The following is a 913,564-nucleotide window of genomic DNA, read 5'->3' on the forward strand; positions in this document are numbered from 1 at the left end:
TCAATAAAAATTCTACTTACACTACCAATAAAAACAACTCTGTTTTATCCATCATTCCTTGGAGAAAAAGCTACTTCATCGTAGAAATTCTTCAAATTTCCCTCTAAATATGTCCCCTTTCTAATATACCGCAACATCCTAAATTCTCTCACAAGGTCGCTCATATTTCCTGAGTATTTCGTAAGACCGTTAATTGCTATAATTGATACTTCATACCAGTCAAATTGTCCTCTAATAAGATTTCCATATTCTATTTTTTCCTTTTCTGTTAGTATTTCATCATTTTTTATCTTGTTAAGCGTGTAGTTGATTAGACGAAAATAAGAGGAAACATTAGCTTCATGCTTTCTATGAAAATTAGTATTGTATAAAGAAATAAGCTTTGACTTTGGTAAAAACTGTTTTCCGTTTTCTTTTCTAAAATCAAGTATTTCTGAACCTATGTATCCAGAAAGTTTTTGAAATGCGTCATAATTAGAATAAGTTTTTTTGTCCCTAGGATCATAGAACTTAACTCTTTCTCTTGACTCTTTAATCAAATCAATAAGTTTGAATATAGATTCTTCAAAAATCTGCTTATGATTATCTTTTTTTTGGTTTTTGTTTGAAATAATTTGCAATGAAATTGTTGTTACGATTCCAACAAGACCAAAGCCAGCAAATAAAGTATTCAAAGATCCAAATGTATCTCCCCATGTGCCGGAATTGGAGTAGGATACATTCTCAGGTGTAGAGTTGCTAAGAAATTGAAATATAAATAATGCATGAGAAGCCCATAAATACCATGTTAATAAGACCAAAATACAAATAAATATGAAAACAATAATTACTAACATAGTTTAATATTTCTCCAATATGTTCATTGATGAATTTTTTATTGAGTGACTCTTTGTCCAAAGAGGCGTTGGAAGCCGACATCTATGCTCTTATATACACGCAAAACAACTAATTCTAGCCGGTTCGTTTTAACACTTCTGCAGACGAGGTTCTGCAGTTTATCGAGCCCGTTTTTCATCAAAAGCAGACAATGCGACGGTTTTCAGAAAATCGGTTACCAGATCGAAAACTTTGATCGTGTGCAGCATCGAAATGGGTAAGAACGTCGGCTTCTGAGTGAACCTGCCAGAGAGCAGACAGTCGCCTCCCCCCCCAATAGACGACGTTATGCAGGCTCTTTTGGCAATGTCTTTTATAGTTCGATTAATTCTGAATGTGATTTTCAGTCATCGGTAGCTCAATATGGACTATTATCCTGAGCGATCTGAATAGATCGGTCAGACTGCATCCTGCCGGCGGCAAGTTTTTTTATCCGCGTGCCCTATCGCGCAACTGACCTGTTGCGTTTGCATGGCCGTGTCTTTCTTTAATTGACCCCGTTACGTCACCGCCTCGCTTGCGAGGCCTGTCGCCGGGGTCTTCCATGTCCGTCATTTCTCCTCGTTCCGAAGCGGCTGCCCGTGGAGCGCGCATGCTGCGTACCGCACTGGGGGCCGCAATTGCCTGTCATCTCGACGATCCCGCCATCGCCGAGGTCATGCTCAACCCTGACGGACGGCTCTGGATCGACCGTCTGGCAGGCGGCATGGAGGATACGGGCACCCGGATCAATGCGGCCGATGCTGAACGCATCATGCGCCTGGTTGCCCATCATGTCGGGGCAGAAGTCCATCCTGCCTGTCCCCGCGTTTCCGCCGAACTACCCGGAACAGGGGAGCGGTTCGAGGGGCTGCTGCCACCTGTGGTCGCAGCACCCTGTTTTGCGATCCGGCGTCCCGCCGTAGCGGTGTTTTCACTGGCTGACTATGTCGCGTCCGCAATCATGACCGCCACGCAGGCTGACATCCTGCGTGAGGCTGTCCGCCAGCGCCGGAACATCCTTGTCGTCGGCGGCACCTCGACGGGCAAGACAACCCTGGTGAACGCCCTGCTGGCGGAGATCGCCACCAGTGGCGACCGCGTCGTGCTGATCGAGGACACCCGTGAACTGCAATGCGCGGCTCCCAACCTTGTCGCGCTGCGGACCAAGGACGGCATTGTCACGCTGTCCGACCTGGTCCGGTCGTCGCTACGCCTGCGCCCCGATCGCATTCCGATTGGCGAGGTGAGGGGAGCCGAAGCCCTCGACCTGCTCAAGGCCTGGGGGACCGGCCATCCCGGTGGCGTCGGAACCCTGCATGCCGGATCGGCCATCGCCGCGCTGAGGCGGCTGGAACAGTTGATCCAGGAAGCCGTCGTTACGGTGCCGCGCGCCCTGATCGCCGAAACCATCGACATGATCGCCGTGCTGGCCGGTCGCGGCAGTGCGCGTCGTCTTGTCGAAATCGCTTCCGTCACGGGTCTCGGCCCGAACGATGATTACATCCTCAAATCCGTCGGAGACGTGTCATGATGACCCCGTCCGTCCTGCGCCGTCGCGCGGCCGTAGCGCTTGCGCCCGTATCCACCCTGCTGCTTGCCGTCCCGGCCTACGCATCGGGGTCAAGCATGCCATGGGAAACCCCGCTCAACGAGATCCTGGAATCCGTGCAGGGACCGGTGGCCAAGATCATCTCGGTCATCATCATCACCGTGACCGGCCTGACCCTGGCTTTCGGGGAAACCTCGGGTGGTTTCCGCCGCCTGATCCAGATCGTGTTCGGACTGTCCATCGCCTTTGCCGCCAGTTCGTTCTTCCTGTCCTTCTTCTCGTTCTCGGGGGGAGCGCTGATCTGATGGAAGTATCTGAAAACGTCCCCGGCTATTTCGCTCCCGTGCATCGGTCGCTTGTCGAGCCAATCCTGCTCGGCGGCGCACCGCGCACGGTCGCCATCGTCAATGGCACGTTGGCGGCAGCCCTCGGGCTTGGCCTGCGGCTGTGGGTCGGCGGCGCTGTGCTCTGGCTGCTCGGTCATCTGGCTGCCGTCTGGGCTGCCAGGCGGGATCCGGCCTTCGTGGACGTGGTGCGCCGGCACCTGCGCTATCCCACCCATATGGTCCGGTGAGGGGGTCATGCTCAATCTTGCCGAATACCGCCATCGTTGCGACCGTCTGGCTGATTTCCTGCCGTGGGCAGCACTGGTCGCCAAAGGCGTGGTCCTGAACAAGGATGGTGCCTTCCAGCGCACCGCCCGCTTCCGGGGGCCGGACCTGGACTCCGCGACCGAAGCCGAACTCGTGGCCATCACGTCGCGCGTCAATAACGCGTTCCGGCGCTTTGGCTCCGGCTGGTCGCTGTCTGTCGAGGCCCAGCGCCGTCCCGCACGGGATTATCCGCTGTCGCAGTTTCCCGACCCGGCTTCAGCCCTGGTCGATGCCGAGCGCCGCGCACAGTTCGAGGAAGAAGGGGCGCATTTCGAAAGCCATTATTTCCTGACCCTTGTCTGGCTCCCGCCGGCCGATGATGCCGCACGGGCGGAATCCTGGCTTTACGAAAACCGGGCTGGCACGGGATCCGACTGGCGTGCAGTGATGGCCGGGTTTCTCGATCGCACCGACCGCGTACTGGCCCTGATCGAGGGCTTCATGCCCGAGGTTGCGTGGCTCGATGACGGCGAGACCCTGTCCTACCTTCATTCTTGTGTCTCGACCCGACTGCAACGCGTGCGGGTGCCGGAAATTCCGATGTATCTCGACGCCATTCTGGTCGATGAGGATCTGACTGGCGGCCTCGCGCCAAGACTGGGCGACGCGCATCTTCGCATCCTGACGGTCACCGGGTTTCCCACCCGGACCTGGCCCGGCCTGCTAGACGACCTCAACCGGCTGGCCTTTCCCTACCGCTGGTCCACGCGCGCGATCTGCATGGACCGGACGGATGCGACAAAAGCGCTGGGGAAGATCCGCCGCCAGTGGTTCGCCAAACGCAAATCCATCATGGCAATCCTCAAGGAGGTGATGACCAACGAGGCCTCGGTCCTGACGGATAGCGACGCCGCCAACAAGGCAGCCGATGCCGATGCGGCATTGCAGGAACTTGGCGCCGATCTGGTGGGGCAGGCTTATGTCACCGTAACGATTACCGTGTGGGACGAAGACGCGTCGGTGGCCGACGACCGGCTGCGTCAGGTCGAAAAAACCATTCAGGGGCGCGACTTCACCTGCATGCGCGAAGGGGTCAATGCGGTCGAGGCGTGGCTGGGCAGCCTGCCGGGGCATGTCTATGCCAATGTGCGCCAGCCCTGCCTCTCGACCCTGAACCTTGCGCATATGATCCCGTTTTCCGCCGTATGGGCAGGGCCGGAACGCGACGGCCATTTCCGCGCACCCCCGCTATTTTTTGCGAAGACCGAAGGGGCGACGCCATTCCGTTTCGCCCTTCATGTCGGTGATGTCGGGCACCTGCTGATCGTAGGACCGACGGGGTCTGGCAAATCGGTCCTGCTGGCCTTCATGGCGATGCAGTTTCGCCGCTACGGGAATGCCCAGATCTTTGCCTTCGATTTTGGTGGCTCCATCCGGGCGGCGGCCCTTGCGATGGGCGGGGATTGGCACGATCTGGGCGGCGGTCTCGCTGAAGACATTTTGGAACCGGTCGCCCTGCAACCCCTGCGCGATATTGACACGGCAGGCGAGCGGGCCTGGGCTGCGGAATGGGTCGCGGAACTGCTTGGTCGCGAAGGCGTCACCATCACCCCCGATATCCGCGATCATGTCTGGTCGGCCCTGACTTCGCTGGCATCAGCCCCCGTGCCAGAGCGTACGCTGACCGGCCTGTCGGCGCTCCTACAGTCCAACGCGCTCAAGCAGGCCCTCCAGCCCTTTACCGTCGGTGGCCCGTGGGGACGGCTGCTGGATGCCGAGCAGGAACATCTGGGCGAAGGGAACATCCTTGTTTTCGAGACGGAGGGGCTGATCGGCACGGCAGCGGCCCCTGCCGTGCTGTCCTATCTGTTTCACCGCATCGAGGGGCGGCTGGATGGCCGTCCGACCCTGCTGCTGATCGACGAGGGCTGGCTGGCACTGGATGATCGTGGCTTTGCCGGACAGTTGCGCGAATGGCTCAAGACGCTGCGCAAGAAGAATGCCTCGGTGGTGTTCGCGACCCAGTCGCTGGCCGATATTGACGGCAGCCCGATCGCACCCGCGATCATCGAAAGCTGCCCGACCCGAATCCTGCTGCCCAACGAGCGGGCGCTGGAACCGCAGATCACCGCCATCTACCGCCGGTTCGGCCTCAATGACCGCCAGATCGCCATTCTCGCCCAGGCTACGCCCAAGCGCGATTACTACTGCCAGTCCCGGCGCGGTAACCGGCTGTTCGATCTGGGCCTGTCCGAGGTGGCGTTGGCCTTTACCGCAGCCTCTTCACCCACGGACCAGGCCGCCATCACCCGTGTCCTCGCCGAAAGCGGGGCCGACGGCTTTGCCCGCGCCTGGCTGGCCCATCGGGGGGCTGACTGGGCGCTGGACATGCTTGGAAGGGCGGAACCGTCATGAAAACGTCCCGTATGAAGGCAGTTTTCATTCTCGGTACGGGCCTGTTGCTGCCCGTTCTGGCAGGTCGTCCAGCCCGCGCCCAATGGGCCGTCTATGACGGGGCAAATCATGTCGAGAACGTCCTGATTGCCGCCCGTGAACTGCAGCAGGTCAATCAGGAGGCCCAGAGCCTCCTCAACGAGGCCACGATGCTCGCCAACCAGGCGCGCAACCTTGCCAGTCTGCCGTATTCCACCCTTGTGCCGCTGGAGCAGTCCATCGCCCAGACCCAGCAGCTGCTCGGGCAGGCACAGGGCATGACTTACAGCACCACCAGCATCGACCAGGCCTTCAGCGGCACCTATCCCGCAGCGCTTGCCAGCCCCACATCCGCGAGCCAGATGCAGGGGGATGCGCAGACGCGCTGGCAGAACGCGCGGGTGGCCTATCAGGATTCCCTGCGAGTGCAGGCTGGGGTGGTGGGTAATCTCGATGGCACCCGCGATCAGGTCACGGGTCTGGTCTCCTCCAGTCAGTCTGCTGAAGGGGCGCTGCAGGCCCAGCAGTCCGGCAACCAGCTGGCGGCACTCCAGACCCGGCAGCTTGCCGATCTGACCGCGACCAGTGCCGCCATGGCCCGTGCCCAGGCCCTGGAAGGGGCGCGGCAGGTCGAGGCGGAGGAACAGGCCCGGGCACAGCTGACGAATTTCCTCAACTACGGCACCGGCTATCAGCCCGGTTCCGCGCAGATGTTTCACTGATGCGCTGGCCCCGGATCACGGCGCCAACCGGCGCGCGGATCATCGCCGTGGTCATGGTGGTGGCAATCCTCGCCGCAGCCGGGTGGCATGCGGGCCATAAAGTGGCCCCGACCCTGTCCGGCGTGTCTGTGGGGATCATGACCCCCGTTCCGTCCTCTGATCCGCTGGCCGCCGGGTTGGCGCGATGTGAGGCGCTCGGTCTGCGGGCTGATGGTGACGTAGGCTGTGCTGCCATCTGGGCCGAGAACCGGCGGCGGTTCCTCGGTGATGCGAAGGGCCACTGACCATGCAGGGCATCGGCGTCATCGACAATTTCCTCGGGGTCTTCACCACCTATATCGATTCCGGTTTTGGACTGGTGCAGGGGGACGTGCACGGGCTGGCCTCGATCCTGATCGGCATCGATCTGACCATTGCCGCCCTGTTCTGGACGCTGGCCCCTGACGAGGACATCATCGCGCGCCTGATCCGCAAGACGCTCTATATCGGCGTATTTGCCTACCTGATCGGCAACTTCAATTCCTTGGCGGGCATCATCTACAATTCCTTTGCCGGGCTGGGGATCGAAGCGGGTGGCGGCACGATGACGGCGGCGCAACTGCTGCAGCCGGGCCGTCTGGCGCAGGTGGGCATCGATGCAGGCCGGCCGATCCTGACCTCGATCTCCTCTTTGGTTGGGTTCGTCGCAATCTTCAACAATTTCATCCAGATCATCGTGCTGCTGCTGGCCTGGCTGATCGTGGTGATCAGCTTTTTCATCATGGCGATCCAGCTTTTCGTTGCGCTGATCGAGTTCAAGCTGACCACGCTGGCAGGTTTCGTTCTGGTGCCTTTCGGCCTGTTCGGGCGCACGGCGTTCCTGGCAGAAAAGGTGCTGGGCAATGTCGTGTCTTCCGGTGTGAAGTTACTCATGCTCGCCGTGATCGTGGGCATCGGCTCCACCATCTTTTCCCAGTTCACGACCGGGTTTAGCGATCCGCCGACCATCAACGATGCCCTGACCCTGATCCTTGCGGCCCTGTCCCTGCTGGGTCTGACCATTTTCGGCCCGGCGCTGGCCAACGGGCTGATTGCCGGTGGGCCGCAACTGGGGGCGGGGGCCGCGATCGGCACCGGTCTCGGTGTTGCGGGCGCTGGTGCTGCGGCCCTTGGTGTAGCTGCTGCCGGTGTTGCGGGGGCCGGGGCGGCAATGGGCATGGCGGCGGGGGCCGCTCGTGGTGCGGCCTTTGTGGCTGGCGGCGCACGAGCCGCCTATGGCGCGGGGGGCCTGTCCAACGTGGTTGGTACCGGCGCTTCGGCGGCGATGAGTCCGCTGCGCAAGGCGGCCGCCAGCATGAAATCCAGCTACGCCGCCGGCGCCTCCGCCGCGACAGGCGGGGCAAGGGGCGCGCAGGCCACAGGAGGCGCTGGTGCCACGGGCGGCAGTTCCGCCCCGCCAGCCTGGGCCAGCCGCATGCAGCGCAATCAGCGTATTCGGGGCGGGGTTTCCGCTGCCGAGCAGGCCATCCGGGGTGGTGACAGGCCGAGCGGCGGGTCCGGTGTCGATCTGTCGGAAGGAGAATGAGCATGTTCCGTCGCCCGACCATCCGCTATGGCAGCACGCCTGAGCCGGAAACCCCCTACCAAAAAGCCGGTCAGGTCTGGGACGAGCGTATCGGCTCTGCCCGCGTGCAGGCGAAAAACTGGCGTCTGGCCTTCTTTGGCAGCCTGGCGCTGGCCGGAAGCCTCGCCATGGGGCTGGTCTGGCAATCCGCGCGGGGCACCATCACGCCCTGGGTGGTCCAAGTCGACAAACTGGGACAGGCGCAGGCCGTCGGCCCCGCAACCGCCGCCTATCGCCCGACCGATCCGCAGATCGCCTGGTATCTGGCCCGTTTCATTACCGAAGTGCGGGGCATTCCCGCCGATCCGGTGGTGCTGCGCCAGAACTGGCTGGATGCCTATGATTACGTCACCGATCGCGGCGCGCTGGCGCTCAACGATTACGCGCGCAGCAACGATCCTTTCGCCCTGGTCGGACGGCAGCAGGTCTCGGTCGAGATCGCCAGCGTCATCCGCGCCTCGGATGACAGCTTCCGGGTCGAATGGGTCGAGCGTCGCTATGTCGACAGCGCCCTGTCCGCCACCGAACGCTGGAGCGCGATCCTGACGGTCGTGGTCCGGTCGCCCGATAATGCCGAGCGGCTGAGGAAAAACCCGCTGGGCATCTACATCCATGCCCTCAACTGGTCACGGGAGCTGAACTGATGCGTGTCCTCTCGCTTGTCCCATTGCTCCTTGCCACCGGCCCGCTTTGCGCCTGCGCCACCTGGAAGCCGCCAGCGGTGCCCTATGACAATACGCCCCGGCAGGCCGTGAGGCTGCCTGAGCCACCCAAACCGGTGCAGGTGGTGGCACTTCCCCAGCCGCTTCCCCTTCCGGGTCAGTTCAAACCGGTCCCGTGGGGCCGCTCGCATGCTGAAGCCGCCGATCCGCATGTGCGCGTCGAGGCGGCCAACAATGCTGCGCGGGTGCAGCCGACCCGCTCGGGCTACCTGAACGCCATTCAGGTCTATCCGTTCTCCGATGGAGCGCTCTACCAGCTTTATGCCGCGCCCGGCGAGATCACGGATATCGCCCTCCAGACCGGCGAGAAGCTGGTGGGCACGGGGCCGGTAGCAGCAGGTGATACGGTGCGCTGGATTATTGGCGACAGCACCAGCGGGACCGGGGCCGAACGCCGCGTGCATATCCTGCTCAAACCCACGCGGCCGGATCTGATGACCAATCTCGTGATCAATACCGACCGGCGGACCTATCATCTGGAACTGCGTTCCGACGAGCGGACTTACATGGCATCGGTGTCGTGGGATTATCCGCAGGACCAACTTCTGGCCCTGCGCCGGCAGGACGCAGATGCCGATGAACAGGCGGCTGTAGCCACAGGCGTCGATCTCAATGCCCTGAATTTCCGCTACCGGATTGAAGGAGCCAACGTGCCCTGGCGACCGCTCCGGGCCTATGATGACGGGCGACAGGTGTTCATCGACTTCCCGAACGGGATCGCGCAGGGTGAAATGCCGCCGCTCTGGGTGATCGGACCGCAAGGGGACGGGCAACTGGTCAATTACCGCGTGCGCGGCACCCATATGGTCGTGGATCGCCTGTTTGCCGCAGCCCAGCTCAAACTCGGGGCCGGGAAACAGCAGAGGGTACGGATCGTCCGTACGGATGGCGCGCGGCGGTCATGAGCGGGAACGACGACACGGCCAGCGGGGAACGGCCACCCGACACGCTCCGGCCGCCGTCCGAAATGCGTCTGCGATCGCCACGGCCGCCTGTCACAAAATTGTCGCGACGGGTCCTGCTATCTCTCGCCGCCCTCGGCGCGACAGGCGCGGGGGGCGCGCTCTATTACGCGCTCCGGCCGTCAGGCCCTGTGAAACCGCCTGAACTCTACAATACCGGCAACCGGAACACGCCCGATGGCCTGGCAGGGCTGCCTCGCGATTATTCGCAACTGCCCCATGCCACGCCGCATCTCGGGGCACCGCTGCCAGGTGATCTGGGTGGTCCCATGCTCAGGGCCGGGGTTGCCGGACCAGTTATGGCGACACCAACCCGTGAGCGTGATCCGCAGGCCCAGAAAATGGCGCAGGAACGCGATGCCGCCCGGCTCAGTCGGCTGTTTGCCCAGACCCAGACGGCGCATGAAGGACCGGCGACGACCGGCACGACGTCCACGCCACAGGATGTGGCAGATAAGCCGGTGCCTGCAGAAACTGATGGCAAAGAGCAGTTTCTGAACGGTCCCGCAGACCGCCAGACGGTCAGTACCGATCGGGTCGGGGCACCGGCAAGCCCCTTCACGTTGATGGCAGGGTCGATCATCCCGGCTGCCCTTGTCACCGGGATACGCTCGGAACTGCCGGGCGACATAACCGCCCGTGTCACGGAGAACGTCTATGACAGCCGTACCGGTCATATCCTGCTTATCCCGCAGGGAAGCATCCTGTTCGGGGTCTATAATTCACAGGTCGGGTTCGGCCAGACCCGGGTGCAGATGGTCTGGACCCGCCTTATCTTCCCCGATACCCGCGCCCTTACCCTGCAGCGTCTGCCCGGCATGAATGCCAGCGGCTATACTGGCCTGCACGACAGGGTGGATAACCACTGGGGACAGGTCTTCGAGGCGGCCATCCTCTCGACCATCCTCAGCATCGGCTCGGAAGCCGATATCAGCAGCGGGCAGGGGGGGATCGCCCAGGCACTGCGGATGGGGGCATCGCAAAGCTTCAATCAGGCCGGAGAGCAGATCGTGGCGCGCTCGCTCTCGATCAAGCCGACGGCGATCAACCGCCCCGGCCTGCCCATGCGTGTCATGGTCAAGACTGACCTTGTGCTCAGGCCCTATGAGGAGACAGGAGAATGACGAAGCTCAGGCTGGCGACGATCGAGGACGAAAAACCCGTACGGCTGACGGTAGACCTGCCCGCAGCCCTGTACCGGGATCTGGTGGCTTATGCCGGAATCATGGCCCGTCAGGACAATCTGTCCGAGCCTTATCCGCCTGCACGACTGGTTGCGCCCATGCTGGCTCGGTTCATGCAGGCGGATCGGGGTTTTCGGCGTCTGCGGAACGGGCAGACGAGAGAGGGAGGCCGGTCCGGGACACCGTCTGCATGAACCGGACAAACCGGCCCAGCAGGGCATCCTCGGCGTCTGCACGCCAGGCCAGGTGCATCTCGAACTCGGCCTGAATATCGTCAATGTTCCGAAAAGCGAGTCCAGGCGGGCGTAGATCGCGGATAGCCGTGTTGCACAATGCAAATCCGGCTCCGGCACGAACCTGCGAGAGCAGGGTAAGCGTACCGCCCCGGTGTATCGTAATATGTGCCTGAGGTCCGAGTAGCCCGAGCTGGAAACGGGCACAGCGGTCATCGGAAGACAAGAACGGAACTAGCATGCGCTCGGCTCGGAGTTCTGCAAGTCGTACAGATTGCTGCTCTGCAAGTTGATGGTTTTCCGGTAGTACAGCGACAATGTTCTCCCGGTATAGCGGGATCGAAGCAAGATTGGTCCTTAGCACATCTGGATGGAAAATGGCGACATCGACGTCCCGGTTTAAGAGAAGTTCTATCATGCTGTCTCCTTGCGGCGCATATAATCCGATCGGTATTCGGGAATGTGACTCGTTCCAGAGCCTGAGCCATTCCTCGACCTTTGGATGTAGCGGTGGACAAGCCAGACCAAGGCGGATTTCGCCTTCGTGGACGTTTGCTGTATTGGTCCCGAACGCAAGGAGATTGTGGGCTTCAGCGATTATGCGACGCGCATGATGTAAAACCTGACGGCCGGAATGGGTAACTAGCGTGCCGCTAACGCTACGTTCGAATAGTGTTATCCCCAATGCGTTCTCAATCTTGGTGAGACGTCGACTTAGGGCCGCAACCGAGGTTCCAAGTTCAATTGCGGTTCGGCCAAGGCTGCGCGTTGTGCCGAGTATAAGTAGGATTTGAAGGTCGCGTATACTGAGCGAATGGATATGTTTCATCGTAAGACTGTTCCATTTTACCATTCGCTTTTTGTGATATTGGCGACCTAATACCTGTAAATAATTTTATTTAAATATATATTTTATATTATTAATGAGAAATGTGGAATCCATCTATTTTAAATGATTTTGAATCAGAATTATCACCAGACGAAGACGCTAGCCAAATAGTGTAGTGGCCCGAAGCTACATTCCACCGTCCCTGTTTCGCATCAAAACGTGCAAGGATTCTGGGATCAAGCGGAACTGAAATTCCCTTACTTTCTCCAGGTGCCAACGTCACCGTATTCCATCCTGCCAGGCGTCGCCCACCACCGTCAGGTAAGCGCACATAAATCTGTGGCACGTCTATCCCAGCGCGTGCTCCGGTATTCCGGACAGTAAAGGTGGCAAGAATATTATGCCTACGTTGGACTAGATGTAATCCATCATTCTGAAACGTGGTGTAGGTGAGACCATAGCCAAATGGAAATAACGGTTGTGCATGATTTCTGTCGAACCACCGATACCCGACTTCGCTGCCTTCATCGTAGATGACTTCCTGATCGCTTCGAAATTGCATCTGGAAGACGGTATCCGCGCCATCTCCAGCAATATCCGGATGGGCAAGTTGAGCGGCGGCGGCAGGAAAAGTCATCGGAAGATGCCCTGATGGCGCAACGGTACCATACAGTAACCGGGCGATGGCATGTCCTCCGGCAGAGCCAGGATACCACGCTTCCAAGACAGCACCGACATCTGGAAGCCACGGCATCAAGATTGGGTCGCCTGTTTCCATTACCACAACCGTATGCGGATTGGCATGTGCCACGGCCGCGACCAGCGCATCCTGATTGCCATCCAGTCGCATCGAATTCGGCGCGTCCGAACCTTCAAAGGTATATTGCGTCACGAATACAACTGCCACGTCTGCTTTCTGTGCGGCTTCGATCGCTTGAGTGATATTCGTACCAGAATCGAAGGTTATATGCGCAGAGGGCGCTTCCTCCCGCATGAAGGCAAGAGGCGACGAAGGGAAATAGACCGGATCGCCGGGCCATTCTTTCTTGCCAGGCCCTTTCACAACGCCTTCTGGGGGCGCACCGATAGGGTCGACTTGGGTTGACCCTCCCCCAGACAATATGCCGACATCTGCATGTCCGCCAATCACAGCAATTCGCGCCTTACGATCAAGGGGAAGGAGATTGGACTGGTTTTTTAGCAGTACGGCCCCTTTTTCCTCAGTCTGTTGTGAGACCAGCATATCGTGTGCAACATCAAGAGGGGCTATCTCATGAGGATGGTCAACCAAACCTACGGCATACATTGAGCGGATGATACGTCGGGCCATGTCGTCTACGCGACTGATCGGTACACGCCCCTGCTGAACATCACGGGGAAGGATATCACGGAAATACTGACGGGCATCCGTACTGTCACCAGCAGATTCCTGATCCAGTCCGGCAAGGGCTGCCCGAAACGAGGAACGGGTGCCCCCCCAGTCCGACATGACAAAGCCTGGATATTTCCAATCATCTTTAAGAACTGTTGTTAGAAGATAAGGATTTTCACAGGCATAAATGTCGTTAACGCGATTATATGCACACATCACCGCACCCGGATGTCCGGTTTCTACGGCAATTTCAAATGCAAGCAGATCGCTTTCGCGCATGGCTGCATTATCAATATCTGCGCTTAGAGTCATTCGAGACGTTTCGAGGTCATTCATCGCATAATGCTTCAACGTGGAGATGACATTTTGCGATTGTATGCCGCTGATCGTTGCCCCAACAATTTTCCCCGTCAGCAGGGGGTCTTCGCCAGCGTACTCGAAATTGCGCCCTCCGCGCGGATCTCGTGTCAGGTTTGCGCCCCCTGCAAGAAGAACGTTGAATCCCTGATGCCATGCTTCGCCACCGATCATGGAGCCGCCCTGCCGCGCTGTATCGGTGCTCCAGGTGCTTGCGACTGCAAGACCTGAAGGCAGTTCGACCGCCTGCCCATCAGGGCGAATATGCGACGGATTTCGTAATCCCAGGCCCGCATCGGCGATCTGTAACGCTGGCAAGCCGGTCGGTGATTTCAGATAACCTGCGGACCCAAGTCCTCCCGGAGGGATTGGCGTTGCACCAACGGTCCCGCCTCCGTCGACAGTAAAGACCATGGAAAGCTTTTGTTGCAAAGTCAGATGGTCGAGCATCTGTTGTGCCCGAACATCAGCGCTGTCACCTTCTGCAGACGGCCGACGGGCATGTGAGGTCACCGGGTTTAAGAGCAGTCCGATAATTGCGGCCGTTGATGCACAGAATAATTTAGGGGATGTCATCTATATGTCCTCTCGAGAGGGAGCTACGGACGGCTCACCTCGATCGGGCCGAAAAACGCGTTTTTGGGAGGGGTCAGTGTCCACACGGGCAGTGGCGTAAGCCCTGATGCGGCCCTTATTGGCGAATGACTGCCTTAAGGAGGACTGCGTCGGACACAACTGTCGTAGCTTGCAGTCGTAGTAGTCACTTTCCGTGAAGATACTGGAGTTGGTCGCCGTTCTATCCAGGATTCTCGCAATTGAGATATCATCCCGTAACGTCACGCGGGTAATTGTGGGCGTCCCGATGTTCTCACGGCCCAAAATAGTCGGAAGCGATTGAAAACGCATGCCTACCCGTTCCTCCGAAGGCGAAACAGCTTCCTCGCTGAGGAGAAAATTTCTCCTCACTCTCTATTTAAGTTTTTGCGAGGCATTTGATTAGCCCTTTTTTTTCGCATTTGGTTTGCAATTCTGCTCATGAATGTTCCGGCGTATAGCGCATCTCCTCAGCGAACAGGGAGAACGGCATTGTGTTTTCATGATTATGCGGGAAACAGAGATGATAGCCTGACCAAAAGGGCAGCCAGTCCTGAAGGACGCTGATCAGACGCCCGTCAGCTATGTATTTCTTTGCTACCATCTCGGGCATGTGTCCGAGGCCAATACCATCCAGACACGCATCGCAGACCGCAAGACTGCCGTTAAGGACAAGTTGTCCGTCAACCCGTATTTTAAGTTCTTCTCCGTCCTTCTCAAATTCCCATGCATAGATTCCCCCGCGCGTCGGTAAACGCATTGTAATACAATTATGCTGGAGTAGATCGCTTGGATTTTGCGGTTTTTTTCGACCTTTGAAATACGAAGGTGAGCCGACAACAACAAAACGAACATCAGATGTAATTGGAATGGAGGCCATTTCTTTGTTTGTATGCTCGCCCATTCTCACGCCAGCATCAAAACGCTCTTTAATGAGGTCAACCATTTTGAGGCTTGCGTTCAATTCGACTTTTATTTCTGGATATTTCCTTAGAAACTCGGATAGTTTCGGTCGTATGATGCAGGCAATAGCATCATCTGCAGCGGTAATACGAATGGTTCCGCTTGGCCGATTTTGAAGTTGACCGATAGCGGATATCTGAGTTTCGATCTGGTCAAGATGAGGCCCTACATTCCGAACGAGGTAGTCTCCTGCATGGGTCGTCGACACGCTGCGGGTCGTACGTGTCAGGAGTGGAATTCCCAATCGTTGTTCCAACTGCCTTATAGTATGACTTAAAGCTGACTGCGAGACCCCTAGCTTCGCTGCTGCCCTTGTGAAACTTTTTTCTCTGGCGACGGCCAGGAACGCATTCAGATCATTCAGATATTCACGGGACATATATGAGCGTTCCTCATTAAAATTTCTCATATTATCGTATCCCGTTCATGTATTTCGGTCGAGACAAAGCGACAACAGTTCTTGATGGCTTCGTTCCGCGATATGTCTTGCTTTTTTGAAATGATGATATTTTTATGCTTCTGTTGAGCGGCACAACGAATAAAAACATTTTGCGAACTGAACTAATTTTGACGCAATACTTGCGCCTCTTGAAAAGTGAGTTTTTTAGTTCGTGCCATCAGTCACCTTACCACTGCTGCAACGTTAAGGGAGTGATTTCTCCACCTCGCATTTAAAAGGTTCGACTATGTCAGATTCAATCAATCTTCCACCGGAATTCCGCGGCCGCTCTTATGAGGCTTTTCTGTTTGATATGGATGGCACGATGCTAGATTCGTCTGCTGTGACGGAACGCGTCTGGCGCGCATGGGCCCTGCGTCATGGAATTGATGTTGAAGAAGTACTCTCGACCATACATGGCGTAAGGGCCATAGATACAGTCCGTCGATTTGCTCCGCCTGAAACTGATATAGACAGCGAAGCCAAAAGTATCCTCGAGGCAGAACTGAATGACGTGGACGGAATTGTACCAGTTGGCGGGATCAATGCATTTCTGGATCGTCTTGACCCAAATCATTGGGCCATAGTCACGTCTGCGCCGCGTGCGCTGGCTGAGGTCCGGCTTCGGGCAGTTCATTTACCAGTCCCGAGCGTGATGATCACGGCGGAAGACGTCCGGCAGGGAAAGCCTGCACCAGAAGGTTTCCTCAGGGCCGCTCAACGTCTCGGCGTTTTGATCACAAACTGCCTCGTGTTTGAAGATTCTCCGGCAGGGGTTGCGGCTGCCAAAGCGGCTGGAGCCGAAGTCGCCATCGTCGGAAATTTGGTTCCCTCTCGAAGCGGTAACCATGCAATTGCGGATTATCTCTGATCTTTTGCAGATCATATTATCGTTTGTCGGCCGGATAATTGGTCAACCTTATGTACGCATAGCCAGATATATGACCTGTCAACCGATCGTAACCGACATCCAAAGCGTATATTCAAACAGTATAGTCGTTCGCGAAACCCGTCTGCTGAAACCACGATCGGCCACGATGAAGCTTTATATCTTTTTATGGGATATATCTGGACTAATATCGGTAAGCATGAAACACACACGCAGACAGTCGTAATCGCCCGGCATTCTCCCCCGAATGCCTGGACCGATAGTGTCGTGAGCCCCGCCTTCATCACGCTCCCGGTAGCCAACGTGGCGATCGCGATGGTAACGTGGTGACCAGAACAGTGACCCCGGCGAGCGCAGCAACCTTAGTGGCAATAGCCGGGACGGCGACTGGGGTGAGCACCACGGTAGGTTGGGCAACGACTGAAACCAGAACAGCAACAGTTCAACTTATTCCGTCCCTCCAACCTTTTTGATGAAAAGATCAGGTCCACGCCATGCCATCCAGTCGTTCTGAACATAACCGGCAGAAAAGCACGCTGACAGGCAGGAACGTGCATGCAACCTGTCACCGGCCCTTTCCGTTGCACGTGGACTTGTCGGGAGTGGAACGTCATGTTCAGGATGCCGGTCAGACATAATCCGGATATTCCCGCGCCATCTGAACCGCCAACCACGGTGCCACCCCCCACACCCATTCCGGATCCCGGGCCTGACCCGGATAATGATCCGCTCGATGATCCCCGACCGAATATGCCGGACTGGAGCAGCGATGACGAACCGGTTGATCCGCCCACGGATGACCCGCCTGGTCCGTTTGCACCCGATGAGAAAGACAGGGAAACCGTCGAAGACTGGTAAGCTGCGGGTTTACATTTCGTGACGGGAACACAACCGTCTTGCGGATTAAGGTTGGGGTCCCAACAGGTGAGATGCCACTGCTGTCCATGTCCAATCATAATACAGGATGTGCCATCACGTTCTTCCTGCCTGTCCTTGTGGTAGCGATATCAGGCTGTCACCAACCGCCGGACCATACCGATAAATGCTGGCGCCCCCCATCGTCGCGCAACGGCAGCGTTCATGGCAGCATAACCACGGGCTTTGGCGTCGGCAGCGGGCGCGGCATGATGGGTGGTTTTCCCATGGGCGGCATGACAGGCGCAGGCGGTATGCCCGGCCCGATGCCGACGGGTATGGGATCTGGCATGGACCAGAGTAGTCCCTTCACGGAAAAACAGACCGCCAGGAACAGCCTGCCCAAAGACTGCATGCCGCCTGATTTCCCCACGCACGCACAAAGTTCGTCCCGCCAGACGACCACGCCGCCAACCCCGCCTGCGGCTCAGCAGGTTCCCGATACGGTAGACGTATCCGGCATCCGCATCGGTCCATGAACTGATCCATATCCGATTTCTGCCTCATGAGTCAGGCAGTCAGCCTGCGATCCGAAAACTCGGGACAGGACATCCGGCACAGCCGTTTTTTCAGACCGAAACCGGACAGGATTCCGAGGGAAGTCCCGTAGTCCACGCAGGCTGCCGCCTGCAAGTCTTTCTATCCGGTTCCCCTATCACCGGCCAGATCGGTTGCGGCCGCATAGCCTCGTGCCGTCTTAATCAGTTCCGTTCCGTAACCGCTTCACAGGCAGTCGGGCACACTCCGGAAAGACCCGGAAGCTGCCTGGACACTGCGGCCCCTCGCTGGGAGGCAGTGCTGGTATCAGGAACAGCAAAATGTTGATCCAAGTAGGCAAAACATGGAGGATCTGAACATGGACGCAACAGAATACAAGCCCGACAGCAGACTTCTACGTCTCCGGGAAGTTACTGAAAGAACCGGACTGAGCCGGGCGGCCATTTACCGGCATATCAGTAAAGGGACTTTCCCCAGACCACGCAAACTGTCCAGCGGCACAATCCGCTGGCATTCCGGCACTATCGAGGACTGGGTCAATACCGCCGGTACGCCAGGCAACTGACCGGTTTCTTGTTGCAATCAGTTCTCCGAGGCTGCCCTGGCCTGGCCACTCGGCTCCACCATGGTCACGAACCCGGTCAGGCCAGCATCAGCAGCGCATACCAACTACTGTAAAGCCGGACCCGTCTTCATAGGCTATCTGGTCGCATTTCATCTGTTTGTTTCTTCGGAATGCAATAAGTTCCCCAAGCATCCATCAGGACGCGCCGCTTTTCCAGAAGATTCCCACGTCGATAAGCAGCTTCGACCTTGCTTGCGATAGCATGAGCTAGCGCCATTTCGGCAATATCACCGTCGAATTCTGTTTCTTCAGCAACCCAGTCCCGAAAAGACGAACGAAATCCATGAGGAACCGCCGCGATACCGGCATCACGACAGATCTTCGTCAACGTCATATCAGAAAGAGGTTTGCCCCTTCGCAAACCCGGAAATACAAGGTTGCTACGTAATTCGCGATACTTATGGGCACGCATGAATATATCCAACGTCGGCCGGGATAGAGGAACAACATGTTCGCGTCCTGCTTTCATACGCGTCGCAGGTATCGTCCATAAAGCGTTATCCAGGTCAACTTCATCCCACGTCGCGCCCCTGATCTCGCCGGAGCGTGCAGCTGTCAGGATAAGTCCGACCAGTGCAAGGCGCCCTAGCGAATTACCGGAACGGAGATAGGCTACAAAAGCTGGAACCTCGACATAAGGTAGCGCCGCATGATGGACGGACTTACTTTTCACTTTTGGAAGAGACTTGTCCATCGCAGCCATGGGCAGAGGAAGATTACGGTAGCCTTTGCCGATCGACCAATCCACGACCGCGCTGATTCGTTGTCGAACGCGACGTGCAGTTTCCTGCTTTGGCAACCAGATGGGCGCAATTACCTCCCTGACGTGGTGACCATCAAGATCAGCTATGGAAATGTCTCCGATGACAGGAAAGGCGTAGCTTTCAAGGGTCGCCAGCCATTGCCCGCGATGCTTCCTGTTTTTCCATGTCGCTTCATTCTCTGCATACACTTTCAGGGCAGCTTCACGGAAGGTAGGAATGCCCGCTTCCTTACGACGTTCGACTATAGGATCAAGCCCGGCTTCAACCTGCATTCGGGCCTTGCCCGCCCGCTGACGTGCCAGAACCAAGGACACGGTCTTTGCACTGCCTAGACCAATGTCGCGTCGCCGACCATTTTTCTGAATGCGGCACACCCATGATTTGCCGCCTTTCGGACTAATGACGAGATAGAGCCCATCCCCATCGCCGTAGCGTCCGGGCTCTCTCGCGGCCTTTACGGCTGTCGCGGAAAGACGTCCCATTTTTATCCCACATTTTTTCCCACATCTGACGCGGGATAAAGTGCAATTCAATGGAACAACATGCAACACAAAATGGGCCAAAAACCTAGGTCTTCCGCCACTTGTGATGCTATTTTAGATTGTCTGGAAAAAGTGATTGGCGGAGGGGAAGAGATTCGAACTCTCGATACGACTTGACATCGTATAACGGTTTAGCAAACCGCCGCCTTCAGCCACTCGGCCACCCCTCCGCCGAAGAGCGCGCATTATAAGTAACACGGCGTTTGCAGGGCTGCTTTTAGCGTGTTGCCGCAACCCTGCAAAGCCCCAAAATGCGTTAAAGCCCGTTTTTACAAAACTTTTTTCAGGGCCTCATTCACAATGGCCGGATTGGCCTTGCCTGCCATGGCTTTCATCACCTGGCCCACGAAAAACCCGAACAGGCGATCCTTGCCACCCCGGTATTCCTCCACCTTGTCCGCATTGCGCGCCAGCACGTCGGCCACGGCGGCGTCAATCGCGCCGGTGTCGGTTACCTGCTTCAGGCCCTTGCGTTCCACGATGTCGGCGGCACTGTCGCCGGTTTCCAGCATGTCCTCAAAGACTTCCTTGGCAATCTTGCCATTGATTGTCTTGTCGGCCATCAGGTCCAGCATACCACCCAGCGCCTGCGCCGAGATGGGACTGTCCTGAATGCCGCGACCCGTGCGGTTCAACGCACCAAACAGGTCACCCGTGACCCAGTTGGCGGCCAGGCGGGCATCACGGCCCTTCGCCACTTCCTCGTAATAATCGGCAATGGCCTGCTCGGCCACCAGCACGCTGGCGTCGTAACGGGGGATACCATACTGCTTGATAAAACGGTCACGCTTGTCATCGGGCAGTTCAGGCAGGCCGCGCTCCAGTTCGTCCACCCATGCCTGCTCCACCACCAGCGGCAGCAGATCAGGGTCGGGGAAATAGCGGTAATCGTGCGCGTCTTCCTTGCTGCGCAGCGAACGGGTTTCATTGCGCGACGGATCGAACAGGCGGGTTTCCTGATCAACCTCGCCACCGTCTTCCCATACCTCGATCTGGCGCGTGGCCTCGACCTCGATCGCATGCATGACGTAGCGGATGGAGTTGACGTTCTTGATCTCGCAGCGCGTACGGAACGGCTCGCCTGCCTTGCGCACCGAAACATTCACGTCGGCACGCATGGACCCTTCTTCCATGTTGCCATCACATGTACCCAGATAGCGCAGGATCTGGCGCAGCTTGCGCAGGTAGGCGCCCGCTTCCTCCGGGCTGCGGATGTCGGGTTCGCTCACGATTTCCATCAGGGCGACACCGGCACGGTTCAGGTCGATGAAGGACCGCGTCGGGTCCTGGTCATGCATGGACTTGCCCGCATCCTGTTCCATATGCAGGCGCGTGATGCCGATATGGCGCACCGTGCCATCGCCCAGTTCGATCTCGACCGTGCCTTCACCTACGATGGGATGGGTAAACTGGCTGATCTGGTAGCCGGTCGGCAGGTCGGCATAGAAATAGTTCTTGCGGTCGAACCGGCTTTCCAGGTTGATGCGCGCGCGCAGCCCCAGCCCGGTGCGGATCGCCTGCGCCACGCATTCGTGGTTCAGGACCGGCAGCATGCCGGGAAAACCCGCGTCAACCAGGCTGACATGGGTGTTGGGTTCCCCACCGTAGGATGCGGAGGCACCGGAAAACAGCTTGGAATGGCTGATGACCTGCGCGTGGACTTCCAGCCCCACCACGATTTCCCACGTGCCGGTCTTGCCTTCGAGTGTGTAGCTCATTTCGCGCCCTCCGCACGGATGGCAGGCCGGTGGGTGAAGCCCGCCGCACTTTCCAGCGCGCTGCCTGCGGCCAGCAGGGTTTCCTCGTCAAACGGACGGCCGATCAGCTGCAGGCCAAGCGGCAGGCCGGTGGCCCCAAGCCCCACGGGCACGGACATGGCGGGCATGCCGGCCATGGACGCCGGCACGGTGAAAATATCATTCAGGTACATCTGGACCGGATCATCCGTCTTTTCCCCCTGCGCGAACGCGGGCGTCGGCGCGGTAGGGGTCAGCAACACGTCAACCTTCTGGAAGCTTTCGGTAAAGTCGCGGCGGATCAGGCTGCGGACCTTCTGTGCCTTCAGGTAATAGGCATCGTAGTAGCCTGCCGAAAGCACATACGTCCCCATCATGATACGGCGGCGCACTTCCGGGCCAAAGCCCGCGCGGCGGGTGGCTTCGTACATGGCGTCCAGCGTCGGGCCTTCCACCCGTTCGCCAAAGCGCAGGCCGTCATAACGGGCCAGGTTGGACGAACATTCGGCAGGGGCGACAATATAATAGGTCGCCAGGCCGTATTTGGTGTGGGGCAGGGAGACATCGACAATCTCGCAGCCCGCGGCCTTCAGCCACGCGATACCCTGCTGCCATGCCGCCTCGATCTCGGCGGACAGGCCCTCGGCGCGGTATTCGGCGGGGATGCCGACCTTCAGCCCCTTCAGGCTGCGGCCGATGGCTGCGGAATAATCCGGCACGTCACAGTTCACGCTGGTGCTGTCACGCGCATCAAAGCCCGCCATGGACTGCAGCATGATCGCGCAGTCACGCACGCTGCGCGCCATGGGACCGGCCTGATCCAGCGAGGATGCATAGGCAATGGTGCCAAACCGGCTGCACCGGCCATAGGTCGGCTTCAGCCCGACAATGCCACAATAGGCGGCGGGCTGGCGGATGGACCCGCCGGTATCGGTGCCCGTAGCCCCCATGGCAAGCCCCGCCGCTACGGCGGCGGCGGACCCGCCCGACGAGCCACCGGGCACGAGCGCCGCATCATCGCCATTGCGCTTCCACGGGTTTTCCACCGGGCCGAAGGCGGAAGTGATGTTGGCCGACCCCATGGCGAATTCGTCCAGGTTGGTCTTGCCCACAAACACCGCGCCATCACGCAGCAGGTTGGCCGTCACCGTGCTTTCGTACGGGGGAACGAAGTTTTTCAGGATGTTGCTGGCCGCCGTGGTCCGCACACCATTGGTGCAGAACAGGTCCTTGATCCCCAGCGGAATGCCGGTCAGGGGCCCTGCCTCGCCCTTCGCCAGCGTTTCATCCGCGTGGGCAGCAGCCGTCAGCGCCGCATCCGACGTGGTGGTGATGTAGGCGTTCAGGCGCGGGTTCAGCGCGGCGATGGCATCCGTATGCGCGCGCACCAGTTCCACGGCGCTGAATTTGCGCGCGCGCAGTCCTGCTGCCGCATCGGCAATCGTCAGTTCGGTCAGGCTCATCTTATTCAACAACCTTGGGCACGGTATAGAAGGGGCCAACGGCATCGGGCGCGTTGGACAGCACGGCGTCGCGGCAGTTGCCATCGGTCACCACGTCGTCACGCGTGCGCAGGGCGGCGTGGCCCGTGCCGACCATGGGGGTGACCCCTTCGACATCGACCTCGTTCAGCTGCTCGACCCAGCCGAGGATCCCGTTAAGCTCCCCTTGCAGGGCAGGAAGATCAGACTCGTCAATACCAATCCGTGCCAGTCTGGCAATGCGGCGGACGGTCGCGGGATCAAGCGACATGAAGCAATAACTTTCCATCGTAACAGGGGAAGAATATCCTGCGGCGCAGGACCAAGAAGGAACATACCCCCGACCATGCCCCTGTTCAACATATGCGATCTGCGCGCAGCCCTGCGCCCCGGCCAGCGCCTGCTTGGCCTTGACCCCGGAAAGAAGACGATTGGCGTCGCCCTGTCGGATGTGGGGCTGATGCTGGCATCCCCCCACACGGGACTGAAACGCGGAAAACTGTCGGTCGTGGCTGCTGAAATCAGCAGGATCGCACGCATGCAGGACGCAGGCGGTCTGGTGGTCGGCCTGCCGCTGTCGCTTGATGGCAGCTTTGGCCCGGCGGCGCAGGCGGCGCGGGACTGGACGCTCAACCTGTCGGACATGACCGGACTGCCGGCGGCGATGTGGGATGAACGGCTGTCGTCGTCTGCCGTGAACCGCTTCCTGATTTCGGAAGCCGACATGACCCGCCAGCGACGGGGGGAAGTAGTGGACCAGATCGCGGCGGCCTACATACTGCAGGCAGCCCTGGATGCCTCGATCCCGCAGACGCGGGCATAGGCCGATTTCGCATTCGTGATGGCATGACTGGATTGTGCCAAAACCGGACCCGCCCGGTGCGGGGGCTGCTATGGTTGCCCCGACCACCGGCGCGCACCGGGAGGTGATCCTTCCCCCCCAATGCCTTTTTCCGCCGGACCCATGTTGCATAAACAAGGATACCGGCCATGCGCCTGCCGCATCTGCATCTGCCCTACCTGCATGTCCATGTGCATGACCGCCCGCTGGCAGGCGACCCGCACCCGCACAATCCCTTCCACTGGAAGCTGTATTTCTGCGAGGCGATCGCCACCGCCATCCTCATGATCCTTGGCCTGAGCGCGGTCATCCTGCTTACGGCGCCCGGCAGCCCGTTTTCATCGCCGCTCATGCATCATCCCTACATCCAGACCGCGCTGTGCGGGCTGTGCTTTGGCCTGTCGGGCACGGCTGCGGCCATGACCCCGTTTGGCAAGGTCAGCGGGGCGCATATCAACCCGTCCGTGACCCTTGCGTTTTCACTGGCCAAGCGGATCGGGGGGGTGGATGCACTGAACTACATGATCGCACAGGTCGTCGGCGCCTTCCTGGGCACGGCTGTGGTGTATGAGGCGGGCAGGCTGATCGCCTGGTGGGGCAACATGGCGGTGGCCGTGCGGTATGGGGCGACGGTGCCATATGGGCAGATTTCGATCTGGTGGGCGATGTGGTCGGAAATGTTCGTGACCGCCGCCCTGATCGCCATGCTGTACTGGCTGGCGGCCCATCCGAAATGGAAGTTCATTACTCCATGGTCGGGCGGGCTGTTCTTCCTGATCATGAACCCGGTTACGGCATGGCTGTCGGGCAACAGCGTCAATTTCGCGCGTACGCTGGCGCCCGCACTGTTCGCGGGGCAGTGGACGGGGCTGTGGATCTATGTGGTGGGGCCGTTCGCAGGCGCGTCGCTTGCGGTCATGGCCATTCGCATGAACCTGCTGGGCAAGCTGCACCTGCTGGAGGCGCGACTGGTCAATTTCGGCCACCATGGCCGCGTGCCGGGACTGGATGATCCGCACCGCAAGCTTAACCACCCCGATGACCCCGACCACGTTCCCCCCGGCGCGGGTCCGGCCTGACGGACCGGCTGGCCCGCATCTGGCGCAACCCACGAATGACATATTCTGTTGTTTTGCTTGGGTGGCATTAACGGCCATAGTCGCCAGCCGCCATGCCCGACATGGCCCGTCGAGGGAGAGAGCATAATAATGAAGCGTTTTTTCAACACGCGCGACACCATCGTAACCGAAGCCCTGGACGGGTTCCTGCGTTCGGCGGCGGGCAGCCACCTGTGCCGGCTGGATGGTTATCCCGATACCTGTGTCATCATGCAGCGCGAACCGGATCGTGCGCAGGTTTCGGTCGTTTCCGGCGGCGGATCGGGGCATGAACCCGCCCATGCCGGTTTTGTCGGGCGCGGGATGCTAACGGCGGCGGTGTGTGGCGCGCTGTTCGCCTCCCCCTGTGTTGACGCGATCGTGGCCGCCATCCTGGCCACCACGGGGGATGCGGGCTGCCTGCTGGTGGTCAAGAACTATACCGGTGACCGGCTGAACTTCGGGCTTGCGGCCGAACGCGCGCGCGCGCTGGGCAGGCAGGTGGAAATGGTGATTGTGGGCGATGACATCGCCTTGCCTGAATCCGCCACGCCGCGCGGCGTGGCGGGGACGGTACTGGCACACAAGCTGGCGGGATATGGCGCAACGCAGGGCTGGCCGCTGTCACGGGTTGCGGAATTCGTGCGCGACGGCGCAAAACGCATGCGCACCATCGGCCTGGCGCTGGAGGACTGCAATCCGTATGAACCCGGTCGCGCCAGCCGCCTTGCCAACGATCAGGTCGAACTCGGCCTTGGCATTCATGGTGAACCAGGCGCCCAGCGCATTGCCATGGCAAGCGCCCACGACCTTGTACGCATTGCCGCCGATACGCTGGAGGCCAGCCTGCCCACGACGGTCCGCAACACCCGTTTCGCGCTGCTGCTGAACAATCTGGGCACGGTGCCGGAAGTGGAGATGGCGCTGCTGCTGGAAGCCTTCAGCCAGACGCCGCTGGCCCGCCGGGTATCGCACGTCATTGGTCCGGCGCCGCTTATGACCGCGCTGGACATGAACGGTTTTTCGTTCACGCTGATCGAACTGGATGAAGCCATCACCGCGGCGCTGCAGGCCCCGACGCAGCCGCGCGCCTGGCCCGGCATCGCCCCGCTGGGCAGCCCTGCCATAGCACCGATGCCCCACATGCCCGACGCCTTCCCGTATCCCGCCACACCCAATCCCGCGCTGCGGCATGTGCTCGAACGCGGGGCGGACATCCTGATCGCCAATGAAGCGGCGCTGAACGAACTGGATGGCCGGATCGGGGATGGGGATGCGGGTTCCACCTTCGCGGGGGCCGCGCGTGAAATCACGGCAGCGCTTGACCGCCTGCCACTGGCTGACCCGCATCACCTCATGACCACCATAAGCAACATCCTGACCCAGCATGCGGGCGGGTCGAGCGGCGTGCTGTTCGCCATCATGTTCTCGGCAGCCGGACGCAGCCCGGAACCCTGGCGGCAGGCATTGCGCGACGGGCTGGAACACATGATGGCGTGCGGTGGTGCGAAACCGGGCGACCGCACCATGATCGACGCGCTGTATCCGGCGCTGGAAGTGCTGGCGACCGGCGGCAGCCTGCCTGATGTGGCGCTGGCGGCACGGCAGGGCGCTCAATCCACCACCACGATGGACAGCGCCCGCGCCGGACGCGCCGCCTATGTACCCAGCGCGCAGGTGCGTAACGTGCCCGACCCGGGGGCCGAAGCCGTAGCCCGCCTTCTGGAAGGGCTGGCGGCAGGCTGAACAATGCGGGGCAGGGGACTGGCAACCGTCCGTCTGCCCCAAAAACAATGCAGGTTTCCCGGCGCCGTCTTTTTTGAAAAAGACGGCGCACCCTGAAGCTTCTTGAAAAAAAAAGCTTCACCAGAAACCCTTCAATCCGTTCAGGCTTTCTTCACGAATTCCGATTTCAGGTTGATCGCACCCACGCCGCTGATCTTGCAGGCGATGTTGTGCCCATCCGTCGCATCGACCAGTCGGATGCCGCGAACTTTCGTCCCGCCCTTGATGACCGAGGACGCGCCCTTGATCTTCAGGTCCTTGATAACGGTCACGCTGTCCCCATCGGCCAGCACATTGCCGTTGGCGTCACGTATTTCCGCCACGCCGTCCGTCGCGGGGGCAGCATCCTGCGGGTTCCATTCATATCCACATTCGGGGCAGTTCCACAGGCTGCCATCGGGGTAGACGTGTTCGCACCCGCACTGGGGGCATGTCATGTCAGCTTCCATCATCATCCTCACTATCTGGGACCGCGCTCATACAGCACAGCCCCATATGCGGAAAGGACATGGATCATGCAGCCACATGCTTTTGCGCCAGTCAGCGGCAATTCAGCCGACAGGCCGCGCGGGCAGACAGCCCGGCGCGGCCCAGATTGTGGCATTTACTGCTGCGGCGCGGTGCCACCATGGGTACTGACGCCGGGCCCACCGCCGTCATCCGACCCGCCACCGGCGGGCTTTGGTTTGTCGCACCCGGCAAGACAGCCAAGGACAGCCACCGCCATCATCATCCGCGCAAGGTTTCGCATTGGTTTTCTCCTCTCCAGCTGTTCTGGCCTTCAAGGGGGGATAACCGCCGTACCGCGCCACGGTTGCGTGCCAAAACAGGACAACGCCTGACAAGCAGCGCGACAGCTGTCATTTCACGCATGCGCATGCAGCAGCGATGGCGGTACTGGAAGGAAGGATATTCCATCCGGTGTAACCCGCGTTTCGGGGCCGTCCCTAGCGGACAGCCTGTTTTCGGAAAAAACGTTCGACAGCCAGCATGCCAAGCAACAACGCGACGCCAAAGCCCTCGCGCGCATGATCGATGAGGTAACGCATGACAGCCTCCTCTTCTGGCTTGTTAGGAAGATAGTGACGTATTCGCCCCGGAATCGGAAGCAAAAACGCGCATCGCATGCTTCACAATTACATTTCGCCCGCGCACGGACATGCGGGGTCAGGCCGTAACCCGGACCCCGCTGTTTCGTTCGGCATGCATCTCCTGACCAGAAGGGGATCCGTATGGAAAGACGATTTCCAGCAGATGGCGGCGGATCAGCCGAATTTACGCACCATCCAGTCAAAGAATGCAGCATGCCACAGGGTCGGCGCGCCAAGCTGGCAATGTTCCGCGCCGCCGGACAGGACATCGAACATGACCGTTTCCACCGACCGCGCATGGGTGCAGGCACGGGCGAAATCATCGGCCTGCGAAGCCGGAATGAAATGGTCCCGTTCACCTACCAGCGTCAGCACATCCGCCGTGATCTTTTCCGCGACACCCGCCAGCGTATAGGCTTTCAGCGCGTCCAGCACCTGTTCCAGCGTACTGACACCCAGCGTCCACAGCGCGTTGTCGAGCGCCCATGCGATATCGGGGTTTTTCATGGCGTCCGGATCCCGTGCCGCAGCGGCATAACGCTGCGCAACGCTGCCCATGTCGAAAAAGACATCATAGGCCACCACGCCATCAATCCGCCCGTCAAACGCCGCGACACGCGGGGCGAGGTACCCGCCCATGCTCATGCCCACCAGCACCGTGCGGCGGGGTGTAAACCAGTTGGCCTGAAAATGATCCAGCACCGCCGCCGTGGGCTTTTCCCATTGCGGCGTGAAGGGCAGGCCGTATTGACGCAAGGCCTCCCCCTGTCCCGGTCCTTCATAGGTCAGGACGCCATAACCTCGGTCATGCGCCGCCTTGACCAGAACGAAATACAGTTCCTCCAGTGTGGAATCATATCCACCGCCCAGCACGATCAGCGGCCGCGCCTGCCAGCCTGAAGGACCGGGATAGACAATGCCCCGCAACTGCCCGTTTTCGTACGGAACGGTAAAGCGTTCATACGTAATGGCCGAAAGGCGCATGCCATTGTCAAAGGCGGCCACCTGACGCGTCCATGCCGTCTGGCGGCGCGGATCGTGGGGGGAAAGCAGGAATTCCGCCGTGCGCCAGTAATTATGGGCACGCAGCCATGCATGGCCACGGCTTAACGGATCGGCGCAATGGGGAATGCGGTCCTCGGTCCGGGTGGCGAGGGCGGAAAACTGTGTGTACCAGCCATTGCTGTCACCATCTGCAATCTGGCTGATCGCCATCAGCACTTCGTTCAGGTCAGCGCCCCCGGCCGCAATGTGGTTCAGCGTACGCAGGGTCTGGAAATGGAAGGTCTGGTTACGGAAAAAACGCGACAGCCCATGATCGGGCAGGGGAGTGACGGGTTGTGGCATCGGATACCTCGGTTACAGGTCAGGAACCGGGACATGATATCGTTCGTCCGGGCGCATATTTGATATATTGCGCCAGTCATTTGATATTTCGCGCCATAACGGGGACTGACATGGTAACGACAGTCGAGGCGGTACTGGCAGCCGCACTTCAGGCCGGATACCTGAATATGAGCGAAGTCCGGCGCATGATGGCGCGGGCAGGGAGCATGCCGGATGATCCGACCCGACTGACACGCATGCGTGCAGCCATATGGCATGAACTGCTGGCCCGGCATGGTGCTGACCACGGGTTGGGGATCATGCTGGCGCTGAATGCCGGGACGCATGATTTTGGCGTGATGGGCGAACTGGTCAGCCATTGCGACAGCCTGCTGGACGCCTATCGGATCATCGGGCGTTACAGCCGCCTGCTGCATCCCGATATTGATATCCGGGCCACAAGGCAGGCGGGGCGCATCGAAATCCATTATACCCTGCTACGCGCGGACCAGCGCACCGCGTCAGGGGTACTGGCCGCGGGACAGTTATGGGCGCTGACCCTGCTGGCGCGACTGCCCCGCACGATTCTGGGGCTGGATATCGCACCGCTGCGCATGGACGTATCCTGTCCGCTACCCCAACCGGGACCATGGCAGATGGCCGAAGGCGTCCTTGGCTGCCCGATCCGTTTCGGACAGAAAAGCTACCGGCTGGTATTCGACCGTGCGGCGCTGGAACGCCGCCAGCGCCTTGAGACCCGGCCTGCGCGTTTTTTCCTGGAGGAACTGGCCCGCCGCATGCTGGCCGAAGTGCCCGCGCAATCCGACCTGTCGGCCCGGGTGGCCGAAAGCCTGCATGCGCGCCTGCCATCGGGGCAGGTATCGATTGGCGATGTGGCGGGAGATCTGGGCGTATCGCCCCGCACGCTGCAACGCAGGCTGGCGGAAGATAAAAACAGTTTCCGCGATATTCTGGACCGCGTCAGGCGGCACGAGGCCGAACGCCTGCTACGGACGGGAGAGCATACGAAAAACGAAATCTCGTTCCTGCTGGGCTATGCCGAACAGTCGGTATTCGCCCATGCGCGGCACCGATGGGCAAAGTCTGCCCCCACAGGTTAAGGACTACATCAAAAAATCAGAAGAAAGTTCTTGGTGAATATTTTTCGAAAATCTTTAGAAGAACGCCACCTTTTAAAAAAAAGCGGCACTCGAAAATTTTCACCAATGTCATCAAATCATTATTTCCAGAATACATGCCCATATGATCTGCTTCGGCTGGCCCGCTGTCGCCTTGCCAACAGGCGGCCAGCAGGCCTAGTACAGTCGTCATGTTATCCTACGTGCCTGACCCCGGTCACCATTTGCCTGCTCCTGCTTATGGGGGGCGCATACAGTGACCCGTATTTTCATTGATGCCGATGCCTGCCCCGTGCGGGACGAGACCTATCGCGTGGCGCTGCGCTACGGGTTACGGACCTATGTGGTATCAAACCGCATGATCGCGGTGCCTGACACGCCGCTGATTGAACGGGTGGTGGTGACACAGGGCATGGATGTGGCGGATGACTGGATTGCCGAACATGCGGCGGCCCATGACATTGTCATTTCCGCCGATATCCCGCTGGCCGCGCGTTGTGTTGCGAACGGGGCCTGCGTGCTGGAACCGCGCGGGCGGATACTGGATCAGGATGCGATTGGCATGGCGCTGGCCATGCGCAACCTGATGACGGACCTGCGCGATACCGGTACTATCATGCAGGGTAGTCGTGGCTTTACCCGGTCCGACCGTTCCACGTTCCTGTCCGCGCTGGACACGGCGGTGGTCAGGGCACGCAAACAGGCTGCGGGCCATGGACGCATGCCGCCGGTCATTCCCCCTTCGGCATAAGGGATTATTTCGTGTAATTGATTGATAGAGAATAAAAGTTTTTGGGTGCCGCCTTTTTTCAAAAAGCCGGCGTTCTTTAAAGCTTTTTGAAAAAAGCTTCACCAAAAACTTTCTTCTGATTTTTCAGCAATAATCCAAAAAATGCCGCCTGCCCATGACGGGCTGACGGCACCAGCCCATGTCCCGCTACTGGGACATGGAATCATATTACAGATCAGCCAGCGTTTTTCTGGGCAGCCTTGGCGAACAGGGCAGAAATCGCATCCTGTGCCTCGGTCTGGATGGCCTTGAGGTGCGCAGCACTCTTGAAGCTTTCGGCATAGATCTTATAGACGTTTTCCGTACCCGACGGACGGGCGGCAAACCAGCCGTCCTTTGCCGAAACCTTAAGCCCGCCAATGGCCGCTCCGTTGCCAGGCGCATTGGTCAGCGTGCTGAGGATCGGCTCACCCGCCAGTTCGGTCATGCCGATCTGCTCGGGCGAAAGGTTTTTCAGGATGGCCTTCTGTTCCGGGTCGGCCGGGGCGTCGATCCGCGCGTAGTACGGCGTGCCCAGGCGTCTGGTCATGTCCTCATACGCCGCACCGGGGGTGCGCTTGGTGCGGGCCGTGATCTCGGCTGCCAGCAGGCCAAGGATGATGCCGTCCTTGTCCGTGCTCCACACCGTGCCGGCACGGCGCAGGAAGGACGCGCCCGCGCTTTCTTCACCGCCAAAGCCCAGCGTGCCGTTGTACAGCCCGTCGACAAACCACTTGAACCCGACCGGCACTTCCACCAGCTTGCGGCCGATTTCCTTGGCCACGCGGTCGATCATGCTGCTGCTGACCACCGTCTTGCCCACGCCCGCGCTGGCATTCCAGTTTTCGCGATTGTTGAACAGGTATTCAATCGCGACAGCCAGATAGTGGTTGGGGTTCATAAGCCCGTACTTGCCCGATACGATGCCATGCCGGTCGGCATCGGTATCATTGGCGAACGCGATGTCGAATTTGTCCTTCATTCCGACAAGGCGCGCCATGGCGTAGGGGGAGGAACAGTCCATGCGGATCTGCCCGTCCCAGTCAGCGGTCATGAAGCGGAAGGTCGGGTCCACTTCCTTGCTGACGATCGTGGCGTTGATGCCGTATTTGTCGATGATCGGCTGCCAGTAATCCACCGCGGCCCCACCCAGCGGATCAATGCCGATGGACACGCCGGATTCACGGATCACGTCCATGTCCACCACGGCGGCCAGGTCATCCACATACGGCGTGATGTAGTCATGGCGCTTCGTGGTGGGGGCCTTCAGCGCGTCCTCGAAACTGACGCGCTTCACGCCTTCCATCTTTTTAGCCATGTAGTCGTTGGCCGCAGTTTCCACCACCTTGGTGATGTCGGTATCCGCCGGGCCGCCATGGGGGGGATTGTACTTGTAGCCGCCATCTTCCGGCGGGTTATGCGACGGGGTGATCACCACGCCATCGGCCAGGTCACTGCTGCGGTCACGGTTATAGGTCAGGATCGCGTGCGAGATGACCGGCGTGGGGGTATAGCCATCCTGCGCGTCGATACGGACTTCCACGCCATTGGCCGCGAACACTTCCAGCGCGGATTTCAGCGCCGGCCGCGACAGCGCATGGGTGTCAATGCCGATGAACAGCGGCCCGGTGATGCCTGCGCCCTTGCGGTAATCGGCAATCGCCTGGCTGATCGACAGGATGTGGTTTTCATTGAAGCTGGTGGTCAGCGAGGAACCACGATGCCCCGACGTGCCAAACGCCACGCGCTGCGTTGCAATGGCGGGGTCAGGCTTGCGGGTATAATAGGCGTCAAGCAGGGCGTCGATATTGACAAGACGGTCCGGATCGACCGGCTTGCCGGCAAATGGGCTTATGCTGGGCATTGACTGCTCCCGAAATGCGATATGAAAAAGTGCATATTCTACAAATTCCCTTACAGACCGATACCGGCAGCGTCCACCCGCAAACCGCCCCGACGGATGGGGCGCAGGCCGGCGGGATGATGGCGCGCGGGACGGAAAAGGGCATGCATCATGCCCGGACACTGGCGCGTGAAGTGTGCCGCCAGCATTGAACTATATCAAAATACGGACCTTTTCCGTTTCCCTGTCTGTCCATCACGTTCCCGCGCACGGGTTGTGGAACAGGGTAGGGAGTCCCATCATATGCTTATGAACAGCACCCTTCCGCCCAACGGCCCCGCGCCAGCAGAAATGGACCCGGAACATTTGCGCCGCCAGCGGCTGGAACGGCTACTGCGCCGTCTGCCCGCGCGGGGGGAACAGGCCATGCGCTGGCTTTTGCAGCCGGGACGGGCATGGCTGCGGGCCATTCTGGGCAGCGCGCTGATCGTGGGCGGGTTACTGAGCTTCCTGCCAGTACTGGGGCTGTGGATGTTGCCGCTGGGTCTTATCCTGCTGGCGGAGGACATGCCCCCGCTACGCAAACTGACCGCGCGCATGCTGGAATGGATCGAACGTCGCCACCCGAAATGGATGGCCCCCAAGCCCGCGCCATGACAGCCACGCGACGTGGTATCAGCCGCGACTACGCGGCTTTGCCTTCCTGCGGCCAACAACGGACAGGCGGGTGGTGACGAGATCGTAGCCCATCTGCCGCACGATTCCCTCCAGCAGGGAATCCAGTTCGGTATTCTCGAATTCAATGACCTTGCCGGTATCGGCGTCGATCAGATGATAATGATCGCCATGGTCGCCATCCGCCACTTCGTACCGTGCACGACCACCGCCAAAGTCACGGCGCTGCAGGATGCCGTTTTCTTCAAACAGGCGCACGGTGCGGTATACCGTCGCGATTGAAATGCGTGGGTCCACCTCCACCGCGCGGCGGTACAGTTCCTCCACATCCGGATGGTCGTCACTGTCGGACAGGACGAAGGCAATCGTCCGACGTTGGCCTGTCAGTTTCAGGCCACGCTGGCGGCACAGGTCCGCCAGGGGGGAATCGGGGGAATTCGGCTCTTTCATCGTTCTGTAACGTAATCCAGACAGACCGCCGCGGTCCAGTAGGGATAAGGCGTTACGCACGTCGATTTTAATTGCAAATGATAATCTTTCTCATTATCACGGTCTCACCGACATAACAGGGAGCGGGCTTTGCCAAGGCCCGAGCAGATGATGACCAACACGACAGTTTTCATGAATGATCTTTCGTGCAGCGAACGCCTGCTGGTCTGGTGCGTGCGCCGCCTCAGCGGTGCGGGCGAGGGGACGGGTCACATGCCCGGCCTGGCCCTGCCATGCTTCCGGACGGATTTCGCCGCCGTGGCCGATGCCTTCCGCATGGCGCTGGGACGGCTGCGCGCCTACCAGAACGGCACGGTGGACGTGGCGATCTGCAGCGCGACGCACCTGACGGGCACGGAAAACCGCTTCCTCGTCGCCGCTGCCGCCGCGCAGGAAGGGCGTGAGGCCGAAGTGCGCCGTACGCTGCGCCCTGTTTTCACCCACCATCATGTCCTGTCCCCCTTTGCCGCCGCTATAACCCAGCTTGGGGCCTGCATGGCGGGGGCGGGGTACTGGCTGCCGCGCCGGGGCCATCACGGCGGGGGCGGCAGTCCGCCCGTGCGCAGCCTGCGCTGGCCCGCGCAGCAGGCAGCCGACGGCACGGCAGTTCGCGCCACCGTGCCCCCTGCCGTCACGCCCGCCACGGCGGCAGCCCAACCCGTGGGCGCGGGCTGCCTTGCGGCCATGCGCTGGCACAGCGCCGACATGGGGACCGCGCATGTCATGTGGCCCAGCACCGTCGCCGCCATGCAGACAGGCGGCCTGTAGGAAATACCAAACGGGGGAGCGTGGGCGACCGGATCGCCCGCGCATCGCCGCATGACGACAGGATGATCCGCCATGCCATCACACCGGCTGTCCATGCGCCATGCCTGCGTGTTCATGGAAAACGCATTCCTTGAACTGCTCGATATCCTTGCATGGCAGGAAGGGGTGGCGCCACCGCCATCCGCCGGTCCCCATGGGCTGGCGGGGCCGTGTGGCGCCGGCCGGGGGATGGTCAGTCCTGATCGGGGGCGGGAGCCGAGTTGAGCTTGATGTACTGCTGGATCCCCACCTGACGGATCAGGTCGAACTGGCGGTCGAGGAAGTCTTCATGCTCTTCCTCGTTGACCAGGATCCTGAGCAGCAGGTCGCGGGAGACGAAGTCGCGTACGCTTTCGCAATAGGCGATGCCCTCGCGCAGGTCGCCGATGGCCTTTTCCTCAAGCTTCAGGTCGCATTTGAGGATTTCCTCCACGTCCTGTCCCACCAGGATCTGGTTGTAGCGCTGCACGTTGGGCAGGCCGCCCAGATACAGGATGCGCTCGATCAGCCAGTCGGCGTGCTTCATCTCCTCGATCGATTCTTCGTATTCCTTCTTGCCCAGCAGGGTGACGCCCCAGTGGCGCAGCGTGCGGGCGTGCAGGTAATACTGGTTGATGGCCGTCAGCTCGTTCGTCAGCTGCGTGTTCAGGTGTTCGATCACCTTCGGATCCTTGACGGGCATGTGCGCGTTCCTCTCCTGTCAATGTTTATTCATTCGGGTTACTGCGGTGTCCGCCTGTGCGCAATTACAAAAAAGCGTTGCATAACCGCCGACTGCGCGCGACCCTGCCACGCCCGTAACCCCCGCAGCACGCGGCGCATGGCATGAGGAGAGCCGCATGACCCAGATCCCCTACCACACGCTGGACGCGAACGGCATACGTGACCTGATCGCGGGCCTGCCGGATGTGGCGACGCGTCTTGGCGGCGCATCCGCGCAATGGCAGGTGCGTGAGGTCAGTGACGGCAACCTCAACAATGTCTTCCTTGTGGGCGGCCCGGTGGGGGAAGTCTGCCTGAAGCAGTCCCTGCCGCATGTGCGCGTGGACCCGTCATGGAAAATGCCACTGGACCGCACGTTTTTCGAGGCCGCATGGCTGCGCGCGGTGCTGCCGCTGGTGGGCGGGCTTACGACGGAATGCCTGTTTTTCGACCGAGACCTGTATGTCCTGATTGTCGAAAGCCTGTCGGGCCATACCGTGCTGCGCACGGCGCTTATGCAGGGGGCGGACTGGCCTGGGGTGGCGCCGCGCATCGGCACCTTCATCGCCCGTGCCGCGTTTGGCACGTCCCTGCTGGCCCGCCCGTTCGAGGAAGTGTTCACCACCCGCCGCACCTTTGCCGCCAATCTGGCCCTGACCCGCATCACGCTGGACCTTGTGCTGGACGACCCGTACCGCGACCATCCGCGCAATCACTGGCACGATCCCGTCCTGACCCCCATCGTGCTGGATATCCGTTCCAGCGCCGCGACGCTGCTGGCGGTTGAAAACCTGCGCCGGCGTTTCCTGTCGCAGCCGCAGGCGCTGCTGCATGGCGACCTGCATACCGGTTCGATCATGAGTACGCCGGACGATACCCGCGTGATTGACGGGGAATTCGCGGTATATGGCCCCATCGGGTTTGACTGCGGCATGTTCGTGGGCAACCTGGTGCTGCATTATTTCGCAATGCCAGACCATGCGGCGCGCAAGGCCACACTACGTGATATCGGCGCCTTCTGGAACAGCTTCCATGAACAGTTCATGGGATTGTGGAACGCGAACGAGGCCCCGCCGCCGGGCACGCTGCGCCCGCTGGCCTACGGGCCGGCCGCCCATGTGGCGCAGCAGACATTCATGGAGGAAATCCTGGGCGATACCATCGGTTTCGCGGCGATAGAGATCATCCGCCGCATCATCGGCTATGCCCACACGGCGGATTTCGACATCATAGCCGACCGGCAGCAACGCGCGGCCTGCCGGGCAGGGGCGCTGGCCTTTGCCTATCATGTGCTGGATCACCTGAATGAATTCCACACGATCAATGATTTCCTGTACTTCCTTGATGAACAGGGACAGGCAGGCCTGTAACCGCGCGCCCCGATGCGGGGAGGACATGTAGCGCCACCATCCACCCCGGTCATGCTGCACCCCGGACGCGGCGACGGACCATGATGCGATCAGGCAGCGGTGCCAGCAGATGCATCCTGATGATTCCCACGCCTGTTCGGACTGCAGGTCACAATGGATACTGTCTTGAAATGATCTGGTGATCTAGGAGACTGTTTGAAAAGTCAGGCCGGAAGACATTCAGCAATCATAAAGAAGTTTTTGGTGAAGCTTTTTTCAAAAAGCTTCGAAAAACGCCGCCTTTTTGGAAAAAAGGCAGCACCAAAAGACTTTATATTTTCATTATAAAACAGGCTATTTGAAAATATCTATTCCGGCTCCGCATCGTCCCCATCGGGCATGAGAGCCACAAGCCGCGCCATGGACTGGCGCAGCTCCGCCTCGATCTCCGCCAATGGGCGGGCAGGGACGTCATGGCTGAAATACCGCGCAAAGGAAATGGCGCAGCCAATACCGGTGCGGCCCGTGTCCAGCCGGGCCTCAGGGTCATACGGCTGGATCATCTGGCTGAACCATGCCTGCGGGTCATGCTCCATCCCCACGCGGAAAGCCGTGCGCACGGGTGCGCCATCACGGGCGGGGCGCATTACCGTCAGGCTGTGGTACAGGAATTCCCGTCCCGGCAGGATGCGTGAAAACGCGATGCGCCGCCCATCCATCACACCGTCCGGTGCCGGGGTATCGTGTGCCAGCACCTGCCATGATTCCGGCGTACCATCCGTCCCATCATACCGGATGATATCCATTGCCGTATCGACCATGCATGCCTGAACCACGGCGGCAATGTGGGCCTGCGTCATCTCCCGCCGCTTTTCACCACTGCCGGACGGGGCGCGTTGCCACAGGCCCGTCGCATCAACCAGACGGACCCTGTCCCGCCGTGCCGCGGGCCTGTTGTTGTCCAGTATCCACACATACGTCGCGATACCGGTATTGACGAACATATCCGTGGGCAGGGCAATGATCGTGTCAATCAGGCCCTGATCCACCAGATAACGCCGGATTGCGGATTCACCGGATTCCGGCCCACCGCCAGACAGCGCCGCCCCATGCGTCACCACGCCAATGCGCGCGCCACCAGCACGCCTGCCGCGCATGTGGGCGACCAGATGCAGCATGAACAGCATGGACCCGTCCGAAACGCGGGGCAGGCCGGGGGCAAAGCGCCCGGCGTTACCCCTGGCATGTTCAGCCTGTATCGTGTCCCGGATATGCCGCCAGTCCAGCCCAAAGGGCGGATTGGACAGCATGCGGGCAAAGCGGCGGCCCGCATGCCCATCATGGGCCAACGTGTCGCCACTGGCGATATGCCCCGGCGCATGCCCGCGCAGCAGCATGTCCGCCCGACACAGGGCACAGGCACGCGAGCCGATTTCCTGACCGAACAGGTCCACCGTCACCCCACGCGCCAGCAGGCGGTCCGCAGCCCGGCCCAGCAGCGCGCCCGTGCCCGCCGCGGGGTCATACAGGGCATGGTGCGTTCCGGGACCATCGGGGGCGAAGACAAGGTCCACCATAAGGTCCGTGACCTCCGGCGGGGTAAAATGCGCGCCCGTGCGCTGACTGGTGGAAAAATGGTGGACCAGTTCCTCAAACAGGCGGGCCATCGCCTCGCTGCCATACCGGTCGGGTGACAGGTCAAGGGCCGCGAAATGCGCCGCCATCGCCGCCAACCGGCCGGTACGCGCCAGACGCCGGGCAAGCGGCATGACCTCCAGATGGGAGAGGATATCGCGCACGCTGGCGGGCAGGCGTGCAATCAGGCGATCAAGGCGACCCACCGGGTCGGACGCGCACGCCACCGCATCCAGCCAGCATGCGGGACGGGCGCGTGACAGTTCCAGCCGCCGCAGCATGGTGAACGCCAGTATGACCGGCCCGTATTCCACCGGTTCCATGCCGCCGCGCAACAGGTCGGCCACACGCCAGATGGCGGCAGCCGACAGCAGCGGGCGGGCAGGGGCATCAGCCACCGTTCCGCCTTAACGCGCCTGTTCTTCCGCCGCTGCCGCGCGCCACAGCGACAGGGCGACCGCAATGACCGTCGGCCCCATGAACAGTCCCAGCAGGCCAAACATGTGCAGGCCACCCAGAATGGCCGTCAGCACCGCAAGGAACGGGATGCTGGTGCTGCCACTGATCAGCTTGGGCCGGACAAAATGGTCCCCTGCGCCATAGGCGATGGTGCCCAGTGCCGCCACGATGATCGCCTGTGTGACGCCATTGGCGGCAAAGGTCATGAGCGTGGTGGCGCAAAGCAGGATCGGCCCGCAGAAGGGAATGATGCTGACCACCGCCGTCAGCAGCGTCAGCAATGCGGGGTGGGGCGTGCCCGCGATGAAATAGCCAACCCCCACCAGCACGCCCTGGCCCAGACCCACCAGCACCAGTCCCGCGACCGTGCCGCGCACGGCCCCCACGGTATTGCGCATGACGCCGCCCGTCCGCTCACCCAGGAAACGGCGGCCCACGGCGCGGATATCGGTCACCAGCGCGTGCGACGCGGCCAGGTAGAAATAGACCGACAGCGTGGCGATGACGAAGGTTTCCGTCATTTCCATCAGCCGGTGCGGCAGTTCACGCCCGTCGCCTGTGGCGAACATGCGCGAGGCGACGCCGGTCCAGTGCCGCAGTTCATCGGGGTCGGACAGGTAACGCTGCCACAGGGCCGACAGGCGCGGCCCGATACGCGGGATTTCCCCCACCTGTGGCGAGACAGGAATGCCATCATGCAGCGCCCCGCGCCCCCATGCCATGAGCGAGGGCAGTTCCATGCCCGCCCGTACCGCCATGGCGATCATGGGCACCGCCAGCAGCGCGAAAATCCCCGCCGCGATCAGTCCTGCCGCAACCCGGTTGCCCATGCCACGCCCGACCAGCCGGTGATAAAGCGGATAGGTCGTGATGCTCAGGATACCGCCCCAGACAAAGGCGAACAGGAACGACTGTTCGATCCACGCGGAAAACAGCAGGACCGCGCATACAAATATGAAAGTCCCGATATACTGGGTCCGGCTCCGGTTTTCATCCATGTGGTGTGATCTATCCCTGCTGTTCCGATTATGCGGCGTAAATGCCAGGCAGCGTAACACACCCCGCATGGTGCGTGGCCGGGTGTTTTCCGTCCTGTAACATTTTCATGGTGGACACCACACGCTAGTGCGGCGGCCTTAACAACCGCTGAACATCTCAGCGTCCATCCGGGGCAGACAGCAGCCTGCGCATGAAATAACGCGGAAAGAACGGCGGTGGCCCATCAAGCTGACCGAAGACCTCGAATCCCAGCTTTTCATAAAAGGCACGCGCCTGGAACGCATAGGTATCAAGCCACATATGGGTGCAGCCGCGCTGGCGTGCAGCCCGTTCGGCCATTTCCACCAGCCTGCGTCCCATGCCGCGCCCACGCAGGTGGGGGGCGACGACCAGCATGTCGATATGCATCTCCCCCCAGCGTGACTGCGCCACCAGCCCGCCACAGATCATGCCCGCCGCCCGGTCACGAATCACGATGACTAGGTCGTGGTTGTCAATATAGCCCACCACACCGCGCGTGAAGTCACGCAGGATGGCCAGCACCGCGTCTTCATCCGCCCGGGTGGGGTGGGACAGGATGGTGATATCCACATCCGCCCCTGTGCCGGATGATCCCGGTACGCGGGTACTGCATTCATCTGTCGTATTCATTCCGTTCTTTCCCATCGCCGCCCCGCGCGATCATCCGCACTTACATTCCGTGGCCATTGACACAGGCCCGCCGCAGGACAGGGCGATATTCACGCAGCACGGCACGCATCCGGTCGCGGGCATGGGCCTGCCGTGCCTGTCGGTCCAGCATGTCCCACACCTTCGCCGCCACCGCACGCTGCTGGTGCAACGGCGGCAGGCACAGGTCAAGGGAGGCAAGGGTCACGGTATCCGCTTCGGGGAACACGCTGCCCCCCGCGCGGCGCCGCAACTCCGGCGCCGCCACACGCAGCAGCAGGGCGGCATGGCGCAGGTCCACATCCCGCCCGCGCGGCACAAGGGCCTTGCACCCCTGGCTTACGGCGACAGCCGCCGTCGTCATGCCAACACGCCCCACCGGCGCGCGGGTGGAGATGACCAGCGCGCCTGCCTCCACCCGCGTGGCCCGGCACGCCGCAAGTCCCGTGGCGGACAGGCCACGCGCGCCATGCCCCACCCACGCGGGCGGCCCGGCAGGCAGGTCGGCAGGGGTCAGCCACATCACATCATTTCCCCAGTGGGCCGCGTTGCCCGTATCGGGCGTGCCACCGCCGACAATGTCAAACACGCCGCCCACAGGCCGCATCACCCCATGGACCGGCACCGGCCCGGGCCATGGACCGCCCCGTGGCAGGACCGCGTGATGGATGGCCACACGCACGTATTCATCCGCCGCCGCCGCCTGTGCATCCAGTTCACGCAACTGCCGGTCAATACGGTCCATGTGATGGTCCAGCGTCCGGGCGATCATGCGCTGGCGGGGCAAGGGCGGGCAGGGCACGGGCAGGCTGTTCATGCACGCACGGGTCAGCTTGGGGCGGGTCGTCCCCTCCACATACGCGCCAAACGGCACGGTATTGAGCGCATGCGCCAGAAAACGGCCATCCACACCCGTCCGGGGCCGCAATACATGCACATGGTTGCCCGCCCATAGCGGGCCATCATGGAAAAACGCAACATCGCGCAACGGATCGAAAAAGGGAGCGCTATCCTCGCCCAGCAGGACCAGCAGGCCATCAAACAGCCCCCGGTCCACATATCCCGCAACACCACTGGCCCCGTGATAGGGCACGCACCCCGGCCGGCTGGCACGCTGCGCGCGGTTAAGCGGCACGCGCCGGGCATCAAGGCAGTCCACCAGCGCCCCAAGCGGGACCATGGGCCAGCGTGGCGCTGTCACGACCAGCCCCCCCTGAAATCAGCCATTCCATGCCATAGACCGCACCCCATGCGGTACGGGTGGCGGGAAAAGCACGACGTGTCAATCATGGCCGACATATGCTGGCGGCCTGTAGCGGAATGATATAAAAGCCCCCTTACCATACGGCAGACATGGCCATGCCCGACCATGGCTGACAGCAGGTTGCATGACGCGTCCAACACAAGCCTTCGGGGCGGAATTCCGCTCCATCCTTGCCATCGCGGGGCCGATGGGCCTGTCGCAGTTTGTCCAGATGCTGATGGGGGCGACCGATGACGTGCTTCTGGGCGGGCTAGGGGCTTCGGCGCTGGCGATCGGGGGGCTTGCGACCGGCACGTTCTTCACGCTCAACGCCATCCTTGCCGCCGTGATCGAGGCAGGCGGCATCCTGCTGGCACAGGCGCACGGGCGGCAGGACCATGCCAGCCTGGGCACCATCATGACCTCCATGCTGGCGGTGGCGCTGGCGCTGTGCGTGCCGGAACTGTTCTGCCTGTGGCATGTAGACCGGCTGCTGGTGTGGATGCACGAACCCGAAAGCCTGCGCGCGCCCGTCATTCATTTCGTGCATATGCTGATGTGGGCCGTGCCACCCGCGCTGCTGGGGCAGGGTATCCTGACCACGGCGCTGCCGGTCATGGGGGCGCAGGGTATCCTGATGCGTGTCATGCCCTGCATCACGGTGGTCAACGGGGTGCTGAACGCAACGCTCATTCACGGGTGGTTCGGCCTGCCCGCGCTGGGCCTGTATGGATCGGCCACAGCCACGGTCGTGACGTTATGGTGCATGCCGTTCATCATGCTGGCCTTTGTGGCGCGCAGGCCTGAACTGCGCGCGGCCCTGCGCCCGCGCGGGCATGAATGGGGCCATACCCTTGCGCTGCTGCGCACCGGCCTGCCCATGATGGCGGCCGCCATGGCGGAGGTCACGCTGTTCCAGGCCAACAGCCTGGAGGCCGCGCGGATGGGCAACAGCGCGCTGGCGGCGTTCCAGATCATGCTGGGCATGGGGGTGCAGTGCTTCGTGGTGTACATGGCGCTGGGACAGGCCTGCAACATCCGCGTGGGATACTGGACCGGGCGGGCCGACCCGGTGATGATGCGGCGCACGGCATGGGCGGGCATGGTGCTGGGTATTGCCGTTGCATGTGTCATGGCGCTGATACTGGCGCTGGGGCGGCATGCCATCATCAGCCTGTACCTGGATACCGCCCTGCCGGAAAATGCCCAGGCGGTCAGTCTGGCACTGGGGCTGCTGCTGGTCGGTGCGGCGTTCCAGATCCCCGATGCGGCGCAGGTCATCGCCACCGGCATCCTGCGCGGGCAGGGCGATACCGCGATCCCCATGGTGCTGGCGGTTATCGGCTACTGGGGCATCGGGTTTCCCGGTGGGGTCTACCTTGCCTTTCACCGCGGCATGGGACCGTCGGGGCTATGGTGTGGCAACGGGATCGGACTGGTGTCGGTGTTTGTGCTGCTGGCTGCGCGCATCGCGTGGCGCATGCGTCCGCAAACATTGTGCAGATCTTAAAGAAGTTTCTGGTGAAGCTGTTTCCAAACGCTGCGGGAAGCGCCGCTTTTTCCAAAAGGCGGCACCCAAAAACCTTTGCCATTCTGTAAATTGTTTATTTTTAAAACAGTTTCTACAGCCGCTTGTGCATTTCATCACGAATGGCATTGCATTTCTTGGTAAACACGCCCGCCTGTGACGCGGTCATGAAGTTGATGAGGAACGCGCCCAGCAGCGAGCAGAAGGACAGGATGATCAGCACCCGCCCCATCAGCGATATGATCCCGCCATAATGCTCGGCTGAATACCATAGCAGCCCGAGGCTGAGTACCGCACCGAATACACCCAGCACGCCGGTGGAGCGGATAAGGGATTCCTCCTCGCGGATGAAGGTGGAGGATTCCTGCCATAACAGGAACAGCTTGCGGTCCATTTCCTGCACTGCGGCGGTGTAGTCCTCCGCGTCATCAGGGTGCTGGTGGTCCGTGCCGCCGCGATGCAGTTCCAGTTCCTGACGGGCCTTGGCAAAGACACGCCTGCGTTCCTTGATGGCGGGCAGGCTGATATCGACAAAGCTGAGGATGGCGACATTCAGACCCGCTGACAGCTGGATCACCGCCTGGAAATCACCCCAGATCACAGGTTGTCCCCATTGGGGCACACATGACTGCGCACTGTAAAAACCCTGACAAGTTGGATACGGCCCGGCATGTTCATGCTGCATGCCTGTGGCCGGCGCGCGATACGATATGGCGGCACGCCTGCGTTTAGGGTTAGCATGAAGTGCGATGAATATCCATGTTCCCTCCACTTATGAGGTCTACCGTGGCTGGCAGTCCATACAGGGGACCGGACTGCAGATCGGCACGGCTGTCCTCCTCGCCCTTGTGCTGGGGGCGGCTTTCGGCATGGCGGTGTTCCTGCTGCCGACCTTCATAGCGTGCCGGCGCAAGGTCCATAACGCGGCGGTGGTGGCGGTGGTGAACTGCGCCACCGGCATGACCGGGGTGGGGTGGGTGATTGCGCTGCTCATGGCCTGCATGATGGAAACGGACACACAGCGCCATGCCCGGCTGCGCCGTAGCGAACCGGCAACTTTCCTGAGCGTACCCTGACACCCCAGGTGCCGCCTTATTTGCAAAAAGACAGTGTTTCCTGAAGCTTTTTGAAAAAAGCTACACCAAGAACTTCTTTGAGTTTGCACGATGCCCCAAAGCCCGGACAGCAGGGCATAAAAAAGGGGACACGCCCAATCGGCATGCCCCCGTTCCGTGGACCCGATGTCATCGGGCGCGCATTACTGCTGCTTGTACAGCAGGCGCGCGCGCAGGGTGCCCTTGAGCGCGCGCAGGCGGTCAAGGATGCGGTTGTCCTTTTCCACATCGCGGCCGGTATCGGCCTCGACCACCACGTAACCCAGTTCGCCCGCCGTCTGCAGGTACTGCGCGGTGACGTTGCAGGATTCCGAAGAAAAGATCTCGTTGATCTGCAGCATGATGCCCGGCACGTTGCGGTGCACGTGCATGAAGCGCGTGCCATGCGGGTTTTCCGGCAGTTGCACGGTGGGGAAGTTGACAGCCCCCAGGGTGGAGCCGACATCGGAATATTCCACCAGCTTGCGCGCCACTTCCACGCCGATGCGCTCCTGCGCTTCGGCCGTGGACCCGCCGATATGCGGCGTCAGGATCACGTTGTCCAGGCCACGCAGCGGGGTCTTGAATTCCTCGCCAGCCGCCTTCGGCTCCTTGGGGAACACGTCGATCGCGGCGCCCAGCAGGTGGCCGTCCTTCAGGGCGGCGGCCAGCGCGTCGAGGTCCACCACGTTGCCACGGGCGTTGTTGATCAGGAACGACCCCTTCTTCATCGCGCGGATCTGGGCCTCACCAATCATGCCCGCCGTTTCCGGGGTCTGGGGCACGTGCAGGCTGACCACGTCGCTCTGCTCCAGCAGGGTTTCCAGCGTGTCGACCGGCGTTGCGTTGCCATGCACCAGCTTGTCGATCACGTCGTAATAGAACACGCGCATGCCGAATGCTTCGGCCAGTACGGAAAGCTGCGACCCGATGGAGCCATAACCCACGATACCCAGCGTCTTGCCGCGCACTTCCCAGCTATTGGTGGCGGATTTCTTCCAGATCCCGGCGTTGCATTCCTCGGACTTGGGGAAGATGCGGCGCATCAGCATCACGATCTCGCCCATGACCAGTTCGGCAACGGAACGCGTGTTGCTGTAGGGCGCATTGAAAACCGGGATACCGCCTTCACGCGCGGCGTTCAGGTCAACCTGGTTGGTGCCGATACAGAAGCAGCCGATGGCGATCAGGCGATCGGCCTTCTCGATCACTTCGCGCGTCAGCTGCGTGCGCGAACGGATGCCGACGATATGCACGCCTTCCAGCGCCTTCTGCAGGGCTTCACCTTCCAGCGCCGTTTTCAGGCGGGTGACGTTTTCGTATCCGTTGTCCTTCAGCAGCTTTACGGCACTGTCATGGATGCCTTCAAGCAGGAGGATACGGATCTTGTCCTTGGGAAGGGAAAGATGTCCGTTGGATTGGCTGGTCATGTCGCGTGCTCCCGCTTCGTGTACGGTCAAGATGGGTCCGTCCCTATCCGATTGGCCGTGTCCCCGCTAGGGGGAAAGATCAATTACCGCCGTTACTTTATGGCAATGCCCGGGGTCAGCAGCCCCGCCACATGGGGCAGCAGGCCGCCATCCCCCACCGCCAGGACCGTGCCGTCGCCATCAGCACGCAGCGGCCGGCCCGCCCAGTCGGTCATGCGGCCGCCCGCCCCTTCCACCACGGGCACAAGGGCGGCCCAGTCCCATATCTTCATGGTACATTCGGCAATGATGTCGATCTGCCCCAGCGCCAGCAGGCCATAGGCGTAGCAGTCCCCACCCCAGCTTGTGCGCTTGGCGGCGGCGGCCAGCGCGTCAAAACCGGACCGGTGGGGGGCATCAATGATTTCGGGCGCGGTGCATGACAGTTCCGCCCGGCCCACGTCGGCGCAGGGGCGCGTGACGGGCGTGCCGGGCAGGGTGGAGACATACCGCGTGGCCTCGCCACGCAGGCCGATCCACCGCTCCCCCGTCACGGGCTGGTCAATCACGCCCAGCACCGGGACATTGTCATGCAGCAGGGCGACCAGCGTGCCAAAGGTCGGCCGCCCGGTCAGGAAGGCACGCGTGCCATCCACCGGGTCGATCACCCAGCGATACGGGCTGTCAGCACCTTCCAGCCCGAATTCCTCCCCCATCACGCCAAAACCGGGCAGGCGTTCGGACAGCACGGCCCGAATCGCGCGCTCGGCCGTGCGATCGGCTATGGTGACGGGACTGGCATCGGTCTTGTCGTCCGCGCGTACCCCCCGGCGGAAAAACGGCAGCACCACGCTGCGCGCGACATCGGCCGCGGCCCCCGCCGCCTCCAGCACCGCATCACGCGGGAAACCGGCGGGCAGGGCGGCCATCAATGCGCCTCCGGCTTGAGGGAGTTGAGGTAGGCGATCACGTCCGCCCGCTCGGTTTCCGATGCAATGCCGGGAAACGACATCTTGGTGCCCGATGCGTATTCGGCGGGGGATTTCAGCCATGCGGAAAGGGTGGTGTTGGTCCACGTCTCGTCCTTGTGCGCCTTCAGCGCGTCCGAGAATTCATAACCCGGAATGTCGCCCACATGCGTGCCGACCACGCCAAACAGGCCCGGCCCGATAATGGCCGGCCCCTGTGGCGCCATGCTGTGGCACATGGCGCACTGCCGGTCGGCTATGGCGTGGCCCTTTTCCACGCTGGCCCTGGCGACCAGATCATCAATGGACGCGCCCGCGGGGGCCACCGGGTGGGGAATGGCCACGCCGGGCTTTGCCGGGATCTGTTCCGGAACGGCAGTGTGGGCGATGCCCCAACTGGCCCCGACCGCGAGTGCTGCACAGAGGCAGGCGGCCCCGATCTGGTTAAGGCGTACACTGTCCATGAAATTCGGGCGTCCTTCCCATACGGTTGCATGAAAACCGCTCCTTACCTAGACTGCCGCGCGCCCTGTGTGAAGCATGCACGGCAGCGGACGGCCCCCGCCGCCGCCACAGATACGGATGGCCCAGACCCAGATCCCATGAATCCCATTGTCCTGATTCCGGCCCGGATGGCCTCGACCCGGCTGCCGGGCAAACCGCTTGCCGACATTGCCGGCCGTCCCATGATTATCCATGTGCTTGACCGCGCTGTTGCCGCGGGTGTCGGCCCCGTGGCTGTCGCCACGGCGGAGCGTGAAATTGCCGATGTCGTGGAACGCGCGGGCGGCACGGCGGTCCTGACCGATCCCGCGCTCCCATCCGGGTCCGACCGCATATGGCAGGCCCTGCGGCAGCTTGACCCGCAGGGGGTGCATGACACCGTCATCAACCTGCAGGGGGACCTGCCGGGGGTTGACCCCGAAAACCTGCATGACGTGCTGCGCCCGCTAGCTGATCCGGGTACCGATATCGCGACCCTTGTCGCGCCCGTCCGCGATCAGGCGGAAGCCATGGCATCATCCGTGGTCAAGGTCGCCTGCACCTTCGGGCCGGATGCGCAGGTGGCGCGGGCGCTGTATTTCTCCCGCCTGCCCATACCATGGGGGGATGGGCCGCTGTGGCATCATATCGGCATTTACGCCTATCGCCGCCCGGCGCTGGCCCGCTTTGTCGGCCTGCCTGAAAGCGGGCTGGAAAAGCGTGAGAAACTTGAGCAGCTTCGCGCGCTGGAAGCTGGCATGACCATGGGCTGCGCACGGATCGCCACCGCACCCTTCGGTGTCGACACGCCCGCCGATCTTGAACGCGCACGGGCCATGCTGGGGACCGCGGCATGAACGGGGAACGCATCATCGCCTTTCAGGGGCGGCCCGGCGCCTATTCGGACCTTGCATGCCGGCAGGCCCGGCCCGGCTGGACCACGCTGCCATGCCAGACATTCGCCCAGACCATTGCCGCCGTGCATGACGGGCGTGCCGAACTGGCCATGCTGGCCTGTGAAAACAGCCTGGCGGGCCGGGTGCCCGACATCCACGCACTGCTGCCCGAAGCGGGGCTGTTCATAGTGGGGGAACATTTCCAGCGCGTGGAACACTGCCTGCTGGGCATACCCGGCAGCACGCTGGCCGATGCGCGCCGCATCCATACCCATCCCGTCGCCATGGCGCAGGTGCGCGGCATCATTACCGAACTGGGACTGGACCCGGTGGTGGAATTCGACACCGCCGGCGCAGCCGAGATGGTACGCGAATGGGGGCGGAAGGAAGACGTGGCCGTGGCCTCGGCCCTTGCGGCCGAACTCAACGGGCTTGAAATCCTGCGCCGCAATGTGGAGGACGCCACGCATAACACCACGCGCTTTTACATCGCATCCCGCAGGCCCGCGACCCTGCCGCCGCCCGGGCCGGGCTTCATGACCACGCTGCTGTTCCGCGTCAACAACCAGCCCGGCGCGCTGTACAAGGCGCTGGGTGGCCTTGCCACGGCGGGGGTAAACATGACGCGGCTGGAAAGCTACATGCTGGAAGGGTCGTTTTCGGCCACGCAGTTCCTGATGGATGTGGAAGGCCACCCCGAAGCCCCGCCACTGGCGCGCGCGCTGGACGAACTTTCGTTCTTTTCGGAACAGCAGGAGATCCTGGGCGTCTATCCCGCATCGCCCTTCCGGCGCAAACCCTGACGGGAACAGGCATGGCGGGCATGTTTTGCCCCCCGTGCCATTGTCTATATAACGGTATTGTCCGTCCCATGCCCCGGGGCTGACCACAGGAAACAACGTGCCGGACCCACCGGCGCATGCACAGCCACGACACAGGATCCAGGTGGAAACAACCATGTTCAAGGGTTCCATTACCGCCCTTATTACCCCCATGAACGAGGACGGGTCGCTGGATCTGCCCTCCATGGGCCGATTCATCGACTGGCAGGTCCAGCAGGGCGCATCCGCCGTGGTGCCGGTCGGCACCACGGGCGAAAGCCCGACCCTGACGCATGAAGAACATGCCAAAGTGGTGGAATTCACCATAAAATCCGTGGCGGGGCGCGTGCCCGTCATTGCAGGCGCCGGGTCCAACAGCACGGCGGAAGCGGTGGCCATGGCGCAGCAGGCGCAGCAGGCAGGGGCGTCGGGCGTGCTGGTGGTGACGCCATATTACAACAAGCCGACGCAGGAAGGGGTGTACCGCCACTTCATGGCTGTTGCGGACGCCATCAGCATCCCGCTGATCCTGTATAACATTCCCGGCCGGTCGGTCATCGATATCTCGGTGGAGACAATGGCGCGCCTGGCACAGCATCCCAACATCATCGGGGTGAAGGATTCCACCGCCAACCTGCTGCGCCCGCTGCTGGTGCGCCGCGCGGTGAAAAAGCCGTTCAACCAGATCTCGGGCGAGGACGGCACCGCCGTGTCCTTCCTGGCCGCCGGTGGCGACGGGTGCATCAGCGTGACCGCCAACGTTGCTCCCGCCCTGTGCGCGCAGGTGCAGCAGAGCTGGAACGACGGTCACGTGATGGAAGCCATGGAACTGCAGGACCGGCTGCTGCCGCTGCATGACACGCTGTTTTGCGAAAGCAATCCCGTGCCGGTCAAGTTCGCGGCAAGCGTGCTGGGCCTGATGGGGGAAACCTGCCGCCTGCCGCTGGCCCCACTGAGCGACGCCAGCCGGGAAAAGGTCAAGGCCGCCCTGTCCGCCGTCGGGCTGCTGGACTGACCCATGGCACCCAAGAACAAGGGCAGCGGCATGATCTCGACCGGGATCGCAGCCCAGAACCGCAAGGGCCGTTTCAACTACACCATCGTGGACACGGTGGAGGCGGGCCTGGTGCTGAAGGGCCCGGAGGTCAAGAGCCTGCGCATGGGCCGCGCCACCATCAACGAAGCCTATGCCGGCGAACGCAATGGGGAAATATGGCTGATCAACAGCTATATCCCCGAATATCAGGGCGGCGTGCTGTCGCGTTTCGAACCGCGCGCGCCGCGCAAGCTGCTGCTGCACAAGAAACAGGTGGACAAGCTGCTGGGGGAAGTCGCGCGTGACGGCGTGACCCTTGTGCCACTGGACATCCACTTCAACAGCCGTGGCCTGGCCAAGCTGACGCTGGGCGTGGGTGAAGGGCGCAAGAAAGCCGACAAGCGGCAGGCCATTGCTGACCGCGACTGGCAGCGTGACAAGGCCCGCCTGATCCGCAACAAGGGTGGCGATTATTGACCCAACCCTTGCTTGGCGGGGATGTTTCCGGCTGGAAACCGGTTCGGCAGGCCCGCCCATGACTGCCGGCAAGATCAGGGCTGTGGGTGAAGCCGCAGGGCATTGCCATCTTTTTTAAAAAGGTGACGGCGGGTTACGCCGGAAACTGATCCGTGCAGGCCATGCAGAACGCGCAATAAAAAACAGGGCCGCCCCAACCGGGACGGCCCTGTTTCATTCTATCCGTTCACCCCGCCTACGCCGCCATGCTGGCGACGAAGGACAGGGCAGGGGGGATCAGTCCACCGACAGGGCAGCTGCCTCGGGGCCTTTCTGGCCTTCGACAACCTGCACGTTCGCCGTCTGGCCTTCCGTCAGGCCGGACAGGCCCGAACGTTCCAGCGCGGAAGCATGGACGAAAATGTCCTTGCCACCGTTTTCCGGCGTGATGAAGCCAAAGCCCTTCGTGGCGTTGTACCACTTGACCGTGCCGCGCATGTCCTGCGCATGCGACAGGTCAGGGGCGGGACGACCGGAGCGGGAGAACCCGCCACGCGCACCGGGTACCGCGCCGAAAGCCGCACGCGGGCGCTCGGGCTGGGCCGTGCTCTCGTCAACGGATACCACGTTCGCGACCTGGCGACCCTTGGGGCCCTGGCCAATCTGCACGACCAGCGTGGTTCCCGGTGCGACCGTCGCATGCCCGGTGGGGTTCAGGGCGTTGGCGTGCAGGAACACGTCACCCGAACCGTCCGACAGTTCGACAAAGCCGAAGCCCTTTTCGCTGTTGAACCACTTTACAGTGGCACTGATTTCCGGGCCGGATGCGACGATCTGGGGACCACCACCTCCGCCACCAAAGGAGCGGCGCGGCGGCGGGGCGCCGCGATCACCAAATGAAGGTGACGACATGAAATCATCGTCAAACCCGCCGCGGCGCGGGGAGCGGGAGCTGCGGTCGGTCCTGTTACTTCTCAACGGTCGTAATCCCGAGGTCTAGGTGGTGGCTGCCCCATGGGGACATCACCGAATGAAAGCACGTTTGCAGAATAGAGACTGCCTGTATGTCGTTGACCGTCGTTCAGGCGGCATGCGGCTGCAGGAAAACATCCTCTGTCCTACGGTGACCCTAGCATAAATCGCATCGGCATCAACAACACCAAAGCATATTCCGGCCTTTGGTTTCCACACGAATTTTCATCTGTGAACAGTTTGTGAGGGCAGGGGGCAAAAAAAATCGTGTAAAAAGGTGCAGATTAAATTCAGGAATATTCTTGATTTTTACTCGCATTCGCACATTATCAAAACCAACGCTTCAATTCACATGCCTCATACTGGTAAGAAAACGATCCATGCCCAATACACTTCCCCCACGCCGAGGGCGCGGCCGACCCCCCAAAATTGCCCGTGCGCCCGAAGGGACACGCGCCATGCTGGTACGTGCGGGCGTTGGCCTGCTGACGGAAAAGGGTTTTTCTTCCACCTGCGTCGATGATGTGCTGAACGCCACCGGCATTTCCAAAGGTTCGTTCTACTACTGCTTCAACAGCAAGGAAGATTTCGGGCAGGTCCTGATCGACAGCTACGCCACCTATTTCAATGCCAAGATGGACCTGTGGCTGACGGACAGGGCGACGCCGCCGCTGCAGCGCATGCTCAATTTCATGCAGGACGCACGGGCAGGCATGATGAGGCACCATTTCCGCCGGGGCTGCCTGATCGGCAACCTGGGACAGGAAATCGACATGCTGCCCGATTCGTTCAACGGATTGCTGCTGACGATTCTGGAAGGGTGGGAACGCCGCGTGACGGACTGCCTGCTGGCGGCATGCGGCCCGAACCCGACCGCAGCACAGCGGCGGCTGTGCTCACGGCTGTCACGTTATTTCTGGATCGGGTGGGAAGGCGCGGTCCTGCGCGCGCGCATGGAACATGACGCCGAACCGCTGGACCTGTTCGCAACCTTCTTCCTGGCGCAGGCAGCGGCCGAACTGGGGACCAAGGCGCCCGTCGTGACTACCCTGCCCGGATCGCCCGTACCGCCCGCGCCCGGGCAAACAGCTCAAGCAGCAAACTGACGGCAGGGATCCGCGCACGCAGCGCGGGCGGGGCGTCGGCGGGCGGCGTATCGACAATGCGCCGCGCGTCCTGCGCCGCCAGCCGCAGCAGCATGTCCACATGCAGCGGGCTGGCCAGCCGCAGGTCCGGCAGGCCGGACTGACGCCGTCCCGTCAGGTCGCCCCCGCCACGCAGGCGGAAATCCTCGTCGGCGATCAGGAACCCGTCCTCCGTCTCCCGCAGCAGGGCAAGCCTGCGCCGCGCGGTCTGGCCCAGCGCGGTATCGTGCAGCAGCAGGCAGTAGGATTCAGCCTGCCCCCGCCCCACGCGGCCACGCAGCTGGTGCAGCTGCGCCAGGCCAAAGCGTTCGGCATGCTCAATGACCATGACCGTGGCGTCGGGTATGTCCACGCCCACCTCGATCACCGTGGTCGCCACAAGGATACGGGTCTTTCCCGCCGCGAAATCGGCAATGGACTGTTCACGCACCGCAATATCCTGCCTGCCATGGGCCAGCCCGACGGCGCCTTCGCCAAAATGGGCGCACAGGGCGGCATGACGGGCTTCGGCAGCGGCGATGTCGCTCGTCTCACTCTCGCTGACCAGCGGGCAGACCCAGAATATGCGCGCGCCCCGCGCCAGCGCGCGTTCCATCCCCGCCAGCAGGTCTGCCATGGCCGACAGCGCATGCAACGACGTGCGTACCGGCTTGCGCCCCGCAGGCTTCACGTCCAGACGACTGACCAGCATGTCCCCCCACTGCGTCAGCAGCAGGCTGCGCGGGATGGGGGTGGCGGTCATGACCAGCACATCGGTCTGGGGACCCTTTTCCCCCAGCATCGCACGCTGCTCGACGCCAAAACGGTGCTGTTCATCAATGACCGCCAGCGCAAGGTCATGGAACACCACGCTGTCCTGAAACAGGGCATGGGTGCCGATCACCAGCCGCGCCGTACCATCGGCGATCATGGCCAGCGCCTCACGCCGGGCCTTGCCCTTCACGCTGCCGCTGAGGAACGCGACCGGCACGGGCGACAGTTTACGGAAGGTGGCAAGATGCTGGCGGGCCAGGATCTCGGTCGGCGCCATCAGGGCCGCCTGATGCCCCGCTTCCACCGCCGCCAGCATGGCCAGCAAAGCCACCAGCGTCTTGCCCGCGCCCACATCCCCCTGCAGCAGGCGCGTCATCTGGCGGGGGGCAGCAAGGTCGGCATCGATTTCCGCCAGCGTGCGGATCTGGGCCGTGGTGGGTTCATGGCCAAAGCGGGAAAGCGCAATGCGGCGCAGGCTGCCATCACCCGCCACCGCACGCCCCGGCCGCAGCCGGTTCTGCCGGCGTGCCTGCGCCATGGAAACCTGCTGCGCCAGCAGGTCATCACAGGCCAGCCGTGCGCGGGCGCGTTCGGACGCGGCCACCAGCGCGTCGCCTTCCAGCAGGTCGGGCATGTCACACGGACGGTGCAGCGTGCGCAGCGCGTCCTCGAACCCCGGCCATCTGCGCTGCTTCAGCACGCTGGCGTCCTGCCATTCGGGCAGGGGAGGAAAGACATCGAACGCCGCGCGGATGGCGGCGCGCACCTGACTGGGAAACAGCCCCGCCGTAAGCGGCCATACCGGGTCCAGCAGCGGAATGTCCGCCATGCGGGCGACGGGCACGAGATAGTCGGGATGGGCCATGTTCAGCCGGTCACCAAAACGTTCCAGCGTGCCCGATACGCATATGTCCTGTCCCGCTTCCAGCCTGCGGACCAGATGGGGGGAAAAGAACACCAGGTCCGCATCCGCCGTGCCATCGGTCACGACAACCCGCCACGGCCGCTTGCCCCGGCCACCACCGGGCGCGGGCGGTATGACGCGCGTCACCGTGACATGCAGGGTGCATACACGCCCCGTTTCCGCCTGCCGCAGGTTGGGCCGATACCGCCGGTCCACCACCGATTCCGGCAGGTGGAACAACAGGTCGATCACCCGTCCTCCACCCGCCACCCGCGCCAGCAGCCTTGCCGTGGCGGGCTTCACGCCCTTCAGGGTCTCCACCCCCGCAAGCAGCGGGGCAAGAAGGGAATTGACGGGCGGGGAGGCGGTATCGGACACGCGGCGGTTCATCCTGCGGGGTGGCATGCTTGTCATGCGGGCTGACAGATGCCCGCATGACGGCTATAGGACACCTGCGTTACGGAACAAAACACAACCATCATGGGTGGAACGCAATGGAAGCCAGAACGCCTGACCTCTCGCGCCTCGATACACGGCGGCGCAAGATATATTACCGCGCCACACATCGTGGCACACACGAAACCGACGTGCTGATCGGCGGCTTTGTCGCCCCCCGGCTGGAAGGCATGACCGAAGCCCAGCTTGACGCGCTGGAAGCGGTGATGGACCTGCCGGATGCCGACCTGGCCGACTGGCTGAGCGGCCGCCGCCCGGTGCCGGACGAACTCAACACCCCCATGATGAAGGAAATCATGGCCGACGCCACCGACCCCGCGCGGCTTGCGGCGATCCGGGGCGGAAAATGAACGATACGGCAGGTTTCTCACTCGCACCCGGCGCGCCGCTTCCTGTATGGGGCGTGCCGGATGGGTATGACGCTTTCCTGCTGGCACGCAGGGCGGGCGAACATGACGGGCCTGTCCTGCATGTCTGCCGCGACGATGCCTCCATGGCGCGCATCGCGGACCTGTTGGCCTTTGTCACGCCCAAGGCGGAAATCCTGCGTTTCCCGGGCTGGGACTGCCTGCCGTATGACCGCGTTTCCCCCAATCCCGCCATCGTGGCGGAACGGGTCGCGACACTGACCCGCCTGCTGGAAAAGGCCACGACACCCCGCATCGTGCTGACCACCGTGATGGGGATCGTGCAGCGCGTGCCGCCACGCGCGGCCTTTGCCGGACAGTCGATCACCATCAGGGCGGGTGAAAGCCTTGATGCGCCGTTCCTGATGGAACTGCTGATCGCCCATGGCTACAACCGCACCGACACGGTGATGGACCAGGGCGAGTTCGCGACCCGCGGTGGCATTTTCGATATTTTCCCCGCAGGCGATAGCGAGCCGGTGCGCCTCGACCTGTTTGGCGACGAGGTGGAGAACATCCGCCGCTTCGACCCCGGCACCCAGCGCTCGACCGCGAAGATCGACAGCCTGACCATGCGGCCGGTAGCGGATTTCAGCCTTGACCCGACCAGTATCTCGCGTTTCCGCACCGGCTGGCGCGATCTGTTCGGGCCTGCCGCCGCCAGTGACCCGCTGTACCAGCACATATCCGATGGCCGTCGCCATGCGGGCATGGAACACTGGCTGCCCCTGTTCCATGAACAGATGGAAACGCTGGTGGACTACCTGCCTGGCGTATCCATATCACTGGCCAACCAGGCGGAGGAGGTGCTGGTCACCCGCCTGGAAATGATTGCCGACCATTACGATGCCCGCAGACAGCCGACGCGCGAGGGCGAGGTGCCCTACCGCCCGCTGCCGCCGCACCTCATGTATCTCGACCGCAAGGGGTGGGATGCGATGATTGCGGGCCGGAAGGCCGTGGTGTTCATGCCCTTTGCCCAGCCTGACGGCGCGCCGGGCATGGATGCGGGCGGCAGGCCGGGCCAGATGTTCGCCAAAACCGTGACCGAGGGACGTGAAAACGTCTTTCCGATGCTGCATGCGAAGGTGGAGGAATGGTCCCAGACCGGCAGGCGCGCCTATGTCACGGCATGGAGCCGGGGATCGTGCGAACGCATTGGCGTGCTGCTACGTGAATACCGCCTGCCGGTACAGACCTGCGCCACGTGGAAGGAGGCGCAGAAACTGAAGCCCGGCACCGTCGGCCTGCTGACGCTGGGGCTGGATCGTGGCTTCGTGGCCGACAACGTGGCCTTCGTGTCCGAACAGGACCTGCTGGGCGAACGGATTTCCCGCCCGCCACGCCGCCGCAAGAAGGCGGACCAGTTCATATCCGAAGCATCGGAAATTGCCGAAGGCGACCTGATCGTTCATCAGGATTACGGCATTGGCCGCTATGACGGGCTGGAAACGATTGGCGTGGGCACGGCGCCACATGACTGCCTGCGCCTGATCTATGACGGCAATGAAAAGCTGTTCCTGCCGGTGGAAAACATCGAACTGCTCAGCCGCTTCGGTTCGGATCAGGCCCATGTGGCGCTGGACAAGCTGGGTGGCGTGTCATGGCAGTCGCGCAAGGCGAAGATGAAGCAGCGCATCCGCGACATGGCGGGTGAACTGATTCGCACGGCCGCCGCGCGTGCCCTGCGCGAAGCCCCGGCCATTACGCCGGAAGACGGGATGTGGGACGAATTCTGCGCCCGCTTCCCCTTTGTCGAGACCGAGGACCAGTCCCGCGCCATTGCCGACGTGCTGGACGACATGGCGTCGGGCAAGCCGATGGACCGTCTGGTCTGTGGCGACGTGGGCTTTGGCAAGACGGAGGTCGCACTACGTGCCGCCTTTGTTGCCGCCATGTCCGGCGCGCAGGTGGCCGTGGTGGTGCCGACCACGCTGCTGGCGCGCCAGCATTACCGCACGTTTTCCGCCCGCTTTGCCGGGCTGCCGGTCAATGTGGCGCAGCTTTCGCGCATGGTGACAGGCAAGGAAGCCACCGCCGTGCGCAAGGGGCTGGCCGATGGCACGGTCAATATCGTGATCGGCACGCATGCGCTGCTGGCCAAGACGGTCAGGTTTGCTGATCTTGGCCTGCTGATCGTCGATGAGGAACAGCATTTTGGCGTGGCCCACAAGGAAAAGCTCAAGGCGCTGCGTGAGGACGTGCATGTGCTCACCCTTTCCGCCACCCCGCTGCCGCGCACGCTGCAACTGGCGCTGACCGGCGTGCGGGAAATGAGCCTGATCGCCACCCCGCCCACCGACCGGCTGGCGGTACGCACCTTCATCATGCCGTTCGACAGCGTGGTGATCCGCGAGGCGATCCAGCGCGAACGCTTCCGTGGCGGGCAGGTGTTCTGTGTCGTACCACGTATCGAGGACCTGGACCGCATGGCCGCGCGCCTGCACGAAATCGTGCCGGACGCCCGGCTGGTACAGGCCCATGGCCGGCTGACGCCAACCGAGCTGGAACGGGTCATGACCGAGTTCAGTGATGGCAAATATGACATCCTGCTATCCACCAACATTGTGGAAAGCGGCCTGGACATGCCTGCGGTCAATACGCTGATCATCCATCGTGCCGACATGTTCGGGCTGGGTCAGCTGTACCAGCTGCGGGGGCGCGTGGGGCGCGGCAAGCAGCGTGGCTATGCCTACCTGACGTGGCCGCAGACGCATGTGCTGTCGGCGGCGGCGCAGAAGCGGCTGGAAGTCATGCAGACGCTGGATACGCTGGGCGCGGGCTTCACGCTGGCGTCCCACGATCTTGACCTCCGCGGGGCTGGCAACCTGCTGGGCGACGAGCAGTCGGGCCATATCCGTGAAGTGGGCATAGAACTGTACCAGCAGATGCTGGAAGACGCGGTGGCCGACCTGCGCACGGAAAAGGGACGGCGCAAGCTGCAGGACCGCGACTGGACGCCCAACATCATCCTTGGCCTGCCGGTGCTGATCCCTGACACCTATGTCACCGACCTGCCGGTGCGTCTGGGCCTGTACCGCCGTATCGCGGCACTGGCCAATGATGCAGAGGTCGAGGCAATGGAAGCCGAACTGGTGGACCGCTTCGGCACGCTACCTGACGAAGTGCGCAACCTGCTGGATGTCGTCACGCTGAAACGCATGTGCCGCGAGGCCGGGGTGGAGCGGCTGGAAGCTGGGCCAAAGGGCATGGTCATCCAGTTCCGTGGCAACACATTCGCCAACCCCGCGGGGCTGGTGGCGTGGATTGCGAAGCAGAAGGAAGCCAATGTCCGCCTGCGTCCCGACCACAAGCTTGCGATCATACGCGAAATGACCAACGCCCAGCGGATCACGCAGGCGCGCAAGGTCCTGACGGCACTGGTCAGGCTGGCACGGGAGGAGACAGGCGTTCCGGCCTGAACACGCCAGCCCGCCAGCGCAGGACGCAAAATACATCAATATCCTGCGCTGTAGGGTACCGGGTCAGGAAAACATAGTTTCAGGGGATGTCGTCTTTAAAAAAGACGACACCCGGAAACTCCTGTCGTTTTTCGTCAATATCAGATGCGGGCAGATTAACGGATGGGCAGGGGAATGTGGTTGACGGTCATCACGCCACCTTCCCAACTGACATCCCACGACGTGCCACCGGCTGCCGCCTTGTGACCGAACAGCTTGGCCAGGATCAGCGCAGCACTTGCCCGCGTCTGCCCCGCGTTGCGCAGGGTCTCGATCACGGCGTCAAGATTTTGCACCTGTATGTGGCCGGTGGCGGATGACGCATCGGTATTGCCGGTCAGGTTGGCGTCGCCATTACCCGTGATCTGCATGGTCCCGCGCTGTGCGTTCAGCGACGAGACATGCAGGGGCACGCGTACGTTTTCTGGCGGATGACCGGCAATGGCGGCAGCCAGCGGCACCAGCGAATCACTGGGGACCGACGCATCGGCCGTGGCCTGCTGCGGCAATGCACTGGCCAGCAGCGTATTGTGCGTGCCGGTTATGCCAATACCCTGTGTTTCCAGTGTCAGCGTGGCCGGGGCGCTATCACTTCTGGCACCGGCCAGATGCAGGTGCGCACGGCGGAAGGACAGTTTTGTCGGCCCGTTGGTCAGCAGACCACCCTGCCATGTCAGGTCATAGCTACGTCCCGCGCGCAGCCCATCCATGATGGGGGTGGCAGCAGAGACGAAATAATCCTGCGCGCACCCCTGCGAATGGTGACCGGTCAGCGTCGCCAGCATGACGAGGGAGGCCACGTCTTCCATATCCCGCAGCGCCTGCGGGCCAAGCCCGGTGCCGCTGGCCGAAATGTCAGTGGCATGGAATGTCTGGTCCGCGCCCCCCGCCAGCACCAGGTCATAGCCATGCCCGGCAAGGGCGCTGTCGCCACGGGGCTGGCTGCTGGCTACCTGCACATGACCGCATGTGCCGGGCAGGGCCGAAGCCCGGGCCGACCCGATGCAGGACAGGGCCGCCAGGGCGGTGGTAATGAGTAATTTCTTCATTTGCGGCACAAGTTGGCGTGATTACGCGCCTGATGCAATCGGGTATGATATCCCACCGCCATGATGAAACATTTGTACTCATTCGCCCATGCTGCGCCGGATTGATTCCTTCCTTGCCTGCCTGCTGGTCACCGTGGCGCTGGCAAGCGTGCTGCCCTGTCACGGGGTGGGGGTCAAGGTCTTCAATATCCTTGCCATAATCATGATCGCGAACATGTTCTTCCTGCAGGGCGCGCGCCTGTCGCGCCGCGCGGTGATGGAGGGGATGCTGGGGTGGCGAATCCATCTTGCCATCCTGTCATGCACATTCGTCATGTTTCCCCTGCTGGGCATGGCGCTGCATGCGGCCCTGCCGGGCATGCTGGATGCGTCCATGTGGACGGGCGTGCTGTTCCTGTGCTGCCTGCCGTCAACGGTGCAGTCGTCCATCGCGTTCACCTCCATCGCGCGTGGGAACGTGGCCGCCGCCATCTGTTCGGCCACGCTGTCCAACATACTGGGCATTTTCCTGACCCCGCTTCTGGTTGGCATCGTATTCGGGCGGCATGCCGGCAGCGGTGGCGGGGGGATCATGCCCATCGTGCTGCAGTTGCTGGTGCCCTTCATCGCGGGGCAGGTGGCCCAGCCATGGATCGGGGAATGGGCGCACCGGCACAGGAAACTGCTGTCCTTTTCCGACCGGGGATCGATCCTCGTCGTGGTTTATACCGCCTTCAGCGAAGCCGTGACACAGGGGCTGTGGCATCGCCTGCCACCATTGCAACTGGGGCGCGTGGGGGTGGTGGATGCAGGACTGCTGGCGATCGTGCTGGCGCTGACCCTGCTGGTGGGACAACTGGGCCGCTTTCCCCGTGGGGACCGGATCGCCATCGTGTTCTGCGGGTCCAAGAAATCACTGGCGTCGGGAGTGCCGATTGCCAGCGTGCTGTTTTCACCTGATGATGTCGGGCTGATTGTCCTGCCGCTGATGATCTACCATCAGGTCCAGCTTTTCGTATGCGCAACACTGGCCCGGCGCATGGGCGCGCGCGGGGATGGGGACTGATCGGGTCATTCCCCCCTCGCGCATGGCCGCACGGCCCGGTATGTAGGGCACGCCAGACGGGCCAGACGGGCCTGCAACCGCATGACATGGTGGAGAGAGATGACAGGACTGGATCCGGACAACTGGGATGGGCTGCGTGCCCTTGGCCACCAGATGGTGGATGACATGATCGACCGCCTGTCCACCCTGCGCGACCGCCCGGTCTGGCAGCCCATGCCCGACGCATTGCGCGCGCGGCTGCGGACCGGCCTGCCGCATGGTCCCACCCCGCCAGAGGAACTGTACGCCCGCTTCCGCGAACTGGTCGAACCCTATTCCACCGGCAATGTGCATCCTGGCTTCATGGGCTGGGTGCATGGTGGCGGCACGGCAGTCGGCATGCTGTCGGAACTGCTGGTGGGTGGGCTGAACGCGAATTGCGGCGGCAGGGACCATGCCCCGATCGAGGTCGAACGCGAAATCATCCGCTGGGCCGCCGAGATGTGCGGTTTTCCTGATACCACCACCGGGCTGCTGGTCACCGGGTCATCCATGGCGAACATGATCGCCGTCATTACCGCCAGTCGCGCAGTGCCCGACGGGCTGGACATGCGCGCAAAGGGCGTGGGCACGCGCAGGCTGGTGGGCTATGCCGCCGCTACCGCCCATGGCTGCATTTCACGGGCGTTCGACCTGACGGGACTGGGCACCGACGCCCTGCGCGTGATTCCGGTGGAGGCGGACAACCGCATGATCCTGCCTGAACTGGAACGCGCCATTGCCCAGGACCGCGCGGCGGGGCTGGAACCGTTCATGGTGATCGGCACGGCGGGCACGGTGGATACCGGGGCGATTGACGACCTGAACACGCTGGCCGATATCGCAGCGCGGGAAAACATCTGGTTCCACGTTGATGGCGCATTTGGCGCGCTGGCCATGCTGTCGGACGTGCTACGGCCCGGCCTGCGGGGGCTGGAACGCGCCGATAGCGTGGCCTTCGACTTCCACAAATGGGCACAGGTGCAGTACGACGCGGGCTGCATCCTGGTCCGTCGTCCCGGCGCACAGGCCGCGGCCTTCGCCCAGTCACGCGCCTACCTTGCGCGTGAGGACCGTGGCCTTGCCACCAACGCGCCATGGTACTGCGACCTTGGCCCCGACCTGTCGCGTGGTTTCCGCGCGCTGAAGGTGTGGATGACACTGGGCACCTATGGCGCGGATGGCATGGGCGACATGGTTGCCAACTGCTGCGCCATTGCCCGGCATCTTGCAGACCGGGTCGAGGCCAATCCACGCCTGGAACTGCTGGCCCCGGTTACACTGAACATCGTGTGTTTCCGCATCATCGCCCCGGTGGCCGATCTTGATCATTTCAACGGGGAAGTGGTGAAGGACCTGCATGAAAGCGGGATCGCAGCGCCCTCGACCACCGTCATCAACGGGCACAAGGCCATACGCGCGGCCATCGTCAACCACCGCACCACCAATGCGGATGTGGACCGCATGCTGGATGCGCTGCTGGAACTGGCGGACCGCAGGCTGACGGCGGGCTAAGACGCCGTTGATAAAAAATCAAGCGTTTTGTGGCGCCGCCTTTTTTAAAAAAGGCGGCATTCCCTGAAGCTTTCTGAACAAAGCCGCACCAAGAACGCCCTTAACAGAAAAGCCCCGTCCCACAACCGGAACGGGGCAGGGGCCTAACCGCCACGCCTGCGACCGCGCGTGGCTTCTTCTTCAAACAGTTCGGACAGTTTCTTCATCATCGTGCCGCCCAGTTCCTCCGGGTCGGTAATGGTCACGGCACGGCGGTAATACCGTGTCACGTCATGGCCAATGCCGATGGCCAGCAGTTCGGTGCTGGTGCGCGTCTCGATATGGGCGATGACTTCGCGCAGGTGGTTTTCCAGATATGACCCCGGATTGGCGGACAGCGTGCTGTCATCCACCGGCGCGCCATCGGAAATCACCATCAGGATGCGCCTGCCTTCAGGCCGCGCGGCCAGACGCCGCTGCGCCCAGAGCAGGGCCTCCCCATCGATGTTTTCCTTCAGCAGCCCCTCACGCAGCATCAGGCCAAGGTTGCGCCGTGCGCGCCGCCACGGCATGTCCGCGGCCTTGTAGATGATATGGCGCAGGTCATTCAGCCGACCGGGGTTTTCGGGCTTGCCTTCCTGTATCCACAGTTCCCGGCTGCGACCACCTTTCCACGCACGGGTGGTGAAGCCCAGCACCTCCACCTTGACCGCGCAGCGTTCCAGCGTACGGGCCAGGATGTCACCACACATGGCCGCCACCGAAATCGGCCGCCCGCGCATGGATCCGGAATTGTCGATCAGCAGGGTGACGACCGTATCGCGGAAATCAGTATCGCGTTCGCGCTTGTACGACAGGGACAGCATGGGATTGACCACGATGCGTGACAGGCGGCCCGCATCGAGCATCCCTTCCTCAAGATCGAATTCCCATGCACGGGTCTGCTGCGCCATGAGCTTGCGCTGCAGGCGGTTGGCCAGCTTGGATACCACGCCCTGCATGCTGACAAGCTGCTGGTCCAGCGTCTGGCGCAGGCGGAACAGTTCCTCCGCGTCACACAGGTCCTCGGCGGCTATTTCCTCGTCATACACGGTGGTAAAGGGGTGATAGGTGGGGGTGGCTTCTTCTTCCTCCGCCTCGTTCTCACCGGGGCCACCGGCCTCTTCGGACCCGCTGGCCGATCCGCCCTGTTCGCCATCATCAGGGTCTTCATCACCCGCGCCTGTGCCCTGTGACATCTGCATGGGCAGGGAATTGTCATCTTCCTCCGGCCCTTCGTCCTGGGGCTCGGGCGTGGTATCGTCGGTCTGTTCCTCGTTTTCGCTGCTTGCCGCCTCCGCTTCGGATGTGCCGTCATCGGCCACTTCGTCCGGCGTGGTTTCCTGCTGCATCAGGTCACAGGCCATAAGCAGCCTGCGCGCGGCCTGCGCGAAATCACGCTGGCTGTCCTGACGCGTCACCATTTCATCCAGCGCGCGCAGGGCGGCGGGCGGCAGGCTGTCGGACCATGCCTTCATAAGGCCGCGCATGGACGCGGGCACGGGACGGCCCGACATGCGCGCGCGCGCCAGCAGCCCAAGGGCAATCGGGGTTGGCAGTTTCGTATGGCTGGGCAGGCGGTCCAGCCCCATATCGGCGCATTCCTGCGCCAGGCGGGCGTCAAGGTTGGCCGCAACCCCTTCCATATGCCGCGCGCCAAGGCTTTCGACACGTGCCTGTTCCAGCACGTCATAGACTTCGCGCGCTTCACCCGGCGGTGGGCTGGCGCTGTCATGCAGCGCCACGTCATGATGGCGCAGGCGCAGGGCGGCGGCATCGGCCGCCCCACGCATGCGGGTCACGTCCGCATCCGTCATCCGCCGTGACGGGTGGGGCAGGCGGACATGGGTGCCGGTAACCGAAACCCCCGACGGCACCGGGCCATTGAGGAACGAGACCTCGGCCTGTGCCTGACCGCCCAGCGCACGCACGGCGCCAACCGTCGCGCGCTTGAATCCCTCGGCCTGACGGGCTTCCTGTTCGGCCTGTGGGGAAGCGGGTTTTTTCCGGTTTTCACGCATGCCTTGCCTGCCCTGTCATCAGCCCCTGGGCGCCAGCGGACTGGCGTTGAAGCAGCGCTGGTAATATTCCGCCACCGTCGGGCGTTCCGCCTCGTCACACTTGTTGAGGAAGGTAACGCGGAACGCAAAGGCAAGATCGTTGAAGATACGGAAGTTCTCGGCCCAGCTTATGACCGTGCGCGGTGACATGACGGTGGAAATATCCCCCGCAATGAAGCCCGAACGTGTCAGGTCCGCCAGTGCGACCATGCTTTCCACCCGCTTGCGCCCGGCTTCGTCCTTTTTGGGGTCAATGCCCATCTTGGCCAGAACGATCGCCGTTTCCTGCGCATGGGGCAGGTAGTTCAGCGTGGTCACGATGTTCCAGCGGTCCATCTGACCCTGGTTGATCTGCTGCGTGCCGTGGTACAGGCCCGTCGTATCGCCCAGGCCGACCGTGTTCGCGGTGGCGAACAGGCGGAAGAAGGGATGCGGGCGGATCACCCGGTTCTGGTCCAGCAGCGTCAGGTGTCCCTCGATTTCCAGTACGCGCTGGATCACGAACATCACGTCGGGGCGGCCCGCGTCGTATTCGTCAAACACCAGCGCGCACGGATGCTGCAGGCCCCACGGCAGCAGGCCCTCGCGGAATTCGGTGATCTGCTGGCCGTCCTTCAGTACGATCGCGTCCTTGCCGATCAGGTCGATGCGCGAGATGTGGCTGTCGAGGTTGATGCGCACGCTGGGCCAGTTCAGCCGCGCCGCCACCTGTTCGATATGTGAGGACTTACCAGTGCCATGATAGCCCTGGACCATGACACGGCGGTTGAACGCAAACCCCGCCAGGATGGCCAGCGTGGTGTCGTGGTCGAATTTGTAGGACGGGTCGATGTCGGGCACATGGTCGGTGCGGACCGAGAAGGCGGGAACCTTCATGTCGCTGTCGATACCGAACACGTCGCGCGCCGAAACCTGCAGGTCGGGAGCGGACACGGCCGAGATGTCGGGAAGCGGCGTACCGTTGGCGTCCGCTGCGGCGGTTATCAGGTCTGCGGGTTCGTTCATCTGTTTTTTCTCGTCCGTCGCTTCATGTGTTTTGGCCCGCCATGACAGCACAGGGCGGCATATCAGGCCGTCAGTATAGGTCTACCTGTAACGATCGACCAGTGCCGGGTTTCAGTCCGCATATGGCGCTACGCCCGGAAGCATGTGGCACGGCGCCATCATGCGCTGCGGGCCATGCCGTCGCGCCCGGCGGTGGTGACCAGGTGGGCGCGCACGGTGGCATAGGCGATGTTGATGCCCTTGAACCGTTCCTCGGCCTTGCGGTCGCCGCCATTGGCGTCGGGATGATGCTGGCGGGCGAGGTCCTTGTACCGGGCCTTGAGTTCCTCCATTGACACCGGCCAGCCAAGATCGAGCACACCCAGTGGGTATTTCAGCGCCTGTGGCGCCTCCGCCCGGCGGTCTTCCGCCTGCCGCTGTCGCGCACGGTTGCGCGCGCGGGCCTTTGCCGCCCCCTTCAGCAGGTCCAGCGGGTCAAGCACCTCTTCCTCGCTGAAGGCATGGGCGGCATTGCCCTGTCCCAGCTTCCATGACGGCCGGTTCCATGACGTGTCGGCGCGGATATGCGCCTCGATCTGGCCGGGGGACATGCCACGATAGAAATCCCAGTTCGCATTGTACTCGCGCACGTGCTGGAGGCAGAACCAGAAATAGCTGTTCAGCGCATCGCGCGAACGCGGGGCGCGGTAACCCGCGGGCTGGTCGCAGCCATGCATGTCACAGCAGCGGTCCGGCGCATCGGGTTCGGGGTCAAAGGCGCGGTGCCGGGTGTTCCTTCTCTTCATCATTGTCGTTATGTGCGCCTGTTCATGCTTCGTGCAAGAGCGAAGCTGTGCAATGAATGATCCCGCTATCATGGAGCCGCCAATGGAACAGCAAGCAACCGGCCGGGCCGGACGGATCGAACGCATCATACGCGAACATCTCGCCCCCGTGGAACTGCGCATACACGATGACAGCGCCCGCCACGCCCACCATGTCCATGTACGGGACAACGGCGTACAGGCCGGCGAAAGCCATTATAACGTGCTGATTGTCAGCCCCGCGTTCGAGGGAGTGGGCCGCGTGCAGCGTTCGCGCATGGTGCACGACCTGCTGGCGGGGGAATTCGCGGGGGGCATGCATGCCCTGTCGCTCGTGCTGCGCACGCCTGATGAGCAGGCGCGGATGGACGCGGCATGAAGCCCGCCTTTCCCTTCGCCACGCGGCGGCTGATGATGGGCGGCCTGCTGACACTGCTGGCCGCCTGCGCCGGTACTCCCGTGCAGCAGCAGCCCGACCAGCAGGCGGACATCGCCCGTGTCGAGGCCTATCTCAATACCTCGGACGGGTTGCAGGCCAATTTCGTGCAGACATGGCCCGATGGCGGGAAGGGCCAGGGCGTGATGCATTATGATCCGGGTCGCCTGCGGCTGGATTACGAAACACCGGGGTCGATGAAGCTGGTCGCGGAAAACGGGCACCTGCTGTTTGTGGACCACCGCCGCGAATCGGTCACCCGCATGTCACTGGGCCACCAGCCGCTTGGCCTGCTGCTGGACCAGCCCGTGCACCTGTCGGGACTGATTTCGGTCACGGCGGTGCAGCACGGCCAGAACAGCCTGCAGGTTTCGCTGGCGCGGCGGGACAGCGAATCACAGGGAATCCTGACCCTGGGCTTTTCCGATATCGCGGGAAAGCTGTCGCTGCTGGTGATCGAGATGACGGACGTGGAACGCCAGCATATCCGCCTTGATCTGACGGGCACCACCGTCAGTGGCCAGAAATGGCCTGACGCAATGTTTACCCTGTCGGCCGACAACTAGGCGTGTACCCGGCGCGTGGGCCTACCCCCGCGCACCGGGAATCGGGCCGAAGCATTCCGGCCATGTGGCCGCGAGGGCTGCGTCAATTTCATCCATGCTGACATCCTTGCCCAGCTTCTTCAGGCTGGTGACGCCGTATTCACTGATTCCACACGGCACGATCCCGCCAAAATCACTGAGATCCGGGGCAACGTTGATCGCGATCCCGTGCCAGCTGACCCAGCGTGAGACGCGCACGCCAATGGCCGCGACCTTTTCCTCGCGTCCCGTGGCGGGATCGACCACCCATACGCCAATGCGGTCCGCGCGGCGTTCCCCCTCGACACCAAAATGCCGCAGCGTGCGAATGATCCATTCTTCCAGCGTGTGAACATAGGCGCGCAGGTCGCGCGCGGGCGCCATGCCGTGGGGCCGGGCCAGGTCCAGCATGGCATAGGCAACCCGCTGCCCCGGCCCATGATAGGTCCACTGCCCGCCACGCCCGGCGGGGTAGGTGGGATAGCCACGCGGGTTGAACAGGTCCGAATCCCGTGCCGACGTCCCGGCGGTATAGGTGGGCGGATGTTCCAGCAGCCACACCCGTTCGGGCAGCGTGCCTGCGCGGATTCCACGTGCCTGGGCCTCCATTTCCGCCAGCGCGGCAGGGTAGGGGACCAGATTTGGCGCCCTGTGCCATAAAAACTCGTTTTCAGTCATTGCCCGCGCGCCTTCCATCGGTTATACGCCCCTTCATCGTCATGACGGTATCGCCCAGTCGATCATCGTTGTCACGTTGCGGCCATGGCGGAATGGTAGACGCGCAAGCTTGAGGTGCTTGTGGGGGCAACCCCGTGGAAGTTCGAGTCTTCTTGGCCGCACCAGTTTTCCTGAAAATTGATGAAAAAACGAATCCTGCCCCGCCAGGGCAGAATGGCACTCGCCATGTCCATGCAGTTTCGACATGGGCGAGCAATGCGATCCGATGCACGGATGTTCCATATGCATGCATGCCATGCATGGATGGCACGGAACAATGCGGGTCATGTCATAAAAAAGTCATAATATTTCCGCACAAAAAGCCGCTATCAGCCTCAGGAGATATGGACAGCGTTGTAACCGGATACCCCCCAACGGGTGGTTACAAAACGTGTCGTATCAGTGGCGTGTACTGCCGTGAGGACAGAATCGTGATTTAAGTCATGTTTGGTCCTGATAAAGCACGCTACATCATTGCCATCTGGCAACGCCCGCTTGCCTGTTTCCGTCATGTAAACAGTGGGCCGGTCGGTTTTGCCTGTTCCTGTCATGCATCTTGAGGTAAATATTAGTGATTAAGCCCCTTAAAAAAGCCGTATTGCCGGTTGCCGGCCTTGGAACACGCTTTCTGCCCGCCACCAAGTGCGTGCCCAAGGAAATGCTGACCGTCGTTGACCGTCCGCTGATCCAGTATGCGATTGACGAGGCACGCGAAGCCGGGATCGAGGAATTCTGCCTCGTTTCCAGCCGGGGCAAGGATTCCCTGATCGATTATTTCGACATTTCCTACGAACTCGAAGACACGCTGAAGGCCCGCAAGAAGACATCGGCACTGAAGGCCCTGGAAGCAACCCGCGTCATCCCGGGCACCATGCTGTCCGTCCGCCAGCAGGAACCGCTGGGCCTTGGCCACGCCATCTGGTGCGCGCGTGAGTTCATTGGCAACGACCCGTTCGCCATCCTGCTGCCCGATGACGTGGTGCAGAGCAAGAAGTCATGCATCGGCCAGCTGGTTGAAGTCTACAACAAGACCGGCGGCAACGTACTGGCCGTGACCGAAGTTCCGCGTGAGCAGACCGGCAGCTATGGCATCCTCGATGTTGGCAAGGACGACGGCAAGACCGTCGAGGTCAAGGGCCTGGTTGAAAAGCCCGACCCGAAGGACGCACCGTCCACCCTGTCCGTGATCGGTCGCTACGTGCTGACCGCCGACGTGCTGAAGCACCTGGCCAAGCTGGAAAAGGGCGCAGGCGGCGAAGTGCAGCTGACCGACGCCATGGCCAAGACCATTGGCCACGTGCCGTTCCACGGCTATCGCTACGAAGGCAAGCGCTTCGACTGCGGCAGCAAGATCGGCTTCCTGGAAGCCCAGATCGCCTTTGCGCTGGAGCGTGAGGAACTGGCTCCCGGCGTGCGTGAATTCCTGACGAAGTACAAGTGATCTTCCGGCACCGTTTTGATCCGACCAGCCTGCGGGAATATGATATCCGCGGGACGGTCGGCAAGACACTGGGGCCTGAAGACGCCTATGCCATCGGCCGCACGTTCGCAAGCGTCGTGGCCGGTGACGGCGGCAGGACTGTCGTCGTCGGATATGACGGACGCCTTTCGTCTCCCGCCCTCGAGCGTGCGCTGGTGGAGGGGGCCATGGCGTCCGGCATGGACGTGGTGCGCATCGGCTGCGGACCGACGCCCATGCTGTATTTCGCCTCCGCCGATCTGAATGCGGACGGGGCGGTCATGGTCACGGGCAGCCATAACCCGCCGGACCAGAACGGATTCAAGATCGTGCTGGCCAACAGGCCTTTCTTTGGCGCGCAGATCGCGATGCTGGGGCAGATGGCCGCCACGGGCAATGTCGTGTCGCAGGCATCCGGCACCACGCGGACGGTGGATGTCAGGGCCGCCTATATCGACCGGCTGCTCCGGGACCACGATCATGATGTCCGCGCGCTGAATGTCGTGTGGGATTGCGGCAACGGGGCCGCGGGTGATGTCCTGTCGCTTCTGGTCAAACGCCTGCCGGGACGCCACCGCGTGCTGAATGCCGCGATTGACGGCCGGTTTCCCGCCCATCATCCCGATCCCACCATACCTGCGAACCTGCAACAGCTGATAACGGCCGTCCGCCAGGACGGGGCCGACCTGGGCATTGCCTTTGATGGCGATGCGGACCGCCTTGGCGTGGTGGATGACACGGGCGCGATCGTGTGGGCGGACCAGCTTCTGCTCATCCTTGCCCGTGATATGCTGCGCGCCCGGCCGGGGGCAACCATCATTGCCGACATCAAGACCAGCCAGGTGGTGTTTGATGAAATCGACCGCGCGGGTGGGCGGGCGCTCATGTGGAAATCCGGCCATTCGCAGATGAAGGAGCGCATGGCCGAAACCGGCGCGGTGCTGGCGGGCGAGATGTCGGGGCACCTGTTCTTTGCCGACAGGTGGTATGGTTTTGACGACGCGCTTTATGCAGCACTCCGCCTGCTGGATGTGATCTCCCGCCTCGACGGTTCCCTGTCGGATGCGCGGCGCGCGCTGCCTGCTACCGTTTCCACCCCGGAACTGCGCTTCGCCTGTCCCGATACGCGCAAATTTGACGTGATTACGGAAGTCGCCACCCGGCTGGCGCAGGCGGGGGCGGATGTCTGTGATATCGATGGCGTGCGTGTCAGCACACCGGATGGCTGGTGGCTGCTGCGGGCTTCCAATACGCAGGCGGTCCTTGTCGCCCGGGCAGAGGGCGCGACACAGGCGGCGCTGGACCGGCTGAAGGCGGCCCTGTCTGCGCAACTGGCACAATCTGGCGTGACGCTGCCCGACCATGCGGATCCCGCCACGCCCCATTGATAAAAAAGCTTCACCAGAAACGTTCTCATGTTGCCCGAAACGGTGCATGGACAGGATAGATCTACGCGGGCGCAGGCGGTTTTTTTGTTGAATGCCGGGCCATGGGGTTTAATAAGACCCGTACCGGTCCGATATGCCGGTCATGATCCCCATGCAGGAACCGCGCGATATAATGGCCACTCCTCCCTTCCGTTCATTTCTTGTGCCGGGGCAACTCGTAAGCCACCCCGATCACCCGGAATGGGGCGAAGGGCAGGTACAGTCCGCCATCGGGCACCGGGTTACGGTCATGTTCCCCCATGCGGGCAAGGTGCTGGTCGATGCCACGGTCGTGCAGCTGACCGTGCTGTCGTAAGGGATCGCCCGCATGAACATCGCCCCGATGACTGCCCCATTGCCGGACTCCTATGGCCGCCTGCTGACCTACCTGCGCGTATCGGTGACGGACCGGTGCGACATGCGCTGCATCTACTGCATGTCCGAAGACATGACTTTCCTGCCCAAGGCGGAAATCCTGTCGCTGGATGAACTGGGCCGGCTGTGCGCCTCCTTCATCCGCCACGGCGTGCGCAGGCTACGCGTGACGGGGGGGGAGCCGCTGGTGCGGCGCGATGTCATGGATTTCTTCCGGGAAATGGGCGGGTGGCTGAACCGCCCGGACCAGCAGGCCGGACTGGATGAACTGACCCTGACCACCAATGCCAGCCGACTTGCGGAATTTGCCGATGGCCTGCGCGCCTGTGGCGTGCGGCGGGTCAATGTCAGCCTTGATTCACTCGATCCTGGCCGCTTCAGGCGCATTACCCGGCGTGGCAACCTTGCCCGCACGCTGGACGGCATCCGTGCCGCGCGGGAGGCGGGACTGGACATACGCATCAACACCGTGGCCATGGCGGGCGTGAACGCGGATGAATTCGATACCCTGATCGCATGGTGCGGCGAAATCGGCGCGGATCTGTGCCTGATCGAGACCATGCCCATGGGGGAAACCGGCGAGGACCGGACCGACCATTACCTGCCCCTGTCGGATGTACGCCGCGACCTGCAGCAGCGCTGGACGCTGGAACCGCTGACCTATCGCACTGGCGGTCCCGCGCGTTATGCCCGCATTGCCGAAACCGGGCGCAGGATCGGTTTCATAACCCCCATGACCCATAATTTCTGCGAAAGCTGCAACCGGGTCCGGCTGTCGTGTACCGGGCGGCTTTATACCTGCCTCGGGCATGAAGGCTCGACCGACCTGCGCGCGCCATTGCGTGCCGGGGCGGATGATGTGCAGATGATGGACCATGTCCGCGCCGCCATCCTGCGCAAGCCACGCGGGCATGACTTCCTGATCGGCCGCAATGCCGATGACCCCGCCCGGGTCACCCGCCACATGAGCGTTACCGGCGGCTGAAGGTCGCATGCATGTTACGGCGTCCCGCGCAGCGCATCCTCCAGACTTACGCTGAACTGTCCCGGTCGCAGGGGTTGCGGCTGGGTTGGGGCAGGGGACCAGCCTGTCATCATCGCCACATGCAGGTCCTGTTCCATACTGCCGTCCGCGCCCACGGGCAGGCGCCCCAGCGCATCAGCGATCAGTGCCGGATGGGTCAGTCCTCGCGCCCGCGCGCGCAGGGCATTTGTCTCCCCGGCGTTACGCAGATCGGTCAGCAGGCCCATGGGCGTGCGATAGGACAGGTGGATCACATCCGCATCCGCCACCGGCAGCGCAAACCCCGCGCGCTGCAGCAGGCCCGCGCAGTCCCGCAGCCCCGGAAAGGGGGAGATCCGTGGCGAAACCCCGCCACGCAGCATCGTTTCAGCCTCCATCAACGCATGGCGCAGGCCACCCAGCGTGGGCAGCACCGGCATGCAGGCCAGAAACAGCCCGTCGGGGGCCAGTATGCGGCGTATCTGCGCCAGCACGCCCGGCAGGTCATTGACCCAGTGCAGCGACAGGCAGGCCACCACAAGGTCGAAGCTGTGGGGCGCGAAGGGCAGCCATTCCGCATCCATGCACACTGCCGGTCCCGCATCCGCCGCGCACATGGATGGCGACAGGTCGGTCGTCACGGTTGCGATGCCACGGGCACGCAGCGCCTGCGCCACGACACCACGCCCGCCAATATCCAGGCCTGCGTGAAAGGGACGGGTGACATCATCCAGCCGGTCCAGCAGGCGGTCCGCCGCTTCCGCCAGCACCGGCCGGACATGGCCCACCGTGGCGGCCGCACGGTCGCGGTGCAGGCGCACGGCGTGGCGGTCAAATATCTGCGGCACATCCATGCTCATACCCCCGATGTGCCGCCTTGCCCCGCCGCTGCCAAGCCCACGATCACGTGAACGCATGAACCATCATGCACCCCCCTGGTGGCGACGGGCCGGTACCCGCATGCTGGATACGCTGTTTCCGCCACACTGCCTGGCCTGCGGGGCCGATGTCATGCAGGCGGGCCTGTTATGCGCGACATGCGTCAGCCAGTTGCACCTGATCACGTCACCCTACTGCCATCGCTGCGCCCTGCCATTTCCCTCCCGCGCGGCTGGCGGGGCCACGCTGACCTGCACCGCATGCGCCGAAAATCCACCACCATGGCGCGAGGGGCGGGCGGCGATGGTGTATGACGACCTGCCGCGTCAATTGATCCTGCCGCTGAAATATGCGGACCGGACGGAAAACGCGACGCTGCTGGCGCGTTACATGGCGGCAGCAGCCCGGGGACTGGTGGAAAAGGACAGCATTTTCATACCGGTTCCCCTGCATCGGGTGCGCCTGTTTACCCGGCGGTACAACCAGGCGGCACTGCTGGCATGCGCACTGGCACGGCAGACCGGGGCCAGCGTCCTGCCTGATGGGCTTGAACGCCTGCGGGCCACGCCCGCGCTGAAGGGACAGGGCAGGACACGCAGGCAGGCCATCATGCAGGGGGTGATCGGCGTGCGCGGCCACCGGCTGGGTGACATTGCGGGCCGGCATGTCATTGTGGTGGATGATGTCATGACCACGGGCGCCACACTTGCGGCCTGCGCCAGCAGCCTGTTGCGGGCAGGGGCCGCACGGGTTGACGTACTCGCCGCCGCGCGTGCCTGTGGCCAGCATGAACAACAATAGGATAAGCTGGAAATCCAGACCCGTTCCGCCAGCATGGCGGTGGATACATAACAAACCAAGTGAAGGTTCAATGCCGTCTATTGACATCTATACCCAGCCGGGCTGCCCATATTGCATCCACGCAGTCCGCCTGCTGGCGCACAAGGGCGTGCCCTTCAACGAAATCAATGCCCCGCATGGCACGCCCGAACGCGCGGAATCGATCCGCCGGTCGGGCGGACGCACCACCGTGCCCCAGATATTCATCGACAATACGCCCATTGGCGGCTGTGATGACCTGATGGCGCTGGAACGGGCGGGCAAACTCGATACCCTTCTGGGCAAGGGCTGACACGGCACACCACGGACGGAGAGGGCATGATCCGGTACCAGCTACGCTGTAGCGCAGGCCATGAATTTGAAGGATGGTTTCCCGGCAGCACTGCGTTCGAACAGCAGGCCACGCGCGGCCTGCTGTCCTGTCCGCAATGCGGGTCGGCGGATGTCACCCGTGCGCTGATGGCGCCAGCGGTTCATACCGCAGGCCCCCAGCAGGCCGGGGACGCAGCACCGCAACCCGCGGCCACGCCACCCGGCCATGCGTCTGGGGGAGTGCCCGACGCCATGATCGCTCTGTTACAGAAAATACGCCAGACGGTGGAGGAGCACTGCGACGACGTGGGGGACCGCTTTGCCAGGGAAGCCCTGGACATGCACCGGGGCAGGAGCGCGGCACGCGGCATCTATGGCAGCATGACGCCACAGGAGCAGGCCGAACTGGATGAAGAAGGGGTGGACGTGCACGCCATCCCGTGGGTCCGCCGGGCCGACAGCTAGAGGGAACACGCAAGCGCGCGGCACGCATACACCGCCGCGTCACGCGCCATGTGGGGGAACGATTGGAAATGCACGACAGCAACAGCCACAATGGTACGCGCCACGCCGGGCACCGGGCGGGCGGGCGCATCAGGCACAGGCTGGCGACGGCCGCCATGGCTGCCTTATGCGCGGTGGCGGTCGGGACCGGCAGCCTGCCATCCGCCCGCGCCGCGGAAGCGGAGCCGGACATCATCGGCCGGTGGATGACCAAGGACCATGATGGCGTGTTCGAGATTTCACACTGCGGGAACGAGATCTGCGGGAAACTGGCCGGGGTACGCTATACAACCGAAATGCCGCGCGACAAGCGGGGCGAACCCGAATGCAACCTGCCGATGCTGAACGGGTTCACACCCGACCCGAAGGAGACGGGACACTGGAACGGCCACGTGACCGATCCCGATACGGGTCATGTCTATCATGCCAAGCTGTGGGTCTCCCAGTCGGGGGACCTGAAGCTGCGCGGTTTCGTTGCCGTGCCTTTATTTGGTGAAACCGAAACGTGGAGCCGCTATACCGGCACGATCGGCCCGGCGTGCAAACTGCCCTGAAGGCCCCAGAAAACAAGTCTCAACCAATGGGGATGATCGTTATTCCATGAGCTGCAATATCTCCCGCCGTGCATTCGCCACCGCACTGGCTGCCGCAGGCGTGCCCGCCATATCCCGCCGCGCCGTGGCGCAGACGGCCGCCAAGCCCCGCACCATCTGCTATATTGGCGGCTATACCCAGCACGGACCACCGGGGGGCGCTGGCAACGGGCAGGGCATTTCGGTGTTTGAAATGAACCCCGACACCAGCAGCCTTTCGCCGCTCATGACCTATGTGGATATCGCAAGCCCGTCCTTCATGGCCATGTCTGCCGATTTCAAGCACCTGTATGCCCTGAGCGAAATCAACGACTTCAACGCCAATGGCGAAGGCTGCGTCACGGCGTTTTCCGTCAACCGTTCCAGCGGCGAACTGACCAAGCTCAACGTCGTGCGCTCTGGCGGGGCCGTGCCCGCGCATCTCAGCGTGCATGCATCGGGCAAATACGTGCTGGTGGCCAATTACATGGGCGGCACGGTCGGCGTCCTGCCCATTCACCCCGATGGCGGCCTGGGCGACCCGACCGACGTGGTGCATGACACCGGCCCGCGCATGCCCGACCGCGCGGCGGACAACCCGCCGGGCAATTTCGCCATAAGTGATCATTCCAGCGCGCATGTCCACATGGTGGCGTCCGACCCGTCCGGCCATTACGTGCTGGCCTGCGACGCCGGACTGGACCGGGTGTATGTGTGGACGCTGGACCTGCATACAGGCCGGCTGGTCCCCGCCAAGACACCGTTCATTTCCATGACGCCGGGATCAGCCCCGCGCCACTTCTCCTTCAACGAGAAGGGGACGATGATCTACATTCTGGGTGAACAGGATTCGAAAGTGGTTGCCGCCACTTTCAACCCCCAGACCGGCGAAATCGTGCCCCAGCAGACCGTCAGCACCGTCACCCCGCATTTCCGGGGCAGTACGCTTGCGGCGGGCATCCTGCTCTCGCCCAACGGCAAATACCTGTACGTGTCGAACCGGCTGGGTGATTCGCTGGCCAGCTTCCATGTGAATGATGACGGCACGCTGAACCTGGTCGAGGAAATCTGGATGCATGCCGACTATGGCCGCGCGATGATGTTCGATCCCAGCGGCACATATCTGTTCTGCGCCAACCAGCGCAGTGATTCCGTCACCTCGTTCAAGGTCAATGCCCAGACCGGCGTGCTGGACTTCACATGGAACTTCACCCCCGTGGGCAGCCCGACGACATTCGCGTTCATGAACACGATCTGACGCCGGGCCGTGGTGCGCGACAGGGCAGTCCTCAGTCGCGCACCATCGCCACGATATAATTTACCGCCGTGTCGCGGCTTTCACGCCAGCCGCCAAGGCCGGGCACCATGCCCGCGATATCGGTTATGCGCAGGCCCGCATGGGCCGCGTACCGTCCCATTTCGGCCGGGGTAATGAACTTGCGCCAGTCATGCGTGCCCACGGGCAGCAGGCGCAGGACGTATTCCGCCCCGATCTTGGCCATGGCCATGGACCGCCACGTGCGGTTCATGGTCGAAACCACCATCGCTCCCCCCGGCCGCAGCATGCCGCCCAGCATGCGCAGGAAGGCGGCCGGGTCGGTTACGTGCTCGATCACCTCCAGCGCTGAAATCGCGTCAAAGCGCGCGCCTTCGGCCACCAGTTCTTCCGCACTGCCGCACCGGTAGGACAGCGGGCCTGCGGACCGGGGCAGGGGATGGCGGCGCATGTGCAGCCTGGCCGCCGTAATCGCCGCCTGCGACGCATCCAGCCCGGTCACGTCGAATCCGGCGCGGGCGAAGGCTTCGCTGGCCAGTCCCGCGCCACAGCCAATGTCCAGCAGTGTGCGGCGCGCGCCATCATCCGCCTGTGGCGCGGGCAGGTGGCGCATGGCCCAGCCGGTGCGCAGGTCGTTCATGGCGTGCAGGGGGCGCATCGGGCCGGCCGGATCCCACCACCGGGTGGCCAAATCGCTGAAATGGGCGATCTCCTCGGGGGCGACGGAATCTGCCGACAGAACGGGCGAATCGTGATGCTGCATAGGTGCACCGCCTTTCATTTGGCTTTCTCCCGCTGGACGCGGAAGCTGGGGAGATGTATGTGACGCGGCTTGCGCATAACCGCAATGCCCCGGATTGGCCAACAGGCCCCCACTCCGGATATGCTGAAGCCCGAGCCATAATGGAGCCACTATTCCGATGTCCCCTACCGTACCGCGGATCGTGATGAAATTCGGCGGCACGTCCGTCGCCGATCTTGACCGGATTCGTGCCGTCGCGGAAAAAGTCCGGAAACAGGTCGAGGCCGGGTGCGAGGTTGCCGTTGTCGTCTCCGCCATGTCTGGCGTGACCAACCGCCTTGTCGGCTATTGCCGCGATCTCTCGCCCCAGCATGATGAACGTGAATACGACACCGTCGTTGCAACGGGTGAACAGGTCACCAGCGGCCTGCTGGCCATCGCGCTCCAGAACCTTGGGGTCAATGCCCGGTCCTGGCTGGGCTGGCAGATCCCGCTGCGCACGGATGACGCGCATGGCAAGGCGCGCATCGTGTCCATAGACGGCGCGAACCTGATCGACAGCATGCAGGCGGGACAGGTGCCGGTCGTGGCCGGCTTCCAGGGGGTCGGCCCGGACGGGCGCATCACCACGCTGGGACGCGGGGGGTCCGATACCTCGGCCGTGGCGCTGGCCGCGGCGCTGAAGGCCGACCGGTGCGATATCTATACCGACGTGGACGGAATCTATACAACGGACCCCCGTATTGTTACCAAGGCACGGAAGCTGGACAAGATTACCTATGAGGAAATGCTTGAACTGGCGTCCGTAGGGGCCAAGGTGCTGCAGACCCGCAGCGTGGAACTGGCGATGAAGGAGCGCGTGCGTGTGCAGGTGCTGTCCAGTTTCACCGATGGTCCGGCACCATCGGAAGGGCATCTGCCCGGTTCATTAGTCGTGGATGAGGACGAAATCGTGGAACAGGAACAGGTCGCCGGAATTGCCTACTCCCGGGACGAGGCAAAGATTTCCGTCCGCCAGCTTCCCGATCGCCCGGGCATCGCGGCGGCGGTGTTCGGCCCGCTGGCGGATGCCAACGTGAACGTGGACATGATTGTCCAGAGCACCGGCGACGACGGAACGACCAACATGACGTTCACGATCGGCAAGACCGATCTGGCGCGCGCCATTTCCGTGCTGGAAAGCCACCGCGACGCCACCCAGTACACGGAACTGCAGACCGATGACGACGTGGTGAAGATCAGCGTCGTGGGCGTGGGCATGCGTTCGCATGCCGGCGTCGCCAGCACGATGTTCCGCACGCTGGCCGAACGCAACATCAACGTGCAGGTCATTTCCACCAGCGAGATCAAGGTTTCGGTGCTGATCGCATCCGAATACACCGAACTGGCGGTGCGCGCCCTGCACACCGCCTACGGCCTTGACGCATCGTGAGCGCGGCCACGATGCCGGACACCGCCACACCCGCCGCCCCGTCCGCCCTGACGGACCCCGCGCGCCGGGCGGAAGCCCGCGCGCGCCTTGACCATCTGTGGGGACGCGGCACGCGCTTCCTGGGCAGCGAATACGCGCTGCTGGCGGGTGCGATGTCATGGGTCAGCGAACGGAACCTGGTTTCCGCCATTTCCAACGCCGGCGGCTTTGGCGTACTGGCCTGTGGCGCGATGGAACCCGCGCGCCTGGCCGAGGAAATCGCGGCGACACAGGCGCTGACCTCCCGCCCGTTCGGCGTCAACCTGATCACCATGCACCCGCAGCTTGATGAACTCGTGCGCGTATGTCTTGACGCGGGCATCACCCATGTCGTGCTGGCCGGTGGCATCCCTTCCGGCCCGGTGATCCGCGCCATCAAGGAAGGCGGGGCGAAGGTCATCGCCTTTGCACCGGCGCTGGTGCTGGCCAAGCGCCTCATGCGTCTTGGCGTGGACGCGCTGGTGATCGAGGGATCGGAAGCGGGCGGGCATGTCGGCCCGGTATCGCTGACCGTTCTGGCGCAGGAAATCCTGCCGCATGTCCATGACGTGCCGGTCTTTGTCGCGGGCGGCCTGGGACGGGGCGACGCCATCCTGTCCTACCTTGAACAGGGGGCGTCGGGCGCACAGCTTGGCACCCGCTTTGCCGCGTCGCGGGAAAGCATCGCGCATGAAAATTTCAAGAAGGCCTTCATCCGCGCCAATGCGCGCGACGCGGTAACGTCCGTCCAGCTTGATGAACGCTTCCCGGTCATTCCGGTACGCGGGCTGAACAACGCGGGCACGCGCCGTTTCGTGCAGCACCAGGCGGAAACGCTGCGCCGTTTCCAGTCTGGCGAACTGACCAAGGAAGCCGCCCAACTGGACATCGAACATTTCTGGGCTGGTGCATTGCGCCGTGCCGTGGTGGATGGTGATGTCGAAAACGGTTCCGTCATGGCGGGACAGTCGGTCGGCATGATCACGGGCGAGCAGCCGGTCGGTGAGATTATCAAGCAACTGGTCGATCAGGCCATTGATGCCCTGATCCGTCAGGATGAGAGGGCCCGCTACGGATGAGCGACGGCAAACGCAATTTCCGCCCCAGACCCGCACAGGGTACGACAGCCCCGGCACCCGGCACGACGCCCATCGCATCGGTAGGGGACATATTGCGTGCGCGGCGCGAGGAACTGGGGTGGAAGCTGCCCGATGTCGCAGCATGGCTGCGCATCCGCCTGCCATACCTTGAGGCGCTGGAGGCGGGCCACCCGGGCGAACTGCCCGGCGGGGCCTATGCCGTGGGCTTCCTGCGCACCTATGCCAAGGCGCTGGACCTGGAAGCCGAACAGCTGGTTGAACGCTTCAAGGTCGAAAGCCGTGGCGCGTTCACCCGTCGGTCCGAACTGTCCTTTCCCATGCCGCTGCCCGAACGCGGGCTGCCGACCGGGGTGCTGCTGCTGTGCGGCATCGTGATCCTGGTGGTGGCCTATATCGGCTGGTACAAGCTGACCGGCACGGATGGCCTGGGTCATGACATACCCGCCAAGCTGACGCTGCCAGGACTGTCCTCCTCCTCCACCGCATCGCCGCAGGTGGCGTCCGTCCTGCCCCCGGCCGAGGAACGGCCCGAACCGCCGCCGCAGCCGCTCCCCCAGCAGGAACGTGACGCCCTGACCGGCACGCCGTCATCCGTGCCCATGCCACAGGCCGCACCGGGCGAACCACCCGCGCCGGCCACCCCCATGCAGCCGCTGGAAAAAATGGGCGAGGACCGTAACGTGCTGGCCCAGCAGGCCGCGGCGGCCGCACAGCCCGCCACCCCGGCGGACAGCGTGACCCTGAACGCGACCGCCATGACGTGGGTGCAGGTGCGCAAGCCCGGTGGGCCCGTGCTGTATGACCATACGATGCAGCCCGGCGAGACATGGCAGACGCCGCAGGATCAGTCCGGCCTCGTGCTGACGGTCGGCAATGCGGGCGGCCTGACACTTGTGGCCGGTGGCGTCACGACGCCACCGCTGGGCCGTAACGGGGAAGTCCGGCACAACATCCCCCTCAGCCCCGCAGCAGTGGCGGACGGGTCGGTCATGCATGCCGCCCCCGCGCCCGCCATTCACCCACCGGCACCTTCGCCTATGACCGATTCATCGGCCGTTGGCGCAACACCCGTGACGGGAAGTGGCAATAATCTTTCTCCGCCCCTCCCGCAGCACATCAATCCGGAGTAGAATGGTCTCCACGGCATGGTCCCCTGATGGTCACCATGCCGGAAACCGGCATGTAACAGATCCCCGGGTCGTGCCGCCCCGCCACGGCGGGCCGGAGCACAAACCGCCGCCTTATCTGGAGGGCACATAATGAGCAGCTATCGTCCTTATCAGCACATCGAACGCCGCAAGTCGCGGCAGATCCATGTCGGCAGCGTGCCGGTCGGTGGTGATGCCCCGGTTTCGGTCCAGACCATGACCAATACCCTGACCACCGACGCCGAGGCCACGATCGCGCAGATCCGCCGCGCCGAACTGGCGGGCGTGGACATCGTGCGCGTCTCCTGCCCCGATGAGGACAGCACGAAGGCGCTGGCCGAAATCGTGCGTGAAGTGAATGTGCCGATCGTGGCTGACATCCATTTCCACTACAAGCGCGCCATCGAGGCCGCAAAGGCCGGTGCCGCATGCCTGCGCATCAACCCCGGCAACATCGGCAGCGCCGAACGCGTGCGTGAAGTCGTGAACGCGGCGAAGGACCACAACTGTTCCATCCGCATCGGCGTGAATGCCGGTTCGCTGGAAAAGCACCTGCTTGAAAAATACGGTGAACCCAACCCCGACGCGCTGGTGGAAAGTGCGCTGGAACATGCCAAGATCCTCGAAGATCATGATTTCCATGAATTCAAGATCAGTGTGAAGGCGTCCGACGTGTTCATGGCGGTCGCGGCCTACCAGCAGCTGGCCGATGTATGCGACCATCCGCTGCATATCGGCATTACCGAAGCGGGCAGCAAGCGCGCGGGCACGGTCAAGTCCTCCATCGGGCTGGGCAACCTGCTGTGGTCGGGCGTGGGTGACACCATGCGCGTCTCGCTCTCGGCCGAGCCGGAAGAAGAGGTGCTGGTTGGCTGGGATATCCTGAAGTCACTCGGCCTGCGCCACCGTGGCGTGAAGATCATTTCCTGCCCGTCCTGCGCGCGTCAGGGCTTCAACGTGATCGAGACTGTGCAGACGCTGGAAGACCGCCTGGCGCATATCAAGACGCCCATGACGCTGTCGATCATCGGCTGCGTGGTCAATGGCCCCGGTGAGGCGCTGATGACCGATATCGGCGTGACCGGCGGCGGATCGGGCCGTCACATGGTCTATTCCGCGGGCAAGCAGGACCACACCATGCCCGCAGGCGACATGATCGAGCATATTGTCGAACTGGTGGAAAAGAAGGTGGAGCAGCTTGCGGCCGCCGACGCCACCAACACCCCCGCCGAGGAAATGGCCCGCGAAGCCACCATGTCCACCGCGGACTGAAGACACGCGGCGCGCCACGGTCCGGCGCGCCGCCCAACCGGCCGGCCCCAGGGGCATGGACCGGGTTCAATGCAGGAATATCGCGTAGTGAGCAGCTTACAGCCCGTTCGTGGCACCCACGACCTGATCGGTGAAGACCGCAGGCGTTTTACCCATGTTGTCGAAACCGCCCGTCGCATTGTCGGCCTGTACGGGTTTGACGAATGGGCGACCCCGGTTTTTGAAGATACGCGGGTCTTTTCACGCTCGCTGGGCGATACGTCCGATGTCGTGTCCAAGGAAATGTACACGTTCGAGGACCGGGGCGGCGAATCCCTGACCCTGCGCCCCGAGGGGACAGCCGCGATCTGCCGCGCGCTGGTCACCAACGGGCTGACGCAGTCCCTGCCACAGAAGGTGTTCTATGCCGGGCCGATGTTCCGCTATGAACGCCCGCAGAAGGGGCGCTACCGCCAGTTCCACCAGATTGGCGCGGAACTGCTGGGCGCTGCCGAGCCGCTGGCCGATGCCGAAGTCATCGCCATGGGCCGTGACGTGCTGCAGGGACTGGGCATTGCGCATGACGTGGTGCTTGAACTCAATACTCTGGGTGACATGGCCAGCCGCAATGCGTGGCGGACCGCGCTGATCGCCTATTTCAGCGAACGCCGCGCCGAACTGTCCCCCGACAGCCAGACCCGGCTGGAACGCAATCCGCTGCGTATCCTGGACAGCAAGGCGGCGCAGGACCGCGCCCTTCTGGCCGATGCACCGATGATCGCCGATTTCCTGACGCCGGACGCCCGGACATTCTGGGACGACCTGCGCCGGACGCTGGATGTGATGGGCGTGAAATTCCGTGAAAATCCGCGCATCGTGCGCGGGCTGGATTATTACGGGCATACCGCCTTCGAATTCGTGACCGAACGGCTTGGCGCACAGGGCACCGTGCTGGCCGGTGGCCGCTATGACGGGCTTGTGGCGGAAATGGGTGGGCCTGCGACACCCGCCATTGGCTGGGCCGGCGGGATCGAACGCCTGTCCATGCTGCTGGAGGACATCCCGGCGGAGCCGCGCCCGGTTGCCGTCATTCCCATGGGGGCGGATGCACAGGCCGCGGCCATTACCGTATTGCAGGCCATGCGTGGGGCAGGGGTGCGGGCGGAAACGTCCTATCGCGGCAACATGAAGCGCCGGATGGAACGCGCCAACCGCATGAACGCAACCCATGCCATCGTCATCGGTAGTGACGAGATCGCGCGCGGCGTGGTGCAGGTCAAGGATCTGGATAGCGGGCAGCAGACCGAAGTGCCGATGGATGGCGTGGCCGCCTTCCTCCTGTCCGGAACCCCCAAGAAGGCCTGATCGTGGCAAAGTTTGACGACCGTCTGGACCGTATCGTCGCCCGGTGCGAGGAATTGCAGGCCCTCCTCGCGGAAGGGATGTCGGGGGCCGATTTCAGCCAGGCCTCACGCGAATATGCGGAACTGGAGCCGATTGTAACCCGTGTGAACGCCCTGCGCACGGCGGAACAGGCGGAACAGGACGCGACCCAGATGCTGGCCGACCCCGAACTGCGGGAACTGGCGCAGGCCGAACTTGATACCCTGCACACGCAGATCCCTGAACTCCGCCATGACATCCGCCTGGCCATGCTGCCCCGTGACGAAGCGGACGAACGCAGCGCCATCCTTGAAATCCGGCCCGCCGCCGGTGGGGATGAGGCAGGGCTGTTCGCAGCCGAACTGTTTGGTGCGTACCAGCGCTATGCCGACCAGCGCGGCTGGCGGTTCGAGGTGCTGGAATATGACCAGTCCGAACTTGGCGGCCTGCGCGAAGGGATCGCCAGCATTACCGGACGCGGCGTGTTTGCCCGGCTGAAATACGAATCCGGCGTGCATCGTGTGCAGCGCGTGCCCGCGACCGAAAGCCAGGGCCGCATCCATACTTCCACCGTAACCGTCGCTGTCCTGCCTGAAGCGGAAGAAGTGGATGTGGAGGTGAACGAGGGCGACCTGCGCATTGATGTCTACCGGGCATCAGGGGCAGGGGGGCAGCACGTCAACAAGACTGAAAGTGCGGTGCGCATCACCCATCTGCCCACCAATATCGTGGTGGCAATGCAGGAAGAAAAAAGCCAGCACAAGAACCGTGCCAAGGCGATGAAGATCCTGCGCGCGCGCCTGTATGAACGTAACCGTGCGGCAGCCCATGAAACGCGCGCCGCCGATCGCCGCGCGCAGGTTGGCACGGGCGACCGGTCGGAACGTATCCGGACCTACAACTTCCCGCAGGGGCGCGTGACCGACCACCGCATCGGGCTGACACTGTACAAGATCGATCGGGTCATGGCGGGGGAATTCGATGAGTTCGTCGATGCACTGACGCAGGAAGAACAGGCTGCCCTTCTGGCGGCGGATGATAACTGACGCCCTATGATGTCGGTGCCGCGCACAGGCTGCTGCGCCCGGGATGGCGTTCGACCACGTCCGGGTCATCCGGATCGGCAAGGTAGAATTCGGTGAAGTTGCGCGCGCCAAGGGCGACAAGATGGTGGCCATCGGGTTCATGCAGCACGCCTTCGCCACTGACCTGATGGATCTCGACCTTGCCTTCCGGCCGACGGATCGTGATTTCGCCACACAGGGCGTAACTGTGGTTCACGCGGCTGACTGCCGTTTCCACATGGGCGGTCTGACTGGGATGGTCATGGTCAAGGCGGAAGGTCGCGACAAGCCGCTCATCCACATACAGGCGCGAGGTCTCGGATATTTCACCATCACCATACCCGTCCTCAACATCAAACGACCCGGCCAGTGCTGGCGTTGCAAGGCCGGCACACAGCATGGTGACGATCAGGGTCCGTACGGGGCGTAATGAAAAAGCGGGCAGTTGCATGATGCCCCAGTATGCCGGAAATCAGCCGCGATGAAAGATGCCATGACACCGACGCCCGCAAATTTGCGCCATCTTCTGTCCGACGCCACCACCCGCCTGCGTGCCGCAGGCATCGAGGCACCCCAGCGCGAAGCCCGGCTGCTGGCCGCCCATGCTGCGGGCACCGATCTGGCGGGGCTGCTGCGTATTGATATCCTGCCGCCAGCAGACCACGCCACATTCATGCAGATCCTGCAGCGCCGCCTGCATCATGAACCGATGGCCCATATCACCGGTCATACAGGTTTCTGGTCGCTGGACGTGGTGGTTTCACCCGCAACCCTGATACCGCGCGCGGACACGGAAACACTGGTGGAAGCCGTGCTGGACCACCTGCCGGACCGGAACGCCCCGCTGCGCGTGCTGGATATCGGGACAGGCACGGGCTGCCTGCTGCTGGCGGTGCTGGCGGAATATCCGCAGGCCACGGGCATTGGCACCGACATCAATCCCGATGCAGCACGCCTTGCCACGCGCAATGCCGCACGCAACGGACTGGCGGCGCGGTGCGACATGCTGTGCTGCAACTGGGCCGATGGGATCACGGGACCATTCGACCTGGTCCTGAGCAATCCCCCCTACATTCCCCATGCCGACCTGAAGGGCCTCATGCCCGAAGTGGTGCGCCATGAACCTGCACGCGCGCTGGATGGCGGGGCGGACGGGCTGGTCGCGTATCGCGCGCTGGCTGCGATTTTGCCCGGACTGCTGGCACCGGGCGGGATCGCGGTGCTGGAACTGGGCATAGGACAGGACCACAGCGTGCCCGCCCTTATGCATGAAGGTGGCCTGCGGATACTGGAAATCCGCCCCGATCTGGGGAAAATCGGACGGGCGCTGGTCATGAAAAAATAATTTGGCAGACTGAAACAGGCGGGATATAGTGCGATGGCGCAGGAAACACGAACTGCAACCTGTTCTGCCGTTCCGTTTCCGCGTGGGTGATCCCGATTGCAAAACAGAAAAGCTGGCGTCATGAACCGGAATGGTTCCGCCATGCGCAGGGATCCGTGTCCGGCGTCATACCGGACAACCACTATGGCAACAGACGGGACGGACAGACCGCCCCACGGTCCAGGGCAGCGCCAGTGACCGGCAACAGGAAAGTGCTGCGACAGCTTATGAACATGAAACGCATGCGAGGCCGTCACAATCGTTCGGGCGGCAGCAATGGCGGAAGCGTACGCCATAACAATGGCCAGATCCCGTTGAACCGCAACCATGTCTTCGACAGCAACGGGCCTGACCTGCGTGTGCGCGGTACGGCGCAGCAGCTGTTCGAAAAATACCTGCAGCTGGGCCGCGACGCCAGCAGCACGGGCGACCGCGTAATGGCGGAAGCCTATTTCCAGCATGCCGAACATTACTTCCGCATTCTCAATGCCATGACGCAGGCGGCACAGCAGAGCCAGCAGGAACGCCAGGAACGCATGGCCGCCCGCCAGCAGCGCCCCGCTGACAACCGCCAGCCCACGGAAACCAGCGTCGAGGAGGGGGCCGAACAGCCCGCCATCCCGCAGGCGCCGGAACCTGCGGAAACCGCCCCGCAGCCCACCGTGGCCAGCGAACCCGCACCGCCCCCGGCACCGCGCGCACCCCGTGCCCCCCGCCGGAACAGCCGTACCAAGCCGCCGGTTGAAAAGAAGGAAGAACTGGAATCCACGCCGTCGTGAACCGGTATCGCCCCGTCCGGATTATCGGGCGGGGCTGATATACTGGTACTGCCGATAGGCCTACGGTTTCGAAATGCTACGCCTGATAAATGAATGGCTGGCCTCGGGCCGGACAATATGATCCTGCCATGCCGCGACGGCGTAACCACGCAGAAGCCGTGCGCCTGTATAAGCCGGATACCCTGTAAATACCGCCTTCAGGCGTGCGTATTGACCAGACGCCAGACCTTGCGCTTGCGTCCATCACTGGCACCCGGGGCATCTTCCACCGTAACCAGTCCCTGGTTACGCAGGGCCTGCAGCGCCAGACGGGCATGGTAGGTGCCCAGTTCGGGGAACAGGTCGCCGATTTCACGCACCGAACGGGCTTTTCCGTCCGACAGGATCTTCAGCACGATCTGTCGCTTGCTGTCATGATTTGTCATGCGCCAGGATCGATGCTGAAAAAAAGTCATGGGCTTTCTATACCAGATCCGTCCCCAATGGCCTAGCGCCGATGCATCCGCTGCTACACCGGTTGCGCCAGAACGGTGCGGATGGCAGCGGTCAGCTTGCCCAGTTCCGACGTGGTTATGTTAAAAGCTGGCGTCAGATAGACAATATTACGGAAGGGCCGCACCCAGACCCCCTGCGCGACCAGGGCGGTCTTCAGTGCATTCATGTCATGTATGCGGTCCAGTTCCACCACACCGATCGCCCCCATGACGCGCACATCCACCACATGGGGCAGGCTGCGGCACGGTTCCAGTTCCGTGCGCATCTGTCGGGCAATGCGCGCCACCCCGCCCAGGCAGTCTTCGCGTTCAAACAGGTCCAGCGAGGCATTGGCACAGGCGCATGCCATGGCGTTGGCCATGAAGGTCGGCCCGTGCATGAGCGCATGCAGCGGGTCGTCCGACAGAAATGCATCAAAGACATGCGCGCGCGCCACGGTGGCGGCCAGCGCCATCGTGCCCGCCGTCAGGGCCTTGGACAGCGTGATGATATCCGGCACGATCCCGGCCTGTTCACACGCGAACATGGTACCGGTGCGCCCGAACCCGGTGAATATTTCATCCAGTATCAGCAGGACGCCATGCCGGTCCGCAAGCATGCGCAGGTTCCGCAGCACATCGGGGGAATGGAACAGCATACCGCCCGCGCCCTGCACCAGTGGCTCGACAATAATTGCGGCAATGCTGTCCCCTGATTGCGCCAGCAATTCATCCAGCGCCCGCATGCTGTCTGCATCCACGGGCAGGTCGGCGATGAAATGTTCGGGCAGCGCGCCCTGATACAGGGAATGCATGCCTTCCTCGGGGTCGCAGACGGCCATGGTGGCCATCGTGTCGCCATGGTAGCCGCCACGGAAGGCCAGCAGCCTTGTCCGGCCCGTCCGGCCACGGTTCAGCCAGTACTGGATGGCCATTTTCATCGCGACCTCGACGGCGACGGAACCGGAATCAGTAAAGAAAACCCGTTCCAGATCCCCCGGCAGCATGGCCGCCAGACGGCTGGCCAGTGTCAGCGCGGGTTCATTGACCAGGCCGCCGAACATGACATGCGGCATGCATTCAAGCTGCGCGCTGACGGCGGCACGGATATGGGGATGATTGTAGCCGTGGCACGCCGTCCACCATGATGCGATGCCATCAGTCAGTTCTGACCCGTCCGCCAGTGTGATGGTGCGCCCCCGCGTGCTGATGGCGGGCAGGGGGGGCACGGTGGTCTGCATCTGGGTATAGGGTAGCCAGACATGCTTCATGCCACGTTCCAGCCAGCGGGGTCCCTGCATGTGACTACTCCATGATATTGCGTGGGCGGGATTGACCGGGGCTGCACGCTCCGGCAGGACAATGCGCTTCATGGCCCGTTTTGATCCAATTTTCCAGACCGCGCTCGACCATATGGCGGATACGCACACCCGCCGCGTGCTGCGGCCCGTACGGCATGTGGGAGCGGCCACCGTTATCCGTGACGGGCGTGAACTGGTCAATTTCTCATCCAATGATTATCTGGGCCTGTCCCACCATGCCGCGCTGCACGCCCGTGCCGCCGAATGGCTACGGCAGGACGGAACCGGGTCGGGCGCATCCCGCCTGGTAACCGGAACCAGCCCCCGCCACATGCAGGTCGAGGCACGACTGGCTGCATTCAAGGGATGCGAGGCGGCGGTGATTCTGGCCAGCGGGTGGCAGGCCAATGCTTCCGTCCTTGCCGCCCTGCTGCGGCTGGCAGCGGGGCAGGGCGTGCCACCGCTGGTTTTCACCGACCGGCTGAACCATGCCAGCCTGCATCATGGGTGCATGGCCGCCGGAGTGCGACAGATCCGCTTCCGCCATAATGACCTGGACCATCTGGACAGCCTGCTTGAACGCCATGCAGGCGACGCGCGCGCCATGCGGGTGATCGTGACCGAAAGCGTATTCAGCATGGATGGTGACCGCACCGACATCGCGCGGCTGAGCGCCCTTGCCCGGCGGCATGGCGCCTTTACCTATGTTGATGAAGCCCATGCCACCGGCGTGCTTGGCCCGCATGGACGCGGGCTGTGCGCAGGACATGAGATCGATCTGGTCATGGGGACGTTCAGCAAGGCGCTGGGTGGTTTCGGGGCCTATGTGGCCGGGTCACGGGCCCTGTGTGACTGGCTGATAAACGCCTGTTCGGGGTTCGTGTTCACCACCGCGCCGCCGCCTGCGGTGCTGGGGGCGATGGATGCGGCGCTGGAACTGGTGCCCACGCTGGACGAAGCCCGGGCACGGCTGGCCCGCAATGCCGACCATATCCGCGGCGTGATCCATGACTGCGGCCTGTCATCCGGCCCGTCCACCACCCAGATCATACCCATCATGATAGGGGAGGCCGCACACGCACTGGCGTTCGCGGCCCGTCTGGAGGCCCACGGCATCCTTGCTACCGCCATCCGTCCCCCCACAGTGCCCCCGAATGGCAGCCGCATACGGCTGGCGCTGAGTGCCGCCCACACCGACAGCATGGTTGACCAACTGGCCCGCGCCATCACCCTTGCCGCACGGGAGCATGCATGACCATGGGTACGGCAGCCTCCCTCCCGATCGCGCTGGTGCATGGCTGGGCCTTTGACCCGACATTCTGGGATGCAACCCGCGCCGCCCTTGGTCCGGCACATACGACATGCACCGATTTCGGCTTCTTCACCCGGCAACCCGCGCTGATGCTGCCACAGGTGCCCTATATCGGGGTCGGGCACTCGCTGGGCGCGCTGTGGCTGCTGCGTCACCATGGTCCCCTGTGCCGGGGGCTGGTGCTGATAAACGGTTTCAGCCGGTTCGGGACCGCAGCCGACTTTCCCCACGGCATTCCCCGGCGCGTGATTGAACGCATGCGCGCAGGCCTGATGCGGGAACCCGAAGGGCTGCTGCACAGCTTCCGCCTGCGTGCCGGCATTGACACGCCACTGCCGCCCCACATCGAACGCGGACGGCTGGAACAGGGGCTGGTGGCCCTGATGGACATGGATTGCAGGACCGACCTGAAACGGGTCACATGTCCGGTCCATGTCATTGCCGGAACAGATGACACCATTGCACCGCCCACGCTGACCCGTGCCTGCTTCCCCCCCGGCAGCAACATGGAAGCCAAGTGGGTTGAAGGTGGCCACCTGCTGCCCCTGACCCATACCGCAACCTGCGCCCACTCCATTATGGCCATGACCGGACGGATGACCGCACCATGACCCGCAAGGACCGCATCGCCGCCCGTTTTGGTGCGGCACAGGGATATGAACAGGCCGCCCGCGTCCAGCACGTTGTGGCGCGCGAACTGGCATGCCGCATCGCTGCCCGCCATGCCCCCGACGACATGCCTCCCGCACGTATTCTGGAAATTGGCTGTGGCACCGGCTTCCTGACCCGCGAACTGCGCAGGCTGTTCCCGACAGCCCATATTACCGCCACCGACATCGCCCCTGCCATGCTGGAGCGCGTGGCCCGGCGGATGGCGGATGATGACAGGCTGTCCCTGCACCGCATGGATGCCGAAGCCCCGGACGTGGAAGGTCCGTTTGACCTGATCTGTTCCAGCATGGCCATGCAGTGGTTTGCCCACCGGGCACGCACGCTGCGCATGCTGGGCAACCTGCTGGCACCGGGGGGACAGATAGCGCTTTCCACGCTGTGCCTGGGCAGCCTCCGGCAATGGCGGGATGCATATGCACGGGCCGGGGTCGTGTGTCCCATGCCGGATTATCCCACCATCGAACAGCTACAGGCCGAATGGCCCGCCTGCGGTGCGGGGATGTGGCATGATGCCGAGACTGTCGATACCCCGGCCACCCCACTGGCTTTCGTGCAGGAACTGCGCGCCATCGGGGCCACGCATACGGACCACGCCCCCGCCACGGGTGGCCAGTTGCGCCGCGTACTGGCGGCGGCGGGAACGGATGGACCGTTCACCGTGTCCTATCAGGTTGGTTACGGGCTGTTCCGCCGCGCGGCGTGGCCGGGTGTGTTCGTTACCGGCACGGATACGGATGTAGGCAAGACGGTGACATCCGCGACATTGGTCAGGGCATGGGACGCGGCTTACTGGAAACCGTTGCAGAGCGGCACGGATGACGCCCCATCCGACAGCATGGGCGTGCGGCAGCTAACGGGACTGGACCCGGCCCGCCTTTATCCACCGGCCGCCACGTTCGGGGCGTCGCTATCGCCCGAGGATGCGGCCCATGCGGCCCATACCCGGATCGATCCCGCCATGATCGCCCTGCCACGCCATGCAGCCAGTGACGGTCCGCTGGTGGTGGAAGGGGCAGGCGGCGTGTTCGTGCCGATTGCCGAAAATTACCTGATGATCGACCTCATGGCCCGGCTGGCGCTGCCGGTCGTGCTGGTGGCGCGCAGCCAGCTTGGCACGATCAACCATACGCTGCTCAGCCTTGCCGCACTCCGGGCGCGTGGACTGCAGGTTGCGGGCGTGATCCTGAACGGCCCGCCCGAACCTTATGGCCGCAGCGCCATCGAACGCCATGGACGGGTCCGCATACTGGCCGAATTTCCGACCATCACCCCCATGGGGCCGGATGCGGTGGCGCAACTGGCGGCCCGGCTGCCCACATGGGAACAGGTGGCGCGGGACGCGCCCTGAAGATTGTTTCAACAGGAGGGCGTTTCCCGAAGCCTTCTGAAAAAAGCTTTACCGGACACTTTTCATGGTCGCAGGGTGATTCACTGGCAGGTTGCTGAAAACGGTCTTTTCAGTAACGACGGATCAGGCCAGCCAGGGTGCCCTGCACATTGACCCGGGCCGCAGGCAGCACGCGGGTCTCATAATGCCGGTTGGCAGGGATCAGCGCAATATTGCTCCCCTCGTGGCGCAGACGCTTCAGCGTGACTTCCACCCCATCGATCAGGGCGACGACAATCTGCCCGTCCGTTGCCTGCATACCTTCACGAATGATGACCATGTCACCATCCAGAATCCCCGCGTCCTGCATCGAATCCCCCGTGACTTCCAGCGCGTAATGGCTGGCTTTGCCCAGCATGTCGGCCGGGACGGCAATACGGGTGGTTTCCGGTGTAATGGCTTCAATGGGATTGCCGGCGGCGATCCGCCCCACGAAGGGGACATCCACCACCAGCATTCCGCCGGGATCAGGCAGACCGGGGATCGGGGCAGGTGGGTCGGACGGGGCGGGCGCGGGCGGCACATCGATATCAGGCAGGCGCAGGATTTCCAGCGCACGGGCGCGATGATGCCTGCGGTGAAGGAAACCGCGTTCCTCCAACGCCGAGATCAGGCGGTGAATGCCGGATTTGGAACGCAGGCCCAGCGCATCCTTCATTTCATCAAAGGACGGGGAGAAACCCGTCCTGCGCAGGTGGCTGTCGATAAACAGCAAAAGTTCATGTTGTTTCTTCGTAAGCATGCCACATGTCCTTTTGCCGTTACCGGTGTCGCCCGGGCTGGAATATGATGGAACAAACCAAAAACCTGTTCACATGTTCTATATTGGTTCCCCACGCCGCGTCAACCGGCGTAACAGACCTATTCCAGAACGCGATCGATACGGATTATGTCGCACGGCTCCCCCGCCTTTGCCGGGGAGGCATGGGGCGCACGCAGGATCAGGGCGCCGCTTTGCGCCAGCACATGCAGCATGGCCGAATCCTGTACGGCGAAGGGGGTCGCCACCAGCCGTCCGTCCGCATCATGGCCGAGTCCCGCGCGCAGGTGATCCATGCGCCGGTCGTTTTCGGGCACGTCCGCCCCCAGTATCGCGTGTTCCGGCGGCACAACCGGCGTGGCCAGCCCCGCCATGCGGCGCAGGGCGGGCAGGATGAATACGACCGAACAGACAAACGCCGCCACCGGATTGCCCGGCAGGCCGATAAATGGCAGGCGGCCCAGATGCCCGTACATGAGCGGACGGCCCGGCCGCATGGCGATTTTCCAGAAATCGGTTTTCAACCCGACCTGTTCCAGCCCACGCCGCACAAGGTCATGGCTGCCGACACTCGCGCCGCCTGCGGTCACCAGCATGTCCACGCCATCAACCATGCGTTCCAGCGTGGCAAGGTCGGCCATGTCGTCACGCAGCACCGGCAGCATGACCGGGTCCGCGCCCGCCGCGCGCAACAGGGCGGCCAGCATGGGTGTATTGGAATTGGCGATCTGTCCCGCCCCGATCCCGCTTCCGGGCAGCAGCAGTTCATCACCCGTCGCGGCAATGGCCACGCGCGGGCGGCGCGTCACCCGCACCCATGCATGATTGGCTGCGGCGGCAAGGCCGATGTCGCGCGCCGACAGCCTGCGGCCCGTGGGAATGACTTCCTGGCCTTCGGCAAAATCCTGGCCCCTGCGCCGGATATAGGTGCCGGGGGGCAGGGTGGTGGTCGTGGTAACGGATGCGCCTTCCGCCTGTGCATTTTCCTGTATCAGGATGGCATCCGCGCCGGATGGCACGACCGCGCCGGTGAATATACGCACGCATTCACCGGCTCCCACCGCGCCGGCGAAGGGGTGACCCGCGGGGGCGGAACCGATGCAGGTCAGGCGCGCGCCCTGTACCGACAGGTCCGCGGCACGCACCGCGTAGCCATCCATGGACGATACATCGGCCGGGGGATTGGACAGCCGGGCGATGACGGGGGCCGCGCTGACGCGCCCACAGGCATCGGTCAGGGCCACGACCTCGGATGGCAGGGGAAACACCCCGTCAAGAATCCGTTCGCGCGCTTCCGAGACGCTCAACATCGTGCACTGCGCTCCTTTTTTACCCATTGTGTGCGAATTTAATCAGAAATATCGGCCAAGGCGCTTGACCTGCGCCTTGTGTATGCGCATTTTCCGCCCACTTGAACCACTGCTGTACCTGAATGTTCCAGCAGCGGCAAAGCAGTGCTGAGGATATCATGGCCAAGACCAACACCATCCAGATCAAACTCGTTTCCACGGCGGACACCGGCTACTTCTACGTGACCAAGAAGAACGCCCGTGCCCAGACCGGCAAGATGGAAATGCGCAAATACGACCCCGTCGCCCGCAAGCACGTGGCCTTCCGCGAAGCGAAGATCAAATAATCTTCCGCGCAAACGGATACAAAAAAACCCCGGTAGTTTTTCCGGGGTTTTTTTGTGCCTGTCGGTTGGGCGATCAGTACAGATGGTCGTGTTCGCCATAGGGCACGACGATTTCATCCTGCCGGGCCAGGTTCTGCATGGAGCGCGCGCGTTCATCCAGCAGGTCTGTATCCAGCGCCCCTTCCTTCAGGCCCCGCACGCGGCGCAGCCAGACTTCCTGTTCCGCTGCCGCGTCCTTTTGGGCGGATCGTGCCTCATCCAGCAGGTGAAGCTGTGCGGCATAGCTGTGCAGCCCATGTTCGCCCCGCATGACATTCCAGCCGAAATAGGCCGTAAGCCCGATAAACAGGGCAGGGGGGATGGTTGCCCCCATCACGCGCTTCATGATCTTGCCCAGCTGCATCGTAACCCTTTCCCCGCCATGTCCTGTTACCGGACGGGATACCCCGTCCGGCATGGGATGTCACCCGTTCTTCAGGATCGTGCGCCCGGCGTAGCGGGCAGCCGTGGCCAGTTCGTTCTCGATACGGATCAGCTGGTTGTATTTCGCCGTCCGGTCCGAACGTGAAAGCGATCCGGTCTTGATCTGCCCGCAATTGGTCGCCACCGCCAGGTCGGCGATGGTGCTGTCTTCCGTTTCGCCCGAACGGTGGCTCATCACCGCCGTGTAACCGGCATGCTGCGCCATCTGCACGGCTTCCAGCGTCTCGCTCAGCGTGCCGATCTGGTTGACCTTGACCAGCAGAGAATTGGCGACGCCTGCCTTGATGCCACGACGCAGGCGGTCGGGATTGGTCACGAACAGGTCATCCCCCACAAGCTGCAGCTTGTGCCCAAGGTTGGCAGTCAGTTCAGCCCAGCCTTCCCAGTCATCTTCCGCCAGACCGTCCTCGATGGAAATGATGGGATAGCGGGCGGAAAGATCGGCCAGATAGGCGATCATGCCAGCGGCATCGAGGCTCTTGTCCTCGCCCTTCAGTTCATAACGCCCGTTCCTGTAGAATTCGGTCGCGGCGCAATCGAGTGCGAAGGTCACGTCGTCACCGGGGCGGTATCCCGCCGCTTCGACCGCGCGCATCATGAAGCCCAGTGCCTCATCGGCCGATTTCAGCGCGGGCGCGAACCCGCCCTCGTCACCGACGTTGGTGTTGTAGCCAGCGCCCGACAGGCTTTTCTTCAGCTGGGCAAAGATTTCCGAACCCATGCGGATCGCATCCGTAACCGTGGGCGCGCCCACCGGCTGGATCATGAATTCCTGGATGTCGATGGGGTTGTCGGCATGTTCGCCACCGTTGATGATGTTCATCATCGGCACGGGCAGGGTGCGGGCATACACGCCGCCGACATAGCGGTACAGCGGGGTCTGCAGCTCCTCGGCCGAGGCCTTGGCAACTGCCAGCGACACGCCCAGAATCGCGTTCGCGCCCAGACGGGACTTGTTGGGTGTGCCATCGAGGTCGATCATCGCCTCGTCAATGGCAACCTGGTCGGTCGATTCCACGCCCTGCAGGGCTTCAAGGATTTCATGCTCGACATGGCCCGCGGCCTTGAGCACACCCTTGCCGCCATAGCGTTTCGGGTCGCCATCACGCAGTTCGACGGCCTCATGCGCGCCGGTGGACGCGCCCGAAGGGACCGCAGCCCGGCCTTTCGCGCCGGATGCCAGTTCGACGTCCACCTCGATGGTGGGATTGCCACGGCTGTCGAGTATTTCGCGGGCGATGATATCGATAATGGCGCTCATGGTATCTGTTTCCTCAGATTTGACATTATGGGGATACGGCATACGACCGCATGCATATCCTGCCCCACGATAACAGATGCCACGCATCATGCCAGAGTAGGGTATGCACAACATGACAAGATAGGAGAGACCCGCCGTGAAACGCCTGCCACTGCTTGCCATCGTCACCGCGCTGGCAAGCCTGCTGCCACTGGTTGGCTGCACATGCGCGATCCTGTTCCTGACCCCCGACCATACGCCACGCCTGCTGACGGCGGCCGTGGGGTATGGCGCGGTCATGCTGTCGTTTCTCGGCGCGGTCCACTGGGGACTGGCGCTGGAACAGCCCGATATCGTCCCGGCGGGCGGCACGCAGCGCCTGACCAGCCTGCGTCTTGCCATGGGGGGAGCGCCTGCCTGCATCGGCTGGGTGGGACTGTGTCTTGCTACGGTGCATGAACTGATCGGGCTGCTGATCCTGATCGCGGGATTTGCCGCCACTGCTGTCGTGGAACGCATGGCCTGGCAACGCGGGGCCATGCCGCGCGGTTACATGACATTGCAGTGGTTTGTCATATGCCTGGCGGAACTGTGCTTTCTGGCCATACTGGCCGCCTGCATGGGCATGCGGCCGCATTGATAATTCCGGTAAATCATAAAGGAATTTTCGGTGAAGCTTTTTCAGGAAGCTTCCCGTAATGCCGCCTTCCTGAAAAAAGGCGGCACCCAAAAACTTTTATTTTTATCCCAGACAATAAAAAACCCCGGCATGCACCGCATGCCGGGGTTTTCGTATTCAGGGTGTATGCGCCTAGCCGTTCTGCAGGCCGCGCAGCACATCCGCCGGACGGACCGGCATATGACGCAGGCGGACACCCACGGCATTGAATATGGCGTTGCCGATTGCAGGACCGACCACCGTCGTGCCCGGTTCACCCAGACCCATCGGCTTTTCGGTGCTGGGCAGGAACTCGATGTCCATTTCCGGCGTGTCGGCAATACGCAGCGGCGTATAGGTGTTCAGGTTACGGTCAACCGGCATGCCGTTGACGATTTCCGTGTTCTCGAACAGGACCATGCTCAGGCCCCACAGCGCAGCACCCTCGGTCTGGGCCTTCGCGCCATCGGGGTCAACCACGGTACCCGCATCGACCACGATGGTCAGCTTCTGGCATGTCACGACGCCCGTGCTACGGTCCACATGCACCTGCGCCACACAACCGATCCACGTCGGCATGCCGCGTTCCTGCCCCGCCGTGGTGGCAAGGCCCATCGCGGTGTCCTTGGGCAGGCTGGTCTTGCCCCAGTTCACCTTTTCCATAAGCCTGCGCACGACAGCGGCCTGACGCAGCGCGCCGCCGACGGAATCGGGCGCCTGCCCCTTGTTACGGCCCTGCGCGGTCAACAGTTCAAGACGGAACTGCGCAGGATCCTTCTTCTGGCGGTGCGCGACTTCATCAAGGAAGCACTCGACCCCCCAGCTGGTCCAGCCAGGGCTGACCGAACGCAGCCAGCCGGGACGGAATGTCTTTTCCGCCAGGTCATTACGCAGCGCACGCACCCGGAAGGCACCGACTTCGTACCAGTGGTCGCCACCAGCGATGGCGAACTGGTCATACGGCTTGCCATCCACGCCCTTTTCCATGAACGCTTCGGCCATCACGCCCGTGGGCCAGCCCGCAGCGGCCTGGTAATCCATGGCGGTGATCCTGTCGCTGGCGTCGAACGCCATGCGGACACGCTGGACCGAAGGCGAGCGGAAGGAATCGAACTGCATGTCATCCGACCGCGTCAGGATCAGCTTGACCGGCTTGCCACCCAGCGCCTTGGACGCAAGGGCTGCCGGGATCATGTAATCCCCGTTCAGCCGGCGGCCAAACCCGCCACCCAGCAGGTAGCTGCGCAGGATGACCTTGCTTTCAGGCACCTGCAGCGACTTGGCCAGCGTGGGCAGGATCAGGCTCTGCCACTGGTTACCCGCGTGGATTTCGTAAACACCGTCCTTTTCAAAGGCCAGCGCGTTGGTCGGTTCCAGCTGGTAATGCAGCACGGATGCACAGGTATATTCCTGATCCATGACCGTATGCGCACTGCCAAAGGCCTGGTCCACGCCATCATCATTGAAGATATAGACGCCACCTGCCTTGTTGTTGATCAGTTCGCGGCCACGGTCCTGAATGTCGCGTTCGGACGTGTGGATCGTCTCACCCGGCGTCCATTCAACCTTCAGCGCATCGGTCGCGCGGATGGCGGCGCTGTAGCTTTCCGCCAGCACCACGACCCAGCCCTGCACGACCTGCGACGGATCATCGATCAGCAGGTAGCGGACATAGCCCTTGATCTTCCTGGCATCGGTATCGTCAACCGAACGGACCTTGGAGCCATAGCGCGTCGGCGGCATCTTGGGGCGGCCATACAGCATGCCCTCCACCTTGGCGTCGATGCCATAGATGGCCGTGCCGTTGGTCTTGGCCGGAATGTCCAGCGCCTTGAGTTCGGCATTGCCGATCAGCCTGCGTTCGCTGGCGGGCTTGAGCGGCAGCTTGGCCATTTCCTCGGGCGTGAAGGAATGGGACGGATGCCCCTTGGCCACGATGTCGCCAAAGCTGATCTGCTTGCCACCGGCACTGACGATGCTGTTGGCGACCGTGCACTTGTCCGGCGTGGTGCCCAGCAGGCGGGCGCCTTCCTCGACCATGGCCGTGCGCGTCGCGGCGCCAGCCTGACGGAAGACATCCCATGTCATCCACACCGACCAGCTGCCACCGGTAACCATCAAGCCCCATTTGGGGTCGGTGTCCACGTAGTTGATGCGGACCTTGCTCCAGTCGGCTTCCATTTCATCCGCGATGATGCGGGCAAGGGCGGTGCCGATATGCTGGCCCATTTCCGCGCGGATGATGTTGACCGTGATTTCCCCATCGGGTGCGATCGAACACCAGATGGTGGGTTCGAACGCCCCGTCACCCGGCAGCGACCGGTCGAGCGGGAAAATCTGGTTGGCGGATGAAGGACGCGCGAAGCCAAACATGACGCCGGCGCCAAGGGAGGTGACAAGGAAGCCGCGACGTGACAGGGAAGCCTGTTCACGGCGTCCGTCCTTGCCAAGGCGGAAGCGGTTTAATCTACCCATTTGATGCATCTCCGCGTGCGGTGGCCGCGGCCTTCTTGATGGCCTCACGAATGCGAATATAGGTCATGCACCGGCACAGGCTGCCAGCCATGACGGCATCGATTTCCTCATCCGTGGGAGAGGGGTAATCCTTCAGCAGGCTCACGGCCTGCATGATCTGCCCGGACTGGCAGTAGCCGCACTGCGGCACCTGGATTTCACGCCAGGCCTGCTGGACAGGGTGGTTACCCTCGGGATCGATGCCTTCGATCGTGGTGATGTCAGCGCCTTCGGCGGCGCTGACGGGGGTCACGCAGGAACGGGTGGCCCGGCCACCGATATGGATGGTGCACGCACCACACATGCCGATGCCGCAACCGAATTTCGTTCCGGTCAGGCCAACTTCGTCACGGATGACCCACAGCAGGGGGGTATCACCCGGTACGTCAACGGTTACTTCCCGTCCATTGAGGCGAAAGGTCGTCATGTTCTAGCTCCGTCTTTCAGCTCAATGGGACGACGCGACAGGGGGAACGGGCAGGGTCTTGCGAACCTCGCCCGCCTTCTTCTCCAGATCGGTCCACGGCGGCAGGGTCGTGCGGGTCGCACGCAGGTAGGCCGCCAGGCGGGCCAGATCCGCATCCGAGAAGGAATGGTAGAAACTGGGCATGGAAACGGTGGATATACCTTCCGTCGTGCCAATGCCACGCAGGATGACCTGGAACAGGTTGGTCGGCTCATCCAGCCACAGCGCATTGTTCAGCGCCAGGTCGGGGCGGCCTTCAACCGGCTGCGGTCCGGCATTGGCGTGACACGCGGCGCAGGCGCCGGCATACAGCTTCGCGTTCGGGTTCACCTGCGGGCCGACCAGATCCTTCATGGATGCCTGCATGGCCCATGCAATCGCCTTGGGGTCCTGGCTGACGCGGGTTGCGGAATGGTCGATCTGGGCCAGGTAATGCGCAATGGCATGCACGTCGGATTCCGGCATCTCGCTCAGGCCACCATGGACCACGGGCGACATGGGACCGGCGGCGCTGCCATGCAGCGGGGCGGAACCGAAGCGCAGGTACTTGAAGTACTCGTCCTCGGTCCAGACAACCGGGGTCGGGTTGTGTTCATTGAGCGGCGGCGCGATCCAGTTATCCACCGGGGCGCCATCATACGGCGCGCTGGCCTTTTCCGCACCCATGAGATTACGCGGCGTATGGCATGCCGAACAGTGGCTCAGCCCTTCGGCCAGGTACGCGCCACGGTTCCACTCGGCATCCTGGCTGGGATCATTCTTGAGCGGGCCTTCATGCAGGAACAGAAGTTTCCAGCCCGCCTGTTCCAGACGGATGTTGAAGGGGAAGCCCACCGTGTTGTCACGCTTGACCGAGTGCACCGGCTCCCGCGTCATGAGGAAGGCATAGACATCATCGATGTCCTGATCCGTCATGTGCGTGAAGTGATCAAACGGGAAGGCCGGGAAAAGCTGCGTGCCGTCACGCGAAATGCCCTTGCGCATGGCGCGCTTGAAGGCGGCTTCCGACCAGCGGCCGATACCCGTTTCGGGATCAGGCGTGATGTTGGAGGAGAAGATGGCGCCAAACGGCGTGTCCATCTTGTAATCGCCCGCCAGTTCGACACCATGCTTGCCATCCGTGCGGGTATGGCATTCGGCGCAGTAGCCGCCGGCGGCCAGCACGCGCCCGCGCTCGACCTGCGCTGCGGAAAAGGAGGAAGGAGGAGGCGGTGCAACCGGCGCAATGGCCGGATACCACGCATAGGCAAGGAACCCGACGCCACCGGCGACACCGATTCCCACAATCGCTGCTGCAATACGTTTAATCACGATGTTCTCGCGGTTGTGAAAGTCATCATATCACCCCGTATCATCCGCCCGGTTCCAGTGCCGGTATGGCGCGAAACACAAGAAACAGCGCGTCGTTGCACTGTCCTGAAGGCACCGGAACTGCCGGATGTGCGGGAACATCGGCGCCACGGCGGAAACTTTGTATTACCGTTTCCTAATCAAGCCGTTTGGTGGCGCGTAAGATCAAAGCTGTAATAAGAGTTATTTATTTATAATATGAATATAGCAGGCCCCCCGCAAACCCCCGAATAAATGGGCCTGCAGTGTCCTGTCACAGCGATATCTATATACCAATGAATATAGATGGAACCGGCCATGTCAAGCCGGGGAAGGGAAAAATCCTTCCCCGGCCCTGCACGGTTCAGTTCTGGTCGGGCAGGCTGTAGGCGACGATGTAGTCACCCAGCTTGGTGCCAAACGACCCGTGGCCACCATCGGCGGTCACGATGTACTGCTTGCCATCCACCGCATAGGTCATGGGCGTGGACTGGCCGCCGGCAGGCAGGCGGTCCTGCCACAGGACGCGGCCATTGGTCACGTCATATGCACGGATGTAGTAATCCAGCGTGGAGGTCAGGAACGCGACCCCACCCGCGGTGGTCAGCGGGCCACCAAGGCTGGGCACGCCCATCTTGATGGGCAGGGGCAGCGGCGCGCTGTCACGGATCGTGCCGTTGCGGTGCTTCCACACGATCTTGTTGGTGCGCAGGTCGATACCGGACATGTAGCCCCATGCCGGCTGCTTGCACGGCAGGCCGAAGGGCGACAGGAACGGATGCAGGTCAACGCCATAGGGCACGCCAAACTGCGGCTGCACGCCACTTTCGCTGCCTGATGGCAGGGACTTGTCAGGTGTCGCCGGGTTGTTCGGGCCACGCGGGATCAGCCTGGACACGAACGGGATGGCGATGGGGTTGGCGATCGCGATCTGGCGCACGGGATCAACCGCAAGGCCACCCCATTCAAACATGCCCAGGTTGCCGGGGAACACCAGCGTACCCTGCAGCGAAGGCGGCGTGAACGTGCCATCGTAGCGCAGGCGGTGGAACATGATGCGGCAGACCAGCTGGTCATACATCGTACCGCCCCACATGTCCGCATCGGTCAGCAGCTTGCTGGGGCGGAAGGTCAGCTGGGAGAAAGGCTGCGTGGGCGACACGTGATCGCCAGGCGCCGCACCCTGCGGCACGGGGCGTTCGGGGGCCGGCACGACCAGATGGCCATTGCGACGGTCCAGCACGAAGATGTTGCCGGTCTTGGCCGGGGCATACAGCGTGGGAATGACCTCGCCCTGTTCGTTGCGGATATCGACCAGGCTGGGCTGGGCGGGAATGTCCATGTCCCACAGGTCATGATGGACGGTCTGGTAGCTCCATACCAGCTTGCCGGTGGACGCGTTCAGCGCCACGATCGAACTGGCATAGCGTTCGGCATCCGCGCCGCGGTTGCCGCCCCAGATATCGGGCGTCTGCACGCCCATCGGGATGTAGATCAGGTCCAGATTGGCGTCATAGGACGACGTGATCCACGAATTGGGGGAATTGGGCACGAAGGTATGGTGTTCGGACGGCATTTCGTTCGGGTCAGGATTGCCGGGGTCGAACGCCCATTTCAGCGCGCCGGTATGCACGTCGAACCCACGCGTCACACCAGAGGGTTCATGCGTGGAATAGTTGTCGGTCACCGCACCGGACACGATTACGGTGGTATCGGTCACGACCGGGGGCGATGTAGGTTCGTAAAAGCCCAGCGTCTTGACGGGCATGCCGTCCTGCAGGTTCACCACGCCATTATTGCCGAACGATGCGCAGCGGGCGCCGGTTTCGGCATCCAGCGCGAACAGCTGTCCGTCATTGGTGGGCAGGAAGATGCGGCGCGCGCATTCCACCGGTGTCGCATTCCCATCAGCAGACTGCGCCTCCGCCCTGTCCTCGTGATAGGACACGCCACGGCATGTCAGGTGCTGGAAGGTGGGGTTGTACGCCAGTTTTGGATCGAACTTCCACCGCTGCCTGCCCGTTTTGGCATCGAGCGCGAACAGGATCTGGTGGGGCGTGCACAGATACAGCGTATCACGGATCTTGATGGGCGTGACTTCATCGGTGATTTCACCGGGGTCATTGGGACCACGCAGGTCGCCTGTGCGGAATGTCCACGCGACTTTCAGCTTGCTGACATTATCGGCATTGATTTGCCTGAGCGGGGAAAAACGGTCCCCGAACTGCGTGCGGCCATAGGCCTGCCAGTCACCATCGGGCATCTGGTGGGCGTCACCGGGTTCGGGGGCGTCCTTCGCCACCGGGGGCAGGTTGCCCGCGATATCCTGCGGGTCCCCCATCAGGGCGAAGCCGACCACGACCACGGCCGCGCCAATCGCGCCCAGCAGCGGCATGCGCGCGCCCATGCCCGCAGGCTGTAGGTGTCGCGTCACCCATGGCAGCGCCAGCACGATCCCGATGGGGACAAGGATATCCCCACGTGGTGCAAGCGCCCAGAAGTCAAACCCGGCTTCATTGACGGCCCACGCCATCGTGCCAAGCAGCAGGACCGCGTAAACCGTAAGCGCGGATGCCTGTCGCCGGAACAGCAGGAACGCCGTCACCAGAAGCAGGACACCCGCGACAACATAGTAGAAAGACCCTCCGATAAGGCACAGCCACAGGCCGCCGCCCAACAGGTAAAGACCTGTCAGGCCACAGACGGCTATGGCTGCCGCCAGGAGGGGAGCCGAGCGTATAAGGCTATTCATAAGTTTTCCTGATTACCGTGATACAGTCCGAACATTCTCCCATGAGAAAACGTAGGACTTCACGCCGGGTCAAGCCAAACTTGATGAATAAATCGTGTGTCAGAATATTTCAGGGCGCATTTTCAGCACCCTGAACGTCTATTTCCCCTTGGATACAACCGTTGCCAGCGTCGCCCGCGTGCCATTGTCGCGGATGGACTGCCGCAGGGCCAGATAGACCTGTACGAATCCGGGGTTATCACCCAGTTCCCACCCTGCGAAGGCGCTCATGTCCAGTGCATCCTCCAGCCGTGGCGATGCGGCCTTCACCCGGTCATCATCGGTCAGGTGCGGTTCGACAATGGCATAGGCCTGCCCCTTGTCATCATGGCCACGCAGGTACTCGGCGTAACAGGCCACGACAAACGCGATGCGGTCCACCGGGCGCCGGTGCGCGATCACGCCCATGGCCGTGCTCTTGATGAACATGGGCAGCTTGGACGTGCTGTCGGACGCAATACGCAGAAGCTGGTCACTGATCGCGCGATTGCGGAAGCGGTGCAGCAGGCGCCTGCCATATTCGGTCAGCGCCATGCCCGGCGGGGCATGCAGCAGGGGTTCGGCGTCGAAGGCGAGGTACTGCTCGACCAGGGTGACCTCGTGCAGGTCTTCCATGATTTCACTGACCACGCGATACCCCGACAGCACGCCCGACAGGCCCAGAAGCGAGTGGGAGGCATTGAGCATATGCAGCTTCACCTCCTCATATGGCTGGACATTATCCGTGAACTGTACGCCGACGGCGTCAAGTTCGGGGCGACCGGCGCAGAATTTGTCTTCCACCACCCACTGGATGAAATCCTCGCAGAAGACGGGAATACGGTCATCAATACCGCTTTCCGCATCAAGCCGGCGGATATCATCGGGATGGACGGCCGGGGTAATGCGATCGACCATCGTGCAGGGGAAGGTGACGTTTTCCTCGATCCACTGTGCAAGCCCGGCATCACGCGCACGCGCCCAGCCCAGGAAGGCGGTGCGCGCGACATGGCCGTTCTGGGGCAGGTTGTCACACGACAGGATGGTAAACGGCCCCGCGCCGCTTTCACGCCGCCTGCGCAGCGCCTCGGTCAGCAGGCCGAACACGGTGTGCGGCACCGCGCGCTTCAGGTCCTCGGCGATCAGGGGATGGTCGACGGGGAATACGCCGTTTTCATCAACATAATAGCCGCCTTCGGTCACGGTCATGCTGACAATGCGGATTGCCGGATCGGCCAGCCGCGCAATGGTGGCCGCACGGTCGGCAGGGGCATACATGTATTCCGTGATGGAACCGATCACCCGCACCACATTGGGCGCATCGGGGGCACATTCGGTCAGGGAATACAGGCAGTCCTGCGCCGCCATGTCCTTTGCCTTCTCGGCCTCATGCGGGTTTTCCATCAACCCTATGCCCAGCAGGCCCCAGTCGGCCTGACCGGGACGGTCCAGCACGCGGTCCATGTAAACCGCCTGATGGGCACGATGGAAATTGCCCACGCTGATATGGGCAATACCGGGCGTCACCTTGCTACGGTCATAGGCAGGCACGAGGATATTACCCGGCAGATGGGGCAGGGTCGTATTATTGAGTACGGTCATGAACCATTTTCCACGGAAAGTATCCACGACGCGTAATAAGAAATGCATGATCATACAACCCGGCAATACCGCGTACCTGCGGTTGACACCGGTCAGGGCAGGGGAGACAGCCGGGTAATTTGCACGCCCGGTCCCCGCCTGCTGTTTTCTAATGGGGAAAACTGCCCTATTAAGCCTTTCCGCCGTTGCATATCCGGTGTTCCGGTTCCGAGAAATGACGGCAAGGACAGCCCTGGCCGGATCTGTTGTTGGTAATGAATGCGTATCCTCTATCTCATTAACAGCCTGAACGGCGGCGGGGCCGAACGGCCGCTGCCTGCCGTGATCGGGATGATGCGCGCCTGCGGGCACACGGTCCGGGTCGTGGCGCTGGCGCGCAAGGCTGGCAACGCCATTGCCTGGCTGGAGGCCGCCGGCATTGATTACCATATCGTGGATGACCGCGATCCCGTCCGGTTCGCGTCACTGGGGCAGGTGCTGCGTTATGTCCGCGCCAACCGGCCCGACCTGTTATGGACATCCCTGACACGCGCGACCCTGTACGGTCAGGCGATCGGCAGGATGCTGGGCATTCCCGTGGTCAGCTGGCAGCACAGCGCGTTTCTCAAGCCAGCCAACCGCTTCCTGCTGCGCCGCACCCGTCACCTGAGCGCATTCTGGGTGGCGGATTCCGAATACGTGGCCCGCGTCACATGCAGCCAGCTGCGCCTGCCACCCGACCGGATCTGCACATGGCCGCTGTTCATGGCCGATGCGGCCGTGCAACCGGCCACGCCATGGAACGGGCAGGACGGGGCGGTCTTCCATGTCGGATCACTGGGGCGGCTGGAACCGGAAAAGAACATGCAACTGCTGGTACGCGCGATGGGTGTCATCCGCGCGACCCGGCCGGATGCACGCATTCACCTGTCACTGTGCGGCAGCGGGTCGCAGATGATGGCGCTGCAGGCGCTGGCGGCCCGGATGGCGGCGGACGCCATCAGTTTCGAGGGGTTCCAGCCGGACCCGCTGGAATTCTGCCGCAAGCTGCATGTATATGTGCAGCCCTCCCATTTCGAGGGTCTGTGCATCGCGGTCCATGAGGCGATGCAGGTGGGGCTGCCGGTCATTGCAACCCCCGTGGGCGCCATTCCCGACATCATCCGTGATGGGGTCAACGGGTTCCTGCTGGCCGCCTCCACGCCGGAAACGCTCGCCGCGCAGATCCTCCACCTCCATGCACGCCCCGACCTGTGCATGCGGATTGGCAGGGCGGCCCGGCACGATATCCTGCAACGGTACGGGGCGGACACGGTCCACGGCATGGCCATCGCCGTCATCCGCCGCGCGGAACGGCTGGTACACGCATCCCGGGGCTGACGCGCCCGTCATGCACATCCGGCCACCCCATCATGCCCCTTCCGGTCGCATGGGGGGATCAGGTAGGATGGGGGGGTGAATACGATCCAGAATCCCCCCTCCGCAGAGTCCGGGCAAAAGGACTCGCTCCTTGGCGTCTCGCAGCGCCTGCCGCCTGCCAACATACAGGCGGAGCAGGCGCTGCTGGGCGCGCTGCTGACCAATAACCGCGCATATGACCGCGTTTCCGACTTCCTGACCGGCGCGCATTTTGCCGATGAAGTCAATGGCCGCATCTATGACGCCATTTCCCGCCGTATCGAAGGCGGCCAACTGGCGGACCCCGTCACGTTGCGGGCCGAATTCGAAAATACCGGCGTGCTGGATTCCGTGGGCGGCACGGCGTACCTGGCCAGGCTGCTGACGTCCATGGTCGGCATCATCAACGCCGCCGATTACGGACGCGTCATTCATGATGCATGGATACGCCGCCAGCTGATCGACATCGGGCAGGACGTGGTCAACAACGCCTTTGGCGCGCGTGCCGACCTTGACGGTCCCAGCCAGATCGCCGCCAGTGAAGAAGCGCTGTTCAAGCTGGCCACGGAAAAGGGACAGGATGGCGGCTTCCAGTCCTTTGACCGCGCACTGGCCGATGCGCTGGAAATCGCGCAGCAGGCCTTTGACCGCAGCGGCGACGTGGTGGGCCTGACCACCGGGCTGCGTGACCTGGACAAGAAAACCGGCGGCCTGCACCCATCCGACCTGCTGATCCTTGCGGGCCGTCCAGCCATGGGCAAGACGGCGCTGGCCACCAAGATCGCCTTTTCCGCCGCGCGCGCGATCATGGAGGAAATCCGCAACGCCCCGCCCGATGCCAGGCCCAAGGGGTCGGTGGCCATCTTCTCGCTTGAAATGTCGTCCGAACAGCTGGCCACCCGTATCCTGTCCGAACAGGCCAGCGTATCGGGGGAGAAGATCCGCCGTGGCGACCTGGGCCAGAAGGAATTCGACCGCTTCGTGCAGGTCAGCCGTGAACTGGCGCAACTGCCGCTGCATATTGACGATACGCCCGCCATCACGCTGTCGGCCATGCGCACGCGCTGCCGCAGGCTGGCGCGTACCAAGGGGCTGAGCCTGGTGGTGGTCGATTACCTGCAACTCATGCGGCCATCGGTGGGTGCGAAGGCGGAAAACCGCGTGCTGGAAATTTCCATGATCACGCAGGGTCTCAAGGCGCTGGCCAAGGAACTGTCGGTACCGGTCATCGCCCTGTCGCAGCTTTCGCGTCAGGTCGAGAGCAGGGAGGACAAGCGGCCCATGCTGTCGGACCTGCGTGAATCGGGATCGATCGAGCAGGACGCCGATGCGGTGATGTTCGTCTATCGTGACCAGTACTACCTGCAGCAGCGCCAGCCCAAGGAAACGTCCTATGACTCACAGGACAAGTACCATACCGCGATGGAGGAATGGCAGCGCAAGATGGACTTGGCGCATAACCGCGCGGAACTGATCCTGGAAAAACAGCGTCACGGGCCGACAGGGACGGTGCACCTGTTCTTCGAAGGGGAGTTCACACGCTTTGCCGATCTGGACATGGTCCACGACGCGTAGGATCAGCAGGATATCGCAACGGCAGGCGTTCCGGAGCATCCGTTAAAGACCGTACGTAAGTGACGCGCGATGTGGATGTCGCGCGTCACTGTAGCATATCCGCCACAATAGTCCGGAACACATGAATGGAATCCCGGATTGATCCAGTTGGGATCATGGTGTGCAGGAAAGCGCACAGGGGATTGGGACGGACAGGATGTGAGGCAGCCGGGCATGTCCCCTCCCGCCCGCATCTGTAAGTTTTATAAGAAATATTATGCCAACAAATAATGGCGTGAGGATGCATATCCGCCAGAATCTGGCCCGTCCGGCCATGTTCCATAATGGCCAAGCCGTCCGCAATCCGGCATCATCACGCCATGACTGATACGGCGCTTGCATCCATCTGTGGTTTTGCCTTTTCCGGCATCGAGGCCGTTCCTGTCAAAGTTGAGGTCCAGCTCTCCGTTGGCCTGCCATCATTCCTTGTGGTCGGACTGCCGGACAAGGCCGTCAATGAATCACGCGAACGCGTGCGCGCCGCCCTGTCCGCCATGGGCCTCGCGCTGCCGGCCAAGCGCATCGTGGTCAATCTGGTACCCGCCAGCCTGATGAAGGAAGGATCGCATTTCGACCTGCCCATCGCCCTTGCGCTGCTTGGGGTCATGGGCCTGCTGCCCGGTGACATGGCACAGCGTTACGCAGCACTGGGCGAACTGTCGCTGGATGGCGGCGTAAACCCCGTATGTGGCGTGCTGCCTGCCGCCATGACGGCGGCCGGCCTGTCGCTGGGTCTGATCTGCCCCGCCAGTCAGGGCGTGGAAGCCCGCTGGGCCAGCGAGGACATGGATATCCTCGCCATCCGTTCCCTGCCCGAACTGCTGAACCATTTCCGTGGGCAGCAGGTCATCGACCCGGTTGAACTGCCCGCCCGCATGGATGCGGGCCTGACCGCCCTGCCCGACCTTGCCGATATCCGCGGCATGGAAACCGCGCGGCGGGCACTGGAAATTGCCGCCGCCGGACGTCATTCACTGCTGATGGTGGGACCGCCGGGGGCTGGCAAATCCATGCTGGCGGCGCGCCTGCCGGGTATCATGCCCGACCTGACACCCACCGAGATGCTGGAAATCAGCCGGATCCACAGCATTGGCGGACTGCTGAAGGACGGGCAGCCAGTATCCCGGCCGCCCTTTCGCGACCCGCATCATTCCAGCAGTCCCACGGCATTGAGTGGCGGCGGCGCCCGCGCCCGTCCCGGTGAGGTCAGCCTGGCACATCGCGGCGTACTGTTTCTGGACGAACTGCCGGAATTCTCCCGTTCCGCGCTGGAAATCCTGCGCCAGCCCATGGAAACGGGGTCCATATCCATCGCCCGTGCCGCGGCCCATGTCACCTACCCTGCCCGCTTCCAGCTTATCGCAGCCATGAATCCGTGCAAATGCGGCTATCTGGGTGACGCGTCGCAGGAATGCCGCAAGGCTCCGCGCTGTGGCGAGGATTATCAGGCACGCCTGTCCGGCCCGCTGCTGGACCGTGTGGACATGGCGGTACATGTCGAACCGATGCCCCTGAACCGCATTGCCGAGACCACGGGCGGTGAAGCCAGCGCCACCGTCGCCGCGCGCGTCAGGGAAGCCGTGGCCCGCCAGCATGACCGCCAGGGCGAAGCCCGCAATGCCGAAGCCCCGATCGATGACTTCCGCATAACGGCGGCGGCACGGGATTTTGCGGTACAGGCATCTGAAAAAATGCGCCTTTCCGCCCGTGGCTTTACCCGCCTGCTGCGTGTGGCGCGGACGATTGCAGACCTGTCGGGCACCATCGATGTGGAACGTCCCCATGTTGCCGAAGCCCTAGCCTACCGTATCCGCCGTCCGGGCCGGAAATAGCGGCAGTCGCGTATTTTTCCCCCTTGCGCACCCCGGCTGACTGGATTAATAAGGCCCCACCGAAGCGGATGGGTGCGTAGCTCAGCGGTAGAGCATCGCCTTCACACGGCGGGGGTCACAGGTTCAATCCCTGTCGCACCCACCATCCGGCCTCCCCCTTATTAAAATTCATTGCTGGCCAGACCGAGCTATCAGATAGCTTGTCCCGTCAGCGGCTGTTTGAACAGTCAGCCCGGGGCATGTTGGTGAAACGGCCGCAGTACCTGGGGAGCATGAACTCGGCAGCCTTTCCGGTAGCACCCTGGCCCCTTCTGCCCTTACGGCGTCCGCCGGAATAGCTTTCATCGGCTTCGATCTTCCCTGCAAGCGATGCTTCGGGATCATTATGCCCGGCAATTATTTCTTGTAGGTTGCAGCAGGACAGGGTCGCTGTATTACGATTAACGCCAATGATTTCCGTAGCACTGCACGCCGGGATGCCCGCAGCGCTGCCGCCCATCATGACGGTACATTGTCCAGCGCATCACGGCATTTGACGTAGGACAGCTTGTCCTGAAACAGGAACAGCACATAGTAATCCAGCGTACGCCGTCGTTTGCGGGTAGGGTTGGTATAGAACGGAAATACGTCAAACGGCCCGTCATGATCCGCGGGTAGTGGATCATGTTCCGTTATGCACCGCACCTGAAACAGTGGCGCATAGACGGTAGCGTCCGCATCCGTGCGCCGGACATGAAAGAGGTTTTTCCGGAATTTGCGCAGCCGCTGCGGCAGCACAAATATCATGTTCTGTTCAAGGAAATTCTGCGGCGGATTACGGTCGCGCAGGTACTTCATGTCGGCAGGCATGTCGCAGAAAAAATTGGTGTCCTGTACGATCATGGTCCAGTCAGGTTCCCTTCCGGTCTGTCAGGCATGGCGGAGCGGATTCGCCCTGTCGGCCCGTTTCGCGCACACCGTGGCACATCCCGGCACCCGCCTGCATGGTCATATGGGAACGACCGGGACGTATGTCAGGGTCAGAACCCGAACATATGATCGACTGAAAAACGTCCTTCCCCCTCCGCCATGCGGCCATGATAGCCGAACAGGCGACAAGTGGTGTCACGGATGATGACATAGGCGCCTTCCCCCGCACGCGCCAGCACGGGCAGGCCAAAGACACGGTGAGGCCAGATTTCCCGTGATCCGGACATGGGAATGGCGATCTTTTCATGCGCCATCACCGTACCATCCGCCGCGTGCAGGTACAGTGAAGTATCCGAATGCGGCCGCCACGTGGCCGAGGCAGGATAGATCAGCCGGCAGAAACTGAACGGCTCACTTGCCGCCGCTGTCAGGAACAGCCGCGTACTCAGCCCCGGGGGCGGGCCGACATAGGACTGTGGTTCCCCCTTATAGGTCATGACCGTATTGAATATGTGCGACCCGAAACTGGTTTCGGATGCATGACCGGTCTGCCTGTCCTCATAACGGATCAGCGCATGCAGCCAGCCATCCGCCTGCCCGCCGTCACGGAAATCGTACAGCAGTTCCCCATGCCCCGAACCGGTTGCAAGCGCGCTGACATCCAGTACTGCCGCATGGTCACGCGGCAGGCACCCCATGAAACGTGACGGGCCAGCCGTCCCCTCCGTATCGAAACAGTCCACCCGTACCGGCAGGCTGGTCAGGCTTTCCGCCATGGGCGATGGCAGCAGCAGGGTGCGGTAGCGCGCGGGATCGGGCACCGGGAACGGCAGCAGGTAACCCCGCCCGAAAAAACGTGGATCGAGCCGGGCAATGCCCGGATCGGGCTGCAGGTCGGCACGCTGCACGTTCAGGTGCGCGATGCGCGCACGCCCATGCTGCGTAATTTCGTAACGGGAGCGCACGACATGGCCACCGGCGCGGAATTCGATCTGTTCCGGCCATGACAGGCCGGGCAGGATATCGCGCATATGCACGGCCATGGTCTGGTACGGGGCCAGTTCGGGCATGATGGGCACGTGTGCATCCTGTCCCATCCGGTTCAGCGTCATGCTGCCCGATGGAACAGGCAGGTCATGGCTGTTCTGGACCCACAGCACCACGTCCTCGCCCGCCGCCGGGGCGGGCAGGTTGGCGTAACGGTTGGCGGGCCAGGCATTGGCGTCATGGGTGACGGACAGGCTGGCATTGACGCCCTGCCCTCGTGTCTCCAGCGCGTATTTGACCACGTCATGGCCTGCTATGCCCTGCGCATGGATGAACAGTTGCCCGGTAAATTCCGGCAGGCCAAACCGGCTGCGGATCTCGGCACTGTCGATGATGATGGCCTGGCCATCGCCCGGCACGTCATAATCCCATGTCTGCAGCACGTGGCCATCCTGATCGAACAGGCGCAGCCACAGCCGCACGGCCCGCGCACCGTAGCGCGCCCAGTAATTGGCCGTGACCAGACGGGTGGACAGCGCGGCCGTATCCCGGAAAAAGGCAAGGTTGGTGGCGAAGTTCAGCCGGTGCAGATAGTCATGCGCGACCGAAAGCATGTGCCGGGGCAGCCGCACGGGTTCCAGCGTATGCAGCACCCCGTCCGCAGGCAGCAGGCCGGACAGGCGGCCCTGCATGACAGCATGGTTGAAATCCAGCGCCCACACGGTCCCTGCCCCGCCCTGCGCCAGATCCACCACCGGCTGCAGGACCATGCCCGCACGCATCTGCCCCACCTTCAGCGAATCATGGGTGTATATGCCCGCCAACGTAACGGGCGTGGGCAGCAGCGCCATGACGGTTTCCACCATGTCATGGGGATCATAGATCGCAATCGGTCCCGCATTGCGCAGGTCATCGGCAAGGCTGGCAAGCTGTTCGGCAGCCAGCGGGTGGGTCAGGGCCTTGTAGGCCATGTTGCCGCCTGAACGCGGATCAAAAGTCCTGATACCTAGCATGGGCCTGTTTTATTCCACTTCTGGCGCAAGCGGGAGGATTATTGTCATACTGCTGCCGCAAGACCCAGATAATGCCGCACGGCTTCCGCCGCCATGACGGTATCATCAAGCGGAGTCACAGGCCATGTTTCCAGCCGCCCGGCAAAGGGCCGGATACGTCCCGCCTGTGTCAGGTCACGCAGGAAATGCCCGATCCGCCGCGATCGGCCCGGCAGGCTGGCGACCATGACGGGGGCTGATGTCGCCACGGCTTCCGAAATCATGGAAACGCTGTCCACGGTGACAACGATCGCATCAGCACAGGCCAGCAGGCCCATATACGGATTGGGGCCGGTCTGGTCCCATATCCATGCATCCGGCCCGGCAAGGGCGCGCTGCAGTTCGCCACAGACCGCCGGGTCCGTCCGGCGCGATGGCGTCAGCGCGATGCCCACCCGGTCACGCCGCATCATGGCGGCCAGTTGCGTGGCAAGAGCATTCCCCTCCGCCCGGCCCAGACGGAAACGGCCATTCCCCCCACCAACCAGAACGGCAACCAGCGGGCGCGGCAGATGGGCCAGCAATGGCGTCCATTCCCGCCGCGCCTGATCCAGCAGCGCGGGCGTCACCCCATGCAGAGCCGTACGCGTCAGGACAACATTGGGACCGGAAATGCGGTCATGCCGGTTGGCGATGACCAGATCGAAGCGTGCGGGCGGCAGGCGCGGGTTCTGCACCTGTATCACGCGCGCGCCCTGCCTGCGCAGCGCGGCCCCCACCGCTCCCCCGCTGCCGCCAATGCTTATGACGGGATGATCACGGTAATCAGGGCCAAGGCCAAGCGGCATGACCGCACGCAGGGGCGCGGGCCACCACGCAGCGGGCACGTGCCGCCATATCCCGCGCGGCGCAAGCGCATGCAGGTGGGGATCAAGCCCCGCGCGCCGCGCCAGCCCGAAGGTCTGCGAACGCATGCCGGCAAGGTCCGCCGCGATCACGGCGGCGGTCGGTTCGTGTGATGCCATGCGCCCATGTGCCGGGACGGGAGCCGGGGCGTCAATGCCCCGCCCCTTTTGTCCATCGCCCAGCCGCGCTAAGTGGCTATGCATGAGTGAGACAGAACCGACATTTTCCGGCATGGGGCTGGATGGCCGCGTGGTGGCCGCCCTGACACGAATGGGACTGCATCAACCGTCCCTGATCCAGCGCGAAGTCATTCCCCCCGTCATGGCCGGACGGGACGTGGAGGCCCGTGCGGGCACCGGCAGCGGCAAGACGGTCGCCTTTGCCGCACCCGTCCTGTCCACCCTCATGCAGCCGGGTGATGCGGACAATGCCCGCGTGCGTTGCCTGATCCTGTCCCCCACGCGCGAACTGGCGGGACAGACGGCGGGCGTGCTGCGTGGCCTTGCCCGTGGCAGCGGCCTGCGCATCCTGCAGGCCACCGGGGGCACGGCACGGGTGGCGCAGGTCAGGACGCTGGGCGAAGGGGTCGCGATCGTGGTCGGGACGCCGGGCCGGGTGATCGACCTGGTGCATGGGGGGGAACTGGACCTGTCCACCGTCGGGCAGTTCGTGCTGGATGAAGCCGACCGCATGCTGGAACCGGGATTTGCGGAAGAAATGCTGGCCCTTGCCGCCGCCCTGCCCGCGCGGCACCAGACATTGCTGTTTTCCGCCACCATTCCCCCGGCCATGGCCGAACTGGCCGCCCGCCTGCTGCACCGGCCCGTACGGATCAGCATGGAGGTGGAAAACGCCCCCGCGCCGCGCATTGCGCAATACGCCATTTTCGTGCCCATGCGCCACAAGGCGGAGGCGACACTGGCCTGCCTGAAGCAGTATGGCATGCAGCGTGTGATGGTGTTCGTGCGCACCCGGCAGGAAGCCGACACCATTGCACGCAGCATAAGCACGCTGACGCCCGCCGTCGCGATCCATGGCGATCATTCGCAGGCACGGCGCGAGCGGATGCTGCGTGACTTCCGTCAGGGGCGCGTGGGCGTGCTGGTGGCAACCGATGTCATGGCGCGGGGAATCGACATTGATGACATCGCCCTTGTCATCAACCACGACATTCCCGCCCAGCCCGAAGCCTATGTCCACCGCATCGGGCGCACTGCGCGTGCGGGGCGGCGCGGCATGGCCGTTGCCCTGTGCGCACCCGAAGAACGTCAGGCGCTCAAGGACATCGAACGCCTGACGGGACAGCGCATCCGCATCGCCAGCCTGCCGGAATGACGGACCGGTTCATGCATTTGTCATGCGCCCTCCGCCCCCATGGTCTTGCCGTGGGGTGAAGGCTGGATAAACTGGATTTCATGATGAACACCGATGCCATGCAGTCACCTGTCCCGACGCATGACGGGACAGGTGCGGCCAACGACCGGACCCGCCTGACATGACACATGGGCCGGAAGATGCGCCACGCCTGCCTGTACGCGTGGCACGGCCCACCCCGTTCCTTGAACGCCTGCCCCCGCCGCCATCCAGCCTGCCACGATGGAAAATCGGCATCACACCGCCCGACCTGTCACCATGGCTGGCAGGTAACTGCGGCATTCCCGGCGTCATGCATTACGAAGGGCGCAGGCCCGGCCCGCATATCGTGTGTGTCAGCCTGATCCATGGCAATGAATTCGCGGGGGCGATCGTGCTTGACCGCCTGCTGCGACAGCGCATCCGCCCGCGCGCGGGCCGGCTGTCGCTGGTGTTCGCCAACCCCGGGGCCATGCGCCTGTTCGACCCACGCGACCCGGTGCGTGCGCGCTGCGTGGACGAGGACATGAACCGCGTCTGGCTGCCCGCCATGCTGGATGGTCGGAGGTCGTCACATGAACTCGACCGGGCGCGGGTCCTGCTGCCGGTCATCCTGACGGCGGACAGGCTGCTGGACCTGCATTCCATGCTGTGGCCGGGGGACCCGCTGGTGCTGTCGGGTCTGTCGCCCACGGGACAGGCCATGGCGCGGCGCATTCGTGGCGTGGATGTATGCGTGGCCGACCAGGGCCACCGCAGCGGGTGCCGACTGATCGATCACCCGCGCTTCAGTGATGGCAGCGCCGCCGCCTGCCTGCTGGAAGCGGGCCAGCACTGGCACGAAGCGACCGTCACGCGGTCCATGCAGGCGGTCTTATCCCTGATCGGGCCGTGCTGCGGCCTTCCCGCCAATGGCGGCACATTGCCGCAACGGGCAATGGTGGTAACGGATGTGATAACGGCACGGACAGCGCTGTTCCGTTTCGTCACACCCTTCCACAGCGGGCATGTCGTGGCCGATGCCGGCACGATGGTGGCGCAGGACGGCGATGACGAAATCCGCACGCCCTATGACCGGTGCATGCTGATCATGCCCAACCTGCGCCCCGCCCGCGGCCATACGGCCATACGGTTCGCCCGTGTGGATACGGGCACGCGGCCGCCCGCCCCGGTTCAGTAACCGGGACAGGTGGCCATCGTCATGCTCAGGCGTAGATGGGGAAGCGTGCACACAGCGCCTTGACGCGTTCATGCACGGCCTGCTCCGTCTTCGTGCAGCCTTCCTCCCCGGGGGTCTTGGCCAGCGCGGTCAGCACTTCGTCGATCATGCGGCCAACTTCACGGAATTCTTCCACGCCAAAGCCACGCGCCGTCGCCGCCGGGCTGCCCAGGCGGATGCCCGAGGTAATGGCAGGCTTTTCAGGGTCGAACGGAATGGCGTTCTTGTTGGCGGTAATGCCCGCGCGTTCCAGCGCACGTTCCGCCGCACGTCCCGTAACACCCTTGGGCCGCAGGTCCACCAGCAGCAGATGGCAGTCCGTGCCACCGGTCACGATGTCGAAGCCGCTCTGCACCAGTGTGTCCGCCAGAACGCGGGCATTGTTCGCGACCGCTTCCTGATAGGTGCGGAAATCGGGGCGCAGCGCCTCACCAAACGCCACGGCCTTGGCCGCGATCACATGCATGAGGGGACCGCCCTGCAGGCCGGGGAATACGGCGGAATTAATCTTTTTCGCCAGATCCGCGTCATTGGTCAGGATCAGCCCGCCACGCGGCCCGCGCAGGGTCTTGTGCGTGGTGGATGTGACGACATGCGCATGCGGCACGGGCGACGGGTACAGGCCAGCCGCGACCAGACCCGCGAAATGGGCCATGTCCACCATAAGGTACGCACCAACCTCATCCGCAATGGCGCGGAAGCGGGCGAAATCGATGACACGGGGATAGGCGGACCCACCGGCGACAATCAGCTTCGGCTTCTCGGCACGGGCAAGGCGTTCCATTTCCTCGTAATCCAGCAGGCCGTCTTCCCTGCGCACGCCATACTGGACCGCGTTGAACCACTTGCCGGAATAATTCGGGGCGGCACCATGGGTCAGGTGACCACCGGCGGCCAGGCTCATGCCCATGACGGTATCGCCGGGCTTCACCATCGCCATGAAGGCGGCCTGGTTGGCGTTGGCGCCCGAATGGGGCTGCACGTTGGCGAATTCCGCGCCGAACATCGTCTTGACGCGTTCAATGGCCAGGGTCTCGACCCTGTCCACTTCCACGCAGCCACCATAATAACGGCGACCGGGATAACCTTCGGCGTATTTGTTGGTCAGAACGCTGCCCTGTGCAGCCATGACGGCGGCGGAGACCATGTTCTCGCTGGCAATCAGTTCAATCCCGTCGCGCTGACGCACCAGTTCCGCATCGATAATCGCGGCGACATCGGGGTCGGCTTCGGTCAGTGGGGCACGGAAAAACTGCTTGAGGTCAGTCTGGCTGATGGGGTCCGGCACCGTTATGTCTCTCCATTCATTGGATCACCTGTCATTTCCGGGTAGGCAAACGGACATGACACGTATGGGAACAGGCCTGCTATGTGCGCCATATCGTGGCGTCAAGACAACGCCAAAATTATGGAGACCGGCTGATTTGACCCCTGTTGCATTCCCTTCCCCCATCCATACCACCCCGTGCGTTGCAATATGAACACAGGCATCATACGCGCATTGCTGCGCCGCCTGCCCGTTGGCGCGCCAGCGGATGACGCAGGACTGAAACGCGTGCTGGGCGCCGGCAGCCTGGTGGCCCTGGGTGTGGGGGTCACGATCGGGGCGGGCCTGTTTTCGCTGACCGGCGTGGCGGCTGGCAGCAATGCCGGGCCTGCCGTACTCATATCATTCGTGCTGGCGGCGGTGGCGTGCGCCTTTGCCGGGCTGTGCTACGGGGAACTGGCGGGCATGATCCCGGCGGCGGGCAGCGCGTATGTCTATGCCTATGCCGCCCTGGGCGAGCTTGCGGGCTGGATCATCGGCTGGGATCTCGTGCTGGAATATACGGTGGGGGCGTCCGCCGTATCGGTCAGCTGGGCGCGGTACATGCGCTCGCTTCTGGACGGATGGGGCATTCACCTTTCGCCACGGCTCACGGCATCCCCGTTCGAGGTCGTGGGCATGGCCGGCGGCCAGCCCGTCCATGGCATCGCCAACGTGCCTGCCGTCTTCATCATCGTGGTACTATCCGTGCTGCTCATGCGCGGGATTTCGGAATCGGCACGGCTGAACGCCATCGTCGTGGCGATCAAGCTTGCGGTCATCGCCGCCGTGATCGGGTTCGGGCTGCCATATATCAAGGTCGCGAACTATACCCCCTTCATTCCCCCCAATACCGGTGAATTCGGGCATTACGGCCTGTCGGGCATCCTGCGGGCGGCGGGGACGATCTTTTTCGCCTATCTGGGGTTTGACGCCGTCTCCACCGTGGCGCAGGAGACGCGCAATCCCGGGCGCGACATGCCCATTGGCCTGATGGGCAGCCTTGCGATCTGCACGTTCGTCTATATCGCCTTTTCCTTCGTACTGACGGGACTGGTGAATTACCGCGACATGATCGGGGATGCCGCCCCCGTGGCCACCGCCATTGACCACACGCCCTTTGGCTGGCTGCAGGCCGCAGTCAAGCTGGGCATCATATGCGGCTTCCTGTCGGTCATCCTTGTCCTGCTACTGGGACAGAGCCGGGTGTTCTTCGCCATGGCGCGTGACGGGCTGCTGCCACCCATGTTCGGGCGCACGCATGCCCGCCTTGGCACGCCGGTCGCGTGTCACCTGTTCTTCATGGGGGTGACGGGAACGCTGGCTGCCTTCCTGCCGATCGAACAGCTGGCGCACATGACATCCATCGGCACGCTGCTGGCCTTTGTCATCGTCTGCGTGGGGGTTATCGTGCTGCGCGTGCGCGAACCCGACCGCCCGCGTGTATTCCGTGTGCCCGGCGGCAACCTGATCCCGGTGGCGGGCATCATAAGCTGCGGGGTCATGATGCTCTCGCTGGACGGGCTGACGTGGCTGCGGCTGGTTGTCTGGCTGGCGATCGGGCTGGTTGTGTATGCGCTGTATGGCATACGCCACAGTCGGCTGGGGGCGGTCATACCTGCCATGCGCGGGAAATCCTGAACGCGCGGGGCGTATTACCGGATCATAATTTGGCATGGGGCGGCGACAGGATCATAGTTGCCCCTTCCCTGATGGAGTTGGATTGGATGAATATCGGTCAGTTTCCCCAAACAAGGCTGCGCCGTAACCGGCACGACCGGTTTACACGGCGGCTGGTGTCTGAAAACACGCTATCGACCGATAACCTGATCTGGCCGATCTTCGTGACCGAGGGCACGGGCGCGGTCACCGATGTTTCCTCCATGCCCGGCGTGCAGCGCGTCAGCCTCGACCGGCTGGCAGCCCATGTGGAACCCGCGGCGAAGCTGGATATTCCCGCACTGGCCCTGTTCCCCATCACGCCTGCCAGCCTGCGTGACGAAGCGGGCACGGAAGCGACCAACCCCGACAACCTCATGTGTCGGGCCGCACGTCTGCTGAAAAAGGAATTCCCTGAAATCGGCCTGATCGGCGACGTGGCGCTAGACCCCTATACCAGCCACGGCCATGACGGGCTGATCGAAGACGGCTACGTGGTCAACGACCCGTCGGTCGAAATCCTGGTGAAACAGGCCGTCAATCAGGCCGCCGCCGGGATCGACATCATTGCGCCGTCCGACATGATGGACGGGCGCATCGGTTCCATCCGCACGGCGCTGGATGTATCGGGACTGGTCAACACCCGCATCATGTCCTACGCCGCCAAGTATGCCAGCGCCTTCTACGGCCCGTTCCGTGACGCGCTGGGTTCGGGTGGCCTGCTGACGGGTGACAAGAAGACATACCAGATGGACCCCGCCAACACGGACGAGGCCCTGCGTGAAGTCGCCCTGGACCTGAGCGAAGGCGCCGACATGGTCATGGTCAAGCCGGGGATGCCATATCTGGATGTCATCGCGCGCGTGCGGCAGGAATTCGCGGTGCCGACCTTTGCCTACCAGGTATCGGGCGAATACGCGATGCTGATGGCCGCGATCCAGAATGGCTGGCTGGACCGTGACCGCGTGATCATGGAAAGCCTGATGGCCTTCCGCCGCGCGGGCGCCAATGGGGTGCTGACCTATTTCGCGCTGGACGCCGCGCGCCTGCTGCGCGCCTGAACACCACAAAACCACGCGTACGCAGCCGGATAGTTGATGCCTGCAACAGGAAGGATATGATAACCGTTCAGGACCACGGGCAGTCTGTTTTTCCTGTTTGCGGGGCTGCCGTTTCCTGTTTTCCGGCTGGTGAGAGCGCATGACCTATACATCGCCACGGCATCCACAGCTATTCTATACGACGGCGCCCATGCCCTGCCCCTATCTGGCGGGACGGATGGAACGCAAGGTCGTGACCGAAATTGGCGGACCGGACGCCGTGCCGTTCCATAACCGCCTGTCACGCGCCGGTTTCCGTCGCAGCCATACCATTGCCTATGCGCCGGTCTGCGCGGGCTGCACCGCATGCACGCCCATACGCGTGCCCGTGGCGCGCTTTACCCCCAGCCGCACGCAGCTGCGCGCCCTGCGCCGCAATGCCGGGCTGCGCGCGCAACGCATCCCGCCCGCCGCGACCCCGGAACAGTTCAACCTGTTCAGCGCATACCAGTCCACCCGCCATGAAGGCGGCGACATGGCGTCCATGACCTTTCCCGATTACCGGGCCATGGTCGAGGATACGCCGATCGAGACCTTCATGATCGAATTCCGCGATACCGAAGACAGGCTGGCCTGTGTCGCGCTGGTGGACCAGCTGGATGACGGGCTGTCCGCCGTCTATGATTTCTATGATCCCGCATTGCGGCAGCGTTCACTGGGCACGTTCGCGGTCATGCACCTGATCGAATATACCCGCACGCTTGGCCTGCCCCACCTGTATCTGGGCTACTGGATCAGCGAGAGCCGGAAAATGGCCTACAAGGCCCGTTTCCGCCCGGCCCAGATCATGACGCGCGGCGTATGGCACGATCTGGACCTGGCGCAGTACCAGGCCCATGAAAGCGCCTTCCTGCCCGACGGGCTGTTCCGCCCGGTGGAGTGACGCCAGCGGATCACGCGCGCGGCTTGCGCGTGGCCCAGGCGGGGGCCGTCCTGCCCATGTCTGACCGCTTGCCCAGGTAATCCTTCAGATCCGCAAAGGAACGCGTACGGGCGGGATCGGGCCATGCCACACCGGCATCCGCCGCGAAGACGACGGCGTCACGCAGGCCGCCATCTTTGTATTTCTGCAGGATTACGCCAAGGCCACGCGTCATTTCCGGCAACTGGTCCAGCGGGAAGACCAGCATGCGGCGGTTCTGCCCGATTACCAGTACATGGTCGCCAATGGCGGGCACGCAGACCTGCGCGCTTTCCCTGTCCTTCAGGTTCAGCACCTGCTTGCCGGTGCGCTTTTCCGCCGTCATGGCCGATTCCGCCACGATCATGCCGCGCCCGGTGCTGGAGGCCAGCAGGCGCTTGCGCGTATCCTCGACCGGGAACATCGTGATGATGTCCTCGTCATTGGACAGGTCGATAATCAACCGTAATGGCTGGCCATCACCACGTCCGCGCGGCAGGTCCCCCACCCGCAGCGTAAAGGCGCGCCCGTCGGTCGCGAAAACGCACAGCCGGTCGTTGCTGTAACATTCGACCGACAGGCCCAGCGCGTCGCCTTCCTTGAATTTCAGTGCTTCGGGATCCTGCCCGTGGCCGCGGACGGTACGGATCCACCCCTTCTGTGACAGGATGACCGTCAGCGGGTCACGTTCGACCGGCAGGGCGGCTTCCACGTCAATTTCGACCGGCGCATCCGCCAGCAGGCTGCGCCGCTTGCCCAGGGCGCCGCCGCCAAAGGTTTTCTGGATGTCTTTGATTTCGGCTGCGATGCGCTTCCACCGCAGCCCTTCGTGTTCCAGCAGGTCGTGAAGGGACTGTTTTTCCGCGCTCAGCTTCGCATGCTCGTCGCGGATTTCCATTTCCTCCAGACGCCGCAGGCTGCGCAGGCGCATGTTCAGCACCGATTCCGCCTGCAGTTCCGTAAGGTCGAAGGTCGCGATCAGGGCGGCCTTCGCATCATCCTCCTCACGGACAATGCGGATCACTTCATCAAGGTTGAGATAGACCGCAAGGAACCCGTCAAGGATTTCCAGACGCCGGTTGACCGCCGCCAGCCGGTTGGCGCTACGGCGCTGCAATACGTCATGACGATGGTCAAGCCACGCCTGCAGCACGTCCTTCAGGCTGCGTACGCCGGGTACCTGATCCGCACCCAGCACGTTCATGTTCAGGCCGAAGCGGCTTTCCAGTTGCGTTGCGCGGAACAGGGTTTCCATCAGCACCGCAGGTTCGATCCCGCGTGACTTGGGTTCCAGCACCAGCCGGATGTCGGTCGTGCTTTCATCGCGGATATCGGCCAGAAGGGGCAGCTTCTTCTGTTCCATAAGGTCCGCGACCTGTTCGATCAGGCGCGATTTCTGCACCTGATACGGAATTTCGGTCACCACGATCTGCCATGTGCCGAAACGCCCCTGCTCCACTTCCCATTTCGAGCGGATGCGGAAGGAACCACGCCCTGTCTCGTAAGCCCGGGCAATGGCGTCGGCATCTTCAACAATACTGCCGCCGGTCGGAAAATCCGGGCCGGGCATGTGTTTCAGCAGTTCGACCGTGGTCATGGCGGGCTTGCGGATCAGGGCAAGGGCGGCAGCACAGATCTCGCCCACGTTATGCGGCGGGATGGAGGTCGCCATGCCCACCGCGATCCCCGCCGCCCCGTTGGCCAGCAGGTTGGGGAACGCCGCGGGCAGGACAACAGGTTCCTGTTCCTCGCCATCATAGGTGGGGCGGAAGTCAACGCAGTCCTCGCCAATTCCTTCCAGCAGGGCCTTGGCCACTTCGGTCAGGCGGGATTCGGTGTACCGCATGGCGGCGGCGTTATCACCGTCGATCGAGCCGAAATTGCCCTGCCCTTCCACCAGCGGATAGCGGACGGCAAAATCCTGCGCCAGGCGAACCAGCGCCTCATAGACCGAGGCGTCGCCATGCGGATGGTATTTACCGATCACGTCGCCCACCACGCGGGCGCATTTCTTGAACCCGGCGGACGGGTCCAGCTTGAGCTGCTGCATCGCATAGATCATGCGGCGATGCACCGGCTTCAGCCCGTCACGCACATCGGGCAGCGAGCGCGACATGATCGTTGACATGGCATAGGCCAGGTACCGTTCGCTCAGCGCATCGGCCAGCTTGGTATCTTCAATATGACCGGCTGTTGTATCCACAGGCATGCAATCTTCCTCCCGCAGGTGAACAGATAGCGAAACTTTACGCTTTGTCCAATGGTAGTAATCAGTCGGTGGCGCCAGCGGCCCCTTCGGCCGACGCATCAGGCGGGGGAATGTCCGCTTCGCGCGCGATCATGTCCAGAAGCCTGCACCGGGCCTCGGGCACCGGACGGTGCCGCTGGCCAAAGGCGTCGCGTTGCAGGAAATGCCCCGTCAGGCGCAGCCCGTCATACCAGTCCACCGGGGTGCCGACCTGATCAGGGTGCAGCACGAAACCGGGCAGCGGCAGCAGGCGGCTGCGCCATTCGCCCGCGCGTTCGTCCGATACCGCCCGCCCGGTGCGCGGCGATACCCACCGCAGGTCGTCTGAACCGCCACCAAGGGCACAGTGCGTCAGGTCCAGCCCGAAGCCGAGTTCGGACAGCAAAAGCAGTTCCCACCGCACGATTTCAGGCATGGCCTCGGCCGCCGCCCATTGCGGGTCAAGGCTGATCCGCGCCAGCAGGCTGGCAAGCCCCTGAAATATGGCAGGATGGGGTTCGCGTTCCGGCAGGCAGCCATCAGCCAGCGCGCATAGTGACGCCAGCATGGCCAGCGGCAGCGGCGCGTCCAGTATGCGCGCTGCGGAGGCATGGACCGTTTCCGCCGTGATGTTGCCCAACTGTTCAGGCAGGCGGGCGGTCCAGCGCGCGCGGACAAGGTTGCCGGTCTGCCAGACCGCGCGGCCCCGGCTGGATGAACCCCCGCGGGCCAAGCCGTGATACAGGCCGTATTCGCCCGTCAGGACATGCGCGATCGCGCTGCCTTCCCCATACGGGACAGCGGAAAGCACAAGGGCGGGTGCCTCCCATTCCATCAGGAAGCACCCGCCCTTGCGAAAAGAAAACCGGAAACCGGCAACTTGATCAGTTGCCGGCAGCCTTTGCCACTTCGGCGGCAAAGTCGTTTTCTTCCTTCTCGATGCCTTCACCCAGCTGGAAGCGGTCGAAACCGGTCAGCTTGGCGCCTGCCTTTTCCACGATCTTGCGCACGCGGCTTTCGCCATCATGCACCCAGATCTGTTCCAGCAGCACGACTTCTTCATAGAACTTGCGGATACGGCCATCGACCATCTTTTCAATGATCGCATCGGGCTTGCCCGAAGCCTTGGCCTGCTCCACCAGCACCGCGCGCTCACGCTCAAGCGCCTGCGGGTCAACGCTGTCCACGTCCAGGGCTGCCGGACGGGTTGCGGCGACATGCATGCCGATGCGACGACCAAGGTCTTCCATCGCTTCGCTTGCGGTCGGCGCTTCAACAGCCGCCAGCACGCCGATCTTGCCCAGACCGGGGCTGACGGCGGAATGCACGTAGGTCGCGACCACGCCCGACGGCACGCTCAGCACGCGCGCGCGGCGGATGGACATGTTCTCGCCAATGGTGGCGATCAGGTGCGTCAGTTCATCAGCGACGGTGCGGCCGCTTTTCAGGACGGCAGCCTTCAGCTTTTCCAGATCATCGCCAACGCTCAGCGCCGCGTGGGCCACTTCGGAGACGAAGTTCTGGAAATGCTCGTTGCGGGCAACGAAGTCGGTCTCGGCATTGACTTCGACCATGGCGGCCTTGAGATCGGCCTGCGCCACGCCAACCAGACCTTCGGCCGTAACGCGACCGGACTTCTTGGCGGCGGCCGACAGGCCCTTCTTGCGCAGCCAGTCGATCGCGCCCTCGATGTCGCCTTCGGCTTCGTTAAGGGCCTTCTTGCAATCCATCATGCCCGCGCCGGTCTTCTCACGAAGTTCCTTGACGAGGGCTGCGGTAATCTGCGCCATTATCCTGATACTCCTCACGACAGGCGCACGCCCCGCATCGCTGCAGGGCGTGTCCTTGCTGTGTCAGTTACGCCGGGGGGCGTGTACGGCCCCTGCCAGCGTTCATTTTCATTCCGCGCTTGCGGCGGCTTCCGTCACGGCCGTTTCCACGGCGGGATCGACCGGCAGTTCCTCGGACGCACCGAAGTCTTCGCCCGACGCACCCAGCTCGGCGGAGATGCCATCGAGGACAGCGGACGAAACCAGTTCGCAATACAGGGCAATGGCGCGGATGGCGTCATCGTTGCCCGGAATCGGGTAGGTCACGCCACGCGGGTCGGAATTGCTGTCCAGCACGGCCACAACCGGGATACCCAGCTTGTTGGCTTCTTCAACCGCCAGCTTTTCCTTGTTCGTGTCGATCACGAACAGGATGTCCGGCAGGCCGCCCATTTCCTTGATGCCGCCGAGCGAACGCTCCAGCTTCTCACGGTCGCGGGTGATGTCCAGGACTTCCTTCTTGGTCAGGCCCTGGGTGCCGTTTTCCAGCATTTCGTCAATGCCACGCAGGCGCTTGATCGAACCGGTGATGGTCTTCCAGTTCGTCAGCATGCCGCCCAGCCAGCGGTGGTTGACGTAATACTGACCGCAACGCTTGGCCGCTTCGGCCACCTGGTCGGCTGCCGCGCGCTTGGTGCCGACGAACAGCACGCGGCCACCACCGGCCACGGTGTCACGGATCGCCTTGAGCGCACGGTCCAGCATGGGAACGGTCTGCTGCAGGTCAATGATGTGGACCTGGTTGCGCACGCCGAACAGGTACGGCGCCATGCGCGGGTTCCAGCGGCGGGTGTGGTGACCGAAGTGCACGCCGGCTTCAAGCAGCTGGCGCATTGTGAATTCAGGCATCGCCATGTCGGCTAAATCCTTGTGTCTGGTTTATCCTCCGTGAAGCACGCCCTGTTTTTCAAGGACACCAGAGGTATTGGCTTCACGTGCGAATTGGCCCCAACGTGGGACCGTGGCGGGATATGGCTGTTTTTGGCGCATATTGCAAGGGCACTGATGCCCCGGGACGCATCGTGATGCAACTTTTCGCAAGCGGGGTGGTTGCCCCGTGCGAAGGATGCCTATCATCCGGGACGGGTATCACGCCCGCATTGCAACATGAAAACAGGGGATCAAAGCGTAATGGCGATCACGAAATTCGCGACGGCACACTGGTCAGGCGGACTGAAGGACGGCAAGGGCGAAATCTCGACCCAGAGCGGCTCGCTCAGGAACCAGCCCTATGGCTTCAATACCCGTTTCGAGGACAAACCCGGCACCAACCCCGAAGAACTGCTGGGCGCAGCCCACGCCGCATGCTTCGCCATGGCGCTGTCGGGTATTCTGGGTGGCGCGGGCCTGACGCCCAAGTCACTTGATGCGAAATCCGAAATCGTGCTGGACAAGCAGGGAGAAGGCTTTGCCATCACCCATGCGAAGCTGACGCTGGAAGCCGAAATTCCCGGCGCCACCGAAGCACAGTTCAGGGAACTGGCGGAAAAGGCGAAAGCAGGCTGCCCTGTCTCGAAGCTGTTTGACGCGACAGTCACGCTGGATGCGAAGCTGAAAGGCTGATCCGGCAGGTGGCGCGGAACGTCTGTTCGTTCCGCGCCAGAATTTTTACAGGATCACCGGTTCCCGATTACCCACCTGGCCCCGGTGGCGCAGCAGATGATCGGCCAGGACGCAGGCCATCATCGCCTCGCCCACCGGCACGGCGCGGATGCCGACACAGGGGTCATGCCGCCCCCTGGTCATGACATCCACGTTCTCCCCTTCACGCGTGACGGAGGGCACGGGGGTCAGGATCGAACTGGTCGGCTTGACCGCGAAACGGGCCACGACCGGTTGGCCGGTGGAAATACCACCCAGCACGCCGCCGGCATGGTTGGACGCGAACCGGATCTGGCCATTTTCCATGCGCATCGGGTCCGCGTTTTCTTCCCCTGTCAGGCAGGCGGAGGCAAACCCTTCCCCGATCTCGACGCCCTTGACGGCGTTGATGCTCATCAGCGCCATGGCAAGGTCGGAATCCAGCTTGCCATAGATCGGCGCGCCCAGCCCGGGCGGCACGCCCTGGGCCATGACCTCGATCACCGCACCGATGGACGATCCCTTCTTGCGGATATCGGCCAGGTATTCTTCCCACACCGGCAGGATCGCCGGGTCCGGGCAGAACAGCGGATTGTCGTTCACCATTTCCCAGTCCATCCGCGCGCGGTCGACCGCATGCGGCCCGACCTGAACCAGCGCGCCACGGATGCTGATCATATCCCCCAGCACCTTGCGCGCCACGGCCCCCGCCGCAACCCGCATGGCCGTCTCCCGCGCGGAGGAACGCCCGCCCCCGCGATAGTCACGGATGCCGTATTTCATGTCATAGGCGACATCGGCATGACCGGGGCGGTAACGGGTTGCGATATCGCCATAATCACGCGACCGCTGGTCGGTATTGCGGATAACCAGCGAGATCGGGGTGCCGGTCGTCCTGCCTTCGAACACACCGGACAGGATCTCGACCTGGTCGGCTTCCTGCCGCTGGGTGGTGAATTTCGACTGTCCGGGCCTGCGGCGGTCCAGCCAGGGCTGGATATCCGCCACATCCAGCGGGACACGCGGCGGGCAGCCGTCAATCACGCAGCCAATGGCCGGGCCATGGCTTTCACCCCACGTGGTGACGCGGAACAGGTGGCCGAAGGTATTGTATGACATGGGGCGCGATCAGTTGCCCGCGACCGTGATGTCCGGCGCGGTAGGATTCTTCATGCCGACGATATGGTAGCCGGAATCGACATGGTGGATTTCACCGGTGACCCCACCCGACAGGTCGGACAGCATGTACAGGCCCGCGCCACCCACTTCTTCCAGCGACACGTTGCGTTCCAGCGGGGAATTGTACTGGTTCCATTTCAGGATATAGCGGAAATCGCCAATGCCGTTGGCCGCCAGCGTCATGACCGGCCCCGCGGAAATGCCATTGACGCGGATGCCGTCACCGCCAAGGTCAACCGCCATGTAGCGCACCGATGCCTCCAGCGCCGCCTTGGCCACGCCCATCACGTTGTAATGCGGCATGACGCGTTCGGCACCCAGATAGGTCAGGGTCAGCAGCGAACCGCCGGGGTTCATGATGGCGGCCGCCCGCCGGGCCACGGCGGTGAAGGAATAGCATGAAATGTCCATGGCCTTGAGAAAGGCGTCACGCGGGGTGTCAACGTACCGCCCGCGCAGGAACTGCTTGTCCGCCCAGCCAATGGCGTGAACGAGGAAGTCGATCTTGCCCCATTCCTTCTCGATCGCGGCGAATGTCGCGTCCATGGCCGCGTCATCGGTCACGTCGCACGGCAGGACCAGCGTCGATCCCACGGTTTCAGCCAGCGGACGCACGCGCTTGCCCAGCGCCTCGCCCTGATAGGTAAAGGCAAGTTCGCCCCCCTGCTCCGCCACGGCGCGCGCGATGCCCCATGCGATGGAGCGGTCATTCGCAACACCCATGACAAGGCCCCGCTTGCCTTTCATCAATGAACCCTTGATGGCGATTTTGGGCGCGCCGTCTGACATGCTGGTATCCTTAATGGTAAATGACGGATGAAATTTCGGCCTCGTGGTTGCACAAGCTGCCGTTTTGGACAAGATGCCGATTGCGCTAATTGTAGCCAATAATCGTCACATGGTAACTTACCTTATGTTTCCATATGTTTCGTATCCCTGCCCCGGCCAGACCCGGCGCAGGCCGGTACCAGGCATTCAGCGTTACGGAACCCCGACCCCATGACCCTTCCCCTGATCGACCTTGCCGCTGACCCGTTCGACCTGTTCGACGCGTGGATGCGTGACGCCACGGCGCACGAACCCAACGACCCGAACGCCATGGCGCTGGCTACGGCCACGGCTGACGGGCGACCTTCGGTGCGGATGATCCTGCTCAAGGGCGCGGACCGGCGGGGGTTCGTGTTCTACACCAACCTCGACAGCCGCAAGGCGGCCGAACTGAAAGCCAACCCGCACGCCGCCCTGCTGTTCCACTGGAAAAGCATCCGCCGCCAGATCCGTATCGAGGGCGCGGTGGAACCCGTGACCCCGGCCGAGGCCGACGCCTATTTCGCCAGCCGCAGCCGGATCTCCCGTCTGGGCGCCATTGCATCGAACCAGTCCCACCCCCTGCCCGACCGCGCCGTGTTCGAGAAGGCGGTGGCGGAACTTGAAGCCCGCTACCCCGATCCCGACGCCGTCATTCCCCGCCCCGCCAACTGGAGCGGCTTTCGCGTCGTGCCGCAGCATTTCGAATTCTGGCAGGACCGCCCCTACCGCCTGCATGACCGCGCCGTATGGGACCGGACGGCCGATGGCTGGGCGACGGAACGCCTTTATCCCTGAACTTAACGCCCCCTGATCCGTTTGCATCGTAAGGGGCGTGTCGCACCCGCCAGACGGACCGCACGCCCCATGAACGGATCAGGAGGCGACGCATGTGCATACGCAGGATACTGTTGCCACTGGCGGGGATGAGCCACGCGGAAAGCGCACTGGGTGTTGGCGGCGCGATTGCCCGCATGTTCGACGCCCATCTGGCCGTACTGCACGTGGGCACCGACATGCAGGAGGTCGGCCCCCTGGTGGGTGAAGGCCTGTCCGGCGCGATGGTGCAGGACATGATTGCATCCGCGCTGAAGGAAAGTGCCGCGCGCCTCAACGGCGTGCGCGGCCTGTTCGACGCATTCGTAACCCGTGAACAGATCCCGGTCGTGGCGGTGGACTCCCCCCTTTCGCCAGTGGGCATGCACGGCCTGTCCGCCAGCTTCATCGCCCATAGCGGCCATACCCGCAGTGTCGTGTCCTTTCAGGCGCGCCTGTCCGATATCGTGGTCCTGCGCCAGCCCAACCCGGAGGGGGATGTCTCCTCATCCGACACCCTGCACGCCATCCTGTTCGAAAGCGGGCGCGGGGTGGTGATCGTGCCGCCCGTGGCGCCACCGACCATTGGAAAACGCATCTGCATCGGCTGGAACGGCACGTCGGAAGCCGCATCCGCCATCCATCACGCCCTGCCGCTGCTGAAGCGGGCGGAAGCGGTGCATATCCTGCACAGCCCCGCCTATCAGCGCCCCGGCCCCGAAGCCCGGCATGTACGTTCATTCCTGTCATTGCATGGCATCATGGCCAATATTCACGAATTCGGTAGTGATTCCCGCCCGGTGGGTGAAGACATGCTGGACATGGCCCATACGCTGGGGGCGGACATGATGGTCATGGGGGCGTATTCCCATTCCCGCCTGCGTCAGATGATCCTGGGTGGCGTCACGCGTCACATGCTGGAAAACAGCGATATTATCGTTATCATGAGCCGCTGAGGAACGCATCCGTCACCCCATCTTGCAACATTCGCATCCCCGTTGCGGAATATGCGTATTATTATGTGTAAATGCCGGACCATGCCTTGATTTTACAAACCACGGGGATTAGGTGTGGCGGGAAAAGAACGCCATAGCCTAGTGTAAAATCCGGTCTGGGGGAGATTATGCGCATCAATGCGGACATTATGGCAGAACTGAAGCAGGCGGGGGAAAATGCCTCCGACGTGCTTCGTGTTGCCCTGACGCGGCTGCGCGGACGTATTGCGCTTGTTTCATCCTTCGGGGCCGAATCAGCCATCATGCTGGCGCTGGCGGCCGAGATCGATCCCGCCGTCCCGGTCATGTTCCTTGAAACGGGCCAGCATTTTCCCGAAACGCTGGCCTACCGACAGGAACTGGCCCGCGTGCTGGGCCTGCGCGACGTGCGTGACCTGCACCCCGCCCCCCGGCAGATCGAACGCCGCGACCCCGAGGGCCAGCTATGGGCTTTCGACCCCGATGCCTGCTGCGCGCTGCGCAAGGTCGAACCGCTGGATGAGGCCATGATCCCCTTTGATGCGTGGATCACGGGCCGCAAGCGCACGCAGGCCGCGACCCGTCAGGGCCTGCCGGTCGTGGAGGACGCGCCCGGCGGCAAGATCAAGCTCAACCCGCTGATCAGCTGGACCCCGCGTGAACTCGATGCCGAAATGACGCGCCGCAACCTGCCGCGCCATCCGCTGACGCTGCGGGGCTATCCCTCCATCGGGTGCGCGCCATGCACGCGGCCCGTGGCCGAAGGCGAGGATCCCCGCCAGGGCCGCTGGGCCGGACAGAGCAAGACGGAATGTGGTATCCATGTCCGCAAGGCGTCCTGAGGCGGGACGCCCCTTCACCGGCCGGGCTGAGGCCGCCAGTTTCCCCTGTTTTCTTTCCTGTTACGGAAGGTCTGTAATTCCATGGACGATCTCGACCAACTAGAGGCCCAGAGCATCTTCATCCTGCGCGAAGCCTACCGGAAGCTGAAGCCGCTGGCGATGCTGTGGTCGCTGGGCAAGGATTCCAACGTCATGCTGTGGCTGGCACGCAAGGCGTTCCTTGGCCGCGTGCCGTTCCCGGTCATGCATGTCGATACCGGCAAGAAATTCCCGGAAATGTACAGGTTCCGCGATGAATACACCAAGAAGTGGAACCTGGAACTGCTGCTGGGCGACTGCCCGCCGGTGGAAGACATCGACCCCACCCTGCCGCCTGCCGCGCGTTCCGCCGCGCGCAAGACCGCTGGCCTTGCCGCGATGATCGACAAGTACAAGCTGGCGGGCGTGATCGCGGGTATCCGCCGTGATGAACAGGCCACCCGTGCCAAGGAACGCGTGTTCAGCCCCCGTGGCGCTGGCCACAAGTGGGACGTGCGCAACCAGCCGCCCGAATTCTGGGACCAGTACGCCACCCCGCACGAACCCGGCATGCATGTGCGCGTCCACCCGCTGCTGTCATGGCGTGAAATCGACATCTGGCGTTATATCGAGCGCGAGGACATCCCGCTGGTTGACCTGTATTTCGCGAAAGACGGCAAGCGCTACCGCTCGCTGGGCGACCAGGACATCACCAGCCCGGTCGAAAGCAATGCGTCAACCGTGGCCGAAGTGATTGCGGAACTGGAAACGTCGCGCACATCCGAACGCGCGGGACGCGCCATGGATCATGAATCCGAGGACGCGTTCGAACGCCTGCGCGTGGCCGGCTACCTCTGATCGGACAGGACGGAGTTATATTACAATGAGTACAATCCCGACCCCTGCCCCGCAGGAAGCCGCCACCCCCATCGTGATCGTGGGTCATGTCGACCATGGCAAGTCCACCCTGATCGGTCGCCTGCTGTATGATACCGACAGCCTGCCCGACGGGCGTGTCGCGCAGATCATTGAATCCAGCAAGAAGCGCGGCCTGACGGTTGAATGGAGCTTCCTGCTCGACAGCCTGCAGATCGAACGTGACCAGGGTGTGACCGTGGATTCCACCCGCATCCCCTTCCGGCTGGGCACGCGCCAGTTCGTGATCGTGGATGCACCGGGCCACCGTCAGTTCCTGCGCAACATGATCACCGGCGCGGCCGATGCCGAAGCCGCCGTGCTGGTGGTTGACGCGAACGAAGGCGCGCAGGAACAGACCCGTCGCCACGCCATGCTGCTGCGCCTGATCGGCATCCGCCATGTCATCGTGCTGATGAACAAGGTCGATATCTTCAACTACGACCAGAAGAAGATCGAAGCGGCCGAGCGCGACATCACCGCCCTGCTGCACCAGCTTGAAATCGAACCGACCGTGTTCGTCCCCGCATCCGCGCGTGAAGGCGACAACATGGCGTCGCGTTCGGACAAGATGCCGTGGTACAAGGGACCGACCCTGACCGAGGCGCTGGCCGCCGTTCCCGCCCCGTCATCGCGCGCCGACCTGCCGCTGCGCCTGCCGGTGCAGGATGTCTACCGCTTCGATACCAAGCGTATTGTCGTCGGTCGCATCGAACGCGGCCGCATCCGCGTAGGCGACGAGGTGGTGGTTGGCGTTCACGGCGCGCGCGCACGCATCGCCACCATCGAAAGCTGGCACACGGCGCCGCAGGTGGCCGCCATTGCGGGCCAGTCCGTGGCCGTGACGCTGGAACCCGACGTCATTCCCGACCGGGGCGACTTCCTGTATCCCGCATCCGCGGCACCGCTGCGTGCCGCACGCATCCGCACGCGCCTGTTCTGGCTGCGTCAGGAACCGCTGCGCGTGGGCGAAAGCTTCAAGCTGCGCCTTGCCACGGCGGAACACCAGGTCACGGTGGCGGCCATTGATTCCGTGGTGCGCCTGGAAGACCTGACCGAGCACCCTGCCGAGGAAGTGCCGCCCGAAGGCTTTGCCGAAATCACGCTGGCGGTTTCCGAAACCATGCTGTTCGACGCGTTCGTACCGGGCACGTCGGACGGACGTGGCGTGCTGGTGGACCGTAACCAGCAGATCGTCGGTGGCGCACCCCTGATCGGCATTGCCGAAAGTGTCGCGGGCCGCAACGCCATCCACCCGACCGGCAGCGCCGTGTCGCCGTGGGATCGCGCGCAGGCCAAGGGCCATCGTGGTGGCGTGTTCTGGATGACCGGCCTGCCGGGCGCGGGCAAGAGCACGCTGGCGCGCGGGGCGGAAACGCGCCTGTTCGCACGCGGGGTCGATGTTTCGGTTCTGGATGGCGACACGCTGCGCGCGGGCCTGTGCTCGGACCTTGGCTTTTCCGAAGCGGACCGTCGTGAAAACGTGCGCCGCGCTGCCGCCGTGGCCCGCATCCTTGCGGAAAGCGGACAGGTGGTGATCGTCGCCCTGATCTCGCCCACCATTGCGGACCGTGAACTGGCACGCCAGATCGTGGGTGACGGTTTTCATGAAATCTTCATCGACACGCCGCAGGCCACGTGTGAGGAGCGCGACCCCAAAGGGCTGTATGCCGCCGCGCGCGCGGGCAAGATCGAAGGCTTCACCGGCATCGATGCGCCGTATGAAGCACCCGTGAAGCCCGACCTGCGGCTGGAAACGGCCAATGCGTCGAGCGATGAGACGGCAGCACGCCTTGCCGCCTTCATTGGCGAGGAAACCCGCCTTGACGGGGCGGCCCAGCGTCAGAAGTCCTGATGACAACGGGGTCGGGCAGGTCCTGTCTGACCCCATGCAGGACCGGGTTTAGGTTATGGGCGCCAGTTTACATGTCTGGCGCCTTTTTGTACCAGTCACGGCAGGTAGACCGCCTGTTGTCTGGAAAGGATCGGTTCACAAGTGGATGTCAGGAACAACCGCCGGGATACGACCGGTGCCAGCGTCATTACCGCCAACCGCCTGCTTGATGGCCGCATTGTCTGGCTGACACCGCGGGGATGGTCGGAACATATCGGGCATGCCCGTGTTTTCGACAATGCGGATATTGAAGACGCGATAAGGCAGGCCAAGGCCGCGCCGGATGCCCGCAGACTGGTGGGTATCTATGGCGTGCAGCTTGACCCGTCGGCTGCTGGCCTGTCCCCGCTTACGGTACGTGAACGCATCCGTGCGTTCGGGCCAAGCGTCCACCCCGATTTTGCCCCTGTGGAGACATCCAATGTCCACTGACACCGCAACCCTGCCGGTTGGCCGGTATGCCTATGACCAGGTGGACCGGACCTTTCTGTCCCAGCGCGTGGCGCAGTTCCGCGAGCAGGTGAACCGCCGCATTGCAGGCGACCTGAGCGAGGATGAATTCAAGCCGCTCCGCCTGATGAACGGCCTGTACCTGCAGTTGCATGCCTACATGCTGCGGGTTGCCGTGCCCTATGGCATGATGGGGTCGGACCAGATGCGCATGCTGGCCCATATCGCGCGTACGTATGACCGTGATTACGGGCATTTCACCACGCGCCAGAACATGCAGTTCAACTGGATCAGGCTGGAGGATACGCCCGACATCCTTCAGCGTCTGGCGGAGGTGGACATGCACGCCATCCAGACCAGCGGCAACTGCATCCGCAACGTGACGTGTGACGAGTTCGCGGGCGCCGCCGCCGATGAACTGCTGGACCCGCGCATTCATGCCGAAATCCTGCGGCAGTGGTCCACTCTGCACCCGGAATTCTCGTTCCTGCCGCGCAAGTTCAAGATCGCGATCAGCGGCAGCCCGCATGACCGCGTGGCAGCGCGCTTCCACGACATCGGGCTGGTCGCCCGCCCCGGCGCGCAGGGCCGGCCGGTATTTGACGTGTTCGTGGGTGGCGGACTTGGCCGCACGCCGGTCATTGGCGTGCAACTGCGCGACAACCTGCCTGAAGAAGACCTTGTCGCCTACCTTGAGGCCATCGTGCGCGTGTACAACGCCTATGGCCGCCGCGACAACATGTACAAGGCCCGGATCAAGATCCTTGTCCAGGCGCTGGGTGTCGAGGCGTTCCGTGAAAAGGTCGATGCGGAATTCGCGCTGATGGACCGCGCGGATTACCGTCTGGACCCTGCCATTGTTGACGGCATCCGCGCGCGGTTCGGCATCCCCGAACTGGCGGCCCCGGCTGATGCGGCGCAGAAGCTTGCCGCCGACCGCAAGGCTGATCCCGCCTTTGACCGCTGGGTGCGCACCAACACCCACCCGCACCGCAATGACGGTTTCATAAGCGCCGTCATTTCCATCAAGCCCGATGGCGGCATCCCCGGTGATGTCACGGCGGACCAGATGGACCTGATCGCCGAACTGGCCGATGGCTGGTCGTTTGGTGAAATCCGCGTCACGCACATGCAGAACGTGGTGCTGGGCCATGTGCGCAAGGACCGCCTGCGTGAACTGTGGACCAGGCTGGTCGCGGCCGGTCTGGGCACGCCCAATATCGGGCTGGTGGGCGATATCATCGCCTGCCCCGGGCTGGATTACTGCTCGCTGGCCAATGCGCGTTCCATTCCCATCGCACAGAAGCTCAGCGCCCGCTTTGCCGATCCGGAACTGCAGGAACGCATAGGCAGGCTGCATATCAACATCTCGGGCTGCATCAACGCCTGTGGTCACCACCATGCGGGTCATATCGGCATCCTCGGGGTGGACAAGCGCGGCGAGGAATTCTTCCAGCTGACCCTTGGTGGCTCGGCCGCCAACGACGTGGCCATCGGGCAGATCATCGGCCCGGCGCTGCCGGAAGATGAAACGGTCGATGCCATCGCCCGCCTGATTGATACCTATCTGGTGCTGCGTCAGGGTGACGAGCAGTTTATCGATACCTACCGGCGTCTTGGCGCCGCCAGCTTCAAGGACGCCGTCTATGCCCCTGCTTGAGAATGGCCACATCGTGGATGACACCTGGGTCACGGTAGCCGAAGACGCGCCCATTCCCGCAACGGGTGCCGTGATCGTGCCCTTTGCACGGCTGGAGGAAGGTCTGGCGCGCACGGGTGATGCGCCGCTGGGTGTCGCCATCGGGCCGGATGTGGATGTCGCCCTGCTGCGCCCTGCCCTGCCGCGCCTTGGTCTGGTGGCGGTCACGTTCACGACCTTCCGTGACGGACGTGCCTTCACACAGGCCCGCGCACTGCGTGAACACCTGTCATTTTCCGGGGAAATCCGGGCGACCGGCAAGCCGCTGCCGGACCAGTACGAATTCATGCTGCGTTGCGGCGTCACCACCGTGCAGACCGAACGCACGGAAGACCTGAGCGTATGGCAGCAGGCGCACGAAATCATTTCGGTCGCCTATCAGCCCTCCGTCCTGCATGAACGCAGGCAGGGACTGGGGCTGCGCCGCTTCCTGTCCTGACGACATGATGGGGAAGGCGCCTGCATCCTTTTCCCATCTGACAGGGCGTGTTACCGCAGGGGCATGCGCAACCACCATGCTTTCGGACTGATACGGACATGACGCGCCCGGACATGACGGGCGCGGGGCTGTGTGGCACTGTCCTTGCTGCGGGATGGTGGGGTGTTGCCAGCCTGCTGGCCCCTGTCCTGCGCCTGAACCTGTCGCGTCGGCTGGAACGCGGCAAGGAAATACCGGCCAGCCTGCCGCAACGCCGTGGCATTGCCGGCGTGGACCGCCCCCACGGCCCGCTGATCTGGCTGCATGCCGCAAGTGTTGGCGAAAGCATTTCGGTGCTGCCGGTTATCAGCCAGCTTCTGACCATCAGCCCGTCCCTTAATATCCTGGTCACGACTGGCACCATTACGGCGGCCGAGATCCTGCACGCGCGCCTGCCGGGCGCGAACGGGCATGAACGGGTCCTGCACCAGTTCGCGCCGCTGGATGTGCCGCGCTGGGTTGCGCGGTTTGTCGACTTCTGGCGTCCCGACGCGGCGGCACTGGTGGAAAGTGAACTGTGGCCCAACCTGATCGCGGCATGCAGACGGCGGCGCATCCCGCTGGCGCTGCTCAACGGACGCCTGTCGGACCGGTCACTGGCCGGGTGGGGCAAGGCGCGATGCCTGCTGGCCCGCATGCTGTCCGCCCTTGCATGGATCATGGCCCGGACGCCGGAAGATGCCCGCCGCCTGCAATATGGTGGCGCGCGGCGGATCGATATGATCGCTGACCTGAAAGATGCGGCAGCCCCCCTGCCGTGCAACCCGGCGGACCTTGCCGCAATCGAACGCGCCCTAGCCGGTCGTCCGGTCTGGGTGGCGGCTTCCACCCATCAGGGGGAGGAAGCCGAAATCCTTGCCGCCAGCACCATCATCCGTCAGGCCGTGCCAGATGCGCTGACCATCATCATTCCCCGCCATCCGGAACGTGGGGCGGACATTGCGGCACTGGCGGATCATGCCCCGCCCCGCCGCGCGGCAGGACAGTTTCCCACAGCGCGCGATACCATATGGATATGCGACACATTGGGGGAGACAGGGCTGTTCTATGCCCTCGGCACGCCGGTCCTCATGGGTAACAGCCTGCCCGGTTGCGCGGGTGGCGGCCATAATCCCGTTGAACCGGCACGGGCGGGATGCCCGATTGCCACCGGCCCGGAAACCGGCAATTTCCGTCAGGCCTATGCCCGGATGGGGCAACGCATCCATTACGTGCATACGGCACGGGACATCGCGCAGTGGGTGGTCATGCAACTGCGGCATCCCGACCGGGGCGGTAATCCATTCCCTGATCCCTCTCCCTCCGATCCTGACATTGCCCGGCAGGTCGCCCTTGCGATTCTGGCGCTGGGACAACGGTGATGCGTGCCCCGGCCTTCTGGTGGCGTGCGCCCACCCATCCGGGATGGGCCGCCCGCCTGCTGTCGCCGCTATCGCATCTGTACGCAGCGGCAACTGCCCGTCGGGTCAGACGCACCGGATGGCGCGCGCCGGTGCCCGTGCTGTGCTGCGGGAATATCGGGGTGGGAGGCACGGGCAAGACACCGCTGGGCCTTGACCTTGCCCAACGCGCTATTGCCCGCGGGCGTCACCCGGCTTTTCTTTCGCGCGGGTATGGTGGAAACCTGCCCGCAGGCACACGGGTTGACCCGGATCGCCATACGGCAGGTGAGGCAGGGGATGAACCGCTGCTGCTGGCCCGGATCGCGCCGTGTTATATCGGCGCGGACCGGGCGGTTTCAGCCCGGCAGGCCGTACTGGACGGGGCGGACTGCCTGCTGATGGATGACGGGTTCCAGAACCCTACGCTGCATCAGGATCTCGCACTGGTGGTTGTGGACGGCGCGGTCGGATTCGGCAATGGCCGTGTCCTGCCTGCGGGCCCATTGCGCGAACCGGTCCATGCCGGCATGGCGCGTGCGGGGGGCGTGGTGATGATCGGCGCTGACCGGCAGGGCGTTCTGGACAGCATTGAAAACGGACCGCCCCGTTTTGCCGCAACATTGCAACAGGATGTCGGCCACGTGCCGCGCGACAGGCCCCTTATCGCCTTTGCCGGGATCGGACGGCCCGCGAAGTTCTTTGACGGGCTTATTGGCATGGGGCTTTCCCCCCTGCGCTGCATGGCGTTTGCCGACCACCACCCCTATACCCGGACGGAATGCAGCGACCTGCTGGCACTGGCCGCGCAATGGAACGCATGCCTGGTGACAACGGAAAAGGACGCCATACGCCTGCCCCCCGCCATGCGGGCGCAGGTCACGACCGCCGGAGTACATCTGGCATGGGACACGCCCGCCATGCCCGAACACATTCTTGACCTATGGCTGGGCAGGACAGACGCATGACAGTTGCCCCCCCCACGCGCCCCATCACCCGGCAGATGCATCTGGAAGCGGCCTTCGTGCGCGGATTGCTGGCGATATTCCGCCGGATCGGCCCGGTACGGGCCTCCAACCTGGGTGGTTTCCTGTGCCGGATGGTGGGACCATGCCTACCGGTGTCCCGCATTGCCGATGCCAACCTGCGCATGGCGATGCCCGAACTGGACGCCACCATGCGCCGCCGCGTAATACGGGACATGTGGGATAACATTGGCCGCAATGCTGGCGAATTCCCCCATCTTGCCACCCTGCCCCGCAATCCGGACAGCGGCCCGGGCTGGGACGTGGTGGGCGAGGAATACCTGACCGCGCAGGCAGGGCGCGGCGGCCCGACCATTTTCGTATCCGGGCATATCGGCAACTGGGAAATGCTGCCGCCCGCCGTGGCGCGGTATGGCCTGCCATTTTCATCCTTCTACCGCGCACCGAACAACCCGCTGGTTGACCGGATCCTGTGTGACCTGCGGGATGCCGCCATGGGACAGCCTGTTCCCCTGTTTGCCAAGGGCGCCAAGGGGGCACGCAGCGCGCTGGGCCATATCCTGAAGGGAGGGCATCTGGGCATGCTGGTGGACCAGAAAATGAATGATGGCGTCGCCGCCCGGTTTTTCGGCCTGCCCGCCATGACGGCGGGGGCCATGGCGGCCATGGCGATCAAACTGCGCTGTCCCGTCATTCCCGGTTATGTCGAACGCCTGGGCCCGGCGCGGTTGCGGATTCACGTCCATCCCCCGCTTGACCTGCCCGATAGCGGCAACCGGGCACAGGACCAGGCGGACCTGACCCAGATGGTCAATGACTGGATTGAAGGCACCATCCGCCAGCATCCCGGCAGTTGGCTATGGCTTCACCGCCGATGGAATGTGCATTTGCCTAAAACAAAGCCTAAAAAATAACCATATTTGCAACATATTATTGCTTTTTTATCACAGCTTAAGGTTTCTGCCTGTTTCTGCGGCTTTCATTCCCAAATTCAATTTGGCAAAGCTGCCATGCAGGAATAGCGTTGTTTCTACATTGTCACACCACGACAGTCAGAGGGCCAACGGAATGCACATGATGGATCAGCAGGCATATGCCACCAATGTTGTTTCCCTGCGGCAGGGCTTGCTGCCCCGTCACCGCGAATACCTGATGCGCTGGCTGCAGGCGGGCGCCTGCATGGGCCTGTGTGATGCGGACATCACCGATCGCGACGAAAATGATGAAATCGATCTGGAACACGTTCTGGTCTGGGTACGTGAGAACGCAAACCCCGCCTACATGGTTCGCCCCGAAGGCAAAGGAATGGGCTGGGTGCTGATCGACCAGATTCACGAACGCCCGCTGGCAACCTATCGCAGCTTTGAAGCCGCACTGCATGCGATCCGTCCGGTACTGTCCTGCGGGGCCACTGTCGCGGCCTGAACGGCCGCGACAGATATCATCCCCTTTCGCGCCTAATTGGCGCTGCGGCGCAGCTTGCCCGCCGGGGGTATGACGATCCTGCTGCCACCGGACGGCAGGATCTGGAATACTGCAAGATCACGCCGCGTCTTGCCATTTTCAAGAAAACCAAAAGCGCCATCCACCCCGCCAAAGCCTTCCGGCCGGGTCAGCGCCTGCACGGAATAACCATTGGCGCTGCCTGCGGGGCGTGTCTGGTCCAGTGCCTTGACCAGCGCCGCCGAGTCATAGGTCAGGTCAGCCAATGGCGTGGGCATGTGGTGATAACGCGCCATGAACTGCTGCACGAACGCCTGGCGGCTGGCCGGATCGGGGGCTGCGTACCATGCCCCCTGCAAGGCCGCCAGCTTGGTGACAAAAGCGCCCCATAGCCCCGGTCCCATGATCTGCACATGCGCGGTGTCCACATGCGTCTCGGCCAGGGCGTTGATGACCATGCCCAGTTGCAGCCCCGTATCCCCCAGCAGCAGGGCATCAAACGGTGGCGCCGGGAAATCCGGGGTGGCGGCAGGCGTCGCGGGCTGGTCGGGTGCTGTTGCCGGGGGTGCGCCATCGGGGTTGGCAGGATCGACCGCAGTATCGGCCTGCGGGGCTTCGGGCTGCGCATCCGGCAGGGGCTGGGCTACGGCGGCGGCGCGGGTTTCATAGGCGGACAGGGTTTTCAGGCCCGTGATAACGGATGCCTGCGTACTCTCATGATACATGATCTGCGGGGATTGCAGCCCGTTTTCCGCGCATACCTGCTGAAGCGCCTGCCCCAGTGCATGGCCCAGACGGTTTTCAGGCAGGAAGGCGGCAAAATGCTGCCGTCCCTGCTGCCGGGCGGCCAGCACCATGCGGCGCACCTGCTGTTCGGGTGCTATACCCAGCGTCCAGACACCGGGCTGGGCTACGGACATATCACTGGTGAAGGCAAGCATGGGAACATGCGCCGCCGTGGCAACGGGGGCGGCAGCGGCCGTATCATCCGTGGTCAGCGGCCCGAGTATCAGCCCGTCCCCGGCCGAGACCGCGGCCTGCGCCGCAGTCGCGGCGGTGCTGCCGGGGGCTGCGGTGTCATGCACATCCAGCGGCGGAGCGGTCGGGGCATTCATGGCCATGCGGGTCGCGGTCAGCATTTCCTGCCCCAGATGGGCGTTCGTGCCGGTCAGGGGCAGCAGGACACCCACCCCGCGTCCGGCCTTCGGGGCATGATGGTGGCCACCGCCGCCGGCGCAGGCCGTAAGGGCCGACAGCGCAAGGCCGGCAAACAATAAGCGCTTGCATGCAAAGCGCGAAGAGGCAGAATCAACATCCTGTCCTTGCATCTGGGTTCCGAATGTCTGACGCCTCATCTTCCTCGCCTTCAAAATCTCAACATGCCGCGGAACATCCGACGGACATTCCCCCAGCAACGGTTCATAGCGGAGAAACGCCCCCCCGTCATGCAGGGAACGCGGATGAAGACATTCCGGTTGTGCATCGGCCGGGAGAACTTGTCCTTGTTTCCACACCCATTGGCAACCTGGGGGACATGAGCCACCGCGCGACCGCCACGCTGGAATCCGTTGACCTGATCCTGTGCGAGGATACCCGTACCAGCGCGCGGCTATTGCGGGAATACGGCATTCATACCCGTACCCGCCCGCTGCATGACCATAACGAGGACCGGCAGATCCCCGCCCTGCTGGATGCACTGGGCACGGGACAGCGCATTGCGGTGATATCGGACGCGGGCACGCCGCTCATGTCCGATCCCGGTTACCGCCTGGTGCGCGCGGTCGTGGCGGCGGGCGGGCATGTTACCGCCGTGCCCGGCCCCAATGCGGCGGTCATGGCGCTGACCCTGTCGGGCCTGCCCCCGCATCCATTCATGTTTTCAGGTTTCCTGCCCCCGCGTGAGGCCGCGCGGCGCGAGGTGCTGGCGCAGTTGCACGCGGCGGAATGCGCGGGCCTGTCCGCCACGCTGATCTGGCATGAAGCCCCGCACCGGCTGGCGGAAATGCTGGCGACACTGGCCGATGTCATGGGGGGCGACCGCCCGGCCGCCGTCGCGCGCGAACTGACCAAGCGGTTTGAGGAAGTGCGTCGGGGCACGGTGGCCGAACTGGCCGCCCATTACGCGGACAGCCCGGCCCGTGGCGAAATTACCGTGGTGCTTGGTCCACCCCTGCAGGGCGACAGCACGGCAACGGATCTGGACACGCAATTGCGTGAAGCGCTGCGCACCCTGTCGGTCAAGGATGCGGCCGCCCTGGTGGCGGGCATTACCAGCCTGCCCCGGCGGACCGTCTATGCCCGCGCGCTGGAACTGGCGCGCGGAACATAAGAAAAAGTTTTACCAGGAACTTCCTTAACTATACGGCCCTGACAGGTACGATCCGGCTCAGTGCTGTTCGGGCAAGTCGGTAATGAACAGCGAATCCGGCGGCATGGAACCGCCGGTCGAGGCATCAAGCAGGTCAACACGGGTGGTTTCCTGCTGCGCGTCCTGAATGATCCAGCCACGCAGCAGCAGCGGGCTGTCATGGAAAATCAGCGTCATGCTGCCATCACCGGGGGAATCGGTGCGCACGACCGTGATTTCCAGCACGTTACCCTCACGCGAGAGGCCGGTGACCGTCACGTCGCCCGACAGTTGCAGGTGCGGACGCAGCAGCAGCCCCAGCGGCGTCTTGTCCATTGGCATGGTGGTGGTCTGGTCCAACTGGCTGTCGTTGAACACAACCTGATCGTGATTGGCCACCAGCAGCAGCGGGCTGGGGGGATCATACTGGAACCGCATGCGGCGATTCGTCCGGTCGATCCATGCGGTCCCGGTGCTCTGCTTGCCATCGGGCGCGGTCTGGCGGAAACGGGCCTTGAGCAGGCTGATCGCATCCAGATGCCGCTCAACGCGCTCCAGCAGGGCATGGTCCTGATCCGATGCGCCAACGGCCATCTGTTCCTGCGCATGGACGGCGGGCACAAGGCCACCACCGGCGAGCAGGCAGGCCAGGCCACAGGCGGCGATGGTAGGGGAAAATCTCATGATACGGGACGATCCATACGGGAAGTACCCGCCTACTGGTGCCCCATCATCGGGGTAAGATCAAGGCAGGCGGATCAGGAACTGCCGATCAGCACACCGGCCACGAATACCAGCAGCCCGCCAATGACAATCTGCACGATGGCCGAACCGAACGGCGTTTCCTGATACCGCCAGCGGATCCATGAAATCACAAACAGTTCGATCACCACCACGATCACGGCGGCGATCATGGCGGTGGAAAAATTGTCGATCAGGAACGGCAGCGTGTGACCGATCCCCCCCGCCGTGGTCATGAGCCCGCATATCAACCCGCGCAGCAACGGCGCACCACGGCCCGACAGCTTGCCATCATCGGACAGGGCTTCGGCAAACCCCATGGAAATCCCTGCCCCCACCGATGCCGCCATGCCGACGAGGAAGGCATTCCACGGCTGGTGCGTGGCGAAAGCCGCGGCAAAGACAGGGGCCAGCGTGGAAACCGATCCGTCCATAAGACCGACAAGGCCGGGTTGGATGACCTGCAGCACGAAGCGGCGGCGCGCGTCCTCGTCCTCGCTTTCGCGTTTGCTGATGGGCAGGCGGTCCAGTTCTATCGCGTTGGCGGCCTGTTCGTGCCGGTCTTCGGCATGGGCCAGATCACCCAGCAGTTTGCGCGTGGCCGCATCGGTGGTGCGCAGCGCGGCCTGACGGTAGAAACGCGCGGCATCCATTTCCATCTGGCGGGCATGCTGGCGCACGGCCTCGATCCCCTGTGTCTGGATCTGCCATGCGGGTTTGCGCACGATGAAATCCGCGATGTCCTGACGGCGGATCAGCGGGATATGGGGTCCGAACCTGCTGGCGTACAGGTCGATCAGGTCGCGGCGGTGGCTGTCTTCTTCCACCGACATATCGGTAAATATCTTGGATGTATCGGGATATTTTTCCCGCAATGCGTAAGCAAAATCGGAATAGATGCGCCCGTCTTCCTCCTCATTGGAGATGGCCAGCGCGAGGATTTCCTGGTCAGTCAGGGACGAGAATTTACGCATCATCCAGTCTATGCATAAATTCTTGCGCCACCTCAAGAGTATTTGTAAAGTTAAAAATAATTATCAGTTGTATTTCCAAAGTAATAACAGAAAGTGATTATGCTTCTCGATCACATTTACTGAAAACACATCCGGTCCATCCCGGCCGTCAGACAGCGGCTTCGGCAAAGATATGGGTCACGTCCCCCTTCCACCGCCCGTGATAGGCCGCAAGCCACGCTTCCGCCTGCGTGGGGCCACCGGCCGCGATTTCGTGCAGGGGGGCAAGGTACCGGGTCTCGTCATGTCCCTGCGCGTCGCGGATATTGCGCGCCCGCAATCCGTCGGTCGCCAGTTCGATCATGCGCGCGGCAAGCGGGCGCAGCGTGCCCTGCCCCCATGGCGTGTCCAGGCCAGTGCGCGGCACCGCGCCACGAATGGCGATATAGTCATCCCACCCATGTTCCAGCACCAGCTTTTCGGCGGCATGCACGGTGGCGTCATCATACAGCAGGCCGGTCCACAGCGCGGACTGCGCCAGCATCATGGCGGGCGAACCGGCATCCGCGCCCCGCATTTCCAGGAACTGCTTCAGGCGCACGTCAGGAAACGCCGTGGTCATGTGGTCCTCGAAATCGCCTATGGTCGGGCGCGTGCCCTCCAGCCCCGGCGGGCAGCGTCCTGCCAGCCAGTCGCGGAACGAACAGCCCGCAACATCAATCAGCCGGTCATCGCGGGTGACGAAATACATCGGCACATCCAGCAGCCAGTCCACGTAAGTCGCAAAACTGAAACCATCTTCCATGAAACTGCGCGGCATGCCCGCGCGTGCATTATCGGTATCGGTCCACACACGCCCGCGATTGGACAGATAGCCGTTGGGATGGCCTTCATAGAATGGGGAACTGGCGAACAGCGCCGTCGCCACCGGCTGCAACGCCAGCGAGACCCGCATCTTGCGCGCCATGTCCGTTTCGGACCCGAAATCAAGATTGACCTGCACCGTGCAGGTCCGCAGCATCATGTCCAGTCCCAGCGTCCCCACCTTGGGCATGTAGTCGCGCATGATGGCGTAACGGCTTTTGGGCATCCACGGGATATCCGACCGCCGCGCGGTGGGGTGAAAGCCCAGCGGGGCGAAACCGATGCCCAGCCGGTCGCAGATCGGGCGGATGGCGGCGAAGTGGCGATCCATTTCGGACCTGGTATCATGCAGGGAAACCAGCGGCGCGCCGGACAGTTCGAACTGCCCCCCCGGTTCCAGCGAAATCGAACCGCCTTTCGCATCCGCCAGCCCCTTCAGGCCGATCAGCGCGCCGCGATCGATGATTTCTTCCCACCGTCTGCCGCCTGCTTCCGCCGCCAGTCCGCGCAGCAGCGCCTCGATCCCCTGCGGGGCATAGGGTGGCGATGACCAGGCCCTGCGTTGGGGCGTTGCGGCATCGGGACGCACAAAACCGAATTTTTCATGTTCCGTGCCGATCCGCCATTCGGACCGGGGTCGGGCACCTGCCGCCAGAATTGCGACCATCTGGTCAAATGATTCGATTACGGTTGAATTATGCGCGCCGGGATTCGACATGGCGGGGGCAACATCCTCAAATGACAGTCAGATTAACGCCGGCGACAGGCTGAACGCGCATGCCGGAGGGGGCAGGTGTTTATTGACCCATCCCTCATAAGGCCTTGAGGCCAGCCCCGACAAGAGCCAGCGCCGCCGCCGCCGCCGTATCCGCCCGCAGTACAAGATGCCCAAGCGACAGGGGCCGCACGAATGGCCGCGCGCGCAGCATGTCATGTTCACGCGGGGAAAAACCACCTTCGGGACCGATCAGCACACAGTCCCCTGCCCGCGCCACGACGGGAACGGCCGGGGTGGCACACCGTTCAAGGGCGGCAAAAAGGCTTGTGTCTTCCGGCCACCGGGACAGCACGACCGGCAGGTCCGCCAGCGGGTCGATCGTGGGTACGTCCAGTCGCTCGCACTGTTCGGCGGCTTCGACCGCGATACTTTCCAGACGGGCTGCATTGATGCGATGGGTGTTGGTGCGTTCGCTTACCACCGGGCGAAAATGCGTGACCCCCAGTTCGGTACCCATGCGGATGACCGTTTCGGTTGCATCACGCTTGAGCGGCGCAAACAGCAGGCCCAGCCCCCGTGTCGCCATGGGCGCGCGAGTCCGCGCCGCCAGCCGGATACGACAGCGATCCCGGCGCAGGTGATCGATGACACCCTGCCATTCCCCGTCGCGCGCGTTGAACAGTGCGACCGCTGCCCCCGCCTGCTGGCGCAGGACAGTACCAAGGTAATGGGCCTGTCCCGGTTCCAGGTCCAGCAGGGCGCCGGTCCCCATCGGGTCAGTTGTTTCGGGGGAAATGAACAGTCGGGGGCAGTCCCTCATGCCTGACGGTAACCTTTCGCACTTGCATAAAGCCGGGGCCGGTCTTGACCCGGCGGGGTCTTCCGGCCCATCTGTTTCGCCATTAGCAGCCGCGGGGCGATCCGTCATCGGCAAACCCTGTCCCGCTGGCGCTACCAAGCCCGAAGGAGTTGCATCGTGGACCAGCCTGTACCCCATACGGACATACGGGTGGATGGCTGGATCGGCCGCCTGCCCGTGCGCCTGCGCCCCTATGCGCTGCTGGCGCGGCTGGACCGGCCCATTGGCACGTGGCTGCTGTTCCTGCCGGGCATATGGGGCATCCTGCTGCCGGCAGGCGTGCCGGTATCGCAGCGTATTTTCCTGATCGTGCTGTTTGGCGTCGGCAGTGTCGTGATGCGCGGCGCGGGCTGCGTGGTCAATGACATGTGGGACCGCGACATCGACCGGCAGGTCGCACGCACGGCGGGCCGCCCGCTGGCGTCAGGCGCGCTGTCAATGCGGGAGGCGGCGCTGTTCCTGGCGGCGCTGCTGCTGATCGGGTTCAACATCCTCATGAACCTCAATACCCTGTCACAGGTGCTGGGGGCGTCCTCGCTCATCCTTGTGGGGCTTTACCCGCTGGCCAAGCGGGTGACGTGGTGGCCACAACTGGTCATGGGGTTCACGTTCGGCTTTGGCGCGCCGCTGGGCTTTACGGCGGCGGCGGACCGGATCGATCCCGCCCTGTTCGCGCTGTATGCCGCAACCATCGTCTGGCAGCTTGGCTTCGATACGATCTACGGTTTTCAGGACATGGAGGATGACGCCCGCATTGGCGTGCGGTCCACGTCGCGCCTCATGGCCGGGCATGCGCGGCTGTTCGTGGGCACATGCTACGCACTGACGGTTGCGGGACTGGCGGCGGCGGGGTGGCTTGCCCATACGGGTTACGGGTTCTGGCTGGCCTTGCCCCTGCCCGCCGTGCTGCTGGCATGGCAGGTCAGCCGACTGGATGAACGGGATCCAGCCGGGTGCCTGCGCCTGTTCCGCTTCAACCGCGAAACCGGCCTTGCCATTGCACTGGCCGTGCTGGCGGGCATGCTTACGCGCTGAGATGCATGGTCCGGCCCAGGAAGGTCCGGGCCATTTCCATGCATTGCAGAAACAGGGCGGAATCATACCGGTGCCCTTCATCACGCAGGAAGGCATGCTGGGCATTGAATTCATGCCATTCGTAACGGGTGCCCGCCTGTTCCAGCGCCTCGCGGATCATCTGCCGCCCGGCAAAGGGCACATGCGGGTCCTGCCGCCCCCAGACCAGGAACGCCTCTCCCTTCATCTCGCCAACCCGGGCCAGCGTGTCGTCGCATTTGCCGTGGCCAAGGCTGTGGGTATGGATATCGGTGGCATAGAAACACACCGTCGCGCGCACGCGTGGATCCAGGGCCGCGCGAAACGCCAGATGCCCGCCAAGGCACACGCCCATCGTGGCCAGCGCGCCGGTGCAGTGCGGGCAGGATACCAGCCAGTCCAGCGCCGCGCGCGCATCATGGTCATAGGCCGCAAGCGGTTTTTCGTATTTCAGGACATTGCCCCGGTCGGTGCCCGGTTTGTCATAGGCCAGGACGGTCCCGGCCGGTTCGTATTCATGATAGACCTCGGGCACGCAGACCACATGCCCCAACCCGGCCATCATGGCCGCGAGCCTGCGGATGGGGGCCGTCACCTGATAGATTTCCGAAAAAAGGACGATTCCGGGAAAACGCCCTGCAATGGCCGGACGGAAAACATGCATCCGCATCATGCCTGATGGCGTCGGGATGTCAGCGGTTTCGTCTGAAAGGATAATCATGGCAATATGTACGCTCCATAGGATCAAGGCGCCATGATAGCAGCATACGCATCCCCCACCGAGGGGTGGGACATCATGTTGCCTGCGTAATATCGCAGCAGAAAAATCAGGTATTTTTGTTCAAATATTGCGCAAAAATGGCTTCCAGCGTTGACATTCAATCTCATCCCCGGCCTGTATGGGGCATGAATTCGTTACAGAAAACATGATGTCATCCCTGTTTGCCCTCTCCCTCGCATCGCTGGCGATCGTCGCCGTCGTGGTTCTGATCGCGCGTTTCAAGATCAATCCCTTCATCGTGCTGTTCGCGGTTTCGCTGGCCCTGGCGCTGGGGGCGGGCATGCCGCCACAGAAGGCCATCGCGTCGTTTGAAGCCGGTGCGGGGCGCGTGCTGGGACATGTCGCCACCGTCATCGCGCTGGGCACCATGTTGGGCAAGATGCTGGCGGAATCGGGCGGGGCCGACCGGATCGCGGTCACGATCACCAGCCTTGCGGGCACGAAGCGTGTCAGCTGGGCCATGATGGTGATCGGCCTGCTGGTGGGACTGCCGGTGTTTTTCGAGGTCGGGTTCGTCCTGCTCATCCCGCTGGCCTTTACGCTGGCGCGGCGGACCAACACGCCGCTGCTGCTGCTGGCGCTGCCCATGGGGGCGGCCCTGTCGGTCACCCACGCCATGATCCCGCCCCATCCGGCAACATTGCTGGCGCTGTCGGCCTACCATGCGGATATCGGACGGACGATCCTGTGGGGGATCGTGATCGGCACGCCGGTGGCGGCCCTTGCCGGGCCGATTTACGCACGCTTCATCGCCACGCGGATCGGGCCGGTCCTGCCGTCAGCGCTGGAAGCACAGTTCGTCAACCATGACGCGCCCGAAAACATGCCCGGCTTCGGCATTACGGTCATGACCATCCTTTCCCCCGTCATCCTGATGCTGGTGGGGTCGATGGCGGACCTGATGACGACGGCGCACACACCGCTGAACAACGCGCTGCACTTCATCGGCAATACCGACATCGCGCTGGCGCTGGCGACGTTGCTGTCGTTTCAGGTCTTTGGCGCCGCGCGCGGGTTCAGCCGTGAAACCATCCTGAAATTCACCAATGACTGCCTGGCCCCTACCGCACTGATCATGCTGCTGGTTGGCGCGGGCGGTGGTTTCGGGCAGGAACTGGTTGACAGTGGCGTGTCATCGGCCATTACCGACCTTGCGGTGGGGGCGCATGTGCCACTGCTGGTGCTGGCGTGGCTGCTGGCGGTGGTGGTGCGTGTCGCAACCGGGTCCGCAACCGTGGCCATGAGCACGGCGGCCGGTATTGTCGGGCCGATCCTGCTGCGCACCCATGCGGCATCACCCGAACTGATGGTGATTGTGACCGGGGCCGGATCCGTGGCGCTGGGGCCGCTGAATGACGCGGGTTTCTGGCAGATCAAGGAATACCTTGGCCTGTCGGTCGGGCAGACCATAAAGACATGGTCGGTGATCGAAACGCTGATTGCCGTGCTGGGACTGGCATTCGCGATGATGATCTCGCTGGTGGTCGGGTAAGCTGACTTCCTGGGGGCCGCTTTTTTTCAGGCCTGGTTACAGGCCAGCACATCCGCCGCCTGCGCCTGATTGACCCCTTCCATACCCGGCGCGTCCAGTACTGCTGCAGGGGCCTGCCGCACGCCACGGCAGGCATCGGGCAGGACAAAGGTTGCAAACCCTGCCCGCACGGCGTCGCGTGCGGTGGCCGCCACGCAGTAATCCAGTGCGACGCCCACCACGAATACGCGGGTAATCCCCCTGACCTTCAGCAGGCCATCCAGTCCTGTGCGACTGGCGTGGTCATTGTCTTCAAATGCGGAATAGCTGTCGACATCGGGATGCAGTCCCTTGCGCAGCACCACCCCGACATGCGCCTGCGCCAGCGCGGGCGAAAGGCCAGCGCCCGGCGTACCCGCCACGCAATGCACCGGCCACGGGCCACCTCGCCCGACAAAGGATACATGTCCCGCCGGGTGCCAGTCCTGCGTTGCGACAATCGCGCCAAACGGCAGGTCGCATAGCGGATTGATGAGGGAGGGCAGCCGGTCCGCACCCGGCACGCCAAGGGGGCCACCGGGCATGAAATCGGCCTGCATGTCGATAATCAGCAGGGCATCCGTGGCGGTTATGCGCAGGGAGGACATGGCCTGTCCCTGCCCCATCATCCGTCGGGACATCATGACACGCGGCACCCGCCTGAAAACCACCGGAAACAGAAGACCCGGACGGAAAAACCGCCCGGATCATACTGCCTAGCTTCTGGCATAGGGATTGCTTGATGCCCGCAGCAGCAACCGGATCGGCGTGCCGGGCAGGTCGAAGGTCTCGCGCAGACCGTTGACCAGATAACGCTGGTAATCTTCGGGCAACTGATCCGTGCGGGTGCCAAACACGATGAACGTGGGCGGCCGGGCCTTGGCCTGCGTGATGTAGCGCAGCTTGAGCCTGCGGCCATCGACCAGCGGCGGCGGATGGCGTTCGATCATCATCTCGAACCACCGGTTCAGCGCACCGGTCGCAACACGGCGGTTCCAGATGTCATAGGCGCGACGCACGGTGGGCAGCAGCTTGTTGATCCCCGCCCCCGTCATGGCGGAAAACGCGACGACGGGTATGCCGCGCATCTGCGCCAGCGACGTCTCGATACGGTCCTTGATGGCCTGCCGGGTCGCGGCCCGGTCCTCCACCGCGTCCCATTTGTTCAGCGCCAGCACGCAGCACCGGCCTTCCCGTTCGATCAGGCGGGCGATCTGCAGGTCCTGTTCATGCACCCCCAGCGTCGCGTCGAGCACGAGGATGACGACCTCCGCCATCTTCAGCGCCTCGATCGAGGCGGAGACGGACATCTTCTCCAGCGTCTCATCAATCCGCGCCTTGCGGCGCAGACCGGCAGTGTCAACCAGCTGGATCGGCCCTTGGTCGTCATGCAGCATGACGGCTATGGAATCGCGGGTCAGCCCCGGTTCCGGCCCGGTAATCATCCGTTCCTCGCCCAGCAGGCGGTTCAGCAGCGTGGACTTGCCCGCATTGGGACGGCCGACAATGGCAAGGCGCAGCGGACCGGGGGGGCGGATGTCCTCCTCTTCCTCGCCTTCCGCCTGTTCGCGGCGGGTGCGGCGGTTGGCCTTCTGCACCGGCGGCAGGTCGGTTGGCGGCAGGCGGTCCGCGATTTCGGACATGAGGTCGGCCACACCTTCCCCATGCTCGGCGGAAATGGCCAGCGGCGCGCCAAGACCCAGCGAAAACGCCTCCATGGCCGCAGCGGCTCCCTGCCGGCCTTCCGCCTTGTTGGCGATCAGCAGCACGGGCCGGCCCTGACGGCGCAGCCAGTTGGCGAAATGCTCATCCGCCGGTGTCAGGCCACTGCGCGCATCAATGCAGAACAGCACAAGGTCCGCATCCGCCACCGCGGATTCGGAAGATGCACGCATGCGCCCGTACAGCGTATCGGGGGCCGCTTCTTCCAGCCCCGCCGTATCGATGATGCGAATGGCGCGGCCACGCACGACGGCCTGACCTTCCTTGCGGTCGCGGGTCACGCCGGGGGTGTCGGCCACAAGCGCCTGCCTGCGGCCGACCAGCCGGTTGAAAATGGTCGACTTGCCGACATTTGGCCTGCCCGCGATCACGACAACCGGCAGCGCATCCACTGGCGCGGATGGAAAAGATGAACTCACTGCGGCAACTTTCTTTTTAACTATAGGCGATAAGGTAGCCGTTATTGTCCAGCAGCAACAGCAGATTATCGACCACGATGGGCGCGGTCGTCACCTGACCGGGCAGTTTGTGCAGGGATTCGATATGCCCCTGCGCCGGATCGATGATGGCAACCCCGTTTTCGGGGAAGCTGGAAATGAACACCAGCTTGCCCCCCGCCAGCAGCGGGCCGTTCCATACAATGCCGCGCTTCTGCTTGTCGGAATTTTCATACTGGCGCAGCTGCGTGATCCAGCGGACATGGCCCGAAAGCCGGTCAAGGCAGGCCACCTGCTGGTCCATGGAGATGAGGAAGATCCAGTCCCCGATCACCAGCGGCGTATTCTGCCCCGAAATGCCGCGTTCCCACAGCCTGCGGCCCGACCGCATGTCAATGGCCACCAGCACCGCGCCGGTGCTTATGGCATAGGCCGTGCCATCGGCAATGACCGGCATGCCATGCACGCATGAAAAATCGATCAGCGCCTGCTGGCCGTTGGTGCTGCCCAGCGTGTCGGCCCACACCACTTCGCCACCTTCGGCACGCAACGCCACAAGGTCGCCCGAACCGAAACCGGCCAGCACGACGCCATCCGCCACGGCCGGGGCGGGCTGGCCATATATGATGGTATCGGCGGCGGTTGCCGCGTATGTCCACAGGACATTGCCGTTTTCGGCATCAAGGCAGTACAGGTGTTCATCAATGGTGCCAAGGAACAGGCGGCCATTGACCACGGTGGGCGCGGACCGGCCGGGGGTCTGGATGTTGACCCGCCATTTCAGCTTGCCCGTCGCGGCATCCAGCGCCAGCGCCTGGCCTATGCCGTCAACGACATACAGCGTATCGCCATCGACACTGATCCCGCCGCCCAGGTTGTCCGAACGCATCTTGCGCGGCTTGGGATTGTATTCCCACAGCTTGTGCATGGCGGGCCAGCGATAGGACCGGATCACGCCCTGTGCATCCATGACGAAAATACGGCCGTTCTGCACCACCGGCGGTGCCTGGATGATGCCGCGCCCGCTCGTGCCCAGGGCGACGTAGTACAGGGGTTCCGGTTCGGAAATGCCGGCCCCTATGTCATGCGTCCACTGATGCTGCATGGTCCCGCGCCAGGCGATGTCCATGCCCACGTGGTCGGGATTGACGCCCGATTGCGGCCACGCGTTCAGCGCCGTGGGGGCGGGCACGGTCACGGCCTGCGTTTCATCGGGGTCAACGGTCAGGCCGGCCTTGGTCTGCAGCACGTCGGAACGGTGGCCGATCAGCAGCGGCTTCTTTTTCTGCCCGCCGGAACAGGCGGCCAGGGCGGGCAGCAGCGCAGCCCCGGCACCAAGTAACGCGTGGCGGCGGCTCAGGGCTGGTTTCATGGTCTTCCTGTCTGTGGGCATGGGGGTGTCATGGGTCGGGCTAGCCACCTGCGTCCGCCCCCATGGTCTGCAGCATGGCTTCGGCGCGGTTGCGCACGCCATCGGTTACGGACATGTCCATGGTCAGGCGTTCCAGCCTGGCGCGGGCATCCGCTTCCCTGCCGGTGCGCAGGTCAAGCATGGCCTCGGCCTCGATGGCCTGGGCGCGCCATGGCTGGCCCGCGCCATCAAGCACCGCAAGGCGTGAACGCAGCGTGGCGGGATCGCCGCTGTCAATCTGGTGCTGGACCCACAGCAGGCTGGCGAGCGAGGCAATGACCGGGTCGGTGGCGTGTTCCTGCGCCACGCCATCCCACAATTTCAGGGCGGCGGGCAGGCTGCCGCTGCTGGCCAGCAGGGCCGCGCGTTCCATTCGCGCAAGGATGCGCAGCGGCGGGCGTGCCCGACCATCCAGCGCCTCGAGTTCCTGCAGCCCGGTCTTCTGGCGTGCGGTCAGCGGGCCATCGGTCCCCATGTTATCGGGCGCGCGGGCCGTATCCTGCATTGCGGTGAAATAGGCTGCCGAGACCGCCGCATCCGCCTTGTGCGCGCGGGAGACGGAATACTGCCACCCCCCGGCCCCGATGCATACCACCGCGACCACGGCCCCCGCGACAACCAGATAGCGGCGCGCCAGCGCCCGGATGCGTTCGGCACGGATTTCCTCATCGACTTCCGTGAAGATGTCGTCAGCCACGTTCCTGTCGTTCCCTGCTCGCTTGCGCGGCGCCATGCGCACGGCGCGTCGTGATTGTCGGTCCCACCATATCCGGCCTGAAACGGCACGGCAAACCACCATGTCGGGGCGGGTGCGCCATTATGGGCCATCCTGCCTGTCCGATCACATAGACCGACCCGTTTTCCACCGCCAGCCGTAAGCACGGTGGAAATGCAAAAAGTTCGGGTTTTTCACCGTTTCCGCCCCCATTTGTCACGCAGCAGCGCCCTGGCGGTGGTCACGACCTGCGCAACGGCCAGCCCTTCCATCGGAGCGTTGCCCACCGGGCCGGGGGCCATCGCCACGCGTGCCCACGGACCGGATGGCGCGTATTCCGACGCCCGGCTGCGCCCGAACAGGCCCAGCGTTGGAATTCCGCACGCCGCCGCCAGGTGCATGAGACCCGAATCATTGCCGATGAACAGCGTGCAGCGCCCCAGCAGCGCCGCCACCTGCGTCACCGACAGGTTGCCCCCCGTATCCAGCGCATCCGGCAACTGGTCCAGCACGGCCTGCGCGCGCGCGCGTTCGCCCTCGCCCGGTCCGTACAGGATTACCGGCCGCACGGACGGATCATCTTCCTGCAATGCCCTGAACACCGCGACAAACCGTTCGGCGGGCCAGATCTTGCCATCCCAGTTGGCGGTGGGGCCAAGGGCGATCCAGCGCGGCCCGCCGGGCAGCATTTCCGCAGCCCGTGCGCATTCGGCCGCACTGGTCCACACAACCGGCAGGGGCGCGGGGTCAAGGTCCAGCAGGTTGCCGATATGGGTAATGCGCCGCCCCCGCCTGCGCCCGCCACGCATGACATGGCGTTTGCCCACGCGCAGGAAATAGCTGACGACCGATCCGCGCAGGTCCACGCACAGATCCCATTTCGTCCCGCTGCACTGCCGCCACAGTTCCAGCCAGTGACGGTCCCATGGCTGCTTGACCATTTCGATGGTGCGTACGCGGCGTGGCATGTGCGCGAACAGCCCGGCCGCCACCGGCCCGCAGGCAATGGTGAAATCTGCCTGCGGATAACGCCGCAGCAGGGTGTCCAGCAGCCCGGTGGACAGGATGGCATCCCCCAGCCGGGTGGATGTGATGAACAGGATATGCATTTTCGTGGTGCTAGTCAGGTTTTGCCTATGTGCCAACCTCTCTTTACCCCTTGCCTGCGGGCGCGGGCATGGCCAGATTGCGCATATGGCCAGAATTGCTCATCTTCCCGATCGCGCCGTGCTCAGCATATCGGGTGCGGATCGCGTCTCCTTCCTGCAGGGGCTGGTGTCCAACGACATGACGGCGGTCGCACCCGGCCATGCCGTCTGGACCGCCTTCCTGTCGGCACAGGGCAAATGGCTGGCCGATTTCTTTGTCTTTGCCGACCCCGAGGGCGTGCGCCTGCTGGTCGATTGTGACGCGACACAGGCCGCCATGCTGCGCCAGCGCCTGTCGCGCTACCGCCTGCGCGCGGATGTGGAAATCAGCGAGACGGGATACGCCGTCCATGCCGCATGGGGGGAAGACTTCACTGCACCGGAGGGCTATCCCGCAGCCCCCGATCCGCGCCTGCCGCAGGCGGGATGGCGGTTTCTGCTGGGGCACCCCGTCGCCAGCCCTTCGGCGGATGATGTCGATTACGACCACCTGCGGCTGTCGCTCGGCCTGCCCGACGGCGTGCGGGACTGCGAAAGTGGCAAGACCCTGCTGCTGGAAGCCAATTTTGACCAGCTGAATGGCATTTCGTGGACCAAGGGCTGCTACATGGGTCAGGAACTGACCGCCCGCACCCGGTATCGTGGCCTGGTGCGCCGTCACCTGCTGCCCGTCACGTCGCACCATGAACTGCCCGCCCCCGGCACGCCCATCCTGTCCGGCACGACGGCAGTGGGGGAAATGCGTTCCTCCCGCGACAAGGTGGGCATGGCGATGATCCGCAACGAACACATCAACGATACGGAACTGAGCATAGGGGGCCACGCGCTGCACGTACATGTGCCCCAGTGGTTTGCCCTGCCCGCAAAAGCGGAATAGCCCTACGCCCACCCGGCTTTTTTTCAAGGTTAGAGACACATGCCCCATACCCCCCCGGACCAGGCCGTTCGCGCGGCCATGATCGACCGGGTCAAGTTCAATGAAGACGGCCTGATCACAGCCATTGCCCAGCAGCATGACAGTGGCGAGGTGCTGATGCTGGCATGGATGAACGCGGACGCGCTGGATGAGACGCTGCGCACCGGCCGCGTGTGCTATTATTCACGCAGCCGCCGTGGCCTGTGGCGCAAGGGGAAGACATCGGGACAGGTGCAGACCCTGGTTGACGCCCGTCTGGACTGTGACCGTGACGCCGTACTGCTGCTGGTGGACCAGAAGGGTGTCGCCTGCCACACGGGGCGGCGCAGCTGTTTCTACAACGCGCTGCGTCCCGAGGGGATCGTGGAAATAACCCAACCGGAAATAGCGGCGGAGACCCTCTATGGCAAAGCCTGACAGGACAGTGGTGGACGACGAGGAAAAGCGCGAGCAGATCAGCAAGCTCGTCTGGATCGGGATTACCGTGCTGGGCACGGTCATCATGGGCGTATTCATGCTGCGCGCGGAACTGCATGCCCTGATAACGGAAAACGAACCCCTGCCGCCCGGTGCCTCGGCCCCCGCCACGCCGGGTGCTACCCCGCCTGCCGTGCCCGCACCGGGACCGACCCCAGCAAATCCATGATCTCGGCCGCCGCCGCCTGCGCCGGGTCCGCACCGGGACCGCGCAGGGCGGCGCGGATCTGACCAAATCCCGCGCGCTGCAGGCTGCGGCTCCGCTGATCCGCCAGCAGGCGCTCAACGGTCTGGGCCAGCAGTTCGGGCGTGCAGCGTTCCTGCAGCAGTTCAGGCACCAGCCTGTGGCCTGACAGCAGATTGACCATGGCCACATATGGCACCCGGATCAGCCGCCGCGCCATGGCGGCAGTCAGCGGATTGACGCGGTAGGTCACCGCCATGGGCACATTGGCAATGGCCAGTTCCAGCGTGGATGTGCCCGATTTGGTCAGCGCCGCATCCGCCGCGGCGAATGCATCATGCTTGTCATCCACATCCGTCACGATAATGGGCCGCACCGGCCATTTCGCAACCCCCCTGCGCACGATATCCGCAATGACCGGGGCGACCGGCACCACGGGCACGATACCGGGCATCCGCGCCTGCACGATGGCCAGCATGCGCCCGAAAACCGGCAGCAGGCGCGGAGCTTCCGACCGGCGGCTGCCGGGCATCAGCACCAGCACGGGCGCATCCGCCGCAATGCCGTGCCGGGCGCGAAAGGCGGGGCCGGAGCCGTTATCCGCCCCGGACTGCAGCACGGGATGGCCGACAAAACGCGCCTCGATCCCGTGCCGGGCGAAGAATTCCGGCTCGAACGGCAGCAGGCACAGCATGCGTTCCCACAAACCGGGGAATTCGCGCACCCTATGTTCGCGCCATGCCCAGACCTGTGGCGCCACGTAATGCAGGCGGGGAATGGACAGCGGCGCGATCCGTCGCAGCAGCCGCAGGGTAAAGCCGGGACTGTCGATGGTAATGACCAGATCGGGACGCCGGCTGGTAATATCCGTCACCGCCTGATCCAGCCTGCGGGACAGGTGCCTGATTTTGGGCAGCACTTCCATCAGGCCCATGACGGCAAGGTCACGCAGCGGGAACAGCGTATGCAGCCCCTGTGCCTGCATGCGCTCCCCGCCAATCCCGGCGAACCGCACGTCCGGGCACAGCACGCGCAGCGCCGCCATGAGACGGCCGCCCAGCACATCGCCACTCGCCTCCCCCGCCATGATCCAGATGGTGGGACCGGAGGGAGCCGTCGCGGATGGCGGGAGCTGCGGGGAAGTGTCAGTCATGCCTGACCGGCTTATCGTGTCGGGTATGGTTTTCCGGATATTTCATCAGTGCGTTTTAAGCAGGTCGCGTATGGTCACGCGGATATCATCCGGCAACGGGACATAGCGCAGCGCAAGGGCCGCGTCATTGCCGTGCTGCATGCTCCAGTCAAAGAATGCACGCACCGCCCTGCCCTGTGGCGTCCCGGCCCGGTCGGTGGGAATCAGCACGTAGGTCGCGGCCATGATGGGCCATGCACCCGGACCGTCCCCATCCAGTACGTCAGCGGAATGGCTGTCATCGGCCGCCCAGTGCGCGGTCGTCACGGCCTGCGCGAAACTGTCCGGCCCGGCGGAGACCAGATCGCCATGGTGATTGCGCATTTCGGCAATCGCCATGTGATTGCCCGCCGCATAGGCATATTCCAGATAGCCGATGCTGCCTTCGGTATTGCGCACGGCGGCCGCAATGCCGTCATTACCACGCGCGCCCTCGCCCACCGGCCATTCGATGGATGTCCCGCTGCCCTGTTCCTTCGCCCATCGGGGGGAAACGCGGCCAAGGTAGGAGGTAAACACGAACGTCGTGCCCGACCCGTCCGCGCGCCGCACCGGGGCCACCGGGATGGCAGGCAGGGACAGATCCGGGTTTTCCGCGACAAGGCGGGGATCATTCCACATGGTGATGTCCCCTGCATATAGCCGCGCCAGCAGTTCCCCCGTCAGGCACAAGCGGCTGGTATCCACCCCGGGCAGGTTCACCACCGGCACGATCGCGCCCATGACCGTGGGGAACTGGATCAGGTGGAACTGCGCCAGCTGCGCCGCCGTCATGGGCGCGTCGGATGCGCCGAAATCCACCGTGCGGGCCTTGACCTGGTTCTGCCCCGCACCCGACCCGATGGTCTGGTAATTCAGGCGGATATCCGTCGCATGCGCGGCCCCTTCCCCCCACGCCCCGTAAATGGGCGCGCCGAAGCTGGAACCGGCCCCGATGATTTCGGTGGCATGCGCGGCCGTGGCGCCAGCCAGGCCCAGCATCACCGCCGCCCCCAGCCCGATGCCACGGCAGGTGCCGCGCACCCGGTAGCGTTCAGCCACGCAGGACGGCATTGCAGCTTTTCTGCGCGGCTGCGACCACCCGATCACAGACAGCTTCGATTTCCGCATCGGTCAGGGTCCTGTCCATTGGCTGAAGGGTTATCTCCACGCCCAGCGACCTGTGCCCCGCCGGGATCTTGTCGCCTTCATAAACGTCAAACAGGCTGACGGCCACAATCAGGTTGCGCTCGCCCCCCCTGACGGCCTTCAGCAGCTTTTCCGCCGGGATGTCGGCCGTCACCACAAAGGCGAAATCACGCTTGAGCGGCTGGAAGGTGGACAGCGCGGGCGGCGCCTTGTGCTTGCGCCTGGGTTCAGGCACCGCATCGGGATACAGCGTGAACGCACACACCGGCACGTCGATCCCGCGCGCGGCCAGCAGGGCGGGATGCAACTGCCCGAAATGCCCCAGCACCAGCTTCGGCCCCTGCCGGATCACGCCCGAACGCCCCGGATGGTAATAGGACGGGGCATCCGTGGTAATGCCCAGCCCCTCCATCGCGGCCCCCATGGCGGCCAGTCCCGCCAGCGCATCGGCCTTGACCTGCCACAGGTCAACCGGTTGCGCCGGATGGCCGGGCAGACGGGGGGAATGGCCGCTGCGGATCCCGGCGGCCACCAGTTTCTGCCCATCGGGGCCAAAACCGGGTCCGACCTCAAACAAGCCAAGATCGGGATAGCCGCGTGCCGCGTTGCCCTTTACCGCTGCCAGCAGGTTGACCAGCGGCGTGGGCCGCATCTGGTCCAGATCGGCCGCGATCGGGTTGAGCAGGTGCAGGTCCGTGGGCGTGTCACCAAATTCGGCCGCCTGTTCCAGCGCAACAAACGAAAAGCCCACCGTTTCCAGCAGTCCGCGCGCGGCAAGCTGGCGGCGCAGGCTGGCGACACGGCTCTGGCGCGGGGTGAAGGCCGGCACCGGCACCGCATTGTCCACCGGCAGGGACACCGCGGGCACGCTGTCCAGTCCGCGCAGGCGCAGCACTTCCTCGATCAGGTCCACTTCGGGGTCAATCGCCGCTGCCCCCTCGGCTGCGGCCTGCGCGCGGGCGGGTGGCAGGTCGGGCTGCTGGTCCAGCAGCATGGGGGTTGCGATGTCATTGCGCCATGAGGGCACATCCACCACCACATGCCGCGCATCGCATTCACGCACCTTAAAGCCAAGACCTTCAAGCAGGTGCACGGCGTGGTCGGGTTCCTCCACCAGTCCACCCAGCGTTTCCAGCCGGGCGAATTCCAGATGCGCCTGCCGCTGCCATGCCGGTTCAGCGCCAGCGGAGACCACGCTGCCCGCTTCCCCGCCACACAGGTCAATGATCATGCGCGTCGCGGCTTCCAGCGCGGCTGGCGGCAGGGCCTGATCGACCCCGCGCTCGAACCGCTGGCGGGCATCGGAATGCAGGTTGTGCCGCCGTCCCGACAGGGCGATGGTCACGGGATCGAACAGCGCGCATTCCACGAATACATCCGTGGTGCCGTCACTGACCCCGCTTTCGGTCCCGCCCATGATACCGGCCAGCGACTGCACGCCGCGCCCGTCGGCGATCACGCAGTCATCGGGCGTCATGACGTGTTCGCTGCCATCCAGCGCGGTAAAGGTCTCGCCCGCACCGCGGCAGATGGTCAGTTCATTGCCCATCAGCCTGTTCACGTCGAACACGTGCAGCGGACGGCCAAGGTCGAAGGCAAAGAAATTGGTGATGTCCACCAGTGCCGAAACCGGGCGCAGGCCAACGGATTCCAGCCGCCGCTTCAGCCATTCCGGGCTGGGACCGTTCTTCACGCCGCGAATGACACGCCCCAGAACCCACGGGCAGGCTTCGGGAAAAGTGATGCGCCAGCTGATGGGGGTTTCAAAGCGCCCTTCCACCGTTTCCGCAAGCCACGGCTTCAGTTTGCCAAGGCCCGCCGCCGCAAGGTCACGCGCCACGCCACGCACAGCCAGCGCGTCGCCACGGTTGGGGGTGATCGCGATATCGATGACCGGGTCATCCAGCTTCGCGAACAGGGGATAGGACTGGCCCGGCGCCGTGCCTTCGGGCAGTTCGGCAATGCCGTCGCTTTCCTCCCCCAGTCCCAGTTCACGCAGCGAGCACAGCATGCCGCCACTGGCCTCGCCCCGCAGCTTCCCGGCCTTGATGGTGATGCCGCTGGCGGGAATGAAGGTGCCGGGCGGGGCGAAAATCACATGCAGGCCCGCACGCGCGTTGGGTGCGCCACAGACGACCTGCACGCGTTCGAACCCCTCGCCCGCATCGACCTGACACACGCGCAGGCGGTCGGCATTGGGGTGCTGGGCCGCTTCGATGATGCGGGCGGTGCGGAAGGACGCAAGGGACGCGCCGGGGTCTTCAATGCCTTCGACTTCCAGCCCGATGGTGTTCAGCGTGGCGCAGATTTCTTCCACCGTCGCCGTGGTCTCAAGATGCGCGCGCAGCCATGACAGGGAAAACTTCATCGATCACAGACCTTCGTGCAGCAGGGCGGGAGACAGGGGACTGGTGCCGTAATGGCGCAGCCAGCGGACATCGCTTTCGTAAAACGACCGCAGGTCGGGAATACCGTGGCGCAGCATGGTCAGGCGCTCGATCCCCATGCCAAAGGCAAAGCCCTGCCATTCCCGCGCGTCCAGCCCGCAATTGGCCAGCACGCGGGGATGCACCATGCCGGCACCCAGCACTTCCAGCCAGTCATCGCCCGCGCCGATCTGCCCCGTCCTGCGCGACCAGCCGATATCGATTTCCATCGATGGCTCGGTAAAGGGGAAATAGGATGCGCGGAAGCGCACCGGCAGTTCAGGCATCTGGAAAAACGCGCGCAGGAAATCCGACAGGCAGCCCTTCAGGTGGCCCAGCGTGATCCCCTTTTCGATCACCAGCCCCTCGCACTGATGGAACATGGGCGAATGGGTGGCATCGTGGTCGGCGCGGTAGGTGCGGCCGGGGGCGATGATGCGGATGGGCGGTTCATGGCCCAGCATGGTGCGGATCTGCACGCCCGATGTCTGGGTGCGCAGCACGCGTTCGGGCTGGCCCTCGGCTTCGGACGGCAGGTAGAACGTGTCCTGGTCCGTGCGGGCGGGATGGTGCGCGGGCGTATTCAGGGCCGAGAAGTTGTGCCAGTCGCTCTCGATATCCGGGCCTTCGGCAATCTGGAAACCCATCGCGCCAAAAATGGCGGCCATTTCCTCGATCGTGCGGGTGATGGGGTGCAGGGCGCCGTCCGCTTCCGGCGCGCAGGGCAGTGTCACGTCCACGCGCTCGGCCGCCAGGCGGGCGTTCAGGGCCGCAGCCTCCAGCTCCTGCCCACGCGCCTCGACCATGCGGGACAGTTCATCACGCAGGCGGTTCAGGGCCGCACCCCGCGTGCGCCGTTCATCAGGCGTCATGCGACCAAGCTGCTTGAGAAGTGCGGTCAGCTTGCCCGACTTGCCCAGCGTGCCGACGCGCACCGCATCCCATTCACGCTGGTCGGTCGCGGCAGCGAGTGCCTGAACTGTCTGTTCCCTCAGGGTTTCGAGATCGTCACTCATAGCACCTCGCACAGGCTCACGTCGGGCGGGCTGGCAAAGGGGTATCTACCGGCGGGCCAGACCCGGCGCATGGAATTGTGCCCGCGACCGGCAATGGGTGCGGCACGGGCATTGCATTAAAAAACAAAACGGGCCGCCCGATGGGACGACCCGTTTCGTGGACCTGTCGCCACGCGGGCGTGGGACAGGGATCAGGCCAGAGCGGCCTGCGCCTTCTTCACGATTTCAGCGAAGGTCGCTGCATCGTCAAAAGCAATGGCGGCGAGAACCTTGCGGTCGATCTCGATGCCAGCCTTGTCCAGGCCGTTGATGAAACGGCTGTAGGTCAGGCCATGTTCACGCACGGCCGCATTGATGCGCTGGATCCACAGGGCGCGGAACTCACGCTTCTTGTTGCGGCGGTCGCGATAGGCGTACTGGAGTGACTTTTCCAGACGTTCCAGCGCAATGCGGTAATTGGTGGAGGAACGGCCCCGGAACCCCTTGGAGAGTTCAAGAACCTTCTTGTGGCGGGCGTGGGTGGTTACGCCGCGTTTCACACGTGCCATGTCTCAGGTGCTCCTTATGCCAGACCGTAGGGAGCCCACTGCTTCACAGTGCGGCCGTCCATTTCCGTCAGCACCTGCGAACCACGGTTCGTGCGCTTCATCTTCTGCGAGCGGTTGATCAGGCCGTGGCGCTTGTTGCCCGGCCCTGCCAGCACCTTGCCGGTGGCGGTGATCTTGAACCGCTTCTTGACCGATGACTTGGTCTTCATCTTGGGCATTTTCTTCTCCTGAATGTCTGGTGCCCGTGTTCCTGCCCACCGTTTCCGGCAGGCGCAAACACTCCATTGCGGCCGGGCATGCCCTACAGGCCCGGACGCGCGAACAGGCAGGCTATAGACAACCCGCACCCCGCGATCAAGTCCCTTCGCGCACATGCGTGCGCTTTCCCCCGCCCACGCGGTGCTGTAGGGAAAAAAGACAGGTTGGAAACAGGAGAAAATACAATGACACAACGCGTTGCCTACATTACCGGCGGCAGCCGCGGCATTGGCGCCGCCATTGCGAAATCACTGGCGAAGGATGGCCATGACATCGCCATTTCCTATGCCCGCAACGAACAGGCGGCGCAGAAGACGCTGGAAGACGTGCGCGCGCTGGGCCGCCGGGGCATGGCCATCCGCTGTGATGGCGAGGGCAATGGCAATCGCGCCGCCATCCAGCGCGTGGTGGCCGAGATGGGGCGGATCGACGCGCTGGTGTGCAATGCCGGCATCTACCCCTATGGCGACGTGGCCGAAATGACGGACGAACAGGTCGATGCGGTACTGGGCCTGAATGTCCGCGCCGTCATGATCGAAACCATCGAGGCCGCGCGCCACATGACGCAGGGCGGGCGGATCATCCTGATCGGATCGACCTTTGCCGACCGTTCCCCCTTCCCCGGCATTTCGCTGTATTCGGCATCCAAATCGGCGCTGAACGGTTTTGCCCGCGGTGCGGCGCGCGACCTTGGCCCGCGCGGGATCACCATCAACGTGGTCCAGCCCGGACCGATCGACACCGACATGAACCCTGCCACCGGCGCCGCCGCCGACATGCTGCGCAGCTTCATGTGCCACAAGGAATACGGCAAGGTCAGCGACATCGCATCCGTCGTCTCGTTCCTTGCCAGCCCCGCCGCCAGCTTCATCACCGGGTCCGCCCTGACAACGGATGGTGGCCTGGCCGCCTGACCGGGCAATGCGCGCGGATGGCATGCCCCGTCCCGCGCGCATCAGCCACGATGCCGTTTGTTGTGGAAAACGCCCGGCCGTCCATGATATGGTCAGGACATGAAAAAATTCCGGCTCCTCATACGACCGTGCACTCCAGTCAGATGGAACGTGAACGGAATAATGAGGACAGCAGATGCCAGAATCGGACGATTTTGATTTCCTGATCGCGCTGGAAAGCGGCGCTTACGACGAAGAGGAACCCCCTCCTCTTTCCGAAGCGAAACATTACCAGTCCGATCCCCACACCTATATCAGCGTCCTGCCGGAACATTACCAGTTCCCGGAACACAAGCGCAAAAGCCAGTCCGATCCGTATGAATCGGTCCGCAGGCTTGCGCACCCCCTCAAGCTGCACGAGCCGGAGAATATCCGCGCCCGCATTCAGGAAGTGGAGCAGGCCTGCCCCCACGCCCTGCCGGCCGTGCAGGCCATGGCGGAAACCGACCTGAAATGGCTGGAATGGGGCACATCCGGCATCGCGCGGCCCGTGCTGCTGGTCGGGCCGCCGGGATGCGGTAAGTCCACGGTGGCGCGGATGTATTACCACACGCTGGGTTACGAGGTCATGACCATGAATGTCGGCGCGATGGGGGATCCCCTGTCCCTGACCGGCACGCACCAGACGTTTGGCGACGCCAAGCCATCCACCATCGTGGAATACCTTGCCACGACCGGCATGGCCAACCCGTGCATCATCCTTGATGAAGTGGACAAGGCCCCGACCGATGGCCGGTTTGGCAGCGTGCAGAATGCCCTGCTGCAATTCCTTGACATGGGCGAGTGCAGGCAGTTCCGGGATGCCTTCCTGAACGTGCCGGTGGACGTCAGCCGCGTGCGGTGGGTCCTGACCGCCAACGACCTTTCCACCGTGTCGGAACCGCTGAAATCGCGTTGTCACATCATTCACATGGACAGCCCGGACGTCACGCACGCCCCTGCCCTGGCCATGAACATCATCCGCCAGATCGAGCAGGAACGGAACCTGTGTCCGGGCTGGTTCACGCTGGATGGTATGGAACGACGCGTGCTGGCGCAGAATTTTACCGGCGACATGCGCGCGCTCCGACGGATGGTGGAAATCATTGTGGACCAGCAGGTCAGGCAGTGGCCAAAATGCTGATCCGGTCGGGTCCATTCCATTGCACGACCGGATAATGGAACAGGCCCGGCACCCATCCCGCCCCGCTTCGGCATAAGCTTTTCCTGCCCGTCCATATCTGCATCCTGACCCTGTTGCCATTGCCCGCAACCATGCAGGCAAACGCAAAACACCCTGACGGGGAACCCGTCAGGGGCAGGCATTGTACGCTGCCATTTCAATTGAAACTGAATGATATCTGGTAAAAAACTGCCTCCGCACAGAAAAAATGGGGCGTTTACCAGAAAGAGAATGTCGGCCTTATAAAAATATTCATCTTTCAGGCGAAGCCTGTCCATTCCAGAACAGGATGGAAAACGGGTATATGATACCAATACCATGACGCCATCCCGGCGAGGGTCTTATATGGAAGGACATGAAATGATGAAAAAGGGTCTGCTGCTGGCTGGCATGATGACCGTGGCGCTGTCCGCGGGTGCCCATGCGGAAGATATTTCGTGGGCCGACAACCAGTATCCTTCAGCCATCATGAAAGGTCCGCACGCCGCTGAAATCACTGCGGGCATTCACAAGATCGCGGGAAAGGAAGCCAAGACCGTCATCAACCTCCTGTCAGTCGAAACCGGCCCCGCCCATGTCATAAACGGCATCGCCTATCTTGCGGGGTGCCAGCCGCACATGTGCATGAATTTTGCGACCATCGCCTTTGATGGCAACGGGAATTACTGGGGATACCTCAAGGATATGGATGCAAGCTACACCCATACATATGAAAAGACATTCGGCCACCCGTCCCCCGAAGTGCTTAAACTTCTGAAAAACGAAGGTATTCAGAAATAGTATTCATACCCACGCATACCGTCAGGACATGCGGACCTTCATGAACTGGCGAATATTTATTAAATATGAATTCAAAAAAAACGCTGCCTTTAAAAAAGGTAGCGCTCCAGGAATTTTACTTAAAAACTGTTTGGTGAAAAATCACTGATAACTAATAAAAGTTTCTACGCACTTCCTCTTTTTTACAAAGACGCATCCGGCCCTGAACGTAGTCAGACATCCAACAGTCGGACATGACTGCCATCCGGACGATTGGCCTGCGCGCATGCATAATCGGGCGCATTGCATACACGACCCCGACCGGGACATGTCAGATGCGCCAGAAAAATACGACATTTATGGGAAGAAATGGCTGGGGGACCTGGATTCGAACCAGGGCTGACCGGGTCAGAGCCGGTAGTTCTACCGCTAAACTATCCCCCAGCAAGGAGAAAGCGGCGCGGTGCGCTGCGGTGATCAGGCATATAGCCGCCAGCCGTTCGGGCTGCAACCCCCGTATTGTCTTTTTTGCAAATTTTCTCTTTTGGCTTGCGTTTCACGCAGAACACTCAACACAATAGGTAATACCTTGGCCGTCAACGGGTTTGGATGAACATGGTCCAGCAGACGCTCAGCGCAAAGATACGCCAGCACGGGAACATCCCTTCCCCTGCATCCGCGATGGATCGCCGCGTCATGCGCGCGCCACTTTATGCCGCCATTGACCTTGGCACGCATAACTGCCGCCTGCTGATCGCCCGCGCGGGCGAACAGGGCCTGCGTGTCATTGACAGTTTCAGCCGCGCCGTGCGCCTGGGCGAAGGGCTGCACCATTCCGGCCAACTGGCGGAAGCGGCGATGGAACGCACCATCAATGCCCTGCGCACCTGTGTGACACGCATGGGCCTGTATGACCTGCACAGCCACCGCGCCATCGCGACCGAGGCCTGCCGCCGCGCGGGCAACGGCATGGATTTCATTGCCCGTGTCCTGCACGAAACCGGGCTGGACATTTCGGTCATTTCCGCGCGTGAGGAAGCCGAACTGGCGCTTGCCGCCTGCAATTCCCTGCTGCAGTCACACCACCGCGCCACCGGGCGGGGCCTGCTGTTCGATATCGGCGGGGGATCGACCGAAATCGCATGGGCGCGAATCGACCGTGCCGCCGGGCGGCATGACCTGTCGGGCTATGTCAGCCTGCCAACCGGCATCATGACCGTGGGCGAACGCCACGGGGCGGACATCTTTACCGACCGGGGCTATCGCACCGTGGTCAGTGAGATCAGCGACATGCTGCGCGGGTTTGACGACGTGCACTGCATTACCCGTGAAATCGCCCGCGACAACGTCATGCTGCTGGGCACCAGCGGCACCGTCACCACGCTGGCCAGCCTGGCGCAGGGACAGGACCGCTACGAACGCGCCGGGATCGACGGCAGCACCCTGTCGGTTCCCCATGCGCTGGCCCTGGTGGACAGCCTGCGCCGGTCGGGCATGGACGGGCTTGCGCGCAATCCCCTGATCGGCGCGGAACGCGCGCGCTACATCATGCCCGGCTGCGCCATATTCGAAGCCATCGCCACCACATGGCCCATGGCCGAAGTCACGGTGGCCGACCGGGGATTGCGTGACGGACTGCTTTTACGCATGATTGGGGACCGCAGGCGCCGTGGCGGCCTTTCCGCCCCGCCGCCTTCCTTCCCCCTGCATAATCGTATGGAGCACCGGGTCAGTACCTGACCGCGTCCCGTCATGAAACAGCGTTCTTCTACCCGCATACCGGGCAAGGCCCGTACCAGCAGTCTGACACCCGGCACCGGTGACAGCAGCACGGACGGACGCGCCGCACAGGCCAACCGCACCAAGACCGTCACGGTCAAGAAGGCGCGCGGCCGCACCACCGCACAGCACCGCTGGCTGCAGCGCCAGCTTAACGACCCGTATGTACAGGCCGCCCAGAAACAGGGCTGGCGTTCACGCGCGGCCTTCAAGCTGATCGAACTGGATGACCGCTTCCACATGATCAGGCCCGGCGCGCGGGTGGTTGACCTTGGCGCCGCCCCTGGTGGCTGGACGCAGGTCGCGGTCAAGCGCGGGGCGGCCGAAGTGGTTGGCGTCGACCTGCTGCCGGTTGACCCGGTGCCGGGCGCCACCATCATCGAAGGGGATTTCAATGATCCCGACATGCCCGACCGCCTGACCGGCCTACTGGGCGGGCGCGCGGATGTCGTGATGTCGGACATGGCCCCCAACACCACCGGCCATGCGCCAACCGATCACCTGCGCATTATCGGGCTGGCGGAACTGGCGCTGGATTTCGCCACCCGTATCCTCGCCCCCGATGGCACGTTCGTGGCCAAGGTGTTCCAGGGCGGGTCTGAAAAACAGATGCTGGCGGACCTCAAGCGCATGTTCACGCAGGTCCGCCACGCCAAGCCCCCGGCCAGCCGCAAGGAATCGAGCGAACTTTACGTGGTGGCCACGGGCTTCCGCGGCCTGGACGGTAGCGAAGGCTGACCGCAGGCCGCGCCAGGCTGACCCGCGGGGTCAGTCAACGTGGTGGTCATCCCACAGCCACGCCGCCCCGCGCACGCCCGAACTGTCCCCATGCCGGTTACGCACGATCGGCGTGGTGCAGTTGGGGGTTATGACATAGCGGCGCATGAGGCGCGGCACGCGTTCGTAGATCGATTCAAGGTTGGACACCCCGCCACCCAGCACGATCACGTCCGGATCCATGAAGTTGATCGCCAAGGCGCAGGCACGCGCCATGCGGTCCATGTAACGGTCCAGCGCGCCGATGGCGGTCAGGTCGCCGGCCTCGGCTTCCTGTTCGATGTGCGCGGCGCTCCGGTGGCCGGGCCCCTTCCAGTCCTGCGCCAGCGCCGAACCGCTCAGGAAACGCTCCATGCACCCTTCGTTCCCGCAGAAGCACTTGGGCATGGGAAATTCCTCCAGCCGCGGCCACGGCAGCGGCACATGGCCCCATTCACCGGCAATGTGGTTGTGACCGATCAGCAGTTTCCTGTCGATCACGATCCCGGCCCCCATGCCAGTGCCGATGATCACGCCAAACACGCTGTGATGGTCCGCCCCCGCCCCGTCGATCGCTTCGGACAGCGCGAAACAGTTCGCGTCATTCTCGATCCGGACATCGCGACCCAGCGCCGCCGTCATGTCACGGATCAGCGGCTGGTTGTTCAGCCACGTCGCATTCGCATTCTTGATGACGCCCGTATCGGGGCTGATGGAACCGGGAATGCCGATTCCCACCGTGCCCGTGCCGCCCAGTTCCTTGTCCACCCCATGGATCAGTTCACACATGGCCTTGATGGCGGCGGGATAGTTGCCAGGATTGGAAATGCGCCGACGCACGCGTTCGGTTCCGTCCTTTCCCAGGGCTGCGATTTCGATCTTGGTGCCCCCAAAATCAATTCCAATACGATAGGTGGCCATCCAGAGTCTTTCTTTCATCATGTTTTATCAGTGGCGCATTTTCTTTTATGCTCGTACCTGCACGCAACAGCAAACCCTGATGCACAAGCATAGCTGCCCACCACCAAGGAGACATGGCCACCCATGAGTGAGATCCTGCTAGACGCGCGCGGCCTGACATGTCCCCTGCCCGTGCTCAAGGCCAACCGCATGCTGCGCGGCCTGCCACCGGGCGCCCGGCTGCGCGTGATTGCGACCGACCGGGCATCCGTTGCGGATTTTCAGGCCTTCTGCCGCGAAACGGGCCATGCCCTGATCGCATTTGGCGAGGAAGGCGGCACGCTGTCCTTCGTCATCCGCCGCAGGCCCGATCCCGACACCACGGCCGCTGGCGCCCCGCGCCCCGCATAGGTGCCAAAATAGCGTAAAACCAGTTGTCCCCTTGGCAGGATGCCCCCCAAGGATGTAATGCCTGCGCCAGCCAAGTTATTTTCAGGAAGCACCACCAGCAGATGACCGACGACCTGACCAACCTTTCCTTCGAGGACGCCCTGGCCGAACTTGAAGCCATCGTGCGGCAGCTCGAGGTCGGCCAGCCCAGGCTGGAGGACGCGATCACGTCCTATGAACGTGGTGCCGCCCTGCGACAGTACTGCCAGAAGAAACTGGACGAGGCCGAGGCCCGCGTTCAGGCGATTGTCCAGCGTGCGGATGGCACGCTGGATGCAAAACCGATGGATTGATGCACCAGATGAGCCAAACAACAGCAACCTCGTCCCAAACAGACAGTGCGGATCGCATGGTCCGTCTGCGTGCATCCATGTCCGCGCGCGCCCGGGCGATCGAGGGGATGATCGACCGCCTCCTCCCCCGCGTTGACGGGGGCGAGGCCCGCCTGATCGACGCCATGCGCTATGCAACGCTGGGTGGCGGCAAGCGCCTGCGCGGCTATCTGGTGGCCGAAGTGGCCAGCCTGTTCAGGGCCAGCACCGAAGGGGCCGACCGTGTCGCGGCGTCGGTCGAGATGCTGCATGCCTATTCGCTGGTGCATGACGACCTGCCCGCCATGGATGATGACGACCTGCGCCGTGGCCAGCCCTCCACCCACCGCAAGTTTGATGAAGCGACGGCCATCCTTGCCGGTGACGCGTTGCAGACCATGTCGTTCGACATCCTCGCCAACCCGCTGACGCATGACAGCGCGGACGTGCGCATCAACCTTGTCCGCGCGCTGGCCGATGCGTCCGGCGCGGCCGGCATGGTCGGCGGCCAGATGATCGACATGGAAGGCGAGGGCCGCGCGCTGTCGCTGGAGGAAGTCGCCCGCCTGCATGCGCTCAAGACCGGCTGCCTGATCCGGTATTCGGCCGAGGCCGGGGCCATCCTTGGCCAGGCCAGCGACGATGTGCGCAAGCGCATTTCCGCCTATGGCCGCGACCTTGGCGCCGCCTTCCAGATCGCCGATGACGTGCTGGACGCCACCGCCAGCGCCGAGGAACTGGGCAAGACCGCAGGCAAGGACGAAGCCGCCGGCAAGTCCACCTATGTCGCCCTGCTGGGCGTGGACGGCGCGGCAAAGGAAGCCCGCCGCGTGGCGGAACAGGCGGAATCCCATATCGACATCTTTGGCCCCGAGGCTGATCGCCTGCGCGATCTGGTCCACTACGTGGTCGAGCGCAGGAACTGATTGACATGACCGACAGCAAGACGCCAGCCGACATTCCGACCCTTGGGCGCTACCCCCAGCTTGACCGGGTGCGCGCGCCGCATGACATGCGCAACCTTTCGGTGGAGCAGCTGAAGCAGCTGGCGGAGGAACTGCGCTCCGAGACGATCGATGCCGTGTCCACCACCGGCGGCCATCTTGGCGCGTCGCTGGGCGTGGTGGAACTGACGGTGGCGCTGCATGCCGTGTTCGATACGCCTGATGACCGGGTGATCTGGGATGTCGGCCACCAGGCCTATCCGCACAAGATCCTGACCGGGCGGCGCGATCGCATCCGCACCCTGCGCCAGCCGGGCGGGCTGTCGGGCTTCACCCGGCGCAGCGAGAGCGAATACGACCCGTTCGGCGCGGCGCATTCCTCGACCTCCATTTCCGCCGGCCTCGGCATGGCCGTCGCCCATCACCTGCGCGCGGAGGAAGACCCCTCCTACCGCGAGCGCAACGTGATCGCGGTGATCGGCGATGGCTCGATCTCGGCGGGCATGGCGTACGAGGCCATGAACAACGCCTCGCATTGCGGCCCGGGCGCCGAACGCCTGATCGTGGTGCTGAACGACAACGAGATGTCGATCGCACCCCCGGTGGGCGCGATGTCGAACTACCTGTCGCGGCTCATGTCGTCGCGCAAGTTCCTCTCCTTACGCGAACTCGCCGCCAAGATGGCCAAGCGCCTGCCCGGCCGCCTGGAACGCACGGCGAAGAAGGCGGACGAATACGCGCGCGGCATCATGACCGGCGGCACGCTGTTCGAGGAACTGGGCTTCTATTATGTCGGCCCGGTTGACGGCCACGACATGAACCAGCTGGTCCACATCCTGCGCAACCTGCGCGACGCCGAGGATGTCGGCCCCGTCCTGGTCCATGTCATCACCGAGAAGGGCCATGGCTACACCCCGGCCGAATCGGCGGGCGACAAGTACCATGCGGTCTCCAAGTTCAACGTCGTGACCGGCGAGCAGAAGAAGGGCCCGTCCGGCCCGCCGAGCTACACCTCGGTCTTTGCGAAGGAACTGGTGCGCCAGGCCGCGACCGACGACAGGATCGTCACCATCACCGCCGCCATGCCGTCGGGCACGGGGCTGGACAAGTTCGCCAAGGCCTATCCCGACCGTTTCTTTGACGTCGGCATTGCCGAACAGCACGCCGTGACCTTCGCCGCCGGCATGGCGACCGAGGGGCTGCGTCCGTTCTGCGCCATCTATTCCACCTTCCTGCAGCGCGCCTATGACCAGGTCATGCATGACGTGGTGCTGCAGAAGCTGCCGGTGCGCTTCGCCATTGACCGCGCGGGTCTGGTCGGCGCCGATGGCGCGACCCATGCCGGCGCGTTCGACATCGCCTATCTCGGCTGCCTGCCGGGCATGACGCTGATGGCGCCCAGCAACGAGCTGGAACTGCTGCACATGACCGCGACCTCCATCGCGTTTGACGAAGGCCCGATCGGCCTGCGTTACCCGCGTGGCGCAGGACTTGGGCTGGAGCTGCCGGCCGCGGGCCAGATCCTCGAGATCGGGCGCGGGCGAATCGTGCGCGAAATGACCCGCCAGTCCGGCCCCGAACAGGGCGGCATCGCCATCCTGTCGCTTGGCCCGAGGCTGGAGGACGCGCTGAAGGCCGCCGACATGCTGGCAGCCCAGGGCCTGTCCCCCACCGTGGCCGACGCCCGCTTCGCCAAGCCGATCGACACCGCCCTGGTCGAGCAGCTGGCGCGCAACCACGCCGTGCTGATCACGATCGAGGAAGGATCGGTTGGCGGATTCGCAAGCCATGTCATGACCCATCTGGCCAGAACCGGCCTGCTGGACCGCGTGCGCTTCCGTCCCATGACCCTGCCCGACCGCTTCATCGACCACAACACGCAGGCCGCCCAGTATCATGAGGCCGGGCTGGATGCGCCTGCCATTGTCGCCACCGCGCTGTCCGCCCTGGGCGTGCCGCATTCGCGCCAGATGGCCTGAGCACGCAGGAAAACAGGCACCGCGCATGGCAAAACGTCGCGTCGATCAGATGCTGGTGGACCGGGGGCTGGTGGAAAGCCGCACCCGTGCGCAGGCGCTTATCATGGCCGGTCTGGTCCACACGCCCGACCGGCGCATTGACAAGGCCGGGGAACAGATCGCCGAGGATACGCCCCTGACCCTGAAGGGACAGGACCATCCATGGGTGTCGCGCGGCGGGATCAAGCTGGCCCATGGGCTGGAGCATTTCGGCCTGTCGCCCGCCGGCCTGACCTGCCTGGATGTTGGCGCGTCCACCGGTGGCTTTACCGACGTGCTGCTGCATGAAGGCGCGGCAAAGGTCTATGCCGTCGATGTCGGCCACGGGCAGCTAGCATGGAAACTGCGCAGCAACACCGAACAGGTGGTCGTGCTGGAAAAGTGCAATGCCCGCGCGCTGGACACCGCCATCATTCCCGATCCCATACAGGCACTGGTCTGTGACGCCAGCTTCATCGGCCTGCGCACTGTCCTGCCCGCCGGGCTGGAACTGTGCGTGCCGGGCGCGTGGGCCATTGCACTGATCAAGCCACAGTTCGAGGCCGGACGCGACGCGGTGGGGGCCAAGGGGGTCGTGCGCGACCCGGCGGTCCATGACGCCGTGTGCCAGATGATCCATGAATGGTGGTCGGGCCTGCCGGGCTGGACCGTGCTGGGCATCGACCCCAGCCCCATCACCGGGCCGGAAGGCAACCGGGAATTCCTGATCGCCGCGCGCAGGGACGGCTGATCGGCAGTCGCATCCCCTGCCCTGCCTGTGCTACACAGGCATGAAAGAGTGGCCAGCAACGCCCTTCCCCTTCTGAAATGACACGACGAACATAGGCAGCACCGGTATGTCCGCAGCCCCTGCAACCTCACCTTCCCGGTCACGCGACGGGACGGCGGCCTCGCTTCTGAATGACGAGGAACGCACGCGCATCCGTGCGAAATCCGCGCAGTTCGCGCCCCCTGCCGCCGCCCTGCCCGATGGCAGGCGCGACCTTGTAGGCCTGTCGCGCGAGGAACTGACGGACATCATGGTGGAAATTGGTGAAAAGCCGTTCCGCACCAAGCAGTTGTGGCACTGGATCTACCATCAGGGCGCCACCGATTTCTCGCGCATGAGTTCCATCGCCCGCCCGTTGCAGGAAAAGCTGGCCGAACGTTTTGTCGTTGGCCGCCCCGGCGTGGTGACCGAACAGACATCGCAGGATTCCACGCGCAAATTCCTGTTCCGCTTTCGTGATGGACAGGAAGCCGAGACCGTCTACATCCCCGACCGGCAGGAAGACCGGGGGGCCGTGTGCATTTCCTCACAGGTGGGCTGCACGCTGTCATGCACCTTCTGCCATACCGGCACGCAGGCGCTGGTGCGCAACCTGGGCGCTGCCGAAATCGTGGGCCAGTTCATGGCGGCCCGCGACAGCTATGGCGAATGGCCCAGCCCAAAGGGCGACACCCCGCGCCTGCTGTCCACCATCGTGCTGATGGGCATGGGGGAGCCGCTGTACAATTACGACAACGTGGCCAAGGCCATGCGCATCATCATGGATGGCGAGGGCATTGGCCTGTCGCGCCGGCGCATCACGCTGTCTACGTCGGGCGTGGTACCGATGATGGACCAGTGCGGGGCGGAACTGGGCATCAACCTCGCCGTGTCGCTACATGCCGTGCGCGACGACCTGCGTGACGAGATCGTGCCGCTGAACCGCAAATATCCGATCAAAGAAGTCATTGCCGCCTGCCGCCGCTATCCCGCCGCCAGCAATGCCCGGCGCATCACGTTCGAATACATCATGCTGCGTGGCGTCAATGACAGCGAGGCCGACGCCCGTGAACTGGTGCGCCTGATTTCGGGCATTCCGGCCAAGGTCAACCTGATCCCGTTCAACCCGTGGCCGGGCAGCAGCTACCGGCCATCGACGCGTGAGCAGCTGGACCGTTTCGCGAAAATCGTGATGGATGCGGGCTTCGCCTCCCCCATCCGCATGCCGCGCGGGCGCGACATCCTGGCCGCCTGCGGGCAACTGCGCACCGAAAGCCAGCGCCTGCGCCGCGCGGAGCGGACGGACGCCACGCCGGACCCTGCCGGGGCATAAAAATCCGGCCTTATCTTCTGGTCGCCCGCGCCGTGGGATGCTAGGAGGACATGCCGCCGGTTCACCCGGCAAAATGTTGTCCAAAGTTTTCTCGACAGGAGCGTTCTCCCATGGCCGCCAGGGATGTCAAAAAGGTCGTTCTCGCATATTCGGGCGGTCTTGATACTTCCGTGATTCTGCGCTGGTTGCAGACCACCTACAACTGCGAGGTCGTGACGTTCACGGCCGACCTTGGCCAGGGCGAGGAGCTGGAACCCGCCCGCCGCAAGGCCGAAATGTTCGGCGTGAAGGAAATCTTTGTCGAGGACCTGCGCGAAACCTTCGTCAAGGACTTCGTTTTCCCCATGTTCCGCGCCAACGCGCTGTATGAGGGACAGTACCTGCTGGGCACGTCCATCGCCCGCCCCCTGATCGCCCAGCGCCAGATCGAGATCGCCGAACAGGTCGGCGCCGACGCCGTGGCCCATGGCGCGACCGGCAAGGGCAACGACCAGGTCCGTTTCGAACTGGCCTATTATGCGCTCAAGCCCGATATCACGGTCATCGCCCCCTGGCGCGAATGGGACCTGACATCGCGCACCCGCCTGCTGGCCTTTGCCGAGGAACACCAGATCCCCATCGCGAAGGACAAGCGCGGGGAAGCGCCGTTCTCGGTTGATGCGAACCTGCTGCACTCCTCATCCGAAGGCAAGCTGCTGGAAGACCCGGCGGTCGGGCCCGAGGAAATCGTGTTCCAGCGCACCATCTCCCCCGAAGCCGCCCCCGACAGGGCGACCGAAATCACCATCGACTTCGTCTCCGGCGACCCGGTTGCGATCAATGGCGTGGCCATGTCGCCCGCGACCCTGCTGACGCGCCTGAACGAACTGGGCCGTGACAACGGCATCGGCCGCCTTGACCTGGTGGAAAACCGCTTCGTCGGCATGAAGTCGCGCGGCATTTACGAAACGCCGGGCGGCACGATCCTGCTGACCGCGCATCGCAGCATCGAAAGCATCACCCTTGACCGCGAGGCCATGCACCTCAAGGACAGCCTGATGCCGCGCTATGCCGAGATCATCTACAACGGGCTGTGGTTCTCCCCCGAGCGGCGGATGCTGCAGGCCCTGATCGACCAGAGCCAGCATTCCGTGACCGGCCGCGTGCGGCTGAAGCTGTACAAGGGCAACGTGATCTGCGTGGGCCGCGAAAGCCCTAACAGCCTGTATGACACCCGCGTCGTGACGTTCGAGGACGACGAGGGCGCTTACAACCAGGCCGATGCGCAGGGCTTCATCAACCTGAACGCGCTGCGCCTGCGGCTGGGGGCCAAGATCGGCCGCCGTGGCGGCGCGCTGTAATCTTCCACCCCGTCCTTCGTGTTCATTCCAACAACCTGCCGAGGTGTCATGAAACGCTTTTCCCGTGTCATTCCCCTTCTCCTTGCCACAGCGGTGGCGCTGCCGCTTGCGGCATGCGGGGGAAACAAGGAGGACCAGCCGGAACTGACCCCGGCACAGTTCATGGACAACGTGCGCAAGCAGCCCGGCGTCAAGACCCTGCCGGACGGACTGGCCTACAAGGTGCTGAAATCCGGGCCGAAGGACGGCGCGCAGCCCACCATCAATGACAGCGTGATGGTCATATACGAAGGCCGCCTGCCTGATGGCGGCATCTTCGACAGTTCCGACCAGCACGGGCATGGCGCGTATATGCAGATGCCGCTGGAAATGGTGATCAAGGGATGGCAGGAAGCTGTGCCCATGATGCATGTGGGCGATACATGGATGCTGTATGTGCCGCCCGAACTGGGTTACGGGCACAAGTCCATGGGCATCATCCAGCCTGACAGCCCGCTGATCTTCAAGATACAGCTTCTGGGCGTCTCCCCCGGCGGCCATTGAGGCATGCAGGGCCATTCACCCCCACCCGGGTGAATGGCCTTTTTTTCATGACATAACGGGACAGGAAACCGGACAACCGACATGGGTATTGGGACCGGGCGCATGGCGTCCGTACTGCGCGGGGGCTGCATGCTGGCCACCGTTGCGCTGCTGGCGGCGTGTACGCGCCACGGGCAGGAAGGGTACGCGCGTTACCGTACCAACTGCGGCATCTGCCACCATGGCGGCGAAGGGATGAAGGGCGAGATTCCACCCGTTTCCGGGCGCGTGGACAGGATCGCGGCAACGCCGGAAGGCAAGCAGTACCTCATGCATGTGCTGCTGAACGGGCTGAATGGTCCGCTACAGATTGATGGCGTGCGCTACAACTTCTCCATGCCGCCGTTCCGTGCCCATCTGTCGGATGCGGAAATTGCCTCCATCCTCAGCTATCTGGCGACCCGTGGCGATACCCGCCCCGTCCCGGTCTTCACGCCCGAGGAAGTGGCGGCCGAACGCGCCCACCCGCTGACCACCACCATGGTGGCGGAAGAACGCCGCCGCCTTGACGCCATCCATCCCCTGCCCTGACACCCCGGCACCTTGACCTGCACGGGCAAAAAAACGGAAAATACCTTCATGCAACGCCTATTTTCCGGCATCCAGCCGACCGGTATCCCGCAGCTTGGCAATTACCTTGGTGCAATACGCAACTGGGTTGCGCTGCAGCGTGATCATGAATGTATCTTCTGCCTGGTGGACATGCACGCCATCACCACGTGGCAGGACCCCGCCGTGCTGCGCCAGCAGACCCTGGCGCAGACGGCGGTCCTGCTGGCGTCGGGCATCGATGTGCAGAAACATATCCTGTTCAACCAGTCCGCCGTCAGCGCGCATGCGCGGCTGGGATGGATTTTCAACTGTGTCGCGCGCATTGGCTGGCTCAACCGCATGACGCAGTTCAAGGACAAGGCCGGCAAGGACCGTGAAAAGCATTCCGCCGGCCTGTATGTCTATCCCGACCTGATGGCTGCCGACATCATGGCGTACAAGGCCACGGTCGTGCCGGTGGGCGATGACCAGAAGCAGCACCTTGAACTGACCAACGACATCGCACAGAAATTCAACCACGATTACGGGACCGAATTCTTCCCGCAGGTCGAAGCGCTGATCCCGCCGCAGGGCGCGCGCGTCATGAGCCTGCGTGACGGCACCAAGAAAATGTCCAAGTCCGATCCCTCCGCCCAGAGCCGGATCGAGATGACGGATGACGCCGATACCATCGCCAGCAAGATCAAGCGCGCCAAGACCGATTCCGAGCCCCTGCCATCTGACGCTGCAGGCCTTGAAAACCGGCCCGAGGCCCGCAATCTGGTTACCATCTACGCAACACTGTCCGGTCGCACGGTGGCCGACGTGCTGGCGCAGTTTGGCGGCCAGGGTTTCGGACCGTTCAAGACGGCGCTGACCGACGTGGTGGTGGAAGCGATTGCCCCGATTGCGGAAGAAACCGGACGGCTGCTGAAAGAACCCGGTTTCCTGTGCGACACGCTGCGCGATGGCGCGAACCGGGCGCGCACCATTGCCGAACCCATTGTATCGGAAGCGGAATCCCTGATCGGCTTCCTGAAGTAATTACGAAAGGTGGCGCCATGCGGCAGGAACTGCACAGCCTGCAGGTTACGACCCGGGGCAAGGGGCTGGTCCCGATCGACCGGCCCGTGCTGGACTGGGTGGGGCAGAGCGGGATCGAAACCGGCCTGCTGACGCTGTGGTGCCGCCATACTTCCGCATCGCTGGTGGTGCAGGAAAATGCCGACCCTACGGTGCGCACGGATATCGAACGGTATTTCGAAACCCTCGTACCCGAACAGCCGGGGCGCTACATTCATGATGATGAAGGCCCGGACGACATGCCCGCCCACCTGCGCGCCATGCTGACCAACACGCAGCTTTCCATCCCCGTGGCGGATGGGCGGCCGGTGCTGGGCATGTGGCAGGGGCTGTACCTGTTTGAACACCGTGCCCGCCCCCACCGGCGCGAAATCGTGCTGCACCTGATTGGTGACTGACCGGATACCGGCGATCGCGATATGCCTCTGCGACCGTTCCTGAAGACTATTTGAAAATCGTAAAAATTTTTGGGTGCCGCCTTTTTTCAAGAAAAGCGGCGTTCTCCTGAAGCTTTTAAAAAACAGCTTCCCAAAAACGTCTGTTTTTATCAGTGGTGCTGCCCCGACAGACAGCACAGACAGGGCGGCCAGCGCATATCGCCATGCACCAGCACGCCAGATCTGCTTTCCCCAAGATCACGCCGCGTTAAGGATCCTGGCGTGATGGTCGATATGATCGGCAATGAACGACTGGATGAACCAGTAGGAATGGTCGTAGCGCGGGTGCTGGCGCAGGCGCAGGGCCTGCCCCGCCGCACCGGCCGCCGCCGCCAGCAGTTCGGGTTTCAGCTGGTCATGCAGGAACTGGTCGGCCTCCCCCTGATCCACCAGGATTTCAGTGGGATGGGTATGACCCGCTTCCAGCAGCAGCGTTGCATCATGCCGCGCCCATGTGGCGCGATCGGGGCCAAGATAGGCGTCAAATGCCTTTTCCCCCCACGGTACGACGGCGGGATGACAGATCGGGGCAAAGGCCGAAACCGATTTCCATGCATCCGGCGCGCGCAGGGCGTGGACCAGCGCGCCATGCCCGCCCATGGAATGACCCATGATGCCACGCCGCGCGCCATCAATGGCGAACACATCCTGCGTCAGTTCCGGCAGTTCATGGCTGACATAGGTGCCCATGCGGTAATGCGCGCGCCATGCGGGTGTCGTGGCGTCAAGGTAGAAACCCGCCCCCGTGCCAAGGTCGTAGGCATTATCCTCGCCCGCGACCCCCGCACCCCGTGGCGAGGTATCAGGGGCCACCAGCGCGATACCGTGACGGGCCGCGAACCGCACGGCATTGGACTTGATCAGGAAGGTTTCCTGCGTGCAGGTCAGACCAGCCAGCACGTGCACCACGGGCACGCGCTCCCCCGCCAGCGCGCGTTCGGGCAGGAACACGCCAAAGCGCGCCTCCAGCCCCAGGCTTTCGGACGGGTGGCTGTAAAAGCCGACCCGCCCGCCACAGACCGCATGTTCCTCAAGCGTCTTGATCCTGTCCATGGATCAGAACTCGACAACCGTGCGGATGCTCTCGCCTTTCGCCATCATGTCGAAGCCTTCATTGATGCGCTCCAGCGGCAGCCTGTGGGTAATCAGGCTGTCGATGTCGATGCGGTTTTCCATGAACCAGTCCACGATGCGCGGCACGTCCGTGCGGCCGCGCGCACCACCGAAGGCCGAGCCGATCCACCGCCGTCCGGTCACAAGCTGGAACGGCCGCGTGCTGATTTCCTGTCCCGCGCCCGCAACGCCGATAATGGTGGAAACCCCCCACCCGCGATGCGCGCATTCCAGCGCCTGCCGCATAAGGGTGGGATTGCCGACGCATTCAAAGGAATAGTCCACGCCGCCGCCGGTCAGTTCCACGATATGACCCACCAGGTCGCCGTTGGGACCAAGGTCCTTCGGGTTGATGAAATCGGTCATGCCGAATTTGCGGGCAATGGCCTCACGCTCGGGGTTGATGTCAACGCCGATGATCCGTTCGGCGCCCACCATTTTCGCACCCTGGATGACATTCAGCCCGATCCCGCCCAGACCGAACACGGCCACCGTACTGCCGGTCTCGACCTTGGCGGTGAACAGCACGGCCCCGATGCCGGTGGTCACGCCGCAGCCGATGTAGAACACCTTGTCAAACGGCGCGTCGGGCCGGATCTTGGCCAGCGCGATTTCAGGCAGCACCGTGTAGTTGGCGAAGGTGGAACAGCCCATGTAGTGATGGATCGGCTGCCCCCTGAATGAAAAGCGCGACGTGCCATCGGGCATCACGCCCCTGCCCTGCGTGGACCGGATGGCCGTGCACAGGTTGGTCTTGCGCGACAGGCAGGACTTACATTCCCGGCATTCGGGGGTATAGAGCGGGATGACATGGTCGCCGGGCTTCAGGTGCTTCACACCCGCGCCGACTTCCACCACCACACCGGCCCCTTCATGGCCAAGGATGGCTGGGAACAGCCCTTCCGGATCGGCACCGGACAGGGTGAACTTGTCGGTATGGCACAGGCCGGTGGCCTTGATCTCGACCAGCACCTCACCCGCGCGCGGGCCTTCAAGCTGCACGGTCTCGATTTCAAGTGGTTTACCTGCCTCGAAGGCAACGGCTGCCCTTACGTCCATGAACCCGGTCTTTCCTTTGATGCGTGGGGCGCCCCCATGGGCGCGCCCCCGTGTCGCAATGATCAGTCGCAACGATTAAGGGCATCATCGGCACCGGCGTCAATGTCACGCTGCCCATGCAGGCGGTGACGATATTTTCAGTGACAAAACATGCCCCCGACCCATGCACGGTCCCGCAACCGCCATGCAATGTGATAAGCCGCAGGAGGGGGCCGGAAACGGATACCTGTATTTCCACCAGACAGACCGGGATGCCCGCATGGTCGTTGATCGTAGAATTGGTTTGTGGATCCTGCTTCGCGAAAGCATGCTGTCACTGGTCTTCCTGTGCGCATGGGACGTGGTGGTGGTGGTAATGTTCCAGATCTTCCACCAGGAATGGATGGAACAGCCCACCCTGCCCATATCGCTGATCGGTTCCGCGCTGGTGCTGTTCATGAGCTTCCGCAACAACACCGCCTATAACCGCTGGTGGGAAGGGCGCACCCTGTGGGGGGCGGTCACCAACAACAGCCGCTCCTTCGCCCGGCAGGCGGGCACGATCCTGCGCGGGTGCCCCGACCTGGCCCGCGCCATGGCGGCGTATCCCTATGCCCTGCGCGGCGCGCTGGGGCGGCTGGATGCAACGGATGACATCATGCGCCTGCTGCCCGATTCCATGAAGGCGGGGATCGCGGGCAAGGTGAACGTCCCCGCCGCCATCCTGTTTGAAATCGGGCTGCGGGTGGACGCGGAATCACGCAGGCTGGGCATTGACGGCGCATTGCAGGGACAGATCGACCGCATCCTGTCGGACATGAGCAACGCGCAGGGCGGGCTGGAACGCATCCGCAACACGCCGCTGGCCATACAGTTTTCAGTCCTGCCGAAAGTGGTGGCGGTGGTGTTCTGCATCATCCTGCCGCTGTCGATGGTGCAGACACTGGGGTGGATCACGCCGCTCGGGTCATCGCTGGTGGGACTGCTGTTCGTGGCGCTGGACAAGATCGGGAACGACCTGCAGGATCCCTTCAGCGCGACGCCGCATGGCATGCCCATGCTGGCCATTTCGCGCACGATCGAAATCGACCTGATGCAGTCATGTGGCCTGCCCGCGCCGCCGCCGCTGACGCCCGTGCGCGGTATACAGGCATGACGCGCCGCGCCTGATGGCCCACCCTGCCCGATGCCGTATGAAGGAATCAAGACAGAAGGGCGGATTTATGCTATATGGGTGGCATGAGCATGTTCAGAACCACCCAGAAGGGCACTGTGACCGATGCAATGGCACGGACGGCCGCAGCTGCCACGGCAGCCGAAGCAAAGTCCAGCAAGGCCGTAAAAGACGAAGATCCTTTCCGCGAAGGCGACGCCATCGTCTATGCGGCGCATGGCGTTGGCCGCGTTGACCGGATCGGCGTTGACGAAATCGCCGGCACCAAGCTGGAAATGATCCAGATCTCCTTTCCCGGCAACCAGATGACGCTGCGCATCCCGCTGTCCAAGGCGCGCAAGTCGGGCCTGCGCAAGATCGTATCAAGGGAAATCGTGGACAAGGCGATGGCCATCATCAAGGGCAAGCCGCATGTCAGCCGTGGCATGTGGGCGCGCCGCGCGGTCGCCTATCAGGAAAAGATCAATTCCGGCGACCTGGTGCAGATTGCCGAAGTACTGCGCGACCTGCGCCGCAACGTGGACAGCCTTGATGGCAGCTTCAGCGAACGCAAGCTGTTCGAGGCGGCACAGGAACGCTTCGTGGCCGAGGTCGCCGTGCTGGAAGGCAAGGAACCCACCGAAGTCCTCGAAAAACTGACCGAGGTCATGAAGGCGGCCTGATTACCCCGCCTTTTCCCGTCAATATCCAGTCCCATGCCGCCGGCCCCTGTGCCGGCGGTTCTGATATGGGGCGGTTGGCAGACCCCGGCCCCACCCCGGTCACGGACCACGTCCGCCCCCCTTCATGCCCTGCGGTCGCGCCAGCATGACCACGCACCCCGCGACCGCCGCCAGCATGGCCATGGCAAAGGGGCTGCCCGGCCCCGCCACCCCGGACAGCAGGCCGGACAGCACCGCGCCGACACCTGCGGCAATATCAAAGAAGACATCAAACAGACCGATGGCCGACCCGGCCGCGGCGGGTGGCGCCTGCCGCAGCACCGGCAGCGCCAGCAGCGGATAGGTCAGCGAAAACCCCAGCCCAGTCAGGAAACTGCCCGCCACGGCCCATGCCGGTCCCGGCGCAAGCCAGATCAGGGCCAGGCCCAGTGCCTCGGCCAGCATGATGGCGGCCACCATCGGCCTGACATCATCACGGTCCACATGGCGGCTGCCGACCAGGCGGGCAATGACATGCCCCGCACCAAACGCCCCCAGCGCCCAGCCCCCGCCATGCCAGCCCTGTGCCGCATAGAAAATGACCAGAAAGGACGAAATCGCGGCAAACCCCACCGCCGACAGGCCCAGCGTCAGCCCCCATATCCATGTATGCCCGATCAGGTGTTTCCACCGTATGCCGCCTGCCGGTCCGCCTGTCTGGCCGCCCGCGCGCGGCGGCACGGATGCTGGCAATATCACGGTCAGCCCCATGCCCGCCACCGGCAGGGCAAGGGCGACAAGGCACAAGGGGCCAAAACCGGCATGGGCCTCGATCTCGTCACCCAGTGCGGTGCCAAGGCCCAGACCGGCAAAGATGGCCAGGCCGACCCATGACATCGCGGCCCCCGCACGCGCGCTGCCCACCTTGGTCACGGCCCATACGCCCCCACCAGTGACCATCAGCCCTTCGCCCAGTCCCATGGCCAGCCGTCCCGCCACGATCATCACCTGCTGCATGGCCGGTGGCAGGACAGGCACCAGCGCAAGGCTGTAGGCCAGCGCGGAACACGCCGTGCACAGCAGGCCGCACAGCAGCGTGTTGCGCCCGCCAAGCCGGTCGGCCATCCGCCCCGCCCGCGGCCGCGACAGCACGGTGGCGACGGACTGGATGCCCATGATCAGGCCGATCATGGTGGTTCCGCACGCGAATCGTGACTGGAGTTCCAGCGGCAGGGCCGACAGCGCCACCCCCATCGCCAGCATGCCGCTGCCAATGGCCAGCATGACGGGCAGCAGGCCGCCACGGGTCGTAACATGAGAATTCATACCGGGACCGTAATGCATTTACCCCGCACCGAACAGGCCGGCATGTATTCGCGGGTCATCTGAAAAAACAGCGGGCTGACAAATGGAAAAGAAAGTCTCCGGGTACCGTCTTTTTTCAAAAAGGCGGCGTTTTCTCATGCAGTCCGTCAGTACTTGAACTGGTACAGCAGCCCGATGCTGCTGCCCGGATCGTTTTCCGGCGTGGTGAAACCGGTCACGTTGCCGCCCGTGCCCACCGTGGTGTTCAGCTTCAGCCGCCTGGTCAGGTCAACCTGCACCTGCGCCTGCGTACCCGAACCCGATGTCGCCTGCTTGGCGCCCACATAGACGCGGCGCATGACGTATTTTCCCGCCTCGATCGATCCGGTATCGTTGCTGCCCGACCCGTTGGATGAACTGCTCATCTGCAGCCGGTCCAGATGCAGCGTCTTGCGCACCATGCCCAGCGGGTCAAAGGCGGAGCCACCACTCAGCGTCGCGACGGCCGCCGCGATCGACGCCATCTGCGTGGGCGAAAGCGACTGCGTATCCGACCCGAACAGCAGGATGGCCAGGATCTGGTCCTGTGACAGCGGCGGCGTGGAGGAGAACGAGATTTTCGGCGCGCTGGCATATCCGCCCACATTCAGCCGGGCCGTGCCGTCATTCGTGCTGCGTTCGGCCACGAAATCCAGCGTCGGGTCGATCGCATGGGTCACGCCCACGCCATTGAATCCCACCTGCCCCTTGCTGAAATCAAGCGATATCCCCCCCAGCGAGAACCCGCCCTTGACCAGCGAGAACCCACCCGTGACCACCGGTGCGACAGTGGTGCCGCCCGCATGGATGCTGCCATGCATTTCCGTGTTCAGCCCATGCCCGCGCACATAGAACTGCCCCGGCGAACGCACGTCCAGATTCAGCCCGATCACCAGCGGGGAAGCGTGGACCACCTTTTCCTGCGCCGCCGCGTCCTCGGGGCGGATGACATCCAGATGCGCCACCGATGTCGGCAGTGAATCCGGAATGTTGACATCCACGCGCCGGAGGGTGATGCCCCCTGTCGCATCGATCCGGCTGGCAAGCTGGCCCTTTACGTCCAGATCCCCGTCAAGGGTCGCGGTCACAAGGTCGCTGGCCAGCGGCCGGGCGTTGGCGGCATGGACATGCAGGTCGATCGGCTGTCCGGGTTCCAGCACCCCATAACTGCCGGTGACACCAATCGTGCCCTTGCCCGCCTGCGCGTTCAGGTCGGCTATGACCAGCCGGTCCCCCATGGCGTTGACCGTGCCGCGCATGGCCGACAGCTGTATGCCCTGCCCATAATCATGGAATACGCCGTTGGTCAGGTTCAGCGTGCCATTCAGGCGCGGCTGCTGTGGCGTACCGCGCACGCCCAGCGCGATCTGCAGCGCCCCCCCCGCCTGCATGCCCTGCGCGCCCAGATAGGCATTGGCCACCGCAAGGTCCACGTTGCCGTCGGCCTGCAGCGTGATCTGGCCCGCCTTGTTGACGGGGGCCGTGCCATGCAGTCCCAGATTGACCTGCGTGCCCGCGCGTATCTGCGCATCGACCCGCGCCATGCCCGCGGTCAGGTTGGCCGTGGCCTCCATCGATGCGGGCGCGAGGGAGGATGTATAATCGGTATGGTATTTCAGGTCCGTGCCCTGCATCGTCACCCGGCCGGAGGGATGATCGAGCGTCCCGGTCAGCCGTGCTTCGGCCGACAGCGTCCCCTGCGCATGCAGCGTCGGGATGAAGGGGACAAGCAGGTCGGGTGACAGGCGGCTGATCGCCGCATGCAGGTCCAGCGTGGGCTTTATCCTGCCGCTGACCTCCACGCTGCCCGACTGCCCCTGCGGCGGGGCAAGGCTGATCCGCAGGTGGTCGATCGCGGTTTCCCTGCCATAGGTCACGGTGGCCGGGGCGTCCAGCCGGATGACCTCGCGCCGGGCCTGCGCTTCCAGCCTGCGCACGTTCACGGAACTGGCGGGAATATTGGACACCACCGCCGCATCAATGGTGGCGGGCCCCGTCCACGGCGTATCCAGCCCCGACTGCGCCACCACGTTCAGCGCGGCGAACGGCCCTTTCGCGGTGATATGCGCATGCCCCCCCATGTCGCGGAAATGCGCGTTATCCACCACAAGGTCGAGGTCGGTCACCGGCGCGTCCCCCGTCGGGTCCTGCACCCTGCCCTTCAGCACCAGCCGGTCCACGCGCGCCATGGCGGCACTCAGCGCGCTGTCCACGTTCACGCTCAGGGCGGCGGGGCTATCCGCGGTCGCACTCGTGCTGTGCAGGCTGGCGGACAGGTGGCCGCTTATGTCCTGTCCCGTAAGGTCCCGCAGGTCCGCAAGCCGCGCCATGTGCAGGTCCAGCGTGCCCGACGGCACCACATGCCCCTCTGGCAGCGTCATGTCCGCAAGCCCCGTCAGGCTTTTCCAATTCAGGTGCGAAAGCTGGAGGTGACGGCTGTCATCGGCATTGCTGTCCAGACGGGCCGTGACCTGGACCGGCGCGCGGTCCACCGTGCCGGATACATCCAGCGCCCCTTCCCTGACCTGCGGCAGGTGCTGCATGGTCAGGCTGGCCTGAACATTGCCCGCCGCCGTGTTGCTGGCGGCCATGCTGGCCTGCGCCTTCAGGCTGGCCGCAAGGTCATTGACCGGGCCCGTGGCGTGCAGGTCGGCCTGCGCCTGTCCCTTCAGCGTGGGGGCCAGCACATGCAGGTCCGACAGGGCAAGATGCGCCGTGGCGTCGACCTGCATCGGGTTGCCTGTCACCAGCCGGGTGGGGGTTGCGTCAAGGTGAAGGGTCCGTCCTTCCGCCAGCAATGAGGTAAAGGTAACCGTATTGCCACCATCGGGCCCACTGGCGATGGTACCCGCGATATTCAGGTGCCCCGTGTCCCCGATCAGGCCAACCGCCATGGGCAGGCCGCCATCCAGCACGATATGGCTGTCCAGCGTGAACGGCCCCGGCTGCCGTGGGGCAGGCAGGGTGATGTTGCCATCCAGCCCGGCATGGCCGTGCAGCTGCGTGCCCCCTGCCGCCGCCAGCGGGGCAAGGTCGGGCAGGTCGGCATGGAAGGTCGCCGTCATGGGCCGGGCCGTCGTAACCTGCCCGGTCAGTTGCGCCAGCGGATGTGACAGCGACAGCGACACCGGCCCCCCTGCCGCATCAGGCCGCCACAGCACATCCAGCCGCAGCGGGTCGGATGCGAACAGCGTGGGCAGGCTGCCGGGAATGCGCAGCCCGGTCACGGTGGTATGGAGTGCGGCATGCTCCGCCTGCCCGCCCGCCTGCCCGCTCAGCCCGTCGGCCACCATGTGCAGGGAGGCGAAACCGGCGTCGTTATAGGTCAGGCGGTCGATATCCAGCGTGCCATTGCCGGTGGGCCGGTCCACCGTGCCCCCCACATGGGCGGCAAGGCTTATGCCCTGCCAGTTCGCGCCGCTGATCGTCACCGGGTCGCTTTTGCCCGATACATCCAGCGTCATGTGATGCGTGACCAGCCCGACCTGGCCGCCTGCCTGAAGGTGGATGGCCCCGGCCGTGGCGGCCAGGGCAAGGCGGGTGGCGTCGCGCGGACCATGCAGCCCCAGCGACAGGTCCATGGGGGCCAGGGCGGGCAGGCCACTCAGCGTGGTGGCGAACCCGCCCGCCTCCTCATGCGCACGCAGGTCCAGCGCCACATTGCCACGGTCCAGCCGCGTGGCCAGCGACAGCGCGCCAGGCTGGTCCAGCCGCTTCAGGTCCAGCGCGATATCGGCGGGCGGCAGGGTGGCGATGGAAAAATGGTCCAGCACCGGGGCGATGTCATCAAGGCTGGCATGGCCATTGAGGCTGAAGGACGCGGGCACGCGGGCAATGGGCGCGCCCACGTCAATCCGCGCCACATGCACCGCACGGATATCGACCCCCATGTGGATGCTGCCCGAACTGTCCTTTTCCGGCTTCGACGGGTGGGCGGGATCATCCTCGCTCAGCCGTGGAATGGACAGGCGCGCCATGGACAGGTTGCCAATCACCGCGCGCCGCGTCAGCAGCCGCAGCGGCGACCAGTCCAATTGCAGGTCATCGATCGACAGCCATGCCCCCCTGTAGTCATCCAGTTCCAGATGCCGGACATGCAGCGCATCGGGAAAACGCCCCCCAAGCCCCGACAGGTGGACGCTGCCACCGGTCAGGCCCGGCAGGCGCCGTTCGATTTCATGCTGGCCCGCGCCGGTATTGGCGGCCACCAGCACCATGGCGAGTGCCACCACCACCAGCCCCACGGGAATGCCCACGGCAAAGGCGGTCGCGCGCAGGACGCGGCGGCCCGTGCCGCGCGGCGGCGTGGGGGGGCTGGTCGTCTCAGACATCAGAACGTTTCCCCCAGCCCCACATACAGTTCCCACTTGTCGCCACGCGCGGGCCGGTTGAGCGGCACGGCCACGTCCAGCCGCACCGGGCCGATGGGCGTGTAATAGCGCGCCCCGGCACCTGCGCCCACGCGCACCGTGCCCTGGAACGGCGTCCGGTCCGCCGTGACCTGGCCCGCGTCGATAAAGCCCACCGCGCCGAATTTCTGCATGATACGCTGGCGATATTCAAACGATCCCGCATCCATGGACGTGCCGCCAATGGCGTAACGCGTATTGGCGAACTGTGGCCCCACCCCCTGATAGCGGAAGCCACGCACCGTGGCGGAGCCACCGGCATACAGCCGCTGGTCAGGCGGGATGGCGAAGGTCGACGCCCCTTCCACATTGCCAATGGTGCCGCGCCACGCCAGCACGCTGCGGCCCGGGCGCGACAGGCCCAGCGCCTTGAGATCGAAATAGGTCGAGACCGTGGCCTGCATGATCGCGAAGAACGACGTGCCATCCGTCAGCGACGCCGACGGCGTGATGCTGGCCCCCAGCCGCACCCCGTGGGTTGCGGGGGTGATGGGGTTGTCCACCCCCGTGCCGTCATAATTGGCCGAAAGCGGCAGGGATGCGATGAAATAGCTGTTGTTGGTGCGCATCTGCTGGATCTGTTCCTGCTCGATCTGCCCGCCAAAGGACACGTTCCAGCGGCGGTTGACGCGGCGGACGATGCCGATGCGCGCCAGCAGCGCGGTCTGCCGGTAGGAATAGAGTTCCTGCTTGATGCCTTCGAGGCGCGCGCTCATGTTCTGGTTGCGCGACCCGAAATCGGGCTTCAGCAGGTCGGCATAGAAGTCATAGCCCAGCCCCTGCTCGGCCGAGCCGCCAAGGCCCGTGATCAGCGCCGTCAGCCGCAGCCGCTCGGCATTGCCGAACAGGTTGTTGTGCGTCCATGTCACACCCGCGCGGCCACCAAGGTCGGTGGAATAGCCGCCTTCCGCCCCCACGCTGTGACGCTTGCCCTCGCGGAAGGAGAAATCGAGCGGCATGGAACCATCGGAAGCCAGCGTGTCGCCATGGTTGACCTGCACATCGGAAAACAGCCCGGTGGAGGCAATGTCCTGCCGGGCGCGTTCAATGCGGGATGGCTGGTACAGTTCCCCCGGCGCGATGGTCAGCCTGCGCGCGATATAGGCGGGGTGCGTGCGCTGCAGCCCCGCGAAGTCGAACGCGCCCAGGTTGACCACCGGCCCGCGATGGACGGTATAGGCGATGTCGAGGGTATGCGTGTCGGGCCGCAGCCATGCCTGTGGCTTGCTGACACTGGCCAGTGCGTATCCCTCCTCCGTCAGGGCGGTCTGGAGCGTGACACCGGCGGCCAGCACGCTTTCGGCCTGCGCGGGCATGCCGGGCTTCATGCCGAATGCCCTGATCTCATCCGCATTCAGGTGGACGGGGGGATCGCCCCTGTCGGGATTCAGCGTCACGACGCCAATGCGGAACGGCACGCCGGGCTGGGCGCTGATGGTGATCTGCGCCTTGTGCCCCGCGGGGATGGACTGCATCCATTCGGGCAGGTCGGGATCGCGCCCGTCATGGCTGCCTGCCGCGGGCGCGCCGGACTTGCCGCCGCCATCGGTCACGGTCACGGTGATGCCGCCCGCATAGAAGCCATAGCTTTCCAGCGCGCTGATCAGCCGGGAATAATCGTTATGGATGCGCCCCGTCAGCGCAAAGGGGCTGACGGCCTGCGTTTTCTGCAGCGACAGCAGGTCCGATGACGCCCGCAGCGCGTCATCCAGATCGGCGTTGCCGGTCGGGCGCAGGGTGGTGGTGTATTCCTGCGGGTCGGCCGCCATGGCTGCAGGAACCCATGGCCCGAGGGCTGTCATGGCTGCACACAGGCTTGCATAACCGGCACTGCGCCGGACACGCGCATGAAGGCGGCGTGCCAGACGGGAATGACGCAATCCTGTCAAACGGTGCCGCCCCTGTTCCTGTCCTGCGTGTGTTCAGTTTCCCACTGTGTGATAACTGCCATTCCCGGCATGCATGATCAAACCGATATTAACGTCGCCGCCTTAATAAGTTCCGAATATGTCATATAGGTGCCCAAAAGGCGCGGGTCATGTTGCAAACTGTCTCCACCCTTCCAATCCTTTCTTGACATACCCCCGATTCCGGCGGGCATGATCGACATGGGCAGGAAGGGGTTGCCGCGCCCGGCACCCCACCACGATGCAGACCGGGAGCGTTGATGGGCAGACCATTTGTTCCTTGGCTTATTATCAACGGCAAGGCACTTGACCGCGCGCGGCTGTACACCGATGTGTTGCGCCCGTTGTGCGGGCACCTGCCCGCGATGATGCCCGAGGATACCTGACCCGTGAACAGCCTGTCTCCCCCTTCCGGTGTGGCCCAGCCGCAATCCAGCACATCATCCGCGACAAGGGGGCTTCATGTCATAACATGGGGCTGCCAGATGAACGTGTATGACAGCGAGCGGATGTCGGACGTGCTGCGCCCGCTGGGCTACCGCGCCGTGGGCACGCCGGATGACGCGGACATGATCATCCTCAACACCTGTCATATCCGCGACCGGGCGGCGGAAAAGGTGTTTTCCGAACTCGGTCGCCTGCGCAAGGTCAAGGAAGCCCGCGCCGAACGCGGCGAAGGCACGGTTCTGGCCGTGGCGGGCTGTGTGGCGCAGGCGGAAGGCGGTGAGATCCTGGCCCGCGCGCCGTATGTCGATATCGTGCTGGGGCCACAGACCTATCACCGCCTGCCCGAAATGGTCGCCCGCGCGGCGCGCGCGGCGGGTGCGGTGATCGAGACGGACTTCCCCGTCGAGCAGAAATTCGACTTCCTCCCCGCCGACCGCGCGGCCCCGGCCGGGGGGGCTGCCTTCCTGACCATTCAGGAAGGGTGCGACAAGTTCTGTTCCTTCTGCGTCGTGCCCTATACGCGCGGGGCCGAAAGCAGCCGCCCGGCGCAGGCCGTGATCGCGGAAGCGCGGCGGCTGGCGGCGGCTGGCGTGCGCGAGATCACCCTGCTGGGCCAGAACGTCAACGCCTATCATGGCGATGGCCCCGACGGGCGCACATGGGGGCTGGCGCGGCTGGCGCGCGTGCTGGCCGACGAGGTGGGGATCGAGCGCATCCGCTACACCACGTCGCACCCGCGCGACATGGAGGACGACCTGATCGCCGCCCATCGCGACCTGCCGCAGCTCATGCCGTTCCTGCACCTGCCGGTGCAGTCCGGGTCCGACCGGGTGCTGGCGGCCATGAACCGGGGTCACACGGCGGATGAATACCGTGCGCTGGTGGGCCGCCTGCGCGACGCGCGGCCCGACCTTGCGCTGTCATCCGACTTCATCGTCGGCCACCCCGGCGAGACGGATGCCGACTTTGCCGATACGATGCGCCTGATCGGCGATATCGGCTTTGCGCAGGCCTATTCCTTCAAATACTCATCCCGCCCCGGCACGCCCGCGGCAGGCGCCGCCATGCACGTGGCCGAGGACGTGAAGGATGCGCGACTGCAGGAACTTCAGGCGGTGCTGCGCGTACAACAGGATGCATTCAACGATGCGACGGTGGGCGTGACCGCCCCCGTCCTGTTTACCGGGCGCGGGCGCAAGCCGGGACAGGTTTCGGGGAAAAGCCCGTGGCTGCAGGCCGTGAACGTGGAAGGGCCGGACAGCCTGATCGGGCGTATCGCCAACGTGGATATCCGCCACCGTTACACCAACTCGCTCGGCGGTGTCCTGACAGAGGAGACAGACAGGGCTTGAGAGAACAGACACAATCCACGCTCCACGCCCCCCGTCGCGGTGGCGGGCGGCGTCCTCCCCCCCATGGCGCGGCCGCGGCGAATGACCGCACCGTGACCCTGCAGTTTGAGGATAACGCGCTTCTGGCGCAGCTTGTGGGGGATCACGACCGTCATCTCCTGCATCTTGAACGTGGATTTGATGTCCGGCTGGCCTGCCGTGGCAACCGCATCGCCATTACGGGTGCTGCCGCGCGGGTGGGGCTGGCGCAGGGCACGCTGACCGAACTGTACCGCCGCGCCCGCGCGGGGCAGGCCGTGGATACCGCAACCGTGGATACCGCCATCCGCATCGCGGCCCATGCCCTGTCCGCCCCATCCGCCGCAACAACGGATATGCCCGCCATGACCAATGCCAGCACCCCCGTTGCCCCCGCCCGCCCCTCACTGGCGGACCTGCCCACCATCATGACCCGGCGTGGTCCCATTGCCCCGCGCTCCGTCGGACAGGGGCAGTACATGGACATGCTGGCGCGGCAGGAAATGGTGTTTGGCCTTGGCCCCGCCGGCACGGGCAAGACCTACCTTGCGGTGGCGCAGGCGGTGGCCATGCTGCAGGCGGGACAGGTGGACCGGATCGTCCTGTCGCGCCCGGCGGTCGAAGCGGGCGAACGGCTGGGCTTCCTGCCCGGTGACCTGAAGGAAAAGATCGATCCCTACCTGCGCCCGCTCTATGATGCGCTGCATGACATGATGCCGGGTGACCAGGTGATCCGGCGCATGGGCACGGGGGAGATCGAGGTGGCGCCGCTTGCGTTCATGCGCGGACGGACGCTGGCACACTGTTTTGTGATTCTGGACGAGGCGCAGAATACGACCCCCGCCCAGATGAAGATGTTCCTGACCCGCATGGGGGAAGGCACGCGCATGGTCATTACCGGCGACCTGAGCCAGGTTGACCTGCCGCGTGGCGTGACATCCGGCCTGAGGGAAGCTGTCGAGACGCTGGACGGCCTGCCCGGGATCGGCATGATGCGATTTGAATCGCGTGACGTGGTGCGCCACCCGCTGGTGGCGCGTATAGTGGAGGCATACGACCAGCGCGCCGGGGCACAGCACCGCCCCCACCGCGCCCGGTCGCAGCAGGAGAACGATGAAACCTCGAAGTAGCACAGGCCCCGCCCATTCCGGCGGGGTCGCGGATGCAGCGGGACGGGCTGGCATGCCCGTCCTTCCGGCCGGATTGGACGGCCCCGACATAACCGTGGCGGACCGGCGCTGGAACCGCGCCGTTCCCCGCCCCGCGCGGCTGGTGGCGCGCGCCGTGGATGCGGCGCTGCAGGCCACGGGATGCCATGGGCCGGTGACGGTCGTACTGGCGGATGACCGTACGGTGGCCCGGATGAACTGGCGCCATCGCGGTCGCAACAAGCCCACCAATGTCCTGACATTCGAATACGCCCCGGCCCATGCGGGCGGCGGCATATGGGGCGGTGACATCATCATCGCGTTCGAGACGGTGGCGCGCGAAGCCCATGCGGCGGGCCGGACCATGGCCGCCCACCTCGCCCACCTTGTCATCCATGGCGTCCTGCACCTGGCCGGGCATGACCACCATCATCCCGGCGAGGCGCGGGAGATGGAGATGCTGGAGGCCCGCACCCTGTCCGGGCTTGGCGTCGCCAATCCATGGAAACCCGGCCGCATGGCCACCACGCGGGGGACGCGGTCATGAGCCGTAATGGCAGCGATACGGGCGCGGAACCTCCGTCCGGGTCGCGCGGCAAGGGATTCCTGTCGCTGTTCAGCCGCAGGCGCGCTGAACAGGGACTGCGCCATTCCATTGCCGCGCTGGTCAAGGAAGCCGATGACGCGGCGGGGGATGAAGCCGATCCCCGGTCGTCCGAACTGGACCGGCAGGAACGCGCCCTGCTGGCCAACGTGCTGCGCCTGCGCGGGATCACGGCGGATGACGTGATGATCCCGCGCGCGGATATCGTGGCCATGCCCGTTGATATCAGTCTGGACGAGGCCCTGGCCATGATGCGGCGGGAAAACCATTCCCGCATGCCGGTCTATCGCGACCAGCTGGATGATATCGTGGGCATGATCCATGTGAAGGACCTGATCGCCTATGTCGGCACGTCCGAAGCCTTCCGCATGGAACCCCTGCTGCGCCAGCCGCTTATGGTCGCGCCCCAGCTGCCGGTGCTGGACCTGCTGCTGCAGATGCGCGTCCGCCATGTCCACCTGGCGCTGGTGATTGACGAATATGGCGGCATTGACGGCCTGGTCACCATCGAGGACCTGATCGAGACGATCGTGGGCGACATTTCGGACGAACATGACGAACCGGCGGCCAACATGATACGCGAAAGGCCGGATGGCACATTGGAGGTGGACGCCCGCACCCCCGTCGCGACGTTTGAGGAAAAGGTCGGCCCGATCCTGACGCGGGAGGAACGGGAGGCCGAGATCGAGACCGTGGGCGGACTGGTCTTTCGCCTGGCGGGCCACGTTCCAACCCGGGGTGAGGTCGTAACCCACGAAAGCGGCATGGTTTTCCGCATCCTTGACGCGGATGCCCGCCATATCCGCCATGTGCGCGTGCGCCTGCCGCCACGCGAAACGCCACCGGCCCCCTGACCATAACGGCACGCCCGCGGCATGCGGGCGTGCCTTCGGGTTGTGGAATGGATTTACGCGCGCCCGTCGCCTCTTTACACTCGCCGCGCCGGGGTTTTATCCCCCATCCAGTCCCACACCGGAGAGTGACCCGTGATGCCCATCAAACGCCGCACCCTGCTTGCCCTTGCCCCCGCGCTGATTACCGGCGGCGGCCTGCTGTCCGGCAGGGCCATGGCGCAGGACGCCGATCCGCGCCTGTCCATCCGCGCGGTGGGCAACCCGCAGGCCAAGGTGCATGTGGAGGAATGGTTCTCCCTGACCTGCACGCACTGCGCGCGCTTCGCGGCAGAAGTGTTCCCCGAAATCCGCACCAAGCTGGTCGATACGGGCCGGGTGTACTACATCTTCCGTGATTTCCCGCTGGACCAGGTGGCATTGACCGCGTCCATGGTCGCCCGCGCCCTGCCGCCCGAACGTTATGAACCCTTCGTGCTGGCCCTGCTGTCCAGCCAGGACCGCTGGGCCTTTGGCAAGGACGTGAACCCCGAGGAGCAGATCCAGAAGATGGCGGCGCTGGCCGGCATGTCGGCCGACACGTTCCAGCAGACCGTCCACGACGACAAGCTGCGCCACGCCATCATGGATGAAGAAGACCGCGCGCAGGCGCAGTACAAGATCGACGGCACCCCCACCTTCCGCTTCAACGACAAGGAGCAGGTGGCGCAGGAACTGAATTACGAGGAGTTCGCCAAGAAGGTCGAAGCGGCGGCGCAGTGACCGGGGCCACGCCATCATGACCGCCCGTTTCGTCCGGCTGCGCATCGCAGGGTTCAAAAGCTTCGCCGACCCGGTTTCCGTCGATATCCTGCCGGGGCTGACGGGCATTGTCGGGCCGAATGGCTGTGGCAAGTCCAACGTGGTCGAGGGCCTGCGCTGGGTCATGGGTGAAACCAACGCCCGTTCGCTGCGCGGCGGGGAAATGGATGACCTGATTTTCGCGGGCACCACCGCGCGCGCCGCACGCAACATGGCGGAGGTCACCCTGACGCTGGAAGGGACTGCCGAAGTCGCGCCAGCCCCCTTTCAGGGGCAGGACGAACTGCAGGTCTGCAGGCGTGCGGAGCGGGGCGCGGGCAGTGGCTACCGAATCAATGGCCGCACCACGCGCGGGCGCGACGTGCAGACGCTGTTCGCGGACCTGGCGTCGGGCGCGCGTTCGTCGGCCATGGTCAGCCAGGGCCGCGTATCCGCGCTGGTCAATGCCCGGCCCGAGGAACGCCGCACCATCCTTGAAGAAGCCGCCGGCATTACCGGCCTGCATGGCCGCCGGCACGAAGCCGAGCTGAAGCTGCGCGCGACGGAAGCCAACCTGGCCCGCGCCGAGGACCTGCGCATCCAGCTGGAAGCCCGGCTGGGTGACCTGCAGGAACAGTCCGAGCAGGCAGGCCATTACCGTGAACTGTCGCAGGGGCTGCGTGAAGCGGAAGTCGCGCTGCTCGCGCTGCTGCATGCCCGCGCGCACAAGGCCGTGGCCGATGGCGAAACCGCCCTGCATGCGGCACGACGCGACCTGAAGGCCGCAGAAGAAGTGGCCGAAAGCGCGGTAATCGCAGATTACGAAATCACCCAGACCCTGCCCGCGTTGCGCGACGCACTGGATACACGCCGCACCGAACTGGAACGTTTCAAGGTACGCGCCGAAACCATTGCCGATGAACTGGCCCGCGCCGAAGCCGCGCTGGAAGCCGCCCGCACGCGGCTGAACGAATGCGAGGGCGCGCAGGCCGCCGCCCTGGCCCGCCGCGATGACGCCACCGTCATGCGCGACCGGCTGGTGGCCGAACGCGCGCAGGTGGAAGAACGCCTGTCCGCCCTGCCCGCATTGTGCGAGACGGCGCAGGCCGAACGCGCCGCACTGGCGCAGGCCATGACGGACATGGCCGGACGCGTGGAACAGGCCACCACGACCCTGCGCGAAGCCCAGCTCCAGACCACGCAGGCGCGCGAAGTGCTGGATGGCGCCATCGCCGCGCATGGACGCCTGGCCGTCCAGCATACGCAACTGGCCACCGAAATCGCGGACCTTGAAGCCGCCATGCCGACCGAGGCCGCGATTGCCGGACATGACGCGCGGATCACCACAGCCGAACAGTCTGCGGCCGATGCACTGGCCACGCGTGAAGCCGCGACCCACACCCATTCGGAAGCCGTGCTGCAGGCGGGCCTCGCCCGCAATGCCGCGGCCGAAAGCCGCCGCGTGCATGAACAGGCGACGCATGACGCCAATGCGGTGCGCGACCGGCTGGATGCGCTGGAACGCAATATCGCCAGCGTGCGCACGCATGTGGAAAAGGCCCGCGCCAGCCTTGTGCCCGAAACCGAACGTCTCCGCCTCACACAGATGGTTGGTGAGGCGGAGGCCACACTGGGCGCCATCCGCGCGGAACTGAGCCGTGCGGAAGAAGCCCGCGCGCAGGCGACACAGGCCGAAATACAGGCCAACGCCCGCCTGAAGGAAGCCCGTTCCACCCGCCAGGCCACGCAGGAAGCCCTGCGGACGGCCCGGGCGGCACGGCAGCGCGCGCAGGGCGAGGTGGACACGCTGGCCGCCAGCATGGACCGCCTGCGCGCGCAGGCCGTGCCGGATGCGGACCTGCACGCCCTTGTCAGCAAGCGTGAAGCCGCCGAAGCCGCGCTGGAAGCCGCGCGCCAGCACATGGCGACCATCGAGACCGCCAGTGTCGCCGCCACGCGGGACGACGAAGCCTGCGCCAGCCGCCTGTCACAGGCGCGCGCCACCCTGTCGGGGCTGGAAGCGGAAGCCGACGGCCTTGCCCGCGCATTGCAAAGCGACAGCGATACGGAACATGCCCCCGAATCCGGGGCGACCCTGGCGGAAAGCCTGCATGTGCCAACCGGGCTGGAAACCGCGCTGGCCGTTGTCCTGTCGGACGGGCTGAACGCCACGCTGAAGGGCAGGGCCCCGCGTGAATGGCACGACCTGCCCGCGACCACGCCCGCCCCCTTCCCCGCAGCAGGCATCCGGCCGCTATCCACCCTGCTGGACGCGCCGCCTGCCCTGTCACGCGCCCTGGACGCTGCGGGCCTGCTGCCCGATGGCATGGATGGGGCGGCATTGCAGGCCAGCCTTGCGCCGGGGCAGTGCCTTGTCACGCGCGATGGCGCGCTGTGGCGGTGGGATGGCTATGCCCAGGCCCCCAACCTGCCCGGACGCGCGGCCCTGCGGCTGAAGCAGCTTGGCCGCCTGCGTGAACTGCGCGCCGAACTGGAACAGGTGCGAACCGAAATCCCGGCACGGGAACAGGCCGCCATTACTGCCGCCGAAGCCCGCGAACAGGCGGCGCGCGAACTGGAGGCCGCCCGCACGGCGCGCACCGGTGCCGAAAATACGCTGGGAACCTGCCGCACGCACGAAGCCGACCTGTCACGGCGGCATGCCACCATCACGGCCCAGATCGACACGCTGGCCGTGCAGCAGGAAACGGCCGCGGCCGCCCTGAAGGAAGCTGAAGCCGCCTGCATCCGCGCACAGGAACACGAAGCCGGCCTGCCGGATCTGGCCGAACTTGAGCAGGCCCACAAGGCCGCCAGCACGCAGGCGGCACAGGCGCAGGCCCATGAAAGCGGGCTGCGCGCCACCCGCCAGCAGGCCGAAGCGAAGCTGGAACAGGCCCGTCAGGCCATGCAGGCCACCATGTCCGGCCATAGCGGGGCCGAAACCCGCCTGCAGGCCATGCAGCCCGAACTGGCCCGGCTGGAAACCGACCGCGACGCGCTGGCGGCGGAACTGGCTACACGACGCGAACACCTGGCCGCCCTGCCCGACCCCGACATTGCCGAAGGGGCGGCACGGCAGGCCGCGACCGCCGCCACTGAGGCGGAACAGGCCCTGAAGCAGGCACGCGATGCGGTGGACGTCACGACCACGCAACTGGAACACGCCCGCGCTGCCCGTGCCGGGCTGGAACGGACAATGCGCGAAACCGGCGCACGGCTGGATGCCCGCCGCGCACGGATGGCTGACCTGTCCCTTGCCGTGACACAGGCGGATGAAGCGGTGGAAGCGGCACGGGCACGGCTGGCCGACCTACCTGATATTGCGGCACTGGAGCATGCGCTGGGTGAACTGCGCATGCAGGATGAAGCCCTGCGCGCGCAGGAACATGAACGCCGCGATACGGTCGCGCAACTGCAGGCGGAAGAAGCCAGCCTGCGCCAGCGTTTTGACGCGTCGGCGCAGGAACTGGCGCAATGGACCGCCCGTGTCGAAGCCGCCACGCTGGAGGCCGAAGCCGCCCAGGCCCGGCTGCATAATGCGCAGGCCGAACATGAACGCCTGGCCCCGGAACCCGTGGCGGTGCGTGCACGGCGGGATGCGATCGCGACCGAACTGGAACAGTATGCCGCCAGCCACGACGTGGCGGCAACGGCATTGCAGCAGGCGCAGGACCGTCAGGGCGAAATACAGGCCGGCCGCCGCACGGCGGAAGAAGTGCTGACCGCCGCGCGGGAGGAACTGGTCCGCGCCGAAGGCAGGCGGGAGCAGGCGCAGGTGCTGCTGGCGCAGTTGCAGGCGGAATCACAGCCGCCCGCCGGTGTGGTGCCGGCGGATCTGAGCGTGAACGCCGAAACCGCCCTGCGCCGCAAGGTCGCCCGCCTGACCCGCCAGCGTGACGAACTGGGCCCCGTCAACCTGCGTGCCGAAATCGAGGCACAGGACGCATCGGGCAGGATCGACACCATCCTGCATGAACGCGACGAACTGCAATCCGCCATCGCCCGCCTGCGCGGCATGATCGGCCAGCTGAACCGGGAAGGACGCGAGCGGCTGATGGCCGTGTTTTCCCAGATCGACCAGCATTTCCAGTCCCTGTTCGCGCGCATGTTCAATGGCGGGCGGGCGCATCTGGGCATGGTGGGCAATGATGATCCGCTGCAGGCCGGTCTGGAAATCTATGCCCAGCCGCCGGGCAAGAAGCTGGCGACGCTGTCCCTGCTGTCGGGCGGGGAACAGGCGCTGACGGCGCTGTCGCTGATTTTCGCGGTCTTCCGCTGCAACCCCGCCCCCATCTGCGTGCTGGATGAGGTGGACGCCCCGCTGGATGACGCCAATGTGGGCCGTTTCTGCGCGTTGCTGGGTGACATGGTGGCCGAAGCGGGCACGCGCTTCCTTGTCGTGACCCATCACCAGCTGACCATGGCGCATATGGACCGGCTGTATGGCGTGACGATGCAGGAACGCGGGGTCAGTCGCGTGCTGTCGGTCGATCTGGAACGCGCGACCGAAATGGTGGATACCCCGCAGGCTACGCCGCTTCTGTAAATGAATAAACGTTTCCGGGCGCCGCCTTTTTTCAAAAAGGCGGCGTTCTTCCGGAGCTTTTTGAAAAAACCTTCATCAGAACCTTCGGGGTTCTAGACTAACATCCGGTCCGCAATAAAAAGCGGCCTGTGGGAACCATTCTCCCACAGGCCGCTTTTACAATATGGCATCCCTGCGCAGGAAAGGGAGAACGGGTCCCCTTCCCGCAGGCATTGCGTTTCCATGCGGAAACGGCGCCTGTGATCAGGGCATCATGCTGCCGGTATCGATGAAGCGCTGGTGCCACGACAGGGCTTCGTTCAGCAGGTGCGGCGACTGCTGGCCGAACGAACCCGCACGGGCGCGCTTGTAGTAATCCTGCAGCATCGGGCGGTAGTCGGGATGGGCGCAGTTGGCGATGATCACTTCCGCGCGCTGCTTGGGCGACAGGCCACGCAGGTCGGCCAGGCCCTGTTCGGTCACCAGCACCTGCGAATCCTGCGTGATGTGGTCAACGTGCGACGCCATGGGCACGATGGCGGAAATCTTGCCACCCTTGGCGGTGGACGGCGTCATGAACACGGAAATATAGGCGTTGCGGGCGAAATCACCCGAACCGCCGATGCCGTTCTGGATTTTCGAACCCATGATCTGGGTCGAGTTCACGTTTCCGTAGATATCCGATTCGATCAGGCCGTTCATGGCGATACAGCCCAGGCGACGGATCAGGCCGGGATGGTTGCTGATGTCCTGCGGGCGCAGGATGATCTTCTTCTGGAATTCACGCATGCGGGCATTGAGCGATTCCGCGGCTTCCGGGCTGAGGGAGAACGCCGTGGCCGACGCAACCCGCATCTTGCCCGTTTCCAGCATGCCCAGCATGCCGTCCTGAATGACCTCCGTATAGGCGGTCAGGTCGTTGAACGGCCCTTCTTCCAGCCCGCCCATGACGGCGTTGGCCACGTTGCCCACACCGGACTGCAGCGGCAGCAGCGACGACGGCAGGCGGCCCATCTTCACTTCGTGGCGGAAGAATTCCATCAGGTGGCCCGCAATGCCGCGCGCGGTCTCGTCGGGCGGGGAGAACGGGGCGTTGCGGTCGGGCGCGTTGGTTTCGACAATCGCCACGATCTTGGCCGGGTCCACCTTGAGCGACGTGCCGCCAATGCGGTCATCGGGACGCAGCAGCGGAATGGGCTGGCGGTGCGGGGGAAGGGCCGCGCCGTACCAGATGTCGTGCATGCCCTCGAGCGCCGCGTCCTGCCAGCTATTGACCTCGATGATCACCTGCTTGGCGGTGTCGAGCCATGTCTTGGAGTTCCCGACGGAAGACGACGGGACAATGCTGCCGTCCTCGCGGATGGCCGTGGCCTCGATGATGGCGGTGTCGATCTCGCCAAAGAATCCTGCCCACGCCATGGGGGCGACATGGCTGAGATGCATGTCCAGGTATTCCGTCTCGCCCTTGTTGATGCGCGCGCGCAGGCCGGGATCGGAATTGTAGGGCATGCGGAAGGAGATGCCGTTGACCTTGGCCAGCGCGCCATCCAGTTCCGGCCCGGTGGACGCCCCGGTCAGCAGCCGGATGCGGTATTCGTTACCCTTGGCATGTTCGCGCTCCATCAGGGCGGCAAGCGCCTGCGGCACGGCCTTGGGGTAACCCGCGCCGGTAAAGCCGCTGGTGCCAACCGTGCTGCCCGGTCGGACAAGGGACGCCGCCTGCTCGGCGGTGGTGATCTTGGCCCGGAGCGCCGCATTCCGGATTCGGGTGTGGTCGATCATGAACTTTCCCTCAAACTCTTATCGTTATGTCCGGCCTGCGCCGGATATGTCGTATGCCTCAGCCACGGTCTGGCGGGGGCTTGCGTTGTCCCCATCCTGCTGGCACCTGTCCGATCTGCCCAGCCATTGCGTGCGGTGTGGGTATTCCCATTGCACCACATGCGCCGACACTGCGTTCCACTTCGGCATGACGCCATCATCTGTTCTCCCTCCGGCAGGCGACGTCACAACAAAAGAGTGTGACACCGCACCCGGACCCCGGTGATGGGTTTCACGTTTGCTCCATCACCGGACGGGATATGCGCAGGATGTATTTTTGGTATGTATTTTTGGCAATATACTCCGTCAGCCAGCTGGAATGTCGTTACCTGCATGCAACCGTTTTGTGTCATTAAAGATACATTCCTGGCCATCCCCTAGTGCAAAGACGGCCAATCTTGTGAATAATAGGCAACCAGACCCAATCAGGGGACCCCGGCACACGGCACCGCCATAAAGACAGGAGAGGATTTTCGTTTGAGACGTCGATTTCCCTCTCACAGGCCTGTCATGGCACGGGAAGGCACGTCCCCGCCCGCCCCGGCGAGGGATTACCCGTTACCCCCGGCCACGATGCCGGCGCACCCGCTGGCGGACCTGCTGGCCGGTCGTCCCCTGCGCGTGGTGGGGGACGTGCATGGCGACCTGCACGCCTTCCGCCACGCCGCCGCGACGGACCGTTTTGTCATACAGCTGGGTGACCTGGTGGATTACGGCCCCGACAGCGCCGGGGCCTTCCGCCTGATGCAGCGGCTGATCGATGAACGGCGCGGGCTGTTCATCCTGGGCAACCATGACCGCAAGCTGGCCCGTGCGCTGCAGGGCCGCAAGATGCGGCGCGACCCGCCACTGATGGAAACCCTGACCCAGTTCATGGCCGAGGAAAACAGCGACGTATTCCAGCGCGCGCTGGCGGACCTGTCGCGCGCGCCCGCCTGGATCGTGCTGGGGCAGTCGATATTCGTGCATGGCGGCTTCCATGTCCGCATGCTGGGCGAACTGCCGCCGCCGGGACTGGGCACCGTCACCCCCCTGCTGTCGCGCGCCCTGTTTGGCGAGACGACGGGCCGGATGCAGAAGGACGGCTATCCTGAACGGCGGCTGAACTGGGTCGATCACATTCCCGCGGGCTATACGGTGTATTGCGGGCATGACCGCCGCTCCACCGACGGGCGGCCATGGGTCAGGCATGGCCGGATGGGCGGGCGGGCCATCTTTACCGATACCGGCGCGGGCAAGGGTGGCCACCTGGCATGGATCGACCTGCCCCCCATCCTTTAGCAGACCATATGCATTCCCATACTTCAGGAGAGCCTTTCCCCATGAACACCACCCAGGCCACACAGGACGCCGCGCAGGCGAAGCTGGAAGAACTGCGCCGCAGCATCGACAACATCGATGCGGCCCTGATCTACATGCTGGCCGAGCGTTTCCGCCATACGCAGGCGGTGGGAAAGCTGAAGGCGACCAACCACATGCCCCCCGCCGACCCCGCGCGTGAGGCCCGTCAGGTCGCACGCCTGCGCCAGCTGGCCAGGTCCGCCCAGCTGGATCCGGATTTCGCCGAAAAATTCCTCGCCTTCATCATCCGCGAGGTCATCCGCCACCATGAAGCCATTGCCGCCAGCGAAGGGCGGTAATCCCCTGATGCCCGACATACAGGCAGGCCGCCCCACCCCGGTCCGGGAAATGGTGCTGATGCGCCATGCGCAGGCCGCCCCCGCCCCGTTCGGGGAAATGGGGATGCAGGCGGACCTTGCGCGTCCCCTGACCGCCCATGGCCGCCAGACCGCCGCCAGTTGCGGCGCGCTGCTGCGGGCGCGCCACTTCGCGCCGGACCTGGTCATGGTCAGCCCGGCGGTGCGGACACGCCAGACACTGGCCGCGATCGGATCATTTTATGGCGATCGGCAACCCGATATCCGATATGTGAACGCCCTGTATGACGCGGCACCGCAAACCATCCGTGACCTGCTGTATGAGGTGCCGGATAAAGCTAGCAATATCATGATACTAGCCCACAACCCCGGCCTGCAGGCGCTGGTTGCGCACTGGGCTGTGCGCCACTGTCCGCCAGGGCTGGAAAATGCCCTGCATCAGGGCTTTCCACCGGCCTCGATGGCCTGCTTTACCGCCATGCGGGCATGGAATCAGGCGGGTGACGGGGATATCCGCCTGACCGACCTGTCTTGCCAATAATGTCATTGCCGCAGGCGGGGGGGACGGATTGCCACGACGGGGCTTTCGTTCCTATCGTCAGACCCGAGGCCCGCTGACCGCCGCCCATGCGGCGCACGGGTAAATAAATTTGGGCACACTTACCAACTGTCGCACGAACGACAGGATGCCCGGAGGTTGGAGACATGTGCCGCCCTGCCCCAATGTGCGCAAGGTCGGCACCCAAGAGGAGTGTTGTAGATGAGCGAGTCCGGAAAAAGCGCCACAATCTCGCTGAATGGCAAGGATGTTGCCCTGCCGGTACTGTCAGGCACGCTGGGGCCGGATGTCGTCGACATCCGCAAGCTGCCGGCGCAGGCTGGGGTATTCACCTATGATCCCGGTTATGGCGAAACCGCTTCATGCTCCAGCAAGATCACGTTCATTGATGGTGAAAAGGGCATCCTGCTGCATCGGGGCTATCCCATCGCGCAGCTGGCCGAACAGGCGACGTTCATGGAAGTGGCCTATCTGCTGCTGAATGGCGAGCTGCCGGACAAGGCGCAGTACGACGGGTTTGTGAACTCGATCAAGCACCACACCCTGCTGCACGAACAGATCCGCAATTTCTTCAACGGTTTCCGTCGTGACGCCCATCCCATGGCCATCCTGTGTGGCACGGTGGGTGCGCTGTCCTCCTTCTATCATGAAGGGCTGGATGTCTCGAACGCGACCACGCGCTACCAGTCGGCCATGCGCATCATCGCCAAGATCCCGACCATTGCGGCATGGGCGTACAAATACACGCAGGGCGAGACCTTCATCTATCCGCGCAACGACCTGTCCTATGCGGAAAACTTCCTGTCCATGATGTTCGCCGTTCCCAGCGAACCGTACAAGATCAACCCCGTCCTGGCGCGCGCCATGGACCGTATCCTGATCCTGCACGCGGACCATGAACAGAATGCGTCCACATCCACCGTGCGTCTGGCTGGTTCCACCGGGGCCAACCCGTTTGCGTGCATTTCCGCCGGTATCGCGGCCCTGTGGGGGCCGGCCCATGGCGGCGCCAACGAAGCCGTGCTGAAAATGCTGGCTGAAATCGGGCACAAGGACAACATTCCCGAATTCATCGCCAAGGTGAAGGACAAGAACAGCGGCGTGCGCCTGATGGGCTTTGGCCACCGGGTGTACAAGAACTTCGACCCGCGCGCGAAGATCATGCAGGCGACCTGTCATGAAGTGCTGGGCGAACTGGGGATCAAGGACGATCCGCTGCTGGACCTTGCGATCGAACTGGAAAAGATCGCCATCCACGACGAATATTTCGTCAAGCGCAGCCTGTATCCGAATGTCGATTTCTATTCCGGCATCATCCTCAAGGCCATGGGCATCCCCACCAGCATGTTCACCGTGCTGTTCGCGGTCGCCCGCACCACCGGCTGGATCAGCCAGTGGAAGGAAATGATCGAGGAACCGGGCCAGCGCATCGGCCGTCCCCGCCAGCTTTACACCGGCTCGCCGGAACGCGACTTCGTGCCGTTTGCCAAGCGGGGCTGAGTAAAACCCCTGCCGGACGGATGCACCATCCGCCCGGCAGGGCAACAGGGAACGAATGGTGGCGGTTCGGCCTGCCATATCGCGTGTTCGTTATAAAAATAGGGCGGGCCATGCATTGGCCCGCCCTTTCCTTATATAATGTGTCCCGTGTTTCGTGCCCGATCAGTCACATTCGCAGCCATTCGTGGGGCCGGGGCGTTTCTGGATCACGTGATGGTCGATCCATTCCGACACCAGGCGCCGTGCCTCGTTCAACGAGGATTCGGGATGGTGGATACGGTACAGGGTGGTGCAGGCATGGAAAGCCGACACATCGCTGGTCCCTACGCCACGCAGTTCCTGATAGGCGGTGATTACGGCACGCTCGCACTTGCGAGAGATGCGACTGTTTTCAACAGACACGATGCGATGACCCATTGGTGAGAATGATTATCAGTATTGGGATATTAGATCGAATACCCCCATGGGGCAAGGTACGCATGGCCTCACACTCCGCTGATCGGGTCACGTTATGTTTCCGACAACGCCTTTTTTCGGCAATTATGCCCGCAGTTCACGCAGACAGATGGATTTTCACATCTGTTGCGGTTAATCGTCTGTGCTGTCATTGATGACACCACATATCATTTGGCCGGAGATAGGGTATGCACGACGCCACGGGGAACGGGGCTGGACTTTCAACAGGCTCCACGGCATGGGACCGCGACGCAGCACTTATGACGGCGCGCCTGCTGCTGGAAATCAAGGCTGTCAATTTCCGCCCCGATGAGCCTTATACCCTGACATCCGGCTGGAAATCCCCGGTTTACATCGACTGTCGCCGCATCATCTTCTTCCCCCGCGCGCGCCAGAAGATCATGGAACTGGCGGTGGAAAAGATCGGCCGCCATGTGGGTTACGAAAGCATTGACGCCGTGGTGGGTGGCGAGACGGCGGGCATTCCCTTCGCCGCATGGATTGCCGACCGCATGATGGCGCCCATGGCCTATGTGCGCAAGAAACCCAAGGGTTTTGGCCGCAATGCCCAGATCGAAGGTGACGTGCCCGAAGGCATGCGCACCCTGCTGGTGGAAGACCTGACGACCGATGGTTCGTCCAAGGTGCAGTTCGCCAACGCGCTGCGCAAGGCCGGCGCGATCGTTGACCATACCTTTGTCGTGTTCTTCTACGGTGTGTTCCCCGGCGCCTACCGCACGCTGGCCGACATGGATATCAGCCTGCATGCGCTGTGTACGTGGTGGGATGTGCTGGAAGCCTGCGCGGGCAAGCCCTATTTCTCTGAAAAGGATGCAGCCGAGGTCCGCCGCTTCCTCGAAGATCCCTGCGCATGGTCGGCCAGGCATGGCGGCGTGGGCAGCGCTGAAGAAGCACTGGCGCTGAAGGCCAGCCGCGACGCCGGGGCCTGAGTCAGCGGACGGGGCGATGGCGCGTATCCTCGCTTTTGATTCCGGCATTGGCGGATTGGGGATCGTGGGTCATATCCGTGATCTCCTGCCGGGGGTCGCGGTCGATTATCTGGCCGATACGGCAGTCTTTCCCTATGGCGAACAGCCCGACGCGCCCCTGCGGCACCGGATCGTCACCCTGCTGGGCCAGGCCATTGACCGCCTCAAGCCCGATGTGGTGGTGGTGGGGTGCAATACCGCCAGCACGCTGGCGCTGGACAGCCTGCGCACGGCGTATGACGTGCCCTTCGTAGGCTGCGTCCCCCCCATAAAATGGGCGGCGGATCATACCCGCACCGGCACGATCGGCCTGCTGGCCACGCGCGCCACGGTGCGCCGCCCCTATCTGCGTGATCTCAGCACGCGTTTTGCCCCTGACTGCACCCTGCTGGCCTATGGCGCGCGGGGACTGGCCGACATGGCGGAAGCCGCGTTCCGTGGCAGATCACCCGACCGCCAGCAACTGAAAACCGAACTGGATGGCCTGTTTGGCCAGACGGGTGGGGACCGGATTGACGTGGTCGGGATTGGCTGCACGCACTATACCTTCCTGCTGGACGCAATGCGTGAAACCGGTCCCGCGTATGTCACATGGCTGGACCCGGCCCCGGCCGTCGCCCGGCAGGCAGCACGCATTCTGGCCCGCTGCGGCACGACTGCCGCGTCCCGGTCGCCAGTGGCCGAACGGATCTGCTTTACCGCCATGCCGCCTGACCTGCCCGCCCTGATGCCCGGCCTGCGCAGGCTGGGTTATGCGGCAGATGCACCGTGCCTGTTCAGCGAAGGCGTGGCGGCCGATTCCTGAAAAAGTTTTTGGGTGCTGCCTTTTTTCAAAAAGGTGGCGTTCTTCGAAGCTTTTTGAAAAAAGCTTCACCAAAAACTTCCTTATGATTGCTGAATGTTTTCCGGGCTAACTTTTCAAACGGTCTCTGAGAAAGCGTCAAAAGAACGCCGCCTTTTTTTGAAAAAGGCGGCACCCAAAAACTTTTATCCGTGAATTACCCGCTTAACGCAGACGGTTGATGGTGTAGCTGGCCGTATCCTGCAGCAACTGGCGCAGGCGGCTGGGGGGGAAGATGGACAGGGCTTCACGCGCAGCCGTGGCGTATTCCGTCGCGCGATCGAGCGTGATGCGGATGGCCCCCGTCTGTTCGATCAGCCTGAGCGCATGGTCAAGGTCTTCGGGCTTCTGCTCGCTTTCTTCGATCACGCGATGCCAGAAGGCACGATCTTCTTCCGACCCGGCGGTATAGGCCGCCAGCACCGGCAGGGTGATCTTGCCTTCGCGGAAGTCATCGCCCACCGTCTTGCCCAGACGGGCCTGGTCGGCTGCGTAATCCAGTGCGTCATCCACCAGCTGGAACGCCATGCCCAGATTGGTGCCGTAGGATTCCAGGGCGTGTTCTTCCGCCCCTTCCCGATCGGCCACGACCGCGCCCACGCGACACGCTGCGGCGAACAGTGCCGCAGTTTTGCCATGAATGACTTCCAGATACTGGTCAATCCGTGTGGAAAGATCGTTCTGGGTGGACATCTGCAGCACTTCCCCTTCCGCGATCGTGGCGGAAGCGGATGAGAGGATATTCATGACCTTGAGCGAGCCATCATCCGTCATGAGCTGGAAGGAACGGGCGAACAGGAAGTCCCCCACCAGCACAGATGCCTTGTTGCCGAACACCGCATTCGCGCTGGCCATGCCACGCCGCAGGGAACTTTCATCCACCACGTCATCATGCAGCAGGGTTGCGGTGTGAATGAACTCCACGCACGCCGCCAGCGCCACATGCCGCTGGTGCGTGGCATCAGGCCGGTAGCCGCACAGCCGGGCCGACGCCAGCGTCAGCAGCGGGCGCAGCCGCTTGCCACCTGCGGCGACCAGATGGGCCGCAAGCTGGGGAATGAGCGCAACCGGGCTGTCCATCCGCTCGACAATGGCGCGGTTACACGCGGCCATGTCCTCTGCGAGATAGTCCGACAGGTCACGCAGGGCGACTTCTGATCCATCTGCCATCGGGCGGCGAGCCCTTTCGTCTTTCTGACTTGCCGTTTCGTCGGATTCCGGCAGACTAACTGCTAGGGCCAAAAGGTTACTCTCCCGGTTCCGAATGTATGAACATAGATATGAGTATATGGGCGGCGGTGGAATAACGGTCAAGCCAGACCACACACACACACGGCATGAGGCTGATGATACGCCCCCCCTTTTCCCCATGGGTCATGCCCCCGTCACAACGGGCACCCTGCTGGGTGGAAAGGTGGTCTATCGCCAGTTTCCCACCGGAAACAGGACCGGACTGGAACCGGTTCTGATGGCTGCTTTTGTCCCCGCGCGGGCCGGAGAGGTCGTGCTGGAAGGTGGGTGCGGCGCGGGCGCAGGGCTGCTGTGCCTGACGAATCGGGTGCCCCGCCTTGCGGGAGTCGGGCTGGAACGTGACCCCGCCACCGCCGCGCTGGCACGGCACAATTTCACCCTGAACGGGCGCCACGACCTGCGCGTGCGCGTGGCCGGCATTCCCGCCCTGCCCGATGACCCGCTGCTGACGGGACCGGGCATACGGCGCATCGACCATGCCTTTGCCAACCCGCCATGGCATGGGCATGATTCGTCGGCTTCCGCGCATATGCAGCGTGACCTGGCCCGCCGCCTGCCCGCGGGCGCGCTGGGGGGATGGGTGGACACGCTGGCGGCACAACTGCGCCACCATGGCACCCTCACGCTCGCCCTGCCCGCCAGCCTGCTGTCGGCCGGGATTGCCGCGATGGAGAACGCGCGGCTGGGCCGCATCAGGATCTGCCCCTTCTGGCCCCGCCACGGACATGCCGCGCGGATCGTGCTGGTGCAGGGACGCGCGAATTCCCGCGCGGGCAGCGAAATGCTGCCCGGCCTGACGCTGCATGAAGCCAGCGGCGAATTCACCCCCGCCGCCCGCGCGGTGCTGGAGGACGGCGCACCCCTGCCGTCCTGATGCCCATGCGCGAATCAGGCAAACGCTTCATCCCATGACCCGGTAGTCGAGGCCCGGCTATATTCCGTGGCGCGATTTTCAAAGAAATTGGTGTGTTCGACCGCGTTCACCATTTCATCCACCCATGGCAGCGGGTTGGTGGCGATATCATAAATCCCGTCCAGCCCAAGCTGGCCCAGACGGCGGTTGGCGACAAAGCGGATGTACTGCTTCACCTGCCCCGCATCCAGCCCCTCCACCGCGCCCATCTCGAACGCAAGGTCGATGAACGCGTCCTCGTGCTCGACAATATCACGGCAGATCTGGCGGATGTCATCACGCAGGGTATCGGTCCAGATTTCGGGGTTTTCGTGCACGAACACCCGGAACAGCCGCGCCATCGAATCACAGTGCAGCGATTCGTCGCGCACCGACCATGACACGATCTGCCCCATGCCCTTGAGCTTGTTATGCCGGGGGAAGTTCAGCAGGATGGCGAACGACGCGAACAGCTGCAACCCTTCGGTAAACGCGCCGAAGGCAGCCAGCGTGCGGGCGATCTGGTAGTTATCGCCAACCGAAAACTGCTGCATGTAGTCATATTTATCCTTCATTTCCTTATACTTAAGGAATGCGGAATACTCGGTCTCGGGCATGCCGATGGTATCGAGCAGATGGCTGTAGGCGGCAATGTGGATCGTCTCGATATTCGAAAACGCCGAAAGCATCATCAGCACTTCAGTCGGTTTGAACACCTGGCTGTAGTGCTTCATGTAACAGTTGTTCACCTCCACGTCCGACTGGGTGAAGAATCGGAATATCTGGGTGACCAGGTGCCGTTCGCTTTCCGTCAGCGTGCGGTGCCAGTCCTTCACATCATCCGCCAGTGGCACCTCTTCAGGTAGCCAGTGGACACGCTGCTGCGTCAGCCATGCGTCATAGGCCCATGGGTAACGAAATGGCTTGTAGACGGGATTGGCGGTCAGCAGGCTGGGTTCGGGCTGCGTCGGGGCATCTGCGCCGGTGGCTTTATCGGTCATGGCCATGCCTGTCCTGTTACGTGAATCCGGGCCGTCGGGCAGAATCCCGACAATCCGAACAATAAACAGCCAGTCAAGACAGTGTCCACACCAAATAACGATACGAAAAAGGACCGTTACCCATGGGGTAACAGCCCTGTTTTAGACCGCCATGATCATTCAGCAGCAGGAAATTTTATAAATAAAACCTGAACAATACATGAAAATGCCCCGCCCTTACTGGCAGGCAAGGCATTCCTCATAATCCGTGGTCGTGGCGGCTGGCGTCGCCGGGGCGTCGCCTTCCTTTTTCGTCATGTCGCGCTTTTCCTGCCCGTCGCTTACGGCGTCGGCGCGCTGGATGGACAGCGAACGGCAGTAATACAGCGATTTCACCCCCCGCTTCCACGCCATGTAGTGGATCTGGTGCAGGTCGCGCTTGTGCACGTTGGCAGGCAGGAAGATGTTGATCGACTGCGCCTGGCAGATGAAGGGCGCACGGTCGGCCGCGTGTTCGATCACCCAGCGCTGGTCCAGTTCGAACGCGGTCTTGAACACGTCCTTTTCCTGCTGGGTCAGGAAATCGAGGTGCTGCACGCTGCCCTTGTTCAGGGTGATGGAGGACCAGACCTCATTCGTGTTCTGCCCCTTTTCCGTCAGCAGGCGGTCAAGGTGGCGGTTGCGCACCGTAAACGACCCCGACAGCGTCTTCTGCAGGAACACGTTGGCGGCAATCGGCTCGATCCCCGGGCTGGCGTTGCCCGCGATGATGGAAATCGACGCGGTGGGCGCAATCGCCATCTTGTTGGAAAAACGCTCCATCACGCCATAATCGGCGGCGTCGGGGCACGGCCCGCGTTCTTCCGCCAGCTTGCGCGACGCGGCATCGGCCTGCGTGCGGATATGCTTGAATATGCGGCGGTTCCAGCTTTTGGCCACCACGCTTTCGAATGGCACGTTGCGGGCCTGCAGGAAGGAATGGAAGCCCATGACCCCCAGGCCCACCGAACGTTCGCGCATGGCGGCGTAACGCGCGCGTTCCATGTCGTCCGGCGCGCGGTCGATGAAATCCTGCAGCACGTTGTCAAGGAACAGCATCACGTCCTCGATGAACTGCGGATTGTCCTTCCACTCATCCCATGTCTCGAGGTTGAGCGAGGACAGGCAGCACACCGCCGTGCGCTCGCGCCCGTGCTGGTCCATGCCGGTGGGCAGGGTGATTTCCGCGCACAGGTTGGATGTCTTGACCTCCAGCCCCGCCAGCTTGTGGTGCTCGGGACGGGCGTTGTTCACATGGTCGGAGAAGATGATGTACGGCTCCCCCTGCTCCATCCGCGCGGTCAGGATGCGGATCCACAGCGAACGGGCCGAAATCTTGCGGATGACCGTATTGTCCTTGGGCGACAGCAGCGCCCATTCGTCATCATCCGCCACCGCGCGCATGAACGCGTCCGACACCAGCACGCCATGGTGCAGGTTCAGCGCCTTGCGGTTGGGGTCGCCACCGGTGGGGCGGCGCAGTTCGATGAATTCCTCGATCTCGGGGTGCCAGACCGGCAGATAGACCGCAGCCGACCCGCGCCGCAGCGACCCTTGGCTGATCGCCAGCGTCAGGCTGTCCATGACGCGGATGAACGGAATGACGCCCGATGTCTTGCCGTTGCGGCCGACATTTTCACCAATCGAACGCAGGTTGCCCCAGTACGACCCGATGCCGCCGCCCTTGGACGCAAGCCAGACATTTTCGTTCCACAGGTCCACGATTCCACGCAGGCTGTCATTGGCTTCGTTCAGGAAGCACGAAATCGGCAGGCCGCGCGTGGTGCCGCCATTGGACAGCACCGGCGTCGCCGGCATGAACCAGTGACGCGAGATATAGTCATACAGCCGCTGCGCATGCGCGGGATTCGCCCCGTAATAGGACGCGACCCGGCCAAACAGGTCTTGATAGCTTTCACCGGGCAGCAGGTAACGGTTGTCCAGCGTCGCCTTGCCAAATGCCGTCAGCAGCGCATCACGGGAATGGTCCACGCGCACGGGATGGTGGCCCGGCAGCTGCACCACGCTATCCAGCATGTCAGGCATATCAGACATCGTCGTACTGTCCTTTCCCCGGATGGTCCCGTCCTCGCTGGCCGAACGATCGGACATGCCTCCAGATACGTCATCCAGGACCATTTACATTCTCCGTAATCGGCTCACGCTGACGCGCAGGGCCTTTCGATCCTGTGCGGCGCGGTGAGGTTTTATGATTTTGCACCCTATATATGGAGTAAACGGTACCGGATTGCACTACATAATGTGTGGGGACAAATTGTGGACTGATCTTCCGAATCAGCGGACAAGCTTGGGTCAAGTACGGAATGGGCGAGAATATTTTTTAAATTTTCTCCCCTCCCCCTTCATGCCCCCAGCGTGCCCCACCGTGCCGTCGCCGCATCATCATGCGCGCGCGGCTGGACCCATTGGCTGCGTCCATTTGCGAATTCCTCGCGTTTCCAGAAGGGTGCGCTGGTCTTGAGCCAGTCCATCATGAAATCCGTCCCCTCCAACGCCGCCTTGCGGTGGGCCGCGGCACACAGCACCAGCACGATGGGCATGCCCACCGCCAGCCGGCCCACGCGGTGGATGACGGTGCAGCCGGTCAGGCCGAATCGCGCACAGGCCGATTCGGCGATCCGCCGCATCATGGACTCGGTCATGCCGGGGTAGTGTTCCAGTTCCAGCGCCACCAGCCCGTCCCCCCCGCGGACAATGCCGGTAAACGCGCCAACGCCCCCCACTTCGTCCTGTCCGCGCAGCAGCAGGGCGGTTTCGTGGGTGACATCGAATGTTTCCGCCTGAACACGGACCGTAACGCAGGGCATGATGGTGTCAGCCCCCCGTGACCGGCGGGAAGAAGGCAATTTCGTCATTGGCGGCAATAGGGGCGTCAATCGTGGCGAAACTCTGGTTCACGGCAACACGGATCAGTTCGGGTTTCGCGAATATCTCCCCATACGGCCCGCCGCGCGCGCGCAACTGGTCGATCAGGTCCTGCACGGAATGCACATCCGCCCCCATGGGCAGTGTCTCGCCAGGGCGGCCAAGCCGGTCCCGCAACCATGCGAAATAGAGAATGCGCAGCATTCCGGTGTCATCTCCCTGTGTGCCACGGCGTTGCCATGCGGCCTGTGCCCGTCATGGCGCCTGCTGTTCCTGAACCGTGCCGTCAGACGCGACCACGGTGTTTGTGCCATCGCCGTTCGGGACGACAATGGCTGAATCCGATACGCCCTTATGCGTCGCCGATGGCCCTGAAGACAATCCGGAAACGCGCGCCCCCGCTGCCGGGTCGCCATCGGAATCCGCATCGTTGCCGATCTGCATCTCACCCCCCGCGGGCAGGTCGACCTCGCGTTCCACCAGTTGCGAACGCGCACCGGCGGTGGGGACGCTGTCCGCCCCCATCGCGGCCAGCACCGACTGACCCGGGCGCACGACCGGCCATACATTGCGTTCCTGCGGCAGTATGGGCAGCACCTGTGGCGCCTGCCCCGCCACGCGGCGCATGTTCTCGACCTCGGGGCGTGGGGTGTTGGGCAGGCTGCCGGGCAGTTCCGTATTGTCGGACAGGATATGGCCAAAGCCGCCACACCCCGCAAGCCCTACCAGCAATGACAGTACCATTGCATTGCGCACCGTATCCTCTCCTCCCCCTGACCTGTCCGGCACAAGGCGGGCCAGACGACCCGCACAGGAGAGAGCAACCACGCCGCGCGTTAATTTTTCATGTAGGTCAGGAAGATAATTTCGTGGCCCCCGGCGTGCCGCGGCTGACATGGCGCAGGCCGGTGGACAGGTAATCCCACCCCGTAATCAGGGTCAGGATGGCGGCGATCCACATCATGACCGCGCCCATCGCATCAACCGGCAGCCAGCCGATATGCAGCAGGACGGCCGTGCTGTCGCCCGCCAGCAGGAAGCCGATGGCGGTCATCTGGAACCCGGTCTTCCATTTCGCCAGCCGCGTGACCGGCAGGCCGACACGGGTTGCCGCCAGGTATTCGCGCAGCCCGCTGACCAGGATTTCACGCGAAAGGATGATGATGGCCGGATACAGGCAGCCATATGGCAACCGCCCGAGCCCCGCCATGACCATGAGCGACGCCCCCACCAGCAGCTTGTCCGCAATGGGGTCGAGCATGCGGCCCAGGTCGGAATTCTGGTTCCATGCCCGCGCCAGCTTGCCATCAAGGTAATCGGTAATGCCCGCCAGTATGAACAGGACGCATGCCGCGCAGTCGGTCTGCGCCGTATGGATGACGACCAGCCCGACGACGATAGGGACCACGACGATGCGGGACAGGGTCAGGAGATTGGGCAGGTCGGTAAGCATGCTGGTACTGCTATAGCCAAGAATGTGAAAAAACCGAAATACTGATACTGCCTATCAGGCAGGCCATATGCTCACATCTGCATGACAGCCGATCACTCTCCTGTCCAGTCGGGATGAAAATATCCGTATATGGCGCGCGCCATGTCACGATTGATGCCCGGTGCATTTTCCAGTTCCCCCAGGCCAGCCTGCCGCACGCTGCGCGCCGAGCCGAAATGCTTGAGCAGCGCGCGTTTGCGTGCAGGTCCAACGCCGGGAATATCGTCCAGTTCCGAGCGCACCAGCGTTTTGGACCGCCCGGCCCGGTGGGTGGTGATGGCAAAGCGGTGCGCCTCGTCACGCAGGCGCTGCAGGTAATACAGCACCGGGTCGCGCGGCGGCAGCTGGAAGGGTGCACGGCCTTCGGTATGGAACCATTCGCGGCCCGCATCCCTGTCCGGCCCCTTGGCGATGCCCACCAGCGTCACCCCCGTCACCCCCAGTTCATCCAGCACGCCGCGCACGGCGGTGTACTGCCCCGCCCCGCCATCGATCAGCAGGATGTCGGGCCAGTCCTCCGGCCGGACGCCTTCCTCGCGGTCCTTCAGCGCGCGGCGGAAGCGGCGTTCCAGCACCTCGCGCATCATGGCGAAGTCATCGCCCGGCGTGACCGGCCCCTTGATGGAGAACTTGCGGTAGGCGCGCTTGTCGAACCCTTCCGGCCCGCCGACCACCATCACGCCATAGGCATTGGCCCCCTGGATGTGGCTGTTGTCATAGGTCTCGATCCGGCGCGGCGGCGCGTCCAGCCCGAACAGGTCGGCCACCCCCTGCAGCAGCCGCGCCTGGCCCGCACTTTCGGCCAGCCTGCGTTCCAGCGCCTCACGCGCGTTGATTTCGGCATGTTCGATCACGCCGCGCTTTTCCCCGCGCTGCGGGTGCGTGATCTCGACCTTGCGGCCCCGGCGCAGGGTCAGCGCGGATACCAGCACATCCAGTTCCGGCAGGTCCTGATTGACCAGCACATGGGCGGGTGGCGGCTTGTCATCATAAAACTGCCCGATAAAGGCGGCCAGCACGTCGGGCGCGTTCTCGTCGCGCGCATGGGCGGGGAAAAATGCGCGGTTGCCGTTGTTGCGCCCGGCACGGATGAAGAACACCTGAATGCACGACTGCCCCGCGATCTGCCAGATGGCGATGATGTCCGCATCCGTCACGGTGGAGGGATTGATGACGCTGGAATCCTGCTGCAATGCCGACAGGCCGCGTATGCGGTCGCGGATCGCCGCCGCGCGCTCGAACTCCAGCGCGCCGGCCGCTTCCTCCATCTCGCGTCCCAGCTGTTCGCGCATGTGCGGGTTCCGGCCCGCCAGGAAGTCACGCGCCTGACCCGCCAGTTCGGCATAGTCCTCGCGGCTGATGCGATCCGTGCACGGGGCGGAACAGCGGTGGATCTGGTGCAGCAGGCACGGGCGCGTGCGGCCCTGCATTTCACTGTCGGAGCACGAGCGCAGCAGGAAGGTGCGCTGCAGCAGGTTAAGCGTCTGGTTGACCGACCAGGCGGAGGCGAACGGCCCCCAGTATGACGCCCCCTTCACCGGCTTGCCGCGATGTTTGCTGATCTGGGGAAAATCATGCTTGTCCGTCAGCATGATCCATGGGTAACTTTTGTCATCGCGCAGCAGGATGTTGTACCGGGGCTGCATGCGCTTGATGTAGTTGGCCTCCAGCAGCAGGGCCTCGGCCTCGGTATGGGTGGTGACGATTTCCATGCTGCGGGTTTCGGACACCATGCGGCGCAGGCGTTCGGTCAGGCGGCTGACATGGGTATAGGACGTGACGCGCTTCTTCAGGTTCAGCGCCTTGCCCACATACAGCACGTCGCCCTTTGGCCCCAGCATGCGGTAAACGCCTGGCGACTGCGGCATGGTCTGCAGGGCGTGGTGTATCGCCTCCACCCCGACCGGCCGGGCGGGAGGCTGAACGGGGGCGGTCGAAACGGCGGTTGTCATGGATGGCAGCCGTTCATCCACCGATAATGTGGATAAGTCTGTGGAGCAGCAGCAGAAAAAAACGTGCGGATGGCGGTTTTCCTTTCCTGCACTTGGATTGCCCAAAAAAACATCACTAACGATAACCTATTGTTTTCAAAACACTATATCCGACCACCTGATGGCCGGAAAAAAAATCCTGCCCCACGTGAACCCAAATCCACCCTGTCAACCCCACAGGTGGACAAATTGTGGCATCTCCGTGGTGGAAAACCCGGTTTCCATTTTGCGCGGAATATCAGCCGCCTTTTGTAATTCGTTCCTGTTTTCGTCTCGCACGGTGCCACGGACGCACAAAAATATTCTTGTCAGCCCGCGCCCGATCGGCAATGCACCCGATATGCGTATTGTGACATGGAATATCAATTCCCTCCGCCTGCGGATGCCGCTGCTGGCCCGGCTGTGCCAGGACACATCCCCCGATATCGTCTGCCTGCAGGAAACCAAGGTGCCCGACAGCCTGTTCCCGCTTGATGCGGTGCGCGCGCTGGGCTTTGGCCACGTCGTGTTCCGCGGCATGAAGGGATATAACGGGGTCGCGATCCTGTCACGCCAGCCCGTAACCGTGCTGGAGGACGCGCCCGACTGGTGCCAGCGGGGTGACTGCCGCCACATTGCCGTACGCCATGGTACGGGCGCTGACGCGATTGACGTGCATGATTTCTACGTGCCGGCGGGCGGCGACATTCCCGACCCGGAGGAAAACCCGAAATTCGCGCACAAGCTGGCGTTTGTGGAAGAAGCGCGGGAATGGTTTTCCGGCCGCGACATGCGGCGCACCGTGCTGGTGGGCGACCTGAACATCGCCCCGCTGGAACAGGATGTCTGGAGCCACAGGCAACTGCTGAAGATCGTCAGCCACACGCCCGCCGAAACCGAACGCCTGCTGGCATGGCAGCAGACCGGCTTTGTTGACGCCATGCGCCACTTCGTTCCCGCGACGGAGAAGCTTTATACGTGGTGGTCCTACCGCAACCGCGACTGGAGCAGATCCAACCGTGGCCGCAGGCTGGACCATGTCTGGATCACGCCCGACCTGCAGCCCGCCCTGCGCGACATGCAGGTGCTGCGGGCGGCACGTGACTGGGACAAGCCATCGGACCACGTGCCGGTCATGATCGACCTAGACGCCTGAACGCCCCCCACAAACGCGACCGGGCCGCCCGAAACCGGGCGGCCCGTCAGATAACCTGCATATGCGGGCCATCACCCATCAGGCGATGGCGGTCTTGCCCCCTTCGGGATCAAGGCGGTAGCCGCCGCCTTCCGTCACCAGCAGGGTGGCGTTGGTGGGATCGGGCTCGATCTTCTGGCGCAGACGGTAGATATGCGTTTCCAGCGTATGCGTGGTCACGGCGGCGTTGTAGCCCCAGACCTCGTTCAGCAGCACCTGCCGTGGCACGGGGCGCGTGCCCGCGCGGTACAGGAACTTCAGGATTGCGGCTTCTTTTTCCGTCAGGCGGATCCGGCGGTTCTTGGCCGTTTCCTGCAACAGCTTGGCGGACGGGCGGAAGATGTACGGCCCGATCGCAAAGACCGCGTCCTCGCTGTTTTCAAAAATGCGCATCTGCGCGCGCAGCCGGGCCAGAAGCTCGGCAATGCGGAACGGCTTCGCGACGTAGTCGTTCGCACCGGCGTCAAGGCCGCGCACCACGTCCGTCTCGTCATCGGAACCGGTCAGGATGATGATGGGAATGCGCTTGCCCTTGCGCCGCAGGTCGGCGCAGAAATCGCGTCCGTCCCCATCGGGCAGGGACACATCGAGGATGATCGCATCGAAACGCGCCCCCGGTTTCTGCAGCTTTTCCCAGGCCTCGGCGACGGAGCCGGCCTCGATCGCTTCAAATTCACCATCAATCTGCAGCTGTTCAACGAGCATTTGACGTAAAGTCTGATCGTCGTCCGCTATCAGTATGGGACGTGCTCCTGCCATCGAACCCTCTTTATCACTTTAGTCCCGCCCCGTTAGCGGGGCGGTCTCTGTCTTTCATTTGCGGCCACACCACCGACAGGCCCGCGACCCGACGGCCGTCATGCCGTATGCTGCCAGATTAGGCCGGAGTTAACATAAATACGACCCGATCCAGAGGAATTCATGATACGCGCTATTTTACAAACGAATACAGGGCTGGATGCACAACTGCATTGCATGCGTGAAATTTTCCCCGCCATTATCGGCGCGGGCGGCGTAAAAAACCGCAAAATGGAGGGAGATCACGCAACACCCAGCGGTATTCTGCCCCTGCGACGCGTGTTCTATCGCGCCGACCGGGTCCCATCACCTGTTTGTCATCTGCCTGTCGAGCCGCTTTCCCCGCTTGATGGATGGTGTGACGATCCCGGTCATCCCGATTACAACCGGCATGTCAGCCTGCCCCACCCTGCCCGGCACGAACGGCTGTGGCGGGACGATCACGTTTACGACATTATCGTGGTTCTTGGTTATAACGACGACCCGGTTCATTCTGGCGCGGGGTCAGCCATCTTCCTTCACCTGCCACCCAAGGGCGGTCGCCCGACGGAAGGCTGCATCGCCCTGCCCGAACCCGCACTGCGCCGCCTGCTGGCCGCAGGCCTGGGTGAAATCGACGTCAGGCCGGCATAGGCCCCGCTGCGGGGGCCGCCGCGGCGGGCGCGGGCGGCAGCAGCATGACGATGATGTCGCCTGCCGCCGGTTCGGCCGGAATCGCGTCCTCGGCAGAGAAGATCCAGATCGCGCTGCCCTTGCGGATGATCATGAACAGCATGCCCGGGCCGGACAGCAGGTCGGCCTCCTCCACGTGTTCTTCCATGACGTGGCTGCCAAAGCGCCAGCCCTTGGCATACAGGGAATCGATATAGGAGAAATTCCACCCCGGTTCCCCCAGCACCTTGCCACGCGAATCCCGACTCAGCCCGTGATACAGGTCCAGCCGCGCGATGCCGGGACTGACCTGGAACACGCGCTGGCGGCCCAGGTCGGGCGCCATGCGCGCGCAGACAAGGCCGTTATAGATCGCATCCGGCGTCGCCGCGATCAGGTAGTCCGCCGGGCGCTCCTCCAGACTTTCCATCCCTTCCACCGACAGCAGTTCCGCGCGCAGGATGGGGATGCCAAATCCCGCCGCCTTGTTCAGCGCCGGGGCATAGGTATCGACCAGCAGCACCGGTATGCCCCGGTCATGTACCACGCGCGCCAGATTGGTGGACCACGCATTGGCCCCCATGATGGCCAGGGCCGGCTCATCCGACAGGGTCAGGCGCAGCGCGCGCGCCAGGGGCCGCAATGAAAAACCATGCAGGATCATGGTGGACGCGATCAGCGCGAACACGGCGGGCGTGATCAGGTCGCCACCGGGATATCCCGCTTCATGCAACTGCAGGCCGACAACCCCCGCCACCGCCGCCGCAACAATGCCACGCGGCGCGATCCAGCCCACGAACAGCCGTTCCTGCCATGACATGCTCGCCCCGATGGTGGACAGGAAAATGCCCAGCGGCCGGACCACGAACATGACGGTGAATGTCAGCGCCATGATGGGCAGCGACAGTTCCGTCAGCAGCGCGCGCGGCAGGTCGGCCGTCAGCAGCACGAACAGGCACGACACCACGATCACCCCAAGGGATTCCTTGATCCGCTGCAGTTCCGACATGCCGGTCACATGCAGGTTCGCCAGCGCCATGCCGAACACCGTGGCCGCCATCAGCCCCGCCCCCTGCATGATCAGGTTGCACAGCGCCGCCACCGTCATGACGAAGGCCAGAATCATGGGAATGCGCAGGATTTCGGGCAGCATGTCGCGCGCGGACAGGAACTTGATCAGGATCGCGGGAAAAATGCCGCACGCGATCGAAAACATGGTGGCGAACAGCAGGTGCGGCCCGATTTCCACCGTCGCCAGCGAAATGCCCCCGTCATGCGATGGCCGGATCAGCAGGCATTCCAGCACCAGCGTCGCCAGAATGGCGGCAATGGGGTCATTGACGATGGCTTCCCACCGCAGGAAGGCCGCGACCCGTGGCCGCAGCTTGGTATGGCGCAGCAGCGGCAGCACCACCGTCGGCCCCGTCACCACCACGATCGCGCCAAACAGCCACGACGTTCCCCATGGCAGGTGCCCGACATAATGCGCGGCAAGCGAGCCGAGTACCCAGTTGATGGGCAGGGCGGCAGCCGTAAGCCGCAGCACGCCTTCCCCCGATTCACGCCACTGCCGCAGGTCCAGCGCCAGCCCGCCCTCGAACACGATGAAGGCCACGGCCATGGACACAAGCGGGTGGAAATACGGCCCGATCGCCGCCCCGGGGTGCAGTATGCCCAGTCCCGGCCCGAAAATCAGGCCAAGGGAGAACAGCAGCACGATGGCTGGCAGCTTGAACCGCCACGCCACCCACTGGGCCGCGATTCCGCCACCCAGCACGCACAGAATTCCAATCGCAAGGTTTGTTGCCTGCATGCCCATGTCCCGCGTTGTTGCAAACGCAAACGCCCCCTGCCGCCGCCATATCTGTGTCATGGGCCCGGAATGCGGTTCTGGCGTGTGGTTTTTCTTGTTATCCAGAAGACTGTTTCAAAACCTGCCTATGAGACGCGCCGCAGATTATAAAGTGATTTCTGATAAAGCTTTTTTCAGGAATCATCGGGAAACGCCTGTCATTCCTGTCGGCCGGGTGTGTCAAAACGCCCTGCCGACAGGAATATCATATCAGGAATCGCGCTGCATGATGGCAGCAAAAAACCCGTCCGTATGGTGCTGGCGCGGCGTCAGGCGGACCTGGCCCGCCACTGCCAGCCCGGGCGGCAGGTCATCGTCCACCCCATCGGGCGTCACCAGCGAAAAGGCAGGATTGCGCGCAAGGAAGGCTGCGATCTGGTCGCCGTTCTCCTCCCGCAGGATGGAGCACGTGGCATACACCATCCGCCCGCCGGGACGGACAAGGCTGGCCGCGCGGTCAATGATGTCGGCCTGCTTGGCGGTCAGTTCCAGCAGGTCGCGTTCCCGCAGGCGCAGGCGGGCATCAGGGTTGCGCCGCCATGTGCCGGTGCCGGTACATGGCGCATCGACCAGCACGCGGTCGAAACTGCCGTTGCGCCGGCGCGCCCAGCGGTCGCCCGCCACCAGCAGGTGGCGCTCGGCATTGTGAACGCCCGCGCGGCGCAGGCGGCGCACCGCGCCGTCCAGCCGGGGCTCGGATACGTCGCACGCCACGATATGACCGCGATTTTCCATGGTCATGGCCATGCCCAGCGTCTTGCCCGCCGCACCGGCGCAGTAATCCAGCACGCGCATGCCCGGCCGCGCGCCCACGGCGGCAACGACCAGCTGGCTGCCTTCGTCCTGTATTTCCACCATGCCGCTGCGGAAGGCCGCGCATGATGTCACCGGCTGGCGGCCCGCAACCCGCAGGCCCCAGGGGGACAGGGTCGTGTCCTCCGCCCGGATACCATCCGTCTCCAGCGCCGCGCGCGCGGCGGGACGGTCGGATTTCAGCAGGTTGACGCGCAGGTCCAGCGTCGCCTCCCCTTCCATCGCGGCCAGTTCCGCCTCCAGCCCGTCGCCAAACGTCCGTTCCAGCCGGGGCAGCAGCCAGTCCGGCACCTCCAGCACGACCGCGCGCGGCATGTCGGGATGGGTCAGCGCCTGGTCCCGAAGCTGGTCAAACAGCCGCCGTTCCGGCCCGGTCAGGCCCAGCGGGGCATAACGTTCGCCCGTAAACAGGTCGTCGGGGTTTTCACGCCCCTGCGGGTCCACCACCATCATGGCCAGCGCCAGCAGGCGCGGCGTTGGCTGCATGCCGGTGCGTTCGATCCACCAGTGCAGCCTGCGCCAGTGCCGCAGGATACGCCACACGCGGGCCGAAATGGCCCGGCGGTCGCCGCCGCCGATATACCGCCGTTCACGGAAAAAGGCATTGGCCAGCTCATCGGCAGGCCGCTGCGGCGTCGCCTCCATTGCGGAAAGCAGGTCAATGGCGGCGGAAAGCCGTGCGCTGGGTGTCATGGATTATGGAACCGTCAAACCGTTACTGTCATGGACCCGGCAGGATCAGTCCTGCCGGTAATTAGGGGCTTCACGCGTGATCGACACGTCATGCACATGGCTTTCACGCAGGCCCGCGCCCGTAATGCGGCGGAAGCGCGCGCGCTGCTGCAGGTCGGCAACGGTGGCGGAACCGGTATAGCCCATGCCCGCGCGCAGCCCCCCCACCAACTGGTGAATGACCGCGCCCATCGCGCCCTTGTAGGCCACGCGCCCCTCGATCCCTTCAGGGACCATCTTGTGCGTGTCCTTGATGTCCTGCTGGAAATAGCGGTCCGCCGACCCGCGGGACATGGCGCCAAGGCTGCCCATGCCGCGATAGGATTTGTAGGTCCGGCCCTGGTACAGGAACACCTCGCCCGGGGCTTCTTCCGTCCCGGCAAGCAGCGAACCGATCATGACCACGTCAGCACCCGCGCCGATCGCCTTGACGATATCGCCCGATGTCCGCACCCCGCCATCGGCAATGGCGGGCACGTCAAGTTCATGGCACGCGGCAGAGGTTTCCATCACGGCGGAAAACTGCGGCACGCCCACGCCCGCGACGACGCGCGTGGTGCAGATTGACCCCGGCCCGATACCCACCTTCACGCAGTCGGCGCCCGATGAAATCAGCGCGCGCGCCGCTTCCGGCGTTGCGACGTTACCGGCAATGATCTGGATGTCGTTTTCAATGGCGCGGATGCGCTCGATGCTTTTCAGCACGCCCGATGAATGGCCATGCGCGGTGTCAATCACCACCACGTCCACCCCTGCCGCAATCAGTTCGCGCGCACGCGCCACGCCATCATCCCCCACGCCGGTCGCGGCAGCGCACAGCAGGCGGCCAAGGCTGTCCTTGTTGGCCTGCGGGTACTGCACGGCGCGGTCCATGTCCTTGACGGTAATCAGGCCGATACAGCGGTCTTCATCATCAATGACCAGCAGCTTTTCAATCCGGTGGCGGTGCAGCAGCTGCCGGGCTTCGTCGCGGTCCACGTTGTTGCGCACGGTCACCAGGTTTTCGCGCGTCATCAGTTCATACACGCGCTGCGCCGGATCGGTGGCGAAGCGGACATCGCGGTTGGTCAGGATGCCGACCAGGCGGTTGGTGTCGCGTTCGACCACCGGCAGGCCGCTGATACCGTGGCGGGACATGATGGCGTTCACTTCCGCCAGCGTCTGGTCGGGATAGACCGTGACGGGGTTGACCACCATGCCCGATTCGAAACGTTTGACACGACGGACCTGCTCGGCCTGCTGCTCGATCGTCAGGTTCTTGTGGATGACGCCAAGGCCGCCATTCTGCGCCATGGCGATGGCCATGCTGTCTTCGGTCACGGTATCCATGGCCGACGAGATCAGCGGGATGTTCAGGGTGATCTTGCGGGTCAGCCGGGTTTTCGTCGATGTCTGCGACGGCAGGACATTCGATTCGTCGGGAACAACCAGCACGTCATCAAAGGCGAGGGCTTCGCGGATGCGGTCCTCAAGCCGGGGGGCAGATGTGTTTTTGGGGATGGAAGACATGATGCAGGGGCCTCGTCAGCAGATGGCGGCTACCCCGCGCCTCGGGTCACCGACCGTTGGCGCACCCTCTTAGGGTGCTAATCGGGCGCTGGCAAGCATTACGCGCGGCTCCGGTGCGCTTTATTGCGCGAATGGCGGCCAGGCCGCTCCGGCGCGGCGCGAAATGTCCTGAAATCACAAGAACGTTTTTGGGTGGCGCTTTTTTCAGGAACCTTCAAGGAACGCCGCCTTTTTGCAAAAAGGCGGCGCCCGAAAGCTTTTATTTCCCGCTGGCATGCAGGCGCAGCCCGTCATACGCGGCTTCCACCCCATCGGGCAGGCTGGCCTGCATCCACGCCCAGTCCATGTCCGGTCCCATATGGGTCAGCACCGTGCGGCGCGGCTGGATGATGTCCCGCCATTCCAGCACCCGCGCCAGCCACCCGTGGGATGGATGGGCATCGCGCTGGAAACAGTCCACCACCCACGTATCGACACCGCGCAGCGTATCCAGCGCCGCATCATCCATTTCGGCCACGTCGGTGCAGTAGGCCATCGGCCCCACGCGCAGGCCCAGCGTTTCGACCTTGCCGTGGCACTGGCCAAAGACCTGGACCGCCATCCCCGCCATCATCACGGTGGACGGCAGGCTTACGTGATGGACATCCAGTATGGGACGGAAGATGTGCGGCGGCGTCCAGGGGCGGAAGGCGTAGTCGAAGCGGATGCTGATTTCATCCATCACCTGCCGCGTGCCGTAGACCGGCAGCGGGCCGCCAATGATGCGGTTGATGGTGCGCAGTTCATCCAGCCCGGCGATATGGTCGGCATGGGCGTGAGTGTACAGCACCGCATCCACCACGCCGATCCGCTGCGCGAGCAGCTGGTCGCGCAGGTCCGGCCCCGTATCGACCAGCAGCACCCGTCCCGGCCCGTCACTGATGATGACGGACGAACGCGTGCGGCGGTTACGCGGCTCGTTCGGGTCGCATTCGCCCCAGTCCCCTGCCCCGTCCGGGCCACCCAGCATGGGCACGCCAGCCGAGCCGGCGCAGCCAAGGACAATCATCTCCATCCGTCAGACCGCCCGGCTGAACAGGCGGCTGAAATTGCGCGTGGTCATTTCCGCGAACGCGGCGTCTTCCATCCCGCGCAGTTCCGCCAGCATCCGGGCGGTATAGGCCACGTATCCCGGCTCGTTGCGCTTGCCCCGGCGCGGCACCGGGGCAAGATAGGGCGAATCGGTTTCCACCAGAAGCCGGTCGTCCGGCACGTCTTTCGCCACGTCACGCACCGACTGCGCGCGGTTGAACGTCGCGATGCCCGAAAAGCTGATATACCCCCCCAGTTCCAGCGCCCCGCGCGCAAGGTCCGGCCCGGATGAAAAGCAGTGGATCAGGAACGGGAACGCGCCATTGCGCGCGGTCTCGTCACGCAGGATGCCCAGCGTGTCGTCATTGGCTTCGCGCGTGTGGATCACCAGCGGCAGGCCGGTGCGCCGGGCGGCGTCGATATGCACGCGGAAACTGTCGTGCTGCCTGGGCCGGATGTCGGGCTGGCCATGGAAATAGTCCAGCCCGCTTTCCCCGATGCCCACCACGCGCGGATCATCCGCCATCGCCACCAGTTCCGCCGCGTCGGGCAGCACTTCCTCATCCACGTGGTCGGGATGGGTGCCGATGGTGCACCACACCCGCAGGTCGGGCGTATCCAGCGTCGCCAGCTTTTTCTGCTGGTCGGCGCGGGACAGGCGGGTGCCGATGGTCACCAGGCCATCCACCCCGGCCTGCCGCGTGCGGGCCAGGATTTCGGGCATTTCCTCATCGGAAAAATGGTCGAGGTGACAGTGGGAGTCGGTCAGTCCCGTACGGGTCATGAAGCCTCCGGTTCGACGTGGCGGGGGAAGATGCCCTGCGGCGCGGGCAGCGCGCATCCCGCGGGCAGTGGCGTGTCAAGGGACGCGAAATCCCGCGCGCCATCCGGCACGCCAAGCTGGGTCAGCATCCTGTCCATGCTGCCGGGCATGTAGGGCTGCAGCACGGTGGCGATGATCCGCAACGCATCGGCCAGCACGCGCAGCACGTCGCCCATGCGGGCGGCATCGGTCTTCTTCAGCTTCCACGGCGCCTGGTGGTCGATATAGGCGTTGCAGGCGCGGATGACCTTCCACACTTCCTCCAGCGCGTCGGTCAGGGCCTGCCGGTCGATCTGTTCATGCATGATCTGCGGCAGCAGGCTGGCTGCGGCCAGAAGCTTCGTGTCCTCGGCCGTGTGCGTGCCCTGCGGCGGCAGCCTGCCATCGCAGTTGCGCGCGATCTGCGACAGCGTGCGCTGGGCCAAATTGCCAAGGTCATTGGCCAGTTCGACATTCATGCGCGAGATGATGGCGCGACGGCTGAGATCGCTGTCACCGCCAAAGGGCATTTCACGCATCAGGAAGAACCGGATCGGATCAAGGCCGAATTCCGCCACCAGGTCGCGCGGGTCCACCACGTTGCCCAGCGACTTGCTCATCTTCTGGCCTTCGATGGTCCACCACCCGTGCGAGAACACGCGATCCGGCAGGTCCAGCCCCGCCCCCATCAGCAGCGCGGGCCAGTAGATGGCGTGGAAGCGCAGGATGTCCTTGCCCACCAGATGCAGGTTGGCGGGCCAGAAATCCCAGCGCGGAGCCGTCTGGTCCGGGTAGCCCACGGCGGACAGGTAGTTGGCCAGCGCGTCCACCCACACATACATCACATGCTTCGGGTCGCCCGGCACGGGAATGCCCCAGTTGAAGCTGGTACGGCTTACGGACAGGTCGCGCAGGCCCTGCTTCACGAAACTCGCCACCTCGTTACGGCGGCTGGCGGGTTCGATGAAGCCGGGACGGGTTTCATACAGTTCCAGCAGCCTGTCACCGAATTTGGACAGGTTGAAGAAGTACGACGGCTCCTTCACCCATTCCACGGCGGCACCCGTGGGGGCGACCTTCTTCCCGTCCGGCCCGTCGATCAGTTCTTCCTCGCCATAGAAGCACTCATCACGCGTGGCGTACCAGCCTTCATACGCGCCAAGATAGATGTGGCCGTTTTCCTCCAGCTTCTTCCACAGCGCCTGCGCGCCCGCGGCATGGCGCGGTTCGGTGGTGCGGATGAAATCGTCGTACGAAATGGCCATTTTATCGTACATGTCACGGAAATCGGCGGCCACGCGGTCGGCAAAGGCGATGGGGGTCATGCCCGCCGCCTGCGCCGCCTGTTCCACCTTCTGCCCGTGTTCGTCCGTGCCGGTCAGGAAAAAGACGTCAAACCCCGCCAGACGCTTGAAACGCGCGATCACATCGGCCGCGACCGATGTATAGGCGTGGCCAATATGCGGCGCCCCGTTCACGTAATAGATTGGTGTTGTGACGTAGTAGCGCCGTGTCATATTCCACTCACCCGCGCAAGCGCCGTCAGGACCGCCTGCTGTTTATCCAGATTGAATTGTTCGGTTTCCGCGCGCAGCCGTACCATGTCCTGCCACAGCAGGGCCAGTCGGGCCGGGTGCGGATCCCCCGCGCGCCCCCGTTCCGCGCCGAGGGCCATGTTACGCGTCCTGTCTGATATGGCATCACACAGCAGATCGAAAAAGACGCTAAAGCCATTTTCGCGCCGGGTCACCTGTTCGGCAATGTCATACCCGCCATCCGCCCCCACCGTGCCATCCATCACACCCGCCACGAGTGCGGCCAGTTCCACGGCGTTCCCCGCCAGCAGGTCCCCCGCCCGCCCCGGCGCGCCGTGGGCCAGTGGCAGGATGCGCGCGATCTGGTCCGGCGCGGGGGCGGGGTCCATATCCGCCAGCACCGCGCGCATGGCCGCGTCATCCAGCGGGGACAGGGCCAGCACCCGGCAGCGGCTGCGAATGGTGGGCAGCAGCCGCCCGGGCACCGATGTGGTCAGGATCAGGATGGCGCGTTCGGGCGGTTCCTCCAGGATCTTGAGGATGGCGTTGGCCGCCGTGCGGTTCATGTATTCCGCGCCATCGACAATCACGACCCGCCAGCCCCCTTCCGCCGCCGTGCGGCGCAGGAAGGCGGATATGGGGCGTATGTCGTCCCCCACGATTTCACGGCGCGGGCGATGGCGTTTTTCATCCATCCCGCGCGCGATCACCAGCAGGTCAGCATGCGTGCCCGCGGTGACGCGACGGCCCACGGGGCTGTCATGGTCCTGCGCGCCCAGCAGGGTGCGCGCCATCATGAAGGCCATGGTGGCCTTGCCAATTCCCTCCGGCCCGGTCAGCAGCCAGGCATGGTGCAGCCGGCCGGTGCGGATGACCGACAGGAATTCCTGCCACGCCGCGTCATGCCCAAGCAGCCGGCGACAGGCGCGTGGATCAGGCATTGTCCGCCCGTTTCAGGTACGGGGCCACGACAGTACGGATGTCATCCTGCACCGCGTCCATCGTCGCGCTGGCGTCAATGCGGCGGCACCGCGTGGCGTCGCGCCGGGCAATCGCGTCAAACCCTGCCGCAACGCGGGCATGGAACGCGGTGTCCAGCGCTTCATACCGGTCGGTGCGGGCACTGGCCCGTTCAGCCATGCGGGCGGCGGCAATGGCGGGGGGCACCCGCAGCACAAGGGTCAGGTCGGGCACCGCGGGCACCAGCGCGCGCAGCCGCGCGATCATGTCCAGCAATGCGGGATCGCCATTGCCCAGCCCATGCCCCTGATAGGCTTCGGTCGAATCGGTAAAGCGGTCGCATATCACCACCTTTCCCGCCGCCAGCGCCGGGGCGATGCGCCGGTCGACATGGTCGGCGCGGGCGGCGAAATGGGCCATGACCTCGGCACGCGGGGACAGGTCGTGGCCGCCAAACAGCAGGAAGTCGCGCAGCGCCTCCGCCCCCTTCGTGCCACCTGGTTCCCGTGTCAGGTCCACATCCAGCCCGAGGCCGCGCAGGTGGTCGGCCAGCAGCCGGGCCTGCGTGGACTTGCCTGCCCCCTCCCCGCCTTCAAACGTGATGAACAGCCCGGACATGGCCTAGCCGTGTCCCAGCTTGCGACCCAGCACGGCCGAAGCCCGGCCCATAAGCCCCAGCCGTGGCACCGCCGCCCCCGCGACCAGCGGAATGCGGATTTCCGCAAGGCCGGTATTGGCAATGACCATTTCACCCAACTGCTGCCCCGCCGTGACCGGCGCGGGCACGGGGCTGCGGTAATCCACGCTGACATGCACCCTGTTCTGCCAGCCATGGGGCAGCGTGAGCGTCACGTCACGGGTAGCCACCAGCGGCACGGTGGGCGCCTGCCCCAGCCACACCGGGGCGTTGTCCACCACCGCGCCGTTACGGACCAGGGTCGCGTTTTCAAAATTGACGAATGACCATTCAAACAGCCGCTCGCCCTCATTGGCGCGCGCGTTGCTGCTGGGCAGGCCGTTGATGGCCATGACCACGCGGTTGCCGCCGCGTTCGGCGCTGGCGCACAGGCCGAAGCCACCGGCGTCGGTATGCCCGGTCTTCAGCCCATCGGCCACGCCACGGACCACCAGCGCGTTGCGGTTTTCCTGCGATATCCTGTTGAAGGTGAAGCTGCGTTCCGAAAAGAAATGATAATATTCGGGAAAGTCATGGATCAGGTGCATGGCGATGGTCGCGACATCGCGCGCGGACATGTAGTGCCCGTCCATCGGCCAGCCCGTGGCGTTCAGGAAATGGCTGTTGGTCATGCCCAGCTGCGCCGCCTGCGCGTTCATCATGCTGACGAACTGGTCTTCCGACCCCGCGATGCCTTCGGCCAGCACGATGCACGCGTCATTGCCCGACTGGATCACCATGCCCTGTATCAGGTCGGACACCGCGACGGAGCCGTTCAGGGGCACGAACATCTTCGACCCCTGCATGCGCCATGCCTTTTCACTGACCGGCAGCGCCTGTTCCAGCGTCAGCCTGCCGGCACGCAGCATGCCGAACACGACATAGGCCGTCATCATCTTGGTCAGCGACGACGGCGGCATGCGCTCGTCCGCCGCCTTTTCCATGATCACGGCGCCCGTGGTGTAGTCGACAATGCACGCCCACCGCGCAATGGTGTCGATCGGCCCGATCAGGCTGTTGGCCGGGGAGGACGGGATCGCGGGCTCGGCCGTGGCAGGCGCCGCCGCGGCGGGATGGCGGCGGCGGCCAGCGGCCCATGCCGGGCTGGATACAAGAAGGCTGGTGGCCCCAGCCAGAAGGAAACGTCGGGTGTGCATTGCATCCTTGGTCCGGTAGGTGCCAGCCGGGCGCGCGGCCAGGGCTGGCGTGACAGGGTCCGTCACGCGATTTCATTCCCCAGCAGGCCAACGGCCAGCGCATAGAAATCGGATGGATTATAGCGACGGATCGCGGCGAAATTACGATAGACCATGAAGGCCTCGCCCCCCGGCCCGTCGGGGCGCAGGACGGCGCCGGTATCGGTCGGGCGGTCAAAGGGCGCGCCGCCCATCTGCCGCACGCCCATCGCCATCCATTCCGACAGCGTGCGGGTCTGGGTGCGGCCCAGCGTGGACTGCGCCACGGTGTCGGGCACGATCACCTGCTGCCCCCAGCTTTCGCCCCCCACCCAGCCGGACCCGGCAAGGTAGTTGGCGATGGAGCCGAACACGTCCGGCACGGAATGCCAGATGTCGCGCCGCCCGTCGCCATCAATGTCAACGGCGTATTTCACGTAGGCCGAGGGCATGAACTGCGGCTGCCCCATGGCGCCTGCATAACTGCCGGTCATGAGTTCGGGCGTAATGTCGCCGGCATTGAGGATGGCCAGCGCGTGGAACAGTTCGTCATGGAAGAATTTCGCACGCCGCCCCTCGAACGCCAGGGTGCACAGCGCGTCCACCACCGCGAATTTGCCCGTCATCGCGCCATAGCCCGATTCCAGCCCCCATATGCCCATCACGGCGCCCGGGGCCACGTCGTAGCGGGTCAGGACCTGCTGTTCCAGAATCGCGCGCTGCTGCGCGAAGGCCGCGCGGCCATCCGCGATCTTGCGCGCCGTCAGCACGCGGTCGCGGTACTGCGCCCATGTCAGGTGAAATTCCGGCTGGTTGCGGTCGCGCTGTATGACCTGCATGTTCGGCGCCGACAGCGCCAGCGCCCGGGTCACGGCATCGGCCGTCAGTCCCTGGCGAATCGCATCGCGCCGCACGGTGGCCAGGAACGTGGCGTAATCGCCGCCGCCCGTGGCGGGCGCGGCCCTGCCCGGATGGTGCGCCGCGCACGCGGGCATGAGCCATGAGGCACCGGCCCCGGCAAGAGAGGCGGCGGCGACATGAAGAAGGCGGCGACGTACAAGCATTCCGAATGCTGTGCCACGGCCTTGCGCCCGTTTCAATGTCTGACTTGCGTCCGCACCGATGTCCGGCCTGCCCGCGCATGGCGCAGGCATGGCCATGTACACGCTGCGACACAATTTCGCGTTTGTGACGGCAGGCGAAGCATGTCACAAGAACGCCCGTCATCATTTCCCGTTGGCCTCTCATGGCCAATGTTTTCCACGCCCGCCTGCCGGGCCGACTGAAGGGCTTGTGCTTGCGTAGTCACGGTTTTCCCATCCCGCCCGGTCGGGACACGCTGGAACTGCGCGCATGCCCACGCTGACCGCCTACCTCATGGCGGCCGGGGCGTCGCCCGTCATGCAGGGGCTGGCGATCATCATCGGCACCTTCATACTGGAAGACGCCGCAACCATCATGACCGCCATGCAGGTGCGTACCGGACATGTCGATGTCACGGTGGCGCTGGTGGCGCTGTATATCGGCATTGTCGTGGGCGACATGGGGCTGTACGGCATGGGCAGGCTGGCGGCGCTGTGGCCACCGGCGCGGAAATGGATCACCCTGCCCGGCGGCGCACAGGAAGGACAGTGGTTCGACCGCAACGTATTCCGCATCGTGTTCATCAGCCGCTTCGTGCCCGGCGCGCGCTTGCCGCTTTACACCGCGTGTGGTTTCTTCCGCGCACGGTTCGGGCTGTTCTGTATCGCGGCGGTGCTGGCGACCCTGATATGGACATCCATGCTGTTCCTTGTCTCACTGCGGGTGGGGCAGTTCCTGATCGACCACCTGGGGACATGGAAATGGGCAGGCATGGCCGGTTTCGTCCTGACCATATTCCTGATCAGCCGCATGATCGCACGTTTGCAAAGTAATGAGACCCGATGACCGACGTAACCACAGCCATTGACAGCAGGCCAGGCAGGCAGGCCGGGGGCCCTACGGTTTCCTCGTTTGAATTCTGGCCGGGATGGATCTTCTACACCCCCATCGTGCTGTACTGGATCATACTGGGGCTGTGGCACCGTGATTTCAGCCTGCCCACCGCCGCCAACCCCCGGATCGAGACCGGTGGCCTGTGCGGGGAAAGCAAGAGTTCGATCCTGGACATGGCGGGCGATGTGGCACGCAAATGGATCGCCCCCTATGCCGTGCTGACCACGGGGCATGATGACCTGCCGCGCGCGCTGGCGGCGATGAAGGGGGCGGGCCTGTCCTTTCCCGTCGTGCTCAAGCCCGATATCGGGTGCAATGGCACCGGCGTGCGGATCATGCGCGACGAAGACAGCCTGCGCGCGGGTCTGGCCGCATTCGGCCGCGACGTGCCGGTCATGCTGCAGCACCTGATCCCCTACGGGCACGAGGTCGGGCTGTTCTACATCCGCCACCCCGATGAGGCGGAAGGCCGCATCACCTCCCTGACCTACAAGGAAGTGCCGTGCCTGACGGGCGACGGCACCTCCACGGTGGAGGAACTGGTCCACGCCGACCCGCGCACCCGCCTGGTCCCCCACATCTACCTGCCGCGACTGAAGGCGCGCCTGCATGAAATCCCGCCGGCGGGGCAGTCGCTGCCGCTGGTGTTCGCGGGCAATCACTGCAAGGGATCGATCTTCCATGACCGCGCGGTGGACATAACGCCCGAACTGCAGGCGCGGGTGAACACCATCATGCGCGACATTCCCGATTTCCATTTCGGCCGGATCGACGCCAAGGCCCTCAGCCTGGCCAGCCTGCGCAAGGGCGAGGATTTCCAGATCATCGAAATCAACGGCGTGGGGTCCGAGGCCACCCATATCTGGGATGCCCGCACCACCCTGCGCGATGCCTATGTGACGCAGTTCATGCATTACCGCGAGACCTTCCGCATCGGTGCGAAAAAGCGGCGCGAGGGATGGAAAAGCAGCGGGGCGATGGCCATGCTGCGCGCGTGGCTGCGCCAGCGCAGGCTGATGGCGTCCTACCCGATGAATGACTGAGTGGCGTGGCGTGGCCGATCAGTCACTGGGCAGGCCGCCATTGCCGAAGATGTAGTTGCTGACCTGCTGTTCCAGGCTGAGCGGTTCACGCGTATTTGTAATGACCGCGCCGGGCTTCAGCCTGTCCGCGGATTGCCCCGGCTGCACCAGCAGTGCCGTGTCCGCCGTAAGGGTCGGGCTGCCGATCGAAAGGGTTGTATCCGTCGGCAGTGACAATGTACGGTCCAGCGTAAAGCCGACATTGGCCATGTAGGTTGCCGGGTCCAGTGCAATGGAGGTCACGCGCCCCACGGGCACGCCGTCCATGTCCACATTGGCCCCGACCGCCAGCCCGTTTGCCGAAATGAAGCGCGCCATGACAGGGTAGCGATCCTGTGACCCGCCGCTTTGCGAAGCGCGGGCGTAGACACAGAACCCTCCCGCAACCAGAAGGACAAGCCCGCTGGATATGATCGCGCCACTTCTCTGCCTTGCCATGACGGCTCCCTGCCCGATGCGGCCACGCGCCATCCCGAAATCCGCCGCAATGCCGGGCGATGTGGGACCGGCGCTATGCCTTGCCTTATCTTTTCATCCTACTGCGTCATGGACGGGCGGACAATGACACTCATCCAAGCTATTATCATTGCAATCATTCAGGGTTCCACAGAACAGTTTCCCATAAGCAGTCTCGGGCACGCGGCCATCGTGCCTGCCCTCCTGCACTGGCCCGTTGACCTGCATGGGGAAATGTTCCTGCCCCTGCTGGTCATGCTGCATCTGGGCACGTGCGCGGCCCTGCTGGTTTTTTTCTGGCGCGACTGGGTGGCGCTGCTCACCGGGGCGGCCGGACGCCATGGCGTCAACATACAGATGGACAGCATCCGCATCCTTGCGCTGCTGGCAGTCGCCACCATTCCCGCCGTGGTGATTGGCGGCCTGTTTGAACACGCCATCCGCAGCCTGTTCGGCACGGCGCGGTATGCGGCGGTTTTCCTGACGCTCAACGGCGTCATGCTGCTGCTGGTGGACCGGATGCGCGCGGGCCTGCTGCCCGCCAGCAACCGATCGCTCGCGTCCCTGGGTTTTGGGGAGGCGCTGGTGATCGGCCTGTTTCAGTGCCTTGCCTTCTTCCCCGGCCTGTCGCGTTCGGGGGCGTGTATTGTCGGTGGCCTGCTGCGCGGGCTGTCGCATGAAAATTCGGCGCGGTTCGCCTTTCTCATGGCGCAGCCGGTCATCCTGGCCGCCACAGTGCTGGAGGCGCTGAAGCTGCGCCACGCCCCGCCGCAGCCCGAACAGATGCACATGGCGATCATCGCATCCATCGTGGCGGGCGTGGTGGCCCTGGTGTGCACCGGCATCCTGATGCGCTATTTCCGTGACCATGAGGACTGGGCGCTGCGCCCGTTTGGCTGGTACTGCATCGTGGCGGGCGGGGCGTCGTTCGTCTACCTGTCCTTCTGAAGGAACGGTGCAGGTTTCCGCGTGTGGTCAGCCGTGGCCCTGCCCGCCGTCGGTCATGCTCATGCCGCCGCCACTTGTACCGCTGCGCGGCCCCATGTAGGCACCGGGCGGCGGGCGCTTGACGGGCGGCGACAGCATGCCCGGATCCCCCATCACATCCAGCCCCGATGCCGACGCCACGTGCGATATGCGGTCACGCGGCAGGGCCTCGGGGCATTCATCACGCAGGAAGGCGAGGATCTGTTCACGGATCTCGCACCGCAGGTCCCAGCTCTGCATGGCTGAACGGGCACTTGCGATCACGCGGATCGTCATGACATGGGCGTTGCAATCGGCCACCTGCACCGCGAATTCCTTGCCATCCCATAACGGGGCGGAATGCACGATTTCGCGCAGGCGTTCACGGATGCGGTCCATGGGGGCGTTGAAATCCACATACACGAACACCACGCCGATCAGGGCCGCCGAATTATGCGTCCAGTTCTGGAACGTGTTTTCCAGGAAATACGAAATCGGCACGATATGCCGCCGCCAGTCCCATACCCGCAGCACGACGTAGGTGGAGGTGATTTCCTCCACCCACGCCCAGTCACCATTGATGATGATGAGGTCTTCCATGCGGATGGGCTGTGTCATGGCGATCTGCATGCCCGCGAACAGGTTGGTCAGCAGCGGGCGGGCCGCAAGACCGACCACCAGCGACGCCGCCCCGGCCGATGCGAACAGGCTGAGGCCATACTGCCGCACCGGTTCGAACGTCATCAGCGCGGCCCCCACGGTCAGCAGGCCGATCAGCAGGTCGGTCGTGCGCCGCAGCACGCGCACCTGCGTCATGTGGGTGCGCAGCAGGATGTCATCCTTGTCATCCTTGCCATTGATCCGCTTGAGATACGCATCGGACAGGATGCGCGTGGCCACCACCGCGGCGTAACCCAGCATCAGCACGAACAGCACCACCAGCGTATGCGTGGTGGCCTGCATGATGTCATAGGGCAGGCCCGATACCGGCAGCGCCGTGCCGACAAACACGATCACCAGCATGATGCGCACGGGGCGCTGCATGGCCATGGTGAACGACCGGACAAAGGCCCCGCGTTTCTGCCCCGGTATGCGCAGGATCAGTTTCGTGATGAACCGGCTGAACATCTCCGCCACCAGTCCCGCCACGCACAGCATGAGTATGGAGGACAGCAGTCCCGGCAACCACCCGAAGAGGTGCCGGATCTTGGTCAGGAGCGCCAGGAATTCTGTTTTCACGAAAGATGCGTAGCCTTTTCGGGTGGTTTACGGGTCATGGGCGAGATCGCCAGTAGTACCCCCTGTTGGGGGGATGTGACAAATCAATGGGGTTTTCCGATCTTTTCATCCCGTTTTCAAAACACGGGTTGACTTGCCCCGATAGCGCGGGTATTCCGCACTCATCCTAACGCGATGGCGGTGTAGCTCAGCGGTAGAGCAGGGGAATCATAATCCCTTGGTCGGCGGTTCAAATCCGTCCACCGCTACCATCTGCGTTAGGATTGATTTTCCTTACATTTTCAGACTTTTCCGGGGTCATCATCCGCCCCCGTCGCGAGTTGTTTTAGCAATCCGCAATTCCCTGTTTTAGCATTCTCCTGTTCTAAACGATAACGGGTGACCTTTGTTGCGGCGCTCTGTGCGCGACGTTTCTGGCTTGCTTCACGCATATAACGACTGACCATCATCTGCCCTGGTCAGGATCGTCCCGGCATTATGGCGGGACATGGTATCCAGCAGTTGCCTTTCCTGCTCATGCAGGGGGATTCAGACGCGTGTACTGGTCTTGAACCGGACAACATAAATCCCCTCCCCGTCGTAATCTGACCATTTCATCTTGATCAGATCGCGCAGCCAACGGATTTCGTGATCACGTATCTGGGCACCGGCAACACGATCGCCAACCGGACACTGATCGCCGAAGCCCTGACGGACATGTTTGTCCGCCTGTCCAGCCCCCATCGGGCCGGTCACGGGCACCATAAGCTGCGCGGCGTGATCCATGGCAGCGCCCAAATACGCGGTGGCGGATTTCCTGCGCGCGGACGAACCGGTCTACGACCCGTTCGGGCCCTGTCTGGCGCGTGAAGGCCGGAAGCGTCACGGTGAATTATTTCCCTGCTGATGTATCGTATGCCGATGATGCACTTGCCACAGTGCGCAACCCAGTCAGGTGCCGCACGTCAGACGCAGGGCGGCCAGACCCGCACCCTAACGACGACGCAAACCGAATTCGTCAGCGATCTTGGTGGAGATATCGCATGAAAAACATTTTTCTTCCTGCCGTGCTGTCCCTTCTGCCCGCATATGCGTTTGCGCAGTCGGTGCCGGACGGGCAGTCGTATCGGACTGCAGGGAACCCGAATAATACTGTCCGGTCTGCCGACACGGCTGACAGCGTTTCCACATGGATCGGGAAGAAGATGGACGTGCAGAACGGCACCGCCGTCTCTCCCACGCTGAAGGGAGGCGTCGAGATATCTGCCCCGTCGGACAGGCCAGGGGCAGCGGGCACCGCCATTCCCAACACATTCTGGGTTGATCGGTATTACAGCCCGAAAACATGGTTCATAACCACGAATACGACATGGACCGTATGCAGGTCGGGATGTGCCTATAAAAACCCCCTTGATGCGTGGAATGCGGCCCTGAACGCCAATTTCCTCAATGGCGCGATCCTGACGATCAGTATTGGCGATGGCATCTACAATCTCGACAATCAGTTTTTCACCAACGTCACGAAAACCGAGCATGTGCACATAGTTGGCGATACGGCCGCACCGGATAAGGTTGTCCTGAATTTCACCAAGACAAAGGGCAACAATCTGGGGGGATTTGCAGCCTATAATGGCGGGAAAATCGGCCTGATCAATGGCATGACAATCCAGGCACCCACTGACGGCACGGGTGCGCTGGCATCGACTGACAGATATGGTCGACACGTCTGGAACAGCCAGAGTTACGGTGCAGGAATCGCGGCCTACGGGGCTGGATCAAATATAGTCGTAGGGTCCCACGTCGTCATTCACGGCCTGTATTACAGTATGGTCGCGGATAATAATGGCGGGATCGATGCGCCACAGGGTGGTGTCGCCATGTCGCTCGCAGGGGACGTCAACGCCATGGCGCGCGGCGGCGGCGTAATCGTCTGCACGCCGTGTTCGGCAACCGACGCCAGCGATTATACCCATCCCGACAATACTCTTGGATCCAACTATGATGCCGAGCGTGGCGGTTCGCTCTACATCGACGGGTCCACCGGCTCAAAGTCCCTCATAACAGGTGTCGTGGGCCTGACCGGTGGCCATATCTGGGCGCATCATGTCACGCTCACCGGGTCGCTCATCCCGGCATCGGGACAGGGGGCGTGGATTACCGGAAATTCTTCGGCAGAGTTCACCGGTTGTAACATCTCGGGCTACAACATCGGCGTCAACGCCACGAACGGTGGTTATGCCAGCGTGGATACATGTAACATCCATAGGAATATCCAGGGCGGGATTGTGGCCGATGGCGGCCGCGTGACTGGCGCTTCCGCCATTATCACCGACAATACGACCTACGGCATACAGGCCCTGCATCAGGGGTCAGTCGTCATGTTCGGAACCTACGCCGGCATGCGGGCAAACGGCACGAACTTCTCCGCGCAGCCTGCAGGCGTCGAACATAGGTCAGGGTCCGCCTATACCGCTTCCAGCATTGATGTGCAGTAACGGCGCGCCGCTGGCGGCGACGTCCCTATCGCAGCCTGTTCTGGAAAAAGGCCACGTCGTGACCGGCACCAACATTCCCCGGTTGCCCGACATGTCCGTGCGCCTGCCAACCCACCGTCAGGCTGTTGCCGCCATCTTCCCGTCCATCAATGGCTTCTACACTCCACGCCGACGCCATTCATATCCGGGCGGCATCAGCGCCCTCGCCTTTCAGGCAGGCGTGGCATCATCACGGCCTGACCGGCATAAGACCATCACAGATCCACATGCATCCACCCGCCCGGAATGCATGCTGTCGCAGCAGGGTTGGCATGCCCCAATGTTCCGATTTGGCAATGGCCGTCCCCATGATCATCGGATATACGTGGCGCGCCGTCATCCCAGCGGAGCCGCCATGGATCGCCTTCACAGCCGCACTGTCGGCATTTTCCTTGTCGCACTGTCCGCCGTGCTGTGGAGTACGGCGGGCCTGTTCGTGCGGATGAGCCACCTGGACACATGGACCATCGTGGCGTGGCGTTCGTTCTTTTCCTTCGTGACGCTCGGCGGGGCGGCCGTGGTGCTGTACCGGGGCGAACTGGGGCGGGTCATCATGCGGCAGGGGTGGCCGGGGGTTTTTGCCGTGGCCGTGTCCGTGGTGTCGGCCATCTGTTATGTCATGGCCCTGCGGATGACGACGGTGGCCAATGTCATGATCATCTATGCCGCCCTGCCCTTCATCACCACGGGCATTGCCTTCATCTGGCTGTGCGAACGGGTCACGGTGCGTTTCCTTGTGGCGGGCAGCATCGCGATCGCGGGCATCGCCATCATGGGCCGGGCCGCGGCAAGCCCGCGCGACCTGCTGGGCCTTGGCGCCGCCGTGGTCATGACAACCGGTTTCGCGACGCAACTGGTGCAGGTGAAGCGGTATCCGTCGCTGGACATGACCATCATCATCACCCTGATGTCGGGGATCTGCATGCTGGTGGCCATTCCCTTCATGCAACCGGGTATTCCGCCGTTCCGGTCCATGCTGGCCTGCGCCCTGTTCGGCACCCTGACGATGGGGGTGGCGTATATGCTGCTGCTGAAGGGCGGGCGGCTGATTTCCTCGGGCGAGGCCGGGTTCATCTCGATGCTTGATGTTGCCCTGGCCCCGTTATGGGTCTGGTTCTTCTATGGCGAACGCCCGACCGGGGCGGTCATGGGTGGCGGGGCCATCGTGCTGGGGGCGGTTGCGTGGTACCTGCTGACCAGTCGCGCACCCCGCGCCGCCAGCCCTGTCGCCAGCCCGACATGGGCCGGGTCTGACAGCCGCGAAACAATGCATTGACAAATAAGGAACAGAAGTCTCCGGGCGCTGCCTTTTTGCCAGAAACTTCTTTTGCGCCGTGGGGCGTCCTACGGATCGGGCCTCACGTATCTTTATTGCCGTAAAAGAAAACACGCGGCCCGATCCGTTCCCGACATGATCAGTTGCCGCGATACGGGGCGGCGGCCCTGGGCAGGCCGTCCTCGATCGGCAGGGCCGGGTTACGGGACCATTCGTTCCACGATCCCATGTAGATCCGCAGCCGGCTGAAACCGGCGGATGCCAGCGCGACATAGGTATTGGCCGCCCGCGCGCCCTTGAAACAGTAGATGATGATGTCATCATCGGGCCGCAGGCCGCGACTGGCGGCAAGGGCGCGGATTTCGTCCACGCCGCGGAAGGCGGCATGGTTGTCGGTCACTTTCATGAAGTCATACCACTCGATCCAAACCGCGCCCGGTATGCGTCCCTTGCGCGGGGCGAAATCCACGCCGTAGGGCGACGAGCTTTCACCCAGCCATTCCACCCGGTCACGGTTGTCCAGCAGCCTGACCGTGGATGAGCCCAGGGCGGCGCGCACGTCCTCGTACGTGGCCATGAGGGCGCTGTTGATCCGCAGCGGGAATGTGGTGCGCACGGGCGTGACTGTTTCGGTCGTAAGCGCCCCGCCTTCCTTGCGCCAGGCGTTCAGCCCGCCATCCAGGATGCCGACAGCGGGATAGCCAAGGTAGCTGAGGATCCAGTACCCCCGGCATGATGCGCCATAGCGGGTATGCAGGGCGTCTTCGTAAACGATGGCGGTCTTTTTTCCATCCAGTCCGTAATCGGCAAACAGGTTGGCGAATGTCTGCTGCAGCGTGTGCAGGCCATCATGCGTTGTTTCCGCCAGATAGGTGAAGATGTCGGGCATGTTGACCGCGCCCGGAATATGGCCCGCGTCGAAATCCTTCCGGTCGCGCACATCGATCACGACCGCATCGCCACTGGCAAGCAGCTGGCGCACATCATCGGGCGAATGGAGAACTGTTGTCGGCATGACGGCTTCCTGCATGGTTCGGAACATGGTCCCAGCCCTATCAGAAACATGGCGGGCCTGCCCCCTGCCCCATGCAGGTTAGCCATCACCGGGGCGCAGGCGCGCATTGCCTTCACCGGGCAGGGCCCGTTTCAGGTATCGGGCAGGCCGCAAAGACGTCTGCCGGGAAAGCTTTTTTCGGAACGTTTCGGAAAACGCAGCCTTCTTGCAAGAAGGCTGCGCCCGGAAACCTCCGCTGTCGTGAAATGCGCCGTCAGTTGGACAGGTCGGGAATGATGGACAGCAGGAAGTCCACACCCGGCGCGATGGCGGCCACCGGCGTGCGTTCGTTCAGGCCATGCATGAAGTTTTCCGACGGCTTGATGAACAGCGGGCTGGCTTCATAGCTGGGCACGTTGTGGCTGCGGAACCACATGTTGTCCGACGCCCCCGCCTCCATGGACGGGATGACCGGCAGGCCGGGATAGACGCCATGAATCGCCTTGGTGACCGCATCAATGAATCCCGGGTTCATGGGGGAGGCATCGGTCGCGACCGACCCGGCCGAGACATCGCGCACCTGCACGTTCGGGTCCGCAACCACCTTCTGCAGTTCGGCCTGGATGTCGGCCTTGGAATGGCCGGGGAAGATACGGCAGTTGATATTGGCCGTCGCCCGCTGCGGCAGGGCATTGAGCGCATGGCCCCCGTTCACCATCGTGGCGACGCAGGTCGTGCCGATCTTGCCCACCATGGACGGGTCGGCCGACAGGGTCGCAATCGCCTTTTTATCCGCCGGGTTGGCGGCGAACGCCTTCATCGCCGCACCCAGCCTGCCCGGTTCCAGCTTGGCCGCCCCTTCGAAATAGGCGCGGGTGATGTCGTTTTCCTCGGGTTTGAACTGGTATTTCTGGATACGCGACAGGGCCGCGGACAGTTCGGCAATCGCGTTGTCCGCGCGGGGTTCGGACGAATGACCACCGGGGTTGGTGACCGTCAGTTCATAATCGGCATAGGTCTTTTCCGCCGCAGCCCATGCGAAATATTCCGGCTTGCCGGTCTGTTCATTCAGCACGCCATCGGCGCCATCGACATTCAGCACCATGCCCGCATCGGACAGTTTGTCCGCCAGCGCCGCGCCGCTGCGCATGTCCGTTTCCTCATCACCGGAGAAGGCGAGGATGATCGTCCGCTTCGGCCTGTAGCCCTCGCGCCGCAATTCGATGAGGGAGGCAATCGCCAGCGTGTCATCCAGCTTCATGTCCGTGGCCCCGCGGCCGAACAGGTAGCCATTCTCCACCACCGGGGTAAAGGGATCACGCTTCCAGTCGGCGGGTTTCGCCTCCACCACGTCCATGTGGCCCAGCACCACCAGCGGCCTGAGCGACGGGTCGGTGCCATGCCACGTGGCGGTCATGTACATGGTTTTGCCGACCGGGACGATCTGGATGTCCTTTTTGGAAAAGCCACCGGCCACCAGCGCCTTGCTGAACAGCCTGGCCACGTCCGCCGTCCTGTCGCCCGGCCCGGCGACCGAACGCAGCGCAATCGCCTTTTCCGCAAGATCCAGCGCCTGGGCATCGGCCTGCGGGTGCGGCACCACATCGGCGTGCGCCATGGGGGGAAGCAGGGCCGGAAGGGCCGTAAAGGCAAGCAGGGCCATGACTTTGCGCATCAATCAGGTACTTTCCAAAATTATCATTTCGATAAAATAATGACATGGAACCGCCCCGCATGCCAGCCACCCGCCCCGTGGTTGCCGGACACGCGATGGCGACGGGTACATGCGCAAAATACGGGCGCGCGCATGGCCGGGCGGGTCATCTGACCGGGCATGGCAGTTGCCATCATGCATTAAATGTCTGTCAGGTATGCATTAATTGTTGCATGCGCACATGCGTCATGCTGTTGTCTGACATGCGCATGGCGCAGCATTCTTTCCAATGAACGAAAGGTCTGACATGGATCGTTTCAAGACGATGCTTAGCGGTCGCACCAACATGCTGCTGGGCCAACTGAAACAGGAAATCGGCTACGCCACGGGCCTGCGGCGGCTGGAACGCCAGGGGATCGCGCAGGAAATGCGGGGCTTTTCCCAGACGGCCCGCCTGCACCGCATGGCGACCATGGACCGGTCCGAACAGGGCTGAATACCCCGCGCCCCATTCATGATGACAAACGCATAACCGCATCGCGCGCATGGAGGTTGCCGGGAAACCGGCAACCCGTACGATGGCCCCATTACCTTATCCAATCAGGAATGACGGCCATGAGCAAAGACCAGATCATCGACATGCCCTTCACCACGGACGCCATGAAGGCGGCCATTGAACGGCGCATCATCCAGGCCCCCGGCCTGTCCGATTCCCAGAAGCATGACCTCAGCGTGACCCTTGCCGGCCTTGATGCGGCGAAACTGGCCACGCTGGTTGAAACCGTGCTGGGTCATGCCATTGAATCCGGCCCCGAAATCCTGCCGTACCTGCAGCGCCTGGGCCAGCGCGACTGACAGGCCGTTCAGGACAACAGTGTCCGGGTGCCGCCTTTTCCCCGAAAGGCGGCGCTCCCTGCGTTATAACACACACCACCTGATCCCCTGCCCCCACGGACAGCCATTACGCCACCATCTGGCCGGCGCCGCATGCCCGTGCTGCCGGGACGGTCACGCGCGGGCCTTCCACAATGCCGCCAGGCGGGCATGCAGGCGCGGATCGCTGGCGTAGATGTACAGCCCCCTCACCCCCCGTGTCATGAGCACGTTGATGGAATTGAGGATGATGCGTTCCATCACCGCCTGCGGGTTGGCTACCCCGTCCCGCCCGGTAAAGGCGGCGCGGTCCTCGTACCGTGACGGGTCGATCACGATCCGGTCGGCAGCCGGATCATAGGTCACGGAGGGGCCAAGGATGACACCCGCGTAATTCAGGTCGAACCCCTGTATGGTATAGACCGATCCCACTTCATCAATCGTATCCGGCCGTTCCGCCCATGGCAGCCGCGCCTGTGGCATGGCGCGGTCCCAGCGCAGGTGAAAGCGTCCCTCGGTAATGAAATGGTCGTGCCCGTTCAGGGTATAGGGATAATCATACGTCGCCAGCATGCGGCACAGGCCGTACTGCGTGTTGCGCTGCCTTATGGCTTCATACATGGCCTGCGCATCGTCAAAGATGCGGAAGTCAAAGGGCTGCGGGGCTGGCAGGGGCAATAGCCTGCCATCGCGCAGCGCATGGATCCACGCCATGACATCCGCATGGGCATGCACGCGGAACTGCTGGTCCAGCCTGCGGGTCACCACCGGATAGCCCGCCACGAGCCGGGCCAGCGTGGCGTCGTTCCACAGGCTCTTGAACTTCAGCACCTGATACGCGTCGAATATGATGACCACGACATGGGCATGGCGGATGATTTCCGCCAGCTGGTTATCCTGCCGGAACCGGTTGTAGGGATCGCTGCGGGTCAGCAGCAGGTGTGCCTCATCCACCAGTACGATGTCGGCGCGGCCGTCATGTGCCGACATCTGGTTGATGAAGGTGGTCGGGCGTTCGAAATCCTTCTTGCGCAGGCAGGATTCGGTTTCGGAAATGTTGCGGTACAGCTTGATCATTTCCGGGTGGTTGACCAGCAGCCAGTTGCGGCTGCCATGCAGCGGGTCGTGCGGGTCCCGTCCCCTTGCCGCATCCTGTATGGCGGTGAACAGGGAATTGAGCAGCAGGCTCTTTCCCGTGCCCGCGTCCCCTTCGATGATGAACAGCGCATGGTCATCCCCCCGGTGGGCGCGGCAGAAGGCCATGACCTCCGCCTTCAGCGCCTGCTGCCGGTCCGTCAGCGTCATGGTCGGGGCAAGACGCGCAAGCGCGCTGTCGGGGGCGTGGGAAATGGGGTCTGGCATGTCTGTCCCTTCTGGTGGTCCCCTTTTATGCCGTGGGGTGGCTGACCAGATATGTGAAATATGACGCAAGGGCATGTGTACCCTGTTGGTGTTCCTGCCCTGTCATGCGTTATATCATCCACGCACGCGCATACCGCGCATCATTCAGACAGGATTGCCCATAATGACCGACAAACCCACCGCCGCCGCACGCGAACACATGCACAAGCTGGCGGACAAGGGCCAGAAGGAACCCAAGCTGCTGACCAAGGAAGAGGTGATCGCACTGGGCCAGCACGTCGCCAAGGAACATGGCCGCGCCACCGAGGCCGAACATGAAATCGCCAGGAAGGCGCAGCACAACCCCGAAGGCATCACGGCAGCCGAAATCAAGACCCTGTGCAACCACGTCAAGGGTGAACGCACGGCCCGCTAAGGGCGGGAACCGGGGAATGTCGGGCATGTATCCGGTATTCCCCGGTTTGCTTTTCTACCGACCGTTCAAATTGATAAATGGCAGGTTTCCTGGCGTCCCCTTTTTTCAGAAAGGCGGCGCGTCCCGAAGCTTCCTGCAGGATGTCCCGAACGCAGGCCTGTCAAACATCCCCTTACGATAAAGGCCGCTTTGAAAATAAAGACCGTGGCCAGACGCTTTTTGGTGTTTTCCCATTAACGGGTTGTTGTGGAACAATTCCTTGGCCAGAATCCGGATACGGAGCGACCGCCCCATCAGGTGGCGTGGACTGCATGATCCGCAGGCGACGTGATGGAACAGGTGACTGATGCGGCCTGTTGGGACGCCTCACGCATGCATGATCTTTTTTGCATATATAGAAACAGACTTATTCATTATATGGGATCGGACCTGCGGAAAAATAAGGAGTATTTTCCGCCGCCATGAATACCCGCACACGTTTTCCCATCTATTCCCTGTCCGAACGGGCCGTTGACCTGCTGGTGCATATCATTGGCGTGGCGGGGCTGGGGTATGGCGTGCTGTGGCTGGTGCGTACCGCCATGCTGTCCCATTCGGGGCTGGAAACCGGGGTGACGCTGCTGTACTGCGGGGCGATACTGGCGACGTGCCTGTCTTCGGCAGCCTATAATTTCTGCCCGTCATGCTGGCTCAAGGGCGGGCTGCAGCGTGTTGACCAGTCCGTGATCTTCGTCGCCATCGCCGCGACCTATACGCCTTTCATCCTGCTGGGTGGCCACGGCAGGGGCAGCGTGTGGTTCTGCGCCCTGTTATGGGCCATGGCCGGGACGGGGGTGCTGGCCAAGATGTGTTTCTTCACATGGTCACGCCGCTTTCACGTCGTGCCCTATCTGTGTGTTGCGTGGGTTTTCTTCCTGTGCCCCGATCCGTTGGTCTGGACGCTGCCGACACCTGTCTTTTTCCTGATCGTGCTGGGGCTGGTGTTCTTCTGTATCGGCGTTGTGTTCTACATGCGTGAAAACATGCCGTTTTCCAACGCGCTGTGGCATGTGATGGTCGTTCTGGGGGCTGGCACGCACATGGCCGCCGTGGGGTCCATGCTGCTGCACTACAGCCGGGGGCCGATGCGGGGCTTCTAAGAGCGGCACGTATTCCCTACGCCAGATGTCGTAGCTTCCTTCCCTAAAGGCCTGGTTCAAAAAGCGACCTGAACGATTTTCCGCACAACCCTGCGGACATGGGCGATGATCGGTCGGGGATGTGGGGATGAAACCGTCGCCTCCCCCTGCTGAGGCGACGGTAGCGACCAAGCCAGACAATAAAAAGAATGGCCTTGAGACGATGCGCCGCAGCATCCGTGCGCGGGGAACGGTCCAGATGCTTCCTCCGTGGCGTCAGTGGGGCGATCAGGCGATACGCAGGTTACCGGTATTCCAGATCATCGCGCCGATACTGCGCACGGCGTGATTTCATCAGCTTGTTGCAGACCCGTGAACCATAACGGAATGGAATAAATAAATGTGGAGATACAAATAATTTTAAGTGAATATTTTAAAAAATAATGCCGCCTTAAAAAAAGGCGGCACACAGAAAATTTTTTACTTAAATTTACCAATAAATTATTTTCAGGCAGTCCTGAACAATCCACCTGTCAATCAGGTCTAACGCCCGATTTCACGCAGCGGTCGGCCGGCTTCCAGATGCTGTTCGATCACCTCCAGCGGCACGTCACGGGTTTCGGGCACCAGTGCCAGCGTAAACAGCACGAACACCACGTTCATCACGCTGAAACCGGCAAAGGTCCAGCCCGCCCCTGCGACCGCCACGATGCTGAGGAACGTGTTGCTGACCGCCCAGTCCATGCCCCAGTTGGCCAGCGTAGAGCAGGCGACGCCAAAGTCCCGTCCCTCGATCGGCTGGATTTCCGAACACAGGGTCCACACCAGCGGCCCGGCCCCCATGCCAAAGCCCGCCACGAACACCAGCAACGCCGCCACCAGCGCCAGCACCGCGCCAAGTCCGGTCAGGTGCATCCCCTCGATCACGCCCGCCGCGGCCAGGGCCACCGCCATGATGATGCAGCTTGTCACCAGCAGCGGCCTGCGCCCCCAGCGTGAAACCATGAAAATGGCCAGCACGCCCACGACCGCGTTGACCGCGCCGACCATGACCGTGGCCCATGCGGCGGCGGCGGTGCCGAAATGCGCCCCTTCCAGAATCTTGGGCGCGTAATACATCACCACATTGATGCCGGTCAGCTGCTGCATGACCTGCAACCCGATGCCAAGGGCGACGGAGCGGCGGAAAAATGGCCTGGTGCGCAGCAGGGCGAAGCCGCCTACCGGCTTGCCCGCGCCCAGTTCGCGGCGGATGTTGTCCAGTTCCCGGTCTGCCGTCACCTCATCCCCACGCAGGCTGCGCAGGACCTTGCGGGCGTCCTCGAACCGGCCCTTTGCCGCCAGCCATGACGGGCTGGACGGCAGGAACGCGCACCCCATGAACAGCAGCGCCGCCGGAATGACCGGCAGCCCCACCATCAGCCGCCAGTGCCCGCCACCCGACAGGATGCCGCCCGCCAGGTACCCCAGCAGGATGCCCGCCGACTGCAGCATGGAAAAGGTGGTCACCATGGTGCCGCGCATGCGCCCCGTCGTCAGTTCGGAAATATACAGCGGCGCGGTAAAGGTGCAGATGCCAATGGCCATCCCGATCAGGAACCGCCCCAGCAGGATCTGCCCGATCAGGCCAGCCGTGGCGCATAACAGCGCCCCCAGCCCGATCAGCAGCGTGGCCATGCCCAGCGCCAGCCTGCGGCCAAAGCGGCTGGAAAACACGCCCGCCGCCCCGGATCCCAGCAGCGCGCCCACCATCAGCACCGACACGACCCATTCCTGCGCCCGGGCGGAGGCATGGAAATCATGGCCGATGAAGCCCAGCGCCTCCGCGATCAGGCCGGTATCCAGCCCCACCAGCAGTCCCGCGCACGCAGTGGTCAGGGCCGCGCGCGCCGCAGCCCCGCCCGTACCGGCGGATGGCGGGGGCGACCCGGCAGTGGCCGGGGTGGCAGGCACCGCGCCATGCGGGGGGGAGACGGATTGATCGGCAGGCTGTAACACGTGGCTCTATCCCCTGATCTCCGGCATGATCGTGATTGACGGGGCCGGTCAGGATGGATTCATAGGCGATGCGACGGCATCGATCCATGATACAACCCCGGTCACGGATCAATTGCACGAACGGCCCCGGGGCCAGACCGCATCATTTTTCCGCAGGGATGCCCGTCATGGTGGAATCCCGGACCGGCAGGGGCCCAGTATCGAATGAAACCATCCGCATGCATCCCCCCCCGCCCCGAACCCGGTGAACGGGTCGGGCTGGCGCTATGCTTCATGTTCCTGCTGTGGGCCAACTGGGTCACGCCGCTATGGGCGGATGATTACTGCCGCACCATGCCGTTCCACCCCGCCACCATCGTGCGCATCGTATGGGGCAACTACAATTTCTGGACCGGGCGGTGGTTCACCACGCTGGCAACCTTTTTCGTGCTGGACCTGCGGCCCTATGGGTCGCTTGCGGCCTTTGCGGTGGTGAATGCGGGCATCTTCACATTTCTGGTGCATGTCGTGGTGCATATGTGCCGCGCGGTGGCGGGGCGGCCCCCCCCTGCCTGCTGGCGGGACGGCATGGTGCAGTACCTGCTCGTGTTTCTCATGCTGTGGTGGCTGCCGCGCACCATTGGCGAGGTCGCGTTATGGAAAACCGGGGCCATTGGCTATCTGTGGCCCGTTGCGGGGGAAATGTGGCTGCTGGCGCGCATCCTGTCCCGCCGCACGGACATGAACGGGGTGCAGCATGGCGCCGTTTTCCTGATCGCCACCTTTCTTGAACCGCTTTCGCTGCTGCTGACGCTGGTGCTGGCGGGGGATGCGGTGCGGGCGTGGAAGCGGGGACAGCGCGCGCCATGGGCGCTGCTGTGCAGCCACGGCATGGGCACGCTGGTGCTGGGAATCGCGCCAGGCAACTATGTGCGCATGCGCACCATGACGCCCAGCCCGGTCCTGGACCGGCTGGATGGGCTGCTGGGCAATCTTGGCAGCCTGTTTGACCCGTTCTGGCTGCCATTCGTGGCGGTGATCGGCACCGGCCTGTTCCTGGGGCGGCGGCAGGCCCCTTTTCCCGCCTGCCTGCGCGCGGGGCATGGGGCATGGTTTGTCGGGCTGGCGCTGGCCTATATGGCGCTGCTGCTCATGTTCCCGCGTGAAGCACTGGCCGCGCGGGTATCCTTTCCCGCCAGCGTGCTGCTGGTGTGCTACCTGACCTGCCTGCTGTTCACCTGCCCCGCCGGGCGGGTTTTCAGTTGGGTCATGGCATCGGGCTGTGCCGGGCTGGCTGTCATGCATATGGCCATTGTGGTGCCTGATCTTGTGCTTCTGGCGCGCATAAGCCACGACCGGGTGGCCAGCACGCGCGAACAGGTGGCACGTGACCAGCCGGTCGTCCTGCCCCGCGTCACGATGGGGCCACGGCACAAGCTGCTGTATGTGCGCAAGGACATCATTTTCGTAGGCATCAACCCCGACCCGCACAACATGCTGACCATGTGTTTCGCACGCGCCATGGGGGCATCGTCCGTCCGGTCCGTGCCATGATGGATGATACAAGGTAACAAAATTTTCTGGGTGCCGCCTTTTTTGCAAAAGGCGGCGTTTTCCGAAGCGTTCTGGAAAAACGCTTCGCCAGGAACTTCTGCCTTGACCTTTTACTGACCGCCGTTACCGGGCGGCGGGGGCGCGGGCTGCGATCCCCCTTCCGGCGGGCCATTTTCGGGCTGCTGCTGCTGGTTTTCACGCGCTTCCTTGCGCGCATGGTGGCGTCGCGCCATGCCTGCGGCACATCCGGCAGCCGCCCCGCCCTTGGCATGGCCACTGCCAACGAAATGCCCCGCCACGCCACCGGCGACGGCCCCCTTCACGCAGCCCCCCGGTTCCGCCCGTGCCGCAAGCGGCAGGACGAGGACAGTCGTGGTGGCAAGGGCCAGTGCGGTACGCCTGAAAAACATATCTTATCCCATCGGGTTGGTGTTCAGGGCGTTCAACGGCGGACCGTGGCGCGGGTTCCCCCGTCCCGATCCCGCGCGGTTTCAAGGGGTATCAGGGAACGGCAGTCATGCAGGGGCAACGGTTGCCAGCCATCGTGGCATCTTTCATCCTCTGCCCATCAATCCAACGGGAGAATACCGACATGGCCAAAGAACCGACAGACGTCATCCACGCCGCCCTGATCCACGCCGCCGCCACCCTGACGGCCGCGAAAAAGGACGTGATGGAAAAAGCATCCCCTGCCGAGGTGAAGAAGCATTTCAAGACCTTCCTTCACACGCTGGAAGAAGGCTGGCGCGAGCATGAGGCAGGCGATCACCACCATTCCTGATCGCGGGGCGTGAATGCACGAAAGGGGGCGGCGCCATCTGGCACCGCCCCCTTTCGCCGTTCAATACCGAAGTTTCCGGCTGCTGCGTTATTTCAATTAGCGATGCCCGGTGAAAAACTGGCTCATGTCGCCCTTGGTCTTGTGGCCCCAGTTATCCAGTTTCTTGCCGGTCCGGTCGCCCCAGTCCTTGGCGCTGTCGGTCTTTTCCGCCGCCTTTTCATGCGCTTCGTGGGCCTTTTCACGGGTCTCCCTGCTGGTTTCATGGGATTTCAGGCGCACTTCACATTCCGCATGATCCGTCACGCCGTCGCAGGAATCCGCCAGCGCGGGCACCAGCATCGCCACGTTCAGCCCGGTTGCGCACAGCCCTGCCAGAATCACCGTTTTTTTCATGATACCCTTACCTGTCTTTCAGTTTCTGCATTATCGACATGTCGGCATGACCGCGCATGCCCTATCCGATAGGAAAAACGCGCCCCCGAAGCCGAAGTTTCTTCAGGTCATTCCACAGGCCCATAATATGTATCGACTGCGTATTTTTCATATATAAAATTTCAAGAAGTTATATTAAAAATATATATTGGTTATCATGAAAATTCTTATAAATAAAAAAATAATTAATACCCTTAATCTCAATCATATAAACGTTGACAATAAATCAATATATTTACGTTTCTGGAATAAGCAGGCCGAAATAGAAAGCTATTCCTGGTTCAAGAACAGCACGCTGTTTCAGAGACTGTTTGAAAAGTTAGCCCGGAAAACATTCAGCAATCATAAAGAAGTTTTTGGTGAAGCTTTTTTCAAAAAGCTGCGAAGAACGCCACCTTTTTGAAAAAAGGTGGCACCCAAAAACTTTTATTATTTTTTATCAATCGCTTGTTTTCAAACAGTCTCTCAGTGTGGCGCCTTTTCCTATTCCTTTTCAAAAATTTACGCGGATGTCACCGTAGGCAGGTATTCATCCATCTCCCATGGGTTTGGCGATTTCAGTCGATCCCATCCCCTGAATTCCGTAACGTCCAGTCCGGTTGTCACTGATGATTTTTACCGGGATCTGGCGCATTCCCCCAAAAAAACTGGAATCTCCTGCCATTCGATTCTGATTACGGAAGAATTGTCATCGGGAATGACTGCTGGACTGGAGCGATCCCCTCAAGTTCATGGAAATGTTTGAAACCAGAACTGCAGAAATAAAGAAATTCAATCCACCTAAAATAAAGTTTTCCGATTTGAGACCGGAACCCGACAATAAAATAGCGCACCTGTCCGAAAAATTACTGCATCGTATCGGCATCCTTTAGCCGGAATGCGCAATAACCCTGCCGTTTTACATCGGACAGCCACCTGCCCCGGGGCGCGACGACGGGATGCATCTTTCCCGCTCGCGCCCTCCGGTTACACGATACGCCACCCTGAACGGGCATCAGGGTGGCGGCTGCCGTCGTTTCAGGCCCCGTTACGGAAATCCAGCACCACGCGTCCCTTTACCCGGCCATGCTGCAGGTTGTCGAAAATGGTGTTGATGTTTTCCAGTTTGTCCGTGCTGACCACCGTCGTCACCTTGCCATCAGTGAAGAAGGACATGGCTTCGATCATGTCCAGCCGCGTGCCGACAATGGACCCGCGCACGGTCGTGCCATTCATCACCATGTCAAAGATGGACAGCGGGAAGTCACCGGGCGGCAGGCCGTTCAGCACCACCGTGCCGCCGCGCCGCGCGTAACCCACCGCCTGGCTGAACGCCTTGTCCGACACGGCGGTGACCAGCACGCCGTGGGTGCCACCGGTCTGTTCGCGGATATAGGCGACCGGATCCTGCTTCAACGCGTTGACGGTCACGCGCGCGCCCAGCTTGCGGGCTTCTTCCAGCTTTTCATCGCTGATATCCACCGCCGCCACGTTCAGGCCCATGGCCACCGCGTACTGGATGGCCATCTGCCCAAGTCCGCCCGCGCCGGAAATGGCGACCCATTCCCCGGCCCGGGTGTCCGTCATCTTCAGGCCCTTGTACACCGTCAGCCCCGCGCACAGCACGGGGGCCGTCTTGATCGGGTCGATGTCTTTCGGCAGATGGGCGACGTAATTGGGGTCGGCCACCACGTATTCGGCAAAGCAGCCATTGACGGAATAGCCGGTGTCCTCCTGCTTTTCACACAGGGTTTCCCATCCGCCCAGACAGTGTTCGCAATGCCCGCAGGCCGAATACAGCCACGGCACGCCCACCACGTCGCCGGTCTTGATCCAGTTGACGTTGCTGCCGACCTCGACCACATGGCCGATTCCCTCGTGCCCCGGGATAAAGGGCGGCTTGGGCTTGGTGGGCCAGTCGCCACGGGCGGCATGCAGGTCGGTATGGCAGACGCCGCAGGCATCGACCTTGACCAGGATCTGGTTGGTGTTGATCTGCGGAATGTCCAGTTCCTCGATCGTCAGCGGCTTGCCGAATTCCCGTACAACCGCAGCCTTCATCTTTCCAGCCATCTTGCACCTTCCGTTCCGATGTCACGGCCCCGGCCATGGAGCCACCATTCCCTGCGCCACCCGCCCGGCCGGCATGGCCGGACGGGGGCATCGTGTATGGGGCAAGTGTCCCATCCCTGCCCCGTCGCAACCTTGATCTACGTCAGTCCGTCCCCCGCCCTGCGCGGGCGGCAGACATGCCATCCAGACCACGCGCCAGATCGTCCACCAGCAACCCGCCCGCTTCCAGCCCGACATGCAGCCTGCACGCCGGTCCCGCGCCCGTAACCGACAGGCACGAACGCGAGATCCCGCCCGTGGTGGGCAGCACAAGGCTTTCATACCCGCCCCATGACGCGCCAATGCCGAAATGCTGCAGCCCGTCGATCATGGCGGTCATGTCCGCGGTCGTGAAGCCCGCGTCAAACACCACGCCGAACAGGGAGGACGCGCCACTGAAATCCCGCGCCCAGTATTCATGCCCCGGGCATGACGGCAGGGCGGGATGCAGCACGCGATGCACCTCGGGCCGGGACTGCAGCCACAACGCCACCCCCAGCGCGGTGGCCGCCTGGCGTTCCAGCCGCGCGCCCATGGTGCGCAGACCGCGCAGCGTCAGCCAGCAGTCATCCGGCCCCGCCGTCTGCCCCGCCTGTATCGCGGTGTCGCGCAGGGGCCGCCAGTCGGCATCCGACGCCACCGTGACCGCGCCGATGATGGTGTCGGAATGGCCCGCGGCGTATTTGGTCAGCGCCTGAACCGAGACATGCGCCCCATGCGCGAACGGGTTGAACAGGCCGATGCCCCATGTGTTGTCCACCACCAGCCGCGCGCCAGCCCGGGCGGCAAGGCGGCCGAGCATGGGAATATCCTGCACCTCGAACGAATGGCTGCCGGGACTTTCGGCAAAGACCAGGCGGGTATCAGGCCGCACCAGCGCCTGAAGCTCGGTCTCGGTCGCCATGGGCGGGAAATAGGTGACATCCACGCCAAAACGCCGCAGCACCCTGTCGGCAAAGCGCCGGGTGGGACCATAGACGGAATCGGACAGCAGGCAGTGATCGCCCGCCTGCAGGTAGGCCAGCAGCGGCAGCGTGCAGGCCGCCAGCCCCGATGGCACGACCTGCGCGTGGGTGCCGCCCTCGATTTCGGCGATGACCGCTTCCAGCCTGTGCTGGATGGGGGATCCCATGGCGCCGTAGATCAGTTCCGGCCCATAGCGGCCATGACCGGCGCGGTCCATGGCCTCCAGGCTGGAGAACAGCACGGTGGAACCCCGCTCGGCGGCGGGATTGACGAATACGCCCCTGTCGCCCTCCGGCCGGTCGCGCCCCATCTGGACAAGCCGCGTGGACATGTCGCGCCAGCCGCGTACGACGCGTTCAAGCAGGTCAGGCGGCACCAGCGCCATGGGATCGGTCATGTCGGCCGCCCTTACGCGCCGCACACGATGGGCGAATCAGGCGTGGACGCCCATTCCGCCCATGACCCGTCATAAACCGCGGGTTCCCCCGCGCCGCCCCCGATGCTGACCAGCGCCAGCGCGATCATGCACGCGGTCATGCCGCTGCCGCACGAACACGTCACGGGCGTGCTATCGGTCACGCCAAGGCTGGCGAACTTTTCCTTCAGCGTATCAACGGGCAGGAAGCGGCCATTGTCATCCAGCAGTTCGGTATAGGGCAGGCTGCGCGCGCCGGGCATGTGGCCGGATTCGATCCCGGCGCGGGGTTCGGGGTCACGGCCCTCGAACCGGCCCCGGCTGCGGGCGTCAAGGATCAGCCCCGGCAGGCGGCCATGCACGATGTCCAGCACGTCGCCCGTGCCGTGCAGCCGGCCGTAGCGCGGGCGACTGACAAAGGGCGCGGGGGCGGCAAGGTCCGGCCCGGTTTCAAGCGCCAGCCCCGCGCTTTTCCATGCGGGCAGCCCGCCTTCGAGCACCTGCACCCGTTCATGACCGAACAGGCGCGTCAGCCACCATGCGCGCGCGGCGCAGGCCATGCCGTCCTGGTCATAGAACACGATGCGTTTCGTGTTCGCCATGCCGCGTTCGGTCGCAAGGCGGGCGAAGCGGGCCTGACCGGGAATGGTATGCGGCAGGGGGGAATCCGGGTCGGAAAACGTGTCGATGTCAAACCGCACGGCACCGGCGACATGGGCATTGGCGAAACGCTGCTGCGGGTCGAAGGCCTGTCCCGGCAACGCCATGGAGGCATCGAGCACAAGGATGTCGCCATGCTGGATGGCCTGTGCCAGGTCTGTGGCTGAGATCAGCGGATGCATACCTTCTCCCGGTGTTTAGGAATTGCGTGTCGCATAATAAGGTGCAGCATACGGCACGGGAACGAAAGTCCTGAACATTTGTCTTTCGTTTAATGGCAGGAGGGGATACGCCACCGCTATGGTCGAACGTATCATGATGGGACTGATGCTGGGGGGGATCGCATTCGGCTGCGTCCTGATCCTGTATCCGTTCATGACCGCCCTGCTGTGGGCTGCGATCCTGACCTTTTCCACATGGCCGGTGTTCATGCGGCTGCGGCGGCACATGTCGCTGCTGCCCGCGGCCCTGATCATGACGGTGCTCTGTGCGCTGGTGCTGGTGGTGCCGCTGGCCGCCGTGGTGTCCAGCAGCATTGCCGATGTCCCGGCGACACTGCAGTACGTGGTGGACGCGGTGGGCACGCTGCACCTGCCGCCGCTGCCCGCGCGCATTGCGCATATTCCGCATTTCGGCCCTGAAATTGTTGAAAAATGGCAGAAATGGTCCGTTGACATCGGCAGCATAGACCAGATCGTGCGCCCCTATGCCGGGCGCATCGGGCAATCGATCCTGACCGCCATGATGCAATTGGCCAGCGGGCTGGCGCATCTGGCCATGGCGCTGTTCATTTCCTTCTTCTTCTGGCTGGGCGGCGATGCGCTGGGCGATACCTTCGTCGCCGTGGTGCGGCGGATCGCGGGGGTGTATGCCGACCGGATCCTGCGCATCGTGGGCCGGACCATACGCGGCACGGTGTATGGCATCCTTGGCACCGCCATCATCCAGGGGATCCTGACCAGCATCGGCTTCGCCATCGCGGGCATTTCCAGCCCCGTGCTGCTGGGCGCGGTGACCGCCTTTGTCGCGGTGCTGCCCATCGGCGCGCCGCTGATCTGGATTCCCGCCGCCGTGTTCCTGCTGCTGACCCACCATCCGGGCTGGGGCATCTTCCTCCTGCTGTACGGCACGATCATCGTATCGGGGGCGGACCACGTCATCCGGCCCATGTTCATCGCGCGCGGGGCGCAGATGCCCTACCTGCTGACCGTGCTGGGCGTGCTGGGGGGGGTGCTGACCTTCGGGGGGCTGGGCATTTTCCTTGGTCCCGTCCTGATTGGCGTGGGCTATACCCTGACTGCCGAATTCGCTGCCGGTGATCCCCGGTCCAGAGATCCCGTCCCTGACGAAATACGCGAGCCGTTTATCGAACCATGACCCTAGCGCGCCCCTACCTTCGCCTGCCCTCAATCCAGCCCCGGCATGGCACGCCACCGCAGATGGACCTGACCCCGCCCGAGCGCGAGGGCGAGGCGATCAAGATCGTCAGCTGGAACCTGCTGCGCCGCATCGGGGCGACGGTACGTGACGTGATCGACCTGATCCGCGTCGAACGGCCCGACCTTATGCTGATGCAGGAAGCAACGGTGGAAATCGATGCCCTGCCCACGCTGATCGGCGGGCATTACGCGCGTTCCCCCCTGCCCGGCCGCATACACGGCCTGGCATGCTGGAGCCCGTGGCCCTACCGCCGCCAGCCGCTGACCTGCACCCTGCCCGCCGGCACGCTGATCCGCCGCGTGGCCCAGATCGTGGATTGCGGGACGGTGACGGTGGCCAATGTCCACCTGTCGCACGGGCAGCTGCTCAACCGCAGGCAGTTGCGCCGCGTCGTGCAGATCCTGCCGCACCAGGCTGCCATACTGGGGGATTTCAACCAGGTCGGTCCCGCCCTGATCCGGCATTTCCATGACGTGGGGCCACGCGAACCCACGCACCGCATGGCCGACATGCTGCCCATCCGGCTGGACCGCTGCCTTGTGCGCGGCCTGACCTGTATCGAACGCCATGTGATCGAGAATTACGCATCCGACCACCGCCCCATTTCCGTCCTGCTCAAACCCATGCGCTGAACCCGCGCGTCAGAACAGCCGCCCATGCGCCGGGATGTCGGGCCTGCGGGCATGGCAGTCGCGGCATTCATGCACCGGCCCCGCCTGCCGGCCCTGCTGCTGCAGGTTCAGGTGGCAGCCTTCGCACAGTTCATGGAACTGGTCGCGCATGATGGGGGCCAGTTGCGGCGTTTCCCTGTGGCAGGCGATGCAGGTGCGGTGTGTCGCCGGTGTCACCACCGGTTTGAGGAAATCATGGTGGCAGGTGACACAGTTATAGCCCCCATGCGCGCGGTGGTGGAACACAAGGGGAATGTCCTGCCCTGTCGCGACCGTCATCCGGTGCCCGATCACAAGCAGGGCGAACAGGACCACAAGCCCGATTGCCGTCAGGACAGGCGCCATCGCGCGCCGCAGGCCTAATGCCGCCATAACACGAACACCACCGTTTCGGACGCGGCCACGCACAGCATGACGCCAACCAGCCCGCGGGCCAGATACGCCGTGTGCAGCCGCCGCCTGCGCCCGTCGCGACGGGTGGGCACGCGCGCCAGCAGCCAGCGTTCCCCCATCGGCAGCATGCAGGCGACCACGGCGATCCCGACACACAGCCAGACCTGCCACCACAGGGCCACATGCACCCGTGTCGCCACGACATGGAAAACCGAGGCCCCGAGTACCGCCATCGCCAGCATCGCGTGCGAGCGGCGAAACATGGCCGCCGTCGCATAAAGCCCACGGCGCACGCGCTGCAACGCAAGGCACGGCGTCACCACCGCCAGCAGGGCCGCCGCCGCGCCGAACTGCATGCCGGGCGCGCCCGATGGCCACAGGTCATACAACGTCTGCGGATCCACCCACATGACCACCCCGGCATGCAGCGCCACCAGCCCGACGAACAGCCACGCCAGCCAGCGGTGCAGGGTCAGGAAGAACCGGCCGTCAAAAAAGGGTTCGGGCAGCGGGCGCCCGGTCAGGGCAAACAGCACAAGCAGGAAAAACAGCGCCGAAAACCCGCACAGCATGCTGACCTCCCACGCAGTGGACAGGTGCATGATGCCGCATGGCCAGAAACACAGCAGGAAAACGCTATAGGCCGCGCATAATGGCAGGATCAGGAACATGCGACACGCGATATATGTGGCATGGCCATAAGGGACTGCTTCAGAGAAAGCCGTTGATGGAAAGTGGCAAAGGTTTTGGGTGAAGCTTTTTTCAACAAGCTTCGGAAGACGCCGTCCTTTTGAAAAAAGGTGGCACCCGGAAACCTTTATTGCTCATATGCAATGGTAGGCATGCCCGCCCGACCCTGTCAATTCACCCCGCCCTACAGGTAAGGCAGGAACAGCCGCGCCGCCGCGTCCCGCATCTTGAGCGGGAAGGAACGGCGGTCAAGGTCATGGTGCGTCAGGCGCACATGGCGGTGGGTGGCGATGAAATCATCAATCCTGGCCGCCAGCGTCCCGTCATAGGCTTCCAGGTTGATTTCAAAGTTCAGCCGCAGGCTGCGCACGTCCAGGTTGGAACTGCCGACGAATGACCAGTGCCGGTCCACCACCATCAGCTTGGAATGGTTGAACGGCGGCCGCGCCAGCCAGATCCGGCATCCCGAATCAAGGAATCGCGGCAGGTTGGCCGACCGCGCCCAGTCCAGCACGGTATGGTTGCTGTGCCACGGCACGACGATATCCACCTCGATCCCGCGCATGGACGCAAGCGCAAGTGCGGTCAGGAACCGGTCATCGGGCAGGAAATACGGCGTCATGATCCGGATGCTACGCCGCGCCAGGGTGAAAGCCTGCAGCATGGTGTATTCGATCTTTTCCAGATCCATGTCCGGGCCCGCGGTCACGACGCGGCTCAGGCTGGGGCCGTGGCTGTCCTGACGCGGGAAATAGATGTCCGCCGTCAGTTCCTCGCCCCGGGTAAAGGCCCAGTCGCGGGCGAAGGCCTCGCTCAACTGGTGGACGACCGGGCCTTTCAGTTCAAAATGCGTGTCCGATACCGGGTGGCGGGGATGGTATGCGGCAATGTTTTCCACGCCAATGTTCAGCCCGCCCATGAAGCCGGTCAGCCCGTCCACCACCAGTATCTTCTTGTGGTCGCGCATGTTGATGAACGGCATGCGCCACGGCAGCATGGAATGCATGAACCGCCCCACCGGCACCCCCGCGTCATGCAGGATGCGCCCCACGCCACAGTTGAAATATCCCGATCCCACGCCATCAACCAGCACGCGCACCTGCGCGCCCCGCCTGTGGGCCGCGACCAGCGCGTCACAGAACTGCCGCCCGATCCGGTCGTCACGGAAGATGTACGAACACATCAGCACGCTGTGCCGCGCGCCGTTTATGGCATCCAGCATGCGGGGATAGACGGTGTCCCCATCATGCATGGGCATGATCGCGTTGCCACCCAGCAGCGGGCGGCCGGTCAGCTTGCCCACCATGGAGGCCAGCGGCGCGAAGGCCCCGGATTCGTCACGCCGCCATTGCGACGACATGGTGCGGCTGCGCCACGGGTGCTGTCCCGCCATGCGCCGCGCGCGCCGGTGCACGCGGTTGATGCCGAACATCAGGTACAGCGCCCCACCCGTCAGTGGCATGAGCACGGTCACGCCAATCCAGCCGATGGACGCCCCGACATCGCGCTTGGTCAGCAGCACATGCACCACCACCGCCGCGATGATGGACACGCGCGCCAGCAGCAGGCAAAGATCCCATATGGTCAGGAAATGAAGAAGCATGTCGCACATCCTGTCGCGGCCCGCGGCGTTTTCCCCATGGCCGACAAAGCCCGGTCGTGCTGCCTGCTATATCCTACCAGCCGGGTTTTACACACCCATGCCAGCCGCAGGAAAAACAAAGCATGACAATGCGTAATGCTGTCCCCGCTCCCCTCCACCGCCAGCGGCGCGGCAGGCGGGCCTGCGCTGATGGCATGGCGGCGGAACGGCTGGCGATCGCGGATATTCAGGCCCGTGGCGGACAGGTGCTGCTGCACCGCGCGCGCACGCGATGGGGGGAAGTGGATATCGTGGCGCTGCAGGCAGGCTGCCTGATCTTTGCCGAAGTCAAGGCACGCCCGTCCCTGCTGGCGGCGGGCGAAGCCATCCGCCCGGCGCAGGTGGCGCGCATCATGAACGCCGCGCAATTTCTATGCGCGGCCAACCCGCACTGGGTTTACGACAGCATGCGCTTCGATCTGTGCGCGGTGCTGCCGGGCAATGTCGTGGAATGGATACCGGACGCCTTCAGGCAGTATTGAGGCCGCTGCCCGGGATCAGGTGCGGTGGCGGGCCGCCGTGGGGTGGATGTGGTGGGCCACCGTGCCATGCGGGTGATAGACGATGGCATGGACCATGGTACGGCGCGTATGGGCCGCCGAACTGTGGTTCGCCGCCATCACGACCGGGGCGCCATGGCCACCATGGCCACCCGCGCGACGGGCATAGGCCACATGCCGGACCGGCGGCGGGGCCGCCGTCAGCGCGCCCAGTGTCAGCCGGTCGGCTTCCATGTCCGTCACGGCGTGGGTACGGGCGTGGGCGGGGGTTATGATGCTGCCAACAAGACCTGCGCCAAGCAGTAACATTGTAGCAAAACGCAAGTCGCTGTAGCGCATCAGGCCCCCTTGTTTTTCAAACCTGCACGAAGCTAGGCGAAAGCATGGGCGCGACGCAAGGGATGTTGTCCACAAAACGGGAAACGGGCGGAACATTTCTGTCCCGCCCGTCCCGATCCACCATATTATGGTGCGCAGGCACTCAGGCCGCGGCGGTGGCGATGCCCTTTTCCGCCAGCAGCTTTTCCAGCTCGCCGGTCTGGTACATTTCCGTCACGATATCGCAGCCACCAACGAATTCGCCCTTGATGTAAAGCTGCGGCACCGTCGGCCAGTTGGAGAAATCCTTGATGCCCTGCCGCAGTTCGGGATCAGCCAGCACGTTCTCGGTCTTGAACGGCACGCCAAGGTGCTTGAGCACCTGCACCACGCGCGCGGAGAAGCCGCACTGCGGGAAGTTGGCGTCGCCCTTCATGTACAGCATGACGGGGTTGGCGTCGATCTGCGCCTGGATGCGCTGTGCGATTGTTTCAGCCATTGTTTTCGTTTCCTGCGTTGGGGGTAAGAATCCGTGATCAGTCCGGGGTCTGCGTCTGCAGGGCCAGGGCGTGCAGCTTGCCGCCCATGTGCCCCTGCAACGCGTTATAGACCAGCTGGTGCTGCCGCACGCGTGGCAGGCCGCGAAAGGCCTCGCTCACGACACGGCAGGCGTAGTGGTCCCCGTCGCCCGCCAGATCATCGATCTGGATCTTCGCATCAGGCAGGGCTTCGCGGATATAGGTTTCGATTTCCTGTGCCGTCATTGCCATCTGGCTTAAAACTCCTGCCCTATCGGTCCATCAGTCGCGGAAAGAATTCGGAATGTACCGCGAGCAGACGTGCCTTGGATATTGTGGACCCGCTGGGCAATGTCAAACCCTCGCCCCCCGAACGGCCCAGCCTGCGGCATGGCACACCCGCCTTTGCCGCAAGGGTGGCCAGCGCCTGCCCGTCGCGCACGGCGACGACGTAACGCGACTGGTCCTCGCCAAACCAGAAGGCTTCGGGCCGCATGCCCGACTGCGGCGCATCCAGGACGCAGCCCGCCTGCCCCGCCATGACCATCTCGGTCACCGCCACCAGCACGCCGCCATCGGCCACGTCATGGCAGGCGATGATGGTGCGGTCCTGAATCAGGCCACGCACGAAATCGCCATTGCGCCGTTCGGCGGCCAGGTCCAGTTCCGGCGGTTCCCCGTCCTGCGCGCCAAGGATCTCACGCAGCCAGATCGACTGGCCAAGCTGGCCCTTCGTCTCACCCAGCAGCATGACATCGCAGCCATCGGGCATTTCCAGCCCGACCGCCGTGCGCACGTCCTCCAGCACGCCCAGGCCGCCAATGGCGGGGGTCGGCAGGATGGACTGTGACGTGCCGTCGGGCGCGCGGGTCTCGTTGTACAGCGAGACATTGCCACTGACGACCGGGAAGTCCAGCGCGCGGCAGGCTTCCCCCATGCCCGCGATGGCATCGACGAACTGGCCCATCACCTCCGGCTTTTCAGGCGAGCCGAAGTTGAGGTTGTCGGTCACCGCCAGCGGGCGCGCGCCGGTCGCGGTAATGTTGCGCCATGCCTCGGCCACGGCCTGCGCACCACCCAGCCTCGCATTGGCGCGGCAGTAGCGCGGCGTGCAGTCGGTGGTCAGGGCCAGCCCGATCTGCGTGTCCTCGACCTTGATGATCGCGGCGTCGGCCGCGCCGGGACGGCGCACCGTCTGGCCGCCCACCGTGCTGTCGTACTGGTTGTAGACCCACGCGCGCGATGCAAGGTCGGGACAGCCGATCAGCCGGATCAGCGCCTGTTCCACGCCCACGGGATCGATGATCCGTTCCATCGGCTGCGGCTTCAGCGCAGGCGCGGTCGGGCGGTGATAGACCGGGGCCTGATCCGCCAGCGGGGCCAGCGGAATGTCGGCCTCGACCTCGCCCTTGTGGCGGATCACGATGTTGCCGGTATCGGTCAGGTGGCCGATGACGGCGAAATCCAGTTCCCACTTGTCAAAAATGGCGCGGGCCTGTTCCGTGCGGTCGGGACGCAGCACGATCAGCATGCGCTCCTGGCTTTCGGACAGCATCATTTCATAGGCCGTCATGCCGCGTTCGCGCTGCGGCACGTTATCAAGGTCAAGGTCGATGCCGACCCCGCCCTTGCCCGCCATTTCAACAGCGGACGAGGTCAGGCCGGCAGCCCCCATGTCCTGAATGGCCACGATGGCGTCGGTCGCCATCAGTTCCAGACAGGCCTCGATCAGCAGCTTTTCGACAAACGGGTCGCCCACCTGCACGGTCGGGCGCTTGGTCAGCGCGTCCTCGTCAAACTCGGACGACGACATGGTGGCCCCGTGAATGCCATCACGCCCGGTCCTGGACCCGACATAGATCACCGGGTTGCCCACACCGGCGGCGGCCGACAGGAAGATGCGGTCCTGCCGCGCGACACCCACCGTCATGGCGTTGACCAGCGGGTTGCCATCATATGCGGGGTGGAAGTTGATCTCGCCCCCCACGGTGGGCACGCCCACGCAGTTGCCGTAGCCGCCCACGCCGCGCACCACGCCATCCACGATGCGGCGGGTCTGCGGGTTGTCGGGGTCGCCAAAACGCAGGGCGTTGAGGTTGGCGACGGGACGCGCGCCCATGGTGAACACGTCGCGCAGGATGCCGCCCACACCCGTCGCCGCCCCCTGGTAGGGTTCGATGAAGGAGGGGTGGTTATGGCTTTCCATCTTGAAGATGGCCGCCAGCCCGTGGCCGATATCGACCACGCCCGCGTTTTCACCGGGGCCGTGGATGACCCACGGGGCCGTCGTCGGCAGGGTTTTCAGGAACGCGCGCGACGATTTGTACGAGCAGTGTTCGGACCACATGACCGAGAAAATGCCCAGTTCCGTAAACGTGGGCGTGCGGCCCATGATCGACAGGACATTGCCGTATTCTTCCGCCGTCAGGCCGAATTCGCGCGCCAGTGCCGCATCAACGGGGCGCGGTGACTTTGCACTCATCCGACCAGTGCCTCCACAAGTCCCGTAAACAGGGGTTTTCCGTCCTCGCCCCCCATCAGCGGATCAACCAGATCCTCCGGGTGGGGCATCATGCCGCAGATCCGCAGGTTTTCACTGAACACGCCGGCAATGGCGTTCATGGAACCATTGGGGTTCAGCTGCGGGTCGCCTTCATCCACGCGGCCATCTCCGGCCACGTAACGGAAGGCCACGCGATCCGTGTCCTCCAGCATGCGGATGGTGTCGGCGCTGGCGATGTAATTGCCATCACCATGCGCCATGGGGGTGCGGAACACATCGCCCTTCGCCCAGTGGCGGGTGAACGGCGTGTCGTTGCGCTCGACGCGCAGGAAACAGTCCTGCGACAGGAAGCGCAGCGCCGCGTTGCGCAGCAGCGCGCCGGGCAGCAGCTGCGCTTCGGTCAGGATCTGGAACCCGTTGCATACGCCCAGGATATGCCCGCCTTTGGCCGCGAATTCACGGATTGCCGCCATGATCGGGGCATGCGCCGCCATCGCGCCACAGCGCAGGTAATCGCCATAACTGAAGCCACCGGGCAGCACCACAAGGTCAGTGCCCGCGGGCAGCGCCGCCTCCCGGTGCCACACCATGGCCGGCGCCTGGCCGGTCACGCCGCGCAGGGCGATGGCCATGTCACGTTCGCGGTTGGTGCCGGGGAAAACTACAATCGCCGCCTTCATTTGCCGCCGCCGCAGGGATAGGATTCATGAAGCGCGGTAAACACGGCCTCCCCCGCCGGGCGGGACAGCGTGTCACGGTGGTCCTTCATCCAGCTTACGACCTTGGTGCGCATGTCCGCCGTGGGGGTTGCGGGGGTTATGCAGAAGGCCGAAACGTCCTTGGCGTCCTTTTCGGCATTACGCTCGAACAGGTGGTCAAGGGCGCCGGAATCGGCAACGCCGGAAATATAGGCGTCACAGATGCCGGTACCGGCGGGCTTGGTGCACAGCGATCCAAGCTGCTCGCCCGTCAGGCGCGACAGGCGCTGGGCGGACGCATGGGAAGCGGGCAGGCCAACGGCCATGACGCAGCCAAGGGCAAGAAGGCGGGCGATCTTCATCCAGCGACCTCCGTCGTGAAGTCCTCGATCACAAGGTTGGCCAGCAGCGCGCGCGCCATGGCGTCGGCCTGCGCGCGGGCGCGTTCGCGATCGGTTTCGTCAATGTCCAGTTCGATCACGCGCCCGATGCGGACTTCGCCCACATTCTTGAAATCCAGCACGTGCAGGGCGTGTTCCACCGCCTTGCCCTGCGGGTCGAGCACGCCTTCCTTCAGCATGACGGTCACGCGCACCTTCATTGCATTACCTCCGGTCCCTTCATGTCGGAATTCGTGGCCTCGGGCAGGATACCCAAGCGCATCGCGACTTCCTGATATGCTTCCTCAACCTTGCCCATGTCCTTGCGGAAACGGTCCTTGTCCAGCTTCTCGCTGGTCTTGGCGTCCCACAGGCGGCAGTTATCGGGCGAGATTTCATCCGCCAGCACGATACGCATGTTGTCGCCTTCGAACAGGCGGCCGAATTCCAGCTTGAAATCGACAAGGATGATGCCGATGCCCATGAACAGGCCGCACAGGAAGTCGTTGATGCGCATGCTCAGCGACACGATGTCTTCCATGTCATGCGGGCAGGCCCAGCCGAACGCGGTGATGTGTTCCTCGCTCACCATCGGGTCGTTCAGGGCGTCGTTCTTGTAATAGAATTCGATGATCGGGCGCGGCAGGCGCGTGCCTTCCTGAATGCCCAGCCGCTTGGACAGCGAACCCGCCGCGACGTTGCGCACCACGACTTCCAGCGGAATGATCTCGACTTCGCGGATCAGCTGTTCGCGCATGTTCAGGCGGCGGATGAAATGGGTAGGAATCCCGATATCGTGCAGCCGCAGCATGAGGTGTTCGCTGATACGGTTGTTCAGCACCCCCTTGCCGGTGATGACGCCCTTTTTCGCGCCGTTGCCGGCGCTGGCGTCATCCTTGAAATACTGCACGAGGGTGCCCGGTTCGGGCCCCTCGAAAAGGATCTTGGCTTTTCCTTCGTAAAGCTGGCGGCGGCGGCCCATACTCGTCCTTCACATAACGCTGCGGGGACGGGCCGGGAGCGGCCCCTCCCCTGATCTGCGGGATCCGTTGTCGGCATGATCCCTGATGATGCGCATGGCATAGCAGCGATCCGGCCCGGAAGATACCATATTTACCCTGCCCGCGCGCCCGGGGCCGACAGGTTGACGGGCTGGTAGCCCACGCGGTCCGGGGCGCCGGCGGCGAAAAACCATGAATGCCGCCCATCGCGCGCCACCCCGATGGCCGATGAACTGCAGGTACCAAAGCCCGAACGCGGCGGGATGTTCAGTTCGCTGCCCGCAGGCAGCGAACGGTCGGCCAGCAGCGTGGTCCACGCCGTCCACTGCGGCGGCACCGGGCGCCGGGCCGCGCGGAAACGCGGCAGGTGGCGGGCGATGCGCGGCATGGCCATGTCATCGGGGTCGGTGGTGGCGACCATGTGCACGCCCGGCGCCAGCGGTTCGACCTGTGGCCGGCCATAGCCGGGACCACGGATGAAGAAGGCGCTGTCCCCATCGGCCACGATCATGTTGAACGACCGCCACGCGCCCGCATCGATCGTGGCGATATGCGCCACGGCGTCGCGCGCGGTGGGAAAGCGCCCGGCCAGCAGCGGCAGCGCCCCGCGTGAATTCTTGCCCGGCATCGGGCCAAGGCTGCCCACGCGGTTCATGATGCCCGCCACGACACCCGCGTCATTCAGCGTCAGCCACGACCCGCCCGCGACCTGGTCCTGCCCGCCCACGACATCGGGCTGGTCCACCCAGTGCCGCCCCGGCGGCAGCCAAGGCCGGTCAAGGCGTTCATCACGGTTGGCCGCCATCAGCAGCGGCCATTCCTGGGCCGGGTCGTGGGAAATGACGACTGTGCACACGCCTTGATATCCTGCTGTTGTTTGCGTCAGGCCACGGTGTGGTCCGTGTGGTCAGGCCCGCGCGGGGCCCGGCTCACCAAACACGCGGCTGTAGGTATGGTCGATCTGGCGCAGGTGGGCATTGCTGTCCATGGCCGCGTCCAGCACTTCGGGCGGCACCCGGCCCGCGACCTCGGGGTCGGCGTCCAGGTTTTCGCGGAAGGTCTTCGCATCCTTGCGGCCCAGCCTGGTCCACGTCTCCATGGCGTTGCGCTGGACGATCCGGTACGCATCCTCGCGCAGGATGCCCGCGCGCGCCAGCGCCAGCAGCACCTCGCCCGAATGCACCACGCCGCCGAGGCTGTCGATATTGGCCTGCATCTGGTCAGGATAGACCACCAGCTTTTCCATCATCCCCGCAAGCCGCATGAGCGCGAAGTCCAGCCCGATCGTGCCATCGGGGCAGATGTTGCGCTCGACCGAGGAATGGCTGATGTCACGTTCATGCCACAGCGCCACGTTTTCCAGCGCCGGGATGACGTGCGAGCGCACGAGGCGGGCCAGGCCCGTCAGGTTTTCCGACAGCACCGGGTTGCGCTTGTGCGGCATGGCGGACGAACCCTTCTGCCCCTTGTGGAAGAACTCCTCCGCCTCGCGCACTTCCGAACGCTGCAGGTGGCGCACTTCGGTGGCCAGACGCTCGATCCCGCTGGCGATCACGGCCAGCGCGCAGAAATACGCGGCATGCCGGTCGCGCGGGATGACCTGCGTGGACACGCCTTCGGGCTTCAGGCCCAGCTTCGCGGCCACATATTCCTCAACGCGCGGGTCGATATGGGCATAGGTGCCCACCGCGCCGGAAATGGCGCAGACGGCGATTTCGTCGCGCGCGCGCAGCAGGCGTTCACGGTTACGGGCGAATTCGGCGTAATGCCCCGCGATCTTCAGGCCGAATGATGTCGGTTCGGCATGGATTGCGTGGCTGCGGCCGATGGTCAGGGTGTATTTGTGTTCGAACGCCCGGCGCTTCAGCGCCACCAGCACCGCGTCAAGGTCGGCCAGCAGCAGGTCGGTGGCCTGCACCATCTGCACCGACAGGCAGGTGTCCAGCACGTCGGACGATGTCATGCCCAGATGCACGAAGCGGCTGTCCGGCCCCACCTTTTCCGCCAGCCACGTCAGGAACGCGATCACGTCGTGGCGGGTTTCGGCCTCGATTTCATCAATGCGGTCCAGATCGGCCTGTGAAAAGGCGGCCATGGCGGCGTCGCCCTTCGTGCGGATGGTCTTTGCGGCCTCGGCCGGGATCGCGCCGTATTCCGCCATGGCTTCACAGGCCAGGGCCTCGATCTCGAACCAGATGCGGTAACGGTTCTCGGGCGACCAGATGGCGGCCATGACGGGACGGGTATAGCGCGGTACCATGTTCTCGGGCTTCCTTGCAGCAAACGGACAATACAGGATCAGGCGGCCTTCCTAGCCAATTCTGCCGCGTGCGTCTCCCTTATATTCACCTGTGATTCATAACGTGGCATATATCACGCGCCGGAACGGGTGTGTTTGCATGATGCGGGCGGCAAACGGCATAAAGCGATTGTGAAACCCCGCGCCATCCCCGCCATGGCCCATTGTCCCAGGAACGTATCTGCCCATGTCCGCCATTTTTTCCGCCTCCTCCCTTTACGCGCTGGCGCAGGTTGTCCTGATTGACGTGACGCTGGCGGGGGACAACGCCATCGTGGTGGGCATGGCGGTGCGCAACCTGCCGCACGCCTCGCGCCGAATCGCCATCCTGTGCGGCGTGCTGGGGGCGGCGGTGATCCGGATCTGCCTGGCGCTGGTGGCGGTCAGGCTGCTGGCCATCATCGGGCTGACGCTGGCGGGCGGGCTTCTGCTGCTGTGGGTGTGCTGGCGCATGTACCGCGAAATGCGCGGCGACGCCCATGCCGAAGGCGACACCCCCGCACCTGCGTCCCTGCGCAACGCCATCATCCGCATCATCGTGGCCGACCTGTCCATGAGCCTTGATAACGTTCTGGCCGTGGCTGGCGCCGCGGGCGAGCACATGGGCGTGCTGGTGGCGGGGCTGGTCATATCGGTGGTGCTGATGGCGGTGGCGGCGTCGCTGATCGCGCGCCTGCTGGAACGCTATCGCTGGATTTCGTGGGTCGGGCTGCTGGTGGTGCTGGCGGTGGCGATCGAACTGATCGTCAAGGGCGGGGGCGAGATCTGGACCCATGTGGGAGGGGCCGCGTAATGCCGCGCCGGGCTGCTCCCGGCCCCGTCGCGGCCCAGGGCCTTGCCGCGGGGCTGGCGCTGCTGCTGGCTGCGTCCCCGCTGCATGCGGCCCCTGCCCCCGCCGCGCCGCAGGGCAACTGGCCCACGCCGGGACAGGCCGCGACCGGCAATGCCGATGATGATCCCGTCGCGGCGAAGCTGCTGGTCTACCTGCGCCTGCTGTCGGGCAGCGGCACGGCGGAGGAATATGCGACGTTCGTGGACGAAAACCCGTCATGGCCGCAGCGCGCGCTGCTGCTGGCGCGTTTCCAGCAAAAACTGGTGGCCGAACCCGATGACGCGGTGGCAGGCGCGCTGTGCGACCGCCAGCAGTTGACGGACGTGCATGCGCTGGTGCGCTGCGCGCGTGCAACGCCCCGCCCCGCGGCGCTGGACAGCTGGGCGCGGGTGGCATGGGTCAACCGCGCGGATACGCAGCCCGATGCGCAGGCCATGCTGTCCGCCTTCGGCCCCGTGCTGACGCCACAGGACCACTGGCTGCGATTCGACCGGCAGGAACGCGCGGGCCGGATCGATGCGGCGACACGGCAGGTCCCCATGCTGGACACCGGCCAGCAGCCCGTCGCACGCGCCCGCCTGGCCTTCCGCCGCAATGACCCCGATGCCGAAAACACGCTGGCCACCCTCCCGCCCGAACAGCAGGCCGATGGCGCACTGGTGCTGGACCGCCTGCGCTGGCTGCACCATGCGCAGCGGCTGGATGAGGCACTGGCCCTGTGGCATGCGCGTGGGGTGGAAACCGAAAAGCATCAGACCCCGGCGGTCGCCGCGGTTTTCTGGCGCGAACGCGACGCCATGGCGCGCGACCTGCTGCTGGCCCACCGCACGGATGACGCGCTGTTCATGGCCAATGACAGCGCCGATACCGGGTCGGCCACGCATTACGACGCCCTGTTCCTGACCGGGTGGATCCGGCTGGAATACCTGCATGACGCCGACCACGCGCTGGCGGACTTCACGCCCCTGGCGCAGGCGGTGCCCGTCATTACCCGCAGTCGCGGGCTGTACTGGGCCGGGCGCGCGCTGTGGGCGCAGGGACGCCATGGACCGGCAAAGGCGCAGTGGCAGCAGGCGGCGGCGCTGGCCAACACGTTTTACGGGCAGATGGCCATTGAACGGCTGGCGGGCGACAGCATGAACCAGCTGATCGTGCCCGACCAGGCGGGCCGCCAGATCCGCGGCTACCTGCTGCGCGAACGTGAACCTACGCCCGCCGTGGCCGATTCCGTGCATTTCGACACCAGCGACCTGGCCCGCGCGGCCGAGATACTGGTGGCGTGGGGCGACCGGCACCATGCCCGTGACTTCATCCTTGCCCTTGATGCGCAGGATACCGGCCCGATGAAGCACGTGCTGGCCGCGCGCATGGCCACCCGGCTGGGTATCCCCGATGCCGCCGTGATGGTGGCCCGCCTGGCGGGCAGGGACGGGCTGACGCTGGTGCATGAAGGCTGGCCGCGTGCCTATGACCCGCCGACATCCACCCTGCCCGCCGATGTGGAACTGGCGGTGGCACGGCAGGAAAGCGGCTTTGACGCGGGCGTGGTCAGCCCCGCCCACGCGGTGGGCCTGATGCAGCTGCTGGTTCCCACGGCGCGGGAAGTCGCGCGCAAGGCCGGGCTGAACGTGAATGTCAGCGCGGCCAGCCTGACGGACCCGCAATTGAACATGCGGCTGGGGGCGGCGTTCCTTGCGGATATCGCGCAGCGCATGGGCGGCGCCGTGCCGTACGTGGCCGCGGCCTACAACGCGGGGCCGCACCGCACGGATACCTGGCTTATGACACTGGGCAACCCCGCGCGTGACACGCCCCAGCCGGACGCCATGCTGGACTGGATCGAAAGCATCCCCTTCGGGGAGACACGCAACTACGTTGAACGGGTGGAGGAGAACATGGCCATTTACCAGGCAACCGATCCGGCGCTGGGCCACGGCTGATGGCGCGTCCCCTGTCCCACCTGATCGCAAGTTTTGGCGGCACGGGGTTCGCCCCGCGCGCGCCGGGCACGGTGGGGTCGCTGGCCGCCCTGATCGTGGGGGTGCCGCTGCTGGGCCACTGGATCTGGATGGCGCTGGCGGTGCTGGTATGCACGGCGGTGGGCTACCGCGCGACGCAGCTTGCCTCCAACGGGGAGGATCACGGCTGGATCGTGATCGACGAGGTCGCGGGCATGTGGCTGGCCATGTTCCCGCTGGCCCCCCTGCGCCTGTCCGCCCTGCGGTGGGCGGACGTGCTGTGGCTGCTGCTGGCCTTCGCCCTGTTCCGCCTGTTTGACATTACCAAGCCCGGCCCGGTGGGCTGGTTCGACCGCAGGCATGACGCCATGGGCATCATGGGGGACGATATCGTGGCCGGAATCATGGCAGGCATCATCCTGACAGGCATCCGTTTCCTGGCGTGATGCGTTAGGGTGGGAAAGGAGACCATACCGGATGCTACCTGATACATTCCTTGCCCACATGCCCGACGCGCTGGCCCGCTTCCGTTCGGCGGGCTGCCGGATTGTCACGGCGGAAAGCTGCACCGGCGGCCTGCTGGCGGCCGCCCTGACCGAAGCCGCCGGATCGTCTGACGTGGTGTGCGGCGGATTTGTCACCTATTCCAACAGCATGAAGGCCCATGCGCTGGGCGTGCCCGCGAAACTGCTGGAACAGTACGGCGCGGTCAGCCGCGAAGTCGCCGCCGCCATGGCGCAGGGCGCGCTGGCCCATGCGCCCGACGCCAACCTGTCCGTCGCCATTACCGGCATTGCCGGTCCCGGCGGGGCATCAGCGGGCAAGCCGGTGGGCCTGGTCTGGTTTGCCGTGGCCACCAGCGGCACGGTGGATACGGTGTCCCATCTTTTCGCGGGGGAACGGTGGGATGTACGCACGCAGGCCGTGCGCACGGCGCTGGCCCTGCTGCTGGACCATGCGGGGCGCCTGTCGGCGGAATAGGCCGTCATGAAAGTTCCTGGTGAAGCTTTTTTCAAAATGCTTCGAAAAACGCCGCCTTTTCGAAAAAAGGCGACGTCCGGAAACTTTTATTGTTTTCAAGCAGTTTATTAATATCCGGCGACCGTGCTGCCCGTTTCAGGCACGCGGATGGCCGGTGCGGTCTGGCCCGTGCCCTCGGCCTGGACCGGGTGGCCGGGGGCCGCCACGGGCGCGGGCGGCGCGGTCTTGAGCGAGGCACGGGCCTTCTGCAGGCTCTGGTCATTCAGGTCGGCGGTTTCCGCGTCGCTGGCGGCAACGGATTCCCTGCCCGCGTGGTGCGACGGCGCGGGTGCTGCGAACGCAGGCTGCGCCATGCACAGCAGCACGCCCCCTGCCATGGCGGTCATAATGGTTTTCATGATTGGGTATTTCCCTGTCCGGTTTTACGTAAGGGGGGCCGTCAGGCGTTCCCGGCCTTGGCCGGGCCAACGGGTTGCTGCGGTGCGGCGACGGCGGGCGGCGGGCCGTAGATGTCACGCGCCCGGCGGATGAAGGCCGAGACCATAAGCCGCACCGCTTCGTTGAACACCACGCCGATCGCCGCCTGCAACAGGCGGGAGCGGAATTCGAAATCCACGAAAAAATCGACCAGGCAGCCACGCGGTTCCGGGGTGAAGGTCCACACGTTGTTCAGGTAACGGAACGGTCCCTTTTCATAACTGACGCGAATGGTGTCGGGCGCTTCCAGCAGGACGCGACTGGTGAACGTCTCCCGGAAGGGACCGAAGCCAATGGTCAGGTCGGCCACCAGTTCATCCGCCGTGCGGGTGCGCACGCGCGCACTGGTGCACCACGGCAGGAACTGGGGGTATTTCCCGACGTCGGCCACCAGATCAAAAAGCTGGCTGGGGGTATAGGCGATAAGCCGACGTTCGGCATGGGTGGGCATCACTTCATCTCCGTTGCGCCACGTTCTGTCCGCAGGCGTTGTTCACGTGCGGCGCGCAATTCCGCAAAATCAGAATCCGCATGGTACGACGACCGTGTCAGTGGCGAGGAACTGACCTGCAGGAACCCCTTCACGCGGGCCATGCCCGCATAATCGTCGAATTCCCCGGGCGTGACAAACCGTGCCACCGCAGCATGCTTCACTGTTGGTTGGAGATATTGCCCCAGTGTGATGAAATCAACGTCCGCAATCCGCAGATCATCCATGACCTGAAGTATTTCGGGCCGTTCTTCGCCCAGTCCCAGCATCAGTCCCGATTTCGTGAAGATGGACGGGTCCAGCCGCTTCACGTCATCCAGCAGGCGCATCGACTGGTAATACCGCGCACCGGGCCGGATGGAGGGATACAGCCGGGGCACGGTTTCCAGGTTGTGGTTGAATACGTCAGGCCGCGCCGCCACCACGACCTCCAGGCTGCCGGGCTTGCGCAGGAAGTCCGGGGTCAGGATTTCGATGGTGGTGTCAGGGGCGGCGGCGCGTATGGCCGCGATCACGCGCGCGAAGTGATGCGCGCCACCATCGGGCAGGTCGTCGCGGTCCACCGATGTTATGACAACATGCCGCAGGCCCAGCTTCGCCACCGCGTCGGCCACGCGCTGCGGTTCGTCCGCATCCAGCGCATGCGGCAGGCCCGTGGTGACATTGCAGAACGCGCAGGCGCGGGTGCAGATTTCCCCCATGATCATCATGGTGGCGTGGCGCTGGGACCAGCATTCGCCAATATTGGGGCAGGCCGCTTCCTCGCACACCGTGACCAGCCTGTTGTCGCGCATGAGCTTGCGCGTCTCGTGATAGGTCGGGTGGTTGGGCGCGCGCACGCGTATCCACTCGGGCTTGCGCGCGATGGGGTTGTCGGGCCGGTGTGCCTTTTCCGGGTGCCGCTGCGCGGCCTCCCCTTTCTTCCGGTGATCGATCATCAAACGCACGGACATGACGCAAAAATTCCCGTAAACAGGCAGATAACCAGAAGTGTAACGCCTGCCCCACCACGTCAAGCGTTCTTGCCGCCTTCGTCCCGGCAGGGGATCACAACCGCACGATCAGCGCGCCTGCCCCCCTGCCTGCCGGACAGTCAGAAGTTTCTGGTGGGGCTTTTTGCAGGAAGCCCCAGGGAACGCCGCCTTTTTGAAAAAAGGCGGCATCCAAAAACTTTTCCTTGTTTATCAATCAGATATGCAATGCCCCGTCATAGGCCGCCAGCACCGCTTCGTGCATGGTTTCCGATATGGTGGGATGCGGGAAGATGGTTTCCTTCAGTTCCGCGTCCGTCAGTTCCCCGGTGCGGGCAATGACGTAACCCTGGATCATCTCGGTCACTTCGGCGCCGACCATGTGGGCGCCCAGCAATTCGCCGGTGGCGTCGTCGAATATGGTCTTGACCATGCCCTCCGGCTCCCCCATCGCGATCGCCTTGCCATTGCCGATGAACGGGAAACGCCCGATACGCAGCTTGTGGCCCGCCGCCTTCGCCTTTTCTTCCGTCATGCCGACGGACGCCACCTGCGGGCGGCAATAGGTGCAGCCGGGAATGTTCAGCGGGTTGATCGGGTGGACGGTGCGGCCCGCGATCTGTTCGGCCACCATCACGCCTTCATGGCTGGCCTTGTGCGCAAGCCACGGGGCGCCGGCGATGTCGCCAATGGCGTACACCCCTTTTTCCCCCGTGCGGCAATAGGGATCAACCTTGATATGGGTGCGGTCCACTTCGATCGCGGTGCCTTCCAGGCCGATATTCTCGACATTGCCGACAATGCCGACCGCCGAGATCACGCGCTCCACCATGACCTGCTGCACCTTGCCATCCACGGTCACGTCGATGGTGACGGCGTTGTCGCCCTTGCGGATCGCGCCCAGCTTCGCCCCGGTCAGGATCTTCATCCCCTGCTTTTCCAGCGCCTTGCGGGCAAAGGCGCTGATTTCCGCATCTTCAACCGGCAGGATGCGGTCGGCGACTTCCACAATCGTCACCTCCGCGCCCATGTTGCGATAGAAGGAGGCGAATTCGACCCCGATCGCACCCGACCCGATCACCAGCAGGCTGCGCGGCAGTTCTTTCGGCACCATCGCCTCACGGTAGGACCAGACCAGCCTGCCATCGGGTTCCAGACCCGGCAGCACGCGCGCACGCGCGCCCGTGGCCACGACCACGTTGGGCGCGGTCAGGGTGGCGGTTTCCTTTCCATCCACGCTGACCGACACCTTGCGCTGCCCGCCCGTGGCGCCCGCCAGCCTGCCAAAGCCGTTGACGACCGTGACCTTGTGCTTTTTCAGCAGGTGGGCGACGCCGGCGGAAAGCTGTGCCGCGACATTGCGCGACCGCTTGATCACCCTGGCGAAGTCAAAACGCACATTGTCCGCCGCAAACCCGAATTCGCCAAGGTTGTGCAGCAGGTGGTTGATTTCGGACGCGCGCAGCAGCGCCTTGGTCGGGATACAGCCCCAGTTGAGGCAGATGCCCCCAAGCTGCGCCGCCTCGACCACCGCGACCTTCAGCCCAAGCTGGCCCGCGCGGATGGCCGCGACATAGCCGCCCGGCCCGCCACCGATGATAATGACATCAAATTGCGTGGTGCTCATCAAACCGTTTCCTCAGACCACAAGGCTCATGGGGTTTTCAACCACGTTGCGGAAGGCCGAAACCCATTCCGCCGCCAGTGCGCCGTCCACCACGCGGTGATCGACCGACAGGGTCACGGTCATGACGGTGGCGATGGTGATTTCATTCCCCTTCACCACCGGCCTGCGCTCACCCGCCGCAATGGCGAGGATACCGGCCTGTGGCGGGTTGAGGATGGCGGAAAACGCCTTCACCCCGTACATCCCCATGTTGGAAATGGAGAACGTGCCGCCCTGGAATTCCTCCGGCTTCAGCTTGCCGGCGCGCGCGCGGGCCACAAGGTCGCGTGTTTCCAGACTGATCTGGCGCAGGCCCTTGGTGTCGGCATTGCGCACGATGGGCGTGATCAGGCCATCGGGGATGGAAACGGCGACGGAAATATCCACGTCGTCATAAACCAGCATCGCGTCATCGCTGTACGCCACGTTGACCCTGGGCACGCGGCGCAGCGTTATGGCGGCGGCCTTCACCAGCATGTCGTTGACGGAGATCTTGTACGCACCCGGTCCCTCGTCGGGGGCGGCGGCATTAAGCTGGCTGCGCAGGGCCAGCAGCGCGTCAAGCTGCACATCCATTTCCACATAGAAATGCGGAACGGTGGTCTTGGCTTCCGTCAGCCTGCGCGCGATCACCTTGCGCATGGTGGAATGCGGCACGCTTTCATACCCGGCGGCTGCCACTGCCGGTGCGGCGGGGGCTGCGGGTTTCGGTGCCGGTGCCTGTGCCGGGGCCGCGGCCGCCTGTTCCACGTCGCGGCGCACGATGCGCCCGTTGGGGCCGCTGCCCTTCAGCGTGGACAGGTCAATGCCCCTGCCCGCCGCGATCCGGCGCGCCAGCGGGGACGCGAACACGCGCCTGCCCCTGCCCGCCGGGGGCGCAGCGGGCGCGGCCTGCGGTGCAGGGGTTGCGGTGGGTGCCGCCGCGGAAGCGGGCGTTGCCGCCGCCGGGGCCGCGGGGGCGGATACGGGCGCATCCGGCACGCTTTCGCCTTCGGCCACCAGTATGCCAATCGGCGTGTTGACGGCGATGCCTTCCGTCCCCTCGGGGATCAGGATGCGGCCCAGCACGCCTTCATCCACGGCCTCGACTTCCATCGTGGCCTTGTCGGTTTCGATTTCCGCGATCACGTCGCCCGCGGCAATCGCCTCGCCTTCCGCCTTGACCCAGCGGGCCAGCTTGCCTTCCTTCATGGTGGGCGACAGGGCGGGCATCAGGATGTTGATGGACATCGTGCGATCCCCCTTCACACAACCTGCCGGACGGCATTGATGATCCAGTCCGGGTTGGGCAGCGCGAGTTTTTCAAGGTTGGCGGCGAACGGCATGGGCACGTCGGCCCCGGTCACGCGCACCGGCGGCGCATCAAGGTAGTCAAACGCATGTTCGATCACCTGCATGGCGATTTCAGCGCCAATGCCCGCGAACGGCCAGCCTTCCTCCACCGTGACCAGGCGGCTGGTCTTCTTCACGCTGTCCACCACGGTCTGGGTATCCAGCGGGCGGATGGTGCGCAGGTTGATGACCTCGGCCTCGATCCCCTGCTCCGCCAGCTTCGCCGCCGCTTCCAGCGCCGTGCCAACCATGATGGAGAAGGTGACGATGGTGACATCCGTGCCCGCGCGCTCGATCTTCGCCTTGCCGATGGGCAGGATGAAGTCCTCGTCCACCGGGCAGGGAAAACGCTGTCCGTACAGGATTTCGTTTTCAAGGAAGATGACCGGGTTGGGATCACGGATGGCCGCGCGCAGCAGGCCCTTGGCATCCGCCGCCGACCAGGGTGCGACCACCTTCAGCCCCGGCACATGGCCGTACCAGCTTGCGTAACACTGCGAATGCTGCGCACCCACGCGGGCGGCCGCGCCATTGGGGCCACGGAACACGATGGGGCACGACATCTGCCCGCCCGACATGTAACGCGTCTTGGCGGCGGAATTGATGATCTGGTCAATGGCCTGCATGGCGAAGTTCATGGTCATGAACTCCACAATCGGCTTCAGCCCGGTCAGCGCGGCCCCGATGGCCATGCCGGTAAAGCCCTGTTCGGTAATGGGGGTGTCGATCACCCGCTTTTCACCAAACTGGTCCAGCAACCCCTGCGAGACCTTGTAGGCCCCCTGGTACTGGGCCACTTCCTCACCGATCAGGAACACGTCCCCGTCCCGCGCAAGTTCCGCGGCCATGGCGTCGCGCAGGGCCTCGCGCACGGTGATCTCGGCAGTCTCGCCCCAGTCCTTTTCCGGCTGGGCCGACACGGGCGGCGCGCCGGGCGCGGCAGGCACCGGGCCACAGGATGGCGGGGCGGCAGGCGTGGCCGCCGCATTCGGGGCCGCCGTGGCGGGGGATGCCGCGGCGGGCTGCGCGTCCGCGTCCTCGCCTTCGGCCAGCAAGATGGCGATGGGCGTGTTGACGGCCACGTTTTCCGTCCCCTCGGGGATCAGGATACGGCCCATGATGCCTTCATCCACGGCCTCGACTTCCATCGTGGCCTTGTCGGTTTCGATTTCCGCAATCACGTCGCCAGCCGCAATGGCCTCGCCCGGCTTGCGCAGCCAGCGCGCGACCTTGCCCTCCTTCATCGTGGGGGACAGGGCGGGCATGAGTATTTCTGTTGCCATCTTTGATTCAGCTTCCTACCAGGATGTCCGTCCACAGTTCCGAGGGATCGGGCTCGGGACTGGTCTGGGCAAACTCCGCCGCGTCAAGCACGACCGCCTTGACCTTGTCATCCATCGCCTTCAGGTCGCTCTCGGCCACGCCACGTTCCAGCAGTTCACGGCGCACGCGGTCGATGGGGTCATGGTTCTTGCGCACGTCCTCCACTTCCGAACGCTGGCGGTATTTCGCCGGGTCCGACATGGAATGGCCACGGTAGCGGTAGGTATCGACCTCCATCAGCACCGGGCCCTTGCCCGCGCGGCAGTGGGCCACGGCTTCGGCCGCCGCGGCGCGCACCGCCTCGACATCCATGCCATCGACATACATGCCCGGAATGCCCCACGGCTCCCCATTGCGCCAAAGGGCCTTGGAGGCGGAGGACCGTTCGACGCTGGTGCCCATGCCGTAGCGGTTGTTTTCCAGCACGAACAGGCAGGGCAGCTTGTGGAGCGCCGCAAGGTTGAAGCTTTCGTAAACCTGTCCCTGGTTCGACGCGCCTTCGCCATAATACGTGACCGAGACTTCGTCCGTGCCGCGATACTTGTTGGCGAACGCCAGCCCGATCCCCAGCGAGACCTGCGCGCCCACAATGCCATGCCCGCCATAGAAATGCTTTTCGCTGGAGAACATGTGCATGGAACCGCCCTTGCCGTGGGAATAGCCGCCCTCGCGCCCGGTCAGTTCCGCCATCACGCCGCGCGGGTCCATGCCGGCCGCCAGCATCTGCCCGTGATCGCGGTAGGAGGTGATGATCTTGTCCCCCTGCTTCAGTTCCATCTGGATCCCGACCACGACGGCTTCCTGCCCGATATACAGGTGGCAGAAACCGCCGATCAGCCCCATGCCATACAGTTGGCCCGCACGTTCCTCGAACCGGCGGATCAGGACCATCTGGTAGTAGGCTTCCTTCAGGTCGGCTTCGGTCATGGTCCGGCTGTTATGCCCGCCGGACAGGCCGGGATCTGTCTCGTTACTCATCAAACGTCCTCAGGTTCATGTTTCCTGGGCCATGCCTGTGCGGGCACGGCGATCGGAGCCAGCGCCGGCGTGCCGGCATGCCGTCATGGTGTGGCGGCACGATCATAAGTGCCCGACGCCCCACCGGATTTATGGATCACGTGTATCTGACCGATTTCCATGTCACGTTCCACGGCCTTGCACATGTCATACAGCGTCAGCGCCGCGACGGAGGCGGCGGTCAGGGCCTCCATCTCCACCCCTGTCGGCCCGGTGGTGCGCACGCGGGCGGTAATTTCGATCCCCGCGCCCGCCGCGTCGGGGGCCAGGTCCACCTTCACCGATGAAATGGCCAGCGGGTGGCACAGCGGGATCAGGTCCGATGTTTTCTTCGCCGCCATGATGCCCGCGATCCGCGCGGTCGCCAGCACGTCGCCCTTTGGCATGTCCCCCGACAGGATCATGGCCAGTGTCGCGGGCCGCATCCTGACATGCCCGTGCGCCACGGCTTCGCGCCGCGTATCGGGCTTGGCCGAGACATCGACCATGACTGCATGCCCCGCCGCGTCAAGGTGTGACAGGCGCGCGCCCGTCATGGCGTGGCGTCATCCGCCGGCGCGTCCGGCGCGGTGCCCAGCAGGGCATGGACGGCGGCCCCCACGTCCTCATGCCGCAGCAGGCTTTCCCCCACCAGGAAGCCCGACGCGCCAATGGCGTTCAGCTTCACCACGTCGGCATGGGTGCGGATGCCGCTTTCGGACACGATGATCCGGTCCGGCGGCACCAGCGGGGCCAGGCGGCAGGTGGTCTCGATATCGGTCTGCAGCGTTTTCAGGTTGCGATTGTTGATGCCGATCAGGGAGGTATCAAGGGCAAGCGCGCGGTTCAGTTCGCCCTCGTCATGCACTTCTACCAGAACGTCCATGTCCAGCCCGCGCGCGATGTCCAGCAGTTCGGCCGCTTCCGCATCGGTCAGGATCGCCATGATCAGCAGGATGCAGTCCGCCCCGATCAGGCGGCTTTCATGCACCTGCCACGGGTCGATGATGAAATCCTTGCGCAGCAGCGGCAGCTTGCACGCCTCACGCACACGCGTCAGGTCTTCCGCGCAGCCGTGGAAGCACGACCCTTCCGTCAGCACCGAAAGGCACGCGGCCCCCGCCTTTTCATATTCCTGCGCGATCACGGTCGGTTCGTAATCGGGGCGCAGGATGCCGGCGGAAGGCGACGCCTTCTTGATTTCCGCGATCAGCCCGATCTGGTGGTCGGCGGTCTTCTGCTTCAGCGCCTGCCCGAAGCCGCGCGGCGGCGTGGTCACTTCGCGCGCGCGCGCCGTGATTTCCTTCAGCGGGGTGACCTTGGCACGTTGCGCCACGTCCACCCGGGTCCGTGCACAGATACGTTCCAGAACATCGGGAATGCTGTCCACATCCGCGGGCTGGACACTACCTGTCTGGGGGGGGGTCATTGGCGTGTCGTTCATTTTCTACCCTGTTACTCTGTTTGGCATGTCCGCCCGGAAATTCCGGACAGCCTCCAGCACGGCCGCGACCGCACCCTTATCAAGCGCGTCGGCCGCAAGGCCGGCATTCGCGCGCAGGGCGGCGTAATCAATCGCGCCGCCCCGGATAATACTGTCGCCCCGCCCCGCCACGTGCAATGCCACCGCGGCGTTCAGCAGCACGGTATCGCGATAGGCCCCGCGCGCGCCCTGCGCCAGCGCGCGCAGGGCGGCGGCATTATGCGCGGGCGCGCCACCGGCAATGGCCGAAATCGGCGCGGGGTCGAACCCCGCCTGCCCTGCATCCACGATCAGCGACATGACCTGCCCGTCTTCAAGGATGGTGGCATGGTTGGGACCGGCCAGGGTCAGTTCGTCAATGTACCGCCCCGCGCCGCAATCCCCGCATATGGCCCATACGCGCGCCGACCCGGTCGCCTGCAGTGTCCGGACCATGGGGCCCAGCCAGTCGGGGGAAAACACGCCCACCATCTGCCGCGCAACCCCCGCAGGATTGCACAGCGGGCCAAGCAGGTTGAAAATAGTGCGAAAACCCAGCGCCCGGCGCACCGCCCCCACATGCCGCATGGCGGGATGGTGATTTGTGGCGGCAAGGAAGGCCAGCTTATGCTCCGCCACCATGGCGCCGATATGCCCGTGGTCCACCGGCAGCGGCACATCCAGTTCCAGCAGCACGTCCGTCGCCCCCGAGCGCGAGGACAGCGCGCGGTTGCCATGCTTGACCACCGGTGCCCCCAGGGCGGCCAGCACGAACGCCACGGCGGTGGACACATTCAGCGTGCCCAGCCCGTCGCCCCCCGTGCCGCATACGTCAATCGCCCCCGGCGGCATGCCGGGCACCGCCACCATGCGCGCGCGCATGGCGCGTACGGCGGCCTCCAGTTCGGTCACGGTTTCCCCGCGCATGTGCAGTGCGGTCAGGAAGGCCGCCAGCCCGCCCGTGGGCACACGCCCGTCCATGATCTGGTCAAAGGCCACCTGCGCCATAGTGGCGTCCAGCGCGCGACCCGCCAGCGTCCAGTCCAGTATTTCGCGAAATTCCGGCGTCATGGCGGCGGCTGCGGACGCATTGCCGCCCGGTCCGGCTGCCGTCGCGGCATCATTGTCGCGCACCCCGCCCGCAGGCACGCGGTTACGCAGTTCGGCTTCCAGTTCCACCGGGTCGGACAGGATGCGGCCCTGAATGTACAGCCCGGTCAGGAAGGCGATGGCGGGAATTTCTTCCATCGCGCCCGCCTTGATGGCATCCAGCGCGGCCTTGACCTGTTCAGGCGCCACGACTTCGCCGCCCGCGACACGTCCCGGAAGATCGCGGAACATTGTGCTGGCGGCCGAGGCGCTGTCCCTGCTGCTGGCCATCGCCGTTCAGGCAGCCTTGCGCGGCGCATTGCCGCCACGTGCGATGGACAGGAAATTGGCCATGATTTCGTGGCCGTATTCCGATGCAATGCTTTCGGGGTGGAACTGCACGCCAAAGATCGGCAGCGTCGCGTGCCGCAGGCCCATGATGACCCCGTCGGACGTATGCGCGGTGGCCACCAGCGTATCGGGCAGGCTGTCGGGATCAACCGTCAGGCTGTGGTAACGCGTGGCGTTGAACGGGTCGGGCAGGCCGGCAAAGATATCGGTCCCGTCATGGTACACCGGCGAGACCTTGCCATGCATCGGCACAGGCGAACGCACGACCCTGCCGCCAAAGACCTGGCCGATGGCCTGATGGCCAAGGCAGACGCCAAAGACCGGCACCTTTCCCGCCGCCGCCGCGATCAGGTCACAGCAGATCCCGGCCTCGTTCGGGGAACAGGGACCGGGCGAGATGACAATCGCCTCCGGCTTCAGCGCCAGCGCGTCGTCCACACTGATCGCATCGTTGCGGTACACTTCACACGTCTCCCCCAGATCGCCCAGATAATGGACGAGGTTGAACGTGAAGCTGTCATAATTGTCGATCAGAAGGATCATGGGCGTATCATGGCTTTTCCGCTGGGCCGGGTCAAACCTTCTGGCGTGACCCGGCATGTCTTGCCTTTCCTTACCATGTACGCGGGGGGCATGAAATCACCTTGCAAAATGTTTCAGGCCGCTGCCGTAAAACACACAAAGGGTTTCGGGTGACGCTTTTCGCCAAAAAGCTTCAGGAAACGCCGCCTTTTTGAAAAAAGGCGGCGCCCGGAAACCTGCATTCCCTTTTATGCGCCGTCGCTGGTGGCGAAGCGCACCGCTTCCTCCGCCGCGCGGAACAGGGCGCGGGCCTTCTGGCGGGTTTCCTCGTATTCCGCGTCGGGCACGCTGTCGGCCACCACGCCACAGCCCGCCTGCACGTACATCCGCCCGTCCTTCACCACCGCCATGCGCAGGCCGATGCAGGTGTCCATGTCGCCATCGGGACCGAAATAGCCGATGCACCCGGCATAGGTGGCGCGACGGGTCGGCTCGACCTCGTCGATTATCTCCATGGCGCGGATCTTGGGCGCACCGGTCAGCGTGCCCGCGGGGAAGCCCGACATCAGCGCGTCCAGCGCCTCCAGGTCGGGACGCAGCTTTCCTTCAACATTGGAGGATATATGCATGACATGGCTGAAGCGTTCGATCACGAACTGCTCCGTCACCTGCACCGACCCCAGTTCGCACACCCGGCCCACGTCGTTGCGGCCAAGGTCGATCAGCATCAGGTGCTCGGCGCGTTCCTTGGGGTCGGCCAGCAGTTCCGCCTCCAGCGCCAGGTCCTCCACTGTCGTGCGGCCACGCGGGCGGGTGCCGGCCAGCGGGCGAACGGTCATGGTGCCCTCACGCAGGCGCACGAGGATTTCGGGCGACGACCCCACAAGGCTGAACCCGTCCAGATCGAGGTAGAACAGGAAGGGCGCGGGGTTGATCCGACGCAGCGCGCGGTACAGCGCGAATGGCGGCAGGGTAAAGGCCGCGCTGAAGCGCTGGCTGGGCACGATCTGGAACGCATCCCCCGCCGCGATATAGTCCTGCAGCCTGCGCACCATGGTGCAGAATTCCTCCCGCGTCATGGTGGACTGCGGCACGGGGGCGGCAATCTCGCCCGCTGGCCCGTCGGGCAGTTCGACCGGGGTGGACAGCGCGGCGCGCGCCTGCTGCAGGCGGTCCTGCGCCGCGTCCCATACGGCTTCGGCCGTCTGGCCCGGCGCGGGACGCAGCGGGGCGGCCAGCAGCAGTTCGTCGCGCACCGTGTCGAAGATCGCGAACAGGCCGGGACGGATCATGATGCCTTCGGGCAGGTCGAGGTCATCGACCGGCATGTCGGGCAGGTGCTCGACCTGCCGGATCATGTCATAGCCAAGATAGCCGAACACGCCGCCGGTCATGGGCGGCAGCCCCTCGGGCAGGTCCATGCGGCTTTCGTGCAGGATGCGGCGCAGGGACACCAGCGGGGCATCGGCTTCGGGCACGAATTCATGGGTGGGGGCCGCGGGGTCGGCGCACACGCTGGCCCGCCCGTCATGGCAGCGCCAGATCAGGTCGGGCAGCAGGCCGATGACCGAATACCGCCCGCGCGACGTACCGCCTTCCACACTTTCCAGCAGGAAGGCGTTATGCCCGCCATTGCCGCCGCCATGGCTGCGCGCAAGGCGTGACAGCCGCAGGAAGGCCGCCACCGGCGTCAGCAGGTCCGCAGGCTCCACCCGCCACGCCACGGTGCTCCTGCCCGCGCGCAGGTCGGCCAGGGCGGCCGCACGCGCGGTGGCATCAGCGGGCCGGAAGGAAGGGCGTGGGGCGTCTGCTGTCACTGTGCTGTTCCCGTGTTCTGGCTGCCTGTTACCTCCGCCATGACCGCGTGGATGGCGGAATTGTTCGGCCTGGGCTTCACCACGCCTTCCAGCGCGTTGCCGTAGCCCATTTCGATATCATCGCCCATCGACTGGGCCAGGCCCGCGCGCACGCGGTCATACAGGTTCTTCTGCGTGGCCGGGTCGGGGTGGTTGATGGCCGTAAGCGTCGCGACGACATAGGAATCACCGGCTTCCGTCATCACGCTCTGCCCGGGCTGGGTCAGGCGGAAGATCAGGGCCGCAACCTCACGCGGGATTTCCGGCGCGGGCTGCATGGGGGAAATCGGCTGGCTGTGCTCCAGCCCGGCAATGGCGGGGCTGACATGGCCCAGACCGCCCTGCCCCTGCGCCTGCGTGTAATACGCGGTGGCCTGCCGGTCGGCCATGTGGCGGCGGGCATCGGCCAGCCATGCGGCCGCCACGCGGGGACCGGCTTCCGCCAGCGTCAGGGCGTGGCCCGGCGTCACGCCGTCAACCGATACCGCGTACCACACGCCGTCCGGCCCCTGCACCAGTTCGGGGTTCGCCCCCTTCGCCTGCGCGAAGATGCGCGCCACGACCGCCTGCCGCACCGCGTCGCTGCCGGGGATCGGGGCGGGCGTGCCGTCATGCGTCAGGCCCGATGCATCCACGTCGCCCGATACGGCGGCGGCGCCAAGGTCGGCGGGAATGGAATCCAGCCCGCCACCGGCAATGGTATCCTGCAGTTTCTGCACCCGGTCAGCCAGCACCGCCTGCGCGCGGGAATGGGCGATCTGGTCATGCAGCGCCTGGCGCACCTCCCCGAACGGGGTGGCGTGGGCGGGGGTGATGTTGGTTACGCGAAAGACGACCCAGCCGCCCTCGCTTTTGATCGGGCCCTGCGTTGCGTTGGCGGGGGCGGCGAAAACCTGCTTGCCCAGATCGGCGGAGGGCACGTCGCTGACCTTCATGCCCGGCAGTTCGACCGCGGCGGCGTCCTTGCCCGCATCCTTCTGCACCTGTGCCCATGCGCCGCCATCCGTCCATTGCGCGCGCAGCGCCGTGGCGCGCGCCTCGGTCGGGACGGTCACGATCTGCACGTCGCGGCGTTCGGGGGCGTTGAAGGTCTGGGCCTGCGCGTCATACGCCTTGTGCAGGTCGTCGTCCGAAATATCGATCTGGCGGCCGATCGTGTCCGCCGACAGCACGACAATGCGGGCATGGCGGAATTCGGGGGCGACGAATTCCCACGGGTGGTTGGCATGGTAGCGCGCAAGCTGCGCCTGCGTGGGGGTGGCCGTGGGCTGCTGGCTGTCAAAGGGCACGCGCACCAGGTCGATCGTGCGGGTCTGGGCCTCGAAATCGAACAGGCGGCGGGCCATCACGTCGGGCACGGTGGCGCCATCGCGAATCGGCTGCAGCAGCACGCGCGACGCCTGTTCCTGCCGCACCAGGTCAACCAGCCGCCCTTCGGACATGCCGGTGCGGCGCAGGCGGTCATTGAACAGCGCGCGGTCGAACTGCCCGTCGCGCCCCTTGAACGCGGGAATGGAGAAGATTTCGTCACGCACCACGGAATCGGGCACGATCAGGCCATGACGGTCGGCCGCTTCGGCAATTTCGGCCTGCAGCACAAGGCGGGTCAGCACCTGCTGGGCGATCTGTTCACGCGTGCTGGCGGGAATCTGGGACGGATCGGACAGGTGCATGGACTGCGCCACCTGCGGCATCTCGGACTGCAGCGCGTTCTGGTACGACTGCACCAGGATGGGGCGGTCGCCCACGCGGGCCACGACATCGGCGCGTTCGGTGCCGATGTTCATCAGCACGTCGCCCACGCCAAACCCGATGAAGGCAAGGAAAAACAGCCCAGCGACGATGCGTCCCACCCATGAATCGACAAACACGCGATACAGAAAAGATAGCATGAAAAACCCTGCGCCAGCACCAAGACAAAGCCGGATGGAACAGGGCGTGCGCACCATGCGCACCCGTACGGGCGCCCTGTTTTCCGGTCGGGCACCATACGGTCACGCCAGCGGTTTGACCAGCACAAGGATGCACGCACGCCCGCGATGCGGCCCGTGCGGGTTGCAACCGGCGGCGCGCCATGGTGTAGGCTGCACCCCCATGACAACCATGCCACGCACCGCGCGGGCGGCGCGCTGCCACATGGACGCAGGAGTGGAAACATGAAGCAGATAATTGTTGGCAACTGGAAAATGAATGGCCTGAGCGCGGATGCCGACGCGCTGGTGGACGGGCTGGCCGCGCAGCTGGCCGCGCTGTCCCCCCGGGCCGATGTCGTGGTCTGCCCGCCGTTCACGCAGCTGGCCCGCCTTGCGCCGAAGCTGAAGCAGGCTGGCATAAAGCTGGGCGCGCAGGACTGCCACAAGGACAAGTCGGGGGCGCATACCGGCGACATTTCCGCCCCCATGCTGGTGGACCTGGGGGTGGAATACGTCATCCTGGGCCATTCCGAACGCCGGGCCGAACACCACGAGCTGGATGAGACCGTGCGTGAAAAGACGGTCGCCGCGATGGCGGCGGGCCTGACGCCCATCGTCTGCGTGGGCGAAAACGACGACCAGCGTTCCGCCGGGGATTCGCAGGCCACCGTGGGCTGGCAGATTGAGGGGTCGCTGCCGCAGGGATTCCGCGGCATCGTGGCGTACGAACCGATCTGGGCCATCGGCACCGGACAGGCCGCGTCACAGCAGGATATCGCCGACATGGCCGCCTTTATCCGCGCCGAACTGGTGCGGCAGTTCGGGGATGCTGGCAAAACGATGCAAATCCTTTATGGTGGCTCCGTCAATGAACGCAATGTCACCGATATCCTGCCTGTCGAACACGTGGACGGGGCGCTGGTGGGCAATGCCAGCCTGAAGGTCGACGCCTTCGTGCCGCTTGTCCGCGCCGCCCGCGCTTCGTGATTGCCGCGCGGCGGACGGGGATCTACTGGAAAGACGCATGATCACAGTTCTTCTTCTACTGCACCTGTTCGTCACCATCGCGCTGATCGGGACCATCCTGATCCAGCGCAGCGAGGGCGGCGGCCTTGGAATCGGCGGGTCGCAGGGCATGGGTTCCTTCATGTCCGGACGCGGGACGGCAACGCTGCTCACGCGCTCGACCGCGGTGCTGGGCACGGCCTTCATGGTGCTGTCGCTGACGCTTGCGGTCATGAACCGCGGGGCATCGACCGGTGCGGGGCATGATATCCTGGCCCAGCCGCCGGCTTCGACCGCGCCGGCCACAACGCCCTGACATCAGGCGGTTTTCCGCAGGAATGACCAACGCCCCCGCACCCTGTGCCGGGGCGTTTTTCATTTTTTCGGCCCGTGGCGCGTCGTAGCCTTTGCAGCGCGGCCGCAAGCTGTGTAGAAAGGCCATCCATGACGCGGTTTGTATTCATCACCGGCGGCGTGGTGTCCTCCCTCGGCAAAGGCATTGCTTCGGCTGCCCTTGCTGCCCTGCTCCAGGCCCGTGGCTATCGGGTCCGGTTGCGCAAGCTTGACCCCTACCTGAATGTCGATCCGGGGACGATGAGTCCCTATCAGCACGGCGAGGTCTTCGTGACCGACGACGGGGCTGAAACGGATCTGGACCTTGGCCATTACGAACGCTTCACGGGTGTGCATGCCACCCGGGCGGACAATGCCACGACGGGGCAGATCTATTCCGGCGTGATCGCGCGCGAACGGCGTGGCGATTACCTGGGGGCGACCGTGCAGGTCATTCCCCACATTACCGACTCGATCAAGGAAACGATCGTGGCGGATACCGAGGACCTGGATTTTGTCCTGGTCGAGATCGGCGGCACGGTGGGCGATATCGAAAGCCTGCCCTTCCTTGAATCCATCCGCCAGCTGCGCAACGACCTTGGCCCCGACCAGACGATGTTCATCCACCTCACCCTGCTGCCATGGATCGCGGCGGCGGGTGAGCTGAAAACCAAGCCCACGCAGCATTCCGTCAAGGAACTGCAGAATGTCGGCATCCAGCCGCAGATGCTGGTCTGCCGGTCGGACCGGGAAATACCCGAAAACGAACGCCGCAAGATCGCCAGCTTCTGCAACGTGCGCCCGCAGGCGGTGATCGCCGCGCGCGACGTGGACACGATCTATGCCTGCCCCATCTCGTACCATGCCGAAGGGATGGATACCGAGGTGCTGCACCATTTCGGCCTGCCCACGACACCCGACCCCGACCTGTCGCGGTGGGAAAGGATCGTGGACGCCGTCCGCCACCCCGACCGCGAGGTGGTGGTGACGGTGGTGGGCAAGTACACCGCCCTGCTGGACAGCTACAAATCCCTGATCGAGGCCCTGCAGCATGGTGGCATCGCCAACCGCGCGCGCGTGCGCCTGAACTGGGTCGAAGCGGAAGATTTCGAGAAATCGGATGATGCGGTGAACAGTCTTGCCCGCAGCGACGCCATCCTCGTGCCCGGCGGGTTTGGCGAACGCGGGTCGGAAGGCAAGATCCGCGCGGTGAAATACGCGCGTGAAAACAACATCCCGTTCATGGGCATCTGCTTTGGCATGCAGATGGCGGTGATCGAATGCGCGCGCAACCTTGCGGGCATCAAGGATGCGTCGTCGACCGAATTCGGCCCCACCGACCAGCCGCTGGTTGGCCTCATGACCGAATGGGCGCGGGGCAACGAACTGCTTCGCCGGCGCGAAGGGGGCGAGATGGGGGGCACCATGCGCCTTGGCGCCTATCCCGCCAGGCTGGCGGAAGGATCGCGCGCGGCACAGACCTATGGCCGCACCGACATCCGCGAACGCCACCGCCACCGTTACGAGGTCAACAACCACTACCGCGAGCAGCTGGAAAAGACCGGCCTGCGCTTTTCTGGCATGTCGCCCGACGGCATCCTGCCCGAAGTGGTGGAATACCCCGACCACCCGTGGTTCATCGCGGTGCAGTACCACCCCGAGCTGATTTCCAAGCCGTTTGACCCGCATCCGCTGTTTTCCGGCTTCATCGGGGCCGCCGTCGCCAAGGCGGCGGAAAAGGGAGCGAAACGGTGACCGACCATCACGCCATAACCATCGGCAGCCTTACGGTCAGCAACGAAGCGCCCTTCGTGCTGATCGCGGGGCCGTGCCAGATCGAATCCCTGCAGCAGGCCACGGAAGTGGCCGATGCGCTGCATGGGATTGCGACGAAGCTGGGGATCGGGCTGATCTACAAAAGCTCGTTCGACAAGGCCAACCGCACCTCCATCAACGGCGCGCGCGGCGTGGGCATGGCGCAGGGGCTGGATATCCTGTCACGGGTGCGCGCGCGTTTCGGCATGCCGGTGCTGACCGACGTGCACCAGCCCGACCAGTGCGCCCCGGTGGCGGAAGTGGCCGACGTGCTGCAGATCCCGGCCTTTTTGTGCCGCCAGACCGACCTTCTGCTGGCGGCGGGGCAGACGGGGGCGGCGGTCAATATCAAGAAGGGGCAGTTCCTGGCCCCATGGGACATGGCCAATGTCGCGGCCAAGGTCGCCTCCACCGGCAATGACCGCATCATGCTGTGTGAACGCGGCACGTCGTTTGGCTACAACACGCTGGTCAATGACATGCGCGCCCTGCCGATCATGGCGGGCACCGGCCATCCCGTGATCTATGACGCCACCCATTCGGTGCAGCAGCCCGGCGGGCTGGGGTCGGCTTCGGGCGGGCAGCGGGTGTTTGCACCCATCCTGGCCCGCGCCGCACTGGCCATTGGCGTGGCCGGGCTGTTCATTGAAACCCACCCCGATCCCGATACCGCGCCCAGCGATGGCGCGACCATGCTGCCGCTGGAATGCATGGAAGACCTGCTGACCACCCTGCTGCAGTATGACCGGCTGACCAAGCAGAACCCGCCGGACGTCATCATCTGATCCCCCCGTACCCCTTGCCACAATTGGAAGGGGTACACTTCCCCCCGGTCATGGAATGCCAGAAAACCGTGCTTTCCTGCGGTCTGTAGCGCCATGGGCCGGTGGGGTGTACCCCTGTTCCCTCCGTACCCCTTACTTAACAATTTGTTTGACGAAGCCAGGTAGATCAGGTGCCGTGGCAAGTTTGGAAAATAAGGGGTACGGAGGGAACAGAGGGTACACGCCGCGGTTTTCCGGGCTTTTTGCGTACCCTTGGCGTGTACCCCTTACCCCGCCATGCGCTGCAGGATCGTGGTTCCGGCGCGGCTGAAGGCCCGTGCGCTGAAGCTGTTCATGACCCATTCGCGCGCGGCCTGTCCCATGCCGGCCATCTGTTCAGGCTGGCGCAAGGTGGCTTCCAGCCTGCGGGCCAGCGCGCCCGGCTGCCGGGGCGGCAGTTTCCAGCCGGTCACCCCGTCCACGATGGACCGGCCCATTTCGCCCACATCGCTGCCCAGTACCGGCAGGCCCATGTTCATGGCTTCGTGGGCGGCGATGCAGAACCCTTCGTAAAGCGATGGCTGCACATACAGGTGGCATTGCCGCAGGAAGGTGGCCGTATCCTCGACATAGCCCGCGAAATGCACGTTATCCAGCCCGTGGCGCAGGCAGAAGCCGCGCAGGCGGTCATGTTCCGCCCCCTCCCCGCCAATGGTGACGCGGTAGGGCGGCAGGCCCGGCACGTCACGCAACTGCACCAGCGCGCGGCACAGCACATCGTACCCCTTGCTGGCATGCAGCCGCCCGAGCGAGCCGATGCGTATTTCCTCCCCCGGTCGCCACGCGGGGGCGGGCGCCACATCGGGCCAGGCGCGGAAAATGGGCCAGCACATGACGCGGCTGTACGGCAGGGCCAGCCGCTTGCGGGTCAGGGTGGTGACAAAGGCGGAATCCCCCACCCAGATCCGGCTGCGTTCCTTCATCATCCGCAGCAGCGCAAGGTTGGCGGGCAGGAGAAAGGCATTATGCTGCCAGCTGACCACGGGAATGCGCCGCCATGCCCCCACCATCTGCCCCAGCAGGGTCGCGCGCGTCAGCGATGTCCAGATATGGGTGGGCCGGACATGGCGCACCCATGCATCCAGGCCCGCCATCTGCCGCGCGATCGGGGCGCGGTCCGCCCCCAGCACCACGGGGTCCAGCCCCGCATGGCGCAGGTGGGGCATGGCCCGCCCGTTGCGCCGCGACAGGGCAGCTACATGCACATCATGCCCGCACTGACGAAAGACATCGGCAATGGCCGGTATGGGCAGGGCCGCGCCGCCGCCTTCAAATGTATTGATGACATAGGCAATGCGCATGGCCTCCCTCATCCATTCCATGGATCTGTGGCGGACAATAGCACCCCGTTCCGCCGGGGTTCAGGGGGTGCGGGATTTATCCTGCGACAAAAAGTAAACAATTTCCCGTGCCGCGCGGTGGGCGGCGGTTTCGCCCGGAACGGTGTGGAATGTTTCGCTGAATGCGGCCTGCTGGCGCGGGGCGAATTCGTGTTGCCGGTCCCACGCCACCGCCAGCGCATGGGGCAGTGCGCTGACGCTGTCGATCACCTGCCCCATGTTCCAGTGCGCGTAGCTGGGATTGCCCTGCCAGCGCGCGTGGTGGGAATTGAGGAAGATGCACGGCCGGGGACGCGCGATCCATTCATAGACCTGGCTGCTGGCGTCACCCAGATAGATGTCGGCGGCCAGGACATAGGTCATGTCCACCGAATTCTGGCTGCCGGTGTCGATGCGGACATGCGACAGGTTGCGCAGGCGTTCGGGGATCATCCGGCGCAGGCGCACGCGGCGGTGTTCGACCGATGTATGCAGCCTGCGGCGGAACAGCATGACATGGGGCGCGAAGATCAGGTTGTAGTCATCCTGCCGCGCGAACCATTCCAGCACGTCCATGCCCATGTCCCACCATGATGACAGGACCGGGTCGAAATGCGGGTTGTACAGGACCGTGGGCCGGTCGTTGTCAAACAGGCGCGGGCGACGCGTCATGTCCACGGTATCGAATTTGGGATAGCCGACAACGGCGTGGTGGCCGGGGCGGATCAGCTGCCGGTCCAGCATGCGGTCGCGCGTCTTGGTTCCGGGCAGCAGCACAAGGTCGAAAAACCGGGTCACGTCGCGAAACCCGATGGACCGGTCCCCTGCCCCATGCGGGAAATAGATCAGCCGGATATCAAGGTTGAAGTGGCTTTTCAGCAGGGCCGACGTGGTTTCCGGCACCACCAGCGCGTCAAACTGCCGAAACAGGTCCACGTTTTCGCGCAGGTTGGCGATGCGGCGGAACGGCACCACCGCCTGCGCCACCACGTTTATGGCCCGCGACACCGGCCCGATATCGATGCGGACAAAGCGCACGCGGTCCATGCAGGGCGCGATGGTCCGGCGGACATGCGCTTCCTGCGCGGGGGTGGAGGTAATGACCGTCACATCCTGCCCCAGCGCCACCAGTTCACAGATGATCGGCGCAGTGTGCGAGACCTGATGGATACAGTCGTGGTTGAACAGGAAACCGATCTTCATGGGCCGCAATGTCATGATAAGGATGGTGTGGGCATACAGCGCGCGGCCCACGATGGGAACCCTTCGCCTTCATGCCCCGGCCATCGCCACGGCCGGGGCGGTCAGCGCGCCATGCGTCCCGACAGCAGCGCAAAGACCTCCGCCTGCGTGGAAACGCCCAGTTTTTCATAGATGTTGCGGCGGTGGACCTTGATCGTATGCGGTGAAATCCGCATCGACTGCGCGATGGACCGGGTCGAATGCCCCGCCTGCATCAGCACCATCACATCCATTTCACGCGCGGTCAGGCGGGGACAGCCCAGGCGTTCCAGCACGGCCTGCAGGTCCGCGCCGCCATGGGCGGCCTGCGCCGGGCCGCCTTCCAGCCTGACAGCCAGCGCCATGAGCGGCGGCACCCACGCGGCATAAAGCTGCAGCACCCCCATGTCCGCCGCCGAAAACACCCCGTGGGAGCCAAGGGAAAGCGAAATGACCCGCCCGCCCCCGATCGGGGCCAGGAACTGCACCTCGTCATGATCGACCATGTGGCGGTAATAGGTCTGGTAATATTCGGTCTGGCGGAACAGTTCGGGGGCGACATCGTCAATGCGGTACAGCCCCGCTGCCGGACCGGACAGGGCAAAGCGGCAGAACGGGTCCAGCAGGTAAAACCGCGCAAGGTAGTCGCGCAGCAGCACGTCGGCCACCGCGTCATCCGGGCAGTCGGCCAGCAGGACCGGCGCGTGCCCGGGCTGGAAGATCATCGCGACCCATGTATCGAACGCCACCTGGCGGCGCAGGAAGGTCGTCAGCCGCCGCCAGAAATCCGCATTCCCCACATCCCCGACCAGCTTGCCCAGGGCCGCGTGAAACGCCAGGTCGCTTACCTCCATCCCATACTTCCAAAGCAGTACATGACCATCCCCCTTCCGCCTGATACCCGGCCGCCAGGGCGGATGCTACCAAAGGCTTTCGTTACGGGCCAGCACCATACGGCCCCGGCCCGCCGCAACATGCCGCCACCATGCACAACAGCCACAAGGAATGCGTAATGACGGATATCTCCCGCCGCGCCATCATGACCGGGGGCCTTGGCCTGCTGGGGGCCACCGCCCTGACCACCCGCGCGCTGTCCCCCACCGCCGCGCATGCCGCATCGCCCCCGCAGGTTGCGCGCCCGCGTGCCCGCGCGCTGGGCCTGCCCATGCAGGGGCGGACCGGCCCGGACAATGCCATTACCGATGTCGCGGGCGTGCGGGTCGGGCATACCACCCTTGTATCCGGGCACGGGGACCACGCGGTGCGCACCGGGGTCACGGCCATCCTGCCACGTGCGCCGGGCGCGCTGCTGCACCCGTGCTGGGCCGGGACGTTTTCCATGAACGGCAACGGGGAGATGACCGGCACGCACTGGATCGCGGAAGCGGGCTGGTTCATGGGGCCGATCGCCATTACCAACACCTGTTCCATCGGCACCGCGCACCAGGCCGTGGCCAGATGGATGGTGCGCAGCTTCCCCGAGCAGATGGGCGAGGACATCTGGCCCCTGCCGGTCGTGGCCGAAACCTATGACGGGTGGCTGAACGACATTGGCGGCTTCCACATTACCGAACGCCATGTGCTGGACGCCATCCGCAACGCCCGTCCCGGCCCGGTGGCCGAAGGCAACGTGGGCGGCGGCACCGGCATGATCACGTATGAATTCAAGGGCGGGATCGGCACATCGTCGCGCCGGGTGGACACCAGCGCGGGCCAGTACACCGTGGGCGTTCTGGTGCAGGCCAATAACGGCATCCGCCCGTGGCTGAAGGTATGTGGCGCGCCGGTGGGGCTGGTGATGAAGGACAATACGGTCTGGACGAAGGAAAAAGGCTCCATCATCATCATTGTCGCGACCGACGCCCCGCTCATGCCCACGCAGCTGCGCCGCATGGCCAAGCGCGCGGGCATTGGCATGGGCCGCCTGGGCACGCCGTCGGGCAATGATTCGGGCGATCTGTACCTGGCCTTCACCACCGCCAATGATCCCGGCGCGTACCCGATAAAGAACCGCGTGCATATCGACGCCCTGAATGATGATGACATGGACGCGATGTTCATGGGCGTGGTGCAGGCGGTGGAGGAATCCGCCATCAACGCCCTGCTGGCCGCGCGCACCATGACCGGCCGCCATAACCGGACGGTCCACGCCATAGACCCCGAGCGCCTGCGTGACCTGGTGCTGAAGGCGAACGAACCCTTCGCCCATGCTGACCTGGGATAGGGACAGGTTAAAAAACGTCTTCCTGACCTTCATGGCGCCCTGCCCCGCCCTGTTCAGCACAAAGTGAATTCCGTCCCTTTTCGCGCTCGCTACCCTGTCCGCACACGGGTTTGGACATCATGTGCGGTAGTTGAGGTGTTACGGGACGGGTTCCGCGTTGTTGCGAGGCGGTCTTAATTCCGGCACGCTGGCCGCCTGCGCGAACGGGAATAAGGAAAAAAGACCATGTTCACACCACGCCTTCGACTGCTGGGGCTACTTGCCGGGCTGGCCACCCTGCCCGCCATGGCCCATGCCGCTGGCACGGCGTCGGGCACGCTGATTGGCAATGACGGCGCCGACCACGGCACCGTGCAGGTCACGGACGCGCCCCACGGCGTGCTGCTGCGGATTACGGCCAAGGGGCTGATCCCCGGCTGGCACGGGATCCATTTCCATGAAAAGGGCGATTGCGGCCCGCCGAAGTTCACATCCGCCGGGGCGCATGTACATGCGGCGACCCCCGTGGTGCATGGCCTGCTGAATGCGAACGCCAATGACGCGGGCGACCTGCCCAACCTGTTTGTCAGTCAGGACGGGACGGCAACGGTGGAGATGTATTCCACGCTGGTCTCCCTCAACGGCGCGGATGGCCGCCCTGCCCTGCTGGATAAGGATGGATCGGCGCTGGTGATCCACGCCAACCCCGATGACTACCGCACCCAGCCCATTGGTGGCGCGGGGGATCGCGTGGCCTGCGGGGTCATTCACTGATACCACGATACGGTTTCCGGTTGCAGTCAACGGTTGCGGCCGGAAACCGTGGTTTAAAATACAGAAGTTTTTGGTGAAGATTTTTTCAAAAGTCTTCAGATAACGCCGCCTTTAAAAAAGGCGGCAGCCAAGAACTTTTATTCCTTCTGTCCGGTTTTTTACAGGTCGGCACTGATCGAGAACTTGAAGGTCTCCGGGTCGCCCATGACCAGGTCGCTCTGGTAAACCGATGCCCAGTACCGCTGGTTGCCGATGTTATCGACCTCGAAACGCGCGGTCAGCGGCTTCTTGGCGGCAAGGAACGTATAGCGCGCGCCAAGGTCGAAGCGGGACCACGCCGGCAGGTGCGTCGAATTGGCGTTGTTGAACTGCTGCTTGCCGGTGCTGATGACACGGCCCACCAGCGTCAGTCCCTTGATGAACGGCACGTCGTATTCAAGGTTGCCGTTGATGGTGTAGTTCGGCACGCCGATCACGGTCTTGCCGTTATACTCGCCACCCGCCGTATTCATCTGCTTCGCATCGATCAGCGTCAGGCCGCCGTTGAAGCGCAGGCCGCGCAGGATTTCCCCGTTGAAGGTCAGTTCCATGCCCCGGTTACGCTGCCGGCCATTCTGTGTGTACAGCATCTGCCCGGTATTGCCGTAGGCCTCGGTCATGCCCTGTGGCATGGCGGTCTGGAAAAACGCGACACCTGCGGCAAAGCGGCCCACGTCATACTTGGCGCCGACTTCGTACTGGGTACTCTGGTACGGGGCGAAGACCTGCCCGGCATTGACGTAGGTCGCCCCCACCGTCTGCCCCGCCGACAGCCCCTGAATACGGTTGAAATACAGGGCCGCATGCTTGACCGGATGGATGACAAGGCCAATGACGGGGGAAAACGCTGCCGCGTCGTAATGGGTGCTCAACGTGCCGGTGCCATAGGCAAAGGAATCCGACAGGATATCCTGGTACCGGAAGCCCCCCGTCAGCGCGATGCGGTCGTGCCAGAAGGTCATGGTATCGGACAGGAACAGGCTGTACAGCTTGTTCCACGCCACCCGGCCGGGATTGTTCAGGCTGCCGCCGCTATAGGTTTCCTGCGGGGTGAACTGCGTGGGATGATAGATGTTGCCCGCCTGCGAGATCAGGCTCATGGAATAGGCGGCGTCTGATTCCTCCCATATCGCTGACCCGCCCGCGTTGATTTCATGTTTGATCGGGCCGGTGGTGACATGGGCATGGATACCGGCCTGCGTGGCCTCGTTCATGACGTTGTACGCATCCGCCATGGCGCCCACGGTGCCGGCCCCGGTGCGGGAATTGGTCAGCGTGGTGGTGGCGTAATTGCCCATTTCATTGCCGCCCTGCGCGCCGAATTTGCCATACGCCGTGATGTGGCTGCCAAAATCATGTTCGATGTTCAGCGTGCCGAACAGGTAGCTCAGGTCGGTATAGGCCCAGCGCTGCCCCCAGTTTTCCGAAGGCGCGGTGGCCTTGGGCGCGGGCATGCCATCGGCCAGGCTGGAGACGATGATCGCGCTGCGTCCGCCATAAACCTGCTGCTTCTGGTAATTCATGTTCATGTCGATGCGCGTGTCATCATTGTGCCAGTCAAAGGCTGCGCCTAGGGCCACGTCATCACGCCGTTCGCCCTTGATCGCCGTCTGCCCATCCATGCCGGCGGCGTTGAAGCGGAAGCCGAAGGCATGGTCGCGGCCGAACCGGCGGCTGACATCAAACGCGCCACCGCCCTGCCCGCCGCTGGTGTAATCGCCGGTGATGCGCGTGATGTCGGTTGCCGCAGCCCGTTTGGGGATCAGGTTGACATTGCCGCCAATGGCCGAGCCACCGGGGGCCGCGCCATTAAGGAACGCGCTGGCGCCATTGAGCACCTGCACCGAATCATAAAGCTGGGGCGAGACAAGCTGCCGTGGGGTGACGCCATACAGGCCGTCAATCGCCACGTCATCGCCATACAGCGTGAACCCGCGGATCTGGAACAGCTGCGCGTAATTGCCGTACCCCATTGTGGTGCGGACGGTGGGGTCGTTCAGCAGCACGTCGCCCAGTGTCTGTGACTGCTGGTTCAGGATCAGGCTGGAATTGTAGCTGCGGATGTTGAAGGGCACGTCCAGCCCCTTCTTCTTGCCCAATGCGCCCAGGTCGCCACCGCTGCTGACATACATGCGGTTCCTGCGCGCGGCGGTGACGACCATGTCCTCGTGCCGGGCCGGCGGGGCGTCCGGTGTGGCGTCCGGTGTGGTGTCCGCCTGCGCCGCCGTATCGTCCGCCGGTGCCCGGGCAGGCCGGGCGCGCGGGGTGGAAGCCGGTTTTACCTTCTGCGGCACGGCAGTGTCCCCGCCGGTCGCGGCGCGGGCCGCCACCGGAGCATCCACACCCGCCAGCAGGCTGGCGGCGCAGATGGTGCTCAGGCAAAGCGTACGAAGACTCATGGATCAAAGCTCACACTGTGATGGTTCACGGCAGCTTATTTAGCAATTGAGAGTGAATTGCAATATCAGATATGCACCTTTCCCGACCCGGTCCCGGCCCAGTGCGCATGTGCTGACACAGTCCGCCGCCCCCCTGCCGGTCACGGTCGCCCCCATATTGCGTGATTGAAAATATGGCGGGAAACCGGTCCCCGTCGGGCACCGTCCTGCGGCATTACCGTTCAACAACACCAGACGATACAGGGGGGGGTCATGCCCGAAGCCATGCCGTGCAATGTGATCGGAACGGGGAAAATGAAACCTTTTGTAAAGTTCAGTTCCTACGGACGGCATTTACGCCAGGGGCCGGGCATTAACGCCCGATCAGCATGGAGACAGTTCGAATTCTTTACGAAAATATTCCAGCGAATGTATTGTTATTTCGACAGACAATCAGGACACTTTATTGGCCCCGATACAGCATTCGCACCCGGCCATAAAAAAATACTTCAGGACGCAGTTCAGATAAACATGAAAGGAGATCTTATTTTTACCCAAGAAGCGAATTATTTAAGCTGAGACTGAGAGACAGCTTCCCGCAATTGCGCAATTCGCCTATAATTCAATGCGGCAACACACGCATATTCCCTGATCTCCAATGCATTACCAATTCCACTAGCCCCCAAAGACTTTATAAAGAGACAGTGCGCCGCACGATAATTAATAAATTCCTGCTTATCTATGGCGAAATGACTTTTAGCCTGAGCAATATATTGGTCTTCCACATCCCATCGGGACAACATGGTATTCACATAGGCTTCAGCTTGCGCTAATTTTCTTTGACTTTCATCACGTTTTTTCTGCAGGCATTCATGTATCCCTGCCATCGAAAACTCACTACATTCGTCATATATTTCCTCTGCTATTGGGACCATCGAATTAGTTTTTGCCATAGCTATCGTTGGAAGCCAGCAAACAAGACAAAACAAAGAAACTATCTTCATATTTATTAAATATTTTTATCGACCGACACGAGGGAATACATAATTCAGTTTCCTTGTATAATCATAAACATTAGCATGATTATATTTATCTGCCATCATGGCTGCAGAAACATTTTTCCATCCAAAAATAACCCGCTGTTCAGACGCTTTCTGATATTTCAGTTCCATTCCTGGCTTAAGCTGGGCTGGCGTAATACCCGGATTGAGGCTTTGCAGGTTTTTTACTGTTGTGCCTGTATTCCTTGCGATATGCCACAGATTGTTGTTCGATGCCGTGACCATAACTTTCTCGATCCTGGCATTAGGATCGACAACGGTATCCATCCGGAAGTTTGCCATCCTCATAAGCAGATATCCGACCCCGGCACGAATGTTATCGGCTGGATTGGCCCGGGCAGAGCCAACTGTCAGGCGTCCTTTCCACGCAGGTGGCACAATACGGTCGCCACCCTCCTTTCCAGACAGCAGCGAAGTCAGTCCCGGATCACCCGGATTACCAATCTGCATGGGCTGACGGTTCCATGCGGGGCTGTGTGCGCCCGTCTCTACCCAGATAATCGCCTTGATCCAGCGCCAGTCCAGCGGATGATAGCCAGGTGTATTGGATAAATGCCGGTTGTATTCATCAACCGTCCGGCGGATTTCGCTGTCCCATGCATTCCACTGGGCTGGGGAACGCCCGCCAGCATCAATGCCATCCTTCCATTTATCAAACGGGCTTCTGTTTGCCGATGATGGCTGAATGGCCACGCTCCTTTCCCCTGAACAACATGATATTTACTGCCCGTTTCATATCTTTCAATTGATGCAGATAGCAATCTGTGGGTTTAGGGAGGAATATGGGTATGTTCTGTGTGCTGATCTGGAAACGAATATTCAGAACCATTATTTAGTATAAAACAAAAATAGAAAATATATTTCCATAATAGACAATCAGAACTCTTTATTGGCCCCGGCATGGCGTTCGCGCCCGGCCATAAAAAAATCCTTCAGGACGCACACCCAAACGGGCACAAATCCTGAAGGATAATAAAACAGAAAATATTTATAATATAGACGCGTTATTTACTGGAAATAATACCTACTCATTCCCACTCAATCGTTCCCGGCGGCTTGGACGTAATGTCATAGGTCACGCGGTTCACGCCGCGCACTTCATTGACGATCCGCCCGGCCACGCGGTTGAGGAAGGACATGTCGAAGGGATAGATATCCGCCGTCATGCCATCGGTGCTGGTCACCGCGCGCAGGGCGCAGGCGTAGTCATATGTACGCCCGTCGCCCATGACGCCCACGGTGCGGACCGGCAGCAGCACGGCAAAGGCCTGCCAGATGGCGTCGTACAATCCGGCGGAGCGGATTTCCTCAAGGAAGATCGAATCAACGCGCCGCAACAGGTCCAGCTTCTCACGCGTGATGGCGCCGGGAATACGGATGGCCAGTCCCGGCCCGGGGAACGGGTGGCGGCCGACGATCGCTTCGGGGATATCCATCTCCCGGCCCAGTTCGCGCACCTCGTCCTTGAACAGTTCGCGCAGCGGCTCGACCAGTTTCATCTTCATCCGTTCCGGCAGGCCGCCCACGTTGTGGTGCGACTTGATGGTCACGGACGGGCCGCCGGTAAAGCTGACGCTTTCGATCACGTCGGGATACAGCGTGCCCTGCGCCAGGAATTCGGCGCCACCCAGTTTTGCCGCTTCTTCCTCGAACACTTCAATGAACAGGCGGCCAATGGTCTTGCGCTTGATTTCGGGGTCGCTCACCCCTTCCAGCGCGTTCAGGAACAGGTCGGACGCATCGCGGTGGATCAGGTGGATGTTGAAGCGGTCCCGGAAGGTCCGGATCACCTCATCCGCCTCACCCGCGCGCAGGATGCCGGGGTCAACGAAAATACAGGTCAGCTGGTCGCCAATGGCCTGATGGATCAGCACCGCCGCGACCGAGGAATCAACCCCCCCCGACAGGCCACAGATCACACGCCCCTTGCCCACCTGCTGGCGGATACGGGCAATTTCCATTTCACGGAAGCCCGCCATGGTCCACGTGCCCCGGCATCCCGCCACGTCATGGGTGAAGTTGCGCAGCAGCGCCGCGCCATGCGGGGTATGCACCACTTCGGGGTGGAACTGCACGCCATACAGGCGGCGGCCTTCGTCGGCGATGATGGCGAACGGCGCGCCCTCGCTCACGGCCACGGCCTGGAAACCGGGCGGCAGCTTTGTCACGCGGTCGCCGTGGCTCATCCATACCTGTTCACGCCCGCCACGTGCCCATGTGCCGCGGAACAGGGCGCAGTCCTTGATGATATCGATATGTGCGCGGCCGAATTCACGGTGTTCGGATGTTTCCACCGTGCCACCCAGCTGGCGGCACATGGCCTGCTGGCCATAGCAGATGCCCAGCACCGGCACGTTCAGGGCGAACACCACTTCAGGGATGGTCGGCGCGTCCTTGTCCAGCACGCTGGCCGGGCTGCCGGACAGGATGATGCCCTTCGGCGCAAAGGCGCGAATCCGCTCGGCGGTGCTGGAATACGGCCAGATTTCGCAATATACCCCGCTTTCACGCACGCGCCGGGCAATCAGCTGGGTGACCTGGCTGCCGAAATCCAGGATCAGGATACGATCCTCATGCAGGGATTCATCAAGTCCTGCGACAGGGGCGGCGGTCTTCGCGGTATCGTTCATCATGTATCTTTCGGTCGCGGCATTATCGATAGAACAGGCTTCCAGCATGAGCTGGCAACATATTGCAAGGGTGGGATAGTCTTTCCCGCGCAGATAGCACAATATATGCATTCAGGCAGGCCTGTCTTTCCTGTCGGCTCCGACAAACCGGATCATATGGTTGTTTCATGACTGCACGTTCTTTCCTGCTGGCGGCCGCCTGCGCCGCCTGCCTTCCCCTTGCCGCTTCCCCCGCGCGCGCCGACGCCAAAAATGACCCCGTGGGACTGTGGACGGGGCAACTGGTGCGCGACCAGGGCAACTGCAGCACCGAAACCGGCAATACCTCCACCTTCCAGATCGGCACGAAACGCATGACGTTCACCCCGGCCGACGGATCCATAGCACTGACGGGCGTGCCACAGAAAAAGGCCGACCTGTACCATACCGAAACCGTGGTCAGGCAGCCATCTGGCGCCGCCTTCCCCATGGTGTTCGAAGCCCGCCCCGAAGGCAACGCGATGGTCGGCACCTACGGCACCCCGCGCTGCCGGGCGCATATCGTGATGAAACGCTAGTTTTTTCCTGCCTGCCGGGCCGTGTTCACGCAATCGGGAACAAAGCGGTCCGATACAGGCATGGATGCGGGGCCACGATCCGATATATTCTCATATATGGCTGATAACATGACACTAGCCGGGGCCGTCCTGTCCATTGTGGTCCGCAACGGGCGCATGCTGCTGGTCTGCAGGCGCAATCCACCGGATCAGGGGCTGTGGGGGTTTCCCGGCGGCCGCATCGAATACGGCGAAAGCTACCTGGACGCGGCAGCGCGCGAACTGCGTGAGGAAACCGGCTTCATCACCCATGCCGAGGGCACGCTGACGGCCTTTGACCTGATCGACCGTGACGATACGGGCCGGATCCGCTTCCACTACCTGATCGTGGCCGTGAAATGCCATGACAATGGCTGGACCGATATCACGGCGGGCGATGATGCGTGTGACGTGGGGTGGTTTGACATGGCGCAGGTGCGCGCCGACCCCGCCGCCTTCAGCCCCGGCCTGCTGGAACTGGGCACGCTGGCCCTGTCCCCGCGCGGCATCGCCCCATGGCCGGTGGCCGCGCAGGTGCGCACCCCCGCCCCCCATTCCCCCCGGACCGAGAGCATCCCGTCATGACCCAGATTTCTGCCCTGATTGTCGAGGACGAGGCGACGATAGCGGAACTGGTCGCCACCATGCTGGAGGCAAACGGCATTCACGCCACCATAAGCCCCGACGTGGCCGACGCCATGCAGCGGATCGGGGATACGCGCTATACGCTGGCGCTGGTGGACCTGACCCTGCCCGATGGCGACCCGGACGCCCTGATCGCCACGGCGCAGGCCCAGGGCTGCCATGTGATCGTGATGAGCGGCGACCCCGACCGCCTGGCCGGTTACGCGCCGCTGCCGCTGCTGGAAAAACCCTTCCGCATGAAGGCATTGCTGGAACAGGTCCGTCAGGTCGCCCCGGCGGCCTGAACCTTAACATTTGGGAATCAAACGTTTTTTGTGCCGCCGTTTTTTCAAAAGGCGGTATTCCCTGAAGCTTTTTGAAAAAAGCTTCACCCAAAACTTTTGATACTGTCCCTGTTACGGCGTGGGCAGCCTTACGATGGCGCTGCGCTGTGCGGGTGACAGGTCCGTGCGCAGGCTGACGCGGTACAGGGCAACCCGTTCCGCCACACGTCCCTGCCGCCCACGCACAAGTGTATCGACCTGCCGGACCGACACGAATACATCGCGGTCAAAATCACGGCGGGGATTACAGACCATGATCCCGTCGCCCGAAACATCATGCGGCAGGTTGAACAGCGCCCAGCGCGGCTCCATCCCCACCACGACCCGGCCGGGCATGACGGTGGCCAGTTCCGCCGCCGTGCCGTAGTCACACGCGGCAATGAAATCACCCGGTCGTGCCTGGTCCGCAATCCCGGTGGCCAGATCACGCCATCCCGCCATCTGCCGCAACGCCACGTCCGTATGGGCTGATAGCGGCAGCGGGGCGAACAGCGCCTGCATGTAAACCAGCGCGCCAACCAGCACGCCGCCCCCGACCGCCCAGCGGCCCCACCGCCATGCCACCGTGGCAGTACCTGCCGCCAGCATGGGATAGATCACCATCGGCCAGTTCGCCTGCACCCGGTCGCCCAAGGCATGCTGCATGAATACGCAGGCCGGCAGCAGCGTCATGCACGACAGTAACGCGCAACCGCCCCCCCGCCGCGCATGGCGCAGCGCGACCACCTGCCCCCATATGAAAAAGGCCGCGATGCCGGGCGTCATCAACCCCAGTTGCCCCGCCGCCAGTTCGGTCAGGAACTGCACGGCCCGGCCCGGATGCCAGTCTGCTGTCCGCCCGCCCTGCCGGACAAAACTGGCCCAGTCATGCCGCGCATTCCACCACACCACCGGTGTAACGCACGCGGCCGCCACCACCACGCCGCCCACAACGCCCGGCACCTGCCGCAACCCCCATGCGCGGTGACGCAGCCCCCGGACCACCAGCCACAGCCCGATGCCGCCAACCGGCAGGATGGCGGTATATTTACTGTCGCACGCAAGGCCCGCGGCCAGACCCGCCACCAGCCACCAGCCCGTCCCCGCCCCAACCGTGACGCGGCCCATGGCCCATAGCAGCATGGATATGAAAAACATCACCGGCATGTCCGGTGTTATGACAACCGACTGAATTGCCAGCGCCAGAGTCGCCTGCAACATGACGCAGGCCCGCATGCCCCCTGCCCGCCCCGCATCGGGCAGCAGGTCACGCACGGCGCGGAACACGAAAAAGGACAGCCCCGCCCCCGCCAGCACCCCCACCAGCCGGACGCCAAACGCATTGTCGCCGCCCAGCAGCATGCCCAGCCGTATCCACACCGCCACCATGGGCGGATGGTCAAGGTAGCCTGCGGCGGGGGCGAAGGCCCACAGCCGGTAATACGCTTCATCAGGGGAAAGTGGCAGGATACCCGCCACGACCAGCCGCAGGCCGGCCAGCAGCACAAGCAGGTACAGCCACCAGCGCGGGCTGTACCGCACCCTCACACAGGCACGCCGGGACGGTTCAGGCTGGTGCGGATGGTCTGCAGCGTCTGCACGCGCACCACATGCGGGGCTTCGGTCAACTGGCGGGTCAGCAGGTTTTCATGGGTCGCGTCGCGCGCCACCAGCCGGACCAGGAAATCCCCCCCGCCCCGGATCATGTGGCATTCGCGCACTTCCGGCCAGCCCGATACCTGGTTTTCAAAAGCGGACAGGACCGCTTCCTTCTGGCTGTCCAGCCCGATCAGCGCGAACAGCGTGATCGACCACCCCAGCCGCGCGCCATCCGTATCGGCATGGTAGCCACGGATCACGTGGTCTTCCTCCAGCCGGCGCATGCGGCGCAGGCAGGGCGGCGCGGAAATGCCCACGCGCCGCGCAAGTTCCACGTTCGTCATGCGTCCGTCCAGCTGAAGCTCGGCCACAATCCGACGGTCAATCGCATCCAGATCAGCCATCCGTTCCGCCATGCCTGTTCCATCTTTCGCAAAGGGGGCGGCTGTCGCGCCCATATGCCGTAATAATGATGCCCTTCCTACTCCAACCCTTGCACGGACGCCAGTGGACGACCATACCAAAGGAAATTGTGACGATAGGGTTTTTCTGATCTCATGCCCCAGACGTGTTCTACCGACCTGCTTGTCATTGGTGCGGGTCCCGCCGGTTACACTGCCGCCATCTATGCCGCGCGCGCGAATCTTTCCCCCGTCCTGGTCGCCGGGCTGCAGCCCGGCGGGCAGCTGATGATCACCACGGATGTGGAAAATTATCCCGGCTTCGCCAAGGGCGTGCAGGGACCGGACCTGATGATGCAGATGGCCGAACAGGCCGGCAATGTCGGCACGCGGCTTATGGATGACATCATCGTCTCATGCGATTTCACCCGCGCGGACGGCACCGGCCGGTTCTACGCCACCGGCGATTCCGGCACGGTGTATGAAGCGCGCAGCGTGATCATCGCCACCGGCGCGCAGGCCAAGTGGCTGGGCGTGCCGGGGGAAAAGGAATTCCAGGGTTCCGGCGTTTCGGCCTGCGCCACATGCGACGGCTTTTTCTATCGCGGCAAGCGGGTGGCCGTGGTGGGCGGCGGCAATACGGCGGTGGAAGAAGCGCTGTACCTGACCCACCACGCCAGCCACGTGACCCTGATCCACCGCCGCGACAGCCTGCGCGCGGAAAAGATCCTGCAGGACCGGCTGCACGCCAACCCGAAGATTTCAGTCATATGGAACAGTGCGGTCGAACGCATTACCGGCAGCGGCACGCCCCCCGTGGTCACGGGGGCGGACCTGCGCAACACCGTGACCGGCGCGATGCAGCATATTGATGTTGACGGGGTGTTCGTTGCCATCGGCCATGCGCCCAATACCACAATTTTCCGTGATGTGGTGGCGATCGATACAGACGGTTACATCATCACCACGCCGGGCAGTACCCGCACCTCCGTTCCCGGCGTTTTCGCCGCGGGTGACGTGCAGGACAAGATATTTCGCCAGGCGGTGACAGCGGCTGGCACCGGGTGCATGGCGGCACTGGAAGCCGAGCGCTTTCTTGCGGCAGCGCAGTAATGAAACATGAAGAGTCCTTGACCTGCCTCCGTATTTCCTTCACCACAACGTTTAGTGTCATAACACTTGGCGCGCCCTTTATTAGATAGCAAAGCGGAGTCAACGCGTGGACTGGGATAAACTCCGGATATTTCATGCTGTAGCCGAAGCAGGGTCGTTCACCCATGCCGGCGACGTGCTTAACCTGAGCCAGTCTGCGGTATCGCGGCAGATTTCAGCCCTGGAAGAGGCGCTGCAGGTCCCTCTTTTCCACCGGCATGCCCGGGGGCTGATCCTGACCGAACAGGGTGAGACACTGAACCAGACGGTCCGGGAAGTCTTCTCCAAGCTGGCCATGACGCAGTCCCTGCTGACGGAAAGCAAGGAAAAGGCGGCGGGACGGCTACGGGTCACCACGACAACCGGCTTTGGCACCTGCTGGCTTACGCCACGGCTGCACCGGTTCATGGAAACCAATCCTGACATTTCGATCACCCTGATCCTGGAAGATAACGACCTGGATCTGGGCATGCGCGAAGCGGATGTCGCGGTGCGCATGCACCCGCCCCGCCAGCCGGACCTGATCCAGCGGCACCTGGCGGATTTTCCGCTGCCGATCTATGCCTCGCAGTCATACCTGAATGATTACGGCACGCCCCGCACGCTGGAGGAACTGAACGCCCACAAGCTGGTGCTGTTCGGCGGCTACCACCCGCCCGTGCCGCACATCAACTGGCTGGCTGAAACCGGCGTCCCGTCGGATGAACGCCGTCAGGCGCGGCTGGAGGTCAACAGCCTGGCCGCCATGGCGGGCGCGATCGCGGCCGGTATCGGAATCGGGTCGATCCCGCTTTACGCGGCGTCGCAGTATCCCAACCTGGTCAAGATCCTGCCCGAAGTGCCGCTGCCCACGGTCGATGCCTATTTCGTGTACCCCGAGGAACTGCGCACGTCCAAGCGCGTGGCGGTGTTCCGTGACTTCCTGCTGGCGGAAATCAACGCCCGCCACTGATCACGGCAAATACCCGCCCCAGGATAAAGAAACACCGCGCCGGGTCCGACCCGGCGCGGTGTTTTTGTCAGAGGCGGCCTGGAAACGGACGGATGATCAGTCGGTTGCCTGATGCGACTGGTTGACGCGTTCGCGCAGTTCCTTGCCCGCCTTGAAAAACGGCACCACCTTTTCCTCCACCGACACGGTTTCCCCCGTGCGGGGGTTGCGGCCGGTGCGGGCGTCGCGTTTCTTGACCGTAAACGCCCCGAAACCGCGCAGTTCCACCCTGTCCCCCCGCATCAGTGCGTTACTGACTTCCGTAAAGATGACCTGAACAATACGTTCCACCTCCCGTATGGGCAGATGTGGACGCGCAGCAGCAAGTTCGGCAATCAATTCCGATCTGGTCATCCTGTTCCCCTAATTTAAACAACAGATTAAAGTTTCCAGATCGCAACGGCCCCGTCAAGCGCGGTACTTTCCTTCAACAGAAATTCTGCACCCGGCACCCCCGACAGGATACCCGAAAACCACCGACGCCAGTTGACCCGCGTGGCGGCGGGGCCAATATCGGTCACCTGCACATCATCGGGCAGATGTGTGTTGCCGATCAACCATTTACGCGCATCCGCCATGGACCCGACCTGATCCACCAGCCCCAGCGGGACCGCCTGCTGCCCGGTATAGGGGCGGCCATCGGCCAGTTCCCTTACACGCTCGACCGGCATATGCCGGTCCTGCGCCACGACATTGACGAAAAAACCGTACAGGTCGGCAATCACGCCCTGCAGCATCTCGCGGCCTTCGGGCGAAAGCGGCTGCACCATGGACGGCTGCCCCTTCATCGGGCCGGACACAAGCTGGTCCACATGCACGCCCACCCGGCCCAGCAGGCCCGATACATCGGGCGATTCCAGAATGACCCCGATCGATCCGGTCAGGGTGGACCGGTTGGCGAAAATGCGCGAAGCGGGCACCGACACCATATACCCGGCCGATGCCGCAACCCCGCCCATGGACACCACCACCGGCTTGCGCCGGGCAAAGGCGGCCACGGCGTCATGCAGCACCTCGCCCCCCGTTACCGCGCCGCCGGGGCTGTTGACCTCCAGCACCAGGCCACGGACCGAGGCGTCATCGGCAGCTTTCTGCAGGGCTTCGACATTTTCATGTTCGTCGGCGGGGATGATCCCCTCCAGCTTCAGATGGACCAGGTGTGGCGCGTGGCCCGTCAGCCCGCCGCCGCCGGCGCGCAATGCGGCCACGATGCAGGCAAGGACAAAAAAAGCCACAGCCCCGCCCCGCCAGACCAGAAGCCGGCGACGAAGGGATGTGGCATGCAACAGCATATCGGGGTCAGTATCCATGACGGAGCCATATCATGGATACCCCCCATACCGAAGGCAGGACTATGAAAGCCGGGTCACCATCATGCCTTGCGCCGGCGGCGGGTGGGCCGGGCCGGTTCATCATGGTCGGCGGAAGCCGCGGCAGCAGCGGCGGAGGCTGCGGTAATCTTGCGGCCAAGACCGATTTCACGCGCAAGGCTGGACCGGCGTTCGGCATAATTGGGGGCGACCATGGGGTATTCGGCCGGCAGGCCCCAGCGTTCGCGGTACTGTTCCGGCGTCATGCCATAGGCGCTGTGCAGGTGGCGCTTGAGCATCTTGAGTTTCTTGCCGTCTTCCAGGCAGACGATGTAATCCGGAAAGACCGATCGCTTGATCGGCACGGCGGGCTGTGGCTTTTCAGGTTCGTTTACCGGACGTCCGGCCGCGGACAGCGCCTGATAGACATTACGTATCAGGTCGGGAAGCACATCGGCCGCGACACTATTGTTTGAAACATGCGCCGACACGATCTGTGTCGTCAGTTCCAGACATGAAAAATCCTGCTCTGTATCAGACATAATATATTCCGTGCCTCTGTATTCAGCCATGTCGTCGCGATTTCCACACGAACTTTCATTTCAGGGACATATACTGCCCCATCAATAAATACAATACTTCTGCCTTGCCCATGCTGCGTATTATCAAGCGGAATGTTTCGTTTATATTATATAGAATGCCCCGTCCTAAATAATGCGCCCATAATATGAACACCCGTTTTGTAGAAATTCATTTCATGTTGTATCAATATTTTTCATGCATCCACGTGGATACGGGCGAAACAGGCTGCGGTGCCGTCATGCGCCATCTGCGCGGGCGGGTTTTTCCTGCGCAATACGCCGCTCAACTTCTCCATATCGAATGCCGGGTCGCAGGCTGCGCAGATCAGGCGGATGCGCGTTTCCTCCATATTATCCTTAATGCTGTAAATGACCTGTCGGGCCTCCTTGCGTGTTATAACGATTTCCGCCCGCCGGAGTTCCGCCAGCTGCTGACTTAACGTGGGCTGACCGATACCGGTTTCAGCTTCGATCTGGCCCACGCTCTTTTCGCCTTCCAGCAGGCAGGCCAGCACCATCAGCCGCTGCGGCTGCGCCAGCAGACGCAGGCGCTGTACAAGGTTTTCTGCAATTTCTCGTGTTCTGGGCAGATTGCTCATGTCACGGATCCCCTCGACCAGTTAGGCAAACCCGCTACGTACCATAATCCCGCCCGGTGGAACACAGGATAGGACTTGATAAAATACATACATAATATATTAAACAGATAAACCATTTATGCACCCCTCTTTACGGGAGCCTACATGACCGACCGCGCCGCATACGCATCCATGGCCACCCGGCCCGGCCCGCGCTGTCATGGCTGACGGGCTGCAGACCCTGCTGGGGCTGTGCAGCGGCGGGGTCATCGGCTTCACGCTGGGGCTGGTCGGTGGCGGGGGATCGATCCTTGCGGTGCCGCTGCTGCTTTATGTGGTGGGCGTTACCGACCCGCACCGGGCCATCGGCACCAGCGCGCTGGCCGTGACCATCAATGCGCTGTGCAGCCTGGCCAGCCATGCGCGGGCGGGCAATGTCGTGTGGAAATGCGCCGCGCTGTTCGCCAGCGCCGGCATATCCGGCGCGCTGGCGGGGGCGGCGTGCGGCAAGATCATCAACGGGCAGCACCTGTTGTTCCTGTTCGCCCTTGTCATGGTCGCGGTTGGCGCACTGATGGCGCGCGGGTGCCACCAGCCCGCGGCACGGGCGCGGCCTGCCACCATGCGCACGGCCCCGCTGCCCATCGTGGCGTACGGGGTCCTGACGGGGTTCTGTTCCGGGTTCTTTGGCATTGGCGGGGGGTTCCTGATCGTGCCGGCCCTGCTGGCGGCGACCGGCATGCCCATGCTCAACGCCATTGCGACATCGCTGGTGGCAGTCTGCGCATTCGGGCTGACAACATCGGTCAGCTACGCGGCGGCGGGCATGGTGGACCTGCCCATGGTGGGCATCCTGGTCGCGGGGGGCATTGCGGGCAGCGCGGGCGGCAGCACGCTGGCGCGGCATCTGGGCCAGCACCCGCAACGGCTGCGCCGGATCTTTGCCTACCTTATTTTCATTGTGGCGTTCTACATGATGTGGCGCAGCGCGCGGGCAATGGGCCTTGCCTGACACGGTGCGCGACCATCGCGCCGCCATGACCGGAAAGCCGCCCCATGTCCCAGACCATCCCCCAGACCACCGTAACCCTTGACCACCCGGTCGACTTTGCCCGCTGGCGCAGCGCGACGCGCGCCCTGGTGGGCCAGCATGTCCCGCCGGGGGACATTGCGTGGCATGTCGCGCCATCCGGCACGCCGGACACCCCCGCCCCCGCGCAGGCCGCCCCGCCCTTCCGCATCCCGCGTGAAACCATGCAGATGGCGGCGGACGTGCTACAGTCCATGCTGCCTGACCGCTTCACCCTCGCCTACCACCTGATCTACGCGCACGCGACCGGGACCGCGATGCCGCCGCCGGACCTTGCGCGGATCGAGGACGCGGCGGACACCGTGCGCGCGGAAACCGCGCACCTGCGCCACGACCTGTTCACCCTCATGCAGCACGGCGACGGGCAGGAGGCATGGCACGCCACCATGGCGGCCACGACCTATGCGCCCGAAAGCAATGCGCGGTTCATGACCTTCCAGCTGTCGCTTGCGCCATGGCGGCTGGCGCTGCCGGGGCGACGGATGGAATGGACGGGCGAAAAACTGCTGTACGGGCAGGATGACGCCGCCCCCGCGCCCATTGCCTTTGGCAGCCTGCCGCCGCCCGCCATGCCGCTGGTGACCGACCTGGACATTCCCCGCATCACCGCCCTGCCCGCCGTGGCGCTGGCGGCGCGGACCTGCCGCATCTGCCCCATGGCCCGCCACGCCACCCAGACCGTGTTTGGCGAGGGCCGAAGCGACGCGCGCATGATGTTTGTCGGTGAACAGCCGGGGGACAAGGAGGACCGTGCCGGCCGCCCCTTTGTCGGCCCGGCGGGCCAGCTGTTCGACCGCGCCCTGCTGGAAGCGGGAATCGAACGTGACGACACGTATGTGACCAATACCGTCAAGCACTTCAAGTTCCGCCCCCGTGGCACGCGCCGCATCCATGAAAAGGCCGGGCCGGAGGAAATTGCCAACTGCGCCCCCTGGCTTGCGGCGGAACGGCGGATCATCCGCCCACATGTGCTGGTCATGCTGGGGGCCACGGCGGCATCCGCCCTGCTGGGCCGCCATGTCACGATCGGGCGTGAACGATCACGCGCGATCACGCTTGAAGATGGCGCGACCGGGGTGGTGACGGTGCATCCCTCCTTCCTGCTGCGCGTGCCCGATGACGCGGCGCGCGCGCGCGAATATGACCGTTTTGTCGCGGACCTGAAGCTGGCGGCCAGCCTGCGTGCGCCCGTAGCCCCCTGACCCGCCACGAAACCCGCAGCAATCCCCGCCACGAGGAAAGCCGATGCCAGATATGCACTCGCGACACCGTTACGCCATGCCAAGATGCGTTATGGATAAGGCGCCCCATGTCGCCGGAAGCCGCATATCGTGCCTGCAGACCTGAATCTTCTGCCCTCTTTTGTTACCCGTCTTTTCAACGGAAAGCATTTTCCCACCATACGTGCCCCCGGCTATGCACGGATGAGTGGCCTGAAATGGCTGTATGCCCCCACGCCCGAGGCCCTGGCCTTTGCCGTGCGCACCACGTTCGCGGCGCTGATGGCGCTGACCATCGCCATGTGGATGGAACTGGACGACCCGCCATGGGCCGCCATGACGGTGTGGATCGTGGCCCAGGGATCACGCGGGGAAAGCCTGTCGAAAGCCCGGTGGCGACTGGTGGGCACGGCCATCGGGGCGATCAGCGCCGTCATCCTGGTCTGTTCGTTTCCGCAGGCGCCGTGGCTGTTCTTCCCCGCCATCAGCATATGGATCGGGCTGTGCTGCATGTGCGCGACGCTGGTGCGCAACTTCCGGTCCTATGCGCTGGTGCTGTCGGGCTATACCTGCGCCATCATCGCGCTGGCCGCGACGCGCGACCCCGACAACATCTTCATGATCACCATGTCGCGCACGTCCTATATCGTACTGGGCATCACGTGCGAGACGCTGGTGGCGGTGCTGTTCGCGCACAACCTCGCATCAAGCGCGCGGCGCAACATGCGCCAGAAGATCCAGATGGCGCTGGGCAGCTCGACCGATGCGGTGGCCAACCTGCTGGCGGGGGACGAAGCGGCCTTCATCCGCTCACGCGCGCTGTTCGGCACGATCCTGAGCATCAACGACCAGATCGAGTTCAGTGAAGTCGAGATGGGCCCCCACGGGCATGAAGGCGACCATGCGCGCGCGGCCCTTGCCGCCGTGTCCGTCCTGCTGTCCCGCGGGCTGGGCATGATGGCGCGCATCAAGGCGCTGGGCACCACGAACGAACAGTTTACCGAAACATCGCTGCTGACACGCACCTTCCTGCTGGGCGTGCCCGCGCGGCTGGAAAACGACGCCGAGATCCCGCACATCCAGCAGGACCTGCAGGACCTGCGTGGCGTGTGCCGCCAGCGCATCATCGACGCGCTGACCCATGAAATCAGCATGGCCCCCACGACGGAAACGCTTGAGGTGGACGACCTGCTGAACTGCCGTATCCTGCATAACGCGCTGGATGAACTGCTGGGGGAACTGGAACAGGCCATTGCGGAATTCGACGCCAGCCAGCACGAAATCCGTGGCGACCACTTCCATTTCCGCATCGAGGCGCACCGCGATTTCAAGGAAGCGGCCTATAACGGCATCCGCGCCGCCGTGGCCATCGGCGCGTCCGCCCTGATATGGGAAGTGACGGCATGGGCCAACGGCATCGGCTTCATCACCATGGTCGCGGTGACGTGCGGGCTGTTCGCCACGCGTGAAAACCCGGTGGTGGGCACCATGAACTTCCTGCGCGGGGCGTGCTGGGCGGTGTTTGTCTCGGGCTTCCTCGTGCTTCTGTTCCTGCCGCGGCCTGCGGAATTCGAAATGCTGGCCGCCGTCCTCGCCCTGCCCATGATCGCGGGCGGGCTTGCCGCGCGCAACCCGGCCACGGCGGGGGCGGCCGCGTCCTACTGCCTGTTCCTGCCCAACCTTGTGGGGCCGGGCAACCAGACGCGACTGAACGAAATCGCGTATTTCAACGCCTCCTTTGCATTGCTGTGCAGCATCGGCTTCGCGGTGCTGATCTTCCGCGCCGTGCTGCCGTTCGACAATGATGAAGAACGCTGGCGCATGCGCAACCGCACGCTGCATGACCTGCGGCACCTGGCCTCCGCCCAGCCCATGCCGCGCACGCAGTCGTGGATCGGGCGCAATACGGACCGTTTCTCCCGCCTGATCCGCCATGCGGGGCCGACGCCCACCCCCACCATCGAGGCTTACCTGCAGGGCACGCTGTCGGCCATGACCATCGGGCTGAACATCATCCGCCTGCGCACGGTCATGGAACGCGGGCAGCTGCCGCCTGCCGCCAACCGCGCCATCGAACTGTTCCTCAGCCGCATGTCGCAGTTCAGTGGCCGGTACGGGCGCTTTGGCCGCACGGCGCGGGTGGCGCGCGGGGCCACGCGCAGCCTGCGGCGGCTGGAGGCGACGGAAACCAACATCACGTCGCGTATCGAGATCACGCGCGCCATTGCCTATCTGCTGGTCATTTCCTATGAACTGGGCGCCAACGCAGCCTTCCTTGATGCTTCCCAGCCCTATCGCATGACCGACGGATCATGACGCGCCCCTGACACGGGATGCGGGCAAGGGAAGGATGGAGCCCAATCATGACCCCTGCCCCCGCTTCCGCCGCCCCTGCCGCCCTGCGCGGTCATATCGTGACCTTTCGCGGCAACCCGTTCCTCATGCCGCCGCACGATGCGCTGGTGGATGAACCCGACGGGCTGGTCATCATCACCGATGGCCGCATTACCCATGCCGGGGCGTATGGGGAAACCATCAGGCACCTGCCCGCTGGCGTTCCGGTTGCCGATTACCGTGGCTGCCTGATTTCGGCGGGGTTCGTGGACACGCATGTCCATTACCCGCAGCTGCCCATGATCGCGGCCTATGGCGAACAGCTTCTGGAATGGCTGGAACGCTATACCTTCCCCACCGAACGGCGCTTTGCCGATGAAACCTACGCCACCACCATCGCCCGGCAGTTCCTGCACGGACTGCTGCGTTGCGGCACGACCACGGCGGCGGTGTACTGCACGGTCCACCCGCAGTCGGTTGATGCGTTCTTTGGTCAATCCACCCGCCTTGGCACGCTGATGGTGGCGGGCAAGGTGCTGATGGACCGCAACGCGCCCGATTACCTGCGTGATACGGCCCAGCGCGGCTATGATGAATCGCGTCGCCTGATCGACCGCTGGCACGGCCGGAACCGCCAGCATTACGCCGTCACCCCCCGCTTCGCCCCCACCAGCACTCCCGAACAGCTGGAACTGGCGGGCGCGCTGCTGAAGGGCGACGATACCCTGTTCATGCAGACCCACCTGGCCGAAAACCGGGCGGAGGTCGCATGGGTGGCCGACCTGTATCCCGACAGCCGTTCCTATCTGGATGTGTATGACCGCGCGGGGCTTGTCCGCCCGCGCAGCGTGATGGGGCATGGCATTTACGTGGATGAACATGACCTGTGCCGCTGCCACGAAAGCGGCTGCGCGCTGGCGCACTGCCCCACGTCCAACCTGTTCCTGGGCAGCGGCGCGTTCCGGCTGTTTGACGTGCTGGATGCGAAACGCCCGGTGCGCACGGGGCTGGGCACCGACGTGGGCGCGGGCACCAGCCTGTCGCACCTGCAATCCATGAACGAAGCCTACAAGATCGCGCAGATGACCGGAAAGCGGCTGCACCCGGTGCAGGCCTTCTGGCTGGCGACACGTGGTGGCGCCGAGGCGCTGCATCTGGACGATCGCATCGGCGCCATCGCCCCCGGCATGGATGCCGACCTGTGCATCCTTGACCCCCGCGCAACGCCGCTGCAGGCACTGCGCGCGCAGATGTGCGACAGCACGGCCGACATCCTGTTCACGCTCATGATGCTGGGCGATGACCGCAGCATCCGCGCAACCTGGGTGGGCGGACGTCTGGTCCATGACCGCGACAGCGGCGACATGGCTGGAATGTAAGGGAAATACACACGCGATGCAGTGGCGGAGAGGGTGGGATTCGAACCCACGGTACGCTTACACGCACAACGGTTTTCGAGACCGCCCCGTTCGACCGCTCCGGCACCTCTCCAACTGCACGCGGTGATGCAGCGGCTTATAGGGGCGTGCGCGGGGCGGCGCAAGGGGTCTTTTTTCACCCAGCGCACATGTCCATAAAAAATATTGACCTGTGCCGGCACACCCAGTAAAAGCCCGCATTCACCCCGCGCGAACGGGGATACCGCCGCATAATCGCGGCCAATATAAAAAAGCGACTGGGCCGTGCCGCCTGCATCCCCACGATGCCGCGCACGCCAAGAGATCGGAAAGATAGATAGAGAATGTTTGCAGTTATCCGTACCGGCGGTAAGCAGTACCGCGTTACCAAGGACGCCGTCCTGAAGATCGAAAAGCTGGAAGCCGAAGCCGGCGCCACCATCACGTTCGACCAGGTCCTGGCCGTTGGCGGCGAAGGTGGCACGACCATCGGCGCGCCGACCGTCAAGGGTGCGACCGTCACGGGCACCGTGATCGCGCAGGACCGTCTGGCCAAGATCATCATCTTCAAGAAGCGCCGCCGGCAGAACAGCCGCCGCAAGAACGGCCACCGCCAGCCGGTGACCGTGGTGCGCATCTCCGCGATCAACGCCGCCTGATCCCTCGCCCGGTCGCGACCGGGCAGGTCAGATCAGAGATTTCAGTTTTAAGGAGTTCAGGCAATGGCACAAAAAAAGGCAGGCGGTTCATCCCGTAACGGGCGCGATAGCGCCGGACGTCGCCTTGGCGTCAAGAAGTTTGGTGGCGAAAGCGTCATCGCAGGCAACATCATCGTCCGCCAGCGCGGCACGAAGATGAAGCCGGGCGTGAACGTTGGCGTCGGCCGCGACCACACCCTGTTTTCGCTGGTGGACGGACATGTGAAGTTCGAACGCCGCGCGGAAGGTCGCGTGCATGTTTCCGTGCAGGCCCTGCCGCTGGCAGCGGAATAAGGCTTACGCCTTAATCACTGCGGGAATACCCGAATTGAAGGGGGCGGTCATTCTGGCCGCCCCTTTTTTCGTATGATGCCGGGTCGCGTTTTCTGGTATCATGCACGCACACAAGGCACGTGCGCACGACGGCGCGCGCCCACCGGATCGCAGGTAATGAAGTTTCTTGACCAGGCCAAAATCTATGTAAAATCCGGCGACGGCGGGGACGGTGTCGTCGCCTTCCGCCGGGAAAAATATATCGAATTTGGCGGTCCGGACGGGGGCAATGGCGGCCGGGGCGGCGATATCGTATTCGAAGCGGTCGATAACCTGAACACCCTGATCGACTTTCGCTATACCCAGCATTTCCGCGCGCGCAAGGGCGGCAATGGCGCGGGGTCCGACCGCACGGGGGCAGCGGCGCAGACGGTGGTCATCAAGGTGCCGATCGGCACGCAGATATTCGATGAAGACCGCGAGACCATGCTGGGCGACCTGGATGTCGCGGGCAAGCGCCTGCTTCTGTGCCGGGGCGGTGATGGCGGTCGTGGCAACGCGCATTTCAAGACCAGCACCAACCGTGCCCCCCGCCGCGCGGACAAGGGGTGGCCGGGCGAGGAACGCTGGGTCTGGCTGCGTCTGAAGCTGATTGCCGATGTCGGGCTGGTTGGCCTGCCCAATGCGGGCAAGTCCACCTTCCTGTCCACCGTGTCGGCGGCACGGCCCAAGATCGCGGATTATCCCTTCACCACGCTGCACCCGCAGCTTGGGGTGGTGCGGCTGTCGGTTACGGAAGAATTCGTGATTGCGGACATTCCCGGCCTGATCGAGGGCGCGCATGAAGGCAGCGGGCTGGGCGACCGGTTCCTTGGCCATGTCGAACGCTGCGCGGTCCTGCTGCACCTGATCGATGGCACGGCGGAAGACGTGGTCGAATCATGGCGCACGATCCGCCATGAACTGTCGGAATATGGTGGCGGGCTGGCGGACAAGCCCGAAATCATCGTGCTGAACAAGATCGACGCCCTGCTGCCTGAAGAAATCGAGGAACGGCGCAAGGCGCTGGAACAGGCCTGCGGGCAGGACGTAATGTGCATGTCCTCGGTCGCCCACATGAATGTGGACACCGTGCTGCGCCGGTTGCAGGATTACGTGACCCGCGACCGCGCGGAAAAGGCCGAAATGGAAAAGGGGGAGACGCCCGCGACATGACGGATACCCCCCTGCCCCAGCTGCGTACGGCGCAGCGTGTTGTCGTCAAGATCGGCAGCGCCCTGATTGTTGATCCCGAACAGGCCGCACCCCGTCAGGCATGGCTGGACAGCGTGGCGCAGGACATTGCCGCCCTGCGCGCGCAGGGGACGGAAGTGGTCGTGGTGTCTTCGGGCGCGATCGCCCTGGCGCGCCACCAGCTTGGGCTGACGCGGCGCGTGCTGCGGCTGGAGGAAAAGCAGGCGGCGGCCTCCGTCGGGCAGATCCGCCTGGCGCAGGCATGGACCGATGCCCTGTCGCGCTTCGACATTACGGCGGCACAGCTTCTGCTGACCCCCGATGATACCGAAAACCGCAACCGCTACCTCAATGCCCGCGCGTCGCTGAACACATTGCTGGCGCTGGGCTGCGTGCCCATCATCAACGAAAACGACGCCATCGCCACGACCGAAATCCGCTTTGGCGACAATGACCGGCTGGCCGCGCGGGTGGCTGAAATGATCAATGCGGACCAGCTTGTGCTGCTGTCGGACATTGACGGGCTGTACACCGCCGATCCGCGCAACAATCCCGATGCACGGCACCTGCCGGTCGTGGCCGAGCTGACCGACAGCATCGAGGCCATGGGCGGCGCGCCCCCGCCGGGTTATTCATCGGGCGGGATGCGGACCAAGCTCATGGCGGCGCGGATCGCAACGCAGTCGGGCTGCGCCATGGCCATTACACAGGGCCAGCCACTGCACCCGCTGGCCCGCCTGCGTGATGGCGGGCGCTGCACATGGTTCCTGCCCGCAACCGACGCCCGTTCGGCCCGCAAAAGCTGGATCGCGGGCAGCCTGACACCTGCGGGACAGGCCGTGATCGATGATGGTGCGATCCGCGCGCTGACGATGGGGTCCTCCCTGCTGCCGGCGGGCGTGACCGCCGTGACGGGTGATTTCGACCGGGGCGACCTGATCGCGGTCATGGACCGGCAGGGCAACCGGATCGCCTGCGGCCTTGCCGCCTATGCGGCGGATGATGCGCGGCGGATCGCGGGGCACCAGTCCGATGAAATCGAGGACCTGCTGGGCTGGCAGGGCGCGGATGAACTGATCCATCGCGATGACCTGGTGCTGCTGATGCGCACGGAATCCGCAACCTCCTGACAGGAAGCCTGTTTCAAAACGCTTCCCGGAACGCCACCTGCAATTCCGGCCTATTCCGGGCGGGGTGGCCAGCGCAGGGTTGGTTCCGCACGGCTCCCGCGCTCGGGCGGCCAGACCGATGCCCGCACCGGGCGCGCGCCACGGCTGGCGGCGTCATCACGCGGGGCCGCGCGGCTCCATTCGGACAAGGGCGGCATGTCATCGCCCGCGCGCCGGTCATCCGCGCCGTCGCGTTCGGGCGTGCGGGGCACGTAGGGCCGCTGCGCCTTGCGGGCGGAAGACAGAACATCCCACTCTTCCGCAACATCATGCCGCGGCGGGGCGCGTGCGGGTTCGGGCGCGCGGACCGGCTCCACGGGCCGGATCGGCTCGGACCGGGGCTGCGGGCGCACCGGGGTGACGGGGCGGACGGGCTGCGGCGCGGGCTGGACGCGCGCGGCGCGGCGTTCATAGGCGGGAATGTCGGTTTCATCCCCCCTGCCGTCATAATCCGCGACAGCGGGCTGCGGGGGGCCGGGCGCCCACACGGGGGCTGACGGGGCCATGATGTCAGGCAGGGCGTCACCGGTGGCGGGCGGCGGGGCGGCGGCCGCATGCTGGCCCATCGCCATGACCCGCAGTTCCGCCTGCAGGTCATCAAGCTGTATGGCCAGGTTATCCAGCCGTCCCTTCACGCCAAAGACCGCGAAAGGCACCAGCAGCCACACCAGCGCGAACAGGATGCCGCCAATCAGAAGCACGGCCTGTGCCCACGCGGGCATCCATTCGGGAAAAAGGGACGACAGCATGTATCGTGCCACCTGAACTGAAGTTACCCGACCAACGCGGGCGGGTTCCGCCCGCGCCGCCAGACCATTACATGCCCAGCGCGCGGCGGTAGATGTCAAGCAGGGTCTCCTGCTCTTCCACTTCCGCCGGTTCCTGCTTGCGCAGGCGGATGATCTGGCGGATCACCTTTACATCAAAACCGGCGGATTTCGCTTCGGTAAAGATATCCTTGATGTCGCCGGCAAGGGCCTTGCGTTCTTCTTCCAGGCGTTCAACGCGTTCGATAATGCTGCGCAGGCGGTCGGCTGCGATACCGCCGACGGCGGCAGACTTGTCTTCCGCCTCGAAATTGTCAGCATTCATGGCAGGTGTCTCCAGATATCGTGATTGTGCCGTTCCGCGCCCATCTGCACACATGAAGGGAATGTCACTAGGCGACGGGGTGGAAGGGCGGGATTATCGCGCCGCCGCCCGATGGTCAATGCCAACTTGACAGCCCGGAGAGACGGGCCGTAATCGAAGCGGCACGCCAGTATGCCGCATTTGCGTCATGTCCCGATACAGCGCATGCCCACCGGGCATGCCTGGCACCATATACAGGCAGGAGGCCGACTTCCATGGCACATCTTCCCCCCGTTGACACCTTTGACTACATCGTTTTCGGCGGGACGGGTGACCTGACCATGCGCAAGCTGCTGCCGGCGCTGTATCACCGTTACCGCGATGGACAGATCCCCGATGATTCCCGCATCATCGGCACCGCGCGTTCGCCCCTGTCGCGCGCCGACTACCAGCAGCGCGCGCATGCCGCGCTGAGCGAACACGTCCAGCCCGGTGCGCTGGATGACGCCACGGTGCAGCGTTTCCTGAACATGGTGCATTATGTCAGCCTGAACGGGGCGGAAGCGGACAGCGACTGGCCCGCGCTGAAGGCCCTGCTGGACGGCGTGCCCGCCACCCGCATCCGGGTCTACTACCTTGCCACCTCGCCCGCGCTGTACGGGCAGATCTGTGAAAACCTGAATACGCAGGGACTGATTACCGGGCAGTCGCGCGTGGTGCTGGAAAAGCCCATCGGCACCGACCTCGCCAGTGCGGAAGCGATCAATGACAGCGTGGGCCGCCACTTCCACGAAAACCAGATTTTCCGCATCGACCATTATCTGGGCAAGGAAACGGTCCAGAACCTGATCGCGCTGCGCTTCGCCAACCCGGTGTTCGAACGGCTGTGGTCGTGCGATGCGATCGATTACGTGCAGATCACCGCGGCGGAAACCGTGGGGGTGGAAGGGCGCGGCGCGTATTACGACCGGTCCGGCGCGCTGCGCGACATGATCCAGAACCACCTGCTGCAGGTATTGTGCCTGGTGGCGATGGACCCGCCGGTATCGCTGGAAGCCGACAGCGTGCGCAATGAAAAGCTGAAGGTGCTGCACGCGCTCAAGCCCATCGCGGCCGATGACGTGGCGATCTATACATCACGCGGGCAGTACATGCGCGGCACCATTGGCGACAGGACGGTCGGCAGTTACCTGGAGGATCTGGGCGAAGGGGTGACGAGCGAGACGGAAACCTTTGTCGCGCTGAAGGCCGAAATCCTGACATGGCGGTGGGGCAACGTGCCGTTCTACCTGCGGTCGGGCAAGCGCATGGCGGAAAAATCCAGCGAGATCGTGATCCAGTTCAAGTCGGCGCCCTGGTCGATCTTCGCCAACCGGCCCGAACCCAACCGCCTGATCATCCGCATCCAGCCCGATGAGGGCGTGATGCTGTCGGTTTCCACCAAGGACCCGACGCCGACCGACAGCCTTGCGCTGCGCCAGGCCGACATCAACATCGAATTCGAAAAGGCCTTCAACGTCCGCTACCCCGACGCGTATGAACGCCTGCTGCTGGATGTGGTGCGCGGGGACCCGATCCTGTTCATCCGCCGTGACGAAGTGGCCGCCGCATGGCGCTGGATCGACCCGATCGAACAGGGCTGGCGGGAAAACAAGGCCCCGCTGGAACCCTACGCCGCGGGCACGTGGGGACCGGAGGGCGCGCGCAACCTGCTGTCGCAGTCCGGGCACCTGTGGCACGAGGACATGAAGAAATAACCCCCGCATGACCAAGCCCCCCACACCCACACCGCCGCGCCTGACCCGCAGGCGCGGCCCCGTCAGCCTGAAACAGCGGATCGTGCGCCGGGTGCTGATGATCGTGCCGATGGCCGCCCTCGTCTTCCTGGTCGGCCGCATGGGCTGGCTGGATCAGGCGGCGGACAAGCTGACGTTTTCACGCACAAGCTGGTTTGACAACACCGCACTGGTCGAACATTTCCGCACCATCGTCACCCATAACGGCATGACATCGGATTCCAAGGACTGCCTGCTGTTCGTGCTCAACGGCAACGACCCGCCGGATGCCACCCGCATAGACGTGATGGAAAAGCATTCCGGCACCTGCCCTGGTGACCGCAACACCCTGCCGCACCTGTTTACGCTGCGGATCGATCGGATTGACCAGACGGCACAGACGGACTGGCAGTCACCGGGGGTGTTCCGCCCGCTGCCGCGCTGACCACGCGCGCACCACGCAACGCGCGCCTGAGGGCATGGGCGCCGTAGCGTATGGCCTCCCGCCCGGCGGGCAGGAAGGCGTAGAAGTTCAGGAACCCGTGCACCGTGCCCCGCCATGTGCGGGTTTCGGCGGCACTGCCGGCCTGCTGCATGGCGGCGGCGTAGCCTGTCCCCTCGTCATGCAGCGGGTCGCATTGCGCAAGCCCGATCACCGCGGGCGCCAGTCCCGCCAGTGACGATGCATATATCGGCGCAAGGCGCGGGTCACGCAGGTCGGCAGGCGTGCGGATATACTGTTCGGCGTACCATTCCATAAGCTTGGTCGACAGCATGTAGCCGCTGGCATAGGTCTGGCGCGAAGGCACGTCGCGCTCACCATACAGTGACGGGTAATACAGCAGTTGCATGGCCAGTTCCGGCCCGCCCCGGTCGCGCGCCATCTGCGCCAGCACGGCGGCCAGCGTGCCGCCCGCGCTGTCCCCCGCCACCGCGATGGGACCGCCCCAGCGGTGCGCCTCGCCCGCCAGCCACCGCAGCGCGGCCCAGCAGTCATCCACGGCAACGGGAAAATGGTTTTCGGGCGCAAGGCTGTAGGCAATGGACAGCACCGCCGCCCCCGACTGCCGCGCCAGCCGGCAGCAGATGCCGTGGTGGGAATTCAGCCCGCAATGCACATACCCGCCCCCATGCATGAACAGCACCACCCCATGCACCCGGCCATAGGGCACGTACAGCCGCGCGGACAGCATGCCACGGCTGCCCGGCACGCGGCATGCGATCACGCGCCGCACCTGCAGCGATGACAGCGCCATGGGAAAACATGGGCGGTCCAGCCTGGCGCGCATGTCCTCCAGCGTATGGGGTTCGTGCGCGCGGCGGGCGGCGCGCAGCTTCATGCCCCCCAGCAGCAGGCGGGTCAGCAGGCCGGGGCGGGACACGGTGGCGGGGTCTGGCATGGGGCATCTCCGGCGGGAACAGGTACGGGAACGGGCCGGGCGGCCCACATCCATCATTTATCGCTTGACGCCAGATGCATGCACCGCCAGTTTCCGCATGCCAGACGGTCGGACGGTCGCTGTCGCGTGGTTCATGCCGCGTGATGGAGGAAAGTCCGGGCTCCACGGAAAAACGGTGCCGGCTAACGGCCGGCGGGGGCGACCCCAGGGACAGTGCCACAGAAAACAGACCGCCCCCACGGCAATGCCCGTAGCAATACGGGCCATGTTGGGGGCAAGGGTGAAACGGTGCGGTAAGAGCGCACCGCATGCATGGCAACATGGATGGCAGGGCAAACCCCACCGGGAGCAAGACCGAATAGGAACGGCGGATGGGCCGCAAGGCGCCATCAGGGGTTTCCGCCCCGTCGTTCGGGTTGGTCGCGCAAGGTGTGCCGCAAGGCTCACTGCAGAGGAATGACCGTCCCGCCCCATGGGCGGACAGAACCCGGCTTACAGACCGTCTGGCATCTTTTCGTGATCCTGCGTGAAGCGAGGGAAGCGATGCCCTCTACCCAGAGTTGTTTACAAGTATTAATAACAAAGAACAAAACATAAACATACCACATTGCCGCCATATTGGCCCCGACTTTTCCCCTTTACCTGCGCTCACGGACTGCTGTGCTTTAATAACTGCAGTTTTCAGCCATCTTTCCTACATCTTTAATTGACCACCCATGAAATCCCATGTTATCCCATGGCCATACCGGACAAAGGGTGACGGCCGGATTCCGGCACTGTCGCCTGGCGGTCAGTCAGTCATCCGGTTCCTGAAATTCATGCCGAGGGAGGGCATCGCGCAGCGTGAGTGTATTCCTGGGCACACACCAGAACCGGCTGGATGCAAAGGGACGGGTTTCCATTCCTTCCGCCTTCCGCGCCGCGCTGCGTGTCCGGGCCAAATCGGGCGAGCCACTGGCCATACTGCGCCCGTCCCATCTGCATCCCTGCCTCGAGGCATGGCCCGCTGATGCTTTTGCCGCACTGACCCGCCCGCTGGATGAAATGGATATTTTTTCCGAAGACCACGACGACCTCGCCACCGCCCTGTACGCCGATGCCTATCCGTTCGAGGCCGACAAGGAAGGGCGCATCCTGCTGCCGGAATCGTTGCGGACCTATGCGGGACTGACGGATCAGGTCACGTTCATGGGACTGGGCCGCACCTTCCAGATCTGGGACCCGCAGGCAGCGGCCCAGCGCCGCGCCGCCGCGCGCGAACGCGCCCGCCGCCTGACGGCGGGCCGGGGCGCCCCCGCCACGGGCACGCCATCATGAACGGTCCCTTCCCCCCGCACGATCCCGGCCATGTGCCCGTCATGCTGGCCGAGGTCATGGAATACCTCGCCCCGCATGATGGTGGCCGTTACGTGGACGGCACGTTTGGCGGTGGCGGCTATGCGCGCGCCATCCTTGCTTCGTGCGACTGCCAGCTATGGGGCATCGACCGCGACCCCGCCGCCATCGCGCGCGGCGCGGCGCTGGCCCCCGCCTTTCCCGACGGGCATGGCGCGTCACGGCTGCACCTGCTTCATGGCGGGTTTGCCGACATGGCGGACCTGCTGGCGCGGGATGGCGTCACGAAGGTTGACGGCATCGTGCTGGACCTTGGCGTATCGTCCTACCAGATCGACGAGGCCGAGCGCGGCTTCTCCTTCCGCATGGACGGGCCGCTGGACATGCGCATGAACGACACGGGGCCGACGGCGGCCGACGTGGTCAACACGCTGCCCGAAGGGGAGCTGGCGGACATCATCTATCATTATGGCGAGGAACGGCTGTCGCGCCGCGTCGCCCGCGCCATCGTGGCCGCCCGGGCCGAAGCCCCGCTGCTGCGCACGGCGCAGCTTGCGGACGTGGTGCGTTCGGTCGTGCGCCCCGACCGGTCGGGCATCGACCCCGCAACCCGCACGTTCCAGGGCCTGCGCATCCACGTCAATGACGAACTGGGCCAGATCAGCCGCGTGCTGGAAACCGCCCCGCGCCTGCTGGCGCCCGGCGGGCGGCTGGTTGTCGTATCGTTCCATTCGCTTGAGGACAGGCTGGTCAAGCAGGCGATGTCGCGCGCCGCGGGCCGCATGCCCGCCCCCTCACGCCATGACCCGCGCGCCATGACCGCGCGCGCGGCCCCCACGGACTTCACGCTCCTGACCGGACGCCCCATCCGGCCGGGAGAAGAAGAAACCCGCCGTAATCCACGTGCACGCAGCGCAAGACTGCGCGCGATGGAATGCATCGCCCCCTCATCCATTCCAGCATCGGAAACTGCCGAATGAGTCGGTTTGTCACGTTATTCTTCGCCGTGGTGGCGGCGGCCTCCGGCCTGTTCCTGTATAACAAGAAACAGCAGACGACCGCCCTTGACCACCAGATCGCACAGATCGTGGAACAGACCGAACACGTACGTTCGCAAACGGCGATGCTGCGCGCCGAATGGGCCATGCTGAACCAGCCCGACCGCCTGGGCACGCTGGCCAGCCGGTATGACAGGAGCCTGCAGCCCGTCACGCCGGGCCAGTTCGTGCAGATGTCGGCCCTGGCGTCCCACATGCCGGCGCCCGGCAGCCCGCTGCACCATCCCGCCCCGGCCCCGCGCGCGACAATGGTTGCGACGCTGGCCGCCGACCATGTCGTGATCCCGCCGACGCATGACGCGGCCCCCCATGCGGTCCCGGCCATGCCTGCCGCCCCGGCCGCGCCGCATGTCGATCATGTGGCGTCGGCCCCCCGCCATGCCGACCCCGCGCCCGCCGCGCATGATGCCCTGGCCCATGCCCTGGCGCAGAATGATGCGCGCCCCGCCCCGGCCCGCGCCCCGGCTGCCGAACACGTGCATGCGCCCGAACGCCCGGTGGCGGTGGCCGCAGCCGAACCGGCCCGCCCCCCGGTCGTGCATGACACCGTCATATCCCCCACCCGCATGGGGGCCAGCTATCACGCGCGCAGCCAGAACATAGCCGAGGCCGCATGGCACCCGGCGGCGGCCGTGCACATGGGCGGCAGTTCCCTTGGCACGCCCCATGTCAGCGCCCTGCCGCCCCCTGTGCCTGTCAGCAACTGATCCCTGAACCCTTTTCCACCCCGGCCCCCAGCCCGGAACGCGCATGAACAACCCGCCCCATGACCCGTCAGCCAGAAGCGCGCAGGACACCATCCCCGTCGGTGGCAGCCTGCGTACGCTCATGGCGCAGGACCGGATGCATGCGCGGCTTGTGGTTGTGGCCGGTGTGTTCTGCGTCCTGTTTTCGGCCATCGGGCTGAAGCTGACGATGGCGACGATCATCAGCCCCATGCCGCCACAGCAGCAGCAGATCGCGCCACAGGTCCCCCCGATCCCCAAAAGCGACCCGAAGGGCATGATCGCGGGGGATGTGGCGCTGCCGCAGGTTCATCGCGCCTCGATCATCGACCGCACGGGGCAGGTGCTGGCCATGTCGCTGCCGGTGGCGCAGGTCTATGCCAACCCGCAGGAAATGATTGACGCCGCCGACGCCGCCCACAAGCTGAAGACCGCCCTGCCCACCCTGAACGAGCAGGAAACGAAACGCCGCCTGTCGCTGAACAAGCAGTTCGTCTATCTGGCGCGTGACATTTCCCCGGCACAGGAACTGGCGATCAACAACCTTGGCATTCCCGGCATCTATTTCGAACCGGGCGAGCGCCGGCGCTACCCCATGGGCAGCGTCGCGGCCCAGATACTGGGCGGCGTGGACATCGACGACCACGGGGTCGCGGGGGTGGAGCGGTTTTTTGACAAGCGCCTGGACAGCGACCGCGCGCCGCTGCGCCTGTCGGTGGACGTGCGCGTGCAGAACGTGGTGCATGACGAACTGCAGTCCGCCATGGACACGTTTCAGGCCATCGGGGCCTGCGCCATCGTGATGGACGTGCATACGGGCGAGATCATAACCATGGTCAGCCTGCCCGATTACGACGCCAATGATTTTGGCCGGGCCGCGCCCGACGCGCGCTTCAACCGTGCCGTGACCGGCATGTACGAACCCGGTTCGACCTTCAAGCTGCAGACCGTCGCCATGGCGCTGCAGGACGGGGTCGCGCATATATGGGACAGCTTTTCCAGCACGCCCATCAAGATCGGCCGCTTCACCATATCGGACATGAAGTCGGACCATTTCGCGCCGTGGCTGTCCCTGCCCGAAGTCATGGCCTATTCCTCCAACCCGGCGGCGGCGCATATCGCGCTGGATGCGGGGGCGGCGCGCCAGCAGGACTGGCTGCGCAGCATGGGCTTCTTCTCCCGCGTGCCGATCGAACTGCCCGAGGCGGGGCGGCCGATCGTGCCCTCCGTCCATAACTGGGGCGTCTCGACCACCATGACGGTGGCGTTCGGCCATGGCGTGGCCGAACCCCCGCTGTCCATTGTCCGGGGGACCGCCGCGACCGCCAACGGGGGCTTCCTGCTCAAGCCCACGCTGCTGGTGCCGGATACGGCAGGCCAGCAGGCCGATGCGCCGCCCGCGCCGGACGCAACCGATACGCCACCGGGCATGCCCGCCAGTGCCGAACGCCTGATTTCGGCGGCCAATTCGGACATCCTGCGCAGGATCCTGCGCCTCGACGTGGCGAAGGGCACGGGGCAGAAGGCGGAATCCCCCGGTTATTACGTGGGCGGCAAGACCGGGACGGCGGAAAAGATCGGCCCGCATGGCGGCTACCTGAAGCACGTCAACGTATCCGCCTTTACCGGTATATTCCCCATGAACGCGCCGCGTTACGCGATCTATGTCATGCTGGACAGCCCCAAGCCCACGGCCCAGACCCATGGCTGGACCACGGCGGGGTGGAACGCAGCCCCCACCGCGTCGCACATGATCACGCGCATTGCGCCCATGCTGGGCCTGTTCCCCGATACGCAGCATGCGGCCACGATCGAGGCATCGCTGGCCATTCCCATGCGGCCTGCCGTGCCGCGCGGCTATCGTGCGCTGGGGCCGGGTTACGATCCGGGCACGGCGCACCTGCATGAACATGAACGCGAGGTTACGGGCCACGCCGGCCACCCCCATGCCGCCCGCAAGGCCACCAGCACCGCACAGGTTCCCGCCCGTGACCTGCATGCCAGCAACGATGTGGACAGGCTGGCCGCCCCACACCCGCGCGACAGGGGATAATATCAATGCACCTGCCTGAAGTCCTGCGCCGCGCCGGCGTGGACACGCCCGTACCCACCGGGGCGGCCGACCTGACCATTACCGGCATTACCGCCGACAGCCGCGCCATCGGCCCCGGCATGATCTTCGCCGCCCTGCATGGCACGCACATGGACGGGCGGGCCTACATCCCGCAGGCCATGGCGAACGGGGCTGTGGCCGTGCTGCTGGACGCCACCCCGGCGTCCGACACGCCGCCCGGCGTCATTGCCCTCCGCGTGCCCGATGCGCGCCGCACGCTGGCGCTGGTTGCCCGCGTGCTGACGCCGCGTGTCCCCGCGTCCATCGCGGCGGTGACCGGCACGAACGGCAAGACCAGCACGGTGGAATTCCTGCGCCAGATCTGGACCCTGCAGGGATTGCCCGCGGGCACCATCGGCACGCTGGGCGCGGTCGCGCCCTGCCCGCTGCCCGATTGCGGGCCGGTGCTGACCACGCCCGACAGCGTGGGGCTCATGCGCATGCTGGGCGCCATGGCGGAAGCCGGCGTGGATCACGTGGCGATCGAGGCATCATCCCACGGGCTGGAACAGCGCAGGCTGGACGGGCTGGCGCCGTATGCAGCCGGTTTCAGCAACCTGACCCGCGACCATCTGGACTACCACGGCACGACCGAACACTATCGGGCGGCCAAACTGCGGCTGTTCGACACCATCGTGCCCGAAGGCGGCATTGCCGCCATCAACGCGGACATGGATGCGCCAACCTGCGCCGCCATTGCCGACATCGCCCGCCGCCGCGACCTTGTCCTGCGCAGCACGGGCGAACAGGGCACGACCCTGCGCCTGCTGGACGCGCGCCCGACACCCACGGGGCAGGTGCTGCGCATCGCCACCGCCGCCATGGTGCATGAAATCACGGTGCCGCTGGTGGGGCGGTTCCAGGTTGACAACATGCTGCTGGCCGCCGCCATGGCGGACCGGGACGCCGCCGGGCCGGACCGGGCGGTGCCGCTGCTGGAACGCCTGCATGGCGTGCGCGGGCGGATGGAACGGGTGGCGGTGCTGCCGGGCGGGGCGGCGGCCTATGTCGATTACGCCCACACGCCCGATGCGCTGGCGCGCCTGCTGCAGTCGCTGCGCCCGCATACGCCGGGCCGACTTGTGGTAGTGATGGGGGCTGGCGGTGATCGGGACCGGGGCAAGCGGCCCGTCATGGGCGCGACCGCAACCCGCCTTGCCGACCGGGTGATCGTGACCGATGACAACCCGCGCACGGAACAGCCCGACACCATCCGCGCCGCGATCATGGCAGCCGCCCCCGGCGCTACCGAAATCGGGGACCGGCGGCGCGCGATCGCGGCCGGGCTGGACATGCTGGGCGCGGGTGACGTGCTGGTGGTGGCGGGCAAGGGCCACGAACAGGGACAGGTCGTGGGCCACGACGTCCTGCCATTTGATGATGCCACGGTCATCCGTGGCCTGACAGGGAATGAATGACACTGTTATGGAACCGCGCGGACCTGCTGGCCGCGACATCGGGGCGTTTCGCGTCAACATCACACGACGATATCGCGGGGACCGGCGTTTCGATCGATACCCGCACGCTGCGGCCGGGCGATGTGTTCATCGCGCTGCAGGGTGAAAACAGCAACGGGCACGCCCATGTGGCCGCCGCGCTGGATGCCGGGGCGGCCGCAATCGTTGCGCATGAGCCGTGCGGGATCGATGACCCGCGCATCCTGATGGTGCGCGATACGCTTGCGGCCATGCGGGACATGGCGCACTTTGCACGCGCGCGCTTTACCGGGCGCATGGTGGCGGTGACCGGCAGCGTGGGCAAGACATCGGTCAAGGACATGCTGCGCCATGCGCTGGCAGCGTGCGGCCCGACGCATTACGCGGTGGCGTCATACAACAACCACTGGGGCGTGCCGCTGACGCTGGCGCGCCTGCCTGCCGATGCCGCGTACTGCGTGTGCGAGATCGGGATGAACCATCCCGGCGAGATCCGGCCCCTGGCCGACATGGTGCGGCCCGATGTCGCGGTGGTGACGACGGTTGCGTCCTCGCACCTGGGGCTTATGGGCAGCCTTGAGGCCATTGCGCGCGAAAAGGCGGAAATCCTGCTGGCCCTGCCCCGTGGCGGCGGGACCGGGATCGTGCCGGCGGGCGTTACCGGCGCGGAATATTTCCGGCGCAATGCCGAAAGCATGGAAGCCACGCTGTGGTGGGCGGGGCACACGCCGGACTGCGCCGCGTATGAAACGGATGTGCGGACCGACGCGCAGGGCAGCGGGTTCGACCTGTCCCTGCCCGGCTGGCAGGGGCATGCACGGGTGAACGCGCCGGGACGCCACATGGCCGACAACGCCATGCTGGCGCTGGCCGCGGCCCATGCGGCGGGCGCGGACATGGGCCATGCGGTGGCCGGGCTGGCCACCTTCCGCCCCGGCGCGGGACGCGGGGCGATGGCAAAGGTGATGCATGACAAAGTCACCCTGCTGGATGAAAGCTACAATGCGTCCCCTGCATCCGTGCGGGCGGCCCTGGACCTGCTGGGGCTGGTCGCCACGGGGCGGCGTGTCGCCATCCTTGGCGACATGCTTGAACTGGGTGCGTTTGCACGGCATGAGCATACCTCCCTTCTCCCTGCCGTCCGCGCGAACGCGGATATTGTCTTCTGTTGCGGCCCGAATATGAAAACACTCTTCGACACCCTGCCTTCTTCCCTACAGGGGGGGTGGATGCCTGATTCCCGCATGCTTGCCCCACTGGTGCGCGCGGCCCTGCGCGCGGGTGACACCGTCATGGTCAAGGGCAGCCTTGGCAGCCGGATGCGCGACGTCGTCACCGCCATGCAGGCGGATGATGCGCGGGTGGGACCGGCCTGATGCTGTATGACCTGTTCCAGCAGCATGCGGGGGCCCATACCTCCATGCTCAACCTGTTCCGCTACATCACCTTCCGTTCCGGGGCGGCGTGCCTGACCGCGCTGGTCATCAGCCTGTGCCTTGGCAACCCGCTGATCGCGCATCTGCGCCGCATCCAGCGCGGCGGGCAGCCGATCCGTGCGCTCGGTCCGGAACGCCACCTGATCGAAAAGGTCGGCACCCCCACCATGGGCGGCGTGCTGATCCTGGTCTCGCTGTTCGGCTCCACCCTGCTATGGGCGGACCTGACCAACGGGTTCGTCTGGGCCGTGATGCTGATTACGCTGGCGTTCGGCGCGGTGGGCTTTGCCGATGATTACCTGAAGCTGTCGCGCCGCAATACCGATGGCGTGTCCAAGCGCATGCGGCTGGGGTGTGAATTCGGCGCGTCCCTGATCGGTGGCATCTGGCTGGAACACATGATGCCGCCCGACCTTGCCAATCACCTGGCCTTTCCGTTCGTCAAGGACCTGCTGCTGCCGCTGGGCTATGCCTTCCCGCTGTTCGCCATGATCACCATTACGGGTTTTGGCAACGCCGTGAACTTTACCGACGGGCTGGACGGGCTGGCCATCGTGCCGGTCATCATCGCCGCCCTTGTGTTCGCGCTGATTTCCTACCTTGTGGGCAACCATGTCTTTGCCGACTACCTGCAGTTGCATGCCGTGCCGGGCACGGGGGAACTGGGGGTATTCTGTTCGGCACTTGTGGGGGCGGGACTTGGGTTCCTGTGGTTCAACGCGCCGCCGGCCGCCGTGTTCATGGGCGATACGGGGTCGCTGGCGCTGGGTGGCGCGCTGGGGGCGGTCGCGGTTGCGGTCAAGCATGAACTGGTGCTGTGCATTGTCGGTGGCCTGTTCGTGGTGGAAACCTTTTCCGTCATCATCCAGGTGTTCTGGTACAAGCGCACCGGGCGGCGCGTGTTCCTGATGGCCCCGCTGCACCACCATTTTGAAAAGAAGGGCTGGGCGGAATCCAAGATCGTCATCCGCTTCTGGATCGTGTCCATCGTGCTGGGGCTGTGTGGGCTGGCCACGCTGAAACTGCGATGAGCACGGCCTTCCCCCCTTCCCTGCTGGCCGCCCACCATTACGGCGTGGCCGGCCTGGGCCGCAATGGCGCCGCCGCCGTCACCGCCCTGCTGGCGATGGGGGCCAGCGTGCAGGCATGGGATGACCGCGCGGAAGCCCGTGCGGCCCTTGCGCCGCATGAACGGCTGAAGATCGCACCCTTTGACAACATGCTGGGACTGGCGGGGCTGGTGCTTTCGCCGGGCATCCCGCACAACCTGCCCGCACCCCACCCGCTGGCGCGCATGGCGGTGGAGGCATTCGTGCCGATCCTGTCGGATGCGGAACTGCTGTACCGCGCCGTGCGCACCGCGGGCAGCCGCGCACGGTTCGCGGGCATTACCGGCACCAATGGCAAATCAACCACGACGGTGCTGCTGGCCCACATGCTGGCCGGTTGCGGCGTGCCGGTCGCCACTGGCGGCAACCTTGGGCCCGCGGCGCTTTCCCTGCCGCTGCTGCCCGATGACGGGGTGTACGTGCTGGAAATGTCGTCCTACATGCTGGAACGGCTGGAGCAGATGCACTTCAATGTCGCCTGCCTGCTGAACCTTACCCCCGACCATCTGGACCGGCATGGCGACATGGCGGGGTATGTCACCGCCAAGATGCATGTCTTCGACCACCAGCATGCGGGCGATCTGGCGGTACTGGGCGAGACCCTGCCCGATTACGAGACGATCCGCAGGCGGCTGGCGGTCACGCGGACCACCATTGCCTGCGTCAGCGGCGCGGACATGCCGCAATGCGACCTGTACTGCACGCCCGACGCGCTGTGTGACCATGACGGCGTGATTGCCGACCTGCGCGCGGCCCATGACCTGCCGGGCACCCATAACCGCGAAAACGCGGCCGCCGCGACCGCCATGGCGCTGCATCTGGGCATGCCACGGGCGGCGGTGGAACCCGCCCTCGCGTCCTTTGCAGCCCTGGACCACCGGCAGAAAACCGTGGGCAGCATTGATGGCGTCCGCTTCATCAATGACAGCAAGGCCACCAATGCGGACGCGACCGCGCGCGCGCTGGCGTGCCATGACCGGATGGTGTGGATCGCGGGCGGCACGGCCAAGGCTGGCGGGATCGAGGAACTGGCCCCCCTGTTCAACCGCGTCGCCATGGCGCTGCTGATCGGACGCGATGCGCCGGCCCTGGCGGCGACGCTGGCCCGCCACGGCATTCCCCACCGCATTGTCGAGACCCTTGACCGCGCCGTGCCCGAAGCACTGGACCGCGCGCGCGAACTGGGCGCCGATGTCGTGATGCTGTCGCCCGCCTGCGCCAGTTTCGACCAGTTCAGCGGGTTCGAGGCCCGTGGCGCGCGTTTCGCGGCACTGGTGCATGAACTGGCCGCCAGCAGGGATGGAACCGCCCGCGCATGAGCGGCATATCGCGCATAAACACGTCACGCGCCGCACGGTGGTGGCGCAGCATCGACCGGGTCACGCTGATCTGCGTGGGGATCCTGATCGGATTCGGCTATATCCTGATGCTGGCCGCCAGCCCCGCCGTGGCCGTGCGTATCGGCGCGTCGCGCGACATGTTCATTTTCAAGCAGGTGTGCTTCCTGATCCTGGCGGCGCTGATCGTCGTTTTCACATCCATGATGTCGCTGCGCGCCGTCAGGCTGGCGGGGTGGATCGGGTTCGTGCTGGCGCTGGCGGCGACATTCATGACACTGGTGCACGGGATCGAGATCAAGGGCGCCAGGCGGTGGATCGCCCTGCCGATGATGTCGGTGCAGCCATCGGAATTCCTCAAGCCGTTCTTTGCCGTGGTCACGGCGTGGCTGCTGACCGAACGCCAGACGCGACGGTATTTTCCCGGCATGCTGGTGGCGATCGGGCTGTTCGCGCTGGTGCTTCTGTTACTGAAGTCACAGCCTGATATCGGGATGCTCAGCGTCATTACCACGGTTTTCCTGACCCAGCTTTTCATTGACGGGCTGAGCCTGTTCCTGGTTGGCGCGGGGGCTGCCGCCATGGTCGCGGCATTCGTGGGGGCGTACATGGTGTTCCCGCACGTGCGGTCGCGCGTGGAACGCTTCCTGCACCCCGCCGTGGGCGACCATTACCAGATCGACACCGCCCTGCGGGCCTTTGGCAATGGCGGCCTGCTGGGCCGTGGCCCCGGCGAGGGCCGGGTGAAGGACCTGCTGCCCGATGCGCATGCCGATTTCGTCTTTGCCGTGGCGGGGGAGGAATTCGGCATGCTGGTCTGCCTGTTCATCGTGGGCGTGTTCGCCACCATCGTCATCCGCACGCTGCTCAAGCTGCTGCATGAAAACGACCCGTTCATCACGGTGGCGACGGCGGGGCTGGTGACGGGGTTCGGACTCCAGGCCTTTGTCAACATGGGGTCCACGCTGCACCTGATCCCGACCAAGGGCATGACGCTGCCCTTCATTTCCTATGGTGGTTCCTCCGCCATGTCGGTTGCGCTTACAATCGGCCTGGTGCTGGCGCTGACCCGCAACCGGCCGGGGGAAGGCCGTTACGGACAGTTCGGCCCCCCTTCTTCATCGCAGAAAGCACCGTCATGACCCGTCACTGCATTGCTGTCGCGGCCGGAGGCACCGGCGGCCATTTTTTCCCAGCCGAGGCACTGGCCTGCGAACTGGTGCGTCGGGGGCATGACATCATCCTCATGACCGACCGGCGCGCGGGCGTGCGCGAAACCGGCGTCTTTGCCGGGCGGCAGCAGTTTGTCCTGCCCGGCGCGGGAATCGCGGGGCGCGGCATCATCCGGGCCGCGCGCGCGGCCATGGCACTGGGGCGCGGGACGGCGCAGGCACGCGCCGTGCTGTCGCGCATCCGGCCTTCGGCCATCATCGGGTTTGGCGGGTATCCGTCCGTGCCGCCGCTGCTGGGGGGCAGCCTGCTGCCGAAAAAGCAGCGGCCGCTCCTGTTCATCCATGAAGGCAATGCCGTGCTGGGCAAGGCCAACGGCTTCCTTGCCGCGCGCATGGATGCGATCGCGACATCGTTTCCCGTCGTGGCCGGCGTGCCCGATGGCGTGCCCACCACGCTGACCGGCATGCCGGTGCGGCCTGATATCGCGGCCCTTGCGGGCGAAGGCTACGAACCGTCGAACGGGGTGATCAACCTGCTGGTATGGGGCGGGTCGCTGGGTGCGCGGGTATTCAGCGACGTGGTGCCGCCTGCCCTTGCGGCCCTTGCCCCGGCGCTGCGCGCGCGCGTGCAGGTCACGCAGCAGGCCCGCGCGGAAGACGTGGACCGCGTGGCGGATGCCTACCGCGCGGCGGGCATTCCCGCCACCATCGCCCCCTTCCTTGACAACGTGCCCGACCGCCTGCGCGCGGCCCACCTGGTCATCGGCCGCGCGGGCGGGTCGTCGGTTGCGGAACTGACGGTGGCGGGCCGCCCGTCGCTGCTGGTGCCGCTGCCCATCGCGGCGCGTGATGAACAGGGCGCCAATGCACAGGCATTGTGTGATGCGCGGGCCGCATGGATGATCCGCCAGCCCGATTTCACCGCCCCCGCCCTGACAGGGCGCCTGACGGAACTGCTGGGCGACCGTGACCTGCTGGCCCGCACGGCGCAGGCGGCGGCGGCCCTTGGCCGCCCCGACGCCGCCGCCCGTCTGGCGGATATGATAGAAGCCCGCTTGCCCGACCTGCCCCGCACCGCTTAATTCCGCCAGCGCGAACACGGAGACCTGATTACATGAGAGCCCTGCCCCTTTCCATTGGCACCATCCACTTCGTCGGCATTGGCGGAATTGGCATGTCCGGCATTGCCGAAGTGCTGCACATGCTTGGCTATGCGGTGCAGGGGTCCGACATTGCCGAAAGTGCGAATGTCGCGCGCCTGCGCGCCGCCGGCATTCCCGTGACCATCGGCCACGACGCCGCCAACCTGGGCGGTGCGCAGGTGGTGGTGACGTCCACCGCCGTCAAGCGCGACAACCCCGAGGTCGTGGCCGCGCGCGCGCGCCTGATCCCGGTGGTACGGCGCGCGGAAATGCTGGCCGAACTCATGCGCCTGCGCTGGTCGGTGGCGGTGGGTGGCACACATGGCAAGACCACCACCACCAGCCTTGTCGCCGCCGTGCTGGAAGCGGCGAAGCTGGACCCCACGGTCATCAATGGCGGCATTATCGAAGCCTACGGCACCAATACCCGCATGGGATCGGGCGACTGGATGGTGGTGGAAGCCGATGAAAGCGACGGGTCGTTCCTGCGCCTGCCCTCCGTCATTACCGTCGTGACCAACATGGACCCCGAACACCTGGACCACTGGGGCACGGAAGAAGCCATGCAGGCGGCGTATGACCAGTTCGTCTCCAACATCCCGTTCTATGGCTTTGCCGTGCTGTGCATCGACCACCCGGCCGTGCAGCAGATGATCCCGCGCCTGTCGGACCACCGGATCATCACCTACGGCTTCTCGCCACAGGCGGACGTGCGCGCGGAAAAGGTGATTACCGACAAGCTGGGGGCCACGTTCGAGGTCGTGATCACCAACCGCAACCGCAACCGTTCACGCCGCGCGGGGCCGTTCCGCCTGCCCATGCTGGGCCACCACAACGTGCAGAACGCGCTGGCGGCCATTGCGGTCGGCACCGAGATGGAAATAGACGACGCCACCATCCGCTCGGCGTTTGCCGCGTTCCGCGGGGTCAAGCGGCGTTTCACCCGCACGGGGGAAACCGGGGGCATCACCATCATTGACGATTACGGCCACCACCCGGTGGAAATCGCCGCCGTGCTGAAGGCCGCGCGCCAGGCGGGCGCGGGCAACGTGATCGCGGTCATGCAGCCGCACCGTTATTCGCGGCTGAAAACCCTGTTCAACGAATTCTGCACCTGCATGAACGACGCGGGCACCGTCATCATCGCCGATGTCTACGCGGCCGGGGAACAGCCGATCGAAGGCATCGACCGCGACGCGCTGGTCGAGGGGCTGCGCGAACGCGGGCACCGGTCCGTCGTGCCGCTGCCGGGGCCGGAGCACCTTGCGGAAATGATCAACGCCATTGCCCGGCCGGGTGACTTTGTCGTCTGCCTGGGGGCTGGCAGCATCACCAACTGGGCGCAGGCGCTGCCCGCACAGCTTGCGGACCTGCAGGGCATCGCCCATGCACCGGCACCCACCCAGAAGGCGGATGCCCATTCATGACCGCCGCCACCACCCTGCCGCAATGGGCACAGGTCCTGGACACGGAGGGCTTCCGCCCGCGTGGCCGCCTGACGCCGCAGGCCGCCCTGGGCCCGCGCACGTGGTTTCGCGTTGGCGGTCCCGCGGAACTATTGTTCCAGCCCGCCAGCGCCGAGGACCTGGCGCAGGTCATGAAGCGCCTGCCGCTGGAGGTTCCCGTCCTGCCGCTGGGCGCGTGTTCGAACGTGATCGTGCGCGATGGCGGGATCGACGGAATGGTCATCCGCCTTGCGCGCGGTTTTTCCACCATCACGCGTGATGGTGACGGGCTGGTCGTGGGCGCAGCCTGTCTGGACATGACGGTTGCCGAACACGCGGCGGAAGCGGGCCTGTCGGGTCTGGAATTCCTTGCGGGCATTCCGGGTTCGATCGGCGGGGCCGTGGCCATGAACGCGGGTGCATACGGGTCGGACATGTCGGCGGTACTGGACTGGGTGGAAGTGGTGACGCGTGATGGCAGGCTGCTGCGCCTGCCCGCAGCCTCGCTGGATTTCGGCTACCGCCACGCCACCCTGCCCCCGCAGTCGGTCGTGGTGCGGGTGCGGCTGAACGCGATGGTGGCGCCGCCTGCCATCATCCGCCAGCGAATCGATGAAATCCGCACGGCGCGGGAGGCGGCGCAACCTGTGCGCGCCCGGACCGGCGGCTCCACCTTCCGCAATCCCGACCCTGACGAATCGCAACGCAAGGCATGGGAACTGATTGATGCGGCCGGCTGTCGCGGCCTGACGGTGGGCGGTGCGCAGATCAGTGAAAAACACTGCAATTTCATGCTGAATACCGGCAACGCCACCGCAGCCGATCTTGAGCAGCTGGGCGATACCGTGCGCCAGCGCGTGCATGACCACACGGCGGTCACATTGCGCTGGGAAATCAAACGCATCGGTCGCCCCGCCACGCACAGCATGGGAGAAAGCGCATGACGGCCCGCCGGGTTTCCGTACTGATGGGCGGCATGTCCGCCGAACGCGAGGTCAGCCTTGCCAGCGGGCGCAACGTGGCCGAGGCCCTGCGCGGGCTTGGGCACGACGTGCGCTGCATTGACGCGGGCCCCGACCTGCTGGCCATCGTGGGCGACCTGCAGGCCCACCGCCCGGACGTGGCCTTCAACGCCATGCATGGCAGGTTTGGCGAGGACGGGTCGATCCAGGGCGTGCTGGACTGGATGGGAATCGCCTACACCCATTCCGGCGTGCGGGCATCCGCCACCGCCATGGACAAGGACGCGGCCCGCACCGTGTTCATGGCGGCCGGCCTGCCGGTCGCAGGCGGGCTGGTCATGACGCCCGCGCAGCTGGAACCGGCGGACCCGATGCCCGCCCCCTATGTGGTCAAGCCGCTGAACGAGGGATCGTCCGTAGGGGTGGAAATCATCCTGCCCGGCAGCAACCGCCGCGCCACGGTGGCGGCGGAATGGACCTTTGGCGGCCAGGTTCTGGTGGAAGAATACATCCCCGGCCGGGAACTGACGGTTGGCGTGCTGGAAGACCGCGCGCTGACGGTCACCGACATCACCCCCACGGGCGGCGGCCCCGGCTTTTATGACTATCAGGCCAAATACGCATCCGGCGGGTCGCGCCACGAACTGCCCGCACGCATTCACCCCGACGCCTTTGAGCAGGCGCGTGAACTTGCGCTGGCCGCCCACCGCGCGCTGGGCTGCCGGGGGGCCAGCCGCACGGATTTCCGTTATGACGACAGCGCGGGGCCGGATGCGCCCGGCCGCCTGGTCATTCTGGAAACCAATACCCAGCCGGGCATGACGCCCACTTCCCTTCTGCCCGAACAGGCCGCGGCCTGCGGCATGGATTACGCCACGTTGTGCCAGTGGATGATCGACCACGCGACCTGCCGTACATGAGGCGACCGACCGACAGCAGCGACCGCCCCTCCCGGCTTTCGATCTTCCTGCGCCGCCAGAAACGCCTGCTGCGCCCGGCACTGCTGGTGCTGGTGCTGCTGGTGATCGGGGTGGGCTGCGTCACGACATTGCGGCATTTCGGGTCCGACCCGCGTTTCGCGCCGCTGCGCGGGCGGATCATCAACATGCTGCCCCTGCGCATTACCGAAATTGACGTGACCGGCTGCGTGCTGACCAGCGAGACATCTCTGCAACAGGCGCTGGGCGCACGCATGGGGGACTTCATCCTGGGCTTTTCCGTCACCGCCGCGCGCGAACGCATCGACGCGCTGCCGTTTGTCGATCATTCCGTGGTGGAGCGCCACCTGCCCGGCACCATCATCATCCACCTGTTTGAACGCCGGCCCTTTGCCGTCTGGCAGAATCACGGACATTTCATGCTGATCGACCGCGAGGGCCACCAGGTGCGCGACCAGGGCATGACCGGCAAGGACGCCGAGGCCTTCATGCAGCTGCCGCTGGTGGTCGGCCCCGACGCCAACACCGCGGCCGCCGCCCTGATTGATGAACTGTCCGCCCAGCCCGATGTACGCAGCCATGTCGTGGCTGCATCGCGCGTGGGCCAGCGGCGGTGGAACCTGACCCTGCGCAACGGCACGACCATCCTGCTGCCCGAAGGGCAGGAAGTCGCGGCACTCAAGCGTCTTGCACAATTGCAGGAAAACATAAAAATACTGGACCGGCCGGTGATCGCCATCGACATGCGCCTGCCTGACCGCCTGATCGTGCGTGAAAATCCCGTTGCCCCGAACGACAGTGACCGGGACAGGGACGACACGCCGCCACAGGCTGCCCCCACCGGGGATCAGGCCCCTGCCGCGCCATGGCTTTCTTCCCCCGAAACCGGCCCAAGACGGAGGCGGGCATGAACTATCCAGTGCCGGGCAAGGTCAGGACGACCCTGCCCGCGACCAGGACCACCACACCGGCTGCCCCGGTTCCCGCCATCCGTGGGGCCGGGACGCCAGCGCGCGTGCCCCGCCCGCGGCCCGCGACATCCGTTGTCCCCGCGGGCGAGCGCCTGCCCACGCGCAAGCTGCGCACGGGACCGTTCAGCGTGCTGGATATCGGGTCCACCAAGATCGTATGCCTGATCGGGCGCGGCGAGCCTGACAACACCATCCGTATCCTTGGCCACGGGTGGCGGCGTTCGCATGGCGTGCGCTGTGGCGGGATCGTGGACCTGCGCGAGGCGGAAAGCGCCATCCGCGCCGCCGTGGCGCAGGCGGAGGACATGGCGACGGAACGCCGCGATTCGATTTTCGTCAACCTGTCCTGCGGCCACCCCGAAAGCCGCCACATCAACGCGCGCTGGTCCGTGGGCGGGCGGGAGATCACGGATAACGACGTCAACCGGATCATAAGCGAGGGACGGATGCGCGCCGTGTCCGAAGGGCGGTCGGCCATCCATACCCTGCCGCTGGATTACGCGGTGGATGACACGCAGGAAGTGCTGGACCCGCGCGGGCACCTGTGTGACCTGCTGTCCGCGCGCCTGCATGTGATCGACGCCAACACGACCGCGCTGCGCAACCTGGAAGCCGTGCTGTCACGCGTGGAACTGAAGATCGAGGGGATGGTGTCCTCCCCCCTCGCCTCGGGGCTTGCGGTGATGAACGAGGACGAGCGCAACCTGGGCGCCACCGTGGTGGACATGGGCGGCGGCACCACGTCGATCGGGGTGTTTGGCGAAGGGCGGCTGCTGCATACCGCCACGATTCCCGTAGGCGGGCTGCACATCACGCGCGACATAGCGCACGGGCTGTCCACCTCCATCGACAATGCGGAGCGGCTGAAAACCATGCACGGGTCGGCCGAACTGCTGGCGGGCGACGATCACGATCCCATTCTCGTGCAGCTGATTGGTGACAACGACCATCATTATGTCAGAATTCCGCGCGCAAAGATTGTCTCGATCATACACCCGCGCGTGGAGGAAACCCTGGAGATGGTACGTGACAGGCTGGAAATGGCCGCGGTCGGCCCCGCATCCGATGGTCGCGTCATCCTGACCGGCGGGGGTTCGCTGCTGGAGGGAATCGGGCCGATGGCGGCGCGGATCCTGAACCGCCAGGTGCGCCTGGGCCGCCCGCGCCGCATTGTCGGCCTGCCCGAGAACGCGGCGACGTGGCCGATGTTCTCCACATCCGCGGGGCTTCTGGCCTGGGCGGCGGGGGCGGCGGATGAAATGGGCGAACCCGACACCCGCGACACCCGTCCAGGCAGCCTTGTCAGACGTTTCGTGGATTTCATACGTGACAGGGTATAATCTTGCATGAAAACCCTTTATTGTACTTTTGCCGTTAGTATGCCAGCACGCCTACCCCAATCCATCGGGAGCCAAGCATGACCCTCAACCTGACCATCCCGCAACAGAATCATTCCGATTTCACGCCCCGCATCACAGTGATCGGGGTTGGCGGCGGTGGTACGAATGCGGTGGACAACATGATCCATTCGCAGTTGCAGGGCGTGGAATTCGTTGTCGCCAACACCGATGCCCAGCAGCTTTCCCACAGCAGCGCCGACCGCCGCATCCAGCTTGGCCCCCACCTGACGCAGGGGCTGGGCGCGGGTGCGAAGCCCGAGATCGGCCGCGCCGCCGCGGAAGAAGCGTGCGACGAACTCTCGCGCCATCTTGATGGCGCGCACATGGTCTTCATCACCGCGGGCATGGGCGGCGGAACCGGCACGGGGGCCGCGCCCGTCATCGCCCGCATGGCGCGCGAACGTGGCATCCTGACCGTGGGCGTGGTGACCAAGCCGTTCACGTTCGAAGGGCACCGCCGCGCGAAATCGGCGGAAGCGGGCATTGCCGAACTGCAGCAGTTCGTCGACACCCTGATCATCATTCCCAACCAGAACCTGTTCCGCCTGGCCAATGAGCGCACAAGCTGGAAAGATGCGTTCAAGATGGCGGACAACGTCCTGTACATGGGCGTGCGTGGCGTCACCGACCTGATGATGGCGCCGGGCCTGGTCAACCTCGACTTTGCCGATATCCGCACCATCATGGCGGAAATGGGCAAGGCGATGATGGGCACGGGTGAGGCCGAGGGCGAAAACCGCGCCATCGCCGCGGCCGAGGACGCCATTTCCAACCCGCTGCTGGAAGATACCTCGATGTCCGGCGCGCAGGGCCTGCTGATCAACATCACCGGCGGCGAGGACCTGACCCTGTTCGAAGTGGACCAGGCCGCGAACCGCATCCGTGAAGAAGTGGCGGAAGACGCCAACATCATCTTCGGGTCCGCCATCGATACCTCGCTGAACGGGCGCATCCGCGTTTCCGTCGTGGCGACGGGCATCGACAACCCGCCCGGCGGCCACCCCGCCGCGCGCCCGGCCGCACCCCAGGCCGAAGCCGCCCCGGCGCAGCCCGCCCCGGCCGAGGCGCCGCAGCAGGCCGCACCGGCCGCCAGCGCCCCGCCGCCCCAGGGGACGCCCGCCGCGCCGCAGCAGCCTGCCGCCCCCATGGGCCAGCCCGCCGCCGGCATGCAGCCGCCACGGCCCGCCGCACCGCAGGCGCCTTCGCCCAACGCCGTGCCGCCCCATGTCGCCCAGGCCCAGCGCGCCGGTTCCCCCCGGTCGCCGCTGTTTACCGAAAGCGCCAAGCCACCCGCGCCCGAACCCCAGCCCGCGCCGCGCAGCCTGTTCGGGATCGTGACCGGCGCGCTGCGCCGTCATTCCACCCCGCCGCAGCCTCCTGAACCCGCCCGCCGGACGGAACCCGCCATGCAGCCACAGCCGCAGCCCCAGCAGCAGCCACAACAGCCGCAGGGCCAGGCCACGGGTGGCAACCCGACGCCGGATGATGGCGGGCTGGATATCCCCGCCTTCCTGCGCCGCCGTTCACCCTGATGACGGTCATGATGCATGGCCTGCCCCCTGCGGGCGGGCCATGCGTCCTTCCTGTCGAACAGGTAACAATAGGCAATAATCCTTGACTGTCCTGGAAAGAGACATGGCAGTAGCATGATACCACGCCAGTTACTGTGAATTCTTCCACACTTCCGTCAAGGATACAGGCAATGAACGGCATGCTGCCGCAAGCACCCGTCCCCTTCGGGACGGCGTCCCGACATGATGGACAGATGCAGCACACCATACGCCAGCCGATCAGCAGCATCGGCACCGGCCTGCATACTGGCAGGCGCATCAGCCTGAAGCTGTCCCCCGCCCCGGAAAATACCGGAATCGTCTTCCGTCGCAACGACATCACCCTGCCGCCGCTTGCGGCACGGTATGACACGGTGGTGGATACGCGGCTGAGCACGGTGCTGGGCGGCGATGGCGGGGATGGGCACGCCGAACGCATCGCCACCATCGAACACCTCATGGCGGCGCTGGCCGGATGCGGTGTCGATAACATTTTCATTGACGTGGATGGCCCGGAAATCCCGGTCTTTGATGGTTCGGCAGCGGAATTCGTGTTCCTGCTGGAATGCGCGGGCATCATGCCGCAGGCCGCCGCGCGCCAGCATATCCACGTGGACCGGACCGTGCGTGTGGAAGATGGCGATGCCTTTGCCGAACTGTCGCCCGCGACCCAGCCCGGCCTGACGATCGATATTTCCATTGATTTCCCGGCCGCCGCCATCGGCCAGCAGCGTTACGTGACGCTGGTGGAACCGGGGGCGTTCCGCCAGCATCTCAGCACCGCGCGGACATTCGTGCTGCAGCCTGAAATCGATTACCTGCATTCCGTGGGGCTGGCCCGTGGCGGATCGCTGGACAACGCCATTGTCGTCAACGGCGACAGCGTGGTGAACCCGTCCGGGCTACGCCACCCGGATGAATTCGTGCGGCACAAGGTGCTGGACGCGATCGGGGACATGTATCTGGCCGGTGGCATGATCAATGGTCATTTCCGTGGGCACAAATCGGGACATACGCTGAACAACCGCCTGTTGCGCAAGGTCTTTGCCGAACAGGCGAACTGGCATCGCGCCCCGCTTGGCGCGCCCCTTTCCACCCCGCAACCGCAGGCCGCCTGATGTGGGGATGCGAAATCCGCACGTGGAGACTTCACCCGCCACCGGCACATGATATAAAGCTTCCATAACTGGAAGAGCCGGTATGTTCGCACGCACATCACACCATATTCCGCAACCCCTGCCCACCGCGCGCCAGACGGCGCGCTGGCTGGCGCTGCTGCCACTTGCGGGCCTGCTGGCGGCATGTGGGCAGAGTGCCAGCAGCATCAATGAACGCGCGCCGCGCGTCGGCTCGGCGGAGACGTTGTACAACAACGGCGTGGACGCCCTGCGTTCGGACCGGTACCTGCTGTCGGTCAACCAGTTTGATACATTGCAGCGCAACTATCCCTATTCCCAGTACACCGCCAACGCGCAGTTGATGGAAGGGTATGCGAACTACCTGCTGAACAAGTATCCCGAGGCCGTGCAGCAGCTTGACCGCTTCCTGGAACTGCACCCCACCAGCACGGACGCGGCCTATGCCTTTTACCTGCGCGCCCTGTGCTATTATGAACAGGTGGCCGACGTGCAGCGTGACCAGCAGGGCACGATCGAGGCGATGGACGCGCTGGAAGAAGTCATCACCCGCTTTCCCCAAAGCCCCTATGCCCGTGATGCGCAGCTGAAGATCGACCTGTGCCGCGACCATCTGGCGGGCAAGGAAATGCTGGTGGGCCGGTGGTACCAGCAGCAGAACGACTACCTTGCCGCGGCTGGCCGCTACCAGCGCGTGGTGCAGGATTTCCAGACCACCAACCATGTGCCTGAGGCGCTGGAACGACTGGTGGAAGTTTATCTGGACATGGGCCTGCTGGAACAGGCGCGCAAGACCGGCTCGGTCCTGGCCTACAACTACCCCAGCAGCAAATGGTACACGGACGCGTACGATCACCTGCGCGCGCATCACCTGATCAAGGGCGTGGAGAGCAAGGACCACAAGCAGGGGCGAAACGTCTTTTCGCGGGCATGGCATTCGGTTTTCTGATTTCCGCCAACGATTATCTGTGCTGAACGGGAAGCCTGCATGCTGACACAGCTCTCGATACGGGATGTGGTCCTGATCGAAAAACTGGATCTGGCCTTTCCCCCCGGCCTGACGGTGCTGACGGGGGAAACCGGGGCTGGCAAGTCCATCCTGCTGGACAGCCTCGGGCTGGCGCTGGGGGAACGGGCCAGCGCGTCGCTGGTGCGGGCCGGGTGCGAACAGGCCAGCGTCAGCGCCAGTTTCGAGGTCGCGCCCGACCATCCCCTGCACCAGCTGTTCAGTGAACAGGGCATCGTGCTGGATGACGTGCGCGAACCCGTGCTGCTGCGCCGGGTCGTGACCACGGACGGGCGGTCACGCGCCTATATCAATGACCAGCCGGTGGCCGTCAGCCTGCTGCGGCGGGCGGCGACCCTGCTGGTGGAAATACAGGGCCAGCATGAACAGATGGGGCTGGCGGACCAGTCAACGCATCTGGACCTGCTGGATGTCTTTGGCGTGCCCGGCGCCCTGCGCACCCGCACCGCCGGGGCCTACCGCAAATGGATCGAGGCCACGGCCGCGCTGGCTGCCGCGCGCGCGGAAATGGAAAATGCCGCGCGGGAGGAAGACTGGCTGCGGCAGGCGGTGGACGACCTGTCCACCCTCGCCCCGCAGGAAGACGAGGAAACGCAGCTTGCCGGCCTGCGCCAGGCATTGCAGCAGGGCGAACGCCGGGCAGAGGCGATTGCCGCCGCCCTGGCCGACCTGGCCCCGCGCGACCGCCGTTCCCCCGGCCCGGCATCGGCGCTGCGCAATGCCAGCCGCGCGTTGCAGCGCCTGCTGCCCGCCCCCACCGACCTGAACCCCGAAGCCGTGGGCGCTGCCGAGCAGGAAGCGGCGCAGGAAGCGCTGAACGCGCTGGAACGCGCGGAAGAAGCGCTGGCGGAAGCGGAAAGCATGCTCTCGCGCCTTGCATCCGACGCGCAGGCCGACCCGCGCCTTCTGGAACAGACGGAAGAACGCCTGTTCGCGCTGCGTGCCGAAGCGCGCAAGCATGGCGTGTCCGTGCCCGAACTGCCGGGACTGCTGGCGGCCTTTACCGACCGTCTGGCCGCCCTTGATTCGGGCAATGCCCGGATCGAGGGACTGGAGGCAACCGTTGCCGAAAATCGCGCGAAGTTCGAGGAAGTGGCCCTTGAACTGACCGCCGCGCGGGAAAAGGCGGCACGCAGGCTGGAACAGGCGGTGATGGCGGAACTGAAGCCGCTGAAGCTGGAGCGTGCGCGCTTCATCGTCTCCCTCGTCCCGCTGGAAGCGGAGGCATGGAACGCACGCGGCAAGGAACAGGCGTCGTTCCTGATCGCAGCCAACCCCGGGCAGCCGCCGGGACCGCTGGCGAAGGTCGCATCGGGGGGCGAACTCTCCCGCCTCATGCTGGCGCTGAAGGTGGTGCTGGCCGGCCGGTCCGCCATTCCCACGCTGGTATTTGACGAAGTGGATTCGGGCGTGGGCGGGGCCACGGCCTCGGCCATCGGGGAACGGCTGTATACCGTGGGCCGCAGCGTGCAGGTGCTGGTTGTCACCCACAGCCCGCAGGTGGCGGCGCGGGGGGATGCGCACCTGCGCATAAGCAAGAGCGTGAACAAAGGCCGCACCGAAACCCACGCCGCCCCCCTGGATGCACAGGCACGGCGCGAGGAAATTGCCCGCATGCTGTCTGGCGACACCATCACCCCCGCCGCCCGCGCCGCGGCCGACAGCCTGCTGAAAGGGGTCTGACATGCCCCATGCCGCCCCGCCCGGATCCGTGGCCGAACAGGCGCGTCGCCTGCTGGCGGACAACGCCGCGATGGAATGCGATGAAGCCCATGCCCGGACCATGCTGGCGCAGCTTGCCACCGTGCTGCCCGCGCTGGACGCCGCGTATCACCAGCATGACGCGCCGCTGGTGGATGACGCGACCTATGACAGCCTGCGTCGGCTGAATGCCGGGCTGGAAGAACGCTTCCCCGGCCTGCGCCGCGATGACAGCCCGACGGAAAAAGTCGGTGCGCCCGCCAGCGGTCCCTTCCACCGCCACCGGCACATGGTGCCCATGCTGTCGCTGGACAATGTGTTTTCGCGGGATGAATTCGAAGCGTTCATCAGCCGCATCGCCCGTTTTCTGGGACTGGGGGAAGATCAGGCGCGCGCCCTGTCCTTTGTCGCGGAACCCAAGATTGATGGCCTGTCCATCAGCCTGACCTACGAACATGGCCGTTTCGTGCGCGGCACCACGCGCGGCGACGGCACCGAAGGCGAGGACGTAAGCGCCAACCTGCGCACGCTGAAGGACATTCCCGACCAGCTACCAGCCCCCTTCCCCGATGTGATCGAGATCCGGGGCGAGGTCTTCCTGTCCAAGCAGGCCTTCCTTGAACTGAACGCGGCACAGGAACGCGCGGGGGAAAAACCCTTCGCCAACCCGCGCAACGCCGCGGCCGGATCGCTGCGCCAGCTTGACCCGAAGGTGACGGCCCGCCGCCCGCTATCGCTGTTCGCCTATGCCGCCGGCTTCTGCGACGCGCCGCTGGCCCCGACCCATCACGGCTACCTTGAACAGCTTGCTGCGTGGGGGTTCGTGGTCAATCCGCTCAGCACGCGGGTGAAGGACGCGGCCGAGGCCGAAGCCTTCATGGAGCGGCTGACGCTGGAACGCTCGGCGCTGGACTATGATATCGACGGCGTTGTGTACAAGCTGGATGACCGGGCGCTGCAGGACCGCCTTGGTTTTGCCGGGCGCGCGCCGCGCTGGGCGGTGGCATGGAAATTCGCGGCCGAACAGGCCGTCACCCGCCTGGAAAAGATCGACATACAGGTCGGCCGCACCGGCGCGCTGACGCCGGTGGCGTTTCTGGAGGCCGTGAATGTGGGCGGCGTGATCGTCACCCGCGCCAGCCTGCATAATGAGGACGAGATCACGCGCAAGGACATCCGCGAGGGCGACCTTGTGCATGTGCAGCGCGCGGGCGACGTGATCCCGCAGGTGACGGGCGTGGTGCTGCCGCGTGACCATGACCGCCCGCCCTTTCACTTCCCCCATACCTGCCCGGTCTGCGGCGCCCATGCCGAACGGCCGGAGGGCGAGGTCGTGTGGCGGTGTTCCGGCGGCCTGACCTGCCCGGCGCAGGTGGTGGAACGGCTGATCCATTTCGTATCGCGCGATGCGTTCGACATTGACGGCTTGGGTGACCGCACGATCGTGGAATTCCACGAACTGGGCTGGCTGCGCACGCCCGCCGATATCTTCCGCCTGCCCGAACACGAAGCCGAAATCGCCAGCCGCGACGGGTGGGGCAAGGTTTCGGCCCGCAATCTGGTCAACGCCATCGCGGCCCGGCGCACCATTGAACTGTCGCGCCTGATCTATGCGCTGGGCATCCGCCGCATCGGCATCAACAACGCCCGCCTGCTGGCCCGGCATTACGGGTCCATGGCCAACTGGCGCCAGCAGATGGAAAAGGCGGCGGTCATCGGGTCGGACGAACGGCTGGAACTGGGATCGATCACCGGAATCGGTTCGGCCATTGCCGATGAACTGGTGTCGTTCTTTGCCGAAGCCCATAACCGCGCCACGCTGGATGACCTGACATCGGTGCTGGCGCAGGTCACGGATGAGGAAATGGTGGCCGAAGGCGCGCTGTCGGGAAAGACCATCGTGTTCACCGGCACGCTGACCACCATGACCCGCCCCGAAGCCCGCGCCGTGGCCGAACGGCTGGGCGCGCGCGTGTCCGACAGCGTTTCCAGGAAGACCGACCTTGTGGTGCTGGGTGAAAAGGCCGGGTCCAAGGCCCGCAAGGCCGCCGAGCTGGGTGTCGCCACCATGGACGAAGCCAGCTGGCGCACGCTGGCGGGCATGCCGCCGGTGGGGGGGCAGACCACCTGACACAGGGGTGTGGGGCACGGGCCGCGCGACGGCCTTGCATGTCCCTGCCACGTAACGTTTACTGTACATAACGCAGTTACAGGAGCATCCGAACGGACCGACACGTCACCTGCCGCAAGGGGATACGGCATGGATTTTCAGGGGGATAACATCTTATGACAGTTTCAGGGCCGCGGGGGCGGCTGCTGACAACGCGCCGCGCACTGCTGGGCATGGCGGGCGCCGCGGGTTCGGGCCTGCTGCGGCCCGCCCGTGCGGAAACCACGCCCGCATGGCGCAGGCCGCTGGCGGAAGCGGACGCCGTGATCGGCTTTGGCCATACCGGGCCGATTACCGATGGCGGGTGGTCCATGGTGCATGACCGGGGCGTGCAGGCCGTGCGCCGCGCGTTCCCGAAAATCCGCACCATCTATGTCGAAAGCGTGCCCTATTCCGCCGACGCCACGCGTATTTTCCGGCAGTTCGTGGCCGAAGGGGCGCAGATGGTGTTCGCCACCTCCGAATACGGTGATTTCATCAAGGACGTGTCGGACCGGGCGCCGGACGTGGCCTTCATGGAATGTGACGGCACCAACGTGACCGGCAACCTGGGCTGGTATTACGTGGCGCACTGGTATGCCAGCTACATCATCGGCATTGCGGCGGGCCTTATGACACGCACGGGCAAGATCGGGTTTCTGGGCGCGTTTCCCATCCCGTCGGTCTATGCCTCGGCCAACGCGACGCTGCTGGGCGCGCAGTCGGTCAACCCGTCGGTCACGTTACAGAGCATCACCATCAACGCATGGTTCGACCCGCAGGCCGCGACACAGGCGGCAACCGCGCTGGCGGATAACGGGTGTGACTTCCTGTGCGGGATCATGGATGAACCGGCCTATCTGCGCGTGGCGGTGCAGCGCGGACTGAAGGCCGCGATGTGGAACACCGGCATGCTGGATTACGGGCCGGAAGCCTATGTCAGTTCGGTGGACCTTGATTTCAATGATTTCTATGTCTCGCAGGTGCGCGACCTGCTGGCGGGCACATGGCAGCCGCAGGGCCGCTTCCTGACGCTGGGCCACGGCGTGGACCGCGATGCGTGGGGACCGGGCGTGCCGGTCGAGGTCGCGCGTCAGGCCGACGCCATGCGCACGCGCCTGCTGGCGGGCTACAACCCGTTCCGTGGCCCGATCCATGACAACCATGGCCGCCTGCGCGTGCCCGAGGGCGTTACGCTGAGCGATCTGGAAATCTATCACAGCGACTGGGCTGTCGCGGGAGTATCCGGCCTTGAATAAGCAGTCCGCTCCCCCCGGCGTGGCGCCCGGCACGCCGCCGGTCCTGCAATTGCGCGGGATTGGCAAGTTCTTTCCCGGCGTGATCGCCAACAAGGACGTGGACCTTGATGTCTGGCCGGGTGAGATCCATGCCCTGCTGGGTGAAAACGGCGCGGGGAAGTCCACGTTGATGAATGTCGTCACCGGCATCTACCAGCCGGAGGAAGGCGAGATCATTCTTGATGGCTACGGCCAGACCTTTACCTCCCCGCAGGAGGCGATCCGCGCGGGCATCGGCATGGTGCACCAGCATTTCAAGCTGGTGCAGGCGTTTACGGTGGCGGAAAACATCCACCTTGGCTGGGACGAAGCGCCGCGCATCGCCTCCCCCGCCGTGATGGAAGCCCGCACGCGCGAGATTTCCGAACGCTTCGGCTTTCCCGTCCGGCCCGATGCGCGCGTATGCGACCTGTCGGCGGGCGAGCAGCAGCGTGTCGAGATCCTGCGCGTGCTGGCGCGCAAGGCCCGCCTGCTGATCATGGACGAACCCACCGCCGTGCTGACGCCGGAGGAGACGGGCGAACTGTTCCGCGCGCTGAAGGCGTTCCGCGCGCAGGGCAACGCCGTCATCATCATCAGCCACAAGCTGGACGAGGTGATGGAGATTTCGGACCGCGTCAGCATCCTGCGTGGCGGGCGCAAGATCGGCACGTTCAACACGGCGGACTGCAACCCGTCCATGCTGGCGGCGACCATGGTGGGGCGCGACATTGTCCGGCGCAACATGCGCGCCCGCCCCGAAGGGGCCGCGCCCATCGCACCCGACCCGGTCATGCAGCTGCGCAATGTCAGCGTGCGTGACGACCGGGGGGTGGACACCCTGCGCGATGTCAGCCTTGACCTGCATGGTGGCGAGATCCTGGGCATTGCCGGGGTCGCGGGTAACGGGCAGCGGGAACTGACACATGTGCTGACGGGGCTCATGGCCCGGACGTCGGGGGAAATCCTGCTTGACGGCAGCCTTGTGGAACGGGCGGATCCGGCCCTGTTCGTGCAGGCGGGCGTCGGGCATATCCCCGAGGACCGGCTGCGCAGCGCGCTGGCGCCATCGCTGTCGGTCACCACCAACATGGCGCTGCGTGAATACCCCTACCCGCCCATCGGGACACACGGGCTGTATGACGCGCAGGCGGCGGGCGTGCTGGCAGGCGACATTGCGGAACTGGCGCAGGTCACCATTCCCGATTTCGCCATGCCCATCCGCAACCTGTCGGGCGGCAACCAGCAAAGGCTGGTGGCACGGCGTGAAATCCGTATCGCCAGCCGGGTGCTGGTCGCCGCCTACCCCGCGCGCGGGCTGGATATCGGGGCGATCGCCACCATGCTGGGGTACCTGACCGACCTGCGCGACCAGGGCGTGGCCGTCGTGTTCATATCCGAGGACCTGGAAGACCTGCTGAATGTATCGGACCGGATCGGGGTCATGTTCCATGGGCGGCTCATGTCCGTAATCGATGCCGAGGCAGCCGACATGGCCACCATCGGCCTGCTGATGGGCGGCCGGGATGCCGCCGATACCCAACCGGGAGCAACGCAGTAATGGCCGCACGTGCATTCCAGCGCCTGCCCAGCGCACCGGCGGGGCGCATCCTTGTGCTGCGACTGGTGGCGATCGTGCTGTCGCTGTTCATCATCGCGGGCGTGCTGGCGCTGTCGGGGCACAGCCCGGTCACGCTGGCGGAACTGATCCTGCATTCCACCCTTGGCTCACGCTTCGGGCTGGAGGACCTGGCCCTGTTCATGTGCCCGCTGCTGCTGACCGGGGCGGCGGTGACGGTATGCGGCACGATCGGGCTGTGGAATATCGGGGCGGAGGGCCAGTTCTATGCCGGGGCCATTGCCGCAACCGGCGTCGCCCTGGGCCTGCATGGCCCGGCCTTCGTGCTGCTGCCGGTCATGACCATTGCCGGGATCCTTGGTGGCATGGCGTGGATTACGGTGCCGACGCTGGCACGCGCCTATGCCGGGGTGAATGAAATCATCACCACGCTGCTGCTGAATTTCATCGCATCGCTGCTGACCTATTACCTGACCACCGGGCCATGGCGGGACCGGATCAGCGGGGCGCAGGTCTCGACCCAGCGCCTGCCTGTCGCCATTCCCGAAATGTGGGGCATCGTGCACTGGGGCTTTCCGGTGGCCATCGTGATCGTCATCGCGCTGGCGCTGGTGCTGTCGCGCACGCGGTGGGGGTATGAAATCCGCATTGGCGGCGCCAATCCCGAAGCCGCGCGCTATGCCGGGATTCCGGTGCGGCTGCGCATCATTTCGGTCATGCTGCTGTCGGGCGGGCTGGCGGGGCTTGCAGGCATGTTTGAAGTGGCGGGCACCGTCCACCGGCTGCAGGGCGGCATGGCCAACAATTTCGGTTATCTGGGGATCGTGGTGGCGGTGCTGGCGCGCGGGTCGTGCCTGAATGTCATCCCGGCCGCGCTACTGATGGCGCTGATCCTTGATTCCGGCATTGTCATGCAGACACAGCAGCTTTCGGCGTCGGTTGTCCTCGCCATTACCGGGCTGATCCTGTTCATGATCGCCATTGGCGATGAACTGGCCCATTACCGGCCCGTGGCCAGCACGACGCCAAAGGGGAAAGCATCATGATCGCGCTACTGACGGGTATGCTGGCCACCGCCGTGCTGGCGGGTGGCGTGCTGGCGCTGGCGGCCCTTGGCGAAGTGCTGGCCGAACGGGTGGGCGTGACCAACCTTGGCGTGGAGGGGCTTATGGCGCTGGGGGCGGTGACGGCGGTCATGACCGTATCATCCGTGCCCTCGCCATGGGTCGGGCTGCTGGTGGCGGGACTGGTCGGGGCCGCGGGCGGCATGGTATTCGCCTTTGGCGCCGTGGTGATGCGGGCCAACCAGGTGCTGTGCGGGCTGGCGACAACCTTCATGGGGCTGGGGCTGTCCACGGCGCTGGGCCACAATTATGCAGGCCAGCCGGTGGCGACGACGTTCGGCCATGTCTCCGTGCCGGTGCTGTCATCCATTCCGGTCATTGGTCCCGCCCTGTTCGGGCAGAACATCCTGATCGTGCCGATTTACGTGCTGCTGCCGGCACTGGTGCATTTTGTCATGTTCCGCACCCGCCACGGGCTGAACATGCGCGCGGTGGGGGAAAACCCGGCGGCGGCGGATGCCGCGGGCATTCCGGTCATGGCCATGCGGTTCTGGTATGTCACGATCGGCGGTGCGATGGCGGGGCTGGCTGGTGGATACCTGACGCTGACCTATGTGCCCGTATGGTCGGAAGGTATGGTGGCAGGCCGCGGATGGATCGCGCTGGCGCTGGTGATCTTTGCCGGGTACCGCCCGGTTATCGTCACCCTGTCCGCGCTGCTGTTCGGGCTGGTGACGGCCCTGTCCTTTGTCGGGCAGGCGCATAACTGGCCGATTGATCCGGCGTTCCTGAACATGCTGCCGTATCTGGGCACCATGGCCTTCATTATCGTGCCCGTCGTGGTCTGGCACCGCATGCGCCGGGTCATGGCGGCCCCCGCGGCACTGGCGCAGCCCTATTACCGCGACGTGCGCTAGGGCGCGCCACTAGGTGGCGCGGTCATGAAGGCCAACGCCCCTAGCAGCCGTTCAGCGCCCGGATGCCCTGTATATAGTTACGTCCATCGCGCATGGTGGTCGTAATGGCGGCCCTGCCATTGCAGACGCTTGATTTCGTTGCGTAATGATAATTCACGATAAACGTATTGGTATTTTCCTGTACGATATCGATCAGGCGTATGGGATCGGCAAGGCCGCCATAAAACCGGGTCATGTTTTCGGGTGCGAAGGCGGGCCGGGTGCGTTTTTCCGGCACGATCATGGCTGAGGCATTGGCCCCCTGCCCGTCCCCCAATGCGTCATAGAACGCGCGGATTGTCGTTGCCGCGGTTCCATATTCATCCGTAAGGTCCATGGGCTTTGCCTGTGCGGGCGCAATCGACGTTACGGTTACAAGCAGTGGTTCATGGTAATGGCCGGTTTCCGCCGCCATTGGATTCGTAGTTTTTACTGTAACAATCTGATGCAGAAAGCGACGAAACTGGTCAAATACGGGCTGTTGCGCCGTTAACTGGACATCCTGGAAAATATTATTCGGATCAGCAAACCCGTCCACATCATCAGCAATACAGATGGGATCATGCAGTTTCAGTATATAGGACGGTTCCGGTGTATCGCCCTTCTGCACATCTTCATAATTGGGCGGCCCGGGAAATATGACATAGTCCAGCGTTCCGGTCAGTTCCGATGGTTCCTGATGCTGCAGATCATAGCATGACCCGGCCCATGCGGCTGTCTGCCAGAAGCCGCATACAATTGAAACCAGCGCAATCGGGAAATATTTTCTCATTCCAAAGCATCCAAAAATAATTTCCTGTAATGTATTTTTATTTACTATCCGTGTCCATGCGGCGGGCAGGACATGATCCAGCATCCTTCAATGAAAACCAGCGACAACCATGACATGACCTGTTCCGGTTGGCGCCCCCACGTGCCCTGAACGGATACCGGTCCGTGCGAAAAGCCCCGCACGGGAACCGACCGGGCCTGCCGTGCAGACACATTTTGATATGCATTGCAAATGATTCTCAATTACGATACGACCCCACTTCCATACGACAGAAAACGTCAGGAATGAGGTCGGGCATGCAGCGCAGCAGGGTTTTTTACGTATTTCCCCTTTCAATTCTGGTGACGGGGCATGCCCTTGCGGCCGATCTGGTTGAAAAATCGGACCAAACCCACCGCGCCCGGACATCGGGCGCGAAAAAGGCAGCCCCGCAACCTGACGCAAACGCCGTGCGGGCGGAAAAGCTGGAAGTCCATGCCCACAGGCCGGCGACGGTCGCGTCCTCGGCCACGAAATCCGATACGCCACTGATCGAAACCGCCCAGTCGGTTACGGTTGTCAGCCGCAACGAAATGGACGTGCGCGGGGTGCTCAGCCTTAATCAGGCCGTGCGCTACACGGCGGGCATCACCCCGGACCTGCGTGGCGGTGGCGAGGGCACGCGCTATGACCAGTTCGCCCTGCGCGGCTTTACGGTGCCAACCTTCCTTGACGGCCTGAAGCTGCAGGACAGCCCCACGGGCTATGCCACGGCGCAGACCGATACGTCACGGCTGGAACGGGTCGAGATCCTGAAAGGGCCGGCATCCGCGCTGTATGGCCAGTCCAGCCCCGGTGGCCTTGTCGCCCTGTCCAGCAAGCTGCCGACCGACCAGAAATTCTATGGTGGCGTCAACACGACGGGCGGCATGTTCGACCTGTATCGCGTGGACGCCGATGTTGGCGGCTATGCAACGAAGGACGGCATGGTCCGCTACCGGCTGTATGGCACGGTCAACGGCCAGCACAGCCAGATGAGCAAGACGGGCAGCCGGCGGTTTTCCATCAGCCCGTCCTTCACGTTTGGCGGGAACGGGCCGACAACACTGACACTGCTGGGCAACTACCAGTACGATCCCGAAAACGGCACCTATGGCGGTGAGCCACTGGTGGGGTCGCTCAGGCCCGCGTCTTATGGATACCTGCCACGGAACTTTTATGACGGGGATGTGCCGTTCGAGAAGTTCAACCGCCGGCAGGGCGGGATCACCTATATTTTCAACCACCGTTTCAACGATAACTGGAGCTTTACCAGCCGCGGGCGGTACGATGACATCAAGACCATCTATCGCAGCGTGTACAACAACGGTTATTACACCAGCAACGACATGCTCAGCCGTTCCGCCTTTGGCACGAACGAACATACGCACAACCTGGCGTTTGACAGCCAGTTCAAGGGCCATGTCCGCACCGGCCCCCTGCGGCATACGATGATGTTCGGTTTTGACTACATGCAGCAAAGCGCATCGGAAGAAGGGTTTTACGGTAGCGCGCCAGACCTGAATGTCCTGCACCCGGACTATCACATGGCCATTCCCGCCATGAATCCGTATCTGCATTACCAGACGGATTCACACCAGATCGGCATGTACGCACAGGATGAAATGCGCTGGAAGGGGCTGGTCGTGACCGGCAGCCTGCGTAATGACTGGTACCGTTCACAGCAGAACGAATACATCTACCATACCACCTCCCATGAAAATCCCCGCCAGATTACATGGCGTGCCTCGGCCCTTTACCATTTCGATTTCGGCCTTTCGCCCTATATCAGCTACTCGACGTCGTTCCAGCCGCAGTCGGGCACCGTATCCAGCGATGGCGGCAAGACGTTCCGCCAGGCCGATCCATCCCTTGGCAAGCAGCTTGAAGGGGGCCTGAAATACCAGCTTCCGGGCACGTCGCTGCTGTTTACGGCGGCGGGCTTCCATATTGAACAGACCAACGTGCTGGTTGCCGTTGGCAACCTGGGCTACAGCACGCAGAGCGGACTGGTACATTCCGATGGCTTTGAATTCGAAGCCCATGCCGAACCGTACAAGAACCTGATGATCACTGCGGCAGTCAGCGTGCAGAAAGTCCATGATGATTCGACGGGCAAGCCGCTGATCCAGTCCGGGACGGGCAATGCATCGCTGTTCGCCTTCTACACCATGCCCTCGGGGCCGGTAAAAGGCCTCGGCTTCGGGGGTGGCATGCGGTATTCGAACAAATCCTACGGTGGCGAAGCCAGCTACGGCAGCGTCTGGGTGCCGCAATACGCCGTGTTTGATGCGTCAGTTCGCTATGACCTGTCGAACCTTTCCCCGTCGCTTCATGGCTGGACCGTCGCGGCCAGTGCCCGCAACCTGTTTGACAAGAATTATGTCGCGAACTGCCTGAGCTATGCATCCTATAATCAGGAATGGTGCTATTACGGCGAGCGCCGGAACGCGCAGGCAAGCCTTGGCTTTACCTGGTAAATTCTCCCCCCGACTGTCCCGCGCCGTGGCTTCCCCTTTGGCCATGGTGCAGGATATCGGCTGAAATGGTGCGGGCGTAACCTGCCGAATCAAGGCTGTCGGGGAAAATACCCAGCAGCTTGAGTTCATCCACATACCGCGCGATCTGTATCTTCAGGTCATTGCCCACGGGACTGATCCCGAGCACTTCGTGGCGCATCATCTGCAGGATCGTGTCCTGATCCATGCCCTCCACCCGGTCATCAAGCAGCGCTGCGGCTTCCGCCACGTGCTGGGGCAGCCAGCGGGCGGCATGCGACAGCGCCAGCACAAGGGCCACGGCGGCGCCCGGCGTCTGCGCCAGCAGGTCCGTCGAGACACCCAGCGCAAGGTTCGTGCGTTCCGCGTACAATCCCTTCACGCTGTTGACCAGTTCCACCAGGTCCAGCGCCCGGTTGTTCAGCAGTTGCCATGCCAGCGGGTCATGCAGGGCCACGGCGTCCACCGTGCCCGCTGCCAGGGCGTCATCAATCTGGTCGGGTGGCAGGATGACCCAGTCGGGCGCCGTGTCCGGGTTCAGTCCCTTGCGGCGCAGGATAACGGAAAAGAACAGCCGGTCCGCCATATCCGCATTCAGCACGGCGATCCTGCGGCCCACCAGGTCCTCGATCTTGGCAATCCGCAGCCGCCTGCGCACCAGCAGGCGGAATGTTCCCGCCTGCAACCCCATGACCAGCCGTGCGGGCAGGTCCGCATCCGCCTGATACGCCTGCAGCCATGACAGCACGGGGGCAACGGCCGCCATGCTGCGCCCCGCGCGCAGGTCGGCAATGGCGTCCCGCCCCGTTACCGCGCCGGAACGCAGGTGCACATCCAGCCGGTACTGGGAAAAGAAGTCCTGCCGGAGCGCGACGTTATACAGGGTCGATGCCTGTGCAAACGGCCAGGACAGCGTCAGGTCATGGGCTTCGCCATCCAGCAGCGCATCATCATGCCGCACGATACGGGCCTGCTGGCGGCTTTGCAGCCACTGCGCGCCCACCACGGCGCATCCTGCCCCAACCAGCAGCGGCATGACCGCGCGGCGCAGCAGGCGTGGGGGCCGCCCTTCCGTGTTCTCATCGACCATTGGTTCGCTTTTCTCCTGCAACACAAAGGCTTTACCGTGCTTTTGGCCGGTCTGGCCCCCCATTTTCCCCCTTTTTGAAAAAAAGTTCAAAAGGGGGGTTTACGCCCCCCCATCGGTGTGGCTATAAGCTGCTCAACGCTGATCCCGAATAGCTCAGTTGGTAGAGCAAGCGACTGTTAATCGCTGGGTCGTAGGTTCGAGTCCTACTTCGGGAGCCATCTTTTCTTAAAAATTAGTGTTAAATCAGTAGGTTACGGATTTCCCCAAATCTGAACCCACGATTAAACCCATGATGAGCGATGCGCTTTCCGGGGACGTTCTGACACGTCCAGACCGGTTTGAACGCAATTTGGCCCTGTTCCAAACCCTCATAATCACCCACATCATTTTCACATCCCAAGCGGTCCTGCCTGCGGTCACCAGCATACAGGCGGCAGCGCCTTTGCTCTGGTTGAAAATTGTAAGGAAGCCTTGCTGTGGATGACTGCGCCCTGGTGCGTAGGTCTGTAGTAATCAGCCGGTCACTTTCCCCAGGCACCGATAGACAGACGTGCGGCCAATCCCCAGTTGCCGGGCGATCTCGGTCGGGCTGATCCCCTCCGCATTCATGGCATGGATCTGGTCGCGGTCGATGGATGGCCTGCGCCCCTTATAGACACCGCGCTCCTTGACCGCCGCGATCCCTTCCATCTCGCGTTCCTTGCGGAGGGTAGTCTCGAACTCCGCGGACACCCCACCATAAAACGCAACTATCGCCCTAAAAAAGATCAAAGAAACGGGGAAAAGGGATATGGACGATAATTCGTTTTTTATATCGATTTAATTTAGTTTATACAGATTATAATATCTTGCATCATCCCTGTTCGGATGCTTTTTCTTATACGCCTCATATACAGGGTGATAGTGATCCTGCACCCACGAACAGACCTGCGGGGCCACCGTATGATTAACGCAACCGGCATGGGGCATCAGAACAAAAGGCGGGCGTTGCTTCAGATCATTCATATAATGATCCGCAGCCTGTGGGCCAAAATATATCTCGATCTGCCTATGGAAGAGTATCGGATCAAATGTCTCCAGATCAGACAGATAGTACAAGGAATGATCCGAATTGATATTCAGCACTTTCTGATGGCCTACAATCTGGGAAATTCGCGCAGGATCAGTCAGTCGTGCACGCTTCATGTCATTTATATTGGAGACAATGCCGCTTACCATCAAAAACGCGGCATAAAGATATAATGGCATCATGCGCCACAAAAGGGCGCTCTCACCATCGCGATGCAAAAGCAGGCATATCAGCATGCCTGGAATAAGAAACAATGAAAAATAATGATAGAACCCATGGCCTGACAATATCGCGGCCACTACCGAGAACACGAACCAGAGCGAAAGCAGACGCTCGCGCAGGTTTCCCCACCAGACATCCCGTTTTCCAAACCACAGCGCAAGCATGGGACAAAGGGGGGCGATATACAGCGCAACCAGTGCGAATGTGTACATCCGCTCGTCCGCTCCGCCCCCATAATGCTGAAGGAAATGATGCTGCATGGCGAAATACGCAGCCAGTTTTCCATGGCCTGCGATCAGGAAAGGCAGGAAAACACCTGCCAGACCAACCAACCCGCCTGTGACGCAGGCCAGAAATTCGACTACGGTGCAGACCCGACCCAGCAACAGGTAAAGGATGATGGGCGACAGGACACAACCTGCCAGATAATTTATGTTGACGGCGATTGCCGATACGATCCCCGCCAGAAAAAACAGGGGAATTTTATGCTCCTGCACGCCTTTGCTCAGCATCAGGATGACGGAAAGTTCCAGGGGGATCTGCAATACTTCGGTATTACCCCCCAGATAGTCCCCGATAATGCTTCCGATGGACAGATAAAATAATGTCTGCCATTTATTTGTTCCATATGCAGAACTGAACATGAACGCTACAAAAACCATGCTGACCATTGCCAGGATGGCGAAACGCCCATTCAGAATGGGTTCAACCTGCGTCCATATGTAATAAAAAACGTAAACAAGGTATGGCTTGTGATCAAATATATAATCGTATGGAAGTATATGGTAACGAAGTATCCCCTTCCCGATCAGTGGATAAAAAGTGGCATCCCAATCGGTGAAAGGTACAATAAAAAAAGTTAGGGCATAAACAAATGACAATAAAAAAATTAATAAAATAGAAAAATTTCTAATTAATAATTTATATTTAATCACTTTTTATGCCCCTATATCAATTACAACCTATATCTCAATCATTCTTTTTCAAACCCATACCATCATATAATGCAGGCCGAACTAACGATGGCGTTATGACATTTCTAGCGATCTACAACAAGTATCATATTATACAATAACCGACTTATCATCGCACCGAACAAAACCTATCGACGCGGTATTGATTTATAATCATATACCTTGCCATCTGAATGTAATACGCGGTCATTGTTCTGAATATTTTTTATATATTCAGGGTCAATATCATATCCCATCATGTCCAAGATCAGGTATTTTGTCATTAATGATGTATAGTATCCATAATTATTGCGCATCCCTTCCGCCATGTCGCAGTAATGCCTGTCCCTATCCAATATATACACTGGCACCTTGTACTGATCGTATCCACCATACTGAATGCCATGCCCCTGCCCCACTATTTCCCCATGATCAGAAATATAAACCAGAGTGTAATCCCCCAGCTCCTTGTCAGCCATAGTGATGATCTGCTGCAGGATACGATCAGTGCGATGCAGGCTCTGGTCATACGAATCCGCATCGGGAAGCGCCCTGATATCTTCTTCCGTACGGTCGTCACTATAGCTTTCATGGCTGCCCATAAGGTGAATGACAAAGAACTTCTGCGAAACAGGATCGGCAAATTTTTCCTTCATGACAGGCAGCAATGATTCATCGCGCCAGTTCACATGGCTGGTAGCGTTGTTGTAATCCTGCCGTGTCACATAATCACTGAACTCGGACACATAACCAAAAGTACGAGAATATTCCCCCCGCCCGGGTTGGGATGCGATCCAGAACGTCCTGTACCCATTGTCCCGCGCCAGTTCGACCAGGTTTTTTTCCGCATATAGTGCGCCCTGGTGGTCGGGATCATAAAATGAAACCAGCATGGGCACGGCCACCCGGGTCATGTTCGCCGCAGAATGGGCCTGTCGTACAACACAGATACGCCCCTTATCCGCCATGGTCTTCATCGCGGGGGTCGTATTCTGGGCGGTATATCCATAGGTGGTGTGCCGGTCAGCAAAAGCGGACTCCCCTATGACCAGAATGATATTTTTGCGCCTTCCCTCCGCTGTCCCAATAATGGCGGGATCAGTCTGGGTATGGGGAATGGCGGGCCTGTTGTCATCGCTCATCCCCAGACCGGTCATGTACACGAAATCCCCCACCACGCCGGGCAGAAATATACGCAGGTTGGCTGCCATTTCCGCAATATTGTTGTTCTGACGTTCCACGTTGCTGCGATGACTGTGTTTCCAGCCTGCATGCAACGCTACAGTAACGCCTACGCCGGTAACCAGCAGCACCACGGGACGAAAGCGTACGCATTTCCATGTCAGCACCACCATACCGACAATCACAAGCAGCAGGACGATAGGCATCAGGATACTGACGGAACTGACCATCGAAATGGCCTGATGGGTATTGGTACCCATGATCGCCTGCAGCATGGACTTGGTGACAAGACCATATTTATAGGCAAGATAAAAATCGAATAGCGCGAACAGCAGAAAAAAAGGGACAAATATGGGAGAAAGAAAGCACCCGAGCGACGTCAGGAAGGGCATCAGCAGGGACAGCAAGAATTCCTTCGAAACTGAAACCGCAACATCCGCATCATGCCCCGCAACATAGAAATTAATAAAACCGAAAATGACTGAAACGCATATTATAAATAAAACATTTCTACTTAAAATATTACGCAATACATTCCTGAACATTTTTTAAATATTTTTCCCTACATCCCATATCGAAATATCCCTTTGCGGAATCTATCCCGAATTCCCCTGTTACATTAAGATATACTGCTCCGGCCTGAACTGCTGCATCCAGACATGCACCGTTATATCATTCCAAATGGGAATTCCTAGAATCACCGGACATAGAGTAGATGGATTTTACATTTTGAATTATTTCAAACTGCATCCATCTGCGACACGATTGCCGGTTTTCCGTTACAATGCCGGAAATCCGCCATATCATTGGCTCAGCCAGAATTTAAAAAACCCGGCCACGACATCACGCCGTGGCCGGGTCGGATCAGGTCGGATCAGGAATTACAGCCCAAGCGTACGCTTCAGGCCCGCACAGTAGGCATCCATGAACCGGCGCGACAGTTCCGCATCCGGCACGAACATGTCGAACACATGGTATGCGCCCGGCACGACCATGACCTCGGTCGGGATGCCTGCGGCCATCAGGCGACGGGCATATTCCAGATCCTCGCACAGGAACAGGTCCATCGACCCCACCCCGATAAAGGTGGGCGGCAGGCCGGACAGGTCCTTCGCCCGTGCGGCGGATGCATAGGCCGGCGTGTCATCACCCCCGGCCTTCGCCCCCAGATACGCTTCCCATGCATATTTGTTGGCCGAACGGGTCCAGACATATTCACCAAAATCGGGCGCGGGATCGACCTTGGTCGCCGTGCGGTCATCCAGCATGGGATAGATCAGCAACTGGTAGGCCAGCTTGTATTCCTTGCGGTCGCGCGCCATCAGCGCCAGTGCCGCACTCAGCCCGCCACCCGCACTTTCGCCCGCGACGGCAACCTTGTCACGGTTGATGCCCAGCCCGGCGGCATTGTCATGCACCCATTTCAGGACGGCGTAGCAGTCCTCGATCGCGCCGGGATATTTCACCTCTGGCGCCAGGCGGTAATCAACGGAGACAATGACAAACCCCATCTTGCTGGCCAGCACCTGGCATTTCGGGTCGTCAACTTCGGGATGCCCCGAAACCAGTCCGCCACCATGGATATAGACAATGGCCGGGGCATTGGGCCGCCGCATGCGGGGGCGATAGATCAGCACACGCACATCCGGCGCACCGGCGGGACCGGGGACATATTCTTCCTGCGTTTCGACATCCGGCAGCGGGCGCCCTTCGATCAGCCGCACCGACGTCATGAATATCTCACGCACTTCCGGCAGGGACCGTCCGGACAGGCCATCAAATGACGGCATTTTTTCCAGAATCGGCAGGAATTCGGGATTTACGACATTTTTGGGCATGGTGAAGCAGGTCCTCTTCCATCAGAAGCCGCCCATGGGGACGCCTTCACTGCCTGTAACCGTCACGCACGCAAGCGTGATCAACCATGACCGACATCAAATAATTTTCTCCATATGTGCATATAAAATATAAAATTATGGGTTTTTCCTATCTATTATATTTGAAAATCAATTCATTTCATCAATTTATATATTGTATTTGTCATTCAAATATAAAATATACTTCGCATGCCGTAATGAAATCACCGCGGGACAGCGCAGGATGCCAGGAAGGTGATGCATTCGGGCCGCCACGCCATCAAACCCCCGGCCCATACCGGCGTTTTCATATGCCTGTATGGCATCGCGACGGCATTCCGACTGCTGCAACAAGAACTGTTGCCCTTTTTATAGGCATAGCTGGGCACGGAAACATAAAAAATCACGATCCCGACCGACAGGGCATATATTTCCGGACCTTGTCAAAAATAAAAGTTCCCATTTTAATTTTTTGCATATAACCTATTCTGATTGTCTGTAGGAAAGGTTTGCGATTGTCGAACATTACGGCACTTGTTCTTGATTCCGCCCTGTTTGTTATTTTCCCATGGGCGGTATGGAGACTGGCATATAGGGCGATTCCGATTGTTGTCCTGCCGATCCTGCTCGGGATCGTGCTGGCGGTCATGCACGTGCCGGTGCAGCAAATCGGCATTCCATCGGTTTACGGCAACAATATCGGCTGGCTGGCCGTGCTGGTGCTGGCCTTTACCGCCGGGCTGGAAATGTGGCAGCCGCCCGAGGCCAATGGATCCGCCCACACCATTCCCCCACCGCCGCTGGGTCGCCTGCTGGGCGGCGCGCTGGTGGCGCTGGGGGGACCGTTCATCATCGGCTCCTTTCTGGTCTATTATTTTTTCCTGCCCCTGCATGGATGGCATCCGCCGCATGTCGGCCGTCTGATCGGGTCACTGGCCATCGGTCTGTGTATCGCGGTCAGCGCCCTGCCGGTGCTGATTGGCATCGTGCGTGAACTGCCCCCGCTGCAACGCTCGATCGGGCAGCTTGCGCTCAAGCTGGCGGTGGTGGATGACGCGGCGCTGTGGATCGGGCTGGTCATCCTGCAATTTGCAGCCCGCGGGCCTGCGGCGCTGCATGGCTGGACAGGGCTGGAGGGGGTGGCGGTTGCCCTGCTTGTGGCGCTGGCCATCATCAGCAACTGGGCGACGCGCAACATGGGCAATCCGCCCCAGATGGTTATCTGGGCGGCGGTGCCGGTCTATCTGGCGGCGGGGTCATGGGCCAGCATGCATCTGGGCCTGCATGAACTGATCGGGGCGTATTTTGCCGGCGCGCTCATGCCGCCGCGCTGGGTCATGCGCCTGCCGGTGGAACAGGTCGGGCGGTTTTCCCTTATCTGGCTGGCGCCGATGTTCTTTGGCCATAGCGGGCTGCATATCAATGGCGATGCGCTGACATGGCCCTCGGTCACCGCGTCGCTGTTGCTGGTGGTCATTTCGGTGCTGGCCAAGATGGGAGCGGTCTATGCCTTCCCGCCCGCGCCCGGGCTGACACGACGGCAGGCGCTGGGGGTGGGCGCGCTGCTGCAATGCAAGGGGCTGATGGAAATCGTGGCCGCCACCATCCTGCATGCACAGGGCATGCTGTCGGACTTCGCCTTTGCCTCCCTCATGGTGCTGGCGGTGATTTCAACCGCGCTGACCGGGCCGCTGTTCCGGCTGTTCGCCCCGCGCATCCGCGATGGCGCGTGACTGCAATAAAAATACCCGCCTTCTGGACAGTCCCCAAGGAACCGGATCAGGCGGGGTGCGGTTCAGCATGACTGCGCCATAACGCCGTCCCGGGCTTGCGGGCATTCAAGAAACGACCTGAATATTGCCCGCACCAGCTGGGAATCGCTGGTTAGTGGCCTGGAATCATACAGATCACCCGGAACAGGGATCATTTCGGACGTTATCGTGCCGCAATACACTGTCCTGACATCGTAATCGTCATCTTCTTTGCCCAAGGCGTCAGCAGGCCATCCAACGAAGGGTCTGCTGATTGCCCGTGGCGGTCCACCCCTTTTCCATGAATATGCCAATACAGGTTCATGCCCTGCTATTTCGGCGTAATGTCATCCAGCCGGTCAAGACGCCACAGCCCGGGAAACATCCGTATCCACGCGATGGTAATGGCCAGCGTGCCGATCCCGCCCAACGCGACCGAGCCAACCGGCCCGATCAGGCTGGCCACCATCCCGCTTTCGAATTCACCCAGCTGGTTGGATGACCCGATGAACAGCATGTTCACCGCCGAAACCCGTCCGCGCATGCTGTCGGGCGTGCGCAACTGCACCAGCGCGCCACGCACCACCACGCTGACCACATCCGCCGCCCCCAGCACCGCCAACGCAATGATGGACACCGCCATGGAACGCGACAGGGCAAAGACCACCGTCGCCACGCCAAAGACCGCCACGGCCAGGAACATGCGCGCCCCCGCCCGGCGGTTGAGCGGCCGCCACACCAGCATGACGGAACACACCACCGCCCCGATCGCCGGCGCGGCCCGCAACAGCCCCAGCCCCAGCGGCCCGGCATGCAGGATATCGCTGGCGAAGACCGGCAGCATGGCGGTCGCCCCGCCCAGCAGCACGGCGAACAGGTCCAGCGAGATCGCACCCAGCATGTCGGGCCGGGCACGCATGAAATGCATGACCTCCACAAACGTGGCCAGCGAAAGCGGCACCCGTGGCCGGGGCGTGTAGGCCAGGCGGATACATAACGTACCGACGCACGCACAGGCGAAGCCGACGGCGCAGACAAGGTAGCACACCCCTGCCCCCGCGCCATACAGCAGCCCCCCGACCGACGGCCCCGTCACCGCCGCCGCCTGGAACAGCGAGGACGAAACCGCCGCGGCACGCGGAAACACATGCACGGGCACGAGCGAGGGCAGAAAGGTCTGCTGGCATGGCATCTCGAACGCGCGGGCGGCGCCAAACACCATGACCATGGCATAGATCATCCACGGCGTGGTCCAGCCGCCCAGCGCGCCGATGGCCATGAGCAGGGCGGACAGCGCCTCGATACACTGGCACGTCACCACGATCATGCGCCGGTCAAGGTGGTCCGCCGCATGCCCCGCCGGCAGCAGCAGCCCCGCCATGGGCAGGAACTGCGCCAGCCCCACCAGCGCCAGCGCCGTCGTGCTGTGGGTCAGGGCATAGATCTGCCACCCCACCGCGACGGCCTGCACGCAGGCGGAAAAGGACGAAGCCGTGCGGGCGGCAAGAAACGCGGGCAGTCCCGGATGACGGTGCAGGGGCACGGCGGGCAGGGACGGTTCGACCCCGGGCGGGGACGGTGAAACGGGAGCGGAAGACATGATCCCGTCACCCTAACAGCACCACCGCGCAATATCCTACGTCTTCCCCCCTAAAAATTACGTTCACCTGTTTGCAAATCGGCCCCGATACAGGCAAAAGCTGTTCCATGACAGACCCTGTTGAGCATACAGCAGCACCCGGCGCGGTGGGGCACGTACCGACCCGCGACTGGCTTGATATCCGGGCCGGGACGGTGGTGGATGCGCACCCCGTGCGTGAAACGCCACGGCACACCTTCCGGCTGACCATCGATTTCGGTCCCCATATCGGGATCCGGTCATCGGTGGTGCAGGTCAACCACCGCTATGTTCCGGCCCGGCTGATTGGCCGCCAGATCTGCGCGGTGATCAATGTCCCGCCCCGGCAGGTCGGTTCGCTGCGTAGCGAGGTGCTGACGCTGGGCATGCCCGACAGTAATGGAGAGGCCGTCCTGATCCGACCCGATGGCCGTGTCCCCGATGGAGGAAAACTTTTCTGATGGCTACAAGCTACGCAACCGTAACATGGGACCAGCTGCACCGCGATGCCCGCCAACTGGCCAGCACGCTGATGACCCGTGGCCCCTTCAGGGGCATCGTGGCCATCACGCGTGGCGGCATGATCCCCGCCGCGATCATCGCCCGTGAACTGGACTGCCGCCTGATCGACACCATTTCCGTCGTGACCTATGACGAGGAAAAGATGGGCGAACCCTCCGTCGTCAAGAACGCCGATGCCGCGGGCGATGGCGAGGGCTTCCTGATCATCGATGACCTGGTCGATTCCGGGGTCACGGCGCAGCTTGTGCGCAAGATGCTGCCCAAGGCGGTGTTCGCCTGCCTGTACGCCAAGCCCGCCGGCCGCCCGATCACGGATATTTTCGTAGTCGAGGTCCCGCAGGACACATGGGTGCTGTTCCCGTGGGATACGGCGCCGCTGTTCATCCCGCCGCTGGCCAGCAAATCGGTCGAAAAGGCCTGAGTGCGGCTGCTTTCACCCCATCACACGCCTTGTTGTTCGCCGCGCCCGTCCGCACTGCTTGCCGCAGGGACGATGGGCGCGGTATTTTTTTGCAAGAATGTGCTTGCCAGAACAGCAGTTGCCACATAGGTTCCCGCTCGTGGTCGCGGGGCGTGGCGCAGCCTGGTAGCGCGCGTGTTTTGGGTACACGAGGCCCCCGGTTCGAGTCCGGGCGCCCCGACCATATCCAGGGAGTACGGATAGTAATGCGAGCCCGGATTTACAGGCAGTCAAAACCCTCCACCCAGTCAGGTCAGGCCGGAACCCATACATGGGTACTGGATTACGGGCAGAACCGCCCCCGTCATATCGATACCCTGATGGGCTGGACCGGCAGCGCCGATACCCCGTCGCAGCTGCGCCTGCAGTTCCCCGATCAGGACAGCGCCGTGGCCTATGCCACGCGTGAGGGAATTGCCTTCGATATCGAAGTCCCCACCCCGCGCATCCGCCGCCCCAAGGCATATGCGGATAATTTCCGTTATGACCGGATCCAGAACTGGACGCACTAGGCCCGATCTGGCACAAGTGCAGGCCACGCGCCCTTAGCTCAGTTGGATAGAGCAACAGCCTTCTAAGCTGTGGGTCGCTGGTTCGAATCCAGCAGGGCGCGCCAGTTTTCAATGACTTAGCGGCTTGCATCTTTTGCGGTGCATTATGGCTCGTTGCGGTTTTGCCTTGCCCCGGACGGCCCCGCGTTGCAGCGATGGAGACCACCTTGCCGGTCTCCCGCTGCTGATGCTGTTCCCACAACTGCATGCCCGCGATCATGACTTTCGTTTGACTTACAGATAGCGGACAGAACTTCGCGGTCATGCTCAAGTCGGGGAACGGCGTCTGGCCGGTTCTGGAATCGAATACCCGGGCATCCATATCGACCTGACAGCCGCTTATGGGCGCGCCGATATCGTGCGTGAGCGGTATGATGCGGGCGGGTCGGTCTTTATATACGTACCGGCACAGGCCCCTGCCCTGAAGCTTTTTGAAAAACGCTTCACCAAAACCTTCTTTTGGATTTGCGGACTGTCCGATGGCTGCCTTTGAAGCAGCCCTGCACATGCCCTCCCGCGTTTTCTGACATGGTACGCAGTTGCATCCGGCCAGCAACCCGTCAGGCGGGGATGCGTTGCATATTCATGGTCACGGATGCGACCCGGGCAGAATATGGAAAGTTTCCATTAATAATGGTCCCGACAGATCGTTCCCGTGATCGTTTATTTTTCAATCATGGCGGAATCACATCGATATCGGTCACTTCATTAATGAATACACAAACAATTCAACCATAAAATACTCCCCATGAATGCACTTCTTTATTCAATACAGCGACATGGTATTGATCACATGACAGGAAGACCATGAAAAAAACGATCCTGTGCCTAGGCATGCTGGCTGTTGCGGGGTGTGCCAGCAGGCCCGCCGAAATCAATGCGCAATATGTGAACCCGGAACCTTATATGCGGCAGAACTGTGCGCAGCTTGCCCAACTGGATGAAACGGACACGCAGGCCCTTGCCTCGGCAGATACACGGCGCATGGCACGCGCCCGATATATCCAGCCCGGCCAGTTGAAGGGTGAACTGGAAGCCGTCCATACGGCCGAGCGCGGCAAGAATTGCGTGGGGCGCTACAACGCAACGGACTATGACAGCACCGGCGCGGTCTATCCCGACCGGATAATGCCCGACCAGCCGGCCCCGGCGGCAACGACCACGCCCGCCCGCAACCGTATCCAGAGCGGCATCAATCCGGGCATCGGCACGGGCACGGGCACGGGCACGGGCACGGGTAGCATTACGGCGCATTCCTCCGTCGCGGAGCAGAAACTGTCCAGCCCGACTTATGTCGCGCCGAACACCCGTCCCTCCGGTTATCCAGCGCCGAGCATGCCGGTACCGGCGGCGGGCTATACGACGTCTCCGTCCTATTCCGCCAGCCCGTTCCAGTAATCCGGCCCGATGCCTGTTTTCCAGCTTCACCCAAAACGTCCATGTGGCTGGCGGAATGGCCCACAGGCTGGCCTCAGATCGTGCTGAGCACCCCGCCATCGACACGCACCGACGCCCCGGTGGTGGCGGACGCCTGTGGCGATGACAGGTAGACCACCATGTTCGCCACTTCCTCCACCGTGGCCGCGCGGCGGATGATGGATGTGGGGCGGTGCGTCATGACGAATTCCGCCGCCACTTCTTCCAGCGGCCTGCCGGTCTTTTCCTGTTCGGGCCTGAGCATGTCCGCCAGCCCTTCTGACAGCGTCGGCCCCGGCAGCACCGAATTCACCGTAACCCCGGTGCCAGCCATCCGTTCAGCCAGACCGCGCGCCACCGAAAGCTGCGCCGTCTTGCTGAAACCATAATGGATCATCTCGACGGGAATGTTCAGCGCGGATTCCGAGGACACGAAGACAACCCGCCCCCAGTTCCGTTCCTTCATGCCCGGCAGGTAGGCACGCGACAGGCGCACGCCGGACATGACGTTGACCTCAAAGAACCGGCTCCAGTCCTCATCCGGCGTGTCGAAAAAATCCTTCGGTTCAAAAATACCCAGGTTGTTGATCAGGATATCGCACGATGGATGGGCCGCCACCAGCGCCGCACACCCCGCCGCCGTGCCCAGATCGCCGGTAAACCCCTCGGCCTTTCCCACGCCAAGGGCGGACAGGTCGCGCACCGCCCTGTCCACGGCAGGCGACCTGCGCCCGTTCACCACCACCCGCGCCCCGCTGGTGACCAGTCCCTTTGCAATGGCCAGCCCGATGCCGCCGGTTGATCCCGTTACGATGGCCGTGCGGCCTGTCAGGTCAATGTGCATGGTCCTTAACCTCCTGCGATATCTGAAACCGGGCCGCATCGTACACGACACGGAACCCCGCACAACCGGCCCCGGGGCCGTGATGGGGCATGAACGGACCGGCAACGCGTCCCGTGCGGCCGGCTGGGGGCGCGCCGCGTTCAAACCCGCGTGATGACAGCCCGGCGCCACACCCGCCATATTGCCTGCCCCAGCCTTGGATACAGGCGGAAACCATACCCCGGGCGGCCCCCTGCCCTGTCGCCTGCACGCATTGACAATATACGACAGGATATAGTCACGATAGGGAGAGCGTTCCCGCGACGGGTCGCGCCAGCCGGGATCATCCCATAGCCTGCCAACCCGTTTCCGCGTTCAGACAACGCAAACCTTCGTCGGTTATGAAAACATGACCCACGAAGCAGCCACAAAGGACATTGACGACATGACCAGTCCGTATCGCACCATCAATCCGGCCACCGGAAAGACGGAAAAGGTCTTTGACCTGCATAACGACAGGACAATGCTGGCGAAGCTGTCCACCGCCCACGAGTTCTGGGAAAGCGACTGGCGGCACCGTTCCCTGGCACAGCGCAAGGCCATTATGCTGAAGGCGGCGGAAATCCTGCGCCGGGACAAGGAAAAGCATGCCCGCCTGATTTCCATCGAAATGGGCAAGATCCTGCCCGAGGCCATTGGGGAAATAGAACTTTCGGCCGATATCCTGGCCTATTACGCGCAGAAGGCGGAAACCTTCCTCGCCCCGCGTGAACTGCCGGTGTCGCAGGGTCATGCAACCGTCACCAGCGAGCCGCTGGGAATCATCTATTGTGTGGAGCCGTGGAACTTCCCCTATTACCAGCTGGCCCGCGTCGCCGCCCCCAACCTGATGGCGGGCAACGTCGTCATGGTCAAGCACGCGCCGAGCGTGCCGCAATGCGCCGTAGCATTCGAGGAACTGTTCCGTGAAGCAGGCGCGCCCGAAGGGGCTTACACCAACCTGTTCATTACCAATGACCAGTCGGAAAAGCTGATCGAACGCCCCGAAGTGCGTGGTGTCGCCCTGACCGGCAGCGAACGCGCCGGCAGCGCCGTGGCGTCGCAGGCCGGGCGTGCGCTGAAGAAAAGCACGATGGAACTGGGCGGGTCCGACGCCTTCATCGTGCTGGATGACGCCGACCTGGACAAAGCCGTGCCCATGGCGATCCGTGGACGCATGTCCAATAACGGTCAGGTCTGCACCGCCGCCAAGCGGATGATCGTGCACAAGTCACTGGTTGACGAATTCACGGCCCGCCTGAAGGTGGCGGTGAACGAATTCCAGTACGGCGACCCGCTGGAACAGGGCGTCACCCACGGCCCGATGAGCAGCCAGGCCGCCATGGAACGCGCCGTATCGCAGGTGGAAAAAGCCGTATCCCACGGGGCGGAACTGATTGCGGGTGGCAAGAAGATCGACCGCGAAGGCTTTTTCATGAAGGCCGCGATCCTGACCGGCATCACCAAGGACAACCCCATTTTCTATGAGGAAATCTTTGGCCCCGTCGCCATCGTCTATTCTGTCGGCAGTGATGATGAAGCCATCGCCATGGCCAATGATTCGCCATACGGGCTGGGTGGGTCCATCCAGACCAGCGATGTGGAACGTGGCCGCCGCGTCGCGGCCCGGATCGACACGGGCATGGTGTTCATCAACAACATTACCGGCACGGCGCCCGACCTGCCCTTTGGCGGGATCAAGAACTCCGGTTATGGCCGCGAGCTTTCGGAATTCGGCATCGAGGAATTCCTGAACCGCAAACTGGTCCACACCCCATGATCCAGCCATGCGGATCACGCCCCCCGTCGCATGATGGGGGGCGTTTTCATATGCATCCCGCACGGATGACATCATGACGACGCATGCATGCCCGGTCTCATGCCCCCGGTCCGGCAGTATGAATGCCGGGACATGCAACCTGCCCCAAAAAGCATGGAAACCCGGATTTCACATATCCGTCATCAAAAAACCATAATATATATTATAGACGACATGGTATCCGTTTGTAACGGACTTTCATTTTGTGTTTCAATTCAAACATAAATTGTGTCATCGATTATAAACTGTGTTAATTTTTTATTTTTGCGTGTCAAAATCATTTGCATGCGGATTGTCTATATCATCAACAGCCTGAATGGCGGGGGGGCCGAACGTCCCCTGCCCGATATCGTGGCGCAGATGCGCAGACGCGGGCATGATGTCCGTGTCCTCGCCCTGGCGCGCAAGGCGGGCAATGCGGTTGCCTGGCTGCAAGACGCGGGGATTGCCCATGAAATCCTCTCTCCCCATCCTGACAAATTCGCATCTTTCCGCACGACCCTCGCCGCCGTGCGGCGGCATGCACCCGACCTGATCTGGACATCGCTGACACGCGCGACCCTGTATGGGCAGATGGCAGGCGTCATGCTGCGCCGGCCTGTGATCAGCTGGCAGCACAATGCCTATCTGCGCCCATGGAACCGCCGTATCCTGCACGCCACGCACCGGCTGACGGATCTGTGGGTGGCGGATTCCCGCTTTGTTGCAAAATGCACGGCGCAACAGCTGAATGTGCCCGAACGCGATGTCATTACATGGCCCCTGTTCACCGCGCAGGCCCATATGCCCCAGGCCACACCGTGGACGGGACCGGACGGGGGTGCCGTATTCCGTCTGGGCACGCTGGGCCGACTGGAACACCAGAAAAATTACGGGCTGCTGGTTCAGGCCATGGCCTATCTGCGCGATCATGCGCCGCAATGCCGCATCCATCTGGATATTGGTGGCGAAGGTTCTCTCGCCCCGCAACTGCAGGCCCGGATCACGGCGCTAGGGCTGGATAATGTGACATTGTCGGGTTTTCAGGCCGACCCGTTCACATATTGCGCCGGACTGCATGGCTATGTGCAGCCATCACTGTTCGAAGGGCTGTGCATCGCCCTGCATGAAGCGATGCAGGCGGGCGTGCCATCCATCGTAACGCCCGTGGGCGCGATGGCTGACGTCATCAAGGATGGGGAAACCGGCCTGTTCCTTTCCCCCCCGACCCCGGAACGCCTCGCCAGCCTGCTGCTGCGGCTGTACAACAACCCCTCGCTGTGCGCCCGGATGGGGGCGGCGGCCCGGAAGCAGGTTCTGTCGGCCTATGACCTGAATGCCATTACGGCGCAGGCCGATATGGTACTGGGGCGGGCGGAGCAACTGGTTGCCGCACGGGTCGGCGCCATGCGGACCAGTGCCCGCCACCCCACGCCCATCCGATAATCCGGGGCCACCCATCCCTTACCCCTTCAGGTGAAAGACGACCGGTAACGTGAGATGCGTACCGTCCAGCGCCCCCCCGTCAGCCGTGCAGCGTACGTTGCGCGCGGCGGCGATGGCGGTGCGGTCCAGGTCGTCATAACCGCTACTGCTGCGCAGGGTCGCCTGTACCACCTGTCCCTGCCCCCCGATAACCAGATCCACCATCGCACTGCCTTCTTCATGCATGTGTCGCGCCATGGGGGGATAGCGCCATGCCGGTGGCGTGCAATGCACCGTGGATGCGGGTCGGGCGGCTGTTGCGGCCTGTTGCGCATGCGCTGATGCCGTCGGGGCGCTGGCGGTATCTGCCTGTCGCCCCGCAGGCAGCGCGGCAGGCGGGACCGCCCCTGCATGCGCAGGCGTTGCGTGGGCAGGGGCACGGGGCGGTGAAGCGGGCGTGCTGGCGGGAGTACGCCGCATGACTGGCATTTCCTGCCTGCCCTCCGCACCACGGGGTGGTGCAGCCGGGGCCTTTTGTAGCTGTGGCTGTGACTGTGACTGTGACTGTGACTGTGGCTGTGGCTGTGGCTGTGGCTGTGGCTGTGGCTGTGGCTGTGGCTGTGGCTGTGGCTGTGGCTGTGGCTGTGGCTGTGGCTGTGGCTGTGGCTGTGGCTGTGGCTGTGGCTGTGGCTGTGGCTGTGGCTGTGGCTGTGGCTGTGGCTGTGGCTGTGGCTGTGGCTGTGGCTGTGGCTGTGGCTGTGGCGTAGCCGGTCCGGGGGGCGTTGCAACCTCCGGCCGGTCAAAAAAGACCTGGATGGCGTTTTTTTCACTGGGGGCTGCCGGTGCCTTCGTGCCGCCCGGCAGCAGCCATGCGCCGATCACGCCATGCCCCAGCACCGCCAGCAGCACCGCCCACCCGGCCGCCATGCGCGCCCAGCGCCCGCGCGCCCGCGCGCCGTCGGGGACAAGCAGCCTGGCTGCCGTTCTGTCTTGCTGTTGCGGCACGGTTCCATCCATTGTAGCCGGTACGGCAGCCCGCATCCCATTTGACAAAAAGGGATGCACCCCCGAGAACATAAATCTGTTACCGTCTTATCTTACAACCACAAAGAGCCTGTTCAATCATGGGCCACGCCCGTCACCCCTTCATGCATGACATGCCTGTGATCCGCTGGATCATGGTGCTGTGCGCATGCCTGGGGCTGTGGGGGCAGTTGCTGATCGAAAGCCGCAGCATGCCGGGGGAACTGCCCCGGACCACCATCATGCGGCTGACGGGGATCGATATCGCGCCCCCGGGACATGCGGCCATCATGGCCCATGGCCCCGCCCATCATCACGCCATGATGGGTGGCATGCCCGCGGACCGGCACGACATGGCGGCCCATCCGGGCCATGACCATGCCGAAGGCTGCCCGCTGTGCCCGCTCCTGCACCTGCCCGCCCTTGCGCTGACGCTTCTGCCGTTCCTGCCGCTGCCGCCCATGGCATGGCGGCAGGCCCGGCATGAGCCACGACAGCCCCGCGCGCCCCCTTCCGCCCCACTCGGCTTGCCGCCGTCACGCGGGCCACCTTCCGTTTCCTGAACCCACGCGCTGCCGCGCGCCCGTCCGGGCGTGCGCATTCCCGTTTCCTGTTCAGGACATGAAAAGTGACTTCCATAAAAAGAACGGCCGCGCCCATTGCCGCGGCTGCTGGCGGCTACATGCTGGCCGCCGGCCTGTATCCCGCCATGGCGCAGGCCGAAACCACCGTGACCCTGCCCGGCCTGTCGATCGAGGATACGGCCGAGAACACCCCCATGGGCGACCGCCTGCTATCGGCCAGTTCCCCATCGCAGGCATCCCGCACGGCGGCCAGCCTGAGCAGCCCCGATACCGCCAGCCTGTTTCGCAACCAGCCCGGCGTCAGCACCTATTCCGCCGGCGGCCTTGCGTCCCTGCCGGTCATCAACGGCATGGCGGATGACCGCGTGGCGACCGTGGTCGATGGCGTGCGCATTGCATCGGGCTGCCCCAACCACATGAACCCCGCCCTGTCCTTCATCGATCCCGACAGCGTGGACACCGCCACCGCCATTGCCGGGATCACCCCCGTCAGCATGGGCGGCGACAGCACCGGCGGCACGATTGACGTGGAACGCAAGGACCCGCAATTCGCCCGTCATGGCAAGATACTGGTCACCGGGCATGTCACCGGCACCTATCGCAGCAATGGCGGCGGCTATGGCGCATCGGGCAGCCTGACGGTGGCCAATGACATGTTCAGCCTGCGCTACAACGCATCCTACAGCCAGGCGGGCGATTACAGTGGCGGTGGCGATGCGGGCATGGTCCGGTCCACCAGTTACCTGACCTACAACCATGCCGTGACCTTTGGCATGCACAGGGACAACCACCTGTTCACCCTGACATTCGGGCAGCAGGACACCCCGCATGAAGGGTTCGCCAACCAGTACATGGACATGACCAACAACCGCTCCACCTTCGTCAACGGCAAGTATCTTGGCACCTTTGACTGGGGTGAACTGGAGGCCCGCGGCTACTGGCAGCGCGAGGACCACGCCATGGACTTCCTGCCAGACCGTGACAAGACCACCCACATGCCCATGAACACCAACGCCCGCATGGCGGGCTACAGCATCAAGGCCACGATACCGCTGGCGGAAGGGCAGACCCTGCGGCTGGGCAGTTCGTTCGACCATTCCGGCCTGAATGACTGGTGGCCGCCCGTTGCCGGCAGCATGATGATGGGACCGGGCACCTATCACAGCATCAATGACGGCCACCGCGACCGGCTGGGCCATTTCGTGGAATGGGAAGCGGCCTGGACCCCGCGCGTGACCACGCTGCTGGGCTTTCGCAATGACCTGGTCATGATGAATACGGGGCCGGTTTCCGGCTACTCCTCCACCATGAACATGATGAACATGGCCAACATCAATGCGGCCAATGCGTTCAACGCCACCGACCGGGGCCGGACGGATGTGAATTTCGATGTCACGGCCATGGTCCGCTGGAAACCCCGGCGCGACCTTACGATCGAAGGGGGTTATGCGCGCAAGACCCGTTCGCCCAACCTGTATGAACGCTATGCCTGGGGGCAATCGGCCATGGTCACCAGCATGATCAACTGGTTTGGTGACGGTAACGGCTATGTCGGCAATCCCGACCTGAAGCCGGAAGTGGCCAATACCGCCTCCATCACCGCCGACTGGCATGACCCCGATGGGGACAGGTGGGACCTGAAGGTCCAGCCGTACTACACCTATACCCACGATTACGTGAATGCGCAGCGCATCGCACCGGCCGGTCAGTTCTATACGCTGGGATTCGTCAACCACAATGCCCAGAGCTACGGCATCAACGGTTCGGGCAATTACCGCCTGTGGCAGAACGCCCGTTTTGGCCGTGGGGAAATCGTGGCCAACATCAACTGGGTGCGCGGGCAGGACCTGACCAATGGCGCGGGGCTGTACCACCAGATGCCGACCAATGGCAGCGTATCGCTGAACGAACGGTGGAAGAACTGGAGCGGCCGGGTGGAAATGACCTTCGTGAAGGCCAAGGACACCGTGGACTGGGTCCGCAACGAACCCCGCACCCCCGGCTATGCCCTGCTGGGACTGGGGGGGCAGTACCACTGGCGTTACGTGACGCTGGATGCCAGCATCGACAACGTACTGAACCAGAAATACGAACTGCCGCTGGGTGGATGGTCGCTGGCCGACAATGCAGCGACCGGCGTGCTGCGCGCGCTGCCGGGCATGGGCCGGTCATTCAATGTCAGCCTGACCGCCAACTTCTGACCTGACGGAAAAATAAAGGTTTCCAGGTGCTGCCTTTTTTTAAAGAAGGCAGCGTTTCCTGAAGCTTCCTGACAAAAGCTTCACCAGAAACCTCTTTGAAATTCAGCAGGCTTTCAGGAATTATGTCCCCGTGCCCTTTTCGGGCACGGGTGGCACGGTGGCAGGGGCTGCCTCCCCCTTCACCATGCCTGTCGGCCTGCGTCCTGGCGCCATGCGGCGGAACCACACCACGACCGGCCGCAGGCAGACACCCAGCATGATCAACCCCGCCACGACGGCCGCCGCCGCAGCCCCTTCCAGATGCCAGGCCATGGTCATGCCATACACCAGCGGCAGGTAGGTCAGGGTGACGATGATCCGCCCTTTCAGCACCTGCGACACCTGCCCGATCACGGTCAGCAGCGGCTCCAGCGGCACGACCCCAAGCCCCAGTATCGCACTGCCCAGCATGAGCATGATCAGCGAACGCCCGCCATGCCAGTGGACATGCAGCATCCATGTCAGCAGGATATTGCCCACGGCCATCGCCACCCCCATCAGCAGGATGGAAAACCCGCCGATCATCAGGAACAGCTTGATCGTCACGCGCTTGATGCCATACCAGTCCTGCTCTTCACGCAGGCGGATGAATTCGGGGTACAGCGCGGGCATCATGAGCTGTGCGGGCTTGGCGATCCCCTCGCCTATCTGGCGGGAGACGCGATAGACCGCCGCATCGGCCGGGCCAAGGATGCCACCCACCAGCAATGTGCCGAACTGGTTGAAAACCGACCCCAGCAGATGGTTGCAACTGGTGGACAGGGTAAAGCGCCATATGCCCGGCGCATCACCCGCCTTCAGCGGGGCGAACAGGCTGAAACGCTGCGTGGCGCCCGCATGGCGCAGCTGCAGCCAGCCCAGCGAGGTACTGCTTATGAACATGACAAGCTGCGTCATGCTCCAGACCAGCAGGTAATAATCCAGCCCCATGTGGTACATGAACCCGATGCCCGACCCCACGGTACGCACCAGCGCGCCGGACAGGTCGGTCAGCATGGTCAGCCAGAAGGAATTGCACAACCGAAACACCCCGGCCGACCAGCTGGTGTTCATGAACGCGATCGTCAGCATGTAGGCGAAGGCCGCCCCCTGGTCCGCCGCCGGCCACCCCATATACGCCCCGAACAGCGCGACACCCAGCGTACCCACCAGCCACCCGACGCCGCCGCTTATGTAATCGGCACGGATGCAGAACGCCAGCACGCGGGAAAACTGCGCCTGGCGACCGTTGGTGAACGGGTCCGTGCCGTAATGCAGCAGCGGCTGCCATGACAGCAGGTGCGTGGCCTGCGATACGGCGGCGCCAAACGTCGTGACCAGCATCAGCACGCCAAACTGCGACAGCCCCAGCGCCCGCACCGCCCACGCGATATAGACAAAGCTGCAGATCGCATTCGTCGCCCGCCCGGCAATCAGGAAACCGGTATTGCCGAAAATGCGCTTGAGTGCGTCCCGTTCAGAAGTGGACATGGGTGATCACACGTACAAAAACCCGCGCACGGGACGGCCCCGGACACGTGTCCTCGGAACAACAGGCGAAAACGATAGCGCAGGCTCCCCTAAACTGAATACCGGACGTGGCAGGAAGCCGGCAGGCTGGCCCCCGCTGCCGTTCATCCATGTGCGCCACGGCGCGCACTGTAGTGCGCCATGCCTGCCGGGGCTAGTCCCCGCCATGCACGTATTGCAAACGGGATGCAACCGGGGATACCGCCAGCGCCCATCCCGTAATCATGGACAGCCATCCCGCCGCGGGCTGTGTCAGCAGTGAACTGTTGGACGCCACGGGCCAGAAAACAAGTGTCGCGACAATCGCCGCCATCAGTCGCTGCGGGTCGCGCGTGGGGACGATACCCGTCCAAATGGACACCAGCAGGCAGACAGCCAGCGCAATGAACAGTCCCATGGCGGGTATTCCCCCCATGGTCCCCATCAGCAGGTAATAGTTGTGCGGATGCAGGTTGCAGCCGGTTGCCCCGCCATGCGGTCCCTCGGCCACGCCCAGCCATGGCAGGCCATGGAAATATGCCGGGTCGGGACAGGCATGCCGAAACCCGTCAAACCCCAGACCGAACCACGGGTGCCGCCCGATCATCACACCAGCACGGATGAACAGCATGCCGTAGGGGCTGTCGGCAAACGCATGCATATGCGCGATGAAGTTCACGACCAGCTTGTGATACGCCTGCGGCGCCAGCACCGGCGACAGCGCCACGCCACCCGCCCCCAGCAGCAGCACGGCCACCAGGCCGCCCCGCAGGCGCGGCACCAGCAGGCCGACAATTCCCATCCCCCCCAGCATGAGGAACAGCGGCATGCGCTGCGCCACCAGCACCATGGTCAGCACCAGTCCCAGCAGCATGGCGGTCGCCATGATCCGTCCCCGCGCGCCATCACGCTGTGACAGCCGTATGGCGGTGGGGAACAGTCCTGGCAGCGCCGTCATGAACAGCCCCGATCCCACCCGTGGCGCCCATAGCGGACCCAGCAGTGCGCCATCCGCCCAACGGCCGTAACCCCATATGTTGCGCCCCCATATGTATTGCTGCCAGCACCCCGCGACCAGCCATATGGCAACACCCCCGTAAACCCGCGCCAGCACGGCACGCACCCGCGCACCGGGCAGGATCCATGCCTGCAGGGCCGCGATGAACAGGAAATACCGCCCGAAACATGCGGCCTGCACGATCGCATGGCCGCGCCCCGTTACAATGGAGGACAGGATGATCTGCCCCCACAGCAGCCCCGCCGCGCAGATCCACGGCTGCCGCAACCAGTTCCAGTGCCGGGTCAGGAAACCGTGGGTCACGAACAGTACCGCCACCACCGTCATGACAATTTCAGCAGGTGCCAGCGCATACAGCAGCAGCACCGGCATGGGGATGACAAGGCCGGTTGCAATCCGCCACATCCACTGTTCAACCCGCTGCTTCAACCCGTGCTCTCCCCGTTCATGCACCAGATGGCGGGATGTATCGCAAGATGTACCGGGGACAAAGCCGTAACAGGCCCGTCCTGCACGCCGTATCAACGGAATTGGGGCCGGGAAGATGTATTGCAATTGTAAAATCGGAAAAAGACCCGCATCCTTGTCACTGGCATATGAAAACACGGGAGACAGGGTATGGAAGACGAAGATGGCCTCATAACCGAACGGAAGGTTCTGGTGAACGAGATCCGCGCCGACCTCGAACGCCTGTCTGAAACAGTGGATAACGCACAGACGGTGACGGATGAGATACGCGGCACCATTGCCATGGTGGCAGACAAGATGGATGCCCTGTCCGACCTGATCCGTTAGGGCCTGCCTGCATTCATCATAACCAGATCATGGCGCATGCGGGATGGACCGATCGCTGGATGCAGACTGTTCGGGTCGTCCTCTGTTCCGGTGTGAAGCCTACCACCTGCCCGGACAGTGCAAGGGCCGACATATATGCTAACCTGTCCATGGCGGCCATCCATCCGGCTGCCACGATTACGGGAACCATGCACGTGACTGTCTGGTCCTGACTGGTCTTCCTGTTTACTTGGTTTTTTCCTCGCTCTTTCTGCACCCGGATCACCTGCAGACAATCCGGGTCGGGTGCAAATCAGCGAGGCAATGGCGTCAGTTACCGAAAGACGATACCGTAACCACACGAAACGCAGCGGTTTTTGTGCGTGGTAACATCTAGACGGCGGCGGCAGACCTAGCTAAACAGACGATATGGAGAGGTGGCCGAGCGGTTGAAGGCAGCGGTCTTGAAAATCTCCGCCACTCTCCAATAAAATCCATAAATCGTTTATTATCAAGGCAATAACACGCAGCCATATTCCGCATGTAACGCCCTGTTCCTGCCTTTCCGCACATCAGGTCGGCACAAAAAACGGCACAGCTATCGACGCCGATTACCTGCCATATTCGGCATGATGTGGTTCAGGAAAATCCGGGCCTGCTGTAGTGACAACGGGTGCTTAAATGGCCTGAGAAGAACGGAGCAATGCCATGAACAACACAATGGAAATTGGCGGCAACCGAGCCGTCAGCCAGTTTGACCCGGAAATCGGTATGTTCCGGGGCGAGTTCATTGGCCTGAACGGTGGAGCGGACTTCTACGCGGATAGCGTGGAAGGGCTGCGTAAGGAAGGCGAGACCTCGCTGCGCGTGTTTCTGGAGATATGCGAGGCAAAGAGTCTGTCCCCTGAGCCATAAAATAAAGACTGACGAAATGCTATCGAGCTCATGATCTGTCACAAAGCGGCAGGCGGTTCGGTTCCTGCCGTTTGGATCCGTGGACATAAGGTTTGGAACTAAACCTAGAGCTCAAAAACATTTATACCACAAAATATAGATATCCTCCTTCCAATGAGGAACGGTTAGGGCTATCCAAATTGCAGACATAAAAAAAGAGACGGGATTCGCCCCCCGTCTCTTTTTTATCCGTGGCGATTAAGCCGCCCACGGACTGCTATCTTGTGCTAGCACGGGTGCTATGCCCTGTACAAGGAGTAGGGTCAAGTCGGCTTATATTAAAAATGGAGGCCCCAAGATGGCGGCTCATAAGCCAACCGGTCGCGGACCGGTTTCCCCCAATACCTCTTCCCGCGTGAAAACAGTTGCCGCCAATGTCCTGAATACAGGACGTGCAACATCTGCGCAGGCCAAGACGCTGGCAGCCTCTGTCATGCGTCACGAACCTGCTCACAAGGGACCAAAGAAGTAATCTGCTGTATCGTTGAACGCGGTATATGCATAACGCCATTGGCTTGGGGACGCTCGCTTGTGGCGTCCCCAATGCTAAGTGCAACCACAACGCCAAATGGCGTATCGTGGATCAAATGTCCTACCGTCTGGCAGGCAATCGGATCTGGTTCAGGTATTTCATCTGCCCATTGCCACGCAGATCCCGGCTGCCCACTATCGAGCCATCTCACGATGACTATCGGATAGTCGCTCATTTCTAGCGTCCTTTCCACAAACAAAATAGACGGTGAAGCCAGCGCCAGATCACGGTGCGGGCGGCCCAAGATTATCCCGCACATAGCACTGGTGATCGTGGCGCTCCACGAAGTAGATCACCCACGCCAACGCCGACTGCGCCCCGATAATGCCAAGCGCCGCCCAGATCATTCCATGCGCCCCCGCTGCCAGCAGTCACGCGCGAACGCGATGAGCAGGTAGCCCACCGCGCTTCCTGCCCCCAGCACGAAGCCGAGGGCCAATCCGGAATAGAAGTTCACGACGCCTGAATGGCCGCGTTGTCAGCCTTGCACTTGGCGTAGATCGCCTCGATGTCCGCCGTGGTCGGCCCCGTCCCGCTCTTGGTCTGCTCGACCGCCTGCACGATGGTGGTCCATGCTTCGGGCCCATATTTCTCGATCAGGCCGATGACAGTGGTGGCGCCGCTTACGATGGCGCTCAGTTCTGCTGCATCCATATCAGTTGCTCCCCGTGGTCGTGGTCGCCTGCGCATCGGCCAGCGCGGACTGCAGTCCGGCCAGTGCGCTTTCGGCGGTAGAAACAGTCGTGGTGGTCAGGCTGTCACCTGCGGTGATCGCGTTATCCAGTGTGGTAAGCGGGGTCAGGGCGGCCGCAGCGGCCGCCTTGATCTCAGTCTTGACGGTGGAATTCACATTGCCGCTGGCCAGATAGGCTTCGGCACCGGTGGCGGCTACATGATAGGCGCTCATGGTGTCGTATGCGGCCTTCTGCAGGTTAACCTGCTTGTCGGATGCACATGCCCCGAGGGTGGTCAGCGAGAGGATGGCGGCGCAGGCCGCCAGGCGGGATCGTTTGGTCATGTCGGTTTCCTTACGAGGTCGGCCACGCACCGGGCGTAAAGCACACCCAGGTATTCGTGGCGGTGCAGAGGTAGATTCCGGACGCAGCGAAGATGATCTGCCCCTGTGTTCCGGTCGCTGTTGCCGAAGCTGGTGGTGTCCCGATCTGGACGCTTCCCTCGAACATGCCGGTTACGCCTCCGGTCACTTTCCCGGAATATGTGCTTCCATCCGCAGACAGGTCGGCAGTCTTGTTATTCAGAGCATCCAGACTGCTGGTATGCCCCGACACAGTGCCTTCCAGATCATCCAGCAGCGATGTGAGAGGATCTGTAGCCTGAGAAATGGCCACGGCAGTTTCGCGCTGGGTCCAGTATTTCCCCGCGTCAAACCGGCCTGGCCGCCGGATGGGATTAGGCGTTCCCATTGGCAGACTGCTCTGGCTTGCCTTTTTTGTTCAGGACCGGAATGCCGGCCGAGGCTACGGCCTGCTTGGCAGCGGGTTTGTCCGCCAGCGGCACGCGCACGCCCGACTGCCCGGGCTTGAAGTGGTTTTCCGCCCATCCGATGTTCAGGCCGATGGTGGTCATGAGCTGGTAGGCCACGGCCCACCGGCTACCTGCGTGCGGCGGCGGGATCATTGCCGCGGCGGCCCCGCAGGCGATGATGAACAGGGCTGCATACAGGTCATACTGCGCGGGCACGTATTCCAGCATCATGGCAATGACGGCACCAAATCCGCCGAATTTTGCGGCTGTGTTCATTTGCTGTCTCCGGCAAGAGCCTGGTCGATCTGGTTCAGGCTGATATGGCCCGGCCCGTTCTCCATCAGCGTGATGCCGTAGATCATCTGCCGCATGGTGGCCTGATTGTTCAGGTCCAGCACGGTCGCGGGCTGCACGCCCATCCGGCTGCACAGGACGGCAATATAGGCATTGGTCGCGTTCTCGATGGGCGGGGCATAGACGTCGATGATCGCGGCGATCGTGTCCATCCCGTGCGCAGCGTAGCGCAGCAGCTGGTCACGCAGCGCGCGGATGCCGTCCGCCATGGTGGGGAAGACGGCAAAGCGCGGGTCAGGCACGCCGGTTTCCAGATGCGACCCTGCCTGCCCCACGTAATCGAGGTTGCCGGGATTGTTGTTGCGGATGCCGCGGGGAACGTATGTGCTCATGGCCCATATCCGAACGCGCGCCTGCAGAATGACCATGCCGCATCGCCAATCTGCCCCCAGCCCAGTAGGCCGGTGGCCAGCACGATGAAGGTCATGGTGACCCACGACGTCAGTTTCAGGCCGCCCTCGATGCTGGACAGACGGCCGGATATTTCGGTATCGCGCTCGGCCGCCGTGTCGGACATGGCATCCACACGGGCCATGACTTCGCGCCGGGTCTGGGCGGCGTTATCACTTACCGACCGGGTCAGGTCGCGCCGCAGGTCGGAGAACTGCTGGGAAAGCGTGGCCAGGCCATCGCGCAGGTTATCGTGGCCGCCCTCGACCTTGGCCACGCGTTCACGCACCACGGCCACTTCCTCGGCCGTTGCATAGCGGGGTTCGGTCATCAGTGGGATACCGCCTCACCGGACACACCCGTCCACGCGCTGCCATTCCACAGCACCAGCACGCCAACGCTTCCGCCGCCAATCCGGCAATCAGAACAGAAGGAAGGGACGCCAATCTGCCCCGATGCGGGCAACGTGGCGTATGTAGTGGAAAGCGGAACGCCTATCCCCTGAGACCCCGGCGTCTGCGCACCGAAGTCAAACAGGCCGTGGTCCATGGGGGACGTGGGTACGGCATGCGCCTGCACCGTGACAAGAAGGCTGGCGGCTGCCAGAAGGTGAAAGAAGCGCATGCCGTCCCCGAAACTGAATGGTCAGGATTTCTGGGGTATGGGTGGTTTGTTAGTACGGTGTGGGATGACAGGTGTATTTATGCCCCACATGCCGCAATCCATCAGCGCCAGTGTAAAGCATAACTTGACACCCTCTGCGTAAAGCCATACTTTACTCTCGATGGAAATCGAAAGCATCAGACACAAAGGACTGCGCCGGTTTTTCGAGACAGGTAACCCCAAGGGAATCGTGGGAGATACTGGCCGCCTGCGCAAAATGCTGGCCTTTATCGACGCTGCGGCGTCGCTGGATGAACTTTCGGTTCCACCCAATTACGGCCTGCATGCCCTGTCGGGTGATCGGGCCGGCACATGGTCCATGACCATAACGCGTAACTGGCGCCTGACTTTCCGGGTCAATGACCAGGGCGCGCTGGAAGATATGGATATGGAGGACTATCATGGCACTTAAGATGCACCCGTCCCTCGCCGTAAACGTAGGCGACTGGATCAGGACGGAACTGGTTGAGCCTCATGGCCTGAAGATCAAGGACCTGGCCGAACATTTCGGAGTCTCGCGGCAGGCGCTGAGCGCCCTGCTGAACGGTCGCGCCCACCTATCCGCCGATATGGCGATCCGGTTTGAAAAGGCATTCGGCGTGAAGGCCGATACCCTGATGCGCATGCAGGTGGCGTGGGACATGGCGCAGGCCCGCACGCATGAGGCCGACCTGCATGTGCGGCCCCTCGTCGCAGCATAGCAGTCCGGTTACGTCCCCTCCCCGCACAAACAGGGAGGGAACGTGGCGCCTACCGGCCTAACTGCCGGGTGCGCTCCTGCTTGATCCGCTGCACGTCATTCCACATCTGCATGATGCCATGCGCCGCGGCCCGCAGGCTGCGCTCGCAGTTGTCGGTATTGGCTTTGTCTGGGTGGTGGTAGATGCGGGTGCAGACGGCCAGCGCCTTGCCCAGTTCACCCGCGACTTCATCGGCAGATAGGGGCTGCGCATCTTCAAAGAAATCGGGCTTTTGCGGTGCGAGATCGACCGCCTGCCCCACGTCTTCCGTCCGTATATACCGCCCCAGCACCTTCACCCCGATCAGGACCTGCTTCCCAAACGGATTGACAGCCCGGACCAGCCCGGTGCGCGAGCGGGCCAGGCGTTCCCATTCCGCCGTGGGTTCCAGCCGGGCCACAACGATATTGCCCTTTTCATTGACGATCACGGCCTCGCTGCCCGGCGCAAGGTGGCAGTCATTCGCATCGAACAGGATCAGCTTGCCGCCAAGCTGTATGGCGCCGCTCACGTGGGTGTTGCCCCCGAGCGATGCGCAAAAGGGCGCGGGGTGGCCTTCCGGGCCAGACCGGCCGCCAGCGTGGTGTCATCGCCCGGCACGTCACCAATGATCGTCCGGATCTTCGCCAGCCCCTTCTGCGTAATCATCGGCTGGCCCACGCCTTCGACATACCCGCTCCGCTTGACCTCGACGTTCTTGGACTCCATCAACCCTGCCTTGATCTTATCGGCATAGGCGCACTTGCGGCCGGTGACGCTGTGGATATAGAGCCAGCCGAGTTCGATCAGCCGGTTGATGAACTTCCGCTCCGGCCACCCGCACTGCTGGGCCGCGGAACGCAGGTTATGGACGCCTTCGAGTGATGCCAGTTTCTGCAACGCCCCAGCCTGCGGAGCCAGTTCCGCAATCTCCTGATCCTTGGCCTCAAGCGCCTTCTGCTGTTCAAGGGCCAGCGTCAGGGCTTCGACCATGTTGGTCGGGGCCTTGATAGCTGGTGCCTGCTGGGCTTCCAGTTCCATCCAGCGGCGGACTACCTTCAGGCGAAGGTCGGCACGGTAGCCGAGGATGAGGTTGTAGGTTAGATCCTGCGGAAGATTGTAGCATTCACGCTCCTTGCCTTGAGCGTCTAGATAGGTCGATCCAAACTTGGATCGGCTCTCTCCGACCTGTTCCAACATGGCGCGAATGTCACGCATAACGTGAGCATGTTGCTTGTCCGTCAGTTCTGCGATCTCGCGACTAGACATGGTGACCGCATTTTCGGTGGAAGTCGTGATAGCGAATGTGTTAAAAGCCGACATTGCTGTTTATTCCTTATTCAGCGTGAAAGGCATCGGGCTTGCTTTCCAGGGCGGGGTCCGGTGCCTTTTCTGTTTGCTCGATATGTTGAACGTAGAACTCCAATCCAAACACAACCTCGGCATTGAGGCTGCGTCGGTTTTGGGCGGCCAATCGTTCAATCATCGCCTTCAGACGGGCTGGTGCCCTGACGTGTATTTGTGAGTTTGTATGCGTCATATCTCCGTACCAATTTGGTATATTGATACACCTACCAAAATGGTATCATTGCAGTCAATACCATTTTGGTAGATCAGTAGAGCATGAGCGATCCTGAGAAACAGATTCACGTCAGATTGCCGGAAAGCCTCAAAGCGAAAATTGAGGCCTCAGCCAAATCTTCTGGGCGATCCGTCAATGCAGAAGTCGTACAAAGGCTGGAGAATAGTTTTCTTAGCGCCAGCGACATGATGGAAAGAGAACTCATCGAAGCAGAAGATGAGTTAGTTGCCTCTCTTGAACGTTCCCTACAGCATGTGCAAAAAAGCGTCTCAGAAGCCGAGAAGAAAGCCGAACCCACATCTGAAAAGAAACGCATAAGCGCCCTAGACCGAGCCATCGCTCATCTGGAAATCAGCATGTGGAAGATCGAAGAAAAACGACTTACTCGAGATATTGAGAATATGCGAATTAAAATAGAAAAAGAAAAATCTAAACGGAAAATTAAGTAATATTCTAAATTTTACTTTTAAAAATAAAGCAGATCATATCAGCCTATCGGCTATTTGATCCACAATCACATAAAACAGATCAAATCAGACAGCACAAGCCACCCGAAGGCAGGATACTATCCGGAGTGCGAAAAGGGGCCATCATGCAAGAAAAGATCCTGACTGGCCAAAGCGGCAAAGAATATCGCTTCATTGCGATAGACCCCAAAGATGCTCCAGACAGGGCATGCCTGTTCCTGGTTCAGGACACGCAACCCAACTCTTCATCTGACCAAATGTATATTGCCCATGCCCGCCATGGCAGAGGATGGGTGAAGTTTTACGGGGAAGCTCCGAATGGTCTAACCCCATTCAATCGCATCTTTTTATATGCTGGCATGAGTGGAGATTTGACTATTCCGTTCGGAGATATTCTGGATGGAGGAACCGAATGCGTGCTGGGATATAAAATGCCACATGGAAGAGCGTGCCCGGGAGGGCTGACAGCAAAAAGCTGCCCGGGAGACAACTTGGCTTCAGACGACGATCGCCACCATAAATCTATAGAATAAATATATCATATAATTTAGGCTTACTATTGGATGGCACTGGAGGCAGGCGCGGCATAGATGGTGGGCTGGACGATTGACCTCCTGGCGAAACTACATGACCTTGAGAACGCAGCCACTAAACACGATCTACTATCCATCTATCTTGATGCCGTCCTGTCAGTCGGGAATGTCCACGTAACTATTGTGGAATTGAACAGGATTGAAGACCCTAAAGAAAATTTTATACACGTTGGATATCCAACGGAATGGGTCAATTTCTATATTGAGAACAATTACATCGTCTCTGACCCGATAATAAAAAAATCCAGATTCATGAGCCACCCCTATTTCTGGCACGAAATCAGGAACATTAACAAATCCGAAAAAAAGATAATAAGGGACGTATCTGAATTTGGCATAAAAAAGGGACTGACAATACCGGTCCATACGCACGACAGATTAATTTACGCCATTTGTTTTGCATTTACAGATAAAAACGTAGATCAGGAAATTGAGCTTTATTTGCGCGCCCTATCCAATTTCTTCATTGCCGGTTATAAAAAATTGGATGAACCGGCGGATATGTCGCCCCCCATTCTTACCCCCCGCGAAAAGGAATGTCTGAGATGGACAGCCAAGGGCAAAAGCTCATGGGAAACCGGGATGATTGTTGGCGTCAGTGAGCGCACTGTTAACTTTCACATCAACAATGCCTTGCTGAAGCTGAAATGTACGAATCGTATCATGGGTGTGGTGCGGGCTATCTGTGCCGGCCTGATTGAACTGTGAAACCTGTCAGGTCTGACAGGTAACCCGGCCGTCAGTTTTCGTGAATGATCCTCTCATCCAACAGGAAGAGAGTAGATCCATGATCGAAGTCGTAACCGTTGAAAATGCCCACTGGTGCGGAACTGCTCTCGCTGAGCAGTTCAAGTTTCGCTACCGCCATTTTGTGGCCAATGAGCAGTGGGAAGTCCCCTTCTACAAGGGTATGGAATACGACCAGTTCGACACACCTGCTGCTGTCTACCTTGTATGGCGCGATGTCGCAGGTGTTGTGCGGGGCATGATCCGTCTGCTGCCAACGAACCGGCCTTACATGCTGGAAACACTCTGGCCCGATATGATGCCCGATCCGATTGTTCCACCTGGTCCGACGGTCTGGGAAATCACCCGGTTTGGCGTTGAGCGCAATCTGTCCCTCTCCCTGCGCAAGCAGATATCAGCCGAACTGATTCTGGCATGCATCGAATTTTCAGTGCTGAATGACATTCACACCTATCTGTTTCTGACAGCGTGGGGTGTTCTCAAGCGGATTGTACCTGGCGCTGGCGTGGACGCTCAGATCCATAGCAGGAAGACACTTCCTTCCGGCCATGATGTCGCCTCTGCCGTTGTGCCGGTTTCCCAGGCCGTGCTGGATAAGGCCCGGGCCAAGCTGAATATCCATTACGCCGTTCTCGATAACAACAGCATTGAGCAACAGCATGCAGCATAGGCAGCAGAACGAAGACATGGAAAAAAAAGCAGAAAACATCAAAAGCGCATTATCGTTCTTGCGGTCAGAAGCAAGAAAATGCGGCCTTTTGCAAACGGAGAACTCGCTCTCCATCGCAGAAATAATCATCAATATGGAAACAGAAAAATAAAACACAAGAGGACCAGAACTTTGTTCTACCGCGAAGGAGATATAGAATACCTAGCCCAACAACTATTCTCTCAGCACTATCCCTTTCGAAAGTGGGACGACCGACCCGATTCTATATCGGGAGGCCCCACGCAAGAAGAAAAAGATAAATTCAAGGATATCGCACGTCAGCAATTATCAGGCTGGCACCCGGTGTAATTCAGGCTGCCCACCGGCGCGGCACGGTAGCGGCTGGATGTAGCAGCGGAGTAGCCACTCCCCCTTCTCCTGCGCGGCCAATAATGCCATCCTTCCCACGACGCGCCGTGACACGGTGTAATTCTCCCAGCCGTAGGACGGTCTGCGGACCGGATCGCCATGCAGGGTTACCGGGAGGCCCTGCCGGTGCGTTACCCTCCCCTTAAAAAATTCCTTATTCCCCTGATACAAAATGAGATTATCCAGACACGCATCGGATACGTGCGCCAGTTAAGACTCCCTCTCATCTGAAGGGAGGTCGGCATGATCAAGAAAATCGTCTTTCTGGCGCTGGCGATGCTGGCGGCCGCAGTGACCAGCTATCCCACGATCACCAATGCACATCGGGTCGTTGGGCCAGCTTCCCTTTTTGACCAGCGGTGAGGTGCGTTGACCCGACTCCTGCCGGTTGTGAAGGATTATTCTCCGTTATTGGAGATCAAGATGCCAATTTATAAATCGCTGCACCATTTTACACAAAGCATGCATCGGAACTTTGATGTCACCACCGCACATGCGCCCGGACATAAAGCCCCTGATGCCGGTATTTACCGATGCACAGGGCGCGGACACGAAATTGGTCTGGCAAAGGATCATGTCCTACCACCGCAGAACCATCATCAGCACGCACTGCGGGATGGCCCCATCAGGTGGCAGCTTGTGGCAGCGGCGATTGAGAAGGGTTCCCCATAGAATAATCAATGATCCGCCTGACCGATAGGGGCGGATCATAAAACCCGACATTCGGGAAATGCTGCCACATGACCGGGGCGAGATCAGCAACGGCGCGCGCCACTACAACCAGTTTTCCGGGGTCGATATTGCTGCCCATGAAGTCACAGACCGCTTTTACATCGGGGTCCATTTCGACAACCAGTTTATCCATAATGCCCTCCACATGAGGACTCTACCGCGCAGTAGGGTATCTGTACAACGGGCTTACCGTCCTGCCATTGCCTGATAAGGATTCCACGTAGGCGACAACCAGAACTTCTGGCCCTGGTTCTGCTGGATGCCCAGTTCGTAGCGTCTGAGGTATCCGGGGTTCATCATCTCCTGCAGGCGGTAGAACACCAGGTAATCGAGGGCGGCGCGGGTATAGAACAGGTTGCCGAAGGGCAGTTCCCACCGGGCTTCCTGCAGCAGATTCATCTCGAATGTCTTGCCCTTTGGGGCATCGGCGCTGCCCAGCGCCATGTCGCGGCTGTTGGCGAACATCTTGAACAGGCTGCTAGCGTCCGAGAATGTCGGCCCTGCCAGCGTCTCAAGGAACGAATTTCCCATGCGGCTCTGTTCACCGAACAGGAAATCACCGTAGATCCCTGCCCCGCCGCCCTGTTGCATGGCAGCCAGAACCGTGCGCCAGTCGGCCGGGTTGCGCGACTCCTTACCTACGGCCATCGCCTTCAGGCTCATGGCCACGTAGCCCAGCACCGTTGTCGCCACGATCAGGTGCGCGATGCCCGCCACGTCCGCGCCGTCGCGCGTAACCTCCCTGCCCCACACGCGGCGGATGTGCGTCAGTGGGAAGGACTTGAACTGCATCAGCATGCGCATGGCCTGCCCCAGAACCGGGTTCACACGGTCAGCGGCGGCGTAACTGCCCTGCATGAAGGCCTGCGTGCGCGGGTCGATTTCGGTCATGCCCTCACGCACCTGGTCGATGATATAGGAGGACAGTTTGGACTGCAGTTCGTTGCGGGCTTCATCGTGGGTGATGGTGTCGCGCAGCAGGGGTTTCAGGTCATCCTCGGTCAGGTGGTCAAGTTCGGCTGGCAGGATGTGCATGTTGCCATCTGCCGCCTCCTTCGCTGTGCCGCGCAGGACATTCCATTCATCCTCGCCTATGCCGTAGCGCGTCAGGGACTGCCGCAGCTTGGGGTGCAGGGCGTCGAAGTCCTTGCCCGCGTTCCGGCCAAGGTTGTGGGTCAGCATGGTGCCAAACCCTTCCTTCATGGCGTCGGTCCAGTATTGCAGGCCGTTCAGCCGGTGGAAGAACTGCACCGTGCGGCCCATCTTGCCCAGCGGGCCGTCCTCGCCATGGAAGCGTGTCATGATCGCGCCCAGCGTGCCATCAATCCCCACGCCCATCATGTGTGCGATCTGGCGCCGGTTGCGCGTGCCCTTGCTCAGTGCACCTGGCACGACGCTTTTCAGCGCGTTCATGTAGCTTTCCAGCAGCGGGATACCGTTGTGCCGGGCAACCGAGGCCGTGACCGCGATATCGGGCAGCGAGGACAGCACCACGCCGCCCAGCTTGGTGATGGCCTGATACGACCGCAGGTAGGCCCCGATGGCGGCAATGGTCTTGTTCTGCGGTGCGGCGGCGCGACCCGTCACCACATCGACCAGCGCGCCATCCTTCAATGCCCGCAGGCGATCCACCGTCTTGAAGTCGTTCCGATCCTTGGCGGCAGATATGGCCCGGTCGGCCACGTGGTCGAACATGGCGCGCGGATTGGTGCCCAGCGTGCGCATGACGGCGGCGTTGCGCGCGCCGCGCTCCATGCCCTGCATCACGCTGTCCAGCACATTGCCCTGCCCGAACTGCTCGTTATAGGCCAGCCAATCATCGGCGGATTTGAAGATCAGGCTGCGTTCCTGGCTGGCGCTCTTGGCGGCATTGGCCGGGCCCTTGAAGCCGGACAACCAATCCGAGCCGTTGGCGCTTTCATGCACGCCGGACGCCAGCGCCTGCCATGTGGCACGCAGGTAGTGTTCCTCGCTGGTGTCAGCGTCCAGCCGGTCAAACGTGCGCGGGTCCAGCTTGGGCAGGATGCTGTCACGCCATGCGCGGTAATCTTCCTCGCCGCCATTGCCCCGGATCTTCCACATGTCGTGGCTCTGGCGGGTGATGTAATGTTCCTGCTTGCCGATCCATGCCCCGGCCTCGTTCTGCAGGGCACGGACCTTTTCCTGATGGCGGTGCAGGACTTCGGCGGCCTGTCGAGCGTGTTCATTGCCGGTGACTTCGCCCGATGCCGGGTCATCCAGCCGCCACATCTCACGCGCGATGTCACGGTCAAAGTCATGGTTTCGCCGCGTCACGGCCTTGAGCAGCCCGGCGCGGTCGAGGTCGGTCACCAGCGGCCCCATCACATCCGCCACCAGCGCGTGCGTTGTGGCCGCGACCGACAGGGCGGCGCCACGCTGGGTATTTTCACGCCCGGCGATGATGCCTTCCAACGCCTGCGCTTCCTCGCCTTCGGTCAGCCGGGCCATGATCTCGGACCGACGGGCAAGGTTGATCTTCTGGTTGCGTTCCTCGATCAGGGAGGCAATGCGACGCTCCATGCCAAGCTGCCGCCCGGCCTCGCGCGCGGCATCCTGCGGCGACATGCCTTCGCTCATCAACCGGTCCATGCGGCGCTGCGTGCTGGCGAATACCTCATGCAGTTCATCTTCGGACAGGGTCCGGCCCGCCGCGCGCGCAGCGGTCTCGAAACAGTGGCGATAGGATCCGTCAACCATTCTTCATTTTCCCGATCATGCAGCCTGCGGCGGCTTCATACGCGCGGGCATCGCCTTCGGCGCGCTGTGTCTGTTCGTGGATATCATCCAGCGCCTTGCGGTCATCATCCGTCATGCCTTCGAGCATAGTCGTCTTTCCCTCAGCATCCGTGGTCATGCCGAGGCGGCGGTTGGCGTCATCCACGGCGGCACGGGCCTGCGCCAGTTCGTCATCTGCCGTGCCGCCCGTGACCGGCGGGGCGGCAGCTTCGGTCTGGTCAACCGAGCGGCGGGAGGATGTTATGTCCGGCGTGTCCTCAAGAATCTTGCGGTGGGACGCATCGGTCAGTATGCTGGCGGCACTCTGGACCCTATCGCTCCCCACCGCTGGCGTACCAGACATTACGCGCGCAGCGGCTTGCGAGGGGGCTTTCTGTCTGGTTGGAAGTGTGTCGGGGTGGCGATCCGACTGCCAGAGCAATTCCCTTTTCCCAAGATATTTCTTCTTGAACGGCGCGACCGTTCCGACCCGATAGCGACCGTTTTCTTCCTGCAGGTGGATTACACCCGCGTCATGCTTATTGCTGGCCGCATCCTCTGCGTGCCGGACAAAGAAGAATGATCCATTATTCTGGTCCCGCCGGATTTCATCCGGATGCGCCAGAATATCGCGCACGTAGCTTTCCGCGTCAGGATAGCCCTGCGCCCTGATCTGCGGCGCGTGTCGGGCTTCAACATGGATACGGCCCACACCGCCGCCTGTGCTGAAATCGTGCCAGCCTTCCTCCATCTCGATCGGCAGAGAGGGGTGGCCTGTAATGCCTTCGGGGAAGGTACCCACCTGCACGGGCGCGTCTAGCGGCGTGCCCGGCACATCTTCGGGCCGCGTCGGTGGCCATGGCTGGTTGCCCATATCCTGCGCCTGATCCTGCGCCAGTGTGGGCGCTTCCTGCCCCGCCCCTTCGGGATCGATCGCATCCGTCAGTTCGCCCACCACGTTGGGGCGGTCCTGTGCCAGGGCGGCTATGGCTTCGTTGGTCGCGACGTTCCGCGCCTCGGGCGACAGACTTTCCATCCGGTCGGATACCGGGTTGGTCATGTCATCCAGCGTGGGGGCAGCGTCCTTGGTCGGCTGGGCCTTTTCCAGTTCGCGCGCCGGGACCGCCATGTGCATGCCGCCACCGAGCAGACCACCAAACGCGACATTGGTCAGCGCCTGCCCCATGGTCCAGTCGTTATGTTCGTCCTGCGAGATGCCATAATTCAACGGTTCCAGCGCCGCCTGCCCGGCCATGCCCTGCGTGGCCCCGGCCAGACCGCGGGTTGCCAGACCGCTATCGATCCCGAACCGGCCAAGGATGGACGCTGCTCGAGCTTCGCCCATGCCAGGCACGAAGGCCGAGGCGACGTTCAGCGGGTCAAGGAACTGTGGCAGCAGGCCGCCACCAATCCGGGCCGTGCCGCCCAGTATGCCGCCCGGGCCGCTAGACATGGTGGCCTGACGGACGGCCTGCGCGTGCTTCTGCTGGTACAGATCATTGGCCAGTGCATCAGACACCGGCGCACTGAACTTCAGGCCCGGCGCCTGATACCGGCTGTTGGCCTGATCGGCTGTCAGCATGTTGGGATCAAGCGATTCGGCCCGATGACGCACCCAGTCTGAGATGCCTATGACGGGCGTATCGTGAATGCCTTCCGATACTGCTGCGCCAAGGGTCTGCCCCAGTGTGGACTGCATGTTGTCCGTGCCCTGCTGCTGGACGGACGCGGCCTCGATCGGATCGCCACTGATGAACGGCATCAGCCCAGCCCCCCTGACTGTACGGTGTTCAGTGACCCCAGATGCGACGCGGACGTACCGCCCTTGCCATACTGGCCGGATCGCATGCCATCGAACGTGACGGTCACCGGGCGGCCGTCCTTGCGGCGCATGACATACGGCGTGGCCCCGTTGCGCGGCGGGATGACCAGCACGAGGCCGCTTTCATCATTGTTGGGCACCCACTGACCATCTGAGCGCGCGGCGCTGATGCCGAAATCCTTGCGATCCTGATCGCTCAGGCCCGGCGCACTACCGGGGATCGGCGCAAGATCGGATGGCCTGAGCGATGACAGGACACTGGCGGTAGCGGTGCGCGCGGCAGGCAGCATCCCCTTGGGCACGCGCATGCTGCCCGATATGTCGTATTTGCTGTTGATTACGCCATCAACCGCGTTAGTCAGGGCCGTGCTGCTATCCTGACCATGGGCGATGTAGTAGAGCGCCAGCCGTTTGGTCGCGTCGTGCACGGTGCGATACAGCGCATCGCCGCCGCTGCTGTTGACCGTGGTGGCGCGGAAGGCGGCAAGCTGGTCCTCGACCGGATCATCGCCGCCCTTGGGCAGGATATTGCTGGCCGCCTGTCCTGCTGCCTCCTGCAACTGCGGCAGGGTGCCTGCCTGCAGGGCGCGCTGGAAATCGGCGCGGACCATGGTCTGGTCTGCCGTGTCCATGTTCGCCAGCACCTGATAATCGGGAGGCAGTTTCCCGTATTGGACCAATTCGCCAAATGCCCTTGGCCATTGCTGGCCGTACTGACGGGCGACAGTATCCATGGTCTGGCCGATATCTTCCTTGGCCGGATCAGCACTGGAAATCTGCTGCGACAGCGCCTTGACCTGATCGTTGGTCAGGATGCGTGGCGTCTGGTTGGGCGCAAGGTAGCGCTGCATGGCCATGCTCTGCACGGCATAAGCCTGCTGCGCCTGCACCACCTGCGCCGGGTCGCCTGACTGCTGTGCTGCCTGCTGCATGCCGGGTGCGCTGGCGACATAGGTGGCCGGGTCTTTCTTCATTGCCTCCATGCGCTGGGTGATGACGGCGTTGCGCATGTTCGCCACCTGCACCCGCTTCTGGTAACTGCCGATATCCTCGCCATTGCGCATGGCGTCGGTGTCGCGCTGCATGGCTGCGGCCACCTGATCGGGCTGCGCGAAACGCAGGGCATTGGCTTCATCTGCGCCCTGCCGCATCACCTGCAGGCCCTGGATGGTACGCTCTGCCTGCTCGGGTTCCTGCAACTGCCGGATCTGGGCTTCGGGGATATCGTTGGTCGTGTTGCCGTGGGCGTAGGCCGCACCGAGGTCTTTCAGACTGTCAGCCAGTTGCCCGCGTTGGGTTGCTGTCGTGGCTTCCCAGATGGATTTGTCACGGCTGAGTAGCGAATAGGCGTATGTCTTGGCCTCGTCCGCGATGGGCAGTTTCGATATGGCGACCTCGCGCGCGGTCCAGTCGGGTGCGGTGTGGGATGGCGGATCATTGGGCGCAATCTGTGCAGCGCTGGCGCGGGAGACGTAATTGCGGGTTTCGTCAAACGGGATGGCCGCCACGAAATCCGCATCACTGATGGCACCAGTGCGCGGGTCGCCGTTCTGCTTGATCCACTTGTCCACGTTGCCCGGTCCGGCATTGTAGGCCGCGCAGGCAAGTGTCTGGTTGCCGCCGTACTTCTGGCAAAGCTGGTTGAAGAACGCCTGCCCCAGTGCCTGATTGTAATTGCCATCGGTACGGAAACGGTTTTCATCCCAGCCAATGCCGGTCTGCTGCGCGATAGCCTTGGCTGTGGCGGGCATAAGCTGCGCTTTGCCGACCGCGCCCGCGCTGGATGTAAGGGGTGCACCCTTGGCGTCCGTTTGCTGGCCGCCGCTTTCCAGATGGATCATGGCGGCGAATGTCGCGTCTGGATCGGTGCCCTGCGGGATTGCTGCGGCCTGTGTTTCCGGCTCGCCCGACACTGCGTGATAGCCCATCGTGCCCTGCTGGCGGTACAGGTGCGGCCGGTTCTGCTCGGACGCCTGTGCATAGGCCGGGGCAGACATGTGCCCCCGGTTGGCGTCCAGGATGCTCTGCGCCTTTATCGCATCGTTGTTATTGGTCGCGGACTGGGCGGCCTGTGTGAAGAACTGGTCGTTCCACTGCTGCAGCTTGGCCTGCGCTATGGGGCTGTCCATCGGCACGCCCTGCAGCGCAAGACGCGCTTGCAGCAGGTCGCGGCCTGTGTTGATCGCACTGCCAAATGCAGCCGGATTGTCCAGATTGGCAGCGCCCGTGTTGGCCGCGTTAGTCAGGCTGTCTTTCAGCACATCATCCTGATATGCCTGCCGCTGGCGGCCGGCATGCTCATACATGGCATTGAATGCGCCGGTCTGGAACTGCGTGCTGGCCTGCTGGAAGGCGCGGGCCTGATTGGCATTCATGCCCTGCATCAGGCTTTGGCGGTAGGTGTTGATGCCCTGCGTAGCCTGACCAAGGCTGTCCACGGCCGCCTTGCCCTGCGTGCCGAAATAGCCTGCGGCCTCTGGCGTGCCTTCTTCCGCGTTCGGGTCGCCATACTGCGCAGTCCGGACATGGGCCTGAAAATTGTTCATGGCCGCGCTGACTGCGGTCAGGTTGTCTTCCTGCGCATGCCGCTGGGCCATCTGGCCGAGGCTTTCGGATGCCTGGTTCATCCCCTCGCCTATGCGGGAGAACCCTTCAGCGATGTTGCTGCCGAACGCGCCGGGCTTGGCATTGGCCTCAAGGTATCCGTTGGGGATTTCGCTGGGCAGTTCGCTGCCGGGTGTGAAGATCGGATCAGCCATCAGTTACCACCCGGAAATGTTGACGCCGGACCCAGCGAACGCGTTGGACGTGTCGGCATCCTCACCGCTACCCTCAAGCGCGCCACTGTCCTTCATGTCATCCCACTTGTCGGCAAACTGGCTGGCCCCACCGATCAGGCTTCCGGCCGCGCCCATCGCGCCGCCAAATATGGCGCTGCTCGCGGCCTTTTTGTCCGCCGCTGCTTCATTGTCGAAATTGACCACCTGATTGCGGTAATCGACCGCGCGGGCATTCGCATTATACTGAATGCCAGCCACGTTCTGGCCCGTAGTCATGGCTGTAGCGTTCTGCACGTCCAGCGCGGAGCCGCCATTCAGGGTTACGCCATTGGCTGCCATCTGCGCGCGCTGTGCGCCAAGCTGCTGCGCGCCCTGCTGATACGCACGCTGGGCCGCGACATCGCCCTGGTCCAGCGCGACATCGGCATCACGTCCGGCCATGTTGGCGTTCTGCTGGGCAATGCGGGCTTCGTATTTGTCCTGACTGGCTTCGGATATGCCGCCGAGAATGGAACCAACACCTCCAAGAAGGGAGCCACCGGCCCCCATCGCCGCCGATGCGACACCCATGCTATCCCCTCATTTCCGCACGGCAGAACAGCGCGCCACCAACGCCGACGGGTTCCGGATCATGGATGGTAAACCCAAGCCAGCGCAGCCAGCGGATGGCCTGCGAATACTCCGCATCGACCCGGTTTGTTAGTACGGTGTGAGTGCGCCGCCATTCCTGCACCCAGCGCCGGGTCTCGCGCAGGAACAGCTTGCGATGTCGGGCAAGGTGGATGGTACCGATCATCCATGGACAGCCGATGGACTGGTCCATCAGGACCGGCTCGACCAGCCCGAACACGCCCAGAGGATTGCCATCATCCAGCATAATCGCCGCCACGGTGGAATGCGCGATGCTGTGGCGGATGGACATGGCCACAGGCAGCGGGGACGTGCGCGCAATTTCTAGCCGGTCCGCCGGGCGCAGGATGGGGGCAATCAGGTCGGCATCATCTGGCACGGCAGCACGGATGATGATCAATTCCCCACCTCGACATCCACATCCAGACCGGTCACGGTGCAAGGCAGCGGGTAATGCTGGAACACGTCCACCTTGCCATACTGGTCCCAGTTGGCCGCCGGGATGACGAACTGCACATCTGATGACAGCGTACCGGACGTGGCAGCACTCCCGACCGGGCGCGTGCGGGCGCCATCATCGGTCGAGACTTCGATCCCCGCCGTATTGTAAAGCATGGTGTAGATCTTGCTCACCCGCTTGCGGCGGCTGAACTGTGGGGGCTGGCCAAGGTCCAACGGCAGGGATTGTAGGTGGGCTGCGATCGGCAGGCCTACCGTGACCGTGCTGCCCGCCACCGGCAGAGTGGCCGCGCCGTTCGTGACGGTCAGGCCGGTATAGCCCTTGCCATCGATGCAGGCGGAAACCGTCTGCCCTTCCAGATGGCTCAGGCCCGAGACCGTGCTGGTCGGCGCTCCGGTGTATTGCAGCCCGGCATCCACGAACCACGCCTTCGTAATATCACTGTTGGCCGTGCCAAGCTGGCGCGTGTGCAGGCGTTCGACGTAAGCGACCGTCTGCCCGTTGATCGTGCGTTCAACCACGAAATAGGCGGTGTCCTCGACAACACCGTTCTCGGTTTCTTCCGGCACGACCGTGACGGCGGTGAATTTGCCGTTTGTCGTAGTGTGCTGGTGCCAGACCCAGATCTGCTGTTCCTTCAGGTAGGTCAGGCCCAGCAGCGTGCCATCTGAGCGCACGGCCCAGACGATGTTGAACGGGAACTGCGCGAACCGCCAGTCATTGATGGTATAGCCATAGAACAGATGATCGGCCAGAACTGACAGGTCCGTGCCGTTATAGACGGCGGCATAATAGTCATACTGCAGGTCGCGGACATGACTGCCCTTGCTTTCGACAAACAGCACGTCCTGATCAATCGGAAGTGGCAAGGTATCGGCGGCGCCCACGAACATCTGCGGCGTGACCGTTACATCCTCTGGCGTTATGGCCTTACCCGCATCGCCTCCACTGACCTTCCACACGCTGCCAGCAGTGAAGATAATCAGATCCGCCATCGGCACGATATGCTTGATCTGGTTGACCTGCTGGGACGCGATGGTAGCCGTAATGGCATCGTCATCCTTGACCGGGTTGGCAACGTCCATGTTGGTGTAGTTGCCCGATCGCGTCATCCAGATGGTCTGCGGGTCAGCCGTTGATCCGCCAAATACCCGGCGTTGCTGGAAATAGGACACGCAGGACGGATTGTTTCCGCCACTAAACGGGTCTTCATGTGTGGGCGGTCCGATTGCTGTATCGGGTTCATAATCGGTATCGTCAAACGTCAGGTCGGTCGTGGATCCGATCAGGCCATATGACCCGGCATATTTGCGGTAAATGTTATAGTAATCCGCGCCCGACACCTCGGACCAGTTGACGGTATTGTAGCTCCCGTATTGGGTGTAATAGCCGATATTGTAATTTTTTACGGTCGCAACCGCTGACACATTGCTTTCGCTGTTTAGCGCGATGGAAACCGCTGTAACCACATAATCATAGGTCGCGGATGATATGCCCGGCGTCGTGCCGGTATTGCCTGCGTTGCCTTTGGTAGCGGTCGCGCTGACCGTGGCAGGCGCATCGATGCCAGCGGCGAACGAAACCTCTTCCAGCGCCCAGTCGGTCTCACCACTGCGCGACAGGTTATAGAGCGGGTAGGATGGATGGGAAACGGTCAGCACATCTGCCGACTGCACCCATCGGATGCCCCACACGTCCGCCACAGCATAGGGTGTTGCAACCTCATACACGCTGCCATCGGCGTTGGTCAGGTATGCGCCGTTGGAGATGAAGCGGATATATTCATTCCCCATCTCCAGCACATAGGACTGAGTGTTGTTGTAAACGAAGGGCACCAGACGCGGCAGGTTCGCTGCATCCTTCACCGCGCCGATATACTGCGTGCCGGCCCGGTTGCTCGCCCCTCCCTGCACGTGCACGAAGAAATTGGTCAACTGGCAGGCGCCGGTCTGCCACTTTTCCATATCCGAGCGGAAACGCAGCATGGGCGAGATTATGCCTGCTGCGAATGCCGGTCGATAGGATATGCCGATTTCAGGACCGTCAGGCCCATTTCCGCGCGTTGCCATCAACTTGCCGCGCTGTCCGGCGTGGTCACATACGAAGAACTGTTACCGGCCGTCCCGGCGGGCGAAGGACTCATCTGGCCTGCCACGTTTCCGGAAGCCCCCCAATTCGTTCCTGTAATGGTTACGGATGATAGGAGCGTAGCATAATACCCCCATCCCTTGTTGCTGTTGATTGTGGCGGAATCACCCGTATAGATGGAACTGTTCGTATTGGCGTGAAGGCCGTTGCCGCCGTTGTTGTAGGAATTGATGCTCATGCCGCGCATGCACGAGTTAAGGTAGGCTGAAAAGCCGTCTGCCGTGTTACCTGAAGCGTCCGCCGCGGTGATATCTATGAGCGATCCGCCGATGGCGTAATACCCGTTGCCGCCATTGGTATCGCCCAGGCAACGGTTACAATTCATCGTGCTGCCGTTTTCAGCACGATAGCCGTCACCTGTGTTGCTGAACGAGTTTGTCTGCGCGTTCGGGCTTTGGCTGTTGCACTCCATCATGGATCCCTCAGACGCGGAGAACCCCGTGCCGTTCTGTGTCGCGGTGCAGGAGTGCGCCCACATGCCCGAACCGTTCAGTGCAAGGAACCCGGCCACCGCGCAGCCCTGTGCCGAGGAAAAAGACGCATCGATGAAGGATGCACCTTCCGCCACAATGCCGCCGCCCAATCCCTGCGCGGTGTGTGCGGCATTAAAGGCTTCGCAATTGTTCATGTATATGGCGGACGACCCGTACGCGTGATAGCAGCAGTCCCCTGCCTCGGACACCTGAACGCCCGGCTGGCAATACACCACGGCGTTATTATTGGCTTTTATCCCGTAATAATACTTATTGATGACAAGCGCAGGGCCGACCATGATGGACGAACCTTCCCCCGACGTGATCGCGCTGCCGTAACACTGGTCGTTCCAGACCCCGTGCGACACCCACCCGCCGACGCCGTTAATCGTGAAGCCATTAATCAGCCACCCGTTTGACCCGTTCTTGAACACAAAACCATTCTGGTTGTTCGTGTTGTCGAAGTTCAGGACGCAGTTCGCGGGCGTCGTCGTGTTGCCGATGATCTGCACGCGCACGCCGCCTTGCGGGAGTCGAGGCTCGATCGTGGTCAGCGAGTACGTCCCGTCCGCGACGTTGATGGATATGAACGCGTTGGTGTCCCTGCATACCTTGTGCTGGCACCAGTCAATGGCGGACTGGATCGTCGGCAGCACAGAAGGAACGGGGATGTTGACATAGCCGTGGATATCGCCAGCCGGGATAAGCCATCCGTCTATGTTAAAAATACCGGGGCCAGTGAACATCTGCGCGTTGAGCAGCGGCGCGTTGCTGGTTATTGGGTACGTCCCCGCCGGAACATACCATATGCCCCCGGCGGCTATGCAGGCTGCCAGCGCGACGTCGTTGCCCTCTGTCGCGCCTGCTTCTGCACCTTTGTCCTGCACGACAGGGATCAGGTCTATACGTGACAGAAGGTTACCTTCGACGTCTTTAGCGCGCGCGGTTTCATCATTAATCGCGGTTACATTAGACTGCTCAGCGTCTATGGCCCGATCCGTCTCTGCAGTTATCTTCTGTGCAAGGGCGAGGAAAGTGTCGTTAACACTGTCTTCATCGGCCTTGCGGGACCACCACGACTGCCATTCAACCCGGCTTGGGATATAGTTCACGTTCCATCTGGGGAAGGAACTGCTGCCGAATGGGAAGCTCATGCCTCAACCTCTCCGTCGCCCGGCTGTGCGCCGAGGGTGATGTCTCGATGGTATGGCCTGCGCCAGCCGACCGGGCTCACCCCGATGGTAAGGACGCCGATACGGCTGTCTGGTGTGCTGGCTGCGATATACTGGCTGTCACGGTTGGCGATGGCTTCACGGCGCAAACCCGTATTCGGGACGCCATTCAGTGTGTCCGCAGGCGTCAGGTGCGCCGGGACCGGGCTGTTTGCGGCGGCATCCCCGACAACGAAGCCGCCGGGAAATGTCTCGTTCACTGACCGGATCGGGCGCCATTCATCGCGCAGCGCGGGCATGCCGCGTACCCTGATCCAGTCGGGCACGTAATCGGTATTCTGCTGTTCCAGCACCTGATCGGCCTGCATGGCCTGCTGCAATGCCTGCGATGCCATGCTGCGCATCTGGGCTGCGATCTCGCCACTGCCGGTTACGGCAATGGCAATCTCGGCCGCCAGTGCCCAGGTGAATGCCTCGCGGAACTGCTGCCGCCAGTTGTCGATCGGCTGGGCATTGGAGACGTACTGCACCTGTACGCTGGCATGGTTGGTGCGGATGACGGGTCCGGTCGTGTCCGTGCCGGCCGTCCCCACGCCCTCGCCAAACGGCATCCCGGTGCGGAACAACGCATGCTGTGCTTCGCGGTCCATGGGGGGATGGCGCGGCGCTGTCGCGGGCAGCACCTTGTGCACCGTCACGCAGTCGGCTGGCCGCTGGAACTCGAATTGCCATTGCGGGTCCGTGCTGGCCGCACCGGTGCCGGTGGCCGTGACGCGACAGAAGCGCCACTGATAGGCCGAGAACAGCGTATCAAGGCACATCTGCCAGAACGCACCGCAGGCGGTTGCCTCAGCCGATCCATCCGCCAAGGACGTGATCGTGCTGCGCGTTCCCGCCCGCAACAGTGCCGCGTTGCACAGGTCGATCTGCGTGGTCACAGGCCGCGCCTTACTGGCCCTGCTTTTCGATCATCGCGGAGATGAAGCGCGGGTCGGACGCGCTGATGCGCTGGCCGACCTGCTTCTGGTATTCCGCCATCTTCTTTTCGGCAGCGGCATCCAGCGGTTCCAGGTTGGAACTGGGGTTGCCATCATACTGGATGATGGCCCCCGGCTCCTCGACCTTGCCGCCGATGTAGCTACGGGTGAGAACCTTGTATTTCGCCATGATGTGCCTCACGCCACGTAGTTGCGCGGATACGGGACGTTCGCGGGAACATCCAGATTGATGCCGGCCGTGACCGTACCGGCGTCAAGCGCCACGGACGGATTGTAGGTCAGGCGCATGTAGCGGTACAGCGTGTTGGAGAACGCGGGCTTGGCGCGAACAAGGAACGGCGTGCGCTGGCTCAGTGCCGCCAGGTCGATGCCGGGGAACTCCTCAAGCGTGTCCCAGCTGGACCCGTCCTGCGAAATCTGCACGGCCACGTCCATCGTGGGATCGGCGGGTGCTGCAATCGTGACCGTGGGTGCGGACGTGTATCCCGCGCCGCCCGCCGTAACCGTGATGCCGGTAATAACGCCGTTTTCCACGGTCGCGGTGGCTTCGGCCCCTGCGCCCCCGCCGCCGGAAATGGTGACGGCCGGCGCCGTGGCATAGCCGGAACCGCCGGACGACACCGTGACCGCCGTCACGGCCCCCGCGGCCTCGGTCGCGGTGGCAGTTGCCCCGGCGCTGTCCGCCAGCGGCAGCGTGCCGCATTCGGCAAACACCTTGAACGGTCCGGTCGGGCCGAAATCGCGGTTCTGCGAGAAGTCGATAATGTTGGTCGAGGGCGTGGCAACACCTGCCGCAAGAGCGGTCAGATCCTGCGCGTTGCTGAACAGCAGCAGTCCATCAATAATCATCTGGGCGGTTTCCTTACTGGACCGTTTCTTCGGTGTTCAGGATCTGGTCGCAGGTGCGGATGGGGATGCCACGGAAGGCCGTGACCGGCTTGCCGTCCCATTCCAGCATCTGCAGCAGCACGTTGGTCTTGTTGAGCGCCTGCAGGTCCAGCGCCGTGCCAAGCGTGCGGTTGACGTAGATGGCCGGACGGCCCCACGACAGCGGCTGGCCGCCAGTCGCCTGCGTGGCCGTCTGCACGTTGGTCACCCCGCGCGGCATGGTGGGGATCTTGTGCACGGCGGCAACCAGCATGGAAATCAGGTTGGCCGCGCTGTCGCCCGTCAGGCTGTCCACGTCGATGTTGGCGATGCGGACCACGTAACGCCAGTCACGCACGGTCAGGCCACAATCCCATTTGTAGTGGGACTGGTACGCCTGATACGGGTTGCCGTTGGCGTCCAGAACCGGCGCATCGGTCGTCACGTCATTGCGCTGCAGCCCGGCAATGCGTCCCTTGGGGAAGATGCCGAACGCGGTGGTCGGACCCCAGCAGGTCAGCCACATGGACGTGTTGCTGGTGCCCCGGCCGCCCGCGTCGATCACGTTGACGGCGTTGGCGGCCTTGGTCGCGTCCACCGTGCTGTAGCGCGGCGCAAGCCCGGTGAAGGCTGGCAGGTCGCTCTGCTCGGTGCCATAGAACAGCGTGCCCGCCATCTGCTGGTTCATGCCCTCGATGAAGGCCATGTCCTCGGACAGGCGGAAGGCGGCCACATCGCCCTCAAGGTTCGCCAGGTCCTTGTCCACCAGCGAATAGGTTTCCAGCATGCCGCAGCTATCGGTGATCTGCGCGGTCGTGCTCTTGGCGCGCGGCACACCGTAGTTGAGCATGCGCCATGTGGCGGCTGGCAGGCCGGTGCGCACGGTCGTCTTGTTGCCGGTGGCGAGGTTGCCCATCTTCCACAGCATATCATCAAGGATTTCGTTGGTCTGGGACAGCAGGTTCACGATATCCGCGATCTCGCCGTCCTCGCGCCGCGCGGCCCAGTCGGCCAGCGTCAGGCAGGTGGTGCTGGAAATGGTTGCCACCGGTTATGCTCCTGCTTTTGCCGACTGGCCGTAAAGGCGCTGGGCAATGTCATCAAAACTGCTGCCGCTGCGCTTTTCCGGCGCGGGCTTTCCCTTGTCAGGCGGTTCGGCCAGGCCCATCGCCTTGCCGATCTGCACGAATGCGCGGATGACGGTGGGGTTGTTGCCCGCGCCCGTCTCGGCCAGCGCCTGCACGAGATCCTTGCCGCCATAGGACTGGATCACGCGATCGGCCGCTGCCTTGGCTTCCGGGTTCAGGCCGGTGCCATCGGACAGCGTGCGGTCGGACAGGACTTCCTGCCGCCACTTCATCGCCTGTTCGTGCTGGGCCTGACCGGCCTGTTCAAGCTGCTGCTGGACGAACTGCAGGCCATGCTGCGTGATGGCGCTGAACTGCTCCTGCGTCAGCCCGGCTTCACGTGCTGCGGCCTCGTAGTCGCCCATCGCCTTTTCATCGACGCTGAAACCCTCGGGCGGCGTGAATTCGTATTTTTCCGGGACAGCATGCTTTTCAGGCGGCTTTTCCTGTTCGCCGCTTTCCGGCGCGCCCTCACTGTTCGGGGCTGCACCTTCGGTCGCCGCTGCGCCGGCAGGAGGCTGCGCCTCGGTCGTCGTACTTTCCGCGCCGCCACCCAGAATGGTATCGGTTGCGCTGCCACCAGCAGGGGCATCAGCAGGCGCAGCAGCGCTTGTGGGTTCATCACTCATCCGCGTTCAGGCTCTCCATGAGGATCTTGCTCAGGATGCCTTCACCTGCGTTTGTTAGTACCGTGTGCAGCTTGATGCCGATATCGCGCTGGCCTTCGCGAAATGCCGTTGCCATCGCGTCGCCCGGCACGAATGAGCCGCCCATAAACTGCGTCTCGTTCAGGATGCGCAGCAGAACACGCCGGCCGCGCGGGTCGGACGCCACCCATGCAAGGTCAAGCTGGTCAGTCGCGGCCCGGGCCTTGCGCCGCGTGCGCCGTTCGCGAACCTGTTCGGGATCGTGTGGGTCATACATCAGCCCCCTCCCCCGATGCCGGATATGATCGCCTGCAATGCGTTCTGGCCACCGCCCACGTCCGTGTCGGACAGGTTCTTCGCACCTGCCGCCATCTGCTGGGCCTGTTCGGCTGCGGCCTGCTGCTGCTGGGCGTATTCGCGCTGCTGACGCATCTGGGCCACGGCCTGCGGGTCACGCATGATCGCCTGGTTGATGCTGAGTAGGTTGCCGTAGATGTCTACCGCCTGATCCAGATCCACGTTGTCCATCACGCTCTGGTCTACGCTGACCAGCCCGCCGCAGAAGCGCACGAACTGTTCGATGCCTGTGGTCTCGGTCGCGCGCTGGGCCTGCGCCAGCACCGAGATGTAATTGACCTTGAGCGGACCGGTGCCCATCTGCTGCGGGCGCACGGGCAGTAGGCCACCACGCTCCATGATGCCAAGGGTCACGTTGATGATCGGGTTCAGGGCCTCGTTGTGGAAACGCTCCAGCACCGGACCGAGGGCCAGCAGCTTTTCCTGCTGGCGCACATTGATTTCGGCCGCCGTGGGCGGCTGCGCCTGATCCATCTGGCTGACCATCAGGATCAGGTCATTCTTCAATGTGACGCGGATGGCTTCCTGAAACGCCTGTATGCGCTCGACCAGTGGCGCAATGTTGGGGCTGGTCTGGTACACCGGTCGCAGGCCAGCGCCATTGCCCATGGTATTCAGGCCGGGAATGAAGTTGATGCCGTTGGGGATCAGGCTGACCAGCCCGTTCTGCATTGCGGCATCGGCCTGCATCGGGGGACGTGCGAACTTGTCCACCACCTCAGCACATCGAAGCTGGGCAAGCTGCAGCGATTTCACATCGCCAAGCGCATCCTCAGCAGGCCCGTGCCCGTATGCATCGTTGGACACGGCATGCCAGCGCGGGCAGATGAACGGCTTTTCGGGATAGCCCTCGACACGCAGCACCGGCACGCTGGGGTTGCCGTATTCGTAATACACACCGATGTAGGGTGCGCCACGCCAGCCGATCGCGCCGGGCACGCGGTCCAGATTTGGCATGATGGCATGCACCACGGGGATTTCGCGCGTAAGCTGACGGCTGTCATACAAGCCCTGCACGATGGGCGAGCAGTTGTCATACCCGAACTTGCTGACCACCTGCCGGACGTTCTGCACATACTCGCGCACCAGCGTGTCGATCTCCATCCGCTCGTTCTGCATGATGAAGTATTCGCCGGCCGTTAGCGGGTAGAACCGCACCACGTCCTCGTAATCCTGCTGGATGATGACCGCGCCCGTACCGAAGCCTGCGATTTCCTCGTAAAGCTGGGCCATGGCATTGTAGAACTTGCCGGTGGCGAACACGCGCTGCAGCCGCTTCTGCACGGTGGCCAGCCACTGCTTTACGTCCGGATCATCATTCAACTGGTCATTGTTGGTGGAAAGCTGGAACCAGTCGCGCGCCGGGCTGGTGATGCCCGCCATCAGGAACGCTGCCAGATCGCCCACGCACTTGGTGGCCGTGCGATCCACGATCTGCGTGCCCTTTGGCAGGCCGCGTGATCCCTGGTTGGGCAGCAGGTTGTTATACCGCCCCCGCGTGGGCATGATATACCATGTGATCTCGCGCCATGTTTCCCGCCACGATGACCGGTCCATGCGCATGAGAACGATCAGACGGTCCACCTCATCGCGGGTTTTCTGTTCGGGACTGGTGTCGTCAGCGGGTGCGGCACGCGCCATGTCAGCCACCCAGCAGTGTCTTGGGTGCGTTTGTCGCGGTCTGGCTCAGGCCGGATGGGCCGGTCAGCATGGTTGATCCCATGCCGCCCGCCATGCGCGCGGCCTGCGTGGTCGAGTTCTGCAACCCCTGCACGGTATTGTTCACCGTCTGGCCCGCCATCGGCGCAGGCGTCGGGGTTACCACCTTCGGAGATTTGAAAATGCCCATGACAGCCCTGTGCGGGCCGTTTGTTAGTACCGTGTGGCGTCAGGCGTATGGGTCGTAATCGCCCTGCACCTGCTGGCCAACAGGACCGGCAGGACTACCGGAAAATTGCGATGGCGCCACGGGATAAGCAAAGGTGATCGCCAGCGCATCCCCCACGTCAGGCGATGCCAGACCGCGCTTTTTCATGTCTTCCTTGCGCTCGAGGATGATCTCGTTGCGCGGGTTGAAGAAATACCACGGCCCGGCAAGGTCGGTGCGCAGTTCCTCGTCATCCGGTATGCCACCGGTCTGCAGCCACGCGCGCATGGTGCCCCACATCTCGGCGCGCTTGTTGGCGTAGCTTTCGGACTGGATATCGTAATTCACCCGGTCGGATTTGCCGCCAAACTGCACTTCCATCAGGCCGCGCACGCGCAACTGCCTGCACCGGTCAACCACGCCTGCACCGACACCACCACCATCGACAAACACCGCATCCGCGCCATACCGGGCCGCTTCATCCGCCACACGTGCGGCAAGCTGCATCGTGTCCACATTGCGCAGCTTGATCGGCGGGATCAGCCTGCCATCGCGGCCCTTGCGGAAAAAGATCACCGACTGGTCATCACCATACCGCGCCACGTCCACGCCGATGACCAGCGCATCGGACAGGATGGCCGCCACATCACGCCGGGCCGCCGCCTCAATGGCATCCGTGCCGATGAACTGCATGGACCCGGCCCGCGGGAATAGGCCACGCACACGCACGCGCATGAAGTCGCTGTCCTCGCCATAGGCCGTTGCCCATTCCTCGAACAGCCGCTTGTTCGTGCCCTCGACCGTCCGGCTGTCGATCTGCCTGCCATGCCAGCGGTGGCGCTGCTTGTTGAAGCATTCGAAGAACCGGCCAACTGGCTGCGTGGGATTTCCGAACGCGCACCAGATGATTTCGGTGCCTTCATCAGTCAGCGCGCCTTCGGCCACTTCCCACACGCGGTCGATGATGCCCGATGCCTCATCGAAGATCAGCAGGATCCGGCGCCCCACATTGTGCAGGCCGGCGAAGGCTTCAAGGTTTGTCTCGGACCACGTGACCGCATCCGCCCGCCACGTCTTGTCGTGCCCTGGCAGCGTGGAATGGATCGACATGCCGTGCACCTTGAACCAGTGCGAGCAGATCAGCAGCCGGAACCATTTGCTGATTTCGGGGAAGGTCTTGGTGCGCAACTGCGGCTCGGTGTTGGCCGTCACTACGACCTTGGTGTCTGGACATGTGCACAGCGCCCACGCGATCAGCATGGACACCAGCGCGGATTTGCCGATGCCGTGGCCCGAACTGACCGCCTGCAGGACCGGCATCAGGACATGTTCGGGCGCATATCCCTCTTTCAGGCGGTCGCCCACAGATTGCAGGATCTCGCGCTGCCATGTGCGCGGGCCCGACGCACTGGCAAGGTCCGTACCCGCCTTGCCCCACGGGAATGCGAACAGTACGAAGTCCAGCGGGTCGAGGCTGTAGCTGGCGATTTCTTCCGCCAGCAGCGCTTCAATATCAGCCGCCACGCGCCCGCTTGCGTCCTTCATCAATCAGTGCGGCAATGTCCGTGCTGACATTCATGTCCACGGTCGAGCGGTCGCGGTATTTCTCCGGCCTGTGCGCCTTGAGCAGCGTGGTCAGCAGGCTGTCACTGTAGCGGCGCTGCAGGACCGGTTTGCCATCCTTATCGTAAACCAGGCCATCCTTGCATGTGACATACTCGTCGTAGCCATCGCGGCCGCGGCGCCATGCCTCCAGTTCCAGGCTGTCCATGGCGATCTGCATCGCCTCGTCCCATTCGGCGGCAAAGGCCGGATCGGTTTCGCGCATCTGATAGGCCGTTGTCCGACCGATGCCTGACAGTCGGCAGGCTTCCGACACGTTGCCCGTATTCCGCAGAGCCTCGACAAACGCGCGCGTTTGACCTGTCCGATGTGTCCCGCGACCACGCATCAGACTTCACCCCTCAAGCGACAGGACAGGAATGCCCAATACACGCCAGACATAAGCATAACGGCCATTTTTTCCGATCTCGAACGACCTGCTGACAATCGCCATCACCCCATCCCCACACGCTTGACCGCAGCCATATGCCCGACCCTGATGATCCGCTCGCGCATCTTCCCCACATTGGTGGCAATCTGCATGAACATCGGGTCGCTACGGTGCATGGCCAGTTCCGCCGCCGCCTCCTCGGCATGGCGCAGCCCGGCCACCATTTTCTCGTATGCGTCGTTCTCGCTGTTGGTAACGCTGCGCCTCATCCCTGCTTCCTCACTGAAACGTAATACCCACATTCCCGCTCATTGCGGATTTCCACGCGTCCACGTCCATCCGTTCCGATCAGACAGATCAGGCCACGCAACTTGCTGATTTTCTCGCGGATCACGCGCCCCGGATCGTCCGGCTCATCATCCGGATCAGACCAGATGGCCTGAGTTATCGCATCCTGCGATTGGATCACCCCTTCCCGCCGCATCAGCTTTTCCATGATACGGAACGGCACTGGCGCCAGCAGCACTTCACCACGCGGACCCGACAGCACATGCCGACCGATGTCGAGCGACAGCTTGCCGACCCGATAAATCTCGTCCTGCATTACTGACATGCCTGTGCTCCGAACAATATCTGGAAGTGGCTGCCTGTATTGTTCCGCTCATTCATTCAACAGGGCGCCAAGGATAAACTTCTGCAGGCTGATTCTATTATATGAATACAGGGGTTGGTACCGTTTTCTTCCCGCCTCGTTTCTGATCTCGCAAAATCAGAGTGCCAGCAATAATCAGTCCTAAATCAGGAACGCTACCCGACGTTGCTATCTGAAGGCTGCCCACATGCAGGCGACTGGTATCGTTGTTTTTCCTGCGACAATAAACGTATTTTATCGTTCAGGTCATCTACTTGAGACAACAAGGCATAAATAACATCGACTGCAAATTTATTGCTTTTACTGCAAACGTCAATGGCCAGAAGGATAGCCGATGGATCAAGGCATTCATTTTTATTCAGATGGAAAGGGATATGACCATTAGGGAAAACTGTTTCACAGACCATTTGCAATCTCCATGCCGGTCCATAATTTTCCATATACCAAAATTCATAGTCAACAAATTTGGTGCGGATTTTATGAATAGAAATATCGTATAGTGCCATATTGATTGAATATAATATTCATTATTTTTTAAATATTCATATTATATGCATTTTATACTTCACCTATCACCTCTCCAACCTCCTCATGACTGGCCGGGTTTCTGGTCCCCTTCTGGAACCGCCCTTGGTTCTCTCTTGCCCCAGGCTGTCTGCTATCAGGCAATATGATTTTTGGTCATCTTTGCATTACCAGGCATCTGATCGCTCACCCGCGCTCACATCGCGGAACCACGTTGTCGGGCCATCGAACAACATGTCCACGATACCTGTCCGGCCACCCCGGTTTTTCAGCACGATGATCTCAGCCTTCCCGCGGGAACGATCGAGCGCGTCAAGGAACGCCATCCGGCGTTTCTCGTATACCGCATCCGTCTCGTTCGTATTGCGCACTGGTTGTCCATCCGTGCCCATCCGTGTCTGCAGGACGTGTTCCTCGCGGTAGAGGGCCATGACGCACCGGGCATCCTGTTCAATCGCGCCAGAATCGCGCAGGTCGGACAGCACGGGTCGCCTGTCTTCCCGGTTCTCGGACTGGCGGTTAAGCTGCGACAGGGCGATGACAGGGACCTTGAGTTCCCGCGCCATGCGGGCCAGATCCCCGCTGATCTCGGTCATCTCCAGTGTGCGGTTACCTGAACGACGCGCCACCGTAGAACCGCGCAGCAGCCCCATGTAATCCACCACGACAAACTTCAGACCCGGCTTCGAACGCTTCAACTGCCGCGCACGGGCCAGCAGTTGGGGCACTGTGATCCCTTCCCGATCGTCAATCGAAAGCGGGATTTCCTTCAGCGCCATGGACGCCTCGACCATCCGGCCCATATCGTGCTTGCTGATCCGCTCCGGCTGTCCTGCCCGGTCGTTCATGCCGGTCAGCACCATGTCCAGCGGCATGCGGACCCTGGCCGCGATAACACGGCCCATCAGTTCCTCGGCCGACATTTCGCCTGACCAGAAAAGACCCCGCCCGTTCAGTTGGGCCATCCGAACCGCCAGCGACAGCGCAAGCCCGGATTTGCCAATGCCGGGCCGTGCGGCCACGACATACATGGCGCCTGGCCGGAAGCCGCGGATCCGGTTGTTCAGTTCCGCAAAGCCGGTATCCAGCCCGGACAGGAACTGCCCCGCCTGCCAGTGGCTGTTCGTTTCTCCATCAGCGCCTGCCCGGCGGCGAATGCCGTGACGGTCGGCCTACTGGCGTCAGTGCCGTTGGACAGGGCTTCCAGATGCTCCAGCGCCTCGGTCAGGATGTCATCGGCCGCCGCCTCGGAGTTGGCGGCCCGTGCCCGCATTTCATCGGCATAGGTCTGGATCGATCGCTTCACCCAGCAGGCAGCGACCGATCGGGCCGCCTCCCGTGCCATGCGCACATCAGCGGCCGAAATGATGCCGGGCAGATGCTTGGCCAGCCACTCGGCCCCAAGGTATTCACTTGACCGGATCTGTGGCGCGATGGTGACGGGCGAGACCTGCCTGCCGGCCGTGATTTCGCCCTGCACCAGCCGGAACATCTCGGTCATGTCGGTGTGGTAGAAATGCTCCGGCTTCACCACGTCCGCCACGCTATCGTAGGCCGCGTTGTTGAGCAGGATCGACCCGATCACGCAGGCTTCGGCCATGGCGTTGGCCGGGACTTCCTGCACCTTCGGCTCGAAATGCAGGACCTCAGCCATGGGCCGCTTCCTTCAGCGGGAAATGCTCCAGGCGAGGTGACAGACCCTCGAAGCCGTTTTTTGCCCACCGCCGGGCTGCGTCGTCGTATGCTGCCCTGTCGTATTTCACCTCATCCGCCGCCGGTTCGGGAAGCACGCCCTCATCAGCCCAGCGCTCGTTGTTGAGCCAGGTTGCGGGATGGGGGATGTAGGTTGGATCGGCAGACCACGGCGTTGCGGCGACGGCAGCCAGCAGCGTTTCGAGGCCGGTCCTGCCAAGGGCCTTGGCGAATGCCCGTCGCGCCTTGGGCTTGCCCACTTTCCGCGGATAGGCTGCCCAGAACTGCTCGAACGCCGCCTCGTCTGGCGCAGCGCTGCTGGCACGGCGGGTTTTGGGTTTGGGGTCGGATGGCTGTTCAGCGTTGTCGAAAAACTCGTCCCCTTGCAAGGGGACTATAGGGGTATTTCTAGCTTCTAGCTTCTTGAGTTTATCCCTTGGCTTATCCTGACCCTTAACCGGGGGGTTAACCCCCTCCCTGTCGTTTTCGGCATCATTGTGGACCAGTGCGGGATTACCCCCCTTGCGCCCGTGTTCAGCCGAAATGTCAGAGTTTTCCTTGTCCCGTACCATGCGGCGGGAGAAAATAAAGCCCTCTTCATCGACGCTGAACACCCCGTTTTCTTCCAGTTCGGCAAGCAGTTTCCTGACTTCCCGATCGCTTCCGTTCGTCAGTCCCGCAAGCTGTTTCGCGCTGACTTTCTTGCCAGAAATCTCGAAAAAACCGATGCGATCTGCAGCGTGCATGATGGCCAGCATCTCCATCCACAGACCACGTGCGGCGTATGAACAGGACTTCAGGGCGAGGTCATTCTGCCAGTCCTTCCACCAGAACTTGGACCACTCATAACGCTTTTTGCGGGTAACCCGGCTCATCGTTCATCCTCCGCAAAATCACAGAAATAACCGAGCACCTTGCCGGTCATGTCAGCCTCATCCCGCATCATCGCCAGATCGGGATTCGATCGCACTGCGGCCATGAAGGCGTTGAACAGTTCCTGCCGCGCCATGAACATGCGGGCCAGATCGGCCTTGTGGCCGCCCTGCATGAGCATGTCGCGCATGACGGGATCTTCGGGAAACTGGCGGCTGTTATGGCCCCGCTGGGGCATGGGGATGACGTTCATGCGTGTGTTCCGCGCTGGGCCCGGGACGTGTTGACCGCCCGGGAAACTTCATTGGGGGTGATGGCGGGGTGTGCGTGGCCCTTCATCGGCGCGACCGCCGATGCCACAGGTCGGCCCGCCATTTGGCAATTTCGGCATTGTGAATGTTGATGTGACAGATGGACCGCCAGCGGGCAGCCATCTTCAGGCAAAACCATTCCCAGATCATGCAGCCTCTTTCTTGAGCGCATCGAGACGTGCGCTTAGCAGTTCGGCCTCAGCGATATGTCGTCGCTGTTCGGCCTCCAGGTGGGCCGCGAACCGGGCGCGCACGCGCAGCCATTCGCCTGCGGTGACGCTCCTGATTTCGCGATAGATACAAGCGCGGACCCGCCGTTCCGTCAGGCCAAGAAGCCGCGCGGTATCGTGGATGGCCGCCTTCAGCCCGCGCGCTTCCTTGCGGGCCTTCACGGCTTCCGTGACGATACTGGCGAACTCATTGACTGCGATTTCGGCTGTCATTTGTGCCCCTCGGACAAAATGCTCCACGCGCTTGGACGAATTACTCCACGCCATTGGACAACTCCTGTTGCAGAATTCCGGTTGTCGAGGCCGGATGCAGCAACGGGATGAAGGAGCGTATGGAGGAAACTGGAAAACGGAACGATGCCACGACGGGGCTGGATGCCCTGTCGCGCATCGACATGGCCCTGCTGGGGCTGGCGCAACTGCGCGCCCAGGCCGGTGCCTATGAATACGTGCAGGCCGCACAGCTGTGCACGGCGCTGAGCGCCAGGATCCTGTCGCCCACCCTGCTGCCGTCCCCCACCATTCCCATGGCGCCGGTCGTGAGCCAGCCGCTGAACCGGCTGATCCACGGGCTGCAGCATGTCGGGGTGGTTTAGGGTGAAGGGGGCGCAGGACATCAGGCGCCCTCACCCGTGCCATGCGTACCGGGCTGTAGGGCCGCATCACCGGACGTGGCTACAGTTTCAGCACGGGAAGGAGTCGTAACCTCCTTCCCGCTTTCACCATCTTGCACAGAGGATGAAACTTTATGACTGTCGTTCCGACCACCCGTGAAGCTCTTATTTTCACAATTGCGGCCAATATTGCCCTTCAAGAAGGACATACCATCACCCCCCACGCCAGTTTGGGGGTATTCATAAAAGGAAACGGTATTACTCGAGACTATCTTCTGTCTCTCTTCAAACAAGCAGTCGAGATTGTCGATGCAGAGGGAAAAATCCCCGCTAAATAAAGCCTGACTGAGCGCAGAGGCCACCTTGAAGATGGCCTCTAACTGCATACGCCCATTGGGCTGCACCGGGGTCATCTCACGGGCGAGACGCAGTGCTTCAAGGGGAAGGTTTTCAATCACCGCCCGCTCTCCCGATCAAGACGGTCAACATCTTTCCGCAGGGATTGGATATCGTCATGCATCCCCCAGATGAACATAAGTGCCCAAACGGGGAGCGCGATGAACAGCACGCCTGCGCCGATCATGGTCAGGAGTTCATGCATTGCTGACCTCCTGCCCAGTAGCGAGGGACTTTTCCCCAGCTTTGGGAAAAACCTCGGACATACTGACTTCCCGCTTGATTTTTCCGCACGAGTTCAAGGGATAAGTGGAAGCTGGATGCTGGCACTCGAAGAAATCGTTAGGTTCCAGAATGATTGGAGGATTTAATTGAGCTCCCGCTTCAGCAATCTGATGGATGCGCCTGGAAGGAATGCATCTGCGGTATCGCCAGCCAATGACTGATGGCGGCTTTACTCCTACGAGTTTAGCCATCCGATTAACCCCACCGAATAACATGATAAGTTTGTCGATTTTTGAAATCATAATTAGCCATATATCATGCATAATTAGCTAATTGTCAATTAGTAAGCTAAGCGCCTTTGTCAAAATTTCCGTATGATTAGGCTAAGTGATGATTAAAAATAAGGATGAACCGTTCATATGGCAAAAAAGCTACAAAACAATAATACGATAGGAAACCAAATTCGTGCTGCCAGACGGGCTCTATCTATGGGGCAGGCAGAGTTGGCAGCTGCATTAGATGTTTCGGTACCAACCATCAGCGAATGGGAAAACAATAAGAAACTTCCTTCCGTAGAGAGATGGAACCTAATAGCAAAAACTCTAAACGTAAGCGTAGATCAAATATTTAAACAAAACATGCACACTGTCTTTGTTGGTGATATTAAAACAGGAACATACCCTTTAACGTCACGAACAATATTAGAAATAATAGAGATGTATGTCAAAACTGTAGGACGAATAGAGGGACACATTGAAGGAAGATGTAAAATTGTAGATGATCTAACCACAAAAATACTAAAAATGGATGATATAAACGAAATAAAAGAAGCTGTTAAATTTTATTCTATTATATTCCCAATCAAAGATAATCCAATAATTCAAGATGTTCATGAACTATATAATAAGTTCGAGCATATTATGCATACAGGCATGGTGCCTGATGAAGATAACTCAACAGACAATGGGAAAGAGGAAAAATAATTTTCTTGACGCAGAATGTTAGCTAATTATAGCTAATGTATCACCTGCTGATGGAGCGGCTGAACCCACGGAAATCCCGTGGCCGATATACCTCCTGACGCTGGTGAGACACTCATTTTGAGTCGGGAGAGGCTTATATGTCAGGACGATACGAACGGATCGAGGCTGCGCGCGTGCACTTCCGCCTGCCGCCAGATCTCAAGCGGTGGCTTGAGGATCGCGCAGCAGGCCGGGTCCGGACCATGGCCAGTGAACTGGTCACCATTCTTGAAAAGACACGCAGCGATGAAAGGGCGAAGCGGACGGCAGCAAGGAAATCCCTTGTGCTCCAGCATGCGTCCGCAAAACGGACGGATGCTGACATTGGTTCTTCCAATCTGGCGAACCAAACATCCGATCCCCTGTCCCACGCTGAAATCGACTTTGGCGAGGCCATCCAGCACCTGTCGCGCGAAAAGCTGATTGCGTTGGCCGATGACCAGTGCAGCAAGCTGTGCCTGATGTGGGAAAACGTGCTGGAACTGCTCGCCCTCAACCTGGATGATCGCCGGGTGTACGAGATCGCGCAGGACATGGCAGAAACGCTGAACGACAATTCCGTAGCACATGAAGTGTTTTATGGTGGCAAGGCACGTGAACGGCTGCTGTCATTGTTCCCTGCCCTACGTGAAGGGGGTGCGGCATGAGCAACGTCACCATCAATGGTCGACCGGTATCCATTCTGGAATATCTGGGCCAGCGCGTTGTCACCTTCGCCATGGTTGATGCCCTGCACCAGCGGGCCGAGGACACGGCAGGACGTAACTTCCGCGCCAACCGCAAACGCTTCATCGAAGGCACGGATTTCTTCGCCGTTTGCGCCGACGAAATTCGTCGGGACAAAATTATGGAGATTTCCGCCAAAGCGCGCGGCGAAATCATTCTGCTGACCGAAAGCGGTTACCTGATGCTGGTGAAGTCCTTCACGGACGATCTGGCATGGACGGTGCAGCGCGAACTGGTCACCGGCTACTTCCGCGCGCCCCGGCAGCCGGAGCTGCCCCGCAATATGCTGGCCACCATGGAACCAACCGAACTGAACGCCCGCATCGGCGCATGCCGGCAGGCTTCGCGCCAGTGGGGCAAATCCGCCGGTGCATGGGCATGGATGAAAGCGGGACTGCCCCGGCCGCCGCGGGAACTGCTCAGCATGGCCGAGAACGCGGTGCTGGATGCCGTGGACGGCACCAAGCCCACACCGCCGCCGGTCCAGCGCCGGATCATGATTATCGAGGACGTGCAGGGCGGATCGGTCCCTACCCCGTTTCCCTGACCCGTCCGCCCTGAACAAGTAATCAATCCCCGTAGGCTGCGATTACCAGCCTGACACAAGTATTCAAGGAAATCGAAAAATGTCCGAAACCCTCTCACGCCCGAAGTGCGTCCAGACGTCTGCGCCCGCCTTTGTTGTGGAGGACCAGATTGACCGGGTTCTGGAGCAGGCTGCGGCTCCGGTTGCCGCCGATCTGCCTGCTTTTGCCACGCCGACCCAGATCGGGCGGCGGTTGGCCACGGTGCGTCATATTCTCGATGAACTGGAAAAGACAGAAGGTTGCAGGGGAGCCTCCTTTAGCCGCTATGACAGGGAGCGCGATGCTCTCGTCGACCTTATGTCGACGAAGCAGCCCAACAACCTGCATGACGTGGCTGCCATTCTGAGCGCCATGATTGACCCTTTGGGAATGCTGGAGGGCTTCAACCTCAGCCGGGAGGATATCGACAAATATACGGCGCAGTTACAGCGCGGCGTCTGCGGCACGCTGAAGCATCTCATTGCCCTCGGTATCAATGTCGATGCGCTGGCGCCGGTGGACCCTTTTTATGAAATCCAGCGCATCCTCGGCACGGAAGCCGGAGCCACGCCATCGGCCCTATGCGATCTGGCCGATACGATGGAACGGCAGTTTGTCGAGATCAGGGATTTCCCTGCTGACGAATGGCCTGTCGATAATGGCCCGCAGGTTCTCATGGACTACTGGGCCAATGTGGACGCCACGCAAGCCCAGACCGTCCAGTCAGCCGAGGATGTGGTCAATCTGGCACGAATCACGCGCACGCTTGAGGATTCCATTGCCAAAGGCGACGAATGCCCTGCGCTGGAAAACATCCACCGCATGCTGGTTTCGGCCATTCTGGATGGGCACCTGCCATCGCCCGCCGGCCGGGATGCCTCGATCATAGCGCAGGCGACAGCGGCCACGGCGTTTGGGCGGCATGTTGATGATGTGGCTGATCGGCTTCCCAACGATGAAGCAGGCGACGCAGCCATGGCACGGCTGGTAAACAGGCGGGAGGACATGCTGGATGACCTCGTGCGCTGCAAGCCGACCTCGCTTCAGGGCTTTGCCGCCATGGCGCAGGCCATCGTGGAGTCCGATCCCGGCGTGAAGGAAGGCGGCGAGCCGATATCTGACTCCAGGCATCTGGCAGAATTTGCCCGCCATCTGGCCTCCGTTGCCCCGCAATCAGGCGTCAGCCCGGACGTTGCTCTGTTCAATGACTGCAATCGCTTTTGTGCGATCGAGGCACTTTATAGAAAACGTATCGAGGCTGCCCGCACCTTTGCCGAAGAAGAAGGTGCTGAAGCCTTAAATGCTCCACTGGATGCAGAACGCGTTGCCTTGATGAAACGGATTACAGCGCGTGAAGCCCGCACACCTGCAGGCAATTCTGCCCGGGCGCGTGCAGTGGCGCTGTTTGCCCCTGACCTTCTTGATTCTAATGGACGGGATCATGCCAGAAACATGCTGGCCGCCCTCGCCCGCGACACGCTGGCTATGGGAGCCTCGGCATGAGCGATGATCTCGACAACATCTCGATCACGCCCCGCGGCATGGGGGTGCTGATTGCGGAACTGGGGGCAGCGGATAACGAAGCCGCATTCTGCCTGCGCCTGCAGGGCCACCTGCTAAGCATGGCCCGCAGCTACACGCAGCAGGGCTACTCGGATAAAGAAATCGTCGGGTTCATGCAGCAGGTCACCGATGGCGCCGCCTTCCGCCGCAATGAACTGCGGCCGATCGCCAACATCCATCATACGCCGGGACATGCGTAATGGCTGCCCGCAAGACCGACCGGCGCTATACCCCGCAGGACGATGCCCTGATCCGTTCCATGCGGACCAAAGGCCAGACCTGGACGGATATCGGCAGGGTGTTCGGGGTGCATGGCACCTCCATCCGTCAGCGCCTGATCCGCGTGCTGCAGGAGGACGACCCGCACCCCGATGCCGAATCCCTGCGCGAGGTGGCCCGACGCAAGCAGGCCACACAGCAGGAAGCCACTCCGGCCCGGCTGCCCCTCACCCTCCGCACGCGTGATGGCGCGTTCAGCATCGCGGCCCTGCAGATGCTCCATCACCAGCAGGCAACAACCACAGGTCATATCCGCGCGACCGTACAGGAAATCGCGGCATGGGCCCGCACCAACCGGCTGCCACCCGCCTGCCGGGACACGCTGGCCCATATCAACGCATGGCGCACGCGCGAGGGCTTGCCGCCCTTCGTGCTGCAAAAGGAGAAAACATCGTGACCGACCTCAGCATGGGCGACGAAGTCCCCCGCCCCGAATTTGATCCGATACCCCATGCCTATGATCGCAAGGCACGTCCCATTTTCATGAACGAGACCCCGCTACGGGACTCGCTGGTACTGCTGGCCAAGCTGTGGGCTGCCACGCATCCACTGGCAACCGTAGAGACCCGGATGGAACTCGCCGCCCGCATCGCATCGGAACTGGCGGCACGATAGCGGCATGGACACCATTCCCCAGATCACGCAGCGGGTGCGTCTGGCCGATGTCGCCCGGGTCACCACCCTTTCCACCCGCCAGATCCAGAAGCTGGCCGCAGCCGGGCAGATACCCGGTGCAGCCAAGTTCGGCCGGATCTGGACGTTTGATCCCATCAAGATCCACGCATGGATCAATAATCAGGAGGCCCGGGTTTGTCAGGCCGCACCAACGCCAACATCTACCTTCGAGGCAAAACGTATTGGGGGCGGCTCCAGATTGCCGGCCGCGAGCATAGAAGCAGCCTACGTACGGCTGACCCGCGGGAAGCCCGGCGCAGGCTCAAGCAGTGGAAAACAGAACTCGAGCGCGAGGCCGTAACAGGCGACAGCGACCAGCTTTTTGAAGAAGCCGTCATCCGCTGGATCACCGAAGTGCTGGCAACCTCGGTCAAGCCCCAGACCATGCGGCGCTACACCATCTCAATCCGCAGTCTGGAAGATACATTCAAGGGCGTTCGTGTGCGCGACATCACCACGCGCCTGATTTCCAATTTCGTATCCAGCCGGTCAGGCAGCGTAACCAATGCCACCATCCGCCGGGACCTGACGGCGCTGTCCCGCCTGCTGTCGGCCTGCGTGGCATGGGGCTGGATCACCAGCAACCCGGCCCTGTCCTTTGACCGCACGATCATCCGCGAACGGCGCGATCCGATCACACCGCCCTGCCCCGATTCGGTGGCGCGGTTCAAGGCCGCCTGCCCGCCCGGCATGGCTGCGATTCTCGACCTGCTGGAACAGACGGGCATGCGGGAAAACGAAGCTGTCAGCCTGACGGGAGACAACGTGGACCATGAACGCCAACAGATCCGACTGCTCCGCACCAAGACGAGTCGGCCACGCACGATCGCATGGGTCACGCCAGGCGGAGACGCAACCGCGTTGCTGGAGCAAGCACCCCGTACCGGCTGCCTGTTCCCGAACCGGCATGGAAAGCCTTATCGAAATGCGGCCTCAAACTATGGACAGGTCATGCGCCGGGTGATGGCGCGATGCGAAGCCGAGAGCATCTCCTTCACCCGCTTTCGTATCCATGATCTCCGCCACGCCTTCGCTATCCGTTGGCTCAAGGCAGGCGGCGACATCTACCGTCTGAGCCGCCATCTGGGACACACATCGGTCAAGACAACTGAAATCTACCTGTCGGCCCTGACGGCGGATGAACTGGACCGGGTAATGCATGTCGGCACAAAAGACGGCACAGTAACCACATGAATGCAGCGGTTTTTGTGCGTGGTAACATCTAGACGGCGGCGGCAGACCTAGCTAAACAGACGATATGGAGAGGTGGCCGAGCGGTTGAAGGCAGCGGTCTTGAAAACCGCCGTGCGTGTGAGCGTACCGTGGGTTCGAATCCCACCCTCTCCGCCACAACATTCCCAGAAAATACGATGCCATCATAACGTCGCGCATCCATCGAATGATGGAATGACGATGGTGGCATTCCATACAGGAATGGGCTTTTCCATCATAGGGGTGGCAGATCCCTTCGCTTTCCTGCGCGCCCCGCAACCATGGATCAACCGTCCCCGCATCGGCCCATGACCCGCGCCACAGGCCGCGGACGACACGGGCGCAGGCACATGGACCGCCCGCGCCCCGCCCGATCAGTCTTCCGGCGCATGCCCTGCCATGCGTGCCGCTTCATCGGCCTCGGCCTGTTCACGTACCCGGCGGCGCGCCCGGGCCCGTAGCCACAGCCATGCGCCAGTCCCCAGCATGATCGCACCCGCCACGCCACACAGGTACATCAGGATCGGGTGACGCGACAGGAACCAGTCCACCCACATCCACAGCGGCAGCCTGCCCACCGTATAGGTGGGCGATGTGCGATAGGTCGTGAATCTGTCGCCGTTCTTCAGCACCAGGTCGCCCTGCAGGCTGGACAGGGCCTTGCGGTCATGCAGGCTGGTGATCAGGTCATGGATATGCGCGCCATCATCCCCCAGCAGCGCCAGCATCGAACGATGGCTGGCATAGGGGGATTCCGCCCCGATCATCATGGCGGCATTGCGCACCGGGGCATTCAGGTTGGCGGTCACCCCGTTGCGCAGTCCGCTGCCATCACGGTCCTGGAACATGTACCAGATACCCTGCAGTCCCATATCCTGACCGACATGGATATGGCCGTCGTCAATCTGGTATGCCGAACGTGACAGCAGGGACGCCGCCGGTCCCATCTGCCCCACCGGGGCCAGCAGGATGATATCGCCGGAAGGCGGATTCCGCGCAATATCCGTCGTCGTGGCAAGATGCACCCCTGCGGCGGGATACCATGTCACCGACCCCATGAAGCCCATCAGGTCAAGATAGGCCCCGATCGTATCGGTATCCGGCGTGGGCGGCAGGACCACCGTGGTTTCCCCAAGGTCGGCCATGCGGGAAAACGGAAACCCGATTTCGGAAAAATAGGACAGGTTGGGCAGGGTCGCGAAATGCACGCCACGCCGGAAATCCAGCACGGAATCCGAATCAATCCCAAGACGCAGGTTATCGGGCGTACGCCGGCAGGCCCCCCGGTCCACCGGGCGGGTGTCAAAGTTGAACTGCAGGTCATTCTGCCCGAACAGCAGCCATGACGGCAGCGCCGTGACATGCCCCACCGCGCCTGCATGCTGGGTGACCATCCGTTCCGACCACATGCGCCACAGGCTGTTGCCCAGCAGCGAATAGCTTTGCAGGTAGGAGTTATTGAGACTGACATCCAGACGGGACGCGCTGATATCCACAACCGGGTTATCCGGCGTGCGCACCCACAGATCCATCAGGAACGGCAGGCCGTGCCACGTATACAGGTCGGGCGGCAGGTGAAACGGCACATGCAGCGTACCGGGCGCGAAGCCGCCAGCCTGCAGGTCACCCGCCGTCACCAGTTCACCAAAACGCACCGGGCGGTCCGTCGGGATGAAGGCTGGCGCATCATACGGGACGCGGGGGCGCAGGGTAACATCCTGCACCACGGCGGACGACATGTTGCCCAGCGTATCGGGCGAAAACACCAGCGCGCGGGCCGCGACCTCGACATCGTGCGGCGTGCGCCCGGTTATGACCAGGACGGTGCCCCATCTGTCATTGGGGTTGGCGATTTCCAGCAGCGTCGGGCCAGCGGGCATGTGTCCCTGATCATCAACGGGAATGTTCTGCCCGATTTCAATGGCATTGCCGGATGCCGGCATGCTGCGCGACACGGGAAAGGACAGTTGCCGCGAGTCAGCCAGCTTGCCAAACCATGACGCGACAAGCCCCCCCGCGCGCATGATCTCTTCCCCCGGGGCCGCGGCGGGCATGACCACCGGCACCCGCATGGCCACCTTCAGGTTGGGATCGAAAAAGGGTACCGGCAACCGGCTCAGGTCACGTTCCGGCACGATCCGCGCCGTGGTCAGGGTAATGCTGGACTGATCCGATATCTGGGCCCACAGCACGTCATTGTACAGGTCGTTGCAGTCACGCCTGTATTCACCGGCAAAATGGAAATTGAGCTTGTTGTCACCCGTGAAATAAAGCGGATCAACCTCGATTTCCATCGGACCGAAGGTCGGATGCGTCGGATCGATGCGGATCGTGCCGACATACTGTTCATTCAGGGTGACGGTCAGCGCCGTGGCTTCGGGCAGCAGCGATGGCGAAATCGCCCCGGACAGTTTCAGCGTTGCATGGGTCACCACGCGGTTGGCCGGCACCACCACGTCAATGCCCTGCAATGGGGAGAAGCCCCGCAGGGTCAGGGGACCGTTTTCAAGGCCAAGGTCATGAAACGGAATGGTGCGCGTGATTTCGGTATCCGCCACCCGGTCCGCCAGCCTTGGGTCCGGCAGGCTGCCCACGGGCGGGATATCGCCGCTGTTGGTATCCCCCAGCGGGGTCAGGCGCGACACGCCCGTCGTGCTGTAAACCGGGGGGGATGCGGGCGGCGTGGCGACAGGTGCCGCGACTGCCGGCGGCACGGGCGGGGGGGAGACGGGTTCCTGCGCCCGTGCGGGCATCATTACCGACAGCAGCATGCCCATGCCCGCCGCCATCATGGTCACGCCATAGCCAATGCCCCGATGGACAGGCGGCACCACAAGGCTCTTTTTTTCCAGCGTTTCTTCCTTGTGCACGCTTTCATCACTTTCTTCAGATTCCTGCGCCGGGCTGAGATCCCACAGGTAAGGCGGGGACAGAAGGCCGCCTATGCTTTTTATGACCTGATATATGCTGTTCAACGGCCGGTCATCCTTGAAATCGGCCCAGTTATGCCATGCATCGCTTCGACCGAACACAAAGCTGACAATCTGGCGTTCCTGCTCCAGCGTTTCATTTTTCCATTGCAGATGCAGCCATGAACCACGCTGCCCGAGAATGGTGGCGGGCACGGCCACCCTGATCCCGTCATCGGGCTTGCTGTACTGCAGGACGATGTCCATCGGGGTTTCAAGCTGCATGGGCAGGTTGAGGGTCACCCCCGCCCCACCCAGCGAAATATCCGTCGTGTGGGCATGATATGACGCGCCATCGGCGAAGCAGACCTCGACCGGCAGTTTGACCCGCACGCGGGGCTTGTGCCGGATCTGCCGCGTCTCGCGCCCCACCGCGATGGATGCCAGCACCACGATCAGGCTGATGGTGATCCACAGCGTATTGAGCACGAAGGACTGGAACGCCAGCTTCTGGTGGTACTGGAAAATCATGCCCAGTATGCCGCGCACCATCCCCGCGAACAGGACCAGCGCCATGATGACGTTGGGATACACCGCGCTGAAATCGAAATACCCCCGCGCCAGAAGCCCCCCCTTGTCCGTCACGTTGAACTTGCCCTTGTGCGGCTGCAGCAGGGTGACGATGGTGATGCGGATGAGGAACAGCGCGAGCGAGGTCTCGTAGATCTCGCTCCAGAAGGAATAGCGCCACCGCCCCTCGATCCGGGACAGGGTCATGATGGAATGGAAGATATGCGGCAGCGCATAGACCATGATGGCAAAGGGGGATGCGGCGATGATGTTCTGCCCGAAAAACAGGAACCCCAGCGGTGAGACAAGGAAGATCACCCGCGGGATGGCAAACAGGAAGTGCGACATGGCCGACAGGTAGCACAGCCGCTGTTCCCACCGCAGGCCACCACCCAGCATGGGATTGTCCAGCCGCATGATCTGCAGCATGCCACGCGCCCAGCGCACGCGCTGCCCGATATGCAGGATCAGCCGTTCGGTGGCCAGCCCACCGGCGAGTGGCTGACGCAGATAGGCCGTCCCCCATCCCTTGCGCTGCATCTTCAGCGCGGTATGGGCATCTTCCGTAACCGTTTCGGTCGCGAACCCGCCAACACTCAGCAGCGCCGAACGGCGGATGGCGGCACAGGAACCGCAGAAGAACGTCGCATCCCAGAAATCATTGCCATCCTGCACCAGCCCGTAGAACATGTTGCCTTCGGGCGGCACGTCATAGCCCGCGGCAAGGTTGCGCTGGAACGGATCGGGGGAATAGAAATGGTGCGGCGTCTGCAGCAGCGCCAGCTTGGGATCAGCCACCATCCAGCCAATGGTCTTGAGCAGGAAGGACCGGGTGGGCACGTGGTCACAGTCGAAAATGACCACGAACTCCCCCCTGGTGATCTTCATCGCGTGATTGAGGTTGCCGGCCTTGGCGTGGTTGTTCTCGGAACGGATGATGTAGCCCGCGCCGGATTCCTTTGCGAAATCGTAAAAGGACTTCCGCCGCCCGTCATCCAGAATATAGACATTCAGCTTGTCCGCAGGCCAGTGCAGGTCCAGCGCCCCCAGCACGGTCGAACGCACCAGTTCAAGATCCTCGTTATAGGACGGGACATAGACATCCACCACCGGCCAGTCATCGGGGTTGTCGGGCAGGTTGTGCGGCTTGCGGCCCAGGGGCCATGACATCTGGAAATAGCTCAGGCACAGGGTGGACAGGGCATATCCCTCTGCCAGAAGCAGGGAAACCGACATGATAATCTGCAGCAGTCCGGTGAACTGCACCGTGCTGCCCAGTCGCCAGATCAGGTAACGGAAGGACACGAACAGCGACAGCATCATGAGGATGCAGGTGACGTGCCGCCCCTTCCTGCGGTTAAGGAAGAAGAACAGGCTGATCGTGCCTATGGAAATATAGGCCTGTTGCGCGGGCGCAAGGGTAATGTCGCCAACAGACAGACAGAGAAACGCCCCACCCGCCAGCAGGAAGCAGACAAGCCACTTCATCCTGCGCGGCGTGGCCATGGACGCATCACCGCCCCACTTCAGCCACCATTCCCTTAGCATATTTTACAACCAGACCGACCTGAATAAAAACCTGCTGATACGCATGCATGCAACAGACGCGCCAGGACATTTTACGGACCATTACCGCGCCCTGCGCCAGCGCACGATCTGTTCCTTATGGCAAAAAGTTCCGCTTAAAAAATATCTCTTTCCTGTGATTTCCTTAATGGAAAGGAACATTAAATGACGTGCCATCGGGACCGCAAGGCATTATGTGGGATATGGATTCATTTTTGAATATTGGCCAGAAAAAACAAACCGCGCGCGCCGGGTGCAATATTCCCTGGTCACAAATCATGAATACGGCTCACATCACAAATCATACCCTGTGACTTATTAAGTAACGCATCCTGTTTTACATATGAACCAGCAATCGTGACAGACAAAAAAAGGCACCCGATCCATCGGACCGGGTGCCTTGTTCATCCTGTTACACGCGTGGCGTCAGACCGCGCGGCGACCTGCGCCGCCGGAACGGCCACCGCCACCGGGGCGACCGCCACGGCCACCACCGGGCGGACGACCGCCACCGGCCGGGCGACCACCACCACCGGGACGCCCGCCCCCGGACCGGCCACCGCCGCCCCCGCGACCGCGACCACCGCCACCCAACACGGGTGGGCGCATGGTGGAATTCTCGGCGGCTTCCGAATGGTACGGGTGTTCGGACACGACCGGGATCTTCTTGCCGATATTCTTTTCAATATCGCGCAGCCATGCCCGCTGTTCCGCATCACACAGGGACACGGCCCAGCCTTCACGCCCGGCGCGCGCCGTGCGGCCAATGCGGTGAACATAGCTTTCGGGCACGTTGGGCAGGTCGTAGTTGAACACGTGGGTCACGTCGTCCACGTCAATGCCACGGGCCGCGATGTCAGTCGCCACCAGCACCTTCACGTTGCCGGAACGGAAACCCGACATGGCGCGTTCACGCGCGCCCTGCGACTTGTTGCCGTGAATGGCTTCGGCCGTGATGCCGTGTTCGCTCAGGAAGGCCGCGACCTTGTTGGCTTCATGCTTCATCAGCGTGAACACCACGGCGCGTTCGACCTTGGGCGAATCCACCAGCAGCTTCAGCGCCTCGCGCTTGTTGCCGGTATCGACAAACATCACTGCCTGGCGGATACGGTCCACCGTGCTGGACGGCGGCGTGACCTGCACGGTGGCGGGGTCACGCAGCAGCCCATGCGCCAGGTCCGAAATGGTCTTGGGCATGGTGGCCGAAAACAGCAGCGTCTGCCGGTCGGTTGGCAATGCCGCGACAATCTTGCGGATATCGCGCACGAAGCCCATGTCCAGCATCCGGTCGGCTTCGTCCAGCACCAGGACCTCAAGCCCGGACAGGTCGACATGCCCCTGCCCCATCAGGTCCAGCAGGCGGCCGGGCGCCGCGACCAGCACGTCCACGCCACGGCGCAGGGCCTCGATCTGGCGTCCCTGCCCCACGCCACCAAACACGACAGCGTGGCTGAAGCGCATGTGGCGGGCATAGGATGCGAAGCTTTCCCCGATCTGGGATGCCAGTTCGCGCGTCGGCGCCAGCACCAGCGCACGTGCGCCCTTGGGGTGCGCACGGCCCTTTTCACGGAAAAGACGGTCAAGGATCGGCAGCGCGAAGGCCGCGGTCTTGCCCGTTCCGGTCTGTGCCAGACCCAGCAGGTCGCGCCCTTCCAGCAGGTAGGGAATGGCGCCGGCCTGAATGGGGGTGGGCGTGGCGTAGCCTTCCTCGTCCAGTGCCCGCAACAGCGGCTCTGCAAGATGAAGATCGGCAAACGTTGTCATGAATGGCGCCTCCTGGCGCGAAAAAACAGGGCCGTGGGGCGTGCAGGAACCTGCATGCCCGGATGGCGAACTGACAGACATACCCGACACCGGCCCTTATATGCACGGGGGCACTCGGTCTGTCGTCGCAAGGATATCATGTAAGGAATAAAGGCCGGTCCAGTCTGCTTCTGTTCGTGTCCCCCGCGTCAAGGACACGTGCAATCAAACCAGCACAAGGAACAGGCGCGGTCCGTTCCCAAGCCTGAGGCTGTATATTGTTACGGGGTGGACCGCAAGCTTTTTTCATGCAGTCCGTCCCCATATGCCCGCCCGTCGCGGGCGGCCCCGGTTCAGGACGGGGGAAAACGGTCGGTCAGGATGACTTCATCATCGGGCAGCTTGCCCACGCGCGGCCCGGCCTGTTCCGTCCCCTTGCCGATGACGACAAACATCGCCACCACATGGTCCGCCGGCAGGTTGATCAGGCGGCCCACCGCATCATAATCGAACCCGTCCATAGGGCAGGACTGATAGCCCATGGCGGTGGCGGCCAGCATGAGCGTCTGGGCCGCAAGGCCCGCGCTGCGCATGGTCTCATCCTGCTGGACCCATTCGCGGCCTTCGTAATAGCCGCGGATCATCTCCGCCATGCGCTGCTTCACGTCATCGGGCGCACCATTGAAATAGCGGGCCGGGTCTTTCTTCCACGCATCACGGTCAGCACAGATCACGATCAGGACGGAGGCGTCGGTCACGTCCGGCTGGTCCCACGCCACCTTGCGCAGTTCACGGCGCAAGGCCGGGTCCCGCACCACCACGAAACGGCAGTGCTGGATATTGAACGCCGAAGGCGCGCGGCGCGCGGCTGCAAGCAGGTCATGCAGTTCGGCCGGGCTGATCGCGTGATCCGGGTCATAGGCCCGTATGGCGCGCCGGGTCTGGATGGCCTCAAGAGTATCCAATGTCACATCTCCCCACCATGGCGACTTTGTTAACGGGGGGCGTCCTTGCGTCGCAACAGGAACAGCGCCTGTTCCCCGAACAGGTTGGCCAGCCGGATCGAACGCCGCCATGGTGCGCGCTCGCCGTCTTCATCCACAGCCATCCACTGCTGGACAACATAGCCCTCATCGCGACACAGCGTCAAAAAGTCGAGGATCGTGCACGGGTGGATGTTGGGCGTGTCGTACCACGGCGTGCTCCACACGCTGGTCATGGGCATGCGCCCGCGCAGCAGAAGCTGCATGCGCAGCCGCCAGTGGCCGAAATTGGGGAAGGACACGATGGCGTACCGACCGATGCGCAGCATCTGGCGCAGCACCTCACGCGGGCGCTCAACCGCCTGCAGGGTACGCTGCAGCACCACGTAATCGAACGCATTGTCGGGATAATGGACCAGATCATGGTCCGCGTCCCCATGCATGACCGGCAGGCCGTGGGCGACGGAACGGGTGACCTCTCGCATATCGATCTCGATCCCGCGCGCGTCACACCCGCTGTTGCGGAACAGGTAATCCAGCAGCGCGCCATCGCCGCTGCCCACATCCAGTACGCGGGTCCGGGGACGGATCATGCCCGCGATCAGGCGCTGGTCAAGCCGCATGGTCAGCCAATCCCCGCATGTTCCGCCGCCCCGCACAGGAAGCCGCGGATGGTCCGGTCGAAATCAGGTTCATCCAGCAGGAAGGCATCATGACCCTTGTCACTGTCGATCTCGACAAAGGATACGTTTGCCGCGACCTGGTTGAGCGCACGCGCCAGAAGCCGCGCCTGTGACGTGGGGAACAGCCAGTCCGACGAAAACGAGATGATGCAGAACCGCGTGGGCGTGCCCCGGAACGGGCGTGACATGTCGCCATCATGTTCGGCGCCCAGGTCGAAGTAATCCATCGCGCGCGTGATCGTCAGGTAGGAATTGGCGTCAAACCGCCGCACGAAGGTCGATCCCTGATGGCGCAGGTAGCTTTCCACCTCGAACATCTCGCCAAACAGCGAGCCCGGCCCCCCTGTGGCCCCACGCCCGGGCGTCGTGCGCACGCGGCGGCCGAATTTGCGCGTCAGCGCCGCTTCGGACAGGTAGGTGATGTGCGCCATCATGCGCGCGACCGCCAGGCCACGGGCCGGGATCTCGTTACATTCCCAGTACCGCCCGCCATGCCATTGCGGGTCGGCGAATATGGCCTGGCGGCTGACTTCGTTGAAGGCGATGTTCTGCGCGGAATGGAAGGGCGATGTCGCGATCGGCATGGCCGCGAACACCTGTTCCGGATAGGTCGCGCACCATTCCAGCACCTGCATGCCGCCCATGGACCCGCCCACCACCGCCAGCAGGCGCGTGATGCCCATATGTTCGACCAGCAGATGCTGCGCGCGCACCATGTCACGGATGGTGATGGCGGGGAAATCGGTGCCCCACGGCTCCTCCGTCCCGTCTTCGCGCACCCGCAGGCTGCGCGGGCCGGTCGTGCCCATGCACCCGCCCAGCACATTGACGCAGATGACGAAGAAACGGTCGGTATCGATCGGCAGCCCCGGCCCCACCATGCGCCCCCACCATCCGGGCTTGCCGGTCAGGGGATGGGGATCGGCCACGTACTGGTCGCCCGTCAGCGCATGGCAGACAAGGATCGCGTTGTCACGCGCGGGCGACAGGGTGCCATAGGTGCGGTACGCCACATCCACCGGGGCAAGGTGGAAGCCACAGTCCAGCTGCAATCCGTCTGGAAAGGTGACATGCTGATGCGACAGGGGGGTGACGGGATTGGTCTGGTCCATTCTGTATCCGGCATTGCGTCGACAGGGACAATGAAAAAAACTGACAGGGGTTGCGTATGGCACCCCGGCCCGGCACATGCAAGGTTCATGACGGTCCCGGCCCGCCGGGGCATGGGGTCAGAACTGTTCCACCTTGCCCACGCCCTCGATGGCCTTGATCATCTGCGCCACACGTGGGGTCACGCGGTAACGTTCGGCCAGCGTCAGTTCAACATCGCGCGTTTCCGCGACCGATGGCAGCAGGATCACCCGCCCCCGCCCGTTGCCATTGCCCTGCAGCACGTCACGGATCGGTTCCAGCGCATCCGCCCGGTCAAACCAGATACGCAGTTCCGCCGCGGCTTCCGCCGCCGCCTGTTCCAGTTCCATCACGTCGGACGCCGTGATGCGCAACGCCTCACCATCCAGCTTCAGATCCGCCGTCACCACCACGGCATTGCCCGCCACCAGGATTTCGCGCGACCGCGACAGCACTTCGGAAAAGAAGGTGATCTCACACCCGCCCGATGCATCGGACAGCCGCACCCACGCCATCTTGTTCCCCGTGCGGGTGGGGCGTTCCTTGCGGTCCACCACGCAGCCGGCGATCTTGACGCGGCCAATGCCCGCCTGTGCCGCCGCCTCCAGCCCCGTGGCCCTGACCGCCCCCAGCCTGCGCATGAGCGGGCCATAGGAATCCAGCGGGTGCCCCGTCAGGTGAAAGCCGATGGCGTCGGCTTCCATGTTCAGCCGTTCGAATTCAGGCCAGTCGGCGCAGCGCGGCAGGCGCAGCGGCTCACGCTGGGCGGGTATGTCGCCACCACCGCCAAACAGGCCGATCTGCCCACTGGCGGCTTCCTGCGCATTGGCCTGCGCGCGCCGCATGACGGTTTCAGCCCCACCGCAGGCCTGCGCGCGGTTGGGCAGGATGGTGTCGAACGCCCCCGCGCGGGCCAGGTTTTCCAGCTGCATCTTGTTGACCTGCCGGGGGTCCAGGCGGGCGGCCAGATCCTCAAGGTCGGTAAAGGGCCTGTCGCCGCGCACCGCCACCAGCGACTGCATGGCGCTCAGCCCCACCTTCTTGACCGCGGCCAGCGCGTAGCGGATGCCATAGCCCTTGCCATCGGGCAGCTTTTCCACCGTGAAATCCGCGCCGGATGCATTGATGTCGGGCGGCAGGATGGGAATGCCCAGCCGGTCGGCTTCCTGCCGCAGGCCCGCCAGCTTGTCGGTCTTTTCACGCGCAAGCGACATGCACGCGGCGATGAAGGCCACGGGATGGTTCGCCTTCATCCACGCCGTCTGGTACGACACCAGCGCGTAGGCGGCGGCATGGGATTTGTTGAACCCGTAATCGGCGAACTTGGCCATGAGGTCGAACACCTCGGCGGCCTTTTCCTTTTCAATGCCGCGCTTCATCGCCCCTTCGGTAAAGATCACGCGCTGGCGGTCCATTTCCGCGCGGATCTTCTTGCCCATGGCGCGCCGCAGCAGGTCCGCCCCGCCCAGGCTGTAGCCCGCCATCTTCTGGGCGATCTGCATGACCTGTTCCTGATAGACCATGATGCCGTAGGTCTCTTCCAGGATATCGCGGATTTCCTCGTGCGGCGGCTCCCACGGCTCACCGTGCTTGCGCCTGCAGTAATCGGGGATGTTGGCCATCGGCCCGGGACGGTACAGCGCCACGGCGGCGATCAGGTCTTCCAGCCGGGTCGGGCGCATCTGCTTGAGCACGTCGCGCATGCCCGCGCCTTCAAACTGGAACACGCCGCCCGTATCGCCGCGCGCCAGCATGTCATAGGTCAGTCCGTCATCCAGCGGCAGGGCCGACAGGTCGACCTCGACCCCCATGCCATGCAGGAACTGCACCGCGCGCTGCAGGATGGTCAGCGTGGTCAGGCCGAGGAAGTCGAATTTGACCAGCCCCGCCTGCTCCACGAACTTCATGTTGTACTGCGTGACCAGCATGTCGCTCTTGGGATCACGGTACAGCGGCACCAGTTCCACCAGTTCGCGGTCGCCAATCACCACACCCGCCGCATGCGTACTGGCATGGCGGAACAGGCCTTCCAGCTGCTGGCCGATTTCCAGCAGGCGGGCGATGGCTTCGTCCTCATCGCGCATTTCCTGCAGGCGCGGCTCCCCCTCGATCGCCTGTTTCAGTGTCACCGGCTGCGCGGGATTGTTGGGGATCAGTTCCGCCACGCGGTTGACCATGCCGAATGGCAGGCCCAGCACGCGCCCCACGTCGCGCACGGCGGCGCGCGCCTGCAGCTTACCGAACGTGATGATCTGGGCCACGCGGTCGGGACCGTATTCGTTACGGACGTAACGGATCACCTCGTCCCGCCGGTCCTGACAGAAATCGATATCGAAGTCAGGCATCGACACGCGTTCGGGGTTCAGGAACCGCTCGAACAGCAGGTTGAAGGGAATGGGGTCGATATCGGTAATGGTCAGCGCCCATGCCGCCAGCGACCCCGCACCCGAACCACGCCCCGGCCCCACGGGTATGTCATGCGCCTTGGCCCACTGGATGAAGTCGGCCACGATCATGAAATAACCGGGGAACCCCATCTGGGCGATAATGTCGAGTTCGAACGCCAGGCGTTCCTCGTATTTCGTCCGCATATCGTCATCGACAGTCATGCGCGACAGGCGGTTTTTCAGGCCGGTAACGGCCATGTGCCGCAATGTCTGTTCCTCGGTCTGGCCTTCTTCCACCTTCGGGCAGACCGGCAGCAGGGGCTTGCGCGTTTCCACTGCAATGGCGCAGCAGCGTGCGATGTCCAGCGTATTGTCGCAGGCTTCGGGCAGGTCGGCGAACAGTTCGCGCATGACCTCCGGCGGCTTGAACCAGTGTTCGGGCGTGACCCGCCAGCGGTCGCGTTCGGCCATGGTGCGGCCCTGCGCGATGCACAGCAGCGCATCATGCGCCTCGTACATGTCCGGCCTGGGAAAGAAACATTCATTGGTCGCCACCAGCGGCAGGCCCATGCGGTCTGCCATGGCGATCATGCCCGGCTCCACCGCGCGTTCCGCCGCCTGCCCATGACGGTGCAGTTCCACCGCCATGTGGCTGCCATAGGCTTCGTGCAGCCGGTCCATGAGGCGCGCGGCCTCCTTCTCCTGCCCTTCGGCCAGCATATGGAACAATGGTCCCCGGCTGCCGCCCGTCAGCAGGAACAGGCCGCCCGCGCGTTCGCACAGCATATCAAGGGTAACGGTCGGTTCATCCGTTTCATGCTGCAGGAACCCCGCCGAGGACAGGAACTGCAAATTGGCCAGCCCTTCCGCATTGCGCGCCAGCAGCACCACGGGTTCGGCCGGGCTGCCTGGCTTGTCGCTGCGCGACGGCAGGCCGATCTGGCAGCCAATAATGGGCTGCACGCCCTTTTTCCCGCAATATTGCGAGAATTCCAGCGCGCCGAACATGTTGCCCGTATCGGTAATGGCGACGGCGGGCATGTGCATGTCGTGGGCCAGCGCCACCAGTTCGGGCACGCGGATGGCCCCCTGGCTGAGGGAATAGGCGGAATGGACACGCAGGTGAACGAAATCGGCATGGGACATGGGCATATCTTACCCCACACCGCATCTGATTCGCACGCCCCGTGCGCAAGGCATGACCTGCCATGCATAAAAAATGACAAAAGTTTCTTGGGTGCCGCCTTTTTGTTAAAAGCGGCGTTCTTTGAAGCTTTTTACAGATTTTCAGGTGACAGGCGCCACCGGCACGACCAGCCCGTCACGCAGGGTCACGATGCGGTCCATGCGGCGGGCAAGGTCCATGTTATGGGTCGCGATCAGGGCGGCGACCCCATGGGCGCGCACGGTTTCCAGCAGCGCGTCAAACACCGCGTCAGACGTATTCACGTCCAGGTTGCCCGTCGGTTCATCCGCCAGCAGCACATGCGGGCGGTTGGCCAGCGCGCGCGCAATGGCCACGCGCTGTTTTTCCCCCCCCGACAGCTTGCCCGGCAGATGGTCCAGCCGGTGCCCCAGCCCGAAAATGGACAGCAGTTCGTCCGCCCGCGCGCGTGCATCCCTGCGCGCGACGCCCGCGATCATCTGCGGCAGCATGACATTTTCACGGGCGCTGAATTCGGCCAGCAGGTGGTGGAACTGGTACACGAACCCGATCCGGTCGCGCCGGATCTCGGTCCGCCGGGCATCCGTCAGCGCGCCCGCGTCCTGCCCCGCCACCATGACACAGCCCGCATCCGGCTTTTCCAGCAGGCCAGCCAGATGCAGCAGCGTGGACTTCCCGGTGCCCGAAGGCGCGACAAGGGCCACGATCTCACCGGGGTGCAGCGTCAGGTCCGCGCCGCGCAGCACATTCAGCGTTTCCTCGCCGCTGATGTAACGGCGCGCCACGCCATCCATGCGCAGCGGTGGGGCGTTGTTCAGGGCATCACTCATGGCGCAGGGCCTCCACCGGGTCCGTCCTTGCCGCCCGCCATGACGGGTACAGCGTGGCCAGCAGCGACAGCACCAGCGCCATCACGATCACCTCGATCACCTGCGACCAGATCAGCCTGGCGGGCAGGTGTTCCAGATAATACACCTCGGCATTGAACAGGTCGGTGCCGGTGATGCGCTGCAGAAGCTGGCGGATATGTTCGATATTCAGGCAGAACACGATGCCAAGTCCGGTGCCGACAAACGTGCCCGTCACCCCCACCGATGCCCCGCACATGAGGAAGATGCGCATGATCGCCCCACGCGTCGCCCCCAGCGTGCGCAGCACGGCGATATCGGCGCTCTTGTCCTTGACCATCATGATCAGCGACGAGATCACGTTGAAGGCCGCAACAAGGATGATCAGCGTCAGGATCAGGAACATCACGTTCTGTTCCACCTGCACCGCGCCGAAGAAGGCATTGTTGCTCTGCGTCCAGTCCATGACGCGCACGTTGCCATCCATCGCCTTTTCGATCGCCTGGCGGATGGGGGCGACGTTTTCCGCATCCCGGGTCATGACCTGCACCTGCGTCACCTGCCCCGGTAGCTGGAAATAGACCTGCGCCGCATGCAGCGGCAGGAATACATAGCTGGCGTTATAGTCATTCACGCCCGCATCAAATATGCCCACCACGCGATAGGCGCGCACGCGCGGCATGGTGCCGAATGCGGTCGCCGCCCCCTGGGGCGAAACCAGCGTCAGCCTGCCGCCCACCGTCAGCCCCGCGCGTTCCGCCAGCGTGGTGCCGACGATGATGGTGTCATCGCCGCCAAAATCGTCCATGGAACCGGCGACAAGGTTGTCGCTGACCTCATGCAGCGCCTGCAGATCGGCCCGCGTCATGCCGCGCACCAGCCCGCCCGCATTGTAGCTGCCGGAATTGAGCAGTACCTGCGATTCCACCAGTGGGGCCGCCGATACGACGCCCGGCACCCTGCGCACCCGTCCGGCCACGTCATCATAATCGCTGATGGTGCGTGTCACGCCAAAGACGCTGAGATCGCCATTCAGCCCCAGGATACGGCCCAGCAGGTCGGCCTTGAACCCGTTCATGACCGACATGACGATGATCAGCGTGGCGACACCCAGCGCGATCCCCACAAGCGAGAAGATCGCGATGACGGAAACGAACCGCTCCCCCCGCCGGGCATGCAGGTAACGCCCGGCGACCATCCGCTCGAAGGGACCAAACATCAGACGCGTATTTTCGCGATAAGGGCCAGGGCCGCGTCCACCGTTTCCTCGGTGCGTTCACCGGTGCGGCGGTTCTTCACTTCCACCTTGCCATCCTTCGCCCCGCGCGGCCCCACGATCAGCTGCCACGGATGGCCCAGCAGGTCGGCATCGGCAAACTTCGCGCCCGCGCGTTCGGCACGGTCGTCATACAGCAGGTCATCAGGCGCTGCCGCATACAGCTTTTCACAGATGGCGTCGCACTGCGCGTCACCATTCTTCAGGTTGATGATGGCGGCCCGGAAGGGGGCTACGGACGCGGGCCAGATAATGCCGTTGTCATCATGGCTGGCTTCGATGATCGCGGCGACAAGACGCGAGACACCAATGCCGTACGACCCCATTTCCGGATACAGCGGCGCGCCGTCGGGGCCGCTGACCGCGATGTCCATGGACTGGGTATACTTGCGGCCGAAGTTGAAGATATGCCCGACCTCGATGCCACGCCCCTCGCGCTGGCGTTCGGCCGGCACCTTCGCCCATGCATCCGCGTCATGCATTTCATCCGTCGCGGCATAGAACGACGTCATACCGGTGAAGAACTTTTCAAGCGACGCCCGGTCATTGAGGTCAACGTTTTCACCCAGCCAGTCCTGGTCCTCCAGCGCGCTGTCGAAGAACACGCCGCTTTCCCCCGTGGGGGCCAGGATCAGGAATTCGTGGCTCAGTTCACCGCCGATCGGACCGGTATCGGCGCGCATCGGGATCGCGCGCACGCCAAGGCGCTGGAACGTGCGCAGGTAGGCCAGCATCATGCGGCGATAGGTATCAACCGCGGCATCATGGTCGAGGTCGAAGCTGTAGGCGTCCTTCATGTAGAATTCACGCCCGCGCATCACGCCAAAGCGGGGGCGGACCTCGTCACGGAACTTCCACTGGATCTGGTACAGCACCTGCGGCAGTTCCTTGTAGGACTTGACCGCCTGACCGAACAGGTCGGTGATCATTTCCTCGTTGGTCGGGCCGAACAGCATGTCGCGTTCATGCCGGTCACGGATGCGCAGCATTTCCGGGCCATAGGCGTCATAGCGGCCCGAACGCTTCCACAGGTCGGCGGACTGCATGGTGGGCATCAGCAGTTCCTGCGCGCCCACGGCGTCCTGTTCGTGGCGCACGATATTCGCGATATGGCGCAGCACCCGCAGGCCGGCTGGCAGCCAGGCATAGATGCCTGCCGCAGTCTGGCGAATCATGCCCGCACGCAGCATGAGCCGGTGCGACGTGATCTGGGCCTCGGCCGGATTTTCCTTGAGGGTCGGCAGAAAACTGCGGGACAGACGCATATCCGTATGAACCTTGAAGTATGAGAACCGATAATGCAGCGGACCCTAGACCAATCACAACGCCCGTGGAATGGGGCATGTGCGTGATATCCCCCCGCGCCACACCGAAGCGTGATGGCCAAAGGCCGGCAATGCGTAAACATCCGCGTGAGGGGGCATGGCGGCAACCCCGTGCCGGGGCTAAGGTGCGCAGGCAAATCTGGTTGCACACGAGACGCCGGGTTTAGGGAAAACGTACCAAAAAAATAATGGCAGGAAACGGTTCATCCGTTCCCTGCCATAATCATTTGCGGCCCAAGGATCATAAAGACGTTTCTGGTGCCGCCCTGTTCAAAAAAGACGGCACCAGAAAACTTTCATTACTTTCCGTCAGCTACACCCGCAGCAGATGCACATCGACCAGCGGGCGCTTCTGCAGCTTGCGACCCAGCGCGCGGCGCAGCGCTGTCTTGGCCGCTTCGCGGAAGGTCGCGTCGTTTTCACGCAGTTCATCGGGGATTTCATCCAGCGCATTGCCGAATTCCTCGGTCACGCGCTGGGTTTCGGGGTCTTCGGCATCCAGCAGGCCGGGCGCGCTGACCTTCGGGTCACCGATCAGGTAGCCCTCATCATCCACCGCGAAGCTGCCCAGCACCATGCCGTTGAACAGCATCCGGCGCCGCGCCGACAGTACGCCGCCATTCATGGGCAGGATGCGCCCGCCATCCAGCACCAGACGCCCGGTGGGGGCGGTATCGCCGATCTCGACCCCGTCGGCGCGGATGTCGAGGATATCGCCATCTTCCAGCAGCACGGGTTCGATATTCAGTTCCTGCGCAATGGCGGCATTGGCGGTCAGGTGACGCCATTCGCCATGCACCGGGATCAGGAAACGCGGGCGCACAAGGTCATACAGCTTGCGCACGTCACCACCCGTGGCGTGGCCTGATACATGCACAAGGTGGTCCTTGTCGGTAATGACATGCACGCCACGGCGGGTCAGGCTGTCCTGCACCTGGATCACGGCCTGCTCGTTACCGGGAATCATGCGGCTGCTGTAGATGACCGTATCCCCCTCACCCAGCGCGATGTTGGGGTGGGTGTCGGCCGCGATGCGCGACAGGGCCGAACGGGGCTCGCCCTGGCTGCCGGTCACGATCAGCAGGATCTGGCTGTCGGGAATGGAATTGGCGTCCTGTTCCGACAGGAAGTGCGGCACATCCGACAGGTAGCCGCATTCGCGCGCCGCGACCTCAAGGTTGCGCAGGCTGCGCCCGACCACGGCAACGCGGCGGCCAGCGGCCTTTGCCGCCATGGCCAGCGTTTCCACGCGGGCAACGTTACTGGCGAAGCAGGTCACCGCGATCCGCCCCTCGAGCGAGGCGATGAGGCGCGTCATCTCGCGCCGCACATCGGCTTCGGACGCGGACGGCCCTTCGGTGCGGACATTGGTGCTGTCGCACACCATGGCCAGCACGCCCTCACGCCCCAGTTCGGCGAAGGTTTCAAGGTCGGTCGGCGGTCCGACCTGCGGGTCGGGATCGATCTTCCAGTCCCCGGTATGGACAATGATGCCCTGCGGCGTGCGCAGCACCAGCGACTGTGATTCCGGCACCGAATGCGTGACCGAGACGAAGCGCAGGTCAAACGGCCCGACGGTAAAGGCGCTGCCGGGGGCGATCACATGGATGGGCACCTGCTGCAGCAGCCCTGCCTCCCCCAGCTTGCGGCGCAGCACTGCCGCGGCAAACGGCGTGACATAGACCGGGCAGCCAAGCTGCGGCCACAGATGGGCGATCGCCCCCAGGTGGTCTTCATGCGCGTGGGTGACGACCAGACCGGTCAGCCTGTCCCTGCGTTCGGCGATGAAAACCGGATCAGGCAGGATGATTTCCGCCTCCGGCGTGTCATTGCCGCTGAAGCCGATGCCGCAATCCACCGCCAGCCACGCCTCACCCTGTCGGTACAGGTTGAGGTTCATGCCAATTTCGCCTGTTCCGCCTAACGGGAGGAATGAAACGCCTGTCATATCATTCATCAACAAATCCTGTGTCAGTTACCATGGTTTCAGATGTGTTTGAAAAATGGCCCCGGAACGCCTGTCCCGTGCCGTTGTTACGTGCCCTGCTGTCAGCCCGGTCGGGGCCAAGATCCTGTCTGGCGCCAGCATGTCGCCGGTCCGCCTGCCCTGTCGGCTTCGGGTGGAGCAGCCCATGCCACCCGGTACGGGTGGACGGCGCTCGACACCTTTCGCCATGAAATCATGCATGGGATTATCATGTAATCCCGCCAACTTAAATCTCTTTCCTTTGCCGGGGCCGATTATTCTGGGTGCGCGGGGACCATCAGCACGTCCCCCGTCACCACGCGACGCACCCCTTCGGGCGTGCGCAGCAACAGGATACCGTCATCCCCCAGCCCTGCAAACGTGCCGATAAACTGCCGGTTTCCTGCCGTAACCCGTATGGCGGTGCCAATCGCGTGCCCGCGTTCCAGCCATGCGGTGCGGATGGCGCCAAAACCATTGGCGCGATAACGCGACAGCCACAAATCCAGATGGTGCAGGATCGCGCGCGCCACTTCGGGTGCGTCCGGCACATCGCCCCCGCAATCCGCCAGGCAGGCCAGCGTGCGCCCGGCGATATCGGGTTTGCCACGCAGATTGGCCCCGATGCCGATCACCTGCCATGACACCCCGGGGCCGATCCCGGTCTCGATCAGGATACCCGCCATCTTGCACCCATCAAGCAGCAGGTCGTTGGGCCATTTCAGTTCCAGCGCATGACCGGCAGGTACGTAACCCGCGATGGCGTCATGCAGCGCAAGCCCGGCAATGAACGGCCACAGCCCCACCGGCACCGATGCCCCCTGCCCCACCAGCATGATGGACAGGGCAAGGTTGCCACCGGGATCGCACCATTCACGCCCGCGGCTGCCCCGCCCCGCCGTCTGTTCCAGCGCGAGTATGGCGACGCCATCCGCCCCCTCGCCCGCCTCAAGCCGGGCCTTGCACAGGTCGGATGTCGATCCCAGCCTGTCATGCACCTCCATCCGCCATGCGGGGCCATCGCCACGGGGTATCGTGACAACGGAGGGATGAAGGGCGGGCTGGGTCATGCGTTACCTGAACAATGCGCTCGCCGCCGCCTGTGCTGCTGTCGCAACGGGACCAAGCCCCACCACGAAGAACGTGGTCACCAGCCCCATTCCCACCGATACGAAGGAGACGGAAACAGGCGAGCGGTCCAGCGCCGGAGCGGCGGCATCGAAAAACATGATCTTGACGATCCGGATATAGTAATACGCCCCGATCACGCTGCTGACGATACCAATTGCCGCCAGCCCGTAAAGATGGGCGTTGATCGCGGCATAGAACACCATGAGCTTGCCAAAGAACCCGGCCAGCGGCGGTGCCCCGGCCATGGAGAACATGAACACCGCCATGGCCAGCGCCATGCCCGGGTCGGTGCGCCCCAGACCGGACAGGTCGCTGATCCGGCTGACCGCGCGCCCCTTGCGGCGCATGGCGACAATCCCCGCGAACGCGCCGACATTCATGAACAGGTAGGTCACCAGATAGACCAGCGTGCCGCGCGTGCCCTCCGCCGTGCCGGCCGCCATGCCGATCATGGCGTAGCCCATGTGCCCGATGGAGGAATACGCCATGAGCCGCTTGATGTTCCCCTGCGGAATGGCCGCCAGTGACCCGAACACCATGGACGCGGCGGAAACGACCTCGATCAGCAGCTGCCACTGTGGCGTCATGCTGCCAAAGGGGCCGGCCATGACGCGCAGCAGCACGGCGAATGCCGCGATCTTGGGCGCCCCGGCCATATAGGCGGTGACCGAGGTGGGCGCCCCCTGGTACACATCAGGCGTCCACATGTGGAACGGCACCATGGACAGCTTGAAGCACAGCCCCACCAGCACGAACACGATGCCCACCATAAGCCCGGCGGGCAGCACCGCGCTGCCGCGCACCGCCTGCTGCAGCCCGGCATATTCCATCGTCCCGGCAAAACCGTACGCAAGCGAGATGCCATACAGCAGCAGTCCCGACGCCAGCGACCCCAGCACGAAATACTTCAGCCCCGCTTCCGCCGCCGTCACCCGGTCCCGCGCGAAGGCGCATAGGATGTAGATGGACAGCGAGGACAGTTCCAGCCCGACAAACAGCGTCATGAGGTTGCCCGATGACGCCATGATCATCGTGCCCAGCGTGGAAAACACGATCAGGACAGGGAATTCGAACTTGTCGATTTCCATTTCCCGCGCGTATCCCACGCTCAGCACCACCGAAAGCGCGGCCCCCGTCAGGCTCAGCACCTTCATGAAACGGGCGAAGCCGTCATTGATGAAAATATGGTTGTATCCGGTGCCATCGGGCGACAGCACGACAAGAATGCCCGTGACCACCAGGGCCAGCAGCGTCATCATCGCGCAGGAGAAGAAGGCCTGCCCACGCCGTTGCATCACCCCGGCAAGCAGGATGACCAGCCCCGACAGGGCCAGCACGATTTCGGGCAGTGCAAGTGTCCAGTTCATTGGTATTGGCCCTGACATGCGGGGTTAGCGGAAGAACAGCATGGTGGTCAGCAGCACCACCAGCCCGATCAGCATGGAAAAGGCATAGACCGCCATGGACCCGGTCTGGATGCGCACGGCCTGCCCCGCGCCGCCCGCGGTCAGGCGGGCCAGCCCTTCGGGTATGCCCTCGACCACGTCCTCGTCCACGCCCTTCCACAACAGGCGCGCAATCGCGCGATAGGGACGGATGATGGCCACGTCATACAGTTCGTCGAAATACCACTTGTTCAGCAGGAACAGGTAAAGCGGGCGCAGGCTGCGCGCGAGGGCCGCCGGAATGCCGGGGCTTGCGATATAGCAGACATAGGCCACCGCAATGCCCAGCACGGCGGCGAATGTCGGCACCAGCGCGATGAAGCCGGGTGTCTGTTCAAGGCGTTCGATCACGTCATGGCCGGGAATGGCGGCAATCGCCCCGTTCCAGAACGCCGCCTGATGGCTGCCGATATAGAACGGTTCCAGCACGACACCCGCAATCACCGCGCCCACGGACAGCAGGCCGACAGGCACCATCATGGAAGCCGGGCTTTCATGCGCGCCGTCATGCAGGTGCGCGTCACGCGGCTTGCCATGGAACACCAGGAAGATCAGGCGCCAGCTGTACAGCGCGGTCAGGAACGCGGTGACACACCCCATGACCCAGCCATAATGGCCCATGCCGCTGTCCGACATCCATGCGGCTTCCAGGATCGCATCCTTTGACCAGTAACCGGCAAAGGGGAAGATACCGGCCAGCGCAAGGCTGCCGATCCACATGGCGGCATAGGTGAAGGGGATCTTCCGCCACAGCCCGCCCATGCGGAACATGTCCTGTTCATCATGCACGGCATGGATCACACAGCCCGCGCCAAGGAACAGGAGCGCCTTGAAAAACGCATGCGTGGTCAGGTGGAACATGGACGCCTGATACGCCCCCACGCCAACAGCCACGAACATGTAACCAAGCTGCGAACAGGTGGAATAGGCAATCGTGCGCTTGATGTCGGGCTGCACCAGCCCCACGGTCGCGGCAAAGAAGCTTGTCGTGCCGCCAACCAGCACGATCAGATCGCGGGTGACCGGCGCCAGGTCCACCAGCGGCGACATGCGCACCATGAGGAAGATGCCCGCCGTCACCATGGTCGCCGCGTGGATCAGGGCGGAAACCGGGGTCGGCCCCTCCATCGCATCCGGCAGCCATGTATGCAGGAACAGCTGCGCCGACTTGCCCATCGCCCCGATGAACAGCAGCGTCGCGATGACCTCATACAGCGGATGCGTGCCGAACAGCGCGAACGTGTCGTTCACATGGTAGGGGATGGCGGCGAAGATTTCCTCATACGACACGCTGCCCAGCCGGATGAAGATCAGCGAGATGCCGACAAGGAAGAACAGGTCGGCGATACGGTTGACCACGAACGCCTTGATCGCGGCAGCACAGGCGGAAGGCCGGTCATACCAGTAGCCAATCAGCAGGTAACTGGCCAGCCCCACCCCTTCCCAGCCGAAGAACAGCTGCAGCAGGTTGTCCGACGTCACCAGCATCAGCATGGCGAACGTGAACAGCGACAGGTAGGAAAAGAAGCGGTACACCGGCCGCGCCTCATGCGCCATGTAGCCCACGCTGTACACATGCACCAGCAGGGAGACCACGGTGACCATGGCCACCACGCTAACCGAAAGCATGTCCATGCGTAGCTGCCAGTCGGCCCGGAAACCCGCGGCGTGGACCCAGTCAGCCACCGGCACGACAAACGTGCCCACGTCGCCCATCTCGAACCCCAGCACGCCAATGGCCGCCAGCGCCGAACAGATCATGAGGCCGATGGTGGTGAACCGCGCAGCACTGTCGCCCATCAGGTGACCGAAACAGCCCGCCACCAGGAAGCCGATAAGGGGCGCGAACACCGCCACTTCAAACAGGAAGGATGCCGTCTGCATTTTCCTTACCCCTTCATCATCGTGATATCATCGACTTCGATCGAGCCGCGATTACGGAAATAGACCGTGACGATGGCCAGCCCGATGGCGGATTCCGCCGCCGCGATGGTCAGCACGAACAGGGTCATCACCTGTCCCGACAGGTCGCCGGTGGCGGCCGAAAACGCCACGAAATTGATATTGGCCGAAAGCAGGATCAGTTCGATCGACATCAGGATGATGATGACGTTCTTGCGGTTCACGAAAATGCCGAACACGCCCAGAACCAGCAGGATCGCGCCAATGCTCAGGTATGGCGCAAGGCCGATCCCCTCAATCGCGCTATGCATTGTCCTGTCCTTTCGTGCCTGTCGCGGGGGCAATGACCACCAGCGCGGTCTGTGTTTCTTCTTCCATTTCCTGTTCGCGCCACGCCTGCGTGCCGTACGTGCCCGGCACCGCCGCCACGTCGTATGACGTGTGCGGGCGCAGGAAGCCGCCCTGCGCCGCAACGCCCGCGCCCAGCGGAACCTGAAGCATTTCCAGGCTGTCGGCGGCCGTGCGGTCGTGCTGGCGGTCGATGTTCTGGCGGCGCCCGGTGGGCCGGTCACGCAGCGTCAGCACGATTGCGCCGATCATCGCCACCAGCAGCACCAGCGCACATGACTGGAACAGGAAGATGTAATGGGTATAAAGCACGTCGCCGAGTGCCGCCGTGTTGGTGCGCGTGGGCGACGACGGGACAAGATGCCCGATCTGGTCAATGTTGGTGGCGACGCGCCAGTGGGTGAACGCCATGATCAGTTCAACCAGGAGCACGCCGCCAACCACGCCGCCAATGGGCGCGTAACGCTGCACGCCTTCGCGCATCCGCGCGAAATTGACATCCAGCATCATGACCACGAACAGGAACAGGACCGCGACCGCGCCGACATAGACGATCACCAGCGTCATCGCGAGGAACTCGGCCCCCGCGATCAGGAACAGCCCCGCCGCGTTGAAGAACGCAAGGATCAGGAACAGCACCGAATGCACGGGGTTGCGCGCGCACACCACCATGGTGGCGGACAGGACCAGAACCGCCGCAAAGACGTAAAAGACAATCTGGGTCATCATGGGTGAGCTTCCTGCCGCATGGATGTTTCCTCCTGCCGGCATGACGGGTGCGGCCTGCGCCGCGCCCGCCGTGCGGTATCAGCGGTACGGGGCATCAAGTTCAAGCCTGCGGGCGAGAACGCTTTCCCAGCGGTCGCCATTGGCCAGGAGCTTGTCCTTGTCGTACATCAGTTCTTCGCGGGTTTCGGTCGCGAACTCATAATTGGGGCCTTCGACAATCGCATCGACCGGGCAGGCTTCCTCGCACAGGCCGCAATAGATGCACTTGGTCATGTCAATGTCGTAGCGCGTGGTCCGGCGGGATCCGTCGTCACGCGGTTCGGCCTCGATGGTGATGGCTTCGGCCGGGCATGTCGCCTCGCACAGCTTGCACGCAATGCAGCGTTCTTCCCCGTTGGGGTAACGGCGCAGCGCATGTTCGCCACGGAAGCGCGGTGACAGCACGCCCTTTTCATAGGGGTAGTTGATCGTGGCCTTCGGCTTGAAAAACGCCTTCAGCGTCACGCTCATGCCCGACACCAGTTCGGACAGAAGCATGGAACGGGCGGCTTTGCTTAATGTACCCATCAGCCTGCTCCTCCGGGCAGAAGGCCCGTTACCATCAGGAATCCCGCGCTCAGCACCATCCATGCCAGCGAAAACGGCAGGAATACTTTCCAGCCCAGCCGCATGAGCTGGTCGTAGCGGTAGCGGGGAAATGTCGCGCGCACCCAGATGAAGACAAACAGGCAGAACAGGATCTTCGCGATCAGCCACAGCGGCCCCGGTATCCATGTAAAGGGCGCGATCCCCAGCGGCGGCAGCCAGCCGCCAAGGAACAGGATGCTGACCATGCCCGACATCAGGAACATGTTCGCGTATTCACCCAGGAAGAACAGGCCGAAGGCAAGGGCCGAATATTCGACAAAGAAGCCCGCCACCAGTTCACTCTCGCCTTCCGGCAGGTCGAATGGCGCGCGGTTGGTCTCGGCCAGCGCCGAGATGAAAAACACGATGAACATCGGGAACATGGGCAGGCAGAACCAGACGTGGCGCTGCGCCAGCACGATGTCATTGAGGTTGAGGCTGCCCACCGCCAGCAGGACCGACACGATCACCAGCCCGATGGAGACTTCATACGACACCATCTGTGCCGCCGAGCGCAGCCCGCCGAGAAAGGCGTATTTGGAATTGGACGCCCACCCCGCGATCAGGATGCCGTAGACCCCCAGCGATGAAATCGCGAGCAGGTACAGCACACCCACATTGATGTTCGCGATGGCCAGTCCGTTACCCGTGGGGATGACCGCCCACGCCACCATGGCCAGCGAAAAGGTCAGGAATGGCGCGAACAGGAACAGCATCCGGTTGGCGCCAGACGGGATCACCGTTTCCTTCGTCAGCATCTTGATCGCGTCGGCAAAGGCCTGCAGCACGCCAAACGGGCCGTTCACGTTCGGCCCCTTGCGCAACTGCATGGCGGCCATCACCTTGCGTTCGGCCAGTGTCAGATACGCAACCCCCAGCAGCAGCGGCACCAGGACCGCCAGCGTTTCCAGCACGATCAGCAGTAGCTGGCCCAGCATGGTGTGAAAGAAGAAATCCGCCATGGTCCTACTCCGCCGCCTGGTTTGCAGGGTGCACGTAAATCCCCGAACAGGTTTCCATGGTCGGGCTGGCGCGACACACGGCATGGGTCAGGTAATAATCGGCAATGACCGGATGGAACGGGTCACCGGACATGGCCACCGTGCCCGCCTGTGGTGGCGTGGTGTCGGACGTGGCGTGACGTGCCCACGCCGCCCCGAATACCGGGCAGGCCCGCTTCATGCGCGCACGCAGGGCCTCGATCGTGTCATAGGGCAGCTTGCGCCCCACCACTTCGGAAAAGGCGCGCAGGATACGCCAGTCTTCCCGCGCGTCGCCCGGCGGCATGATGACGCGGAAGGCTTCCTGCACCCGCCCTTCGGTATTGGTGTAGGTACCGGGCTTTTCGGCATAGAGCGTGCCGGGCAGGATCACGTCCGCCCGCGCGGCGCCCGCATCGCCATGATGGCCCTGGTAGATGACAAAGGTTTCCGGCCCGATGCGGTCGGTCGCGAATTCATCCGCGCCCAGCAGCCACAGCACGTCCACCCCGCCATCCAGCATCCCGGCCACGTCACGGCCCCTTGCCCCCGGCACAAGGCCAAGGTCCAGCCCGGCAACGCGGCTGGCCGCCGTATGCAGCACGTTGAAGCCATGCCAGTCAGGCGCAATGGCGCCCACCTGCGCCGCCAGGTCCCAGCATGCCTTTGCAATCGCCTGCCCGTCGGGACGCGTCAACGCGCCATGACCGAGAATGATCATGGGCTTTTTCGCGTTTTTCAGGACATCGGCAAAGGGCAGTTTCCCGTCCGCCAGTTCGGCCAGCGTATTCGGCCCGGCACCCAGCACCGTGGCGGCATAGGTCGGGTCGGCATTGGGCGCGCCGATCATGGCGATGGGGAAACCACCGCGCCCGGCGGCAAGGAAGCGCTTGCGGATGCGCGCATTCAGCACGGGCGCTTCCTGCCGGGGGATGGAGCCTACGATCAGCAGCGCGTCCGCGTCCTCGATACCGGCAATGCCACTGTTGAAGATGTAGAAGTCACGGCGCGACGTGTCGTATTTCGCCCCGTCCTGCCGACAGTCGATATTGCTGGACCCCAGTGTTTCCATAAGGTCCTTCAGCGCCATCATGCTTTCGGCGTCGCACATGTCGCCCGCGATGGCGCCGATGCGTTCGCCCGGCACGTTCTTCAGGCGCATCGCGATGGTGGAAAAGGCGTCCTGCCAGCTTGCAGGCTGCAGCTTGCCATCCACCCGCAACCACGGCCGGTCAAGGCGGCGACGGCGGAAACCATCGACCACGAACCGTCCCTTGTCCGACAGCCATTCCTCGTTCACTTCGTCATTGATGCGCGGCACGATGCGCAGTACCGCGGCCCCGCGTGCATGCATGACGATATTGGTGCCCACCGCGTCACAGACATCGATGGAATCCGTGCGCTTGAGTTCCCATGAACGGGCAGTGAACGCATAAGGCTGCGATGTCAGCGCGCCCACGGGACAGATGTCGATCAGGTTGCCCGACAGTTCGGATGTCAGGGCCTTTTCAACATAATTGGTGATCTCGAGGTTTTCGCCGCGTGAAATGCCGCCCAGTTCGGGCACGCCCGCGATTTCGGTCGAAAACCGGATGCAGCGCGTACACTGGATGCAGCGCGTCATGACCGTCTTGACCAGCGGGCCGAGATATTTGTCGGTTACCGCGCGTTTGTTTTCACGGTAGCGGGAATGGTCCGCGCCGTAGCCGAAGGCCTGGTCCTGCAGGTCGCACTCACCGCCCTGGTCACAGATCGGGCAGTCGAGCGGATGGTTGATCAGCAGGAATTCCATCACCGCGCGGCGGGCGCGGCGCACGACCTCGGTATCGGTGAAGATCTGCATTCCCTCCCCGATGGGAAAGCCGCATGAGGCCACCGGCTTGCGCCCACCCGCCACTTCAACCAGGCACATCCGGCAGTTGCCCGCCACCGACAGGCGTTCATGATAACAGAAACGCGGAATTTCCTTGCCCGCCGCCTCACACGCCTGAAGCGCGGAGGAACCGGCCGCGACCTCCACCGGAATACCGTCAACGGTTACTTTTACCACTGTTCCTACTCCGCAGCTTCAACCAGGCCCACGGGCACCTGCGCGGGTCGCGTGCCGCCGTGGGCGGCCTTGTAGGCATGGATGCGTTCTTCCATGACCGGGCGGAACCGACGGATCAGCCCCTGTATCGGCCATGCCGCCGCATCGCCCAGCGCGCAGATGGTATGTCCTTCCACCTGCCGGGTGACCTGTTCCAGCATGTCGATTTCCTCGATTTCGGCGCGGCCTTCGACCATGCGTTCCATGATGCGCATCATCCAGCCCGTGCCCTCGCGGCACGGGGTGCACTGGCCACAGCTTTCATGTTTGAAGAATTTCGAGAACCGGGCGATCGCAGCGATGATGTCGGTGGATTTGTCCATCACGATCATGCAGCCGGTCCCAAGGCCGGAGCCCTCGGCGCGCAGGCTGTCGTAATCCATCAGCACGGTGTCGCACACGTCGCGCGGCAGCATGGGCACCGAACAGCCGCCGGGAATGACCGCCAGCAGGTTGTCCCACCCGCCGCGCACGCCGCCGCCATGCTTTTCAATCAGTTCCTTCATCGGCACGCCCAGCTCTTCTTCAAACACGCATGGCGTGTTGACGTGGCCCGATATGGCCATGAGCTTGGTGCCCGCGTTATTGGGCCGCCCCAACCCTGAAAACCAGGCCGCGCCACGCCGCAGGATGGTGGCGGAAACGGCAATGCTTTCCACGTTGTTGACCGTGGTGGGGCAACCATACAGGCCCATCGCCGCCGGGAATGGCGGCTTCATGCGCGGCTGGCCCTTCTTGCCCTCCAGGCTTTCCAGCAGGGCGGTTTCTTCACCGCATATGTACGCACCCGCACCCCGGTGGATGTAGAAATCAAAGTCCCAGCCCGAACCGCAGGCATTCCTGCCGATCAGGCCCGCCGCATACGCCTCGTCAATGGCGTGCTGCAGATGCATGGCCTCGTTATAGAACTCGCCACGGATGTAGATGTAGGCCGCGTGCGCCCCCATGGCGAAGGAGGCGATCAGCGCGCTTTCCACCAGCTTGTGCGGGTCATGGCGCAGGATCTCGCGGTCCTTGCAGGTGCCAGGTTCCGACTCATCGCCATTGATGACGAGGTAATGCGGCCGCCCGTCATTCTTTTTGGGCATGAACGACCATTTGACACCGGTGGGAAAACCCGCCCCACCGCGCCCACGCAGGCCGGATGCCTTCATCTCGCTGATGATGGCGTCCCGCCCGCGCGCCAGTATGTCCGCCGTGCCGTCCCAGTCGCCACGGGCGCGGGCGCCCGCCAGCGTCCAGTCATTCTGGCCATACAGGTTGGTGAAGATACGGTCCTTGTCCTGCAACATGCTCTTTACCCCTGCCCCTGCCCCTGCGGCTTGCGCGCCACGTCATCCACCAGCACCTTGCGTCCACCGGCGGGGGCGGAGTTCAGGCGGTCGATGGTGGGACCGGGCGCGGGACGTTCACCGCGCCTGAGTGCGGCGATCAGTTCCTCGGTACGCGGGCCGTCCAGATCTTCGTAATAATCATCATCAACCTGCAGGATCGGGGCATTGGCGCATGCGCCCAGACATTCGACCTCGGTCAGGGTGAACAGGCCGTCGGCGCTGGTTTCACCAAACGCCCTGATGCCCGTCGCCGCCTTGCACGCCGCCGTCACGTCATCCGACCCGCGCAGCCAGCACGACGTGGTGGTGCAGACCTGCAGGTGGTACCGGCCGATCGGCCTGGTGTTGAACATGAGGTAGAAGGTCGCGACCTCGTAAACCCGGATCGGGGCCATTTCCAGCCGTTCGGCCACCACATCCATGGCCACGCGGGGGATCCACGCGCTGCCGGTCTGGCGGCCCATCTGCTTCTGCACCACATACAGCAGCGGCAGCACGCCGCTTGCCTTCCGTTCGGGCGGGTATTTGGCAAGGATGACCGCGATCTGCTGCTCGCTGTCGTGGTCGAATTCAAAATGGGTGGGTTCCACGCCATCAGGCGCGTTGGACTGGACGGACATGTCGGTCACCTGTCAATCTCGCCAAATACCAGGTCGAGCGACCCGATAATGGCCACGGCATCCGCCAGCATGTGCCGGCGCGACATCTCGTCGATTGCCTGGAGATGGGAAAAACCCGTGGGCCGGATCTTGCAGCGATACGGCCGGTTGCTGCCATCGGCCACCAGATACACGCCGAATTCCCCCTTGGGCGTTTCGGTCACGGTGTAGGTGGCGCCCGGCGGCACGTGATAGCCTTCGGTAAACAGCTTGAAGTGATGGATCAGCGCTTCCATCGAACGCTTCATCTCGCGCCGCGGCGGGGGCGTGATCTTGTGGTCGCGCACCTTGATCGGGCCGGGGCGGATCTGCTCCAGGCACTGGTTGATGATGCGCACGCTTTCACGCATTTCCGCCACGCGGATCAGGTAGCGGTCATAACAGTCGCCCTGACGGCCCACGGGCACGTTGAATTCAACCTTGTCGTAATTGTCATAGGGCTGGCTGCGGCGCAGGTCCCATGGCACGCCCGATGCCCGCAGGCACGGGCCACTGAACCCCCAGGCCAGCGCCTGTTCGGTGGTGAACACACCGATGCCCACCGTGCGCTGTTTCCAGATGCGGTTACTGGTCAGCAGCGATTCAAGGTCGTCAATCCATTTGGGGAAGGTCCGCGCCCAGTCGGCAATACGTTCCTCCAGCCCGGCGGGCAGGTCACGCGCCACGCCGCCGGGGCGGACGTAATTGGCATGGAACCGTGCGCCGGATGCGGCTTCATAGAACTCGATCAGCTTTTCGCGTTCCTCATACCCCCACAGCGCGGGCGTCAGCGCGCCGCAGTCCAGCCCGAAGGATGTCAGGTTGAGGATATGGTTCAGGATGCGCGTGATCTCGGCAAACATGACCCGGATCCACTTGGCGCGTTCCGGGGCCTCGATATTCAGCAGCTTTTCCACCGCCAGCGCGAAGGCCTGCTCCTCACACATGGGCGAGACGTAATCGAGGCGGTCGAAATACGGCAGCGCCTTGGGATACGTCTTGTATTCGATCAGCTTTTCCGTGCCGCGATGCAGCAGGCCGACATGGGGAATGGCACGGGCGACGACCTCGCCCTCCATCTCCAGGATCAGCCGCAGCACACCGTGCGCGGAAGGATGCTGGGGGCCGAAGTTCAGCGCGTGGGAATCAATTTCCACCACATGCCGCTTCACCTCGCCGTCACTGTCTTCCGGCAGCATGCTGTCGGGAATATCCGTATCACTACGAAGGGTTACGTCGCTCATCTGTCGCCTATCCCTGTCGTTTCATGTCCTGGCGGTCGGCATGCGCCTTTTCATCGCCCGGTAGGGTCAGGATGCCTTCCCATGGGGATTCGAAATCGAAATTGCGGAAATCCTGCACCAGGTCGACCGGGCCATAGACCACCTGCCGCCGTTCCTCGTCGTAATGCAGTTCGACATAGCCGGTCAGCGGGAAGTCCTTGCGCAGCGGATGCCCTTCAAACCCGTAATCGGTCAGGATGCGCCGCAGGTCGGGCTGATCGGTAAACAGCACGCCAAACAGGTCGTAGCATTCGCGTTCCCACCACGTGGCCGCGGGCCAGAGCTGGTGGACCGATGGCACGGGCGATGTTTCGTCCGTCGTCACGATCACGCGGATGCGGTGGTTATGGGTAACCGACAGCAGGTTATAGACCACGTCGAACCGCTCGGCCCGTTCAGGAAAGTCCACGCCACAGATATCCATCACCTGCTGGCAGGCGTAGCGCGGGTCATCGCGCAGCATGGTCATGAGATCGAGCAGGCGATGGCGCGTGGTGCGCACCACCAGTTCGCCCTTCTCGATCCCGGCTGAAATGATGCCCGGCACCGCGGTGGACAGGCGGAAGGCAATGGCGCCCAGCGGGCCGGACACGGCGCGCGGCACGGATACGGGGGGGATGCTTGCGGGATCAGCCACGGCGGATTGTCCCTGTCCTGCGGATTTTCTTCTGCAGTTGCAGAATGCCGTAGATCAGCGCCTCCGCCGTGGGGGGGCAGCCGGGCACGTACACATCCACCGGCACGATGCGGTCACAGCCGCGCACCACCGAATAGGAATAATGGTAATACCCGCCGCCATTGGCGCATGATCCCATGGAGATGACCCAGCGTGGCTCGGCCATCTGGTCATAGACGCGGCGCAGCGCCGGGGCCATCTTGTTGGTCAGCGTGCCCGCCACGATCATCACGTCCGACTGGCGTGGCGACCCGCGCGGGATGATGCCCATGCGGTCCAAGTCATAGCGCGGCATGTAGGCATGGATCATTTCCACCGCGCAGCATGCCAGCCCGAAGGACATGGGCCACAGGCTGCCGGTCCGGCCCCAGTTCACCAGCTTATCCAGACTTGCGACCACAAAGCCCTTTTCGGTGATTTCACCGGTTATGCCCTTGATCACCGCGTCCTGCTGTGGACCCGGCGGCAGCATTTCCCGGTTCCATGCAATACTGTCCGCAGGCCGGTCCGGCCCGGATGTATCGTTGCCGCCCATTGGCGCGCCTCCCCTTGTCATGCTCAATCCCAGTCCAGCGCGCCCTTGCTCCATTCATAAATGAAGCCGACCACCAGAACGCCCAGGAAGCCCATCATGGACGCGAAACCGAACCACCCAATCCGTGACAGGCTGACCGCCCACGGAAACAGGAATGCGACCTCCAGATCGAAAATGATGAACAGGATCGCCACCAGATAGAACCGCACGTCAAAACGATGGCGTGCATTATCAAATGCCTCGAAACCACATTCGTATGCGGACGTTTTCTCGGCATAGGGTTTCTGGTGGCCAAACAGCAATGAACTGCCAAGCATCGCGCCTGCGATCACTACCGCAATGCACCCGAATATGAGTACGGGCAAATAATCAGCGATAACGGAATGCATCTTCCGTGTTCCCAACCTGTTAATCCGCCATCGGGTGTCTTGATCGACTTATGTATGGCTTCGGGGATGCTAGACCCAACATGCTGGTGGGAACAGTTACTTAACCGTGTTCTTTGGTGAACATTACTGTGAGGATGTATACCGGACCATTTTCGTCAATATTATGTGACCATTACTTAGATGGCACGAATTATTGTTTTCATTTTTCCGTGTGAAACCCGGGGCACTAAAAAAACGCCAGTGCGGCTGCATCTGGCGTGGCGTAGAAGCATATGGATTGTGCCGTAATGGCGCGAGTGACGGGGCTCGAACCCGCGACCTCCGGCGTGACAGGCCGGCGCTCTAACCAACTGAGCTACACCCGCGTGGTGCATGTCCCTGCCTGTATGCAGGCATGGGAAATATGGTGGGCGATGACGGGATCGAACCGCCGACCCTCTCGGTGTAAACGAGATGCTCTACCGCTAAGCTAATCGCCCGCGACCCTACTAGGCGATTGTAAAAAAAGGGGCAACCCAAAAAATGGATTGCCCCTTCTTTTTTTCCTGAAAAATCAGTCAGCCTTACTTGCTGACTGCTTCCTTCAGGTTCTTGCCCGGCTTGAAACGCACGGACGTGGAAGCTGGAATGTCCAGCGGTTCACCCGTGCGGGGGTTACGCCCCTTGGCCGCCTTGCGGGTGGCGGTCACGAACGTACCAAAACCAACCAGACGGACTTCCTGCTTGCTAGCAAGCGCCTTTTCGATCGCACCGAAAACCGCATCAACCACTTCGCCAGCCTTTGCCTTGGCCAGATCGGCTTCCTCGGCTACCGCAGCGACGAGTTCCTGCTTGTTAAGTGGCTTCTCCATTTTACGCCTTTCTTTGTACTGTGCGCCTACGCAATCATTCAAAAGTCGCGCCGCATTTCTGCACGCACTATGCCGCTGTTTTTTCTCACGTCAACCGACAGAATTCGGGGAATGACAGAGAAAATCCGTCATTCCCCTCCATCATGACAATTTTGCGACCACCCACCCCTGCTTAATGCGTCAGGGCAGGCGCTGCCGTGCCTTCCTTGGTGCCTGATGCCACCGGTTCCGTCCACTCGATCGGCTCTGGCTTGTGCACCAGCGCCTGCCCGATCACCTCATCCACATGCGAGACCGGCAGTATGGTCATGGCACTGGTCACGACTTCGGGAATATCCACCAGGTCCTTCTCGTTATCCTTGGGAATGAAGATGGTGGTCAGCCCCGCACGATGGGCCGCCAGCAGCTTTTCCTTAAGCCCGCCAATGGGCAGGACACGGCCACGCAGCGTGATTTCACCCGTCATGCCCACATCGCGGCGCACCGGGATGCCCGTCATCACGCTGACGATGGATGTCGCCATGGCGATACCGGCGGACGGACCATCCTTCGGCGTGGCCCCTTCGGGCACATGCACGTGCAGGTCACGCTTTTCAAACAGGTCCGGGCTAATGCCAAACGTCACGGCGCGGCTGCGGACATAGGACAGGGCCGCGGCGACACTTTCCTTCATCACGTCGCCCAGCTTGCCGGTCAGCTTGATGTTGCCCTTGCCGGGCACCATCACACTTTCGATGGTCAGGATTTCCCCGCCCACCTCGGTCCATGCCAGCCCGGTCACGACTCCGACCATGTCTTCCGACTCGGTCTCGCCATGACGGAAGCGCTTCACGCCTGCGTATTTTTCAAGGTTGTCGGCCGTAATCGCCACGGTCTTGGCCTTGCCTGTCACGATTTCGGTCACGGCCTTGCGCGCCAGGGTCGCGATCTCGCGCTCCAGGTTACGCACGCCCGCTTCACGCGTGTAGCTGCGGATCAGTTCGCGCAGCGCATCATCCGACACCGACCATTCGCCGGGCTTCAGGTTGTTCGCCCCGGTCTGCTTGGACAGCAGGTGGCGCTTGGCGATCTCGACCTTCTCGTCTTCCGTGTAGCCGGACAGGCGGATGATCTCCATGCGGTCCAGCAGCGGCTGGGGCATATTCAGGCTGTTGGCCGTGGTGATGAACATCACGTCCGACAGGTCGTAGTCGACTTCCAGATAATGATCGCCAAAGGTCGAATTCTGCTCCGGATCCAGCACCTCCAGCAGGGCGGAAGACGGGTCACCGCGCCAGTCCGCGCCCAGCTTGTCGATTTCATCCAGCAGGAACAGCGGATTCGAGGTCTTGGCCTTCTTCATCCCCTGAATGATCTTGCCCGGCATGGAACCGATATAGGTCCGGCGATGGCCACGGATCTCGGCCTCGTCGCGCATGCCACCCAGCGACATGCGGACATACTGCCGCCCCGTCGCCTTGGCGATGGACTTGGCCAGCGAGGTCTTGCCCACGCCCGGCGGTCCCACCAGGCACAGGATCGGACCCTTCAGCTTCTGCGCGCGACTCTGCACCGCCAGATATTCGATGATGCGTTCCTTGACCTTCTCCAGACCGTAATGGTCGGTATCCAGCACCTTCTGGGCTTCGGACAGGTCGTGGCGCACCTTGGACCGCTTCTTCCACGGAATACCAAGGATCCAGTCGAGGTAGTTGCGCACCACCGTCGATTCGGCGGACATCGGGCTCATGGTCCGCAGCTTCTTCAGCTCGGCTACCGCCTTTTCGCGCGCTTCCTTGCTCAGCTTGGTCTTGGCGATCTTTTCCTCAAGTTCGGCGGTTTCGTCCTTGCCGTCCTCGCCTTCGCCCAGTTCCTTCTGAATCGCCTTAAGCTGTTCGTTCAGGTAGTACTCGCGCTGCGTCTTTTCCATCTGCCGCTTCACGCGGTTGCGGATGCGCTTTTCCACCTGCAGCACGCCGATTTCGGCTTCCATGTGCGCGAAAACCCGCTCCAGACGCGCATTCACGTCCTGAATTTCAAGGATTTCCTGCTTTTCAGGAATCTTCAGGTTCAGGTGGCTGGCAATGGTGTCCGCCAGCTTGGACAGGTCATCAATCTGGTTGAGCGAGACCAGCACCTCCGGCGCGATCTTCTTGTTCAGCTTGATGTACTGCTCGAACTGGCCAATCAGCGTGCGGCCGATGGCCTCGGCTTCCTTGCCATCGGTTTCCTGCTCGGGCACGTCCTCGATCTCGGCCTCGAAATGACCATCGACTTCATGCAGGGCGGTGATGTGGGCACGACGCCCCCCTTCAACCAGCACCTTCACCGTGCCATCGGGCAGCTTGAGCAGCTGCAGGATGGTGGACACGGTGCCGTAGCGATAGATATCGTCGGGCGTGGGGTCATCCTGCGCCGCGTTCTTCTGTGCGACCAGCAGGATCTGCTTGTCGCTGCGCGTCACGGCTTCCAGCGCGCGCACGGATTTTTCACGACCCACGAACAGCGGCACGATCATGTGCGGGAAAACGACAATGTCCCGCAGCGGCAGCACCGCAATCGTATCATGTGCGCTGGCCGTTTCTTCCGTCTCACGCTGGGCGGGGGGCGGATTGGCTACCATATTGTTGTCCGTCGTTTCCGTCCCGTCGGGGACGGGATTCAGCCTGTCAGTTTCAGACATGTTGTTTTTTTGACCTCCTGATGGACGATCCCGGACGGGCACCCGAACATTGTGGCCTGCCCATCCGTCGCGCCGCATATGCGACAACTTCACTTCATGTTGTCACGACGCGCCACCACCACAAGTCCGGCGATGGCATTTCGGCGTAAACCGGCCCTGCCGTCAGGCAGACTGTTCGGCCGGCTGGTTCTTCCCATACACGTAGACAGGCTGCGCCTTGCCTTCGGCCACTTCCTTGTTGACCACGACTTCCTCGACATTTTTCAGGCCGGGCAGTTCAAACATGGTCGACAGCAGGATGCTTTCCAGAATGGCGCGCAGGCCACGTGCGCCGGTCCGCCGCGCAATGGCGCGCTGGGCCACCTGACGCAGCGCGTCCTCGGTAAAGGTCAGCTGCACGTCTTCCATCTGGAACAGGCGGGCATACTGCTTGACCAGCGCGTTCTTGGGCTTGGTCAGGATCTCGATCAGGGCGGCCTCATCAAGGTCCTCAAGCGTCGCGACCACGGGCAGACGACCGATGAATTCCGGTATCAGACCGAATTTCAGCAGGTCCTCGGGCTCCACGTCACGCAGCACCGCACCCATGCGCCGTTCATCAGGCGACTGCACATCCGCGCCGAAGCCGATGCCCGAACCCTTGCCGCGCGCGCTGATGATCTTGTCCAGCCCCGCAAACGCACCACCGCAGATGAACAGCATGTTGGTGGTATCGACCTGCAGGAATTCCTGCTGCGGATGCTTGCGCCCGCCCTGCGGCGGCACGGAGGCGACAGTGCCTTCCATGATCTTCAGCAGCGCCTGCTGCACGCCTTCGCCACTCACGTCGCGGGTGATGGAGGGATTGTCCGACTTGCGCGAGATCTTGTCGATCTCATCGATGTAGACAATGCCGCGCTGCGCCTTCTCCACGTTGTAGTCGGCGGCCTGCAGCAGCTTGAGGATGATGTTCTCCACATCCTCGCCCACGTAACCGGCTTCGGTCAGGGTCGTGGCGTCGGCCATGGTGAAGGGCACGTCCAGGATGCGGGCCAGCGTCTGCGCCAGCAGCGTCTTGCCCGAACCCGTCGGTCCGATGAGCATGATGTTGGACTTCGCGATCTCGACATCATTGTTCTTCTGGGCGTGGGCCAGGCGCTTGTAGTGGTTATGCACCGCGACCGACAGCACCTTTTTCGCGTGTCCCTGCCCGATGACATAGTCATCCAGAATCTTGCAGATTTCCCGCGGCGTCGGCACGCCGTCGCGTGATTTGACCAGATGCGTCTTGTGTTCCTCACGGATGATATCCATGCACAATTCGACGCATTCATCGCAAATGAACACGGTGGGACCGGCGATCAGTTTGCGGACCTCATGCTGCGACTTGCCGCAGAACGAGCAGTAAAGCGTATTTTTGGAATCGCCGGATTTGTTATTCATAACCGCTCCTATTCCCACGCGGGGGAACTTCTCCATACCTTGCGGCCGGGCCACGGGGGCACGGCACGCCGCAGGTGATTTTCACCCACAGGGGCAGGAAGCGCACCTGCGCGTGCGCTTCCTTTTGCAGATTACTCCGCAGGTTTTGATGCAACGTTACGACGGACCACTTCATCGACAATACCGAATGCCTGCGCTTCTTCCGCCGACATGTAGCTGTCGCGTTCCAGCTTCTGCTCGATTTCCTCAAGCGTGCGACCGGTATGCTCCTTGTAGATCTCGTTCAGGCGCTTGCGGATGGTCAGGATTTCCTGTGCCTGGATCTCGATATCGCTGGCCTGTCCCTGCGCGCCGCCCGAAGGCTGGTGCACCATGACGCGGGAATTCGGCAGGGCGAATCGCCGTCCCTTTTCCCCACCGGCCAGCAGCAGCGACCCCATGGACGCCGCCTGCCCGATGCACACCGTGCTGACGGGGCAGCGGATGTACTGCATGGTGTCGTAAATCGCCAGTCCCGCCGACACCACGCCACCAGGGCTGTTGATGTAGAACGAGATTTCCTTGCTCGGGTTCACGCTTTCCAGATAAAGCAGCTGCGCCGACACAAGGGCGGAAACCTGATCATAGACCGGTCCGGTCAGAAAGATGATCCGTTCCTGCAGAAGGCGGGAATAGATGTCGAATGCCCGTTCCCCGCGGGAGGTCTGCTCCACCACCATGGGCACCAGAGCGTTATTGAAGATCTCTACGGGATCCCGATCCCTCATAGCCATATTCCCGTCCTGAAAAGCAAGGATCCGCCCTGCGCGCGATCACCGGCAAGAGATGCGCGGACAACGCAGGCGCAGCCGGACCCTTCCCGGTTACTTATGACAAAATAGAGACAAACACGCCAGATACCACCCCACCCCTGTCATTTTGCCATGAACAGGGGTGACAAACTGTGCGCGTTCACCTGTCCGCAAACACATACGGCGCACGGAAGTCGCCTTCCGCGCGCCGTATGCGCCACCTATGCCGCGAAAGCGGATCAGACGTCAGCTTCCGGCATTTCAGCCAGTTCTTCCGGCGTCACTTCCTTGTCCTCGACCTTCGCAAGTTCGACGATGTAGTCGATGACCTTGTTTTCGAAGATCGGGCCACGCAGGCTGTCAACGGCCTGCGGGTTCTTGGAGAAGTACTCGAACACGGCCTGTTCCTGACCGGGATAGCGTGCCGCTTCGGCACGCACCGCATGCACGATTTCTTCCTGCGTCACGGTGATGTTGTTCACACGACCGATTTCCGCCAGCAGCAGGCCCAGCTTCACGCGGCGCTCGGCAATCTTGCGATAGTCGGCGCGCAGCGTGTCCTCGTCCTTGTCCTTGTCTTCCTCATCCAGGCGACCGGCCTTGCGGTCTTCCTCGATGCGGTTCCAGATCTGGGCGAATTCGGCGTCAACCATGCCCGGAGGCGCTTCGAAATCGGTCTTTTCCGCCAGCTTGTCCAGCAGTTCGCGCTTCAGGCGCAGGCGGGACAGCTGTTCGTATTCCTGACCAACCTGCTTGGAGATCAGTTCACGCACCTGCTCCAACCCGTCGAAGCCCAGCTTCTTGGCCAGTTCGTCATCAATCTTGGCCTCGACCGGACGGCGGAGTTCCTTGAGCTTGATGTCGAAGCTGGCTTCCTTGCCCGCCAGGTGCTCCGCGCCGTAATCGGCGGGGAAGGTCACGGTGATCACCTTTTCGTCACCGACCTTCATGCCCTCGATCTGCTCGGCGAAGCCGGGGATGAAGCCTGCGCCACCCAGCTCGACGCTCACGTCGTCGGCGGAGCCGCCTTCGAACGCCGTGCCATCGATCTTGCCCACGAAGTCAACAACGGCCACGTCGCCATTGGCGGCGGGGCGGTCTTCCTCGACCTTCTCGAACTCACGCTGGCGGCTGGCGATTTCCGTCAGGGCCTTGTCCACGGTCTCGGCGTTCACTTCGGACTTGAGACGCACGAGCGACAGGTCCGACAGGTCGGGGATGGTGATCTCGGGCAGGACCTCGAACTCGACCGTGAACTTCAGGTCTTCCTTGCTGCCCGGCTCGCTGCCGGAAACCAGGTCAACCTTGGGCTGCATGGCCGGGCGCAGGCCGCGCTCATCCAGCAGGGTGCGGGTTGCGTCGCTTACAACCTGCTCCAGGACCTCGCCCTGAACAGATTCACCAAAACGCTGCTGCAGGATGCTCATCGGCACCTTTCCGGGGCGGAAGCCCGGCAGCTTCATGGACTGTCCAACTTCTTTCAGGCGCGCGGTGCGCTTGCTCTCGATTTCCGCGGCAGGCACCGTAACGGTAAACCCGCGCTTCAGGCCATCGGAAAGCGTTTCAGTAACCTGCATCTGCCAGGCCATCCTCTCGGTCAGAACGTGTCAAAGAACGCAATAGGCCGGTCAGGCCACCACGTCTGCTCGCATAACGCGACTTGCCGGGATCTTGGTACGGGCGGAGGGACTTGAACCCCCACGACTTGCGTCACCAGAACCTAAATCTGGCGTGTCTGCCAATTCCACCACGCCCGCACTGTGCCCAAGCTGTAAGCGCGGGGCTTTAGCGCACCATTGGCCACGGGGCAATATCCCACGCGGCCCGAATGGCGTTTTCAGCCGAAAACTTTTTTTACCTCTGCTTCCGCCCGCGCCCTCGCCGCCCCCAGATGACGGTCAAAATCCTCGGCTACCGGCCACTCGCCGGCATGCAGCGCCGCATCGCCATGCATCCACACCCCTGCACAGGCCGCATCCCAGCGCGGCATGCCCGCCGCCAGCATGGCCGCGATGATTCCCGTCAGCGTATCGCCCGACCCCGCCGTGCCCAGCATGGGGGTGGCGTGGCTGTTGATCGCGACACGCCCGTCGGGACTGGCGATGATGGTGTCCGGCCCCTTCATGACGGTCACGGCCCCCGTCCGCGCCGCCGCCTGCCGCGCGGCCGCCACGCGATCCGGCCCCGGCCTGCCGAACACGCGCGAGAACTCGCCGATATGCGGGGTGATGATGGCCGCCCCCTTCAGTCGGTCAGGCTGCCCCGCCGCCATGGTGAACGCCCCGGCATCGGCGATCACGTCCCGGCCCGCATGCACCAGCGCCGGAAAGGTCGCCGCCACCTCATCCACCGACAGGCCCGGCCCGCAGACCCAGACATGACGCCGCGTATCGCGCAGCAGGTCGTCCAGCGCGCCGGAATCCACGATCAGCCCCGGCGGCGCGGTCATGCGGTACACCTCCGCGCCATCACCCGCTGCCAGGCGCACCAGGCCCGCGCCCGCCGCCCGCGCGCCCGCCGCCGACAGGCGCGCCGCACCCGGCATTTCACGCCCGCCACATATGCTGACGACGCCACGGCTGTATTTGTAGCTGGTCGGCCCGCATGCGGGCGTGCGCCACAGGCCCGGCGCGTTATGCCATGTCCGAATCGGCACCGACGCCACCGCGTCTTCCCCGATGCCGATATCCGCCAGCACGGTCCGGCCACACAGCGTATGGCCGGGCAGCAGCAGGTGCCCGGGCTTGAGCCGGCAGAACGTGACCGTCATCTCCACCTGTGGCGCATATCCCCGGACCGCACCGGTCGCCCCGTCCACGCCCGTTGGCATGTCGATGGCGACCAGGCGGGGGGCCGCCTTCAGCACATCCGCCACGTCCGGGGCGATGTCGCGACTCAGCCCCGCGCCGAACACCGCATCGACCACCAGATCGAACCGGGCGGCGTTTTCGGGCGTGAACGCCACGACCGGTCCCTGCCACAACGCTGCGGCCGCGGCGGCATCGCCACCGGGATGCGGTGGCGCCATTTCCGCGACCGATACCGGCCAGCCTTCCTCCGCCAGCCTGCGCGCGGTCACGTACCCGTCACCGCCGTTATTGCCGGGACCGCACAGCACCAGCACGCGGCACGGACGCATGTGCCGCCGGATGGCGCGGGCGACGGCCCGGCCCGCGTTTTCCATCAGCACGGCCACCGGCACGTGGCGGGCGGCCGCGGCGTCGATCCGCCCCATTTCATCAGGCGTGGGCAGCAGCAGGTGGCGCGCGGCCGTCCGTGCTGTTTCATCCATGGTCATGATGTCCTTCCCCCTTCTGGCAACTTTGGCTGCGTGACTGGCCTTGCACATGATACAGGAATGGGGAAACAAGCATTCCGCATCCTGCCCCATGGCAGGGACTGTTTTCTTTATCCATCCACCCCGCAGGGAGGCGTCATGTCCTATTCCATAGTCTGGAGCCTTGTGCTCGCACTCCACATAACCGGCATGGCGGCCTGGGTTGGCGGCATGATCTATGCGGCCTTCGTGCTCAAGCCCAGCCTCAGCCTGCTGGATGGAACGCAGCGCGCCTCCGTCCACCTGCAGACGCTCAACCGTTTTTTCCGTATCGTATGGCATACCATGCCGACGGTGCTGATTACGGGCTGGCTCCTGATTTATCACGATGGCGGGTTTGCGGTGGTGCCATGGCCGATCAACCTCATGCAGCTGTTCGGGCTGATCATGGCCGGCATTTTCGCCCGCATCTATTTCGGCCCCTACCAGAAGGCGCGCCGCGCGCTGCGCCCGCAGCAGGGCACGTTCGACTCGATCCGCTCGCTGGTCATGGTCAACACGGGCATCGGCGTGCTGACCATCATCTGTGGCTGCCTTGCCCATCCGTTCTGAAATTACGGGGACAATCCTCACGTCCCCTTGATTTCCGTTGCAAATATGGGTAGGCACAGGGAATGTGGCACAGCAGGGTATCTGACCCGGACATGCCGCACTCCCCTTCCCTGCATTGCTGCAGGTACATCAGGGACGGCAGCCTGATACAGCGCGACACGGTGGCAATCGGACGGGGCCATATTCATCTGCTGATACGTTCGAGAGTAATTTGAGCGCCAAAAAAACGCCCTCCGCCCCGGCCCGCTCCGCAAAGAAGGCGGCAGCCCCGGCCCCCGCCACCAGCACGGACGGGGTCGCCCCTACTGATACCCCCACACCGGAAGACGCCCCGGAACAGGAGGCACAGCCCCTGTTTTCCGAACTCGGCCTGTCCGAACCCATCCAGCAGGCGATTGATGAGATGGGATACCGTCATCCCACCCCCATTCAGGCGCAGGCCATCCCGTATGTGCTGATGGGGCGCGACGTTCTGGGTGTCGCGCAGACCGGGACCGGCAAGACCGCGTCCTTCACCCTGCCCATGCTGGAAATCCTGTCCGGCTCACGGGCACGGGCGCGGATGCCGCGTTCGCTCATCCTGGAGCCCACGCGTGAACTCGCGCTGCAGGTGGCGGAAAATTTCGTCAATTACGGCAAGCACCTCAAGCTGACCCATGCGCTGCTGATCGGTGGCGAAAGCATGGCCGAGCAGAAGGAAGTGCTGAACCGTGGCGTTGACGTGCTGATCGCGACCCCGGGCCGGCTGATCGACCTGTTTGAACGCGGCGGCCTGCTGCTGACCCAGACCAAACTGCTGGTGATCGACGAAGCGGACCGCATGCTGGACATGGGCTTCATTCCCGATATCGAGAAGATCGTGGGCATGCTGTCGCCACTGCGCCAGACCATGTTCTTCTCCGCCACCATGGCGCCGGAAATCCGCAGGCTTGCGGATATGTTCCTGCGCAACCCCAAGGAAATCACGGTCAGCCGTCCCTCCTCCGTCGCGTCAACCATCGAGACGGGACTGGCCATCGTCGATGCCAGGGAAAAGCGCCGCGCGCTGCGCAAGCTTCTGAACGCGGCGGACATGCAGAACGCCATCGTGTTCTGCAACCGCAAGCGTGATGTCGACGTGCTGTGCAAATCCCTGATCAAGCATGGTTTTTCCGCAGGCGCCCTGCATGGTGACCTGGCGCAGTCGCTGCGTTTCTCGACGCTTGAAGCGTTCAAGAGCGGCGAACTGAAGATCCTCGTCTGCTCCGACATTGCGGCACGCGGGATCGATATTGGCGGCCTGTCGCATGTGTTCAATTTCGACGTGCCGTTCCATGCCGAGGATTACGTCCACCGAATCGGCCGTACCGGCCGTGCGGGTCGCACCGGCCACGCCTATACCCTGGCCACGCCGGATGAAGAGGCGCTGGTCCAGGCCATCGAGAAACTGACAGGCAAGCCCATTCCCCGAATCGAAATTCCCGGCGTGGAAACGCTGGAATGGTCGGAAGAGCCCCGCACCGGCAATGGCCGTCGCAAGCCCGCCCGCAAGAGCAATGCCGCAACAGCCACACCGGAGCCGCCTGCGGCACCCGCCACGGCTGAGGAAAAAGCCCCCGCCCCACGCAAATCGCGCAGGTCGCAGGGCAGTGCGGCTGGCGGTTCTTCCGCAGCGCCATCCACGCGTCGCGACTCCGGCCTGCTTCCGTCCGCGCCTGACCAGCCTGTCACCGGCTTTGGCAATGACGTCCCGGCCTTCATGCAACTGCCGCGCCGGGAAAAATCCGTTATTCCGGCGGACGAATAAGCAGTCTGTCCTTCTGGCGATAACAGGAAATGGAAAACGCAGTGGCGCATGCCATCCGGGTGGTGGCGCTCGGCAATGATGGGGATGGCATAGCCCAGACCCCAGAAGGCCGGATATTCGTATCCGGCACGGTTCCGGGTGATGAAATCGTGCTGGCGGCACATGACGGCACACGCGGGACGCTTGATCACGTGGTGATACCGGGGGCGGATCGCGTGCCCGCCCCCTGTCACCTGTTCGGCACCTGTGGTGGCTGCCGCATTCAGGACATGGCGCTGCCTGCCCTGCTGGACTGGAAAACAGGTCGCGTTGTCGAGTCCCTGCAACATGTTGGATTCGACGCCATTCCAGCGCCACAGGCCCATCAGGTCAGCCCGCATGGCAGGCGCCGGGTAGACCTGGCCTTCCGCCGGGTCGGAAAACAGATCATGCTGGGGCTGCACCGCCGTCGTGGCGATGTGGTGGACATGCGCGAATGCACATTGCTCGATCCCACGCTTTTCGCCCTGCTGACACCCCTGCGCGCCCTGCTGCATTCACTTCCGGCCGTGCATGCGGGGGGTGATATCCAGATCAACCTGCTGGATAGCGGCCCCGACCTGCTGATTACGATGGATGGCACGCCAGATGCCAATGACCGCCGTATCCTGGCGCAGTTTGGCAAGGCGCATGGCATCCCGCGCATTTCACTGCAGGGCCGCCCGCCGGAGACCCTGGCCCTGACCGGGCCGGTTTTCCATCATTTTGATGACGTGCGTGTCGTACCGCCGCCGGGTGCCTTCCTGCAGCCCGCACGGGCGGGTGAAGCCTTTATCAAGGCTGCGGTGCTGGCGGGCCTGCCGCGCAAGGGCCTCAAGGCTGGCATTATCGAATTATATGCGGGGTGTGGGACGCTATCCTTCGCGCTGGCCGAGCATGCCAAGGTCCATGCCTATGAAGGTGATCGTGCGGCGCTTGCCTGCCTGAAACAGGCCAGTGGCGGCACGCGTGTCCTGCCCGCGCTGCGTGACCTGAACCGCCAGCCGGTCATGGCGACCGATCTGGCAAAGGCGGCAGCCATCGTGCTGGACCCGCCCCATGCCGGGGCCGGTGCGCAGATTGCCCAGATCGTGGCAGGCAAGCCACCCTGCATCATCTATGTCAGTTGCAATCCCGTGGCCCTGCAACGGGATCTGACGCCCCTGCGCAATGCTGGCTACCAGCTGGATAGCGTGACGGTCATTGACCAGTTCCTGTGGTCAGCGGAAGTCGAATCCGTATGCGTGCTGACCCTGCCGGGGGCAAACCGGCGTAACCGACGCTGAAGGCAAGAAAGTTTCTGGTGAAGCTTTTTTCAAAAAGGCGGCACCCATAAACTTTCATTGCCTTTTCATCAATGCGTTAGACGTGAAAGCTTTCCCCACAGCCACAGCGCCCCTTTTCATTGGGATTGCTGAAGGTGAAGCCGGATTCAAGCTGCTTGACCTCATAATCCATCACCGATCCGATCAGGAACAGCGTCGCCTTGCGGTCCACCAGCAGGGTCACCCCCTTGTCCACCACCACTTCGTCGCCCGGACCGGCCTGCTCGACAAAGCTCATGTCATAGGCATGGCCTGAACAGCCCTTGGTCGAAACGGCGATGCGCAGCAGGTGCCCGGCGTGATTGGTCTGGTACAGTTTTTCCAGCCGCTGCGCCGCCCGGTCCGTCAGGGTCATAAGCGGCGGCAATGCCCGACGCGGGGTGGCAGCGGCGGTGGCGGTCGTGGCGTTTTGTTCAGTCATGGCACGTTCCCCTTGCTGGGTTCAGAACATGTTCAGGGCAAGACGCGCATCTTCACTCATGCGCGACATGTCCCATGGCGGCTCCCACACGATTTCCACCGTGGCGGTGGTGACCGTATCGATCTTTTCCACCGCTTCCTTGACCTGCACGGGCAGTTCCTGCGCGCTGGGACAGTTCGGGGCGGTCAGCGTCATCTCGACCTTGACCGATCCATCCTCATGCAGGTCGATGGCGTAAATCAGGCCAAGTTCATAGATATTGACCGGAATTTCCGGGTCATACACCGTGGCGATCGCGGCGATGACCGTTTCCTCGTCCGGTATGCTGGTACTGGCGGGGGCATCGTTCGGTTTTTCCCCGTCCGGTGTCCACGTTGATACGGGTTCAGCCTTGGGGCTGGGCGTGTCTTCGGCCTCAAGGGAGAAATGCCCGGCTCCCTCTGCCATGCCGATGGCAGGCTCTACCTGATTTTTCTCGTCCATGAGACCTTCACCTGTCTTTATCATCATTGAGCATCCCGATCAGCGCCGACCACGGCAGCATTGCGCAGCGAATACGCGAACGATGCCGGTGCAATGGCGCAAAAACCGAAAGTTCGCCCAAGCCCTCGGGGGCTATACCTGTTTCAACGGCTGTCACAAGTTCCGCATGCATCTGGCTGATCCGCGCGCGATCCTGTCCGGCCACCCGTTCCGCCATGAGATCCGCAGACGCCGCGCAGATCGCGCAGCCCCGCGTTTCATGCCGCAATGCCGTAACCCGGCCCTGCGCATCGACACCGGCCTGCAGCTTCACCCGGTCACCACACAGGGGGTTCGATCCTTCCCCGTGCAACTGCGCACCCGCCAGCGGGCCTGCGTAACGCGGCGTTCTGGCCCGTTCCAGCACCACGGTGCGATACAGATCATCCTGCGCCATGAATATCACGCCATCAGACAAAAAAGCTGCGTATCTGTTCCAGCGTGGCGGCCAGGAAGTCAATTTCCCCGGGCGTGGTATAAATGCCGAAACTGGCCCGTGCCGTGGCCGCAACCCCCAGCCTGCGCATGAGCGGTTCGGCACAGTGATGTCCCGCCCGCACCGCAATGCCGTTGCGATCCAGCAGGGTGGCGATGTCATGCGGGTGGACATCGTCCATGGTGAACGAAATCACCCCGCCACGATCCGGCGCCGTCCCGATTACCTTCAGGCCGCTGACATTGCCCAGCACCTTCAGCGCATGGGCCGTCAGGGCTTCCTCATGCGCGCCAATCGCGTCAAACCCTATGGATTCGATATAGGCAAGGGCAGCGCCCAGTCCAATGGTCTCGATGATGGCGGGGGTGCCAGCTTCGAATTTATGCGGGACACTGGCCCATGTGGACCGTTCGAACGACACGGTGGAAATCATGTCGCCGCCGCCAAGAAAGGGCGGCATGGCGTCAAGGATCTCGCGCCGTGCCCACAGCACGCCAATGCCGGTCGGGCCATACAGCTTGTGCCCGGTCACCACATAGAAATCCGCATCCAGCGCGCGCACATCCACACGACGGTGCACGGCAAGCTGGCTGCCATCGAACAGCACCTTCGCGCCCGCCGCATGCGCCATGTCGGCAATGGCGCGGGCATCCGTGATCGTGCCCAGCACGTTGGACATGTGGGTGATCGCCACCAGCGCCACCCGCCCGTCGGACAGGTTGCGCGCCAGGGCGTCCATGTCCAGCGCCCCATCATCGGTAATGGGGGTCACACGCAGTTCGATACCCGTGCGGTCCCGCAGCATCTGCCACGGGACGAGGTTGGCATGGTGTTCCATTTCGGACACCAGCACCACCTGCCCCGGCTTCAGCAGGGTGCCAAAGGAATGGGCGACAAGGTTTATGGCTTCCGTGCTGTTGCGGGTGAAAACGATTTCCTCCCGCGCCTGCGCACCAAGGAAGGCCGCCACCTGATCGCGCACGGCTTCATAGGCTTCCGTCGTGCGTTCGCTCATCCAGTACAGCCCACGGTGGATGTTGGCATACTGGGTGCGCATGGTGTCCGCCATGGCGTCGATGACCTGCCGTGGCTTCTGTGCGGACGCGGCGCTGTCAAGGAACACGAGATCCTTGCCATGCACCTTCTGCGACAGGATCGGGAAATCGGCCCGGATGTGGCGCAGGCTGCCCGCGATGTCCGTGGGGCTGGCGACAGTCTGGTCCATCATGCGACCTCCCGCGTCCACCATGCCTCGACGGCAAGGTTCAGGCTGTCCTTCAGCCGCTGGTCATCAATCTGGTCCACGACATCATGCAGGAAGGCGCGGATCAGGATGGAACGCGCGGCAGCATCCGGGATGCCACGGCTGCGCAGGTAGAACAACTGGTCATCATCCAGCGCGCCAACGGTGGCGCCATGGCTGCATTTCACATCATCGGCGTAGATTTCCAGTTCCGGCTTGGCGTCGATTTCCGCGCCATCGGACAGCAGCAGCGCCTGGTTCATCTGGTAGCCATCGGTCTTCTGGGCGATACGCTCGACCAGGATCTTGCCCTGGAACACGCCACGCGCGTGGTCGGACAGGACGTTCTTGATCGTCTGGCGCGATACGCAGTCCGGGGCGGCATGCGTGATCACGCTGGTCAGGTCGCCATGCTGGTGGCCGGACAGGAGCTGCGCGCCGTTGACATGCACGCTGGCCCCCGGCTGTGTCAGTCCGGCATGGACTTCATGCCGCGACAGGCTGGCCCCAAGTGTAAGCGTAAAGCTGTCATAGACGCCACCGGCGGCAACCCGGGCATGGCTGACCGCCAGATGCACCGCCTGCCTGCCTTCCGCCTGAACGCGGGCATGGGACAGGTAGCCTTCATCCGCCACCGCAATGTCATAGAGCGGATTGTGCAGGTACTGCCCCCGCCCGGCCGATGCATCCAGCAGCGCCAGGCGCCCGCCCTTTTCCACCACGATGCGGTGGCGCGGGTGGAAGGAAACCGGCTCGGCCTCCCCCGTCTGGCCAATGCTGACCAGCAGCAGGCAGCCACCATCCACACCCGCGGGCACGACCAGATCCAGCCCGTCGCGCGCAAGGATGGTATTCAGCGCGGTGGTGACATCCCCCGCCGGGTCGATCCCGTCATCGGGCAGCGTACCGGCGGCCAGCGTCGAAACCCTGACGCCCCTGGGCAGGCGTGAACGACCGGCATCGAAATACCCGTTCACGAACACCACACGGCTGGCCCCGGCGCCCAGGCCGGAAATGGTCTCGATTTCCGCCAGCAGGGTATCAACGGCCTTGTCATCCGTCGCGTGCGGCGCGGCGGTAAACGGCACGTCCGCCAGTGCGCGCAGGGAGGTGTATTTCCACGCCTCCACGCCCACGCGTGGCAGGCCGACATGGCGCAGGAAATCGGCGGCCTTCTGCCGTTGCACATTGCCCGTTACGTCACCCCGGTCGAGAAAGGCTGAGGCATTGACCCCGACCGGTGCAATGGCGTTCACGCCGCCTCCGACAGGAACTGGGCATAACCCTGCGCCTCAAGCTGCTTGGCCAGTTCGGGGCCACCGCTGTGGATGATGCGGCCCTTCGCCATCACATGGATGCGGTCGGGCACGATATAATCCAGCAGGCGCTGGTGATGGGTGATGACCAGCGCCGAAAAATCGGGCGAACGCAGGGAGTTCACGCCTTCGGCCACGATGCGCAGGGCGTCGATGTCCAGGCCACTATCCGTTTCGTCCAGAATGGCGAAGGACGGCTGGAGCATGCGCATCTGCAGCACCTCGTTGCGCTTTCTCTCACCACCCGAAAAGCCGACATTGACGTTGCGCTTGAGCATTTCATCCGACATGGACAGATGCCTGGTTTCCTTGCGCACGGCTTTCAGGAAGGCCACGGCGTCCAGTTCCTCCTGCCCGCGCGCGCGGCGCACGGCGTTGACGGCAGTGCGCAGGAAGTTGGCGTTGTTCACGCCCGGCAGTTCAACCGGCGTCTGGAACGCCAGGAACAGGCCAAGGGCGGCGCGTTCCTCGGGTTCCAGCGCCAGCAGGTCCTGCTCCTTGAAGGTGGCCGACCCGCCGGTCACCTCGTAATCCTCGCGCCCGGCCAGCACATAGGACAGGGTGGACTTGCCCGAACCGTTCGGCCCCATGATGGCGTGGACCTCGCCCGCCGGGATTTCCAGATCGACCCCACGCAGGATTTCCTTGTGGGTCTCCCCGTCCGAGATGCGGGCGCACAGGCCATTGATGCTTACGAATTGCTTGCTCACGTCTTTGAATCCCTGTTAGCCCACGCTGCCTTCTAGGCTGATCTGCAGAAGCTTCTGCGCTTCCACCGCGAATTCCATCGGCAGTTCCTTCAGGACATCCTTGCAGAACCCGTTCACGATCAGGCCCACAGCGTCCTCTTCCGACAGGCCGCGCTGGCGGCAGTAGAACAGCTGGTCTTCCGATATCTTGGATGTCGTCGCCTCATGCTCCACGCGTGCGGACATGTTGCGGCTTTCGATATAGGGCACGGTATGCGCCCCGCAACGGTCACCGATCAGCAGGCTGTCGCACTGGGTGAAGTTACGGCTGCCCGATGCCTTGGGCATCATGCGCACCAGCCCGCGATAGGTGCTGTCGGACTGGCCCGCGCTGATGGTCTTGGCGATGATGGTCGAACGCGTATTGCGCCCGATATGGATCATCTTGGTGCCGGTATCGGCCTGCTGGTGGTTGTTGGTCACCGCGACGGAATAGAATTCCCCCACCGATCCCTCACCCTGCAGGATGCATGACGGGTATTTCCACGTAATGGCCGACCCGGTTTCCACCTGCGTCCATGAAATCTTGGACCGCGCCCCACGGCACGCGCCGCGCTTGGTCACGAAGTTGTAGATGCCGCCCTTCCCGTTCTCATCACCGGGATACCAGTTCTGCACGGTGGAATACTTGATCGATGCATCTTCCATCGCCACCAGTTCGACCACGGCGGCATGAAGCTGGTTTTCATCGCGCATCGGCGCCGTGCAGCCTTCAAGGTAGGAAACGGACGCGCCATCTTCCACCACGATCAGGGTACGCTCGAACTGTCCGGTATTCCGCGCATTGATGCGGAAATAGGTGGACAGCTCCATCGGGCAGCGCACGCCCTTGGGCACGAACACGAAGGAGCCGTCGGTAAACACGGCGGCGTTCAGCGCGGCGTAAAAATTATCGGTCACCGGCACCACGCTGCCCAGGTACCGGCGCACCAGTTCGGGATGTTCCTGCACCGCTTCGGAAATGGGGCAGAAGATCACGCCCGCTTCCTGCAGCGTCTTGCGGAAGGTGGTGGCGACGGACACGCTGTCGAACACCGCATCCACCGCGACGGGCGCGCGCGCCTCCTGGCCTTCGGGCACTTCCACGCCTGCCAGCATCGCCTGTTCATGCAGCGGGATGCCCAGCTTTTCATAGGTGCGCAGCAGTTCGGGATCGACCTCTTCCAGCGACTTGGGGCCGGGTTTCCTGCGCGGGGCGGCGTAGTAATGCACGTCCTGGTAATCGATGGGCGGGTGCCTGACCTTGGCCCATGTGGGTTCGCGCATTTCCAGCCATGAACGGTAGGCCTTCAGCCGCCATTCCAGCAGCCATTCCGGCTCCTTCTTGCGGCTGGAGATCAGGCGGATCGTGTCCTCGTTCAGGCCCTTGGGGGCGATATCCATTTCGATATCGGTCTCGAACCCCCATTTATAGGTGTTCTGACCCAGGGTTTCGACCGTCTTGCGGGTTTCGGCTACTGCCGGCATGTGTCTTTCCTCCCCCTGTTTCAGGCCGTGGCCGCGGGCCCGCCGGGCATGGACGGCGCGCGCAGGCCGCCCAGTCTGTCAGTGACTGTATGGTTCTTCATGTCCGCCAGCGTGATGGCGGACAGGGCGTTGCGGATGGCGGCGTTGACCATGTCCCACTGCCCGCCCAGGCCACAGGTGGACCGGGCGTCACAATCCCCGCCATCCACGCATGTCGTCAGCGATATGGGACCATCGATCGCCTGGATCACGGTCGCGATGGAGATTTCCTCCAGCGGGTAGGCCAGCCTGTAGCCGCCCCGCGCGCCGCGCTGTGATGTCACGATGCCCTGTGTCGCGAGAATCTTGAGCACCTTGGCCACGGTGGGTTCGGGAATGCCGGTCGAACGCGACAGGACAGGCGAGGTCGTGACCTCTTCCTTCTGTCCCAGCCGGACCAGAGCCACGACGGCATAATCGGTCAGTTTCGACAGTTTCAGCATTCCGCTCTCCCGCCTGTTCCGGCCCGCCTGCATAATTGGACCGAAACAGTACTGTTTCCTGAAGTTTCAGATGGGCTACCAGCCACGCGTCGTCAAGTCCAATCGTTGCATGCAACCCTGCCCTATCCGATACCGGTCCCGAATATCAGCTGTAATAGCACGGACAGCCCGCACCCGGCCAGAAACCCGACCAGCGTGCCATTCAGCCGGATATACTGCAGATCCTTACCTACACGCAGTTCCAGGCGGTCGCTCAGGCTTTCCGCATCCCATCCATTGACCACCGAGTAAATAAACCGCGACATGCGGTCGCGCAGGAACGGCAGGCTGCTCATAATCATGCCACGCGCGCCATCATTGATCCGTTTGCGCATGGTGGCGTCATGATACATCTGTTCCGCCAGGCGCTGCAGTGCGTCACGCACAATGGAGGACAGCCATCCGCGATCCCCCTTGTCCATGTCTTCCTCAATCAGGCGGCGCAGGCGGTGCCACACGTCACTGCTCCAGCCACGCACGCTGTCATGGGTCAGCACGCCCATCACGGCGTCCGTGATATCGCGCCGGCGCACCGGATCCTGCTCGATCCGGTCGATCTCGGCCCGGACCCATGTGGTGAAGCCTTCACGCAATTCTGAATTCTGCGGGTCGATGCGGTCCAGTTCCTGCCCCGCGGCCAGCAGCACCTTGGTCGCGATCGACCCGCCAATGGCCCAGCCCAGCACGCGGCCGCCCTGTTCGCGCACGCGTTCCTCGATCATCATGCGCAGGGCGGGCTCCTTGGCCTTGATGCCTTCCTTCAGCCGCGACAGCAGGAACGACAACACTTCCTGGTGGCAGTCCCCTTCCACCATCGCGCGCAGGCTGCGGGTAATGACGGGGGCGATTTCCTCCCCCCCCAGCAGGGTCGGCAGCATGCGCGCGATGGCGGAACTCGCCCGCCCGTCCTCCAGCCGGTCCAGCACGTGCGGCACCGATCCCAGCACGGCGCGGTTGACCATGTCCGCCGTTTCCGGTTCCTGCAGTATGTTGCCAAGGATGGAAGGCAGGTCGATGCGGTTGAATGCGGCCTCGACCTCATGCTCCGTGAACACGTTGGTCGAGACGAAGCGCCCCAGCGCCTGCGCCAGCCGTTCCTTCTGCGCGGGCAGGATGGCGGTATGGGGAATCGGCAGCCCCATGGGCCTGCGGAACAGCGCGGTCACGGCAAACCAGTCCGCCAGCCCCCCCACGACCCCCGCCTTGGTGCCCGAACGCAGGATTTCCAGCCACGGACGGTCCGCCAGCCAGCCCATCTGCGGCAGGGCGTAACCCGCCACCGTCAGCCCGGCCATGGCTGCCAGCAGGCCGGTCGCAGACCGTTTGTAACGCAGCAGCGTATGCCGCGCGTCCTGATCCGTTTGTGGAATACCGTTCATGAAGTCCTTGATACCATTGTCTCCCCTCCAGCCCAAGCAACACTCGGTGTAACGCGCCAAATAGGCGTGAATATGCCATGGTGGACATTGCGGGCCGCCGCCGAACATGGGATTTGGGAAAGACCATGACGATTTTTCATGACAGGACAACACGATGACCGAAGCCGCCGCGCGGACTGTTTCCGACCTGCTGCAACAGGCGGAACAACTGATTGCCAGCCATGACGAAACCGCAACCGGCAGCCCGGTCATGGCGCTGGCGCGTCAGATCGGCCGCCAGATGGCCAATGGCGCCCTGTCGATGGAAATGGTGGAGGAAATCGTGCGCCTGCTGCGCGACCGGGCCTTTGCCGGGCGGGCGCACCATATCGCCGCCTATCTGGATGGCCCCGACGATGCGGTGGTCGCGGCGCGCATGCGTGACGTCGCCCGCCGCATCGTGCAGCCGGACCCCGATGACAGCCCCGTACCCATCGCGCGCTTCCGCGCCGCCATCGAACGCAGCCGCTTTGCCGCCGTGTTCACCGCCCACCCCACATTCGCGCTGGCCAACCCGGTATACGAGGCACTGGCGGACCTGGCCTCCACCAACCCGGCCGAGGCGCCGGCGCATGTCCCTGCCTTCCTGACGCACCGCCGCGTCGGGCCGCCCACGCTGGATGAGGAGTTCACGCTGGCGACGCAGGCCATCCTGCGCGGACGCAACGCGCTGGACCGGCTGAACATCATCCTGCTGTCCGAAGCGCGGACCCACTGGCCGCAGTTGTGGTCCACGCTGGCGCCGCGTCCCATCATAATGACCAGCTGGGTTGGCTATGACACCGACGGCCGCACCGATATCGGCTGGTGGGACACGCTGCGCCTGCGGCTGCGCATGAAGCAGATGCAGCTTGCGCGCCTGCATGACCAGATCGAACCCGTGAACAGCAGCGCCAATGACCTGCTGCCGCGCGTGCAGACCGCGCTGGAAACCGTCGCGGCCCAGATCGCCGCCTGCCCCACCGGGCCGGAACCCGAAGCGGTGTCACGCTTTGCCGATGTGCTGATCACCCGCAGCGCCGACGCGCTGACCAGCACCAATGACCTGAACGCCGCCTTCAGCGAGGCGATCGACGCCGCGACCCCTGAAGACAAGATGACCCTGGCGGTGGCGCGGGCGGGCTTCATGGCGCATGGCCTGTCGGCAGCGCATACGCATACGCGCCTGAACGCGACACAGCTGCATAACATCGCCCGGCAGCGGCTGGGCATTACCGACAGCCCCGACATCCCGGCCCAGCGCCGCGCGCTGATCAGCCGCATGAACGACGCGCTGGAGACGGTCCAGCCGGTCGAGATCGATTTCGGCTCGCTGCTGATGGAACAGGCCAGCGCCGGGCGGCTGATGATGACGGTGCGCCAGATCCTGCGCCATATCGACCGCACCAGTCCCATCCGCTTCCTGATTGCCGAGACCGAGACCGGCTACACCCTGCTGACCGCGCTGTGGCTGGCGCGGCTGTATGGCGTGGCGGACATGATCGAGATCTCGCCCCTGTTCGAGACACAGGAAGCGCTGGAAAACGGCGAGCAGATCATTGAGGAAGCCCTGCGCTCCCCCCACTGGCGCGCCTACCTGCAGCGCACGCGCAAGCTCAGCCTGCAGTTCGGCTTTTCCGACTCCGGCCGTTACGTGGGGCAGCTGGCCGCGACCTACCTGATCGAACGGCTGCGCATCAAGGTATGCGACCTGCTGCGCAAATGGGATCTGGCCTTTGTCGAGGTCATCCTGTTCGACACGCACGGCGAAAGCATTGGCCGTGGCGCGCATCCCTACCGGCTGGCGGACCGTTTCGACTACCTGTCCCCGCCGCACGCCCGCGCCCGCTTTACCCGCGCAGGCATCCAGATGCGCGAGGAAACGGCCTTTCAGGGCGGTGACGGCTATCTTCTGTTCGGCACGCAGGCCCTGGCGGATGCCACCGTCAGCATCATTGCCGAACATGCCTTCGCCACCACCACGCTGGACCGTGACCCGGTCTATGATGAACCGGATTTCTCGGCCGATTTCTTCGCCACCATCGCCAATGGCATGACCGGGCTGGTGGAAGATCCCGGCTATGCCGCCCTGCTGGGCGCATTCGGGCCATCACTGATCGACAAGACCGGGTCGCGCCCGTCCGCCCGGCAGAGTGACGCGGCATCGACCGTAACCCGCATCAAGCATCCCAGCCAGTTGCGCGCGATTCCCAACAACGCCATCCTGCAGCAGCTGGCATGGTGCGCGAACACGTTGCAGGGGCTGGGCACGGCGGCGGCGCGCCACCCCGAAACGTTCGAGAAATACCTGGCGGAAAGCCCCCGCTTCCGCCGCGCCATGGATTTCGCGGCCCATGCCCTGGCCCATTCCGACCACGGCGTGCTGCGCGGTGTCATCCGCCTGCTGGACCCGGATATGTGGCTGGAACGCGCCACCGCGCAGAAGGACCCCGGCCGCCAGGAAGCCTGCCTGTCGCTTATGCACGGGCTGGAAAACCTGGATTTCTGGGCCAGCACGCAGGCGATGTTCCGGCGCATCCAGTCCGATCACCTCGCCCTGCGGCGCGCATGGCCCGACGCCCCGCGCATGCGCCCTGATGAACTGCTGCTGCATGCCATCCGCATCGCGATCATCGAGCAGATCTGGCTGCTGTCCACACAGGTACCCTATTTCTCGCCCCGGCATGCGTTTTCGCGTGACGTGCTGACGCTGAAGGTGCTGTGCCTGGAAATCCCGGGGGCGCTGGCGGAACTGGAAAATATCTTCCCCTACCGTTCGGATGGCAGTTTCGACCTTGATTTCCATGAACCGCATGGCCCCCGGCAGGAAGGCACCTACCACCGCGAATACACCGAGATTTTCGAACCGATGCAGCGCCTGTTCCAGATGGTGCGCGAAATCAGCACCGGAGTGATGCACCATGTCGGCGCCTTTGGCTGAAGCATCACGCAACGGGTGGCGGATCAGTGAACCGCCACCGCCCTATGGCGTGGCGTTGCCCCAGACACCCACCATATGTCGGGTGGTGGCGAACAATCCCGGTCCCATGACCGGCAACGGCACCAATAGCTGGCTGGTGGACCACGGAAGGGGCTGCGTGGTCGTTGATCCCGGCAGCACCGACCCCGCCCACCTTGACGCGCTGGTGGCCGCGGCCGGCGATCGGCCGATTACCCATATCATCCTGACCCACACCCATGCGGACCATCTGGCTGGCGCACGCCCGCTGGGGGCACGGCTGGGAATCCCGGTCTGCGGTTTCCATGCCAGTGCCGAGCCGGAATTCACCCCCGATATCGGCCTGCAGGACGGCGATGAAATCGCGGGACTGCAGGTGCTGTACACACCGGGGCATGCCAGCGATCATATCTGTCTTGAAACGGCGGATGGCATCATCTTCACCGGGGATCATGTCATGGGCTGGTCCACCACCATGGTGCCCCCCGCCCCGCATGGTTCGGTGCAGCAGTTTCTGGACAGCATGGACTACCTGGCGCAGCGCGACAGCCACCTGCTGCTGCCAGCGCACGGTCCCGCCATACCGCATGTCAAGGCCTGCATCGAAGGGCTGGTCGCCCACCGCCGCGCACGTGAAAACAGCATTATCGCGCTGATGCCGGTCGAACCGCGTACGCTGGATGAAATCGTGGACAGCATGTACCACAACCTGCGCCCCGGCCTGCGCCGTGCGGCACGACTGAACCTGCACGCGCATCTGGAAAAGCTGGAACAGGATGGCCGGGTGCGCCATCAGGCCGGCCGATGGATGAAAATCATTCCCTGAGAGACTGCCTGAAAAGTCAGCTCAGAAAATATCCCTTAATCATCAGGACGTTTTTGAAAAAAACCGGCGCAGCACCGGCAGGGAGCGCGTCCGCCACGGTCACAGCCGCCACCCATTTCCTGCAGGCATCTGATCGGAAATAACGCAGGACAGGCACGCCCTGCCCATGGCGCCATACCGGTCAGGCATAAAAAAAACCGGCCCCCTTGCGGAGGCCGGTTTCCTTTTGATGCTCTCTTTCGAAAAAGATCAGGCGGACTGCGCCATGATCTCTTCCGCGACGTTGCGGGGCACCGGATCGTAGTGGTGGAACTGCATCGTGAAGGATGCACGGCCCTTGGTCATCGAACGCAGGTGCGAGATGTAGCCGAACATTTCCTTCAGCGGCACCATCGCACGGACCATGACGGTCGAACCTGAGGTTTCCTGGCTCTGGATCATGCCACGGCGACGGTTCAGGTCACCCACCACGTCACCGACATGATCGTTCGGGGTGGTCACTTCCACGTCCATGATCGGCTCGAGAATGACCGGACCGGCCTTCTTCATGCCTTCACGGAAGCAGGCCTTCGCCGCGATTTCGAACGCCAGCGCCGAGGAGTCAACGTCATGGTACTTGCCGTCCAGCAGCGTGAACTTGAAGTCCACCGTGGGGAAGCCAGCCAGGACGCCGGTCGTAGCCTGCGCCTGAATGCCCTTGTCCACCGCCGGGATGTATTCCTTCGGCACGGTGCCGCCGACGACCTTGTTCTCGAAGGAGATGCCTTCGTTACGCTCGACCGGCGCGAACTCGATCTTCACTTCCGCGAACTGGCCCGAACCACCCGACTGCTTCTTGTGGGTATAGGTTTCGGTATGCGGCTTGGTGATCGTTTCACGATACGCAACCTGCGGCGCGCCGATGTTTGCGTCCACGCCATATTCACGACGCAGGCGGTCGATGATGATGTCGAGGTGCAGTTCGCCCATGCCGGACAGGATGGTCTGGCCCGTTTCCTGGTCGGTCTTCAGGCGCAGCGAGGGATCTTCGCCGGACAGCTTCTGCAGCGCCAGCGTCATCTTTTCCACGCCGTCCTTCGTCTTCGGCTCGACCGAGATGTCGATGACCGGGATCGGGAAGCTCATGCGTTCCAGCACGACCGGATCAGCCGGATCGGCCAGCGTGTCACCCGTCTGCGTGTCCTTCAGGCCAACGAACGCGGCGATGTCACCGGCGTGGACTTCCTTCAGCTCCTCACGCTTGTCAGCATGCATCTGGAAGATACGGCCGATACGTTCCTTGTGGCCCTTCGTGGTGTTCAGCACGGTATCACCGGTGCGCAGCACGCCACGATAGACACGCACGAAGGTCAGCGTGCCGTATTTGTCGTTGATGATCTTGAAGGCGAGGCCAGCGAACTTGCCATCCGGGTCAACCGGGATGATCGGCAGCTTGTTCTCGTCCACTTCCTCGTCTTCCGGCGGGGCGATGCGGATGCCTTCCACGTCGTCCGGCGCGGGCAGGAAGTCGATCACGGCGTCGAGCAGCGGCTGGACACCCTTGTTCTTGAACGCAGTGCCGCACAGCACGGGACGGAAGTCACCCTTGATGGTGCCCTTCTTGATGCAGCGCTTCAGCGTCGCAACATCCACGTCGCCCTTGTCGAAATATTCTTCCATTGCCGCGTCATCAACGGACAGCGCGGTGTCCAGAAGGTTCTGGCGGGCTTCGTCGGCCTTTTCCTTCAGGTCGGCGGGAATTTCCTCGTAATGGAACTTCGCACCCAGTTCACCGCCTTCCCAGACGATGGCGCGCATCTCGATCAGGTCCACCACGCCAACGAAGTTTTCTTCGGCGCCGATGGGCAGCTGCAGCGGGATCGCGACGATGTCCAGCTTCTCCTTCAGCGTGCTGAAGGCGTAGTAGAAGTCGGCGCCGGTACGGTCCAGCTTGTTGATGAAGATGATGCGGGGCACGTTGTAGCGGTCAGCCAGACGCCAGTTGGTCTCGGACTGCGGCTGCACGCCGGCCACGCCTTCGATGATGAAGATCGCGCCATCGAGCACGCGCAGCGAGCGGTTGACCTCGATGTTGAAGTCAATGTGGCCCGGGGTGTCGATGATGTTGATGCGGCGGCCTTCCCACTCACACGTCACGGCAGCCGAGGTGATCGTGATGCCGCGCTCACGCTCCTGCGCCATGTAGTCGGTGGTGGTGTTGCCTTCGTGCACCTCACCGATCTTATGGGACACACCGGTGTAGTACAGGATACGCTCGGTGGTGGTGGTCTTGCCGGCATCGATATGCGCGGTAATACCGATATTGCGAATCAGGGACAGATCAGACTTGGCGGACACGGGGGAACCTCCACAAGACAACACGGGCGCGAAGGGGAACCTTTCCCTTTCGCGCCTGCCGGAACCGTAAGCTGCTTCCGCCCTCAGTCTTTTTCAACATGGACGACGCAGACCGGCACAGCGGAACAATGCACCAGACTTCAGTCAGGCTTCATCTACGACGGACGGGCCACCGCCACCCCGGCATTGCGGGATGGTGGCCAGCCCTGTCGCGTATCAGGCTACAGCGGCCTTCTTTTCCTGAACGCGCAGGATACGGCGCTTCACCGTCATGGCTTCCGGCGTCAGCTTGCGGTTCGGGGTGGACAGCAGGAACGCGTCCAGGCCGCCATTGTGTTCGACCGTGCGGATGCCATTGGTGGTCATGCGCATGGGAACCGCCGTGCCGAGGATATCGGACAGCAGCGAGGTTTCCTGCAGGTTGGGCAGGAAGCGACGGCGGGACTTGTTGTTGGCGTGGCTGACGTTGTTGCCCGTCAGCACGCCCTTGCCTGTGATCTGGCAGCGGCGAGACATTTTATCATCCTCGGATATAACTGTGGCCGAGGCATAAATGCCCGGCAAGGATCGTCTAGATTAGGCGCGGCTTATCGCCAAACCACCGCCAACAGTCAAGATGCATAAGCATGATTCGGCGTTTTTTGTCCGGCATGGGGGGCAAAGCGTGGCATTTCATCCCCACTTCACCCCTGCGGGATCAGCCAGCCTTCTGGTCGTGGTCGGGGTGCAGTTCGCCCGCCTGCACGCTGTGCAACGCGTTTTCCAGCATGGCCTGCATGGTCTCGCGCCCCATGGTGCGCGAAAGAAGCCCCAGTGACCCGCCCAGCAGGGCGGAGGCAATGGCCACCGGCGGCAGGTTTTCACCCAGCATGTATTCGATGGCCTTGTCCACCACCGCGCCGCAATGGCTCAGTTCGGGGGGGATGGCGTCCCCTTCGGGGGGCGGGTTGTTCGTATCCGTCATGTCGTGGCTCCTTCTAGCGTTCTTCCTGATATGTACTTCCCTGCCGCCGCTGACCAGTGCGGGGCGGTCATGCGCGCGCCACCGCCGTGCCGGCGCGGGTCAGGTCCCGGCGGCTTCCTCCTCCGCCTGGATCGCCCACATTTCGGCATACAGGCCGCCATGTTCCAGCAGGGCGCGGTGGGTGCCGCGCTCCTGTATCCGCCCCTGCCCCATCACAAGGATTTCATCCACATCGACAATGGTGGACAGCCGGTGGGCGATGATGATGGTCGTGCGGTTGGCGGCCACCGTGTGCAGGGCGGTCTGGATTTCCTGCTCGGTGCGGGTATCCAGCGCGCTCGTCGCCTCGTCCAGCAGCAGGATACGCGGATTCTTCAGGATGGTGCGGGCGATCGCCACGCGCTGCTTTTCACCCCCCGACAGCTTCAGCCCGCGTTCGCCCACCCGCGTGGCGTACCCTTCGGGCAGGGTCATGATGAAATCATGGATGCAGGCCAGCTTCGCCGCCTGCTCCACCTCCGCCTGCGTGGCGCCAAGGCGGCCATAGGCGATGTTGTAGCCGATCGTGTCGTTGAACAGGATGGTATCCTGCGGCACGACCCCCACCGCGCCGCGCAGGGCCGCCTGCGAATAGTCGCGGATGTCGTGCCCGTCGATCAGGATACGGCCCGATGTCACGTCATAGAACCGGAACAGCAGGCGGCTGATCGTGGACTTGCCTGCCCCCGTCGGGCCGACAATGGCCACCCGGTGGCCCGCGGGGACATGGAAGCTGACCCCGCGCAGGATCTCCCGGTCGGGGCGATAGCTGAAATGCACGTCCTCGAAGCGGATGTCGGCGGCAGGTGCCTCGTCCAGCCGCGCGGGCAGGCCGAGCGCATGCGCGGAATCGGTAATGTCGGCCTGTTCGTCCATCAGGGCGAACATGTGTTCAAGGTCCACCAGCGAATTGCGCAGCGAGGAATACACGCTGCCCAGAAAGTTCAGCGGCAGGTAAAGCTGCATGAGGTAGGTATTGACCAGCACGAAATGCCCCACCGTCATGTGGTCTGCCTCCACATCGCGCCCGGCCATCAGCATGACGGCGATCAGGGCGACCGCGATGATTGCCGCCTGCCCGAAATTCAGGCCGTTGAGGGAGATCTGGGTGCGGATGGCGGCGGCTTCGTACCGCCGCTGCGCGTCTTCGTAGCGTCTGCGTTCGTGTTCCTCGTTACCGAAATACTTGACCGTCTCGTAGTTCAGCAGGCTGTCCAGCGCCTTCCAGCTAGCCTCGCTGTTGATGTCGTTCATCTGGCGCCGCAGCCCGATCCGCCACGAAGTGAACTTGATGGTGAACAGCACATATGCCGCCACCGCCACCAGCATCACCACCGCGTAGCGCCAGTCGAACAGGCGCCAGATCACGACAATGACCATCAGCGCCTCGATCAGGGTCGGCACCACGTTGAACACGCCCACGCGCAGCAGGGTCTCGATCGCTTCCGTCCCGCGCGCGATCGCCCGCGTCACCCCGCCCGACTGGCGGTTGAGGTGAAAGCGCAATGACAGCTGGTGCATGTGCGTGAAGCTGCGCATGGCCGCGATCCGGCTTATGCGGTAGCGCAGGGGGGCGAACAGCGCGTCGCGCAATTCCCCCAAGCCCGCCGCCGCCATGCGCAGCAGGCCATATCCCACGATCAGGACCAGCGGCATCATCGCCGCGTGTCCCGCCACGGGCTGCAGGGCGTCAATCACCCGGCTGTAGGCATAGGGCACGCCAATGGTGGCGACCTTGGCCGCGATCAGCAGGATGCACACCCCCACCACGCGCAGGCGCGTACGCATGTCATGGCGGGGCCACAGATAGGGCAGAAGGCCGCGCAGGGTGGCGGCGGCGGAACGTTCCGGCAGGTCCTGCCGGGTCTTGTCGGAAACAGCCATATGCACGGCATGTGGCATAGGTCGGGCGTTTTGCAACCCATATCTCCCTGTCACTCCGGCGCGCCCGAAGGATTGTCAGCCCCGGGGGCAGCCGGTATGCCAGCCATGGCCCGAAGCACAGGGATGGATCATGTCACGTAACCTCGATGGTTTTTTTCGTCATATCGCCGCCTGCAACACGGCGGTGCTGCCCGGCGGGCGGCTGGAATTCCGGCTGGGCGCGCAGCCCGCGGGGTGGGTGCAGCCCGACCTGCTGCCGGTCCTGCTGCGCCACGGCATGACGCATGCGGGGGACAGCGTTACCCTGGATGCCCCCGCAAGGCTGGAACAGATCGGGGAAGCCATGGCGCGGGAGGGGGTGTACCGCTCCCACCACGAACTGTTTGACGTCTGGACCGACATGGACCAGCCGCCGGTGGCCCGCATTGACAGGGGGGCGCTGCCGCTGTTTGGCCTCATGGCGGCGGGGGTGCACCTCAATGGCCTCGTGCGCCGGCCTGACGGGCTGTATCTGTGGATCGCCCGGCGATCCATGACCAAGCGGCTGGACCCCGGCAAGCTGGACCATCTGGTGGCCGGCGGCATCCCGGCGGGACACACGGCGGCACAGGCACTGATCAAGGAAGCGGGTGAAGAAGCCAGCCTGCCGCCCGAACTGGTGGCGCGCGCCCGCCCCACGGCGGACATCCGCTACGCGCTGGACCGGCCCGAGGGGCTGCGCCGCGACGTGCTGCACTGTTTCGAACTGGAACTGCCGCCCGATTTCGTCCCCACGCCCGCCGATGGGGAAGTGGAGGAATTCCGCCTGATCCCGCTGCGGGAAGCCTATGTGCTGGTGCGCGATACAGATGAGTTCAAGTTCAACGTGAACCTTGTGCTGATCGACCTGTTCCTGCGCACGGGCATGATTGACCCCGCCACCCCCGAAGGCCAGCGCCTGCGCCGCGGCCTGACCGGCTGGCACGCCCCGAAAACCGACTGATCCACCGCCCGCGCGCAAGGACCATGCGATGACCCTCCCCCCCGTTCCCCGCAAGATACCCCGCACCATCACGCAGCTTGGCCGCACGCGGCAGGATGAATATGCGTGGATGAAGGATGACAACTGGCAGAACGTGCTGCGTGATCCGTCCCTGCTGCGCCCTGACATTGCCGGACACCTGCGGGCGGAAAACGCCTATACGCAGTCCATCCTGGCGGGAACGGAAGCGCTGCAGGAACAGCTGGTGGCGGAAATGAAAGGGCGGATACAGCCCGACGATACCTATCCCGCCATTCCCCACGGGCCATTTTCCTACCAGACCGGCTATGCGGCGGGCGCGCAGTATCCCGTCTACAGACGCTATCCCACCGGCCAGCCGCAGGCGGAGGAGGTGCTGCTGGATGTCAACGCGGCGGCCAGCGGCCACGACTATTACGCCATCGCCACCGCCAGCCATAGTCCCGACCACACCCTGTTCGCCTATGCCGAGGACACGCAGGGGTCCGAAATCTACCGCATCCATATCCGCGGACTGGCCGGGACGGGCGGGACCGCCCTGCCGCCTGTTGACAACTGCAGCGGGGCGTTCGTCTTCTCACCCGACAGCCGGTTCCTGTTCTGGGTCTGGCGGGATGAACATGGCCGCCCGGCCCGCGTCTATCGCCGCCGCATCGGGGAAGATACGGATACGCTGGTCTATGAGGAACCCGATCCCGGCTTTTTCGTGGGCGTGGACGCAACGCGTTCGGGCGGGTGGATCATCATTTCCTCCGGCAACCACGATACGTCCGAATCCTGGCTGATCCCCGGCCATGACCCGCAGGCCGCACCCGCATGCGCCGCCGCGCGCCAGACGGGGCTGATGTACGGGCTGTATCATCAGGGCCAGCACTTCATCATCCTGACCAATGCCGACGGCGCGTATGATTTCAAGATCATGACCACGCCGGACAGCGCGCCGGGGCGTGAAAACTGGCGCGACCTGGTCGGGCATGAACCCGGCCGCTACATTACCGACTGCATGGTCTGGTCGGGCCATATCGCATGGCGTGAACGCCGGAATGCGAATACGCGCATCGTCATCCGTGACCTGCAGGGCCATGCCCATGCGCTGGAACCCGATGAAGCCGCCTATGACCTGACATTCGCCGGCGGCTACGAATACGACACGACCGAACTGCGTTACGTCTACCAGTCCCCCACCACGCCCCGGCAGTGGCATGCGCAGGACATGACGACGCGGGCGGACCGGCTGCTCAAGCAGCAGTCCGTGCCGTCCGGCCATGACCCGGCGCAGTACCGCTGCTGGCGGCTTACGGCGCAGGCCCCGGATGGGGAACTGGTGCCCATAACCGTGCTGGGCCGCCACGACACGCCCATGGACGGGTCCGCCCCGCTGCTGCTGTATGGCTACGGGTCATATGGCCATGCCATCGACCCGGTGTTTTCCACCCGCACGCTCAGTCTTGTGGACCGTGGGTGGTTCCATGCCATTGCCCATGTCCGTGGTGGTTCGGAAAAGGGCTGGAACTGGTTCCTGGGCGGACGCGGGCGTAACAAGCCCAATACCTTCACCGATTTCATCGCCTGCGCCACCACCCTGACCGATGCGGGCTTTGGCGCGCCGGGACGGATCGTGGCCGATGGCCGTTCGGCGGGCGGCATGGTGATGGGGGCGGTCGCCAACATGCGCCCCGACCTGTTTGCGGGGATTGTGGCGGTGGTGCCGTTCGTGGATGAACTGAACACCATGTCCGATGACACCCTGCCCCTGACCCCGCCGGAATGGCCGGAATGGGGCAACCCGCTGAACGACCCGGACGCCTATGACCTGATCGCAAGCTATGCCGCGTATGAACAGGTGGCCCCGCGGGCCTATCCCGCCATCCTGGCCATGGGTGGGCTGACCGATCCGCGTGTCACCTACTGGGAACCGGCGAAATGGGTTGCGCGCCTGCGTGACCACAACCGGTCGGACCGGCCCATCATGCTGCGCACGAACATGGAAGCAGGCCACAGGGGGGCGACGGGACGGTTCGATTCCCTTAAGGAAGCCGCCCTGATTCATGCTTTTGCCCTATGGGCCGTTGAAACGACGCCCCCGACATAGGATTAATGTCATTGCTGGAACGATCCCGTTAACACCAGCACCCATATCGACCGAGCCCGTTTTCCAGAGGAATGACCATGACGGATCCCTACAACGCGGATCAGGATCAGGCAGGCGCCCCCATGCCGGGCCGCCGCATGGATCCTGCATCCACGATGCGAACCTTCCGGTCATTCAGCGAAACCCAGCGCACGCAGCGCATGGCGCGCGCGGGCCTGGCGCTGTTCTTTGTCCTGCTGGCGCTGTACACCGTGCGCGGCTTCCTGCCATCGCTGATCTGGGGCTGCATATTCGCCATTGCATCGTGGCCGCTTTACGTGCGGGCACGCAGGCGGTGGCATTCACGCGCGCACCGGACATTGCTGCCGGTCCTGTTCACGCTGGTCGTCGCGCTGATCTTCCTCGGGCCACTGGCGCTGTTCGGGCTTGAAGCGGGGCGTGAAGCGGAAGGCGTGCTAAGGCTGCTGAACGATGCGCGCCATTCCGGCATTCCCGTCCCGCCATGGGTCGGCCGCCTGCCCTATGGGCAACAGACGATCGAAACATGGTGGAACCAGCACCTGACAAATCCCGCCGATGTCTCGGCCCTTCTCGGGTCCATGAATATCGGTCAGGGCGTGAAGGTGACGCAGCAGCTTGGATCGCAGGTGCTGCACCGTGTGCTGCTGTTCGCCTTCGCCATCCTGACGCTGTTTTTCCTGCTCAAGGACGGGGATTCGGTTATCCGCCAGTCCCTTAATGTCTCCCGCCGCGCCTTTGGCAAACGGGGGGAACGGATCGCGCTGCAGATCATCGCCTCCGTCCACGGATCGGTATCGGGGCTGGTGCTGGTCGGTATTGGCGAGGGCATGCTGATGGGCCTTGCCTATCTGGTCGCCGGCGCGCCCCACCCGTTCCTGTTCGGCGTGATAACGGCCATTGCCGCCATGATCCCCTTCTGCGCCCTGATCGCCATCAGCGCCGTGGCCATATTGCTGGTGATCAATACCGGGGCGGTGCTGACCGCCATCGCCATCGTCCTGTTTGGCATTGCCGTGATCCTGCTGGCGGACCATCTGGTGCGCCCTGCCCTGATCGGCGGCTCGACCCAGTTGCCCTTCCTGTGGGTGCTGACGGGCATTCTGGGCGGGGCTGAAAGCTGGAGCCTGCTTGGGCTGTTTGTCGGGCCGGCCATCATGGCGGTGCTGCACATGCTGTGGCTGAACTGGAGCCGCGCGCGTTACTAGCGCGCCGGCGGCGGATACAAAAAAAGCACCCTGTTACAGGTGCTTTCATCGGGGCGTTCGCCCAAAATCCTTAATCGCAGACAGGGATATCGGGCAGGCGGGATTCGAACCCACGACCCCCAGTCCCCCAGACTGATGCGCTACCAGGCTGCGCTACTGCCCGCCTGTCTGCGATGCGCAGGGTGTAGCAGGCCATCAGGGGGACGGCAAGCCACGATCTGCGCAAAACTGAAAAAAACCGGATAAATCAGACCGGCACCATTTCCCGCAGGGCCTGCAGTTCCACCAGCACGCCACGCAGGCTGTCGCGCAGCACGGTATTTTCCGCCTGCAGGCGCTCAAGTTCGATCATGACGATCTGCTCCAGCGGCATTTCCGCTTCATCCGCCGTTTCGCCTTCCGGCGGTGTCGTGGCCTCGGGCACCGCTGCCGCAGTGGCCGGGGCTTCTTCCGCCACGGGTTTTACCGACGGGGATGCCTGAGGTTCGGCGGGAGCCGTATCGGCTACCTGTATGGTGGTTTCCTCGACAATCGTGACCTGTTCGATAACCGTGGCGGCTTCGACCGGGAGCGCGTGTTCCGGTGCGGGCGCGGGGGCAGGCGCTTCGGCCGCAGCGCGCACTTCCGCCACCGGCGGGACCGGTTCCACAATTGCGTCAGGAATCACCGTATGGACAGCGGGGATTTCCGGCGTGGCTGGCGTGGCTGGCGTGGCTGGCGTGGCTGGCGTGGCCATGCTCGCAGGCGCCGGGTCCGCGGCAAGGGCCACCTGCCCCAGTTCGGCCTGTGCCTGTGCAATCGACAGCTTGCGGACATACAGCAGGTCGGCGATCTGGCGCAGCACCGCAATATCCTGCGGACGATAGTAGCGCCGCCCCACCTGCCCCCGCAGCGGCTGCAGCTGTGGAAAGCGGGATTCCCACATGCGCATGACATGCTGGGCCAGGCCGAGTTCACGCGCGACCTCGTAAATGGGCAGGCTGTCCGTGCCCGGCTGCGTCACGTCATGCGTGGGCCCGGTCCGGGCCGGGTCATGCTGCGTGCTCATTCCTCGTCTCCTTCCGGCGGGTTTTCACCACTGGACTGTCCATTGACATGGGCACGAAGCAGCTGGCTGGGGCGAAATACCAGAACAGAGCGCGGAAGAATCGGGACTTCCACGCCCGTTTTCGGATTACGGCCCGTACGCTGTCCCTTCTGCCGGACAGAAAAGGTGCCAAACCCGCTTATTTTCAGGGTATCGCCGGTTTCAAGTGTCCGTGCCATCCGTTCCAGAATATCTTCCAGAATATCGGCGGATTCATGGCGGGACAGCCCGACCTGATCATATATCTGTTCTGCCAGAGTGGCGCGCGTCACGGTGCTCATGCGTAAACGTTATGCATGCGCGCCACCATCGTCAATTGAATGTATTCAATGAACGGGCGGTTTATTGCGCGCCCATTTCAATGTGGTACCGAAACGACATTACAGCCGCGCCAGCGCCGACCCCCATGTCAGGCCACCACCCAGCGCTTCCATCAGCACAAGGTCGCCCTTGCGTATGCGCCCGTCGCGCACCGCTTCGTTCAGCGCCAGCGGGATGGAAGCGGCCGATGTATTGGCATGCCGGTCCACCGTCACCACCACCCGCTCCGCTGGCAGGGCGAGCTTGCGCGCCACGCCGTCGATAATGCGCAGGTTGGCCTGGTGCGGCACCAGCCAGTTCACATCCGAATGGGTCAGGTTATTGGCGGCCAGCGCCTCGTCAACCGAAGAAGACAGCTTGCCCACCGCATGGCGGAACACCTCGCGCCCGTTCATGCGCAGGTGGGCGGGTCTGTCATGCTGCCCGGTGGCGCCGTCCACATACAGCAGGTCGCCATACTGGCCATCGGAATGCAGGTGGGTGGACAGGATCCCGGCATCACTGTCCTGTGGTCCGGCGGAAGTCAGGAACACCGCCCCCGCCCCGTCGCCAAACAGCACGCATGTCCCCCGGTCCGACCAGTCGAGGATACGCGAATAGACTTCGCTGCCGATGACCAGCGCGGAGCGGGCCTGCCCGCTGCGAATCAGCGAATCGGCCATGGACAGGGCATAGATGAACCCCGAACACGCCGCTGCAAGGTCAAAGCCGAATCCGGATGACATGCCCAGTCCGGCCTGCACGCGCACGGCGGTGGAAGGAAAGGCCTGGTCCGGCGTACTGGTGGCAACGATTACGGCATCGACATCCGCCGGTGTCGCGCCCGCGTATTCAAGCGCGCGGCGCGCGGCCTCTGTCGCCATGGATACGGCGGTATCGTTTTCACCGGCGATATGGCGCTGGCCAATGCCGGTGCGGCCGCGAATCCATTCGTCGGATGTATCGAGCCGGGATGCCAGTTCATCATTGGTAACGATCCGCTCAGGCAGATAACCGCCGAACCCGGACAGAAGCGAGCGTTTCGCCGTCATGCCTGTTTTTTCCACCAATCTCATCTTACATGCACGGGTGGAGACAGCCATGACAGCCTGCCCGCCACACCGGATGCTACAGGGTCAGGATGCAGGAACCGCCTGCTGGTCCGGCGCCACCTTGACGGATGTCAGCTTTTCCATATGCGCAAGACGGTCACGTATGCTGTCGGTAAAGCGGTGGGTGACCATGTCCATCGCCACATCGACCGCGGCGGCGAAGCCTTCGGCATCCGTGCCACCATGTGACTTGACCACGACACCGTTCAGGCCGACGAACACCGCGCCATTATAGCGCCGCGGGTCCAGCCATTCCTTCATCCGTTCCAGTCCCGGACGCACCAGCAGGTAGCCGATCCGCCCCAGCAGGCTGGAGGTAAAGACCTGCCGCAGGAGGGTGAACGCCATTTTCAGCGCCCCTTCCCCGGTTTTCAGGGCCACGTTTCCGGTAAAACCATCCGTCACCACCACGTCGGTCGTCCCCGCCGTGATGTCGTGCCCTTCGACAAAGCCATGGAACTGTCTGGCCAGCGCGCTGCCACGCAGCACCTCGGCCGCCTGGCGCAGGCGTTCGTCGCCCTTCAGTTCCTCCGACCCGACATTCAGCAGGCCGATCGTAGGCGCGGGCAGCCCCAGCACCGCCTTGGCGAAGGCTTCGCCCATGATCGCGAATTCCACCAGGTTGCGCCAGTCGCACGACACGTTCGCGCCGAGGTCGAGCATGACCACGTCGCCGCGTGTCGTGGGGCTGAGCGCCGCCATTGCCGGACGGCTTATGCCGGGGAGTGTCTTGACCACGATCTTGGCCAGCGCCAGCATCGCCCCGCTGTTGCCAGCGGACACGACGCCCTGGGCCGCACCCTTGGCCACCGCGTCCATGGCCAGCCGCATGGAGGAATCGCGCACGCGCAACGCCGCCGTGGGCTTCATGTCCATCGGGATGGCCGAACCGGCCGGAAGGATTGTGCAGATGGCGGCCGCGCGTGGATGGCGGCTCAGAAGGCCGGACAACTTTGCCTCATCCCCCACCAGAAGGATTCTGGCCGAAGGATGTCGGTCTGCCGCAATTGCCAGTCCAGCCACTACAACTTCCGGACCACCATCCCCACCCATGCCATCTATGGCCAGGGTATAGGACCCAGTCTCGGAAAAGGAGGAACCTGTCTCGCTCATGCTCGTCTTGTGCCGGGTAAGAAAGGAACGCGCAAGATCGGGGAGTACAACTTTGACACACCCCTGTCCCGCGCGACCCGGACGGGACGGCCACAGGCACGCCCACAGGCGCGGCCCACGCGGACCGCGCCCCTGACCGGGTAATGACGCCAGTCGCGTCCTGTTATCAGGCGCGGACCGCCGTCTTCAGCGCCTTGCCGGCGGAAGCGACTTCGCGGCCGTCATAATGCCCGCAATGGCTGCAGACGTGATGCGGGCGCTTGAGTTCACCGCAGTTGGAACATTCCGCATGTGCGGGCACGCTCAGCGCAGCGTGGCTGCGACGCATGCCACGACGGGACGGCGAGGTTTTTCTCTTGGGTACAGCCATGGGCCTGGGCCCCTCCGATCTGGATCACAACCGGCAGGCACACCATCGTGGCGATACACCGGTCAGTTATCAATAATTGAGGGGGGCGCTCTAACAGATCATTTGCACTTGCGCAAGAGATGATGCGCAAGGCGCGTAATCCGCGCCCCCCGTTACCTGCCCCTTCCTTTGCGTCAGTTCTGCTTTTTTTTCAACTCGGCCAGGGCGGAAAAAGGCTGCCTGCGCACGGTTTCTTCGGGTTCGGCTTCTTCATTACCCGCGAATTCGGCCGGAATCGCGCATCCGGGCTTGTGCGGATACGGGTCCAGCGCCAGCGAAAGTTCCTCCGCCGCCAGTTCACCAAGATCGATGCTGTCGCGGTCATAGGGAATTTCATCAATGGAAAAGGGATCGATCTCGTCATCCTCGCGGAAACGTTCCGCCGGGATGCAGCGCACGGTGAACGATTCCGCCAGCACGTCCTCGAATGGTTCAAGGCTTACGACACATTCCTGTGTCACATGCGCGGTCAGCCAGCCTTCGGCCAGCACTTCCCCATCCTGTCCCGGCGCCAGCCGGTAGCGGCAGGACAGGTCACGCAGGCCGGGAATCCCGAACCGGCGGGCCAGCCTGTGGCATTCCTCATCCGATGCCTCGACCACCGTTTCCATGCCACGGGCCGGGATGCGGCCCACGGCAAGCGGGCGGGAAAATTCTGCATCCATGTCGTACTACTCCTGCGCGTGTGTTCACGGGGCCTGCGCCTTCATGCCCGCATGGTGGAAATATGGCCCTGGCCGTCGTGTTTTTCCACCGTCGGGGCGATCTGTGATTGACTTCATTTTCCCAATCAGGCACCGGAAAGACGAACCGCATTTTCGCGCCATGCCTTATTTCAGGATATTTTCCGGACCATGAGGTCACCACAGGACACCCTGCCCCGTTCGCGTTCATTACGCCTGTTTTCGTGCGCTGTCATCGGGGCGGGTATCGCGCTGTCGGGCTGTTCGGTGTTCAAGCCCAACACCATCCAGCGCGGCTCCCTGGTGGAAGCGGACGACTACAAGAAACTGAAGATTGGCGAGACCACGCGTTCGGACGTGATGGATGCGCTGGGTTCCCCCACGGGGCGCGCCACGTTCGATGATAATACGTGGCTGTATATGTCCATGAAGCAGGTGATGGTTCCCATCAGCTTCCCGCGCGTGCGCAAGCAGGACATGGTGGTGCTGACGTTTGACCAGGACGGCATCCTGCGCAACCTGCGCACCCTGCACAAGGATGATGCGCGCTACGTCTCCATGGCGCCCGGAAAGACACCCACGCCAGGCACCAAGATCAACATCATGCAGCAGATCCTGGGCAATGTGGGCCGCTACAACCCGCTCAGCCAGATGAGCAGCACGTATGGCGGCAGCACCGGCCCGATGAACAGCATGAACGGCGGTCCCGGCCACGGCGGGGCGGGCAACTCCCTGCCCTGATCTTCCTGCCTGCCGAGCCTGTCAGTTCGGCAGCACGATCCTGACCCGCGCCCCACCCAGTGGACCGGCCTCCAGCGCGATATGGCCGCCATGGGCGTGAATGATGTCACGCGCGATCGCAAGGCCCAGCCCGGTTCCGCCCTCCTTGCCGCTTTCAAACGGGCGAAACACGCTTTCACGCCGCGTTTCCTCCACGCCGCACCCGTTGTCATCCACATACAGGAAGACTTCCCTGCGCCCGCGTTCGGCTGACAGTTCGATGCGCGTGGCATGGCGGCGGGCATTTTCCACCACATTGTTCAGGACGCGGCGCAGGGCATTGCCGCGCCCGGTCACGCTCAACCCCATCGGGGTGATGGAACCGATGCTGGCCTGCGCCCCCATGCGGCGCTGGGCCGCCACGATTTCGTCAAACAGGTCCTCCACGCGGATGACAACGGGCTTTTCCGCCCCCTCGCCCCGTGCAAAGGACAGGTAGCCTTCGATCATATGCTCCATTTCCACGATATCACCGATCATGTCGGCAATATCGGGCTGCAGTCCGGCAGCATCGACCATGCCCGTGCGCGGCAGCATGGCCAGTGACAGGCGCAGCCGGGTCAACGGCGTGCGCAGGTCATGCGACACACCGGCCAGGACGGTCGTGCGCTGTTCCACAAAACGGTTGATACGGTCACGCATGCGATTGAAGGCGACTGCTGCCTTGCGGATTTCCTGCGCGCCCTCGGGCACGATGGGCACGGTGTCGCGCCCCAGACCGAACAGTTGCGCCGCCCGCGCCAGCCTGCGTATGGCGCGGACCTGATTGCGCATGAACAGCGCCGCGATCAGGAACAGCACCAGCGCGCTGCCCGATGCCCATGCCACGAACAGCCATACTGGCGCCACGTCCAGCCGCTTGCGCAGGGCGACCACCTGCAGCACCCCGATGGGCGTCTGCACGCGGATCACCACGCGATGGCGCGCCTGTTTCCAGTCCACGAAGCTGGGCAGGCGCACATTCGCCCGCAGGTCGCGCACCAGATCATCATCAATGGGGCCAAGCACATGGTTGGAACCGCGCCGGTCCAGCCTTTCCCCTTCATGCAATGTCATGGTCAGGCCCGCGCGGTGTCCGGCATCGTCCAGGATCCACTGCCGGTCGGCGGGCGATGGATAGCGTTCCAGCAGGTCGATCGTCATGGCAATGGTGGTGGCCATGTCGCCCGACAGCCGGCGGGAGACGATCTGCAGGTAATTCCCGTAAAACAGTTCCAGCGAGATGGCCTGCGTGGCCAGCAGCGGAATGAAGCCGATCAGCAGCATGCGCCCCAGCAGGGAACGGGGCAGGATGCGCCGGACCAGCCGTTCACGCATCCTGCGCCACCCCTGCACGGGGGGTGGCGTCGGTTCGGTGCCGGAATGCGACTCCATATCCATGGCTTCACCTTGACTGCGGACACAAAAAAACCGGCTCCCTGCTGGGGCCGGCTTTTTTGTGGGTCAGACCCATATTCCGATAACGGTCGGCTTAGAAGCCTTCACGCTCCAGACGCTTGCGCTCCATCTTGCGGGCGCGGCGCACGGCTTCGGCAGCCTCGCGCGCCTTGCGCTCGGACGGCTTTTCATAATGACGACGCAGCTTCATTTCACGGAAGATGCCTTCGCGCTGCATTTTCTTCTTGAGGGCCTTGAGGGCCTGATCAACATTGTTGTCACGAACGAGAACCTGCACTGGGTCGTCAACTCCTGATCTGCCATCCGGTATGGATGATCCATGAAACTGAAACTTGGGGAACGTCCGCCCGAGGCCATTCCCTTCGTGCGATTCCCAAACGGGCCGCACCTATATCACACTCACGCACGGCAACACAAATCATTCCCGCATCCGGGGACAAATGATTTTCGTGCTCCGCATTGCGCGCCAACGCTGTCATATACATGTTCCCCGAAACAGGAAGGGTGTTTGTGTCCATGACGCTGCTCAAGATCGCCCGCATGGGCCATCCGGTGCTGCTGCAGCCCGCATTGCCGGTGGCCGACCCGCAGGCCCCGGCAGTCCGCACGCTGGTGGCCGACATGATCGAAACCATGCTGGACGCAGGCGGGGTGGGACTGGCCGCGCCCCAGGTGCACCAGGGCCTGCGGCTGTTCGTATACCGCGTGCCCGACACCCGCAGCACGGGCGACGACGATCCCCCGCGCCTGCCCGCCGCCCTGATAAACCCCGTGCTGGAACCGGTTGATGATGACATGGTGGACCGGATGGAGGGCTGCCTGTCCATTCCCGGCCTGCGGGGCTGGGTGCCGCGTTACCGTCGCATCGCCTGGCGCGGCATGAATGCGCAAGGGCAGGAAACCCACGGCATTGCAACAGGCTTTTTGGCCAATGTATTCCAGCATGAATACGATCACCTGAACGGAATCCTCTATCCCATGCGCATGACCGACCTTGGCCGGATGGGATTTGATACCGAAATGGCACGTTACGGAGAGCGCCCATGAATCCTTCCGCCCTGGTTGCCGCCGCGACATCCGCGCTGGAACCGCCCGCGCTCCAGAATTCACCGCAGGGTGACGCGCTGCTGCGCCGTTTCCTGGCCGACCCGCGCGCGGGCAGCCAGCCATGGACGACCGCCCTGCTACGGCAATGCGCGGGCGCGGACGCGGACCTGCTGTTCCCCGATGGCATGGCGCAGGTGGCCGAATCGTGTTTCGACCTCATGGACCGTGACATGCTGGCCGACACCAACAGCTTCCGCAGCCGCAAGATCAGCCGCCGTGTCCGCGCGGCCGTGCTGTTCCGGCTGCACCATGCCGCCCCGCACCGCGCCGCCATACGGCAGGCGCTGGCGGTGCTGCTGGTGCCGACCCATGCCCGCGCCCTGGCCCGCACGCTGGGGCGTAGCGTGAACGCGATATGGCAGGCGGCGGGGGATACGTCCGCCGGTTTCACCTATGTGACCAAGCGCATCACCCTGAGCGGTGTGTATGTCTCCACCCTGCTGTTCTGGCTGACGCGGGGCGGCAACCCGGCCTCGGTGGAAGAATTCCTCGACCGCCGCCTGTCTGAAGTCGGGCGCATCACCCGCCTGCGCAACCGCCTGACCGGCCGTATCGCCTGAACGGTTCCGCGGACGTGACAGCCCCTGCCCGACCGCCATCGACCCGTCATGCGCCCGCTGGCGCGGGGGTGGAACTGCTTTTCCTGCGTGATGAGGACATGCGGCAGGCGCAGGACCTCCTGATGCTGGCCTGCCGGTCCTTTACGGCCATCATAGATGACGCCCTGCACGCGCACGGGCTGGGCCACGCGCATTACCGCATCATGCAGGCCGTGGCCCTGCAGCCCGGCATGGCCGTGGGCGCCCTGCTGAATACGCTGGGCATTACCAAGCAGAGCATGAGCCGTGCGCTGGGGGAACTGCTGTCCATGGACCTGGTGCGGCAGGAAACGGCGCAACAGGACAGACGGCGGCGGGAACTGTACCTGACCGCGCGTGGAAGCGAGATTGAAAACCATCTGTTTTCCCTGCAACGTGAGGTCCTGCTCCGTGTGTACCGCAACGCGGGCGGCAAGGCCGTCGAGGGTTTTCGCCGCGTCATGCACGGGCTGATAGACGAATCGGATGCCCCCGGCGTATCCACCGGTGCCCATCACCTTCCCGACCGGAGTTCCCCATGATCCAGACGGCCTGCGACTCCTCCCTGCCCCGCGACAGCATGATCGTGGATGCACACGTGGTGGTCGTGGATGATGATCCCCGCCTGCGTCGCCTGCTGCAACGTTACCTGAGCGAACAGGGGTTTCGCGTCAGCGCGGCGTCGTCCGCGCAGGAAGCGCGCCAAGTGCTGGGTTTCATGCAGCCGGACGCGCTGGTGCTGGACATTACCATGCCGGGGGAAAACGGGCTGGAACTGACGCGCGAACTGCGGCGGGAAAAACTGGATTTTCCCATCCTGCTGCTGACCGCGCGGGGCGAGCCGGAAGACCGGATCATCGGGCTGGAAGCCGGGGCCGATGATTATCTGGCCAAGCCGTTCGAACCGCGCGAACTGCTGCTGCGGCTCAAGGCGCACCTGCGTCGCTTTGTCCCACCCGCGCCAAGCAGCAACCTGCGGATCGTGCGGCTGGGGGAACTGGAATTCGACCCCGTGCGTGGCCTGCTGTCCAACGCGCATGGAATCGTGCACCTGACGGGGGGCGAGTCGGCCCTGCTGTCGGTGCTTGCCCGCCACCCCAACGAAATCCTGTCGCGCACCGACATCGCGACCACGCTGGACATGGAAGAAATCGGGGAACGCGCGGTGGATGTGCAGGTCACGCGCCTGCGCCGCCGGATCGAGCCCGACCCGCGTGAGCCACGCTTCCTGCAGACGGTGCGGGGCAAGGGCTACGTGCTGAAGCCAGGCCTGTAAAACGACTGGGGTCTGTTGGGAATTGTGCTTTTTCAAAGTCACCAAAGGTGATTCAAAATCCGTATGGATCGCTTCGTACTGACAGACACCCAATGGGCGAAAATGGAACCGCTGTGCCTTGGCAAGAAAACAGATCGCGGGCGCAGCGGGCAGGACAACCGTCTTTTTATCGAGGCGGTCTTATGGATTGCCCGGACCGGCAGCCCATGGCGGGACCTTCCGACATATTTCGGGCATTGGAACTCAGTCTATTCCCGTTACAGCGACTGGATGAAAGCCGGTGTTTTCAAACGGCTTTTTGAAGCGGTCTCTGACGATGCCGACATGGAATATGCGATGATCGACGGCACGGTGGTCCGGGTTCACCGTCATGGTCAGGGCGCAAAAGGGGGACCCGAAGTCAGACGATAGGACGCAGTGTGACGGGATGGTCCACCAAGATCATCGCCATGACGGACGCCCTGGGCAATCTGGTCCGCTTTACGCTTATCCCCGGCCAGCATTACGATACGGTCGGGGTGGCGCCTCTCCTTGAACCGGCTGATTTTGAGGGACTTCTTGCCGACAAGGCGTTCGATGTCCACTGGATCGTGGACACCATACGCGCGCAAGGGGCCCGCGTGGTCATTCCCCAGCGTCGGAACCGCCTCGACAGGCGACCTTTCGATGGAGCCCTGTTCAGGGCGCGCCATCTCATCGAGAACTTCTTCTGCAAGCTCAAGGAGTTCAAGCGCATCGCCATGCGAAGCGACAAGACCGACAGATCATTCGCAGCGATGATTTATCTCACCGCCGCAATCATCAATTCGCGTTAATTCCCAACAGACCCTGATAAAAAATAGAAGTTTTTGGGCGCCGCCTTTTTTCAAACAGGCGGCGTCTTCTGAGGCTTTTTGAAAAAAGCCTTACCAAAAACTTCTGTCTGTTTTGAGGGACATTAACAGCGCCAGAATCAAAAACGGGCCGACATGAAGATCATGCCGACCCGTTTCATATCAACGCAATAATCAGGCCGCCTTGTTCAGCCGGTCCAGTTCGGCCACCACGGCCTCCCCCATTCCTGCCGTATTCACTTCCGTCCTGCCCGCACTCATGATGTCCGGCGTGCGCAGGCCCCTGTCCAGTACGTTGGAAACCGCCTTTTCAATCATCGCTGCGTCTTCCTGCATATCGAAGGAATAACGCAGCAGCATGGCGAAAGAGAGGATCTGCGCCAGCGGATTGGCCTTGCCCTGACCCGCGATATCCGGCGCGCTGCCATGGATCGGTTCATACAGCGCGGGCGTGCGGCCATCCTCGCCCTTTGCGCCCAGCGTGGCCGAAGGCAGCATGCCCAGGCTGCCGGTCAGCATGGAGGCAAGGTCGGACAGCAGGTCACCAAACAGGTTGCCCGTCACGATCACATCAAACTGCCGCGGGTTGCGTACCATCTGCATGGCGCAGTTATCGGCCAGCATGTGGCTCAGTTCCACGTCCTTGTATTCCCGGTCATGCAGTGCGGTCACGACCTCTTTCCACAGCAGGCCGCTTTCCATCACGTTGCATTTCTCGACCGAGCACACGCGGTTGTCACGCTTGCGGGCCAGGTCGAAGGCGACGCGGGCCACGCGCTCGATTTCCGCCGTGGTATAGACTTCGGTGTTGATGCCACGACGTGACCCGTCGGGCAGGGTCTCGATCCCGCGTGGCGTGCCGAAATAGATGCCGCCCACCGTCTCGCGCACGATCATGATGTCCAGGCCACGGATGACATCGGGCTTGAGCGTGCTGGCATCGACCAGCGAATCGAACACCTTGGCCGGACGCAGGTTGGCGAACAGCCCCAGTTCCTGACGCAGTTTCAGGATCGCGATTTCAGGCCGGCGGTCAAATCCGGCCGATGCCCATTTCGGGTCCCCCACCGAACCGAACAGCACCGCATCCGCCGCCCGCGCCGCGTCAATCACCTGCTGCGTGATCGGCTGGCCATGCACCGCCAGCGACGCGCCACCCACCAGATCCTCGCTGATATCGAAACGGATGCCACGCGCCTGCGCCATCCAGTCCATGATGCGCCGGGCCTCCCGCATGATTTCGGGGCCAATGCCATCGCCAGGCAGGATCAGAAGCTTCTTGGGTGCGGACATGACGTCTCCCATCCGGATAATCTGTTTATGAATGATTGGCTGGTGCGCGGTGCGCGCCCTCAGTCAAGGACGATGCGCGGAATCCACGGCTGCGCCTGCGCGCGACGTTCCTCAAAGGTCGTGATCGCCTTTTCATGCTGCAGCGTCTGGCCAATGTCATCCAGGCCTTCCAGCAGCAGCTGCTTGCGCAGCGGATCAACGTCAAACGGCACTTCCCTGCCATCGGGGCGGATGATGACCTGCCGCGCCAGATCAACCGTGAGGCGGGAATTCGCCCCCTGACGGGCGTCATCCATCAGCTGCGTGCAGACTTCACGCGGCAGCACGATGGGCAGGATGCCGTTCTTGAAGCAGTTGTTGTTGAAAATATCGGCGAATGACGGCGCGATCACGCAGCGGATGCCGAAATCCAGCAACGCCCACGGCGCATGTTCACGCGACGACCCGCAGCCAAGGTTGTCATAGGTGATCAGGATCTCGGCCTTGCGATACGGCTCCTGATTCAGCACGAAATCGGGGTTTTCCGATCCATCGGGCCGGTAGCGCATCCCGTCGAACGCATGCACGCCAAGGCCGGAACGCTTGGTGGTCTTGAGGAACCGCGCCGGGATGATCTTGTCGGTATCGATGTTTTCTTCCGGCAGGGGGGCGGCGATGGCCGTGAGGACGGTGAATTTATCCATTGTCAGATCAGCTCCCGCACATCAGTCAGGGTTCCGGTCACGGCGGCGGCGGCGGCCATGGCGGGGGACAGCAGGTGCGTGCGACCGCCGGGGCCCTGCCTGCCCTCGAAGTTACGATTGGAAGTGGAGGCACAGCGCTGCCCCGGCGTCAGCCGGTCGGGGTTCATGCCAAGGCACATGGAACACCCGGCCTCACGCCATTCGAACCCGGCTTCCAGGAAGACCTTGTCCAGCCCTTCCTCCTCTGCCTGCGCCTTCACGATACCCGAACCGGGCACGATCATCGCCCGCACGCCGGGGGCGACCCTGCGGCCCGCCGCAACGCTGGCTGCGGCGCGCAGGTCCTCGATCCGGCTGTTGGTGCAGGAGCCTATGAACACGACATCAACCGGCGTGCCCGCAATCTTCTGCCCGGCTTCCAGCCCCATGTAGTCCAGCATGCGCTGCATCTGCCTGCGCCGCGACGGGTCTGCTTCGGCAGCGGGGTCCGGCACGTTGCCGGTTACGGGAATGACGGTTTCGGGGCTGGTGCCCCATGTCAGCACGGGCGTGATGTCTTCCGCGCGCAGTTCCACCACGCGGTCGTAATGCGCGCCTTCGTCGGACGCCAGCGTTTTCCAGTAGGCGACGGCTTCGTCAAACGCCTTGCCCTTGGGCGCAAAGGGACGGCCGCGCACGTATTCGAACGTGGTCTCGTCCGGGGCCACCAGCCCGGCGCGGGCACCGGCCTCGATCGACATGTTGCACACCGTCATGCGACCCGCCATGTCGAGTTCACGGATGGCGGACCCCGCGAATTCGATCACATGGCCCGTGCCGCCCGCCGTGCCGATATGGCCGATGATCGCCAGCATGATGTCCTTGGCCGTAACGCCGGGGCCAACCTGCCCCTCGACCACGACCTTCATGTTCTTCGCGGGTTTCTGCAGGATGGTCTGGGTCGCCATCACGTGCTCGACCTCGGATGTGCCGATACCGAATGCCAGCGCGCCCAGCGCGCCGTGGGTGGACGTATGGCTGTCACCACACACGATGGTCATGCCCGGCAGGGAAATCCCCTGCTCCGGCCCGACCACATGCACGATGCCCTGGCGCGCGGACAGCAGCGGGAAATACGGCACGCCGAATTCCCGGACGTTGCGTTCCAGCGTCTCGATCTGGTTGCGGCTGTCAGCTTCTTCGATCGGCAGGGTGCGGTCTGATGTGGGCACGTTATGGTCCACCACCGCGATCGTCGCATCGGGATGGCGCAGGCGGCGGCCGCTCAGGCGCAGCCCCTCGAACGCCTGCGGGCTTGTGACCTCATGCACAAGGTGCCGGTCGATGTAGAGGATGGCCGTACTGTCCGGGAGGGTTTCGACCACATGGCTGTCCCATATCTTGTCGAACAATGTGCGCGGGGCCATCTTGATATTCCTCTCCCGGACGGAAACAGGCCGCCATCACGCGCAGGATACGCACGCGACAGGCAGCCACAAAATCTTGCATGAAAACGGTTCGCCCGTTTCCACCATGACGGTGGGAAACGGGCGAAGGGTCGGCATATTACTCGGCGGCAGTGGTGGCGGCGGGTGCCGCGACTTCACGCTTGCGCTCGGCAATACGGGCGGACTTGCCGCGACGGCCACGCAGGTAATACAGCTTCGCGCGACGGACCACACCGCGACGGACAACCGTGATGTCCGCAATGGTGGGGGAATACAGCGGGAACACACGCTCCACGCCTTCACCGTTGGAAATCTTGCGCACGGTGAAGTTGCTGTTCAGGCCCTTGTTGGAGCGGGCGATCACAACGCCTTCGTAGTTCTGCACGCGCTTGCGGGTGCCTTCGACCACTTCCACGCCGACGCGCACGGTGTCGCCCGGGGCGAATTCCGGCACGGCGCGCTTGGCGGTCAGGCGGGCGATCTCTTCCGCCTCGTACTTCTGGATGATGTTCATGATCCGGTCCTCGTTCGATAGGATTACATGTTCAGTTCAGCCGGTCCGCATCGGCACGGGGGCCTGCGGTCCGGGAAATGTCTTGACCCGTGCCCGCCCGGTAGGCAGCCCACAGGTCCGGCCGACGCGCCTGCGTCACCGTCTCGGATGCCGCGCGTCGCCATTTCGCGATCGCGGCATGATGACCGGACAGCAGGACTTCGGGCACGTCGCGCCCGTCCCATTGTGCCGGCTTGGTATAAAGCGGATATTCAAGCAGACCGTCGGAAAAGCTTTCCTCGACCGCACTTTCGCCCGATCCCATCACGCCCGGCAGCAGCCGCACGCAGGCATCCAGCAGCACGGTCGCCGCCACTTCCCCGCCCGACAGGACATAATCCCCTATCGAGACCTGTTCAGCACCCGAGGCTTCGAGCACGCGCTCATCCACCCCTTCGTACCGCCCACACAGCACCACGACACCCGGACCCGCCGCATACCGGCGGATATCCGCCTGCATCAGACGCCGTCCACGTGGCGTGGGATAGACCAGCGGACGTCCCGCCAGGTCAATATCGGCTATGGCGCTCGCCACGACATCGGGGCGCATGACCATGCCGGCCCCGCCGCCAAACGGCGTATCATCCACGACCCGGTGCCGCCCCAGCCCGTATTCACGCATGTCGCGCGCATCCACGGACCAGATGCCCCGTTCCAGCGCCCGCCCGGCCAGCGAATGACCCAGCATGCCGGGAAACATGTCGGGAAACAGCGTCAGCGCCGTTGCCTGCCACGTCATGGCCCGTCCCCCTGCCCCGCCGTGCCGGGAAAGCATTCGACGGGAACCTCGATCTCATCAGGCTGGCAGATGGCGACCCATCCCGCGCCGACATTCACCACCGGCACGCAGGCTTCGGTGAATGGCAGCAGGATGTTTCTTCCATCCGCACCGTCAATTTCAAGGCTGGTGCCCGCGCCATAGTCATGGACCGCGGCCACACGGCCAACCACGCGGTCCGTGCCGTGTTCGCGCGCTTCCAGCCCGACCAGATCGGCGAAATAGAATTCGTCCTCATCGGGTTCGGGCAGGCTGGCGCGCGGCACGTACAGCTTGCGGTTGACCATCTGCTGGGCGGCTTCGCGGCTGTCGATGGCGTTGCCCGCCGCATCATGCAACCGGGCCACGCCATTGCCATGCCATGACAGCCGCCACGGGCGCCCCAGGTCATCGACCAGCCCGGCATAGGTGGCCAGGTCTTCCGCCACGGCGGTATAGCTGTGCACATGCACAAGCCCCCGCACGCCATGCGGACGACCCACCACACCCATCAGGACATGATCGCGGTTCATGGGATGACTGCCTGCCTTTCCTGCCTGTCTATCGCGCCAGCAGTCTTACGCTGCGGCTGCTTCAGCAGCGGCGGCGGCACGTTCCTGCGCACGCTTCTTGGGCGCGGACTTCTTCGGCTGCTCGTTCCAGGTCGGCTTCGGCGCCAGGCCTGCGTTACCCAGGAAGCGGGCCACGCGGTCGGTCGGCAGCGCGCCGTTGGATAGCCAGTGGGTGATGCGCTCGGCAACTAGACGCACGCGGTCGGCGTGGTCGGACGGCAGCATCGGGTTGTAGGAACCAACGCGCTCGATAAAGCGGCCATCACGCGGGGAACGGCTGTCAGCCACGACGATGTGGTAGTAGGGACGCTTCTTCGCACCGGCGCGGGCGAGACGGATCTTGAGGCTCATTTAAGACTTCTCCAGACAGAAAAAAGACAAAAGAAAAACGGAAACGACGTTATGGGATCAGCCGAAAGGCGGACGCCCGCCGCCACCGGGGGGGCGTCCCCCATTGGGCATGAGGGCGGACAGGCCCTGACGCATCAGGCCCTTTACCCCCAGTTTGCTGAACCGCTTCATCATGGAGGCCATCGCGTCGTACTGCTTGAGCAGACGGTTGATCTCCTGCACGGTCGTGCCTGACCCGGCGGCAATGCGCTTCTTGCGTGACGCCTTGATGATGGAGGGCGTGCGCCGCTCCTTGCGGGTCATGGATGAAATGATGGCCTGATGGCGCTTGAGGACGGAGGTATCAAGCTCCTTGTCCCCCAGCGCATCCTTCAGCTTGCCCATGCCGGGCAGCATGCCGAGGATACCGGAAATGGAACCCATCTTGTTGATCTGGCGGATCTGGGCCGCGTAGTCATCAAGATCGAACTTGCCCTGCATCATCTTGAGGGCAAGCTTCTCGCTTTCCTCATGATCCAGGGTATCGGCGGCCTTTTCCACCAGTCCGGCAATATCGCCCAGACCAAGGATACGGCCCGCGACACGCTCGGGGTGGAATTCCTCCAGCGCGTCCAGCTTCTCGCCCGAACCGGTCAGCTTGATCGGCGCGCCGGTAATGGCGCGCATGGACAGGGCGGCGCCACCGCGGGCATCACCATCCATGCGGGTCATGACAACGCCGGTCACACCCACCGCCTCGTTAAAGGCCTTGGCGGTGTTGACCGCGTCCTGCCCGGTCATGGCATCGACCACCAGCAGGGTTTCGGCAGGGCTGGTTTCGGCCCGGATCGCCCGGACCTCCTCCATCAGCGCCTCGTCAATCGACAGGCGGCCGGCCGTATCGAGGATGACGATGTCATACCCTTCCCGCCTGCCGGTATCCATCGCGCGCTGCGCGATCTGGACCGGGGTCTGCCCCGCGATGATCGGCAGCGACGCCACGCCCGCGCGTTCAGCCAGCTGCGCCAGCTGCAGCTGGGCCGCCGGGCGCTGGGTATCAAGGCTGGCCAGCAGCACCTTCTTGCGTTCACGCTGCGCCAGACGGCGCGCGATCTTGCCCGATGTCGTGGTCTTGCCCGAACCCTGCAGGCCGACCATCAGGATCGGCACCGGCGGGGCGGCGTTCAGGTTCAGCGGAACCGCGCCCGCGCCGCCCAGCGCGTCGATCAGCGCGTCATTGACGATCTTGGCGACGGCCTGACCGGGGGAGATGCTGTCCAGCACCTCGTGCCCCACGGCGCGTTCACGGACCTTGTTGACGAAATCCTTGACGACAGGCAGCGCCACGTCGGCGTCCAGCATGGCCAGACGCACTTCGCGCATGGCTTCCGTAACATCCGCTTCCGACAAGGCCCCGCGTTTGGCGAGGCCATCGAACACACCGGAAAGCTTGCCTGACAGGGTCTCGAACAAAGTATTTCCCCAAAAGAGGACGCGCCACTGCGCGAACCCTCGCGAAGTGACGTGCCTGATTGTTGGCCGGATTTATCCCCTGCCCCCCGCCATGTCAAGCATTACGGGGCCGCGCATAAAAAAACGGCTGCCCGACCATGCCGGGCAGCCGCCTTGACCCTCAGCCCGCCATGGGCGGGCGGGAGATCTTACTTCTTGGCATCTTCCGGTGCCGGGGGCGCCGTCAGCGCGCGCAGCTGCTCATGCAGGCTGGCGACCTTGTCCTGCGTCTCACGGATCTGGTTCAGCTGGTCCGTGGTCAGGATGTCATGGATGCGGATCGCGGTCTGCAGGCGGGCCGCCTCATGCAGCTGGTGGATCTGGGCAATCTGCTGCTGCAGGCCAACGATCTGGGATTCATCAACCTTGCCCGGCGTGGCCAGCAGGTCCTGGATCTGCTGGTGGAGCTTGTGCTCCTTATCCATGTCGGCACGGAAATCGGGATGGCTGTCCTGCAGGATGGCCTTCAGTTTCTTGTGCTGCGCGGAGGTCAGCTGCACATTGCCAAGGAACGGCATGCCGAACCCGCCGGGGCCACCCGGGCCACCGCAACCGCCCGGCGGCGGGGGAGGCGCATGATGCGCCGCAACGGCCTGACCGGAGAAACCTGCAGCCATACCGCCAACGATCGTGGCGGCCAGAATCATTTTCTTCATCATGGGAACCAAGTCTACTCCTGTTATAACGTATTTGCTACCCTGCATGGCTCAGGCCGGTCATGCAAGGCCTGTAAACGTAACGCTACAACACCCCATGTGTTCAGTGTGTGCAAACCTTGCTACAAAATGTAAGGTATGCAGGCCTAACCGAAACGGCCCGTGATGTAGTCCTGCGTGCGTTTTTCGCGCGGCGCGGTGAACATGCGGTCGGCGCTGTCCACTTCCACCACCTCCCCCATATAGAAAAAAGCCACCTGATCGGCACAGCGCGCGGCCTGCTGCAGGTTGTGGGTCACGATGGCGATGGTGAAATCGGTTTTCAGTTCATCCAGCAGTTCCTCGATCCGGGCGGTGGACACGGGATCAAGCGCGCTGGTCGGTTCATCAAGCAGCACCACTTCGGGCCGGGTGGCGATGGTGCGCGCGATGCACAGGCGCTGCTGCTGCCCGCCCGACAGCGCGGACGCCGAATCGTGCAGCCTGTCGCGCACTTCCGGCCACAGGGCGACGCGCCTGAGCACATCCTCCACCCGGGCATCCATGGCCGCGCGGTCAAGGCGTTCATGCAGCCGCACGCCAAAGGCGATGTTGTCATAGATCGACATGGGGAACGGCGTGGGCTTCTGGAACACCATGCCCACCCGCGCGCGCAGCACGTTCAGGTTCACCTTCGGGCCAAGGATGTTGCAGCCATCGAAAATGACTTCCCCCGTCGCGCGCTGCCCGGGATAGAGGTCATACATGCGGTTGAGCACGCGCAGCAGCGTGGACTTGCCACACCCGGACGGGCCGATCATGCCCGTCACCTGTCCCTGCGGGAAATCGATCGAGATATTCTTCAGCGCGTGGTTAGCACCGTAATAGAAATCAAGGTTACGCACCGAAATCGCGGCTGGCACCGGCTGTTTTTCCGCCACTGTCATATTCATTTCCTGTTACGTCCCAGCCCCAGCCGCACGGTTATGTTGATCATGAGGATACCCGCCGTAATCAGCAGCGCCCCGGTCCATGCCAGCGCGGTCCAGTCCTCGTACGCAGCGCCGGCATACTGGTAGATGGTCACCGGCAGGCTGGCCATGGGGGCCGCGGGGGATACCGACCAGTTCATGTTGCCAAGCGAGGTGAACAGCAGGGGCGCCGTCTCACCCGATACGCGGGCCAGCGCCAGCAGGATGCCCGTCGCCACCCCGTCGCGCGCGGCACGCAGGCAGACAAACAGGATGACCCGCCACCGTGGCGCGCCCAGCGCGATTGCCGCCTCACGCATGGACAGCGGCACGAGGCGCAGCATGTCTTCCGTGGTGCGCACCACGACCGGCACCACCAGCATGGACAGCGCCAGCGCCCCCGCCAGACCGGAAAAATGCCCTGTCGGCACCACCACGATCATGTAGATGAACAGCCCCACCAGAATGGACGGCGCGGACAGCAAAAGATCGGATATGAACCGGACCATGTTGATGAACCGGTTGTCGGTGGCCGTGAATTCCGCAAGGTAGATCCCGACCAGCAGCCCCACCGGCGCCCCGATCAGCACGGCCAGACCAGTCTGGATCAGGCTGCCGACAATGGCGTTGGCAAGGCCGCCCCCCTGCCCCGGCGGCAGGGTCACGTGCATGAAGGTGATCCAGCGCAGCCCCCCCACCCCGTTGCGCACCAGCACGAACAGGATGGAAAACAGCATGAGCAGCACAAGGACCGTGGCAGCCCAGCACAGCCCCGTCGCCACCCGGTCGACCATGCGCCTGCGCATGTCGGACAGGCCGTTGCCCTGCCACCGCGCGGATGCGCAGGGCGCGGTGGTGGCCTGCGTCACGTTATCCCGGCCCGCCATTTATCGGCCCGCCGCCCTGGTGCGCAGCAGCAGCCGCGAGCAGACCAGTGTTCCAAGTGAAATCAGCATGAGCAGGAAGCCCGCGGCCATGAGGGACGAAAATTTCAGGCTGCCCATCGCGCTTTCGGGAAATTCCAGCGCGATCAGCGATGCGATGGTGTTGCCGGGGGAAAACAGCGACCAGCCGATATGGTTGGCATTACCGATGACGAACGTGATCGCCATCGTCTCCCCCAGCGCGCGGCCCAGCCCCAGCATGATCCCGCCGACCACGGACGTGCGTGACCATGGCAGGATGATGCGGCGCACCACCTCCCACCGCGTCATGCCCAGCCCGTAGGCGCTTTCCTTCAGCACGGCGGGCATGGACAGGAACACGTCACGCATCACGGCGGAGATGAACGGCGTGATCATGACCGCCAGGATCATGCCCCCCGTCAGGAAGCCGGTGCCATAGGGCGCGCCACGGAACAGCGGGCCGATGCCGGGCACGCGTCCCAGCGTATGGCTGGCGAACGGTTCCACATAATGCGCCATGAACGGCACCAGCACCGCGAAGCCCCACATGCCGAAGATGATGGACGGCACCGCCGCCAGAAGCTGGATGAGCGTGCCGATGACACCGGCAATGCGCGCCGACGCGATTTCGGTCAGCCAGACCGCGATGCCAAAGGCCAGCGGCACCGCCAGCACAATGGCCAGCAGGGCCGTGACCAGCGTGCCGAACACGGGGGCGGCGGCGCCAAAATGCTGCGTTACGGGATTCCAGGCCTTGTCCACGATGAAGGCCGGGCCGAAGGTCGCGAACGCGCCCCGCGCGCCCCACGCCATGACGGCCACCATGCCCCCAAGCCCCAGCAGGATCAGGACGGCGGCGCAACGCACGATGGTGGCGAATACGGCATCACCGTTGCCCCTTGCCACCCCCGTCAGGGCCGAAGGGGATGTTGCAGACCGATCCATACAGAAGACCTCCGCGCCGCCACACGCTTCACTGTTCTCAACATTCGCGCCCGCGGACGCACCGGAATGCGGGGACCAATACTGGACGGAACGGCGGTTCTGCAACCGTCATGATCGCCCATGGCCCAAGTTTGCACCAGATCGTTGTATTTTTGTGCAATTCCGATGACCCGGACCGGTTATTCACGCACGCCCAGCAGCAGGTCACGCAGCACGCCACGCACGGCCTCGACCGACATGCGTTCCAGCACCAGTGCGTTGGGCTGCACGCCCGGCGGCCCCATGCGGCGCGCGACGGTCATGCCACGGGTAAATTCGCCACGGCATTCCACATCGACATGCGCCAGATGGCCGCTGAAAAGACCGGGGCCAAGCAGCGCCAGCAGCGGGGCCACCGCGCGCAGCGAAATATCCACCCCGCTGCCACGCGCGCCGCCGTTACGCGCGGCCACCAGTTCGGCATGCACCCTGCCCGCGACGGAAGCCGGGACGCGGCCCATCGGCTCAAGCTGTTCCATCCACACCGCATCCGCCGTCAGGCGCGCGGCGCAGTCCAGCGGCACAAGGGTCACCGGCACGCCCGCCGCCAGCACCACAGCCGCGGCTTCCGGGTCGGCCGCGATATTGCGTTCGGCCACGCTGGTGGCATCGCCATGCACGAAAAACGCGCCGCCATTCACAATCACCCCATGCAGGTGCGAAGCCATGTCGGGCGCCTGCACCAGGGCCAGGGCCAGCGTGGTCAGCGGGCCGGAACAGCATACACTCACGCTGTCCGCCGGACAGGCCCGCACCGCCCGCACCAGATGCAGCGCGCCCAGCCCATCCTGCCCCGCGGGCAGGTCATGCCCCACGTTCCCGGCCTGCACCATCGGGCCGGGACAGCCCGCGCACACGGCGACATCATCCAGCCCGTACCGGTGCAGCAGGTCACGCGCATGGGTCAGCGCCACTTCGACTTCGGCGGCCCTGCCGCTGAACAGCACCAGCACCGGGCGCACGTGGTCAGGCACCTGCAGCGCCGCCAGCAGGGTCGCCATTCCCTGCGCGCCGGGTGTCAGGTCAAGAATGATGGGGCGTGTCATTGGGCATCCATCCTGCATTGGGTTGCGCGATTAGCGGTGGTGGTGACGTGTTACAACAGTTCAGTCAACATCAGCATGCCGGGGCAGCCAGTACAGCGCACGCGCCAGCAACCGGTCCACGCCCCACCACAGCAGCACGGTCATGACCGCCAGCACCGCAAGTGCGGCAAACATGAGATCCGTCTGGAATCGGGTATTGGCCGTCTGCATCAGGAACCCGAGGCCGGACGACGCCCCGACCCATTCCCCCACGACGGCCCCGATCGGGGCAATGGCGGTGGCCATGCGCACGCCCGACGCAAAGGACGGCAGGGCCGCGGGCAGGCGCACATGCACCAGCACCCGCCACCGCGTGGCCCCCATGGTGCGGGCAAGGTCCATCCACCCCGGCTCGGTCTGGCGCAGGCCATCGCCAAGCGCCGACGTGACGGGAAAGAAAATGACCAGTACCGCCATGACCACCTTGGACGCCATGCCGAATCCGAACCACAGCACCAGCAGCGGCGCCAGCGCGAAAACCGGCACCGCCTGGCTGAGCAGCACCATGGGCATGACCCACCGCCGCAGCGGCGCGCAGACCGCCATGCCGATGGCCAGCGCGCCCCCCGCCCCGATTCCCAGCACAAGGCCCAGAACCGTCTCCTCCAGGGTGGTCAGGGCGGCGGGGGCCAGTTGCGCGCGCTGCGTCCACAGCGCACGCGCCACCGCATCGGGGCCGGGCAGCATATAGGGCGGCACATGCCCCCAGCGCGCAAGCGCGCCCCACACGGCCACCAGACCGGCCAGCGTGACAAGCGGGCGCAGCAGGCGCATGCCCCGTGCCGTGGCCTTGCCGGTCATTGCATCATCCGCCGCAGCAGCACGGACTGCGCCGCAAGCACGCCCGCGTCATCCACCGCGCGCGGCACGTCCCCCGCCGGGACGGCAATGCCGTCCAGCCGTGCGGGATGCCCGGCCATGAGCAGCATGTGATCCGCCAGACGGCAGGCTTCCAGCGGGTCATGGGTAATCAGCACCACGGTCCGGCCCGCCAGCATCCGGCCGGCCAGATCCTGCATGCGTGCCCGTGTCACACTGTCCAGTGCGGAAAAAGGTTCATCCATCAGCACGACCGGGCGGTCTTCATACAATACCCGCGCCAGCGCCACACGCTGCCGCATGCCCCCCGACAGCGTGGCCGGAAGGGCCGCCGCGTGCGATGACAGCCCGACACAATCCAGCAGGCGCCCTGCCCTGTCGCGGTCCAGCCGATCGCCACGCAGGCGCGCGCCCAGCATTACATTGTCCATGGCAGTCGCCCATGGCAGCAGCAGGTCCTGCTGCCCCATCCATGCGACCCGTCCGGCAAGGGGCAGCCCGTCCCCGGCCACGACACGCCCGTAATCAGGGGCGACCAGCCCACCCAGCATGCGCAGCAGCGATGTCTTGCCAACACCGCTGGCACCCAGCAGCACGGTCATGGTCCCGGCCCCGATACACAGGTCCAGATTACGGAAAAGCGGCGCGGCCCCGAAATCCAGCCCCACCCCTTCCAGATGGATGGCAGGGGGCGCGCGCATCATTTTCCACGCTTGGGATAGGGAATGCCCAGCGCGTCACGCGCCGAGGTGGCCATCTGGTCCACACGTTCGTTATTCACGTCGCCGGAATGGCCACGGACCCATTTCCACTCGATCTCGTGCTTTGCGCTGACATCCAGCAGCCGCCGCCACAGATCCATGTTCGCCACCGGGTCACCGGATGCATTGCGCCATTTGCGCCGCACCCAGCCCGTGCTCCACCGCGTGATGCCATTGCGCACATATTCGCTGTCGGTGTGCAGCACGACACGGCAGGGACGTTTCAGGGCCTCCAGCGCCTCGGCCGCGGCAGTCAGTTCCATGCGGTTGTTTGTGGTTTCCGCCTCGCCACCCGACAGTTCACGCTCCTGCCCGCGACAGCACAGCAATGCGCCCCAGCCACCGGGGCCGGGATTGGGCTTGCACCCGCCATCGGTCCAGATTTCCACCATGTCGGTGGCAGGTGCCACGTTTTCCACGGGGGCCATGTCCTCGTCCATCACAGGAAACCTTCATCCATGCGGGACGCGAAGAATTCCATGCGCGCCAGATAGTCCAGCGGGTCCTTGCGCGTCACCAGCGCATCCGGGGGCGTATTGATCCAGTCATACAGGCGGGTCAGCGTGAAACGGATGGCAGCACCCGTGGCAAGGGTGGCCAGGGCCGCGTCCTCCGCATCCTCCAGCGGGCGGACATGGCGGTAGGCTTCCACCATGGCGCGCGCACGGGTGGGCACGAAACGGCCCATGTCGTCAAAACACCATGCATTGACGGTAATGGCCAGGTCGTAGGCGTACCAGTCGGTGCAGGCGAAATAGAAATCAATGATGCCCGACAGTTTCCCGTCACGGAAAAAGACATTGTCGGGAAACAGGTCGGCATGGATCTGCCCACGCGGCAGGGACGGGTTGCCACCCGTGCCGGGCCATGCGGGCAGCACGCGCGCCAGCGTATCCGCGATCGCGCGTATCAGTCCGGGCCGGACTTCGTCCCCACGCGCCCGGCATGCCCGCAGCAGGTCGGTCCATGCCTGCGGCCCCATGGAATTGGGGCGTTCGGCCACGTACCCCTCGCCCAGCAGGTGCAGCCGCGCCAGCGCCCCGCCCACCTGCGCGCACATGTCCACATCCACCTGCCGCGACCAGCCGCCGGGCAGGAAGGTGGTGATGGCGGCGGGACGGCCGGACAGCGTGCGCAGCGTGCGCCCCTGCCGGTCGGCCACCGGCAGCGGGCACGACAGGCCATGCTGCGCCAGGTACTGCATAAGCCCCAGGAACCATGGCAGTTCATCGGGGTTCACCCGACGCTCATATAGCGTCAGGATGAAGGTGGCCTGTGTGGTCTTCAGCAGGAAGTTGCTGTTTTCCACACCTTCCGCAATGCCGTGGCAGGCGACGGGCCTGCCGATGTCATAGCCTTCCAGAAACGCAGCCAGCGCATCTTCCGGCACTTCGGTATAGACTGCCATGTGGGAATACGGTTCAGCCCAGTGGCGCCGGCAGGCGGAAGGCCACGTTTTCTTCCTTGACGGTAATTTCCTCGATCTCAAGCGTGAAACGCTTGGCAAGGGCCGCCACCATTTCCTGAACCAGCGATTCCGGCGCGGATGCCCCCGCCGTGATGCCCAGCGTCGCGACGCCATCCAGCGCCGACCAGTCCAGCGCGTTCAGGCGCGGCACCAGCAGCGCGCGCGGCGCGCCCGAACGCTCGGCCACCTCACGCAGGCGCTGCGAGTTGGACGAATTGGGCGAACCGATCACGATCACCAGGTCGCAGCCCGGTGCGATCGCCTTGACCGCTTCCTGCCGGTTGGTGGTGGCGTAGCAGATGTCCTCGCGCCGTGGCCCTTCGATCAGGGGGAAGCGGTCGCGCAGGATATCCACGATTTCCGCCGTGTCATCGACCGACAGCGTGGTCTGGGTAATGAAGGCCAGGCGCGAGGGATCGGCCGGCTGGACCGTGCGCGCTTCCTCGGCGTCGTTGATCAGGGTGACCGCGCCCGCGGGCAGCTGGCCCATCGTGCCGACCACTTCGGGGTGGCCCGCATGGCCGATCATCAGGATATGGCGGCTTTCGGGGCCACCATCGGCAAAGTGACGCTCGGCCTCACGGTGGACCTTGGACACCAGCGGGCACGTCGCATCCAGATACAGCAGGTTGCGGCGCATGGCCTCGGCCGGGACGGTCTTGGGCACGCCGTGGGCGGAAAAGACCACCTGCCCGTCGGCGGGAACCTCATCGAGTTCCTCGACAAAGATCGCGCCCTGGGCTTCCAGCGCCTCGACCACGGTGCGGTTATGGACGATCTCGTGCCGGACATAGACCGGCGCGCCATAGCGGCGGATGGCTTCTTCCACCACGCGGATGGCGCGATCGACGCCGGCGCAGAAACCGCGCGGCCCTGCCAGCAGTACTTTCAGGACACGGGGCGGGGCCTCGGTGGGGGCGGTATTATCGGGCGTATGAATCATCTGGTCGGGCATGGTGTTCCCCAAACATCCGGCGGGCGGTATAGGATACGGGCCGCGATCTGCTACAGTTCCGGCGCCGGTCTCCCGTGCGATGGTCCCGGCCCTACGCAAACCGCGGCAATGGCGCAAGCCATTTTCCCGTTGATCCTAACGTACTGTGCCATGTCTGTCCTCCCCCGTCGCCCTGCCGGTATTGCGCCGCACCCCGGCCATCCCCCGCGGGGCGGGCCTCTGTCCACACCTGACCTACCCGGAATACCCGCATGATTCCTGCCCTTGCGCTATCTCGCCTGTCGCGAAACGCCCTGAAAATCTGCATGCTGGGGGCCGTGCCCCTGCTGGCCGCCTGTTCCAGCGAATCCGATTCGATCGATTTCGCCCCGGCCTGTCCCGTGGTGGAAATCCCCGGTGAAGCCGCCGATTACTACCAGTATTCCGGCAACGACCATGACGTGACCCACCTGGTCGCGCGCGCCAGCCTGACCCGCGTGGTCGGATCGTGCGAGGCGGGACAGAAGCGCACCGTCATGACCAACATGAAAATCGGGCTGCATGTGGAACGTGGCCCGGCATCGAACGTGAATTTCGTCAACATCCCGTATTTTGTCGCCGTGGTGTTCAATGGCGAGATCAAGAGCAAGAAGGAATTCGTCGCCCACGTGTCGTTTGACAACGGGCGCATGCAGGACCTGACCCATACGCGCAACATCCCCATCACGCTGCCGGTGTCGCGCCATATCCACAGCGACCAGTACCATATCGAGATCGGCTTCCAGCTGACCAAGGCGCAGCTTGACTTCAACCGCGCGCATCTTGTCATGCCGACCTTCCACAAGATGTAAGGGGCCGTCTTGGCCAATCCTTCCCAGCCATCCGAACTGACATGGCGCGGCATCGTGATCGGTGCGCTGATCACCGTCGTCTTTACCGCGTCCAATGTCTATCTGGGGCTGCGGGTCGGGCTGACCATCGCCACCTCCATCCCCGCCGCCGTCATTTCCATGGCGGTGCTGCGGCTTCTGGGCGGGGGCACGATCCTTGAAAACAACCTGGTCCAGACGCAGGCTTCCGCCGCGGGCACGCTGTCATGCGTGTTCGCCAGCCTGCCTGCCCTGGTCATGGCCGGGGTGTGGCAGCATTTCCCCTTCGCGCTGACGGCGCTGCTGGTGGCGGCGGGCGGCATGACGGGGGTGCTGTTCACCATCCCGCTGCGCCGCGTCATGCTGGCGGACCCGGCCCTGCCCTTTCCCGAAGGGGTGGCGGCAGCCGAGATCCTGCGCGCGGGCGCCGCGCGGGAGGACCGTGCCGCCATCCGCGCCCTGATGCACGGCGGCGTGCTGGCGGCGGTCATGACCTTCGCCACCACCGGGCTGCGCGTGCTGGGGGATGGCATGACGGCGACTGCTGTCTGGGGCGTGTCGGCCTTCCGCCTGTCACTGGGGTTTTCGCCCGCGCTGCTGGGGGCGGGTTACCTGGTTGGACTGGAAGGGGGCATCGCGATGCTGACGGGGGCGGTGATGACATGGGAAATCATCGTGCCCGTCATGGCGCATGTCCAGCCCAACCCGGCAGGCCTGCCCGCAGGTGCGTTTGCCACCAGCCTATGGAAGGACAAGGCACGGTTCATTGGCGTGGGGCTGATCGGGATCGCCGCGATATGGACGGTGCTGCGCATGGGCCGCCCGCTGCTGGCCAGCGTGCGCGCCCTGCTGGAACGCACGCAGGGCGATACACATGCCGCCCGCACCGAAACCGACCTTTCCCCCCGCGCCATGCGCACCGTCGCCGGTATCGTGCTGATGGTGGTCGGGGGGCTGTTTTTCGTATTCGCGCATCCTTACGTGCCTGCCCTGTCCGCACTCGTGGCCGCGATCGCGGGGCTTGCGTGCTGCGCGGGCGTCGGGCTGTTCGTGGCGGCGGCGTGCGGGTACATGGCGGGGCTGGTGGGATCTTCGTCATCCCCCATTTCCGGCGTCATCATCCTGGCCGCGATGTGCCTGTCCTGCGTATTTGTCATGCTGCGGCTGCTGGGGCTGTTCGCGGGGGCGGACGGGCAGCATTTCGCCATCGGCTTCTGCCTGTATGTCCTGACCGCCATCACGGCATCGGCCGCGATCGCCAATGACAACCTGCAGGACCTGAAAACCGGCCGGCTGGTAGGCGCCACGCCATGGAAGCAGGAAGCCGTCCTGCTGATTGGCTGCCTGACCGGGGCGGTCATCATTCCGCCAGTGCTGAACGTGCTGTACCAGACCTATGGTTTCGTGGGGGCGATGCCGCGCGCGGGCATGGACGCGACCCATGCGCTGGCCGCCCCGCAGCCCGCGCTGCTGCTGCTGATCACATCGGGCATTTTCCTGCATCAGCTTGACTGGAACATGCTGCTGCTGGGCGTGGGAACCGGATGCCTGCTGATCGGGATCGATGCCGGGCTGCGCCGCACGGGACGGGGCGCGCTGCCACCGCTTGCGGTGGGGGTTGGCATCTACCTGCCCATGAGCGTTTCCCTCACCCTGGCCATTGGCGCGATCCTGGGCCATGTCATCACCCGCCTGACCGCGGGTGCGGGCAGTCATCAGGGCACCATGATTGCATCGGGCCTGATCGTGGGGGAAAGCCTGACGGGGGTGGTACTGGCCAGCCTGTCCGCGCTGAGCGGGCGCGACAGCCCGCTTTCACTGCTGCCCGCGGGCATGAATGCGCCCCTGGCCGACTGGGCGGGGCTGGGCGCGTTCTGTGCGCTGTGCGCGTGGTTCTGCGCCATGCAACTGCGGCGGAACCGGCGGTAGGCGCGTCAGATAATCGGGCATGGACGCAGGCAAGGTTTCCATGGCACCCTGCCCGGCATGTTGCGCCATTTTGACAGCCTTGATTTCCCACGCCCCACGCGCGACGCGCTCGGGCTGCGTTTTGGTCAGGTCTCGACCCTGCTGGACCAGGGCAACGTACCGGATGCCGCCCGCCTGTTTGATACGATCCGTCGCGATTACGAAAGCTGGTCCGCGCTGGTCGACCTGCGCTTCGCACAGGACACAACCAGCCCCGCCGCCCGCGCCGACCGTGATTATGCCGATGCCCTGACGCCGCATGTCACGGCGCATGAAGTCGCGCTGAAGCGCAGGCTGCTGGAATATCCCGACCCCACGGCGGTGGCGCAGGTGGTCACGCCCCATACGCTGGAACTGTGGCAGACCGACATCACCACCTTCGACCCCCGCATTGCCGATGCGCTGGAGGAAGAAGCCCGGCTGAGTGGCGAATACACCACCCTGCTGGCCAGTGCGCGGGTGGAAATTGACGGCACCCACGTCAACCTGTCCGGCCTTGCCCCCTATGCCGAAAGCACGGACCGCGCCACGCGCCACGCGGCCGAGCGGGCCAGATGGGCATTTTTCGAACAGAACGCCACACGGCTCGACACCCTGTTTGACCAGATGGTCCGCCTGCGTCACGGCATGGCGGAAACACTGGGCTATGACAGTTATATCCCGCTGGCGTACCGCCGCATGCGCCGGGTGGATTATGGCCCGGCAGACGTCGCGCGCTTTCGCGACGAGGTGCATGAACATGTCGTGCCACTGGTCCATGACATCCTGCGAAAGCGGTGCGGGACGATGGGATGGGACGTCCTGTATTCATGGGATGAACCGCTGATCGACCCGAAGGGCAATCCGCGCCCGGCGGGGGACCATGACGTGCTGCTGGCACGCGCGCAGACCATGTTTGACCGCATGGGCGGCGATCTGGGCGGATTTTTCGGGCGGATGCGCGATGGCGGCTATCTGGACCTGGTCAACCGGCCCGGCAAGGCGGGAGGCGGGTTCTGCACGTCCTTCCCCACGGTGGGCATGCCGTTCATCTTTGCCAATTTCAACGGCACGCAGCACGACATCAACGTTTTCACCCATGAAATGGGCCATGCCTACCAGAACTGGAAAAGCCGTGGGCTGCCTGCCGTTGACCTGCTGTGGCCGACCATGGACGGGGCCGAAATCAATTCCATGGCGCTGGAATTCCTGACATGGCCGCATATCGACCTGATGGTGGAGGCAGGACAGGGCGATCGCTTCCGGCAGATGCACCTGACCTCCTCCCTCTCCTTCCTGCCCTATGGGGTCTGCGTCGATCACTTCCAGACCGAGATCTATGCCAACCCGCACATGACACCGGCGGAACGCCATGCCACGTGGAAGCGACTGGAACAGCGCTACCTGCCGTGGCGCAACTATGGCGGCCTGTCGCATCCGGCCATGGGGGGACGGTGGCAGGCGCAGGGGCATATCTACCGCTCGCCCTTCTATTATATTGATTACGCGCTGGCGCTGTGCTGCGCGATGCAGTTCTGGATCCGCAGCCGTACGGACATGGATGGCGCATTGCAGGCCTATGTCGCGCTGTGCGCACAGGGTGGGGCGCAACCCTTTACCCGGCTGGTCCGTTCTGCAGGTCTGAAGTCGCCCTTCCAGCCGGGCACGCTGGCCGATGTGGTCCGCACGGCGCGCGATATCCTGAACGCCTGATCGCCTGATCGCCTGATCGCCTGATCGCCCATGCGGGCGTCACCTGCCCTTCATCATCAAGGGGAAGTCATGTCTTCCACCCCGCCCCCCACCATTACCCGGACCGTGTGCAAGACGCTGGCGGTGCTTGTGCTGACGGGCTTGTTCATGCTCAGCCTGCGCTTCAGCGCCGTCGTGGCGGGCACGGTGGACCGCATTGCCGGAACCGGCATGTGGCTGGCGCTATACCGTCTGGCCGGGGCGAATGACGCGACCGAGCAGGAACGGCTGATCGTCATGGCTGTAGCCCTTGTATGCTGCCTGCTGGCGATCGCGGTGGTGGAAGTGGCGGACAGGCTGATCAGCCGTCGCCACACCGCCTCATGACGGATCGCGCCGCCAGAAAAAGGTCAGTTCATGCTTGTTGTGCCACAGGTGCAGCACCCGGCCACCGGGAATGGCGGCAAAGGCATCTGCCGTGTCATGGTCGGTTTCACCCTGGAACTTGATGGTCATGACAATGCGGGCGGCGCGGCCTGAATCAATCCACCGCCGCGCCAGCGCCAGCAGGCGCGCGGGATAGGCGATGATATCGGAAAACAGCCAGTCCACGGGATCGCAACTGGCCGGATCCAGCCCGAACGCGCTTTCGTACCGGCACGTCACATTAGGCAGGCCCGCCACGTTTTCCGCCAGGGGCGAGCGGTCGATGGCGGTAACATGCGCCCCGCAACTGGCCGCAACCCATGTCCAGCCACCGGGACAGGCCCCAAGGTCAATGCAGGTTTCCCCGGCCACCGGCCACTGCCCCAGGCGCAGCAGGGCTTCCCACAGCTTGAGATAGGCGCGCGAGGGCGGATCGGTACGGTTTTCGACAAACGGGACCTCGCCATTCATGAAAGGCGAGGACTTGGTCCGCGACAGCAGCAGCCGGTCAGCCGAAAGCAGCGTCCATGCCCCCAGATGCGCATCCGGCCCGACGGCGGGAAAGGCAAAGGGTCTTGGCCGCAACGGCGGCAGCGCATCGGTGACCAGCGCGCTGCGCCGGTGCAGCGTTGGCGCATATCCCGCCCAGTTACGCTGGATCGCCCGCATGATCCGCGCCGCCCCCTTTATGGACGGGACCGCGTGTTCTTCCGGCGCATCCCATATGTCCAGCGCCCACAGGCAGGCCACCGGCGGCATGGCGGACAACGCCAGACGCCCGTGCCAGCACAGGTCGCCAGCACCCCGCCGGGCCAGTTCCTGTTCCATGACGGCTTCAAACCCCGGGGGCGCCAGATACGCGCTGCGTACTGTCCAGGGCGGTTGTGTACTGTCCGTTGCATTCATGAACGCATGACCCCGACGGCCAGAAGCAGCCACGCCAGCATGAGCATGCTGCCACCCGTGGGCGCGACCGGGCCGGGATGAATGCCCCAGAACGCGGTCAGCGCCACGCCCACGCTGAACAGAATGGTGCCCACTGCCATAAGGCAGCCGGACATGGAAACCAGCACCCTGCACCCCTGCTGGATCATCAGGACCGAAATGCCGATAATGGCCAGCGCGTGCCACATCTGCATCTGTATGGCCTGACGGGCCATGTCCCGCCCGCCTTCGGCAAAGAAACGGTCGGGCAGATGAGCGGTCAGTGCGCCCCCCATGACACCGGAAAACGCGGCCAGTGCCGCAAAACACAAGAGGAACCTGACAACAGTAGGCATTCGGGGTATCCGCAAAACAGGGTGACGACCCGCATCGGGCACGGGCGGGCACACCCTACTCCGCGCATGGGTCAATCGTATAGGTCACGCTGGCGGGAAGCTGTCGTGCCAGATGGCGGTATCATGAAATTCCATTCATACACGGGACCGGTTCCCACCGGCACAGTCAGGTCCCGGCATTGCGACGAAACTGAATTCGTTACTGCAGGAAACGAAAATGTTCCATACAAGGCGACATATCCATGAAATTTCCGGAAATTTTACAAAAAAAGACTAATATATTTGATTGTCATTTCATAAACTCATTTAATTTACACTATTTTTTATTATTATACATATATTATTATTTTACATGATTAATTATATATAGATGTATTTTAATTTTACTGATATCTACACGGATACACAGCAGTTTTTATTATCAACACCCTGTCCGGAACTGGTTACGCAAGACCTGCCCCATCCCGCATGGCCGCTTTGTATGGTCCGCCAAAACTGATAAAATGGCATGACATTCAGTAAAACCGCCTGGGTTTCACACGTTAGGAAGATGACAATATGAAACATTACGCAGTCTGGTTCCTTTTTGCGTCTGTCAGCCTTCTTCCTGCCGTCGCCATGGCCCGTCCCACGCCTGCGCCCGCCCCCGCGGCGGCAACCGCGGCGGCACCGACACTGCCGCCGCTGACGGAATCAGATTCCACCTTTGCCGAAAACGTTTCCGCGCTGAACACATTTGAAATGACCATTTCAAAAATGGCCACGACACAGGCCAAGCGCCCGAAAGTGCAGGAATTCGCTGAAAAATCGCTGAAAATGCACACAGCGAACCAGAAGACCCTGTCTGCCATGACGCTGAAGCACGGCCTGGAACTGCACAAGGACATGAGTTCGGACGAAGCCGAGGTCGCAGATGACCTGAAGACCCAGAACGGAACCAAATTCGACCGCACCTACCTTGACCTGCAGGCCCAGGCGGCAAGCGATGCGCTGGCCATGTTCCAGAACGAAGCGGAATCAGCCAGCGACCCGGACCTGAAGGCCTATGCATCCGCCACGGCGGACACGCTTCAGGCGCACCTGAACGAAGCCATGAAGCTTGGGGCCAGCAAGCCCACCCGATAACCGTTGCGACCGGATTTACATACAGGATCATTCATGACCATTCGCATCGACCGGATCGTGACGCGCGGCGGGGACAGGGGACAGACATCGCTGGGCAACGGGGAACGGGTTCCCAAGGATTCGGCGCGGATCGAGGCCCTTGGCGCGCTGGATGAAGCCAATGCCATCATCGGCCTGCTGCGCGGCACCCTGCCCACCGGCCGCAACGCCACGTTCATTGCATGGATACAGGGACTGCTGTTCGATATCGGCGGCGCGGTCTGCATGCCTGCCAGTCCGCCCCGCCCGCTTCCCCATGCGGCAGAAGCCCTTCAGGCCATGGAACAGGAAGTCGAACGCCTGCGCGCGGATATTCCGCCGCTACGCAGCTTCATCCTGCCCGGCGGCACGCCTGCCGCGGCCCACGCCCATCTGGCGCGCACCGTCGTGCGCCGGGCGGAACGAAGACTGGCCACGCTGGCGCGGCAGGACGATATCGGCACCGATATTCCCGCCTGCATGAACCGCCTGTCGGATTACCTGTTCGTGCTGGGGCGCCACCTTAATGACAACGGGGCGGCCGACCTGACATGGGCGCCCGCTTCCCCCCCGCCCGGCCTGAACTGAACGGGCGGGCGGATCCCCGCATCACGCAGGCAGGCCGGACAGATGCGCACTGGCCTGTTCCGCCAAGATATCCTGCGCTGCGTTGACATCCAGCGCCATGACGACTTCGTCATCCATGTCCGGCTCTTCCAATGTCGCGAACTGGCTGTCCAGCATCGCGACCGGCATGAAGTGGCCGGTCCGCTCCTTCAGGCGCGGCGCGATGTCTTCCCTGCTCCCCTTGAGATAGACAAAACAGACATCCTGACTGCCGCCGCCAATATGTTCGCGGTATTTCCGCTTCAGCGCGGAACAGGTCACGATCCCGCACTGGCCCGCATCGCCCCACTGCCGGACCTGCTGCGCGATACGGTCCAGCCACGGGGCGCGGTCTTCATCCGTCAGGGGGATGCCGCTGCTCATCTTGGCGATGTTATGCGCGGTATGCAGGTCATCACCCTCGATCACGGGCCACCCCAGGCGGTCGGCCATAAGCTGGGCCAGGGTGCTCTTGCCGCATCCCGAAACCCCCATGACAATCAGCACGCATGGTCGCTTACCGTGGCGCAGCCTGCGTGAAAGAGAAACCGAAACCGCCTGCTGGTTGATGTTACACATTCCGCATCCTGTCGGATATTATCACGAAAACCCATATTACATCTTATCTGGACCAACCTGCCCCCTGAACGCAAGCGTCCTGCGGCGTACGATCACGCACCGCCAGAATATAAGATGCTATTTTTATACACCAATTAGATGACGCATAAAAATATATGCAAAATTATATTTATATTTTTCTATTTATTATATTATGAAAATATTATTTTACTTATAAAATAACCTTAAATAATAAATAATATGTTATCAGCCCATATTATTCCTTATCCCCTTGCGCAAGTTGGCGGAAAAGAATTATATACTCAGTAAATCACCTAAAGACAGGCGCCATTGGTACACTGGCTGTAGGAATAGATTCCTAAATATAATTTCAGCCACACCGTTCATGGTGCATTGATTATCGAGAGTTCCGCTGTGTCATCATATAATGATTTTCTTTCCTTCCCGAAAGAAGAAGACCAGAACGCCCATCGGGAAGAAGTGAATGAATCCGCATTCCGACAGGCGCTTGAACGACTGGGCAAGGGCAAGCCCGCGCCGCGTGGCGCTGGCGGCACAAAGGCACCGGCACCCAAGGCCCGCCCGGCCCGTCAGGCCGATCCCACGCAGCGTCGGCGCAAATTCGTGCAGGATGGCGATGTCCGGGTTGAACATCACTCCCTGGCTACCGGGCGCGCCACGCCACGCGCCATTCATGCGCAGCAGGAAGACCGTGGTGAAATCGAACAGTTGCGCCACAAGGTGCAGTTCGAGCAGAAACTGCGCGAACAGGCTGAACTGCGCCTGTCGGAAGCGCAGGCACAGATCCGTTCCCTGACCACACGCATTGGCCATGCCGATGTCATCGCGGCGGAACACAAGGGAAAACTGGCAGCGCAGGATACGGAATTACTGGCCGTGCGTGCGGATCTGTACAATGCCCGTGAAGAAAACGACCAGTTGCGTGAAGAACTGGCACGCCTGAAATCAAGACAGCGTACGGCAGATCCCCGCCCCGCACCGACACAGGCCACCACCCCGCAGGACGGGACGCCGGCGGACGAACCCGAACCCGTCAAGTGGTGGCTGCGCTAGGCGCTGGCGGCGCACCTGCATGACTCCGGAACCCCCGCGACATAATCCGGCGGCCCGACAACGTCAGGTTGGACTTGTCATTGTCGCGACCTGTACTTCGGCCAGCCTGGCCATCATGGTCCTGCTGCCACTGGTCAGCGGGCTGGTAAACCTGCTGCGCGATATACTGGGCGTGCTGATCCTGCCCTTTTCGTTCATGTTCGGGCTGGGCGGCGCAGATGGCCAGTCGCCTGCCCTGTTACGCCTGCTGTCGGACATGGGCGTGCAGACACAGGCCCACCCGTTGCGGCTGGGCGGGGCGGCCATACTGGAACTGCTCGCCGTGTTCCTGTTTGTCATTGCCGAACGGCTGGGCGGTCGCACGGGCTACATGGCGGCCTGCGCCGCATCCGCCGGGGCGATTGGCCTGTCGGGACTGCCACTGGCCATGCCGCTGCTGCCCGCCATCGTGACGGAGGGGGTCTTCCTGCTCTGCCCCCCTCCCCCGATCCGGACTGATCGCGCGCCCGTCACGGGCGTCAGTTCAGCCCATCGACAAAGCGTGCGATCCGTGCGCAGCTTTCCTTCAGGATATCGTCACTGGTGGCATAGGACAGCCGCAGGTAAGGCCCCTGCCCGAAGGCCGAGCCATGCACGACCGCCACATGCTGTTCCGCCAGCAGGGCAATGGCGAAATCCTGATCCGTTTCCAGCCGGTGGCCACCAGCCGAAACACGCCCCATGCATCCCGCAATCCCCGGATAGGCATAGAACGCCCCATGCGGCATGGCGCAGGTCAGCCCCGGTATGGCCCGCAATGTGGACACCACCATTTCACGCCTGCGGGCATAGACTGCGCACATCTGGGCGATAATATCCGCCGGACCATCCAGCGCCGCCGCCGCCGCCGCCTGGCTTATGGAACAGATACCTGACGTGGCGCTACCCTGTATGGCCGTCATGGCGCGGATCAGGGGCGTGGGACCACCCACATATCCCACCCGCCAGCCCGTCATGGCATAGGCCTTGGACACGCCATTCAGCGTCAGGATGCGCCCCTTGAGATCGGGCGCCACGGCGGCAAGGGAATGATGCCGCAATCCGTCATACAGCAGGTGTTCGTAAATCTCGTCCGACAGGATATGGACGTGCGGATGGCGGCGCAGCACCTCGGCCACGGCCTCCAGGTCAGCCTGCCCCATCGTCCCGCCGGTCGGGTTGTTGGGAAAGTTGAGGACAAGCCATTTGGTGCGCGGCGTAACGGCCGCCTCCAGCGCCCGTGCCGTCAGGCGGAAGCCATCGGCTTCGTGACAGTCGGCATAGACCGGGGTGCCACCGAACATCTGCACGATCAGCGGATAGCTGACCCAGTACGGACGGGGAATAACGACCTCATCCCCCGGCTGCACCGTGGCCATGAACGCGTTGAAAATGACCTGCTTGCCGCCATTGGACACCATGATTTCGGCTGGCGCGTACTCCAGTCCGTTCTCACGCGCGAACTTGCGCGCGATGGCCGCCTTCAGCGCGGGCGTGCCATCAACGGGCGGATATTTTGTCTGCCCGTCCAGTGCCGCGCGGTGCGCTGCCTCGATCACGGCGGCGGGGGTGGCGAAATCAGGTTCCCCCAGGGCGAGGGAGAGTACCTTCTCCCCCTTCGCACGCAGGTTGCGCGCGCGCTGGGCCATGGCAATGGTGGCTGGTACCGTCAGGCGGTCCATCCGCTGCGCAAACAGCGGATGGGTCCGGTCAGCATCCCTGTCCATATCCCTTACCGCAGCCCGGCGCAGAAACGCTGGATGCGCAGGCAGGCTTCCTTCAGGCTTTCGGTATCGGTGGCATAGGAAATGCGGAAATGGCCGGCGAACATGAACGCGCTGCCATGCACGGCGGCCACGCCTTCCTCATCCAGCAATGCGGTGACGAAGGCCTCATCCGTGTCGATCAGCGTGCCACCCGCGCTGGTTCTGCCCAGACAGCCGACGAGTGACGGAAAGACATAGAACGCCCCTTCCGGCACCGGGCAGTGCAGGCCCGCGGCCTCGTTCAGCATGCCCACCACAAGGTCACGCCGCGCCTGATAGGTGCTGACCATGGTGCCGATGAAGTCCTGCGGGCCGGTCAGGGCTTCCACCGCCGCCGCCTGGCTGATCGAACACGGGCCGGATGTGGACTGGCTCTGCAGTTTGTTCATCGCGCGCGTCATCTGCACGGGGGCCGCGGAATAGCCGATGCGCCAGCCGGTCATGGCATAGGCCTTCGACACGCCGTTCATGGTCACCGTACGGTCGCGCAGGCGGGGTTCCACCTCCACCACCGTCGGCGCACGGAAGCCGTCATAGACCAGCTTGTTATAGATATCGTCCGTCAGGATCCACACATCGGGGTGGCGCAGCAGCACGTCACACAGGCCCCGCATTTCCTCGGCGGAATAGGCGGCGCCCGTCGGGTTGTTGGGGGAGTTGAGCAGCAGCCAGCGCGTGCGCGGGGTGATCGCGGCCTCCAGATCGGCAGGCTGCAGCTTGAAGCCGTTTTCCGCGCTGCACGGCACGATGACCGGCGTGCCTTCGGCCAGCGAGACGATATCGGGATACGACACCCAGCATGGCGCGGGGATGATGGCCTCATCCCCCGGATTGATGGTCGCGACCATGGCGTTATAGATGATCTGCTTGCCACCGTTGGAAACGATCACCTCGTCCCAGGTATAGTCCAGGCCGCTATCGGCGCGGAAGCGTTCGGCAATCGCGCGGCGCAGGGCCGGGGTGCCGGCGACATCGGTATATTTTGTCTCACCCGCCGCGATGGCCTGCATGGCCGCCTTCTTGATCGTGTCCGGGGTGTCGAAATCCGGCTCACCGGCGGAAAGGCTGATAATGTCCTTTCCCGCCGCCTTGAGCGCACGCGCCTTGGTTGAGATGGCGATCGTCTGGCTGGGGCTGATCCGGTCCAGCCGGGCGGCGGTAAGATCCATGATATCAAGATCCATCAACAGTGAAAGACAGACCGGCACGCGGCCGGGTAACGGGCGCGTAGCCTAGTGCGAAGACGCGGCGGTGGAAACAGCAGATATGTGATCGGGCATGCCTGCGGCAGCGCATACCTGTCGCGGCGTCATGCCCGCCGCGCGCATGGCGCGGATGGAGACCGCGCCATCACGCTTGGCCAGCCTCCGGCCCGTGTCGTCACATAACAGGGGATGGTGGCTGTAACACGGCGCGGGCCAGCCCATGACATGCTGCAGCAGGCGATGCAGCGCGGTGGCGGCCATAAGGTCCTCGCCCCTTGTCACAAGGTTTACGCCCTGCAGCGCGTCATCATGCGTGACGCACAGGTGATAGGACGCGGGCACATCCTTGCGGGCCAGTACCACGTCGCCAAACAGCCGCGGCTGACACGGGCGCGGACCGTGGCCAAGTTCATGCCATGTCAGGTCCCGCGCACCGGGCAGGCGCAGCGTGGCCGCCATGTCCAGCCGCAGCGCATGGGGCACGCCCGCCGCCAGCATGTCCGCCCGCAACGCGGGATCCATGTGCCTGCACGTGCCGGGATAGACCAGCGTGCCGTCGGGGGCGTGATGGGGGGCGCTTGCGGCTTCGGCAATGTCGCGCCGGGTGCAGAAACATGGATACAGCAGGCCACGCGCCTGCAGGCTGTCCAGCACGCGGCGGTAGTCGGCCATGTGCTGCGATTGCCTGCGCACCGGCTGTGGCCATGACAGGCCAAGCCAGGCCAGGTCCGTGTATAGGTCGGCAATGAATTCGGGGCGGCAGCGGACCGTGTCTATGTCTTCCACGCGCAGCAGGAAGACCCCACCCGACTCCACAGCCATCCGCCAGCCCCGCAGGGCTGATGCGACATGGCCAAGATGCAGGTGCCCGGTGGGGCTTGGGGCAAAACGGGTCGTGAACGCCATTATCGAATTAAAACAGCAGGATACCTGAAAACACCGTCATTTTCCTGCTTTCCTCCGTGCATGAAGGGCATCTGGACGCCCCGTGAGCATGACTTGCCACGCCATGCGGGGTCTGCAATAGATTCCTGCAGTTATCTGACGACGACGCACAACGCAGGCGTTCGCTTCGCTACAGGATACGCCCAAGCATTGTGCGCGGCATTCGGAAAGGAATGCGTCCGTGCCCTGTGACAGTCAATACCTGCCCGCCCTGGTCCTGAACGCCGATTTCAGGCCCCTTTCCTACTTTCCGCTTTCCCTGTGGTCATGGCAGGACGCCATCCGCGCCGTCTGGCTGGACCGCGTATCGGTGCTGAGCGAATATGACACCGTCGTGCGTTCCCCCACCCACAGCCTGCGCCTGCCCAGCGTCATCGCGCTGAAGGACTATATCCCGTCCGCCCGCAAGCCCGCCTTCACCCGCTTCAATGTCTTCCTGCGGGACAATTTTTCCTGCCAGTACTGCAACACCCGCTTTCCGACACAGGAACTGACATTCGACCACGTCATTCCGCGCAGCAAGGGCGGCCGCACAAGCTGGGAAAACGTGGTGACGGCATGCAGCCCATGCAACCTGATCAAGGGATCGTACATGCCCCACCAGATCCGCATGTATCCCGACCGCACGCCCACACGCCCCACCAGCCGCAGGCTACAGGAAAACGGCCGGGCCTTTCCGCCCAACTACCTGCATGAAAGCTGGCGCGATTACCTGTACTGGGACACCGAACTGGAAAACTGAACGGATCGGGGCACAGGCCCCGACACGTTATTTTGTATAGCTGTAGCCGTATTCGTCCGCCATCTTCTGCAGGTCGGGCGCGCCACGCAGCTTCAGCGGCAGCGGCTCGGCATGCTTGTGGTTCTTGCTGAAGACGAAGTTGTGGTCGCTCATCCGCTGGCAGGTGTTCGCAGCGATGGGAAAGCTGAGCTGCATGGTGGTGCCCATCTGTTCGCGCAGGCACTTCACGTCACTTTCGAAGGGCTTGCGCCCGATTTCAGCGGTACAGCCGCATACCATAACCAGCCCACATGCCAGCAGCCCGAGGCGGGCGGACATTCTTTCCACGATTTTCAGCTTCATTTCGACCCCGTCGCTTAAGCGGTGCCGACACTGCCACGAAAGCGCCGGTTGCGATAGGGGACATGACGGTCATCCACGCCCTGCCCCGTTGGCAGCGCATAGGTCCCCTACCCCCAAAGCCGGGCATGAAAGAAAAACATACCAGCCCATGAAATACAGCAAGGGGCGTGCTGGCATTAACTGAATGCATAGGTGATATTACCGTGAACTGGATGACAGATCACACTTATATTGCCACCCTCTGTCATTATTCTTATTTTTTCTAAATCGTGTCTGATATATAAAAAATACAAATACGGCGCTGGTCCGGCTGTAAATTTGTTATCGGATTGCGTATGCACTGGCGTGCTGTGACACCGTCCCCATCGATGCCCTGAGGTAAAAGAATGAGATTACTGGCCGTTCATCCAAGCTCGCTCATGTACACGAAGGTCTTCCTGCGTCTTGAACCGCTGGGGCTTGAACTGGTTGCCGGTGCCGCGCGCAACAAGGGACATGATGTGGAAATCATCGACCTGCAGGTCGAGAAGCATCCCGATTACTGGGAACGCGTCGAGCGATTCCGTCCGCACGCCATCTGTTTTTCGGGCAACTACCTGGCCAATGTCCCCGAGATCATTGACCTGTGCAAGGAAACGCGCAGGCGCCTGCCCAACGTGTTCCTGTTCATTGGCGGGCACTCGATCTCGTTCATCGCGCGTGACGTGCTCGCACTGTCCGACGGGGCCATCAACTGCGTGCTGAAGGGGGAAGGCGACGCCACCGTCGGTCTGCTGCTCGAGGCATGGGAACAGGGCAAGGACCTGCTGACCGTGCCCGGCGTCGTCACCATGGAAGGCGATGGCCCGCCGCCGATCTTCATCGAATCCCTGGATGAAGTCCGTCCCGCGCGTGACCTGCTGCGCCACCGCCGCAAGTACTTCATCGGCACGCTGGACCCGGCGGCGTCGATCGAATTCGCCCGTGGCTGCCCCTGGGACTGCACGTTCTGCAGCGCATGGACCTTCTATGGCCGGTCCTACCGCACTGCCAGCGCCAAGGTGATTGGCGAGGAACTGGAGGAAATCAAGGAACCCGGCATCTTCATCGTCGATGACGTGGCCTTCGTCCATGCCGAGCACGGCCTTGCCATCGCCGATGAGATCAAGCGCCGCAACATCAAGAAGGAATACTACCTCGAGACCCGCGCCGACGTACTGATGCGCAACAAGGAAGTGTTCGCGGTCTGGAAGGAAATCGGCCTGAGCTACATCTTCCTCGGGCTGGAAGCAGTCGATGCGGAAGGGCTGAAGCGGTTCCGCAAGCGCGTGTCGATGGACCGCAATTTCGAGGCGCTGGAATACGCCCGTTCGCTGGACCTGATCGTCGCCATCAACCTGATTGCCGACCCGTCATGGGATCGCGAACGCTTCGAGGTGATCCGCCAGTGGTGCCTGGAAATCCCGGACATCGTGAACATTTCGGTCACCACCCCCTACCCCGGCACGGAAATCTGGGAAAGCGAGTCCCGCAAGCTGACCACGCGCGACTATCGCCTGTTTGATATCCAGCACGCGGTCATGCCCACCACGCTGCCGCTGCGTGAGTTCTATGAAGAACTGGTCAAGACCCAGCAGATCCTGAACAACAAGCATCTGGGCTGGAGCGCGATCAAGGACACGCTGGGCATTGCCCTGCGTCTTGCGCTGCGTGGGCAGACCAACTTCCTGACCATGATCTGGAAGTTCAACTCGGTCTTCAATCCCGACCTGCAGATGGCCGACCATGCGCAGAAGCCGGAATACGAAATGCCGCTGAAGCCGGAAGGCACCGATCAGAAAATCGATCGCAAGACGCTGTATGTCCATGGCCCTGCCGGCCGCAAGTCGCGCAAACTGGATGATGATACCGAAAAGTTTGTGGATGAAACCCGCATGAGCACGGTTGACTGAGCCGTCACGCCGCATCACGTTCATGACCTGAAAGGCCGGTTGCTTCATGCACCGGCCTTTTTTGCATCCTGACGCTACACACCGTCCCGGTTATCTGTGACGGGCCACTCCCCGCAGGGACATGCTCCACGCCTGCCGACCCGTAGAAACAGGCCCTGACCGACAGCCATGATCCTGTGCAGCATGCTGCTGCGCGTCGTCCCGGCAGGTTATGGGGTGATAGGCTGCGGCATGAATCATGGCTTTTCAGTCCGTAATTCCCGATAATAATTTTATTACGGTCGATAATATCAAAATCCGGAGCATACCCGGTCCGGCCCCTGCTCCGCCAGCCCGTGCAGGACCATCAATCATGTCCTTGACGCGTTTCTGGGTCCGTCGCCTGGGAATAAGGGGATGATGGCGTTAAACGCCCTTATCTGGTGTAATTGGTCCGGTTCTCAACCACAGGCACCCATACAGGCTGCCAGCAGGTGTAAAGGCGATCAGATCATGGAAACAATAACACTGAACATAAGCGGCATGACCTGTGACGGGTGCGCGTCCAAGGTGGTGAATGCGCTGCAAGCCGTGGATGGCGTCTCGATGGTGGAAGTCTCGCTGGAACAGGGCAAGGCCTTCGTCACCTATGACGGACGCGTCACCAATCCCGACGACCTGTTCGCCGCAGTGGACGATGCCGGTTTTGACGCCGGTTACTGACCGGCCGGGACAGGCGTGAAAGAAGTTCCTGGTGAAGCTTTTTTCAAAAAGCTTCAGGAAATGCCGCCTTTTTTCAAAAAGGCGGCCCCCGGAAAACTTCTGTTCCGCATTCAGGCGGGCATCGCCGCGGCGGCCTTGCGTATGGCCTGCGCCATGGCTTCCACCCCGTTGCCCCGGTTGGTGGACAGGGCCTGCACCAGGCCAAGGTCACGCAGGAATCCGGGGTCCGTATTCAGGATCTCGTCCCGGCTGCGTCCCGAATAAACCCGCAGCAGCAGCGCCACCAGTCCCGACACGATGGCCGCATCCGACGCGCCGGCCAGGTACAGCAGGCCATCACGCGGCTGCACTTCCATCCAGACCTGGCTCTGGCATCCCGGCACGCGATGGGCGTCATCCTGCCATTCAGCGGGGAATGGCGGCAGCTTGCGCCCCAGTTCGATGATGTACTGGTAACGCTGCATCCAGTCATCAAACAGGGCCAGTTCCTCGCCAATTTCCGCAATGGCATCAGCGGCGGTGTCGTCCTCGGGCTTAACAAAGGGGTCGGTCATCATCTTTCCTGTTACGCGGGGCCTCATGACGGGCCGGAAAACGGGACGGAACGCAAAAGGCCGCACCCTGTGGCGCGGCCCCCTGCACCGGCAGTTACTGCCCTACAGGATAAAGCGGCTCAGATCACCCTTGCGGGCCAGGGGGGCCACCCGGTTCTGGACATCATCGGCCGTGATCACCACATCCTCCCCGCTCCTGTCGGCAGCAGTGAAGGATACATCTTCCAGCAGGCGTTCCAGCACGGTGGCCAGACGCCGCGCGCCGATATTCTCGACACGTTCATTGATGTCGGCCGCCAGTTCCGCCAGCGCGTCAATCGCGCCATCGGTAAAGGACAGCGTGACCTTTTCCGTGCCCAGCAGGGCGACGTACTGCTGCAGCAGCGAATGCTCCGGCTCGGTCAGTATCCGGCGCAGGTCGTCACGCGTCAGCGACGCCAGTTCCACGCGGATGGGCAGACGCCCCTGCAGTTCGGGCAGCAGGTCGGACGGCTTGGCAATATGAAATGCGCCAGATGCGATGAACAGGATATGGTCCGTGCGCACGGGGCCGTATTTGGTGGAAACCGTCGTCCCTTCAATCAGGGGCAGCAGGTCGCGCTGCACCCCTTCACGTGATACGTCGCCGCCACGCGATCCCCCTTCGGACGCACGGGCACAGACCTTGTCGATCTCATCAAGGAAGACAATGCCATGGTCCTGCGCATGGGCCACGGCTTCACGCGTCAGGGTTTCGGTATCCAGCATCTTGTCCGCTTCCTGCCGGATCAGGGCGGCACGGGCGGCAGCCACCGTCATGCGCTTCTGCTGCGGCATGCGGTTCATGAAGCCCTTCATCATATCGGAGAAGTTGATGACCGCACCGGGCGTCATGTTCGGCATGTCGGACGGTGACGGGCTGCCCCCTTCGGCAATCGAGATCTCGACTTCCTTGTTTTCCAGTTCACCGGCACGCAGCATCCGGCGGAACTTGTTCCGGGTTTCGGACGAAGCGCCTTCGCCCACCAGGGCGTCGAGCAGGATGTCCTCGGCCGCCTGTTCGGCGTTCTTTTCCACGTCCTTGCGCCGCAGGTCGCGCAGCATGTTGATCGAGGCCTCGACCAGATCACGCACGATGCTTTCCACGTCGCGGCCGACATAACCGACTTCGGTGAATTTCGTGGCCTCGACCTTCAGGAAGGGCGCCTGCGCCAGCTTGGCCAGACGGCGCGCGATTTCGGTCTTGCCGCAACCCGTCGGCCCGATCATCAGGATGTTCTTGGGCACGACCTCGTCACGCATCGCATCGGTCAGCTGCGCGCGCCGCCAGCGGTTGCGCAGCGCAATGGCCACGGCACGCTTCGCATCGGCCTGGCCGATGATGTAGCGGTCCAGTTCGGCCACGATTTCACGCGGGGAATGATTGGGAATTTCCATTACGCCGCTCCGTCCTGCGCATCCGCGCCCAGTGTTTCCACAATGACGGAATGATTGGTGTAAACACAGATGTCACCGGCGATCTTCATTGACCGCCGTGCGATGTCGACCGCCGGCAGTCCCGCGATCCCCAGCAGCGCGCGTGCCGCCGACAGCGCGTAATTGCCGCCCGAACCGATGGCGATGATGCCGTCCTCGGGTTCCAGCACGTCGCCATTGCCGGTCAGGGTGAAGGAGCGTTCGGCATCCGCCACGGCCATCATTGCCTCCAGCCGGCGCAGGTAGCGATCCGTGCGCCAGTCCTTCGCCAGTTCCACGCAGGCGCGTTCCAGCTGGTTGGGGTAGCGTTCCAGCTTGTTTTCCAGCCGTTCCAGCAGGGTGAAGGCATCCGCCGTGGCCCCTGCGAACCCGGCAAGGATCTGCCCAGTGGGGCCGATGCGGCGCACCTTGCGGGCATTGCCCTTGATCACGGTGGCGCCCAGCGTCACCTGCCCATCGCCCGCCATGGCAACCTGGCCATCACGCCGGACACATAAGATGGTTGTTCCATGCCACCCGACAGGGTCATGGGGAGATGAATGATATTCTTGCATATCAATAGAAATAAAACGTTCTCACGCCAGCACAAGGGGCAAGAACGCCCCGACGGTGCGGCGCCCCTATGCCTCCTGCGGGGCGCGGTGCATGATCCGGTCGATATGGGCGGCCAGATCGGCACGGGTAAAGGGCTTGTGCATGACATCGGCGCTGCCCGCCGGCAGAGCGCCGGCATTGGCGTATCCCGTCAGGTACAGCACCCGCAGTCCCGGGCGCAGCGCCTGCAGGTGATGGGCCGTCTCCATGCCCCCCATGCCCGGCATCATCACGTCCATGATCACAAGGTCGATCAGTCCCAGCCCCTGCTCCATGGCCTGCACGGCGGCGGTGCCGCTGGCGTATTCATGCACCTCATGCCCGCGCGCGCGCAGGAATCCCGCCGTCACCGCGCGCACGCCCGGTTCATCATCCACCACCATGACATGCAGCGCGCGCTGGCCCGCGCCCTCCGCCGGGGTGGCGGCCACGGCGGCGACCGGGGCATCCGTGGCGTTGCCACCGCCCTGCACCGGCAGGCACAGGTCCACGCGCGTGCCCTCGCCCGGCCTGCTGCGCACCTGTACCTCGCCGCCCACGTGGCGGATGAAGCCGTAGATCATGGACAGGCCCAGCCCGGTGCCACGCCCGACATCCTTGGTGGTGAAAAAGGGTTCGAACACGCGGGCCAGCGTCTCGGGCGACATGCCAACGCCCTGATCAGTCACCGAAACCATGACATATTCGCCGGGCACAAGATTCGTGCCCGCCACGATTTCCTTCACCCGCTTCAGCGCCGTGGATACCTTTATCAGCCCGCCTTCGGGCATGGCGTCCACGGCGTTGATGCACAGGTTGAGCACCGCCAGTTCCAGTTGCCCCGCATCGGTGCAGACCGGCGGCAGCATTCCGTCCGACGCTGCCGTATCCACCACGATGGCGCATGGCGCGCCGCCGCTTTTCCCCTGCCGCGACACCACCGTCTGCGCCAGCAGGTCGTTCATGCCATGCAAAAGGGCGTTCACGTCCACCGGCTCAAGGCTGAGGTCGCGCGGGCGGCTGAAATTAAGCAGCCTGCGCGTCAGTGACGCCCCGCGCTGCGCGGCGGCGGATGCATTATCCAGCAGGCGCGCCATCGGCCCCGTTTCCGGCCCCATGTCGCGCACCAGTTCAAGCGAACCGAGGACGGCGGTCAGCAGGTTGTTGAAATCATGCGCGATGCCACCGGCCAGCGTGCCCAAAGCCTGCATCTTTTCCGCCTGACGCAGGCGGGCGGCCATTTCCTGCTGGCGGGTAATATCACGGTTGATCACAACGGAGCACGCCGACCCGTCGCCCAGCGCCCCCAGCACAACACGCGTGATCTCGCGCCACCGTCCCTGCACGCCGCCACGGATATGGGCGGGCAGTTCGACGGTTTCCTCGTCCCGGCCCTCGGCATGCAGGCGTTCATGCGCCGCACGGATAAGGGGCAGCAGGTCCGCGTCACACAGCTCCTCCTCCGTATGGCCAAGGCAGCCTGCGATATCGCGGCCATAGAAATCGGCGGCCTGCCGGTTGATGCGGATGAAGCGGCCCTGCGCGTCCTTGAACCCCAGCCCCGAACGCAGGTTGTCCAGCAGGCCGTGCAGCAGCATGCGCTCGGTGCGCAGTTCACGTTCCAGCCGGTGGTAGTCCGCGGCCTGCACGATCATGGCGCGCAGGGCGTCCGGGTCCCATGGCTTGTGCGAATAGAACGAGATCCGCCCCTGGTTCAGCGCCGCCGCCACCGCCCCGATATCGGCATAACCCGTCAGCAGGATGGCCTGTGCATCGCTGTGCGCACGCGCGCGCGCCAGCATCACGTCGCCACCCATTTCGGGCATGCGCTGGTCGGATACGATCACGTCCACGTCGTTGCGCGCGGCGAGGATGTCCAGCGCCTCGGTGGGGGATGTGGTGGACAGGACGGTAAAGGTATCTTCCAGCAGGTCCGTCAGGGCCACAAGGATCTCGGCTTCGTCATCCACCAGCAGGACAACAGGGCGCGGCTGCGTCGCGGGGTTGGTGTTCATTGGTCTGCAACTCCCTGCACGAAGGCCACGCGGGGTGCCTCAACGCGCTTGATCGGATAAAGGCCGGGACGGGGCTGCCTGCCCCTCGTTCCCCGGACCGGGATTCCATGGCACGGAAATGGTGAAGCGCGCCCCGCCCTGCGGCGCGGCGCCAACCGACAGGCTGCCCTGGTGGGCCTGCACCACGCTGTAGGCGATCGCAAGCCCCAGCCCGGTTCCGGCACCAACCGGCTTGGTGGTGAAAAACGGCTCGAAAATACGTTCCTGCACATCAGGCGCGATGCCGGGGCCACTATCGGTAATGACAAAGACGTAGCTGTCCCGCCCGTCCCCGTTATGCGCAAGGAACGTGTGTATCTCGATTTCCCCTTCCGCGATCCCGCCACGGACAGACATATCATCAGGCTGGGCGGCAAGAATTGCATCGGCCGCATTGCTGATAATATTCATGATGACCTGATTGAGCAGCGCCGCCTGGCAGTACAGCCGGTCCGGGGCTTCGTACCGGCGTCTGACCACAATCCCGTTGCCCAGCTTCTGTGTCAGCAGCGCCATGACGGTTTCCAGCGCCTCCGGCACGTCGATCAGCTGGAACAGCCCTTCATCCAGTCGCGAGAATTTGCGCAGATTCAGCACAAGGTTCTGGATACGCCGCAGCCCCATGTTCATGGATCCCACCCGGTCGCGGCACTTGTTCAGGATCGCGGTCCGGTCGTCATGGCCGGGATCGGCGCTGTCGGCTTCCATCCCGATCACGCGGTCCAGACCACGCGCCACCGTATCCTTGTGCGCCAGGATGAAGGCCAGCGGGTTGTTGATTTCATGCGCGATGCCCGCCACCAGTTCACCCAGTGACGCCATCTTGGCCGTCTGCACCAGCTTGCCCTGTGTCTCGATCAGCTTGCGGTTGGCGTCGGCCAGTTCGCGGTTGGCCTGTTCCAGCGCCTCGGCCAGGGATGCCTTGGACGCGATGGCCGCGGCCTCCGCCCTGGCGCTCTTGACCGCGATCTCACGCGCCTGGCGCTCGACCTCGATCCGGCGCACGTCATCCTGCAACAGCTTGCGGCGCACCAGCACCCGAATGCGCAGCGCCAGCGCCGCAGGCCCCACATCGCGCGAGACGAGATCGTCTATCCCCGCCTCGAACACGCGGGCAGAAAATTCCTTCGCATCGGGCCGGGGTGCGCCATCCACCCCCAGGATACGCGGCGGCACGTTACCCGAAAGCAGGTCCTTCTGCCGCCATTCGTCAAGCTTGCGGCAGACTTCCAGCCCGTCGAATTCCCGGCACGCCAGGTCGATCACCACGCAGTCGGGCACATGGTCGGGGTCATGCAGCAGGGACGGCCTGAGCAGCGAGGGATCGGGGCACAGGGTGACGATATGCCCGTCACGCCGCAACTGGTCGATCAGTTCGGGCACCGCGCGCCGGTGGGCGGGTTCGGGGGCGATGACCATGATACGCGCGCGCCGGAACACGCGCTGCGGCAGGAGGGATGGCGCATGCGCCGCATGTTCACGCAGCAGCGCGCGGATACGGAAGACGATCAGCGCCGGGTCGGATGACTTGGGGATATAGGCGTCCGCCCCGCTTTCCAGCCCCTCGCGCTCGAGCCCCGGTTCGATCCCCTCCGTCAGGATCAGGACGGGAATGGTGCGCGTGACCGCGTTCATGCGCAGCTGGCGGGCCAGCTGCCCGCCATTCATGCCCGGCAGGTGGTAGTCGGCGATCACCAGTCCCGGCAGGCGTTCGTCAAGGGTATCGAGCGCTTCCTCCCCGCTGGCCACGCGGTGGACGTGAAAGCCGTGGCCTTCCAGCATGCGGCGGATACGAAGGGCCTGCGTGTCCGAATCCTCCACCAGCAGCAGGGTGTCGGCATGGTCCTGTTGGTCAGTCAGCGGCATCGGGGCGTCATCATCCTGCTAGGGGGCCTTCGGAAGGGATCTGGCCACCTGCCATGATCCGGAGAATATGCGGGGTGATTTCATGCACCGGCAGGCTTATGCACGCAGCCCCCGCGCGTTCGGCGGCCCCCGGCATGCCGTGGATGACGGCGGTGCTGCGGTCTTCGACAATGGTATAGCCACCGGCGCCACGGATACGGCCCAGCCCCGCCACGCCGTCTTCGCCCATGCCGGTCAGCAGCACGCCAAGGCTGTCCGCGCCAAACACGCGGGCCACGGAAGAAAACAGCACATCGGCCGATGGCCGCTGCCCCTGCACCACCGCATCATCATGCAGCAGCACGTCACCGCGCGGGCCGACCGTCATGTGCCGGTTGCCTGGCGCCACCAGCACCCGGCCGCGTTCCAGCTGCATGCCGTGCTGCGCCAGCATGACCGGCAGGGCCACATGCTGGTCCAGCCAGGCCGCGAACCCTTCCATGAAGGGATGGCCCATATGCTGCACCAGCACCACCGGCAGCGCGAAATCCGCCGGCAGGTCGCCCAGCACGCGGGCAAAGGCCGTAGGCCCCCCGGTTGAGGCCGCAAGGGCAAGGATGCGCGGACGGATATCCAGCGGGCGCGTCCACATGCCCTTGTGCCGGAAGGGTTCGGCCTGCATCAGGCGGCGGCGGATCACGGGCACCTGGCTCATGATATACAACTGCGTGGCAATTCCCTGCGCCACGGCTGCGCCGGCAGCACCCGACAGGCCCTGCGGTTTCTCGATCACCGACAGCGCCCCCGACCGCAGGGCGTTCATGGAAACCTGCGTCGCCTGCGCGCCGACGGTGTCACTGACGATCACGATGGGGGTTGGAAAATGCGCCATGATCTGCCGCGTGGCTTCCAGCCCATCCATGCCGGGCAGGCAGATATCCATGGAAATCACATCGGGGCGCAGGCGCGGGACAAGGCGCAGCGCCTCCTCGGCCGTTTCCACGGCCTCCACCAGTTCCAGGCGCGGGTCGCCCGTCACCACGCGCATGAGCAGGTGGCGCAGCACCGCCGAATCCTCCACGATCAGCACGCGGCGCGGGGGCTGGGGCGTCACATCGTTCACAACAGCCCCTTTATGGTGTCGATCAGTTCACCCTGGTCGAATTTCTGTTTGGTCAGGTAAGCACGTGCGCCGCCTTCCATGCCCCGGCGCACGTCATCCCCCTCGTCCCGTGATGTCATCAGGACAACCGGTATGCCCGACAGGTGGGGATCGGCCCGCATGGCCGCCAGCAGGGCGAAGCCATCCATGCGCGGCATTTCGACATCCGTCACCACCACATCCACATGCCGCGAGGACTGCTGGAGCATCGCCAGCGCTTCCTCCCCATCCACCGCAAGGCAGACATCGTAACCATGGGACTGCAATATAGTTTTCTGCAGTGTCCGGGTCGTGATCGAATCATCCACCACCATGACCAGCGGCGCATGGCGCACGGGCACCACGGGGGCGGCTTCATCCACGTCGCTGAAGCAGACGCCACCACCATTGCCCCGCAGCCGCCAGCGCGCAAACAGCCGGTCGGGGCTGAGGATGAAGACGGGCTGGTCCTCGCGCTGCCAGGCAATGCCGGGGACCAGTTCGCTGTCCAGCCCCACGGCTGTCGCGTCCGACACCAGCAGCGTGCGCACATCCACCATGCGTTCCACCGCAAAGCCGCAGCGTACGCCATCCACCTCCATCACCACGACGCTGACTGCGCCGTCGCGCACGGGCAACGGCGCGTTCTCATCCCCCACAAAGGCCCGCAGCGGCACCAGCGGCACCAGGTCCTCGGCCTGTTTCCCGGCCTGGCCGGCCACTGGCTGCGTGCCGTCATTGGGATGCGGCACCACGGCGAAGGGCGCGCCATTGAGCAGCCGGATCTCATCACGCCGCACCCGCAGCAGGTGGCGGATCACGCGTCCGGGCAGGCCGAGCGACTGCCCGGCATTTTCCACCAGCAGCACGGTGCGCTGGCGCTGGGACACCGGCACGGTCAGGGTGACGGTCGTCCCCGCGGGCTGGCGCTGTTCCATGCGCACGGTGCCATGCAGGGCGCGCGCCGCTTCCGCCACCACCGACAGGCCAACCCCGCGCCCGGCCAGCGTATCCGCCTGGCCACGCGTGGAAAAACCCGGTTCAAACACGCGCGCCAGCAGTTGCCGCGCCTCCAGCGGCGCATCGGCATGGACCAGCCCCTGCCCCGCCGCGCGCGCGGCAATCGCCTGCAGGTCCGGCCCGCGCCCGTCATCACTGACCGCGACCTGCAGCCGCACGCCCGTCAGGGTGACGGCGATGGTGATGTTCAGGCGTTCGGACTTGCCTTCCTTCAGCCGCCGGGCACGGGTTTCATGCCCGTGCACGATGGCGTTGCGCACAAGGTGGACCACCGGGTCGCGCAGGGCCTGCATCACGCGGCGTTCGGTCTGGACCTCCATGCCATGCATGTGCACGTCCACGCCTGCATCCGGCCCGCCATGTTCGCGGGCGATACGCCGGGCCATGGCGGCAAGGGAGCCGAACACGCTTTCGGCGGGCACGAGGGTCACGGCATGGACTTCCTCCCCCAGCCGCAGCAGCGCGCGGTCGATCTGCCCGGACATGAGTTCACGTTCGCGCCCCACCGTCATGAGCCTGCGCGTCATGCGCGCGAATTCGGCCACGGGATCGGCGCGCATGCGTTCGGGCGCATGCATGACCGCGCGGGATTCATCCAGCAGGTCCATCACCTGCGCCCACAGACGTTCATGCCGTTCGGCCACGGACATAAGATCATGCACCGCCGAGGCCAGCGCATCGAGCCGTGCGACAGGCACCTGCACATAGGCCGGGTTTTCCATGGCCGTGGCGGCGGGCGCGTCCTCATCCGGCGCATGGGCATCCGCCCCCGCCGGGGCCGCGGTCATGAGCAGGTCCACCTCGTCAAGTGTATCGGTAATCGCCTTCAGGTCGGCTTCATCTGGCAGGGCGCGGGCCGCCTGCAGGGTCGACAGGCGATTTTCCAGCGCATGGGCCACCCCTTCGACCACCGGCAGTTCCACCGCGCGCGCCGCCCCCTTGAGCGAGTGGACACGCCGGAAGATTTCCGCCAGCCCCTGCGCATCCGGGCAGCCAACGGCCACGATGCCGCGGATCACGCGCAGATGGTCGCGGTATTCCGCATCGAATACCGCCAGAAGTTCGTCGCGAAGGGTATCCACGGCCGGGCCGTCAGGTCTGGTAACGTGCGGAAATGGTCAGAAGCTGTTTTGACAGCTTGCCAAGGTTGCTGGCCGAGACCTCCAGATTGCGGGTGCCCGCCGATGTCTGCTGGCTGGCCTGGCGGATGCTCTGCAGCGCGGTCATGACCTGTTCAATGCCGATCTGCTGCTGGTTGGTCGACGCCACGATCTGCTGGAAGGCATGCACGCCTTCCTCGATCCCGCCGGTCATGCGTTCGATGGTACGGTAGGCGATGTCGGTGCGTTCCTTCCCTGCCGAGACACGCTTGACCGCTTCCTCCGTCAGCATGACGGAGGTGTTGATGCCGCGCTGGATGTCACCAAGGATGGCCCGCACGTTCTGCGTCGCATCGCGCGACTGGTCGGCCAGGATCTTCATCTCCGCCGCCACCACGGCGAACGAACGGCCATGTTCGCCCGCCGCCGCCGCCTCGATCGCGGCATTCAGCGCCAGCAGGTGGGAACGTTCGGACAGGTCGTTGACCGATGCGATGATTTCGCTGATCGCCTCGGTCCGTTCGGACAGGGCCACGATGTTCGACGCCACGGCTTCCGCCCCGTCATGGGTGTGGGCCATGGCGCGGGCCGTTTCCTCCACCGCTTCCAGCCCGCTTGCGGAACTGTGGACAATCACCTCCGCCGAGGAAATGACTTCACGCGCGCGCTTGCTGATCTGTGCGCCGGAATGGGTGATTTCATCCACGGTGGCCGCCGTTTCCTGCACCGCGGCAAACTGTTCTTCCACGCTTGCGGCCTGCTGCTGGGTGGAGGCGCGGATCTCGGCCACGGCGGCGTCAAGGTTCTGGGTGACTTCCCCGCTCTGGCGCGCGATTTCCCGCAGGCCGTCGATCATGCGGTTCAGGCCCGCGGCAAGGCGGGCGACCTCGTCCCGGTCCTCGCCCATGCCGCCCACCTTGGCGCGGGTGGCAAGGTCGCCCTGCCCCACGCGTTCCATCACATGCATGATGGACGAGATCGGTTCCATAATCGAACGCCGCGTCCAGAAGGTCACGATCAGGGCGACGACAACCGCCCCCGCCATGCCGATGGCCAGCGAACGGCGGCTGTAATCATACGATGCCGCCCCCTGCGTTTCGGCCACCTGCACCCCGTGGTCCAGCAGGGACGCCGCCCGCCCCACCAGCAGGTCTATCGACTGTTCGCGGCTGTCGATACGCGATGCCTGTTCGCGCACGCCCGCGTCATTGCCCGCGCGTATGGCCTGGAACAGCATGGCGGCGCCGTGCGTATCCATCTGGAACTGCGCGGAAATGTCACGCAACTGGCTGGCGACGGTATTGAACATCTCGCGCTGGTCGTCGCTGCGGGCCAGCCTGCTTCCTTCTTCCGCGCGCGACAGCACGCCCGCCAGCAGCCTGTCCGCGTCGCGCGCCTTTTCATCCCATCCGGCGATGGCGTCCTCCAGCACGGCGGGGGCGGTTTCGAAATCATGGGCGTAATAATGCGCAAGGATGGCAAGCCTGCGGGCGACAAGGTCGTTTTCATTGGCGCGGATATGCGTCAGTTCACGATAGACCGACAGGTCGCGGGTGACGATGATCGTCATTTCATCACGCACCTCCCGGATCTGTCCCAGCGCGTAGATACCCAGCGATACCATCAGCAGGACACCGACCATGAAACCGAACAGCAGGCGATTGGCGATTGTCACGGGACTTCACACTCCGACATAACGGGAAGAAAACAGGCGCGCGGGATCAATGACGGTCAGGCTCCGCCCATCGGGCAGGCTGGCCTGGGGAAAGCCCGAAGGCGTAAGCGGCGTGGGCGTGCCCGTGATTTCCACGGTGCCCGCGGCACCACTGGCCAGCAGGGCGATGCGCCCCAGCGGAATGCTGGAAACCGAACGCAGCAGCAGCATCACGCCAGGCGCCTCCAGCGGCGCGCCCCCCAGCAGGACCGAAAGGTCGAATACGGTATACAGGTCGGCCTGATAGCCATGCACGCCGCGTACACCGGGCGGGCAGTCGGGCCTGCGGGGCATATCACTCCAGACCGGATCGGTCACGCGCAGCACGGCATGCAGGTCCACCCCGCAGGCCTGTCCCGCAAGGTCCAGCATGACCAGCAGCCGCCCCGCAGCCGCCCCCGCCTGGTCCCGCCCGCGCGCAGCCATGATCCGCGCGCGTTCATGCAGCACCCGCCGGGCGAAGGCGTCCTTGCCCGATGGTGGCGTGATGTCCCCGTTTTCCGTCACGATGTCACCTGCGCATGACGGACTGCCGGTGCCTCACTGGCCTGCCGGGCCAGGCGCAGCAGTCCCCCCGCCGTCATGCCGTCCCCATCGGGCAGCACGGTATCGGGCGGGCGACGGCGGGCCAGTTCCATCATCTGCTGGCGAAGCCGGTTTGCCTCCACGCAGCCCCCTGCATCTTCCAGCAGGCGGGCAAGGTAGCAGCGCGCCATGATATGGTCGCGGCACAGATAGATGACCCGGCGAAACGATTCCTCGGCCTGAAGCAGGCTGCCTTCACCCCATGCCAGCACGGCAAACAGGAAATGGATGCGGGTATCCATGGGATGGCGCAGCAGGTGGTCACGGCACATGCGCATGGCCAGCGGAACCTGTCCCGTATCAGCAAGCTGCCGGATTTCGGTTGCGACAGCCACGCTGTCCACGGCGGGCACGGGCACCAGCGCGCGCGTGGGCCTGCGCCGGGGCATGTCGGACGCGACGGGCGCATCCCGCGCGTCCCCGCCCTGCTTCGCGGGCAGGCGAAACGCCAGCGTGCCCGGCAGGCGCACGGTTTCAAGGCTGGGCGCGAAACAGGACGCGGGTTCGGAATGCCCCAGCAGGATCCAGCCTTCGGGCGCAAGCCGGCCCGCCATGGCATGGACCAGCGCCTGCGCCTGCGCCTGCGCGAAATAGATCAGCACGTTACGGCACAGGATCAGGTCGAATGGCCCCGGCGGCCCACCATCGGGCCGCAGCAGGTCAAGGACATTGCTGTACCGAAACCGGACCATGCGGCGATAGCATTCATGCAGCCGCCATATCCGCGGACTGACGGGGGCGAACCACGCGGCGCACTGCGCAGGGGCTATGTCACGCAGGGTCCATGCGCTGAATTCGGCCTGCCGCGCCTGTTCAAGGGCGCGGGTGCTGATATCGGTGCCCAGGATTTCGACATGCCAGTCAGCGGGGTTCATCCCCGCCTCGTCCAGCAGGCGCGTCAGCAGGATGGCGATGGAATAGGGTTCGGCACCGTTGGAACAGCCGACACTCCATATCCGCAGGTGGCGCGTGGCCCGCGCACGGCGGATCAGTCGTGGCAGGATGGTGCGTTCAAGGGCCGCGAACTGTTCGGCATAACGGAAGAAAAACGTCTCCCCTATGGTGATGGCGGATTCAAGTTCCCGCCATTCCCTGTCGCCCCGCGCCCCATCAGCCAGCAGGGCAAGGTAGTCATGGCAGGTACGGCAGCCATGCAGCGCCATGCGCGCGCCCACCACCTGTTCCAGCAGGTCGGCCTTGTCCATATAGTAGTGCAGCCCCGTGCGGCGGGTGACCGCGTTGAGCAGCCGCCGCAGGCCCGCGGGGGGAAAGGCGGCCGGTCCGGTCATGAACGCCCTTCCCCATGCCCGTCGTCACCGGGCATGTCGGGTTGCGGTGTATCGATCGCGGCCCACAGGGTGGCGCGCGCACGGGTACGTTCCATCAGGGTATCCAGCCGCATGCGTTCATCATCATTGATGATGTCGGTCATGCGCAACATGAATGCAATGCCACCATCCCCAAGTTCCAGTTCCCGCCCTGCGTCACTGTCCCCCGCCATGTCACCGTCAACCGTGCCGGATGCAACGGGAACGGGTCGCGCAACCGCGCATACCGCGTCCACCAGCAGGGCCACGCTGCCCCCGCCGGGCAGGTTGCACAGCAGCAGCGGGCAGTACAGCAGGTCCACGGGCCGGCGCACCGCCTGCGTGCGTTCACCCAGCAGCACGCCAAGGTCGATCACCACCACCATGGTCGCCCCCAGCCGGAACCAGCCCGATACATGTGGCAGCGACACGGCCACCGGCATGAGTTCGGGCACGGGCATGCATTCCCTGACCACGAGGCCCGCGGGCAGGCCGTACTGCCGCGAACCGACGCGAAAGATCATGACGGGCGGCAATGGCAACCGGCCCGATCCATATCCCTTGTCCTGCTGTGGCGTGGCGTAATCCATTAGCGACGGCGCACCTGCTGTTTCCCATATGCACAAGGCAGAAGTTTGCATTTAATACAAGCGGTCGCTACCTCGGTCTGGAATGCGTTTCCAACAATCCCGGGAAGCAACACCCATGACCGGAGTCTTGTTTTAATGGACAGTCCCTTTTCCAACCAGCCGCAGGATCGCACGCTGCCCCCCGCCACCAATGCCGCGGGGAGGGTGAATATGCCACGTATCGTGCGGCTGGCGGTATGGTCGGTTTTCTACTTCCTGTTCTATCTGGTGCAGCAGGTATCGGAACTGGTCGCCCCCCTGGTGCTGATCCTTGGCATCGGGTGGAGCGCGCTGCCCCATATCATCGGGATCGTGAACGGCGCCGTGGGCAGCGACCCGCAGACACGCGACATGATCGCGCATGTCACGCATTCCATTCCCGACCACCTGGAGGTGGGGTCCCACCTGCTGACCCCGTCCTCGCTGGTCTTTGACGGGCTGCTGCTCATGGCGGCCGCGGCGCTGTGCGCCACGCTGTCCACCATTGCCGCGCGCACCATGTAAAGACAGACAGGGCCGCCCGCATGTTCCGCCTGCATGATGTCAGTTACGCCCATGGCGGCAGCGCCGGGGTGGCCGCGCTGTCACATATCAGCCTTGACGTGCCGCAGGGTGAATTCCGCTGGCTGCTTGGCCCCTCGGGTGCGGGCAAGTCATCGCTGCTGTCCATCCTGTCGCTGGAGGTGCAGGCCAGTGCCGGCATGGTGGAAATACTGGGCGTGCCGGTCATGCAGGCGCGGCGCAGCAACCTTGCGCGCCTGCGCCGCCGCATCGGGACGGTATGGCAGGATTTCCGGCTGCTGCCCGACCTGAGCGTGTTTGACAACGTCGCCCTCCCGCTGCGCCTGCAGCACCGCGCGGAGGACGAGATCGCCCACGAGGTCCACGCCATCATGAAATGGGTCGGGCTGGAAAACCGTCTGGACGCACGGCCGCTGCAGCTTTCGGGGGGGGAGCAGCAGCGGGTCGCGATCGCGCGCGCGGTGATCTACCGCCCCGCCCTGCTTCTGGCGGATGAACCGACCAATGCGCTGGATGAACGGCAGGCGGGCCGCCTCATGGCCATGTTCCACCGGCTGGCGGAACTGGGCACGACCATCGTGGTGGCCACCCATAACGACGCGATCGTGGAAAAATATCCCGCCCCCGCCATCGAACTGGCGCATGGCCACATGGTGCGGGATTACCGCTGATGGCACGCAGGCGCTATCATGACGGACTGGCCCTGCACCAGGCATTGCCGGGGCAATTCCTGCCATTTCTTGTCGCGGCCATGTCCTTCCTTGCGGCGCTGGCGCTGGCGGGGGGAATTGCGGCGCATGGCCTGTCGCAGCGCTGGACCCATGGCGCGGGGGCCGTAACAACCGTGCAGGTGCCCGGCCCCGATGACCCCGCCGCCGGTTCGGGCACCCGGATCGCGGCCGTGCAGGACATTCTGACCCATGCCCCCGGCATCATCACGGCGCACCGGCTGAGTGACGCGGAACTGCGCAGCCTGCTGGCCCCGTGGATCGAGCAGACCGGGGATGCATCCCTGCCCCTGCCCGCCGTGATCGAGGTGCATACGGCGGCCGGACAGGACCCGATGCCCCCCCTGCTGCCCCGGCTGGAAGCCATTGCCCCGGGCGTGATGGTCGAACATGACAGTGTATGGAGCGACCGGCTGGCCGCCCTGGCCGCAAGCCTGCAGGCCTGTGCGCTGCTGGCCGTGCTGATCGTGATGACGGTGGCGGTGTGCGTGGTCATGGCCGCGACACGCGCGGGCCTGCAGACCCGGCGGCAGGCCATTGCGCTGATCCATTCGCTGGGTGCGATGGACAGCTATATTGCCGGGCGGTTCGCATCCCGCGTGGGGCTGCTGGCGCTGGTTGGGGGACTGGGGGGCAGTCTTGCGGCACTTCCCATGCTGCTGGCCATGTCGCATCTGGCCGCTCCCTTTTCCGCCGTGACCGATGCGCAGGCCACGGCCCCCGTGGACTGGCGCGATCCCCGTGCATGGGCGGACATCGTGCCGCATGCGCTGTTATGGATGCTGCTGGCGCTGCCGCCCGCGGCAGGCATGACGGGCTGGGTCACAACCCAGCTGACCGTGCGGGCATGGCTGCGCCGCCTGCCATGACACGGTCGCCACACGGCAATGGACGACCTTCCCCCTTCCGCCGCAGGCTGCTGGCCACGGGCATACTGGCCACCGTGCTGGCATGGATGGCGGGACTGGCATGGTTTACCCGTGACGCCATGCGTCCCCCCGCACGGCCGCCGCATGTGGACGGGATCGTGGCGCTGACGGGCGGGCAGGGCCGGATTGACGAATCCCTGCGCCTGCTGGCGCAAGGCGATGCGGACCGGCTGCTGATTTCCGGCGTGGACCTGCATGCGACGCTGGGTGATTTCCTGCGCCACCAGCCACAGCCCACGCCACTGGCATTATGGATGCGCACGACACTGGGCCACAGCGCCACGTCCACGCTGGGCAACGCGGATGAAACGGCGGCCTGGGTGCGGGCCTACCATATCCGCAGCCTGGTCGTGGTGACGGCGGGGTACCATATCCGCCGCGCCATGATGGAAATCGCGCGCACGGTGCCCGATGTGCGACTGTATGGTTACCCGATCCAATCACCCGCGCTGCAGCACCTGCTGCATCCCGCCACCATACGGCTCATGGTGACGGAATATGACAAATGGCTGCTGGCGTGCCTGGATGTCGCGCGCCTGACGCGGCCATTGCACGGCCTGATCAACCATACCGATACCCGCCCCGGCGCGCCCCCCGTCATGGGCTGAATACCGGGTCGCCGCTTGTCCTGACGCCGGTTTTCTGGTGTTAGGAAAACCCATTCACACTGATGGACCCGTTCGTGATGACAGTACTGCGCGCGTTTGCCTTCAACCTGTATTTCCTGCTGCTGACCATCATCATGGGCATTCTGGCCTTTCCCATCCGGCTGTTCGCACCCGGGCGGGCGCTGGCCTATGCCAAGGCATGGACGGGGCTGACCCTGCGGGGGCTGCGGCATATCTGCCGGATCGACATACAGGTCAGCGGCATGGAGCACCTGCCTGCCGGTCCATGCCTGCTGGCGTGCCAGCACCAGTCCGAATTCGATACGCTGGTCTGGATGAACCTCGTGCCGCGCCCGGCCTATGTCATGAAGCGCGAACTGGAGCGCATACCACTGGTCGGCCCCATGCTGCGGCTGAGCGGCATGATACCCGTGGACCGCGATGGCAAGGCAAAGGCCCTGCGCGCCCTGCTGGCCGCAACCGATGCAGCCGTGGCCGACGGGCGGCAGATCATCATCTTTCCCGAAGGCACGCGCACGGCCCCCGGTGCCCCCGTCAGCCTGCAGCCGGGCATTGCCGCCCTTGCCACCCATACCGGGCTGCCGGTCATTCCCGTGGCGACGGATGCGGGGCTGTACTGGAAACCCGGCGGGCTGCTGAAACGCCCGGGCACCATCCATATTGTCGTAGGCGCGCCCCTGCCCGCAGGGCTGCGGCGGGCGCAACTGCTGCCCGCCATTGGCCAGGCGTGGCGGCAACTCTGCACCCGTCACGGACTGCCGGTGCCCGCGCAGGCAACCCCCGCCAATCCCGCCTAGGGACGGCGCACGGCGCGCCCTGCCACGCGCCTGCCCACAAAACCGGCAAGGGCATGGGTCATACCTGCCCCAAGGATCGCATCACAGGCAGCAATTCCCGTTAATGTCACCACCCCTGCTGACGCCAGCAGGCTGATCCCCGTTCCCGCCGCCCATGAAACGAAGGCACGCCAGACCACCGGCCTGCGGGCCGCATGGACCATGCTGTCGTGATCCAGTGCATGCAGGACAAAGAAGTCGACAGTGACGATGCCTGCCACCGGGACAAAGGCGATGGAGAGATAGAACAGGAAAGCGATAAAGTGATCCAGCAGCCCCCCAAACGCCAGCACGGTCCCAAGCAGGCCGCATGCCAGCGTAAGGACAGGGCGACTGGTCTGGTGCGATCGGGCGGGAAACACTGTGGCGGCACTCAATATCACGCTGTACAGGTTCAGTGCGTTGACCGTCCATGTGCCACCGAATACCAGCCCGAAGGCCAGTAGTCCCAGCCCCATATGCAACATGATCTGCAGCATTCCGCCCTGCGGGACCAGAACGCCCGCGACACCGCCCGCAAACATGACAAACGAGGCGGACAGCAGATACGCACACACGGACACCAGCACGACATCCCTGTCGCGATGCAGAAAACGGCACAGATCTGGCATGATGACCGCACCAACCGCCACCCCGCCCACCACGGCGGAAATGACATCGCCCATCCGCAACGCATGACCATGGGGCATATGATCCATGATGCCCGCATGCGGCACATCCAGAGCGCACAGCAGCAGCCAGACGGTCGCAAGGAACAGTAGCGGCGTCAGCACCAGCGACAGCCGGTCAATCGCACACAGCCCCACCGTGGTGGTCAGGGTCATGAGCAGCCCACTGCCCAGTTCCACCGGCCAGATGGGCCCATGCCACCCCCATAGCGTTGCCAGAAGAACGCGCATGCCATCGGCAAACAGGTCGATATTGACCCCGAACCACCCCAGCAGGGACACGGCAAAGGCGGCATTGAGCGCCATCGCCCCCCGTTCCCCGAAGACCAGCCGGGCCAGCATGTATGAACTCAGCCGCGTGCGCGCGCCCACAATCCCCATAAGGGAGCCGATAATGGTCAGGATAAGGCCACCCGCCAGCATGCCAGTCACGAAACCAGGCATGGTGGTCACACGCGCCAGATCGACCCCTGTCACCAGTGTTGGCAGGGACACGCTGAAAGCCGACATCATCAGCGCGACACGCCACCATGGCAGGGCGACACCCTGCGGCACGGTTTCGGTCAGATAATCGCCATCCGGGGACATCGTACCTCCCCCGCCCGTCAGAGCCGGTGCGTATCGTAATCAATCTCCGCATAACCAAACGCCTGCGGCCCGACGACATCCAGCGCCTGCGCTGTCCGCAGCAGATCGTGCGCGGGCAGGCCGATCACCGCGACGGGCAGGCCGTACTTGACCAGTTCCGTCGTAATGGGTTCCCCCGTTTCGTGTTCGACCATCATGATCAGGTCGGGCACGCAGGCCATCACCGCGTCATCCACCCACAGCACCAGGTTTTCATTCTGGATGGCGATGCGTGCCGTGCATCCCGCATACGCGCCATTGCCCGCGACCATGACCATGCCGACGGAAAAACCGCCCTTCATTTCCCGCACGACCGCCGTGACCCTGCCGGTAAACAGCAATGTCGCGTCGGCCACGACCAGCAGGCGTTCCAGCACATCCGCCCGCGTCGCCCGCGCATCGACTATGGCCCGCCCGATACGCAGGGCCTGTGTTACCGTGCCGGGCAATGCCGCGCGCCGGATGAAAGCCATGCCCATGGGGGCGGTGCACATGCCGGCGCTGCCGCCCATCTGCACCGTGACCGCGCGCGCCAGTGCCTCCAGCCGGTACATGGTATCCACCGGGTCGAAGGTGACGACATTACCCTTGTCATCCGCCACGGCGGCGGGTGAGCACGCCTGCCCGTAAATGAAGAACGTCGTCATCTGCACTTCGGGAAAGGCACGGCCCATGCCATCCCCATCCAGTACCGGCAACCCCGCCTGTGCTGCAATCGCGATCGGTTCGATACCGTTTGATCCCCCGATTTCCTCCGAAATCAGGGCATCTGCCCGACGTCCGGTCGTCCGTTCCAGTGCGCGCAGGGCATGCAAGCATTCGTCACCACGCTTTATCTTTTCCACCCCCACCACCGGCGCGCCAATACTGCCTAGGGCATAGACCGTTGCCGTATCATCAAGCGCGTCAAAGGGAATGATACGCACCTGCGCGCCTGCGCGGATCAGTTCGCGCGTGCGCAGCATGCCCAGATAGGGATTGCCCCCACCACCGGTGCCCAGCACGGCACAGCCCAGTGACAGGGGCAGGAGGTCTTCCTCCCCGATCACATAACCCCATTCAGACATGCAGATCCCCGATTACCTTGATACGGATGCGCGTGGCGTTACCCGGCAGGTACGCAAGTGGAATTTCCTCGATATCGATGACCTCCAGCCCGTCGGGGGCCGCGCCGGCGGCAATCGCCATATCCATCGCCCCCTTGCGCGCATCCGCCATCGCCGCGTCACGCGACACGGTCGCAAGGCTGTAGACACGGTCGGTTTCGCCCGAAACCTGCGCAATCGCGGCGCCGACCGCGTTCGCGACCGCGAAATGCGCGGGTTTCATGACCGGCAGGCCCGCAAGGGTTTCATGATCGACCAGGATTGAACCACCACCCACCACCAGCACCGGCAGCATATCGGCGGAAATACGTGCCCGTTCCACGCACTGTTCCAGCAGGGCGGTGATGGCACGCCGGGCGTCACGCACCAGCGCGGGCGGCAGATCGCCCACACGCGACCGGTCCCCCAGCGACGCGCCGCCCGCCGCCACCATGATGTCCGTCGTGGTCAGGGTCGCACCGCCGAAGACCATACCTTCATCCGCAAGACGGTAACCGACCGAGTCCGGTCCCACCGTAATCCTGCCTTCCGCCTGCCGGATGATGGAACCACCCCCCAGCCCTACGGAAAACACGTCGGGCATACGGAAATTGGTCCGTACGCCACCGACTTCCACCGCAATTCCGGCCTGTCGTGGCAGACCGCCCCGCAACAGCCCCGCGTCACTTGTCGTGCCGCCGACATCAACCACGATCGCATCCGCGACACCCGACAGGAAAGCCGCGCCACGCATGGAATTGGTTGGTCCCGATGCAAAGGTCATGACGGGAAAACGCTCGGCAAAACCGGCATCCATCAGGGTACCGTCATTCTGGGTCAGGTACATCGCCCCCTGAATGCCACTTTGCGCCAGCGCGTCACGAAAGGCGGTGATGACCGTGCGCGACAGATCACGCAGACAGGCATTCAGGATGCTGGCATTTTCACGCTCCAGCAGGCCGATACGACCGATCTCGTGTGATTTCGTGACATGAACACCGGGCATTTCCGCGTTCAGGATCGCTTCGGCCCGATGTTCCATTTCCGCATTGACGGGGGAAAAGATGGACGAAACCGCAACTGATCCCACACCCTGCGCCCGCAACTGTGCCGCGATGCCGCGCAGGGCCGTCTCATCCAGCGGTGCTATTTCGCGCCCATCGAACTCATTGCCACCCGCAATCATGTAGCCCCGCCCGGCAATGGCGTCGCGCAGGTCGGTGGGCCAGTCGGTCATGGGCGGCAGACAGGCGGATGCAGGCAGACCAAGCCGGATGGCGGCGGTAGGGGCAAGATCACGGCGCTGCACCACCGCATTGGTGAAATGAGTCGTGCCGATCATTACCGCACTGACGGCAGATGCGGGCTGCCCCGATATTTCAAGTAGCCGGGACAGGGCTGTGCGCACGCCGCTCATGATATCGCCGGTTGTATATATCTTGCACGATGCCAGCACCCCGTCCGGGGTGATCATGGCAGCATCCGTATTGGTGCCGCCGACATCAATGCCAATTCTGATCATGGAAAAGTCCCTGCCATCCGACAGACCGGAAATAACGGTGGAAATCAGTAAATCACCGATGCCATATTGTTATGGTAACGATATGAATGAGCCCGTCAACATCATTCCCTGCGGTCACCATAACCACTATCCCATGCCATCATGCCAGACAGCGCGCACCGATACAGTGATGGCTCCGGCTGGATGATCTTACCGCCCCTGCCGGCATGAAGGTTGTATAGACAGGTGCTGCGCCCATGCAGGGCATCCACGGCAACCATGCGGGGATGAGCGCAACTCACGAAAATGTGCTTTTTATTATAATTGTTATTAACAGGTAATGTGTTTTGTATTAAAATCGTTATTTATTAATCGTTTACTTCATAATCTATGAAAATTTATCTGTTATTTTGAAATTCTCCATCTCCGCGATCAATACGCGGAAATGCGTATTCCATGACACCACAAGGGGGGTCGAAAGTATCCGGGCACAATTCCGATGCATTTTCATACGGCGGGAAATATTCATGGTTACACAGCATGTGCGGTCCCCCAACCGGGATCATTACCTTCCATCTGCCTGCAACCATGAGGCCGCACGACCACGCAGACGCAGGCCCATGTCACGGCACCTGTGTCTTCTTGCCGCGTCCATGCTGTCCTTTTCCAGTCTGGGCATGGCGCAGGCAGCCCCTGTATCCGCTGCGGACGGCGCGACAGACGTGGACAAGCCACCGCCCCTGCCGAAAATTGTCATACCGGATGTGCTGAAGCCCCGACTGACGGCCCTGAGCGATGAACAGAAGGCCTTTCTGACCAGCCCGGCGCTGTACATGTTCGCCCGGCCACCGGGGGGACCTGCGCAACTGTTCGCCAAGCTGGAAAAAGAAACACCTGAAGAAATCAGTGCCTATGTCTCGGCCATGGTATCGGTTGCCGAACAGGTCGATTTCAAGCCGGGCCGGGATCCCGCCAGCATTCCCCTTGATACGAAATCACCCAGTTTCAATGCATGGAATGCCCGCATTCCCCAGCAGCTCAATCCGAAACGTGAACCGGGGCCGATCCAGATCACACGTTACATTGGTGGCGAATACGGGTCGTTCAGCGGCATTCCCACCTTTGCCTATGCCCCCATTGCCCTGACACCCGAGGATCTGAAGGCGGGCAAGGTGGATGTCGCGATCGTGGGGGCGCCACTGAACATGGGATCCGGCTTCCGTGATGCACAGCACGGCCCGATGGACATGCGCACGTCACGCGGCGCACAGGGACCGTGGGGGCCGGACATGTACACCATGGTCGATCCCATCGAGGAACTGAAGATCGTCGATTACGGTGACGTGGCGATAGACAATCTCAGCACCGAACGCAGCATTGACGAAGTGCGGCGCACTGTGGCGGAAATCGCCCGTGCAGGTTCCATCCCCGTGGTCGTCGGCGGTGACCACTCACTGGAATATCCCGACGTGGCGGGCATTACCGATGTCTATGGCAAGGGGAAAGTGGGGGTCGTGCACTTCGATTCCCACTACGACGCCTGGCACAACGAACCCCACCTGATCGATCATGGGCAGCCGGTATACCGGGTCATCCATGAAGGTCACGTGCAGGGGAAAAACTATATTCAGGTCGGCCTGCGCTCACGTGGGCCGGAGGAAGCGGGCTTCAAATGGATGCGCGATAACAACATGCGCTACCACACCATGGTGGAAGTGGAAAAACGCGGCTGGAACGCCGTCATGGAACGCGCACTGGCGGAAGCCAGCCAGAATACGGACAAGCTGTGGATTTCCTTTGATATCGATGCGCTGGACCCGGCCTTCACCCCCGGTACGGGCACGCCCGTTCCCGGCGGCCTGACCCTGCGGGAAGCACAGCCGATCCTGCGCCGCCTGTGTGCCGAGAAGAATGTTGTCGGTTTCGATATCGTGGAGTACGCGCCCTATCTCGACACCAGCTACAAGACCGCGCTGAACGCCAATTTCCTTCTCAACGCCTGCCTGACCGGCATTGCCATGCGCAAGAAAGGCATCACGCAGAAAAACTATCTCAGCCCGCTTACCGTCGATCATCAGCGTGATCACCTGGGGGGAACATCAAAGTGAGAACGGGTAATCCAATGCGCAAAATGCTCTTTCTTTCGACCCTGGCAGCCGTGCTGGCCGGTCCGTTATTCCCCCCGGCGCATGCACAGGCCCCGGCGCAACCCGATGCCCTGGCCGGCCTGACACCAGCGGAACGCGCCTTCGCCACCGATCCACACAAACTGGCGGAATTCCGCCTGACACCGGAAAAGGTGCGCATGGTCCTGACCGGACGCAGCACGGTGGAGGCGAAGGATTATATTGATGCCATGATGAATGCCGTGGCGAAAGAAGCCTTCCAGCCCGGCGATCAGCCCGATATTCCGCTAAACACCACGTCCGCCCTGGCCTTCAATGGGGAAACCGTTGTCCGGCCCGCCATTCTTGATGACCTGCACCGTGACCCCGGTCCCATCATCCTGGACCGCTACATCCACCAGAAAACCGGCATTCCCACCTTCGCGCACGCCCCGTTCGCCCTCCACCCCGAAGATCTGGAAGCAGGCCATGTGGAGGTTGCCTTCGTCGGCGTGCCACAGGATTTCAGCACCGGCTGGCGTGACGCCCTTCATGGTCCCATGATGCTGCGGACCGCGGATTACCTGACGGGCAGCGCCAGCGACCCCGATCCCGATACCGGCATCAATCCCGGCGCGGCGCTCCGTCTGGCCGATTACGGGGATCTCGCGGTGGATTACATGAGCGTGGAACGATCGGAAGCGCATATCCGTGACATGATCGCACAGATGGCCCGTCTGCATGTTGTCCCGTTTGTCATCGGTGGCGATCATTCCGTCATGTTTCCCGATGTATCCGGGCTGTCATCCGTCTACGGGCATGACGCCATATCAATCGTGCAGTTTGATGCGCATGGCGAAACGGACTGGGAAGATGACGGACACCTGCGCGCGGATAACCAGTCCGTACGGCGGCTGGTGGAAAACGGCAGCGTCCTGCCCCAGAATATCATTCAGGTTGGCGTAAGGGATGGCACCCCATCCATCCAGCCCACGACATCGCGTCCCGGCAGCGTTGTCACGCACCCGGTCACCGAACTGGAGCAGCACGGCACGATGGCCCTGTTGCAGACCGTGAATGATGAACTGAAGACAAAAGCGCATAAGGTCATTGTATCATTCGACCTGAGTGTTCTTGACCCCGCATACGCCACGGGCACGGGTCGCCCGCTACCAGGTGGCATGACCATGCGTGAGGCCATTCCCCTTGTCCGGGGCATATGCGCCAGCAACACGGTGGTTGGCTTTGAACTCCTTGATCCCGCCCCGGTACTCGATACCACCTACCAGACCGGCCAGAATGCCAATGCAATCATGCATGCATGCCTGACGGGCATTGCCCTCAACAGGCATCCGCACACATGATCCCATCCCATGCTGAAGGACTGTTGCAAAATACCAGGTTGATGGAAAAATAACAAAAGTTTCCGGGGGCTGCCTTTTCCACAAAGGCGGCATTTCCTGAAGTTGCCGGAAAAGCGTTACCAGAAACGGCTGCATGATCTGCAGGACGTCCTGATACCCCGCCATCCGCCAGATACGGAACCACATGCCGGAGGGGGATGCGCATCCCCTCCGGCAAAGTGCCTTCAGCGGCTGCCCTTTTCATCCGGCGCCGTCCCCTGCCGGGCCTGTAGGGCCGCAACCTGCTGCCGCAGGTCCATGATTTCCTGCAGAAGGTTTTCCACCGTCCGGTTCCCGACCCGTTCCACGGCGTAAAGGGAGGTAAACAGGGACATGGCCTGCCGCACCACCGCGGCGTTTTCCCTTCCCAGCTGTTCCAATCCGTCCGGGGTCGCGGATGGGGACTGCCGGTCCATGAATTCGGCCATCATGCGTTCCAGGTAATCGGAAACCTCGCCCTGCCTGCTGTCACCATAACAGCGGATAAGCTGGCGCAGGAAGGCAACCGGCAGCATGGCGCGCCCACGGGTTTCCTCTTCCAGCATGACCTGCGCCAGCACGCCACGGGTTATGTCGTCGCCCGTGCGGGCATCAAGAATGACGAAGGCACGGTCCTGTTTCACCATGTCCATCAGGTTTTCAAGGGTGATATAGGCCGAAAGTTCGGTATCGTACAGCCGCCGATTGGCGTATTTCTTGATGATTACCGGAACAGAAGATACCGACAAATGCCTTCCTTTCGCATGGATCAGGCCCGTAACACCCCGATGGGCCATGACACCGCCCCCAGATGGCAGCGGCCACCCCGGCCAGACATTGCGCATGCAGGCCAGCCATGGGGACTTCCCCCCCGGCATGGCCCTTTCATACCCACCCCCTGACCATGTCCAGCCCTGCGGCAATGGGTTCAGTGCGCGGCATGCGCCTGTCCCTGCATCCATGACCGCCAGACAGCCTGTATTATGTCATAATATCAGGGACTGGCCATGAGCCGGATCATTAATTGTGATTCCGGATGGGAAAACAATATCGCCCTCCGGCCCGGTTCCCCATCCGCATGTTCCGGCCATGCCGGGATGATGGCCATTTCCGCCCCCTGTCCCGCCATGAAGCCCGTGTTCTCCTGCCTGTAAAACGCAGATGTATCCACCTGCGTTTCCCCGGCCGCGCCAAACATGACGCAGTCTGTCAGAAACTGTCCTTTTCACCGCGCAACCGCGCCAGGGTCGCCACGTCGCCCGCACGCAGGAAGGGGTTGGTCAGACGTTCCACCGACAGCGGCACCGGCAGGGTTGGCAATCCCCTGCGCCGCAGGTCCGCCACCTGGCCCGCACGCTGTTTCAGCGCGGCGTTATCCGGATCGACATGCAGGGCAAAACGGGCATTGGACTGGGTATATTCATGTCCGCAGCAGATCAGCGTGTCATCCGGCAGGGCCTTGATGCGTTGCAGGCTGGCGAACATGTCGGCGGGCGTCCCCTCGAACAGTCGCCCGCACCCCATGCTGAACAGCGTATCGCCACAGAACAGCGCCGGGCCGTCGGGAAAATAATAGGATACCTCCCCCGCCGTATGCCCCGGTGTTGCGATCACCTGCGCCCGGGACTGCCCCAGGGCCACGACATCCCCGTCGCGCACCGCGATATCAAGGCGTGGCAGGCGGGCGGCCTCCGCTGCCGGTCCCACGATCCGCGCGCCATAACGCTGGCGCAGGGCGTCAGCCGCCGCGATATGGTCGGCATGGTGATGGGTCAGGAAAATCAGGTCCAGCCTGCCCCCCGCCGCGTCGATGGCGGCAGTCAGGGGCGCTTCCTGCGCCGGGTCAACCATGCCGGCCGCCCCCGTTACGCCATCATGCACGAACCAGGCATAATTGTCCGACAGGATGGGAATCGCCTTTATGTCCAACTTCTGCGTCATGGCTGTCCTCCAGCACTTTGGTTGCATGGCCTGAATGCCCGGCATGACGTGATGGCCCGGGCGGCGGGGTGTGCTAGTGTGTACCAATGCCAGCGAACATGCACACCGCCGCAAGTTTCTATGCCACCCGCCGGGGTCAGGCGGCCGCCCGCCTGCTGTGCCAGCGCATGGCCGCCTTCTGGCCCGAAGGCACGCAGGGCCACACGCTTGGCCTTGGTTACGCGCTGCCCTTCCTGCCGCTGTGGGACCGGCCCGACAGGCCATGCATGTCGGCGCGGCTGGACACGCACGTCACGCGCGATGCGCTGCCATGGCATGGGCGGGACTGTATCGTAACCGGCACGCACCTGCCATTCGATGACCTGAAATTCGACCGTATCGTGATGATCCATGCGCTGGAGGTCAGCGAGGACAAGAACAGCCTGCTGCGGCAGGTATGGAAAATCCTGAAGGATGACGGGCGACTGCTGCTGGTCGTGCCCAACCGGGCGGGGCTGTGGGCGCATACCGACAATTCCCCCTTCGGGCAGGGCACGCCATTTTCACGCCGGCAGATCACGCGCTGGCTGGCCAATGCCTGTTTCCAGGCGCAGCGCCATGAAGACGCGCTGTATGTCCCGCCCGCCGGGCCATGCCCCGCAGGTCCGGTCCGCATGGTGGAATGGACGGGGCGCAACCTGTTTCCCCGGCTGGGCGGGGTGTGCATGATCGAAGCGGTCAAGGACATATACGCCGCCGTGCCCGCGCGCCCCGCGACACTGGTGCCGACGGGGCTGCGCCTGCGGCAGGCACGGGTTTTTTCACGAAATACCACGCCACGGCGGCAACCGCGCGACATGCAGAATACTTGACCAATTTTACTGAAATCTCCATGAACATTATCCCATGTCGCTGATTCAATCCCTCAAGCTCGTCATCGCCCCGCCGCACCCGGCCGCGCGCCCTTTTCTCCTCGCGTCGGGGGCCGGGGCCATCATCGGTCGGCTGCTGCCGTTCCGGGTGACCCGGTGGCTTGGCACGGCCAGTGGCCTGTTCTTTGGCTTCTGCCTGTATTTCTTCCGTGACCCCGAGCGCGTCACGCCGGCCGAACCGAACCTGGCGGTCGCCCCTGCCGACGGGCACATCGTGTCGATCGAGAAAGTGGCCCCCCCGCCGGAACTGGACATGGGCGACGCCCCGGTGTGGCGGGTTGCCACCTTCCTGTCGGTTCTGGACGTGCATGTGAACCGCATGCCGGTCGCGGGCACCGTGACACGGATCGCCTACCATGCCGGGCAGTTCCTGAACGCCAGCCTGGACAAGGCGTCCGAACTGAACGAACGCAACGCGCTGCGCGTGACGCTGAAGGATGGCAGGCAGGTTGCCGTGGTCCAGATCGCGGGGCTGATCGCACGCCGCATCCTGTGTGATGCCGAGGAAGGCATGCAGTACGAAACCGGCGAACGTTTCGGCCTGATCCGCTTTGGCTCGCGCACCGACCTGTACCTGCCGCCCGATGTCACACCACTGGTTGAAGTCGGACAGACCATGATTGGTGGCGAAACCGTGATGGCACGGCTTTAATCCGGCATGGCCACCCCTCCCACCACACCGGTACGCCGTATACGACGCCTGAAAAAACGCCAGCGCCCCCGCGTCCGGGGTCTGTCGTTCAACCGGATGATCCCCAACCTGATGACCATGCTGGGCCTGTGCGCGGGCCTGACGGGCATGCGATTCGGGCTGGAGGGACGCTTTGGCAGCGCCGCCACCGCACTGCTGATCGCCGCCTGCATTGACGGGCTGGATGGCCGCATTGCGCGCCTGCTGCGCGGCACGAGTCGTTTCGGGGCGGAATTCGACAGCCTGTCGGATTTCCTGTGCTTTGGCGTGGCCCCTGCTTTCGTGCTGTACCTGTGGGCACTGCATGAAGGCGGCCGTTTTGGCTACATCCCGTGCATCATGTTCACGGTCTGCATGGCGCTGCGTCTGGCGCGGTTCAACGCCAGCCTCGATGACGATGCCAACCAGCCCAAATACGCCAGCAACTTCTTTACCGGCGTCCCGGCCCCTGCGGGCGCGGGGCTGGCGTTGTTCCCGCTCTTCCTGGGGCTGGAGGCGCAGCACCTGCATTGTGACTGGTTGTATGAACTGACGCGCGACCCGCTCCTGCCCGCGCTGACACTCAGCGGCACGGCCTTCCTGCTGGTCTCGACCCTGCCGGTCTGGTCATTCAAGAACTTCAAGGTCCCGTCCCCCATGATCCTGCCCACCATGCTGGGCACGGGGGCCTATGCCGCCGTTCTGGTGGCCGAACCATGGGGCGCGCTGGCAGCCGCCGGGATCATCTACATCCTGCTGCTGCCCATGAGCAGGCGGAGCTTCCACCGTCTGCGCCGCGAGGCCGAGGCCCTGCAGGAAAACGACGATCAGCCTCTGGCCTCGCCTTCGGCCTGATCGCCCGTCCCCTGTTCCCGGGACAGCCAGCAGACCGATAAGCGTGTCTGGTGAAGCTTTTTTTAAAGCTTCAGGGAACGCCGCCTTTTTGAAAAAAGAGGCGGCACCCGAAAGCTTTCGTCCTCTTTATATTTCATGCGGACAGTTCGTCTTCACCCTGCATGCGCCAGCGGATAAGGGCGTCAAGTATTTCCGCGGGCGACGGCGGGCATCCCGGCAGCAGCAGGCTGGCCCGCGCACGACCCTCCACCCCGCCCAGCACCGCATAACTGGGCGTGAACACGCCCCCGTCCACCGCGCAATCCCCGACAGCGGCCAGCAGCCGCGTACCGGGCATGGCCTGCCACGCCAGTTCCACGACCGGGGCCATTTCCACCGTCAGGCTGCCGGTCACCAGCAGCAGGCCGGCCTGTCGCGGCGTGGACACGAAACGGATATCGGAATGCCCTTCCACCAATGCGCGCGACAGGCTGCGCAGTTCCAGCGCACAGCCGGTGCAGCCACCGGTTTCCATATGGAAGATGTCCAGCGGCAACATGCGGGGCAGCGCCGTGCCTTCGGGCCAGAACAGGTTGAGATACGCCATCATTCCTTCCTACAGGTCGGCCGATGCCGCCGACAGGCCGAGGGAGGCAAGGATCAGTGGCACATCCTCATACATCGCGCCGGATAACACCTGTGGCAGCGCCTGAAACAGCAGCAGGGCCGGATCGCCACACCACCACGCGGCCACCCGGCCATTTTCAACACGTAGCCAGTGCCAGACCGGCCCGGCCGGTCCTTCGGCACAGCCAATCCCTTCGCCTGATCCATATTCACCCACGGGTGGTGCCGTAAGGGCGACCGCATCCAGCGTGGACAGGATCTCCACCGCTGTTTCGACTTCATACAGCCGCAGCGCAAGCCGGGCGGTCACATCGCCCGCCATTGCGCAGGAGCCATCCGGCCATACTGCGGGCGGGCGCGATCCGTAGGGTCCGGGATCGGATTCAACACCACCGGCCCGTCCCACGCATCCGGCGATCCCCCAGTGACCGGCCACGTCCGCCCGCAGGATACCCCGCCCCCGCGCCTGCATCGCCATGCCACGCGGCCGCCAGAACAGGTGCCGCAGCGCCGTGCAGCCCGCGCGCAGTTCCGCCAGCAGTTCCGTGGGAAGGGACATTCCCCGTTCATTCCCGCCCACAGGCGGCAGCACGTCAAACAGCAGGCGACTGCCGCACATATCCCGACAGGCCTGCCGCACCCGTTCCAGCAGGGTTGCCGCAAGAATGACGAAACGCCGGTCCGCCAGCAGCTCGGCGGCAACGGCCAACGTATCCAGATGGGCCATGATGCGCCCGAGTTCCCCCACGAACAGGGCCGCATCGTGCATGCCTTTGGCGCCATTGCCTTCCATCACCGCCAGCGCGTCGGCAAAGGCCTGCTGGTGGGCAACCGTGGCCGTTGCATCAATCCGGGCCACCAGTCGTGCAGCCTGCGCCACGGTCGCCCCCCGCATGCGCGCGCACAGGCCACGATGGGCGTAGCCCATGCGGGAATGCACCTGCATGATCCGCTCCCCCGGCACGCCCAGACGCAGGTGAAAGGGCGCGTTGAAATCCCCCTCCGCCGGGCCATGGCCCAGCATGGTGCCACCGGCCTGCACGATGGTTGCATCATCGATGAATTCCACGCCCTCGGGCGGCGCAGGGGCTGGCGGGGGGCGGTCGCGCAGGGGCCATGTCACCGGCCATCGTCCCTGATCCAGCCACGGGGCGCTGGCTGTCGCCCCCATGGCCTCGATCCCCCACAGATCCTGCATGATGCGTTCAGACGCACTGGCCCCGGCCCGCGCCGGGGACAGGGCAAGGTAGCGCCCGTCCGTTACCGCGACACTTGCCATCAGCGGACGCGTTCCCTCCATGAACAGGGCATGCACCTGCCCCCCGTCCGACCACAGGCCAAGAAGCGGCAGGGTGGAATGGGACAGGGCCGCCGCCATGTCATGCCACCCCTGCTCATCCAGCACGAAACGCCCGGGACAGGCGGCAGGCATGCCGCTGCGGATCAGGTCAGCCACCGGCGTCATCACCACCCGTTTCCCATCTGGTAATATGCAGCACAGCCAAGCACCATGCACCCGATGGCCAGCAACAGCGACGCCTGCCCCCATTCTGACCTGTCATGCCCCGCCCCCGTGCGTGCCGCCATGACTGGCCACAGGCTGGCGCCAGCCAGCAGCGCCACGGGGGGAATTTCCCCCATTTCCCCCACCAGTACCAACACGACCGCCATGCCGGGCAGGGAGGGCGGCCACAACATGGATCCCGACAGCCGACCGCCCCATGGCGTGATACAGGCCATGACCAGCAGGCAGGCGGCAAGCGGCAGCCCCCCGATGGCACCACCCGGCAGCCCCGCAGCCAGCACGGCCCAGCCAGCCCAGTACCCCGCCGGAAAGGATCGTCCCTGCCGCGACAGGACCGCCCATGCCAGGCACACGCACCCCATGAAGGTCAACGCAGGCAACAGGACCGGCCAGGTACGGGCCGCCTGCGCCAGAACCGGCAGGACGGCCAGTATTTCCATGTTCCAGTCCGGCGCAACCGGCCCCGCACGCCCCGGAACGCCACAGGCCAGCAGCAGTCCGCCCACCAGCAGGATCGCCCCGGCCTGATCCTGCACATGCCCCCAACCCGCCTGCAGCATGAACAGGCCACCCTGCGCCACAAGCAGGCCACCCAGCCCCATGCGCAGCGCCTGCCACCCGTCCCGCTCCAGCCCGCGCGGCCCGATCGCCAGTCCAAGCCGCACCACCAGTCCGCAGCCCAGAAAGGCCTCAAGCAGGTCACACCGTCCGAACGCGGTGGCAAGGGCGGCAATGCCAGACAGGAAAAAGGGCAGCACCTCCCTTTCACGCGGGGTGACCCCATCCCCGCGGCGCGGCCCGAAAACCCACACGCACAATGCCAGCGCGGGGCCGCATCCCGTCAGGATCCGCGCCATATCGGGGACGGGGCCGCTGCCCATGCCACACAGGACCAGCAGCAGCACAGCCAGCAGGCCACGCAACGCCAGCGCCCCGCCCGTCACCAGCACGGCGGTCAGGGCCAGCACCATCCAGCCGCCCAGCAGGCTGGCATAAAGCGACGGCGCCATCATGCCGCCCCGCCATGCGACCGGGGATGCGTGGCCAGCAGGATGTTCAGGCCGATCGCCGCCATAATCACCTCCGCCATGACCAGCATGCTGTCCGCCCGCGCCGCCAGCAACATGACGCCATCCAGCCCGCAGGCCAGCCCCGCGCATAATGCGACCGGCCCGCGGGCGATACACGCCCCCCACACGCCACACAGGATGGCGGAAAGCCCCGTCATGCCCATAAGGCGCGCCGTCATGTCCACCTGTGGTCCCTGCATGACGGCCTGCGCCAGCACCGCGATACAGACCAGCCCGCCTGCAAGGCGCAGGCCGCTGCGTTCACGCCCCGCCGCAGGGATATGCAGCATCTGCGCGCCCAGCAGCCCCAGCAGTCCCGCCAGCCCCACCGCCATGACACATGCCGGCCCGACCTGCCCCTGGGTCCAGCGCGACAGGCACACGCATGCAGCCATGCACGCGCCATGCCAGACCGGGCCGCCACCCCGTCCCCCCGACGTCGAAAGCGAAAGAATGACCAGAACGCCAAACAGCAGTACCAGCATGGTCAGCCCATCCCCCGTCCAGCAAACAGCAGTACCCCGGCCATGACGGCGCACAGCAGCGCCAGCCCCGCCCGCCAGCCCGCATGCCGCTGTCCCGACACCATGAAAACCCGTATCGCCGCGACACATCCGCATGCCAGCAGCATATGCACCGCCCACAGCGCGACCGCAGCCAGCATGGGCACCAGCACCCACGCACGCGGCAGGATATCGGGTTCCACAATGCCTTCGGGCCAGATCAGGTCACGCGCCAGCATCATCCACACCACCGCCAGCAGGTCACGCGCGTACTGGGCCACGGCACGGTCGGGACCGGCAAGATCCTCCAGCATGGCCGAGGACAGCCGTGATGTCGTGCCGTCCCCTTCCCCGCCCCCCGCGACGACCAGCGCACCGGCCACCAGCGCCAGCGGCACGCGCACAAGGTTCATGTCCGCCACATGCGCCTGCCGCACCAGTCCCGCCAGCGTGCCATCGGGCAGGCACATGCCCAGCACGGCGCAGGCCAGCAGCATGACCGGCTGGATCATGATCCCCCCGGCCACGACCCGCAGCCCCACATGGCCCGGCCGCGCCAGGCCCGGCGCAAGGGCGGCCACCACCAGCGCGAGGAAGGCCATTTCCAGCAATCCGCCGATAACCAGCACATCCGACAGGTCGCCACCGGGCATGCCAATGGAAAAGGATGGCACCAGCAATACCGCCACCATGCCCGCGGCCAACGCCAGCCAGGGGGCAACCGCCGTCACCTGCGCGCCAGCCGCCGAACGCACGCCCACCTGCCGCCATGCATGCAGCAGGGTGCGCCAGTGCGCGGTCGGGTCCGGCAGGCGGCGTTCGCCCTCCATCACCGCGGCCATCCAGCGCATCAGCCCGATCCATACGGGTACCGTCACCATGACCAGTGCCATGTGACAGCCAGCCAGCAGAAGCGCCTGCATCCGCGCAGCAATGGAAAATGACGTCATCATGCGGCCTTACCCATGCCACGCGATGAATATCAGCGCCGCCATGCACGCCATGGCCATCACCACCGGCGCGGATGCCATGACGCCACCCGGCCGCAGGTCATCCACGTATCGCGCCAGCAGCGGCCATGATCGACCCATCCGCCGCCGCAGGCGCACGTAATCACGCAGGCACCGCCGGCGCATCGCGGGCATCACCACCATGTCCAGCAGCATGCGCGCGGGATTGCCCGGCCCCACCTGCGTCAGCGGGTCGCCAAACACCATCCACGGCGGCACGGGGGGCGCGCCCTGCTGCCAGCCCGCGACCTGACGGGCGGGCGTGGGACAGGCCATGCGCCGCAGCACCACAACCACGCCCCCCACCAGGGCCACCAGCAGGCACAGCCGCGCGGGATGCAGCAACGCCGCACCATCGGGCGAGGCCAGTGCGACATTGTCCACCAGCGGCCACGTCATGCCACCCGGCCCATGACCCGCTACCAGCCCGAGCCAGTATCCCGGCCAGATGGAGGCACACAGCACCGGCAGCACCGCCAGCAGCAACGTCGCCATTTCCCACCCCGACGGATCGGACGCCCCGGCACCGCGCGGCGTGCGCGGCCTGCCGCACAGCATGACCGCGACAATGCGCACGAGTGCAAGCATACGCACCGCCCACCCCACCCCCAGCGCCAGAAGCGCCAGCAGCAACGGCAGGTCCGCCCCCAGCCCACCACCACGCGGCATGGCCGCCAGCAGGTGCAGCAGCATCCAGATAATGGAAAAGCCCAGCAGGGGCGGCAGCCCGCTTTCCGCCAGAAGCCCGATGGAAAACAGGGCCGACAGGCGCGGCATCAGCACGCCCAGCCCCCCCAGGCGGCACAGCACGAGGGCACCGGCCTCGCGCTCCATCGCATCCATGGCGCGCGCCATGAACATCCATGTCAGCAGCGTGCCCACAACCAGCATGAACGTGCGGCTGGCGCATGTGGCCATGGCAGGCAGGTCATCGGCGCGGGCCAGCAGGCCCAGCCCGGCCAGCACGATCACCAGCGCACCCGTGCCCCCCAGCAGTCCCGTCATGACCCTGCGCCCGTCGCCCGCGCACAACGCCCGCCACGACGCTGTCATGTACAGCAGGCAGCCCGCCACGATCAGCACGCCACCCCAGCGCATGTCCGCCACCATGCCACCGGCAGGCAGGCGCCCCCACAGCGCCATGGCGGCGACCATCGCGGCGATATCGGCCATATGGAAGGGACGCAGCCCGCGCGGCGACACGCGCGGGGAAAAGGAAAGGCCCAGCAGCCCACGCGTGGCCAGCCAGCACAATCCGGGCAGCAGCCAGCCCGCATGGGCCGGAAACACCAGCACCGCCACCATGAGCAGCAGGGCAATCAGGTCAGGCGCCTGTCGCACGTCCATGCGTGGCATATCGTCATGCGGGACGCGCGCGATCAGCACCCATCCCGCCCCGATGCAGGACAGGACCGGCCCACCAATCACCGCAAGGGCCGCGCCGGCACAGGCCGCAAGGTCGCGGCCACGGGATGCCGCGAACCCCACGATGCCCAGCGGCGCCAGCAGGGCGATATCATGCGTATCATTTGAAAAACCGCCCCATGGCACCCCCCCGCCGGGCAACGCGACCCCAAGGCAGGACAGGACGGCCATGACGCCCATGGCCAGCCACCCGCCGCGCAGGACGGGCACCATTCCCGCAGCCAACCGTGGCCAGCAGACCGGCAGAATCCCTGCCGCCCCTACCAGCAATACGGTTACGACAAGGATGACAGGAATGATGACGCCCCTCCGGCATGCGCCCGGCAGGCCGGGCGGGTCAGATCATGGCCAGCGGCTCCTTTCGGCGCGGCGGCGCTATGGCTTCATCAATCTCCGCCAGATCATCGCGCGTCAAGGTGATCTCGGTCGCGGCAAGGTTTTCGTGCTGGTGGCGCGGGCTGCCCGCCTTGGGAATGGCCAGCACGTTTTCCTGCCGCAGCACCCATGCCAGCGCGATCTGCGCCGTGGAGGCCGGCCCGAGGGACGTCGTATGCCGCTGCGCGATACGTTTCAGCACAGGCGCGCGCAGCAGGTCGCCCCCCTGCCCCAGCGGGGAATAGGCCATTGTCACGATGCCCGCGTCCCGGTCACGCTGCAGCAGATCGAATTCCACGCCACGGTAATCAAGGCTGTACAGCACCTGATTGGCGGCACAGGGCGTGCTGGCCGGTGTGCTTTCGACTTCACGCATGCCATCGGCGTCGAAGTTGGACACACCCCAGCTACGAATCATGCCCGCGTCAATCAGGTCATCGAATCCGGCCAGCGTTTCCGCCAGCGGCACACTGCCGGGCCAATGCAGCAGGTAGAGGTCAAGATGGTCGGTGCCCAGACGCTTCAGTGACGCGGCACATGCCTTGCGCACGCCATCGCGCGATGCGTTGGAGGGAACGACCTTGCTGACAAGGAACACGTCGTCGCGCCGCCCGCGTATCGCCTCGCCCACCAGTTTTTCGGAACGGCCGGAGCCATACATTTCCGCCGTGTCCACCACGCGGATACCCGCGTCGAGACCCGCATGGATGCTTTTGATTTCATCCGCGCGACGGCTGTCGCTGTCCCCCATGTTCCATGTGCCCATGCCCAGCGCGGGCACCGTTGTACCATTGGGGAAAGTAACCGTCTTCATTACGCAACCTGCCTTTCGTCCATGCCTTCCCCCTGCCATGGCGAACAGGGGAACTATTTACGACGCGCCCAGCCCTTGGGCTGCTGTTGCCAGTAGCTCAGTTCATGGCTGCCTTCGCGCCATGCCACCCAGCGTTTGCGCGCAGCCGTGACGGCGGCTTCATCATGGCCATCAAACAGGTCGAACACCCGTTCGAAAGGGGAAAGATCGGGGACTTCCACCCCGTCCAGCAGGAAGGCGAAGGTGGCGCCATTGGGCACGTCCCCGCCTTCCGTCAGCCAGATCGGCTGCCACTGCCCATGCCCCATGGCCTGCGTGCCATGGGGAAGCCATAGCGGGTCGGTCGCCCGCCACAGCCCGTCATCCAGTTCCTGCACCCGCTGCGCTGTCGCACAGCGGACCACGGCCCGCTTGCCCGCCGCCAGCGTGCGACCCAGCAGCGCGGGCAGGACCGCCAGCGCCGGTGAACGCGTCAGGTGATAGAAGCCGATCTGCGCCATGGAGTTCCCTGTTCCGATCCGGCCTGCCGCGCGGGGCAGGCATTACCCTTCGTAATACATGCCGACCATGCGATCGAGCAGGCGCACGCCAAAGCCGGTCGCACCCCGGGGCGCGTGCGATGTCGGCTTGGATGTAAACGCCGTGCCTGCGATGTCCAGATGCGCCCACGGCACATCATTCACGAAGCATTCAAGGAACTTGGCCGCCGTGATCGACCCGCCGGGACGGCCACCGATGTTCTTGAGGTCGGCGATGTCCGACCGCAGCAGTTCAAGGTAGGCTGCGTCCATGGGCATGCGCCACAGCTTCTCGCCCGTCTGTTCCCCCGTGGCCGACAGATGGCCCGCCAGTGCGTCATTGTTGGAGAACAGGCCCGCGCGCTCGATGCCCAGGCTGACCACGATCGCCCCGGTCAGGGTCGCAAGGTTGACCATGAAACGCGGCCGGAAGCGGTCCTGCGTGTACCACAGCACGTCAGCCAGCACGAGACGGCCTTCGGCATCGGTGTTCAGCACCTCCACCGTCTGGCCCGCAGCCGTGCGCACCACGTCGCCCGGACGCTGCGCATTGCCCGACAGCATGTTTTCCACCAGCCCCACGACACCGACGGCGTTCACCTTCGCCTTGCGGCCCGCCAGCGCCGCCATGGTGCCGACCACGGCGGCGGCACCGGCCATGTCGGTCTTCATTTCGTCCATGCCGGCGGCGGGCTTGATCGAGATGCCGCCCGAATCAAAGGTCACGCCCTTGCCAACGAAGGCCACCGGGGCATCGCCCTGCGCACCGCCATTCCAGCGCATGATGACCGTGCGCGGCGGCGCGTCACTGCCCTGCGCCACACCCAGCAGCGCGCCGAAGCCCAGCTTGTGCATGGCGTCGCGGTCCAGCACCTCGACCTCCACCCCAAGGTCACGCAGGGCGAGGATGCGCTGTTCGAATTCCGGCGGGCGCAGCATGTTCGCGGGTTCGGATACAAGGTCGCGACACAGGCAGACGCCGCGCGCCACCGCCGAAAGCGGCTGCCATGCCGTGCGCGCATGTGCGGGATCGGCACAGGCCACGCTTACGTCCGTCAGCGGTCCTGCATCGCCCTTGCGCGGCTGGGTACGGTACGAATCGAAACGGTAGCTGCCCAGCACGACGCCCAGTGCCACATGGGCGGCCAGGTCGGGGGCCACCGTATCCGCCACCACCACGCCGGCCGTTCCCGCATCGGACAGGCCGCGCGCGGCCGCGACACCTGCCTGTTCGGCCACGGTGGCATCCAGCGCATCCACCTTGCCCAGCCCCACCAGGACCACGCGGTCATAACCCGCGCCGGGGGCAAGCACGACGCAGGTCTTCGCGGCGTCGAAACCGAATTTTGCGGCCTTTGCCGCACGGGTCAGCGCACCACCCACCGCCGCGTCCAGCGCAGCGAAGGCCCCCGCGGGCGCGCCGGGGGCGGCAAGGATGGCAATGGTGCCGCTGGTGGGCAGGCTTGCATCGGAAAAGGCGATATCGAGCATATGGATCACGGTGCTCCGCTACGAAGGTGTTGGGCAGGCAGGATAAATTCCCGTGCCAGCACGCCGCGCCCCGGACCGATACAACCCTGTCCGGAGCCATCGGCACCGATAAGGGCATGACGGCGCGCCATGAGTAAGCTAATGCGAACAGCATGAATACGCCATCCATGCCAGCATATGAGGACGGATTCCTTCTGGATCTGGCCCTGCGCCTTGCCGATGAGGCCGCCGAACTGATCCGCGCCATCCGCGCACGCGGGTTCGCGACCAAGGTCAAGACCGACAGTTCCCCTGTGACCGAGGCCGATCACGCGGCGGAAAAACATATCCTTGCGGGGCTGCGCGCCCATGCCCCCGCCATTCCCGTCGTGGCGGAGGAAGAAGTCGCCGCTGGCATCATGACCGATACCGGGCGGGAGTTCTGGCTGGTGGACCCGCTGGATGGCACGCGGGAATTCGCCGCCGGGCGCGACGACTTCACCGTCAATATCGGCCTTGTGCGCGATGGCCGCCCGGTGCTGGGCGCCGTGGCCCTGCCGGCCTACCACCAGCTATATGGCGCGGGCGCCGGGCGCGGGGCCTTCCGCATCGACGCCAGTGGCACGCAGGCCATCCATGTCCGCAAGCCACCAGCCGAGGGGCTGACCGTTCTGGCGTCGCGCCATTATGCCGATGACCCGCGCCTGAAGGAATTCCTGGGCGGGCATACCATAGCCCACCTGGGCAATATCGGTTCGGCGGCCAAGTTCATCCGCGTGGCCGAAGGGGTGGCCGATCTGTATCCCCGCCTCGGCACGACCATGGAATGGGACACCGCCGCCCCGCAGGCCGTTGTCGAGGCCGCCGGCGGCTCCATCACCACGCCCGATGGCAAGGTGCTGGGCTATGGCAAGGCAGGCTTCCGCAACCCGCATTTCCTGTGTCGCGGCGCGGCCTGACCCGGGGCCATGCACACACGCCTGCTGCATAACGACCCGCAGGGGATCGCCACCGCCGCAGCGATCCTGCGCGCGGGCGGGCTGGTCGCCTTCGGGACGGAAACGGTCTACGGCCTTGGGGCGGATGCGGGCAATGATACCGCCGTCGCCGCCATCTATGCCGCCAAGGGGCGACCGGGCATCAACCCGCTGATCAGCCATTTCGCCAGTGCGGACGCCGCCTTCGCGCAGGTGGCGGCCACGCCGCTGGCGCGCAGGCTGGCCGAACGGTTCTGGCCCGGCCCCCTGACGATGGTGCTGCCGCGCGCGGCGCATTGCGGCATTTCCCCCATCGCCACCGCGGGCCTGCCCACCGCCGCCGTGCGGGTCCCGGCGGGGGACGCGACGCAGGCGCTGCTGGCGGCATGCGGGTTTCCCGTCGTGGCGCCCTCGGCCAACCCGTCGGGGCGGGTCAGCCCGTCCGACGCGCAACATGTGCTGGCGGGACTGGATGGCCGCATTGACGCGGTCCTTGACTGCGGCCCCTGCCGCGTGGGCGTGGAAAGCACGATCATCGGCCTGGGTGGCGACACCCCTGTCCTTCTGCGCCCCGGCGGCATCACGCTGGAGGCGCTGGAGGATGCATGCGGCATGACGCTGGCCCTGCCCGCCCGCGGCAATGATGTCCGTCCCAGCGCCCCCGGCCAGCTTTCGTCGCATTACGCGCCCGGCCTGCCGGTGCGGCTGGAGGCGACGGCGGTGGAACCCGACGAGGCCCTGCTGGCATTCGGCCCCCCCCTGCCCGGCAGCGGGCTGTCATGGAACCTGAGCGCCACAGGTGATTTGCATGAAGCGGCAGCACGCCTCTTCGCGGGGCTGCGGTTTCTTGATATGGAGGGGCACCGCCGGGGACTGGTCAGGATTGCCGTGCAGCATGTGCCCGAACATGGGCTGGGCCGTGCGATCCGTGACCGCCTGATCCGTGCGGCCAGCCCGCGAGCATAATAGTTTCAACCGCATGATCCGATCCCGGTGCCCCTGAAATGAGCGACACAATCGACCCCAAGGAACTGAAAATCCTTTCGGATATCCTTGCACTCGTACTGGAAGAGCATGCTGGCCAGTCGGAAAACGCGCTGGCTGCAATCCGCACGCGGGCGAAAAAGAACCAGGTGACGGGCGGCGCGCTGAAAAACCTGTTTGCCGCCATCGCCCCCAATCCCCCCAAAAAGGCACCGCCAAAGCCCCGCGCGCCCCGCGCCACGAAGGCCAGTGCGGCGGCCGCGAAGGAGATTCAGGAGTCGCACCAGCGCATTTCCCAGCTGACGGAAAGCATCCGCCGGCTGGATACCGAAATACGCGATCTGAAGGTGAATAATGAGGCGCTGCAGTTCGAACTGAACCAGACGCGGCAGGCCCGTGCCGAAACGCAGGCCGCCCTGTCATCCGCCGTGCAGTACCGTCCCCCCCGCGCCGTTCGGGCCTGCTGGTGGCGGCGGCGGTGGGGGCCCTGACCGGCTTCGCCCTGACCGAAACGTGGCACCTGTTCATGTCCGGCAGCCCCGCGCAGGCCAGCGCCACCTACCCACCCGTCCATCATCATGGGCAGGCCTGGCTCATGCCGCCCGCCCATCCCCTTCTTGCAGGAAACATGCCGTCATGACCGTCTCCCCCCCCACCACACCGGCACGGCAGGACCTGATTGCCCGTTTTACCGACATGCTGGGACCCGTGGGCGTGATTACGGGCGAAACCGATACCGCATCCTACTGCACCGACTGGCGTAACCTGTACCACGGCCGCGCGCTGGCGGTGCTGCGGCCCGCCAGTACGGAAGAACTGTCACGGCTTGTGCGGTTCTGTAACGAACATGACGTGCCCATGGTGCCGCAGGGTGGCAACACCAGCATGGTGGGCGGCGCCACCCCCGATGGCAGCGGGCATGAAGTCGTCATCTGCCTGTCGCGCATGAACCGTATCCGCAACATCGACCCCAATGACCTGACCATGGAAATCGAGGCGGGCGCCACGCTGAAGGCGGCGCAGGACGCGGCAAGGGAAGCCGGGTTCATGCTGCCGCTGTCCATCTCGTCCGAAGGATCGGCGCAGATTGGCGGCGTGCTGGCCACCAACGCGGGTGGCAACAACACCCTGCGTTACGGCAATGCGCGTGAACTGGTGCTGGGGCTGGAAGCGGTCATGCCCGATGGCGGGGTGTTCCATGGCCTGCGCCGCCTGCGCAAGGACAATACGGGCTATGCCCTGCGCCAGTTGCTGATCGGGTCCGAAGGCACGCTGGGGTTCATCACCACGGCCATCCTGCAGTTGCACCCGCAACCACGCGCGATCGAGGCCGCCCTGTGTGCGGTGGATGACGCGCAGGCGGCGCTGAAACTGCTGGGGCTGCTGCGCGCGCGCGACCCAGCGCTGCTGCAGGCGTTCGAGTTCATGTCCGGCACCGGCATGGACATGGTGATCGACCTGATCCCCGGCACGACCCTGCCGCTGGGGGAACGGGCCCCTGCCTACGTGCTGCTGGAACTGGCCACCCCCCGCCCCGACGCCGACCTGCGCGAATATGCCGAGGACGTGCTGGGCGATGCGCTGGAGGAAGGCATCATCACCGACGCCGTCATTGCCGAAAGCGAGGGCCAGCGCACCGGATTGTGGAAACTGCGTGAGGAACACGCCGAAGCCCAGCGCCGCGCGGGTGCCAGCGTCAAGAACGACGTATCGGTGCCCGTGACCCATGTGCCCGAACTGATCACGCGCGCGACCGTGGCGTGCGAAAAGCTGATACCGGGCATCCGTCCCGCCCCGTTCGGCCACATGGGCGATGGCAACATCCACTTCAACCTGGTCCAGCCCGAAGGCATGGCGCCCGACACGTTCCTGGCCCGCAGCCATGACATCATGGATACGGTGGCGGCGATCGTTAAGGAACTGGATGGTTCGTTCTCGGCCGAACACGGGGTGGGGCAGCTCAAGCCCTACATGATGCCGTCATGGCGCGGCGGGGCGGAACTGGCGGCCATGCGCCACATCAAGACCGCCCTGGATCCGAAAAACCTCATGAACCCCGGCAAGGTCCTGCCGCCCGTCACGCCGGGGACATGAGGCCGTCACCCTCTGCACGGCAGAGTGAAGGCTGGGGCCAACCCCAATGCATGAAGGGATCACCCCTTTTGCACCGGCGGGAACAGGGTTAGACAGGGGCATGCCTGCCGTCCGCCCCGTTCCTGACCGCCTTGCGCCGCGCCTGTCGATTCTGGACAGCTACATGCTGCGCCAGCTTCTGCTGGCGCTGGTGGCGACGACGGGCGCGCTTGTGACGCTGATCTGGCTGACCCAGTCCCTGCACTTCGTGTCGCTGGTGGTGGGGCGCGGGCTGTCGCTGCGCGTCTTTCTGGAACTGACCAGCCTGCTGATCCCCTCCTTCGTCGCGGTCATCCTGCCCATCACCACGTTCGTGGTGGTGCAGTTCATCTACCAGCGCCTTGGCACCGACCGGGAACTGACGGTCATGCAGGCGGCCGGGCTGTCACCTGCCATGATGGCGCGGCCCGGACTGGCCTGCGCCGCCATCGCGACAGCGACGTGCCTGGTGCTGAATGTCTGGATCGTGCCGGTTTCTTACCATGCCTTCCGCCAGTACGAATTCCAGATCCGCAACCGCATGGCCGCCTTCCTGGTGCAGGACGGGGTGTTCACGCAGGTATCGGACAACATGACCGTGTATATCCGCGCACGCGACAAGGACGGCACGCTGCACGGCATCATGGTGGAAGACGACCGCACCCCCGGCGCCGAGGCCACCATCCTGGCGGAAGAAGGCAACCTGGTCATCATCAACGACCAGCCACGCGTGGTGCTGTTCAACGGATCGCGGCAGGAAATCGACAGCCATACCGGGCGGCTGAACGTGCTGACCTTCACCCGCAACACGATCGACCTGTCCAGCCCGCATACCGCGCATACGCGCCTGCCCGACGCCAATGAACTGCCGATCTCGCAACTGCTTCACCCGGACATGCGGCTGTATTCGCGCCGGGACGAAAGCAAGATGTTCATCGAGGCATGGCGCAGGCTGAGCACCCCCTTCTGCGCCTTTTCCTTTGCCATGATCGGGCTGGTGGGGGCGATGGGCGGCAGCTATTCCCGGCAGGCCAGCATCATGCGTCCGGTGCTGGCCATACTGGCCGTGGTCGCGGTGCAGGCATTGACGCTGCTGGTGCAGAACCTTGCATCGCGCAACCTGCAGCTCATGCCGCTCATGTGGGTGTGCACGATCGGGCCGGGCGTGATCTGCGCGGGCATCCTGTTCTGGCCCGAACTGCGCGCCGACCGTGAAGCCCGGGCGATCGCGGGCGGCACGCGCCCATGAAGCCTGCCTTCACGCTGTCGCTGTACATCGCCCGGCAGTTCACCTATGCCACGGTGTCGGTGATCGCCTTCCTGACCGGGCTGATCACCATGTTCGACTTCATTGACCTGCTGCGCCGGGTTTCCACCCGTCCCAACGTGCCGACCTCGCTGGTCAGTGAGATCGCCTTCCTGCACATCCCCTTCGCCTGTCTTGAAATCCTGCCCTTTGGCATCCTGCTGGGCGGGATCATATGTTTCTGGCGGCTGGCGCGTTCATCGGAACTGGTGGTGGCGCGGGCGGCGGGCATTTCGGCATGGCAGTTCCTGGCGGGGCCGGTCACCTGCGCCGTGCTGATCGGGACGTTGGCCACCACCTGCATCTCCCCGCTTTCATCGGTCATGTACCGGCGGGCGGAAATGCTGGACCGCCAGTTCCTGCGTGACAACAATGGCAAGTCGCTTAACCTGAGCGGGGGGACGCTGTGGCTGCGACAGGGGGATAACGGGCTGGTGGACCATGGGGTGGACATCATTCACGCACGCCATGTCAGGCTGACGGGCAGCGTGCTGCATATCCGCGGCATCACCATTTTCCGGCTTGGTCCCGATGACAACCTGCTGACCCGCATCGAGGCCGACCGCGGCTATCTGGGCAAGGAGCGCTGGGTGCTGGAAGGGGCGCGGCAGCTGCGCCCCGATGAACTGCCCGTCGACATGGGCGAAATGACGCTTCATGCCGACCTGACGCTGGCAGGGGTGGAGGAAAGTTTCGCCTCGCCCGATACATTGTCTGTCTGGGCGCTGCCGGGCTTCATCCGGCAGCTGAAACGCTCTGGCTTTTCCACCATCCGCCACCGGCTGCATTTCCAGACCCTGCTGACGCTGCCGGTGCTGTCGGGCACCATGGCGCTGGTGGCGGCCGGTTTTTCCATGCGGCCCGCGCGGCGTGGCGGGGTCATACGCATGATCAGCTTCGGGGTCGCGGCCGGTTTCGCGCTGTTCGCGCTGTCCAAGATCGCCGCCCAGTTTGGTGAAACGGGCACATTGCCGCCCCTTCTTGCCGCGTGGGCCCCCACCGGGGCCGGGCTTTGTCTTGCGGTCACGCTACTTCTTCATCTAGAGGACGGTTAATGGACCGTCCTGCTCCCCTCATGCGCGCGCCGTCATCGCCACGGCTTTCTGCCGTCCTGCGGCAGTTCCCGCGCGGGTTGCTGCTTTCGGCCACCATGCTGGGGGGGATGATGTGCGCGCTGCTCCCCGGGACAGCCCAGGCGGATACGCCACCCGACGGTCCCAGGCGCAGCAGGCCCATCCACGCCCCGAAAAGTCAGCCGCAGGCGCCCGTCACCTTCTCAGGCACGGTTTCCAATACCGACCCGATGACGTTCCAGGCCGACCATGTCGCCTATGACAGCCGCAACGGCATCGCGACATGGACCGGAAACGTGCAGCTGTGGCAGAATGACCAGATCATGCGCGCCGACAAGGTGGTGTATGACCGCAACACCGGCATAGCCTCCGCCCGGGGCAACGTGGCCATGGTGGAACCAGACGGCACGGTGCTGTTTACCGAATATGCCGAACTGAGCAACGGCATGCGTGACGGCATCATGACCCGTCTGTATGTCCGCATGCAGGATAATGCACGCATGGCCGCGAACGGCATGCGCCGCACCGGCGCCAAGGTCAACGACCTGACGCGCGTGGTCTATACGGCGTGCGAGATATGCGCCCGCCACCCCGAACGCGCGCCGTTCTGGCAGCTGCGCGCCTATGACGCCACGCATGACATGCAGCACAAGCGGCTGGAATTCCGTGACGCATTCGTGGACTTTTTCGGGGTGCCGATTTTCTACCTGCCCGCCTTCTCCATGACCGACCCGTCGGTCCGGCGGCAGAGCGGCTTCCTGACCCCCGGCTTCACGCCACATGACCGTTACCTGGGCACGTATGTCACCATTCCCTATTACTGGGTCATCGACCGGCAGTCTGACGTAACGCTGCAGGGCCTGTTTTCCACCCGCACCGGGCCGGAGCTTACGGCAAACTACCGGCGCTATTTCAGCAATGCGCGGCTGAACCTGACCGGTGGCATCGCGTACGATACCCATCATGACACCGACTACGTCAACACCTTCGGGCAGGAGGTGGACAGTTCGGGAAACCATGGCGTACAGGGCTATATCTTCGCCAATGGCCAGATTTCGATAAACAAGACGTGGCGGGCCGGGGCGAATATACGCTGGGCCAGTTCGCCCAATTTCATGCGTGACTACCGTGTCAGCGGATACGGGCAGGACACGCTCAATTCCAACGTCTACCTGGAAGGGTTCGGCACGGGATCGTATTCCCGCCTTGATGCCGAAGGCTACCAGGGCATGAACCAGGGCGTCATCCACAACCAGGACCTGCCGTGGGTGCTGCCGCGCTACACCTACAGCTATTTTGGCCAGCCGGATTCGCTGGGTGGGCGGTTCAGCCTCGATACGACGGATTTCTACGTCTATCGTGAAAACGGGACATCGGACCAGCGCGGGCAGCTTTCGCTCAACTGGGACCGGCCGTTCCACAATTCGCTGGGACAGATATGGGACCTGACCCTGCATGTTGAATCGGCCATCCACCGCGCGACCGAACTGAACCAGCAGCCCAACTACGCCCGCACCACCCGCGCGCAGGTGGAGGGACAGGTGCTGCCCACAGTCGGCCTGAAGATGAACTGGCCCTTCCTGCGCAGCTTCAACCACAATACCGGCACCCAGATCCTCGAACCCATCGTACAGTTCCTGGCCGCGCCCAACACGGGCAACAGCACGTCGCGCAACATCCCCAACGAAGACAGCCTGTCGTATGAATTCACGGATTCCACGCTGTTCTCGCTCAACCGCTATGCCGGCACGGACCGGCTGGATGGTGGCCTGCGCGCCAATGTCGGGCTGCATAACAACTGGACATGGAACGGCCACCAGATCGACGTGCTGATCGGTGAAAGCTTCCAGGAACATATCGACCACAACCGCCTGCCCTATTCCGGCCTGAACCACCACCTGTCGGATGTGGTGATGGGCACGCATATCGTACCCAACCAGTTCTTTGATTTTGACGGCAAGATGCGGCTTGACCCCTATGGCGGCAAGGTTGACTTCGCCGATGCGCTGGGCAGCGCGGGCTTCAGCCATTTCCGTGTCACGGGCGGCTATCTGTTCGAACCGGTCACGCCCTATTATTATTATGCCCAGCGTCCCTACACCACGGCGGCGCCCGACATCTATTACAAGCCCGTCAGCGAACTGACGGTGGGGGCGGCGTCCAACTGGGACAACTGGCACATTGCCGCCTACCTGCGCCGCAGCCTGTCACGCAAGGAAAGCGTCGCGGTGGGTGGCGACGCGGGATACCAGAATGACTGTTTCGGGCTGGATGTCATGTATCTCAAGCAGTACACCACGATTGGTGGCCAACAGAGCAATTCAACCGTAATGTTCTCCCTTACGTTCAAAACCATCGGTACATTTGGTATCAATGGCTGACCTGATGCGCGAAAGACCGAGCTGGATGTCCTTCTTCCCCACCTCCCGTGGCGCTGTCCCCTCCCCTGCATCGCGGCGGGGCCGCATGGGCCGCACCCTTGCGGCAACCCTGCTGGCGTGCGTGGCGCTGGTGGGTCATGAACAGGCGGCCAGCGCCCGCACGGCCCGCGCCATTGCCCAGCAGGCGCAGGCGGCGGAAGACCAGGACGCCATCATCGCCACCGTGAACGGCGCGGTCCTGACCAAGCGCGATGTCGATACGCGCGGACGGCTGTTTGCCCTGTCATCGGGGCTGGATGTCAGCGACGACGTGATGCAGCGGCTGCGCCCGCAGATCGTGCGGCAGCTGATCGATGAAAAACTGCGCATGCAGGAAATGCTCGACCGCCATATCAACGTGCCGATCCAGCAGATCGGGGACGCCATTGCCGGCATCGAACAGCGTAACGGCATGCCCCAGAACGCCCTGCGCAACAAGCTGGCGGAAGATGGCGTCTCGCTGACCACGCTGATTGACCAGATCCGCGTGCAGATCGGCTGGTCGCAGGTGCTGCGCCAGGAAACGGCCGAACATGGCCGCATTACCGCATCCGAGATCGAGCAGCGCATGGCCGCGCTGAAGCGTGAGGATGGCAAGCCGGAATACATGATCAGCGAGATTTTCGTACCGGTGGAAGATCCGCGCCACACGGAAAACGAACTGAAATTCACCGAAACCATCATTCAGGAACTGCGTGCGGGCGCGCCCTTCCCCATTGTCGCCGCCCAGTTCTCGCAGGGGCAGAGCGCGCTGGATGGCGGCATGATGGGCTGGACACAGGAAGACGGGCTGGATCCGCAGGTGGTGGACGTGGCGCGCAAGATGCCTGATGGCGCCATTTCCAACCCCATCCGCGTCGCGGGTGGCTATGTCATCGCCACCATTGCCGAACGGCGGACGGTCGGCCACCAGATGGCCACCATCCTGACCATCCGGCAGGTTTTCTTCCCCTTCGACGCGCCCCTGGATCCGGAAAACCCGACCGACCAGCAGAAAGCGACGCTGGACACCGCCACGGCGTTCGCCAACGAAGCCAAGAACTGTGACCAGATGGAAGCCGAGAACAAGAACCTGGGGGAAAAGCACCCCAGCGATCCCGGCGAACTCATGCTGAACCACCTCAACCCCCAGATGCGCGAAATCCTTGAGCCACTGGGCCCGGGCAAGACCAGCAAGCCGCTGGTTTCAAGCGAAGGCATCCTGGTGCTGATGGTCTGCACCCGTGATGAGCGCAACATCGCCATCCAGACCCCCAGCCAGATTGCCGACCACCTGATGAACGAACGCGTGGAACAGACATCACGGCAGTTGAACCGTGACCTGCAGCGCCGCGCGATCATCGACATGCGCTCCAAGACCTGATCGGCCCATGACCATGACCGAACGGCCCCGTGGGCTGGAACCCCTGCGCGAGACCATTGCGCGGCACGGGCTGGATGCGCGCAAGGCGCTGGGGCAGCACTTCCTGCTGGATCCGGCCATTACGGCGCGTATCGCGGCGCTGGCGGGGGATCTGGCGGGACAGCACGTGGTGGAAGTCGGCCCCGGTCCCGGCGGCCTGACCCGCGCGCTGCTGGATACCGATGCCACCAGCATTGTCGCGGTGGAGGTGGATACACGGGCGGTTGCCGTCATTACGGAACTTGCCGCCCTTGCGCCCGGTCGCCTGCGGATCATCGAAGCCGACGCCATGCGGTGCGACCTGACCACGCTGTGTCCCGCCCCGCGCCAGATCATTGCCAACCTGCCCTATAACGTCGGTACGCCGCTGCTGGTCGGGTGGCTGCGGCAGGCGGCGGCGTGGTCGCGGCTGACATTGATGTTCCAGCAGGAAGTGGCCGAACGTATCTGCGCCGCTCCCGGTTCGGCGCATTACGGCAGGCTGGGCGTGCTGGCGCAGTGGACGTGCCGCTGTGGCGTGCAGATGCATATTCCCCCCGGCGCGTTTTCCCCGCCGCCCAAGGTCCATTCCGCCGTGGTCGGGCTGATCCCCCACGCGCAGCAGCCCGATACGGCCGTTTTTCGCGCCATGGAACAGGTTACGGCGGCGGCATTCGGCCAGCGGCGCAAGATGCTGCGCGGCGCGCTGAAATCCATCGGGGGGGAAACCCTGCTGGCTGAAGCGGGCATTGACGGCAGCCGCCGGGCCGAGACACTGGATATTGCAGAATTCGACCGCCTGGCCCGCCTTCATGCCCGCAGGGCCGCGACGCCGTCCTGATCCGGCACAGCCATGGGCTGCGGGGCGTACATGTAATCGCGCGACAGGGGCACGGCATCGATTTCGCGCACCAGTTGCAACTGGAAATTCAGGTGCCCCTGCACGCGAAAGGCCAGCTCGGACACCACAAGGTAGAATTCGAACATGCGGCAGAAGCGTTCGTCATACAGCCGCGCGACCTGCTGGCGCCGTGCCGCGAAACGGCTGCGCCAGTGGGCAATGGTGCGCGCGTAATGCAGGCGCCAGATCTCGCAATCCGTCAGCCATAGCCCGGCGCGTTCCACGGCGCCGACGGCTTCACTGACCGCCGGGGAATAGCCACCGGGAAAGATGTAGCGGTCAATCCATGGATTGGTCACACCCGGCCCTTCCCTGCGGCCAATGGAATGCAGCACCATGACCCCGTCGGGGCGCAGGGCCGCGCGCATGGTGGCGAAAAACGCCGGGTAATGGGCCACGCCCACATGTTCGAACATGCCGATGGAAATGATCCGGTCGTACTGCCGGCTTACGGCGCGGTAATCCAGCAGTTCAAAGCGCACGCGCCCGTCCAGCCCCGCGGCCCGCGCACGCTGGCGGGCAATGTGCAACTGTTCCACCGACAGGGTAATGCCCGTCACCTGTGCGCCATAATCGCGCGCCAGCGTCAGGGCCATCCCGCCCCAGCCACACCCCACGTCCAGAACGCGCATGCCGGGGCGCGACAGGTGCAGCTTGGCCGCCAGGTGATGTTTCTTGGCCGCCTGCGCCTGTGCCAGCGTTTCATTGCCCGTGGGAAAATAACCGCATGAATACTGCATGTCCCCATCCAGGAAATGCCGGTACAGCCTGCTGTCCAGATCATAATGATGCGCCACGTTCCGCCGGGCGCGCCGCAGGGTGTTATCCTGCAGCCATGTCCGCGCAATATAGCGCAGGGAACCAAAGATCCGTTCCCCCGCGGGGCTGCGCCGCATGACATTGAGCATGAGCACATGCAACAGGTCATACAGCGTGCAGCCCACCGGGCGCAGCGTGCCCGCCATGTAGGCTTCCCCCACCTTCAGCGCGGGATCAAGCAGCAGGGCACGCACCGTTTCCCCATCCGCGATCCACAGGCCGGCCTGTGGCCCGGGGCCACCTACATATACGCGCCTGTCGCCGCCGGGGTAATAGACATCCAGCCGCCCCAGGGTAATGAAATGTGCAAAGGCGCGGTCCAGCAATACGGATGCCATCACTCGTCCCCTTCACGCATGCCCGCCCGGCAACAGGCCGATGCACCCGCCCCGGAAACGACAAAAGCCCGGAAGAGTTTCCTCTTCCGGGCTTTCGCAACCGGTCAGGCACCCCGTATGGGGCGACAGGATCAGGTCAGTCAGGCAGCCGGGGTTTCCTCGACGGCGGTTTCTTCCGAAACCTCGCCTTCGGTTACCGCGCCTTCTTCGGCCAGAACCTGCTCGTCGTCCTGATCGACGCCGATTTCCTCACCACGCGCCTGACGTTCCGCTTCTTCTTCGGAACGGGCAACGTTGACGGTGACCTGCATGGTCACTTCCGGGTGCAGGGCGACGCTGACTTCATACAGGCCAAGCTGCTTGATCGGCTCGGGCAGGATGACCTGGTTGCGGCCGATGGTCAGGCCAGCCTTGGTCGCGGCTTCCGCGATGTCACGGGTCGTGACGGAGCCATACAGGCTGCCGCTGTCGCCAGCCTGACGGATCAGGATGACGGACAGGCCGTGCATCCGCTCGGACAGGCGCTCGGCCTCCTCGCGGTTCTTGAGGTTCTGGGCCTCAAGCTGTGCACGTTCACGTTCGAAACGCTCGCGGTTGTGTGCGTTGGCGCGGATCGCCTTGCCCTGGGGCAGCAGGAAGTTACGGGCATAACCCGGCTTCACCGTGACGATCTCGCCCATCTGGCCCAGCTTCTCGACGCGCTGGAGCAGGATGAGTTCTACTGCGGACATGGTTCTGCCTCCCTCAGCTTACAATGTAGGGCAGCAGGGCCAGGAAACGCGCACGCTTGATGGCCTGGGCCAGTTCACGCTGCTTCTTGGCGGACACTGCCGTGATGCGGCTGGGAACGATCTTGCCACGTTCGGACAGGAAGCGGCTCAGCAGGCGCACGTCCTTGTAGTCGATCTTCGGCGCATTGGGGCCGGAGAACGGGCAGGACTTGCGACGACGGTAGAACGGACGGCGCGCGCCAACCGCAACGCGGCGGGCGGCGGGATTGATCTCGGTTGATTCGGACATCAGCTCTTACTCCGCTTCGGCGCTGGCAGTGGCGTTGGCGCGCTGCTGTTCTTCACGCTCGTTACGGGCGCGGAACTCCTCGCGGTCATCGAAATTACGGCGCGTGCCGCGACCGCTTTCAAACCGGCCGGAGGGCTTGGGCCCACGGAAGCCACGCTCACGCTCGTCACCCTTGCGCGACAGGATGACCGACGGTGCTTCGTCAATCTCATCCACACGCAGGGTCAGCACGCGCAGAACGTCTTCGTTCAGGCTGAGCTGGCGCTCGATTTCCTTGATGGCGGCGGAAGAACCATCCAGGCCCAGAAGCATGTAATGCCCCTTGCGGTTCTTCTTGATACGGTAAGCCAGCGTACGCAGGCCCCAGTATTCACGCTTCTTGACGGAACCGGATTCCGCTTCAAGCTGGGCGGCGATGCCATCGGCGATGGCTTCGACCTGCTGCTGCGACACGTCATTACGTGCAATCAGCACGGTTTCATACAACGGCATTGGGACTCCCTTCGGATCACTTCAACCCCCGCATGGACGGACACGGTCCGCCATGTTGCCACCAGGGCACGGGTATAGCCGGGGACGATGCCACGCACCCGGCAGGGAAGAGGCGGTTTGAAACACAAACCCGGCCAACAGACAAGGAAAAAGTCAGGTCAGCGACCTTTTAATCGGCGCCAGCCACGTAAAGACCGGCGTGGGCCTGACATCCTGCGGGCGGTCATGGCGGAATCCGGTCACGGCCCTGACCAGTTCCAGCGGCACATCAAGCATGCTGCCCGGGCCACGCGGGTCGACCAGCCCCTGTTCCACCGCGGCAAAGGCCTTTTTGTGCAGGTCGGGCAGTGCGTCCGGCGCGTCCCCTTCTATATCCAGATCCAGGTGGTCGTTGTTGCGCCCGTCATGCTGGACGGTCCAGATTTCTTCGCCATTGGCATAGCCTGCGGCCCGGCTGACCGGGTCAACCGTCGCCACGTCGCATGTGACCAGCCTGCCCTCGCGGCACAGGGTCTTGCGGTCATAATCGGAAATCAGGCCACTATCGTTATTGGTGCGGATGACAAACCAGCCGTTGGGAAGGTCCGCAATGGCGTACGGCGCTTCATCATCCGGGTCGGGCTCACCGGTATCGCGCAGGCCGAGGGCGTCCAGCAGCGCCGCGCGATCGACACCGTGGAACTTGTAGTACGACATATCGAAATCCATGCTCTCCATTCCTCGCTGCTCCGGGAGGAGAGATGGTCACGTCATATTGTTATAACAAGTATTGAAATCACGGATCCGTGCACCATGACCGTCTTTCATTCAGTCCAGACGCAGGTGCGCCGGCACCTTCAGCCCCAGCGTATCGGGAATGGTCCAGATTTCATGAATCGTCCGCACCCTGCGAAAACCGGCCCGCCGGTAATTGGGCAGCGCGCGCGGATGGTCAGCCGAACAGGTGTTGACCCGCAGCACCGCCGGATTCATCGCCCATGCCCGCGCCACCATCTGGTGCAGGAAAACCTGCCCGACCCCGCGCCCGATCCATGCGGGCAACAGGCCGAAATAGGCGATATTGATATCGGGGGCATACCGGCTGTCGAGTTCACAGAACCCCGCGGGCGTGTCGCCATCATACAGCACATGCACGCCAATGCCCGGACTGGACAGCAGGGCCGCAAGGTCACCGTCGGGCATGACGCGGCGCAGCCACCAGCAGTAATCCGCCCCCACCGCGTCATACAGGCCACGATACCACGCAACACCGGGGCGAAAGGTCTGCCGGATACTGTAGCCATGTGGCAGGACAGGCGGAATGCCGGGGGGCGCACGGTCCATGCACAGGAACGTCACATCCACCCCGACCCGTGTTCCTTCACCGCCCGGTTCATCACGGGCGGCCGGGCATGGAACCTCAGTTATCATCAAGGAAGGAACGCAGCTTACGGCTCCGGCTGGGATGCTTGAGCTTGCGCAGGGCCTTGGCCTCGATCTGGCGGATACGTTCACGCGTCACGTTGAACTGCTGGCCCACTTCTTCCAGCGTGTGGTCGGTGTTCATGCCAATGCCAAAGCGCATGCGCAGCACACGTTCCTCACGCGGGGTGAGCGAGGACAGCACCCGCGTCGTGGCTTCACGCAGGTTGGTCTGGATCGCGGCGTCAAGCGGGATGACGGCGGCCTTGTCCTCGATGAAATCACCAAGATGGCTGTCTTCCTCGTCCCCGATCGGGGTCTCGAGCGAGATCGGCTCCTTGGCGATCTTGAGCACCTTGCGCACCTTCTCCAGCGGCATGCCCAGCTTTTCGGCCAGTTCCTCCGGTGCGGGCTCGCGCCCGATCTCATGCAGCATCTGGCGCGACGTGCGGACCAGCTTGTTGATCGTCTCGATCATGTGGACCGGAATACGGATGGTCCGCGCCTGATCGGCGATGGAGCGCGTGATGGCCTGGCGGATCCACCACGTGGCGTAGGTGGAGAACTTGTAGCCACGACGGTATTCGAATTTGTCCACCGCCTTCATCAGGCCGATATTACCTTCCTGAATCAGGTCAAGGAACTGCAGGCCGCGATTGGTGTATTTCTTGGCGATCGAGATCACGAGACGTAGATTGGCCTCGATCATTTCCTTCTTGGCGCGCGCCGAATCCCGTTCACCACGCGACACGGTGGCATAGACGCGGCGGAATTCGCCCACCGGCAGGCCGGTTTCCTGTGTCAGTTCAGCCACCTGGTTGCGCAGGCGGATCACCGTCTCGCCATGCTTGGCAAGGAAGTTCTTCCATGACTTGGCCGGCAGGGTGGCGACCATGTCAATCCAGCCGGGATCGAGTTCGCGGCCACGATATTTCAGCAGGAAGTCATCACGTGACACGCGGGTGCTTTCCGCCAGCCGCAGCATGCGCCCTTCCAGGCCGTTCAGGCGCTGGAAGATTTCCTTCAGGTGTTCGACCAGCACCTCGATACGCGCATTGTGCAGGTGAACCTGCTGGACCTTGCCCACCAGTTCCATGCGCAGCTGCTCGTAACGGCTTTCATCATCGGCGGAGATTTCCTCACCCGCCGTGAATTTTTCCAGCCGCTCGGCCTGCACCCTGTGCAACGCGTCGTACAGCGCCTCGACTTCCTCGAACTGTTCAAGGATTTCGGGCTTCAGCTTTTCCTCAAGCGCCGACAGCGACAGGCCGGCCCCTTCGCCTTCGCCCTCACCTTCGCCCTCGGTTTCCTCGGCTTCCTCGTTTTCGGCGCCTTCGTTTTCACCAAAGGCTTCCTCGCCTTCCGTGGCCTCGACGGGGTCGTTGCCGCCGGACTGCATGGCCTCGAGGTCCACGATGTCACGCAGCAGCATCTCACCGGCCTTGAGCCGCTCATGCCACGAAATGATGGCGCGGAAGGTCAGCGGGCTTTCGCACAGACCGCCGATCATCTCGTCCCGGCCGGCCTCGATGCGCTTGGCGATCGCGATTTCACCTTCACGCGACAGTAGTTCGACCGAACCCATTTCGCGCAGGTACATGCGCACCGGGTCATCGGTGCGGCCCAGGCTTTCGGTATCGACGTTACCGGCGGCCGGTTCCTCGCTCTCGCTTTCTTCCTCGGCGGTGTCGTCGCTCTTGGTTTCGGCGGGGGCCGGGGTTTCGGTTTCGTCGTTGTCCTCGTTCTCGACAACCTGCATGCCCATTTCCGACAGGGCCGCCATCACGTCCTCGATCTGCTCGGAGGACATCTGGTCCTGTGGCAGGACGGCGTTGAGTTCGTCGAAAGTGATGTAACCGCGTTCCTTGCCGCGGGCGATCAGTTTCTTGACGGCGCCGGACCGGGTGTCCAGCAGGGTCGTATCGTTATCCTGATCCCCCGAAGCCGTGTCCGTACCCGTGGCTGTCTTTGTCGCCATGCCCGATCAATCCCTACCCAGCAAATCCGTTTACGCAAGCGCGCACACCCTGCCCGCGCACAGTGGCCGTTCCCTTTTCCGCCCGCCGGTATGTAGCGGGACAGGATACGGCCAATCATACCGTTTTCATCTGCTTTTGTCTGGTGCAGGTGGTCGATAACATGGCCGAAGTCAAGGGTTGCCCCGGTTCATTTCATGCATTCGGTCAATTTTCCGCCTTATTCATCAAGGTCGGTACCACCCCGGCGCAGGGTATCAAGCGCCAGCAGGCGGGTGCGCAGGCTGGCCCATGCGGCTTCATCCAGATCGCCCGCGCACATCCGTTCAGTATCGGCGCGAATTTCGGCGGCAAAGCGTTCAACATTCAACAAAGCGTAAAAATGCCACCACTCGTGCCGTGGGTCGGTACCGAACAGGTCGTCATCCCCCTGGCCACCTTCGCGCCGCCCGCGCACGGCCCGCACACGCAGGCATACGTCATCCAGCCCCGCGGTGGACAGGCAGGCCGCCAGTTCATCAGGTGGCGGCAGTTCGCCACGGGCATCATACAGGTCCAGCAGGTCCTCACGCAGCGCGGCAAGATCGGCTGGCAGTTCAAGGCGGCAATAGGCGTCCTGCACTTCATCCAGCACGCCGGGCTGTTCGAGGATGATGGCACTGAGGATGCACTGGCGCTGCAGGTCCGCATCCATGATGGCCACGGGCGACGTGGCGACACCGGCTTTTTTCACGCTGCCGCGCACACCGCTGCGGCGGAAGGTCTGGAAAAAACTGTCCAGCAGGGTGGAGCGGTATTCTGATGCCAGCGCCTTGTCGGGAATCAGGCCCGCGACCTCCACCAGCCTGCGGCGCAGGGCCGCGCGCTGTTCCGGGCCGGGGTTGCGCACGCCCTCGCTCAGCAGGCCGAACAGCACGTCCCCCATCGGGCGCGCCCCCGCGATCAGGGCGGCCATGGCGGCGGGACCGTCCCGGCGCACCAGGCTGTCGGGGTCATCATTTTCAGGCAGGACGCAGAACCGCAGGCTACGGTCCACGTTCAGCAGCGGCAGCGCGGTTTCCGCTGCCTTCACCGCCGCGCGCTGTCCCGCCGCATCACCATCGAAACACAGCACCGGGGCCGGAGCGACCTGCCACAGCGCTTCAAGCTGTTCGGATGTCAGCGCCGTGCCCAGCGGGGCGACCGCGCCGCGAAAGCCCGCCTGATGCAGGGCGATCACATCCATGTAGCCTTCCACCACCAGCAGGTCGGACGCGGCCCCCGTGCCGCGCACGGCCTCCCGCGCGCGATCGAGGCCGAACAGCACCCGGCGCTTGGAAAAAATGGCGGTTTCCGGACCGTTGAGGTATTTGGGCTGGCCATCGCCCAGTATGCGCCCGCCAAAGGACACCAGCCGCCCGCGCCGGTCACGGATGGGAAAGGTCACGCGATTGAAGAACAGTTCGCGCGATGGCGTGCCGTCTTCATCCGCGCGCATCACACCCGCGTCGCGCAGCATGACGGGGGTTATGTCCAGCGCCGCCATTTCCGCCACCAGGCCGCCACGCCCTTCCCCCGACCAGCCAAGGCCGAAGGCGGCGATGGTTTCGTCCGTCAGGCCACGGCCCTGCAGGTAGGCCAGTCCCTCGCGCCCTTCCGGCTGGTACAGCCTGCGCTGCCACGATGCCTGCACCGCATCCAGCACCTCGCCCAGCGTGCGGGCGCGTTCGGCCTGTTCGCGCTGGTTGCGGTCAGGCTTTGGCATTTCCATGCCGGCGGCGGTGGCCAGTTCCTCCACCGCTTCGGGGAAGGAACGGCCCTCGCTCTGCATCACGAAGGTGATGACATCGCCATGCGCCTGACAGCCGAAGCAATGGTAATGGTCATCATACACATAGAATGATGGCGTCTTTTCCCCATGGAAGGGGCAGCATGCCTTCCAGTTCTTTCCCGAACGCACCAGCTTCGTCCGCCGCCCGATAATGGGGGCGATGGGCGTGCGGGCACGCAGTTCGTCAAGGAATGCGGGATCAAGCGCCATCGTGTCGCATGCCCCCGCTTCAGGCGGCCAGGCGTGCGCGCACCACGGCGGAGGCGCGCGCAGGATCAAGGGCCGCGCCAAACTGCTGCTTCAGCGCCGCCATGACCTTGCCCATGTCCTTCATGGATGTGGCGTCGGTGCGTTCGATGGCTTCGCGCACGGCGGCCTCGATGGTGGCGTCATCCAGATCGGGCGGCAGGTAGGCGCGGATGATCGCGATTTCGGCGTTTTCCTTTTCCGCCAGTTCGGGGCGACCGCCCTTTTCATACATGGAAGCTGATTCCGTGCGGGACTTGATCATGCCACGCAGCATGGACATCACGGCTTCGTCGCTCACCTGGTCTTCCCCCTTGGCGCGACCGGCGATATCGACATCCTTCAGCTTTGCGGTGATCATGCGGATGGTGCCGACCTTTTCACTCTGGCCTGCCTTCATGGCTGCTTTCAGATCATCCATGAAACGTGCGCGCAAGGACATGACTGTCAACTCCTCTGCCCGGCGGGCGGGGCGGGATGCCCCGTTCGTGCCGGGAATAATTTTCCCATCATCTCATTTCGCAGGTACGTGGGAATTTTCTTCCCAATTACCAGAGACGCTGTTAGGCAATACTCCCGGAAGGGACATCATCCAATGCCGATGACGATAGAAAGTATTATCGAACGCCTCGGCGGCGCCGAACAGGCCGCCCGCCTGACGGGCGTCAGCACCGAGGCCATTCGCAAATGGCGGCAGGCCCGCGCCATTCCGCCCAAGCACTGGACAACCGTGCTGCGCGCCACCGGCCTGTCACTGTCCGACCTGCAACCCGATACAGAATCCGACCGACCGGAGCCCATGATGAGCACGTCAAACCCGATCGCACCGGCCGACAGGCCCAAAGCCGCGACAGCCGCCCTGATCCTGGCGGATGGCACCATTATGTGGGGACGCGGATTCGGCGCGCACAGCACGGAGCGCGCACTGGGCGAAATCTGTTTTTCCACCGGCATGACCGGATACCAGGAAACGCTGACCGACCCGTCCTTTGCGGGACAGATCATCACCTTCACCTTCCCCCATATCGGCAATACCGGCACCACGCCGGAGGATGATGAGGCAGCGCGCGTGCATGCCCGCGCGCTGGTGGTCAAGGAAGACCTGACGGCGCCGGCCAACTGGCGCTCGACCGAATCGCTGGATGCATGGCTCAAGGTGCAGGGCATTCCGGGCATCTGCGGCATCGACACCCGCGCCATCACGCGGCGCATCCGCGAAGGCGGCCCGCAGACGGCCGTGGTGGCCTATCCCGCCGACGGAAAGTTCGACATCCCCGCCCTGCAGGAACGCGCCCGCGCGTGGCCGGGGCTGGAGGGCATGGATCTGGCGGGCGAAGTCACCTGCGCAAAACCCTATACATGGGCCGAAGGCGTGTGGCAGTGGCCGCACGGCACCGTGGCCCTGCCTGAAAAGCGCCGGAAGGTGGTTGCGGTCGATTACGGGGCCAAGCGCAACATCCTGCGCTGCCTTGCCACCGCGGGCTGCGACGTGACCGTGGTGCCCGCGACCGCGACGGCGCAGGACATCCTCGCCCTCGATCCCGCTGGCGTGTTCCTGTCCAACGGGCCGGGCGACCCGGCGGCGACGGCGAAATACGCGGTCCCGGCCATTCGCGGCGTGCTGGAAGCGGGCAAGCCGGTATTCGGCATCTGCCTTGGGCACCAGCTGCTTGCCCTGGCCCTTGGGGCAAAAACCTACAAGCTGGCGCGCGGGCACCGTGGGGCGAACCAGCCGGTCAAGGACCTGGCGACGGGCAAGGTGGAAATCACCAGCCAGAACCACGGTTTCGCGGTGGACGACAAATCCCTGCCCAATGACGTGCGCGCCACCCATACCAGCCTGTTTGACGGATCGAACGAAGGCATTGCCACCAGCCGTTACCCGGCATTTTCGGTGCAGTACCACCCCGAAGCCAGCCCCGGCCCGTCCGACAGCCATTACCTGTTCCGCCGTTTTGTCGACCTGATCGACACCACAACCAAGACCGCGTGAAAGCCGACCCATGCCAAAACGGACAGACATAAGCTCCATCCTGATCATCGGCGCCGGCCCGATCGTTATCGGCCAGGCGTGCGAATTCGACTATTCCGGCGCGCAGGCGTGCAAGGCCCTGAAGGAAGAGGGCTACCGCGTCATTCTGGTCAACTCCAACCCCGCCACGATCATGACCGATCCGGGACTGGCGGACGCGACCTATATCGAGCCGATCACCCCGGAATTCGTCGAACGCATCATACTGCGTGAAAAGCCCGACGCCGTGCTGCCCACCATGGGCGGCCAGACCGCGCTGAACACGGCCATGGCGCTGGACAAGTCAGGCTTTCTGAAAAAGCACGATGTCGAACTGATCGGCGCCAATGCCGAAGTGATCGACCGTGCCGAGGACCGGCAGAAATTCCGCGAGGCGATGGACGAGATCGGGATCGAAAGCCCGCGCAGCCTGATCGCCCATACGCTGGAGGAAGCGCGCAGCGCGCTGGCGACCGTCGGCCTGCCCGCGGTCATCCGCCCGTCCTTCACCATGGGCGGCTCGGGCGGCGGCATCGCCTACAACAAGGAAGAATTCGACCGCATCGTCTCCTCCGGGCTGGACGCCTCCCCCACCACGGAAGTCCTGATCGAGGAATCCGTGCTGGGCTGGAAGGAGTACGAGATGGAGGTCGTGCGCGACACGGCTGACAACTGCATCATCATCTGCTCCATCGAAAACATCGACCCGATGGGCGTGCATACCGGCGATTCCATTACCGTCGCCCCTGCGCTTACGCTGACGGACAAGGAATACCAGCGCCTGCGTGACATGTCGCTGGCGTGCCTACGCAAGATCGGGGTGGAAACCGGCGGGTCGAACGTGCAGTTCGGCATCAATCCCGTTGATGGCCGCGTGGTCGTGATCGAGATGAACCCGCGCGTGTCGCGTTCCTCCGCCCTGGCGTCCAAGGCGACAGGCTTCCCGATTGCCAAGGTCGCGGCCAAGCTGGCGGTCGGCTACACGCTGGATGAACTGACCAACGACATCACCGGCAGCACGCCGGCGTCGTTCGAGCCGACGATTGACTACGTCGTGGTCAAGATCCCGCGCTTCACGTTCGAGAAATTTCCGGGCACCCCCGCCCTGCTGTCCACCAGCATGAAGTCGGTTGGCGAGGCGATGGCCATTGGCCGTTCCTTCCCCGAGGCGCTGCAGAAGGGCCTGCGCTCGATGGAAATCGGGCTGGCCGGCCTTGATCCGGTGGAAGCACCGGGCGATGGCGGCCCCGACGCCTTCCGCGCCGCCCTGTCGCAACCACGCCCCGAGCGTATCCTTATGGCAGCACAGGCCCTGCGCGCGGGACTGAGTGTCGAGGACATCCACGACGCCTGCCGGTTTGAGCCGTGGTTCCTGCGCGAACTGGCGCGGATTGTCGAGGCTGAACACACGGTCGTGCGCGACGGCCTGCCGGAAGACGCCGACAGCCTGCGCACGCTGAAGGCCATGGGCTTTTCCGACATCCAGCTGGCGCGTCTGTCGGGCACCAATGCCGATGAAATCGCGAAGCTGCGCGAAAGCCGTGGCGTGCTGCCGGTCTACAAGCGCATCGACACCTGCGCCGGTGAATTCGCGTCCCCCACGCCGTATATGTATTCGTCCTATGAAGGCGGATATGGCGTGCCGGAATGCGAAAGCCGCCCGACCGACCGCAAGAAGATCGTCATCCTTGGCGGTGGCCCGAACCGGATCGGCCAGGGGATCGAGTTCGATTACTGCTGCGTCCATGCCGCCTACGCCCTGCGCGAAGCCGGGTTCGAGACGATCATGGTCAACTGCAACCCCGAAACCGTCTCGACCGACTACGACACGTCCGACCGCCTGTATTTCGAACCGTTGACGGCGGAAGACGTAATCGCCCTGATCCGTCGCGAACAGGCAAACGGCACCGTGCTGGGCTGCATCGTCCAGTATGGCGGCCAGACGCCGCTGAAGCTGTCGCACGCGCTGGAAGCCGCGGGCATTCCCCTGCTGGGCACGCCGGCCGATGCGATCGACCGTGCGGAAGACCGCGAACGCTTCCAGGCCATGCTGCACAGGCTGGGCCTGCGCCAGCCCGCCAACGGCATCGCCCGCAGCCCGGCGGAAGCCGAAGCCGTGGCCGAGAAGATCGGCTACCCGGTCGTGGTCCGCCCGTCCTATGTCCTGGGCGGGCGCGCGATGGAAATCGTGCATGACCGTGCCAGCCTGCAGCGTTACATGCGCGTGGCCCTGCAGCTTGCCGGCGCGGAAGTCGCCAACGGCCCCGTGCTGATCGACCATTACCTGAATGACGCGATCGAGGCGGATGTGGACTGCATCGCCGATGGCAACGAGGTCTATGTCGCGGGCGTCATGGAACATATCGAGGAAGCAGGCATCCATTCCGGTGACAGCGCATGTTCGTTGCCGCCCTATACCCTGTCGCCCGCCATCGTGACCGAACTGAAAAGCCAGACCGAGGCCATGGCCCGGGAACTGGGCATTGTCGGCCTGATGAACGTTCAGTACGCGATCAAGGGGCAGGAAATCTTCGTGCTGGAGGTCAATCCGCGTGCCTCGCGCACCGTGCCGTTCGTGGCCAAGGCCACGGGCGTTCCGGTGGCCAAGATCGGCGCGCGCGTCATGGCTGGCGCGAAGCTGGGTGAATTCCGCCTTGATGACCGGGCGGTCGCCCCGCATGTGGCGGTGAAGGAAGCGGTTTTCCCCTTCAACCGCTTCCCCGACGTGGACACGATCCTCGGCCCGGAAATGCGCTCCACGGGTGAGGTCATGGGCCTTGACGCCTCGTTCGAACGGGCATTCGCCAAGTCGCAGCTTGCCGCTGGCGTGAAGCTGCCCCTGTCGGGGACAGTGTTCCTGTCGGTGCGCGACAGCGACAAGCCCGCAGTCAAATCCATTGGCCGCCTGCTGTCGGAAATGGGCTTCCGCATCGTGGCGACGCGCGGCACGGCCAAGTGCCTGCGCGAAGCGGGCGTGAGCGTGGACGTGGTCAACAAGGTGCTGGAAGGCCGCCCGAACTGTGTCGACGCCATCCGGTCGGGTGAGATCCAGATGGTCATCAACACCGCGCAGGGGGCGCAGGCCGTCAGCGACAGTTTTGACATCCGCCGTTCGGCGCTGACCCATGGCATTCCCCACTACACCACCATCGCGGGCGCACGCGCCGCAACGCATGCCATTGCGGCCATGCGCGAGGGGGTTCTTGAAGTCGCGCCCCTTCAATCCTATTTTAAGGGATCATTCTGAGCGTATCGTATCGAAACGGGTGGCCTGCCGGTCCGAAAACCGGCGGCCACCCGCGTTGCATTGATGCGATAGGCCCGGACACGGCAACCAACAGTCAGTTGTGGAAACTGACCTTCACCTCGGGGACAAACCTTGCAGAAATTTCCGATGACGGGCCCCGGCCTGGAACGGCTTGAAGACGAACTGCGCAAGCTCAAGAGTGAAGAACGCCCCGCGATCATTCGTGCGATCGCCGAAGCGCGGAGCCATGGCGATCTTTCGGAAAACGCGGAATACCACGCGGCCCGCGAACGCCAGTCCTTTACCGAAGGCCGCATTCAGGAACTGGAGGAAATCGTCTCCTCCGCCGAAGTCATCGACCCTGCCTCCCTGTCGGGCGACCAGGTGAAATTCGGTGCGCGCGTCAAGCTGGTGGATGAAGAAACCGACAAGGAAGCCACCTACCAGATCGTTGGCGTGTACGAAGCCGATATCAAGCAGGGGCTCCTGTCCATTTCCTCGCCGCTTGCCAAATCCCTGATTGGCAAGAGCATTGGTGACAGCGTATCCGTCCCCGCCCCCGGCGGCGACCGGACGTATGAAATCCTGGAAGTCACCTACGGCTAGGCATACCAACCGTGATCACGCTTGAAGACATCACCGCCGCCGCACAGCGGATAAAGGGGCGCGTGCTGCACACGCCCACCGTACCCTGCCAGACACTGTCGCGCGCGACCGGCGCGGATATCGTGCTCAAGCTCGATAACCTGCAGGCTGTCGGTTCGTTCAAGGAACGCGGGGCGGCCAACAAGCTGGCCCTGCTGACCCCGCGCGAACGCGAACGCGGCGTCATTACCGTATCGGCCGGCAACCATGCGCAGGGCGTCGCCCGCCATGCCTCCCTGCTGGGTATCGACGCGGTCATCGTCATGCCGCGCTTCACGCCCGCCGCCAAGGTCACGCGCACCGCCGCGTGGGGGGCGACCGTGGTGCTGGAAGGCGACAACTTCGCCGAAGCCACGGCGCACGCCAACATGCTGTGCCAGCGCGAGGGCCGGGTGTTCGTCCACCCCTATGACGATCCCGAAGTCATGGCGGGACAGGGCACTTTCGCCCTTGAACTGTTCGAGGATGCGGGACCGCTGGACACTTTCGTCTGTCCCATTGGCGGTGGCGGCCTGCTGGCAGGCTGCGCGGTAGCGGGGCAGGCCCTGCAGCCGAATATGGACATCATTGGCGTGCAGGTGGAGAATTTCTCCTCGCTTGCCGGTTTCCCCGGTGATGAGGTGCTGCCGCCGGGTGGCCCCACCATTGCCGAAGGCATCGCGGTGCTGCAGATCGGCCGCCAGCCGCTTGAAGTCATCCGCGAACTGGTGTCGCGCGTGCTGGTCGTGCCCGAAAGCGCGATCGAGACCGCGATCACCATGCTGGCGGAAGGGGCCAAGCAGGTCAGCGAGGGCGCGGGCGCCACGGCGCTGGCCGCCGTGCTGACCTATCCCGAACTGTTCCGGGGCAAGCGGGTGGCGCTGCCGGTGACCGGCGGCAATATCGACAGCCGCATCCTGGCCAACACGCTGCTGCGTTCGCTGCTGCGTGACGGGCGGCTTCTGTGCCTGAAAATGGAAATCCCCGACCGCCCCGGCGTGCTGGCCGATATTTCGCGCAAGATCAGTGATGAAGGCGGCAACATCATCGAGGTCTCGCACCAGCGCCTGTTCACCACGCCCAGCGTGCAGGCCGCCGAACTGGAGGTCATGGTCGAAGCCCGCGACCCCGACCACGCCCGCGCGCTGGAAGCGGAACTGGCCAAGACCTATATCGTGCGCCGCGCCTGAACCTGCGGGTTCAGGCAATACCACGACATAAAAAACCTGCGGGGCATATTTCCCCGCAGGTTTTTTTAATTTGAAGAATAATAAAAGGTTTTGGTGAGGCTTTTTCAAAAAGCTTCAGGGAACGCCGCCTTTTGAAAAAAGGCGGTACCCGGAAACTTTCATTACTTGGTCCCGAACAGCCGGTCGCCCGCATCGCCCAGGCCGGGACGGATATAGCCATGTTCATCCAGCCCCCGGTCAATGGCGCAGGTGACAATGCGCACATCCGGATGGGCCTTGCGCAGGCAGGCGATCCCTTCGGGGGATGCCAGCAGGCAGACAAAGACCATGCGCGCGCACCCCGCCTGCTTCAGCCGGTCAACGGCGGCGACCGCACTGTGCCCCGTCGCCAGCATGGGATCGACCACCAGACAGATCCGGTTGCCGACATCATCGGGCAGCTTCAGGTAGTATTCGACCGGTTCCAGCGTTTCGGGATCACGGTACAGCCCGACATGGCCAATCCGCGCCGAGGGCACAAGATCCAGCAACCCGTCGAGAATCCCGTTCCCCGCGCGCAGGATGGAAATCAGGCACAGTTTCTTGCCCGCCAGCCGCCATGCCTGCATGCGTTCCATGGGGGTGTCGATTTCCACCGGTTCCAGCGGCAGATCCCGCATGGCCTCGTAACCAAGCAGCAGGCTGAGCTCACGCGCCAGGCGGCGGAACTCGCCCGTTGACGTGTGACGTTCACGCATGAGTGTCAGCTTGTGCTGCACCAGCGGGTGGCTGACGACAACGACGCCTTCATCATGCGTGGCGGCAGGCTGGGTCATATCCATTCCTTCAATCGGGTTCGTTCTGATCAGGTAGCGCCATCACGCGGGACGAAAGTCAATGCCAGTCCGTTCATGCAGTAGCGCAGGCCCGTCGGTGGCGGCCCGTCGGGAAAGACGTGGCCGAGGTGGCCATTGCAGTGGGCACAGTGTACTTCCGTGCGGGTCATGCCATGGCTGGTGTCGGTCGTGGTGCCGAGCGCACCCGGAATCGCATCGAAAAATGACGGCCATCCGCTGCCGCTTTCATATTTCGTGCCGGAACGGAACAGTGGCGTCCCGCAGCCCGCGCAACGATATTCCCCGGCACGCTTTTCATTGTTCAGCGGGCTGGAACCGGGGCGTTCCGTCCCATGTTCGCGCAGGATGCGCAGCTGTTCGGGGGTCAGGCAGCCACACTGCGCCCCACTGGTATTCGCGGTATCGGTCATGACGATTTCCTTCCTCCTGCACACGGGCATTTCGCACCCGCTTCTTTTAGGGCATCATGCCACCCAAAATAAAACAGGGAGACAATACCCATGAACGACCAGGCTCGCGTAAACAAGACACCCCGTCCCGTCATGCTGGCCATCCTTGATGGCTTTGGCTGGCGCGAGGACCCGGCGGACAACGCCGTGCGCTCCGCCCGTACCCCGGCATTCGACCGGCTGTGGCAGGCGGGACCGCATGCCTTCCTCAAGACGTGTGGGGAGGATGTGGGCCTGCCGCAAGGGCAGATGGGCAATTCGGAGGTCGGTCACCTGAATATCGGCGCGGGCCGGGTGGTGATGCAGGAACTGCCGCGTATCTCCACCGGGCTGTCCGACGGGTCGGTGGCGCGCAGCGCGGTCATGCGCGATTTCATTGCCGCGCTGAAAAAAAGCGGCGGTACCTGCCATCTCATGGGCCTTGTCTCCCCCGGTGGGGTCCACGCCCATCAGGACCATGCCGTGGCCCTTGCGCGGATCGTGCGCGAGGCGGGCGTGCCCGTGACCTTCCATATCTTTACCGACGGGCGTGACACGGCCCCCCAGTCCGGCCATGGCTATGTCAGCCAGCTTCTGTCCGCCCTGCCCGACGGCGTGCGTGTCGGCACCGTATCCGGACGCTACTACGCCATGGACCGTGACCGCCGCTGGGACCGGGTGGAAAAGGCCTATAACGCCATTGTCGCGGGCGATGGCCCCCATGCGGGCGATACGCTGGAAGTACTGGACCGCGCGTATGAAGCGGGCACCACGGATGAATTCGTGCCCCCCACCGTGATCGGGGAATATGGCGGCATGCGCGACGGTGATGGCGTGCTGAGTTTCAATTTCCGCGCCGACCGCATCCGCCAGCTGCTCGATGCCCTGCTGGAACCGAATTTTGATGGCTTCAGACGGGCACGGCTGGTCAACCTTGCCGCCGTAACTGGCATGACGCGCTACAGTGACCGGCTGGCGGAACTGATTACCGTGCTGTTCCCGCCGCAGGAACTGCATGACCTGCTGGGCGATGTGGTGTCGGCGGCGGGGCGTAAGCAGATCCGCATGGCCGAGACCGAGAAATATCCCCACGTCACCTATTTCCTCAATGGCGGACGCGAGGGCGAACTGCCGGGCGAAGACCGGGTGATGGTGCCCTCGCCCAAGGTCGCGACCTATGACCTGCAGCCCGAAATGTCCGCCCCGGAACTGACGGACCGCGCGGTGGAAGCCATCAACAGCGGCAAATACGACCTGATCGTGCTGAACTTCGCCAATGCCGACATGGTGGGCCACACGGGCGTGCTGTCGGCCGCGATCCGTGCGGTCGAGGCCGTGGACCAGGGGCTGGGCCGCATTGCGGATGCGATCCACCATGCTGGTGGCGCGCTGCTGGTCACGGCGGACCATGGCAATGCCGAAACCATGTTCGACCCCGAAACCAATGGCCCGCACACGGCGCATACGCTCAATGTGGTCCCGGTCGTGCTGGCCGGGGTGAAGGACGCGAAACTGCATGACGGGCGTCTGGCCGATCTGGCCCCCACGCTGCTGCAGCTTATGGGCCTGCCCCAGCCCGCGGCCATGACCGGCCATTCCCTGCTGGATGGGGCGACGCCATCCTGACATCCGGCCTGACCCTGACTGCCCGCTGGCGTGGCTGCATGGCCAGCGGGATCATCCTTGCCTGCTGCATGGCACCGTCGGCATGGGGCGCGCCCGTCGCCCACCATGCCGCGACCGGGACCGGTGCCCATACCGCCACCCATGCGCCCACCGCGCGCGAACAGCGCATCCGCCAGCAGCTTGAAGCCGCGCGGAACGCGCGTGAAAGCCTTGTCGCGCGCCAGCAGCAGCAGGCGCATGACCTGGAAGAACGCCGCAAGGTGGAACTCGAAGCCCGCGAACAGGCCCGTCAGGATGCGCAGAAGGCCGCCAGCCTGTCCGCCGCCACGGTCGACGCCACAGCCCGCCTGCAGCGTACCGAACAGCAGGCCGCCGACCTGGACAGCCGCATTACCGGCCTGCACACCGAACAGACGGCCCTGCGCCAGCAGCTTGCCCGTGAGGTCGCGCGCCTGTCGCCGCTGCTGCCACTGGCCGAACGCCTGTCGCTTTACCCGGCGGATACGCTTCTGGCCGTGCCACTGCCGGCCGACCGCGCGGTCACCGGCCTGCTGGTCGTGCATGGCATGATGGGCGATATCGCCAGCCAGACCCGTGCCATCCATGACCGCCGCACCCAACTGGCCCGGCTGGATGGTGAACTGGCCCAGCAACAGCAGCAGATGCGCCAGGTGGTCAGTGAACGCGAAAGCCAGCGCGATACGGTCAATCGCGCCGCCCACGCGGCGCTGGAGGCGCAGCAGCGGTCCAACGCCGCCGCCGCAACCGCCACGCAGGCCGTGGAAGAGGCCGCCCGCCGCGCATCCAGCGTGCAGGACGCCATTGCCCGGATCGAGGCGACGGAAGAACAGGCGGAAAAGAACCTGGAAGAAGCCGCCCGCGCCGCCGAACGCGCCCACAACATGCAGGCCGCCGCCGCCGCCCGCAGGCAGGCGCATGAAATGGCCACGGGGGCAGGCCCCGGCATTACGCCCGCCACCAGCGCCAGCGCGGGCGCGCCCGTGGCGGGCACGGTGCTGACCGCATGGGGCCACCCGACCGAAAGCGGCCCGGCCACGGGCATCACCTATGCCCCGCCGTCACGCGCGACCGTACGCGCGCCATGCACGGGACGCATTGATTTCGCGGGTGCGTTCCGCACCTATGGGCAGATGATGATCGTTGACTGTGGCAAGCATTACCGTTTCGTGCTGGCGGGACTGGGTGAAATTGCGGTGGCGGCGGGGCAGCAGGTCAGCCATGGCGCGGCAGTGGGACAGATGCCACAATGGAACGGCGGTGGCAGCAGGCCCACCCTGTTCGTGCAGCTGCGCCATGGGGGCGGCACCGTCAATCCGGCCCCCTATCTGTAATATGGGCACGAGACGGTTTTATCCGCATGCAGGTTCGGTATATGCTGCGCCCCCGTGACGGATGGGCAAGACCACGTTACAACGCAACGCGAAGAGTACATGCAGGCCAGCCAGATCATGATGGCAGGCATCCAGGAGACAACGACGCATGAAGTTCCGTAATGGCTTGCTGATCGGTTGCGCCTTTCTTGCAGGGATCGCGGCAGCACCGCAGATTGCACATTATTCAGCAGGCAGGTGGGGCGATATCGCCCCCATGGCCCATGCGGCGGACACTGTCTCCAAGGATGACAATTCCCCACACGAGATCGAACAGCTCATGTTCCTGTTCGGTTACGTGCTGGAAAAGGTGAAGGCCAATTATGTCGAGCCCGTCTCGACACGCGACCTGATCACCAATTCGCTGAACGGGATGCTCAGCGGTCTCGACCCGCACAGTTCCTACATGACGGAAAAGCAGTTCTCCGACCTGCAGGTCCAGACCAAGGGATCGTTCGGCGGCCTGGGGCTGGAAGTCCAGGGGGAAGACGGGCACGTGCGCGTCGTCTCCCCCATTGACGACACGCCTGCGGCCCGTGCGGGCATCAAGCCCGGGGACTTCATTGTCGCGATTGATGGCAAGAACATTGACGGGCAGCCGCTGGATCAGGTCGTGACCCAGATGCGCGGCAAGCCCGATACCCGCATCACACTGACGCTGATCCGTGAAAAGGCGCCCAAGCCCATCATTGTCACCCTGACCCGCGCCATCATCCCGCTGCAGGTCATCAAGTCCGCGCTGTACGACAATGTCGGCTATATCCGAATCGCGCAGTTCAATGAGGAAACGCAGTCCGGCCTGCTGGCCGCGTACAAGAAGCTGCAGGCCCAGACCCATAACAAGATGGCGGGCCTGATCATTGACCTGCGTTCCGATCCGGGCGGGCTGCTGACACAGGCGATTGACGTGGGGTCCGACTTCATCCGCAGCGGTGAAATCGTCTCCACCCGCGCCCGCCACCCGCAGGACAGCCAGCGCTGGGACGCCCACAATACCGACATCACCGGCGGCCTGCCAATTGTCGTGCTGATCAATGGCGGTTCGGCCTCGGCCAGTGAAATCGTGGCCGGTGCGCTGCAGGACCACCAGCGCGCCGTGCTGCTGGGTGAAAAGACATTTGGCAAGGGATCGGTGCAGACCATCCTGCCCATCCCGGGCGAAGGCGCGATCCGCCTGACCACGGCGCGGTACTACACGCCGTCGGGCCGTTCCATCCAGGGACTGGGCATCATGCCCGACATCCCCGTGCGTGAAGCCCATGACGATGCGGGCTACAGCATCCATGAAGCGGATCTGGCGCATATCATCAAGAACCGGGGCGGCAACACCGCGCAGGCCCCGTCGCGCACCGACCTGCCCGCGATCGCCAAATCCATCCCGGCACAGCCGCCCGCCAACTGGCCCACATTCGACCCGACCAAGCCCACGACCGACTTCCAGCTACAGGAAGGGCTGAGGGTCGTCCGTTCCATGGCGGGGCTGCCCGTTGCGGCTGAACCGCCAATCCATGATGACAGGGCGAAGGCAACCCCGGTGCCGTCCGCTTCCGTCCCGCCCAAGGCGGCAGCACCTGCCGCGCCAGCAGGCACGCCCGCGACGCCGACAACACCCGCCACCCCTGCCGCCCCGGCGGAAAAGGAAGGCCCCGCGGCGCCATCCGCCCCTCCGGCGACGGCGCCGGCCGTCCCTGCCCACCCCTGATCCAGCCGGAAGCCGCCGCCATGACCGACCTGCCCTATCGCCCCAATGTGGGGGCGCTGCTGTTCAACCGACAGGGCATGGTGCTTGTCGCGCGCCGCACCGACATGGAAGGCGCGGGCGGCCCACCGGACCAGGGTGTATGGCAGTGCCCGCAGGGCGGCATTGACGAAGGGGAAGACCCGCAGACCGCCGTCCTGCGCGAACTGCATGAGGAAATCGGCACCAATGCCGCCGCAATCATCGGCACCTACCCGGAATGGCTCAGTTACGACCTGCCCGCGCACCTGATTGGCAAGGCGCTGGGGGGACGTTACCGGGGCCAGACACAGAAATGGTTTGCCCTGCGCTTTACGGGACAGGATTCCGATATCAGGCTGGATACGCACCTGCCTGCCGAATTCGACATGTGGAAATGGGTCAGGCTGGAACAGCTGCCGCAGCTGAATGTCGGTATCAAGAAAGATATCTACACAAGGCTTGCGGCGTATTTCGCCCGCTACGCCGTGGCTGCCTGAGGCATAAGCCCCGCCTGCACCAGCGCGGTCATCGTCCTGCCCCGCAACAGGGGTGCCAGATCCAGGCCTGCCATATCCCCTGCCCCGATCCAGCGCAGTTCCGCGATTTCGGCGCTCGCGTCCGGCGTGCCATGCAACTGCCCGGTCCAGATGCGCGCATGAACGCTAAAGCCGGGCTCATTGGCCGCAACATCGATAAAATCACCGGGCAGTTCCGCGCCCAGCGTTATGCCACAACCCAGTTCCTCGTGGATTTCACGCATCAATGCCTGTTCGGGCCGTTCCCCCGCATCGGGCTTGCCTCCGGGCAGCATGAAGGCGGTCGTGCCGCGCTTGCGCACGACCAGCAAACGTTCGCGCACGATCACCGCCGCACAGACAACCCTGATGATACCCGGCATATGTCCTGTCTCCTGCTGTCCCGGCAGCCTGTTTCAATACAAAAGTCCTGGTGAGGCTTTTTTCAAAAAGCCTCAGGGAATGCCGCCTCCCTGAAAAAAGGCGACACCCGAAAACCTTTGCTATTTATCCCCACCCTTGAGCGGCGACATGAGGAAACAGAAGGGTACGACAAGCATGCACCCGATGCCAAGGATCATGAAGACCTCATTATAGGCAAGGATGGCCACCTGCCGCTGGAATTCCTTGTACAACCGTCCCATGGCCACGTTATTCACCACCCCCTGCGCATAACCGCGCGCGACCGCGACCGCACGGCTGTGGGCCAGGTATTCGTTGAATGGCTGGTGATACGGCGTCATCCAGTGGACCATCTGGTTCTGGTGCGCCTGCCGCAGTTCGGTCACCAGTGCCGTGGCCCCCGAAATACTGAGTGACCCCAGCACGTTACGCGCCATGCTGAACAGGGCGGATCCGTCGGCGTTCAGTTCACGTGGCAGGGTGGCATAGGTAATGGTGGAAATCGGCACGAACAGGAAGGCCATGGTGCCGGTCTGGCTCATGCGGAACAGGACCAGATGCCGGAAATCCAGATCGGGCACCAGTTGCGCCGACCACAGCATGGACACCCCCATCAGGAAAAAACCGAATGCGATGATGTAGCGCAGCTGGATGTATTTCATCCCGATGCCCACCAGCGGGATCAGCACGATCACCACCATGCCGCCAGGCGACAGGATCAGGCCGGACAGGGTGGCGGTATAGCCCATGATCTGCTGTGAAAACTGCGGCACGATAATGGCCGAGGAATAGAGCAGCGCCCCCACCGCACCCATAAGCCCCGTGCCCACCGCGAAATTGCGGTCCTTGAACACCCGCAGGTCCACAGCCGGGTTCTTCGCCCGCAACAGCCAGACAACCGCCCCCCCGATGCCAAGGAAGGCAAGGATGGCCATGACGACGATCATGCGCGAACCGAACCAGTCCTCGTCCTCGCCCCGGTCAACCGCCACTTCCAGACAGCCGAAGCCAATGGTGATCAGCCCGATGCCCACGAAATCCAGCGGCGCCTTCTGCTTGCGCGCCCATGGCGGGTCCTCGACCATGATCGACACCGCGATCGTGGCCAGAATGCCCACCGGCACATTGATGAAGAATACCCACCGCCATGAATAGTTATCGGTAATCCACCCGCCCAGTGACGGGCCAAGCACCGGGGCGACCACGGTGGCGATGGCGGTCAGGCCGAACGCGGCGGCCCGTTTGTCGGGCGGGAAGGTATCAAGGATGATCGACTGCTGGTTGGGCTGCAGGCCGCCACCAAAGAAACCCTGCATCAGCCGGAACATGATCAGTTCGGGCAGGCTGGTGGAAATGCCGCACAGGAAGGACGACAGCGAAAACATGGAAATGCAGATCAGGAAATAATGCCTGCGCCCGAACAGCTTGCCCAGCCAGCCCGAGATCGTCAGCACGATGCCGTTGGCCACAAGGTAGGATGTCAGCGTCCATGTCGCGTCATCATACGTGGATGACAGGTTGCCCGCGATATGCGGCAGCGCCACGTTGACGATGGTGGTATCGAGAATTTCCATGAAGGCGGCCACCGTCACGACCACGGCGATCAGCCATGGATTGTGTTTCGGTTTCCAGTTCGTGCCATCCGCCGCCCCGGTGGACGCTGCCTGCGCGCTCATTCCGTGTGGACCGTCGGTTCAACCGACAGGCCGATCGACAGCGGCAGGTCCTGTCGCAACCCTTCGTCAATCAGGATCTTGACCGGTACGCGCTGCACGATCTTCACATAGTTGCCCGTGGCGTTTTCCGGCGGGAAGGCGCTGAAGGTCGCACCCGTGCCCAGCTGCAGCGAATCAACATGCCCCTTCAGCTTCAGGAACGGATAGGCATCAATCGCGATGTCCACCTTCTGGCCCGGACGCATGTGGGTCAGCTGCGTTTCCTTGTAGTTGGCCACCACCCATATTTCAGGTTCGACAATGGACACCACGGTCTGGCCCGCCGTGACATAGGTGCCGCGTTCGATGTTGCGCTGGGAAATCCAGCCATCATGCGGGGCGCGGATCTGGGTCCATTCCACGTTCAGTTCCATCTCGCGCAGCCTGGCTTCCGCCTGCGCAAGCTGGGCCTGCTGTTCGGTCACGCGGGCTTCGGTGCTGGAAATATTGGGAATGACCGGCAGGGCGGTTTCAAGGTTGCCCTGTGCCTCAAGCACCTGCGCCTTGGCGGCATTCAGCGCCGCGGTGGCGTAGTCGATATTCTGCTGCGATGTCGCCTCACGCGTTACGCCATGCTGGCGGCGGTAATCGGTTTCCGCCTTGAATTCCTGCGCCTGCGCCTGCGCAAGCTGGCCCTGCGCCACCATCAGGTGACCGGGGAAGTTCTTTTTCGCGACTTCGGACAGCAGGCTGTAATTGCGCACCTGCGCACGCGCGATATCCACGGCCGCCGCCGCCTGGTCACGCTGGGCGCGCCAGTTGCGATCATCAATGCGGGCAATGACGTCACCCTGATGGACAAACTGGTTGTCGTTCACCAGCAGTTCGGTCACGTAGCCGGACACATGCGGGGCGACCGCCACCGCGCGACCGGCGGTAAAGGCGTCATCCGTTTCGACTTCATTGCGGTGCAGGAACCAGTAAAGCCCGCCCAGGACAAGCAGCGCCACCAGGCCACCGATCAGGATCACCTTGCGCCGGGGGGATGCTTCCTTGGCCTTTTCCTGCTCGTGCCCAGTGTCCTGTGCGGTCTGTCCGTCTTCAGCTGCCTTGCCTTCGTCCGCGGCCATCTGCTTCCCTCATCATCACTTTTATTGCAGCCCCTGATCCTGTCATCCACGCATTGACCGAACGGGTCGGTCAATCCATTGCACGAAGCTTGCAACACTTCAACCGCCATCACCGGCCCGGGCGCACATTCAGCGCAGTTTACAGCGTAAAGGCCTGATTGCGTACCATGCGGGCATACAGCCCGTTTTCATCCATCAGTGCATCATGCGTGCCACATTCCACCGCGCGGCCCTGCGCCATGACCACGACCAGATCGGCTGAACGGACGGTGGACAGGCGGTGGGCCACCACGATGGTCGTGCGCCCGTGGCGCAGATGCGTCAGGGCGTTCTGTACAATGGCCTCGCTTTCGCTATCCAGCGCGCTTGTCGCCTCATCCAGCAACAGCACGCGCGGATTGCGCAGCAGGGCGCGCGCCAGCGCCACGCGCTGCCGCTGGCCACCCGACAGGCGCTGCCCGCCGGGACCAACCACCGTGTCATATCCCCGTGGCAGGGCCTGAATGAATTCATCCGCCGCCGCCGCCCGGGCCGCTGCACGCACCTGCCCGTCATCCGCCTGCGGGTTGCCCATGCGGATATTGTCCATGACCGACAGGTCAAACAGCAGCGTGTCCTGACTGACATAGGCGATCGCGTCACGCAGTTCCGACAGGATCAGGCGGCGCAGGTCCACGCCATCGAGCGTGATGCGCCCCCCCGATACGTCATGCAGGCGCGGGATCAGCGACAGCGCCGTGGACTTGCCTGCCCCCGACGGGCCGACAAGGGCCACGGTCAGGCCGGGACTTGCCACGAAATCCAGTCCCTCCAGCCCCATGCGCCCATCGGGATAACGGAACGTGACCCGTTCAAAGCGCAGGTCGCCCCCGCCGGGCGGCAGGTCGATCGCATCGGGCGCCTGCGCCACGGCCACGGGTTCGTCAATCACGTCAAACACGCGCTGCAGGCCGCCAAGACCTTCCTGCAGGGCGATATTAAGCGTGCCAAGCGCGCGCAGCGGCCGCGCGGCCAGCAGCAGGGCCGCGACAAACCCGGAAAAATCACCCAGCGTGGCCCCGCCCTGCGTCGCGCGCCACCCGGCAAAGCCCAGCACGGCCGCAACCGCGATCCCGCCCAGTATCTCCAGCATCGGGTCCACGCGCGCACGCCCCCGGGCAATGCGCAGCAGCCCCGCATGCAGTCCGTCCAGTACATGCCCCGCCCGGCGTTCTTCCGCATCTTCCAGTCGATAGACGCGGATGGTGCGCGACTGGCTGAAACTTTCGGTCAGCATCGCGCTCGTCTCGCCCACCTGTTCATGCACGCCACCGGACTCGCGGCGCAGGCGCTTGCCCAGCCTGCGCACCGGCATGGCCGCGATGGGATACAGCACGGCGGCAATCAGGCTGAGTTCCCAGTCCATGTACAGCATGGAGGCAATCAGCCCCACCACCGTCACGGCGTCACCCAGCGCATTGGTGGCACGGATCATCGCCTCACGAATCGCCACGGCGTCGGTGGTGAAGCGGGCGGCGATCTGGGCCGGGGCCTCGGTTTCAATGCGCGATATATCGGCATGGACCAGATGGTGGAACATGCGCTGCTGCAGGCCACGGATCACCAGCAGCACCAGCGACTGCACCGCGATCGACTGCCCGTACTGCGATATGGCCTTCGCCACCGTGATCACCACCACCAGCAGCGGCACCTGATACAGGATACGCGGATCATGGTCGGCAAACATGTCCAGCGCACGCTGGATCACCAGAGGATACAGCGCACTGAATATGGCCATGAGCGCCGTCAGCACCATGACGGTCAGTATGCGCAGCTTGTGACAGGCCAGTTCATCATGCCACAGCCGTCGCATCAGGCTGCGTGACGACACCGTTTGCGTGGGTGCGGCCTGCCTGTCGGGCATGGGCGTTTGAATCGCGTTCATTAACCGGCCTATAGCCGCATGGCCGCCCAAAACAAAGGCCCGCGACACATGGTTACAAATTATGTCTCGGCAGGGGGACCGTCACGCAATACCCCATCCATGCGCGCCACACAGGCCGCATGGCCTGCCGTGCAGCCATTTTCCAGCCACCATCGCCGCACCTGCGCCAGTACCCGGCCCACCATTGCGCCCGATGCGCGCCCGGTCGCCATGACATCGCGGCCCGCCAGCGGGAAGACCGGCTTTTCCATTGCTTCCAGCCCGGCCCGCAGGGCATCCCACGTGGCCGCCCGCTGCCCCGCCATGTCGGCCTGGCGCAGCCATGTACGCCATGACAGGTCGCGCAACGCATGATCGGCCAGCATGGGCGCAAGCACGTCCGCCCCCATGCCGGGCAGCGGCACGGGTTCGCCGCGCGTCTGCGCCAGCGCCGTGGTATCGGCGCGCGACAGCTTCAGCCGCCGCGCCACCTCGCGCACATCCCCCGACACCAGGGCGGCAAGGCGCAGCACGGCATCCGCCGGCGCGCCACAGGCCAGCAGGCGGCCAAGGCGGTTGATGTCGTAGCCTTCGGGCAGGACATGGCCCAGCACAACGGCATCATGCATCTGGGCCAGCGTGCGCGCCACATGCGGCCCGACAAGGATACGGCGCAGTTCCGACCACACCCGTTCGACCGACAGCCGGTCGATCATGCCCGACAGGGCGGCAATGGCGGCAATCGCTTCCTGTTCGGGCGCATCCCCGCCGTAACGGGCCTGGAAACGGAAAAAACGCAGGATGCGCAGCGCATCTTCCGTAATGCGCAGCCGCGCATCCCCCACGAAGCGGATCCGTCCCACCGCCAGGTCTGCCCGCCCGTTGAAATAATCATGCACCACGCCCGCGCTGTCGCACGACATGGCGTTTATGGTGAAATCGCGCCGGGCCGCGTCCTCGCGCCAGTCACGGGTCCAGGCCACGGTGGCGTGGCGGCCATCGGTTTCCTCATCCCGGCGCAGGGTGGTGATCTCGAATGGACGCCCCTCCAGCACGGCGGTGACGGTGCCATGCGACAGGCCCGTGGGCACCACGCGCATCCCCGCCTGTTTCAGCCGTGCCATCACCACATCGGGCGCAAGCGGGGTGGCAAGGTCGATATCCGACACCCCGCGCCCGCACAGCAGGTCACGCACCGCACCCCCCACCAGTCGCGCATCGGGCAGGATGGACCATATCCGCGCAAGCTGCCCCGACACGTCCGGCATGTCCCGGCGCAGGCCGTCAAGCGGGTTGATCCCGGTCATGGTCAGGTTTCGTCCGGCAGGGTCGACAGCGGGAAAAACACATGCTGGCTCCACACCCCCAGGCAGGGCACGCCACGGCAGTTTCCTTCCACCGCCAGCGCGGCCAGTTCGTAATAGACCGGGCGCGCGATCCGTGCCTCGATCGGCAGCGCGCCATCCCCGTCACGCACATGCAGGTAGGGCACCGGCCCCGTGCCGCAGCCTTCGCACGGCACGTCCCACGCACAGCGAATCGGGTGATCCGGCCCCGCGCAGATCACCTGGTCCACATTGGTGCGAAACGACAGCACCTGCCCCCGCCCGCAGCCATGCCATTCCAGGTGGTTTGCGACGAAGGGCGCGTCCTCCACCTCGATCGTGCCCTGCTCGACCTGGGTCTGCAGGCGGTAGCCCCCCTGCGCGTCACGCCGCAGGGTGGATGCAAACAGGCAGACCATCGGCTTGCGACGGATGGGGGAGCCACGGTACAGCCATGTCCCGTCACGCCTGATCAGGAACGGCAGCGCGCCGCATGTGCCCGCCCGCCCCGTGGAAAGGGAGGGCATGGTCTCACCTGTCTCGAAATCGTCCATCAATTGCGTTAACCCGACACTATGGAAGCTGCTGGACTTGATATAGGGATCAACACCGGGTTGATGAAACCCCCGGACCTGTCAGACTGTTGGAATGATGACCATGGATGATACCCCTCCCCTCCATGCGGCGCCGCAGGCGGGCATGACATCTCCCTCCGCCCCCACGGGCGAGCAGATTGCAGCCCAGGCCGAAAGCATGGGCGTGCGCCTGCGTGACGCACGTGCGGAAATCGGCCGCGTCATACTGGGGCAGGACCGCGTGATCGACCTTGTGCTGACATCCATCCTGTCGGGGGGGCATGCGCTGCTGGTGGGCGCGCCGGGGCTGGGCAAGACGCTGCTGGTCACAACGCTGGGTCACGTGCTGGGCATGGATGCGCGGCGCGTGCAGTTCACGCCCGACCTCATGCCATCCGACATCCTGGGCAGCGAGATACTGGACGAGGACGAAAGCGGCCGCCGCAGCTTCCGCTTCGTGGCGGGGCCGGTCTTCTGCCAGTTGCTGATGGCCGATGAAATCAACCGCGCCAGCCCCCGCACCCAGTCCGCCCTGCTGCAGGCCATGCAGGAACACGAGGTCGCGATCGCCGGTACCAACCACCTGCTGCCCCGTCCCTTTCACGTTCTTGCCACCCAGAACCCGATCGAGCAGGAAGGCACCTACCCCCTGCCCGAGGCGCAGCTTGACCGCTTCCTCATGCAGGTGACGCTGGACTTTCCCGATGCCGGGGCGGAACGCGCCATGCTGCTGGCCACGACCGGCACCACCACGGCCACGGCTCGGCCCGTGCTGGCGGCCAGCGACGTGCTGGCGGCACAGGAACTGGTGCGCGCGCTGCCGGTGGGTGAACAGGTGGTCGATGCGATCGTGCGGCTTGTCCGCGCGGCCCGGCCGGAAACGACCGATGACCCGACCATACGCGAAGCCGTGGCGTGGGGCCCCGGCCCGCGTGCGGCGCAGGCGCTGATGCTGGCCACCCGCGCGCGCGCGCTGCTTGATGGCCGCCTGTCCCCCACCATCGAGGACGTGGCGGCGCTTGCCCACCCCATCCTTGCCCACCGCATGGCGCTGTCCTTTACCGCGCGGGCGGAAAATGTACGCCTGGGCACGCTGATCGACACGCTGGTCGGACGGATCGGCTGACATTGCGCGCGGCCCTGTCCTTTCTCACGCGCCTGTCCGGGCGGACCCCACGGGACGCCGCCCGGACGCCCGCCCCATCGGGCCATGGCGGGGATGATGCCGGCTTCCTGCCCCGCCACCCGGTTTCAGCCACGGCGCTGGCTGATTCGCTCGCCAGTCGCCTGCCATCCCTGATCGTGGCGGCGCGCCGGATCGCGCAGAATGCGGGTGCTGGTCCCCACCCACGGCGCAAGGCCGGCACGGGCGAGGAATTCTGGCAGTACCGCCCCGCCATGTCGGGCGAGGCCGCGACCCATATCGACTGGCGGCAGTCGGCACGCGGTGACCGGGCGTTCGTACGCGAGCACGAAGCCCAGACCCCGCATACCATATGTATCTGGTGCGATAACAGCGCATCCATGCGCTGGCGGTCCGATGACAGCCTGCCGCTGAAGGCCGAACGTGCCTTTCTGCTGGCGCTGGCCTGCGCCGCCATGCTGCTGCGACAGGGGGAGGACATCCGCCTGCTGGGGCCGACCGGGGCGCCCCCGCTGCGCCTGCGCGGGCGGCAGGCGCTGGAACGCATGGCCCACGCGCTGATCGCCGCCCTGCGCGCCACGGCGGACGAACCCGCCCTGCCGCAGGCCGCCGCCATTCCCGCGCGCAGCCGGGTGCTGCTGTTTGGCGACGGGCTGTATCCCGCGACGCAACTGGCGGCCTTCCTGCGCGCGGCGACTGCACGGCAGGCGACCTGCACGCTGATCGAAGTGATCGACCCGGCGGAAACCGCCTTTCCGTATGAAGGGCATACCCGCTTTACCGGGCTGGAGGATGACACGACCGTGCTGCTTAATGGCAGCGCAGCCCTGCGCCATGACTACGCCGCGATATGGGCCCGCCATCAGGACCGGCTGCGCACCCTGTGCCAGGCGGCGGGCAGCCCGCCGGTGCCACACCTGACGGACCAGCCACCGGAAAAAGCCCTGCTGGCGCTGCACGCCCTGCCGGGCATGGGGAACAGGCCATGATGCTCCTTGCGCCATGGATGCTGCTGGGGCTGCTGGCGCTGCCCGTCGTGTGGTGGCTGCTGCACGCCCTGCCGCCCGCGCCACGCGTACAGTCCTTTCCGCCCATGGCCCTGCTGCGCGCGCTCAACGCCCCGCCGCCGGATGCGACCTCCGCCCCGCTGTGGCGACTGCTGCTACGCTGTGCCGCCGTGGGGCTGCTGGTGCTGGGACTGGCGCAGCCGATCTTTCCACGCGGGCAGGCGGGATCCGCTGATGCCGACTGCCTGATCGTGGTGGATAATGGCTGGGCCGCCGCGGGCACCTGGCCCCAGCGCATCCATGCGCTGGATGGCCTGCTGGATCACCTGTCGCGCACCGGGCATGGCGCGCGCCTGCTGCTGACCGCACGCAATGACGCGCTGGACCCGATGACGGTCCAGCCCACGCAGCAGGCACAGGTGCTGCGTGGCATGATCGACCCGCTCCTGCCCCGCGCATGGTCAGTGGACCGCGCCGCGGCCACACATGCGCTGGGGCAGCTGATGCAGCAGAACTGGCATGGGCCGGTCATCTACGTTGCAGACGGGCTGGCCACACCGGCGGATGCCGCGTTTGGTGCGGCACTGGGCAAAATCGGGCCGGTGCGGGAAATGTACCTGCCCGGTTCGGACATTACGCTGCTTGCGCCGCCGGACGGTGGTGAAAATGGCCTGGCCACCCGCCTGCGCGCCGTGCCGCGCCCGCATGCGCGCACATGGCAGCTACGGCTTGAAACCACCACCGGGGGTACGCTGGCCCTTGTCCCCGCGACCCTGCCCGCGGGCAGCGACCATGTGGACATCACGCCCGACCTGCCGGCCGAACTGCGGAACAAGGTCGATCACCTGTCGCTGGATGGCGTGAACGGGCCCGGCGGCCTCCGCCTGCTGGATGAACGTGAACGCCAGCGCCCCGTGGGGCTGATTTCCAGCACATCATCCGACACGCCGCTGATGGGCAGCCTGTTCTACCTGCGCCGCGCGCTGCAGCCCACCGCCGAACTGCGCGAAGGGGATCTGGACACGCTGCTGGCCCGCCCGCTTTCGGTCATCATAGCACCCGACGGCACGCTGGGCAGTCCCGACAGCCGCAGGAAGGTGGAAGCATGGGTGCGCGGTGGCGGTACCCTGATCCGTTTTGCAGGCCCCCTGCTGGTCAAGGGCAGCGACAGCCCCGCCCCCGACCCGAAACCCGCCGATACGCTGCTGCCCGTCCCCCTGATGGGGGGCGAGCGAGTGCTGGGCGGCACCATGTCATGGAGCAGGCCCGAACACCTTGCCCCCTTCCCCGCGTCCTCCCCGTTCCATGACCTTGACATCCCGGGCGACGTCACGGTGTCGCGGCAGGTCCTGGCCCAACCCTCCACCGATCTGGACAGCCATAGCTGGGCGCGGCTGACCGATGGTACGCCGCTGGTGACCCATGCCGCCCTCGGGGCGGGGCAGGTCGTGCTGTTCCATGTCACCAGCACGGCGGAATGGTCCAACCTGCCGCTGTCGGGGCTGTTCGTGGGCATGCTGCAGCACCTGATTGACGAGGCATCGGGGATCGAAACGCCAGCAGGCGCCACCCTGCTGGCCCCATACATGACGCTGGATGGCGATGGCGCGCTGGTGACGCCGCCCGCGGGGGCGCAGGCGCTGCGGGCCGATGCCTTTGGCCACACGGTCCCCACACCGGAACACCCGCCGGGGCTGTATGGCCCGCGCAACAGCCGCCGTGCGCTCAACCCCGGTGATGGCCCGGCCCCGCTTGTGGCGCAGAACACCATCGGCACGGCGTCTGACCTGCGTGGTCAGGTGCCTGATCTGGCCATCGGACCGCTGCTCATGGTCCTGGCCGCCCTGCTGCTGGTCGCGGATGGCGCGATAAGCGTGCTGCAGCGCGGGCGGAAATGGGCCCGCCGCGCGACGGTCGCCGCGCTGGCGCTGGCCTGCATGCCGCACGGCCACGCGCATGCGGCGGACATTCCCGCCGACGTGCCGCGCGCGGCGCTGGAAACCCGGCTGGCCTACATCATCACCGGGCATGCGGATGTCGATGACGTCTCGAAGGAAGGGCTGCAGGGGCTGTCGGATTACGTCAATGCCCGGACCTCCGCCGTGCTGGGCCACCCTGACGGCGTGGTGCCGGAACGCGACGACCTGTCTTACTATCCGCTCATCTACTGGCCGGTGACGGCGGATGCCACAACCACGCCCGCCCGCACGGCGGCGCTGAATACCTACATGCGTCATGGCGGCATCCTGATGATCGACACGCAGGGACAGGATCCCGCCACGGCAGGCGACGGTACGGGCAGCTATACCGGTTCCGCCCCCGGCACGGCGGCGGCCCTGCGGCGCATGACGGCGGGGCTGGATATCCCGCCCCTTGCACGGATGGATAACCACCATGTGCTGTCGCGCACGTTCTACCTGCTGCACGATTTTCCCGGCCGGTATGACGGCATGCCGGTATGGGTGGCGCAGGAAGGCGACAGCACCAATGACGGCGTCAGTCCCGTCATCATCGGCAGCAATGACTGGGCGCACGCATGGGCGGTGGATGACAGTGGCAATACCCCGTATGCCCCCGTGCCCGACGGTGCGGAGCAGCGCGTGCTGGCCTACCGTTTCGGGGTCAATGCGGTGATCTATGCGCTGACGGGCAATTACAAGGCGGATCAGGTCCATGTGCCTGCCCTGCTGAAACGGCTGGGGGAATGATGGGCATGCCCGACCTGTCACGCCACATGATGGCATTCAGCCCGCAGGTGCCGCTGTGGTGCATCTACATGTTGCTGGCCGCCGTGACCGTCATGGCGGTTGCGGGTCTGGCGCGCCGGGTGCGCGGCAGCGTGTGGCGGCTTCTGGCTGGCCTGGGCGTGATCGCGTGGCTGTGTGACCCGCAGCGCATTACCGAAACATGGCATCCGTTGCCTGAAACCGCGCTGATCGTGGTGGACCAGTCGGCGTCCATGTCCGAACGCAACCGGGGCGACATGGCGCGCAACACCGCCGAACGCCTGCAGGCCGAAATGAACCGTGTGCCGGGGCTTGTCCCGCGCATTGTCACGCTGCGCGAGGCCCGGCATGGCGGCACGCGGCTGTTTGGTGCGTTAAGGCAGGCGGCGGCGGATATCCCGCCTTCCCGCCTTGCGGGTGCAGTGCTGGTGACCGATGGCGAGGACCATGACATCCCCGCCAGCGTGCCCGACATGCTCAACCCCGATGACGGACACGGCCACCGCACGCTGCTGCCGCTGCATGTGCTGCTGACCGGCAGGGGAGAGGAAACGGACCGCCACCTGCGCGTGCTGCAGGCCCCGCCATTCGCCATCGTGGGCAAGGATGTCACCATCCGTGTAGAAATCGATGATCAGGGCGCGCACCCGGTCCCGGACGCCACCACCCAGCTTACCCTGACACAGGGCGATGGCACGACCTTCTCGCGCCCCGTGCGGATCGGGCAGCCACAGGACATCACCCTGCCCGTCACCCATCCGGGCGAGATGCTGGTCGGCCTGTCGGCCCCGGAACTGCCCGGCGAGGTCTCGACGCGAAACAACCATGATGTCGTGCGCATAAACGGCGTGCGGGACCGGCTGCGCGTGCTGCTGGTGTCAGGCACGCCCAACCAGGGCGAACGGGTATGGCGGCGGCTGCTGAAGGCCGACCCGTCGGTTGACCTTGTCCACTTCACCATCCTGCGCCCGCCCGACCGTGATGACGGCACGCCGCTGTCGGACCTTGCGCTGATTGCCTTTCCGGTGAACGAACTGTTCCAGCAGAAGATCGACCAGTTCGACCTCATCATCCTCGACGGGTTTGAAAACCGGGGCATCCTGCCCGAAGCCTACCTGCGCAATATCGTCAACCACATTCGCGCGGGCGGCGGGCTGCTGCTGATCGGGGGACCGGAATTCCTGACCCCCGGATCGCTGCAGGACACGCCGCTGTCGGATATCCTGCCCGCCCACGTGGCATCCGGCGATGGCATGACCGTGCGCCGCTTCCGGCCTGACCTTACGGAAACCGGCATGCGCCATCCCGTCACCTCTGGCCTGCCGGGGGCGCCTGACAGGGCGGGCGCGCAACCGGGATGGGGGCCGTGGTATCGCGGGCTGCGCACGGATTCCGCCAATGGCGAGGTCTTGATGACCGGCCCGGACCAGCAGCCCCTGCTGGTGCTTGACCATGCAGGCAAGGGGCGCGTCGCCTTCCTGCTGTCGGATCAGGCATGGCTGTGGTCGCATGGCGAAGGCGGCGGCGGACCGCAGTCGGAACTGCTGCGGCGGATTTCACACTGGCTGATGAAGGAGCCAGAGCTGGAGGAAAACCAGCTTGAAGCCGCAATATCGGCAGGGCAGATGACCATCACGCGGCGTTCGGTCACCGCCGGGCCACCGCCGGTTGTGCACGTGATCGCCCCCGATGGCGCCACGCAGGACATCACGCTGGAACCCGCGGGCAATACCGGCCTTGCCCGCGCCCGCCTGCCCGCGCGACAGGAAGGGATATGGACGGTGCGCGATGACGCGGGCCATGAAGCCTTTGCCGCCCCGCGCATGGAAGACCCGGTTGAATTTGCCGACCTGCGGGCAACGGCGTCCCTGCTGGCGCCCATGGCGGCGGCAACCGGCGGGGGCGTGCACTGGCTGGGTGATGATCCGCAGGCCCCGTCCCTGCCGCGGGTGGTCATGGAAAACGGACGTGTCAGTTCGACAGCCGACCGGTTTGCCTTTCCCGCGCGCAACGCCCACAGCGTATCGGGACAGCAGGCCGCGTCCATGCTGCCTGCCTGGGCGGTGGGGCTGTTCGTGCTGGTCATGCTGCTGCTGGCATGGTGGCGGGAAAGCCGTTCCTGACAGAAAGATGATTAGGCATCGCATCCGCCGCAATTTTGCGGTAATCAGCAGAACTGTCGGGTGGCATGCGGCCGTTTCGCATGCCTGGTCGAACGCTCGCTCACTCTCGGGACAGGACATGATTTCCAGATCCGGTATTTATCTTCTTGCCGCCGCCCTGTTCGCAGGCGTCCCCTGTCTGTGCATGCCCCTTCACATGGCGTACGCACAGGATGCCGACGAAGCGGAAGCCGAGGGCGAGGCCGCTGAAGCCGCGAAAAAGGCCGAAGCCCGCCGCGCGGCCAAGGCAGCCGCCCCGCCTGCCGCCCTGCCCGGCGCGGAATCGCGTGAAGAAGAACATGGTCACGCCAGCGCGGACATGAACCCGACCGATGCGCTGTTCGACGCCATCAACCGTGGCAGCCTGGGTGCCGCGAAGGAAGCCCTGAACCGGGGCGCGGACATGACGGGCCATAACGTGCTGGGGCAGACGCCGCTGGACATGGCGATTGACCTGAACCGCAACGACATCACCTTCCTGCTGCTGTCGATGCGTACCTTCTCGGATTCGGACCCGCACTTCGCATCGAACAGCCTTGCGGAAGGCGAGGATGACACGCCGCCGCTGACCATGCCGCGTCATGCCTCCACCACCACCACCATCGACCACCGTTATGACGCATCCGGCGGACATGCCGACCCGTCCATCGGGTTCCTCGGCTTCGGGGGCAGCTAGAAGGCGTTTTTTGGTGAAGCTTTTTTGGAAATAACGGCGACACCCGAAAACTTTTATTCTTTAATCAACACGTTATTTTCAAGCATCGCTTGGCGGGTTCAGTCGGGCTTCCATGGCCATGATTTCCTGCACGATCTGATCCGGGGTGCTGGCGCCACGGCCGCGCGTATCGGTCAGCAGGATGAATTCAACGGTCATCGGGCGCGCCGAATAACGCTGGCGGCTGACACGATAGCGTTTGTAGCCACGGGTAAAGACCCGCACAGCGCCGCGTTCACAATTCGCACGGGCCATATCGTACAATGGAATGAAGCCATCGGTGCTGTAGCTGGTGGCGATCCAGCGCGTATCCAGCACGGCCAACAGGTCACGATAGGCCGCAAGCGCCTGCCGGCGGTGGTTGTACGGACTACGCCGCTGCGTGCGCCAGTCCTGCCGGATCGCGGCCTTGTCGCGCCCCGTGATCTTTGGCGCAAGGTCGGGCTGGTCCCACAGCGTGACCGTATTCAGGACATGGTAATTCGCGCCGTACGGGTGCTGGTTGTAGGGCGGGTCCACATAGGCAATGGCCGCCTCCCCCACCTGTCCGGCCAGTTGGGTGGCAAGGGCGTGCGCATCCATCCGCACGACCGTATTGTCGCGCCCATTATCGATAAAACACGCGGGCTGCAGGTGCAGGTCGGCTGCGATGCGGTACAGCGCCGTGCCGGTACGCCCGCCCCAGCCCCGGTGAAATCCCTTGAACAGGCCGCTGGTATTGCTGTTGTAACTGGCGCTGTACAACAGGGGGGCAAGCAGGCAGGCCTTCTGCCCGGCATCCAGCAGCCCGTCATGATCCCACTGCGCGATCCGTTCGCGGATGGCGTCAATGCGCATGCCATTCTTGCGCATGTAGAACATCCGGTCACGCGCCGTATCATACTGCACGTCATCATCGGGGCACAGGTGACGGGTCACCCACCCTTCCCGTGGTGGCAGCGCATTCAGTTCGGCCATGACCTGCGCATAGTCGCGGCCACCGTGGAAACGCGGCGGCGCAGACGTGCCGACATGGCAGCGGTTCAGTGCCTCGCTATACGGTTCCCAGTCATTGGTCAGCACGCGGAAACCAAGCCATTTGGCCAGGCGGGAGACAACGCCGGTGCCGGCAAACAGGTCCACGAAGTCGGTCCGGGCGGGAATTTCTTCCGTGGCAGCGATGGCCTGCGCGATCAGGCCCAGCAGTTTACGCTTGTTCCCGATATAGGGAATAAGCTGGCTGTACAGGTAGTCATCGGTCTGCAGGGCGGAATGGCGGGCCGCGTTCCATTCCATCGCGGACAGGCCATGCGGGCCGCCATGATCCGGGCGCCGGTTCACGCCGCCATGTCCTTGAATGTTGCTGTCCGCCCCTGCCCCATTGTTCAGGAGGCGACGGCTGCCTGCTCCGCCCGGATTTCACCGCGCAGCACATCAAGCTGGGTCTGTTCGCCCTCACGCTCGAAATACCAGAAGGTCCAGCCATTGCATGACGGTGCATTGGTCAGCAGCGCGCCCATTTTATGGATCGACCCCCGGTGCCGTCCACTGACCAGCGTGCCATCAGGCGATACGGTGGCGCGCACCCGCTTCTGCCGGTCCGTAAGCACCGTGCCCGCAGGCACCATGCCCCGTTCCACCAGTACGCCAAAGGGCACACGCGGGCTTTCGCGCCGGGCGGGCGTGGTCTGCACGCTGTCCAGGGGCACGGGCTTTTCACGCCGGGCGCGGCCGATCGCAGCCTCGGCATAATCGGGATGGCGCTCGATCCCGATAAAACGGCGGCGCAGCCTGCGCGCCATGGCGGTGGTGGTGCCGGTGCCGGTAAAAGGGTCCAGTACCACGTCATCCACATTGGTTGACGCCACCAGCACGCGGTGCAGCAGGCTTTCGGGTTTCTGGGTGGGGTGCAGTTTCAGGCCGTGTTCGTTACGCAGCCGTTCGCCACCGGTACATAGCGGCAGATACCAGTCCGAGCGCATCTGCACATCGTCATTGAGCGCCTTCATCGCCTGGTAATTGAAGCGGTAACGGCTGTCCGGCCCCCGTGCCGCCCAGATCAGCGTTTCATGCGCGTTGGTGAAACGGCGGCCCCGGAAATTGGGCATGGGATTGGACTTGCGCCAGATCACGTCATTGAGGATCCAGAACCCCAGATCCTGCAGGATCGCGCCAATGCGGAAAATGTTATGGTACGATCCGATCACCCATATCGTGCCGTCCTTGCGCAGCACGCGGCGCGCTTCGGTCAGCCATGCGCGGGTGAATTCGTCATAGGCCTGTAGGTCGGTGAATTTGTCCCAGTCATCATCCACCCCATCGACAACGCTGTCATCGGGACGGCGCAGTTCACCCTTCAACTGCAGGTTGTATGGCGGATCCGCGAACACGCAGTCGATCGACCCTGCGGGCAGGGTGCGCATCATCTCGACACAGTCCCCCCGCAACACCTGGTCCAGGGGCAATTCCATCATAACCGCACCGCTCATGAATTGTTCAGCATGATGGCTGCTCCGCGCTTTGGGGTGAAGAAGGGGAAACGGAAGCCTGCATGATGCGGCGCACCGTGCCGAACGCCGCGCGATGGTGGGGGCTTACGCCATCCGCCATCAGGGCCGCGCGGTGGATCGCGGTACCATAACCCGCGTTGCGGTCCCAGCCATAGCCGGGCCAGCGCCGGGCCAGCCGTGTCATCAGCCGGTCGCGCACGACCTTGGCCACCACGGACGCCGCCGAAATGGACAGGCTGATCGCATCACCCCCCACGACGCATTGCGCCGGACACCCGAAATCGGGTGCGGCGTTTCCATCAACCAGAACCAGTTCAGGGGATTGCGGCAGGCGACCGACCGCACGCTGCATGGCGATCCATGAGGCGCGGAGAATATTGTAATGTTCGATTTCAGCGACGGATGCGCCCGCCACCCCGATCAGGACACCGGGGGTGGCGTGCAGCGCATCATAAAGCTGCTGCCTGACTTTCGGCTTCAGCTTCTTTGAATCATCCAGCCTGTCCGCCAGCGCGCCCGGAACGCCCGACAGGAACATAACCGCGGCGGCGATGACGGGTCCGGCCAGCGGGCCACGACCTACCTCATCCACACCGGCGACACGTCCCCCATGGGCGTTTTCAAGCGCGTAATCGGGCATCCATTCCTTCCTGATCGTATGCGAATCGGACCATGATGGCCCGATTCGCATCGAATTTCCGTTCTGGAAGGATGGAAACCATTTTTATGCAGGGTTGCGCAAGATGCTGTGGACTCATCGAGTCCCTTAAAATGAAAAAAAAACGACTCGACCCGGTTCAGCCCTTGCGACGGGGCAGGAAAATCAGCCCCATGATGGTGCCCAGCACGGCTGCAATCCCCAGCGAAAACAGCGGGCGTTCGCGCACGAACGTCACCGCGCGTTCAACCTTGCCTTCGCCTTCCTCATACAGGTCGGCGAATTCCTGGCGCGCCATGCCCGAAAGCTGGTCCATCTTGCCTTCCGCCTGCATGCCCATGTTGCCCGTCAGGCCACCGGCGGCGTCCTTCAGGCGGCCAACGCCTTCGTCCATGACGCCTTCGGCCTTTGTCTCGATGGTCTTTGCCTTGTCTTCCGACATCGTTCACACTCCGTTGTATCGCTTGGTTTGTAGCGTTGGCCTATAACGCCATGATGGCGCTTACGGTTCCGTACCGCCTATATCATGCATGATCATGTCCCCCTTGACGACCGCCCCCGCCACATTCCCCCCACCTTCGCCCGGCGTGACGCCCCCGTCACGCGCCCGCAAGCGGATCATGGCGCTGATTGTCGCAAGCCTCATGATGATGGAACAGATCGACGGCACGGCCCTGACCACGGCGCTGCCCGCCATGGCGGGGGATTTCCATGTCGATATTCCACAGACCAGCATCGCGCTGACGGTGTACATGCTGGGCCTTGCCGCCCTGATCCCGGCATCAGGCCACGTGGCCGAACGCTTTGGCAGCCGGACCACGCTGCGCTGCGCCATCGCGCTGTTCCTGTCGGGTTCGCTCCTGTGCGGCTGGGCGCCCAGCCTGCCGGTGCTGGCGCTGGCGCGGCTGGTGCAGGGGGCGGGTGGCGCGATGATGGTCCCCGTCGGGCGGCTGGTGATCCTGCAGAACGTGCCCAAGTCGGAACTGCTGTCCGCCATGGCGTGGGTCATGCTGCCCGCCACCATCGGCCCCATGGCCGGGCCCGTGCTGGGGGGCGTGCTGACATCGTGGCTGTCCTGGCGGTGGATTTTCTACATCAACATCCCGCTGGGGCTGCTGGCCATTGCCCTGACGGGGCGGTTCATTCCGCAGATCCGCGCGGCCCGGCCGCCACCGTTCGACCTGCGCGGCAACATCGTGTCCGCAACCGGGCTGGCGGGGCTGATCTTCGGCATGGAAATGCTGACCCATCCGGGTTTCCCGCCCATCATATCGGCGGGGCTGCTGCTGCTTGCCCCGCTCTGCGCCGTGGCCTACCTGCGCCATGCGCGTGGGACGGACCATCCGGTGCTGGACCTGTCGCTACTGCGGGTGGCGACATTCCGCATCTCGGTCATGGCGGGCGGGTTTACGCGCATTGCGACAGCGGGGATCATCTTTCTCCTGCCATCCCTGCTGCAGACGCATTTTGGCGCAAGCGCGGCGCAGAGCGGGCTGATCACCTTCATCGCCCCCGTCGGCGCGCTGGCCATGCGGTTTGCCGCCCCCCGGATCTACCGTGGCCGGGGCTTCCGCGCCGTCATGTGCGTGACCTGCCTGGTGCTGCCGGCCGCCTGCCTGCTGCTGGCCGGGTTCAGGCCGGGCATGGACATGGGCTGGCTTCTGGGCCTGCTGGCGATCAACGGCATGGGGCAGACGCTGCTGTACACCGGCTACAACACCATCGCCTATGCCGACATGCCAAAGACGCGGATGGGCGCCGCCACCAGCCTGTATTCCACATGCCAGCAGGTCATGCTGACAATGGGCATATGCCTGTCCGCGGGCATTCTGGCCGCGGGCCGCGCAGTATTGCCCACGTCGTGGCTCGAACAGGACTACACCGTGGCCTTCGTGGCATGCGCGCTGATCTCGTCCATGGCGCTGCCGATCCTGCTGCGGCTGTCAGCCAATGCGGGGGCCACCATCAGTGGACATGACAATGCCATTACCACAAAGAAACGGAATTGAACCGTTGTGCGGTTTTCCCCTTCCCCGCCACAGATACAATGTTACATTCGCTAACTTCGACCCATTCGAAGCCATGTTAATACTGCGGCAAGGCGAATCAGAAACCTTGTCTTTATCAGCATGGCCCGGTCCTTCAGAGGCGTAGCCTTCGACAGGACGCCCGTTCGACAGCAGGCAGAAAACCGACCGCATGGATACAACTCCTCCCCCGCCCCGCAGTACCCCGGAAAACAGCACGCCGCCCACTGGCCGTCCACGGCGCGGGCGGCGCGTCCTTTATCTGGCGGGCGGGGCGCTGGCTGTTGTCCTGGCGGTGGCCTTCCTGCGCCCCCATTCCACCACCAAGAAACACGCGGCCAGCGGCGACCAGCCGGTGGCGGTCACGACCGTCAGCCGTGGCGACATGCCCGTCATCCTGACGGAACTGGGCACGGTCGTGCCGATCACCAATGTCACGGTGCAGTCGCGTATCGACGGCTACCTCATGCAGGTGCTGTTCACCGAGGGGCAGCACGTGCACAAGGGCGACCTGCTGGCCCTGATCGACACCCGTCCGTACGAGGTGCTTCTGGCGCAGTACGAAGGGCAACTGGCGCAGGACATTGCCCAGCTTGAGGCGGCAAAGGTGGATAACGCCCGTTACCAGCGCCTGATCCGCCAGGACAGCGTCGCGGCCATGACGGCGAAGGACCAGCAGTACAAGGTCGAGCAGCTGGAAGGCACGGTCAAGTCCGACCAGGCGCAGGTGGATAACGAAAAGCTGCAGATCACCTACTGCCACATCCTGGCCCCGGTGGACGGGCGCGTGGGCATCCGTGCGGTGGACATGGGCAACTACATTACCGCAGGCCAGACCAACGGGCTGGTGACCCTGACGCAGATGCAGCCGATCTCCGTCATCTTCACCCTGCCTGAAAATGACATCGGCCCCGTGGCGGACCGCCTGCGTCAGGGCACGCCCCTGCCGGTGGAAGCATGGGACAGCGCCAACCTCAACAAGATCGCGACCGGGCAGGTCAGCGTGCTGGATAGCCAGATCGACACCTCCACCGGCACGGTGCGCATGCGCGCGCTCTTCGCCAATTCGCAGGAAGAACTGTTCCCCAACCAGTTCGTCAACGCCCGCCTGCTGGTCAGCACCGACCATAATGTGCTGCTGGTGCCCACCAACGCCCTGCAGACCGGACCGAACGGCCAGTTCGTCTATGTGGTCAAGGCCGACAGCACCGTTGAGATGCGCAACGTCAAGACCAGCCATGCCAACAACACCATGACCGTGCTGACCGACGGGGTGAAGGAAGGCGAGCGCGTCGTGACCGACGGGGTGGATCACCTGCGCGATGGCGTGAAGGTCAGCATCCCGCAGCCGGGCGACACGACGACGGGCGCCACCACAAGCAAGGACAAGGGCTAGAGTGCGCGCGTCCACGCCAGCCCCCCTGCCTGACCGCCTGCCCCTGCCGCCGCCGGAGATTGCCGCGTGAACCCGTCCCGCCTGTTCATACACCGTCCGGTCGCGACCACCCTGCTCATGCTGGCCATCCTGCTGGCGGGGCTGCTGGGGTATCATTTCCTGCCTGTTTCCGCCCTGCCGGAAGTCGAATATCCCACCATCACGGTGCAGACCTTCTATCCCGGCGCCAGCCCGGACGTGATGGCGACCTCCGTCACCGCGCCGCTGGAAACCCAGCTGGGTGAAATGTCGGGGCTGGAGCAGATGACCTCGCGCTCGTCGGGCGGGGCATCGGTCATCACGCTGCGCTTCGGCCTGACCATGACCATGGACATTGCCGAACAGGAAGTACAGGCCGCGATCAACCAGGCCAATTCCCTGCTGCCGACCGACCTGCCCGCGCCACCGGTCTATGCCAAGGTCAATCCCGCCGACACGCCGGTCATGACGCTGGGCATTTCGTCCAAGACGATGCCGCTGACGGAAGTGGAGGATTACGTCGATACCCGCCTGGCTGAAAAGATCAGCCAGATTTCGGGCGTGGGGCTGGTGACCCTTTCGGGTGGCAACCGCAAGGCGCTGCGGGTGCGGGTCAACATTCCCAAGCTGACATCGTTCGGCATCGACCTTGATACGCTGCGCACCACCATCGGCAACGTGAACGTCAATTCCCCCACCGGCACGTTCGATGGCCCGCAGCGCGCGACCACGCTGCGCATTGACGGCCAGATTTCGGGCGTGGACCAGCTGCTCAATCAGGTCATCGCGTACCAGAACAACGGTCCCGTGCGCATCCGCGACGTGGCCAGCGTGGTCATCGGTCCCGAAAACACCGAACTGGCGGCCTGGGCCAACCGCACGCCAGCCCTGGTCATGAACGTGCAGCGCCAGCCGGGCGCCAACGTGATCGGGGTGGTGGACAACATCAAATACGCCCTGCCGCGCCTGCAGCAGTCGCTGCCGCCGGGCATCACCATAACCCCCCTGACCGACCGGACCACGACCATCCGCGCATCCGTCGAGGATGTGGAGTTCGAACTGGGCCTGGCGCTGGTGCTGGTGGTGGGCGTGATCTTCGTGTTCCTGCGCAACGTGCCGGCGACACTGATCCCCAGCCTGTCGGTGCCGCTGTCGCTGGTGGGGACGCTGGCGGTCATGTACCTGTTCGGCTTCTCGCTCGACAATCTCTCGCTCATGTCGCTCACCATCGCCACGGGTTTCGTGGTGGACGATGCCATCGTGATGATCGAGAACATCGCCCGTTACATCGAAATGGGCGACAGCCGCATGGAAGCCGCGCTGAAGGGCGCGGGTGAAATCGGGTTCACCATCATCTCGCTGACCATATCGCTGATCGCGGTGCTGATTCCGCTGCTGTTCATGGGCGACGTGGTCGGTCGCCTGTTCCATGAATTCGCCATGACGCTGGCGGTCACCATCATCCTGTCCGCCGTGGTCTCGCTGACCCTGGTGCCGATGATGTGCGCGCGCCTGCTGCACGAACGCGACACCAAACATGCCGAACCGGCATGGTCGGCCGCGGTCGAACGCTGGACGGTCGCGACAATCAATGGCTATGGCCGCGCGCTGGATGTGGTGCTGCGCCACCAGCGACTGACACTGGCGATATTTGGCGCGACCCTGTTGCTGACGGGCGCGCTGGCCGTGGTCATTCCCAAGGGCTTTTTCCCGGTACAGGACACGGGCGTGATCCAGGGCATTTCGGTCATGGAACAGTCCACGTCGTTCGCGGCCATGAAGCGCCACCAGCAGGAACTGGCCGACCGGATCCTGCACGATAAGGACGTGGCCAGCCTGTCCTCCTTCGTCGGCGTGGACGGGCAGAACGTGACGCTGAACCAGGGGCGCTTCCTCATCAACCTCAAGCCGGTGGACAGCCGCTCCGACACTGCGCAGGAAGTCGCGACACGCCTGCGCGCGGAAACGGCGGATATCGCGGGGGCGGACCTGTACCTGCAGCCGGTGCAGGACCTGTCGCTGGATACATCGGTCGCCGCGACGCAGTACCAGTTCCTGCTGGAAAACCCCAGCTATGACCAGTTCACGACATGGGTGCCGAAATTCATCGCGCGCCTGCAACAGGAAAAGGCTCTGTCGGACGTCACATCCGACCTGCAGGCCGCGGGCCTTGTGGCGCATGTTGACCTGGACCGCACCACGGGGGCACGATACTCCATCACGCCCCAGACAATCGACAACGTGCTGTATGACAGCTTTGGCCAGCGCCAGATCTCGACCATCTTCACGCAGTCCAACCAGTACCGCGTGATCCTGGAGGCAACGCCAGCGTTCCAGCAGGACATGGGGTCGCTCAACCAGATCTATCTGCCCGGCATCAGCGGCAACGCGGGGGAAAGCACGTCGGGGCCGACGCGTTCGCCCACATCGGGGCTGGTGCCGCTGGCGTCCGTTACCAGTGTCACGCGCGATACCGCGCCGCTGCTGATCACCCATGTGGGGCAGTTCCCGGCCACGACCGTCTCGTTCAACGTCAGGTCCGGCTATGCGCTGGGAGATGCGACGGATGCGATCGAACGCGCGGCGAAGGACATCCACCTGCCATCCAGCTTCCAGACATCGTTCCAGGGCACGGCGGCGGCATTCCGCAGTTCGCTGTCAAACGAGGCATGGCTGGTGCTGGCTGCCCTGATCGCGGTCTATATCGTGCTGGGCATCCTGTATGAAAGCTTCGTCCATCCCATCACCATCCTGTCCACCCTGCCCTCCGCCGGTGTTGGCGCGCTGCTGGCGCTGTGGATCACGGGATCGGGGCTGGATGTCATGGGCATCATCGGGCTGGTGCTGCTGATCGGCATCGTCAAGAAAAACGCGATCATGATGATCGACTTCGCGCTGGAAGCCGAACGGGTGGAGGGCATGACCTCGCTGCATTCCATCCGCCATGCCGCCCTGCTGCGTTTCCGCCCCATCCTGATGACCACGCTGGCGGCCATGCTGGGGGCCGTGCCCATGATGCTGGGCACCGGCACCGGTTCGGAACTGCGCCGCCCCCTGGGCATCGCCATTGTCGGCGGGCTTGCGGTCAGCCAGTTGCTGACGCTGTTCACCACGCCGGTCATCTACCTGCTGATGGACGGCATCAGCCAGAAGCTGTCGCGCCGCTTTGGCAATGCTGATGACAAGGGCAAGGATGGACTGCCCGGACCACAGGCGCAGGCATGACGCCGCTTTCGATCTTTGTCCGCAGGCCGGTGGCCACGGTGCTGCTGACGGTGGCGCTGATCATTGGCGGCATCATCGGCTATACCACGCTGCCGGTGGCCGACATGCCCAACGTGGATTTCCCGGTGATACAGGTGCAGGCCCAGCAGGCCGGTGGCTCCCCCGAGGAAATCGCCAGTTCCGTCGCAGCCCCGCTGGAGCGGCATCTGGGCGCGATCGCGGGCCTGAACGAAATGACATCGCAGTCATCGGCCAACCAGGCGCGGATCACGCTGCAGTTCTCGCTTGACCGCGACATCAACGGGGCCGCGCGTGATGTGGAGGCCGCCCTGCAGGCGGCCCATGCGGACCTGCCCTCCTCGCTGCGACAGAACCCGAGCTATTTCAAGGCCAACCCCAACGGCGCGCCGGTCATGATCCTGGCGCTGACATCGCGCACCCGTACGGCTGCACAGCTTTATGACCTTGCATCGAACGTGCTGCAGCAGCACCTCTCGCAGATACAGGGCGTGGGGCAGGTCGAGATCGGTGGCAGTTCGCTGCCTGCGGTGCGGGTGGAGATGAACCCGCTGGCGCTGTACAAATTCGGCATAGGGTTCGAGGATATCCGCGCCGCCCTCGCCTCGGCCAACGCCCATACGCCAAAGGGCTTCATCGACCAGGGCGACCACCGTTTCGTGCTGGCGACCAACGACCAGGCGCATAATGCGCAGGCCTACCGTGACCTGATCGTGGCCTATCATGACAGCCGCCCCGTCAGGCTGGAGGACGTGGCCTATGTCCATGATGGTGTGGAGGACGTGCGCAACGCCGGTTACGTGGATGGCAGACACGGGGTCCTGGCCATCATCTTTGCGCAGGCCGGCGCCAACATCATCAACACCAATGACCAGATCCGCGCCAAGCTGCCCATGCTGCGCGACGCCCTGCCGGCCGACGTGGACCTTGGCAAATTCATGGACAGGTCCACCACAATCCGCGCGGCCCTGGCCGATACGCAGTTCACGCTGGTGCTGTCGGTCTTCCTGGTGGTGCTGGTGGTGCTCCTGTTCCTGCGTTCGCCGCGCATCACCATCATTCCCGCCATCGTGGTGCCGACATCCATCATCGCCGCCTTTGGCGCGATGAAGCTGCTGGGCTATTCCATCGACAACCTGTCGCTCATGGCGCTGACCATTTCGACCGGTTTCGTGGTGGATGACGCCATTGTGGTCGTTGAAAACATAAGCCGCCACATGGAAGCGGGCATGGACCGCCTGCAGGCCACCCTGCTGGGCACGCGGGAGGTGGCGTTCACGGTCCTGTCCATTACCGTATCGCTGATCGCGGTGTTTCTGCCCATCCTGCTGCTCAGCGGCGTGGCGGGGCGCCTGTTCCATGAATTCGCCATGACGATGTCACTGACCATTGTCATTTCCATGATGCTGTCGCTGTCGCTGACGCCCATGCTGACCTCCCGCCTGCTGCGCCCGCATCTGGCGGCCCCGTCAAAGGGGGTTTTCGGCCGGATTGGCGCATGGCTGGAACATGCGCTGGGCGCGGCCCAGCAGGGATATGCCAGTTCGCTGGAATGGGCGCTGACGCACCGGCGGATCACCATCCTGTCGCTGCCCATAACCATTGCCATCATGGTCGGGCTGTTCATCAAGATGCCCAAGAGCCTGTTTCCCGAATCCGATACCGGCATGCTGATGGGACACCTGATGGGCGATCAGTCCATTTCGTTCCAGGCCATGCAGGGCAAGATCGCCACCACGCAGCAGGCCATCATGGCGGACCGGGACGTGGCGCATGTCATGGGGTTCATGGGCGGGCGCGGCAGTTCCAACCAGGCCAACATGTTCGTGACGCTGAAGGACAAGTCGCTGCGCAATGATACGCCCGCGCAGACCATTGCCCGCATCACGCGCCGGTTGCACAACATGGTGGGGGCGACATTCTACATGTCCGCGCCGGGACAGCTGCGCATAGGCGGACGGCAGAGCAATGCGGCCTACCAGTATTCGCTGCATTCCGATTCCTCCAAGGACCTGTACAAATGGACGCCGCTGCTGGTCAGCGCATTGCAGAAGCATCCCGAACTGTCCGACATTTCATCGGACGTGCTGCAGGGCGGCTCGGCGCTGGATGTGCAGATAGACCGCGATACCGCAAGCCGCCTGAACATTACGCCCCAGCTTGTGTCCAACACGCTGTATGACGCCTATGGCCAGCGTTCGGCCTCGGTCATCTACAATGCCCTCAACCAGTACCGCGTGGTGATGGAAGTCGAGCCACGATTCTGGAAAGACCCGACCACGCTCAAGCAGGTCTGGGTCAGTGTTGCCGGCGGTACGGCGGGTGGTGGCACGCAGTCCAATACCATCCGGGTCAAGACGGATACGGGCACCACGGAATCACAGCTGAGCGAAGAATCCTTCCGCAACCAGGTGGCCAACACGCTGGCGGGTGGCAACAGCGCCTCCACCGGGTCGGCCGTGTCCACCAGTTCGGAAGCCATGGTGCCGCTGACACTGGTATCGGTGCTCAAGCCCACCAAGACGGCGCTGAGCATCAACCATGACGGGCAGTCGGTTTCCAGCACGGTCTCGTTCAATCTGGCCAATGGCGTCCCGCTGAGCCAGGCGGTGCGGATCATCAACGAGGAAACCGTGCGCCTGCACATGCCCGCCAACATCCAGGGCAATTTCGCCGGTAACGCCGCGCAGTTCCAGAAATCGGTCAACAACGAACCGCTGCTGATCCTTGCCGCCCTGGCGGCGGTGTACATGACGCTGGGCATTCTGTACGAAAGTTACGTGCATCCGCTGACCATCCTGTCCACCCTGCCCTCGGCCGGGGTGGGGGCGCTGCTGGCGCTGCAGTTTTTTGGCGAGGCCTTTTCGCTGATCGCCATGATCGGGGTGATCCTGCTGATCGGCATCGTCAAGAAAAACGCCATCATGCTGGTGGACTTCGCCATCACGGCCGAACGGGAAGAAGGCCATAGCGCGCTTGATTCGATCCGCATGGCCTGCCTGCTGCGTTTCCGCCCGATCATGATGACCACCTTTGCCGCGGCACTGGGCGCGCTGCCCCTTATATTCGGCCATGGTTATGGCGCCGAACTGCGCCGCCCGCTGGGCATCGCCATTGTGGGCGGGCTGCTGGTCAGTCAGGCGCTGACGCTTTACACGACGCCGGTTGTCTATCTCTATCTCGACCATCTGGGGATAGCCTGCCGCGCATTCTTCAACCGGCTGTATGGACGGCTGTCCCGACGCCATCGTCTTTCCCACCAGCAGGATTCCTGAACCGGATGACACCTTTTTCGCCATCCCCCGGCCGTGCCGCCATCCGCCCGTCCCGTGTCTTCCGCCGCTCCGCCGCGCGCCTTGCGCTGGTGGCCCTGCCGATCATGGCGCTGGCGGGATGCATGGTGGGGCCGAAATACCATCGTCCGGCCGCGATCGTGTCCCCGCGCTTCAAGGAACTGCGCCCCGAACCGGGATGGGAAGTGGCCAACCCCAAGCTGGCCGAACTGCCCAAGCATGACTGGTGGACGATCTATAACGATCCCATCCTGAACGGGCTGGAATCACAGGTCGCGATTTCCAACCAGAACATCAAGCAGTACGAAGCCAGCTACCGTAACGCCCGCGCCATGATCGACAGTGTGCGCGCGCAGCTTTTCCCGACCATCAGTGGCAGCCTGGGCTTCAACCGCGATGGCCATGGCGCGGGTTCGCTGTCCTCATCGGGCAGCAACTATGCACGCGCGGGTTCGACGTACAACACCTATGACATCGGCCCCAGCGCCAGCTGGGATCTGGACATATGGGGCAAGATCCGCCGGCAGGTGCAGGAACAGGTCACGGCGGCACAGGCCAGCGCCGCCGATCTGGCCAACGCCACGCTGTCGTATCAGGCACAGCTGGCGACGGCCTATTTCAACATGCGCTATCAGGACAGCCTGACGGACCTGTTGCAGCGTTACGTCCATTTCAACGAACAGGCGCTGCAGATCACCCAGAACCAGTTCGAGGCGGGGACCGCCGACCCCACCGCCGTCCTGCAGGCCCGCACGACACTGGAGCAGAACCGCGCCTCCCTGATCCAGGCCGGGATCAACCGCGCGCAGTATGAACATGCCATTGCCGTGCTGATCGGCAAGCCGCCCGCCGATGTCACCCTGCCCCCGGCGGAACTGTCACGCACGGTGCCGCCCATTCCGGTCACGGTGCCAGCCGACCTGCTGCAGCGCCGCCCCGATATTGCCGCCGCCGAACGCACGATGGAGGAATACAATGCCATGATCGGCGCGGACATGGCGGCGTTCTATCCGGACATCACCATCAACGCCAGCTATGAACAGAGCGGCGGCGACCCGGTGACGTCGCTTATGTCAGCGATGAACCGCGTCTGGTCGCTGGGGGCATCCGCCACCGAGATCCTGTTTGAAGGCGGGTCACGCACGGCCGCCGTGCATGAAGCCAATGCCCAGTACGACAGTGCCGTGGCGACCTACCGCCAGACCGTCCTGACCGCATTGCAGAGCACGGAAGATCAGCTATCCAACCTGCGTATTCTGGCGCAGCAGGCGCAGCAGCAGCAGAAGGCACTGGATTTCGCCAACCGCACGGTCGAGGTCTCGCTGAACCAGTACCGGGCCGGGACCGAAATCTATACCACCGTCATCACCAACGAGAATTCGGCGCTGAGCGATGCCGAAACCCTGCTGGGCATACAACAGCAGCGCATTGTGGACAGCGTAAGCCTGGTGCAGGCGCTGGGCGGTGGATGGGATGCTTCGCGCCTGCCATCGAAGAACTCGTTGCAGAAGGACAATCCCTTCCTGCCCGCCTTCATCCAGAAGGACACCAACAAATAGGCAGAAAAAAACCCCCTGCGCCGGTGGCGACAGGGGGTTTTTCATAAGAATGGGCCGCTAGCCGTTAAAAAGCGATTTGGCCGAAAACAGTACGATCAGGACCACGACCACAAAAGCCAGGATGGCGATAAAGAACAGTATTTTCGCCATTCCGGCCGAAACGGCGGAAATGCCACTGAAGCCAAACAGCCCGGCGACCAGCGAAACAATCAAAAAGAACAGCGCCAGTTTCAGCATGGCATTTTTCCCTGCAAATCAGTCATGCTGCCTTAAACGCGACAGCACCATATATGTTGCCCTATGCCCGCCGGCGCAGGAACACGCTGGCCAGAAAGCCCAGCACCGATGCGCCAAACAGCGCGAACAGCGGTCGGTCGGCCGTCACGTCACGCAGGGTATCAAGAATTTCCCCCATGCCCCGCTGGGCTACGCCACCCGCGCCCTGCAGCCGCCCTGACAGCGGGGTGCCCGTATCCCCGACAAAGCCATCCAGACCATCCTGAAGCCGACCGATGCCTTCTTCCAGATGCGCTTCAAAATTGGGGGGATTTGCCATGTTCGATATTCCCTTGCTTGCCATCGGGGGATAAGGGAAATCCCGTCTCCCCCCTGCCCATGCCGTCATGCCCGCAGGCAACAGGCCCGTGACAGCAGACTTATCATATCTCCGATGCCTGCCAATAGGCCGCATCCGCGCCGGGATCCGGCTCCCCCGCAATCAGTCGGCGCATGCGTTCCGCCATTGCGCGCATGCCCGGCGCGGTGTTGTCGCGTGGCCGTGCACCCACCGCGAAATCCCCCCGCAGCCCTGCAGGCTGTCCTTCCAGAATGATGATCCGGTCCGCCAGAATCAGGGCCTCGTCCAGATCATGGGTCACGAACAGCACCGTTCCGTGCCGCCGGGCATGGATACGCAGCAGTTCATCCTGCAGGGCACCGCGCGTGATGGCGTCCAGCGCACCAAAGGGTTCGTCCATCAGCAGCAGGTCCGGCTCCACCGTCAGTGCGCGCGCAACCCCCACGCGCTGGCGCTGCCCACCCGAAAGCTGGCGTGGCCACCTGTCCGCCGTATCCGCAAGCCCCACCAGTTCCAGCGCTGCCATGGCCCGTTCGCGCCGCTGCGGGCGTGTCAGTCCCAGCCCTTCCAGACCCAGTTCCACATTGCGCAGCACGCTGCGCCACGGCATGAGCTTGGCGTCCTGAAACACCATGGCCGCCGGGCGATGCGCCGCCGTGGGGGACGCATGCAGGCTGACCGTGCCCTCGCTGGGCTGGACCAGCCCCATGATGACCCGCAGCAATGTGGACTTGCCCACGCCGGACGGACCGAGCACGGCCACGAATTCGCCACGCCTGATTTCAAGATTCACATGCCGCAGGATAAAGCTGCGCCCATGGTCATGCGACAGGCCGATATTTTCCAGCCTGACCACCACATCATCCGTGTCCGTTACCACCGCGTTCATCCCTGCCAGCCCAGCAGCCTTTTGCGCACCAGCATGAACGCCGTGTCGGTCAGGGCATACAGCAGCGCCATGGTCAGCATGTAGACCACCACAAGGTCGGTCGCCAGCAGACTGGACGCCTGCATCATCCGCGCGCCAATGCCGGGCACGCCGAACAGTTCCGCCGCGACGACCGACATCCATGCCTGGCCCAGGCCGGTGCGCAGCCCCGCCAGCACGCCGGGGGCCGAAGCCGGAATGACCACCGTGCGCAGTCGTGCCCAGAACCCGCCATGGCCAAAGGACGCCGCAACTTCATACAGGTCCGGGTCAATCGCCTGCACGGCCCCGTAGGCGGCATAAAAATTGATCCAAAACACTGAAATGGCGATCACGAACGTGGCCCCCGCGGTATCCAGCCCGAACCACAGGATGGCGAACGGCACCCATGCCAGCCCCGGTATGGGCCGCAATACCCGCACGACACCGGACAGCAATCCGTCCAGCAGTGGCACCGTGCCGCATAGCAGTCCGGTCAGCATGCCCAGGAGCGAACCGATGACCAATCCCATCACGTAATGGGTCAGGCTGTCCCTGATGGCCTGTATCCATGCCCCGCTGCGCACTTCTTCCAGCCATGCCGGGCCAAGGCTGCTGGGTGCTGGCAGAAGGCCGGATGGCACCCAGCCCAGCCGGATGGAGGCTTCCCATGCCCCGAACAGCACAATCAGGCCCACCGCCCCGAGCAGCGGTCGCGTCCAGATGGAACGGGAAGGCGTCATTGTGCGATCTGCCGGTAACTTTCAAGGTCGAACAGCGCCGCCACCGGCTCCGCCTTACGCAACAGGCCGCTCTGCACCTCGAAATCCTGTAATTTGCTTACGGCGTCCATGATGCTGGCGGGATCGGACACATAATCATGCGCCGATACCTTCAGCGCCTCGATAATAATGTCCCTGGGCAGCATGCCCCCACCCAGCGCCTGCTGGACATAGGGTTCCGCCTGTTCCGGATCAGTGGCCAGCAGGTGCGTGGCCTTCACGAAACCGGCCAGGAACGCGTTTTTCCATGCCGCGCGATCCGGTGCGTCCTCGTTGACGATCGCCAGCACGGAGCCCGGCTGCCCTGGCATGAGATCATGCCCCGACGCCAGCACCCGCATGCCGGGCATGCGATGGCGGATAATGGTCAGCGCCGGTTCGCGCAGGATAGCGCCATCGACCGCACCGGCCAGAAAGGCCTGCTGGGCTGCATCAATATCAATGCCGACAATATCTGCCACCTGCGCCGGATCCAGTCCGTTGCGAACCTTGAGCCAGTATCGCAGCAGCGTATCGGGCACCGACCCAAGGGGCTGGGCCGCGATCTTGGGCCTGTGCCCCGCCTTCGTGGCGAAATCCGCGAAACGCTGACGGACCTCATCAGCACCCAGCCCCGCAGGCTGTTCCGGCAGGCCATCCGCCAGCGCACCGCGGGAGACGATTTCGAGTTCCTCGGTCGCGGCACTGGCCACGACCTTTACATCTGCCCCATGCGCACGCGCCTGCAGCAGCGGCAGGACACCCGCCACATAGGCGTCAATCTTGCCCGATACCAGCGCCTGGATGGCCTGCGGCCCGGACTGGAACCGGACCAGTTGCATGTCGATACCCGCGTCGCGTGCCCAGTTCTTGCCCTGCATGACAAACAGCGGCGCCGACCCGATGACAGGAATATACCCCACCCGCACTGTCGCAGCCTGGACACTGCCACACAGGCCGATCATGGCGGTCATGGCATAAAGCCCGCGGCGTATCACACGCCCGAAAACTGATCCTGTCATGGCTGAAGCCCTGTCTGCTGCGCAGGGATGGTCCTGCATGTCGAAAGCGTATCGAAATATACATATCGTGATCGAATATCCATATCACGACGACAGAATGCCGGACTGGCTGCCAACATAAAAAAACCCGGCCAGAGGCCGGGCTTTTTCACGCAGGAACCGAAGTGCCTCAGGCTGCCAGATGGTCTTCCTGAGTGGCTTCCGGACGCGGACCGCTGTCCTTGCCCTTTGCCGACACATCGCGGTCGACCAGTTCGATCACAGCCATGTCGGCTGCATCACCGTGGCGCATGCCCGCACGCAGCACGCGGGTGTAACCACCCTGACGTGCCTTGTAACGGTCAGCCACCGTGTCAAACAGCTTGGACACGATCTTGTCGTCACGCAGCTGGGCGAAAGCCTGACGGCGGGCGTGCAGATTGCCACGCTTGCCAAGGGTGATCAGCTTTTCCACAACCGGGCGCAGTTCCTTCGCCTTCGGCAGCGTGGTGGTGATCTGTTCGTGCTTGATCAGGGCGACAGCCATGTTGCGAAACATGGCCAGTCGATGGGACGAGGTAACGCCGAGCTTACGGCCGGCAACACCGTGACGCATGATGTAATTTCCTGTTTTATCCGGTTCCGAGGATCAGAACGGCTCGTCGAGCCTCTTGGCCAGATCTTCGATATTTTCCGGCGGCCACGCCGGGACATTCATACCCAGTGAAAGCCCCATGGCGGTCAGGACTTCCTTGATCTCATTGAGCGACTTGCGGCCGAAGTTCGGCGTACGCAGCATCTCCTGCTCGGTCTTCTGAACCAGATCACCGATATAGACGATGTTGTCGTTCTTCAGGCAGTTCGCGCTACGGACCGACAGTTCCAGTTCGTCAACCTTGCGCAGCAGGTTACGGTTGAACGGCAGGTCATCCTGCGGCTCTTCCGTACGCACGGTGCGCGGTTCGTCAAAGTTGATGAACAGCTGCAGCTGGTCCTGAAGGATACGCGCGGCAAGCGCCACGGCATCTTCCGGCGTGACCGCGCCATTCGTCTCGACCGTCAGCAGCAGGCGATCATAGTCGGTGACCTGACCCACACGGGTCTGTTCCACCTTGTAGGATACGCGCCGCACGGGCGAGTAGATGGCATCAACCGGGATCAGGCCGATCGGCGCGTCTTCCGGGCGGTTGGCCGCCGCGGGGACATACCCCTTGCCCATGTTCACGGTGAATTCCATCCCGAACTTCACCCCTTCATCAAGGGTGCAGATCACGAGGTCGGGGTTCATGACTTCGATATCATGACCCGTCTGGATCTGTCCGGCACGCACTTCGCCCGGGCCCGTGGCCGTCAGCACCATGCGCTTCGGCCCCTCACCATGCATCCGCAGCGCAAGCTGCTTGATGTTGAGGACGATGTCGGTCACGTCTTCACGAACACCCGCCACCGACGAGAATTCATGCAGCACGCCGTCAATCTGGATTGCCGTAACCGCAGCCCCCTGCAGGGACGACAGCAGAACCCGACGGATCGCGTTACCCAGCGTCATGCCAAAGCCGCGTTCCAGCGGTTCGGCAACGACTGTGGCAATGCGTGAAGGTTCCGCCCCCGGTTCGACTTCCAGCTTTTCCGGCTTGATCAGGGATTGCCAGTTTTTCTGGAGGACCAAGGTAATGGCCTTTCAAGACTGATCTGCCACCCGTTACGATGGCAGATGGTACCCTGCGGCAGGATACCGGAATGACAATCTTCCCCCGCATGCGGGGGAATACGACTAAGCAGATTGCGGTTCAGACGCGACGGCGCTTGCGCGGACGGCAGCCGTTGTGCGGAACCGGCGTCATGTCACGGATGGCCGTGATCGAGAAACCGACAGCCTGCAGGGCACGCAGTGCGCTCTCACGCCCCGACCCGGGACCGGAAACCTCGATTTCCAGCGTCTCCATGCCGTGTTCACGTGCCTTGCGGCCCGCATCCTCGGCGGCAACCTGCGCCGCGTACGGCGTGGACTTGCGCGATCCCTTGAAGCCCTGGGCACCGGCGGACGACCAGGCAATTGCATTGCCCTGTGCATCCGAGATGGTGATCATGGTGTTGTTGAAGGTGGACAGCACATGCGCCACACCGGAAATGATGTTTTTCCGCTCTTTCTTGCGAATACGCGGAGCCGCAGCTTTCGCCATAGTTTTCTCGATCCTGTCAGTTCAAACGGCGCATGGGGCGGGCTGCCCCCCATGCTTACATACCGGACAATCCGCTGATTAGCGGGTTGCCTTCTTCTTGCCCGCAATAGCCACGGCCTTACCCTTGCGGGTACGGGCGTTGGTATGAGTCCGCTGACCATGGACAGGCAGCCCACGCCGGTGACGCAGACCACGGTAGCAGCCAAGGTCCATCAGGCGCTTGATGTTCATCGCCACTTCGCGGCGCAGATCACCTTCCACGCGATACTTGCTGTCGATCAGTTCACGGATCTTGCCGATCTCGTCATCAGACAGTTCGTTCACGCGCCGCTCAGCCGGGATTTCCAGCTGGTCGCAGATCGCCTGGGCCTTGGTGGCCCCGATACCATAGATATAACGCAGGCCAATGGTGACCCGTTTGTTGGTTGGGATGTTCACGCCGGCAATACGTGCCACGCCACTTACTCCTCGTCCGCCCTGATACAGGGCACTAACTATCAGGCAGGGCTGCTTCACACCACCTGCCCTATTGGCAGGAGCGCCGTGAACATACCGGTTTCGAACCGGCCAACCCCATCATCATTCATTCTGGCCATACGAGCCGCACCATCAGCGGGCGACTCATGTGACGCTCATACCTTGAGGGCGCGCAATATACTGCTGCCCCCATGCGAGTCAATTATTTTTCATCACTTTTTCGTGATACGATCGATAACAGCGAAGACTTCCTTGGTCACTGTATCGATATCCGCCATCCCGTCGACACGGTACAGACGCTTCTCTTCCTCGTAATAAGGCAGGATCGGCGCAGTCTGTTCGCGGTAGGCCTTCAGGCGCGCGGCCACGGTGTCCCGCCGGTCATCTTCCCGGCGAATGAACTCATGCCCGCCACAGACATCACACGTGCCTGCGACCTTCGGTTTCTTGAACAGGTCATTATAGCCCGCGCCGCACTTGGCGCAGGTATAACGACCCGCAATGCGGTCAGCCAGTGCGTTCTCGTCCACATCCAGCAGCAGCACCGCATCAATATGCTGGCCACTGCGTGTCAGCATCTGGTCCAGTGCTTCTGCCTGCGCCCGGGTGCGCGGGAAGCCATCCAGGATGAACCCCTTCGCGCAATCAGGCTGCCGGATGCGCTTTTCGATCATGGCGATGATCAGGTCATCAGGCACAAGCTGACCTTCCGCCATGATGGTCTTGACCTTCTGCCCCAGCGGGCTTCCGGCCGCGACTTCCGCACGCAGCATGTCACCCGTTGAAATCTGGGCGATACCATACCGTTCTTCCAGCCGCTTTGACTGGGTGCCCTTACCGGCACCCGGCGGGCCAAGAAAAATAATATTCACCGCATTCTGCCCTTTCTGCCCCGTCCCCGGCGCATAAGTCCCTGATACTGATGCGCGACCAGATGCGACTGCACCTGCGTCACCGTATCAATCGTCACCGTCACGATAATGATCAGACTCGTGCCGCCGAAATAGAAAGGCACGTTGTAATGGCTGATCAGGATCTGCGGCAACAGGCAGACTGCGACAAGATACAGCGCCCCGATGGTCGTGATGCGCGTCAGGATCCGGTCAAAGAACGCAGCCGTATTCGCCCCCGGCCGGATGCCGGGCACAAAGCCCCCCTGCTTGCGCAGGTTTTCCGCCGTTTCCTGCGGGTTAAAGGTAACCGCCGCATAGAAATAAGAGAAAAAGACGATCATCGCCGCATAGAACAGCATGTAGAGCGGCTGCCCCTGTCCCAGTTCCTGACCCAGAAAGGACAGCCAGCCGGGCATGGAACTGTTGTTGACGAACCCCGCAATCGTGACCGGGATCAGCAGCACGGACGATGCAAAGATGGGCGGAATCGAACCCGCCGTGTTCACCTTCAGCGGCATGTGGGTCGAATCGCCACCGAACATGCGCTGGCCGACCTGGCGCTTGGGGTACTGGATGACCACCCGGCGCTGCGCCAGTTCCATGAACACGATGAAGGCGATCGTAACAGCCGCCAGCACCAGGAACACCAGCACGAAGAACGGGGACAGAGCGCCCGTATAGCCAAGCTGGAACAGGCTGGCCAAGGCATTGGGCAGGTTCGCCACGATACCCGCAAAGATGATCAGCGAGATACCGTTGCCAACCCCCCGCGACGTAATCTGTTCACCCAGCCACATCAGGAACATGGTGCCACCCACAAGGGTCAGCACACAGGACACGATGAAGAAAAGCCCGGGGGAGACAACGGCAGACCCGGCTTCCGTATGCATGTTCTCAAGCCCTATGGCGATGCCGTAGGCCTGGAACAGCGCAATCACGACCGTCAGGTAGCGCGTATATTCATTCAGCTTGCGCCGTCCGCCCTCCCCTTCCTTCTTGAGTGCTTCAAGCGAGGGAATTGCCGCCGACATGAGCTGTACGATGATCGAGGCACTGATATAGGGCATGATGTTCAGTGCAAACACGGTCATGCGCCCCAGCGCACCACCGGTAAACATGTCGAACATACCCAGAATACCGCCCTGATGCCGGGCCAGAAGCTGCCCCATCACCGTCGCATCGACGCCAGGGACGGGGATATAGGTGCCAATCCGATATACGATCAGCGCACCCAGCGTGAACCAGATACGCTTTTTCAGTTCCGTTGCGTTGGCAAAGGAACTGAAATTCAGATTGGCAGCCAACTGTTCGGCCGCGGAGGCCATGCGCCCATCCTTTCACAAGAACAGCGCCACCGCTGGAGGCGGGACGCTGTCATGATAAAAAAAACCGCAAAAAGTAATAAAGCGATGCGCCCGCCGAGTGCAAGCAGCATCGCTTTTATTATGCTCCGGGTACAGAACGTGCCTGTGCCCGGGACCGGTCATTCCGCGGCAGGAGCCTGCTGCTTCTGCGCCTTGACCTGCACCTTGCCGCCTGCCTTTTCAACAGCGGCAACGGCACCGGCCGAAGCACCCGACACTTCAATGGTCACGGCATGGTTCAGTTCGCCATCCGCCAGCAGGCGGATGCCGGCGAAGCGGCCGGAACCGACCAGACCAGCCTTGGCCAGGGTCTCTTCCGTCACGACAGCCTTGGCATCGACCTTGCCTGCCGCAATCGCCTTGTCCAGCACGCCCAGATTCACGATCGCATATTCCTTGCGGAAGATGTTCTTGAATCCACGCTTGGGCAGACGACGGTAGATCGGCAGCTGACCGCCTTCAAAACCGTTCAGGGACACACCGGAACGCGCCTTCTGACCCTTCACACCCTTGCCCGACGTCTTGCCCTTGCCAGAGCCGATGCCGCGACCAAGACGCTTCTTGGTGTAACGCGCGCCTTCGTTGTCACGAAGTTCGTTCAGGTTCATCTCAATCCTCCACCTTGATCAGGTGGGACACCTTGCGGATCATACCGCGAACCGAAGGGGTATCCTCCAGTTCACGCGTACGACCAATCTTGTTCAGGCCCAGACCAATCAGTGTCGCCTGCTGGCCCGGCTTCTGTCCGTTCCCGGAATGCACCTGGGTGACGCGCACTTTTGCCTTGGTATCAGACATCAGCCGTGGCCTCCGTCGTTGCCGCAGCCTCGCGACGTCCCAGGATGTCCGAAACCTTCTTGCCACGGCGGTTGGCAACCGAACGCGGGCTGGCGCAACGCTCCAGCGCGGCGAATGTCGCCTTCACCATGTTATGCGGGTTCCGGGTCCCGAGGGACTTCGCCACCACGTCATTGATGCCCAGGCTTTCGAACACCGCGCGCATCGGACCACCGGCAATGATACCCGTGCCCGCATCAGCGGAACGCAGGACAACCTTGCCCGCACCGAAGTGACCGGCCACATCGTGATGCAGCGTGCGGCCTTCCTTCATCGGAACGCGGATCATCGTCCGCTTGGCGCGATCGGTCGCCTTGCGGATTGCTTCGGGAACTTCACGGGCCTTGCCCGCACCGAACCCGACGCGACCCTTCTGGTCACCAACCACAACCAGCGCGGCGAATGCAAAGCGACGACCGCCCTTTACAACCTTCGCAACGCGGTTGATCGTGACCAGCTTGTCGACCAGATCATCGCCTTCGCGATCACGGTCGCGACCACCCCGGCCGCCTTCTCTCGGTTCACGTGCCATTATGCGTGACCCTTTCGTCAGAACGAGAGACCGCCCTCACGGGCAGCCTCCGCCAGGGCCTTGATACGCCCATGATAGAGATACGCGCCGCGGTCGAAAACGACCTTCGACACACCTGCAGCCACTGCGCGCTCTGCCAGAAGCTTGCCAACCGCACCCGCCGCCTTGACGTCCGTACCACCCTTGAGGGCGGTACGCAGGTCCTTGTCCAGGCTCGATGCCGCGGCCAGGGTCCGGCCAGCAGCATCGTCGATCACCTGCGCGTAGATGTTCTTGCCCGAACGGAACACCGACAGACGCGGACGGCCACCGCTCTTGCGGCGAAGCTGGAAACGCAGGCGCTGACGCCGCCGTTCCCGCAGATCCTTCTGCGTGCTCATTATTTCTTCTTACCTTCCTTGCGACGGATGGTTTCCGTTTCGTAACGGACACCCTTGCCCTTGTAGGGCTCGGGCTTGCGGAAGCTGCGGATGTCAAGTGCGACCTGACCAACCCGCTGCTTGTCAATGCCTTCGACCGTGACCGCCGTGGGGCGGGGCGTCGTGATCTTGATCCCTGCCGGAATCGCATAGACGATGTCATGCGAATAACCGAGATTCATGACCAGGTTCTTACCCTGCACCGCGGCACGATAACCTGTCCCGGAGATTTCCAGCGTCTTGGAAAACCCTTCGGACACGCCCTTGACCATACCCGCGATCAGGGAACGGGTGGTTCCCCACATCATGCGGGCCTGTGCCTGGGTATCGACCGGCTTGACGGCAACCTTGCCATCCGCGACATCAACCGAAACGTGGCTGGACAGCGGCAGCTTGAGTTCACCCAGCTTGCCTTTTGCCGTCAGCACACCGTCAGCAATGGAAACCTGAACGCCCGACGGTAATTCGACGGGATATTTGCCCACTCGCGACATTTATCCCTCCTCAGAATACACGACAGAGGACTTCACCGCCAACATTGGCAGCGCGGGCCTCCGCGTCGGACAGAACACCGCGCGGCGTCGACAGGATCGACACGCCCAGCCCGGCATACACGCGCGGCAGTTCCTTGATCTTGGAATAGACGCGGCGTCCCGGCTTGGACACACGGTGGATTTCTTTGATGACCGGCTCACCATCGAGATACTTCAGCTCGATGCGCAGCTGGGCCACACCTTTGCGCAGTTCCTCGCGTGAGAAACCACGGATATATCCCTCGCGGCGCAGCGCCTCGAGAACACTGGCGCGCAGCTTGGAAGCTGGCGCCACGCAGGCAGCATGCCGTGCACGCTGCGCATTGCGGATCCGGGTGAGCAGATCACCCAAAGGATCAGAAAGTGACATCGTTCCCTGCCCTTACCAGCTCGATTTGACCATGCCCGGGATCTGACCATTGGAGGCCAGGTCGCGCAGGGCGATACGGCAGAGTTCGAACTTTCTGTAATTGGCGCGAGGACGCCCCGTCAACTTGCAGCGCAGACGCACGCGGACGCGCGAACCATTGCGAGGAAGTTCAGCAAGCTTGAGCGACGCATCGAAGCGATCTTCAACCGGCAGAGACCGGTCCATGATGATATTCTTCAGTGCAGTCCGCTTAGCCCGGTCCCGGTTTGCCATGCGCTCGCGCTTGACATTCCGGTTAACGGCGGAAATTTTGGCCATGCCTTGTTTTACCCTCCGGAACCTGTCGGGCCAGTCCCAACGGTTTTCCAAACAACGTGTGTATTAGGTCTTCTGGACTTCAGACGGAAGCCCTTTCGCTACATTTTTATGCAGCGAAGGGCAGATCAAACGCCTTGAGCAGAGCCTTTGCTTCCGCATCCGTCTTCGCGGTGGTCACGAAGATGATGTCCATGCCACGGATTTCGTCGACCTTGTCGTATTCGATTTCCGGGAAGACAATCTGTTCTTTCAGGCCCATCGCAAAGTTGCCACGACCGTCGAAACCCTTGTTCGCCGGCAGCCCGCGGAAATCACGCACGCGCGGCAAGGCGATCGTCACGAAACGATCCAGGAACTCGAACATCTGCGCACGACGCAGCGTCACCTTGCACCCGATCGGCAGCCCTTCACGGATCTTGAAACCGGCAATGGCCTTCTTGGCCACGGTCTTGACCGGCTTCTGACCTGCGATCAGGGTCATTTCCTTGACGGCCGCATCCAGCTTCTTCTGATCGCCGGCCGCTTCGCCCACGCCCATGTTCAGGACAATTTTCTCAAGACGCGGAACCTGCATCTCGTTCTTGTACCCGAACTGCTCACGCAGCTTCGCGCGCATCTCATCCTGGTAGCGCTTCTGCATGCGCGGCACAGGACGGGCTTCTTTCACTTCAGACATACCCGCCTCCTCAGCCTTCGATAACTTCGCCGGTCGCCTTGGCGACACGAACCTTGCGACCATCTTCCAGAACGCGGAAGCCGACCTTTGTCGGGTCGCCGCTCTTGGGATCGATCAGCTTCAGGTTGGACAGGTGAACCGGCATTTCCTTCTGGACAATGCCGCCCTGCTCACCCATGCGGGAAGGACGGGTGTGACGCTTTGCAATCGCCACGCCGCGCACGACAGCCTTGTTGGCTGCGGGCAGGACTGTAACAACCTCGCCACGGGTTCCCTTGGAACCACCGGTGGTGACCAGAACCTGATCACCCTTCTTGATACGAGCAGCCATTACAGCACCTCCGGTGCCAGCGAGATGATCTTCATGAACTTGCGCGCACGCAGTTCGCGCACGACCGGGCCAAAGATACGGGTGCCGATCGGCTCCTGCTGCTTGTTGATCAGCACGGCCGCGTTGCGGTCGAAGCGGATGGCGCTGCCATCGGCGCGACGCACGGGGTAAGAGGTGCGGACGATCACCGCCTGGTGCACGTCGCCCTTCTTGACCTTGCCGCGGGGGATGGCCTCCTTGACGGACACGACAATCACGTCGCCGACCGAGGCAGTCTTCCGCTTGGAACCGCCCAGCACCTTGATGCACTGCACCTGACGGGCGCCGGAATTGTCGGCCACGTCAAGGTTGGTCTCGGGATGGATCATGGTCTATGCCCTTCTTTACGCCTGCGCACCAGACGTGGCACCGGCGGCAGCCGCGAGCGGCTGGCCATTCCGGACAACGACAGTCCAGGTCTTGCGGCGGGAAATCGGCTTGCATTCCTCAATGCGCACCGTGTCGCCCACCTTGCATTCATTCAAGCCATCATGCGCCGCATACTTTTTCGAGCGACGAATGAACTTCTTATACAACGGATGGATAACACGACGATCGACAAGAACCGTTACGGTCTTGTCCATCTTGTCGCTGGTTACCCGTCCGGTCAGGACGCGCCTTGGCATCGCCCGTCTCCCTTCAGGACTTTACTGCCGGCGCGTGGCCAGCGGAACTCTTCTTCACAACCTCGGTTGCAACAGTCTTCACACGCGCGATTTCACGACGAACTTCGCGCATGCGGGACTGCCCCTCGGTCTGACCGGTCGCATGCTGGAACCGAAGATTGAACTGCTCGCGCTTCAGATCGACGAGAAGCGTATCCAGTTCTTCAACAGTCTTGGCACGCAGATCGGCCGGCTTTGTTGCCTTTGCCATCTCACGCCTCTCCGATACGGGTCACGAACTTGGTCTTGATCGGCAGCTTCGCCGCACCCAGAGCCAGCGCTTCACGCGCGACTTCCGGCGGCACGCCTTCGATCTCGAACAGGATACGACCCGGTTTCACACGAGCCACCCAATATTCAGGCGACCCCTTGCCGGACCCCATACGCACTTCTGCAGGCTTTGTCGAGACCGGAAGATCAGGGAAAATCCGAATCCAGACACGACCGGCACGTTTCATGGCGCGGGTAATGGCACGACGGGCAGCTTCGATCTGGCGGGCAGTGATCCGTTCAGGCTGCAGAGCCTTCAGGCCAAAAGCCCCAAAATTCAGGGTCGTGCCACCCTTGGCCAACCCATGAATACGCCCCTTGTGGGCCTTGCGGTACTTTGTCCGCTTGGGAGAAAGCATTTTCTAAATCCTCACGCGCCGCCTGGCGCATTTAGGTCCATTGGACCCCGCAGATTAGCGCTGCGGGGCCTGTTCGGCGGCGCGACGGTCCTGCGCCAGCGGATCATGGGCAAGAATCTCACCCTTGAAGATCCAGACCTTCACACCACAGGTGCCATAGGTCGTCTTGGCGGTCGCCACACCATAATCAATGTCCGCACGCAGCGTATGCAGCGGCACGCGGCCTTCACGATACCACTCGACACGTGCGATTTCCGCACCGCCCAGACGGCCGGAGCAGTTGATCCGGATCCCCTGCGCACCCAGGCGCATGGCGGACTGCACGGCACGCTTCATGGCGCGACGGAAGGCAACACGACGTTCGAGCTGCTGGGCAATGTTCTCGGCCACCAGGGTCGCATCGATTTCCGGCTTGCGGATTTCGACGATGTTCAGCGCGACATCGGTCTTGGCCATGCGGGCCAGATCCTTGCGCAGCACATCGATGTCCTGGCCCTTCTTGCCGATCACGACGCCCGGACGGGCCGCGTAGATGGTCACGCGCGGCTTCTTGGCCGGGCGTTCGATCACAACGCGGGATACGCCGGCACCGGACAGCTTGCGGCGCAGGTAGGACCGCAGCTTCAGGTCATCATGCAGCAGACGCGCATAATCGGCATCAGCATACCAGCGGCTGTCCCATGTCCGGTTAATACCGAGCCGCAGCCCGATCGGATTAACTTTATGTCCCATGGATCAGGCCGCCTTCTTTTCGGTTTCAGCTTCGGGCTTCTTTTCCGCCACGACGATGGTCAGGTGGCTGAAGAACTTCTCGATGCGGGCCGAACGGCCACGACCACGTGCGTGGAAACGACGCATCACGATCGACTTGCCCACCTCTGCACGGGCAACGACCAGCTGGTCAACGTCCAGCTGATGGTTGTTCTCGGCGTTGGCGATCGCGCTTTCCAGGGTCTTCTTGACCTGCTGGGCGATACGACGCTTGGAGAATGTGAGGGTGGCGATCGCCTGCGCGGCCGGCTTGTTGCGGATCAGGCCCGCAACAAGGTTCAGCTTGCGCGGGCTGATGCGGATGTTCCGCGTCAGCGCCTGCGCCTCGGTTTCCGCGAGCGTGCGCGGATGCTTAGGCTTGCTCATGATCAGCCCCGCTTCGCTTTCTTGTCCGAAGAATGACCCGTGAAGGTACGGGTCGGTGAAAACTCACCGAACTTGTGCCCCACCATGTTCTCGGAAACCTGCACGGGCAGGAATTTGTGCCCGTTATAGACGCCGAACGTCAGTCCGACGAACTGCGGCAGGATGGTGGATCGACGCGACCAGATCTTGATCACTTCGTTACGGCCCGACGCGCGCGATGCATCGGCTTTGTTCAGCAGATACCCGTCCACGAACGGGCCCTTCCAGACGGAACGTGCCATCTTAAATGCCCCTTACTTGCCGGTCTTCCGGCGACGGATGATCAGACTGTCCGTACGCTTGTTGACCCTGGTCTTGTAACCCTTAGTCGGCTTGCCCCATGGCGTAACCGGATGACGACCGCCCGAGGTCCGCCCTTCACCACCACCATGCGGGTGATCAACCGGGTTCATGACGACACCACGGTTATGCGGACGGCGGCCCAGCCAGCGGTTACGGCCGGCCTTGCCCAGATGCTGGTTCATGTTGTCCGGGTTGGACACGGCACCGATGGTGGCCATGCACTCCGCACGGACGACACGCAGTTCACCGGACTGCAGCTTGATCTGGGCATAGCCCACATCCTTGCCGACCAGCTGCGCATAGGTGCCAGCGGAACGGGCGATCTTGCCACCACCACCGGCCTTGAGCTCGATGTTGTGGATGATCGTACCCACCGGAACCGACGACAGGGGCATTGCATTGCCCGGCTTGATATCGGCGCGGGTGCCAGCAACAACCTGATCGCCTACCTTCAGGCGCTGCGGTGCGATGATGTAAGCCAGTTCGCCATCTTCGTATTTGATGAGGGCGATGAAGGCCGTACGGTTCGGATCGTATTCCAGGCGTTCCACCGTGCCGACCACGTCGAACTTGCGACGCTTGAAATCGACATAGCGGTAGGACTGCTTGTGTCCGCCACCGATGAAACGCGAGGTGGTGCGACCGTGGTTGTTACGGCCGCCGCTCTTGTTCTTCCCCTCGGTCAGGCCCTTGACGGGCTTGCCTTTCCACAGCTCCTTGCGGTCGATCAGAACCGTTCCGCGCAGGCTGGGGGTAACTGGATTAAAGTGCTTCAATGCCATTTCTTGTCACCCCACGTCAGACCAGCTTCGCTGTCAGGTCGATGGACTGACCTTCAGCAAGCTGGACAAACGCCTTCTTCACATCCGAACGCTGGCCGGGACGTCCCTTGAAGCGCTTGGCCTTACCTTTCTGGATGAGCGTGTTGACACCCAGAACCTTCACGCCAAACAGCGTCTCGACCGCTACCTTGATTTCCGGCTTCGTCGCATCGATCGCAACCTTGAAACCGACCTGATTCTTCTCGGACAGGGCCGTGGCCTTTTCCGTGATCAGGGGCGCGCGGATGATGTCGTACATTGCTTCGCGCGACATGCGTTCCGCCTTCTTGCGGATTGCCAGGATGTTGGTCATGCCAGACGCTCCTTCAGTCCCTCAACACCTGCGCGGGTGATCGCCAGCACATCGTGGTTCAGGATGTCATAGACATTCGCACCGATGGTCGGGAGAATGTCGATCTTCGGAAGGTTGCGCGCGGCGCGGCCGAAGTTTTCTTCAACGGCGGCATCCACGATCAGGGCGGATGTCCAGCCCAGAACCTTCAGCTTCTTCGCAAGCTCAGCGGACTTGCCCGAGGCAGTCGCCGCATCAAGCACGACCAGCTTCCCTTCCGCCGCCTTCTGCGACAGCGCGGAGATCAGGCCCAGACGGCGCACCTTCTTGGGCAGGTCATAGCCATGGTCGCGCACGACCGGGCCATGAACCACGCCACCGGTGCGGTACTGCGGCGAACGCAGCGAACCCTGACGGGCGCTGCCGGTGCCCTTCTGGCGGTACGGCTTCTTGGTCGTGCCGGAGATTTCCCCCATGCCCTTGACCTTGTGCGTACCTGCCCGGCGCTTTGCCAGCTGCCAGTGCACCACACGCGCCATGATATCCGTGCGCGGTGTTGCGGCGAAAATCTCGTCGGGAAGGCTGGCCTTGCCTGCGCTTCCGTTATCGAGGGTTTTGATATCGTAATCCATTGCCCTCTATCCTCAGCCCGCAGCCTCAACCAGGGCCGCCGGATACGGCGCCTCGGCATGACGGGCCTTCTTGATCGCATCACGAACCAGAACCGCCTCATTCTTTCCGCCCGGCACGGAGCCGCGGATCATGATCAGGTTCTTTTCGGCGTCAACAGCCGCAATCTCGAGGTTCAGCGTGGTCACACGCTCGGAACCGAGATGGCCGGCCATCTTCTTGTTCTTGAAAACCTTGCCCGGATCCTGACGGTTACCCGTCGAACCGTGCGAACGGTGACTGATCGAGACACCGTGGGTGGCTTCGAGACCGGCAAAGTTCCAGCGCTTCATCGCGCCGGCAAAACCCTTACCCTTGCTGGTGCCGGTAACGTCCACCTTCTGTCCCACCACAAAGTGGGTAGCGGACAGAGAAGCCCCGACTTCCAGGACGGCGTCATCCGCAACGCGGAATTCAGCCAGCTTCTTCTTGGGCTCGACCTTGGCCTTGGCAAAATGGCCGCGGTTCGGCTTCGACACATTTTTGACCTTGGCCTTGCCCGAACCAAGCTGGACGGCGGTGTAGCCATCACGCTCGGTCGTACGGACATCAACCACCTGCAGATCATCAACCTGCAGGACAGTCACCGGCACATGTGTGCCGTCTTCCTTGAACAGCCGGGTCATACCCAGCTTTTTTGCGATCAATCCGGTGCGCATCGTCTGGACCTTAGAGTTTAATCTCGACATCCACGCCAGCGGCGAGGTCGAGTTTCATGAGAGCGTCCACGGTCTGCGGGGTCGGCTCGACAATGTCGAGCAGCCGGCGATGGGTCCGAATTTCGAACTGCTCGCGGCTTTTCTTATCCACGTGGGGGGAGCGGTTCACGGTGAACCGTTCAATATGCGTCGGCAGCGGGATAGGACCCCGAACCCGCGCACCCGTACGCTTCGCCGTGTTGACGATCTCTTTCGTGCTGTTGTCAAGCACCCGATGATCGTACGCCTTCAGGCGAATGCGGATGTTCTGGTTGTCCATCTTTCTGTTTCAGTCCAACTTTACCTGATTCGGGGGAACCCGATCCGCAATGGAAACCCGGCCGGATCGCTCCGACCGGGATTCCACACTTCAGTTACTGTCCAATCACGCCGTGATGGAAGCAACAACACCTGCACCAACGGTGCGGCCACCTTCGCGGATAGCGAAGCGCAGGCCTTCATCCATGGCGATCGGAGCGATCAGCTCCACATCCATGGCGACGTTATCGCCAGGCATGACCATTTCCGTGCCTTCCGGCAGGTGAACGACGCCGGTGACGTCGGTCGTGCGGAAATAGAACTGCGGACGATAGTTGGTGAAGAACGGCGTGTGACGGCCACCTTCTTCCTTCGTCAGGATGTAGGCTTCCGCCTTGAACTTGGTGTGCGGGGTGATGGAACCCGGCTTCGCCAGCACCTGGCCACGCTCAACGTCTTCACGCTTCGTGCCACGCAGCAGCGCGCCGATGTTGTCACCTGCTTCACCGCGATCAAGCAGCTTGCGGAACATTTCAACGCCGGTCACGGTCGTCTTCTGCGTCGGGCGCAGGCCAACGATCTCGATTTCGTCGCCAACGTTCACGGCGCCACGCTCGACACGACCCGTCACCACGGTGCCACGACCGGAGATGGAGAACACGTCCTCGATCGGCATCAGGAACGGACGGTCGATCGGACGTTCCGGCTGCGGGATGTATTCGTCAACGGCGTTCATCAGGTCCATGACGCGGTTTTCACCGACTTCCGGATCGCCATCTTCCAGCGTCACCAGGGCCGAACCCTTGATGATGGGGATATCGTCACCGGGGAACTGGTAAGCGGACAGCAGCTCACGCACTTCCATTTCGACGAGTTCCAGCAGTTCCGGATCGTCAACCTGGTCAACCTTGTTCAGGAACACGACCAGCGCCGGCACGCCAACCTGGCGGGCAAGCAGGATGTGCTCACGGGTCTGCGGCATCGGGCCGTCAGCAGCGGACACAACCAGGATCGCGCCGTCCATCTGCGCGGCACCAGTGATCATGTTCTTCACATAGTCAGCATGGCCGGGGCAGTCGACGTGTGCGTAGTGACGCTTCGCGGTCTCGTACTCGACGTGCGCGGTCGAGATGGTGATGCCACGGGCGCGTTCTTCAGGTGCGGCGTCGATCATGTCGTACGCCTTGAATTCCGCACCACCGGCCTTCGCCAGCGTCTTGGTGATAGCAGCGGTCAGCGAGGTCTTGCCGTGATCGACGTGACCAATCGTGCCGATGTTGCAGTGCGGCTTATTCCGCTCAAATTTAGCCTTTGCCATCGTTTTCTCCGTTAACTCGGCCTCGTGCCGAGAGTCGGGTTGGAAAGTTCCGTTTCGGAAGCCGGGCCGGTCAATAGACCGACCAGACCGCCTTTACCAGCGGTAATGACTGAATGCCTTGTTGGCTTCGGCCATGCGGTGCGTGTCTTCGCGCTTCTTGACCGCGGCGCCACGATTGTTGACGGCATCAAGAAGTTCATTCGACAGACGATCCTGCATGGTGTTCTCGCCACGCTTGCGCGACGCGTCGATCAGCCAGCGGATTGCCAGCGCCTGACGGCGCTCGGCCCGGACTTCGACCGGAACCTGGTAGGTGGCGCCACCAACACGGCGGGAACGCACCTCGACAGCCGGCTTGACGTTGTCCAGCGCGCTGTGGAACATGACCACAGGGTCCGCAGCAGCGCCACCACGGCGACGCAGCACCTCAAGGGCGCCATAGACGATCCCTTCGGCTGTGGACTTCTTGCCGTCGTACATCAGGGCGTTCATGAAACGCGTAATGACGACATCACCAAATTTCGGATCGGGAAGAATCTCGCGCTTTACTGCGCGATGACGGCGACTCATGCCTCGTTATTCCTTTTACTTAGGACGCTTCGCGCCATAGAGCGAGCGACGCTGACGACGCTTGGCGATACCCTGGGTGTCCAGAACGCCGCGCAGGATGTGATAACGCACGCCAGGAAGATCCTTAACGCGACCACCACGGATCAGGACAACACTATGTTCCTGGAGGTTATGCCCCTCACCCGGAATATAGCTCACAACCTCATACCCGTTGGTCAGGCGAACTTTTGCCACCTTACGCAGAGCCGAGTTCGGCTTCTTCGGTGTGGTTGTGTAAACACGAGTACAAACGCCACGCTTCTGCGGACAGCCCTGCAGAGCAGGAACCTTGTTGCGTTTGGCTGCGGGCTCGCGACCTTTCGCGATCAACTGGTTGATGGTCGGCATACGCCTTTCCCGATCCTTACAAAATTCGGCCGGCCAACCCCATATCTGGTTGCCGACTGTCGTTCACAACAAAACCCCAACGAATGACAACCATCCGTTCGGGCATCATATTTACATCCGGCCTGGGCAGCCCGATTCCCGGACTGCGGCACCGCATGTCTGCATGCTGCATTCGACGGCCAACGACGTCTTTCAGACAGGGCTAGCCGAGGGCGCGTTACCTACGGGCAAACTGACCAAAAGTCAAGCCTTGCGCAGGATTCGCTAGCAGTCCGACAGAGCGACTCTGTTCCACCGGACTCGGAGCACCGCTCCGTCAGGCCGCTGATACCGCCTGAATCGGATGGTGACAATAGTGCAGCACCGAATCTTGCCAGATACCGGCCTGCGGTACCTGGCATTTCACTCGTATTGTTATTCGGCGGCCTTGGTGGTGGCCACCGCAGCGCGCGCCTGGGCCAGGCGCTGCTTGTCCTCGCCCGCCGCAACGGCACGGAGCTTGTTCATCACGCTGCCCGTCCCTGCCGGGATCAGGCGGCCGACAATCACGTTCTCCTTCAGGCCGTTCAGCGTATCCTTCTTCCCTGCCGTCGCGGCCTCCGTCAGGACACGCGTGGTCTCCTGGAAGGATGCGGCGGAGATGAAGGACTGCGTCTGCAGCGACGCCTTCGTGATGCCCTGCAGCACAGGCATGGCAACAGCCGGACGCTCGCCCATGTTCAGGCGCTTGGTGTTCTCTTCCTCGTACTCGATACGGTCCACCGTCTCACCGATCAGGTAGGTCGTATCGCCCGGCTCAAGGATTTCCACCTTCTGCAGCATCTGGCGGACAATGACTTCAATGTGCTTGTCATTGATTTTCACACCCTGCAGTCGATAGACGTCCTGGATCTCGTTGACGAGATAGTCGGACAGCGCCTCGACCCCCAGAACCTTCAGGATGTCGTGCGGCACGCGCGGACCGTCGACCAGCGGATCGCCAACCTGGACAAAGTCGCCTTCCTGGACGGAAACGTGCTTGCCCTTGGGGATCAGGTAATCCGTCTCCTCGCCCGTCTCGTCGTTCTTCACGATGACACGGCGCTTGGACTTGTAGTCCTTGCCGAATTCCACACGCCCCTCGGTTTCCGAGATGATGGCGTGGTCCTTCGGACGGCGGGCCTCGAACAGTTCGGCCACGCGCGGCAGACCACCGGTAATGTCACGCGTCTTGGAGCCTTCACGCGGGATACGCGCCAGCACGTCGCCTGCGTTGACCTGTGCGCCGTTCTCAACCGACAGCAGCGAGTCAGGCGACAGGAAGTAGCGGGCGTCGTTGCCGTTGGCCAGCTTCACCACATCGCCATTGGCGTCCTTCAGCTGCAGGCGAGGACGCAGGTCGATCCCCTTGGATGCCTGCTTGTAGTCCACGACCACCTTCGACGTCAGGCCGGTCACCTCATCCATCCGCTCCACCAGGGTGATGGAGTCGATCAGGTCAAGGTATTCGACCTTACCGGGCTGTTCGGTAATGATCGGCAGGGTGTACGGATCCCACTCGGCCATCTTCTGGCCACGCGTGACCTCGGCCCCGTCTTCCACCAGCAGGCGCGCACCATAAGGTACACGGTAGCGGGCGCGTTCGGTGCCGCGGTCATCCGTCAGCAGGATTTCGCAGTTACGCGACATGACGATGGGCACGTTCTGACTGTTATGCACAACGTTCTTGTTGCGGATCGTCACCTTGCCGTCACGCGACGCCTCGACCATCGACTGTTCGGCGCCACGCTGCGCCGCACCACCGATATGGAAGGTACGCATGGTCAGCTGGGTGCCCGGCTCGCCAATAGACTGGGCGGCGATGACGCCCACGGCCTCACCGATATTGACCGGCGTGCCGCGTGCAAGGTCACGGCCATAGCAGTGGCCACACACGCCCACACGGCTGTCACAGGTCAGCACGGAGCGGATCAGCAGGCTTTCGACACCCGCCTTCTCGATCTGCTCGGCCTGGGCTTCCTCGATCAGCGTATTGCGCGGGAACAGCATCTTGCCGGTCGCCGGATCCAGCACGTCGGCGGCAAGGGTACGACCCAGCATACGCTCGGACAGGGACGCGACAACCTCGCCGCCATCCATGACCGCACGGACCGTCAGGCCGCGTTCGGTGCCGCAGTCTTCCTCGACAATGATGCTGTCCTGCGCCACGTCGACCAGACGGCGGGTCAGGTAACCCGAGTTCGCGGTCTTCAGCGCGGTATCAGCCAGACCCTTACGCGCACCATGGCTGGAGGTGAAGTAATCGAGAACCGACAGGCCTTCCTTGAAGTTGGCGATGATCGGCTGTTCGATGATCTCACCCGACGGCTTGGCCATCAGGCCACGCATGCCGGCCAGCTGCTTCATCTGTGCTGGCGACCCACGCGCACCGGAGTGGCTCATCATCCACACGGAGTTGGTCGGCTTGCCGATTTCCTGCTTGGAAATCTCCTTCATCATCGCGGCCTGCACTTCGTCCGTGCAACGCGACCAGGCATCGACCACCTTGTTGTAGCGTTCGCCCGCGGTGATCAGGCCGTCCTGATACTGCTGTTCGAACTCCTTCACCTCGGCAGCGGTGCGGTCGACCAGTTCCTTCTTCTCGGTCGGGACGATCATGTCGTCCTTGCCGAAGGAAATGCCCGACTTCGCCGCGTGACGGAAACCAAGGCCCATCAGGCGGTCACAGAAGATCACGCATTCCTTCTGGCCACAGTGACGGTAAACCGCGTCGATGACGTCCGACACGATCTTCTTGGTCAACTGGCGGTTGATCAGCGAGAACGGCAGCGCGGCGTTGCGCGGCAGGATCTGCGCCACCAGCATGCGGCCCGGCGTGGTCACGACGGTTTCGCGCGTGACCTTGCCCTCGGCATCGACATTCTCGATACGCGCGCGGATCTTGTCATGCAGCTTTACGGCGCCCGTGCTGAGCGCATATTCCACTTCGCCCACGCTGGAGAAGGAAGGCGCACCCGCAACCGTCACCTGCCCCTTGTCATCATAGCTGTTCTGGTCGGGGGTCGCACGGAATTCCGGGGTCTCGAGGCTGAGATAGTAAAGCCCCAGCACGATATCCTGTGACGGCACGATAATGGGCTTGCCGTTGGCGGGGCTGAGGATGTTGTTGGTGGACATCATCAGCACGCGCGCTTCCAGCTGCGCCTCAAGGCTCAGCGGCACGTGAACGGCCATCTGGTCACCGTCAAAGTCCGCGTTGAACGCGGTGCAGACCAGCGGATGCAGCTGGATCGCCTTGCCTTCGATCAGCACCGGCTCGAACGCCTGGATGCCCAGACGGTGCAGCGTCGGCGCACGGTTGAGCATGACCGGATGTTCGCGGATCACTTCCTCAAGGATATCCCAGACTTCAGGACGTTCCTTTTCCACCATCCGCTTCGCGGCCTTGATGGTGGTGGCATGACCGTATTTTTCCAGCTTGGAGTAGATGAACGGCTTGAACAGCTCCAGCGCCATCTTCTTGGGCAAGCCGCACTGGTGCAGCTTCAGTTCCGGACCGACCACGATGACCGAACGGCCGGAGTAGTCAACGCGCTTGCCAAGCAGGTTCTGACGGAAACGGCCCTGCTTGCCCTTGAGCATGTCAGACAGCGACTTCAGCGGGCGCTTGTTCGCCCCCGTGATCGCACGGCCACGACGGCCATTGTCAAACAGCGCATCGACCGATTCCTGCAGCATGCGCTTTTCATTACGGACGATGATGTCCGGCGCACGCAGTTCGATCAGCCGCTTCAGACGGTTGTTACGGTTGATGACGCGACGGTACAGGTCATTCAGGTCCGATGTCGCGAACCGGCCGCCATCCAGCGGCACCAGTGGCCGCAGTTCGGGCGGGATGACCGGCACCAGTTCCAGGATCATCCATTCCGGGCGCGATTCACTGTCGGCAAAGGCCTCGACCAGCTTCAGGCGCTTGACCAGCTTCTTGCGCTTAGCCTCGGACGTGGTGTCCTTCAGTTCCTGACGCAGTTCTTCCTTTTCGACCTTGCAGTCAATGCGTTCCAGGATCTTCTTGATCGCCTCGGCGCCAATTCCGACCTCGATCCCCTCGTCGCCATGCTCGTCCATGACGTCAAGGTACTGGTCTTCCGTCAGCAGGCTGTACTGCTTGAGCGGCGACGTGCCGGGTTCCAGAACCACATAGCTTTCGAAATACAGGATCTTTTCCAGATCCTTCAGCGTCATGTCGACCATCAGGCCGATACGGCTGGGCAGAGACTTCAGGAACCAGATATGGGCGACGGGGCTTGCCAGTTCGATATGGCCCATGCGCTCACGCCGGACCTTGGCCAGCGTGACTTCAACGCCGCACTTTTCGCAGATGATGCCGCGGAATTTCATCCGCTTGTACTTGCCGCACAGGCATTCGTAATCCTTGATCGGACCGAATATCCGCGCACAGAACAGGCCATCACGTTCCGGCTTGAATGTCCGGTAGTTGATGGTCTCGGGCTTCTTGATCTCGCCGTACGACCAGGAACGGATCTGCTCGGCCGAAGCCAGCTGGATCTTGATCTGATCGAAGGTCATGGCCTGGCCGCCCTGACCAAGGATCTTCATGAGTTCATTCATGCGCCGCAAACCCCCTGAGGGAATGAAGCGGAAGCAGCCGCGTTATCTGCTTCCACTCCTGAAAGAAAAATGTATGGACCGACGTGCAACACAAGGTCCGGTCAGGAACCGCTCTGTTCCAGGTCAACATTCAGGCCAAGGGACTTCAGTTCCTTGATCAGGACGTTGAAGCTTTCCGGGATACCGGCTTCGAAATCATCCTGCTCGCGCACGATGGCTTCATACACCTTGGTACGACCGGACACGTCATCCGATTTGACCGTCAGCATTTCCTGCAGTGTGTAAGCCGCGCCATAAGCTTCCAGCGCCCACACTTCCATTTCACCAAAGCGCTGCCCACCGAACTGCGCCTTGCCGCCCAGCGGCTGCTGGGTCACCAGCGAGTACGGGCCGATGGAACGGGCATGGATCTTGTCATCAACAAGATGATGCAGCTTGAGCATGTAGATGTAACCGACCGTGGTCTTGCGTTCGAACGGTTCACCCGTGCGCCCGTCGATCAGCTGCGACTGCCCGGATTTATCCACGCCTGCCTTCTGCAGCATGGTCTCGATATCCGGGATGGACGCGCCATCGAACACCGGCGTTGCAATCGGCACGCCCTTGCGCAGGTTGCCACACAGCTCCAGCAGCTGGGCGTCGGTCATGTCGCCGATCTGCTCGTCATAAACCTTGTCGCCATAAACCGACTTCAGTTCATCAAGCAATTCCTGGCGCTTTTCGCCATGGCGCTGGTACTCATCGGCCAGCTGGGCTACCTGCCGGCCAATATTGGCGCAGGCCCAGCCCAGATGGGTCTCAAGGATCTGTCCCACGTTCATGCGCGACGGCACGCCGAGCGGATTCAGCACGATGTCAACCGAGGTGCCATCCTCAAGGAACGGCATGTCCTCAACCGGCACAACGCGGGAGACGACACCCTTGTTGCCATGACGGCCAGCCATCTTGTCACCCGGCTGCAGCTTGCGCTTCACCGCGACAAAGACCTTGACCATCTTCATCACGCCCGGCGGCAGTTCGTCACCACGCTGCAGCTTCTCGACCTTGTTGTCGAAGCGGGCCTGAATCTTGGAAACGGCGGCATCGAATTCACGACGTAGCGTTTCCAGTTCCGCCATGACCTCATCGGACATCACGGTGATGTTGCGCCATGCGCCACGGGGGTGCTCGGACAGAACCTCATCCGTGATCTCGGTGCCTGAACGGATGCCCTTGAAGCCCGTACCGGCCGTCTGGCCGATCAGGTGCTCGCGCAGACGGTTGTAGAAGGAACGTTCCTGGATGGCGCGTTCATCGTCGCGGTCCTTGGCCAGGCGTTCGATCTCGGCGCGCTCGATCGCCATCGCGCGCTCGTCCTTGTCCACGCCACGGCGGGAGAACACGCGCACATCCACGATGGTACCCGTCGTGCCGGGCGGCAGCTTGAGCGAGGTGTCACGGACATCGGACGCCTTTTCACCAAAAATGGCGCGCAACAGCTTTTCTTCCGGCGTCATCGGGCTTTCGCCCTTTGGCGTGACCTTGCCGATCAGGATATCGCCGGGGTTCACCTCGGCGCCCACATACACGATCCCGGCTTCGTCAAGGTTGCGCAGCGCTTCCTCACCGACATTGGGGATGTCGCGGGTGATTTCTTCCTGGCCCAGCTTTGTGTCGCGGGCCATGACCTCGAATTCCTCGATATGGATCGAGGTAAACACGTCATCACGCGCGATCCGTTCGGAAATCAGGATCGAATCTTCGAAGTTGTAACCGTTCCAGGGCATGAACGCGACCAGCACGTTACGGCCCAGCGCCAGTTCACCCAGTTCGGTGGACGGACCATCGGCGATGATCTCACCCGCGCGGACCTGGTCACCCACGCGCACCAGCGGACGCTGGTTGATGCAGGTGGACTGGTTGGAACGCATGTATTTGCGCAGGCGGTAGATATCCACGCCCTGCGTCGCACCGGCATCATCCGTCGCGCGGACAACGATACGCGCGCCATCGATCTGGTCCACCACGCCATGGCGGCGGGCCACGATCGCGGCACCCGAGTCATGGGCCACGGCAGCTTCCATGCCCGTGCCGACCAGCGGCGCGTCCGAACGCACCAGCGGCACGGCCTGACGCTGCATGTTCGAGCCCATCAGCGCGCGGTTGGCGTCATCGTTCTCAAGGAACGGAATGAGGGCCGCGGCAACCGAGACAAGCTGCTTGGGCGAGACGTCACACGCCGTCACGTCGGTCGGCGGAACCTGACGGAAGTCACCGCCACGGCGCACCGAAACCAGGTCGTCCGTCAGGTGACCCTGCGCGTCCTGCTTCGCATCCGCCTGGGCAACGACCAGCTTTTCCTCTTCCATGGCGGAAAGGTATTTCCAGCCATCCTGAAGAACGCCGTCCTCAACCATGCGGTACGGGGTTTCGATGAAGCCGTACTTGTTCACCTTGGCATAGGTGGCGAGGGAGTTGATCAGGCCGATGTTCGGGCCTTCCGGCGTCTCGATCGGGCAGATACGACCATAATGCGTCGGGTGCACGTCACGGACTTCGAAGCCCGCACGCTCACGCGTAAGCCCACCCGGGCCGAGTGCGGACAGGCGACGCTTGTGCGTGACTTCCGACAGCGGGTTGGTCTGGTCCATGAACTGGCTGAGCTGGGATGAGCCGAAGAACTCACGCACCGCGGCCGCCGCCGGCTTGGCGTTGATCAGGTCATGCGGCATGACCGTGTCGATATCGACCGAACCCATGCGTTCGCGGATGGCGCGCTCCATGCGCAGCAGGCCAACGCGGTACTGGTTTTCCATCAGTTCGCCAACCGAACGCACGCGACGGTTGCCAAGGTTGTCGATGTCGTCAATCGCGCCGCGACCGTCCTTCAGTTCGCACATGATCTTGACGGTGCGCAGGATGTCTTCCTTGCGCAGGACGCGCACCGTATCGGGCACGTCCACGCCAAGGCGCATGTTCATCTTCACGCGGCCAACGGCGGACAGGTCATAACGGTCGGGATCGAAGAACAGGCCGGAGAACATGGCTTCCGCCGTCTCGGGCGTCGGCGGCTCACCGGGGCGCATGACACGATAGATGTCGGTCAGCGCCTCATCGCGCGAGGCGTTCTTGTCCACAGCCAGCGTATTGCGGATCCATGGGCCATTGGCCGCGTCGACCGCAAGGGTGGACAGCGTGGTCAGGCCAGCTTCCTCAAGTTCTTCCAGCTTCTGCTCGGTCAGTTCGTCACCGGCTTCGGCAAAGATCTCGCCCGTGTGTTCGTTGACGATGTCGGACGCGATGAAACGCCCGATCAGCCCGGCCGGGCCGACCAGCACTTCCTTGGTGGTTTCCGCGATCTTGCGGACCATGCGCGCGGTCAGCTTCGCATCGACCGGGGCGACTTCCTCACCCGTCTGGGCATCGATCAGCGGCTCAAGCAGCTTCATGCCACGGAAGGAATCGGCGTCAAAACGGCGGGCCCAGCCCTTTTCCGTCTTGGTGAACTCGACCTTGCCATAGAAGTAGCTCAGGATCTCGTCGGGATCCATGCCACGGATTTCCATGGACTCCACGTCGCCACCCTCGGCGGCCTTGGCGGCGCGGGCGGCTTCGGATGCCGCGCCTTCCAGGGCGTACAGCAGCGTGGTGACCGGCAGCTTGCGCTTGCGGTCGATGCGGACGTAGATCAGGTCCTTGCTGTCGAATTCGAAATCGAGCCACGACCCGCGATAGGGAATGACGCGCGCAGCGAACAGGAACTTGCCCGAAGAATGGGTCTTGCCCTTGTCATGATCGAAGAACACGCCGGGGCTGCGGTGCATCTGGCTGACGATGACACGCTCGGTCCCGTTGATGATGAAGGTGCCGTTATCGGTCATGAGCGGCATGTCGCCCATGTAAACCGGCTGTTCCTTGATATCGCGGATCGAGCGTGACCCGGTATCTTCATCCACGTCCCACACGATCAGGCGCAGGATCACCTTCAGCGGCGCGGCAAAGGTCAGGCCACGCTGAATACATTCCTCGACGTCGTATTTCGGTTCTTCCAGCTCATAGCTGACGAATTCCAGACGCCCGCGCCCCGCGAAATCATTGATCGGAAAGACGGAACGGAACACTTCCTGCAGGCCCGTCGGCGTCCGGCTGTCGGGCGCCACATTCATCTGGAGGAACGTCTCGTAGCTTGCCCGCTGCACGTCGATCAGATTGGGCATCGGAGCGACCTCGGGTATATGCCCGAAGCTCTTGCGGATGCGTTTGCGTCCCGTGAACGATTTTGTAATCGCGTTCATCGCCTATCCAGCCCCCATCCACACAGGTCCGCACGACCGTGACACGAATGTCACGCGGACTGCGCGGCCCGTAAAAATCCTTGGCGGATCAACCGGCCCCATGGCCCGACCAACCCTTCACTACCGCCAAAGGCACCCGAAGCCTCGCGGCCAGGGTGCCTGTAACGCCCAAGGGGGCGGAAACCAGACGGTTTCCACCCTCACCTGAACAATCAGCCTGAGTGCGTCATAAACGACGCATCCCGATTGGCCAACTTATTTGATTTCGACAGCAGCGCCGTTGTCTTCAAGGGTCTTCTTGATCTTTTCGGCTTCATCCTTGCTGGCGCCTTCCTTGATGGTCTTGGGCGCGCCCTCGACCAGATCCTTGGCTTCCTTCAGGCCCAGACCCGTGATCGCGCGGATTTCCTTGATCACGTTGATCTTCTTGTCGCCCGCCTTGGTCAGGACAACGTCGAACTCGGTCTTCTCTTCAGCCGGCGCGCCACCAGCAGCGGCACCCGGGGCAGCAGCCACAGCAACCGGAGCAGCAGCGGAAACGCCCCACTTTTCTTCCAGCAGCTTGGACAGCTCGGCAGCTTCCAGAACGGTCAGAGCGGACAGGTCTTCAACAATCTTGTTCAGATCGGCCATAATTTTGGTCTTCCTAATTTATACACTGGTTGGCACGGCACAATCCCGTTTTTTCAGGAAAATGCCATTTTTTTGATAACCCGGCGGGCCGGGTCATAGGTCTCAGGCTGCTTCGCCCGTCTTGGCATAGGCACCAAAAACCCGTGCAAGCTGTCCGGCCGGCGCCTGCAGCACGCCTGCGATACGCGTTGCCGGCGTGGAGATAAGCCCCACCAGCTGCGCGCGCAGAACGTCCAGGGACGGCAGCTCGGCCAGAGCCTTGATGCTTTCGACGCTGAGCGTCTGGGCACCAAGCGATCCACCGAGCAGAACAAGCTTTTCATTGGTTTTGGCGAACTCGACCAGCACCTTCGCCACTGCTACGGGTTCATCCGCCCACGACAACGCGGTCGGCCCCTTCAGCAGCGGCTTGATGCCTTCGAACTGGGTCCCTGCCAGGGCGAGAGAGGCCAGCCGGTTCTTCGCGACCTTGTGTGTAGCTCCTGCCGCACGCACGCGACGCCGGAGTTCCGTCACATCAGCCACGCTCAGCCCGTCATTACGGGTGACGATGACCATGGACGTCTCAGCGAACACGGCTGCGAGGGAGGCAACAAACTCCCGCTTCTCCGTACGGTCCAAATCCCGTCTCCATCATCACCTGCCAGCAAGAAGCCGACAGGTAGGGTTTACCCTTGGGATATTCCGGCGTGCCGGTCATATCCCGGTTCGCCTGTCCTTTCAAACGGAACAACCAGTGCGGGCTTTCGCCCCGATCCGGCAATCCCCGTCTCCCGGTTGCAGCCCCTGCGGGCAATCAAGGCTTGCGCCACATCCGGTCATGGACAGGTTCGGAAAATGACGGCCAGGCCGTCATCCCCTGTTCCCCCGCCCCTGTTACAGGGCAGGGTCATTCTTCAGCTGACGTCAGCCCGCGGTGAAAGCGGACGTGTCAACCGTAACACCCGGCCCCATGGTGGAGGACAGGGCGATCTTCTTTACATACGTGCCCTTCGCGCCCGTGGGACGGGCCTTCTGGACGGCGTCCACGAACGCACGGATGTTTTCAGCCAGCTTGGCTTCGTCAAACGACGCCTTGCCAACGCCCGCATGCACGATACCGGCCTTTTCCGCGCGGTATTCGACCTGACCGGACTTGGCCGCGGAAACCGCGCCCTTCACGTCCATGGTCACGGTGCCCAGCTTGGGGTTGGGCATCAGGCCACGCGGGCCGAGGATCTTGCCCAGACGACCGACCAGCGCCATCATGTCCGGCGTCGCGATGCAGCGATCGAACTCGATTTCGCCAGCCTTCACCTTTTCGGCCAGGTCTTCGGCGCCAACCACGTCGGCACCGGCCGCCGTTGCTTCCTCGGCCTTCGGGCCACGGGCGAACACGCCAACGCGCAGGGTCTTGCCCGTGCCGTTGGGCAGGGACAGCAGGCCACGGACCATCTGGTCTGCATGACGCGGGTCAATGCCCAGGTTCATGGAGATTTCGACGGTCTCGTCAAACTTCGCCTTGGCGTTGTTCTTGACCAGGTTGATGGCTTCATCCAGGCCATACTGCTTCGTGCTGTCGACAGCGGCGCGGGCTGCGGTCAGACGCTTGTTCTTTGCCATTGTAATCAGCCCTCCACCACGTCGAGGCCCATGGAGCGGGCGGAACCCGCCAGCATGCGCACGGCGCCGTCGATATCGTTGGCGTTCATGTCTTTCTGCTTCGTCTCGGCGATCTCGCGCAGCTGCGCGATCGTGACCTTACCGACTGCCGCTGCCTTGCCTACCGTGGAGCTGCCCTTGGAAATCTTGGCGGCCTTCATCAGGAAGTAGGTGTTCGGCGGGGTCTTGGTAATGAAGCTGAACGTACGGTCGGCATACGCGGTGATGACGACGGGAATCGGCATACCGGGTTCGAGACCCTGCGTCTTTGCGTTGAACTCCTTGCAGAACTGCATGATGTTCAGGCCGCGCTGACCCAGTGCCGGACCAACCGGCGGGGACGGATTCGCCTTGCCGGCGGGGATTTGCAGCTTGATGTAGCCAACGATTTTTTTGGCCATATCCGGGGCTCCTGACTGTTTCACCCGGACCGCGGTTCTGGTGGCCCGCCCCCGCCCCGCATGGACAGGAAGCGCGACCTCCCGCGTTCCGATAAGAGGCGCGCACCTACCGCTATTTGGCGGGGGCTGTCAAGTCCCCGTCATGAAATCCCTTGCCCGACAGGTCGAGGGAATCGGGGCCATTATCGACATTCACGCCACTGAAGGACCGTGGCATGCGCATATGCGTGTACTGCATGGGGTCGAAAGGCTTGAGCTGCTTGTTGTTCGGCAGTTCCGCCGTGCTCCATCCACCGCCCAGCGCGCGAATCAGTTCCACCTGCGCCTGCATGTAGCGGGTTTCCACCTGCACTTCGGAAATGCGCGCCTGCAGGGCCGCGACCTGCGCCACTACCACGTCGAGGTAATTGGTCAGGCCACCGGTATAAAGCTGCATGGTCATGTTCTGCGTGCGCATGGAGGCCTGCACGGCCTCCGCCTGCTGGGCGGCCTCTATATTGAGGTCATGCGTCAGACTCAGCCCGTCTTCCACGTCCTTGAACGCATCCAGCACGATGCCGCGGTACTGGTCTTCCGCCTGACGGTACTGCGACCAGTTGCGCTGCACTTCCGCGCGCCGCAACCCGCCCTGGAACAGGGGCATGGCCGCCTGCGCGGCGTAGGAGTACATGCCGTTGGCGAATTTATCGAGCGTGAAGCCGTTATCCATGAAACCGGCTGTCGCGCTGAAGGTTACACGCGGGAAGAACGCCGCGCGCGAAACGCCGATGGCCCGGTTGGCCGCCGCCATGTGCCGTTCGGCGCTGGCGATGTCGGGCCTGCGTTCCAGCAGGGTGGCCGGAATGCCGACCGGGGTCGCCACCTTGGGGAAGGTAATCTGGTTACGGGGCTGGATATGGAAACTGGTCGGGGTCACGTTCACCAGGATCGCAATCGCGTGCTCCATCACGGCGCGCCGGGCCTGCAGGTCCGTATCCGCCGCCTGGGTGGACGAAAGCTGCGTCTGGGCGCGCGATACGTCGATACCGGCCGCGATGGCGCCAGCCTGCCGCATCTTGGTGATCTTGACCGCGGTTTCGTAATACCGGATCGAGTCGAGATAGACCGCGTGCTGCGCATCCATCCCGCGCAACTGCATGTAGTCATTGGCCAGTTCGGACTGGATGCTCAGCCGCGCCACCGCAAAATCGGCCGCCGCCGCCTGCGCCAGACGCTGCTGCACGCGCCTGCGGTTACGGATGGCGGACCAGAAATCCGGTTCCCACCGTGCCGCGGCGCTATACTGTTCGGATGACATGTAGATCGGGCCGGTCGACCCCACGCCACGCCACAGACGGTGGTTGGATGCCTGGTTCTGTGACGCGCCGGCCCCACCCGAGATCTGTGGGTACAGGTTCGACTGCGCTTCCGCCACGATGTCCCGCGCCTGGGTGAAGGCTTCCGCGTCCGCCTGCAGGTTCGGGTTCAGGTGGCTGGCGCGTTCTTCCAGTTCATCAAGGGTGGAGTCGTGAAAGACCTTCCACCAGTCCCCCCTGGCCACGCCATCCTGCGGGGTGCCGAACTGCACCACGGCATCCCCCTTCCAGTTGTCGGGCAGCATGTAATGCTGGCCATGGTATTTCGGGGCCAGGTCCACGCAGCCACCCAGCGTACTGGCGATTGCGGCGCATCCGGCCAGCGAAAGCATGCGACGGGACAGCATGGGGCATGACGGGTCGCGTGGTGCGCCGTTCATTGGCGCACCCCCGTGTCGCCCGCGTTGCTGTCGCCCGCGGGCATGGCCCGCACGTCATCCCCCTTGTCCACCGCGGGCGAGGCGGTCGCACCTGCGTCGTTATATCCCGGCGTCGCACCGACCAGATAGACCTTCTGGCCTTCCAGCAGACCCGCCGACGGGTTGTTCACAATCCGGTCCTTTGGACCGATACCTGCCAGAACCTGCACTTTTGTCCCCAGATTGGTACCAACCGTTACATTGCGCAGGCGGATGCGGTCATCGGCGTCCACGACCGCCACCTGCATGCCCTGCGCGCGGAACACAAGGGCACCTTCGGGGATTATCAGGATATCGGGATCACCGGGTGCGACAAAGTGTACATTGGCATAGGAATCCGGCCACAGTTCGCGCTTGTCATTATCGACCACCAGTTCGGTCGTCACCGTACGCGTGCCCACATTGAACGCCTTGGCGGTCGCAAGGAACTTGGCCTTGAACACCCGCCCCGGATACTGCGGCACAGACACGTCACCTTCCAGCTTGGGGCTGATGATGTCGGCATAATCCTGTGGCACGGACACGAACACGCGCATACGGTGCACGTCCGCCACGCTAAACAGTTCGGTTGCGGTGCCACGGGACGAGACATCGCCACCGCCCGCGTTCACGTAATCGCCCACATCTGCCAGGCGCGATGTCACCACGCCGTCAAACGGGGCCACGATCTGCTTGAACGCAATCAGGGCGGCGTAGCGGGACACTTCGTGGCGCGCGGCCTCGACTTCCGCCTGCCGGGCTTCGGCATTGGCGGCCTGCACGTCCACTTCCTGCTGTGACACGGCCTGCGTGCCCTGCAGCGCACGCCAGCGTTTGGCGGTGATCTGGGCCAGCCTGTACCGCGCCATGGCCACGTCGAAATTGGCCTTGGATGCCGCGTACTGCGCATCCAGTCCCGGCGTGTCGATGGTGGCCAGGATCTCGCCCGCCTTCACCTTCGCGCCGATATCCTTATACCACATCTGCACATAGCCCGAGACCTGCGCGAAGATGGGCGCCTGGTACCAGGCCGAGATATTGCCCGGCAGGTCCAGCGTGCGGGTCTTCGGTCCCTTCTGCGGCATGATGACCTGCACGCGGGGAATGGCCGCGTCCTGCGCCACGTCCTTCAGGTGCGAGACATGGATCCGGCGTTCAAGAATGCCACCCGCGACAATGGCGGCCACCACAACCCCACCCAGGGTGACATACAGCCGCGCGCGCCCGGACATGCGTGGCTTGGGGGTTTCGCCTGTGGCGGTCATGCGTGTTCTCCTTCGCCAGCGGCGGACTTCTTGGACTTTCTGGAATGGATCAGGGCGAATACGCAGGGAACGAACAGCAGGGTCGCGCATGTCGCCACCAGCAGGCCGCCCATCACGGCGCGTCCCAGCGGGGCATTCTGCGAATTGCTCAGCGACATGGGCAGCATGCCGATGATCATGGCCGACGCCGTCATCAGCACGGGACGGATACGTTCATACCCCGCCTCGATCGCGGCGCGCAGCGCATCGCCATGCACATCCATCCGTTCCCGCGCGAAGGATACGACAAGGATGGAGTTGGCCGTGGCCGTGCCCATGCACATGATCGCCCCCGTCAGCGCCGGGACCGACAGCGCCGTATGCGTCAGGAACAGGCTCCACGCGATCCCCGCCAGCGCCCCGGGAAGGGCCGTGATGATGATGAACGGGTCCAGCCATGACTGGAAGTTGACCACGATGATCAGGTACACCAGCAGGATCGACATCGCCAGGCCGCCGATAAGCTGGGTATACGCCCCGTTCATGGTCTCCGCCTGACCACGGATGGTCAGGCTGGACCCCGCGGGCAGGTCCTTGCGCACATCGTCCACCACGCGGGCGACCTGCCGGGACACCGCGCCAAGGTCCAGCCCCTCGGTCGAGGCGTAGATGTTGAACACCGGCATGATGTTGTAGTGCGAGACCTCGCCCGGGGTGCCGGTCTGCACGATGTCGCTCAGCCCGCCCAGGATCTGCGGCGCCTTGTCCGACGGGTTGCCGTCGCCCTTGTCGATGGGAATGGTCTCAAGGTCGTTCATGGTCTGCAGGAACTGCAGCGGCGTCTGGATATCCACCAGATGTGAAACCCCGGTCTTGGGATCCAGCCAGTAGGTCGGCGCCACCTGCCCGCTGCCCGACAGGACGGCCAGCGCGTTGTTCGCCACGTCCGCTTCGGTCAGGCCGGTACCCAGCGCGTAGGTCCGGCGCGCATTGACGCGCAGCGTGGGCGTATTCAGCGGTTCCTGCACCGCCACGTCGGCAATGCCGGTGACATGGCGCAGCTTTTCAGCCAGCTTTTCGGCAAAGTCGAAATTGGCGTACAGGTTGCGCCCCGTGACCTGCACGTCCAGCGGTGCGGGCAGGCCGAAATTGAGGATCTTGGCCGTCAGGTCGGCCGGCATGAAGGTGATCTCGGTGCCGGGAAATTTCTCCGCCAGCCCCTTGCGCAGGATCGTGCGGTATTTCGCGACGGGCGCTTCCTCATCCTTCAGCGTCACGGTCAGGTCACAGTCCTGCGCACCAACGGTGGGCGTGGGGATGAATGCCTGGTTGAGCGGGCTGAACGGCAGGCCGCAGTTGTTGACGATATTTTCGACCTGTCCAGGCAGCAGGCGTTCGATCTCGTAATTCACCAGCATGGAAATCTTGCCGGCTTCGGCGATCTTGGTGCCCATCGGCGCGCGCATGTGCAGCGCCAGCGCATTGGAATTGATTTCGGGAAAGAAGTCCTGCCCCGCGAACACCAGCAGCACGAGCGAGCAGAACGCCCCGAGGCCGAATATCGGCACGAACCGCCCGCGTATGCTGATCAGGTGTTCAAGGATGGCGCGATAACGGTTGCGGAAGGCAATGAACTTCCGCTCGAACCCCTGCTGGAAGCGACCGAAGATATTGCGCGGTTCCTGGTGTCCCCCCGCCGCCCTGGCCGCCGCATGGGCCGCGACCTGTGCCGCCAGCATGTATTTGGCCATGGTCGGCACCAGCGTGCGCGACAGGATGAAGGATGCGATCATGGCGAAGATGATGGCTTCGGCCATGGGCATGAACAGCCAGCCTGCGACACCCGTCAGCTGGAACAGCGGCATCCACACGATACAGATACATAATGTGGACACGAAGGTGGGGATAACGATCTGGTTGGCGGCGTCAATGATGGCCGTTTCCAGATCCTTTTCCATTTCAAGGTGGGCGTCGATGTTCTCGATCATGACGGTGGCGTCATCAACCAGGATACCGACCGCCAGCGCCAGGCCACCCAGCGTCATGACATTGATGGTCTGCCCCGCCATGCCCAGCCCGATGACCGAACACAGCATGGCCAGCGGAATGGAGGTGGCGATGATGACCGTCGATCGCCACGACCCCAGGAACAGAAGCACCACGAGACTGGTCAGCAGGGCGGCGGTGCCCATTTCCTGCACCACGTCGCGCACCGCTTCCTTCACGAAGGTCGAGGCATCGCCCAGCACGGTGATATCGACGCCCGGCGGCAGCGTGCGGACAATGGAGGGCAGCAGCGCCTTGATCCCGCTGACCACCGACAGGGTGGAGGCGTCGCCACTTTTCATGATGACGATCAGGACGGCCTGATGCCCCTTGACCAGCACCATGTTGGTCTGTGGTGGCCCGCCGGCATGCACCCACGCCACATCACGCAGGTAGACGACGGAATTGCCTTCCTGCTTGATGGGCATGTTATTGAAACTGTCTATTTCCTCAGGCGAGGCATTGGTCTGGACCATCCAGTCGAATGCGCCGATCTGCTGGTCACCGGCAGGCAGCACGATGTTCTGCTTGCCCAGCGCATTGCCGATATCGGTCGCAGACAGGCCATGGGCCAGCAGCTTGCTCTGGTCCAGGTCAACCATGATATTGCCTGGCTGGCCGCCATACGGGTTGGGGATGGCCGCCCCCGCAACCGATACCAGCGCAGGGCGGATCAGGTTGGAGGACATGTCATAGATCTGCGACGCCGTCATGGAATCGGACGACACCTGCAACGTCAGCACCGGCACGGATGATGCGTTGTAGGTCAGCACAAGCGGCGGGGTCATGCCCGCGGGCATCTGCTTGATGACCGTCTGGGAAACGGAGGTGATCTGCGTCTGCGCCACGGCGGTATCGGTGCCGGGCTGGAAGAACACCTTCACGATGCCGCGCCCGTAATAGGACTGGCTTTCGATATGTTCGATATTGTTGACCGTCGCGGTCAGGGCGCGTTCGTAATAATAGACGACGCGGCCGGACATGTCCTCGGGCATGAGGCCGGTATAGGTCCAGCAGATCGCAACGACGGGAATATTGATGCTGGGGAAGACGTCGGTTGGCGTGCGCAGCAGTCCACGGACACCGAATACGACAATCAGGATGGAAAGGACGACGAAAGTATAGGGCCGCTTGAGCGCGGTAACAACGATACCGTTCATGCGTGGCCTGTTTCCCTCCGCCCGGTCGGCTGACCTTCCACGGACCCGGGCCGGGACAGGTGGTGTTCGTACATATCTCGTCTCCCCGTCTGTCCTTCCGGTGTTAACGGGGGCATGACGGGTCGCAAATGAAATTTCAATTTAGTTTCCAGCCTGAATCAAGGTCGATGGTGGGAAAATGATACCCATTGTAACCCCTGGCAGGCTGTCATGCACACGCGACGGCATGATGTCGAGCCGCGCGTGATGCAGCGCCAGGATGGCCGACACCAGACTCAGCCCAAGCCCGCTGCCGGGAATATGGCGACTTTTATCCGAACGGTAGAAACGCCCCATGACCGCCTTGCGTTCCCCCGCCGGGATACCGATTCCGGTATCGACAACCTGCAGCAGCGCGCAGTCCCCGCTCATGCGGGTGCGGATTTCAACCCGGCCGCCTTCGGGCGTGAACTTGATCGCGTTGTCCACCAGGTTGGCCAGCACCTCGATCAGCAAGTCCCTGTCCCCCTGCACCTGTATCGGCGTGTCCGCGTCCCCATATGACAGGATGATACCCTTGGTTTCGGCTATGGGTTCATACAGATCCACGATATCGGCCACCAGCGCGCCAAGGTCGACCGTGCCGAATCCCGCGCGCCTGCGGCCGTTCTCGATCTCGCCAATGCGCAGCAGGGCGGTGATGATGGAAAAGGACTGGTCCAGGTCGTCGATGGTGCGGGAAATGACATTGCGCAGCGCCTCGGCCGAGTGCCCGGCATTCAGGGCGCGGTCAAGGCGCGCCCGCACGCGCGCAAGCGGCGTGCGCAGGTCATGGGCGATGTCATTGCCCACGTCGCGTATTTCATCCAGCAGCTGTTCCAGCCGGTCCAGCATGCGGTTGACGCTGCCCGCAAGGCGCTGGAGGTCGTCATTCTGTTTTCCCGCCGGCAGGCGTTCATGCAGGTCGCCTTCCATGATGCGGTCGATCGCCTCATGCATGTCCTTGACCCGCGACAGGGCGCGATGGCTGAGGAAGATGCCGGTCATAAGCGCGAACAGGACGGTCGGCACGATCGAGACCAGCATGGAATGCCGCATCATCAGCCGCAGTTCGGTGCGCATGTGCCGGCTGCGCCCCAGCACCAGATAACGTCCCCCCCGCACATGCACCGCCACCATGCGCAGCAGGGTGGCGGAACCACCGCCCATTGCCTCGGGTTCGACGACATGGACATGCCCGTCCGCCACCAGCCCGGTGGGCCAGTTGTGCAGGTCGCCCACGATATAATGCTGCTGTGCGTCAAACAGCGTGGTGACGTTCATGATGATGCGCAGGTCGTCGGTCGCGCGGTCGCGCACCTGCTGCTCAAGTTCGGCAGGGGGTTCGCGCTGCAGGATGCTGGCTTCGCGCAGCAGCAGCATGTCGGACCGCCGGGCCTCGAACACGCTGGCCTGGCTGTAGCCGAAGAAGAACTGCAACGCCGCCGAACAGATCATTGCCGCCACCACCGCCAGTGTCAGGCGGAAGGTGGCGGTACGGAACAGTTCGTTACGAAGCACGCAGCATGAACCCCGCGCCCCGGATGCTCTGGATCAGGGGGGGCTTGCCGCTTTCATCGATCTTGCGGCGCAGCTTGCCGATATGCACGTCCACAAGGTTGGTCTGGGGAATGAAGCGGTAATTCCACACATCCTCCAGCAGCATGTTGCGGGTCAGTACCTGTCCCGGCCGGCGCATGAGGTATTCCAGCAGGCGGAATTCCCGCGGCAGCAGGTCGATCGGCACGCCATCGCGCGTGACCGTGCGTTCGATCAGGTCCATTTCCAGCGGGCCGACGCGCAGCATGGTATGGCGTGAATTGTCAGGCCTGCGCAGCAGCGCCTCCAGCCGCGCGGCCAGTTCCTCCATCGCAAACGGCTTGGTCAGGTAGTCATCGCCGCCCGCCTTCAGCCCGCTGACCCGGTCATCCACCGCCGACAGGGCGGACAGCACCAGCACGGGCACATGCACCCTGCGCTCACGCAGGGTCTCGATCAGCGTCAGGCCATCGAGTTCGGGCAGCATGCGGTCCACGATCATGACATCGAAATGCGCGTTCAGCCCCATCGCCAGGCCGGCGGCGCCTGATTCCTCATGCTGGACGTGGAAATGACGGCTTTCAAGTTCCTCCACCACTTCCTGCGCAATCTTGCTGTCATCCTCCACCAGCAGGACACGCGGCGCGGTCCCGCCCGTGGGGGAAACGGGCGCGCTTTCAGGACGGTGGGCTTCGGACGGAACACTCATCATCCCTTCCTTATGCAGCGCGTGCCGGAGCGGGGCCAATTAAAATCGTTTTCAGCTACGTCCCATGCCCACCCGCCCCTTCGCGCGACCATGACGGCGCCATGTCGGCCTGCGCGCCTGCCCCCTCCCCCATGGCGGAAGCCGGGTTCACCCCGTCATCCCCGGCAGGGGCGGCGGCGGTATCCACATCCAGTTCGCGCAGCCTGCGGGTCACGAGGCCGGTGCGCCTGCGGGCTTCGTCAATGGAGGATGACATGGCAGACGCATTGCGGGCCAGTTTTTCCAGCACCCCGTCCATACGCAGCATTTCCTGGCGCGTGGCGCCCAGCAGGCGCGCGATGTCATCCGTGCGCCGTTCCAGCGCCAGCGTCACGTAACCAAGATGGATGGTGCGCAGCATGGCGGGCATGAGGCCCGGCCCCATCACGATGACGCGATAGGTCCGGCCGATTTCATCCAGCAGGCCGGGAATACGCGCGACCTCCGCGTACAGCCCATCAGTGGGCAGGTACAGGACGGCGAATTCAACCGTCACGGGTGGCACGATGTATTTGGTCGCGATCTTGCGCGCCTCGATCCGCAGGGTAGTTTCCAGCGCGCGGCGGGCGGCGCGTTCGGCGTCGGGGTTGCAGTCGTCCACCGCCTGCAGAAGACGTTCATAGGCTTCGGTCGGGAATTTGGAATCAATCGCCAGCACCGGCGGGACGGTGGCCCGCACCGGCATGCGCACCGCGAATTCCACCACCTCGCGGCTGTCATCACGCAGGCGGCGGTTGGTTTCGTACGCGCCTTCGGGCAGCACGTCGTCCAGAATGCTGCGCAACTGGGATTCACCCCATCCGCCACGGGTCTTGACGTTGGAAAACAGGCGCTTGAGGTCCCCCACCTGCGCGGTCATGGCCGAGACCTCGCCCATCGCCTTCTGCATCGCGCCGATCTGTTCCAGCACGCGCTGGAAGGATGTCTGCATCTGCTTTTCCACTGCCTGATGCAGGCGTTCATTCACGGCCGCACGCAGTTCATCGCTCTGCCGCCTGCCCTCCTCCGCCATTTCGCGCAGGGCTTCGGACTGCGTCACACGCATTTCCGCAAGGTCGCGGCCCATCATGCGGGCGATGCGGTTGAAGGTTTCGGTCATTTCCTGATGCCGCTGGTCCAGCCTTGTCGACAATGCGCGTTCGATTTCCGCCATGCGGGCGCGCTGGGCCTCGTTTTCCGCCACGCGGGCGGCGGTCTCCCGCTCCGTCATCACGCATAGCCGCGCCAGCTGGTCCGCATCTTCCGCCTGTCCCGCCATAAGGGAAAGACGGCGCAGCACGATCAGGGACAACAGGCATGACATGGCGGCAAGCAGCATTCCGATCCACAAGACGGGCGATGCGGACAGATCGGGCATGGCGGATTGTTTCCCATCGTAAAGAACAAAACATGTCCGTGCCCTGTAATACGGGTGATGTAAACCCATCATGTTTTTTTGGAATATCTGGCAACCGTGATATGCAGCGACCGTAACGATCCGCCTTTCACCTGATTTTCAGGTTCGCATGGCGCCAAAACACACTAGCGTGCCCCGACATGCCTTCACCCCGCCCGTTCGCGGTGCCGGAAACCGAACCGTTCTTGAGGACCCATCCACCATGCCCGAGGAAACGCAGACCTGCCCGCAAGCCCGACCGGCGCGGCGCGGATCCCTGTTTCGCAGCCTGTATGCGCAGGTTGTCATCGCGGTGGTGGCGGGCATCGCGCTGGGATATTTCTGCCCGCATGTGGCAGTGACGCTGAAACCGCTGGGGGATGGCTTCATCCGCCTGGTCAAGATGGTGATCCCGCCGGTCATCTTCCTGACGGTGGTGACGGGGGTGGCCAGCCTGTCCGACCTTGGGCAGGCGGGACGGCTGGCGGCCAAGGCAATGGTCTATTTCCTGACGTTTTCCTCGCTGGCGCTGGTGGTGGGCATGGTCATGGCCAACGTCGTGCGTCCCGGCGCGCATATCCATGCCGACCCCGCGACACTGGATACCCACGCGGTCGCCGCCTTTACCGCGCGGGCACAGGCGCATTCGTTCAGTGACTTCCTGCTCAACATCATTCCCGACACGGTGGTCAGCGCCTTTGTCTCGGGCGATATCCTGCAGGTGCTGCTGATCGCCATCCTGTTCAGCATCAGCCTGTCGCACATGGGGGCGAAGGGGCATGCGATCCTGTCGCTGCTCAAGCAGCTGACGCAGCTGGTGTTCGGGGTGGTGCGGCTGGTCATGTATGCCGCGCCCATCGGGGCGCTGGGGGCGATGGCGTTCACCATCGGGCGGTTTGGCATCGGTTCCGTGCTGCACCTCGCCTTCCTTGTGGCGACCTTCTATGCCACTTCCGCGCTGTTCATACTGGTGGTGCTGGGGGCGGTCGCGCGGTGGAACGGGTTCCGCATCCTGCCGCTGCTGGCCTACCTGCGTGAGGAACTGCTGATCGTTCTGGGCACCAGTTCATCCGAATCAGCGCTTCCCAGCCTTATGACCCGGATGGAGAACGCCGGCTGCGCACCGTCCGTCGTGGGGCTGGTGGTGCCGATGGGCTATTCCTTCAATCTTGATGGCACAAACATCTACATGTCGCTGTCTGCGCTGTTCATTGCGCAGGCGACGGATGTGCACCTGGGCCTGGGCCAGCAGGTCAGCCTGCTGCTGGTCGCCATGATCAGTTCCAAGGGGGCCGCCGGGGTCACGGGGGCAGGTTTCGTCACCCTCGCCGCGACGCTGGCGGTGGTGCCCGACGTGCCAGTGGCGGGCATGGGGCTGATCCTGGGCATTGACCGTTTCATGTCGGAATGCCGGTCGCTGACCAACATCATCGGCAACGCGGTGGCCACCATCGTGCTGGCCCGGTGGGAAGGCGCGCTGGATACCGAACGCCTTGCCGCCGCCCTGTCGGGCCGGATCAGCGATACGCAGGCCGACACCCCCATCATGACCGGGACTGGCGCCGTATCCGGCAGCAGTCCCGCACGCGCGGCCCCGTCCCCATCCCATTCATCCTGACGACCCTTACGCCCCCATAGGTTGAACATCATGCCTGTTTTCAAGACCCAGACCGGCGCGCTGACCACTGCGCAGAGAATACGAAGCATTATTGCGGGTTCGTCCGGAAATCTGATCGAATATTACGACTGGTACGTCTATGCGGCATTTTCCATGTATTTTGCCCATGCCTTCTTTCCAAAGGGCAACCAGACGACGGAACTGCTGCGCAGTGCGGCGGTGTTCGCCATCGGCTTCCTCATGCGGCCGGTGGGCGGATGGCTCATGGGGCTTATGGCGGACCGGCATGGACGACGCGCGGCGCTGAGTGTTTCGATCATCGCCATGTGCGCAGGCTCGCTGGCCATTGCCGTGTGCCCGACATACGAACGCATTGGCGTTGCGGCCCCGTGCGTGCTGCTGTTCGCGCGCCTGCTGCAGGGGCTGAGCCTGGGGGGCGAATACGGGGCCAGCGCCACGTACCTGTCGGAAATAGCCCCCTCCGCGCAGCGCGGGTTTTACGCCAGTTTCCAGTATGTCACGCTGGTCATGGGGCAGCTTCTGGCCCTTGTCGTGCTGCTGATCCTGCAGTTCGCGCTGCTCAGCCCGGCACAGCTCGGGGCGTGGGGCTGGCGCGTTCCGTTCTGCATCGGCGCGCTGCTGGCGCTGTCCATCCTGTGGTTCCGTCGCGGCATGGCGGAAAGCGAGCAGTTCAATACGGCCAGCCATGACCGCAACGCCCATGGCGGTCTGCGCGTGCTGCTGCGCCACCCGCGTGAGGTACTGGGCGTATGCGGCCTGACGCTGGGCGGGACGGTCGCGTTCTACACCTTCACCATCTACATGCAGAAATACCTGGTCAACACGGCGGGGCTGAGCAAGGAGCAGTCCACGCTGGTCTCCACCGCGTCACTGGTGGTGTTCGCCATGGTCCAGCCCGCCTTTGGCGCGCTGTCGGACCGGGTGGGCCGCAGGCGGCTGCTGCTGTCGTTCGGCATCATCGGCTGCGTTGCGACCGTACCGCTCATGCAGGCCCTGTCCAGCGTGCATTCCCCACTGGTGGCTTTCGGTCTGGTGACGGCGGCGCTGGTCGGGATTTCGGGCTATACCTCCATCAACGCGGTGGTGAAGGCCGAACTGTTTCCCACGCGCATCCGCGCGCTGGGGGTGGCGCTGCCCTATGCGCTGACCGTTTCGGTCTTTGGCGGCACGGCGGAATACGTGGCCCTGTGGTTCAAGCAGATCGGGCATGAAGGACTGTTTTACTGGTACGTGACCGGCTGCATCGCCTGTTCGCTGCTGACCGTGCTGTTCGTGCTGCCCGGGCATGATCGCATTACGCAGGAACACTAAAAACCATTATCAAAAACAAACGTTTATGGGTGTCGCCTTTTTGAAAAAAGCTTCACCAAAAACGTCTTCAGTGAATATGCATGAGATTGCGCAGGAAACCGGGCAGCAGCATGGCATAGGGGTTCACATGCACCGCCGGGTTGTCCATCGGTCCCGTGACCTGATAGGTGGCGGAAACGACGCCCCCGTTCTTTTCAGGGCTGAACAGCCAGCCCAGCAGGCCCGGCAGGTGGCCCGGCGCCGCATTCACCGCAAAGGCGGGGATGATGGTGCCATCCAGATTGAGCGTCTTCTTCTCCAGATTCACATCCCCTGACACCGTGGCCCCAAGGGATGCGTTGCTGACCAGACCGTCTGCGATATGGACGTTGCCTTCATCCAGCGTGACCGGCGCATCAAGCTGCTCGACCTGAAAACTGGGCGCATGCGGCGCGCGCAGCCAGCCATAGATCGAGGCATTGTTGGCCATGCGCACCACCGCCGGCACGTTGCGCAGCTTGAACGGTCCCATATGCACCTTGCCGGAGAAGGGCGCGGTCGCAACGCTGTCATCAAAGCTGCCGGTGATGTCGGTGACACCGCCCTGCATTTCATCCGTGACCTTCATGTCCTGCAGCAGCGCGCCAAGACTGGCCACATGCACGTCCAGCACGCGCGTATTGCCCTTCGGGTTCAGGTGTGCCGCAGCCGCCACCGGCCCCTCGACCGTCATGACGCCGCGTGTCAGGCGCACGCCGTCGGTTTCCAGATGGCTGTGCACGTTCGTCAGCATATCTTTCGGGCTGTAGTACAGGGTCTGGGCATCAACATTCAGGTCCCACCTGCGTCCCGGCGGCCCCTTCACGCGTCCGCTGGCCATTTCAGGCACATGGTAGCCACTATTGCCCTGCCCGGCCGCCACTTTGGCTGAAGCCGAACCGTCAGGCGTGGTCTGGAATGACACCAGCGGCGACAGGTCCAGCACCCTTGCCGCCACATTCACCCCGATCGCGTCACTGTCACGCAGCGGCAGCATGACCGAGGCATTGCCCATTGACCGGCCGACATGGAAGCCGCGCAGGATCAGGCGGCGCGCGACGCCGGATGCGGTTTCGGCATGGCCATCAATCAGCAGGTCGGGGCCTACGGCGCGGATATTCTCGATGCTGGAGATCTGGCCATGGTCAAGGTCCAGCTCGACCGAGGCATTCGCCTCCTGCCCCACCTTCTTGGACCAGATGGGAATGTTCAGCGCCGCGCGGTCAAGGTCCAGATCGATATTGACCTGCGCCTTGCCGCCCACATACCGGTCGTAGTCCACATCCAGCTGGGCGCTGCCGGCAAAATGCTCGCCCATCTCGAACCCCGCGCGCCGCACGCCCTCGGGGGTGACATGCCCCTGCAGGCTGGCGCTTTCCACCGCGTGGACCATCGGCCCGTTACGGAAATCCATGGTGTAGATCACGCTGGACGGAATGCCCGCCAGCACCCCGGTCCCCTGCAGCAGCAGGCCGTTGATCGTGGCGTCAATGCCCAGGCTGCCGTTATCCAGTGGCCGCCCCACCACCACATTGCCCAGATGCACCTGCGCCAGATCGGTGTGGCTGCGCAGGTCAATCTGGTCCAGCCGCACATGCGCATCCAGCGGCAGGGCGATATGCAGCGACACATTGGCCCGGCCCGCGGGGTGCGTAAACGACATGGGATGGCGCGAAAGCACATTCAGCCGGGGTTCGGCCAGCAGCGCCAGCACGTCACGCGCGTTGCCCAGCAGGGTGACGTTGATGTCGCCCACCTGCACCTTTTGATTCAGGCCCGTGATCCGCATGGAACCGGGGCCGACCTCGATCCGTCCCGTGCCGGTGGCATCCACGTGCCGGTCCGCGAGGTCCACCAGCTGGTAGGCGTGGCCAAAGCGGATCATGATCTCATCCGGACCGTCAAAGGTCAGGTGGGCATCCATGTCATGCATGGGCGGTATGGGACGCAGCCAGTGCAGTTCCATCCTGTCGGCGTCGATCGTGCCACCCAGCGAGACAAGGTCGAGCCCGTTCCAGCCCTTGTGGCTGGCCAGCCCCATGTTGACCTGCAGTTCCTGCACGTGCCCCTGCGGTATGTTCTGCGTGACCCACCGCCGCGCGCCCTTCATCGCGCGCGGGGGCCAGAAATCGCCCAGTGTCGCGAAATCCAGCGACCGTGCGCGCGCGTCAACATTCAGCTGCGCCGTTTTCGGATCCAGCAGGGATGTCGATTTCAGGTCCGCCGTCGCGTCCAGCGTGGGACCGCTGCCATCATCAGCCGCATGCCCCGGCGCGCGCAGGTGCAGTTCCAGACGCTTCAGCATGACATGCAGCGGGCCATCAAACGGTGCGTTGCGTGGCCCGGCACCCAGCGAGCCGACCAGGTCGGCCTCCCCTTCCCCCACCAGGAACTGCCCCGCCTTGCGGGTGGTGACCTTCCCGTTGCCTGCATTGAGGTGCAGGGCGAAATCCCGCGGCATGAGGAAGGGAATGTCCCGCACGCCGCCGTTACGGAAGGCGACCTGCAACTGCCCGCCCACGGGCAGGCCGAGTGGCTCCACCTCCTTCCGTCCCGGCGCAAAGGCGGCCGGGCTGATCGGGTCAAGCTGCAGGGTCCAGTTGATCTGGCCCGGGCCGGTATGTTCCCCCATGCCATGCACCACCAGCCGTTCGCCATTCCCCTCCAGGCCCAGGCGGATATCACCCGTCACCCCCTTCTGCCCGGAATCGGTCACGACCTTCAGCCGGGCATCGGCTTCACCCAGCCGCCATGCACGGCCGGTCATGCGATCGGCAAAATTGACGTGGGTGTCGGATATGACGGCCTGCCGCAGCGCCGTCAGGTCCACGGGCGCCGGCTGTTCCGGCTTCTGTGTGGAATAAGGCGTGTCCGGGCCCAGGTCGAGACCGAATTTGCCCTCCTTGTTGCGCGCAAGTTTCAGCCGCCCGTGCGAGACCGAAAGTTCCAGTATCCGCACGCTGCCATGAAACAGTGCCGGGCTGTCCAGCGTCAGGCGGCCACGGCGCAGGGTATCGGCCATCTGCCCGTCACGGCGCTGGATGCGCACGTCCTCCACCCATATCACCAGCGGCGCGCGCAGGCCTTCATGCACGGCGTTCCAGCCCATGCGCACATGCCCCGCCGACAGGGTGCCGATGATATCGTCATGCGTCGGTCCATGCGCGACCGGCAGCGGCATGAGCAGGCTGACCACCGGCGTCACATCCAGCGGCCCCGCGGACAGCCGCACCGTCAGCACCAGCAGAAGCACGGCAGGCAGCGTAATGCACAGCAGTACCAGCCAGATCACCACGCGCCCGGCCGCCATCACCGCGCGGCGCACGCGGCTGGGACTGGACATGGCGTTCCGGGCGGGAGAGGGTTGGCCGGCTTCCGTCATGCCACCCACGCCATGCCATCATGCGGACCTGCATGGTTTTCCAGCCCCTTAACGGACCCTTTCCCATGGACCAGCCTGCCCTGCCCCCCTTCGTGCCGCACCCTTCGTGGCGTGGCTGCACATGGCCCCATGCCGCCGATACGCGCGCGGCGCGCATCGTGCGTGAAAACCTGACGGATGCCTGCGCGCGCGCGGGCCTGCCCGATATCGCGGCCGTGCCGGAACTGGGCGCATTGCTGGATGCCATGGGGGGAAACAGTCCCTACCTGTCCGACCTGGCGCTGCGCGACACGCTGGCTTTTGCCGACCTGCTGACGGATGGGGCGGATGCGTGCATACGCCGGATCCTGTCGGGTCTGGACGCCCTGCCGCCCGACACCGCCCGCGCGGATGTCATGGCTGCATTGCGCGTGGCCAAACGGCAGGCGGCGCTGGCCATTGCGCTGGCCGATATCGGTGGCGCATGGACGCTGGAGCAGGTCACCCTTGCGCTGAGCCAGCTGGCCGAGAACGCACTGGGGGCGGCGGTCAGACATCTGCTGCTGCATGCACACGACACCGGGCGACTGCGCCTGCGTAACCCCGAAACCCCGTGCCGGGGCAGCGGCTTCGTGGTTCTGGCAATGGGGAAGCTGGGCGCGCGGGAACTGAACTACTCCTCGGACATAGACCTGATCATCCTGTATGATCCGGACCGTCACCCCGGCAACGGGGAACTGCGGCATACCTTTGTGCGCATGACTAGCGATCTTGTCACGCTTATGGAAGCGCGTGATGCAAATGGTTACGTATTCCGCATGGACCTGCGGCTGCGCCCGGACCCGTCCGCCACCCCTGCCGCCGTGTCCTTTCCCGCCGCCATCCAGTATTACGAAAGCATGGGCCGGACATGGGAACGCGCGGCCATGACCAAGGCGCGGCCGGTCGCGGGGGACATCACGGCGGGGCGCCGTTTTCTCAAAAGCATTCATCCGTTCGTATGGCGCCGCCATCTGGATTTCGCGGTAATTGACGATCTGCATGACATGAAAGCACGGATCGACCGCCATCGTAACGCGGGACATGCCAACCTGAGCAGCCTGCCGCCCGAATTCATCCATGACCCCGACGCCGCCACGGGCTGGCTGCTGGGACAGAACGTCAAGCTGGGACAGGGCGGCATACGGGAGGTCGAATTCGTGGCCCAGGCGCTGCAACTGGTATGGGGCGGCAGGCGGCCCGAACTGCGCGATCCCACCACGCTTGGCGCGTTGCGCAGGCTGCGCCGCGCGGGCCTGCTGACGCGTGAACAGTCCGCAATACTGGCCCGCAATTACCGCATGCTGCGACAGGCCGAACACCGGCTGCAGATGCGCATGGACCACCAGACCCATACCCTGCCGGACACACAGGACGGATTCGCGCGCTTCGCGGTCTTCATGCTTGCGCCGGATTGCGGGCAACTGGCCAGTAGCATGCTGTCGGTCATGCAGCGTTCGCGCCGCAATTTCGACCTGCAGTTTGCCGAAAACGACGCGCAGGCGGACATCACCATAGCGCCCGAGGATGCCGACGCCGCCGACAGGCTGCTGGAACAGGGTTTCCCCGCCGCCGATATCACCGACGCCCTCGTCATCCTGAACCGGTGGGAAGGCAACCGCCTGCGCGCGCTGCGTTCGGACCGGGCGCGCAAGCTGCTGCGCCGGCTGCTGCCCGCCATCCTGACGGAAATCGGCAAGCGCCGGCAGCCGCTGACCGTGCTGCGGCGATTTGACGCGCTGCTGGAACGCCAGTGGGCGGGGGTCCAGTTCCTGTCGCTGCTGGAACGCAATCCCGCGCTGATCCACCGCATTGTCACGGTTCTGGACTGCGCGCCCTTCCTGGCGGACCATCTGGCGCAGACCCCTTCCGCGCTGGATGGCCTGCTGGACATGGATGGCGGTCCCGGCGCGCTGGGCACGGTCACGGCGCTGGTGCGACGGCATGTGGCGGCCGCGCTGTCGGCCGAACAGGTGCTGCCCGTCCTGCGCGGCCTGGTCTGTGGCGAGGAATTCCGCCTGTCGGTCGCCCGCCTTGAACACCGCATGAGCGAGGAACGCGCGGCCCGCGCGCGCACCGCCATGGCGGAAACGGTCATGCGCGGCCTGCTGCGCGTGGTCAGCAACGAACACAGGCGCCGACACGGCACGGTGCCCGGCGGGTCGATGGCGGTCGTGGCGCTGGGCAAGGCGGGATCGTGTGAAATGATGCCGGGATCGGACCTTGACCTCATGCTGGTGTTCGACCACCCCGCCGATATCGTGGAAAGCGTCGTGCCCGCCATCACATATGCCGACGGCCTGACGCCACGCGCGCTGGCGGCGGGCACGTATTACGTCCGGCTGGCGCATGCCTTTGTCGCGGCCCTGACCGCGCCGGGACGGGAGGGGCCACTGTATGAGGTGGACATGCGGCTGCGCCCGTCCGGGTCCAAGGGGCCGGTTGCCGTCTCCCTGTCCGCGTTCCGCCGCTACCATGCGGAATCCGCGTGGACATGGGAACGCATGGCCCTGACGCGTGCGCGCGTCGTGGCGGGACCGCCATCCCTGCGCGCTGAACTGCGCGCGGCCATCGCCACCGCGCTGGGCCACGGCGCACGCACCCGGCAGGAACGCGACCAGATCGTGCATGACGTGCGCCATATGCGCGAACGCCTGGCCCGGGAACGCCCCGCCACCAGCCCGTGGGACATCAAGCGTCGGCGTGGCGGGCTTATGGATGTGGAATTCATTGCCCAGGGGCTGCAACTGCTGACCACCCATTGCACAAGCCGCAGCCAGTCCACGCGCCTGGCCCTGCTGCGGCTTGCCCATGCGGGGGACATCACGGACGCCGATGCGCGGCTGCTGCGCCGGGCCGACCTGTTCTGGCGTGCGCTGCAGGGGCTGATCCGCATCATATGTGGCAGCGAAGTGCCGGACACCATCCCTGCCGCCAGCCTTGAAATCCTGACCGGGGAATTCCGGGTGGCGGATGCGGACAGGCTGCTGGCGCGCATGGACCGCATGGCCACCGATGTCAGGGGCGTCTTTGACCGCCTGCTTCCGCCCGCCCCGGACACATCCACGCGGGCGGCGCACGACAGCGGTTCCCCGACGGGGCAAGGCGGTGCATGATCGTCCCCACAACCATGCCGCATGTGTCCACCCCATGGGAACGACGCATGCACCCAGATCAGCAAGGCAGGCCATGAGCAACCCGACACCCCCCTTTCCCGAACCCGGCAGCGCCGTTCCCGATTTCAACATGCCCGCGAGCCACGGCCGCACGGTCAGCCTTACCGGGCTGAAGGGACATCCGTTTGTCCTGTATTTCTATCCCAAGGCCAACACATCGGGCTGCACCAAAGAGGCATGCGAATTCGAGGCGGCACTGGCCGACCTGCACAAGGACGGCGTGAATGTCATCGGCGTTTCACGTGACGGGATGCCCGCGATCGAAAAATTCGCAGCCGACCATAACCTGACCTTTCCCCTTGCATCGGACAGCGATGGCAGGGTGACGGAGGCCTATGGCGTGTGGGTGGAAAAATCGATGTATGGCCGCAAATACATGGGCATCGAACGCGCGACCTTCCTGATCGACGCCACCGGCCATCTGGTTCAGGCGTGGCGCAAGGTCAAGGTCACGAACCATGTCGCCGCCGTGCGCAAGGCCATCGCGACCCTGACGCTACAGGCGGCTGGTGGCTGAAGTTCAGTAATACGGCCGTCCCGGGCCGCCATAGGGACCATACATCACCACGGGCGGCGGCGGAGGCGGGGGTGCGTAATAGGCCATGGGCGGGGCCGGACGGTAATATACCGGCGGCGGAGGGGGCGGCGGCGGTCCGTAGGCATCCACCATCGCGCCCGCCACGGCACCGCCAACAAGGCCGCCCACCAGACCACCGACAAACGCATCGCCACCGCCACGCCCATGGGCATGCGCCTGCGGGGCGGCTGTCGCCAGCCCGGCAAGAACCAGAAGCCCCGCTGCGATACGTCCTGTATTCTTCATCAACCTGTTCCCGTTACTGATCCTGATCCGGCGGGAAAAGCGCCCCGCCGGAATCGGTTAGACAGCACCGCGATGGCGATTTACGGGCAGGTTGCGCCCTTTTCATGCCATAAAGCGGACCGGGCCGGGTCCGTATCAGGGATGGGCCGCGTGCAGTTCCTTCAGTCCCGACGGGACGGTGAACACGCTTTCATCCTGCGGCGTGCGTGTAACGGAGGCCGCCTCGACCATCACCTTGCCGTCACGGATGACTTCCATCATCACGCCATCATCGGTGTAACAGATCTCGCTCGAACGCTGGTCGGTATCCTGTGTCTGCCACAGGGCGCAGGGAATCCCCGCAACCTTTGACACGCCGGTGCGCAGCCACGTGCCCTGCGCACGCTGGCCCATCTGCACATTGGCCGCCCCCGGGGCGGGAATGACCGTCTTGACCTTCTGGCCGGGATTCACCACCGTCAGGGTCCCGGCATGGTAATCGGTAATCATGTAGGTGGCGGCATTGGCCGGATCGACACGCTGCATCATGCGGCTGGCGGACCAGCGCATGCGCTGGCTCATGACCTCGCTCGTGTCATGGGGGGGATAGATTGTGTAGGTCACGTCCACATCATTCTGCGGGGTGACATAGGGGCTCTGGGGATCGGGGTCGGCGGCGGATGCATGGCCTGCCATTCCTGCCAGCAGCAGACAGACCACCAGTGCAGCCCGGCGGCCGCCATGCGCAAATCGTGTCACTTCATGTCATCCTTGAAAACTGGCCTTGAACAACGGCATCAGCCGCCCTTTTTGTCCGCATCCTTGCGGGCGGGCGGCGTGCCGGGCGGGGGTGGCGGGTCGATCTTGCGGTAACCCTCCGGCGGCTGGAACATGCTGTCGGGGATCGGGGCGTACACCACCTTCGTCGCTTCCAGCCGCCCCTTCAGCCCGTCGCCATCCACGCCGATTTCCTGCAGCACCACGCCGTCATCGGTCACGCAGGCGGTGGCACTGCCCTGATCGGTCGTGACATCCCACTGCGTGCAGGGCACGCCCGCCACGGTGGAACTGCCCTTGCGCGAGAAGGTCATGGACAGGTCGAGCAGGAAGGGATTGCGGATGCCATAGCGGGCGTCAAGCTGGCTGTACACCTTCTGCGGGTTGATGATGATCGTGACCTGGCGGCTCATGCGGTTGAGGATCGTCTCACCCATGCCCTGCGGGCTGTCGATTCGCATCAGGCCGCCGTTATAGGCGAACCATGTGCGCACGGCCTTGGGTTCGGGCACGCCATCGGGCTGCACGTTATAATCCACCTGCACGTCACGGGTGGGGGTCAGCGGGGGGTGAACGCTGGAAGGGTCATCCGCCCGCGCGGCGGGAATGTCACAGCCGGACGCAAGACCCACCGCCAGCGCCGTCATGCCCAGCCGCAGCGCGCCCGTCCTTGTCCACTGCCATCGCGGGCGGGCCGTTCCATGCTTCATCGTGTTTTCCCTTTCATCTGCCAAGACGGAACCCCGCATGGCCGGTTGTGTCAACCGCCCGCCGCCCGTCACATGCGCAGGGCGCGGATGGCGGTTTCCAGTTCCGTTACGCGATCATTCCCAATCCATGCCGCCTGCCCCCGCACCGCATGGGCCAGCTGGCGCATATAATCCCGCGCCGGAATTTCCACCCCGCCGAAACTGGCCAGGTGGTCGGTGCCGAACTGGGTGTCCAGCAGGCTGAATCCCCCCACACGCAGGCGCGCGACAAGGTGGACAAGCGCGACCTTGGACGCATCGCGCATGCGGCTGAACATGCTTTCGCCAAAGAACGCCTGCCCGATCGCCACGCCATACAGGCCGCCAACCAGCCTGCCTTCGTGCCTGACCTCCACGCTATGGGCATGGCCCATGTCATGCAGCGCGCAGAACAGGGCGCGGATGCGTGGGCTGATCCATGTCGTCTCACGCCCCGGCGCGGGTTCGGCGCAGCCATCCATGACGGCGGGGAAATCCTGGTCCGTCGTGACCGCAAAGCGCGCCGACAGCACGGTGCGCATGAGCCTGCGGCTGACATGGAACGCGTCCAGCGGCAGGATACCACGCATTTCGGGGCGGTACCATTCCAGTTCATCCGACCCGGCATCCGGCGCCATGGGAAACAGTCCGGCCATGTAGGCGCGCAGCATAAGTTCCGGCGTAATGGGAACCGTCTCTTGACCCGTCATGTTCTTAGGATAACCCTTTTCGCATGCTTTCATGGGCATGATCGCCCATGGCATGTCCGCCTGCCAGGAGAAACCACCCCATATGTCCGATACCCGTCCCCGCGTATTGCTGACCCAGCGCCAGACCACCCCGGTCATGCAGCGCATTGAACAGAGCTTTAACATACCCGCCGTTCCAGACCAGCTGATGACAACGCGCGAACTGCTGGATGCGGCGCGCGCATTCCAGCCGCAGGCGATCATGACCGCCACCGGGCTGCCGCTGCGGGGCAGCGACGTGCTGCTGCTGCCCGACAGCGTAAAGGTTGTGGCGACGGTCAGCGTCGGCACCGACCACCTGGACATTCCCGCCCTGCATGCGCGCGGCATTGTTGTCACCAACACGCCCGACGTACTGACCGAATGCAACGCGGACATGGCCATGCTGCTGATGCTGGCGGCCGCGCGGCGGGCAAGTGAATATGGCGCGCTGATGCGCGGGGGCTGGGGCCGGTCGCTGGCCATGGACGAACTGCTGGGCACGCGCATAAGCGGCAAGCGGCTGGGCATTGTCGGCATGGGCCGCATTGGCCGGGCGGTGGCCAGGCGCGCCCGCGGCTTCGACATGAAGGTCATGTATTCCAACCGCCGCCGCCTGCCGGCGGATCAGGAAGCGGGTGCGACCTTTTTCAGCACCGTGACCGACATGCTGCCGCATTGCGATATCCTGAGCCTGCACCTGCCCGCCAGCCCCGAAACCGATGGCATGATCAATGCCGACCTGCTGTCCCGCCTGCCGCGCGGGGCGATCTTCATCAACGCGGCACGTGGGGCGCTGGTGGATGAGGATGCGCTGATCGACGCCCTGCGCAGCGGCCAGCTTGCGGCGGCGGGGCTGGATGTCTACCGCAACGAACCCAACCCCGACCCGCGCTTCCTTGAACTGCCCAACGTGTTCCTGACCCCGCATGTGGGCAGCGCAACGGTGGAAACCCGCACCGACATGGGCATGATGGCGGTGGACAATGTGGAAGCCGTGCTGGCGGGCCGCGACGCGCTGACACCGGTCCAGGCCTGATCCGGCACAATGACAGGAAGGACAGGCTCATGATCGGACTGCCCGGTGTGTTCGTGGTGTTCGCGCTGATTACGGTGCTGCTGCAGTATTTCGCCCCGCGCTTTCACGGGATATGGGATACGCTGCTGGCGTTCTACGCGCTGTTCGCGCTGGTGGCCGCCTTTATCGAACTGCGCGTCCACCCGAAGCCCGCGCCAGCCGTGCCCGATAAATCGGCCTGACCAGCTGAGGGAAATAAAATTTTTGGGTGCCGCCTTTTTTTAAAGGCGGCGTCCTTTTGAAGCTTTTTGAAAAAAGCTTAACCAAAAACTTTCCCATGATTACCGGATGTTGTCCGGACCGACTTTTCAATCAGTCTTCCGACGCTTTCAGCTTTCGCGGACCTGCGCTGCCGCATGGGTCTTCAGGTCCATTGCGGTGCGGCGGACTTCGGGGCCGTATTCACGCTCCAGCCTGCGGATGGTGAAATGCGCCTGCGCCACGGCGCGGTAATGCGACAGGAACGCCACATTCAGCGACGCCCCGCACAGCGCGCCGGCCACCGGCATCATCTGCAATGCGAATTTGCGTGACAGACCCAGCCCGTAATGGGTCGCGACCTCACTGACCAGCATGACGACCGGACGGCCGCGCAGCATGGCGCGGGCAGAGAAATAACCCAGTTCGTTATCCTCGCCCTGCCCCTGGCCCTTTGCCGCCCCAAAGGGGAAGGCGCGCAGGGCGAATACTTCCAGACAGGCGGCACGCGCGTCTTCCTGCGACAGGTCTTCACCCTGTTCCCGCGCGATGCGGGCGATTTCACGCATGATGGTCAGGGTGGTGAAGCCCACATCCGCAACAAGCCCCGGCAGGCCGGTAAAGCCACCCACGGCCCCCGATACCGTGACGGCGGCCTTCAGCGCCGGGTCGCGCCAGCCCGTGCCGTCATCAGGGGTGGCGGATACGTCCCGGGGGCGGTCCATGCCGACAACCGCAAGGTCGAACGCGCGCCTGATCGCGGTTTCCGCCGTGGCCTGCAGCCGTGCCTGCAACCCCGGCGCCAGCCCCAGCGTGCGCATGCCCAGCATGGCCGCCTGCCCCACGGCCCCACCCATGAGGTCGGCAAGGCGCACCAGCACGCCGCGCCCTGATTCAACCCGTTCCAGCGCCTGCTGGAGTTCAGTGATACACGCGCTGTCCAACGTCAGCGGCGCCAGTTCGTTTGAGGAACCTGCACTCATTACAATGCCCTTCGCCTGATCTTCCGTACCTTCACGGACCGGTCGCGCCATGCCCGCCATATGGACAGGGCATGGGAAACCGCCCGCGACACCCATGCGGCAGTTCCCACCGTTTCAGCACCATGGCGGCGTTCTTGCAACGTGCGTCACCATGGTGCTGCCATGAAACGTGACATGCCCCTAGCTGTTCCAGCCACCCATCCGGCACAGGTGCCCCCAGTGCGCATCCGAAACCGGGACGACGGACAGGCGCGACTGCCGAATCAGCGCCAGGTCCGCAAGATCCGGATCGGCCTTCATGGCTGCCAGCGTGACCGGATGCGGCATGGGACCAATGGCGCGCACGTCAACGCAGACCCATCTGCCATCCGTCGCGGTGGGGTCGGGATAGGCTTCGCGCACGACCTCCACCACGCCCACGATTTCACGGCCCACGTTGGAGTGGTAGAAAAAGGCCCGGTCGCCCACCTTCATGGCCGCCAGGTTTTTCTTCGCCTGGTGGTTGCGCACGCCGGTCCACGGTTCAATATCGTTTTCAACCTGCTCGGACCATGAAAAGGCATCGGGCTCGGACTTGATCAGCCAGTAAGCCATGACCGTTTTTTTACTCCACCCGAAGCCCATCACGAAAAACTGAACGGAACGGACGGATCACCACGCTCTCGAACAGGTCAACCTTCGCATAGGGATCTTCCACCGCGAATCCCTCGGCCGCGGCGCGGTCGGCCACATCCACCACCAGCAGGCTGCCACAGGGGCGGTTTTCCGCGTCCAGCAGCGGCCCGCCATGGATGATGTGACGCTTCCACCGCTCAAGGTAGGCAAGGTGGCGTTCACGCGTTGCCTTGCGGGTTTCAAGGCTGGCGGGCTTGTCGGTGCAAATGATCGCAAACAGCATGTTTTCTCCTCCTGTGGCCCGACCGTACCATGATGGGACAGGACTGGCCGTGTCTTTTTTAACGCGATAGTGTAGAGCAGGAAAACGCCAGCCCCCACCCACGCAAGGGTGATGGCACGAATTTCTTGACCGTTTTCATTGCAGGGACAGGTGCCCCGGGCACGGATGGATCAACCTTGAACGCAACGCAGAGCCTTACCGCACGAACCGGTAACCTTTTTCACCGTTACGCCAACCCCGGCCGCTTCCTGCGCATGGGGGCGAAGCTGCAGCCATGGCTGACATGGCCCGCGCTGGCGCTGTCCCTTGCCGGAATCGTGTGGGGACTGTTCTTCTCCCCCGCCGACTGGCAGCAGGGCGACAGCGTGCGCATCATGTACGTGCATGTGCCGACCGCCTGGCTTGCCTCCTCCGGTTACATGGGGCTGGCGGTCTGTTCGCTGCTGTCGCTGGTCTGGCGGCATCCGCTGGCCGACCTGGCGGCGGTGGAAATCGGGCCGGTGGGCGCGTCCATCACCGCTGTCTGCCTTGCCACCGGTTCGCTGTGGGGCAAGCCGATGTGGGGCACGTGGTGGGTGTGGGATGCACGCCTGACATCCGTGCTGGTGCTGTTTTTCCTGTATCTGGGCCATATCGCGCTGATCCGTGCGTTCGATGAACCGCAGCGTGGCTACCGCGCCGCCGCCATACTGGGGCTGGCGGGCGCGGTTGACCTGCCGATCATCAAATTCAGCGTACAGTGGTGGAACACCCTGCACCAGCCTGACAGCATCACGGTTACGGGGGCGCCGACCATGTCCACGTCCATGCTGTGGCCGCTGGGACTGACCACGCTGGGCTTCACGCTGGGGTTTGGCGCGATCGTACTGGCCCGCCTGCGCGCATCGGTCATGGAAAGCCGCATCCGCACGATCCTGGCCGCCAACCGTGGCCGCCAGTCCGCCAATCCCGCCCCCAAGCCTGACAGTGCCGCCGTATGACCCACCTGCCCTATATCCTGGCCGCCTATGGCCTGACGCTTGGCGTCGCGACGGTCCTGTCCGTCAACGCCGCCATCCGTCTGCGCACCGCGCGCAGGCGCCTGGCCGCCATTGAACAGCCCCGGACACGCCAGCCGTCATGACCCGCAAAAGCCGACGCCTGTGGCTGGTGGTGGCGTGCATGATCGGACTGGGGTCCGCCGCGGCACTGACGCTGAACGCCTTTTCATCCAATATCGTCTTCTTCATGGCCCCGTCGCAGGTCCATGCCAAGCCACCGCCGGCCGACCGCACCATCCGCCTGGGCGGCATGGTCGTGGCCGGTAGCGTGCGCCGTGAAAAGGTGAAGGATTCGCCGGTCGCCATATTCGACGTGACCGATGGGCAGGCCGCCGTGACCGTGCGGTACGAAGGCATCCTGCCCGACCTGTTCCGCGAGGGGCAGAGCGTCGTCGCCGTGGGCACCGTCAACCCTGACGGCACCTTCCGCGCCAGCGAGGTGCTGGCCAAGCATGACGAGACCTACATGCCCAAGGAAGTGGCGGAGGAACTGCGCCGCAGCGGCAAGTGGGATCCCCGTTTCGGCAAGGCCCCCGACGCGGCCAGCTGGAACACCATGACGGCTGCCGATACCCCGAAAAAACCGGCCACCCAGACACCTGACGGAAACTGACATCCGACAATGAACCCGGAACTTGGAAATTTTGCGCTGGCGCTGGCATGCTGCATGGCCGCCGGACAGGCCATCCTGCCCCTGATCGGGGCCAACCGGCGTGATGCGCGCCTGATGGCGTTGGCCCCGGCGCTGGCGGTGGGGCAGATGATCGCGCTGATCACCGCCTTTGCGTGCCTGATCCACGCTGCCATCACCAATGACTTTTCCGTGCAGAACGTGGCCGCCAACAGCGCGGTCAGCAAGCCGCTGCTGTACAAGATCACCGGCGTATGGGGAAACCATGAGGGGTCGGTCCTGCTATGGGCGATGATCCTGTCCATATGCGGTGGCGCGGTGGCCCTGTTTGGCCGCAACCTGCCGTCCGCCCTGCAGGCGCGCGTGATCGCGGTGCTGGGTGGCGTCGCGGCAGGGTTCGAGCTGTTCTGCCTGACCACGTCCAACCCGTTCGCGCGCGTGTGGCCGGCCCCGCTGGATGGGCAGGGCATGAACCCGCTGCTGCAGGATCCCGGCCTGGCGTTCCATCCGCCCATTCTCTACACCGGCTATGTCGGTTTTGCCGTGCCCTTCGCCTTTGCCATCGCCGCCCTGATCGAAGGGCGCGTGGATGCGGCATGGGGCCGGTGGGTGCGCCCGTGGGCGGTCGCGGCATGGTGCTTCCTGACCTGTGGCATCGCCATGGGGTCGTGGTGGTCGTACTACGTGCTGGGCTGGGGTGGCTACTGGTTCTGGGATCCGGTGGAAAACGCATCGCTGATCCCGTGGCTGACGGGCACGGCGCTGGTGCATTCGGCCATCGTGGTGGAAAAGCGCGAGGCGCTGAAGATCTGGACCGTGCTGCTGGCGATCGGCACGTTCTCCTTCTCGCTGTCCGGCACGTTCCTTGTGCGTTCGGGTATCCTCAATTCCGTGCATGCCTTCGCCAATGACCCGGCGCGCGGCGTGTTCATCCTTGGCCTGCTGGCACTCGTCATTGGCGGGTCGCTGCTGCTGTTCGCCATCCGCGCCCCGCAGTTGACCACCGGCGGCCTGTTTTCGCCCGTATCGCGTGAGGGGCTGCTGGTCCTGAACAACATCCTGCTGTGCTCGATCTGCGCGGTGGTGCTGACGGGCACGATGTATCCGCCGTTCATGTCGCTTCTGTTCGGCAAGACGATTTCGGTCGGCAAGCCGTTCTTTGACGCGACCACCATCCCGCTGGCCATACCGCTCATGGTGTTCATGGGCTTTGGCCCAATGGTGCCGTGGAAACGGGCACAGATGTGGCCGGTGCTGCGCCGCCTGTGGTGGGCGGCCTGCGTGGCGCTGGTGGCGCTGGTTGTCGCAACCTTCCGGATGCGTGACATCCTGGCGGTGCTGGCCACGGCGACGGCGGTCTGGGTGATCTGTTCCAGCATTGCCGATGTTGCCGAACGCCTGCGCCTGTTCCGCCAGCCACTGGCGCAAAGCTGGCAGCGCGCGCGCAGCCTGCCGCGCGCGGTGTTTGGCGCGGCACTTGCCCATGCCGGTGTCGGGATTGTCGTGCTGGGCATTGCCGGGATGTCACAGGCCGCCCACCGGATTGTGGAAGTGCATGTGGGCGAGAGCGAGATGCTGGCCGGTGACAGCTGGACCCTGACCGACGTGCACCCGGCGGAAGGCCCGAACTACAGCGCGCTGGTCGCCACCATCGAGGTCCGCCATAACGGCCGCCTGATCACCACGCTGCACCCTTCCAAGCGCACATTCGCCAGCCAGCACCAGACCACGACGGAAGTGGCGATCCACACCAACCTGCTGGCCGATATTTACGGCGTGCTGGGTGACAGGCATGGTGATGACGCCAATCCGACCTATGTGCTGCGCCTGCATTACAACCCGCTGGCGCCATGGATGTGGCTGGGTGGGCTGATCATGGCCTTTGGCGGCGCGCTGTCGCTGTCCGACCGGCGCGTGCGCGTTGGCGCGCCCCGCCGGGCGAAAACGGTTGACGTAGTGGTGGTGCAATGAGCGGCCAGCCTTCTTCCCCCACCCGTCGCCGCCTGCTGATGGCGGCCCCGCTGGTTGTGGCTGGCGGGGTGGGCGTGGGGTTCTGGCGCATGCTGTCGGGCATGACAAAGGGATCATTCGATCCGCATGACATCCATGCCCCGGCGCTGAACCGCCCCGTGCCGGATTTCGCACTGCCGGACCAGGCGCCGGGACAGGGCTTTTCGGCACGGGACCTTCGTGCGCTGAAATCCCCGGTGCTGGTGAACTATTTTGCATCCTGGTGCATTCCATGCGTTGCCGAAATGCCGGTGCTGAACGCACTGAAGGAACGCCTGCCGATCTGGGGCATTGCGTATAAGGACAAGCCTGAACACGCGCTGGGCTTCGTGCAGCGCGCGGGCAATCCCTACGCCCGCATCGCTGCTGACCGCGATGGTCTGGCTGCGATCGACTGGGGCGTGTCCGGCGTACCGGAAACCTTCCTGATCGGGCCGGGTGGCGTAATCCGCTGGCATACGGCCTCGCCCATTACCGAAACCATGATCACCAATACGATCATGCCGCTGGCGGACAGCCTGAAGTCATGAAAACACACCCCCTGCGCCGTTATGGCGTGATTGCCCTGCTGGCCTGCCTGCTGTTTGCCCCGTTCGTGGCGATGGCGGTGGATGACCCATCGGAAATGCTGCCCGACCCGGCGCAGGAACAGCGCGCCGAGGCGATCGGGTCCCAGTTGCGCTGCCTTGTGTGCCAGAACGAATCGATCGAGGACAGCAGCGCCGACCTGGCCCGTGACCTGCGCCATGTCGTGCGTGAACACGTGGCCAAGGGCGAAAGCAACCGGCAGATCATGGACTGGATGGTCAACCGCTATGGCAATTTCATCCGCCTCAGGCCGCCGCTGACCATCGGCACGCTGCTGCTGTGGGTCATGCCGCTGCTGGCGCTGTGCATTGGCGTCGGGGTGGCGTGGTGGACATTCCGCAGGCCCCGCACGGCAACGCCCACGCCCCTGACGGACGCGGAACGCCGCCGTCTGTCCGACCTGACCGAAACACGCTGAGAGTCTTATGATCTGGATTGGTATCTGCCTGCTTGGCGTGATCGCACTGCTGCCCGCGCTGATCTCGTTCCGTCGCACGACCCTGCTACGGGATGAGCGCGAGACGGCCCTTGTCCTGCATCAGGCGCAGCTTGCGGAACTGGAACGCGATCTGGTCGAAGGCATGATCGCGCCGTCCGAACATGACAGCGCGCGGCTGGAAATCCAGCGCCGGGTGCTGGGCACCGACATGCTGCCTGCTTTCGTCGCGGGCAAGGGTTCCTCTACGGGCGTCATTACCGCGGCCCTGGTTGCGCTGCCTGTCGCCGCCATCGGACTGTACCTTACGGTCGGGCATCCGTCGCTTCCGGCGCAGCCGCTGGCCCCGCGCCTTGTGGCGCTGCAGCATGAGGAACACCGCAATGACGCGATCATCGACCGGCTGCGCGACCAGTTGAAACAGATCCCCGCCGGTGATCCCAGCCTGTTCCAGGGCTACGTGCTGCTGGGTCAGGCCGAAGCCGGGCGCGACCATTACGCCGCCGCAGCGCAGGCATGGCGCAGCGCCATAGAACAGCGCTTCGACCCCGAAGTCGCCGCCCGCGCGGCCGAAGCGCAGATGATGGCCGATGGCGGCCATATCTCCCCCGAGACGGCGGACCTGTACCGTCGTGCGCTGGACGCGGCCCCCGCGAACGCCCCATGGCGGATGACGGTGCAGCAGCGCATCGCGCAGTCCGAACATCAATAACGCGCTACCCCGGCACCCACAGGGGCGTTTTGGGCTTGTCAGTTCCGGGGCGTTGGGCGGACACTGACGGCATGAGCAAGGACAAGACCTCCTCCCCCGCCCCTGCCGCCGATACGGCGCAGGACGAAGCGGCCAAGGAAGCCGCGCTGCTGAAACAGCCTGCCGAGGCGGATGAAGTCGGTGGCCCGAAGGGGCCGGAACCGACCCGTTATGGTGACTGGACGGTCAAGGGACGGTGCGTGGATTTCTGAAAAACACGCCCTGAAAACCACTGATAAAAATAAAAGCTTCTTGGGTGCCGCCTTTTTTCAGAAAGACGGCGTTCCCTGAAGCTTCTTGAAAAAAGCTTCACCAGAAACTTCTTGCAGTTTCTGACCAACGCCCGGCATGGCGGTCAGCCGATTTCGTTGGGCAGCGGCCCACGCCCGAAGGACGTCTGCCGTGCCCGGTGCCCCGGTGGTGGCACGTTGCATGAAATCAGGTAGATCCCGGCAACGAATACAAGCTGCGACAGGGAATTGAACCACAGGGCAAGTTCATACGCCCGGTCCGCCGTAACCGCCTGATAGAAGGCATAGGCCGCAAACGGGATGGAAATGGGCCGCATGCCCGCCAGCATGACGCGCAGCGGATTCTGGTACCCCGGCTTTACCAGCCTGCGCATACGGTGGATGCCGATATAGAAGACCACTTCGAAAAACCAGCCGAGCACGTTGGCGATCAGGTTATCCAGCGTCATGCCCTCCAGCACCAGCAGGGCGGAAATGGACGCGGCCGACAGGACGATGGACCCGACCTGAAAGCTCATGCCCATTTCCATGGCCGTCAGGCGTTCGGGCAGGGCGTCGGCAAAAGGCTGGAAAACCCGGTCCAGCAGCCAGGCGTCAAACTGGTTGACGCGATCACCAAATGACATGACAGTTCCCAGTATCCTCATATCCGTCGTAATGCGGGCGCATGTCCCGTCATGCACCACAGGCGGCGGCGACGACCGCGTCAGGATACGCCCCCGCCATGCCCGCCAGCGCGGTATTGCTGAGCATGACAATGCTCATGCCGCGCGCGCGGTCCACCGCCCATTGATGCCCGTACACGCCCCCCCATGTAAAACTGCCGGGGCTGAGTGGCGTGCGTGCAAGCGACGGGTCCGCTATGACCGCGGCCCCATAACCGAAGCGCCGCCCGCGCGCCAGCGGCCCCATATCAATGTCTCCAATGGCGTTCCGGCCAAACAGCATGGCGGATGCGGGCGACAGCATGCCTTCGCCACCAATGCGCACGGCTTCCAGGAATGCAAGGAATTCCGCAGCCGTCCCCACCATGCCCGCACCGCCGGATGGATAGGAACCGGGGTTGCGGATGCGGTCGGGCGCAAAACGGATTTCCCCCACCCCGCCACCGGGCAGCAGGCGCGGCATGGCGTATTCCGCCCCCATGCGGATGGGTACGGGCCTGGCATCGGCATAGCAGGCGGCGGGGGACTGCAATGGCGTCAGCATGAAGCCACTGTCGCGCCAGCCCAGCGGCGCGCCGACATGACGCCGCACCGCAGCAGGCAGCGACAGGCCGGATGCCTTTTCAATCACGCCGCCCATTACATCCAGCCCCAGCGAATAGGCCCATCCCTGCCCCGGCGCGAAGATCAGCCGGGTTGATGCCAGCCGGACAAGGTTGTCCGCCAGCGACAGTCCCGGTTCCGCAATCCCGTCGGAGACCCCGGCGCGGGTATAGGGATTGTCATCGCGCGGGAAAGCGAATCCATAGGTCAGGCCGCTGGTATGGGTCAGCAGCTGGTGCAGCGTGATCTCGCACGCGCCCCCATCGGGCAGGGCGGGACGAAAATGCGGCAGGTAACGCGTGACCGGGGCATGCAGGTCCAGCAGTCCTTCCTCCACCATGGCCAGCGCCACGGCGGTCACGACCGGCTTGGTCAGGGAAGCAAGGCGGAACAGGGCATCGGCCTGCATGGGAATGCCGCCCTCCCGATCGGCCTGGCCTGCGGCTTCCGCCACCACGACCTCGCCATCCACGGCCACCATGACCACGGCACCGACCAGCCGGGACGTTTCCACGGCCGTATCCATGACATGGCGGATACGTTCACGCATGTGGACTTTCTCCACCGGAACACGGGACATGGTCTGATCCTTTATAACGGGCCGTTATGACAGGTAGGGGCTGCATGAACTGGTCGCCATGGGTAAAGCAGCGTAATCTGGGGATATGATAGCACGCCTGTTTTCCAAAACATTATGCCTCTCCCTCCTGCTATGTGGCAGTTGCCTGGTACCGCCTGCGGCCCACGCCGCGGCATCTGCGCCCACCGTTGCCCAGCCTGAAGCCCCGTTGCAGGCCACGCTGCCCAACGGGTTGCGCGTCGTGATCGTGCCCGACCGCCTGGCCCCGGTTGTCAGCACCGAAATCAATTACCTGGTGGGTTCGGCTGCGGCGCCCGCAGGCTTTCCCGGCACGGCGCATGCATTGGAACACATGATGTTCCGTGGCAGCAAGGGGCTGGACCGTGACCAGATGGCCGCCATCGGCGCGCGGCTGGGGGGCGATTACAATGCGGACACGACGGAAAACGTAACACAGTTCTTCTATACCGCGCCTGCGGACAACCTTGACGTCCTGCTGCGTATCGAAGCCATGCGCATGAAGGGCCTGACGCTTGCCGCCGGAGACTGGACGCATGAACGTGGCGCGATCGAGCAGGAAGTCTCACGCGATCTGTCCAGCCCCGGTTATGTCTATCTGGCGCGCCTGCAGTCGATCCTGTTTGCCGGCACGCCCTATGAACATGATGCACTGGGCAGCCGCCCGTCCTTTGACAGAACGGATACGGCCCTGCTGCGCCGGTTCTACCGGCAGTGGTATGCGCCCAACAATGCCATTCTGGTCATAACGGGTGATGTGGATGCAGCCCGCACGCTGGCGATGGTACGTGACACCTTCGGCCCGATTCCGTCGCGCAAGCTGCCCGCACGCCCGCAGATCCACCCCGGCCCCGTGCATGCCCAGACCCTGCAGTTCCCGACTGATTACCCCGTGGGCCTTGTCGCCATTGCCAGCCGCATGCCGGGACAGAACAGCCGGGATTACGCCACCGCGCGTATCCTGTCCGATGTGCTGAGCAGCCAGCGTGGCGCGTTATATGATCTTGTGCCGCAGGGACGCGCGCTGCTGTCCAGCTTCGATTTCGTGACCAAGGCGGATGCCGGGATCGGCATTGCCATCGCGGCCTTCCCCAAGGGGAGCAACCCCGCCCCGCTTCAGGCGCGCATGCAGGACATCCTGCGCAACCTGCGGGAAAACGGCGTACCGTCCGATCTGGTCGATGCGGCGAGGCGCAAGGAACTGGCGCAGCTGGGCTTTGCCGCCAACAGCATTTCCGGCCTTGCCGAAAGCTGGTCGGAAGCACAGGCCATCATGGGCCTGCAGTCCCCCGATGATGAAGCCGCCGCCTTTGCCGCAGTCACACCGGAAGACGTCAATCGCCTGGCGCGCACGGTGCTGGACCCGCAGCAGTCCATCACGGCCATCCTGACCCCGCGCGATGGCGGGCACCCGGTGGCCGACAAGGGATTTGGTGGCGCGGAATCCTTTGCCAGCACACCCGACCACCTCGTGGCCCTGCCGCGCTGGGCCAATGACAGCCTGCTGGCGCTGCGACCGCCCGAGGCATCGGTCCAGCCTGCCCGGTACACCCTGCCCAATGGCCTGCATCTGATCGTGCGCCCGGCTTCCGTCAGCCATACCATCAACCTGTACGGCACCATCCGCCAGAATGAGGACATGCAGGAACCACCGGGCAAGGAGGGCATTGCCGATATTACGAATGAACTGTTCAATTACGGCAGCACGACGCATGACCGGGTCGGGTTGCAGAAAGCGTTTGACGATATTGCCGCCAGCGAAAATGCCGGCGCCGATTTCAGCCTGAACGTGCTGACGCCCGATTTTGACCGGGGGCTGGAACTGCTGGCGGAAAATGAACTGCACCCCGCCCTGCCCGAACAGGGGTTCAAGGTGGTGCGCGCCAATACGGCCGCATCCCTGTCCGGTCTGCTGCATTCGCCCGAATACCTGTTCCAGCGCGCGATGCAGGGCGCGGTGTCACCCGCGGGCGACCCGTCGCTGCGGCAGGCGCAACCGGACGAGGTGATGAAACTGACGCTGGCGGACTGCCGCGCGTTCTGGAAAGCGGCCTACAGGCCGGACCTGACCACCATTGTCATTACCGGCGATATTACGCCCGCCGCCGCCTATCGCGCGGTTTCACGCACATTTGGCGCATGGCGCGCCAGCGGGCCGATGCCTGTGGTTGACCTGCCCCCCCGTCCCGACAGCCATACCAGCGTGATGAAGGTGCCCGATCCATCCAGTACGCAGGCCACGGTTTCCCTGCCCGAAAGCCTGTCACTGAATGTCGCCAACCCGGAACATTTCGCGCTGAACCTTGGCAACGAAATCCTTGGGTCGGGTTTTTCGTCCCGCCTGTACCGTGACCTGCGGGTTCGGAGTGGCTACGTCTATACCGTACGCAGCCACCTGACATGGAAGCGCCACCGCAGCGCCTACAGCATTTCCTTTGGTGCGGATCCCGACAAGGTCGCGGCGGCACGTGATGCGGCCATCCATGACATCATGGCAATGCAGGCACAGCCAGTCAGCGAAGACGAACTGGCCATGGCCCGCGCGGGCATGCTGCGTGGCCTGGCCCTGCAATCCGCCAGTCTGGACACCATTGCGGCGGGTTACCTGCATTTCAGTGACCTGGGCCTGCCGCTGAACCAGAATGATATCGCAGCCCAGGCCTATTACACGCTGGACGCCACGGCCATACGCGATGCATTCCGTAAGTGGATACGGCCCGCCGATCTTGCAGAAATCATCAAGGGACCGGCGACAGCGCCCTGATGGCTTTACGGGGCTGGCATCTGCCAGCCCCTGCACAATCTTATTTTCAATAGTTAAGAAATATCGAAGGGCACCGTTTCCATAACAACGGAAAACCCGGCCATTCCTCCAGAACGCAATTCCATATTGCACAGCCAATTTTTGCAATATCGTGCAAATTATAAAGATGTTTCTGGGGTCTTCCGGGAATTGTCATGAATTGATAATTGCGGCGGCGAGATATATTATTAAAGAAAATATATAAATTCGATCTATATCAGCATTACTTGCATGGACCGCTTTAGAGATGGCCTAGAAATTTAATTAAAAGTTCCTGAGTATTACCATGTCCTGAAAAGACAGCGTTTTTCGAAGCTTTTTGAAAAAACCTTCACCAAAAACTTCTTTATCATTTGCATGATGTTGCCAGGTCTGGCTTTTCAGACAGCCTCTTGCATTGTGTTCCGTGCATGGATAGCGGGATTTTATCTTCCTGCTTTCTCATACAGGGGCATCAGTCCCTGTAACATGCGCCCAATAATACCCACACCCATACAAAAAGGGGCGATGCATTCCTGCATCGCCCCTTTCCCGACGTATCGCCCGACCTGCCAAGGCAGGCCGGGTCATACGGACGGGATCAGCTCTCGGCGTTACGGCGACGGATCGCGGCACCCAGAATGTCACCCAGCGAAGCCCCGCTATCGGACGAACCGTAGTCGGAGATCGCCTGCTTGTCTTCCTCGACCTCACGGCCGCGGATGGTCAGGGCCAGCTTGCGGGCTGCGCGGTCAACCGACACGACCTTCGCATCGACGCGTTCACCAACGGCGAAACGCTCCGGACGCTGGTCGGCCTTGTCACGGGCCAGTTCCGCACGGCGGATGAAGCCGGTCAGGACGTCGTCAACCTTCACTTCGATGCCGTTCGACTGAACAGCGGTGACAATGCAGGTCACGATCGCACCCTTCTGCACCTTGCTCAGCGTGTCAGCAGCAGGATCTTCCTGCAGCTGCTTGATGCCCAGCGAGATACGCTCCTTCTCCACGTCCACATCCAGAACCTTGGCCTTTACGACCTGGCCCTTTTCGTAATGGCTCATGGCGACTTCGCCCGGCTCGTCCCAGGACAGGTCGGACATGTGAACCATGCCGTCGATGTCCGCGGACAGGCCGATGAACAGGCCGAATTCGGTGATGTTGCGGATCTCGCCTTCCACCACGGAACCAACCTTGTGTTCCTCGGCGAACTGCTCCCACGGGTTGCGCTGCACCTGCTTCAGGCCCAGCGAGATGCGGCGCTTCGCGCTGTCCACATCCAGAACCATCACATCGACTTCCTGCGAAGTGGCGACGATCTTGCCCGGATGGACGTTCTTCTTCGTCCAGGACATTTCGGACACGTGCACCAGACCCTCGACGCCCGGCTCCAGCTCCACGAATGCACCGTAGTCGGTGATGTTCGTGACACGACCGGTGTAGCGGGCACCCGGCGGGTACTTGATCGCCACGTTTTCCCACGGGTCAGCTTCAAGCTGCTTCATGCCCAGCGAAATACGCTGCGTGTCGGGGTTGAAGCGGATGACCTGCACGCGGACCGGCTGACCGATCTGCAGGGCTTCGGACGGGTGGTTGATGCGCTTCCATGCGATATCGGTCACATGCAGCAGGCCATCGACGCCGCCGAGGTCCACGAACGCACCGTAATCGGTGATGTTCTTGACCACGCCATCAAGGATCATGCCTTCCTTCAGGCCCTGGATCAGCTCGCTGCGCTGTTCCGCACGGGTCTCTTCCAGAACCGCACGACGCGAGACGACGATGTTTCCACGCGCACGATCCATCTTCAGGATCTGGAACGGCTGGGGCACGCCCATCAGCGGGGTAACGTCGCGCACGGGGCGGATGTCCACCTGGCTGCCGGGCAGGAACGCCATCGCGCCACCCAGGTCAACGGTGAAGCCACCCTTGACGCGGCCATAGATGGTGCCGTTGACGCGCTGGTTGTTTTCGAACGCCTTTTCAAGGTTCGACCAGGCTTCCTCGCGGCGGGCCTTCTCGCGCGACAGGACGATGGACCCGTCACGGTCTTCGTACCGCTCGACAAACAGTTCGATAACGTCGCCCGGCTTGACATCGGGGGTTACACCCGGCGGGCCGAATTCCTTCAGGGCGACGCGCCCTTCGCTTTTCAGGCCGACATCGACGATCGCGTATTCATCCGTCAGGCGGACAACGCGGCCGGTGACAACGGAACCGTCAAATGCGGAGTCGCGACCAAGGGTTTCCTCAAGAAGGGCGGCAAAGTCCTCGCCACCCTTATGGTCGGCGACGGGCTGTGTTGTGGCTGAAGCCATGAGCTACTCGTAAATCCTGTAACCCTGTTCCACCCCGTGGGGTGGATAAGGGACAATCCTGCGCCCCGCCTGCCCGCATGGAATGGGACAATGGGAACGACTTGCCCGGCGGATACGCCACGACACGGTCGCGGCTCGCCTGACGGCCAAAATTGACGCCATGCCCCGCGCCACGCGGGCGCGTGGGGCATATACCGTTCAGCACAGACACCCTATGGGCGGCGCATGTCAATAAAAACCCGCAATATGGGGCCGGGTTCCCGCACAAAATCACCCTAGCGCGTCATGCGCGCCACGATCCGCAGGGCTTCGGCCAGCACCTCATCCGCGCTCAGGCCATCGGTCTCGATGCGCACGGCGTCCCCGGCGGCACGCAGGGGAGCGACGGCACGGCTGGAATCGGCCATGTCGCGTGCTTCGATCTCACGCTCGACCCGGGTGATCTGGTCCTCGCGGTCGGGTGCGTGGGGATCGGTCGCCAGCTGTTCCCACCGGCGCGTGGCGCGCGTGCGCGGTGACGCGGTAATGAACAGTTTGACCGATGCATCGGGGAAGATGACCGTCCCGATATCGCGCCCGTCCAGCACCGCGCCATGTTCGCCTGCAAAACGGCGCTGCACGTCAACCAGAACGCGGCGCACGGCAGGCTGCGCCGCGACAAGGCTGGCCGCGCGATCAACTTCGGGCACGCGCAGGTCGGTACGGCTGAGATCCTCCAGCCCGACACTGGCGGCGAATTCCTGCGCTTCCCCCTGCGCCGGGTCATGGCCCGCGTCGATCATGCGCCGCCCCGTCGCGCGATACAGCAGCCCCGTATCGAGGTAAGGCAGGTCGAGGGCCTGCGCCAGCCGCTTCGCCAGCGTGCCCTTGCCCGCAGCCGCGGGTCCGTCAACCGCTATGACCAGCCGCCGGGTCATGCCGGCAGCCCGGCGCCAATGCTGTTCATGAGCGTGATGAAACCGGGGAAGCTGGTGTCGATGAACGCGGTATCATCCACACAGACCGGCTTCCGGGCGGCAAGGCCCATCACGATCGCGCTCATGGCCAACCGGTGGTCCATGCGGGTCTGGACCAAGCCGCCGCCGGGAATCGCCCCGCCCGTGCCGTGCACGATCATGTCATCGCCTACGACCTCGACCTTCACGCCGTTGGCTTCCAGCAGGGCGACGGTGGCGGACAGGCGATCGCTTTCCTTCACGCGCAGTTCCTCCAGCCCGCGAAAGCGGGACTGACCGGCGGCGTGGGCCGCGACCACCGCAAGGACGGGATATTCGTCAATCATGGACGGCGCGCGGGTGGCGGGCACGTCCACGCCATGCAGCGCACCGGCGGTGGCGGTGATGTCGCCCACAGGCTCGCCGCCTTCCACGCGCTCGTTGCTGATGACCAGATCCGCGCCCATTTCCTTCAGCGACGTGAACAGGCCGGTGCGCAGCGGGTTCAGCCCCACGCCGCGCACGCTGACCTTCGATCCCGGCACCAGCAGGGCCGCCGCCAGGATGAACGCCGCCGATGACGGATCGCCCGGCACCACGATGTCACGCGCCACCAGTTCGGGCCGCCCCTGCAGGGTAATGACCCGGCCACCGGCCCCCATGGGTTCGACGCGCACGGTGGCGCCGAAATGACGCAGCATGTTTTCGGTATGGTCACGGGTTGCCACGGGTTCTTCCACCCGGGTCTCCCCCACCGCGTTCAGGCCGGCCAGCAGCACGGCCGACTTCACCTGTGCCGACGCCACCGGCAGGCGGTACGACAGCGGGGGCGGGTTGGCGTTGCCCTGTATGGCCAGTGGCAGGCGACCGCCCTGGCGCGACAGGAACACCGCGCCGGTAGCCGCCAGCGGGTCCATCACCCGCTTCATCGGGCGACCGCGCAGGCTGGCGTCCCCTGTCATGACGGATGTGAAGCCATGGCTGGCCAGAATGCCCGACAGCAGCCGCGCCGCCGTGCCCGAATTGCCCATGTCCAGCACGTCCGCCGGTTCATGCAGTCCATCCAGCCCGCATCCCTGCACCGTCCAGTTCCCGGTTCCCGTGCGGGTGATGTCCGCGCCCAGCGCGCGCATCGCATCGGCGGTGCGCAGCACGTCCTCCCCTTCCAGCAGGCCGGTGATGTGGGTCGTGCCACGCGCAAGGGCCGCGAACATCAGCGAACGGTGGCTGATCGATTTGTCACCCGGCACCTGGAGCGAACCGGAAAGGGGCGCGCGCGGGGCATGGACCGTCAGCGCGCGGACGGAAGATTGGACGTGATCGGTTTTCATACGTCCTCCAATTCCGTATTCCGGGTGGCAAAGTCAATCACAGATCGGCATGATCGGCCTGCCGGCGCATGCCCCGGTGTTTGACATTGCGCCTACAAACTGGCATGGGGCTGCGCCTTTTGCCACTTCCGGATATCGTGGCTTCATTCATAATCAAAACAGGATCGACAGGTTCAAGATGGCTCAGTCCAACCTCGGCACCAAACGTGTCTGTGTCTCCTGCAGCGCCCGTTTCTACGATCTGAACAAGAATCCGGCCGTCTGCCCCAAATGCGGCGCTGAACAGCCCGTGGAACTGCCCCGCGTCCGTCGCCCGGTGGAAGCTGCCCCCGAATCCAAGCCCAAGACGGCTGATGACGCACTCGAAAACGATGTCGACGTCGATCTGGATACCGACGCCGATGATGATGATGCCGCCGTCCTGCCGGACGATGCGGGCCTTGACGACGATGATGACGACGATATCAGCCGCGCCGACATCGACGTGAAGACCGACCAGGACGACCACGACAACTGACCTGATCCGGCCCGGGGCTTACTGTCCCGGGCCGTTTTTTGCATCAGGCGTGCGGGTTGCGGCGCTCGATTTCGACGCCGACCGATTCGGCATCGTCAAAGATATCCAGCTTTTCCACGCAGACGCGCGTGATGCGGATGCGCCTGTCCTCCAGCACGCCCGCCGCGATTCGTTCGGCCAGCGTTTCCACCAGCGCGACATGGCCACGCGCCACGATTTCGCGCACCAGCAGCACCACACGTTCATATGATACCGTGCGTTCCAGATCGTCCGGCCCCACGTCCAGTGTCGCACTGTCCGGCACACCGAAGACCACGTTGACACGAATGCGCTGGGTCACGCCCTGTTCATGTTCAAACACGCCAATATGGGCGTCCAGCACCATGTTGCGCACAAACAGGCAGCGCAGCGGTTGCGGTTCATTCCATGGCGGCAGCAGGGACATGGCGGATCCAGTCGGTTGAAATGTTCAGGCCGGGCGCGGGGCGGGCGACCACTGCATGTGCTGCCCCCCGTCAAGGGCAAGCATCTGCCCGGTTACGGACGGCAGGCACAGCAGCGACAGCGCCGCGCGGGCGATTTCATCCACCGTCGCCCCATGCCCCAGCGGGACGGAGGCGCATTGCCGGGCGAAATGGTCCGCCGTCTGCCGTGGCGTGGGCAGTACCGGGCCGGGACCGATGGCGTTGACCCGGATACGATGCGGCGCCAGCGCCAGCGCCATGGTCTGCGTCAGGGTCCACAACGCGGCCTTGGACACGGTATAGCTGACAAAATGCGGGGTCAGCGACCATACGCGTTCATCCAGCATGTTCAGCACCATGCCTTCCGCCCCCGGGGGCAGCAGACGTGCGAATTCCTGCATCAGCACGAATGGCGCGCGGGTATTGGGTTCCATATGCCCGTCCCACCCTGCCCGTGTGGCGTCATCCCATTCATCGCGGCGGAAGGTGCTGGCATTGTTGACCAGCATACCCACCGGCCCGAGCGCGTCCGTGACGGCGGGCAGCAGGGGACGGACCGATGCTTCATGTGACAGGTCGGCCTGAAATACCTGCGCCCTGCGGCCAAGGGCACGGATTTCCGCCGCCGCCTGTCCGGCCGCATGGGCGGATTCATTGTAATGGATGGCGATATCGAAGCCCGCCCGCGCCAGTTCCAGCGCAATGGCGCGGCCAAGCCGGGCAGCACCCCCCGTCACCAGCGCCACGCGCGGAATGGCGGCGGGCACGGGCCATGCAGCGGTGTCGCTCACGCCGGCCTGCGCGCCATGATGGCGGCGGCCAGCGTCCCGTCATCCAGCACGTCAAGCGCGCCGCCTACCGGCACGCCCTGCCCCACGCGGCTGACCTGCACATCGAAACGGGCCAGGCGTTCATGCAGCCAGTGCATGGTGGTCGCGCCTTCCACCGTCGTGCCCAGCGCAAGGATGACCTCACGCACGCCACCTGCGGCGATACGGTCGAACAGGGGCTGCACGTTCAGGTCATCCGGCCCCATGCCCGACAGGGCGGACAGCGTACCGCCCAGCACCTGGTACACGCCGCGATGCACGCCCGCGCGTTCCAGCGCCCACAGGTCGCCCACGTTTTCCACCACGCAGACCAGTCCGTCATCACGCGTGGGATCGGCGCAGATACCGCACGGATCCGTCGTGTCGAGGTTACCGCACGTTGAACAGGTGCGCACGGCGCGGGCCGCCTGTTCCATTGCTTCGGCAAGGGGCAGCATCCGCGCATGGGGCTGGCGCAGCAGGGCCAGTGCCGCGCGGCGGGCCGAACGTGGCCCCAGTCCCGGCAGGCGGCCCAACAGGGTCACCAGCCGGTCAATTTCGCCCCTGCCGCTCATGCATGTCCCCCGGTGTCATGGATCAGAACGGGAATTTCATCCCGCCCGGCAGGCTCAGGCCACCTGTAACCTTCTTCATTTCCTCGCTGGCAGTGGCGTCAAGTTTCTTGCGCGCATCAGCACTGGCCGCAAGGATCAGGTCCTGCAGCATTTCCATCTCGGCCGGGTCAGCCAGCTTGGGGTCGATACGGATCGCCTTCATGTCGCCCTTGCCGTTCATGGTGATGGTCACCATGCCAGCGCCCGCGCTGCCTTCGATCGTCATGTCTTCCAGCTTGGCCTGCATTTCTTCCATGCGGGCCTGCATCTGTGTGGCCTGCTTCATCAGGCCGGCAAGATTTTTCATGTTCAGTTGCTCTCCTCAGGCAAAATCATCTGAATCCAGATCGTCCTCTTCTACCAGATCGGCATCAAGAGGCGCGAATTCGAGATCCGGGGCCAGATTTCCGGCCGCCATTTCTTCCGGTGGCAGGCCATAGTCATCCAGCGCGTGGTCCGTGACCTCACCCAGGCGGGCCGTCGGGAAGACCTGCATCGCGGCCTGCACCAGCGGATGGGCCTGCGCCGCGGCACGATGCAACTGGATGATCTCCGCCCCCTGTTCGGCCAGGGTTGCTTCCCCCTGCTCTTCCGACAGGCGCACCTGCCATGCGGAATCGCCGGTGCCCTCACGCAGCACGGTTTCCAGCCGCCGGGCAAGACCGGGCAGGCTGTTGCGCTCGATCCGTATCTCGATCAGTGGCGGGGCAAAGGACACCAGATGCGTCGCATGGCGCAGGTGCCCATGCAGCATGGCGTCACGGCCTGATACAAACGCCACGGTCTCGCGCCATGTGCGCGGCGGGGCGACGGGTTGCGGCGTGGGGGCGGTTTCCGCCACCTTTCCGGTCCGGGGCGCGGGTTGCGGCGTGGTTTCAACCCGCATGCCGCCATTGGCCACCATGCGGATCCCGCCACCATGCGGGTTCCCGCCGGTGGGGGACGACGCGGAGACAGCTGACATGGTCGCGCCGCCGCCATCCCCTGCCGGTTCCGACACATGCAGGGGGGCCGCCGCGGCATCCTGCCCCAGCATCCTGCGCACGACATCGCCCGGCGGCGGCAGGTCGGCCACGTAACACAGGCGGATCAGCACCATTTCGGCCGCCTGCCTGCGGTCAGGGGCCTGTTCCACTTCCGACAGGCCCTTGAGCAGCATCTGCCATGTCCGCCCCAGCACCGGCACGGGCACGCGTTCGGCCAGGGCCGCGCCCCGCTCGCGCTCGGCTTCAGGCAGTTCGGGGTTATCACGCAGTGCCGGAATCGCCTTGATACGCGACACGGTATGCACCAGTTCCAGCACATCGCCGAGCAGCACGCCCAGATCGCCGCCACGCACATAGACATCCGCCGTGATGGCCAGCGCCCGGTCGGGCTTGCCCGCCAGCACTGCATCCAGCAGGTCGAACACCAGCCCCCGATCCGCCAGCCCCAGCATGCCCGCCACGAGGTCCACGCCGATGGGGGCCGCATCCGTGCCACCTTCCCCATCCAGCGTGCCCTGGGCAATGGCCTGGTCCAGCAGCGACAGCCCGTCCCGCACCGACCCGTCCGCAGCGCGGGCGATCAGCGACAGCGCATCGGGGGAAAAGCGGACATGTTCAGCCTGCGCCACCCGGTCGAAATGCGCGGCCAGTTCCACCTGCGGCACGCGACGCAGGGCAAAGGTCTGGCAGCGCGACAGGACGGTGACCGGAACCTTGCGCAGTTCGGTGGTCGCAAAAATGAAGGTGACCTGCGCCGGCGGTTCTTCCAGCGTCTTGAGCAGCGCGTTGAACGCGTTGCGCGAAAGCATGTGCACTTCATCGATGATGAAGACCTTCATCCGTCCCTGCATGGGACGGAATCGGGTCGCTTCGATGATTTCGCGCACGTCATCGACGCCGGTGCGCGACGCGGCGTCCATTTCCAGCACGTCGGGGTGCCGGTCCGCCAGGATGGCGACGCAGTTGGGGCAGACGCCACACGGGTCGGCCGTGGGGCCACCCCTGCCATCCGGTCCGGTGCAGTTCAGGGCGCGGGCGATGATGCGGGCCGTGGTGGTCTTGCCCACCCCCCGCACGCCGGTCAGCATGAACGCGTGCGCGACCCGCCCCAGCGCAAAGGCATTGCGCAGGATACGGACAGTCGTTTCCTGCCCGATCAGGTCGTCAAAGGTTGTGGGACGGTATTTCCGGGCCAGTACCCGGTAGGGCGCCGCAGGGGCCGCATCCGGCGTGGTGGGGGCGGGCGATGGCCCTGCGTCACCAAAAAGTCCGGGACCGTCTGCGGGCGGTGCAGGCAGCCCGGCCTCCTCGGAACGATCCTGATCCGACGGGACGGTCATTGATGCATCCGGGCTGGAGAAGTGGCAACCGCGCCCAGGGCGCCATCGCGACATGGAAACTTTCGGGTGGAAGACCGGCCATAACCCGGACGAAACTCACTACGGCTGCTTCCTTCCGGACCTGACCAGGTTAGCAAGGTATCCGTCTACAACCGATCTCCCGAGCGGGTTCTAACACATACACCCGCCCCATGCACAAGGGGGCGTTGGAAAAAATCACACCCTTCGTCCACTTATTCCCCGACGGCCGCACCGGACTGGTGGCGCATGTCCGCCCCGCCGTAATAACGCGCCTGCCCCACCTTCCCGATGCGCGGGCCACCGGACAGGATGCTTTCGGCCAGCCCCCACGGGGCGTGTTCTTCAATATGGTACCCCTCACGCGTCAGGGCATGCGTCACGGCGGGCGACAGCGCGCCATGTTCCACCTGCACCACGTCAGGCTGCCACTGTTCATGGATGCGTGGCAGGTCAACCGCCTGCTGCACATCCAGCCCGTAATCCACCATGCCGGTCAGGACCGACAGGATGATGGTGGGAATGCGCGAACCGCCGGGACTGCCCAGCACCATGACCGGCTGCCCGTTGCGTGAGACGATGGTGGGCGCCATGGATGACAGTGGCGTCTTGCCCGGTGCGATGGCATTGGCGGCGCTGCCGACGATGCCGAACATGTTGGGTTCACCCGGACGGCTGGAAAAATCGTCCATCTCGTCATTCATCACGATGCCGGTCTTTCCCGCCACCACCCCGGCCCCGAACCAGCCATTCAGGGTATAGGTCACGGCAACGGCGGTCCCGTCCTGATCCGCGATGGAATAATGGGTGGTCTCTTCCTTCTCGCCCCCGGCTTCACCCGGGTGCAGGCTGGCGGAGGATACGGCATGGTTGAGCGGCAGGTACTGACGGACCTGCCGTGCATAGTCCGGGTCGGTCAGGTGGGAGACCGGGTTGGTCACGAAAGCCGGGTCGCCAAGGTTCTGCCGGTCGGCATAGGCATGGCGCATGGCCTCGACCTCACGCTGAACGCTGGCCGCCGTGTGCAGGCCAAGGGCATGCATGTCGTAGCCCGACAGGATGTTGAGCATTTCGCACAATGCGACACCACCGCCGCTGGGTGGCGGGGCCGTGTCGATATGATAGCCGCGATAGTCACAGGACAGCGGCGCCATCATGCGCGTGTGGTAACTGGTGAAATCCTTTCGCGACAGGATACCACCGCCCTTCTGGCTGCTTCTGACAATTTCCCTTGCAATCGGGCCATCATAGAACGCCCGCGCGCCATCACGCGCGATCCGTTCCAGCGTCCGGGCCAGATCGGCCTGCACCAGCCGGTCGCCTGCCTCCAGCGGCGTGCCATCGGGGTGCAGGAAGATCGCGCGCGCATACGGGTCCCGCGCAAAGGCCGCGGTCATGGTATGCAGCAGCTCGACATCACTCTGTTTCAGGATGACCCCGTCACGCGCAAGGGCAATGGCGGGAGCCATGACATCGGCACGCGACAGCTTGCCCCAGCGGTCATGCACGTCCTCCATCCCCGCAACGGTGCCCGGCACCGCCACGGCCCGCCAGCCTGCGGTGGACGCCCCGGCGATGACATGGCCCGACGCATCCTGATACATCGTGGGGGTCGCGGCACCCGGCGCGTGTTCGCGGAAATCGACAAAGGTGACATGCCCGTCCGGCGTGCGCAGGGTCATGAACCCGCCGCCACCGATATTTCCCGCCGCCGGATAGACCACGGCCATGGCGTACCCCACGGCAACGGCGGCATCCACCGCATTGCCACCACGCGCCAGGATGTCCGCGCCCACATGGGATGCAAGATCCTGCGCGCTGACCACCATCGCGTGCCGCCCGGGCACGGGGGCAAGGCCCACGGCCTGTCCCGTCCGGGTGGTTTCAAAGGCCAGCGGGTCGGCCACTGCGGCCTGCCCGGCATCCGGCATGCCGGTCACAAGGCAGGCAAGAAGGATCGCGCCATACCGCAGGTTACGGGGAAAAGGCATGTTGGCTCGCTCCGTTGCTGATTTCCGTTTCCCCTGCGTGTCAGGCAGCGGGCCTGTCCCTGAAGGCTGCCTGAACAGCCAGCCCCCGGGACATCCTTCAGTCATAAGAACTTCTGGGGGACGCTTTGTGCAGAAATCGTCAGGAAACGCCGCCTTTTTTTTAAAAGACGGCGCTTTAAAACGTTTATTTTCCATCAACTGGATAAGGCGGGCAGGTATAGCCCGCGGGTGACAGGGTAAAGACCTCGCACCCGTCCTCGGTCACGCCCAGCATATGCTCGAACTGGGCTGACAGGGAACGGTCGCGCGTAACGGCGGTCCATCCGTCTTCCAGGATCTTCACATCCGGACGCCCGGTGTTCAGCATTGGTTCGATGGTGAAGAACATGCCCGGACGCAGGACCAGCCCCTCACCAGGGCGGCCATAATGCAGCACGTTTGGCGGGGCATGGAAGGTACGCCCGATTCCATGGCCACAGAAATCCTGCACCACCGAAAAACGGCGTGCTTCGGCATAGGTCTGGATGACATGCCCGATATCACCCAGCGTCGCGCCCGGACGCACCGCATCAATGGACAGCATGAGGGATTCGTACGTCGCCTCGATCAGCTTCTGGGCTTTTATGGGTATCTTGCCGACCGTGTACATGCGGCTGGTATCACCAAACCAGCCATCCAGGATAACGGTCACATCGATATTCAGGATGTCACCATCCTTCAGTTCCCGATCACCGGGAATGCCATGGCAGACGACATGGTTGATCGAGATGCAGCTGGAGGCCGGGTACCCCCGGTAACCCAGTGTGGCCGGCACCGCGTCATTGGCGATCATGAAATCGTGGATCAGCCTGTCCAGTGCACCCGTGGTGACCCCGGCGCGCACATGCGGCGTGATCATGTCCAGCGTCCGTGCGGCAAGCTGGCCTGCGGCACGCATTCCGGCAAAATCCTCGGGGGAGTGGATCTGCACCCCGCCGCCGCGCATATCGCCTTCCATGGCGTTATCCTTTCCTGTGTTCGTCACATGACCACCCGCCCGCAGTCATGAACGGGACGACAGGAACACGCCTGACCCGCATGCCAGCCGCGCCGGATGGATAATGTCATGCCTTCTATACAGCGCCCGGAACGCGCTGTCAGCTTCGCGCCTTCGCACGGGCATGCGTGGCATGGGCGACATGCCCCATGCCAACCAGGTGCACACGCGCATGCACGGTCGCGGGATGGACATGCACGACCGTGCCATGCCCCCGGCGGATGCGGGTGTAGGATGCGGGAATCGAGGGGGCCTCGGCCACTTCGTCAGGCTGCACGGGGTTCAGCCGCATGGAAGCAAGGCTTACGCCATGCGCGCCATGCCGCCCCGCCACGGTGCCACCCCCCGCACGTGCCAGCAGCAGCGGACGCGTGGCGGGACGGGCAGCGGGTGTCGGGGCGACCGGGGCGATCCCCTTTGCCTCGAAACCGTTATCCAGCAGGGCGGTCATGGTGGCGTTGCGGCGGTTGTTGGATTTCGCCCCCATCACCACGCCGATCAGGCGCACGTTATCGCGCACGGCGGAGGTGACGAGGTTATGCCCCGCCACGGCGGTATAACCGGTCTTCAGCCCGTCCGCGCCGGGATAGGCACCCAGCATCGGGTCATGGTTGGGGACTTCATGCCCATGGAAATAGAAGCCGGGCACCGCGAAATAATGATAGTACTCGCCGTAATCCACGATCAGGTGACGCGCCAGCACCGCAAGGTCGCGCGCCGATGTCATCTGTTCGGGATTGGGCAGGCCGGAGGCATTGCGGAACACGGTGTCATACATGCCAAGACGCCCGGCCTCACGCGTCATCATCGCGGCAAAACGGGTTTCATCCCCGCCGCCCAGGAATTCACCCAGCGCGCAGGCGGCGTCGTTGGCCGATTTGGTAACCAGCGCCAGCACCGCCTGTTCCACCGTCAGGGTGCTGCCCGGCCGCAGCCCCAGCTTGGATGGTTCCATGGAGGCGGCATGTATCGAAACCGGCATGGGCTGGTCCAGCGTGACCTGACCCGTACGCACGGCCTTGAAAGCAAGGTACAGAGTCATAAGTTTTGTCAGGCTGGCGGGATAACGCCGCAGGTCGGGATCCTGCTGTGACAGGACGGCACCGGTGCGGGCGTCCAGCACGATGGCGCTGACCTGCCCCACATACTGGGCACGGGCGGCATGCATGCCGCCAATGCCGACACACAGCCCGACAGTTGCGGTTACCTTCAGGCGGGAAAGACGGGACATGGGAATACGGCTCATGGAATGGTGAAACCTGCGCGTGCGATGACAATCATACGGCTTCCGAGCACACGGGTATTACCCGGCGCCCCTCCATCCATTCATGGGTTGCTTGGCTGCAACCATTCTAAAAGAAAGGTTTTCTATTCGTCCAGAGCGTATTTCCATGCCCGCCGATTGTGGCGGACAGAAGGCCCGGGACCGGGATTGCAAAAAAAATCCTTGTATCCATGTCGCGCCACCCCTTCCAACTGACGGCAAAGTTCCAATATGGTACCTGTCATGTCTGCTATTGCTCGCCCTTCCCTGTTCCGCCCCGTGTCGTCGCCCGAAATGGGCGGCACGTATCCGCACGGACATGGTGGCAACACGCCACCACGCCGCAACGGTGGGCAGGATTCCCCCCCCGGCAATGATGACGGCATGATTGACGTTGTCATCCGCACCCGCCCGCAGACCCGCAAGCCGGCGATGTACAAGGTGCTGATGCTGAACGATGACTACACCCCGATGGAATTCGTGGTGCATGTGCTGGAACGCTTTTTCCAGAAAAACCGCGAGGAGGCGACGGACATCATGCTGCACGTTCACAAACGTGGCGTCGGCGTGTGCGGGGTCTTTACGTATGAGGTTGCGGAAACCAAAGTAACACAGGTGATGGATCTGGCGCGCCAGAACCAGCACCCGCTGCAATGCACCATCGAGAAGGACTGACCCCACGGACAAGCGCATCTTACCGCCCCCGTCGCGATCCGATCGCGTTCCATGGCATTTTGTGCTGGCATTTCCACTACAACGGGGCAAGGATTGTCCTGACCTACCGGTTATGATCTCCGGGGCCCGGGTGGCCCCTCTTGGAAAAGGAGCGTCTCGGCATGTTGTCACGTAATCTTGAACAGACGCTTCACCGTGCGCTGACACTGGCTGGCGACCGCCGGCACGAATACGCAACGCTTGAACACCTCCTCCTCGCCCTGATCGATGATCCGGACGCCGTGACGGTATTCCGCGCCTGCGGGGTTGACCTGACCAAGCTGCGCACCGACCTGACCGACTTCCTTGACAAGGACCTCGCGGGGCTGGCCGCCGACCGTACCGTTGATCCCAAGCCCACTGCCGCCTTCCAGCGCGTGATCCAGCGTGCCGCGATCCATGTGCAGTCCACCGGGCGGGACGAGGTGACGGGGGCGAACGTGCTGGTCGCCCTGTTCGCCGAACGCGAAAGCCACGCCGTCTATTTCCTGCAGCTGCAGGACATGACGCGGCTGGATGCGGTCAACTTCATCTCCCACGGAATCGCCAAGGCGCCTGATCGTTCCACGCGCCGGCCTGTTGCCGGTAGCGCGCCCGAAGGCGGTGAAAGCGAGGAACGCGGCAAGACCGGGCAGAAAAGCCAGGATGCGCTGTCCACCTACTGCACCAACCTCAATGAGAAGGCGCAGGAAGGCAAGGTTGATCCGCTGATCGGCCGCGACTCCGAAATCGAGCGCACGATCCAGATCCTGTGCCGCCGCACCAAGAACAACCCGCTGTATGTGGGCGACCCCGGCGTGGGCAAGACCGCCATTGCCGAAGGGCTGGCCAAGCGGATTGTCGAGGGCGACGTAACTGAAGTGCTGCTCAATTCCACGATCTACTCGCTGGACATGGGCGCGCTGCTGGCGGGCACCCGCTACCGTGGTGATTTCGAGGAACGGCTGAAGGCGGTCGTGACCGAACTGGACAACAACCCCGGCTCCATCCTGTTCATTGACGAAATCCATACCGTCATTGGCGCGGGCGCCACGTCGGGCGGGGCCATGGACGCGTCCAACCTGCTCAAGCCCGCGCTGGCTGCTGGCACGCTGCGCTGCATGGGTTCGACCACGTACAAGGAATACCGCCAGCACTTTGAAAAGGATCGCGCGCTGGTGCGCCGGTTCCAGAAGATCGACGTGGCGGAACCCTCGGTCGATGACGCGGTCAAGATCCTGCGTGGCCTGAAGGTCAATTACGAAAAGCACCACAAGGTGCGTTACACCGATGATGCGATCAAGGGCGCGGTGGAACTGTCGGCCAAGTACATCCATGACCGCAAGCTGCCGGACAAGGCCATCGACGTGATCGACGAAGTCGGTGCATCGCGCATGCTGGTGCCTGAAAACCGCCGCCGCAAGACGGTCACGCTGAAGGATGTGGAGGATATCGTCGCCAAGATCGCGCGCATCCCGCCCAAGAGCGTATCGTCCGACGACAAGGAAACGCTGCGTTCGCTGGAGCGTGACCTCAAGGGCATGGTCTACGGGCAGGACAAGGCGATCGAGGCCCTGACGGCCGCGATCAAGCTGTCGCGCGCCGGACTGCGTGACCCGGAAAAGCCGATTGGCAACTACCTGTTCTCCGGCCCCACGGGTGTTGGCAAGACGGAAGTGGCCAAGCAGCTTGCCAGCACGCTGGGGATCGAACTGATCCGTTTCGACATGTCGGAATACATGGAACGGCATTCGATCTCGCGCCTGATCGGTGCGCCGCCGGGCTATGTCGGCTTTGACCAGGGTGGCCTGCTGACCGACGCCATCGACCAGCACCCGCACGCGGTCCTGCTGCTTGATGAAATCGAGAAGGCGCATCAGGACCTGTACAACGTCCTGCTGCAGGTGATGGACCATGGACGGCTGACCGACCATAACGGCAAGACGGTCGATTTCCGTAACGTGGTCCTGATCATGACCACCAACGCGGGCGCCGCCGACCTGAGCAAGGAAGCGATCGGCTTTGGCCGCACGTCCCGCGAAGGCGAGGACGAGGATGCGATCAAACGCCTGTTCACGCCGGAGTTCCGCAACCGGCTGGATGCGATCATCCCGTTTGCCAACCTGTCGCCGCATGTGGTTGACCGGGTAGTGGAGAAGTTCATCTTCCAGCTGGAAGCCCAGCTGGCGGACCGTAACGTGATGATCGAGATTTCGTCCGCAGCACGCGAATGGCTGGCGGAGCGGGGTTACGACCGCCTGTATGGTGCGCGCCCGCTGGGCCGTGTCATTCAGGAATACATCAAGAAGCCACTGGCGGAAGAACTGCTGTTCGGCAAGCTGACCAAGGGAGGCGTGGCCAAGATCACGCTCAAGGACGGCAAGCTGGACTTTGAATACATCTCGCAGGCGGAAAACCCGTCCACCGAAGGGGATGAAGGCGATAGCACGCGGGAAGAAGAAGCCGCCGACTGATAAAGCCCTTGTGGCGATATCCTGAAAATGACAGGGACCAGAAATGGTCCCTGTTTTTTTGTACCCCTGCCCCGGAAAGGAACCCCATGCTGACGGCCGCCATTTATATTCCCGCCGCATTCGCGGAAATCTGCGGGTGTTTCTGTTTCTGGGCATGGATGCGTCTGGGGCGTTCGGCACTGGTACTGGTGCCGGGCTGCCTGTCGCTGGTGCTGTTTGCATGGCTGCTGACATTCAGCCCGGCCGATAACGCGGGCCGGGCCTATGCCATCTATGGGGGGGTCTATATTGCCGCCAGCCTGATCTGGTCATGGCTGGTGGAAAAGCTGCCACCTGATCGCTGGGATATCGGCGGGGCCGCGATCTGCATTGTTGGCGCCGCCATCATCCTGCTGGCCCCGCGCGGCTGAATGATGCGCCGATAAAGGTAAAAGTTTTGGTGCAGCTTTTTCAAAAAGCTTCAGGGAACGCCATCTTTAAAAAAGGCGGCACCCAAAAACTTCTCCAACATCTCAAACAGTCCCTTACTGGTAACGCGTGCCATTGACCGTCACATATCCCGCCACAGGCCACGTGCGACCGGTGCCGTGATGGGTCCAGTCAATGCCCTGGCTACGGGCGTTGTCGTAATAATACCGGCCCAGCACATCCGCCTGATCCCCCTTCGCCACCCACGGCCATGCGGGTGCGGACATACGATCCAGATCGGACACGATGCGGATGGACACGCCATTGCCGACATCAACATAGAAATAGCCATGCAGGCCGCTGCGGGTCCGTTTTGACGCGGATACCGCGATCACGCGGCCACAGATATGTTCGACACGATCAGGCTGGTCGCCCTGCCTGCCTTCCGCCGCCTCGACATCGGCAAGGAATTTGCGGTCATCGCAGGTTTCCGGCACGGGACTGGCGATGGCCTGGGTCTGCGCATTGTCCTTCTCACTGCCGGACTGCTGGTATTCTTCCCCGGCCTGTTCCCGCCTGTGGTGATGATGGCGACGCGCCTCGGCCGGTACCATCAGCGCGCCCTGCACCGCCAGGACCGCCGCCAGTCCCATCACCCCACGTATATGCCAGCGCGTTGCCGCCATGACTGTTCTCCATTCACACAAGATCACAATCTTTTGCGGGGTGTGGGCACGCACGTCAATGAACGGCGTGATGGGGGGCCTGTGGTGCCTCCGCTTCAAGCTGTTTGCGGGCCTTTTCCATTTCCGCCGCCATGGCGGGATCGGATGCCGGCATTTTCAGGTGCAGTTTTTCCAGCGCATCAATAATGGCCTCGATCACTACCAGACGCTCAAACCACTTCTGGTCGGCGGGCACGACAAACCATGGTGCATCGGGGTGGGCGGTGCGACGGATCGCTTCTTCGTACGCGCTTTGGTAATCATCCCAGTACTGCCGTTCATGGATGTCGGCTGGCGAGAATTTCCAGTTCTTGGCGCGATGGTCGATCCGGCGCAGGAAGCGCTTTCGCTGCTCCTCCTTTGACAGATGCAGGAAGAACTTCAGCACGATCGTGCCCTGACGCGCCATGTACTGTTCGAAATGGCTGATATCCTGATAACGGTCCCGCCAGAATGTCGGCTTCCTGCGCAGGGAGGCGGGCAGGCATTCATGATCCAGCAGTTCGGGATGTACGCGGGTGACCAGTACTTCCTCATAATGACTGCGGTTGAAAATGCCGATGCGGCCTGCCGCGGGCGCCGCCAGATGTTCGCGCCACAGGTAACCATGCGACAGTTCAACCGGGCCGGGCTGCTTGAACGACGTAACACTGACACCCTGCGGGTTGATGCCGGACATGACATGCTTGATCACGCCATCCTTGCCCCCCGCATCCAGCGCCTGCAGCACGACCAGCACGGACCATGTGCCATTGGCGTACAGCACCGACTGCAATTGCGACAGGCGGCCGATGCGTTCCTTCAGCAACTGCTTGCCGGTTTTCTTGTCCAGTCCGCAGGCTTCCGCCGCCCGCGTGGGACAGGACGCCAGGGAAAAATCATGTCCGTTGCGCACGCAGAACTGGCGCGCAAGCCTGTTACTCATATCCTTGGTCTTGCGGGCCATGATCAGTCCTTCATCCCCCGCGCCACCGCAAGCCCGCCCGCCGCCTGACAGACCGGCATCATCTCGATTTCATTGATGTTGACATGACGCGGCAGCGACAGGACCCAGGCCACCGTCTCGGCAATGTCGGTCGGCAGCAGCGGCTTCGTGCCTTCATACACCGCCGCCGCCTTTGCTTCGTCACGCAGGCGCACCTGACTGAACTCGCTCCCCCCGCACAGGCCGGGCTCAAGGTTCGTCACGCGCACATTATGGCCCAGCAGGTCGCAGCGCAGGTTGCGCGTGAACTGCCTGACAAACGCCTTGGTCGCGCCATACACATTGCCGCCCGTATAGGGATAGGTGCCAGCCGTGCTGCCCAGGGTGACGACATGCCCGCGGTCACGCGCCACCATGCCGGGCAGCAGCACACGGGTCAGTTCGACCATGCCGGTCACGTTGGTGGAAATCATGGTCTGCCAGTTGGCGATATCCGCGTCCTGCGCCTTTTCCATACCCAGCGCCAGCCCGGCATTGTTGACCAGCACGTCCACATCGCGCCATCCCTCCGGCAGGCTGCCCGGCAGGGCCGCGATGGCAGCGGCATCATCCATGTCCAGCCGGAAGGGCAGCAGGTCCGGCCCCAGTTCCGCCGCCAGGGCGTCAAGGCGTTCCTGCCTGCGGCCGGTGGCGATGACACGGTATCCATCATGCACAAGACGGTGGGCAATCGCCTTGCCGAATCCGGCTGTGGCACCGGTTACCAATGCGGTCTGCTTCATGGTCGATCTCCTTCCTGCATGTAACGGCAAGCCTTGCATATTGCAGGACATCCGTCATTGAGAACAATCACACCACGGATCACGCCTGAAATGGTTGCAAAGGAGGACAAATCCGGTTCTATGGTGGTGTATGGCTTCCTTTGCGACAACTCCAGGCTGCAGCCTGACGGGTCACCTGCTTGTGGCCACCCCTGCCCTGACTGATCCCGCTTTCGCGCGCAGTGTCATCTATCTGTGCGCCCATTCGCCCGAGGACGGGGCCATGGGTCTGGTCGTCAACCGTCGCCTGTCCCAGCCTGTCCTTGATGATGTGCTGGAACAGCTTGGTATCGCCCCCGTCCCCCCGCGTCGCCGCATCAACCTGTGCGCGGGCGGACCCATGGATAACGGGCGGGGATTCGTGCTGCATACATCGGACTGGAGCGGTGACGGCAGCCTGCCGGTGGACCGCACCACCACGCTTACGGCCAGCCTGGACGTGCTGCGTGACATAGCCGATGGCAATGGCCCCGCCCATGCGCTGCTGGCCATGGGCCATGCCAGTTGGGAAGCGGGACAGCTTGAAGAAGAAATGCTGCACCATGATGCATGGATCGCGGCCCCGGCCACAGAAAAGATCGTATTCGGGGCCGATCACAACGCCAAGTGGCGGCAGGCGCTGGCCAGCGTGCACATTGACCCCGCGTGGTACAGTTCCGCCACCGGCCACGCCTGAACGCAGGCGCGGACCGGCCGCTTACCAGCGCAGGGAGGGCACGCAGGCCACCGGCGCAAGCCCGGCGGCCGTGGCTTCTTCCACCGCAAGATCGTAATCCGGGTTACGCCCCTGCGCCCAGCTGCCGCCCAGCATTTCCTGATGGATGCCGCCCAGTACCCAGCAGCCGTCAATCCCGACAGTCGCCGCGCCACGCATGTCGGTCGCCAGCGCATCCCCCAATGCCAGCACCCGGTCGCGTGGTACATCCAGCAGTGACAGCGCCAGCCCGTACACTTCGGGATAGGGCTTGCCGATCCAGCGCACGTCACGGCCATGTTCCGCATACCAGCCCGCCATGGCCCCGGCACAGATCAGGCGCTGCGTGCCCCGGATGACCTGCTGGTCCGGGTTGGCGCAGATCATGGGCAGCCCGTGTACGGCGCAGCGTTCCAGCAGCGGCAGGTAGGGGGCGATGTCTTCTTCCCCCAGTTCGGCATCAGGCCCGGTATTGAGTACGAAATCCGCATGGGCCGGGTCGGTGACCACATCAAGGTCCAGCCCGGCATAGACATCCACGTCCTTTTCCGGACCCAGATGGATCATGCGTCGCCCCAGTGCGGCAAACCACGGGTCATCGCGGCTGGCCAGCATGCGGTGGGTGCATTCGCCACTGGTCATGATGGCGTCATACAGGTCGGCGCTGACGCCCATGCGGCGCAGGTTTGGCTCCACCGTTGCGGTCCGGCGTGGCGCGTTGGACAGCAGCACGACACGACGGCCCGCCTCACGCAGCCGCTGCAGGCATTCCAGAACACCGGGATAGGGCTGCACCCCATTATGCACCACACCCCACAGGTCGAGGATGTAGCCGTCATAATCATCGTTCAGCGTGGACAGCCCGTCATGCCATTTCATTTGAGTGCGGTCCCCCTGGCGTCGGCCAGCGTCTCGAACCCTTCGGCGCGCAGTGCGCGCAGGGTTTCGGCCTTCAGGCGCGCAATGATGCCCGGCCCTTCGTAAACATAGGACGTGTAGATCTGCACAAGGTCAGCGCCCGCACGCACCCGGTCCACGATATCCGCCCCGGTTTCGATCCCGCCACAGGCCACCAGCGCCACGCGGCCAGCCGCCACCTGCGCCACACGGGTCAGCATGTCCTGCGCCAGCGTGCGCAGTGGCCGACCGGACAGGCCACCAGCCTCATCGGCATACGGGCTGCGCAGCCCCGCCGGGCGGGAAATGGTGGTGTTGGAGACAATCAGCCCCTGCGCGCCACCGGCAATCGCGGCCTCGACCACGGCCGCCACGTCATCATGCGCGATATCGGGTGATATCTTGACCAGCAGCGGTGGCCGTTCGGGGTGGGCGACGTTGATCGCGTCCAGGATGCCCTTCAGCCGCGTGGCCTCCAGCAGGTCACGCAGGCCCGGCGTATTGGGCGATGACAGGTTGATGACGATGTAGTCGGCATAATGCTTAACCCGCCCGACCAGCATGGGGTAATCGCGTTCGGGGTCCGCCCCGGTCTTGTTGATGCCAAGGTTCGCACCTACCGGCACCTGCGCGCCCGGCGTGCGGCGCGGGGACGACACGCGGTGCAGGCGGGCCATGCGCACGGCAAAGCGGTCGATGCCCTGATTGTTGAAGCCCATGCGGTTGATGATGGCGCGGTCTTCCGTCAGCCGGAACAGGCGCGGCCGCGGGTTGCCGGGCTGCGGGCGCGGGGTCACGGTCCCGGCTTCGACAAAACCGAAGCCCGAACGCGCCAGCAGGCGCACGACCAGTGCATTCTTGTCAAACCCCGCCGCCATGCCGATGGGGTTGGGAAACCGCAGGCCCATGGCCCGCACCGACAGCGCCGGGTCATCTTTCCCCGGGCACGATACCCCGCCCAGCCCAAGCTGCAAGGCATCAAGGGCGACACGATGGGCGGTCTCGGGTTCCAGACGCCGCATGAGCGGCAGGATCATACGCGACATAATATTCATGGCTGCGATTGTTGCCGCAATTCAGCGTCGGGGGAAAGGGGCAACTAACCGTGCGCGGGCTTTGTCGCGTCCACGGGCATGGGCGCATCGGTGGGAAAGCGGATCAGGTAATAGGGCGGCACCCGCAGGTCATGCCCGCCATTCAGCCCACCCAGCCGGTTCCACTGTCCCAGCGTGCAGTAAACCATGTCGCCATCAACGAATATTCCGTCGGGCGAAAGGATACGCGGGTCATGCACCATGGTGTCGAACGTCCCGTCGGCATTGCGGCGGAAGATGGCGTCATGTTCGAAATTGGTGGTGTAGATCCGCCCCCTTGCATCACTGGCCAGGCCATCGGCCACGCCCTTTTCCCCCAGGTCACGGATCCCGGCGGCAAGCTGAGCGTCGGTCCTGGAAAAATCAGCCAGAAGGCTGGTGGGAATGCTGTACAGCCGCCTGCTGGTCAGGGGACTGTAATACAGCGTGGCGCTGTCGGGTGACAGGGTAATGCCATCCACACCGCCCCAGACAAAGGCGGGCGGGTGCTGCGGGGGGTCGAATACCAGCGGCCGTCCCTCCACCACCGCCATGAAGGGGCGCTCCGCCTGAATGGAGGGATGATCGGCCAGCACCCGGCGCTGCCGTCCTGTCGCGATATCCACCACCACAAGGGCGGGTGACAGGCCGAAGGAGGAATCAGTCACATAAACCGTGCCCTGCGCCCCATGCGTCAGATCCACCCGCAGGTCATTCATGTGGCTGTCCGGCAGCAGGGTTGGCGCGCGCAGGATGATGCTGGCGAATATCCGGTCCGTTTCCGGGTCGATCCCGATCACCTTCGCCGCACCCGGCGCCAGTGGCTGCCCCGCCAGCTTGCCATCATCAATGGCCCATAACCGGCCCCGCGCATCGGTTGTCATGCCGTGCACGGACATGAGGCGGTTGGCGGGAACCTGATCGGAGGGCATGCTGTGCGCGGCATCGGGATAGGGATACAGCTTCCCGTCCTTCAGTTCCGCCAGGGTCGCCCCGTGGTGATTGACCGCATGGCGGGGAAAGCCCACGAATACGCGCCCATGCGTCACCGCAATCCCCGACGGGCCGGGACCATCAAACCGGGCAACGATTTCAAACGGGCCGGACGGCGCCACGCCGTGGTCACGGTTGGTGGTGTCATGCGCCGGTTCCGCCGCATGCGCGACACCTGCCATGCCAATGGCCAGTGGCAGGATGGCGCGGAACAGGTCACGCCTGTGCATGGACATGGTCATCGTCTCCCCCCGGTGCCGGATATCAGGCCATTCATGCAAGTCCGGGGCACAAGGGCAACCGAACCCGTCCCCGCGCATGGTTCACAATCAGTTCATGGGCACGGATACAGGCGGGTGTTCGGGCGACAGTGTGCGCCGTATCCGCGCGACATCCGTAACTGTTACGGCGGGCGCGTCATTACCCCATGCCGCGCGGATGAAGGTGACGGTATCCGCAACGGTACTGTCATCCATGCGCGCGGCGAACCCGGGCATGACAAAGGCGGAGGGCGCCTGCCGCGTGGCGCGCAGGGTATTCCCCTCCAGCACGATGCGGATCAGGGAATCGGGCTTGGGGTCCATGACCACCGGATTGCCCGCCAGTGGCGGGAACGTGGTGGGATAGCCATGGCCGTCGGTGCGGTGGCAGGCCGCACAACTGTCGACATAGGCACGCGCCCCCCGGGCGGAGACATTACCCGCGTGCAGGGCGTCGGTCACTGCCGGGTCATAGGTCCAGCCCCGCGCCAGCGCCGGTGCCGCGGGAGAGAGGGTCTTGAGGTACCGCGCGATCGCCAGGCGGTCCTCATCCGTCATGTGCTGCGTGCCATGGCCGATGGCGTCCGTCATGCCACCAAAGGCAGCCCCCAGTGGCATGCGCCCGGTGGCCAGGAAACGCACGATGTCCTGTTCATTCCACCGTCCCAGCCCGGTGCGGTTTTCCCCGCGCAGGCTGACGGGACGCCAGCCATCCACTGCATCCCCCCCCGACAGGTACAGCGGCCCGTCCTCCGCCGTCAGGGCCTTTTCCTGCATGGTCAGGGCGCGCGGCGTATGGCATGCGCCGCAATGTCCCGGCCCTTCGACCAGGTAGCTGCCACGGGCGACCAGCGGGTCGGCAAAGGTGCGACGGTCCATGTCTTGCCGCACGGCCTTCGGGTCGGGGGCATACAGCATGCGCCAGATGGAAAGCGGCCAGCGCATGGACATCGGCCATGACATGCCATCCTGCGCCACCACATGCACGACGGGTTTCACGCCCTGCATGAAATAGACATACAGCACATGCACGTCCTCATCCGTCAGGCGTGCATAGGATGGATAGGGCATGGCCGGGTACAGCGTCGTCCCGTCGCGCCGGATGCCCCGGCGCAGGGCACGGCGGAACTCGGCTTCGGAATACTGGCCAATGCCGGTCTGCCGGTCCGGCGTGATGTTGGGCGCGTACAGCGTGCCGGTCGGCAGGTGGAAGGCCATGCCCCCGGCAAATGGCGCCTCACCGGGTACGCTGTGGCAGGCCGCGCAATCGGCCACGCGGGCCACGTATTCCCCGCGCGCAATCACATCATCCCGCGCCGGTTCCTGCGCGCGTGCGGACGGCCCGCACACCATCACCGCAAGTATTGCACTGGCCAGCATGCAGAACCGGCCTGCCCATGCCACGGCCCTCATCCCGCCAGCGGCCCGGGATGGGACAGGTAGGTCGTGCGGATATGGTGGGCGGCCCAGTACGCCAGCGCCGCGACCATGCCCGTGGGGTTGTACCCCGTTCCCTGCGGAAAGGCGTTCGCCCCGATCACGAACACATTATGCACATCCCATGACTGCAGGTAGCGGTTGAGCGCGCTGGTCCCGGGGTCATTGCCCATCACCGCCCCCCCACCCAGATGGGTGGTCTGGTACTGTCTTGTATCGAACGGCTTGCCGAATTCACGTTTTGTCAGGTTGACACGCCGTGCGCCCATGGCCTTCGCCACATCGCCGATCCTGTCCACCACATAGCGGTTCATGCGGATGTCATTGTCTTTCCAGTCAAACGTCATGCGCAGCAGCGGCTGTCCGTAGGCATCCTTCCATGTCGGGTCGAGGTCGAGATACACGTCCCGATAGGCCATGTTCGCCCCATGCGCATCAATCCGCAGGGAATGGCGGTAGGTGTCGATCACGCCCGCCTTCCACGCACTGCCCCAGCGCGGCGTGCCCGGCGGCCCGCCGGAACGGGCGGCGGCAATGGCCTTCACGCCTGCCTGGTTCACCCAGACCGGCGATCCCCCCACGAAACCCAGCGGTCCATGGTCGAAGTTTTCACTGTTGAAATCATCAAACGCGACACCACCACCGCCAGCGCCGATATACTGGTTCGTATCAATGCTGCGGTCGAGCCAGACATTGCTGGTCGTCACGTTCTGGTAGACGAAATTGCGCCCCACCACCCCTTCGTTGTGTACGGGATCATAAGGTCTGCCGATGCCCGACAGCAGCATGAGCCGGACATTATGGAACTGGAAAGCCGTCAGGATCACCATTTCCGCAGGCTGGGTCACAACCCTGCCGTCGGGGTCGGTATAGGTCACGCCGGTCGCGCGCCTGCCATCCGCATCCAGTTCGACCTTCAGCACATGGCAGCCTGCGCGCAGTTCAAACAGCGGATGCCGCCGCAGCACCGGCAGGATGTTCACGTTGGGCGATGCCTTGGAATACATGTAACAGGCATACCCGCTGCAATAACCGCAGAAATTGCACGGGCCCATCTGCGCGCCATACGGGTTGATGTACTGCCGCGATGCATTGGCCGCAGGCAGGGAATAGGGATGGAAGCCCACTTCCTCGGCCGCCTTGCGGAACAGGTGGGCGGTATAGACATCCTTCAGCGCGGGTAGCGGGAAATGGTCCGAGCGTGAGGGAGAGAACATATTTCCCTTCCCCACGACCTGTCCCTTGACCATGTACGCTTCGCCCGATGTGCCAAATACCTTTTCCGCCTTGTCGAAAAAGGGTTCCAGTTCCTCGTAGCTGACGCCGTAATCCTGAAGGTTCATCCCTTCGGGAATGAATTTGGCGCCGTATTTCTCGATCACGCGCGTGCGCAGGCGCAGATCATCGGGTGGCATGCGGAAATGCACGCCCGACCAGTGCAGGCCCGCGCCCCCCACGCCCTCACCGGGCAGGAAGGCGGCCATGCGGCGATAGGGCAACGCCGTCTGCTGGCTGTTGTTGCGGATGGTGACCGTGTTTTTCGACAGGTCCTGGAACAGTTTATAGCGGAAATTGGCTTCCAGTTCGTCGATCGAGGCAGGATAGGCCCCATCTGCCGCCGTGCTACGGTCCGGCCCGCGTTCCAGCATGACGACCGACCGCCCGGCCTCGGTCATTTCCTTGGCCATGATCGACCCGGCCCAGCCACCGCCCACGATCACCACGTCAACCGGGTGCAGCCTGCGTGCGTCGTCGCTCATGCCGTTTCCCCCGAGATGGAGACACTGCCCAGCGGGTAATGCGCGCCGTAGCGGTCCACCCAGTCCATGAAATCCGCCCGCGCACCGGGAAAGCCCAGCATGGTCCAGCCCCCAAGGCCGGTATTGCCGCCATGTACGGGATCCGAAAATGCGCCTTCCATCACATTGGCCAGCAACTGGTCAAAGAACACGGTGGACGGCATGTCGCCAAAGATCATGCTGCCGTTTTCGGCACCATGCAGCAGATCGTCCTGCAATGCGGGCGCAAGCCCGGCGAACGGCCTGCCATGACGAGTGGCGGCGTGCGCGTTCATGCCCGCGATCCCGCGTCGGTACAGGTCACGCGGGGCATAGGGCAACTGGTAGCCAAGGTTGTCCGGCCCTTGCACGAAGGGCCCCTGCATGTACCACTGCGCGCCAGAGGCGTAGGGGGTATCCATCTGCATGTCGATGAAACGGGGCACATCCAGCGCCAGTGCGCCGGGGCCGTTTTCATCGGCCGGGATCAGGCGGTCACAGGCGGCGATCAGGAACGCCCATTCGGCAGGGGTGAAAAAACGCGGGGCATAGGGCGTGGGCCGACTGGCATGACCCGAGGGGGAGGCAAGAACCGTACTGCATGCGGCAACCCCTGCCAGTCCCTGCATGAACTGCCGCCGCGACGAAGTGAACCGTAAACCACTGATACCCAAAAATGCCTACCCGTTTGTCATGTCTCTCTTGATCCGAATGCTCACTATATCCGTGAGGTATGGATAAATGCCTAGTCCATTTTTCCGACATATTTATTAATGCAAGAAATATTGATCACGGCAAAACGGGTGCGGGTAAACTTTTCCACATTCCGCCAGTCCGCTCCGCAAGGACGGCGGTATCCCGGCATTCCCGGTTTGATCGGTTGCAGATCGTATCAATTTTCCAGGGATATTTTTTAACAAAATTTCAGCGAAACGCCGTCTCTTTGAAAAAAGGCAGCACCCGGAAGAACTTTTATTATTTTCATCAACAGGATATTGCCAGATACGCCCTGACATGACGCGCGCCCTTGACCCGTTACGGGGCGCACCATATCCACGCGGGCATGCGCCCTGCCCTTTTCATGCTGCGAAATCTTGGCACCACCTGCATCGCGTCAGTGACCGACATGGCCGTGGGTTACCCGCAGGCGCTGGTGCGCCGTGTCGGACATCCGGTCATGTGGACCGGGGGGCTGATCGGCCTGCTGGACAGGCGGCTCAATACGCCAGACGCCACCCCGGCACGACGCCGGGCCAGCGGTTTTGTGGCCAGCGTGCTGATTGTATCGGTGCCCACGGCAACTGCCATACTGGTGGATCGTGCCATCCACCGCATCCTCCCACGGTGGCTGGCGCTGCCACTGACGGCGGTGCTGGCCAGTTCCCTCGTGGCCCAGCGTTCGCTGCATGACCATGTCAAAGCCGTGGCGGTACAGGCGCAGGACAGCCTGCCCGCCGCCCGGCGCGCCGTCTCCCACATTGTCGGCCGCGATCCTGAACAACTGGATGAGGCAGGCGTACTACGCGCCGCGACCGAGACACTGGCCGAAAACTTTTCAGACGGCATCGTGGCCCCCCTGCTGTGGATGGTGGTGGGCGGCCTGCCGGGCGCGGTCTTCTACAAATCGGTCAATACGGCGGACAGCATGATCGGCCACCGCACGCCCCGGCATGAAGCCTTTGGCTATGCGGCGGCGAAGCTGGATGATCTGGTCAACCTGCCTGCGTCCCGGCTGTCGGCACTGTGGATCATCCTTGCCGCCCTGACCCTGAAGGGCATGAATGCGCGGGACGCCGTGCGCATCCTGCGGCGCGACGCCCGTCACCATCGTTCCCCCAATGCCGGGTGGCCGGAGGCCGCGATGGCAGGCGCGCTGGGCGTACGCCTGTCCGGTCCCCGCGCCTATAACGGTGTCAGCGTGGCGGAACCGTGGGTGGGGGATGGCCGGTCCGGACTGCTTCCTGCCGACCTGCACCGTGCCCTTGCGCTGTACCGTCGCGCCTGCCTGATCCAGACACTGGCGGGTGTGACAGCCACGGCCCTGCTGGCCCGGGCGTCACGGCGGCGCTGATCCGGCGCCTGTCCTCATCAATGCCAGACCTGACCAGTTCCAGCTGTCCTTCCACATAAACAAGAAAATTGCGGATATTGTTTTCTTCAATCGCGACGATCGCACATTCGGCAGGCTGGATGGCGCGCGGCACCCATCAGCCGATGCCAGCCCGACGAGATGTTCCGAACAGACGGCCCGGATTTCAGCAATGACATCCGGACAGACAAAGCGATGGGTCACCGCAGACCGCTTCCCGCGATGATGATGCGCGCCCCGCGCGATCGGGATGGCGACGGACGTTTCAGCCCCGTACCGGGCGCGTCATGGCCAGCAGGCCGTCGATATCGAGATGCATTTCCAGATGATCGGCAAGCGCATCCAGCGCCGCGTCCACCGTCGCGTCATGGTCATGCCCGTCCGACCGGCCGCCCAGCCGCGCCAGCAATGCCGCCCGCGCCCCGCCATCGGCCAGCAGGCCATGCACATAGGTACCCCATATCCGGCCCGACGGACTGACCGCGCCATCATACCGCCCGCCCAGGTCAATCAGGGGACGCGCGTCATGATCGGGGCCGGTGGTGCGGCCGATATGCATTTCATATCCGCGCATGGCGGCCCCTTCGGGCAACAGGTGACCGGCCACATCCTCCAGTCGCTTGCTGCCTTCCAGCACCGTGGCGACATCCAGCAGCCCAAGGCCATCCACGGTGCATGGCGCGCCCTCGATCCCCATCGGGTCGGCAATGCTGCGCCCCAGCATCTGGTAGCCACCGCATATGCCCATGACATGCCCGCCACGCCGCACATGGGCATGGAGGTCGATATCCCACCCTTCATCCCGCAACGCCGCGAGATCGCCGATGGTCGCCTTCGCCCCGGGCAGGATCACAAGGTCACAGGGCGGCAGCACCTGTCCCCGTTGCACCATGGTCAGGCTGACCCCGTCTTCCGCCGCAAGCGGGTCGAGGTCATCAAAATTGGCGATCATAGGCAGACAGGGCACGGCAATGCGCACGCCCTGCGTCCCACTGCCGCGACTGGCGCGCAGGTCGGCGGCATCTTCCGCCGGCAGGTCACGCACGCGGTCAAGAAAGGGTACAAGCCCCACGGCCCGCCAGCCGGTCATGTCGGCAATCGCCGTCATCCCGGCATCAAACAGGGATGGATCGCCACGCATGCGATTGACGATAAAACCCTTTATGCGCCGCGCGTCCGCATCGGCCACGACCGCCTGCGTGCCGACAAGGCTGGCGATCACGCCGCCCCGGTCAATATCCCCCACCAGCACGACATCAACGTCCGCCGCCTGCGCAAAGCCCATGTTGGCGATATCATCGGCCCGCAGGTTGACCTCCGACGCGGACCCCGCCCCTTCGACCAGCACGATGTCCGCCTGACCGGCAAGGGTATGGAAACTGTCCAGCACCTCGGGCATCAGGCCGCGCTTGAAGGACTGGAAATCGCGTGCGCGTACCTGCCCGCGCATGCGCCCGCGCACCACAAGCTGCGATCCGGTCATGCCCTGCGGCTTGAGCAGCACGGGATTCATGTCCACCGACAGCGCCACCCCGCAGGCCCGCGCCTGCAGCGCCTGCGCGCGCCCGATTTCGCCCCCATCCGCTGTGACGGCGGCATTGTTTGACATGTTCTGCGGCTTGAACGGGCGCACGCGCAAGCCACGGCGCGTCAGCGCGCGGCACAACCCCGCCACCAGCACCGACTTGCCCACGCTGGACCCGGTGCCCTGGAACATGAGCGCGCGCGGGGCCATCAGAATTCGATCCCGGCCTGCGCCTTGACCCCGTTTTTGAAATGATGGGCGACCTGCGTCATTTCGGTCACCAGATCGGCGGCCTCAATCATGGCGGGGCGGGCGTTGCGGCCCGTCACGACGACATGCTGCATGGCGGGCCGGGCGGCGATATCGGCCAGTACCTCATCAACCGGCAGGTAGTCATACCGCAACGCGATATTGAGTTCGTCCAGTATCACCATCGCCACGTCCGCGCGTCTCATGGCTGCGCGCGCCTGATCCCATGCCGCACGGCAGTTGGCGATATCGCGGGTGCGGTCCTGCGTGTTCCATGTAAAGCCTTCGCCCAGCGCATGCCATTCCACCTGATCGCCAAAGCGTTCCAGCGCCTTGCGCTCCCCCGTGTTCCACGCCCCCTTGATGAACTGGACCACCACGATGCGCCCGCCATGGGCCAGCGTGCGCAACGCCATGCCAAAGGCGGCGGTGGACTTGCCCTTGCCTGCGCCGGTATGCACCGCCAGCAATCCCTTCTCGATGGATTTGCTGCTGACTTCACGGTCCTGCACGGCCTTGCGCCTGGCCATTTTTTCACGGTGACGGATTTCTTCGGGGGTAAGGGTCATTTCATCTCCATCGGCAGGCCAGCCACTACAAAAACCACGCGCGCGACATCCCGCGCAACAGACTGGTGCAGCCAGCCTGCCTCATCACGGAAGCGACGCGCCAGCGCATTATCGGGCACGATGCCCTGACCCACCTCGTTTGACACCAGCACGGTCGGACCCGCGCGACGCCCCAGGGCGGCCAGCAGCGCCCGCGTGGCAGCGGCAATATCATGTTCGCCCAGCATGAGGTTGGTCAGCCACAGCGTCAGGCAGTCCACCAGAACGGGCGATGTCCCGGCAGCGTCAAGGGCCACGGGCAGATCCAGCGGTTCCTCGACCGTATGCCAGCCAGCCCCCCGCCGCGCGCGGTGATGGGCCACGCGCTCGGTCATTTCCCCGTCATGGGGCTGACAGGTGGCAAGGTAGGTCCATGGCGCGGGCCATTGGGGGAACAGGTTTTCGGCAAAACGGCTCTTGCCCGACCGTGCGCCCCCCAGCACGAAAATGCAGCCCTGCATACCGGACATCGTATCGGATTGGGCCGCCATCTTCATTTTATCCTCCGCCATCTTGCATCCGGGCGCATAAGACCACACAACGCTGCCCATGCCATCCCGTCTTTCCTTTCCATGCGACATGGCCGCGCTGCGCCAGCTATGTCGTGACCTGCCGCCGCCCGACATGGGGGCGGATGCCGCCATAACCGGGCATGACAGCCAGCTGACCAAGCCACCGGGCAGTCTGGGACGGCTGGAGGAACTGGCCCGCTGGGCCGGACAGTGGCAGCATACCGACCGCCCCCGCACCGAACGGGTGGATATCATCGTCTTTGCCGGCAACCACGGCGTGACAGCGCAGGGCGTGACACCGTGGCCCGTTGACGTCACGCGCCAGATGGTCGCGAATTTCCGCAATGGAGGGGCCGCCATCAACCAGATCGCCCGCGTAAGCGGCGCATGCCTGCATGTGGTTGAGGTCGAGGACCTGCGCCCCACCGCCGACATGACCCATGCCCCGGCCATGGACGAGGCGACATTCCTGCGCGCCCTGGCCGCCGGCATGCGGGCCGTGCGGCCGGATACGGACCTGCTGTGCCTGGGGGAAATGGGCATTGGCAACACGACCCCCGCCGCTGCCCTCTGTGCCGCCCTGTTTGGCGGCGGGGGCGCAAAATGGGCGGGACGCGGCACTGGTCTGGATGACGCCGGGGTGCGGCACAAGGCAGCGGTGATCGACCGCGCACTGCACCACCACGGCATGTACCTGACCGATCCGCTGGCCATTGCGCGTTGCCTTGGCGGGCATGAACTGGCGGCAATCATGGGGGCGGTCATCGCCGCGCGGTACGGGAACATTCCCGTTCTGCTGGACGGGTTCATCTGCACGGCGGCGGCAAGCCCGCTGGCGCTGCTGCACCCCCACGGGCTGGCGCATACCCGCCTGTCCCACTGTTCGGCCGAAGGGGGACATGCCCACCTGGCGGCAGCACTCGGCCTGTCCCCCCTGCTGGAACTGGGACTGAGGCTGGGTGAAGGATCCGGCGCGGGGCTGGCCATTCCTCTTGTCCGTTCCGCCATCGCCTGCCTGTGCGGCATGGCGACGTTCGCACAGGCGCGGGTCAGCGAAAAGGCATGACCATCATGGGCCGCCTGCGTGCCGACCTTGTCTGCGGGATCGGGCTGCTGACCCGCCTGCCGGTGGGGGGACTGGCGCGGGACGACCTGCCCTATTCCATGACGCGCAGCATCTGGTGCTGGCCGCTGGTCGGCGCGGGGGTGGGGGCATGCGGCGGCCTGCTTTATGCGGGGCTGCTATGGATGGGCATCGCGCCCCTGCCAGCCGCGGGGTGGAGTGTCGGCATGCTGCTGCTGGCCTGTGGCGGACTGCATGAAGACGGGCTGGCGGACATGGCCGATGGTTGTGGCGGGGGGCGGGACAGGGCGCGCAAGCTGGAAATCATGCGTGACAGCCGGGTGGGCAGCTATGGGGTGATGGCGCTGGTCATTGCGCTGCTGGTGCGGGTTACGGCACTGGCCGCCATGCCGGGGGCCGTGGCCGTCATGGCCATGCCGGTGGCTGGTGCGCTGGCGCGCGCATCCATGGTGGTGGTGCTGTGGCGCCTGCCGCCCGCGCGCGGTGACGGGCTGGCCAGTTCCATGGCGCGCCTGCCGGGTCAGGCGCTGGCAGCCTGCGTGGTTCTGGCCGCCGCAAGCGCGGTCGTACTGCTGCCCCCTGCCCGTGCGGTCCCCGCCTGCGCCGTCGCGATCATGGCGGCCCTTGTCATGTGCCGGTTCGCACGACGGCAGGTTGGCGGCCAAACCGGAGACGTTCTTGGTGCAACGGCAGTTGTGACGGAATGTGCGATTCTGGCTGCCCTGTCCTGATGCCGGGTGGCCCCTGTTCGATCACCCGCACCGAACCCATGGGCGGCGACGGGGCCAGCAGGCTACCGGGCATGCCATGGACCATCCCCTGCATGAGGCGCAGCGGCCCCCCATGGGTCAGCACGGCGCAGGACTGGCCATACTGCTGCATATCATTCCAGAACTGCCGGACACGGGCGCGCAGGTCGCGACCGCTTTCGCCACCCGGGGGGGTGAAATCACTGACATCGGCCGCCCATGCATCAAGCGCGGTACGTGAAATGTGAGTCCATGGACGGCCTTCCCATTCACCAAAGCTGATTTCACGCAGACGTGAATCCACCTTCAGTTCCAGGTTCATGAACTCCGCCACCCGTTCCGCCACCATCTGGCAGCGCCGGGCCGGTGAAGAGAACAGAATCCTGCATCCCACCCCCTGCATGACGGTGCGCAGGCCATCGGCCATGCGCTCCCATCCATCCGCCAGGGCAACGTCCCGCTGGCCGTAACACAGGCCTTCCGCCCCGATGACCGCGGGATGGCGCGCCAGCACAATTGCAAAACGGTCAGTCATCCGCTCCTGCCTTCCAATCTGTCCTTCTGAACATCCGCGAAGTTCGTGAACATCGCCATAAGTCGGATAAGGGGGCAGCCCCCCGATAAGGACATGCCACTTTTTTGCCCCACGATGCCGGGACAGGATCGATACCGACAAACAGGACTAAATAAAGCCTGTTTACAAAAAGATATGTATTCTGCATATCGGCATCTGTACATTAACACATTCCAATTTGCTGATACCCCGGGTCTGCACATTCCCGTTCCCAGACCGGAAGGATAACGAGCATCATGCGGATATGGGCCAGTGCCTGCCTGCTTCTGTGCCTGCCGGCAAGCGCGAGCGCCGCGGGCCTGTTCAGTGCCGTCCATCCCACACTGGCGTGTGGGGATGATGCCATCCTGCGTACCCTGTCCGACCGTACCATCGCCGCGCAGCAGTCACCCGCATCGCGCAGGACGCTGATCCGGCAGGGCGACTGCCATAATGTCACGCCCGATATCCGCTGGGAAAAAATAGCCAACCGCAACGGCCTGCCGCTGATGCGGCGCGTGCCGCCGGTGCCGGGCCTGCCGCCGCTGTATTTCATGACGGGCGACATCGTCCCCATCGGGTCCGTCCCGTCCCCCGCGGCCGAGGAACGCCCTGCGCCCCGCGCCCCGGTCGCGCCACCCGCGCCCGCCGCCGTCGATACGCCCACCCCCACCGGCCCGCAGCATACCGAAGCGGACGACAGTCCACCCCCTGCCCCTCCGGTCATCGTGCAGCAGGCGGAAACGCCGCGACCGACCGACATCTTTTTCATGACGCGCGGTTTCCAGAAACTGGGATCGCTGATCCTGACGCTGATGCTGGTCTGCGGGACGGGATGGATCATGGTCCTGATCCTGCGGGCATGCTGGCTCATGGCGCGGCGGCGCAGGGCCATCAGGATCTGCCTGGAACTGGCGCAGCGGCATTCCGCCATGCTGGGACGGTGGTACCAGAATGCGCATGACACGACGGCGGCCGCGCACTCCCATACCTCATGGCCAACATATCTGGACCGCTTCGTGCGCAGCACGCTGCTGCCCACCCTGACGCGGCAAGGATATCACACGCTGTGGCCCAGCATTAACAAGACCGTGCAGGGACACATCACCACCCTGGCCGCCAGCACGTCCAGCAAGCCGGCCGTTGCCATTACGCCCTGCACCTATCACCAGGACATGAACCAGGCGGAATACGCCGCCTTCTGTTCACAATGGATTGAAAAGGCGGGATGGGATACCCACCCCCCCGTGGCCACGGGCCTGGGGTCCGTCATCCAGTGCAACCGCAACAACCTGAAAATGCTGGTGCACTGCTGGATGGATCGCAAGCCGGTGCATGATGACGTGATCTGGCAGGGCATAAAGGAAAAAACCGACAGCAAGGCCAGCGTAGGCGCGATCGTATCCAATGCGCCCTATACGCAGGAGGCGCTGCAACTGGGCAAGAAACACCGTATCTTCCTGCTCCATCATGAAGATGTGTTCAAATTCGTATCGGGCATAGAAGTGCCCGATGTCGCCTGAAGTCCCCACGCAAACGTAGCGCCCGTTATTCCCGCCGCGCCTGACGGGCGGCAAGCACGTTGAAGCACAGCGCCGCGCCCTGTGCCTGAACAGGGTTGCCATCCAGAAAACGGGTATCATCCTCACGCTTCTGCCCGGTCATGCGCTGGCTGCAGTAATCGAATAGCGCACGGCTGTCACGCACGCGCGTGCAGTTCAGCAAGCCGACAAAACTGACATATCCCGCATGGTCATGCAGTCCCGTGACATAGGCTGCGCACTGTTTCAGGACAGGCGGGGCAATCCGGCGGGACATGATGGTGGCGTATGCCGCTTCTTCGCGCGTTGTGCAGGCATTCACCCCCGCACTGTCATGATGGAGGGTGCAGTACTGCGCCACAGCCCCATGCAGGTACCCCCCTTCGGCCGCACTGTGCGCCCACTGCGCATCCGCCGCCCGGCGGTAACTGAACACCGCCGCCGCGCGATCGGGCGTAATGGCCCGAAACGGCACGGGACGTGATCCGCAATACAGGGTCATGCGATAGCTGTCCGCATCATCGGGCTGGCTGGCAAAATCCAGATAGACCGGATTGAGCGGCGGCGGGCAGAGCATCCGCCCCGATGGCAGGGTCGGGTTCTGTCCATAATCCACCTTGTACACAAGATGGCTGTCCCCGCCCCGTTCCAGCGATACTTCCAGAAGTTCGCCATTTGTAAAATCGATCCCGCTTTCCGACAGCCGCAGTTCCCCTGTCGTGGCGGCGGTCTGGCTGTCCTGCGGGCGCAGCACGAAATACTGCGGGGCGTCCCGTGTCAGTTCGCTGCCTTCAAAACGCTCGTTATCAGCACGGGCGGGCACTGTTGCCAGACCGGCAACCACCAGCGCCCCCATGATCACACCGGCGCATAATACCCGTCGTGCAGATTCCTTTTTAAGCATGTCGAAAGGCTTTCTCACTGATTAACCATTGTGCATTTACTGCCAAAGTTTTGGAAAAAATGTTTAATTTTTAATCATAGCGCTTTTATTAAGGCATCCGTACTTGTCAGTGGTTATTTCGTCTGACAATGTTCATGACAGAACAACCAATTGATGCTGCATGATATTTCGTTCTGTTTCTGCCCCGTTCCATATCCCGTACCGTGCAAATGCCCTGTTTCCGGCGGCGGTGGCCCGCCATCCGATCCCGGAAACAGGGACTGCATATTTTTTATACAGTTCCCCTCACGGAGACCGTGCAGATGCCTGCTGAATTCACGGTAAGCCCTTCGCTTTCCATCCTGGCGGAAACAGTCCCTTCGTTCTTCCTTTCCCCCGCGCCGACCATGGCGGAGACCAGAGCATGAGCAAACCGGACCCCGCGCTGGAAGACAGCATCCCCATCATACCCGAAGATGACGATGGCTATCACAAGGGGCTGGGCGCGCGCCAGATCCAGATGATTGCCGTGGGTGGCGCGATCGGGACGGGCCTGTTCATGGGGGCCGGGTCGCGCCTGCAGGTGGCCGGCCCCTCGCTGGCGCTGGTCTATCTTATATGTGGCGTGTTCTCGTTCCTGATCATGCGCGCGCTGGGTGAACTGGTGATGTACCGCCCCACCTGCGGCAGCTTCGTATCGTATGCACGGGAATTCCTGGGGGAGAAGGCCGCCTTTGTCGCAGGCTGGCTGTCCTTCATGAACTGGGCCACGACCGGGATCGTCGATATCACGGCAGTGGCGATGTACATGCATTTCTGGGGAACGTTCGCCGCCGTGCCGCAATGGGTGTTCGCCCTTATGGCGCTATGTATCGTCACCACGCTGAACATGGTGGGGGTCCGGTGGTTCGGGGAGATCGAATTCTGGTTTTCCCTCATCAAGATCGTGGCGCTGTGCCTGTTCCTGGTCATTGGCAGTGTCATCCTGGGCGTGCGCATGCCGGTGGGCGGCCACACGACGGGGCTGCACCTGATTGCCGATAATGGCGGCATTTTCCCCCACGGCCTGATCGCCAGCCTGCTGCTGATACAGGGGGTGGTGTTCGCCTATTCCGGTATTGAACTGATCGGGACGGCGGCCGGGGAATGCGCAGATGTACGCACCGTGCTGCCCCGCAGCATCAACAGTGTCATCTGGCGTATCGGCCTGTTCTACGTGCTGTCGGTCGTGTTGCTGGTCAACCTGCTGCCATGGACGGCCTATCATGGTGGAACCAGTCCGTTCGTAACCTTTTTCCAGGCCCTGGGCGTACCCGGCGTTGATACGATCATGAACATCGTGGTGCTGACTGCGGCACTGTCCAGCCTGAATTCCGGCCTGTATTCCACCGGGCGCGTGCTGCGCGCCATGGCGCTGGGCGGGGCCGCACCGCAATCCCTTGCCCGCATGAATGCAAGTTCGGTGCCCGCAAACGGCATCTGGCTGACAGTCGCGGTCTATCTGGTGGGGGTCGGGCTGAACTATGTCGTCCCGTCACAGGTGTTTGAAATCGTGCTGAACATGGCCGCGATCGGCATCATCAGCACGTGGGGTTTCATCGTGGTGAGCCAGATGAAACTGCGCCAGGCGGTCCGCAGCGGGCGCATCCGGTCAGCCGGTTTTGAAATGCCTGGGGCGCCCTTCACCTCATGGCTGACGCTTGGCTTTCTGGCCAGCGTTCTGGTGCTGATGCTGTTTGACTACCCCAACGGCACCTGCACGCTGGCCACCATGCCCGTGGTCGCCATCATGCTGGTGCTGGGATGGAAATACCTCAGCAGCAACGGCACGACATCAGACAGCACGGGCGAACAGCCACGGATCCCGACCACCTGAAAGGAAACTGGCGGGGGAACTGCCATTCCCCCGCCAGATCAACCGGCCTGCCGGCCAGGGAGCACAGCATTGATGTCCTGATATCCCCATACCTGCCGCTGCAGCGCATGTAGCAGACACCCCAACCCTGCCCCCAATACCAGCAAGGCCCGGCACGCACTGCCATGCGTGAAGGGACGCCCCGATCAGGAAATGGCCACAACCATGATTTCCTTCATACGTGCCCACGCCGACAGGCGGCGGGGCAGCGCATCCCTGCGCAATGCAACCGCATCACCACATGATGCCGGTCGCCCCCGCAAACGAGCATCATATATTTCGATATCGGAATCAATGTTATTTGTTGCGGTATCGATTGCATCGACCTGCGCCGGCCTGCCCACGGCCCATGCGGGTGGCACGGGGAATGGCACGGCCGCCGGGTCACAGGGACTGCATGAGGATTATGCCCAGTGGTACACCGGGTCACTGGTATCACCGTCGGGCGCCCTGACGAAAAAGGGTGTGTTCGCGTGGGAACCCTATTTCGCCTATAGCCAGCCTGTCGGCTACCTGGACAGCACGGGACGGGGCATGTCGCTGAAGGACAAGGCGCATAGTGTATCGAACTTCACGCTGTACAAGTATTCCATCACCAATTCGATCAGCCTGCAGATGACACCGGACATAAGCTATGGCTGGCGCAGGGGGCACCATGGCGGCACGACCAGCGGGCTGAAAATGGGCGACCTGCCGGTGGATGTGATGTGGCGCTACCTTGATGCCGACCCGAAGCGTTACATCCCGGCCCTCAGCCTGTTCGTGGGGGTGGCGTTTCCATCGGGTGACTACACCAAGCTGGGACGGGATGAGGACGGGGTGGGCACCGGCACCTATACCTTTCGCGTGGCGCTGACGGAACAGTCCACCTATACCCTGCCCGGTCATCATGAACTGCGGCTGCGCATGTGGGGCACGTTCCGTCGCGCGCTGACGCAGGCGCATATTGCCGATGTCAGCAGCTATGGCACCTCGGCCGGGTTCCGGGGGCTGGCGCATCCGGGCATGTACGGGGAAAGCGGCTTTTCGCTGGAATATGGCGTCAACCAGAAATGGGTGATCGCCATGGACATGGCCCGCGACTGGGCCAACGGGTCCGTGGTGCGCGGTTACAATGCACAGGGAAAATACCAGAACATTCTGGGGCAGGCATCGGGGGACTGGGTCATCGCCCCCGCAGTCGAATATAACTGGTCCCCCCGCTTTGGCGTCATTGCCGGTGTCACCGCGATGTTTGCGGGTCACAATACCGGACAGGTCATTTCACCGCAGGTCGCGTTCAACAGCGTGTTCTAATGCCGCCGGCATATGCAGAATGACAAAGGTTTTTGGGTACCGCCATTTTTCAAAGGGCGGCCTTACCTGAAGCTTTTTGAAAAACGCTTCACCAAAACCTTCTTTCCGGAACCATCACTTACGGCATGTCGTACAATGCCTGTATGGCATCCCCGTCTGCCCCGGTCATCAATGCAAGGGACAGCAGGATGCGGGCCTGCCGGGGGCGCATGTGACCGGCGGCAAGGATACCGCGCTGGCATAATTCCTGTCGCCGGACCACGCCGCCGCAATATCCGCTGCTGGCCTGCACCACCACGACACCGCGGGCCACGGCTTCATCCAGCGCCACGTTTTCCGCAGGCGTACACATGCCCGGCAACATGCCTGCCGTGATGATACCGCGCGCTCCGGCGGCCATAAAAGCCCGTATGCCCACGCCATCCGCGCCCGCATGGCTGTAGCTGATGTCCACCCGCGGGATTTCACCCCCGCTGCCATACCCCTCCGGCCAGCCGACATGACGGCGATACCCCGCGGCACGCCCGAAGAACACACGATTGGCCTCGATCATGCCAAGCGGCCCGAAATCGGGGGATCGGAAAGTTTCAAGCTGGTAGGTCGATGCCTTGGTCACTTCCTGCGCCGCATGGATTTCGTTATTGGCCACCACCAGCACGCCGCGCCCGGCCGCATCGGGGCATGACGCCACCAGCAGTGCGGCATACAGGTTGGCAGGACCATCGGCGCTGATGGCGCTGGCGGGACGCTGCGCGCCCACGACCACCACGGGACAGGGCGCATCCAGCACGAGATCAAGGAAGCAGGCCGCTTCCTCCAGCGAGGAGGTGCCATGCGTGATGACGACACCATCCAGATCCGGCCGGGCCGCGATGGTCCGGTTCACAACACTGGCCAGATCAAACCAGCGCGCCAGCGTCATCTCAACACTGTCGCAGCTTGAAAAGGGAATGTCGCACACCGCGAACCGCGCCCGCACGGCTTCCGGCAGGGCGGCCAGCAGGTCGCTGCCCCCTATGCTTGCGCCAATTTCCGCGTAATCGACCGTATCACGGGGATCCATGGACCGCCGGGCAATGGTGCCACCGGTCGAGATAATGGCAATGACAGGTCGCTGCATCTGGCTTGTCCCCCGGTTCATATCCTGCCCGTGATCAATCACGTAGACATGAGCAATTGTTTTAAATTAACTTGTTGATAAATAAATATAAAAGTTTTTAGGTGTCGCCTTTTTTCAAAAATGCGACCTTCTTCGAAGCTTTTTGAACGCGCGACCGGGATTACTGATAGGCACCCGGTTCCGGTTCCCACCCGGTCAGCAGATGACGCCCTATTTCGGCATTTTTCCAATCCACCGGGTCATGCAGCGACAGCGTACGGGCATCGCGCCAGTAGCGGTCCAGCCCGTTCACGTTATCCGTACCCCGCGCCCCCGCTGCTGCCGGGGCATCCGACGCCGCGCGCAGGGCAGCGCGGGTTGCAACCGAACGGGCGGCACTGGCGGCCATGGCGACCGCATTGCGCGATACCTGTCCATTTTCGTACTGCACCAGCATCGTACCCGCCTGCATCACGCTGCAATAGGCGGCAAACAGGTCCGCCCCGATTTCACCCAGCAGTCGACGCACATAGGGGTCCTGATCCGCGCTGTCCACGCCCGCCGCACCCCACGGTCGCGCGCGGACGGGCACGAAGGCACAGACCGCGCGCACCGCCCCGATGCCGATTCCGGTCAGGATGGCGCTGAAACCGGCCTGAAAACGCAGGGCGACATGCTGGAGCAGCGCCGCATCCGGGTCCAGCGCGTTCCATTGCCCGTCCACCTTCACGTCTGCCAGCGTTACGGTGCCGGAATCCGTCGCGCGCTGGCCCATGCGGTCCCAGTCATGATGAAAGACAAGGCCGGGCGCATTACGTGGCACAAGGTCCATGCGTACGCCCGCGCGAACCGATCCCAGCCGTTGCGCCCGCACGGGATCAAAGGACGACACCGCGATCAGGTCCGCCCCGGATGCGCCGGTGGCATAGATCTTGCGTCCCGACAGGACATGCGTGCCATCGGGACAGGGTCGTGCCAGCGTTTGCAGGAAACCATCAGCCGTGCGCCCGTTTTCCGCTACCGCCATGCCAAGGATGACGTGATCGTGCACGATGCGATGCGCGAGGCGCTGGCGCAGATCGGGTGGGGCATAGGCGAAAATCTCGCGCACCAGGTCATCATGCACCTTGTAGATCTGGGCCACCGCCGGATCGGCCACGGCAATACGCAGCATGAGTTCCAGCGACAGGTCCTGCGCCATGCCCAACCCCCCCCATGCGCATGGAACGGCCAGCGCAAGGATGCCCGTGGCCTTCAGCGCCGCTACGGCCTGATGGGGATAGCCCCCCGCGCGGTCATGGACTGCGGCAGTCGGCGCGATTTCGCTATCAAGCACATGCTGCACCTGCAACATCACCGCGCCCACTGGCCCGGAAACCTGCCGCACGGGGAACAGGTCACGCAGCAGGGGTGGCAGCGGATGATCCCGCATCGGTACAGTTGTCATGCAAAAAAGATAGGCATGATGGGACAGGGCATCAACCGCCCTGCCCCGGTCGGGTCAGCCGCCAGCCTGCCTGCGGGCGGCGGCGCGAATATCACTCAGCGTCAGCAGCCATATCACGAACCCGCCCATGGCCAGGCTGCACCCGACCCAGCCCACGGATTCCCAACCCAGACCCGCGCTGATCGCCATGCCGCCCAGCATGGGGCCAATCGCGTTGGCCATGTTGAATGCGCTCTGGTTCATGGCCGCCGCCAGTGCCTGCGCATCGACCGCGACACTCAGCAGTCGCGACTGGATCACGGTACCCAGTCCGCCCCCGCACCCGATCATAAACACGATCGGCATCATGCCCCACACGGAATGCACCGAACCGGGAAAACCGGCCAGGGCGGCGGCATTGACCAGCAGCGTGCCGCCAATGGTCGGCATCATCTTGCGATCCGCCGCCCATGCGCAGGCCATGGTGCCCACCGTCATGCCCACGCCAAAGACCGCCAGCATCACCGGCGTCATGTAGGCTGGCGCATGGGTCACTTCCTGCAGGATGGAAGCAAGGTAGGTATAGACGCAGAAAATCCCCCCGAACCCCACGACGCCAATGCCCAGTGTCAGCCAGACCTGCCGGTTGCGCAGGGCGCGGATTTCGGTCATGGCGCTGGCATTGGGGCGCGCCGGGTCGGTGGGCACGAAACGCATGATCAGCAGCATGGTCAGCAGCGCCAGCGCCGCGATCAGCACGAAGGCCCATCGCCACCCCACCAGCATGCCCAGCCCGTTGGCCATGGGCACGCCACCAATGGTGGCGATGGTCAGGCCCAGCACGACCCGCGCCACCGCCTGCGTGCGCCGGTTTTCCGGCACCAGCGAGGACGCGACAATACCCGCCGTGCCAAAATACGCGCCATGCGGCAGTCCACTTATGAACCGGCACAGCAGCAGGCACAGGTAATTGGGGGCCAGCGCGGTCAGGCCATTACCAATTACATACAGGACCATCATGCCGATCAGCAGGTATTTGCGGCTGTATTTCGCACCCAGCATGGCGATCAACGGGGCGCCGACACACACACCGGCGGCATAGGCCTCGATCGCATGACCGGCCTCGGGCACGGTGACATGCATGTCCGCCGAAATCATGGGCACCAGGCTCATGGCCGCGAATTCGGCCGTGCCGATGGCAAATCCGCCCAGCGCCAGAATGAAGAAGATCAGGCCGGGATGACCGGAAGGCTGCACGGGCGCACGAACGCCCCCACGCGCGATGGTGATTGTATCAGTCATGCATATGCTCTGGACAAAAATAAAAAAGCGCACTTCCGTACGCTTCGTTTTGTCGCCGATACACCCATGCCGGGCTGCCTACAAGCCTGCGCGGACACATCCCATCCGGGCGGTTTCGCCCGTCAATGGCCATAAAGGGCGGAAAACGTTTCTTCCGCCTTTCAGTGACATGTTTTTTCAAAATATTACGTGGCCTGCCGCGCTATCCGCAGCGTCCTGCCCCATCCTGTTCCATGGCTTCGGCCCGTTGCCGGATGCGGACCAGCATACGCTTGCGGATCAGGCCGCTTACGGGCCGGATCATATACCAGTACGGCGCGAAACGTCGCCGCAAGGCTGGCGTGGGGCAGGACACCCGTGTCTCGGTTACCAGCAGGGACTGCCCGGTTGCAGCGGGTCCGACCGTAAAACCCATGACCAGCCTGCAGACATTCCTGTGCCGGCAGGCCAGAAAATCCGCAACCGATGCGATATCGACCAGTCCGTAATCCATCCGCCAGAACGCCCCGGCCAGTCCCATGACCATTTCCCGGTCGCCCACACGGCCGAGCGGTGTGAAGTCGTCCAGATCCAGTGTCTTGCGCTGCGACAGGCCCAGCAGGCGCGCAGGGCCTTCGCGCAGGCTGATGGCCAGACGGATCAGGGGATCATCCTGGGCACGATAACGACTGACGCAATCCATAATGGTTGCACCCGTGGCATGGATGCGCAGCGCGTGGCGTTCCGTGAACGTAAAACAGGGCAGCAGGTCGTCAATCAGGGCCATCATCATGCCTTCATGCAGAAAAGGGCGTTCCAGCCCCATCCTACAGGCATAAAAAAAGACGCCGAAGCGTCTGACCCGTCTTATTCATCATGACCTGCTGGCCGCCGGCCATTCCCACATTAACGTGGGAATTCCGGCTGCAGGGGTATCAGGACAGAAACCCCCGGGCTCAGGCAGCGCGATCGGACACGATGGTGGCAACCATCAGGGCGGCGATCATGGGCAGGAAAGCAACCATGGTCAGGGAAGACATGGCGTTCACGGAATGGGCAATCATGGTGCTGACGTTTTCAATAAACATGTTTCAGTTCCTTTGGTGTTGAGTTGGTAAGCCGGAAAGAACACCAGAACCGAAATACTCGCAATGGAAATCATATGCCCGCTTAGGGCGTTTTACCGATCATTACATGATGAAAATATTATAACTGTCCAACAAATACTCAGAAGACCACAAGCCATCAGGTCTTTATTTTGGACAGACGGAAGAAGATGCCAAAAAAAATGGCAAACCCTTTTACATGCCTGCCATCGGCATCATAAAGCAGATTAAAATCCATGCATGTGCATAGAATTTAATCACTTCACTTCACGATTTCGTGAGGTTGATTGGGTCTTTTTCGCCTTCTGCCGGACCAGACGGGAGGCACCCGAACCCCGCCTTGGAGGCGCACTGAAAAAACAGTCGTATTTTCAATAACCTGACTTACTCCTCCCGTCCAGCCTAAAAACAGGTCATTCCCGATTAATCGAAAAATGACCTGTCCGCCGCCAGTCAGGGCAATTCAGGGGTTTCGATTCCATAATCGTACCGCCGCACCGCCTGCCCCATCACCTCCAGACCGGCCGGGGCATCCATGGGGGTAAAGCCGACTTCGATAAAGGCGAGTCCTTCATGCTGCCGCGCCTGTGCCAGCGCGGTATCCAGTGTCGCCCGGTCACCGGCCTTCAGCGACAGCACCGCAGCGGCATCACCGCCCATCGCCGCGGGAAGGGCTGCATAATTCCAGTTGGCAATGTCGTTATAGGCAGCCTGCGGGCCAAGGATCATCCGTTCAATGGTATAGCCACCGTTATTGACCAGGAAGATCGTGATATTGCACCGGTGCCGCAGCAGGGTGGACAGTTCCTGCGCCGTCATCTGGAACGATCCGTCGCCGATAAACAGCACATACCGCCGCTCCGGCATGGCCAGGCATGCCCCAAGGCTTGCAGGCAGCGAATAACCGATTGCGGCCCAGACCGGCTGGACCAGCAGGCTGCACCCGGCAGGCAGGCGGGCATGCAGCATTGCCACCATGGATGAACCGTTATCGGCCCCCACGATGTCGCCCGGCCGCAGGAAGGCTTCAACCTGTTGCCAGAACGCCGCCTGCCCCCATGGCTGCGCATCAGGCAATGCCGGCGCGGCATGATCGGGCGATGCAGGCAGCGTCGGACACGCGGGCGGCATGTCCCCCATTTTCCGCGCCACGGCATCAAGCAGGTCGGCGGCGACAAGGCCCTGCATGTTTTTACCGTCACAGGTCAGGCTGAACGGCTGCACGTCAATCAGCGCACCGGGCTGCAGTTCCTGTGAAAAATAACCCGACGTGGAATCGACAAACCGGACACCCAGGCCGATCACGCAATCAGCGTTCTTCACATAATCCGCCACACCCGGGGCGGATGCATGCCCCCCATATGGACCCAGCCACAATGCCCCGGTTTCCGGCAGCAGCGTACGCGCGGTGGACAGGGCGGCATAGGGAATGCCGCGCTGCGTACACAGGCGTAGCACGAGATCCTGCAATCCGTACTGGCGCACCATGCCATCCACCAGCACCACGGGCTGGCGTGCCTGCGCAAGACGCTGCACAATCCATCCTGCCGCCTGCGCCAGCAGGGCGGGATCCGGTTTTGCAACCGCCGCTACCGGCGCCGGCGCATCAACATCCACGTAACAGATGTCGGAAGGGAACTGGATATATACCGGGCGCTTCAGCGTCTGCACGGCGTGCAGCATGCGATCGGTTTCCATCACTGCGGTTTCAGGCCGCAGGCGGGCGCTGGCTACAGTAAACTGACGGTAGCAGGCCATGACGTTATCGTAATTGCCATCAGCCAGGGTATGATGCACCAAGGCGCGTGATCCGATGGCGTGCAGGGGCGGCATGCCGGAAATCACCACCACCGGCACGCCTTCCGCGCACGCACCCGCCACGGCTGACAGCGCGGACAGGTCCCCCACGCCATAGGTTACCAGCACGGCCCCGATACCCGACATCCGCGCATCGCCATCGGCCGCATAAGCGGCATTCAGCTCATTGCAGGTGCCAATGAACGTAATGCCGGGCGTGCGTTCGACCAGTTCAAGGAATTCGAGGTTGTAATCCCCCGGGACGCCATAAATGCGCGAAACACCGATATGCCGGAGCCGGTCCAGCAGCATACTTCCGATTGATCCGCGCATGCCGTCACTTCCCTAACCTGTTGCTGCCCGGCCTGAATTGGCCGGGCGGGATTCAATAGATATCAAAATCATTGTTTCCCGTGGATGAAAAGGCCATGCGACGTTCGGTCAGGTTCAGGATCCATGAAGACATGTCCGACCGGGTCCGGGGGAACGGCAGGCGATGCACCATGGAACGCATGCTGTAGAATTTGCGGTACATGGTCTGGATGCGCTGTTCCATCTGGCCGGGCGTACAGTTCTTGGGCCAGATATGGCAGACCTGCCCGGGCCAGCGGTCGATGTCCTCGGGGTCGATGATGCGACCGGCCTTTTTCATGCGTTCGAACAGGGCCGTCCCCTTGGTAGGGGTCAGGATGTTGAAATAGGCCGCGGGCACCTTGTGCGCCTCAAGAAAGGACAGGGTCGCATTGTAGACATCGGGATGTTCATCATCATACCCGAAGATGAAGTTAAGCGAGTAGCTGATGTCGCGCTTGCGCAGGTTGTCAAACATCTCGCCATAACGGCTGGCCTTGTTCCAGCCCTTCTTCATGCCCTGCAGCATTTCTTCATCAATGCTTTCGATGCCGATATTGACATGCATCACGCCACTGCGCTGCGCCAGGTCAAGGAAATTGGTATCAAGGCACAGATTGGATGACCACAGCGTGGACCAGCGGATCTTCAGCGGCACCAGACCTTCCATCAGTTCCATCGCACGGCTTTTCTTGCCGCCGAAATTACTTTCCCCGAAGAAGAAGTGGCTGCCCTTGTTCTTGATCCGCTCCAGTTCGGCCACCATCTGGTCCACCGGCCGCCAGCGATAGCGCCCGCCAAGATAGAAACGTTCCGAACAGAAATCACACACGAACGGACACCCGCGCGAGGACTGCACCGCGAACGTGCGGAAGGGACCGAATTTCTTCAGGTCCAGCAGGTCGTACCGCGGTGGCGGCAGGTCGTTGAGTTCCTTCAGCGGGGCGGCGCGGTAGATTTTCTGCAGCCGGTCGCCGGCCGCGTCCTCCAGCATGGTCTTCCAGATCGGTTCGGCTTCGCCCACGCCCACGGCATCGCAGTGTTCGGCGGCTTCATCGGCATAGAAGAAGGCATGCGGGCCACCCATGATGACCTTGACCCCACGGCGGCGGAATTCAGCCGCGATGTCATAGGCGCGTGGGGAATGCAGTGTCCACGCCGACAGCGCGACCACATCCACCGGCACGTCGAAGTCAATGTCCTCAAGCTGTTCATCCAGCAGGGTGACGGTCCATTCCCGCGGCGTCAGGGCGGCCAGGTATGGCAGCGCGAGTGGTACCATCTGCCGTCGCTTGGTCTTGAAAATGGTCCGGTCGGTCTTGGACCGGTAATGCGACGGCTGGATAATCAGCAGCTTGAGATCTGTCTTGGACATGCTTCAGCTCTATGGACCCGAATGTGGTAAGGAATATCCTGATAAATAACTCTTTCTCATATCGTACGTTTTTTGTCCCACATGTCCACTGCACGAAATAAACAGCACCTAATCATTCACCTTTGTATAGAATGAACACATTTCACTTATCAAAAAATTGCATGATTATTTATTGCATTATTACTATTATTACTTTTTTATTATTTATATAATTTCTTATTATTATTTAAACCGCCATCTAAACTCGAATATTACACATATCTGGTTAAAGCCTGCTGCATATCTGCATTCCAGTCCAGGGAATGCCTGCCGCCTGCAATGTTGCGACACCTCGCATCATGGGCGCGCGGGAAAACATCACGACGCAAGGCACGCCCGCCCCGTCCATTGATGCGCAGGCGACACGGCATCCCCACGGGATGTCGCGGATCATCCATCATTTCTGTCGGAAATACTGGCGGACCATACGGCATGGCCCGGTTCAGCCTGCCGCGCCACATTCCATGACATCCGGCAGGCTGTATTGCAGTCCCATGCCACGCAGAATGGCACGTTCAACCCAAGGCGCGCGAGCTTACGGTCCGGGCCAGTCCAGATCCGGTGAGGTACCGGTCACGCCATCATGCTCCAGCATGTCGATAATGGCGGCGGCCGTTTCCTCTACCGAACGATGGGTCACGTTTATGACCGGCCATTTATGTCGTGTGCACAGACGCCGCGCCCATTGCAGTTCTTCCTGCACGCTCTGCGGATCGATGTAAGGCCGGACCGAGGTGGCGGACATGCCGGGAGTTGCAATCGAACGGCCGGGCAGCATCATCCCCACGCGCGAACGCCGGATTTCCAGCAAGGTATACGGGTCGATAGTCAACCCCACCACCAGGCCGGGAAAATCCTGCAATGCTACCGGCAGGGGCGCATGCGGCACCAGCGGGATGTTGGCCGCCCGTATTCCACGGTTGGCAAGGTAGAAACAGGTTGGCGTCTTGGAAGTGCGCGACACACCCACCAGAACCACATCCGCCTTGGTCAGGTCCGTCGTCTTCTGTCCGTCATCATGGGAAATGACGTACTGCATCGCGTCGATACGCCGCCGGTAGGTATCATCCATCACATACTGGCCGCCGGGATGGCGTTCGGCCACGATCCCGGTCTGCTGTTCCAGGAAATGGATGGTGCCATCCAGGATGTTCTTGACCTGCACCCCCATGCGCGCGCACCCCATGCGCAGCATGTTCTGCAGGTCTGGTGAGGTCAGCGAGGACAGCACCGGTCCCGGTTCATCCCCGATCCCGGCCAGCACGCGCGCAACCTGCACGCGCGTGCGGATCAGGTTCCAGTTACGTGGCGAAAACGCCGCCCCCTGAAACTGGGCGCTGCAGGCGCGCATGACCGCCTCCAGCGCCTGTCCTGTCGCTTCGGAGACAAGATGCAGGATAACTTCGCCCATGGCCCTGCCTGACAGGACGCCCCACCACGGGTGGGGCGTCCTTAATGGTTATGTTGCGTCCGTTCGGCCTGCCTCAGGCAGCCTGCCCGGCCTTCTGCCGTGTGGCCAGCGCCGCCTGTGCCGCGGCAAGGCGGGCCACCGGCACGCGGAAGGGCGAGCACGAGACGTAATCCAGCCCGACTTCATCAAAGAAGGCGATGGAATCCGGATCACCGCCATGTTCGCCACAGATGCCCAGCTTCAGGTCCGGGCATGTCTGCCGCCCGCGTTCCACACCCAGGCGGACCAGCGCGCCCACACCATCACGGTCAATGGACACGAACGGGTCGCGCGGCAGCAGGCCGTGGTCGACATAGTACGGCAGGAACGATCCCGCATCATCGCGCGACAGGCCGAATGTCGTCTGCGTCAGGTCGTTTGTCCCGAACGAGAAGAAATCGGCATATTCCGCGATCTTGTCCGCCTGCAGCGCCGCGCGGGGCAGTTCGATCATGGTGCCGATGTCGTAGTTGAGGTTCGTGCCCTCCTCCTTCAGCACGCGTGCGATCTCATCTTCGGCGGCACGGCGGGTGGTGGCCAGTTCCGCCTGCGTAGCTACCAGCGGGATCATGATTTCAGGACGGATGGGCTTGCCCAGTTCCTTTTCTACCATGACCGCCGCCTGGATCAGTGCGCGCACCTGCATGGCATAGATTTCCGGGCTGGTCAGACCAAGGCGGCAGCCACGGTGGCCCAGCATCGGGTTTGTTTCAGCCAGCGCGGCACAGCGCGTGCGCACGTCGTCCACGCTTTTGCCCAGCGCCTGCGCAACCTCGGCCATTTCGGCTTCGGCATGCGGCAGGAATTCATGCAGCGGCGGGTCCAGCAGGCGCACCGTCACCGGCAGACCCGCCATGATGCGGAACAGGCTGGCGAAATCATCGCGCTGGAACGGCAGCAGGGCGGCAATGGCCTTCTGGCGCACGCTTTCGTCATCGGCAATGATCATCTGGCGCACGAAACCGATCCGGTCGGGACCAAAGAACATATGTTCCGTACGGGCCAGACCAATCCCCTCCGCCCCGAAGCGGCGGGCAGTCCGCGCATCGTCCGGCGTTTCGGCATTGGCCCGCACACCAAGCCGGCGCACCGCGTCCGCCCAGCCCATGAGCGTATTGAAATCGTCCGACAGCGTGGGTTCGATGGTCGGCACACGGCCAAGATAGACCGCCCCCGTCCCGCCATCGAGCGTGATCCATTCACCCTGCGCCACGGTATGCGACCCGACCGTCATGGTGCCCGCCGCGTAATCGACATGGATGCTGCCCGCGCCCGCCACGCACACGCGGCCCATGCCACGCGCGACGACGGCGGCATGCGACGTCATGCCGCCACGGGTGGTCAGCACGCCACGGGCGGCATGCATGCCATGCACGTCCTCGGGCGAGGTCTCGATCCGGACGAGGATCACGTCCTCCCCCTTCGCCGCGCGCGCTTCGCATTCCTCCGCAGTGAACACGACGGCGCCAGCGGCGGCACCGGGCGAGGCCGGAAGGCCACGGGTCAGCTGTACGCGTTCGGCCTTGGGGTCCAGCGTGGGATGCAGCAGCTGGTCAAGGGATGCGGCGGGGACGCGCTGGATGGCTTCTTCCTGCGTGATCAGCCCTTCGCGCGCCATGTCGATGGCGATCTTCAGCGCGGCCGCGGCCGTGCGCTTGCCGTTACGGGTCTGGAGAATGTACAGGACATTGCGCTGGACGGTGAATTCGATGTCCTGCATGTCCTTGTAATGGGTTTCCAGCACCGAACGCACGCGCAGCAGTTCGGTATAGGCTTCGGGCAGCGTGGTTTCCATCGGGTGCTGACCGGCCTCGGCGCGGGCGCAGGCCATGGGCTGCGGGGTGCGGATGCCCGCCACCACGTCCTCGCCCTGCGCGTTGATCAGGTATTCACCGTAGAAAATGTTCTCACCCGTGGACGGATCGCGCGTAAAGCATACGCCGGTGGCGCAGTCATTGCCCATGTTGCCGAACACCATGGACTGCACGTTGACCGCAGTCCCCCACGAAGCCGGGATTTCATGCAGCTTGCGGTACGTATTGGCGCGCGGGTTCATCCATGAACCGAATACCGCGCCAATGGCGCCCCACAGCTGGTCATGCGGGCTGGTGGGGAATTCGGTCCCGGCATGGGTGCTGATGATATGGCGGTAGTCCACCACGATGGCGCGCCACTGGTCAGCCGTGACGGCCGTATCATCTTCCACGCGGTTCGCGCGCTTGAACTGTTCCAGCACGTCCTCGAAATGGTGATGCGGAACGCCCATCACGACCGAGCCGTACATCTGGATGAAACGGCGATAGCTGTCCCATGCGAAACGCGCGTCACCGGAAGAGCGGGCAAGCCCTTCCACCGTATCGTCATTCAGGCCCAGGTTCAGCACGGTATCCATCATGCCCGGCATGGACACGCGCGCGCCGGAACGGACCGAGACCAGCAGCGGCGCATCCGCATCGCCAAAGCGCAGGCCCATCGATTGCTCGACCCGCTGCAGGGCGGCGGCGACCTGCGCCTCCAGCTCGGCAGGGTACTTCCGGCCGTTTTCATAAAAGGCCGAACAGACTTCCGTTGTAATGGTAAAGCCCGGCGGTACGGGCAGGCCGTTTGCAGCCATCTCCGCCAGGTTGGCACCCTTGCCGCCTAGAAGGTTGCGCATATCCGCGCGTCCCTCGTTCAGGCCATCTCCAAAGCTGTATACCCATTTGGTCATGTCTGTTCGTTCCTACGCGCGTCCGTCTGTCAGAAATGACGCCTGATCCGGAACAGGGTAAAAAACAGGCGACCGCGCTATTAGTATTGTTTGTTGTTGGCAGGTCCGGGCATTGAAAATAACCGGCACGGGCAAGCCCGGGCAATCACTATTTTAGCGACCCGTGCGCTCCTTGCCGCCTGCCACTGGTATGGCGGCAGGCATGACCAACAGGGAAATTTTAAATAAAATTGTTATATTACAACATTCTGTATTAATTTTTTCATCCCAGGCGAGCGAAGCGGGCCGTGACGAGGCACCTTAAATATTACATTTAATTATATTAGTTATTCTTTTTTTAAATAAATTTCCGGATAATCCCGCTCCGGCAAAGCACGTTCAGTGGTTGTGCAATGCAACAAAAAGATTGCGCAGCGCACAATAATAAAAACGTAATTACAAAATATATCCCTAAAAATTTCAAAATTACTTTGAAACCATCTCAATTATGTTGACACCCATGCCCTGTTTCCAGAAACATCCCCTGCGGCCACACAAAAAAACAAGAAGTCACGGTCAAAATGAAAAAAACCATATTCCTCCTCCTGCCCTTCGCGGGCCTCCTGTGGGTTCCGTTGTACAACCGGCATGACCCGGTGCTGTTCGGCTTCCCGTTCTTCTACTGGTACCAGTTCGCGTGGGTTCCGGTCACATCCGTCCTGATCTGGATTGCATGGAAAACGGATCGTCAGTCATGAACACGTCAATCCTGCCTGGCAATGCCGCCATCAGCGTATTCGTCGTGTGTTTCGTCGCCACCATCATGCTGGGCAGCACGGTGCGACTGTGGCGGCCGCTGCTGAATCGCCGCACGCGCACAAATAGTCATAGCGAAGGGGAAGAATGGGGACTGGGCGGGCGTGAATTCGGCGCCTGGGTCACATGGTTCCTGGTGGGAGGGGATTTCTATACCGCCTATACGGTCATTGCCGTGCCGGCGCTGGTCTATTCCACCGGGGGGTTTGGCTTCTTCGCGCTGCCGTACACCATTATCGTCTATCCCTTCATTTTCGCCGTCATGCCCCGGCTATGGACCATTGCGCGTGATGGTGGCCATGCCACGGCCGCGGATATCGTACGTGCGCGCTTTGGCAGCCGGACGCTGGAACTGATGGTGGCGGTCAGCGGGCTTGTCGCCGTACTGCCCTATATCGCGCTGCAGCTGATCGGGATCCGCACGGTGATCGAGGCGCTTGGCTTCACCGGCATGCTGCCGCTGCTGATCGCGTTTGTCTCCCTTGCCGCCTATACGTGGCTGGGCGGGCTGCATGCCCCCGCGCTGACCGCCTTCATCAAGGACGTGATGATCTATATCGCGGTGCTGGCGGCGGTCATCATCGTGCCGATCCACCTTGGCGGGTATGGCGCCATGTTCCATTCTGCCGCCGGGCACCTGCCCAGCGTGCCGGAAGGCCATATCGTGGCGCAGGGACAGGTGGTGCCCTATGCAACACTTGCGCTGTCCTCCGCCTTCGCCGCCTTCCTGTACCCCCATACGCTGACCGGGATCCTGGCTGCGAAATCGGCCGATACGATCCGGCAGAACGCGGTTTTCCTGCCTGCCTATACCATTGTGCTGGGGCTGATCGCGCTGCTGGGGCTCATGGCGCATGCGGCGGGGATCGTGACCACCTCCTCATCCCAGGTGGTGCCGCAACTGTTCCTTGCGATCTTCCCGCCATGGTTCGCGGGGTTCTGTTTCGCCGCAATCGCCGTGGGGGCGCTGGTGCCGGCTTCCGTCATGGCGATCGGGGCGGCCAACCTGATCATGCATAACATCCTGCCCCACCGCAGCGACTCGGTAACCGGTTCGCGCGTGGCCGGATTCGCGGTCAAGGTTGGCGCGCTGGGCTGCGTGATCTTCCTGAACGCCAGATTCGCCATCGACCTGCAACTGCTGGGCGGTGTCATCATCCTGCAGACCTTCCCCGCGTTGATCATGGGGCTGCTGCCACTGCGCCTGCCCGCCCCCGCGCTGGTCGCGGGCTGGGTGATCGGATCGGTTGCCGGACTGGGGCTGTGCTGGATTGATGGGCTGAAGCCGGTGCATCCGGTCGCGTTTGCCGGTTTTTCGGCATCCGTTTCGACCGGACTGCTGGCGCTGGGCATCAATATCGCCGTGACCCTGATGCTGGGGGTCGTGATCCGGCTGGCGCTTGGGGCGTCCCCTTCCACCCTGCGTCCGGGCAGCATCCGCCGCTGAATCCTTTTCCGGCGTTCACGTGGCGCGCCGTCACGCGAACGCATCCCTGCCATTTTCACAAGACCACGGCCCCTGTCGCATGACCGGGGCCGTTTTTCGTATCGGCGCATCACAGGCCACGCAGGCGGGACAACCCGGCGGGCCTACATGGCCTGTGACGGAACTTCTGCGTGCCTGTTCATGGTATCGGCAATGCTCGCGCGGCCCTGGCGGGCGATCTGGCGCAACAGGCACACCACGCCGGGCACGCAGTTACCGCACTGGGCGCGACATCCCTTGGATTCGTAAACTTCCCTGGGCCGGACGGCTCCGTTACGCGCGGCTGTTTCCACATCTGTATCGGTCAGCATATTGCAGGAGCAGACAAACATTTATCTATCCCAATCGATGATGTGGGCACACCATAATCACGAATGAGAACAAATCGCAATACACTTATTTCATTCTATCTGAAGCAGCGGGCGCTTTCAGATCCCCACGCCGGATTCATATTCACGCAATCCCATTATCATTACGTGCGATAATTTTTATGAAATGCTGAAGGCACGTTACGGTATCGTGCCGTGATGAAGGTCCGGGCAAACCGGCCGTCGTGTCTATGCCCCCCCCTTCCCGCGCGGTCGCGATATCGCGACGGCAACAGATGCAGGGCAGGAGCCTGCAATCCGCGCCATCCGCAGGCGAACAGAAGGGCCAGCCATGGGCACGTCGTTGCACATTCCGGACAAGATCGACAGGATAACAACAATAATCAGTCACCGGCATTGGCGTAGCCATTGTCAGATATCCATACCGACAGGACGGTGGGCATGAAAATTTATTCCGATCAGGAAACGGGCGACTTCCTGCCATTTTCCCCCCTGGTCAACGCGCTGGCGCTCGCCATGCAGGAACTGGAACGGGGCCAGATCCAGTGCCCGGAACGGACAACCGTGCGCACACATGACCATGCTGGCGCACTGATGGCCATGCCATCGGTCGGGCGGGATATCATGGTCACCAAACTACTGACCCTGTTTGGCGGCAATCCCGCCCTTGGCCTGCCAACCATACAGGGGCAGGTCATCTGCGCCGAAGCCTGCACCGGGCGCTTCCTGTTCACGCTTGACGGGCCAACCGTCACCATGCGCCGCACCGCCGCGGTCAGCATGCTGGGCATCCGCACGCTGGTGCGCGGCCCGGTCCGGCGCGTGCTGGTCATTGGCACCGGCACGCAGGCAGTGGCGCACCTGCAGGCGCTATGCGCCCTGTATCCCGGCATTACCGTCGTCATTCGCGGGCGCACACCCCAACGGGCACGCGATTTCTGCATGCGGCACCAGACACCTGCCCTCACCCTGCGCGCGGAAGACACGCGGGAGGAACCGTTTGATGTCGTCATCACCGTCACGGCCAGCACATCGGTCATTTATAATGAACCTGCCCGCGCGGACTGCCTGGTCATCGGCGTGGGCGCCTACCGGACCGACATGGTCGAAATCGGGCCGACGACCATAGCGGGCAGCGCGCTGTACGTGGATGACGCCATCGGCGCACCGGTCGAGGCAGGCGACCTGTATCAGGCTGGCGTGGACTGGAACACCGTGAGCCCCCTGTCGCGCGCACTGGATGACGGGGCGCCCACTGATGGCAGGCCCGTTTTCTTCAAATCCGTCGGATGTTCCGCATGGGATCTGGCGGCCTGCCGGGTGGCGCGCCTGCATGGGGCGGAGTGAACCCGCGCGTGCATCCATTTCCCATCCCCTGAGAGGATAGTGGCCGTGAGCCAGATACAAAGCCCCAACCAGACCATCTATGTCGCGCATGAATATTACGACATCCGCGCGGAACTGGAAAAACGCCCCGGCAGTCCGCCCTGCGTGCAGGTCCGGACATTCGCGCAACTGGAACAGATCATACCGCAGGCGGAAATACTGGTGATATCCATGTTATGGCGCGATAGCCTGCTGGAGCGCGCGCCTCGGCTGAAACTGATACAGTCCATCAGTTCCGGGGTGGAGCAGTTTGACCTGGAACAGATCAGGACACGCGACATCCACCTGTGCAATGCACGTGGGGCAAATGCCGCCGTGGTTGCCGAACATGCGCTCGCCCTGATGCTCAGCCTGTCACGCCGCCTGTATGAGGCACGGGACAACCAGCACCGCGCCCACTGGTCGGGCACTGGCATGGACGACCGCCCCCGCCTGCAGGAACTGACTGGCAAAACGGTGCTGATAATAGGCATGGGCACCATTGGCGACCGGCTGGCGCGGATCTGTCTGGCGCTGGGCATGCAGGTCAGGGGCATGCGCCACAGTTCCCGCCCGCTCGATGTGCCGGGTGTTACGCAGGTCATGGCCAGCGACCTGCATGCCGCCATGGGCCAGGCCGATCATATCGTGCTGACCTGTCCCCTGACCCCGCAGACCGAAGGATTGATGAACCAGCGCGCCTTTGCCGCCATGAAGCGCGACGCCTGCCTGATCAACGTGGCGCGCGGGCGGGTCGTGGATGAAAGCGCCCTGATCGCCGCCCTGCGCACGAACGCCATCGCGGGCGCGGCCCTCGATACCTATGCGGATGAACCGCTGCCATCCACTTCCCCGCTCTGGCAACTGCCCAACCTGGTCATGACCAGCCATGTCGCGGGAGAGACGCAGTTCTATGAACGCAATGTCGTGGATATCCTGCTGGACAATACCAGGGCGCTGGAAACCGGCGGCCCGTTGCGTAACCAGATTGTATGAAGAAGTTTTTTTGAAAAAGGCGATACCCGGAAACTGTTATTACTTTTCAGATGCTTGCCCTGACATGCTTTTTCAGCATGAGCAGGGCAAGCAGGTACACAATCAGTCCACCTGCCGAAAACAGCGCCCCACCCCAGCCCAGCGCACCATAACCGAACTGCCGCGCCAGCAGGAAGCTGCCCCCGGCCGCCCCCACGGCATTGGCGATATTGAACGCGGAATGATTGAGGGAGGCCGCAAGCGTCTGCGCATCCCCCGCAAAGTCCATCAGGCGTGTCTGCAACGCCGGCCCAAGCGCATTGACGAAGGTTGGCACCAGGAACACGTCAACCATCAGGGCGATCTGGCTGTGCAGGATATAGGGAAACACCAGCATGGCCGCCGCACTGCCCGCCAGCGCGATCAGTGCGGCAAGATCAAGGTTGCGGTCCACCAGCCATGCGCCCGCATTCGCGCCCGCCAGCATGCCCGCGCCCCACACCACCATATACACCATGGATTCCCATTCGGGCACATGGGTCACGTTCTGCAGCACGCTGGTCAGGTAGGTATAGATCGTAAACATGCCGCCAAAGCCGATTGCCGCGGTCAGCAATGTCAGCAGCACCTGCACGTTGCCCATCGCGCTGACTTCCCTGAAGGGGGAATTCTGCCGGTTTGGCGGATCGGCAGGAATATAGCGCCATACCCCCAGGAACGTGACGAAACCCAGAATGGCGATCGTAAGATACGCCATGCGCCAGCCCAGGTGATTGGCGGCGAATGTTGAAAACGGCGCGCCGATCAGGGTCGCAATGGCGATACCCGACAGCACCCGCCCCACGGCCCAGCCGCGTCGCGCACGTTCCACCATGGATGCGCCAACCAGCGCGGAAATCCCGAACAGCGCCCCATGCGGCAGGCCGGTAATGAAACGCGCGACTTCCACCAGTCCGGGCGTCGGCATGACGATGCTCAGGATATTCCCGAAACAGAACAGCAGCAGCAAAACCAGCAGCAGTTCACGCCGCGAAAGCCGCGCGCCCAGAATGGTGATGAGCGGCGCACCGATCACCACACCCAGCGCATAGGCGGTGATGACATAACCGGCATCGGCCACGGACAGCCTGAGGGACGTGGCGAATTCCGGCAGCATGCCCATGATGGCGAATTCCCCCGTCCCGACGACAAACGTGCCAAACGTCAGGATGAAGAAAGCGGCGGTTTTCCCGTGCGGGGGCGCAACCTGCGTGATCGCGCCCCCGGCCTGCGTGTTATCTGACATGACGCATCATCCAAAAAGGGCAATCAGGCGGCTGGCTGCGCGGCGGCACGGGCAATGGCGATGTCGTCTTCCGTACTGGCACCTGACACGCCGATCGCGCCCAGCACGCTGCCATCCGCCCCCTTCAGCACGACACCACCACCGAAGCTGGTCAGGCCACCATTGGTGTTTTCCAGGCTGTAGGCCGCGCCACCCGGCTGCGCGATCGTGGCGAATACGGCGCTGTCCATCTGGAACAGGACGGCCGTGCGGGCCTTCTTCTGGCTGACCTCGATCGCACCGAGCGGACAGCCATCCATACGGATGAAGGCCACGGGCCACGCCGCCGCATCCATGATGGAAATACTGACCGTAACGCCCAGACGCGCCGCCTCTGACCGGGCGGCGTCAAGCAGGGACATGGCATGGGAAAGCTGCACTGTGAAAAAACCCTCTGTCTCGCGAAGAATAAGAGACAGGTTAGACACACGCTGGCGGAATGGAACATGCAAAGACGTGACCGCGTCATTTCTTCAACATTGTTGAACAGATGCCTGTTCCACATGCCGCATCATCATCCACCCCAGCCGCACAAGACGCGCGCGGGACAGGCGTGACGCCGGGCCGGTCAGGCCGATGCTGGCGCGGACTTCCCCCTGTTCGCGCCACGGAATGGCGACACAGTTCCAGCCGGGGCGGCAGGCCCCGGTATCAATCGCGTAGCCCTGCACCCTGACCGCCTCGATCCGGGTCAGGGTCAGGGCGTCCAGCGCGCCGACGCGCGTCGCCATGACCCGTTTGCGCAGGCCGGGCACGAACGCAAGGAACACCAGCCCCACGGCGGAGCCTTCAAGCTGTTCATGCAGCGGTGGCCTGCCGTTGGCTGCCCCGTCACCGCCTTCGAATACCTCCAGATACGCTGCTTCGTCCCCGCTGGGCACGGCCAGGTAGACGGTCATGCCACTGTCGCGTGCAATCGCCTGCATGACGGGACGCAGCCGTGCCCGCAGGGCATTGTCGTCGCCCGCGATGCGCGCAAGGTTCAGGATACGCCCACCCAGATGGTAGCGCACATCCCCATGCCTGCGCTGCACATATCCCAGATGGTCAAGGGTCTGGAGGATGTTGTGCGCCGTCGTCTTGCCCAGTCCCGATATCTCGGCAATTTCCTGCAGCCGTGCGCGACCGCCCTTCTGTGCGATGATTTCCAGGATGGCGGCTGACCGTTCAATGGACTGGATCAATCGGGGTGTCTTTTCCACGGGCGATACGTTTCCAGCCATATCAGGGACATCCTCCCTGCTTTTGCAGTATGCTGTCAGGTTCCGGACCGGAATGATCCCTACAGGATTTCGTCACCCCGGAATAACCTGGAACAGAACGGAAATCTGTCGAGTTATATTGTTCCATGGGTCTGGCAAAAATATGCAGATCGTATATATCTTCTTTCATGCGCCTGACCCTGCATACAGATTACGCCCTACGGACACTGATCTATCTGGGGATCCATACGGATCGCCTGACGTCCATCCGTGAAGTGGCACAGGCCTATGGCATTTCGGAAAACCATCTTGTCAAGATCATACACAAGCTGGGTCAGGCGGGTTTTGTCGAAACCATCCGGGGCCGTAATGGCGGCCTGAAGCTGGGACGGCCGGCGGCCTCCATCGTGCTGGGGGACGTGGTGCGCCACACGGAAGAAGACATGGCGCTGGTCACATGCATGCACCCCACGGAAACAGGCAGCAAGGCCACCAGCTGTATCCTGGCGGATGTCTGTCGCCTGCGGGGCGTACTGGGAGAGGCCCTCGGCTCCTTTATCGCCGTCATGGACCATTATACGCTTGCTGATGTCATAACAGACCAGGAACGCCAGCGCCTGCGTCGTCCCCTGCCCGCCTGACCTCCATATTCCCGTTGGGGGTGTGGAATGAACTCCATTTTACAATTCCACTCCAACCGGGGCCGGCCCCCGGCATAACAGCGAGAAAACCGGCGGCTTTTCCCTGTCCCGCATATTCCGCCTCCATGCGGGACAATGATTTTTTGCACGTTTCAAGGGTTGGTGATACCTGAAACGATTCTTGCACGCCTGCTGGTGAAATATATACTTCTTGAAGAAACTCTGAGGAACCTACTGCCAATGGCTTATGCTACGACCAACCCTTATACTGGCGAGACGCTCGAGACGTTTCCCAATGCCACGGATCAGGAAGTCCAGACCGCACTGACCGAAGCATACGACGTCTTCAAGACATGGCGGCATACGTCCTTTGCCGAACGCGCGAAGGTCATGACGGCGGCAGGCCAGATCCTGCGCCGTGATATCGACAAATACGCCCGCCTGGCGACGCTGGAAATGGGCAAGACCTTTGCCGAGGCAAAGGCCGAGACCATCCTGTCTGCCGAAATCTTTGAATACTACGCAACACATGCCGAACGCCTGCTGGCGCCGGAAAAGCTGCCGGTCGCGGATCCGAAGGAAGGCGACGCCATCCTGATCCATCAGCCGCAGGGCATCGTCTTTGCGATCGAACCGTGGAACTTCCCGTACTACCAGATCGCCCGCATCATCGCGCCGCAGCTTTCGGCCGGTAACACGGTGCTGCTCAAGCATGCTTCCAACGTGCCGCAGTGCGCGGCGGCTTTCGACAGCCTGATGGCGGAAGCCGGCCTGCCCAAGGGCGGGTTCCGCAACCTGTATGCCGCGCGCCACCACACGGAAATGATCCTGAGCGACCCGCGCGTGTGCGGTGTTGCCCTGACCGGTTCCGAAGGTGCAGGGACCATCATCGCGGGCGTCGCGGCCAAGGCGCTGAAGAAATCCACCATGGAACTGGGCGGTTCCGACGCCTTCGTGGTGCTGGATGACGCTGATCTGGAAAAGACCGTGAAATGGGCCGTTTTCGGTCGTCACTGGAACGCTGGCCAGGTCTGCGTGTCCGCCAAGCGCCTGATCGTGGCCGACGCCATTTATGACAAGTTTGTCGAGCTGTACAAGAAGGGCGTGGCCGAACTGAAGGCTGGCGACCCGATGGACCCGACCACCACGCTGGCGCCGCTGTCCTCGCAGAAAGCGGCTGACGACCTGATGGCGCAGGTTGAAGAAGCCAAGAAGCATGGTGCGGTTGTTGAAACCATCGGCGCGCCGGTACCCGAAAAGGGCGCCTTCTTCCGTCCGCTGCTGATGACCAACCTGCACAAGGACAACGAAGCCCGTCACTGGGAATTCTTCGGCCCGGTCACCCAGCTGTACCGTGCGAAGGATGATGCGGACGCCATCCGTATCGCCAATGACTCCCCCTACGGGCTGGGCGGCGCTGTCTTTACGCGCGACACCCAGCGCGGCGTGAAAGTGGCCGAACAGATCTATACCGGCATGGTGTATGTCAACCATCCGACCATGGTGAAGGCCGACCTGCCCTTCGGCGGTGTCGCCCGTTCGGGCTATGGCCGCGAACTGATCGGCCTTGGCATCAAGGAATTCGTCAATCACAAGCTGATTGATGTCGTGGATATCGACGCCCCGTTCTGATCGGGTCAATATTCCCGGACACGCGGCCTGTCATGAAGACAGGCCGCGCCACTGGCTGACCCGCAAGGCAGCCGGTGGCCTGTCTGGCTTCCTTTTGCCAGACACCTTAATTTCCCTGTTGATTTACAATACAGAATAACCATCCATTTCCATTTTATGTAAAACTTATCCAGTTACATAAAAAACGGATGCCTCCAGCCCCATGAAATACATGGCTCATGCGCATCCTGAGGTGGCGCCATGCATCATGTACAAAGCAACAACCCGCAATCAGACTGTCAGGGGCAGTCCTGTATTGCCGTATGATTTCCGCGTGGATCGCGCGATGTGTGGGTCAGGGCAATGTTTTTTTACGGCAGATAACAGGAACCTGCCTTTTGGATTTTCAGGAAAAGGCGACGTTTCCTGAAGCCTCCTGAAAAAAGCTGCGCCAAAAACTTCTTTATGATCTGCCGGATATCATGATGGGAAGCTTTTGAAACAGTCTCTCGATCAGATCGGGAAACATTATAAATAACCATGCCTGATGACGGGCATAACCGAACAAAAAAATCCCGACAGCCCTTGCGCCATATCATGCGGCGTTAGGCCTGTCGGGATTTCGTATCATGTTACGGCGTCTTGGGAAGCTGCTTGCGCATCTTTTCAACCTGGTCCGGCGTCACCCCATGGTCGCCGCTGCCAAACGTGGAGGTCACGTAATTGACCAGAGCCGCGATCTCGGTATTGCTCAGCCGCTGCACGTCGGAACCATGGTCAAAGCCGGGCATGTAGGCATGCAGGCCGCCGGCAGTCCGGTCCACACCGTTCAGGACGGTCATGATCAGGTCATCCGGATGCGCGGATCCCACAACCGAATTATGGAACAGCGACGGCGCGTAATGGTCACTGGTGCCCGCCCCGTCACCACCATGACAGGCGGCACAGTTCGCATCATAAATATGCGGGCCGGTCATTTCATCAAGCTTGTCGATCCGTGTCAGTTCGCCCGAACGGATATCCGGCACATCAAGCGCCTGCCCGAACTGCGCACGGGGACTATGTTCCGCCTCATCTTCCTTGGCCGGGACCTGAAGGATGTAGGCGGCAAGGGCATGCAGGTCATCATCGGTCAGGTGGCTGGTGCTGTGTTCAACCGCCTCACCCATCGGCCCTGCGGCCTGGCTCAGACCCGCGACATGACCGGTCTTGAGATAGGTGACGAGATTATCCTCGCTCCAGGTACCGATGCCGCTTGTCTTGCTCGACGTGATGTTGGGCGCATACCAGCCCAGAAGCGGCGCACCGGCAAGGTAGCTGTCCTGCTCCTCGCTCAGCATCATGTTGCGCGGCGTATGGCAGGTGCCACAATGTTCAAGCGCATTGGCCAGGTACCTGCCACGACGCATCTTGTCATACGTGGCGGAATCCCCGGTTTCGGGCGAGACACTGCCCGCGACAAGGTTCCACACCGCCATGGTGATACGCAGATTGGCGGGGAAGTTCAGTTCCGTCACCGGCGGCGTTACGGCAACCGGCTTCACCCCATGCATGAACCAGGCATACATGGCCTTCACATCATCATCCGTCATGCCGGAATAGGACACATACGGCATTGCGGGATAAAGGCGGCTGCCATCGCGGCGGATGCCGTGGCGCACGGCCTTTTCAAAATCCTCTTCGGTATATTTTCCGATGCCATGGTCGGGGTCGGGCGTGATGTTGGTCGAAACGACATCACCCATGGGCGTGGTAATGCGCAGCCCCCCGGCAAAGGCCTTGCCACCCGGCGCGGTATGACAGGCGACACAGTCACCGGCCGTCGCGATATATTCGCCACGCGCCAGAAGGTCCGCCGAAGGGGCGGCCGGTGCGGCGGCTGCCGGGGCCGCCGGCGGAGTCTCCGCAGGGTCATCCGCCCGCGCAGGCATTGCGGACAGGGAAGCAAGGGCAGTACCCGTGACCAGAACCGACCACAGGATCTTGCGTTTAACGTCAGGCATGGGTCAGTTCTTTTTTAAGTGTATCGGCAACACGCAAGGCAAGTGCTGCGACCGTCAGGGTGATGTTGCCGGTTCCGACCGATGAGAAAACGGACGAACTCGCGATGAACAGGTTTTCGTGGTCGTGTGTGCGACAGAAGCCGTCAACCACGGAATCCTTGGGGTCGGTGCCCATGATGGTACTGCCGGCGGGATGATCCTGCGGGAAGTAACCCGGTGTCCACTGTTCATCCGTGCCATGCATGAGACCGATCAGGTCCTTGAACAGGCCACGGGTATGTTCGCAGCTTTTCACCGTATATTCAGGCAGCTTGTAATAGACTTCCGGGTGGGGAATGCCCAGCGCGTCCTTGTATGTGGCACTCAGGGTCAGCCGGTTTTCGGGATCGGCCAGCCCTTCGTTATGGCTGAACAGCCGCACGGTATGGGAAGCAAGATAGCGGATCTGCTCCTCCAGTTCCCTGCCGACATACCCCTTGGAAATGGCAAGTGCGGTTGCAAGGTCCACCTGGTTGTCATCAACCATGTGCACCAGGTACGCACCGCGTTCATTGCGCCAGTTCCCATCACGGAAATTGTCGATCACGTTGGTTTCAAGCGGGCCACGGCCGGGCCACAGCGCCTTGTCACCACTGATGAACGTGACCTGCACACCGGTATGGTCCATCATGTTGCGACCGACATGGCCGGAACTGTTGGCGATGCCGTCGGGGCTCTGTTCATCGGCCGAGTACAGCATGAGCTTCGCGGTTTCGATGCAGTGCGCCGCAATGACGAAATACTTGCCGGTCACACGGTGCGATCCCTTCTCGGGGTCGTAATAATGCACGGCGGTGACACGCTTGTTCGCGCTGTCACGTTCAATCCGGTACACCACCGCGTTGGGGACGAACTTCGCACCCGCCGCCTCGGCATGATAGACGGAATAGCTGCCGTTATACATCGCCCCGATGGGGCAGATCGGCATGCAGTTGTTATGTCCCTCGCAGGTCGGGCGGTTGTCATAGGGCCGCGTGTTGCGGGCCTGCGGTTCATGCACGACGCGATACGGGGTCTTTTCACGGATCAGGTTGCGAAACTGCTCCGCGGCATAGGAAATGGGCAGCGCATCCATCGGATAGGGCTGCCTGCGTGGCGAACCGAGGTCTTCCACCGCCGGGTCCGGGCCACAGACGCCCATCATGACCTCGGCCTGGTAATAGAACGGCTCGAGATCGTCATATTTCAGCGCCCAGTCACGGCCCTGTCCATAACGGGTCTTCAGTTCAAAGTCCGACGGCAGGTAACGCCATGCGCACCCGGCCCAGTGCCATGTCGTGCCACCCATCATGCGCAGGTAGACCTGCTGGTAGGCTTCGGCATCCGGCCCGGTCGTGTGCAGGTACTTGTTGGGCGTTATCTGGTTGGGCGGATGTTCGGCCCAGGGCACGCAGGGAAAGGGCCCCTGATAGGAGGGCTTGTTTTCCAGGTTGCGGAAATTATCGACAAAATGCTGGCGGTCGACACGGGGGCCGGCTTCCAGCACGATGACGGAAATACCCGCGCGCGCCAGTTCATTGGCAATGGAACTGCCAGCGACGCCGGATCCGACGATCACGACGTCTGCGGAAAGGTCTTGTTCGGAAGGCATGGGGGATGCTCCGGATATCAGGTGGGTTCTACAACGAATTTCGAAGGCGAAAGGGCAGGCTCGCCAGTTGGAACGGCCACTTCCGGTGGGGTCTGGGTCCAGTAGAACGGCCCGCCCGCAGCATAGGTCTTGGGATAGATGGCATCCTTGGTGATGTCGAACATCAGCGCGGATCGGTACACAACCACCTTTTCATCGGCGACACCACGGTACCATGCCGTCATGATGTCATGAATGACATCCTTGAACGCGACATCGCTGTGTTCCGCGGCCCTGGCCAGTTCGCGGGCGCTGTCGAATTTACCGCCCGCCATCAGGTCATGCAGCTTCTGCATCTGGTCACGGCGTTCAGGCGTTGCCTTAATGATGCGGGCGTACAGCGCGCTGCTGATACGCTCATCCAGCACGTCACGGTCGGTCAGACGGCGCGAGAGCGCAAGGAACAGCGGCGCGACCGCATCCTGCGCCCCTGCATCAGGGGTGGCGGCAATGCCCCGGCCCGCGCCAAGCACCACGGCGGCGGCCCCCATCGCACCCAGCAGCACATCGCGACGCGACATGCGCAATGCGCGGTTCATCCGTATGGCATTGGGGGTGGACAGGTGGATACTGGTGGGAAAACTGGGCTGGTCTGCAGCCATCTGGCGTCGCCTCTCATGCATGTTGGTCCAGCAGGAATGCCGGAAAACAGGCATGACCGTGCGGGATGCAATAATGCCATCACCGATACCGCCACTCACGCCGGGTCTGCAACCTTTTATACTCCCATATTAACGTATAGCAGATTCACGTTCAGCGAGTAAAAGCGGCGAAACCGCTATACAGACATGTTTTGTAAAGACATCTGCCCCCGTTAAATATGTCACGCACTGCAAAGTCGATCACATATCATTTATGCCATCCCACGCAGGACGCCACCGGGGCTTGAACAATACCGGGCAGCACATGACAAACATGCACATGTCGTGCATAATTACTTTCCCATGACAAGAGAACTGCATTCCGGCAATACGCATTTCCATGTATTGCCGTGCCGGTATCATTTATTCATTCAGGAACCGGAAATACGCGAAGCCTTGCAGGCAACCGGAATGCATCTGCCGGAACAATACTCCCCTGCCCCGATACTGGCGACGCGGAAATTCCCGACCGGATACCCATATGGGCTCCGGCCCGGTGGCATTGCAAATCCCATTGCACCGCGCGTGATCTTCCCTGACTGTTGTCCCCGCAACAGGCCGGAACTGGATTCATGCTGACACGCAGACTGATTATGACAGGCGCCCTGTCGGGCATAGCGACCATGACGGCACGCCGGGCGTTCGCCGCCCCCTCACTTGCCCCCCTGCCCTGCGTCATGGCGCATCGTGGCGCGTCTGCCCTGCGGCCCGAACACACGCTGGCCGCCTATGCCAGGGCGATCGCGGATGGCGCGGATTATATCGAACCCGACCTTGTACCCACAAAGGATGGCGTGCTGGTCGCCCGTCATGAAAGCCATATTACCGGCACCACGGATGTCGCCAGCCACCCGGAATTCGCCACGCGCCGCCGCACGCAGACCATTGACGGCGCAAGCGAAACCGGGTGGTTCACCACGGATTTCACGCTGGCCGAACTCAAGACCCTGCGTGCGCGCGAACGCCTACCCGACATACGCGCGGCCAACACGCGTTATGACGGGCATTTTGACATTCCGACCTTCGAGGAAATCATCGATTTCGTCGCCGCCGAAGCCGCAACCCGCGGGCGCATGATCGGCCTGATCCCGGAAATCAAGAACGCCACGCATTTCCACCAGCTTGGCTTTGCACCGGAAGAGACGTTCGTGCGCACCATCGCGGCGCACGAATACACCCGCTACTGCCCGCTGGAGGTCCAGTCCTTTGAAATCAGCCCCCTGCGCCTGCTGCACGGGCGGGTGCAGGCCATCAACACACAGGCGCGCCTGATGCTGCTGATGGGCGAACGCACGGAACATGTCCCCGACACGGCGGGCACCGCCACACCGCTCACCTTTGGTGATCTCATGACGGCTGAGGGCCTGCGCCACGTGCGGGATTATGCGGACGTGATCGGCCCGTCCAATGCGGACATCATACCGCGTGACGCAACCGGCGCATGGCTTGCGCCGACATCGCTGATCGATGATGCGCACCGTGCCGGCCTGCTGGTGCATTCCTATACCTTCCGGCCCGAAAACCACTTCCTGCCCGTCCACCTGCGCAATGGCGCGGGGGACAATGCGCGCAACCCGCAGGGATCAATCGCGGAAATCCGGCATTATCTGGATATGGGGCTGGATGGCTTCTTTACCGATGATCCCGCCATCGGCCGCCTTGCCCTGCGCGGCTAGGCGGCGCCCCATCAGGCACGGGCGGCAGGCCGCCTGCGCACTAGGCGGGTCGCGATGATCATGGTCGCCAGCGTCACCGCCCATGTGATGACCTGCACCCCCATGGGCCGGTCGGAATAGCCCAACAGCGCCTTGGCCGCACGCCCCACCATGCTGCCATCGGACAGCAGCCACGATGTATCCCATACCTCATAGCCAAGGGCGGGGATCAGGTCGTCCCCCGCCAGCAGGCCCGCCGCCTGGCTGGCCATGCCCGCCGCCAGAAAGGCGATCAGCAGTCCCGTCACGCTGAACAGGCGGCTGAGCGGAATGACGATCAGCCCCCGGTACAGCAGCCACGACAGCGCCGCCCCCGCCGCAATGCCCAGCGCGCCCCCCGTCAGCATGGCCGCTGGTCCGGAATGGGTCGAGACCGCAATGCCATACAGGAACAGCACGACCTCCACCCCTTCGCGCAGCACCGCCACGGCGACGACGACGGACATGGCGGCCAGCGAGCGTTCACCGGATACGACCTCTGCCCCCAGCGTCTTCATCTCACCCGCCATTTCGCGCCCGTGACGGGTCATCCACACCGTATGCCAGCCCAGCATCAGCACCGCGATGCACAGGATCGTGGCAGAAAATACGTCCTGCCCATTGCCCGACAGGGCCGCGGACAGGCTGCCCGCGAATACGGCCACGATCGCAGCCCCCGCAACACCCGCCGCAATGCCACCGGCAACCCAGCGCCCACGCCCTGGAATGCCCTGTGTCGCCGCCAGCACGATCCCGACAATCAGACCCGCTTCCATGACCTCACGAAAGACGATCAGCAGACTTCCCAGCATTCTCAGGGCTCCTGTGTCACGGTGACGGTGCCCGTCGCCTGATCGGGGTGATAGTCGTCAAAGAATTTGTAGGTGCCGGGATGCAGCGGTCCCGCATGAACGGTGATCGTGCCGCCGGAGACCACGATCTTCTCGAATTTCAGGTCGTAGCTTTCGAATTCATCCGTCGTGTCGTCATGGTTGTCCAGCACGATCAGGAAACGCTGGCCCGCCGGGACCGTGATGTGGTCGGGGGTGAAATGGTGGTCCTTCACCTCCAGGTGGACGGGATCCATCGCCCTTGCCGCCGGTGCAGGCAGGAGTGCCGCAAGCCCGACACATGACAGAACGGTTAGGTAACGCATACGGCACACTCCAATAACGCGCGCATGTTATGCGATTTATTATCACTGTCAATTACACCAACACCCGAACGCGCCCCCGTGCGCGCCAGCAATACGGATCGTGCATGAGGGATATGTGCGCCAATAAAGATATACATCGTTGACATCTTTTTAACAGCCATTAAAGGTGTTTTTATTATACATCTTAAAGGACCCGAACATGGCATCGCCCCTGGATGACAAGACCCGCAGCATCATCAAGGCCTGCGTACCCGCGCTGGAAGCGCACGGCCTGGCGATCACGACGGAAATGTATCGCCGCCTGCTGGCCAATCCGGACATCCGCGACCTGTTCAACATTTCGCACCAGAAGGATGGGGAACAGCCACGGGCGCTGGCGCTTGCGGTGCTGGCCTATGCCCGCAACATCGACAACCTTGGCGCCATGGCCGGTGCGGTCGAACGCATTGCGGAAAAGCATGTCGGGCTGAACATCCTGCCTGAACACTATCCCTATGTTGCCGATGCCCTGCTGGGCGCCATCGCCCACGTTCTGGGGGATGCGGCAACCCCCGAAATCATGGAGGCATGGGGCAAGGCCTACTGGTTCCTGGCTGAAATCCTGATCGGGCGGGAAGAACAGATTTACGTGGCCCATGCCGCGGCACCGGGTGGCTGGGTCGGCTGGCGTCCCTTCCGCGTCAGCCGCCGCGTGGCGGAAAGCGAAACCGTCACGTCGTTTGAACTGACGCCCGAAGATGGCAGGCCCGTCATGTGCCATGTGCCGGGGCAGTATCTCAGCTTTCGCCTCGACGTGCCGGGATATGGCTCGGAACGGCGGAATTACAGCATTTCTTCTGCACCCGGTTCACAGTCCTACCGCATCAGCGTCCGTCGCATCGACAATGGCGTGGTATCCGACTGGCTGCATGACAGCGTGCACGAAGGTACGGTACTGCAGGTTTCCGCCCCGGCGGGTGATTTCACGCTGGACAACCCGGTTGACGCACCCATCGTATTCCTCAGCGCAGGATCTGGCCTGACACCCTTCATATCCATGCTGGGCGCGCTGGATGCGGGTGCGGCCAGGGGCGTGCGTTACATCCACACGACCCGCACGCCCGCAACGGAAGCCTTCGGCCCCTATATCCGCGACCTTGCTGCAAGGGGCATGCTGCGCGCCGACCTGTTCTACAGCCGCGCGACACCGCAGGCGGCACAGGACGCCACGGGCGTCACCACCCATGCAGGCCGCATGACACCGACATGGCTTGCACGGGAAATCGACCGGACCGCGACCTATTATATCTGCGGCCCCGACGGCTTCATGCGTGATGCCATAGCCACGCTGAAGGCCGGTGGCGTGCCCGAAAGCCAGATCCGTTTCGAATTCTTCGGTTCGGCGGCCGATGCGACACTGGTCGGATAGGCATGGCGCACACCATTCACGTCAGGCGGATCTACGACCCGCCCGAGCCCGATGATGGCAGCCGCGTGCTGGTGGACAGGCTGTGGCCCCGTGGGGTCAGCAGGCAACGCGCCGACCTGACCATATGGCTGAAGGACATCGCCCCCAGCACCGCCCTGCGGCAGTGGTTCGGCCATGATCCGGCCCGGTGGGACGGGTTCCGGGAACGCTATATCGCGGAACTGCAGGCAAATCCCCAGCCGGTGCGGCAGTTGCTGGACATGGCGCGCGCCGGTCCCGTGACCCTGCTGTATGGCGCACGTGACACGCAGCATAACGAGGCGGTCGTGCTGGCCGCCTGCCTGCATCGCCTGCTTGACCACGCAGCCTGAACGATCCCGCCATTTCCTGTGTCATCGTGACAGAAGGCATGCCTCCCGCCCCAACCGGTCGCGGGGACATGCCTTTTTTCATGTGCAATGGCAGGGGAACCAAAGCCATGGGCGCTGCTTAGCAGAACATCGGCATCGTCCTGACCGGCACATTATTCCTGTGCCGCCGGCTGTCCGTCACAACGGGCCTGCCGGGCGGGGCCGCCTGCCAAATGGAAGGACCGCGTATCATGATTACCGTGCATCATCTGGACAATTCACGTTCCCAACGGATCCTGTGGCTGCTGGAGGAACTGGAAATTCCCTACGACATCCGGTTTTACAAACGCGACCCCAGGACCATGATGGCCCCCAAATCCCTGCGCACCATTCACCCGCTGGGCAAGGCCCCGGTCATAACGGATACGGATGGCAACGTGACGCTGGCCGAAAGCGGGGCGATCATCGAATACATCATTGATAAATATGGCAATGGCAGACTGGCGCCCGCGCGGGACACGCCCGAATACATCCGGTTCATATACTGGCTGCATTATGCGGAAGGGTCCGCCATGCCGCCGCTGCTGCTCAAGCTGATATTCGGGCTGCTGCCCAGACGCGCGCCCATGCTGCTGCGTCCCTTCGCCTTCCTGATCGCCTGCGGGGCGCAGTCACGGCTCATCAACCCGCAGGTCAAGCTGCATATGGATTACTGGGAACGCAGCCTGTCGGAAAATGAATGGTTTGCAGGCCAGGACTTTACCGCGGCCGACATCCAGATGAGCTTCCCCCTCGAGACCGCCGCCGCACGCGCCGGGGCCACCGACAGACGGCCCCACGTGGCGGCATTCCTGCGCCGCATCCATGACCGTCCCGCCTATCAGCGCGCCCTGCTGCGGGGCGGGAAATATGCCTATGCCAATGCCGGAAGCCCGCCCGTGTCGTGACAGGCGGACAGCGCGGCATGGCCCGGGTGATGGTTTACGCTCGGTGCGCGTTCGTATTAAGTGCGCGGGCATTCCCATCCGCCCGAGGTTCCATGATTCGCCTAGACAACATCACCAAGCATAATGGCCAGCGGCTGGTCTTTATCGAAGCCTCGGCCGCCCTGCAGAAGGGGGAAAAGATCGGTCTGGTCGGCCCCAACGGGGCGGGCAAGACAACCCTGTTCCGCATGATCACGGGACAGGACGAACCTGACGAGGGCAATATCCTGATCGATCGCGGGGCCACCATCGGCTTTTTCAGTCAGGACGTGGGCGAGATGGCCGGACGCAGCGCCGTGGCCGAAGTCATGGACGGCGCGGGCGCGGTGTCCGAGGTCGCGGCCGAACTGTCTGTGCTGGAAGCCGCCATGGCCGATCCCGGGCAGATGGACCAGCTTGACAGCATCCTTGAACGCTTTGGCGAGGTACAGGCCCGTTTCGAGGAACTGGGCGGTTACGCACTGGACAGCAGGGCGCGCGAGGTGCTGCACGGCCTTGGCTTCAGCCAGGAGATGATGGATGGCGACGTGGGGCGGCTTTCGGGCGGGTGGAAAATGCGCGTGGCCCTGGCGCGCATCCTGCTCATGCGGCCCGATGTCATGCTGCTGGATGAACCGAGCAACCATCTCGACCTTGAAAGCCTGATCTGGCTGGAACAGTTCCTGGCGGGTTATGATGGCGCGCTGCTCATGACATCGCATGACCGGGCTTTCATGAACCGTGTCATCAACAAGGTGATCGAGATTGATGGCGGCAGCCTGACCAGCTTTTCGGGTGATTACGAGTTTTATGAACAGCAGCGCGCCCAGAACGAAAAGCAGCAGCAGGCGCAGTTCGACCGCCAGCAGGCGGCGCTGGCCAAGGAAATCAGTTTCATCGAACGCTTCAAGGCCCGTGCCTCCCACGCGGCACAGGTACAGAGCCGTGTAAAGAAGCTGGAAAAGATCGACCGTGTCGAGCCACCCAAACGGCGGCAGGCGCTGAGTTTCGATTTCCCGCCCGCCCCGCGATCGGGCGAGGACGTGGTCAAGCTGCGCGGCGTGGACAAGCGGTATGGCGAACGCATCATCTACCACAACCTTGACCTGCTGGTGCGGCGCAGGGAGCGGTGCTGCATCCTTGGCGTCAACGGCGCGGGCAAGTCCACGCTGCTCAAACTGGTGACGGGCACGACACAGCCCGACGCCGGCACGGTAACACTGGGGGGCAGCGTGAAGATGGGGTATTTCGCCCAGCACGCCATGGACCTGCTGGATGAAAGCCGCACGGTGTTCGAAACACTGGATGATGCCTTTCCACTGGCCAGTCAGGGATCACTGCGCGCACTTGCAGGCAGCTTCGGCTTTTCGGGCGATGAGGTGGACAAAAGCTGCCGCGTGCTGTCGGGCGGTGAAAAGGCGCGGCTGGTGATGGCGCTGATGCTGTTTGACCCGCCCAATTTCCTGGTGCTGGATGAACCGACCAACCATCTGGACATCGCAACCAAGGAAATGCTCATCAACGCGCTGGCCCAATACGAGGGCACGATGCTGTTCGTATCGCACGACCGGCATTTCCTGTCCGCGCTGTCCAACCGGGTGCTGGAACTGACCCCTGACGGGATCCACCAGTATGACGGCGGCTACAGTGAATATGTCGCGCGCACCGGGCACGAAGCGCCGGGACTGCATGCCTGATCATGGCCACACATGACTTGAAAATACCATAGGGGGGTATAAATCAGGATCAGTACGCGAAGGAGTACCGCCGTGTCCCAGACCCTGAGTTTCCCCGTGGGCGGCATGTCATGTGCCGCATGCGCCGCGCGTATTGAAAAAATCCTCAACCGTCAGGACGGCGTGCAGGCATCCGTCAACTTCGCCACCGGGCGCGTGCAGGTGGTGCTGGACACGCCCGCCGCCACGATCGATGCGGTTGTCGCCGCCATCCGCAAGGCCGGTTTCACGGTGGATGAAAGCAGCGTGGACCTGTCGATCACCGGCATGTCCTGCGCGGCGTGTGCCGCGCGTATTGAAAAAATCCTCAACCGCCTGCCCCTGACACAGGCCAGCGTGAACCTGGCCACCGAACGGGCGCATATCGTATTCGTACCCGGCATTGCGGATGCGGACACCTTCATCACCCGCATTGAAAAAGCCGGTTTTGGCGCATCACTGGTAAATGACAGCGCGCCGGATGACACGCACGCCCGGCGTCTTGCCGCATGGCGGGCGGAACGCGCCCATTTCCTGCTGCTGCTGGCCCTGTCGCTGCCGTTTTTCGCGCAGATGGTGCTGATGCCATTTGGCACCATGTACATGATGTCCGGCTGGCTGCAGCTTGTACTGGCGGGCGTGGTGCAGTTCTATGGCGCGCGGCATCTGTACCAGCGCGCGTGGAATGCCGTGCGGGGTGGTGGCGCGAACATGGACGTGCTGGTGGTGATGGGGACCAGCATCGCGTACGTCTTCAGCGCAACTGTCGTGATCGCCCACCTGCACCAGCCACTGTATTTCGAGGCCAGTGTCGCGATCATCACCCTGATCTCGCTCGGCAGGCTTATGGAGGCCCGTGCGCGTGACCGGACCAGCGCGGGGCTGGAAAGCCTGCTGAAACTGCAGCCGCCGCTTGCCCATGTCCTGGTCAATGGCGCGATGGTGGACCGCCCCGTGGCGGATGTACGGGTGGGGGATATATTCGTGGTGCGCCCCGGCGAAAGCATCCCGGTTGATGGACAGGTGAGCGAAGGCACGTCCGAAGTCAACGAAGCCATGCTGACGGGGGAAAGCCTGCCAGTGCTGAAACAGGCGGGGGCCCGGGTCTTTGGCGGCACCATCAATACCAATGGCGTGCTGCGGGCCACCGCTACCGGCGTGGGGCATGACACGGCGCTGGCGCATATCGTGAAAATGGTTGAACAGGCGCAGGGGTCAAAGGCGCACGTGCAGCGACTGGTGGACCGGATATCGAATATCTTCGTGCCCACGGTCATCACCATCGCACTGGTTACGTTCGTGGTCGGCTGGCTGGTGACGGGCAATGCGACGTGGAGCCTGGTTTCCGCCGTGTCGGTACTGGTCATCGCCTGCCCGTGCTCGCTCGGGCTTGCAACGCCCACGGCCATCATGGTGGGCACGGGACTGGGCGCGCGCTGCGGCATCCTGTTCCGCAATGCGGATGCACTGGAACGCGCACAGAAGCTGACCACCATCATCATGGACAAGACCGGCACCCTGACCGAAGGCCAGCCAACCGTCAGTGACGTGGTACCCGCACCGGGCGTGGATGCCAGCAGGCTGCTCAGCGTCGCCTGCGCACTGGAGCAGGATTCCGAACACCCGCTGGCCCGCGCCATTGTCGATCACGCCACGGCGGCGGGCCTGTCGCCACTGCCTGCAAGCGATTTCCGCGCCATGCCCGGCATGGGGGTAATGGCCACGGTTGACGGCGTGCCTGCATGCCTTGGTTCCCCCCGTTTCATGGCGGATCATGGCATGACGCCCGATGATGCCGTAACGGCCCGGCTGGAACACGAAGGCCGGACTGTCATCGCAGTTGCCGCAGGCGGCCATCCTGTCGGCCATATCGCCCTGACGGACCGCCTGCGGCCCGACGCCATACGCACCGTAAGCGCACTGAAGGCAGCGGGCATCCGCGTCATGATGCTGACGGGCGACAACCCGCGCAGCGCGGCCATCGTGGCGAAACAGGCTGGCGTGGATGATTTCATGGCGGGCGTCCTGCCTGGTGACAAGGCACAGGCCGTCAGGGCCTGCCACGATCAGGGCGGCGTGGTCGGCATGGTGGGGGACGGGATCAATGATGCCCCGGCGCTGGCCGCTGCCGATGTCGGCTTCGCCATCGGCGCGGGGGCAGCCATTGCGCTGGACACGGCGGATATCGTGTTGATGAAAAGCGAACTGACCAGTGTGCTGGACGCCATTTCCCTGTCGCGCGCCACGCTGTCCAAGATCCGGCAGAACCTGTTTTTCGCTTTCATCTACAATATCCTTGGCCTGCCGCTGGCGGCCTTCGGGCTGCTCAACCCGATCGTGGCGGGGGCCGCCATGGCCATGAGTTCGGTATCGGTTGTCAGCAATTCCCTGCTGCTCAACCGCTGGAAGCCCGGCGGACGGATATGAGCAATGCCACAGCGTAGGCACATGGAATGGCTTGTGATAGCCATATGGACGCGACAGGACAAAAACGGCGAAGGCACGCATGGCAAAGCACGAAGAACTGGCGACACAACCGGCAGGCTGCGCGCATTGCGCCCCGCCCACTGACAAAAAAGTGGAACAGCCGCACAAGAAGGCCCTGATAAACCGTGTCCGCCGGATTGAGGGACAGGTGGGCGGCGTGCTGAACATGATTGAGGATGACCGTTACTGTGTCGATATCCTGACCCAGATTTCAGCGGTGAAATCGGCACTTGATGGTGTCGCCATCCAGATCCTGTCCACCCACGCCAAAGGCTGCGTGCGCCAGTCGGTCATGGATGATGGCGGGGATGAGGCGATCGAGGAAATGCTGGGCATCGTGCGCAAGCTGATCCGCTGACAAAAGACTGGCAGATGAAAATAAAAGTTTCCCGGTGTCGCCCTTTTCCAAAAAGGCGGCGTTATCCTGAAGCTTTTTGAAAAAAGCTTCACCAGAAACTGCCTTATGATTTGCATGATGGCGCAGGGGCGGGTTTCTGGAACACCCCCTGATGCCTGCATGCGCAAAACAGGCATCTGTCCTGTAATGCCTGCGCCATTACGCGGAAAAACACTTTTCTTTATGCCCCCCATGGGTATTATGCAGACACGTTCTGTTATGCGATTTGCCTGTGCGTGGGAGCCCTGAATGATCAGGACACATGGCCGGATCTGGATTGGCCTGCTGGCCTGGCTGCTGATGCAGACCGGGCTGCTGGTCGCATCCTTTCCCGCTACCGCACAGGCGCATGATGCGATGGTGCCCTGCACCGTCGCCACTGCCCCCCATTGCATGACACCGGCACAACTGACCCACATGGCGCACATGCACCATAAGGAAGGCCAGTGCTGCCATGTCCATGTCAGTTCAACCGACATGCCGACCCCACCGGCCACCCTGCTGCCCCCGCAACCCGGGGCTGGCACGCAATCCTACCTGCCACCGCCGCAGGCCCGCCTGGCGGGCGGTGACTGGCTGCGCCCCATGCGGCCACCCAAATCCCGGAACGCGCACGCGCCATCAGGCGTATGATGTACCCGCCATCCCATCGGGATGGCGGGATGTGACTGCCCTGTTTCCGGAATTTTTCCCATGTTCAATGCCTCTCGCACGCGGGACGGCCTGACACGTCGCCGTTTCGTCACGGGTCTGGGGGCGGGCGGGCTGCTTGCCGCCATGCCCCTGCCCGCTTCCGCCAGTCCCGTCACATCAGGCATGGTCCCTGCCGCATCCAGTGCGACATGGAACCTGCGTGTCGGCCGCAAACGTATCGAACTCGACCGCAAGGTCCTGCACGCTCCCTGTATCGGGGGGAATGTACCTGGTCCCATCCTGCGCTGGCGAGAGGGGGATACCGTGACCCTGAACGTCACCAACATGCTGCGGGACGAGGATACCTCCATCCACTGGCATGGCATCCGCCTGCCCACCAATATGGATGGCGTGCCGGGGCTGAGCTTTACCGGCATCCCGCCCGGTGAGACCTTCACCTACCGCTTTCCCGTCCAGCAGGGCGGAACCTATTGGTACCACAGCCATTCCGGCATGCAGGAAGCGCAGGGGCTGTACGGTGCCATCGTCATCGACCCGCGCAGTCCTGACCCGAATGCATGCGCGCGGGATTATGTCATCGTCCTGTCCGAATGGACCGACGTGTCGCCCATGGACATGATCAGCAACCTCAAGATGCAGGATGATTACTACGTTTTCCGCCAGCGCACGCTGGCGTCCCTGCCGCGTGAGGCGCGTGCGGCGGGCAGTATCGGCGCGGCGCTGAAGGACCGGCTGCAATGGTCGCGCATGCGCATGGCCGCGACCGATATTTCCGATGTCACGGGCATCATCTACACCTACCTGCTGAATGGCCATGCCCCCGACATGAACTGGAGCGGCCTGTTCCGCCCCGGCGAGCGGGTGCGGCTGCGGTTTGTCAACGCCGCGTCCATGACGTTTTTCGATATCCGTATACCCGGTCTGGAAATGCTGGTGGTCCAGGCTGACGGCAATGATGTCGAACCCGTGCCGGTGGATGAATTCCGCATCGGCGTGGCCGAAACCTATGACGTGATCGTCCAGCCACGCGACAGCCAGGCCTATACGATTTTTGCCCAGAGCGAGGACCGCACCGGCTATGCCCGTGGCACGCTGGCCCCGCAGCCCGGCATGGCCGGTCCCGTTCCCCCCATGGACCCACGCCCGGTGCGCACCATGATCGACATGGGAATGGGCGACATGAAACCCGGTGAAGACATGAAGGGCATGGATATGCCCGGCATGACGAAAAAAGACGACCGGACGGGTGACATGCACATGCCTGACATGGACCATGAGGACATGGGACAGATGGACATGGACCACATGGACCACATGGACCATGCCATGCCCGCGACGCCGGTCATGGAAGTGGATGATCCGGGTCCGCCACCCATCAATGTCGAAAACCAGAATGTCGCGAAAATGCCGGTGGACCGTCTGAGCAGCCCCGGTGACGGGCTGGAACACAATGGCCGCCGTGTGCTGGATTACCGGCAGCTACGCGCCACCCGCCCCGGTACCGACCCGCGCCCGCCATCGCGTGAAATCATCCTGCACCTGACCGGCAACATGGAACGCTACATATGGGGGTTCAATGGCCGGAAGTTTTCTGAATCCGGGCCGATCCGTCTGAAACTGGGCGAACGGGTGCGCTTCACCCTCATCAACGACACGATGATGGAACACCCCATTCACCTGCATGGCATGTGGAGCGAACTGGAAAACGGACAGGGTGACCACCGTCCCTACAAGCACACCATCATTTCCCAGCCGGGATCGCGGCTGAGCTACCTTGTCACGGTCGATGCGCCGGGCATGTGGGCCTATCACTGTCACCTGATGCTGCATATGGAACTGGGCATGTTCCGCACGGTGATCGTGGCATGAGGCGCGCGCTTCTGCTGGTGGTCCCCATCGTGACCATCATGAACATGCCTGCGCTGGCACAGATTCCCTCCACCACCACGGCCACGACAACGCAGGCGACGAAACCGACCTACCGCGCGGCCGACGCCCCGTCGTCGACACCGGTCGTTTATCTGGGCAACATGAAGCCGGTCATGGATCATGCCAGTTATTTCCATGGTATTCTGGATGAGTTCGAGGGGCGTTACGCGCCCGGCGGCTCGGATTTCCGCTGGGATGGCGAGGCATGGTACGGCACGGATTACAACCGGGTCTGGCTCAAGACCGAAGGGACGCTGGAACATGGCCGCCTGCATGATGGCGACCATGAACTGCTGTACAGCCGCGCGGTCTCGCCCTATTTCAATGTGCAGGGTGGCGTGCGCGCGGATATTGACGACGGGCCGACACGTACATGGGGCGCGCTGGGGGTGCAGGGACTGGCGCTGTATGAATTCGAATTCCAGGCAACCGCCTATGTCAGCGACCGGGGGCGGTTCGCCACCCGCATCGAAGGATCTTATGATTTCCTGCTGACCAACCGGCTGATCCTGCAGCCGCAGGCGGAATTCAACCTCTATACCAAATCCGATCCCGCACGCCAGGTTGGCGCGGGCCTGTCGGATGTCGATGCGGGATTGCGCCTGCGTTATGAAATCTGGCGCAAATTCGCGCCTTATGTCGCGGTATCCTATGCCGGCTATCTGACGCAGGCCCGCCGGATCGTGCATGACCAGCGCGGGGAGACGGGGGCGTTACGTTTTACCTTTGGCATTCGAAGCTGGTTCTGATCCACCACAAGATCCATACAACATGACGAAGGTAATTGTCGCGGCGCATTCCCGACCCTATATTTTGATGCATGGATGCATCCCGTGGTGGTGAAGGGCCTATGCCTTTCGCGTATCATGATGCAGCCATGGACCCTTCATGGTCGTGCAAAACCGTACCCATGAGTTTTTCCTGATGGAGGATTGGGAAAATGCCTATCTGTAAACCTGCCAGAACAGGCGCGTTCTGCGCGCTGGCCGCCATGCTGATGGGTGGTGGCCTTGTCACACGCCCGGCACAGGCCCAAACGCTTACGGTCATTGATGCCAGCGGGCACCCGGTGGGCGTGATCGTTCCCCGACAGGTGGAAGCCCCGCCAATGCTTGATGCGATCGACCAGATGATGGATCGCGAATTGGCCGAGATGGAAGCACGGCAGCAGCGGATGATGCGCCTGATTGACCAGGCCATGCCCAACCCGGCGGCCGCCCTGCCCACCCCTGCCCTTGATACCCGTGACGGTCACGGACAGGCCAGCATGTACCAGAGTGTCACGACCATATCATGGGACAGCAATGGCGCCCCGTGCAGCCAGACCGTGACCAGCACCAGCAATGGCCGTGCCGCCCCCGTCGTTCAGGTCGCGACCCGTGGCGATGCCGCCTGCGCCGCGAAAATGGCCCCGGCCACCAACCGGCAGGCGCCAGCCACGCGAACACAGGACCTGACCCCGGCCATGGATACGACCCCTGCACGGCAGGCCGTGGCGCATCCTTTCTGAACCAGACTGTCTCCGTGTCCCCGCCCATGCCATACCGGCATGGGCGCTTTATTGACCTGGACAGCCATCTGACAGAAAAACAGAATTTTCTGGTGAAGCTTTTTTCCAAAAAGCCCCGGGACAGGGTCATCCAGCATGCGGTTTCCGGGCATGGCGGGTATGGACGCAGCCTGTCCGTCGTCCATACCCGCATCATGACGGCATTTATTTACTGAACAGGGATCCGATGCGATCCCATACATACTTCGCCATTACTTCATGCCCGGCCTGATTGGGATGCGTCGTATCGGGATCCCATGTTTCATGGTCAAGCACGTTGGCAAGGGGCTGCCCGGCGGCAAAGGGATCGATGGTGATGTCGGCACCGATGGTACCCTTCGCGATCGCATCATGAACGGCGGCACGGGGGGAGCCGCCAGTCTGGGCCTCGTCAATAATGGCGACGGTATAACCCGCCGCCTTCAGGCGACTGACAATCTGCTTCAGGTTACCCACCGTGTCGGCAGCAGGGATATGGTAGGCAGGCAGGTGGTCATTATAGCCGCCAAAGACAACGGCCACCTTGCGCGCGGCGCCACGGGCCACGGTTTCGGCAGCGGGCAGCATGTCGAGCATCTGCCGCGTCGTAGCCCCCGACACCGCGAAATCATAACTCTGGTAACGCGCGAAGCGCTGCATGAGGTACGGCCAGTTCCGGCCATCATGCACCCGGAATCCCTCGGTCCGGCTGTCACCGATGGCGACAAAGACATCACGCAACTGCGGCATGTAGTCCCCTGCCGCCGCAGCAGACGCGGCAAAGTCCTGCGTCTGCGCTGTCGTCGGGGCGTGGTCGGCTATGACAATACCGGTCCACTGCCCGGTATTGCGCCCCTGCACGAACCATGGCCCGCCATCTGCATTGTAGCCGATATACCCGCCCGACAGCGTGCCACCGGGCAACATGCCCGGCAGGGTGACATGCGCATTGCCCGCCTGCAGCGTGTAGCCACCGGGTCCCGCCGCCACGCCAGTCGCCGCGGGCGAACTGGTAATGACCAGGTCGGTACGCAGGTCGGGGCTGCGCGTGTCGGCAACATGGACAAACCCGTCAAGGGTATAGCTGCCGATGAAGGCCTTGAATTCCCGCCCGCTGCCCGCCTGCCCCAGCAGGACCGGCATGGGAACGGCCGCATTGCCCGAATTGGACGAGGCATAGGTGCCGGTGGTCCCGAAGAAGAAGCCATCGGCCGCGACCTTCAGCCCCTCCGGCAGCACGAAGCCGCCAGCACCGTTTTCCTCACCCCATGACAGGGTATCGATCCCCCCGACCCTGACCGCGCCGATATGGACGACATGATGGCCCGGCGTTGCCGTAATGTGGTTGCCATGGCCGGACTGGTCATACACCCGCACCACATTTGCGAACGTACCGGGATCGCGGGCGGACAGCGCGCGTTGCAGGGCCACGGTATCCAGTCGGCCGTCGCCGCCAATGGCCAGCGTGGTGATGACCATCTGGCCAGCCGACACCGTCTCGATATCAAGGGCAGGGCCGGCATAGCCACTGACCAGCCGCATCGGGCCGCCAGCAAAGACGGTATGGGAACCGAATGCGTCACCCGGCAGGCGGACCGCGACATTTTCCCACCGGGCATCACCGGGCGCCACCGACACCGCGCGCCATACCCGGCCCGATGCCTGCCACAGGTCACCTGCGCCATAACCCCGGCGGCTGTCGTCATCACGCCGGGGGGCGCGGTCCAGCCCCCCGCCCGCATGGTCGGGTGCGGGGATACATACCGTATCCCCCCCCGCCAGCCCGCATCCCGCCGCCTGCGCCTGTGCCAGAAGCGATGGCGCGGTCATGGCCGCAAGGAAGACTGCCACCTGTCTGCGCGTTTTCATGTCATGCTGTTCCCGAAAGGTGATGGGACCGTGCTGGCGTCCCGGCATTGAAGGATCATGGCGTTACTGGCCATCAAGGGTATAGTGCGCCATCCACATGCCGCTGGTCTCCGACCAGCTGCCCGCACGGCTGTAACCACCTTCCAGCCCCACACGCAGCCGGTGGTCCACCTGGTAGACAAGCCGCCCGCGCACGTTGCCCGCAAGGCCGCTTGCGCTCTCGTCGCCATAATAGCTGGGCGGGTTCTCATCGCCCTTTGCCTGCAACACATTGCTGGTCGGGAAATATGGCTCGCCATTACTGCGATAATACTGGTATCCCGCCTCCCCACGCAGGAACCATGTCCAGCGCCTGTCATGTCCCGACCATTCGACTGGCACCATGGCACCGTAATACTGCTGGGGCGAGAAGTATCCGCCCTGCCCCCATGTAAAGAAGTAGGCATTGCGCTTGTACCCGAAATACATAAGGTCAAGGCCAACACGCAGCCACTGCCGGTCATGGAACTGCCATACGGTGGCGCTGCCACCCGCACCGGCCTCGGTCTCGGTATTGCCGATGACGTTGGTCCCGCTGAGATAGGCGAAACCGCCACCCGCATATGCATTCCACCCCGGCGCGGACCATTCCAGCGCGCCATGGCCGAACAGGCGCGTCACCCCGCCCCACAGCTTGCCGGTGCCCGGGTCGCGTTCACCCGCATAGGACAGTTCGCTGTCCGTCACCATGCGTCGCCCGCCACTTATGCGCAGGCCAAGGTTACGGGTCAGGCGTGGCGCGAATTCCAGCCCGCCCACCACATTGGTGATGGGAAAGCCCAGCGGGGAAGACCCTACATCGGCCGAGAACCAGTGGTTGACGTAATTCAGGCTCAGCCCCACGCCCTGCGTATAGTAATGGTGATAGCCCCATGGTTGCGCGCCATTAACCGCGACCGTCCCGAACTGGTGGGCGGAATAGGCGTTATCCAGCGGGTCACCCGTAAACAGCAGCGTTGGCGTCACGGAAAAGGACAGCCGGTGTTCCCACGATTCAAACGGCAGGGTGGCGGTGATGGGAATGGCGAATTCCGTCAGTTGTCCCAGCCCCGCAATCCCCGTTCGGCTGCGCACGAAGGTGTTGGCGTCGAACTGCGGCGAAATGGAATCCCGCAGGTAGACGATCTGCCGGTCCATCGCCTCGGGGCTGTCATCCTCGGGGATGTAATGGTAGCTCGCGGGCAGGGTCGCGCCATGCAGGTCGAGGTATTCGCTGTCGATATAGGGCCAGCGGTAATCGGGCAGGAAGCTTTCATGCCCGCCACATTCGCCTTCCCCGTCAAGACTGCACTGGGCATGCCGGGCATGTTCCACATCCACCAACTGCGCGCGCGAATTGCCCTCGATACGTTCGATGTCGGATCGCACTTCCCAGCTCATCGGGCCATCGGGATCCTCCTGGGCCAGCCGTGTGGCATAGCCCTTCGCCTGCGCCAGATGGTGGGCGCCACCGGCGTCACGCGCGGCGGCGGCCAGCGCATAGATGTTGGTGGGCTTCAGCCGTAGCGCGATCTCGTCCTCCTCCAGCGCGCGCGCGGCCATGTTCCGGGTCTGGTACACACGCCCCATGGCCAGGTGGGCCTCGGCGGAATCCGGGTGGGCGCGCAGCACGGGGGCAAGCACCTGCGTCGCCTGCGCCGTCTGGCCATAGCGGTCGAAATTGTCGGCGGTCATGACCGCAAGGCCAATGGCGATCTGGTCACGCGCACGCGTCTGTTCGAACGTGATATCGGCGGGATGGGCCTTTGCCATGGTGTCAAAGGCGTCGAGGCAACGCGTCGTATCGAAGGACGAGCGCATGCGCAGGTACATCCCCGCATAAGCCAGCATCTGGGCCGCATGGGGTGGCTGCGTCAGGCTTTCCTCACGCGCCAGCGCCTGGCCCGCCTCCTGTGGCGCATGCCGCGCCAGCAGGGCCGCGGCAATGCGCATGCCGCGTTCACCCGTCGGGTCAGGCCGGTCGGCCAGCGCCACAAGGGCGGCGTTGTCCGCGGCGGGCGGATGGTTGAGTTCGGCTATGCGCCGGTCAAGGGCAAGCAGTTCGGCCACGCTGTCCATGCCCGGCGTACGGCCGGTCCTGGGCAGGCGGTCCAGCAGCGCACTGGCGGTGGCCGTGTCATGGCGGCCCATGGCGTAGATGATTCCCGCCTGCAGCGCCTCGGCCGAGGCATTGCGCGGTGCGGTCAGGTCGTCCATCAGGCTTTGCGCCGCCGCATGGTCACCCGCGTCATCAAGCGCATGCGCCAGCTTGAGCCGCACCCACGGATCATTCGGTTCCAGTGCATGCGCGCGACGCAGCAGGGCAATGCGACCGTCACTGTCCGTAGCCCGGTCGGCCTGAGCGGACAGCGCGGCAACCGTCAACCGCCGCGCCAGCGCCGGGTTCAGCTGGTCAAGGCGGGCAATGATCGCATCCAGTTCCGTACCATTACCCGTCTGCACCTCAAGCATGCCGAGATTGAACAGGGCCTCGGCATTGCGCGGGGCACGGCGCACGACCTCGCGATACAGCCGTTCGGCCTCGTCCGTGTTCCCCAGCCTGCGCTCGAGCATCGCCTGCAGCGACAGGACGGTCAGCGTATTGCCCGGACGGCCGCCAAGGGTGGCGAGATCGGTGCGCGCCGCATCGTAATGCCCGGTGTTGATGGCATGCACGATACGTGCCACCAGCGGGTCCATGCCCGTGCCGCCGGCTTCCAGCGCCTTCAGCGCCGCGCGCCAGTGTGGGGCGGTTTCCGGGTCGGCCTGTATGGCCTGCATGAAATACTGCCGCGCGAGCACCGGTTGCTGGCGGGCCTGCGCCACCAGCCCCAGCCCGCCCAGCGCATCGGGATCATGGGGGTTGAGGACCACGGCGCGATGGAATGCCGCCGCCGCCGCATCAAGGTTATGACGCGCCAGCTGCACGTAACCCTGCTGGTGGAAGTTCGCGGCATCAACGACGTTCTGCGTCTCCTGCGCCTTTTTCAGGCGCACAGTGAACTCCGTATCATCGGGGTGCAGGGCCAGCCATTCATTATAAAGCGGGATGCTCTGCCCGGTTATCGGTTCCCACAGCAACGCGTCACGCCATGCCGCGACCGCGTCATTGCGGATCTGGGCCGATACGTTGGATTTCGCAAGCATGCGCAGCCCGTTCAGACCTTCCTCCCGCGAGGTGACGCGATAGGTCAGGATCCGGTCAAGGCACAGCCGCGCATCTATATCACGTGGGTTACGCGCCACCCATGCCGCAAGCTTGGTGCGGGCTTCCTGATAACCAAGGATGGTCGCCCCCAGCACGCGGTAATATTCCAGTGCAAGGTCTGGTGGCGGATCACCATTCTTGAAGAGCGCCTTGTACTTGAACATCGCGGGCATCATCTTGCCCGACGCTGCCAGCGCGCGGGCTTCGGCCAGGGCCTTCGGGTCCACCGGCCCGGCCTGGATCTGCGCCTTCAGGTCGGCCACCAGACCGGGCGCATCGCCCTTGCGCTGCAGGCGTTCCAGCGTGCGCGTGGCCTGGACGGTGCTGCCTTCGGCCATCTGCAGCCGTCCCTGCAGGAACAGGGCCTCGTTATTGTCCGGTTCAATGGACAGCGCGCGCTGGATCGTCTCATGCGCCTTGGGCAGATTATGCTGGCCCAGCCAGTAATACCCCTGGTTGAGCAGCAGTTCGAGCACCGCCGCCGCATGCGCAAGATGCGCGCTGTTCGCCGTCATGGCGGGCGTAGGTTGCGGGCCGACGGGGGCCTCAGGCTGAGCGGGCGCAATCGCGACCGTATCCGCCGGGGCGGCTACAGGTGCGGCCGGATCGCCCGCCACCGCCATGCCCTGCGCCGCGGCATGGCCGCCCGACAGGATAAGGCCCGCCATCACGGCGCAGGCCATGCGCATCCCGCCTTCACGTATGCATGAATGCGCCAGCATGTCGCCGCGCACCAGCACCCATGCAGCGGGCGCGCACCGCCACGCCACGCCTTCACGCAGGCTGCGCCCGCGTGGTCGTGTCAGGTCATGATTAATGGACACGAGACACATGGGAAATATAGGCGAGGATTGCCGCAAGCAGGAGGCAGCCACCCACCAGCAGGCCCGCGCCACGGTTGCGCGCGGCGATGCTGACCCGGTCTTCATAATCAAGGCCGGTCCGCTCGACAAAGACGTAGCTCAGCAGGCTGACCACCATGACCAGCGCCAGCACGCCCGCCATCACGGCCCCATGCACCTGGAAGAACAGCAGGTAGTTCGCCACGACAATACCCGGCCAGTGCCACAGATAGACGGAATACGAAATCACCCCCAGCGGTGAAAGCGGCACAAGACACCACTGCCCCATTTTCGTGTCAGGCAGCATGATGATGACCGCAACCGCAACGCACGGGAACACCGTCATGTAGGACGGGCAGGCAAAGCGCAGCGGATAGAACAGTCCCGATCCCACGATGACCGCAAGGGCTGCGGCATAGACAAGGTTGGCCATGCCACGCGACAGCCGCAGGCGGGGCAGCATCCAGATCATCGTGCCAAGCGAGAACTGCCACAGCCGGTCGAAAATGTTGTAATAAGCCTGGCTGTCGCCCTTGTACCAGGCATAGGCGCAGTATGCCGCCGACGCGGTGAAGATGGCCGAAAGCACCAGCCTGCGGTGATGCGTCAGCGGCAGCAGCAGCGCCATGACGAAGATGATGGCGTAAAACTGCATTTCCAGCGACAGCGACCATGTATGCAGGAACGGGTAGGCAATGGCCTGCCCCTGGAAATACCCGACATGGCCCGATGCCCAGATATTGGACAGATACACCAGCGCATACGCGCCATTGAGCGCGATATCGGCACGATCACTTTGCAGCACCCACCACAGCATCCCTGCCGAGATCGCCGCGATCATGCACAGCAACGCCGGCAGCAGGCGGTACAGCCTGCGGCATACGAAGCGCACCGGCTGGAACGGGTGCTGCATGAGCGCCGAACGCCCCATGAAATAACCCGAGATCACCACAAAAATATCGACGCCGATAAACCCGCCCTGCAGCCACCCGGCATGGAACAGCACCACAAGGGCAATGGCCAGCCCCCGCAGGCCGTCAATGTCGCGCCGACGGTTCCTGGGAAAGAAGTCGTTTTCCAGAATGGTGCGCCAGCGGCTGGGCGCGGGCTGAATGGGAGTAAGTTGCAGCATCAATATTTTCCACGGCTTGCGCCAGTCTTGGGCAAAGCGGTGGGCGCCCGGCATCCCGGGTCACCCACCACGTCGGGATGGGCTTACTGCGCGGCCGCTGGCGGCGCGTCCTTCAGCTTCTCAAGTTCGGGCAGCGTCGCCTGCACGATCGCATCGCCCCAGACCTTGTAGCTGTCCGGGGTGGCATGGATGCCGTCAATCGTGTTCACGCTCCCCTGCTTGAGCAGCGCGGTGCCATCGACATAAGTACACGGCGCGACCTCACCCTTGAGGAAGGTCGCCATTTCCGTCGCCCGCTGGTCGGTCTTGCCGTAACGCGGGCTGAACTGCCCCCATGTCGGCCCGACCCAGATGCACGCCGTCTTGCCAATGGCGTAGGTCAGTGTCTTGACCTGCTCGTCCACCCAGTCCTTCGACATCGCATTCTGGCCATACGCCGCCATCGTGTCGCCCAGGACCACCATGACCACATTGGGGTGCCATTTCTCGATCAGCGAACTGATCGGCGGCGGAGACGCGGGCTTCATGTTGGCCGCGCCGATCGGTGCGTCCCCCACGCGTTCGGCGGCGCCACAGCCGTTGTTGGGATTGGGCACGACCCAGTCGGCAGCGGTGGACGAGCACACGCCATACGTCACGACCTTCGCCCCCTGCTTGGTGAATTCATCGGGCAGCACGGACAGGAGCGAGTCCTTGAAGGTGACATGACTGTCGCCAATAATCAGCAGGGTCAGGCCTGCAAGAAGGGCATTCATCTATTTCTTTCTCCAATACCAGAATTATTTTGGCTGTACGTCGGCACATCCGCCATGTACGGCATGTGCAGCCGGCTTTCCGCCGTCACGCCGAGTGCAATCGCAGATGATGGGGAAGACTGTATATGACCTATCACAAATCCCCCGTCAGGTCGTCATGCTCAACCCGCTTGCGCGACCAGCCACGCAGCCACGCCCAGACCCCGAGCGCGGCAAGCCCCGCGCCAGCCAGTCCGGTCAGGTAAAGCACCGTAGGATGACGGCCGAGATACCAGTCAAGGCGCATCCACAGCGGCAGGGAACCTACGGTATAAAGTGGCGCCGTGCGGTAACTGGTGAACTGGTTGCCATTCTTGAGCACAAGGTCGCCCTGCAGCGAGGGCAGGTCCGTCTTGTCGCGCAGGCTGAGCACCATGTCATGGATGCGTTCGGGCGTATCCCCCATGAAGGCCACGACCGAGCGATGGCTGTCATAGGGCGACTGCGCGGCCAGCAGCACGCCCGCTTCCGCGATCGGGGCGTTCAGGTTGGCCGTCACCCCATCCTTCAGCCCCGTATGGTCACGGTCCTGGAACAGGTACCAGATCCCCTGCAGTCCCGTGCGCTGGCCCACCGTGATGTGCTGGTCCTGGATCACATAGGGCGAACGGGCCAGCAGCCCGGTTGCGGCACCCAGCTGCGCCGCCGTGCCCAGCACGACAATGTCCCCCTTCGGCGGTGCCTGTTCCACCTCATCCGCCTTCATGATTTCCACGCCCGCCGCCGGATACCATGTCGATGCGCCAAAGAACCCCATGAGGTCGAGGAACGCGCCGGTCGTACCCATGTCGGGACGGGCGGGCAGGACAATGGTGGTTTCCGACAGGTCGGCCATGCGCGAGAACGGGAAGGCCGCTTCGGCAAAGTAGGACAGGTTGGGCAGCTGGGCAAAATGGTGGCCGCGCCGGAAGTCCAGCGTGGAATCCGAATCCACGCTCATGCGGATATCGCCCGGCGTGCGGCGGCACGCACCACGGTCGATGGGACGGGCGTCAAAGTTGAACTGCAACTGGTTCTGCCCGAACAGAAGCCATGGCGGCAGCGCCGTGACATGGCCAACCGCCCCTGCATGCTGGTTGACCAGGCGTTCGGACCATTTCTGCCACAGGCCCGGCGGCGAGAGCGTATAGCTCTGCAGGTAGTTGTTATTGACGCTGACATCGACGCGCGATGTCTCAAGGTCGACCACGGGGCCGCCAGGCGCGCGGACCCACATGTTCATGAGGAACGGCCGCCCGCGCCACGTATACAGGTCAGGCGGCAGGTGGAACGGCAGCGTCATGCCCGCGGGCGTGAAGCCGCCACCCTGCAGGTCAGCCGCGCCCACCAGTTCGCCAAAGCGTACCGGGCGGTCCGTCGGCACGAAGGCTGGCGCATCATAGGGGTGGCGTGTCTCGAGATTGACATCACTGACCACTTTCGAGGCCACGCCACCCAGCGTATCGGGCGAGAACACCACCGCGCGCGCCGCAACTTCCACTTCCTGCGCGTTACGTCCCGTCACAACCAGCACCGTGCCCCAGCGGTCATTGGGGTTGGCGATTTCCGCCACCATCGGCCCGGAAGGTCGCGCGCCGCTGGCATCGACAGCCAGGTTTTCGCCCACTTCCACCGCATTGCCCGAAGCCGGAATGGTGGTGGAGACAGGGAAGGACAGCTGGCGGAAATCGGCAACCTTGCCAAACCACGATGCAATCAGCCCCGCCGCCCTGAGCGCCGCCTTGTCCCCCGTCGCGGGCAGCACGACAGGCACGCGCAGCGTGGAGCGCAGGTTGGGATCAAAGAAGGGGGCGGGCAGCCGCGAAAGCTTGCGTTCCGGCGTGATGCGCACCGTTGTCAGCGTAATGCGTGACATGTCGGAGATACGCGCCCACAGGATCTCGTTGAACAGATCGTTGCAGTCACGCCGGTATTCGCCGGCAAAACGGAAATTGAGCTTGTTGTCGCCCGTGAAATACAGCGGGTCGATATCAAAGGTCAGTGGCCCGAACTGCGGATGCTGCGGATCAACCTTGATGGTGCCCACGTACTGTTCGTTCAGCGTGACCGTCACCGCACTCGCCTCGGGCAGCAGCGAGGGCGACAGCGCGCCCGACAGCGTCAGCTGGGCATGCGTCACCACCCGGTTGGCCGGCACGACCACGTCCAGGCCCTGCAGCGGGGAATACCCGCGCAGTGTCAGTGGCCCGGTCGTGGCGCCCAGGTTGCGGAACGAGATGGTGCGTGTCACCTCCGTATCACTGATGCGGTCGGCGGCGAGGGGATCGATCGTCGGCGCCTCGTCCGGGACATTGCCGGTATTGCTGTCCCCGAACGGGGCCTCCGCCGTGACACCGGTCTGGTCCGCGACGGGCGTCATGGCCGGGGGCGCACCCTCCTGCGCCATGGCGGCGGGCACCAGGGCCGTAAAGGCGACAAACAGCGCGGCAGATGCGGTAGCGCCATCACGAACGCTACGGGGAACAGGTTTCAGCACGAGGCTTTGTTTCTCCAGTTTTTCTTCCGTGGCGGGAAGGTCTTCCTCCCCCCCGTCTGGCATGGGGCGCGGTGCCTCGGGCCCGCGCCGCTTCAGCAGGCCGCCAATGCTGCGGAACACCATCGCAAGGCTGCGCAGCGGGCGGTCGGGCGCAAAATCCGCCCAGTTCGCCCAGGCGTCATTGCGACCAAAGACCATGTTGACGATCTGCCGCTCATCATGCAGGTCGCGCCGGATCCACTGCAGGCGCAGCATGTCCCGGCCTGCCCCCACCGCCCGCGCGGGAACGTTGACATGGATACCATCGCGCGCATTGTCATAATGGACCGTAACTTCGGTCCCTTCCATTTCCGCCGTGGCCCATGCCCCCTCTACGGCCAGTCCACCGAGGGAGATGTCGCGTGTATGCGCGTCAAACCTGCGGCCCCGGGCATCGGTCACCGCAACGGGCAGCCTGACCGTGACGCGTGGCGCGTGGCGTGTCTGCCGCGTTTCCCGCCCCACCGCGATCGACGCCAGCACGATGATCATGCTTATGGCCACCCATACCGTGTTCAGCACGAAGGACTGCAATGCCAGCCGGTCATGAAATTGCCAGAAGATGCCGAATATCCCGCGCACGAAGGCGACGGACAGCAGCAGGGCAAGGATGACGTTGGGATAGACCGCGTCCCAGTCGAAATAGCTGCGTTCAAGCAGGCCGCCCTTGTCCGTCACGTTGAACTTGCCCTTGTACGGCTGCAGCAGGGTGACGATGGTGATGCGGATGAGGAACAGCGCGAGCGATGTCTCGTAGATCTCGCTCCAGAAGGAATAGCGCCACCGCCCCTCGATCCGCGACAGGGTCACGACCGAATGGAAGATGTGCGGCAGCGCATAGACACTGATGGCCAGTGGTGACGCCGCAATGATGTTCTGCCCAAGAAACAGGAACGCCAGCGGCGACACCAGGAACGTCACCCGTGGTATGGCAAACAGGAAATGCGACATGGCCGACAGGTAGCAAAGCCGCTGTTCCCACCGCAGGCCGCCGCCCAGCATGGGATTGTCCACCCGCATGATCTGGATCATGCCACGTGCCCAGCGCACGCGCTGACCGATATGCAGGATCAGCCGTTCGGTGGACAATCCGGCCGCCAGCGGTTCGCGCAGATAGGCCGTCCCCCATCCCTTGCGCTGCATCTTCAGCGCGGTGTGCGCATCCTCCGTCACGGTTTCCGTGGCGAAGCCGCCAATGCCCGTCACGGCCTCGCGCCGGATGACGGCGCAGGAACCGCAGAAGAACGTTGCGTCCCAGAAATCATTGCCATCCTGCACCAGCCCGTAGAACATGTTGCCCTCGGGTGGCACATGCATCCCGCTTTCAAGATTACGCTGGAACGGATCGGGAGCGTAGAAATGGTGCGGTGTCTGCAGCAGGGCGAGGTTGGGATCGGCGATCATCCAGCCGATGGTGCGCTTGAGGAACCCGCGCGTCGGCACGTGATCGCAGTCGAAAATGACGGCGTAGGGACTGTGCGTCACTTTCAGCGCGTGGTTGAGGTTGCCAGCCTTGGCATGGTTGTTTTCGGAACGGATGATATAGCCCGCCCCCGCCGCCATCGCGAAATCACGGAACGCCTTACGCCGCCCGTCATCAAGGATGTAGACATTGAGCTTGTCCTCGGGCCAGTCGAGGTCAAGCGCGCCAAGCACCGTCGAGCGGACAAGGGAGAGTTCCTCGTTATAGGACGGGACAAACACGTCCACGCTCGGCCATAGCGCCGGATCGTCGGGCAATGGGTGTTCCTTGCGCCGCAGGGGCCACGCCATCTGGAAATAACTCAGGCACAGCGTCACCAGGGCATAGGTTTCCGCCGCCAGCAGCAGGATGGCCAGCCCCGTCTGCAGCCAGTTGCCGAACTGCACCGTCGTGGTCAGCCGCCACACGATGTAGCGCAGCGATACCAGCAGGGACAGCATCATGAGGAAAATGGTGATTCCCCGTCCCGGTCGACGGTTAAGTACCAGCAGGACCGTAACCGTACCGATGGAGATAAAGCCCTGCATCGCAGGGTCAACCGCCACCGAGCCAACAAAAGCCATGATGGCCACACCCAGCACGACCGGCACCCAGACCGGAACACGGTCCAGCCCCGTACGTGCCAGCAGCCCGGCAATCCTGCCAGTCATGAATCCTGTCCTGTATGCATCGCCTGCTATGTCACTGCCTTAATACATGAGAATATCTGGTAATTCGCCGCCCGCAGCCATGTTGTTGTATCAACGGGACTGACACCGGCATACTTTTTCCCAGAATACGACCAGCCGTTTCCTGAAAAACAAATACTCTTCATTTATGATCCAGGAGAGAATCCTGGTGACCCGAATCCCCTATCATGCAATACTGAAACAATGCATTTGCAATGCCGCCAACGCGCTGCGCTGGCCTTGCACCCGAACAATGCGAACGGTGTTAATTTTGCATTAACCTTCTGTCAAGAGAAAAACCAGAGAGCGAAAGCCAGCTTTTCACCTTACCTATCAGCAGGACGCGCCCGGATCATTGTGCGGGACATGGAAAGATGCATTTATATTTTTGTTTCATAGGTAACACTTATCGATATTTTTGTTTCATTATCAGTGCTATAGGCAGGGCACCCGTTCCCATCGCGCCCGTCAGGACGCGCCCGGGGCCGCCGGATGCCCCGCAGACAGGAATTTATATGAACACTGTTCATTGCCATCAACACCAGATATCCACAGATGCCAGCATGAATGCCGACCGGACAGGCCTGATGCGGCCTGTCCATTTTCCCGTATGGAGCGGCATGCAAAAAGAATGGTCATGAAAACCACCCGGCCCGTCATGCGCAACGGCAACTATCACAAGGGACATGTCGCGGAAGACCTGCTGCGCACGGCCCGGAACCTGCTGGATCAGGAAACGGCGGAAAGCGTTTCGGTGCGGCGCCTGACGCGGGAAATTGGCGTGACACCCGCCAATTTCTACAACCACTTCAGCAGCATTCACGACCTGCTGTTGCGGATCGCCGCTGATTCATTCGTGCAATGCACCCGACAGCTACGCTATTTCCAGCGCAATACCGTCACGCGTGCGGATGCGCTGAAGGCTGCGCTGGTGGAATATGCCAGCTTTGCTCAGCGCCATCCGCAGATATTCCGGATCATGTTCGGCTTCGTGCCCAACGCCATTTCCCACAAGATCTACCATCACGCCGCGATACAGGCATTCGCGGTATTGCTGGAGATTATCTATGGCCGGGAGATGCTCCACCTTCATGACATTGAAGGCACCCGGAAGCGTGCGCGGATCGGATACGGCCTGTGTGCAATGGGTCATGGACTGGCGATGATGCTGTCGGATGGCCGGTTGCCGTTTGGCAGGGAACAGGGTCTGGAACAGCAGCAAATGATCGAGGATATTGTGGATGCCTTCATTCACAACGAATTGCATGAAGCCCTGACCCGACCGGCAGGGCAGGAAGCATAAGGCCCGGGCAGAAGCCATTCCCCGGTTTCCCAGCAGGGCTGACCTAAAAAATTGGCATTACGGGCCATGGCTGTAATAAATTAAGGAATGAATCAACCGGGGAATTCAATCAGATGAAATTTTGTATTCCAGATATACCTTTTTACTGCCATATTTCTGCAGTCATAAGCCCCCTGGTCCTGTCCCGGTCATGTCGACCGGTGACCGCCTGCCCCGTTCATATGGATTGATTCGCCAGATCCGCTCACGCCCACAAGGATGACTTCCCATTTCGAGAGCCTACCATAAAGGAAACGTCGCCGAAGATTTGCGGATCGCCACCGTCAGAATACTGAAAACCGAACGGCTGGAAGATCTGTCGGTGCGTCGTCTTGCGCGGGAAGTCAAGGTGGCGCCAGCGAATTTCTATAACCATTACGGCAGCCTGAACAATCTCCTGCTGGAAATTGCCGCGGATTATTTCGAGGTTTTCCGGGATCAGGCAGCCCATATCAGCCGCACGTCCGCAAACAGGACGGAAGCGCTGAAGCGGACTGTTTTCTATTTCGTTGACTTCGCGCGCAGCCATCCGCAGCTCTACCGTCTGATGTTTGGCTATATACCCGACGCCTATACCTATCCCCGGTACCGTCTGACGGCGGGCGCTGCGTTCGAGGACCTCATGGAACTTATATACGGCTACAAGGTCTTTACCATCAGCGATGATTTCGGCCCCAACGACATGGCGGTACTGGGAAGCAAGGTACAGATCGGCTATGGGATGTACGCCATGCTATGCGGCCTGTCGAACCTGTTTGTTGCCAATGACAGCGAGGGACCATTCGCGAACGCCAGCGATCCACGTGAAAGCATCGTCGCGTTCCTGAACGGCATTCTGGATGCTTTTATCAAAGGTGACCTGCCCAAGATCCTTGGGGCGGAACCCTGAAACAGTCCGTCTCTTTCCTGTATCCGGGATAGATGATACTTTTCGCGTCCCACACGCATATCATTCCTGTGAAAGTTGGACCGATTGAAGGGGAAGGATCTGGCTGCCATGGTTTCAGCTCCTCCCAAGACCCCTGCCGCGCGACCGGAACTGACCCGATCACAGATCTGGCTTTTCGCCTTTCCGGCGCTGCCGGGGGCCTTCATCATTTTGCCGATGAACATTTTCATTCCGGCCTTCTATGCCAGCCATACGGCTGTCACCCTTGTGCAGATCGGTACGGTTACATCCTTATGCAGGGTCATTGATGCGCTGATGGACCCGGCCATCGGTTTCATGTCCGACAGCCTTGATAACCGGCGGGGTGGTCGGGGCATATGGGGCGTGGCCAGCGCCATCATCTGCTGCATCGCCCTGTATTTCCTGTTCCAGCCATCCGCGCACACGACGGTCCTGTATTACGGGACATGGGCCTTCGTGCTGTATCTGGGATATTCCCTGTTTGAAATTCCCCGTAACGCATGGAGTGCGGAACTTGGTTCACGTCCATCCATGCGCACACGCATCAACGCGGCAGTTGGCCTGTCTACTGTTGCGGGCAGCCTGATTTTCTGGCTGGTTCCCGTCATCCTGTTCCGGGTCTATGGCACGACGGGTTTCACGCAGAAGACACTGTCCATCATTGTCTGGTTATATATGGCGCTTATGGTGCCTGCCGCGCTGTGCATCATGCATTTCATTCCCGGTGGACCACCCGGACGCGCCACCGCGCCAACATGGCGCGACCTGGTGCATTCCCTGAAACGGAACCGTCCCCTCGCCCTTTATTTCCTCGCCGTCGGCCTATGGGCCACGGGACAGGGCATATGGCTGTCCACGACATACCTGTTCCTGAATGACTACCTGCGAGTCGGCAGCGCATTTCCGTTCATAATGATCGTGTTTTTCCTGTCCACCATTGTCGCCATCCCGTTATGGGCACGATCGGAACGCAGGCTGGAACGCCATGGCATATGGGCCATCAGCATCGTTCTGACCGCGGCAACCCGTCCCCTTGCGTTACTGCTGACGCCAGGCATGCAGAACCTGCCCGTCATCCTGCTGTTGACGGCCCTGGGCGGGGCCTTGTCCGCCCCCACGAATTTCGCGCCCGCCGCCATACTGGGGGATGTCGTGGACTATGATATCTGGAAAACATGGACCAACAAGTCCGGTATCATTTATGCCCTCAATACACTCATCACCAAGACCACCCTTGCCATAGGCGGTGGCGCGGGGTTCATCACCCTTGGCTGGGTCCATTATCATGCCGGACGGGTGAACCATGGCCTGCCACTGACCGGCCTGCTGTCATGCTACACTGTTCTGTGCAGCATTCCCCAACTGATCGCGACGGCTATCATTTTCCGTTTCCCTATTGGACGGCGCGCGCATACCCTGATCCGCCATCGCCTGCATGGACGCTGACATCATCCGGATGCCTGTTAAAGAATGATACCTGCATATTCCTTTCCTGATTACAGGGAACGACAGGCCCGCAGGATCCCATGGCCTGCATATTTGCTTTTTTTTATTACGTTACATTCCGTATTATGTCCTGCCAGAGCCACAGCCCAGTCGCCCCACAAAAAGAACCGGAAACTTCCCGTCGCCCATCTGGAACATGGCACGCCACAGGCCGAACAGATGGAAGTCACGGCCCGGCGCACCACGCAGCGCCTGTCTGACGTACCGGCCCCCGCGACTGCCATAAGCGGCCAGACGCTGCATAATTTTGATATTCTTGATATGAAAAGCATCATGAACATGGTGCCGAACGCCGTGGTGCCGACTGACCCGCAGAATATCAATACATACATCAATATCCGTGGCATCCGGCAGGTGGATAACAATGCTGATCCCAATTTCGGCATGTACCGCAATGGCATTTACGATGGCGGCCTGCGCACCAATCTCGGCCCGCAGGTGGATGTCGCACGGGTCGAGGTCAATCCCGGCCCGCAGACGGGCCTGTACGGACGTGACGCCGTGGGCGGGGCGGTCAACATGGTATACGCGACGCCGGAACAGAAAACCGGGGGATACCTGACCGGATCCTACGGCAATTATGGCCGGGGTGAATTGCAGGGCGCAATCAATGTGCCGCTGTCGCGTCATTTTGCACTGCGCCTGACAGGGTGGTACATCGGCCAGCCACGGGGTGCGCTCTACAACGCCACATTACATGAATATGAAGACCGCTATCGCCAGCAGGGCCTGCGGCTGGGGGCGAAATGGACACCCAATGATAACCTGTCCCTGACATGGATGGCGGAATATGGTGATGTTCACGGGCCGTCCCTGGCCGGTTACGCACCCAATGGTGTCGCCAACCTGATCCAGAGCGGCGCGGCAGAGACACCGGGCGTGGTGTACCGTGACACCCCCGACCGTTCCCACAATCACCAGCTCTACCTGTCACAGGATCTGACATACAGGTCACGCTGGGGCACGTTCCAGTGGCTATCCGCCTATCGGGATTATCATCTTGATTCCGTGGAGGACGGGGACCGGACGGACCTGTCGGTATCATCCTATCCCCTTACGTTACAGAACCAGTTTGTCCGCCACGAAAATACACGCAATTACTATACCGAACTGCTGTGGTCATCGCCCCGGAACCGCCGCCTGACCTTTATGGCGGGGGCATCCTATTTTCACGAATATTTCTCATTTCAACAGATATACAATACAAAAATCGACCTGAGCCTGCTGCAGGGCATGTGGGGCAACATTGCCTGTGATGCATTACAGGGTGACCCGACATGTTCCGCCATTCCCGGTGGCGGCTTTCCCAATACCGGCCTGCAGACGATCAGCGAATATGCCCCGGGGCCCGGATCGGGTATCGGGATACAGTCATGGTCCGGGTTTGTTTCTTCCACATTCCATATTACCCCGTCCCTCAGCCTGACGGCGACGGCACGCTATACACATGACCGGAAAACGCTGTCCTACAACCAGTACAATAATCCCGTGAATGCCAGCGGTCGGGCCATTGCCGCCCTGTTCGGGGATGTCTACCCGGACATGTCGCTAAATGACACGGCAGCCTATGGCAACTGGAGCCCCAGCGCCGAACTGAATTACCACCCGTTCCACAACGTCAACCTTTATGCCCTGTACAGCAACGGCTTCCGCGCGGGCGGTTTCAGCACGACTACGACGACACCTTCCCTGATACCGTATGGGGAAGAAACGGCAACCAATTACGAACTGGGCGGACGCACGCAATGGCTTGGCGGCCGTCTGGGCGTCAATGCCAGCCTGTTTTACATGACACAGAAACACCTGTTGCTGGATGAAGCCGATCCACGCGCCCCGGCCGCATTCAGTTTCTATTACCTTGCCAATGTCGGCAGTGCGCGGACATACGGCGCGGAACTGTCGGCACAGCTTATGCTGACCCGATGGTGGTCACTGTCGGGCAATGTTGGCTGGCTGCATGCCCGCATGGCTGGCGGACAGTCATATAGCAGTTACGTTGCCGGGCAGTCCCTGCCCGATACACGGACATGGACAACAAACATACGATCCGAAATGGCGTATCCCATCACGCCCACCTATAACCTGCTATTCAATGCCAACTGGCATCATGAGGCAGGTGGCGTGCTGGATATCACCAATGTCCCGTGGCATTCGCTTGACCGCCTGGACCTGACACTGGGCATGGCATGGAAAAAGAACCAGCTTGTGGTCTTTGCCAACAATGCCTTCAACAACCGCGTCGTGGATTATGCACTGACCGATGGAATGGACATCCTGACTGCGCCCGCAACCTATGGGGGGCGCTTTACCGCAGCCTTTTAGGACCCCATCAATCCAGCGCAACGTTCACCCGGAAGCTGTTTGAAAACAGCCTCTCAGTCATCGCGTGATCCGGTCAGTGATCTGATCTGCCGCCTGAAATCGTCCCGCATGGCGTCTTTTTCCGTATCCGACAGCCACGTCGCATCAATCGTTTGCAACGACAGGTCCGCCACCGCATGCACGTCCAGTGACAGGACACGGGCCATCGTAACGTACGCTGTCCCGATATCCGTCGCGAACATGGCAGGATCATCGGTGCAGGGAACCATGGACAGGCCCGCCCGGGCCATGCCCTTCAGGGACATCCAGCGCTGTTCCAGACGTTCAGGCACACAGGTCTGCGGACAGACCGTAAAGGCCACGCCACGTTCACGGCAGCGACAGACCAGTTCGGGATCGGCCAGCAGGTTATAGCCATGGTCGATCCGGTCACAGCCCAGCACGTCAAGGCACGTCATGACGTTCCGGGGAGGAGCCTGTTGCAATGTCTGGTTATCTTCGCACGCATGGGCCGTGCAGCGCAGTCCGGACGCGCGCGCCAGTGCATAGGCATCACGGAACAGTTCTGGCGGTCCCTTGCATTCCGCGCAGTCCATTCCGATGCCGATGACCTCCGCGCGTGGATTGGCCACGACTTCCCGGACCATGGCCATCGCAGCATCCGGCCCCAGTTCGCGGTTGATGGCCGGGATCAGTCGCCCAACCACACCCAGTTCCGCTTGCGCCGCCCGCAGGCCATCAATCAGCCCATCCACCATTGTCGTGTACCTGACCCCATGGGGATAATGATAATCGGGGCTGAAAAAAAACTCGGCATAACGCAGGTTGCCCTGACGGTATCCGTCCTCCATCGCTTCATAGGCTACGCGCGCGAAATCATCACGCGTGACAATGCATTTTCCAATGATCTCAAGCCGGGACAGGAAATCATAGAAATCCACGAAACGGTAAAATGCATCCGGATCGGTGGTGGGCAGTGTGACACCGTTCCTTGCCGCCAGGGACATGACCGTCGTGGCCCGCACCGCACCCGCCAGATGGCAATGAAGATCAATTTTTGGAATCTTCCGTATAATCGCATCCATATTCACACTCGATCATCCTTTCCGGGCACCGTCATGTAACGCGCTTCCTGCGCCACAGCGGACAGAACACAACCGCACAATTGACAAGAAGCCCCATAAAACCCGGATTGATGCCCCCAACGGACAGGCCACTGGCGAACAGGGCAATCGCAGTAACGGCCCCACACACGACCCCGCCCCCCGCGACACGCGCTGGAACAGGCCGGTCCAGCAGGACAACAAACCATAACGATGCAAACTGGATGCCGACATAACCACTGACGTTCAGCGCTGTCAGCATGATGGCAGGGGCGTGCGCCGTCGCCACCAGCGCCAAGACCAGAAACAGGATAACACCCAGATTGATCGCCCGGCGTGGATGCCCGTGCGCCAGACGGGGCATGATGCTGCGTGTCATCATCGCCGCAATGTTCAGTGATGTCGCGGCCAGAACCAGCAACCCCGCCAGTACCGCGCCCGCCATGACCAATGCCACCACCCATGGGGGCAGCAGCATGCCCGCCACATGGAAAAACACCCCGTTTACATCACGCAGCGGGGGTAATGAACGGATAGCAAAATACGTTGCAAACACCGCAAAGGGATACATCAGCATGTAAAGCGGCATGAACACCATGGCCCTGCGCACCGCCTGCGCCGAACGCGCCGTAAACAGGTACGGTGTCACGGATGGCTGGAAATAGAACCCGACACCCTGATAGACAATCGTGCTGACGGCAAAGACCATATCCGTCACGGCAGGCTGCCGGAACACGACAGGATGGGCGACATATGTCCCTGTCCCACCATATTGTGCGCAGATCGCCGCCACACCGACAGCCGCAATCCCGAACAGCATCAGGCTGTCCTTGAGAAACGCGACATAGGTCGATGCACGCATGCCGCCCAGCGCCACGTATGCAAAGGCAATGACGGCACATGCCGCCAGCCCTGCCGCCGGCGCGCCAGGCAGGCCCATCATGCCCAGTGTCGCCCGCAACCCGATAAACTGGAACTGTCCCCATGGCACCAGTGCGGCGATACAGCCCCATGCCGTCAGGCGTTCGAAAACGACACTTCCGAAATACCTGCCAAAGACTTCGGGCACCGTACAGGCATCATATCGCCGGGCCCGTTCCCATATGGCGGGACCGACAAAATACCCGACCGGAAATGCCAGCAGAAGATAACCCAGGAACCAGTATCCATAACTGATCCCATGGGTGTAAAGCCCGGCGGGAAAGGCGACAATCGACCCGATACTGTAGATTTCCCCCACTGTCAGGATGAACAGCATGGGCGCGGGCAACGCCCTGTCCGCCACCAGCAGCGTTTCCACCGACAGGTGTTGCGAACGCGACCGGGCAAGGCAGGCCGCGCCAAGCGACAGAAGAACAACGCACGCCACAATCCCTGCCATCATGATCGTTGCTCACACAGCCACAGGCATAGGGATGTCAGCGGGAACCAGGCGAACATCCAGATCAGGATGACCGGAATCCCCATAATCGTCCATGACAGGAACCCCAGAAACGCGGCGACAGGAACAATGGCCACGAACGGAACACCCAGCCCCAGTGCGATACGCCGCCAGTCCGGTCGGCCTGACTGACGATCCCCGTTCATGACTGTCCCGTATCATCATGCCGGCTGGCTTCAGCACGGGTTTCACGCAGGACAAGTTCGATCGCCCAGCTAATGACTGCGCCCGCATCCTTGCCGTTCATGCCGAATTCTTCCTTGAGCGTAAGCCACGACAGCACGTTATCCAGGCAGGCCACGACAGCTTCCGCCCGCCTCCGGGCCGCTGGCGGCACATCGGGCGTGTCACGCCACAACGCCTTGCGCCGGCGGAGCGCCAGTTCATTACGGAACCGGATGCGCATTGAACGCCCGATACGGGTCAGGGCAAGGATGCGGGCAAGATTGGGACGGCTGTCGAATTTTTCCGCCGCCGTACGGAAGCCCTGCACCAGTTCCTTTTCATTCGTACCGGATACCAGCCCGAAGACTTCCGAATTCAGCCAGTCACCCGTTGCGCGCAGCAGATCATCGCGTGAGGGAAAATACCGATAGACAGTCCGCAATGACACATCCGCCTTCTTTGCAATGGCGGACGTCGGGACTGTCACATCATCCAGTTCTTCAAGCAGGGCAATGAAGCTGTCGATAATGCGCTGTCGGGTCAGGGCAGCATATTCTTCGCGTAACATATGACACACACATGCAGTTGTGGCACATGTGTGTCACAATAGCGTAAACGAGTCAATTACGCACATACGTCGTAGCATTTGCAGTATTCGTGTCGAGACTGACGGGATGATGGCTATGGGACGCGACAAGGATCAGGCTATTGCAAAGACAGCCTGAAAAGTTCAGCAGGTCGCATCCCGGACCGTTAACCAGAAAAAACGCAGTTCCCTGATCCGGCCACAGGTCGAGAACACGCCCCGACCCGCCAGAAGACCTATTTTTCCAGTTTCATCAGGCGTGACGCACGGCTGAGCGCCATGATCGGGAAAAACTGCCGGTACAGGTCATAACGCAGCATGAACGCACGTGAAAGTTCCGCCCCCTGCTGCAACCGCTTTGACAATGCGGGATCATCCAGCTTGATGGTCTGCCCGACCCCGTAACCGGGGAATCCGGTGCCGGTGAATTCCTTTTCATCCCAGCTTCCATCAGGCTGCTGCAGGTCGATCAGGTACCGACAGCCACGGGCAATGGCCCCGTAATCCTGCGGACGATTGGCCGCAATCAGGCCCATCAGCGCCCATGCGGTCTGCGATGGCGTCGTCACCCCCCGCCCGACCATGGACAGTTCCATATAGGATGCGCAGCTTTCACCCCACCCGCCATTTTCCTGCTGGTGGGCCACCAGCCAGTCACAGGCCTTGGTGATATAGGGCTGGGTCATGTCCTCGCCAATGGCGGCCAGGGCGGGCAGGACCGCGCCCGTACCATACAGGTAATTGACGCCCCAGCGACCAAACCACGGGCCATCGGGTTCCTGTTCGGCGCGGATATAGGCCAGTGCGCGCTGGATGGTGGGCATGTGACGCGGCAGGCCCAGAATGCCAAAGGCTTCCAGAACATGCGCCGTCACATCTACGGATGGGGGATCAAGGGCTTCGCCAAAATCACAGAACGGAATTTTTGACAGGATGCTGCGATTATTGTCCTTGTCGAACGCGCCCCATCCGCCGCATTCGCTCTGCATGCCGATCAGCCAGTTCACCCCACGGCTGATGGCTTCCTCCACTCCCCGTTTCTTCCATTCCTCGCGGTTGCGGCACGACGAAAGGGCGATCAGGGCAACGGCGGTGTCATCCGTATCGGGATAGCGGTCATTGGCGTATTCAAACGCCCAGCCACCGGGTTCCACGTCCGGCAGCTTGATGGACCAGTCACCCTTTACACGCACCTGACGGTCCAGCAGCCAGCCCAGCGCCTTTTCCATTTCCGGCGTGAACCGGGTTTCGCCATCGGCATCATGCAGGGCCATGATCGCCAGCATGGTATCCCATACCGGGCTGTTCGTGGCCTGGATCCAGCTTGCATCGCCCCGGTCATGCCGCCAGCCGGGATCATTCAGGGCGGACAGCGCCTTGGCCATCACGGGGTGGTGGAACTGGTAATCCTCCCCATGCAGCGCCATCAGGCCGTACACCCATGGCGGCTGGATGCCACCCCATCCACCATCGGCATCCTGATGGCGGATGATCCATTCCAGCATGTGCCGGATCGCGGCTTCACGCAGGGTATTGCGCTTGAGGAATCTGGACTGCAGCCAGTGCAGGCCCCGGTCCGTGGTGCGGAAGAACCGGCCCCACAGGTCGCGTTCACCCCTGGCGGGCAGTTCGTAGTCAAAATTCGCACGCCCCCCCGGAAACAGGGCGTCCAGACGGTCCTGCGGGCGCAGCGGGCGGGCAGGCCTGCGGGCGGACAGGATGGCCAGCGGCACCAGTGTCGCACGCGCCCACTGCGCGAAGTTGTAGATGGAGAAGACGAAGTTGTTGGGAAACCAGATGACTTCAGGCGGCAGGTTTGGCGTCTTTTCCCACGGCCATTCCCCGATCAGGGCCAGCCAGTACCGCGTGAAGACACGGATGTTCTTCAGCCCGCCCTTGCTGGCGATCCATGTGGCGGCCCGGCTTATCGCCGGATCATCGGCGGGATAACCAAGGGAGCGCAGGGCGGCGTAGGATTCGACGGTGGCGTTGATGTCACCGTTCCCGGCGCCATAATAGGTGCCCCATGACCCGTCCTCGCGCTGCATTTCCAGCAGGGCCTTGCCCAGACGGGGGCGCAGCGGGTGATCTTCAAGGCCGAGGAACCACAGGGCCAGGCACCATTCCGCCTCCATGGAGGCATTGGACGCGACCGGGCCAACCCAGTGGCCATCGGGCTTCTGCTGCCCGATCAGCCAGTCACAGGCAGAAGATATGGCATGGGACAGGCTGTTATCCATCGCCCGCAGCCCTGCGGCCGCAGCCATGCCTTTTCCGCCCCCGTTCACGGACTGAATGCCAGCAGCGGGAAAAGTGGTGCCGGAAACGGTGTTGTCAGAAGATGTGGCTGTCTTTGTTAACGGGCGACTTTCCCTGGTCATGTTTTCCATACCTGTGTGAAATGTCATGGAGGATTTGAATAATCCTGCGGGCCTGAATTATGGCGTGCAGGGGTCGGACAGGATCAGCCGCTGAAAATCGGCAAAGGTGGTTTTCCACCATTCCTGATCCATTTCCAGAAAACCTAGGCTTCTTAGAAAAAACGCTCCTTCAGCAGCAAATATCGCGGTGCGGGCCTGACGCGCTTCCCGACAGTCAGGGTCGCTCCCGTTGAACCATCCTGCGTACCATGCGCGTATCTTCTGTAAATATTTTGGCGACTGAAGCAAGGTGACAAGCATGCCGGCCATTCTGGCCTGGGTTGTATCATCGATCTGGCTGATGGTCAGGACATAGGCGCGGGCGCGGTCAATGATACCGGCATCAGGTCCGATATGCCGGGCGACACTGGCATCGAACGCCGCAAGCCAGCGGTCGATCAGCGCGGTCATCAGGTCGTCCTTGCTGCCGAAACAGTACTGCAGGCCGCCCTTGGTAATGCCTGCCTCCCTTGCCACGGCGTCCAGCGTCAGGGCGGCCACGCCCTCGCGGTGGACAAGCTGTTCGACACAGTCCAGGACGTTTTCGCGGTCGATGGTTCTGGGACGCGCCATGCGGTGCCTCTGCCGTTTCAATCCAGGCGTATGGAAATAAAACACGCACAATCATCCTGCAAGCCGGAATCAGCAGCCCCCTCTGTCAGGCGGATGGCCGCCGGTTCCGCACCATAAGCCCGACAATCATGAGGAACGCCAGAAACATGAAGCTGCTGCTGACACTCAGGCTGGCGCTGATCGCAGTCTTGTAGGCCTCCCTTACCTGCAGGCGCATTTCAGGCGACAGCCCATGGACGGCCGCCATGCCCTTTTCCAGAAATGCGGTCACATCAATCTTTTCCGGCAACGCATGCAGCCGGTTCTGCAATGTCAGCGCCATGACGCCACCCGACAGCGCCACGCCAAGGGATCCACCAAGTGACCGGATGAAGGACATCATGGCGGTGGCGATTCCCAGCATGCCGGGTGGCACGGAATTCTGGATGATGACCGTTGCATTGGGCATGCCGATCCCCATGCCCACGCCCAGCCCGCCAAGGCTGAGCAGGAAGAACAGCGCGGGCGCGCCATGATGGGCGCACAGCGCGATCAGGGTCAGCGCCGTAAATTCGATACCGACACCCAGCGCAAGCAGCGGCGCGTAACGCTGCGTTCGCGATGAGACGTATCCCCCCACCACCGAACTGACCATCATCGTGCCGACCTGCGGCAGCATCATCAATCCCGATATTTCCGGGGTCTGCCCAAGGACAAGCTGGTAATAGAGCGGAAGGAAAACAAGCGACCCCATCATCGCGAAAGACATAATGCCGGTGGCCGCGACACAGACGGAAAAACTGGCAATGCGCAGTAGGCCCAGACTGACCAGGGGTTCAGGCGCGCGCCGTTCCTGACGGATGAACAGCACGAAAAACGCCACGCTGGCGCCAAGCAGCACGAATGTCAGCGGAGATGTCCACGCAAGCGTCGTGCCGACCGAATTGAACAGCAGCAGGAAACCCGCCGTTGCCACACCCAGCAGGGCAGCCCCGGCATAATCAATCCGGGGCCTTGCCTCGGTCCGGGCCGCAGGCAGGCCCAGCATGACCAGCGCCATGGCCAGGCCACCGACCGGCAGGTTGACAAGAAACACCCACCGCCACGACAGCGCACTGGTCAGCACGCCCCCCAGAAAGGGGCCGGTCACGCTGCTGACCGCGAACGCACCGGTAAACAGGCCCTGATAACGCCCGCGCTGCTGTGGCGTGACCATGTCGCCGATCACCGTCTGTGACAGTGTCATAAGTCCGCCTGCCCCGATGCCCTGCAACCCGCGGAACACGATCAGCTGCCACATGTCCTGCGCCATGCCGCACAGCAGGGACGCGGCAAGAAAGGCCCCGATGCTGAACGCCAGCAACGGCCTTCTGCCAAACATGTCGGACAGCTTGCCATACATGGGCGTGGCGATGGTGGAGGTCAGCATGAAGGCCGTAACCACCCACGACATATGCGCCAGCCCCCCAAGGTCGGTGACAATGGTGGGCAGCGCGGTCGAGACGATGCTCTGGTCAAGTGCCGCCATGACCATGGTCAAGATCAGGCCGCTGAAAACAAGGATACGGGTCGCGGGCGTATAGGCGGAAACGGTTGCCACCGTGGGAGAAGGCTGCACGAAAGGATCCTGTAACGTCAAAAACCGATCATGCAGCCAGTCATGCGGGGCAGGCAAGGCAACGTCCCTGATCGTGCTGAATGAAAAGCCCGCCCGTAAAGCATCCAGCAAATCATGAAGGCGTTTCCGGTGAAGCTTTTTTGAAAAAAGGCGGCACCCGGGAACTTTTATTTTTTACAATTCCTTACATATCCAGCGTCAGGGACGGACTGCGGCTGCGTGAACAGCACAGGGCAATATGACTACCCTGTTCGTCTTCCGTCAGGACCATGTCCCGGTGGTCCCCTTCACCGGACAACAGCGGCACGACACAGGCCCCGCACATGCCCTGTTCACATGACAACGGCACGTCCACCCCCGCCGCAAGCAGGGCGGAGGCGATGCTCTGCCCCGCCGGGACGGCCACGGTCTGTCCCGATTGCGCCAGAACCACCTCAAACGGCTGATCCGACCGGGCATCGGACGTTTCCGTGGGCCGGAAATATTCGGTATGGATCTGATCCGTCCGCCATCCTGCCGCGACGGCATGGGCATAAACGGCATTCATGAATCCATCCGGCCCGCACAGCATGATGGCCGTATCGGCACATGGCGTACCCAGCGCATCGGGATACCCGTCTTTCAGGCTGGTACCGAAGCGGACCTGCGCTGCATAAGGGGGCGCGCGCAGCATGTCCCCAAACGGCGCGTGTTCGGGCGCGCGGGCGTAATAATAAAGCTGCCAGTCCGCGCCGTTATGCTGCAACCGCGCCATCATGGACAGCAGCGGGGTCACGCCAATTCCGCCTGCGACAAGAATGTAACGTCGTGCCCGTGGCAGGGGAAAGGCATTACGGGGACTGGATATCTGCAGTTCCATACCCTGCCGGACCTGCGTGCATAGCGATTCCGACCCGCCACGGGAATCCGCTTCATGCTTGATGCACAATTCATAGGCGGAGGGATCATCAGCCGATCCGCACAGGGAATACTGCCGGATCAGGCCCGAAGGCGTCATGACATCAACATGTGCGCCGGGTTCAAAATCAGGCAGGACGTCATCACCGGCGCGCGCAACCAGACGCAGGCGGACGCACCCGCCCCCTTCCGGCGCGACATCATCAACAAGAACGGGAAACAGGGAAGACATGGGCCATGTTTCCTTCAGGCCGTAAAGAACTGGCTCAGCCCCATCGTGCGCAGGGCACGGCGATAGGCGATCGAACTGCGGTCGGCCATCACGTGCGCCTCCAGCGTCGGGTCCAGTGGCAGGTTCTCCGGCTTCTGGGCTTCGACCAGCGCGCGATCTTCCTCGAACACTTTCAGGTTGAAATCGTACACATCCTGCAGCGGCAGGTCCCTGTCGAAGTTACGGCACATCGGTGCGAACATGCGTGTCTGGCGGGCCGATACGGGTGACGCCGCATTCATGATGACAAGACGGCCGTTATCGGGAAAATGGATTTCCAGCGTCGCGGTAAAGGGCACATGCACCCGGAAATGCCGCAGCCATTCAAAACCCGGTCGCCCGCGATCGGATTTGCCGATGGGGTAGTTGCCGACGCTGCTGCGGTATTCGGCTTCGAACCCGTCCGGCGTGATGCGGGTCTTGTACGGTGGCACGACAGGGTTTTCAGGATCGGCAAAGGTATCGGTATGGACGAAAGCGAAATGCGCCACGTCAATGAACCCTTCGACCTGCCTGCCTGCAAAACCGGCGATATCGATCCACGGGCAGTTGATCTGCTGGAAGGCCGGGTCATTCCAGTGTGGCATGGGGGGAATGGCGACCGCATCCCCCTCCGGCCGCAGGCAGGTCCAGATCAGGCCATAGCGTTCCACAGCCGGATAGGTGCGCAGGTTGAGCTTTGACGGAATCCCGCTGTCGGGATGGGCGGGCACCCTGACACACTTCCCCTGCCCGCCAAAACGGAACCCGTGATAGGCGCAGGCCACGGTCTGCCCGTCGCCCTTTCCCATGCTGAGCGGGACACCACGATGGGGGCACAGGTCATCGGCAATGACAATATCCGCACCTGCCCGATAGACCACCAGCGGCGCATCCAGCAGGGTCACGCCCAGCGGCTGTTCGCCCAGTTCACGCACAAGCGCTACGGGATACCAGCACCGGGCGAGAATGTTCCAGTCATCCACGTCAAACGTCATGGTGCGGGGCAGGCTGTGGGTTGTGGCGGGGCGGGTGCTGGCGGCGGTGGTCACGATCGGTTCTCCTGAACGGGCCGGGGCTGCCCGGCGGCTTTCAGAAAGATCATTTCACACGCGATGTGCTCTCAGATATATCATAATTGATCATTTTCCATTCTCGAAATGAGAACGCATGCAGCCTTTTTCCCGCTTTCTGGTCTATTTCCTGGCTGTCGCGCGCCACCGGTCCATCCGCAGGGCGGCCGAGGAACTGCACATTGCCGGGTCCGCCATCAACCGGCACATCCTGCTGGGTGAAAAACAGCTGCAGACCCCGCTGTTCGAACGCCTGCCCACGGGCATGCGCCTGACGGCGGCGGGCGAACTGCTGTATGGCTGCGCGCGGCGCTGGGTCAGGGAGCTTGATGACCTGAGCCGCCAGATTGATGACCTGAAGGGCATACGTCGCGGTCAGGTTGACCTGCTGGCGCCCGAGGCCCTGTCGCGCGCCTTCCTGCCTGAACTGGTCACACGCATGAAACACAACCATCCCGGCGTGGTGCTGAACCTGAACATCCGCGATAACCGGCGGATCCATCATGCCCTGCTATCTGGCGAGGGCGATCTTGCCCTTGTGCTGGACCCTGAAGAGATGCGCGACCTCACGATCCTGCGGCGCATGTCCTTTCCGCTTGGTTTCATCTGCCGTCCCGACCATGCGCTGGCGCGGCATGCTGCTGTCCGGCTGACGCAATGCGCGGATTATCCCATGGTGGCGCCGGAACAGCCTCTCGCGCTTTCGGTCGTCTTCTCGCGACTTATGGATGCCCGCCGCATTATCCCCGACGTTGCGGCACGGGCGAATAATGTCCAGATGATCATTTCCCTTGTCACGGGCGGGATCGGCATCGGTTTCCTGAGCTATCTGGACGTAATGTCCGAAGTGATGCGGGGGGACCTGGCCTTTGTGCCACTGGTGGGGACGCACGTGCCGCACCTTACGCTGGCGCTCGTACATGACCGCACGCGCCAGCTTTCACGCACCACGCATGTGGTCGAAAACATTATTGAAGACATCATGTCCCGGCATGTGACCTGAGCCGGCATATCCAGAAAGCGGAAACTGCCTGGAAAAATCATTGATAAAAAATAACAACATGTTCTTGGCACTATTTTTTAAATATGGCGTTCTTTTGAAGCTTTTTGAAAAAATCTTCACCAAAAACTTTTTTATTATTTTCAGAATTTTTTAAAGATGGACCAAAAATGCATTGCGTGATTTCTGTCAATTATGATCCATGGGCCTGCGACATGTTATCGAGGCCATTCTTTATAATGTCACGACCGGATGCCCGCGGCGGCGATGACCGCGGTTTTCCTGCCCTTCATGACCGTGCAGGGAATGCCGCCTTAAAATATAAGGCGGCACCCAAAATCTTTTACTTTCAATTCGGCGACACACAACTGAAGCTGGCTGCATTATCCATATCGCCATGGCCATCATAACGCGCGACCTTTGGCCATGCGCATAGTGGCCGTGTGCGCACGACCTGTCCATTATCCACCCGTGCGGCAATGATCTGCTCTGGCGCCTGTCCGTGACTGACCCAGTTATCAATCGCACCCAGCTTGCTGAACGTGTCACACGCTGCACCGCCATAGCAGTGACCCATCCCCGGAATGGTTATCAGCCGCACCGCATCCGTGCCCGTAGGTCCGGCATTGCGCTGCACCGCCTGATAATATCCCGCCAGCTGTTCGGGATTATGCCCGTCGTTCCAACCGATATACATGAGCAGCCTGCCCCCATGACGGAAGAAAGGTGTCAGGTTGTCATCCACATGCAGGAGCGGCCCGACCCTGCGCGTGGCTTCCTGAATGTCCGTGTCCCATTTCAGGGTTGTCCAGTCCCAGTGCGGGTTCTGGAAGGCCGCGTATCTGAACAGGTCCAGGGCAACGGGGAACGGCTTGCCATCGGCCGCGAACCCGTCCTCGCTCCCCTTTGCCGGGCCGGGGAAAATGACCTGGTGCGTCTGCGGGTCAAGTGGCCCCTGATAGATATTACTGGCGGCCTGCACCTCGTTCGCAGTCAGGCATCCTGCCGTGTTCCTGCCCTTGCACTGCAACTGTTCGGGGGTGAAGGTGCATTTGTCCGGTTCATCCAGAAAACCCTGTTTCCTGCCAACCGGTGACGCGCAGGCATTCATGACCGCCGTGTTCAGCAGATGGAATTTGTCACGTGATACACGCAGGGCCGGGTTATGGTAGCTCATCCACCCCGCCCATAGCTGTTCGGCGTTGAAGTTCACGATCGGATTGGGCGGCGCACCGGCCACGATCCCGTCATAGTCCTCAGGGTAGCGCCGGGCCTCGATCAGTCCCTCAAGCCCACCCAGCGAGCAGCCGATCCAGTAGGCATGCGCTGCCTTCCGACCATAGAAGTTCCGGATCAGCGTCTTTGCCGTCACCGTCATCAGGTGATCGGCACGATAGGCGTAGTCAATCATCCTTTCCGGATGACCCAGCGTAAAACGGCCCCCCTGCCCGTCGGGGGTGGAACTGTCATGCCCGGTATCGGTGCTGGTTACGGCATAGCCTTCGGCCACCCCCGTCGCCATGCCGTAATACATGAGCGAACCGGCCCAGCCGAAATTGCCAACCCCCAGCAGCTTGCCATTCCAGCCCTTGAGCGGCAGCCAGACTTCCGTGCGGATATGGGAATCAGATGATGGATGCAGCGTAATGGCTACACGGCAGAATGCGGGATTGGCGGCCTGTGTCGGGTGCCCCGCCACATTCATGCCCGGCGCCGACATGATGCGGGTCAACTGGTCCTGTGGTGGCTGCCAGCTTCCGGCGGGCACGGTCTCCACCGTGGTGAAGGTCGCATCCGGCATGGCGCGGTGGGCAAGATCGGCGCAGTCCATGGCATGGGCGCCTGCGGTTCCCGGCAGCGCAAGCGGCACCGCAAGGGCTGTCCCCGCGACCAGCAGGGACAGCAGGCGGGACAGCCCGCATGAAGATTTCGAATATGGCGCAGGACGGGACATGACGGTTTCCTGACGGGTCATTGCAACAGGGCGGCAGTCATGCCGGACAGTCCGGCAAAACGGATACCACCATGACAACAGGCCATATTCTGGACAGGAAAACCACAAAAGGGAAAGCCCTTGATCCCGCAACGGGAGGCGGGCAGTGTTCGGCCACACGACAGCGACCCCATGCAACGGCGAAAAGCAGAGGACTGATGCGAAAGATTTCCCTGATGGCTGCTGGACTGTTTCTGGCCACACACCCCATCATGGCCGGAACGGTCCCGGCCATGGCTGCCGTGGCTTCGCCCGGCGCGGGGACCGATATGGCCGCCAGCCAGACACAGGCCGTCGCCAGCGCCGCACGGTCCTTTCTTGCGACATTTGATGCCACCAGCCGTGCGAAAGTACAGTTTCCATTTGTTACACAAAAATCCGGCATACCTGCCCGTTTCCGGCGCAGCGCCCCCGACCGGCCCGTCCAGCCGGTAACGGACGCGCAGGCCAGCACCCCAGCCGCGCGCGGACCGGGCATGGGACCGCCCGGCGGTTTCATTGGCGAGCGCTATGGCATGTCGGTGTGGTCCAACTTCCCGGTCAGTGACGTGCCACGACCGGGATTACGGATGGGCCAGTTGACACCCGCCCAGCGCGCTGCGGCATTCCATCTGTTGCAGACCGTGTTAAGCCCGAAAGGCTACCGGAAGGTCATGGACATCATGGGGGGCGATCAGGCGCTGGCGGATGCCGGCACGCCGTTCGCGTCAGGCAAGGCCGTCTACACCATCGCGATTTTCGGCACTCCGGGTACGACCAGCCCATGGATGGTGCAGTTTGGTGGCCATCATCTGGGGCTTAACATTGTCATTGACGGCCAACATGGCGTCATGACCCCGACCCTGACGGGCGCACAGCCTGCGATCTATCAGGCGGACGGCAGGACGGTGCGCGTCCTGGCGGGCGAAAATGACCGTGCCTTTGCCCTGCTGGACGCCCTGGATGCAAAACAGCGCCAGCAGGCCATCCTTTCGTACAGGGTGGAGGACCTGGTGCAGGGGCCGGGCCATGACGGGGAAACCCTCATTCCCGAAGGGATAAAGGGATCCGCCCTGACCGCGACACAGAAGGACCTGCTGATGGGTGTAATCGGGGAATGGGCGGGAATCATAAACGATGCCTATGCCACCCCGCGCCTGCAGGAAATCAGGGACGATCTGGACAATACATGGTTTGCATGGAGTGGCCCCGCCACGCATGCCCCGGACCATAACGGATCGTCCTATTACCGTATTCAGGGGCCACGACTGCTGATCGAATTTTCACCACAGGGCGTGGGTGATGACCCGACCATGCATGTGCATACCGTCTATCGCGATCCGACCGACAGCTATGGCAACCGGTATACCATGCCATGAACCGGGCCAGGTTCCTGTGGCTCGCAACGGTCGGGCTGGCGGCAGGTGGCAGCCCGGCGCATGCGCACCGGCTGGATGAATACCTGCAGGCCACGGTCATTGATGTCACACGGCAGCATATTGCCGTGACCCTGCGGCTTACGCCCGGTGTGGATGTGGCATCCGGTGTCATTCATCAGATTGACGGCAACGGGGACGGCATCCTGTCACCACAGGAACAGCAGGCTTATGTTGCACGGGTCAGGCAGGGACTGTCAGTTGCCATTAACGGCAACCCGGCTGTCCTCACCACCGCTGGTGCTGCGTTTCCATCGGTCGCGACCCTGCGGACGGGCAGCGGTGTGATCAGCCTGCGCTTTCATATAGCGACCAGGCTGGCGCCGGATACATATCGGCTGACCTATGCCAATCATGGCATGGGAACGGATACGGTCTATCTGGTCAACGGATTACTGCCCCATGATCCGGCCATTCATGTCGAACGGCAGCAGCGTTCGGTCAATCAGTCCACTTACGAACTGGATTTCACGGTGGCACCGTAAAAGGGGCGGAATATCACAACCTGTATCCCGCCAAAGAAAAACCGGAAAGCGGAACCACCGTGCAACTGGCATCTGTAAAAGAAATGCCATCTGATCGAAAATGTGTTTGCAAGGAACCATTCATGTCCATTCGCGTCGGTGTTGCCGGCTGGTCAATTCCCTCCGCACTGGCCAGCCGGTTTCCCACGGCCGGCACACATCTGGAACGCTATGGCGCACGTATCCCGACTGTCGAGATCAACAGCAGTTTCTATCGACCGCACCGGCGCGCGACCTATGCGCGTTGGGCAGCAAGCGTGCCGCCCGCGTTCCGCTTCTCCGTCAAGCTGCCCAAAACGATCACACATGAACGCCGTTTCATTGACTGTCAGGCACTTGTCGAACGCTTTGCCGAGGAAACCGGCGGCCTGGGTGACAAACGTGGTCCCATACTGGTCCAGCTTCCCCCAAGCTTTTCCTATCCCGGTGAGCGTGCCGAACAGTTCTTCAATGATTTGAAAGCCGCGATCACCGGGCCTGTCGTTGTGGAGCCAAGACATGCCAGCTGGTTCACACCCGAAGTCAACCATATGCTGGAAAGGCTGCAGATCGCACGGGTTGCGGCCGATCCGGCCCGGCCATCAGCCGCGGCGCAGCCCGGGGGCTGGCGTAACCTTGCCTATTTTCGGCTGCACGGTTCTCCCCGCATCTATGAATCAACGTATACAAAAGAAACCATTGAAACCCATGCAGAAATCGTCACGTCACTTGCCATGCGCGGCATTGATGTCTGGACGATCTATGACAATACAACCTATGGCGCGGCCACACGGAATGCATTTGAACTTATGGAAGCCCTTGATAAGGACAGACCCGGAAATGGATTGCCCGGTTCCGCATGGACATCTGTATCCTAGGTATTTTTAAACAGCTGCCATTGCTTGTGAATGACCGCCGAATTACCAGCGATGATCATTTATGTGACCCGTAACGGACTTCAATGGCACGACGTTCCCACTGGGTTCAGGTCATCGGCACAGGGAACGAATATCCTGTTCGCGGCCGGATACGATGCGCCGGACGCTGCAACCGCTTTCCGGTAAGGGCGGGATCGAGATAGTGGCCGCATGCTGTGTCAGGGGCTTCCTTTCCCGCCGGATGGCACCCCTGCGCCCCTGTTACGACCCTACGGTGACACGTGCCGGATTATCGGGATGTTCGGGCCATGTCAGCCTGCCTTCGACAGGCTGAGGCTGCATGGTGATGCAGTCATCTATGGGGCATACATGCGCGCACAGATTGCAACCGACACATTCCTCATCAATCACTTCGTAATGCCGTTCCCCATCAACACGGCTTTTTGTGATTGCCTGATGGGATGTATCCTCGCATGCGATATGGCACAGGCCACATTTGATACAGGCGTCCTGGTCAATGCTGGCGATGGTCCTGAACTTCATGTTCAACTGGTTCCACGGCACGAACTGCCTGACCGCACGCCCGGTTACATCATTGATCGTGGCGTAGCCTTTGTGGTCCATCCATGCGCAAAGACCATCCTTCATGTCCTCGACAATGCGGAAACCGTAATGCATGGCGGCGGTGCAGACCTGCAGCGTGGTTGCCCCCATGGCCAGAAATTCAGCAGCATCACGCCATGACCCAATCCCACCGATACCGGAGATCGGGAGACCCGCCGTGTCCGGTTCACGCGCGATATCCCCGATCATGCGCAATGCAATGGGCTTGACCGCCGGGCCGCAATAACCGCCATGCGTGCCCTGTCCGTCCACCACGGGCATGGGCGCCATCTGGTCCAGATCGACGCCGATGACCGACTGGATGGTATTGATCAGGGATACCGCATCCGCCCCACCCCGCAGGGCGGCGCGCGCGGGCATGAGGATATTGGTAATATTGGGGGTCAGCTTGACGATAACGGGCATGCGGGTGTTCTGCTTGCACCACCGCGTGACCATTTCGACATATTCGGGCACCTGCCCCACGGCCGCACCCATGTTGCGTTCGGACATGCCATGCGGGCAGCCGAAGTTCAGTTCGATGCCATCCGCGCCGGTTTCCTCCACGATGGGCAGGATGGCCTTCCAGCTTTCCTCCACGCAGGGCACCATCAGGCTCACGACAACCGCCCGGTCGGGATAATCACGTTTGACGGACTTGATTTCGGCAATATTGGTGGCAAGCGGACGGTCGGAAATCAGTTCGATATTGTTCAGTCCCATCATCCGGCTGCCATTATAGTTCAGTGAACCATAGCGGGAACTGACATTGACCACCGGCGGGTCTTCGCCCAGCGTTTTCCAGACCACGCCGCCCCAGCCGGCCTCGAACGCGCGACGGACATTGTATTCCTTGTCCGTGGGGGGGGCGGAGGCAAGCCAGAACGGGTTGGGTGAACGGATACCAGCAAAATTCGTGCGTAGATCAGCCATGTCCGGTTTCCTTACTTGCCTGTCGCCGCCAGATAGGCCGCGTTAATCGCCTCGGCCGCGTTGCGCCCGTCGCGCACGGCGGCAACCGTCAGGTCCTCGCCCGGGGTGCAGTCACCGCCCGCGTAAACGCCCTGCATGGTGGTCTGGCCCGTCTCATCAACCATGATGCGCCCACCGGAAATGGCGATACTTTCCCCATTCAGCGGATCGGGCATGAACGTCTGCCCCACGGCCTTGAGCACCATGTCCGCCTCCAGCACGAAGGTATTGTTCTGATCGTAGGCGGGGCGTCCGTCCGGGCCGATCCGGCCACGCGCGAATTCAATACCGGCCAGCACGCCATCACGCGCCACAAGCCGGACCGGGGCCGCCCACAGCTTGACCGTGACGCCATTGATCTGCGCCCATTCACGTTCCACCGTCGTGGCGGACATGTTTTCCGCGCCCCGGCGATAGACAAGGGTGACATCCTCCGCACCCAGCCTGCGGGCCTGGACTGCGGCGTCCACCGCGGTGTTGCCACCGCCGATCACCACCACGCGGCGGCCCACCGGCACGGTCCGGCGGTTGACCGACCGCAGCCCCTCGATGAAGTCCACCGCGTTCATCACGCCCTCAAGGTCTTCCCCCTCGATCCCAAGGGAGCGGACACCAGCAAGCCCGACCGCTAGGAAGACCGCATCATACTTGCGCCGCAGGCTGGCCACCGTCATGTCGCGGCCCAGAACTTCCCCCCCGACAAAGGAGATGCCACCAATCGCCAGCAGGAAATCGACCTCGCGCCGGGCAAAGTCATCCGCCAGCTTGTAGGCGGCGACACCGTATTCATTCAGCCCGCCCGCATGGATGTGACGGTCAACGATAATAACGTCATGACCATGCATGGCCAGGCGGTGCGCGCAGGCAAGCCCGGCTGGCCCCGCCCCGACTATGACAACGCGGTATCCCGTGGCCGGGGCACGGGCAAAGGGCTGGCCGCCATGATCCATCTGCCAGTCCGTGGCATGGCGCTGGAGCATGCCGATGCGGATGGGCTGGCCATCCTCACGCATGTTATGCACGCATTTCTGCTCGCACAGGATTTCGGTCGGGCAGACACGGGCGCAGGAACCGCCAAGGATGTTGGATTCAAGGATGGTCCTGGCCGAACCCGCCATATTGTCGGTCGCGATGGCCCGGATGAAGCGGGGAATGTCAATACCCGTGGGACAGGCCTCGATGCACGGCGCATCATAGCAGTAGAAGCAGCGGTCTGCCTCTACCACGGCCTGTGCATGGGTCAGCGGGGGATGGGCGTCGGAAAAATTAAGCGCCAGCTCGACATCTGAAAGACGTCCGGGCGCTATATCGGGACCCTGCGACATGATCGCTCCAGCATCTGTGTGTTGAGGACAGCTTAAGACCGTTCAATGCGTGATCGCAATGTTTTTCTGACTATATGGTCAGGTTTTTCCTGATTTCCGTTCGGCCAGACCATTCCGTCCGTTCCCGGCAAATAACAGGCCCGTGCAATGGTTCCGGTTCAATGACGCGCATGCGGATGACAGGCCCTGTTCGCCTGCATCAAAAACACAGCATGGGCGAATGGAAGTGATTGACGCGAAATGCCCGGCTTGGGAAATTGATCCTGACCTCCCTTCCCCCCCTGTAAGGTGCCCCCGGCCAGCCCATGCCCTCTTCCACCGCAGACCGCCCGGCACGCAACAAGCGCACCGGCATGCCCCGCCAGAACAATACCCGTCAGATCCTGGATGCAGCGGAGAAGGTTTTCGCAGCGCATGGCCTGTCAGGCACGCGGATGAGTGACATTGCCGAGGCCAGCAACCTGCCCAAGGCCAATATCCACTACTATTTCCGCACCAAGGAAGACCTGTACCGCGCCACATTGCAGCAGTTGCTGGAAGACTGGCTGGGGGATGCCACACGGTGGCTTTCGGCCGACAGGTCCCCCCGCGAAGGGCTGGAGGGCTTCATCCGTTCCAAGATGGAATTCTCCCGCCTGCGCCCGGAAGCCTCGCGCCTGTTTGCCCATGAACTCCTGTCAGGGGGGCATTATGTCCATGGTTTCCTGACTGGAACGCTGCGCAGGCATGTGGAACACCGCAGGGAAGTCTTTGAACAGTGGCATGCAGCCGGCCTGATCGGATCTGTTGACCCCACGCATTTCCTGTTCTGCCTGTGGGCCATGACGCAGGCCTATGCCGACATGCAGGTGCAGATGGCGGCCGTGCTCGGCAAATCCCGGCTGGGCGCAAAGGATTTTGAGACAGGCAGCCAGACCATCATGCAACTGGCGACCTCCATCCTGTCTGATCCGGTCGACCTTTCCGTGAAAAAAACACGCTGAATCGCATACAGGCAACGACAGGTTGCCCTCCGCTTTCCACAACAGCACGAACGCCGCCCGTCCCGGCGTGGACAATATCACCATCGCACTCAAAGCCGGACTGATCCGCCAACCTGACCGCAGACAGGTTGGCTGCCACTCCATGACCGCCCACGTCGTGTCCATTGGCCATCGAGCGAGACGTAATCAGGCCACCGCACAAATGAGTGGTTCACCTACACCGGGGGCTGTCCGTGCGATATCGCCCGGCATGGCGATGCCTTTGCGCTCCGTTGGGCAGGAGATATAATCTTGACCATCTGGTCAGAATAACAATACGGTTCCGATATGGAATGACAACCCCGTTTCGAATCCGCAATACCAGACAGAAGGAAGACGGTCATGCTTCATGTAAGGGGCGGTACGATTGTCACAGCCGAACGGATGTTCAGGGCCGACATACTGTGCGGTGATGACGGGCGTATCGCCGCGATCGCACCCGAAATCGACACGCCTTCCAGCTGCGAGGTAGTGGAAGCGGATGGCCTGCTGGTCATGCCGGGTGGTATTGACCCGCATACCCATATGGAAATGCCCTTCATGGGCACGGTCGCCAGCGATGATTTCCATACCGGAACGGCAGCGGGACTGGCGGGCGGCACGACCTGCATCATCGACTTTGTCATTCCCAAAGCGGGCGGCTCATTACTGGAGGCATGGAAGGCATGGCGGGTAAAGGCCGAAAAGGCGGCCGCCGATTATTCATTCCATGTGGCGGTCACCCATTGGGATGATCAGGTCCACCGGGACATGGCGACCCTGGTGAATGAATGCGGTGTCAATTCGTTCAAGCATTTCATGGCGTACAAGAACGCCCTGATGGTGGATGATGACGTGCTGCTGCATTCCATCCGTCGCGCAGGGGAACTGGGCGCGCTGTGCACCGTCCACGCGGAAAATGGCGATGCCGTCGCCTACATGCAGGCGAAATTGCTGGCGGAAGGCCGTACCGGCCCGGACGCGCATCCCCTCTCCCGCCCGCCCATGGTGGAAGGGGAAGCCGCCCAGCGCGTGATTGCCCTGGCGGGGCTGCTGGATGCCCCGATCTATATCGTGCATGTTTCTACCGCCGAAGCGACCCGCGCCATTGCGGATGCCCGCATGCGGGGACAGCGGGTATATGGTGAAGTGCTACCGCAACATCTGGTGCTTGATGACAGCGTGTATTCCTCTCCCGACTGGCTGACTGCCGCGCGCCATGTCATGAGTCCGCCCTTCCGCCCCAGGCATCACCAGCATGCGCTGTGGGCAGGCCTGACATCGGGGCAACTACAGACCACGGCCACCGATCACTGCTGTTTCTGTGCAGGCCAGAAGGAAAATGGCCGCACCAATTTCACCCATATCCCCAATGGCACCCCCGGTATCGAGGACCGCATGAGCATCCTGTGGCACCATGGCGTAACCACCGGACGGCTAAGCCCGCAGGAATTCGTGGCCATCACCTCCACCAACACGGCGCGTATCTTCAATATGCTGCCGCGCAAGGGCTGCATCGCTGTCGGGGCGGATGCTGACCTGGTGCTGTGGGATGGGCAGGGCACACGCACCATCTCGGCACGTACCCATCATCAGAACGTGGACTACAACATTTACGAAGGCATGACTGTAACCGGCGTTGCCCGACGCACCATCAGCGCGGGACGCGTCGTATGGGATGATGGTGATCTACGGGCCATACGCGGCGCGGGCCGCTATATTGAACGTCCTGCCCTGCCGCGCCGTTGAACACCAGGCCGGGCGGCAGACGGGATGCTGCCGCCTTTCGTGTATGGGTCACGGCCCTGTTCCGGCTCCTCAAGGTTCCGGGCGTGTCGCGCATCAGAAAAACCACGGGACATATGCCGTTCAGCGCTGTCCATCATGTTGCGAGATCTGGTCCGCCGCCAGCCCGCCAAGCCGGGCATATGGCCTGCCGCCCGAGGCCATGAACAGACCAAACAGCAGTTCATCGCGGCGCGGCCCGTCCCATAATGTCATTTCGGCTGTGTACAGGTGGCTGCGTACATAACTGGCATGAATATGGCCCAGCGGCACCATAAGGCGCGTCCCCGGCCCCCCGATGGTCTTGGCCGCGGGAACAATTGCCCTGGGCGCACCCAACGCCGCGCGCATGGCCCATCCGCCCGCCTCATGCCAGGCCGCCGCATGTTCGATCTCGCCATCTTCACCGGCAATCGCCCCCTTGCCATAAGCCTGCACGTTGTCCGGCCCGCCCATGACTTCAAGCAGTTCATGGGCAAGGCGTTCGCCAACACTGCGTAACCTGCCCTGAAATGGCATCAGATCGGGCTCATACCTGTTGGCAAACGGGTTGTGCACGACCGCCATGGCGCAACCGACACGCAGCGGCATGGCCAGCGGGGGACCACGGTCATGATATGTGGTTTCCAGTGTTATCTTGGTTTTGCGTATGTCGATTTCATTCATGGACAGTGTTCCCGGCTTTGCATCAGGATGGAAGCGGTCCAGACAGAGCGTACCTTTGCATGGCGGCGTGTCATCGCAGGCCGTCTTCGCCCTGTATGTCCTGCGCCGCAAGGCCGCCCACGCGCGACAGGGGACGCCCGCCGCAGGTCAGCACCACGGCAACAACAATCTCGTCATGGCGGGGGGCATCCTGCACGCGCACTTCCATGGCATCGAAATGGCTCCTGACGAACGCGGCATCCTTATGCCCCGTCGGCACGTCAAGCGCACACCCCATGCCCCCCATTTTCTTGGCGCTGGGAATCAGCGCCCTGCCACCGCCCAGACTGGCACGCAACGGCGCGCCCATGGCCGGATGCAACAGTGCCGCGGCATGTTCCAGTGCGCCCCCTTCCCCCACGATCGCGCCCTTGCCATATCCATCGGCCCGGACATCACCAAGCGCCACCATGGCGCGCCGGGACAATTCCGCTCCCAGCGTTGCCCCCATCGCCACCAGGACAGACAGGTCCCGTGCATAATGACCAGCAAAAGGATTGGTGATGACCGCCATGGCAGCCGCCCTGCGCACCGGATGCCGGATGTCGTGGCCTTCATCCATCACGGTTTCCGACGTTATGGTCACGTATTTCCTGACAGCCGGTATCTTTACCGCCATGTCTTCATCCTGGGGGGAATGTATCGTCATGCATCTGACCTTCTGGACATTGGCGGCCATGATACGGCCGGTTCAGGACACCGAATCATAGCGTATACATTATAAAAACGATTCGGTATCGAAAAGTAATATTGACGGAAATTTTTATTTGATCGATGCTTTCATGACCAGTCCAGACGGTTTTCATATTTTGCAACGGGAAACCCGCAACTTCTGGCCTGATCTCCGTTGGCAATGCAGGAAAATACCATGTCCCTCTCCAGCCCGGCCCCATCGTCCGCCCGGAAAACCGTCATCCGCAATATCGGCCTGCTTCTGTCGGGCATGCTGGAACAGCCCGTTCTTGATGCCGACACCATTATTATAGAGAACGGAAATATAAAGGAAATTGGGAAAGAAAAGGACTGCGACACCGATAATGGAGACAGCATTATCGATGCCATGGGTGTTACGGTTACACCGGGCCTGATCGATAGTCATGTACACCCTGTATGTGGGGACTGGACGCCGCGGCAGAACCAGATGAGCTGGATCGAAAGCAGTATGCATGGCGGCGTCACGACCATGATCTCCGCTGGTGAGGTACATATGCCGGGGCGCGCACGTGATATTGTGGGCCTGAAGGCCACGGCCATCGCGGCGCAGCGGGCCTTCAGCAATTTCCGACCGGGTGGGGTCAAGGTGCATGCCGGCGCCCCTGTTATCGAACAGGGCATGGTCGAGGAAGACTTCAGGGACATGGCCACCAGTGGCGTCAGGCTGCTGGGGGAAATCGGACTGGGGTCGGTCAAGTCCGGCTATGAAGCCCGGCAGATGGTGGCATGGGCACGCAAATACGGTATCAGCAGCACAATCCATACCGGCGGCCCCAGCGTGCCCGGATCGGGATATATCGATGCCGACATGGTGCTGGAAGCCGACGCCAATGTGATCGGCCATATCAACGGTGGCCATACGGCCCTGCCCCTGAACCAGATCCGCTGCCTGTGCGAGGGATGTGGACGGGGTATTGAAATCGTCCATAACGGGAACGAACTGGCGGGGCTGTCAGCGCTGCGTTACGCCAGGGAACTGGGTCAGTTGGATCGTGTGATCCTTGGCACGGATGGACCGGCCGGGTCGGGCGTGCAGCCGCTGGGCATTCTGCGCATGATTTCCATGCTGTCGTCTTTCAGCGATACGCCTGCGGAAATCATGTTCTGCTGCGCCACCGGCAATACGGCGCGCATGCGCGATCTTGATGTGGGACGGATCGAGGTCGGACGCCCGGCGGATCTGGTCTTCATGGACAAGGCCCAGCACAGTTCGGGCAAGGACATTCTGGACAGTATCCAGAAAGGGGATATTCCCGGCGTGGGCATGGTGATGATTGATGGCGTTGTCCGTTGCCAGCGCAGCCGCAATACACCACCGGCCGAACGTATTCCCACCATCATATCCGCCTGAAATCATTACTGCATCAGTAATGGCAGATAGAACCCGTTGAAATAACGCACGCCAGGATATGTTTCCGCAAGGGATATCGCATCGTGATACGGATGGGATATCCCTTCGTGCATTTATGCCATCCGGGTACCAGGCTGGTGACGCCCCTGATCGAAAGGGAGCGCTGCCATATCGTGGCTGCTGATCAACCTGCATCCGGCATGGCTGAACAGGATCTACGCACCCCGCAGCCATAAACCCATCCCTGGCAAAGCCGTAAAGGCTTTCGCTGGGAACATGAGAAGCCGTTTAAAAAACAACTCGTTGATAAAAAATAATAAAAGTTTTTGGGTGCCACCTTTTTTCAAAAAGGTGGCGTTCTTCGAAGCTTTTTGAAAAAAGCTTCACCAAAAACTTCTTTATGATTGCGGGATTGTTCCCGATCTGACTTTTCAGACAGAGCCTCCAGATCAGCAAGCGGCCTGCCCGTACTGCACCGAAGCAGGATGAATGTAATGACCAGGAGGACAACCCGCAGGTCATCCTCCCGGTCAGGTTTACGCAGACAGATCAGAAATCCGCGCTGATGGTGCCATAAAAGGACCGGGGCGCGCCAACCTGAAGGCTGTTGTAATCACCCGAAAGCGGGTTGCCACCACTGCCCATGTTGGAAATGTAGCGTTCATCGGTAATGTTGTAGATGTTGAAGTCAAACTTGAGGTTCCGGGCAACCGACACGTCATGCAAGGTGTAGCTGACGCCGAAATTCTCCAGCCAGTAGGACGGCACGCGCGTGTCGTTGGTATAGCTGAGATATCTTTTGCCCATGAACAGGGTATCGAAGTGAATATTGATCCCCTTGATCGAATAGTTGAGGGAGTTCTTGTACATCAGGTGAGCATAGTTGGGTTCCTGCTTGCCCTTAAGATGATACAGGACGCCACCCGAAGTCAGGTTGTTTTCAAACTTGGAACTGTTGTAGCTGATGCTGTTATAGATCGACAGGTGCCGTACCGGAATGAATGTCACACTGGCATCCACACCGTTCATGTTGACGCTGCCAACGTTTTCAAACAGCGAGTGAGCCGTGACCAGCGGCCCAACCGAGATCGACTGCTGGCGATTTGAAAAGTCGGTATGGTACAGGTTCAGCAGCCCGATGACGCGACGCGTCTGCAGGCGATAGCCGATTTCGTACACCCAGTCGGTTTCAGGCCGGAGGTTTTTCTTCAGGGCATTGAAATCGGACTGCGTTTCGGCGCCCCACGGCGAGAACATGTTATAGCCACCTTCCGGATAGGCCTGCATGTTCTTGGAAATATCGAAATAGAATTCGTTATGCGGGGCAAAACGCCAGTTACCGCTGAACTGCGGCAGGGCGGCGGCTTCCGCCGTAAGCGAACCGGCCGGAATCTGTTGGCCGCCCGTGTAACGTGCGTCGTTATAGGTCACGCGGTCGCTTGCATTGACGACCATGGTGCGAAAGCCGGCATGCAGGGTCAGGTTGGGCAGGACCTTATAGGTATCCTGCAGGTGAAAGACATAGGTATTCGTATTGAAGGCCTCGCCATACCCGATCATGAACGGCTCGCCCTTATGGGCGATTTCGTTATAAGGCGTGCCATTGGCGGAATTGGGTTCGTTGAAGTAATCCATTTCCGGGCTGTAGGTGGAGTTCTCGTACCAGAAACCCGCATCAAAGGTATGATGCCTGAAACGGTAGATGAGATCGGTCTGGAACCCCAGCCTGCGTGAACTCATGGCCTGGTCCTGCGCCGCCAGCGGCGCCCCGCTGGGCGAACTGACATAGGGCGAGGTCCACCACGCATCGTAACGCTTGCCAACACCGTAGAAGGTGGTCTTGGATTCAAGATTCTTGTTGAGCTTGCTGTCCAGGCTCATGCCGCCCACGTAATAGGAGCTGGTTTCGATGCCACGGTAATAGGCCGCGTTCTTCGGATCGGACAGGCCCTGATATTTGGAGGGGTAGTTACCATTGGCCGCATTCAGTGCCGCGCCGTAATTCGGATAGTAATAATCTGAATCGTATCCAACCTTGTTCAGCATCTCGAGCGAATTGTCGAGGTAGGAGGCGGCGGCCTCGCTCGACCAGTCGAAATAGGCCTTGAAGGTGGTGTGATCGTTGATCGGCTGCACCAGCTTGGTATTCACCATCTGCTGAAACTGCGAATCCCCGCCCAGCCACTTGTCCTCGGCGCGACGGTCATAGGAAATATAGAATTTCGTCCCGCTTTTGTTCAGCTTGCCGCTGTCAAACCGTACGAAAGTACGGAATGCATTATAGCTGCCAAATGTCTGCGCAACCTTGCCGCCCATCCTGTCACTGGGGTCATCGCTGTAAAAACGCACCGTGCCGCCAAGGTTGCTGGTGGACGGGGTATCAAGCCCGCCGGCCCCCTGCGACACGTCGGTATGGGAAATGTTTTCGTTGCTGATCACGCGGTTGACGGGCACGCCATCGTGGGATTCATATCCCTGCCCGCCCAGCGAGATGCCATCAACGGTAAAACCGAGCTGATCGCTGGTAAAACCATGCATGTAGAAGCTTTGTGACCACAGGTCGATGCCTAGCGGATCAGATGAACTGAACTGTACGCCGGGCATGTTCCCCACCGCCTTGAGCGGCGTGGTGCCCGGTACGAGATACTGCAGGTCACGGCGGGAAATTGACTGCATCTGGCGGGTTGAACCTGACCCCACAACGCTGATCTTTTCCGGCGCCGCCGTGGCGTTGGCGCCCGCGCGGGCGGTCGTGTGCGCGGCAGTATTTTTCGGGGTGGTATGTTCTCCTGCTTTCTTGTGCGGGTCAGATGCGGCATGCGCGAAGTGCTGGGTGGACAGCGCCAGCATGATGATCGGGGACAGGGGCAGGTGCAGATATTTCACATGCTTCCAGATCATGCATGTATTCCTTTCATATTAGGGGATGCGGGTAGGCAGGCAGCGTTATTGCGCAAGTATCTGTTTTTGAAATCTGGTCTCTGGTCATGGATGTCGGTGCATCCCCCGCACGGATAAAACCCCCTCCGGTTAGCGGGATACAGCCGATTCCGGCCTTAATGTTGTATACGCTACTTTATGCGGTCGCCCCTTTGGAATTGTTTTTTATACGTTACGAATTCAAATAGGACGAATTGTGTCTTTTTAGACACAGATTCCTGCAGGCTTTATCTGATTCCAGTCCATATTGTACATGGGACGACTTTTTACCCAGCAGAACACACCTAATAAATAACGTTTATAAACATGGAGTTATTAAAAAACTGCGTGCGCGTCATGGATTAATACAAACAATTTCCGCTACGCGCGCCCGGCTGGCACCGTTTGTCTGGCAGGGGAAATTTCTTGATTCCCAGCCACTTCCCGCGATGAAACTGTAATAACGTTGTTTAGGTGGAATAAATCTTGATTCACCGATATATGGCGTATACGTTATATATCATGAATTAACACCTGGCGGTCGCGCGTGCCCGCCAGATCAAGCAAGAAGGCAGGATGAATGGAACGCTCTCTGCGTATTGGCGTCGTCGGCGCCGGACTGGGTGGCACGACTGCGGCGGGCCTGTTGCAGCGCGCAGGTTTCAATGTGGTGCTGTATGATCAGATGCCGGCGTTTTCCCGACTGGGGGCAGGCATCCAGCTTGGTCCCAATGTCATGAAGATCATGCGCCGCCTCGGCATTGAAGAAAGCATGGCCGCAGTCGCGAACGAACCGCAGTACTGGTGCAGCCGCAATGCGACGGACGGCGCGTACCTGTCGCGCATTCCGCTCAACGCCGACCGCGCGCGCTACCAGGCGCCCTATATTACCATCCACCGTGGCGAAGCCCACCAGATCATGCTGGGCGCGGTGGACGCGGCCAACGTGCAGTTCGGCAAATGCCTTGCCGACCTGCATGCACATGACAAGGGCGTGCGGCTATCGTTCATGGATGGCACGTCCGATGAAGTGGATATCCTGATTGGCGCCGATGGCCTCAATTCATGTGTGCGTGCAAAGCTGCTTGGCCCGGAAGACCCGCTGTTTACCGGCTGGATCGGTCATCGTGGCATGATCAAGGCCAGCAAGCTGGCCGGTCTGGACGTGGGTGAATGCGTGAAATGGTGGTCATCCGACCGGCATATGATGACCTACTTCCTTGATCGCAAGAAGGAAGAATTCTATTTCGTCACAGGCGAACCGGCCGAAAGCTGGCCGCTTGGGGTTTCCTGGGTGCCCAGCACGCATGCGGAAATGCACAAGTCCTTTGCCGGTTACGACCCACTGGTACGGGCCTATATCGATGCGGCCGAAAACATTACCAAATGGCCGCTCTATACCCGCAAGCCGCTGCCCGTCTGGCATCGTGGCCGCGTGGTCCTGCTGGGTGATGCCTGCCACCCGATGAAGCCGCACATGGCGCAGGGCGCCGCCATGGCGATCGAGGATGCGGCCATGCTGGTGCGCTGCATGACCGAAATCGAAACGAACGATCCCAATACCTGTTTCGAGGCCTATCGCCACCACCGCATGGGCCGTGCCTCCCGCGTGCAGGAAGTATCGAACGCCAATACATGGCTGCGCACGAATGAAGATCCGTCATGGGTCTATGGCTATGACGTCTATGGTGTCGATCTGCACGCATAAGCCGTTCCCGCGCGTGGCCATGGGCAGCCATGGCCACGTGGATGTCCCGTCCGGTGCCACGGCCCACCCGCAGGCCCTATTCATGGAGCAGGTCCGATGCCCTCAATCAGCGATGCAGAACTCATTCAGGCATGGACGCAGGTACTCGACCTGTCCGGCATGGCCACAGGCCAGAGTGTTACGGTCCTGACCTCGTCCGAGACCAACCGCCAGACCATGCGCTGCGCCATCATCGCGGCCGGGCTGAAGGGGCTGGTGGTCAACCGGCTTGACCTGCAGCCCACCAATGGCGGCCTGTCGCTTTCACGCGATCCGCTGGCCTATGTCGGCACCACGCCGCTTACCGGCAACCGCGCGGCCATGGCGATCCTGAAGGAAAGCGATCTGGTCCTCGACCTCATGACGCTGCTCTTTTCGCCCGAGCAGCATGAGATACTGGCATCGGGCGGTCGTATCCTGCTGGCGGTGGAACCGCCCGAGGTGCTGGTGCGCCTGCTGCCTACCCTGCAGGACCGTGATCGCGTGCTGGCGGCCTCCGCCGTGCTGCGCGCGGCCCGCACCATGCATGTCACGTCCGATGCGGGCACGGACATGCAGTGCGCACTCGGCGACTTCCCCATCCTGGAGGAATATGGCTTCTGTGACCGGCCCGGCCGGTGGGACCACTGGCCCAGCGGCTTTCTGGCCACATGGTCGAACGAAGGGTCGGCCAACGGCACCATCGTGCTGGATCGTGGCGATATCCTGCTGCCGCATAAATCCTATGTGCGCGACCCGATCACCTGCACCATCCGCAATGGATACGTGGTGGATATTTCCGGCGGGCTGGATGCGGACCTGCTGAAATCCTACATGGATTCCTTCCGCGACCCGGAAGCCTATGCCCTGTCGCATGTCGGGTGGGGGCTGCAGGATCGTGCGCACTGGTCGGTCATGGGATTCTATGATTCCGAAAATACGATCGGCATGGACCCGCGCGCCGTAGCCGGAAACTTCCTGTGGTCCACCGGCCCGAATAACGAGGCCGGGGGCACGCGCGATACGGCCTGCCATATCGATATCCCCATGCGCAACTGCACGGTCATGCTTGATGGCAGGCCGGTAGTGGAAAAAGGGCATGTACTCTGACATCATTTCTTTAAAGTTACGAAATGACATGATGTAGAATTCGAAAAGGATAGACTATGCCCCCCATCGAGACATCCGCCCCCGAACAGGACACCGCGCTGTACCACCGCCAGGGTTTTGGCCGACCGCTTGGCCTTGTTGGCAAGGTTGGCCTGCTGATTGTCGATTTCGTAAACGGCTTTGCCGATCCGCAGCAGTTCGGTGGCGGCAATATTCCCCCCGCCATCGCGCGCACCACCACATTGCTGGCGACGGCGCGGAAGCTGGGCTGGCCGGTTGCGCACACGCGCATCGTCTTTGCCGATGATGGCGCGGACGCCAATATCTTTTCCGAAAAAGTGCCCAGCATGCTGGGCCTGACCGAACATAATCCCGCAAGCGCCATCGTGCCCGAACTGACGCCCGCACCGGGTGAATACGTGGTGCGTAAAACCGTGCCTTCCGCCTTTGCCGGGACACCGCTGGCAAGCTGGTACGCCACACAGGGCGTGCAGACCGTGGTGGTGGCGGGCTGCGTGACCAGTGGCTGCGTGCGGGCCAGCGTGCTCGATGCCATGCAGCTTGGCTTCCGCCCGGTCGTGATTTCCGACTGCGTGGGGGATCGCGCCATCGGCCCGCATGAAGCCAACCTGTTCGACATGAGCCAGAAATGCGGCGATGTAATCATGCTTGACGCGCTGCTTGAACAGCTTTCCACCCCAACGCAGGCGGCACGCTGATGCGCGGGACGCCATACCGGATCGGTCAGATCGTACCCAGTTCGAACCTGACCATGGAAACCGAGATCCCGGCCCTGCTGGCTGCCCGCCAGTTGATCCGGCCCGAACGGTTTACCTTCCATTCCGCACGCATGCGCATGAAGACGGTGCGCAAGGAAGAACTGGCGGCCATGGATGCACAGTCCGACCGCTGCGCGCTGGAACTGAGCGATGCACAGGTTGATGTGCTGGGCTATGCCTGCCTTGTGGCCACCATGTCCATGGGACCGGGCTATCATCGTGTTTCGGAAAAGCGACTGCACCAGTGCACGGTCGATAATGGCGGCGCCGCCCCGGTCGTGACCAGCGCGGGCGCGCTGGTGGATGGACTGCGGGTACTGGGCGCGCGCCGCATCGTGCTGGTCGCCCCCTACATGAAACCCCTGACACGGATGGTCATGGACTACCTGACCGACGAGGGTTACGAGGTCATCGACCACATCGCGCTGGAAATACCCGATAACCTTGATGTCGCCCGTCATGATCCCGCGCGCCTGCCCGGCATCGTGGCGAAGCTGAACCATGCCGATGCCGACGCCATCGTGACCTCGGCCTGTGTTCAGATGCCCTCGCTTCCCGTTGTCCCCATGATCGAGGCGCAGACCGGCAAGCCCGTGCTGAGCGCTGCCATCGCGACAACCCACGCCATGCTGACCCGGCTGGGGCTGGAACGCATCGCACCCGGCGGCGGCGCGCTGCTGTCCGGTGCATATTGATTATTTAAAACAGGAACCCCGTCATGACCTCATCCTTTCAGTATGGTGCGAATGTCCATGCCAATGGCATCCGCCAGCATTACCTGCGCTATGGGGGCAAGGGCACGCCGCTGGTGCTGGTGCCCGGCATCACAAGCCCTGCCATCACATGGGGTTTCGTGGCCGAGGAACTGGCCCGCACGCATGATGTCTACGTTCTGGACATACGCGGGCGCGGCCTGTCGCAGGGGGGTGATGACCTTGCCTATGACCTTGATGCCTATGCGGGGGATGTTCGGGGCTTCATTGATGCGCTGGGCCTGAAGGACTGCGTGGTGCTGGGCCATTCCATGGGCGCGCGCATCGCCATCCGCCTCGGGCGGCAGGACGCATCCGGCATCGCGGCACTTGTTCTGGTTGATCCGCCGGTCAGCGGCCCGGGCCGCAGGCCCTACCCATCCAGCCTGCCATGGTATGTCGATTCCATCCGCCTTGCGCGCAAGGGCATGGATGCCGAGGCGATGCGCCGTTTCTGCCCCACCTGGACCGAGGAACAGCTCGAACTGCGTGCCGAATGGCTGCACACCTGCGAGGAACTGGCCACCCGCATTACGTATGAAGGCTTCCATACCGAGGATATTCATCAGGATATTCCCCATCTCACGGTGCCGACCTATCTCATGATCGCGACACGCGGCAATGTCATCCTGCCCGAGGACGAGGCCGAGATCGCGGGCCTGCTGCCTTCCATCGTCATGGACCGGGTGCCCGATGCGGGCCACATGATCCCGTGGGACAACCTTGCTGGTTTCATGACGTCGTTCAACGGCTTCAAGCTGCCCTGATACCATGACCGCATCCGCCCCGTACCGGGCGGATGACCGGGGAACGGGCGCCGGACATGGCTGCGATTAAAGAACGTACTGGGCCAGAGCAAGGTATTTTGATGAATGCGACCCCTCCGACCGACGCGCCTCGTGTGAATAACGCTCTCGCCCCCGTATGCGGTCGCGTGGCATGGCGGTTGCTGCCGCTGCTGTTCCTCGGGTTTCTGGCATCCTACCTGGACCGGGTGAACGTGGGCTTCGCCAAGTTGCGGATGCTGTCGGACCTGTCCATGAGCGAGGCCAGCTACGGGATGGGGGCAGGCCTGTTCTTCCTTGGCTATATCATATGTGAAATGCCCAGCAATGCCCTGATGGTGCGCGTGGGCGCACGACGGTGGCTGGCGCGTATCCTGATTACATGGGGGCTGTGTTCGGGGGCGATGGCGTTTGTCCGGTCCCCGGCCGAATTCTATGTCCTGCGCCTGCTGCTGGGCATTGCCGAAGCCGGTTTCATGCCCGGCGTGCTGTTCTATCTCTCGCAATGGTTTCCGCCCGAATACCGTGCGCGTGTCACCGCACGGTTCATGATCGGCATCCCGCTGGCCAGTGTGCTGGGTGGCCCGTTATCGGGCATGATCCTGGACATGATGGCGGGCTATGGCGGAATTGCGGGCTGGCGCTGGCTGTTTTTTGTGGAGGCGGTACCCCCTGTCCTGATCGGGATCACCGTTTTCCTTTATCTGCCCGACAGTATTGCCCAAGCGCGTTTCCTGACACCTGTGCAGAAAGCCATGCTGTCGGCACGCTGCGTACCCGTGGACCATACCCATTCCCTGCGCGCCATGGCAGATGCCCTGCGCAACCGGCGCATATGGCTGCTGGGCCTGGCGGATGGCGCGCTGCTGCTCGGGCTGTATACCATTGCCTTCTGGCTGCCGTCCTTTTTGCGGGAGGCCGGGGTGGTGTCTTCGCTACAGGTGGGGCTGCTTACGGCCATCCCCAACATTGCCGCCGCCATCGCGATGATTGTCAACGGATGGCATTCCGACCTCAAGGGTGAACGGAAAGGCCATATTGTCGTGCCGGTCCTGATCGGGGCGGCCGCACTTGCCCTGCTGCCACTGGCACAGGGTAGCGTAACGGCGGCGATCATGCTGATTACGCTTGCCAACATGGGCATCCTGGGCGCACTGCCGCCATTCTGGACCCTGCCCTCGCTCCTGCTGCCAGAAGCGGCGACGGTTGCAGCCGGGCTGGCGCTGGTCGGGGCCATCAGCAACCTTGCCGGCTTCATGGCGACCGACCTGATCGGGTGGGCGCGCAGCATCATGCCCGGCTCATGGGGAATTTTTGTCGTCTTTGCCGGGTGTGTCGCCATGGGGGCAGGACTGGTCGCCACCATTCCGGCCCGGTTGATCAATGTTGCCCGCACCGCCCCGGCGGAACACAATAGCTGAGGGTGCCGCAGCCGAAGGGCCAGGCGCCGCGCACGCATGCAACGGGCAGGACTGTAATATGACCGAGACAGACGACACGACATATACCACCTATGACCTGCATCAGCAGATCGGCCATCTTCTGCGCCGGGCATACCAACGTCATACTTCCCTGTTCCAGACCGTCATTCCCGATGATCACCTGACATCCGTCCAGTTTGCGGTCCTTGCGACCGTATTCAGGGAAAAGGAAGGCTCGCTCATTCATATCGGCCGGATCACGGCGATAGACCATGCCACCCTGCGCGGCATCTGTTCGCGCCTGAAGCAGCGTGGACTGATCAATATTCGCGGCAACCCCGATGACCGGCGTGAACGCCTGCTGTCGCTGAGTGAAAAGGGCATGGAAATGGTCCGTACCTACCTGCCCCAGGCCGCCCGTGTTTCCGAACTTACGCTTGAACCGCTTGATGCGTGCGAACGGATCGCGGCGTTACATGTGCTGCGCAAGCTGGCGGAATAATACGATCATGCCCGGGTGCCCGTAAGGCCCGGGCACTACCATATACCGAGCAAGCAGGAGATCCACATGCATGATGGGGCAGGCACACCCGATACGCATCTGACCAATGCAGACCTTGCCCCTACCGGCATGCGGACATGGGGCTGGTTTGATTATGTCTCGCTATGGATGTCAAACATCCATAGCGTGGGCGGATACGTCACGATGGGCAGCCTGTTTGCCATGGGGCTGCCTGTGACGGATGTGTTCATGGCACTGATCTTGGCGATCCTTGTCATTCTGGTCCTGTGCAACCTTGTCGCGCGCCCCAGCCAGATTTCAGGCGCGCCCTATCCCGTCATGGCGCGCATGGCGTTCGGCGTGCATGGGGCACTTGTTCCTGCCTTTATACGCGGGATCATCTCAATAGCATGGTACGGCATACAGACGTGGCTGGCATCAAATGCGGTTGTTGTCCTGCTCCTGCGCCAGTGGCCGGAACTGACACCATGGGCGCAGGTCGGCATTCATGGTTTTGCCGGCCTGTCGACGCTGGGCTGGATGGCCTTCATCATGCTGTGGATCATACAGGCACTGGTGTTCTGGCGGGGTATGGACATGATCCGTCATTTTGTCGACTGGGCCGGGCCCATCATCTATGTCGTCATGATCGGGCTGGATGCATGGCTGCTGTCTCGGGCTGGATGGGATCACTTCTCATTCGACATACCAGGCATTACGCACCACACAATTCCGGCGCGGATCATGGGCATGATCAATGCGATTGCCCTTGTCGTATCCTATTTTGCGCCCATTGCCCTGAATTTTGGCGATTTTTCGCGTTATGGTGTTTCAATGTCAGCCATCAGGCGCGGCAATTTCTGGGGTCTACCCGTTAATTTCATGGGGTTTTCCCTTCTTACGCTTGTCACGATCGTTCTGACACAGCCCGTTTTTGGCCGCATCATTCTTGATCCGGTTGAAACCGTGGCCCAGATTGACAGTCCGGTTGCCGTTATTGTGGGTGTGCTGACTTTTGTCATGGCGACTGCAGGGATTAATATTGCTGCCAATTTTGTCTCGGCCGCGTTTGACTTCTCAAATCTTGCACCGCATCGAATTTCGTGGCGCAAGGGCGGCATGGCGGCAGCAGCCGGGGCTGTCGTAATGACACCGTGGAATTTGTACGCCCGCCCGGAACTGATCCATCTGACACTGGATGTTCTGGCCACTTTCATCGGGCCACTGATCGCCATTTTACTGACCGATTACTATATCGTGCGCCGCGGTATGATCGATATGGACGCCCTTTATCGTAGCCAGAGCAGCCTGCCGTACTGGTACCATAACGGCATAAATCCGGTAGCCATTCTGGTGACGGTCGTAGCGGTTATCGCAGGAAGTGCGGTTGTCTTCATGCCAGCATTGGAGCCCATCCATAACCTGTCCCTGTTTATCGGCGGGGGAATTGCTGCAATATTGTATGGCATGCTCATGCGCCGGTATTCAGCCCGCCTTGCTGGCAGATCTGCCCTTTAATACAGTTCCGAAATCAAAAGCATGTAAGGACGTCGGTCCCGATCAAGATGGAAAAAGGCCTATGGGATAATGCCTGAAGTACTGTCCCTGCGGTTTGTTTCCCTCAATGTCAGGCAGGCGTGAAATCCCGTGATACTGAAAACAGCAATGCAACGCTGAGCGTGTCAGATGCAGGATATTGCATCCTATGTGCATCCTGCACCAGCTTCCGAACACAAAAAACCCGCCTGACTGAGGCGGGTTTTATGTCTGATTGCGGACTTGATTCATGGTTGCGGGGGTAGGCAACCAACGATATTTGCGATTGGTGGACCGCGAGATACCGCGCCTCGCCGCATGACAGCGTCATCATGCCAGAGCGCATGAACACATCAAACCAGAATCTTTGTCAGAAGCAGATTGCCTCATATAGGACCCCATAAAATAGCCAATTTGTGAGGCAATATGTTATGTCCGAGGCCACGTTCCTCTCTGCTGCTTTCGATCGATCCGGACTGATCGCCGTAGAATGACTTAGCAATATGCTGCACATCACGAAGGGCGAATTGGCGAGCACCCTAGGACTGTCACGTAATACTGTCTCCAAAAGCGCCCATCTCGGCCGCCCCTCCACTTAGGCGAAGCTACGCGAAATGGTCGGCTCCTCAATCGCATCCGCCCTTGGACAGATTCAACCCAACAGACTTTCGCGTGGTACCGATCAGGGTCCCTACCCTACCCTCCTTCACTGCCCAAACTGCCGAGGCGCTCGTCCTGGAGGGGTGCGCCAATGCCGTCCGGTTCTACCTAAATCGGATATACAACCCGCAGCTACGCGTGAGGTCCAGCGAGCAATTACCGTAGGGAAGCATCCCGAAAATGATCGAGTTTGAAAAATAGCCAAGATTGATGGATCCGCCCAGTCGGGCTTTGGCAAAGCCGAGCCCAGAACGAACCATCCGGTCCGGCCTGACAAGCGCGGGTGAGAGCAGTTCTGTTCTTTTTCAGGCGCCTCACCTATATGTATCACTCAGCACATATTGGGGATCCGGATGACGAAGACGCCTGCAGCACGACGCGGCAGACCGCGTACCTTTGATCGGGACGCAGCACTCCGAAGCGCCATGAACGTGTTCTGGCAGCATGGTTTTGACGGTGCGTCGATGACTCAGCTTGTCGATGCAATGCAGATCAACTCGCCCAGCATTTACGCCGCCTTTGGCAGCAAGGAAGACCTCTTTCGCGAGGCGGTCGAACTGTACGTCGCATCCGATGGCGGTTCGACCATGCGGGCGCTGAGCGGTGACGGTAACGTGCGCGATGCGCTACGATCGATGCTAGCCGAAACGATCCGGACCTTTACCCGCCGTGACGAACCGCGCGGTTGTCTGATCGTGCTTGGCGCGCGCCATCTCGGGCCTGTCGGTGATCCCGTCCGTACCTTCCTGCGCGACCAGCGCGAACGCATCCGCATCCTGCTCGCAGAACGTCTGTTGAAGGCGAAACAGAAGGGCGAACTGGCACCCGAAGCCGATGAGAAGGCGCTCGCGACCTGCGTCATGACGTTCCTAAACGGGATATCGATCGAAACCGTAGATGGCACGTCACAACCGACGCTCCTCGCTGCGGCCGAACTGTTCGTGGATCGCCTGCTCCCCCGCTGATATTATGTGCTATCCGTCACAGAATCCTTGCGGACACGCACTGAGCGATATATGTGCTGCGTATCACATAAAGGATGATGCGCATGCGACCTGCCGGATTTTCGATCGGCGAACCTGTCTCCGGCTTTGGTTCGGTAACGGGCGTTCCCCTTCTGCCGGATGGCCTTGCTAACGCCTTCAAGAGCTATCTGGTCTCGAAACAGCCGGAATCCCTGCTCGTAGCACGTCAGGCCTTTTTCGCACCTTACGCCTGACAGACAGGAAACACGACATGACCCAACCGTCTCTTACACACGGCATGGCCCAGATTGGCGACGTGCGCCTCCATTATGTCCGCGCAGGTCAAGGTGAGCCGGTGCTGCTCGTCCATGGCTGGCCCCAGACGTGGTACGAATGGCATCGCGTCATTCCCCACCTTGTCGAGGCAGGCCATGAAGTGATCGCGGTCGACATGCGCGGTGCCGGTGATTCCTCGCGGCCGGCCAGCGGCTACAACAGCAACACCGTCGCCGACGAATTGCACGCACTCGTCCGGCAGCTTGGCTTTGCAACCATCCGCCTGGTGGCGCACGATAACGGCGCACGGGTGGCCTATGCCTATGCCGCCCGTCATCAGGCCGAGGTCAAGAGTCTGGTGTTCCTCGAAAGCAAGATCCTCGGCATAGAAAGTGACGATGACGCATCAAAGGAATATTGGCATTTCGGCTTCCATCAGGAGGCTGACCTGCCGGAATTGCTGCTTGCCGGGCGCGAGCGCGCGTATCTCAGCTTCTTCTTCAAGCGCTATTCGTTCGACCCGCGTTCGATCACGGAAACCGATATCGACGAATATGTCCGCTGCTACAACGGGCTTGGTGGGATGCGCGCCGGTTTCAGTTACTACCGCGCCTTTCCCGAAACCGCAGTGCAAAGTCGCGAACTGGCGAAAACGAAGCTGACAATCCCGGTCCTTGCCTATGGCGGCTCACATTGCATGGGCGAGATTCCGCTGCGCTCAATGAAACTGGTGGCCGATGATGTGCAGGGTGGCGTCATTCCGAACTGCGGCCACTGGGTGCCCGATGAGAAACCGGAATGGATCGCACGCGAGATCAACAGGTTTCACGGGGTCCAGGGCTGAAGAAACCAGGCCGCATTGTGAGACACCATTTCCAAACTCGCAACTTGACGATGTTACCGATCAATACCCACGGTCGGGACAACGTAACTTTTCGGTCAGTCATATGAAGCTTTCCATAGCCCGAAACAAGGGAACACAACGCCCGCACGTCTTCGTGCTGGTGGTCGGGCTCACCTTTCTCTCGCTGCTGGTATCCGCCGGTGTCCGGGCCACGCCCGGCGTGCTGATGATGCCGTTGCAGGACGCGTTGGGCTGGAGCCGCAGCAGCATTTCCGTCTCGGCCGCCGTGGGGATATTCCTGTACGGGCTCGTCGGGCCTTTCTCCGCCGCCCTCATGCAGAAGTTCGGCATCCGCCGCATGCTGATTGGTGCGCTTCTGCTGATCGGTCTGTCGACACTCATGTCACTGGGCATGACGCAGCCCTGGCAGTTTTTTCTGACCTGGGGTGTGCTGACCGGTTTCGGCACGGGTGCTGTGGCGATGGTGCTGGGCGCCACGGTGGTGAACCGCTGGTTTGTGGCGCGGCGCGGCACGATCATGGGACTGCTGGCCGCCAGCACGGCAACAGGTTCACTGCTTTTCCTGCCGGGTCTTGCGGCACTTGCCCATCATTTTGGGTGGCGGGCACCTGTCATGGTCGTTGCCGCAACCACCCTGATACTGGTGCCCCTTGTGGCTCTTTTCCTGCCAGAGCACCCTGAGGATCGTGGACTGGTGCCACATGGGGCGGAACCGGATCATGAGCCGCTCCGGTATACAGACCAGAACCCTTTACGCACGGCCATAACGGCCCTGCTGGCTGCCGCGCGCAAACGAGACTTCTGGTTTCTGTTCGCGACCTTCTTTGTGTGTGGCTTCACCACGAACGGGCTGATCGGCACGCATTTCATCGCAATCTGCGCTGACCATGGCATTGGGGAAGTTCCGGCGGCAGGATACCTTGCCATGATGGGAATGTTCGATCTTGTCGGCACCACACTGTCCGGCTGGCTGACAGACCGGCTGGATGCGCGCTGGCTGCTATTTTCCTATTATGGACTGCGGGGGCTGTCGCTGATTGCGCTACCCTTCATCGATTTCTCGCCTGAAAGTCTGATGATCTTCGGGATATTCTACGGCCTCGACTGGATCGCAACGGTTCCGCCAACCCTGCGTCTATCCAACATGGCGTTTGGGGAGCGCTCTGCCCCGATCGTGTTCGGCTGGATCATGTTCGGGCACCAGATTGGGGCTGCATGTGCCGCCTCCCTCGCAGGCATGCTGCGACAGGCGCAGGGAAGCTATCAGGACATGCTTGTCCTGGCGGGCGCTGCTGGCGTAATCGCCGCGTTTCTCGCCGTAAGCATTGGCAAGGGTCGTGTCTTGCAGAAAACAGTGATCTGACCGGATCATTAAAGGATATTGCATGATTTTTGTTTTGGAGGAACCGGATGCCGCTGCCCATCCACGCGCGGCGTAGCCTGAGGACAACATGGTTCGAACCGCGTGATCTGATTTACGGATCAGACCTTCCGACACGTTTCAGGCTTGATCGAACGACAAGGACATGAAACGGCTTAATCAAGGCCAGATAAAGACGGCCCAGATTATTGTGGCAATGAACGACGGTGGTAACGAGCACCTCGAAATCGCTTCTGTTAACTGGCATTCGGAGCATGATCGAAATCTTGAAATCAAGGTGCCGGTCATTTTCACCAAGTACAAGCTCATTGGCATTACGTGCAAGAACCGGGAAAAAATCGATGGATTTATTTCCCTCCGCCCGCGCCTTACATCGGAGTTCATCCGTTGTTTTTAAACCGAAGCGAGCGACTATATTGTCGCGTATTGCGAGAAGGCCACGAACCCACCAGGCAGGACGACCAAAAATGATACGCGCTATAAGGTCTATGTCGTAGGGCACATCATTATGAGGTGTTATGCTAAAGGAGTCGACAAGGTCGGCGTCCTTGAATGCGCTGGCAATACTGCTTTCTGTAGGCAAAGTGGCCAACTGCACAGTATTGCCCGCACCATTCGATATCAGATGCGACGGATGATGTTTTTTCATCTCTCTTCACTAGAAGAACATTCTGGGTATGAAACGTGATGACTTCATCCGGGTCCAGCAATTATCCGGACCTACCGAACTGACTGCCTTATGCTGATCCCAACAGGCTTTTATCAAACAATGCCTGAAACTGTACGAATGGACCTAGCGCCACCACCTGACGATCAAGCAGATGTTCCTGAATCATAGGCAAGCGATCGAGTTCGGAGTGAAGAGCGGCTTCATCAGCCACTTCGTAGATCAGCGTAACGACAGGTGGGCCTGGCGAGAAATAGAACTCGCGGAGCACGCCATTATTATAAGACTCCCAGACCGCCTTGATCTCCGCAACCATGTGCGGTGCGATGTCTTCCACTTTCTTGCCGGCAGCCGGCGTCAGTAAGACCAGGTATTTCATCTCTCTCTCCATTCCAAGTAAAAATTAATATGTAGCTGATGAGGATGTTCTTGAAGCTAAGTAGCGTTCATGTCAGTGTTGACTGTATGTCCACACCGTCATTGTCTCCGGGCCTTCTTCAGCTTTTGTGGTTCGTGCGCATCGTTGAAGCAGGCTCATTTGCAGAGGCTGCTCGCCGTGCGGGCGTTACAACTTCAGCCATGTCAAAGGCCCTGACCCGGTTTGAACAAAAGCATGGTGTTCGTCTGCTACATCGCACGACGCATGCCCTCTCGCTGACGGATGAGGGTGATCGCCTGTTTGGCCAGGGTCGTCATTTGCTGGACAGTCTGGAACAGATTGAAACGTCACTCGCTGAATTGGGAAACCAGAGTGCCATCGGGTGTGTCCGGATCACCGCTCCAACAGCCTTTGCGCGCGCCTGTATCATGCCCGAACTCCCTGCGTTCCTGCATGCGCATCCGGAAATCAATATCGAGATCCAACTCGGTGACGAAATGGCGGACCTCGCCACACGTGGCATCGATCTTGCTATCCGCTCCGGTAATCTCAATGGTCTGCCCGGCCATATCTCTCGCAAGCTATACTCATTCCCCTGGATAGCATGTGCCACCCCCGAATATCTTCGGCTTCATGGCGTGCCAGAAACACCGGCGGATCTGGCAGGGCATAAGCAGATCGGCTTCAGGAACAAGGGGACAGGCCAAATCGATAACTGGCGCTTCATGTCACCGGTGGACGGAAAGGCCATACGTCATGTTCCCCGGCCAAAGCATGTCTTCGACGATGGTGAGGCCGCCTGGAGCATCGTTCGGGCCGGGTTCGGCATCGGATGGGCACCTGCGTGGCTGGGTCTTGATGATCTTCGCAGTGGCCATGTCGTCGAGATATTAAAAGACTGGCGGATCGCCGAGGCGCCTCTTTCTGCCGTACGTCTGGAGAAACGCCATACGCCTGCGCGCACGCAAATCGTTATGGACTTTCTTGCCGCCCTGCCTTCGACATGGCAGATCTAAAAGTGAAGGCGACTACCGCCTGTCTGCCAGGTGTCGTCAAACAAACGGACGACCTCGGGCGCAGGATTTTCGCTTCGGGCCTATACCGGTTCCCCAAGATGTTCCCGCATCCATTGAGTCTCCTCGCTGGGACTGCGGCGGAAATGGCGCCTGAAGTCCCGGCTGAACTGGGCGGGGCTGGCATAGCCGACTTCGGCGGCAATCGCGGCAATCGATCCCTTACGCCGCGCGATCATCAGCCTGGCTTCGTGCAGCCGTAGGGCCTTGATGTACTGGATCGGGGTATTCCCGGTAAAAGACTTGAAGCTGGCGTAATAGGAAGGAACGCTCATACCGACCGTTGCCGCAAGCTCCGGTACCGACAATCCTTCATTGTAGCGTTCGCGGATGAGCGACAGGCTCTGCACGATCCTGCCTGTCGTGCCGTTGCGGCGCAGGGCCACCATTAGCGAGCCCCCCTGAGGACCGATCAGGATGCGATAATGCAACTCGCGCAATAATCCCGGTCCAAGAATGGCGAGTTCCTGCGGATGATGGAAAGCATGAAGCAGACGCTGGAGCACGTCAGCAATGGAAGGCACCATCCGGCTTGAAACCAGACTTCTTGCCTTCCCCCTCTCGTCATGACCGACCTGCCCTTCCAGTATGGTCACGATTTCAGCGGCAAGATGCAGGTCAAAATCGAAGTAGATGGCAAGCAGAGGCTGACCGGGGCTAGCCTGCGAAGCCATCCGAAAAGACACAGGGACTGAAACGGCAAGATAATGGTCGGCGTCATAGCGGTAGACCTTGCCATTGAGGAAGCCCTGCTTGGAGCCTTGCAATACGAAGACCGCACCGGGGCGATAAAGGACCGGTACATCTTCAAGAATGGTCTCGGAACGCAGGATGCGGATACAAGGCAAGGGCGTGGCGTTGTAGCCATGTCGCGGTGCAAGTTCAGCGGCCAGCGCGAGGAGCGGAGAGGATGTGGGTTGAGGATTCATAGGATCGAGCAAGAAAATCAGAGGAAATGCGATAGGGGACGCATTAATGTGATATTATTGATCAAGGCTTGAATACAATCAAGCAGAGCAGAACCATGCCAGAGCAGACTTTTTTCATCACGGGCGCCAACTCGGGGTTGGGGTTTGCCATTGCCCGAGCCGCCTTTGATGCGGGCCACAGGGTAATCGGGGCAGTCCGGTCAGAAACCGCGAGGGCCTCATTACTGGAACGACTACCGCATGCCCGCGCGGTCCTTTGTGACGTCACCGCGTTCGACCGCATTCCCGCCATCGTCGCACAGGCAGAAGAAGACCACGGCCCGGTCGATGTGCTCATCAACAATGCTGGCTACGGACATGAAGGCGTTCTGGAGGAATCCCCTCTCGAAGAAATGCGCCACCAGTTCGACGTCAATGTCTTTGGTGCGGTTGCGGTCGCCAAAGCCTTCCTGCCACGTTTTCGGGAACGGCGCAGAGGGTTCATCGTGAACGTGACATCAATGGGCGGCCTGATCACGATGCCCGGCATAGCGTATTACTGTGGCAGCAAGTTTGCCCTGCAGGGGATTTCGGAAGTCATGCGCGCAGAAATGGCGCCCTTCGGTGTTCATGTCACGGCGTTGTGCCCCGGATCATTCCGTACAGACTGGGCCGGGCGTTCGATGGTCAGGACCGGGCGCTCGATTACGGACTATGATGCTCTGTTCGATCCGATCCGGGCTGCACGACACGAGAAGGACGGCAGGCAGTTGGGCGATCCGGCGAAACTCGCCGCCGCAGTGCTTCAGCTTGTTGCGTCGGACGCGCCCCCACCGCAACTCCTTCTGGGCAGTGACGCCCTGCGTCTGGTTCGTGAACGTATCTCCCGCTTGGAAAGAGAAATTGCGGATTGGGAGGACTTGACCCGATCGACGGACGGCTGACGTTTTCGCACGCCACTGTTCGCTGACGATGGTCCAAGCCTGACCACGTCCTGCGCCACGTTACCGGGATGGCGGCTGTCACAGGCTGCCACCCTGCCCTCCGCCGAAACGCTCACCCTTTGGGCCGCGAGCCTGCGATCAGAACATCAACGAGACGTTTTGCACGCACCTCCCAACCGGGACCTGTCGCGTAGTTTGAGACACCACCGAGGGCGCACAGCAGGTCTACCGGCTCGATGTCAGGCCGGATGTCACCGCTTTGCGTGGCACGGGTAACAAGCCCGCCAATCGCGGCGGTGAGAACGGTGCGGGAATCCGCATAGATCGCATCCGTCCCGCCAATAAGGCTGTTCAGCGCGGGGGCGATCACCTGCTTGGCCGCGATGTAATCCACAAACAGGTTCAGCCAGGCGCGCAGCGCTTCAACGGGCGCATGTGTCTCCGCCAGACGAGTGGCTGCCGCTGCGAGCCTGTTCAGTTCATCACGATAGACCGCCTCGATCAGGGCGTCGCGATTGGCGAAATGGCGATACAGCGTGCCAATCCCCACGCCGGTCCGCCGCGCAATTTCATCCAGGGGAATGTCGATTTCGCCTGATCCAAAGGCAGTCCTGGCCGTTTCCAGCAGGCGTTCGCGATTTTTGCGTCCATCGCTGCGTGGCCTGCGCCGGCGCGTCTGGTCCTCTTTCACGTCTTTCCCTCTTGTTAAACGGATGAATACTCCGTATATAAATAAGCGGAGCATGCTTCCACATAACTCCCCGGGCACCCATTCCGCAAGGAATGGCGTTCCCTTCATGCTGGAGGCCTATCATGGCACAGACTATGACACAGCAGTTTGGCGCAACATCCACAACCGAGGATGTCCTGCGCAACATTTCCCTTGCCGGAAAGCGCGTCCTCGTCACCGGCGTTTCAGCAGGACTGGGCGTTGAGACGGCGCGTGCGCTGGCAGCCCACGGGGCCAGTGTCGTGGTGGCCGTACGCAACCTTGCGAAGGCAGAACACGCCACCGCGCAGGTCCGTGCCGATGCGGAAAAAGGCGGCGGATCGCTTGAACTGCTTGAACTGGACCTCGCGGATCTCGCCAGCGTTCGCGCCGCCACGGACCGCCTGAATGCGGCCGGCAAACCGTTCGATCTGGTCATCGCCAATGCGGGCGTGATGGCCACCCCCTTCGGCCATACGAAGGACGGATTCGAAACCCAGTTCGGCACCAACCATCTGGGGCATTTCGTGCTGGTCAACCGGATTGCCGGCCTGCTGCGGGCAGGCTCCCGCCTGGTCAATCTTTCCTCCGCCGGGCATCGCTTTTCGGATGTCGATCTTGCCGACCCGAACTTCGCGCACACGCCGTATGACCCCTGGGTTGCTTACGGCCGGTCAAAGACCGCCAACATCCTGTTCGCGGTTGCTTTCGATGCCCGGCATCGGGCGCAGGGCATACGGGCCACTGCCGTGCATCCCGGCGCGATCATGACGGAACTCGTGCGTTATCTGCCGGAGGGCGCACTGGAAGCAATGGAGGCGCAGATCAACGCGCAGGCTGCTGCCGCAGGTAAACCGCCATTCGAGTTCAAGACAGTCCCGCAGGGTGCTGCGACCTCGGTCTGGGCTGGCGTCGTTGCTGCCGCCGATGCAGTCGGTGGACATTATTGCGAGGACTGCCACGTCGCACCGGTCATTCCCAATGACGCGCCCAAAGGACTGCTTGATGAGGGTGTGCGTGCCTATGCCGTCGATCTGGCCCATGCCGAGGCATTGTGGGCAAAAAGCGAGGAAATGGTGGGAGAGCGGTTCGCATCGTAACCGCCGCCTGCATGACAGCCTGATCTGAAGAGGCATCAATGCCTGCCAGATCGGGCCCTCCCCTATGAATGAACTGACCATTTCCTGCCTGCCGATCCGCTTTACATTCTTGGTGGATCAGCAGGCTGCGTTTCCTTTGTCATTCTTCAGGCTGCTTTCTTTCCGCCTGCAGGACGGCACCAGTATCAACTTCATCAAGCAACAGTTTTGCTTCAGTGATGCCTACCCTTTGTCCGGGCGTCAGGAAGAGGGTGGCGCTGCGCTTGATGGTCAGTCGAACGAACGTCCGGATGGGTAACTAATCAATTGAAAGGACAGGCATATGCTTAAAATCTGGTTTGTAACCGGCAGTTCACGCGGTCTTGGCCGCGACATTGTCGAGGCCGCCCTGTCGGCCGGTGATAGCGTCGTTGCAACGGCGCGCAACCCCGCTGATCTCGATGCGCTGGTCGCTCAATATGGCGAGCGCATATTGCCCCTGTCCCTTGACGTCACCGACGCCAAAGCAGCCCAGGCTGCTGTCCTGCAGGCAAAAGAGCATTTCGGCCGTATTGATGTCGTGGTCAATAATGCAGGCTATGCCAATACGGCCTCGGTCGAAGACATGGCGATCGAGGACTTTACCCAGCAGGTCCAGACGAACTTCTTTGGCGTCGTCTATGTCAGCAAGGCTGTGCTTCCCATCCTGCGCGAACAGGGGCACGGCCACATCTTCCAGATAGCTTCTGTCGGCGCACGTATCACGGTTCCCGGTCTGGGTGCCTATCAGGCCGCCAAATTTGCGGTGCGTGGCTTCTCTCTGGTTCTGGCGCAGGAAATGGCACCGCTAGGCGTCAAGGTCACAACGATCGAACCGGGCGGCATCAGAACTGACTGGGCTGGTTCTTCCATGAAAATCCCGCCAATCAGTGCACCCTATGAACAGACAGTCGGGGCCTTTGCAAAGAGGATACGTGAGGGTTCAGGCCATCAGAGTTCGGACCCCGCCAAGATCGCCAGCCTGATTGTCGGTCTGGCAAACCGGGAGGACACGCCGATGGAACTGCTTGTTGGTGTCGATGCGGTTGAATATGTGAAACGGTCTGACGAAGCAGTGACGGAGAATGACCGTAAATGGCACGACCTTTCGATCACGACCAAGGCGGACTGATGTATGATGTCTCTCCGGTTAGCAAAAGCTAACGGACGGATAAGTTAGGCCTCAGGAACGTCGGTGCCGGTTTCGATCGCATGATGAGGCGGGTCGGGACCGGCCTTTTCAAAGTCCGGGTCACTGATCGGCAGTTTTGCCCGGGCAAAGCTTCAGCCTGTCAATCAGCCACCGACCCGCGCGCCCCGGCGGCTCGGCCGTGGGATAAACGACCGTCATGGGCATATCCACTCCCCCTTGGGAGATGCTGTCGATACGGAGTTCGACCAGCCGGCCGCTTTCGATATCGGCCTGCACTGTGTGCGACGGCATCCCGCCCCAGCCCAGGCCACCAAGAAGAAAATGATGCTTGGCGTAGAGATCCGCGAGCCGCCATGTCAGTGGGGACATGATGCCACGTTCCTTGCCAGCAGACAGATTTGTGCGGTCGGTCAGCACAAGCTGGACGTGGCGGGCCAGTTCTTCCTTGGGAATGATACCATCAATCCGCGCCAGAGGATGGTCATGGGCTGCCACGATCAGGAAACGGATATCCCCCAGCGCCTCGCTGGACATGGAAGCAGGAACATCGGGCAGAGGACCGGCAATGCCAATGCTGGCTCGCCCATCGAGAAGCGGCTGAAACACGCCGCCAAGGGCCTCGACATACAGCCGCAGGGGCGTGTGCGGAAATGTCTCGCGGAATTTCGCAGCCACGGCTGTGATGCGGTCCATCGGGAAGAACACGTCCACCACGACCGACAGTTCGGGTTCCAGTCCGGACGCCATGCCTTTCGCCCGCGCCTTCATGAAGTCTACATTCGCAACCACGCCACGCGCATCGGCCAGCAGCACCCTGCCAGCAGGCGTCAGTTGCGGGTAACGACCAGACCGGTCGAAGAGTACGATCCCCATCTGCGCCTCAAGTGTTGCGATCATTTCACTGACCGCTGATTGCGACCGGTGCAGCAGCCGGGCTGCCGCCGAGAAGCTGCCTTCATCGCTGGCGGCAATGAAGGTGCGCAGTTGATCCAGTGATACGCCGTCCAGCATAGGCCCCCGATCCATCGGTTTTTCCAGTATTATATATCGGAATATAGCATCTTTATAGATGGATAAATCCATGGGACATGCTGGATCATGTTCAGGGCAATCAGAAACCTATTTTCAGGGCGTAACAGAAAAGCCCCGGCCAATTCCTCTATGGAGATGACCACAATGAAGATCCTGCATATTGATTCCAGTATTCTCGGCGCCCATTCGGTCAGCCGCCAGCTTTCGGCAGAAACTGTTGCGCAGCAGAAGGCCGCGCACCCGGACGCCACCGTCATCTATCGAGATCTTGCTGCAAGTCCCATCCCCTATCTGACCGGTGAGCATATGGCGGCATTCCAGGGGGCACCGGTAACGGACGCCGCACTCGCCGACGATCTGGCAACCGGCAACGGGTATATCGATGACCTTCTGCTCGCCGACATCATTGTCATTGGCGCACCGATGTACAATTTATCTGTTCCCGCCCAGCTCAAATCCTGGATCGACCGGGTGGTTGTCGCGGGCAGGACGTTCCAGTATGGCGCGACCGGCCCCGAAGGGCTGCTTCCGAAGGGCAAGAAGGCATTCATCATCTCGACGCGCGGCGGGGTCTATACCGGGGACAGCCCGGCCGCCGCTCTGGATTATCAAGAGAAGTATCTCGGCACTGTCCTCGCATTCATCGGCCTGACGGATGTCACCTGGATACGCGCTGAAGGACTGGCGCTGGGGCAGGACGCAAAAGATGCCGCCATTGTGCAGGCCCAGGGCGAAATTGCCGGTCTTCCGGTCTGAATACCCTTTTATCTCACAGGAATACGCCCCATGATCAAACGTCATTTTGCCACGTCCGCCCTTATGGCGGCCGTCCTATTCGGCGCAGTTTCACAGGCTTCCGCCCAGCAGGTTGCCAACACCGATCCGTCAGCGGTGAAGGCTGGCACCTACAAGGTCGAGCCCTATCACACGCAGGTCGGCTTCACCCTCTCGCATATGGGGTTCAGCAATTTTTCCGGTTTTTTTACGGGCGCATCCGGTTCGCTCACGATTGACCCGGCCCATCTTTCGAGCACCAGCCTCGATATCACCATTCCGGTGCAGTCGGTTGACACCACGGTGCCGAAGCTGGATGGCGAACTGAAAAGTGCGCAGTGGTTTGACGCAGATAAGTTTCCCAATGCGACGTTCAGATCGACCCGGGTCGTCCGGACCGGTGTCAATACCGCGAACATCACCGGCAACCTGACCCTGCACGGCGTGACAAAGCTGGTCACGCTCAAGGCCCGCCTGATCGGCAGCGGGACCAACCCGCTCGACAAGATGTTTACCGTAGGCTTTGAAGCGACTGGCACGATTGTCCGTAGCGAGTTTGGCGTCAAACAGTACGTGCCGCTCGTGGGTGACGACGTGACACTGACGATCGCTGGCGCGTTCGAGTTGCAGCAGTAAACAGCAATCTGCGCCATGGTCTGTTGAGCGATATACGCGTCTGGCGATCATTCTTCACTGGATTATGGCGTCTGGTATCGCAGGCCCGGTTCCCATCGGCCTATGGTTCAAGGCGGTCTCGCGCCAGATGCAACGTTCTGTCTCTATCAGCTTCTCAAATCGATCGGCATCAGGATTCTTCTGGCGATAGTGGTGCGGCTGGCATGGTGTTTCGCGCCACCGCTACCACAAACAATGCCACAAGGTGAAAAGACGGCAGGCCCATACAGGCCATATCATGCTTTATGCCACGCCATTCATGATCTCGGTAACGGGCTAGGCACTGGTATCAAACTCCCCTTGTTCGGTATCCCGACCGTTCTTGATAGAGTGGTACCATGGTCATTCGACGCAGCTTTTTAACTGGATCATCGGAGGCAAGCTGCAGGTCCACATCGAGGGTACATACCCGCTGGCCGACGCCGCTCGCGCTCCTACCGATATGGAAAGCCGCAAGACGGCCGACAAGCTCTTGGAGATCTTGACATTCATCGCCGAATGGAAACTATCGTGGAGTGAAGCGCACGATTCTGTATCGCAACTGGTTGCAGATTAGGCTGGCCTGATTTGAACCTGCAAAACTATATCATTGATTTTTTTGTATTTATTTTTACCCCGTCATCTACCCAAACAAAAAAGCCGCCCTTACGGGCGGCTTTTCTTTTTGTCTTTTCAGACGGATATGTTTGGTTGCGGGGGCAGGATTTGAACCTGCGGCCTTCAGGTTATGAGAAAGATTTTTTAGCCTACGCTGGCCAGCGCCCGTGCCGCCAGAATAGCGCCGGACCACGAAAACCCTTTGTTTTTCCTTGAAAAATGGCCCCATCGGGATACGTCATTCGTTCACCGACTACGCTCGGTTGCGCTCTCATCTGTTTCCTATGTGTTTCCTGCGGCGGAGGCGAGAATGGCCCGGCTCAACAAGAAAACCGTCACGGCGGCGACGCCCGAAGCAAAAGATTATTTCCTGTGGGATGACAGCATCCCGGCCTTTGCGGTCCGGGTCTGGCCATCGGGCCGCAAGGTCTACGTCATTCACTACCGCTCTGGCGGAAGGCTGCGGCGTTACACGATTGGCCAGCATGGCAGCCCGTGGACAGCGGATCTCGCCCGTGATGAAGCCATCAGGATCCTCGCGCGGGTCCATACTGGAGAAAATCCGGCGGACAAACGGTCCGATGATCGCAAGGCCATGACTGTCGCGAGCTTCTCCAGACGCTTTCTCGACGAATATGTCGATGTCCACCTGAAACCCAGAACACGGGGGGAATACAGGCGCTCGGTGGAACTGTTCATTGTGCCGAAATTCGGAAGCTGGCGGATGGCTGACCTTTCGCGGGCTGAAGTTGTCGAATTTCATGGCAGCTTCCGGCATATCCCCTATCAGGCCAACCGGACGCTGGGCGTGCTGTCAAAAATGTTCAGCCTCGCCGATCTGTGGGGTATCCGCCAGGACGGTGTGAATCCATGCCGGGGCGTCAAACGCTACCGGGAAGAAAGACGCGAGCGTTTTCTCACCCGGGATGAGTATGCCCGGTTAGGAGGCAGCCTCGACAAGGCAGCCGAAGACATGCCCGAAGCGGCACGGGCCATCCGTCTGCTTGCCCTCACGGGTTGCCGGTTGCGGGAAATCCAGACGCTCCAGTGGGCGCATGTCTGGCTGGGTGAAGCCGAACTGCGCCTCCCCGACAGCAAAACCGGAGCAAAAACTGTCCAGTTGGGCACGGCGGCGGTTGATGTCCTGAAGGCCACCCCTCGCCTGCCCGACAATCCCTATGTCATCACCGGACGCAAAGCTGGCGAATATCTCACTGACCTGCAAAAACCGTGGCGGCGTATCCGCAAGGCGGCAGGCCTGGATGGCGTCAGGCTCCACGATCTCCGTCATTCCTTTGCATCGGATGCCCTGGAGATGGGAGCGGACCTGACAATGATTGGCCGGATGCTGGGCCATAGCGACATCAAGACCACCTCCCGCTACGCCCATCTGAAGCGAGAAAATGTCAAACGCTCGACGGATCAGGTCGCCCAGCGCATTTCATCCGCGCTCACCGATGCAAGGATACAGGCCTGAATGCCGATCATACCCAATCAACGGCCTGTCCGTCAGCATCGGCCCGCGTTTTACGTCTCGGGAACAACTAGCACATAGCTGGTGCTTCTTCCTCCTGCAGCCTCCCTAGCCAGAATATCGCGCGATACGAGATCATAGAGGTGGTCCCCATTTTTCGGACAGGGCGATAAGCTATCATCTGGCCTGAACGAGGACGGGTTTTATGGGCAAGGTTACGCGGAAGAGGTATGCGGCAGAGTTCAAGTCACGGGTTGCGCTGGAGGCGATCCGTGGGGAACTGACGCTGGCGGAACTGGCTTCGAAACATGGGGTACATCAGACGATGATCGCCCAGTGGAAACGGCAGGCGATCGAGGGGATGGCGGCGACCTTTTCCGGGAAGACGGTGGCTGAGCCCCCGGTCAGCCCAGCTGACGTGGAGAAACTGCACGCGAAGATAGGCGAACTTCTCGTGGAACGGGATTTTTTACGCGATGCCTCTGCTCGGTTGGGCGTGATCAGAGGCGGCAGATGATTGACCCGAAGAGAGCATGCCTGCCGATAATCCGGCAATGCACGCTGCTGCAACTCAACCGGTCGGGCGTCTACTATCGGCCTGTGCCACAGAGCGAAGCCAATCTGGAGCTGATGCGGCTGATCGACGCCCAGTTCCTGGAAACGCCGTATTATGGCTCACGGCAGATGACATGGCATCTGCGCCGCCAGGGACATGAAGTGGGCCGCAAGCGGGTCCGGCGGCTCATGGCGATCATGGGCCTGCGGGCGATCTACCAGAAGCCGCGCACGACCGTGCCCCATCCGGAGCATCGGAAATATCCATATCTGCTACGGGATCTGGTCATCAATCGGCCTGACCAGGTCTGGTGTTCCGATATCACATATATTCCCATGAAACGGGGATTTCTCTATCTCGTGGCGATCATGGACTGGTTCACGCGCAAGGTCCTGTCCTGGCGTCTGTCGAACACGATGGACGTGGAGTTCTGTATCGAGGCGCTACAGGATGCCCTCATGCGCTATGGCGCCCCGGACATTTTCAATACTGACCAGGGGTCGCAATTTACGACACCCCGTTTCAGCGGGATACTGGAAGAGCGTCAGATCCGCATCAGCATGGATGGGCGCGGTCGCTGGCTGGACAACGTGTTCATCGAGCGTCTGTGGCGGTCGCTGAAATACGAATGCGTCTACCTGTACGCGTTCGAGACCGGATCAGAGCTGAGGGCCGGGCTTGGCAGATGGATCGCCCATTATAACGAAAGGCGTCCGCATACGGCGCTGGCTGGACGAACGCCCGATGAGGCGTATCATGACGTGCCGACGCCATCTGGTCCGGGGTTAACCCCGGACCAGATGGCCAACAGCAACGCCGTCAGAAGGGCGGCATAACAACAACCGGGTATAGCTTATCAAGCCCGCAAAACTGTCCGAACGGACGGGACCACCTCACATTGATATCTCGCAGGGCTGTATCCGGTGACGTCTTTGCAAGCTTTGCCCATTTGGATGAGGTTAGCTTACCCTCAAACCCATCGAGCAGACGGTTGAGCATGAGGCGTTGCCGGTCATTGACCGATTGTCCGGCCAAAGTGTCCCAAAAACGGGCTTTCTGGAGGACTTTTCCCAGGACCAGCTCAGCGCGATCAAAGGCGCGATCCAGCGCCCCCAGAAACCAGAGCAGCCAGGACGTGATGTCCATATCCCCCTTCTGGGTAGCCTCAAGGGTTGCGTAATAATCCTTCCGTTCCTGACGGATCTGGGCTGACAGGCTGTAAAATCGCTGATCTGTCTGTTCCGAGCGCGCCAGCATGAGGTCGCCGATGGCCCGCGCCATGCGCCCGTTTCCGTCTTCAAACGGATGAATGGTGACAAACCACAGATGTGCGATGGCTGCCTTCAGCACAGGATCCAGCGCTTGCCCGGCATTGCACCAGTTGAGGAAGACCTGCATCTCTGCGGGCACCCTGCTGGCTGTCGGCGCCTCATAATGAACCTTCTCCCGTCCGACCGCGCCAGACACGACCTGCATCGGGCCGGTTCTGTCATCACGCCACTCTCCGACCAGAATGCGTGCCATGCCGTTTCGGCCAGTGGGAAACAAAGCCGCATGCCAGGCGAACAGCCTCTCCTCGGTCAGCGGGTCGGCATAATGTCGGGTCGCATCCAGCATCATCTCCACAACACCTTCGACATCCCGATCCACCGATGCCAGCGCGCCAATATCCATCCCCAGTCGCCGGGCAATGGAAGAACGCACCTGCTCACGATCGAGGTTTTCGCCCTCGATCTCGCTCGACTTGATGACATCTTCCGTCAGGGTCTGGAGCACAGCTTCCGACCTGAAATCGAAGCCAAGGCTTTCCATACGGCCCAGGAGCCGACCCTGCCGGTGACGCACGGCAGCCAGTTCTTGGGAAATGGTATCCTTGTCCCACTGGAAGCCGGGCCAGTCTGCATGCTGATGAATGTATCGCGCCATATTCCCTGCACTCCTTGCGGCGAATATGGCGCCTAATCGCCGCAAGCTGCAAGATTATATACGCGCAATGTGCGGCAAATAACTCTGTCATTCTCGAACGCAAGCCATATAACCGTCTTACTCGCCGATACCAAAAAAGCTTTCTCCATTGAATGTAAAAATTGGCATCAGACCAAACAGCCAAGATGCTCTATTTCTCTAAACAGCGCGTTCAGCCAGCCAGTTCGAAATGCTCTGCTTAGCTTCCGAAGACATCTTAGAGGAGCAGGATGTAAGCTCCTTTCTCGCATCACCTAGTGATCGCCAAGGCTGGCCACCAGGTTCTCCTTCAAGACGTCTTGCAATCCCCGCATCGATCGGCCGGGTCTCACGCAGTGTCAATATCTGCGGCGCTTGCACATAGAGGATACGCATCGCGAGACGGCGGAAGCGAACGTCCTCAAAAGCTTTTGCGATCTCGAGTTGCTCCGGCGGTGCGGCCCTGTGAAATTCGGCCATAAGTTTAGCGTCACAGTTACTGGCAAACCCGTCAAAGATGGTTTCCTCGACTTGAGCACCATTCGCCGTTGGAGAAGCTGATAACGGCTCTAGGAGTTCCGCTAAATCAGCGCAATAAGAACGGTCGCTTGCAAGGAAAGAGGCCTGTGCGAGTTCTAAGTCTGTGGGCATGACACTCGCAAAATTTTCGGCTTCCTCAAGCGTTAAAACAACTGGAGCCTTGTTAAGTGCGACACGGCGAAGCATTTGACGCATAGCTCCTGAATTGTCTACTGACAGTATGCTTGCACCTTTCCAGTCGAATGAAAGTCTGGCTAATGTTGCATGCGAACGCAGCCGACCGTCGTCCACTCGATAGTAACAAGACAACGAGGGCTTAGCACCATGATGGAAGAGAAATAGCGGTTCGCCAGCATCCAATAACGATGAAATTACAGATTTAGAGGCCCGGCCACTTAGCTTTTCCCATAGTTCTGAAAAACCAGTTTTTAACTTCCGAGCTAAGAAGAGTGTTGCTTCGACATCACCCATCGCATCATGGGCATGATGTGCGTTGAACCCGTTAAAGGGGGCCAGCACATCCAAACGATAGGTTGGCATCCCATCATCTCGATGCGGTACTATTAGAACGCTAGAGCGAAAAGTAGAGGCAGCACGGAGAATTACCAAGAGATCGAGACGGGAATTACCACCTGTCACAGTCACATAAGGCGGAAGCAACGCCTGCCAGAAAGCGCGCTGCAAGAAAGGTTCATCAAAAGGTATCGAGTTGTAGCCTACAAAAGTTGCCCTTCCCCATGCATTGAGCTGCTGAGCGATCGCACGCATCATTGAATAAAAGTCGGGTAAAGTCGGGTCATCGAGGAGACGAACGTCGGTATCTGTAACGAGAAGCGCACCTGGCGCCGGAACAATCCACGGAAGAAGTCGGCAACGAATTTCGAAACGATCGAGTTCGACCAGATTTCGGTCAGTCAAGACCGCACCAAACTGCATTATCTGGTCAAAAACAATATTGGTTCCGGTCGTTTCGAGATCGTAGAAAATGAAATTGCTCATCTGACGACAACGGCCTTTCCGAAATTGATGGCGTTACGATAACTGGGCAAAAGCCAACCATCGTTCATATCGCCTCGGTCTTTGTCGTCAGTGAAGGAGAAAAGACTCCGAAACCAGGCGGTAGACTCTTGAAATCTTTGTTGGTCGAACCTGCCTGATGTGCGGCAAGTGCTGCGAGTGGTAGCTCTACGAGTTGTGCATGAGGAAGTCGTTGTCCAACGTGACGGTATATCGAACGGCGGAACGGTTCACGGAACGGACTCACTGCAAGCGAGCCACCGAATTGACCACAATTGCAAACGACCACATTGCAGAACAACATCCGCGAAAGGGCTTCCGCCAGATGATCAAACGACGTGGTGTCACGGTTATAGGCCAGAATAAACAATGTCTGTATCTTATTACGATACATGACTATCCGGTCGAGATCCATGAAATCGTAGCAGATTGCAACTGCAAACTTTCCGAGATCGGAGCTCTCGAATATCCAAACGGTCGGATGAGCGAGAAAGGCGACGCCCGTGCCCGTAATACTCTTAAGCTTTTTTTCTTCGGACGGAGCGGGATAGGTCTTGCCAACCCGTCTTACTTCGGTCCGCCGGGCAATCTGACGACCGCGCAACCTTCGCGGCACAATGACCACCGCTTCATTCGACACAGTGGGCTGCAACTCGCCGGTTTCTATCCTGTAATCCAGTCCGGCGATGACAATAGCCTCAAGTTTTTCAGCAGCGCGTTTTAGTTGAGGCTCGAAGCCAAGCGGCACTGACAGTTCAGGAAGCAGAATGATATCCGGCCGATGATCGAGCCCACGCAGCGAGGCGAAGAAGTGTCGGATTTCTTTCTTTGCCCTTCGTTCCTCAATTTCTGACATGTGAACACAATTTTTCCAATTGCCACTCTTGTCATCGACCCAAGCAGTATTAGCACTGAGTGAGGTCTGAATTACGCCGATATGAAGCCGCTCATTGAGCATTTGGATCTCCTTCGCTGACTATATCAACGTTCTCCGCACCAGCAGCAAAATCGGTAAGACGGAAAGGAATGACCTGACGAGGCTGGTTACGGGCCACAGCAAGCTGATTGTCTTCAAGAATTTTTTGCGCGTGCCTAATTTGTTCCAGTAGGTCCGTCGAACTAAATATAGTTGGGCCATCGAAATCGGCATCATTCGGCTTATCGCCGTCGTGCCAGCCGAACAGGCTCGGCGTGCGAGTGATCGCACGAGTTTCCGCAGATCTTGCGCCCAGACAGGCTTCCAGGATTTGTGTCGTCCAAGAGGAAATAGCAAGAAATTCGAACCACCGTCCTCGTGGCAGTGGAACGACCAGTTCATTACCTCTGAGGTTCCAGATACGAGGCGCGGCGTGATCGTTACGAAGAAGCCCGAAGAGGAGACGACCGACTGCAGCCAGTCGCTTCTCGGAAGCAGCTATAGGCACTCCTATCTTGCTGCTGAGAGCATAACGATAATCTGAAAGAGATGTACGAGTATCACGCAACCGTACGGCTTTGCCATCATGACGCACATTCCGTCGCCATTTTTCCCAACTGAGTTCGGTTCGGTCGTGATCGCAAGCCGAGCAGTCAACCCACGCCCGAGGCAGCAACACATTGTTGGGGTGTAGCCGATCGAGAACCGCCTCATCGCCCCCTGTAGATGTCGCATCCTCAAGCAATTGCGCCGTGATCTCTAGCGCTGTCCATTCTCCACGACGCGGATCAAACGGACTGCAGTTACGGATACTGGCCGTCCATTCGCTAACGGTCATTGAGGAAGTGGGGGGCGACGTCTGGGCTCGTGCCGCTTGGGTGAACGCCACTTTTCTTGCTATCTTTGCTTCGGCACATCTCTGTGGATCGCCGTTAATCACCTCGTAGAGCCACGCGGAATCATTTTTTGGAAGTGGGGCGGACATGTTCAGTAACTGCGTCCATGCGGCTGAAGGAATATATTCAGGGTATCGGCGTGCTCCCTGTAGATCACTCCATTGGTCAAATGAGAAAGAAGGAACTAGAGCCGACCACGCTGGTGAAGGCTGCGAATTAGCTGATAGTATCTCCTCAGCAAGATGCGCCCATACGCCCGGCGTATAACCAGTCTCCGCGAGCCACATATCGGCAGAGTTACCCGGCTGCACATTTACATAGGCCTTCGAAAGTGCTGCCAAGCGTTGCGCAAGCTCAACATGTTGGGAATGACCCAAAAGCATTTGAGCTACCTGAATCAGCGCCACGCCGAACTCGCGGCGGCCCATCGCATGATACCAAGTTTCCCGGTCTTGCGGTACGCAATACACACCAATATCGAGCCCAGCAACATCTTTGAGGTAATTGACGGATGCTTTCACATCTGAACGAAGGGAACTATTTGCGAGGAGGCGGCGTGCAGTAGTTAGAAGGCCAGCAGCCATGAGTTGAAAAGAAAGAGCAATATAATAGTCTGCCCAACTGTGATGGTTGGCGACGCGCATATCCTCCAGCCACTCCGAAATGGAGGCTAGGCCTTGATGACCTGTCACACGACAATATTGATGGATACGATAAAAGAGACGGGGCTTACCCGGATGCTCACGTAGGGACTGGAGCAGGAGCCTAAAACAACGATCCATAATAGCATGCTCGCTGTGTTCCTGATTATTTTCACAAGCGCGAAGTTTACTCTTAAGCTCTTCTAGTTTTTCCTCATAGCACTTCTGCTCATCAGCAGTCGCTTGTCCAGTTTTTGGGCGCTGCAATTCATAAGCAGCGACATCGCGAGCCGTGTCGACAAGCCCATTTGCTTCCTGGATTAGCACTGGAACAAGAGAAGCTATCTGTCCGGCAGCAAATGCGGCCCTTGTATCGGGACGAATTTCCCTCTCCGGAATATCGGCAAGTAATAGCCATTCAAGCATTTTCAGCCGTTCGCCTAGATCTCCGTCATCCAAAATGTGGATGTCGGTAGCCGCGATCGCTGAGACTTGAGCAAGTGTCTTGGTCATCAACTTGGTCGGGTTTTTCCCGTCGAGCTTTGCTTCATGCATCGCGGACGCTCGAAGATCGCCCCCCTTTTTATCCTGAGAATCAGCAATAGACGCCCCCGATTTCAGGTGGCTCAGCCAAGAGCCCAAATTCTCAGGATCGTATTTCTCCTCGTTAATTTTGGGGCCTATGTCCTGCGTCTTAAGCAGTCGCTCATACCAAAGAATCCAGTTACACAGCACATCAAAGTCATAAGCAATAATCGTATGATCGTCGACGAAGCGAAAATGGGCGACATTACGCTGTTGAGCGAGTTGTGTCGCTACAAGACGATCAATGGGAAACATTGCAGCGTTGGCCAGAAAGCCGGCGACAAAAAGGCCAGTCGGAATACCTTTGACGCTGGTCTTCAGAAAAGGTGGCTCGACATTTTCAAATGCGGCATCGGGCATTCCCGACGTGTCAATCTGAAAATCCAACATCTTAGTTACAATATTGGCAATCTGTGGTTCCGCCATTCCTCCTGCCATAGTAAGGCCCCTGAGCACTCCCTCAACTTTTAAATCAGGAAAAAACTGCTTGAGATCAATCGAAGCATAATAAAGATCGGTTTTAGACGATTTTTTCTGTTGTACCCAAAATTCAGGCTTAAAATAGATTAGTTCGGTGCGCTCAGCAGTTATCTCCGCAAGTTGGTCTGGCTCGTCCATTTCGTCACAGCGCAATTTTCGGTGGAACGCCATCATACGTGCAGTCAACGAGATGTGGCGGCGAAAGAGAGGCCAACTATGCTGGAATTTGCGATAGAGATGTCCGCTGGCATGACGATAGGGACCAATCTCAAGATGCGAATTACTCTCCTCGTCTTTCTCATACCAAGCTGGTCGGTAGAGGCGGTTTCCGTAGCTCCAAGGTTCCATCATTTGATCGAGATTGGGACCTAGAGCATTCACCAACGCGATCCATGCTACCTGGTCTTCAATCGCGACATGGTAATATTGGCGATTAATGGCCTGCTCACCACAAATTTTCTTGGGGCGAGGAAGCGGCCGGAGCGGCTTCAGTCGATAGCTACCTTTTTCGAACTGTCGCCGGATGTCCTCCAATCGTCGCTCAAGATCAAGTTCGAATGCCGCGATTTCACCGGTGTCGATATATCCGTCGGCCATACGATAAAGATTTTTCGCTTTAACCCAAGCATAGTTTAAATTTTCGGGGAGCAGTAATCGCTCATACGCATTCATAACCGACTGTTCCCCTCCCGGAGATAATCATTGACGTCCTTCGCTCCACTTGATGGCGCCGATTTGCGCGTCGCTGCCACGCCAAAACGCGCAAGTTCCTTACGAAGGTCGGCGGCGCGTCGATCGCCAGCATCGTCCCAGTCCAGAAGCAAATCGACCTGCTTGCCACGCAGAGCAATCATCTCTTTTGGCGACAGCCTCATACTGACGCCGATCAGGCCAATGGCCTGACGTCCCAGCTGCGCGGCAGCAATCACGTCCATCGCACCCTCGCAAATCGCAACGTGTCTGATTTGCGGGTTAAAAAGCACGTCGACATTATAGAGCCGCCGGTGCCGATGGTTGAGGTTGCGCCAGCGATCTTTTTTGACACCGTTTTCTAGAATCCGCGCCTGAAAGTAGGCGATCCGTCCTGCTTCCATATAGGGAAGTAGCAGTGCACCCTCAGGCAAGATTGCCCGATACCTGTCCGGCGTTGAACTTTTGGTTAGCAGCCCAGCGGCCTCTACTCGGGCGAATCCAAATTCTGCAATAAGAGACCGAATGACAGTGACGCTAGGCATCTGGCTAATTCTAAAGTCTGCAATGGTAGAATCTTGGAAGCCACGGCCGTGTAGATATTCGGCCCCTGCTGGCAGGAGATGAGCATGCTTGAGCAAAGCCGCATAAACTGTATGATCCGGCGGCGTTTCCTCTTCTTCCTTTGGCGCAGCAACAGGTACAACCGCTCGACTGCAATGTTTTGCAATTGCCCGATGTCGCCGACGTTCCGTTAGAGAAAATCCCAAACCGCTCTGCGCCGCGAGCCAACGCTTAGCTTCGAGAAATGTCATTCCTTTGCAGGATTTGACGAGATCAATCGCACCGCCTCGCTGGTTGCAGCCATAACAAATCCAGCGAAGGCCGCCGCGCCGTATATCAAATGACGCCGTCCTGTCTTCATGGTCCGGAAGTGGACAGCGTGTTGTTCCTGAGGTCGGCAACTTGAGACCAAGCATGTCTCCGACAGCACGCACCGTGAGGCTATTCAATGCCTCGGTATCATCCCTCGTTTTCATAATTCTGCTTAGCGCATATACGACCTGAACGAAAACAAAATTACATCCTCACCGCACCGTTTGCCGTATAGCGTGGTTCACAAAGAGTAAACTGTATCTGATATGTCATTGCTCACCCAAAGCAATCGATATACATCTAGATAAATTTATTAGATTTTCGAATTTATATGATAAATATTCTACGAAATTGTTTTATATTACGAACTTTTCTAATTCACATGAAAACGTAGACATTGATGATTGCATGAATACGTCACTTGGACGCAACACTTTAGCCAGAACCAAAATGCCACGCAGGCCAAATTTCATTGACAAAGATTGGCAGGAATTGCCAAATCCAAGTTTGGAGGCGCCGATGGCAACAATGAACGTATCCCTGCCCGCCCCCATGAAGGAATGGGTAGAGGCTCAGGCCAAGACGGGACGCTATAGCAATGCGAGCGACTATGTTCGCGATCTGATCCGGCGAGATCAGGAGGCCCGTGCGGCGCCTGACGAGGTTCAGGCCCACATCACGGCCGGTGTGGGGACCAGAAGCATGAAGCAGTTGCTGCAGGATGCTCGCGCGATTGCCGGGACAACGGATGCCGACCTATAGAAAGACACGGCTTGCCGAAGACGACATCGTCAATATCTATATAACAGGGCGTGAGGGATTTTGGGCCACGGCAGGCCGAAATCTACCATGCAGGACTGGCAGACGCGTTCGACCTTATTGCCTCACATCCGCAGCTTGCGCCGGAACGTCGTGAGTTCGACCCACCGATACGGCTCCACCGTCATCGGGCTCACCATATCCTCTATCTCATTGACGACGATGGGGTTCTGATCGTCCGCATGCTGCCCCGACTACGGCGCTGGGAGCGGCTTATAGAAACAGACTGACGCTGCTTCGGCGCGCCAAACCCGCTTTACTGTTAGCTGCAGACTCCTGTCGTTTCCGCTGCTGATGCTGGCTTTCTGCCCCGCCGCTGTTTCTGGAAGGCCCGATCGGTCTCCATGAAGCGCCCGACCATGAGCGGCACCAGCCTGGCCGCATCGGGGATGGCATCTGCCGCCTCACCTGCGCTTCCCGAGACCAGTTCAGCATACAGCAACAGGTCACGATGTATCTCGGCTGGCAGTTCGATCGTCAGTTTGACCGGCCGGCTGTCAGGAATGGTGCTGATACGGAGTTTTGTCATGGCGCTGCTCCTTCATGCGGATGCCAGGGTTTCAAAACCAGATCGCGATTGACGATTAGGGTGAACGGCAGGCCCGGCCGGTCGGTCAGCGTGGGCTGGATATCCATGCTTCGGTCCATCAGGCGGTTTCCCACCATGGAAAACCCGTTACTGGCGCCGCTGCGGATCGCCTGAAGCAGGTTGTTCTCACCCCATGATGTCCCTGCTTCAGACCCGACGCTCAACATGGTCGTCACCAGTGCAGCCCTGAAAAGCTGGCCCCAATGCTGGTCCACCATATCCTTGAGCCCGGTCTGACCGATCGCATCGGCGCCCGGGATCCTGTCGAGCACAATGCTCTCACCATCGGGACGGATGAGACGGGTCCAGATCACCTGCGTGCGCTGCTGCCCGAACGAGACGCTGCTGTTATAGGTGCCGAACAGGGTGCTGCCCTGCGGCACAAGCAGATAGCGTCCGGTCGGACTGTCATAGACGTTCTGCGTCACGTGCCCGATCAATTGCCCCGGCAGATCCGAACTGACCTTCGAGTTGAGCGCGCCCGCGATGACCGTCCCCGCCTGAATGACATATGGGGAAACAGGCAAGGTCAGGCGATCCAGGCTAACCGTCACACGATCGGGCTGTCCCGCCAGAAAGGTGCGGTTGGCGGCCTGCCGGTCATTTGTGCCCGCAGATGCAGCCGGAGCGTTATTCCCAGTTGAGGGCGACGCAGGGACAGGCACGCTGTCCTGCCTCCCGGCGTCCTGAGTCTGCACGAACAGCTTGCTGGCGATGGCTGCCTCGACTTCCTGTTCGGCACGCCGGTCACCCATACCGGAAACCGGTCCGGCCCTGCCTTCCTGCTGCGCCTTCAGGATCGGTTTGCCCAGATCACCGGGCAAAGGCGCCCCCAGTCTGGGCACGCCGGTATAATCCTTTGGCAGGGCATCAAGCCCATCGGCCGAAGGCCGCACATCGGAATCCTGCACGGCGGACGCTGGCCCCTGTCGGGCGGAATTCTGCAGTGCGTAGCCCAGCGCCAGACCAATCCCGATCATACCCGTACCCGCCAGTCCCCAGACAACATAGCGCGATAGACGCACGACACGCGGTCGTTCCGCCCGCAGACGCAGATCAGGCGGCGATGGCGGGACCGCTAGGGATGCGTTTTCTGTGCCGCCCTCCCCGCTTTCGTCCCGGTGTTCTTCCTGCCCGTCCGTCATGTCCGCCGTCCATCGGTGCGTACGATACGCACACGCTGCTCGGAATGCTTGTCGCCCAGCCGCAGTTCGGCGGCGGCAAACAGGCGGTCCACGATCATCCAGTTCTGCCGCACCCGGTAGTTGACCAGTTCCGGCCCTCCATCGGCCCCCAGCACGAAGAGCGGGGGGAGTTCCCCCTGCCCTATGCCAGCCGGAAAGGCGATATAGACCTTGTGCCCGTCATCGAACGCCCGGCCGGGTAGCCAGGGCGGCGTCCCGCCTTTGACCGGCTGGATGGCGTAACGGAAATTCAGGGCATTAAGGTCCAGCCCCGCATCCACCGGGGCAGCGTCATCGGCGTCACTGTCCTGCCGGTGCAGGGCAATCAGGTCGTCCTCGGGGTAATCCCACGATACCGACGCCATATAGGTGGCAGGTGTGGAGCGCAGTTCCGCCAGATAGGTCCGCCGGTCAGTGTTGACGATCAGATTGGTGGTCAGCTCCGGCCGCGTCGGTTTGACCAGAATATGGATGCGTTTTGTCGCCCCTGCCCCGCTTTCGGTATCACCAATAATCCAGCGCACGGTGTCACCAGCTGCAACCGGCCCGGTGCCGACCAGCTTCTCCCCCTGCTGGAGCATGATGTCGGTGATTTCGCCGGGCGAGGCATAGACCTGATAGAGGGCGCCCGGAGAATAGGGATAGACCTGCACCGCGTTGATGAACCCGGCTCGTGTGGGCTGTATGCGCGCTGCCAGATTGGCCTGTGTCACACGCGCGGTCGGGTCGGCAACTTCGGGGGCCGGATGGGCCGTGCGTCGCGACGGCAACGGCTTGAGTTGCCCCGGCAAGGGAAGCGGTCTGGGGACTTCCACCACCTGCACCGGTTTCGGCGGGTCCGGCAGGCGCGTGGCCTGAACAGCGTCATCATAGCGGATGACCGGCGGATGGTAATGCTGCGCACATCCGGCCAGGGGCAGGATCAGCAGCGGCAGGACACGAAGAGCGCGACGGATCATTGGCCCAACTCCTTCGACCAGTTGATGGCGGATACAAAAACACCCAAGGGATTTCTGCGCAGATGATCGGCATCACGTGGCGGACTGAGCCTGACCGAGACAATCGCGGTCCAGCGCTCGGTGCCGACAAAAGCCCCGTCGCGGTAATGGCGCTCGACCCAGGCAATCCGGAAACTCGCGGGCGACGCCCGGATGACGGACGATACGTCCAGTTCGACCTGCTCATGTCCGATGCGGGCAAAGGGATCGTTCTGACGGGCATAATCATTGAGCGCCTGCGCGCCCGAAGTAGTGATGAAAGCGTAGGCGCGCAGCCAATTCTGCCGCGCCACCACGGGGTCTGAGGATAGGCTGCGGACGTCCTCGATGAACCCGGCCAGATACCACGCAATCTGCGGGTCGGTCGGCACATAGTTGGCTGTCGCAGGCGCCACGACCTGTGCCTGCCCCAGACGGTCCACCTGCACGACCCACGGCGTGATGGTGCCGCGCGCAGACTGCCAGACCAGCCCGGCCCCGAGGCCTGCGGACAGGAACAGCGAACCAAAGGCCATCAGCCGCCAGTTGCGTGCCTGCACGCGGGCGGAACCGATGCGTTCATCCCAGATCTGGGCGGCTTTCTGATAGGGGGTAACCGGCTCCGGCGTCGTGCCGTAGCGCACCGTGGAGCGACGGAACATCGTCGTCATTCCTTTTCCGACAGATCGATTGAGGAAGATCCGCCCCCGCCATCGGCGGAGCGGATGACATGGGCGGCCTCGGCGGCATGGGTCGCCACCTGCCTGCGCTTCATCCCGCGCGCCCAGCGCGGGGGCTCACTGGCGGATGATGCCGACGAGGATGACCCCGTTCCGCCTGCCGATGCCCCCGTCTCAGCAGCGCCACCACCCGAACCGGTTGTCCGGCCACCGGTCGCGGTAAAGGCTGTCTTGCCGCCCGATGAGAAGCTGTCCTTCATGGCGCTGGCCGCACTGGCGGCCTTGTTCTTCACAGCGCCTGCGGCCGCAGACCCGGCCGCCCGACCGATACCGCCCACACCAGCAGCCATCCGGGCACCGGCACTCCCGCCGGCTGCGGTCGCGGACCCGAGCGTGTAAGCCGTGGATGCGGCACCTGCTACGGCGGCCCCTCCCCGCGCGGCCGCTGCCGTGGCGGCCAGGGCTGCCCCACCACCAGAAACAGCCGCGCCGACGCCAGCCACGGCAGCAGCGCCCATGCCAGCAACGGCCATGCCCGTGCCGACAGCGGCTCCCGCGCCAAGCTGGGGAGCACCAGCGATCAGCCCGTTGGCCAGACTGCCCCCGAAAATTGCAAGGCCCATAATGGCCAGTGAGGCGATCACCACGGACAGGGCCTGCCCGACCGTGGGCTGCACATCGCCATAGGAGGTGGTGAACTGGCCGAACAGAGTGGCGGCAATGCCGCTGATCACAGCCAGCACCATGATCTTCACGCCCGAGGAGACAACATTGCCCATGACCTTCTCGGCAAGAAAAGCCGTACGGTTGAACAGGGCAAACGGGATCAGCACAAACCCTGCCAGCGTGGTCAGCTTGAATTCGATCAGGGCGACAAAGAGCTGCACGGCGAGAATGAAGAACGCCGCCAGCACGATCAACCAGGACAGGCAGAGCACGAAAATCTGCGCGAAATTGGTAAAGAAAGCGACGGGGCCGAGCAGTTTATGGACTGAGTCCAGCAGCGGCTGCGCCGCATCGAACCCGGTCTGGGCCAGACGACCGGGTCGCAGGAACTGGTCCAACGACAGCGTGCCCCCACCAGCTTTCAGGCCAAGGGCTGCGAAACTGTCAAAGACGGTCTTCGACAGGCTGGAAAAATTGCTGATCAGGAAGGAAAAGAACCCGATATAGAGCGTCTTTTTCACCAGACGTTGGATGACATCCTCGTCCGCCGCCCAGGCCCAGAACAGCCCCGCCAGCGCCATGTCGAGCACGGACAGCGATCCCGCGAGCGAGATCATACTCCCCTTCACCAGACCGAAACCGGTATCGATGGTGGTGGTGAAGGTGTTCAGAAAGGTGTCGATGACGCCGACATCGTTCATGGCCATGGCGGTCAGTTCCCGCTGCTGCCGAACATGGACACCGTGCCGGGAGTGTAGGCGTCATGCTGCGCGAAATGCTGGTACTGCGCCTCGCTCTCCGCTTCCGTGGCCGCATTCCGCGCCCGCTCCAGCGCTGTAGCCCGGCCGTTGGCCGCGAGTTCGGCCTGAATGTCCGAAAGCTGCCGGGACTGTAGGGCCATAAGCTGGTTGCCAGCCTGCGCTGCCTGCAGGGCTCCTGTGGAATCCTGGCTGGCCGAGACAAGCTGGGTCATAGCGCTGTTGTCGGAAGGAATGTTCCCCACCACCCGCGCCTGCAGTTTCAGCGCGTCCTCAAACCCGCCCACGGAATTCTGCCACCGTGTCTGCGCCTGGCTGAACAGGGCGCTGTCGGACATGCCCGACGAGACGGATGTGTAGGCCTGCTGGTACTGCTGCTCAACGGACTGGACGCTGTAGGCGATGTTCTGCGCCTGCGCGAGCAGTGCCGTGGTCTGGGAAATCGTCGATTGCAGCGTGGACAGGGTCGATAGCGGCAGGCTCGCCAGATTGCGGCCTTGGTTGACCAGCATCTGTGCTTGGTTGGCCAGCGAGGTGATCTGGTTATCGATCTGCAGGAGAGTCCGGGCCGCGATGAGAACATTCTGGACATGGTTGGCTCCGTCATAGACCGCCCACTGCGCAGAAGCAGGCACAACCGGCATGAGAAAAACCACAGTGGCGCCAACAGCCGCGGCATACCCGGGACGGAAATGTCTTGCCCGGATACGGAAAGATTTTTCCGTCATGGCACGGCTCCTTCGCGCAGGAGGTCCGCCGCCCACATGACACCCCGCGCCTCGAACCAGACTGGAAGAAAACCGTCCCGCCCATGTTCCGCCAGCACCGCGTCGATTTGCCTATGATCGTCCTTCCCGGACGCTGCGCACAGGGCGAGTGCGACCGGTCCCAGCCCCAGTTCGAACAGGCGATTGCCGCGCCGGGTCTGGCAGTAATATTCCCGCTTCGACGCGGCACGGGCGATGATGGCGATCTGCCGGTCGTTGAGGCCAAAATCGCGGTAGATGGCCGCGATCTGCGGTTCAATCGCCCGCTCGTTGGGCAGGAAGATCCGTGTGGGACAACTCTCCACCACTGCCGGAGCAATGGAGGAATTGGCGATATCGGACAGGCTCTGGGTGGCAAACACCACCGAGGCGTTCTTCTTGCGCAGGGTTTTCAGCCACTCCCGGAGTTGCCCTGCGAAATCGACGTCATCCAGAACGAGCCAGCCCTCGTCGATGACCAGCAGCGTCGGACGCCCATCCAGACGGCCTTCGATGCGATGGAAGAGATAGGACAGCACGGGAGAAACGGCCCCAGAGCCGATCAGACCTTCGGTCTCAACCACCACGACGTCGGCCTCACCCAGCCGCTCGGTATCCGCATCCAGCAGGCGACCATAAGGACCACCAAGGCAATAGGGAGCCAGAGCCTGTTTCAGGGCGTTGGATTGAAGCAGCGCCACCACGCCTGACAGGGTCCGTTCATGAGCGGGCGACGATGCCAGAGAATTCAGGGCCGACCAGAGATAAGATTTTACCTCCGGTGTCAGGGTAACGCCTTCCCGGACGAGGATCTGCCCCAGCCATTCCGCCGCCCAGGCCCGCTCGGTCGGATCGTCGATACGAGCCAGCGGCTGAAGCGAGACGCCGCTAGCCTGTTCGCCTGCCCCATGATCTGCGTCCTCCGGTTCCGTCAGGCCTCCACCAAGATCATGCCAGTCCCCTTCCATCGCCAGTGTCACGGCCCGCAGCGATCCGCCAAAATCGAAGGCGAAAACCTGCGCGCCCGCATAGCGGCGAAACTGTAGGACCATGAGCGCCAGCAGCACGGATTTCCCCGCCCCTGTCGGTCCGGCGATCAAGGTATGGCCGACATCGCCAACATGCAGGGAAAACCGGAAGGGCGTGGCCCCGGCTGTCTTGCCGTAAAACAATGGGGGTGCGTTGAAATGCCCGTCCCGTTCAGGGCCGGCCCAGACAGCAGAAAGCGGAATCATGTGCGCAAGGTTCAGGGTTGAAACCGGGGGCTGGCGCACATTGGCGTAGACATGACCGGGTAATGATCCCAGCCACGCCTCCACCGCGTTGAGGCTTTCCGCCATGCAGGTGAAGTCACGCCCCTGAATGATCTTTTCGACCAGACGCAGCTTCTCGGCCGCGATCGAGGCAGAGCCATCCCACACCGTGACGGTCGCAGTGATATAGGCCTGCCCGACATCGTCGGCGCCCAGCGACTGCAAAGCCAGATCGGCATCGGCCGCCTTGTTGGCAGCGTCATTGTCCACCAATACCGAGGCCTCGTTGGTCATGACCTCGCGGATGATGGCGACGATGGATTTCCGCTTGGCAAACCACTGGCGACGGATCTTCGTCAGCACCTTCGTCGCATCGGTCTTGTCGAGCAGGATCGCCCGCGTGGACCAGCGATAGGGAATGGCCAGACGGTTCAGGTCATCCAGAATGCCGGGAAAGGTCCGGCTGGGAAAACCCGTGATCGTCAGGGTTTTGAGGAAGGCATCGCCCAGTTTGGGCTCCAGACCGCCCGCCAGGGGCTGATCTACCAGCAGGGCGTCGAGGTGCATGGGGATTTCCGGCACCCGGACTCGCTGGTGCCGAGTGGAAATGGTGGAATGCAGGTAGGTGAGCGTCTTGCCGTCCTTCAGCCAGGCGGCTTCGGGCATGAAACCGTCCAGCAGGGCCAGCAGACGGTCAGTCCGGTCGATAAAGCCCCTTACCAGACCCTGCGGATCATGCCCGTCGCGCTCCATGCCTTCATAGAGCAGGCGCTCGGCACGGCCCGAGGTTTCCGCGGGCGGCAGCCAAACCAAGGTAAGAAAATACCGGCTCTCGAAATGCACGCCTTCATCCTCGAAGGCCTCCCGGCGTTCCAGATCGACCATCTGGCTGGCGGCATCAGGGAAATCGCTTTCGGGATAGAGGGTCGCCGGGGTGCGCTGCGCCTCCACAAACACGGCCCAGCCCGAACCCAGACGCCGCAGGGCGCTGTTCAGCCGCCCCGTCACGCTCACCAGTTCGGCCGGAGTGGCGCTGTCCAGATCGGGACCACGGATGCGCGCCGTGCGCTGGAAAGAACCATCCTTGTTCAGAACCACGCCTTCCCCGACCAGCGCGGCCCAGGGCAGGAAGTCGGACAGGACGGCGGCGCGGCTACGATATTCACCAAGGGACATCATGGCCCTGCCCTCCCCTATGCGCGAAGCCAGGCGGGGTAGCGGAGATGCCGCCGCCCCACCTCGATGAACAGCGGATCGCGCTTCGCTCCCCAGACCGCGAGGGTGTGCCCCACGATCCAGAACACCGCCCCGACCAGCCAAAGCCGCAGGCCGAGGGCTATAGCGGAGGCCAGCGTACCGTTGGCAATGGCCACGGCCCGTGGCGCACCACCCAGCAAAATCGGTTCGGTCAGGGAGCGATGCACGGGCACGAAATAACCGGGCACGGCCTCGGCTTCAGGATCGAAGAGAACCGCCATCAGATCAGCGCTCCGCCCGAGAAGGAAAAGAAGGACAGGAAGAAGCTGGACGCTGCAAAAGCGATGCTGAGTCCAAAGACGATCTGGATCAGGCGGCGGAATCCGCCCGAGGTTTCGCCAAAGGCAAGGGTCAGACCAGTCACGGTGATGATGATCACCGAGATGATCTTGGCCACCGGCCCCTGCACGGATTCCAGGATCTCGTTGAGCGGGGTTTCCCACGGCATCCCCGTGCCGGACGCCCATGCCGATGACGCGAAAACAAGCGACAGCAGCACGGATGTTCCGAACACACGAAAATCCGGCATACGACGGTCAGGACGTGCACCAGCGCACACGATGGCGCGCTTGCGTGAAGGCCGCATCATGATGATCCTCCATTGTCAGAGAATGATGTTTCGGAAGAAGAGAGGTTGACCGGGCGGATGCGATAGGCTTCGGTCGTGGGATCGAGACCGTCTATTTCGGCCAGTTCGGACAGGCGCCGGGCCGTGCCGCGCCCCGAGAGCACGGCGATCACGTCGATGGTTTCGGCGATCATGGCGCGCGGCACGGTAACCACCGCCTCCTGGATCAGCTGTTCCAGACGATACAGGGCTGCGAGCACCGATCCGGCATGTAGTGTACCGATGCCGCCGGGATGGCCGGTGCCCCACGCCTTGACCAGATCCAGTGCTTCGGCCCCACGCACCTCACCGATGGGGATACGGTCGGGGCGCAGGCGAAGGCCGGAGCGGACAAGATCCGACAGTGTAATGACGCCTGCGCGGGTCCGCAGGGCAATGAGATTGGGCGCCGTGCATTGCAGTTCGCGCGTATCCTCGATCAGCACGACGCGATCACCGGTTTTCGCGACTTCGGCCAGCAGGGCGTTGACCAGTGTGGTCTTGCCTGTGCTGGTCCCGCCTACGACCAGGATGTTCTTCCGTTCCGCGACCGCGCGACGGAGATAATTCGCCTGCCCTGCAGTCATGATCCCAGCCTCGACATAATTGTCGAGGGTAAAGACCGCGACCGCGGGTTTGCGGATGGCAAAACTCGGAGCCATCACTACTGGCGGCAGCAACCCCTCGAACCGTTCGCCGGTTGGCAACTCGGCCGAGACACGGGGCGCACCCTCATGCACCTCCGCCCCGACATGGTGTGCGACCAGCCTTACGATGCGCTCGGCATCGGCAGGCGCGATCGTCTCACCCGTGTCCGCCATGCCGTCAGCCAGACGGTCGATCCATAACCGCCCGTCAGGATTGAGCATGACTTCAATAACGGACGGATCCGAAAGATGATGGGCTACGGCAGTCCCCATAGCCGTACGCAGCATGGAAATACCACGTGAGCGACCTTGCTGTGACGAAACGTGAGACATGACCTTGCCCGCATTTCTTGGCTGACAGAAGGACTTCCATCAGTTGCGGGAAGTATTAGGAAAGGCATGTTCTGACCAATTTCAACAGCAGATTCTTGCCCAACGTGGACGGGCGTGGCGTAACGCATAATTGTCGGTATAGGCCGCCTAATTACTCCAGATCGGCAGGCTTTTAGATAAAGATTAAGACAGACCAGTATAGGGCACATCTCCTACGATATCGGTCACGAAAGCACTTCCTGCTCCCCACTCAAATCCTGATGCAAACGGTGTCCGGTACTTAAATGCCGCGCCAACGTCTCAATGAACTGTTCATAACGCGCAGTCGCCTGGGCGCGGGCAGCGGCCGCAGTCGGCTCGGGCAACGGTGGCGTTGTGAGCAGCCAGAAGCGAATGAAAAGCGCCAGTGTCTCGACGTTGATCCCAAGGTCTCGCTCCATGTGACCGATCCGGCGATCAAGCCGTTCCAGTCGTCGGTTCAGCGCCCCCTCACCTTTTCCGTCCTCTGGGGAAAGAAAGGCGGCCAAAGCCGTTTCGACCAGCATGGACTGGGACTGGCGACGACGTGTAGCGAGATCGCCGAGGGTCTCCGCCAAAACCGGGTCCAGATAGACCGTAATCTGCTGCTTCCTGCGCGCTCGTTTCATGGACCTTCCATCTCCATGCCGTCATCCCGATCCAAGGCAGCCAGCCGTGTCATTCGCTGGAGATCCTCGAATTCCTGCCTGGCCCGCACGGAAGCATGATCGGGATCAAGGTCCGGGTCTTTGCGTTCATGCTCGTCCCGCCCCCGCTCGGCTTTCGGCGTGTGGGCTGCATCAAACTCGCGCGTCTGCTTCTGTCCTGCACCCATCGGTTCGTCAGAAGACGTTCCAGCCGATGTATCTTCATCTTCAGGAGGCATCTGGTCTGGCGTGGGTCTGCCACTCCAGTCATCTGCGCCCGCAGCGTCGCCGACAACCGAGGCGCAGGCGGCGGCAGGATGCGTTCCTGCAGGCGCGGATCGGCATAATAACGCGCCTTGCGGGCGCGCACTGGCGGTGTGCCGGCCGCCATGACAACCTCTTCGTTGGGTGGAAGCTGCATGATCTCGCCGGGCGTCAGCAGAGGCCGGGCGCTTTCCTGCCGGGAGACCATCAGATGCCCCAACCAGGGCGAGAGACGATGTCCGGCATAGTTTTTCTGTGCCCGGACCTCGGTAGCCGTGCCAAGGGCGTCAGACACACGTCGAGCCGTCCGCTCATCATTGGTCGCGAAACAGACACGGACATGGCAGTTGTCAAGAATGGAATTGTTCTGCCCGTAGGCTTTCTCGATCTGGTTGAGGCTCTGGGCAATCAGAAAGGCCTTGATGCCATACCCCGCCATGAAGGCGAGCGCGCTTTCAAAGAAGTCGAGGCGACCGAGTGCCGGGAACTCATCCAGCATGAGCAGAAGGCGATGATTTTTCTTCTGGTGCTTTAGGTCTTCCGTCAGGCGGCGACCGATCTGGTTGAGCACCAGGCGGATCAGCGGTTTGGTCCGGCTGATATCCGATGGCGGCACGCTGAGATAGAGCGTCGCGGGGCGGCCGCCACGCACGATATCGGTGATCCGCCACGTGCAGCGGGATGTCACCTTGGCCACGACCGGATCACGATACAGGCCCAGAAATGACATGGCGGTAGACAACACACCGGACCGTTCGTTGGGAGACTTGTTGAGCAGTTCCCGAGCGGCCGAGGCCACCACAGGGTGTGGCCCTGCCTCTCCCAGATGCTTCGTCCGCATCATCGCGCGCAATGTCGTCTCGATCGGCCGCTTCGGATCGGAAAGCAGGTTGGCCACGCCGCTGAGGGTCTTGTCCTTCTCCGCATACAGGATATGCAGGATGGCCCCGACCAGAAGGGAATGGCTTGTCTTTTCCCAGTGGCTGCGGCGTTCCAGCGAGCCCTCGGGATCGACCAGGACGTCAGCCACGTTCTGGGCGTCCCGCACCTCCCACTCACCCCGGCGGATTTCCAGCAAGGGGTTGTAGGCATCCGAGCGGGGATTGGTGGGATCAAACAGAAGGACACGGCTGAATGTTCCCCGGAAGCCTGCGGTCTCCTGCCAGTTCTCCCCCTTGATGTCATGCACGATGGCCGAACCCGGCCAGGTCAGGAGTGTCGGGATGACGAGACCCACGCCCTTGCCCGAGCGTGTGGGCGCGAAGCACAGAACATGCTCCGGGCCATTATGCCGAAGATAGGTCTTGCGGTGACAGCCCAGCACAACGCCGTCGGGATCGAGCAATCCGGATTTCTGCAGGTCTTCGGCGCTCGCCCATCGCGCGCTGCCATAGGTAGCGGCCCGTCTGGCCTCGCGCGCACGACGCACCGACATGGCGACAGCCACGAGAAATGCCAGCACACCACCCGAGCCAGCAACCCAGCCGCCCTGCGAGAAGATGTGCGGCGCGTAGGCGTCGAATTCATACCACCACCAGAAAACAAGCGGTGGCGCATAGACCGGCCAGTGATGGAACAAGATAAACCATGGATGGCCGAGTTCGGGCTGAAAGGCCAGTTGCCAGGCCACCCATTCTGTCGCTACCCACCAGGACAGAACAACCAGCGCCAGCACGACGCACAGATGTCCCCATAGGATCCGCGCTCCTGACATCGCCGTTTCCTCCTTTTCATCAATCGAGAAAAGGCGAGAGAAAGGCATAAATGCCAGCGCCGCAGACCCGGCCGCGCGGGTCGGCGTATCCGGGCGTAAAATTATCGCCGCTTGCGTGGGCTCTACGTCACAATCGAGCTTCAATAGGTTTTCACGGGGATGGCCTTCCCCCTGAGACGACGGCACTAGATCCACGCCGTTAATATCCGTAACGACGTTGTGAATCCTGCTGGATCGCCTGCCCCCATTTTCTGCTTAAAATTCAGGCGTTAGGCGCATCTAGGTTGTTATGACGATCGAAATCCGCCACCTGCGGTCCGCGCTCGCGGCCGCTGAGCATCGCAGCCTCCGCAAGGCGGCAACTGCATCGGGCATACGTGCCGCCCTTCTTTCCAAGGACATCCGCCTGCTGGAAGACATGATTGGCTGCACGCTCTTTATCCGTACGCCGTCGGGCGTACGCCCGACGTCCCATGGCATCGACTTCCTGCATGTGGCGCGACAGATCGTCCATGATGTGGATATGCTGGCGAACAGTCCCGGTTTCGGCGCCAGACAGACAGCGCGGCGCCTCACAATCGGTTATTATACGTCTGTCTCGACCGGAAGTCTCCGGGCAACGCTGGGAGAGTTCCAACGTCGGCACCCGACCATTCCGTGGAAGTTTGTGGGCGGTAGCCGTGCATCACTGTTGCAGAAGGTCGAAACTGGACAGGTCGATATCGCAATTGTCACCGCGGGCGGACTGGAATGGCAGGATGCATTGCTCAGGCTCTGGTCGGAACGCTGTGTGGTCGCACTGCGGTCCGATCATAAGCTCGCAGCACTTCCCGTGCTGGAATGGAGCCTTCTGCGTCATGAGCGTTTTCTCATCAGCACGCAGGATCCCGGACCGGAGATTGCCGACATCATCCGCCACTATCTCTCGGTCGATGTGCGCGCCCCCAATCTCGTGACGCACGATATGGAGACACAGTTTCTCAAACCCTTCGTGGCGGAAAATGGCAGTGTGATGGTCGACTATGAAAGCGCAACGGGAGACGGCCTGACCAACATTGCCTACCGGCAGGTGCTCAACGGCCGCCAGCCCGTCGAACTGCGTTTTGTGGCCTGCTGGCGGGCCGATAATCCCAACCCGTCTCTGCTTCGTTTTCTCCAGTTACTCCGTGAACGTTATCCGGATATATCCTGACAAAGACGCAAAAATCCCGCGGCTCTAAAAATAATTTGGAAATACCAACCATTCAATGCCCGCACGTCGGTCGCGCATGCTGCAAGCATCACTCTCGAATCTTGCACAATGCGATATCACGATTTTTGCACAGGTCACCTAACGAACGTTGCAAGCGCAACCCGCGCTTCTTGCATGCGTCATCCTTCGGAACTTGCAGCAGCGTTGCCCCACGACTTTGGCATCGAAGCGAGGGGCAATACACTGAGTCTAAACAAAGAAAATCGGAGCAGTTTCGGGCGATAAAATTTCACCAGCTATATGAAAGATTTCCATAAACTCGGCGACCTTGGCCATAAGCGCAGGTTCCGCCATAACTGCTGGTTCCACAGCCGGTTACATAGCGAGTATTAGCAATATTAGACATTGCTAACCGTGCCTGTAACCCTTTCAAACCCGACCAAACGTTTCCAAAATCCATATGTGCGCCGACGTCAAATAAAATGTAATCAGGGACTTTATATGAATTGGCATTGTCAGCGTAGCTTGAACCGATGTAGCGCGCACCGAAATTCACGCCTAACCCATGAAAAATATTACGCGGAAGCGTATAATCTACAAACATGTTAGCCATATTTCGTGGTAATCCACTGATATATTTTCCCTGCTCAGAAACTTTTCCTAAATTGGCACCAGACATACTACGCAAAACGACCGTGGTGTCGCTGCTCGTGACTCGCGTATCGTTAAACGTGTATGATGCCGTAAGATGAAGGTCATGTGTTATATTGGCGTGAGCTGAAAGCTCAACACCTTTAGATGTCACAGTACCAGCATCTGACTCGTAACCTGGATTTTCAGTATCAGTGATTTCATAATGGTTTTCTTTAATATGGTATGCAGCAGCAGTCAGAAGAACATCAATTCCTGGTATCAAATACTTTAATCCCGCTTCATACTGCTTCCCCGTCAAAGGTTTTATTGGCTGTCCATTATATTGAAATGCACCAACCTGTGGAATAAATGACGTTGCGTAACTAAAATATGGTGTCAAACCAAAATTAAAATTGTATGTAAAACCTGCTCTCCATGTAAATTTAGAAGCTTTTTCTCCCGTATTACTATCAAAGTGGACTGGTGTAATTACACCTCCTTGATTATCTCCAGTATAAAAAGGACCGCTGTCATTAAACCAATCTTGTCTTCCACCCAGCAAGACAGAGAGATTTTTAAATTTTATCTGATCTTGAAAATAGACACCTTTTTGGAATAACGTCTCATTTGTATTTTGTATAGATACAGTGTTAGGGCAGCTTAATTCATAGCACGGATGAACATTATAATATACAGGGTTCCATATATTTATTGATGGTATACCATCAAGATCGTATGCAATATCTTGTATCCAATGTATCCGCCTAAAATCTACTCCAGCAACTAGTGTCTGTTTCACTGGGCCAGTGTCAACATGACCTATGACACGACTGTCAAGGCCAAGTGTTTTTTGGAACGCAGATGTGCCCCATGCAGCGCGAGGGTATGTCTCTCCATCGGCCTGCAGACCTTGCCGTAAGTATAATTGACTTCCATGAGAAGTAGAATCTTCATATCGAAATGTCTGTTGAAACTCCCATTTTTTATTAAATTTATGAGAAAACTGATATTCAAAATCAGCTTCGCTTGTGTAATTCCTATTAACCCCAGGATCGAATAAATACCTGCTCCTGGGAATATATCCATATTTCCCTGGAACTAAAGTGCCGATGCTTGGATATAATCCGCTAAGTCCCGCATCTGGAGTATACATATATTCTCCAAGAACGGTCACGCTGGTTTTATCATCAATATCCCATTTGAGTGATGGCAAGACGCCGACACGCTTATAATTCACATAGTCCTGTTGTGTGCCTTGTGTCACACCAATTCCAGCAATTCGATATTTAACGTTACCTGATTTCGTGACTTTATCAGCGACATCAAATGTCGCCTCATATCGTCCCCAATTCCCAAACCCGACAGTCACATTCCGAATGGGAGTATCAGTTGGTTGTTTTAAACGCGTAGCAACAAGACCACCAGGTCCAACTTGTCCGTATAGTACAGATGCTGGTCCCATCAGAGTTTCAACCCTCTCGACGAAAGCTGTTTCTCCCGCAGAACTGGATTGTGACATAATGCCATCAACGTACTGAGTAGATGCGAAGCCTCGCATCATAATGCTGCCAGTTCCGTTAGCGAGACTGCCATTTGCGCTTCCGTTAGAGGCTGTCCCTTTCATGTCCACGACGCCCGGTAAGTACTGCAATGCCTCAAGTACATTTTGGGACTGGCGATCTATAATTTCTTGCTTAGTGACCACGTAAACTGAATTAGGTATTTCTGTAATTGGTGTATCGGTTTTCGTGCCTGCTTCGGTATAGTGCGCGACGTAACCAACACCAGGACCCGTGGCAGATTCTTTACCCAATGTGCCACCAACGCGAACCGGACCAAGGGTTATATTCGCCGCCTTGGGTGCGGGCACAATCTGGAAAGCCTGTTCTCCCAGCGTCTGATATGACAACCCACTTCCCTGCAGAAGCCGCGCCAACGCTTCGCTAGACGTAAACTGCCCATGCAACCCAGTAGTCGTATGACCCGCCAGTGTCGGCGCCTGCGATGTCACCTGAATGCGAGATTGTGCACTGAACGACACAAGCGCGCTCGACAACGATCCGGCAGGAATACTGAAGCTGAATTTTGGCTGATTCTGTGCAGTCTCTGCCCGCGCTCTGGTCGGGACAAAGGACGTCAGCGCAGTGGTGGTGGCGAGCATCAGGACCGATGCGGCTATCGGTCTCCTCAGAAATCCTGACGAATGCATGGGCGAGGCTCTTCCTGTCATCTCAGTTTTTAATGCAATTCATTTGCATCCAATGGGCATGGTAAGTGAGATGCTCGGGAGGGCCGTTTTTTCGGAAAAAATTTCAGATTCTTTTATTTTTTTTGCGTGATGCTCTTTATCACTCTGTTTAATAAGGGTTTTTTCTTTTCCATGAGGTTGCGTATTTTTCTGAATTCGGCCCCCACACCTCGGCACACTCTCCCAGACAGTGCTGTCCTCTCGCAGAGGCCATTTCCTGCGATTTGAAGCATGTCACGTCCGCTGCCGTGTATGCGGGGCTGAATCGATGTCTGTGAGAACGCCTTACGAGCAACGAGAAACCAGCCCGTCAGACTGTCTCAGCGCCCCGTCACAAGTGCAAACCAGGGCGTTACGGACATGACCTTTCCCCCATAGGGATGCACAATCAGTTGCAGCGACGTTTCCGGATGATGCAGGTCGTAGGAACCGCTAACCTTGCGTGCTGCCAGCGTGTCATGCGCGACGATGATCCGGGTGCTGGTCCAGGGCTGGAGCGCTGCCACCATGTCAGCGATGGTATTGTCCTGTGCCACAAGCATTCCGTCACGCCAAAGCCCGATAGTCTCGGGTGCCTGCGTATCGGATATGACCTGGGTGCCTCTGACATCGACACGATCCCCCGCATAAAGGTCTCGCTCCAGGCCGATACTTCCCTTTGCTAACACATGCACGGCCCCTTCCCGCACTGCCACGGACGTCTCGTCGCCGTCCGTTCGGGCATCGAACATCGTGCCGATATCCGTCGTCGTCACCGGTCCGGCAATTACAGTAAACGGCCGACTGGCATCATGATGCACCACGAAATAGGCTTCGCCTTGCAGCAGATCGATCCGTCGCTCATGAGCGGTCATATGCATGGCGACTGCGGAACGCGGTGCCAGAATGATCTCACTGCCGTCGGCCAGATGGATGTCCTGTGTCACGCCTGCCCGCGTGTAATGGTCCGCCCGCAGACGTAGTGACAGGTCGGGCACGAACACGAAGGCGGCTATACAGGCGGCCATGGCAAAGCCGGCAAATGCGGCGACCTTTAGCTTTCTTCTGCCAGTGCGATCGTTCGCCGGACTACCCCAGAACCTTCTACGGGCGCCGCCCCGCCTCTTGCGCTCCGGTGGGGCCAGATCGAGTACGCCCAGCGTCTCATTGATTTCCGCCCAGGCCTGTCGGTGCAACGGGCTTTCCTGCAGCCATGCCTCGAACTGGCGGCGCAGTTCGGGATCGTTCGGCTCTTCTCGGAGATAGATATGCCAGCCTGCAGCTGCCTCATCGGGACTGCGGGACTCAGCCATGCCGCGCCTCCCCTGTCCCGGAACGGAAGAGACAAGCCGGGTGGAACGCAGCAGGCAGGATCGCAAGGTCATACCGATAAGATGCGCGGCATCCCCGGTTTTTCAGAAAATAATTCAAATCCACCGAGGCCTACTGCCCTTCCTTGCGTATCCGGTTACAGGCTGCCAGCCCTTCGGTGATCAGACCATGCACCATCGGAATGGATACACCCAGCACGGCGGCGACTTCCCGCAATTTCATCCCTTCAAAATGATACATGCGAATGGCCTCCGCCTGTCGCTCGGGCATGGCATCAAGCGCATCCATCACACGCATCATCGTTTCACGGGCCGCTACAGTTTCTTCGGGTGATGCGGCATCATCGGGAACGGTCGCCGTAACAACGTCAAAGTCCACCTCGCTCATCCGCTCGATTTTTGTCCGGCGTGCACGCGTCATCAGAAGGTTGCGAACGATGGTCCGTAGGTAGCTTCCGGGCGAGGCTATCGTGCTGGCGGACTGCCGCGCAAAGAGCACCCACGCATCCTGCACGATGTCTTCCGCCAGCACGCTGTCACCCGACAACTGTCGCGCATAGGACAGAAGGCCGGGACGGTGAGCCTCGTAAAGCTCAAGGGACGGATGTTTGGACTTCAAGACAAGTGGTTCCCGATGCCTTCACAATACCAGCATTCAGAAATTAAGAAGGATTCGCAATTGTGATGGCACAGGGTCCGACTTTCCGCAAGATTTAGCAGCAGACCGCCGGTTTCGCCGGTGTTCAGCGAGGATCGATGAACAGGATGTCTGCGCTGGAAGAAAGGCTGTTTTCTGCGGGTAAGATGCAAGTCCTTCGAAAACCGCATATCACGTGTCTGTCATTCATCGCTCTTTTTTCTGAAAAAACGGCATCGCCAAGCATCCATACTCCCAGCAGGGGTTCGCCCCGTTTTTATTCCGGACGCCGTCGTCGACTGCGGGTTCCGGGCACGCAGGGAGAGTTCATATGCAGCACGGTTGCCCGCCTTTCCGCCATACAGTTGCGATTCAGTGTTATTCTTATTCCTTCAAGAGTAGCAGACCGGCAGTATTCGTCGGCGCGTTTGTGCCATGACCACCCGCACGCTTCGTCGCTGGTTTGTGGTCCATAAATGGACGAGCCTGGTCTGCACGCTATTCCTGCTGATCGTGTGCGTGACCGGCCTGCCGCTGCTGTTTTCCGAGCAGATCTGGGACATTTTCGTGGGTGATGATGACCCGCCGTATGAAGTTCTCCCGCCGGGAACGCCGAACGCCAGTCTGGATGTCATCGTGGAGAAGGCACGCGCACTCTATCCCGGCCAGATCATCACCAATGTGAATCCGGACGACGATGAGCCGGCTGTTCTGGTTTCGATGGCCCCAAGCTGGCAGGCTCTGCGGGACGACGAGACCTATCCCGACCGGCATTCCGGTCACTGGATCAAGTTCGACGCCCGCACGGCGAAGGTGCTGGAGCAGTCGCGTCCGGCGGATGCGCCCAAGGAGCCGCGCACCTGGACCGGCATCATCATGGGCATCTGCAACCGGCTTCATACCAGCCTGTTTGCCTATCTGCCCGGTCGGCTGTTTCTCGGCGCGATGGGCGGCGTTTTTGTCGCCTCGCTGGTGTCCGGCACGGTGCTGTATGGCCGCTTCATGAAGCGGCTGCCGTTCGGTTCGGTCAGGAGGGATCGCGCTTCACGCCTGACATGGCTGGACCTGCACAACCTGCTGGGGGCCGCAACACTGGTCTGGGCGACGGTGGTGGGCTTTACCGGGCTGGTCAACGAACTCCAGACGCCACTGTTCGGCCTGTGGCGCGTGACCGATGTGCGGCAGATTTTGCGTCCCTATGCCAACCTGCCCGTGCCGTCGCAGGACCATCTGTCCTCGGTGCAGGCGGCGTTCGACACGGCGGCAAAGGCGGCTCCCGGCAATGAGGTGACTGGCCTGTCCTTCCCCGGAGCCTCCTTCGGCAGTCCAGTGCATTACGTGCTCTGGACGCGCGGCGCGACACCTTTGCGGGCGCGCCTGTTCACGCCGGTGCTGGTCGATGCCCGCACGGGCGAGCTGACCGGGGCGTATCCGATGCCGTGGTATCTCCGCTTTTTGGAAATTTCCCGCCCCCTGCATTTCGGTGATTACGGCGGCATGCCGCTGAAAATCCTGTGGGCGCTGCTCGATGTGGTGGTGATCGGCGTGCTGGTCAGCGGTCTGGTGCTGTGGGCCGGCAAGCGCAGGATTGCCACCGACGCCCGGCTGCGGGCGCTGGGTTATGATCTGGATGACGCGGACGACGTGCCTGCTCTGGTGGAGGGCACGCGATGAACGCCGTCTCTCCCGAAACCCCTATGTCATCCCAACCTGTTTCGACATCACGTCACCCCGTCGCCGTCTGGCCGTGGCCGATCGCGCTGGGCCTGCTCACCATCTTCGGCCTGCTGTCCGCCCTGCTGGGTCAGCATGGCGTCTGGCTGGCCCTGTCCTGGGCGGCTCTGTCCATTTCCCTCATTGTTACGGTCATCTGCCTGATCCGGGCGTGGCGCGGACCGTCTTCCAAAGGAGGTCTCTCATGACCGATCTTGCTCCCATTTCCTTTTCCCCGTGGGACATGTTCCTCAATGCCGGGCCTGTGGTCCGCTGCGTGATGATCCTGCTGGCCGTGGCCAGTCTGCTGACCTGGACCATCTTTATCGCCAAGTCGGTCGAACTGCTGCGGGTGCGCATGAAGCTGGCCAAAGCCGAGCAGACGCTGGAGCAGGCCAACACGCTGGATCTCGGCGAGGAAGGCACACGCCAGAACGGCATCGCCCACACGCTGGTCATGGCCGCCGAGACGGAGCGCAAGCGTTCACAGGACATCCCCGACGACAGCGAGGGCCTGAAGGAACGCATCGTCCTGCACCTCGAACGGCTGGAAGCGGCCGAGGGCCGCCGCCTCCTGCGCGGCACCGGCGTGCTGGCCACCATCGGGGCAACCTCGCCCTTCATCGGCCTGTTCGGCACGGTCTGGGGCATCATGACGTCCTTCACCGGCATCGCCGCCAGCAAGGCGACCAGCCTGGCCGTGGTGGCCCCCGGCATCGCAGAGGCTCTGCTGGCGACAGCCCTCGGTCTGGTCGCCGCCATCCCGGCGGTGGTGATCTACAACCACCTTGCCCGTCAGACAGCCTCCTGTCGTGCCCAGGTAGCCGACCTCACCGCGCTGGTTATGCGTCTGGTCTCGCGTGATCTCGGCCGGATGCAGGCGCTGACCGCCAGCGGACAGGTGGTGCGGCTTGGTGCGTCGCGTGACGCCCGCACGGTGGCCGGGGAGTAGGCGGCATGATCCGTATCCGTCACGCCGATGAGAGTCCGCACGAGGCCAGCGAGATCAATGTCACGCCGTTCATCGACGTGATGCTGGTGCTGCTGGTGATCTTCATGGTCACCGCCCCACTGACCACGGTGAACGTGCCGGTGGACCTGCCGTCCTCGACCGAGAAACCCACGCCACGCCCGGACGATCCCGTGTTCCTGACCGTAAAAGCCGATCACGGTCTGGCGCTGGGAGAGGACGATATCTCCGCCGATGCGCTTCCCGGCGCGCTGGAAACTGCGACCAAGGGCAACAAGGATGAGCGCATCTTCCTGCGCGCCGACAAGACCGTGGATTACGGCACGCTGATGGGCGTGATGGATAAGCTGCGTTCCGCCGGATATCTCAAGGTCGCCCTCGTGAATCTTCAGGGGCAGAAGGAAGGCAGCGAGGCGGGGTCAACACCAGTACCGTCTGGCAACACTGCTGCGCCAGTATCCGCTACGACAGTTCCGGCAGCGGGTGCTACCCCATGAGCGGTGTCGCCGACATGACGCAGGCCGAGGGGAGTGTTGAGGCCAACACGGTCCCGTCCTCCTTCTCCGAGTGGCAGCGCGGCCAACTCCGTCTGGCCCGGCGGGACGACACCATTCGCTGGGGCCTGTCCTTTCTCGTCGTGCTGGCGGTCGGTGGCGGAGCGATCTGGTGGATCATGCGTCTGCCGCCACCGGTCATGGCCGTGCCCGAACCACCGCCTGCCGCCATCGCCATCGATATGGCACCGGAACCGGTTTCGACACCGACGCCACCCACGGACCTGCCGCCGGGACCACAGCAGACCCAGTCCATTCCCGATCCGGCTCCGGTCGAACCACCCAAGATCACTGCACCACCTTCGCCCGCGCCCAATCCGCCGATCCCGGTGCCCAAGCCCGAGAAGCCAAAGAAACTGGTGAAGAAGCACAAGCCGGTGCCGATACTCAAAAAGCCGATCCCGGACAAGACGCCGCCGGCCGAGGCCACGACCGCACCGCCGTCAGCGGAAGCGCCTCCTGCTCCAACCCAGGCGGCTCCGGCACCGGGCGCCTCGTCCTCAAAGGCGTCACATGACCCGGTGACCTGGCAGGGCGCGCTGCTGGCCCAACTGGAAAAATTCAAGCGCTACCCGTCTGACGCCATGGCCGATCACCAGGAAGGCGTGCCCACCGTGACCTTCTCCATGGACCGCAAGGGGCATGTGCTCTCGGTCACGCTCGCCAGCAGTTCCGGCCATCCACTGCTGGATCAGGAGGCAGTCGCCCTGCCCAAACGGGCCCAGCCACTACCCATTCCACCGGACAGTGTCGCAGGAGATCCGCTCACCCTGACGGTGCCCGTCGAATTCTACATCCATGCCGGTGGAAACTGAGGTTTTCGCCGTTCTGGTTTTCATTCTCTTTCTCTGATCGTGACAGGATCAAACCCATGCTCGCCTTTTCCGAATACCGCCGTTCCTCGCCGTCCCTGAGTGAAATCCGTCCTGGCATGGGCGCCAGCCGCAGCGCCGTACGCAGGCTGGAAGACCGCTGCGAAGAGGTCGGCATCAAGATGACCGATCTGCGGCGCATCCTGCTGCATGGCATCCTCGAAGCTGGGCCACGGGCGACGGCAGTGGAAATCTGGAAAACGCTGGGAAAAATGATGGAGGATGGGCACGCGCCCTCGCAGGGATCGATCCAGCGCAATCTCAATCTCTTTGTGGAGCGGGGCATCCTGCGCCGGGATGTCACACCCGACCGGCAGTGGCTCTACAGCGTGGCGCCGGAACGCAAGGCAGCCCTTGCGATCACCTTCGTGGAAGCCGGCACGGGTCGGAAGATCGCCTGCAACGCGCCGGAAGTCGCCACGCTGCTGCGCCGGGTCGCGGCCGAGCACGGTCTGGCGGTGCAGGCCGCCGCCATCACGGTCACATCGTCAGCCGGGCATGATCTGGAGGTCCGCTGACAGACGCCGGATATTTTTTCGTCTTTCTCTGAAAAAATGCCCGCGTCGATCGTCTTATAGAGTGAGCCCTCCCGCAGGGACGGGACATCTTCCTTGAAATTCATCGCCTGGTTCGTCCGTCGCCCGGTGGCGACCCTCCTGCTACTGCTCTCCGCCGTGCTGTCGGGGCTGATGGCGCTGCCCTTCCTGCCGGTCTCGGACCTGCCCGATGTCGACCTGCCGGTGATCTCGGTCTCGGCGTCCAACGCCGGCGGTTCGCCCGAAATCATGGCCCGCACCGTGGCCGCCCCACTGGAGCGGCATCTGGGCAATATCGCCGGCGTCACGCAGATGATGTCCACCTCCACACGGGGGGAGACCTCCATCTCTCTAGGGTTTGAACTGGGACGCGATCTCAATGGCGCAGCGCGAGATGTGGAAGCGGCCATCCGCGCCGCCAGGCGCGACCTGCCGACCACGCCGGGATCGGACCCGCAATATCACCGTGCCAATCCCAATGCGACGCCGGTGCTGATCCTGGCAGTGACACCGGGCCTGCAGTCCATGGCGAAGCTGTATGATCTGGTGAACACGACACTGCGGCCCATGCTGCTGCAGGTGCAGGGGGTGGGGGATGTCACCCTTATGGGCAGTTCGGCTCCTGCGGTGCGGGTGGAGATGAACCCGCTGCTGTTTTTCAAATACGGCATGGGGTTCGAAAACCTGCGGGCAGCACTCGCCTCAGCCAACGCCCATACGCCGAAGGGCGTGATCGACATGGGCGACCGACGTTACCAGCTTGCCGTCAACGATCAGGCGGAGCATGCCGACGCGTATCGGGATCTGGTGATTGCCTACAAAAGCGGGCGCTCGATCCGGCTGCGGGACGTCGCCACTGTCACTGACAGCATGCAGGACGTGAATGCCGCCGCGTTCTTTGACGGGAAACCCGCGCTGACCCTGATGGTCCGCGCCCAGCCGGGAGCCAATCTGGTGGGCATCGTGGAAGCCGTAAAAGCCCGTTTGCCACAGTTGCGCACACTGATGCCGCCGGGCGCGGATATTACGGTGGCGCGGGATGGCTCGGCGGTGATCCGTTCCTCGCTGCATCATACGCTGGTGACATTGCTCGCGTCCTGCCTGCTGGCGCTGGCTGTGGTGTGGGTGTTCCTGCGCTCGTGGACGGCATCTGTGGCAGCCGCGATCATCGTGCCATGCTGCCTGATGGCCAGCCTCGGACCGATGCATCTGGCGGGGTTCGGGCTGGACAACCTCTCGCTCATGGCGCTGACGATGGTCACGGGTCTGGTGGTCGATGACGCCATCGTGGTGATCGAGAACATCATCCGCATGCGCGAGCGGGGATTATCGGTCGATGAAGCGGCCATTGCCGGGGCCAGCGAGGTGGCCTTTACGCTGCTCTCCATTACCGTGTCGGTGCTGGCGGTGTTCCTGCCGATCGGGCTGGCGTCCGGGCTGACGGGACGGCTGTTCCGGGAATTTGCCGGCACCGTCGGCATTGCCGTGACCGTCTCGCTGGTTCTGTCCTGCGTGGTGACCCCATGTCTGACGGCGTTGTGCATGCGATTTGCCGAAGACAGAACCGCCATTTATCCAGAAGTGTCTGCCGCAGATTTTCTGGATCATGAAAAACACAGAGGCAGCCTATATCGTCGCATTCTGGAAATCTGCCTGACCCATCCCGGTAAGACGGCCTTGCTGCTGCCATTGACCCTGCTGGTGGGCGTCTTTCTGTTCACCCGCATGCCAAAGGTCGTGTTCCCGCGTCAGGATATCGGCATCGTCTCGGGCGGGTCGCGCGGCAGCGGCAGTTCACTGGCCCAGACGAAGGCCCGGCTGGAACACTTCAGTCAGGTCTTGTTGTCCGATCCCGCTGTTAACCATGTCATCGCCTATCTGGATACGGGCGAGGGTTCCAGCCATGGCATGGTGTTCGCCACGCTGCGCGATCTCTCCACAGGGCGCGCTTCGGGGACCGAAGTGGCCGCCCGCGTCGTAGCCCGGATGGGAAAAGACATCCACGCCGAATACCATGCCCAGGCGCCGGGCAACATCATGATGCGGGTGGGGTCGAACAGCAGCGGGGTGAGCTACATCCTGCGCAGCGAGGATGACCGGCTTCTGGGACCAGCGACACGCAGGCTGGCAAAAGCCCTGCGGCATCACCCGGAGTTCACGGACGTGGACCCGGACGTCGATCCACCGGGACAGGGAATCACGCTGGCCATCGACCGTGACACCGCCGCCCGCGTCGGGGTCACGCCGCAGGTCATTGGCAACACCCTGTCCGACGCGCTGGGCCAGACCACGGCCTCGGTCGTCTACACGACACACGGGCAATACAATGTGGTGCTGACGGTGAAAAACCGCTTCCAGCGCGATCCGGAAATCCTGAAACAGTTCTGGATCAGTCCCTCGGGTGGGTCAGCGTCCGGCAGTTCGGCGTCCAACACCATCCGGGTGGTCACGTCGGCCACGGCCAGCACCACGGCATCGACCGGTGCGACGGCGTTTCGAAACCAGATCGCCAATTCACTGGCGGGTGGAGCGAATGCCTCGACCGGCTCGGCTGTGGCGACCGGGGTGGAGACACTGGTGCCGCTGTCGGTGGTGGCGCGAATGACCCCCAGCCTCGACCCGGTGGCCGTCACCCATATCGGCTATGCCAGCTCCGCCTCTCTGGCGCTGGAACTGGCGCCCGGTGTCAGCCTGTCACAGGCGCAGGCCATTATACGTGCGGAATGGCAGGCGCTGCATCTGCCGGAGACCATCACCGGGGAATTGCAGAGCGATGAAGGCGACGTCGGCAAAAGCACGCATGACAGCGAGATCCTGATCGTCGCGGCCATCCTGGCTGTCTGGATCACGCTGGGCATGCTCTATGAAAGCGTGTGGCACCCGCTGACCATTCTTTCCACCATTCCCTCGGCCGGGATCGGCGCGATCATGGCGCTCGATCTGTTCGGGCTGCCGTTCTCGGGCATGGCGGTCATCGCCATGCTGCTGCTGACCGGCATCTCGCTCAAGAATGCGATCCTGCTGGTGGATTTTGCCATCCACGCCGAACGCGAACGCGGCCTGACGTCACGGGACGCCATCTGCGAGGCCTGCCTGCTGCGCCTGCGGCCGATTGTCATGACCACCTGTGCCGCCGCCCTCGGCGCGCTGCCGCTCGTGCTGATGGGCGGCTACGGGATGGAGCTGCGTCAGCCGCTCGGCATCGCGCTGATCGGTGGTCTGCTCGTCAGTCAGGCACAGACCATGTTTACAACGCCAGCACTCTATCTGCTGGTGGGTCGGTGCGCCGATCACCTGCAACGCCTGAAACTACGATGGGTTCGGACACGTCGAACCTGAGCGTCCGCTCCCGCAGACAGATGGCGTCAGATTTCCAGCCCCTGATCCCGCCGTCTCCCGAACGACCAGTCGACACCGCCATTATCACGGGCGATCCCCGAGACCTCCCTGCCCCGCTGCTTTTCCAGCGAAGGCGTCCACGGCACCAACTGAAAGCCAAGCCCGTTATCAATCATTGCCATCCGACCGGATGCCAGCACGAAGCGCTGGTGATAAGTCCCAGACACATACTCGCCTGCATCGAATGGCTGGTGGGAAAGCCCCTGCTCCGCTTCCAGCCGTCGGGCCAGTTCACCGACCTCCCTTTCCCGGAGCGTGGCAATCATCCCGCGCGGATAGATGGTCTTCTCACCGTCACGTCGCGCCAGTCCCTGCTCGACCAGATGAGCACTGCGCTGGCGCAGAGCATCGCGGACCTCCGCCCCGAAGCCCGCCTTACCCAGCGCCACTGGATCACGGGCGACAAGCTGGCGGTCCAGCCATGTTGCGCCACGTGCCTGCACCTGTTCGCTGATCGACAGGTCCGAACGCATATCGAACGTAGTCCGTCGATGACCCTTGCCATCCTCATAGTTCCGTAATTCAACCAGACCACCGGGCGGGACATCCCCAGCAGCCTCCAGCGAAGGCAGATGGACATGATGTGTGCGCCCATCCACGCCATCGATTACGGCGTAGGCGTTCCCTTTCAGTTCATCATCCAGACCGCGTGCGACCAGACGCCCAATCACGGGCTCGGCCAGTTTCTCCCCGGCCAGCACCCAGGACGCCGAAGCGCGTTCGATCCCCTGCTCGCTCAGACCGCGATGGATGCGCTTGATGATGTCATTGCGCTGGCCCATCGCGCGCAAGGTGACCTCCGCCGTTTCATCAAGACGCCATTGCCCGACACGCACCTCATGGGCGAGACCCATGCGCTCCAGACGCCGTAGCCGTCCGACTTTCATAACCGCGAAGGCGTCAGGCTGCCGGTCTGGAGATGGCGCCAGATCGATAATGCCGCGTTGATCAGCGTCCTGCTGCAACTGCCGGTCCAGTTGGGTCCAGCGCTCCGCCTCTACCTGGCGCTCCACGTTCCGGCGGATTTCATTTTCAGTACGCGGCCCGAGTTCCAGGGTAACAAGATTTTGGGCACGGGCACGCAGGCCCTCGCGGATATAATCCTTCGAGATGACCAGATCCTCGCCAGCCTGATCCTTGCCCCGCACGATGACATGGACATGCGGGTTGTCGGTATTCCAGTGACTGACCGCCACCCAGTCAAGATGCGTGCCGAGATCCTGCTCGGCCTGCGTCATCAGTTCCCGCGTGAAAGTTTTCAGATCCGCCATGTCCACCGCATCCTCAGGTCCAACGATGAAGCGGAAATGATGCCGGTCATCCTGACACCGCTCGGCAAATTCACGCGCGGGCACATGGTCGCGCTCGGCCCCGAACAGCCGGGCCTTCTCCCCGTCCTTCGTGACACCTTCACGCTGGAGATAGGACAGATGGGCACGCAATGTAGCCCGTGCGCCATGTCGAACCACCCTCGCCTTGACGATGGCAAGCCGGGTGCGCCGCGACAGGAGACGGTTGGCACGCGCTACCGCTCCCCTGCCCCGCCCGAAGGTCGATGGTCCCTTGCGTCCGTTTGCCGATCCCGGGTGCCCCATGCCCCCGGCCCGGTTGGTCGCGGCCAGCACGCGCCCGATGAAAGACCGGCCTGGGCGGGCACGGGTCGAGCGGATGCGACCGGGCCTGACCCGGAAATCGTCATCGCGGGCCATGACGGGCCGTACCTTGCGCTAACATATTGAAAACAGGCCGATCATGCCGCCTGAGACCTTGGAACGGCAAAATGACCTTGTAAAAAACCCTGAAAAACCGCCCTCCCCAACCATGCCGCACCTTGCGGCTTTTATCTTGCGTTAAGCCCCAGAGACCCGATCCCAAGGACAATCGCCGTTTCCCTGCCTTCTTGCCCCCCTGCTGCGAGGGCTTCCGCGCATACCTAATCATGGTGCCGGCCCCATCGAGACAGGCACGAACAACGCCTGCGACATGTCAGCCAGTGCTTTCGGGGCATGCGGGAAAGCCCCGGACGAACGCCATATGACGTGCCCCGCAAACAGCGTGTCCTCCGGCTGATTCCGCGCAACAGTTACGTCGATGTTGTGCAGAACGTCTGCAGACAACGTGCGTCCGTCCAGCAGTTGCGCGACGGATGCGACGTAATCCCGCGTCTCCTGCGGCAAGGGCCGACCCGTAGCGAGATGGGCTTCATAACGCCCCGGACCGGCATTGTAGGCAGCCAGAAAGCCCGCATCCCCGTAGCGGTCATGCAGCATTCGGAGATAGCTGGCCCCGGCGAGGATATTGTCCTGCGGATCGAAAGGATCGGCACCGAGGCCGAGATCATGCTGTAGCCCCTGCCATGTTGCAGGCATGATCTGCATGAGACCCATCGCGCCCTTTGCGGAGATCGCATGGGCATCCCGACCGCTTTCCACCTGCATCACCGCACGGATCCATTCCGGCGGCAGGGCGACACGCAGGGCGGCCTGACGGATCAGCCCGTCGATATCCTGCGTACAGGCAGGACGTACCGGAAACATCAGCAACGCTGCCAGTCCCGTGCAGCACAGCCGGAGCAGCATGGAACGGGCACACACATGGGAGTTGCTGCCCTTTTGCCCTGTTCCTGCACTCAGGCGCATCATTCGCGGCCTCCCTGACGTTTCTGCGGGCGGCTCCAGACGAGTTGCCAGACCCGTCCGCCACGGCCCGACTGGAACAGGGTCGCGCGTACCCCCTGTGTCAGCGACGGGTCATCAAGCACCACGACGATGTATTCGCCGGCCCGTTCGCCGGTGCGTGTCCAGCCCGCGCCGACTTCAGGGCCGTCACTGCCATCACCAAGATGGATGCGATAATCGGGCGCGTTGCCACCTTCCGGCGTCTCGATACGCACCAGTGTCAGTTCGGCATCCAGCGAGAGTGTGCGCAGGCGTCCGGAAAAACCGTCTGCCGTGCGCGTGAAGAGTCCGATCTGGGCCATGTCAGTGATCCTGCAAAAAGCGTGGCGAAGAAAGGCCGGCGGCAGGCACGGAATCTGCGGCAACCCATAGCGGGGTCGCGCGCCCGATCACGCTGCTGACCGGAAGCGGACCGAAATACCGGCCGTCCAGACTGCGGGGTTCGTGCGTGTTCATCACAAAGATTTCGCGCGCATCGAGACGGTGACAGCCCTGCCAGACAGGCAATGGACGCCCGCGATGATCAGTGGTCAGTGCCTCACCGATACCAAGTCCATCGACGGTGATATGGCTTCCGGTGCGACAGACCGTCTGACCGGCAATCGCCGCCACCGGTTTGAGCAACGGCACGCCACGCGGCAGATAGTCACCGCGCGCCAGCCTGTCCGCATCGCCTTTCGGCAGACGAAGCGCCACCAGATCCCCGACATGAGGCAAGCGTTCGGGGTGCAGGCAATACAGACCCGTTGGCACACTTGCCGTAGCGTTCCAGATCAGGCGTGGTACCGGATGCAGGGCCATCGACAGGCCCACGCCCAGCGCTGCAAAATAGGTGGTGAAGAACCAGCCCCGCCGCGTCATGGCACGGTCCTCCCACACAGCCAGGCCTCATGCCGGGCGGACGTGTAGGACGGCACGATGCCGCCTTCCTGCAGACCGTTGGCAAGCGGCTGCCAGTAGGACGGACAGACATGCACGGGATTGATCCGGCGCCGTTCCAGCGCGTCGATGACAGCAAGCACGGTCCGGACCTGCATCCAGCCGCTGCGATGCAGCAGACGTTCCGCACCCGTCGGCACGAAAGACAGGCGTTCCCGGGGCTCACCCGCATGGGGTGCGCGCACGATATCGATGCAGCAGGCTGCCGCCCCGCACTCCGCCTGTGTCCAGCGCAGCAGGGCGAACACGGCGCCCGGTGCAAAACACAGACGGCGGCGATAGCGATCGATCGGTTGCGTTTCCAGCGCATGACCGAAGCGCAGCCACTGTTCAATGCGCTTTTCCAGCCAGGTCAGTTCGAGATGCGTCATCACCTCGCGAGATGCGTGGTTCATGCGTGCCCTCCTGCAACAGGAGGACGGATGTTGGCCGCGCATTGGCAGCAGCTCCACTGCATCACGACAGACCGGCTGCCGTCACAAACGGGTCGCTTCCCGAGCAGAAAGCCTGTTCGCAAAAAGTCGTGTCGTGGCGCAGGACTGTCGGGAAATGTCGAGCAGAATCCAGCGGTTTTTATGGTATTCGAGGACTCACGCGCGCGCCCTGGCGCGGTGTACAAGTACTGAATAGTTATAATATTTAGTACTCTTAGAGAGCGCGATTTTCGCCTTTTATAACAATAGACTATCGTAACATCCCATTCCCGATAGGCCGGGAAATCGATTCCTGATAGGCCGAATGGCATCACGAGTCCTCCACATGGTTATCCACAAGATCATGTGGATAAGTTTCGGAAGCAGGCATGAAATGAAGCACCGGAACGTCCCCCGACGGCACCTCCAGCCGCAGCCGATAGCCCGGCAGGCTGTCTGCAGTGACGAGGCGACGGATCTCAAAGACGAAGCGGGGATAGGGCGAACGCGAGGCCGATTTCTCGTGCAGGTGCGGCAGATCAAAGGCCCAGCCGTCTTTCTGGCGACCGGCATGCCGCCGTACGAGAAGGTAGAGCCAGCGTTCAAAGCCACCGGTCAGCGCGAAATAACGCGGATCAAGGTCGAGGACCGCCCGGCGACCGACCGCATCGCACAGCCATTGCGGGAGAATGAGATCAAGTTCGCCCCGTCGTTCCTGCCAGGCGACAATCCACGAAAACCCGAGCGCACCTTCCCGGGGCTGGCGCAGGGATGTCGTGACACGGGTATCAGCAAGCCGTTCCAGTCCTGCCCGCAGCCGCGCGTAACGGGCGGACGTCTCGCCCCGGTCGAGAAAACGCAGGACGTCGCGCATGCTGCCCCGGACGTGCGGCGACAGAGGCTGTCCCCGCCGCCGGGCGGCAACAAGGGTCGAAACGGCCCAGATCAGGATATCCGCATCCCATATCGTCGCCATGGGCGTATCATCGCGTCCGGCTACGTGCATGGTGACGTGGCCCATGCGAAAGCTGACCGGCACGTGCCGCGGCGACTTGCTGAGACTGAAGAATGGCCACGACATGAGGTCGATCAGCAGACATGGCGTGATAGGTCGCGATACGGGAAGAGATATCATGGCCCCCTCCCGTGCTTGCGGCTGCCAAGCATGCGGGCGACCTCATAGGCCGTCTCGGACGTGGAGCGGCAGGCCACATTCTCGACCCACACGCGGATATCATCGACGTGATAGAGCACGCGCCCACCCATCTTGCGAAAGATCGGGCCGCTGCCACGACAGCGGTAACGCTCCAGCGTGCGTGGCGAGATGTTGAGTTTGTGGGCTGCCTGTGGCGTGGTGAGAAGCTGCTCGCGCAGGAAACTGTCCTGACGCGGAGGTGAGAGCGTCATGTCGGCCTCCGTCTGTTCGGGCGTAACCACGCGGAGCTTCGGCAATAATTGTCGTGCGGGAGACGTGCGAAAAACGACCATTCCTTTGGCGCGTACGGTCCTGTCGCGGAAGCAGGATTGGTCAAAATCACGCGCGCAGACGGAAACGGCCCGGTCGCAGGAGGGAGACATATTCGCGTCGGTCAGCGAGACGTGCAGCCCGCTTCAGCAGGCGTCCGACACGCGCACGCTGGGACGATGTATCCCACTGCCGGGCATTCATGGCGCGGACAGACGGATCCAGAACCCGGCCGATCTCACGCTGCGAGGCCCCGGCCATACGCCCGGCATATGCGCAGATGACATCGGCCATCCGCCAGACATGGTAAGGCCGGAGCGAGAGCGAGCGTGGCAGGCCGGGAACAGATGCACCGGTGAGGCGTTTCAGAAAACGTCGCAGTTCTGCAATACGAATTTCCTCGGCGCCGTCCAGAGGGATGAGTGCTGCAGGACGGGCAGACGCCGTCCATCCCTGTATCTGCAGATGATGGGCACCATCATTGGGCGAGATGACAACGACAAGGATACCGGGCAGCTGTTCCATCGGGGATGCCCCGTGAAGAAAGCGCGCGGGGATCGTGCGAACGTGAAAGTCTTCAGGGGCTTCGACAAGAATTGTCACACCCGGATAGACTTCAGGGCTCCATAATGCAGGCTTGATCCATGCGGGAATATCCGGATCAGCCGGAACAGGATAACCCCCAGTGGTGAGCGAAACCGCCCGCCAGTTCATAGCGTACCCGAAGGTCCGTAAGTGTATCGAGGTGCTGGCGAAGATGGTGGTATCCGGTCACATAAGCAGGGATATGCCGCAGCAGTTCCTGTGCCAGTCCGGGACCATTGAGCAGACGCAGATGCTCGCGGAAGCGTGGATCGTGCCATTCCAGGTGCTCGACCATGACGGACTCCTCCCATCTGTGGCCAGAATTACCGGTCTGGCGAGAGACGGAGGGAGATACCGTGAGAAAGGCAGTGCATGACTATTACGATACATAACCGTAACGGACATGACGTCTAACGCTGCCTTCCGGGGCATGGGGGGCCGATGATGGCTATAGTTATCGCGACGAAAAAGGGCATTCGGGGCTGAAAGAGGCCGTATCGCCAGAGAAGTCGGTGCTATGCCGCACCAGTGCATTCTGACAGTATCGTGATGTCTCATGATCGTGCCTGTTCCGGCTGACCGATAGGTCTGGCCCTGCAAACCGGAAGCCCCCCGTCAGGCGGGGGGCTCGGCATCGCGTCGGGCAAGCGCCTTTTTGAGTTCGCGCTCGATCTGCCGGCGCTCGCGACTGCTGAGGTGAAAGCTGGTCAGTTCGGCGCGCAGCATCTGGATGTGGTCGTGTAGCGTGGTCATCGTCCTGCTCCTTTCGTTTCTCGAAGACAGGACGGACGGCTCATGCCGGGGCGGACCGGGTCAGGGATCGCCGCAGGCGACCGGCCTGCCGGCGCGTGGGGGAGCCGATTTTGTCTGGCGTGCCCGGCACGGGTGCGTCGGGCAAAATTGGGGGCACCGCGCGTCCTTGACGCGGTGCGCCCTCGCGCATGGTACAATGGGAAGGCTGAGGGAAAGCCTCGTGTTCCTCCTGCGTCGCACGTCGGGCGACCAGCACGATCGCGCGCGCCCGGGAAGAGCCCGCCAGAAAACCCGGAAGGCCCCGCCCGGAGAGACCGGGCGGGGTTGGTGGTGGGGCGCTTACTCCCCGTTCCGGCTGCGGGGTCGGGTCCAGATGAGGGAGTAGCCCTCGCCTTCCTCGTCGGTGAACAGGTTGGCGAAGATCGGGGCGGCGAAGGAGGGATCGTCCAGCTTCAGGCTCAGATAGGTGCGGCCTTCGCTGGAGCGGCGGGTCCATGCGGCGCCCAGTTCCACGCGCCCGAGATAGACGCGGTAGTTGGGGGCATTGTCGTTGGCGCGGTTGGTCTCGGCCACCAGGCGGACGTTGCGGGCCTGCAGGGCCAGGGTGACGATTTCGCCTTCGAAGCCTTCGCCCACCTTCTTGAAGGAACCGATGTTAGCCATTGTCGTATCTCCATGCTGTTATCGGGCCGCGACCACCGTGGCCTCGATGGCGATCGACCAGCCGGAGGCGAGCGGCAGAGCATCCCGCAGGGGCCGCAGCGCAGCGGAGGACGGCAGGGCCGGAACTTTCTTGTCTCGCGAGGAATGACGGCGCAGCCGTCAGGGGAAGAAAGTTCTGGAACGCCGTTGCGGCCAGCCGATCGAGGCGCAGCCGGTCTTCGGCTAGATCAGCCATCCGATAGAGGCCATGGTGTGCGGATCCGACAGCCCCCGGAGATACGATGCCGGCATGACCGGTCCATGAAGGTGGGACCGTGCTGTCTGGAGCGAAATTGTCTCTGCCCGCTAAAGGGTTCTGCAAAAGCTGCTGGTCGTTTCCACAGCCAATCCGGCATGATGCCCATCATCCGCGCCTGTTTATGGGCACGTTCACGCCGCGTCGCATGGCCCCGCCCCCAGCACATGCGCGCTCCATCGAAGCCGTCTGGACGCTCCCTCTTTCGCCATGGATGTCCCGGCCATGTCACCGATGACGAAAGCAGGGCATTTTCATTCCCACTGGACCAAACCCGCAGGCGCACGGAGCCAACACCCGAACCCATCCCGTCGGTCTTTCCGGGCGGGGCCTACCAGGTGATAAAGGATGTATTTCCACCAGTGAGGCGCGCAGGATATCGGGAGCCCGGCGTTACCCGGCCGTCGGCCTGTCCGCATAAGGCTGCAGCGCCGCGATAATCCGGCATTCGGCGACTTTCCCATGCTGGCATTGCGCAAGGAGTTGTGTCAGTTCCTGCCGGAGCATGCTCAGATCGTGAATCCTGCGCTCTATATCCGTGACGTGCGCCTGGACAATCTCGTCCACCTCTTCACAGGACCGGGTTGTCTGCCCGGCCAGATCCAGCAGTTCCCGCACCTGGTCCAGTGAAAACCCAAGTTCACGCGCCCGACGGATAAAGCCGAGACGCCCCAGATGCGCGTCATCGTAAACGCGGTAATTGCCACTGCTTCGGGGTGGATGCGGCAGCAGTCCGACACGTTCATAATACCGGACGGTCTCGACCTTCGTGTCCGTCAGGCGTCCGAGCTCGCCAATCGTATATGTCCGCATCATGAAACTCTTGACCCTGTAGTGACTACAGGGTGGATATGGGGTGCTCGTCGTTTTTTGCGAGAGTGTCGCCATGCCCTGCTGCCATGACTCCTGCTGCCCGAGTTCCACACCGCCCTCGACCGATCATGATGCCCGTCGCTGGCACCGGGCACTCTGGATCGCCCTGATCGTCAATGGCGGGTTTTTCCTGACCGAGATTGTCGCCGGCGTCATGGCGGGCTCCGCCTCCCTGCAGGCGGATGCGCTCGATTTCTTCGGAGACACCGCGAATTACGCCATAAGCCTTACCGTCACGGGCATGGCGCTGGCGTGGCGCAGCCGGGCAGCCATGCTCAAGGGCGCCACCATGATTGCCTTCGCCCTCTGGGTGCTGGGCAACACGCTGTGCCATGCCTGGTCAGGCACTTTGCCGTATGCCGACACCATGAGCCTGATCGGCGCCCTGGCACTGCTGGCCAATGGTGGTGTCGCCCTGATGCTGTACCGTTTCCGCAGCGGGGATGCGAACATGCGTTCGGTCTGGATCTGCTCGCGCAATGACGCGATCGGCAATCTGGCGGTTCTGCTGGCGGCACTCGGCGTCTTCGGCACCGGTACGGGATGGCCCGATATCATCGTGGCCTTCATCATGGGAGGGCTGGGCCTGCATGGCGGGACACAGATTGTGCGTCATGCCCTTGCAGAGACCGCCAGCGCCGGGCCGGAACTGGCGGCCTGAAAGCGGGCACAGAAGACCCGGCCGGCGCTCACGCGCCAGCCTCCCTGTGGAACCGCCAGACCGGGATACCCATCTGCTTCGCCTTATCGGCCAGATTGTCCTGAATACCCGAACCCGGAAATACCATGACGCCTATGGGCAGGACTTTCAGCAGGGCGTCGTTGCGCCGGAACGGAGCGGCCTTGCCGTGCCGGTTCCAGTCGGGCTTGAAGGCGATCTGTGGAATTTCGCGATGATCCGCCCAGCGGGAAGCGATGAATTCCGCCCCCTTCGGTGAACCGCCGTGCAGCAGCACCATGTCGGGGTGCTTCTCGCGCACTTTGTCCAGCCGGTTCCAGATCAGATGGTAGTCCTCGTAGTCGAGCCCGCCGGTGACCGCGACCTTCGGTCCGGGAGGCACGAGCAGCTCGGTTTCGGCCTTGCGGCGGGCGTTGAGAAAATCGCGGCTGTCGATCATGGACGCCGTCAGGGTGCTGCGGCTGACCAGCGAGCCGGAACGTGGCCGCCAGGGCGACATCGTCAGGCGTTCGAACTGGTCGCAGGCCAGATCGCGGAAGATCTCACAGGCATTGCGTCGCTCCAGTAGGGTCAGCCCTTCGGCAACCAGGCGTTCCAGTTTCACCGAGCGGATTTCGCTGCCATCCTGCTCCTGCTGGCTGCGTTTCTGCGCCGCCTCGTTGCGATCAAGCTCACGCTCCACCTGCCCGACCATGCGGTGAAAGACGTTGACGGTGGACCAGAGCAGCGGTTCGAGATCGGGTTCAAGTCGCGTGTCGGTCAGCGTGGCGGACAGGGCGTCGAAGATATCGGCAACCGCGCCGTCGATCTGGCTGGCGTCAGGCAAGGGCCGCGGGTCCGGCTCATCCTCGAAGGGACGGTGGCCGTAAAGCTGGAGTTCCGCCAGCACGTGGGCGGTGGAAGAGGTGGCGTGTGCAGGTTCGAAATCGTCCTGTGTGCGGGTCATGGGTCTGTCCTCCGGTTCTGGCCGCGCCCCTCGCGGCCTTTCCGGGGGCGGGAAGCGGCAGACGAAGGCCGGGCCGGAACCGCGCAACGCGCGGCCGGAACGCAGTGGAGGATGGCAGGGAGACGGCTATTTTGCTTCGCGATGCAAAGCGCGGCACGCGCGGCGGAAAATAGCCGTCTCCGCCATTGCAGGCCCGGCCTGGCTGACGCCCGCTCCCCTTCCTGAAAGGCCGTGGGCGCGCCCCATCCGGATACAGGACAGCTCCGTGCTACACGGGAAAGAAGATGCCCCTCACACCCCCTTCCCGGCCCGCCTCAGTGCGTAACCGGATGCAGAAACCGCGCCACGTCCTGCGGGGCAAGCTGGGAATGCAGGATCGCCCGCATCGCCCCACGCCCGAGATAGCGGAGATCATCGTTGAAGTCCGCCAGACGCGGTGACAGCACGAGGCACTCGATCCCGGCCTCCTGCGTCCGGGTCTGCAGGGTCGTCACCGCATGGTCTCCGGCCGGGTCGTCATCGCGCAGCACGTAAAGGCGGCTCAGCGTGGGCGGAAAGGCCATGGTGGCGAGATGCGCCGAGGACAGGCAGGCGGCCAGCGGCAGATCGGGCGTGATTTCATGGAGCGACAGCACCGTCTCGATGCCCTCACCTGCCGCCAAAACGTCAAAGGTTGCGCCAAAGCGCACGGCGTGGCCGAGCAGGTCGCCCATGGCCCGACGGGGCATGGCGAAGGGGGCCTTGCCGCGTCCGTCCCGCGCCAGCCAGGTGCGATGCACCCCGGTCACAGTGCCGGCAAGGTCGGTGACGGCGGCAATCATGGCGGGCCAGGTCTCGGTTGGACTGTCCGCATTTGCGCGGTAGTAGCAGTCAGGATGGAAACGCAGCGACGGCAGGTCCGTCAGGCGAGTCAGGTCACGATGCCGCAGCCAGGTTTCCGCCAGTGTGCCCGCAATCGGGCGTGACATGGCCCAGAGACGACGTGCTGCGTCTGCGGTGCCAGATGCGTGCCCGGAAGTATCGTGGCTGAACGCATGGGAACGGCTGCGATCAGGGGTCGATCGTGGCTCGGACTGCGGCAGGCAGAGAAAGCGCCGGGCCTCATCGGCGACATCGCGGAAATCCAGCAGCCCGAGGCTTTCACGGATGATGTCGAGCAGATCGCCGTGCTGTCCTGTCGCGCCATCCGTCCATTTCCCCGCACGGCCACGGCCGTCCGGTCCACCATGCAGGCGGACATAAAGTGACCGCCCGGGGGTGTTGTGGACGTCGCCGACCAGCCAGTAATTGCCGTGCCGTCGCCCGGCCGAGAGGTAATGCCGACAGACTGCCTCGGCGTTCTCGGCCAGCCTGCGGGCCAGATCGCCAGCATCCCATGACTGCGCATTGGTCATCTCCCCCTCCCTGCAGGCTTGATGCCGCCATGATTCCCCCGTAACGGCAGAGGCAACGGGCACAGGCCCGAATGCAAAAGGATAGTTTCATGAAGATTGCCGATCTGGTCGATCATATCGCCACCACCACCGACACGAGCAAAACGGATACCCGCAAGGTGCTGGACGCCCTGATCGAGGCGATGACCACTGCCGCCAAGGCCGGTGATGAAATCACCCTGCCGAACTTCGGCAAGTTCAAGGTGAAAGAAATCGCCGCCCGCGAAGGCCGCAACCCGGCCACGGGTGCGACCATCCAGATCGCAGCCTCGCGCAAGCTGGCCTTCACGCCTGCCAAGGCGCTCAAGGACAGCCTGAACGACTGACCTGCCGACAGGCAAAAGGCGGCGGACCTCGTCCGCCGCCCCTTCCCCACCACGCCGCTTTCTGATGATGGGCACGTTCATCCGACCTTCTCCATCAGCCTGCGTGCCCTGCCCTCCAGATCCAGCCGCGTATCCTGGTTGGCCTTTGTCCGCGCCAGCGCTGTAATCCCCTGCACGAAATCGAACACGCTCTCGGGCTTGCGTCCCTCCTCGTTCAACACGGTTTCAATGATCTTGGTAGTTTCCGGTTTCGAGAACCCGCGACGCCGCAGGAAACTTTCCCGATCGTCATCGGTTCTGGCCACCAGCGCCTTGCGCGAGGCCTGAATGCCAGAGACGAACGACGCCGGGCTGGCCGTGGCGAAATTCCGGAGCGCCGGTGTGGCCTGATGCACGAAACGGGAAGCAGCAAACTTGCTATGCCGGATCGTGATCTGTTCGAAATTTTCGACGCCCCACAACATACGATTCTGGCACACTCCGCGCAGATAAAATGACGCAATGCCAAGGCTCTTGCTGCCGACTTCGGAATTCCAGGCATAGAAACCCCGGAAATAAAGATCGGAATCGCCGTTGGGCAGGCGGCCCGCCTCGATCGGGTGCGTATCGTCCACGAGGAACAGGAACACATCGCGATCCGATGCGTAGAGCGTGGTAGTTTCCTTGGTGATGTCGACATAGGGATTATGGGTCATGGTGGCCCAGTCGATCACACCGGGCACCTTCCAGTTGGTATCGCCCGTGCCGTCGCCGGCGATCTTGCGCACCGCGCCCACCAGTTCATGGTCCCAGATGCGGCCGTAATCGGGGCCAGTTACGGCGCGCAGTTCCACCCGCCCGTCTTCCGTCTCCAGCGTTTTGACCAGTTCGGCGCGGTGCGACAGCAGCCCGTGCTGGAGATTGATCGCCGCCAGTGGAGCCGGGAGATTGCGCAGATACGACGATGGTGCGCCAACAAGACTGCACATCTGGCCGAACGACCAGTGGGTGGGCGCAATCGGGTCATTCTGCCCTGGTACGGTCAGGGTCAGGCGCTCGGCATTGTCGCGGGACGCCTCCACGCGGATGGCGCGGCTTTCCACCGTACGAGCGGTGGCCCGATCCGCCCGCGCCAGGGTCGCGGCATGCAGGTCGGACAGTGACAGGTAGCGCTCGTCATCGGGGCGCGAAAACCATTCGGACGAGACGCGGGCGCTGCGTTCGCCGCGCGACGGATCGATACGGAAGCCGCCGGAAGCGGCGCCACGGGACGCAGGGGGCAGGATGGTGGTTGTGGTCATGGAAAACTCTCCTCTGATGCCGGTTATTCGGCACCAGAGGCGAAGCCGCCCTCTCCCTCTTTCCGGGGTACCGGACATGAAAAAAGCGGCTTCCGGGCACCGGAAGCCGCTGTCTCAAAGTTTCAGACCTCATAAGGGCTACTCGGCTGCGATGGCCTCCACGCCTTCGCCCGCTCCCCGCATTTCGGCAGGGGTGTCATCCGATCGCCCTATCGTGCGCAACGCCTCGGGCAGCCAGCCCGCACCGTCCAGCAGCCGTTCGGCCTCACAGGCCATGTCGGGCTTCTTCAGGTGAGCAATGCGCTCTGCCGCCTCGTCACCGCGTGCTTCTCGCACCGCCTGCAGGATGCGCACCTTGGTCACCCGGCCGAGATAGTTCTCGACCGTGGGCTGCCAGCCTGCTTCGACCATATCGAGGCTGAGGGCTGACGCCAGTCGATCGGCCCGCTTGAGGCGCTCGCTGACGCTGCGCTGGGACACCGCCCCATACGATGGCATGCGCTCGTAAAGCGCATTGACCCCGAAGGACAGGCAATGTGCCAGCAGCGCCATACGGCTGGCATCGTCCAGCCCGTCGATCCAGCGCCACAGCGCATCCTCGTCATCGGGCAGATCATGCTTCCAGCCCTCATTGCGCTGGCGCAGTGCGTGAACTGGAAGGCTACCCGGCATATCCGGCGAATGGACCAGCAGGGGGATTTCCCGAACATAGGCTTCCAGGCAGTCGACCCCAGGTGTCTGCCAGTAAACATCGCGCACCAAGGTATGCAGCAATTCCGTCAGGGCGATGTGCGGGTTGCTGGCAAACGCGTCTCGCAGGGCGAGCGTGCGCCAGGCCGTCAGTTCGGTGAGAAGCCGGTCGGGAAGCGGCTTGATCCCGTCTTCTTCCTCGGGGTCGACATCGGGAGAGATGGTGTTGCCCTCCCCGCCCGCATCGCCGCCATCATCAGCCATACGTTCATCCCGCCCATCATACGCAGCATGATCGTATCCATCGGCACCACCGGCGTCATCGACCTCCTCCGGCTCGATTGGCATGTCCTCGGGCAGTACGAAACCCCGCTCCACCTGCAACGTACCGTCGCTGGCAAGGCTGACGAAGGTACCTGCCCGCGCCATGTCAGTGGGATCGAACGCCAGAGGCCGTTCTTCCAGAGCAAGAATGGCCTGCTCGATCTCGCCCAGCCGCGCATCGACCTCGTCCGGATATTCATCGGCCTGAGCGTATTCAGCCTCGATGGCTTCCTGCTCAGCACGCAGGCCTTCGAGACGGTCCGTTTCGTCCTCGGTCAGTGGCACTTCCGTGCCATCGATCTCGACGAACTGCCTCGTGTGACCCCATGGGAAAGATAGGGCCGTCTCGACCCATTTCCAGCCTTCGGCACGGATGTCGTCGGCGGCTGCGTGCAGCTTTTCCATGACCAGCCGGTCCAGAATGGCGGGATCCTGCAGCCACCCACCGTCATCCGCTTCGAACAGGTCGCACATGATAGGCCCACCGGCCGCGAGATAGGTGTCCAGTCCGACGAAGCGCACGCGACGATCCGACGCCCGCACGGTCTTTTCCGTCAGCATGCGGCGGATGACATAAGGTTCGCGGTTATGGCTCTGGGATACGATGTCCCAGACCTGTTCCTGGCGGTCATGATCATCGCTGATGGAAAAGGCCATCAGCTGTTCCAGCTTCATGCCGTCCTGCTCGTAGATATCCAGCAGCTTGTCGGACACGGTCATCAGGCGCAGACGCTGTCTGACCACGGCCGGTGCGACAAAGAACGCGGCGGCGATTTCCTCCTCGGACATACCTTTCTCCAGCATGTCACGGAAGGCACGGAACTGGTCCAGGGGATGCAGGGCCACGCGCTGGACATTCTCGGCCAGGGAATCATCCTCGGCGAGGATCGCCGATCCGGCTTCGCGCACCACGCACGGCACCAGGGCGGTCTTCGCCAGTTTCTTCTGCTTCACCAGCAGTTCGAGTGCACGGAAGCGCCGACCGCCAGCGGGGACTTCGTAAGTGCCGGTTTCGACACCAGCATCATCAAGAACGGGACGGACATTCAGGCTCTGCAGCAGCCCGCGGCGCTCGATGTCGCGGGCCAGTTCCTCGATCGACAGGCCGGACTTCACACGCCGCACATTGGACTGGGACAGCACCAGCCGGTTGAACGGGATATCGCGGGACGAACTCAGGGTGATTTTGGGAATGGCGGTCGCCATGGCGAAAAGCTCCATGACGGGCGGACAGGAGACTCTCTCCCACCCTCTCAACCCGTCACGAAAATCCGCGCAGCCCTCTGACTCCGAAGGCTACACCCAAGCCAGCACGCTCGCCCCTTTCCCGGCAGAAAAATGTCGCCAATGGGGGGGAAAGCAACTTACCGGCTATCGGACAAGATTAGCAGAAAGCGGTCATTCGCGACGTTCGGCTTCATGGCAGCTATCGACCAACCCGAGACATTCAGCGACTGGCACTTATGCCGAAAGTTGCCGTTCTTTCACACACAGCCTTGAGACCCATGTGATGGAGACCGGCAAGTTCGCTTTGCTTGGTGACAAAAGGAAGCGGTCGCTGTTGAGTGTTTCCCTATTGCTACTCCGACAATTTTCGGGCGTCCGCAGGTGTCCGCTCAGCGCGTCTTGAAGGCAGTAACGCCCTTCTGGAAGTCTGTGATGGGCAGGTACTCTCGGGAGGTCGTCCCCTTCGTTACGAAAGCGCGCTTGCCACCCTGTTTGTGCGGAAGAAGTTCGACCAGCGGATAAAGGCCGAGATACTCCTGCCCTTCGAAGGTCGCTCCGCTCGACGCGACGAGAGGAAGGATCGCAATCCGGCCTTGACGTAGACCGTCGAAGTAGCCCAGTTCCCAAGGCATCCATCTTGATTTCGACGAGCTCTCCGATGTCGCAAAGATCATCGACTCGGATTGGCGCATGCGCTGGCGGAGAATGTCGGCGGTTTTAGGTGTCACCGCGTGACGATCCAACTGCCCGTCCACGATCCAGTCGACGTAAACCGTATGGCCTTGACTCTCGAGAATATTCTTCACGCCAGCCACCACATCGGCGTCCATAAGGCTGTGCGAAAGGAAAATGTCGAAATTGTCCGAGTCGCGGACCGCTGCAGCCTCCTCGTTCAGGCTTTCCGTGGCGATCTCGCGCAGCACATTCTTTGCTTGCACATTCTTTGCTTGCATATTCTGAAATGCGCGGCGAGCTTCGTCCAGTGTGAAGTAGCTCATGGTGTCAGCGGCCTGCCGCTTGGGCAGCGCCTTCCACCCACGTTCCCAGATTCTCGTATCCGCCGTCCGAGGACCAGTCAAAGCTCGGGAACAGCTGATCGAAGGTGAAGTTGGATCGCCCGCCGAGGTCGTAGGCAACCCCAGCCAACGGCATGCTCTTCACCCGAGACGTCCAGACCCACTTGGAGCCGTTGTGCTCCTTGAAGTGCAGTGTGTAGCCCTTCACCTCTCCGCCAAGCAGGGAGAGCGGATTGGCGCCCGCGGTAGTCTTGAAACCCTTCAAGTTAGAGACCGTGTGGATTGCGACGTTGATCAGGCCCCGCCCGTCTTTAAAGCTCTGAAGGAGCTCGTAGCGAACCCATTCACGATGCGCGGTCTGGGCGCCGGTCAGGACACACGTGACCGATGCCCCCTTGAGGCCGGCCTTGAGGAAAGTCGCGATCGCATCATCGCTCGTCCGCTTTTTGGCCTCGAACACCGAGGAGTCGAAGAAGCCGGCTTGTTCGCGGTCTTTCTTAGTCACCCAAGAATTGCGGACGACGTGCCCCTCTGGATGTCGGGTTCATAGTGGAAAGAGAAGAAAACTTTCCGCATCATGGTATGCCCTGTCGATGTTGTTGCGTAAATATATGCAGATGATTGAACAGTTGAAAGAGATTGCCCCGTCGACCGGGCGCATTGCCGCGGGTACTGACGCGGCCGTCGGCTGCCATGCCCAATGTGAACGTCGTTTTTCGTCGCCCGCCGGATGGACTGATCCGGCCGGTGATTGCATGCTTTGTGCCGATCGGAGGGCTTGGTGAAGATTTTCAGTGCCGTCACGTGGACGAAGAAGCTCAAACCCTTTCAAGATACGCAGCCCTCGCTTTTCGGGCCCGAGGTCCTGCGCCGCTTCGGCGGAGCGGAGTGGGCGCCCGGCCCTGAGGACAGGGCCGCGGCGGCGCTTCTGCACATACAGCTGGTCTCGCGGGTGGCGACGCAGTCGCTGCGCTATTCGGTCGGCACGGAGAGGGCGGCCCTCGAAAGCCTCCACGCCCTCTTCGAGAGGTGCCGCGCGATCTCAGAGAGGTATCCGGGCGCCTCGCTCTTCGAAACGCTGGCGTGGTCAGTCCTCAACGGCCATGTCCGACCCTTCACTGCCCGATGGCACCGGCGGGCGGCGTCGAGACGGCTCGATGCGGTGGACGATGGCGACGACTTCCGTCTGGAGCTGGCGCGCCTGCAAACGGTGCTGCTCCGGTTCGACCAGCTCCTCCTTGAACTCCGCGACGGGGTAACGCCTATCGTCGGCGAAGATCCTCTCGACGATCCTGTTCGTGTGGAGATGATGCGCGACCTCCCGTGGGGTCTTCAGGAGGGGGATCCAGACCGCTTGGCCGGTGTCACAGGGTCGACGCCGGAGCAGATCGCCGACGACGAGAGAGACGCGGTCGAGCGGCGGCGGCGCCATTACGGACTCAATCCCGGAACGAATCGGGCAACGGGCCTCGCGCTGTCGGGAGGGGGGATCCGTTCCGCAACCTTCGCTCTCGGCGTGCTTTCCGCGCTGAGCCGCAGAGGCCTGCTGAAGCAGTTCGACTACATGTCCACCGTTAGCGGTGGCGGCTATCTCGGCGCCTTCGTGACTCAGTACCTGCACGGAAGCGGGGTGGAGAAGGCCGCGCCGGCCGATGACCGTGGAGCCGGGCTGGGCGCCAACAGTTCACCGTTCGGTTCCTTGGACCGTGACTCGCCCGCGATCGGTCACATCCGGCAAAACTGCCGATACTTGGCCTCTGGGCCGAAGATGGAGAAGTGGCGCGTTGCTACGGCGCAGCTCGCCGGTCTGGTGAACAACCTTCTATCGCTCGCTGCGCTGGCAGCCCTTCTGGCGTACGGCACCGGTGTGGTGTTTAATGCTTTCACGGATTATTTCGGTGTCGATGGATGGAGCGCTGCGTTCAAGGCGACTGGCGCGCTCGCCGCCCTTGCAGTATTTGCCGTTCCTGTCGCGGCGGTGTTCTGGAAGAGATCGTCCGAATTCAGCGACTCGCTCCTCTTCTGGTGCGTCGTGCCGCTTTTCGGCATCCTCGCTGCCAAGCTCCTGACGGCTATCGTGTCGCTCTACCACTCCATGATGGCGGATGACTACAAGTGGATGGCGTTGGCAATCCTCAGTCCGCTTTCCATTCTCATCGTCGGCGTCATGCTCTCCCGTATGTCACCGCGCATCCGCTGGTTGGGAGCCGCGATCGCGCGCTCTTCTGCGCCGTTGTTCGTCCTTGCAGCTTTCCTGACGTTTCTCGAGCTTGGACGGCGATCAGCGATGAAGCCGACAATCTTCTTATCTTGGGTGGTGGTTGCTCTGATCATGTCAATATTCATCAGTGTGAACTACACGGGTCTGCATCGGCATTATCGTCGCCGCCTTGCAGAAACGTTCCTGATCAAGAACGGCGCGACGCCCGGCACGATTGAGAAGGCGGTGCCTGCAAGGCTCTCAGATCTCGCGACCGATAGTATGGGTCCTTATCCCATTTTCAACGCCGCGCTGAACGTGCCCGCATCGGAACGGCCAGCCATGCGGGGGCGTCTGACGGACTTTTTCTCGTTCACGCCTCATAGGTGCGGAAGTCCGATCACGGGATACCGGGCGACCACGGAATGGGAGAAAAAGGACAAGGCCCTCGACCTCGCTACCGCCATGGCCATATCCGGGGCCGCCATTTCACCCCGTATGGGCCTGGTCTCTCTACCGCAGTTCAGCTTCTGGCTGGCGTTGCTGAACGTTCGCCTGGACTACTGGCTCCGCGATGCCGACCCCAGCAAGAAGTCCTGGCTTTGGTTCCCGTGGCTTCGATACCTGCTGCACGAGCTGACCGGAAGGATGGACGAGCGGGCGCCCTACCTCAACCTTTCGGACGGGGGCCACATCGAGAACCTCGGTATTTACGAGCTGCTCCGCCGACGGTGCAAGTTTATAGTTGCGGTCGATGGCGAACAGGACCCTGAGATGACGTTTCACGGGTTCGCAAATCTGCAGCGGCTGGCATCGATAGACCTCGGCGTGCAAATCGATATGGACCTCGACGACCTGCGGCTCGACGATGCTGGTCTGAGCCGGTCTCATTTCCAGTTCTGCCGGATACGCTACCCTGACTACCGAACGGGATACCTCTGCTATGTGAAGCTCTCGCTCACTGGCAATGAGGGCGAGTTTCTCCGGCGTTTCCGAATGGACGAGCCTAGCTTTCCCCATCACCCGACGGCCGACCAGAATTTCTCCGAGGCGCGCTTCGAGGCCTACCGGAGCCTGGGACAGCATGTCGGCGAGAAGCTCTTCTTGGAGTCGATCATCGGCGAGATGGCCCGCCAACCAGAGATGGATCTGGACGACTGGTTCTATGCCCTCGGCACCAGCCTGCTCGAGCCGGCCATCGATGCCGAGGAATCAGTCGGCGTTACCGCACCGGCTTCAGCCTAGCTTAAGCTTCGACGATGAGATATGACCGTGTCGCGCCAGTATTTCGGGCTCGGGGCCAACCAGGGAGAAGATGGAGCGCGCCCTAGACCGGATTGAACGAGAAGGTCACGTACCGGATGATAGCCTTGGGCAATGGTTCGGTGATAATCAAGGTTGCAGTGGAACGGGGCAGGAGCGGTGCCCCAACTCCTCAACTGCGGCTGACTCCAGATCGCCACGAATCTGGCGAAGATCATCGGTGAGGCGCACGCTCGGCAAAACCAAAGCGTTACGGGGCGGTCGGCGTGGTCGACCCTACCGGCGCTCGACAGACTGCTGCGCTCTCAGTTTTCGTAACTTGTCTCTGACGGCCGTCTTGAGTTTGTCTATGTCTGCCACCTGCATAACGCCGTAGCGGGATGCGGTGATGTCCACGTTGCCCTTGCGCCAGTATTCTTGCGGACAGAGAACTATCAGCTTGTCGGACTTGGCGTACAGGCCCATTTCGAGGAGGCTAATTGGACTCTGGGAACCCGGCGAGAAATAGAGCACAATCACGTCGGCGCTTTCGAGTGCGCCGAGTTCCCATTCGACTTGCTGGCGGAAGTTGGGATTGCTGGCATCGGGTTTCCACGCCGGATTCCAGTCCGGCCGCCGAGGGTTGAGGATGACGACGTCCTCGTCTCGAAGGCTCTCGATCATGTCCTTTTGCCAGTCTGGCGCGCTACCCATGTCGATGCTGCCGCCGAGGAAGACCCGCGGGGA

General features: G+C 62.8%; 853 protein-coding genes, 14 tRNA genes, 2 other RNA genes and 5 pseudogenes (1 of these 874 only partly in view). 372 read left to right on the plus strand and 502 right to left on the minus strand.

Features of this window, described 5'->3' with window-relative positions:
• Positions 1–44 precede the first annotated feature (44 nt).
• A complete protein-coding gene (locus S101446_RS04415; RefSeq protein WP_087607743.1) occupies positions 45–836 on the minus strand; it encodes a putative phage abortive infection protein in 792 nt (263 codons plus the stop codon).
• Positions 837–1,420: 584 nt separating this feature from the next.
• Here S101446_RS04415 and trbB (S101446_RS04420) point away from each other — a divergent pair.
• The 11 genes from trbB (S101446_RS04420) to S101446_RS04470 are packed head-to-tail and all read left to right on the plus strand — an operon-like array spanning position 1,421 to position 10,820.
• Positions 1,421–2,389 carry a P-type conjugative transfer ATPase TrbB gene (trbB, locus tag S101446_RS04420; protein ID WP_087607744.1) on the plus strand — a complete coding sequence of 323 codons (969 nt, stop codon included), beginning with the start codon at positions 1,421–1,423 and terminating at the stop codon, positions 2,387–2,389.
• On the plus strand, positions 2,389–2,712 hold the full coding sequence (locus S101446_RS04425; protein ID WP_087608834.1) for a TrbC/VirB2 family protein: 324 nt from the start codon (positions 2,389–2,391) through the stop codon (positions 2,710–2,712). The genes trbB (S101446_RS04420) and S101446_RS04425 overlap by 1 nt, the downstream gene beginning before the upstream one ends.
• Complete coding sequence (locus tag S101446_RS04430) at positions 2,712–2,981, plus strand: VirB3 family type IV secretion system protein (RefSeq protein WP_087607745.1); 270 nt, start codon at positions 2,712–2,714, stop codon at positions 2,979–2,981. Before S101446_RS04425 ends, S101446_RS04430 begins: the two co-directional genes overlap by 1 nt.
• A gap of 7 nt (positions 2,982–2,988) precedes the next feature.
• A complete protein-coding gene (trbE, locus tag S101446_RS04435) occupies positions 2,989–5,415 on the plus strand; it encodes a conjugal transfer protein TrbE (protein ID WP_087607746.1) in 2,427 nt (808 codons plus the stop codon).
• Complete coding sequence (gene trbJ, locus S101446_RS04440; RefSeq protein ID WP_244184501.1) at positions 5,412–6,155, plus strand: P-type conjugative transfer protein TrbJ; 744 nt, start codon at positions 5,412–5,414, stop codon at positions 6,153–6,155. The genes trbE (S101446_RS04435) and trbJ (S101446_RS04440) overlap by 4 nt, the downstream gene beginning before the upstream one ends.
• On the plus strand, positions 6,155–6,439 hold the full coding sequence (gene trbK-alt / locus S101446_RS04445) for a putative entry exclusion protein TrbK-alt (RefSeq protein ID WP_087607748.1): 285 nt from the start codon (positions 6,155–6,157) through the stop codon (positions 6,437–6,439). Before trbJ (S101446_RS04440) ends, trbK-alt begins: the two co-directional genes overlap by 1 nt.
• Positions 6,440–6,441: 2 nt before the next feature.
• A complete protein-coding gene (trbL, locus tag S101446_RS04450; RefSeq protein WP_087607749.1) occupies positions 6,442–7,719 on the plus strand; it encodes a P-type conjugative transfer protein TrbL in 1,278 nt (425 codons plus the stop codon).
• A 2-nt stretch (positions 7,720–7,721) separates the two neighbouring features.
• Positions 7,722–8,402: a conjugal transfer protein TrbF gene (gene trbF, locus S101446_RS04455; protein ID WP_087607750.1), complete on the plus strand. Its 681-nt coding sequence runs from the start codon at positions 7,722–7,724 to the stop codon at positions 8,400–8,402.
• Entirely contained in the window at positions 8,402–9,385 is a 984-nt protein-coding gene (trbG, locus tag S101446_RS04460; RefSeq protein WP_087607751.1) for a P-type conjugative transfer protein TrbG, read from the plus strand. The genes trbF (S101446_RS04455) and trbG (S101446_RS04460) overlap by 1 nt, the downstream gene beginning before the upstream one ends.
• Positions 9,382–10,566 (plus strand): TrbI/VirB10 family protein, encoded by a 1,185-nt coding sequence (locus S101446_RS04465; protein ID WP_087607752.1) that lies wholly within the window; start codon positions 9,382–9,384, stop codon positions 10,564–10,566. The genes trbG (S101446_RS04460) and S101446_RS04465 overlap by 4 nt, the downstream gene beginning before the upstream one ends.
• Positions 10,563–10,820: a DUF2274 domain-containing protein gene (locus S101446_RS04470; protein ID WP_087607753.1), complete on the plus strand. Its 258-nt coding sequence runs from the start codon at positions 10,563–10,565 to the stop codon at positions 10,818–10,820. The genes S101446_RS04465 and S101446_RS04470 overlap by 4 nt, the downstream gene beginning before the upstream one ends.
• On the opposite strand, the gene S101446_RS04475 is transcribed toward S101446_RS04470, so the two are convergent.
• From S101446_RS04475 to S101446_RS04485, 3 genes are all read right to left on the minus strand, one after another.
• Positions 10,738–11,688, minus strand: a complete 951-nt coding sequence (locus tag S101446_RS04475; protein ID WP_167376421.1) for a LysR family transcriptional regulator — start codon at positions 11,686–11,688, stop codon at positions 10,738–10,740. The two genes, S101446_RS04470 and S101446_RS04475, sit on opposite strands and share 83 nt — an antisense overlap.
• 91 nt (positions 11,689–11,779) lie before the next feature.
• Positions 11,780–13,867, minus strand: coding sequence for a beta-glucosidase family protein (locus tag S101446_RS04480; protein WP_244184502.1), 2,088 nt, complete (start codon positions 13,865–13,867; stop codon positions 11,780–11,782).
• A 583-nt stretch (positions 13,868–14,450) separates the two neighbouring features.
• The gene (locus tag S101446_RS04485) at positions 14,451–15,383 is read right to left on the minus strand and encodes a LysR family transcriptional regulator (RefSeq protein ID WP_244184503.1); all 933 of its coding nucleotides are present in this window, start codon (positions 15,381–15,383) and stop codon (positions 14,451–14,453) included.
• Between the two features lie 277 nt (positions 15,384–15,660).
• On the opposite strand from S101446_RS04485, the gene S101446_RS04490 reads away from it, so the two are divergent.
• The 3 genes from S101446_RS04490 to S101446_RS04505 all read left to right on the plus strand — a co-directional run bounded on the left by S101446_RS04490 (position 15,661) and on the right by S101446_RS04505 (position 18,280).
• Entirely contained in the window at positions 15,661–16,284 is a 624-nt protein-coding gene (locus S101446_RS04490; RefSeq protein WP_087607756.1) for an HAD-IA family hydrolase, read from the plus strand.
• Between the two features lie 962 nt (positions 16,285–17,246).
• Positions 17,247–17,696: a hypothetical protein gene (locus tag S101446_RS04500; RefSeq protein ID WP_244184504.1), complete on the plus strand. Its 450-nt coding sequence runs from the start codon at positions 17,247–17,249 to the stop codon at positions 17,694–17,696.
• A 377-nt stretch (positions 17,697–18,073) separates the two neighbouring features.
• Complete coding sequence (locus S101446_RS04505) at positions 18,074–18,280, plus strand: helix-turn-helix transcriptional regulator (RefSeq protein WP_087608836.1); 207 nt, start codon at positions 18,074–18,076, stop codon at positions 18,278–18,280.
• 127 nt (positions 18,281–18,407) lie between these two features.
• Here S101446_RS04505 and S101446_RS04510 read toward each other — a convergent pair whose 3' ends face one another.
• The 5 genes from S101446_RS04510 to gatC form a co-directional block, all read right to left on the minus strand.
• Positions 18,408–19,586 (minus strand): tyrosine-type recombinase/integrase, encoded by a 1,179-nt coding sequence (locus tag S101446_RS04510; protein WP_087607759.1) that lies wholly within the window; start codon positions 19,584–19,586, stop codon positions 18,408–18,410.
• A 137-nt stretch (positions 19,587–19,723) separates the two neighbouring features.
• Positions 19,724–19,816 (minus strand) — tRNA-Ser (locus S101446_RS04515).
• 99 nt (positions 19,817–19,915) lie between these two features.
• The gene (gene gatB, locus S101446_RS04520) at positions 19,916–21,364 is read right to left on the minus strand and encodes an Asp-tRNA(Asn)/Glu-tRNA(Gln) amidotransferase subunit GatB (RefSeq protein ID WP_019086545.1); all 1,449 of its coding nucleotides are present in this window, start codon (positions 21,362–21,364) and stop codon (positions 19,916–19,918) included.
• On the minus strand, positions 21,361–22,845 hold the full coding sequence (gatA, locus tag S101446_RS04525; RefSeq protein ID WP_087607760.1) for an Asp-tRNA(Asn)/Glu-tRNA(Gln) amidotransferase subunit GatA: 1,485 nt from the start codon (positions 22,843–22,845) through the stop codon (positions 21,361–21,363). The genes gatB and gatA overlap by 4 nt, the downstream gene beginning before the upstream one ends.
• A gap of 1 nt (position 22,846) precedes the next feature.
• Positions 22,847–23,134, minus strand: coding sequence for an Asp-tRNA(Asn)/Glu-tRNA(Gln) amidotransferase subunit GatC (gene gatC / locus S101446_RS04530; protein WP_010511548.1), 288 nt, complete (start codon positions 23,132–23,134; stop codon positions 22,847–22,849).
• A 75-nt stretch (positions 23,135–23,209) separates the two neighbouring features.
• On the opposite strand from gatC, the gene ruvX reads away from it, so the two are divergent.
• The 3 genes from ruvX to S101446_RS04545 all read left to right on the plus strand — a co-directional run bounded on the left by ruvX (position 23,210) and on the right by S101446_RS04545 (position 26,547).
• The gene (gene ruvX / locus S101446_RS04535; protein WP_087607761.1) at positions 23,210–23,686 is read left to right on the plus strand and encodes a Holliday junction resolvase RuvX; all 477 of its coding nucleotides are present in this window, start codon (positions 23,210–23,212) and stop codon (positions 23,684–23,686) included.
• Between the two features lie 167 nt (positions 23,687–23,853).
• Positions 23,854–24,783 carry an MIP/aquaporin family protein gene (locus S101446_RS04540; protein WP_087607762.1) on the plus strand — a complete coding sequence of 310 codons (930 nt, stop codon included), beginning with the start codon at positions 23,854–23,856 and terminating at the stop codon, positions 24,781–24,783.
• Positions 24,784–24,912: 129 nt separating this feature from the next.
• Complete coding sequence (locus S101446_RS04545) at positions 24,913–26,547, plus strand: dihydroxyacetone kinase subunit DhaK (RefSeq protein WP_087607763.1); 1,635 nt, start codon at positions 24,913–24,915, stop codon at positions 26,545–26,547.
• Positions 26,548–26,687: 140 nt separating this feature from the next.
• On the opposite strand, the gene S101446_RS04550 is transcribed toward S101446_RS04545, so the two are convergent.
• The 3 genes from S101446_RS04550 to S101446_RS04555 form a co-directional block, all read right to left on the minus strand.
• Positions 26,688–27,038, minus strand: coding sequence for a zinc ribbon domain-containing protein YjdM (locus S101446_RS04550; RefSeq protein ID WP_456303470.1), 351 nt, complete (start codon positions 27,036–27,038; stop codon positions 26,688–26,690).
• 152 nt (positions 27,039–27,190) lie between these two features.
• Entirely contained in the window at positions 27,191–27,337 is a 147-nt protein-coding gene (locus tag S101446_RS17995; RefSeq protein ID WP_010511556.1) for a hypothetical protein, read from the minus strand.
• 514 nt (positions 27,338–27,851) lie between these two features.
• Positions 27,852–29,024 (minus strand): alpha/beta hydrolase family protein, encoded by a 1,173-nt coding sequence (locus S101446_RS04555; protein ID WP_087607764.1) that lies wholly within the window; start codon positions 29,022–29,024, stop codon positions 27,852–27,854.
• Positions 29,025–29,134: 110 nt separating this feature from the next.
• On the opposite strand from S101446_RS04555, the gene S101446_RS04560 reads away from it, so the two are divergent.
• A complete protein-coding gene (locus S101446_RS04560; protein WP_244184505.1) occupies positions 29,135–30,124 on the plus strand; it encodes an AraC family transcriptional regulator in 990 nt (329 codons plus the stop codon).
• Between the two features lie 16 nt (positions 30,125–30,140).
• On the opposite strand, the gene S101446_RS17650 is transcribed toward S101446_RS04560, so the two are convergent.
• Positions 30,141–30,335: a hypothetical protein gene (locus S101446_RS17650; protein ID WP_157684823.1), complete on the minus strand. Its 195-nt coding sequence runs from the start codon at positions 30,333–30,335 to the stop codon at positions 30,141–30,143.
• A 63-nt stretch (positions 30,336–30,398) separates the two neighbouring features.
• Here S101446_RS17650 and S101446_RS04565 point away from each other — a divergent pair, with 63 nt between their 5' ends.
• Entirely contained in the window at positions 30,399–30,893 is a 495-nt protein-coding gene (locus tag S101446_RS04565; protein WP_019086536.1) for a YaiI/YqxD family protein, read from the plus strand.
• 214 nt (positions 30,894–31,107) lie between these two features.
• Here the strand turns inward: S101446_RS04565 and pgm are convergent, their stop codons facing one another.
• Entirely contained in the window at positions 31,108–32,775 is a 1,668-nt protein-coding gene (gene pgm, locus S101446_RS04570; RefSeq protein WP_019091484.1) for a phosphoglucomutase (alpha-D-glucose-1,6-bisphosphate-dependent), read from the minus strand.
• Between the two features lie 29 nt (positions 32,776–32,804).
• Between pgm and S101446_RS18000 the strand changes: the two genes are divergently transcribed.
• Positions 32,805–32,966 (plus strand): hypothetical protein, encoded by a 162-nt coding sequence (locus tag S101446_RS18000; RefSeq protein ID WP_167376403.1) that lies wholly within the window; start codon positions 32,805–32,807, stop codon positions 32,964–32,966.
• A 91-nt stretch (positions 32,967–33,057) separates the two neighbouring features.
• Entirely contained in the window at positions 33,058–33,411 is a 354-nt protein-coding gene (locus S101446_RS04575) for a hypothetical protein (protein WP_010512098.1), read from the plus strand.
• A gap of 18 nt (positions 33,412–33,429) precedes the next feature.
• On the opposite strand, the gene S101446_RS04580 is transcribed toward S101446_RS04575, so the two are convergent.
• Positions 33,430–33,879: a Fur family transcriptional regulator gene (locus tag S101446_RS04580; RefSeq protein ID WP_010512097.1), complete on the minus strand. Its 450-nt coding sequence runs from the start codon at positions 33,877–33,879 to the stop codon at positions 33,430–33,432.
• A gap of 147 nt (positions 33,880–34,026) precedes the next feature.
• On the opposite strand from S101446_RS04580, the gene S101446_RS04585 reads away from it, so the two are divergent.
• Both S101446_RS04585 and S101446_RS17655 read left to right on the plus strand, forming a co-directional pair.
• Positions 34,027–34,686, plus strand: a complete 660-nt coding sequence (locus tag S101446_RS04585; protein ID WP_087607766.1) for a hypothetical protein — start codon at positions 34,027–34,029, stop codon at positions 34,684–34,686.
• Between the two features lie 72 nt (positions 34,687–34,758).
• The gene (locus S101446_RS17655; RefSeq protein WP_155820208.1) at positions 34,759–34,950 is read left to right on the plus strand and encodes a hypothetical protein; all 192 of its coding nucleotides are present in this window, start codon (positions 34,759–34,761) and stop codon (positions 34,948–34,950) included.
• Here S101446_RS17655 and bfr read toward each other — a convergent pair.
• Positions 34,919–35,407, minus strand: a complete 489-nt coding sequence (gene bfr, locus S101446_RS04590) for a bacterioferritin (protein ID WP_053322887.1) — start codon at positions 35,405–35,407, stop codon at positions 34,919–34,921. The two genes, S101446_RS17655 and bfr, sit on opposite strands and share 32 nt — an antisense overlap.
• A gap of 157 nt (positions 35,408–35,564) precedes the next feature.
• Here bfr and mtnK point away from each other — a divergent pair, with 157 nt between their 5' ends.
• A complete protein-coding gene (gene mtnK, locus S101446_RS04595; protein ID WP_087607767.1) occupies positions 35,565–36,797 on the plus strand; it encodes an S-methyl-5-thioribose kinase in 1,233 nt (410 codons plus the stop codon).
• 347 nt (positions 36,798–37,144) lie between these two features.
• Here mtnK and S101446_RS04600 read toward each other — a convergent pair whose 3' ends face one another.
• The 4 genes from S101446_RS04600 to S101446_RS04615 form a co-directional block, all read right to left on the minus strand.
• Positions 37,145–38,809, minus strand: coding sequence for a class I SAM-dependent DNA methyltransferase (locus S101446_RS04600; protein ID WP_087607768.1), 1,665 nt, complete (start codon positions 38,807–38,809; stop codon positions 37,145–37,147).
• A gap of 9 nt (positions 38,810–38,818) precedes the next feature.
• Positions 38,819–39,868, minus strand: coding sequence for an AI-2E family transporter (locus S101446_RS04605; protein ID WP_019087182.1), 1,050 nt, complete (start codon positions 39,866–39,868; stop codon positions 38,819–38,821).
• Between the two features lie 157 nt (positions 39,869–40,025).
• The gene (locus tag S101446_RS04610; RefSeq protein ID WP_087607769.1) at positions 40,026–40,520 is read right to left on the minus strand and encodes a GNAT family N-acetyltransferase; all 495 of its coding nucleotides are present in this window, start codon (positions 40,518–40,520) and stop codon (positions 40,026–40,028) included.
• Positions 40,521–40,560: 40 nt separating this feature from the next.
• A complete protein-coding gene (locus tag S101446_RS04615; RefSeq protein ID WP_244184507.1) occupies positions 40,561–41,739 on the minus strand; it encodes a restriction endonuclease subunit S in 1,179 nt (392 codons plus the stop codon).
• A 187-nt stretch (positions 41,740–41,926) separates the two neighbouring features.
• On the opposite strand from S101446_RS04615, the gene S101446_RS04620 reads away from it, so the two are divergent.
• The gene (locus S101446_RS04620; RefSeq protein ID WP_087607771.1) at positions 41,927–43,291 is read left to right on the plus strand and encodes an MATE family efflux transporter; all 1,365 of its coding nucleotides are present in this window, start codon (positions 41,927–41,929) and stop codon (positions 43,289–43,291) included.
• A 112-nt stretch (positions 43,292–43,403) separates the two neighbouring features.
• Here S101446_RS04620 and S101446_RS04625 read toward each other — a convergent pair whose 3' ends face one another.
• Entirely contained in the window at positions 43,404–43,910 is a 507-nt protein-coding gene (locus tag S101446_RS04625; protein WP_087607772.1) for a hypothetical protein, read from the minus strand.
• Positions 43,911–44,058: 148 nt separating this feature from the next.
• Between S101446_RS04625 and S101446_RS04630 the strand changes: the two genes are divergently transcribed.
• Positions 44,059–44,385: a superinfection immunity protein gene (locus tag S101446_RS04630; protein ID WP_087607773.1), complete on the plus strand. Its 327-nt coding sequence runs from the start codon at positions 44,059–44,061 to the stop codon at positions 44,383–44,385.
• 182 nt (positions 44,386–44,567) lie between these two features.
• On the opposite strand, the gene serA is transcribed toward S101446_RS04630, so the two are convergent.
• The 3 genes from serA to S101446_RS04645 form a co-directional block, all read right to left on the minus strand.
• Complete coding sequence (gene serA / locus S101446_RS04635) at positions 44,568–45,833, minus strand: phosphoglycerate dehydrogenase (RefSeq protein WP_019084897.1); 1,266 nt, start codon at positions 45,831–45,833, stop codon at positions 44,568–44,570.
• Between the two features lie 92 nt (positions 45,834–45,925).
• On the minus strand, positions 45,926–46,741 hold the full coding sequence (locus tag S101446_RS04640; RefSeq protein ID WP_087607774.1) for an inositol monophosphatase family protein: 816 nt from the start codon (positions 46,739–46,741) through the stop codon (positions 45,926–45,928).
• Positions 46,741–47,244: a c-type cytochrome gene (locus tag S101446_RS04645; protein ID WP_010507909.1), complete on the minus strand. Its 504-nt coding sequence runs from the start codon at positions 47,242–47,244 to the stop codon at positions 46,741–46,743. Before S101446_RS04645 ends, S101446_RS04640 begins: the two co-directional genes overlap by 1 nt.
• 138 nt (positions 47,245–47,382) lie before the next feature.
• On the opposite strand from S101446_RS04645, the gene S101446_RS04650 reads away from it, so the two are divergent.
• The 4 genes from S101446_RS04650 to smpB all read left to right on the plus strand — a co-directional run bounded on the left by S101446_RS04650 (position 47,383) and on the right by smpB (position 50,493).
• Positions 47,383–48,120, plus strand: a complete 738-nt coding sequence (locus S101446_RS04650; protein ID WP_087607775.1) for a 3-deoxy-manno-octulosonate cytidylyltransferase — start codon at positions 47,383–47,385, stop codon at positions 48,118–48,120.
• Entirely contained in the window at positions 48,117–48,962 is an 846-nt protein-coding gene (locus S101446_RS04655) for a prephenate dehydratase (RefSeq protein ID WP_010507907.1), read from the plus strand. The genes S101446_RS04650 and S101446_RS04655 overlap by 4 nt, the downstream gene beginning before the upstream one ends.
• Before the next feature lie 154 nt (positions 48,963–49,116).
• A complete protein-coding gene (gene dapA / locus S101446_RS04660; RefSeq protein WP_019084893.1) occupies positions 49,117–49,995 on the plus strand; it encodes a 4-hydroxy-tetrahydrodipicolinate synthase in 879 nt (292 codons plus the stop codon).
• A 3-nt stretch (positions 49,996–49,998) separates the two neighbouring features.
• Complete coding sequence (smpB, locus tag S101446_RS04665) at positions 49,999–50,493, plus strand: SsrA-binding protein SmpB (protein WP_010507904.1); 495 nt, start codon at positions 49,999–50,001, stop codon at positions 50,491–50,493.
• Between the two features lie 276 nt (positions 50,494–50,769).
• On the opposite strand, the gene S101446_RS18600 is transcribed toward smpB, so the two are convergent.
• Positions 50,770–51,450 carry a cold-shock protein gene (locus S101446_RS18600; RefSeq protein WP_087607776.1) on the minus strand — a complete coding sequence of 227 codons (681 nt, stop codon included), beginning with the start codon at positions 51,448–51,450 and terminating at the stop codon, positions 50,770–50,772.
• 374 nt (positions 51,451–51,824) lie between these two features.
• Between S101446_RS18600 and acuR the strand changes: the two genes are divergently transcribed.
• Positions 51,825–52,550 (plus strand): acrylate utilization transcriptional regulator AcuR, encoded by a 726-nt coding sequence (gene acuR / locus S101446_RS04675; protein ID WP_244184509.1) that lies wholly within the window; start codon positions 51,825–51,827, stop codon positions 52,548–52,550.
• On the opposite strand, the gene recG is transcribed toward acuR, so the two are convergent.
• Positions 52,489–54,636 (minus strand): ATP-dependent DNA helicase RecG, encoded by a 2,148-nt coding sequence (gene recG, locus S101446_RS04680; protein ID WP_019084890.1) that lies wholly within the window; start codon positions 54,634–54,636, stop codon positions 52,489–52,491. The two genes, acuR and recG, sit on opposite strands and share 62 nt — an antisense overlap.
• A gap of 104 nt (positions 54,637–54,740) precedes the next feature.
• On the opposite strand from recG, the gene S101446_RS04685 reads away from it, so the two are divergent.
• On the plus strand, positions 54,741–55,052 hold the full coding sequence (locus S101446_RS04685; protein ID WP_010507900.1) for an FAD assembly factor SdhE: 312 nt from the start codon (positions 54,741–54,743) through the stop codon (positions 55,050–55,052).
• Positions 55,049–58,531 carry a transcription-repair coupling factor gene (gene mfd, locus S101446_RS04690; RefSeq protein ID WP_087607778.1) on the plus strand — a complete coding sequence of 1,161 codons (3,483 nt, stop codon included), beginning with the start codon at positions 55,049–55,051 and terminating at the stop codon, positions 58,529–58,531. Before S101446_RS04685 ends, mfd begins: the two co-directional genes overlap by 4 nt.
• A gap of 155 nt (positions 58,532–58,686) precedes the next feature.
• Here the strand turns inward: mfd and S101446_RS04695 are convergent, their stop codons facing one another.
• Entirely contained in the window at positions 58,687–59,619 is a 933-nt protein-coding gene (locus tag S101446_RS04695; RefSeq protein WP_010507898.1) for a hypothetical protein, read from the minus strand.
• 88 nt (positions 59,620–59,707) lie between these two features.
• Between S101446_RS04695 and S101446_RS04700 the strand changes: the two genes are divergently transcribed.
• Both S101446_RS04700 and S101446_RS04705 read left to right on the plus strand, forming a co-directional pair.
• On the plus strand, positions 59,708–60,664 hold the full coding sequence (locus S101446_RS04700) for a bile acid:sodium symporter family protein (protein WP_048850759.1): 957 nt from the start codon (positions 59,708–59,710) through the stop codon (positions 60,662–60,664).
• 99 nt (positions 60,665–60,763) lie between these two features.
• Positions 60,764–62,197, plus strand: a complete 1,434-nt coding sequence (locus S101446_RS04705) for a pyridoxal phosphate-dependent decarboxylase family protein (protein WP_087607779.1) — start codon at positions 60,764–60,766, stop codon at positions 62,195–62,197.
• A 143-nt stretch (positions 62,198–62,340) separates the two neighbouring features.
• On the opposite strand, the gene S101446_RS04710 is transcribed toward S101446_RS04705, so the two are convergent.
• From S101446_RS04710 to S101446_RS04720, 3 genes are all read right to left on the minus strand, one after another.
• Positions 62,341–64,236 (minus strand): cobaltochelatase CobT-related protein, encoded by a 1,896-nt coding sequence (locus S101446_RS04710; RefSeq protein WP_087607780.1) that lies wholly within the window; start codon positions 64,234–64,236, stop codon positions 62,341–62,343.
• An 18-nt stretch (positions 64,237–64,254) separates the two neighbouring features.
• Positions 64,255–65,280, minus strand: a complete 1,026-nt coding sequence (gene cobS, locus S101446_RS04715) for a cobaltochelatase subunit CobS (protein WP_026018458.1) — start codon at positions 65,278–65,280, stop codon at positions 64,255–64,257.
• Between the two features lie 158 nt (positions 65,281–65,438).
• Positions 65,439–66,068 (minus strand): J domain-containing protein, encoded by a 630-nt coding sequence (locus tag S101446_RS04720; protein ID WP_019084884.1) that lies wholly within the window; start codon positions 66,066–66,068, stop codon positions 65,439–65,441.
• A 79-nt stretch (positions 66,069–66,147) separates the two neighbouring features.
• On the opposite strand from S101446_RS04720, the gene S101446_RS04725 reads away from it, so the two are divergent.
• Positions 66,148–66,462, plus strand: coding sequence for a BolA family protein (locus S101446_RS04725; RefSeq protein WP_010507889.1), 315 nt, complete (start codon positions 66,148–66,150; stop codon positions 66,460–66,462).
• On the plus strand, positions 66,459–67,085 hold the full coding sequence (locus S101446_RS04730) for a LolA family protein (RefSeq protein ID WP_019084883.1): 627 nt from the start codon (positions 66,459–66,461) through the stop codon (positions 67,083–67,085). The genes S101446_RS04725 and S101446_RS04730 overlap by 4 nt, the downstream gene beginning before the upstream one ends.
• Before the next feature lie 21 nt (positions 67,086–67,106).
• Here S101446_RS04730 and lipB read toward each other — a convergent pair whose 3' ends face one another.
• Positions 67,107–67,799, minus strand: a complete 693-nt coding sequence (gene lipB, locus S101446_RS04735) for a lipoyl(octanoyl) transferase LipB (protein WP_010507887.1) — start codon at positions 67,797–67,799, stop codon at positions 67,107–67,109.
• Positions 67,800–67,859: 60 nt separating this feature from the next.
• Between lipB and S101446_RS04740 the strand changes: the two genes are divergently transcribed.
• The 5 genes from S101446_RS04740 to moaA all read left to right on the plus strand — a co-directional run bounded on the left by S101446_RS04740 (position 67,860) and on the right by moaA (position 72,066).
• A tRNA-Leu gene (locus tag S101446_RS04740) sits at positions 67,860–67,945 on the plus strand.
• A 446-nt stretch (positions 67,946–68,391) separates the two neighbouring features.
• A complete protein-coding gene (gene galU, locus S101446_RS04745; protein WP_019084882.1) occupies positions 68,392–69,261 on the plus strand; it encodes a UTP--glucose-1-phosphate uridylyltransferase GalU in 870 nt (289 codons plus the stop codon).
• Positions 69,258–70,667: a phosphoglucomutase/phosphomannomutase PgmG gene (gene pgmG / locus S101446_RS04750; RefSeq protein WP_087607781.1), complete on the plus strand. Its 1,410-nt coding sequence runs from the start codon at positions 69,258–69,260 to the stop codon at positions 70,665–70,667. Before galU ends, pgmG begins: the two co-directional genes overlap by 4 nt.
• A gap of 133 nt (positions 70,668–70,800) precedes the next feature.
• Positions 70,801–71,022, plus strand: coding sequence for a DUF3553 domain-containing protein (locus tag S101446_RS04755; protein WP_010507884.1), 222 nt, complete (start codon positions 70,801–70,803; stop codon positions 71,020–71,022).
• A 12-nt stretch (positions 71,023–71,034) separates the two neighbouring features.
• A complete protein-coding gene (moaA, locus tag S101446_RS04760) occupies positions 71,035–72,066 on the plus strand; it encodes a GTP 3',8-cyclase MoaA (protein ID WP_087607782.1) in 1,032 nt (343 codons plus the stop codon).
• A gap of 14 nt (positions 72,067–72,080) precedes the next feature.
• Here moaA and S101446_RS04765 read toward each other — a convergent pair whose 3' ends face one another.
• Complete coding sequence (locus S101446_RS04765; protein WP_087607783.1) at positions 72,081–73,001, minus strand: methyltransferase domain-containing protein; 921 nt, start codon at positions 72,999–73,001, stop codon at positions 72,081–72,083.
• Between S101446_RS04765 and S101446_RS04770 the strand changes: the two genes are divergently transcribed.
• The 5 genes from S101446_RS04770 (at position 73,000) to S101446_RS04790 (ending at position 76,449) form a co-directional block, all read left to right on the plus strand.
• Positions 73,000–73,764, plus strand: coding sequence for a ComF family protein (locus S101446_RS04770; RefSeq protein ID WP_087607784.1), 765 nt, complete (start codon positions 73,000–73,002; stop codon positions 73,762–73,764). The genes S101446_RS04765 and S101446_RS04770 overlap by 2 nt on opposite strands.
• Positions 73,765–73,834: 70 nt before the next feature.
• On the plus strand, positions 73,835–74,095 hold the full coding sequence (grxC, locus tag S101446_RS04775) for a glutaredoxin 3 (RefSeq protein WP_010507879.1): 261 nt from the start codon (positions 73,835–73,837) through the stop codon (positions 74,093–74,095).
• A gap of 26 nt (positions 74,096–74,121) precedes the next feature.
• Entirely contained in the window at positions 74,122–74,580 is a 459-nt protein-coding gene (locus S101446_RS04780; protein WP_010507878.1) for a DUF1178 family protein, read from the plus strand.
• Positions 74,581–74,648: 68 nt separating this feature from the next.
• Positions 74,649–75,173 carry a DUF2147 domain-containing protein gene (locus S101446_RS04785; protein WP_026019640.1) on the plus strand — a complete coding sequence of 175 codons (525 nt, stop codon included), beginning with the start codon at positions 74,649–74,651 and terminating at the stop codon, positions 75,171–75,173.
• A 46-nt stretch (positions 75,174–75,219) separates the two neighbouring features.
• Positions 75,220–76,449, plus strand: a complete 1,230-nt coding sequence (locus tag S101446_RS04790) for a lactonase family protein (protein WP_087607785.1) — start codon at positions 75,220–75,222, stop codon at positions 76,447–76,449.
• Between the two features lie 31 nt (positions 76,450–76,480).
• Here the strand turns inward: S101446_RS04790 and ubiG are convergent, their stop codons facing one another.
• Positions 76,481–77,230 (minus strand): bifunctional 2-polyprenyl-6-hydroxyphenol methylase/3-demethylubiquinol 3-O-methyltransferase UbiG, encoded by a 750-nt coding sequence (gene ubiG, locus S101446_RS04795; RefSeq protein WP_087607786.1) that lies wholly within the window; start codon positions 77,228–77,230, stop codon positions 76,481–76,483.
• 157 nt (positions 77,231–77,387) lie between these two features.
• Here ubiG and S101446_RS04800 point away from each other — a divergent pair, with 157 nt between their 5' ends.
• From S101446_RS04800 to prfA, 6 genes are all read left to right on the plus strand, one after another.
• Positions 77,388–78,641: an aspartate kinase gene (locus S101446_RS04800; RefSeq protein WP_048850741.1), complete on the plus strand. Its 1,254-nt coding sequence runs from the start codon at positions 77,388–77,390 to the stop codon at positions 78,639–78,641.
• Entirely contained in the window at positions 78,638–79,738 is a 1,101-nt protein-coding gene (locus S101446_RS04805) for an NAD(P)H-dependent flavin oxidoreductase (protein WP_048850739.1), read from the plus strand. Before S101446_RS04800 ends, S101446_RS04805 begins: the two co-directional genes overlap by 4 nt.
• Positions 79,735–80,889 carry a helix-turn-helix domain-containing protein gene (locus S101446_RS04810; protein ID WP_019091100.1) on the plus strand — a complete coding sequence of 385 codons (1,155 nt, stop codon included), beginning with the start codon at positions 79,735–79,737 and terminating at the stop codon, positions 80,887–80,889. Before S101446_RS04805 ends, S101446_RS04810 begins: the two co-directional genes overlap by 4 nt.
• Positions 80,890–81,018: 129 nt before the next feature.
• The gene (gene ispG / locus S101446_RS04815) at positions 81,019–82,179 is read left to right on the plus strand and encodes a flavodoxin-dependent (E)-4-hydroxy-3-methylbut-2-enyl-diphosphate synthase (RefSeq protein ID WP_010507870.1); all 1,161 of its coding nucleotides are present in this window, start codon (positions 81,019–81,021) and stop codon (positions 82,177–82,179) included.
• 87 nt (positions 82,180–82,266) lie between these two features.
• A complete protein-coding gene (gene hisS / locus S101446_RS04820; protein ID WP_048850735.1) occupies positions 82,267–83,523 on the plus strand; it encodes a histidine--tRNA ligase in 1,257 nt (418 codons plus the stop codon).
• Between the two features lie 2 nt (positions 83,524–83,525).
• Positions 83,526–84,587 (plus strand): peptide chain release factor 1, encoded by a 1,062-nt coding sequence (gene prfA / locus S101446_RS04825; protein ID WP_010507867.1) that lies wholly within the window; start codon positions 83,526–83,528, stop codon positions 84,585–84,587.
• A gap of 4 nt (positions 84,588–84,591) precedes the next feature.
• Here the strand turns inward: prfA and S101446_RS04830 are convergent, their stop codons facing one another.
• The gene (locus tag S101446_RS04830) at positions 84,592–85,056 is read right to left on the minus strand and encodes a hypothetical protein (protein WP_010507865.1); all 465 of its coding nucleotides are present in this window, start codon (positions 85,054–85,056) and stop codon (positions 84,592–84,594) included.
• Between the two features lie 30 nt (positions 85,057–85,086).
• Here S101446_RS04830 and prmC point away from each other — a divergent pair, with 30 nt between their 5' ends.
• The gene (gene prmC, locus S101446_RS04835) at positions 85,087–85,950 is read left to right on the plus strand and encodes a peptide chain release factor N(5)-glutamine methyltransferase (protein ID WP_087607787.1); all 864 of its coding nucleotides are present in this window, start codon (positions 85,087–85,089) and stop codon (positions 85,948–85,950) included.
• 266 nt (positions 85,951–86,216) lie between these two features.
• Positions 86,217–86,768 carry a DUF4167 domain-containing protein gene (locus S101446_RS04840; RefSeq protein ID WP_087608837.1) on the plus strand — a complete coding sequence of 184 codons (552 nt, stop codon included), beginning with the start codon at positions 86,217–86,219 and terminating at the stop codon, positions 86,766–86,768.
• A 197-nt stretch (positions 86,769–86,965) separates the two neighbouring features.
• Here S101446_RS04840 and S101446_RS04845 read toward each other — a convergent pair whose 3' ends face one another.
• Positions 86,966–87,223 carry a hypothetical protein gene (locus S101446_RS04845; RefSeq protein WP_010507862.1) on the minus strand — a complete coding sequence of 86 codons (258 nt, stop codon included), beginning with the start codon at positions 87,221–87,223 and terminating at the stop codon, positions 86,966–86,968.
• A 53-nt stretch (positions 87,224–87,276) separates the two neighbouring features.
• The gene (locus S101446_RS04850) at positions 87,277–88,542 is read right to left on the minus strand and encodes an adenosylmethionine--8-amino-7-oxononanoate transaminase (protein ID WP_087607788.1); all 1,266 of its coding nucleotides are present in this window, start codon (positions 88,540–88,542) and stop codon (positions 87,277–87,279) included.
• Between the two features lie 61 nt (positions 88,543–88,603).
• Between S101446_RS04850 and S101446_RS04855 the strand changes: the two genes are divergently transcribed.
• From S101446_RS04855 to bioD, 3 genes are read left to right on the plus strand one after another with little or no spacing between them, the layout of a single operon-like run.
• Positions 88,604–89,797, plus strand: coding sequence for an aminotransferase class I/II-fold pyridoxal phosphate-dependent enzyme (locus S101446_RS04855; RefSeq protein ID WP_087607789.1), 1,194 nt, complete (start codon positions 88,604–88,606; stop codon positions 89,795–89,797).
• Positions 89,794–90,465, plus strand: coding sequence for an alpha/beta fold hydrolase (locus S101446_RS04860; RefSeq protein ID WP_087607790.1), 672 nt, complete (start codon positions 89,794–89,796; stop codon positions 90,463–90,465). The genes S101446_RS04855 and S101446_RS04860 overlap by 4 nt, the downstream gene beginning before the upstream one ends.
• Positions 90,462–91,874, plus strand: coding sequence for a dethiobiotin synthase (gene bioD, locus S101446_RS04865; RefSeq protein ID WP_087607791.1), 1,413 nt, complete (start codon positions 90,462–90,464; stop codon positions 91,872–91,874). The genes S101446_RS04860 and bioD overlap by 4 nt, the downstream gene beginning before the upstream one ends.
• Positions 91,875–91,983: 109 nt before the next feature.
• Here bioD and lexA read toward each other — a convergent pair whose 3' ends face one another.
• A complete protein-coding gene (gene lexA, locus S101446_RS04870) occupies positions 91,984–92,655 on the minus strand; it encodes a transcriptional repressor LexA (protein WP_087607792.1) in 672 nt (223 codons plus the stop codon).
• Between the two features lie 119 nt (positions 92,656–92,774).
• Positions 92,775–93,983 (minus strand): molybdopterin molybdotransferase MoeA, encoded by a 1,209-nt coding sequence (locus tag S101446_RS04875; protein WP_087607793.1) that lies wholly within the window; start codon positions 93,981–93,983, stop codon positions 92,775–92,777.
• Positions 93,984–94,141: 158 nt separating this feature from the next.
• Between S101446_RS04875 and rpmG the strand changes: the two genes are divergently transcribed.
• Complete coding sequence (gene rpmG, locus S101446_RS04880) at positions 94,142–94,309, plus strand: 50S ribosomal protein L33 (RefSeq protein ID WP_003620129.1); 168 nt, start codon at positions 94,142–94,144, stop codon at positions 94,307–94,309.
• Between the two features lie 73 nt (positions 94,310–94,382).
• On the opposite strand, the gene S101446_RS04885 is transcribed toward rpmG, so the two are convergent.
• Positions 94,383–94,712 (minus strand): FtsB family cell division protein, encoded by a 330-nt coding sequence (locus S101446_RS04885; protein ID WP_010507854.1) that lies wholly within the window; start codon positions 94,710–94,712, stop codon positions 94,383–94,385.
• A 60-nt stretch (positions 94,713–94,772) separates the two neighbouring features.
• A complete protein-coding gene (gene eno / locus S101446_RS04890; RefSeq protein WP_026019636.1) occupies positions 94,773–96,053 on the minus strand; it encodes a phosphopyruvate hydratase in 1,281 nt (426 codons plus the stop codon).
• Between the two features lie 136 nt (positions 96,054–96,189).
• Between eno and S101446_RS04895 the strand changes: the two genes are divergently transcribed.
• Entirely contained in the window at positions 96,190–96,672 is a 483-nt protein-coding gene (locus S101446_RS04895; RefSeq protein WP_087607794.1) for a DUF3429 domain-containing protein, read from the plus strand.
• A gap of 171 nt (positions 96,673–96,843) precedes the next feature.
• On the opposite strand, the gene S101446_RS04900 is transcribed toward S101446_RS04895, so the two are convergent.
• The 5 genes from S101446_RS04900 to S101446_RS04920 all read right to left on the minus strand — a co-directional run bounded on the left by S101446_RS04900 (position 96,844) and on the right by S101446_RS04920 (position 105,371).
• Positions 96,844–99,165 (minus strand): xanthine dehydrogenase family protein molybdopterin-binding subunit, encoded by a 2,322-nt coding sequence (locus S101446_RS04900; protein ID WP_087607795.1) that lies wholly within the window; start codon positions 99,163–99,165, stop codon positions 96,844–96,846.
• Positions 99,158–99,631: a (2Fe-2S)-binding protein gene (locus tag S101446_RS04905; protein ID WP_010507850.1), complete on the minus strand. Its 474-nt coding sequence runs from the start codon at positions 99,629–99,631 to the stop codon at positions 99,158–99,160. The genes S101446_RS04900 and S101446_RS04905 overlap by 8 nt, the downstream gene beginning before the upstream one ends.
• Before the next feature lie 21 nt (positions 99,632–99,652).
• A complete protein-coding gene (locus S101446_RS04910; RefSeq protein WP_029335190.1) occupies positions 99,653–100,981 on the minus strand; it encodes a cytochrome c in 1,329 nt (442 codons plus the stop codon).
• Positions 100,982–101,363: 382 nt separating this feature from the next.
• Positions 101,364–103,751: a glucose/quinate/shikimate family membrane-bound PQQ-dependent dehydrogenase gene (locus S101446_RS04915; protein ID WP_048850713.1), complete on the minus strand. Its 2,388-nt coding sequence runs from the start codon at positions 103,749–103,751 to the stop codon at positions 101,364–101,366.
• Positions 103,752–103,889: 138 nt separating this feature from the next.
• On the minus strand, positions 103,890–105,371 hold the full coding sequence (locus S101446_RS04920) for a mannitol dehydrogenase family protein (protein ID WP_456303541.1): 1,482 nt from the start codon (positions 105,369–105,371) through the stop codon (positions 103,890–103,892).
• A 258-nt stretch (positions 105,372–105,629) separates the two neighbouring features.
• Between S101446_RS04920 and S101446_RS04925 the strand changes: the two genes are divergently transcribed.
• From S101446_RS04925 to S101446_RS04940, 4 genes are all read left to right on the plus strand, one after another.
• The gene (locus S101446_RS04925) at positions 105,630–106,730 is read left to right on the plus strand and encodes a glycosyltransferase family 4 protein (RefSeq protein WP_087607797.1); all 1,101 of its coding nucleotides are present in this window, start codon (positions 105,630–105,632) and stop codon (positions 106,728–106,730) included.
• Positions 106,731–106,805: 75 nt separating this feature from the next.
• Positions 106,806–108,323, plus strand: a complete 1,518-nt coding sequence (locus tag S101446_RS04930) for a replicative DNA helicase (RefSeq protein WP_010507843.1) — start codon at positions 106,806–106,808, stop codon at positions 108,321–108,323.
• Between the two features lie 359 nt (positions 108,324–108,682).
• Positions 108,683–110,194, plus strand: a complete 1,512-nt coding sequence (locus S101446_RS04935) for a YifB family Mg chelatase-like AAA ATPase (RefSeq protein ID WP_087607798.1) — start codon at positions 108,683–108,685, stop codon at positions 110,192–110,194.
• Between the two features lie 70 nt (positions 110,195–110,264).
• Positions 110,265–110,339 (plus strand) — tRNA-Val (locus S101446_RS04940).
• Positions 110,340–110,402: 63 nt separating this feature from the next.
• On the opposite strand, the gene S101446_RS04945 is transcribed toward S101446_RS04940, so the two are convergent.
• The 4 genes from S101446_RS04945 to S101446_RS04960 form a co-directional block, all read right to left on the minus strand.
• Positions 110,403–110,696, minus strand: coding sequence for a hypothetical protein (locus S101446_RS04945; RefSeq protein WP_087607799.1), 294 nt, complete (start codon positions 110,694–110,696; stop codon positions 110,403–110,405).
• Complete coding sequence (locus S101446_RS04950) at positions 110,693–111,076, minus strand: hypothetical protein (RefSeq protein ID WP_087607800.1); 384 nt, start codon at positions 111,074–111,076, stop codon at positions 110,693–110,695. The genes S101446_RS04945 and S101446_RS04950 overlap by 4 nt, the downstream gene beginning before the upstream one ends.
• Before the next feature lie 137 nt (positions 111,077–111,213).
• Entirely contained in the window at positions 111,214–113,103 is a 1,890-nt protein-coding gene (locus tag S101446_RS04955; protein ID WP_167376422.1) for a hypothetical protein, read from the minus strand.
• Between the two features lie 44 nt (positions 113,104–113,147).
• Entirely contained in the window at positions 113,148–114,107 is a 960-nt protein-coding gene (locus S101446_RS04960) for a mitochondrial fission ELM1 family protein (protein ID WP_048850701.1), read from the minus strand.
• 112 nt (positions 114,108–114,219) lie between these two features.
• Between S101446_RS04960 and S101446_RS04965 the strand changes: the two genes are divergently transcribed.
• Entirely contained in the window at positions 114,220–115,323 is a 1,104-nt protein-coding gene (locus tag S101446_RS04965; protein ID WP_087607802.1) for a DEAD/DEAH box helicase, read from the plus strand.
• 160 nt (positions 115,324–115,483) lie between these two features.
• The gene (locus S101446_RS04970) at positions 115,484–116,521 is read left to right on the plus strand and encodes a M14 family metallopeptidase (RefSeq protein WP_087607803.1); all 1,038 of its coding nucleotides are present in this window, start codon (positions 115,484–115,486) and stop codon (positions 116,519–116,521) included.
• 25 nt (positions 116,522–116,546) lie between these two features.
• Here S101446_RS04970 and glyA read toward each other — a convergent pair whose 3' ends face one another.
• Positions 116,547–117,836, minus strand: coding sequence for a serine hydroxymethyltransferase (gene glyA / locus S101446_RS04975; RefSeq protein ID WP_026019672.1), 1,290 nt, complete (start codon positions 117,834–117,836; stop codon positions 116,547–116,549).
• 201 nt (positions 117,837–118,037) lie between these two features.
• On the opposite strand from glyA, the gene S101446_RS04980 reads away from it, so the two are divergent.
• From S101446_RS04980 to S101446_RS04990, 3 genes are all read left to right on the plus strand, one after another.
• Positions 118,038–119,507 (plus strand): amino acid permease, encoded by a 1,470-nt coding sequence (locus S101446_RS04980; protein ID WP_196795894.1) that lies wholly within the window; start codon positions 118,038–118,040, stop codon positions 119,505–119,507.
• 86 nt (positions 119,508–119,593) lie between these two features.
• Positions 119,594–120,586 carry a porphobilinogen synthase gene (gene hemB, locus S101446_RS04985; RefSeq protein ID WP_010507833.1) on the plus strand — a complete coding sequence of 331 codons (993 nt, stop codon included), beginning with the start codon at positions 119,594–119,596 and terminating at the stop codon, positions 120,584–120,586.
• Positions 120,587–120,725: 139 nt separating this feature from the next.
• A complete protein-coding gene (locus tag S101446_RS04990; RefSeq protein WP_010507832.1) occupies positions 120,726–121,508 on the plus strand; it encodes an arginyltransferase in 783 nt (260 codons plus the stop codon).
• Positions 121,509–121,518: 10 nt separating this feature from the next.
• Here the strand turns inward: S101446_RS04990 and parC are convergent, their stop codons facing one another.
• From parC to rpsB, 4 genes are all read right to left on the minus strand, one after another.
• Positions 121,519–123,735, minus strand: a complete 2,217-nt coding sequence (gene parC / locus S101446_RS04995; RefSeq protein WP_048850692.1) for a DNA topoisomerase IV subunit A — start codon at positions 123,733–123,735, stop codon at positions 121,519–121,521.
• A gap of 61 nt (positions 123,736–123,796) precedes the next feature.
• Complete coding sequence (gene recO, locus S101446_RS05000) at positions 123,797–124,588, minus strand: DNA repair protein RecO (protein ID WP_019091256.1); 792 nt, start codon at positions 124,586–124,588, stop codon at positions 123,797–123,799.
• 49 nt (positions 124,589–124,637) lie between these two features.
• Positions 124,638–125,543 (minus strand): translation elongation factor Ts, encoded by a 906-nt coding sequence (gene tsf, locus S101446_RS05005; protein WP_010507827.1) that lies wholly within the window; start codon positions 125,541–125,543, stop codon positions 124,638–124,640.
• 108 nt (positions 125,544–125,651) lie between these two features.
• Positions 125,652–126,437: a 30S ribosomal protein S2 gene (gene rpsB, locus S101446_RS05010; RefSeq protein ID WP_010507826.1), complete on the minus strand. Its 786-nt coding sequence runs from the start codon at positions 126,435–126,437 to the stop codon at positions 125,652–125,654.
• 276 nt (positions 126,438–126,713) lie between these two features.
• Here rpsB and S101446_RS05015 point away from each other — a divergent pair, with 276 nt between their 5' ends.
• Positions 126,714–127,145 (plus strand): OsmC family protein, encoded by a 432-nt coding sequence (locus tag S101446_RS05015; protein ID WP_010507825.1) that lies wholly within the window; start codon positions 126,714–126,716, stop codon positions 127,143–127,145.
• 45 nt (positions 127,146–127,190) lie between these two features.
• Here the strand turns inward: S101446_RS05015 and aroC are convergent, their stop codons facing one another.
• Entirely contained in the window at positions 127,191–128,282 is a 1,092-nt protein-coding gene (aroC, locus tag S101446_RS05020) for a chorismate synthase (RefSeq protein WP_087607804.1), read from the minus strand.
• A 9-nt stretch (positions 128,283–128,291) separates the two neighbouring features.
• On the minus strand, positions 128,292–129,131 hold the full coding sequence (gene fabI, locus S101446_RS05025) for an enoyl-ACP reductase FabI (protein ID WP_010507823.1): 840 nt from the start codon (positions 129,129–129,131) through the stop codon (positions 128,292–128,294).
• Between the two features lie 210 nt (positions 129,132–129,341).
• Between fabI and pdxH the strand changes: the two genes are divergently transcribed.
• From pdxH to S101446_RS05085, 12 genes are all read left to right on the plus strand, one after another.
• Positions 129,342–129,947, plus strand: coding sequence for a pyridoxamine 5'-phosphate oxidase (gene pdxH, locus S101446_RS05030; protein WP_087607805.1), 606 nt, complete (start codon positions 129,342–129,344; stop codon positions 129,945–129,947).
• 128 nt (positions 129,948–130,075) lie between these two features.
• The gene (locus S101446_RS05035; protein WP_010507821.1) at positions 130,076–130,921 is read left to right on the plus strand and encodes a universal stress protein; all 846 of its coding nucleotides are present in this window, start codon (positions 130,076–130,078) and stop codon (positions 130,919–130,921) included.
• A gap of 167 nt (positions 130,922–131,088) precedes the next feature.
• The gene (locus S101446_RS05040) at positions 131,089–131,781 is read left to right on the plus strand and encodes a phosphoadenylyl-sulfate reductase (protein WP_087607806.1); all 693 of its coding nucleotides are present in this window, start codon (positions 131,089–131,091) and stop codon (positions 131,779–131,781) included.
• A gap of 81 nt (positions 131,782–131,862) precedes the next feature.
• Positions 131,863–132,657 (plus strand): sulfate adenylyltransferase subunit CysD, encoded by a 795-nt coding sequence (gene cysD, locus S101446_RS05045; protein ID WP_010507818.1) that lies wholly within the window; start codon positions 131,863–131,865, stop codon positions 132,655–132,657.
• A 25-nt stretch (positions 132,658–132,682) separates the two neighbouring features.
• On the plus strand, positions 132,683–134,569 hold the full coding sequence (gene cysC, locus S101446_RS05050) for an adenylyl-sulfate kinase (protein ID WP_010507817.1): 1,887 nt from the start codon (positions 132,683–132,685) through the stop codon (positions 134,567–134,569).
• A 141-nt stretch (positions 134,570–134,710) separates the two neighbouring features.
• A complete protein-coding gene (locus S101446_RS05055; protein ID WP_048850686.1) occupies positions 134,711–135,040 on the plus strand; it encodes a DUF2849 domain-containing protein in 330 nt (109 codons plus the stop codon).
• Positions 135,030–136,718 carry a nitrite/sulfite reductase gene (locus tag S101446_RS05060; RefSeq protein WP_087607807.1) on the plus strand — a complete coding sequence of 563 codons (1,689 nt, stop codon included), beginning with the start codon at positions 135,030–135,032 and terminating at the stop codon, positions 136,716–136,718. The genes S101446_RS05055 and S101446_RS05060 overlap by 11 nt, the downstream gene beginning before the upstream one ends.
• Positions 136,705–137,196 (plus strand): DUF934 domain-containing protein, encoded by a 492-nt coding sequence (locus S101446_RS05065; RefSeq protein WP_087607808.1) that lies wholly within the window; start codon positions 136,705–136,707, stop codon positions 137,194–137,196. Before S101446_RS05060 ends, S101446_RS05065 begins: the two co-directional genes overlap by 14 nt.
• A 98-nt stretch (positions 137,197–137,294) precedes the next feature.
• Positions 137,295–138,596, plus strand: coding sequence for a 3-deoxy-D-manno-octulosonic acid transferase (locus S101446_RS05070; RefSeq protein WP_087607809.1), 1,302 nt, complete (start codon positions 137,295–137,297; stop codon positions 138,594–138,596).
• On the plus strand, positions 138,596–139,582 hold the full coding sequence (gene lpxK / locus S101446_RS05075) for a tetraacyldisaccharide 4'-kinase (RefSeq protein ID WP_087607810.1): 987 nt from the start codon (positions 138,596–138,598) through the stop codon (positions 139,580–139,582). The genes S101446_RS05070 and lpxK overlap by 1 nt, the downstream gene beginning before the upstream one ends.
• A complete protein-coding gene (locus S101446_RS05080; RefSeq protein WP_048850678.1) occupies positions 139,579–140,514 on the plus strand; it encodes an LpxL/LpxP family acyltransferase in 936 nt (311 codons plus the stop codon). The genes lpxK and S101446_RS05080 overlap by 4 nt, the downstream gene beginning before the upstream one ends.
• Before the next feature lie 160 nt (positions 140,515–140,674).
• Complete coding sequence (locus tag S101446_RS05085) at positions 140,675–141,025, plus strand: hypothetical protein (protein ID WP_019091605.1); 351 nt, start codon at positions 140,675–140,677, stop codon at positions 141,023–141,025.
• 32 nt (positions 141,026–141,057) lie between these two features.
• Here the strand turns inward: S101446_RS05085 and S101446_RS05090 are convergent, their stop codons facing one another.
• The gene (locus tag S101446_RS05090; RefSeq protein WP_244184516.1) at positions 141,058–142,317 is read right to left on the minus strand and encodes a penicillin-binding protein activator; all 1,260 of its coding nucleotides are present in this window, start codon (positions 142,315–142,317) and stop codon (positions 141,058–141,060) included.
• Positions 142,318–142,382: 65 nt separating this feature from the next.
• Here S101446_RS05090 and rsmI point away from each other — a divergent pair, with 65 nt between their 5' ends.
• A complete protein-coding gene (gene rsmI / locus S101446_RS05095; RefSeq protein WP_244184518.1) occupies positions 142,383–143,372 on the plus strand; it encodes a 16S rRNA (cytidine(1402)-2'-O)-methyltransferase in 990 nt (329 codons plus the stop codon).
• A 57-nt stretch (positions 143,373–143,429) separates the two neighbouring features.
• On the opposite strand, the gene S101446_RS05100 is transcribed toward rsmI, so the two are convergent.
• From S101446_RS05100 to S101446_RS05115, 4 genes are all read right to left on the minus strand, one after another.
• Positions 143,430–144,074 carry a LolA family protein gene (locus S101446_RS05100; protein ID WP_087607812.1) on the minus strand — a complete coding sequence of 215 codons (645 nt, stop codon included), beginning with the start codon at positions 144,072–144,074 and terminating at the stop codon, positions 143,430–143,432.
• Positions 144,075–144,148: 74 nt separating this feature from the next.
• A complete protein-coding gene (gene mbfA, locus S101446_RS05105; protein ID WP_087608839.1) occupies positions 144,149–145,105 on the minus strand; it encodes an iron exporter MbfA in 957 nt (318 codons plus the stop codon).
• A 148-nt stretch (positions 145,106–145,253) separates the two neighbouring features.
• On the minus strand, positions 145,254–146,666 hold the full coding sequence (locus tag S101446_RS05110) for a glutamate--cysteine ligase (protein ID WP_087607813.1): 1,413 nt from the start codon (positions 146,664–146,666) through the stop codon (positions 145,254–145,256).
• A gap of 94 nt (positions 146,667–146,760) precedes the next feature.
• Complete coding sequence (locus tag S101446_RS05115) at positions 146,761–147,486, minus strand: 16S rRNA (uracil(1498)-N(3))-methyltransferase (RefSeq protein ID WP_087607814.1); 726 nt, start codon at positions 147,484–147,486, stop codon at positions 146,761–146,763.
• A gap of 156 nt (positions 147,487–147,642) precedes the next feature.
• On the opposite strand from S101446_RS05115, the gene ubiA reads away from it, so the two are divergent.
• On the plus strand, positions 147,643–148,560 hold the full coding sequence (gene ubiA / locus S101446_RS05120; protein ID WP_010507802.1) for a 4-hydroxybenzoate octaprenyltransferase: 918 nt from the start codon (positions 147,643–147,645) through the stop codon (positions 148,558–148,560).
• Here ubiA and S101446_RS05125 read toward each other — a convergent pair.
• The gene (locus S101446_RS05125) at positions 148,550–149,299 is read right to left on the minus strand and encodes a dienelactone hydrolase family protein (RefSeq protein WP_087607815.1); all 750 of its coding nucleotides are present in this window, start codon (positions 149,297–149,299) and stop codon (positions 148,550–148,552) included. The genes ubiA and S101446_RS05125 overlap by 11 nt on opposite strands.
• A 208-nt stretch (positions 149,300–149,507) precedes the next feature.
• On the opposite strand from S101446_RS05125, the gene S101446_RS05130 reads away from it, so the two are divergent.
• Positions 149,508–150,851, plus strand: coding sequence for a GntT/GntP/DsdX family permease (locus S101446_RS05130; protein WP_026019732.1), 1,344 nt, complete (start codon positions 149,508–149,510; stop codon positions 150,849–150,851).
• 26 nt (positions 150,852–150,877) lie between these two features.
• Here the strand turns inward: S101446_RS05130 and S101446_RS05135 are convergent, their stop codons facing one another.
• From S101446_RS05135 to S101446_RS05155, 5 genes are all read right to left on the minus strand, one after another.
• Positions 150,878–151,498, minus strand: a complete 621-nt coding sequence (locus S101446_RS05135) for a nicotinamidase (RefSeq protein ID WP_087607816.1) — start codon at positions 151,496–151,498, stop codon at positions 150,878–150,880.
• Positions 151,499–151,585: 87 nt separating this feature from the next.
• Positions 151,586–153,010 (minus strand): ribosome biogenesis GTPase Der, encoded by a 1,425-nt coding sequence (gene der, locus S101446_RS05140; RefSeq protein ID WP_010507796.1) that lies wholly within the window; start codon positions 153,008–153,010, stop codon positions 151,586–151,588.
• A 16-nt stretch (positions 153,011–153,026) separates the two neighbouring features.
• The gene (locus tag S101446_RS05145) at positions 153,027–154,400 is read right to left on the minus strand and encodes a PQQ-binding-like beta-propeller repeat protein (protein ID WP_019091615.1); all 1,374 of its coding nucleotides are present in this window, start codon (positions 154,398–154,400) and stop codon (positions 153,027–153,029) included.
• Between the two features lie 40 nt (positions 154,401–154,440).
• The gene (locus tag S101446_RS05150) at positions 154,441–155,136 is read right to left on the minus strand and encodes a hypothetical protein (RefSeq protein WP_019091616.1); all 696 of its coding nucleotides are present in this window, start codon (positions 155,134–155,136) and stop codon (positions 154,441–154,443) included.
• A gap of 212 nt (positions 155,137–155,348) precedes the next feature.
• Positions 155,349–156,263, minus strand: a complete 915-nt coding sequence (locus tag S101446_RS05155; RefSeq protein ID WP_087607817.1) for a glycosyltransferase family 9 protein — start codon at positions 156,261–156,263, stop codon at positions 155,349–155,351.
• Between the two features lie 85 nt (positions 156,264–156,348).
• Here S101446_RS05155 and ygfZ point away from each other — a divergent pair, with 85 nt between their 5' ends.
• From ygfZ to S101446_RS05170, 3 genes are read left to right on the plus strand one after another with little or no spacing between them, the layout of a single operon-like run.
• A complete protein-coding gene (gene ygfZ / locus S101446_RS05160) occupies positions 156,349–157,179 on the plus strand; it encodes a CAF17-like 4Fe-4S cluster assembly/insertion protein YgfZ (protein ID WP_048850653.1) in 831 nt (276 codons plus the stop codon).
• Between the two features lie 39 nt (positions 157,180–157,218).
• Positions 157,219–157,635: a phosphoribosyl-AMP cyclohydrolase gene (gene hisI / locus S101446_RS05165; protein WP_087607818.1), complete on the plus strand. Its 417-nt coding sequence runs from the start codon at positions 157,219–157,221 to the stop codon at positions 157,633–157,635.
• On the plus strand, positions 157,622–157,864 hold the full coding sequence (locus S101446_RS05170) for a hypothetical protein (protein ID WP_087607819.1): 243 nt from the start codon (positions 157,622–157,624) through the stop codon (positions 157,862–157,864). The genes hisI and S101446_RS05170 overlap by 14 nt, the downstream gene beginning before the upstream one ends.
• Here the strand turns inward: S101446_RS05170 and lpxB are convergent.
• From lpxB to rpmI, 6 genes are all read right to left on the minus strand, one after another.
• Positions 157,815–159,032: a lipid-A-disaccharide synthase gene (lpxB, locus tag S101446_RS05175; RefSeq protein WP_087607820.1), complete on the minus strand. Its 1,218-nt coding sequence runs from the start codon at positions 159,030–159,032 to the stop codon at positions 157,815–157,817. The two genes, S101446_RS05170 and lpxB, sit on opposite strands and share 50 nt — an antisense overlap.
• 45 nt (positions 159,033–159,077) lie before the next feature.
• Positions 159,078–160,124 carry a phosphate ABC transporter substrate-binding protein PstS gene (gene pstS, locus S101446_RS05180; protein ID WP_087607821.1) on the minus strand — a complete coding sequence of 349 codons (1,047 nt, stop codon included), beginning with the start codon at positions 160,122–160,124 and terminating at the stop codon, positions 159,078–159,080.
• Positions 160,105–162,567 (minus strand): phenylalanine--tRNA ligase subunit beta, encoded by a 2,463-nt coding sequence (gene pheT, locus S101446_RS05185; protein ID WP_087607822.1) that lies wholly within the window; start codon positions 162,565–162,567, stop codon positions 160,105–160,107. Before pheT ends, pstS begins: the two co-directional genes overlap by 20 nt.
• A 3-nt stretch (positions 162,568–162,570) precedes the next feature.
• Complete coding sequence (pheS, locus tag S101446_RS05190) at positions 162,571–163,641, minus strand: phenylalanine--tRNA ligase subunit alpha (protein ID WP_087607823.1); 1,071 nt, start codon at positions 163,639–163,641, stop codon at positions 162,571–162,573.
• Positions 163,642–163,832: 191 nt separating this feature from the next.
• Positions 163,833–164,189, minus strand: a complete 357-nt coding sequence (gene rplT / locus S101446_RS05195; protein WP_010507784.1) for a 50S ribosomal protein L20 — start codon at positions 164,187–164,189, stop codon at positions 163,833–163,835.
• Positions 164,190–164,203: 14 nt separating this feature from the next.
• The gene (gene rpmI, locus S101446_RS05200; RefSeq protein WP_007400447.1) at positions 164,204–164,407 is read right to left on the minus strand and encodes a 50S ribosomal protein L35; all 204 of its coding nucleotides are present in this window, start codon (positions 164,405–164,407) and stop codon (positions 164,204–164,206) included.
• Between the two features lie 225 nt (positions 164,408–164,632).
• Here rpmI and S101446_RS05205 point away from each other — a divergent pair, with 225 nt between their 5' ends.
• From S101446_RS05205 to S101446_RS05215, 3 genes are all read left to right on the plus strand, one after another.
• On the plus strand, positions 164,633–165,361 hold the full coding sequence (locus tag S101446_RS05205) for an SDR family NAD(P)-dependent oxidoreductase (RefSeq protein WP_048850642.1): 729 nt from the start codon (positions 164,633–164,635) through the stop codon (positions 165,359–165,361).
• A 175-nt stretch (positions 165,362–165,536) separates the two neighbouring features.
• Entirely contained in the window at positions 165,537–166,523 is a 987-nt protein-coding gene (locus tag S101446_RS05210) for an AAA family ATPase (RefSeq protein WP_087607824.1), read from the plus strand.
• 399 nt (positions 166,524–166,922) lie between these two features.
• Positions 166,923–167,342 (plus strand): hypothetical protein, encoded by a 420-nt coding sequence (locus tag S101446_RS05215; RefSeq protein WP_048850637.1) that lies wholly within the window; start codon positions 166,923–166,925, stop codon positions 167,340–167,342.
• 349 nt (positions 167,343–167,691) lie between these two features.
• Here the strand turns inward: S101446_RS05215 and S101446_RS05220 are convergent.
• Positions 167,692–167,765: transfer RNA gene (locus S101446_RS05220), tRNA-Gln, on the minus strand.
• Positions 167,766–167,930: 165 nt separating this feature from the next.
• Between S101446_RS05220 and S101446_RS05225 the strand changes: the two genes are divergently transcribed.
• Both S101446_RS05225 and S101446_RS05230 read left to right on the plus strand, forming a co-directional pair.
• A complete protein-coding gene (locus S101446_RS05225) occupies positions 167,931–169,061 on the plus strand; it encodes a Ppx/GppA phosphatase family protein (protein WP_019091627.1) in 1,131 nt (376 codons plus the stop codon).
• A gap of 12 nt (positions 169,062–169,073) precedes the next feature.
• Positions 169,074–169,838 (plus strand): RlmE family RNA methyltransferase, encoded by a 765-nt coding sequence (locus tag S101446_RS05230; RefSeq protein ID WP_048850636.1) that lies wholly within the window; start codon positions 169,074–169,076, stop codon positions 169,836–169,838.
• 30 nt (positions 169,839–169,868) lie between these two features.
• On the opposite strand, the gene S101446_RS05235 is transcribed toward S101446_RS05230, so the two are convergent.
• Positions 169,869–170,777 (minus strand): ROK family protein, encoded by a 909-nt coding sequence (locus S101446_RS05235; RefSeq protein ID WP_087607825.1) that lies wholly within the window; start codon positions 170,775–170,777, stop codon positions 169,869–169,871.
• Positions 170,778–170,900: 123 nt separating this feature from the next.
• Between S101446_RS05235 and S101446_RS05240 the strand changes: the two genes are divergently transcribed.
• From S101446_RS05240 to S101446_RS05290, 11 genes are all read left to right on the plus strand, one after another.
• Positions 170,901–171,167, plus strand: a complete 267-nt coding sequence (locus S101446_RS05240; protein ID WP_019091629.1) for a sulfurtransferase TusA family protein — start codon at positions 170,901–170,903, stop codon at positions 171,165–171,167.
• A gap of 101 nt (positions 171,168–171,268) precedes the next feature.
• Complete coding sequence (locus tag S101446_RS05245; protein WP_010507770.1) at positions 171,269–171,499, plus strand: exodeoxyribonuclease VII small subunit; 231 nt, start codon at positions 171,269–171,271, stop codon at positions 171,497–171,499.
• 8 nt (positions 171,500–171,507) lie between these two features.
• Positions 171,508–172,443, plus strand: a complete 936-nt coding sequence (locus S101446_RS05250) for a polyprenyl synthetase family protein (protein WP_053322935.1) — start codon at positions 171,508–171,510, stop codon at positions 172,441–172,443.
• A 5-nt stretch (positions 172,444–172,448) separates the two neighbouring features.
• Positions 172,449–174,440: a 1-deoxy-D-xylulose-5-phosphate synthase gene (dxs, locus tag S101446_RS05255; protein WP_087607826.1), complete on the plus strand. Its 1,992-nt coding sequence runs from the start codon at positions 172,449–172,451 to the stop codon at positions 174,438–174,440.
• A 25-nt stretch (positions 174,441–174,465) separates the two neighbouring features.
• Positions 174,466–175,209 (plus strand): TlyA family RNA methyltransferase, encoded by a 744-nt coding sequence (locus S101446_RS05260; protein ID WP_087607827.1) that lies wholly within the window; start codon positions 174,466–174,468, stop codon positions 175,207–175,209.
• Positions 175,210–175,315: 106 nt separating this feature from the next.
• A complete protein-coding gene (gene rlmN / locus S101446_RS05265) occupies positions 175,316–176,560 on the plus strand; it encodes a 23S rRNA (adenine(2503)-C(2))-methyltransferase RlmN (protein WP_010508065.1) in 1,245 nt (414 codons plus the stop codon).
• A gap of 110 nt (positions 176,561–176,670) precedes the next feature.
• Entirely contained in the window at positions 176,671–177,900 is a 1,230-nt protein-coding gene (locus S101446_RS05270; protein WP_010508064.1) for an argininosuccinate synthase, read from the plus strand.
• A 48-nt stretch (positions 177,901–177,948) separates the two neighbouring features.
• The gene (locus S101446_RS05275; protein ID WP_010508063.1) at positions 177,949–178,443 is read left to right on the plus strand and encodes an FKBP-type peptidyl-prolyl cis-trans isomerase; all 495 of its coding nucleotides are present in this window, start codon (positions 177,949–177,951) and stop codon (positions 178,441–178,443) included.
• 81 nt (positions 178,444–178,524) lie between these two features.
• Positions 178,525–179,013, plus strand: a complete 489-nt coding sequence (locus S101446_RS05280; RefSeq protein WP_010508061.1) for a c-type cytochrome — start codon at positions 178,525–178,527, stop codon at positions 179,011–179,013.
• Positions 179,014–179,061: 48 nt separating this feature from the next.
• The gene (trpS, locus tag S101446_RS05285) at positions 179,062–180,057 is read left to right on the plus strand and encodes a tryptophan--tRNA ligase (protein ID WP_087608840.1); all 996 of its coding nucleotides are present in this window, start codon (positions 179,062–179,064) and stop codon (positions 180,055–180,057) included.
• A 17-nt stretch (positions 180,058–180,074) separates the two neighbouring features.
• Positions 180,075–180,494 (plus strand): secondary thiamine-phosphate synthase enzyme YjbQ, encoded by a 420-nt coding sequence (locus S101446_RS05290; RefSeq protein ID WP_010508059.1) that lies wholly within the window; start codon positions 180,075–180,077, stop codon positions 180,492–180,494.
• A gap of 237 nt (positions 180,495–180,731) precedes the next feature.
• Here S101446_RS05290 and fghA read toward each other — a convergent pair whose 3' ends face one another.
• Positions 180,732–181,586 (minus strand): S-formylglutathione hydrolase, encoded by an 855-nt coding sequence (fghA, locus tag S101446_RS05295; RefSeq protein ID WP_087607828.1) that lies wholly within the window; start codon positions 181,584–181,586, stop codon positions 180,732–180,734.
• 3 nt (positions 181,587–181,589) lie between these two features.
• Complete coding sequence (locus tag S101446_RS05300) at positions 181,590–182,705, minus strand: S-(hydroxymethyl)glutathione dehydrogenase/class III alcohol dehydrogenase (RefSeq protein ID WP_087607829.1); 1,116 nt, start codon at positions 182,703–182,705, stop codon at positions 181,590–181,592.
• A 259-nt stretch (positions 182,706–182,964) separates the two neighbouring features.
• Here S101446_RS05300 and S101446_RS05305 point away from each other — a divergent pair, with 259 nt between their 5' ends.
• Complete coding sequence (locus tag S101446_RS05305) at positions 182,965–183,840, plus strand: bestrophin family protein (protein ID WP_029335231.1); 876 nt, start codon at positions 182,965–182,967, stop codon at positions 183,838–183,840.
• An 83-nt stretch (positions 183,841–183,923) separates the two neighbouring features.
• A complete protein-coding gene (locus S101446_RS05310; RefSeq protein ID WP_026018640.1) occupies positions 183,924–184,520 on the plus strand; it encodes a CarD family transcriptional regulator in 597 nt (198 codons plus the stop codon).
• A 99-nt stretch (positions 184,521–184,619) separates the two neighbouring features.
• On the opposite strand, the gene S101446_RS05315 is transcribed toward S101446_RS05310, so the two are convergent.
• From S101446_RS05315 to S101446_RS05325, 3 genes are all read right to left on the minus strand, one after another.
• Positions 184,620–185,825: an MFS transporter gene (locus S101446_RS05315; RefSeq protein WP_244184523.1), complete on the minus strand. Its 1,206-nt coding sequence runs from the start codon at positions 185,823–185,825 to the stop codon at positions 184,620–184,622.
• A 146-nt stretch (positions 185,826–185,971) separates the two neighbouring features.
• Positions 185,972–190,174 (minus strand): translocation/assembly module TamB domain-containing protein, encoded by a 4,203-nt coding sequence (locus tag S101446_RS05320; protein ID WP_087607831.1) that lies wholly within the window; start codon positions 190,172–190,174, stop codon positions 185,972–185,974.
• Entirely contained in the window at positions 190,174–192,132 is a 1,959-nt protein-coding gene (locus tag S101446_RS05325) for an autotransporter assembly complex protein TamA (protein ID WP_087607832.1), read from the minus strand. Before S101446_RS05325 ends, S101446_RS05320 begins: the two co-directional genes overlap by 1 nt.
• A gap of 287 nt (positions 192,133–192,419) precedes the next feature.
• Between S101446_RS05325 and S101446_RS18605 the strand changes: the two genes are divergently transcribed.
• The 7 genes from S101446_RS18605 (at position 192,420) to S101446_RS05355 (ending at position 201,908) form a co-directional block, all read left to right on the plus strand.
• On the plus strand, positions 192,420–192,545 hold the full coding sequence (locus tag S101446_RS18605; protein WP_259369307.1) for a hypothetical protein: 126 nt from the start codon (positions 192,420–192,422) through the stop codon (positions 192,543–192,545).
• A gap of 3 nt (positions 192,546–192,548) precedes the next feature.
• Complete coding sequence (gene miaB / locus S101446_RS05330) at positions 192,549–193,958, plus strand: tRNA (N6-isopentenyl adenosine(37)-C2)-methylthiotransferase MiaB (RefSeq protein ID WP_087607833.1); 1,410 nt, start codon at positions 192,549–192,551, stop codon at positions 193,956–193,958.
• A 92-nt stretch (positions 193,959–194,050) separates the two neighbouring features.
• A complete protein-coding gene (locus S101446_RS05335; RefSeq protein WP_010508049.1) occupies positions 194,051–195,106 on the plus strand; it encodes a PhoH family protein in 1,056 nt (351 codons plus the stop codon).
• A gap of 52 nt (positions 195,107–195,158) precedes the next feature.
• Positions 195,159–195,671: an rRNA maturation RNase YbeY gene (gene ybeY / locus S101446_RS05340; protein ID WP_010508048.1), complete on the plus strand. Its 513-nt coding sequence runs from the start codon at positions 195,159–195,161 to the stop codon at positions 195,669–195,671.
• Positions 195,668–196,582 (plus strand): hemolysin family protein, encoded by a 915-nt coding sequence (locus tag S101446_RS05345; RefSeq protein ID WP_019091421.1) that lies wholly within the window; start codon positions 195,668–195,670, stop codon positions 196,580–196,582. Before ybeY ends, S101446_RS05345 begins: the two co-directional genes overlap by 4 nt.
• A 135-nt stretch (positions 196,583–196,717) precedes the next feature.
• Entirely contained in the window at positions 196,718–197,341 is a 624-nt protein-coding gene (locus tag S101446_RS05350) for a thioredoxin domain-containing protein (protein ID WP_019091420.1), read from the plus strand.
• Between the two features lie 16 nt (positions 197,342–197,357).
• Positions 197,358–201,908, plus strand: a complete 4,551-nt coding sequence (locus S101446_RS05355) for an AAA family ATPase (RefSeq protein ID WP_087607834.1) — start codon at positions 197,358–197,360, stop codon at positions 201,906–201,908.
• Positions 201,909–202,151: 243 nt separating this feature from the next.
• Here the strand turns inward: S101446_RS05355 and S101446_RS05360 are convergent, their stop codons facing one another.
• Positions 202,152–203,669 (minus strand): acetyl-CoA hydrolase/transferase family protein, encoded by a 1,518-nt coding sequence (locus S101446_RS05360; RefSeq protein WP_087607835.1) that lies wholly within the window; start codon positions 203,667–203,669, stop codon positions 202,152–202,154.
• A 612-nt stretch (positions 203,670–204,281) separates the two neighbouring features.
• On the opposite strand from S101446_RS05360, the gene S101446_RS05365 reads away from it, so the two are divergent.
• The 4 genes from S101446_RS05365 to gltA all read left to right on the plus strand — a co-directional run bounded on the left by S101446_RS05365 (position 204,282) and on the right by gltA (position 207,425).
• On the plus strand, positions 204,282–204,989 hold the full coding sequence (locus S101446_RS05365) for a metallophosphoesterase (RefSeq protein ID WP_208620571.1): 708 nt from the start codon (positions 204,282–204,284) through the stop codon (positions 204,987–204,989).
• A gap of 41 nt (positions 204,990–205,030) precedes the next feature.
• On the plus strand, positions 205,031–205,348 hold the full coding sequence (locus S101446_RS05370; RefSeq protein ID WP_010508040.1) for a chorismate mutase: 318 nt from the start codon (positions 205,031–205,033) through the stop codon (positions 205,346–205,348).
• A gap of 7 nt (positions 205,349–205,355) precedes the next feature.
• Entirely contained in the window at positions 205,356–205,907 is a 552-nt protein-coding gene (locus tag S101446_RS05375; RefSeq protein ID WP_087607837.1) for a SixA phosphatase family protein, read from the plus strand.
• A 219-nt stretch (positions 205,908–206,126) separates the two neighbouring features.
• Positions 206,127–207,425, plus strand: coding sequence for a citrate synthase (gltA, locus tag S101446_RS05380; RefSeq protein ID WP_019085968.1), 1,299 nt, complete (start codon positions 206,127–206,129; stop codon positions 207,423–207,425).
• A 162-nt stretch (positions 207,426–207,587) separates the two neighbouring features.
• On the opposite strand, the gene S101446_RS05385 is transcribed toward gltA, so the two are convergent.
• Positions 207,588–207,842 carry a hypothetical protein gene (locus S101446_RS05385; RefSeq protein ID WP_010508037.1) on the minus strand — a complete coding sequence of 85 codons (255 nt, stop codon included), beginning with the start codon at positions 207,840–207,842 and terminating at the stop codon, positions 207,588–207,590.
• Positions 207,843–208,069: 227 nt separating this feature from the next.
• Between S101446_RS05385 and S101446_RS05390 the strand changes: the two genes are divergently transcribed.
• On the plus strand, positions 208,070–208,831 hold the full coding sequence (locus S101446_RS05390; protein WP_026018643.1) for an orotate phosphoribosyltransferase: 762 nt from the start codon (positions 208,070–208,072) through the stop codon (positions 208,829–208,831).
• Between the two features lie 16 nt (positions 208,832–208,847).
• Positions 208,848–209,675, plus strand: coding sequence for a glutamate racemase (locus S101446_RS05395; protein WP_087607838.1), 828 nt, complete (start codon positions 208,848–208,850; stop codon positions 209,673–209,675).
• 201 nt (positions 209,676–209,876) lie between these two features.
• Here S101446_RS05395 and S101446_RS05400 read toward each other — a convergent pair whose 3' ends face one another.
• Entirely contained in the window at positions 209,877–210,881 is a 1,005-nt protein-coding gene (locus tag S101446_RS05400; RefSeq protein ID WP_087607839.1) for a polyprenyl synthetase family protein, read from the minus strand.
• A gap of 199 nt (positions 210,882–211,080) precedes the next feature.
• Between S101446_RS05400 and S101446_RS05405 the strand changes: the two genes are divergently transcribed.
• Positions 211,081–211,836 carry a tRNA1(Val) (adenine(37)-N6)-methyltransferase gene (locus tag S101446_RS05405; RefSeq protein ID WP_087607840.1) on the plus strand — a complete coding sequence of 252 codons (756 nt, stop codon included), beginning with the start codon at positions 211,081–211,083 and terminating at the stop codon, positions 211,834–211,836.
• Positions 211,837–211,850: 14 nt separating this feature from the next.
• Here S101446_RS05405 and S101446_RS05410 read toward each other — a convergent pair whose 3' ends face one another.
• The 7 genes from S101446_RS05410 to uvrC form a co-directional block, all read right to left on the minus strand.
• Entirely contained in the window at positions 211,851–212,855 is a 1,005-nt protein-coding gene (locus S101446_RS05410) for a ribonucleotide-diphosphate reductase subunit beta (protein ID WP_029335220.1), read from the minus strand.
• A gap of 216 nt (positions 212,856–213,071) precedes the next feature.
• Positions 213,072–215,012 (minus strand): ribonucleoside-diphosphate reductase subunit alpha, encoded by a 1,941-nt coding sequence (locus tag S101446_RS05415; protein ID WP_048850999.1) that lies wholly within the window; start codon positions 215,010–215,012, stop codon positions 213,072–213,074.
• 224 nt (positions 215,013–215,236) lie between these two features.
• Positions 215,237–215,701, minus strand: coding sequence for a molybdenum cofactor biosynthesis protein MoaE (locus tag S101446_RS05420; RefSeq protein WP_087607841.1), 465 nt, complete (start codon positions 215,699–215,701; stop codon positions 215,237–215,239).
• 7 nt (positions 215,702–215,708) lie between these two features.
• Positions 215,709–215,963 carry a molybdopterin converting factor subunit 1 gene (moaD, locus tag S101446_RS05425; protein ID WP_010508027.1) on the minus strand — a complete coding sequence of 85 codons (255 nt, stop codon included), beginning with the start codon at positions 215,961–215,963 and terminating at the stop codon, positions 215,709–215,711.
• Between the two features lie 51 nt (positions 215,964–216,014).
• Positions 216,015–216,587 carry a hypothetical protein gene (locus S101446_RS05430; RefSeq protein ID WP_239648318.1) on the minus strand — a complete coding sequence of 191 codons (573 nt, stop codon included), beginning with the start codon at positions 216,585–216,587 and terminating at the stop codon, positions 216,015–216,017.
• Between the two features lie 25 nt (positions 216,588–216,612).
• Positions 216,613–217,212: a CDP-diacylglycerol--glycerol-3-phosphate 3-phosphatidyltransferase gene (gene pgsA, locus S101446_RS05435; protein WP_010508023.1), complete on the minus strand. Its 600-nt coding sequence runs from the start codon at positions 217,210–217,212 to the stop codon at positions 216,613–216,615.
• A gap of 92 nt (positions 217,213–217,304) precedes the next feature.
• Positions 217,305–219,203, minus strand: a complete 1,899-nt coding sequence (uvrC, locus tag S101446_RS05440; protein ID WP_167376423.1) for an excinuclease ABC subunit UvrC — start codon at positions 219,201–219,203, stop codon at positions 217,305–217,307.
• Positions 219,204–219,582: 379 nt separating this feature from the next.
• Here uvrC and S101446_RS05445 point away from each other — a divergent pair, with 379 nt between their 5' ends.
• A complete protein-coding gene (locus S101446_RS05445; protein WP_010508021.1) occupies positions 219,583–220,377 on the plus strand; it encodes an exodeoxyribonuclease III in 795 nt (264 codons plus the stop codon).
• 78 nt (positions 220,378–220,455) lie between these two features.
• Here S101446_RS05445 and S101446_RS05450 read toward each other — a convergent pair whose 3' ends face one another.
• The gene (locus tag S101446_RS05450; RefSeq protein WP_026018684.1) at positions 220,456–221,175 is read right to left on the minus strand and encodes a response regulator transcription factor; all 720 of its coding nucleotides are present in this window, start codon (positions 221,173–221,175) and stop codon (positions 220,456–220,458) included.
• A 216-nt stretch (positions 221,176–221,391) separates the two neighbouring features.
• Between S101446_RS05450 and S101446_RS05455 the strand changes: the two genes are divergently transcribed.
• Complete coding sequence (locus S101446_RS05455) at positions 221,392–221,847, plus strand: L,D-transpeptidase family protein (protein WP_087607843.1); 456 nt, start codon at positions 221,392–221,394, stop codon at positions 221,845–221,847.
• Here S101446_RS05455 and S101446_RS05460 read toward each other — a convergent pair.
• The 10 genes from S101446_RS05460 to S101446_RS05505 form a co-directional block, all read right to left on the minus strand.
• On the minus strand, positions 221,834–223,678 hold the full coding sequence (locus S101446_RS05460) for a cation:proton antiporter (RefSeq protein ID WP_087608841.1): 1,845 nt from the start codon (positions 223,676–223,678) through the stop codon (positions 221,834–221,836). The two genes, S101446_RS05455 and S101446_RS05460, sit on opposite strands and share 14 nt — an antisense overlap.
• Positions 223,679–223,927: 249 nt before the next feature.
• Positions 223,928–225,223: an RsmB/NOP family class I SAM-dependent RNA methyltransferase gene (locus S101446_RS05465; protein ID WP_087607844.1), complete on the minus strand. Its 1,296-nt coding sequence runs from the start codon at positions 225,221–225,223 to the stop codon at positions 223,928–223,930.
• 45 nt (positions 225,224–225,268) lie between these two features.
• Positions 225,269–226,771 (minus strand): IMP dehydrogenase, encoded by a 1,503-nt coding sequence (gene guaB / locus S101446_RS05470; protein ID WP_010508015.1) that lies wholly within the window; start codon positions 226,769–226,771, stop codon positions 225,269–225,271.
• Between the two features lie 259 nt (positions 226,772–227,030).
• Complete coding sequence (locus S101446_RS05475; RefSeq protein ID WP_019086179.1) at positions 227,031–227,825, minus strand: MBL fold metallo-hydrolase; 795 nt, start codon at positions 227,823–227,825, stop codon at positions 227,031–227,033.
• A 3-nt stretch (positions 227,826–227,828) separates the two neighbouring features.
• Positions 227,829–228,626, minus strand: a complete 798-nt coding sequence (locus S101446_RS05480) for a TatD family hydrolase (protein WP_087607845.1) — start codon at positions 228,624–228,626, stop codon at positions 227,829–227,831.
• Positions 228,623–230,161: a methionine--tRNA ligase gene (gene metG, locus S101446_RS05485; protein ID WP_087607846.1), complete on the minus strand. Its 1,539-nt coding sequence runs from the start codon at positions 230,159–230,161 to the stop codon at positions 228,623–228,625. The genes S101446_RS05480 and metG overlap by 4 nt, the downstream gene beginning before the upstream one ends.
• On the minus strand, positions 230,158–231,120 hold the full coding sequence (locus tag S101446_RS05490; protein WP_010508011.1) for a DNA polymerase III subunit delta': 963 nt from the start codon (positions 231,118–231,120) through the stop codon (positions 230,158–230,160). Before S101446_RS05490 ends, metG begins: the two co-directional genes overlap by 4 nt.
• Complete coding sequence (gene tmk, locus S101446_RS05495) at positions 231,113–231,757, minus strand: dTMP kinase (RefSeq protein ID WP_087607847.1); 645 nt, start codon at positions 231,755–231,757, stop codon at positions 231,113–231,115. Before tmk ends, S101446_RS05490 begins: the two co-directional genes overlap by 8 nt.
• Positions 231,758–231,760: 3 nt before the next feature.
• On the minus strand, positions 231,761–233,038 hold the full coding sequence (locus S101446_RS05500; RefSeq protein WP_019091276.1) for a D-alanyl-D-alanine carboxypeptidase family protein: 1,278 nt from the start codon (positions 233,036–233,038) through the stop codon (positions 231,761–231,763).
• Positions 233,035–234,054 carry a lytic murein transglycosylase gene (locus tag S101446_RS05505; RefSeq protein WP_408884633.1) on the minus strand — a complete coding sequence of 340 codons (1,020 nt, stop codon included), beginning with the start codon at positions 234,052–234,054 and terminating at the stop codon, positions 233,035–233,037. Before S101446_RS05505 ends, S101446_RS05500 begins: the two co-directional genes overlap by 4 nt.
• Positions 234,055–234,343: 289 nt before the next feature.
• On the opposite strand from S101446_RS05505, the gene S101446_RS05510 reads away from it, so the two are divergent.
• Positions 234,344–234,919 (plus strand): DedA family protein, encoded by a 576-nt coding sequence (locus tag S101446_RS05510; RefSeq protein ID WP_010508007.1) that lies wholly within the window; start codon positions 234,344–234,346, stop codon positions 234,917–234,919.
• A complete protein-coding gene (locus S101446_RS05515) occupies positions 234,916–236,010 on the plus strand; it encodes an ATP-grasp domain-containing protein (RefSeq protein ID WP_010508006.1) in 1,095 nt (364 codons plus the stop codon). Before S101446_RS05510 ends, S101446_RS05515 begins: the two co-directional genes overlap by 4 nt.
• An 18-nt stretch (positions 236,011–236,028) precedes the next feature.
• Here the strand turns inward: S101446_RS05515 and S101446_RS05520 are convergent, their stop codons facing one another.
• The gene (locus S101446_RS05520) at positions 236,029–236,487 is read right to left on the minus strand and encodes an MlaD family protein (protein WP_042710843.1); all 459 of its coding nucleotides are present in this window, start codon (positions 236,485–236,487) and stop codon (positions 236,029–236,031) included.
• A 123-nt stretch (positions 236,488–236,610) separates the two neighbouring features.
• Here S101446_RS05520 and S101446_RS05525 point away from each other — a divergent pair, with 123 nt between their 5' ends.
• Complete coding sequence (locus S101446_RS05525) at positions 236,611–237,453, plus strand: undecaprenyl-diphosphate phosphatase (RefSeq protein WP_087607849.1); 843 nt, start codon at positions 236,611–236,613, stop codon at positions 237,451–237,453.
• 27 nt (positions 237,454–237,480) lie between these two features.
• Here S101446_RS05525 and S101446_RS05530 read toward each other — a convergent pair whose 3' ends face one another.
• Entirely contained in the window at positions 237,481–238,710 is a 1,230-nt protein-coding gene (locus S101446_RS05530; protein WP_010508002.1) for a mechanosensitive ion channel family protein, read from the minus strand.
• 176 nt (positions 238,711–238,886) lie between these two features.
• On the opposite strand from S101446_RS05530, the gene S101446_RS05535 reads away from it, so the two are divergent.
• Positions 238,887–238,961: transfer RNA gene (locus S101446_RS05535), tRNA-Met, on the plus strand.
• A gap of 30 nt (positions 238,962–238,991) precedes the next feature.
• On the opposite strand, the gene S101446_RS17660 is transcribed toward S101446_RS05535, so the two are convergent.
• Positions 238,992–239,159 (minus strand): hypothetical protein, encoded by a 168-nt coding sequence (locus S101446_RS17660; protein ID WP_157684824.1) that lies wholly within the window; start codon positions 239,157–239,159, stop codon positions 238,992–238,994.
• A gap of 178 nt (positions 239,160–239,337) precedes the next feature.
• Here S101446_RS17660 and S101446_RS05540 point away from each other — a divergent pair, with 178 nt between their 5' ends.
• From S101446_RS05540 to S101446_RS05550, 3 genes are all read left to right on the plus strand, one after another.
• Positions 239,338–239,559 carry a hypothetical protein gene (locus tag S101446_RS05540; protein ID WP_087607850.1) on the plus strand — a complete coding sequence of 74 codons (222 nt, stop codon included), beginning with the start codon at positions 239,338–239,340 and terminating at the stop codon, positions 239,557–239,559.
• 173 nt (positions 239,560–239,732) lie between these two features.
• Complete coding sequence (locus S101446_RS05545; protein WP_087607851.1) at positions 239,733–241,184, plus strand: right-handed parallel beta-helix repeat-containing protein; 1,452 nt, start codon at positions 239,733–239,735, stop codon at positions 241,182–241,184.
• 394 nt (positions 241,185–241,578) lie between these two features.
• Positions 241,579–242,499 (plus strand): DMT family transporter, encoded by a 921-nt coding sequence (locus S101446_RS05550; RefSeq protein WP_244184596.1) that lies wholly within the window; start codon positions 241,579–241,581, stop codon positions 242,497–242,499.
• Between the two features lie 139 nt (positions 242,500–242,638).
• On the opposite strand, the gene S101446_RS05555 is transcribed toward S101446_RS05550, so the two are convergent.
• Complete coding sequence (locus tag S101446_RS05555; protein WP_087607852.1) at positions 242,639–243,541, minus strand: sulfurtransferase; 903 nt, start codon at positions 243,539–243,541, stop codon at positions 242,639–242,641.
• A 226-nt stretch (positions 243,542–243,767) separates the two neighbouring features.
• Entirely contained in the window at positions 243,768–245,168 is a 1,401-nt protein-coding gene (locus tag S101446_RS05560; protein WP_087607853.1) for a M20/M25/M40 family metallo-hydrolase, read from the minus strand.
• A 304-nt stretch (positions 245,169–245,472) separates the two neighbouring features.
• On the opposite strand from S101446_RS05560, the gene S101446_RS05565 reads away from it, so the two are divergent.
• Complete coding sequence (locus S101446_RS05565; RefSeq protein WP_244184527.1) at positions 245,473–245,643, plus strand: CsbD family protein; 171 nt, start codon at positions 245,473–245,475, stop codon at positions 245,641–245,643.
• Positions 245,644–245,762: 119 nt separating this feature from the next.
• Positions 245,763–246,002 carry a hypothetical protein gene (locus S101446_RS05570; RefSeq protein ID WP_087607854.1) on the plus strand — a complete coding sequence of 80 codons (240 nt, stop codon included), beginning with the start codon at positions 245,763–245,765 and terminating at the stop codon, positions 246,000–246,002.
• 153 nt (positions 246,003–246,155) lie between these two features.
• Here S101446_RS05570 and S101446_RS05575 read toward each other — a convergent pair whose 3' ends face one another.
• Positions 246,156–247,382 carry a DUF2075 domain-containing protein gene (locus tag S101446_RS05575; protein ID WP_087607855.1) on the minus strand — a complete coding sequence of 409 codons (1,227 nt, stop codon included), beginning with the start codon at positions 247,380–247,382 and terminating at the stop codon, positions 246,156–246,158.
• Between the two features lie 163 nt (positions 247,383–247,545).
• Between S101446_RS05575 and S101446_RS05580 the strand changes: the two genes are divergently transcribed.
• Positions 247,546–247,797 carry a hypothetical protein gene (locus S101446_RS05580; protein WP_019086957.1) on the plus strand — a complete coding sequence of 84 codons (252 nt, stop codon included), beginning with the start codon at positions 247,546–247,548 and terminating at the stop codon, positions 247,795–247,797.
• 461 nt (positions 247,798–248,258) lie between these two features.
• Positions 248,259–248,936: a PAQR family membrane homeostasis protein TrhA gene (trhA, locus tag S101446_RS05585; RefSeq protein WP_010507988.1), complete on the plus strand. Its 678-nt coding sequence runs from the start codon at positions 248,259–248,261 to the stop codon at positions 248,934–248,936.
• 56 nt (positions 248,937–248,992) lie between these two features.
• Here trhA and S101446_RS18750 read toward each other — a convergent pair.
• Positions 248,993–249,111 (minus strand): annotated as a pseudogene (locus S101446_RS18750) (IS5/IS1182 family transposase); the annotation flags it as partial.
• Positions 249,112–249,458: 347 nt separating this feature from the next.
• Positions 249,459–250,868 carry a sugar porter family MFS transporter gene (locus S101446_RS05595; RefSeq protein WP_087607857.1) on the minus strand — a complete coding sequence of 470 codons (1,410 nt, stop codon included), beginning with the start codon at positions 250,866–250,868 and terminating at the stop codon, positions 249,459–249,461.
• A 249-nt stretch (positions 250,869–251,117) separates the two neighbouring features.
• Between S101446_RS05595 and S101446_RS05605 the strand changes: the two genes are divergently transcribed.
• The gene (locus S101446_RS05605) at positions 251,118–252,446 is read left to right on the plus strand and encodes a DUF6056 family protein (RefSeq protein ID WP_087607858.1); all 1,329 of its coding nucleotides are present in this window, start codon (positions 251,118–251,120) and stop codon (positions 252,444–252,446) included.
• Positions 252,447–252,556: 110 nt separating this feature from the next.
• On the opposite strand, the gene S101446_RS05610 is transcribed toward S101446_RS05605, so the two are convergent.
• On the minus strand, positions 252,557–252,856 hold the full coding sequence (locus S101446_RS05610; RefSeq protein ID WP_087607859.1) for a hypothetical protein: 300 nt from the start codon (positions 252,854–252,856) through the stop codon (positions 252,557–252,559).
• A gap of 107 nt (positions 252,857–252,963) precedes the next feature.
• Here S101446_RS05610 and S101446_RS05615 point away from each other — a divergent pair, with 107 nt between their 5' ends.
• Positions 252,964–253,227: a hypothetical protein gene (locus S101446_RS05615; protein WP_244184533.1), complete on the plus strand. Its 264-nt coding sequence runs from the start codon at positions 252,964–252,966 to the stop codon at positions 253,225–253,227.
• Between the two features lie 96 nt (positions 253,228–253,323).
• Here S101446_RS05615 and S101446_RS05620 read toward each other — a convergent pair whose 3' ends face one another.
• The 4 genes from S101446_RS05620 to S101446_RS05640 all read right to left on the minus strand — a co-directional run bounded on the left by S101446_RS05620 (position 253,324) and on the right by S101446_RS05640 (position 257,973).
• Positions 253,324–253,620: a hypothetical protein gene (locus S101446_RS05620; protein ID WP_010507981.1), complete on the minus strand. Its 297-nt coding sequence runs from the start codon at positions 253,618–253,620 to the stop codon at positions 253,324–253,326.
• 1,056 nt (positions 253,621–254,676) lie between these two features.
• Complete coding sequence (adhP, locus tag S101446_RS05630) at positions 254,677–255,711, minus strand: alcohol dehydrogenase AdhP (RefSeq protein ID WP_087607860.1); 1,035 nt, start codon at positions 255,709–255,711, stop codon at positions 254,677–254,679.
• A 142-nt stretch (positions 255,712–255,853) separates the two neighbouring features.
• Positions 255,854–257,113, minus strand: coding sequence for a cystathionine beta-lyase (metC, locus tag S101446_RS05635; RefSeq protein WP_010507979.1), 1,260 nt, complete (start codon positions 257,111–257,113; stop codon positions 255,854–255,856).
• A gap of 11 nt (positions 257,114–257,124) precedes the next feature.
• Entirely contained in the window at positions 257,125–257,973 is an 849-nt protein-coding gene (locus tag S101446_RS05640) for a sulfurtransferase (protein ID WP_019085562.1), read from the minus strand.
• A gap of 118 nt (positions 257,974–258,091) precedes the next feature.
• Between S101446_RS05640 and S101446_RS05645 the strand changes: the two genes are divergently transcribed.
• Positions 258,092–259,168 (plus strand): AI-2E family transporter, encoded by a 1,077-nt coding sequence (locus S101446_RS05645; protein ID WP_010507977.1) that lies wholly within the window; start codon positions 258,092–258,094, stop codon positions 259,166–259,168.
• Entirely contained in the window at positions 259,165–259,863 is a 699-nt protein-coding gene (locus tag S101446_RS05650; protein WP_019091068.1) for an endonuclease/exonuclease/phosphatase family protein, read from the plus strand. Before S101446_RS05645 ends, S101446_RS05650 begins: the two co-directional genes overlap by 4 nt.
• Before the next feature lie 9 nt (positions 259,864–259,872).
• Here S101446_RS05650 and S101446_RS05655 read toward each other — a convergent pair whose 3' ends face one another.
• From S101446_RS05655 to S101446_RS05665, 3 genes are all read right to left on the minus strand, one after another.
• Positions 259,873–260,274, minus strand: coding sequence for a cytochrome c3 family protein (locus tag S101446_RS05655; protein WP_244184536.1), 402 nt, complete (start codon positions 260,272–260,274; stop codon positions 259,873–259,875).
• Positions 260,262–260,897 (minus strand): ferric reductase-like transmembrane domain-containing protein, encoded by a 636-nt coding sequence (locus tag S101446_RS05660; protein ID WP_244184538.1) that lies wholly within the window; start codon positions 260,895–260,897, stop codon positions 260,262–260,264. Before S101446_RS05660 ends, S101446_RS05655 begins: the two co-directional genes overlap by 13 nt.
• A 272-nt stretch (positions 260,898–261,169) precedes the next feature.
• Positions 261,170–262,588: a phospholipase D-like domain-containing protein gene (locus tag S101446_RS05665; RefSeq protein WP_010507971.1), complete on the minus strand. Its 1,419-nt coding sequence runs from the start codon at positions 262,586–262,588 to the stop codon at positions 261,170–261,172.
• A gap of 122 nt (positions 262,589–262,710) precedes the next feature.
• Between S101446_RS05665 and S101446_RS05670 the strand changes: the two genes are divergently transcribed.
• A complete protein-coding gene (locus S101446_RS05670; RefSeq protein WP_244184540.1) occupies positions 262,711–263,109 on the plus strand; it encodes a YraN family protein in 399 nt (132 codons plus the stop codon).
• A gap of 15 nt (positions 263,110–263,124) precedes the next feature.
• Here the strand turns inward: S101446_RS05670 and S101446_RS05675 are convergent, their stop codons facing one another.
• The 10 genes from S101446_RS05675 to purB all read right to left on the minus strand — a co-directional run bounded on the left by S101446_RS05675 (position 263,125) and on the right by purB (position 270,805).
• Positions 263,125–263,466, minus strand: a complete 342-nt coding sequence (locus S101446_RS05675) for a hypothetical protein (RefSeq protein ID WP_010507969.1) — start codon at positions 263,464–263,466, stop codon at positions 263,125–263,127.
• A 142-nt stretch (positions 263,467–263,608) separates the two neighbouring features.
• The gene (gene grxD / locus S101446_RS05680; RefSeq protein ID WP_010507968.1) at positions 263,609–263,944 is read right to left on the minus strand and encodes a Grx4 family monothiol glutaredoxin; all 336 of its coding nucleotides are present in this window, start codon (positions 263,942–263,944) and stop codon (positions 263,609–263,611) included.
• A 37-nt stretch (positions 263,945–263,981) separates the two neighbouring features.
• Positions 263,982–264,215: a BolA family protein gene (locus S101446_RS05685; protein WP_010507967.1), complete on the minus strand. Its 234-nt coding sequence runs from the start codon at positions 264,213–264,215 to the stop codon at positions 263,982–263,984.
• Positions 264,216–264,234: 19 nt separating this feature from the next.
• Positions 264,235–266,445 (minus strand): phosphoribosylformylglycinamidine synthase subunit PurL, encoded by a 2,211-nt coding sequence (purL, locus tag S101446_RS05690; RefSeq protein ID WP_087607864.1) that lies wholly within the window; start codon positions 266,443–266,445, stop codon positions 264,235–264,237.
• Positions 266,442–267,146 (minus strand): phosphoribosylformylglycinamidine synthase subunit PurQ, encoded by a 705-nt coding sequence (purQ, locus tag S101446_RS05695; protein ID WP_087607865.1) that lies wholly within the window; start codon positions 267,144–267,146, stop codon positions 266,442–266,444. The genes purL and purQ overlap by 4 nt, the downstream gene beginning before the upstream one ends.
• Complete coding sequence (locus S101446_RS05700) at positions 267,143–267,526, minus strand: Rap1a/Tai family immunity protein (RefSeq protein ID WP_010507963.1); 384 nt, start codon at positions 267,524–267,526, stop codon at positions 267,143–267,145. The genes purQ and S101446_RS05700 overlap by 4 nt, the downstream gene beginning before the upstream one ends.
• Positions 267,523–267,765, minus strand: coding sequence for a phosphoribosylformylglycinamidine synthase subunit PurS (gene purS / locus S101446_RS05705; protein WP_010507962.1), 243 nt, complete (start codon positions 267,763–267,765; stop codon positions 267,523–267,525). Before purS ends, S101446_RS05700 begins: the two co-directional genes overlap by 4 nt.
• Positions 267,762–268,526, minus strand: coding sequence for a phosphoribosylaminoimidazolesuccinocarboxamide synthase (gene purC / locus S101446_RS05710; RefSeq protein ID WP_010507961.1), 765 nt, complete (start codon positions 268,524–268,526; stop codon positions 267,762–267,764). The genes purS and purC overlap by 4 nt, the downstream gene beginning before the upstream one ends.
• Before the next feature lie 131 nt (positions 268,527–268,657).
• Positions 268,658–269,401, minus strand: coding sequence for an NRDE family protein (locus tag S101446_RS05715; protein WP_010507960.1), 744 nt, complete (start codon positions 269,399–269,401; stop codon positions 268,658–268,660).
• 51 nt (positions 269,402–269,452) lie between these two features.
• Positions 269,453–270,805 carry an adenylosuccinate lyase gene (purB, locus tag S101446_RS05720; RefSeq protein ID WP_019085550.1) on the minus strand — a complete coding sequence of 451 codons (1,353 nt, stop codon included), beginning with the start codon at positions 270,803–270,805 and terminating at the stop codon, positions 269,453–269,455.
• 226 nt (positions 270,806–271,031) lie between these two features.
• On the opposite strand from purB, the gene S101446_RS05725 reads away from it, so the two are divergent.
• The 4 genes from S101446_RS05725 to S101446_RS05740 are packed head-to-tail and all read left to right on the plus strand — an operon-like array spanning position 271,032 to position 274,615.
• Positions 271,032–271,637: a YjbE family putative metal transport protein gene (locus S101446_RS05725; RefSeq protein WP_010507956.1), complete on the plus strand. Its 606-nt coding sequence runs from the start codon at positions 271,032–271,034 to the stop codon at positions 271,635–271,637.
• On the plus strand, positions 271,637–273,616 hold the full coding sequence (locus S101446_RS18610) for a lytic transglycosylase domain-containing protein (protein ID WP_087607866.1): 1,980 nt from the start codon (positions 271,637–271,639) through the stop codon (positions 273,614–273,616). Before S101446_RS05725 ends, S101446_RS18610 begins: the two co-directional genes overlap by 1 nt.
• On the plus strand, positions 273,616–274,080 hold the full coding sequence (locus S101446_RS05735; RefSeq protein ID WP_010507954.1) for a phosphatidylglycerophosphatase A family protein: 465 nt from the start codon (positions 273,616–273,618) through the stop codon (positions 274,078–274,080). The genes S101446_RS18610 and S101446_RS05735 overlap by 1 nt, the downstream gene beginning before the upstream one ends.
• A 31-nt stretch (positions 274,081–274,111) precedes the next feature.
• A complete protein-coding gene (locus S101446_RS05740) occupies positions 274,112–274,615 on the plus strand; it encodes a CinA family protein (protein ID WP_019085548.1) in 504 nt (167 codons plus the stop codon).
• Positions 274,616–274,722: 107 nt separating this feature from the next.
• Here S101446_RS05740 and S101446_RS05745 read toward each other — a convergent pair whose 3' ends face one another.
• From S101446_RS05745 to S101446_RS18005, 14 genes are all read right to left on the minus strand, one after another.
• Positions 274,723–275,013, minus strand: coding sequence for a hypothetical protein (locus S101446_RS05745; RefSeq protein WP_010507952.1), 291 nt, complete (start codon positions 275,011–275,013; stop codon positions 274,723–274,725).
• 41 nt (positions 275,014–275,054) lie between these two features.
• Positions 275,055–275,543: a type II toxin-antitoxin system RatA family toxin gene (locus S101446_RS05750; protein WP_010507951.1), complete on the minus strand. Its 489-nt coding sequence runs from the start codon at positions 275,541–275,543 to the stop codon at positions 275,055–275,057.
• Positions 275,543–276,535, minus strand: coding sequence for a lipoyl synthase (lipA, locus tag S101446_RS05755; protein ID WP_026018572.1), 993 nt, complete (start codon positions 276,533–276,535; stop codon positions 275,543–275,545). The genes S101446_RS05750 and lipA overlap by 1 nt, the downstream gene beginning before the upstream one ends.
• Before the next feature lie 235 nt (positions 276,536–276,770).
• Positions 276,771–278,180: a dihydrolipoyl dehydrogenase gene (gene lpdA, locus S101446_RS05760; RefSeq protein ID WP_087607867.1), complete on the minus strand. Its 1,410-nt coding sequence runs from the start codon at positions 278,178–278,180 to the stop codon at positions 276,771–276,773.
• 12 nt (positions 278,181–278,192) lie between these two features.
• Positions 278,193–279,449 carry a pyruvate dehydrogenase complex dihydrolipoamide acetyltransferase gene (locus S101446_RS05765; protein ID WP_087607868.1) on the minus strand — a complete coding sequence of 419 codons (1,257 nt, stop codon included), beginning with the start codon at positions 279,447–279,449 and terminating at the stop codon, positions 278,193–278,195.
• Between the two features lie 14 nt (positions 279,450–279,463).
• Complete coding sequence (locus S101446_RS05770) at positions 279,464–280,834, minus strand: pyruvate dehydrogenase complex E1 component subunit beta (protein WP_010507945.1); 1,371 nt, start codon at positions 280,832–280,834, stop codon at positions 279,464–279,466.
• A 7-nt stretch (positions 280,835–280,841) separates the two neighbouring features.
• A complete protein-coding gene (gene pdhA / locus S101446_RS05775) occupies positions 280,842–281,801 on the minus strand; it encodes a pyruvate dehydrogenase (acetyl-transferring) E1 component subunit alpha (RefSeq protein WP_231289843.1) in 960 nt (319 codons plus the stop codon).
• 134 nt (positions 281,802–281,935) lie between these two features.
• Complete coding sequence (gene moaC / locus S101446_RS05780; protein WP_010507943.1) at positions 281,936–282,427, minus strand: cyclic pyranopterin monophosphate synthase MoaC; 492 nt, start codon at positions 282,425–282,427, stop codon at positions 281,936–281,938.
• A complete protein-coding gene (gene trpC, locus S101446_RS05785) occupies positions 282,424–283,299 on the minus strand; it encodes an indole-3-glycerol phosphate synthase TrpC (RefSeq protein ID WP_010507941.1) in 876 nt (291 codons plus the stop codon). Before trpC ends, moaC begins: the two co-directional genes overlap by 4 nt.
• Positions 283,300–283,317: 18 nt before the next feature.
• Complete coding sequence (gene trpD, locus S101446_RS05790; RefSeq protein ID WP_087607869.1) at positions 283,318–284,712, minus strand: anthranilate phosphoribosyltransferase; 1,395 nt, start codon at positions 284,710–284,712, stop codon at positions 283,318–283,320.
• A gap of 6 nt (positions 284,713–284,718) precedes the next feature.
• Positions 284,719–285,315 (minus strand): anthranilate synthase component II, encoded by a 597-nt coding sequence (locus tag S101446_RS05795; RefSeq protein WP_026019633.1) that lies wholly within the window; start codon positions 285,313–285,315, stop codon positions 284,719–284,721.
• A 227-nt stretch (positions 285,316–285,542) separates the two neighbouring features.
• Positions 285,543–287,111 (minus strand): anthranilate synthase component I, encoded by a 1,569-nt coding sequence (gene trpE / locus S101446_RS05800; RefSeq protein ID WP_087607870.1) that lies wholly within the window; start codon positions 287,109–287,111, stop codon positions 285,543–285,545.
• Positions 287,108–289,099, minus strand: a complete 1,992-nt coding sequence (locus S101446_RS05805; protein ID WP_087607871.1) for a peptidyl-prolyl cis-trans isomerase — start codon at positions 289,097–289,099, stop codon at positions 287,108–287,110. The genes trpE and S101446_RS05805 overlap by 4 nt, the downstream gene beginning before the upstream one ends.
• A 45-nt stretch (positions 289,100–289,144) precedes the next feature.
• Complete coding sequence (locus S101446_RS18005; RefSeq protein ID WP_019085538.1) at positions 289,145–289,288, minus strand: hypothetical protein; 144 nt, start codon at positions 289,286–289,288, stop codon at positions 289,145–289,147.
• An 18-nt stretch (positions 289,289–289,306) separates the two neighbouring features.
• Here S101446_RS18005 and tpiA point away from each other — a divergent pair, with 18 nt between their 5' ends.
• From tpiA to kdsA, 4 genes are all read left to right on the plus strand, one after another.
• Positions 289,307–290,050: a triose-phosphate isomerase gene (gene tpiA, locus S101446_RS05810; protein WP_087607872.1), complete on the plus strand. Its 744-nt coding sequence runs from the start codon at positions 289,307–289,309 to the stop codon at positions 290,048–290,050.
• Positions 290,051–290,087: 37 nt separating this feature from the next.
• On the plus strand, positions 290,088–290,384 hold the full coding sequence (gene secG / locus S101446_RS05815; protein ID WP_010507935.1) for a preprotein translocase subunit SecG: 297 nt from the start codon (positions 290,088–290,090) through the stop codon (positions 290,382–290,384).
• A 128-nt stretch (positions 290,385–290,512) separates the two neighbouring features.
• The gene (locus S101446_RS05820) at positions 290,513–292,156 is read left to right on the plus strand and encodes a CTP synthase (RefSeq protein WP_010507933.1); all 1,644 of its coding nucleotides are present in this window, start codon (positions 290,513–290,515) and stop codon (positions 292,154–292,156) included.
• Positions 292,153–293,001 carry a 3-deoxy-8-phosphooctulonate synthase gene (gene kdsA / locus S101446_RS05825; protein WP_087607873.1) on the plus strand — a complete coding sequence of 283 codons (849 nt, stop codon included), beginning with the start codon at positions 292,153–292,155 and terminating at the stop codon, positions 292,999–293,001. Before S101446_RS05820 ends, kdsA begins: the two co-directional genes overlap by 4 nt.
• A 266-nt stretch (positions 293,002–293,267) precedes the next feature.
• On the opposite strand, the gene S101446_RS05830 is transcribed toward kdsA, so the two are convergent.
• The 3 genes from S101446_RS05830 to S101446_RS05840 are packed head-to-tail and all read right to left on the minus strand — an operon-like array spanning position 293,268 to position 296,434.
• Positions 293,268–294,341, minus strand: coding sequence for a glycosyltransferase family 4 protein (locus S101446_RS05830; protein ID WP_087607874.1), 1,074 nt, complete (start codon positions 294,339–294,341; stop codon positions 293,268–293,270).
• Between the two features lie 60 nt (positions 294,342–294,401).
• Positions 294,402–295,613, minus strand: a complete 1,212-nt coding sequence (locus S101446_RS05835) for a hypothetical protein (protein ID WP_087607875.1) — start codon at positions 295,611–295,613, stop codon at positions 294,402–294,404.
• A gap of 50 nt (positions 295,614–295,663) precedes the next feature.
• Entirely contained in the window at positions 295,664–296,434 is a 771-nt protein-coding gene (locus S101446_RS05840) for a helix-turn-helix transcriptional regulator (protein WP_087607876.1), read from the minus strand.
• Positions 296,435–296,592: 158 nt separating this feature from the next.
• On the opposite strand from S101446_RS05840, the gene S101446_RS05845 reads away from it, so the two are divergent.
• Both S101446_RS05845 and sodC read left to right on the plus strand, forming a co-directional pair.
• Positions 296,593–297,804: a DmpA family aminopeptidase gene (locus S101446_RS05845; protein WP_244184544.1), complete on the plus strand. Its 1,212-nt coding sequence runs from the start codon at positions 296,593–296,595 to the stop codon at positions 297,802–297,804.
• Between the two features lie 225 nt (positions 297,805–298,029).
• Positions 298,030–298,557, plus strand: a complete 528-nt coding sequence (sodC, locus tag S101446_RS05850; protein ID WP_010507926.1) for a superoxide dismutase[Cu-Zn] — start codon at positions 298,030–298,032, stop codon at positions 298,555–298,557.
• A 158-nt stretch (positions 298,558–298,715) separates the two neighbouring features.
• Here sodC and S101446_RS05855 read toward each other — a convergent pair whose 3' ends face one another.
• On the minus strand, positions 298,716–300,995 hold the full coding sequence (locus tag S101446_RS05855) for a TonB-dependent receptor (protein ID WP_087607878.1): 2,280 nt from the start codon (positions 300,993–300,995) through the stop codon (positions 298,716–298,718).
• Positions 300,996–301,247: 252 nt separating this feature from the next.
• On the opposite strand from S101446_RS05855, the gene S101446_RS17665 reads away from it, so the two are divergent.
• Positions 301,248–301,553, plus strand: coding sequence for a hypothetical protein (locus tag S101446_RS17665; protein ID WP_157684825.1), 306 nt, complete (start codon positions 301,248–301,250; stop codon positions 301,551–301,553).
• On the opposite strand, the gene S101446_RS05860 is transcribed toward S101446_RS17665, so the two are convergent.
• From S101446_RS05860 to guaA, 3 genes are all read right to left on the minus strand, one after another.
• Positions 301,541–301,978 (minus strand): lysozyme inhibitor LprI family protein, encoded by a 438-nt coding sequence (locus S101446_RS05860; protein WP_244184546.1) that lies wholly within the window; start codon positions 301,976–301,978, stop codon positions 301,541–301,543. The genes S101446_RS17665 and S101446_RS05860 overlap by 13 nt on opposite strands.
• A 15-nt stretch (positions 301,979–301,993) precedes the next feature.
• Positions 301,994–302,728, minus strand: a complete 735-nt coding sequence (locus tag S101446_RS05865) for a LysM peptidoglycan-binding domain-containing protein (protein ID WP_087607880.1) — start codon at positions 302,726–302,728, stop codon at positions 301,994–301,996.
• A 335-nt stretch (positions 302,729–303,063) separates the two neighbouring features.
• A complete protein-coding gene (gene guaA, locus S101446_RS05870) occupies positions 303,064–304,665 on the minus strand; it encodes a glutamine-hydrolyzing GMP synthase (RefSeq protein WP_182356493.1) in 1,602 nt (533 codons plus the stop codon).
• A gap of 167 nt (positions 304,666–304,832) precedes the next feature.
• Here guaA and S101446_RS05875 point away from each other — a divergent pair, with 167 nt between their 5' ends.
• The 3 genes from S101446_RS05875 (at position 304,833) to S101446_RS05885 (ending at position 306,169) form a co-directional block, all read left to right on the plus strand.
• Entirely contained in the window at positions 304,833–305,222 is a 390-nt protein-coding gene (locus tag S101446_RS05875) for a hypothetical protein (protein ID WP_087607881.1), read from the plus strand.
• Between the two features lie 96 nt (positions 305,223–305,318).
• Positions 305,319–305,825 (plus strand): NUDIX hydrolase, encoded by a 507-nt coding sequence (locus S101446_RS05880; RefSeq protein ID WP_019092254.1) that lies wholly within the window; start codon positions 305,319–305,321, stop codon positions 305,823–305,825.
• Positions 305,822–306,169 (plus strand): response regulator, encoded by a 348-nt coding sequence (locus S101446_RS05885; RefSeq protein ID WP_010509320.1) that lies wholly within the window; start codon positions 305,822–305,824, stop codon positions 306,167–306,169. The genes S101446_RS05880 and S101446_RS05885 overlap by 4 nt, the downstream gene beginning before the upstream one ends.
• 111 nt (positions 306,170–306,280) lie before the next feature.
• Here the strand turns inward: S101446_RS05885 and S101446_RS05890 are convergent, their stop codons facing one another.
• Positions 306,281–307,735, minus strand: a complete 1,455-nt coding sequence (locus tag S101446_RS05890) for an ArnT family glycosyltransferase (protein WP_087607882.1) — start codon at positions 307,733–307,735, stop codon at positions 306,281–306,283.
• On the minus strand, positions 307,732–308,202 hold the full coding sequence (locus S101446_RS05895; protein WP_010509316.1) for an Lrp/AsnC family transcriptional regulator: 471 nt from the start codon (positions 308,200–308,202) through the stop codon (positions 307,732–307,734). The genes S101446_RS05890 and S101446_RS05895 overlap by 4 nt, the downstream gene beginning before the upstream one ends.
• Before the next feature lie 141 nt (positions 308,203–308,343).
• Here S101446_RS05895 and trxB point away from each other — a divergent pair, with 141 nt between their 5' ends.
• Positions 308,344–309,300: a thioredoxin-disulfide reductase gene (trxB, locus tag S101446_RS05900; protein WP_010509314.1), complete on the plus strand. Its 957-nt coding sequence runs from the start codon at positions 308,344–308,346 to the stop codon at positions 309,298–309,300.
• A 106-nt stretch (positions 309,301–309,406) separates the two neighbouring features.
• On the plus strand, positions 309,407–310,291 hold the full coding sequence (locus tag S101446_RS05905; protein ID WP_025438836.1) for a LysR family transcriptional regulator: 885 nt from the start codon (positions 309,407–309,409) through the stop codon (positions 310,289–310,291).
• A 96-nt stretch (positions 310,292–310,387) separates the two neighbouring features.
• On the opposite strand, the gene S101446_RS05910 is transcribed toward S101446_RS05905, so the two are convergent.
• From S101446_RS05910 to S101446_RS05925, 4 genes are all read right to left on the minus strand, one after another.
• Positions 310,388–310,684 (minus strand): integration host factor subunit beta, encoded by a 297-nt coding sequence (locus S101446_RS05910; protein ID WP_019085399.1) that lies wholly within the window; start codon positions 310,682–310,684, stop codon positions 310,388–310,390.
• 26 nt (positions 310,685–310,710) lie between these two features.
• Positions 310,711–311,640, minus strand: a complete 930-nt coding sequence (sppA, locus tag S101446_RS05915; protein ID WP_019085400.1) for a signal peptide peptidase SppA — start codon at positions 311,638–311,640, stop codon at positions 310,711–310,713.
• 62 nt (positions 311,641–311,702) lie between these two features.
• Complete coding sequence (locus S101446_RS05920) at positions 311,703–312,182, minus strand: MucR family transcriptional regulator (RefSeq protein WP_010509308.1); 480 nt, start codon at positions 312,180–312,182, stop codon at positions 311,703–311,705.
• A gap of 233 nt (positions 312,183–312,415) precedes the next feature.
• Positions 312,416–312,820: an ArsR/SmtB family transcription factor gene (locus S101446_RS05925; RefSeq protein WP_019085402.1), complete on the minus strand. Its 405-nt coding sequence runs from the start codon at positions 312,818–312,820 to the stop codon at positions 312,416–312,418.
• A gap of 199 nt (positions 312,821–313,019) precedes the next feature.
• On the opposite strand from S101446_RS05925, the gene S101446_RS05930 reads away from it, so the two are divergent.
• The 4 genes from S101446_RS05930 to guaD all read left to right on the plus strand — a co-directional run bounded on the left by S101446_RS05930 (position 313,020) and on the right by guaD (position 318,822).
• The gene (locus tag S101446_RS05930) at positions 313,020–313,811 is read left to right on the plus strand and encodes a sulfite exporter TauE/SafE family protein (protein ID WP_087607883.1); all 792 of its coding nucleotides are present in this window, start codon (positions 313,020–313,022) and stop codon (positions 313,809–313,811) included.
• 44 nt (positions 313,812–313,855) lie between these two features.
• On the plus strand, positions 313,856–315,091 hold the full coding sequence (locus S101446_RS05935) for a UdgX family uracil-DNA binding protein (protein WP_087607884.1): 1,236 nt from the start codon (positions 313,856–313,858) through the stop codon (positions 315,089–315,091).
• 129 nt (positions 315,092–315,220) lie between these two features.
• Positions 315,221–317,425, plus strand: a complete 2,205-nt coding sequence (locus S101446_RS05940; protein WP_010509300.1) for an FUSC family protein — start codon at positions 315,221–315,223, stop codon at positions 317,423–317,425.
• A gap of 47 nt (positions 317,426–317,472) precedes the next feature.
• Positions 317,473–318,822: a guanine deaminase gene (gene guaD, locus S101446_RS05945; protein WP_087607885.1), complete on the plus strand. Its 1,350-nt coding sequence runs from the start codon at positions 317,473–317,475 to the stop codon at positions 318,820–318,822.
• A 22-nt stretch (positions 318,823–318,844) separates the two neighbouring features.
• On the opposite strand, the gene S101446_RS05950 is transcribed toward guaD, so the two are convergent.
• Positions 318,845–318,934: transfer RNA gene (locus S101446_RS05950), tRNA-Ser, on the minus strand.
• Positions 318,935–319,184: 250 nt separating this feature from the next.
• Between S101446_RS05950 and rplU the strand changes: the two genes are divergently transcribed.
• The 4 genes from rplU to proB all read left to right on the plus strand — a co-directional run bounded on the left by rplU (position 319,185) and on the right by proB (position 322,174).
• Positions 319,185–319,499: a 50S ribosomal protein L21 gene (gene rplU, locus S101446_RS05955; protein WP_087607886.1), complete on the plus strand. Its 315-nt coding sequence runs from the start codon at positions 319,185–319,187 to the stop codon at positions 319,497–319,499.
• 63 nt (positions 319,500–319,562) lie between these two features.
• Positions 319,563–319,832, plus strand: a complete 270-nt coding sequence (rpmA, locus tag S101446_RS05960; RefSeq protein WP_007400196.1) for a 50S ribosomal protein L27 — start codon at positions 319,563–319,565, stop codon at positions 319,830–319,832.
• A gap of 156 nt (positions 319,833–319,988) precedes the next feature.
• Positions 319,989–321,026, plus strand: coding sequence for a GTPase ObgE (obgE, locus tag S101446_RS05965; RefSeq protein WP_010509290.1), 1,038 nt, complete (start codon positions 319,989–319,991; stop codon positions 321,024–321,026).
• On the plus strand, positions 321,023–322,174 hold the full coding sequence (gene proB / locus S101446_RS05970) for a glutamate 5-kinase (protein WP_019085408.1): 1,152 nt from the start codon (positions 321,023–321,025) through the stop codon (positions 322,172–322,174). Before obgE ends, proB begins: the two co-directional genes overlap by 4 nt.
• A 50-nt stretch (positions 322,175–322,224) precedes the next feature.
• Here proB and S101446_RS05975 read toward each other — a convergent pair whose 3' ends face one another.
• Positions 322,225–322,962 (minus strand): hypothetical protein, encoded by a 738-nt coding sequence (locus tag S101446_RS05975; RefSeq protein ID WP_087607887.1) that lies wholly within the window; start codon positions 322,960–322,962, stop codon positions 322,225–322,227.
• Positions 322,963–323,029: 67 nt separating this feature from the next.
• Positions 323,030–323,305, minus strand: coding sequence for a DUF2312 domain-containing protein (locus S101446_RS05980; protein WP_010509284.1), 276 nt, complete (start codon positions 323,303–323,305; stop codon positions 323,030–323,032).
• A gap of 254 nt (positions 323,306–323,559) precedes the next feature.
• Here S101446_RS05980 and zwf point away from each other — a divergent pair, with 254 nt between their 5' ends.
• Together zwf and S101446_RS05990 are read left to right on the plus strand one after the other, a co-directional pair.
• Complete coding sequence (zwf, locus tag S101446_RS05985; RefSeq protein ID WP_010509282.1) at positions 323,560–325,041, plus strand: glucose-6-phosphate dehydrogenase; 1,482 nt, start codon at positions 323,560–323,562, stop codon at positions 325,039–325,041.
• Between the two features lie 7 nt (positions 325,042–325,048).
• Positions 325,049–325,504 (plus strand): hypothetical protein, encoded by a 456-nt coding sequence (locus S101446_RS05990; protein ID WP_010509281.1) that lies wholly within the window; start codon positions 325,049–325,051, stop codon positions 325,502–325,504.
• Here the strand turns inward: S101446_RS05990 and S101446_RS05995 are convergent.
• Complete coding sequence (locus S101446_RS05995) at positions 325,422–326,459, minus strand: alpha/beta hydrolase (RefSeq protein ID WP_010509279.1); 1,038 nt, start codon at positions 326,457–326,459, stop codon at positions 325,422–325,424. The two genes, S101446_RS05990 and S101446_RS05995, sit on opposite strands and share 83 nt — an antisense overlap.
• A gap of 100 nt (positions 326,460–326,559) precedes the next feature.
• Here S101446_RS05995 and rnpB point away from each other — a divergent pair.
• From rnpB to S101446_RS06120, 25 genes are all read left to right on the plus strand, one after another.
• Positions 326,560–326,970, plus strand: an RNA gene (gene rnpB, locus S101446_RS06000) — RNase P RNA component class A.
• A gap of 332 nt (positions 326,971–327,302) precedes the next feature.
• Positions 327,303–327,776, plus strand: a complete 474-nt coding sequence (mraZ, locus tag S101446_RS06005; RefSeq protein WP_087607888.1) for a division/cell wall cluster transcriptional repressor MraZ — start codon at positions 327,303–327,305, stop codon at positions 327,774–327,776.
• Entirely contained in the window at positions 327,773–328,774 is a 1,002-nt protein-coding gene (rsmH, locus tag S101446_RS06010) for a 16S rRNA (cytosine(1402)-N(4))-methyltransferase RsmH (protein ID WP_010509275.1), read from the plus strand. Before mraZ ends, rsmH begins: the two co-directional genes overlap by 4 nt.
• A complete protein-coding gene (gene ftsL / locus S101446_RS06015; protein ID WP_087607889.1) occupies positions 328,771–329,559 on the plus strand; it encodes a cell division protein FtsL in 789 nt (262 codons plus the stop codon). Before rsmH ends, ftsL begins: the two co-directional genes overlap by 4 nt.
• A gap of 43 nt (positions 329,560–329,602) precedes the next feature.
• Complete coding sequence (locus S101446_RS06020) at positions 329,603–331,630, plus strand: peptidoglycan D,D-transpeptidase FtsI family protein (protein ID WP_087607890.1); 2,028 nt, start codon at positions 329,603–329,605, stop codon at positions 331,628–331,630.
• 5 nt (positions 331,631–331,635) lie between these two features.
• Positions 331,636–333,108, plus strand: coding sequence for a UDP-N-acetylmuramoyl-L-alanyl-D-glutamate--2,6-diaminopimelate ligase (locus tag S101446_RS06025; RefSeq protein ID WP_087607891.1), 1,473 nt, complete (start codon positions 331,636–331,638; stop codon positions 333,106–333,108).
• Positions 333,105–334,502: a UDP-N-acetylmuramoyl-tripeptide--D-alanyl-D-alanine ligase gene (locus S101446_RS06030; protein WP_087607892.1), complete on the plus strand. Its 1,398-nt coding sequence runs from the start codon at positions 333,105–333,107 to the stop codon at positions 334,500–334,502. Before S101446_RS06025 ends, S101446_RS06030 begins: the two co-directional genes overlap by 4 nt.
• The gene (gene mraY / locus S101446_RS06035; RefSeq protein WP_010509267.1) at positions 334,502–335,593 is read left to right on the plus strand and encodes a phospho-N-acetylmuramoyl-pentapeptide-transferase; all 1,092 of its coding nucleotides are present in this window, start codon (positions 334,502–334,504) and stop codon (positions 335,591–335,593) included. The genes S101446_RS06030 and mraY overlap by 1 nt, the downstream gene beginning before the upstream one ends.
• The gene (murD, locus tag S101446_RS06040; protein WP_087607893.1) at positions 335,590–336,990 is read left to right on the plus strand and encodes a UDP-N-acetylmuramoyl-L-alanine--D-glutamate ligase; all 1,401 of its coding nucleotides are present in this window, start codon (positions 335,590–335,592) and stop codon (positions 336,988–336,990) included. Before mraY ends, murD begins: the two co-directional genes overlap by 4 nt.
• Positions 336,987–338,150, plus strand: coding sequence for an FtsW/RodA/SpoVE family cell cycle protein (locus S101446_RS06045; protein WP_010509265.1), 1,164 nt, complete (start codon positions 336,987–336,989; stop codon positions 338,148–338,150). The genes murD and S101446_RS06045 overlap by 4 nt, the downstream gene beginning before the upstream one ends.
• Positions 338,147–339,262: a UDP-N-acetylglucosamine--N-acetylmuramyl-(pentapeptide) pyrophosphoryl-undecaprenol N-acetylglucosamine transferase gene (locus S101446_RS06050; protein ID WP_010509264.1), complete on the plus strand. Its 1,116-nt coding sequence runs from the start codon at positions 338,147–338,149 to the stop codon at positions 339,260–339,262. The genes S101446_RS06045 and S101446_RS06050 overlap by 4 nt, the downstream gene beginning before the upstream one ends.
• A 32-nt stretch (positions 339,263–339,294) precedes the next feature.
• A complete protein-coding gene (gene murC, locus S101446_RS06055; RefSeq protein ID WP_010509263.1) occupies positions 339,295–340,749 on the plus strand; it encodes a UDP-N-acetylmuramate--L-alanine ligase in 1,455 nt (484 codons plus the stop codon).
• A complete protein-coding gene (gene murB, locus S101446_RS06060) occupies positions 340,746–341,711 on the plus strand; it encodes a UDP-N-acetylmuramate dehydrogenase (RefSeq protein ID WP_087607894.1) in 966 nt (321 codons plus the stop codon). Before murC ends, murB begins: the two co-directional genes overlap by 4 nt.
• On the plus strand, positions 341,708–342,649 hold the full coding sequence (locus tag S101446_RS06065; protein ID WP_087607895.1) for a D-alanine--D-alanine ligase: 942 nt from the start codon (positions 341,708–341,710) through the stop codon (positions 342,647–342,649). Before murB ends, S101446_RS06065 begins: the two co-directional genes overlap by 4 nt.
• On the plus strand, positions 342,646–343,578 hold the full coding sequence (locus S101446_RS06070; protein ID WP_010509260.1) for a cell division protein FtsQ/DivIB: 933 nt from the start codon (positions 342,646–342,648) through the stop codon (positions 343,576–343,578). The genes S101446_RS06065 and S101446_RS06070 overlap by 4 nt, the downstream gene beginning before the upstream one ends.
• Positions 343,575–344,978: a cell division protein FtsA gene (gene ftsA, locus S101446_RS06075; protein WP_010509259.1), complete on the plus strand. Its 1,404-nt coding sequence runs from the start codon at positions 343,575–343,577 to the stop codon at positions 344,976–344,978. Before S101446_RS06070 ends, ftsA begins: the two co-directional genes overlap by 4 nt.
• 77 nt (positions 344,979–345,055) lie before the next feature.
• Positions 345,056–346,570, plus strand: a complete 1,515-nt coding sequence (ftsZ, locus tag S101446_RS06080; RefSeq protein ID WP_087607896.1) for a cell division protein FtsZ — start codon at positions 345,056–345,058, stop codon at positions 346,568–346,570.
• Positions 346,571–346,740: 170 nt separating this feature from the next.
• On the plus strand, positions 346,741–347,706 hold the full coding sequence (gene lpxC / locus S101446_RS06085; protein WP_220464804.1) for a UDP-3-O-acyl-N-acetylglucosamine deacetylase: 966 nt from the start codon (positions 346,741–346,743) through the stop codon (positions 347,704–347,706).
• 82 nt (positions 347,707–347,788) lie between these two features.
• Complete coding sequence (locus S101446_RS06090; RefSeq protein WP_010509254.1) at positions 347,789–348,673, plus strand: outer membrane protein assembly factor BamD; 885 nt, start codon at positions 347,789–347,791, stop codon at positions 348,671–348,673.
• Between the two features lie 39 nt (positions 348,674–348,712).
• Positions 348,713–350,434: a DNA repair protein RecN gene (gene recN, locus S101446_RS06095; protein WP_019085426.1), complete on the plus strand. Its 1,722-nt coding sequence runs from the start codon at positions 348,713–348,715 to the stop codon at positions 350,432–350,434.
• A gap of 1 nt (position 350,435) precedes the next feature.
• The gene (gene ligA, locus S101446_RS06100; RefSeq protein WP_087607898.1) at positions 350,436–352,583 is read left to right on the plus strand and encodes an NAD-dependent DNA ligase LigA; all 2,148 of its coding nucleotides are present in this window, start codon (positions 350,436–350,438) and stop codon (positions 352,581–352,583) included.
• 155 nt (positions 352,584–352,738) lie between these two features.
• Positions 352,739–353,860, plus strand: coding sequence for a BMP family ABC transporter substrate-binding protein (locus tag S101446_RS06105; RefSeq protein WP_010509248.1), 1,122 nt, complete (start codon positions 352,739–352,741; stop codon positions 353,858–353,860).
• Positions 353,861–353,879: 19 nt separating this feature from the next.
• On the plus strand, positions 353,880–355,439 hold the full coding sequence (locus tag S101446_RS06110) for an ABC transporter ATP-binding protein (RefSeq protein WP_019091240.1): 1,560 nt from the start codon (positions 353,880–353,882) through the stop codon (positions 355,437–355,439).
• The gene (locus S101446_RS06115; RefSeq protein ID WP_087607899.1) at positions 355,439–356,503 is read left to right on the plus strand and encodes an ABC transporter permease; all 1,065 of its coding nucleotides are present in this window, start codon (positions 355,439–355,441) and stop codon (positions 356,501–356,503) included. Before S101446_RS06110 ends, S101446_RS06115 begins: the two co-directional genes overlap by 1 nt.
• On the plus strand, positions 356,500–357,438 hold the full coding sequence (locus S101446_RS06120) for an ABC transporter permease (RefSeq protein ID WP_087607900.1): 939 nt from the start codon (positions 356,500–356,502) through the stop codon (positions 357,436–357,438). Before S101446_RS06115 ends, S101446_RS06120 begins: the two co-directional genes overlap by 4 nt.
• Positions 357,439–357,478: 40 nt before the next feature.
• Here S101446_RS06120 and S101446_RS06125 read toward each other — a convergent pair whose 3' ends face one another.
• Positions 357,479–358,249, minus strand: a complete 771-nt coding sequence (locus S101446_RS06125; RefSeq protein WP_048851658.1) for a hypothetical protein — start codon at positions 358,247–358,249, stop codon at positions 357,479–357,481.
• 296 nt (positions 358,250–358,545) lie between these two features.
• On the opposite strand from S101446_RS06125, the gene S101446_RS06130 reads away from it, so the two are divergent.
• Positions 358,546–360,747, plus strand: a complete 2,202-nt coding sequence (locus tag S101446_RS06130) for a TonB-dependent siderophore receptor (RefSeq protein WP_087607901.1) — start codon at positions 358,546–358,548, stop codon at positions 360,745–360,747.
• On the opposite strand, the gene S101446_RS06135 is transcribed toward S101446_RS06130, so the two are convergent.
• Positions 360,737–361,855, minus strand: coding sequence for an ABC transporter substrate-binding protein (locus S101446_RS06135; protein WP_087607902.1), 1,119 nt, complete (start codon positions 361,853–361,855; stop codon positions 360,737–360,739). The genes S101446_RS06130 and S101446_RS06135 overlap by 11 nt on opposite strands.
• A 142-nt stretch (positions 361,856–361,997) precedes the next feature.
• On the opposite strand from S101446_RS06135, the gene S101446_RS06140 reads away from it, so the two are divergent.
• Positions 361,998–362,073: transfer RNA gene (locus S101446_RS06140), tRNA-Asn, on the plus strand.
• A gap of 295 nt (positions 362,074–362,368) precedes the next feature.
• On the opposite strand, the pseudogene S101446_RS06150 reads toward S101446_RS06140, so the two are convergent.
• The 4 genes and pseudogenes from S101446_RS06150 to S101446_RS06165 form a co-directional block, all read right to left on the minus strand.
• Positions 362,369–362,590 (minus strand): annotated as a pseudogene (locus tag S101446_RS06150) (helix-turn-helix domain-containing protein); the annotation flags it as partial.
• An 84-nt stretch (positions 362,591–362,674) separates the two neighbouring features.
• The gene (locus S101446_RS06155) at positions 362,675–364,081 is read right to left on the minus strand and encodes an ArnT family glycosyltransferase (RefSeq protein WP_157684826.1); all 1,407 of its coding nucleotides are present in this window, start codon (positions 364,079–364,081) and stop codon (positions 362,675–362,677) included.
• Between the two features lie 167 nt (positions 364,082–364,248).
• Positions 364,249–365,811: a phosphoethanolamine transferase gene (locus tag S101446_RS17670; RefSeq protein ID WP_208620556.1), complete on the minus strand. Its 1,563-nt coding sequence runs from the start codon at positions 365,809–365,811 to the stop codon at positions 364,249–364,251.
• 351 nt (positions 365,812–366,162) lie between these two features.
• Complete coding sequence (locus tag S101446_RS06165) at positions 366,163–367,119, minus strand: alpha/beta hydrolase (RefSeq protein ID WP_087607906.1); 957 nt, start codon at positions 367,117–367,119, stop codon at positions 366,163–366,165.
• Between the two features lie 533 nt (positions 367,120–367,652).
• Between S101446_RS06165 and S101446_RS06170 the strand changes: the two genes are divergently transcribed.
• Complete coding sequence (locus S101446_RS06170; protein ID WP_087607907.1) at positions 367,653–368,870, plus strand: cation:proton antiporter; 1,218 nt, start codon at positions 367,653–367,655, stop codon at positions 368,868–368,870.
• A 62-nt stretch (positions 368,871–368,932) separates the two neighbouring features.
• On the opposite strand, the gene S101446_RS18755 is transcribed toward S101446_RS06170, so the two are convergent.
• The gene (locus S101446_RS18755; RefSeq protein WP_408884635.1) at positions 368,933–369,202 is read right to left on the minus strand and encodes a DUF6911 family protein; all 270 of its coding nucleotides are present in this window, start codon (positions 369,200–369,202) and stop codon (positions 368,933–368,935) included.
• 17 nt (positions 369,203–369,219) lie between these two features.
• Positions 369,220–370,488 carry an MFS transporter gene (locus S101446_RS06175; RefSeq protein WP_087607908.1) on the minus strand — a complete coding sequence of 423 codons (1,269 nt, stop codon included), beginning with the start codon at positions 370,486–370,488 and terminating at the stop codon, positions 369,220–369,222.
• A 107-nt stretch (positions 370,489–370,595) separates the two neighbouring features.
• Between S101446_RS06175 and S101446_RS06180 the strand changes: the two genes are divergently transcribed.
• From S101446_RS06180 to S101446_RS06205, 6 genes are all read left to right on the plus strand, one after another.
• The gene (locus S101446_RS06180) at positions 370,596–370,967 is read left to right on the plus strand and encodes a tRNA-binding protein (protein WP_010510970.1); all 372 of its coding nucleotides are present in this window, start codon (positions 370,596–370,598) and stop codon (positions 370,965–370,967) included.
• Positions 370,967–371,449, plus strand: coding sequence for a xanthine phosphoribosyltransferase (gpt, locus tag S101446_RS06185; RefSeq protein ID WP_019086624.1), 483 nt, complete (start codon positions 370,967–370,969; stop codon positions 371,447–371,449). Before S101446_RS06180 ends, gpt begins: the two co-directional genes overlap by 1 nt.
• A gap of 146 nt (positions 371,450–371,595) precedes the next feature.
• Positions 371,596–371,672, plus strand: a tRNA-Pro gene (locus tag S101446_RS06190).
• Between the two features lie 22 nt (positions 371,673–371,694).
• A complete protein-coding gene (locus tag S101446_RS06195) occupies positions 371,695–372,000 on the plus strand; it encodes an ETC complex I subunit (RefSeq protein WP_087607909.1) in 306 nt (101 codons plus the stop codon).
• A 27-nt stretch (positions 372,001–372,027) separates the two neighbouring features.
• A tRNA-Arg gene (locus S101446_RS06200) sits at positions 372,028–372,104 on the plus strand.
• A gap of 742 nt (positions 372,105–372,846) precedes the next feature.
• Positions 372,847–373,437, plus strand: a complete 591-nt coding sequence (locus S101446_RS06205) for a hypothetical protein (RefSeq protein ID WP_087607910.1) — start codon at positions 372,847–372,849, stop codon at positions 373,435–373,437.
• A gap of 73 nt (positions 373,438–373,510) precedes the next feature.
• On the opposite strand, the gene S101446_RS06210 is transcribed toward S101446_RS06205, so the two are convergent.
• Positions 373,511–374,299, minus strand: a complete 789-nt coding sequence (locus S101446_RS06210) for an SDR family NAD(P)-dependent oxidoreductase (protein WP_010510961.1) — start codon at positions 374,297–374,299, stop codon at positions 373,511–373,513.
• 424 nt (positions 374,300–374,723) lie between these two features.
• On the opposite strand from S101446_RS06210, the gene S101446_RS06215 reads away from it, so the two are divergent.
• On the plus strand, positions 374,724–376,097 hold the full coding sequence (locus S101446_RS06215) for an NAD-dependent succinate-semialdehyde dehydrogenase (protein ID WP_279629052.1): 1,374 nt from the start codon (positions 374,724–374,726) through the stop codon (positions 376,095–376,097).
• Positions 376,098–376,421: 324 nt separating this feature from the next.
• Positions 376,422–377,561 (plus strand): glycosyltransferase family 4 protein, encoded by a 1,140-nt coding sequence (locus tag S101446_RS06220; protein WP_087607912.1) that lies wholly within the window; start codon positions 376,422–376,424, stop codon positions 377,559–377,561.
• Positions 377,562–377,579: 18 nt separating this feature from the next.
• On the opposite strand, the gene S101446_RS06225 is transcribed toward S101446_RS06220, so the two are convergent.
• Positions 377,580–378,545: an energy transducer TonB gene (locus S101446_RS06225; RefSeq protein ID WP_244184551.1), complete on the minus strand. Its 966-nt coding sequence runs from the start codon at positions 378,543–378,545 to the stop codon at positions 377,580–377,582.
• A 119-nt stretch (positions 378,546–378,664) separates the two neighbouring features.
• On the opposite strand from S101446_RS06225, the gene S101446_RS06230 reads away from it, so the two are divergent.
• Together S101446_RS06230 and S101446_RS06235 are read left to right on the plus strand one after the other, a co-directional pair.
• On the plus strand, positions 378,665–379,126 hold the full coding sequence (locus S101446_RS06230; protein ID WP_244184553.1) for a DUF2946 family protein: 462 nt from the start codon (positions 378,665–378,667) through the stop codon (positions 379,124–379,126).
• Between the two features lie 65 nt (positions 379,127–379,191).
• A complete protein-coding gene (locus tag S101446_RS06235; protein WP_087607915.1) occupies positions 379,192–381,348 on the plus strand; it encodes a TonB-dependent receptor in 2,157 nt (718 codons plus the stop codon).
• A gap of 120 nt (positions 381,349–381,468) precedes the next feature.
• Here the strand turns inward: S101446_RS06235 and S101446_RS06240 are convergent, their stop codons facing one another.
• Positions 381,469–382,857 carry a lipopolysaccharide biosynthesis protein gene (locus S101446_RS06240; RefSeq protein ID WP_019091998.1) on the minus strand — a complete coding sequence of 463 codons (1,389 nt, stop codon included), beginning with the start codon at positions 382,855–382,857 and terminating at the stop codon, positions 381,469–381,471.
• Positions 382,858–383,050: 193 nt separating this feature from the next.
• Positions 383,051–384,322 carry an O-antigen ligase family protein gene (locus S101446_RS06245; protein ID WP_087607916.1) on the minus strand — a complete coding sequence of 424 codons (1,272 nt, stop codon included), beginning with the start codon at positions 384,320–384,322 and terminating at the stop codon, positions 383,051–383,053.
• A gap of 189 nt (positions 384,323–384,511) precedes the next feature.
• On the opposite strand from S101446_RS06245, the gene S101446_RS18010 reads away from it, so the two are divergent.
• Complete coding sequence (locus tag S101446_RS18010) at positions 384,512–384,688, plus strand: hypothetical protein (protein ID WP_010510944.1); 177 nt, start codon at positions 384,512–384,514, stop codon at positions 384,686–384,688.
• A 687-nt stretch (positions 384,689–385,375) separates the two neighbouring features.
• Positions 385,376–385,573 (plus strand): annotated as a pseudogene (locus S101446_RS06250) (toxin-antitoxin system HicB family antitoxin); the annotation flags it as partial.
• A 1,033-nt stretch (positions 385,574–386,606) separates the two neighbouring features.
• Here S101446_RS06250 and S101446_RS06255 read toward each other — a convergent pair.
• The 6 genes from S101446_RS06255 to S101446_RS06285 form a co-directional block, all read right to left on the minus strand.
• A complete protein-coding gene (locus tag S101446_RS06255; RefSeq protein WP_087607917.1) occupies positions 386,607–386,807 on the minus strand; it encodes a hypothetical protein in 201 nt (66 codons plus the stop codon).
• 1 nt (position 386,808) lies between these two features.
• Positions 386,809–387,171 (minus strand): hypothetical protein, encoded by a 363-nt coding sequence (locus tag S101446_RS06260; RefSeq protein ID WP_087607918.1) that lies wholly within the window; start codon positions 387,169–387,171, stop codon positions 386,809–386,811.
• 392 nt (positions 387,172–387,563) lie between these two features.
• A complete protein-coding gene (locus S101446_RS06270) occupies positions 387,564–387,914 on the minus strand; it encodes a hypothetical protein (RefSeq protein ID WP_087607919.1) in 351 nt (116 codons plus the stop codon).
• Entirely contained in the window at positions 387,911–388,324 is a 414-nt protein-coding gene (locus tag S101446_RS06275) for a structural protein (RefSeq protein WP_087607920.1), read from the minus strand. Before S101446_RS06275 ends, S101446_RS06270 begins: the two co-directional genes overlap by 4 nt.
• The gene (locus tag S101446_RS06280; RefSeq protein ID WP_019087037.1) at positions 388,321–388,713 is read right to left on the minus strand and encodes a hypothetical protein; all 393 of its coding nucleotides are present in this window, start codon (positions 388,711–388,713) and stop codon (positions 388,321–388,323) included. The genes S101446_RS06275 and S101446_RS06280 overlap by 4 nt, the downstream gene beginning before the upstream one ends.
• Positions 388,713–389,006 carry a hypothetical protein gene (locus tag S101446_RS06285; RefSeq protein WP_087607921.1) on the minus strand — a complete coding sequence of 98 codons (294 nt, stop codon included), beginning with the start codon at positions 389,004–389,006 and terminating at the stop codon, positions 388,713–388,715. The genes S101446_RS06280 and S101446_RS06285 overlap by 1 nt, the downstream gene beginning before the upstream one ends.
• A gap of 160 nt (positions 389,007–389,166) precedes the next feature.
• On the opposite strand from S101446_RS06285, the gene S101446_RS06290 reads away from it, so the two are divergent.
• On the plus strand, positions 389,167–389,457 hold the full coding sequence (locus tag S101446_RS06290) for a type II toxin-antitoxin system RelE/ParE family toxin (protein WP_019087035.1): 291 nt from the start codon (positions 389,167–389,169) through the stop codon (positions 389,455–389,457).
• Complete coding sequence (locus tag S101446_RS06295) at positions 389,447–389,746, plus strand: HigA family addiction module antitoxin (RefSeq protein ID WP_026018825.1); 300 nt, start codon at positions 389,447–389,449, stop codon at positions 389,744–389,746. The genes S101446_RS06290 and S101446_RS06295 overlap by 11 nt, the downstream gene beginning before the upstream one ends.
• 49 nt (positions 389,747–389,795) lie before the next feature.
• On the opposite strand, the gene S101446_RS18395 is transcribed toward S101446_RS06295, so the two are convergent.
• From S101446_RS18395 to S101446_RS17680, 3 genes are read right to left on the minus strand one after another with little or no spacing between them, the layout of a single operon-like run.
• Positions 389,796–390,296: a hypothetical protein gene (locus tag S101446_RS18395; protein ID WP_244184555.1), complete on the minus strand. Its 501-nt coding sequence runs from the start codon at positions 390,294–390,296 to the stop codon at positions 389,796–389,798.
• Positions 390,293–391,087 (minus strand): phage regulatory protein/antirepressor Ant, encoded by a 795-nt coding sequence (locus S101446_RS06305; RefSeq protein WP_208620558.1) that lies wholly within the window; start codon positions 391,085–391,087, stop codon positions 390,293–390,295. Before S101446_RS06305 ends, S101446_RS18395 begins: the two co-directional genes overlap by 4 nt.
• Before the next feature lie 13 nt (positions 391,088–391,100).
• The gene (locus S101446_RS17680) at positions 391,101–391,304 is read right to left on the minus strand and encodes a hypothetical protein (protein ID WP_157684829.1); all 204 of its coding nucleotides are present in this window, start codon (positions 391,302–391,304) and stop codon (positions 391,101–391,103) included.
• An 83-nt stretch (positions 391,305–391,387) separates the two neighbouring features.
• Here S101446_RS17680 and S101446_RS06310 point away from each other — a divergent pair, with 83 nt between their 5' ends.
• From S101446_RS06310 to S101446_RS06320, 4 genes are all read left to right on the plus strand, one after another.
• On the plus strand, positions 391,388–391,795 hold the full coding sequence (locus tag S101446_RS06310; protein ID WP_087607922.1) for an Arc family DNA-binding protein: 408 nt from the start codon (positions 391,388–391,390) through the stop codon (positions 391,793–391,795).
• Positions 391,796–391,938: 143 nt separating this feature from the next.
• Positions 391,939–392,346, plus strand: coding sequence for a hypothetical protein (locus tag S101446_RS18015; RefSeq protein WP_167376404.1), 408 nt, complete (start codon positions 391,939–391,941; stop codon positions 392,344–392,346).
• 57 nt (positions 392,347–392,403) lie between these two features.
• On the plus strand, positions 392,404–393,114 hold the full coding sequence (locus S101446_RS06315) for an autoinducer binding domain-containing protein (RefSeq protein ID WP_087607923.1): 711 nt from the start codon (positions 392,404–392,406) through the stop codon (positions 393,112–393,114).
• A 79-nt stretch (positions 393,115–393,193) separates the two neighbouring features.
• Positions 393,194–393,823: an acyl-homoserine-lactone synthase gene (locus S101446_RS06320; protein WP_087607924.1), complete on the plus strand. Its 630-nt coding sequence runs from the start codon at positions 393,194–393,196 to the stop codon at positions 393,821–393,823.
• A 1,033-nt stretch (positions 393,824–394,856) separates the two neighbouring features.
• Here the strand turns inward: S101446_RS06320 and S101446_RS06325 are convergent.
• From S101446_RS06325 to S101446_RS06445, 26 genes are all read right to left on the minus strand, one after another.
• The gene (locus S101446_RS06325) at positions 394,857–395,096 is read right to left on the minus strand and encodes a hypothetical protein (RefSeq protein ID WP_087607925.1); all 240 of its coding nucleotides are present in this window, start codon (positions 395,094–395,096) and stop codon (positions 394,857–394,859) included.
• A 53-nt stretch (positions 395,097–395,149) separates the two neighbouring features.
• On the minus strand, positions 395,150–397,681 hold the full coding sequence (locus S101446_RS06330; protein ID WP_087607926.1) for a hypothetical protein: 2,532 nt from the start codon (positions 397,679–397,681) through the stop codon (positions 395,150–395,152).
• Positions 397,674–399,461 carry a hypothetical protein gene (locus S101446_RS06335; RefSeq protein WP_087607927.1) on the minus strand — a complete coding sequence of 596 codons (1,788 nt, stop codon included), beginning with the start codon at positions 399,459–399,461 and terminating at the stop codon, positions 397,674–397,676. Before S101446_RS06335 ends, S101446_RS06330 begins: the two co-directional genes overlap by 8 nt.
• Entirely contained in the window at positions 399,461–402,280 is a 2,820-nt protein-coding gene (locus S101446_RS06340) for a transglycosylase SLT domain-containing protein (protein WP_087607928.1), read from the minus strand. The genes S101446_RS06335 and S101446_RS06340 overlap by 1 nt, the downstream gene beginning before the upstream one ends.
• A gap of 3 nt (positions 402,281–402,283) precedes the next feature.
• The gene (locus S101446_RS06345) at positions 402,284–402,871 is read right to left on the minus strand and encodes a hypothetical protein (RefSeq protein WP_087607929.1); all 588 of its coding nucleotides are present in this window, start codon (positions 402,869–402,871) and stop codon (positions 402,284–402,286) included.
• A gap of 1 nt (position 402,872) precedes the next feature.
• Entirely contained in the window at positions 402,873–403,331 is a 459-nt protein-coding gene (locus S101446_RS06350; RefSeq protein ID WP_087607930.1) for a hypothetical protein, read from the minus strand.
• A complete protein-coding gene (locus S101446_RS06355) occupies positions 403,328–405,376 on the minus strand; it encodes a hypothetical protein (RefSeq protein ID WP_157684830.1) in 2,049 nt (682 codons plus the stop codon). The genes S101446_RS06350 and S101446_RS06355 overlap by 4 nt, the downstream gene beginning before the upstream one ends.
• 83 nt (positions 405,377–405,459) lie before the next feature.
• Entirely contained in the window at positions 405,460–407,166 is a 1,707-nt protein-coding gene (locus S101446_RS06360; RefSeq protein WP_087607932.1) for a hypothetical protein, read from the minus strand.
• Positions 407,163–408,122 carry a hypothetical protein gene (locus tag S101446_RS06365; protein WP_087607933.1) on the minus strand — a complete coding sequence of 320 codons (960 nt, stop codon included), beginning with the start codon at positions 408,120–408,122 and terminating at the stop codon, positions 407,163–407,165. Before S101446_RS06365 ends, S101446_RS06360 begins: the two co-directional genes overlap by 4 nt.
• Positions 408,123–408,132: 10 nt before the next feature.
• Positions 408,133–408,351: a hypothetical protein gene (locus tag S101446_RS06370; RefSeq protein ID WP_087607934.1), complete on the minus strand. Its 219-nt coding sequence runs from the start codon at positions 408,349–408,351 to the stop codon at positions 408,133–408,135.
• An 8-nt stretch (positions 408,352–408,359) separates the two neighbouring features.
• Positions 408,360–409,031, minus strand: coding sequence for a hypothetical protein (locus tag S101446_RS06375; RefSeq protein ID WP_087607935.1), 672 nt, complete (start codon positions 409,029–409,031; stop codon positions 408,360–408,362).
• Positions 409,032–409,044: 13 nt separating this feature from the next.
• Positions 409,045–410,097: a major capsid protein gene (locus S101446_RS06380; protein ID WP_244184558.1), complete on the minus strand. Its 1,053-nt coding sequence runs from the start codon at positions 410,095–410,097 to the stop codon at positions 409,045–409,047.
• Positions 410,098–410,100: 3 nt separating this feature from the next.
• A complete protein-coding gene (locus S101446_RS06385) occupies positions 410,101–410,805 on the minus strand; it encodes a hypothetical protein (RefSeq protein WP_087607936.1) in 705 nt (234 codons plus the stop codon).
• Complete coding sequence (locus S101446_RS06390) at positions 410,798–411,100, minus strand: Bbp19 family protein (protein ID WP_087607937.1); 303 nt, start codon at positions 411,098–411,100, stop codon at positions 410,798–410,800. The genes S101446_RS06385 and S101446_RS06390 overlap by 8 nt, the downstream gene beginning before the upstream one ends.
• Positions 411,100–412,821 (minus strand): portal protein, encoded by a 1,722-nt coding sequence (locus tag S101446_RS06395; protein WP_087607938.1) that lies wholly within the window; start codon positions 412,819–412,821, stop codon positions 411,100–411,102. The genes S101446_RS06390 and S101446_RS06395 overlap by 1 nt, the downstream gene beginning before the upstream one ends.
• Position 412,822: 1 nt before the next feature.
• The gene (locus tag S101446_RS06400) at positions 412,823–413,029 is read right to left on the minus strand and encodes a hypothetical protein (RefSeq protein ID WP_053323282.1); all 207 of its coding nucleotides are present in this window, start codon (positions 413,027–413,029) and stop codon (positions 412,823–412,825) included.
• A gap of 39 nt (positions 413,030–413,068) precedes the next feature.
• Positions 413,069–414,571: a terminase gene (locus S101446_RS06405; protein ID WP_244184559.1), complete on the minus strand. Its 1,503-nt coding sequence runs from the start codon at positions 414,569–414,571 to the stop codon at positions 413,069–413,071.
• Complete coding sequence (locus tag S101446_RS06410) at positions 414,561–414,875, minus strand: hypothetical protein (protein WP_087607940.1); 315 nt, start codon at positions 414,873–414,875, stop codon at positions 414,561–414,563. Before S101446_RS06410 ends, S101446_RS06405 begins: the two co-directional genes overlap by 11 nt.
• A 227-nt stretch (positions 414,876–415,102) precedes the next feature.
• Entirely contained in the window at positions 415,103–415,309 is a 207-nt protein-coding gene (locus S101446_RS06415; protein WP_053323279.1) for a hypothetical protein, read from the minus strand.
• On the minus strand, positions 415,306–415,644 hold the full coding sequence (locus S101446_RS06420) for a winged helix-turn-helix domain-containing protein (RefSeq protein WP_053323278.1): 339 nt from the start codon (positions 415,642–415,644) through the stop codon (positions 415,306–415,308). Before S101446_RS06420 ends, S101446_RS06415 begins: the two co-directional genes overlap by 4 nt.
• A gap of 203 nt (positions 415,645–415,847) precedes the next feature.
• Positions 415,848–416,198, minus strand: a complete 351-nt coding sequence (locus tag S101446_RS17685) for a hypothetical protein (RefSeq protein ID WP_157684832.1) — start codon at positions 416,196–416,198, stop codon at positions 415,848–415,850.
• A 186-nt stretch (positions 416,199–416,384) separates the two neighbouring features.
• A complete protein-coding gene (locus tag S101446_RS06425) occupies positions 416,385–417,374 on the minus strand; it encodes a replicative DNA helicase (RefSeq protein WP_087607941.1) in 990 nt (329 codons plus the stop codon).
• Positions 417,281–417,871: a DnaB-like helicase N-terminal domain-containing protein gene (locus S101446_RS06430; protein WP_087607942.1), complete on the minus strand. Its 591-nt coding sequence runs from the start codon at positions 417,869–417,871 to the stop codon at positions 417,281–417,283. The genes S101446_RS06425 and S101446_RS06430 overlap by 94 nt, the downstream gene beginning before the upstream one ends.
• Positions 417,864–418,784 (minus strand): hypothetical protein, encoded by a 921-nt coding sequence (locus tag S101446_RS06435; RefSeq protein ID WP_087607943.1) that lies wholly within the window; start codon positions 418,782–418,784, stop codon positions 417,864–417,866. Before S101446_RS06435 ends, S101446_RS06430 begins: the two co-directional genes overlap by 8 nt.
• The gene (locus S101446_RS06440) at positions 418,781–419,035 is read right to left on the minus strand and encodes a hypothetical protein (protein WP_157684833.1); all 255 of its coding nucleotides are present in this window, start codon (positions 419,033–419,035) and stop codon (positions 418,781–418,783) included. The genes S101446_RS06435 and S101446_RS06440 overlap by 4 nt, the downstream gene beginning before the upstream one ends.
• Positions 419,036–419,239: 204 nt before the next feature.
• On the minus strand, positions 419,240–419,536 hold the full coding sequence (locus S101446_RS06445) for a hypothetical protein (RefSeq protein WP_087607945.1): 297 nt from the start codon (positions 419,534–419,536) through the stop codon (positions 419,240–419,242).
• A 107-nt stretch (positions 419,537–419,643) separates the two neighbouring features.
• Between S101446_RS06445 and S101446_RS06450 the strand changes: the two genes are divergently transcribed.
• Positions 419,644–419,919: a hypothetical protein gene (locus tag S101446_RS06450; RefSeq protein ID WP_053323273.1), complete on the plus strand. Its 276-nt coding sequence runs from the start codon at positions 419,644–419,646 to the stop codon at positions 419,917–419,919.
• Between the two features lie 20 nt (positions 419,920–419,939).
• Here S101446_RS06450 and S101446_RS06455 read toward each other — a convergent pair whose 3' ends face one another.
• The 3 genes from S101446_RS06455 to S101446_RS18760 are packed head-to-tail and all read right to left on the minus strand — an operon-like array spanning position 419,940 to position 420,881.
• Positions 419,940–420,395, minus strand: a complete 456-nt coding sequence (locus tag S101446_RS06455; protein ID WP_087607946.1) for a hypothetical protein — start codon at positions 420,393–420,395, stop codon at positions 419,940–419,942.
• Positions 420,392–420,538, minus strand: a complete 147-nt coding sequence (locus tag S101446_RS17690) for a hypothetical protein (protein WP_157684834.1) — start codon at positions 420,536–420,538, stop codon at positions 420,392–420,394. The genes S101446_RS06455 and S101446_RS17690 overlap by 4 nt, the downstream gene beginning before the upstream one ends.
• Positions 420,531–420,881, minus strand: a complete 351-nt coding sequence (locus S101446_RS18760; RefSeq protein WP_408884636.1) for a carph-isopro domain-containing protein — start codon at positions 420,879–420,881, stop codon at positions 420,531–420,533. Before S101446_RS18760 ends, S101446_RS17690 begins: the two co-directional genes overlap by 8 nt.
• A gap of 96 nt (positions 420,882–420,977) precedes the next feature.
• Here S101446_RS18760 and S101446_RS06460 point away from each other — a divergent pair, with 96 nt between their 5' ends.
• From S101446_RS06460 to S101446_RS06500, 10 genes are all read left to right on the plus strand, one after another.
• The gene (locus S101446_RS06460) at positions 420,978–421,541 is read left to right on the plus strand and encodes a helix-turn-helix transcriptional regulator (protein WP_087607947.1); all 564 of its coding nucleotides are present in this window, start codon (positions 420,978–420,980) and stop codon (positions 421,539–421,541) included.
• 137 nt (positions 421,542–421,678) lie between these two features.
• On the plus strand, positions 421,679–422,227 hold the full coding sequence (locus tag S101446_RS06465; RefSeq protein WP_157684835.1) for a hypothetical protein: 549 nt from the start codon (positions 421,679–421,681) through the stop codon (positions 422,225–422,227).
• The gene (locus S101446_RS06470) at positions 422,224–422,853 is read left to right on the plus strand and encodes an ORF6N domain-containing protein (RefSeq protein WP_087607949.1); all 630 of its coding nucleotides are present in this window, start codon (positions 422,224–422,226) and stop codon (positions 422,851–422,853) included. Before S101446_RS06465 ends, S101446_RS06470 begins: the two co-directional genes overlap by 4 nt.
• A 79-nt stretch (positions 422,854–422,932) precedes the next feature.
• Positions 422,933–424,375 carry a hypothetical protein gene (locus S101446_RS06475; protein WP_087607950.1) on the plus strand — a complete coding sequence of 481 codons (1,443 nt, stop codon included), beginning with the start codon at positions 422,933–422,935 and terminating at the stop codon, positions 424,373–424,375.
• Complete coding sequence (locus S101446_RS06480; RefSeq protein ID WP_087607951.1) at positions 424,372–424,635, plus strand: hypothetical protein; 264 nt, start codon at positions 424,372–424,374, stop codon at positions 424,633–424,635. The genes S101446_RS06475 and S101446_RS06480 overlap by 4 nt, the downstream gene beginning before the upstream one ends.
• On the plus strand, positions 424,635–425,111 hold the full coding sequence (locus S101446_RS06485) for a hypothetical protein (protein ID WP_087607952.1): 477 nt from the start codon (positions 424,635–424,637) through the stop codon (positions 425,109–425,111). The genes S101446_RS06480 and S101446_RS06485 overlap by 1 nt, the downstream gene beginning before the upstream one ends.
• On the plus strand, positions 425,108–425,329 hold the full coding sequence (locus S101446_RS06490) for a hypothetical protein (protein ID WP_053323262.1): 222 nt from the start codon (positions 425,108–425,110) through the stop codon (positions 425,327–425,329). Before S101446_RS06485 ends, S101446_RS06490 begins: the two co-directional genes overlap by 4 nt.
• Positions 425,330–425,333: 4 nt before the next feature.
• Positions 425,334–425,690 carry a helix-turn-helix transcriptional regulator gene (locus tag S101446_RS18400; RefSeq protein ID WP_244184560.1) on the plus strand — a complete coding sequence of 119 codons (357 nt, stop codon included), beginning with the start codon at positions 425,334–425,336 and terminating at the stop codon, positions 425,688–425,690.
• Complete coding sequence (locus tag S101446_RS06495; protein WP_279629056.1) at positions 425,588–426,583, plus strand: tyrosine-type recombinase/integrase; 996 nt, start codon at positions 425,588–425,590, stop codon at positions 426,581–426,583. The genes S101446_RS18400 and S101446_RS06495 overlap by 103 nt, the downstream gene beginning before the upstream one ends.
• Positions 426,584–426,649: 66 nt before the next feature.
• A tRNA-Ser gene (locus tag S101446_RS06500) sits at positions 426,650–426,739 on the plus strand.
• 236 nt (positions 426,740–426,975) lie between these two features.
• Here S101446_RS06500 and bcsA (S101446_RS06505) read toward each other — a convergent pair.
• From bcsA (S101446_RS06505) to S101446_RS06665, 33 genes are all read right to left on the minus strand, one after another.
• Positions 426,976–431,628, minus strand: coding sequence for a UDP-forming cellulose synthase catalytic subunit (bcsA, locus tag S101446_RS06505; RefSeq protein ID WP_087607953.1), 4,653 nt, complete (start codon positions 431,626–431,628; stop codon positions 426,976–426,978).
• A 444-nt stretch (positions 431,629–432,072) separates the two neighbouring features.
• The gene (locus S101446_RS06510; RefSeq protein ID WP_010506328.1) at positions 432,073–433,410 is read right to left on the minus strand and encodes a DEAD/DEAH box helicase; all 1,338 of its coding nucleotides are present in this window, start codon (positions 433,408–433,410) and stop codon (positions 432,073–432,075) included.
• A gap of 332 nt (positions 433,411–433,742) precedes the next feature.
• Positions 433,743–434,354 carry a nitroreductase family protein gene (locus S101446_RS06515; RefSeq protein WP_087607954.1) on the minus strand — a complete coding sequence of 204 codons (612 nt, stop codon included), beginning with the start codon at positions 434,352–434,354 and terminating at the stop codon, positions 433,743–433,745.
• A 29-nt stretch (positions 434,355–434,383) separates the two neighbouring features.
• Entirely contained in the window at positions 434,384–434,995 is a 612-nt protein-coding gene (gene metW, locus S101446_RS06520) for a methionine biosynthesis protein MetW (RefSeq protein WP_010506332.1), read from the minus strand.
• A 2-nt stretch (positions 434,996–434,997) separates the two neighbouring features.
• Positions 434,998–436,167: a homoserine O-acetyltransferase MetX gene (gene metX / locus S101446_RS06525; RefSeq protein ID WP_010506334.1), complete on the minus strand. Its 1,170-nt coding sequence runs from the start codon at positions 436,165–436,167 to the stop codon at positions 434,998–435,000.
• A gap of 117 nt (positions 436,168–436,284) precedes the next feature.
• Positions 436,285–439,719 (minus strand): DNA polymerase III subunit alpha, encoded by a 3,435-nt coding sequence (gene dnaE / locus S101446_RS06530; RefSeq protein ID WP_010506336.1) that lies wholly within the window; start codon positions 439,717–439,719, stop codon positions 436,285–436,287.
• A 141-nt stretch (positions 439,720–439,860) separates the two neighbouring features.
• A complete protein-coding gene (locus S101446_RS06535) occupies positions 439,861–440,568 on the minus strand; it encodes an ABC transporter ATP-binding protein (protein WP_087607955.1) in 708 nt (235 codons plus the stop codon).
• A complete protein-coding gene (locus S101446_RS06540) occupies positions 440,561–441,805 on the minus strand; it encodes a lipoprotein-releasing ABC transporter permease subunit (RefSeq protein WP_087607956.1) in 1,245 nt (414 codons plus the stop codon). The genes S101446_RS06535 and S101446_RS06540 overlap by 8 nt, the downstream gene beginning before the upstream one ends.
• Positions 441,805–443,127, minus strand: coding sequence for a proline--tRNA ligase (proS, locus tag S101446_RS06545; RefSeq protein WP_087607957.1), 1,323 nt, complete (start codon positions 443,125–443,127; stop codon positions 441,805–441,807). Before proS ends, S101446_RS06540 begins: the two co-directional genes overlap by 1 nt.
• A gap of 373 nt (positions 443,128–443,500) precedes the next feature.
• Positions 443,501–445,144 carry a ribonuclease J gene (locus S101446_RS06550; protein ID WP_010506345.1) on the minus strand — a complete coding sequence of 548 codons (1,644 nt, stop codon included), beginning with the start codon at positions 445,142–445,144 and terminating at the stop codon, positions 443,501–443,503.
• Between the two features lie 284 nt (positions 445,145–445,428).
• A complete protein-coding gene (locus tag S101446_RS06555) occupies positions 445,429–446,223 on the minus strand; it encodes a biotin--[acetyl-CoA-carboxylase] ligase (protein WP_087607958.1) in 795 nt (264 codons plus the stop codon).
• 3 nt (positions 446,224–446,226) lie between these two features.
• Positions 446,227–447,651, minus strand: coding sequence for an NADH-quinone oxidoreductase subunit NuoN (gene nuoN / locus S101446_RS06560; protein WP_010506350.1), 1,425 nt, complete (start codon positions 447,649–447,651; stop codon positions 446,227–446,229).
• 24 nt (positions 447,652–447,675) lie between these two features.
• Positions 447,676–449,613, minus strand: coding sequence for an NADH-quinone oxidoreductase subunit L (gene nuoL / locus S101446_RS06565; RefSeq protein ID WP_087607959.1), 1,938 nt, complete (start codon positions 449,611–449,613; stop codon positions 447,676–447,678).
• Positions 449,614–449,618: 5 nt separating this feature from the next.
• Positions 449,619–449,942: an NADH-quinone oxidoreductase subunit NuoK gene (gene nuoK, locus S101446_RS06570; protein ID WP_010506353.1), complete on the minus strand. Its 324-nt coding sequence runs from the start codon at positions 449,940–449,942 to the stop codon at positions 449,619–449,621.
• Positions 449,935–450,708: an NADH-quinone oxidoreductase subunit J gene (locus tag S101446_RS06575; protein WP_010506355.1), complete on the minus strand. Its 774-nt coding sequence runs from the start codon at positions 450,706–450,708 to the stop codon at positions 449,935–449,937. The genes nuoK and S101446_RS06575 overlap by 8 nt, the downstream gene beginning before the upstream one ends.
• 78 nt (positions 450,709–450,786) lie before the next feature.
• On the minus strand, positions 450,787–451,275 hold the full coding sequence (gene nuoI / locus S101446_RS06580; protein ID WP_010506357.1) for an NADH-quinone oxidoreductase subunit NuoI: 489 nt from the start codon (positions 451,273–451,275) through the stop codon (positions 450,787–450,789).
• Positions 451,275–452,297, minus strand: coding sequence for an NADH-quinone oxidoreductase subunit NuoH (nuoH, locus tag S101446_RS06585; protein WP_019090928.1), 1,023 nt, complete (start codon positions 452,295–452,297; stop codon positions 451,275–451,277). Before nuoH ends, nuoI begins: the two co-directional genes overlap by 1 nt.
• 4 nt (positions 452,298–452,301) lie before the next feature.
• A complete protein-coding gene (nuoG, locus tag S101446_RS06590; protein WP_087607960.1) occupies positions 452,302–454,365 on the minus strand; it encodes an NADH-quinone oxidoreductase subunit NuoG in 2,064 nt (687 codons plus the stop codon).
• Between the two features lie 5 nt (positions 454,366–454,370).
• A complete protein-coding gene (gene nuoF / locus S101446_RS06595) occupies positions 454,371–455,696 on the minus strand; it encodes an NADH-quinone oxidoreductase subunit NuoF (protein WP_019090926.1) in 1,326 nt (441 codons plus the stop codon).
• A gap of 5 nt (positions 455,697–455,701) precedes the next feature.
• Entirely contained in the window at positions 455,702–456,358 is a 657-nt protein-coding gene (locus S101446_RS06600; RefSeq protein WP_087607961.1) for a complex I 24 kDa subunit family protein, read from the minus strand.
• Positions 456,359–456,363: 5 nt separating this feature from the next.
• A complete protein-coding gene (locus S101446_RS06605; RefSeq protein WP_019085577.1) occupies positions 456,364–457,620 on the minus strand; it encodes an NADH-quinone oxidoreductase subunit D in 1,257 nt (418 codons plus the stop codon).
• Between the two features lie 7 nt (positions 457,621–457,627).
• Positions 457,628–458,296, minus strand: a complete 669-nt coding sequence (locus S101446_RS06610) for an NADH-quinone oxidoreductase subunit C (protein WP_010506369.1) — start codon at positions 458,294–458,296, stop codon at positions 457,628–457,630.
• Positions 458,289–458,870, minus strand: coding sequence for a NuoB/complex I 20 kDa subunit family protein (locus S101446_RS06615; RefSeq protein ID WP_010506371.1), 582 nt, complete (start codon positions 458,868–458,870; stop codon positions 458,289–458,291). The genes S101446_RS06610 and S101446_RS06615 overlap by 8 nt, the downstream gene beginning before the upstream one ends.
• 23 nt (positions 458,871–458,893) lie before the next feature.
• Positions 458,894–459,259, minus strand: a complete 366-nt coding sequence (locus S101446_RS06620) for an NADH-quinone oxidoreductase subunit A (RefSeq protein ID WP_010506373.1) — start codon at positions 459,257–459,259, stop codon at positions 458,894–458,896.
• Between the two features lie 288 nt (positions 459,260–459,547).
• Positions 459,548–459,624 (minus strand) — tRNA-Asp (locus S101446_RS06625).
• 39 nt (positions 459,625–459,663) lie between these two features.
• Positions 459,664–459,738, minus strand: a tRNA-Val gene (locus tag S101446_RS06630).
• 84 nt (positions 459,739–459,822) lie between these two features.
• Complete coding sequence (locus S101446_RS06635) at positions 459,823–460,110, minus strand: HU family DNA-binding protein (protein ID WP_007399823.1); 288 nt, start codon at positions 460,108–460,110, stop codon at positions 459,823–459,825.
• Positions 460,111–460,282: 172 nt separating this feature from the next.
• Positions 460,283–462,712, minus strand: coding sequence for an endopeptidase La (gene lon / locus S101446_RS06640; protein WP_373852488.1), 2,430 nt, complete (start codon positions 462,710–462,712; stop codon positions 460,283–460,285).
• A 222-nt stretch (positions 462,713–462,934) separates the two neighbouring features.
• Positions 462,935–464,194 (minus strand): ATP-dependent Clp protease ATP-binding subunit ClpX, encoded by a 1,260-nt coding sequence (gene clpX / locus S101446_RS06645; protein WP_010506375.1) that lies wholly within the window; start codon positions 464,192–464,194, stop codon positions 462,935–462,937.
• 131 nt (positions 464,195–464,325) lie between these two features.
• The gene (locus S101446_RS06650; protein WP_010506376.1) at positions 464,326–464,961 is read right to left on the minus strand and encodes an ATP-dependent Clp protease proteolytic subunit; all 636 of its coding nucleotides are present in this window, start codon (positions 464,959–464,961) and stop codon (positions 464,326–464,328) included.
• A gap of 263 nt (positions 464,962–465,224) precedes the next feature.
• Entirely contained in the window at positions 465,225–466,562 is a 1,338-nt protein-coding gene (tig, locus tag S101446_RS06655) for a trigger factor (protein ID WP_010506378.1), read from the minus strand.
• A 95-nt stretch (positions 466,563–466,657) separates the two neighbouring features.
• Positions 466,658–466,742: transfer RNA gene (locus S101446_RS06660), tRNA-Leu, on the minus strand.
• Between the two features lie 80 nt (positions 466,743–466,822).
• On the minus strand, positions 466,823–468,283 hold the full coding sequence (locus S101446_RS06665) for a bifunctional ADP-dependent NAD(P)H-hydrate dehydratase/NAD(P)H-hydrate epimerase (RefSeq protein ID WP_019090923.1): 1,461 nt from the start codon (positions 468,281–468,283) through the stop codon (positions 466,823–466,825).
• Between the two features lie 138 nt (positions 468,284–468,421).
• On the opposite strand from S101446_RS06665, the gene S101446_RS06670 reads away from it, so the two are divergent.
• The 3 genes from S101446_RS06670 to S101446_RS06680 all read left to right on the plus strand — a co-directional run bounded on the left by S101446_RS06670 (position 468,422) and on the right by S101446_RS06680 (position 471,964).
• Positions 468,422–468,874 (plus strand): CopD family protein, encoded by a 453-nt coding sequence (locus tag S101446_RS06670; RefSeq protein ID WP_010506382.1) that lies wholly within the window; start codon positions 468,422–468,424, stop codon positions 468,872–468,874.
• A gap of 211 nt (positions 468,875–469,085) precedes the next feature.
• Complete coding sequence (locus tag S101446_RS06675; RefSeq protein WP_019085583.1) at positions 469,086–470,660, plus strand: DEAD/DEAH box helicase; 1,575 nt, start codon at positions 469,086–469,088, stop codon at positions 470,658–470,660.
• 29 nt (positions 470,661–470,689) lie between these two features.
• The gene (locus tag S101446_RS06680; protein WP_087607962.1) at positions 470,690–471,964 is read left to right on the plus strand and encodes a class I SAM-dependent RNA methyltransferase; all 1,275 of its coding nucleotides are present in this window, start codon (positions 470,690–470,692) and stop codon (positions 471,962–471,964) included.
• 76 nt (positions 471,965–472,040) lie between these two features.
• Here S101446_RS06680 and S101446_RS06685 read toward each other — a convergent pair whose 3' ends face one another.
• The 9 genes from S101446_RS06685 to S101446_RS06725 form a co-directional block, all read right to left on the minus strand.
• Complete coding sequence (locus S101446_RS06685) at positions 472,041–472,424, minus strand: HesB/IscA family protein (RefSeq protein WP_010506388.1); 384 nt, start codon at positions 472,422–472,424, stop codon at positions 472,041–472,043.
• A 21-nt stretch (positions 472,425–472,445) separates the two neighbouring features.
• Positions 472,446–472,907 carry an SUF system Fe-S cluster assembly protein gene (locus tag S101446_RS06690; protein ID WP_010506390.1) on the minus strand — a complete coding sequence of 154 codons (462 nt, stop codon included), beginning with the start codon at positions 472,905–472,907 and terminating at the stop codon, positions 472,446–472,448.
• Positions 472,908–472,914: 7 nt separating this feature from the next.
• The gene (gene sufU / locus S101446_RS06695; protein WP_026018578.1) at positions 472,915–473,343 is read right to left on the minus strand and encodes a Fe-S cluster assembly sulfur transfer protein SufU; all 429 of its coding nucleotides are present in this window, start codon (positions 473,341–473,343) and stop codon (positions 472,915–472,917) included.
• 13 nt (positions 473,344–473,356) lie between these two features.
• Positions 473,357–474,607, minus strand: coding sequence for an aminotransferase class V-fold PLP-dependent enzyme (locus S101446_RS06700; RefSeq protein WP_026018579.1), 1,251 nt, complete (start codon positions 474,605–474,607; stop codon positions 473,357–473,359).
• Entirely contained in the window at positions 474,607–475,881 is a 1,275-nt protein-coding gene (gene sufD / locus S101446_RS06705) for a Fe-S cluster assembly protein SufD (RefSeq protein WP_087607963.1), read from the minus strand. Before sufD ends, S101446_RS06700 begins: the two co-directional genes overlap by 1 nt.
• Positions 475,878–476,651 carry a Fe-S cluster assembly ATPase SufC gene (sufC, locus tag S101446_RS06710; RefSeq protein ID WP_087607964.1) on the minus strand — a complete coding sequence of 258 codons (774 nt, stop codon included), beginning with the start codon at positions 476,649–476,651 and terminating at the stop codon, positions 475,878–475,880. The genes sufD and sufC overlap by 4 nt, the downstream gene beginning before the upstream one ends.
• Before the next feature lie 15 nt (positions 476,652–476,666).
• Positions 476,667–478,157 (minus strand): Fe-S cluster assembly protein SufB, encoded by a 1,491-nt coding sequence (gene sufB, locus S101446_RS06715; RefSeq protein WP_010506401.1) that lies wholly within the window; start codon positions 478,155–478,157, stop codon positions 476,667–476,669.
• Between the two features lie 20 nt (positions 478,158–478,177).
• Positions 478,178–478,639 carry an SUF system Fe-S cluster assembly regulator gene (locus S101446_RS06720; RefSeq protein WP_087607965.1) on the minus strand — a complete coding sequence of 154 codons (462 nt, stop codon included), beginning with the start codon at positions 478,637–478,639 and terminating at the stop codon, positions 478,178–478,180.
• Positions 478,640–478,761: 122 nt separating this feature from the next.
• Positions 478,762–480,057 carry a DUF445 domain-containing protein gene (locus tag S101446_RS06725; RefSeq protein WP_010506405.1) on the minus strand — a complete coding sequence of 432 codons (1,296 nt, stop codon included), beginning with the start codon at positions 480,055–480,057 and terminating at the stop codon, positions 478,762–478,764.
• Positions 480,058–480,211: 154 nt separating this feature from the next.
• Here S101446_RS06725 and S101446_RS06730 point away from each other — a divergent pair, with 154 nt between their 5' ends.
• Positions 480,212–483,016, plus strand: a complete 2,805-nt coding sequence (locus tag S101446_RS06730) for a phosphoenolpyruvate carboxylase (RefSeq protein ID WP_087607966.1) — start codon at positions 480,212–480,214, stop codon at positions 483,014–483,016.
• The gene (locus tag S101446_RS06735; protein WP_087607967.1) at positions 482,997–483,860 is read left to right on the plus strand and encodes an MBL fold metallo-hydrolase; all 864 of its coding nucleotides are present in this window, start codon (positions 482,997–482,999) and stop codon (positions 483,858–483,860) included. Before S101446_RS06730 ends, S101446_RS06735 begins: the two co-directional genes overlap by 20 nt.
• Before the next feature lie 249 nt (positions 483,861–484,109).
• Here the strand turns inward: S101446_RS06735 and fusA are convergent, their stop codons facing one another.
• The 4 genes from fusA to S101446_RS06755 all read right to left on the minus strand — a co-directional run bounded on the left by fusA (position 484,110) and on the right by S101446_RS06755 (position 489,102).
• A complete protein-coding gene (fusA, locus tag S101446_RS06740) occupies positions 484,110–486,197 on the minus strand; it encodes an elongation factor G (RefSeq protein ID WP_010506412.1) in 2,088 nt (695 codons plus the stop codon).
• Positions 486,198–486,413: 216 nt separating this feature from the next.
• Positions 486,414–486,713: a 50S ribosomal protein L28 gene (rpmB, locus tag S101446_RS06745; protein WP_010506414.1), complete on the minus strand. Its 300-nt coding sequence runs from the start codon at positions 486,711–486,713 to the stop codon at positions 486,414–486,416.
• A 181-nt stretch (positions 486,714–486,894) separates the two neighbouring features.
• A complete protein-coding gene (locus tag S101446_RS06750) occupies positions 486,895–487,161 on the minus strand; it encodes a hypothetical protein (protein WP_010506416.1) in 267 nt (88 codons plus the stop codon).
• A 99-nt stretch (positions 487,162–487,260) separates the two neighbouring features.
• Positions 487,261–489,102 (minus strand): ABCB family ABC transporter ATP-binding protein/permease, encoded by a 1,842-nt coding sequence (locus tag S101446_RS06755; protein WP_087607968.1) that lies wholly within the window; start codon positions 489,100–489,102, stop codon positions 487,261–487,263.
• Between the two features lie 112 nt (positions 489,103–489,214).
• Here S101446_RS06755 and S101446_RS06760 point away from each other — a divergent pair, with 112 nt between their 5' ends.
• The 3 genes from S101446_RS06760 to S101446_RS06770 all read left to right on the plus strand — a co-directional run bounded on the left by S101446_RS06760 (position 489,215) and on the right by S101446_RS06770 (position 493,402).
• Complete coding sequence (locus S101446_RS06760; protein WP_087607969.1) at positions 489,215–490,066, plus strand: NUDIX hydrolase; 852 nt, start codon at positions 489,215–489,217, stop codon at positions 490,064–490,066.
• A gap of 28 nt (positions 490,067–490,094) precedes the next feature.
• On the plus strand, positions 490,095–492,176 hold the full coding sequence (locus S101446_RS06765; protein ID WP_087607970.1) for a S9 family peptidase: 2,082 nt from the start codon (positions 490,095–490,097) through the stop codon (positions 492,174–492,176).
• A gap of 71 nt (positions 492,177–492,247) precedes the next feature.
• Positions 492,248–493,402 (plus strand): AI-2E family transporter, encoded by a 1,155-nt coding sequence (locus S101446_RS06770; protein WP_087607971.1) that lies wholly within the window; start codon positions 492,248–492,250, stop codon positions 493,400–493,402.
• An 89-nt stretch (positions 493,403–493,491) separates the two neighbouring features.
• Here S101446_RS06770 and S101446_RS06775 read toward each other — a convergent pair.
• The 7 genes from S101446_RS06775 to S101446_RS06805 form a co-directional block, all read right to left on the minus strand.
• A tRNA-Pro gene (locus tag S101446_RS06775) sits at positions 493,492–493,565 on the minus strand.
• 84 nt (positions 493,566–493,649) lie between these two features.
• A complete protein-coding gene (locus S101446_RS06780) occupies positions 493,650–494,450 on the minus strand; it encodes a MerR family transcriptional regulator (RefSeq protein WP_087607972.1) in 801 nt (266 codons plus the stop codon).
• The gene (locus tag S101446_RS06785) at positions 494,447–494,770 is read right to left on the minus strand and encodes an integration host factor subunit alpha (protein WP_010506428.1); all 324 of its coding nucleotides are present in this window, start codon (positions 494,768–494,770) and stop codon (positions 494,447–494,449) included. The genes S101446_RS06780 and S101446_RS06785 overlap by 4 nt, the downstream gene beginning before the upstream one ends.
• Positions 494,771–494,869: 99 nt before the next feature.
• The gene (locus S101446_RS06790; protein WP_026019603.1) at positions 494,870–495,841 is read right to left on the minus strand and encodes a beta-ketoacyl-ACP synthase III; all 972 of its coding nucleotides are present in this window, start codon (positions 495,839–495,841) and stop codon (positions 494,870–494,872) included.
• Between the two features lie 84 nt (positions 495,842–495,925).
• Entirely contained in the window at positions 495,926–497,014 is a 1,089-nt protein-coding gene (gene plsX / locus S101446_RS06795) for a phosphate acyltransferase PlsX (protein WP_048850550.1), read from the minus strand.
• A gap of 166 nt (positions 497,015–497,180) precedes the next feature.
• Complete coding sequence (rpmF, locus tag S101446_RS06800; protein WP_010506434.1) at positions 497,181–497,384, minus strand: 50S ribosomal protein L32; 204 nt, start codon at positions 497,382–497,384, stop codon at positions 497,181–497,183.
• A gap of 173 nt (positions 497,385–497,557) precedes the next feature.
• Positions 497,558–498,088: a YceD family protein gene (locus tag S101446_RS06805; RefSeq protein WP_087607973.1), complete on the minus strand. Its 531-nt coding sequence runs from the start codon at positions 498,086–498,088 to the stop codon at positions 497,558–497,560.
• A 189-nt stretch (positions 498,089–498,277) separates the two neighbouring features.
• On the opposite strand from S101446_RS06805, the gene S101446_RS06810 reads away from it, so the two are divergent.
• Positions 498,278–498,847: an outer membrane protein assembly factor BamE gene (locus tag S101446_RS06810; RefSeq protein ID WP_019085601.1), complete on the plus strand. Its 570-nt coding sequence runs from the start codon at positions 498,278–498,280 to the stop codon at positions 498,845–498,847.
• A 21-nt stretch (positions 498,848–498,868) separates the two neighbouring features.
• On the opposite strand, the gene S101446_RS06815 is transcribed toward S101446_RS06810, so the two are convergent.
• Positions 498,869–500,266, minus strand: a complete 1,398-nt coding sequence (locus S101446_RS06815) for a sensor histidine kinase (RefSeq protein WP_087607974.1) — start codon at positions 500,264–500,266, stop codon at positions 498,869–498,871.
• A gap of 91 nt (positions 500,267–500,357) precedes the next feature.
• Entirely contained in the window at positions 500,358–500,561 is a 204-nt protein-coding gene (gene rpsU / locus S101446_RS06820; protein WP_010506446.1) for a 30S ribosomal protein S21, read from the minus strand.
• A gap of 239 nt (positions 500,562–500,800) precedes the next feature.
• Here rpsU and def point away from each other — a divergent pair, with 239 nt between their 5' ends.
• From def to S101446_RS06845, 5 genes are all read left to right on the plus strand, one after another.
• Positions 500,801–501,331, plus strand: a complete 531-nt coding sequence (def, locus tag S101446_RS06825) for a peptide deformylase (RefSeq protein WP_010506447.1) — start codon at positions 500,801–500,803, stop codon at positions 501,329–501,331.
• On the plus strand, positions 501,328–501,951 hold the full coding sequence (locus tag S101446_RS06830; protein WP_010506448.1) for a COQ9 family protein: 624 nt from the start codon (positions 501,328–501,330) through the stop codon (positions 501,949–501,951). The genes def and S101446_RS06830 overlap by 4 nt, the downstream gene beginning before the upstream one ends.
• Before the next feature lie 14 nt (positions 501,952–501,965).
• Entirely contained in the window at positions 501,966–502,511 is a 546-nt protein-coding gene (locus S101446_RS06835) for a MarR family winged helix-turn-helix transcriptional regulator (protein ID WP_231289787.1), read from the plus strand.
• Complete coding sequence (locus tag S101446_RS06840; RefSeq protein WP_087607975.1) at positions 502,508–503,245, plus strand: response regulator; 738 nt, start codon at positions 502,508–502,510, stop codon at positions 503,243–503,245. The genes S101446_RS06835 and S101446_RS06840 overlap by 4 nt, the downstream gene beginning before the upstream one ends.
• A gap of 63 nt (positions 503,246–503,308) precedes the next feature.
• A protein-coding gene (locus S101446_RS06845) for an IS5 family transposase (protein WP_087607976.1) occupies positions 503,309–504,060 on the plus strand; the annotation gives its coding sequence in 2 pieces (ribosomal slippage) (positions 503,309–503,639 and positions 503,639–504,060; 753 coding nt in all).
• A gap of 192 nt (positions 504,061–504,252) precedes the next feature.
• On the opposite strand, the gene leuB is transcribed toward S101446_RS06845, so the two are convergent.
• The 18 genes from leuB to ispH form a co-directional block, all read right to left on the minus strand.
• Positions 504,253–505,371 carry a 3-isopropylmalate dehydrogenase gene (gene leuB / locus S101446_RS06850; protein ID WP_019084450.1) on the minus strand — a complete coding sequence of 373 codons (1,119 nt, stop codon included), beginning with the start codon at positions 505,369–505,371 and terminating at the stop codon, positions 504,253–504,255.
• Between the two features lie 59 nt (positions 505,372–505,430).
• Positions 505,431–506,054: a 3-isopropylmalate dehydratase small subunit gene (gene leuD, locus S101446_RS06855; RefSeq protein WP_019084451.1), complete on the minus strand. Its 624-nt coding sequence runs from the start codon at positions 506,052–506,054 to the stop codon at positions 505,431–505,433.
• Positions 506,055–506,056: 2 nt separating this feature from the next.
• Positions 506,057–507,460: a 3-isopropylmalate dehydratase large subunit gene (leuC, locus tag S101446_RS06860; RefSeq protein ID WP_087607977.1), complete on the minus strand. Its 1,404-nt coding sequence runs from the start codon at positions 507,458–507,460 to the stop codon at positions 506,057–506,059.
• 139 nt (positions 507,461–507,599) lie between these two features.
• Entirely contained in the window at positions 507,600–507,995 is a 396-nt protein-coding gene (gene rplS, locus S101446_RS06865; RefSeq protein ID WP_010506456.1) for a 50S ribosomal protein L19, read from the minus strand.
• 31 nt (positions 507,996–508,026) lie between these two features.
• Complete coding sequence (gene trmD, locus S101446_RS06870) at positions 508,027–508,773, minus strand: tRNA (guanosine(37)-N1)-methyltransferase TrmD (RefSeq protein WP_010506458.1); 747 nt, start codon at positions 508,771–508,773, stop codon at positions 508,027–508,029.
• Positions 508,770–509,324, minus strand: coding sequence for a ribosome maturation factor RimM (rimM, locus tag S101446_RS06875; RefSeq protein WP_019084453.1), 555 nt, complete (start codon positions 509,322–509,324; stop codon positions 508,770–508,772). Before rimM ends, trmD begins: the two co-directional genes overlap by 4 nt.
• A gap of 45 nt (positions 509,325–509,369) precedes the next feature.
• Positions 509,370–509,714, minus strand: a complete 345-nt coding sequence (gene rpsP, locus S101446_RS06880) for a 30S ribosomal protein S16 (RefSeq protein WP_010506467.1) — start codon at positions 509,712–509,714, stop codon at positions 509,370–509,372.
• Between the two features lie 57 nt (positions 509,715–509,771).
• The gene (ffh, locus tag S101446_RS06885) at positions 509,772–511,166 is read right to left on the minus strand and encodes a signal recognition particle protein (protein WP_010506469.1); all 1,395 of its coding nucleotides are present in this window, start codon (positions 511,164–511,166) and stop codon (positions 509,772–509,774) included.
• Positions 511,167–511,354: 188 nt separating this feature from the next.
• Positions 511,355–511,864, minus strand: coding sequence for a Spy/CpxP family protein refolding chaperone (locus tag S101446_RS06890; RefSeq protein WP_010506471.1), 510 nt, complete (start codon positions 511,862–511,864; stop codon positions 511,355–511,357).
• Positions 511,865–512,007: 143 nt separating this feature from the next.
• A complete protein-coding gene (gene pstB, locus S101446_RS06895; protein WP_019084455.1) occupies positions 512,008–512,793 on the minus strand; it encodes a phosphate ABC transporter ATP-binding protein PstB in 786 nt (261 codons plus the stop codon).
• Positions 512,790–513,698, minus strand: a complete 909-nt coding sequence (pstA, locus tag S101446_RS06900; RefSeq protein ID WP_087607978.1) for a phosphate ABC transporter permease PstA — start codon at positions 513,696–513,698, stop codon at positions 512,790–512,792. The genes pstB and pstA overlap by 4 nt, the downstream gene beginning before the upstream one ends.
• Positions 513,699–514,661 (minus strand): phosphate ABC transporter permease subunit PstC, encoded by a 963-nt coding sequence (pstC, locus tag S101446_RS06905; protein WP_010506476.1) that lies wholly within the window; start codon positions 514,659–514,661, stop codon positions 513,699–513,701. It abuts the gene before it with no gap.
• 179 nt (positions 514,662–514,840) lie between these two features.
• Complete coding sequence (locus tag S101446_RS06910; protein WP_087607979.1) at positions 514,841–515,746, minus strand: nucleoside hydrolase; 906 nt, start codon at positions 515,744–515,746, stop codon at positions 514,841–514,843.
• Positions 515,747–515,806: 60 nt separating this feature from the next.
• Positions 515,807–516,586, minus strand: a complete 780-nt coding sequence (locus S101446_RS06915) for an ABC transporter permease (RefSeq protein ID WP_019090370.1) — start codon at positions 516,584–516,586, stop codon at positions 515,807–515,809.
• Positions 516,583–517,308, minus strand: coding sequence for an ABC transporter ATP-binding protein (locus S101446_RS06920; RefSeq protein ID WP_087607980.1), 726 nt, complete (start codon positions 517,306–517,308; stop codon positions 516,583–516,585). The genes S101446_RS06915 and S101446_RS06920 overlap by 4 nt, the downstream gene beginning before the upstream one ends.
• Positions 517,305–517,805, minus strand: coding sequence for a ribonuclease HI (gene rnhA / locus S101446_RS06925; RefSeq protein ID WP_019090372.1), 501 nt, complete (start codon positions 517,803–517,805; stop codon positions 517,305–517,307). The genes S101446_RS06920 and rnhA overlap by 4 nt, the downstream gene beginning before the upstream one ends.
• Positions 517,805–518,773 (minus strand): homoserine kinase, encoded by a 969-nt coding sequence (locus tag S101446_RS06930; RefSeq protein WP_010506485.1) that lies wholly within the window; start codon positions 518,771–518,773, stop codon positions 517,805–517,807. The genes rnhA and S101446_RS06930 overlap by 1 nt, the downstream gene beginning before the upstream one ends.
• Before the next feature lie 13 nt (positions 518,774–518,786).
• On the minus strand, positions 518,787–519,776 hold the full coding sequence (gene ispH, locus S101446_RS06935; protein ID WP_085949323.1) for a 4-hydroxy-3-methylbut-2-enyl diphosphate reductase: 990 nt from the start codon (positions 519,774–519,776) through the stop codon (positions 518,787–518,789).
• A gap of 263 nt (positions 519,777–520,039) precedes the next feature.
• Between ispH and S101446_RS06940 the strand changes: the two genes are divergently transcribed.
• The 4 genes from S101446_RS06940 (at position 520,040) to S101446_RS06955 (ending at position 524,662) form a co-directional block, all read left to right on the plus strand.
• Positions 520,040–520,618 carry a hypothetical protein gene (locus S101446_RS06940; RefSeq protein WP_010506490.1) on the plus strand — a complete coding sequence of 193 codons (579 nt, stop codon included), beginning with the start codon at positions 520,040–520,042 and terminating at the stop codon, positions 520,616–520,618.
• A 9-nt stretch (positions 520,619–520,627) separates the two neighbouring features.
• The gene (locus S101446_RS06945; protein ID WP_087607981.1) at positions 520,628–522,565 is read left to right on the plus strand and encodes an OPT family oligopeptide transporter; all 1,938 of its coding nucleotides are present in this window, start codon (positions 520,628–520,630) and stop codon (positions 522,563–522,565) included.
• Between the two features lie 57 nt (positions 522,566–522,622).
• Positions 522,623–524,296 carry a M3 family oligoendopeptidase gene (locus S101446_RS06950; protein WP_087607982.1) on the plus strand — a complete coding sequence of 558 codons (1,674 nt, stop codon included), beginning with the start codon at positions 522,623–522,625 and terminating at the stop codon, positions 524,294–524,296.
• A 69-nt stretch (positions 524,297–524,365) separates the two neighbouring features.
• Positions 524,366–524,662 (plus strand): hypothetical protein, encoded by a 297-nt coding sequence (locus tag S101446_RS06955; RefSeq protein WP_087607983.1) that lies wholly within the window; start codon positions 524,366–524,368, stop codon positions 524,660–524,662.
• Here the strand turns inward: S101446_RS06955 and S101446_RS06960 are convergent.
• Positions 524,657–525,607 carry an SAM-dependent methyltransferase gene (locus S101446_RS06960; protein WP_010506497.1) on the minus strand — a complete coding sequence of 317 codons (951 nt, stop codon included), beginning with the start codon at positions 525,605–525,607 and terminating at the stop codon, positions 524,657–524,659. The two genes, S101446_RS06955 and S101446_RS06960, sit on opposite strands and share 6 nt — an antisense overlap.
• On the minus strand, positions 525,604–525,981 hold the full coding sequence (locus tag S101446_RS06965) for a DUF423 domain-containing protein (RefSeq protein WP_039794055.1): 378 nt from the start codon (positions 525,979–525,981) through the stop codon (positions 525,604–525,606). Before S101446_RS06965 ends, S101446_RS06960 begins: the two co-directional genes overlap by 4 nt.
• 558 nt (positions 525,982–526,539) lie before the next feature.
• Here S101446_RS06965 and S101446_RS06970 point away from each other — a divergent pair.
• Complete coding sequence (locus S101446_RS06970; protein ID WP_087607984.1) at positions 526,540–527,106, plus strand: DUF4142 domain-containing protein; 567 nt, start codon at positions 526,540–526,542, stop codon at positions 527,104–527,106.
• A gap of 33 nt (positions 527,107–527,139) precedes the next feature.
• Positions 527,140–527,712, plus strand: a complete 573-nt coding sequence (locus S101446_RS06975; protein ID WP_053322777.1) for a cob(I)yrinic acid a,c-diamide adenosyltransferase — start codon at positions 527,140–527,142, stop codon at positions 527,710–527,712.
• 21 nt (positions 527,713–527,733) lie between these two features.
• Here S101446_RS06975 and S101446_RS06980 read toward each other — a convergent pair whose 3' ends face one another.
• Positions 527,734–528,309, minus strand: coding sequence for a gluconokinase (locus S101446_RS06980; protein ID WP_087607985.1), 576 nt, complete (start codon positions 528,307–528,309; stop codon positions 527,734–527,736).
• A gap of 414 nt (positions 528,310–528,723) precedes the next feature.
• Here S101446_RS06980 and S101446_RS06985 point away from each other — a divergent pair, with 414 nt between their 5' ends.
• Entirely contained in the window at positions 528,724–529,383 is a 660-nt protein-coding gene (locus S101446_RS06985) for a hypothetical protein (RefSeq protein ID WP_010506506.1), read from the plus strand.
• 63 nt (positions 529,384–529,446) lie between these two features.
• On the opposite strand, the gene S101446_RS18200 is transcribed toward S101446_RS06985, so the two are convergent.
• From S101446_RS18200 to gluQRS, 5 genes are all read right to left on the minus strand, one after another.
• Positions 529,447–529,689: a hypothetical protein gene (locus S101446_RS18200; RefSeq protein WP_208620560.1), complete on the minus strand. Its 243-nt coding sequence runs from the start codon at positions 529,687–529,689 to the stop codon at positions 529,447–529,449.
• Positions 529,690–529,749: 60 nt separating this feature from the next.
• Complete coding sequence (locus tag S101446_RS18205; protein WP_208620561.1) at positions 529,750–529,896, minus strand: hypothetical protein; 147 nt, start codon at positions 529,894–529,896, stop codon at positions 529,750–529,752.
• 5 nt (positions 529,897–529,901) lie between these two features.
• Positions 529,902–531,128 carry a pyridoxal phosphate-dependent aminotransferase gene (locus S101446_RS06995; RefSeq protein ID WP_087607986.1) on the minus strand — a complete coding sequence of 409 codons (1,227 nt, stop codon included), beginning with the start codon at positions 531,126–531,128 and terminating at the stop codon, positions 529,902–529,904.
• A 5-nt stretch (positions 531,129–531,133) separates the two neighbouring features.
• A complete protein-coding gene (locus S101446_RS07000) occupies positions 531,134–532,336 on the minus strand; it encodes a pyridoxal phosphate-dependent aminotransferase (protein WP_010506509.1) in 1,203 nt (400 codons plus the stop codon).
• A gap of 63 nt (positions 532,337–532,399) precedes the next feature.
• Entirely contained in the window at positions 532,400–533,278 is an 879-nt protein-coding gene (gluQRS, locus tag S101446_RS07005) for a tRNA glutamyl-Q(34) synthetase GluQRS (RefSeq protein WP_087607987.1), read from the minus strand.
• Between the two features lie 220 nt (positions 533,279–533,498).
• Here gluQRS and S101446_RS07010 point away from each other — a divergent pair, with 220 nt between their 5' ends.
• Positions 533,499–534,059, plus strand: a complete 561-nt coding sequence (locus S101446_RS07010) for an HNH endonuclease (protein WP_010506513.1) — start codon at positions 533,499–533,501, stop codon at positions 534,057–534,059.
• 27 nt (positions 534,060–534,086) lie between these two features.
• Here the strand turns inward: S101446_RS07010 and S101446_RS07015 are convergent, their stop codons facing one another.
• Positions 534,087–534,401, minus strand: a complete 315-nt coding sequence (locus S101446_RS07015) for a hypothetical protein (protein WP_025438979.1) — start codon at positions 534,399–534,401, stop codon at positions 534,087–534,089.
• 386 nt (positions 534,402–534,787) lie between these two features.
• On the opposite strand from S101446_RS07015, the gene hpnR reads away from it, so the two are divergent.
• Together hpnR and S101446_RS07025 are read left to right on the plus strand one after the other, a co-directional pair.
• Complete coding sequence (gene hpnR / locus S101446_RS07020; RefSeq protein ID WP_087607988.1) at positions 534,788–536,332, plus strand: hopanoid C-3 methylase HpnR; 1,545 nt, start codon at positions 534,788–534,790, stop codon at positions 536,330–536,332.
• Positions 536,333–536,824: 492 nt separating this feature from the next.
• On the plus strand, positions 536,825–537,034 hold the full coding sequence (locus S101446_RS07025) for a heavy-metal-associated domain-containing protein (RefSeq protein ID WP_010506519.1): 210 nt from the start codon (positions 536,825–536,827) through the stop codon (positions 537,032–537,034).
• Positions 537,035–537,144: 110 nt separating this feature from the next.
• On the opposite strand, the gene S101446_RS07030 is transcribed toward S101446_RS07025, so the two are convergent.
• The 11 genes from S101446_RS07030 to S101446_RS07080 form a co-directional block, all read right to left on the minus strand.
• Positions 537,145–537,591: a SufE family protein gene (locus S101446_RS07030; RefSeq protein WP_010506521.1), complete on the minus strand. Its 447-nt coding sequence runs from the start codon at positions 537,589–537,591 to the stop codon at positions 537,145–537,147.
• 99 nt (positions 537,592–537,690) lie between these two features.
• Complete coding sequence (hslU, locus tag S101446_RS07035; protein WP_019084477.1) at positions 537,691–539,004, minus strand: ATP-dependent protease ATPase subunit HslU; 1,314 nt, start codon at positions 539,002–539,004, stop codon at positions 537,691–537,693.
• Positions 539,004–539,597, minus strand: coding sequence for an ATP-dependent protease subunit HslV (hslV, locus tag S101446_RS07040; protein WP_026018371.1), 594 nt, complete (start codon positions 539,595–539,597; stop codon positions 539,004–539,006). The genes hslU and hslV overlap by 1 nt, the downstream gene beginning before the upstream one ends.
• Positions 539,598–539,663: 66 nt before the next feature.
• Positions 539,664–541,631, minus strand: a complete 1,968-nt coding sequence (locus S101446_RS07045) for a response regulator (RefSeq protein ID WP_087607989.1) — start codon at positions 541,629–541,631, stop codon at positions 539,664–539,666.
• A 39-nt stretch (positions 541,632–541,670) separates the two neighbouring features.
• Positions 541,671–543,536 carry a response regulator gene (locus tag S101446_RS07050; protein ID WP_087607990.1) on the minus strand — a complete coding sequence of 622 codons (1,866 nt, stop codon included), beginning with the start codon at positions 543,534–543,536 and terminating at the stop codon, positions 541,671–541,673.
• A 10-nt stretch (positions 543,537–543,546) separates the two neighbouring features.
• Complete coding sequence (cheB, locus tag S101446_RS07055) at positions 543,547–544,638, minus strand: chemotaxis-specific protein-glutamate methyltransferase CheB (RefSeq protein WP_087607991.1); 1,092 nt, start codon at positions 544,636–544,638, stop codon at positions 543,547–543,549.
• Positions 544,635–546,758, minus strand: a complete 2,124-nt coding sequence (locus S101446_RS07060) for a hybrid sensor histidine kinase/response regulator (RefSeq protein WP_087607992.1) — start codon at positions 546,756–546,758, stop codon at positions 544,635–544,637. The genes cheB and S101446_RS07060 overlap by 4 nt, the downstream gene beginning before the upstream one ends.
• Before the next feature lie 10 nt (positions 546,759–546,768).
• Positions 546,769–548,451 carry a methyl-accepting chemotaxis protein gene (locus S101446_RS07065; protein WP_010506536.1) on the minus strand — a complete coding sequence of 561 codons (1,683 nt, stop codon included), beginning with the start codon at positions 548,449–548,451 and terminating at the stop codon, positions 546,769–546,771.
• Positions 548,452–548,457: 6 nt separating this feature from the next.
• A complete protein-coding gene (locus S101446_RS07070; protein WP_010506538.1) occupies positions 548,458–548,997 on the minus strand; it encodes a chemotaxis protein CheW in 540 nt (179 codons plus the stop codon).
• Positions 548,994–550,364, minus strand: coding sequence for a CheR family methyltransferase (locus tag S101446_RS07075; RefSeq protein WP_087607993.1), 1,371 nt, complete (start codon positions 550,362–550,364; stop codon positions 548,994–548,996). Before S101446_RS07075 ends, S101446_RS07070 begins: the two co-directional genes overlap by 4 nt.
• Positions 550,361–550,972: a chemotaxis protein CheW gene (locus S101446_RS07080; RefSeq protein ID WP_087607994.1), complete on the minus strand. Its 612-nt coding sequence runs from the start codon at positions 550,970–550,972 to the stop codon at positions 550,361–550,363. The genes S101446_RS07075 and S101446_RS07080 overlap by 4 nt, the downstream gene beginning before the upstream one ends.
• A gap of 135 nt (positions 550,973–551,107) precedes the next feature.
• On the opposite strand from S101446_RS07080, the gene S101446_RS07085 reads away from it, so the two are divergent.
• The 5 genes from S101446_RS07085 (at position 551,108) to S101446_RS07105 (ending at position 554,616) form a co-directional block, all read left to right on the plus strand.
• Positions 551,108–551,515: a hypothetical protein gene (locus tag S101446_RS07085; protein WP_087607995.1), complete on the plus strand. Its 408-nt coding sequence runs from the start codon at positions 551,108–551,110 to the stop codon at positions 551,513–551,515.
• Between the two features lie 20 nt (positions 551,516–551,535).
• On the plus strand, positions 551,536–552,204 hold the full coding sequence (locus tag S101446_RS07090) for a cell division ATP-binding protein FtsE (protein ID WP_010506546.1): 669 nt from the start codon (positions 551,536–551,538) through the stop codon (positions 552,202–552,204).
• The gene (locus S101446_RS07095; protein WP_087607996.1) at positions 552,204–553,130 is read left to right on the plus strand and encodes an FtsX-like permease family protein; all 927 of its coding nucleotides are present in this window, start codon (positions 552,204–552,206) and stop codon (positions 553,128–553,130) included. Before S101446_RS07090 ends, S101446_RS07095 begins: the two co-directional genes overlap by 1 nt.
• The gene (locus S101446_RS07100) at positions 553,109–553,798 is read left to right on the plus strand and encodes a YdcF family protein (protein WP_087607997.1); all 690 of its coding nucleotides are present in this window, start codon (positions 553,109–553,111) and stop codon (positions 553,796–553,798) included. The genes S101446_RS07095 and S101446_RS07100 overlap by 22 nt, the downstream gene beginning before the upstream one ends.
• Before the next feature lie 77 nt (positions 553,799–553,875).
• Positions 553,876–554,616, plus strand: coding sequence for a lysophospholipid acyltransferase family protein (locus S101446_RS07105; protein WP_042710744.1), 741 nt, complete (start codon positions 553,876–553,878; stop codon positions 554,614–554,616).
• Here S101446_RS07105 and S101446_RS07110 read toward each other — a convergent pair.
• From S101446_RS07110 to S101446_RS07120, 3 genes are read right to left on the minus strand one after another with little or no spacing between them, the layout of a single operon-like run.
• The gene (locus S101446_RS07110) at positions 554,613–555,911 is read right to left on the minus strand and encodes a cytosine permease (RefSeq protein WP_087607998.1); all 1,299 of its coding nucleotides are present in this window, start codon (positions 555,909–555,911) and stop codon (positions 554,613–554,615) included. The genes S101446_RS07105 and S101446_RS07110 overlap by 4 nt on opposite strands.
• A 17-nt stretch (positions 555,912–555,928) precedes the next feature.
• Positions 555,929–557,017 carry a DUF917 domain-containing protein gene (locus S101446_RS07115; protein WP_087607999.1) on the minus strand — a complete coding sequence of 363 codons (1,089 nt, stop codon included), beginning with the start codon at positions 557,015–557,017 and terminating at the stop codon, positions 555,929–555,931.
• Positions 557,010–558,557, minus strand: coding sequence for a hydantoinase/oxoprolinase N-terminal domain-containing protein (locus S101446_RS07120; protein ID WP_087608000.1), 1,548 nt, complete (start codon positions 558,555–558,557; stop codon positions 557,010–557,012). The genes S101446_RS07115 and S101446_RS07120 overlap by 8 nt, the downstream gene beginning before the upstream one ends.
• A gap of 599 nt (positions 558,558–559,156) precedes the next feature.
• Between S101446_RS07120 and S101446_RS07125 the strand changes: the two genes are divergently transcribed.
• Both S101446_RS07125 and S101446_RS07130 read left to right on the plus strand, forming a co-directional pair.
• Positions 559,157–560,644: an agmatinase family protein gene (locus tag S101446_RS07125; RefSeq protein WP_019090395.1), complete on the plus strand. Its 1,488-nt coding sequence runs from the start codon at positions 559,157–559,159 to the stop codon at positions 560,642–560,644.
• 14 nt (positions 560,645–560,658) lie between these two features.
• Entirely contained in the window at positions 560,659–562,005 is a 1,347-nt protein-coding gene (locus tag S101446_RS07130) for an agmatinase family protein (protein WP_087608001.1), read from the plus strand.
• A gap of 224 nt (positions 562,006–562,229) precedes the next feature.
• On the opposite strand, the gene phaR is transcribed toward S101446_RS07130, so the two are convergent.
• Both phaR and gloB read right to left on the minus strand, forming a co-directional pair.
• Positions 562,230–562,772, minus strand: a complete 543-nt coding sequence (phaR, locus tag S101446_RS07135) for a polyhydroxyalkanoate synthesis repressor PhaR (RefSeq protein WP_244184561.1) — start codon at positions 562,770–562,772, stop codon at positions 562,230–562,232.
• A 460-nt stretch (positions 562,773–563,232) separates the two neighbouring features.
• On the minus strand, positions 563,233–563,964 hold the full coding sequence (gloB, locus tag S101446_RS07145) for a hydroxyacylglutathione hydrolase (protein WP_048850438.1): 732 nt from the start codon (positions 563,962–563,964) through the stop codon (positions 563,233–563,235).
• 98 nt (positions 563,965–564,062) lie between these two features.
• Here gloB and S101446_RS07150 point away from each other — a divergent pair, with 98 nt between their 5' ends.
• From S101446_RS07150 to S101446_RS07160, 3 genes are read left to right on the plus strand one after another with little or no spacing between them, the layout of a single operon-like run.
• Positions 564,063–564,815: a methyltransferase domain-containing protein gene (locus S101446_RS07150; RefSeq protein ID WP_048850436.1), complete on the plus strand. Its 753-nt coding sequence runs from the start codon at positions 564,063–564,065 to the stop codon at positions 564,813–564,815.
• Between the two features lie 34 nt (positions 564,816–564,849).
• Complete coding sequence (locus S101446_RS07155; protein ID WP_010506572.1) at positions 564,850–565,527, plus strand: phosphatidylserine decarboxylase; 678 nt, start codon at positions 564,850–564,852, stop codon at positions 565,525–565,527.
• A gap of 6 nt (positions 565,528–565,533) precedes the next feature.
• Positions 565,534–566,400 carry a CDP-alcohol phosphatidyltransferase family protein gene (locus S101446_RS07160; RefSeq protein ID WP_010506573.1) on the plus strand — a complete coding sequence of 289 codons (867 nt, stop codon included), beginning with the start codon at positions 565,534–565,536 and terminating at the stop codon, positions 566,398–566,400.
• Between the two features lie 133 nt (positions 566,401–566,533).
• Here the strand turns inward: S101446_RS07160 and S101446_RS07165 are convergent, their stop codons facing one another.
• The 9 genes from S101446_RS07165 to S101446_RS07205 all read right to left on the minus strand — a co-directional run bounded on the left by S101446_RS07165 (position 566,534) and on the right by S101446_RS07205 (position 575,737).
• Positions 566,534–566,989 (minus strand): NADH-quinone oxidoreductase subunit B family protein, encoded by a 456-nt coding sequence (locus S101446_RS07165; protein WP_048850433.1) that lies wholly within the window; start codon positions 566,987–566,989, stop codon positions 566,534–566,536.
• A 6-nt stretch (positions 566,990–566,995) separates the two neighbouring features.
• Positions 566,996–568,471 (minus strand): NADH-quinone oxidoreductase, encoded by a 1,476-nt coding sequence (locus S101446_RS07170; protein WP_087608004.1) that lies wholly within the window; start codon positions 568,469–568,471, stop codon positions 566,996–566,998.
• Complete coding sequence (locus S101446_RS07175; protein WP_087608005.1) at positions 568,471–569,544, minus strand: hypothetical protein; 1,074 nt, start codon at positions 569,542–569,544, stop codon at positions 568,471–568,473. The genes S101446_RS07170 and S101446_RS07175 overlap by 1 nt, the downstream gene beginning before the upstream one ends.
• Positions 569,541–570,086 (minus strand): hypothetical protein, encoded by a 546-nt coding sequence (locus tag S101446_RS07180; protein WP_087608006.1) that lies wholly within the window; start codon positions 570,084–570,086, stop codon positions 569,541–569,543. Before S101446_RS07180 ends, S101446_RS07175 begins: the two co-directional genes overlap by 4 nt.
• A gap of 2 nt (positions 570,087–570,088) precedes the next feature.
• The gene (locus S101446_RS07185) at positions 570,089–571,057 is read right to left on the minus strand and encodes a hypothetical protein (protein ID WP_087608007.1); all 969 of its coding nucleotides are present in this window, start codon (positions 571,055–571,057) and stop codon (positions 570,089–570,091) included.
• A 6-nt stretch (positions 571,058–571,063) separates the two neighbouring features.
• A complete protein-coding gene (locus S101446_RS07190) occupies positions 571,064–572,752 on the minus strand; it encodes a hypothetical protein (protein ID WP_087608008.1) in 1,689 nt (562 codons plus the stop codon).
• A 124-nt stretch (positions 572,753–572,876) separates the two neighbouring features.
• Positions 572,877–573,728 (minus strand): aldo/keto reductase, encoded by an 852-nt coding sequence (locus tag S101446_RS07195; protein WP_019084508.1) that lies wholly within the window; start codon positions 573,726–573,728, stop codon positions 572,877–572,879.
• Between the two features lie 53 nt (positions 573,729–573,781).
• The gene (locus tag S101446_RS07200) at positions 573,782–574,228 is read right to left on the minus strand and encodes a DNA polymerase III subunit chi (RefSeq protein WP_019084509.1); all 447 of its coding nucleotides are present in this window, start codon (positions 574,226–574,228) and stop codon (positions 573,782–573,784) included.
• A gap of 42 nt (positions 574,229–574,270) precedes the next feature.
• Positions 574,271–575,737, minus strand: coding sequence for a leucyl aminopeptidase (locus tag S101446_RS07205; protein ID WP_026018373.1), 1,467 nt, complete (start codon positions 575,735–575,737; stop codon positions 574,271–574,273).
• 152 nt (positions 575,738–575,889) lie between these two features.
• Here S101446_RS07205 and cysQ point away from each other — a divergent pair, with 152 nt between their 5' ends.
• The 10 genes from cysQ to rsmA all read left to right on the plus strand — a co-directional run bounded on the left by cysQ (position 575,890) and on the right by rsmA (position 586,810).
• Positions 575,890–576,675, plus strand: a complete 786-nt coding sequence (cysQ, locus tag S101446_RS07210) for a 3'(2'),5'-bisphosphate nucleotidase CysQ (RefSeq protein WP_019090401.1) — start codon at positions 575,890–575,892, stop codon at positions 576,673–576,675.
• Between the two features lie 9 nt (positions 576,676–576,684).
• Positions 576,685–577,659: an L-threonylcarbamoyladenylate synthase gene (locus tag S101446_RS07215; protein ID WP_048850421.1), complete on the plus strand. Its 975-nt coding sequence runs from the start codon at positions 576,685–576,687 to the stop codon at positions 577,657–577,659.
• Positions 577,660–577,697: 38 nt separating this feature from the next.
• Positions 577,698–578,168 carry a hypothetical protein gene (locus S101446_RS07220; RefSeq protein WP_244184563.1) on the plus strand — a complete coding sequence of 157 codons (471 nt, stop codon included), beginning with the start codon at positions 577,698–577,700 and terminating at the stop codon, positions 578,166–578,168.
• Entirely contained in the window at positions 578,156–578,317 is a 162-nt protein-coding gene (locus S101446_RS18405) for a hypothetical protein (protein ID WP_244184565.1), read from the plus strand. The genes S101446_RS07220 and S101446_RS18405 overlap by 13 nt, the downstream gene beginning before the upstream one ends.
• Positions 578,314–579,771, plus strand: coding sequence for an FAD-binding oxidoreductase (locus S101446_RS07225; protein ID WP_087608009.1), 1,458 nt, complete (start codon positions 578,314–578,316; stop codon positions 579,769–579,771). The genes S101446_RS18405 and S101446_RS07225 overlap by 4 nt, the downstream gene beginning before the upstream one ends.
• 100 nt (positions 579,772–579,871) lie before the next feature.
• The gene (lptF, locus tag S101446_RS07230) at positions 579,872–581,038 is read left to right on the plus strand and encodes an LPS export ABC transporter permease LptF (protein ID WP_087608010.1); all 1,167 of its coding nucleotides are present in this window, start codon (positions 579,872–579,874) and stop codon (positions 581,036–581,038) included.
• On the plus strand, positions 581,035–582,150 hold the full coding sequence (lptG, locus tag S101446_RS07235; protein WP_010506599.1) for an LPS export ABC transporter permease LptG: 1,116 nt from the start codon (positions 581,035–581,037) through the stop codon (positions 582,148–582,150). Before lptF ends, lptG begins: the two co-directional genes overlap by 4 nt.
• Positions 582,151–582,170: 20 nt before the next feature.
• Positions 582,171–584,549, plus strand: coding sequence for an LPS-assembly protein LptD (locus tag S101446_RS07240; RefSeq protein WP_010506601.1), 2,379 nt, complete (start codon positions 582,171–582,173; stop codon positions 584,547–584,549).
• Positions 584,542–585,951, plus strand: coding sequence for a peptidylprolyl isomerase (locus S101446_RS07245; protein ID WP_026019516.1), 1,410 nt, complete (start codon positions 584,542–584,544; stop codon positions 585,949–585,951). Before S101446_RS07240 ends, S101446_RS07245 begins: the two co-directional genes overlap by 8 nt.
• 7 nt (positions 585,952–585,958) lie before the next feature.
• Positions 585,959–586,810, plus strand: a complete 852-nt coding sequence (gene rsmA, locus S101446_RS07250; RefSeq protein WP_053322762.1) for a 16S rRNA (adenine(1518)-N(6)/adenine(1519)-N(6))-dimethyltransferase RsmA — start codon at positions 585,959–585,961, stop codon at positions 586,808–586,810.
• Here rsmA and S101446_RS07255 read toward each other — a convergent pair.
• From S101446_RS07255 to S101446_RS07295, 9 genes are all read right to left on the minus strand, one after another.
• Entirely contained in the window at positions 586,780–588,027 is a 1,248-nt protein-coding gene (locus tag S101446_RS07255) for an SAM-dependent methyltransferase (protein ID WP_048850414.1), read from the minus strand. The genes rsmA and S101446_RS07255 overlap by 31 nt on opposite strands.
• Positions 588,028–588,167: 140 nt before the next feature.
• Complete coding sequence (rplI, locus tag S101446_RS07260) at positions 588,168–588,758, minus strand: 50S ribosomal protein L9 (protein WP_010506609.1); 591 nt, start codon at positions 588,756–588,758, stop codon at positions 588,168–588,170.
• 13 nt (positions 588,759–588,771) lie between these two features.
• Positions 588,772–589,047 carry a 30S ribosomal protein S18 gene (gene rpsR, locus S101446_RS07265; protein ID WP_007399693.1) on the minus strand — a complete coding sequence of 92 codons (276 nt, stop codon included), beginning with the start codon at positions 589,045–589,047 and terminating at the stop codon, positions 588,772–588,774.
• A 6-nt stretch (positions 589,048–589,053) separates the two neighbouring features.
• Positions 589,054–589,539: a 30S ribosomal protein S6 gene (gene rpsF, locus S101446_RS07270; protein WP_010506612.1), complete on the minus strand. Its 486-nt coding sequence runs from the start codon at positions 589,537–589,539 to the stop codon at positions 589,054–589,056.
• 153 nt (positions 589,540–589,692) lie between these two features.
• The gene (locus S101446_RS07275) at positions 589,693–590,247 is read right to left on the minus strand and encodes a hypothetical protein (protein ID WP_087608849.1); all 555 of its coding nucleotides are present in this window, start codon (positions 590,245–590,247) and stop codon (positions 589,693–589,695) included.
• A gap of 99 nt (positions 590,248–590,346) precedes the next feature.
• Positions 590,347–590,949, minus strand: a complete 603-nt coding sequence (locus S101446_RS07280; RefSeq protein ID WP_087608011.1) for a GNAT family N-acetyltransferase — start codon at positions 590,947–590,949, stop codon at positions 590,347–590,349.
• A complete protein-coding gene (gene rpoD / locus S101446_RS07285) occupies positions 590,939–592,918 on the minus strand; it encodes an RNA polymerase sigma factor RpoD (protein ID WP_010506618.1) in 1,980 nt (659 codons plus the stop codon). The genes S101446_RS07280 and rpoD overlap by 11 nt, the downstream gene beginning before the upstream one ends.
• Positions 592,919–593,136: 218 nt before the next feature.
• Positions 593,137–594,936 (minus strand): DNA primase, encoded by a 1,800-nt coding sequence (gene dnaG / locus S101446_RS07290; RefSeq protein WP_010506619.1) that lies wholly within the window; start codon positions 594,934–594,936, stop codon positions 593,137–593,139.
• Between the two features lie 19 nt (positions 594,937–594,955).
• Positions 594,956–595,414, minus strand: a complete 459-nt coding sequence (locus S101446_RS07295; RefSeq protein ID WP_010506620.1) for a GatB/YqeY domain-containing protein — start codon at positions 595,412–595,414, stop codon at positions 594,956–594,958.
• Positions 595,415–595,567: 153 nt separating this feature from the next.
• Here S101446_RS07295 and carA point away from each other — a divergent pair, with 153 nt between their 5' ends.
• From carA to S101446_RS07315, 4 genes are all read left to right on the plus strand, one after another.
• Positions 595,568–596,965 carry a glutamine-hydrolyzing carbamoyl-phosphate synthase small subunit gene (gene carA / locus S101446_RS07300; protein WP_087608012.1) on the plus strand — a complete coding sequence of 466 codons (1,398 nt, stop codon included), beginning with the start codon at positions 595,568–595,570 and terminating at the stop codon, positions 596,963–596,965.
• 10 nt (positions 596,966–596,975) lie between these two features.
• The gene (gene carB / locus S101446_RS07305) at positions 596,976–600,230 is read left to right on the plus strand and encodes a carbamoyl-phosphate synthase large subunit (protein ID WP_087608013.1); all 3,255 of its coding nucleotides are present in this window, start codon (positions 596,976–596,978) and stop codon (positions 600,228–600,230) included.
• A 132-nt stretch (positions 600,231–600,362) separates the two neighbouring features.
• A complete protein-coding gene (gene greA / locus S101446_RS07310) occupies positions 600,363–600,836 on the plus strand; it encodes a transcription elongation factor GreA (RefSeq protein ID WP_019084525.1) in 474 nt (157 codons plus the stop codon).
• A gap of 11 nt (positions 600,837–600,847) precedes the next feature.
• Positions 600,848–602,044 (plus strand): threonine ammonia-lyase, encoded by a 1,197-nt coding sequence (locus S101446_RS07315; protein ID WP_010506625.1) that lies wholly within the window; start codon positions 600,848–600,850, stop codon positions 602,042–602,044.
• Positions 602,045–602,205: 161 nt separating this feature from the next.
• On the opposite strand, the gene upp is transcribed toward S101446_RS07315, so the two are convergent.
• Both upp and msrB read right to left on the minus strand, forming a co-directional pair.
• Complete coding sequence (gene upp, locus S101446_RS07320; RefSeq protein WP_019084526.1) at positions 602,206–602,865, minus strand: uracil phosphoribosyltransferase; 660 nt, start codon at positions 602,863–602,865, stop codon at positions 602,206–602,208.
• 23 nt (positions 602,866–602,888) lie between these two features.
• Complete coding sequence (gene msrB, locus S101446_RS07325; protein WP_010506629.1) at positions 602,889–603,290, minus strand: peptide-methionine (R)-S-oxide reductase MsrB; 402 nt, start codon at positions 603,288–603,290, stop codon at positions 602,889–602,891.
• A gap of 90 nt (positions 603,291–603,380) precedes the next feature.
• On the opposite strand from msrB, the gene gpmI reads away from it, so the two are divergent.
• From gpmI to S101446_RS07345, 4 genes are all read left to right on the plus strand, one after another.
• Entirely contained in the window at positions 603,381–604,934 is a 1,554-nt protein-coding gene (gene gpmI / locus S101446_RS07330) for a 2,3-bisphosphoglycerate-independent phosphoglycerate mutase (RefSeq protein WP_010506631.1), read from the plus strand.
• A gap of 38 nt (positions 604,935–604,972) precedes the next feature.
• Positions 604,973–606,286 carry a murein hydrolase activator EnvC family protein gene (locus S101446_RS07335; RefSeq protein ID WP_087608014.1) on the plus strand — a complete coding sequence of 438 codons (1,314 nt, stop codon included), beginning with the start codon at positions 604,973–604,975 and terminating at the stop codon, positions 606,284–606,286.
• Positions 606,287–606,434: 148 nt separating this feature from the next.
• Entirely contained in the window at positions 606,435–608,027 is a 1,593-nt protein-coding gene (locus S101446_RS07340; protein WP_087608015.1) for a S41 family peptidase, read from the plus strand.
• A gap of 20 nt (positions 608,028–608,047) precedes the next feature.
• Positions 608,048–608,542, plus strand: a complete 495-nt coding sequence (locus S101446_RS07345) for an RNA pyrophosphohydrolase (protein ID WP_010506637.1) — start codon at positions 608,048–608,050, stop codon at positions 608,540–608,542.
• Here the strand turns inward: S101446_RS07345 and S101446_RS07350 are convergent.
• From S101446_RS07350 to S101446_RS07375, 6 genes are all read right to left on the minus strand, one after another.
• The gene (locus S101446_RS07350) at positions 608,524–608,943 is read right to left on the minus strand and encodes an NUDIX hydrolase (protein ID WP_087608016.1); all 420 of its coding nucleotides are present in this window, start codon (positions 608,941–608,943) and stop codon (positions 608,524–608,526) included. The two genes, S101446_RS07345 and S101446_RS07350, sit on opposite strands and share 19 nt — an antisense overlap.
• 120 nt (positions 608,944–609,063) lie before the next feature.
• Positions 609,064–610,638, minus strand: a complete 1,575-nt coding sequence (locus tag S101446_RS07355; RefSeq protein WP_019090414.1) for a DHA2 family efflux MFS transporter permease subunit — start codon at positions 610,636–610,638, stop codon at positions 609,064–609,066.
• Entirely contained in the window at positions 610,635–611,747 is a 1,113-nt protein-coding gene (locus tag S101446_RS07360) for an HlyD family secretion protein (protein WP_010506644.1), read from the minus strand. Before S101446_RS07360 ends, S101446_RS07355 begins: the two co-directional genes overlap by 4 nt.
• 139 nt (positions 611,748–611,886) lie before the next feature.
• Entirely contained in the window at positions 611,887–613,650 is a 1,764-nt protein-coding gene (locus tag S101446_RS07365) for an ABC transporter ATP-binding protein (protein ID WP_019084533.1), read from the minus strand.
• A gap of 80 nt (positions 613,651–613,730) precedes the next feature.
• Entirely contained in the window at positions 613,731–614,957 is a 1,227-nt protein-coding gene (locus S101446_RS07370; protein ID WP_087608017.1) for a CCA tRNA nucleotidyltransferase, read from the minus strand.
• Between the two features lie 2 nt (positions 614,958–614,959).
• On the minus strand, positions 614,960–615,529 hold the full coding sequence (locus S101446_RS07375) for a DUF1285 domain-containing protein (protein ID WP_087608018.1): 570 nt from the start codon (positions 615,527–615,529) through the stop codon (positions 614,960–614,962).
• Positions 615,530–615,623: 94 nt separating this feature from the next.
• On the opposite strand from S101446_RS07375, the gene S101446_RS07380 reads away from it, so the two are divergent.
• The 5 genes from S101446_RS07380 to S101446_RS07400 all read left to right on the plus strand — a co-directional run bounded on the left by S101446_RS07380 (position 615,624) and on the right by S101446_RS07400 (position 623,265).
• The gene (locus S101446_RS07380) at positions 615,624–616,676 is read left to right on the plus strand and encodes an AAA family ATPase (protein ID WP_010506651.1); all 1,053 of its coding nucleotides are present in this window, start codon (positions 615,624–615,626) and stop codon (positions 616,674–616,676) included.
• Positions 616,677–616,678: 2 nt separating this feature from the next.
• Entirely contained in the window at positions 616,679–617,683 is a 1,005-nt protein-coding gene (locus S101446_RS07385) for a DUF58 domain-containing protein (protein ID WP_019084535.1), read from the plus strand.
• Positions 617,680–620,409 (plus strand): DUF4159 domain-containing protein, encoded by a 2,730-nt coding sequence (locus S101446_RS07390; protein ID WP_087608019.1) that lies wholly within the window; start codon positions 617,680–617,682, stop codon positions 620,407–620,409. The genes S101446_RS07385 and S101446_RS07390 overlap by 4 nt, the downstream gene beginning before the upstream one ends.
• Positions 620,406–622,550 carry a VWA domain-containing protein gene (locus tag S101446_RS07395; protein WP_087608020.1) on the plus strand — a complete coding sequence of 715 codons (2,145 nt, stop codon included), beginning with the start codon at positions 620,406–620,408 and terminating at the stop codon, positions 622,548–622,550. The genes S101446_RS07390 and S101446_RS07395 overlap by 4 nt, the downstream gene beginning before the upstream one ends.
• Positions 622,551–622,668: 118 nt before the next feature.
• Positions 622,669–623,265, plus strand: coding sequence for an ankyrin repeat domain-containing protein (locus S101446_RS07400; RefSeq protein ID WP_087608021.1), 597 nt, complete (start codon positions 622,669–622,671; stop codon positions 623,263–623,265).
• Between the two features lie 78 nt (positions 623,266–623,343).
• Here S101446_RS07400 and S101446_RS07405 read toward each other — a convergent pair whose 3' ends face one another.
• The 4 genes from S101446_RS07405 to S101446_RS07420 form a co-directional block, all read right to left on the minus strand.
• Positions 623,344–624,624: a DNA adenine methylase gene (locus tag S101446_RS07405; RefSeq protein WP_087608022.1), complete on the minus strand. Its 1,281-nt coding sequence runs from the start codon at positions 624,622–624,624 to the stop codon at positions 623,344–623,346.
• A gap of 44 nt (positions 624,625–624,668) precedes the next feature.
• The gene (locus tag S101446_RS07410) at positions 624,669–625,772 is read right to left on the minus strand and encodes a site-specific DNA-methyltransferase (RefSeq protein ID WP_026018378.1); all 1,104 of its coding nucleotides are present in this window, start codon (positions 625,770–625,772) and stop codon (positions 624,669–624,671) included.
• A gap of 7 nt (positions 625,773–625,779) precedes the next feature.
• Positions 625,780–626,433 carry a ribonuclease HII gene (locus S101446_RS07415; protein WP_208620562.1) on the minus strand — a complete coding sequence of 218 codons (654 nt, stop codon included), beginning with the start codon at positions 626,431–626,433 and terminating at the stop codon, positions 625,780–625,782.
• Between the two features lie 157 nt (positions 626,434–626,590).
• On the minus strand, positions 626,591–626,893 hold the full coding sequence (locus S101446_RS07420) for a CsbD family protein (protein ID WP_010506670.1): 303 nt from the start codon (positions 626,891–626,893) through the stop codon (positions 626,591–626,593).
• Positions 626,894–627,071: 178 nt separating this feature from the next.
• Here S101446_RS07420 and S101446_RS07425 point away from each other — a divergent pair, with 178 nt between their 5' ends.
• The 5 genes from S101446_RS07425 to S101446_RS07445 all read left to right on the plus strand — a co-directional run bounded on the left by S101446_RS07425 (position 627,072) and on the right by S101446_RS07445 (position 637,987).
• Positions 627,072–628,460, plus strand: a complete 1,389-nt coding sequence (locus S101446_RS07425) for an MFS transporter (protein ID WP_087608024.1) — start codon at positions 627,072–627,074, stop codon at positions 628,458–628,460.
• A 190-nt stretch (positions 628,461–628,650) separates the two neighbouring features.
• Positions 628,651–629,874: an MdtA/MuxA family multidrug efflux RND transporter periplasmic adaptor subunit gene (locus S101446_RS07430; RefSeq protein WP_010506675.1), complete on the plus strand. Its 1,224-nt coding sequence runs from the start codon at positions 628,651–628,653 to the stop codon at positions 629,872–629,874.
• Positions 629,875–629,940: 66 nt separating this feature from the next.
• Positions 629,941–633,117, plus strand: a complete 3,177-nt coding sequence (locus S101446_RS07435) for an efflux RND transporter permease subunit (RefSeq protein WP_010506676.1) — start codon at positions 629,941–629,943, stop codon at positions 633,115–633,117.
• A complete protein-coding gene (locus S101446_RS07440; RefSeq protein ID WP_087608025.1) occupies positions 633,114–636,410 on the plus strand; it encodes an efflux RND transporter permease subunit in 3,297 nt (1,098 codons plus the stop codon). Before S101446_RS07435 ends, S101446_RS07440 begins: the two co-directional genes overlap by 4 nt.
• 5 nt (positions 636,411–636,415) lie before the next feature.
• Positions 636,416–637,987 (plus strand): efflux transporter outer membrane subunit, encoded by a 1,572-nt coding sequence (locus S101446_RS07445; protein WP_087608026.1) that lies wholly within the window; start codon positions 636,416–636,418, stop codon positions 637,985–637,987.
• A gap of 57 nt (positions 637,988–638,044) precedes the next feature.
• On the opposite strand, the gene S101446_RS07450 is transcribed toward S101446_RS07445, so the two are convergent.
• From S101446_RS07450 to S101446_RS07680, 47 genes are all read right to left on the minus strand, one after another.
• Entirely contained in the window at positions 638,045–638,224 is a 180-nt protein-coding gene (locus S101446_RS07450; RefSeq protein ID WP_010506679.1) for a DUF1328 domain-containing protein, read from the minus strand.
• A gap of 61 nt (positions 638,225–638,285) precedes the next feature.
• Positions 638,286–638,543, minus strand: coding sequence for a hypothetical protein (locus S101446_RS07455; RefSeq protein WP_010506680.1), 258 nt, complete (start codon positions 638,541–638,543; stop codon positions 638,286–638,288).
• A 103-nt stretch (positions 638,544–638,646) separates the two neighbouring features.
• The gene (locus S101446_RS07460) at positions 638,647–639,453 is read right to left on the minus strand and encodes an ABC transporter ATP-binding protein (RefSeq protein ID WP_010506682.1); all 807 of its coding nucleotides are present in this window, start codon (positions 639,451–639,453) and stop codon (positions 638,647–638,649) included.
• Positions 639,450–640,214 (minus strand): ABC transporter permease, encoded by a 765-nt coding sequence (locus S101446_RS07465; RefSeq protein WP_087608027.1) that lies wholly within the window; start codon positions 640,212–640,214, stop codon positions 639,450–639,452. Before S101446_RS07465 ends, S101446_RS07460 begins: the two co-directional genes overlap by 4 nt.
• Positions 640,211–641,254, minus strand: coding sequence for an ABC transporter substrate-binding protein (locus S101446_RS07470; RefSeq protein ID WP_087608028.1), 1,044 nt, complete (start codon positions 641,252–641,254; stop codon positions 640,211–640,213). Before S101446_RS07470 ends, S101446_RS07465 begins: the two co-directional genes overlap by 4 nt.
• 169 nt (positions 641,255–641,423) lie before the next feature.
• Entirely contained in the window at positions 641,424–641,849 is a 426-nt protein-coding gene (gene rplQ / locus S101446_RS07475; RefSeq protein ID WP_010506694.1) for a 50S ribosomal protein L17, read from the minus strand.
• A gap of 33 nt (positions 641,850–641,882) precedes the next feature.
• Positions 641,883–642,902, minus strand: a complete 1,020-nt coding sequence (locus S101446_RS07480; RefSeq protein WP_007399646.1) for a DNA-directed RNA polymerase subunit alpha — start codon at positions 642,900–642,902, stop codon at positions 641,883–641,885.
• Positions 642,903–643,023: 121 nt separating this feature from the next.
• Positions 643,024–643,416 carry a 30S ribosomal protein S11 gene (gene rpsK, locus S101446_RS07485; RefSeq protein ID WP_003621069.1) on the minus strand — a complete coding sequence of 131 codons (393 nt, stop codon included), beginning with the start codon at positions 643,414–643,416 and terminating at the stop codon, positions 643,024–643,026.
• Between the two features lie 78 nt (positions 643,417–643,494).
• The gene (rpsM, locus tag S101446_RS07490) at positions 643,495–643,872 is read right to left on the minus strand and encodes a 30S ribosomal protein S13 (RefSeq protein WP_010506706.1); all 378 of its coding nucleotides are present in this window, start codon (positions 643,870–643,872) and stop codon (positions 643,495–643,497) included.
• A 233-nt stretch (positions 643,873–644,105) separates the two neighbouring features.
• Positions 644,106–644,765: an adenylate kinase gene (locus S101446_RS07495; protein ID WP_010506709.1), complete on the minus strand. Its 660-nt coding sequence runs from the start codon at positions 644,763–644,765 to the stop codon at positions 644,106–644,108.
• Positions 644,762–646,111 carry a preprotein translocase subunit SecY gene (gene secY, locus S101446_RS07500; RefSeq protein WP_019090425.1) on the minus strand — a complete coding sequence of 450 codons (1,350 nt, stop codon included), beginning with the start codon at positions 646,109–646,111 and terminating at the stop codon, positions 644,762–644,764. The genes S101446_RS07495 and secY overlap by 4 nt, the downstream gene beginning before the upstream one ends.
• 158 nt (positions 646,112–646,269) lie before the next feature.
• Positions 646,270–646,758: a 50S ribosomal protein L15 gene (gene rplO, locus S101446_RS07505; protein ID WP_010506712.1), complete on the minus strand. Its 489-nt coding sequence runs from the start codon at positions 646,756–646,758 to the stop codon at positions 646,270–646,272.
• A 1-nt stretch (position 646,759) separates the two neighbouring features.
• Positions 646,760–646,948, minus strand: coding sequence for a 50S ribosomal protein L30 (rpmD, locus tag S101446_RS07510; protein WP_010506714.1), 189 nt, complete (start codon positions 646,946–646,948; stop codon positions 646,760–646,762).
• Positions 646,941–647,519, minus strand: coding sequence for a 30S ribosomal protein S5 (gene rpsE / locus S101446_RS07515; RefSeq protein ID WP_010506715.1), 579 nt, complete (start codon positions 647,517–647,519; stop codon positions 646,941–646,943). Before rpsE ends, rpmD begins: the two co-directional genes overlap by 8 nt.
• A 17-nt stretch (positions 647,520–647,536) precedes the next feature.
• Complete coding sequence (rplR, locus tag S101446_RS07520; RefSeq protein ID WP_010506716.1) at positions 647,537–647,899, minus strand: 50S ribosomal protein L18; 363 nt, start codon at positions 647,897–647,899, stop codon at positions 647,537–647,539.
• On the minus strand, positions 647,899–648,432 hold the full coding sequence (rplF, locus tag S101446_RS07525) for a 50S ribosomal protein L6 (RefSeq protein ID WP_010506717.1): 534 nt from the start codon (positions 648,430–648,432) through the stop codon (positions 647,899–647,901). Before rplF ends, rplR begins: the two co-directional genes overlap by 1 nt.
• Before the next feature lie 10 nt (positions 648,433–648,442).
• Positions 648,443–648,841, minus strand: a complete 399-nt coding sequence (gene rpsH / locus S101446_RS07530; RefSeq protein WP_010506719.1) for a 30S ribosomal protein S8 — start codon at positions 648,839–648,841, stop codon at positions 648,443–648,445.
• A gap of 12 nt (positions 648,842–648,853) precedes the next feature.
• The gene (gene rpsN / locus S101446_RS07535) at positions 648,854–649,159 is read right to left on the minus strand and encodes a 30S ribosomal protein S14 (RefSeq protein WP_010506721.1); all 306 of its coding nucleotides are present in this window, start codon (positions 649,157–649,159) and stop codon (positions 648,854–648,856) included.
• Positions 649,160–649,265: 106 nt separating this feature from the next.
• Positions 649,266–649,835, minus strand: coding sequence for a 50S ribosomal protein L5 (gene rplE, locus S101446_RS07540; protein WP_039732878.1), 570 nt, complete (start codon positions 649,833–649,835; stop codon positions 649,266–649,268).
• A 10-nt stretch (positions 649,836–649,845) separates the two neighbouring features.
• Entirely contained in the window at positions 649,846–650,166 is a 321-nt protein-coding gene (gene rplX / locus S101446_RS07545) for a 50S ribosomal protein L24 (protein ID WP_010506725.1), read from the minus strand.
• On the minus strand, positions 650,166–650,534 hold the full coding sequence (rplN, locus tag S101446_RS07550; protein WP_007399629.1) for a 50S ribosomal protein L14: 369 nt from the start codon (positions 650,532–650,534) through the stop codon (positions 650,166–650,168). The genes rplX and rplN overlap by 1 nt, the downstream gene beginning before the upstream one ends.
• A gap of 15 nt (positions 650,535–650,549) precedes the next feature.
• Positions 650,550–650,831 carry a 30S ribosomal protein S17 gene (rpsQ, locus tag S101446_RS07555; RefSeq protein ID WP_010506727.1) on the minus strand — a complete coding sequence of 94 codons (282 nt, stop codon included), beginning with the start codon at positions 650,829–650,831 and terminating at the stop codon, positions 650,550–650,552.
• 13 nt (positions 650,832–650,844) lie between these two features.
• Entirely contained in the window at positions 650,845–651,081 is a 237-nt protein-coding gene (gene rpmC, locus S101446_RS07560; protein WP_010506728.1) for a 50S ribosomal protein L29, read from the minus strand.
• Between the two features lies 1 nt (position 651,082).
• Entirely contained in the window at positions 651,083–651,499 is a 417-nt protein-coding gene (rplP, locus tag S101446_RS07565; protein WP_007399626.1) for a 50S ribosomal protein L16, read from the minus strand.
• A 54-nt stretch (positions 651,500–651,553) separates the two neighbouring features.
• A complete protein-coding gene (gene rpsC / locus S101446_RS07570; protein WP_010506729.1) occupies positions 651,554–652,231 on the minus strand; it encodes a 30S ribosomal protein S3 in 678 nt (225 codons plus the stop codon).
• A gap of 3 nt (positions 652,232–652,234) precedes the next feature.
• Complete coding sequence (gene rplV / locus S101446_RS07575) at positions 652,235–652,636, minus strand: 50S ribosomal protein L22 (protein WP_007399624.1); 402 nt, start codon at positions 652,634–652,636, stop codon at positions 652,235–652,237.
• A gap of 2 nt (positions 652,637–652,638) precedes the next feature.
• Positions 652,639–652,917 (minus strand): 30S ribosomal protein S19, encoded by a 279-nt coding sequence (gene rpsS / locus S101446_RS07580; RefSeq protein ID WP_007399623.1) that lies wholly within the window; start codon positions 652,915–652,917, stop codon positions 652,639–652,641.
• 12 nt (positions 652,918–652,929) lie between these two features.
• A complete protein-coding gene (gene rplB / locus S101446_RS07585; RefSeq protein WP_010506731.1) occupies positions 652,930–653,760 on the minus strand; it encodes a 50S ribosomal protein L2 in 831 nt (276 codons plus the stop codon).
• A 16-nt stretch (positions 653,761–653,776) separates the two neighbouring features.
• Positions 653,777–654,073 (minus strand): 50S ribosomal protein L23, encoded by a 297-nt coding sequence (locus tag S101446_RS07590; RefSeq protein WP_010506732.1) that lies wholly within the window; start codon positions 654,071–654,073, stop codon positions 653,777–653,779.
• 35 nt (positions 654,074–654,108) lie between these two features.
• Entirely contained in the window at positions 654,109–654,723 is a 615-nt protein-coding gene (gene rplD, locus S101446_RS07595) for a 50S ribosomal protein L4 (RefSeq protein ID WP_010506735.1), read from the minus strand.
• 12 nt (positions 654,724–654,735) lie between these two features.
• Positions 654,736–655,419, minus strand: coding sequence for a 50S ribosomal protein L3 (gene rplC / locus S101446_RS07600; RefSeq protein WP_010506736.1), 684 nt, complete (start codon positions 655,417–655,419; stop codon positions 654,736–654,738).
• Between the two features lie 10 nt (positions 655,420–655,429).
• Entirely contained in the window at positions 655,430–655,738 is a 309-nt protein-coding gene (gene rpsJ / locus S101446_RS07605; protein WP_007282720.1) for a 30S ribosomal protein S10, read from the minus strand.
• Between the two features lie 105 nt (positions 655,739–655,843).
• A complete protein-coding gene (tuf, locus tag S101446_RS07610) occupies positions 655,844–657,034 on the minus strand; it encodes an elongation factor Tu (RefSeq protein WP_010506739.1) in 1,191 nt (396 codons plus the stop codon).
• Positions 657,035–657,127: 93 nt separating this feature from the next.
• Positions 657,128–657,604 (minus strand): 30S ribosomal protein S7, encoded by a 477-nt coding sequence (gene rpsG / locus S101446_RS07615; RefSeq protein ID WP_007399617.1) that lies wholly within the window; start codon positions 657,602–657,604, stop codon positions 657,128–657,130.
• A 15-nt stretch (positions 657,605–657,619) separates the two neighbouring features.
• On the minus strand, positions 657,620–657,991 hold the full coding sequence (rpsL, locus tag S101446_RS07620) for a 30S ribosomal protein S12 (protein WP_003621118.1): 372 nt from the start codon (positions 657,989–657,991) through the stop codon (positions 657,620–657,622).
• Positions 657,992–658,405: 414 nt separating this feature from the next.
• Positions 658,406–662,602 carry a DNA-directed RNA polymerase subunit beta' gene (rpoC, locus tag S101446_RS07625; protein WP_010506745.1) on the minus strand — a complete coding sequence of 1,399 codons (4,197 nt, stop codon included), beginning with the start codon at positions 662,600–662,602 and terminating at the stop codon, positions 658,406–658,408.
• 101 nt (positions 662,603–662,703) lie between these two features.
• Complete coding sequence (gene rpoB, locus S101446_RS07630) at positions 662,704–666,876, minus strand: DNA-directed RNA polymerase subunit beta (protein ID WP_019090426.1); 4,173 nt, start codon at positions 666,874–666,876, stop codon at positions 662,704–662,706.
• A 255-nt stretch (positions 666,877–667,131) separates the two neighbouring features.
• Complete coding sequence (gene rplL / locus S101446_RS07635) at positions 667,132–667,509, minus strand: 50S ribosomal protein L7/L12 (protein WP_010506747.1); 378 nt, start codon at positions 667,507–667,509, stop codon at positions 667,132–667,134.
• Positions 667,510–667,611: 102 nt separating this feature from the next.
• Entirely contained in the window at positions 667,612–668,130 is a 519-nt protein-coding gene (gene rplJ, locus S101446_RS07640) for a 50S ribosomal protein L10 (RefSeq protein ID WP_010506748.1), read from the minus strand.
• Positions 668,131–668,415: 285 nt separating this feature from the next.
• The gene (gene rplA / locus S101446_RS07645; RefSeq protein ID WP_019090427.1) at positions 668,416–669,111 is read right to left on the minus strand and encodes a 50S ribosomal protein L1; all 696 of its coding nucleotides are present in this window, start codon (positions 669,109–669,111) and stop codon (positions 668,416–668,418) included.
• A gap of 5 nt (positions 669,112–669,116) precedes the next feature.
• Positions 669,117–669,551, minus strand: coding sequence for a 50S ribosomal protein L11 (rplK, locus tag S101446_RS07650; RefSeq protein ID WP_010506752.1), 435 nt, complete (start codon positions 669,549–669,551; stop codon positions 669,117–669,119).
• A 112-nt stretch (positions 669,552–669,663) separates the two neighbouring features.
• Positions 669,664–671,286, minus strand: coding sequence for an efflux transporter outer membrane subunit (locus tag S101446_RS07655; RefSeq protein ID WP_010506754.1), 1,623 nt, complete (start codon positions 671,284–671,286; stop codon positions 669,664–669,666).
• A complete protein-coding gene (locus tag S101446_RS07660) occupies positions 671,283–672,569 on the minus strand; it encodes an efflux RND transporter periplasmic adaptor subunit (protein WP_019084559.1) in 1,287 nt (428 codons plus the stop codon). Before S101446_RS07660 ends, S101446_RS07655 begins: the two co-directional genes overlap by 4 nt.
• A complete protein-coding gene (locus S101446_RS07665) occupies positions 672,566–675,754 on the minus strand; it encodes an efflux RND transporter permease subunit (RefSeq protein ID WP_048850365.1) in 3,189 nt (1,062 codons plus the stop codon). The genes S101446_RS07660 and S101446_RS07665 overlap by 4 nt, the downstream gene beginning before the upstream one ends.
• A gap of 141 nt (positions 675,755–675,895) precedes the next feature.
• Entirely contained in the window at positions 675,896–677,293 is a 1,398-nt protein-coding gene (locus S101446_RS07670; protein ID WP_087608029.1) for a sensor histidine kinase, read from the minus strand.
• Positions 677,283–678,020 carry a response regulator transcription factor gene (locus S101446_RS07675; protein WP_010506759.1) on the minus strand — a complete coding sequence of 246 codons (738 nt, stop codon included), beginning with the start codon at positions 678,018–678,020 and terminating at the stop codon, positions 677,283–677,285. The genes S101446_RS07670 and S101446_RS07675 overlap by 11 nt, the downstream gene beginning before the upstream one ends.
• Before the next feature lie 55 nt (positions 678,021–678,075).
• Positions 678,076–679,416, minus strand: coding sequence for a DNA recombination protein RmuC (locus S101446_RS07680; protein WP_087608030.1), 1,341 nt, complete (start codon positions 679,414–679,416; stop codon positions 678,076–678,078).
• Between the two features lie 241 nt (positions 679,417–679,657).
• Here S101446_RS07680 and S101446_RS07685 point away from each other — a divergent pair, with 241 nt between their 5' ends.
• Together S101446_RS07685 and S101446_RS07690 are read left to right on the plus strand one after the other, a co-directional pair.
• Complete coding sequence (locus S101446_RS07685) at positions 679,658–681,052, plus strand: dicarboxylate/amino acid:cation symporter (protein ID WP_019090432.1); 1,395 nt, start codon at positions 679,658–679,660, stop codon at positions 681,050–681,052.
• Between the two features lie 30 nt (positions 681,053–681,082).
• Positions 681,083–682,384, plus strand: a complete 1,302-nt coding sequence (locus S101446_RS07690) for an MFS transporter (protein ID WP_010506762.1) — start codon at positions 681,083–681,085, stop codon at positions 682,382–682,384.
• 67 nt (positions 682,385–682,451) lie between these two features.
• Here the strand turns inward: S101446_RS07690 and S101446_RS07695 are convergent, their stop codons facing one another.
• Positions 682,452–685,784 carry an AsmA-like C-terminal region-containing protein gene (locus tag S101446_RS07695; protein WP_087608850.1) on the minus strand — a complete coding sequence of 1,111 codons (3,333 nt, stop codon included), beginning with the start codon at positions 685,782–685,784 and terminating at the stop codon, positions 682,452–682,454.
• A 65-nt stretch (positions 685,785–685,849) separates the two neighbouring features.
• Here S101446_RS07695 and S101446_RS07700 point away from each other — a divergent pair, with 65 nt between their 5' ends.
• Both S101446_RS07700 and S101446_RS07705 read left to right on the plus strand, forming a co-directional pair.
• A complete protein-coding gene (locus S101446_RS07700) occupies positions 685,850–688,918 on the plus strand; it encodes a bifunctional [glutamine synthetase] adenylyltransferase/[glutamine synthetase]-adenylyl-L-tyrosine phosphorylase (RefSeq protein ID WP_244184573.1) in 3,069 nt (1,022 codons plus the stop codon).
• Positions 688,919–688,991: 73 nt separating this feature from the next.
• Positions 688,992–689,495 carry a peroxiredoxin gene (locus S101446_RS07705; RefSeq protein ID WP_048850354.1) on the plus strand — a complete coding sequence of 168 codons (504 nt, stop codon included), beginning with the start codon at positions 688,992–688,994 and terminating at the stop codon, positions 689,493–689,495.
• A 3-nt stretch (positions 689,496–689,498) separates the two neighbouring features.
• On the opposite strand, the gene S101446_RS07710 is transcribed toward S101446_RS07705, so the two are convergent.
• The 4 genes from S101446_RS07710 to aat all read right to left on the minus strand — a co-directional run bounded on the left by S101446_RS07710 (position 689,499) and on the right by aat (position 691,995).
• Positions 689,499–689,801 carry a hypothetical protein gene (locus S101446_RS07710; RefSeq protein WP_010506768.1) on the minus strand — a complete coding sequence of 101 codons (303 nt, stop codon included), beginning with the start codon at positions 689,799–689,801 and terminating at the stop codon, positions 689,499–689,501.
• A gap of 135 nt (positions 689,802–689,936) precedes the next feature.
• Positions 689,937–690,539 carry a DUF4412 domain-containing protein gene (locus tag S101446_RS07715; protein ID WP_087608032.1) on the minus strand — a complete coding sequence of 201 codons (603 nt, stop codon included), beginning with the start codon at positions 690,537–690,539 and terminating at the stop codon, positions 689,937–689,939.
• 38 nt (positions 690,540–690,577) lie between these two features.
• On the minus strand, positions 690,578–691,267 hold the full coding sequence (locus S101446_RS07720; protein WP_010506771.1) for a hypothetical protein: 690 nt from the start codon (positions 691,265–691,267) through the stop codon (positions 690,578–690,580).
• Between the two features lie 68 nt (positions 691,268–691,335).
• Positions 691,336–691,995, minus strand: a complete 660-nt coding sequence (gene aat, locus S101446_RS07725) for a leucyl/phenylalanyl-tRNA--protein transferase (RefSeq protein ID WP_244184576.1) — start codon at positions 691,993–691,995, stop codon at positions 691,336–691,338.
• 82 nt (positions 691,996–692,077) lie between these two features.
• Here aat and S101446_RS07730 point away from each other — a divergent pair, with 82 nt between their 5' ends.
• Entirely contained in the window at positions 692,078–693,052 is a 975-nt protein-coding gene (locus tag S101446_RS07730; RefSeq protein ID WP_048850466.1) for a 2-hydroxyacid dehydrogenase, read from the plus strand.
• Between the two features lie 29 nt (positions 693,053–693,081).
• Complete coding sequence (locus tag S101446_RS07735; RefSeq protein WP_010506776.1) at positions 693,082–693,273, plus strand: hypothetical protein; 192 nt, start codon at positions 693,082–693,084, stop codon at positions 693,271–693,273.
• A gap of 147 nt (positions 693,274–693,420) precedes the next feature.
• Here S101446_RS07735 and S101446_RS07740 read toward each other — a convergent pair whose 3' ends face one another.
• The 3 genes from S101446_RS07740 to S101446_RS07750 all read right to left on the minus strand — a co-directional run bounded on the left by S101446_RS07740 (position 693,421) and on the right by S101446_RS07750 (position 695,170).
• Positions 693,421–694,272 carry an EcsC family protein gene (locus S101446_RS07740; protein ID WP_029334973.1) on the minus strand — a complete coding sequence of 284 codons (852 nt, stop codon included), beginning with the start codon at positions 694,270–694,272 and terminating at the stop codon, positions 693,421–693,423.
• Positions 694,273–694,452: 180 nt separating this feature from the next.
• A complete protein-coding gene (locus S101446_RS07745; RefSeq protein ID WP_010506780.1) occupies positions 694,453–694,866 on the minus strand; it encodes an EVE domain-containing protein in 414 nt (137 codons plus the stop codon).
• Between the two features lie 10 nt (positions 694,867–694,876).
• Complete coding sequence (locus tag S101446_RS07750) at positions 694,877–695,170, minus strand: YciI family protein (RefSeq protein ID WP_010506782.1); 294 nt, start codon at positions 695,168–695,170, stop codon at positions 694,877–694,879.
• 176 nt (positions 695,171–695,346) lie between these two features.
• On the opposite strand from S101446_RS07750, the gene S101446_RS07755 reads away from it, so the two are divergent.
• The 8 genes from S101446_RS07755 (at position 695,347) to S101446_RS07790 (ending at position 700,838) form a co-directional block, all read left to right on the plus strand.
• Positions 695,347–696,150, plus strand: coding sequence for a heme ABC transporter permease (locus S101446_RS07755; RefSeq protein ID WP_053322745.1), 804 nt, complete (start codon positions 695,347–695,349; stop codon positions 696,148–696,150).
• Positions 696,147–696,293, plus strand: a complete 147-nt coding sequence (ccmD, locus tag S101446_RS07760; protein ID WP_010506787.1) for a heme exporter protein CcmD — start codon at positions 696,147–696,149, stop codon at positions 696,291–696,293. Before S101446_RS07755 ends, ccmD begins: the two co-directional genes overlap by 4 nt.
• Positions 696,290–696,823: a cytochrome c maturation protein CcmE gene (gene ccmE / locus S101446_RS07765; protein WP_010506789.1), complete on the plus strand. Its 534-nt coding sequence runs from the start codon at positions 696,290–696,292 to the stop codon at positions 696,821–696,823. The genes ccmD and ccmE overlap by 4 nt, the downstream gene beginning before the upstream one ends.
• A gap of 9 nt (positions 696,824–696,832) precedes the next feature.
• On the plus strand, positions 696,833–698,812 hold the full coding sequence (locus S101446_RS07770) for a heme lyase CcmF/NrfE family subunit (RefSeq protein WP_019090443.1): 1,980 nt from the start codon (positions 696,833–696,835) through the stop codon (positions 698,810–698,812).
• Complete coding sequence (locus tag S101446_RS07775; RefSeq protein ID WP_087608034.1) at positions 698,809–699,381, plus strand: DsbE family thiol:disulfide interchange protein; 573 nt, start codon at positions 698,809–698,811, stop codon at positions 699,379–699,381. The genes S101446_RS07770 and S101446_RS07775 overlap by 4 nt, the downstream gene beginning before the upstream one ends.
• The gene (locus S101446_RS07780) at positions 699,378–699,857 is read left to right on the plus strand and encodes a cytochrome c-type biogenesis protein (protein ID WP_087608035.1); all 480 of its coding nucleotides are present in this window, start codon (positions 699,378–699,380) and stop codon (positions 699,855–699,857) included. Before S101446_RS07775 ends, S101446_RS07780 begins: the two co-directional genes overlap by 4 nt.
• A 7-nt stretch (positions 699,858–699,864) precedes the next feature.
• Positions 699,865–700,587, plus strand: a complete 723-nt coding sequence (ccmI, locus tag S101446_RS07785) for a c-type cytochrome biogenesis protein CcmI (RefSeq protein ID WP_010506799.1) — start codon at positions 699,865–699,867, stop codon at positions 700,585–700,587.
• 71 nt (positions 700,588–700,658) lie between these two features.
• The gene (locus tag S101446_RS07790) at positions 700,659–700,838 is read left to right on the plus strand and encodes a DUF1674 domain-containing protein (protein ID WP_087608036.1); all 180 of its coding nucleotides are present in this window, start codon (positions 700,659–700,661) and stop codon (positions 700,836–700,838) included.
• Between the two features lie 143 nt (positions 700,839–700,981).
• On the opposite strand, the gene S101446_RS07795 is transcribed toward S101446_RS07790, so the two are convergent.
• Together S101446_RS07795 and S101446_RS07800 are read right to left on the minus strand one after the other, a co-directional pair.
• Positions 700,982–701,503 (minus strand): hypothetical protein, encoded by a 522-nt coding sequence (locus tag S101446_RS07795; protein ID WP_010506802.1) that lies wholly within the window; start codon positions 701,501–701,503, stop codon positions 700,982–700,984.
• Between the two features lie 49 nt (positions 701,504–701,552).
• Entirely contained in the window at positions 701,553–702,725 is a 1,173-nt protein-coding gene (locus S101446_RS07800; RefSeq protein WP_087608037.1) for a serine hydrolase domain-containing protein, read from the minus strand.
• Between the two features lie 85 nt (positions 702,726–702,810).
• Here S101446_RS07800 and S101446_RS07805 point away from each other — a divergent pair, with 85 nt between their 5' ends.
• The gene (locus tag S101446_RS07805) at positions 702,811–705,507 is read left to right on the plus strand and encodes a M16 family metallopeptidase (protein WP_244184579.1); all 2,697 of its coding nucleotides are present in this window, start codon (positions 702,811–702,813) and stop codon (positions 705,505–705,507) included.
• Positions 705,508–706,126: 619 nt separating this feature from the next.
• Here S101446_RS07805 and rpsA read toward each other — a convergent pair.
• The 3 genes from rpsA to aroA all read right to left on the minus strand — a co-directional run bounded on the left by rpsA (position 706,127) and on the right by aroA (position 710,108).
• A complete protein-coding gene (gene rpsA, locus S101446_RS07810) occupies positions 706,127–707,842 on the minus strand; it encodes a 30S ribosomal protein S1 (protein WP_010506809.1) in 1,716 nt (571 codons plus the stop codon).
• 275 nt (positions 707,843–708,117) lie between these two features.
• Positions 708,118–708,759, minus strand: a complete 642-nt coding sequence (cmk, locus tag S101446_RS07815) for a (d)CMP kinase (RefSeq protein WP_010506810.1) — start codon at positions 708,757–708,759, stop codon at positions 708,118–708,120.
• Positions 708,756–710,108 carry a 3-phosphoshikimate 1-carboxyvinyltransferase gene (gene aroA / locus S101446_RS07820; protein WP_048851334.1) on the minus strand — a complete coding sequence of 451 codons (1,353 nt, stop codon included), beginning with the start codon at positions 710,106–710,108 and terminating at the stop codon, positions 708,756–708,758. Before aroA ends, cmk begins: the two co-directional genes overlap by 4 nt.
• 178 nt (positions 710,109–710,286) lie before the next feature.
• On the opposite strand from aroA, the gene S101446_RS07825 reads away from it, so the two are divergent.
• On the plus strand, positions 710,287–710,625 hold the full coding sequence (locus S101446_RS07825; RefSeq protein WP_208620574.1) for a TIGR02300 family protein: 339 nt from the start codon (positions 710,287–710,289) through the stop codon (positions 710,623–710,625).
• Positions 710,626–710,668: 43 nt separating this feature from the next.
• On the opposite strand, the gene folB is transcribed toward S101446_RS07825, so the two are convergent.
• From folB to S101446_RS07870, 9 genes are all read right to left on the minus strand, one after another.
• The gene (folB, locus tag S101446_RS07830; protein ID WP_087608040.1) at positions 710,669–711,070 is read right to left on the minus strand and encodes a dihydroneopterin aldolase; all 402 of its coding nucleotides are present in this window, start codon (positions 711,068–711,070) and stop codon (positions 710,669–710,671) included.
• A 24-nt stretch (positions 711,071–711,094) separates the two neighbouring features.
• Positions 711,095–711,880: an SDR family oxidoreductase gene (locus S101446_RS07835; RefSeq protein WP_087608041.1), complete on the minus strand. Its 786-nt coding sequence runs from the start codon at positions 711,878–711,880 to the stop codon at positions 711,095–711,097.
• Positions 711,877–712,473 (minus strand): recombination mediator RecR, encoded by a 597-nt coding sequence (gene recR, locus S101446_RS07840; protein ID WP_010506815.1) that lies wholly within the window; start codon positions 712,471–712,473, stop codon positions 711,877–711,879. Before recR ends, S101446_RS07835 begins: the two co-directional genes overlap by 4 nt.
• Positions 712,474–712,495: 22 nt before the next feature.
• Entirely contained in the window at positions 712,496–712,819 is a 324-nt protein-coding gene (locus tag S101446_RS07845; protein WP_010506817.1) for a YbaB/EbfC family nucleoid-associated protein, read from the minus strand.
• A 15-nt stretch (positions 712,820–712,834) separates the two neighbouring features.
• Complete coding sequence (locus S101446_RS07850; protein ID WP_087608042.1) at positions 712,835–714,838, minus strand: DNA polymerase III subunit gamma/tau; 2,004 nt, start codon at positions 714,836–714,838, stop codon at positions 712,835–712,837.
• 66 nt (positions 714,839–714,904) lie between these two features.
• An RNA gene (gene ffs / locus S101446_RS07855) (signal recognition particle sRNA small type) lies at positions 714,905–714,999 on the minus strand.
• Positions 715,000–715,071: 72 nt separating this feature from the next.
• Positions 715,072–716,847 (minus strand): gamma-glutamyltransferase, encoded by a 1,776-nt coding sequence (ggt, locus tag S101446_RS07860; protein WP_087608043.1) that lies wholly within the window; start codon positions 716,845–716,847, stop codon positions 715,072–715,074.
• Positions 716,848–717,031: 184 nt separating this feature from the next.
• A complete protein-coding gene (gene map, locus S101446_RS07865; RefSeq protein WP_010506823.1) occupies positions 717,032–717,844 on the minus strand; it encodes a type I methionyl aminopeptidase in 813 nt (270 codons plus the stop codon).
• A 139-nt stretch (positions 717,845–717,983) separates the two neighbouring features.
• Positions 717,984–719,129 carry a D-alanyl-D-alanine carboxypeptidase family protein gene (locus S101446_RS07870; protein ID WP_026018386.1) on the minus strand — a complete coding sequence of 382 codons (1,146 nt, stop codon included), beginning with the start codon at positions 719,127–719,129 and terminating at the stop codon, positions 717,984–717,986.
• A 312-nt stretch (positions 719,130–719,441) separates the two neighbouring features.
• Between S101446_RS07870 and clpS the strand changes: the two genes are divergently transcribed.
• The 3 genes from clpS (at position 719,442) to S101446_RS07885 (ending at position 722,724) form a co-directional block, all read left to right on the plus strand.
• Positions 719,442–719,822, plus strand: a complete 381-nt coding sequence (clpS, locus tag S101446_RS07875; protein ID WP_026019524.1) for an ATP-dependent Clp protease adapter ClpS — start codon at positions 719,442–719,444, stop codon at positions 719,820–719,822.
• Positions 719,823–719,983: 161 nt separating this feature from the next.
• On the plus strand, positions 719,984–722,314 hold the full coding sequence (gene clpA, locus S101446_RS07880) for an ATP-dependent Clp protease ATP-binding subunit ClpA (protein ID WP_087608044.1): 2,331 nt from the start codon (positions 719,984–719,986) through the stop codon (positions 722,312–722,314).
• A gap of 86 nt (positions 722,315–722,400) precedes the next feature.
• Positions 722,401–722,724, plus strand: a complete 324-nt coding sequence (locus tag S101446_RS07885; RefSeq protein ID WP_010506832.1) for a YnfA family protein — start codon at positions 722,401–722,403, stop codon at positions 722,722–722,724.
• 114 nt (positions 722,725–722,838) lie between these two features.
• Here S101446_RS07885 and S101446_RS07890 read toward each other — a convergent pair whose 3' ends face one another.
• The 3 genes from S101446_RS07890 to S101446_RS07900 are packed head-to-tail and all read right to left on the minus strand — an operon-like array spanning position 722,839 to position 725,154.
• Complete coding sequence (locus tag S101446_RS07890) at positions 722,839–723,408, minus strand: DUF3465 domain-containing protein (RefSeq protein ID WP_087608045.1); 570 nt, start codon at positions 723,406–723,408, stop codon at positions 722,839–722,841.
• A 55-nt stretch (positions 723,409–723,463) separates the two neighbouring features.
• Complete coding sequence (locus S101446_RS07895) at positions 723,464–724,393, minus strand: polyphosphate kinase 2 family protein (protein WP_019090454.1); 930 nt, start codon at positions 724,391–724,393, stop codon at positions 723,464–723,466.
• A gap of 2 nt (positions 724,394–724,395) precedes the next feature.
• Positions 724,396–725,154: an SDR family NAD(P)-dependent oxidoreductase gene (locus tag S101446_RS07900; protein ID WP_087608046.1), complete on the minus strand. Its 759-nt coding sequence runs from the start codon at positions 725,152–725,154 to the stop codon at positions 724,396–724,398.
• A 130-nt stretch (positions 725,155–725,284) separates the two neighbouring features.
• Between S101446_RS07900 and S101446_RS07905 the strand changes: the two genes are divergently transcribed.
• Positions 725,285–725,869 (plus strand): YqgE/AlgH family protein, encoded by a 585-nt coding sequence (locus tag S101446_RS07905; protein WP_010506839.1) that lies wholly within the window; start codon positions 725,285–725,287, stop codon positions 725,867–725,869.
• A gap of 21 nt (positions 725,870–725,890) precedes the next feature.
• Here S101446_RS07905 and S101446_RS07910 read toward each other — a convergent pair whose 3' ends face one another.
• From S101446_RS07910 to S101446_RS07935, 6 genes are all read right to left on the minus strand, one after another.
• Positions 725,891–726,766, minus strand: a complete 876-nt coding sequence (locus tag S101446_RS07910) for a TIGR01459 family HAD-type hydrolase (protein ID WP_010506840.1) — start codon at positions 726,764–726,766, stop codon at positions 725,891–725,893.
• Entirely contained in the window at positions 726,763–727,839 is a 1,077-nt protein-coding gene (locus S101446_RS07915) for a quinone-dependent dihydroorotate dehydrogenase (RefSeq protein ID WP_087608047.1), read from the minus strand. Before S101446_RS07915 ends, S101446_RS07910 begins: the two co-directional genes overlap by 4 nt.
• Before the next feature lie 44 nt (positions 727,840–727,883).
• Complete coding sequence (locus S101446_RS07920; RefSeq protein ID WP_087608048.1) at positions 727,884–729,092, minus strand: L-dopachrome tautomerase-related protein; 1,209 nt, start codon at positions 729,090–729,092, stop codon at positions 727,884–727,886.
• Between the two features lie 87 nt (positions 729,093–729,179).
• The gene (locus S101446_RS07925; protein WP_087608049.1) at positions 729,180–730,490 is read right to left on the minus strand and encodes a c-type cytochrome; all 1,311 of its coding nucleotides are present in this window, start codon (positions 730,488–730,490) and stop codon (positions 729,180–729,182) included.
• 29 nt (positions 730,491–730,519) lie between these two features.
• Entirely contained in the window at positions 730,520–732,307 is a 1,788-nt protein-coding gene (locus S101446_RS07930) for a GMC family oxidoreductase (RefSeq protein ID WP_087608050.1), read from the minus strand.
• Positions 732,304–732,954: a gluconate 2-dehydrogenase subunit 3 family protein gene (locus tag S101446_RS07935; RefSeq protein WP_244184583.1), complete on the minus strand. Its 651-nt coding sequence runs from the start codon at positions 732,952–732,954 to the stop codon at positions 732,304–732,306. Before S101446_RS07935 ends, S101446_RS07930 begins: the two co-directional genes overlap by 4 nt.
• A gap of 398 nt (positions 732,955–733,352) precedes the next feature.
• Here S101446_RS07935 and cbiB point away from each other — a divergent pair, with 398 nt between their 5' ends.
• Positions 733,353–734,396 (plus strand): adenosylcobinamide-phosphate synthase CbiB, encoded by a 1,044-nt coding sequence (cbiB, locus tag S101446_RS07940; protein ID WP_087608052.1) that lies wholly within the window; start codon positions 733,353–733,355, stop codon positions 734,394–734,396.
• 283 nt (positions 734,397–734,679) lie between these two features.
• On the opposite strand, the gene S101446_RS07945 is transcribed toward cbiB, so the two are convergent.
• The 3 genes from S101446_RS07945 to cobU are packed head-to-tail and all read right to left on the minus strand — an operon-like array spanning position 734,680 to position 737,347.
• Positions 734,680–736,149 carry a cobyric acid synthase gene (locus S101446_RS07945; RefSeq protein ID WP_087608053.1) on the minus strand — a complete coding sequence of 490 codons (1,470 nt, stop codon included), beginning with the start codon at positions 736,147–736,149 and terminating at the stop codon, positions 734,680–734,682.
• Complete coding sequence (gene cobO, locus S101446_RS07950; RefSeq protein ID WP_048851374.1) at positions 736,149–736,757, minus strand: cob(I)yrinic acid a,c-diamide adenosyltransferase; 609 nt, start codon at positions 736,755–736,757, stop codon at positions 736,149–736,151. The genes S101446_RS07945 and cobO overlap by 1 nt, the downstream gene beginning before the upstream one ends.
• Positions 736,754–737,347 (minus strand): bifunctional adenosylcobinamide kinase/adenosylcobinamide-phosphate guanylyltransferase, encoded by a 594-nt coding sequence (cobU, locus tag S101446_RS07955; protein ID WP_019084600.1) that lies wholly within the window; start codon positions 737,345–737,347, stop codon positions 736,754–736,756. The genes cobO and cobU overlap by 4 nt, the downstream gene beginning before the upstream one ends.
• Here cobU and cobT point away from each other — a divergent pair.
• Together cobT and cobS (S101446_RS07965) are read left to right on the plus strand one after the other, a co-directional pair.
• Positions 737,346–738,374, plus strand: a complete 1,029-nt coding sequence (gene cobT, locus S101446_RS07960) for a nicotinate-nucleotide--dimethylbenzimidazole phosphoribosyltransferase (protein ID WP_087608054.1) — start codon at positions 737,346–737,348, stop codon at positions 738,372–738,374. The genes cobU and cobT overlap by 2 nt on opposite strands.
• Entirely contained in the window at positions 738,371–739,123 is a 753-nt protein-coding gene (gene cobS, locus S101446_RS07965; RefSeq protein ID WP_087608055.1) for an adenosylcobinamide-GDP ribazoletransferase, read from the plus strand. Before cobT ends, cobS (S101446_RS07965) begins: the two co-directional genes overlap by 4 nt.
• Here cobS (S101446_RS07965) and S101446_RS07970 read toward each other — a convergent pair.
• A complete protein-coding gene (locus tag S101446_RS07970) occupies positions 739,020–739,676 on the minus strand; it encodes a histidine phosphatase family protein (protein ID WP_010506859.1) in 657 nt (218 codons plus the stop codon). The two genes, cobS (S101446_RS07965) and S101446_RS07970, sit on opposite strands and share 104 nt — an antisense overlap.
• A gap of 275 nt (positions 739,677–739,951) precedes the next feature.
• Here S101446_RS07970 and S101446_RS07975 point away from each other — a divergent pair, with 275 nt between their 5' ends.
• On the plus strand, positions 739,952–741,217 hold the full coding sequence (locus tag S101446_RS07975) for a restriction endonuclease (RefSeq protein WP_087608056.1): 1,266 nt from the start codon (positions 739,952–739,954) through the stop codon (positions 741,215–741,217).
• 25 nt (positions 741,218–741,242) lie between these two features.
• On the opposite strand, the gene S101446_RS07980 is transcribed toward S101446_RS07975, so the two are convergent.
• Positions 741,243–742,139 carry a hypothetical protein gene (locus S101446_RS07980; protein ID WP_087608057.1) on the minus strand — a complete coding sequence of 299 codons (897 nt, stop codon included), beginning with the start codon at positions 742,137–742,139 and terminating at the stop codon, positions 741,243–741,245.
• 403 nt (positions 742,140–742,542) lie between these two features.
• Here S101446_RS07980 and S101446_RS07985 point away from each other — a divergent pair, with 403 nt between their 5' ends.
• Both S101446_RS07985 and S101446_RS07990 read left to right on the plus strand, forming a co-directional pair.
• Complete coding sequence (locus tag S101446_RS07985; RefSeq protein ID WP_010506865.1) at positions 742,543–743,994, plus strand: amino acid permease; 1,452 nt, start codon at positions 742,543–742,545, stop codon at positions 743,992–743,994.
• A 192-nt stretch (positions 743,995–744,186) separates the two neighbouring features.
• On the plus strand, positions 744,187–745,329 hold the full coding sequence (locus S101446_RS07990) for a hypothetical protein (protein WP_087608058.1): 1,143 nt from the start codon (positions 744,187–744,189) through the stop codon (positions 745,327–745,329).
• 118 nt (positions 745,330–745,447) lie between these two features.
• Here S101446_RS07990 and S101446_RS07995 read toward each other — a convergent pair whose 3' ends face one another.
• The 9 genes from S101446_RS07995 to ppdK all read right to left on the minus strand — a co-directional run bounded on the left by S101446_RS07995 (position 745,448) and on the right by ppdK (position 757,963).
• Positions 745,448–746,449, minus strand: coding sequence for an asparaginase (locus tag S101446_RS07995; protein ID WP_010506867.1), 1,002 nt, complete (start codon positions 746,447–746,449; stop codon positions 745,448–745,450).
• A 160-nt stretch (positions 746,450–746,609) separates the two neighbouring features.
• On the minus strand, positions 746,610–747,860 hold the full coding sequence (locus S101446_RS08000; RefSeq protein ID WP_087608059.1) for an acyl-CoA dehydrogenase family protein: 1,251 nt from the start codon (positions 747,858–747,860) through the stop codon (positions 746,610–746,612).
• Between the two features lie 69 nt (positions 747,861–747,929).
• Complete coding sequence (locus tag S101446_RS08005) at positions 747,930–749,156, minus strand: MFS transporter (protein ID WP_026018390.1); 1,227 nt, start codon at positions 749,154–749,156, stop codon at positions 747,930–747,932.
• Positions 749,157–749,358: 202 nt separating this feature from the next.
• A complete protein-coding gene (locus tag S101446_RS08010; protein WP_087608060.1) occupies positions 749,359–749,961 on the minus strand; it encodes a hypothetical protein in 603 nt (200 codons plus the stop codon).
• Positions 749,962–750,091: 130 nt separating this feature from the next.
• On the minus strand, positions 750,092–750,223 hold the full coding sequence (locus tag S101446_RS18615) for a hypothetical protein (protein WP_010506875.1): 132 nt from the start codon (positions 750,221–750,223) through the stop codon (positions 750,092–750,094).
• Between the two features lie 471 nt (positions 750,224–750,694).
• Positions 750,695–752,371 carry an alpha-keto acid decarboxylase family protein gene (locus S101446_RS08015; protein WP_244184110.1) on the minus strand — a complete coding sequence of 559 codons (1,677 nt, stop codon included), beginning with the start codon at positions 752,369–752,371 and terminating at the stop codon, positions 750,695–750,697.
• A gap of 52 nt (positions 752,372–752,423) precedes the next feature.
• Complete coding sequence (locus S101446_RS08020) at positions 752,424–753,764, minus strand: B12-binding domain-containing radical SAM protein (RefSeq protein ID WP_019084613.1); 1,341 nt, start codon at positions 753,762–753,764, stop codon at positions 752,424–752,426.
• Positions 753,765–754,338: 574 nt separating this feature from the next.
• The gene (locus tag S101446_RS08030; RefSeq protein WP_087608063.1) at positions 754,339–755,214 is read right to left on the minus strand and encodes a pyruvate, water dikinase regulatory protein; all 876 of its coding nucleotides are present in this window, start codon (positions 755,212–755,214) and stop codon (positions 754,339–754,341) included.
• A 73-nt stretch (positions 755,215–755,287) separates the two neighbouring features.
• Positions 755,288–757,963: a pyruvate, phosphate dikinase gene (gene ppdK / locus S101446_RS08035; protein ID WP_087608064.1), complete on the minus strand. Its 2,676-nt coding sequence runs from the start codon at positions 757,961–757,963 to the stop codon at positions 755,288–755,290.
• Positions 757,964–758,523: 560 nt separating this feature from the next.
• On the opposite strand from ppdK, the gene S101446_RS08040 reads away from it, so the two are divergent.
• Both S101446_RS08040 and S101446_RS08045 read left to right on the plus strand, forming a co-directional pair.
• Positions 758,524–758,700 (plus strand): DUF3311 domain-containing protein, encoded by a 177-nt coding sequence (locus tag S101446_RS08040; RefSeq protein ID WP_087608065.1) that lies wholly within the window; start codon positions 758,524–758,526, stop codon positions 758,698–758,700.
• Complete coding sequence (locus S101446_RS08045; RefSeq protein ID WP_087608066.1) at positions 758,697–760,205, plus strand: sodium:solute symporter family protein; 1,509 nt, start codon at positions 758,697–758,699, stop codon at positions 760,203–760,205. The genes S101446_RS08040 and S101446_RS08045 overlap by 4 nt, the downstream gene beginning before the upstream one ends.
• A gap of 143 nt (positions 760,206–760,348) precedes the next feature.
• Here S101446_RS08045 and S101446_RS08050 read toward each other — a convergent pair whose 3' ends face one another.
• Positions 760,349–760,576, minus strand: a complete 228-nt coding sequence (locus tag S101446_RS08050) for a (2Fe-2S)-binding protein (RefSeq protein WP_010506885.1) — start codon at positions 760,574–760,576, stop codon at positions 760,349–760,351.
• A gap of 438 nt (positions 760,577–761,014) precedes the next feature.
• Between S101446_RS08050 and S101446_RS08055 the strand changes: the two genes are divergently transcribed.
• Together S101446_RS08055 and S101446_RS08060 are read left to right on the plus strand one after the other, a co-directional pair.
• Positions 761,015–761,920 (plus strand): delta(1)-pyrroline-2-carboxylate reductase family protein, encoded by a 906-nt coding sequence (locus tag S101446_RS08055; protein WP_087608067.1) that lies wholly within the window; start codon positions 761,015–761,017, stop codon positions 761,918–761,920.
• A 45-nt stretch (positions 761,921–761,965) separates the two neighbouring features.
• Positions 761,966–762,934, plus strand: a complete 969-nt coding sequence (locus S101446_RS08060; RefSeq protein WP_087608068.1) for a D-2-hydroxyacid dehydrogenase — start codon at positions 761,966–761,968, stop codon at positions 762,932–762,934.
• A gap of 46 nt (positions 762,935–762,980) precedes the next feature.
• On the opposite strand, the gene S101446_RS08065 is transcribed toward S101446_RS08060, so the two are convergent.
• From S101446_RS08065 to S101446_RS08075, 3 genes are all read right to left on the minus strand, one after another.
• Entirely contained in the window at positions 762,981–764,198 is a 1,218-nt protein-coding gene (locus tag S101446_RS08065; RefSeq protein WP_087608069.1) for an MFS transporter, read from the minus strand.
• Between the two features lie 23 nt (positions 764,199–764,221).
• Entirely contained in the window at positions 764,222–764,617 is a 396-nt protein-coding gene (locus S101446_RS08070) for a GlcG/HbpS family heme-binding protein (RefSeq protein WP_087608070.1), read from the minus strand.
• Between the two features lie 93 nt (positions 764,618–764,710).
• A complete protein-coding gene (locus S101446_RS08075) occupies positions 764,711–765,439 on the minus strand; it encodes an IclR family transcriptional regulator (protein ID WP_408884610.1) in 729 nt (242 codons plus the stop codon).
• 188 nt (positions 765,440–765,627) lie between these two features.
• On the opposite strand from S101446_RS08075, the gene S101446_RS08080 reads away from it, so the two are divergent.
• Together S101446_RS08080 and S101446_RS08085 are read left to right on the plus strand one after the other, a co-directional pair.
• Positions 765,628–766,080, plus strand: a complete 453-nt coding sequence (locus S101446_RS08080; protein WP_087608851.1) for an Rrf2 family transcriptional regulator — start codon at positions 765,628–765,630, stop codon at positions 766,078–766,080.
• Between the two features lie 240 nt (positions 766,081–766,320).
• Positions 766,321–767,712 carry an NAD-dependent succinate-semialdehyde dehydrogenase gene (locus tag S101446_RS08085; RefSeq protein ID WP_019084623.1) on the plus strand — a complete coding sequence of 464 codons (1,392 nt, stop codon included), beginning with the start codon at positions 766,321–766,323 and terminating at the stop codon, positions 767,710–767,712.
• A gap of 611 nt (positions 767,713–768,323) precedes the next feature.
• Here S101446_RS08085 and S101446_RS08090 read toward each other — a convergent pair.
• Genes S101446_RS08090 through S101446_RS08100 form a run of 3 tightly spaced genes read right to left on the minus strand, consistent with a single transcriptional unit; the run spans position 768,324 to position 771,965 of the window.
• Entirely contained in the window at positions 768,324–769,694 is a 1,371-nt protein-coding gene (locus S101446_RS08090; protein ID WP_087608072.1) for a cytochrome c, read from the minus strand.
• Positions 769,687–771,324, minus strand: coding sequence for a GMC family oxidoreductase (locus S101446_RS08095; RefSeq protein WP_087608073.1), 1,638 nt, complete (start codon positions 771,322–771,324; stop codon positions 769,687–769,689). Before S101446_RS08095 ends, S101446_RS08090 begins: the two co-directional genes overlap by 8 nt.
• Before the next feature lie 17 nt (positions 771,325–771,341).
• Positions 771,342–771,965, minus strand: a complete 624-nt coding sequence (locus S101446_RS08100) for a sorbitol dehydrogenase family protein (protein WP_244184113.1) — start codon at positions 771,963–771,965, stop codon at positions 771,342–771,344.
• A gap of 611 nt (positions 771,966–772,576) precedes the next feature.
• On the opposite strand from S101446_RS08100, the gene S101446_RS08110 reads away from it, so the two are divergent.
• A complete protein-coding gene (locus S101446_RS08110) occupies positions 772,577–773,680 on the plus strand; it encodes a glycerophosphodiester phosphodiesterase family protein (protein WP_087608076.1) in 1,104 nt (367 codons plus the stop codon).
• 11 nt (positions 773,681–773,691) lie between these two features.
• Here the strand turns inward: S101446_RS08110 and S101446_RS08115 are convergent, their stop codons facing one another.
• Both S101446_RS08115 and S101446_RS08120 read right to left on the minus strand, forming a co-directional pair.
• Complete coding sequence (locus tag S101446_RS08115) at positions 773,692–774,510, minus strand: FTR1 family iron permease (RefSeq protein WP_019084628.1); 819 nt, start codon at positions 774,508–774,510, stop codon at positions 773,692–773,694.
• Positions 774,511–774,512: 2 nt separating this feature from the next.
• A complete protein-coding gene (locus S101446_RS08120; protein ID WP_026019530.1) occupies positions 774,513–774,854 on the minus strand; it encodes a cupredoxin domain-containing protein in 342 nt (113 codons plus the stop codon).
• Between the two features lie 199 nt (positions 774,855–775,053).
• Between S101446_RS08120 and hmpA the strand changes: the two genes are divergently transcribed.
• The 10 genes from hmpA to S101446_RS08170 all read left to right on the plus strand — a co-directional run bounded on the left by hmpA (position 775,054) and on the right by S101446_RS08170 (position 786,269).
• On the plus strand, positions 775,054–776,262 hold the full coding sequence (gene hmpA / locus S101446_RS08125) for an NO-inducible flavohemoprotein (protein ID WP_087608077.1): 1,209 nt from the start codon (positions 775,054–775,056) through the stop codon (positions 776,260–776,262).
• A 2-nt stretch (positions 776,263–776,264) separates the two neighbouring features.
• Entirely contained in the window at positions 776,265–776,633 is a 369-nt protein-coding gene (locus S101446_RS08130) for a DUF488 domain-containing protein (protein ID WP_019090475.1), read from the plus strand.
• A gap of 230 nt (positions 776,634–776,863) precedes the next feature.
• Positions 776,864–777,559 (plus strand): glutathione S-transferase family protein, encoded by a 696-nt coding sequence (locus S101446_RS08135; RefSeq protein WP_208620490.1) that lies wholly within the window; start codon positions 776,864–776,866, stop codon positions 777,557–777,559.
• 92 nt (positions 777,560–777,651) lie between these two features.
• On the plus strand, positions 777,652–779,274 hold the full coding sequence (locus S101446_RS08140; RefSeq protein ID WP_087608079.1) for an ABC-F family ATP-binding cassette domain-containing protein: 1,623 nt from the start codon (positions 777,652–777,654) through the stop codon (positions 779,272–779,274).
• Positions 779,275–779,346: 72 nt separating this feature from the next.
• Positions 779,347–781,719, plus strand: coding sequence for a heavy metal translocating P-type ATPase (locus S101446_RS08145; RefSeq protein WP_087608080.1), 2,373 nt, complete (start codon positions 779,347–779,349; stop codon positions 781,717–781,719).
• A 79-nt stretch (positions 781,720–781,798) separates the two neighbouring features.
• Positions 781,799–782,137: a metal-sensitive transcriptional regulator gene (locus tag S101446_RS08150; protein WP_010506923.1), complete on the plus strand. Its 339-nt coding sequence runs from the start codon at positions 781,799–781,801 to the stop codon at positions 782,135–782,137.
• Positions 782,138–782,425: 288 nt separating this feature from the next.
• On the plus strand, positions 782,426–782,809 hold the full coding sequence (locus S101446_RS08155; RefSeq protein WP_048851382.1) for a hypothetical protein: 384 nt from the start codon (positions 782,426–782,428) through the stop codon (positions 782,807–782,809).
• Positions 782,810–782,869: 60 nt separating this feature from the next.
• Positions 782,870–784,699, plus strand: coding sequence for a copper resistance system multicopper oxidase (locus S101446_RS08160; RefSeq protein ID WP_087608081.1), 1,830 nt, complete (start codon positions 782,870–782,872; stop codon positions 784,697–784,699).
• Positions 784,696–785,508, plus strand: coding sequence for a copper resistance protein B (locus tag S101446_RS08165; RefSeq protein WP_087608082.1), 813 nt, complete (start codon positions 784,696–784,698; stop codon positions 785,506–785,508). The genes S101446_RS08160 and S101446_RS08165 overlap by 4 nt, the downstream gene beginning before the upstream one ends.
• Positions 785,509–785,699: 191 nt before the next feature.
• A complete protein-coding gene (locus S101446_RS08170) occupies positions 785,700–786,269 on the plus strand; it encodes a hypothetical protein (protein WP_244184115.1) in 570 nt (189 codons plus the stop codon).
• A gap of 204 nt (positions 786,270–786,473) precedes the next feature.
• On the opposite strand, the gene S101446_RS08180 is transcribed toward S101446_RS08170, so the two are convergent.
• The 5 genes from S101446_RS08180 to bcsA (S101446_RS08200) form a co-directional block, all read right to left on the minus strand.
• Positions 786,474–788,204 carry an SGNH/GDSL hydrolase family protein gene (locus tag S101446_RS08180; RefSeq protein WP_087608085.1) on the minus strand — a complete coding sequence of 577 codons (1,731 nt, stop codon included), beginning with the start codon at positions 788,202–788,204 and terminating at the stop codon, positions 786,474–786,476.
• A 15-nt stretch (positions 788,205–788,219) separates the two neighbouring features.
• Entirely contained in the window at positions 788,220–792,188 is a 3,969-nt protein-coding gene (locus tag S101446_RS08185) for a cellulose biosynthesis protein BcsC (protein ID WP_087608852.1), read from the minus strand.
• Between the two features lie 7 nt (positions 792,189–792,195).
• Positions 792,196–793,356 carry an acyltransferase family protein gene (locus S101446_RS08190; RefSeq protein WP_087608086.1) on the minus strand — a complete coding sequence of 387 codons (1,161 nt, stop codon included), beginning with the start codon at positions 793,354–793,356 and terminating at the stop codon, positions 792,196–792,198.
• An 83-nt stretch (positions 793,357–793,439) separates the two neighbouring features.
• Complete coding sequence (locus tag S101446_RS08195) at positions 793,440–794,111, minus strand: SGNH/GDSL hydrolase family protein (protein ID WP_019090487.1); 672 nt, start codon at positions 794,109–794,111, stop codon at positions 793,440–793,442.
• Between the two features lie 133 nt (positions 794,112–794,244).
• On the minus strand, positions 794,245–798,798 hold the full coding sequence (gene bcsA / locus S101446_RS08200) for a UDP-forming cellulose synthase catalytic subunit (RefSeq protein ID WP_087608087.1): 4,554 nt from the start codon (positions 798,796–798,798) through the stop codon (positions 794,245–794,247).
• Between the two features lie 655 nt (positions 798,799–799,453).
• Here bcsA (S101446_RS08200) and S101446_RS08210 point away from each other — a divergent pair.
• The 4 genes from S101446_RS08210 to S101446_RS08225 all read left to right on the plus strand — a co-directional run bounded on the left by S101446_RS08210 (position 799,454) and on the right by S101446_RS08225 (position 804,896).
• Complete coding sequence (locus S101446_RS08210; protein ID WP_231290062.1) at positions 799,454–800,119, plus strand: TetR/AcrR family transcriptional regulator; 666 nt, start codon at positions 799,454–799,456, stop codon at positions 800,117–800,119.
• A gap of 307 nt (positions 800,120–800,426) precedes the next feature.
• Positions 800,427–801,047 (plus strand): TetR/AcrR family transcriptional regulator, encoded by a 621-nt coding sequence (locus S101446_RS08215; protein ID WP_048849412.1) that lies wholly within the window; start codon positions 800,427–800,429, stop codon positions 801,045–801,047.
• Positions 801,048–801,155: 108 nt separating this feature from the next.
• On the plus strand, positions 801,156–802,514 hold the full coding sequence (locus tag S101446_RS08220) for an MFS transporter (RefSeq protein WP_087608089.1): 1,359 nt from the start codon (positions 801,156–801,158) through the stop codon (positions 802,512–802,514).
• A gap of 219 nt (positions 802,515–802,733) precedes the next feature.
• Positions 802,734–804,896, plus strand: a complete 2,163-nt coding sequence (locus S101446_RS08225; protein WP_087608090.1) for a TonB-dependent receptor — start codon at positions 802,734–802,736, stop codon at positions 804,894–804,896.
• Positions 804,897–804,949: 53 nt separating this feature from the next.
• Here the strand turns inward: S101446_RS08225 and add are convergent, their stop codons facing one another.
• The 9 genes from add to S101446_RS08270 form a co-directional block, all read right to left on the minus strand.
• Positions 804,950–805,981: an adenosine deaminase gene (gene add, locus S101446_RS08230; RefSeq protein WP_087608091.1), complete on the minus strand. Its 1,032-nt coding sequence runs from the start codon at positions 805,979–805,981 to the stop codon at positions 804,950–804,952.
• Positions 805,982–806,012: 31 nt separating this feature from the next.
• Positions 806,013–807,383, minus strand: a complete 1,371-nt coding sequence (locus S101446_RS08235) for a sodium:solute symporter family protein (protein ID WP_087608092.1) — start codon at positions 807,381–807,383, stop codon at positions 806,013–806,015.
• Complete coding sequence (locus tag S101446_RS08240) at positions 807,380–807,586, minus strand: hypothetical protein (RefSeq protein WP_087608093.1); 207 nt, start codon at positions 807,584–807,586, stop codon at positions 807,380–807,382. The genes S101446_RS08235 and S101446_RS08240 overlap by 4 nt, the downstream gene beginning before the upstream one ends.
• Positions 807,583–808,173, minus strand: coding sequence for a TetR/AcrR family transcriptional regulator (locus S101446_RS08245; RefSeq protein WP_087608094.1), 591 nt, complete (start codon positions 808,171–808,173; stop codon positions 807,583–807,585). The genes S101446_RS08240 and S101446_RS08245 overlap by 4 nt, the downstream gene beginning before the upstream one ends.
• A gap of 254 nt (positions 808,174–808,427) precedes the next feature.
• Positions 808,428–810,458 carry a squalene--hopene cyclase gene (gene shc / locus S101446_RS08250; protein ID WP_010510786.1) on the minus strand — a complete coding sequence of 677 codons (2,031 nt, stop codon included), beginning with the start codon at positions 810,456–810,458 and terminating at the stop codon, positions 808,428–808,430.
• 171 nt (positions 810,459–810,629) lie between these two features.
• The gene (locus tag S101446_RS08255; protein ID WP_010510784.1) at positions 810,630–811,184 is read right to left on the minus strand and encodes a TetR/AcrR family transcriptional regulator; all 555 of its coding nucleotides are present in this window, start codon (positions 811,182–811,184) and stop codon (positions 810,630–810,632) included.
• Between the two features lie 85 nt (positions 811,185–811,269).
• A complete protein-coding gene (locus tag S101446_RS08260) occupies positions 811,270–812,781 on the minus strand; it encodes an MDR family MFS transporter (RefSeq protein WP_208620491.1) in 1,512 nt (503 codons plus the stop codon).
• Between the two features lie 184 nt (positions 812,782–812,965).
• A complete protein-coding gene (locus S101446_RS08265; RefSeq protein ID WP_087608096.1) occupies positions 812,966–813,910 on the minus strand; it encodes a PDR/VanB family oxidoreductase in 945 nt (314 codons plus the stop codon).
• Positions 813,911–813,924: 14 nt separating this feature from the next.
• The gene (locus S101446_RS08270) at positions 813,925–814,926 is read right to left on the minus strand and encodes an aromatic ring-hydroxylating dioxygenase subunit alpha (RefSeq protein WP_182356322.1); all 1,002 of its coding nucleotides are present in this window, start codon (positions 814,924–814,926) and stop codon (positions 813,925–813,927) included.
• Positions 814,927–815,098: 172 nt separating this feature from the next.
• Between S101446_RS08270 and S101446_RS08275 the strand changes: the two genes are divergently transcribed.
• On the plus strand, positions 815,099–816,004 hold the full coding sequence (locus S101446_RS08275) for a LysR family transcriptional regulator (protein WP_087608097.1): 906 nt from the start codon (positions 815,099–815,101) through the stop codon (positions 816,002–816,004).
• 346 nt (positions 816,005–816,350) lie between these two features.
• Here S101446_RS08275 and S101446_RS08280 read toward each other — a convergent pair whose 3' ends face one another.
• Positions 816,351–817,955: a tannase/feruloyl esterase family alpha/beta hydrolase gene (locus S101446_RS08280; protein ID WP_244184118.1), complete on the minus strand. Its 1,605-nt coding sequence runs from the start codon at positions 817,953–817,955 to the stop codon at positions 816,351–816,353.
• Between the two features lie 197 nt (positions 817,956–818,152).
• Here S101446_RS08280 and S101446_RS08285 point away from each other — a divergent pair, with 197 nt between their 5' ends.
• The 3 genes from S101446_RS08285 (at position 818,153) to S101446_RS08295 (ending at position 820,790) form a co-directional block, all read left to right on the plus strand.
• Positions 818,153–819,352: a DUF3500 domain-containing protein gene (locus S101446_RS08285; RefSeq protein WP_087608099.1), complete on the plus strand. Its 1,200-nt coding sequence runs from the start codon at positions 818,153–818,155 to the stop codon at positions 819,350–819,352.
• Positions 819,349–819,894 (plus strand): hypothetical protein, encoded by a 546-nt coding sequence (locus S101446_RS08290; RefSeq protein ID WP_010510771.1) that lies wholly within the window; start codon positions 819,349–819,351, stop codon positions 819,892–819,894. The genes S101446_RS08285 and S101446_RS08290 overlap by 4 nt, the downstream gene beginning before the upstream one ends.
• Before the next feature lie 122 nt (positions 819,895–820,016).
• Positions 820,017–820,790 carry a DUF72 domain-containing protein gene (locus S101446_RS08295; RefSeq protein WP_087608100.1) on the plus strand — a complete coding sequence of 258 codons (774 nt, stop codon included), beginning with the start codon at positions 820,017–820,019 and terminating at the stop codon, positions 820,788–820,790.
• A 261-nt stretch (positions 820,791–821,051) separates the two neighbouring features.
• Here the strand turns inward: S101446_RS08295 and preA are convergent, their stop codons facing one another.
• Both preA and S101446_RS08305 read right to left on the minus strand, forming a co-directional pair.
• Positions 821,052–822,326, minus strand: a complete 1,275-nt coding sequence (preA, locus tag S101446_RS08300; protein WP_087608101.1) for an NAD-dependent dihydropyrimidine dehydrogenase subunit PreA — start codon at positions 822,324–822,326, stop codon at positions 821,052–821,054.
• Between the two features lie 11 nt (positions 822,327–822,337).
• Positions 822,338–823,690: an NAD(P)-dependent oxidoreductase gene (locus S101446_RS08305; RefSeq protein WP_087608102.1), complete on the minus strand. Its 1,353-nt coding sequence runs from the start codon at positions 823,688–823,690 to the stop codon at positions 822,338–822,340.
• Between the two features lie 305 nt (positions 823,691–823,995).
• Here S101446_RS08305 and S101446_RS08310 point away from each other — a divergent pair, with 305 nt between their 5' ends.
• On the plus strand, positions 823,996–824,673 hold the full coding sequence (locus tag S101446_RS08310; RefSeq protein ID WP_087608103.1) for a TetR/AcrR family transcriptional regulator: 678 nt from the start codon (positions 823,996–823,998) through the stop codon (positions 824,671–824,673).
• A 381-nt stretch (positions 824,674–825,054) separates the two neighbouring features.
• Positions 825,055–826,440, plus strand: coding sequence for a dihydropyrimidinase (hydA, locus tag S101446_RS08315; RefSeq protein WP_087608104.1), 1,386 nt, complete (start codon positions 825,055–825,057; stop codon positions 826,438–826,440).
• Positions 826,441–826,560: 120 nt separating this feature from the next.
• On the opposite strand, the gene S101446_RS08320 is transcribed toward hydA, so the two are convergent.
• Complete coding sequence (locus S101446_RS08320; RefSeq protein WP_087608105.1) at positions 826,561–827,142, minus strand: amino acid synthesis family protein; 582 nt, start codon at positions 827,140–827,142, stop codon at positions 826,561–826,563.
• Between the two features lie 70 nt (positions 827,143–827,212).
• Positions 827,213–827,800 (minus strand): amino acid synthesis family protein, encoded by a 588-nt coding sequence (locus tag S101446_RS08325; protein WP_087608853.1) that lies wholly within the window; start codon positions 827,798–827,800, stop codon positions 827,213–827,215.
• A 249-nt stretch (positions 827,801–828,049) separates the two neighbouring features.
• On the opposite strand from S101446_RS08325, the gene S101446_RS08330 reads away from it, so the two are divergent.
• Positions 828,050–829,246 carry an amidohydrolase family protein gene (locus S101446_RS08330; protein ID WP_087608854.1) on the plus strand — a complete coding sequence of 399 codons (1,197 nt, stop codon included), beginning with the start codon at positions 828,050–828,052 and terminating at the stop codon, positions 829,244–829,246.
• Positions 829,247–829,795: 549 nt separating this feature from the next.
• On the opposite strand, the gene S101446_RS08335 is transcribed toward S101446_RS08330, so the two are convergent.
• Complete coding sequence (locus S101446_RS08335) at positions 829,796–832,147, minus strand: TonB-dependent receptor (protein WP_053322704.1); 2,352 nt, start codon at positions 832,145–832,147, stop codon at positions 829,796–829,798.
• Positions 832,148–832,745: 598 nt separating this feature from the next.
• Here S101446_RS08335 and S101446_RS08340 point away from each other — a divergent pair.
• The 8 genes from S101446_RS08340 (at position 832,746) to S101446_RS08375 (ending at position 840,758) form a co-directional block, all read left to right on the plus strand.
• A complete protein-coding gene (locus S101446_RS08340) occupies positions 832,746–833,873 on the plus strand; it encodes an FAD-dependent monooxygenase (RefSeq protein ID WP_087608106.1) in 1,128 nt (375 codons plus the stop codon).
• Between the two features lie 96 nt (positions 833,874–833,969).
• The gene (locus S101446_RS08345; RefSeq protein WP_087608107.1) at positions 833,970–835,001 is read left to right on the plus strand and encodes a M29 family metallopeptidase; all 1,032 of its coding nucleotides are present in this window, start codon (positions 833,970–833,972) and stop codon (positions 834,999–835,001) included.
• A gap of 56 nt (positions 835,002–835,057) precedes the next feature.
• A complete protein-coding gene (locus S101446_RS08350; protein ID WP_087608108.1) occupies positions 835,058–835,720 on the plus strand; it encodes an isochorismatase family protein in 663 nt (220 codons plus the stop codon).
• A complete protein-coding gene (locus S101446_RS08355; RefSeq protein ID WP_019090515.1) occupies positions 835,720–836,475 on the plus strand; it encodes a maleate cis-trans isomerase family protein in 756 nt (251 codons plus the stop codon). Before S101446_RS08350 ends, S101446_RS08355 begins: the two co-directional genes overlap by 1 nt.
• Before the next feature lie 23 nt (positions 836,476–836,498).
• Positions 836,499–837,299 (plus strand): alpha/beta fold hydrolase, encoded by an 801-nt coding sequence (locus S101446_RS08360; RefSeq protein ID WP_087608109.1) that lies wholly within the window; start codon positions 836,499–836,501, stop codon positions 837,297–837,299.
• Positions 837,300–837,400: 101 nt separating this feature from the next.
• Positions 837,401–838,738 carry an MFS transporter gene (locus S101446_RS08365; RefSeq protein WP_244184121.1) on the plus strand — a complete coding sequence of 446 codons (1,338 nt, stop codon included), beginning with the start codon at positions 837,401–837,403 and terminating at the stop codon, positions 838,736–838,738.
• A gap of 58 nt (positions 838,739–838,796) precedes the next feature.
• Entirely contained in the window at positions 838,797–839,240 is a 444-nt protein-coding gene (locus S101446_RS08370) for a MarR family winged helix-turn-helix transcriptional regulator (RefSeq protein ID WP_087608111.1), read from the plus strand.
• 66 nt (positions 839,241–839,306) lie between these two features.
• Complete coding sequence (locus tag S101446_RS08375) at positions 839,307–840,758, plus strand: NCS1 family nucleobase:cation symporter-1 (RefSeq protein WP_087608112.1); 1,452 nt, start codon at positions 839,307–839,309, stop codon at positions 840,756–840,758.
• Between the two features lie 51 nt (positions 840,759–840,809).
• Here the strand turns inward: S101446_RS08375 and S101446_RS18410 are convergent.
• Positions 840,810–840,935: pseudogene (locus tag S101446_RS18410) on the minus strand (IS481 family transposase); the annotation flags it as partial.
• Positions 840,936–841,789: 854 nt separating this feature from the next.
• On the opposite strand from S101446_RS18410, the gene S101446_RS08385 reads away from it, so the two are divergent.
• From S101446_RS08385 to S101446_RS08395, 4 genes are all read left to right on the plus strand, one after another.
• Positions 841,790–842,401 (plus strand): TetR/AcrR family transcriptional regulator, encoded by a 612-nt coding sequence (locus tag S101446_RS08385; protein WP_087608855.1) that lies wholly within the window; start codon positions 841,790–841,792, stop codon positions 842,399–842,401.
• Between the two features lie 83 nt (positions 842,402–842,484).
• Positions 842,485–842,655, plus strand: coding sequence for a hypothetical protein (locus S101446_RS17700; RefSeq protein ID WP_157684837.1), 171 nt, complete (start codon positions 842,485–842,487; stop codon positions 842,653–842,655).
• 17 nt (positions 842,656–842,672) lie between these two features.
• Positions 842,673–843,521 (plus strand): alpha/beta fold hydrolase, encoded by an 849-nt coding sequence (locus S101446_RS08390; protein ID WP_087608113.1) that lies wholly within the window; start codon positions 842,673–842,675, stop codon positions 843,519–843,521.
• Between the two features lie 103 nt (positions 843,522–843,624).
• Positions 843,625–844,905 (plus strand): MFS transporter, encoded by a 1,281-nt coding sequence (locus tag S101446_RS08395; protein WP_167376424.1) that lies wholly within the window; start codon positions 843,625–843,627, stop codon positions 844,903–844,905.
• 112 nt (positions 844,906–845,017) lie between these two features.
• Here the strand turns inward: S101446_RS08395 and S101446_RS08400 are convergent, their stop codons facing one another.
• On the minus strand, positions 845,018–845,572 hold the full coding sequence (locus tag S101446_RS08400; RefSeq protein WP_087608114.1) for a DUF2867 domain-containing protein: 555 nt from the start codon (positions 845,570–845,572) through the stop codon (positions 845,018–845,020).
• An 88-nt stretch (positions 845,573–845,660) separates the two neighbouring features.
• Complete coding sequence (locus tag S101446_RS08405) at positions 845,661–845,969, minus strand: hypothetical protein (protein WP_087608115.1); 309 nt, start codon at positions 845,967–845,969, stop codon at positions 845,661–845,663.
• A gap of 86 nt (positions 845,970–846,055) precedes the next feature.
• Here S101446_RS08405 and S101446_RS08410 point away from each other — a divergent pair, with 86 nt between their 5' ends.
• Positions 846,056–846,985, plus strand: coding sequence for a LysR family transcriptional regulator (locus tag S101446_RS08410; RefSeq protein ID WP_087608116.1), 930 nt, complete (start codon positions 846,056–846,058; stop codon positions 846,983–846,985).
• A gap of 80 nt (positions 846,986–847,065) precedes the next feature.
• Here the strand turns inward: S101446_RS08410 and S101446_RS08415 are convergent, their stop codons facing one another.
• Positions 847,066–847,971 (minus strand): AraC family transcriptional regulator, encoded by a 906-nt coding sequence (locus tag S101446_RS08415; RefSeq protein WP_087608857.1) that lies wholly within the window; start codon positions 847,969–847,971, stop codon positions 847,066–847,068.
• Positions 847,972–848,066: 95 nt separating this feature from the next.
• Here S101446_RS08415 and S101446_RS08420 point away from each other — a divergent pair, with 95 nt between their 5' ends.
• Positions 848,067–848,894 (plus strand): oxidoreductase, encoded by an 828-nt coding sequence (locus S101446_RS08420; protein ID WP_087608117.1) that lies wholly within the window; start codon positions 848,067–848,069, stop codon positions 848,892–848,894.
• A 112-nt stretch (positions 848,895–849,006) separates the two neighbouring features.
• Here S101446_RS08420 and S101446_RS08425 read toward each other — a convergent pair whose 3' ends face one another.
• The gene (locus S101446_RS08425) at positions 849,007–849,585 is read right to left on the minus strand and encodes a TetR/AcrR family transcriptional regulator (RefSeq protein WP_244184122.1); all 579 of its coding nucleotides are present in this window, start codon (positions 849,583–849,585) and stop codon (positions 849,007–849,009) included.
• Positions 849,586–849,719: 134 nt separating this feature from the next.
• On the opposite strand from S101446_RS08425, the gene S101446_RS08430 reads away from it, so the two are divergent.
• From S101446_RS08430 to S101446_RS08440, 3 genes are all read left to right on the plus strand, one after another.
• On the plus strand, positions 849,720–850,703 hold the full coding sequence (locus S101446_RS08430; RefSeq protein ID WP_087608119.1) for an SDR family NAD(P)-dependent oxidoreductase: 984 nt from the start codon (positions 849,720–849,722) through the stop codon (positions 850,701–850,703).
• 64 nt (positions 850,704–850,767) lie between these two features.
• Positions 850,768–851,001, plus strand: coding sequence for a hypothetical protein (locus S101446_RS08435; RefSeq protein ID WP_087608120.1), 234 nt, complete (start codon positions 850,768–850,770; stop codon positions 850,999–851,001).
• 24 nt (positions 851,002–851,025) lie between these two features.
• Entirely contained in the window at positions 851,026–851,853 is an 828-nt protein-coding gene (locus S101446_RS08440; protein ID WP_087608121.1) for an SDR family NAD(P)-dependent oxidoreductase, read from the plus strand.
• A 120-nt stretch (positions 851,854–851,973) separates the two neighbouring features.
• On the opposite strand, the gene S101446_RS08445 is transcribed toward S101446_RS08440, so the two are convergent.
• Positions 851,974–852,900, minus strand: a complete 927-nt coding sequence (locus S101446_RS08445; protein WP_244184123.1) for a LysR family transcriptional regulator — start codon at positions 852,898–852,900, stop codon at positions 851,974–851,976.
• 150 nt (positions 852,901–853,050) lie between these two features.
• On the opposite strand from S101446_RS08445, the gene S101446_RS08450 reads away from it, so the two are divergent.
• The 5 genes from S101446_RS08450 to S101446_RS08475 all read left to right on the plus strand — a co-directional run bounded on the left by S101446_RS08450 (position 853,051) and on the right by S101446_RS08475 (position 857,818).
• Complete coding sequence (locus S101446_RS08450) at positions 853,051–853,662, plus strand: FMN-dependent NADH-azoreductase (RefSeq protein WP_087608859.1); 612 nt, start codon at positions 853,051–853,053, stop codon at positions 853,660–853,662.
• A gap of 30 nt (positions 853,663–853,692) precedes the next feature.
• On the plus strand, positions 853,693–854,316 hold the full coding sequence (locus tag S101446_RS08455) for a YceI family protein (RefSeq protein WP_087608122.1): 624 nt from the start codon (positions 853,693–853,695) through the stop codon (positions 854,314–854,316).
• A gap of 361 nt (positions 854,317–854,677) precedes the next feature.
• Positions 854,678–854,911, plus strand: a complete 234-nt coding sequence (locus S101446_RS18765; RefSeq protein ID WP_087608123.1) for a zinc-binding dehydrogenase — start codon at positions 854,678–854,680, stop codon at positions 854,909–854,911.
• 351 nt (positions 854,912–855,262) lie between these two features.
• Entirely contained in the window at positions 855,263–856,429 is a 1,167-nt protein-coding gene (locus S101446_RS08465) for a site-specific integrase (protein WP_087608124.1), read from the plus strand.
• Positions 856,430–856,631: 202 nt separating this feature from the next.
• Positions 856,632–857,818 (plus strand): IS3 family transposase gene (locus tag S101446_RS08475; RefSeq protein WP_118963845.1). Its coding sequence is split into 2 segments (ribosomal slippage): positions 856,632–856,890 and positions 856,890–857,818, totalling 1,188 coding nucleotides; the frame shifts between segments, so codons are not numbered across the junction.
• Here the strand turns inward: S101446_RS08475 and S101446_RS08480 are convergent.
• From S101446_RS08480 to S101446_RS08500, 5 genes are all read right to left on the minus strand, one after another.
• The gene (locus tag S101446_RS08480; RefSeq protein WP_244184124.1) at positions 857,802–858,908 is read right to left on the minus strand and encodes a Fic family protein; all 1,107 of its coding nucleotides are present in this window, start codon (positions 858,906–858,908) and stop codon (positions 857,802–857,804) included. The genes S101446_RS08475 and S101446_RS08480 overlap by 17 nt on opposite strands.
• 198 nt (positions 858,909–859,106) lie before the next feature.
• Complete coding sequence (locus S101446_RS08485; protein ID WP_087608125.1) at positions 859,107–860,465, minus strand: exonuclease domain-containing protein; 1,359 nt, start codon at positions 860,463–860,465, stop codon at positions 859,107–859,109.
• Between the two features lie 64 nt (positions 860,466–860,529).
• Positions 860,530–861,441 carry a carbon-nitrogen hydrolase family protein gene (locus S101446_RS08490; protein WP_087608126.1) on the minus strand — a complete coding sequence of 304 codons (912 nt, stop codon included), beginning with the start codon at positions 861,439–861,441 and terminating at the stop codon, positions 860,530–860,532.
• Positions 861,431–864,673 carry an RNA-directed DNA polymerase gene (locus S101446_RS08495; protein ID WP_087608127.1) on the minus strand — a complete coding sequence of 1,081 codons (3,243 nt, stop codon included), beginning with the start codon at positions 864,671–864,673 and terminating at the stop codon, positions 861,431–861,433. Before S101446_RS08495 ends, S101446_RS08490 begins: the two co-directional genes overlap by 11 nt.
• Positions 864,670–865,704, minus strand: coding sequence for a toprim domain-containing protein (locus tag S101446_RS08500; protein WP_165829430.1), 1,035 nt, complete (start codon positions 865,702–865,704; stop codon positions 864,670–864,672). Before S101446_RS08500 ends, S101446_RS08495 begins: the two co-directional genes overlap by 4 nt.
• 271 nt (positions 865,705–865,975) lie before the next feature.
• Here S101446_RS08500 and S101446_RS08505 point away from each other — a divergent pair, with 271 nt between their 5' ends.
• Together S101446_RS08505 and S101446_RS08510 are read left to right on the plus strand one after the other, a co-directional pair.
• On the plus strand, positions 865,976–866,329 hold the full coding sequence (locus tag S101446_RS08505) for a type II toxin-antitoxin system ParD family antitoxin (protein WP_341865144.1): 354 nt from the start codon (positions 865,976–865,978) through the stop codon (positions 866,327–866,329).
• A 50-nt stretch (positions 866,330–866,379) separates the two neighbouring features.
• Positions 866,380–866,616 (plus strand): type II toxin-antitoxin system RelE/ParE family toxin, encoded by a 237-nt coding sequence (locus tag S101446_RS08510; RefSeq protein ID WP_208620495.1) that lies wholly within the window; start codon positions 866,380–866,382, stop codon positions 866,614–866,616.
• Positions 866,617–866,648: 32 nt separating this feature from the next.
• Here S101446_RS08510 and S101446_RS08515 read toward each other — a convergent pair whose 3' ends face one another.
• From S101446_RS08515 to S101446_RS08570, 12 genes and pseudogenes are all read right to left on the minus strand, one after another.
• Complete coding sequence (locus S101446_RS08515) at positions 866,649–866,915, minus strand: DUF2274 domain-containing protein (RefSeq protein WP_087608130.1); 267 nt, start codon at positions 866,913–866,915, stop codon at positions 866,649–866,651.
• Entirely contained in the window at positions 866,912–868,120 is a 1,209-nt protein-coding gene (locus S101446_RS08520) for a TrbI/VirB10 family protein (protein ID WP_087608131.1), read from the minus strand. The genes S101446_RS08515 and S101446_RS08520 overlap by 4 nt, the downstream gene beginning before the upstream one ends.
• Complete coding sequence (gene trbG / locus S101446_RS08525; RefSeq protein WP_087608132.1) at positions 868,117–869,118, minus strand: P-type conjugative transfer protein TrbG; 1,002 nt, start codon at positions 869,116–869,118, stop codon at positions 868,117–868,119. The genes S101446_RS08520 and trbG (S101446_RS08525) overlap by 4 nt, the downstream gene beginning before the upstream one ends.
• Positions 869,115–869,798, minus strand: coding sequence for a conjugal transfer protein TrbF (trbF, locus tag S101446_RS08530; RefSeq protein WP_087608860.1), 684 nt, complete (start codon positions 869,796–869,798; stop codon positions 869,115–869,117). Before trbF (S101446_RS08530) ends, trbG (S101446_RS08525) begins: the two co-directional genes overlap by 4 nt.
• 5 nt (positions 869,799–869,803) lie before the next feature.
• Complete coding sequence (gene trbL / locus S101446_RS08535; protein WP_087608133.1) at positions 869,804–871,189, minus strand: P-type conjugative transfer protein TrbL; 1,386 nt, start codon at positions 871,187–871,189, stop codon at positions 869,804–869,806.
• A 5-nt stretch (positions 871,190–871,194) separates the two neighbouring features.
• Positions 871,195–871,968, minus strand: a complete 774-nt coding sequence (gene trbJ, locus S101446_RS08540) for a P-type conjugative transfer protein TrbJ (protein WP_087608134.1) — start codon at positions 871,966–871,968, stop codon at positions 871,195–871,197.
• A complete protein-coding gene (gene trbE, locus S101446_RS08545; RefSeq protein ID WP_087608135.1) occupies positions 871,965–874,418 on the minus strand; it encodes a conjugal transfer protein TrbE in 2,454 nt (817 codons plus the stop codon). Before trbE (S101446_RS08545) ends, trbJ (S101446_RS08540) begins: the two co-directional genes overlap by 4 nt.
• 14 nt (positions 874,419–874,432) lie before the next feature.
• The gene (locus tag S101446_RS08550) at positions 874,433–874,717 is read right to left on the minus strand and encodes a VirB3 family type IV secretion system protein (RefSeq protein ID WP_010511125.1); all 285 of its coding nucleotides are present in this window, start codon (positions 874,715–874,717) and stop codon (positions 874,433–874,435) included.
• Entirely contained in the window at positions 874,717–875,085 is a 369-nt protein-coding gene (locus S101446_RS08555; RefSeq protein WP_157684838.1) for a TrbC/VirB2 family protein, read from the minus strand. The genes S101446_RS08550 and S101446_RS08555 overlap by 1 nt, the downstream gene beginning before the upstream one ends.
• A complete protein-coding gene (trbB, locus tag S101446_RS08560) occupies positions 875,082–876,038 on the minus strand; it encodes a P-type conjugative transfer ATPase TrbB (RefSeq protein WP_087608137.1) in 957 nt (318 codons plus the stop codon). Before trbB (S101446_RS08560) ends, S101446_RS08555 begins: the two co-directional genes overlap by 4 nt.
• 269 nt (positions 876,039–876,307) lie before the next feature.
• Positions 876,308–876,730: a CopG family transcriptional regulator gene (locus S101446_RS08565; protein WP_087608138.1), complete on the minus strand. Its 423-nt coding sequence runs from the start codon at positions 876,728–876,730 to the stop codon at positions 876,308–876,310.
• Positions 876,727–878,726, minus strand: a pseudogene (locus S101446_RS08570) (conjugal transfer protein TraG). The gene S101446_RS08565 and the pseudogene S101446_RS08570 overlap by 4 nt, the downstream one beginning before the upstream one ends.
• Before the next feature lie 289 nt (positions 878,727–879,015).
• Here S101446_RS08570 and S101446_RS08575 point away from each other — a divergent pair.
• Positions 879,016–879,918 (plus strand): LysR family transcriptional regulator, encoded by a 903-nt coding sequence (locus S101446_RS08575; RefSeq protein WP_087608139.1) that lies wholly within the window; start codon positions 879,016–879,018, stop codon positions 879,916–879,918.
• A gap of 289 nt (positions 879,919–880,207) precedes the next feature.
• Here S101446_RS08575 and S101446_RS08580 read toward each other — a convergent pair whose 3' ends face one another.
• The 3 genes from S101446_RS08580 to S101446_RS08590 form a co-directional block, all read right to left on the minus strand.
• Positions 880,208–882,712: a TonB-dependent siderophore receptor gene (locus S101446_RS08580; protein WP_244184126.1), complete on the minus strand. Its 2,505-nt coding sequence runs from the start codon at positions 882,710–882,712 to the stop codon at positions 880,208–880,210.
• Between the two features lie 407 nt (positions 882,713–883,119).
• Positions 883,120–884,091, minus strand: coding sequence for a FecR family protein (locus tag S101446_RS08585; RefSeq protein ID WP_167376427.1), 972 nt, complete (start codon positions 884,089–884,091; stop codon positions 883,120–883,122).
• A 130-nt stretch (positions 884,092–884,221) separates the two neighbouring features.
• Positions 884,222–884,728, minus strand: a complete 507-nt coding sequence (locus S101446_RS08590; protein WP_087608142.1) for an RNA polymerase sigma factor — start codon at positions 884,726–884,728, stop codon at positions 884,222–884,224.
• 453 nt (positions 884,729–885,181) lie between these two features.
• Here S101446_RS08590 and S101446_RS08595 point away from each other — a divergent pair, with 453 nt between their 5' ends.
• The 7 genes from S101446_RS08595 to S101446_RS08625 all read left to right on the plus strand — a co-directional run bounded on the left by S101446_RS08595 (position 885,182) and on the right by S101446_RS08625 (position 892,730).
• On the plus strand, positions 885,182–886,420 hold the full coding sequence (locus S101446_RS08595; protein ID WP_087608143.1) for a PepSY-associated TM helix domain-containing protein: 1,239 nt from the start codon (positions 885,182–885,184) through the stop codon (positions 886,418–886,420).
• The gene (locus tag S101446_RS08600) at positions 886,417–886,668 is read left to right on the plus strand and encodes a hypothetical protein (protein ID WP_087608144.1); all 252 of its coding nucleotides are present in this window, start codon (positions 886,417–886,419) and stop codon (positions 886,666–886,668) included. The genes S101446_RS08595 and S101446_RS08600 overlap by 4 nt, the downstream gene beginning before the upstream one ends.
• A complete protein-coding gene (exbB, locus tag S101446_RS08605) occupies positions 886,665–887,411 on the plus strand; it encodes a tonB-system energizer ExbB (protein ID WP_087608145.1) in 747 nt (248 codons plus the stop codon). Before S101446_RS08600 ends, exbB begins: the two co-directional genes overlap by 4 nt.
• 5 nt (positions 887,412–887,416) lie before the next feature.
• Entirely contained in the window at positions 887,417–887,926 is a 510-nt protein-coding gene (gene exbD, locus S101446_RS08610) for a TonB system transport protein ExbD (protein ID WP_087608146.1), read from the plus strand.
• Entirely contained in the window at positions 887,923–888,798 is an 876-nt protein-coding gene (locus S101446_RS08615) for an energy transducer TonB family protein (protein ID WP_087608147.1), read from the plus strand. The genes exbD and S101446_RS08615 overlap by 4 nt, the downstream gene beginning before the upstream one ends.
• 56 nt (positions 888,799–888,854) lie before the next feature.
• Positions 888,855–889,373: a Fur family transcriptional regulator gene (locus S101446_RS08620; protein ID WP_087608148.1), complete on the plus strand. Its 519-nt coding sequence runs from the start codon at positions 888,855–888,857 to the stop codon at positions 889,371–889,373.
• Between the two features lie 93 nt (positions 889,374–889,466).
• The gene (locus S101446_RS08625; protein WP_087608149.1) at positions 889,467–892,730 is read left to right on the plus strand and encodes an efflux RND transporter permease subunit; all 3,264 of its coding nucleotides are present in this window, start codon (positions 889,467–889,469) and stop codon (positions 892,728–892,730) included.
• A gap of 26 nt (positions 892,731–892,756) precedes the next feature.
• Here the strand turns inward: S101446_RS08625 and S101446_RS08630 are convergent, their stop codons facing one another.
• The 12 genes from S101446_RS08630 to S101446_RS08690 form a co-directional block, all read right to left on the minus strand.
• Positions 892,757–894,499, minus strand: coding sequence for a relaxase/mobilization nuclease domain-containing protein (locus tag S101446_RS08630; RefSeq protein WP_087608150.1), 1,743 nt, complete (start codon positions 894,497–894,499; stop codon positions 892,757–892,759).
• 228 nt (positions 894,500–894,727) lie between these two features.
• Positions 894,728–895,327, minus strand: coding sequence for a lytic transglycosylase domain-containing protein (locus S101446_RS08635; protein ID WP_244184606.1), 600 nt, complete (start codon positions 895,325–895,327; stop codon positions 894,728–894,730).
• A gap of 101 nt (positions 895,328–895,428) precedes the next feature.
• Complete coding sequence (locus tag S101446_RS08640; protein ID WP_087608152.1) at positions 895,429–895,770, minus strand: DUF736 domain-containing protein; 342 nt, start codon at positions 895,768–895,770, stop codon at positions 895,429–895,431.
• Between the two features lies 1 nt (position 895,771).
• Positions 895,772–896,329 (minus strand): S26 family signal peptidase, encoded by a 558-nt coding sequence (locus S101446_RS08645; protein WP_087608153.1) that lies wholly within the window; start codon positions 896,327–896,329, stop codon positions 895,772–895,774.
• Entirely contained in the window at positions 896,326–896,802 is a 477-nt protein-coding gene (locus S101446_RS08650) for a DUF2840 domain-containing protein (RefSeq protein WP_087608154.1), read from the minus strand. Before S101446_RS08650 ends, S101446_RS08645 begins: the two co-directional genes overlap by 4 nt.
• 349 nt (positions 896,803–897,151) lie before the next feature.
• Positions 897,152–897,955 (minus strand): replication initiator protein A, encoded by an 804-nt coding sequence (locus S101446_RS08655; protein ID WP_087608155.1) that lies wholly within the window; start codon positions 897,953–897,955, stop codon positions 897,152–897,154.
• On the minus strand, positions 897,952–898,227 hold the full coding sequence (locus S101446_RS08660) for a helix-turn-helix transcriptional regulator (protein WP_048883728.1): 276 nt from the start codon (positions 898,225–898,227) through the stop codon (positions 897,952–897,954). The genes S101446_RS08655 and S101446_RS08660 overlap by 4 nt, the downstream gene beginning before the upstream one ends.
• Before the next feature lie 127 nt (positions 898,228–898,354).
• Entirely contained in the window at positions 898,355–898,810 is a 456-nt protein-coding gene (locus S101446_RS08665) for a DUF2285 domain-containing protein (protein WP_157684839.1), read from the minus strand.
• A 136-nt stretch (positions 898,811–898,946) separates the two neighbouring features.
• Positions 898,947–899,165, minus strand: coding sequence for a transcriptional regulator domain-containing protein (locus S101446_RS17705; RefSeq protein WP_157684840.1), 219 nt, complete (start codon positions 899,163–899,165; stop codon positions 898,947–898,949).
• Positions 899,166–899,485: 320 nt separating this feature from the next.
• Positions 899,486–899,623, minus strand: a complete 138-nt coding sequence (locus S101446_RS18020; RefSeq protein WP_167376428.1) for a hypothetical protein — start codon at positions 899,621–899,623, stop codon at positions 899,486–899,488.
• 339 nt (positions 899,624–899,962) lie between these two features.
• Positions 899,963–900,286, minus strand: coding sequence for a DUF736 domain-containing protein (locus S101446_RS08680; RefSeq protein ID WP_034930119.1), 324 nt, complete (start codon positions 900,284–900,286; stop codon positions 899,963–899,965).
• A gap of 688 nt (positions 900,287–900,974) precedes the next feature.
• On the minus strand, positions 900,975–901,397 hold the full coding sequence (locus S101446_RS08690; RefSeq protein ID WP_087608159.1) for a MerR family transcriptional regulator: 423 nt from the start codon (positions 901,395–901,397) through the stop codon (positions 900,975–900,977).
• A 40-nt stretch (positions 901,398–901,437) separates the two neighbouring features.
• Between S101446_RS08690 and S101446_RS08695 the strand changes: the two genes are divergently transcribed.
• Positions 901,438–902,115: a cation transporter gene (locus tag S101446_RS08695; protein WP_456303530.1), complete on the plus strand. Its 678-nt coding sequence runs from the start codon at positions 901,438–901,440 to the stop codon at positions 902,113–902,115.
• Between the two features lie 28 nt (positions 902,116–902,143).
• Here the strand turns inward: S101446_RS08695 and S101446_RS08700 are convergent, their stop codons facing one another.
• Both S101446_RS08700 and S101446_RS08705 read right to left on the minus strand, forming a co-directional pair.
• Positions 902,144–903,079 carry a DUF2493 domain-containing protein gene (locus S101446_RS08700; protein ID WP_087608161.1) on the minus strand — a complete coding sequence of 312 codons (936 nt, stop codon included), beginning with the start codon at positions 903,077–903,079 and terminating at the stop codon, positions 902,144–902,146.
• 314 nt (positions 903,080–903,393) lie between these two features.
• Positions 903,394–904,473, minus strand: coding sequence for a DUF7146 domain-containing protein (locus S101446_RS08705; protein ID WP_087608162.1), 1,080 nt, complete (start codon positions 904,471–904,473; stop codon positions 903,394–903,396).
• Between the two features lie 89 nt (positions 904,474–904,562).
• On the opposite strand from S101446_RS08705, the gene S101446_RS08710 reads away from it, so the two are divergent.
• Entirely contained in the window at positions 904,563–904,838 is a 276-nt protein-coding gene (locus S101446_RS08710; RefSeq protein ID WP_087608163.1) for an HU family DNA-binding protein, read from the plus strand.
• Between the two features lie 77 nt (positions 904,839–904,915).
• Here S101446_RS08710 and S101446_RS08715 read toward each other — a convergent pair whose 3' ends face one another.
• The 4 genes from S101446_RS08715 to S101446_RS08730 all read right to left on the minus strand — a co-directional run bounded on the left by S101446_RS08715 (position 904,916) and on the right by S101446_RS08730 (position 909,880).
• On the minus strand, positions 904,916–906,118 hold the full coding sequence (locus S101446_RS08715; protein WP_087608164.1) for a DUF932 domain-containing protein: 1,203 nt from the start codon (positions 906,116–906,118) through the stop codon (positions 904,916–904,918).
• Between the two features lie 138 nt (positions 906,119–906,256).
• On the minus strand, positions 906,257–908,338 hold the full coding sequence (locus tag S101446_RS08720) for a ParB/RepB/Spo0J family partition protein (protein WP_087608861.1): 2,082 nt from the start codon (positions 908,336–908,338) through the stop codon (positions 906,257–906,259).
• 410 nt (positions 908,339–908,748) lie between these two features.
• Positions 908,749–909,357, minus strand: a complete 609-nt coding sequence (locus S101446_RS08725; RefSeq protein WP_087608165.1) for a toll/interleukin-1 receptor domain-containing protein — start codon at positions 909,355–909,357, stop codon at positions 908,749–908,751.
• 4 nt (positions 909,358–909,361) lie between these two features.
• Entirely contained in the window at positions 909,362–909,880 is a 519-nt protein-coding gene (locus S101446_RS08730; protein WP_087608166.1) for a TIR domain-containing protein, read from the minus strand.
• 276 nt (positions 909,881–910,156) lie between these two features.
• Between S101446_RS08730 and S101446_RS08735 the strand changes: the two genes are divergently transcribed.
• Positions 910,157–912,820: a patatin-like phospholipase family protein gene (locus S101446_RS08735; protein ID WP_208620496.1), complete on the plus strand. Its 2,664-nt coding sequence runs from the start codon at positions 910,157–910,159 to the stop codon at positions 912,818–912,820.
• Between the two features lie 294 nt (positions 912,821–913,114).
• Here S101446_RS08735 and S101446_RS08740 read toward each other — a convergent pair whose 3' ends face one another.
• Positions 913,115–913,564: the 3' portion of a nucleoside 2-deoxyribosyltransferase domain-containing protein gene (locus tag S101446_RS08740; RefSeq protein WP_208620497.1), read on the minus strand. It continues 237 nt past the right edge of the window; only the last 450 of its 687 coding nucleotides appear in the window; the start codon falls outside the window, past its right edge — the gene reads right to left on this strand; the stop codon is at positions 913,115–913,117.

Source organism: Komagataeibacter europaeus, assembly GCF_002173515.1.
Classification (GTDB): Bacteria; Pseudomonadota; Alphaproteobacteria; order Acetobacterales; family Acetobacteraceae; genus Komagataeibacter; species Komagataeibacter europaeus.

What these genes read in the sequence shown, in the direction of transcription:
- S101446_RS04415 (WP_087607743.1), bottom strand. Translation starts at nt 836, where the DNA reads ATGTTAGTAATTATTGTTTTCATATTTATTTGTATTTTGGTCTTATTA.
- trbB (WP_087607744.1), top strand. Translation starts at nt 1,421, where the DNA reads ATGTCCGTCATTTCTCCTCGTTCCGAAGCGGCTGCCCGTGGAGCGCGC.
- S101446_RS04425 (WP_087608834.1), top strand. Translation starts at nt 2,389, where the DNA reads ATGACCCCGTCCGTCCTGCGCCGTCGCGCGGCCGTAGCGCTTGCGCCC.
- S101446_RS04430 (WP_087607745.1), top strand. Translation starts at nt 2,712, where the DNA reads ATGGAAGTATCTGAAAACGTCCCCGGCTATTTCGCTCCCGTGCATCGG.
- trbE (WP_087607746.1), top strand. Translation starts at nt 2,989, where the DNA reads ATGCTCAATCTTGCCGAATACCGCCATCGTTGCGACCGTCTGGCTGAT.
- trbJ (WP_244184501.1), top strand. Translation starts at nt 5,412, where the DNA reads ATGAAAACGTCCCGTATGAAGGCAGTTTTCATTCTCGGTACGGGCCTG.
- trbK-alt (WP_087607748.1), top strand. Translation starts at nt 6,155, where the DNA reads ATGCGCTGGCCCCGGATCACGGCGCCAACCGGCGCGCGGATCATCGCC.
- trbL (WP_087607749.1), top strand. Translation starts at nt 6,442, where the DNA reads ATGCAGGGCATCGGCGTCATCGACAATTTCCTCGGGGTCTTCACCACC.
- trbF (WP_087607750.1), top strand. Translation starts at nt 7,722, where the DNA reads ATGTTCCGTCGCCCGACCATCCGCTATGGCAGCACGCCTGAGCCGGAA.
- trbG (WP_087607751.1), top strand. Translation starts at nt 8,402, where the DNA reads ATGCGTGTCCTCTCGCTTGTCCCATTGCTCCTTGCCACCGGCCCGCTT.
- S101446_RS04465 (WP_087607752.1), top strand. Translation starts at nt 9,382, where the DNA reads ATGAGCGGGAACGACGACACGGCCAGCGGGGAACGGCCACCCGACACG.
- S101446_RS04470 (WP_087607753.1), top strand. Translation starts at nt 10,563, where the DNA reads ATGACGAAGCTCAGGCTGGCGACGATCGAGGACGAAAAACCCGTACGG.
- S101446_RS04475 (WP_167376421.1), bottom strand. Translation starts at nt 11,688, where the DNA reads ATGAAACATATCCATTCGCTCAGTATACGCGACCTTCAAATCCTACTT.
- S101446_RS04480 (WP_244184502.1), bottom strand. Translation starts at nt 13,867, where the DNA reads ATGCTCGACCATCTGACTTTGCAACAAAAGCTTTCCATGGTCTTTACT.
- S101446_RS04485 (WP_244184503.1), bottom strand. Translation starts at nt 15,383, where the DNA reads ATGAGAAATTTTAATGAGGAACGCTCATATATGTCCCGTGAATATCTG.
- S101446_RS04490 (WP_087607756.1), top strand. Translation starts at nt 15,661, where the DNA reads ATGTCAGATTCAATCAATCTTCCACCGGAATTCCGCGGCCGCTCTTAT.
- S101446_RS04500 (WP_244184504.1), top strand. Translation starts at nt 17,247, where the DNA reads ATGTCCAATCATAATACAGGATGTGCCATCACGTTCTTCCTGCCTGTC.
- S101446_RS04505 (WP_087608836.1), top strand. Translation starts at nt 18,074, where the DNA reads ATGGACGCAACAGAATACAAGCCCGACAGCAGACTTCTACGTCTCCGG.
- S101446_RS04510 (WP_087607759.1), bottom strand. Translation starts at nt 19,586, where the DNA reads ATGGGACGTCTTTCCGCGACAGCCGTAAAGGCCGCGAGAGAGCCCGGA.
- gatB (WP_019086545.1), bottom strand. Translation starts at nt 21,364, where the DNA reads ATGAGCTACACACTCGAAGGCAAGACCGGCACGTGGGAAATCGTGGTG.
- gatA (WP_087607760.1), bottom strand. Translation starts at nt 22,845, where the DNA reads ATGAGCCTGACCGAACTGACGATTGCCGATGCGGCAGCAGGACTGCGC.
- gatC (WP_010511548.1), bottom strand. Translation starts at nt 23,134, where the DNA reads ATGTCGCTTGATCCCGCGACCGTCCGCCGCATTGCCAGACTGGCACGG.
- ruvX (WP_087607761.1), top strand. Translation starts at nt 23,210, where the DNA reads ATGCCCCTGTTCAACATATGCGATCTGCGCGCAGCCCTGCGCCCCGGC.
- S101446_RS04540 (WP_087607762.1), top strand. Translation starts at nt 23,854, where the DNA reads ATGCGCCTGCCGCATCTGCATCTGCCCTACCTGCATGTCCATGTGCAT.
- S101446_RS04545 (WP_087607763.1), top strand. Translation starts at nt 24,913, where the DNA reads ATGAAGCGTTTTTTCAACACGCGCGACACCATCGTAACCGAAGCCCTG.
- S101446_RS04550 (WP_456303470.1), bottom strand. Translation starts at nt 27,038, where the DNA reads ATGATGGAAGCTGACATGACATGCCCCCAGTGCGGGTGCGAACACGTC.
- S101446_RS17995 (WP_010511556.1), bottom strand. Translation starts at nt 27,337, where the DNA reads ATGCGAAACCTTGCGCGGATGATGATGGCGGTGGCTGTCCTTGGCTGT.
- S101446_RS04555 (WP_087607764.1), bottom strand. Translation starts at nt 29,024, where the DNA reads ATGCCACAACCCGTCACTCCCCTGCCCGATCATGGGCTGTCGCGTTTT.
- S101446_RS04560 (WP_244184505.1), top strand. Translation starts at nt 29,135, where the DNA reads ATGGTAACGACAGTCGAGGCGGTACTGGCAGCCGCACTTCAGGCCGGA.
- S101446_RS17650 (WP_157684823.1), bottom strand. Translation starts at nt 30,335, where the DNA reads ATGACGACTGTACTAGGCCTGCTGGCCGCCTGTTGGCAAGGCGACAGC.
- pgm (WP_019091484.1), bottom strand. Translation starts at nt 32,775, where the DNA reads ATGCCCAGCATAAGCCCATTTGCCGGCAAGCCGGTCGATCCGGACCGT.
- S101446_RS04575 (WP_010512098.1), top strand. Translation starts at nt 33,058, where the DNA reads ATGCTTATGAACAGCACCCTTCCGCCCAACGGCCCCGCGCCAGCAGAA.
- S101446_RS04580 (WP_010512097.1), bottom strand. Translation starts at nt 33,879, where the DNA reads ATGAAAGAGCCGAATTCCCCCGATTCCCCCCTGGCGGACCTGTGCCGC.
- S101446_RS04585 (WP_087607766.1), top strand. Translation starts at nt 34,027, where the DNA reads ATGATGACCAACACGACAGTTTTCATGAATGATCTTTCGTGCAGCGAA.
- S101446_RS17655 (WP_155820208.1), top strand. Translation starts at nt 34,759, where the DNA reads ATGCCATCACACCGGCTGTCCATGCGCCATGCCTGCGTGTTCATGGAA.
- bfr (WP_053322887.1), bottom strand. Translation starts at nt 35,407, where the DNA reads ATGCCCGTCAAGGATCCGAAGGTGATCGAACACCTGAACACGCAGCTG.
- mtnK (WP_087607767.1), top strand. Translation starts at nt 35,565, where the DNA reads ATGACCCAGATCCCCTACCACACGCTGGACGCGAACGGCATACGTGAC.
- S101446_RS04605 (WP_019087182.1), bottom strand. Translation starts at nt 39,868, where the DNA reads ATGGATGAAAACCGGAGCCGGACCCAGTATATCGGGACTTTCATATTT.
- S101446_RS04610 (WP_087607769.1), bottom strand. Translation starts at nt 40,520, where the DNA reads ATGAATACGACAGATGAATGCAGTACCCGCGTACCGGGATCATCCGGC.
- S101446_RS04620 (WP_087607771.1), top strand. Translation starts at nt 41,927, where the DNA reads ATGACGCGTCCAACACAAGCCTTCGGGGCGGAATTCCGCTCCATCCTT.
- S101446_RS04630 (WP_087607773.1), top strand. Translation starts at nt 44,059, where the DNA reads ATGAATATCCATGTTCCCTCCACTTATGAGGTCTACCGTGGCTGGCAG.
- serA (WP_019084897.1), bottom strand. Translation starts at nt 45,833, where the DNA reads ATGACCAGCCAATCCAACGGACATCTTTCCCTTCCCAAGGACAAGATC.
- S101446_RS04640 (WP_087607774.1), bottom strand. Translation starts at nt 46,741, where the DNA reads ATGGCCGCCCTGCCCGCCGGTTTCCCGCGTGATGCGGTGCTGGAGGCG.
- S101446_RS04645 (WP_010507909.1), bottom strand. Translation starts at nt 47,244, where the DNA reads ATGGACAGTGTACGCCTTAACCAGATCGGGGCCGCCTGCCTCTGTGCA.
- S101446_RS04650 (WP_087607775.1), top strand. Translation starts at nt 47,383, where the DNA reads ATGAATCCCATTGTCCTGATTCCGGCCCGGATGGCCTCGACCCGGCTG.
- S101446_RS04655 (WP_010507907.1), top strand. Translation starts at nt 48,117, where the DNA reads ATGAACGGGGAACGCATCATCGCCTTTCAGGGGCGGCCCGGCGCCTAT.
- dapA (WP_019084893.1), top strand. Translation starts at nt 49,117, where the DNA reads ATGTTCAAGGGTTCCATTACCGCCCTTATTACCCCCATGAACGAGGAC.
- smpB (WP_010507904.1), top strand. Translation starts at nt 49,999, where the DNA reads ATGGCACCCAAGAACAAGGGCAGCGGCATGATCTCGACCGGGATCGCA.
- acuR (WP_244184509.1), top strand. Translation starts at nt 51,825, where the DNA reads ATGCCCAATACACTTCCCCCACGCCGAGGGCGCGGCCGACCCCCCAAA.
- recG (WP_019084890.1), bottom strand. Translation starts at nt 54,636, where the DNA reads ATGAACCGCCGCGTGTCCGATACCGCCTCCCCGCCCGTCAATTCCCTT.
- S101446_RS04685 (WP_010507900.1), top strand. Translation starts at nt 54,741, where the DNA reads ATGGAAGCCAGAACGCCTGACCTCTCGCGCCTCGATACACGGCGGCGC.
- mfd (WP_087607778.1), top strand. Translation starts at nt 55,049, where the DNA reads ATGAACGATACGGCAGGTTTCTCACTCGCACCCGGCGCGCCGCTTCCT.
- S101446_RS04695 (WP_010507898.1), bottom strand. Translation starts at nt 59,619, where the DNA reads ATGAAGAAATTACTCATTACCACCGCCCTGGCGGCCCTGTCCTGCATC.
- S101446_RS04700 (WP_048850759.1), top strand. Translation starts at nt 59,708, where the DNA reads ATGCTGCGCCGGATTGATTCCTTCCTTGCCTGCCTGCTGGTCACCGTG.
- S101446_RS04705 (WP_087607779.1), top strand. Translation starts at nt 60,764, where the DNA reads ATGACAGGACTGGATCCGGACAACTGGGATGGGCTGCGTGCCCTTGGC.
- S101446_RS04710 (WP_087607780.1), bottom strand. Translation starts at nt 64,236, where the DNA reads ATGCGTGAAAACCGGAAAAAACCCGCTTCCCCACAGGCCGAACAGGAA.
- cobS (WP_026018458.1), bottom strand. Translation starts at nt 65,280, where the DNA reads ATGAACGAACCCGCAGACCTGATAACCGCCGCAGCGGACGCCAACGGT.
- S101446_RS04720 (WP_019084884.1), bottom strand. Translation starts at nt 66,068, where the DNA reads ATGATGAAGAGAAGGAACACCCGGCACCGCGCCTTTGACCCCGAACCC.
- S101446_RS04725 (WP_010507889.1), top strand. Translation starts at nt 66,148, where the DNA reads ATGGAACAGCAAGCAACCGGCCGGGCCGGACGGATCGAACGCATCATA.
- S101446_RS04730 (WP_019084883.1), top strand. Translation starts at nt 66,459, where the DNA reads ATGAAGCCCGCCTTTCCCTTCGCCACGCGGCGGCTGATGATGGGCGGC.
- lipB (WP_010507887.1), bottom strand. Translation starts at nt 67,799, where the DNA reads ATGGAAGGCGCGCGGGCAATGACTGAAAACGAGTTTTTATGGCACAGG.
- S101446_RS04755 (WP_010507884.1), top strand. Translation starts at nt 70,801, where the DNA reads ATGCCGGTCATGATCCCCATGCAGGAACCGCGCGATATAATGGCCACT.
- moaA (WP_087607782.1), top strand. Translation starts at nt 71,035, where the DNA reads ATGAACATCGCCCCGATGACTGCCCCATTGCCGGACTCCTATGGCCGC.
- S101446_RS04770 (WP_087607784.1), top strand. Translation starts at nt 73,000, where the DNA reads ATGAACCATCATGCACCCCCCTGGTGGCGACGGGCCGGTACCCGCATG.
- S101446_RS04765 (WP_087607783.1), bottom strand. Translation starts at nt 73,001, where the DNA reads ATGCGTTCACGTGATCGTGGGCTTGGCAGCGGCGGGGCAAGGCGGCAC.
- grxC (WP_010507879.1), top strand. Translation starts at nt 73,835, where the DNA reads ATGCCGTCTATTGACATCTATACCCAGCCGGGCTGCCCATATTGCATC.
- S101446_RS04780 (WP_010507878.1), top strand. Translation starts at nt 74,122, where the DNA reads ATGATCCGGTACCAGCTACGCTGTAGCGCAGGCCATGAATTTGAAGGA.
- S101446_RS04785 (WP_026019640.1), top strand. Translation starts at nt 74,649, where the DNA reads ATGCACGACAGCAACAGCCACAATGGTACGCGCCACGCCGGGCACCGG.
- S101446_RS04790 (WP_087607785.1), top strand. Translation starts at nt 75,220, where the DNA reads ATGAGCTGCAATATCTCCCGCCGTGCATTCGCCACCGCACTGGCTGCC.
- ubiG (WP_087607786.1), bottom strand. Translation starts at nt 77,230, where the DNA reads ATGCAGCATCACGATTCGCCCGTTCTGTCGGCAGATTCCGTCGCCCCC.
- S101446_RS04800 (WP_048850741.1), top strand. Translation starts at nt 77,388, where the DNA reads ATGTCCCCTACCGTACCGCGGATCGTGATGAAATTCGGCGGCACGTCC.
- S101446_RS04810 (WP_019091100.1), top strand. Translation starts at nt 79,735, where the DNA reads ATGAGCGACGGCAAACGCAATTTCCGCCCCAGACCCGCACAGGGTACG.
- ispG (WP_010507870.1), top strand. Translation starts at nt 81,019, where the DNA reads ATGAGCAGCTATCGTCCTTATCAGCACATCGAACGCCGCAAGTCGCGG.
- S101446_RS04830 (WP_010507865.1), bottom strand. Translation starts at nt 85,056, where the DNA reads ATGCAACTGCCCGCTTTTTCATTACGCCCCGTACGGACCCTGATCGTC.
- prmC (WP_087607787.1), top strand. Translation starts at nt 85,087, where the DNA reads ATGAAAGATGCCATGACACCGACGCCCGCAAATTTGCGCCATCTTCTG.
- S101446_RS04840 (WP_087608837.1), top strand. Translation starts at nt 86,217, where the DNA reads ATGAACATGAAACGCATGCGAGGCCGTCACAATCGTTCGGGCGGCAGC.
- S101446_RS04845 (WP_010507862.1), bottom strand. Translation starts at nt 87,223, where the DNA reads ATGACTTTTTTTCAGCATCGATCCTGGCGCATGACAAATCATGACAGC.
- S101446_RS04850 (WP_087607788.1), bottom strand. Translation starts at nt 88,542, where the DNA reads ATGCAGGGACCCCGCTGGCTGGAACGTGGCATGAAGCATGTCTGGCTA.
- S101446_RS04855 (WP_087607789.1), top strand. Translation starts at nt 88,604, where the DNA reads ATGCGCTTCATGGCCCGTTTTGATCCAATTTTCCAGACCGCGCTCGAC.
- S101446_RS04860 (WP_087607790.1), top strand. Translation starts at nt 89,794, where the DNA reads ATGACCATGGGTACGGCAGCCTCCCTCCCGATCGCGCTGGTGCATGGC.
- bioD (WP_087607791.1), top strand. Translation starts at nt 90,462, where the DNA reads ATGACCCGCAAGGACCGCATCGCCGCCCGTTTTGGTGCGGCACAGGGA.
- lexA (WP_087607792.1), bottom strand. Translation starts at nt 92,655, where the DNA reads ATGCTTACGAAGAAACAACATGAACTTTTGCTGTTTATCGACAGCCAC.
- S101446_RS04875 (WP_087607793.1), bottom strand. Translation starts at nt 93,983, where the DNA reads ATGTTGAGCGTCTCGGAAGCGCGCGAACGGATTCTTGACGGGGTGTTT.
- rpmG (WP_003620129.1), top strand. Translation starts at nt 94,142, where the DNA reads ATGGCCAAGACCAACACCATCCAGATCAAACTCGTTTCCACGGCGGAC.
- S101446_RS04885 (WP_010507854.1), bottom strand. Translation starts at nt 94,712, where the DNA reads ATGCAGCTGGGCAAGATCATGAAGCGCGTGATGGGGGCAACCATCCCC.
- eno (WP_026019636.1), bottom strand. Translation starts at nt 96,053, where the DNA reads ATGAGCGCCATTATCGATATCATCGCCCGCGAAATACTCGACAGCCGT.
- S101446_RS04900 (WP_087607795.1), bottom strand. Translation starts at nt 99,165, where the DNA reads ATGGGTAGATTAAACCGCTTCCGCCTTGGCAAGGACGGACGCCGTGAA.
- S101446_RS04905 (WP_010507850.1), bottom strand. Translation starts at nt 99,631, where the DNA reads ATGACGACCTTTCGCCTCAATGGACGGGAAGTAACCGTTGACGTACCG.
- S101446_RS04915 (WP_048850713.1), bottom strand. Translation starts at nt 103,751, where the DNA reads ATGAATAGCCTTATACGCTCGGCTCCCCTCCTGGCGGCAGCCATAGCC.
- S101446_RS04920 (WP_456303541.1), bottom strand. Translation starts at nt 105,371, where the DNA reads ATGACCGTACTCAATAATACGACCCTGCCCCATCTGCCGGGTAATATC.
- S101446_RS04925 (WP_087607797.1), top strand. Translation starts at nt 105,630, where the DNA reads ATGCGTATCCTCTATCTCATTAACAGCCTGAACGGCGGCGGGGCCGAA.
- S101446_RS04935 (WP_087607798.1), top strand. Translation starts at nt 108,683, where the DNA reads ATGACTGATACGGCGCTTGCATCCATCTGTGGTTTTGCCTTTTCCGGC.
- S101446_RS04945 (WP_087607799.1), bottom strand. Translation starts at nt 110,696, where the DNA reads ATGATGGGCGGCAGCGCTGCGGGCATCCCGGCGTGCAGTGCTACGGAA.
- S101446_RS04950 (WP_087607800.1), bottom strand. Translation starts at nt 111,076, where the DNA reads ATGATCGTACAGGACACCAATTTTTTCTGCGACATGCCTGCCGACATG.
- S101446_RS04955 (WP_167376422.1), bottom strand. Translation starts at nt 113,103, where the DNA reads ATGCTAGGTATCAGGACTTTTGATCCGCGTTCAGGCGGCAACATGGCC.
- S101446_RS04960 (WP_048850701.1), bottom strand. Translation starts at nt 114,107, where the DNA reads ATGGCATCACACGAACCGACCGCCGCCGTGATCGCGGCGGACCTTGCC.
- S101446_RS04965 (WP_087607802.1), top strand. Translation starts at nt 114,220, where the DNA reads ATGGGGCTGGATGGCCGCGTGGTGGCCGCCCTGACACGAATGGGACTG.
- S101446_RS04970 (WP_087607803.1), top strand. Translation starts at nt 115,484, where the DNA reads ATGACACATGGGCCGGAAGATGCGCCACGCCTGCCTGTACGCGTGGCA.
- S101446_RS04980 (WP_196795894.1), top strand. Translation starts at nt 118,038, where the DNA reads ATGAACACAGGCATCATACGCGCATTGCTGCGCCGCCTGCCCGTTGGC.
- hemB (WP_010507833.1), top strand. Translation starts at nt 119,594, where the DNA reads ATGAATATCGGTCAGTTTCCCCAAACAAGGCTGCGCCGTAACCGGCAC.
- S101446_RS04990 (WP_010507832.1), top strand. Translation starts at nt 120,726, where the DNA reads ATGACCTATACATCGCCACGGCATCCACAGCTATTCTATACGACGGCG.
- parC (WP_048850692.1), bottom strand. Translation starts at nt 123,735, where the DNA reads ATGCCTGTGGATACAACAGCCGGTCATATTGAAGATACCAAGCTGGCC.
- recO (WP_019091256.1), bottom strand. Translation starts at nt 124,588, where the DNA reads ATGGAATGGGAGGCACCCGCCCTTGTGCTTTCCGCTGTCCCGTATGGG.
- tsf (WP_010507827.1), bottom strand. Translation starts at nt 125,543, where the DNA reads ATGGCGCAGATTACCGCAGCCCTCGTCAAGGAACTTCGTGAGAAGACC.
- rpsB (WP_010507826.1), bottom strand. Translation starts at nt 126,437, where the DNA reads ATGGCGATGCCTGAATTCACAATGCGCCAGCTGCTTGAAGCCGGCGTG.
- S101446_RS05015 (WP_010507825.1), top strand. Translation starts at nt 126,714, where the DNA reads ATGGCGATCACGAAATTCGCGACGGCACACTGGTCAGGCGGACTGAAG.
- aroC (WP_087607804.1), bottom strand. Translation starts at nt 128,282, where the DNA reads ATGTCATACAATACCTTCGGCCACCTGTTCCGCGTCACCACGTGGGGT.
- fabI (WP_010507823.1), bottom strand. Translation starts at nt 129,131, where the DNA reads ATGTCAGACGGCGCGCCCAAAATCGCCATCAAGGGTTCATTGATGAAA.
- pdxH (WP_087607805.1), top strand. Translation starts at nt 129,342, where the DNA reads ATGACCCTTCCCCTGATCGACCTTGCCGCTGACCCGTTCGACCTGTTC.
- S101446_RS05035 (WP_010507821.1), top strand. Translation starts at nt 130,076, where the DNA reads ATGAGCCACGCGGAAAGCGCACTGGGTGTTGGCGGCGCGATTGCCCGC.
- S101446_RS05040 (WP_087607806.1), top strand. Translation starts at nt 131,089, where the DNA reads ATGCGCATCAATGCGGACATTATGGCAGAACTGAAGCAGGCGGGGGAA.
- cysD (WP_010507818.1), top strand. Translation starts at nt 131,863, where the DNA reads ATGGACGATCTCGACCAACTAGAGGCCCAGAGCATCTTCATCCTGCGC.
- cysC (WP_010507817.1), top strand. Translation starts at nt 132,683, where the DNA reads ATGAGTACAATCCCGACCCCTGCCCCGCAGGAAGCCGCCACCCCCATC.
- S101446_RS05060 (WP_087607807.1), top strand. Translation starts at nt 135,030, where the DNA reads ATGTCCACTGACACCGCAACCCTGCCGGTTGGCCGGTATGCCTATGAC.
- S101446_RS05065 (WP_087607808.1), top strand. Translation starts at nt 136,705, where the DNA reads ATGCCCCTGCTTGAGAATGGCCACATCGTGGATGACACCTGGGTCACG.
- S101446_RS05070 (WP_087607809.1), top strand. Translation starts at nt 137,295, where the DNA reads ATGACGCGCCCGGACATGACGGGCGCGGGGCTGTGTGGCACTGTCCTT.
- lpxK (WP_087607810.1), top strand. Translation starts at nt 138,596, where the DNA reads ATGCGTGCCCCGGCCTTCTGGTGGCGTGCGCCCACCCATCCGGGATGG.
- S101446_RS05080 (WP_048850678.1), top strand. Translation starts at nt 139,579, where the DNA reads ATGACAGTTGCCCCCCCCACGCGCCCCATCACCCGGCAGATGCATCTG.
- S101446_RS05085 (WP_019091605.1), top strand. Translation starts at nt 140,675, where the DNA reads ATGATGGATCAGCAGGCATATGCCACCAATGTTGTTTCCCTGCGGCAG.
- rsmI (WP_244184518.1), top strand. Translation starts at nt 142,383, where the DNA reads ATGTCTGACGCCTCATCTTCCTCGCCTTCAAAATCTCAACATGCCGCG.
- S101446_RS05100 (WP_087607812.1), bottom strand. Translation starts at nt 144,074, where the DNA reads ATGAGATTTTCCCCTACCATCGCCGCCTGTGGCCTGGCCTGCCTGCTC.
- mbfA (WP_087608839.1), bottom strand. Translation starts at nt 145,105, where the DNA reads ATGCGTAAATTCTCGTCCCTGACTGACCAGGAAATCCTCGCGCTGGCC.
- S101446_RS05110 (WP_087607813.1), bottom strand. Translation starts at nt 146,666, where the DNA reads ATGTCGAATCCCGGCGCGCATAATTCAACCGTAATCGAATCATTTGAC.
- S101446_RS05115 (WP_087607814.1), bottom strand. Translation starts at nt 147,486, where the DNA reads ATGAGGGACTGCCCCCGACTGTTCATTTCCCCCGAAACAACTGACCCG.
- S101446_RS05125 (WP_087607815.1), bottom strand. Translation starts at nt 149,299, where the DNA reads ATGATTATCCTTTCAGACGAAACCGCTGACATCCCGACGCCATCAGGC.
- S101446_RS05130 (WP_026019732.1), top strand. Translation starts at nt 149,508, where the DNA reads ATGTCATCCCTGTTTGCCCTCTCCCTCGCATCGCTGGCGATCGTCGCC.
- S101446_RS05135 (WP_087607816.1), bottom strand. Translation starts at nt 151,498, where the DNA reads ATGATGGGGCAGGGACAGGCCATGTCCTCCCTGCGCATAACCGCCACG.
- S101446_RS05145 (WP_019091615.1), bottom strand. Translation starts at nt 154,400, where the DNA reads ATGAAACCAGCCCTGAGCCGCCGCCACGCGTTACTTGGTGCCGGGGCT.
- S101446_RS05155 (WP_087607817.1), bottom strand. Translation starts at nt 156,263, where the DNA reads ATGCATATCCTGTTCATCACATCCACCCGGCTGGGGGATGCCATCCTG.
- ygfZ (WP_048850653.1), top strand. Translation starts at nt 156,349, where the DNA reads ATGGCCAGAATTGCTCATCTTCCCGATCGCGCCGTGCTCAGCATATCG.
- hisI (WP_087607818.1), top strand. Translation starts at nt 157,219, where the DNA reads ATGCCCCATACCCCCCCGGACCAGGCCGTTCGCGCGGCCATGATCGAC.
- S101446_RS05170 (WP_087607819.1), top strand. Translation starts at nt 157,622, where the DNA reads ATGGCAAAGCCTGACAGGACAGTGGTGGACGACGAGGAAAAGCGCGAG.
- lpxB (WP_087607820.1), bottom strand. Translation starts at nt 159,032, where the DNA reads ATGACTGACACTTCCCCGCAGCTCCCGCCATCCGCGACGGCTCCCTCC.
- pstS (WP_087607821.1), bottom strand. Translation starts at nt 160,124, where the DNA reads ATGCCGTCCTGCGTGGCTGAACGCTACCGGGTGCGCGGCACCTGCCGT.
- pheT (WP_087607822.1), bottom strand. Translation starts at nt 162,567, where the DNA reads ATGAAGTTTTCCCTGTCATGGCTGCGCGCGCATCTTGAGACCACGGCG.
- pheS (WP_087607823.1), bottom strand. Translation starts at nt 163,641, where the DNA reads ATGAGTGACGATCTCGAAACCCTGAGGGAACAGACAGTTCAGGCACTC.
- rplT (WP_010507784.1), bottom strand. Translation starts at nt 164,189, where the DNA reads ATGGCACGTGTGAAACGCGGCGTAACCACCCACGCCCGCCACAAGAAG.
- rpmI (WP_007400447.1), bottom strand. Translation starts at nt 164,407, where the DNA reads ATGCCCAAGATGAAGACCAAGTCATCGGTCAAGAAGCGGTTCAAGATC.
- S101446_RS05205 (WP_048850642.1), top strand. Translation starts at nt 164,633, where the DNA reads ATGACACAACGCGTTGCCTACATTACCGGCGGCAGCCGCGGCATTGGC.
- S101446_RS05210 (WP_087607824.1), top strand. Translation starts at nt 165,537, where the DNA reads ATGCCAGAATCGGACGATTTTGATTTCCTGATCGCGCTGGAAAGCGGC.
- S101446_RS05215 (WP_048850637.1), top strand. Translation starts at nt 166,923, where the DNA reads ATGATGAAAAAGGGTCTGCTGCTGGCTGGCATGATGACCGTGGCGCTG.
- S101446_RS05225 (WP_019091627.1), top strand. Translation starts at nt 167,931, where the DNA reads ATGAACATGGTCCAGCAGACGCTCAGCGCAAAGATACGCCAGCACGGG.
- S101446_RS05230 (WP_048850636.1), top strand. Translation starts at nt 169,074, where the DNA reads ATGAAACAGCGTTCTTCTACCCGCATACCGGGCAAGGCCCGTACCAGC.
- S101446_RS05235 (WP_087607825.1), bottom strand. Translation starts at nt 170,777, where the DNA reads ATGGCCACCTATCGTATTGGAATTGATTTTGGGGGCACCAAGATCGAA.
- S101446_RS05240 (WP_019091629.1), top strand. Translation starts at nt 170,901, where the DNA reads ATGAGTGAGATCCTGCTAGACGCGCGCGGCCTGACATGTCCCCTGCCC.
- S101446_RS05245 (WP_010507770.1), top strand. Translation starts at nt 171,269, where the DNA reads ATGACCGACGACCTGACCAACCTTTCCTTCGAGGACGCCCTGGCCGAA.
- S101446_RS05250 (WP_053322935.1), top strand. Translation starts at nt 171,508, where the DNA reads ATGAGCCAAACAACAGCAACCTCGTCCCAAACAGACAGTGCGGATCGC.
- dxs (WP_087607826.1), top strand. Translation starts at nt 172,449, where the DNA reads ATGACCGACAGCAAGACGCCAGCCGACATTCCGACCCTTGGGCGCTAC.
- S101446_RS05260 (WP_087607827.1), top strand. Translation starts at nt 174,466, where the DNA reads ATGGCAAAACGTCGCGTCGATCAGATGCTGGTGGACCGGGGGCTGGTG.
- rlmN (WP_010508065.1), top strand. Translation starts at nt 175,316, where the DNA reads ATGTCCGCAGCCCCTGCAACCTCACCTTCCCGGTCACGCGACGGGACG.
- S101446_RS05270 (WP_010508064.1), top strand. Translation starts at nt 176,671, where the DNA reads ATGGCCGCCAGGGATGTCAAAAAGGTCGTTCTCGCATATTCGGGCGGT.
- S101446_RS05275 (WP_010508063.1), top strand. Translation starts at nt 177,949, where the DNA reads ATGAAACGCTTTTCCCGTGTCATTCCCCTTCTCCTTGCCACAGCGGTG.
- S101446_RS05280 (WP_010508061.1), top strand. Translation starts at nt 178,525, where the DNA reads ATGGGTATTGGGACCGGGCGCATGGCGTCCGTACTGCGCGGGGGCTGC.
- trpS (WP_087608840.1), top strand. Translation starts at nt 179,062, where the DNA reads ATGCAACGCCTATTTTCCGGCATCCAGCCGACCGGTATCCCGCAGCTT.
- S101446_RS05290 (WP_010508059.1), top strand. Translation starts at nt 180,075, where the DNA reads ATGCGGCAGGAACTGCACAGCCTGCAGGTTACGACCCGGGGCAAGGGG.
- fghA (WP_087607828.1), bottom strand. Translation starts at nt 181,586, where the DNA reads ATGGACAGGATCAAGACGCTTGAGGAACATGCGGTCTGTGGCGGGCGG.
- S101446_RS05300 (WP_087607829.1), bottom strand. Translation starts at nt 182,705, where the DNA reads ATGGACGTAAGGGCAGCCGTTGCCTTCGAGGCAGGTAAACCACTTGAA.
- S101446_RS05305 (WP_029335231.1), top strand. Translation starts at nt 182,965, where the DNA reads ATGGTCGTTGATCGTAGAATTGGTTTGTGGATCCTGCTTCGCGAAAGC.
- S101446_RS05310 (WP_026018640.1), top strand. Translation starts at nt 183,924, where the DNA reads ATGAGCATGTTCAGAACCACCCAGAAGGGCACTGTGACCGATGCAATG.
- S101446_RS05315 (WP_244184523.1), bottom strand. Translation starts at nt 185,825, where the DNA reads ATGAATTCTCATGTTACGACCCGTGGCGGCCTGCTGCCCGTCATGCTG.
- S101446_RS05320 (WP_087607831.1), bottom strand. Translation starts at nt 190,174, where the DNA reads ATGTCTGAGACGACCAGCCCCCCCACGCCGCCGCGCGGCACGGGCCGC.
- S101446_RS18605 (WP_259369307.1), top strand. Translation starts at nt 192,420, where the DNA reads ATGGGCAGACCATTTGTTCCTTGGCTTATTATCAACGGCAAGGCACTT.
- ybeY (WP_010508048.1), top strand. Translation starts at nt 195,159, where the DNA reads ATGCCCGTCCTTCCGGCCGGATTGGACGGCCCCGACATAACCGTGGCG.
- S101446_RS05345 (WP_019091421.1), top strand. Translation starts at nt 195,668, where the DNA reads ATGAGCCGTAATGGCAGCGATACGGGCGCGGAACCTCCGTCCGGGTCG.
- S101446_RS05350 (WP_019091420.1), top strand. Translation starts at nt 196,718, where the DNA reads ATGCCCATCAAACGCCGCACCCTGCTTGCCCTTGCCCCCGCGCTGATT.
- S101446_RS05355 (WP_087607834.1), top strand. Translation starts at nt 197,358, where the DNA reads ATGACCGCCCGTTTCGTCCGGCTGCGCATCGCAGGGTTCAAAAGCTTC.
- S101446_RS05360 (WP_087607835.1), bottom strand. Translation starts at nt 203,669, where the DNA reads ATGATCGACCACACCCGAATCCGGAATGCGGCGCTCCGGGCCAAGATC.
- S101446_RS05365 (WP_208620571.1), top strand. Translation starts at nt 204,282, where the DNA reads ATGCCGGCGCACCCGCTGGCGGACCTGCTGGCCGGTCGTCCCCTGCGC.
- S101446_RS05370 (WP_010508040.1), top strand. Translation starts at nt 205,031, where the DNA reads ATGAACACCACCCAGGCCACACAGGACGCCGCGCAGGCGAAGCTGGAA.
- S101446_RS05375 (WP_087607837.1), top strand. Translation starts at nt 205,356, where the DNA reads ATGCCCGACATACAGGCAGGCCGCCCCACCCCGGTCCGGGAAATGGTG.
- gltA (WP_019085968.1), top strand. Translation starts at nt 206,127, where the DNA reads ATGAGCGAGTCCGGAAAAAGCGCCACAATCTCGCTGAATGGCAAGGAT.
- S101446_RS05385 (WP_010508037.1), bottom strand. Translation starts at nt 207,842, where the DNA reads ATGGGTCATCGCATCGTGTCTGTTGAAAACAGTCGCATCTCTCGCAAG.
- S101446_RS05390 (WP_026018643.1), top strand. Translation starts at nt 208,070, where the DNA reads ATGCACGACGCCACGGGGAACGGGGCTGGACTTTCAACAGGCTCCACG.
- S101446_RS05395 (WP_087607838.1), top strand. Translation starts at nt 208,848, where the DNA reads ATGGCGCGTATCCTCGCTTTTGATTCCGGCATTGGCGGATTGGGGATC.
- S101446_RS05400 (WP_087607839.1), bottom strand. Translation starts at nt 210,881, where the DNA reads ATGGCAGATGGATCAGAAGTCGCCCTGCGTGACCTGTCGGACTATCTC.
- S101446_RS05405 (WP_087607840.1), top strand. Translation starts at nt 211,081, where the DNA reads ATGGGTCATGCCCCCGTCACAACGGGCACCCTGCTGGGTGGAAAGGTG.
- S101446_RS05410 (WP_029335220.1), bottom strand. Translation starts at nt 212,855, where the DNA reads ATGACCGATAAAGCCACCGGCGCAGATGCCCCGACGCAGCCCGAACCC.
- S101446_RS05415 (WP_048850999.1), bottom strand. Translation starts at nt 215,012, where the DNA reads ATGGTCCTGGATGACGTATCTGGAGGCATGTCCGATCGTTCGGCCAGC.
- S101446_RS05420 (WP_087607841.1), bottom strand. Translation starts at nt 215,701, where the DNA reads ATGCCCTGCGTTACGGTCCGTGTTCAGGCGGAAACATTCGATGTCACC.
- moaD (WP_010508027.1), bottom strand. Translation starts at nt 215,963, where the DNA reads ATGCTGCGCATTCTCTATTTCGCATGGTTGCGGGACCGGCTTGGCCGC.
- pgsA (WP_010508023.1), bottom strand. Translation starts at nt 217,212, where the DNA reads ATGCTTACCGACCTGCCCAATCTCCTGACCCTGTCCCGCATCGTCGTG.
- uvrC (WP_167376423.1), bottom strand. Translation starts at nt 219,203, where the DNA reads ATGACAACCGCCGTTTCGACCGCCCCCGTTCAGCCTCCCGCCCGGCCG.
- S101446_RS05445 (WP_010508021.1), top strand. Translation starts at nt 219,583, where the DNA reads ATGCGTATTGTGACATGGAATATCAATTCCCTCCGCCTGCGGATGCCG.
- S101446_RS05450 (WP_026018684.1), bottom strand. Translation starts at nt 221,175, where the DNA reads ATGGCAGGAGCACGTCCCATACTGATAGCGGACGACGATCAGACTTTA.
- S101446_RS05455 (WP_087607843.1), top strand. Translation starts at nt 221,392, where the DNA reads ATGCGTGAAATTTTCCCCGCCATTATCGGCGCGGGCGGCGTAAAAAAC.
- S101446_RS05460 (WP_087608841.1), bottom strand. Translation starts at nt 223,678, where the DNA reads ATGCAGGCAACAAACCTTGCGATTGGAATTCTGTGCGTGCTGGGTGGC.
- S101446_RS05465 (WP_087607844.1), bottom strand. Translation starts at nt 225,223, where the DNA reads ATGACACCCAGCGCACGGCTTTCCGCCGCCATTGACCTGCTTTCCGCA.
- guaB (WP_010508015.1), bottom strand. Translation starts at nt 226,771, where the DNA reads ATGTCTTCCATCCCCAAAAACACATCTGCCCCCCGGCTTGAGGACCGC.
- S101446_RS05475 (WP_019086179.1), bottom strand. Translation starts at nt 227,825, where the DNA reads ATGGAGATGATTGTCCTTGGCTGCGCCGGCTCGGCTGGCGTGCCCATG.
- S101446_RS05480 (WP_087607845.1), bottom strand. Translation starts at nt 228,626, where the DNA reads ATGACCCGTACGGGACTGACCGACTCCCACTGTCACCTCGACCATTTT.
- metG (WP_087607846.1), bottom strand. Translation starts at nt 230,161, where the DNA reads ATGACACGGCGCTACTACGTCACAACACCAATCTATTACGTGAACGGG.
- S101446_RS05490 (WP_010508011.1), bottom strand. Translation starts at nt 231,120, where the DNA reads ATGCCTGATCCACGCGCCTGTCGCCGGCTGCTTGGGCATGACGCGGCG.
- tmk (WP_087607847.1), bottom strand. Translation starts at nt 231,757, where the DNA reads ATGTCCGGGCTGTTCATCACGTTTGAAGGCGGGGAGGGGGCAGGCAAG.
- S101446_RS05505 (WP_408884633.1), bottom strand. Translation starts at nt 234,054, where the DNA reads ATGCTTGTACGTCGCCGCCTTCTTCATGTCGCCGCCGCCTCTCTTGCC.
- S101446_RS05510 (WP_010508007.1), top strand. Translation starts at nt 234,344, where the DNA reads ATGCCCACGCTGACCGCCTACCTCATGGCGGCCGGGGCGTCGCCCGTC.
- S101446_RS05515 (WP_010508006.1), top strand. Translation starts at nt 234,916, where the DNA reads ATGACCGACGTAACCACAGCCATTGACAGCAGGCCAGGCAGGCAGGCC.
- S101446_RS05520 (WP_042710843.1), bottom strand. Translation starts at nt 236,487, where the DNA reads ATGGCAAGGCAGAGAAGTGGCGCGATCATATCCAGCGGGCTTGTCCTT.
- S101446_RS05525 (WP_087607849.1), top strand. Translation starts at nt 236,611, where the DNA reads ATGACACTCATCCAAGCTATTATCATTGCAATCATTCAGGGTTCCACA.
- S101446_RS17660 (WP_157684824.1), bottom strand. Translation starts at nt 239,159, where the DNA reads ATGATGGTCAGTCGTTATATGCGTGAAGCAAGCCAGAAACGTCGCGCA.
- S101446_RS05545 (WP_087607851.1), top strand. Translation starts at nt 239,733, where the DNA reads ATGAAAAACATTTTTCTTCCTGCCGTGCTGTCCCTTCTGCCCGCATAT.
- S101446_RS05550 (WP_244184596.1), top strand. Translation starts at nt 241,579, where the DNA reads ATGGATCGCCTTCACAGCCGCACTGTCGGCATTTTCCTTGTCGCACTG.
- S101446_RS05555 (WP_087607852.1), bottom strand. Translation starts at nt 243,541, where the DNA reads ATGTTCCGAACCATGCAGGAAGCCGTCATGCCGACAACAGTTCTCCAT.
- S101446_RS05560 (WP_087607853.1), bottom strand. Translation starts at nt 245,168, where the DNA reads ATGCGCAAAGTCATGGCCCTGCTTGCCTTTACGGCCCTTCCGGCCCTG.
- S101446_RS05565 (WP_244184527.1), top strand. Translation starts at nt 245,473, where the DNA reads ATGCTTAGCGGTCGCACCAACATGCTGCTGGGCCAACTGAAACAGGAA.
- S101446_RS05570 (WP_087607854.1), top strand. Translation starts at nt 245,763, where the DNA reads ATGAGCAAAGACCAGATCATCGACATGCCCTTCACCACGGACGCCATG.
- S101446_RS05575 (WP_087607855.1), bottom strand. Translation starts at nt 247,382, where the DNA reads ATGCCAGACCCCATTTCCCACGCCCCCGACAGCGCGCTTGCGCGTCTT.
- S101446_RS05580 (WP_019086957.1), top strand. Translation starts at nt 247,546, where the DNA reads ATGACCGACAAACCCACCGCCGCCGCACGCGAACACATGCACAAGCTG.
- trhA (WP_010507988.1), top strand. Translation starts at nt 248,259, where the DNA reads ATGAATACCCGCACACGTTTTCCCATCTATTCCCTGTCCGAACGGGCC.
- S101446_RS05605 (WP_087607858.1), top strand. Translation starts at nt 251,118, where the DNA reads ATGAAACCATCCGCATGCATCCCCCCCCGCCCCGAACCCGGTGAACGG.
- S101446_RS05610 (WP_087607859.1), bottom strand. Translation starts at nt 252,856, where the DNA reads ATGTTTTTCAGGCGTACCGCACTGGCCCTTGCCACCACGACTGTCCTC.
- S101446_RS05615 (WP_244184533.1), top strand. Translation starts at nt 252,964, where the DNA reads ATGCAGGGGCAACGGTTGCCAGCCATCGTGGCATCTTTCATCCTCTGC.
- S101446_RS05620 (WP_010507981.1), bottom strand. Translation starts at nt 253,620, where the DNA reads ATGAAAAAAACGGTGATTCTGGCAGGGCTGTGCGCAACCGGGCTGAAC.
- adhP (WP_087607860.1), bottom strand. Translation starts at nt 255,711, where the DNA reads ATGGCTGGAAAGATGAAGGCTGCGGTTGTACGGGAATTCGGCAAGCCG.
- metC (WP_010507979.1), bottom strand. Translation starts at nt 257,113, where the DNA reads ATGACCGATCCCATGGCGCTGGTGCCGCCTGACCTGCTTGAACGCGTC.
- S101446_RS05640 (WP_019085562.1), bottom strand. Translation starts at nt 257,973, where the DNA reads ATGCATCCGCTGATCTCAGCCACAGACCTGGCACAGGCCATCCAGCAT.
- S101446_RS05645 (WP_010507977.1), top strand. Translation starts at nt 258,092, where the DNA reads ATGGTCGAACGTATCATGATGGGACTGATGCTGGGGGGGATCGCATTC.
- S101446_RS05650 (WP_019091068.1), top strand. Translation starts at nt 259,165, where the DNA reads ATGACCCTAGCGCGCCCCTACCTTCGCCTGCCCTCAATCCAGCCCCGG.
- S101446_RS05655 (WP_244184536.1), bottom strand. Translation starts at nt 260,274, where the DNA reads ATGGCGGCATTAGGCCTGCGGCGCGCGATGGCGCCTGTCCTGACGGCA.
- S101446_RS05660 (WP_244184538.1), bottom strand. Translation starts at nt 260,897, where the DNA reads ATGCACCTGTCCACTGCGTGGGAGGTCAGCATGCTGTGCGGGTTTTCG.
- S101446_RS05665 (WP_010507971.1), bottom strand. Translation starts at nt 262,588, where the DNA reads ATGCTTCTTCATTTCCTGACCATATGGGATCTTTGCCTGCTGCTGGCG.
- S101446_RS05670 (WP_244184540.1), top strand. Translation starts at nt 262,711, where the DNA reads ATGACAATGCGTAATGCTGTCCCCGCTCCCCTCCACCGCCAGCGGCGC.
- S101446_RS05675 (WP_010507969.1), bottom strand. Translation starts at nt 263,466, where the DNA reads ATGCGCTACAGCGACTTGCGTTTTGCTACAATGTTACTGCTTGGCGCA.
- grxD (WP_010507968.1), bottom strand. Translation starts at nt 263,944, where the DNA reads ATGGCTGAAACAATCGCACAGCGCATCCAGGCGCAGATCGACGCCAAC.
- S101446_RS05685 (WP_010507967.1), bottom strand. Translation starts at nt 264,215, where the DNA reads ATGGCAATGACGGCACAGGAAATCGAAACCTATATCCGCGAAGCCCTG.
- purL (WP_087607864.1), bottom strand. Translation starts at nt 266,445, where the DNA reads ATGAGTGCAAAGTCACCGCGCCCCGTTGATGCGGCACTGGCGCGCGAA.
- purQ (WP_087607865.1), bottom strand. Translation starts at nt 267,146, where the DNA reads ATGAAGGCGGCGATTGTAGTTTTCCCCGGCACCAACCGCGAACGTGAC.
- S101446_RS05700 (WP_010507963.1), bottom strand. Translation starts at nt 267,526, where the DNA reads ATGAAGATCGCCCGCCTTCTTGCCCTTGGCTGCGTCATGGCCGTTGGC.
- purS (WP_010507962.1), bottom strand. Translation starts at nt 267,765, where the DNA reads ATGAAGGTGCGCGTGACCGTCATGCTGAAGGAAGGCGTGCTCGACCCG.
- purC (WP_010507961.1), bottom strand. Translation starts at nt 268,526, where the DNA reads ATGGGCCGCCGCCGCCAGCTTTACGAAGGAAAAGCCAAGATCCTTTTC.
- purB (WP_019085550.1), bottom strand. Translation starts at nt 270,805, where the DNA reads ATGGTACCGCGCTATACCCGTCCCGTCATGGCCGCCATCTGGTCGCCC.
- S101446_RS05725 (WP_010507956.1), top strand. Translation starts at nt 271,032, where the DNA reads ATGTCCGCCATTTTTTCCGCCTCCTCCCTTTACGCGCTGGCGCAGGTT.
- S101446_RS18610 (WP_087607866.1), top strand. Translation starts at nt 271,637, where the DNA reads ATGCCGCGCCGGGCTGCTCCCGGCCCCGTCGCGGCCCAGGGCCTTGCC.
- S101446_RS05735 (WP_010507954.1), top strand. Translation starts at nt 273,616, where the DNA reads ATGGCGCGTCCCCTGTCCCACCTGATCGCAAGTTTTGGCGGCACGGGG.
- S101446_RS05740 (WP_019085548.1), top strand. Translation starts at nt 274,112, where the DNA reads ATGCTACCTGATACATTCCTTGCCCACATGCCCGACGCGCTGGCCCGC.
- S101446_RS05745 (WP_010507952.1), bottom strand. Translation starts at nt 275,013, where the DNA reads ATGAAAACCATTATGACCGCCATGGCAGGGGGCGTGCTGCTGTGCATG.
- S101446_RS05750 (WP_010507951.1), bottom strand. Translation starts at nt 275,543, where the DNA reads ATGCCCACCCATGCCGAACGTCGGCTTATCGCCTATACCCCCAGCCAG.
- lipA (WP_026018572.1), bottom strand. Translation starts at nt 276,535, where the DNA reads ATGTCCGTGCGTTTGATGATCGATCACCGGAAGAAAGGGGAGGCCGCG.
- lpdA (WP_087607867.1), bottom strand. Translation starts at nt 278,180, where the DNA reads ATGAGCACCACGCAATTTGATGTCATTATCATCGGTGGCGGGCCGGGC.
- S101446_RS05765 (WP_087607868.1), bottom strand. Translation starts at nt 279,449, where the DNA reads ATGTCCATCAACATCCTGATGCCCGCCCTGTCGCCCACCATGAAGGAA.
- S101446_RS05770 (WP_010507945.1), bottom strand. Translation starts at nt 280,834, where the DNA reads ATGGCAACAGAAATACTCATGCCCGCCCTGTCCCCCACGATGAAGGAG.
- pdhA (WP_231289843.1), bottom strand. Translation starts at nt 281,801, where the DNA reads ATGACCGAAGCCGACCTGAAGGAAGCCTACTACCAGATGGTCCTGATC.
- moaC (WP_010507943.1), bottom strand. Translation starts at nt 282,427, where the DNA reads ATGACGGGCGCGCGCCTGTCACACCTTGACGCGGCGGGGCATGCAGTC.
- trpC (WP_010507941.1), bottom strand. Translation starts at nt 283,299, where the DNA reads ATGACCCCCCCCCAGACAGGTAGTGTCCAGCCCGCGGATGTGGACAGC.
- trpD (WP_087607869.1), bottom strand. Translation starts at nt 284,712, where the DNA reads ATGGCCAGCAGCAGGGACAGCGCCTCGGCCGCCAGCACAATGTTCCGC.
- S101446_RS05795 (WP_026019633.1), bottom strand. Translation starts at nt 285,315, where the DNA reads ATGATCCTTCTGATCGACAATTATGACAGCTTCACGTTCAACCTCGTC.
- S101446_RS05805 (WP_087607871.1), bottom strand. Translation starts at nt 289,099, where the DNA reads ATGGTGCGCACGCCCTGTTCCATCCGGCTTTGTCTTGGTGCTGGCGCA.
- S101446_RS18005 (WP_019085538.1), bottom strand. Translation starts at nt 289,288, where the DNA reads ATGTGGCAGCGCGCCGCCCGCGCGGTGCGTGGCATGGTTGTCATGGGG.
- tpiA (WP_087607872.1), top strand. Translation starts at nt 289,307, where the DNA reads ATGAAGCAGATAATTGTTGGCAACTGGAAAATGAATGGCCTGAGCGCG.
- secG (WP_010507935.1), top strand. Translation starts at nt 290,088, where the DNA reads ATGATCACAGTTCTTCTTCTACTGCACCTGTTCGTCACCATCGCGCTG.
- S101446_RS05820 (WP_010507933.1), top strand. Translation starts at nt 290,513, where the DNA reads ATGACGCGGTTTGTATTCATCACCGGCGGCGTGGTGTCCTCCCTCGGC.
- S101446_RS05830 (WP_087607874.1), bottom strand. Translation starts at nt 294,341, where the DNA reads ATGCGCATTGCCTATGTCATCAATACATTTGAAGGCGGCGGCGCGGCC.
- S101446_RS05840 (WP_087607876.1), bottom strand. Translation starts at nt 296,434, where the DNA reads ATGGAGGTAAGCGACCTGGCGTTTCACGCGGCCCTGGGCAAGCTGGTC.
- S101446_RS05845 (WP_244184544.1), top strand. Translation starts at nt 296,593, where the DNA reads ATGACGGATATCTCCCGCCGCGCCATCATGACCGGGGGCCTTGGCCTG.
- sodC (WP_010507926.1), top strand. Translation starts at nt 298,030, where the DNA reads ATGTTCACACCACGCCTTCGACTGCTGGGGCTACTTGCCGGGCTGGCC.
- S101446_RS05855 (WP_087607878.1), bottom strand. Translation starts at nt 300,995, where the DNA reads ATGAGTCTTCGTACGCTTTGCCTGAGCACCATCTGCGCCGCCAGCCTG.
- S101446_RS17665 (WP_157684825.1), top strand. Translation starts at nt 301,248, where the DNA reads ATGCCCGAAGCCATGCCGTGCAATGTGATCGGAACGGGGAAAATGAAA.
- S101446_RS05860 (WP_244184546.1), bottom strand. Translation starts at nt 301,978, where the DNA reads ATGAAGATAGTTTCTTTGTTTTGTCTTGTTTGCTGGCTTCCAACGATA.
- guaA (WP_182356493.1), bottom strand. Translation starts at nt 304,665, where the DNA reads ATGAACGATACCGCGAAGACCGCCGCCCCTGTCGCAGGACTTGATGAA.
- S101446_RS05875 (WP_087607881.1), top strand. Translation starts at nt 304,833, where the DNA reads ATGACTGCACGTTCTTTCCTGCTGGCGGCCGCCTGCGCCGCCTGCCTT.
- S101446_RS05880 (WP_019092254.1), top strand. Translation starts at nt 305,319, where the DNA reads ATGGCTGATAACATGACACTAGCCGGGGCCGTCCTGTCCATTGTGGTC.
- S101446_RS05885 (WP_010509320.1), top strand. Translation starts at nt 305,822, where the DNA reads ATGACCCAGATTTCTGCCCTGATTGTCGAGGACGAGGCGACGATAGCG.
- S101446_RS05895 (WP_010509316.1), bottom strand. Translation starts at nt 308,202, where the DNA reads ATGGCGGAACGGATGGCTGATCTGGATGCGATTGACCGTCGGATTGTG.
- trxB (WP_010509314.1), top strand. Translation starts at nt 308,344, where the DNA reads ATGCCCCAGACGTGTTCTACCGACCTGCTTGTCATTGGTGCGGGTCCC.
- S101446_RS05910 (WP_019085399.1), bottom strand. Translation starts at nt 310,684, where the DNA reads ATGACCAGATCGGAATTGATTGCCGAACTTGCTGCTGCGCGTCCACAT.
- sppA (WP_019085400.1), bottom strand. Translation starts at nt 311,640, where the DNA reads ATGGATACTGACCCCGATATGCTGTTGCATGCCACATCCCTTCGTCGC.
- S101446_RS05920 (WP_010509308.1), bottom strand. Translation starts at nt 312,182, where the DNA reads ATGTCTGATACAGAGCAGGATTTTTCATGTCTGGAACTGACGACACAG.
- S101446_RS05925 (WP_019085402.1), bottom strand. Translation starts at nt 312,820, where the DNA reads ATGAGCAATCTGCCCAGAACACGAGAAATTGCAGAAAACCTTGTACAG.
- S101446_RS05930 (WP_087607883.1), top strand. Translation starts at nt 313,020, where the DNA reads ATGGCTGACGGGCTGCAGACCCTGCTGGGGCTGTGCAGCGGCGGGGTC.
- S101446_RS05935 (WP_087607884.1), top strand. Translation starts at nt 313,856, where the DNA reads ATGTCCCAGACCATCCCCCAGACCACCGTAACCCTTGACCACCCGGTC.
- guaD (WP_087607885.1), top strand. Translation starts at nt 317,473, where the DNA reads ATGACCCCTGCCCCCGCTTCCGCCGCCCCTGCCGCCCTGCGCGGTCAT.
- rplU (WP_087607886.1), top strand. Translation starts at nt 319,185, where the DNA reads ATGTTTGCAGTTATCCGTACCGGCGGTAAGCAGTACCGCGTTACCAAG.
- rpmA (WP_007400196.1), top strand. Translation starts at nt 319,563, where the DNA reads ATGGCACAAAAAAAGGCAGGCGGTTCATCCCGTAACGGGCGCGATAGC.
- obgE (WP_010509290.1), top strand. Translation starts at nt 319,989, where the DNA reads ATGAAGTTTCTTGACCAGGCCAAAATCTATGTAAAATCCGGCGACGGC.
- proB (WP_019085408.1), top strand. Translation starts at nt 321,023, where the DNA reads ATGACGGATACCCCCCTGCCCCAGCTGCGTACGGCGCAGCGTGTTGTC.
- S101446_RS05975 (WP_087607887.1), bottom strand. Translation starts at nt 322,962, where the DNA reads ATGCTGTCGTCCCTTTTTCCCGAATGGATGCCCGCGTGGGCACAGGCC.
- S101446_RS05980 (WP_010509284.1), bottom strand. Translation starts at nt 323,305, where the DNA reads ATGAATGCTGACAATTTCGAGGCGGAAGACAAGTCTGCCGCCGTCGGC.
- zwf (WP_010509282.1), top strand. Translation starts at nt 323,560, where the DNA reads ATGGCACATCTTCCCCCCGTTGACACCTTTGACTACATCGTTTTCGGC.
- S101446_RS05990 (WP_010509281.1), top strand. Translation starts at nt 325,049, where the DNA reads ATGACCAAGCCCCCCACACCCACACCGCCGCGCCTGACCCGCAGGCGC.
- S101446_RS05995 (WP_010509279.1), bottom strand. Translation starts at nt 326,459, where the DNA reads ATGCCAGACCCCGCCACCGTGTCCCGCCCCGGCCTGCTGACCCGCCTG.
- rsmH (WP_010509275.1), top strand. Translation starts at nt 327,773, where the DNA reads ATGAACGGTCCCTTCCCCCCGCACGATCCCGGCCATGTGCCCGTCATG.
- ftsL (WP_087607889.1), top strand. Translation starts at nt 328,771, where the DNA reads ATGAGTCGGTTTGTCACGTTATTCTTCGCCGTGGTGGCGGCGGCCTCC.
- S101446_RS06020 (WP_087607890.1), top strand. Translation starts at nt 329,603, where the DNA reads ATGAACAACCCGCCCCATGACCCGTCAGCCAGAAGCGCGCAGGACACC.
- S101446_RS06025 (WP_087607891.1), top strand. Translation starts at nt 331,636, where the DNA reads ATGCACCTGCCTGAAGTCCTGCGCCGCGCCGGCGTGGACACGCCCGTA.
- S101446_RS06030 (WP_087607892.1), top strand. Translation starts at nt 333,105, where the DNA reads ATGACACTGTTATGGAACCGCGCGGACCTGCTGGCCGCGACATCGGGG.
- mraY (WP_010509267.1), top strand. Translation starts at nt 334,502, where the DNA reads ATGCTGTATGACCTGTTCCAGCAGCATGCGGGGGCCCATACCTCCATG.
- murD (WP_087607893.1), top strand. Translation starts at nt 335,590, where the DNA reads ATGAGCACGGCCTTCCCCCCTTCCCTGCTGGCCGCCCACCATTACGGC.
- S101446_RS06045 (WP_010509265.1), top strand. Translation starts at nt 336,987, where the DNA reads ATGAGCGGCATATCGCGCATAAACACGTCACGCGCCGCACGGTGGTGG.
- S101446_RS06050 (WP_010509264.1), top strand. Translation starts at nt 338,147, where the DNA reads ATGACCCGTCACTGCATTGCTGTCGCGGCCGGAGGCACCGGCGGCCAT.
- murC (WP_010509263.1), top strand. Translation starts at nt 339,295, where the DNA reads ATGAGAGCCCTGCCCCTTTCCATTGGCACCATCCACTTCGTCGGCATT.
- murB (WP_087607894.1), top strand. Translation starts at nt 340,746, where the DNA reads ATGACCGCCGCCACCACCCTGCCGCAATGGGCACAGGTCCTGGACACG.
- S101446_RS06065 (WP_087607895.1), top strand. Translation starts at nt 341,708, where the DNA reads ATGACGGCCCGCCGGGTTTCCGTACTGATGGGCGGCATGTCCGCCGAA.
- S101446_RS06070 (WP_010509260.1), top strand. Translation starts at nt 342,646, where the DNA reads ATGAGGCGACCGACCGACAGCAGCGACCGCCCCTCCCGGCTTTCGATC.
- ftsA (WP_010509259.1), top strand. Translation starts at nt 343,575, where the DNA reads ATGAACTATCCAGTGCCGGGCAAGGTCAGGACGACCCTGCCCGCGACC.
- ftsZ (WP_087607896.1), top strand. Translation starts at nt 345,056, where the DNA reads ATGACCCTCAACCTGACCATCCCGCAACAGAATCATTCCGATTTCACG.
- lpxC (WP_220464804.1), top strand. Translation starts at nt 346,741, where the DNA reads ATGAACGGCATGCTGCCGCAAGCACCCGTCCCCTTCGGGACGGCGTCC.
- S101446_RS06090 (WP_010509254.1), top strand. Translation starts at nt 347,789, where the DNA reads ATGTTCGCACGCACATCACACCATATTCCGCAACCCCTGCCCACCGCG.
- recN (WP_019085426.1), top strand. Translation starts at nt 348,713, where the DNA reads ATGCTGACACAGCTCTCGATACGGGATGTGGTCCTGATCGAAAAACTG.
- ligA (WP_087607898.1), top strand. Translation starts at nt 350,436, where the DNA reads ATGCCCCATGCCGCCCCGCCCGGATCCGTGGCCGAACAGGCGCGTCGC.
- S101446_RS06105 (WP_010509248.1), top strand. Translation starts at nt 352,739, where the DNA reads ATGACAGTTTCAGGGCCGCGGGGGCGGCTGCTGACAACGCGCCGCGCA.
- S101446_RS06115 (WP_087607899.1), top strand. Translation starts at nt 355,439, where the DNA reads ATGGCCGCACGTGCATTCCAGCGCCTGCCCAGCGCACCGGCGGGGCGC.
- S101446_RS06120 (WP_087607900.1), top strand. Translation starts at nt 356,500, where the DNA reads ATGATCGCGCTACTGACGGGTATGCTGGCCACCGCCGTGCTGGCGGGT.
- S101446_RS06125 (WP_048851658.1), bottom strand. Translation starts at nt 358,249, where the DNA reads ATGAGAAAATATTTCCCGATTGCGCTGGTTTCAATTGTATGCGGCTTC.
- S101446_RS06130 (WP_087607901.1), top strand. Translation starts at nt 358,546, where the DNA reads ATGCAGCGCAGCAGGGTTTTTTACGTATTTCCCCTTTCAATTCTGGTG.
- S101446_RS06135 (WP_087607902.1), bottom strand. Translation starts at nt 361,855, where the DNA reads ATGGTCGATGAGAACACGGAAGGGCGGCCCCCACGCCTGCTGCGCCGC.
- S101446_RS06165 (WP_087607906.1), bottom strand. Translation starts at nt 367,119, where the DNA reads ATGCCCAAAAATGTCGTAAATCCCGAATTCCTGCCGATTCTGGAAAAA.
- S101446_RS06175 (WP_087607908.1), bottom strand. Translation starts at nt 370,488, where the DNA reads ATGTCTTCCGCTCCCGTTTCACCGTCCCCGCCCGGGGTCGAACCGTCC.
- S101446_RS06180 (WP_010510970.1), top strand. Translation starts at nt 370,596, where the DNA reads ATGACAGACCCTGTTGAGCATACAGCAGCACCCGGCGCGGTGGGGCAC.
- gpt (WP_019086624.1), top strand. Translation starts at nt 370,967, where the DNA reads ATGGCTACAAGCTACGCAACCGTAACATGGGACCAGCTGCACCGCGAT.
- S101446_RS06195 (WP_087607909.1), top strand. Translation starts at nt 371,695, where the DNA reads ATGCGAGCCCGGATTTACAGGCAGTCAAAACCCTCCACCCAGTCAGGT.
- S101446_RS06205 (WP_087607910.1), top strand. Translation starts at nt 372,847, where the DNA reads ATGAAAAAAACGATCCTGTGCCTAGGCATGCTGGCTGTTGCGGGGTGT.
- S101446_RS06210 (WP_010510961.1), bottom strand. Translation starts at nt 374,299, where the DNA reads ATGCACATTGACCTGACAGGCCGCACGGCCATCGTAACGGGATCAACC.
- S101446_RS06215 (WP_279629052.1), top strand. Translation starts at nt 374,724, where the DNA reads ATGACCAGTCCGTATCGCACCATCAATCCGGCCACCGGAAAGACGGAA.
- S101446_RS06220 (WP_087607912.1), top strand. Translation starts at nt 376,422, where the DNA reads ATGCGGATTGTCTATATCATCAACAGCCTGAATGGCGGGGGGGCCGAA.
- S101446_RS06230 (WP_244184553.1), top strand. Translation starts at nt 378,665, where the DNA reads ATGGGCCACGCCCGTCACCCCTTCATGCATGACATGCCTGTGATCCGC.
- S101446_RS06240 (WP_019091998.1), bottom strand. Translation starts at nt 382,857, where the DNA reads ATGTCCACTTCTGAACGGGACGCACTCAAGCGCATTTTCGGCAATACC.
- S101446_RS18010 (WP_010510944.1), top strand. Translation starts at nt 384,512, where the DNA reads ATGGAAGACGAAGATGGCCTCATAACCGAACGGAAGGTTCTGGTGAAC.
- S101446_RS06255 (WP_087607917.1), bottom strand. Translation starts at nt 386,807, where the DNA reads ATGGATGCAGCAGAACTGAGCGCCATCGTAAGCGGCGCCACCACTGTC.
- S101446_RS06260 (WP_087607918.1), bottom strand. Translation starts at nt 387,171, where the DNA reads ATGACCAAACGATCCCGCCTGGCGGCCTGCGCCGCCATCCTCTCGCTG.
- S101446_RS06270 (WP_087607919.1), bottom strand. Translation starts at nt 387,914, where the DNA reads ATGAACACAGCCGCAAAATTCGGCGGATTTGGTGCCGTCATTGCCATG.
- S101446_RS06275 (WP_087607920.1), bottom strand. Translation starts at nt 388,324, where the DNA reads ATGAGCACATACGTTCCCCGCGGCATCCGCAACAACAATCCCGGCAAC.
- S101446_RS06280 (WP_019087037.1), bottom strand. Translation starts at nt 388,713, where the DNA reads ATGACCGAACCCCGCTATGCAACGGCCGAGGAAGTGGCCGTGGTGCGT.
- S101446_RS06285 (WP_087607921.1), bottom strand. Translation starts at nt 389,006, where the DNA reads ATGCGCTTCTTTCACCTTCTGGCAGCCGCCAGCCTTCTTGTCACGGTG.
- S101446_RS06290 (WP_019087035.1), top strand. Translation starts at nt 389,167, where the DNA reads ATGGAAATCGAAAGCATCAGACACAAAGGACTGCGCCGGTTTTTCGAG.
- S101446_RS06295 (WP_026018825.1), top strand. Translation starts at nt 389,447, where the DNA reads ATGGCACTTAAGATGCACCCGTCCCTCGCCGTAAACGTAGGCGACTGG.
- S101446_RS06305 (WP_208620558.1), bottom strand. Translation starts at nt 391,087, where the DNA reads ATGTCGGCTTTTAACACATTCGCTATCACGACTTCCACCGAAAATGCG.
- S101446_RS17680 (WP_157684829.1), bottom strand. Translation starts at nt 391,304, where the DNA reads ATGACGCATACAAACTCACAAATACACGTCAGGGCACCAGCCCGTCTG.
- S101446_RS06310 (WP_087607922.1), top strand. Translation starts at nt 391,388, where the DNA reads ATGAGCGATCCTGAGAAACAGATTCACGTCAGATTGCCGGAAAGCCTC.
- S101446_RS18015 (WP_167376404.1), top strand. Translation starts at nt 391,939, where the DNA reads ATGCAAGAAAAGATCCTGACTGGCCAAAGCGGCAAAGAATATCGCTTC.
- S101446_RS06315 (WP_087607923.1), top strand. Translation starts at nt 392,404, where the DNA reads ATGGTGGGCTGGACGATTGACCTCCTGGCGAAACTACATGACCTTGAG.
- S101446_RS06320 (WP_087607924.1), top strand. Translation starts at nt 393,194, where the DNA reads ATGATCGAAGTCGTAACCGTTGAAAATGCCCACTGGTGCGGAACTGCT.
- S101446_RS06325 (WP_087607925.1), bottom strand. Translation starts at nt 395,096, where the DNA reads ATGGATAAACTGGTTGTCGAAATGGACCCCGATGTAAAAGCGGTCTGT.
- S101446_RS06330 (WP_087607926.1), bottom strand. Translation starts at nt 397,681, where the DNA reads ATGGTTGACGGATCCTATCGCCACTGTTTCGAGACCGCTGCGCGCGCG.
- S101446_RS06335 (WP_087607927.1), bottom strand. Translation starts at nt 399,461, where the DNA reads ATGCCGTTCATCAGTGGCGATCCGATCGAGGCCGCGTCCGTCCAGCAG.
- S101446_RS06340 (WP_087607928.1), bottom strand. Translation starts at nt 402,280, where the DNA reads ATGGCTGATCCGATCTTCACACCCGGCAGCGAACTGCCCAGCGAAATC.
- S101446_RS06345 (WP_087607929.1), bottom strand. Translation starts at nt 402,871, where the DNA reads ATGGGTGTCGCATCGGCGGCGATGGGGGCCGGTGGCTCCCTTCTTGGA.
- S101446_RS06355 (WP_157684830.1), bottom strand. Translation starts at nt 405,376, where the DNA reads ATGCTGCGTTTCCGCTCGGATATGGAAAAGTGGCAGACCGGCGCCTGC.
- S101446_RS06360 (WP_087607932.1), bottom strand. Translation starts at nt 407,166, where the DNA reads ATGAGCTTCCCATTCGGCAGCAGTTCCTTCCCCAGATGGAACGTGAAC.
- S101446_RS06370 (WP_087607934.1), bottom strand. Translation starts at nt 408,351, where the DNA reads ATGGCGAAATACAAGGTTCTCACCCGTAGCTACATCGGCGGCAAGGTC.
- S101446_RS06375 (WP_087607935.1), bottom strand. Translation starts at nt 409,031, where the DNA reads ATGATTATTGATGGACTGCTGCTGTTCAGCAACGCGCAGGATCTGACC.
- S101446_RS06385 (WP_087607936.1), bottom strand. Translation starts at nt 410,805, where the DNA reads ATGAGTGATGAACCCACAAGCGCTGCTGCGCCTGCTGATGCCCCTGCT.
- S101446_RS06390 (WP_087607937.1), bottom strand. Translation starts at nt 411,100, where the DNA reads ATGTATGACCCACACGATCCCGAACAGGTTCGCGAACGGCGCACGCGG.
- S101446_RS06395 (WP_087607938.1), bottom strand. Translation starts at nt 412,821, where the DNA reads ATGGCGCGTGCCGCACCCGCTGACGACACCAGTCCCGAACAGAAAACC.
- S101446_RS06400 (WP_053323282.1), bottom strand. Translation starts at nt 413,029, where the DNA reads ATGGGCATTTTCAAATCTCCGAAGGTGGTAACCCCGACGCCTGCGCCG.
- S101446_RS06410 (WP_087607940.1), bottom strand. Translation starts at nt 414,875, where the DNA reads ATGCGCGAAACCGATCCGGCCTTTGCCGCCGAATGGGACGAGGCGATG.
- S101446_RS06415 (WP_053323279.1), bottom strand. Translation starts at nt 415,309, where the DNA reads ATGAGGCGCAGCGTTACCAACAGCGAGAACGACGCATACGAGAAAATG.
- S101446_RS06420 (WP_053323278.1), bottom strand. Translation starts at nt 415,644, where the DNA reads ATGCAGGACGAGATTTATCGGGTCGGCAAGCTGTCGCTCGACATCGGT.
- S101446_RS17685 (WP_157684832.1), bottom strand. Translation starts at nt 416,198, where the DNA reads ATGGCACTATACGATATTTCTATTCATAAAATCCGCACCAAATTTGTT.
- S101446_RS06430 (WP_087607942.1), bottom strand. Translation starts at nt 417,871, where the DNA reads ATGGCTGAGGTCCTGCATTTCGAGCCGAAGGTGCAGGAAGTCCCGGCC.
- S101446_RS06435 (WP_087607943.1), bottom strand. Translation starts at nt 418,784, where the DNA reads ATGAGCCGGGTTACCCGCAAAAAGCGTTATGAGTGGTCCAAGTTCTGG.
- S101446_RS06440 (WP_157684833.1), bottom strand. Translation starts at nt 419,035, where the DNA reads ATGAACGTCATCCCCATGCCCCAGCGGGGCCATAACAGCCGCCAGTTT.
- S101446_RS06445 (WP_087607945.1), bottom strand. Translation starts at nt 419,536, where the DNA reads ATGACAGCCGAAATCGCAGTCAATGAGTTCGCCAGTATCGTCACGGAA.
- S101446_RS06450 (WP_053323273.1), top strand. Translation starts at nt 419,644, where the DNA reads ATGAAGGAGCGTATGGAGGAAACTGGAAAACGGAACGATGCCACGACG.
- S101446_RS17690 (WP_157684834.1), bottom strand. Translation starts at nt 420,538, where the DNA reads ATGCATGAACTCCTGACCATGATCGGCGCAGGCGTGCTGTTCATCGCG.
- S101446_RS18760 (WP_408884636.1), bottom strand. Translation starts at nt 420,881, where the DNA reads ATGCATGATATATGGCTAATTATGATTTCAAAAATCGACAAACTTATC.
- S101446_RS06460 (WP_087607947.1), top strand. Translation starts at nt 420,978, where the DNA reads ATGGCAAAAAAGCTACAAAACAATAATACGATAGGAAACCAAATTCGT.
- S101446_RS06465 (WP_157684835.1), top strand. Translation starts at nt 421,679, where the DNA reads ATGTCAGGACGATACGAACGGATCGAGGCTGCGCGCGTGCACTTCCGC.
- S101446_RS06470 (WP_087607949.1), top strand. Translation starts at nt 422,224, where the DNA reads ATGAGCAACGTCACCATCAATGGTCGACCGGTATCCATTCTGGAATAT.
- S101446_RS06475 (WP_087607950.1), top strand. Translation starts at nt 422,933, where the DNA reads ATGTCCGAAACCCTCTCACGCCCGAAGTGCGTCCAGACGTCTGCGCCC.
- S101446_RS06480 (WP_087607951.1), top strand. Translation starts at nt 424,372, where the DNA reads ATGAGCGATGATCTCGACAACATCTCGATCACGCCCCGCGGCATGGGG.
- S101446_RS06485 (WP_087607952.1), top strand. Translation starts at nt 424,635, where the DNA reads ATGGCTGCCCGCAAGACCGACCGGCGCTATACCCCGCAGGACGATGCC.
- S101446_RS18400 (WP_244184560.1), top strand. Translation starts at nt 425,334, where the DNA reads ATGGACACCATTCCCCAGATCACGCAGCGGGTGCGTCTGGCCGATGTC.
- bcsA (WP_087607953.1), bottom strand. Translation starts at nt 431,628, where the DNA reads ATGCTAAGGGAATGGTGGCTGAAGTGGGGCGGTGATGCGTCCATGGCC.
- S101446_RS06510 (WP_010506328.1), bottom strand. Translation starts at nt 433,410, where the DNA reads ATGACAACGTTTGCCGATCTTCATCTTGCAGAGCCGCTGTTGCGGGCA.
- metW (WP_010506332.1), bottom strand. Translation starts at nt 434,995, where the DNA reads ATGCGGCTTGACCAGCGCCTGATCGCGGGCATGATCCGTCCCCGGACC.
- metX (WP_010506334.1), bottom strand. Translation starts at nt 436,167, where the DNA reads ATGGACCAGACCAATCCCGTCACCCCCCTGTCGCATCAGCATGTCACC.
- dnaE (WP_010506336.1), bottom strand. Translation starts at nt 439,719, where the DNA reads ATGTCCCATGCCGATTTCGTTCACCTGCGTGTCCATTCCGCCTATTCC.
- S101446_RS06535 (WP_087607955.1), bottom strand. Translation starts at nt 440,568, where the DNA reads ATGAGTGATGCCCTGAACAACGCCCCACCGCTGCGCATGGATGGCGTG.
- S101446_RS06540 (WP_087607956.1), bottom strand. Translation starts at nt 441,805, where the DNA reads ATGTTTGGTCCCTTCGAGCGGATGGTCGCCGGGCGTTACCTGCATGCC.
- proS (WP_087607957.1), bottom strand. Translation starts at nt 443,127, where the DNA reads ATGCGTCTGTCCCGCAGTTTTCTGCCGACCCTCAAGGAAAATCCGGCC.
- S101446_RS06550 (WP_010506345.1), bottom strand. Translation starts at nt 445,144, where the DNA reads ATGAATGATATGACAGGCGTTTCATTCCTCCCGTTAGGCGGAACAGGC.
- S101446_RS06555 (WP_087607958.1), bottom strand. Translation starts at nt 446,223, where the DNA reads ATGACCCAGCCCGCCCTTCATCCCTCCGTTGTCACGATACCCCGTGGC.
- nuoN (WP_010506350.1), bottom strand. Translation starts at nt 447,651, where the DNA reads ATGAACTGGACACTTGCACTGCCCGAAATCGTGCTGGCCCTGTCGGGG.
- nuoL (WP_087607959.1), bottom strand. Translation starts at nt 449,613, where the DNA reads ATGCAGACGGCATCCTTCCTGTTTGAAGTGGCGGTGTTCGCGCCCCTT.
- nuoK (WP_010506353.1), bottom strand. Translation starts at nt 449,942, where the DNA reads ATGCATAGCGCGATTGAGGGGATCGGCCTTGCGCCATACCTGAGCATT.
- S101446_RS06575 (WP_010506355.1), bottom strand. Translation starts at nt 450,708, where the DNA reads ATGATGACCCAGATTGTCTTTTACGTCTTTGCGGCGGTTCTGGTCCTG.
- nuoI (WP_010506357.1), bottom strand. Translation starts at nt 451,275, where the DNA reads ATGGGTACATTAAGCAAAGCCGCCCGTTCCATGCTTCTGTCCGAACTG.
- nuoH (WP_019090928.1), bottom strand. Translation starts at nt 452,297, where the DNA reads ATGGCGGATTTCTTCTTTCACACCATGCTGGGCCAGCTACTGCTGATC.
- nuoF (WP_019090926.1), bottom strand. Translation starts at nt 455,696, where the DNA reads ATGTTGCAGGACAAGGACCGTATCTTCACCAACCTGTATGGCCAGAAT.
- S101446_RS06600 (WP_087607961.1), bottom strand. Translation starts at nt 456,358, where the DNA reads ATGTCCGTCCAGTCCAACGCGCCTGATGGCGTGGAACCCACCCATTTT.
- S101446_RS06605 (WP_019085577.1), bottom strand. Translation starts at nt 457,620, where the DNA reads ATGAGCGACGTAACCCTTCGTAGTGATACGGATATTCCCGACAGCATG.
- S101446_RS06615 (WP_010506371.1), bottom strand. Translation starts at nt 458,870, where the DNA reads ATGGGCGGCAACGATACATCCGGGCCGGACCGGCCTGCGGACAGTATT.
- S101446_RS06620 (WP_010506373.1), bottom strand. Translation starts at nt 459,259, where the DNA reads ATGCATTCCGTTATCGCTGATTATTTGCCCGTACTCATATTCGGGTGC.
- S101446_RS06635 (WP_007399823.1), bottom strand. Translation starts at nt 460,110, where the DNA reads ATGGAGAAGCCACTTAACAAGCAGGAACTCGTCGCTGCGGTAGCCGAG.
- lon (WP_373852488.1), bottom strand. Translation starts at nt 462,712, where the DNA reads ATGGTAGCCAATCCGCCCCCCGCCCAGCGTGAGACGGAAGAAACGGCC.
- clpX (WP_010506375.1), bottom strand. Translation starts at nt 464,194, where the DNA reads ATGAATAACAAATCCGGCGATTCCAAAAATACGCTTTACTGCTCGTTC.
- S101446_RS06650 (WP_010506376.1), bottom strand. Translation starts at nt 464,961, where the DNA reads ATGAGGGATCGGGATCCCGTAGAGATCTTCAATAACGCTCTGGTGCCC.
- tig (WP_010506378.1), bottom strand. Translation starts at nt 466,562, where the DNA reads ATGCAGGTTACTGAAACGCTTTCCGATGGCCTGAAGCGCGGGTTTACC.
- S101446_RS06665 (WP_019090923.1), bottom strand. Translation starts at nt 468,283, where the DNA reads ATGACCATGGATGAAACAGCACGGACGGCCGCGCGCCACCTGCTGCTG.
- S101446_RS06670 (WP_010506382.1), top strand. Translation starts at nt 468,422, where the DNA reads ATGTCCTATTCCATAGTCTGGAGCCTTGTGCTCGCACTCCACATAACC.
- S101446_RS06680 (WP_087607962.1), top strand. Translation starts at nt 470,690, where the DNA reads ATGGAAAACGCAGTGGCGCATGCCATCCGGGTGGTGGCGCTCGGCAAT.
- S101446_RS06685 (WP_010506388.1), bottom strand. Translation starts at nt 472,424, where the DNA reads ATGACTGAACAAAACGCCACGACCGCCACCGCCGCTGCCACCCCGCGT.
- S101446_RS06690 (WP_010506390.1), bottom strand. Translation starts at nt 472,907, where the DNA reads ATGGACGAGAAAAATCAGGTAGAGCCTGCCATCGGCATGGCAGAGGGA.
- sufU (WP_026018578.1), bottom strand. Translation starts at nt 473,343, where the DNA reads ATGGCGCAGGATGATCTGTATCGCACCGTGGTGCTGGAACGGGCCAGA.
- S101446_RS06700 (WP_026018579.1), bottom strand. Translation starts at nt 474,607, where the DNA reads ATGGACCAGACTGTCGCCAGCCCCACGGACATCGCGGGCAGCCTGCGC.
- sufB (WP_010506401.1), bottom strand. Translation starts at nt 478,157, where the DNA reads ATGCCGGCAGTAGCCGAAACCCGCAAGACGGTCGAAACCCTGGGTCAG.
- S101446_RS06720 (WP_087607965.1), bottom strand. Translation starts at nt 478,639, where the DNA reads ATGCTGAAACTGTCGAAACTGACCGATTATGCCGTCGTGGCTCTGGTC.
- S101446_RS06725 (WP_010506405.1), bottom strand. Translation starts at nt 480,057, where the DNA reads ATGAACGGTATTCCACAAACGGATCAGGACGCGCGGCATACGCTGCTG.
- S101446_RS06730 (WP_087607966.1), top strand. Translation starts at nt 480,212, where the DNA reads ATGACCGAAGCCGCCGCGCGGACTGTTTCCGACCTGCTGCAACAGGCG.
- S101446_RS06735 (WP_087607967.1), top strand. Translation starts at nt 482,997, where the DNA reads ATGTCGGCGCCTTTGGCTGAAGCATCACGCAACGGGTGGCGGATCAGT.
- rpmB (WP_010506414.1), bottom strand. Translation starts at nt 486,713, where the DNA reads ATGTCTCGCCGCTGCCAGATCACAGGCAAGGGCGTGCTGACGGGCAAC.
- S101446_RS06750 (WP_010506416.1), bottom strand. Translation starts at nt 487,161, where the DNA reads ATGACGGATACGAACAACCCGCCCCCCGAAGGGGACGCCATCCCCCCC.
- S101446_RS06755 (WP_087607968.1), bottom strand. Translation starts at nt 489,102, where the DNA reads ATGCCACATGCCGTGCATATGGCTGTTTCCGACAAGACCCGGCAGGAC.
- S101446_RS06760 (WP_087607969.1), top strand. Translation starts at nt 489,215, where the DNA reads ATGTCACGTAACCTCGATGGTTTTTTTCGTCATATCGCCGCCTGCAAC.
- S101446_RS06765 (WP_087607970.1), top strand. Translation starts at nt 490,095, where the DNA reads ATGACCCTCCCCCCCGTTCCCCGCAAGATACCCCGCACCATCACGCAG.
- S101446_RS06770 (WP_087607971.1), top strand. Translation starts at nt 492,248, where the DNA reads ATGACCATGACGGATCCCTACAACGCGGATCAGGATCAGGCAGGCGCC.
- S101446_RS06780 (WP_087607972.1), bottom strand. Translation starts at nt 494,450, where the DNA reads ATGAGCACGCAGCATGACCCGGCCCGGACCGGGCCCACGCATGACGTG.
- S101446_RS06785 (WP_010506428.1), bottom strand. Translation starts at nt 494,770, where the DNA reads ATGAGCACCGTGACGCGCGCCACTCTGGCAGAACAGATATATGATCAG.
- S101446_RS06790 (WP_026019603.1), bottom strand. Translation starts at nt 495,841, where the DNA reads ATGACGGCGAAACGCTCGCTTCTGTCCGGGTTCGGCGGTTATCTGCCT.
- plsX (WP_048850550.1), bottom strand. Translation starts at nt 497,014, where the DNA reads ATGAGCGAGACAGGTTCCTCCTTTTCCGAGACTGGGTCCTATACCCTG.
- rpmF (WP_010506434.1), bottom strand. Translation starts at nt 497,384, where the DNA reads ATGGCTGTACCCAAGAGAAAAACCTCGCCGTCCCGTCGTGGCATGCGT.
- S101446_RS06805 (WP_087607973.1), bottom strand. Translation starts at nt 498,088, where the DNA reads ATGGATGCAGAATTTTCCCGCCCGCTTGCCGTGGGCCGCATCCCGGCC.
- S101446_RS06810 (WP_019085601.1), top strand. Translation starts at nt 498,278, where the DNA reads ATGAGGTCACCACAGGACACCCTGCCCCGTTCGCGTTCATTACGCCTG.
- S101446_RS06815 (WP_087607974.1), bottom strand. Translation starts at nt 500,266, where the DNA reads ATGGATATGGAGTCGCATTCCGGCACCGAACCGACGCCACCCCCCGTG.
- def (WP_010506447.1), top strand. Translation starts at nt 500,801, where the DNA reads ATGACGCTGCTCAAGATCGCCCGCATGGGCCATCCGGTGCTGCTGCAG.
- S101446_RS06830 (WP_010506448.1), top strand. Translation starts at nt 501,328, where the DNA reads ATGAATCCTTCCGCCCTGGTTGCCGCCGCGACATCCGCGCTGGAACCG.
- S101446_RS06840 (WP_087607975.1), top strand. Translation starts at nt 502,508, where the DNA reads ATGATCCAGACGGCCTGCGACTCCTCCCTGCCCCGCGACAGCATGATC.
- leuB (WP_019084450.1), bottom strand. Translation starts at nt 505,371, where the DNA reads ATGTCCGCACCCAAGAAGCTTCTGATCCTGCCTGGCGATGGCATTGGC.
- leuD (WP_019084451.1), bottom strand. Translation starts at nt 506,054, where the DNA reads ATGGATAAATTCACCGTCCTCACGGCCATCGCCGCCCCCCTGCCGGAA.
- leuC (WP_087607977.1), bottom strand. Translation starts at nt 507,460, where the DNA reads ATGGCCCCGCGCACATTGTTCGACAAGATATGGGACAGCCATGTGGTC.
- rplS (WP_010506456.1), bottom strand. Translation starts at nt 507,995, where the DNA reads ATGAACATCATCCAGAAGTACGAGGCGGAAGAGATCGCCCGCCTGACC.
- trmD (WP_010506458.1), bottom strand. Translation starts at nt 508,773, where the DNA reads ATGACGTGGCAGGCAACGGCGCTGACGCTGTTTCCCGACATGTTTCCC.
- rimM (WP_019084453.1), bottom strand. Translation starts at nt 509,324, where the DNA reads ATGAACCGCGATCATGTCCTGATGGGTGTGGTGGGTCGTCCGCATGGC.
- rpsP (WP_010506467.1), bottom strand. Translation starts at nt 509,714, where the DNA reads ATGAGCCTCAAGATCCGTCTCGCCCGCGCCGGTGCGAAGAAGCGTCCC.
- S101446_RS06890 (WP_010506471.1), bottom strand. Translation starts at nt 511,864, where the DNA reads ATGATGAAGAAAATGATTCTGGCCGCCACGATCGTTGGCGGTATGGCT.
- pstB (WP_019084455.1), bottom strand. Translation starts at nt 512,793, where the DNA reads ATGAATATGACAGTGGCGGAAAAACAGCCGGTGCCAGCCGCGATTTCG.
- pstA (WP_087607978.1), bottom strand. Translation starts at nt 513,698, where the DNA reads ATGGCGGGCCGGGATAACGTGACGCAGGCCACCACCGCGCCCTGCGCA.
- pstC (WP_010506476.1), bottom strand. Translation starts at nt 514,661, where the DNA reads ATGGATCGGTCTGCAACATCCCCTTCGGCCCTGACGGGGGTGGCAAGG.
- S101446_RS06910 (WP_087607979.1), bottom strand. Translation starts at nt 515,746, where the DNA reads ATGACACGCCCCATCATTCTTGACCTGACACCCGGCGCGCAGGGAATG.
- S101446_RS06915 (WP_019090370.1), bottom strand. Translation starts at nt 516,586, where the DNA reads ATGACCGGCAAGGCCACGGCACGGGGCATGCGCCTGCTGCGCCCGCTT.
- S101446_RS06920 (WP_087607980.1), bottom strand. Translation starts at nt 517,308, where the DNA reads ATGATGCGCGCGCCCCCTGCCATCCATCTGGAAGGGGTGGGGCTGGAT.
- rnhA (WP_019090372.1), bottom strand. Translation starts at nt 517,805, where the DNA reads ATGGACGAGGACATGGCCCCCGTGGAAAACGTGGCACCTGCCACCGAC.
- S101446_RS06930 (WP_010506485.1), bottom strand. Translation starts at nt 518,773, where the DNA reads ATGGCAGTCTATACCGAAGTGCCGGAAGATGCGCTGGCTGCGTTTCTG.
- ispH (WP_085949323.1), bottom strand. Translation starts at nt 519,776, where the DNA reads ATGATTCATACGCCCGATAATACCGCCCCCACCGAGGCCCCGCCCCGT.
- S101446_RS06940 (WP_010506490.1), top strand. Translation starts at nt 520,040, where the DNA reads ATGATTCCTGCCCTTGCGCTATCTCGCCTGTCGCGAAACGCCCTGAAA.
- S101446_RS06950 (WP_087607982.1), top strand. Translation starts at nt 522,623, where the DNA reads ATGTTGCGCCATTTTGACAGCCTTGATTTCCCACGCCCCACGCGCGAC.
- S101446_RS06955 (WP_087607983.1), top strand. Translation starts at nt 524,366, where the DNA reads ATGTCTTCCACCCCGCCCCCCACCATTACCCGGACCGTGTGCAAGACG.
- S101446_RS06960 (WP_010506497.1), bottom strand. Translation starts at nt 525,607, where the DNA reads ATGAATGCAACGGACAGTACACAACCGCCCTGGACAGTACGCAGCGCG.
- S101446_RS06965 (WP_039794055.1), bottom strand. Translation starts at nt 525,981, where the DNA reads ATGCCTACTGTTGTCAGGTTCCTCTTGTGTTTTGCGGCACTGGCCGCG.
- S101446_RS06970 (WP_087607984.1), top strand. Translation starts at nt 526,540, where the DNA reads ATGAAACATTACGCAGTCTGGTTCCTTTTTGCGTCTGTCAGCCTTCTT.
- S101446_RS06975 (WP_053322777.1), top strand. Translation starts at nt 527,140, where the DNA reads ATGACCATTCGCATCGACCGGATCGTGACGCGCGGCGGGGACAGGGGA.
- S101446_RS06980 (WP_087607985.1), bottom strand. Translation starts at nt 528,309, where the DNA reads ATGTGTAACATCAACCAGCAGGCGGTTTCGGTTTCTCTTTCACGCAGG.
- S101446_RS18200 (WP_208620560.1), bottom strand. Translation starts at nt 529,689, where the DNA reads ATGGCCGCCCCGCCCAGCCGCAACGGGTGGGCCTGTGTCTGCACGCCC.
- S101446_RS06995 (WP_087607986.1), bottom strand. Translation starts at nt 531,128, where the DNA reads ATGGACAGGGATGCTGACCGGACCCATCCGCTGTTTGCGCAGCGGATG.
- S101446_RS07000 (WP_010506509.1), bottom strand. Translation starts at nt 532,336, where the DNA reads ATGGATCTTACCGCCGCCCGGCTGGACCGGATCAGCCCCAGCCAGACG.
- gluQRS (WP_087607987.1), bottom strand. Translation starts at nt 533,278, where the DNA reads ATGGCGTTCACGACCCGTTTTGCCCCAAGCCCCACCGGGCACCTGCAT.
- S101446_RS07015 (WP_025438979.1), bottom strand. Translation starts at nt 534,401, where the DNA reads ATGAAGCTGAAAATCGTGGAAAGAATGTCCGCCCGCCTCGGGCTGCTG.
- hpnR (WP_087607988.1), top strand. Translation starts at nt 534,788, where the DNA reads ATGAGATTACTGGCCGTTCATCCAAGCTCGCTCATGTACACGAAGGTC.
- S101446_RS07025 (WP_010506519.1), top strand. Translation starts at nt 536,825, where the DNA reads ATGGAAACAATAACACTGAACATAAGCGGCATGACCTGTGACGGGTGC.
- S101446_RS07030 (WP_010506521.1), bottom strand. Translation starts at nt 537,591, where the DNA reads ATGATGACCGACCCCTTTGTTAAGCCCGAGGACGACACCGCCGCTGAT.
- hslU (WP_019084477.1), bottom strand. Translation starts at nt 539,004, where the DNA reads ATGGAAATTCCCAATCATTCCCCGCGTGAAATCGTGGCCGAACTGGAC.
- hslV (WP_026018371.1), bottom strand. Translation starts at nt 539,597, where the DNA reads ATGCAAGAATATCATTCATCTCCCCATGACCCTGTCGGGTGGCATGGA.
- S101446_RS07045 (WP_087607989.1), bottom strand. Translation starts at nt 541,631, where the DNA reads ATGAACACCAACCCCGCGACGCAGCCGCGCCCTGTTGTCCTGCTGGTG.
- S101446_RS07050 (WP_087607990.1), bottom strand. Translation starts at nt 543,536, where the DNA reads ATGCCGCTGACTGACCAACAGGACCATGCCGACACCCTGCTGCTGGTG.
- S101446_RS07075 (WP_087607993.1), bottom strand. Translation starts at nt 550,364, where the DNA reads ATGACCGGACCGGCCGCCTTTCCCCCCGCGGGCCTGCGGCGGCTGCTC.
- S101446_RS07080 (WP_087607994.1), bottom strand. Translation starts at nt 550,972, where the DNA reads ATGGATTACGCCACGCCACAGCAGGACAAGGGATATGGATCGGGCCGG.
- S101446_RS07085 (WP_087607995.1), top strand. Translation starts at nt 551,108, where the DNA reads ATGGACAGTCCCTTTTCCAACCAGCCGCAGGATCGCACGCTGCCCCCC.
- S101446_RS07090 (WP_010506546.1), top strand. Translation starts at nt 551,536, where the DNA reads ATGTTCCGCCTGCATGATGTCAGTTACGCCCATGGCGGCAGCGCCGGG.
- S101446_RS07095 (WP_087607996.1), top strand. Translation starts at nt 552,204, where the DNA reads ATGGCACGCAGGCGCTATCATGACGGACTGGCCCTGCACCAGGCATTG.
- S101446_RS07100 (WP_087607997.1), top strand. Translation starts at nt 553,109, where the DNA reads ATGGCTGCGCCGCCTGCCATGACACGGTCGCCACACGGCAATGGACGA.
- S101446_RS07105 (WP_042710744.1), top strand. Translation starts at nt 553,876, where the DNA reads ATGACAGTACTGCGCGCGTTTGCCTTCAACCTGTATTTCCTGCTGCTG.
- S101446_RS07110 (WP_087607998.1), bottom strand. Translation starts at nt 555,911, where the DNA reads ATGTCCCCGGATGGCGATTATCTGACCGAAACCGTGCCGCAGGGTGTC.
- S101446_RS07115 (WP_087607999.1), bottom strand. Translation starts at nt 557,017, where the DNA reads ATGTCTGAATGGGGTTATGTGATCGGGGAGGAAGACCTCCTGCCCCTG.
- S101446_RS07120 (WP_087608000.1), bottom strand. Translation starts at nt 558,557, where the DNA reads ATGATCAGAATTGGCATTGATGTCGGCGGCACCAATACGGATGCTGCC.
- S101446_RS07125 (WP_019090395.1), top strand. Translation starts at nt 559,157, where the DNA reads ATGTCACGGCACCTGTGTCTTCTTGCCGCGTCCATGCTGTCCTTTTCC.
- S101446_RS07130 (WP_087608001.1), top strand. Translation starts at nt 560,659, where the DNA reads ATGCGCAAAATGCTCTTTCTTTCGACCCTGGCAGCCGTGCTGGCCGGT.
- gloB (WP_048850438.1), bottom strand. Translation starts at nt 563,964, where the DNA reads ATGACGCAGAAGTTGGACATAAAGGCGATTCCCATCCTGTCGGACAAT.
- S101446_RS07150 (WP_048850436.1), top strand. Translation starts at nt 564,063, where the DNA reads ATGCACACCGCCGCAAGTTTCTATGCCACCCGCCGGGGTCAGGCGGCC.
- S101446_RS07155 (WP_010506572.1), top strand. Translation starts at nt 564,850, where the DNA reads ATGTCGCTGATTCAATCCCTCAAGCTCGTCATCGCCCCGCCGCACCCG.
- S101446_RS07160 (WP_010506573.1), top strand. Translation starts at nt 565,534, where the DNA reads ATGGCCACCCCTCCCACCACACCGGTACGCCGTATACGACGCCTGAAA.
- S101446_RS07165 (WP_048850433.1), bottom strand. Translation starts at nt 566,989, where the DNA reads ATGATGGCGTATCTCAACCTGTTCTGGCCCGAAGGCACGGCGCTGCCC.
- S101446_RS07170 (WP_087608004.1), bottom strand. Translation starts at nt 568,471, where the DNA reads ATGACGCCGGTGGCTGACCTGATCCGCAGCGGCATGCCTGCCGCCTGT.
- S101446_RS07175 (WP_087608005.1), bottom strand. Translation starts at nt 569,544, where the DNA reads ATGATGGCGCCGTCGCTTTATGCCAGCCTGCTGGGCGGCTGGATGGTG.
- S101446_RS07180 (WP_087608006.1), bottom strand. Translation starts at nt 570,086, where the DNA reads ATGCTGGTACTGCTGTTTGGCGTTCTGGTCATTCTTTCGCTTTCGACG.
- S101446_RS07185 (WP_087608007.1), bottom strand. Translation starts at nt 571,057, where the DNA reads ATGATGACGTCATTTTCCATTGCTGCGCGGATGCAGGCGCTTCTGCTG.
- S101446_RS07190 (WP_087608008.1), bottom strand. Translation starts at nt 572,752, where the DNA reads ATGGTGCCCGTCCTGCGCGGCGGGTGGCTGGCCATGGGCGTCATGGCC.
- S101446_RS07195 (WP_019084508.1), bottom strand. Translation starts at nt 573,728, where the DNA reads ATGAAGACGGTTACTTTCCCCAATGGTACAACGGTGCCCGCGCTGGGC.
- S101446_RS07200 (WP_019084509.1), bottom strand. Translation starts at nt 574,228, where the DNA reads ATGGCGCAGATCGGCTTCTATCACCTGACGCGTTCACCGGCGCTGGCG.
- S101446_RS07205 (WP_026018373.1), bottom strand. Translation starts at nt 575,737, where the DNA reads ATGCTCGATATCGCCTTTTCCGATGCAAGCCTGCCCACCAGCGGCACC.
- cysQ (WP_019090401.1), top strand. Translation starts at nt 575,890, where the DNA reads ATGAATACGCCATCCATGCCAGCATATGAGGACGGATTCCTTCTGGAT.
- S101446_RS07215 (WP_048850421.1), top strand. Translation starts at nt 576,685, where the DNA reads ATGCACACACGCCTGCTGCATAACGACCCGCAGGGGATCGCCACCGCC.
- S101446_RS07220 (WP_244184563.1), top strand. Translation starts at nt 577,698, where the DNA reads ATGAGCGACACAATCGACCCCAAGGAACTGAAAATCCTTTCGGATATC.
- S101446_RS07225 (WP_087608009.1), top strand. Translation starts at nt 578,314, where the DNA reads ATGACCGTCTCCCCCCCCACCACACCGGCACGGCAGGACCTGATTGCC.
- lptF (WP_087608010.1), top strand. Translation starts at nt 579,872, where the DNA reads ATGCCTGCCGTCCGCCCCGTTCCTGACCGCCTTGCGCCGCGCCTGTCG.
- lptG (WP_010506599.1), top strand. Translation starts at nt 581,035, where the DNA reads ATGAAGCCTGCCTTCACGCTGTCGCTGTACATCGCCCGGCAGTTCACC.
- S101446_RS07240 (WP_010506601.1), top strand. Translation starts at nt 582,171, where the DNA reads ATGCGCGCGCCGTCATCGCCACGGCTTTCTGCCGTCCTGCGGCAGTTC.
- S101446_RS07245 (WP_026019516.1), top strand. Translation starts at nt 584,542, where the DNA reads ATGGCTGACCTGATGCGCGAAAGACCGAGCTGGATGTCCTTCTTCCCC.
- rsmA (WP_053322762.1), top strand. Translation starts at nt 585,959, where the DNA reads ATGACCATGACCGAACGGCCCCGTGGGCTGGAACCCCTGCGCGAGACC.
- S101446_RS07255 (WP_048850414.1), bottom strand. Translation starts at nt 588,027, where the DNA reads ATGGCATCCGTATTGCTGGACCGCGCCTTTGCACATTTCATTACCCTG.
- rplI (WP_010506609.1), bottom strand. Translation starts at nt 588,758, where the DNA reads ATGTCCGCAGTAGAACTCATCCTGCTCCAGCGCGTCGAGAAGCTGGGC.
- rpsR (WP_007399693.1), bottom strand. Translation starts at nt 589,047, where the DNA reads ATGTCCGAATCAACCGAGATCAATCCCGCCGCCCGCCGCGTTGCGGTT.
- rpsF (WP_010506612.1), bottom strand. Translation starts at nt 589,539, where the DNA reads ATGCCGTTGTATGAAACCGTGCTGATTGCACGTAATGACGTGTCGCAG.
- S101446_RS07275 (WP_087608849.1), bottom strand. Translation starts at nt 590,247, where the DNA reads ATGGATTTCGATATGTCGTACTACAAGTTCCACGGTGTCGATCGCGCG.
- S101446_RS07280 (WP_087608011.1), bottom strand. Translation starts at nt 590,949, where the DNA reads ATGATAACTGAGGTTCCATGCCCGGCCGCCCGTGATGAACCGGGCGGT.
- rpoD (WP_010506618.1), bottom strand. Translation starts at nt 592,918, where the DNA reads ATGGCGACAAAGACAGCCACGGGTACGGACACGGCTTCGGGGGATCAG.
- dnaG (WP_010506619.1), bottom strand. Translation starts at nt 594,936, where the DNA reads ATGGCGCTTGATCCCGCATTCCTTGACGAACTGCGTGCCCGCACGCCC.
- S101446_RS07295 (WP_010506620.1), bottom strand. Translation starts at nt 595,414, where the DNA reads ATGTCCTTGCGCGCACGTTTCATGGATGATCTGAAAGCAGCCATGAAG.
- carA (WP_087608012.1), top strand. Translation starts at nt 595,568, where the DNA reads ATGCCGATGACGATAGAAAGTATTATCGAACGCCTCGGCGGCGCCGAA.
- carB (WP_087608013.1), top strand. Translation starts at nt 596,976, where the DNA reads ATGCCAAAACGGACAGACATAAGCTCCATCCTGATCATCGGCGCCGGC.
- upp (WP_019084526.1), bottom strand. Translation starts at nt 602,865, where the DNA reads ATGGATATGACCCAGCCTGCCGCCACGCATGATGAAGGCGTCGTTGTC.
- msrB (WP_010506629.1), bottom strand. Translation starts at nt 603,290, where the DNA reads ATGACCGATACCGCGAATACCAGTGGGGCGCAGTGTGGCTGCCTGACC.
- gpmI (WP_010506631.1), top strand. Translation starts at nt 603,381, where the DNA reads ATGAACGACCAGGCTCGCGTAAACAAGACACCCCGTCCCGTCATGCTG.
- S101446_RS07335 (WP_087608014.1), top strand. Translation starts at nt 604,973, where the DNA reads ATGGCCAGCGGGATCATCCTTGCCTGCTGCATGGCACCGTCGGCATGG.
- S101446_RS07340 (WP_087608015.1), top strand. Translation starts at nt 606,435, where the DNA reads ATGAAGTTCCGTAATGGCTTGCTGATCGGTTGCGCCTTTCTTGCAGGG.
- S101446_RS07345 (WP_010506637.1), top strand. Translation starts at nt 608,048, where the DNA reads ATGACCGACCTGCCCTATCGCCCCAATGTGGGGGCGCTGCTGTTCAAC.
- S101446_RS07350 (WP_087608016.1), bottom strand. Translation starts at nt 608,943, where the DNA reads ATGCCGGGTATCATCAGGGTTGTCTGTGCGGCGGTGATCGTGCGCGAA.
- S101446_RS07355 (WP_019090414.1), bottom strand. Translation starts at nt 610,638, where the DNA reads ATGAGCGCGCAGGCAGCGTCCACCGGGGCGGCGGATGGCACGAACTGG.
- S101446_RS07360 (WP_010506644.1), bottom strand. Translation starts at nt 611,747, where the DNA reads ATGGCCGCGGACGAAGGCAAGGCAGCTGAAGACGGACAGACCGCACAG.
- S101446_RS07365 (WP_019084533.1), bottom strand. Translation starts at nt 613,650, where the DNA reads ATGCCCGACAGGCAGGCCGCACCCACGCAAACGGTGTCGTCACGCAGC.
- S101446_RS07370 (WP_087608017.1), bottom strand. Translation starts at nt 614,957, where the DNA reads ATGACCGGGATCAACCCGCTTGACGGCCTGCGCCGGGACATGCCGGAC.
- S101446_RS07375 (WP_087608018.1), bottom strand. Translation starts at nt 615,529, where the DNA reads ATGGACGATTTCGAGACAGGTGAGACCATGCCCTCCCTTTCCACGGGG.
- S101446_RS07380 (WP_010506651.1), top strand. Translation starts at nt 615,624, where the DNA reads ATGATGACCATGGATGATACCCCTCCCCTCCATGCGGCGCCGCAGGCG.
- S101446_RS07390 (WP_087608019.1), top strand. Translation starts at nt 617,680, where the DNA reads ATGATGCTCCTTGCGCCATGGATGCTGCTGGGGCTGCTGGCGCTGCCC.
- S101446_RS07395 (WP_087608020.1), top strand. Translation starts at nt 620,406, where the DNA reads ATGATGGGCATGCCCGACCTGTCACGCCACATGATGGCATTCAGCCCG.
- S101446_RS07400 (WP_087608021.1), top strand. Translation starts at nt 622,669, where the DNA reads ATGATTTCCAGATCCGGTATTTATCTTCTTGCCGCCGCCCTGTTCGCA.
- S101446_RS07410 (WP_026018378.1), bottom strand. Translation starts at nt 625,772, where the DNA reads ATGAGCGGTGCGGTTATGATGGAATTGCCCCTGGACCAGGTGTTGCGG.
- S101446_RS07415 (WP_208620562.1), bottom strand. Translation starts at nt 626,433, where the DNA reads ATGCCCGATTACGCGCTTGAAAACGCCCATGGGGGACGTGTCGCCGGT.
- S101446_RS07420 (WP_010506670.1), bottom strand. Translation starts at nt 626,893, where the DNA reads ATGTCGGAAGACAAGGCAAAGACCATCGAGACAAAGGCCGAAGGCGTC.
- S101446_RS07425 (WP_087608024.1), top strand. Translation starts at nt 627,072, where the DNA reads ATGGCGCTGATTGTCGCAAGCCTCATGATGATGGAACAGATCGACGGC.
- S101446_RS07430 (WP_010506675.1), top strand. Translation starts at nt 628,651, where the DNA reads ATGGATACAACTCCTCCCCCGCCCCGCAGTACCCCGGAAAACAGCACG.
- S101446_RS07440 (WP_087608025.1), top strand. Translation starts at nt 633,114, where the DNA reads ATGACGCCGCTTTCGATCTTTGTCCGCAGGCCGGTGGCCACGGTGCTG.
- S101446_RS07445 (WP_087608026.1), top strand. Translation starts at nt 636,416, where the DNA reads ATGACACCTTTTTCGCCATCCCCCGGCCGTGCCGCCATCCGCCCGTCC.
- S101446_RS07450 (WP_010506679.1), bottom strand. Translation starts at nt 638,224, where the DNA reads ATGCTGAAACTGGCGCTGTTCTTTTTGATTGTTTCGCTGGTCGCCGGG.
- S101446_RS07455 (WP_010506680.1), bottom strand. Translation starts at nt 638,543, where the DNA reads ATGGCAAATCCCCCCAATTTTGAAGCGCATCTGGAAGAAGGCATCGGT.
- S101446_RS07460 (WP_010506682.1), bottom strand. Translation starts at nt 639,453, where the DNA reads ATGAACGCGGTGGTAACGGACACGGATGATGTGGTGGTCAGGCTGGAA.
- S101446_RS07465 (WP_087608027.1), bottom strand. Translation starts at nt 640,214, where the DNA reads ATGACGCCTTCCCGTTCCATCTGGACGCGACCGCTGCTCGGGGCGGTG.
- S101446_RS07470 (WP_087608028.1), bottom strand. Translation starts at nt 641,254, where the DNA reads ATGACAGGATCAGTTTTCGGGCGTGTGATACGCCGCGGGCTTTATGCC.
- rplQ (WP_010506694.1), bottom strand. Translation starts at nt 641,849, where the DNA reads ATGCGTCACGGTGTTGCCGGCCGTAAGCTCGGCGTTACCTCGTCCCAT.
- rpsK (WP_003621069.1), bottom strand. Translation starts at nt 643,416, where the DNA reads ATGGCGAAAGCTGCGGCTCCGCGTATTCGCAAGAAAGAGCGGAAAAAC.
- secY (WP_019090425.1), bottom strand. Translation starts at nt 646,111, where the DNA reads ATGGCCTCCGCGGCCGAACAGTTGGCTGCCAATCTGAATTTCAGTTCC.
- rplO (WP_010506712.1), bottom strand. Translation starts at nt 646,758, where the DNA reads ATGAACCTGAACGAACTTCGTGACAACGAAGGCGCGCGTTACACCAAG.
- rpmD (WP_010506714.1), bottom strand. Translation starts at nt 646,948, where the DNA reads ATGTCTGATACCAAGGCAAAAGTGCGCGTCACCCAGGTGCATTCCGGG.
- rpsE (WP_010506715.1), bottom strand. Translation starts at nt 647,519, where the DNA reads ATGGCACGTGAACCGAGAGAAGGCGGCCGGGGTGGTCGCGACCGTGAT.
- rplR (WP_010506716.1), bottom strand. Translation starts at nt 647,899, where the DNA reads ATGAGCACGCAGAAGGATCTGCGGGAACGGCGGCGTCAGCGCCTGCGT.
- rplF (WP_010506717.1), bottom strand. Translation starts at nt 648,432, where the DNA reads ATGTCGCGAGTGGGCAAATATCCCGTCGAATTACCGTCGGGCGTTCAG.
- rpsH (WP_010506719.1), bottom strand. Translation starts at nt 648,841, where the DNA reads ATGTCACTTTCTGATCCTTTGGGTGATCTGCTCACCCGGATCCGCAAT.
- rpsN (WP_010506721.1), bottom strand. Translation starts at nt 649,159, where the DNA reads ATGGCCAAAATTTCCGCCGTTAACCGGAATGTCAAGCGCGAGCGCATG.
- rplE (WP_039732878.1), bottom strand. Translation starts at nt 649,835, where the DNA reads ATGTCTGAAGTGAAAGAAGCCCGTCCTGTGCCGCGCATGCAGAAGCGC.
- rplX (WP_010506725.1), bottom strand. Translation starts at nt 650,166, where the DNA reads ATGGCTGCTCGTATCAAGAAGGGTGATCAGGTTCTGGTCACCACCGGT.
- rplN (WP_007399629.1), bottom strand. Translation starts at nt 650,534, where the DNA reads ATGATCCATCCCGAGACCAACCTTGACGTGGCCGACAATTCCGGCGCC.
- rpsQ (WP_010506727.1), bottom strand. Translation starts at nt 650,831, where the DNA reads ATGCCAAGGCGCGTCCTGACCGGACGGGTAACCAGCGACAAGATGGAC.
- rpmC (WP_010506728.1), bottom strand. Translation starts at nt 651,081, where the DNA reads ATGGCAAAGGCAACAAAGCCGGCCGATCTGCGTGCCAAGACTGTTGAA.
- rplP (WP_007399626.1), bottom strand. Translation starts at nt 651,499, where the DNA reads ATGCTTTCTCCCAAGCGGACAAAGTACCGCAAGGCCCACAAGGGGCGT.
- rpsC (WP_010506729.1), bottom strand. Translation starts at nt 652,231, where the DNA reads ATGGGACATAAAGTTAATCCGATCGGGCTGCGGCTCGGTATTAACCGG.
- rplV (WP_007399624.1), bottom strand. Translation starts at nt 652,636, where the DNA reads ATGAGCAAGCCTAAGCATCCGCGCACGCTCGCGGAAACCGAGGCGCAG.
- rpsS (WP_007399623.1), bottom strand. Translation starts at nt 652,917, where the DNA reads ATGGCACGTTCCGTCTGGAAGGGCCCGTTCGTGGACGGGTATCTGCTG.
- rplB (WP_010506731.1), bottom strand. Translation starts at nt 653,760, where the DNA reads ATGGCATTGAAGCACTTTAATCCAGTTACCCCCAGCCTGCGCGGAACG.
- S101446_RS07590 (WP_010506732.1), bottom strand. Translation starts at nt 654,073, where the DNA reads ATGTCGCGCGAAGCAATGTACGACATCATCCGCGCGCCCCTGATCACG.
- rplD (WP_010506735.1), bottom strand. Translation starts at nt 654,723, where the DNA reads ATGGATTACGATATCAAAACCCTCGATAACGGAAGCGCAGGCAAGGCC.
- rplC (WP_010506736.1), bottom strand. Translation starts at nt 655,419, where the DNA reads ATGCGCACCGGATTGATCGCAAAAAAGCTGGGTATGACCCGGCTGTTC.
- rpsJ (WP_007282720.1), bottom strand. Translation starts at nt 655,738, where the DNA reads ATGGACAACCAGAACATCCGCATTCGCCTGAAGGCGTACGATCATCGG.
- tuf (WP_010506739.1), bottom strand. Translation starts at nt 657,034, where the DNA reads ATGGCAAAGGCTAAATTTGAGCGGAATAAGCCGCACTGCAACATCGGC.
- rpsG (WP_007399617.1), bottom strand. Translation starts at nt 657,604, where the DNA reads ATGAGTCGCCGTCATCGCGCAGTAAAGCGCGAGATTCTTCCCGATCCG.
- rpsL (WP_003621118.1), bottom strand. Translation starts at nt 657,991, where the DNA reads ATGCCGACCATCAACCAGTTGATCGCGAAAGGTCGCGAGCCCGCAGCC.
- rpoC (WP_010506745.1), bottom strand. Translation starts at nt 662,602, where the DNA reads ATGAATGAACTCATGAAGATCCTTGGTCAGGGCGGCCAGGCCATGACC.
- rpoB (WP_019090426.1), bottom strand. Translation starts at nt 666,876, where the DNA reads ATGAACGCGATTACAAAATCGTTCACGGGACGCAAACGCATCCGCAAG.
- rplL (WP_010506747.1), bottom strand. Translation starts at nt 667,509, where the DNA reads ATGGCCGATCTGAACAAGATTGTTGAAGACCTGTCCGCTCTGACCGTT.
- rplA (WP_019090427.1), bottom strand. Translation starts at nt 669,111, where the DNA reads ATGGCAAAGAACAAGCGTCTGACCGCAGCCCGCGCCGCTGTCGACAGC.
- rplK (WP_010506752.1), bottom strand. Translation starts at nt 669,551, where the DNA reads ATGGCCAAAAAAATCGTTGGCTACATCAAGCTGCAAATCCCCGCCGGC.
- S101446_RS07655 (WP_010506754.1), bottom strand. Translation starts at nt 671,286, where the DNA reads ATGAACGGCGCACCACGCGACCCGTCATGCCCCATGCTGTCCCGTCGC.
- S101446_RS07660 (WP_019084559.1), bottom strand. Translation starts at nt 672,569, where the DNA reads ATGACCGCCACAGGCGAAACCCCCAAGCCACGCATGTCCGGGCGCGCG.
- S101446_RS07665 (WP_048850365.1), bottom strand. Translation starts at nt 675,754, where the DNA reads ATGAACGGTATCGTTGTTACCGCGCTCAAGCGGCCCTATACTTTCGTC.
- S101446_RS07675 (WP_010506759.1), bottom strand. Translation starts at nt 678,020, where the DNA reads ATGAGTGTTCCGTCCGAAGCCCACCGTCCTGAAAGCGCGCCCGTTTCC.
- S101446_RS07680 (WP_087608030.1), bottom strand. Translation starts at nt 679,416, where the DNA reads ATGCCCGATCTGTCCGCATCGCCCGTCTTGTGGATCGGAATGCTGCTT.
- S101446_RS07685 (WP_019090432.1), top strand. Translation starts at nt 679,658, where the DNA reads ATGCCCGAGGAAACGCAGACCTGCCCGCAAGCCCGACCGGCGCGGCGC.
- S101446_RS07690 (WP_010506762.1), top strand. Translation starts at nt 681,083, where the DNA reads ATGCCTGTTTTCAAGACCCAGACCGGCGCGCTGACCACTGCGCAGAGA.
- S101446_RS07695 (WP_087608850.1), bottom strand. Translation starts at nt 685,784, where the DNA reads ATGACGGAAGCCGGCCAACCCTCTCCCGCCCGGAACGCCATGTCCAGT.
- S101446_RS07700 (WP_244184573.1), top strand. Translation starts at nt 685,850, where the DNA reads ATGGACCAGCCTGCCCTGCCCCCCTTCGTGCCGCACCCTTCGTGGCGT.
- S101446_RS07705 (WP_048850354.1), top strand. Translation starts at nt 688,992, where the DNA reads ATGAGCAACCCGACACCCCCCTTTCCCGAACCCGGCAGCGCCGTTCCC.
- S101446_RS07710 (WP_010506768.1), bottom strand. Translation starts at nt 689,801, where the DNA reads ATGAAGAATACAGGACGTATCGCAGCGGGGCTTCTGGTTCTTGCCGGG.
- S101446_RS07720 (WP_010506771.1), bottom strand. Translation starts at nt 691,267, where the DNA reads ATGAAGCATGGAACGGCCCGCCCGCGATGGCAGTGGACAAGGACGGGC.
- aat (WP_244184576.1), bottom strand. Translation starts at nt 691,995, where the DNA reads ATGACGGGTCAAGAGACGGTTCCCATTACGCCGGAACTTATGCTGCGC.
- S101446_RS07730 (WP_048850466.1), top strand. Translation starts at nt 692,078, where the DNA reads ATGTCCGATACCCGTCCCCGCGTATTGCTGACCCAGCGCCAGACCACC.
- S101446_RS07735 (WP_010506776.1), top strand. Translation starts at nt 693,082, where the DNA reads ATGATCGGACTGCCCGGTGTGTTCGTGGTGTTCGCGCTGATTACGGTG.
- S101446_RS07740 (WP_029334973.1), bottom strand. Translation starts at nt 694,272, where the DNA reads ATGAGTGCAGGTTCCTCAAACGAACTGGCGCCGCTGACGTTGGACAGC.
- S101446_RS07745 (WP_010506780.1), bottom strand. Translation starts at nt 694,866, where the DNA reads ATGGCTTACTGGCTGATCAAGTCCGAGCCCGATGCCTTTTCATGGTCC.
- S101446_RS07750 (WP_010506782.1), bottom strand. Translation starts at nt 695,170, where the DNA reads ATGCTGTTTGCGATCATTTGCACCGACAAGCCCGCCAGCCTTGAAACC.
- ccmD (WP_010506787.1), top strand. Translation starts at nt 696,147, where the DNA reads ATGACCCACCTGCCCTATATCCTGGCCGCCTATGGCCTGACGCTTGGC.
- ccmE (WP_010506789.1), top strand. Translation starts at nt 696,290, where the DNA reads ATGACCCGCAAAAGCCGACGCCTGTGGCTGGTGGTGGCGTGCATGATC.
- S101446_RS07770 (WP_019090443.1), top strand. Translation starts at nt 696,833, where the DNA reads ATGAACCCGGAACTTGGAAATTTTGCGCTGGCGCTGGCATGCTGCATG.
- S101446_RS07775 (WP_087608034.1), top strand. Translation starts at nt 698,809, where the DNA reads ATGAGCGGCCAGCCTTCTTCCCCCACCCGTCGCCGCCTGCTGATGGCG.
- S101446_RS07780 (WP_087608035.1), top strand. Translation starts at nt 699,378, where the DNA reads ATGAAAACACACCCCCTGCGCCGTTATGGCGTGATTGCCCTGCTGGCC.
- ccmI (WP_010506799.1), top strand. Translation starts at nt 699,865, where the DNA reads ATGATCTGGATTGGTATCTGCCTGCTTGGCGTGATCGCACTGCTGCCC.
- S101446_RS07790 (WP_087608036.1), top strand. Translation starts at nt 700,659, where the DNA reads ATGAGCAAGGACAAGACCTCCTCCCCCGCCCCTGCCGCCGATACGGCG.
- S101446_RS07795 (WP_010506802.1), bottom strand. Translation starts at nt 701,503, where the DNA reads ATGTCATTTGGTGATCGCGTCAACCAGTTTGACGCCTGGCTGCTGGAC.
- S101446_RS07800 (WP_087608037.1), bottom strand. Translation starts at nt 702,725, where the DNA reads ATGTCCCGTGTTCCGGTGGAGAAAGTCCACATGCGTGAACGTATCCGC.
- S101446_RS07805 (WP_244184579.1), top strand. Translation starts at nt 702,811, where the DNA reads ATGATAGCACGCCTGTTTTCCAAAACATTATGCCTCTCCCTCCTGCTA.
- rpsA (WP_010506809.1), bottom strand. Translation starts at nt 707,842, where the DNA reads ATGGCTTCAGCCACAACACAGCCCGTCGCCGACCATAAGGGTGGCGAG.
- cmk (WP_010506810.1), bottom strand. Translation starts at nt 708,759, where the DNA reads ATGACCCGGCGGCTGGTCATAGCGGTTGACGGACCCGCGGCTGCGGGC.
- aroA (WP_048851334.1), bottom strand. Translation starts at nt 710,108, where the DNA reads ATGAAAACCGATCACGTCCAATCTTCCGTCCGCGCGCTGACGGTCCAT.
- S101446_RS07825 (WP_208620574.1), top strand. Translation starts at nt 710,287, where the DNA reads ATGGCTCAGTCCAACCTCGGCACCAAACGTGTCTGTGTCTCCTGCAGC.
- folB (WP_087608040.1), bottom strand. Translation starts at nt 711,070, where the DNA reads ATGTCCCTGCTGCCGCCATGGAATGAACCGCAACCGCTGCGCTGCCTG.
- recR (WP_010506815.1), bottom strand. Translation starts at nt 712,473, where the DNA reads ATGAGCGGCAGGGGCGAAATTGACCGGCTGGTGACCCTGTTGGGCCGC.
- S101446_RS07845 (WP_010506817.1), bottom strand. Translation starts at nt 712,819, where the DNA reads ATGAAAAATCTTGCCGGCCTGATGAAGCAGGCCACACAGATGCAGGCC.
- S101446_RS07850 (WP_087608042.1), bottom strand. Translation starts at nt 714,838, where the DNA reads ATGACCGTCCCGTCGGATCAGGATCGTTCCGAGGAGGCCGGGCTGCCT.
- ggt (WP_087608043.1), bottom strand. Translation starts at nt 716,847, where the DNA reads ATGCCTTTTCCCCGTAACCTGCGGTATGGCGCGATCCTTCTTGCCTGC.
- map (WP_010506823.1), bottom strand. Translation starts at nt 717,844, where the DNA reads ATGGAAGGCGATATGCGCGGCGGCGGGGTGCAGATCCACTCCCCCGAG.
- S101446_RS07870 (WP_026018386.1), bottom strand. Translation starts at nt 719,129, where the DNA reads ATGAGCCGTATTCCCATGTCCCGTCTTTCCCGCCTGAAGGTAACCGCA.
- clpS (WP_026019524.1), top strand. Translation starts at nt 719,442, where the DNA reads ATGGGCGGCACGTATCCGCACGGACATGGTGGCAACACGCCACCACGC.
- clpA (WP_087608044.1), top strand. Translation starts at nt 719,984, where the DNA reads ATGTTGTCACGTAATCTTGAACAGACGCTTCACCGTGCGCTGACACTG.
- S101446_RS07885 (WP_010506832.1), top strand. Translation starts at nt 722,401, where the DNA reads ATGCTGACGGCCGCCATTTATATTCCCGCCGCATTCGCGGAAATCTGC.
- S101446_RS07890 (WP_087608045.1), bottom strand. Translation starts at nt 723,408, where the DNA reads ATGGCGGCAACGCGCTGGCATATACGTGGGGTGATGGGACTGGCGGCG.
- S101446_RS07895 (WP_019090454.1), bottom strand. Translation starts at nt 724,393, where the DNA reads ATGGCCCGCAAGACCAAGGATATGAGTAACAGGCTTGCGCGCCAGTTC.
- S101446_RS07900 (WP_087608046.1), bottom strand. Translation starts at nt 725,154, where the DNA reads ATGAAGCAGACCGCATTGGTAACCGGTGCCACAGCCGGATTCGGCAAG.
- S101446_RS07905 (WP_010506839.1), top strand. Translation starts at nt 725,285, where the DNA reads ATGGCTTCCTTTGCGACAACTCCAGGCTGCAGCCTGACGGGTCACCTG.
- S101446_RS07910 (WP_010506840.1), bottom strand. Translation starts at nt 726,766, where the DNA reads ATGAAATGGCATGACGGGCTGTCCACGCTGAACGATGATTATGACGGC.
- S101446_RS07915 (WP_087608047.1), bottom strand. Translation starts at nt 727,839, where the DNA reads ATGAATATTATGTCGCGTATGATCCTGCCGCTCATGCGGCGTCTGGAA.
- S101446_RS07920 (WP_087608048.1), bottom strand. Translation starts at nt 729,092, where the DNA reads ATGACCATGTCCATGCACAGGCGTGACCTGTTCCGCGCCATCCTGCCA.
- S101446_RS07925 (WP_087608049.1), bottom strand. Translation starts at nt 730,490, where the DNA reads ATGCTGGCCAGTGCAATACTTGCGGTGATGGTGTGCGGGCCGTCCGCA.
- S101446_RS07930 (WP_087608050.1), bottom strand. Translation starts at nt 732,307, where the DNA reads ATGAGCGACGACGCACGCAGGCTGCACCCGGTTGACGTGGTGATCGTG.
- S101446_RS07935 (WP_244184583.1), bottom strand. Translation starts at nt 732,954, where the DNA reads ATGCAGGGACTGGCAGGGGTTGCCGCATGCAGTACGGTTCTTGCCTCC.
- S101446_RS07945 (WP_087608053.1), bottom strand. Translation starts at nt 736,149, where the DNA reads ATGGCCCCGCGCGCGCTCATGTTCCAGGGCACCGGGTCCAGCGTGGGC.
- cobO (WP_048851374.1), bottom strand. Translation starts at nt 736,757, where the DNA reads ATGACCCTTACCCCCGAAGAAATCCGTCACCGTGAAAAAATGGCCAGG.
- cobT (WP_087608054.1), top strand. Translation starts at nt 737,346, where the DNA reads ATGCCATCCCGTCTTTCCTTTCCATGCGACATGGCCGCGCTGCGCCAG.
- cobU (WP_019084600.1), bottom strand. Translation starts at nt 737,347, where the DNA reads ATGGGCAGCGTTGTGTGGTCTTATGCGCCCGGATGCAAGATGGCGGAG.
- cobS (WP_087608055.1), top strand. Translation starts at nt 738,371, where the DNA reads ATGACCATCATGGGCCGCCTGCGTGCCGACCTTGTCTGCGGGATCGGG.
- S101446_RS07970 (WP_010506859.1), bottom strand. Translation starts at nt 739,676, where the DNA reads ATGACTGACCGTTTTGCAATTGTGCTGGCGCGCCATCCCGCGGTCATC.
- S101446_RS07975 (WP_087608056.1), top strand. Translation starts at nt 739,952, where the DNA reads ATGCGGATATGGGCCAGTGCCTGCCTGCTTCTGTGCCTGCCGGCAAGC.
- S101446_RS07980 (WP_087608057.1), bottom strand. Translation starts at nt 742,139, where the DNA reads ATGCTTAAAAAGGAATCTGCACGACGGGTATTATGCGCCGGTGTGATC.
- S101446_RS07985 (WP_010506865.1), top strand. Translation starts at nt 742,543, where the DNA reads ATGAGCAAACCGGACCCCGCGCTGGAAGACAGCATCCCCATCATACCC.
- S101446_RS07990 (WP_087608058.1), top strand. Translation starts at nt 744,187, where the DNA reads ATGGCCACAACCATGATTTCCTTCATACGTGCCCACGCCGACAGGCGG.
- S101446_RS07995 (WP_010506867.1), bottom strand. Translation starts at nt 746,449, where the DNA reads ATGCAGCGACCTGTCATTGCCATTATCTCGACCGGTGGCACCATTGCC.
- S101446_RS08000 (WP_087608059.1), bottom strand. Translation starts at nt 747,860, where the DNA reads ATGCGGGATCATCCGCTGCCACCCCTGCTGCGTGACCTGTTCCCCGTG.
- S101446_RS08005 (WP_026018390.1), bottom strand. Translation starts at nt 749,156, where the DNA reads ATGACTGATACAATCACCATCGCGCGTGGGGGCGTTCGTGCGCCCGTG.
- S101446_RS08010 (WP_087608060.1), bottom strand. Translation starts at nt 749,961, where the DNA reads ATGGGGCTGGAACGCCCTTTTCTGCATGAAGGCATGATGATGGCCCTG.
- S101446_RS18615 (WP_010506875.1), bottom strand. Translation starts at nt 750,223, where the DNA reads ATGTTTATTGAAAACGTCAGCACCATGATTGCCCATTCCGTGAACGCC.
- S101446_RS08015 (WP_244184110.1), bottom strand. Translation starts at nt 752,371, where the DNA reads ATGCGCGGATCAATCGGAAGTATGCTGCTGGACCGGCTCCGGCATATC.
- S101446_RS08020 (WP_019084613.1), bottom strand. Translation starts at nt 753,764, where the DNA reads ATGTCCAAGACAGATCTCAAGCTGCTGATTATCCAGCCGTCGCATTAC.
- S101446_RS08030 (WP_087608063.1), bottom strand. Translation starts at nt 755,214, where the DNA reads ATGGGCGAAGTTATCCTGCATCTTGTCTCCGAAGCGACAGGACAGGCG.
- ppdK (WP_087608064.1), bottom strand. Translation starts at nt 757,963, where the DNA reads ATGACCAAATGGGTATACAGCTTTGGAGATGGCCTGAACGAGGGACGC.
- S101446_RS08040 (WP_087608065.1), top strand. Translation starts at nt 758,524, where the DNA reads ATGAAAAAAACCATATTCCTCCTCCTGCCCTTCGCGGGCCTCCTGTGG.
- S101446_RS08045 (WP_087608066.1), top strand. Translation starts at nt 758,697, where the DNA reads ATGAACACGTCAATCCTGCCTGGCAATGCCGCCATCAGCGTATTCGTC.
- S101446_RS08050 (WP_010506885.1), bottom strand. Translation starts at nt 760,576, where the DNA reads ATGTTTGTCTGCTCCTGCAATATGCTGACCGATACAGATGTGGAAACA.
- S101446_RS08055 (WP_087608067.1), top strand. Translation starts at nt 761,015, where the DNA reads ATGAAAATTTATTCCGATCAGGAAACGGGCGACTTCCTGCCATTTTCC.
- S101446_RS08065 (WP_087608069.1), bottom strand. Translation starts at nt 764,198, where the DNA reads ATGTCAGATAACACGCAGGCCGGGGGCGCGATCACGCAGGTTGCGCCC.
- S101446_RS08080 (WP_087608851.1), top strand. Translation starts at nt 765,628, where the DNA reads ATGCGCCTGACCCTGCATACAGATTACGCCCTACGGACACTGATCTAT.
- S101446_RS08085 (WP_019084623.1), top strand. Translation starts at nt 766,321, where the DNA reads ATGGCTTATGCTACGACCAACCCTTATACTGGCGAGACGCTCGAGACG.
- S101446_RS08090 (WP_087608072.1), bottom strand. Translation starts at nt 769,694, where the DNA reads ATGCCTGACGTTAAACGCAAGATCCTGTGGTCGGTTCTGGTCACGGGT.
- S101446_RS08095 (WP_087608073.1), bottom strand. Translation starts at nt 771,324, where the DNA reads ATGCCTTCCGAACAAGACCTTTCCGCAGACGTCGTGATCGTCGGATCC.
- S101446_RS08100 (WP_244184113.1), bottom strand. Translation starts at nt 771,965, where the DNA reads ATGGCTGCAGACCAGCCCAGTTTTCCCACCAGTATCCACCTGTCCACC.
- S101446_RS08110 (WP_087608076.1), top strand. Translation starts at nt 772,577, where the DNA reads ATGCTGACACGCAGACTGATTATGACAGGCGCCCTGTCGGGCATAGCG.
- S101446_RS08115 (WP_019084628.1), bottom strand. Translation starts at nt 774,510, where the DNA reads ATGCTGGGAAGTCTGCTGATCGTCTTTCGTGAGGTCATGGAAGCGGGT.
- S101446_RS08120 (WP_026019530.1), bottom strand. Translation starts at nt 774,854, where the DNA reads ATGCGTTACCTAACCGTTCTGTCATGTGTCGGGCTTGCGGCACTCCTG.
- hmpA (WP_087608077.1), top strand. Translation starts at nt 775,054, where the DNA reads ATGGCATCGCCCCTGGATGACAAGACCCGCAGCATCATCAAGGCCTGC.
- S101446_RS08130 (WP_019090475.1), top strand. Translation starts at nt 776,265, where the DNA reads ATGGCGCACACCATTCACGTCAGGCGGATCTACGACCCGCCCGAGCCC.
- S101446_RS08135 (WP_208620490.1), top strand. Translation starts at nt 776,864, where the DNA reads ATGATTACCGTGCATCATCTGGACAATTCACGTTCCCAACGGATCCTG.
- S101446_RS08140 (WP_087608079.1), top strand. Translation starts at nt 777,652, where the DNA reads ATGATTCGCCTAGACAACATCACCAAGCATAATGGCCAGCGGCTGGTC.
- S101446_RS08150 (WP_010506923.1), top strand. Translation starts at nt 781,799, where the DNA reads ATGGCAAAGCACGAAGAACTGGCGACACAACCGGCAGGCTGCGCGCAT.
- S101446_RS08155 (WP_048851382.1), top strand. Translation starts at nt 782,426, where the DNA reads ATGATCAGGACACATGGCCGGATCTGGATTGGCCTGCTGGCCTGGCTG.
- S101446_RS08160 (WP_087608081.1), top strand. Translation starts at nt 782,870, where the DNA reads ATGTTCAATGCCTCTCGCACGCGGGACGGCCTGACACGTCGCCGTTTC.
- S101446_RS08165 (WP_087608082.1), top strand. Translation starts at nt 784,696, where the DNA reads ATGAGGCGCGCGCTTCTGCTGGTGGTCCCCATCGTGACCATCATGAAC.
- S101446_RS08170 (WP_244184115.1), top strand. Translation starts at nt 785,700, where the DNA reads ATGCCTATCTGTAAACCTGCCAGAACAGGCGCGTTCTGCGCGCTGGCC.
- S101446_RS08180 (WP_087608085.1), bottom strand. Translation starts at nt 788,204, where the DNA reads ATGCCGGGACGCCAGCACGGTCCCATCACCTTTCGGGAACAGCATGAC.
- S101446_RS08190 (WP_087608086.1), bottom strand. Translation starts at nt 793,356, where the DNA reads ATGCTGCAACTTACTCCCATTCAGCCCGCGCCCAGCCGCTGGCGCACC.
- S101446_RS08195 (WP_019090487.1), bottom strand. Translation starts at nt 794,111, where the DNA reads ATGAATGCCCTTCTTGCAGGCCTGACCCTGCTGATTATTGGCGACAGT.
- bcsA (WP_087608087.1), bottom strand. Translation starts at nt 798,798, where the DNA reads ATGACTGGCAGGATTGCCGGGCTGCTGGCACGTACGGGGCTGGACCGT.
- S101446_RS08210 (WP_231290062.1), top strand. Translation starts at nt 799,454, where the DNA reads ATGAAAACCACCCGGCCCGTCATGCGCAACGGCAACTATCACAAGGGA.
- S101446_RS08220 (WP_087608089.1), top strand. Translation starts at nt 801,156, where the DNA reads ATGGTTTCAGCTCCTCCCAAGACCCCTGCCGCGCGACCGGAACTGACC.
- S101446_RS08225 (WP_087608090.1), top strand. Translation starts at nt 802,734, where the DNA reads ATGGAAGTCACGGCCCGGCGCACCACGCAGCGCCTGTCTGACGTACCG.
- add (WP_087608091.1), bottom strand. Translation starts at nt 805,981, where the DNA reads ATGGATGCGATTATACGGAAGATTCCAAAAATTGATCTTCATTGCCAT.
- S101446_RS08235 (WP_087608092.1), bottom strand. Translation starts at nt 807,383, where the DNA reads ATGATGGCAGGGATTGTGGCGTGCGTTGTTCTTCTGTCGCTTGGCGCG.
- S101446_RS08240 (WP_087608093.1), bottom strand. Translation starts at nt 807,586, where the DNA reads ATGAACGGGGATCGTCAGTCAGGCCGACCGGACTGGCGGCGTATCGCA.
- S101446_RS08245 (WP_087608094.1), bottom strand. Translation starts at nt 808,173, where the DNA reads ATGTTACGCGAAGAATATGCTGCCCTGACCCGACAGCGCATTATCGAC.
- shc (WP_010510786.1), bottom strand. Translation starts at nt 810,458, where the DNA reads ATGGCTGCGGCCGCAGGGCTGCGGGCGATGGATAACAGCCTGTCCCAT.
- S101446_RS08255 (WP_010510784.1), bottom strand. Translation starts at nt 811,184, where the DNA reads ATGGCGCGTCCCAGAACCATCGACCGCGAAAACGTCCTGGACTGTGTC.
- S101446_RS08265 (WP_087608096.1), bottom strand. Translation starts at nt 813,910, where the DNA reads ATGTCTTCCCTGTTTCCCGTTCTTGTTGATGATGTCGCGCCGGAAGGG.
- S101446_RS08270 (WP_182356322.1), bottom strand. Translation starts at nt 814,926, where the DNA reads ATGACGTTTGACGTGGATGACTGGAACATTCTCGCCCGGTGCTGGTAT.
- S101446_RS08275 (WP_087608097.1), top strand. Translation starts at nt 815,099, where the DNA reads ATGCAGCCTTTTTCCCGCTTTCTGGTCTATTTCCTGGCTGTCGCGCGC.
- S101446_RS08280 (WP_244184118.1), bottom strand. Translation starts at nt 817,955, where the DNA reads ATGTCCCGTCCTGCGCCATATTCGAAATCTTCATGCGGGCTGTCCCGC.
- S101446_RS08285 (WP_087608099.1), top strand. Translation starts at nt 818,153, where the DNA reads ATGCGAAAGATTTCCCTGATGGCTGCTGGACTGTTTCTGGCCACACAC.
- S101446_RS08290 (WP_010510771.1), top strand. Translation starts at nt 819,349, where the DNA reads ATGAACCGGGCCAGGTTCCTGTGGCTCGCAACGGTCGGGCTGGCGGCA.
- S101446_RS08295 (WP_087608100.1), top strand. Translation starts at nt 820,017, where the DNA reads ATGTCCATTCGCGTCGGTGTTGCCGGCTGGTCAATTCCCTCCGCACTG.
- preA (WP_087608101.1), bottom strand. Translation starts at nt 822,326, where the DNA reads ATGGCTGATCTACGCACGAATTTTGCTGGTATCCGTTCACCCAACCCG.
- S101446_RS08305 (WP_087608102.1), bottom strand. Translation starts at nt 823,690, where the DNA reads ATGTCGCAGGGTCCCGATATAGCGCCCGGACGTCTTTCAGATGTCGAG.
- S101446_RS08310 (WP_087608103.1), top strand. Translation starts at nt 823,996, where the DNA reads ATGCCCTCTTCCACCGCAGACCGCCCGGCACGCAACAAGCGCACCGGC.
- hydA (WP_087608104.1), top strand. Translation starts at nt 825,055, where the DNA reads ATGCTTCATGTAAGGGGCGGTACGATTGTCACAGCCGAACGGATGTTC.
- S101446_RS08320 (WP_087608105.1), bottom strand. Translation starts at nt 827,142, where the DNA reads ATGAATGAAATCGACATACGCAAAACCAAGATAACACTGGAAACCACA.
- S101446_RS08325 (WP_087608853.1), bottom strand. Translation starts at nt 827,800, where the DNA reads ATGGCGGTAAAGATACCGGCTGTCAGGAAATACGTGACCATAACGTCG.
- S101446_RS08330 (WP_087608854.1), top strand. Translation starts at nt 828,050, where the DNA reads ATGTCCCTCTCCAGCCCGGCCCCATCGTCCGCCCGGAAAACCGTCATC.
- S101446_RS08335 (WP_053322704.1), bottom strand. Translation starts at nt 832,147, where the DNA reads ATGATCTGGAAGCATGTGAAATATCTGCACCTGCCCCTGTCCCCGATC.
- S101446_RS08340 (WP_087608106.1), top strand. Translation starts at nt 832,746, where the DNA reads ATGGAACGCTCTCTGCGTATTGGCGTCGTCGGCGCCGGACTGGGTGGC.
- S101446_RS08345 (WP_087608107.1), top strand. Translation starts at nt 833,970, where the DNA reads ATGCCCTCAATCAGCGATGCAGAACTCATTCAGGCATGGACGCAGGTA.
- S101446_RS08350 (WP_087608108.1), top strand. Translation starts at nt 835,058, where the DNA reads ATGCCCCCCATCGAGACATCCGCCCCCGAACAGGACACCGCGCTGTAC.
- S101446_RS08355 (WP_019090515.1), top strand. Translation starts at nt 835,720, where the DNA reads ATGCGCGGGACGCCATACCGGATCGGTCAGATCGTACCCAGTTCGAAC.
- S101446_RS08360 (WP_087608109.1), top strand. Translation starts at nt 836,499, where the DNA reads ATGACCTCATCCTTTCAGTATGGTGCGAATGTCCATGCCAATGGCATC.
- S101446_RS08365 (WP_244184121.1), top strand. Translation starts at nt 837,401, where the DNA reads ATGAATGCGACCCCTCCGACCGACGCGCCTCGTGTGAATAACGCTCTC.
- S101446_RS08370 (WP_087608111.1), top strand. Translation starts at nt 838,797, where the DNA reads ATGACCGAGACAGACGACACGACATATACCACCTATGACCTGCATCAG.
- S101446_RS08375 (WP_087608112.1), top strand. Translation starts at nt 839,307, where the DNA reads ATGCATGATGGGGCAGGCACACCCGATACGCATCTGACCAATGCAGAC.
- S101446_RS08385 (WP_087608855.1), top strand. Translation starts at nt 841,790, where the DNA reads ATGACGAAGACGCCTGCAGCACGACGCGGCAGACCGCGTACCTTTGAT.
- S101446_RS17700 (WP_157684837.1), top strand. Translation starts at nt 842,485, where the DNA reads ATGCGACCTGCCGGATTTTCGATCGGCGAACCTGTCTCCGGCTTTGGT.
- S101446_RS08390 (WP_087608113.1), top strand. Translation starts at nt 842,673, where the DNA reads ATGACCCAACCGTCTCTTACACACGGCATGGCCCAGATTGGCGACGTG.
- S101446_RS08395 (WP_167376424.1), top strand. Translation starts at nt 843,625, where the DNA reads ATGAAGCTTTCCATAGCCCGAAACAAGGGAACACAACGCCCGCACGTC.
- S101446_RS08400 (WP_087608114.1), bottom strand. Translation starts at nt 845,572, where the DNA reads ATGAAAAAACATCATCCGTCGCATCTGATATCGAATGGTGCGGGCAAT.
- S101446_RS08405 (WP_087608115.1), bottom strand. Translation starts at nt 845,969, where the DNA reads ATGAAATACCTGGTCTTACTGACGCCGGCTGCCGGCAAGAAAGTGGAA.
- S101446_RS08410 (WP_087608116.1), top strand. Translation starts at nt 846,056, where the DNA reads ATGTCCACACCGTCATTGTCTCCGGGCCTTCTTCAGCTTTTGTGGTTC.
- S101446_RS08415 (WP_087608857.1), bottom strand. Translation starts at nt 847,971, where the DNA reads ATGAATCCTCAACCCACATCCTCTCCGCTCCTCGCGCTGGCCGCTGAA.
- S101446_RS08420 (WP_087608117.1), top strand. Translation starts at nt 848,067, where the DNA reads ATGCCAGAGCAGACTTTTTTCATCACGGGCGCCAACTCGGGGTTGGGG.
- S101446_RS08430 (WP_087608119.1), top strand. Translation starts at nt 849,720, where the DNA reads ATGACACAGCAGTTTGGCGCAACATCCACAACCGAGGATGTCCTGCGC.
- S101446_RS08435 (WP_087608120.1), top strand. Translation starts at nt 850,768, where the DNA reads ATGAATGAACTGACCATTTCCTGCCTGCCGATCCGCTTTACATTCTTG.
- S101446_RS08440 (WP_087608121.1), top strand. Translation starts at nt 851,026, where the DNA reads ATGCTTAAAATCTGGTTTGTAACCGGCAGTTCACGCGGTCTTGGCCGC.
- S101446_RS08445 (WP_244184123.1), bottom strand. Translation starts at nt 852,900, where the DNA reads ATGGATCGGGGGCCTATGCTGGACGGCGTATCACTGGATCAACTGCGC.
- S101446_RS08450 (WP_087608859.1), top strand. Translation starts at nt 853,051, where the DNA reads ATGAAGATCCTGCATATTGATTCCAGTATTCTCGGCGCCCATTCGGTC.
- S101446_RS08455 (WP_087608122.1), top strand. Translation starts at nt 853,693, where the DNA reads ATGATCAAACGTCATTTTGCCACGTCCGCCCTTATGGCGGCCGTCCTA.
- S101446_RS08465 (WP_087608124.1), top strand. Translation starts at nt 855,263, where the DNA reads ATGGCCCGGCTCAACAAGAAAACCGTCACGGCGGCGACGCCCGAAGCA.
- S101446_RS08480 (WP_244184124.1), bottom strand. Translation starts at nt 858,908, where the DNA reads ATGGCGCGATACATTCATCAGCATGCAGACTGGCCCGGCTTCCAGTGG.
- S101446_RS08485 (WP_087608125.1), bottom strand. Translation starts at nt 860,465, where the DNA reads ATGAGCAATTTCATTTTCTACGATCTCGAAACGACCGGAACCAATATT.
- S101446_RS08490 (WP_087608126.1), bottom strand. Translation starts at nt 861,441, where the DNA reads ATGCTCAATGAGCGGCTTCATATCGGCGTAATTCAGACCTCACTCAGT.
- S101446_RS08495 (WP_087608127.1), bottom strand. Translation starts at nt 864,673, where the DNA reads ATGAATGCGTATGAGCGATTACTGCTCCCCGAAAATTTAAACTATGCT.
- S101446_RS08505 (WP_341865144.1), top strand. Translation starts at nt 865,976, where the DNA reads ATGAATACGTCACTTGGACGCAACACTTTAGCCAGAACCAAAATGCCA.
- S101446_RS08515 (WP_087608130.1), bottom strand. Translation starts at nt 866,915, where the DNA reads ATGACAAAACTCCGTATCAGCACCATTCCTGACAGCCGGCCGGTCAAA.
- S101446_RS08520 (WP_087608131.1), bottom strand. Translation starts at nt 868,120, where the DNA reads ATGACGGACGGGCAGGAAGAACACCGGGACGAAAGCGGGGAGGGCGGC.
- trbG (WP_087608132.1), bottom strand. Translation starts at nt 869,118, where the DNA reads ATGATCCGTCGCGCTCTTCGTGTCCTGCCGCTGCTGATCCTGCCCCTG.
- trbF (WP_087608860.1), bottom strand. Translation starts at nt 869,798, where the DNA reads ATGTTCCGTCGCTCCACGGTGCGCTACGGCACGACGCCGGAGCCGGTT.
- trbL (WP_087608133.1), bottom strand. Translation starts at nt 871,189, where the DNA reads ATGGCCATGAACGATGTCGGCGTCATCGACACCTTTCTGAACACCTTC.
- trbJ (WP_087608134.1), bottom strand. Translation starts at nt 871,968, where the DNA reads ATGACGGAAAAATCTTTCCGTATCCGGGCAAGACATTTCCGTCCCGGG.
- trbE (WP_087608135.1), bottom strand. Translation starts at nt 874,418, where the DNA reads ATGATGTCCCTTGGTGAATATCGTAGCCGCGCCGCCGTCCTGTCCGAC.
- S101446_RS08550 (WP_010511125.1), bottom strand. Translation starts at nt 874,717, where the DNA reads ATGGCGGTTCTCTTCGATCCTGAAGCCGAGGCCGTGCCCGGTTATTTC.
- S101446_RS08555 (WP_157684838.1), bottom strand. Translation starts at nt 875,085, where the DNA reads ATGATGCGGCCTTCACGCAAGCGCGCCATCGTGTGCGCTGGTGCACGT.
- trbB (WP_087608137.1), bottom strand. Translation starts at nt 876,038, where the DNA reads ATGCTGCGTACGGCTATGGGGACTGCCGTAGCCCATCATCTTTCGGAT.
- S101446_RS08565 (WP_087608138.1), bottom strand. Translation starts at nt 876,730, where the DNA reads ATGAAACGAGCGCGCAGGAAGCAGCAGATTACGGTCTATCTGGACCCG.
- S101446_RS08575 (WP_087608139.1), top strand. Translation starts at nt 879,016, where the DNA reads ATGACGATCGAAATCCGCCACCTGCGGTCCGCGCTCGCGGCCGCTGAG.
- S101446_RS08580 (WP_244184126.1), bottom strand. Translation starts at nt 882,712, where the DNA reads ATGCTCGCCACCACCACTGCGCTGACGTCCTTTGTCCCGACCAGAGCG.
- S101446_RS08585 (WP_167376427.1), bottom strand. Translation starts at nt 884,091, where the DNA reads ATGGCTGAGTCCCGCAGTCCCGATGAGGCAGCTGCAGGCTGGCATATC.
- S101446_RS08595 (WP_087608143.1), top strand. Translation starts at nt 885,182, where the DNA reads ATGACCACCCGCACGCTTCGTCGCTGGTTTGTGGTCCATAAATGGACG.
- S101446_RS08600 (WP_087608144.1), top strand. Translation starts at nt 886,417, where the DNA reads ATGAACGCCGTCTCTCCCGAAACCCCTATGTCATCCCAACCTGTTTCG.
- exbB (WP_087608145.1), top strand. Translation starts at nt 886,665, where the DNA reads ATGACCGATCTTGCTCCCATTTCCTTTTCCCCGTGGGACATGTTCCTC.
- exbD (WP_087608146.1), top strand. Translation starts at nt 887,417, where the DNA reads ATGATCCGTATCCGTCACGCCGATGAGAGTCCGCACGAGGCCAGCGAG.
- S101446_RS08615 (WP_087608147.1), top strand. Translation starts at nt 887,923, where the DNA reads ATGAGCGGTGTCGCCGACATGACGCAGGCCGAGGGGAGTGTTGAGGCC.
- S101446_RS08620 (WP_087608148.1), top strand. Translation starts at nt 888,855, where the DNA reads ATGCTCGCCTTTTCCGAATACCGCCGTTCCTCGCCGTCCCTGAGTGAA.
- S101446_RS08630 (WP_087608150.1), bottom strand. Translation starts at nt 894,499, where the DNA reads ATGGCCCGCGATGACGATTTCCGGGTCAGGCCCGGTCGCATCCGCTCG.
- S101446_RS08635 (WP_244184606.1), bottom strand. Translation starts at nt 895,327, where the DNA reads ATGTTTCCGGTACGTCCTGCCTGTACGCAGGATATCGACGGGCTGATC.
- S101446_RS08640 (WP_087608152.1), bottom strand. Translation starts at nt 895,770, where the DNA reads ATGGCCCAGATCGGACTCTTCACGCGCACGGCAGACGGTTTTTCCGGA.
- S101446_RS08645 (WP_087608153.1), bottom strand. Translation starts at nt 896,329, where the DNA reads ATGACGCGGCGGGGCTGGTTCTTCACCACCTATTTTGCAGCGCTGGGC.
- S101446_RS08650 (WP_087608154.1), bottom strand. Translation starts at nt 896,802, where the DNA reads ATGAACCACGCATCTCGCGAGGTGATGACGCATCTCGAACTGACCTGG.
- S101446_RS08655 (WP_087608155.1), bottom strand. Translation starts at nt 897,955, where the DNA reads ATGATATCTCTTCCCGTATCGCGACCTATCACGCCATGTCTGCTGATC.
- S101446_RS08660 (WP_048883728.1), bottom strand. Translation starts at nt 898,227, where the DNA reads ATGACGCTCTCACCTCCGCGTCAGGACAGTTTCCTGCGCGAGCAGCTT.
- S101446_RS08665 (WP_157684839.1), bottom strand. Translation starts at nt 898,810, where the DNA reads ATGGAACAGCTGCCCGGTATCCTTGTCGTTGTCATCTCGCCCAATGAT.
- S101446_RS17705 (WP_157684840.1), bottom strand. Translation starts at nt 899,165, where the DNA reads ATGGTCGAGCACCTGGAATGGCACGATCCACGCTTCCGCGAGCATCTG.
- S101446_RS18020 (WP_167376428.1), bottom strand. Translation starts at nt 899,623, where the DNA reads ATGACCACGCTACACGACCACATCCAGATGCTGCGCGCCGAACTGACC.
- S101446_RS08680 (WP_034930119.1), bottom strand. Translation starts at nt 900,286, where the DNA reads ATGGCTAACATCGGTTCCTTCAAGAAGGTGGGCGAAGGCTTCGAAGGC.
- S101446_RS08690 (WP_087608159.1), bottom strand. Translation starts at nt 901,397, where the DNA reads ATGATGCGGACATATACGATTGGCGAGCTCGGACGCCTGACGGACACG.
- S101446_RS08700 (WP_087608161.1), bottom strand. Translation starts at nt 903,079, where the DNA reads ATGACCCGCACACAGGACGATTTCGAACCTGCACACGCCACCTCTTCC.
- S101446_RS08705 (WP_087608162.1), bottom strand. Translation starts at nt 904,473, where the DNA reads ATGACCAATGCGCAGTCATGGGATGCTGGCGATCTGGCCCGCAGGCTG.
- S101446_RS08710 (WP_087608163.1), top strand. Translation starts at nt 904,563, where the DNA reads ATGAAGATTGCCGATCTGGTCGATCATATCGCCACCACCACCGACACG.
- S101446_RS08715 (WP_087608164.1), bottom strand. Translation starts at nt 906,118, where the DNA reads ATGACCACAACCACCATCCTGCCCCCTGCGTCCCGTGGCGCCGCTTCC.
- S101446_RS08720 (WP_087608861.1), bottom strand. Translation starts at nt 908,338, where the DNA reads ATGGCGACCGCCATTCCCAAAATCACCCTGAGTTCGTCCCGCGATATC.
- S101446_RS08725 (WP_087608165.1), bottom strand. Translation starts at nt 909,357, where the DNA reads ATGAGCTACTTCACACTGGACGAAGCTCGCCGCGCATTTCAGAATATG.